Origin of the sequence: Emticicia aquatica (assembly GCF_923079645.1) — a bacterium.
GTDB classification, from domain to species: Bacteria; Bacteroidota; Bacteroidia; order Cytophagales; family Spirosomataceae; genus Emticicia; species Emticicia aquatica.
The window spans coordinates 346,030-1,268,775 of sequence record NZ_CAKLPY010000002.1 but is presented as its reverse complement, the minus strand read 5'-3'; the positions used below and the strand labels follow the sequence as shown (position 1 = coordinate 1,268,775).

762 protein-coding genes, 3 tRNA genes and 1 riboswitch (2 of these 766 cut by a window edge) are annotated in these 922,746 nt (G+C 35.2%); of the genes, 447 read left to right on the top strand and 318 right to left on the bottom strand.

Features of this window, described 5'->3' with window-relative positions:
* From MJQ71_RS15010 to MJQ71_RS15000, 3 genes are all read right to left on the bottom strand, one after another.
* On the bottom strand, nt 1–137 hold the 5' portion of the coding sequence (locus MJQ71_RS15010; RefSeq protein WP_238807446.1) for an SUMF1/EgtB/PvdO family nonheme iron enzyme. It extends 1,156 nt beyond the left edge of the window; the window shows 137 of its 1,293 coding nt (coding positions 1–137); its start codon is at nt 135–137; its stop codon lies off the left edge, out of view.
* A 104-nt stretch (nt 138–241) separates the two neighbouring features.
* Nucleotides 242–3,580, bottom strand: coding sequence for a transcription-repair coupling factor (mfd, locus tag MJQ71_RS15005; RefSeq protein ID WP_238807445.1), 3,339 nt, complete (start codon nt 3,578–3,580; stop codon nt 242–244).
* Nucleotides 3,581–3,816: 236 nt separating this feature from the next.
* Complete coding sequence (locus MJQ71_RS15000) at nt 3,817–4,707, bottom strand: PPK2 family polyphosphate kinase (protein WP_238807444.1); 891 nt, start codon at nt 4,705–4,707, stop codon at nt 3,817–3,819.
* Between the two features lie 76 nt (nt 4,708–4,783).
* Between MJQ71_RS15000 and msrA the strand changes: the two genes are divergently transcribed.
* Nucleotides 4,784–5,449, top strand: a complete 666-nt coding sequence (msrA, locus tag MJQ71_RS14995; RefSeq protein WP_238807443.1) for a peptide-methionine (S)-S-oxide reductase MsrA — start codon at nt 4,784–4,786, stop codon at nt 5,447–5,449.
* Here the strand turns inward: msrA and MJQ71_RS14990 are convergent, their stop codons facing one another.
* The gene (locus MJQ71_RS14990) at nt 5,450–6,124 is read right to left on the bottom strand and encodes a nitroreductase family protein (protein ID WP_238807442.1); all 675 of its coding nucleotides are present in this window, start codon (nt 6,122–6,124) and stop codon (nt 5,450–5,452) included.
* Between the two features lie 235 nt (nt 6,125–6,359).
* On the opposite strand from MJQ71_RS14990, the gene MJQ71_RS14985 reads away from it, so the two are divergent.
* The 5 genes from MJQ71_RS14985 to MJQ71_RS14965 all read left to right on the top strand — a co-directional run bounded on the left by MJQ71_RS14985 (nt 6,360) and on the right by MJQ71_RS14965 (nt 9,795).
* Entirely contained in the window at nt 6,360–6,989 is a 630-nt protein-coding gene (locus tag MJQ71_RS14985) for a lipoprotein (RefSeq protein ID WP_238807441.1), read from the top strand.
* A 76-nt stretch (nt 6,990–7,065) separates the two neighbouring features.
* Nucleotides 7,066–7,791, top strand: coding sequence for a hypothetical protein (locus MJQ71_RS14980; RefSeq protein WP_238807440.1), 726 nt, complete (start codon nt 7,066–7,068; stop codon nt 7,789–7,791).
* Nucleotides 7,715–8,110: a membrane protein insertion efficiency factor YidD gene (gene yidD, locus MJQ71_RS14975; protein ID WP_238807439.1), complete on the top strand. Its 396-nt coding sequence runs from the start codon at nt 7,715–7,717 to the stop codon at nt 8,108–8,110. Before MJQ71_RS14980 ends, yidD (MJQ71_RS14975) begins: the two co-directional genes overlap by 77 nt.
* A gap of 2 nt (nt 8,111–8,112) precedes the next feature.
* Nucleotides 8,113–8,940, top strand: a complete 828-nt coding sequence (locus MJQ71_RS14970) for a tetratricopeptide repeat protein (RefSeq protein WP_238807438.1) — start codon at nt 8,113–8,115, stop codon at nt 8,938–8,940.
* Between the two features lie 15 nt (nt 8,941–8,955).
* The gene (locus tag MJQ71_RS14965; protein WP_238807437.1) at nt 8,956–9,795 is read left to right on the top strand and encodes a tetratricopeptide repeat protein; all 840 of its coding nucleotides are present in this window, start codon (nt 8,956–8,958) and stop codon (nt 9,793–9,795) included.
* 35 nt (nt 9,796–9,830) lie between these two features.
* Here MJQ71_RS14965 and MJQ71_RS14960 read toward each other — a convergent pair whose 3' ends face one another.
* The 5 genes from MJQ71_RS14960 to MJQ71_RS14940 all read right to left on the bottom strand — a co-directional run bounded on the left by MJQ71_RS14960 (nt 9,831) and on the right by MJQ71_RS14940 (nt 14,183).
* The gene (locus tag MJQ71_RS14960; RefSeq protein ID WP_238807436.1) at nt 9,831–10,493 is read right to left on the bottom strand and encodes a 3-keto-disaccharide hydrolase; all 663 of its coding nucleotides are present in this window, start codon (nt 10,491–10,493) and stop codon (nt 9,831–9,833) included.
* Between the two features lie 180 nt (nt 10,494–10,673).
* The gene (locus tag MJQ71_RS14955) at nt 10,674–11,684 is read right to left on the bottom strand and encodes a WD40/YVTN/BNR-like repeat-containing protein (protein WP_238807435.1); all 1,011 of its coding nucleotides are present in this window, start codon (nt 11,682–11,684) and stop codon (nt 10,674–10,676) included.
* 131 nt (nt 11,685–11,815) lie between these two features.
* Entirely contained in the window at nt 11,816–12,562 is a 747-nt protein-coding gene (gene rnc / locus MJQ71_RS14950) for a ribonuclease III (protein ID WP_238807434.1), read from the bottom strand.
* Between the two features lie 9 nt (nt 12,563–12,571).
* Nucleotides 12,572–13,819, bottom strand: a complete 1,248-nt coding sequence (gene fabF, locus MJQ71_RS14945) for a beta-ketoacyl-ACP synthase II (protein WP_238807433.1) — start codon at nt 13,817–13,819, stop codon at nt 12,572–12,574.
* Nucleotides 13,820–13,946: 127 nt separating this feature from the next.
* Entirely contained in the window at nt 13,947–14,183 is a 237-nt protein-coding gene (locus MJQ71_RS14940; protein WP_238807432.1) for an acyl carrier protein, read from the bottom strand.
* A gap of 240 nt (nt 14,184–14,423) precedes the next feature.
* On the opposite strand from MJQ71_RS14940, the gene kdsA reads away from it, so the two are divergent.
* Nucleotides 14,424–15,233, top strand: coding sequence for a 3-deoxy-8-phosphooctulonate synthase (kdsA, locus tag MJQ71_RS14935; protein WP_374759620.1), 810 nt, complete (start codon nt 14,424–14,426; stop codon nt 15,231–15,233).
* A 128-nt stretch (nt 15,234–15,361) separates the two neighbouring features.
* On the top strand, nt 15,362–15,691 hold the full coding sequence (locus MJQ71_RS14930) for a DUF3467 domain-containing protein (protein WP_238807430.1): 330 nt from the start codon (nt 15,362–15,364) through the stop codon (nt 15,689–15,691).
* Between the two features lie 65 nt (nt 15,692–15,756).
* Here the strand turns inward: MJQ71_RS14930 and MJQ71_RS14925 are convergent, their stop codons facing one another.
* From MJQ71_RS14925 to MJQ71_RS14900, 6 genes are all read right to left on the bottom strand, one after another.
* Complete coding sequence (locus MJQ71_RS14925) at nt 15,757–16,893, bottom strand: DmpA family aminopeptidase (protein ID WP_238807429.1); 1,137 nt, start codon at nt 16,891–16,893, stop codon at nt 15,757–15,759.
* A gap of 73 nt (nt 16,894–16,966) precedes the next feature.
* Nucleotides 16,967–17,608 (bottom strand): hypothetical protein, encoded by a 642-nt coding sequence (locus MJQ71_RS14920; protein ID WP_238807428.1) that lies wholly within the window; start codon nt 17,606–17,608, stop codon nt 16,967–16,969.
* Between the two features lie 13 nt (nt 17,609–17,621).
* On the bottom strand, nt 17,622–18,902 hold the full coding sequence (locus MJQ71_RS14915; RefSeq protein WP_238807427.1) for an LVIVD repeat-containing protein: 1,281 nt from the start codon (nt 18,900–18,902) through the stop codon (nt 17,622–17,624).
* 64 nt (nt 18,903–18,966) lie between these two features.
* Nucleotides 18,967–20,178: a serpin family protein gene (locus tag MJQ71_RS14910; protein WP_238807426.1), complete on the bottom strand. Its 1,212-nt coding sequence runs from the start codon at nt 20,176–20,178 to the stop codon at nt 18,967–18,969.
* A 45-nt stretch (nt 20,179–20,223) separates the two neighbouring features.
* Nucleotides 20,224–20,676, bottom strand: coding sequence for an META domain-containing protein (locus MJQ71_RS14905; protein ID WP_238807425.1), 453 nt, complete (start codon nt 20,674–20,676; stop codon nt 20,224–20,226).
* A gap of 5 nt (nt 20,677–20,681) precedes the next feature.
* On the bottom strand, nt 20,682–21,086 hold the full coding sequence (locus MJQ71_RS14900; protein ID WP_238807424.1) for a hypothetical protein: 405 nt from the start codon (nt 21,084–21,086) through the stop codon (nt 20,682–20,684).
* Between the two features lie 225 nt (nt 21,087–21,311).
* Between MJQ71_RS14900 and ggt the strand changes: the two genes are divergently transcribed.
* The 8 genes from ggt to MJQ71_RS14860 all read left to right on the top strand — a co-directional run bounded on the left by ggt (nt 21,312) and on the right by MJQ71_RS14860 (nt 31,045).
* Nucleotides 21,312–23,006 carry a gamma-glutamyltransferase gene (ggt, locus tag MJQ71_RS14895; RefSeq protein WP_238807423.1) on the top strand — a complete coding sequence of 565 codons (1,695 nt, stop codon included), beginning with the start codon at nt 21,312–21,314 and terminating at the stop codon, nt 23,004–23,006.
* Nucleotides 23,007–23,084: 78 nt separating this feature from the next.
* Nucleotides 23,085–26,126 (top strand): WD40/YVTN/BNR-like repeat-containing protein, encoded by a 3,042-nt coding sequence (locus MJQ71_RS14890; RefSeq protein WP_238807422.1) that lies wholly within the window; start codon nt 23,085–23,087, stop codon nt 26,124–26,126.
* A gap of 72 nt (nt 26,127–26,198) precedes the next feature.
* Nucleotides 26,199–27,131: a 3-keto-disaccharide hydrolase gene (locus MJQ71_RS14885; protein WP_238807421.1), complete on the top strand. Its 933-nt coding sequence runs from the start codon at nt 26,199–26,201 to the stop codon at nt 27,129–27,131.
* A gap of 93 nt (nt 27,132–27,224) precedes the next feature.
* The gene (locus tag MJQ71_RS14880; RefSeq protein WP_238807420.1) at nt 27,225–28,208 is read left to right on the top strand and encodes a CobW family GTP-binding protein; all 984 of its coding nucleotides are present in this window, start codon (nt 27,225–27,227) and stop codon (nt 28,206–28,208) included.
* Nucleotides 28,209–28,399: 191 nt separating this feature from the next.
* Nucleotides 28,400–28,750, top strand: coding sequence for a hypothetical protein (locus MJQ71_RS14875; protein ID WP_238807419.1), 351 nt, complete (start codon nt 28,400–28,402; stop codon nt 28,748–28,750).
* 16 nt (nt 28,751–28,766) lie between these two features.
* Entirely contained in the window at nt 28,767–29,126 is a 360-nt protein-coding gene (locus tag MJQ71_RS14870; RefSeq protein ID WP_238807418.1) for a hypothetical protein, read from the top strand.
* A 62-nt stretch (nt 29,127–29,188) separates the two neighbouring features.
* The gene (locus tag MJQ71_RS14865) at nt 29,189–29,866 is read left to right on the top strand and encodes a GIN domain-containing protein (RefSeq protein WP_238807417.1); all 678 of its coding nucleotides are present in this window, start codon (nt 29,189–29,191) and stop codon (nt 29,864–29,866) included.
* Between the two features lie 54 nt (nt 29,867–29,920).
* Nucleotides 29,921–31,045, top strand: a complete 1,125-nt coding sequence (locus MJQ71_RS14860; protein ID WP_238807416.1) for a helix-turn-helix domain-containing protein — start codon at nt 29,921–29,923, stop codon at nt 31,043–31,045.
* Nucleotides 31,046–31,098: 53 nt separating this feature from the next.
* Here MJQ71_RS14860 and MJQ71_RS14855 read toward each other — a convergent pair whose 3' ends face one another.
* The gene (locus MJQ71_RS14855) at nt 31,099–31,866 is read right to left on the bottom strand and encodes a DUF547 domain-containing protein (RefSeq protein ID WP_238807415.1); all 768 of its coding nucleotides are present in this window, start codon (nt 31,864–31,866) and stop codon (nt 31,099–31,101) included.
* Nucleotides 31,867–31,968: 102 nt separating this feature from the next.
* On the bottom strand, nt 31,969–33,081 hold the full coding sequence (locus tag MJQ71_RS14850) for an acyltransferase family protein (protein ID WP_238807414.1): 1,113 nt from the start codon (nt 33,079–33,081) through the stop codon (nt 31,969–31,971).
* Nucleotides 33,082–33,248: 167 nt separating this feature from the next.
* Between MJQ71_RS14850 and MJQ71_RS14845 the strand changes: the two genes are divergently transcribed.
* A complete protein-coding gene (locus MJQ71_RS14845; RefSeq protein ID WP_238807413.1) occupies nt 33,249–33,767 on the top strand; it encodes a GNAT family N-acetyltransferase in 519 nt (172 codons plus the stop codon).
* Entirely contained in the window at nt 33,764–34,282 is a 519-nt protein-coding gene (locus MJQ71_RS14840) for a GNAT family N-acetyltransferase (protein WP_238807412.1), read from the top strand. Before MJQ71_RS14845 ends, MJQ71_RS14840 begins: the two co-directional genes overlap by 4 nt.
* 39 nt (nt 34,283–34,321) lie before the next feature.
* Here MJQ71_RS14840 and MJQ71_RS14835 read toward each other — a convergent pair whose 3' ends face one another.
* Complete coding sequence (locus MJQ71_RS14835) at nt 34,322–34,771, bottom strand: GatB/YqeY domain-containing protein (RefSeq protein WP_238807411.1); 450 nt, start codon at nt 34,769–34,771, stop codon at nt 34,322–34,324.
* 125 nt (nt 34,772–34,896) lie between these two features.
* Between MJQ71_RS14835 and MJQ71_RS14830 the strand changes: the two genes are divergently transcribed.
* From MJQ71_RS14830 to MJQ71_RS14815, 4 genes are all read left to right on the top strand, one after another.
* Nucleotides 34,897–35,502, top strand: coding sequence for a hypothetical protein (locus MJQ71_RS14830; protein WP_238807410.1), 606 nt, complete (start codon nt 34,897–34,899; stop codon nt 35,500–35,502).
* Nucleotides 35,411–36,127, top strand: a complete 717-nt coding sequence (locus MJQ71_RS14825) for a pyridoxine 5'-phosphate synthase (protein ID WP_238807409.1) — start codon at nt 35,411–35,413, stop codon at nt 36,125–36,127. Before MJQ71_RS14830 ends, MJQ71_RS14825 begins: the two co-directional genes overlap by 92 nt.
* 6 nt (nt 36,128–36,133) lie before the next feature.
* The gene (mnmH, locus tag MJQ71_RS14820; protein ID WP_238807408.1) at nt 36,134–37,150 is read left to right on the top strand and encodes a tRNA 2-selenouridine(34) synthase MnmH; all 1,017 of its coding nucleotides are present in this window, start codon (nt 36,134–36,136) and stop codon (nt 37,148–37,150) included.
* Between the two features lie 115 nt (nt 37,151–37,265).
* Nucleotides 37,266–38,090, top strand: coding sequence for a T9SS type A sorting domain-containing protein (locus MJQ71_RS14815; protein WP_238807407.1), 825 nt, complete (start codon nt 37,266–37,268; stop codon nt 38,088–38,090).
* Nucleotides 38,091–38,166: 76 nt separating this feature from the next.
* On the opposite strand, the gene MJQ71_RS14810 is transcribed toward MJQ71_RS14815, so the two are convergent.
* The 5 genes from MJQ71_RS14810 to MJQ71_RS14790 all read right to left on the bottom strand — a co-directional run bounded on the left by MJQ71_RS14810 (nt 38,167) and on the right by MJQ71_RS14790 (nt 44,500).
* Nucleotides 38,167–39,351 (bottom strand): redoxin domain-containing protein, encoded by a 1,185-nt coding sequence (locus tag MJQ71_RS14810; RefSeq protein WP_238807406.1) that lies wholly within the window; start codon nt 39,349–39,351, stop codon nt 38,167–38,169.
* Between the two features lie 32 nt (nt 39,352–39,383).
* Nucleotides 39,384–40,829 carry an Asp-tRNA(Asn)/Glu-tRNA(Gln) amidotransferase subunit GatB gene (gene gatB / locus MJQ71_RS14805; RefSeq protein WP_238807405.1) on the bottom strand — a complete coding sequence of 482 codons (1,446 nt, stop codon included), beginning with the start codon at nt 40,827–40,829 and terminating at the stop codon, nt 39,384–39,386.
* 141 nt (nt 40,830–40,970) lie between these two features.
* Nucleotides 40,971–41,318 carry a phage holin family protein gene (locus MJQ71_RS14800; protein WP_238807404.1) on the bottom strand — a complete coding sequence of 116 codons (348 nt, stop codon included), beginning with the start codon at nt 41,316–41,318 and terminating at the stop codon, nt 40,971–40,973.
* An 80-nt stretch (nt 41,319–41,398) separates the two neighbouring features.
* Nucleotides 41,399–43,945 carry a M14 family zinc carboxypeptidase gene (locus MJQ71_RS14795; RefSeq protein WP_238807403.1) on the bottom strand — a complete coding sequence of 849 codons (2,547 nt, stop codon included), beginning with the start codon at nt 43,943–43,945 and terminating at the stop codon, nt 41,399–41,401.
* A 165-nt stretch (nt 43,946–44,110) separates the two neighbouring features.
* Complete coding sequence (locus MJQ71_RS14790; RefSeq protein ID WP_238807402.1) at nt 44,111–44,500, bottom strand: TraR/DksA family transcriptional regulator; 390 nt, start codon at nt 44,498–44,500, stop codon at nt 44,111–44,113.
* A 309-nt stretch (nt 44,501–44,809) separates the two neighbouring features.
* Here MJQ71_RS14790 and MJQ71_RS14785 point away from each other — a divergent pair, with 309 nt between their 5' ends.
* Both MJQ71_RS14785 and MJQ71_RS14780 read left to right on the top strand, forming a co-directional pair.
* Nucleotides 44,810–46,087 (top strand): Glu/Leu/Phe/Val family dehydrogenase, encoded by a 1,278-nt coding sequence (locus tag MJQ71_RS14785; RefSeq protein WP_238807401.1) that lies wholly within the window; start codon nt 44,810–44,812, stop codon nt 46,085–46,087.
* A 146-nt stretch (nt 46,088–46,233) separates the two neighbouring features.
* A complete protein-coding gene (locus MJQ71_RS14780; RefSeq protein ID WP_238807400.1) occupies nt 46,234–46,824 on the top strand; it encodes a hypothetical protein in 591 nt (196 codons plus the stop codon).
* 67 nt (nt 46,825–46,891) lie between these two features.
* Here the strand turns inward: MJQ71_RS14780 and nadA are convergent, their stop codons facing one another.
* Nucleotides 46,892–47,851 (bottom strand): quinolinate synthase NadA, encoded by a 960-nt coding sequence (nadA, locus tag MJQ71_RS14775; RefSeq protein ID WP_238807399.1) that lies wholly within the window; start codon nt 47,849–47,851, stop codon nt 46,892–46,894.
* 43 nt (nt 47,852–47,894) lie between these two features.
* Nucleotides 47,895–48,824 carry a hypothetical protein gene (locus MJQ71_RS14770; protein ID WP_238807398.1) on the bottom strand — a complete coding sequence of 310 codons (930 nt, stop codon included), beginning with the start codon at nt 48,822–48,824 and terminating at the stop codon, nt 47,895–47,897.
* A 223-nt stretch (nt 48,825–49,047) separates the two neighbouring features.
* Between MJQ71_RS14770 and treF the strand changes: the two genes are divergently transcribed.
* Entirely contained in the window at nt 49,048–50,658 is a 1,611-nt protein-coding gene (gene treF, locus MJQ71_RS14765; protein WP_238807397.1) for an alpha,alpha-trehalase TreF, read from the top strand.
* A 7-nt stretch (nt 50,659–50,665) separates the two neighbouring features.
* Here treF and MJQ71_RS14760 read toward each other — a convergent pair whose 3' ends face one another.
* The 3 genes from MJQ71_RS14760 to MJQ71_RS14750 form a co-directional block, all read right to left on the bottom strand.
* Nucleotides 50,666–51,040, bottom strand: a complete 375-nt coding sequence (locus tag MJQ71_RS14760; protein ID WP_238807396.1) for a rhodanese-like domain-containing protein — start codon at nt 51,038–51,040, stop codon at nt 50,666–50,668.
* A gap of 120 nt (nt 51,041–51,160) precedes the next feature.
* Entirely contained in the window at nt 51,161–52,918 is a 1,758-nt protein-coding gene (locus MJQ71_RS14755; protein WP_238807395.1) for a DUF6089 family protein, read from the bottom strand.
* Between the two features lie 170 nt (nt 52,919–53,088).
* Entirely contained in the window at nt 53,089–55,176 is a 2,088-nt protein-coding gene (locus MJQ71_RS14750) for a S9 family peptidase (protein ID WP_238807394.1), read from the bottom strand.
* 238 nt (nt 55,177–55,414) lie between these two features.
* Between MJQ71_RS14750 and MJQ71_RS14745 the strand changes: the two genes are divergently transcribed.
* The 4 genes from MJQ71_RS14745 (at nt 55,415) to MJQ71_RS14730 (ending at nt 60,104) form a co-directional block, all read left to right on the top strand.
* Entirely contained in the window at nt 55,415–56,896 is a 1,482-nt protein-coding gene (locus tag MJQ71_RS14745; protein WP_238807393.1) for a M20/M25/M40 family metallo-hydrolase, read from the top strand.
* A gap of 94 nt (nt 56,897–56,990) precedes the next feature.
* Nucleotides 56,991–58,532, top strand: coding sequence for a YifB family Mg chelatase-like AAA ATPase (locus tag MJQ71_RS14740; protein WP_238807392.1), 1,542 nt, complete (start codon nt 56,991–56,993; stop codon nt 58,530–58,532).
* Nucleotides 58,533–58,686: 154 nt separating this feature from the next.
* Nucleotides 58,687–59,127: a thioredoxin family protein gene (locus MJQ71_RS14735; RefSeq protein WP_238807391.1), complete on the top strand. Its 441-nt coding sequence runs from the start codon at nt 58,687–58,689 to the stop codon at nt 59,125–59,127.
* Between the two features lie 131 nt (nt 59,128–59,258).
* Nucleotides 59,259–60,104: a dienelactone hydrolase family protein gene (locus MJQ71_RS14730; RefSeq protein ID WP_238807390.1), complete on the top strand. Its 846-nt coding sequence runs from the start codon at nt 59,259–59,261 to the stop codon at nt 60,102–60,104.
* A gap of 81 nt (nt 60,105–60,185) precedes the next feature.
* Here the strand turns inward: MJQ71_RS14730 and serS are convergent, their stop codons facing one another.
* From serS to lpdA, 5 genes are all read right to left on the bottom strand, one after another.
* Nucleotides 60,186–61,457: a serine--tRNA ligase gene (gene serS, locus MJQ71_RS14725; protein ID WP_238807389.1), complete on the bottom strand. Its 1,272-nt coding sequence runs from the start codon at nt 61,455–61,457 to the stop codon at nt 60,186–60,188.
* A gap of 18 nt (nt 61,458–61,475) precedes the next feature.
* On the bottom strand, nt 61,476–62,804 hold the full coding sequence (locus MJQ71_RS14720) for an aspartate kinase (protein WP_238807388.1): 1,329 nt from the start codon (nt 62,802–62,804) through the stop codon (nt 61,476–61,478).
* Nucleotides 62,805–62,869: 65 nt separating this feature from the next.
* On the bottom strand, nt 62,870–63,349 hold the full coding sequence (ribH, locus tag MJQ71_RS14715) for a 6,7-dimethyl-8-ribityllumazine synthase (protein WP_238807387.1): 480 nt from the start codon (nt 63,347–63,349) through the stop codon (nt 62,870–62,872).
* An 85-nt stretch (nt 63,350–63,434) separates the two neighbouring features.
* Complete coding sequence (locus MJQ71_RS14710; protein WP_238807386.1) at nt 63,435–64,130, bottom strand: tetratricopeptide repeat protein; 696 nt, start codon at nt 64,128–64,130, stop codon at nt 63,435–63,437.
* Nucleotides 64,131–64,487: 357 nt separating this feature from the next.
* Nucleotides 64,488–65,879: a dihydrolipoyl dehydrogenase gene (lpdA, locus tag MJQ71_RS14705; RefSeq protein WP_238807385.1), complete on the bottom strand. Its 1,392-nt coding sequence runs from the start codon at nt 65,877–65,879 to the stop codon at nt 64,488–64,490.
* Nucleotides 65,880–66,103: 224 nt separating this feature from the next.
* Here lpdA and MJQ71_RS14700 point away from each other — a divergent pair, with 224 nt between their 5' ends.
* From MJQ71_RS14700 to MJQ71_RS14685, 4 genes are all read left to right on the top strand, one after another.
* Nucleotides 66,104–66,463, top strand: coding sequence for a hypothetical protein (locus MJQ71_RS14700; protein WP_238807384.1), 360 nt, complete (start codon nt 66,104–66,106; stop codon nt 66,461–66,463).
* 119 nt (nt 66,464–66,582) lie between these two features.
* Nucleotides 66,583–69,594, top strand: coding sequence for a protein translocase subunit SecDF (secDF, locus tag MJQ71_RS14695; protein ID WP_238807383.1), 3,012 nt, complete (start codon nt 66,583–66,585; stop codon nt 69,592–69,594).
* A gap of 108 nt (nt 69,595–69,702) precedes the next feature.
* Nucleotides 69,703–69,978: a hypothetical protein gene (locus MJQ71_RS14690; protein ID WP_374759619.1), complete on the top strand. Its 276-nt coding sequence runs from the start codon at nt 69,703–69,705 to the stop codon at nt 69,976–69,978.
* Between the two features lie 107 nt (nt 69,979–70,085).
* Complete coding sequence (locus tag MJQ71_RS14685; RefSeq protein WP_310587536.1) at nt 70,086–71,078, top strand: IS3 family transposase; 993 nt, start codon at nt 70,086–70,088, stop codon at nt 71,076–71,078.
* Here MJQ71_RS14685 and MJQ71_RS14680 read toward each other — a convergent pair.
* Both MJQ71_RS14680 and dinB read right to left on the bottom strand, forming a co-directional pair.
* On the bottom strand, nt 71,040–74,069 hold the full coding sequence (locus tag MJQ71_RS14680; RefSeq protein ID WP_238807381.1) for an aminotransferase class III-fold pyridoxal phosphate-dependent enzyme: 3,030 nt from the start codon (nt 74,067–74,069) through the stop codon (nt 71,040–71,042). The genes MJQ71_RS14685 and MJQ71_RS14680 overlap by 39 nt on opposite strands.
* An 82-nt stretch (nt 74,070–74,151) precedes the next feature.
* The gene (gene dinB, locus MJQ71_RS14675) at nt 74,152–75,219 is read right to left on the bottom strand and encodes a DNA polymerase IV (protein WP_238807380.1); all 1,068 of its coding nucleotides are present in this window, start codon (nt 75,217–75,219) and stop codon (nt 74,152–74,154) included.
* Nucleotides 75,220–75,531: 312 nt separating this feature from the next.
* Here dinB and MJQ71_RS14670 point away from each other — a divergent pair, with 312 nt between their 5' ends.
* Nucleotides 75,532–75,861 carry a PadR family transcriptional regulator gene (locus MJQ71_RS14670; RefSeq protein ID WP_238807379.1) on the top strand — a complete coding sequence of 110 codons (330 nt, stop codon included), beginning with the start codon at nt 75,532–75,534 and terminating at the stop codon, nt 75,859–75,861.
* Between the two features lie 59 nt (nt 75,862–75,920).
* Entirely contained in the window at nt 75,921–78,428 is a 2,508-nt protein-coding gene (locus tag MJQ71_RS14665) for a PspC domain-containing protein (protein ID WP_238807378.1), read from the top strand.
* Nucleotides 78,429–78,499: 71 nt separating this feature from the next.
* Here the strand turns inward: MJQ71_RS14665 and MJQ71_RS14660 are convergent, their stop codons facing one another.
* Nucleotides 78,500–78,832 (bottom strand): L-rhamnose mutarotase, encoded by a 333-nt coding sequence (locus MJQ71_RS14660; protein WP_238807377.1) that lies wholly within the window; start codon nt 78,830–78,832, stop codon nt 78,500–78,502.
* Between the two features lie 209 nt (nt 78,833–79,041).
* Here MJQ71_RS14660 and MJQ71_RS14655 point away from each other — a divergent pair, with 209 nt between their 5' ends.
* The 5 genes from MJQ71_RS14655 (at nt 79,042) to MJQ71_RS14635 (ending at nt 87,994) form a co-directional block, all read left to right on the top strand.
* The gene (locus tag MJQ71_RS14655) at nt 79,042–79,263 is read left to right on the top strand and encodes a DUF2795 domain-containing protein (protein ID WP_015028821.1); all 222 of its coding nucleotides are present in this window, start codon (nt 79,042–79,044) and stop codon (nt 79,261–79,263) included.
* Between the two features lie 100 nt (nt 79,264–79,363).
* Complete coding sequence (locus MJQ71_RS14650; protein WP_238807376.1) at nt 79,364–80,188, top strand: SdiA-regulated domain-containing protein; 825 nt, start codon at nt 79,364–79,366, stop codon at nt 80,186–80,188.
* Between the two features lie 157 nt (nt 80,189–80,345).
* On the top strand, nt 80,346–81,170 hold the full coding sequence (gene prmA, locus MJQ71_RS14645; RefSeq protein WP_238807375.1) for a 50S ribosomal protein L11 methyltransferase: 825 nt from the start codon (nt 80,346–80,348) through the stop codon (nt 81,168–81,170).
* A gap of 3 nt (nt 81,171–81,173) precedes the next feature.
* Entirely contained in the window at nt 81,174–85,973 is a 4,800-nt protein-coding gene (locus MJQ71_RS14640; protein WP_238807374.1) for a hypothetical protein, read from the top strand.
* 125 nt (nt 85,974–86,098) lie between these two features.
* Entirely contained in the window at nt 86,099–87,994 is a 1,896-nt protein-coding gene (locus tag MJQ71_RS14635) for a tetratricopeptide repeat protein (RefSeq protein WP_238807373.1), read from the top strand.
* Nucleotides 87,995–88,044: 50 nt separating this feature from the next.
* On the opposite strand, the gene MJQ71_RS14630 is transcribed toward MJQ71_RS14635, so the two are convergent.
* Entirely contained in the window at nt 88,045–89,520 is a 1,476-nt protein-coding gene (locus tag MJQ71_RS14630) for an APC family permease (RefSeq protein WP_238807372.1), read from the bottom strand.
* Nucleotides 89,521–89,632: 112 nt separating this feature from the next.
* Nucleotides 89,633–90,700 carry a PorP/SprF family type IX secretion system membrane protein gene (locus MJQ71_RS14625; protein ID WP_238807371.1) on the bottom strand — a complete coding sequence of 356 codons (1,068 nt, stop codon included), beginning with the start codon at nt 90,698–90,700 and terminating at the stop codon, nt 89,633–89,635.
* A 286-nt stretch (nt 90,701–90,986) separates the two neighbouring features.
* Here MJQ71_RS14625 and MJQ71_RS20910 point away from each other — a divergent pair, with 286 nt between their 5' ends.
* On the top strand, nt 90,987–93,653 hold the full coding sequence (locus tag MJQ71_RS20910; protein ID WP_290370184.1) for a PKD domain-containing protein: 2,667 nt from the start codon (nt 90,987–90,989) through the stop codon (nt 93,651–93,653).
* A 58-nt stretch (nt 93,654–93,711) separates the two neighbouring features.
* Nucleotides 93,712–94,737, top strand: coding sequence for a Holliday junction branch migration DNA helicase RuvB (gene ruvB, locus MJQ71_RS14605; RefSeq protein ID WP_238807370.1), 1,026 nt, complete (start codon nt 93,712–93,714; stop codon nt 94,735–94,737).
* A gap of 45 nt (nt 94,738–94,782) precedes the next feature.
* On the opposite strand, the gene MJQ71_RS14600 is transcribed toward ruvB, so the two are convergent.
* Nucleotides 94,783–95,133 (bottom strand): YraN family protein, encoded by a 351-nt coding sequence (locus tag MJQ71_RS14600; RefSeq protein ID WP_238807369.1) that lies wholly within the window; start codon nt 95,131–95,133, stop codon nt 94,783–94,785.
* 60 nt (nt 95,134–95,193) lie between these two features.
* Nucleotides 95,194–95,853, bottom strand: coding sequence for a phosphatidylserine decarboxylase family protein (locus MJQ71_RS14595; RefSeq protein ID WP_238807368.1), 660 nt, complete (start codon nt 95,851–95,853; stop codon nt 95,194–95,196).
* Nucleotides 95,854–95,995: 142 nt separating this feature from the next.
* Here MJQ71_RS14595 and MJQ71_RS14590 point away from each other — a divergent pair, with 142 nt between their 5' ends.
* From MJQ71_RS14590 to MJQ71_RS14580, 3 genes are all read left to right on the top strand, one after another.
* Entirely contained in the window at nt 95,996–98,575 is a 2,580-nt protein-coding gene (locus tag MJQ71_RS14590; protein ID WP_238807367.1) for a hypothetical protein, read from the top strand.
* A 93-nt stretch (nt 98,576–98,668) separates the two neighbouring features.
* Nucleotides 98,669–99,406 (top strand): ABC transporter ATP-binding protein, encoded by a 738-nt coding sequence (locus MJQ71_RS14585; protein ID WP_238807366.1) that lies wholly within the window; start codon nt 98,669–98,671, stop codon nt 99,404–99,406.
* A 95-nt stretch (nt 99,407–99,501) separates the two neighbouring features.
* Nucleotides 99,502–99,987 carry a DUF2911 domain-containing protein gene (locus MJQ71_RS14580; protein WP_238807365.1) on the top strand — a complete coding sequence of 162 codons (486 nt, stop codon included), beginning with the start codon at nt 99,502–99,504 and terminating at the stop codon, nt 99,985–99,987.
* 87 nt (nt 99,988–100,074) lie between these two features.
* On the opposite strand, the gene MJQ71_RS14575 is transcribed toward MJQ71_RS14580, so the two are convergent.
* Nucleotides 100,075–102,207, bottom strand: coding sequence for a S9 family peptidase (locus MJQ71_RS14575; RefSeq protein WP_238807364.1), 2,133 nt, complete (start codon nt 102,205–102,207; stop codon nt 100,075–100,077).
* Nucleotides 102,208–102,615: 408 nt separating this feature from the next.
* Here MJQ71_RS14575 and MJQ71_RS14570 point away from each other — a divergent pair, with 408 nt between their 5' ends.
* Both MJQ71_RS14570 and MJQ71_RS14565 read left to right on the top strand, forming a co-directional pair.
* Nucleotides 102,616–104,727 carry a histidine kinase gene (locus MJQ71_RS14570; protein ID WP_238807363.1) on the top strand — a complete coding sequence of 704 codons (2,112 nt, stop codon included), beginning with the start codon at nt 102,616–102,618 and terminating at the stop codon, nt 104,725–104,727.
* Entirely contained in the window at nt 104,724–105,476 is a 753-nt protein-coding gene (locus tag MJQ71_RS14565; protein ID WP_238807362.1) for a LytR/AlgR family response regulator transcription factor, read from the top strand. The genes MJQ71_RS14570 and MJQ71_RS14565 overlap by 4 nt, the downstream gene beginning before the upstream one ends.
* A gap of 74 nt (nt 105,477–105,550) precedes the next feature.
* On the opposite strand, the gene MJQ71_RS14560 is transcribed toward MJQ71_RS14565, so the two are convergent.
* From MJQ71_RS14560 to MJQ71_RS14550, 3 genes are all read right to left on the bottom strand, one after another.
* The gene (locus MJQ71_RS14560) at nt 105,551–106,246 is read right to left on the bottom strand and encodes a DsbA family oxidoreductase (RefSeq protein ID WP_238807361.1); all 696 of its coding nucleotides are present in this window, start codon (nt 106,244–106,246) and stop codon (nt 105,551–105,553) included.
* Between the two features lie 111 nt (nt 106,247–106,357).
* Nucleotides 106,358–107,425: a mannose-1-phosphate guanylyltransferase gene (locus tag MJQ71_RS14555; RefSeq protein ID WP_238807360.1), complete on the bottom strand. Its 1,068-nt coding sequence runs from the start codon at nt 107,423–107,425 to the stop codon at nt 106,358–106,360.
* 56 nt (nt 107,426–107,481) lie between these two features.
* Complete coding sequence (locus MJQ71_RS14550; protein ID WP_238807359.1) at nt 107,482–108,522, bottom strand: DUF3089 domain-containing protein; 1,041 nt, start codon at nt 108,520–108,522, stop codon at nt 107,482–107,484.
* A 131-nt stretch (nt 108,523–108,653) separates the two neighbouring features.
* Between MJQ71_RS14550 and MJQ71_RS14545 the strand changes: the two genes are divergently transcribed.
* From MJQ71_RS14545 to MJQ71_RS14530, 4 genes are all read left to right on the top strand, one after another.
* Nucleotides 108,654–111,956 (top strand): carboxypeptidase-like regulatory domain-containing protein, encoded by a 3,303-nt coding sequence (locus MJQ71_RS14545; RefSeq protein ID WP_238807358.1) that lies wholly within the window; start codon nt 108,654–108,656, stop codon nt 111,954–111,956.
* 301 nt (nt 111,957–112,257) lie between these two features.
* The gene (locus tag MJQ71_RS14540; RefSeq protein WP_238807357.1) at nt 112,258–113,490 is read left to right on the top strand and encodes an isocitrate dehydrogenase (NADP(+)); all 1,233 of its coding nucleotides are present in this window, start codon (nt 112,258–112,260) and stop codon (nt 113,488–113,490) included.
* Nucleotides 113,491–113,627: 137 nt separating this feature from the next.
* The gene (locus MJQ71_RS14535) at nt 113,628–115,490 is read left to right on the top strand and encodes a T9SS type A sorting domain-containing protein (RefSeq protein ID WP_238807356.1); all 1,863 of its coding nucleotides are present in this window, start codon (nt 113,628–113,630) and stop codon (nt 115,488–115,490) included.
* A gap of 45 nt (nt 115,491–115,535) precedes the next feature.
* The gene (locus tag MJQ71_RS14530) at nt 115,536–116,525 is read left to right on the top strand and encodes a Gfo/Idh/MocA family protein (protein ID WP_238807355.1); all 990 of its coding nucleotides are present in this window, start codon (nt 115,536–115,538) and stop codon (nt 116,523–116,525) included.
* Between the two features lie 72 nt (nt 116,526–116,597).
* Here the strand turns inward: MJQ71_RS14530 and MJQ71_RS14525 are convergent, their stop codons facing one another.
* Both MJQ71_RS14525 and MJQ71_RS14520 read right to left on the bottom strand, forming a co-directional pair.
* Nucleotides 116,598–117,017: a nucleoside-diphosphate kinase gene (locus tag MJQ71_RS14525; protein WP_238807354.1), complete on the bottom strand. Its 420-nt coding sequence runs from the start codon at nt 117,015–117,017 to the stop codon at nt 116,598–116,600.
* 107 nt (nt 117,018–117,124) lie between these two features.
* Complete coding sequence (locus MJQ71_RS14520) at nt 117,125–118,396, bottom strand: acyltransferase family protein (RefSeq protein ID WP_238807353.1); 1,272 nt, start codon at nt 118,394–118,396, stop codon at nt 117,125–117,127.
* 227 nt (nt 118,397–118,623) lie between these two features.
* On the opposite strand from MJQ71_RS14520, the gene gnd reads away from it, so the two are divergent.
* The 5 genes from gnd (at nt 118,624) to MJQ71_RS14495 (ending at nt 125,499) form a co-directional block, all read left to right on the top strand.
* Nucleotides 118,624–119,523: a phosphogluconate dehydrogenase (NAD(+)-dependent, decarboxylating) gene (gnd, locus tag MJQ71_RS14515; protein ID WP_238807352.1), complete on the top strand. Its 900-nt coding sequence runs from the start codon at nt 118,624–118,626 to the stop codon at nt 119,521–119,523.
* A 3-nt stretch (nt 119,524–119,526) separates the two neighbouring features.
* Nucleotides 119,527–120,939: a gluconokinase gene (locus tag MJQ71_RS14510; RefSeq protein WP_238807351.1), complete on the top strand. Its 1,413-nt coding sequence runs from the start codon at nt 119,527–119,529 to the stop codon at nt 120,937–120,939.
* Nucleotides 120,940–121,066: 127 nt separating this feature from the next.
* Nucleotides 121,067–121,876, top strand: coding sequence for a metallophosphoesterase family protein (locus MJQ71_RS14505; RefSeq protein ID WP_238807350.1), 810 nt, complete (start codon nt 121,067–121,069; stop codon nt 121,874–121,876).
* Nucleotides 121,877–121,918: 42 nt separating this feature from the next.
* Nucleotides 121,919–122,968 (top strand): NHL repeat-containing protein, encoded by a 1,050-nt coding sequence (locus tag MJQ71_RS14500; protein WP_238807349.1) that lies wholly within the window; start codon nt 121,919–121,921, stop codon nt 122,966–122,968.
* 80 nt (nt 122,969–123,048) lie between these two features.
* Nucleotides 123,049–125,499 carry an endonuclease MutS2 gene (locus MJQ71_RS14495; protein WP_238807348.1) on the top strand — a complete coding sequence of 817 codons (2,451 nt, stop codon included), beginning with the start codon at nt 123,049–123,051 and terminating at the stop codon, nt 125,497–125,499.
* Between the two features lie 44 nt (nt 125,500–125,543).
* Here the strand turns inward: MJQ71_RS14495 and recF are convergent, their stop codons facing one another.
* Nucleotides 125,544–126,626: a DNA replication/repair protein RecF gene (gene recF / locus MJQ71_RS14490; protein ID WP_238807347.1), complete on the bottom strand. Its 1,083-nt coding sequence runs from the start codon at nt 126,624–126,626 to the stop codon at nt 125,544–125,546.
* A gap of 150 nt (nt 126,627–126,776) precedes the next feature.
* Here recF and MJQ71_RS14485 point away from each other — a divergent pair, with 150 nt between their 5' ends.
* From MJQ71_RS14485 to MJQ71_RS14475, 3 genes are all read left to right on the top strand, one after another.
* A complete protein-coding gene (locus MJQ71_RS14485; RefSeq protein WP_238807346.1) occupies nt 126,777–128,126 on the top strand; it encodes a sugar porter family MFS transporter in 1,350 nt (449 codons plus the stop codon).
* 171 nt (nt 128,127–128,297) lie between these two features.
* Nucleotides 128,298–128,750: a RidA family protein gene (locus tag MJQ71_RS14480; protein WP_238807345.1), complete on the top strand. Its 453-nt coding sequence runs from the start codon at nt 128,298–128,300 to the stop codon at nt 128,748–128,750.
* 101 nt (nt 128,751–128,851) lie between these two features.
* The gene (locus MJQ71_RS14475; RefSeq protein ID WP_238807344.1) at nt 128,852–131,275 is read left to right on the top strand and encodes a M1 family metallopeptidase; all 2,424 of its coding nucleotides are present in this window, start codon (nt 128,852–128,854) and stop codon (nt 131,273–131,275) included.
* Between the two features lie 142 nt (nt 131,276–131,417).
* On the opposite strand, the gene MJQ71_RS14470 is transcribed toward MJQ71_RS14475, so the two are convergent.
* The 5 genes from MJQ71_RS14470 to MJQ71_RS14450 form a co-directional block, all read right to left on the bottom strand.
* A complete protein-coding gene (locus MJQ71_RS14470; RefSeq protein ID WP_238807343.1) occupies nt 131,418–132,200 on the bottom strand; it encodes an L-fucose dehydrogenase in 783 nt (260 codons plus the stop codon).
* A gap of 47 nt (nt 132,201–132,247) precedes the next feature.
* Nucleotides 132,248–133,819 carry a serine hydrolase gene (locus MJQ71_RS14465; protein WP_238807342.1) on the bottom strand — a complete coding sequence of 524 codons (1,572 nt, stop codon included), beginning with the start codon at nt 133,817–133,819 and terminating at the stop codon, nt 132,248–132,250.
* Nucleotides 133,820–133,906: 87 nt separating this feature from the next.
* Nucleotides 133,907–135,298: a prenyltransferase/squalene oxidase repeat-containing protein gene (locus MJQ71_RS14460; RefSeq protein WP_238807341.1), complete on the bottom strand. Its 1,392-nt coding sequence runs from the start codon at nt 135,296–135,298 to the stop codon at nt 133,907–133,909.
* Nucleotides 135,299–135,358: 60 nt separating this feature from the next.
* The gene (locus MJQ71_RS14455; RefSeq protein WP_238807340.1) at nt 135,359–136,078 is read right to left on the bottom strand and encodes a YebC/PmpR family DNA-binding transcriptional regulator; all 720 of its coding nucleotides are present in this window, start codon (nt 136,076–136,078) and stop codon (nt 135,359–135,361) included.
* Nucleotides 136,079–136,199: 121 nt separating this feature from the next.
* The gene (locus MJQ71_RS14450) at nt 136,200–136,862 is read right to left on the bottom strand and encodes a hypothetical protein (protein ID WP_238807339.1); all 663 of its coding nucleotides are present in this window, start codon (nt 136,860–136,862) and stop codon (nt 136,200–136,202) included.
* Nucleotides 136,863–136,999: 137 nt separating this feature from the next.
* Here MJQ71_RS14450 and MJQ71_RS14445 point away from each other — a divergent pair, with 137 nt between their 5' ends.
* From MJQ71_RS14445 to MJQ71_RS14425, 5 genes are all read left to right on the top strand, one after another.
* A complete protein-coding gene (locus MJQ71_RS14445) occupies nt 137,000–138,325 on the top strand; it encodes a sensor histidine kinase (protein WP_238807338.1) in 1,326 nt (441 codons plus the stop codon).
* A 137-nt stretch (nt 138,326–138,462) separates the two neighbouring features.
* Nucleotides 138,463–139,788 (top strand): vanadium-dependent haloperoxidase, encoded by a 1,326-nt coding sequence (locus MJQ71_RS14440; protein WP_238807337.1) that lies wholly within the window; start codon nt 138,463–138,465, stop codon nt 139,786–139,788.
* A 255-nt stretch (nt 139,789–140,043) separates the two neighbouring features.
* Nucleotides 140,044–140,469, top strand: coding sequence for an Hsp20/alpha crystallin family protein (locus MJQ71_RS14435; RefSeq protein WP_238807336.1), 426 nt, complete (start codon nt 140,044–140,046; stop codon nt 140,467–140,469).
* Between the two features lie 271 nt (nt 140,470–140,740).
* On the top strand, nt 140,741–142,270 hold the full coding sequence (locus MJQ71_RS14430) for a trypsin-like peptidase domain-containing protein (RefSeq protein ID WP_238807335.1): 1,530 nt from the start codon (nt 140,741–140,743) through the stop codon (nt 142,268–142,270).
* 143 nt (nt 142,271–142,413) lie between these two features.
* Nucleotides 142,414–143,694 (top strand): M16 family metallopeptidase, encoded by a 1,281-nt coding sequence (locus MJQ71_RS14425; protein WP_238807334.1) that lies wholly within the window; start codon nt 142,414–142,416, stop codon nt 143,692–143,694.
* A gap of 89 nt (nt 143,695–143,783) precedes the next feature.
* Here the strand turns inward: MJQ71_RS14425 and MJQ71_RS14420 are convergent, their stop codons facing one another.
* Complete coding sequence (locus MJQ71_RS14420) at nt 143,784–144,785, bottom strand: SMP-30/gluconolactonase/LRE family protein (protein WP_238807333.1); 1,002 nt, start codon at nt 144,783–144,785, stop codon at nt 143,784–143,786.
* A 178-nt stretch (nt 144,786–144,963) separates the two neighbouring features.
* Between MJQ71_RS14420 and MJQ71_RS14415 the strand changes: the two genes are divergently transcribed.
* Together MJQ71_RS14415 and MJQ71_RS14410 are read left to right on the top strand one after the other, a co-directional pair.
* Entirely contained in the window at nt 144,964–145,641 is a 678-nt protein-coding gene (locus tag MJQ71_RS14415; RefSeq protein ID WP_238807332.1) for an AlbA family DNA-binding domain-containing protein, read from the top strand.
* A gap of 134 nt (nt 145,642–145,775) precedes the next feature.
* On the top strand, nt 145,776–146,723 hold the full coding sequence (locus tag MJQ71_RS14410; RefSeq protein ID WP_238807331.1) for an NAD(P)-dependent alcohol dehydrogenase: 948 nt from the start codon (nt 145,776–145,778) through the stop codon (nt 146,721–146,723).
* Nucleotides 146,724–146,743: 20 nt separating this feature from the next.
* On the opposite strand, the gene MJQ71_RS14405 is transcribed toward MJQ71_RS14410, so the two are convergent.
* The gene (locus MJQ71_RS14405) at nt 146,744–147,541 is read right to left on the bottom strand and encodes an amidohydrolase (RefSeq protein ID WP_238807330.1); all 798 of its coding nucleotides are present in this window, start codon (nt 147,539–147,541) and stop codon (nt 146,744–146,746) included.
* Between the two features lie 51 nt (nt 147,542–147,592).
* Nucleotides 147,593–148,168, bottom strand: coding sequence for a peptide deformylase (def, locus tag MJQ71_RS14400; RefSeq protein ID WP_238807329.1), 576 nt, complete (start codon nt 148,166–148,168; stop codon nt 147,593–147,595).
* A 170-nt stretch (nt 148,169–148,338) separates the two neighbouring features.
* On the opposite strand from def, the gene lipB reads away from it, so the two are divergent.
* A complete protein-coding gene (gene lipB / locus MJQ71_RS14395; RefSeq protein ID WP_238807328.1) occupies nt 148,339–149,058 on the top strand; it encodes a lipoyl(octanoyl) transferase LipB in 720 nt (239 codons plus the stop codon).
* A gap of 80 nt (nt 149,059–149,138) precedes the next feature.
* On the opposite strand, the gene rpsG is transcribed toward lipB, so the two are convergent.
* Complete coding sequence (rpsG, locus tag MJQ71_RS14390) at nt 149,139–149,606, bottom strand: 30S ribosomal protein S7 (protein WP_238807327.1); 468 nt, start codon at nt 149,604–149,606, stop codon at nt 149,139–149,141.
* Nucleotides 149,607–149,749: 143 nt separating this feature from the next.
* A complete protein-coding gene (gene rpsL / locus MJQ71_RS14385; RefSeq protein WP_015028867.1) occupies nt 149,750–150,160 on the bottom strand; it encodes a 30S ribosomal protein S12 in 411 nt (136 codons plus the stop codon).
* A gap of 413 nt (nt 150,161–150,573) precedes the next feature.
* Between rpsL and prfB the strand changes: the two genes are divergently transcribed.
* Nucleotides 150,574–151,648, top strand: a protein-coding gene (gene prfB, locus MJQ71_RS14380; protein ID WP_238807326.1) for a peptide chain release factor 2 whose coding sequence is annotated in 2 segments (ribosomal slippage) — nt 150,574–150,633 and nt 150,635–151,648 — 1,074 coding nt in all. Because the reading frame shifts where the segments join, the coding sequence is not laid out codon by codon here.
* A 68-nt stretch (nt 151,649–151,716) separates the two neighbouring features.
* Here prfB and MJQ71_RS14375 read toward each other — a convergent pair.
* Together MJQ71_RS14375 and MJQ71_RS14370 are read right to left on the bottom strand one after the other, a co-directional pair.
* A complete protein-coding gene (locus tag MJQ71_RS14375) occupies nt 151,717–153,516 on the bottom strand; it encodes an acyl-CoA dehydrogenase (RefSeq protein ID WP_238807325.1) in 1,800 nt (599 codons plus the stop codon).
* A gap of 72 nt (nt 153,517–153,588) precedes the next feature.
* Complete coding sequence (locus tag MJQ71_RS14370) at nt 153,589–153,900, bottom strand: SCP2 sterol-binding domain-containing protein (protein WP_238807324.1); 312 nt, start codon at nt 153,898–153,900, stop codon at nt 153,589–153,591.
* Nucleotides 153,901–154,231: 331 nt separating this feature from the next.
* Between MJQ71_RS14370 and MJQ71_RS14365 the strand changes: the two genes are divergently transcribed.
* The 11 genes from MJQ71_RS14365 (at nt 154,232) to ftsZ (ending at nt 164,575) form a co-directional block, all read left to right on the top strand.
* Nucleotides 154,232–154,834, top strand: coding sequence for an RNA polymerase sigma factor (locus MJQ71_RS14365; protein ID WP_238807323.1), 603 nt, complete (start codon nt 154,232–154,234; stop codon nt 154,832–154,834).
* A gap of 41 nt (nt 154,835–154,875) precedes the next feature.
* Nucleotides 154,876–155,055 carry a hypothetical protein gene (locus MJQ71_RS14360; protein WP_238807322.1) on the top strand — a complete coding sequence of 60 codons (180 nt, stop codon included), beginning with the start codon at nt 154,876–154,878 and terminating at the stop codon, nt 155,053–155,055.
* Nucleotides 155,056–155,089: 34 nt separating this feature from the next.
* Nucleotides 155,090–155,917 (top strand): mechanosensitive ion channel family protein, encoded by an 828-nt coding sequence (locus MJQ71_RS14355; protein ID WP_238807321.1) that lies wholly within the window; start codon nt 155,090–155,092, stop codon nt 155,915–155,917.
* Between the two features lie 175 nt (nt 155,918–156,092).
* Entirely contained in the window at nt 156,093–157,016 is a 924-nt protein-coding gene (locus MJQ71_RS14350) for a DUF3078 domain-containing protein (RefSeq protein ID WP_238807320.1), read from the top strand.
* Between the two features lie 44 nt (nt 157,017–157,060).
* A complete protein-coding gene (gene mscL, locus MJQ71_RS14345; protein WP_238807319.1) occupies nt 157,061–157,387 on the top strand; it encodes a large conductance mechanosensitive channel protein MscL in 327 nt (108 codons plus the stop codon).
* A gap of 326 nt (nt 157,388–157,713) precedes the next feature.
* A complete protein-coding gene (locus MJQ71_RS14340) occupies nt 157,714–158,889 on the top strand; it encodes an FtsW/RodA/SpoVE family cell cycle protein (RefSeq protein WP_238807318.1) in 1,176 nt (391 codons plus the stop codon).
* A 25-nt stretch (nt 158,890–158,914) separates the two neighbouring features.
* Complete coding sequence (murG, locus tag MJQ71_RS14335) at nt 158,915–160,030, top strand: undecaprenyldiphospho-muramoylpentapeptide beta-N-acetylglucosaminyltransferase (RefSeq protein ID WP_238807317.1); 1,116 nt, start codon at nt 158,915–158,917, stop codon at nt 160,028–160,030.
* Nucleotides 160,027–160,809 carry a GNAT family N-acetyltransferase gene (locus tag MJQ71_RS14330; RefSeq protein WP_238807316.1) on the top strand — a complete coding sequence of 261 codons (783 nt, stop codon included), beginning with the start codon at nt 160,027–160,029 and terminating at the stop codon, nt 160,807–160,809. Before murG ends, MJQ71_RS14330 begins: the two co-directional genes overlap by 4 nt.
* A 62-nt stretch (nt 160,810–160,871) precedes the next feature.
* Nucleotides 160,872–161,639 carry a cell division protein FtsQ/DivIB gene (locus MJQ71_RS14325; RefSeq protein WP_238807315.1) on the top strand — a complete coding sequence of 256 codons (768 nt, stop codon included), beginning with the start codon at nt 160,872–160,874 and terminating at the stop codon, nt 161,637–161,639.
* Between the two features lie 55 nt (nt 161,640–161,694).
* Nucleotides 161,695–163,104 (top strand): cell division protein FtsA, encoded by a 1,410-nt coding sequence (ftsA, locus tag MJQ71_RS14320; RefSeq protein ID WP_238807314.1) that lies wholly within the window; start codon nt 161,695–161,697, stop codon nt 163,102–163,104.
* 142 nt (nt 163,105–163,246) lie between these two features.
* Entirely contained in the window at nt 163,247–164,575 is a 1,329-nt protein-coding gene (gene ftsZ, locus MJQ71_RS14315; protein ID WP_238807313.1) for a cell division protein FtsZ, read from the top strand.
* Between the two features lie 63 nt (nt 164,576–164,638).
* Here the strand turns inward: ftsZ and MJQ71_RS14310 are convergent, their stop codons facing one another.
* On the bottom strand, nt 164,639–165,280 hold the full coding sequence (locus MJQ71_RS14310; RefSeq protein ID WP_238807312.1) for a MarR family winged helix-turn-helix transcriptional regulator: 642 nt from the start codon (nt 165,278–165,280) through the stop codon (nt 164,639–164,641).
* A gap of 184 nt (nt 165,281–165,464) precedes the next feature.
* Between MJQ71_RS14310 and MJQ71_RS14305 the strand changes: the two genes are divergently transcribed.
* Together MJQ71_RS14305 and MJQ71_RS14300 are read left to right on the top strand one after the other, a co-directional pair.
* Entirely contained in the window at nt 165,465–167,903 is a 2,439-nt protein-coding gene (locus MJQ71_RS14305; protein WP_238807311.1) for a TonB-dependent receptor, read from the top strand.
* A gap of 128 nt (nt 167,904–168,031) precedes the next feature.
* A complete protein-coding gene (locus tag MJQ71_RS14300) occupies nt 168,032–169,318 on the top strand; it encodes an aminotransferase class V-fold PLP-dependent enzyme (protein WP_238807310.1) in 1,287 nt (428 codons plus the stop codon).
* Between the two features lie 71 nt (nt 169,319–169,389).
* On the opposite strand, the gene MJQ71_RS14295 is transcribed toward MJQ71_RS14300, so the two are convergent.
* The 3 genes from MJQ71_RS14295 to ileS form a co-directional block, all read right to left on the bottom strand.
* Nucleotides 169,390–170,205 carry a group I truncated hemoglobin gene (locus tag MJQ71_RS14295; RefSeq protein WP_238807309.1) on the bottom strand — a complete coding sequence of 272 codons (816 nt, stop codon included), beginning with the start codon at nt 170,203–170,205 and terminating at the stop codon, nt 169,390–169,392.
* 187 nt (nt 170,206–170,392) lie between these two features.
* Nucleotides 170,393–170,821 (bottom strand): hypothetical protein, encoded by a 429-nt coding sequence (locus tag MJQ71_RS14290; RefSeq protein ID WP_238807308.1) that lies wholly within the window; start codon nt 170,819–170,821, stop codon nt 170,393–170,395.
* A gap of 149 nt (nt 170,822–170,970) precedes the next feature.
* On the bottom strand, nt 170,971–174,408 hold the full coding sequence (gene ileS / locus MJQ71_RS14285) for an isoleucine--tRNA ligase (RefSeq protein ID WP_238807307.1): 3,438 nt from the start codon (nt 174,406–174,408) through the stop codon (nt 170,971–170,973).
* A 433-nt stretch (nt 174,409–174,841) separates the two neighbouring features.
* On the opposite strand from ileS, the gene MJQ71_RS14280 reads away from it, so the two are divergent.
* The 5 genes from MJQ71_RS14280 (at nt 174,842) to MJQ71_RS14260 (ending at nt 182,918) form a co-directional block, all read left to right on the top strand.
* Complete coding sequence (locus MJQ71_RS14280; protein WP_238807306.1) at nt 174,842–176,845, top strand: T9SS type B sorting domain-containing protein; 2,004 nt, start codon at nt 174,842–174,844, stop codon at nt 176,843–176,845.
* Between the two features lie 133 nt (nt 176,846–176,978).
* Nucleotides 176,979–178,430, top strand: a complete 1,452-nt coding sequence (locus MJQ71_RS14275; RefSeq protein ID WP_238807305.1) for a capsule assembly Wzi family protein — start codon at nt 176,979–176,981, stop codon at nt 178,428–178,430.
* Nucleotides 178,427–179,953, top strand: coding sequence for a capsule assembly Wzi family protein (locus tag MJQ71_RS14270; protein ID WP_238807304.1), 1,527 nt, complete (start codon nt 178,427–178,429; stop codon nt 179,951–179,953). The genes MJQ71_RS14275 and MJQ71_RS14270 overlap by 4 nt, the downstream gene beginning before the upstream one ends.
* Before the next feature lie 82 nt (nt 179,954–180,035).
* Nucleotides 180,036–181,442 (top strand): exopolysaccharide biosynthesis polyprenyl glycosylphosphotransferase, encoded by a 1,407-nt coding sequence (locus tag MJQ71_RS14265; RefSeq protein ID WP_238807303.1) that lies wholly within the window; start codon nt 180,036–180,038, stop codon nt 181,440–181,442.
* Between the two features lie 105 nt (nt 181,443–181,547).
* Entirely contained in the window at nt 181,548–182,918 is a 1,371-nt protein-coding gene (locus MJQ71_RS14260) for a phage tail-like protein (protein ID WP_238807302.1), read from the top strand.
* A gap of 204 nt (nt 182,919–183,122) precedes the next feature.
* Here MJQ71_RS14260 and MJQ71_RS14255 read toward each other — a convergent pair whose 3' ends face one another.
* The 20 genes from MJQ71_RS14255 to MJQ71_RS14160 all read right to left on the bottom strand — a co-directional run bounded on the left by MJQ71_RS14255 (nt 183,123) and on the right by MJQ71_RS14160 (nt 204,469).
* Nucleotides 183,123–184,097, bottom strand: coding sequence for an NAD-dependent epimerase/dehydratase family protein (locus tag MJQ71_RS14255; protein ID WP_238807301.1), 975 nt, complete (start codon nt 184,095–184,097; stop codon nt 183,123–183,125).
* Entirely contained in the window at nt 184,094–184,849 is a 756-nt protein-coding gene (locus tag MJQ71_RS14250; RefSeq protein WP_238807300.1) for a WecB/TagA/CpsF family glycosyltransferase, read from the bottom strand. The genes MJQ71_RS14255 and MJQ71_RS14250 overlap by 4 nt, the downstream gene beginning before the upstream one ends.
* A complete protein-coding gene (locus MJQ71_RS14245) occupies nt 184,839–185,717 on the bottom strand; it encodes a glycosyltransferase family 2 protein (RefSeq protein WP_238807299.1) in 879 nt (292 codons plus the stop codon). The genes MJQ71_RS14250 and MJQ71_RS14245 overlap by 11 nt, the downstream gene beginning before the upstream one ends.
* A 5-nt stretch (nt 185,718–185,722) precedes the next feature.
* The gene (locus tag MJQ71_RS14240; protein ID WP_238807298.1) at nt 185,723–186,625 is read right to left on the bottom strand and encodes a glycosyltransferase; all 903 of its coding nucleotides are present in this window, start codon (nt 186,623–186,625) and stop codon (nt 185,723–185,725) included.
* A complete protein-coding gene (locus tag MJQ71_RS14235) occupies nt 186,622–187,497 on the bottom strand; it encodes a 6-hydroxymethylpterin diphosphokinase MptE-like protein (protein ID WP_238807297.1) in 876 nt (291 codons plus the stop codon). The genes MJQ71_RS14240 and MJQ71_RS14235 overlap by 4 nt, the downstream gene beginning before the upstream one ends.
* Entirely contained in the window at nt 187,490–188,884 is a 1,395-nt protein-coding gene (locus MJQ71_RS14230; RefSeq protein ID WP_238807296.1) for a hypothetical protein, read from the bottom strand. The genes MJQ71_RS14235 and MJQ71_RS14230 overlap by 8 nt, the downstream gene beginning before the upstream one ends.
* A 43-nt stretch (nt 188,885–188,927) precedes the next feature.
* A complete protein-coding gene (locus tag MJQ71_RS14225) occupies nt 188,928–189,692 on the bottom strand; it encodes a hypothetical protein (protein ID WP_238807295.1) in 765 nt (254 codons plus the stop codon).
* Entirely contained in the window at nt 189,689–190,966 is a 1,278-nt protein-coding gene (locus MJQ71_RS14220) for an O-antigen ligase family protein (protein WP_238807294.1), read from the bottom strand. The genes MJQ71_RS14225 and MJQ71_RS14220 overlap by 4 nt, the downstream gene beginning before the upstream one ends.
* A 544-nt stretch (nt 190,967–191,510) precedes the next feature.
* Nucleotides 191,511–192,275: an FkbM family methyltransferase gene (locus MJQ71_RS14215; RefSeq protein WP_238807293.1), complete on the bottom strand. Its 765-nt coding sequence runs from the start codon at nt 192,273–192,275 to the stop codon at nt 191,511–191,513.
* 120 nt (nt 192,276–192,395) lie between these two features.
* Nucleotides 192,396–193,130, bottom strand: coding sequence for an SDR family NAD(P)-dependent oxidoreductase (locus MJQ71_RS14210; RefSeq protein WP_238807292.1), 735 nt, complete (start codon nt 193,128–193,130; stop codon nt 192,396–192,398).
* Nucleotides 193,127–194,059: a phosphoglycerate dehydrogenase gene (locus MJQ71_RS14205; RefSeq protein WP_238807291.1), complete on the bottom strand. Its 933-nt coding sequence runs from the start codon at nt 194,057–194,059 to the stop codon at nt 193,127–193,129. Before MJQ71_RS14205 ends, MJQ71_RS14210 begins: the two co-directional genes overlap by 4 nt.
* Entirely contained in the window at nt 194,056–194,739 is a 684-nt protein-coding gene (locus MJQ71_RS14200; protein ID WP_238807290.1) for an acylneuraminate cytidylyltransferase family protein, read from the bottom strand. The genes MJQ71_RS14205 and MJQ71_RS14200 overlap by 4 nt, the downstream gene beginning before the upstream one ends.
* 41 nt (nt 194,740–194,780) lie before the next feature.
* On the bottom strand, nt 194,781–195,719 hold the full coding sequence (locus MJQ71_RS14195) for a glycosyltransferase (protein ID WP_238807289.1): 939 nt from the start codon (nt 195,717–195,719) through the stop codon (nt 194,781–194,783).
* 52 nt (nt 195,720–195,771) lie between these two features.
* A complete protein-coding gene (locus MJQ71_RS14190) occupies nt 195,772–196,866 on the bottom strand; it encodes a GumC domain-containing protein (protein ID WP_238807288.1) in 1,095 nt (364 codons plus the stop codon).
* Between the two features lie 60 nt (nt 196,867–196,926).
* The gene (gene gmd / locus MJQ71_RS14185) at nt 196,927–197,988 is read right to left on the bottom strand and encodes a GDP-mannose 4,6-dehydratase (protein WP_238807287.1); all 1,062 of its coding nucleotides are present in this window, start codon (nt 197,986–197,988) and stop codon (nt 196,927–196,929) included.
* A 93-nt stretch (nt 197,989–198,081) separates the two neighbouring features.
* On the bottom strand, nt 198,082–200,397 hold the full coding sequence (locus MJQ71_RS14180) for an SLBB domain-containing protein (protein ID WP_238807286.1): 2,316 nt from the start codon (nt 200,395–200,397) through the stop codon (nt 198,082–198,084).
* A 321-nt stretch (nt 200,398–200,718) separates the two neighbouring features.
* Nucleotides 200,719–201,576, bottom strand: coding sequence for a glucose-1-phosphate thymidylyltransferase RfbA (gene rfbA, locus MJQ71_RS14175; RefSeq protein WP_238807285.1), 858 nt, complete (start codon nt 201,574–201,576; stop codon nt 200,719–200,721).
* A gap of 607 nt (nt 201,577–202,183) precedes the next feature.
* A complete protein-coding gene (fcl, locus tag MJQ71_RS14170) occupies nt 202,184–203,125 on the bottom strand; it encodes a GDP-L-fucose synthase (RefSeq protein WP_238807284.1) in 942 nt (313 codons plus the stop codon).
* Nucleotides 203,126–203,296: 171 nt separating this feature from the next.
* Entirely contained in the window at nt 203,297–203,923 is a 627-nt protein-coding gene (locus tag MJQ71_RS14165; RefSeq protein WP_238807283.1) for a superoxide dismutase, read from the bottom strand.
* Between the two features lie 87 nt (nt 203,924–204,010).
* Entirely contained in the window at nt 204,011–204,469 is a 459-nt protein-coding gene (locus MJQ71_RS14160; protein WP_238807282.1) for a nucleoside deaminase, read from the bottom strand.
* Nucleotides 204,470–204,739: 270 nt separating this feature from the next.
* Between MJQ71_RS14160 and rpsA the strand changes: the two genes are divergently transcribed.
* Nucleotides 204,740–206,581, top strand: coding sequence for a 30S ribosomal protein S1 (rpsA, locus tag MJQ71_RS14155; protein ID WP_238807281.1), 1,842 nt, complete (start codon nt 204,740–204,742; stop codon nt 206,579–206,581).
* Between the two features lie 57 nt (nt 206,582–206,638).
* Here the strand turns inward: rpsA and pbpC are convergent, their stop codons facing one another.
* Nucleotides 206,639–208,975 (bottom strand): penicillin-binding protein 1C, encoded by a 2,337-nt coding sequence (gene pbpC / locus MJQ71_RS14150; protein ID WP_238807280.1) that lies wholly within the window; start codon nt 208,973–208,975, stop codon nt 206,639–206,641.
* 85 nt (nt 208,976–209,060) lie between these two features.
* Between pbpC and MJQ71_RS14145 the strand changes: the two genes are divergently transcribed.
* The 10 genes from MJQ71_RS14145 to MJQ71_RS14100 all read left to right on the top strand — a co-directional run bounded on the left by MJQ71_RS14145 (nt 209,061) and on the right by MJQ71_RS14100 (nt 218,851).
* Nucleotides 209,061–209,582: a KdsC family phosphatase gene (locus tag MJQ71_RS14145; RefSeq protein ID WP_238807279.1), complete on the top strand. Its 522-nt coding sequence runs from the start codon at nt 209,061–209,063 to the stop codon at nt 209,580–209,582.
* 315 nt (nt 209,583–209,897) lie between these two features.
* Nucleotides 209,898–211,403: a F0F1 ATP synthase subunit beta gene (gene atpD, locus MJQ71_RS14140; RefSeq protein ID WP_238807278.1), complete on the top strand. Its 1,506-nt coding sequence runs from the start codon at nt 209,898–209,900 to the stop codon at nt 211,401–211,403.
* 79 nt (nt 211,404–211,482) lie between these two features.
* Entirely contained in the window at nt 211,483–211,725 is a 243-nt protein-coding gene (gene atpC, locus MJQ71_RS14135) for an ATP synthase F1 subunit epsilon (protein ID WP_238807277.1), read from the top strand.
* Between the two features lie 75 nt (nt 211,726–211,800).
* Nucleotides 211,801–212,304, top strand: coding sequence for a DUF6932 family protein (locus MJQ71_RS14130; RefSeq protein WP_238807276.1), 504 nt, complete (start codon nt 211,801–211,803; stop codon nt 212,302–212,304).
* 3 nt (nt 212,305–212,307) lie between these two features.
* Nucleotides 212,308–212,523 carry a hypothetical protein gene (locus MJQ71_RS14125; RefSeq protein ID WP_238807275.1) on the top strand — a complete coding sequence of 72 codons (216 nt, stop codon included), beginning with the start codon at nt 212,308–212,310 and terminating at the stop codon, nt 212,521–212,523.
* Nucleotides 212,524–212,546: 23 nt separating this feature from the next.
* Nucleotides 212,547–213,533: a GTP 3',8-cyclase MoaA gene (gene moaA, locus MJQ71_RS14120; protein ID WP_238807274.1), complete on the top strand. Its 987-nt coding sequence runs from the start codon at nt 212,547–212,549 to the stop codon at nt 213,531–213,533.
* Between the two features lie 62 nt (nt 213,534–213,595).
* A complete protein-coding gene (locus MJQ71_RS14115) occupies nt 213,596–214,039 on the top strand; it encodes a peptidylprolyl isomerase (RefSeq protein WP_238807273.1) in 444 nt (147 codons plus the stop codon).
* 130 nt (nt 214,040–214,169) lie between these two features.
* A complete protein-coding gene (locus tag MJQ71_RS14110; protein WP_238807272.1) occupies nt 214,170–216,554 on the top strand; it encodes a M1 family metallopeptidase in 2,385 nt (794 codons plus the stop codon).
* A gap of 87 nt (nt 216,555–216,641) precedes the next feature.
* Complete coding sequence (locus MJQ71_RS14105; RefSeq protein ID WP_238807271.1) at nt 216,642–217,448, top strand: crotonase/enoyl-CoA hydratase family protein; 807 nt, start codon at nt 216,642–216,644, stop codon at nt 217,446–217,448.
* Between the two features lie 200 nt (nt 217,449–217,648).
* Nucleotides 217,649–218,851, top strand: a complete 1,203-nt coding sequence (locus MJQ71_RS14100; RefSeq protein ID WP_238807270.1) for a pyridoxal phosphate-dependent aminotransferase — start codon at nt 217,649–217,651, stop codon at nt 218,849–218,851.
* 48 nt (nt 218,852–218,899) lie between these two features.
* On the opposite strand, the gene MJQ71_RS14095 is transcribed toward MJQ71_RS14100, so the two are convergent.
* Complete coding sequence (locus tag MJQ71_RS14095; RefSeq protein ID WP_238807269.1) at nt 218,900–219,478, bottom strand: GNAT family N-acetyltransferase; 579 nt, start codon at nt 219,476–219,478, stop codon at nt 218,900–218,902.
* Nucleotides 219,479–219,559: 81 nt separating this feature from the next.
* Here MJQ71_RS14095 and MJQ71_RS14090 point away from each other — a divergent pair, with 81 nt between their 5' ends.
* Nucleotides 219,560–220,753 (top strand): lactonase family protein, encoded by a 1,194-nt coding sequence (locus tag MJQ71_RS14090; RefSeq protein WP_238807268.1) that lies wholly within the window; start codon nt 219,560–219,562, stop codon nt 220,751–220,753.
* A gap of 125 nt (nt 220,754–220,878) precedes the next feature.
* The gene (locus MJQ71_RS14085) at nt 220,879–221,307 is read left to right on the top strand and encodes a DUF1761 domain-containing protein (protein WP_238807267.1); all 429 of its coding nucleotides are present in this window, start codon (nt 220,879–220,881) and stop codon (nt 221,305–221,307) included.
* Between the two features lie 58 nt (nt 221,308–221,365).
* On the opposite strand, the gene MJQ71_RS14080 is transcribed toward MJQ71_RS14085, so the two are convergent.
* From MJQ71_RS14080 to MJQ71_RS14070, 3 genes are read right to left on the bottom strand one after another with little or no spacing between them, the layout of a single operon-like run.
* Nucleotides 221,366–223,459, bottom strand: coding sequence for a TonB-dependent receptor (locus MJQ71_RS14080; protein ID WP_238807266.1), 2,094 nt, complete (start codon nt 223,457–223,459; stop codon nt 221,366–221,368).
* 21 nt (nt 223,460–223,480) lie between these two features.
* Nucleotides 223,481–225,565, bottom strand: a complete 2,085-nt coding sequence (locus MJQ71_RS14075) for a ComEC/Rec2 family competence protein (protein WP_238807265.1) — start codon at nt 225,563–225,565, stop codon at nt 223,481–223,483.
* A 7-nt stretch (nt 225,566–225,572) separates the two neighbouring features.
* A complete protein-coding gene (locus MJQ71_RS14070; RefSeq protein ID WP_238807264.1) occupies nt 225,573–226,292 on the bottom strand; it encodes a GDSL-type esterase/lipase family protein in 720 nt (239 codons plus the stop codon).
* A 172-nt stretch (nt 226,293–226,464) separates the two neighbouring features.
* Between MJQ71_RS14070 and MJQ71_RS14065 the strand changes: the two genes are divergently transcribed.
* The gene (locus MJQ71_RS14065; protein WP_238807263.1) at nt 226,465–227,658 is read left to right on the top strand and encodes an anhydro-N-acetylmuramic acid kinase; all 1,194 of its coding nucleotides are present in this window, start codon (nt 226,465–226,467) and stop codon (nt 227,656–227,658) included.
* A gap of 85 nt (nt 227,659–227,743) precedes the next feature.
* Nucleotides 227,744–229,642 carry a 3-coathanger stack domain-containing protein gene (locus MJQ71_RS14060; protein WP_238807262.1) on the top strand — a complete coding sequence of 633 codons (1,899 nt, stop codon included), beginning with the start codon at nt 227,744–227,746 and terminating at the stop codon, nt 229,640–229,642.
* 74 nt (nt 229,643–229,716) lie between these two features.
* Here MJQ71_RS14060 and MJQ71_RS14055 read toward each other — a convergent pair whose 3' ends face one another.
* Nucleotides 229,717–232,272, bottom strand: a complete 2,556-nt coding sequence (locus tag MJQ71_RS14055) for a phosphoenolpyruvate carboxylase (RefSeq protein WP_238807261.1) — start codon at nt 232,270–232,272, stop codon at nt 229,717–229,719.
* A gap of 255 nt (nt 232,273–232,527) precedes the next feature.
* Between MJQ71_RS14055 and MJQ71_RS14050 the strand changes: the two genes are divergently transcribed.
* From MJQ71_RS14050 to MJQ71_RS14040, 3 genes are all read left to right on the top strand, one after another.
* Nucleotides 232,528–233,664, top strand: coding sequence for an IscS subfamily cysteine desulfurase (locus tag MJQ71_RS14050; RefSeq protein WP_238807260.1), 1,137 nt, complete (start codon nt 232,528–232,530; stop codon nt 233,662–233,664).
* An 18-nt stretch (nt 233,665–233,682) separates the two neighbouring features.
* Nucleotides 233,683–234,816 carry an XdhC family protein gene (locus tag MJQ71_RS14045; protein WP_238807259.1) on the top strand — a complete coding sequence of 378 codons (1,134 nt, stop codon included), beginning with the start codon at nt 233,683–233,685 and terminating at the stop codon, nt 234,814–234,816.
* A 66-nt stretch (nt 234,817–234,882) separates the two neighbouring features.
* Nucleotides 234,883–235,644, top strand: a complete 762-nt coding sequence (locus MJQ71_RS14040; RefSeq protein WP_238807258.1) for a hypothetical protein — start codon at nt 234,883–234,885, stop codon at nt 235,642–235,644.
* Between the two features lie 13 nt (nt 235,645–235,657).
* Here MJQ71_RS14040 and MJQ71_RS14035 read toward each other — a convergent pair whose 3' ends face one another.
* Entirely contained in the window at nt 235,658–238,390 is a 2,733-nt protein-coding gene (locus MJQ71_RS14035) for a formylglycine-generating enzyme family protein (RefSeq protein ID WP_238807257.1), read from the bottom strand.
* A gap of 98 nt (nt 238,391–238,488) precedes the next feature.
* On the opposite strand from MJQ71_RS14035, the gene MJQ71_RS14030 reads away from it, so the two are divergent.
* Nucleotides 238,489–239,688, top strand: a complete 1,200-nt coding sequence (locus MJQ71_RS14030; RefSeq protein WP_238807256.1) for a molybdopterin molybdotransferase MoeA — start codon at nt 238,489–238,491, stop codon at nt 239,686–239,688.
* Nucleotides 239,689–239,745: 57 nt separating this feature from the next.
* Here the strand turns inward: MJQ71_RS14030 and MJQ71_RS14025 are convergent, their stop codons facing one another.
* The gene (locus tag MJQ71_RS14025; RefSeq protein ID WP_238807255.1) at nt 239,746–240,987 is read right to left on the bottom strand and encodes an exo-beta-N-acetylmuramidase NamZ family protein; all 1,242 of its coding nucleotides are present in this window, start codon (nt 240,985–240,987) and stop codon (nt 239,746–239,748) included.
* A gap of 23 nt (nt 240,988–241,010) precedes the next feature.
* Nucleotides 241,011–241,817: a penicillin-binding transpeptidase domain-containing protein gene (locus tag MJQ71_RS14020; protein WP_238807254.1), complete on the bottom strand. Its 807-nt coding sequence runs from the start codon at nt 241,815–241,817 to the stop codon at nt 241,011–241,013.
* Between the two features lie 156 nt (nt 241,818–241,973).
* Between MJQ71_RS14020 and MJQ71_RS14015 the strand changes: the two genes are divergently transcribed.
* The 5 genes from MJQ71_RS14015 (at nt 241,974) to aat (ending at nt 245,491) form a co-directional block, all read left to right on the top strand.
* On the top strand, nt 241,974–242,369 hold the full coding sequence (locus MJQ71_RS14015) for a hypothetical protein (RefSeq protein ID WP_238807253.1): 396 nt from the start codon (nt 241,974–241,976) through the stop codon (nt 242,367–242,369).
* Nucleotides 242,350–243,108, top strand: coding sequence for a phosphoglycerol geranylgeranyltransferase (locus tag MJQ71_RS14010; protein WP_238807252.1), 759 nt, complete (start codon nt 242,350–242,352; stop codon nt 243,106–243,108). Before MJQ71_RS14015 ends, MJQ71_RS14010 begins: the two co-directional genes overlap by 20 nt.
* A complete protein-coding gene (gene folK, locus MJQ71_RS14005; RefSeq protein ID WP_238807251.1) occupies nt 243,105–243,596 on the top strand; it encodes a 2-amino-4-hydroxy-6-hydroxymethyldihydropteridine diphosphokinase in 492 nt (163 codons plus the stop codon). Before MJQ71_RS14010 ends, folK begins: the two co-directional genes overlap by 4 nt.
* Nucleotides 243,597–243,788: 192 nt before the next feature.
* Nucleotides 243,789–244,763, top strand: coding sequence for a toxin-antitoxin system YwqK family antitoxin (locus MJQ71_RS14000; protein ID WP_238807250.1), 975 nt, complete (start codon nt 243,789–243,791; stop codon nt 244,761–244,763).
* 104 nt (nt 244,764–244,867) lie between these two features.
* Entirely contained in the window at nt 244,868–245,491 is a 624-nt protein-coding gene (gene aat / locus MJQ71_RS13995) for a leucyl/phenylalanyl-tRNA--protein transferase (protein WP_238807249.1), read from the top strand.
* A 50-nt stretch (nt 245,492–245,541) separates the two neighbouring features.
* On the opposite strand, the gene MJQ71_RS13990 is transcribed toward aat, so the two are convergent.
* Both MJQ71_RS13990 and MJQ71_RS13985 read right to left on the bottom strand, forming a co-directional pair.
* Nucleotides 245,542–246,921, bottom strand: coding sequence for a protein-disulfide reductase DsbD family protein (locus MJQ71_RS13990; RefSeq protein WP_238807248.1), 1,380 nt, complete (start codon nt 246,919–246,921; stop codon nt 245,542–245,544).
* Between the two features lie 134 nt (nt 246,922–247,055).
* Nucleotides 247,056–247,649 (bottom strand): HupE/UreJ family protein, encoded by a 594-nt coding sequence (locus MJQ71_RS13985; protein WP_238807247.1) that lies wholly within the window; start codon nt 247,647–247,649, stop codon nt 247,056–247,058.
* Nucleotides 247,650–247,773: 124 nt separating this feature from the next.
* Here MJQ71_RS13985 and MJQ71_RS13980 point away from each other — a divergent pair, with 124 nt between their 5' ends.
* The gene (locus MJQ71_RS13980; RefSeq protein WP_238807246.1) at nt 247,774–248,889 is read left to right on the top strand and encodes an alkane 1-monooxygenase; all 1,116 of its coding nucleotides are present in this window, start codon (nt 247,774–247,776) and stop codon (nt 248,887–248,889) included.
* A 50-nt stretch (nt 248,890–248,939) separates the two neighbouring features.
* On the opposite strand, the gene MJQ71_RS13975 is transcribed toward MJQ71_RS13980, so the two are convergent.
* From MJQ71_RS13975 to MJQ71_RS13960, 4 genes are all read right to left on the bottom strand, one after another.
* Nucleotides 248,940–249,575, bottom strand: coding sequence for a gluconate 2-dehydrogenase subunit 3 family protein (locus tag MJQ71_RS13975; protein WP_238807245.1), 636 nt, complete (start codon nt 249,573–249,575; stop codon nt 248,940–248,942).
* A gap of 83 nt (nt 249,576–249,658) precedes the next feature.
* Complete coding sequence (locus tag MJQ71_RS13970) at nt 249,659–251,407, bottom strand: GMC oxidoreductase (protein ID WP_238807244.1); 1,749 nt, start codon at nt 251,405–251,407, stop codon at nt 249,659–249,661.
* A 182-nt stretch (nt 251,408–251,589) separates the two neighbouring features.
* Complete coding sequence (locus MJQ71_RS13965; protein ID WP_238807243.1) at nt 251,590–251,955, bottom strand: hypothetical protein; 366 nt, start codon at nt 251,953–251,955, stop codon at nt 251,590–251,592.
* Nucleotides 251,956–251,991: 36 nt separating this feature from the next.
* A complete protein-coding gene (locus MJQ71_RS13960) occupies nt 251,992–253,131 on the bottom strand; it encodes an acyl-CoA dehydrogenase (RefSeq protein ID WP_238807857.1) in 1,140 nt (379 codons plus the stop codon).
* A gap of 251 nt (nt 253,132–253,382) precedes the next feature.
* Here MJQ71_RS13960 and MJQ71_RS13955 point away from each other — a divergent pair, with 251 nt between their 5' ends.
* The 7 genes from MJQ71_RS13955 to MJQ71_RS13925 all read left to right on the top strand — a co-directional run bounded on the left by MJQ71_RS13955 (nt 253,383) and on the right by MJQ71_RS13925 (nt 261,625).
* Nucleotides 253,383–254,006 carry a TetR/AcrR family transcriptional regulator gene (locus tag MJQ71_RS13955; RefSeq protein WP_238807242.1) on the top strand — a complete coding sequence of 208 codons (624 nt, stop codon included), beginning with the start codon at nt 253,383–253,385 and terminating at the stop codon, nt 254,004–254,006.
* A gap of 4 nt (nt 254,007–254,010) precedes the next feature.
* Nucleotides 254,011–254,448 (top strand): PaaI family thioesterase, encoded by a 438-nt coding sequence (locus tag MJQ71_RS13950; protein ID WP_238807241.1) that lies wholly within the window; start codon nt 254,011–254,013, stop codon nt 254,446–254,448.
* Nucleotides 254,449–254,533: 85 nt separating this feature from the next.
* Nucleotides 254,534–255,454, top strand: a complete 921-nt coding sequence (locus MJQ71_RS13945) for an NAD-dependent epimerase/dehydratase family protein (protein WP_238807240.1) — start codon at nt 254,534–254,536, stop codon at nt 255,452–255,454.
* A 17-nt stretch (nt 255,455–255,471) separates the two neighbouring features.
* The gene (locus MJQ71_RS13940; protein WP_238807239.1) at nt 255,472–256,821 is read left to right on the top strand and encodes a TolC family protein; all 1,350 of its coding nucleotides are present in this window, start codon (nt 255,472–255,474) and stop codon (nt 256,819–256,821) included.
* Nucleotides 256,822–256,863: 42 nt separating this feature from the next.
* Nucleotides 256,864–257,442 (top strand): NAD(P)H-dependent oxidoreductase, encoded by a 579-nt coding sequence (locus MJQ71_RS13935; protein ID WP_238807238.1) that lies wholly within the window; start codon nt 256,864–256,866, stop codon nt 257,440–257,442.
* Between the two features lie 10 nt (nt 257,443–257,452).
* A complete protein-coding gene (locus MJQ71_RS13930; protein WP_238807237.1) occupies nt 257,453–258,502 on the top strand; it encodes an efflux RND transporter periplasmic adaptor subunit in 1,050 nt (349 codons plus the stop codon).
* Nucleotides 258,503–258,586: 84 nt separating this feature from the next.
* Complete coding sequence (locus tag MJQ71_RS13925; RefSeq protein ID WP_238807236.1) at nt 258,587–261,625, top strand: efflux RND transporter permease subunit; 3,039 nt, start codon at nt 258,587–258,589, stop codon at nt 261,623–261,625.
* Nucleotides 261,626–261,683: 58 nt separating this feature from the next.
* On the opposite strand, the gene MJQ71_RS13920 is transcribed toward MJQ71_RS13925, so the two are convergent.
* Both MJQ71_RS13920 and MJQ71_RS13915 read right to left on the bottom strand, forming a co-directional pair.
* The gene (locus tag MJQ71_RS13920; RefSeq protein WP_238807235.1) at nt 261,684–262,853 is read right to left on the bottom strand and encodes a glutathionylspermidine synthase family protein; all 1,170 of its coding nucleotides are present in this window, start codon (nt 262,851–262,853) and stop codon (nt 261,684–261,686) included.
* A gap of 20 nt (nt 262,854–262,873) precedes the next feature.
* On the bottom strand, nt 262,874–263,557 hold the full coding sequence (locus tag MJQ71_RS13915) for a Cj0371 family chemotaxis-regulating polar lipoprotein (RefSeq protein ID WP_238807234.1): 684 nt from the start codon (nt 263,555–263,557) through the stop codon (nt 262,874–262,876).
* A gap of 213 nt (nt 263,558–263,770) precedes the next feature.
* Between MJQ71_RS13915 and MJQ71_RS13910 the strand changes: the two genes are divergently transcribed.
* On the top strand, nt 263,771–264,328 hold the full coding sequence (locus tag MJQ71_RS13910; RefSeq protein ID WP_238807233.1) for a hypothetical protein: 558 nt from the start codon (nt 263,771–263,773) through the stop codon (nt 264,326–264,328).
* A 198-nt stretch (nt 264,329–264,526) separates the two neighbouring features.
* On the opposite strand, the gene MJQ71_RS13905 is transcribed toward MJQ71_RS13910, so the two are convergent.
* Nucleotides 264,527–264,597, bottom strand: a tRNA-Gln gene (locus MJQ71_RS13905).
* An 84-nt stretch (nt 264,598–264,681) separates the two neighbouring features.
* Nucleotides 264,682–265,947 carry a DUF349 domain-containing protein gene (locus MJQ71_RS13900; RefSeq protein WP_238807232.1) on the bottom strand — a complete coding sequence of 422 codons (1,266 nt, stop codon included), beginning with the start codon at nt 265,945–265,947 and terminating at the stop codon, nt 264,682–264,684.
* 212 nt (nt 265,948–266,159) lie between these two features.
* On the opposite strand from MJQ71_RS13900, the gene ettA reads away from it, so the two are divergent.
* Nucleotides 266,160–267,824, top strand: coding sequence for an energy-dependent translational throttle protein EttA (gene ettA, locus MJQ71_RS13895; protein ID WP_238807231.1), 1,665 nt, complete (start codon nt 266,160–266,162; stop codon nt 267,822–267,824).
* A 61-nt stretch (nt 267,825–267,885) separates the two neighbouring features.
* Here ettA and MJQ71_RS13890 read toward each other — a convergent pair whose 3' ends face one another.
* Complete coding sequence (locus MJQ71_RS13890) at nt 267,886–268,392, bottom strand: hypothetical protein (protein WP_238807230.1); 507 nt, start codon at nt 268,390–268,392, stop codon at nt 267,886–267,888.
* A 104-nt stretch (nt 268,393–268,496) separates the two neighbouring features.
* Here MJQ71_RS13890 and MJQ71_RS13885 point away from each other — a divergent pair, with 104 nt between their 5' ends.
* Nucleotides 268,497–270,143 carry a M20/M25/M40 family metallo-hydrolase gene (locus tag MJQ71_RS13885; RefSeq protein ID WP_238807229.1) on the top strand — a complete coding sequence of 549 codons (1,647 nt, stop codon included), beginning with the start codon at nt 268,497–268,499 and terminating at the stop codon, nt 270,141–270,143.
* A gap of 44 nt (nt 270,144–270,187) precedes the next feature.
* Nucleotides 270,188–271,012: an aminotransferase class IV gene (locus tag MJQ71_RS13880; RefSeq protein WP_238807228.1), complete on the top strand. Its 825-nt coding sequence runs from the start codon at nt 270,188–270,190 to the stop codon at nt 271,010–271,012.
* A gap of 72 nt (nt 271,013–271,084) precedes the next feature.
* Here MJQ71_RS13880 and MJQ71_RS13875 read toward each other — a convergent pair whose 3' ends face one another.
* The 7 genes from MJQ71_RS13875 to MJQ71_RS13845 all read right to left on the bottom strand — a co-directional run bounded on the left by MJQ71_RS13875 (nt 271,085) and on the right by MJQ71_RS13845 (nt 278,245).
* Entirely contained in the window at nt 271,085–271,264 is a 180-nt protein-coding gene (locus MJQ71_RS13875) for a hypothetical protein (RefSeq protein WP_238807227.1), read from the bottom strand.
* 145 nt (nt 271,265–271,409) lie between these two features.
* Nucleotides 271,410–271,946: a GtrA family protein gene (locus tag MJQ71_RS13870; protein ID WP_238807226.1), complete on the bottom strand. Its 537-nt coding sequence runs from the start codon at nt 271,944–271,946 to the stop codon at nt 271,410–271,412.
* A gap of 30 nt (nt 271,947–271,976) precedes the next feature.
* Nucleotides 271,977–273,371, bottom strand: a complete 1,395-nt coding sequence (locus MJQ71_RS13865; RefSeq protein ID WP_238807225.1) for an NADH-quinone oxidoreductase subunit N — start codon at nt 273,369–273,371, stop codon at nt 271,977–271,979.
* A 65-nt stretch (nt 273,372–273,436) separates the two neighbouring features.
* Nucleotides 273,437–274,882, bottom strand: coding sequence for a complex I subunit 4 family protein (locus tag MJQ71_RS13860; protein WP_238807224.1), 1,446 nt, complete (start codon nt 274,880–274,882; stop codon nt 273,437–273,439).
* Nucleotides 274,883–274,946: 64 nt separating this feature from the next.
* Nucleotides 274,947–276,890 carry an NADH-quinone oxidoreductase subunit L gene (gene nuoL, locus MJQ71_RS13855; RefSeq protein WP_238807223.1) on the bottom strand — a complete coding sequence of 648 codons (1,944 nt, stop codon included), beginning with the start codon at nt 276,888–276,890 and terminating at the stop codon, nt 274,947–274,949.
* 89 nt (nt 276,891–276,979) lie between these two features.
* Nucleotides 276,980–277,309 carry an NADH-quinone oxidoreductase subunit NuoK gene (gene nuoK / locus MJQ71_RS13850; RefSeq protein ID WP_238807222.1) on the bottom strand — a complete coding sequence of 110 codons (330 nt, stop codon included), beginning with the start codon at nt 277,307–277,309 and terminating at the stop codon, nt 276,980–276,982.
* A 120-nt stretch (nt 277,310–277,429) separates the two neighbouring features.
* Nucleotides 277,430–278,245: a 3'-5' exonuclease gene (locus tag MJQ71_RS13845; RefSeq protein WP_238807221.1), complete on the bottom strand. Its 816-nt coding sequence runs from the start codon at nt 278,243–278,245 to the stop codon at nt 277,430–277,432.
* Between the two features lie 171 nt (nt 278,246–278,416).
* Here MJQ71_RS13845 and MJQ71_RS13840 point away from each other — a divergent pair, with 171 nt between their 5' ends.
* On the top strand, nt 278,417–279,211 hold the full coding sequence (locus MJQ71_RS13840; RefSeq protein WP_238807220.1) for a hypothetical protein: 795 nt from the start codon (nt 278,417–278,419) through the stop codon (nt 279,209–279,211).
* A gap of 19 nt (nt 279,212–279,230) precedes the next feature.
* Here MJQ71_RS13840 and MJQ71_RS13835 read toward each other — a convergent pair whose 3' ends face one another.
* The 3 genes from MJQ71_RS13835 to MJQ71_RS13825 form a co-directional block, all read right to left on the bottom strand.
* The gene (locus MJQ71_RS13835) at nt 279,231–280,175 is read right to left on the bottom strand and encodes an N-acetylornithine carbamoyltransferase (RefSeq protein WP_238807219.1); all 945 of its coding nucleotides are present in this window, start codon (nt 280,173–280,175) and stop codon (nt 279,231–279,233) included.
* Between the two features lie 90 nt (nt 280,176–280,265).
* The gene (locus MJQ71_RS13830; RefSeq protein ID WP_238807218.1) at nt 280,266–281,195 is read right to left on the bottom strand and encodes a carbohydrate kinase family protein; all 930 of its coding nucleotides are present in this window, start codon (nt 281,193–281,195) and stop codon (nt 280,266–280,268) included.
* Nucleotides 281,196–281,305: 110 nt separating this feature from the next.
* The gene (locus MJQ71_RS13825; protein WP_238807217.1) at nt 281,306–282,646 is read right to left on the bottom strand and encodes an APC family permease; all 1,341 of its coding nucleotides are present in this window, start codon (nt 282,644–282,646) and stop codon (nt 281,306–281,308) included.
* Nucleotides 282,647–283,121: 475 nt separating this feature from the next.
* Here MJQ71_RS13825 and MJQ71_RS13820 point away from each other — a divergent pair, with 475 nt between their 5' ends.
* Nucleotides 283,122–283,874, top strand: coding sequence for a DeoR/GlpR family DNA-binding transcription regulator (locus MJQ71_RS13820; RefSeq protein ID WP_238807216.1), 753 nt, complete (start codon nt 283,122–283,124; stop codon nt 283,872–283,874).
* A 55-nt stretch (nt 283,875–283,929) separates the two neighbouring features.
* Here MJQ71_RS13820 and MJQ71_RS13815 read toward each other — a convergent pair whose 3' ends face one another.
* Nucleotides 283,930–286,146 (bottom strand): TonB-dependent receptor, encoded by a 2,217-nt coding sequence (locus MJQ71_RS13815; RefSeq protein ID WP_238807215.1) that lies wholly within the window; start codon nt 286,144–286,146, stop codon nt 283,930–283,932.
* Between the two features lie 136 nt (nt 286,147–286,282).
* Nucleotides 286,283–286,380, bottom strand: a riboswitch (TPP riboswitch).
* A gap of 151 nt (nt 286,381–286,531) precedes the next feature.
* On the opposite strand from MJQ71_RS13815, the gene MJQ71_RS13810 reads away from it, so the two are divergent.
* The 4 genes from MJQ71_RS13810 to MJQ71_RS13795 are packed head-to-tail and all read left to right on the top strand — an operon-like array spanning nt 286,532 to nt 288,253.
* The gene (locus MJQ71_RS13810; protein ID WP_238807214.1) at nt 286,532–286,828 is read left to right on the top strand and encodes a hypothetical protein; all 297 of its coding nucleotides are present in this window, start codon (nt 286,532–286,534) and stop codon (nt 286,826–286,828) included.
* A gap of 27 nt (nt 286,829–286,855) precedes the next feature.
* The gene (locus MJQ71_RS13805) at nt 286,856–287,302 is read left to right on the top strand and encodes a guanyl-specific ribonuclease (protein WP_238807213.1); all 447 of its coding nucleotides are present in this window, start codon (nt 286,856–286,858) and stop codon (nt 287,300–287,302) included.
* Between the two features lie 13 nt (nt 287,303–287,315).
* Nucleotides 287,316–287,738: a barstar family protein gene (locus tag MJQ71_RS13800; protein ID WP_238807212.1), complete on the top strand. Its 423-nt coding sequence runs from the start codon at nt 287,316–287,318 to the stop codon at nt 287,736–287,738.
* Between the two features lie 14 nt (nt 287,739–287,752).
* The gene (locus tag MJQ71_RS13795; protein WP_238807211.1) at nt 287,753–288,253 is read left to right on the top strand and encodes a GNAT family N-acetyltransferase; all 501 of its coding nucleotides are present in this window, start codon (nt 287,753–287,755) and stop codon (nt 288,251–288,253) included.
* 45 nt (nt 288,254–288,298) lie between these two features.
* Here MJQ71_RS13795 and MJQ71_RS13790 read toward each other — a convergent pair whose 3' ends face one another.
* Nucleotides 288,299–288,823, bottom strand: coding sequence for a DUF2911 domain-containing protein (locus MJQ71_RS13790; protein WP_238807210.1), 525 nt, complete (start codon nt 288,821–288,823; stop codon nt 288,299–288,301).
* A 303-nt stretch (nt 288,824–289,126) separates the two neighbouring features.
* Between MJQ71_RS13790 and mutL the strand changes: the two genes are divergently transcribed.
* The 6 genes from mutL (at nt 289,127) to MJQ71_RS13760 (ending at nt 298,970) form a co-directional block, all read left to right on the top strand.
* Nucleotides 289,127–291,019, top strand: a complete 1,893-nt coding sequence (gene mutL, locus MJQ71_RS13785; protein WP_238807209.1) for a DNA mismatch repair endonuclease MutL — start codon at nt 289,127–289,129, stop codon at nt 291,017–291,019.
* A 58-nt stretch (nt 291,020–291,077) separates the two neighbouring features.
* Nucleotides 291,078–291,716, top strand: a complete 639-nt coding sequence (locus MJQ71_RS13780) for a rhomboid family intramembrane serine protease (RefSeq protein WP_238807208.1) — start codon at nt 291,078–291,080, stop codon at nt 291,714–291,716.
* A 2-nt stretch (nt 291,717–291,718) separates the two neighbouring features.
* A complete protein-coding gene (locus MJQ71_RS13775; RefSeq protein ID WP_238807207.1) occupies nt 291,719–292,627 on the top strand; it encodes a rhomboid family protein in 909 nt (302 codons plus the stop codon).
* A 243-nt stretch (nt 292,628–292,870) separates the two neighbouring features.
* On the top strand, nt 292,871–294,802 hold the full coding sequence (dxs, locus tag MJQ71_RS13770; RefSeq protein ID WP_238807206.1) for a 1-deoxy-D-xylulose-5-phosphate synthase: 1,932 nt from the start codon (nt 292,871–292,873) through the stop codon (nt 294,800–294,802).
* Between the two features lie 130 nt (nt 294,803–294,932).
* Nucleotides 294,933–297,776 carry an excinuclease ABC subunit UvrA gene (gene uvrA, locus MJQ71_RS13765; protein ID WP_238807205.1) on the top strand — a complete coding sequence of 948 codons (2,844 nt, stop codon included), beginning with the start codon at nt 294,933–294,935 and terminating at the stop codon, nt 297,774–297,776.
* Between the two features lie 204 nt (nt 297,777–297,980).
* Entirely contained in the window at nt 297,981–298,970 is a 990-nt protein-coding gene (locus MJQ71_RS13760; protein ID WP_238807204.1) for a sterol desaturase family protein, read from the top strand.
* Nucleotides 298,971–298,987: 17 nt separating this feature from the next.
* On the opposite strand, the gene MJQ71_RS13755 is transcribed toward MJQ71_RS13760, so the two are convergent.
* On the bottom strand, nt 298,988–300,292 hold the full coding sequence (locus MJQ71_RS13755) for a D-alanyl-D-alanine carboxypeptidase/D-alanyl-D-alanine-endopeptidase (protein WP_238807203.1): 1,305 nt from the start codon (nt 300,290–300,292) through the stop codon (nt 298,988–298,990).
* 115 nt (nt 300,293–300,407) lie between these two features.
* The gene (locus MJQ71_RS13750; protein WP_238807202.1) at nt 300,408–303,089 is read right to left on the bottom strand and encodes a T9SS type A sorting domain-containing protein; all 2,682 of its coding nucleotides are present in this window, start codon (nt 303,087–303,089) and stop codon (nt 300,408–300,410) included.
* A gap of 257 nt (nt 303,090–303,346) precedes the next feature.
* Here MJQ71_RS13750 and MJQ71_RS13745 point away from each other — a divergent pair, with 257 nt between their 5' ends.
* The 4 genes from MJQ71_RS13745 to MJQ71_RS13730 are packed head-to-tail and all read left to right on the top strand — an operon-like array spanning nt 303,347 to nt 307,727.
* Nucleotides 303,347–305,251, top strand: a complete 1,905-nt coding sequence (locus MJQ71_RS13745) for a RecQ family ATP-dependent DNA helicase (RefSeq protein ID WP_238807201.1) — start codon at nt 303,347–303,349, stop codon at nt 305,249–305,251.
* 57 nt (nt 305,252–305,308) lie between these two features.
* On the top strand, nt 305,309–305,791 hold the full coding sequence (gene moaC, locus MJQ71_RS13740) for a cyclic pyranopterin monophosphate synthase MoaC (RefSeq protein WP_238807200.1): 483 nt from the start codon (nt 305,309–305,311) through the stop codon (nt 305,789–305,791).
* Nucleotides 305,788–306,348: an NTP transferase domain-containing protein gene (locus MJQ71_RS13735; protein ID WP_238807199.1), complete on the top strand. Its 561-nt coding sequence runs from the start codon at nt 305,788–305,790 to the stop codon at nt 306,346–306,348. Before moaC ends, MJQ71_RS13735 begins: the two co-directional genes overlap by 4 nt.
* Before the next feature lie 20 nt (nt 306,349–306,368).
* The gene (locus MJQ71_RS13730) at nt 306,369–307,727 is read left to right on the top strand and encodes a T9SS type B sorting domain-containing protein (RefSeq protein WP_238807198.1); all 1,359 of its coding nucleotides are present in this window, start codon (nt 306,369–306,371) and stop codon (nt 307,725–307,727) included.
* 7 nt (nt 307,728–307,734) lie between these two features.
* On the opposite strand, the gene MJQ71_RS13725 is transcribed toward MJQ71_RS13730, so the two are convergent.
* The 3 genes from MJQ71_RS13725 to MJQ71_RS13715 form a co-directional block, all read right to left on the bottom strand.
* Complete coding sequence (locus MJQ71_RS13725) at nt 307,735–308,157, bottom strand: molybdenum cofactor biosynthesis protein MoaE (RefSeq protein ID WP_238807197.1); 423 nt, start codon at nt 308,155–308,157, stop codon at nt 307,735–307,737.
* 12 nt (nt 308,158–308,169) lie between these two features.
* The gene (locus tag MJQ71_RS13720; RefSeq protein WP_238807196.1) at nt 308,170–308,967 is read right to left on the bottom strand and encodes a hypothetical protein; all 798 of its coding nucleotides are present in this window, start codon (nt 308,965–308,967) and stop codon (nt 308,170–308,172) included.
* Between the two features lie 109 nt (nt 308,968–309,076).
* Nucleotides 309,077–309,940 (bottom strand): DUF58 domain-containing protein, encoded by an 864-nt coding sequence (locus MJQ71_RS13715; RefSeq protein ID WP_238807195.1) that lies wholly within the window; start codon nt 309,938–309,940, stop codon nt 309,077–309,079.
* A 191-nt stretch (nt 309,941–310,131) separates the two neighbouring features.
* On the opposite strand from MJQ71_RS13715, the gene MJQ71_RS13710 reads away from it, so the two are divergent.
* On the top strand, nt 310,132–310,488 hold the full coding sequence (locus tag MJQ71_RS13710; protein ID WP_238807194.1) for a DUF4296 domain-containing protein: 357 nt from the start codon (nt 310,132–310,134) through the stop codon (nt 310,486–310,488).
* Nucleotides 310,489–310,540: 52 nt separating this feature from the next.
* Nucleotides 310,541–311,272: a polyprenol monophosphomannose synthase gene (locus tag MJQ71_RS13705; RefSeq protein WP_238807193.1), complete on the top strand. Its 732-nt coding sequence runs from the start codon at nt 310,541–310,543 to the stop codon at nt 311,270–311,272.
* A 69-nt stretch (nt 311,273–311,341) separates the two neighbouring features.
* Here MJQ71_RS13705 and MJQ71_RS13700 read toward each other — a convergent pair whose 3' ends face one another.
* Together MJQ71_RS13700 and MJQ71_RS13695 are read right to left on the bottom strand one after the other, a co-directional pair.
* Nucleotides 311,342–313,459: a carboxy terminal-processing peptidase gene (locus MJQ71_RS13700; protein ID WP_238807192.1), complete on the bottom strand. Its 2,118-nt coding sequence runs from the start codon at nt 313,457–313,459 to the stop codon at nt 311,342–311,344.
* A 270-nt stretch (nt 313,460–313,729) separates the two neighbouring features.
* A complete protein-coding gene (locus MJQ71_RS13695; RefSeq protein ID WP_238807191.1) occupies nt 313,730–315,013 on the bottom strand; it encodes a UDP-N-acetylmuramoyl-tripeptide--D-alanyl-D-alanine ligase in 1,284 nt (427 codons plus the stop codon).
* A gap of 120 nt (nt 315,014–315,133) precedes the next feature.
* Between MJQ71_RS13695 and MJQ71_RS13690 the strand changes: the two genes are divergently transcribed.
* On the top strand, nt 315,134–315,475 hold the full coding sequence (locus MJQ71_RS13690; RefSeq protein WP_238807190.1) for a DUF3471 domain-containing protein: 342 nt from the start codon (nt 315,134–315,136) through the stop codon (nt 315,473–315,475).
* 65 nt (nt 315,476–315,540) lie between these two features.
* Here MJQ71_RS13690 and MJQ71_RS13685 read toward each other — a convergent pair whose 3' ends face one another.
* Entirely contained in the window at nt 315,541–317,013 is a 1,473-nt protein-coding gene (locus tag MJQ71_RS13685) for an ATP-binding cassette domain-containing protein (protein WP_238807189.1), read from the bottom strand.
* 314 nt (nt 317,014–317,327) lie between these two features.
* Between MJQ71_RS13685 and moaD the strand changes: the two genes are divergently transcribed.
* On the top strand, nt 317,328–317,570 hold the full coding sequence (gene moaD, locus MJQ71_RS13680) for a molybdopterin converting factor subunit 1 (protein ID WP_238807188.1): 243 nt from the start codon (nt 317,328–317,330) through the stop codon (nt 317,568–317,570).
* Nucleotides 317,571–317,624: 54 nt separating this feature from the next.
* Entirely contained in the window at nt 317,625–318,257 is a 633-nt protein-coding gene (locus tag MJQ71_RS13675) for an acetyltransferase (protein WP_238807187.1), read from the top strand.
* A 67-nt stretch (nt 318,258–318,324) separates the two neighbouring features.
* Here MJQ71_RS13675 and MJQ71_RS13670 read toward each other — a convergent pair whose 3' ends face one another.
* The 7 genes from MJQ71_RS13670 to MJQ71_RS13640 all read right to left on the bottom strand — a co-directional run bounded on the left by MJQ71_RS13670 (nt 318,325) and on the right by MJQ71_RS13640 (nt 325,746).
* Nucleotides 318,325–318,939, bottom strand: coding sequence for a DUF1684 domain-containing protein (locus MJQ71_RS13670; protein WP_238807186.1), 615 nt, complete (start codon nt 318,937–318,939; stop codon nt 318,325–318,327).
* On the bottom strand, nt 318,936–320,129 hold the full coding sequence (locus MJQ71_RS13665) for an MFS transporter (protein WP_238807185.1): 1,194 nt from the start codon (nt 320,127–320,129) through the stop codon (nt 318,936–318,938). The genes MJQ71_RS13670 and MJQ71_RS13665 overlap by 4 nt, the downstream gene beginning before the upstream one ends.
* Before the next feature lie 143 nt (nt 320,130–320,272).
* On the bottom strand, nt 320,273–321,040 hold the full coding sequence (locus tag MJQ71_RS13660; RefSeq protein ID WP_238807184.1) for a ThuA domain-containing protein: 768 nt from the start codon (nt 321,038–321,040) through the stop codon (nt 320,273–320,275).
* Between the two features lie 196 nt (nt 321,041–321,236).
* The gene (locus MJQ71_RS13655; protein WP_238807183.1) at nt 321,237–322,415 is read right to left on the bottom strand and encodes an acetyl-CoA C-acyltransferase; all 1,179 of its coding nucleotides are present in this window, start codon (nt 322,413–322,415) and stop codon (nt 321,237–321,239) included.
* A gap of 27 nt (nt 322,416–322,442) precedes the next feature.
* Nucleotides 322,443–324,851 (bottom strand): 3-hydroxyacyl-CoA dehydrogenase/enoyl-CoA hydratase family protein, encoded by a 2,409-nt coding sequence (locus MJQ71_RS13650; RefSeq protein ID WP_238807182.1) that lies wholly within the window; start codon nt 324,849–324,851, stop codon nt 322,443–322,445.
* Nucleotides 324,852–324,933: 82 nt separating this feature from the next.
* Nucleotides 324,934–325,251, bottom strand: a complete 318-nt coding sequence (locus MJQ71_RS13645; protein ID WP_238807181.1) for a glyoxalase — start codon at nt 325,249–325,251, stop codon at nt 324,934–324,936.
* 3 nt (nt 325,252–325,254) lie between these two features.
* The gene (locus MJQ71_RS13640; protein WP_238807180.1) at nt 325,255–325,746 is read right to left on the bottom strand and encodes a DUF4442 domain-containing protein; all 492 of its coding nucleotides are present in this window, start codon (nt 325,744–325,746) and stop codon (nt 325,255–325,257) included.
* A 259-nt stretch (nt 325,747–326,005) separates the two neighbouring features.
* On the opposite strand from MJQ71_RS13640, the gene MJQ71_RS13635 reads away from it, so the two are divergent.
* The 5 genes from MJQ71_RS13635 (at nt 326,006) to MJQ71_RS13615 (ending at nt 331,374) form a co-directional block, all read left to right on the top strand.
* Nucleotides 326,006–326,857: a cupin-like domain-containing protein gene (locus MJQ71_RS13635; protein WP_238807179.1), complete on the top strand. Its 852-nt coding sequence runs from the start codon at nt 326,006–326,008 to the stop codon at nt 326,855–326,857.
* A 5-nt stretch (nt 326,858–326,862) separates the two neighbouring features.
* Entirely contained in the window at nt 326,863–327,438 is a 576-nt protein-coding gene (locus MJQ71_RS13630) for a 5-formyltetrahydrofolate cyclo-ligase (protein WP_238807178.1), read from the top strand.
* A gap of 140 nt (nt 327,439–327,578) precedes the next feature.
* Nucleotides 327,579–328,571, top strand: coding sequence for an aspartate-semialdehyde dehydrogenase (locus tag MJQ71_RS13625; protein WP_238807177.1), 993 nt, complete (start codon nt 327,579–327,581; stop codon nt 328,569–328,571).
* A 114-nt stretch (nt 328,572–328,685) separates the two neighbouring features.
* Complete coding sequence (locus tag MJQ71_RS13620; RefSeq protein WP_238807176.1) at nt 328,686–330,749, top strand: acylase; 2,064 nt, start codon at nt 328,686–328,688, stop codon at nt 330,747–330,749.
* Nucleotides 330,750–330,846: 97 nt separating this feature from the next.
* Nucleotides 330,847–331,374: an energy transducer TonB gene (locus MJQ71_RS13615; protein ID WP_238807175.1), complete on the top strand. Its 528-nt coding sequence runs from the start codon at nt 330,847–330,849 to the stop codon at nt 331,372–331,374.
* A gap of 50 nt (nt 331,375–331,424) precedes the next feature.
* On the opposite strand, the gene purB is transcribed toward MJQ71_RS13615, so the two are convergent.
* Nucleotides 331,425–332,768 (bottom strand): adenylosuccinate lyase, encoded by a 1,344-nt coding sequence (gene purB, locus MJQ71_RS13610; RefSeq protein WP_238807174.1) that lies wholly within the window; start codon nt 332,766–332,768, stop codon nt 331,425–331,427.
* A gap of 96 nt (nt 332,769–332,864) precedes the next feature.
* Here purB and MJQ71_RS13605 point away from each other — a divergent pair, with 96 nt between their 5' ends.
* Nucleotides 332,865–333,578, top strand: a complete 714-nt coding sequence (locus MJQ71_RS13605) for an MIP/aquaporin family protein (protein ID WP_238807173.1) — start codon at nt 332,865–332,867, stop codon at nt 333,576–333,578.
* 67 nt (nt 333,579–333,645) lie between these two features.
* A complete protein-coding gene (locus MJQ71_RS13600) occupies nt 333,646–335,538 on the top strand; it encodes a beta-N-acetylhexosaminidase (RefSeq protein WP_238807172.1) in 1,893 nt (630 codons plus the stop codon).
* A 25-nt stretch (nt 335,539–335,563) separates the two neighbouring features.
* On the opposite strand, the gene MJQ71_RS13595 is transcribed toward MJQ71_RS13600, so the two are convergent.
* On the bottom strand, nt 335,564–336,700 hold the full coding sequence (locus MJQ71_RS13595; protein ID WP_238807171.1) for a carbon-nitrogen hydrolase family protein: 1,137 nt from the start codon (nt 336,698–336,700) through the stop codon (nt 335,564–335,566).
* 132 nt (nt 336,701–336,832) lie between these two features.
* Between MJQ71_RS13595 and udk the strand changes: the two genes are divergently transcribed.
* The 6 genes from udk (at nt 336,833) to MJQ71_RS13565 (ending at nt 342,003) form a co-directional block, all read left to right on the top strand.
* Entirely contained in the window at nt 336,833–337,447 is a 615-nt protein-coding gene (udk, locus tag MJQ71_RS13590; protein ID WP_238807170.1) for a uridine kinase, read from the top strand.
* 141 nt (nt 337,448–337,588) lie between these two features.
* Nucleotides 337,589–338,401: a hypothetical protein gene (locus MJQ71_RS13585; protein WP_238807169.1), complete on the top strand. Its 813-nt coding sequence runs from the start codon at nt 337,589–337,591 to the stop codon at nt 338,399–338,401.
* Between the two features lie 89 nt (nt 338,402–338,490).
* On the top strand, nt 338,491–339,786 hold the full coding sequence (locus tag MJQ71_RS13580) for a DASH family cryptochrome (protein ID WP_238807168.1): 1,296 nt from the start codon (nt 338,491–338,493) through the stop codon (nt 339,784–339,786).
* 253 nt (nt 339,787–340,039) lie between these two features.
* A complete protein-coding gene (locus tag MJQ71_RS13575; protein WP_238807167.1) occupies nt 340,040–340,621 on the top strand; it encodes a LemA family protein in 582 nt (193 codons plus the stop codon).
* An 80-nt stretch (nt 340,622–340,701) separates the two neighbouring features.
* Nucleotides 340,702–341,136: a TPM domain-containing protein gene (locus tag MJQ71_RS13570; protein WP_238807166.1), complete on the top strand. Its 435-nt coding sequence runs from the start codon at nt 340,702–340,704 to the stop codon at nt 341,134–341,136.
* 114 nt (nt 341,137–341,250) lie between these two features.
* On the top strand, nt 341,251–342,003 hold the full coding sequence (locus MJQ71_RS13565) for a TPM domain-containing protein (RefSeq protein ID WP_238807165.1): 753 nt from the start codon (nt 341,251–341,253) through the stop codon (nt 342,001–342,003).
* 49 nt (nt 342,004–342,052) lie between these two features.
* Here the strand turns inward: MJQ71_RS13565 and MJQ71_RS13560 are convergent, their stop codons facing one another.
* The 3 genes from MJQ71_RS13560 to pth all read right to left on the bottom strand — a co-directional run bounded on the left by MJQ71_RS13560 (nt 342,053) and on the right by pth (nt 344,068).
* On the bottom strand, nt 342,053–342,595 hold the full coding sequence (locus MJQ71_RS13560; RefSeq protein ID WP_238807164.1) for a hypothetical protein: 543 nt from the start codon (nt 342,593–342,595) through the stop codon (nt 342,053–342,055).
* Nucleotides 342,596–342,806: 211 nt separating this feature from the next.
* The gene (locus MJQ71_RS13555) at nt 342,807–343,268 is read right to left on the bottom strand and encodes a hypothetical protein (protein ID WP_238807163.1); all 462 of its coding nucleotides are present in this window, start codon (nt 343,266–343,268) and stop codon (nt 342,807–342,809) included.
* 239 nt (nt 343,269–343,507) lie between these two features.
* Nucleotides 343,508–344,068: an aminoacyl-tRNA hydrolase gene (pth, locus tag MJQ71_RS13550; protein WP_238807162.1), complete on the bottom strand. Its 561-nt coding sequence runs from the start codon at nt 344,066–344,068 to the stop codon at nt 343,508–343,510.
* Nucleotides 344,069–344,280: 212 nt separating this feature from the next.
* Here pth and pyrR point away from each other — a divergent pair, with 212 nt between their 5' ends.
* The 3 genes from pyrR (at nt 344,281) to MJQ71_RS13535 (ending at nt 347,890) form a co-directional block, all read left to right on the top strand.
* Nucleotides 344,281–344,814, top strand: a complete 534-nt coding sequence (pyrR, locus tag MJQ71_RS13545; protein ID WP_238807161.1) for a bifunctional pyr operon transcriptional regulator/uracil phosphoribosyltransferase PyrR — start codon at nt 344,281–344,283, stop codon at nt 344,812–344,814.
* 52 nt (nt 344,815–344,866) lie between these two features.
* Nucleotides 344,867–346,744 carry a glycosyltransferase family 39 protein gene (locus MJQ71_RS13540; RefSeq protein WP_238807160.1) on the top strand — a complete coding sequence of 626 codons (1,878 nt, stop codon included), beginning with the start codon at nt 344,867–344,869 and terminating at the stop codon, nt 346,742–346,744.
* A 279-nt stretch (nt 346,745–347,023) separates the two neighbouring features.
* Nucleotides 347,024–347,890 carry a TraB/GumN family protein gene (locus tag MJQ71_RS13535; protein WP_238807159.1) on the top strand — a complete coding sequence of 289 codons (867 nt, stop codon included), beginning with the start codon at nt 347,024–347,026 and terminating at the stop codon, nt 347,888–347,890.
* Here MJQ71_RS13535 and MJQ71_RS13530 read toward each other — a convergent pair.
* From MJQ71_RS13530 to MJQ71_RS13520, 3 genes are read right to left on the bottom strand one after another with little or no spacing between them, the layout of a single operon-like run.
* Nucleotides 347,860–348,957, bottom strand: a complete 1,098-nt coding sequence (locus MJQ71_RS13530) for an aminotransferase class I/II-fold pyridoxal phosphate-dependent enzyme (RefSeq protein ID WP_238807158.1) — start codon at nt 348,955–348,957, stop codon at nt 347,860–347,862. The genes MJQ71_RS13535 and MJQ71_RS13530 overlap by 31 nt on opposite strands.
* A 27-nt stretch (nt 348,958–348,984) precedes the next feature.
* Nucleotides 348,985–350,271, bottom strand: coding sequence for a flavin-containing monooxygenase (locus tag MJQ71_RS13525; protein ID WP_238807157.1), 1,287 nt, complete (start codon nt 350,269–350,271; stop codon nt 348,985–348,987).
* A gap of 26 nt (nt 350,272–350,297) precedes the next feature.
* Nucleotides 350,298–351,140 carry an SGNH/GDSL hydrolase family protein gene (locus MJQ71_RS13520; RefSeq protein WP_238807156.1) on the bottom strand — a complete coding sequence of 281 codons (843 nt, stop codon included), beginning with the start codon at nt 351,138–351,140 and terminating at the stop codon, nt 350,298–350,300.
* A 141-nt stretch (nt 351,141–351,281) separates the two neighbouring features.
* Here MJQ71_RS13520 and MJQ71_RS13515 point away from each other — a divergent pair, with 141 nt between their 5' ends.
* On the top strand, nt 351,282–353,225 hold the full coding sequence (locus MJQ71_RS13515; protein ID WP_238807155.1) for a sensor histidine kinase: 1,944 nt from the start codon (nt 351,282–351,284) through the stop codon (nt 353,223–353,225).
* Between the two features lie 98 nt (nt 353,226–353,323).
* Nucleotides 353,324–354,007, top strand: a complete 684-nt coding sequence (locus MJQ71_RS13510; protein ID WP_238807154.1) for a response regulator transcription factor — start codon at nt 353,324–353,326, stop codon at nt 354,005–354,007.
* A 1-nt stretch (nt 354,008) separates the two neighbouring features.
* Here MJQ71_RS13510 and MJQ71_RS13505 read toward each other — a convergent pair whose 3' ends face one another.
* Complete coding sequence (locus tag MJQ71_RS13505; protein ID WP_238807153.1) at nt 354,009–354,479, bottom strand: DUF4293 domain-containing protein; 471 nt, start codon at nt 354,477–354,479, stop codon at nt 354,009–354,011.
* Between the two features lie 78 nt (nt 354,480–354,557).
* Nucleotides 354,558–355,061, bottom strand: a complete 504-nt coding sequence (locus MJQ71_RS13500; RefSeq protein ID WP_238807152.1) for a cupin domain-containing protein — start codon at nt 355,059–355,061, stop codon at nt 354,558–354,560.
* Nucleotides 355,062–355,243: 182 nt separating this feature from the next.
* Here MJQ71_RS13500 and gldG point away from each other — a divergent pair, with 182 nt between their 5' ends.
* The 7 genes from gldG (at nt 355,244) to MJQ71_RS13465 (ending at nt 364,429) form a co-directional block, all read left to right on the top strand.
* Nucleotides 355,244–356,920, top strand: a complete 1,677-nt coding sequence (gldG, locus tag MJQ71_RS13495; protein WP_238807151.1) for a gliding motility-associated ABC transporter substrate-binding protein GldG — start codon at nt 355,244–355,246, stop codon at nt 356,918–356,920.
* A gap of 75 nt (nt 356,921–356,995) precedes the next feature.
* On the top strand, nt 356,996–357,370 hold the full coding sequence (locus tag MJQ71_RS13490; RefSeq protein WP_238807150.1) for a hypothetical protein: 375 nt from the start codon (nt 356,996–356,998) through the stop codon (nt 357,368–357,370).
* Between the two features lie 287 nt (nt 357,371–357,657).
* Complete coding sequence (locus tag MJQ71_RS13485; protein ID WP_238807149.1) at nt 357,658–358,581, top strand: helix-turn-helix domain-containing protein; 924 nt, start codon at nt 357,658–357,660, stop codon at nt 358,579–358,581.
* Between the two features lie 248 nt (nt 358,582–358,829).
* Nucleotides 358,830–359,807: a S66 peptidase family protein gene (locus tag MJQ71_RS13480; protein WP_238807148.1), complete on the top strand. Its 978-nt coding sequence runs from the start codon at nt 358,830–358,832 to the stop codon at nt 359,805–359,807.
* 41 nt (nt 359,808–359,848) lie between these two features.
* Nucleotides 359,849–361,615 (top strand): AMP-dependent synthetase/ligase, encoded by a 1,767-nt coding sequence (locus MJQ71_RS13475; RefSeq protein WP_238807147.1) that lies wholly within the window; start codon nt 359,849–359,851, stop codon nt 361,613–361,615.
* Between the two features lie 174 nt (nt 361,616–361,789).
* Nucleotides 361,790–363,334: a bacillithiol biosynthesis cysteine-adding enzyme BshC gene (bshC, locus tag MJQ71_RS13470; RefSeq protein WP_238807146.1), complete on the top strand. Its 1,545-nt coding sequence runs from the start codon at nt 361,790–361,792 to the stop codon at nt 363,332–363,334.
* Between the two features lie 63 nt (nt 363,335–363,397).
* Complete coding sequence (locus tag MJQ71_RS13465) at nt 363,398–364,429, top strand: patatin-like phospholipase family protein (RefSeq protein ID WP_238807145.1); 1,032 nt, start codon at nt 363,398–363,400, stop codon at nt 364,427–364,429.
* Here the strand turns inward: MJQ71_RS13465 and MJQ71_RS13460 are convergent, their stop codons facing one another.
* Nucleotides 364,430–364,612 (bottom strand): hypothetical protein, encoded by a 183-nt coding sequence (locus MJQ71_RS13460; RefSeq protein WP_238807144.1) that lies wholly within the window; start codon nt 364,610–364,612, stop codon nt 364,430–364,432.
* Between the two features lie 81 nt (nt 364,613–364,693).
* On the opposite strand from MJQ71_RS13460, the gene MJQ71_RS13455 reads away from it, so the two are divergent.
* Nucleotides 364,694–365,362: a hypothetical protein gene (locus MJQ71_RS13455; RefSeq protein ID WP_238807143.1), complete on the top strand. Its 669-nt coding sequence runs from the start codon at nt 364,694–364,696 to the stop codon at nt 365,360–365,362.
* 9 nt (nt 365,363–365,371) lie between these two features.
* On the opposite strand, the gene gltX is transcribed toward MJQ71_RS13455, so the two are convergent.
* The 4 genes from gltX to MJQ71_RS13435 all read right to left on the bottom strand — a co-directional run bounded on the left by gltX (nt 365,372) and on the right by MJQ71_RS13435 (nt 368,824).
* Entirely contained in the window at nt 365,372–366,877 is a 1,506-nt protein-coding gene (gltX, locus tag MJQ71_RS13450; protein WP_238807142.1) for a glutamate--tRNA ligase, read from the bottom strand.
* Nucleotides 366,878–366,996: 119 nt separating this feature from the next.
* Complete coding sequence (locus MJQ71_RS13445; protein WP_238807141.1) at nt 366,997–367,506, bottom strand: DUF2480 family protein; 510 nt, start codon at nt 367,504–367,506, stop codon at nt 366,997–366,999.
* Nucleotides 367,507–367,535: 29 nt separating this feature from the next.
* Nucleotides 367,536–368,489 carry a hypothetical protein gene (locus MJQ71_RS13440; protein ID WP_238807140.1) on the bottom strand — a complete coding sequence of 318 codons (954 nt, stop codon included), beginning with the start codon at nt 368,487–368,489 and terminating at the stop codon, nt 367,536–367,538.
* A complete protein-coding gene (locus MJQ71_RS13435) occupies nt 368,489–368,824 on the bottom strand; it encodes a nucleotide pyrophosphohydrolase (RefSeq protein WP_238807139.1) in 336 nt (111 codons plus the stop codon). The genes MJQ71_RS13440 and MJQ71_RS13435 overlap by 1 nt, the downstream gene beginning before the upstream one ends.
* Before the next feature lie 222 nt (nt 368,825–369,046).
* Between MJQ71_RS13435 and MJQ71_RS13430 the strand changes: the two genes are divergently transcribed.
* From MJQ71_RS13430 to tpiA, 12 genes are all read left to right on the top strand, one after another.
* The gene (locus MJQ71_RS13430; protein ID WP_238807138.1) at nt 369,047–370,072 is read left to right on the top strand and encodes a M28 family peptidase; all 1,026 of its coding nucleotides are present in this window, start codon (nt 369,047–369,049) and stop codon (nt 370,070–370,072) included.
* Nucleotides 370,073–370,257: 185 nt separating this feature from the next.
* Nucleotides 370,258–371,328 (top strand): branched-chain amino acid aminotransferase, encoded by a 1,071-nt coding sequence (locus MJQ71_RS13425; protein ID WP_238807137.1) that lies wholly within the window; start codon nt 370,258–370,260, stop codon nt 371,326–371,328.
* Nucleotides 371,329–371,489: 161 nt separating this feature from the next.
* Nucleotides 371,490–372,464, top strand: coding sequence for a polyprenyl synthetase family protein (locus tag MJQ71_RS13420; RefSeq protein WP_238807136.1), 975 nt, complete (start codon nt 371,490–371,492; stop codon nt 372,462–372,464).
* Between the two features lie 46 nt (nt 372,465–372,510).
* Entirely contained in the window at nt 372,511–373,149 is a 639-nt protein-coding gene (locus MJQ71_RS13415; protein WP_310587530.1) for a rhomboid family intramembrane serine protease, read from the top strand.
* A gap of 4 nt (nt 373,150–373,153) precedes the next feature.
* Complete coding sequence (locus MJQ71_RS13410; RefSeq protein WP_238807135.1) at nt 373,154–374,005, top strand: LytR/AlgR family response regulator transcription factor; 852 nt, start codon at nt 373,154–373,156, stop codon at nt 374,003–374,005.
* 172 nt (nt 374,006–374,177) lie between these two features.
* Nucleotides 374,178–374,933 (top strand): hypothetical protein, encoded by a 756-nt coding sequence (locus MJQ71_RS13405; RefSeq protein WP_238807134.1) that lies wholly within the window; start codon nt 374,178–374,180, stop codon nt 374,931–374,933.
* A gap of 128 nt (nt 374,934–375,061) precedes the next feature.
* Nucleotides 375,062–375,910, top strand: a complete 849-nt coding sequence (locus MJQ71_RS13400) for a bifunctional helix-turn-helix domain-containing protein/methylated-DNA--[protein]-cysteine S-methyltransferase (RefSeq protein WP_238807133.1) — start codon at nt 375,062–375,064, stop codon at nt 375,908–375,910.
* A 272-nt stretch (nt 375,911–376,182) separates the two neighbouring features.
* Nucleotides 376,183–376,674, top strand: a complete 492-nt coding sequence (locus tag MJQ71_RS13395; protein ID WP_238807132.1) for a MarR family winged helix-turn-helix transcriptional regulator — start codon at nt 376,183–376,185, stop codon at nt 376,672–376,674.
* A 42-nt stretch (nt 376,675–376,716) separates the two neighbouring features.
* A complete protein-coding gene (locus MJQ71_RS13390) occupies nt 376,717–377,208 on the top strand; it encodes a GNAT family N-acetyltransferase (RefSeq protein WP_238807131.1) in 492 nt (163 codons plus the stop codon).
* A 7-nt stretch (nt 377,209–377,215) separates the two neighbouring features.
* Entirely contained in the window at nt 377,216–378,661 is a 1,446-nt protein-coding gene (locus tag MJQ71_RS13385) for a pyridoxal phosphate-dependent decarboxylase family protein (RefSeq protein WP_238807130.1), read from the top strand.
* Nucleotides 378,662–378,681: 20 nt separating this feature from the next.
* A complete protein-coding gene (locus MJQ71_RS13380; RefSeq protein WP_238807129.1) occupies nt 378,682–379,152 on the top strand; it encodes a GNAT family N-acetyltransferase in 471 nt (156 codons plus the stop codon).
* A gap of 153 nt (nt 379,153–379,305) precedes the next feature.
* A complete protein-coding gene (gene tpiA / locus MJQ71_RS13375; protein WP_238807128.1) occupies nt 379,306–380,067 on the top strand; it encodes a triose-phosphate isomerase in 762 nt (253 codons plus the stop codon).
* Between the two features lie 53 nt (nt 380,068–380,120).
* Here the strand turns inward: tpiA and MJQ71_RS13370 are convergent, their stop codons facing one another.
* The 8 genes from MJQ71_RS13370 to MJQ71_RS13335 form a co-directional block, all read right to left on the bottom strand.
* Nucleotides 380,121–380,792, bottom strand: a complete 672-nt coding sequence (locus tag MJQ71_RS13370; protein WP_238807127.1) for a TVP38/TMEM64 family protein — start codon at nt 380,790–380,792, stop codon at nt 380,121–380,123.
* Nucleotides 380,793–380,875: 83 nt separating this feature from the next.
* A complete protein-coding gene (locus MJQ71_RS13365; protein WP_238807126.1) occupies nt 380,876–381,499 on the bottom strand; it encodes a hypothetical protein in 624 nt (207 codons plus the stop codon).
* A complete protein-coding gene (locus MJQ71_RS13360) occupies nt 381,492–381,962 on the bottom strand; it encodes a hypothetical protein (RefSeq protein WP_238807125.1) in 471 nt (156 codons plus the stop codon). The genes MJQ71_RS13365 and MJQ71_RS13360 overlap by 8 nt, the downstream gene beginning before the upstream one ends.
* Before the next feature lie 336 nt (nt 381,963–382,298).
* A complete protein-coding gene (locus tag MJQ71_RS13355) occupies nt 382,299–382,745 on the bottom strand; it encodes an isoamylase early set domain-containing protein (protein ID WP_238807124.1) in 447 nt (148 codons plus the stop codon).
* 183 nt (nt 382,746–382,928) lie between these two features.
* Nucleotides 382,929–384,326, bottom strand: coding sequence for a hypothetical protein (locus MJQ71_RS13350; protein ID WP_238807123.1), 1,398 nt, complete (start codon nt 384,324–384,326; stop codon nt 382,929–382,931).
* Nucleotides 384,327–384,330: 4 nt separating this feature from the next.
* Nucleotides 384,331–384,903, bottom strand: coding sequence for a pentapeptide repeat-containing protein (locus MJQ71_RS13345; RefSeq protein WP_238807122.1), 573 nt, complete (start codon nt 384,901–384,903; stop codon nt 384,331–384,333).
* A complete protein-coding gene (locus MJQ71_RS13340) occupies nt 384,900–385,970 on the bottom strand; it encodes a hypothetical protein (RefSeq protein WP_238807121.1) in 1,071 nt (356 codons plus the stop codon). The genes MJQ71_RS13345 and MJQ71_RS13340 overlap by 4 nt, the downstream gene beginning before the upstream one ends.
* Before the next feature lie 16 nt (nt 385,971–385,986).
* Nucleotides 385,987–386,175 (bottom strand): hypothetical protein, encoded by a 189-nt coding sequence (locus MJQ71_RS13335; RefSeq protein ID WP_238807120.1) that lies wholly within the window; start codon nt 386,173–386,175, stop codon nt 385,987–385,989.
* 327 nt (nt 386,176–386,502) lie between these two features.
* Between MJQ71_RS13335 and MJQ71_RS13330 the strand changes: the two genes are divergently transcribed.
* The 4 genes from MJQ71_RS13330 (at nt 386,503) to MJQ71_RS13315 (ending at nt 393,613) form a co-directional block, all read left to right on the top strand.
* Nucleotides 386,503–387,000, top strand: a complete 498-nt coding sequence (locus MJQ71_RS13330) for a dihydrofolate reductase (RefSeq protein ID WP_238807119.1) — start codon at nt 386,503–386,505, stop codon at nt 386,998–387,000.
* 284 nt (nt 387,001–387,284) lie between these two features.
* Nucleotides 387,285–390,233 (top strand): DEAD/DEAH box helicase, encoded by a 2,949-nt coding sequence (locus tag MJQ71_RS13325; protein WP_238807855.1) that lies wholly within the window; start codon nt 387,285–387,287, stop codon nt 390,231–390,233.
* A gap of 37 nt (nt 390,234–390,270) precedes the next feature.
* On the top strand, nt 390,271–391,224 hold the full coding sequence (locus MJQ71_RS13320; RefSeq protein WP_238807118.1) for a D-2-hydroxyacid dehydrogenase: 954 nt from the start codon (nt 390,271–390,273) through the stop codon (nt 391,222–391,224).
* 76 nt (nt 391,225–391,300) lie between these two features.
* Nucleotides 391,301–393,613: a DUF5916 domain-containing protein gene (locus MJQ71_RS13315; RefSeq protein WP_238807117.1), complete on the top strand. Its 2,313-nt coding sequence runs from the start codon at nt 391,301–391,303 to the stop codon at nt 393,611–393,613.
* 45 nt (nt 393,614–393,658) lie between these two features.
* Here MJQ71_RS13315 and MJQ71_RS13310 read toward each other — a convergent pair whose 3' ends face one another.
* The 4 genes from MJQ71_RS13310 to MJQ71_RS13295 all read right to left on the bottom strand — a co-directional run bounded on the left by MJQ71_RS13310 (nt 393,659) and on the right by MJQ71_RS13295 (nt 398,316).
* Nucleotides 393,659–394,990: a GntP family permease gene (locus MJQ71_RS13310; protein ID WP_238807116.1), complete on the bottom strand. Its 1,332-nt coding sequence runs from the start codon at nt 394,988–394,990 to the stop codon at nt 393,659–393,661.
* 44 nt (nt 394,991–395,034) lie between these two features.
* Nucleotides 395,035–396,384 carry a glutamine synthetase family protein gene (locus tag MJQ71_RS13305; RefSeq protein ID WP_238807115.1) on the bottom strand — a complete coding sequence of 450 codons (1,350 nt, stop codon included), beginning with the start codon at nt 396,382–396,384 and terminating at the stop codon, nt 395,035–395,037.
* A gap of 53 nt (nt 396,385–396,437) precedes the next feature.
* Nucleotides 396,438–397,643 (bottom strand): ATP-grasp domain-containing protein, encoded by a 1,206-nt coding sequence (locus tag MJQ71_RS13300; RefSeq protein ID WP_238807114.1) that lies wholly within the window; start codon nt 397,641–397,643, stop codon nt 396,438–396,440.
* Nucleotides 397,644–397,890: 247 nt separating this feature from the next.
* Nucleotides 397,891–398,316 (bottom strand): DUF1573 domain-containing protein, encoded by a 426-nt coding sequence (locus MJQ71_RS13295; protein ID WP_238807113.1) that lies wholly within the window; start codon nt 398,314–398,316, stop codon nt 397,891–397,893.
* A 274-nt stretch (nt 398,317–398,590) separates the two neighbouring features.
* On the opposite strand from MJQ71_RS13295, the gene MJQ71_RS13290 reads away from it, so the two are divergent.
* Both MJQ71_RS13290 and MJQ71_RS13285 read left to right on the top strand, forming a co-directional pair.
* Complete coding sequence (locus MJQ71_RS13290; protein ID WP_238807112.1) at nt 398,591–401,005, top strand: alpha-ketoacid dehydrogenase subunit alpha/beta; 2,415 nt, start codon at nt 398,591–398,593, stop codon at nt 401,003–401,005.
* A 109-nt stretch (nt 401,006–401,114) separates the two neighbouring features.
* On the top strand, nt 401,115–401,702 hold the full coding sequence (locus MJQ71_RS13285) for a Crp/Fnr family transcriptional regulator (RefSeq protein ID WP_238807111.1): 588 nt from the start codon (nt 401,115–401,117) through the stop codon (nt 401,700–401,702).
* A 551-nt stretch (nt 401,703–402,253) separates the two neighbouring features.
* On the opposite strand, the gene MJQ71_RS13280 is transcribed toward MJQ71_RS13285, so the two are convergent.
* Complete coding sequence (locus tag MJQ71_RS13280; RefSeq protein ID WP_238807110.1) at nt 402,254–403,039, bottom strand: response regulator transcription factor; 786 nt, start codon at nt 403,037–403,039, stop codon at nt 402,254–402,256.
* Between the two features lie 353 nt (nt 403,040–403,392).
* Between MJQ71_RS13280 and MJQ71_RS13275 the strand changes: the two genes are divergently transcribed.
* The 3 genes from MJQ71_RS13275 to nadC are packed head-to-tail and all read left to right on the top strand — an operon-like array spanning nt 403,393 to nt 406,773.
* On the top strand, nt 403,393–405,081 hold the full coding sequence (locus MJQ71_RS13275; protein ID WP_238807109.1) for an ArnT family glycosyltransferase: 1,689 nt from the start codon (nt 403,393–403,395) through the stop codon (nt 405,079–405,081).
* A 57-nt stretch (nt 405,082–405,138) separates the two neighbouring features.
* On the top strand, nt 405,139–405,909 hold the full coding sequence (locus MJQ71_RS13270; RefSeq protein WP_238807108.1) for a type III pantothenate kinase: 771 nt from the start codon (nt 405,139–405,141) through the stop codon (nt 405,907–405,909).
* Nucleotides 405,910–405,921: 12 nt separating this feature from the next.
* A complete protein-coding gene (nadC, locus tag MJQ71_RS13265) occupies nt 405,922–406,773 on the top strand; it encodes a carboxylating nicotinate-nucleotide diphosphorylase (RefSeq protein ID WP_238807107.1) in 852 nt (283 codons plus the stop codon).
* A 116-nt stretch (nt 406,774–406,889) separates the two neighbouring features.
* Here nadC and MJQ71_RS13260 read toward each other — a convergent pair whose 3' ends face one another.
* Together MJQ71_RS13260 and MJQ71_RS13255 are read right to left on the bottom strand one after the other, a co-directional pair.
* Nucleotides 406,890–408,473: a S8 family peptidase gene (locus MJQ71_RS13260; RefSeq protein WP_238807106.1), complete on the bottom strand. Its 1,584-nt coding sequence runs from the start codon at nt 408,471–408,473 to the stop codon at nt 406,890–406,892.
* Nucleotides 408,474–408,564: 91 nt separating this feature from the next.
* Nucleotides 408,565–409,710, bottom strand: a complete 1,146-nt coding sequence (locus MJQ71_RS13255; RefSeq protein WP_238807105.1) for a trans-sulfuration enzyme family protein — start codon at nt 409,708–409,710, stop codon at nt 408,565–408,567.
* 106 nt (nt 409,711–409,816) lie between these two features.
* Between MJQ71_RS13255 and argB the strand changes: the two genes are divergently transcribed.
* The 3 genes from argB to MJQ71_RS13240 all read left to right on the top strand — a co-directional run bounded on the left by argB (nt 409,817) and on the right by MJQ71_RS13240 (nt 412,284).
* Nucleotides 409,817–410,608: an acetylglutamate kinase gene (gene argB, locus MJQ71_RS13250; protein ID WP_238807104.1), complete on the top strand. Its 792-nt coding sequence runs from the start codon at nt 409,817–409,819 to the stop codon at nt 410,606–410,608.
* Nucleotides 410,609–410,710: 102 nt separating this feature from the next.
* Nucleotides 410,711–411,790, top strand: a complete 1,080-nt coding sequence (locus tag MJQ71_RS13245) for a M20 family metallo-hydrolase (protein WP_238807103.1) — start codon at nt 410,711–410,713, stop codon at nt 411,788–411,790.
* A 50-nt stretch (nt 411,791–411,840) separates the two neighbouring features.
* Nucleotides 411,841–412,284, top strand: a complete 444-nt coding sequence (locus tag MJQ71_RS13240; protein ID WP_238807102.1) for a DMT family transporter — start codon at nt 411,841–411,843, stop codon at nt 412,282–412,284.
* On the opposite strand, the gene MJQ71_RS13235 is transcribed toward MJQ71_RS13240, so the two are convergent.
* The gene (locus MJQ71_RS13235) at nt 412,267–413,532 is read right to left on the bottom strand and encodes a 3-deoxy-D-manno-octulosonic acid transferase (protein ID WP_238807101.1); all 1,266 of its coding nucleotides are present in this window, start codon (nt 413,530–413,532) and stop codon (nt 412,267–412,269) included. The genes MJQ71_RS13240 and MJQ71_RS13235 overlap by 18 nt on opposite strands.
* A gap of 155 nt (nt 413,533–413,687) precedes the next feature.
* On the opposite strand from MJQ71_RS13235, the gene eat reads away from it, so the two are divergent.
* Together eat and MJQ71_RS13225 are read left to right on the top strand one after the other, a co-directional pair.
* Entirely contained in the window at nt 413,688–415,013 is a 1,326-nt protein-coding gene (eat, locus tag MJQ71_RS13230) for an ethanolamine permease (protein WP_238807100.1), read from the top strand.
* A 67-nt stretch (nt 415,014–415,080) separates the two neighbouring features.
* Entirely contained in the window at nt 415,081–415,785 is a 705-nt protein-coding gene (locus MJQ71_RS13225; protein ID WP_238807099.1) for a membrane or secreted protein, read from the top strand.
* Between the two features lie 32 nt (nt 415,786–415,817).
* Here MJQ71_RS13225 and MJQ71_RS13220 read toward each other — a convergent pair whose 3' ends face one another.
* From MJQ71_RS13220 to proB, 5 genes are all read right to left on the bottom strand, one after another.
* Nucleotides 415,818–416,267, bottom strand: coding sequence for a hypothetical protein (locus MJQ71_RS13220; RefSeq protein WP_238807098.1), 450 nt, complete (start codon nt 416,265–416,267; stop codon nt 415,818–415,820).
* 56 nt (nt 416,268–416,323) lie between these two features.
* Nucleotides 416,324–416,704: a hypothetical protein gene (locus tag MJQ71_RS13215; protein ID WP_238807097.1), complete on the bottom strand. Its 381-nt coding sequence runs from the start codon at nt 416,702–416,704 to the stop codon at nt 416,324–416,326.
* 45 nt (nt 416,705–416,749) lie between these two features.
* Nucleotides 416,750–417,607 (bottom strand): HNH endonuclease, encoded by an 858-nt coding sequence (locus MJQ71_RS13210; RefSeq protein WP_238807096.1) that lies wholly within the window; start codon nt 417,605–417,607, stop codon nt 416,750–416,752.
* 13 nt (nt 417,608–417,620) lie between these two features.
* Nucleotides 417,621–419,231: an AAA family ATPase gene (locus MJQ71_RS13205; protein ID WP_238807095.1), complete on the bottom strand. Its 1,611-nt coding sequence runs from the start codon at nt 419,229–419,231 to the stop codon at nt 417,621–417,623.
* Between the two features lie 64 nt (nt 419,232–419,295).
* Nucleotides 419,296–420,330 (bottom strand): glutamate 5-kinase, encoded by a 1,035-nt coding sequence (proB, locus tag MJQ71_RS13200; protein ID WP_238807854.1) that lies wholly within the window; start codon nt 420,328–420,330, stop codon nt 419,296–419,298.
* Between the two features lie 244 nt (nt 420,331–420,574).
* On the opposite strand from proB, the gene MJQ71_RS13195 reads away from it, so the two are divergent.
* A complete protein-coding gene (locus tag MJQ71_RS13195; RefSeq protein WP_238807094.1) occupies nt 420,575–420,952 on the top strand; it encodes an HPr family phosphocarrier protein in 378 nt (125 codons plus the stop codon).
* Between the two features lie 148 nt (nt 420,953–421,100).
* On the opposite strand, the gene MJQ71_RS13190 is transcribed toward MJQ71_RS13195, so the two are convergent.
* Both MJQ71_RS13190 and MJQ71_RS13185 read right to left on the bottom strand, forming a co-directional pair.
* Nucleotides 421,101–421,292, bottom strand: a complete 192-nt coding sequence (locus MJQ71_RS13190) for a cold-shock protein (protein ID WP_238807093.1) — start codon at nt 421,290–421,292, stop codon at nt 421,101–421,103.
* A 39-nt stretch (nt 421,293–421,331) separates the two neighbouring features.
* Nucleotides 421,332–421,523, bottom strand: coding sequence for a cold-shock protein (locus MJQ71_RS13185; RefSeq protein ID WP_238807092.1), 192 nt, complete (start codon nt 421,521–421,523; stop codon nt 421,332–421,334).
* A gap of 326 nt (nt 421,524–421,849) precedes the next feature.
* On the opposite strand from MJQ71_RS13185, the gene MJQ71_RS13180 reads away from it, so the two are divergent.
* Complete coding sequence (locus MJQ71_RS13180; RefSeq protein ID WP_238807091.1) at nt 421,850–422,338, top strand: hypothetical protein; 489 nt, start codon at nt 421,850–421,852, stop codon at nt 422,336–422,338.
* 182 nt (nt 422,339–422,520) lie between these two features.
* Here MJQ71_RS13180 and typA read toward each other — a convergent pair whose 3' ends face one another.
* The gene (typA, locus tag MJQ71_RS13175; RefSeq protein WP_238807090.1) at nt 422,521–424,341 is read right to left on the bottom strand and encodes a translational GTPase TypA; all 1,821 of its coding nucleotides are present in this window, start codon (nt 424,339–424,341) and stop codon (nt 422,521–422,523) included.
* 345 nt (nt 424,342–424,686) lie between these two features.
* Here typA and MJQ71_RS13170 point away from each other — a divergent pair, with 345 nt between their 5' ends.
* Nucleotides 424,687–425,421 carry a DUF2490 domain-containing protein gene (locus tag MJQ71_RS13170; RefSeq protein ID WP_238807089.1) on the top strand — a complete coding sequence of 245 codons (735 nt, stop codon included), beginning with the start codon at nt 424,687–424,689 and terminating at the stop codon, nt 425,419–425,421.
* 103 nt (nt 425,422–425,524) lie between these two features.
* Nucleotides 425,525–426,556, top strand: a complete 1,032-nt coding sequence (locus MJQ71_RS13165; RefSeq protein ID WP_238807088.1) for a DUF6807 domain-containing protein — start codon at nt 425,525–425,527, stop codon at nt 426,554–426,556.
* Between the two features lie 73 nt (nt 426,557–426,629).
* Here the strand turns inward: MJQ71_RS13165 and MJQ71_RS13160 are convergent, their stop codons facing one another.
* The 6 genes from MJQ71_RS13160 to rplM form a co-directional block, all read right to left on the bottom strand.
* Nucleotides 426,630–427,787: an iron-containing alcohol dehydrogenase gene (locus MJQ71_RS13160; RefSeq protein WP_238807087.1), complete on the bottom strand. Its 1,158-nt coding sequence runs from the start codon at nt 427,785–427,787 to the stop codon at nt 426,630–426,632.
* 139 nt (nt 427,788–427,926) lie between these two features.
* Complete coding sequence (locus MJQ71_RS13155; protein WP_290370182.1) at nt 427,927–429,279, bottom strand: methyltransferase RsmF C-terminal domain-like protein; 1,353 nt, start codon at nt 429,277–429,279, stop codon at nt 427,927–427,929.
* Between the two features lie 159 nt (nt 429,280–429,438).
* Nucleotides 429,439–430,269 carry a translation elongation factor Ts gene (tsf, locus tag MJQ71_RS13150; protein WP_238807085.1) on the bottom strand — a complete coding sequence of 277 codons (831 nt, stop codon included), beginning with the start codon at nt 430,267–430,269 and terminating at the stop codon, nt 429,439–429,441.
* A gap of 103 nt (nt 430,270–430,372) precedes the next feature.
* Nucleotides 430,373–431,215, bottom strand: coding sequence for a 30S ribosomal protein S2 (gene rpsB, locus MJQ71_RS13145; protein ID WP_238807084.1), 843 nt, complete (start codon nt 431,213–431,215; stop codon nt 430,373–430,375).
* Nucleotides 431,216–431,373: 158 nt separating this feature from the next.
* The gene (rpsI, locus tag MJQ71_RS13140; protein WP_238807083.1) at nt 431,374–431,760 is read right to left on the bottom strand and encodes a 30S ribosomal protein S9; all 387 of its coding nucleotides are present in this window, start codon (nt 431,758–431,760) and stop codon (nt 431,374–431,376) included.
* Between the two features lie 123 nt (nt 431,761–431,883).
* A complete protein-coding gene (gene rplM, locus MJQ71_RS13135; RefSeq protein WP_238807082.1) occupies nt 431,884–432,327 on the bottom strand; it encodes a 50S ribosomal protein L13 in 444 nt (147 codons plus the stop codon).
* 394 nt (nt 432,328–432,721) lie between these two features.
* Between rplM and MJQ71_RS13130 the strand changes: the two genes are divergently transcribed.
* The 3 genes from MJQ71_RS13130 to MJQ71_RS13120 all read left to right on the top strand — a co-directional run bounded on the left by MJQ71_RS13130 (nt 432,722) and on the right by MJQ71_RS13120 (nt 439,412).
* The gene (locus MJQ71_RS13130) at nt 432,722–435,181 is read left to right on the top strand and encodes a T9SS type A sorting domain-containing protein (RefSeq protein ID WP_238807081.1); all 2,460 of its coding nucleotides are present in this window, start codon (nt 432,722–432,724) and stop codon (nt 435,179–435,181) included.
* 121 nt (nt 435,182–435,302) lie between these two features.
* Nucleotides 435,303–436,364: a ferredoxin--NADP reductase gene (locus MJQ71_RS13125; protein WP_238807080.1), complete on the top strand. Its 1,062-nt coding sequence runs from the start codon at nt 435,303–435,305 to the stop codon at nt 436,362–436,364.
* A 102-nt stretch (nt 436,365–436,466) separates the two neighbouring features.
* A complete protein-coding gene (locus tag MJQ71_RS13120) occupies nt 436,467–439,412 on the top strand; it encodes a serine hydrolase domain-containing protein (RefSeq protein WP_238807079.1) in 2,946 nt (981 codons plus the stop codon).
* 9 nt (nt 439,413–439,421) lie between these two features.
* On the opposite strand, the gene MJQ71_RS13115 is transcribed toward MJQ71_RS13120, so the two are convergent.
* The 6 genes from MJQ71_RS13115 to MJQ71_RS13090 form a co-directional block, all read right to left on the bottom strand.
* Nucleotides 439,422–440,036 (bottom strand): M23 family metallopeptidase, encoded by a 615-nt coding sequence (locus tag MJQ71_RS13115; RefSeq protein WP_238807078.1) that lies wholly within the window; start codon nt 440,034–440,036, stop codon nt 439,422–439,424.
* A gap of 172 nt (nt 440,037–440,208) precedes the next feature.
* Nucleotides 440,209–442,707 (bottom strand): cation-translocating P-type ATPase, encoded by a 2,499-nt coding sequence (locus tag MJQ71_RS13110; RefSeq protein ID WP_238807077.1) that lies wholly within the window; start codon nt 442,705–442,707, stop codon nt 440,209–440,211.
* Nucleotides 442,708–442,846: 139 nt separating this feature from the next.
* Nucleotides 442,847–443,356: an HNH endonuclease gene (locus tag MJQ71_RS13105; protein ID WP_238807076.1), complete on the bottom strand. Its 510-nt coding sequence runs from the start codon at nt 443,354–443,356 to the stop codon at nt 442,847–442,849.
* Between the two features lie 138 nt (nt 443,357–443,494).
* Nucleotides 443,495–445,135 carry a hypothetical protein gene (locus MJQ71_RS13100; RefSeq protein WP_238807075.1) on the bottom strand — a complete coding sequence of 547 codons (1,641 nt, stop codon included), beginning with the start codon at nt 445,133–445,135 and terminating at the stop codon, nt 443,495–443,497.
* Between the two features lie 119 nt (nt 445,136–445,254).
* A complete protein-coding gene (gene lysS / locus MJQ71_RS13095) occupies nt 445,255–446,967 on the bottom strand; it encodes a lysine--tRNA ligase (RefSeq protein WP_238807074.1) in 1,713 nt (570 codons plus the stop codon).
* 110 nt (nt 446,968–447,077) lie between these two features.
* On the bottom strand, nt 447,078–453,569 hold the full coding sequence (locus MJQ71_RS13090) for a PAS domain S-box protein (RefSeq protein ID WP_238807073.1): 6,492 nt from the start codon (nt 453,567–453,569) through the stop codon (nt 447,078–447,080).
* A gap of 595 nt (nt 453,570–454,164) precedes the next feature.
* Between MJQ71_RS13090 and rpoB the strand changes: the two genes are divergently transcribed.
* The 5 genes from rpoB to MJQ71_RS13065 all read left to right on the top strand — a co-directional run bounded on the left by rpoB (nt 454,165) and on the right by MJQ71_RS13065 (nt 465,301).
* Nucleotides 454,165–458,022 (top strand): DNA-directed RNA polymerase subunit beta, encoded by a 3,858-nt coding sequence (rpoB, locus tag MJQ71_RS13085; RefSeq protein ID WP_238807072.1) that lies wholly within the window; start codon nt 454,165–454,167, stop codon nt 458,020–458,022.
* 82 nt (nt 458,023–458,104) lie between these two features.
* Entirely contained in the window at nt 458,105–462,421 is a 4,317-nt protein-coding gene (rpoC, locus tag MJQ71_RS13080; protein ID WP_238807071.1) for a DNA-directed RNA polymerase subunit beta', read from the top strand.
* Nucleotides 462,422–462,530: 109 nt separating this feature from the next.
* Nucleotides 462,531–463,154: a carotenoid biosynthesis protein gene (locus MJQ71_RS13075; RefSeq protein ID WP_238807070.1), complete on the top strand. Its 624-nt coding sequence runs from the start codon at nt 462,531–462,533 to the stop codon at nt 463,152–463,154.
* Nucleotides 463,155–463,308: 154 nt separating this feature from the next.
* Nucleotides 463,309–464,511 carry an SGNH/GDSL hydrolase family protein gene (locus tag MJQ71_RS13070; RefSeq protein WP_238807069.1) on the top strand — a complete coding sequence of 401 codons (1,203 nt, stop codon included), beginning with the start codon at nt 463,309–463,311 and terminating at the stop codon, nt 464,509–464,511.
* A 46-nt stretch (nt 464,512–464,557) separates the two neighbouring features.
* Nucleotides 464,558–465,301 carry a glycosyltransferase family 2 protein gene (locus MJQ71_RS13065; protein ID WP_238807068.1) on the top strand — a complete coding sequence of 248 codons (744 nt, stop codon included), beginning with the start codon at nt 464,558–464,560 and terminating at the stop codon, nt 465,299–465,301.
* A 2-nt stretch (nt 465,302–465,303) separates the two neighbouring features.
* Here the strand turns inward: MJQ71_RS13065 and MJQ71_RS13060 are convergent, their stop codons facing one another.
* Nucleotides 465,304–465,747, bottom strand: a complete 444-nt coding sequence (locus tag MJQ71_RS13060) for a GreA/GreB family elongation factor (RefSeq protein WP_238807067.1) — start codon at nt 465,745–465,747, stop codon at nt 465,304–465,306.
* Nucleotides 465,748–465,807: 60 nt separating this feature from the next.
* Nucleotides 465,808–466,869, bottom strand: a complete 1,062-nt coding sequence (gene moeB / locus MJQ71_RS13055) for a molybdopterin-synthase adenylyltransferase MoeB (protein ID WP_238807066.1) — start codon at nt 466,867–466,869, stop codon at nt 465,808–465,810.
* Between the two features lie 238 nt (nt 466,870–467,107).
* On the opposite strand from moeB, the gene bamJ reads away from it, so the two are divergent.
* From bamJ to MJQ71_RS13030, 5 genes are all read left to right on the top strand, one after another.
* On the top strand, nt 467,108–467,863 hold the full coding sequence (gene bamJ / locus MJQ71_RS13050; protein ID WP_290370181.1) for a BamJ family beta-barrel-assembly machinery protein: 756 nt from the start codon (nt 467,108–467,110) through the stop codon (nt 467,861–467,863).
* A 65-nt stretch (nt 467,864–467,928) separates the two neighbouring features.
* Complete coding sequence (locus MJQ71_RS13045; RefSeq protein ID WP_238807065.1) at nt 467,929–469,998, top strand: carboxy terminal-processing peptidase; 2,070 nt, start codon at nt 467,929–467,931, stop codon at nt 469,996–469,998.
* Between the two features lie 136 nt (nt 469,999–470,134).
* The gene (locus tag MJQ71_RS13040) at nt 470,135–472,144 is read left to right on the top strand and encodes a hypothetical protein (protein WP_238807064.1); all 2,010 of its coding nucleotides are present in this window, start codon (nt 470,135–470,137) and stop codon (nt 472,142–472,144) included.
* Between the two features lie 73 nt (nt 472,145–472,217).
* Nucleotides 472,218–473,126, top strand: a complete 909-nt coding sequence (locus MJQ71_RS13035; protein ID WP_238807063.1) for a DUF72 domain-containing protein — start codon at nt 472,218–472,220, stop codon at nt 473,124–473,126.
* Between the two features lie 194 nt (nt 473,127–473,320).
* Nucleotides 473,321–473,902, top strand: coding sequence for an LOG family protein (locus MJQ71_RS13030; RefSeq protein ID WP_238807062.1), 582 nt, complete (start codon nt 473,321–473,323; stop codon nt 473,900–473,902).
* A gap of 38 nt (nt 473,903–473,940) precedes the next feature.
* Here MJQ71_RS13030 and MJQ71_RS13025 read toward each other — a convergent pair whose 3' ends face one another.
* From MJQ71_RS13025 to MJQ71_RS13010, 4 genes are read right to left on the bottom strand one after another with little or no spacing between them, the layout of a single operon-like run.
* Nucleotides 473,941–474,345 (bottom strand): hypothetical protein, encoded by a 405-nt coding sequence (locus tag MJQ71_RS13025; protein ID WP_238807061.1) that lies wholly within the window; start codon nt 474,343–474,345, stop codon nt 473,941–473,943.
* Nucleotides 474,346–474,354: 9 nt separating this feature from the next.
* Nucleotides 474,355–475,581, bottom strand: coding sequence for a sulfite oxidase (locus tag MJQ71_RS13020; RefSeq protein WP_238807060.1), 1,227 nt, complete (start codon nt 475,579–475,581; stop codon nt 474,355–474,357).
* A gap of 7 nt (nt 475,582–475,588) precedes the next feature.
* Nucleotides 475,589–476,512 carry a YeiH family protein gene (locus MJQ71_RS13015; protein WP_238807059.1) on the bottom strand — a complete coding sequence of 308 codons (924 nt, stop codon included), beginning with the start codon at nt 476,510–476,512 and terminating at the stop codon, nt 475,589–475,591.
* A 57-nt stretch (nt 476,513–476,569) separates the two neighbouring features.
* The gene (locus MJQ71_RS13010; protein WP_238807058.1) at nt 476,570–477,466 is read right to left on the bottom strand and encodes a LysR substrate-binding domain-containing protein; all 897 of its coding nucleotides are present in this window, start codon (nt 477,464–477,466) and stop codon (nt 476,570–476,572) included.
* Between the two features lie 378 nt (nt 477,467–477,844).
* Between MJQ71_RS13010 and MJQ71_RS13005 the strand changes: the two genes are divergently transcribed.
* The 3 genes from MJQ71_RS13005 (at nt 477,845) to MJQ71_RS12995 (ending at nt 482,056) form a co-directional block, all read left to right on the top strand.
* Nucleotides 477,845–481,432 (top strand): PAS domain S-box protein, encoded by a 3,588-nt coding sequence (locus MJQ71_RS13005; RefSeq protein WP_238807057.1) that lies wholly within the window; start codon nt 477,845–477,847, stop codon nt 481,430–481,432.
* Nucleotides 481,433–481,437: 5 nt separating this feature from the next.
* Nucleotides 481,438–481,731 carry a putative quinol monooxygenase gene (locus MJQ71_RS13000; protein ID WP_238807056.1) on the top strand — a complete coding sequence of 98 codons (294 nt, stop codon included), beginning with the start codon at nt 481,438–481,440 and terminating at the stop codon, nt 481,729–481,731.
* Between the two features lie 112 nt (nt 481,732–481,843).
* Nucleotides 481,844–482,056, top strand: a complete 213-nt coding sequence (locus MJQ71_RS12995) for a hypothetical protein (RefSeq protein WP_238807055.1) — start codon at nt 481,844–481,846, stop codon at nt 482,054–482,056.
* Nucleotides 482,057–482,129: 73 nt separating this feature from the next.
* On the opposite strand, the gene MJQ71_RS12990 is transcribed toward MJQ71_RS12995, so the two are convergent.
* The gene (locus tag MJQ71_RS12990; RefSeq protein ID WP_238807054.1) at nt 482,130–482,993 is read right to left on the bottom strand and encodes an AraC family transcriptional regulator; all 864 of its coding nucleotides are present in this window, start codon (nt 482,991–482,993) and stop codon (nt 482,130–482,132) included.
* Nucleotides 482,994–483,306: 313 nt separating this feature from the next.
* Between MJQ71_RS12990 and MJQ71_RS12985 the strand changes: the two genes are divergently transcribed.
* From MJQ71_RS12985 to MJQ71_RS12960, 6 genes are all read left to right on the top strand, one after another.
* The gene (locus tag MJQ71_RS12985) at nt 483,307–486,366 is read left to right on the top strand and encodes a SusC/RagA family TonB-linked outer membrane protein (protein ID WP_374759618.1); all 3,060 of its coding nucleotides are present in this window, start codon (nt 483,307–483,309) and stop codon (nt 486,364–486,366) included.
* A 40-nt stretch (nt 486,367–486,406) separates the two neighbouring features.
* Complete coding sequence (locus MJQ71_RS12980) at nt 486,407–488,086, top strand: RagB/SusD family nutrient uptake outer membrane protein (protein WP_238807053.1); 1,680 nt, start codon at nt 486,407–486,409, stop codon at nt 488,084–488,086.
* Nucleotides 488,087–488,264: 178 nt separating this feature from the next.
* A complete protein-coding gene (locus MJQ71_RS12975) occupies nt 488,265–489,149 on the top strand; it encodes a sugar phosphate isomerase/epimerase family protein (RefSeq protein WP_238807052.1) in 885 nt (294 codons plus the stop codon).
* Between the two features lie 240 nt (nt 489,150–489,389).
* A complete protein-coding gene (locus MJQ71_RS12970; RefSeq protein ID WP_238807051.1) occupies nt 489,390–490,793 on the top strand; it encodes a 3-keto-disaccharide hydrolase in 1,404 nt (467 codons plus the stop codon).
* Nucleotides 490,794–490,813: 20 nt separating this feature from the next.
* Nucleotides 490,814–492,829, top strand: coding sequence for a glycoside hydrolase family 3 protein (locus MJQ71_RS12965; protein WP_238807050.1), 2,016 nt, complete (start codon nt 490,814–490,816; stop codon nt 492,827–492,829).
* Between the two features lie 89 nt (nt 492,830–492,918).
* Entirely contained in the window at nt 492,919–494,253 is a 1,335-nt protein-coding gene (locus MJQ71_RS12960; RefSeq protein ID WP_238807049.1) for a Gfo/Idh/MocA family protein, read from the top strand.
* A gap of 56 nt (nt 494,254–494,309) precedes the next feature.
* Here MJQ71_RS12960 and MJQ71_RS12955 read toward each other — a convergent pair whose 3' ends face one another.
* Nucleotides 494,310–495,857: a long-chain-fatty-acid--CoA ligase gene (locus MJQ71_RS12955; RefSeq protein WP_238807048.1), complete on the bottom strand. Its 1,548-nt coding sequence runs from the start codon at nt 495,855–495,857 to the stop codon at nt 494,310–494,312.
* 224 nt (nt 495,858–496,081) lie between these two features.
* Here MJQ71_RS12955 and MJQ71_RS12950 point away from each other — a divergent pair, with 224 nt between their 5' ends.
* The 12 genes from MJQ71_RS12950 to MJQ71_RS12895 all read left to right on the top strand — a co-directional run bounded on the left by MJQ71_RS12950 (nt 496,082) and on the right by MJQ71_RS12895 (nt 510,828).
* Nucleotides 496,082–496,936: a DUF2911 domain-containing protein gene (locus MJQ71_RS12950; RefSeq protein WP_238807047.1), complete on the top strand. Its 855-nt coding sequence runs from the start codon at nt 496,082–496,084 to the stop codon at nt 496,934–496,936.
* A gap of 116 nt (nt 496,937–497,052) precedes the next feature.
* Nucleotides 497,053–498,129, top strand: coding sequence for a peptide chain release factor 1 (gene prfA / locus MJQ71_RS12945; protein WP_238807046.1), 1,077 nt, complete (start codon nt 497,053–497,055; stop codon nt 498,127–498,129).
* Nucleotides 498,130–498,234: 105 nt separating this feature from the next.
* Nucleotides 498,235–498,564, top strand: a complete 330-nt coding sequence (locus MJQ71_RS12940) for a hypothetical protein (RefSeq protein ID WP_238807045.1) — start codon at nt 498,235–498,237, stop codon at nt 498,562–498,564.
* An 86-nt stretch (nt 498,565–498,650) separates the two neighbouring features.
* Nucleotides 498,651–499,226: a non-canonical purine NTP diphosphatase gene (locus MJQ71_RS12935; protein ID WP_238807044.1), complete on the top strand. Its 576-nt coding sequence runs from the start codon at nt 498,651–498,653 to the stop codon at nt 499,224–499,226.
* Nucleotides 499,227–499,424: 198 nt separating this feature from the next.
* The gene (locus tag MJQ71_RS12930; RefSeq protein ID WP_238807043.1) at nt 499,425–500,270 is read left to right on the top strand and encodes an AraC family transcriptional regulator; all 846 of its coding nucleotides are present in this window, start codon (nt 499,425–499,427) and stop codon (nt 500,268–500,270) included.
* A 94-nt stretch (nt 500,271–500,364) separates the two neighbouring features.
* Nucleotides 500,365–501,996, top strand: coding sequence for an L-glutamate gamma-semialdehyde dehydrogenase (gene pruA, locus MJQ71_RS12925; protein ID WP_238807042.1), 1,632 nt, complete (start codon nt 500,365–500,367; stop codon nt 501,994–501,996).
* 96 nt (nt 501,997–502,092) lie between these two features.
* The gene (locus MJQ71_RS12920; RefSeq protein ID WP_238807041.1) at nt 502,093–502,785 is read left to right on the top strand and encodes a sulfite oxidase-like oxidoreductase; all 693 of its coding nucleotides are present in this window, start codon (nt 502,093–502,095) and stop codon (nt 502,783–502,785) included.
* A 140-nt stretch (nt 502,786–502,925) separates the two neighbouring features.
* Entirely contained in the window at nt 502,926–504,257 is a 1,332-nt protein-coding gene (locus tag MJQ71_RS12915) for a S41 family peptidase (protein ID WP_238807040.1), read from the top strand.
* A gap of 165 nt (nt 504,258–504,422) precedes the next feature.
* On the top strand, nt 504,423–506,555 hold the full coding sequence (locus MJQ71_RS12910; RefSeq protein WP_238807039.1) for a peptidase domain-containing ABC transporter: 2,133 nt from the start codon (nt 504,423–504,425) through the stop codon (nt 506,553–506,555).
* A 53-nt stretch (nt 506,556–506,608) separates the two neighbouring features.
* Entirely contained in the window at nt 506,609–507,961 is a 1,353-nt protein-coding gene (locus MJQ71_RS12905; protein ID WP_238807038.1) for an HlyD family secretion protein, read from the top strand.
* Between the two features lie 67 nt (nt 507,962–508,028).
* The gene (locus MJQ71_RS12900) at nt 508,029–509,450 is read left to right on the top strand and encodes a TolC family protein (protein ID WP_238807037.1); all 1,422 of its coding nucleotides are present in this window, start codon (nt 508,029–508,031) and stop codon (nt 509,448–509,450) included.
* A gap of 97 nt (nt 509,451–509,547) precedes the next feature.
* Entirely contained in the window at nt 509,548–510,828 is a 1,281-nt protein-coding gene (locus tag MJQ71_RS12895) for a DUF5690 family protein (RefSeq protein WP_238807036.1), read from the top strand.
* 157 nt (nt 510,829–510,985) lie between these two features.
* Here MJQ71_RS12895 and MJQ71_RS12890 read toward each other — a convergent pair whose 3' ends face one another.
* Nucleotides 510,986–512,128 (bottom strand): TIGR03364 family FAD-dependent oxidoreductase, encoded by a 1,143-nt coding sequence (locus MJQ71_RS12890; protein WP_238807035.1) that lies wholly within the window; start codon nt 512,126–512,128, stop codon nt 510,986–510,988.
* A gap of 13 nt (nt 512,129–512,141) precedes the next feature.
* Nucleotides 512,142–512,867 carry an HAD hydrolase-like protein gene (locus MJQ71_RS12885; protein WP_238807034.1) on the bottom strand — a complete coding sequence of 242 codons (726 nt, stop codon included), beginning with the start codon at nt 512,865–512,867 and terminating at the stop codon, nt 512,142–512,144.
* Nucleotides 512,868–513,045: 178 nt separating this feature from the next.
* Here MJQ71_RS12885 and MJQ71_RS12880 point away from each other — a divergent pair, with 178 nt between their 5' ends.
* The 12 genes from MJQ71_RS12880 (at nt 513,046) to MJQ71_RS12825 (ending at nt 525,852) form a co-directional block, all read left to right on the top strand.
* On the top strand, nt 513,046–513,840 hold the full coding sequence (locus MJQ71_RS12880) for a protein-glutamine glutaminase family protein (RefSeq protein WP_238807033.1): 795 nt from the start codon (nt 513,046–513,048) through the stop codon (nt 513,838–513,840).
* 183 nt (nt 513,841–514,023) lie between these two features.
* A complete protein-coding gene (locus MJQ71_RS12875; RefSeq protein WP_374759617.1) occupies nt 514,024–517,311 on the top strand; it encodes a SusC/RagA family TonB-linked outer membrane protein in 3,288 nt (1,095 codons plus the stop codon).
* Nucleotides 517,312–517,393: 82 nt separating this feature from the next.
* Nucleotides 517,394–518,893 (top strand): SusD/RagB family nutrient-binding outer membrane lipoprotein, encoded by a 1,500-nt coding sequence (locus tag MJQ71_RS12870; RefSeq protein WP_238807032.1) that lies wholly within the window; start codon nt 517,394–517,396, stop codon nt 518,891–518,893.
* 106 nt (nt 518,894–518,999) lie between these two features.
* A complete protein-coding gene (locus MJQ71_RS12865; protein WP_238807031.1) occupies nt 519,000–519,581 on the top strand; it encodes a phosphonate degradation HD-domain oxygenase in 582 nt (193 codons plus the stop codon).
* Nucleotides 519,565–520,662, top strand: coding sequence for an alkaline phosphatase family protein (locus MJQ71_RS12860; RefSeq protein WP_238807030.1), 1,098 nt, complete (start codon nt 519,565–519,567; stop codon nt 520,660–520,662). The genes MJQ71_RS12865 and MJQ71_RS12860 overlap by 17 nt, the downstream gene beginning before the upstream one ends.
* A gap of 151 nt (nt 520,663–520,813) precedes the next feature.
* Nucleotides 520,814–521,404, top strand: a complete 591-nt coding sequence (locus MJQ71_RS12855; protein WP_238807029.1) for a TetR/AcrR family transcriptional regulator — start codon at nt 520,814–520,816, stop codon at nt 521,402–521,404.
* A gap of 105 nt (nt 521,405–521,509) precedes the next feature.
* Complete coding sequence (locus MJQ71_RS12850) at nt 521,510–522,868, top strand: alpha-amylase family glycosyl hydrolase (RefSeq protein ID WP_238807028.1); 1,359 nt, start codon at nt 521,510–521,512, stop codon at nt 522,866–522,868.
* A gap of 102 nt (nt 522,869–522,970) precedes the next feature.
* A complete protein-coding gene (locus MJQ71_RS12845; protein ID WP_238807027.1) occupies nt 522,971–523,498 on the top strand; it encodes a YciI family protein in 528 nt (175 codons plus the stop codon).
* Nucleotides 523,499–523,500: 2 nt separating this feature from the next.
* Nucleotides 523,501–524,166 (top strand): peptidoglycan recognition protein family protein, encoded by a 666-nt coding sequence (locus tag MJQ71_RS12840; protein WP_238807026.1) that lies wholly within the window; start codon nt 523,501–523,503, stop codon nt 524,164–524,166.
* Between the two features lie 62 nt (nt 524,167–524,228).
* Nucleotides 524,229–525,134, top strand: coding sequence for a TIGR01777 family oxidoreductase (locus MJQ71_RS12835; RefSeq protein WP_238807025.1), 906 nt, complete (start codon nt 524,229–524,231; stop codon nt 525,132–525,134).
* Nucleotides 525,135–525,174: 40 nt separating this feature from the next.
* On the top strand, nt 525,175–525,567 hold the full coding sequence (locus tag MJQ71_RS12830; RefSeq protein WP_238807024.1) for an HIT family protein: 393 nt from the start codon (nt 525,175–525,177) through the stop codon (nt 525,565–525,567).
* 102 nt (nt 525,568–525,669) lie between these two features.
* A complete protein-coding gene (locus tag MJQ71_RS12825; RefSeq protein WP_238807023.1) occupies nt 525,670–525,852 on the top strand; it encodes a hypothetical protein in 183 nt (60 codons plus the stop codon).
* 16 nt (nt 525,853–525,868) lie between these two features.
* Here the strand turns inward: MJQ71_RS12825 and MJQ71_RS12820 are convergent, their stop codons facing one another.
* From MJQ71_RS12820 to ribD, 5 genes are all read right to left on the bottom strand, one after another.
* Nucleotides 525,869–526,855, bottom strand: a complete 987-nt coding sequence (locus tag MJQ71_RS12820) for an NAD(P)H-dependent glycerol-3-phosphate dehydrogenase (protein WP_238807022.1) — start codon at nt 526,853–526,855, stop codon at nt 525,869–525,871.
* Between the two features lie 117 nt (nt 526,856–526,972).
* Nucleotides 526,973–528,370 carry an efflux RND transporter periplasmic adaptor subunit gene (locus tag MJQ71_RS12815; RefSeq protein WP_238807021.1) on the bottom strand — a complete coding sequence of 466 codons (1,398 nt, stop codon included), beginning with the start codon at nt 528,368–528,370 and terminating at the stop codon, nt 526,973–526,975.
* A gap of 64 nt (nt 528,371–528,434) precedes the next feature.
* A complete protein-coding gene (locus MJQ71_RS12810; protein WP_238807020.1) occupies nt 528,435–529,910 on the bottom strand; it encodes a TolC family protein in 1,476 nt (491 codons plus the stop codon).
* A 225-nt stretch (nt 529,911–530,135) separates the two neighbouring features.
* A complete protein-coding gene (gene proC, locus MJQ71_RS12805; RefSeq protein WP_238807019.1) occupies nt 530,136–530,936 on the bottom strand; it encodes a pyrroline-5-carboxylate reductase in 801 nt (266 codons plus the stop codon).
* 117 nt (nt 530,937–531,053) lie between these two features.
* Nucleotides 531,054–532,028: a bifunctional diaminohydroxyphosphoribosylaminopyrimidine deaminase/5-amino-6-(5-phosphoribosylamino)uracil reductase RibD gene (ribD, locus tag MJQ71_RS12800; RefSeq protein ID WP_238807018.1), complete on the bottom strand. Its 975-nt coding sequence runs from the start codon at nt 532,026–532,028 to the stop codon at nt 531,054–531,056.
* A 58-nt stretch (nt 532,029–532,086) separates the two neighbouring features.
* Here ribD and prmC point away from each other — a divergent pair, with 58 nt between their 5' ends.
* Complete coding sequence (gene prmC, locus MJQ71_RS12795; RefSeq protein WP_238807017.1) at nt 532,087–532,962, top strand: peptide chain release factor N(5)-glutamine methyltransferase; 876 nt, start codon at nt 532,087–532,089, stop codon at nt 532,960–532,962.
* Between the two features lie 91 nt (nt 532,963–533,053).
* The gene (locus tag MJQ71_RS12790; RefSeq protein ID WP_238807016.1) at nt 533,054–534,025 is read left to right on the top strand and encodes an AAA family ATPase; all 972 of its coding nucleotides are present in this window, start codon (nt 533,054–533,056) and stop codon (nt 534,023–534,025) included.
* A gap of 44 nt (nt 534,026–534,069) precedes the next feature.
* Here MJQ71_RS12790 and MJQ71_RS20905 read toward each other — a convergent pair whose 3' ends face one another.
* Complete coding sequence (locus MJQ71_RS20905) at nt 534,070–535,590, bottom strand: zinc-binding dehydrogenase (RefSeq protein WP_290370180.1); 1,521 nt, start codon at nt 535,588–535,590, stop codon at nt 534,070–534,072.
* A 134-nt stretch (nt 535,591–535,724) separates the two neighbouring features.
* Here MJQ71_RS20905 and mraY point away from each other — a divergent pair, with 134 nt between their 5' ends.
* From mraY to rplL, 5 genes are all read left to right on the top strand, one after another.
* Entirely contained in the window at nt 535,725–536,945 is a 1,221-nt protein-coding gene (gene mraY / locus MJQ71_RS12775; RefSeq protein WP_238807015.1) for a phospho-N-acetylmuramoyl-pentapeptide-transferase, read from the top strand.
* A 408-nt stretch (nt 536,946–537,353) separates the two neighbouring features.
* Nucleotides 537,354–537,791, top strand: coding sequence for a 50S ribosomal protein L11 (gene rplK / locus MJQ71_RS12770; RefSeq protein ID WP_238807014.1), 438 nt, complete (start codon nt 537,354–537,356; stop codon nt 537,789–537,791).
* A gap of 111 nt (nt 537,792–537,902) precedes the next feature.
* The gene (gene rplA / locus MJQ71_RS12765; protein ID WP_238807013.1) at nt 537,903–538,601 is read left to right on the top strand and encodes a 50S ribosomal protein L1; all 699 of its coding nucleotides are present in this window, start codon (nt 537,903–537,905) and stop codon (nt 538,599–538,601) included.
* Nucleotides 538,602–538,603: 2 nt separating this feature from the next.
* Nucleotides 538,604–539,137 carry a 50S ribosomal protein L10 gene (gene rplJ, locus MJQ71_RS12760; protein WP_238807012.1) on the top strand — a complete coding sequence of 178 codons (534 nt, stop codon included), beginning with the start codon at nt 538,604–538,606 and terminating at the stop codon, nt 539,135–539,137.
* Between the two features lie 95 nt (nt 539,138–539,232).
* The gene (gene rplL / locus MJQ71_RS12755; RefSeq protein ID WP_238807011.1) at nt 539,233–539,613 is read left to right on the top strand and encodes a 50S ribosomal protein L7/L12; all 381 of its coding nucleotides are present in this window, start codon (nt 539,233–539,235) and stop codon (nt 539,611–539,613) included.
* Between the two features lie 105 nt (nt 539,614–539,718).
* Here rplL and rnr read toward each other — a convergent pair whose 3' ends face one another.
* Together rnr and hflX are read right to left on the bottom strand one after the other, a co-directional pair.
* Nucleotides 539,719–542,049, bottom strand: a complete 2,331-nt coding sequence (gene rnr / locus MJQ71_RS12750) for a ribonuclease R (RefSeq protein WP_238807010.1) — start codon at nt 542,047–542,049, stop codon at nt 539,719–539,721.
* Nucleotides 542,050–542,060: 11 nt separating this feature from the next.
* Nucleotides 542,061–543,311, bottom strand: coding sequence for a GTPase HflX (gene hflX / locus MJQ71_RS12745; RefSeq protein WP_238807009.1), 1,251 nt, complete (start codon nt 543,309–543,311; stop codon nt 542,061–542,063).
* A 698-nt stretch (nt 543,312–544,009) separates the two neighbouring features.
* Between hflX and smpB the strand changes: the two genes are divergently transcribed.
* Nucleotides 544,010–544,465, top strand: a complete 456-nt coding sequence (gene smpB / locus MJQ71_RS12740; RefSeq protein WP_238807008.1) for an SsrA-binding protein SmpB — start codon at nt 544,010–544,012, stop codon at nt 544,463–544,465.
* Nucleotides 544,466–544,528: 63 nt separating this feature from the next.
* Here smpB and MJQ71_RS12735 read toward each other — a convergent pair whose 3' ends face one another.
* From MJQ71_RS12735 to MJQ71_RS12725, 3 genes are all read right to left on the bottom strand, one after another.
* Nucleotides 544,529–545,329, bottom strand: a complete 801-nt coding sequence (locus MJQ71_RS12735) for an alpha/beta hydrolase (RefSeq protein WP_238807007.1) — start codon at nt 545,327–545,329, stop codon at nt 544,529–544,531.
* Nucleotides 545,330–545,394: 65 nt separating this feature from the next.
* A complete protein-coding gene (locus tag MJQ71_RS12730; RefSeq protein ID WP_238807006.1) occupies nt 545,395–546,237 on the bottom strand; it encodes an alpha/beta hydrolase in 843 nt (280 codons plus the stop codon).
* A 189-nt stretch (nt 546,238–546,426) separates the two neighbouring features.
* On the bottom strand, nt 546,427–546,963 hold the full coding sequence (locus MJQ71_RS12725) for a MarR family winged helix-turn-helix transcriptional regulator (RefSeq protein WP_238807005.1): 537 nt from the start codon (nt 546,961–546,963) through the stop codon (nt 546,427–546,429).
* A gap of 223 nt (nt 546,964–547,186) precedes the next feature.
* Here MJQ71_RS12725 and MJQ71_RS12720 point away from each other — a divergent pair, with 223 nt between their 5' ends.
* The 3 genes from MJQ71_RS12720 to MJQ71_RS12710 all read left to right on the top strand — a co-directional run bounded on the left by MJQ71_RS12720 (nt 547,187) and on the right by MJQ71_RS12710 (nt 551,264).
* Nucleotides 547,187–548,230: an HlyD family secretion protein gene (locus MJQ71_RS12720; RefSeq protein WP_238807004.1), complete on the top strand. Its 1,044-nt coding sequence runs from the start codon at nt 547,187–547,189 to the stop codon at nt 548,228–548,230.
* A gap of 51 nt (nt 548,231–548,281) precedes the next feature.
* A complete protein-coding gene (locus tag MJQ71_RS12715) occupies nt 548,282–549,883 on the top strand; it encodes a DHA2 family efflux MFS transporter permease subunit (protein WP_238807003.1) in 1,602 nt (533 codons plus the stop codon).
* A 76-nt stretch (nt 549,884–549,959) separates the two neighbouring features.
* Entirely contained in the window at nt 549,960–551,264 is a 1,305-nt protein-coding gene (locus MJQ71_RS12710; protein WP_238807002.1) for a TolC family protein, read from the top strand.
* A gap of 91 nt (nt 551,265–551,355) precedes the next feature.
* Here MJQ71_RS12710 and serA read toward each other — a convergent pair whose 3' ends face one another.
* The 5 genes from serA to ubiE all read right to left on the bottom strand — a co-directional run bounded on the left by serA (nt 551,356) and on the right by ubiE (nt 555,808).
* Nucleotides 551,356–553,245 (bottom strand): phosphoglycerate dehydrogenase, encoded by a 1,890-nt coding sequence (gene serA, locus MJQ71_RS12705; RefSeq protein ID WP_238807001.1) that lies wholly within the window; start codon nt 553,243–553,245, stop codon nt 551,356–551,358.
* 56 nt (nt 553,246–553,301) lie between these two features.
* Complete coding sequence (locus tag MJQ71_RS12700; protein WP_238807000.1) at nt 553,302–553,826, bottom strand: YfiT family bacillithiol transferase; 525 nt, start codon at nt 553,824–553,826, stop codon at nt 553,302–553,304.
* A 247-nt stretch (nt 553,827–554,073) separates the two neighbouring features.
* The gene (gene yidD, locus MJQ71_RS12695; RefSeq protein WP_238806999.1) at nt 554,074–554,286 is read right to left on the bottom strand and encodes a membrane protein insertion efficiency factor YidD; all 213 of its coding nucleotides are present in this window, start codon (nt 554,284–554,286) and stop codon (nt 554,074–554,076) included.
* A 35-nt stretch (nt 554,287–554,321) separates the two neighbouring features.
* Nucleotides 554,322–555,056 carry a type IX secretion/gliding motility protein PorT/SprT gene (porT, locus tag MJQ71_RS12690; protein ID WP_238806998.1) on the bottom strand — a complete coding sequence of 245 codons (735 nt, stop codon included), beginning with the start codon at nt 555,054–555,056 and terminating at the stop codon, nt 554,322–554,324.
* A 26-nt stretch (nt 555,057–555,082) separates the two neighbouring features.
* Entirely contained in the window at nt 555,083–555,808 is a 726-nt protein-coding gene (gene ubiE / locus MJQ71_RS12685) for a bifunctional demethylmenaquinone methyltransferase/2-methoxy-6-polyprenyl-1,4-benzoquinol methylase UbiE (RefSeq protein ID WP_238806997.1), read from the bottom strand.
* A 169-nt stretch (nt 555,809–555,977) separates the two neighbouring features.
* Between ubiE and MJQ71_RS12680 the strand changes: the two genes are divergently transcribed.
* From MJQ71_RS12680 to MJQ71_RS12645, 8 genes are all read left to right on the top strand, one after another.
* Nucleotides 555,978–556,481 (top strand): methylated-DNA--[protein]-cysteine S-methyltransferase, encoded by a 504-nt coding sequence (locus MJQ71_RS12680; protein ID WP_238806996.1) that lies wholly within the window; start codon nt 555,978–555,980, stop codon nt 556,479–556,481.
* A gap of 68 nt (nt 556,482–556,549) precedes the next feature.
* Nucleotides 556,550–557,773, top strand: coding sequence for a hypothetical protein (locus MJQ71_RS12675; protein WP_238806995.1), 1,224 nt, complete (start codon nt 556,550–556,552; stop codon nt 557,771–557,773).
* 34 nt (nt 557,774–557,807) lie between these two features.
* Entirely contained in the window at nt 557,808–559,424 is a 1,617-nt protein-coding gene (locus MJQ71_RS12670; protein ID WP_238806994.1) for a DUF8832 domain-containing protein, read from the top strand.
* 863 nt (nt 559,425–560,287) lie between these two features.
* On the top strand, nt 560,288–563,452 hold the full coding sequence (locus MJQ71_RS12665; RefSeq protein WP_238806993.1) for a SusC/RagA family TonB-linked outer membrane protein: 3,165 nt from the start codon (nt 560,288–560,290) through the stop codon (nt 563,450–563,452).
* Between the two features lie 96 nt (nt 563,453–563,548).
* Nucleotides 563,549–565,015 carry a SusD/RagB family nutrient-binding outer membrane lipoprotein gene (locus MJQ71_RS12660; RefSeq protein ID WP_238806992.1) on the top strand — a complete coding sequence of 489 codons (1,467 nt, stop codon included), beginning with the start codon at nt 563,549–563,551 and terminating at the stop codon, nt 565,013–565,015.
* A gap of 116 nt (nt 565,016–565,131) precedes the next feature.
* Nucleotides 565,132–565,605, top strand: coding sequence for a hypothetical protein (locus MJQ71_RS12655; RefSeq protein ID WP_238806991.1), 474 nt, complete (start codon nt 565,132–565,134; stop codon nt 565,603–565,605).
* Between the two features lie 36 nt (nt 565,606–565,641).
* Nucleotides 565,642–566,829, top strand: coding sequence for a pyridoxal phosphate-dependent aminotransferase (locus tag MJQ71_RS12650; protein ID WP_238806990.1), 1,188 nt, complete (start codon nt 565,642–565,644; stop codon nt 566,827–566,829).
* A gap of 96 nt (nt 566,830–566,925) precedes the next feature.
* Nucleotides 566,926–568,032, top strand: coding sequence for an AEC family transporter (locus tag MJQ71_RS12645; RefSeq protein ID WP_238806989.1), 1,107 nt, complete (start codon nt 566,926–566,928; stop codon nt 568,030–568,032).
* Between the two features lie 287 nt (nt 568,033–568,319).
* On the opposite strand, the gene MJQ71_RS12640 is transcribed toward MJQ71_RS12645, so the two are convergent.
* The 3 genes from MJQ71_RS12640 to MJQ71_RS12630 form a co-directional block, all read right to left on the bottom strand.
* A complete protein-coding gene (locus MJQ71_RS12640) occupies nt 568,320–569,684 on the bottom strand; it encodes a thioredoxin domain-containing protein (protein WP_238806988.1) in 1,365 nt (454 codons plus the stop codon).
* A 288-nt stretch (nt 569,685–569,972) separates the two neighbouring features.
* Nucleotides 569,973–572,510, bottom strand: a complete 2,538-nt coding sequence (gene ccsA / locus MJQ71_RS12635) for a cytochrome c biogenesis protein CcsA (RefSeq protein WP_238806987.1) — start codon at nt 572,508–572,510, stop codon at nt 569,973–569,975.
* Nucleotides 572,511–572,628: 118 nt separating this feature from the next.
* The gene (locus MJQ71_RS12630) at nt 572,629–573,066 is read right to left on the bottom strand and encodes a hypothetical protein (protein WP_238806986.1); all 438 of its coding nucleotides are present in this window, start codon (nt 573,064–573,066) and stop codon (nt 572,629–572,631) included.
* 145 nt (nt 573,067–573,211) lie between these two features.
* Between MJQ71_RS12630 and MJQ71_RS12625 the strand changes: the two genes are divergently transcribed.
* From MJQ71_RS12625 to MJQ71_RS12600, 6 genes are all read left to right on the top strand, one after another.
* Nucleotides 573,212–573,946 carry a hypothetical protein gene (locus tag MJQ71_RS12625; RefSeq protein ID WP_238806985.1) on the top strand — a complete coding sequence of 245 codons (735 nt, stop codon included), beginning with the start codon at nt 573,212–573,214 and terminating at the stop codon, nt 573,944–573,946.
* Between the two features lie 143 nt (nt 573,947–574,089).
* A complete protein-coding gene (gene purD, locus MJQ71_RS12620; RefSeq protein ID WP_238806984.1) occupies nt 574,090–575,382 on the top strand; it encodes a phosphoribosylamine--glycine ligase in 1,293 nt (430 codons plus the stop codon).
* Between the two features lie 247 nt (nt 575,383–575,629).
* On the top strand, nt 575,630–577,342 hold the full coding sequence (locus tag MJQ71_RS12615) for a PSP1 domain-containing protein (RefSeq protein WP_238806983.1): 1,713 nt from the start codon (nt 575,630–575,632) through the stop codon (nt 577,340–577,342).
* Nucleotides 577,343–577,495: 153 nt separating this feature from the next.
* Nucleotides 577,496–577,960: a gliding motility lipoprotein GldH gene (locus MJQ71_RS12610; RefSeq protein ID WP_510185982.1), complete on the top strand. Its 465-nt coding sequence runs from the start codon at nt 577,496–577,498 to the stop codon at nt 577,958–577,960.
* A gap of 102 nt (nt 577,961–578,062) precedes the next feature.
* The gene (locus MJQ71_RS12605; protein ID WP_238806981.1) at nt 578,063–578,692 is read left to right on the top strand and encodes an LON peptidase substrate-binding domain-containing protein; all 630 of its coding nucleotides are present in this window, start codon (nt 578,063–578,065) and stop codon (nt 578,690–578,692) included.
* Nucleotides 578,693–578,770: 78 nt separating this feature from the next.
* Entirely contained in the window at nt 578,771–581,128 is a 2,358-nt protein-coding gene (locus MJQ71_RS12600; RefSeq protein WP_238806980.1) for a prolyl oligopeptidase family serine peptidase, read from the top strand.
* A gap of 86 nt (nt 581,129–581,214) precedes the next feature.
* On the opposite strand, the gene MJQ71_RS12595 is transcribed toward MJQ71_RS12600, so the two are convergent.
* Nucleotides 581,215–582,225 (bottom strand): GntR family transcriptional regulator, encoded by a 1,011-nt coding sequence (locus MJQ71_RS12595; protein WP_238806979.1) that lies wholly within the window; start codon nt 582,223–582,225, stop codon nt 581,215–581,217.
* Between the two features lie 68 nt (nt 582,226–582,293).
* Complete coding sequence (locus MJQ71_RS12590; RefSeq protein ID WP_238806978.1) at nt 582,294–584,375, bottom strand: bifunctional aldolase/short-chain dehydrogenase; 2,082 nt, start codon at nt 584,373–584,375, stop codon at nt 582,294–582,296.
* Between the two features lie 303 nt (nt 584,376–584,678).
* On the opposite strand from MJQ71_RS12590, the gene MJQ71_RS12585 reads away from it, so the two are divergent.
* The 6 genes from MJQ71_RS12585 to MJQ71_RS12560 all read left to right on the top strand — a co-directional run bounded on the left by MJQ71_RS12585 (nt 584,679) and on the right by MJQ71_RS12560 (nt 591,971).
* On the top strand, nt 584,679–585,608 hold the full coding sequence (locus tag MJQ71_RS12585; RefSeq protein ID WP_238806977.1) for a sugar phosphate isomerase/epimerase family protein: 930 nt from the start codon (nt 584,679–584,681) through the stop codon (nt 585,606–585,608).
* Between the two features lie 50 nt (nt 585,609–585,658).
* Entirely contained in the window at nt 585,659–587,038 is a 1,380-nt protein-coding gene (locus tag MJQ71_RS12580) for a glycosyl hydrolase (RefSeq protein ID WP_238806976.1), read from the top strand.
* A 51-nt stretch (nt 587,039–587,089) separates the two neighbouring features.
* Complete coding sequence (locus MJQ71_RS12575) at nt 587,090–588,541, top strand: oxidoreductase (RefSeq protein ID WP_238806975.1); 1,452 nt, start codon at nt 587,090–587,092, stop codon at nt 588,539–588,541.
* On the top strand, nt 588,538–589,308 hold the full coding sequence (locus MJQ71_RS12570; RefSeq protein ID WP_238806974.1) for a 3-ketoacyl-ACP reductase: 771 nt from the start codon (nt 588,538–588,540) through the stop codon (nt 589,306–589,308). The genes MJQ71_RS12575 and MJQ71_RS12570 overlap by 4 nt, the downstream gene beginning before the upstream one ends.
* Nucleotides 589,309–589,389: 81 nt before the next feature.
* Nucleotides 589,390–590,688, top strand: coding sequence for a Gfo/Idh/MocA family protein (locus tag MJQ71_RS12565; protein ID WP_238806973.1), 1,299 nt, complete (start codon nt 589,390–589,392; stop codon nt 590,686–590,688).
* Between the two features lie 53 nt (nt 590,689–590,741).
* Nucleotides 590,742–591,971, top strand: coding sequence for an MFS transporter (locus MJQ71_RS12560; RefSeq protein ID WP_238806972.1), 1,230 nt, complete (start codon nt 590,742–590,744; stop codon nt 591,969–591,971).
* A 79-nt stretch (nt 591,972–592,050) separates the two neighbouring features.
* Here MJQ71_RS12560 and MJQ71_RS12555 read toward each other — a convergent pair whose 3' ends face one another.
* A complete protein-coding gene (locus MJQ71_RS12555) occupies nt 592,051–592,968 on the bottom strand; it encodes an OmpA family protein (protein ID WP_238806971.1) in 918 nt (305 codons plus the stop codon).
* 338 nt (nt 592,969–593,306) lie between these two features.
* On the opposite strand from MJQ71_RS12555, the gene MJQ71_RS12550 reads away from it, so the two are divergent.
* The 5 genes from MJQ71_RS12550 to MJQ71_RS12530 all read left to right on the top strand — a co-directional run bounded on the left by MJQ71_RS12550 (nt 593,307) and on the right by MJQ71_RS12530 (nt 598,415).
* The gene (locus MJQ71_RS12550; RefSeq protein ID WP_238806970.1) at nt 593,307–595,070 is read left to right on the top strand and encodes a phospho-sugar mutase; all 1,764 of its coding nucleotides are present in this window, start codon (nt 593,307–593,309) and stop codon (nt 595,068–595,070) included.
* Nucleotides 595,071–595,143: 73 nt separating this feature from the next.
* Complete coding sequence (locus MJQ71_RS12545) at nt 595,144–595,596, top strand: DUF3291 domain-containing protein (protein ID WP_238806969.1); 453 nt, start codon at nt 595,144–595,146, stop codon at nt 595,594–595,596.
* A 21-nt stretch (nt 595,597–595,617) separates the two neighbouring features.
* A complete protein-coding gene (locus MJQ71_RS12540) occupies nt 595,618–596,802 on the top strand; it encodes a sensor histidine kinase (RefSeq protein WP_238806968.1) in 1,185 nt (394 codons plus the stop codon).
* A 146-nt stretch (nt 596,803–596,948) separates the two neighbouring features.
* Nucleotides 596,949–597,701: a LytR/AlgR family response regulator transcription factor gene (locus MJQ71_RS12535; RefSeq protein ID WP_238806967.1), complete on the top strand. Its 753-nt coding sequence runs from the start codon at nt 596,949–596,951 to the stop codon at nt 597,699–597,701.
* A gap of 243 nt (nt 597,702–597,944) precedes the next feature.
* Complete coding sequence (locus MJQ71_RS12530) at nt 597,945–598,415, top strand: LytR/AlgR family response regulator transcription factor (protein WP_238806966.1); 471 nt, start codon at nt 597,945–597,947, stop codon at nt 598,413–598,415.
* Nucleotides 598,416–598,502: 87 nt separating this feature from the next.
* Here MJQ71_RS12530 and MJQ71_RS12525 read toward each other — a convergent pair whose 3' ends face one another.
* The 4 genes from MJQ71_RS12525 to fmt form a co-directional block, all read right to left on the bottom strand.
* Complete coding sequence (locus MJQ71_RS12525) at nt 598,503–598,880, bottom strand: DUF1801 domain-containing protein (protein ID WP_238806965.1); 378 nt, start codon at nt 598,878–598,880, stop codon at nt 598,503–598,505.
* A 78-nt stretch (nt 598,881–598,958) separates the two neighbouring features.
* On the bottom strand, nt 598,959–600,302 hold the full coding sequence (locus MJQ71_RS12520; RefSeq protein ID WP_238806964.1) for a dihydroorotase: 1,344 nt from the start codon (nt 600,300–600,302) through the stop codon (nt 598,959–598,961).
* 3 nt (nt 600,303–600,305) lie between these two features.
* Nucleotides 600,306–601,277, bottom strand: coding sequence for a porphobilinogen synthase (gene hemB / locus MJQ71_RS12515; RefSeq protein ID WP_238806963.1), 972 nt, complete (start codon nt 601,275–601,277; stop codon nt 600,306–600,308).
* Nucleotides 601,278–601,461: 184 nt separating this feature from the next.
* Entirely contained in the window at nt 601,462–602,376 is a 915-nt protein-coding gene (gene fmt, locus MJQ71_RS12510) for a methionyl-tRNA formyltransferase (RefSeq protein WP_238806962.1), read from the bottom strand.
* A 234-nt stretch (nt 602,377–602,610) separates the two neighbouring features.
* On the opposite strand from fmt, the gene greA reads away from it, so the two are divergent.
* Nucleotides 602,611–603,084, top strand: a complete 474-nt coding sequence (gene greA, locus MJQ71_RS12505; protein WP_238806961.1) for a transcription elongation factor GreA — start codon at nt 602,611–602,613, stop codon at nt 603,082–603,084.
* A 92-nt stretch (nt 603,085–603,176) separates the two neighbouring features.
* On the opposite strand, the gene MJQ71_RS12500 is transcribed toward greA, so the two are convergent.
* The 3 genes from MJQ71_RS12500 to MJQ71_RS12490 form a co-directional block, all read right to left on the bottom strand.
* Nucleotides 603,177–603,965, bottom strand: a complete 789-nt coding sequence (locus MJQ71_RS12500) for an RluA family pseudouridine synthase (protein WP_238806960.1) — start codon at nt 603,963–603,965, stop codon at nt 603,177–603,179.
* 98 nt (nt 603,966–604,063) lie between these two features.
* Nucleotides 604,064–605,131 (bottom strand): sensor histidine kinase, encoded by a 1,068-nt coding sequence (locus tag MJQ71_RS12495; RefSeq protein WP_238806959.1) that lies wholly within the window; start codon nt 605,129–605,131, stop codon nt 604,064–604,066.
* 67 nt (nt 605,132–605,198) lie between these two features.
* Complete coding sequence (locus MJQ71_RS12490; RefSeq protein ID WP_238806958.1) at nt 605,199–605,888, bottom strand: response regulator transcription factor; 690 nt, start codon at nt 605,886–605,888, stop codon at nt 605,199–605,201.
* A gap of 204 nt (nt 605,889–606,092) precedes the next feature.
* On the opposite strand from MJQ71_RS12490, the gene MJQ71_RS12485 reads away from it, so the two are divergent.
* The 5 genes from MJQ71_RS12485 to MJQ71_RS12465 all read left to right on the top strand — a co-directional run bounded on the left by MJQ71_RS12485 (nt 606,093) and on the right by MJQ71_RS12465 (nt 612,821).
* Nucleotides 606,093–606,560 (top strand): CYTH domain-containing protein, encoded by a 468-nt coding sequence (locus tag MJQ71_RS12485; protein ID WP_238806957.1) that lies wholly within the window; start codon nt 606,093–606,095, stop codon nt 606,558–606,560.
* A gap of 48 nt (nt 606,561–606,608) precedes the next feature.
* Nucleotides 606,609–607,937 carry a M14 family zinc carboxypeptidase gene (locus MJQ71_RS12480; RefSeq protein WP_238806956.1) on the top strand — a complete coding sequence of 443 codons (1,329 nt, stop codon included), beginning with the start codon at nt 606,609–606,611 and terminating at the stop codon, nt 607,935–607,937.
* Complete coding sequence (locus MJQ71_RS12475) at nt 607,921–608,730, top strand: carboxypeptidase-like regulatory domain-containing protein (RefSeq protein ID WP_238806955.1); 810 nt, start codon at nt 607,921–607,923, stop codon at nt 608,728–608,730. Before MJQ71_RS12480 ends, MJQ71_RS12475 begins: the two co-directional genes overlap by 17 nt.
* 58 nt (nt 608,731–608,788) lie before the next feature.
* Entirely contained in the window at nt 608,789–610,510 is a 1,722-nt protein-coding gene (locus MJQ71_RS12470; protein WP_238806954.1) for a M3 family oligoendopeptidase, read from the top strand.
* Nucleotides 610,511–610,643: 133 nt separating this feature from the next.
* Nucleotides 610,644–612,821 carry an O-antigen ligase family protein gene (locus MJQ71_RS12465; RefSeq protein WP_238806953.1) on the top strand — a complete coding sequence of 726 codons (2,178 nt, stop codon included), beginning with the start codon at nt 610,644–610,646 and terminating at the stop codon, nt 612,819–612,821.
* Nucleotides 612,822–612,880: 59 nt separating this feature from the next.
* Here the strand turns inward: MJQ71_RS12465 and MJQ71_RS12460 are convergent, their stop codons facing one another.
* The 4 genes from MJQ71_RS12460 to MJQ71_RS12445 all read right to left on the bottom strand — a co-directional run bounded on the left by MJQ71_RS12460 (nt 612,881) and on the right by MJQ71_RS12445 (nt 617,801).
* Nucleotides 612,881–613,561, bottom strand: coding sequence for a head GIN domain-containing protein (locus tag MJQ71_RS12460; protein ID WP_238806952.1), 681 nt, complete (start codon nt 613,559–613,561; stop codon nt 612,881–612,883).
* A 103-nt stretch (nt 613,562–613,664) separates the two neighbouring features.
* Nucleotides 613,665–614,246, bottom strand: coding sequence for a methyltransferase family protein (locus MJQ71_RS12455; RefSeq protein ID WP_238806951.1), 582 nt, complete (start codon nt 614,244–614,246; stop codon nt 613,665–613,667).
* Between the two features lie 242 nt (nt 614,247–614,488).
* Nucleotides 614,489–615,136, bottom strand: a complete 648-nt coding sequence (gene lolA1, locus MJQ71_RS12450; RefSeq protein ID WP_238806950.1) for an outer membrane lipoprotein periplasmic chaperone LolA1 — start codon at nt 615,134–615,136, stop codon at nt 614,489–614,491.
* A 124-nt stretch (nt 615,137–615,260) separates the two neighbouring features.
* Nucleotides 615,261–617,801, bottom strand: coding sequence for an FtsK/SpoIIIE family DNA translocase (locus MJQ71_RS12445; RefSeq protein ID WP_238806949.1), 2,541 nt, complete (start codon nt 617,799–617,801; stop codon nt 615,261–615,263).
* 154 nt (nt 617,802–617,955) lie between these two features.
* On the opposite strand from MJQ71_RS12445, the gene MJQ71_RS12440 reads away from it, so the two are divergent.
* The 3 genes from MJQ71_RS12440 (at nt 617,956) to MJQ71_RS12430 (ending at nt 621,858) form a co-directional block, all read left to right on the top strand.
* Nucleotides 617,956–618,165, top strand: a complete 210-nt coding sequence (locus MJQ71_RS12440) for a hypothetical protein (protein WP_238806948.1) — start codon at nt 617,956–617,958, stop codon at nt 618,163–618,165.
* Nucleotides 618,166–618,205: 40 nt separating this feature from the next.
* A complete protein-coding gene (locus MJQ71_RS12435; RefSeq protein WP_238806947.1) occupies nt 618,206–618,877 on the top strand; it encodes a thiamine diphosphokinase in 672 nt (223 codons plus the stop codon).
* 509 nt (nt 618,878–619,386) lie between these two features.
* A complete protein-coding gene (locus tag MJQ71_RS12430; RefSeq protein WP_238806946.1) occupies nt 619,387–621,858 on the top strand; it encodes a ribonucleoside-diphosphate reductase subunit alpha in 2,472 nt (823 codons plus the stop codon).
* A gap of 96 nt (nt 621,859–621,954) precedes the next feature.
* Here the strand turns inward: MJQ71_RS12430 and MJQ71_RS12425 are convergent, their stop codons facing one another.
* Nucleotides 621,955–624,711: a carboxypeptidase-like regulatory domain-containing protein gene (locus MJQ71_RS12425; RefSeq protein WP_238806945.1), complete on the bottom strand. Its 2,757-nt coding sequence runs from the start codon at nt 624,709–624,711 to the stop codon at nt 621,955–621,957.
* Nucleotides 624,712–624,923: 212 nt separating this feature from the next.
* Between MJQ71_RS12425 and MJQ71_RS12420 the strand changes: the two genes are divergently transcribed.
* Nucleotides 624,924–625,295 carry a hypothetical protein gene (locus MJQ71_RS12420; protein ID WP_238806944.1) on the top strand — a complete coding sequence of 124 codons (372 nt, stop codon included), beginning with the start codon at nt 624,924–624,926 and terminating at the stop codon, nt 625,293–625,295.
* Here MJQ71_RS12420 and MJQ71_RS12415 read toward each other — a convergent pair whose 3' ends face one another.
* The 3 genes from MJQ71_RS12415 to MJQ71_RS12405 all read right to left on the bottom strand — a co-directional run bounded on the left by MJQ71_RS12415 (nt 625,296) and on the right by MJQ71_RS12405 (nt 631,271).
* On the bottom strand, nt 625,296–625,922 hold the full coding sequence (locus MJQ71_RS12415) for a hypothetical protein (protein WP_238806943.1): 627 nt from the start codon (nt 625,920–625,922) through the stop codon (nt 625,296–625,298).
* Nucleotides 625,923–625,948: 26 nt separating this feature from the next.
* Nucleotides 625,949–628,837 (bottom strand): excinuclease ABC subunit UvrA, encoded by a 2,889-nt coding sequence (uvrA, locus tag MJQ71_RS12410; RefSeq protein WP_238806942.1) that lies wholly within the window; start codon nt 628,835–628,837, stop codon nt 625,949–625,951.
* A gap of 64 nt (nt 628,838–628,901) precedes the next feature.
* Nucleotides 628,902–631,271: a T9SS type A sorting domain-containing protein gene (locus tag MJQ71_RS12405; protein ID WP_238806941.1), complete on the bottom strand. Its 2,370-nt coding sequence runs from the start codon at nt 631,269–631,271 to the stop codon at nt 628,902–628,904.
* Nucleotides 631,272–631,443: 172 nt separating this feature from the next.
* Between MJQ71_RS12405 and MJQ71_RS12400 the strand changes: the two genes are divergently transcribed.
* From MJQ71_RS12400 to MJQ71_RS12380, 5 genes are all read left to right on the top strand, one after another.
* Nucleotides 631,444–632,103 carry an HAD family hydrolase gene (locus MJQ71_RS12400; protein WP_238806940.1) on the top strand — a complete coding sequence of 220 codons (660 nt, stop codon included), beginning with the start codon at nt 631,444–631,446 and terminating at the stop codon, nt 632,101–632,103.
* Nucleotides 632,103–632,492, top strand: coding sequence for a VOC family protein (locus MJQ71_RS12395; RefSeq protein WP_238806939.1), 390 nt, complete (start codon nt 632,103–632,105; stop codon nt 632,490–632,492). Before MJQ71_RS12400 ends, MJQ71_RS12395 begins: the two co-directional genes overlap by 1 nt.
* Nucleotides 632,492–633,652 (top strand): MFS transporter, encoded by a 1,161-nt coding sequence (locus MJQ71_RS12390; RefSeq protein ID WP_238806938.1) that lies wholly within the window; start codon nt 632,492–632,494, stop codon nt 633,650–633,652. The genes MJQ71_RS12395 and MJQ71_RS12390 overlap by 1 nt, the downstream gene beginning before the upstream one ends.
* A 292-nt stretch (nt 633,653–633,944) precedes the next feature.
* Nucleotides 633,945–635,003, top strand: a complete 1,059-nt coding sequence (locus tag MJQ71_RS12385) for a T9SS type A sorting domain-containing protein (protein WP_238806937.1) — start codon at nt 633,945–633,947, stop codon at nt 635,001–635,003.
* A gap of 142 nt (nt 635,004–635,145) precedes the next feature.
* Complete coding sequence (locus MJQ71_RS12380; protein WP_238806936.1) at nt 635,146–635,691, top strand: YqgE/AlgH family protein; 546 nt, start codon at nt 635,146–635,148, stop codon at nt 635,689–635,691.
* Nucleotides 635,692–635,778: 87 nt separating this feature from the next.
* On the opposite strand, the gene MJQ71_RS12375 is transcribed toward MJQ71_RS12380, so the two are convergent.
* The gene (locus tag MJQ71_RS12375; protein WP_238806935.1) at nt 635,779–637,383 is read right to left on the bottom strand and encodes an N-acyl-D-amino-acid deacylase family protein; all 1,605 of its coding nucleotides are present in this window, start codon (nt 637,381–637,383) and stop codon (nt 635,779–635,781) included.
* Between the two features lie 137 nt (nt 637,384–637,520).
* Here MJQ71_RS12375 and MJQ71_RS12370 point away from each other — a divergent pair, with 137 nt between their 5' ends.
* The 3 genes from MJQ71_RS12370 to MJQ71_RS12360 all read left to right on the top strand — a co-directional run bounded on the left by MJQ71_RS12370 (nt 637,521) and on the right by MJQ71_RS12360 (nt 641,850).
* The gene (locus MJQ71_RS12370) at nt 637,521–639,488 is read left to right on the top strand and encodes a hypothetical protein (RefSeq protein WP_238806934.1); all 1,968 of its coding nucleotides are present in this window, start codon (nt 637,521–637,523) and stop codon (nt 639,486–639,488) included.
* Nucleotides 639,489–639,491: 3 nt separating this feature from the next.
* A complete protein-coding gene (locus MJQ71_RS12365) occupies nt 639,492–640,892 on the top strand; it encodes a DEAD/DEAH box helicase (protein WP_238806933.1) in 1,401 nt (466 codons plus the stop codon).
* Nucleotides 640,893–641,019: 127 nt separating this feature from the next.
* On the top strand, nt 641,020–641,850 hold the full coding sequence (locus tag MJQ71_RS12360) for a tetratricopeptide repeat protein (protein WP_238806932.1): 831 nt from the start codon (nt 641,020–641,022) through the stop codon (nt 641,848–641,850).
* Here MJQ71_RS12360 and MJQ71_RS12355 read toward each other — a convergent pair.
* Entirely contained in the window at nt 641,847–642,689 is an 843-nt protein-coding gene (locus MJQ71_RS12355) for a helix-turn-helix domain-containing protein (RefSeq protein ID WP_238806931.1), read from the bottom strand. The two genes, MJQ71_RS12360 and MJQ71_RS12355, sit on opposite strands and share 4 nt — an antisense overlap.
* 148 nt (nt 642,690–642,837) lie before the next feature.
* Between MJQ71_RS12355 and MJQ71_RS12350 the strand changes: the two genes are divergently transcribed.
* Nucleotides 642,838–643,659 (top strand): phytanoyl-CoA dioxygenase family protein, encoded by an 822-nt coding sequence (locus tag MJQ71_RS12350; protein ID WP_238806930.1) that lies wholly within the window; start codon nt 642,838–642,840, stop codon nt 643,657–643,659.
* A 20-nt stretch (nt 643,660–643,679) separates the two neighbouring features.
* On the opposite strand, the gene MJQ71_RS12345 is transcribed toward MJQ71_RS12350, so the two are convergent.
* From MJQ71_RS12345 to MJQ71_RS12335, 3 genes are all read right to left on the bottom strand, one after another.
* The gene (locus tag MJQ71_RS12345; RefSeq protein WP_238806929.1) at nt 643,680–645,614 is read right to left on the bottom strand and encodes a DsbA family protein; all 1,935 of its coding nucleotides are present in this window, start codon (nt 645,612–645,614) and stop codon (nt 643,680–643,682) included.
* Nucleotides 645,611–646,780 carry a pyridoxal phosphate-dependent aminotransferase gene (locus MJQ71_RS12340; protein ID WP_238806928.1) on the bottom strand — a complete coding sequence of 390 codons (1,170 nt, stop codon included), beginning with the start codon at nt 646,778–646,780 and terminating at the stop codon, nt 645,611–645,613. Before MJQ71_RS12340 ends, MJQ71_RS12345 begins: the two co-directional genes overlap by 4 nt.
* A 289-nt stretch (nt 646,781–647,069) precedes the next feature.
* A complete protein-coding gene (locus tag MJQ71_RS12335; protein WP_238806927.1) occupies nt 647,070–648,254 on the bottom strand; it encodes an MDR family MFS transporter in 1,185 nt (394 codons plus the stop codon).
* A 199-nt stretch (nt 648,255–648,453) separates the two neighbouring features.
* Between MJQ71_RS12335 and MJQ71_RS12330 the strand changes: the two genes are divergently transcribed.
* The 3 genes from MJQ71_RS12330 (at nt 648,454) to MJQ71_RS12320 (ending at nt 652,454) form a co-directional block, all read left to right on the top strand.
* Nucleotides 648,454–649,653: an acetyl-CoA C-acetyltransferase gene (locus tag MJQ71_RS12330; RefSeq protein WP_238806926.1), complete on the top strand. Its 1,200-nt coding sequence runs from the start codon at nt 648,454–648,456 to the stop codon at nt 649,651–649,653.
* 180 nt (nt 649,654–649,833) lie between these two features.
* Complete coding sequence (gene asnS / locus MJQ71_RS12325; RefSeq protein WP_238806925.1) at nt 649,834–651,261, top strand: asparagine--tRNA ligase; 1,428 nt, start codon at nt 649,834–649,836, stop codon at nt 651,259–651,261.
* A 107-nt stretch (nt 651,262–651,368) separates the two neighbouring features.
* Complete coding sequence (locus MJQ71_RS12320; protein ID WP_238806924.1) at nt 651,369–652,454, top strand: complex I subunit 1/NuoH family protein; 1,086 nt, start codon at nt 651,369–651,371, stop codon at nt 652,452–652,454.
* 29 nt (nt 652,455–652,483) lie between these two features.
* Here MJQ71_RS12320 and MJQ71_RS12315 read toward each other — a convergent pair whose 3' ends face one another.
* From MJQ71_RS12315 to MJQ71_RS12295, 5 genes are read right to left on the bottom strand one after another with little or no spacing between them, the layout of a single operon-like run.
* Entirely contained in the window at nt 652,484–653,254 is a 771-nt protein-coding gene (locus MJQ71_RS12315) for a LytR/AlgR family response regulator transcription factor (protein ID WP_238806923.1), read from the bottom strand.
* Nucleotides 653,255–653,264: 10 nt separating this feature from the next.
* Nucleotides 653,265–654,278, bottom strand: coding sequence for a sensor histidine kinase (locus tag MJQ71_RS12310; protein ID WP_238806922.1), 1,014 nt, complete (start codon nt 654,276–654,278; stop codon nt 653,265–653,267).
* The gene (locus tag MJQ71_RS12305) at nt 654,275–654,949 is read right to left on the bottom strand and encodes an ABC transporter ATP-binding protein (RefSeq protein WP_238806921.1); all 675 of its coding nucleotides are present in this window, start codon (nt 654,947–654,949) and stop codon (nt 654,275–654,277) included. The genes MJQ71_RS12310 and MJQ71_RS12305 overlap by 4 nt, the downstream gene beginning before the upstream one ends.
* Before the next feature lie 12 nt (nt 654,950–654,961).
* Complete coding sequence (locus MJQ71_RS12300) at nt 654,962–656,212, bottom strand: ABC transporter permease (RefSeq protein ID WP_238806920.1); 1,251 nt, start codon at nt 656,210–656,212, stop codon at nt 654,962–654,964.
* Nucleotides 656,213–656,223: 11 nt separating this feature from the next.
* On the bottom strand, nt 656,224–657,327 hold the full coding sequence (locus MJQ71_RS12295; protein WP_238806919.1) for an efflux RND transporter periplasmic adaptor subunit: 1,104 nt from the start codon (nt 657,325–657,327) through the stop codon (nt 656,224–656,226).
* Between the two features lie 232 nt (nt 657,328–657,559).
* Here MJQ71_RS12295 and MJQ71_RS12290 point away from each other — a divergent pair, with 232 nt between their 5' ends.
* On the top strand, nt 657,560–658,033 hold the full coding sequence (locus MJQ71_RS12290; RefSeq protein ID WP_238806918.1) for a lipocalin-like domain-containing protein: 474 nt from the start codon (nt 657,560–657,562) through the stop codon (nt 658,031–658,033).
* A 46-nt stretch (nt 658,034–658,079) separates the two neighbouring features.
* Here MJQ71_RS12290 and MJQ71_RS12285 read toward each other — a convergent pair whose 3' ends face one another.
* Nucleotides 658,080–658,547, bottom strand: a complete 468-nt coding sequence (locus MJQ71_RS12285; protein WP_238806917.1) for a regulatory protein RecX — start codon at nt 658,545–658,547, stop codon at nt 658,080–658,082.
* A complete protein-coding gene (locus MJQ71_RS12280) occupies nt 658,544–660,367 on the bottom strand; it encodes an ABC transporter ATP-binding protein (RefSeq protein WP_238806916.1) in 1,824 nt (607 codons plus the stop codon). Before MJQ71_RS12280 ends, MJQ71_RS12285 begins: the two co-directional genes overlap by 4 nt.
* 160 nt (nt 660,368–660,527) lie before the next feature.
* Here MJQ71_RS12280 and MJQ71_RS12275 point away from each other — a divergent pair, with 160 nt between their 5' ends.
* Nucleotides 660,528–660,959, top strand: coding sequence for a CHRD domain-containing protein (locus tag MJQ71_RS12275; RefSeq protein ID WP_238806915.1), 432 nt, complete (start codon nt 660,528–660,530; stop codon nt 660,957–660,959).
* A 53-nt stretch (nt 660,960–661,012) separates the two neighbouring features.
* On the opposite strand, the gene MJQ71_RS12270 is transcribed toward MJQ71_RS12275, so the two are convergent.
* The 4 genes from MJQ71_RS12270 to MJQ71_RS12255 all read right to left on the bottom strand — a co-directional run bounded on the left by MJQ71_RS12270 (nt 661,013) and on the right by MJQ71_RS12255 (nt 666,418).
* Nucleotides 661,013–662,389, bottom strand: a complete 1,377-nt coding sequence (locus MJQ71_RS12270) for an MATE family efflux transporter (protein WP_238806914.1) — start codon at nt 662,387–662,389, stop codon at nt 661,013–661,015.
* A gap of 235 nt (nt 662,390–662,624) precedes the next feature.
* Nucleotides 662,625–663,215: a 3'-5' exonuclease gene (locus MJQ71_RS12265; protein WP_238806913.1), complete on the bottom strand. Its 591-nt coding sequence runs from the start codon at nt 663,213–663,215 to the stop codon at nt 662,625–662,627.
* 55 nt (nt 663,216–663,270) lie between these two features.
* Entirely contained in the window at nt 663,271–664,716 is a 1,446-nt protein-coding gene (locus MJQ71_RS12260; protein WP_238806912.1) for an APC family permease, read from the bottom strand.
* A gap of 46 nt (nt 664,717–664,762) precedes the next feature.
* A complete protein-coding gene (locus MJQ71_RS12255) occupies nt 664,763–666,418 on the bottom strand; it encodes an amino acid permease (RefSeq protein WP_238806911.1) in 1,656 nt (551 codons plus the stop codon).
* A 245-nt stretch (nt 666,419–666,663) separates the two neighbouring features.
* Between MJQ71_RS12255 and deoC the strand changes: the two genes are divergently transcribed.
* From deoC to MJQ71_RS12235, 4 genes are all read left to right on the top strand, one after another.
* On the top strand, nt 666,664–667,416 hold the full coding sequence (gene deoC, locus MJQ71_RS12250; RefSeq protein WP_238806910.1) for a deoxyribose-phosphate aldolase: 753 nt from the start codon (nt 666,664–666,666) through the stop codon (nt 667,414–667,416).
* A 486-nt stretch (nt 667,417–667,902) separates the two neighbouring features.
* A complete protein-coding gene (locus MJQ71_RS12245) occupies nt 667,903–668,613 on the top strand; it encodes a GntR family transcriptional regulator (RefSeq protein WP_238806909.1) in 711 nt (236 codons plus the stop codon).
* Between the two features lie 65 nt (nt 668,614–668,678).
* Nucleotides 668,679–669,824, top strand: coding sequence for a Gfo/Idh/MocA family protein (locus MJQ71_RS12240; protein WP_238806908.1), 1,146 nt, complete (start codon nt 668,679–668,681; stop codon nt 669,822–669,824).
* A 120-nt stretch (nt 669,825–669,944) separates the two neighbouring features.
* Nucleotides 669,945–670,307 (top strand): hypothetical protein, encoded by a 363-nt coding sequence (locus tag MJQ71_RS12235; protein WP_238806907.1) that lies wholly within the window; start codon nt 669,945–669,947, stop codon nt 670,305–670,307.
* Between the two features lie 68 nt (nt 670,308–670,375).
* Here the strand turns inward: MJQ71_RS12235 and purH are convergent, their stop codons facing one another.
* The gene (purH, locus tag MJQ71_RS12230) at nt 670,376–671,896 is read right to left on the bottom strand and encodes a bifunctional phosphoribosylaminoimidazolecarboxamide formyltransferase/IMP cyclohydrolase (protein WP_238806906.1); all 1,521 of its coding nucleotides are present in this window, start codon (nt 671,894–671,896) and stop codon (nt 670,376–670,378) included.
* Between the two features lie 152 nt (nt 671,897–672,048).
* Here purH and MJQ71_RS12225 point away from each other — a divergent pair, with 152 nt between their 5' ends.
* Complete coding sequence (locus tag MJQ71_RS12225) at nt 672,049–672,564, top strand: hypothetical protein (RefSeq protein ID WP_238806905.1); 516 nt, start codon at nt 672,049–672,051, stop codon at nt 672,562–672,564.
* Between the two features lie 90 nt (nt 672,565–672,654).
* Here the strand turns inward: MJQ71_RS12225 and MJQ71_RS12220 are convergent, their stop codons facing one another.
* Genes MJQ71_RS12220 through MJQ71_RS12210 form a run of 3 tightly spaced genes read right to left on the bottom strand, consistent with a single transcriptional unit; the run spans nt 672,655 to nt 676,653 of the window.
* Nucleotides 672,655–673,215, bottom strand: a complete 561-nt coding sequence (locus tag MJQ71_RS12220; protein ID WP_238806904.1) for a cob(I)yrinic acid a,c-diamide adenosyltransferase — start codon at nt 673,213–673,215, stop codon at nt 672,655–672,657.
* Nucleotides 673,212–675,683 (bottom strand): hypothetical protein, encoded by a 2,472-nt coding sequence (locus MJQ71_RS12215; protein ID WP_238806903.1) that lies wholly within the window; start codon nt 675,681–675,683, stop codon nt 673,212–673,214. The genes MJQ71_RS12220 and MJQ71_RS12215 overlap by 4 nt, the downstream gene beginning before the upstream one ends.
* A complete protein-coding gene (locus tag MJQ71_RS12210) occupies nt 675,640–676,653 on the bottom strand; it encodes a hypothetical protein (RefSeq protein WP_238806902.1) in 1,014 nt (337 codons plus the stop codon). The genes MJQ71_RS12215 and MJQ71_RS12210 overlap by 44 nt, the downstream gene beginning before the upstream one ends.
* A gap of 205 nt (nt 676,654–676,858) precedes the next feature.
* On the opposite strand from MJQ71_RS12210, the gene MJQ71_RS12205 reads away from it, so the two are divergent.
* The 8 genes from MJQ71_RS12205 (at nt 676,859) to MJQ71_RS12170 (ending at nt 682,812) form a co-directional block, all read left to right on the top strand.
* Nucleotides 676,859–677,371 carry a hypothetical protein gene (locus MJQ71_RS12205; RefSeq protein ID WP_238806901.1) on the top strand — a complete coding sequence of 171 codons (513 nt, stop codon included), beginning with the start codon at nt 676,859–676,861 and terminating at the stop codon, nt 677,369–677,371.
* 23 nt (nt 677,372–677,394) lie between these two features.
* The gene (locus MJQ71_RS12200; RefSeq protein ID WP_238806900.1) at nt 677,395–678,603 is read left to right on the top strand and encodes an S-adenosylmethionine:tRNA ribosyltransferase-isomerase; all 1,209 of its coding nucleotides are present in this window, start codon (nt 677,395–677,397) and stop codon (nt 678,601–678,603) included.
* A 59-nt stretch (nt 678,604–678,662) separates the two neighbouring features.
* Complete coding sequence (locus tag MJQ71_RS12195; protein ID WP_238806899.1) at nt 678,663–679,322, top strand: porin family protein; 660 nt, start codon at nt 678,663–678,665, stop codon at nt 679,320–679,322.
* A 159-nt stretch (nt 679,323–679,481) separates the two neighbouring features.
* Entirely contained in the window at nt 679,482–680,801 is a 1,320-nt protein-coding gene (tyrS, locus tag MJQ71_RS12190) for a tyrosine--tRNA ligase (RefSeq protein ID WP_238806898.1), read from the top strand.
* Nucleotides 680,802–680,945: 144 nt separating this feature from the next.
* Nucleotides 680,946–681,016: transfer RNA gene (locus tag MJQ71_RS12185), tRNA-Trp, on the top strand.
* A 22-nt stretch (nt 681,017–681,038) separates the two neighbouring features.
* On the top strand, nt 681,039–681,221 hold the full coding sequence (secE, locus tag MJQ71_RS12180; protein ID WP_015028164.1) for a preprotein translocase subunit SecE: 183 nt from the start codon (nt 681,039–681,041) through the stop codon (nt 681,219–681,221).
* Nucleotides 681,222–681,240: 19 nt separating this feature from the next.
* Nucleotides 681,241–681,798, top strand: a complete 558-nt coding sequence (nusG, locus tag MJQ71_RS12175) for a transcription termination/antitermination protein NusG (protein ID WP_238806897.1) — start codon at nt 681,241–681,243, stop codon at nt 681,796–681,798.
* A gap of 225 nt (nt 681,799–682,023) precedes the next feature.
* A complete protein-coding gene (locus MJQ71_RS12170) occupies nt 682,024–682,812 on the top strand; it encodes an SDR family oxidoreductase (protein WP_238806896.1) in 789 nt (262 codons plus the stop codon).
* Nucleotides 682,813–682,878: 66 nt separating this feature from the next.
* Here MJQ71_RS12170 and MJQ71_RS12165 read toward each other — a convergent pair whose 3' ends face one another.
* On the bottom strand, nt 682,879–683,409 hold the full coding sequence (locus MJQ71_RS12165; protein WP_238806895.1) for a YceI family protein: 531 nt from the start codon (nt 683,407–683,409) through the stop codon (nt 682,879–682,881).
* Nucleotides 683,410–683,576: 167 nt separating this feature from the next.
* Complete coding sequence (locus MJQ71_RS12160) at nt 683,577–684,626, bottom strand: quinone-dependent dihydroorotate dehydrogenase (RefSeq protein ID WP_238806894.1); 1,050 nt, start codon at nt 684,624–684,626, stop codon at nt 683,577–683,579.
* Between the two features lie 441 nt (nt 684,627–685,067).
* On the opposite strand from MJQ71_RS12160, the gene MJQ71_RS12155 reads away from it, so the two are divergent.
* The 4 genes from MJQ71_RS12155 (at nt 685,068) to MJQ71_RS12140 (ending at nt 691,771) form a co-directional block, all read left to right on the top strand.
* Nucleotides 685,068–685,679, top strand: a complete 612-nt coding sequence (locus MJQ71_RS12155; RefSeq protein ID WP_238806893.1) for a TetR/AcrR family transcriptional regulator — start codon at nt 685,068–685,070, stop codon at nt 685,677–685,679.
* A 54-nt stretch (nt 685,680–685,733) separates the two neighbouring features.
* Nucleotides 685,734–687,083 carry a TolC family protein gene (locus MJQ71_RS12150; protein WP_238806892.1) on the top strand — a complete coding sequence of 450 codons (1,350 nt, stop codon included), beginning with the start codon at nt 685,734–685,736 and terminating at the stop codon, nt 687,081–687,083.
* 59 nt (nt 687,084–687,142) lie between these two features.
* Entirely contained in the window at nt 687,143–688,270 is a 1,128-nt protein-coding gene (locus tag MJQ71_RS12145) for an efflux RND transporter periplasmic adaptor subunit (protein ID WP_238806891.1), read from the top strand.
* 69 nt (nt 688,271–688,339) lie between these two features.
* Nucleotides 688,340–691,771, top strand: a complete 3,432-nt coding sequence (locus tag MJQ71_RS12140) for an efflux RND transporter permease subunit (RefSeq protein WP_238806890.1) — start codon at nt 688,340–688,342, stop codon at nt 691,769–691,771.
* A gap of 70 nt (nt 691,772–691,841) precedes the next feature.
* Here MJQ71_RS12140 and MJQ71_RS12135 read toward each other — a convergent pair whose 3' ends face one another.
* Nucleotides 691,842–693,884, bottom strand: a complete 2,043-nt coding sequence (locus tag MJQ71_RS12135; RefSeq protein WP_238806889.1) for an LruC domain-containing protein — start codon at nt 693,882–693,884, stop codon at nt 691,842–691,844.
* 208 nt (nt 693,885–694,092) lie between these two features.
* Nucleotides 694,093–696,126 (bottom strand): LruC domain-containing protein, encoded by a 2,034-nt coding sequence (locus tag MJQ71_RS12130; protein ID WP_238806888.1) that lies wholly within the window; start codon nt 696,124–696,126, stop codon nt 694,093–694,095.
* 737 nt (nt 696,127–696,863) lie between these two features.
* Here MJQ71_RS12130 and sucD point away from each other — a divergent pair.
* The 9 genes from sucD to MJQ71_RS12085 all read left to right on the top strand — a co-directional run bounded on the left by sucD (nt 696,864) and on the right by MJQ71_RS12085 (nt 706,834).
* Nucleotides 696,864–697,739: a succinate--CoA ligase subunit alpha gene (sucD, locus tag MJQ71_RS12125; RefSeq protein ID WP_238806887.1), complete on the top strand. Its 876-nt coding sequence runs from the start codon at nt 696,864–696,866 to the stop codon at nt 697,737–697,739.
* Nucleotides 697,740–697,826: 87 nt separating this feature from the next.
* Complete coding sequence (locus MJQ71_RS12120; protein WP_238806886.1) at nt 697,827–698,981, top strand: DUF4271 domain-containing protein; 1,155 nt, start codon at nt 697,827–697,829, stop codon at nt 698,979–698,981.
* An 88-nt stretch (nt 698,982–699,069) separates the two neighbouring features.
* Complete coding sequence (locus MJQ71_RS12115) at nt 699,070–699,855, top strand: uroporphyrinogen-III synthase (RefSeq protein WP_238806885.1); 786 nt, start codon at nt 699,070–699,072, stop codon at nt 699,853–699,855.
* A gap of 190 nt (nt 699,856–700,045) precedes the next feature.
* Nucleotides 700,046–700,987 (top strand): PorP/SprF family type IX secretion system membrane protein, encoded by a 942-nt coding sequence (locus MJQ71_RS12110; RefSeq protein WP_238806884.1) that lies wholly within the window; start codon nt 700,046–700,048, stop codon nt 700,985–700,987.
* A gap of 403 nt (nt 700,988–701,390) precedes the next feature.
* Complete coding sequence (porK, locus tag MJQ71_RS12105; protein WP_238806883.1) at nt 701,391–702,488, top strand: T9SS ring complex lipoprotein PorK/GldK; 1,098 nt, start codon at nt 701,391–701,393, stop codon at nt 702,486–702,488.
* A gap of 176 nt (nt 702,489–702,664) precedes the next feature.
* Nucleotides 702,665–703,477: a type IX secretion system motor protein PorL/GldL gene (porL, locus tag MJQ71_RS12100; RefSeq protein ID WP_238806882.1), complete on the top strand. Its 813-nt coding sequence runs from the start codon at nt 702,665–702,667 to the stop codon at nt 703,475–703,477.
* Nucleotides 703,478–703,596: 119 nt separating this feature from the next.
* Nucleotides 703,597–705,192, top strand: coding sequence for a type IX secretion system motor protein PorM/GldM (gene porM / locus MJQ71_RS12095; RefSeq protein WP_238806881.1), 1,596 nt, complete (start codon nt 703,597–703,599; stop codon nt 705,190–705,192).
* 19 nt (nt 705,193–705,211) lie between these two features.
* Nucleotides 705,212–706,090, top strand: coding sequence for a type IX secretion system ring subunit PorN/GldN (porN, locus tag MJQ71_RS12090; RefSeq protein WP_238806880.1), 879 nt, complete (start codon nt 705,212–705,214; stop codon nt 706,088–706,090).
* 387 nt (nt 706,091–706,477) lie between these two features.
* Complete coding sequence (locus tag MJQ71_RS12085) at nt 706,478–706,834, top strand: hypothetical protein (protein ID WP_238806879.1); 357 nt, start codon at nt 706,478–706,480, stop codon at nt 706,832–706,834.
* 113 nt (nt 706,835–706,947) lie between these two features.
* Here MJQ71_RS12085 and glyA read toward each other — a convergent pair whose 3' ends face one another.
* The 6 genes from glyA to MJQ71_RS12055 form a co-directional block, all read right to left on the bottom strand.
* Nucleotides 706,948–708,240 (bottom strand): serine hydroxymethyltransferase, encoded by a 1,293-nt coding sequence (gene glyA, locus MJQ71_RS12080; protein WP_238806878.1) that lies wholly within the window; start codon nt 708,238–708,240, stop codon nt 706,948–706,950.
* A gap of 173 nt (nt 708,241–708,413) precedes the next feature.
* Entirely contained in the window at nt 708,414–709,694 is a 1,281-nt protein-coding gene (locus tag MJQ71_RS12075; RefSeq protein WP_238806877.1) for a hypothetical protein, read from the bottom strand.
* A gap of 106 nt (nt 709,695–709,800) precedes the next feature.
* The gene (locus tag MJQ71_RS12070; protein ID WP_238806876.1) at nt 709,801–710,301 is read right to left on the bottom strand and encodes a hypothetical protein; all 501 of its coding nucleotides are present in this window, start codon (nt 710,299–710,301) and stop codon (nt 709,801–709,803) included.
* A 37-nt stretch (nt 710,302–710,338) separates the two neighbouring features.
* Nucleotides 710,339–711,085 (bottom strand): CDP-diacylglycerol--serine O-phosphatidyltransferase, encoded by a 747-nt coding sequence (gene pssA, locus MJQ71_RS12065; protein ID WP_238806875.1) that lies wholly within the window; start codon nt 711,083–711,085, stop codon nt 710,339–710,341.
* A 72-nt stretch (nt 711,086–711,157) separates the two neighbouring features.
* Nucleotides 711,158–711,796, bottom strand: a complete 639-nt coding sequence (locus MJQ71_RS12060; RefSeq protein WP_238806874.1) for an MBL fold metallo-hydrolase — start codon at nt 711,794–711,796, stop codon at nt 711,158–711,160.
* Between the two features lie 29 nt (nt 711,797–711,825).
* Nucleotides 711,826–712,515: an SAM-dependent methyltransferase gene (locus MJQ71_RS12055; protein WP_238806873.1), complete on the bottom strand. Its 690-nt coding sequence runs from the start codon at nt 712,513–712,515 to the stop codon at nt 711,826–711,828.
* A gap of 141 nt (nt 712,516–712,656) precedes the next feature.
* Here MJQ71_RS12055 and selD point away from each other — a divergent pair, with 141 nt between their 5' ends.
* Nucleotides 712,657–713,691 (top strand): selenide, water dikinase SelD, encoded by a 1,035-nt coding sequence (gene selD, locus MJQ71_RS12050; RefSeq protein WP_238806872.1) that lies wholly within the window; start codon nt 712,657–712,659, stop codon nt 713,689–713,691.
* Nucleotides 713,692–713,756: 65 nt separating this feature from the next.
* Here the strand turns inward: selD and MJQ71_RS12045 are convergent, their stop codons facing one another.
* Nucleotides 713,757–714,119, bottom strand: a complete 363-nt coding sequence (locus MJQ71_RS12045) for a DUF779 domain-containing protein (RefSeq protein ID WP_238806871.1) — start codon at nt 714,117–714,119, stop codon at nt 713,757–713,759.
* A gap of 92 nt (nt 714,120–714,211) precedes the next feature.
* A complete protein-coding gene (exaC, locus tag MJQ71_RS12040) occupies nt 714,212–715,735 on the bottom strand; it encodes an acetaldehyde dehydrogenase ExaC (protein WP_238806870.1) in 1,524 nt (507 codons plus the stop codon).
* Nucleotides 715,736–715,962: 227 nt separating this feature from the next.
* Here exaC and MJQ71_RS12035 point away from each other — a divergent pair, with 227 nt between their 5' ends.
* Nucleotides 715,963–716,898, top strand: coding sequence for an AraC family transcriptional regulator (locus tag MJQ71_RS12035; RefSeq protein WP_238806869.1), 936 nt, complete (start codon nt 715,963–715,965; stop codon nt 716,896–716,898).
* A gap of 21 nt (nt 716,899–716,919) precedes the next feature.
* On the opposite strand, the gene MJQ71_RS12030 is transcribed toward MJQ71_RS12035, so the two are convergent.
* The 3 genes from MJQ71_RS12030 to MJQ71_RS12020 all read right to left on the bottom strand — a co-directional run bounded on the left by MJQ71_RS12030 (nt 716,920) and on the right by MJQ71_RS12020 (nt 718,911).
* Nucleotides 716,920–717,339, bottom strand: coding sequence for a DUF1801 domain-containing protein (locus MJQ71_RS12030; RefSeq protein ID WP_238806868.1), 420 nt, complete (start codon nt 717,337–717,339; stop codon nt 716,920–716,922).
* Nucleotides 717,340–717,513: 174 nt separating this feature from the next.
* The gene (locus MJQ71_RS12025) at nt 717,514–718,380 is read right to left on the bottom strand and encodes an alpha/beta hydrolase (protein WP_238806867.1); all 867 of its coding nucleotides are present in this window, start codon (nt 718,378–718,380) and stop codon (nt 717,514–717,516) included.
* A gap of 48 nt (nt 718,381–718,428) precedes the next feature.
* Nucleotides 718,429–718,911: a hypothetical protein gene (locus tag MJQ71_RS12020; RefSeq protein WP_238806866.1), complete on the bottom strand. Its 483-nt coding sequence runs from the start codon at nt 718,909–718,911 to the stop codon at nt 718,429–718,431.
* Nucleotides 718,912–719,102: 191 nt separating this feature from the next.
* Here MJQ71_RS12020 and MJQ71_RS12015 point away from each other — a divergent pair, with 191 nt between their 5' ends.
* Nucleotides 719,103–720,083, top strand: a complete 981-nt coding sequence (locus tag MJQ71_RS12015; protein ID WP_238806865.1) for a DUF4382 domain-containing protein — start codon at nt 719,103–719,105, stop codon at nt 720,081–720,083.
* A 94-nt stretch (nt 720,084–720,177) separates the two neighbouring features.
* Here the strand turns inward: MJQ71_RS12015 and MJQ71_RS12010 are convergent, their stop codons facing one another.
* Nucleotides 720,178–720,615 carry a VOC family protein gene (locus MJQ71_RS12010; RefSeq protein WP_238806864.1) on the bottom strand — a complete coding sequence of 146 codons (438 nt, stop codon included), beginning with the start codon at nt 720,613–720,615 and terminating at the stop codon, nt 720,178–720,180.
* 149 nt (nt 720,616–720,764) lie between these two features.
* Nucleotides 720,765–721,178, bottom strand: coding sequence for a DUF6157 family protein (locus MJQ71_RS12005; protein WP_238806863.1), 414 nt, complete (start codon nt 721,176–721,178; stop codon nt 720,765–720,767).
* Between the two features lie 195 nt (nt 721,179–721,373).
* On the opposite strand from MJQ71_RS12005, the gene MJQ71_RS12000 reads away from it, so the two are divergent.
* The gene (locus tag MJQ71_RS12000; protein ID WP_238806862.1) at nt 721,374–723,014 is read left to right on the top strand and encodes a M12 family metallo-peptidase; all 1,641 of its coding nucleotides are present in this window, start codon (nt 721,374–721,376) and stop codon (nt 723,012–723,014) included.
* Between the two features lie 4 nt (nt 723,015–723,018).
* On the opposite strand, the gene MJQ71_RS11995 is transcribed toward MJQ71_RS12000, so the two are convergent.
* From MJQ71_RS11995 to MJQ71_RS11985, 3 genes are all read right to left on the bottom strand, one after another.
* Nucleotides 723,019–723,399, bottom strand: a complete 381-nt coding sequence (locus tag MJQ71_RS11995; protein WP_238806861.1) for a VOC family protein — start codon at nt 723,397–723,399, stop codon at nt 723,019–723,021.
* A 236-nt stretch (nt 723,400–723,635) separates the two neighbouring features.
* Nucleotides 723,636–725,528 carry a phage tail-like protein gene (locus tag MJQ71_RS11990; RefSeq protein ID WP_238806860.1) on the bottom strand — a complete coding sequence of 631 codons (1,893 nt, stop codon included), beginning with the start codon at nt 725,526–725,528 and terminating at the stop codon, nt 723,636–723,638.
* Between the two features lie 14 nt (nt 725,529–725,542).
* Nucleotides 725,543–727,741, bottom strand: coding sequence for a right-handed parallel beta-helix repeat-containing protein (locus MJQ71_RS11985; protein ID WP_238806859.1), 2,199 nt, complete (start codon nt 727,739–727,741; stop codon nt 725,543–725,545).
* Nucleotides 727,742–728,066: 325 nt separating this feature from the next.
* On the opposite strand from MJQ71_RS11985, the gene MJQ71_RS11980 reads away from it, so the two are divergent.
* On the top strand, nt 728,067–728,789 hold the full coding sequence (locus MJQ71_RS11980; RefSeq protein WP_238806858.1) for a hypothetical protein: 723 nt from the start codon (nt 728,067–728,069) through the stop codon (nt 728,787–728,789).
* Here MJQ71_RS11980 and MJQ71_RS11975 read toward each other — a convergent pair whose 3' ends face one another.
* On the bottom strand, nt 728,790–730,073 hold the full coding sequence (locus MJQ71_RS11975; protein WP_238806857.1) for a DoxX family protein: 1,284 nt from the start codon (nt 730,071–730,073) through the stop codon (nt 728,790–728,792).
* Nucleotides 730,074–730,212: 139 nt separating this feature from the next.
* Nucleotides 730,213–731,490, bottom strand: coding sequence for a DUF5690 family protein (locus MJQ71_RS11970; protein ID WP_238806856.1), 1,278 nt, complete (start codon nt 731,488–731,490; stop codon nt 730,213–730,215).
* A gap of 221 nt (nt 731,491–731,711) precedes the next feature.
* Here MJQ71_RS11970 and MJQ71_RS11965 point away from each other — a divergent pair, with 221 nt between their 5' ends.
* The gene (locus MJQ71_RS11965; protein ID WP_238806855.1) at nt 731,712–732,104 is read left to right on the top strand and encodes a BlaI/MecI/CopY family transcriptional regulator; all 393 of its coding nucleotides are present in this window, start codon (nt 731,712–731,714) and stop codon (nt 732,102–732,104) included.
* Nucleotides 732,105–732,171: 67 nt separating this feature from the next.
* The gene (locus MJQ71_RS11960) at nt 732,172–734,478 is read left to right on the top strand and encodes a M56 family metallopeptidase (protein ID WP_238806854.1); all 2,307 of its coding nucleotides are present in this window, start codon (nt 732,172–732,174) and stop codon (nt 734,476–734,478) included.
* Nucleotides 734,479–734,555: 77 nt separating this feature from the next.
* Here the strand turns inward: MJQ71_RS11960 and MJQ71_RS11955 are convergent, their stop codons facing one another.
* Nucleotides 734,556–735,338 carry a 3-keto-disaccharide hydrolase gene (locus MJQ71_RS11955; protein ID WP_238806853.1) on the bottom strand — a complete coding sequence of 261 codons (783 nt, stop codon included), beginning with the start codon at nt 735,336–735,338 and terminating at the stop codon, nt 734,556–734,558.
* Between the two features lie 625 nt (nt 735,339–735,963).
* On the opposite strand from MJQ71_RS11955, the gene MJQ71_RS11950 reads away from it, so the two are divergent.
* The 5 genes from MJQ71_RS11950 (at nt 735,964) to fbaA (ending at nt 739,947) form a co-directional block, all read left to right on the top strand.
* Entirely contained in the window at nt 735,964–736,386 is a 423-nt protein-coding gene (locus MJQ71_RS11950) for a T9SS type A sorting domain-containing protein (protein WP_238806852.1), read from the top strand.
* Nucleotides 736,387–736,514: 128 nt separating this feature from the next.
* Nucleotides 736,515–736,919: a hypothetical protein gene (locus tag MJQ71_RS11945; RefSeq protein WP_238806851.1), complete on the top strand. Its 405-nt coding sequence runs from the start codon at nt 736,515–736,517 to the stop codon at nt 736,917–736,919.
* A 128-nt stretch (nt 736,920–737,047) separates the two neighbouring features.
* Nucleotides 737,048–737,722 (top strand): SGNH/GDSL hydrolase family protein, encoded by a 675-nt coding sequence (locus MJQ71_RS11940; protein WP_238806850.1) that lies wholly within the window; start codon nt 737,048–737,050, stop codon nt 737,720–737,722.
* Between the two features lie 91 nt (nt 737,723–737,813).
* On the top strand, nt 737,814–738,728 hold the full coding sequence (locus MJQ71_RS11935; RefSeq protein ID WP_238806849.1) for a polysaccharide deacetylase family protein: 915 nt from the start codon (nt 737,814–737,816) through the stop codon (nt 738,726–738,728).
* A gap of 136 nt (nt 738,729–738,864) precedes the next feature.
* Nucleotides 738,865–739,947, top strand: a complete 1,083-nt coding sequence (gene fbaA, locus MJQ71_RS11930) for a class II fructose-bisphosphate aldolase (RefSeq protein WP_238806848.1) — start codon at nt 738,865–738,867, stop codon at nt 739,945–739,947.
* Between the two features lie 62 nt (nt 739,948–740,009).
* Here the strand turns inward: fbaA and MJQ71_RS11925 are convergent, their stop codons facing one another.
* The gene (locus tag MJQ71_RS11925) at nt 740,010–740,798 is read right to left on the bottom strand and encodes a Rossmann-like and DUF2520 domain-containing protein (RefSeq protein WP_238806847.1); all 789 of its coding nucleotides are present in this window, start codon (nt 740,796–740,798) and stop codon (nt 740,010–740,012) included.
* A gap of 439 nt (nt 740,799–741,237) precedes the next feature.
* Between MJQ71_RS11925 and MJQ71_RS11920 the strand changes: the two genes are divergently transcribed.
* The 3 genes from MJQ71_RS11920 to hemE all read left to right on the top strand — a co-directional run bounded on the left by MJQ71_RS11920 (nt 741,238) and on the right by hemE (nt 745,290).
* On the top strand, nt 741,238–743,430 hold the full coding sequence (locus MJQ71_RS11920; protein WP_238806846.1) for a peptidoglycan-binding domain-containing protein: 2,193 nt from the start codon (nt 741,238–741,240) through the stop codon (nt 743,428–743,430).
* Nucleotides 743,431–743,614: 184 nt separating this feature from the next.
* Nucleotides 743,615–744,091: a thioredoxin family protein gene (locus tag MJQ71_RS11915; protein WP_238806845.1), complete on the top strand. Its 477-nt coding sequence runs from the start codon at nt 743,615–743,617 to the stop codon at nt 744,089–744,091.
* Between the two features lie 173 nt (nt 744,092–744,264).
* On the top strand, nt 744,265–745,290 hold the full coding sequence (gene hemE / locus MJQ71_RS11910; protein ID WP_238806844.1) for a uroporphyrinogen decarboxylase: 1,026 nt from the start codon (nt 744,265–744,267) through the stop codon (nt 745,288–745,290).
* 118 nt (nt 745,291–745,408) lie between these two features.
* Here the strand turns inward: hemE and MJQ71_RS11905 are convergent, their stop codons facing one another.
* Together MJQ71_RS11905 and MJQ71_RS11900 are read right to left on the bottom strand one after the other, a co-directional pair.
* Nucleotides 745,409–746,476 (bottom strand): NAD-dependent epimerase/dehydratase family protein, encoded by a 1,068-nt coding sequence (locus MJQ71_RS11905; protein WP_238806843.1) that lies wholly within the window; start codon nt 746,474–746,476, stop codon nt 745,409–745,411.
* Nucleotides 746,477–746,547: 71 nt separating this feature from the next.
* Nucleotides 746,548–748,662, bottom strand: coding sequence for a KUP/HAK/KT family potassium transporter (locus tag MJQ71_RS11900; RefSeq protein WP_238806842.1), 2,115 nt, complete (start codon nt 748,660–748,662; stop codon nt 746,548–746,550).
* A 185-nt stretch (nt 748,663–748,847) separates the two neighbouring features.
* Between MJQ71_RS11900 and MJQ71_RS11895 the strand changes: the two genes are divergently transcribed.
* Nucleotides 748,848–749,630 (top strand): enoyl-CoA hydratase/isomerase family protein, encoded by a 783-nt coding sequence (locus tag MJQ71_RS11895; protein ID WP_238806841.1) that lies wholly within the window; start codon nt 748,848–748,850, stop codon nt 749,628–749,630.
* 104 nt (nt 749,631–749,734) lie between these two features.
* Nucleotides 749,735–750,583, top strand: a complete 849-nt coding sequence (locus MJQ71_RS11890) for an RHS repeat domain-containing protein (protein WP_238806840.1) — start codon at nt 749,735–749,737, stop codon at nt 750,581–750,583.
* 62 nt (nt 750,584–750,645) lie between these two features.
* Here the strand turns inward: MJQ71_RS11890 and MJQ71_RS11885 are convergent, their stop codons facing one another.
* A complete protein-coding gene (locus tag MJQ71_RS11885) occupies nt 750,646–751,119 on the bottom strand; it encodes a flavin reductase family protein (RefSeq protein WP_238806839.1) in 474 nt (157 codons plus the stop codon).
* A gap of 162 nt (nt 751,120–751,281) precedes the next feature.
* Here MJQ71_RS11885 and MJQ71_RS11880 point away from each other — a divergent pair, with 162 nt between their 5' ends.
* Nucleotides 751,282–751,641 (top strand): DoxX-related protein, encoded by a 360-nt coding sequence (locus MJQ71_RS11880; RefSeq protein ID WP_238806838.1) that lies wholly within the window; start codon nt 751,282–751,284, stop codon nt 751,639–751,641.
* A 180-nt stretch (nt 751,642–751,821) separates the two neighbouring features.
* Nucleotides 751,822–752,196: a DoxX-related protein gene (locus tag MJQ71_RS11875; protein ID WP_238806837.1), complete on the top strand. Its 375-nt coding sequence runs from the start codon at nt 751,822–751,824 to the stop codon at nt 752,194–752,196.
* Between the two features lie 74 nt (nt 752,197–752,270).
* Here the strand turns inward: MJQ71_RS11875 and MJQ71_RS11870 are convergent, their stop codons facing one another.
* The 4 genes from MJQ71_RS11870 to MJQ71_RS11855 all read right to left on the bottom strand — a co-directional run bounded on the left by MJQ71_RS11870 (nt 752,271) and on the right by MJQ71_RS11855 (nt 755,354).
* The gene (locus MJQ71_RS11870; protein ID WP_238806836.1) at nt 752,271–753,098 is read right to left on the bottom strand and encodes a DUF4097 family beta strand repeat-containing protein; all 828 of its coding nucleotides are present in this window, start codon (nt 753,096–753,098) and stop codon (nt 752,271–752,273) included.
* A gap of 78 nt (nt 753,099–753,176) precedes the next feature.
* Nucleotides 753,177–754,037, bottom strand: coding sequence for a DUF4097 family beta strand repeat-containing protein (locus MJQ71_RS11865; RefSeq protein WP_238806835.1), 861 nt, complete (start codon nt 754,035–754,037; stop codon nt 753,177–753,179).
* Between the two features lie 38 nt (nt 754,038–754,075).
* Nucleotides 754,076–754,834, bottom strand: a complete 759-nt coding sequence (locus MJQ71_RS11860) for a HEAT repeat domain-containing protein (RefSeq protein WP_238806834.1) — start codon at nt 754,832–754,834, stop codon at nt 754,076–754,078.
* Nucleotides 754,818–755,354 (bottom strand): RNA polymerase sigma factor, encoded by a 537-nt coding sequence (locus tag MJQ71_RS11855; RefSeq protein ID WP_238807844.1) that lies wholly within the window; start codon nt 755,352–755,354, stop codon nt 754,818–754,820. Before MJQ71_RS11855 ends, MJQ71_RS11860 begins: the two co-directional genes overlap by 17 nt.
* Nucleotides 755,355–755,566: 212 nt before the next feature.
* Between MJQ71_RS11855 and MJQ71_RS11850 the strand changes: the two genes are divergently transcribed.
* Complete coding sequence (locus tag MJQ71_RS11850) at nt 755,567–756,505, top strand: hydrogen peroxide-inducible genes activator (protein ID WP_238806833.1); 939 nt, start codon at nt 755,567–755,569, stop codon at nt 756,503–756,505.
* Nucleotides 756,506–756,584: 79 nt separating this feature from the next.
* On the opposite strand, the gene MJQ71_RS11845 is transcribed toward MJQ71_RS11850, so the two are convergent.
* Nucleotides 756,585–757,571: a ribonucleotide-diphosphate reductase subunit beta gene (locus MJQ71_RS11845; protein ID WP_238806832.1), complete on the bottom strand. Its 987-nt coding sequence runs from the start codon at nt 757,569–757,571 to the stop codon at nt 756,585–756,587.
* 279 nt (nt 757,572–757,850) lie between these two features.
* Here MJQ71_RS11845 and MJQ71_RS11840 point away from each other — a divergent pair, with 279 nt between their 5' ends.
* From MJQ71_RS11840 to MJQ71_RS11820, 5 genes are all read left to right on the top strand, one after another.
* A complete protein-coding gene (locus MJQ71_RS11840) occupies nt 757,851–758,999 on the top strand; it encodes a serine hydrolase domain-containing protein (protein WP_238806831.1) in 1,149 nt (382 codons plus the stop codon).
* Nucleotides 759,000–759,018: 19 nt separating this feature from the next.
* Nucleotides 759,019–759,819 carry a M48 family metalloprotease gene (locus tag MJQ71_RS11835; RefSeq protein ID WP_238806830.1) on the top strand — a complete coding sequence of 267 codons (801 nt, stop codon included), beginning with the start codon at nt 759,019–759,021 and terminating at the stop codon, nt 759,817–759,819.
* 137 nt (nt 759,820–759,956) lie between these two features.
* Nucleotides 759,957–761,018 carry an arsenosugar biosynthesis radical SAM (seleno)protein ArsS gene (arsS, locus tag MJQ71_RS11830; protein WP_238806829.1) on the top strand — a complete coding sequence of 354 codons (1,062 nt, stop codon included), beginning with the start codon at nt 759,957–759,959 and terminating at the stop codon, nt 761,016–761,018.
* A gap of 56 nt (nt 761,019–761,074) precedes the next feature.
* Nucleotides 761,075–762,046, top strand: coding sequence for an arsenosugar biosynthesis arsenite methyltransferase ArsM (gene arsM, locus MJQ71_RS11825; protein WP_238806828.1), 972 nt, complete (start codon nt 761,075–761,077; stop codon nt 762,044–762,046).
* A gap of 99 nt (nt 762,047–762,145) precedes the next feature.
* The gene (locus MJQ71_RS11820; RefSeq protein ID WP_238806827.1) at nt 762,146–762,670 is read left to right on the top strand and encodes a CvpA family protein; all 525 of its coding nucleotides are present in this window, start codon (nt 762,146–762,148) and stop codon (nt 762,668–762,670) included.
* 69 nt (nt 762,671–762,739) lie between these two features.
* On the opposite strand, the gene MJQ71_RS11815 is transcribed toward MJQ71_RS11820, so the two are convergent.
* Nucleotides 762,740–765,352 carry a TonB-dependent receptor gene (locus MJQ71_RS11815; RefSeq protein WP_238806826.1) on the bottom strand — a complete coding sequence of 871 codons (2,613 nt, stop codon included), beginning with the start codon at nt 765,350–765,352 and terminating at the stop codon, nt 762,740–762,742.
* Nucleotides 765,353–765,784: 432 nt separating this feature from the next.
* Here MJQ71_RS11815 and MJQ71_RS11810 point away from each other — a divergent pair, with 432 nt between their 5' ends.
* From MJQ71_RS11810 to MJQ71_RS11790, 5 genes are all read left to right on the top strand, one after another.
* Nucleotides 765,785–766,108, top strand: a complete 324-nt coding sequence (locus tag MJQ71_RS11810) for a metalloregulator ArsR/SmtB family transcription factor (RefSeq protein ID WP_238806825.1) — start codon at nt 765,785–765,787, stop codon at nt 766,106–766,108.
* Nucleotides 766,109–766,113: 5 nt separating this feature from the next.
* Nucleotides 766,114–766,578, top strand: a complete 465-nt coding sequence (locus MJQ71_RS11805) for an SRPBCC family protein (protein ID WP_238806824.1) — start codon at nt 766,114–766,116, stop codon at nt 766,576–766,578.
* Nucleotides 766,579–767,157, top strand: coding sequence for a YdeI/OmpD-associated family protein (locus tag MJQ71_RS11800; RefSeq protein WP_238806823.1), 579 nt, complete (start codon nt 766,579–766,581; stop codon nt 767,155–767,157).
* 87 nt (nt 767,158–767,244) lie between these two features.
* Nucleotides 767,245–767,796 carry a DUF4256 domain-containing protein gene (locus MJQ71_RS11795; protein ID WP_238806822.1) on the top strand — a complete coding sequence of 184 codons (552 nt, stop codon included), beginning with the start codon at nt 767,245–767,247 and terminating at the stop codon, nt 767,794–767,796.
* 43 nt (nt 767,797–767,839) lie between these two features.
* Nucleotides 767,840–768,469, top strand: a complete 630-nt coding sequence (locus tag MJQ71_RS11790; protein WP_238806821.1) for an ankyrin repeat domain-containing protein — start codon at nt 767,840–767,842, stop codon at nt 768,467–768,469.
* 19 nt (nt 768,470–768,488) lie between these two features.
* Here the strand turns inward: MJQ71_RS11790 and MJQ71_RS11785 are convergent, their stop codons facing one another.
* Nucleotides 768,489–769,337 carry a winged helix-turn-helix domain-containing protein gene (locus MJQ71_RS11785; RefSeq protein WP_238806820.1) on the bottom strand — a complete coding sequence of 283 codons (849 nt, stop codon included), beginning with the start codon at nt 769,335–769,337 and terminating at the stop codon, nt 768,489–768,491.
* 131 nt (nt 769,338–769,468) lie between these two features.
* Here MJQ71_RS11785 and MJQ71_RS11780 point away from each other — a divergent pair, with 131 nt between their 5' ends.
* The 7 genes from MJQ71_RS11780 to mscL (MJQ71_RS11750) all read left to right on the top strand — a co-directional run bounded on the left by MJQ71_RS11780 (nt 769,469) and on the right by mscL (MJQ71_RS11750) (nt 776,198).
* Nucleotides 769,469–770,071 carry a YceI family protein gene (locus MJQ71_RS11780; RefSeq protein ID WP_238806819.1) on the top strand — a complete coding sequence of 201 codons (603 nt, stop codon included), beginning with the start codon at nt 769,469–769,471 and terminating at the stop codon, nt 770,069–770,071.
* The gene (locus tag MJQ71_RS11775; RefSeq protein ID WP_238806818.1) at nt 770,068–771,180 is read left to right on the top strand and encodes a ligand-binding sensor domain-containing protein; all 1,113 of its coding nucleotides are present in this window, start codon (nt 770,068–770,070) and stop codon (nt 771,178–771,180) included. The genes MJQ71_RS11780 and MJQ71_RS11775 overlap by 4 nt, the downstream gene beginning before the upstream one ends.
* Before the next feature lie 121 nt (nt 771,181–771,301).
* A complete protein-coding gene (locus tag MJQ71_RS11770) occupies nt 771,302–771,844 on the top strand; it encodes a hypothetical protein (RefSeq protein ID WP_238806817.1) in 543 nt (180 codons plus the stop codon).
* A gap of 79 nt (nt 771,845–771,923) precedes the next feature.
* Nucleotides 771,924–772,997: a ligand-binding sensor domain-containing protein gene (locus MJQ71_RS11765; RefSeq protein ID WP_238806816.1), complete on the top strand. Its 1,074-nt coding sequence runs from the start codon at nt 771,924–771,926 to the stop codon at nt 772,995–772,997.
* A 192-nt stretch (nt 772,998–773,189) separates the two neighbouring features.
* Complete coding sequence (locus tag MJQ71_RS11760) at nt 773,190–774,254, top strand: ligand-binding sensor domain-containing protein (RefSeq protein ID WP_238806815.1); 1,065 nt, start codon at nt 773,190–773,192, stop codon at nt 774,252–774,254.
* 125 nt (nt 774,255–774,379) lie between these two features.
* Nucleotides 774,380–775,378: a ligand-binding sensor domain-containing protein gene (locus MJQ71_RS11755; protein ID WP_238806814.1), complete on the top strand. Its 999-nt coding sequence runs from the start codon at nt 774,380–774,382 to the stop codon at nt 775,376–775,378.
* 457 nt (nt 775,379–775,835) lie between these two features.
* Nucleotides 775,836–776,198, top strand: a complete 363-nt coding sequence (gene mscL / locus MJQ71_RS11750; RefSeq protein WP_238806813.1) for a large conductance mechanosensitive channel protein MscL — start codon at nt 775,836–775,838, stop codon at nt 776,196–776,198.
* A gap of 4 nt (nt 776,199–776,202) precedes the next feature.
* Here mscL (MJQ71_RS11750) and MJQ71_RS11745 read toward each other — a convergent pair whose 3' ends face one another.
* Both MJQ71_RS11745 and MJQ71_RS11740 read right to left on the bottom strand, forming a co-directional pair.
* Nucleotides 776,203–776,529, bottom strand: a complete 327-nt coding sequence (locus MJQ71_RS11745) for a hypothetical protein (protein WP_238806812.1) — start codon at nt 776,527–776,529, stop codon at nt 776,203–776,205.
* A 125-nt stretch (nt 776,530–776,654) separates the two neighbouring features.
* Nucleotides 776,655–779,531, bottom strand: coding sequence for a M16 family metallopeptidase (locus MJQ71_RS11740; RefSeq protein ID WP_238806811.1), 2,877 nt, complete (start codon nt 779,529–779,531; stop codon nt 776,655–776,657).
* Nucleotides 779,532–779,730: 199 nt separating this feature from the next.
* Here MJQ71_RS11740 and MJQ71_RS11735 point away from each other — a divergent pair, with 199 nt between their 5' ends.
* Complete coding sequence (locus tag MJQ71_RS11735; RefSeq protein ID WP_238806810.1) at nt 779,731–783,606, top strand: AAA domain-containing protein; 3,876 nt, start codon at nt 779,731–779,733, stop codon at nt 783,604–783,606.
* Nucleotides 783,607–783,649: 43 nt separating this feature from the next.
* On the opposite strand, the gene MJQ71_RS11730 is transcribed toward MJQ71_RS11735, so the two are convergent.
* The gene (locus MJQ71_RS11730; protein WP_238806809.1) at nt 783,650–784,714 is read right to left on the bottom strand and encodes a TerC/Alx family metal homeostasis membrane protein; all 1,065 of its coding nucleotides are present in this window, start codon (nt 784,712–784,714) and stop codon (nt 783,650–783,652) included.
* 178 nt (nt 784,715–784,892) lie between these two features.
* Here MJQ71_RS11730 and MJQ71_RS11725 point away from each other — a divergent pair, with 178 nt between their 5' ends.
* The 6 genes from MJQ71_RS11725 (at nt 784,893) to MJQ71_RS11700 (ending at nt 789,140) form a co-directional block, all read left to right on the top strand.
* Nucleotides 784,893–785,633 carry a glycosyltransferase family 2 protein gene (locus MJQ71_RS11725; protein WP_238806808.1) on the top strand — a complete coding sequence of 247 codons (741 nt, stop codon included), beginning with the start codon at nt 784,893–784,895 and terminating at the stop codon, nt 785,631–785,633.
* Between the two features lie 166 nt (nt 785,634–785,799).
* The gene (aroB, locus tag MJQ71_RS11720; protein WP_238806807.1) at nt 785,800–786,825 is read left to right on the top strand and encodes a 3-dehydroquinate synthase; all 1,026 of its coding nucleotides are present in this window, start codon (nt 785,800–785,802) and stop codon (nt 786,823–786,825) included.
* Nucleotides 786,826–787,052: 227 nt separating this feature from the next.
* On the top strand, nt 787,053–787,616 hold the full coding sequence (locus tag MJQ71_RS11715) for a DUF4136 domain-containing protein (RefSeq protein ID WP_238806806.1): 564 nt from the start codon (nt 787,053–787,055) through the stop codon (nt 787,614–787,616).
* Between the two features lie 109 nt (nt 787,617–787,725).
* Entirely contained in the window at nt 787,726–788,277 is a 552-nt protein-coding gene (locus tag MJQ71_RS11710) for a DUF4136 domain-containing protein (protein ID WP_238806805.1), read from the top strand.
* A gap of 37 nt (nt 788,278–788,314) precedes the next feature.
* On the top strand, nt 788,315–788,800 hold the full coding sequence (locus tag MJQ71_RS11705; protein ID WP_238806804.1) for a DinB family protein: 486 nt from the start codon (nt 788,315–788,317) through the stop codon (nt 788,798–788,800).
* Nucleotides 788,793–789,140, top strand: coding sequence for an arsenate reductase (locus tag MJQ71_RS11700; protein WP_238806803.1), 348 nt, complete (start codon nt 788,793–788,795; stop codon nt 789,138–789,140). Before MJQ71_RS11705 ends, MJQ71_RS11700 begins: the two co-directional genes overlap by 8 nt.
* A gap of 28 nt (nt 789,141–789,168) precedes the next feature.
* Here the strand turns inward: MJQ71_RS11700 and MJQ71_RS11695 are convergent, their stop codons facing one another.
* On the bottom strand, nt 789,169–789,951 hold the full coding sequence (locus MJQ71_RS11695) for a response regulator transcription factor (RefSeq protein WP_238806802.1): 783 nt from the start codon (nt 789,949–789,951) through the stop codon (nt 789,169–789,171).
* A gap of 209 nt (nt 789,952–790,160) precedes the next feature.
* Here MJQ71_RS11695 and MJQ71_RS11690 point away from each other — a divergent pair, with 209 nt between their 5' ends.
* The 3 genes from MJQ71_RS11690 to MJQ71_RS11680 are packed head-to-tail and all read left to right on the top strand — an operon-like array spanning nt 790,161 to nt 793,073.
* Complete coding sequence (locus tag MJQ71_RS11690; protein WP_238806801.1) at nt 790,161–790,454, top strand: LytTR family DNA-binding domain-containing protein; 294 nt, start codon at nt 790,161–790,163, stop codon at nt 790,452–790,454.
* 22 nt (nt 790,455–790,476) lie between these two features.
* On the top strand, nt 790,477–791,550 hold the full coding sequence (locus tag MJQ71_RS11685; RefSeq protein WP_238806800.1) for a hypothetical protein: 1,074 nt from the start codon (nt 790,477–790,479) through the stop codon (nt 791,548–791,550).
* Nucleotides 791,551–791,570: 20 nt separating this feature from the next.
* The gene (locus MJQ71_RS11680) at nt 791,571–793,073 is read left to right on the top strand and encodes a 3-coathanger stack domain-containing protein (protein WP_238806799.1); all 1,503 of its coding nucleotides are present in this window, start codon (nt 791,571–791,573) and stop codon (nt 793,071–793,073) included.
* A 7-nt stretch (nt 793,074–793,080) separates the two neighbouring features.
* Here MJQ71_RS11680 and MJQ71_RS11675 read toward each other — a convergent pair whose 3' ends face one another.
* A complete protein-coding gene (locus tag MJQ71_RS11675; protein ID WP_238806798.1) occupies nt 793,081–794,424 on the bottom strand; it encodes a sigma-54-dependent transcriptional regulator in 1,344 nt (447 codons plus the stop codon).
* Nucleotides 794,425–794,721: 297 nt separating this feature from the next.
* Between MJQ71_RS11675 and MJQ71_RS11670 the strand changes: the two genes are divergently transcribed.
* The 11 genes from MJQ71_RS11670 to MJQ71_RS11620 all read left to right on the top strand — a co-directional run bounded on the left by MJQ71_RS11670 (nt 794,722) and on the right by MJQ71_RS11620 (nt 814,329).
* Nucleotides 794,722–795,966, top strand: coding sequence for an efflux RND transporter periplasmic adaptor subunit (locus tag MJQ71_RS11670; RefSeq protein ID WP_238806797.1), 1,245 nt, complete (start codon nt 794,722–794,724; stop codon nt 795,964–795,966).
* A gap of 144 nt (nt 795,967–796,110) precedes the next feature.
* Nucleotides 796,111–796,788 (top strand): ABC transporter ATP-binding protein, encoded by a 678-nt coding sequence (locus MJQ71_RS11665; protein WP_238806796.1) that lies wholly within the window; start codon nt 796,111–796,113, stop codon nt 796,786–796,788.
* 99 nt (nt 796,789–796,887) lie between these two features.
* Nucleotides 796,888–799,317 (top strand): ABC transporter permease, encoded by a 2,430-nt coding sequence (locus MJQ71_RS11660; RefSeq protein WP_238806795.1) that lies wholly within the window; start codon nt 796,888–796,890, stop codon nt 799,315–799,317.
* A 70-nt stretch (nt 799,318–799,387) separates the two neighbouring features.
* On the top strand, nt 799,388–801,781 hold the full coding sequence (locus tag MJQ71_RS11655) for an ABC transporter permease (protein WP_238806794.1): 2,394 nt from the start codon (nt 799,388–799,390) through the stop codon (nt 801,779–801,781).
* A 14-nt stretch (nt 801,782–801,795) separates the two neighbouring features.
* On the top strand, nt 801,796–802,647 hold the full coding sequence (locus MJQ71_RS11650; protein WP_238806793.1) for an alpha/beta hydrolase: 852 nt from the start codon (nt 801,796–801,798) through the stop codon (nt 802,645–802,647).
* A 38-nt stretch (nt 802,648–802,685) separates the two neighbouring features.
* Complete coding sequence (locus MJQ71_RS11645) at nt 802,686–805,079, top strand: ABC transporter permease (RefSeq protein ID WP_238806792.1); 2,394 nt, start codon at nt 802,686–802,688, stop codon at nt 805,077–805,079.
* Nucleotides 805,080–805,082: 3 nt separating this feature from the next.
* Nucleotides 805,083–807,479: an ABC transporter permease gene (locus MJQ71_RS11640; RefSeq protein WP_238806791.1), complete on the top strand. Its 2,397-nt coding sequence runs from the start codon at nt 805,083–805,085 to the stop codon at nt 807,477–807,479.
* A gap of 33 nt (nt 807,480–807,512) precedes the next feature.
* A complete protein-coding gene (locus MJQ71_RS11635) occupies nt 807,513–807,806 on the top strand; it encodes a hypothetical protein (protein ID WP_238806790.1) in 294 nt (97 codons plus the stop codon).
* 55 nt (nt 807,807–807,861) lie between these two features.
* Complete coding sequence (locus tag MJQ71_RS11630; protein WP_238806789.1) at nt 807,862–810,309, top strand: ABC transporter permease; 2,448 nt, start codon at nt 807,862–807,864, stop codon at nt 810,307–810,309.
* Between the two features lie 87 nt (nt 810,310–810,396).
* Nucleotides 810,397–812,784 carry an ABC transporter permease gene (locus MJQ71_RS11625; protein WP_238806788.1) on the top strand — a complete coding sequence of 796 codons (2,388 nt, stop codon included), beginning with the start codon at nt 810,397–810,399 and terminating at the stop codon, nt 812,782–812,784.
* 267 nt (nt 812,785–813,051) lie between these two features.
* Nucleotides 813,052–814,329 carry a DUF937 domain-containing protein gene (locus MJQ71_RS11620; protein ID WP_238806787.1) on the top strand — a complete coding sequence of 426 codons (1,278 nt, stop codon included), beginning with the start codon at nt 813,052–813,054 and terminating at the stop codon, nt 814,327–814,329.
* 75 nt (nt 814,330–814,404) lie between these two features.
* Here the strand turns inward: MJQ71_RS11620 and MJQ71_RS11615 are convergent, their stop codons facing one another.
* Nucleotides 814,405–815,667: an aminotransferase class V-fold PLP-dependent enzyme gene (locus tag MJQ71_RS11615; protein WP_238806786.1), complete on the bottom strand. Its 1,263-nt coding sequence runs from the start codon at nt 815,665–815,667 to the stop codon at nt 814,405–814,407.
* A 40-nt stretch (nt 815,668–815,707) separates the two neighbouring features.
* A complete protein-coding gene (locus MJQ71_RS11610; RefSeq protein WP_238806785.1) occupies nt 815,708–816,406 on the bottom strand; it encodes a DNA alkylation repair protein in 699 nt (232 codons plus the stop codon).
* A gap of 366 nt (nt 816,407–816,772) precedes the next feature.
* On the opposite strand from MJQ71_RS11610, the gene MJQ71_RS11605 reads away from it, so the two are divergent.
* A complete protein-coding gene (locus MJQ71_RS11605) occupies nt 816,773–817,606 on the top strand; it encodes an amidohydrolase family protein (protein ID WP_238806784.1) in 834 nt (277 codons plus the stop codon).
* 11 nt (nt 817,607–817,617) lie between these two features.
* Here MJQ71_RS11605 and MJQ71_RS11600 read toward each other — a convergent pair whose 3' ends face one another.
* Nucleotides 817,618–818,070, bottom strand: a complete 453-nt coding sequence (locus MJQ71_RS11600; protein WP_238806783.1) for a nuclear transport factor 2 family protein — start codon at nt 818,068–818,070, stop codon at nt 817,618–817,620.
* Between the two features lie 21 nt (nt 818,071–818,091).
* Nucleotides 818,092–818,814, bottom strand: coding sequence for a hypothetical protein (locus MJQ71_RS11595; protein ID WP_238806782.1), 723 nt, complete (start codon nt 818,812–818,814; stop codon nt 818,092–818,094).
* A gap of 98 nt (nt 818,815–818,912) precedes the next feature.
* Here MJQ71_RS11595 and MJQ71_RS11590 point away from each other — a divergent pair, with 98 nt between their 5' ends.
* Nucleotides 818,913–819,521 (top strand): 3-keto-disaccharide hydrolase, encoded by a 609-nt coding sequence (locus MJQ71_RS11590; protein WP_238806781.1) that lies wholly within the window; start codon nt 818,913–818,915, stop codon nt 819,519–819,521.
* A gap of 86 nt (nt 819,522–819,607) precedes the next feature.
* Nucleotides 819,608–820,867 (top strand): MFS transporter, encoded by a 1,260-nt coding sequence (locus tag MJQ71_RS11585; RefSeq protein WP_238806780.1) that lies wholly within the window; start codon nt 819,608–819,610, stop codon nt 820,865–820,867.
* A 46-nt stretch (nt 820,868–820,913) separates the two neighbouring features.
* Here the strand turns inward: MJQ71_RS11585 and MJQ71_RS11580 are convergent, their stop codons facing one another.
* The 4 genes from MJQ71_RS11580 to MJQ71_RS11565 all read right to left on the bottom strand — a co-directional run bounded on the left by MJQ71_RS11580 (nt 820,914) and on the right by MJQ71_RS11565 (nt 828,612).
* A complete protein-coding gene (locus MJQ71_RS11580) occupies nt 820,914–821,288 on the bottom strand; it encodes a co-chaperone GroES (protein WP_238806779.1) in 375 nt (124 codons plus the stop codon).
* A gap of 28 nt (nt 821,289–821,316) precedes the next feature.
* Nucleotides 821,317–826,068 (bottom strand): T9SS type A sorting domain-containing protein, encoded by a 4,752-nt coding sequence (locus tag MJQ71_RS11575; protein WP_238806778.1) that lies wholly within the window; start codon nt 826,066–826,068, stop codon nt 821,317–821,319.
* 85 nt (nt 826,069–826,153) lie between these two features.
* A complete protein-coding gene (feoB, locus tag MJQ71_RS11570; protein WP_238806777.1) occupies nt 826,154–828,262 on the bottom strand; it encodes a ferrous iron transport protein B in 2,109 nt (702 codons plus the stop codon).
* A gap of 47 nt (nt 828,263–828,309) precedes the next feature.
* The gene (locus MJQ71_RS11565) at nt 828,310–828,612 is read right to left on the bottom strand and encodes a FeoA family protein (protein ID WP_310587528.1); all 303 of its coding nucleotides are present in this window, start codon (nt 828,610–828,612) and stop codon (nt 828,310–828,312) included.
* A gap of 135 nt (nt 828,613–828,747) precedes the next feature.
* Between MJQ71_RS11565 and MJQ71_RS11560 the strand changes: the two genes are divergently transcribed.
* From MJQ71_RS11560 to MJQ71_RS11540, 5 genes are read left to right on the top strand one after another with little or no spacing between them, the layout of a single operon-like run.
* Nucleotides 828,748–829,410, top strand: coding sequence for a heme exporter protein CcmB (locus MJQ71_RS11560; RefSeq protein WP_238806776.1), 663 nt, complete (start codon nt 828,748–828,750; stop codon nt 829,408–829,410).
* Nucleotides 829,411–829,463: 53 nt separating this feature from the next.
* On the top strand, nt 829,464–830,126 hold the full coding sequence (gene ccsA, locus MJQ71_RS11555; protein WP_238806775.1) for a cytochrome c biogenesis protein CcsA: 663 nt from the start codon (nt 829,464–829,466) through the stop codon (nt 830,124–830,126).
* A 48-nt stretch (nt 830,127–830,174) separates the two neighbouring features.
* Nucleotides 830,175–830,375 carry a CcmD family protein gene (locus MJQ71_RS11550; protein ID WP_238806774.1) on the top strand — a complete coding sequence of 67 codons (201 nt, stop codon included), beginning with the start codon at nt 830,175–830,177 and terminating at the stop codon, nt 830,373–830,375.
* Between the two features lie 22 nt (nt 830,376–830,397).
* Nucleotides 830,398–830,844, top strand: coding sequence for a cytochrome c maturation protein CcmE domain-containing protein (locus MJQ71_RS11545; protein WP_238806773.1), 447 nt, complete (start codon nt 830,398–830,400; stop codon nt 830,842–830,844).
* 1 nt (nt 830,845) lies between these two features.
* Nucleotides 830,846–831,232 (top strand): thiol-disulfide oxidoreductase DCC family protein, encoded by a 387-nt coding sequence (locus tag MJQ71_RS11540; RefSeq protein WP_238806772.1) that lies wholly within the window; start codon nt 830,846–830,848, stop codon nt 831,230–831,232.
* Between the two features lie 54 nt (nt 831,233–831,286).
* On the opposite strand, the gene MJQ71_RS11535 is transcribed toward MJQ71_RS11540, so the two are convergent.
* Entirely contained in the window at nt 831,287–833,587 is a 2,301-nt protein-coding gene (locus tag MJQ71_RS11535) for an ATP-dependent helicase (protein ID WP_238806771.1), read from the bottom strand.
* A gap of 291 nt (nt 833,588–833,878) precedes the next feature.
* On the opposite strand from MJQ71_RS11535, the gene MJQ71_RS11530 reads away from it, so the two are divergent.
* From MJQ71_RS11530 to MJQ71_RS11490, 9 genes are all read left to right on the top strand, one after another.
* Nucleotides 833,879–836,209: a glycoside hydrolase family 20 protein gene (locus MJQ71_RS11530; RefSeq protein WP_238806770.1), complete on the top strand. Its 2,331-nt coding sequence runs from the start codon at nt 833,879–833,881 to the stop codon at nt 836,207–836,209.
* Nucleotides 836,210–836,277: 68 nt separating this feature from the next.
* Nucleotides 836,278–836,349, top strand: a tRNA-Arg gene (locus MJQ71_RS11525).
* A gap of 173 nt (nt 836,350–836,522) precedes the next feature.
* Nucleotides 836,523–837,740 (top strand): site-specific integrase, encoded by a 1,218-nt coding sequence (locus MJQ71_RS11520; RefSeq protein WP_238806769.1) that lies wholly within the window; start codon nt 836,523–836,525, stop codon nt 837,738–837,740.
* A gap of 4 nt (nt 837,741–837,744) precedes the next feature.
* Nucleotides 837,745–838,686 carry a hypothetical protein gene (locus MJQ71_RS11515; RefSeq protein ID WP_238806768.1) on the top strand — a complete coding sequence of 314 codons (942 nt, stop codon included), beginning with the start codon at nt 837,745–837,747 and terminating at the stop codon, nt 838,684–838,686.
* 64 nt (nt 838,687–838,750) lie between these two features.
* Nucleotides 838,751–839,005, top strand: coding sequence for a MerR family transcriptional regulator (locus MJQ71_RS11510; protein WP_238806767.1), 255 nt, complete (start codon nt 838,751–838,753; stop codon nt 839,003–839,005).
* 57 nt (nt 839,006–839,062) lie between these two features.
* Nucleotides 839,063–839,407 (top strand): hypothetical protein, encoded by a 345-nt coding sequence (locus MJQ71_RS11505; protein ID WP_238806766.1) that lies wholly within the window; start codon nt 839,063–839,065, stop codon nt 839,405–839,407.
* A gap of 2 nt (nt 839,408–839,409) precedes the next feature.
* The gene (locus MJQ71_RS11500) at nt 839,410–840,006 is read left to right on the top strand and encodes a hypothetical protein (protein ID WP_238806765.1); all 597 of its coding nucleotides are present in this window, start codon (nt 839,410–839,412) and stop codon (nt 840,004–840,006) included.
* A gap of 120 nt (nt 840,007–840,126) precedes the next feature.
* Nucleotides 840,127–842,367, top strand: coding sequence for a DUF5906 domain-containing protein (locus MJQ71_RS11495; RefSeq protein ID WP_238806764.1), 2,241 nt, complete (start codon nt 840,127–840,129; stop codon nt 842,365–842,367).
* A 301-nt stretch (nt 842,368–842,668) separates the two neighbouring features.
* Nucleotides 842,669–843,280 (top strand): hypothetical protein, encoded by a 612-nt coding sequence (locus tag MJQ71_RS11490; protein WP_238806763.1) that lies wholly within the window; start codon nt 842,669–842,671, stop codon nt 843,278–843,280.
* A gap of 61 nt (nt 843,281–843,341) precedes the next feature.
* Here MJQ71_RS11490 and MJQ71_RS11485 read toward each other — a convergent pair whose 3' ends face one another.
* Nucleotides 843,342–843,653 (bottom strand): plasmid mobilization protein, encoded by a 312-nt coding sequence (locus tag MJQ71_RS11485; protein ID WP_238806762.1) that lies wholly within the window; start codon nt 843,651–843,653, stop codon nt 843,342–843,344.
* A gap of 339 nt (nt 843,654–843,992) precedes the next feature.
* Between MJQ71_RS11485 and MJQ71_RS11480 the strand changes: the two genes are divergently transcribed.
* The 12 genes from MJQ71_RS11480 to MJQ71_RS11440 all read left to right on the top strand — a co-directional run bounded on the left by MJQ71_RS11480 (nt 843,993) and on the right by MJQ71_RS11440 (nt 849,322).
* Nucleotides 843,993–844,556 (top strand): fatty acid desaturase CarF family protein, encoded by a 564-nt coding sequence (locus MJQ71_RS11480; RefSeq protein WP_238806761.1) that lies wholly within the window; start codon nt 843,993–843,995, stop codon nt 844,554–844,556.
* Nucleotides 844,557–844,580: 24 nt separating this feature from the next.
* Entirely contained in the window at nt 844,581–845,093 is a 513-nt protein-coding gene (locus MJQ71_RS11475; protein WP_238806760.1) for a hypothetical protein, read from the top strand.
* Nucleotides 845,090–845,506, top strand: a complete 417-nt coding sequence (locus MJQ71_RS11470; RefSeq protein WP_238806759.1) for a fibronectin type III domain-containing protein — start codon at nt 845,090–845,092, stop codon at nt 845,504–845,506. The genes MJQ71_RS11475 and MJQ71_RS11470 overlap by 4 nt, the downstream gene beginning before the upstream one ends.
* Nucleotides 845,507–846,306: 800 nt before the next feature.
* Nucleotides 846,307–846,450 (top strand): hypothetical protein, encoded by a 144-nt coding sequence (locus tag MJQ71_RS11465; RefSeq protein WP_238806758.1) that lies wholly within the window; start codon nt 846,307–846,309, stop codon nt 846,448–846,450.
* Nucleotides 846,447–846,671, top strand: a complete 225-nt coding sequence (locus MJQ71_RS20900) for an RteC domain-containing protein (RefSeq protein WP_310587535.1) — start codon at nt 846,447–846,449, stop codon at nt 846,669–846,671. Before MJQ71_RS11465 ends, MJQ71_RS20900 begins: the two co-directional genes overlap by 4 nt.
* A gap of 24 nt (nt 846,672–846,695) precedes the next feature.
* Entirely contained in the window at nt 846,696–846,797 is a 102-nt protein-coding gene (locus MJQ71_RS20970; protein WP_374759616.1) for a DNA cytosine methyltransferase, read from the top strand.
* Nucleotides 846,798–846,856: 59 nt separating this feature from the next.
* Complete coding sequence (locus tag MJQ71_RS20965) at nt 846,857–846,973, top strand: DNA cytosine methyltransferase (RefSeq protein WP_374759622.1); 117 nt, start codon at nt 846,857–846,859, stop codon at nt 846,971–846,973.
* Nucleotides 846,933–847,091 carry a helix-turn-helix domain-containing protein gene (locus MJQ71_RS11460; RefSeq protein WP_238806757.1) on the top strand — a complete coding sequence of 53 codons (159 nt, stop codon included), beginning with the start codon at nt 846,933–846,935 and terminating at the stop codon, nt 847,089–847,091. Before MJQ71_RS20965 ends, MJQ71_RS11460 begins: the two co-directional genes overlap by 41 nt.
* Nucleotides 847,092–847,313: 222 nt before the next feature.
* Complete coding sequence (locus tag MJQ71_RS11455; protein ID WP_238806756.1) at nt 847,314–848,339, top strand: PDDEXK nuclease domain-containing protein; 1,026 nt, start codon at nt 847,314–847,316, stop codon at nt 848,337–848,339.
* A 4-nt stretch (nt 848,340–848,343) separates the two neighbouring features.
* On the top strand, nt 848,344–848,574 hold the full coding sequence (locus MJQ71_RS11450) for a restriction endonuclease subunit S domain-containing protein (protein WP_238806755.1): 231 nt from the start codon (nt 848,344–848,346) through the stop codon (nt 848,572–848,574).
* Nucleotides 848,575–848,605: 31 nt separating this feature from the next.
* Entirely contained in the window at nt 848,606–848,926 is a 321-nt protein-coding gene (locus MJQ71_RS11445) for a restriction endonuclease subunit S (protein WP_238806754.1), read from the top strand.
* Nucleotides 848,927–849,049: 123 nt separating this feature from the next.
* The gene (locus tag MJQ71_RS11440; protein WP_238806753.1) at nt 849,050–849,322 is read left to right on the top strand and encodes a hypothetical protein; all 273 of its coding nucleotides are present in this window, start codon (nt 849,050–849,052) and stop codon (nt 849,320–849,322) included.
* Between the two features lie 290 nt (nt 849,323–849,612).
* Here the strand turns inward: MJQ71_RS11440 and MJQ71_RS11435 are convergent, their stop codons facing one another.
* The 5 genes from MJQ71_RS11435 to MJQ71_RS11415 form a co-directional block, all read right to left on the bottom strand.
* Nucleotides 849,613–852,015: a TonB-dependent receptor gene (locus tag MJQ71_RS11435; protein WP_238806752.1), complete on the bottom strand. Its 2,403-nt coding sequence runs from the start codon at nt 852,013–852,015 to the stop codon at nt 849,613–849,615.
* Between the two features lie 226 nt (nt 852,016–852,241).
* Nucleotides 852,242–854,689 (bottom strand): glutaminase family protein, encoded by a 2,448-nt coding sequence (locus MJQ71_RS11430; RefSeq protein WP_238806751.1) that lies wholly within the window; start codon nt 854,687–854,689, stop codon nt 852,242–852,244.
* A gap of 331 nt (nt 854,690–855,020) precedes the next feature.
* Nucleotides 855,021–855,440, bottom strand: a complete 420-nt coding sequence (locus MJQ71_RS11425) for an EthD family reductase (RefSeq protein ID WP_238806750.1) — start codon at nt 855,438–855,440, stop codon at nt 855,021–855,023.
* A gap of 68 nt (nt 855,441–855,508) precedes the next feature.
* Nucleotides 855,509–857,092 carry a phage tail-like protein gene (locus MJQ71_RS11420; protein WP_238806749.1) on the bottom strand — a complete coding sequence of 528 codons (1,584 nt, stop codon included), beginning with the start codon at nt 857,090–857,092 and terminating at the stop codon, nt 855,509–855,511.
* A gap of 167 nt (nt 857,093–857,259) precedes the next feature.
* Entirely contained in the window at nt 857,260–859,002 is a 1,743-nt protein-coding gene (locus tag MJQ71_RS11415) for a family 43 glycosylhydrolase (RefSeq protein ID WP_238806748.1), read from the bottom strand.
* 244 nt (nt 859,003–859,246) lie between these two features.
* Here MJQ71_RS11415 and MJQ71_RS11410 point away from each other — a divergent pair, with 244 nt between their 5' ends.
* From MJQ71_RS11410 to MJQ71_RS11380, 7 genes are all read left to right on the top strand, one after another.
* Nucleotides 859,247–860,311 carry a helix-turn-helix domain-containing protein gene (locus tag MJQ71_RS11410; protein ID WP_238806747.1) on the top strand — a complete coding sequence of 355 codons (1,065 nt, stop codon included), beginning with the start codon at nt 859,247–859,249 and terminating at the stop codon, nt 860,309–860,311.
* On the top strand, nt 860,308–860,853 hold the full coding sequence (locus MJQ71_RS11405; protein WP_238806746.1) for a PIN domain-containing protein: 546 nt from the start codon (nt 860,308–860,310) through the stop codon (nt 860,851–860,853). Before MJQ71_RS11410 ends, MJQ71_RS11405 begins: the two co-directional genes overlap by 4 nt.
* A gap of 433 nt (nt 860,854–861,286) precedes the next feature.
* Nucleotides 861,287–861,844, top strand: a complete 558-nt coding sequence (locus tag MJQ71_RS11400) for a TIR domain-containing protein (protein ID WP_238806745.1) — start codon at nt 861,287–861,289, stop codon at nt 861,842–861,844.
* A 4-nt stretch (nt 861,845–861,848) separates the two neighbouring features.
* Complete coding sequence (locus MJQ71_RS11395) at nt 861,849–862,358, top strand: TIR domain-containing protein (RefSeq protein ID WP_238806744.1); 510 nt, start codon at nt 861,849–861,851, stop codon at nt 862,356–862,358.
* Nucleotides 862,355–863,572, top strand: coding sequence for a tetratricopeptide repeat-containing protein (locus MJQ71_RS11390; RefSeq protein WP_238806743.1), 1,218 nt, complete (start codon nt 862,355–862,357; stop codon nt 863,570–863,572). The genes MJQ71_RS11395 and MJQ71_RS11390 overlap by 4 nt, the downstream gene beginning before the upstream one ends.
* A 3-nt stretch (nt 863,573–863,575) precedes the next feature.
* A complete protein-coding gene (locus MJQ71_RS11385) occupies nt 863,576–863,980 on the top strand; it encodes a TIR domain-containing protein (RefSeq protein ID WP_238806742.1) in 405 nt (134 codons plus the stop codon).
* Between the two features lie 225 nt (nt 863,981–864,205).
* The gene (locus MJQ71_RS11380) at nt 864,206–865,684 is read left to right on the top strand and encodes a serine hydrolase domain-containing protein (protein WP_238806741.1); all 1,479 of its coding nucleotides are present in this window, start codon (nt 864,206–864,208) and stop codon (nt 865,682–865,684) included.
* 61 nt (nt 865,685–865,745) lie between these two features.
* Here the strand turns inward: MJQ71_RS11380 and MJQ71_RS11375 are convergent, their stop codons facing one another.
* On the bottom strand, nt 865,746–866,480 hold the full coding sequence (locus tag MJQ71_RS11375) for a 3-keto-disaccharide hydrolase (protein WP_238806740.1): 735 nt from the start codon (nt 866,478–866,480) through the stop codon (nt 865,746–865,748).
* Nucleotides 866,481–866,697: 217 nt separating this feature from the next.
* Here MJQ71_RS11375 and MJQ71_RS11370 point away from each other — a divergent pair, with 217 nt between their 5' ends.
* A complete protein-coding gene (locus tag MJQ71_RS11370; protein WP_238806739.1) occupies nt 866,698–867,486 on the top strand; it encodes a glycerophosphodiester phosphodiesterase family protein in 789 nt (262 codons plus the stop codon).
* Between the two features lie 2 nt (nt 867,487–867,488).
* Here MJQ71_RS11370 and MJQ71_RS11365 read toward each other — a convergent pair whose 3' ends face one another.
* The gene (locus MJQ71_RS11365) at nt 867,489–868,127 is read right to left on the bottom strand and encodes a DUF4230 domain-containing protein (protein WP_238806738.1); all 639 of its coding nucleotides are present in this window, start codon (nt 868,125–868,127) and stop codon (nt 867,489–867,491) included.
* Between the two features lie 100 nt (nt 868,128–868,227).
* Here MJQ71_RS11365 and miaA point away from each other — a divergent pair, with 100 nt between their 5' ends.
* Nucleotides 868,228–869,166, top strand: a complete 939-nt coding sequence (gene miaA, locus MJQ71_RS11360) for a tRNA (adenosine(37)-N6)-dimethylallyltransferase MiaA (RefSeq protein ID WP_238806737.1) — start codon at nt 868,228–868,230, stop codon at nt 869,164–869,166.
* Nucleotides 869,163–869,942, top strand: a complete 780-nt coding sequence (locus MJQ71_RS11355) for a hypothetical protein (RefSeq protein ID WP_238806736.1) — start codon at nt 869,163–869,165, stop codon at nt 869,940–869,942. The genes miaA and MJQ71_RS11355 overlap by 4 nt, the downstream gene beginning before the upstream one ends.
* Before the next feature lie 7 nt (nt 869,943–869,949).
* Here the strand turns inward: MJQ71_RS11355 and MJQ71_RS11350 are convergent, their stop codons facing one another.
* Complete coding sequence (locus MJQ71_RS11350; protein ID WP_238806735.1) at nt 869,950–870,558, bottom strand: DJ-1/PfpI family protein; 609 nt, start codon at nt 870,556–870,558, stop codon at nt 869,950–869,952.
* A 107-nt stretch (nt 870,559–870,665) separates the two neighbouring features.
* On the opposite strand from MJQ71_RS11350, the gene cmk reads away from it, so the two are divergent.
* The 6 genes from cmk (at nt 870,666) to MJQ71_RS11320 (ending at nt 890,538) form a co-directional block, all read left to right on the top strand.
* A complete protein-coding gene (cmk, locus tag MJQ71_RS11345; protein WP_238806734.1) occupies nt 870,666–871,358 on the top strand; it encodes a (d)CMP kinase in 693 nt (230 codons plus the stop codon).
* 54 nt (nt 871,359–871,412) lie between these two features.
* The gene (locus MJQ71_RS11340; protein ID WP_238806733.1) at nt 871,413–872,477 is read left to right on the top strand and encodes an NAD(P)/FAD-dependent oxidoreductase; all 1,065 of its coding nucleotides are present in this window, start codon (nt 871,413–871,415) and stop codon (nt 872,475–872,477) included.
* Nucleotides 872,478–872,555: 78 nt separating this feature from the next.
* Nucleotides 872,556–874,868, top strand: coding sequence for a BamA/TamA family outer membrane protein (locus tag MJQ71_RS11335; protein ID WP_238806732.1), 2,313 nt, complete (start codon nt 872,556–872,558; stop codon nt 874,866–874,868).
* Nucleotides 874,869–875,248: 380 nt separating this feature from the next.
* Nucleotides 875,249–886,495 (top strand): SdrD B-like domain-containing protein, encoded by an 11,247-nt coding sequence (locus MJQ71_RS11330; protein WP_238806731.1) that lies wholly within the window; start codon nt 875,249–875,251, stop codon nt 886,493–886,495.
* 279 nt (nt 886,496–886,774) lie between these two features.
* Nucleotides 886,775–887,797 carry a PorP/SprF family type IX secretion system membrane protein gene (locus tag MJQ71_RS11325; protein ID WP_238806730.1) on the top strand — a complete coding sequence of 341 codons (1,023 nt, stop codon included), beginning with the start codon at nt 886,775–886,777 and terminating at the stop codon, nt 887,795–887,797.
* Nucleotides 887,798–887,982: 185 nt separating this feature from the next.
* Nucleotides 887,983–890,538, top strand: a complete 2,556-nt coding sequence (locus MJQ71_RS11320; protein ID WP_238806729.1) for an OmpA family protein — start codon at nt 887,983–887,985, stop codon at nt 890,536–890,538.
* A 114-nt stretch (nt 890,539–890,652) separates the two neighbouring features.
* Here the strand turns inward: MJQ71_RS11320 and MJQ71_RS11315 are convergent, their stop codons facing one another.
* Nucleotides 890,653–890,973 carry a single-stranded DNA-binding protein gene (locus tag MJQ71_RS11315; protein ID WP_238806728.1) on the bottom strand — a complete coding sequence of 107 codons (321 nt, stop codon included), beginning with the start codon at nt 890,971–890,973 and terminating at the stop codon, nt 890,653–890,655.
* A gap of 342 nt (nt 890,974–891,315) precedes the next feature.
* Here MJQ71_RS11315 and MJQ71_RS11310 point away from each other — a divergent pair, with 342 nt between their 5' ends.
* From MJQ71_RS11310 to MJQ71_RS11290, 5 genes are all read left to right on the top strand, one after another.
* Nucleotides 891,316–891,678: a hypothetical protein gene (locus MJQ71_RS11310; protein WP_238806727.1), complete on the top strand. Its 363-nt coding sequence runs from the start codon at nt 891,316–891,318 to the stop codon at nt 891,676–891,678.
* Nucleotides 891,679–891,783: 105 nt separating this feature from the next.
* Complete coding sequence (locus tag MJQ71_RS11305; RefSeq protein ID WP_238806726.1) at nt 891,784–892,143, top strand: hypothetical protein; 360 nt, start codon at nt 891,784–891,786, stop codon at nt 892,141–892,143.
* Between the two features lie 122 nt (nt 892,144–892,265).
* Nucleotides 892,266–896,603: a CusA/CzcA family heavy metal efflux RND transporter gene (locus tag MJQ71_RS11300; RefSeq protein ID WP_238806725.1), complete on the top strand. Its 4,338-nt coding sequence runs from the start codon at nt 892,266–892,268 to the stop codon at nt 896,601–896,603.
* Between the two features lie 39 nt (nt 896,604–896,642).
* Complete coding sequence (locus MJQ71_RS11295) at nt 896,643–897,650, top strand: cation diffusion facilitator family transporter (RefSeq protein WP_238806724.1); 1,008 nt, start codon at nt 896,643–896,645, stop codon at nt 897,648–897,650.
* Nucleotides 897,634–898,803 carry an efflux RND transporter periplasmic adaptor subunit gene (locus tag MJQ71_RS11290; protein WP_238806723.1) on the top strand — a complete coding sequence of 390 codons (1,170 nt, stop codon included), beginning with the start codon at nt 897,634–897,636 and terminating at the stop codon, nt 898,801–898,803. The genes MJQ71_RS11295 and MJQ71_RS11290 overlap by 17 nt, the downstream gene beginning before the upstream one ends.
* 63 nt (nt 898,804–898,866) lie before the next feature.
* Here the strand turns inward: MJQ71_RS11290 and fucP are convergent, their stop codons facing one another.
* Nucleotides 898,867–900,105 (bottom strand): L-fucose:H+ symporter permease, encoded by a 1,239-nt coding sequence (gene fucP / locus MJQ71_RS11285; protein WP_238806722.1) that lies wholly within the window; start codon nt 900,103–900,105, stop codon nt 898,867–898,869.
* Between the two features lie 202 nt (nt 900,106–900,307).
* On the opposite strand from fucP, the gene MJQ71_RS11280 reads away from it, so the two are divergent.
* The gene (locus MJQ71_RS11280) at nt 900,308–902,023 is read left to right on the top strand and encodes a GMC oxidoreductase (protein WP_238806721.1); all 1,716 of its coding nucleotides are present in this window, start codon (nt 900,308–900,310) and stop codon (nt 902,021–902,023) included.
* Nucleotides 902,024–902,042: 19 nt separating this feature from the next.
* On the opposite strand, the gene MJQ71_RS11275 is transcribed toward MJQ71_RS11280, so the two are convergent.
* Both MJQ71_RS11275 and MJQ71_RS11270 read right to left on the bottom strand, forming a co-directional pair.
* The gene (locus MJQ71_RS11275; RefSeq protein ID WP_238806720.1) at nt 902,043–902,693 is read right to left on the bottom strand and encodes an acetoacetate decarboxylase family protein; all 651 of its coding nucleotides are present in this window, start codon (nt 902,691–902,693) and stop codon (nt 902,043–902,045) included.
* Nucleotides 902,694–902,708: 15 nt separating this feature from the next.
* On the bottom strand, nt 902,709–903,233 hold the full coding sequence (locus tag MJQ71_RS11270) for an NADPH-dependent FMN reductase (protein WP_238806719.1): 525 nt from the start codon (nt 903,231–903,233) through the stop codon (nt 902,709–902,711).
* A 117-nt stretch (nt 903,234–903,350) separates the two neighbouring features.
* Between MJQ71_RS11270 and MJQ71_RS11265 the strand changes: the two genes are divergently transcribed.
* The 4 genes from MJQ71_RS11265 (at nt 903,351) to MJQ71_RS11250 (ending at nt 905,926) form a co-directional block, all read left to right on the top strand.
* Entirely contained in the window at nt 903,351–903,635 is a 285-nt protein-coding gene (locus tag MJQ71_RS11265; protein ID WP_238806718.1) for a DUF3817 domain-containing protein, read from the top strand.
* Between the two features lie 295 nt (nt 903,636–903,930).
* Nucleotides 903,931–904,620 (top strand): pirin family protein, encoded by a 690-nt coding sequence (locus tag MJQ71_RS11260; RefSeq protein WP_238806717.1) that lies wholly within the window; start codon nt 903,931–903,933, stop codon nt 904,618–904,620.
* Between the two features lie 178 nt (nt 904,621–904,798).
* The gene (locus tag MJQ71_RS11255; RefSeq protein ID WP_238806716.1) at nt 904,799–905,152 is read left to right on the top strand and encodes a hypothetical protein; all 354 of its coding nucleotides are present in this window, start codon (nt 904,799–904,801) and stop codon (nt 905,150–905,152) included.
* Between the two features lie 39 nt (nt 905,153–905,191).
* Complete coding sequence (locus MJQ71_RS11250) at nt 905,192–905,926, top strand: dioxygenase family protein (RefSeq protein ID WP_238806715.1); 735 nt, start codon at nt 905,192–905,194, stop codon at nt 905,924–905,926.
* A gap of 60 nt (nt 905,927–905,986) precedes the next feature.
* Here the strand turns inward: MJQ71_RS11250 and MJQ71_RS11245 are convergent, their stop codons facing one another.
* Complete coding sequence (locus MJQ71_RS11245; RefSeq protein ID WP_238806714.1) at nt 905,987–910,693, bottom strand: translocation/assembly module TamB domain-containing protein; 4,707 nt, start codon at nt 910,691–910,693, stop codon at nt 905,987–905,989.
* Nucleotides 910,694–910,795: 102 nt separating this feature from the next.
* Between MJQ71_RS11245 and tsaD the strand changes: the two genes are divergently transcribed.
* On the top strand, nt 910,796–911,794 hold the full coding sequence (tsaD, locus tag MJQ71_RS11240) for a tRNA (adenosine(37)-N6)-threonylcarbamoyltransferase complex transferase subunit TsaD (protein WP_238806713.1): 999 nt from the start codon (nt 910,796–910,798) through the stop codon (nt 911,792–911,794).
* A 54-nt stretch (nt 911,795–911,848) separates the two neighbouring features.
* Here the strand turns inward: tsaD and mtgA are convergent, their stop codons facing one another.
* From mtgA to MJQ71_RS11225, 3 genes are all read right to left on the bottom strand, one after another.
* Complete coding sequence (gene mtgA, locus MJQ71_RS11235; RefSeq protein WP_238806712.1) at nt 911,849–912,637, bottom strand: monofunctional biosynthetic peptidoglycan transglycosylase; 789 nt, start codon at nt 912,635–912,637, stop codon at nt 911,849–911,851.
* Nucleotides 912,638–912,731: 94 nt separating this feature from the next.
* Nucleotides 912,732–913,616, bottom strand: a complete 885-nt coding sequence (locus tag MJQ71_RS11230; protein WP_238806711.1) for a sterol desaturase family protein — start codon at nt 913,614–913,616, stop codon at nt 912,732–912,734.
* Between the two features lie 155 nt (nt 913,617–913,771).
* Nucleotides 913,772–914,347, bottom strand: coding sequence for a DUF2911 domain-containing protein (locus tag MJQ71_RS11225; protein ID WP_238806710.1), 576 nt, complete (start codon nt 914,345–914,347; stop codon nt 913,772–913,774).
* 150 nt (nt 914,348–914,497) lie between these two features.
* Here MJQ71_RS11225 and MJQ71_RS11220 point away from each other — a divergent pair, with 150 nt between their 5' ends.
* Nucleotides 914,498–914,653 (top strand): hypothetical protein, encoded by a 156-nt coding sequence (locus tag MJQ71_RS11220; RefSeq protein ID WP_238806709.1) that lies wholly within the window; start codon nt 914,498–914,500, stop codon nt 914,651–914,653.
* A gap of 155 nt (nt 914,654–914,808) precedes the next feature.
* Here the strand turns inward: MJQ71_RS11220 and MJQ71_RS11215 are convergent, their stop codons facing one another.
* The 3 genes from MJQ71_RS11215 to MJQ71_RS11205 are packed head-to-tail and all read right to left on the bottom strand — an operon-like array spanning nt 914,809 to nt 919,293.
* Nucleotides 914,809–916,083: an ADP-ribosylglycohydrolase family protein gene (locus MJQ71_RS11215; protein WP_238806708.1), complete on the bottom strand. Its 1,275-nt coding sequence runs from the start codon at nt 916,081–916,083 to the stop codon at nt 914,809–914,811.
* Nucleotides 916,080–917,054: a phosphotransferase gene (locus MJQ71_RS11210; RefSeq protein WP_238806707.1), complete on the bottom strand. Its 975-nt coding sequence runs from the start codon at nt 917,052–917,054 to the stop codon at nt 916,080–916,082. Before MJQ71_RS11210 ends, MJQ71_RS11215 begins: the two co-directional genes overlap by 4 nt.
* 37 nt (nt 917,055–917,091) lie before the next feature.
* A complete protein-coding gene (locus tag MJQ71_RS11205; protein ID WP_238806706.1) occupies nt 917,092–919,293 on the bottom strand; it encodes an alpha-galactosidase in 2,202 nt (733 codons plus the stop codon).
* 13 nt (nt 919,294–919,306) lie between these two features.
* Between MJQ71_RS11205 and MJQ71_RS11200 the strand changes: the two genes are divergently transcribed.
* Nucleotides 919,307–920,539: a DEAD/DEAH box helicase gene (locus MJQ71_RS11200; RefSeq protein ID WP_238806705.1), complete on the top strand. Its 1,233-nt coding sequence runs from the start codon at nt 919,307–919,309 to the stop codon at nt 920,537–920,539.
* 57 nt (nt 920,540–920,596) lie between these two features.
* On the opposite strand, the gene MJQ71_RS11195 is transcribed toward MJQ71_RS11200, so the two are convergent.
* On the bottom strand, nt 920,597–921,487 hold the full coding sequence (locus tag MJQ71_RS11195; protein WP_238806704.1) for a hydroxypyruvate isomerase family protein: 891 nt from the start codon (nt 921,485–921,487) through the stop codon (nt 920,597–920,599).
* A gap of 150 nt (nt 921,488–921,637) precedes the next feature.
* Nucleotides 921,638–922,746, bottom strand: partial view of a c-type cytochrome gene (locus MJQ71_RS11190; protein WP_238806703.1) — the end only. It continues 1,546 nt past the right edge of the window; 1,109 of the gene's 2,655 nt are visible here — the last part of the coding sequence; its start codon lies beyond the right edge, outside the window — the gene reads right to left on this strand; it ends in the stop codon at nt 921,638–921,640.

Here is a 922,746-nt window from a genome sequence, read left to right as displayed (position 1 = left end):
TTGCCATAAGTAATTCCTGTTGCAGTACTTTTACGACCAGGATTAATACTTGAAGCTTTCTTTTTGCTCGAACAACCACTTAGAATTAGCGTTAAAGCTAATGCAACCGCAGTCGAACTAAAAAGTAGTTTTTTCATTTTCGGAATGATTTTTGTTAATTAAATTCGTTTTGCAAAAATAGGTAATTCAGTATATATTTCAGTAAAAATCTGAAAATCAATTAATTAAGAATGTTGATGTTTTAGACAATACCACTCAATAATTTATCTAAATCATCAATAGATTGTACTTTTTCAACCGTTAGAAGCAGTTTAGACTTGATTTCTTTAAGTGAACAATGCTTTGGATTAGTTTTAATATAATCAAGAATTTTGCCAAACTTTTCGGTCTGAAAATATTCTGTACGCTCTTGTGAAACGAAGTATCCTTTGAGTATATTGTTTTTTAATGTTAATTTTTCAAATCCTATTTGCTCGGCTTTCCATCTAATTCTGGCTATTTTAAACAAATTTTTCACTTCTGATGGCATCGGTCCAAATCTATCAATGATAGACTTTTGGAATTCTTGAAGTTCTTCTTCTTTTTCAATGTTATCTAGTTGATTATAAAGAGAAAGTCTTTCAGAAATATTGCTAACGTACTTTTCAGGAATAATGATTTGCAAGTCAGTTTCAATCTGGCAATCTGGTAAATGTAAATCTTCAATCGAAGATAAATCTTTCATGAATAAGTCTTTAAATTCATTTTCTTTCAATTCTTGAACAGCCTCATCAAGAATTTTATGATAAGTTTCATAACCTAAATCATTGATAAAACCGCTTTGCTCAGCACCTAATAAATTTCCTGCACCTCGAATATCTAAATCTCTCATTGAAACTTTAAAACCATCGCCCAAATCCGAAAACTCTTCGAGGGTTTGTAAGCGTTTACGTGCATCTTTAGAAAGAAGAGAAATGGGCGGAGTTAACAAATAACAAAAAGCTTTTCTATTTGAACGCCCTACCCTACCTCGCATTTGATGTAGGTCTGACATACCAATGTTTTGAGCTTGATTAATAATGATTGTATTTGCATTTGAAATATCAAGTCCTGACTCTATAATATTAGTTGAAACCAAAATATCGTATTCGCCTTCGATGAATTTCATCATCACTTTTTCTAATTTATCACCATCCATTTGACCATGAGCAATACCAATTTTGGCGTCTGGAACAAGGCGTAAAATAATATTAGCAATTGACTCAATATCATTCACACGGTTATGTACAAAGAAAACTTGTCCACCTCTTTTAAGTTCATAACTTATTGCGTCACGAATCAATTCTTCTTTAAAAACATGAACCTCCGTAGTAACAGGTTGACGATTTGGTGGTGGAGTTGAAATAATAGAAAGGTCTCTAGCACCCAATAATGAAAAATGGAGTGTTCTAGGAATCGGTGTTGCAGTTAATGTTAAAACATCAACATTATGTTTTATCTCTTTTAAGCGGTCTTTTGCTTTGACACCAAATTTTTGTTCCTCATCAATAATTAACAAACCCAAATCTTTAAAATCAATATCCTTATTTAGTATTCGATGCGTACCAATTAATATATCTGTTTTCCCTTCCTTTATGTTTTTTAAGGTTTGGGCAATTTCTTTAGAAGAACGAAAACGACTTATTTCTTCAACATTTACAGGTAGTTTTGATAATCTTTCTGCAAATGTTTTATGGTGTTGCATGGCCAAAATTGTAGTGGGAACTAAAACAGCAACTTGTTTACTATCAGCAACTGCCTTGAATGCGGCACGAATGGCAACTTCAGTTTTTCCAAAACCAACATCTCCACAAACTAATCTATCCATTGGATACGGTTTTTCCATGTCGTCTTTTACATCATTAGTTGCTTTAGCTTGGTCAGGCGTATCTTCATAAAGAAAAGAAGATTCAAGTTCTGCTTGCATGAAACCGTCTCTTGAAAATTGAAAACCAGGTGCTAATCGACGTTTGGCATAGAGTGAAATAAGCTCTTTTGCAATATCTTTTACTTGGCGTTTAACCTTTGATTTCTTGGTTTCCCACTCACCCGAACCCAATTTGCTCATCGTCGGAGGAGTTCCTTCTTTTCCAGAATATTTTGCTATTTTATGGAGTGAATGAATATTGACAAGTAAAATATCATTATCACGATAAATTAACCGTACAGCTTCTTGTTCTTTGTCTCCGACCGTAATTTTTTCTAATCCTGCAAATCGACCGATACCATAATCAATATGTGTAACAAAATCACCAGTTTGAAGTGACTTTAATTCTTTCAAAGTAAGGGCTTTTGACTTGCTGAATTTATCACGCACTTTAAAACGATGATAGCGGTCAAAAATTTGATGGTCAGTGTAGCAAGCGAATTTTGTAAGTTCATCAATAAAACCAGCACGAAGTGAAATTTCTAGTGATTGAAATTTGGTTAGTGGGTCAATTTCATTAAAAATAGAATCCAATCGATTAAGTTGTTTGACCGAATCAGATGTAATTAAAGTAGTAATGCCATTTGATTGATTTTCCTTGACGTTATCAATAAGTCTTTTAAAATCCTTATTAAAAGAAGGTTGTGCTTTTGACGGGAAAATCATTTTTTCAGCATCCTTGAAATATAATTTTGTGCCAAATTCTACTACATTAAACTTTTTGATTTCATTCAAATATGTTCTTCGAGTCTCGAAAAGTTCTTCGGGTTTTAGTATTAATTTAATTCCGCCGCTTTGATCGAGTATTTTTTGAAATTGTTGTTCAACATTATTAAAACAATCTTCAATACATTCCAAAGAGTATTCTACGTCTTTTATCCATATTGAACTTTTATTGCGAAAAAAATTAAAAAACGATTCTCTATTTTCTTGAATTAATTTACTCTGTACATCTGGAATAATGTTAATTTGATTCACTTCTTGCAATGAAAGTTGACTTTCGGGGTTGAAAAGCCTAATACTATCGATGTCATCTCCAAAGAGTTCAAGGCGACATGGAAATTCGGAAGCATAAGAAAAAACGTCTACAATTCCACCTCTAATTGAAAATTGTCCAGGTTCATAAACAAAATCAGTTTTTTCAAAATCATAGGAAACCAATAGTTCTGAAATAAAACTAACATCAAGTTTTTCACCAACCTTAACTTGAAGTGTATTGGCAATCAAAGATTTTTTATTAATTACTTTTTCCGATAAAGCTTCTGGATATGTAACAATAAGCAAATTTGACTTGTCATTATTAAGTTGATTTAATACTTCCGAACGTTGAAGCACATTAGCATTATCAATTTCCTCATACAAATAAGGTTTTTTATAAGACATTGGAAAAAGAAAAACATTTTCTTCTCCAATCAGATTTTGTAAATCGTTATAAAAATAGGCGGCATCTTCTTTGTCATTTAAAACAAAAATATGGTGCTGAGGATTGAGTCGGTAATTGATGCAAGCAATGATTGCATCCAAACTACCAGAAAGCCCTTTTAGTTGAACATTCTTTTTGGACTTTATTTCTTCGATAAGTGTTTTAATAAAACTATCTTCTTCGTAGATTTTTAATAATTCGTAAGCTTTCACAATTTTGTAAATTTATAAATACAAAAGGGACGCAGATTGTTTTCTGCGTCCTGAAAATATTGAGCAAAGGTAAAAAAGACAAAATAACAATGTATAAAAGTGTCTAAATATTTTATGTTTTAATGGCTAATGCCAATTTTAACAAAATTTCATAAAGTACTTAATACTAGGGTTTTATGAATTATTCTTAAAATACAAATTTCGCTATAAAATTTTAATTTGGTTTAATTACGAAACTAAGCTTTTTCTTGACTTCTAATTTTTTCAATGAGACTTTGAAGCATTTTTTGACGATTTAAATCAGATTTAGGAAAATCAATATCAAGGCTTTTTAAATGCTTTGCTATAATGGTAGCAACAATTAACCGCATATTTTTTTTATCATCAGCAGGAATTACATACCAAGGACAATTTTCAGTTGATGTTTCATTGATTGCATCTTCGTATGCATTTTGATACTGATTCCAAAAATCTCGTTCCTTCACATCTTGTTCTTCAAATTTCCAGTTTTTTGAAGGGTCTTCAATTCGTTCAATTAATCTTTTAGTTTGTTCTTTTTTAGAAACATTTAAGAAGAACTTAATTATCTGAATCCCATTACGGAATAAATATTTTTCTAAATTAGCAATATCTTCATAACGATATTTCCAAACTTTGTCTATGTTTTTGAATTCTTCGACAGGAAGTTTTTGTGTATTTTGCAAAATTTCGGGATGTACTTTCACAACCAAAACTTCCTCATAATAGGAACGGTTAAAAACAGTAATTGTTCCACGTTCGGGCAATTGTACATTTGAACGCCAAAGAAAATCATGATCAAGTTCGGTTTCGGTTGGACGTTTGAAAGAATAAAATCTTAAGCCCTGAGGATTAACTCCTGAAAAAACCGCTTTCAAAGTGCCATCTTTTCCTGCGGCATCCATTGCTTGGAATATCACTAAAAAACCATATTTATTATGGGCAAACATTTTTTGTTGAAGCTCATCTAACTCTTTTTGGAGTATTTGTAAGGAGGTTTCATAATCTTCATTATCATCATAAAAATCATTAACTTTGGTCTCTGTTTTCTTAATTGAAAACTTTCCTTTTCCGTTAAATTTAAAATCATCGACATTAATTTTTTTCATGAGCAGAAGAATATTGTAATTGAGAAAGAATTATGGTTAAAAATAAAGAAACATAAAACTAAAGATATTTGTTAAAATGAAAACATGTATTCAAATAATAGTATTTGTGCTTTTTGGGTTTTTATCGAAAGCACAAATTGTAAAAAACAAAGTTAAGCAAATGAATCAAGAAAATGTAAGTCAAGAGAATACTACATTATCACCAACGGCTGTTGCAACATTTGGGGCTGGCTGTTTTTGGTGCGTTGAAGCTGTTTTTCAAAAGTTGAAAGGCGTAGAAAAAGTAGAATCGGGTTATATGGGCGGTTCTGTAAAAAATCCAAGTTATAAAGATGTTTGTACAGGAGAAACAGGACATGCAGAAGTTTGTCAAATAACATACAATCCACAAAAAATTAGTTTTGAAGAATTACTTGAAGTTTTCTGGAAAACACACGACCCAACAACTCTAAATCGTCAAGGAAATGATATTGGCACGCAGTATCGTTCAGCAGTTTTTTATCATGACAGTAAACAAAAGCAAATTACCGAAAACATAAAAAATGATTTAAGCCTTTCGGGTTCATACAACGCACCAATTGTTACTACGTTAGAGCCGGCTAGTGTTTTTTATAAAGCCGAAAATTATCACCAAGATTATTTCAACTTGAATGGCTCAAATCCTTATTGTCAAATGGTCGTTAAGCCAAAGGTTGAAAAATTTCAAAAGGTTTTTAAAGATAAAATTAAAAGTCAAGAATAATCATTTATACCAAACCAAAACCTCATTTTTTGACTTTCTTTTGATATCTGGTACTGTTGCATTTTCGGCAGGATAACCAACAGGAATAAGTAAATATGGACGTTCGTTGGAAGGACGATTTAAGATTTTGGTAAGAAAATCCATTGGGCTTGGTGTGTGAGTAAGTGCAACCAAGCCCAATTGGTGTACAGCCGTTAATAAGAAACCGCAAGCTAACCCAACCGACTCGTTTACATAATAGTTTTGATGTTTCTTCCCTCCTACTTCAATCTCATAAGGTCTTTTAAAAACAATTATCAAATACGGAGCAACTTCTAAAAATGGTTTTTGCCAATCGGTTGCCAACGGTCTTAAATCTTCTTTCCATTCATCAGACATTCTGCTATCATAACTAATGTGTTCTTCTTCTTCAGCGGCAATTCTGATTTGTCGTTTCAATTCAGGAGATGAAACTACACAAAAAGTCCAAGGTTGTTTATTTGCACCTGAAGGAGCTGTTGAAGCAGCCAAAATAATATTTTCCAAAACTTCGATAGGAAATGATTTTTCAGAAAAGAATCTTAAAGAACGCCGTTGATTCAAATGTTCAAAATAATGTTGTGATTTTTGAATGAGCGTTTCTTCAGTAAAAGTATTAGCAGAATGAAAAGGAATATGTTTGTAGGTTTCGTACATTTTGAGTTTGACCGTTTAGTAAATTTTTTTGCAAATTTAATTTTATTAAAAAGGCATTCAGATTTTTTTTATGTTCATTTGTAAATATTCACTTTTAGTATTTGAATGAATGAAATCCTAGGCTAAATTTTTATGATTTTTTTAATAATATGTTTGCCGTCAGTTTGCAATTCAAATTAAAACGATATTTTTGTAAATAATAACCAATCTCTTAACGTCTAAACATTTTGTACTTATGAAAAAATTAGTCCTATTCCTTTCTGCAATAGTTGTATTAGCTTCTTGCCAAAAGAAAGAATATGCAACTTTTCAAAAAAGCAGCACAACTACTTATGCTTCTGTAAAGAAAACAACTCAAGCCCCAGTAGCAGTAACTGCAATTGAAGAAACCGCAACCATTGCTGCTCCAACTGAAGCAACTTTAGTAGCTGATAATTCTATGGAAGTTGCATCATTGACTAACGAAACTGTTCAAACTCCAGCTGTTTCTGAAAGCCAAGTAATGACTTTTAACGAACAAAATATCAACGCTGAGTTTGAAAAATTAAACAAGTTAGAGCAATATGTAACATCTCACGAAGGAACAACAATCGAAGATGTTAAAGGCACTGAGCTTACTGAAGATTTAAAATTAGATACAAACGTAACAAACGCTGTTGCGGTTGATGAATTGCCATTAAATATTCCAGCATTCTGGTGGGGTTGTGTACTTGGCCCAATCGGTGTATTAGCGGTTTATTTGATTACAGACAAAGACAAAGACCAAACTAAAAAAGCATTGTTTGGTTGTTTAGTTACTGCTGCTGTTTATATCGTTTACTACATTGTTGTAGTTGCTGTTATTGGAAGAAGCTTCTGGTTCTAATTTAAGTGTATCAACATAAAAAAATAGCCCAAATCAAAAGATTGGGCTATTTCTGTTTATTCAATATTCCATATACATGAAAAAGATTTTCTTGCTATTATTTTTTGTGGTTTTTACTTCACAGGCACAACAATTTTATCGGATAAAAGCAGATGTTTCAATCAAAGATAAATTGTCGAATGGGTCATTTCGTTTGACTGTCGGGAAAGTTTATTACGATAAAACAAATTTGAAAGTGGTTTATAAACTGACTTTTCCTCAGCAGGAAACCATCATTATAAAAGACACTACGCTATTTAAGATTTCAAAAGATAGCGTTATTTCTCAAACGGTAATGGCTGCTAATGAATTTTCAATTTTTCATTTGTCTCTTTCTGGAAAACTTGCAGACTACGGAATTAATGCGGGGAATGCAGCAAAAATTTATAAAATATCTAAAGTAGAAAAAGACAAAGATGGACGAGTAATTACAACTTGGAGTGTTGTAGAAAAACAATTAATGGAAACATTAGGTAAAATAAAAATGGCTAATGTAAACAAACGACTTGATGCGATTGCGTTTTATGATGTGAATGAAAAGTTATTAAGTCAACAATTTTTTAAAGAATACGCTAACATCAATGGCGTAGAATTTCCCAAGCAAGTGACCCAAATTTCATATAATACAGACGGGACTCAAAATATTCAGCAAACAACTTATAAAAATATTATCATTGACCAAGAAGATGAAAACTCAATTTATAATTATCCTATTCCTACTATTAAGCCTCTCATCAAGCAAGCAAATAAAAGCCCAAAGTAATGCCGAAATAAAGTTGCTCCGAAGCGTTGTTCAACCGCCACAAAAGCGGGTTTATAAAGAAGCAAAAGGAAACAAGAACGAAGTTCAATATTTGTTTTCTGGTTTGTTTTTATTTTACAAAACGTTCTTCTCCTCACAAGATTTAACAGTTTGTACATTTACTCCATCGTGTTCAGAATTCGGAATTTTGGCTGTTAAGAAAAATGGAATCGTTATGGGCGGAATAAAAACAATGGATAGATTAACACGATGTAATGGACTAAGTCCAGAAAAATACGAGATAGATATTAAAGCTAAACTTTTGATTGACAAACCATAACAATGAAAAAAAAACTTTTAATACTTTTAATACTTTTTAAATTTATAAATGCAGGAGCCCAGGATTTATATAATTTTGAAAACACCAAAAAATTTGCCGAATATTTAGCCAAATCAGGTCAATTCGATTTAGCCACAAGAGAGTTTGAGAGGTTGATTTTTATGGTTCCCCAAAATGACACACTCAAAACATCACTCCTATCGTTGTACCGCCGTTCGGGAAAATACGATGAGGCGATTATTAGAGGAAAACAACTTTATCCTGAAATTTATAATATGACCTCTTCTTCTGCAATTGAGTATGGAAGGATATTACTGCTTAAATCGGATTTTCAATTAGCTAAGAACTTTTGGGAAAGTAATACCAGAATTGAAAATGCAGATAAAATTATTCTTTCAGCAACATCAGATATTCTTCAAGACAACTATAAAAGTGCCAATGAGATTCTAAATACACTCAAGCCAGAAGAGCATAAATTAGCTGCTGAATACAAAGAAATAGGCAAACAGGCTGTTGAAATAAAACGAAAAAGTCCAGTGTTGGCTGGTATTATGTCGGCTATTGTTCCTGGAACTGGTCGCTTCTATTCTAAAGATTGGAAAGATGGATTAGTGTCGTTTTTCTTCGTTAGTACCATGACATTTCAATCAATTAGAGGATTTAATAAGAGTGGCGTAAATAGTACCAGAGGATGGGTTTATGGAGGCGTAGCACTAGGATTTTATCTTGGAAACATTTACGGTTCAGTTGTCTCAGCGAAAAGCTATAATAAAAAGAGTCATCAAAGTATTCGAAATAAAATCGACAATCTTTTTAATAGCTATTATTAAAACAGACAAAAACAAATGAAAAATATACTTTTAATACTTTTAATATTTTCTGCAAAAATTGTTCATTCGCAAACCATAAAACAAAGTTTTGATTTTGCTAATCAACTGTTTGAAAAGAAGGACTACTCAGGTGCGAGTATTACTTACCGAAGAGTTATTTATTTCGATAAAACAGATGAATTTAGAAAAGAATGTTATAAAAACATTGCCGATTGTCTTTTCGAAACACAACAATTTGATGAAGCAGCTGATTATTATGAACTAGCATTTTTTCAACAAAAAAGTGATAGCACAAAAGCAGAGGTTTTATTTAGAAAACTCGCTTGTTTTTTGGTTCTTAATAACTTTGAATATGCCGAAGTTGAATTGCTAAATTTACCCAATAATCTAACAATTGAGCAAGGTCGCCGAAAGGTATTTTATGGAGCTATTCTAAATTTTTCAACAGAAAAATATGATTTGGCCAAAGAACAATTCTTATCATTGCTTGATAAAAATGATATTGAAACGCAAAAAAAAGTAGAAGAGCTTTTTATCAAAAATGAGAAGATAAATAAACTAAGTCCCAAAAAAGCAAAAATAATGAGTATGATTCTTCCTGGATTAGGACAGTTTTATGGAGGAGATATAAAAAATGGTACAAACTCAATTTTATTAACAGCAGGAATTGCTACTTGGGGCGTTTTGGCGGCAATCAAAAGTGCGAGTCCATTTGATGCGTTAATTACGATGGTTCCGTGGTTTCAGAGGTATTATACAGGTGGTTATAAAAAAGCAGAGCAAATAGCAATAAATCAAAAGAAAGCTCGTCGAGCGAAAGTTTATAATGAAATTTTAGATGAAGTTGCCAAATAAAAAAAGGGCTTTTGAAATTTTCAAAAGCCCTTTTTTTATTGTAATTCTTTAATCTTAATATTTTTGAAAGAGACCATATCGCCGTGGTCTTGTAAAGCAATTTTTCCTTTTGCGTGGGCTTTAGCAAACTCCCAACTTGCGAATTTGCTTTTCGCAACCATCACTTGCCAATCGGTGCTACCGTATTCATATTCAACAACTTTTTTTCCATTTAACCAATGTTCAACATGGTTATCTTTCACCAAGATTTTACCAGTATTCCATTCGCCTGCGGGTTTTACAGCAGTTAAATCATTCGGTACTTGCATATCGTAGTTGGCAGCAGTTTTCTGTACATCTTTTATTGGCTGAGGATAGTTTTTATCATCAATAATTTGATACTCTGGCCCTGACATATATGAGGAAGTTGCTTCAGGAGTTTCAAGTACTTTATAGATAACACCACTGTTTCCCTTTGGGGCAGCCTTAAAGTCAAAAGTTAATTCGAAGTCTTCAAATTCATTGTCAGAAATTAAATCTCCACTGCCACCATGAGTCATCAAAACCCCATCCATTACATGCCAACCATTTACCTTTGTATCATGCCAAGAATGCCAACCTTTGGTGGTTTTTCCGTCAAACAATTTTACTGTTTTGCCTTTTTGAGCATAAGCAAATGTGCTGCAAGCAACAAGTGCTAAAACCATTACTTTTTTCATTTTTTTAGAGAGTTGAATTTTAAAACTGTCGGTAGAAAATCGTCTCCGTCGAGAGATTTTAAAATTAACAATACCGTTTTGAATTAGCAAGAGAAATTGAAATGTAAAAATCTTATGGACAGATTATATACATTTGAAACCGAAAGAATAATTTAGTAAGAAGAACAGCAAGAAAACAGATTATTGATTCAATGAACCAACATTGTTGTCTTCAATAATGTTAAGAAGAAGAACCGTTCTTGCACTGCCAATGGCAATAGCAGTAGTTGGTGAAGTAAAAACTGTTTCGTAAATATTAAAAGCTTTATTGAGTTTTTCACCAAAAACCCGATAATTTCCAAATTTATCGCTAAGTACAACTTGGCCATCGCAGGCCGAATAAATTTCGTATTTCTGGTTTGTAACCCTTCCCCAAAGAAGCCCAGATTTATTAATTTCTAGTTGTTGATTATTCGTATGAATTCTACCTTTTTTCCCCATCCAGCCACCCATAGCGATAAAGTCTTTTTCATTTTCAAACTGAATTTCATGGAAAATGCTATTCCCAATTTTTTGTTTACGAATCCAATTGTTTTTAACAAAACTATAAAGATGCGTTTTATTTGGTGTGTACATCAGAGCATAAACACGTTTATCAAATACATTATATTTGACACACCAAACCATTTTAAAGGGATTTTTATAAACTCGTTTCCAAGTGTTTCCTTTGTCGGTTGTTTTTAAAATAAAACCAAAAGGAATTGTTTTTTCGGAATGTGCAATAGAAGATTTGCCTCCACAAATAAAAGCCGTCGAATCATTGACGACAGTTAAATTATAAAAACAAGACTTTTCATAGCCTTTGATTTTTATGGTCTCCCAAGAATTCTTGACTAAATTATGCTTGTAAATAATACCTTTGTCGCCACTAATGATAAGGTTATCTTTGTCAAAATGGTCTAATTTGTAAATATCAACTTGTTCACTTGGATAACTAATATTTGCAAGATTACCTTCGGCATCAATAGATTTTAATGTGCCGTATTTTCCACCAATCCAAAATTTATCTCCAACAGGTATGATGTCATAGTAGGACGAATCCGAATAGGATGTTCCTTGTTGCAGAACTTGGATATTTATCTTTTGGGAGTATGAAACACCACAAGTTGAAAATAGTAACAGTCCAAACGTTATTTTAGGTAGAATTTTCAACAAATCGCAGCTTTTAAGGTGAGGGTCTGCAATTTTGGTTGATTCAAAATATACAGATTCACAAAAATAGATACTTGGAATTATTATACAAATAATTTTGCATCATTTTACTGAATGTTAAAGTTGAAAAACTAAGATTTTATTTCTAAAACCTCACAAGCCCTACGAGCAGCTTCTTGTTCTGCTTTTTTCTTATTCCAGCCACCACCTTTACTTACAGCTTCGCCATTGACCGAAACTTGAGCGACAAATTCTTTGTGGTGATGTTTTCCGTTTTCTTGTATAATTTCAAAAGTAACACGCTTGCCTTCTTGCTGTGACCAGCTAAGAAGAATACTTTTATAATTAGTATTGGTTTGAATGACCGAGTCAAGGTCGAAGTAGTTGGCTAGAAGTTTTTTAAGTATAAACTTCTTTGTGAAACGAAAGCCCTTATCTAAATATATAGCACCGATAAGGGCTTCCATTGCATCTCCGTACATGGATGTACGATTATGAGCGACTCTTTGACCGTCAAATTCGATTAGGCGTTCTAAACCAATTTTTCGGGCCAAAATATTTAAAGATTCACGATTAACAATTCGAGAGCGAATTTCGGTTAGAAAACCTTCATCTTTAAAAGGATATTTCTTGAAGAGATATTCTGCAACAATCATTCCTAAGACCGAATCACCGAGGTATTCAAGTCGTTCGTTTGATTCTCTGAATCCTCCAATATTTGTTTCTTTTGATGCCGACGTGTGTCTAAAAGCAAGCTGATAGAGCAAAGGATTTCCCGGTTTTGCACCGATTATCTGCTCCACTGATTTTCTAAAACTACGTTCCTTAGAATCAGTTTTGAAAATCCCCCAAAATGAATTGCTAACTACCGACAACACGATTCGAAATTAAATTTTCTTAAATATCAACGTAGCATTATGCCCACCGAACCCAAAACAATTACTCAAAACTACATCTATTTTTCGAGCTTTCGCAACATTTGGTGTCAAATCTATTCTTGGGTCGATTGATTCGTCGATATTGAAAAGATTGATTGTTGGTGGAACAACTTGATGCTTTATTGCTAATACGGCTGCAACAGACTCAACAGCACCCGCGGCCCCAAGTAAGTGACCAGTCATAGATTTAGTTGAGCTTATACTCATTTTGTAAGTATGTTCGCCAAACAGCTTTTCGATTGCCTTAATTTCTTGAGGGTCGCCAAGGGGAGTAGATGTACCATGTGTATTGATGTAGTCTACTTCTTCTGGTTTAATATTAGCATCATCAAGAGCGTCAACCATTGATAAGTAAGCACCCTCACCTTCTGGATGAGGAGCAGTAATATGGTAGGCATCCGAAGACATTCCACCACCGATAATTTCACAGTAAATTTTAGCACCACGAGCAACGGCGTGTTCATATTCTTCCAAAATCAATGCAGCACCACCGTCGCCAAGCACAAAACCATCACGGTCTTTATCGTAAGGGCGTGAGCCTGTTGCTGGGTCGTCGTTTCTTTCAGACATGGCACGAAGACCATTAAACCCGCCAATACCAGCTTGAGTAACTGCAGCCTCTGAACCACCAGAAATACAAAGATTGATTCTGCCTAAACGAATATAGTTAAAGGCATCAATAATTGCATTGTTGGTTGAAGCACAGGCAGAAACTGTTATGTAGTTAGGCCCACGGAAACCATATTTAATGGAAATTTGCCCAGAAGCACTATCTGCAATCATTTTTGGAATAAAAAATGGATTGAACTTTGGCGTGCCATCACCTTTTGAAAAGTTAATAACTTCTTCTTCAAAAGTTTTTAGACCACCAATTCCTGAACCCCAAATTACTCCTGCTTTATTTCTATTGATACTTTCTAAATCAAGTCCAGAATCTTTGATTGCCTCTTCAGCAACAACCATTGCAAACTGGGTGAATAAGTCCATTTTACGAGCATCCTGACGAGGAATAAACTGCGTAACATCAAAGTTTTTTACTTCACAGGCAAATTGCGTACGAAACTTACTTGCATCGAATCTTGTGATGATGGCTGCTCCACTTTTTCCTGTTGAAAGCCCGTGCCAAAATTCTTCAACCGTATTACCGATTGGTGTTAATGCTCCTAATCCTGTTACAACTACTCGTTTGAATGCCATAAAGTGTAAATGTTTGGTCAAAGTAAAAAAATACAGAGCTCGTAGTATCGAGTTGTATATGGATAAAATATGTAAACATAATTTAAGCACATCGAACTCGATACTCGGCACTCAGTACTAAGAATACTTATTTAGAATGTTCTTCCAAGTAAGTTACAGCCTGACCTACAGTCTGGATGTTTTCTGCTTGGTCGTCTGGAATAGAGACATTAAATTCTTTTTCAAATTCCATTATCAATTCTACGGTGTCTAATGAATCGGCTCCTAAATCATTTGTGAATGATGCCTCTGGAGTTACTTCTGACTCATCTACGCCGAGTTTCTCAACGATAATTTTCGTTACTTTAGATGCAATTGCTGACATTTTGAACTGTAGTTTGGTGAAAAACGACTGCAAAGAAAACGCTTTTAAACGAAAACAACAAAATACAGGAAATTTTTTTAGTACGATATTTGTTTCGACATTTGCAGTGTGGTTCTTTAAATGCCAGTTTTAAGATAAAAAACTAGTAAAAAGTACTTAAAAAAGCCAATATTATATTGAAAATATTATTTTACGTTACTTAAAGATAATTAATAATAAATTTAAAATAAAGATAAGGTGTTGAAAATCAATAATTTAAAAAACCAAAATTCAGGAAATTTCGTCCTAATTGCTGGTCCTTGTGTGGTTGAGGGAAGAGATATGGCTTTGGAAATAGCTGAAAAAGTCAAAAATATTACTGACCGTTTAAATATTCCGTACGTATTCAAAGCATCGTATAGAAAAGCAAACAGAACAAAACTAGATTCATTTACTGGCATTGGTGATGAACTTGCTTTGGGGATTTTAAAAGAAGTTGGACAAACTTTTGCTTTACCAACTGTAACAGATATTCATGAGTCTGATGAAGCTGCTTTAGCAGCAAAGTATGTGGATGTTTTACAAATTCCTGCATTTCTTTGTCGTCAAACAGAGCTATTGGTTGCCGCAGCCCAAACAGGAAAAGCAGTAAATGTAAAAAAAGGGCAATTTATGCACGGCTCGGGAATGGGCTTTGCCGTTGAAAAAATAAAAGCAGTCAATCCAGATGTAGAAGTAATGCTGACCGATAGAGGCAATTCATTTGGATATTCCGATATAGTGGTTGATTATCGAAATATCGTCGAAATGAAAGCCTTTAATGTGCCAATTATAATGGATTGTACGCACTCACTTCAACAACCGAATCAGTCTTCAGGTGTGACAGGCGGAAAACCAGCACTGATAGAAACAATTGCTAAAGCAGCCATTGCTGTTGGGGCAGATGGAATTTTTATCGAAACGCACCCAAATCCATCAGTTGCCAAATCGGACGGAGCAAATATGCTTGCTTTAGATAAACTCGAAGGCTTACTTGAAAAACTATTAAGAATTAGAGAAGCAATAAAGTAAAAAAAAACAAGGTTTTTAACCGTAGAATAACAAAATTAATGGGTATTTCTTTTTTTGAAAAAAGCTACTTATATTTGGTTAACTAACCAAAAACTATGACCCCAAACTATTTAACAATACGTGTAATAATGGCAAAAAGAAAAGACATTCAGGAAGACCCTGAACAACAAATAAATATTGAATTATCAGAAGAAATGGCAGAAGGTGTTTATGCTAATCTTGCAATGATTGCTCACTCAAACACTGAATTTGTTATTGATTTTATACGTTTAATGCCAGGTGTGCCTAAAGCAAAGGTGAAATCAAGAGTTATTTTGACGCCAGAGCATGCACAACGTTTATTGGTAGCGTTACAAGATAATATCGCAAAGTATGAAGATAATTTTGGAACAATTCGTCAAACGAGTGAACCAATGCCATTTCCGATGAACTTTGGCGGGCCAATGGGTGAAGCTTAGTTTCTTGATTTTTCAGAGCCAAAATCGACTTTCGATGAAGATTTTGGCTCTGAAAATTATGCTAACTATTTTAGGCGATTATATTTTTTCATGATTTCTAAAGTTTTTTCTAGTGGAAGGGCTTCAATTTTGGTGTTTTCAAAACCACTCAAACTTTCAGCAGCAAATAGAGAATTAATAATTGCTTCTTCGGTTGCCTCAATTACGGCTTCAAAAAGTAAATCTAAATCGTTATTACGCAAAACATTGAATGTCTCATACATAGAATCTGAATTATGAGCAATGCGTAAATCTTTGGCAGTTGATGCTGCAATTACGTAATCTCCACTACCATTTGCTGCAATTCCACCTGTTCTGGCCAAACCCAACATGGCTCTTGCCGCAAGTCTTTTAAGATTTTTTTGGTTGAGAGGTGCATCTGTTAAAACAACAATCATACAAGAACCATCGTCTTTGTATTCTTGGTCAATTTTTGAAAACTTGTGTTTTTCAAGTTCAATACCAATTGGGACACCATTGATTTGTAGCACACCACCAAAATTTGATTGTACTAAAACACCAACAGTAAAACCGCCTTTTGATTTTGGTAAAATTCTTGACGAAGTTCCAATTCCTCCTTTAAAACCAAAGCATACAGTGCCAGCTCCAGCACCAACATTTCCTTCTTCAATATTTCCTGTTTGAGCGTTTTTTAGTGCTTCCAAAACATGCTCTTTGCTGATGTATCGCCTTCTAATATCGTTCAAACCACCATCATTGGTTTCGCCAACGACCGAGTTTACACTACGTACATTGCTATTTTCTGGAAATTGAAAAGTATAGTCTATCAATGCTGCTGAAGCTGTTGGCACAGAAAGAGTATTGGTGAGTACGATGGGTGTTTCGATGTTTCCTAATTCTTCAATTTGAGAATAGCCAGCAAGTTTGCCAAATCCATTGCCGATATGAATAGCCGCAGGAATTTTATTCTGAAAAATATTTTCATCATGGGGTAAAATGGCCGTTACGCCCGTATGAATACCATCAGATTGATGAATTGTAACTTGCCCTACTTTTACGCCTGATACGTCAGTAATTGCGTTGAGTTTACCTGTGTGTAGCACGCCAATTTGAATCCCATAGTCTCTAGCTCGCTTTTTTTGAGCCAAAAGAGATAACGAACAAAAAAAAAGAAAAATAAATAGAAGTAGATTTTTAGACATTTGGTTTTCTTTGGTTGATTTTCAGTAAATATAAAAAAACCGATTCATCAAAGCCAAAGAAAACCACAAACAATCAAAATTCGATTCCAAATCGTATAACCATACGACGATAGTTTCTAACTTCATTGGATTCGTACCAATAAGGGTCGCTGGTGCGTTCTTGTTTATACGATGCCCGTTGATAACGATACCCAAAATTGATGAGCCATGCAGAGCCATTTCGCATTGGAAGTTTGTAACCAATTGTAGGACAGATAACTATTCCGCCCGAAGTTTTATAACCAGTATTATCTTCGTTTACCCAAGTTGTAGCGTAACCAACGTCTAAACTGCCTAATAAAATACTACTAGATTTTTTTTTCTGAATTAAATTTCTCCGTATTCCAGCCGAAATCGGTGTTAAAACAGTCGGCCCATAAGAGTCGATTCCAAGTGTTAAGCCAACGGCGGTTTTTTTATTAAGATAAATACCATTGAATGTTTGTAGTGCAAAATTTACTCTATTTTGAATTTGATATTGAGGCTCGATGGGTTGAGGATAATAACCCCGATAATAGTAATTATAGGTTTCGTATTTGCTTCGTCCAAGCAAAGTTCCAAATTCGGTGATATTGACGAATGGGTGTTTTTGAAAAAAATCTTGTTTTACTTCTTGAGCAAAAGATGGGAAAACATTTAAAATTCCCCAAACTAATAATATTTGTGTCTTTTTCATGATTTTCTTGGAATTAGTTGTCTCTTTTTACAGGAATAACACTTAACTGTTTCAAATTTTTTGGATTTGAAGTGTCATATTGATACAAACCGTCTTTTCCAACCATCAATAAATGTTTTCCTTCTAACGGAATAACATCATACGCATCTAGTTTTTCGATGTGTTGTTGAAGCGAAATATTTGAAGCTGAGGTTGCATCAAATGATTTTAGTCCATATTGACTTTCACAGATAAAAAGGTTTGGAAAATCAATACCTAAACCAGCAGGGTTTTGCATATCATAACTTTTGATGAGTGTCGGCGAAGAAAGATTAGAAACATTCACTACATCAAGGCGATTCGGAGTAACGCCACACCAGCCCGAACGTAGTGTAACATACGCAATATCATTATGAACAATAACAGGGTCACATGCTCGGGCGTGTTGAAAGGTGGATAGACGCTCTGGTTTTTCAGGATTTTTATTATCGAAAATATACATCCCTGTATTTGAGCCAATAAATAATTTGTCTTTATAGGGGAAAATCGTTTCGATTCCCCAACCTAAGTTTATCTTAGATTGTTGAAGTGGATTACTGAGCGTTTTGATATTGAAAAGTAACAGGTCGGACTGTGAAACAGTGTAAAGATAATCATCATAAATAGTAAATCTTGCCATTGAGCCGCCAGTGCCAGTTGTTGTACCATTTCCGCCACTGCTTTGGTTAGCTGTTGGAGTATTTGCTTTTAATGCAACATCATTGGCATAATAAATTGGAGTTATACTGCTTTGTCCACAATTTGAACGAACTGTTTCGGTCACAACTTTTATTTCGTAATCAGTCACCGTTTTGGCTTGAGCATCATACCACCAAGAAACTCCATCAACCAAACCAGTGGTAAAAACATCTTTTACACGACCAGTTTCTTTAATAGCCTTTGGATTTGAAATATCAAAAGCAACAATATCAATATAATTATCGGCATATAAAGTGTTTTCTTTAACAGCCATGTCAATCACTCCTGGAATTTTTAAGAATGAAATGTTGAGCGGTTTTTCGGGATTACTATTATCAAAAATATGAATCCCTTTTTTAATTTCATTGATAAAAAGGTAATTGTCTTTTACATAAATTTTGCCAGGATTTACTAAATCTTGGGGAGCTTCTGTTGAAATTCCAGAACGAATTTGTTCGATGTTGAAAGTTATCGGCACTGTCGTCCGATAAGTTCGAGTTGTTTCGCAATCATCGTTGCAAGAAACATGGATACAAGCCAAAAAAGCCAATACCAAAGGGTGTAATAGTTTTTTCATAGTTTTGTTTCGATATGAAAAGAGCTTTGAGAAAATATATTTCTCAAAGCTCTTTTCATATAATTTATAGATTCACGATTTTCCCAGCAAAAAGAATAGTGTTTGATTGTTTTTCACTGATAAAGAATAAAAATGGTCGATTACAAATAAATTCTGGCATAATCGGAACAGAAGTTACTTCAACGCCTATCGTAGTTACTGCAGCTGCTTCAGTACCTGTTTCATCAATGGCAACGAATGTGTTTTGTTTCACGAAACCGACTTTCAGTTTTCCCGCAGGAGGAGCAATTTTTGACAAATCTGCGGCATCACTAAACATTGTTTTCATGCCCATATTTTCCAGAACTTTATTAAGATTTGTTTCATACTCTAAAGTAAATTTTGGTAATCCAACAATTACTTTTTGTTCTTGTAAAGCGGAATTTAAATTTTTCCACTCGGTGACAGATAATGAATTTAACACACCTGAAATAGAGGTATTTGTATTGGGCAACAAAATAGTCATTGAATAATTTCCACTTCCGTAAGCTAAGTCGATTGCTTGATAACTCTCACGATTGGCATATTTCACTTTTTCCATCATGTTCATCATTTTCACGTTTTTTGAGCCAACTGTTCCATCAAAAGTAGCATCTTGCGTATTTTCTGTTTTAAATGGTATTTTCCAATCACCTTTGAAATAAAGGGCATTCATCAAAAACATTACGTGAGCGGGTTCGATTTGGTCTAACACTTTTTTGATTTTTCCATTGGTATTATCGCTTGCCCAATTGTTGATTTTACTTACAGTTGCGGTGTTATTAAAGTCTTCTGCGTAAGCATTGGCATTGAAAGACGTTTTCAGAATATCTAAAAATGACTTTTCAACCGAAAACGTATTTCGATACCAAACCGAGTTGGCAATTGTATTAGTGACTTTTGGGTCAGAAATTGGCAAATTTTCAATTAAATCTTTATAAATACCATTTGTAGTAGTTAAATCTGACGAAACCCGTAAACCTGTTTGAATTTCTTCCTTCGTTTTTCCTTCTGCACCGTTGAGCAACATTCCCATTGCAATATGTAAACTCAAGGGCGATACAAAATAGTTTTTGTTAGCATTTTCTACGGCATTATGCTTTTTCAAAAAATCAAAAGCAAACTCACTTGTTTGTTCTGAAAAATTGGCAGGAATAGCGTTCAATTGTTTGTTTGGCGTAACTGTGTTGGAATCGTTGCAACTGGCAATCAAGAAAAATAAAGTTGCTGCTAAGGTTAAATTTTTAACTTTTTTCATTTGTTTGGGTTTTCGATTATGAGATAATTGCGGAAATTATCTTAATTATTTTCTTTCAAAATACATTATTTCTTTTGCAGGATTAGACAAATAAAATAGTAGTGTGTTTTTGTCTTTGAATTCGTATCGTTCTATTTTATGCAATCTTTCGTAATAAATTGCTTCAAACTGATTGGCTTCGATAGAACCCGCAATTTTTGTACTTCCAATGGCTGAAAGTTTGATTGTTTTTTTACTTTCATCGGTTTCAAAAGAAGCGAAATAAAAGTTTACAGACGAACGCCCATTGAGTATATATTTCCCTTCTTCATCTTTGATTTCGAGTGTTACATCAAAAGCGGGCGTTTTTCCATCCGAATATCCTTTGAACGTCCATTGTCCGATTAAATCAATTGTACTTAATGAACTGAAACTCGCATTGTGCGTTTCAATGACTTGTTTTGAACACGAAGCCAATAATAATGAACTTACGAGAATTGTTTTAACTAACATTTTCATTGGATTTACTTTTTGATTCGTTGGTAAGTTTCAACAAAACCGTCGGATAAATTATCTGCCAAAATTAGTTCATCGGCTTTTTGACTCAAGATGACAGAAGATGTATTGTCATTAAATTTGATAAAGTCAGCGAGGTCGGTTTTATAGATTGATTTCGCCTGCGTGATTTCAAACGTACCCGATTTTTCCAAAATATTGTCTTTGTAACGAGAAAACTTCAAATCGGAAGTAAAAACCAGCTTTCGTTCAAAACCAGCAGAACTTGGAGTAATAGTAGTACCAGCTATTCCACCTGTTGATGTAACCCAACGCCACTCGCCTGTAATAGAATTATCCGCTACAACATCTTCTTTCGTACAAGAAAACATAATAGAAGAACTGACAATCAATAAAAAAATGAGATTTTTCATATAGTTGTATTTTTATTTATAAAATAATGTGTGTTGTTAAGCTAAAAAACTCAGTTTGTCGGGAAGGAGAGATAAATAAAAAGGTTTCATTTCTCCTTCCACGACGAAACAAAATGTTTCTGTCTGAGTAAATAACCCTTTTCAACAATAAAGATTCGTGTTTTAGCAAATTGGTTGGAATGAGGTGTAAAAAAGCTTATATTTAAGCCCAAATTAACAAACTATATGAAGAAAAAACTCTATATAATTGCTTTATTATCAGTGTCTTACTTGTCAAATGCACAGGATAGGATTTCAGGAAGAACATGGGCCGGCCGTTCAGAAGTCATCGCTCAAAATGGTATGGTTTGTACGTCGCATCCACTTTCTACACAAGCAGCAATTGAAATTTTGCGAGCGGGCGGAAGTGCTGTTGATGCCGCCATAGCTGCCAATGCAATGGAAGGAATGGTTGAACCACACGTAAATGGTATCGGTGGAGATATTTTTGCTATCGTTTGGGATGCCAAAACTCAGAAACTGTATGGTTTAAATGGTTCGGGACGCTCGCCGTATTCGCTTACACTTGAAGAATTTAAAAAACGAGGATTAACACATATTCCTGCACTTGGTCCATTGCCGATTAGTGTGCCAGGTTGCGTTGATGGTTGGTTTGAGTTGCACAAAAAGTTCGGAAAGCTTCCAATGGAAAAAATACTTTCACATGCGATTAATTATGGTCGAAATGGTTTTGCGGTACACGATGAATTGGCGGTGAGTTTGAAAAATGTTCCACGATTGTACGGAAGTTTTCCAAACATTAAAGAACATTATTATCCAAATGGTGAAGTACCGAAAAAGGGAGATATTTTCAAGAACCCAAATTTGGCTAATACTTTAGAAAAGATTGCCAAAGGTGGTCGTGATGCTTTTTATAAAGGAGAAATTGCTCAAACGATTGATGCTTTTATGAAGAAAAACGGCGGATTTTTGAGTGCAAAAGACCTTGCCGACCATACTTCAACTTGGATAGAGCCAGTTTCTACCAATTATCGTGGCTATGATGTTTGGGAATTACCACCAAACGGACAAGGAATTGCTGCTTTGCAAATGCTAAATATTCTGGAGGGATACGATTTCTCAAAAATTCCTTACGGAAGCACCGAACACGTACATCTTTTCACCGAGGCCAAGAAATTGGTTTTTGAAGACCGTGCAAAATTCTATGCCGACCCTGAATTTGCCAAGATTCCAGTAAAATCATTAATCTCGAAAGAATATGCGGCCGAAAGACGAAAGTTAATAGACCCAAATAAAGCGGCCGCTCATTTTGACGCAGGAAATCCAGCCTTGCGAGAAGGCGATACTATTTATTTGACCGTAGCCGACAAAGATGGAAATATGGTTTCGTTGATTCAGAGTAATTATCGAGGTTTTGGTTCGGGAATGATGCCCGATGGCTTAGGTTTTATTTTCCAAGACCGTGGCGAATTGTATAATTTGAAAGAAGGTGAAAATAATTCGTATGCTCCGCACAAACGTCCGTTCCAGACAATTATTCCTGCATTTGTAACCAAAGAAGGCAAACCATTTATGAGTTTTGGCGTGATGGGCGGTGCATTCCAGCCAATGGGACACGTACAGATAATTATGGATGTGGTTGACTTTGGCATGAATCTCCAAGAAGCAGGTGATGCTCCGAGACTCAACCACGATGGTTCGTCAGAACCAACGGGCGAGCCGATGGAAGGCGTAGGCATGATAACGATGGAGTCGGGGATACCATACGAAACCATCAGAGGTTTGATGCAAAAAGGACATAAAGTCGGATATACGCTCGGCCAATATGGTGGTTATCAAGCGATTCGCTACGACCCTGTGCGTAAGGTCTATTTCGGAGCATCAGAATCTCGAAAAGATGGCCATGCGGCTGGGTTTTGAGTTTTAACTTTTCAGACTGTATTGTTCTAAAAAAATTAAACAAAATTTAAGAAAAGCACTTCTATTTAAACATAAAAAATGAAAAAACAACTAACCCTAATCACTTTACTTTCAATCACTTGCTTTGCTGGGCTTTCCCAGAAAAAGAAGAAAGTTGCCATCGAAACAGCTCCAGTAATCGCCGCCGATGCAGTTTCTCCAACATCAGCAACTGAGCGAATGGCGGGCTATGAGCAACGCAAAAAATTGCAAGAAGCATCACTCGTAAAAAATCTGAAATTCAGAAATGTTGGCCCAACTGTTATGAGTGGCCGTATTGTAGATATTGATGCAAATCCCGAAAACCCAACCGAGTTTTATGCCGCCTACGCTTCGGGTGGACTTTGGTACACGGTCAATAACGGTCAATCTTTCTCGCCAATATTTGATAATGAGGCAGTTATGACCATCGGCGATATTGCGGTTGACTGGAAAACTCGCACAATTTGGATTGGTACGGGAGAAAATAATTCAAGTCGCTCATCGTATTCGGGTGTGGGTATGTACAAATCTATCAATAATGGCAAAACATGGGAATATCTTGGCTTGCCAGAATCTCACCACGTTGGAAGAATCGCTTTGCACCCGACTGACCCAAATATTGCGTGGGTTGCGGTTTTGGGACATTTGTATTCGCCAAACAAAGAGCGTGGCATGTACAAAACCACCGATGGCGGGAAAACTTGGAAACAAACGCTTTATATCAACGAAAACACAGGTGCGATTGACGTAAGACTCGACCCAAACAATGCCAATACGCTTTACGCTACCATGTGGTACAAAGAACGCACGGCATGGAATTTTGTAGAAGGAGGAAAAGAATCGGGCATTTATAAAAGTACCGATGCTGGCGAAACTTGGAAATTGATTTCGGGAGAAGGCAGTGGCTTCCCGACTGGTGCGGGCAATGGCCGTATTGGTTTGGCAGTTTACCCAAAAAATCCGAATATCGTTTACGCAATCATTGATAATCAAGCAAATAGACCAAAGAAAGAAGAAAAAGAAGATACTAGCCGTCTGACCACAAAAAGAATGAAAACCATCACCAAAGATGAGTTTTTAGCTTTGAGCGATGTGACAATCAATGAATATTTAGATGGACAAGGTTTTCCTGAAAAATTCACGGCAAAGGCTTTCAAAGAAGACCTAAAGGCGGATAAAATCAAGGTACAAGATATTTACGAATACACTTACAACGGCAATAATGATTTATTCGATACGCAAGTAATGGGAGCGGAGGTTTACCGAAGTGAAGATGCAGGAGCAACATGGAAACGTACTCACGCCGACTATTTGGATAATATTTACTTCACTTATGGCTATTATTTCGGACAAATTTGGGTTGACCCAACCGATGATAAGAAAATCGTGATTGTGGGTGTGCCAATCGTGCGTTCGGAAGATGGCGGTAAAAGTTTCAAAAGTATTGAGCGAGAAAACGTACACTCTGACCACCACGCTTTGTGGTTCGACCCGAAAAATCCGAAACATTATATTAACGGAAACGATGGCGGAATCAACATTACATACGATGATGGTAAAACTTGGTTCAAGGCAAATTCAATTCCTGTGGGGCAGCTTTACCACGTTTCGGTCGATATGGCCAAGCCTTATAATGTCTATGGTGGTTTGCAAGATAATGGCGTTTGGTTTGGTTCGTCAACCAATTCATTCGATTATAATTATGGTATCTTCGATAATGGCGATGGTTATAAATTCTTGCTCGGTGGTGATGGAATGCAAGTACAAGTCGACTGGAGAGATAATAACACTGTTTATGCAGGTTTTCAGTTTGGAAATTATTTTAGAATAAATAAAAACTCTGGTGAAAGAAAAAGATTGGAAGTTCCACGTGAATTAGGCGAAGCTCCTTTCCGTTTCAACTGGGAATCTCCGCTTACGATTTCTCGCCACAATCAAGATATTATTTATTTTGGTTCAAATAAATTCCACCGAAGTTTCGATAAAGGCGATACTTTCAAAACCCTTTCGGGAGATTTAACTCGTGGCCGCAAAGACGGCGATGTGCCTTTCGGAACACTCACAACCATCGAAGAATCGCCAAGTAGATTTGGTTTGATTTACACAGGCTCTGATGATGGTTTGATTTATGTCACGAAAGATGGCGGTTATACTTTCACTAAAATCATGGATAAACCAAATCTTTGGGTAAGTGGAATTTCAGTTTCGGCTCATACAGAAGGAACGGTTTATGCAAGTTTAAACGCTTATCGTGGCGACAATTTCAAACCATATTTGTTTGTTTCGACTGATTACGGTCAAAATTGGCAAGCAATCGGTGCAGATTTACCAGCCGAGCCAATCAACGTAGTAAAAGAAGACCCGAAAAATGCCAATATCATTTATGTCGGAACTGACAACGGCTTATACATTTCGATGGATAAAGGCAAAACTTTTATGCGTGGCAACGGCGATGGAATGCCAAGTGTGTCAATTCATGATTTAGTGATTCACCCACGAGAAAACGAATTGGTTGTTGGTACACACGGACGCTCGATTTATATTGCTGATGTGAAGCCTCTACAAGCATTGAGCAGCGAGGTTTTAGCTAAAAATATTCATGTAAATGATTTGCCAGCAATCAATTATAATGCGTCTTGGGGCAGAATGTTTGATAAATATTCCGAGCCAGAAGAACGTAAGTATAACATCGCTTACTATGCAAAAGCAGCAGGGAAAGCAACTATAAAAATTCAAAATGAAAAAGGTTTAGTAGTAAAAAACATCAACGATGATGCCGAAGCGGGTTTAAATAACGTAAACTTCGACCAAGCAATTGATGTAGCTGCCAAAGGCGAGTACGAAAAATATATAAATGATGTAAAGAAAAAAGAAGACAAGGAAATCAAGTTGGAGCTTGCCGATGATAAAAAGATTTATTTCCGTCCAGGAAAATATAGGCTTATCATCGAGCTAAACGGCGATAAAGTAGAAAAAGATCTTGAAATCAAAGCATCAGAGCGTCGTTCACGCCGAGCAATGAGTCCGAAACCAACCGCTTCGCCAGAAGAATTTGAAGAATGGTACGAAGAAATGGGTTTTGAAGAAACGAAGAAGTAAATTTGTAGCATGATTAGTAGAATTGTGCTACAATCCAATTTTTAATATATTTTCTATTCAACCAAAACAATCATGAAGAAACATTTTGTAAAAATTTTAGGAGCTATCCTTGTCAGCAATTCTCTCATAGCTCAACTAGCTCCAATCAAAAGCATAGAAGGGCGTTGGGATATTACTATTACCAAAGGAGATAAAACCATGCCTTCGTGGTTGGAGGTAAATCACTCAGGTGTAAAATACTTAAATGGTCATTTTGTGGGTGACGGCGGAAGTGCCAGACCAATTTCACGTATCAACTTTGCTGATGATAAAATGTCTTTCTCAATTCCGCCACAATGGGATAGAGCCGAAAAAGACTTAGCAGTTGAGGCTGTTTTGAAAGATGACAAATTAACAGGGACGATGAACACGCCAAGTGGCGAAACATTGAGTTGGGTTGGTGTAAGAGCACCGAAATTAAACAATACAATAACACCAGTTTGGGGTACGCCAATTAAACTTTTCAATGGTAAAAATCTTGATGGATGGCAAGCTGTGAGCGGAGAAAACCAATGGGTCGTAGAAAATGGGGTTTTGAAAAGCCCAAAATCTGGAGCAAATCTTCGTACGGTAAAAACATTCAAAGATTTTAAGTTTCATGTAGAGTTTAAATATCCAGAAGGCAGTAATAGTGGTGTTTATTTGAGAGGCCGCTACGAAGTTCAAGTAACAGATAGCAAAGGTCGTGAACCATTAAAAGACCAACTAGGTGCAGTTTATGGCTTTATTGCTCCGCTCGAAATGCCAGCAAAAGCTGCTGGTGAATGGCAAAGTTTTGATATTACATTAGTAGGAAGAGTTGTAACGGTTGTTTTGAACGGTAAAACAATTATCTATAAAAACGAAATTCCAGGAATTACAGGTGGAGCGTTAGATAGTAATGAAGGCGAAGCAGGTCCAATCTTCTTCCAAGGCGACCATGGCCCTATTGAATACAGAAACATTGTTATTACGCCAGCTAAGTAAACTTTTTTACATAAAAGGTGTTATTTCTAAGGAAGGCTTCGCTTTAAGCGAGGCCTTCCTTTTGATTTTATATCGACAAAGAACCTTCTCTTTATGAAAATACCAGTAAATATCATCACAGGCTTTTTAGGTGTTGGAAAAACCACCGCTATCAAGCATATTCTAGCAAATAAGCCCATCAATGAGCGTTGGGCAATTATTATCAATGAATTTGGGGCTGTTTCGATTGACCACACAGCGATTGACGAACAAGATGGATTGATAATCAAAGAAGTGGCAGGAGGTTGTATTTGCTGCACGGCAAATGTACCTATGCAAGTAACACTTACCACAATTTTACGCAACCAAAAGCCCGATCGAATCTTGATTGAGCCAACAGGCATGGGGCATCCTGCCAGTATTTTGGATTTATTGCAGAGCAAATATTTGAAAGATATTCTCGAAATCAGAGCAACAATTTGTTTGGTTGACCCTCGTCGTTGGGCGGATGCAAATGTGCGTTCGCACGAAACTTTCCAAGACCAAATCAATTTGGCGGATGTTTTAATTGCTAATAAATCAGATTTGGTAGGAGAGGAATTAGCTGAAAAGTTTAAACTTTGGGCGAAATCATTATTTCCTCCAAAGCTGTTGATTGAGGCGGTTTCTGATGGAAAAATAAATGTAGATTGGCTTAATATTGAACCCCATAAGGGACGAGAAGCAGAATTCCCACAAGCACATTCCCACGAGCATCACAATCACCACACAGAAGATACTCTCGAAATTCCTGAAATTGGGAAACCAATCAAGAAACTAAGTAAAGGACTGGGAATGTATAGTTGCGGTTGGATTTTCTCGCCCGAAGAAGTTTTTAGCTTACCCAAATTACGTCAATTTTTTAGTTCACTCCAAGGCGTTGATAGAGCTAAAGGGGTTTTCCGAACGGGCAAAGATTGGGTGCTTATAAATGCCGTTGACCAAGAGTTTTCTGTACAATACATTGCCTATCGCCGAGATAGTCGAATCGAACTCATTGCCAATTATGATTTAGATTGGTTAGTTTTTGAAGTAAAATTGAAGGAGTGTCTTTTGTAGAAAGTAAAAACATTTTAATGCAACCTGTTGATAATAAGTAGGTTGCATTTTTTGTACCTCTTGCATTTCACACAAGTCCCAAATCATAATCTGATACGTCTCAAATCATCTTCTGCAACGACCAGCGTTTCATTTAACTCCAATTTTGTAGCAACAAATCGCACCGAAGCAATTTGCAAAAACATCACAAAATGAAAAAGCTATTATTAACATCTCTTGCATTTACCTTATTTTTCACCTCATGTAAAAGCCTAAGCTCCACTACTTATATCAAAGCAAAGGAAAGTTTTGTTTTGGGAAACAACAAACATGGAAAATTTTCGGTAAGACTTAAAAATACCTCTACCAGTAATCTGGAAATTTGGAAAATTCCGATAGATGGCGGAAAACATTCACCAGTGACAGTAAAACCTAATGAAATTGTAAAAGTAAATGTAGAAAAAAATACCGCTTTGAGAATTGAAAACAAAGCCAATGAACAAGCAGTGGTTGAACTTCTTGTGAAAGGCGATACAGGACTTTCGATGGGATATAAAAACTAATTTTAAACTCAAAATTATGAAAAAGCAAACAATATTTGTCGCAATTTTAATCATTTTCTTGACTTCATTTTTAGCAATATTTGCTCAAAATAAACCTAAAAAGCAAGTTACCATCACCTTTAAGAATAATAGCGTTTTGCCACGAAAATATACATTCGTAACCTATTGGACAAAAGACCGCAATAATAATGCAACGGAAGGAGTGGTATTGGCTCCTTATGCCACAAAAACTATTACAGATGTAGTAGGAACAGAGTTGTTTTTGGCCAATTCAGCTCAAATAAACACCGTAATGAGCGGTAAAAAAATAGAAGATAAAGCATTTTGGGTTTTTAAGAATGAGGATAATGGTAAAACCATCAATTTAAGGAAATAACACTTTTTTGATGTTATTTCTCAACACAGTTATACTATTGTATACAAATAAAAAATAAAAATATGAAAAAGCTAATTTTATTAATTTCAATATTAAGTATATTTTTTAAAATAACGTACGCTCAAAAAGGTCCATTAAGAGGCACAGGAAAAATAATATCGAGAAGTTTCGATATGAAAGGTTTTGATAAAATTTCGTTTGAAGATTTTGATGGAAAAATTGAGGTAGAAATCGGGAAACCATTTTCTATCAAGGTCGATATTGACGAAAATTTAGAACCAAGATTGGATGTAAAAAAGTATGATAACGAAAGTCAGTTAACCATTCGTTTGGCAGGTAATTATAATGGGAAATTATATTTAGAAAACACCCATATTAAAATCAGAGTAACAATGCCAGAAGCATCAGTAATTCGGCACCGAGGCAATACTAATATAAACATTACGGGCATTTTGGGTCGATATTTTAGATTAGAAAACGATGGTAATGGAGATGTTGTGTTACAAGGCTTGGTTGACGAACTTGATATAAAAAAAACTGGAAATGGCGAAGTCAGGGCTAAAAATCTTGTATCAAAAATAGCAAAAGTAAAAAGTTATGGCAATGGTAATGTAGCTGTCAATGCACAAATTTCCCTTTCAGCCAGTGGAGCTGGAAATTGTAGCGTTATGCAATTTGGCACAGGAAAAATTGAGGCAATGTCTGGTATTATCGGCAACGGAGAGGTTAGAAAAATGTAATTAGCGAAACAAAAGAGAAGACAAGCAGTTTTAAAAAAGAACAAGATCTAAAATATGTCTTTATATACCACTCCGCTACAATTTGGTTATTTTTTAGCATTACTTTTTGCAGTTTTGCTTTGGTTTAGAGGTTGGCAGGAAGAGCGACTGTCTGATAAGTTTTTAGGTTTTGTGATGTTCTTTTTGGCAATGGAAATCCAAGATTACACGTTTGGCTTTTCGGGAATAAATATACTTTGGGAAAAATTTGAAGGCTTTCCTCGTTACTTTACATTGGCATTTGCACCAACTATTTACTTTTATTTAAAAGCTCAAATCAATCGGGATTTTCGTTTCAGAGGAATTTATTTTTTACATTTTTTGCCATATTTCACCTATTTTCTAATCAATTTTTGTGTTTTCGTTCAAGGAAAAGGAGCAGTAAATAATTTCAGAAGTTCAGAATTATCTGATTGGTTGGGCAGGTTGGAAACTATAACGATTTGGACATCTTATATTTATTATTTCTACCAATCACTTCGTATTTACAAAGAATATCGTCATTGGACTGAAACACAATTCTCTGATACTGAGACAATTAGCTTTGTTTGGCTACGAAATTTCATCTATCTGATTATTGCGGGAGAAGTTTTCAAATGGTGCTGGTTTGTTGCAGATTATATCATTGATTTACCCTTTGAAAAAGATTGGTGGTGGCACCTATTTACGGTTATAATTATTTGTTATGTAGGCATAAAAGGCTATGCACAGCAACAACCTTTACGTTTAACGTATAGTTCAATAAGCATTTTGCAAGAAGAAATAAAAATGCAAAATACGATTGAAATACCAGTTGACTTGAAAGAAGAACAGTTAGCAATGAAACTCAAAATCGAAAAGATTATGTTTCAAGATAAACTTTATCTTGAGCCGGAACTTTCGTTGAGCGATTTAGCATTAAAACTAAAAACTAACACGTCGGTTTTATCGTCAGCAATTAATTCAAATTTTGGTAAGAATTTCAATGATTTTGTTAATGAATATCGTGTAGAAGAATTCAAAAAACAAATCAAACTGTCTGAAAATCAACATTATACACTTTTGGCAATTGCTTTTGATTGTGGATTTAATTCTAAAGCAACATTCAATCGAGCATTTAAAAAATTTACTGGACAAGCACCAAGCAGATTTGAAAAATAACAAAAAAGCAGTCTCTCAATTAAGAAACTGCTTTTTTGTTATTTTTAGAATGGTCAATATTTGCCGTTCAATTCCCAATTATAGTCTAAGTATGAAACATCCGCGTCTTTATTTGCTTTTACTTTAGCATATTTATTAAGCCAATCAATAACAGGCATCTTTTCTTTAAAATCGCTACCGTACCAATTGAAAATATTGGATATTTTAACTGTTTTTGTCGAAACTTGATTTTTGTAGGAATCGTTGATGAAATCAATGCCTTGGTCATCTAGTTGTTGATTGAGTTTTTCGGCAACAAAAGCCTCATTTCGTAGAGGCGGACACGATTTCGCCGCACAAACTAAAGCAAAGTGAATGCGTGGCTCATTGAATGTTTTACGAATAATGCCATGTTCGATATTATTCAAGTCCATTTTTTTTCCACTGATATTGATAAATTTCACATCCCACGGCGTATTTACAAATGGAATCTTTATTTTGTCTCCAATATCTTTAATGCTTTTGATTTTATGAGTTAGGTTATCTAAAATTAACTGAATCGTAAAGGCATTATATGCATTTATCCAATAAGCCAATTTTTCTTCTTTACTCCATTTATCTCCTGGAGCGTTGCTTTCTAGCAAAACAAGATACTTTTTCAACTCCACTTGGTCTTTCTTAAAACCAGCATAATTAACAAATCCTTTTGTATCGACATGCTTTTTCAAAAGCCCATTCCAAATTTCGTGGCTGATTGGCTCGGCAGTTGATGTTGGCGTATTTACAGCAAAACAACTGCTCACTGTAATTAATATAATACTTAAAAAAGCGGTAGTTTTCATGTTATTAATGTTGCTTAATAGTACAAAATGATGTTTGTCTCGTATAGAGATAACTACGTTTTATATCATTAAAAAGTTTTTGATTAACAAAAAAACATTTGCCTAAACTCTCAAAAATAGTTTATGACGATACATAAATCTTAAAAACAACCATTTAACAAGAATGATGCACGCCGCCATGACCAATTCGTAGTAATTTTCTCCAAATATTTGACCAAACCAACGGAAAAGCCCTTCGGTTGTGTAATGCCAATTAATAAATTTTACTGACATATAAATCAAAATTGAGTTCATGCCTATAACTGTAAAGAAAAAAGCCCAACGTTTAAACTCCATTACATCAACAATAAAATAAAAAATAGCGAGCATCAAAAGGCTACAACCGCCAGCATAGAGCATAAATGAGCTTGTCCAAAGGTTTTTGTTTATTGGGAAAAACGTATCCCAAGCCGCACCAATAATTAGACAAACTAGTCCAGCAAGTGCCAATGACGCAGCTTTTTGTGTAGGTGTCTTATCTGATTTACTTTTCAAGAAATTTCCTGCAAAAACTCCCAAAAGCCCAGTACAAATGGCAGGAATAGTCGAAACCAAACCTTCTGGGTCATGAATACCTAAATGTAACCGACCAGGAAGAATTGTACGATCAATCCATGAAGCAAAATTGCCAGCCATTGTTAAGTCTCCAGCCGCAAAACCAGGTGCAGCGTTGAATTTCAGTAATAACCAATAGCTAATCAGAATACCTACAAACCAAACATATTGCCAACGTTGGCTTGCAAAAATATAGATTATACAAGCAAACATATAGGCTAAACCAATTCGACCCAAAACACTCGGAAAGCGAATCTGTGAAAGCTCTTTAAATTGTAAACCATTGTTGTAAATAACCCCCAAAAGCACCAAAATCAACCCTCTTTTGATAATTCGGAGCAATATTGATTGTTTTCCTGTTCCATTTTCTATTTCACGGCCAACCGAATAAGGCGTTGAAACGCCAGAAATAAACAAGAACAATGGAAAAATTAAGTCATAAAATCTAAAGCCATTCCAAGCAACATGTGAAAGTTGAGTGGCAAGCCAAATTGCCGCAGGATGATTGGTGGCTTTCATGAGTTCATGAAAAAAATCTTCGCCACCCATAATCCAAAACATATCAAAACCACGAAGGGCATCGAGCGAATAAAGTCTTTGTGAAGTATTAGAATTACTCATTTTTTTAAGTTCTTAGTTTGATTAGGGTAATATTTCAAAGATAGATAAAATTATAGCACGATTAAAAAGATTTACAAGTTAATAATTTTGGTTTGGATGAAATTATCTAAGTTTTTTTATGATATTTTTTTTGTTGCTTTGTAGTTTGTATCAAAAATAAAAAAACAATGAATTATCAATTTAGGTTAGCTAACATAGAAGATTTGGCTGATTTACGCCAGCTATCAGAGAAAACATTTCGTGACACTTACACTGTGTTCAATACGCCAGAAAATATGGAGCTCCACGTTGCAAAAAACTTTTCTTTGGAATCAATTAAAAATGATTTGCAAAAAAATGAAAATCAATACTTTGTTATCGAATTAGAAAACGAAATTATTGCTTTTGCAAAGCTCGTGAAAGGGCATTCGACCGATGGTTTAACAGAAAAAGAAGTGGTAGAAATTGAACGTTTTTATGTCGATAAAGCATTTCATGGCCAACAATTAGGCAAAAAACTAATGGATTATTGTGTGCAATGGTCTATCGAAAATCAATTTAAAACAATTTGGCTTGGCGTTTGGGAAAACAATACCAATGCAATGAGTTTTTACCAGAAAATGGGCTTTGAGTTTTTGGACAAACATACATTTGTGTTAGGAACAGAAGTACAAACAGATTTTACAATGAAAAAAAGTTTAAAATGAATATAGAAATACAAGCAATCAATGTTGTTGAGGTTGAAGTTCTTTCGAATGTGGCTACAAAAGCATATTTTGACCATTATAAACATTTGTGGCACGACCAAGGTGTTTGGTACGCAAACAAATGCTTCAATATCAAGCAATTAGAAGAGGAATTATTGGATGCAAAGAACTTTTTTTTCTTAGCAAATTTGAATAATAGGCCAGTTGGATTTTTAAAGCTTCGTCCAGAAAATCAATTAGCCGAACAAATTGGAGATGGATTTGAAATTGAACGAATTTATCTAACCAATGAAGCGACTGGCATGGGTGTTGGACGAAAATTAATGGAATTTGCGATTGAAAAAGCCCGTCAACAAAATAAAGATTATGTTTGGCTCAAAGCGATGGACAGTAGTAATAATGCAATTCGGTTTTACGAAAGTCTTGGTTTTGAAATTTGCGGAAGGTCTCGGTTAGATTTTGAACAAATGAAAACTGAGTTTTTAGGAATGGTAGCAATGAAAAAGTCTTTATGAGGCACGATTAATTAACAAATCGTACCTCATAAATTAAAATTAAGACAATAGAGCTTTGACCATGGCAGAAATGACCTTTCCATCAGCAAGACCAGCAAGTTCTTTAGAAGCCACACCCATAACTTTTCCCATATCTGATGGAGCAGAAGCACCAACTCGACCCATGATTTCTTGCAATTTTGCTTTTAAATCATCTTCAGAAAGTTGTTTTGGTAAAAACTCCTCAATAACGGCCAATTCGGCTAATTCTTTCTCCAAAAGGTCAGAACGATTTTGTTGGCGATAAATATCAGCCGAATCTTTTCTTTGCTTAGCGGCTTTAGTTAGCAATTTCATTTCTTCATCACTGGTCAATTCGCCACTTTTTCCTTCTTTGGTTTCTTCAAGTAATATAAACTTTTTAATATCACGAAGAGCCATCAATCTTACTGATTCACGAGCAAGCATAGCTGCTTTTATTTGTGCGTCAATGGTTGTTTTTAAAGACATATTTTTAGAATTAATTGTATTATTTTAATAAAAATCGTTGTTTTATGTGCAATGTATCCATTCAATAATTTTTTGGAACACCTTTTGATAACTAGCAATTATAACTTAACCAACCCATCAATATTATGCGTATTTTAAACTTTGCTGCCATTGGTGTCATGTTGATATCATCAACGGTTTGGGCAACTCCCCAAAAAAGTCATTCACCTACAACCGATATTCAAAAGCGTTGTGCAGAAATTCAGGCAAATCTAAAAAATCATCGGTACAGTATTCAACAAATTTCTGATAAACGATTTGAAGACGAAGTGGTTGCCTATTTCCAAAACAATCGAATTGAGCTAATCGTTTCTGAAACTTATGGAGAAGTCGGAAAAATTAGACACGAGTATTATTTTAGTAAAAATGGGGAACTGATTTTGGCATCAAATCAGTTATTTCATTATGAAACTAAACAAAGTACCGACAAAAATTTGGTAAAAGTAAGCGAAAATTGTTACTATTACCAAAAAATGAAACTTGTTAAGTTTATCAATGGGAAAAGTATCAATGCAAACGATGCCCATTATGATGCTCAAACTCGTAGTCGTTACTTATTAGGGAAAAGTTTGATTTTAACAAAACAGATAAAAGAGCAACATGACGAAATTATCGGTCAATATCAACAAAATAGCGACCTTGCGAAATTCACGAGGAGGAAGTCAGCCGAATGTAGTTCAGGTTGCGATTGATTGTGAAAAATTTGGGGCAGAGGGAATTACGGTTCATCCTCGCCCCGACGAAAGACATATCCGTTATCAGGATGTGTATGATTTGAAAAAAATCGTTACTACCGAGTTTAATATAGAAGGAAATCCAACAGAAAAAAAATTTGTTGAATTAGTACTTGCCAACAAACCCACTCAAGTGACGCTCGTTCCAGACGCACTCAATGCCGTTACTTCAAACGCAGGTTGGGATACAATCAAACACAAAGAACAATTAAAAGATTTAGTGGCGACCTTCAAAAGCGTTGGTTGCAGGGTTTCGATTTTTGTTGACCCAATTGAAAAAATGGTGGAAGGTGCCGCCGAAACAGGCACTGACCGAATCGAACTTTATACAGAAAGTTATGCACATCATTATTTTTCAAACCGAGCAGATGCAATAAAAGATTATGTTGCTGCGGCAAAAATTGCCGAAATAGTTGGGCTTGGAGTAAATGCTGGACATGATTTAAGTCTTGATAATCTGCAATATTTCAAAGAAAATATTCCAAATTTACTTGAGGTATCAATCGGCCATGCTTTGATTTGTGACGCACTTTATTTGGGTTTAGAAAATACAATTCAGTTATATTTGCGACAACTGAACTAAATCAAAATGATAAAGCCACTTCCAGTTGAGCAATTTCTTGAAAAATCGAAAACAATTCCAATTATTGATGTACGTTCGCCAGGTGAGTTTGAGCGTGGGCATATTGTTGGTGCAATAAATATTCCTTTATTTGAAAATCATGAGCGAGCAGAAGTTGGAACTCGCTATAAAAAAGTGGGAAAAGAATCAGCTTTTTTACTTGGTTTGGATATTGTTGGACCAAAACTATCGGGTTTTGTAAAGAAATCAAGAAAAATTGCACCCGATGGTGAAGTTTTAGTGCATTGTTGGCGTGGTGGAATGCGTAGTGGAAGTTTTGCAACTTTACTGGCATCTGCTGGAATGAAAGTCTCCATTTTAGTTGGTGGATATAAAAAGTACCGTAACTACATTTTAGATGAATTTAATAAACCACTAGATTTGATTGTTTTAGGCGGAAAAACAGGAAGTGGAAAAACAGAAATTCTCTACGAATTAGCCAAACAAGGCGAGCAAATTTTGGATTTAGAAGGTTTGGCCAATCACAAAGGTTCATCGTTCGGAATGCTTGGACAACCTCCGCAACCAATGACAGAGCATTTTGAAAATATGCTTTACCAAAAATGGGCAGAGTTAGACAAAAGTCGCCGTATTTGGATTGAAGATGAAAGCAGAAATGTAGGCTGCTGTAATATTCCTGATGGACTTTGGCAACAAATGCGAACCGCAAAAACAGCTTTTATAGATGTCGATAAACAAATAAGAGTTAGCCGTTTAGTCAAAGAATATGCACACTTTTCATTTGATGAATTAAAATCTGCAACCGATAGAATCCTAAAAAGATTGGGAGGCCAGCATCATAAAGCTGCAATCGAAGCTTTAGAAAAAGGAGATTTTTCGGTCGGCACAGAAATCGCCCTTAATTACTACGACAAAACCTATCTTCATGGTCTTTCAAAACGAGATGCATCTCAAATAACGACATTTATAGTTAAACATAATGACACCGCAACAACTGCTTTGGAGCTTATAGCAGGGATTTAACATATTTTAAGACTTTTTAACGACAATTATACACTTACTTATTTTAAGTTTGTGCAACGTTTTGTTTATCGAAATGTCAATTAACCATTATTTTTAATTATTAAATAACAGAATTATGAAAGCTTTTTTAAGTAAAATTTTCAGAAGTGGAGCTGTTTTAGTGTTGCTAACTGCTCCAATTTTTTCTTTTTCACAAGAAAAAAAAGAAAAAATTCGCATCAGAATTGAGCAAGATATTGACGGGAAAGTCAAAGTTGATGAAAAAGTAATTAATTCAGCAGGGCTTTCGGAAGCACAAAAAGAAGGAATGATTGAAAAATTTAAAGATTCGGTCATGTCTCAAAATAAAGGCAAAGCACAAGGAATAAAAGTTGAAATCGACAATGAGACTGATGTAAAACGAGGTGACCGCAAAATAGAAAAAAGCTATAATTACAACAATGATAATGGCAACGAAGAAATCATAATTAGAGAAAAACCGCAAGTAAGAATTTACAAGAAGAAAGGCAAAGATGGAGGAGAATGGCTAGAAAATGAAGATTTTACGCACGAATTTAACGGAAATATGGAAAGTTTGCGTGATAATATGAAACAAATGGGAAAAGATTTGAAATTTGAATTTCGTTCGATTCCAGATAATTTCATGTTTGATGGTGGTAATTCTGGTAGTAAAACGATAAAAAGTATAGATGTTTTCCCGAATAATCCAAAAACGGAAATCTTAAATGTAAGATTCAATGCTCCACAAAAAGGAGATGTAAGTATCAAGGTTTTAGATGTAAAAGGAAGTGTGGTTGCAAAAGAAGAAATCAAAGATTTTTCGGGTGAATATGTTGGGCAAATCAATATTGGAAAACAAAACGGCACTGTTTTCGTGATGATTACGCAAGGTGAAGACGGAACAGTGAAAAGAGTGGTTTTACCGTCAAAAGAAAAGTAAGACAATACAAATTAGCGATTAAAAAAAGGCTTGCTTGAAAATTTTCAAGCAAGCCTTTTTAGTTAAATAAAACCAATTATTTACTGGCTTCTTCAACCCAATTGCTCATTTCTTTCACGATGGCATCGTTTGAACCTAAATAACCAGTGCTTTTAAACTTGATTTTACCTTCTTTATCTATACAAAATTTGGCAGGAATACCATTTACTCCATAACTACCAGCCACTTCGCCGCCCATATCCAGAATAACAGGGAAAGCGGTAAATCCCCTTTGCTTAACGAACGAGCTAACCGTTGATTTCCATTGGTCTATGCTTACTCGCTCATAAGTATTTACGAATAAAAATTTTACATTAGGATTATCTTTATATTTATCCATTGAGATTTTCATGCCAGGAAATGACATGATGCAAGGCCCGCACCAGGTTGCCCAAAAATCAAGAATCACTACTTTTCCACGTAAATCTGATAATTTTACCGTTTTTCCATCTAAATCAACCAATGAAAAATCAGGAGCATCAGCACCAACCGAACCAGCACTTCTACGTTTTACATCTTGGATGAAAATCTTCGCAAAAAAGTGATTTTTACCTTCTTTTTCAAGCTGTTTTGATGTATTTGCAAAAAACTCAAAATCTCTTTCTGGATTTAAAAAATTATTAATTGCGATTAAACCAGCCAAAGAAGTACCCATTTCACCAATAATTGGCTTGATTGTATTATAATATTTTTCTTCGGATGCTTGATAAGTAATTTGAATTTCTTTTTTCTTTTTCTCGTCTTTTTTCTGTGTTGCGGTATCAAATTGATTTTGTAAATCCATTTGTATTTGACGAAACTTTTGTGACTCTGCCACAACTTGATTAAACTTCATCATCATTGGAGAGCCGTCAACTGCAAAAGAACCTGGTTTTTCAGGAGTGTTAAAACCATCTGCTGAAATGGTAAGCGTTTCTCCTCCATCGAGAATCAATCCAATAATTTGTTGATTAGCAATATTTATTTGATAAATACCTGGTTCGGGCATTTTGCCCTTGAACGAAAAACTATTATCGGGCGAAACTGCAACCGAATCAATCCGAAGTGGGATATTTCGGTCGTTCATTCGCTCTAAATATATCTTTCCGCTTACTGATGATTTTATTTTTCCTGTAATATTATAAGTACTTTCGGTACTAGTAGGAGGCGTTGTTGCTTGAGGTTGTGATTGGCAAGCCAAACCGCTAACGACAAAGTATATTGCAATAATGATGTGTCTCATATAATGTATTTTTATTAATTAATTTACCAAAATTACTGTAAAGCCTTCATTAATAACTCGTTGGTGCGTTTTGGGTCAGCCGAGCCTTTAGATTTTTTCATAACTTCACCCACAAACATTCCAAGTAAACCCTTTTTACCACTTTTGTACTCTTTTACTTTAGCTTCATTGGCAGCAAGAACTTCGTTGATTAACGCTTGCAATGTATCAGTATTGCTTTCTTGAATCAAATTGTTACTTTCTGCTAATTTTAATGCTGAAATGGTTGGATTTTCGAGCATCAATGGAAATAGCTTTTGAGAAGCGGCTGAACTACTAATTTTGTTTTCATCAACTAACGAGATAATTTCAGCCAATTGACTTGGTTTTAAACTAAATTCGTTGATTTCAATATTTTTTTCGTTCAAATATCCTCTTATTGTTGATGTCAACCAATTAGAAACAGCTTTATAATTTTGTGTTAATTTACATGTTTCCACAAAATAGTCGGCCATTTCTTTTGCATCTGTGATAACAACAGCGTGTTCTTCTAAGATTCCTAGTTCTTTCGTGAATTTCTCGAATAATTCACTCGGTAAAGCAGGCATTGTTGACTTTATTGCGTTTAACCATTCGTCAGAAATGCGTATAGGAGCTAAGTCTGGTTCAGGAAAATAACGGTAATCGTTCATCGTTTCCTTCAAACGCATGCTGTACGTTTGTCCATTGTCAGCATCAAACATTCGGGTTTCTTGAATCACTTTTCCGCCTGATTCTAGCAACGCAACTTGGCGTTTGTATTCAAATTCGGCAGCGTGTTGTAGGTTTCTAATCGAATTCATGTTTTTGATTTCGACCTTTGTGCCGTATTCTGCTGCTCCAAATTCGCGAATCGAAACATTCAAATCTGCTCGCATCGAACCTTCTTCCATATTGCCATCACAAATACCTAAATATCGAACAATCTTACGGATTTCAGTCAAATACGCACTCGCTTCTTCAGGGCTTCGCATACAAGGTTCAGAAACAATTTCTACCAAAGGTGTTCCTGCACGATTATAATCTAAAAGCGTAAAAGCGTCACTTCCATCGTGAACCGATTTTCCTGCATCCTCTTCGAGGTGAATATGATGGAGTTCTAATGTTCTTTCTTTGAAGCCTTTGCCATCTTTTAGTCGAATTTTTACTTCGCCACCTTTACAAATCGGAAATTTATCTTGTGAAACCTGATAACCTTTTGGAAGGTCAGGATAAAAATAGTTTTTACGGTCGAAATAATTGTTTCGGTTGATTTCGCAACCACAAGCCAAACCCATGCGAATGGCAAATTCGACAGCTTTTTTGTTGAGTTTTGGTAAAACACCAGGGTGTCCAAGCGTGATTACGCTAATATTTGTATTTGGTTCGCTGCCAAATTTGTTGGTGTCCGAAGCAAATATTTTACTTTCTGTTGCGAGTTGACAGTGAACTTCTAGGCCAATAACAATTTCGTATTTCATGAAGGATTTTTATGAATGCAGCGGCAAAATTTTGCCATTAAGAAAACGATGTTCTTGTTTAATGTACAAATTTATGGTTTTTCGTTGAAAGTATAATGAAGGTTTAACGAAAAGAGGGTTTCAAAATTAGGCTTAAGAAAATTATATATTAAAATTCTCATCAACAACTTCCTCAACTTTTTTCTTAATTGCTTTAAAAACAGCCTCTTTTGCAAAAATAAAAATAGCAAGAATAATAGCGTAAATAGCAAAAATTAACAAAAAGCCTAGCCAAGTGCTTTCTAGTAGGTGATTAAGGCCTAAAGCTAACAGAATGCTTAGAAAAATAACAACAACTATACCCAAAATAAACGTAATGAGGGCATAAGCTGCTTTCACAGCTATGCCCTCAATTTTATCTTGAACATTGAGTTTTGTTAATTCAAATTTTGCTTCGATAAGTTTAACGAGATTCTCTTTTAACTCACCAATTTTCAAAAAATCAGACATTTTTTCTTAAAAAATAATATTAACTGCAAGGTAGAAAAAACGTAGTCATTGACAAAATACGAAGCCAAAATCCTTGTGTTTTACTCTTCTTCGCCACCAAAACGTCCTCCACCAATAATATTTCCGAAGAAAAGCGTATTTAAGAAAAGTTTATTTGTTCCGTACCAAAATGCTCTAAAATTTGGATTTTCAGACAAAGCAATAACTCTCCCAGCTCCTACATTTAGTGTAATTGCTGCGGGCGAGTTTTTAATTAGTTTTTCATTTTTTGGATGCACGTAACCCGCCAACAAAGGATTTGAAGTAAATATCAGAGGTGTATTGTAAGGGTTTTTGGTGTCTTCCATAAAAATATTATTGTCCTTGAAAAGAGCAAGTTTATCTTGTTTATAACCAAAACATAGCGGATGTGTCGGGTCAATTTTTGTTTCAAAAATAGTTCCTGCGGTCTCTAAAGCCCCATTATATTGCTCTTGTTGGTTATATGGGCGTTTTTCTCCGCTTCCGTTATTATCAGGCTTTTCTTTGATACTTATATTGGCAATTTTTTTGGCAGAAACCCATTCAACAGCGTCTGTCATTGCTACTAATACGCCACCACTTTGAACAAAACGCTTGATTTTTTCGTCAGAAAGGTTATTATAGTTTCCTCCAGCAAGTACAATATGTGTATATTTTTCTAGCGATGTTCGATTAGCCGTTTCAATATCAGCAATGGTTAGTGGAATATTGATTCTTTGGTCGAGTAAGTGCCAAATTTCTCCTGCATCGGTTGATTGTACGCCTGTTCCGCCTAACATTAATATTTTTGGTAAACGAATTTTTCGAAATTTTTCACTACCTAAGTCGATTCCTTGTGGCGTTAGACCTGTTTGGGTAGCATAAAAGTCGATGCCATCACGCTCGGCTAGTGTTTGTAACAAAGCCGAAGGGTCAGTGCCATTGCCGAAAATTTGGATTGTTCCGTAGCCAAAAGTACGTTCTTGACCTTCTACAATGGCAGAAAGAGGCTCAACGGCAACTTTTAAATTATAACCTTTTTTCAATAATTCGTAGGCGGCTCTTGGGGCGTAATAACTATTCCACTCAAATAAATAGGCATATTGACTTTTTCCGTAAACTTTTCCTTTTGGAAAATCATTTTTATCAACTTTTTCACCCAAAGAAACCCCTGTTTTAGTTTCTGCCGTTGGAACGTTCATACAATATTGCAACGACCAAGCCGAAATGTCATAAAACAAACTGTCTTCAAATTTTGTGCGTTTTTCAAACATTGATTTGATAAGTCGATGTTGCGGTTGGTTCATAGGCACAACAAAAGCTTTTTCTTTGTTAAAAGCAATGCCATCAAGGCTTTCATCTTTTGCTAAATGATACACCTCAATTTGGTTTCTTTTCAACATATTTACCATTTCCCATGTTTTTATGGCATCATTTCCTCCTCCAAAAACATATCCTTTTACCGCATCTGTTGAGCTTTCTTTATAAAAATTTCTCATGTGTTCGAGCAATTCGACACGCATTTCACGGGCTGCACGAAGTGTTGAAAATGTAGCCGTTACTTGGTTACGAACAGTAAACGGAAAACTTAGCAAACCATTAGCGGTTTCTTGCAAATGTCCACGAGAGGAAGCTTGTTCAAATAAAATTCCGATTGAACCATTTACATCAGGTAAAGTTGAGCCTTTTCCGTAGTAAAAATCATCGTAATTTTCTTGCGTATAGTATGCCGACCCAATTTTATCAAGGCCAATTGCTTGATATTTGCCAAATTTTACGGTCAATTCAATGTTCTTTTTTGGGGTAAGCGGATGTGTTCTTGCGGGAATTCCTGGTTGAAAAAAGAAACTTGAAGCAGAACCCATTTCGTGATGGTCAGTCAAGATATTTGGTCGCCAATCATAAAACTTTGCCAAACGACCTTTACTTTCGGGCATTTGTTGATAAAGCCAGTCACGGTTCATATCAAACCAATAGTGATTTGAACGACCGCCAGGCCACGTTTCACTAAATTCACGGCTATTAATATCACTTACAAGATTTGTGCTACGATTAATATTGACCCAAGTTGCAAATCTATTGCCACCGTCTGCGTTAATAACTGGGTCAATTAATATAACAGCTTCATTCAACAGCGAATCAACGCTTGCTCCTTGTGCGGCCGCCAAATAGTAAGCCGACATCAAGTTTGAGTTAGTTCCACTGGCTTCGTTTCCATGAACCGAATAGCCCATCCAAACAACTATTGGCATCTTCTGTACATCCAATGAGCTTGATTGTGCAGGATTTATGAGTTTCTGGTGTTCGGTCTTGATTTGGTCGAGTTGAGCGTGATTTTCAGGAGAAGTAACTGTAACGAGCAATAATTCTCGATTTTCGAAGGTTTTGGCGTAAGTTTCAACTTTGAAACGGTTTGATAGACGAGCCAATTCTTTCATGTAAGTAACTGTTTCGTAGGGCGTTACATGTTGCTCCCCTACTTGATATCCAAGAAACTTTTGTGGTGTTGGAATCTTAGAATCATAAGTTACATTTTGAGGTAAATAATAACTATCAGCCACTTGGCTAAACGCTTGGCTAATAAGTAATTGAAAGAAAAATAGGTAAAGTAGATTGATTTTTTTCATGTCGAGAAGTTTAGATATTTGAAACAAATAAATACAGAAAAACCAATAAAACAAAAAAGCCTCTGATGAAGAGGCTTTTTTTATAGACAAAGATTCCTGTAACCTTGTGAAAAATGTTTTGATGCACTTAAACAAGGAAGATTCTTAAACGTTTTTTTCTTAAAATCAGTTAGAAGCTTTCAATTTTGCTTCGATTGTTTGCTGTGTATGTGGCACAGCCCTCAAACGTTCTTTTGGAATTAATTTACCAGTATCACGACAAACCCCGTAAGTACCATTCTTAATTCTAATCAAAGCCGCCTCTAATTGTTGGGCAAACTTTTGTAAACGCCCAGCCGACTGGCTCAATTGTTCTTTTTCACTAACATCGGCACCATCTTCCATAAGTTTGGTGCTATTGGCAGTGTAATCAGTTCCATTGTCGTTTTTACGACTTAAAGTTTCTCTGATGAAATTCAACTCGTTGCGGGTTGCTTCCAGCTTTTGGGTAATAATTACCTCAAACTCCCGAAGTTCATCTTCTGAATATCGGGTCTTCTCTTCAACTGCGGCCATAAGTAAAAAGCAGTAAATGGTTATATTTTTGGAGTTTTTCAAAAATCCCACAAATATAGTATTTTGATAGGGCTAAACAATAACCATATTCAAAATCTTGTTGTATGGTAAAAAAAATTTATTAAAAGGTTATTCTTAAAAATCAATAAATTATTTGGTTTTGTTGAAAATATCAAATACCGAATTGGGTATATCAACCAAATATATTGTAAAAAAAATAGCCACAAATTTAACGATTTTAAGAAATACTTTCTTTTTTCTAAGTTTGTGCCGTGAAAATACATTCACAAACAAAATATTATTCTGTTTATGACATATATAGAACCAGCTCCAATCAAGGACAAAGAGAATCCTTTGGAGTCAATGATGCAAAGATTCGACGCTGCTGTGAAGATTTTGGGCATTAGCGAAGAAATGTATTATATTTTGAAAGTACCTGCTCGACAGGTAACTGTGGGCTTACCCGTTACGATGGATAACGGTGCAATTAAGGTTTTTGAAGGCTATCGGGTCATTCACTCAACAATTCTGGGGCCGAGCAAAGGTGGAATTCGCTTCGACCCAGCCGTAAATATTGATGAAGTGCGTGCTTTGGCAGCATGGATGACATGGAAATGTGCTGTTGTTGATATTCCATATGGTGGAGCAAAAGGTGGAATTGCTTGTAATCCACGAGAAATGTCGGCGGGTGAAATGGAACGTTTAATGCGAGCTTACACCATTTCGATGCTAGATATTTTTGGTCCAGATAAAGATATTCCAGCTCCAGATATGGGTACTGGCCCTCGTGAAATGGCTTGGTTGATGGACGAATATTCTAAAGCAAAAGGTATGACTGTAAATGCTGTTGTGACTGGTAAACCATTGGTTTTAGGTGGTTCGTTAGGAAGAACAGAAGCAACAGGGCGTGGCGTGATGGTATCAGCTTTGGCAGGTATGGAAAAATTGCGTTTAAATCCGTATCGTGCAACAGCCGCTGTGCAAGGTTTTGGCAATGTTGGTTCATGGGGAGCAAAACTTTTGCAGGAAAAAGGGGTAACAATTTGCGGTTTAAGCGATATTTCAGGGGCATATTACAATGCCAAAGGAATTGATATTGAAAAAGCAATGGCTTACAGAAATGCCAATAATGGAACGCTCGAAGGTTTTAAGGATGCCGAATTAATAACAAATGAAGAATTACTCGCTTTGAATGTTGATGTTTTAGTGCCTGCCGCTAAAGAAGATGTAATTACGCACGAAAATGCCTCAAAAATTCAAGCAAAACTCATTGTTGAAGGGGCAAATGGACCCACTTCGGCAAGTGCTGATGATATTATCAATGAAAAAGGTATCATGGTTGTACCAGATATTTTGGCAAATGCAGGTGGTGTAACAGTTTCGTATTTTGAATGGGTGCAAAACCGTATTGGTTACAAATGGACGCTCGACCGCATCAATCGCCGTTCTGACCGAATGATGAAAGATGCGTTCGATAAAGTATTTGAAACATCACAAAAACATGGCGTTTCTTTACGTTTGGCCGCTTATATTGTAGCCATCGACAAAGTAGCTAGTACCTACAAATTCAGAGGTGGATACGGATGATATTTGTTGAGTTTTTACTTTAAAAAGCTGCAAGGAGTCGAAATCCTTGCAGCTTTTTTATTTCTTGATAAATTTTTATGCTTTTTAATTATTAAAGCGTTGGCTGTTTGTAGCTTTGTAAAACATTTTATTTTCAGAAATACACAATGAAAAAGAACGCATTAATACTTTTAATACTTTTAGTAAATATAGCTTGTAATTTTGAACGATTAGAAAATTCGAGCGATATAAAAGACCACATGGATGATTACAAAGTCAAACGAGTAACACCAACTCAAATTGCTTATCAAGTGGAAGCAATGGGTGGTGAAATTTCGAAAGCTTTGACTATTGATTTTGCCAAACAAATGGCTAATGTTTCATCAGCTCGTGGCGAAGAACTTTGTCAATTAAAAAATATGACTTTAATTGACTCATTATCAGAGACTTATGGATTGAAAATTAGGCTTTTAGGACAACCAGATATTGGCAGCAATAAAAGTTTATATGCCAAAGAAAAAGAAGTTTTAGAAGCGTATGCCGAAAATGCCTCTAAAAAACTTGAAATGGGAGATAATATCCAGAAAATAGGTGATTCCTTGTTTGTTTATACTTCGCCGATTCCTTATGATAAAGGTGTTGGAAAATTATGTTTTGGCGATGATTCTGGTTTTGCCATTTGGAGTATTATACTTAGAAAAGCTGAAGTTGTTAAGTCAATCAATGTGAAAAAATTGAAAGCAAAGAAAATAAATTAGAAAACAGATGACAAAAAAAATCCCAGTTGAGAAATGCTCAACTGGGACTTTTTTGTTCAAAACATTTTTACAAACCAAATTTTGCCGAAAGTTCTAACATTCGCTCAATTGGTTTGCGTGCATCTACCAACATTTGTGCTGGTAGATTTATTTCGGGTGTTTCATCTCTCAAACACAAATATAATTTCTCCATTGTATTGAGTTTCATGTGCGGACAGTCTGAACACGCCTTGCAAGCATGACCATTTTTAGATGTTGGTGCAACATAAAACTTTTTATCAGGAGCAGATTTTCTCATTTGATGTAAAATTCCTGACTCTGTGGCTACAATAAATTCTTTTTGTGGACTATTAATAACGTATTTCAATAAGCCAGTTGTAGAACCAATGTAATCGGCTAATTTCAAAACAGATTCTTCACTTTCTGGATGAGCAACCACTTCAGCCGTTGGATGTTTGGCTTTCAAATCAGTAATCATTTTTCCAGAAAAAGTTTCGTGAACCATGCACGCTCCATCCCAAAGCAACATATTACGACCAGTAACACGATTGATGTAACCGCCTAAGTTTTTGTCGGGAGCAAAAATAATTTTTTGGTCTTTTGGAAAACTTTCAACGATTTTTACAGCATTACTACTTGTACAAACTACGTCTGTTAATGTTTTCAATTCAGCCGAACAATTAACATAAGAAATAACAATATGGTCAGGATGTTGGGCTTTGAAGGCTTTGAATTCTTCGTAAGGAGCAGATTCTTCGAGCGAACAACCAGCATTGAAATCTGGTAAAACAACTTTTTTATTAGGAGAAAGAATTTTTGCAGTTTCGGCCATGAAACGAACACCCGCAAAAACAATCATGTCAGCATCAGTTTTGGCAGCTTGTTGAGAAAGTCCCAAACTATCACCAATATAGTCAGCAATATCTTGAATCTCAGCGATTTGATAATAATGAACCAAGATAACTGCATTTTTTTCTTTTTTCAACCGAGCGATTTCGGCAACATAATCAATTTTTTCTGCGACCATTTTTTAGACTAAGATTATAAATCTTTATTATAATTACTGATATTTACTTGCAACCAAACGCCCAAACTTTATACATACTAACATTTCCCGCTTTATCAAAATATGATTCTTTGGTTTTGTTGCCTTTAGAATCATACTCAAATGTACGAATACTAATTACGACATTATTATAGAAATAATTTTCTTTTATTAAATTTCCCAAAGTATCATATTCGTAAGTAAAATAGTAATCAACCGAGCCTTTACTATTCAATCGTGTCTTTTTTAACAATTTCCCGTTGACATCGTACTCATTTTTTGTTTCAGCAAATACAACATTATTGCGGAGTGTTTTATCGCTCAACAAATTTCCTTTTCCATCGTAAATAAAATCTGTTTGTGTGGTAACATTATCGGTTGCATCAAAGTGAACTTCTTGCGAAACTTTTCCTTGAAAATTATACGTTTTTGTATCCGAAAACAAAATATTGCCAGATGGGTTTTTTACTTCCTTTTTTAAGAGTTGACCACGAGTATTAAAACTAGTCATTTCTCTAATCGTTTCGGTTTGGCCATCTTGGTCATAAAAGATTTGAATATTTTCGGAACCATTATTGGTTGGCGTATTTACTGAAATTAAGTTTGTTTTTGAACTAATTGATTCTTTTGAAAGCTTTCCTGTGGCATCAAAAACTCTTTTGGTTACTTTATTAACTTCTCCATTTCTTTTGTAAGTAACAGTATTGTTGTTTCCAGATGCATCATAGTCGTAGGTATATTCTTCTGTGTAATTTCCAGTATTTCGACTTGAAAAAGCATTGTTTTGCGTCAAAATACGACCTTGTTCATCATAGGTTTTGGTGAATTGTTGTTCAACTTGCCCTTGTCTATAAAACGTATATTGCAATTCTGGGCAATTGGTAACTGTTTGTAAATTAGCTTGTGCGGAAGCTAAAAGAGGAAAAAAACTTAAAACTAGTTTAACAAATTTCATGTCTTTTGTTTATTCGATGCGAATTTTTCGCTGATTTCAAGATGATATACCATAAAATTGACAATCAAATCATAAAAGTAGGCTTGATTTGTTTTGGTAAGACGAATTTACTACTTTTCAAACAAACTTTGCAATGGATTGTTATTCAACGGCAAAGAATACATTAAAAAACATATTATTTAGACTAATTTTACGGCTTCGTACATAAATTTTAACGATTATAATGGTCACAAATTCTTTCAGAAAAGCTTTTTTTTATTTCATCATTACTTCCACATTGTGGGGCTGTGGTGAAACTGTCACAAAAAAAACATACAAATCTCCCGATGAAGAATACGGTGAACTTTTTAGAGAAGTTCAATTGAAAGCTGTTTTTGTCGATTCAAAGACTTTTCCTGATTGTGTACCAAAAATTAAATCAGAAGAAATTTTGAAGAAATACGAAGAACAAAAGAATAAAAAGAACTTTGATTTAAGGAAATTTGTATTGGAAAATTTTACTTTGCCGCCAACATTAGTTAGTGGTTATGTAAGTAATCCTGACAATTCGCCCGAGCAGCATATCAATGAATTATGGGCTGTTTTGACTCGAAAACCTAAAGATATTGGCGGAACACTCGTGCCGTTGCTCAAACCTTATGTTGTTCCAGGTGGACGATTTGGCGAAGTTTATTATTGGGATAGTTATTTCACAATGTTGGGTTTGCAAGTTTCAGGAAAAGACTCGTTGATGTCGAATACGGTACTAAATTTAGCTCAATTGATTCAAGATTTTGGACACATTCCTAACGGAAATCGTAGTTATTATTTTAGTCGTTCGCAACCACCTTTTTTTGCTTCGATGGTAAAACTATTGTCAGAAATGAAAGGACATGAACAAAAATTGATTCAATATTTGCCACAAATCCAAAGGGAATATCAATATTGGATGGCTGTTGAAAATGGAGGAGAAGATGCTCAAAAGCAAAATGAAGCCCGAAAAAAAGGTGATAATGCGTATCGAAAAACGGTATTTTTGGGAAAAGATGATATACTGAATCGTTATTTTGATGATAAAGATTCGCCTCGCCCTGAAGCATATAAAGAAGATGTTGCTACTGCAAATAAAACAAAAAGAAATAAAGCAGAAGTGTACCGAGATTTGCGTTCGGGAGCAGAATCAGGCTGGGATTTTTCGAGTCGTTGGTTGCGAGATGGGCAAAATTTAGCAACAATTCATACAACTGATATTTTACCAGTCGATTTAAATGCTTTACTCTACGATTTGGAATTGACACTTGCCAAAATTTATCAACTCAAAAATGAACCAGAATACGCCAAAAGTTTACAATTATTAGCCAATAAACGGAAAGCCATTTTTGATAAATACTTTTGGAATGAAAATGCTGGATTTTATTTTGACTATGATTTTGTAGCAGAAAAACAAACTGAAGTTTATTCTTTAGCGGCTGTTTATCCATTATATTTCAAAATGGCCACACCAACTCAAGCTCAACAAGTAGCAAAAGTGTTAGAAAAGCAATTTTTGCAAGCAGGAGGTTTAACAACAACGCTCAATAATACAGGCGAGCAATGGGATGGCCCAAATGGTTGGGCTCCATTGCAGTATTTGGCTATTGTAGGTTTGAGAAACTATGGTTTCAATGATTTAGCTAATAAAATAAAACAAAACTGGGTAGCTAATAATCTGAGAGTTTATAAAAATACGGGTAAATTGGTTGAAAAATATAACGTTTATGACCTTTCATTAAAAGCTGGTGGAGGAGAATACCCCGTGCAAGATGGTTTTGGTTGGACAAATGGTATTTTGCTAAAACTACTTTCAGAAAAATAAAAAACAACTATTGTAGTCCTGCATTAGCGAGGTCTTTATAACCACCACCTGAAAGATTATAGACAAATTTAAAACCAGCTTCTTTTAAAATAGGGGCTGCTTTGCCGCTACGGCCGCCAGCAGCACAATAAACGAAAACAGGTTTGTTTTTATCTAATTTTTCGATTTGTTGTTTAAAATTAGCCTCATTAAAATTAATACAATTTGAAGAAGCAATTTTGCCCGCTTGCCATTCTTGAGGTGTTCTTACATCTAGTAATTGTGCTTCTTTTGTTGTTTTGATTTTAGCGATAAAGTCGGGTACAGAAAGATTTGTTTGTGCTGTTGTACTAATAGAAACCAAAAGGATGAGGAAAAAAACAAGAGATAAAGACGTTTTCATAAGAATAAGATAAGAATAGTTTTAATAAATTCTTTTCAAAAGTATAGGAATAATGATTAATTAACAAAAAAAGAGCAGAAACCATTGGTTTCTGCTCTTTTTATAGAATCGTAACTTATATTATTTCAATTGGAACTGAACACGAGTATTTGATTTTTTACCATCGGGTGTTGTGTAATCAGTTGTTGGGTCTTCATCTCCTTGACCGTCATAAGTCATACGAGCCTTGCTAATACATTTTTTCTTCAAGAAATAAGCGTAAATCGCACAAGCACGGAGTTTAGCCGAACGAAGATTTGTAGAAGTACTTGCACCATCATTGAATGCTGATATATGCAAAATACTATCTGGGCATCTTTGCAATAATGCACAAACTTGGTCAAGTTTCTTATAAGAAGCTGGCTTCAATTTATTCGTTCCACTATAAAACTCAACGCCTTGAGCAGCTAAACTTAAGTCATCTAATTCGGCTTGAGAAATTTCACAACCACTTGCAGTTCTATAACCTTTCGGTACAAGTTTACCATTAACGTATCCTTCTGGACAACCATCATTTGATACTAATCCAGCCAAATCAGGGCATTTGTCTTGTGCATCTGCTACACCATCACCATCACGGTCTGGGCAACCTTTTGCAGAAGCAACACCTTTGATTGTTGGACAAGCATCGTCTTTGTCTGCAATACCATCACCATCAGTATCAGGGCAACCATTTAAAGACGCTGGGCCAGCTTCATTCGGGCAAGCATCATCTTTATCAGCAATACCATCACCGTCAGTATCAGGGCAGCCTTTCAATGCTTTTACACCAGCAACATCTGGGCAAGCGTCATCTTTGTCAGCAACACCGTCTTTGTCACGGTCAGGGCAGCCTTTTAAAGCAACTGTGCCAACTTGTGTAGGGCAATCATCATCTTTGTCTGCGATGCCGTCACCGTCAGTGTCAGGGCAGCCTTTTAATGCCATTGGGCCAGCTTGCGTAGGGCAAGCATCGTCTTTATCAGGAATACCATCACCATCAGTATCAGGGCAACCTTGGAATTTACGTAAACCTTTTTCACTTGGACATGCATCACATCTGTCAACAACACCATCTTTATCGCTGTCTTTATCACCAAAGCGATATGAACCAAGTAAATTTGCTACCAAATAGCCATCATTATATGATTTACCATTAGGTTCTAATGCTGTACCAGTTCCTAATGCAGTTGTTGATAATTTTGTTCCGTCTAAATAATCTGAAAAAGCGTAACGGTAGCCAACTTCTGCTCCTATTGTCCATCTCTCAGCAGCGTTATATTTCAAACCAACACCAAAAGGAAGTACTAAAGCAGCTTTTTTCAAATTTGCTTGGTCTTGGTCAAATAATCTTGCGACAACATATTTACGAGGGTCATCATCTTGCAAAGAAGCATTTTGAGCTACAACCGTAGGGTTTGTAATTGCAAGACCCAAACCTCCAAAGAGGTAAGGAGAAAGCGTTTTACGGAAGGTGCCATCACAAGTATATCTTCTTTCTTTCAAAGGGTAGAATTCGCCTAATAAAGATAATTCAGTTAAAGGTGTTGTAAATTTCAAACGGCGATAATCCCATCTTCCATCAGGTTGGTCTAGGTCATTTCCTGCTAACTTACCGAATAGTAATTGTCCTCGTAGAGCGAAATAGTCATTAATGTGTCTGCGAACAAAAGCACCAATCATTATGCTATTTGCAGAGGCATACGGTTTACTGCAGTGCATATCTCCGAAATACTGATTGATACCAAGGGGAATACCAACTTCCCACTTATAAGGTTTGCAAACCTTACAAGAATCTTGTGCCTGAGTTGTAAGCGATAAGGTTAATAACGCTACAAAAAGGAATGTTACCTTCTTCATGTTGGGGGAATTTATTGTTTTCTTCTAAGAAATAATATAAAAATTGGACTAATCAAGAATTTTTAAGTCACAATCTATCCATAATCTTTAGCAAAGAAAAAAAAAATTGTTAGAAATTTCTACAAAAAGCCACATTATTTTTGGTAAAAATGATTAATCGGTTATTAATCTTAATTAAAAATTCCAGCTAAATCAATAATAAAGGCATATTGTAGGGCAACATCTTTAAGTGAGGCAAAACGCCCCGAAGCACCACCATGACCTGCTTCCATATTGGTGTGCATCAACAATAAATTGCTATCCGTTTTCATTGTACGGAGTTTGGCAACCCATTTTGCTGGCTCAAAATATTGTACCTGAGAGTCATGCAAGCCTGTTGTAACAAGCAGGTTAGGGTACGCTTTTTTTTCGACATTATCATAGGGTGAATACTTCAACATATATTCGTATGAATCGACATTTTTGGGGTTCCCCCATTCTTCAAATTCACCAGTTGTGAGCGGTATAGTTTCGTCAAGCATTGTTGTTACAACATCAACAAATGGAACTGCCGCAACTACACCTCGGTACAAATCTGGGCGAAGATTAATAATAGCTCCCATCAACAAGCCACCAGCACTTCCACCGAGTGCAAAAAGTTTGTTTGAATCACAGTATTTGTTTTTTATCAAAAAATCAGAACAATCAATAAAATCATAAAAAGTGTTCATTTTCTTGAACATTTTGCCATTATCATACCATTCTCGACCCATTTCTTGCCCTCCACGGATGTGGGCAATGGCATAAACAAAGCCTCTATCAAGTAAACTTAAACGGTTAGAGCTAAACGTCGCATCGGTCGAATAACCGTATGAGCCATAAGAATATTGTAGCAAAGGAGCTGTTCCATCAAGCTTTGTGCCTTTTTTATAGACGATAGAAACAGGGACTTTTGCCCCGTCACGAACGCTAACAAAGACTCGTTCAGACACATAATTTTCTTTATTAAAATCGCCCAAAACTATTTGTTGTTTTTTTAACTCTTTCGTTTGTGTGTTCATATCATAATCAAAAGTAGAGTTTGGCGTTGTCAAAGAAGTATAACTATAACGCAATATTTCAGTATCAAAATTTGGGTTTGAACCAATGTTAGCATCGTATGCAGGTTCTCCAAAATTCAAATAATGCTCGTCTTTAGTTGATTGATTAATGATACGAAGTTGGCTGAGTCCTTGATTTTTTTCTTGAATAACCAAGTGATTTCTGAATACTTCAATGCCTTCTAAATACACATCAGCTCGATGTTCAATGACTGTTTTCCACTGTGATTTTTCAGACATATTCATTTCAGAAACCTGCATTAATTTGAAGTTGAAGGCATCGTTAGAGTTTGTTCGGATGTAAAATTTATCTTCAAAATGTTCAATATTGTATTCATGTCCATGCTCACGAGGCAAAAATGTTCTAAATTCGTCCATTGGATTAGACGCATCCAAAAGTTGATACTCAGTTGAGATGCCATTATGGTCGCAACCAATAGCAATATATTTTTTAGATTTCATGCGGTAAAGACCCATGTAAAATTGATTGTCTTTTTCTTCATAAATCAGCACATCAGTTTTCACATCTGTGCCTAACGTATGTCGCCAAACTTGATACCCCAATAGTGTCTGTTGGTCTCGCACAATGTAAAAAAATGTCTTGTTATCTGCTGCCCAAGCATAGCTTCCGCCTTCTGTGTTTTTGATTTTGTCTTTATAAAGTTTACCCGTTTTGAGGTCTTTGAAGCAAACGGTATAATTTCTTCGACTTACAGTATCAATTCCGTAAGCAATGATTGAATCATCATCGGTGATTTCATAGCCACCAATACTAAAATATTTTTTTCCTTTTCCTAATTTATTGCCATCAAGCAAAATTTCTTCGGTAGCATCGAGATGGCTTTTTTTTCGGCAATAAACTGGATATTCTCCACCCTCAACAAATTTGGCATAGTAAAAATAATTTCCATCTTTGACAGGAACAGACTCGTCGTTTTCTTTAATCCTACTTTTCATTTCTTGAAAAAGTTTTTCTTGTAACGGCTTTACAGGCGACATTACCGCATCTAAATAGCTATTTTCAGCATTTAGGTAGGAAATTACATCAGCGTTTTCTCGTTCGTTGAGCCAATAATAATTGTCAATCCGAATGTGGTCGTGTGTTATTATTTCTTTTGGCTTTATTTCTACGGTTGGTGCAGTTAAACCTGTATTATTCATTGTTTGTAGAATACTCATATTTATTTGGAAATGATTAATAAAATAAGTTAATTTTTCAAGAAAAAGTTTTAGTTTGCATGATGAAATCGGGCAAAAGTAAAACATATTCAAGAAGAATGATTCAAAAGATGTATGATTCTTGACTTAATATGAAGACATTTTGTGGAAAAAATAAAAAATAACGATTTTTACAATTAATATTACAGTTCTTTAAAAACATTTCATCTATTTATACAAATAATCAGTAATAAATCTAATGAAAAAACAAAGTTTTGCCATCATAATAGTAGTAATCATTATAGCTCTTTCGGCGTTTAAGGTTAAAAAAGATACTCTTGAAGATGTTTTTATTAAAATCAACCAAGATGTTCTTTATCGTGGACGCTCATATGAAACGTTAGGCGAGGCAACTTCAACAATTGGTCACCGTCTTACGGGAAGCACCAACGGAAAAAAAGCGGAAGAATTTGCCTATAAACTACTGAAAGAATATGGTTTTGTGGATGTAAAATACTTGCCTTTTGAAGTAGAATCTTGGGCAAGAGATACTGTTAGTTTGGCAATTGTACCAAAAGGTAGCGATAACTTCAGAGATATAGAAGTGGTGGCTTTGGCTCATTCGCCTGTATCATCGCATTTACAAGGAGCAATTGTTGATTGTGGCGATGGCGTTGAATCTGATTTTGAAAAAGTAAAAGCAGAAGTAAAAGGCAAAATAGCCTTGTTCAATATCAATATTCAATCGCCAGAAAATAAGGGCAAAAAAAATCTTCATCGTTCAGAAAAAACAGCGTTGGCGATAAAATACGGTGCAGCGGGTGTTATCATTGCAAATGCAGTTGATGGAGGGGTTCTTTTAACAGGAACTGCCTCGGTTACAGGCGAACTAATTCCTATTCCTGCGGTTTGTATTTCGGTCGAAAGTGGAAAAGCGATTCGCAAATGGATGAATGAGGAAAAAAACTTGCTGGCCGTTATTGATATGAGAAATTTCAGTCGCCCAATCAGAGCAAGAAATGTAATTGCCACGCTTCCAGGGAATTCAAAAAAGTATAAAAAAGAAAAAATCATCATCGGTGGTCATTTAGATTCGTGGGATTTGGCAACAGGTGCAATGGATAACGGAATTGGTTCTTTTACAGTGATGGATGTTGCGAGAGTTTTTCAAGCACTCAATCTTCGACCAAAACGTACCATCGAATTTGTTTTATTTATGGGTGAAGAACAAGGGTTGCTTGGGTCGAAAGCAATGGTTAAAAAATACAAAGAAGAAGGTAAATTAGACCAAGTTCAATTGATGCTAAACCTTGATATGGTGAATAACGCCAAAGGCTTTAATTCGATGGGTCGCCCAGAATTACGTAAGTTTTTTGACGAAATTGGCAAAAAAATCAAAGAAGTAGATTCAACGTTCTCGAATGTAAATCCAAATTCAGCAGGCTTACACTCTGACCATCAGCCATTTATGATTGAAGGTGTGCCAGTTTGCTCACCATCTGGAAGTTTTCCTGTAAAAGCTTATAACTGTTATCACGCCAATTGTGACCGTTTTGATTTGATTGATAAAAAACAAATCGGAAATAACGTTCGTTTCACCGCAATGATGCTTTTCGCTTTGGCTGAAGCCGAACAGCTGCCTGTTAAAAAAATGAATGACCAAGAAACCAAAGAGTTCTTGATTAAACAAAATCTTAAAAATGAACTGATTATTGGTAAAGATTGGCGTTGGGAACAATAAAACAGTCAGTTTTAGGGATTGGCTTTGGTAAATTTCTTAAAGCCAATCCCTAAAAACTTTTTACTAAATTATATTACAAAAAACACAACAACTTATGCTATCAAAGACCTTCGGGGCTGCCGTTTATGGCGTCGATGCTGCATTAATTACCGTTGAAGTAAGTGTAGTTCAAGGCACAGGAATGGCAATTGTCGGTTTACCCGATGGAGCGGTAAAAGAAAGCCAACAACGAGTAGATGCTGCCTTAAAAAATTGCAATTTTCAAATTTCCCGTCAAAAAACAGTCATCAATCTCGCTCCTGCTGATATTCGTAAAGAAGGCTCTGCTTATGATTTGCCAATGGCTATTGGACTTCTGGCCGTTTCGGGACAAATAAAAACCACAAAAAATTTAGATGAATATGTCATTTTAGGAGAGTTGGCTTTAGATGGAACGCTTCGACCAATCAAAGGCGTTTTACCCATTGCGATAGAAGCTCGTCGAAATAAATTAAAAGGCTTTATTCTTCCTGCCGAAAATGCGATGGAAGCCTCAATTGTCAACTCTTTAGACGTAATTCCTGTCAATAGTTTGACAGAAGCCATTGATTATTTGACAGGAAAAAAAGAAATAGAACCTTTGATTACTGATACAAGAGATATTTTTTTCAATTCAGTTAGTGAATACGAAGCCGATTTTTCGCATGTTCAAGGGCAAGAAAATATTAAAAGAGCAATGGAAATAGCTGCGGCAGGCGGGCATAATGTCATTATGATTGGCCCACCAGGTGCAGGTAAAACCATGCTTGCCAAGCGATTACCGTCAATTTTACCACCATTGACCTTGCATGAAGCACTCGAAACGACCAAAATTCATTCTGTTGCAGGAAAATTAGGGGTAAAAGCCTCGTTAATTGCTGGTCGTCCGTTTCGCTCGCCACATCATACTATTTCAGATGCAGCTTTGGTTGGTGGAGGAAGCTTTCCGCAACCTGGTGAAATCTCATTAGCTCACAATGGTGTTTTGTTTTTGGATGAATTGCCCGAATTCAAACGAACAGTTTTAGAAGTGATGCGTCAACCACTCGAAGAGCGAAAAGTAGTTATTTCTCGAACAAAACAAGCAGTCGAATTTCCATCTAATTTTATGTTAGTGGCAAGCATGAATCCTTGTCCTTGCGGTTATTATAATCATCCCGAAAAACCATGTTCTTGTCCGCCAGGTACAGTTGGAAAGTATTTGAATAAAATTTCAGGCCCACTTTTAGATAGAATCGACTTGCACGTAGAAGTTACTCCTGTAAGTTTCGACCAAATTGCATCAACTCGCAAAAATGAAACTTCAGCCGAAATACGAGAACGAGTTATAAAAGCCCGCGAACAACAAACAAAACGTTTTGAAAATTATCCAGAAATTCACTCAAATGCAATGATGCCTCCAGAAATGGTCAAAGAAATTTGTGATATTGGAGATGCAGGAAAAGCGTTGTTAAAAAAAGCAATGGAACGCCTCGGACTTTCGGCAAGGGCTTACGACCGAATTTTAAAAGTAAGTCGCACGATTGCAGATTTATCAGGTTCAGAAGAAATCAGAATTGAGCATTTAGCCGAAGCTATTCAGTACCGAAGTTTGGACAGAGAAAATTGGGCTGGATGAGATAATTATGAACTTACAAAAAGTAGTTTGGCCTAAATCTTGCTTTTTTTACAATGGAGAAACTAAAACCGTATTTTGATACGTTATTAACATCAATTATTAACCTTTTACACGAACGCAAATCGTATGCAATCGTGAATTAAAAAACACTAAAATGAAGAAAACCATTTTTCTTGCCATCGTTGGATTATTTTTTAGCGTAACTACATTCGCTCAACACGGTGCTGCAACAGGCATAAAATTTACAGAATCGTCATCTTGGAAAGAAATTCTAAAAAAAGCCAAAGCCGAAAAAAAACTAATTTTTATGGATGCTTACACCACGTGGTGTGGGCCGTGTAAAATGCTTCAAGCGAGGGTTTTCCCAAACAAGCAGTTAGGCGATTTTTTTAACCAAAACTTCGTAAATGCAGCCATTGACATGGAAAGCGAAGAAGGCATGAGACTTTCGAGTATCTATGAAGTACAAGGTTATCCATCATTGTTTTTCATCGACCCAAATACTGGTAAAGTAATAAAAATGCTTTTGGGCTATCAAGAAATAGAGCAATTGCTTGATACTGGCAAAAAAGTAGTAGCTAAAAGAAAAGCATAAAGTACAATTTTAAGGTTTTGAAGGGAGGAAGCAATGGTTTTTCTCCCTTTTTATTTTTAAAAAATTTCTCAAAACCTTTTTTACTTATAAATCGTTTACCTATGTACATACATTTAATTTCATAAAAACTAATGAAAAAACTCTTCTTAACCCTAACTTTAGCAAGTATTTCTGCTCTTAGTTTTTCTCAAACCTGTTGCGATGTTGCTTTTGCAAGTAATGACGGTAACATGGGCATTTTCGCTTCCGACAAAGCATTTATTGCTTCTCATTTAGCCCCACTTGTCTATAAACATACAAGTGAAGTTGGTGGAAAAATGATAGAATTTTCTGCCCCAGATGGCAAAAAAGCCAATGCTTACGTAGTAAAAGCAAAAAAGAAATCGGACAAATGGCTTTTTGTTTATCAAGAGTGGTGGGGCTTAAACGACCATATCAAACGTCAAGCCGATATATTTTATAATGATTTAGGGGGTAATGTAAATGTTATGGCCCTAGATATGTACGATGGAAATGTAGCAACTGATGCAAGTGAAGCTGGAAAGTTAATGCAAGGAGTTGTTGAAGCTCGCTTAGAAAATATTGTAAAAGGTGGATTGACTTACGCGGGTAAAAAAGCTAAAGTTGCCAATGTTGGTTGGTGTTTTGGTGGAGGTTGGTCGTTGAAATCTGCAATTATTGGAGGTAAACAAACAGTTGGCTCAGTAATGTACTACGGAATGCCTGTAAAAGATATTGAAAAATTAAAAACATTGAACACCGATGTTCTTGGACTTTTTGCAACAGAGCAATGGATTTCAAAAGAAGTAATAGAAGAATTTGCCGCAAACATGAAAACCGCAGGAAAATCGCTTAATTATAAAATTTTTGATGCGGCCCATGCTTTCGCTAATCCGAGCAATCCAAAATTTGATGAAGCAAAAGCAAAAGAAGCTTATGGAATGGCGATTGAATATTTAAAGAAAAAATTATTATAAAATTTTTTGACGAAATATCTAACCTAAAAAAAATCCCATTGACAGTTTTTGTCAGTGGGATTCCTTTTTTTAAACAGAATTTTATCCAATCATATCAAAACCACAATACGGAATTAATACTTTTGGTATTTTGATTCCTTCAGGTGTTTGGAAATTTTCTAAAATTGAAGCCAAAATACGAGGCAATGCCAATGCCGAACCATTAAGTGTATGCAATAGCTGCGTTTTACCATCAACTTTATAGCGAAGTTTCAAACGATTGGCTTGATAAGACTCAAAATTTGAAACCGAACTTACTTCCAACCAACGTTTTTGAGCCGCTGAATAAACTTCAAAATCATAAGTGAGAGCCGAAGTAAAGCCCATATCTCCACCACAAAGGCGGAGAATTCGGTAAGGCAATTCTAATTTTTCTAGCAAAGATTTTACATGTTCAACCATTTCGTCTAATGCTTGATAAGAGTCTTCTGGCTTACGAATTTGTACAATTTCGATTTTATCAAATTGGTGTAAGCGATTCAATCCACGTACGTGAGCACCCCAACTTCCTGCTTCTCGACGGAAACAAGGCGTATAAGCTACGTTTTTGATTGGTAAATCATTTTCAGACAAAATCACATCACGATAAATATTCGTTACTGGCACTTCGGCAGTTGGAATCAAATATAAATCATCAACCGTTGAATGATACATTTGACCTTCTTTGTCGGGCAATTGACCTGTTCCAAAACCAGATTCTTTATTAATCAAAATCGGAGGTTGAATTTCCATGAAACCAGCAGCCAATGCTTCATCTAAAAAGAAATTAATCATTGCACGCTGAATTCTTGCTCCTTTTCCTTTATAAACAGGAAAACCCGCACCTGTAATTTTGTTTCCTAAATCAAAATCAATAATGTCGTATTGCTTGATTAACTCCCAGTGAGGTAAAGCGGCTTCATGCAATTCTGGAATTTCTCCTGCTTGAAAAACATTCAAGTTTTCTTCTGGTGTACGTCCTTCTGGAACACTTGCATGTGGAAGATTCGGAATCGTAACCATTACATCGTAAAGTTCTGATTCTGATACTTTTAACTCTTCTTCTAATGCTTTTGACTTTACTTTAAGTTCGGCAGTTTCTGCTTTTGCAGCTTCGGCTTCTTCTTTTTTGCCTGCTTTCATTAAGCCGCCAATTTCTTTTGCTAGAGCATTCGCTCGGGCCAAAGTAGCATCTAGTTCTACTTGCGTTTCACGGCGTTTTTGGTCAATACCTAAAACGGTTTCAATTGTTTCTTCGGCATTTTTGAAATATTTACGCTTCAAGCTATCAATAGTAGCCTGTTTGTTTTCTTTTATATAATTGAGTTGTAGCATTTCCTATAAATTTATAGCTTAATCAAACTTAAACAAACCTTCATTCAACGCATTTAAGGCATTGTTTTTATCTTTTGTATCAACCAAAAGCGAAATATTATGCTCCGATGCACCATAAGCAATCATTCTGATTGGAATATCACGCATGGCTTCCATTACTTTAAGAGCAATTCCTGCTTTATCGGCCATGAAATTTCCAACAATACAAATAATTGATTGATTGCGGTCGTGTTCTTCGAGTTCAGCAAATTGACCCAAAACAGCAGTTATTTTGTCTAAATTTTCCGCATTATCAATTGTAACGGCAATAGAGACTTCAGATGTTGTTATCATGTCAACTGGCGTTTTAAAGTTTTCAAAAACCTCAAAAACTTTTCTCATAAATCCGTAAGCGTTCAGCATACGCGTTGAATGAATATAGATTGCCGTGATGCCATCTTTTGCTGCAATTGCTTTGATTTCCGAATCGGTTGATTTATCGGCAATTAGCGTTCCATAGGCGTTTGGCTCCATGGTGTTTTTCAAACGAACAGGAACTCCACGCATTTTTGCTGGCGTAATGGTACTTGGATGTAATATCTTCGCACCGAAATACGCCAGTTCTGCTGCTTCTTCAAAAGTTAATTCACGTACTGGAAAAGTACGTTTCACGATTCGTGGGTCATTGTTGTGCATACCGTCGATGTCAGTCCAAATCTGGATTTCTTCCGCCCGAATTGCTCCACCAACCAATGATGCAGTATAATCAGACCCGCCACGTTTTAAGTTATCAACTTCACCACGAGGATTACGACAAATAAAACCTTGCGTGATAAATATCTGTTTATCAGATAATTGTGAAAGCATGGCCGTTAATTTTTCTTCGGTAAAAGTTAAAACAGGCTCATTATCAGCATCAATCAACATGAAATCTAAAGCTGGCAAAAGGGCCGAACTTACACCTTCTTCCTGCAAGTATGCTTCAAACATTTGCGTTGAAAGTAATTCTCCTTCAGCAACGATTTCTTTTTCTTGTTTGAGTGTAAAAGGCTTGATATTGACCAACGAACGAATAAAATTAAATTCATTGTCGATGATACTTTTACCTTTATTGTGACCTACTTCTGTTTTGTATAATTCTGTTATAAATGCTTGATAATGAGCATAAAGAGTATCAATTTTTTCGATTGCTTCGGCATCATTATTAGCTTTGAGAGACTCGCCAATAGAAATAAGAGCATTGGTCGTGCCAGAAAGTGCCGACAAAACTACAATTTTACGACCGCCATCTTCAGTAATAAGATTACGGATTGAGTGCATACGCTCGGGCTTACCTACTGAAGTCCCGCCAAATTTCCAAACTTGCATTTTCTTCTTTGGTTGAGTTTTTGTTTATATGTTTATCTTAGTTTTAAATTAAAAAGTGTTGTTTATCAACCGATAGCCAACATCTTAATTGCTGTTATTGCTGCTTCATCGCCTTTGTTGCCGTGTATTCCACCTGCTCGGTCGAGGGCTTGTTGTTGATTATTGGGCGTAAGCACTCCAAAAATCACGGGTTTATTATACTTTAATGAAACATTTGTCAAGCCTTGTGCAACAGCGTGATTGATATAATCATTATGCTTGGTTTCACCCTGAATAACACATCCAATAGCAATCACAGCGTCAATATCGGCTTTTTGAGCAAAAATTTGCGAACCAAAGCTTAGTTCATAACTGCCAGGAACATTTGCTCGGATGATATTTTCAACTTTTACGCCATTATCGATTAGCGTTTTGTAAGCTCCATCAAAAAGGGCTTCAGTCACTTCGGTATTCCATTCTGCTACGATGATTGCGAAACGTTTTTGGCTCACATCAGGTAAACCTTGCGTGCTAAAATCACTTAAATTTTTATTAGCTGATGACATAATGATTTTCGATGAATGAATTAAAAAAAAGGGATAAACCTATTTCGGCTTATCCCTTTGATTATATGATTAAAATAACCAAATCTTACTCGCCGACAGTGCCTTCGAGTTTGGATTTATATTTCTTGGCGTTGCCAATTTCTATTGAATCAGGATATTTTTCAACGATTTCGTTATAAACTTCTAACGCACCTTTGTTATTTTTAGCTGCTTCGTAAGCAGTAGCTAATTTCATCAAATATACTGGTGTAAAAGTTTTGTTAGGCTTGTATTCAGCCGCTTTTTTGTAGTAAGAAATCGCATCATCAATACTTTTCTTTTCCATATAAGCATCACCGATAAGAGCATAAGCTCTTCCTTGAACCAAAAGGTCGTCTGAACTAAAGTTTTTGAGACGCTCAATAGCTTCATCAAATTTGCCTTGCTTTACTAAAGCAACACCTGCATAAAAATTAGCTAAGTTTCCAGCATTCGATGCCCCATAATTATCAGCAATAGCCAATAAGCCTTCGTTACCACCTGTTCCGTTTAAAGCTTGTTTTAATGAATCCGCTTCGAATGCATAAACAGCATTAAACATAGCAGCTTGTGCATCTTCATCTTGAGATTTTGCGTAGTAATTATATCCAACTACACCTAAAACAACCGCTAAAATCCCACCACCGATGATGGTAATTAATTTTTGATTATTTTTTAAAAAACCTTCTGCTTTGTTAAATTCTTGTTGTAATGCTTCTGGACTTTCGATGATGTCAAGACCTGATTTTTCTTTTTTTGCCATTTTTAGATAGTGCGACTACCGCTTTAATTTATCTGATTAACTTGATTAAAACTTATATAATCAAGCTTTATTTTCAAAAAACATTGGTTATGATGAGTGTCATAACTTTTTCGGAGTGCAAAGTTATGAAATTGATTTTGAACTTCTATAAATACTTTGATAAAAATTATGTCGATTTATATAATATTATGATAGTTTTTGGAAAAAGCCTTCATATTTGTCTTGAAAATCAAAGATTTATAACTCAAAATGTTCTATAATTGCTTTGTTTGAACAACATTAAGTTAAGAAACATAAAAGGCTGTCTTGAAGAAAATCAAAACAGCCTTTTATTATTTTGTCTGAAATATAAACGAATTATAAGTGAATCACCTCACCGTAGGCCGCCGCCGCCGCTTCCATAATCGCTTCTGACATGGTTGGGTGTGGGTGAACCGACTTGATGATTTCCATACCTGTTGTTTCGAGTTTACGAGCAACAACCGCCTCTGCAATCATTTCAGTTACGTTATTACCAATCATGTGGCAACCTAACCACTCGCCGTATTTTGCATCAAAGATTACTTTTACGAAACCTTCAGGTACGCCACCCGCCTTCGCTTTACCCGAAGCTGAGAATGGGAATTTTCCAACCTTGATTTCATAACCAGCTTCTTTAGCAGCTTTTTCGGTGTAACCAACGGAAGCAATTTCGGGAGAACAATAGGTACAACCAGGAATATTTTTATAGTCTAATGGTTGTGGATGATGACCCGCAATTTTTTCTACACAAATAATACCTTCTGCTGATGCTACGTGAGCTAAGGCTTGGCCTGGAGTTACATCACCGATGGCATAATATCCTGGAATATTTGTTTCTGCGAAGCCATTTACCAAAATTTTGCCTCTGTCAGTTGCGATACCAACATCTTCTAAACCGATATTTTCGATATTTGCTACAATTCCAGCCGCTGACAGTACAACGTCAGTTTCGATTTTGATTTCGCCTGTTGGTGTTTTAACCGTTGAAACGCAGCCATTGCCTGAAGTATCTACTTTTTCAACACTTGAACTTGTGTAGATTTCGATGCCTAATTTTTTGTAAATTTTTGCCAATTCCTTAGAAATGTCTTCATCTTCTACTGGAACAATATTTGGCATAAATTCTACAATTGTTACTTTTGTACCCATGCTTGCATACACATAAGCAAACTCAACACCGATTGCACCCGAACCCATCACCAACATTGACGCTGGTTGTTTTTCGAGACTCATGGCTTTGCGGTATTCAATTACTTTTGTGCCATCAAGTGGTACGTTTGGCAATTGTCTTGCTCTTGCTCCTGTCGCAATGATGATGTGCTTTCCTTCTACGTCAGTTTTTTTGCCTTCAGCGTCAGTAACCTCTACTTTCTTGCCAGCTTTTACTTTACCGTAACCAAAAATTACATCAATTTTATTTTTCTTCATCAAGAAAGTTACACCTTTGCTCATTCCTTCGGCTACGCCACGAGAACGTTTGATTACTGCACCAAAGTCAGCGTGAGATTCGCCCACTTCGATACCATAATCTTTTGCATGTTTGATGTACTCAAAAACTTGAGCTGATTTCAGTAAAGCTTTGGTAGGAATACAACCCCAGTTAAGGCAGATTCCACCTAAATTTTCTTTTTCGATGATGGCTGTTTTCAAGCCTAATTGTGATGCACGAATGGCAGCTACATAACCGCCAGGACCACTTCCAAGTATAACAACGTCGTATTGAGCCATAAAATGTTTCTTGTTAATTGAAAACTTCGGTGCAAAATTAGACAAAATAGCTTATAGTCAAAAGTTAGGGCAGAATATGTTAGAAATGAAGCAAAAAAGTATAAGGATTCTTGTTTTTAGACTATTTATGAAACAGCCGTATAGCGAATGTGGTGGAGGTTTTTGATTTTTTGGCATAAGATTTGACTTATTTAAAGAAATTCTTGTAGCTTTGCGTTCCTAAAATGAAAAATTACTCTTACATATCACGTGCTTTTGGACTTTTGATGTTCACAATGGTGATGCTGACGAGCGTTTTCGGCAAGCAGCTACCACAAAAACATGATAAGCCCAATAAACCCAAGCAAGAGAAGTCTGACAAAAAGCAGCAACCAGAAAACCAATCAGTTGTTAGCGAGTTGTCGTTGGAGGTGGTTGTACCCAGCCATGCGTTCGACTTCGGGCACGACGCCTTCGTTTTACCTGCTCCGCAAGTTATTTATTTAATCGTCGAATCTTCGGTAAAAGTTTATTCAAAACCACTTTTCCGACTTTCATATTTCGAGAATCTCTACGAGCATTTTATTGCTCCGAATGCTCCATAAGTCACTTTCACTTCGAAAGAACATTTTTTCTTTCCTTTTTTAATGAAGAATCATAAGTCTTTTGTGATTCCGTGTATTATTTTCTATCAAACTTATTTATTACAAACATTTCCCTAAAAATGAGAAACAAAGGTGGTATAGTCGCTCTATTAGTGGCTTTTTTAGCAATTAGTATTTATTTCTTGGCTCGTACTTGGAAAGCCAATGATATTAGAAAAGACGCAGAAGCGTACGCAACTGATAAATCTGGTAAAATAGATTATAGCAAAAAACAACGTTATTTGGACTCTCTTTGGAAACAACCAGTTTTCTTAGGAATGACAACAACAGAAGACCTAATGAAACAAGAATTAGGTTTAGGCCTTGACCTTCAAGGTGGTATGAGTGTTATTTTGGAAGTTTCTCCTACCGAAATCGTTCGTGCTTTGGCTGGTTCGCGTGACCCGAAAGTTGCAACAGCTATCGCAAATGCACAAAAAAGAGCAGAAACGAGCAGTACAAATTTCGTTGATTTGTTTGCAGATGAGTTTAAAAAAGTTGCTCCTGATACAAAATTAGCGAGTATTTTCTCAAATAGCTCTAATCGTGGAACATTAAGTTTGGAATCTTCAGATGGCCAAGTTGTTAGTTACATCAAAAAAGAAGTTGATGGTGCTTTTGACCGTGCATTCCGTATTATTCAAACACGTGTTGATAAATTTGGGGTATCAAATCCAAACTTACAACGTTTATCAGGTACAAACCGTATTCAAGTTGAATTACCAGGTGTTGATAATCCACAACGTGTGCGTAAACTACTTTCGGGTGCAGCAAAATTAGAGTTTTGCGAAGTTTATACAATGCAAGAAATTGCCCCTTCATTTGATGGTTTAGCTGCTATTTTATTACAAATGGATGCTGAAAGCAAAGCTTCTTCAAAAACAGATTTAAACAAAATTGCAGGAAAAAGTGATAATTCAGCAACGGCTGCAACAAGCGATACTTCTAAAAATAGTTTGGCTGCTCAATTGTCAAATGGTAACAAATCTGATACATCTAAGAAAGATTCTGCTGGTTTAGCTCAACGTCAAACAAATGCGTTTAGTAACTTATTTATCGGAACAGGGTACGGAGTAGCTGTGCGTGTAAAAGATACTTCACGCGTAAATCAAATTATGCACCGTTCTGATGTTCAAGCTCTTTTCCCAGCAAATGCCAATTATTTATATGATGTAAAAGCTCGTGCAAACGGTACAAATACAAGCGAAGAGATTGTTGATATGTATTTCGTGAAAGATTTGGGCAAAGCTCCTTTGGAAGGTGATGTGGTAACGAATGCGTCACAAGATTTTGACGATAGCGGAAAACCAGCCGTTGAAATGCAAATGAATGCAGAAGGTGCAAGAAAATGGAAAGCCTTAACAGGAGCAAACATTGGTCGCCCGATTGCAATTATTCTTGATAATTTTGTTTATTCAGCACCAAACGTAAATGGTGAAATCGGTGGTGGCCGCTCGAGTATTAGTGGTAACTTTACGGTTGAAGAAGCCCTTGACTTAGCAAACGTATTGAAAGCTGGTAAACTTCCTGCTCCAACAAACATTATTTCGGAAGACATCGTAGGTGCAACTGTTGGTTCTGAAGCTGCTCGTGCGGGTATTCTTTCATCAATTATTGGTGTTTTGTTTGTATTGGCTTTCGTATTGATTTATTATAACAAAGCTGGTTTGATTGCAAACGTTGCCCTTATCGTTAACTTGTTCTTACTATTGGGTGTAATGGCATCTTTTGGTGCAACACTTACATTGCCAGGTATTGCAGGTTTAGTATTATCAGTTGGTATGTCGGTTGATGCGAACGTTTTGATTTATGAGCGTATTAAAGAAGAATTGTTATTGGGCAAAACATTCCCGGTGGCAGTGCGTGATGGTTTTACAAATGCAATGTCGTCAATCATTGACTCTAACGTAACAACCTTAATTACTGGTGCTGTATTATTTATTTTTGGTTCTGGTTTAATTCTTGGTTTTGCAACAACGCTTTTGATTGGTATTTTCACTTCGCTATTCTCGGCAATTTTCGTTTCAAGATTGTTTTTTGAATATTATATCGGCAAAGGAAAAACGGTTTCTTTCTTTACAAAATGGACAGAGAAATTATTCAAAGATTCAAATTTTGATTTCGTATCAAAACGTAAATTATACTATACAATTTCGAGTGCAATTATTATTGCAGGAATTGTTTCGATTTTCTTTAAAGGCTTTGGTTTAGGCGTTGATTTCTTGGGTGGTCGTACTTACGTTGCAAAATTTGAACAAACAGTAAATACCGAAGATGTAAGCAAAGCATTGAAAGTAACATTTGAAGATAAAGCAATTGAGGTAAAAACATTTGGTGGTTTTGACCAAGTAAAAATTACGACACCATACAAAATTGAAAATACCAACCCAGAGGTTGAAAAACAGTTAGAAACGAGTGTAAATGCGGCTTTAGCAAACGTAAATGGTAACAAAGGAATCGTAACGAGTTCGTCGAAAGTTGGGCCAACGATTGCAAACGATGCCATTGGTGGTGCTGTAAAAGCAGTTTTACTTTCAATCATTTTGGTGTTTATTTATATTTTCGTTCGTTTCCGTCGTTTGGCGTTTGGCTATGGTGCGTTAGTTGCGTTATTCCATGACGTGGCTATTATTTTGGGTATCTTCTCTATTTTTAGAGGTTGGTTGCCATTCTCACTTGATGTTGACCAAGCATTCGTTGGAGCAGTATTGACAATTATGGGTTATTCGATGAACGATACAGTTGTTGTATTTGACCGTGTACGTGAATACTTAACCGAAAAACGTGGTGTGAAAGAAGACATTCCAACAGTTATTAATAACGCCTTGAATGCAACTCTTAGCCGTACGGCTGTAACAGGTTTCTCTACGCTTGTTGTATTATTAGTATTATTGATTTTTGGTGGTGAAACTATTCGTGGTTTCGTATTTGCTATGTTTGTAGGGGTAATTGTGGGTACTTACTCATCATTATTTGTGGCAACGCCAATCGTTGTTGATTCAATGCAACGTGACATGAAAAACGAAGATGCTAAATTGGCAGCAACGCCAGTTGTAGCTACCGAAGAAGTGAAAAAAGGAAAAAAATCTTGATTTTAGCCTTTTTCTAAATATGAAAAAAGCCTCTTACTTAATTGTAAGAGGCTTTTTTCATATTTATGTCCCGTCCTGAAATAAGTTGACACACAACCGACTTATCAAATGGAAAACATTGAGAACAAAAGGAAAAAACGTAGTCAACGAGATTATAGTTTAACTTTTAAATTACAAGTAATTTCGGAAGTAGAAAAAGGCGAGTTGAGTTACAAACAGGCTCAACGGAAGTATGTTATTCAAGGTCGAAGTACGGTTTTGATTTGGTTACGAAAACATAGTATCTTAGATTGGACAATTCACCAATGGAAGCAACTACCAACGATGTCAACTATAAAAACACCTGAACAAAAAATCAAAGAATCGCACGGGCGACCCCGTTGAAACTTTATTAGCAAAAGAGAAGGAAAAGTTCATGTTTTGAATGTAGCGATTGACGTAGCCGATGAACTTTTGAAGATAGATATTAGAAAAAAGTTTTTACCCAAACAATTAAAAAAGCGAAAGTACCCCTGATTGGTATTAAAGGGATAAGCCATTTGTTTGGGTTTAGCAGGCAATCATATTACAAGACTAAAAGTAGTAGATTGAAACGAAATACTGAGCTTATACAAGTCCGAGATATTGTCATGCGAATACGATGTTCAATGCCCAGAATAGGCACTCGTAAACTTCATTTTTTACTAAAAGAAGAGCTTAAAACATTGAATATTAGCATAGGTAGAGATGTGTTATTCAGCCTTTTGAAGGCAGTGCATTTGCTCATTAAACCTAAAAAAAGTTATACAAAAACAACAGATTCAAGACATTGGATGAGAAAATACCCTAATATTGCTAAGAATCTTACTGTCACAGCACCTGAGCAGCTATGGGTCAGCGATATTACTTATATCAAAACAGCCACTGGACATCAGTATCTAAGTTTGATTACAGATGTTTATTCAAAGAAGATTATGGGGTATCACCTATTGGACAACCTAACAACCCAAGGGCCTTTGAATGCCCTTGAATACGCTTTAAAAAACAGAAAATATACACACCAATTAATGCACCATTCAGACAGAGGATTGCAGTATTGTTCGGCAGATTATATCAAAAAATTGACCGAAAATAATGTTCAAATTAGTATGACAGAAAATGGAGACCCTTACGAAAATGCAGTTGCTGAAAGAATTAATGGAATCTTAAGATATGAATTTTTAATCATTGATGGATTTAAAAATCATCAAGAGGCAATGGCAGTTATAAAAGACTCCATTGAAATTTATAATGAATATAGGCCGCACATGAGTTGTCAAATGCTGACCCCAAATGCCACTCATATGCAGAAAGAAATCACTATAAAAAAATGGAAGAAAAAAACTCGAAAGATTTTTCTTCCGAGGCTAATATCAAGAGAGTTTTATAATTCTATCCGTGTCAACTTTTTTCAGGACTATACAGTTTTAAAACTCCATAAAGCTCTCCCTCAAAACTTTACTTAAAACCTCCAGCATATAATCGACATTTTCTTTTGAAAAACACATCGGTGGCTTAATTTTGAGTACATTATGCTGCGGACCATCTACACTCATCAGAATCTTAAAATCTTTCATGCGATTAGCCAAATAGTTCGTTTGTTCGGGCAAAGGTTTTTTATTTTCGTCAACCAATTCGATTCCCAAAAATAAACCTTCTCCTCTCACATCGGCTATAATTGGATGGACTATTTGTAGTTCTTTTAGTTGATTTTTTAGATATTCGCCCACATCTAAAGCATTTTCTTGTAATTTATCTTCTTTGATGACCTGCAAAACTTGTCGCCCAATAGCACACGAAACAGGGTTTCCTCCAAAAGTATTGAAATATTCCATACCGTTTGCAAAAGCATCGGCTACCGCTCGTGTGCAGACAACGGCAGCTAATGGATGACCATTGCCAATCGGTTTACCCATCGTAACAATATCTGGCACTACGCCGTGCAACTGAAAACCCCAGAAAGCTTTGCCAACACGACCAAAGCCAACTTGCACTTCGTCGGCAATGCAAACGCCTCCTGCTTTTCTTACAAATTGGTAAGCGTCTTTTAAATAACCTTCGGGTAAATCTATTTGTCCGCCACAACTGACAATACTTTCAGCAATAAATGCCGCTACATTTCTATTTTTCGATTGTATTTTTTGAATGGCTTCATCCACATGTTTGGCGTATTTAACTCCTGTGTTTTCGCCTTGATAAATCCCTCGGAAAGCATCGGGCAATGGAACAATATGCGTATTTTCGGGGCAACCTTTACCACCTTTTCCATCAAATTTATAAGAACTTATATCGATACACCCTTGTGTATTTCCGTGATAGCCAATTTCTAAGGCAATAATATCTTTTTCGCCAGTAACAGCTTTTGCCATTCTCATCGCTAGTTCATTGGCTTCGCTGCCCGAATTTACAAAATGGAGTACTGATAATTCGGCGGGAAATGTGTTTAATAATTCCTCAGCAAATTGTAATATTTCATCGTTTAAATAGCGAGTATTTGTATTTAAAATAGACATTTGTTGTTGACCCGCTTCAACAACTTTTGGGTGTTCATGCCCCACATGAGCAACATTATTGACGGTGTCTAAATATTTTTGACCAAATTCATCAATCAAATATTGCATTTCCCCTCTCACAATTTTTAATGGCTGGTCATAAGATAAACTCAGACTTTTACCCAAATGCTGTTTTCGGTAATTGATTTGTTCGAGATGGTCGGTTCGTTTTTTTGCAGCTAAAAGTGGCGTTTTGAAAAGTAAATTAGGGTCAGGACAAATACTCGAAAAAATAGGCCAATTATTGGGCGTTGAAACACCAATAAAATCATTTTCATGCCCTAGCATATCTAAGATTATCTGAAAATGTAAATGTGGAGACCAACCACCATTTTCGCTGTCTATGCCAATATTAGCTATTTTTTCGCCTTTTTTAATGGGTTTTCCTGCAAATTTATCGACCAAACTTTCCTTCGTCAAATGCCCATAAAGCGTATAAAATACTAAATCATTTATATGATGTTTCAGAATAAGTGTTGGGCCATAATCTTTCGGATGGTCGTTATTATGGCAGCTAAAAACTTCGCCATTTTCTAAAGCATGAATAGGAGTATTGGCAGAAATCCAAAAATCAACCCCAATATGAATCGTGCGATGCTCGTAGCCTTCATTGGTTTTTATTTTGAAAGCATCGGTTGTATAAATCGGTCGTGCTTCGCCATAGCCACCTACGAAAAGCACATTTTCGTCCTTTACTTTTCGACTGATTTTATCATCTAATGCCGCCGAATTGATATAATTACTAAAATTGCCAATAAAAGTTGAAGCAATCGACAAATCAAGTGGAACGATGGTTTTATTTATACTTTCGGGAATCAAATCTTCAATCGACCAAATCGTATTTTGTGTATAATTAATAAATTCATCATACGTTTTGCAAGGCGTCATACCACAAGCCTTTCTGAACGAATAGTAAGCGTAATTTTCAGAAATATTCATCCATTGCTCAAGTAGCAACCACGCCGATTTTTCACTGATTAATAAATACTTATTTTCGGGTTCTTTCTTTTTATTGATGGCAGATTTTGTCACACTAATCACCAAACGCATGGCGGTTGTGGTATAAAGCACTTGTAATTCTTGATCTAAAAGAGGAAAACTTTCATGATAGCCAGTAATAATTGCTTTGGATGCTTCTAATGGGTCTTCAAAATCCATGATTCCATAAGCCAAAACAACAGATAAATCATTGATAATCTGCGAATAAACACTGTCGCCATAGTCGATAATTGCTTCTACAACAGGGTTTTGTAAATGATTTGAAACAATGATATTATTGTCATTCGCATCATTGTGAATTGTACTTTTTCTAAGATTTTGATATTGCGGTTGAATATTTTTAAATTTCTCAATGAAAAAACTTACAATTTTGAGTTCTTTTTCCGAAAAAAGCCCTAAATATTGTTCAACCCAAAGTGCATTTGCCAAATCCCAATCGAAGGTACGATGAGCCAAAGTATGATTAAAACCTAGCAAGCAATGCGTAATTTGTCCACATTGTAACCCGAGCGAATACCGCAGATTATTACTTTTAGGATTGATTGCTGAATAAAGATTTCCATCAATCCATTCTAAAAGCCGAATTTTTCTTGTATTTCCAAAAGCATCAATATAGTTGAAAATGCCATTTCCGTTAATATTTCTAAAAGATTTTGGATATTTGAAAATAGGTGAGTTTTGTTCAAGATGTTTTAACAATTCGTCTTGAAAAGTCAGGTATTCGAGAGCAGCTTCAGGGCGACTTATTTTTAAAATATAAGATTTATTGGTACTCGTAATTTTGAAGTTGAAGTCAATTTCGCCAGGTAAAGCCTTTGCTTTTCCTTTTATTTCGAAAAAATCTATTGCAATTTGTTCTGCGAGTGGCTCAGAAATTTGTAGTTGTTGATAAGTTGGCTCGGTCATAAAATGAGATTAGAGGTTTAACCGCACAAATTAAATGTATTAGGTTCAAAAAAGAATAATGTCAAAGCGGTTTTATGAAAGTTCAGAAGCCGATGGTGAGTTGTCTCCCAATCATTTCATCAGCAAATTCGAGATTTGTAAACGAAACACCCATCAAGCGAACGTCTTTGGGCATCGGAATTAAATGATTGAGCATTTCGTAGGCAACTTTTGCTAAAAAACCTTTGTCGATAACCGATAGTTGCGACGTGCGACTTCGAGTAATGCTCTCAAAATCAGCAAATTTTACTTTCAGCGTAATACTTTTGCCATAAGCATTGGCTCGTTCCATGCGTCGCCAAAGTTGCTCGACAATATCGTCGAGTTCACGATAAAGTTCATCGGGTTCAAAAATATCATGATTAAAAGTGTTTTCTACGCCAACCGATTTTCTGATGCTATCAGGATTTACTGGCCGATTATCAACACCACGTGAAATATCAGCATAATATCGGCCTACTTTTCCGAAATGTTTTGTCAAGAAATCAACACTTTTTTCTCGTAAATCTTTTCCAGTAAAAACTCCCATTTTGTGCATTTTTTCGGCTGTAACTCTTCCAATGCCATGAAATTTACTGATTTCAAGCGTTTCTACAAAAGCTTCAGCTTGAGCGGGTTTTATTACAAAAAGTCCATCGGGTTTTCGATAATCAGAAGCAATTTTCGCTAAAAACTTATTCACCGAAACACCCGCAGAGGCGGTCAATGTCGTTTTTTCTTTGATTCGGATTTTTATTTCTTGTGCTATTTCTGTTGCGGTAGCAATGCCTTTTAAGTTTTCGGTCACATCCAAATAGGCCTCATCAAGCGAAAGAGGCTCAACCAATGGCGTATATTCCAAAAAAATCTCACGAATTTCTCTTGAAACTTGCTTATAAACTTCAAAACGAGGTTTGACAAAAATAAGATTTGGACATTTTTGTTTAGCAATCCGAGACGACATAGCCGAGCGAACACCAAATTTTCGAGCTTCATAGCTGGCTGCCGCCACAACACCACGCTCGCTGCTTCCACCAACAGCCACAGGTTTTCCTCGTAATTCGGCAAAATCACGTTGTTCAACAGACGCAAAGAAAGCATCCATGTCAATATGTATGATTTTTCGGTGCAAGGTTTTAGAGCAACTTTTATTTAGATTTTAGGTTAGAAAACATCTTTTTGCATAACTAAGTATAAAGAATTGCGTAGAGTTGAATACTAAGAGGCAAAAATTCTTTAAAATTCTCAAATTTTCATCATCAAAAATACAAGATTTAAACATTTTTTTTGCCTTTCATCAGAAATGTAAAAAGTTTTTAACCAAGTATCTTGCATTGCATAGTACCTTATTATATCTTTGTGCCATCAATTTATCAATAGAAGTTGAGAAATAAAGAAAACTTAAACTTTTTAAATTCCTCCTTGAAAAAAAGGAGTTAAAAATATGGATTTAGAAAACGCCCAAGTGCAGATGCGGAAAGGAATTTTGGAGTACTGTATTCTGCACATAATTTCGAGGGGTGAAATTTACGCCTCCGAAATTCTTTACGAATTAATCAACGCCAAAATTATGGTTGTTGAAGGTACGCTTTACCCATTATTAACTAGGCTAAAAAATGCTGGTCTATTAGATTATAAATGGGTAGAATCAACATCAGGGCCGCCCAGAAAATACTATGTATTGACAGAAACAGGGTTATTATTTTTGGAAAACTTGAATAATACTTGGAACGAACTTTCGGAGTCGGTTGGGACGATTATAAGCAAAAAGTAAATAAAATATAGCAAACTTGATTGATTTGATTAATTCAAAACTCATTCATCATTAAAACAATGAAAAAGACTATACAGATTAATATAGCCGGCATGGTTTTCAATATTGAAGAAGATGCCTACGAAAAGCTCAACAACTATTTGGCTTCAATAAAACAATATTTTTCGTCTTATGAAGGAAGCCAAGAAATAGTATCCGATATCGAAGCTCGTATTGCCGAAAAATTTTGGACAAATCAAAAATCAGATAGCCAACCTGTAATTACCATTGAGGGCGTAAATGACTTAATAAAGTCAATGGGAAGCGTAGCTGATTTTGAGGCGATTGAAGAAGAAGAAGACTTAAAAAATAGCCAGCAAGCTAGCACTCAAGAGCCAAAATCTGCAAATACTGAAAACACGTACGCTACAAATAACAATCCTCAACCGTCGATTGGAGCTACGAATCCTAAACGTCTCTATCGTGATGTGAAACGTAAAGCTTTGGGTGGCGTTTTGTCTGGATTGGCACATTATTTTAATATTGACGTGGTTTGGATGAGAATTATATTTTTGTTTCTTTTCCTCGGATTACCGCCAATTAATGATGATTTAGGTCCATTTTCAGGATTTGTTTTTTTAGCTTATTTTGTATGTTGGGTTGTGTTTCCACCAAATGCCAATTTGGACGAAGACAAAAAAGTCAAGAAATTTTATCGAGATAACGATAATAAAGTTTTAGGCGGCGTTTGTAGTGGTTTGGCCGCTTATTTTGGGGTTGATATTACGGTTATTCGTTTACTTTTCGTATTAGGCGTATTTTTGTTTGGAACAGGTTTTTTAGCTTATATCATTCTTTGGATTGTAGCTCCTAAAGCTCAAACACTTACCCAAAAAATGGAAATGAAAGGTGAACCAGTAACACTTTCAAACATCGAAACTAACATTAAAGAAAGCATAAATGTTGATAAAAATGCCCCTGAAAATGGTTTGACTAAGGTACTTTTGTTTCCTTTCCGCTTAGTTGGAATGGTTATTAAAGCTCTAGGTGAAGTTTTGAAACATCTTGGGCCAGTAGCAAGAGTTGTGGCAGGAATCGTGTTGATGATTTTTTCTTTGGTAATGATTGTTGGTGTTGTAGCGGCTGTTGCTGCATTTTTTGGAGTAGCATCAGGAATTGAAGGAACAGAGTTTTTTGATAACAGCCCATTCAAGATTTTTACACAAGATATTCATCCAATGGCTGGCTTCTTTGCATTCTTGGCTATGTTTACACCATTCTTAGCTTTATTATTGACAGGATTAACCTTATTGTCGAATAGAAGAATTGGTAATCGTAACTTTTGGATTTCATTGTTAGGGCTTTGGTTGGCTGGTTTGATGGGAACGGGTATTTTGGCCACAAAATATGCTTTAAATTTCAAGAAAAAAGGCCACTTTGAACAAACCAAAAACTTTCCATTTACACTTGCTGGAAAAACTTTAGTGCTAGATGCCAATAATAACCAAGAAGATAATTTTGACGGAATGCAGATTAAAGATGATGCAGATGTAAATTTAGAAGGTTATGAAGGAACAGATTTGAAACTTGAACAACGTTTTGAGGCGTCGGGCCGTACAAGGGCTGAGGCCGAGGCAAATGCCAAAAATATTTTGTATAATATTGTTCAAAAAGATTCTTCTTTGTCTTTCGACCAAAAAATAATATTACCAGAAAATGCTCGTTTCCGTGGACAAGACCTTGAAATGACACTTTTTATTCCTTTTGACAAACCTTTCAAAATCACTAAATCATTTTATCATAGTGTTTATCGCCATGATTGGGACAATAAAAACTTTGATATTGACGGCGACGATGTTGATAAATATGTTTTTGTGATGAAACGTGACTCTGGAATGATTTGTAGAGATTGTCCGAAACTAAGCGAAGAGGAACGAGAAGCTCTCAACGAAAATAATTATGGCGATGATGATTCGGCTTTTGATTATGGCATTTTTGAAGGAAAAGGACAGCACGAAAAGAAATTTGATTTAAAAAGTTTTGATAGAATCGAGGCTGGTGGAGCGTTTGTCGTAACAGTTCGCAGAGGTGACACATTCAGTATTATTACTGATTCGGATAATGAAGATGAACTAGATGACCTCGATTTAGAAGTGCATGGTAATACCCTCGAAATTGGACATAAAGATAAATTTACCTTTAATCGTCATAACCAAACGGTCAGAATAAATATTACAATGCCAGCTTTGCAAGGGCTTGATATTTCGGGAGCATCATCGGTAAAAGTAATCGGCTTTAAAGATAAAAATAAAGACCTAGAGATTCAATTGACGGGAGCATCAAAAGCTGCCATTGATGTAGAAGTAAGAAAACTTGAGTTTGATGCTACGGGTGCTTCAAAAGCAGATTTGAGAGGTTCGGCTGAAAAAGTTGATTTGGAGATTGCCGGTGCGTGCACGATTGATGCTCAAAGAATGGAAATTAATCAGGTGAAAGCAGAAGCTAGTGGTGCAAGCCACGCGAGTTTTGGCAAAGTGAAAGATTTTAATTCAAGCACAAGCGGAGCAAGTAAAATTAGTCGAGAATAAGTGTAGATAATAAAATTTGTAAAATGAGTGAATGTGTTTCTAAAACATCATTCACTCATTTTATTTATGAATTAGGTTAGTTTGAAAATTCGGTTCATTAATAGCCATTTTTCACCAGGTTGAGCCATCGGAAGAGCTTGTTGATATTTCCACATAAGATTTTCCCATTCTTGAACTTTTTGATTGCTGCCATCCATTTCTGATTTTTTGTCGAATGAAAAGTCATCTTCGGTTTCCATAATCATAAATAAACGGTTTCCGATTCTATAAATTTCCATGTCAATAATACCCGAATCAAGAATACTTTTGGTGATTTCGTCCCAAATTTTTTCGTGATATTTTTCGTATTCGGCAATTAATGTTGGGTTATCAACCAAGTCAAGGGCAAGTGTAAAGCGTTTCATATAATATTTTTTGAGAAAAAACAGTTCTTAATTCATTGATTATCAGTCAATTTTAGTTTTTAAGTAAATGTTTTTTATGATTTTTACAATATTTTTCATTAAAAACGTTTGAAATTAAGTAGATTTTTTCGTTATTTCATTTGAGAAGTTAATTTTTGTTATACTTTTGCAGCCTAAATTTTTTGTTACACTAAAAAGGATTAAGAACTATGTATTGGACACTCGAACTTGCGTCGTATTTAGAGGACGCTCCGTGGCCCGCTACAAAAGATGAGTTGATAGATTTTTCGATTCGTTCGGGAGCACCCATTGAAGTTATTGAAAACCTGCAAGAACTTGAAGACGACGGGCAACCGTATGAGAGCATTGAGGAGATTTGGCCCGATTATCCGACCAAAGATGACTTTTTCTTTAATGAAGATGAATATTAAGCATGAACGTCTAGTTCACTAATTTCTTCTTTATCATGTATTATAAAGCAACAGTTAGAGTTCTCTGGCTGTTGCTTTATTGTTTTAAATATTCCCAAAGATGAACATTCTACAAATTATTATCGTATTTATTGTCATTGCATTGATTGCAATTGCCTGTTTCCCGAAGAAAAAAGCCGATTATGTACTGCTTTATAATATCGAAAAACCGAGTGTAAAAATGGAACTACCGCAGAAACTTAAAGAGATTTCGGGTTTATCGTATTACAAAGAAAATCGTTTGGCATGTGTAAATGATGAAAAAGGAACAGTTTTTATTTATGATTTGACTACGCAAGAAATTGTAGAAACGATTGATATTGGTAAAAATGGCGACTATGAAGGTATTGAAGTGGTTGATGATGAAATCTTTATTATGAAAAGCAATGGAAAAATAAAAGGATTTAAAATAAATGATTCGAGCGAAAGAAAGATTGATTGTACCAATGAAGATGTGAAAGAATACGAAGGTTTGGGATATAATCCAACTACAAATGCTTTGCTTTTGGTTACGAAAGAAAAGGAAAAGGATAAAAATGACAAGAAAACGATTTACTCTTACTCTCTAGAAACAGAGAAGTTTGGCAAATATATGACAATCACTGAGGAAATGATAAGAGGGGATGATGGTAAAAAAACATTTGCTCCGTCAGGTATTGCTGTACATCCGCAAACAGGCGAATTATACGTTATTTCTTCACAAGGGAAAAAGTTGTTGATTTTGTCGCCAAAAGGCGAGAAAAACGACTTGATTGAGCTTAATCCACAAATGTTTTTACAACCCGAAGGCATTTGTTTTACTCCAAATGGTGATTTATACATTTCATCAGAAGGAGATGGGGGAAATGGATATATTCTGAAATTTGAGTATTTAATGAAAAAATAATAGACTTTTCTGGCGGTTTTTAGAAAGAAACCAATGTTTTAAAAAGCCAAAATTTGACAAAATATTAGAAATAAGGTGTTTTCAATAATTTTATTGTTCGTAGCCAAGAAATTCCGAACTTTACAGCTTAACTTTTATCACATAAAAATCAACTAAAGTGTCATACATCGAACTTTCCTTACAAATTGACCTTGACTTTGCCGAAATTATGATGGCAGAATTGGCCGAACTCGGCTTTGAATCTTTCGTAGAAACTGAAGATGGCTTAGAAGCTTATATTCAAGAAGATGTTTTTGACGATTTGACTGTAAAAAATATGCTCGAAAGTTATGCCGAACGGACGGCAATTTCTTATTCTTTCAAGAAAATTGCCAAACAAAATTGGAACGAAGAATGGGAAAAAAACTTTCAACCCATTTCGATTGGAAATAATATTTATGTTCGAGCCGATTTTCACGAAGCTAAACCCGATTTTCTTTATGAAATCATAATTACTCCAAAAATGTCTTTCGGAACAGGTCACCACGAAACCACTTCAATGGTTATGGAACACCAATTAACGATTCCGCATCAAGACAAAAAAGTACTTGACGTTGGAACAGGAACAGGGATTTTGGCGGTCTTGGCGTCAAAACTAGAGGCTAAATATATCAGTGCATTTGATATTGATGAATGGTCTGTTGAAAACACTATTGAAAATGTTGCCTTAAATAATGCCAAAAATATCACGGTTAGGTTAGGAACTATTGAAAACGAACCCGAAGAGAAGTATGAAATAGTGCTGGCAAATATCAATCGTAATATTTTATTACAACAAATTCCAGCATATAAAAACTTTATGACAGAAGGTGCTTCACTCGTCATCAGCGGTTTTTATGAAACAGATATTACTGATATTCAGGCTGTTGCCGAGTCTGTTGGTTTAAAAAAAGTAGCTCAATTAAGCAAGAATCAATGGGCTTCGGTCGTTTTTAAAAGTTAAGTAATGCTATATTTTATTTTTAGTTCGCAATTTTCTGATACCATGCGGCACCTCAAAGCCATTTCATTTCTAGCCATTTTTTTTCTGTCTTTTTCATCAAAAGCACAGTTGATACGTTTATCGGAGCAACCAGAAACTTTTATAACAGATATTCAGACCGTTATGGCAACTGATAATAATGCTGTTGCGATTGCTACTGGAAAAAAGTTTGAATCTTATTGGACAAGCCGTTTTAGTGCTGAACAGAAAACTTCGCTTATCCAAACTTGCAGGAAAATGGGAACTCGTGGCCATAAAATGGCTCAATTCTATTATTTCTTTACGATTTTGGAGAAAGCTATTGAGCAAGAAAAGTTTTCTGATGAGAAAATAAGTAATTTGATTAATATTACTCAAAAATTTGTGGATGGCTATGATTTGAAAACCTCGACGAAAATGCTAGAAACCTTGAGGGATTTTCTAGAAAAACGACGTCTTTATTCATCAAATTATAATCGTTTGTATGCTCTTGGTGGAAGTTATGATTTAATGTTTTTAGAAAAAGCTTCTGATACAAATGCCCCAGCAGCAACGCCAAATACTTCTACATCTCAAACAGAACTCGAACAGAAAAAATACTTTGATGATTGGGATACGCCAACTGCTCCAGAAACGGTTATTACTTCTTCAAAATCAATTTTTGAACCAGATAAAAAAGCGATGCCAATTATTGGTGGGCTTTCGATACAATTAAACAATGTTGACATCATCATGGCAACTGCAAGCGATTCGGTTTGGATAAAAAAAACGAGCGGAATTGTTTCTTTAAAAGATGGTGTTTATGTAGGGAAAGGCGGTTTTTTTACTTTTGAAAGTGCAAAACTGCCTCAAATATCGGTAATTTTAATAGATTTTGCTTTTGAAATTAGAAATCCAAAGTTTTCTGCAGAAGATGTGACACTTACTTATACCGACCGCCTCACAGCTCCGATTAAAGGTGTTTTTGAATACAAAAGCGAAAAACGCATAAAAAATGCTCCGCCTAGTTATCCAAGGTTTATGTCTTATCAAAGTGATGCATTTATAAAAAATATTGACCGAAACATAGAATATCGAGGTGGGTTTTCGATGTCAGGAAATAAAATATTCTCTTCGTCTGTTCAGAATCGGTATTCAAATATTTTAGTCAAAAAAGATGGTAAAGTTTATTTCAAAGCCAGTAGTACCCGTTTTGAGCTGAGTGATTCGCTTATTACTTCGCAATTGGCAAATTTTGTGTCATTTATCGACAAAGATTCTATCTATCATCCAGCCGTAAAACTTAATTACAACCAAAAAAATTATACTTTACGACTCAATAAAATTGAGTCGGGCGGTTTTAAAGAAACGACATTTTCGGATACGTATCATCAAATGAACATTAAATCGGATGCGATGCGATGGAATTTGAATGATGGGAAAATGGATTTTTATATTGTTTCGGCTAAAACCCAAGTTCCTGCCGTATTTGAATCTTTTGATTTTTATGATGCTCAGCGAGTAACGGGTCTCAATAGTAGTGCAGGATTTAATCCTTTATTGATGGTGGGGAACTTCACGCAAAAGAATAATAAACTGACTTTCACGCTCAACGAAATTGCAGATTATAATAAAGTTTTGACGCAAAATATTCGTGGCGGTCTAATGGTTGCGGTTCAGCAAGGATTTGTTGATTATAATCCTTCAGATGATATTTTCAAAATAACAAGTAAAGGTCAAAATTACCTTTCGGCTTTTGCAGGAAAAAGAGATTATGATGATTTCTTGATTCCTTCAATTTATGGCAACAGTAAAGATTCAACTTCAAATGCTACGTTGAATTTGAATGATAAAATATTGACTATCAGAGGAATAAGGCGTTTTAATTTGAGCGACTCACTCAGAATATATGTATTGCCTTATGACCGAACAATAAAAGTCACTAAAAATAGAACGTTTACCTTTAGTGGTCAATTTAAAGCTCGTAACTACCGTTTTTCTGGTAAAGACTTATTATTTGACTACGAAAAATTTGCCCTTTCACTTAATAAAATTGACTCAGTAACTTTTACGCCCCAAGAAGTTTACCGCAAAGGCGGACGACAAGAAATTGGAGGTCATATTAAATTTTTAAAACCTGGAACGCTCTTTCTAAATAGACCAGATAATAAGTCAGGGAAAGTTTATTTACCACAATATCCAAGATTAAAAATCGACGAAGGTGTTATTGTTTATTTTGATGAACCAGCCCGTGGTATAAGAAAATACAGCCGTGATGTGAAATTCGATGTTCCAAGAATTGACTTTGATAGTTTGGCAGTTAAGGATATTGAGTTTGATGGAACATTCTATGCTGGCAATATATTTAAACCTTTCAAGGAAGTATTGAGAATTATGCCTGATACAACTTTGGGTTTTTTGCACAAAGTTCCGAATGGGAAATATAATGTATTTGGCAACGAAACTTCAGTTACATTTTCGTCGGCATTAGCTATGGACGGAAAAGGGCTACATTCAGAAGGAGATATCAATCACTTAGCGGCAACAATGACTGCGAAAGAAATACTTTTCATGGCAGATTCATTGACAGCTACAGGACAATTGGGTAGAATCAATGAAAGTGTATTGAAAGGGTCGTATTTTCCACAGGTAGCCATTAATGATTATACGCTGAAATGGAGACCTAAAGTTGATAGCATGATTATCTCATCAAAGGCGGGATTTAACTTTTACACAGGAACGTCATCGTTGAAAGGAAAGTTAGTGGTTCGTACAGGTGGTTTATTTGGTATCGGTAAATTGATTCGTACTGACTCCGAAACAGCTTCCGAACAATTCAAATTTAACAAAGAAGGCTTTATTGCAGACAGGTCGCAGTTTAATGTAAAATCAACTCAGGCAACAGCAAAATCTGTGCTTTTGGGTAAAAACGTAAACGTAAACTTTAACGTTAATAATAGTATCGTAAATATTGCAACCAATCAAGGAAACTTTAATGATAGTACAGGTTCGACTTTAGAGTTTCCTTATGCGGCCTACAAAACCAATATTGACCGAGCGGAGTGGAATATCAAAAACAAAAAAATCAGTATGAAAGGGGATGTTGAAAAATCGATATTCACTTCAACTAATGCTTCGCAAGAAGGTTTGGCATTCAACGGAAATTCGGCCATTTATGATATTGACCAAATGACATTCAACATCGGTGGTGTGCCATTTATAAAATCAGCGGATGCAAAAATCTTGCCTGATAAAGGACAAGTTTCAATCCGACGAGATGCTGATATGCTTCCATTCAAAAATGCTCGTTTAACGATTGATACACTTAATGGCTACCATAATTTGATTAATGGAAATATTCAGATTATATCAAAAAATAAATTTACGGGAGATGCTACCTACCAATTTGTGAATGTCAAGAAAGATACTTTCAATATCAAAATGGGTAACTTTGAACTTCGAGATATAACTGTTGATGGTGAGTCAAGACGAAGTAAAAACAAAAATCTTTCAACAGTGGCAAGTGCAACGGTTATTGAGCGTGATAGTATGTTTTTATCGCCAAAAATGCTTTATAAAGGTTCAATCACGATGCTTGCTCCCGAAAAAAACTTGTCTTTGGACGGATATATTATTCCTGAATTAAAAAAATATCCTAAACTAGGAGGTTATTGGATAACCTACAAAGGCAATAAATCAGAGGAAATTAGAATTACAGTAGATAAAAACTTGAAAAGTGGTAATTCACCAATTTTTGCAGGACTTCATTTCCGAACAACCACTTCTTCCAATGGGCTTTATCCGACTTTCTTATCGACAAAAGAAGTACCCGAAGACCAAAATGTTTTCCTTGTAAGCGGTATTTGTCGCAGAGATGAACCAAATAAACTTTTTAGCATTATTCCAGAAGAAGGTCGAACTTTAGCAAGTAATAAGTACGAGATTTTGGATGAAAAAGGAATCATTAATTTGGAAGGACGTTTTGATTTAATGAATGAAAAAATTTCGTCTTTTGTACAAACATCTGGTTTTGCAAAAATCAGGTTGGATACAGCAAATCATGAATTCAATACAATGATGCTCGTGAACTTCCCTATTGCACAGCCATTATTGACAAACATGGCCGATAAAATTGTTAAAACTAATCTTGATTTGGGAATAAATGATGCAGCAATCGAACTTAATTCTCCTGAATTAGTTACGAAAATTGCAAAATTTGTGGGCGATAAAGATATTGAAGAATATAAAAATAAATCTGCTCGTGAATATGTTCCTTTATTCAAGTTTTCTCCAAAATTTGCAAATACCATTGTTTTCAGTGATTTAAAACTTCTTTGGTCGCCAAAATATAATACTTATCGAAGTGTTGGCAAACTCGCAATCTCCAACATTGGTGAAACCGATATTAACGCGAAAGTAAACGGTTATGTAGAGATTCGTAAAAACCCTGTTACGGGCGATGAAATGTATATTTTCTTAGAGCTTTCAGGTGAAAACTGGTATTATATGGGTTATAAAGATGGTCAAATGGGACTAATTTCTTCGGATGATAACTTTAATACTGCTATTACAGCGAAAGCTGATAAGAAAAAAATCAAAGATTATCAGGTAATTCCAGTTGATTTCGCAGAAGCAATGCTATATAGAAAAACATTCTTGGAAACGTATCGTGGTATCAAAGAAAAGCCAAAAATTGCTGGACAAAAACCAACCGATGCAAAAAAGTTAGCCGAAGTTCCGAAAGATGAAACGCAGAAAAAAGATGAAAAGAAGAAAAAAGTAGAGGACGAAAAAGACGGTTTCTAAATTTTTTAAAATATTAATCAAAGCGAGCATACATTTTGGCCAGCCAGATGTATTCTCGCTTTCCTTTTGTTCGATTGGCAAAGAAATTGCTATATTCGCAAAGGAGAACCCAAACTCATTTAATTATGGCAAAAAATAAGCAAAAAACCAAGCAAAACACAATATCTCAAGCACCAAGTTTGTCCCAAACGGGAGGATTTTCTGCACCAAAAGTAAGTGATAATAATTTCACGATGAGTCCAATAACGGTTTATATTACATTGGCTGCTTGTGTTATTATTGCATTTGCGGCAGGTTTTTCAAATGGTTTTGTCAATTGGGACGACCAAATGTATGCGACTGAAAACATTATGATTCAGAATCCTTCGTTTGCCAACCTTATTAGACTTTTAACGGTTGAATGTGCCTTAAATTATCACCCACTTACGGTGGCGTCGTTGTGGTTAAATTCTGCTTTATTTGGAAAGGCGGCTTCGTCGTTTATTGTTGTCAATACGCTTATTCATCTTTTTAATACTTTTCTTATTTTTCGATTTTCGCAGCAACTTACCAGTAATAATACTTTGGTGAGTTTTTTGGTTGCTCTTTTTTGGGGAATTCATCCAATGCACGTCGAATCAGTCATTTGGGTTTCAGAGAGAAAAGATGTGCTTTATACAATGTTTTTCTTCTTGGCTTGTATCCAATACGTTAAGTATTTGAAAACAAGTGAGCAAAAATTACTTATCTATTGCTTCATTTTATTTGTATTATCGTGTTTATCAAAAGCAATGGCCGTTGTTTTACCAATGGTTTTATTATTGATTGATTATTGGTTTGATAAAGGTTTTTTAACTGTAAAAAACATTACATCAAAAATTCCTTTTTTCATTGTTGCAGTATTATTTGGTGCTTTAGCAGTGCATGTTCAAGGTGGAGGAAATCTAGGCGGGCTACTAGAAAAAATGACCTTAGATGTTGCCCTTAGCGATGCCCTTTCGTTTGGAGATAGAATAAAATTTGGCTTTTATGGCTTCTTAGTTTATATTTTCAAACTATTTATTCCAATTAATCAACACAATTTTTATGCATATCCCAATGCTGACCAATACGGTGCGATTCAATACATTACTGCTCCGATTTGGTCAATTGTTATTTTAGGAGGAGCAGCATTTTTTTATCGCCGACAAAAAGAAGTGTTTTTCGGAATAATGTTCTTTTTCTTTACAATCGTTTTGGTACTTCAATTTTTATCTGTTGGGGGAGCTATTTTGGCCGAACGCTATGCCTATATTCCTTATTTTGGTGTATTTTTCATGGTTTTTTATTGGCTTAATCAAAAAGTTGCATCAAAAAATACTTTGATTGTAGGAAGTAGCATCGTTGCCATAATTTTTATGTATTTGACCTATAAGCAAACGCTTACTTATAAAGATACAGGCACATTGTTTGCCAATTCATATAAATATGAACCCACATCACCCGTTGTCAATGAAAACTTAGCTAACCACTTTGGGCGTTCGGGCGAAATTGACCAAGTGATTCGTTATGGAGAATATGCTGCTTCGAAAGGTGTGCAATCGTATGCTTTAATGGGAGCATTAGCTAATGCATATTATTTGAAAGGAAATATGCCAAAGGCTTTAGAACTATATCAAAAAAGCATTGATAATTCGCCAAATCATCGAAAATTTGTGGCCTATTATAATCGAGGAATTGCAAATCGAGATGCAGGCAATTTTGCCCAATCGGCCGAAGATTTTACAAAGGCAATGGAACTTGGACAAGACAAAGTTGCTTATTTGCCATTAAGAGCTTTTGCTAATCTTAAAGCAAACAAGTTTAAAGAAGCGTATGATGATTATACAAAAATGATAACCATTGGCATAGCGGTTGATACTGCTTACAATGACCGTGCAGTAGCACGATATAGTTTAGGGGATACAGAAGGGGCTATAAAAGATCTGAGAGAAGTAATGAAACGAAATCCAAATTATAAAGATGCTCGTGAGAATTTGATAAAATTGGGCATTCAACCATAAAACAAAAAAAGCTTCTGAACATCAGAAGCTTTTTTTGTGAATAACATAAATTAATCATTCAATTTACTTTTATTTCTACTGTAAAGAAAATAGATAACAAAGCCTAATAACATCCAAATCATTGCAAATTTTTGAGCTTTTCCGTCTAACAACATCATTAAAGCAAAGTTTGTAATAATACCCAATGGAGCTACGATATTAAGTAAAGGTGTTTTGAATGGACGGTCACGATTCGGTTCTCTGAATCGAAGAATTAATACCGCTAAACAAACCATTGCAAAGGCAAACAAAGTACCAAAACTAGTCATATCACTTAAAATACCGATTGGTGTAAATGATGCTACGATTGATACCAATAAACCAACCAATACAGTGCTTTTCCAAGGAGTTTGGAACGTTGGGTGTATTTCTTTGAAGAAATTTGGTAATAAACCATCTTTTGCCATTCCTAAAAATACACGTGTTTGACCCAACATCATTACTAACATTACAGAGACCAAACCAGCAGTAGCTGCTGCGGTAATAATAAATACCGCCCAAGGTTGACCAACTTTATCAAACGCAAATGCAACTGGAGCTTTCAGTGCATCACCAGTAATGTCTTTGTAGTTTAACATTCCTGTTAAAACCAATGAAACCATAATATACAATACTGTACATATTAAAAGGGATGCAATGATTGCGAAAGGAACATCTTTTTTTGGATTAATTGCTTCTCCTGCTGATGTTGAAACCACATCAAAACCAATATAAGCAAAGAAAATAGCAGCAGCACCGCTAAAAATACCTTTTATACCATAGGCCTCTTTTGCAATGCCATCATCATGCATAATCATTTCCGTTTGAGGAATGAAAGGGTGCCAGTTATCTAAATTCACGAAAAACACACCAACAATAATTACGAAAATAATTGCAGCTAATTTTAGAATTACAATTAAGTTATTGGTATTTGCTGCTTCTTTGATTCCTTTTACTAATATCCAAGTAACAACCCAAGTAATAATAAAAGCAGGAAGGTTAAAGGCAAAAGACGATGGTTCGAGGTTATTAGCCTGTGCGAATGTAGCAGCTGACCATGGGTCGTTTCGCAAGTAATATGGAATCTCAATGCCAAATAAATGTAAAAGTTTGTTGAAATAACCAGACCAACTCACGGCAACTGTCATAGCTCCCATAGCGTATTCCAAAATAAGTCCCCAGCCAATTATCCAAGCAAAAAGCTCACCAATTGTACCATAAGCGTAAGCATAAGCCGAGCCTTCAACAGGTAGCATTGAGGCAAACTCCGAGTAGCACAGTGCTGCAAAAACACAGCCAATACCCGCTATAATAAATGAAAGTGCTAAAGCTGGTCCTGCATGATAATGGGCTGCTGTTCCTGTTAATACAAATATTCCACCGCCAATAATACCACCAATACCGATTGCTGTAAGGCTCCATTTGCCCATTACTCGTTTAAGTTGGTTGTTCTTAATGTCTGCTTCATAAGCCGACATAGGCTTTTTACGCCAAATACTTTTTTCCATAAAATTTTAGAGTTGGTTTTTATATTGATTACAAATTATATTGCAATATAAAACAAAAAAGGCTTGGTAAACCAAACCTTTCATGCAAAATGCGAAATATTCTTTTCTAAAATTAATATCTTGGACAAGAAAGTTCCTTTTTATTTCTTCTTTTTCGAGGACTATCTCGTTCTAATGGGTCTAATTGATAAGCGATCGAAATCTCGTGAGAACCACCAGTCGAAAGCCCTAAACTAGAAATTGTAACATCATAACTATAACCAATCGAAAAATTATCTTGGCGATAACCTAACAAAAATACGATGGCATCGTGATTCGTTCGAGAAATAGTTGGTTTTTTTATCGGAATACCTCTGTACCAAAGTCCTGCCGTTAATGATGAATAGGTTGTATAAAAACCTAAGTCAAATTGGTCAAACTTACCTTGTCTTTTGTATAAAAACGCAGGTGATACCGAAAATTCTTTATCAGCATTTGCTGCTCCAGAAAAAGGATTGGCAAGAGGAAATTTCAAACCGCCGCTCACACTCAATTTTCGAGGTAAACAATCTCCTGTCGGACAACCAGCAATTGGGCTTGTAGGCGTTGTTGATAAAAAGGTATAAGAAGGACGATTGATATGATGTAATGAAACGCCTAACCAAGAAAGGCTATTATAAAATAAGGCACCACCACTGAAATCAACAAATTTAATAGGTTGAATATTGTTTGAATTCGCAAATGGGTCGCTAGATGGATTTCCAGAAAATCCTCTGTTGGTATATTGGTCGCCAAAAGTAAGACCGAAATAATCTAAACTTTTGTTAGAATAGGTTGCTTGAGCTCCAAGACGTAAGAAGTTTTCTTCACCTAATTGAATTTGATAAGAATAAATACCGCTTAATTCAGTACTTTTTAATCGACCAGGCCCTTGTGAATCGTTGACAACCATTATCCCTATGCCACTATTAAGCTTTTCAATATAATGGTCTACCGAAAAGGCGGCCGTTACAAAGTTAGCATTAATTGAAGGCCATTGGTTTCGATAATTAGCAATCAGACGTGGGGCATACGCTCCTCCAGCAAATGCTGGATTCTGATACATCGGAGCCGCATAAAACTGCGAAAATTGAGCATCTTGAGCCACGCTATTCAAGCCGACTAAAGACAAAAGGACAATCCTTAAATAAAGTTTTTTCATTGCCTAAGTTAAAAGCATACAACGTGTTAATTCTAAGCAAATTTCATTCCAAAGACATGCTAAATAATTATTAAACGGATAAAATGGTTTTTTCTATATTTATTTGGTAACGATTGTTTGTAAAATTACGTCTTTATAGTATTATTGATATTATTTATACTCAATTATTGGCTTAATTCTTATTTTAATTTGAGCCATTCAAATAAAAGAATTTGAAAAATCGTTTATTTGTATAACCAGACATTGTTTTTGAATGTTTATCTAATAGCCTAACAATTAACGAATTATGAAAGGTCGTATTGGCGATAAACTTAAGATTTTTTTACTGATTGCCACATTTACATATATATCTTTCGATTCTGTCGCTCAGTTTTATGTAGGAGGTAAGCTCTGTATCGGTTCTGCACCACCGAGTACACCCACTATGCCTTCTACTCAATCAACGGATTGTGTTGAACCAACAGTTTTTTTTGATACTGAAAAAGATGCCACAGCCTGGTTATGGGATTTTGGTGACCCAACCTCTACCGCAAATACCGCAACAATACGTAATCCTCAACATTTTTACGCAACTCCAGGAAAATATATTGTTTCATTAACCCGAACTGTTAGCGGTATTTTGCAAAGTGCTGTTACTAAAGAAGTGACAATTGGTTTGCCACCACAGCAACCATTGTTTTTCAAAAAAAAGAAACTTGATACAACCATTTGCGATGGAAAAACCCTCAAACTTGATCCTTACTTTTTGCAGGCAACACCAACTGGAGCTAAGTTTTTATGGTTTCCCCAAGGACAAACTACACAAACGATAGATGTTACAAAATCAGGGTGTTATTCGGTTGAAGTATTTGATGCTGCTGGTGGTTGTTCACGAACAGCACAAATCAATGTTAAATTTTGTGTACAACCGCCAGCATCTTCTGGGTCTGAAAAATGGTATTTTGGGAAAGGAGCAACCTTAGATTTTCAAGCTCAAGGTTCTCCACAACCACCCAAAGACCCATTAGCAGAAACTGGTGATCTCTTTGATACACCCAAAGATGAAAATCCAGTGTATGTACCCATTACACCAACAAAAAGTAATCCAATTGATTCACCAGAAGGAGCGGCCATGGCATTCGACCCTTCAGGAACACTTGTTTTATATACTGACGGTGTAGATATTTTTGGGAAGGATGATAAACCTTTGGCAGCAATGCCACCGCTAACTGATAGTAAACTCGGCGGAACCAACGCAGCCACACAATCTGCGGTTATTGTTCCCAAAGGTTCTTGCAATGAATGTCCTCATCATTTGTATTATGTTTATACAATAAATAAACAAACAGGTTTATTGTCTTATAGTATTGTTGATTTACGGAGAAATGATGGAGTGGGTGCTGTTGTAGAAAAAGATATTCCAGTCAGTTTTCAGACTTCTCAACGCCTAACGGCAATGATAAATCAAAATGAAACAGGCTTTTTTATTTATTCACATGATGCAGGAACTAACACTTTTAGGATTTTAGAAATAGATTCAACAGGTACTAAAGAAACCATACAAAATATTGGGTTGGCTCATAGTGATGCAGTTAGTGAACAAGGTTATATGAGACTTTCGCCAACGGGTGCAAAAATGGCGGTTGCAGTTGTGAAAGGAGGTAAAAATTATATCGAAATATTTGATGTTGATAAAGCAACAGGACGTTTAGGTACACTCCCATTAACGATTGACATAGGTATTGCTGCTCCCCCTATTATTTATGGCGTGGAGTTTTCGGATGATGAACAAAAACTATATGTTACTCTTCGTGGAGATCCATCAAAAGGAGAAACATCTTACTTGTATCAACTGAATCTTAATTTAAAAAATCCTCTCCAAATCGCCACCGACAAAAAACTAATAGATAAATCAACTACCCTCGCATTTGGAGCATTACAAAGTGGCCCCATTAGCGGAGCGGGAAGCAAATTTATCTATATGGCTATTGATGGAAGCCAATATCTACCATACATAATGGACCCCAGTGCTGTTGGTGGAGCAAGTGTTGTTGGTTATCAACCAATTTCGGGAGGCTTTGGTGCTGATGTCTTAGGAGCTAGTGGCTTTGGCTTTCCAAATGTTATTCATGCAAAACCAAAACAAGACGGTGAAGGATTGAGTGCTACTTATGAAGGGAATTGTCAAGGAAAACCAACAATTTTTAAAACAGAAGGCATTTGTAGTCCGATGAAAGCGGAAGTAGAATGGGATTTTGGCGATGGAACTACGGGAACAGGAACAAATCCATCTCATACTTATGCTCAAGCGGGTACTTACACAGTTAAATTAACGGTGCATATTTTCTCCGAAACCGAAGCAAGTAAAATTATAAAAAGTCAAATTTTAGGAAATACTTTAAGAGAAAAGTGTAATGATTTCACCGTAACTGATATTATCACGATAAAACCCTCACCAATCGTAAACCTAGCAGATGAAGCTTATGTATGTATTAGTGAGAATGAAACATTAAAACTTGACCCAAAGGCTCAACAGACTGTTAACCCAGGATATCTTTGGAATACTACTGAAAAAACACCAACAGTAATTGCTAATGCAGCGGGCGTTTATATGGTTACTGTTTCAAATATATTTTCAAATAGCACAAGGTGTTTTAATTCAGATAAAATCGAAATAAAAGAAGGGTGTGAACCTCGTCTCTTTGTTCCCGAAATATTTACAGCGAATAACGATGGTATCAATGATATTTTGCAAATACCGAGTGCTCATATAACAGACTTTGAATTACGTATTTTTAATCGTTGGGGCGAAATAATATTTGAATCAAAAGACCCAGAACGAATTTGGGATGGTAGTTATAAAGGACAAGTAATTGCACCAATGATGTATGCTTTTGTGGTAAGTTATAAAAGTAGTGACTTTCCTGAACGTGAAAAAATCACCCGCCGAGGAGCAATTATGTTAGTCAATTAATTCTACTAAAAATTCGTATATTTGGGCTTCTTAAAGAAGACAATTTTTCCCAGATTTCATGCGACAAGATTATATCACAGGTGATGGCGAAGCCCTTTCTCCCATCGAAAAAGAAATTGAAAGAGCTTTAAGACCGCTCTCATTCGATGATTTTACGGGCCAAGATAAGATTTTGGAAAACCTCAAAATATTTGTTCTTGCGGCCAAACAACGTAAAGAAGCTCTCGACCATGTATTGCTACATGGCCCTCCAGGTCTTGGAAAAACAACCCTTTCAAATATTATTTCAAACGAATTAGGAGCGAATATCAAAATAACTTCTGGTCCAGTTTTAGATAAACCGAGCGATTTGGCTGGACTTTTGACTAATTTAGAACCCTTTGATGTTCTTTTTATTGACGAAATTCACCGACTAAATCCTGTTGTTGAAGAATACCTTTACTCAGCAATGGAAGATTACAAAATCGACATCATGCTCGATTCTGGCCCAAATGCTCGTAGTGTGCAGATTGGTCTCAATCCTTTTACGCTCATTGGTGCAACAACACGCTCAGGTTTGCTTACATCGCCGCTAAGAGCTAGGTTTGGTATAAATTCTCGTTTAGAATATTACGACGCCGTATTGCTTACTAAAATCGTAAAACGTTCGGCACACATCCTAAATATGCCAATCGAAGATGAAGGTGCATACGAAATTGCTCGACGTAGTAGAGGTACACCACGAATTGCCAATAATCTATTGCGTCGAACAAGAGATTTTGCTCAAGTAAAAGGTGATGGGCGAATAACAATTGCTATTGCTGAAATGGCTCTGACGGCTCTCGATGTTGACCAAGATGGTCTTGATGATATGGATAATAGAATTTTATTGACAATCATCGAAAAGTTTAAAGGTGGGCCAGTCGGTTTGTCAACTATTGCAACAGCTGTTGGCGAAGAAGCCGAAACGATAGAAGAAGTTTACGAGCCATTTTTGATTCAAGAAGGCTACTTAAAACGTACCGCTCGTGGAAGAGAAGCGACTGAAAAGGCATATCGACATCTAAATATTTTGCCAAAATATCGTTCTGGTGAACTGTTTTAAATCAAAATGAGTGGTGCATTTTAAAATGTACCACTCTTTTGAAAATCAGAAAAAAGCATCTTCAAATTGCCTAATTTCAAAAGCTTGCCCAACGATAATTGCAATAATATCAAATCTGATTTTTCCGTGCCAATCGTGTTGGTAAACATAATTTTCAGCGGTTTTTATGATTAGACTTGCTTTGTTTTTTGAAATAGTTTGTTCAGGAAACCCGTGTGAAATTTCCGACCTAGCCCTCACTTCTACAAAAACCAGCCATTCTTCTTTTAATGCAATAATGTCAATTTCTCCCTTACCGTGTGTGTAATTTTGTTCGAGAATTTCATATCCATTTTTTCTTAAAAAATCGGCGGCCAATGCTTCGGCTTTATTGCCTGTATCGTTGTGTTCGGCCATAAAATTTAAACGACAGGTGGAAAGCCTGTCGTTATGTAAAAATCTAATACTATTATGTTTTTATACCAATTCGGCAATTACCGTTTCGCCACCAACAGGTTTGTCATCTATATTAACTAAAATTTTGGCGTCTAATGGCAAGAAAATATCAATTCTCGAACCAAATTTTATAAATCCAAATTCAGAACCTTGCTCAACGCTTTGCCCTTCCTTCACATACCAACAGATTCGACGAGCCAAGGCACCCGCAATCTGACGAAATAAAACTTCTGTGCCATTAGGGTGTTTTACAACGATTGTTGTTCGCTCATTTTCAGTACTTGATTTTGGATGCCAAGCTACTAGGTATTTGCCAGCATGATACTTCGCATAAGTAACAATACCAGAAATTGGATTAAAATTGATATGTACATTAAGTGGTGACATAAAAATAGAAACTTGGCGGCGTGGGCCTTTGAAATATTCAGTTTCGATTACTTCTTCAATTACAACCACTTTCCCATCAGCAGGTGCAATAACGTGTTTTGGGTTTATGACCGTTGTTCTGATTGGTTTACGAAAAAATTGAACTACAACCACAAACAAGAAAAGACTAACAATAAGCAATAGCGTATGTAAGAGTTCTTGTTCGGGCAAAAAATATCTTAAAGTAGCATTCGCTATTAATAATCCAATAATTGTCAACGAAATCGTTCCTGTGCCTTCTTTATGAAGTGTCATTTTCTGAGCTGTTTAGTTTTTTAGAACCGCAAATATAATGAAACAATGTTTTTACGTTATCTTCACAGCTCAAATATTTATAATACGTGTGCAAAAGCTGTGGATAAGTTGGTGTTTCACGTGGAAAAACTCTTGATATAATATGCAAAAACTCTTTTTTTGGCAAAATTGGCCCAAAACAGAACGATTTAGCTTTCTTTCTATTTTAGTAATTCTTGTAATTTCTCTTCTATTTTTGGCATTCTACTGTTTCAAAGGTTTAGAAAATGTAATTCATTGGGATATTTTGAGTGAACTGGATGAAATTCCGTCAACCTTAGATTCATTTTCTGATGGAAACCTAAAATTTACCATTAACGGGAACGCCTACATTGTAAAAGAACATTTCTTGGCTTCAACAATGGCTATTAATTTGTTGGCAAATCATGTTTTTGGAATTTGTTTTGCTATCGGACTATGTTTGTTGTTGAGTGCGTTTTCGAGTATGAGTCGCTATTGGTTTTTAGGCGGAATGGTTTTGTTAGCAGGAATTTTGATAACTTTTCATCTTGAAATTGTTTTTAATACAATTAATCAAATGCCATTTCTAGTGGCTTTTGGAATGTTTGCTGGGCTTGCGTTTTATTTCAATACTTTTGAAATTCAGGCTAGTTTCTTCAAAAGATTTCTTTTTTTTGTAGCAATCACAATTATTGCAGGAAGCTTGATTGGATTTATGTCAAAAACACAAATGCCAAGTTTTGCTATTTTGTCTTATGGATTATTGTCTGCAATTATTATTTCGGCGATTTTTATCTTGTTTGTATCTCACGAAATATTATCTGGATTGGTTTGGGTTGTATCTAATTCTGGCGTAAAAAATCGCAATCACCTTTCTTCGTTTCTAGCCATTTCAAGCATTTATTTGCTCAATGTACTATTAATTTACCTTGAAAAATCGCAGTACATAGATTGGAATATTCTCTCGATTAGTCCTCTAGTTCTGTATGTCTCTTCAATGATTTTAGGAATTTGGGGTTTTAGAGATTATTGCGAACAGGCGAATTTCTTCAACTTTCGCACCATTGGAGCGTGGCTTTATTTAGGATTAGCTATTATTTCTACTGCCACGATTGGTTACGCTTACGCAACCGCCAACGATTCTCTAATCGAAGCTTTCGAAGATTTTATCTCGTATTCTCATTTTGCAGTTGGACTTTGTTTTTTCTTTTATGTACTAATTAATTTTACGCAGCTGCTCCTTAAAGGCTTAGATGTGCATAAGGTTATCTATAAACCCAAGTTTTACGAATTTTTATTGTTTAGACTTGCGGCGATTATCATCGTGTTTGTGCTGATTTCATTCAAAAATTATAATAATTATTTCCAAACAAAAGCGGGTTATTTTAATGCAATTGCAGACTTCTACAATGTGAATGAGGATTTGCAAGCTGCCGAAACTTTCTACAAAGAAGCATTGCATTATGATGTGCGAAATCATAAATCAAACTACGCTTTGGCATCTTTAGCAATTAATGCCGACGATAAAGAAAATACTGGAATTTTCCTGAAAAATGCTTTGGAAAAAAATGCGAGTCCATTTGCTTATGCTGGATTGAGCAAAGTTTTACAGGAAAAAGATATGTTTTTTGATGCCTTGTTTACACTCCGAGAGGGCGTAAGTAAGTTTCCCAAAAACCAACAATTACTCACCAACATTGCTCTTCTTTATGAAAAAACAAAAGTTACTGATTCAACTTTGCATTATTTGAATTTGGCAAAAGAAAATTGTACGGATTGTGATTTAGCAGAGTCAAATTTATTAGCTTATCAATTAAAGTATGGAGAAAATGACTCGCTTTATAAAGCAATGATTTCTTCTAACCCGAAACTTGGTGGCGATAATCGAGCTTCTAAAAATATGAGCCTTCGAGCAAACAGGGCAGCAGCTGATAAGATAATGAAGGTTCAAGCTAACACTAATCTTGTATTACCAAAAGATTCTGCTCTAAATGTAAGTCAGTTTGCGTTGCTTTATAATTTGTCATCTTTCAATAATCGACTGTTTCCGTATTCGAGCAAAGATTTGCAAAATATTCAGCGAAAGGAAATCAATAATTCTTTTTTTGAAGATTTAGAATTTGCTATTTCTTGCAGAAATTATTTTACTGAAAACAAATTATCAGGATTAAAACAATTGGCAATTTTGGCCAATGATTCGACTAAACACAAACCTTTATATAATCAAGTTGTAGGAATGTGGTTTTTGCAGCAGGGGGTTTATGATAAAGCAATTATGTTTTTGAGCAGAGCAGGAGATATTTCGTCCGTAGAAATTTTACAAAAGCAAGATTACAAAAAAACAATTGATGAGTTTCAACAAGCCCAAGCTTCCGAAATAATCAAGAAGCTAAAAACGAAAGCAGATTTTGATAAAGCACTAGCTGAAAACCCACTAAACCCAATCATTTTGAGCAAAGTTTTGGATTTTTATAATACCAAACTCAAAAAGCCTAACGAGGCTTATAATTTTATTTTTAGGGCAGTAGAATTGAATGATAATGCAATCGAATTGTGGAAACTTTATACGCTACAATCGCTCAAAATTGGTACAAAAGATTACGCAGAAGATGGTTTATTGAAGTTACAACAATTGAGTACTCCTGCCGATTATCAAGCGTTTCTTTCCATCTATCAAGCCCAAAAAGCATTGATGGAAAAAACAAAGGATGGTTTTGAATGATTCTATAAATTTGATTTGTAAAATCTAACACCGTGCAATGCTTTCAAGCAAAATTTGCACACAAACCAAACTATCCTTTTTGAGGGTCTGGATATGAAAATTATCGAAACAACCAATATTTCAAAACGCTACATCATGGGTAGCGAAATTATTGATGCTTTGAAATCTGTCACGATTTCGGTCAATAAAGGCGAATACGTAGCATTTATGGGCCCTTCGGGTTCAGGAAAATCTACATTGATGAATATTATTGGTTGTTTGGATTCGCCAACAGGTGGGCGATATGTTTTGAATAACCACGATGTAAGTAGTATGAGCGAAAACGAATTGGCTGAAATCAGAAACAAAGAAATTGGTTTCGTTTTTCAAACATTTAATTTGCTTCCTCGTCAATCTGCACTTGAAAATGTTGCTTTGCCTTTGATTTATGCAGGTTATACAAAATCTCAGCGTACCGAAAAAGCAATGATGACGCTCAAAAATGTTGGTCTTGACAATAGAGCTCATCACAAACCAAATGAACTTTCAGGAGGGCAAAGACAAAGGGTTGCAATTGCTCGTGCATTGGTTAATGACCCAAGTATTTTGCTGGCGGATGAACCAACAGGTAATTTGGACACAAAAACTTCGTATGAAATTATGGAGTTGTTCGACCAACTTTATTCTAAAGGAAATACAATCGTAATGGTTACGCACGAAGAAGATATTGCTAAATATTCGCACCGAATTATTCGCTTGCGTGATGGTTTGGTTGAATCTGATGAAGTCAATCCAACACCGACGAATCCGAGAGAAATGGCAAAAATGTTTGCTGAACGAGTAAAAGAATAATAGTAACACGATTAAAAATTTTAGAAATATTAATGTATTTCAAACTAAAATACAATCATTATCGTTTATAGTCATATATCACAAAAATAACTTCTATGAAAAAAGTATTATCATTTCTTTCTTTAATGCTGGTAATCAGCACATTATCATTCGGACAAAGTCCACGAGTATCGGCAGAAAGTGCCAATGTTAAAGTGTCTTACGGACAACCATCTAAAAAAGGTCGTGTTGTTTTTGGTGGATTAGAGAAATTTGGAACAATTTGGCGTACAGGTGCTAATGAAGCAACCGAAATCACTTTCAAAAAAGATGTAAAATTTGGTGGTAAAACTGTGAAAGCAGGAACATATTCTCTTTTCTCAAAATTAGGAGAAAAAGAGTGGACAATCATTTTGAATAGCGAATTGAAGCAATGGGGAGCTTATGGATACGAAAAAATTAAAGACAAAAATGTAGCCGAAGTAACAGTTCCAGTAAAAACATTAAAAGACGTAGTAGAGAAATTAACATTAACTACTGACGATAAGACTTTAACCATTTCCTGGGATACGACGAGTGTGAGCGTACCTATGGAGTTTTAGGGTTTAGGTAAGTGTAGTAATAAAAAGCCGAGGTTTTGCCTCGGCTTTTTTTGTCCCTCGTTTCCAAGTAGTCGAAGAGAATAAGTTTTATTTCTTTCCAATAAATCTCTCAAAAAATTCATAAATACGTAGCATGCGGTCGATTCTTTGACGAACATTTCCTGTACGTGAAAGCTCATGTGTTGCTCCTGGCATTCTTACGTATTCAACCTCTTTACCCATTATCTTCATTGATTTATACATCATTTCACTTTGAATTGGACCTGTACGCAAGTCGTTTTCACCATGTTTGATGAGCAAAGGCGTACGAATTTTGTCAACGAAAGTGTAAGGAGAGTTCGATTCTAAAACGCCTTCAGTTTTGTCATTCCATGGAAAATTAAAATAACTCGGAATCAAACGCCAAGCGTTGCCTTCTCCCAAAAATGTAGTTAAATCATACACACCACGTTGAGCAAAAGCTGCTTTGAAACGATGGTCGTGACCAACAATCCATGCTGTTAAATAACCCGCATACGAGCCTCCCGTAATTACTCGGCGAGAAGTATCCACCCAAGATTGTTTGGCTGCATCGGTTTCTGCTGCCAAAACATCTTCGGCAGGCCCTGTTCCCCAGTCTTTTATATTTGCACGCAAAAAATCAAGCCCATAACCGCCCGAACCACGAGGATTAGCATAAACGACCCCATAACCTTGTGAACAAAAATACTGAAACTCATGCCACATCGAAAATTCGCCTGGCCCCCACATAGCGGTTGGCCCGCCATGCATATTGAGTAATAATGGATATTTTTTACTTGCATCAAAATTGCTTGGTTTCATTATCCAATAATCAATTTTTTGGCCTTTTGTGTTGGTATATGTTCTTTTTTCAGGAAAACTCAAGGCTTTATTTTTTACCCAATCATTTACAGAGGTAAGTTTTATTGGGTTTTTCATCAGTAAATCAGCTACATAAAGTTCGTTTGGATTGGCAACTTCAGTTTTGGAATAAAGAATTTTATCATTTGATAAATCAAAACCTAAAATTCCAGATTCAAAATCTGACAATTGTTCAATTTTTTTCGACAAAACGTCAACTCGATAAATTGGTTGTCCTCCGTTCGATTGAGCAGTAAAATAAATGTATTTTAAATCTTTTGACCATGTAAGCCCGCTAATCGAACGGTCAAATTTAATTAGTTGAGCATCTGTTCCGTCGGCTTTAGCTAAGAATAATTCACCAATATTTACACCTTGTGAAGTAGATTTCAAATATGCTACATTTTTTCCGTCAGGAGAAAAAGAGACACCGCCAAATGATTTACCTTTTTCGGATAAAATTACTTTTCGATTTGAGCCGTCGGTATTCATCGAAACGATTTTATTATCTTGTTCACGGTCAGGGTGTTGCATCGAATCAAGAGCAGTCGATACTACGATTTGTCCATTTAGTAACCATGCACCACCACCAAAACTTGTAAAACCAGACGTGATTGGTGTAGGTTTTGCTCCTTCTTTAACATCAATTACATAAATATGATTAAATGATAATTCGGGTTGTGTTGTTGCTTCTCCTTGAAAACTAAGACGATTGATAACTTTTGCCTTTTTGTCTTCAACATCTTTGTCCAAATACGCACGAATTTCTTCAATTGTTCCGTCAGGATTTGGTTTGACACCTTTTGGTGTTTTTAAAAATTCATTATTCTTGAAACCGGGTTTTTCCAAAGACCAAGCAGGAAAACCTTTTTGAGGGTTGAGCACCGAGTCTTTTAAAAGTTCTGTCAACGAGAGTCCAACGCTAAACGAAATTTTAGCACCATCTTTCGACCAATTAGGGTTTGATGCACCGTACTTTACATCTGTCAGTTGGAAAGCTTCGCCACCATCCAAAGGCATCACAAAAATCTGAGATTTTCCTTTGACATTTCTTGCAAAAGCAATCTGCTTACTGTCAGGCGACCAAGCTGCACTGCCAACGCTTTCAGGTCCACGAGTTATTTGTCTAACCGACTGAAAATCAGTTAAATACAAATGTGAACGGTAATCATACTCAAGTTTGTTTTCTTCGTTGGGTTCGGTTGTTTTTACTGAATAAATAGCTTTTTTACCATCGGGAGCAACACTAATGCTACCGATTTGCTTGATTCGAGTAAGGTCAGTAGCAACAACTTTATCTTTACCGACTTGGGCAAAAACAAGGTTGGAAAAGAAAATAAGGGTTAGGATAATTCTCATAATTGATTGTTTTTGAAGTTTACTTGGTAAAAGTACAAAAAGCAAATCAATAAAAAATCAATTGGTTGATGCATCCAATTTTTTATATATGAAAATTGATGTTTTGGCTACAAATGAGCAAATTGGCTAAAAACGATTTGGTATAATGATTTTTACTAGCAAAATAAGCAAGTTTATTCTTTCAGAATAAGTGTTTGTCCGAAAAAACTATTGTTATCTGCTTAATTGAAATAAGTTTGTCACACCTTTAGAAACACAAGCAACGCAATGAACATGATGGCGAATTATTTTGCAAGATGTCATTAATAAATTTGCCAAATTCAAGCTTTCGTCGAGTACTTTTCCGAATTGGGCCTAAAATGTATCTAACATGGTATTTTTACAAATCTAAATACGAAGTAGAAAAATATGGAACGAACACCTACAATTATAAAAACAATAGACGCAGAAGGAATTAAAAGCCTTCAGCTTATCACTTTCGCAGGTGATATTGAGATTCTTGGAACGGATGAAAATACGATTAAAATTGAAATTTTTGCCTCAGTTCGTAGTTGGACGTCATTGTTTTTTGTTGCAGAAAGGGTAAATTTTATCGATGACGAGATTAATTATTTAGATATTAATAAAACAGATGAAACTCTCAGAATCTTCTCGAAACCCAATTATTTTCATCCTTTCAATTGGTTTAATTTTCAAAAAACATCTTTCCGAATTTTGCTTCCTAAAACGATACATTCAAATTTAAAAACATACGGAGGAAATATTTATTTGAAAAATATCGATGGTAACCACGCTTTTACAACTTGGGGAGGAAATTTGTATATTGAAAACACCCAAGGTATTTTGAAAGGTAAAACAATGGGTGGAAAAATAGAAATTGTCAATTCAGATGCTAAAATAGATGCCAATACTTGGGGTGGGAAGGTTTTTCTGCTCGAAAATCGAGGTGATATAATCGTAAAAACGCTAGGAGGAAACATTGAAATCAGAAATCAAAAAGGGAAAGTTCATGCGAGTACTTCTGGTGGAAATATTTTATGTGAAGGTCTTTGGGGAGAATTGCAATGCTCAACTTGGGGTGGAAATATTAAGCTTTGGAATATCAATGGAAATGTCGGGGCAAGTACCAAAGGAGGAAATGTAGAAGCTGAAATAAAATTAGTAAAAGAATATATTTGGCTCGATACGGCAGGAGGAAATATTAAAACGGTTTTACCGCTTCAGCAACCAATGAATCTGGATATTTCGAGTTCGAGAATTATACTACCAAATTTACCCAACTTTGATGGTTTCAGAACTCAAAATCAATTAATGGGTAAAATCAATGGCGGCGGTCCATCTGTGAAAATAAAAGGAACTGGCGGGAATATAAAAATATACGATAATAACTATGGAGATTTTGGCGAAACTATCAAACCACAAAGTAGTTTTGAGAAGAGACAAGAAAAAATCATAGAAAAGAAGCCTCCTTTACCGAATGCAAGTTTTTTTTTTCTTACCCTTATTTTTTGCATACTACTTACCTATGGGCTAAGTAGTATTGTTTATTTTACGTTGCAAATGATTAATCCACAAGAAAGCCAAACGGGGGTTGATAAAATTTTGTTTTTTTCAAATATTGCTAATGGTTTGGGGTCACATTTGGCGGTTAATATTTTTATTTTAACATTAGATAATCTGATTTATGATAAGCTGCTAAAATACCTTTCTATTGTTACATTAACTGTTATTCTAGTTGTTATTTTTCAATCGATATTGTATGTTATTTTTATTGGTTATTCACAAAATTTATTCAAATATTCTATCGAAAACAAGGATGCTTTAATTTATACCATCATTCCTCTACTTGTGGCTTGTATTTGTTTCTATTATTGGCAACGTACTCACCAAATTTCTCGAAAAATATCGGAGCAAGAATACCAACTACTGAATCTTGAAAAACTTAAAACGACAGCCGAATTAGGTGCATTACAAGCTCGAATAAATCCACATTTTTTGTATAATTCGCTCAATAGTATTGCAAGTTTAGTACATTCGGACCCTGATAAAGCCGAAGAAATGACTATCCTTTTGTCAAAACTTTTTCGATATACGACCGACCGAAATGATGAACTTTTTAGCAGCGTTGCCGATGAATTAGAAATCGTAAAAACGTATCTTTCAATCGAACAAGTGCGTTTTGGAGATAGGTTAAAGTTTACTACGAAATTAGAAAGTAGGCTAGAAAAGTTTCAAATTCCACGACTTTTGTTACAACCAATTGTTGAAAATGCTATTAAACATGGTATTTCAAAAATTTCTGGAGACGGAAAAATAGAAGTCAATATTTACGAAAAATCAGATAATATTATTCTTTCTGTGCATGATTCGGGCGTACTTTTTCCTGAAGAAATGGCGTCAGGCTACGGACTTAGAAGCATTCAAGATAAATTAAGATTAATTTATGGAATCGATGCCGCACTAGAAATACATAATGAACCACAGTATAAATCAGTTGTAATCACAATAAAGAAAAAATGAAAACAATACTCATCGATGACGAGCCTTTGGCTATTGGAAGGCTGAAAAGGCTGCTCGCAAAATACGAAGATTTTGAGGTAATTGACGAAGCAAAAAATGGGCAAGATGGATTTGAAAAAGTCACATTTCATCAACCAGATGTTATTTTTCTTGATATAGAAATGCCTGTTTTGAGTGGTTTTGAAATGCTTTCTCGCCTAGAATTTATGCCTTACGTAGTCTTTGCAACAGCTTATGACCAATACGCTATTCGGGCTTTTGAAGAAAATTCGATTGATTATTTATTAAAGCCAATCGAAGCCGAAAGGTTAGAAAAAACGATAGAAAAACTCCGAAAATTGAAGTCAACAGCCAACAATAGTTCGATGAATTTAAGTCTTTTGAAATTGATAGAACAATTTAAGCCTAAAAAGGAAATTCATTCAATTTCGGTAAAATATGGTGAGAAAATCTTGTTTATTCCACTCAATGAAATTAGTTTTTTTGAGGCTGAAGACAAATATGTTTTTTTAAATACAAACGATGGGAAGCAATATTTGACCAACTATACAATTGCGTCCTTGGAAGAAAAACTCCCCGAAAATTTTGTTCGAGTAAGTCGCTCTTCAATCATTAACTCGTTATTAATCAAAGAATTACAAAAACATTTTAATGGAAAATATTTGGTAATCATGCAAGATACAAGAGCGTCAAAAATTGAAACAGGCTCAACATATTCAGATAATTTAAAGAAATTGATGGAGATTTAGATTGGACAGATGAGATACAAGAAAAAGAGTCTTTCTCGAATCCCATCACCTTTATCTAAAAAACATATTTATAATCAACAATTCTTAGCGTTTACATCGCAAGCTTCACCAACAGTTTCGGTTGGTTGCATTTCTTGGGCTACTTTTTCTAAAGTTTCCAAAAATACGCTCGTTGGTTGAGCTCCGCTAATGCCGTATTTATTATTTAGAATAAAAAAAGGCACACCCGAAACGCCCAAATTTTGAAAATGTTTGATTTCCTGCGTCACTTGATAACCAATTTCATCGTTTCCTAAAATACTTTCAGTTTTCTCACGATTCCAACCAAAATCTTCCATGAAATCAAGTATTTGTTCTTTGTCCGAAAAATCAATTCCATCAGTAAAATAGCCTTTGAAAAGTTTTTCTTCCAACGCTATTTGAGTTCCTTCTTCACGGGCAATATGCAGTAATTTATGTAGTGGAATTGTATTAACTGCTTTTGGCATTTTATCAAAATTGAAATCAATACCAGCCTTTTCTCCAACACCAACGACTCTTTCAAAAATTTGTTCAATTCGATCGATGCTACCAAATTTATTGGCAAAATATTCATCACGAGAAACACCTTCAACAGGAATTGTTGGGTCGAGCTGAAAAGGGTGCCAAGTAATCTCAACTGGTTGACTATCAAAACTTTCGAGTGCTTTTTCTAAGTGTTTTTTTCCGATATAACACCACGGGCAAGCCACGTCAGATACTATATCTATTTGCAGAGGTTTATTAATCATTTAGTATAATTGTTTAATCGAGTAAACCCAAGTTTTGATGATTTGGTTCAAAAAAAAGGGATTTCAAAATCTTGAAATCCCTTTTTTTTATTTTACTTTCAGACTAAAAAATTAAACAAATTCTTTTCCTCTGCTGGTTGCAGTGGCGACAAATTCTTTTACTTTTTGTTCGTCTTCTTTTTTGCAAATCATTAAAACATTATCGTATTCGGCCACAATATAACCATCTAAACCATTGACCACAACGAGACGGTCTTTTGGTGTTTTCACGATACAGTTTTTGGTGTCATAAAGCATCACATGAGCATCAATAGCATTTTGATTTTCGTCTTTTTCAGAAATTTCGTACAAAGATTTCCAAGTTCCTAAATCCGACCAACCAATATCCGAAAGAACCACATAAACGTTTTCAGCACGTTCCATAACACCATTATCAATCGAGATATTTTTGCACTGCGGATACGCTCTATTTAAGGCTTCTTCTTCACGGTCAGTGTAAAAATCTCCTTTGATTTCTTCAAAAGCTTCTGCCATTTCAGGTAAAAACGCTTCAAAGCTTTTCTTGATAGCATTAACATTCCAGATAAAAATACCTGCATTCCAAACAAATTCTCCACTTTCGACAAATTTTACAGCCCATTCGGCATTTGGTTTTTCGGTAAAAGTACGCACGCGTTTTATATCGCCTTCTGATTCGGCAAATTGAATATAACCATAGCCAGTATCAGGGCGAGTTGGTTTGATGCCAAGTGTTACTAAAACATCATTTTTAGCTGAAAAATGCAAAGCAATATTGATTCGCTTGCGAAATTCTTCTTCTTTCAGAATAATATGGTCAGCAGGAGCAACTACAATATTTGCATTTGGGTTTTGAGCAGCAATTTTGTAGCAAGCATAACCGATGCAAGGAGCAGTATTTCGGCGATTTGGTTCAAGTAAAATTTGGTCATCGTTGAGATAAGGCATTTGAGCCTTAGTGATGTCATAATACTCTTTACTTGTAACAATATATATATTTTCTCTTGGGCAAATACCTTCAAAACGTTCAACAGTTTGTTGAATCATTGTTTTCCCAATACCCAAAACATCATGGAATTGTTTCGGATTTGTACTGCGACTAAAAGGCCAGAACCTTGTTCCAACCCCACCAGCCATAATTATGACGTAATTATTGTTCATTAGCTTATACTTGCTTATTTGGTATTCAAATATTTATAGATGACTAAAAGTTGATTTTATTGTTTGAAGTAAGTTTCTAATCGTAAAGCTACATTTTCTCTGATATTCATCCAAAAAAGATTTATATCAGCTACATGCCAAACTTTTGTTTTCAGAAAAACCCGCCCCCTTACATAAGGTTTATTAATCCAAAGCAACCCTTGATAACTTTGGGCATCGGCTGCTTGCTGTACAAAAGTATATTTGAGTCCAACCCCACCTTTATTTAACTGTTTTGGAGCAAACTCCTCGTCTAATTTCCAAGTCAAAGGATTGGTACAGACAGCGGTGCTTAGTCCATTTTTATAATATTCGGGTGTAAAATTTCTAGCAAAAGTATTCCAAGACACAAAACCACCGATTTCATCTGCCGATTTACTTGGTTTAATATTCTCAAATGTATCAGGTTGTGTAGCGATTCCGATTAAATAAGCCTCGACTAATTGTTTTTGAAGAGGTTTTCCATCAAAATAATCTTTTAAAAGACGTTTTGCGTGAACAGTCCCTTGGCTATGCGAAGCAATAATAATTGGCCGACCCTGATTCCAATTTTTGAGATAATATTCAAAAGCAGCTTTTATGTCAGCATAAGCCAAATCTAATGCTTGTTTTTTGTCATCAGCGTTTGGAGTCAAAAAACAATAATAATGAGCTTGTCTATAACGAGGAGCATAAATCTTGCCAGAACCGTTAAAAACTGAAGCTTGATTTAAAATTGTTGAATTATCTGTTTTTTGATTCAATTCAGTGTCGTTTACGTCAGCATTCCATTCGTATTGATTTTTGGGTTCGTACGTAAAAGTTGTAGGGTGAAGAAAGAATACATCAGCTTTTGCTTCGCTTTGTTTGTCTGTCAAATTTGACTTTAAAGGCACCTTATCAGCAGCGTCATCTTTGGTTGGTAATGCCGCCCAAGCATCATTCAGTGCATAATTCGGAGCTTGAGGAGCATTATTTAAGTCAAAATGTGTTTTCAGAATTACCGAGTTTTGGGCGGTGGTTTTTCCCGAAAAAATAATCAAAAAAGAAAAAATTGATAGAAAAACTGTTTTTTGCATTGTATATAATTATTTTTTGGTAAAATTGTAACATTTTAATACAAACTAGTAATAGTATGCTTGCATATTATTATTTTCTTTTCTATGTTTGACACAAAATTACGTTTTGTTAACCACTAACCAATATTCTCATGTACAAACTTTCCGTAAAAAAATGTTTGCTCGGAATATGCTGCTTGCTTATTACACAGCTTTCCTTTGCTCAAACAAAAGTGTCTGGTATAATTACGGACGCAACAACCAAAGAACCGCTAATCGGTGTTAGTGTTCAGGTAAAAGGTAAGGTAGTAGGAACTATCACCAACGCTAAAGGCGAATTTGCATTTAATGTATCTGCCGCACCGCCATTTTCACTTGTAATATCATCGGTAGGCTACGAAAGCCAAGAAATGCCCGTTACAGGCAATAACACATCTATTAATGTTGCTTTGAAAGAACAAGCTGTTTTAGGACAAGAAGTTGTTGTTTCGGCATCAAGGGTTGAGGAGTCGGTGTTAAAGTCACCAGTAGCAGTTGAGAAAATGGATATTCGTACCATTCGTGAAACAGCCTCGCCATCATTTTATGATGCACTAGCCAACATGAAAGGAATTGATATGACAACACAAGGTTTATTGTTTAAGTCAATTAATATGCGTGGTTTCGGGGCAACAGGTAATCCTCGAACAGTACAGATGATTGATGGGATGGACAATCAAGCTCCAGGCTTGAATTTTCCTGTTGATAATATCGTTGGTATGCCTGAGTTAGATGTTGAAAGTGTGGAAGTTTTACCAGGAGCAGCATCAGCTCTTTATGGTCCGAATGCCATCAATGGCTTAGTTTTGATGAACAGTAAAAGCCCTTTTTTGTATCAAGGCTTGAGTGCAACACTAAAAAGTGGAGTAATGAGTGCGAGCAATAGAGATGTTGCTACTACGCCAATGGCAGATTTCTCTATGCGTTATGCAAAAGCATCGAAAAATAACAAGTTTGCATTCAAAGTGAATTTAGCTTATATCACAGCAAAAGACTGGCAAGCAACAGATTATACAAACTTGAATGTTGGTGGTGTACAAAATGGTTCGAGAGGAGCAGGTACAAAAACTGATTATGATGGAATGAATATTTATGGAGATGAAGTGCAAGCAAACATGACAACGGTTGCTAATGGATTAATAGCAGCTAAGTTATTGCCTTCAGCAGCTTTGGGTTTAGTTCCAAGCACCAATGTTAGTAGAACAGGTTTTGCTGAAAAAGACATGGTTGATTATAATACAAAAAGTTTCAAAACTAATTTGGCAGCTCATTATCGTATTAGCGATAAAGTTGAATTAGTTGGCCAAGTAAACTATGGTTATGGTACAACGGTTTATACAGGAACAGGAAGATATTCTTTGAGAAACTTTAATTTAACTCAAGCTAAAGTAGAATTGAGAGGAGACAACTTTACTTTGAGAGCTTATACAACGCAAGAAAGATCAGGACAATCATATACGGCTGGTTTAGCTGCCGTAGCAATGTTGAACAGCATAAAACCTCATGCAACATGGTTTGGTGAATATGTAGGGGCTTTTGTAGCTGCTCGTAGTGCGGGTGCTGCCGAAGAACAAGCTCATCTTACAGCTAGAAGTGTAGCTGACAAAGGTATGCCAACACCAGGTACAGCCGAATATACTACATTACTCAACAAATTCCGTGATGCGGCAATTATTGATGGAGGAGGTGCTTTCTTGGATAAAACAAATATGTACCATGCTGAAGGTGTTTATAACTTCAAAAACCAAATCAAGTTTATTGATTTGTTAGGTGGTGCAAGTGTTCGTCAATACCAATTAATGTCGAATGGAACATTATTTGCTGATAACAAAGAAGGACGTTCAGGAAGTATTCCAATCAATGAATATGGTGCGTTTTTACAAGGAGCAAAAAGCTTATTTAGCGACCATTTGAAATTATCTGCTTCGATTCGTTATGATAAGAGCCAAAACTTTAAAGGGTTTTTCACTCCAAGATTATCAGCAGTAGCAACATTTGGACAACAAAACTTCCGTGTTTCATATCAAACAGGTTATCGTATTCCGACTACTCAAAACCAATATATCGACTTAAAAACTCCAGCAGGGACTTTAATTGGTGGACAACCAGAGTTTGATACAAGATATGGCCTAACTAATGGTGTTTCTTTAGCAGTTTTGACAGATTTTTCTAAAAATCCATCTAAATACATTACAGCTGATGTCTTAGCAAAAGCTCAAGCGTATGCTACAGCTGCTGTTACTGCACAAGCAACCCCAGCGATTACAGCAGGTGTAACAGCAGCAATTACAGCAGGTGTAACAGCGGCTGTTACAGCAGGGGCTACCGCACAAATTACAGCGGGAGTGAATGCAGCAGTCACGCAACAAGTAACAGCAGGTGTTACGGCTCAAGTAAATGCTGCAGTAGCAGCTGGCTTAATTGCTGCCGAGGCTGCATCTGCGGCTATACAAGCAGGAGTAGCACAACAATTGGCTTTACCAACAACACAAGCGGCTATTCAAGCAGGAATTGCACAGCAATTAGCTTTGCCAACAACACAAGCGGGTATTCAAGCAGGTGTAGCAGCAAACTTACCAGGAGCATTAGCTGCTAACTTCCAACCAGCGTTTAACGCAGAATTGGCAAAAGCACTTGCAGCGAATGTACCAAGCGTTACTGCACAAGTAGCACCAGCTTACGGATTAGCAGCCCTTCCAAAATACAAAGCAGCTCCGCTAGTTCCTGAAAAAATAGAATCGTATGAAATTGGTTATAAAGGTTTAATTGCTAAGAAATTGTTTATTGATTCATATTTCTACACAAGCAAATACACTAATTTCATTGGTGGAACAGCGATACTTGTACCAACTGCTGCTGCAGCACCAGGTTTACCAATTGAATCAGGTTTGGGTGGTGCTTCAACCCGTTTGGCATATTCTCGTCCTTCAAATACAAAAGAGAAAATTACTGCAAATGGATTTGCAATCAGTGCAAATTATCCATTAGCGAAAGGATATAATGTTGGTGTGAATTTTGCTCAAAATAACCTTAAAGGATTTACAGCAAGCCCAGAGCAACAATATGCTGGTTATAATACACCAAAAAATCGTTATAACTTGAGTTTTGGTAAACGCTTAAATAGTGGAGATAAATTCGGATTTAATATCAATTTAAGACACCAAGATTCGTATGTATGGCAGGCTAGCTTTAACCAACCAACAACAACTGGTGTGCCTTCGTTTGGTAATACAACAGTTCCGAAAATCACTACTTTTGATGCCCAAGTAAGCTACAAATTATCATCAATGAAATCTATCATCAAAATTGGTGGAACAAACATTGGAGGTAAACCATATATTCAAGCATTTGGTAGTGCAGCCGTTGGCTCGATGTACTATGTTGCCATTACATTTGACGAATTATTGAATAAATAATTATGGGCAAAAGATTTTATTAATTTTCATAATTTTCTTTGGTTTAAGTCAGAAAAGAGCTTCCGATTGGAGGCTCTTTTTTTGTTTGGCAGAATCTTAGAATATTTCTATAAAACACTTACCTTTGTACTCGTAAAAAATTATTCATGTCATTTAAGGAGTAATGTGAAATTTTAAAAGTCAATCAATATCATTACTGATTACTTTTTAGTGTTTTTTCAATTATTCGTTATTAAAACCCCAAGACATCAATATCAATATAAACATAGCCTCCTCATTGGGGCGGGGAGCTTTTGGAAAAATGGGAAAAATCAAAGTTGCAAATCCAGTAGTAGAATTAGATGGCGATGAAATGACTCGCATCATTTGGCGTTTTATCAAAGAAAAATTAATTCTTCCATATCTTGATGTTGATATCAAGTACTATGATCTTGGAATTGAATATCGTGATGAAACTAATGACCAAGTTACAATTGATTCAGCTAATGCTATCAAAGAATACGGCGTAGGTATCAAGTGTGCAACAATTACACCTGATGAAGCTCGTGTGAAAGAATTTAATCTAAAGCAAATGTGGAAATCTCCAAATGGAACTATCCGTAATATTTTGGATGGAACTGTTTTCCGTGAGCCAATCGTTTGCCAAAACGTTCCTCGTTTAGTTTCAAACTGGACTTCTCCAATTATCGTTGGCCGTCATGCTTTCGGTGACCAATACAAAGCAACTGATTTCGTAGTAAAAGGTGCTGGAAAATTAACAATGAAGTTTGAGGGTGCTGATGGAACTGTACAAGAATACGAAATATTTAATTACAAAGGTGGCGGTGTTGCAATGGGTATGTACAATACTGATGAGTCGATTCGTGGCTTTGCACATTCTTGTTTCAATGTTGCCTTAAATAAAAAATGGCCTCTTTACCTTTCTACAAAAAATACAATTTTGAAGAAATATGACGGTCGTTTCAAAGATATTTTTGAAGAAATTTACCAAGCTGATTACAAATCTAAATTTGAAGCATCAGGAATCGTTTATGAACATCGTTTGATTGACGACATGGTTGCTTCTGCTTTGAAATGGAGCGGTTCATTCGTTTGGGCTTGTAAAAATTATGATGGAGACGTTCAGTCTGATTCAGTAGCTCAAGGTTTTGGTTCATTAGGTTTAATGACTTCAGTTTTGGTTACGCCAGATGGCGAAACAATGGAAGCAGAAGCTGCTCACGGAACAGTTACTCGTCACTACCGTGACCACCAAGCAGGAAAACCAACTTCAACCAACCCAATTGCTTCTATTTTTGCTTGGACTCGTGGCTTAGAGTTCCGTGGAAAATTAGATGGCAACCAAGAGTTAATTGATTTCTGCCAAGCTTTAGAACAAGTTTGCGTTGAAACAGTAGAATCTGGCAAAATGACTAAAGATTTAGCTGTTTGTATCCACGGAAACAAAGTGAGCCATGGAGAACATTATCTTTATACAGAAGAATTCTTAGATGCAATTGACCAAAACTTACAGGTTAAATTAGCTGCAAAGTAATAAATAAACCCTCTATAAAACCCTGGTGCCTCAACTGTAATGGTTGGGGCATTTTTTGTTGGTAGCTTTTGGTACGAAGTTTGTATATCTGTATATCGATGAAATGCTTGAAAACTATCTTACCTATATAATTTATAATGAAATACATTTATCTTCTCACTGTATTTATAATTTATCATTCGTCATTGTTGGCTCAAAATCTGACGATTAATTGGCAGAAAAATTTAGGGGGAAAAAATAATGAATATGCTTATGCTGCAACACCTACTTCTGATGGTGGATATGTCATTGTAGGTTCAACCAATACTAATAAAGATGGTGATATACCCGCTTCTAAAGGAGGAAGTGATATTTTGGTCGCTAAACTTAATAATTGGGGAGAATTAGTTTGGTTAAAAACTTTTGGTGGAACCAGAGACGACGTAGCTACTGATGTAATTGAAACAAAAGATAAAGGGATATTAGTCTTATCTACAACGTTATCTACTGATGGAGAAGGCACTGGAAACGGTTCTAGAGGCGGACTTATTTTATTAAAATTAAAGACTGATGGCTCAATTGAATGGCGAAAAGTTTTTGCTAGTGGCTATAACACAGGAGAAATTGCATTTGCAAAAGCAGACGCAAACTCTAAACCTACAATTAAACTGACACCAGATGGGGGTTTTATCATTGGAGCAAGTATCATTCCTGTTAATACAGCAGACTTTTGGCTATCAAAACTTAAACCAACTGGTGAAATACAATGGTCAAAAACTTTTGGCAGTGCCAAAAACGATTGGATGAATGAAGTAATCGTTTGCTCTGATGGCGGTTTTTTAATGGTCGGTGGAACAGATGGGTCTAATCTCGAAATTTCGGGTGCTGGTAAAGGTTTTATTGATGTTTTTGTAGTTAAAACTGATTTTTCAGGAAAAGTTTTATGGCAAAAGGGATTAGGGGGTACAGATTTAGATATTGGTTTTTCTGCTGTTGAAACATCCGATAATGCCTATATTATTGTCGGAGAAACAAATTCAAGTAATGGAGATATGAAAGATAATGTTGGTCAAAAAGATGGGTTTTTGGTAAAATATACCTACGAAGGAGAATTGTCATGGAAAGTACTAACTGGCGGAACAGATATTGATGGGCTTTATACTGTAAAAACAACAACAACTGGCAAAATTTATGCAATGGGTATCAGTAGTTCGGAAATCGGAAAGGTTAAACCCAAAGGCCCAGTAGGTGATTTGTGGCTCGTAAATATTGAAAATTCGGGACTTATCACCAATCATACCATGTTTGGTGGAGCTGATACCGACATTGCCCGTGGAGCTTTTCCAACATCTGATGGTGGTTTTATTATTGCAGGAAATTCATTTTCTGTTGATGGTGACTTGACAGACAATAAAGGTGGAACTGATTTTTGGGCGGTTAAAGTTGGTAATCAATTACCTGTTCAGGTGAAAGACTTTTCTGCAAGTGTCACAGCCGATGAGTACGTGAAATTAACATGGGAAAGTTCCGTAGAAGTCCGTTCAAAAAGTTTTATAATTGAACATAGCATCGACCAAAACCAGTATAGTGTTATATTTCTGGGTTCTGCTTCGGGAAATTCCAACGTAAAAAAAAACTATACTTATACACACCAAAAACCATTTTATGGGAAAAACTACTACCGTCTAAAGTTCTATGACGATGTGGGAAAAGAATATATTTATAAAACCATCAATATAACACTTTCTATCCTAGAAGCTGAAAAGGTTTTGGAAGAAAACAATTTTTCTGTTTTCCCTAACCCAGTCGAAAATCCTTACTTTTTCATTAAAACTAATGCTGTTTTGCCGAAGAATATTCAACTTTTGGATATAATTGGTTTGCCAATTTCGTTAGAAACGCAAAGTTTAGATGAAAATCAAGTACAAGTTTCATTGAATAATACAATCAATGCGGGCATTTATTTTCTTCTTTTAGAAATTAATAATCATAAAATTGTAGAGAAAATAGTAATTCGGTAATCCTTTTTAACTTAATTTAGCTTTCATAAAAGAAAACAAATTAGGATGAAAAAAAATATTAAATGGGGAATTATTGGCGTTGGAAAAATTGCCGAAAAATTTGCCACAGATTTATCGGCTGTTAAAAATGCTCAACTGCACGCCGTAGCTTCTTCAACTTCGCTCGAAAGAGCAAAAGAGTTTGCGATTCGATACAACGCTCCGTATTCTTACGACTCTTACGAAAGTATTTTTGAAACTCCAGATTTGGATGCAATTTATATTGCTACACCTCATATTTTGCATGCAGAAAATACACTTTTGTGTTTAAAACATAAAATCCCTGTTTTATGCGAAAAACCCTTCGCAATGAATTTGAAACAGGTTCAAAAAATGATAGAATCGGCTCGTGAAAATGACACATTTTTAATGGAAGCCATGTGGACTCGCTTTATTCCTGCCATTCAAAAAACATTAGATTTAATAGCTGAAGATAAAATTGGAAAAGTAAAAACGATTCATGCCGATTTTGGTTTCGTGGCTCCATTTGCTCCCGAAAAACGACTGTTAAATCCTAATCTTGGTGGCGGAGCTTTACTTGATATTGGCATTTATCCTGCCTATTTGAGTTTACTTTTCTTGGGCTATCCTACTCATATTCAGGCGATTAGTAATTTTGGAGAAACAGGAATTGATGAGGCGACTAGTTTTGTTTTAGGCTATAAAAATAATGCAACGGCGGTTTTGAATTGCACATTGAAATCTCGTACCAGAACCGAGGCTTTTATTTATGGAGAAAAAGGATATATTCATATTGAAGGTCGATTTATGGAGGCAAAGCGAATAACGCTCTATGAAGGCGAGAATAAACCTGTGAAATTTAGTTTTCCACGCAAAACATTTGGGTATAATTTTGAAATTGAAGAAGTAAACGAGTGCTTGCGAGAAGGAAGAAAAGAAAGCGAGAAAATGCCACTTTCGATGAGTGTGAAATTGATAAGTTTATTGGATGAAATCAGACAAAAAGCAGGAATTATTTACGAAGGAATAGATTAAACTTCGATATGAACAGATTTGACAACTTTGAGAGTCGTAGCACCACTGAAAGTTGTCAAATCTAAAAATAAATTAATATTGCTCAATCACACCGAAGAAAAAAGCACCTTCAATGGCAGCATTTTCGTCAGAATCCGAACCATGAATGGCATTTTCGCCCATTGATTTTGCATATTTTTTACGAATAGTTCCTTCCTCTGCATTTGCAGGATTGGTTGCACCAATCAAAGTACGAAAATCTGCAACGGCATTTTCTTTCTCCAAAATCATTGGAATAATCGGCCCTGAAGACATCATTTCGCATAATTCGCCGTAAAATCCTCTTTCTTTGTGTACTTCATAAAATTTACCAGCTTGAGCCGCCGATAATTGTGTTTTTTTCATAGCTACGATTCTGAAACCTGCCGCCTCAATCATCGCCGTAATTCCTCCGATATTGTTATCAGCCACAGCATGTGGCTTAATCATCGTGAATGTTCTGTTTGTTGCCATTGCGTAATATATGTTTAATAATTTTCCGTAAAAATACTTATTTTTCTTTGAATGAAAGCATTTGAGTTAGTTTTGTACAGATTTGATGAGAAGTTAGTATTATGAAATTATACCTTAAATATCATTTTCTTTTTATCGAACCATACCAAAATCACAAACCAAATCAATAGGTAAGTCAACGCTCCTGCTAAAGAAGCGTTTTTGGGTTCGCTAAAAAAAGGTACAATCCAATGGCTGTACAACCATGCAACCAAACCTTCCGTTGGGTTTTCGAGGTTTTCAGGTTGTGCAACTTTTATCATGTTTAATGCTCGTGGTATGATTCCTGAAAAGAAAAAAACAAGCATCGGATTTACTCCAAAAATCACGAAAGGTTTTACCCAAACATCAAAGCCAAGTACATCAATAACAAAATAAAGTATGCCAAGCACAAAAAGAGCTAAACCAGCGGCATAACATACGTAAGAACTTGTCCAAAGAGCTTTATTTATCGGAAAAACATCGTTCCAAAGTAAACCAATCATCATACCCACAACTCCTGCCGAGAGTAAATAAACTGCTTTTTTGTTTTTCGGGAAATTATTAGTGAGCAATTTTCCTGTAAAAACCCCTGCCAAACCAGTTCCAATAGCGGGCAATGTACTTAAAATTCCTTCTGGGTCCCAGGTTTTTGATGTCACCCAAAGATGTCCAGGCAATAAATAATTATCAAGCCAAGCAGCAAGGTTTGTTCCTTTCTCAAAATTTGCTGGCCCCACATTCGGAACAGGAATGAGTGTCATTAAAGCCCAATAACCCAACAAACAAACTAGTCCAATGATAATTTGTACAGTAGCATTTGTTGTGGCATAAATAATTGATACTATTAAATAAACAACTGCAATTCGCTGTAAAACCCCAGGAATGCGAACGGAGCTAAATTCTTCAAAGCCACCAAAACACAAAATCATCATTAAAATAAATAAACTAATGGCTACATATAGTTGCTTTTTTCGGTCATATTCGCCTAATAATAAAACAGTGATGATTGCCGTAAAAATCAAACGGACAAACATTAAAGGAATGCCTTCGAGCGAACCAAGATGTATTTTTGAAAAAAAGTTGAGTGATAAACCCAACAAAAAAATTCTCAATGCACGCGTTAAGATTTTCTGTAAAACCGATTGGTCGAACTTCTGTACGGGCATGGAAAGCACCGTTGAAATACCGACAATAAATAAAAAGAAAGGAAAAACCAAATCGGTTGGTGTGCATCCGTGCCATTCGGCGTGTTCGAGCGGGGCATAAATATTCCCCCAGTCTCCAGGATTATTTACGATAGTCATCAGCATGATGGTCATGCCTCTAAAAACGTCAAGTGAAGTAAGGCGTTCTTTCATTGATAAGGGTTTGTCGGTTACTACTGCAAGATAAGAAATCTCAATGGTTTTGTTGATTCAAACACTAAATATTGCATAAAAGCTTATGAAGTTTATTAAGTTTTGATAGAAAAGGCTTAAAAATAGTTACAAAAATAAGTGCAGCTTGAAAATCATTTTAATCGTGCAAAATTATTGTGAGGGTTTTGTATTTTTACGATTCAAACAATACCTTAATAAACAAAACTATGCAAATCGGAATCGTAGGACTTGGTAAAATGGGCTATAATTTAGCTCTAAACTTAAAAAATAATGGCTACGAAGTGATAGCCCAAGATGTAAATGTCGAATCGGTTGATAAAATTGGAGAAGAAGGTGGAATTTTAGGGGCTTATTCATTAGAAAGCCTATGTGATAAACTTAAAGGCAGAAAAGTAATTTGGTTAATGGTTCCATCAGGCGAAATTGTTGATGAAGTAATAGAAGAATTGACCGAATATTTAAAACCCAATGATATCATTATTGATGGTGGAAATTCAAATTTCAAAGACTCTGTCAGAAGATATCATGCACTCAAAGCCAAACAAATAGCATTTTTGGATTGTGGCACAAGTGGAGGTACGAGCGGTGCTTTGAATGGAGCTTGTACAATGATTGGCGGTGATAAAGCTACTTTTGACTATGTAGAAAAGGTTTTTAAGGCAATTTCTCTCGAAAATGGTTATTTATATACAGGCGAAGCAGGAAGTGGACATTTCGTGAAAATGGTTCATAATGGTATCGAATACGGCATGATGCAAGCTATTGCGGAAGGTTTTGAGCTTTTTGAAAAATCAGATTATGACCTTGATTTTGAAGCAGTTGCCAAAATGTTTAATCATGGCTCGGTAGTGCGTGGCTGGTTGATGGAATTGACTGAAAATGCTTTCAGAAAAGATGCAAAACTTGATGCAATCAAAGGAATTATGCACTCATCTGGCGAAGGAAAATGGACACTCGAAACTGCACTTGATATGGGCGTTGCAACACCTGTAATTGCTCTTTCGTTGATGATGCGTTATCGCTCACAACAAACGGATACATTTTCAGGAAAAGTTGTAGCTGCTTTACGAAACGAGTTTGGTGGTCACGCTGTGGAAAAAGCCTAAATAATGGAGCAAAACTATTTTACAGGTATTGACATTGGCACGACAAGTACAAAAGCCGTTGTTTTCGATGTTTCAGGTAATGTTTTAGCTCAAAAAAGCATCGCCTATGAAATGTTTCATCCAAAACCGAATTGGAGCGAACAAAACCCTGATGAGATTTACGAAGCCGTAAACCAATGTTTGACGTTTTTAGATAAACGCTCATTACTCGAAACGCTTAGTTTTTCATCAGCCATGCACAGCATTATGGTAGTTGATATTGCTGGCAAACCGTTAACAAACCTAATCGTTTGGGCAGATAATCGAGCTATTGATATTGGTAATACGCTTAAAAAAAGTGAGTTAGGACAAAAAATTTATCAGAGAACTGGTACGCCTATTCACCCATTTTCGTTTTTGTGTAAAATACTTTGGCTGAAAGAAAACGAACCCGAAACTTTTCGAAAAGCTCATAAATTTATTGGTATTAAAGAATACGTTTGGCACAAAATCTTTGGCCAATACGAAATAGACGAGTCGCTGGCATCTGCAACGGGCATAATGAACATTAAGGATTTATGTTGGGATAAGAAAGTTTTATCATTGGTAGGCATTGGAGAGGAAAAATTGCCAAAAATTGTTCCAACAACTTTTTCAAGAACCCATCAAGCACTTAATTATATTATTGGTGCTGCTGATGGCCCATTAGCCAATTTGGGTACAAACGCCACAGGGAAAAGTAAATTGGCTTTTACGATGGGAACGAGCGGTGCGGTCAGAATTTGCGTGAATGAATATTATTCTGACCCACAGATGCGAACTTTCAATTATTTACTTTCAGAAAACCAACATGTGATTGGCGGTGCAACCAATAATGGAGCCGTAGTAATACAATGGTTGAAAGAACAAATATTGCAAACTACTGCATCGACTGAGGAACTAATAGAAAAAGCTGAAAAAATACCAGCAGGAGCTGAAAACTTGTTGTTTTTACCTTATATTTTAGGTGAAAGAGCTCCAGTTTGGAATGCTGATGCCAAAGGAGTTTTTTTCGGACTGAGTATCAATCACTCGCAAGCACATTTAATTCGTGCTGTGATGGAAGGTTTGATTCTAAACCTGTATTCAGTTGGAAAAGTGCTGATGGAAAAGTTTCCTGTTGAAGAAATTTGTGCTAGTGGGGGTTTTGCAAAAAGTGATTTTTGGTTGCAACTCGTGGCCGATATATTCCAGAAAAAAGTAGTTGTTTCGGCAAATGTTGAGGGCTCGGCGTGGGGAGCAGTGCTTATTGCGATGAAATCTATGAAACTCAAGCCGAAAAATATTCTCAAAAATGTTGGAAAAGAGTTTTTTCCTAATCCAGAAAACAAACAAACTTATGCCATTTTGCACACAAAATTTGAACGTTTGTACGAAAAACTGAAAGATGAGTTCTGAAAATATATTGAAATTATGTGTGGGATTGATATTTCAAAAAGTAAGATTAAATAAACACTTAAATTTTTGTATGAACCAAATAAAAGGTACAAATTTAGTTCTTAAAATTTAAAGAAAATCTTCATTTATGAAACGTAAAGATTTTATCAAACAAGTTTCATTTGCTACGTTTTTGTTGGCTGATGGCAGTATTTTACCAGCTTTTGCAGAAGAGTTATTGGCAAAAAAAGCCAGTTTACGTTTTATTGTTGCTTCTGATGGCCATTTCGGGCAACCCAATACCGATTATAAAGCGTATTTTGAAAACTTGGTCAAACACATCAATTTACAGCATCGTCAACAATATGTTGATTTTTGTGTAATCAATGGTGATATTATTCATGATGATGTAAATTTTCTCTCAACAGCCAAAAGTTATTTTGATGACCTCATCATACCTTATTTTGTAACACAAGGAAATCATGACCGTGCAACGCCCGAGGAATGGGAACGAGTTTGGGGTGTTCCGACCAACTATGATTATGTTTATGGAAATAATGCTTTTCTTTTTGGCACAACCTCAAACACCGAAGGGAAATATTTGCCACCTGATATAGAATGGTTTAAGAAAAAACTTGAAGAACACAAAAAGAAGAAAAACGTTTTTATTTTTATTCATATTACTCCCGTAAAATGGACTGATAATGCTGTCGATAGTCCTGAATTTCAGTCCTTATTGAAGCAATATAAAAACGTTCGTGCTATTTTTAACGGGCATGACCATGACCAAGAAGGTATAAAAACGCAAGATGGCATTCCGTATATGTTTGATGCACATTTTGGTGGCAATTGGGGAACTGCATATCGTGGTTTCAGAATTGTAGAACTTCAAAAAAACAATACCATCTTGACTTATATTATGAATCCAGATACTAAAATAAATGAAGCAGTTTTATAATATTTGTTAACAAAAACCTTTATTCAACCTTATAACAAACTAATGAACGAATATTTAACTCGTCGAAATTTCTTGAAAATTACAGGAATAACGACGGCTATCGCTAGTTTTCCAGAAGTAAGTTTTGGAAAAAATGATGAAATTATCATCGGACATAATTCGCATAAATACCGAGTAAAAACTGGCTGGGGTGTTTTGGATTCTGGAAAAAACCCTGTCAATGATTGCCATGAAATGGTTGAAGACGCCAAAGGCCGCCTAATTATGCTTGGCAACGAAACAAAAAACAATGTTTTGATTTATGATAAATCAGGCAAATTGCTAGAAACTTGGGGAAATTCTTATCCAGGCGGACACGGACTTACGCTTTTGAATGAAGGTGGTGAACAATTTTTGCTCATTTGTGATACAGACCGTAATCAAGTTATCAAAACGGATTTAAAAGGAAAAGAAATTTTCAAAATTGAATATCCAAAGGAAACTGGAAAATATGATTATCCTGGTCAATTTAAACCAACCGAAAGTGCAGTAAATCCAGCCAACGGCGATATTTATATAACTGATGGTTATGGTTTAAATTACGTAATCCAATATGATTCAAAAGGAAAATATATTCGTCATTGGGGCGGTGGCGGAGATGGCGTTGATAAATTTAAGTGTAATCATGGCGTAGTGGTAGATACCCGCAACAAGCAAAATCCAATGCTAATAGTTACTTCAAGAATTGAAAACTGTTGGAAACGATTTACGCTCGATGGTAAATATCTTTCAACAATTGCTTTGCCAGGAACGTATATTTGTCGCCCAGTTATTAAAGGAGAAAATCTCTACGGAGCTGCTTTTCGCTCAACTTCTGATTCGTATCCAAATTCTGGATATATTACTATTTTGGATAAAAATGACCGAGTTGTTTCAACACCAGGCGGTAGCGAACCGATTTATCAAAATAATCAACTTCAAGAACAACGCAAACAAGACCCTTTTAACGTGTTCTTGCATCCGCACGATGTTTGTATCGATAGCGATGATAATATTTATGTACCTCAATGGGCTTCTCGAAAAACGTATCCGATTAAGTTGGAGCGAGTTTAAAAATCGCTGAATATCCTGCTTCAAAATAGCCCAAACACCAGAAAATTATGATAAATTTGTATTTATTTATCATAATTTTCATGGTTTACCCTCAAAATATAGAACAAAAATTAGGCTTTGACAAAATTCGTGAACACATCGCAGAGCAATGCGTGAGTTCGCTTGGACGAGCTTTTGTCGAAAAAATCCGTTTTTCTGATGATTTTAAAATAATTGACCGTTTGCATCGCCAAGCGGCCGAATTTAAGTTGATTTTACAAACTGAATCAGATTTCCCGCAGCAAAATTATATTGACGTCAGCGATGCTCTTTCACGAGCTGCCATTGAAGGTGCATTTGTGAGTGAAGAGCAGTTTTTTGAAATAAAACTTTCACTTCGTACAATTCAACAGATTATTCACTTTTTCAAAGTGAAAGAAGACAATATTTATCCCGAATTAAAAACATTAGTGATTAATTCATTGCCAGTTTTTGGTGAAGGTGTTGCTGCAAAAATAGGGTCGGATGGTTGGGCAGCGGTCATTTCTCAGATTGATAAAATTATTGACGAACGAGGCAAAGTGCGAGACAACGCTTCACCTGAATTGATGGATATTCGTCGTCGTTTGATTTCTGAGCAAATTGATTTGCGTAAAACTTTAGAGAGAATTCTCCGAACTGTCCGAAATAGCGGTTGGATTGGCGATGAAATGTCGCTCACGATTCGAGATGGTCGAATGGTAATTCCAATTTTATCAGAACATAAACGTAAACTCAAAGGATTTGTGCATGACGAGTCGGCAACGGGGCAAATGGCTTTCGTAGAACCTGCCGAAGTATTGGAAGCCAATAACGAAATACGAGAATTGGAAGCCCGTGAACGCCGTGAAATTGTGAAGATTTTGGAACGTTTGACAGACTTTATTCGTCCGCACGTGCCTGCTTTGCGTAAGGCTTATCTTTTCCTTGGAATCATAGATTTTATACGGGCAAAAGCCAAATTTGCTTTAGAAATTGACGCAACTGCACCTCTTTTAGTTGAAACTCAAGCCCTTGAATGGTACAGAGCCAAGCATCCACTTTTGCATTTGTCATTTAAAAAACAAGGTAAAAGTGTTGTTCCATTGACTATAAAACTTGATAAAAACAACCGAATTGTGCTGGTTTCTGGGCCAAATGCGGGAGGAAAATCGGTCATGCTCAAAACCATTGGTTTAGTGCAGTACATGGCACAATGTGGCTTACTTGTACCTGTTTCGCCAGATTCAAAAGTAGGTGTTTTCAAGAATATTTTTATTGATATTGGCGATGAACAAAGCATCGAAAACGACCTTAGTACGTACAGTTCGCACCTGACAAACATGAAACATTTTGTCAATTTTGCGAATAAATTTACTTTGTTTCTTATTGACGAATTTGGGACTGGTACAGAACCAAGTTTGGGCGGAGCGATTGCTGAGTCGATTTTGGAGCAATTACTCAAATCAAATGCTCATGGCGTAATCAACACGCACTACACAAATCTGAAAGTTTTTGCTGATAAACACGATGGTACAGTAAATGGTGCAATGAAATTTGATGCCGAACATTTAGAGCCATTGTATGAACTCGAAATTGGTAAACCAGGTAGTTCGTTTGCTTTGGAAGTTGCTCAAAAGATTGGTTTATCGAAGCAAATTGTTGAGAATGCGAAACGAAAGTTGGGTACACAACAGATTGATTTTGAAAAATTAATCAAAGAATTAGAGATTGAAAAGAAGGTTTTCTCCGAAAAAAACAAAGAATTTATAGAAAAAAATCAAAAATTGACCAATACGCTTGAGCAATATACTGGTTTGAAGAATTTTTTGGATGTGGAAAAAAAGAAAATTTTGAATGAAGCCAAAGCTCAAGCCAAAGAATTACTTAAAGAAGCAAATCGGAAAATAGAAAACACGATTCGAGAAATAAAAGAAGGAAAAGCCGAACGAGATGCCACAAAACAACTTCGGCAGGAATTACAAGTTTTTGAAGAAAAAGAGTTAAAACTTCAAAAAGTTGAGGAAATAAAAGCTGCAGCGGGCGAAGAATGGGAAACTAGCAATGGTGAAATTGGTGTGAAAGATTATGTCCGAATCAAAGGACAAGCGACCATTGGAGAAGTTTTGGCGATTAGAGGAAAAGATGTTGAGGTAGCAATTGGTGAACTCAAAACCAATATCAAACTCAGTCGTTTGGAGAAAATGAGTAAAAAAGAGTATAAAGAAGCTACTAAAGAAAGCATTCGTGCAAAAATTTCGGGAATTGACATGAACGAAAAAATGGTAAATTTTAGTTTCAATGTTGATTTACGTGGCAAAAGAAGCGAAGAAGCTCTCGGAGAAGTTGATACATTGATGAACGATGCGATAATGTTGGGCTATCCCGAACTACGAATTGTTCATGGAAAAGGTGATGGCATTTTGCGTACACTTATTCGCCAACATTTACGAGGATACAAACAAGTTTCAAGTACTACCGACGAACACGCCGACCGTGGCGGTCAAGGCGTAACGATTGTGAAGATGAAGTGATTTATTGTAGCGACAAGGCAACAAATCTTTGGTATGCCTTGTCGCTATTTTGTCCGAATATAATTAACTTCTGCCCTCACATTTTCTAAAATCTTCTCTGTGCGTTCGGGGCGAGCATCGGTTATAAAAACCTGTCCAAATGTTTGATTATCAATGCTTTCAATAAGTTTTTGGATTCTTCTGTCGTCAAGTTTATCAAAAATATCATCTAAAAGCAAAATTGGTTTTACTTCTCTAAATGCTTCTAACATTTCAAATTGTGCCAATCGCAAAGCCATCACAAAAGATTTTTGTTGACCTTGCGAACCAAATTTCTTGACTGGATAACGGTCGATTTCAAATACATAATCGTCTTTATGAATGCCTTTGGTTGTACGTTGAGCTTTCACATCAACTTGTCTATTTAGTCGAAATTCTTGTACAAATTCGTCACTTGCCACTTCTGATTCATAGATAATTTCTACTTCCTCACGCCCTTCGCCTAAAATTTGATAATGTTTTTTGAAAATTGGCAGAAATTTCTCGATAAAGTTTTTTCGTTGGTCAAAAATCCGTAGAGCGAGTTTTACCAATGGGTCAGAATAAGTATCGAGCAAATCTAGGTCGAGAAAGTTTCTCTCAAAAAATATTTTTAATAAACTATTTCGTTGCTCTAAAAGTTTATTATAATGTTGATAATCAGCCAAATACTCATTATCCATTTGCGAAAGAACACCATCAAAAAAACGCCTTCTACCTTCGCTTCCTTCTTTGATTAGTTCGGTGTCATCGGGGGCAATCAATACAACAGGAAACTGCCCAATATGGTCGGCAAGGCGTTCGTAAGGTTTTTTGTCGTGCATCAAAACCTTTCTTTGTCCACGTTGTATCGAACAAGTAATTTGGTGTTTTTTGTCTCCTTTTCTAAAAATTCCGTCAATCATCATCACGTCAGCATCGTGATTGATATTGAGAGCATCTTGGCTATGAATAGCACTTTTACTTAAAGCCAAAAAGTAAACAGCATCGAGCAAATTTGTTTTGCCGCTACCGTTTTCTCCCACAATACAATTTACTTGGCTAGAAAATGTGAAGTTTGCTTCTTCGTAATTTTTGAAATTTGAAAGATAAATTTTGTCTAAAAACATCGTTTTGTTTTTCGTCCTGCCGCAGTAAATTCACTCGTTTGTAAAAAACTGACTTAACATAACATATTCTGTGCTACGAAATTAGGCATTTTTCACTAAAGTTTAGTTTATTTGTAATCCTAATACTTACTTAACCTATTAATTGTTCTGATGAATAAAAACTCGCTTCTTTATTTTATTGCTGCTGTTGCTGCAACAGGCGGCTTACTTTTTGGCTTTGATACAGGTGTTATCAATGTTGCTTTGCCTCAACTTCGTGCAAAATTTCAACCAAGCCCCGAAACAGAAGGCTTTATTGTGAGTGCCGTTTTGTTTGGTGGTATGGCTGGCCCTTTTATTAGTGGTCCTTTGACTGATTTACTCGGTCGAAAAAAAATTAATATTATAGCCTCTTTGGTGTTTGTTGTCGGTTCGATTCTTACAGCTATTGCTCCAACGGTTACTTTTTTGATTATTGGACGTTTATTTTTGGGTTTGGCTATTGGTATTGTTGCATCAACAGTGCCGCTTTATTTGGCAGAAATTGCCCCAACTGATAAAAGAGGAAAATTGGTGACTTTCTTTCAATTGGCAATTACGCTCGGAATTTTGCTTTCCTATGTAGTTGGATATTTCTTTGCCGACAAAGAAGATGGTTGGAGAAGTATGTTTTGGACAGGTTTTATTCCTGCGGCAGTTTTGATGGTCGGAATGTTTTTTGTGCCAGAAAGCCCTCGTTGGTTGATTGGTAAAGGTCGTGATGCTGAAGCTCTTGAAGTCTTGAATCGTTTGCGAACACCTGAGCAAGCAATATTAGAAGTTGCCCAAACTCGACAAATTATCGAAGACGAAAAACACAACAAAGGCGACTGGAGAATGCTGTTTAGTAAGCGTTTACGTATTCCGTTGTTTATCGGAATCGGTATTTTTTTCATTCAACAGTTTTCAGGAATTAATGCGATTATTTACTTCTCCACAGATATTTTTAAAAATGTTTTTCCTGATGGCAGTACAGCTGCTTTAGCAACGGTTGGGGTTGGGGTTATCAACGCTTTGACAACTTTTGGAGCAATTTTGATTTTGGATAAATTTGGTAGAAAACAAATTCTCTATACAGGGCTTATCGGAACGGCTATTTGTTTAGCAACCGTTGGTTTGGCATTTTATATGAAAGATTCGCTTAGTCCAGAATTGCAAAAAATAATGCTCGTGGGCGGTGTTTATGTATATATTATTTTCTTTGCAATTAGCCTTGGGCCATTGGGTTGGTTATTGATTTCGGAGATTTATCCACTCAAAATCAGGGGCTTTGCTTCGAGTATGGGAAGTTTCAATCACTGGCTTTTTGATGCGGGTGTGGCTTACTCATTTCCGATTTTGGCGGCAACATCGCTCGGCACAAATGGCGGTATTTTTGGTATTTATATGACGGTTGTGTTACTCGGTTTGCTTTTCGCCAAATACATTGTTTTTGAAACAAAAGGCATGAGTTTGGAAGAAATTGAGAAGAGATATAATTGAGATTTAACATATTTTAGTTTAAAACGAGGCATGATTCATTTTTGTGGGTTATGCCTCGTTTGTTTTTTAAATGTCAAAATTGTATAAGTAAGAGGCTTCTAAAATTTCAAATTTTCCTATTATATTGCATAAGAGTAGGACGTTTATTTCTTCATCCAAAACAAAGAAAATATGAAAAAAGTGTGTTTATGTTTGCTTTTTGTATCAAATCTTGTGTTTGCTCAACACAAAGAAATTGTTAAAACCGATAAAGCTCCCGTACCAATTGCACCTTATAGCCAAGGCGTGAAATCGAATGGATTGCTTTTTGTTGCAGGACAAATTGGACTTGACCCAGCCACCAAAAAATTGGTTGAAGGAGGAATTGAGCCAGAAACTATTCGCATCATGGAAAACATCCAAGCTGTTGTTGAGGCCGCAGGAGCAAAGCTGAGTGATATTGTAAATACAACGATTTATATCAAAGACATCGGTAACTTTGCCAAAGTTAATGAGATTTACGGAAGGTATTTTACTGGTGATTTTCCTGCACGAACCACAGTTGGGGTAGCAAATCTGCCAGGTGGGGCAAATATCCAAATTGCTGTGGTTGCTGCTGTGCCTTTTAAGCCTCGTCGAAAATAAAGGCTCAATCGTCTCAAAAAATTCATAAATGCCTCATTTTGAGTAAATAATACTTCTTAATTATTTATATTTGTTTTTTTACTAACCCTTCATCATGTTTTATGAAAAAACTATCAGTATTAGGTAGAGCGTTTCGAGTAACAGAACTCCTTTTCGCTACACTTTTGATTCTTCAAGCATTATTTTCGTTTGCCCAACAAGGTGGTAATCAATATAATGCAAATACCCGTTTTGAACAAATGGGAACAGAGCTTCCAACGCCAAATACTTATCGTACAGCATCGGGTGCTCCAGGAAAAGATTATTGGCAACAAAAAGCTGATTATGACATCAAAGCAGAATTAGATGATGCTAATCAAAAAATCATTGGAACGGAAGTGATTACATATACCAATAAATCACCTGATGAGTTACGTTATTTGTGGTTACAATTGGACCAAAATTTATTTGAAAAATCGTCAATTAATGCCATGACAAAAACTGGCGGCGTTGATGCACAAGGAATGTCGTTTAATGCACTTCAAAATGTAAATGCTCCTTCATCGGTTTTTGGTGGAATCTCGGGCGATAAAGAATACGGCTATAAAATTACGGTCGTGAAAGATGCTAAAACAGGTGCAGATTTGAAATATACCATCAATAACACAATGATGCGTATTGAGATTCCTACACCATTGAAACCAGGTTTGTCTTACGCATTCCGTATTGATTGGAATTATAATATCACCAATTATTATGGCCGTTCGGGAATGGAGTTTTTTCCAAAAGATGGTAACTATAACTATTTCATCGCTCACTGGTTTCCTCGTATGGCAGTTTATGATGATGTAAACGGTTGGCAACACAAACAATTCTTGGGACAAGGAGAATTTACACTTCCTTTCGGTGATTATAAAGTAGAAATTACGGTGCCAAATGACCACATTGTTGGAGCAACAGGCGAATGCCAAAATTATGACAAAGTACTTTCCGCTACACAAGCGAAAAGATTACAACAAGCAGCTAACTCTAAAACGCCTGTTGTAATTGTAACGCAAGAAGAGGCAGTTGCAGCAGAAAAAGCCAAGCCAACTGGTAAGAAAACATGGATTTATAAAGCAACCAATGTACGTGATTTCGCGTTTACGTCGTCTCGTAAATTTATTTGGGATGCCATGCAAACAGATATTTATAATAATGGACGTAAGATTTGGAGTATGTCATTCTATTCAAAAGAAGGAAATCCACTTTGGGGACAATACTCAACTCGTACTGTTGAACATACCTTGAGAAGCTACGGAAATCGTACGGTTCAATATCCTTATCCTGTGGCAATATCTTGTCATGCAACTGCTGGCGGAGGAATGGAATATCCAATGATTTCGTTTAATGGAGGGCGTCCAGAAGCAGATGGCACTTATTCTGAAGGAACAAAAGCAGGTATGATTGGCGTAATTATCCACGAAGTTGGACACAATTTCTTCCCAATGATTGTTAATACAGATGAGCGTCAATGGTCTTGGATGGATGAAGGTTTGAATACTTTCTGTCAATATTTGGCTGAGCAAGAGTGGGATAGAAACTTCCCTTCTCGCCGTGGTGAGCCACAAAATATTGTACCTTATATGAAAACCGATAAAACTCAACAAGTGCCAATTATGTCGAGTTCGGACAATATTATGGCGTTTGGACCAAATGCTTATGCAAAACCAGCAACAGGTTTAAATATCTTGCGTGAAACCGTTATGGGACGAGAGTTATTTGATTATGCTTTCAAAGAATATGCTCGCCGTTGGGCTTTCAAATCGCCGACTCCTGCCGATTTCTTCCGTACAATGGAAGATGCTTCAGGTGTTGATTTAGATTGGTTCTGGAAAGGTTGGTTTTATGGCGTTGAGCCTGCCGACCAAGATTTAGCCGAAGTAGAATGGTATGCTGCCGATAATCAAGACCCAATTGCAAAAAAAGCAGCCGAAAAAGCAGATGCAGAAGCGAAAAAACAAACATTGAGTAATATTCGTAACCAAACTGATATTAAACAAACAGTTGTGGAAGCTGATTCTACCATGCGTGATTTTTACAACTCTTATGATAGATACGCTGTAACGGCATCGGATAAGCAAAAATCAGAGCAATATAAATCAAGCTTGAGCGAAGACGAACGTAAATTATTGGAGTCGGGCAAGAACTATTATGTAGTAAAAGTGAAAAATAAAGGAGGATTACCAATGCCTGTAATCATCAAAATGGATTATGAAGATGGAACAAGCGAAATCGTAAGAATTCCTGCAGAAATATGGCGTTTGAATGATAAAGAAGTGAAAAAAACAATCCCAACTACGAAGAAAGTAACCAAGTTTACACTTGACCCTTTCTACGAAATTGCTGATATTGACACTGATAATAATGCGTTCCCTCGTGAACCAGAAAAACCAACTAAATTCCAAGCTTTCAAACAAGGTTCGTTCCGTCCGCAAGGTCAAAACCCAATGCAACAAGCGAAACAAAGCCAACCAGCTGGAACACAAACAAGTGGTAAAAATTAATATTATTTAATTTGAAGTTGCGTTAATAACAAAAAGCGGTTAGAAAATATTTTCTAACCGCTTTTTGTTGTCTTCATTTCAAAGAAATATGAGTCACGACTTTTAAGAGAAAACAACTATAATTTAATGGTCAAATGTTTTTTTAAAGCAAAGCTCTATCCAAATGCACATAACCACCATCAACATGAATTAATTGCCCAGTTGTATGACTTGATTTATCAGAAAGAAGAAAAACAACCATATTCGCAATTTCTTCAGCTGTTGTCATACGATTGCCTAAAGGAATTTTTGAGTTAATTTTTTCCAAAGTTTCTGCTGGATTTGGCAATGTTTGAATCCATTTTTCGTAAAGTGGTGTAAAACATTCGGCAACAATTAATGAATTTACCCGAATTCCGTAAGGCAATAATTCGACGGCCCATTCACGGGTTAATGCACTTCGCCCTCCATTTGCGGCGGCATAGGCTGAAGTTCCTCCTTGACCAGTTTCTGCAGTTTTTGAACCAATATTTACAATCGAGCCTTTTGATGTTTTTAAGAAGGGCAAAGCATGGTGAACCAACAAATAGTAATGAACTAAGTTTTTGTGCAACGATTCCATAAATCGCTCATAATTACCATTTTCCAAGCCAACTCCATCGTTTACACCTGCATTGTTGACTAATCCATCAATTCTGCCAAATTTTTCAACTACTTCCTTGATTGCTTTTTCGCATTCGGCAGGTTGTGAAAGTTCGGCAACTACTTGGTAACATTTTTGTCCTAATTGCTCAATTTCGTTAACTAATTTCAAATTGTCATGTTCATTTCTGCCAATAATTACCGCAATCGCACCTTCGTTGGCAAGTACTTTCACGATACCTTCGCCAATTCCTTTTGCACCGCCAGATACAATAATTATTTTTTCTGATAAATTAAGATTCATTTGATTGATGGTCAATTTTTAATAAAGGTTGAATAAATGTGTCTAAATTATTTCACAACATGAAACTCTAAATCTTGAAAATCGAAGCTAAAATCGGTTAATGGCGAAATAGCTTCCATTGTAATTCCTGATGCCTTACCTTCAGTATCTAAATTGAATTTTACAAAAGCGTCTGCATCAAGGCTTCTGTCTTTCCACTTGGCTACAAAAGTATTGCCTTTATAATAGAGCATTTCACCAGAAAGTCGTGGCGAACGTTTTGAATCAAACATCAATTTGCCATTTTTCAACGAAATAGTTACATCGCCAAACCAAGCATCACGGAAAACGCCAACGAATTGATTAAGGTCAATTTTTGTTGAATTCTTTTGTTGAGCATCAATAGCAGCCCAAATTTGGTCTGTAATTTTCTTGGCATTTTCATTTCCTGCTACAACACGGGCATGATATTCGGCTACACGGTCAACTTTTGGCATTCCCAAATAGCTATCTTTAATTGTATTTGTAATTGCCGTAAACGCCGCTCCAACTTGTTGATTAGTAAATACGATAATACCTAATTTCAATTCGGGCAAAATCGTAACTTGTGTCACAATTCCTGCCAGTCCGCCTGTATGAGTGACTTGTTTATAGCCTTTTACATCGCTCAAAAACCAACCTAAACCGTAGCTTGAAAAGTGTGTATTATAAGGCGTTGAACCTCGCACAGGAATAATTGTTTGAGGCGACCACATTTCTTCGTGTACTTCGTTACTAAAAAGTCTTTTTGAACCGTCACCATATTTTCCTCCGTTGATTTGTGCAATAACCCATTTACTCATATCCGAAACGCTGCTATAAATTCCACCAGCAGCATTAGCAGTTTCGCTCCAATCAATCCCAATGGCTTGCACTTTTCCATTGACAGGTGCGTGCGGGTCAATTACATTCGATTTATCTTTTAATCTGCTCAACGATGCAGCACTTTTATTCATGCCAAGTACTTGCATGATGCGTGTTTCGATAAATTCTTCCCAAGAAATGCCCGCAACTCTTGCCACAACTTCGCCAGCAATGATATAAAGGTTATTGTCGTAGTCGTATTTGGTACGGAAACTCGAAACGGGTTTTAAGAAACGTAAGTTATGAATTATATCTGCTTTGGTGAAATTACTCGAATCTGGCCACATCATCAAATCGCCTGCACCTAAACCCAAACCGCTACGGTGCGTCAACAAGTCTTTTATCGTAAATTCTTCAGTCACAAAAGGATTATACATTTTAAACTCTGGAATATAGTCGGTCACTTTATCGTCCCATTTGAGTTTTTTTTCATCAACCAACATTCCCAAAGCTGCCGCTGTATAAGCTTTACTATTTGAGGCTACGCCAAAAAGTGTATTTTCATCTACTTTTTGCATGGTTTTTAACGAACGAACGCCATAACCTTTGGCATGAATCACTTTGTCGTCTTTGATAACCGCTACGGCTATTCCTGGTACATCGAACGTTTTGAGCGTTCGTTCAACCAAAGCATCAATTTCGGTCGAAGTAATTGTTTGGGCTTGGCTCGAAAAAACGCTTAACGTCAGAATAAAAAGAGAAAGTGTTGTTTTGAAGAATGTGTTGAGTTGTTTCATATTGATAGAATGAAGATGAATTATTGCTGTTTTGTGTAAATTTATTGTATTTACAGGAAAACACAAAACATTGTTTGAGCGGAGGAATTACCGAACATTCAGATATTTTTGGAAAGTCATTGCGACCAAAGCCGTTGTGTAAGCATCAGAAGTAAAATAAAGGATATTTCTAACCACCGTTCCACCAGAAAAAAACACGCCACCTTTCCAAAATACTTGACTTTTCTCAATTTTCTTTTGATTTTGTAAAAAAAAGACCGATTTATCAATCAAAGTTTGTGGTACTTCAACGCCCGATTCTTTCAAATAAAGCATTGATAAAACAGCGTAAGTAGTAGATTGCAGAATGTCTCGTTTATTTACTCGTTTCCAACTATCATAACTGCCGTCGGGATTTTGGGTTTCAGATAAATGTTTCACAAGTAATTGGGCTGTTGTTAATAAAGCTTTATCGCCAGCGGCGACGGCACGACTGACCGCAAAATGAAAATGATAACGATTAGGATAATAAATTCCCATCATGCTCCAATGTCCACGTTTGGTGTGTTTTTCAATGAGTTTGTGGGCGGCATCGCTGCCTTTGCTTTTGGCGAGCGAACCGTTTTTTGTTAAATAGGTCAAAATATTGGCATTGACCACAACATCAACATCGTTTGTTCCCCACGGAATATACGGCACATAAGGATGTGGGTAACAAATACTAAATGGCAAGAAAAAAACGAGATTATGAGCTACATTTTTATGAAAACGCCAATTTTCAAACGTTGACTCTTGTGCAAGCCAAGTCATGTAAGCACCAGATTTTTTGAAACCATGAAAAAGATAATTATACCAATGGCGGTTTTGGCGGTCTTTGTCAAGATATTGGTCAAAAATTGAATATTTAATTGGTTTGATGGAATCGTTTTTACCAAAAATCTTTTGGTGATACCAAATTGCCAAATTTCCCAAAGCGGTGTCATCGGCATCATTCGCAACATTGGCGGCATTATTGATAAATCGCTCATCCATCGCAAAATTTGTCGGTCGTCTTCCCAAAGGTACAGGATTGGGTTCTTTGCCCCAGCGAAGGTCTCGAATAGGCGGAAGATTTTTCCAAAAATTAAATTGATTCCCAATTGGTGTTGGTGTAGCGTAAGTCAAAATTTCAGGATAAACCTTTTGAAGCATTGGCAAAATCTCTTTTTTTGACGTATCAGCTAAGTACATTTCGGCTAGAATATTATGAATTCCAGCCATCGTAAAGCAGTTTGAATCTCGGTATTTATTTTTACTTCCGAGCAAAAAAAAGAACCCTTTCATCTGCATAAAGGCCTCCCATTCGCCCGCATATTGTTTGCCTTCAATGGTTTGTGTACATTGTTTTTCTACCAAATAATTCAGACTTCGCTCAATATCAAGCCGTAATGAATCTGCCGAAATTTGTTGAGCAAAAATCTTGATATTTACAAAAAAGAGCAAAAAAAAGGTTCTTTTCATAGCAAATTAAAAAAAATAGCCTCAATTAAGAGGCTATTGTATATCTTGATTTTGACACAATTAGTTAACCATATTATGATAAACGTTTTGTACGTCGTCATCGTCTTCAAGCTTTTCGATGAGTTTCTCAACGTCAGCCGCTTGCTCGTCAGTAATCGTTTTGGTGTCAGTTGGTACTCGCTCAAAATCAGAGTGAAGTAACTCAAAACCTTTTTCTTCCAAGTGTTTTTGTAAAGCACCAAAAGCGGTGAACTCACCGTAAATATTGATTTGATTGGTTTCTTCGTCTAAGAAAACTTCTTCAGCACCAAAATCTATTAATTCAAACTCTAATTCTTCAATGTCGGTTTTGCCATCATTAGCAATTTTGAAAACTGATTTACGGTCGAAAATAAAGTCCAACATTCCTGAAGTACCCAAACTGCCGCCACATTTTGAAAAATAACTACGAATATTTGCTACCGAACGGTTTGTATTATCGGTTGTACACTCCACTAAAATCGCAATTCCATGCTGAGCATATCCTTCATAAACCATCTCTTTGTAATCTTCTTGGTCTTTCGACGAAGCACGCTTGATGGCATTATCAACGGTTGCCTTGGGCATATTTGCAGCCTTCGCATTTTGGATTAAAGCTCGCAAACGTGAGTTACTGCCAGGGTCAGTGCCGCCAGCTTTTACGGCCATTGCAATATCTTTACCAATTCTCGTGAAAGTTTTTGCCATTTGCCCCCAACGCTTCATCTTGCGGGCTTTTCTAAATTCAAACGCTCTTCCCATTATAGTTGAATATGATATTTTGTGTTTCTTAAAATTATGGTGCGAAATTATGAAATTTTATGCAAACACACACAAAAATTAAGAAATTCGTTGCAAAAAAGCCTTTTTCTAGGCCTTTAAATTATCGGTTTCGATATGGTAAATTTTTTGCAACTTGATTCATCAAACCAGTCGAAAGGCGGTGCGGTGTATCCATCTGCGAATTTGGTCGATTAAAAAGCAAAGTTGACCAGACCATTTCGCCAGTTGCAGCATCGAAGAGTTTTACATCGGTTTCGACGCCATCATCGTTGCGAAAATTAGGCATCATTGGCATCGCTCTATTATTCATTGGTGTAATCTTGATGGTTAGTTCTCCAAAAATTACGGCATCGACTTCTAAAAGTTTAGCCAAATCAGCCTTATTTTGAAGACGAACATCGTCCAAACGAATGCCATTTTTAGCTAAAATTTTGTTGGTTTGATTGAAATCCTGAAAAGCTATTTCGTAACGCCCTTTCTGCACTTGTCGAGCAACATTAATAAATAACTCTTTTTGAGCATCAAGACTTGCCTCTTGTTCTTGTTTCGTAAAGAATTTTTGGCTGCGATTATCTTTTTGATTTGAAAAATCAACAGGGTTTTGAAACTGTACGCCAAACGGCAAAATCGCAATTTTTTTATGGTTTCTTCGTACATTGACAAAGTTATCTGAGAGAAAATCTTTCGAACTTGAGCAAGCCGAAAGCATTAAAAGAGCAAAACCGATGGCAATTAAGCCTTTATTTATTTGAATCGCTTTCATTTTATGTTTGGTTTTATGGATAATTAACGAACTTTGGTGTGACATTTAGTATGAGAATGAAAATTTTAATCTAAACGTTGTATAACTGCATAAATATTTGATTTTTCATTAGCCAAAACGTCTTTTTTCAAAAACGCATGAAACACTTTTCGATTGGAATTCTTTGGAGACTTTGTATTTTATCGTTGATTTTGGCAGGAGAAATCTATTTTTTTCTTCAAAAACAGTGGTTTCCTGCATTTATTTCAATGATTTTTGTAGGGATTATTTTTTTCTCAATTTTTACTTACGTTACGTCAATTAATCGAAAATTAGCCCGATTTTTTGAATCAGTCAGATATAGCGATTTCACTGTAAAATTTCGAGCAGATAATAAATTAGGGAAAAGTTTTGAGGAAGTTAATCAACAACTAAATGGTGTTTTGGATGCGTTTCGACAAGCTCGTGCCGAAAAAGAAGCCAATTTACATTACATAAATACGATTGTTCAGCACGTGAATGTTGGACTTTTATCTTTTGATTCTTTAGGAAATATCGAATTGATAAATAATGCCGCTTTTCGTACATTGAATCTTTACCGATTACGAAATATTTCTGAACTAAATAATAGTATTCATGTTGGACTTTTTGAAATTCTAAAAAATCTGCCTTCAGGAAGCAAAACGCTTTATGAAACCTCAAATGAGCAGCAAATTACTATCAATTCAACTACCGTAAGTCTACGTGGGCGAGTAATTAAATTGGTCTCTTTGCAAAATATTCAGTCCGAATTACAAGAAAAAGAATTAGACGCATGGCAAAATCTGACAAAGGTGTTGCGTCACGAAATCATGAATTCGGTTACGCCAATTGTGTCATTGGCCAGCACAATGCGAGAAATTATAGAGATAGATTTGTCTGATAAAATCGAGATAAAAGAAACAATTGATGATTTGAAAGAAGCTTTACAAACCATCGAAAACAGAAGTAAAGGCATCATGAATTTTGTAAATGCTTACCGTGAGTTTACGACAATTCCTAAACCGATTTTTCAAGAAACTACTTCAAAAGCATTGATTAGCCATTTATTGAACCTCGTTCAGCCACAAATCAAAGAGAAACGAATTTCTTTGGTAACCGATTTTAAACATGATTTTACATTATTGGCAGATACCGACCACATTGAAATGGTTTTGATAAATTTAGTGAAAAATGCCATCGAAGCTGTTGAAAGCAAATTAAATCCAGTAATTAAAATACGAACGTATCAGTCTGATAATCAAAGATTTATTGAGATTTCGGATAATGGAAGCGGCATTGAACCCGAAGCTCTAGAAAAGATTTTTATTCCATTTTATACCACTAAAAAAACTGGTTCAGGCATCGGATTGAGCCTTTCTCGCCAAATTATGCAAATGCACGGCGGAAACTTAAAAGTATTTTCAAAAGTAGGCGAAGGAAGTAAGTTTTTAGTAATATTTTAAAAAACGTATTCAGATACAATTTTTAATTTAGACAAATTGGAATTTTAGTAAATAATTCTAAAAAACAAACTATTTTTGTTCGATTTTTACCCGAATCGCCATGTCAAAACCACAATAAATATTTATCCTTTTTTAACATGAAATTTTTTAAAACACTGTTTGTAATTACAATAATAGTCTCATTGTCAATTAGTTGTAAACAAAAGAAAGCCGAAGAGTACGCTCAACAGGTAAATAATCCTGATTTTTATCATGCTTGTGTCAATCAATTGACTGACGTAATTGTACATGATATTTTTACGCCGCCAGTAGCAAGTCGTATTTATTCATACGCAAATTTGGCTGGTTACGAAGCATTGGTTTCTGGCGATAAAAACTATCCTTCAATGGTTGGTCGAGTGAAAGATTTCAATGAAATTCCGCAAATTGAAGCGGGAAAAGAATACTGTCACTCATTGGCAAGTATCAAAGCCTTTATGACAGTTGCTCGTGGTCTTACTTTTTCAGTAGAAAAATATGAGGCTTTCGAGAAAGATTTAGACAAGAAATTTGTTGATGCAGGCGTGCCAAGCGAAGTTATTGAGCGTTCGGTTGCTTACGGAACGGCTATCGGAAAAGCAGTTTTAGATTATGCAAAGAAAGATAAATATCCGCAAACACGTGGTTTACGTTATACTTTACAAAACAGACCAGGTACTTGGACACCAACACCTCCATCTTATGCCGATGCAATCGAACCGAATTGGGGTAAAATCAGGCCAATGATTATTGATTCTTCAAGTCAATTTTTGCCACCTCCACCATTTGGTTTTGATTTAGCAAAAACAAGTCCGTTTATGAAGGAAGTAACAGAAGTTTATGAAATGGGAAATAAACTTTCTGAAGAAGAAAAACGTATCGCTTGGTTTTGGGATGATAATGCTTTTGTGATGAACGTGCAAGGCCACGTAATGTTTGCTGATAAAAAAATGACGCCAGGCGGACACTGGTTAGCAATCGTAAAAACTGTTTGTAAAGATAAGAAGGTAGATTTGGCAAAATCGGTGCAAGCCTATTTGTTGGTTTCGATGGCCTTGCGTGATGCGTTTATTGGCTGTTGGGAAGCGAAATATCGTTTTCATAAAGTTCGTCCCGAAACCATTATTAATGCTAGTGTAGATACGAAATGGATTCCTTTCTTACAAACGCCACCATTCCCAGAATATACAAGTGGGCATAGTACAATTTCAGGTGCATCGGCTGTGGTGCTTACTGAGCTTTTCGGCGACAATGTTGCTTTTACTGATTCGACCGAGGCAAAATTTGGTCATGGAGTAGGACAATTTAAGTCTTTCAATGAAGCCGCAGAGCAAGCATCAATTAGCCGTGTTTATGGTGGAATTCACTTCCGTTCGGCATGTGACGAAGGCTTAAAATCTGGTAGAGAAATTGGCAAATTAGTGATACAAAAAACTAAAAAATAAATTTAAGATACTTTCATAAAAAAGGATTTGGCATTTGTCAAATCCTTTTTTTATGTTTTGACTTTCTCATAATCTGTCTTTCAGTCATAATGTTTTTGCAAAAACAGACAATTTGTCACTTTAAAAAAAGAAGAAAAGTGTTAAAAACAGACAAAATGGCCTATTTTTTGGATTGGTACACAAATTGATGAAAATGTTTTCGTCGCCACAACGAAGTGGCATAAAAAGAAAACAATCATCAAAACAATAAAAAACATGGCAACATTAGTAAGAAGTTTCGCACCAGCATTTCCTGCTTTATTGGAAAACATTTTTAACGATTTTGAGCGTGTAGCTCCTGCTCATCAACATTCTTTTCCTGCGGTTAATGTATTAGAAAGCGAAAATGCTTTTAAAATCGAATTAGCGGCTCCAGGCTTAAAGAAAGAAGATTTTAAAGTAAATATCCACGAAAATAACTTGACGATTTCAACTGAGAAAAAAGAAGAGACTCAAGAAACAGTTGGAAAATATACTCGTAAAGAGTTTAATTTTAGTGCTTTCAAACGCACATTTAATTTACCAAAATCAGTTGATAGCGAAAAAATTGTGGCAACCTATATTGACGGAGTTTTAGGTTTAGAATTACCTAAAAAAGAAGAAGCGAAGCCAAAAGAACCTCGTTTGATTGAAATTGCGTAAGCTAAGTATTAAAAATTAGAAAGGCAAGGTATAGAATAAAATCTGTACCTTGCTTTTATGTATAGCAGTTGAGAAATCAATTCCGTTAAAATTTGTTAAAATTCACACATTACACGAATTTTCGTGCCTACTTTTGCGTTAAATTTGCATCAAACAAAAACAAACTTTGTTTCGTTATTAATGCAAAATAATTTGATAAAACTTTACTAATAATTGAGTAATAAATCGGTTAGGTAAATAAAAATAAACTGTAAAACAACGGTCTAAAAAAATGAATAACACAGTAAAAACCATCGGTATTGCTGTATTGAGCAGTATCGCCACAATTGGAGGCTACAAAATGCTCGGTTTTGAGGGAAGAGACGTGATTTTTAGTGAAGCATCAAAACCTTCACTCAACCGTTTAGCCAACTACGATGGCCCAATTGGCGTGCCAGGAGATTTCACTTATGCCGCCGAATTATCAACACCTTCGGTTGTCCATATTAAAGCAAAGTCGTCTCGTTCGGTTTCACAGCAAAGAACAATTTTTGATGATTTTTTTGGTGAAAATAGTCCATTTAGTCAGCCACGTAATCAACAACAAGAATCATCAGGTTCGGGTGTAATTATTACAAATGATGGCTATATTGCAACTAATAATCACGTAATCGAAGGAGCAACCGAATTAGAGGTAGTAACTTCCGATCATAAATCTTATACAGCAAAGATTATCGGAACAGACCCTTCAACAGATATTGCAGTTATCAAAATTGAAGGAGGCAAGCATCCTGCGATGTCATTTGCCAATTCTGATAATGTGAAAGTAGGTGAGTGGGTTTTAGCTGTTGGTAATCCATTTAATTTAGAATCAACCGTTACAGCAGGGATTGTTAGTGCAAAAGGACGTAGCATTGGTATTTTGGCCGAAAAACAACAAATGTTCCGTCGATATGGAGACGATGGTCGCCAAGCGAAAACAAGTGACGCTATCGAATCATTCATTCAAACAGATGCTGCCGTAAATCCAGGTAATAGTGGAGGAGCTTTGGTTAATTTGAAAGGTGAATTGATTGGAATTAATACAGCTATTGCAAGTCCAAATGGTGCTTATGCTGGATATGCTTTTGCCGTTCCGTCGGAGATTGTGAAAAAAGTAACTGCCGACATAGTGAAATACGGAAATGTACAACGTGGATATTTAGGTATCAATTTGGTTGAATTGGACGGTAAAAGAGCCGACGAGTTTAACACAAAAACTGATGAAGGCATTTATGTTGCTGATGTTCTTGAAAATGGGGCGGCAAGAGCTGCGGGTATCCAAAAAGGAGATGTTATTGTAAAAGTTGATGGAATGGATACAAAAAGTGGACCAAAATTACAAGAAATGATTGGTCGTAAACGTCCAGGTGAATCAACAAAAGTAACGGTGAATCGTAATGGCTCATTGAAAGAATTCGAGGTAACTCTTCGTAACCGTGATGGTGGCAAAGATATTGTTAAAAATAACATTGTTTCAGAAAATAAGATTTTTGACCAACTCGGTATCGAATTGAGCGAGCTTTCATCGGCTGATAAGCAAAGAATGGGTATCCAAAATGGGGTTATAGTAAAGAGAATCGGTGAAGGTGATGTGGCAGATTATACGCAAATGCGTGAAGGTTTTGTTGTAATGAAGGTAGGTGACAAACGCATAAACTCTGCAAACGATTTCAAAGCAGCCATTAAGGAAGTGAAAGAAAATGGTGAAGAAGGTGTGATGATTTGTGGAACATACCAAAGTTCAGCTCGCACAACTTGCTACGGGTTAAGTTTAGAATAAGCCTTTCTGAATAAAAATATAGACGCAATACGCAGATAAACTCTATCTTCGTATTGCGTTTTTTCATAAAAAAGCACGAAAATAAAGTTTTTACCCTAATTTTACGTCAAAGTTTCTTAGACCAATATCTTATATCTTTTTTAATGATTTTAGACCGAACCATTGCTCCACCTTCGAGGAAAGTAGAACACGTAAATATACCGAAAGCAGAAAAAGTCCTTCTTGATAACCAAATTCCACTTTATTCAATCAAAGCAGGCGAACAAGCAGTGATGCGTTTAGAACTTATTTTTGATGCGGGTAGCCGATTTGATACGCTTTCTGGCGAATCTCTTTTTGTTTCAAAAATGCTTACAGAAGGCACAAAAAATCATAAAGCAGCAGAAATAAGCGAATACTTTGACCAATTTGGAGCTTTTATCGAAATTAATCAATCTTTTGAAAGATTGGCCTTGACGGTTCACGGAATGACCAAGCATTTACCAAAGCTACTTCCGATGCTTCAAGAGGTAATTTCGGAATCTATTTTTCCTGAAGAAGAACTTTTAGTTCAAAAAAATATTGCTTCTCAAACGCTCAAAGTCAACCTAGAAAAAACGGCTTTTGTGGCAAGCCAAGCTTTCAGAGAACAAATTTTCGGTGCAAATCATCCTTACGGAAAGTCAATTAATCAATCCGCTATCGAAAATATCACACAAGCGGCAGTGATTGATTTTTACGAAAAACAAATCAAAAATAAACGTTTTACTATTTTCTTGTCTGGAAATTTTGGAGAAAATGAAATCAAAGCATTGAATGAAAGCTTTGGACAAATGTTAGTTTTCGACCATGAAAAGCAATTAGAAGCGTTTACAATAAGTTCCGAAATTGGAGAAAATTTACTTGTCGAACGTCCCGAAAATTTGCAATCTTCGATTCGTCTAGGTCGAAAATTATTCAATCGGTCTCATCCCGACTTTTTTAAATTTATTGTTGCCAATACCATTTTTGGCGGTTATTTTGGTAGCCGTTTGATGAAAAATATTCGTGAAGATAAAGGGTTTACTTATGGAATTTCTTCATCGCTAATTCCACAAAAAGAAAGTGGTTATTTAGTAATGGGAACTGATGTAAAAAAAGAATTTACTCAACAAACCCTCGACGAGATTTTCAAAGAAATAAAGATTTTACAAACAGAAGCTGTTCCTGAAAATGAACTAGAAACGGCCAAAAACTATATGATTGGCTCATTTGTTGGGTCGTTAAATACCCCTTTTGAAGTAGCTGACCGTCAAAAAATCGTTATTTTAGAGAATTTACCTAGCGATTTTTATCAAAACTATATACAGAAAGTAAGTGCTGTTTCGGCTGCCGATGTAATGGAAATAGCAAATAAATATTTCAATCCTACCGAACTTTGCGAAGTTGTTGTGGGAGGCAAATAAGCTTTTAAATAGAGAAATTACAAAGAAGACACAGAAAAATTTTTTAGCAATTGCTTGGTTATTTTTCTGTGTCTTCTTGTTTTTAATATCTAAAAACCAACGCCAATAGTTTTGGTTTTTACTCTTAACAAGTACATATCAGCCGTGATATAAAGTACTGAACCGTCGTTACCAAAAGCACAATTTGCTGTAGCTTCGCCTGTTTCAATGCGTCCTAATAGTTTGCCATCAGGCGAAAGAATCAAAACGCCGCCAGGGCCTGTCGTGAAAATATTGCCTTTTTTATCAATTTTCAAACCATCTGGCAATCCTTTTAAGCCTTCTTTGACCATTGGAGTTGCATCAAAAAGTATTTTTCCTTTACCAACTTTTCCGTCAGCCAAAACAGGATATGACATGATATAAGCTTGAGCAGGGTCTGATTGAGCTACGTATAAAACGGTTTCATCAGGCGAAAAAGCCAAACCATTTGGGCGAGTAAGGTTGTCAATTATCAATGAAACAATTCCTGTTTTATCAACTCTATAAACACCAAATAGTGGTGTTTCTCTACTTGGGTCGTTTTCTTTCATTGGTAAACCGTATGGCGGGTCAGTAAAATAATAGTCGCCATTCGATTTCTGCACAATGTCATTTGGACTATTAAATCTTTTTCCAGAAAAATTATCAGCAATTGTACGTTTTCCTCCAATATTGAGAGGCATTGACGAAATACGGCGGTCGCCATGTTCGCAAGAAACAAGTTCACCTTTTTGATTAATAATTAAGCCATTACTTCCAGGTTCATCACCATACGGCATGATTCCAGTATAGCCAGAAGGCTTTAAAAACTCAGTAATTTTTTCGCTTTCTTTCCAACGGTAAACAATATTTGCAGGAACATCCGAAAACAATAGATACTGCTCTTTTTTATTCCAAACGGGGCCTTCTGACCAAATAAAGCCTTCGCCAAGAACCTCAATTTTGGCATCTTTATCCAATAAATTATCGAGTAAGGGGTCAAAACGAGCAATTTGACCAATATTTTTTGATTGAGCTGAAACAATTTGGTTCATTCCGATGATTAATAATAATAAGTAAATATTTTTCATGAGAGTTAAGAGTTGAATATGAGCGAATTTAAACGAAGTTGAGGAAAGTTATGTAAAGAAATTGAAAATTTTGTTTAGATTCTTTGCAAATTGCCTTAAATACTTTATTTTTAAAAATGATTTTTATGTTCTTTCCAACGAAAACTGCTGTAAAGAACCAAACCCAATCATTCGGGAAATGATGGTGGATTACCAACCAACCCAACAATCAAGAGTTGATTTACGGGAATTGAAAGAACTTGTTCGGCACGGCGAAAACAAGTATGTTGAATTTAAACTTAAAACTAATCACCCCGAAAAAATAGTTCGGGAAATGGTTGCTTTCGCTAATACTGATGGCGGAAAGCTAATTGTGGGTATCGGGGATGATAAAAGTATCAAAGGGTTGAAGTTTCCTGATGAAGATGAATTTATCTTGCAGCGAGCCATTGAAAAATATATTTATCCCGCTATTGATTATGACGTTGAAAGATTAGTTGTGGAAGGCGAGCGTGAAGTCTTGATTTATACGATTCATAAAAGTCCATTTAAGCCTCATTATGTTGATTTGGACGGAATCGCAGAGAATCGACGAGCTTACGTTCGAGTAGCTGACCGCTCGGTGCAAGCCAGTAAAGAAATGCGAGAAATCCTGAAAGGCGAACGTAAAGCTCTCAATATTCGCTTTCATTATGGTGAAAAAGAACAGATTTTGATGAAATATCTGGCTGAAAATAAAAACATTACGGTCGAAACCTATGCAACAATTGCAAGTATTCCTCGAAAAGTAGCCTCTCGTACCTTAGTAGTTTTGGTGCTTGCCAATGTCATTAAAGTACAACCCCACGAGGTGCAAGACTTTTTTTTAGCGGCTTGAGTGAATAATTTATACAGTTAGGATTCGCCCTATTTTACTCGAAAATTTCCTCATAAAGCCTTTTTATTTCCATTTATCAATATTTTGTAGATTCTTCTGTCTTTTGGCTTTTGTTTTGAATCAAAAACAAAATTATGAAAGCTATCATCAACACTGAATATGGTTCTGCTGATGTATTAAAACTTCAAGAAATTGAAAAACCTAAGCCGAAGGCAAACGAAGTTTTGGTGAAAATTTATGCCACAACAGTTAATCGAACTGATACAGGCCTACGTTCGGCTGAATATTTTATTTCGAGGTTATTTACAGGTCTTTTTAAACCTAAATTTCATACTTTGGGGAGTGAGTTTGCAGGAATTATAGAACAAATCGGTGAAAATGTAAAGTCTTTCAAGGTAGGAGATGAAATATTTGGGCTTAGTACCTCAAAATTTGGAACTCATGCTGAATACGTAACACTACCCGAAAGTACCTCGATTGCTCTCAAGCCTAGAAACTTTACTTTTTATGAAGCCGCTTGTATTTGTGAAGGGCCTTACTTGGCTCTTAATTATTTAGCTAAATTCAAAATCGATAAAGAAACTAAAATACTTATCAATGGTACTTCTGGCTCGATTGGCAGCTCAGGCTTACAACTAGCCAAATATTTTGGAGCTGAAGTAACAGCCGTAACAGATACTAAAAACCTTGCTTTAGCAAAAACACTTGGTGCTGATTTTGTGGTAGATTATACAAAAGAGGATTTTACTGCTACTGAAAAAAAGTTTGATTTGGTTTTTGATGCCGTTGGCAAAAGTTCGTTTTTCAAATGCAAAAAGCTATTGAACGAAAATGGCACTTACTTCTCGACCGAACTTGGGTATTTATCCCAGAATGTTTATTTACCACTTTTCACCAAGAAAATAATATTTCCGATTCCAAAAGATACGAAAGAACAGATTGAATTTTTCAAAGAATTGGCAGAAAAAGGGTCTCTTCATGCCATAATTGATAGAACTTATGCTTTAGAGGAAGTTGCCGAAGCACATCGTTATGTCGAAAAAGGCATGAAAGTGGGTAGTGTTTCTATAAAAGTTGTCTGACGGCGTAAGCTTTTTTTTAATTACACAATCATAAAACTATCTGCATCCAAATAAGCAGGGAAACGCTGACGAAATTCGTTGAGAGAAGAGCGGTCGAGTGTGTGGTGATGAATAACTTCGTTGTCAATTTCACGGAAAAGCACTTTTCCTGCAAAATCAATCACAGCTGAATTGCCAGAATGCGGAAATCCGTTGCCATCTTCACCTACACGATTTACGCCCACAACATAACTTTGATTTTCGATGGCACGAGCCACCAAAAGCGAATCCCAAGGATACATACGCACTTGTGGCCAATTAGCAACATAAATCAATAAATCATAGTCGAGATTGACATTTCTGCTCCAGACAGGAAAACGTAAATCATAACAAATAAGCGGGCAAATTTTCCAGCCTTTTATTGTTTTGATGAGTCGCTTTGTCCCTTCCGAATAAACATCATTTTCTTTTGCCATTCTAAACAAATGGCGTTTGTCGTAAGAATCAACCTCGCCTTCGGGTGTTACCCAAAGTAGGCGATTGTAGTAGTTTTGCCCATCTTTAATAATCACACTGCCTGTAATTACTGCTTTAGTTTGAGCCGCCAATTGTTTCATCCAACGAGTTGTAGTAAGGTTCATTGGTTCGGCAAATTGTTCGGCTTTCATTGAAAAGCCCGTAGTAAACATCTCGGGCAAAATAATCAAATCGGTAGGTTCATTAATGTCAAAAATCTTTTCTTCAAGCATAGCCAAATTAGCCGTCGGATTTTCCCAATGAAGATTGGTCTGAATCAACGAAATTTTAAGATTCTGCTCAGAAATCGTATTTTTGGTCATTATTATTGCTAAAAATGTAAAAACGTCAAGAAATTACTTTATCCATAAATATTACTTCGGAAATTTCATGCGATATTCAATATCGACGTCTCCTTTCGTAATATTAGTCAGTTTTTTCTTCAACATTTGCTTTTTTAAAGACGTAAGATGGTCAGTAAATAGAATACCATCAATGTGGTCATATTCGTGTTGAATAATTCGAGCGGCTAAACCTTCGTATTCTTCGGTATGTTCAACCCAGTCGGTGTCAAAATAACGAATTGTGATAAATTCTGGGCGATAAACATCGGCTCTAATTCCAGGAATACTCAAACAACCTTCTTCATACGCCCATTCATCACCGTCTTCTTCTAAAATTTCGGCATTGATGAATACTTTTTTGAAATCAATTAATGATGGGTCAATGTCTTCTTCCGTTTCTGCACCTTCGTTAATAGGCGTTCCATCTACTACAAAAAAACGAATATCCATGCCAATCTGCGGGGCGGCCAAGCCAACTCCTGAGGCAGCATACATGGTTTCAAACATATCAGCTGCTAATTTTTTTACATCAATTTCTCCTTGTACAATATCACGGGCTTCTTTTCTCAAAACAGGGTCTCCGTAGGCAACTATTGGGTATATCATTTTGTTTCTCTTTTATCAAATACTTATGCTAGAACAAAGTTAGTTGTACAATAAAACTAATAACTTGCTGATAATCAGCGTTGTATGTTCTTAATTATACATTCTTAATTGTGCTTTGGCACTTAATAATTACATTTGTATTGCGTTTATGCTACAAAGTTACGAAACTGATGAATAATAATCTTAATAAAACAGTACAGTTTATTGATTTAGGTCTGATTGACTATCAAGAAGGCTGGGATACACAAGAAAAAATCTTTGCCGAAATTATAGATATAAAAGTAGCAAACCGTGGAATAAGCCCAGAAGTACAAAAAATAACCCCTAATTACTTGCTTTTTTGTCAACATCCGCACGTTTATACACTCGGGAAAAGTGGAAAAATTGATAATTTGTTGCTTAATGAAGACGGTTTACAGGAAAAAGAGGCTAAATTCTACAAGATTAATCGAGGTGGTGATATAACCTATCACGGACCTGGACAATTGGTTGGGTATCCGATTTTGGATTTAGAAAATTTTTTCACGGATATTCATCGTTATATGCGGTTTTTGGAAGAAGCCGTGATATTGACATTAACTGGTTATGGAATCGAAGCTGGTCGAATTGATGGATTGACTGGCGTTTGGCTTGACCACCTAGAGCAAAAAAATCCGAGAAAAATCTGTGCAATGGGCGTAAAGTCGAGTCGTTGGGTAACAATGCACGGTTTTGCACTAAATGTAAATACAGATTTGAATTATTTTCAGAATATTGTTCCTTGCGGAATTGACGACAAAGCAGTTACATCAATGGCAACCGAACTTGGTCGTTTGGTAGATGTGCAAGAAGTTGGAGCGAAACTTAAAAACCATTTGGGCAAATTGTTTGAAATGGCGTTTGCTAATTAATCGCCAATTGTTTGTTAACAAAAAACCGCAAATACTTTTCAGCATTTGCGGTTTTTTTATTGATAGAATCTTTAGATAAATTAGAATCTAAAGTGCGAGAATGCTTTGTTAGCTTCTGCCATTCTGTGTGTATCATCTTTTTTCTTCACGGCAGCACCTTCACCTTTGGCAGCAGCGATAATTTCACCTGCCAAACGCTCAGTCATGGTTTTTTCACCACGCTTACGTGAATAACTGATTAACCATTTCATACCTACTGATTGCTTACGGTCAGCACGTACCTCTTGTGGAACTTGGAAAGTAGCACCACCAACACGGCGGCTTTTTACTTCAACAGTAGGCATAACGTTTGCCAATGCTTTTTTCCACAATTCAAGGCCATTATCTTTTGTACGAGCTTCAACTAATTCTAAAGCACCGTAGAAAATTGTGTATGCAGTACTTTTTTTACCGTCATACATTAAGTTATTTACAAACTTTGTTACAGTTACGTCTCTGAACTTCGGGTCAGGAAGCACGTAACGCTTTTTTGGTTTTGACTTTCTCATTTTGTTTAAATAAGGTTTCGTTCTTGAAAACTAATTCACCTCTGATTGCTCCGAGATTACTACCCTGTTGTTAAGTTATATTATTGAAAAACTAATGTTAATCATCTAATCGAAAACTTTCAACTGGAAATTAATTTAGGAAATTATTTTTTCTTTCCTTTTACTGGAGCTGCAACTTGACCTGGTTTAGGACGTTTCGCACCATACTTAGAACGGCTCTGCTTACGGTTATTAACACCAGCGGTATCCAATGCACCACGAACGATGTGATAACGTACCCCTGGAAGGTCTTTTACACGACCACCACGAATCAATACGATTGAGTGTTCTTGCAAGTTGTGTCCTTCTCCTGGGATGTAGGCATTAACTTCTTTTTGATTTGTTAAGCGAACACGAGCAACTTTACGAAGTGCTGAGTTAGGCTTTTTTGGGGTCGTAGTGTAAACACGAGTACAAACGCCACGACGCTGCGGACATGAATCCAAAGCGGGCGACTTAGACTTCCAAGTCATTTGTTCTCTGCCGTTTCTTACTAACTGCTGTATAGTAGGCATTTTGTTAAAAAATTGTTTTCGTTAGATACTAATTTCCAATTAGGGCTGCAAAGGTACGATTTTTATTCTGAAAAGAAAAACTTTTATTAAAGATATTGTTGATTTATTGCGTTTTTGTTTGTAAAAGGTGGTGAATTCGATTGTTTTCAATTATTTGAAGAAACCAATTTAGTTTAAACTGATATTTTTATAGTCAATAAATATGCATTTTACAGGAAATAAAGAAGATAAATGAACGGTAATGACAGAATATTGAATTGATACTTTTGAAATACAACATTTCTTTACAGCTACTTTTTCATTCTCTTTATTTTTATAACCCGCTGTTTTATAAGCAATTATCTGTAATTTTGCATCTTAATAATGAGAAAAGCATTTTCTCATACACTCAATCATTCATTTCACAAATAATTATGACTACCGAACAATTGAAGGAGTTAAAGGCCAGATTAGCGGCCTTGAGGGGGTATCTTTGACTACGATAGCAAAAAAGAACAACTCGAAGATTTAGAACAACAAACTGCTCAACCCGAATTTTGGACTGATGCCACCAAAGCTGAAAACGTAATGAAGCAAGTGCGTTCATTGAAAGGCTGGACTGGCGGATATGATAATGCGGATGCAGCCATCGGAGACCTCGAAACGCTTTATGAATTCTACGAAGCAGGCGAAGTAACTGAAGAAGAAGTTGACGAAGAAGGAAAAAAAGTAGAAGTTATTTTGGAGGATCTGGAGTTGAAGCGAATGCTTTCAAACGAAGAAGACCAAATGAGTGCCATTCTCGAAATAAATGCTGGTGCAGGCGGTACTGAAAGTCAAGACTGGACAAGTATGCTGATGAGAATGTATTTGATGTGGGCCAATAAAAAAGGGTATAAAGTATCGGAACTTGATTTTCAGGATGGTGATACGGCTGGCGTGAAATCTGTTTCGTTGCAAGTAGATGGACCAATGGCTTATGGTTTCTTAAAATCTGAAAACGGTGTGCATCGTTTGGTCCGTGTATCGCCGTTCGATTCTAATGCTCGTCGCCATACTTCGTTTGCCTCAGTTTTTGTAACTCCTTTGGTGGACGAAACAATTACAATTGAAATAAATCCTGCTGATATTGAAATCCAAACTTCTCGCTCAGGCGGAGCAGGTGGACAAAATGTCAATAAGGTGGAAACAAAAGTACAACTGACGCACAAACCTACGGGAATCGTAATTGTTTGTCAAGTTGACCGCAGTCAGCTCGGAAACCGTGAGCGTGCAATGCAAATGTTGAGGTCGAAACTCTATCAGCTCGAAGTTGATAAACGAAATGCTGCAAGAGCTGAAACCGAAGCAGGGAAAATGAAAAATGAGTGGGGGTCACAAATCAGAAGTTATGTTTTAGATGACCGACGTGTGAAAGACCACCGAACAAATATTCAAACGTCAAATACCGAAGCCGTGCTAAATGGCGATATTGATGATTTTATCAAAGGTTTTTTGATGGCAAATTAATTTTTAGAAACAAAAAGTCCGTAAAAGTTAGTTCTTTTACGGACTTTTGTGTGAATATTCATCGAAAATTACATAACTACTTCTTTTTCAAACATAACCGTCAAAACCTCTTCATCCATCAATCGAGTTGATAAACCCTGTGTTTTTGGAATTTCATAATGGAAGAAATATTTCATCGTATGAATTTTACTTTCATAAAACGTTACATCATCGTTGTTATCTGACGAAACCAAGAGTTTTTGTTTGGCCACAACGGCTTGTTTGAGCCATTGCCATGCAACTACATTCAAACTAAACATTTCCATGTAAAGTGTGGCGTCCGACAAGAATCTTTCCACATCGCCTGTTCCTGCAATACTCAATAAATGTAGCGTAACTTTTTGAAGGCGTTCGCCTTCTTCTTTCAGAGAAAGGGCGTATCTTTTCAAATCGTCGTATTGTAAGGCCGACATAATTGTTTTACCAATTTCTTGAGCCAATAGCATTGTTGCTTTTCCGCCTGCCATTGGTACTTTACGGCCCAATAAATCTTGCGATTGTATGCCCGTTGTTCCTTCATAAATTGGCGTGATACGAATATCTCTGTAATATTGTTCGACTGGAAAATCTTCCGTAAAACCGTAACCACCAAAACATTGCACCGAATCGCTGATTGATTTCATGCCGTATTCGCACGGAAAAGTCTTGGCAATTGGCGTGAGTAATTCGAGCAGTAAATGTGCATTTTCTTTTTCTTCGGGGTCGTCAGAAGCTTCCGAAAGGTCGAAGTATTTTGAAGTTTCGAGCAATAATGATAACGAACCTTCAACAACCGCTTTCTGAAACAATAACATTCTTTTTACATCAGGATGCTGGATAATGGCAATTTGCGGAGCATCTAGTGCATGTTTTTGATTTAAACGACGACTTTGCGGGCGTTCTTTGGCGTATTCAAGAGCGGCATAATAAGCTGCTGAAGTAATTGACGCTCCTGTAATTCCGACACCAATACGAGCTTCATTCATCATCTGAAACATGTAGTTTAAGCCTTTGTTTGGCTCGCCCACTAAATATCCGATACAATCATCTTTTTTATCACCAAAACCTAAGTGCATTGCAGGAACACCTTTTTGTCCAAGTTTGTGATAAATGCCCATAGAAGTAACATCATTATCAGTACCATCCATTCGGTATTTTGGAATCACAAACAGCGAAATTCCCTTTGTTCCAAGTGGAGCTCCTTTGATTCGGCCAATAAATAAATGAATGATATTGTCGGTTGCGTCATGGTCTCCAGCCGAAATAAACACTTTTTGTCCACGCATTTTGTATGTTCCGTCAGCCAAAGGTTCAGCCGTAGAAGTGATATCCGATAACGAACTACCCGCTTGTGGCTCAGTTAAGCACATTGTACCTTGCCATTTTCCCGAAATCATGTTTGGAATATAAGTATCCTTCAACTCTTGTGAGCCAAAACTAGCAATTAGTCGAGCTGCACCAGAAGTAAGTCCAGTAAACATCATTCCGTTGTTGGCTGACATCAGAATATAGCCTAAAATGCTCGTAATTGTAACAGGCATTTGAGCTCCTCCATTGTCATAGTCAAAATCAGCTCCGATAATGCCCGACTCTCCGATTGCTTTCAAATAATCTTTGATTGCTGGATGAACCGTTACTTTTCCATCTTTTAACTCAGGTTGGTTTTTATCGACATCCTTTAAAAATGGAAACATCAAATTATCAGCAATTTGTGTTGCTGCGTCAATTGTCATGTCAAAAGTTTCCTTGTTGTGGTCGGCGTAGCGAGCGTGTTTCGTCAATGATTCTGCCTCGTGAACTTCATAAAGTAAGAAGTCAACATTTCGTTTATTGAAATAATTTTTTGCCATAGTTTTAAGCCTCAGAAAGGCTTCATTTTTTCGATTAAGAGATTGATGAACTTTGGTTTTTGAGCAAGCATTTTACATCAATCCTAGCATTTTTGCGTATTTCATCATTGCCCCAGGATTCGATAATTTAAGTTTACCCATCATCATGGCCATCATTGGGTTCATATCACCTGTTGCAATTTTGACGAAATCATCAGCATCAGCTTTTACCACACATTCGGGTGTTCCGACAAATCCTTCAACAAACTCAGCTTTACCATCGGCAACAACCATTGAGTAGTCGGCTCCACCGCCAAAATCAAAATGTAAAGTTGTTGAAACACCTTCAACGTCGCTTGCGGTTAGTCTTGAAGCGGTATTTTGTAAATATTCTTTAGCAGACATAATAGATAGTATGTTTTGTTTTTGGCTCAAAAAATGAGCCTTCGGTTGAAGATTTAAAATATTCCGAAAGTTAGTAAAAAAAGGAATTAATATTATGCAAGCATACTATTAATTTTTATTTGAAATTTGGCTTTCTCTCAAAAAAAGCTAATATTTGAATAAATAAAAGCGAATATTCGTAATACCGTAACAGGCGGTTCGGAAAACGAAGTTGTTATTTGTTACATTAAGGAGTTTCTATAGTATTTGGCAATTAACACAATATATTGATACCTAATCCCAAAAGAAAAGTACATAAAGATGTTACTTTTTCCTAACCAATTGGTCTAAATTGAAAAACAAAGCATTTAAAAATATTTCGGACGAGGAATTGGTTCGATTATACATCGATACACAGAGAAACCTTTATTTTGAAGAACTTTACGACAGATATGTTGATAAAGTTTATAGAAAATGCCTCTCTTTCGTGAAAAACGATGCCCAAGCAGAAGATTTTACGCATGATATTTTTCTTCGTTTAGTTTTGAAAATTGGGAGTTTTAAAGAACAAGCCAAGTTTTCTACATGGCTTTATTCGATTACCTATAATTATTGCATGGACCAAATCAGAATTGTTAAAAAACAAGCTGAGGTTGCGTTAGACGAAAATTTCGACCTTGAAGCCGAAGACGATGATTCTGAATTAGCCGAAATTCAAGGGCAAAGTCTAAAAAAGGCTTTGCAAAAAATTGATCCAGACGAGCGAGCTATTTTACTGATGAAGTACCAAGATGATTTTAGCATCAAGGAAATTGCTGATACTTTTAAAATCAGTGAAAGTGCCGTGAAAATGCGACTGATGCGAACGAAAGAAAAGTTAAGAAAGATTTATACCGAAAACATTGTCTTCTTCCTGATTATAATTGCTAAGGCAATTTGGTTTTGGAAAAAATAGTTGTAATTTTTGTAAATATTTATTTTCTAAAATAAAAATAGATGCCTGAAATTATAACAGATTTTGATGACAATGAAACCGCTCCAGAGCATCTGAAAGGTATGCTCACTGCCGAAATCGATGCGATTCGTGATGCGATGCAAATCGTCCAAATGTTTTTAGGAGAGCCAATGGTTGCCGCAGTAAAATTATTACAAGAATTAGAACCGAAAGACGAATAAATACACCCTACAACCTATTTTTTATAATTATTTCATGAAACAAACGCCAAATTTTACCGATACTTTGCTTGAAACCTTTAATGATATGATTAAAAGTTTCATGGGTTTTTTCTATAATTTAATTGGGGCAATTATTATTTTATTAATTGGCTGGATAGTTGCCAAAATGGTAGCCGCTGTTACTCAAAAAATGTTAGAAAGAGTCGGGGCGGATAAAATTGGAGAAAAACTGAATGAAATTGATGCCATTAAAAGTCTGAAATTAGAGATAAAATTGAGTTCGATTATCTCAAAAGTTTTATACTATTTTATTCTGATTTTTATGCTCAGACCAGCGGCCGATACATTGGGTGTTCCTGCAATTTCGGACATGGTAAAGTTATTGGTTGAGTTTATACCAAAGTTAATTTCGTCAGCTTTAATGCTTTCTGCTGGAATTTTTCTTGCAGATGCTCTCAAAAATTTTGTGGTTACACTTTGTAAATCTTTCAATATTGCCGCAGGAAAATTAATCGGAACGGCAATTTTCTTCTTCTTGTTAATCATCTTTGTGATTCAATCGGTTGCTCAAGTTGGTATCAATACGAGTTTACTAGAATCGAGTTTTAATTTATTGGTGGGCGGAATTATCTTTGCTTTTGCTATTGGTTATGGCTTTGCTTCAAAAGAAATATTACTCAATATTATTTCGTCTTTTTATAGTAGGAATAGATATAAAGAAGGTCAAGTGATTGAAATTGATGGCATTAAAGGCGAAATTATAGCCATTGATAATACCACGATTACACTTAAAACGATTGATTCTAAAACTATTTTTCCGCTACAAGTTTTACAATCTAAAAAAGTAATTGTATTTGAATAAATGGTATTAAACAAAAACTATGCGATTTTAACTTAATTTCGCTTAGATTTCTTTTTGTTTCTGTGAGCTTTATAGGGTTTTGTTACTATTTGTTCTTCCTAAAGTCTCAAAATACGTGAGAATGTTTTGCCATTTTTACTACCCATATATTATCAACTAAAATTCTCATTTTTAAATGAAAAAGGTTTTCTTAACAATTTGCTATTTTTCTTTTACCATCAATTTATTTGCTCAAGAATTACCTAAAAACCGTGAAGATTCATTGCGTATAGGGTGGTGGGACCCACGGAGTACGCAATTTGGTATTAATTTTTCTCAATCAGGTTTCAATGATGCTTGGTCAGGGGCTCAAGGTAGTGTTGGAAGCATTGGAATAGGTTTTATTTTTAATAATAAAGCAATTTATCATAAGAATAAAGGCGTTTTTTCGTCGGATATTCAATTTCAGTACGGAACTCAAAAAAATAATGGCCAAGATGCTCGTAAGAGTATTGACCGTATTTTTATGGATGTCAAATACGGAAGTAAATTAAGTCCAACAATTAATTGGTTTGCGGGTGCAAACTTTCTTTCGCAATTTGCTCCTGGATTTGCGTATGATGCAAGTGGGGTAAAAGGAAATAAAATTTCTAGTTTATTTGCCCCTGGGTTTCTTTCAGAAGGTGTTGGTTTGGAGTGGAAACCATTGAAATTCTTTGTTCTTCAGTTAGGTGGAGCTACGCTTCGTCAAACATTTATGACTAATGATATTGTTTTTGCCAATACACAACAAGAAGGTACTGAAGATGGCCAAAAGATATTTCGTTCTTATGGTGTTGAGAAAGGTAAGAAAGTGTTGAACGAAATGGGTTTTCAAGTAATAGCGGCTTTTGATAAAGATATTGCTAAAAACCTAAATCTAAAGTGGCGTTATCAAGGGTTTGTTGCTTATGCACCAAAAACAAAGCCAGTTGACCATAATATTAGTCTTGTAACGACCGCAAAAGTTAATAAATATCTCAATGTAAACTTTACAGTATTAGGTGTTTATGATGCTGATATTGTTAAGAAATTTCAGTTAAGTGAAGGATTAGCCGTTGGCTTTTTATTTACGCTGTAAGCCTATTTTTTTGATAAAATCCTAAACTATAAATTTATAAAACGATGTTAAAAGAATTTAAAACATTTATTGCACAGGGAAATGTCCTTGATTTAGCCGTTGGTGTGATTATCGGTGGGGCATTTGGTAAAATCGTAACTTCATTGGTTGATGATTTGATTATGCCAATTATCAATTTGGTTACTAATGGAGGCGTTACAGGAGGGATTGTTCTTCGTGAAAAAATGCTTGATGCAGCAGGAAAAGAAGTGCCAGCGATTATTATCAATTATGGTGGTTTTCTAAGCACTATCCTTAATTTTCTTATTATTGCTTGGGTTATTTTTTTGGTTGTAAAAGTAGCAAATAAGGCAAAAGTAACAGATAAATAATAGTTATTATGATTTTCAAAAAGCCCTTTTTGATTGCAAATAAGGGCTTTTTGCTATTAATAAATAACTAAAAGTATTTACCAAATTAAACAGATAAATTGGGCGATATTGTCACTTTTCTTGTTAAAAAACCTGTTTTTTTTATTAAATTTCCAAACTTGCCCCTTATAATAAATTTCTCATTTTTTTCTTTTCTTTCATTTTGAAATAATTTACATTTGTTACAGCTTTTAAATTTAGACAAGAATTTTGTAGAAATTTAAAGTCAACATCCGTGCTTATTTCCTATAATCTTAATCGGTGGTTTTTACTGCCAAAACAAAATCATGGAAACGTGGTTGAAAGACAAATTGCGTGGTGACTGGCAAATCTGGTTCATCATCGTACTCCTATCGTTGTTTAGTATGCTGGTTGTTTATAGTGCCAGCTCTGCTTTGGCCTACAAGAAAGCAGGTGGAAATACTGAAAGTTATCTGCTAACACATACGGCTCATTTGATTCTTGGCTTAATAGTAGTTTGGGTTATTCATCGCATTAATTACACCAATTATGCAGGTATTTCCAAAGTGTTACTTTGGATAACACCATTTTTACTGCTATATACATACTTTTTTGGAACAACCGTAGGTGGAACAAAACGTTGGATAAATCTCTTTGGGGTTTCGTTTCAATCTTCTGACTTAGTGCGTTTAGTGCTTATTACCAATTTGGCCGCTATGCTTGCTCGAAGACAGAATGTGGAATATACACGTAAAACACTCATTGAATTAATATTTTGGTGTGTTTTGCTTTGTGGAATGTTGGCAGTAACAAACTTTTCAACAGCAGTTATTTTAGGGGTAACTTGTTTTCTCATTATGTTCGTAGGCCGCGTGCCAAGTCGCTATTTATTCCGAATGTCAGGATTGGTAATATCAATATTGATTTTGATGATAAGTATTAGCGTTTATTTATATTCGACTGGTGTAGAGTTTGGTCGTGGACAAGTAGTGCTTGAGCGTATTGAAGCGTTTTCAAATATTGATATTAATAGAGATAAAATAATAGGAAACCCTGAAAGAGACGATAGTTTTCAGAAAGAACAAGCCATGATTGCTATTGCACGAGGCGGTACAATAGGTATTGGACCAGGCAATAGTTTTCAAAGAAATTATTTGCCAGAAGCTTTTTCTGACTATATCTATGCAATCATTGTAGAAGAATATGGATTAGTTGGAGCAGTAATGGTGATGGGGCTATATCTATGGCTACTGTATCGGGGACTAAAAAATGTGGAAAACACTAACCGAGCTTTTGGTGGTTTGCTTTGTGTGGGTCTTACGTTTAGTATTGTTTTTCAAGCATTTGTTCACATGTTTATCAACGTAGGTTTAGGGCCAGTTACAGGGCAAACACTTCCGCTGATGAGTATGGGAGGAACATCAATCTTGTTTACGTCTGTTGCTATTGGTATTGTTTTGAGTGTTACAAAGGGCGAATACGATGAAAAATCGATTCAATAAAACCTGATAAATTGATTATACGTAAATGAATCACGGAAGTTCAAAAATTATCATTAGCGGTGGTGGTACTGGCGGGCATATTTATCCAGCAGTAGCAATTGCTAATGAATTAAAGGCAATTAATTCGGCAAATGAAATCCTTTTTGTAGGGGCGGAAGGGAAGATGGAAATGGAGAAAGTGCCAAAAGCAGGCTATAAAATTATTGGTTTACCAATTGCGGGTATCAATCGCTCGAATATGTTAGCTAATTTAGGACTTCCATTCAAACTTATAAAAAGTCTTTGGAAAACGTATAAAGTTATTAAAGATTTTAAACCAGATGTTGCCATTGGTGTGGGCGGTTATGCAAGTGGTCCAACGCTAATTATGGCCAATTTTTTGGGCGTACCAACACTTATTCAAGAGCAAAATTCCTTTGCAGGTGTGACCAATAAGTTTGTATCAAAGCGTGCAAAAAAAATATGTGTTGCTTACCCTAATATGGAGCAGTTTTTTCCAAAAGAAAAAATTGTAATGACTGGAAATCCTGTAAGAAAAGATATTCTTGAAACAGCGTCTAAACGTGAACAAGCATTGAATCATTTTGGACTTGACCCCGAACGAAAAACCCTTTTGGTTATTGGCGGAAGTCAGGGAGCAAGAACAATCAATGAGGCAATATTTTCGGGACTTAATGAGTTAATCTCAAACGACCTGCAAATTGTTTGGCAAACAGGGAAATTGTTTATTGATAAAGCAAAATTTGGAGTTGAATCGTTGCAAACCAGCAGAGTGTATGTATCCGATTTTATTTATGAAATGGATTTGGCCTACGCTGTTGCTGATTTGGTTGTTTCACGTGCAGGAGCATTATCTGTTTCAGAATTATGTTTGGCAGAAAAACCGTCTATTTTAGTGCCGCTTCCAACGGCTGCCGAAGACCATCAAACCCAAAATGCCTTGAGTTTGGTCAATGTAAAAGCAGCATGGCTGGTAAAAGATGCGGAAGCGAAAGATATTTTGATTGAGAAAATAATAGAATTGGCTGAAAATAAGCAAGAGATGAGCCAACTCAGCCAGCAAATAAAAACATTGGCTAAACCCAATGCTGGCAAGGAAATCGCATCAGAAGTTTTGAAAATTATTAATGATAAAGCATGAAAATCTTTTTTTCCGAAAATAGAGTAGATTATTCAACTTACACATTCGATTATGCGATTTATTGTTTGAAAGAATCGCAAAGCGAGTTGTCTGAAATTTATGAAAAGGGTTTTCTACCTTACACAGGAAATTTGAGTATTGAAGGAGATATTTTTTATTTGGCTCGTAGCCTGAGAGTTGAATTGGATAGATTTGAAGATACTTCCGAAAATAGAAGAGTTAATCGTTTGGTTGAACCCTTAAATATTCAACTAGAAGTTATAAAAAAAGAAGATTTTGACTTAAATTCGACGGAGTTTGTGAGCCTTTGTCAAGAATATATTTCTCAACGCATCGGTGATGACAACATGAGCATGGAGCGGTGGCAATATATTTTGTCAAGACAAACAGGAACACATCTATTTAGGTTTAGTATTGAAGGCAAGTTAGTGGGGTTTGTTTTTGCGGTAATGGAAAACAATATGTTGCATTATTGGTTTGCTTTTTTTGATACTGAATATATGAGAAGCCATTCATTAGGAAAATGGATAATGTGGCGAGTGATTAGATGGGCAAAAGAAAATAATTTAAAATACGTTTATTTAGGAACGGCTTACAAAACATCAGCGTTGTACAAAATCAGAGACCATAAAGGTTTGGCTTATTTTGATGGTTTTCGCTGGAATAGAGACATCGAACGCTTAAAACTGTTGTGTAAAGCAGATTTAGAACCTAAAGTTGCCGATGAATTTAAAACATTGTCCGACCAAAATGAGTTTTTGAATCAACTAAATTACTGATTCAACATAAGTGTGTTATTAATTGAGTGTTACAATACTTTTTTTCCTAATATTTATAAGAGATGTTCCGTAATTTCAACTTCGGGAAAATTGGCAAAGTGCTGTTGGGAGTAGTGGCAATTTGTATTATTACGTTATTGATTGGATTTTCTAGCGATAGTTTTTCTTCAAATCGCTGTAAAAAAATCGAAATAAATATTAAAAACGCTGACCAGCAGTTTTTTGTCAATAATCAAGACATCGAAAGCCTAGTAACAAAATATGGCAGCGACCAATTAGTGGGTAAATTATACGATAAAATTGACCTTCGAGAAATCGAACAAAGAGTATTACGAAACAAACAAATAAAAAGCTGTCAGGCTTTTCGAGGAGTTGAAGGAAATCTTAATATTGACATCGAACAACACATCCCTATTGCTAGAATTTTAATGCCAGATGGTCGTGAAGATGTCTATGTAGATGCTGATGGAAGCTTTTTTCCACTATCAGACCGATATTCAGCAAGAATTTTATTGCTTTCGGGTGAATATTTCCGAAATTTGTCCAACTTTAAGTCAAAACGTCAAGAAAAAAACCTTCAGTTTATAAATTTAATCAATGAAGATGCCTTTTTAAAGGCACAGTTTACTCAGTTAGATATCGAGAAGAATGGAGATATTAGTATTGTTCCATTAGTAGGAAATCATGTGATTGAGTTTGGCGAACCGACAAATATTGAAAATAGATTAAATAGATTAAAAGTATTTTATAATCAAATCTTACCTGTAAAAGGGTGGGATGAGTTTTCGCATGTAAGTGTGAAATATGACGGACAGATTGTTTGTAAGTAAAAGCTGTGACTTTTAGCCTTACTTTTAGTGCTAAAAGCCTTAAAACAAAAGGATAATGAATAAGGGCGTAATTGTAGGCATTGACATTGGCAGCACGAAAATTTGTGCAGTGGCTGGCATCATGGACCAAGTCGGGAAAGTTAAAATTCTTGACATGGTAGAAGAGCCTACTCAACGAGGAAGGGTTTCAAACGGTACAGTAGTAAATTTAGAGTTTACCGCCCGAGACATTGACCGCATTCTTACAAAATTGTCTGATAAAGCTGATATTAATATTCAAAATGTTATTGTTAATATTTCGGGCGAGTATGTTGAAGGAAGAAGCCATCAAAACTTTTTAACCCGAAACGATAGTCGCACCACCATCCGTAAAGAAGAAATAGAAAAATTAGCGGTTGATATTCGCAAATCATTCCGCCCCACTGCTGGTAATGTTATTATTCATACATTTCCACAAGAGTTTATTATTGATAGAGCGTTAGTTCCAGAAAACCCAATCGGAAGATTTGGAGTTACACTTGGAGGTAATTTCTTTTTGATTTCTACCCCAAATGACCCACATATTGCTCTTCAACAAACCATTGAAAGTGTTGGTGTTAAAATTCAAGATAATAAAAGATTTGTTCCACTAAAAATAGTACATACTTTGTTTTCGCCCTTGGCTGATGCAATGTCTGTTCTAAGTGAAATAGATAAAAAACTTGGCGTTGCCGTAGTAAATATTGGTGGTGATACTACCGAAGTTGCTATTTTTCATGAAAGTGGGTTACGTCATATTTCGGTTATTCCTTTTGCAGGAAGAAGTATCACAAATGACCTCGTAAAGGCATTTCAAATACTTCCTGACCACGCCGAAAAACTAAAACTTATCATGGGAGATGTTCCTCCAAATGAAGTTGGAAAAAATGATATTATTAAGATTCCTGGCGTTGAAGGACTTCCTGATAAAGAAATTGTTGCCAAAAACGTAAGCATTATCATTGAAGAACGCTTAAAAGAAATTGCTGCAATGGCAATGGCTGAAATTATGCACTCTGGTTATGAAGGACAACTTATTAGTGGCGTAGTACTGACGGGTGGAACGGCGAATATTCGGATGATTAAAGATGTATTTGATCAAGTAACCAACGGAATGAATATCAGAGTTGGTAACACGATTAGAAATATAGGCGAAAGTGCTATTAGTAACATCGTTGACCCAAAATATGCTACTGTGATGGGCTTAGTTTTATCAGGGTTTTTGCCTTTAGATGAGCGAGTTCCGCAAGAAGTTATTTGGGGCAATATTCCAGAAAGCCAAATGTCAAATGGTAGTAATGGTTTTGAAACAAGAAATGTAGGCCGAACCAAAGAAGTAGAACCAACTCAGTACGAAGAACCAGCTAGTGGTGGCCTTTTTGGTTGGTTGAAAAGACAAGTTCAAGCCACCAAAAATGATTTTGGTGATGATAAAGGTTATACTTGATGAGATAAGATGCGTAATATATAATGTATCAGGCAATTATTTGATAGCCAAATAGTTACTAAGTAAGGTCGTTTTACGTCATAACTTATACTCAAAAAATATAAGAACAAAAACTTTCCTAATACATATAAAATCTATCGCAATGACACAAGAACCAGACTACGAACTAGTTGTTAAAAACAAGTTTAGAAACATCATCAAAGTAATTGGTGTAGGTGGAGCCGGCTGTAATGCCGTAAAACACATGCACAAAATGGGCGTAAGCGATATTGGACTGGTTATTTGTAATACCGACCAACAAGCCTTAGAGTCGGCTGCTCCCGAAATCAAACGCCTTCAAATTGGTATCGAACTTACCAAAGGACTAGGTGCGGGAACAGAGCCTTTAATGGGGAAAAAAGCCGCCGAAGAAAGCGAAAAAGCCATTCGTGAAATGCTCAAAGAACCAACCGAAATGGTTTTCATTACGGCAGGAATGGGCGGCGGAACAGGTACTGGTGCTGCTCCAGTAATTGCCCGAATTGCCCGTGAAATGAAACTTTTAACTGTTGCAGTGGTTACTGATCCTTTTACTTTTGAAGGCGAAGAAAAGATTTTGCAAGCAAAAGCAGGTATTGAAGAATTGAAAAAGTGTAGCGATACCGTTCTAATTATTAAAAACGAACGTTTAGAAAAACAATTCGGCGATATGGACATTGAAGAAGCTTATGCAAAAGCAGATGATGTCTTGGCTAATGGTGTTAAAAGTATTGCAGAATTAATCACTCGTCCAGGTATTATCAATCTTGACTTTGCTGATGTTAAAAAAGTTTTAGGCGGTGCAGGTCAAGCGGTGATGGGTACGGCTGAGGCCGAAGGAGATAAAAGAGCGGAAGATGCTATCAAATTAGCTTTATCGTCGCCTTTATTGGAGAGTAATGATATTAATGGTGCTCAACGAGTTTTAGTAAGTATTGCTTACAGCCCAGAGCATAAAATAAAATTGTCTGACCAAACTTTGGTGACAAAATTTGTAGAAAGTCAAATTCAGACTAAAGCACGTTTATTTAAACACGGTTTTGCGATTGATAAAAACTTGGGTAAAAAAGTACGTGTTACAATCGTAGCAGCAGGTTTTGATATGGTTTCCGAAATTGAAGAAGTGGTAATACCATCTATGCCAGTTCACGAGTCAATTATGAGCAATGGAAGTGCCAAAGAAATTTCAAAACCCAAACCGATAATTGTTGATGAAGTTCCAATTAAAATTGAGCTGGAGTCAAAGCCAGAAATCAAAGATACAACAGAACAAATCAAAATTATGATTCAGAAGTTTATGCGTGAAGGATATCGAAATCCAGCTTTGAATACAACGCCAACTTATATTCGTAATGGTGTTGAATTGCAAGATTTGAAAAAATTGAAGCAGAATGGTAGAGTATTGGAATATGAATTAGACCAATTACTTGCCATGATGGAAACCGCCAGATAGTTAGTTATTTGATTTCATAAAAAAACGGCCTTGAAGAATGCTTTAAGGCCGTTTTTTTATGAATTAATTAAAATATTTTTCTAAGATATTGTCAATACTTGATTCTTTTTCGTTGAGAAAAATCGGATTATGAAAATCATGCAATTTGCTCAATAAATAAAAAAGCTGAATTTTTTCTGAAGAATTGAGTTTTCCCGAAATAATTTGACTCACTTTTAACATTCCATCAAAAGATTTGAATAATTCGGTTTGTCCTAAAGCTGTAATTTTCAAACGTTTGCTTCTTTTATCGGTCAAATCATTGTACTGTTCGAGTAGATTATTAGCAATGAGACGTTTGATAATTTCCATCCCCGTATTTTTTTCGTGAATATTTTTCTCAATTACTTGTGTTTTTGTTAAATCTCCTTGTTGCCAAACGGCCGCCAAATAACCAAAATCATCAAGTGTCAACAAAGTTGATTCTTCTAAAGCTTTTTTAATGTAACCCTTTGCATAACGATACAAAAAGGCAACTAATTGACCAATATTATTGGTGTCATTTTTTGCATTTACATCAATTGTTGGCTTAGAAGAAGCAAGATTTTTTAAATATTTCTGATTCAGAAATAAAACAAAATCTTCCATTTTGATTGCTTTTGAAGCAGTTTCACCTTCAAAATCTTCCAAATTGGCTATTAATTCCTGTAAAATTGTATAATTCATTTGAGTGAAAATATCTGAAATTCAAACATTTATGTTTTAATTGAAATCTTAAAAAAGTGTTTTTTAAAGCTAAAAATAAAAAAATGGTATAAAAACAAAACAAATTAAAACATAGATTGTTAATATACTAATTAAAACAAAAACACACTAAAATTGTTATTGAATAGATTAAAATTTAAGGTTTATGCAAAAGTTATTTATCATATTAAGTTTTACATTTTTTCATTTTGGTATTGCACACGCACAACGAACTGGTGAAATTCAGGGAACAATCAAAGACCGAAAAACCCAAGAGCCGTTAATTGGTGTAACGATTCAAGTAGAAAATACCCAAAAAGGCACACAAAGCGATGTCGATGGAAACTTCAAAATCTCAGGTATTCCGACGGGAAGTTATAATTTAAAAGCCACTTACGTTGGTTACAAGGAAGCCATAAAATTTAATATTGTTGTTTCTTCGGGAAATGCCAATATCATCAACTTTGTCATGGAAGAAGATTCAAAACAACTCAACGAAGTTCAAGTAGTTGTGAATCGTTCGGTTTCGGTGGCTTCTACGGAAACACCTAACTCGATTCAAAAACTTTCGACCGAAGAAATTAAGAATAACCCAGGAGGAAATTTTGATATTTCACAAGTAATTCAAGTGTTGCCAGGTGTTGGCGGAACGAGTGGTGGAGGAGCATTTCGCAATGATATAATTATTCGTGGAGGAGCTCCAAATGAAAACGTTTATTACCTTGATGGTATCGAAGTGCCAGTTATCAACCATTTTTCTACGCAAGGAAGTGCGGGTGGACCGACTGGAATTTTGAATGTTTCTTTTATTGAAGATGCAACTTTGGCTTCGAGCAGTTTCAATGCAAAATATGATAATGCGTTGTCGTCGGTGCTACAATTTAAACAAAGAGATGGAAATAAAGACCATTTTCAAGGAAATTTTAGGGTAAGTTCGAGCGAAGCTGCAGCAACTTTTGAAGGACCGTTATCTAAAAAAACAACGTATTTAGTTTCGGCTCGTCGGTCATATTTGCAATATTTGTTTCAACTCATTGATTTGCCGATTCGTCCTAATTATTGGGATTTTCAATATAAAGTTACCCATAAAATTAATGCCAAAACAACACTTACTGCTATTGGTTTAGGAGCGATTGATAAGTTTTATTTTGGTGTTCCACGAGAAACTAGTCCAAGTAAAGAATATATTTTACGTGCTTTTCCTTACATTAATCAATGGAATTACACCGTTGGTTTTACACTAAAACGTTTACTCGAAAACGGTTATATGAATGTTTCTTTAAGTAGAAATATGTATGATAACTCACTCGAAAAATACGAAGATGGCAAACAAGAATCGAAAGGTTTGGTTACGCTTGATACAAAATCACAAGAAATTGAGAACAAGCTGAGAATTGATGTCAACAAATTTATTGATAAATGGGAGTATTCTTACGGTGTAAGTAGCCAATTTGCGAAGTATAATGCCAATTCATACAATCGCTTAAGAAAAGAATTACGTAATACCGACGGAAATATTATACAGCCCGAAGTCGCTTTTAGATTTAATACAGCGGTAGATTTTTTTAAATTTGGTGCTTTTGGACAAGTTTCACGTAAATTTTTTGATGAACGTCTAAACTTTTCAGCAGGAATCAGAACTGATATGAATAGTTTTACGAACGAAGGTATGAATCCGCTTAAAACGTTGAGTCCGAGGGCGGCAGCGAGCTATAGTTTTGCTAATAAATGGCGAGTAAATGCTTCGCTTGGGAGGTATTATAAATTGCCAATTTATACTGTTTTAGGTTTTCGAGATAATACTGGAACATTGGTTAATAAAGACAATAAATACCTCCAAAGTGACCATTTTGTGAGTGGGTTAGAGTTTATTCCTCGCCCATCGACACGTTTTACATTGGAAGGTTTCTATAAAATTTATAATAACTACGCAGTTTCTGCACATGATGGAATCTCGTTGGCAAATCAAGGAGGAGAATATGGAGCGATTGGTAACGAAAAAATAGAAAGCATTGGTAAAGGAAAATCGTATGGAGTTGAGTTTTTTGCTCAACAGAAACTCCAAAAAAATCTTTTTGCTGTATTTTCTTACACACTATTTTGGAGTCAATTTTCTGGGAAAGATGGTAAATTTATTTCATCTGCTTGGGATAGTCGACATTTAGTGGCTTTGCAAGTTGGTCGTAAATTTAAGAAAGGATGGGAATTAGGCGGAAAACTTCGTTTTTATGGCGGAGCTCCTTACACACCTTTCGATTTGGAAGCATCACAAAAAAACTACGCCACGTTGGGGGTTGGTTTGCTTGATTATTCTAAATTGAACACTTTGCGTTTGAAAAACTTCAGTCAATTTGATTTCAGAATTGACAAGAAAATAAATTTTCGTAAACAAAGCTTTGATTTCTATTTTGATATTCAAAATGCACTTTTGGCGAAAAACCCATCTTTTCCAAATTATACTTTTGAGCGAACAGCAGATAATTCAGGTTTTGCTACAACCGATGGAAAAACACTTAATCCAAACGGTTCAAATGCTATTCCTTTGATTATAGCTGATGCAACTGCCAACGTAACACCAGGTTTAGGTTTGATTTGGGAGTTTTGAGAGGCTGAATTAAATAGTGGATTAAATATTTACAAAAACGCATGAAATTACTTCATGCGTTTTTGTTTTTCAGCATATTTCGATAAATTCACTACTCAAACTCATCGAAACTAAAATACCCTAAAACTATGCCTTCACGCCGTAATTTTTTAAACAAAGCCGCCTTGGTTGCAGGCTCTTCATTGCTGCCAACATTGAAAGCTTTTTCAATGGATGATTTATTAAAAATTGGAAATTTAGGTCAAAATAAATCTGCTACTGCTCTTGCAAGCGATGAAGATTATTGGTGGCAAATTCAACAAGCCTATACAGTTTCACCGCAAATTATTAATTTGAATAATGGTGGAGTGAGTCCGTCACCGATGGTTGTACAGAATGCCGTTGAACGATATAATAAGCTGGCAAATGAAGCTCCTAGTTATTATATGTGGCGAATTTTAGACCAAGGTCGAGAGCCATTGCGTGAAAATTTAGCAAAATATGGAGGAGTTTCTCCCGAAGAAATTGCGATTAATCAAAATGCAACAGAAGCACTCGATACTGTAATTATGGGTTTGCCTCTACAAAAAGGTGACGAAATAATTATGAACAGATATGATTATCCAAATATGTTGCACGCTTGGCGGCAAAGAGAATTGCGTGAAGGTCTGAAGATAAATTATGTTGAACTAGATTTACCCGCAGAAGACAATGATTTGGTCGTAAAAAAATATGTTGATTTGATGACACCTCGCACCAAAGTTGTACATATTACGCATATTATTAACTGGAATGGGCAAATTTTACCTGCCAAAAGAATTGCAGAAGAAGCACATAAAAGAGGAATTGAAGTTTTGGTTGATGGAGCTCATTCGTTTGCCCATCTCGACTATAAAATTACTGACTTGGATTGCGATTATTTCGGAACAAGTTTACATAAATGGCTTTCTGCTCCAATTGGTTCAGGAATGTTTTGGGTGAAAAAAGAGAAAATCAGTAAGATTTTTCCACTTATTCCGAATGATAAACCTAATTCGGACAATATTCGTAAGTTTGAAAACTTAGGTACTCGCCCATTCATGATTGAGCAGGCCATCGGCCAAGCTCTTAATTTTCAGCTTGCCATCGGAAACGCTCGAAAAGAAGCTCGTTTACGCTTTTTGAAAGATTATTGGGCAAAGGAAGCAAAGAAATTACCAAAAGTTAAAATGAATACATCTTTAAAAGCTGAGTTTTCAGGAGCTTTAGCTCATTTTGGTATAGAAGGATTAGAAGCAGGAAAAATTGAGAGCGAACTTTTCGGGAAGTTCAAAATTCATACATCGCCAATTAAATGGGAAAAACTAGACGGAGTAAGAGTTACTCCGCATGTTTATACTACGTTGGGTGATTTAGATAGACTTTTAGAAGGTGTGCAGTATTTAACGAAGTTGTGAAAATATATTTAAGGGCTAAAAAAGCGAAAAATTCTTCGCCTTTTTAGCCCTTAAATGTTACAGTTGGTCAATTATTGTCCAACAATATCAGTTTTCATTGCAGCCAACGCACCCAATAATTGACTTTTTGGTTTTGGCAAGACTTTGAATTTATCTAAAGATTTTACTAAATCTTCCACTAAAGCGTTAAAATCAGCTTCCGAAATGCCCATTCCTTTATGAGCAGTTTTCATATCAAGTCCAGTATATTTTTCAGGTCCTCCCGTTGCCATTCCTACTTGATTAATCAAGTTATTACGTAGTTTCATCAAGCGAGTTGGGTTCGCTGCTGCATCCGCAAAAAAAGCGTTGATTCTTGTATCACCTGCAACATTTGTAATAAATTGGTCAATTACAGCCGAAATAGCAGCATTTCCTCCTAATTGTACATAAAGTGAGGCATTTGGTTCAACGATGTCAGCTTTCATTGTTGCCAAAGCACCTAATAATTCATTTTTCTCGGTCATTGGTACACTAAATTTATCTAATGCTTTTGATAAATCATCTACCAAAGCATTGAAATCTGCCTCTTGAATATTCATTCCTTTGTGAGCCGTTTTCATGTCAAGTCCAGTATATTTTTCAGGTCCACCTGTTGCCATTCCTACTTGATTAACCAAGTTATCACGTAATTTTTTCAAACGAGCAGGGTCAGCGGCGGCATCGGCAAAGAAAATATTGATGCGAGTATCGCCCGCAACGTTAGTAATGAATTGGTCAATTACAGCCTGAATGGCGGCATTTCCCCCTAAACGAACATACAATGACTTAGGAGCTTCTTCCATAGTCTCTTTGCAAGCAGTGAAAAATAAAGCTCCCGCAAGCAATAAATAGACGGTTTTTTTCATAATGATAAATTGTTTATAGTTTAAAAATTAAAAATGAACTCAGTCTCCTCTTTCAAATGCTATCAATAGTAAAAAAATGAGCAAAAAAATACTGTATCGCAAAAAATGCTTTTGCGAAAAATATAGAGATACTAAAATCGGGGAATGCTGTTTAACTAATTTTAAAATAAGCCACAAGAAAAGCGATCTATCGTAAACAAAGCGTCTGCTTCATGTTTGTGAAGAAATCAATATATTGCATCGGAATAGGGCATTTTGGGCCATCCATTTTGGCAAAGTTTACTTTTGACGCAACGAAGTCTTTTTGTTGAACTAATGTTTGTAAAGTTGTTTCAGAAACGTCATTATCATAAAAAGTAATGCTTACCGTTTTGAAAGTTGGATTTACGGTGCAAGCTGTTACGCCTTTTGTTGCAGAAAGTTTTTGTGAAATAAGTGAGCTGTCGGCTGAATCTAGGTTTTTGTTGAGGTCAAAAACTGCCAAATGAATTGGTTTTAAATCAAGTTTTTGTGAAAGTGTTGGTTCTTCCCAATTTGCCCAAACCAACATTGATACAAATAATGTTAAAACCAAGAATCCAGTAATTTTTGTGAATTTAAGAAAGAAATTTTTCATAACTATCAAGTTTTAATTTGCTGTCTGATTGCATTTACGAGTAAATCGAAAACTTGGATTTATTTTCCAGAAAAGTTTTAAAAAAACAAAATCGCAAGTCTGAAAGGCTTGCGATTTTAGTATTTGTACTTTTATTTCAAAAACAATAGTTAGATGCAAACATTCACGATAAGCATAAACTCATCCATTTCGATTTCGGCGGCATTTGTTGGTGTTTCTGACAAAATTTCTAAAGAAACTGCCTGAACTTCCTGACTAATGTATTCACGGTTGGCATTAACGGCATCAGCGAGCGTTTGGTCATTATTTAAAAGCTGAATTTTGATTTTATCTGTTACTTCAAAACCGTTATCTTTTCTGAAGTTTTGAATACGATTAACAAAATCACGAGCGATTCCTTCCTGACGAAGCTCATCAGAAATATTGATGTCCAATGCAACAGTAATACCAGCATCAGAAGCAACCAACCATCCTGGCACGTCTTCGGTTTGAATTTCTACATCTGTTAAAGTGATTGAAAATGCATCATTTAAAATGAGTAATTCACCTGTTTTTTCTAATTTTTTTAAATCATCGCTGCTCATCGCTGAAATTTCATCAGCAACGGCTTTCATTGACTTGCCAAATTTTGGCCCTAAAGTCTTGAAATTTGGTTTCACTTTTTTCTTCAAGATTCCGCCAATGGCTGTTGCAGAATCATCATCAATGTATTCGAGGGCTTTGATATTTACCTCAGACTTAATGATGTCTTCTACATGACGAATTTGTTCACGGACATTTTCTGACAAAACAGGAATTAAGATTCGTTGTAAAGGCTGGCGAACTTTGATTTTGTGCGTTTTTCTTAAAGAATGAACCAAAGAAGAAATGGTTTGAGCCAAATCCATTGAAGCTTCTAAGTTTTTATCAACCCAGTTTTCTTGGTATGGCGTCCAATCAGTAAAATGTACTGATTCATGGCGAAGTGGCGTGTTGTTGGCTTTTGCTTCTTCACGCACGCAATCGGTCATACCTTTATATAGCCAATCACCATAAAACGGAGCGATTGGAGACATTAACTGTGCGACAGTTACCAAACAATTTTGGAGAGTTTCGTAGGCAGCTTTTTTGTTTTCGGTCATTTCTCCTTGCCAAAAACGACGACGGCACAAACGCACATACCAGTTAGATAATTGGTCACAAACAAAATCTTGAATCAAACGACCAGCTTTGGTTGGATTATAATCGTCAAATTGCTCGCCAACTTCTTTTACCAAAGTATATAATTTTGACTGAATCCAGCGGTCCATTTCGGGCAAACGCTCATAAGGAACTCGGTCAGTCTCGGTCATTTTATAATTATCCAAATTGGCATAAAGTGCGTAGAAATTATAAGTATTTGAGAGCGTTCCGAAGAATTTTCTTTGTACTTCGCCAATACCATCAATATTGAATTTCAAATTGTCCCACGGTTCGGCGTTTGTAATCATGTACCAACGAGTTGGGTCAGCACCATATTTGCCCAAAGTATCAAATGGGTCAACAGCATTACCAAGGCGTTTTGACATTTTATTGCCATTTTTATCAAGAACAAGACCAGTTGAAACGACATTTTTGAAAGCTACCGAATCATACAACATTCCTGAAATAGCATGTAATGTAAAGAACCACCCACGAGTTTGGTCAACTCCTTCCGAAATAAAATCGGCTGGATAATTTGCTTCAAAAATCTCTTTATTTTCAAAAGGATAATGCCATTGGGCAAAAGGCATAGCCCCCGAATCAAACCAAACATCAATTAAGTCGGTTTCACGTTGCATTACTTTTCCGCTTGCCGAAACCAAGAAAACCTCATCAACATAAGGGCGGTGCAAATCAAATGTGTTGGCATCAAATGATTGAATAAACTTTTCATTTTTTGCTTTTTGGTCTTGGTTCAAAACCTCATCTTTCAATGCGTGTTTGATTCCATTGACCAATTCTTCAACCGAACCAATACAAACTTCTTCTCCATCTTCCGAACGCCAAATTGGCAAGGGAGTTCCCCAATAACGACTACGGCTCAAGTTCCAATCAACTAAATTTTCAAGCCAATTGCCAAAACGACCAGTTCCTGTGCTTTCTGGTTTCCAATTGATAGTTTTATTCAATTCTACCAATTTATCTTTCATGGCAGTTGTACGAATAAACCAACTATCAAGCGGATAATACAAAACAGGTTTATCTGTTCGCCAACAATGCGGATAAGTATGTTCGTATCGCTGAACGTTGAATGCTTTATTTTCAGTTTTGAGTTTAATGGCAATGCGTTCGTCAACCGAAAGGTATTTATCACGTTGCTGTTTGATTCTTTCCGCTTCTTTTTCTTCATCAGTCAAATAAGCTTCTTTTACATATTCAAAAGCAAAATCAGTAATTTCTTTCACGAAACGTCCTCTACGGTCAACAACTGGCACTTCTTTCCCTGTTTCATCTTTTACCATGATTGACGGAATGCCATGTTGTTGAGCCACTCTAAAGTCGTCAGCACCAAAAGTTGGTGAGGTATGAACGACGCCAGTGCCATCTTCGGTCGTTACAAAATCACCGATAATTACTCTAAAAGCAGGAGCTTCAGGCTGTACATAAGGCAGTAATTGTTCGTATTCAATACCATCCAAATCTGAGCCTTTACACTCAGCAATAATTGTCCAAGGAATGATTTTTTTATCAGAAGCCTCAAAACCATCAAAATCACCATCTTTACCTTTTTCGGAGAAATACTTCCCTACTAAATCTTTTGCCAACACTACATTTACAGGCAAATATGTGTAAGGATTAAAGGTTTTCACCAAAACATAGGTAATATTTTTACCAACCGTCAAAGCCGAGTTTGCAGGAAGTGTCCACGGTGTTGTTGTCCAAGCCAAGATAAAGACATCTCCTTCACTGGCATTGAAAAGAAACGCCGACTTATGGTTTTTTATCACTTTAAATTGAGCAGTCAAAGAAGTATCTTTTACATCTTTGTAAGTGCCAGGCATATTCAATTCGTGTGAACTCAATCCTGTTCCTGCTGCGGGCGAATATGGTTGAATCGTATAACCTTTATAAAGTAATCCTTTTTTGTAGAATTCTTTCAATAAATGCCAAATACTCTCAATATATTCATTTTTATAAGTAATATATGGATTTTCGAGGTCAACCCAATAACCCATTTTTTCAGTTAAATCATCCCATTGGTCAGTAAAACGCATGACGGTTTCACGACATTTTTGGTTATACTCCTCAACACTAATTTTTTTACCAATGTCTTCCTTTGTAATACCTAACTCTTTTTCTACTTGAAGCTCAACAGGTAAACCGTGCGTATCCCAGCCACCTTTACGTTTTACTTGAAACCCACGCAAAGTTTTATAACGACAAAAAATATCTTTAATCGAACGAGCCATTACGTGGTGAATGCCAGGTGTACCATTGGCAGATGGTGGGCCTTCAAAAAATGTAAAAGTTGGCGAACCTTCACGTACTTCAATTGATTGCTCAAAGATTTTATTTTCTTTCCAGAATGCTAAAACTTCGTCGGCAATAGCGGCATAATTGATTGATTTATATTCTTTGTAGTGCATGATGAATGATAAACTGGTAAATCAAAAATTGTTTAAACATTGGTTTTTGTTGTGAATGATTGTTTTCAGAATAGCTTATTTGTAAAAAACAAAAACCATTCTAGAACAACGCATATCATTTTCAACAAAACTTTCAACAACCCAATAAACCGCAAAGATAAGGATTTTTTACCCTTCAAAGAACATTATTCAAGCACTGATTATACAATTCTATCCTTCGTTTTTATAAGAATGCTAGAAATTTGACAATAATTCAAATTTTCAACCATGATAATATCAATAGCCGATTAAACAAACCGATAAATTTATTGATTTTCATCTTTCAAACCTTTGTTGCCATTAAATAAAAAACCATGCAAATAGAGAGATAATAATTGAGAGAATACGTTATTTATATGCAATTTTGTAGGTATAATTGGCGTATTAACCATATATGAATACTTTTTCAAAGATATTTTTTCTTCTGTTTGTTTCAGCAAGGGTTTTGGCACAAGGTGTGTGTAACATTACGACTGGAGTTGAAAGAGGTGGTTTTACTTTCGATGGGCCATCGTCGGTTTGCATTGGTCAAGAAATAAAATTGAAAGATATTTCTGGAGGAACGGATGTAAAATATGTATATGGCTATAATGGAGAAAATGCTGCCAAACTTGTCAATGTCAGTTCGATAACTGTTCCCAAATGGACTTTCTTGGCCGCAGGACAATATGTAATCTTACAATACGGCAAAAAAAATGGCAAAGACATGTATTATTGCGATGTTGTTTATGTCAGAGAAAATAACAAGCCAGACATAAGTTACGAAGCATGCAATAATTCTGTTATTCAACTCACTATCAGAAATTCGCCAGCCAATAATTTTGATTCATACCGAGTAAAATGGGGCGATGGCAGTATTGATAATATTCCTGTTGGTACAATACTTCCTTATTCCATAAAAAAAACATTTCCGCCATCAAACACACAAAATCTTTTGGTCGAAGGAATTTATACAATTCCAAATAATTGTCCTGCTGCTCAGCCAATTACCGTAAAAATGGACAGAGGAGAAATGTTCCCTCGAATCGAAAAGTTAGAATTGAACGAAGACGGAACTGAAGCAACAATCACCCTTAAAGGAAATCCCGACGCCGAATACAATATTTCTAGTCGTTCAATTGATGAATCGGGTAATCCGATTAGTTTTTTACCCGATAAAGTGAAATCAGGTGTTTTCAAAATGCCAATTACAGATAAAACAAAAAGTCAATGCTTCTTCGTTGGTAGGTCTGGAGCATTATGTACCGAATATTCAAATGAGGTTTGTACATCTCCTTTTATATTAAAGCCAATTGACGATAAAAATGAGATTTCTTGGCAACCCATTCCAACTGGACAAATTCAGAATACTGGTGTATTTACGTTCATCAATCAAGTAAATAATCAAATTATTAGAGAAGAAGGAAATAATAAAACTATTTTTAGTAATGTCAATAGCCCTTACATTGATAATACGGCCGATTGTAGTAAAAAATATTGTTATACACTTTCATCAAAAGTAACGCTCGCTTATGCTGGATACACTACTGCGAATTATGTTGAAACAGCAACAGTAAGTCAAAAACAATGTATTAACCGTGATAGCGTTCGACCGCCTGCTTTAACAGATGGCTTTGCTTCGGTGACACCAACTAATGCAGTTTCGATTAATTTTACTGATAATAGTTCGTGGACACTAGATAGAAATATATACCGCCTTTATAGAGTTGAGTCAAATGATTTTAAAAAAATAGATAGTGTTTTAACTGTTCAAGTTTTAACAGATGCGGTTGATGCATCGCAAAAATCATATTGTTATCAAGTATCTTTTGTTGATAAATGTGACAGCGAGTCGGAACTTTCACCTGCTTTTTGTTCAGTTTTTCTCAATCAAGCCAGCAATGGACTTTTACAATGGTCAAGTACATCTCCTTTTGGTAATACATTAGTCAATAGTTATGTAGTGCAGAGTTTTGACGAACTTACTAACTTACCATCAATTGAGCAAACAAATAATCCTAATGAGCATACCTATAAACCTATTTTGGATAATTTTGAAGTGGAGGCAAAATATAGGATAAAAATATTTTCAGCTGATGGAAAAGAAAGTTTTTCAAATATTTTTTCAATACCAATTGAAATAAAGTTATTTTTACCAGATGCTTTTTCTCCAAATAGTGATAATATAAATGATAATTTGGAAGTGAAAGGGTTGATTAACCGAATTATTGATTTTGAAATAGTAGTGTATAATCGTTGGGGAAATGCTGTTTTTAGCTCAAACAGTCCATTAGAAACATGGAATGGTCAGGTACAAAACACCTTAGCCCCCACAGATACTTATACGTATAAAATTTATGCGAAGCTCAATGATGGTAAAGAGTTGAAAAAAAATGGTAAATTTGTACTTTTAAGATAATTACCCCCCTTTTCACCGATTACTATAAGTAGAGATTTACGTCTGAAATTTAGTTGCTAATGTAAAGCAACTAAGAGACAATATTGAACGTATGTATCTATAAGTCTTGTAGTGATGACTTAAAAACGTTTCTATGAAAATATATTTACGAATAATTTTTTGTATCTGCTTATGTGTTAACAATGGGTTTGCACAAAATGTTTTCACAAATATAAAATACCAATTAGAAACAGGCACTTATCAATCTACTTCAAGTCAAACGCCTTTTTGGCTACGTTCCAATCAATATGGAACAGTTTCTTTAAATTCGCAATCGGTGACAATTAGAGGAGCCTTACACAAAGATTACGATTCAACTAAAAATACAAACAACAAAATACGTAAATTCGATATTGGTTATGGAGCGTGGGCTGTTACCAATGTGGGTGACAAAAGTGCATTTTTACTACCCGAAGCTTATTTAAAAGTTAGATATGGAATATTTGAATTTTATGGTGGCCGTAGAAAAGAAGTTTTTGGTTTAGTTGACACGTTACTGACTTCTGGTTCATATATTTGGTCTGGTAATGCTTTACCAATGCCTAAAATTCAGATTGCTATTCCAAATTATATCCCAATAATTGGAAAAGGTCTTGTATCAATAAAAGGGACTTATGCTCATGGGTGGTTTGGTGATTATGGTCAAGTCAAATCCTTTTATCTGCATCAAAAATCTTTATATGGGCGTATTGGAAGAGAAAACTCAAAATTAAAATTATTTGGAGGAATCAATCATCAAGTTCAATGGGGTGGATACAATCCTTCATTACCAACACAGCCATTTGCAAATAATATTTATGCATATATTTATTCTGTATTTCCGCTCAAATATGTGTCTAAAAAAGCAAGTCAAAACCTTACAGTAGGAGATTTGCAGAATCGAGTAGGAAATCAGCTAGGTACAATAGATTTGGGCTTTCAATACGAACTACCAAAGTACCGTGTATTTGTATATAGACAAAATCTTTACGAGCAAGGTGCTGCTTTATTAAGACTTGCCAATATTAGAGATGGATTAAACGGTGTTAGCATCCAAAATTTGCATCCACAAAAACCCTTTTTTTTTAAAAAATTCTTATTTGAATATTTCTATTCTAAAAATCAAGGCACAAAACCCTTGTTATTTACGAAAGAAGTAGGTTGGGAATTAGAAAACTATTTTACACATTATCAATATCTTGACGGATGGAGTTATCATGGGAATATTATTGGAACGCCACTGATAACGACTAAAAATGAAACATTAGATGTATTTCCTGTTTCAAATGACCTTGTTAACAACAATAGAGTTAAGGGCTATTATTTAGCACTAAATTTTCAGTTAACGAATGAACTCACTTTCGTATCGCAGAATTTATACACAACCAACAGTGGCAGACGATTTACTAATTTCTCACATACTTATGAGCAATTTTCTAGTAGTTTATCCACTGTTCTAAAATACAATAAAACAACCGAATTAAGAATTCAAGCAGCACTTGATGTTGGAAAGATTTATCCTAAAAATGCTGGATTCATTTTTACAGTAAAAAAACTTTGGGAATGATAAAATATATATACGCTTGCTGTTTATTACTTTTATATACCATTGATTCAATTGGACAAAACACTAATTATCAATTAGAGTCTGGTTTGCTTATTTCTAATTCAAAAACTAGTCCATTTTGGTTACGTTCAAACCAATATGGAATAGTACCAGTTGAATCACAGTTTTTGACTATACGTGGTGGACTTTGGAAAGATTATAAAAACAATTATGCTATTCCATCTGATACGAGTAAGATAACAATTGCTAGAAAATCTAAATTTTCTTATGGTTATGGCCTTCAAATGGTGGTCAATGCTGGTAAAATAAATCAAATATTATTTCCTGAAGCGTACTTTAAAGTTCGTTTCAAAGCTTTTGAATTGTACGCAGGTAGGAGACGTGAGATTTTTGGAATAGTTGATTCTACACTCAGTTCAGGTTCGTTTATTTGGTCGGGCAATGCTCTACCAATGCCAAAACTACAACTGTCAACCATTGGATATGCCCCAATCGGGAAACATAAAGTTTTAGCCGTGAACATGGGTTATGCACATGGTTGGTTTGATAATAGTACAGCCTTAAAAAACTCGTATCTACATCAAAAGTGGTTTTATGCAAAAATAGGAAAACCAAGTTGGAAAATAAATGTTTTAGGTGGGTTTAATCATCAAGTTCAATGGGGCGGAAGTTTGGATTTGCCATTTAGGTTATCGTCTGTAGTTGATAATAGACTTCCATCAACCTTTTCAGACTATTTATATTTAGTTTCAGGAATTAGTTTAAATTATACTGAAAGGCAGAAACGAATAAATTTATCAAATTATACATCTTACGATTTAACGAATAGGGTAGGAAACCATATAGGAACAATAGATATTGGGGCTGAAATAAAAATCAAAAAATATAGATTGATGCTCTATAAGCAAAGTGTTTATGATGATGGTACTCTTGTTTCGTTAAGTAATGTTTCAGATGGGCTATATGGTTTTTCTATTGCTAATAATGAGTATTTTAATCAAAATAAATTGATATTCAAAAAACTAGTTTTAGAAGTGTTTAACTCACAAAACCAAGGTGGTTCACTAGGACCAGAACAAGGAATAGATGAACTTAGAGGAAGAGATGATTACTTCAATCATGGTCAATTTATTAATGGCTGGGCTTATGGTAAAAATGGAGTTGGCTCGCCATTTATCCTGCCACAAATAACTATAAAAAACGATTTACCGCAAAATTATATTTATGATAATCCGATTTTGTTTTTTACTAATAATAATCGTGTAGCAAGTATTTATGGTGCGTTGTCGTTGGGATATTTAGATAATATCGTGAATCAGACACGTTTTTCCTTAAGCAGAAATTGGGGAACTTATAGAACGCCATTTGAATCAACCATTAAACAATTTTCATTTGCCAATACAACAACGGTATTTCATCAAGCTACTAATTTATATTATAATTGCTCATTTGGTTTTGATAGTGGTTTGCTGTTACCAAATAGTTTTGGCGTGTATTTTGGCGTTAAAAAGAAATTAAATTGAAATTACCGAATAATAAATTTTTACCGTTCAATTATTTATTTTGGAAATATTGAAGTAAAATTGCACTATAAAAGACTTGACTATGCCTAAAACTAATACTAACTCAATTCCATACTTTACTTTTTTAGGGCTATTTAATGATTTCTTTTCACTAAATATTGCCTTAGGAATATCTTATTATCTTCGCTATTTTCATTTTAATGACCATATCTCTATACATTTCAAAACATTTATTGTAGTTGTTAATTTGTTGTGGTTATTATTTGTCTTGATTAGTAAGCCTTATGCTGAAAATCGTATCAATCTCAATTTGACAAGGATTTTATATAATTTTATACTCATTATAGGATTACATTTGCTCATTACATCATTTATTTTTTCATTCTTAAATGAGCAGTATTATACGCCATTACATTTATTAATTACCTATAGTATCTTTTTTATTATGGGGTTAGTTTGGCGTATTTTAGGAATTAACTTTATCAAATGGTATCGAGCAAGTGGGCAAAATAGTAAAAAGTTTGTTGTGGTTGGATTTGGTGAGCTTTCCTCAAGCATTGTAGATTTTTATAAGAATCATCTTGCTCTTGGGCATCAGTTTCGTGGTTATTTTGATGAAGTAGAAGTAGATACAGGAAACGGAAAAGTTTATTCCCTCGAAACACTTGAAAACCAAATTCAAGAGGGATTGGTTGACTTTATCTATTGTTGTCAACCCTATTTAACAACGAGCAAATTGCAGAAATTGGTAAATATGTCTCATAAATATGGTGTTGAAGTAAAGCTTTTAGTTGATTTCAGAGGATTTTTAATGAAAGGTATTAGTGTTGAGTTCCATGATATAATTCCGATACTCAAAATTTCGCAAACACCACCGAATGAAAGCTATCACCATTTAAAACGAGTATTTGATATCGGATTTTCAATATTTGCTATCATATTTGGTCTACCTATATTTATTGTTTTAGCCATTGTTACAAAACTTACCTCTAAAGGACCAATCATTTTTTCACAAAAACGAACAGGACAGTGGGGAAAACCATTTAAAATTTATAAGTTTAGGAGTATGTATGTTGATGCAGATGAAATTGCTCAAAGACTACTCAATGGTGACAAACATTCTATTGGACGTGAAGACCCTCGTATATCGGCATGGGGAAGCTTCATGCGTGAAACTAGGCTTGATGAACTTCCGCAGTTTTTTAATGTACTACTTGGAGATATGTCAATTGTGGGCCCAAGACCATTACCTGATTATGATGTTGAAATGCTAACGAAGGAAGCCCCCAATTCGTTTCAGAAATTATTAGCTGTAAAACCTGGTTTAACTTCATTAGGTCAGATACATTTTGGATACGCCTCAACAGCTCAACAAAATGTACAACGAATGAGATATGATTTAATTTATTTAGATAAGCTTTCATTAAGCCTAGATTTGGTATTAATTGTTAAAACGATGCGTTTAATGGTACAGGGAAGAGGCCAATAGATTAACCATTAAATAAAATACTCCATTTTATTTTTACTATATCAAAAAAGTATTATATTTTTGATTCATAAAAAAAAAGATTTTTAAATTTTAATTCAATTATCGATGAAAATCCTTTACAAATTACTCACTTATGGCGTGCTATTCGGCTCAAGCATTGCTGCCTTCGCACAAAAAGACAATGTAGGTATTGGTACTACTAGACCGGATAATTCAGCAGCTTTAGAAGTAAGCTCAACGAATAAAGGTTTATTGATTCCAAGACTAAGTTTGCAACAACGAAATACAATTCAAAATCCAGCTACTGGTTTGATGGTTTATCAGACAGATATGCTTTCAGGGTTTTATTTTTATGATGGTAAAGAATGGAAACCTCTTACAACCGCAACTAATGCTAATTCTGTTGCAGGTGTTGATGGTGACTGGACTTTGATAGGAAATGCAGGTACAACTTCTGCAAACTTTATCGGTACAACTGATGCTCAGCCATTGAGATTTAGAGTTGAAAATACCCGAGCTGGTTTTATAGATAATAATTCTGCAACTCGTCAGGTTTTCTTAGGAAGAAATTCAGGTCTTAATAATACAGGAGCCTTCAATGTTGGTTATGGATATAATACCCTAACAACAGGTAGTGGTTCTAGTAATGTTGCTGTTGGGGATTTGGCTCTTAGATTTAATACTACGGGTACAGGGAATGTTGCTGCTGGTGCTTTTGCTCTTCAAAATAACACAACAGGTAGTTATAATTTAGGGTTAGGAGTTTCATCTTTAACTGTAAATACTACTGGAGGAAATAATTTGGCTATTGGAAACTCTGCGTTAATAGCTAATACTACAGGTTCTTGGAATGTTGCTATCGGATCAAACGCACTTGCTACCACCAGTACAGGGATTAATAATGTTGCAATTGGAGGTGAAGCTGGTCGTACTGGAACAGGGTCAAACAATTTGTTTTTGGGTTATCAAGCGGGTAGAAATGAAACAGGAAGTAACAAGTTATATTTAGCAAACACAAGTACTGCTAACCCCCTTATTAAGGGCGAGTTTGATAATAAAAACCTTAAAATCAACACAGGTTCCACTGTTTCACAAACTGTTGGGTACCTTGCTGTGGGCAATTTTGATGCAGCTTTTGCTATGCCGTCTCCTACTAATAGCTATCGACTAATTGTTCAAGATGGTATTATCACCGAAAAAGTTAAAGTTGCTTTGAAAGGAACAGCAGATTGGGCTGATTATGTGTTTGATCCGTCATACAAATTAATGTCATTAGATAAAGTTGAAGAATTTGTCAAAGAAAATAAGCATTTGCCAAATGTGCCTTCAGCAGAGGAAATGTCAAAAAATGGCTTAGATGTAACACAGACTTCAGCAAAACTTATGGAGAAAATCGAGGAATTAACGTTATATATGATTGAAATGAATAAGGAAATTAAGGCTTTAAAAATGGAGAATGAACGTTTGAGAAAATAACGAAATCTTAATAAGAAATAAAAAAACCTCGAAAAGACTTCCTTTCGAGGTTTTTTTATTTAGAGATATTTGAAATGACTAACTTTGAGTTGGAGATTACTCAATAAACATTATTGTATTTTCCTTTTCTATTTGTTTCCATTTGATAAGTGATAACCTAAACCTATCAAATGGAGGAAACGACATTAAATTAATTAAATTTTTTTATTTGTTTTGATTAACTTGTGCTGAAATCCATGAATATGTTTTTTCCATGCCTTCTTTTAAGCTCTTAGATGGTCGCCACGATAATTTTGTAGCAATTAATTCATTATCTGAGTTTCTCCCTCTAACTCCTTGTGGACCAGGTATATTTTTGATACTTAAATTTTTTCCAGAAATTTCAATCGCCAATTTGGCAAAATCATTGATTGAAATCATTTCTTCCGAACCAATATTAACTGGGCCCGAAAAGTCAGACTCCATTAATCTACGAACTCCTTCTAAACATTCATCAATATATAGAAATGATCTTGTTTGCTGCCCATCACCCCAAACTTCGATAGTACCACCATCTTCTGCTTCTGCTACTTTTCTACACATGGCTGCTGGAGCTTTTTCTTTTCCTCCACGCCATGTACCTTTTGGCCCAAAAATATTATGAAAACGTGCAACTTTTACCTCTATGCCAAGATTTCGCTGGTAAGCTAAATATAGTCGTTCACTAAATAGCTTTTCCCAACCATATTCACTATCAGGTGCTGCTGGATATGCAGAGTCCTCAGCACATTTTGGGTTATTTGGATCCAATTGATTATATTCTGGATACATACAGGCAGACGATGAATAAAATATTTTTTTTACTCCCGACAACTGTGCTGCATGCAGTACATTCAAATTGCATAGAGCAGAATTGTGCATTACCGCAGCATCGTTTTCACCAGTAAATATGTACCCTGCTCCACCCATATCTGCAGCTAATTGATATACTTCATCAAACCCTCCTTCAACAGCGTTTTTAGCAGCATCTGGATAAGTCAAGTCAGCTATTAAAAACTCATCTGCTTTATCATTACCATATTCGTTTTGTTTTACATCGACACCTCTTACCCAATAGCCTTCAGTTTGTAATCTATTAACTAAATGTCCGCCTATAAAGCCGCCTGCTCCACAGACTAATGCTCTTTTTTTTGTCATCATCTATTTGGTTTAAAAAATCCTAAAAAATCTAATACATTATAATAAATAAATTTTGGTACTATCTCTAAATATCTTTGGTATAGCCGTTTTGGCTCTACTATTAAACGAAAAAACCACTCCAGCCCTCTTTTTTGCATCCATTTTGGAGCTTGTTTGACTCGACCAGTATGAAAATCAAATGCAGCACCCACGCAAATGATAGTTCCAACATTAGTATACTTAGATAAATTATATGCAAATTGTTCTTGTTTTGGTGTACTTAGTCCAATCCAAACAATATCAGCCTTGGAATCGTTTATATAATTAGCAATTTCTGGATAGTTATATTTATCAATTGCTAAAAAAGGAGGACAATATGTGCCACAAATATTTTGGTTTAGAAATTTTATTCCACATGAATGTTTTAGCATGTCTGCGACACCATCATTCCCTCCGCAAAAAAAATGCTTAATTGGTTTATCATGCGTTGCTAACATCATTTCGGCAAAAAAGTCTGGACCATAGCACCTTTGCATTTCTGTTGCACCTTTCATTCTCCCTACCCATACCGAGGGCATTCCATCAGGGAGATTCATATAAAATGATTTAAGGATATGTCTAAAATCGTTATTTTTTGTAGTCTCTATAAGACCATGAGCTCCAGTGGCACTTACTAATCTATTCTTGCTATTGTTAATATCGCATAAGATTTCTCTAATAGCCTTTTCAATAGTAAGACTATATATCTGAATATCTAAAATTTTAACGTTCATAGATTTTTCTTTTGATGAATCCCAAAATAATTTTTAACACATTAAAAAATAGGTATGTTCTCCAATATGGTTGATAAATTAACTGTGCTCTATTTTTAAGAGTTTTAAAATGGTTTGCTGATTTTATTGTAAAAAAACTATGGAAAAATTCTTTAATTTTCGGTTCTGTGTTTCGTTGACCTATACCTGACAATTCTTGGTGTGAAAAAACTTTTGCTTTATAATTAATAAATATTCCATATTTACCTGTTATTTTGGCTCTCCTAGTGAACTCTGTATCAGCATGATAGTGTGGAAGTTTTTCGAAATTATACAAACCTATTTTTTTAAATACCTTTATTGGAATTAGGACTCCTTTCCCACTTAGGGAATCAACCTCTGCAAATTCATTTTTTATTTTATGTAGATTATCTCCCCATCTATTAAGAAAATCGTGATAGAGACTAAAAGGGAAGGTGTTTTTTTTGACAAATGCGGAAGGTTCAATTTTATCTCGGTCATTAAAAAAAACATTTACACATCCAACAATACATCCTTTTTTTTGCTCTGAGAAATTTAATATTATTTCTAGTGCATTTGGCTCCATTTCCGTATCATTATTAATTGTAAATATATAATCAGTATCATTTGCTACTGATAGTGCATACTCTACACACACATTGGTCCCACCTGTCCACCACAAATTGCCATTACCTTTTAGCACAATAATTTCTGGGTAATTACTTTGAATATAATTAAAAGTTTGGTCTGTTGAAGCATCATCACAAATAACTATCTTGTAGTTTGAATAAGTTTGACTTTTAATGCTTTCTATGCACTTAATGGTATAATTAAGACGATTAAAAACAGGAATACAAATATAAATCATGCAAATTATTTATTTAATAAACTTAGTAATTTTAAAAAATATTTATGTTTTATTTGATTTGATTTAGTACGAACCAGTGAATAATAAACTAACCTAATAAATACTTCTAATTTTGATTTGTCAAAATCTTTAAAGATATTCTTGCCTATAACGGGTTTCCATTTTGAATTTATTAAATAATTACTTTGTAATAATGCAGGGGCTAATTTTAATAAATATTCTATCTGAACTCTAAATAATGGGATTATGTGTGTTAATTTTAATAAACTGCTAATACCAATATAGTAACCTTTACTAATAGCAAAAAAACAAATATCAGTATCCTCTCCAGAAGTCAATTCATTCGCTATTCTACCCTCTATCAGCAATTTTCCATTTGAAATTTCTTGAAAATAACTTTCCATTATATTTTTTCTTATAACCATTCCGGCTCCTATAGGAAATGTATAATTATAAGTGAAATCATTTGTTAACCTTAACTCTGAGATATTTTTTTTCCTAATGGCTAACATTTCTTCAAAATTTATAACCCAGCTTGGAGGTGGACTTTGATACTCTGGCGTTATCAAACCACTGATAACTGCAATTTGATTATTGTTTGACATTATTTCCTTAGCATTTTCAACATAATTAGATGAAATAACATTGTCATCATCAATAAATATTATTAAATCATTACTCGATTCAATAGTAGCCCTTTTTCGAGCTGCAGTTAGACCAGGGATACCTTCTCTAAGTACTTTCGCATGGGAGTTTTTAACGAAGTCTAAATCTGAAATAGAAAATGAACTATTATTATCAATAATGATAAATTCGAAGTTTTTATCACTTTGATTCCCGATAGCATCGATAACCCGTTTAAATATCTTTAAATCTGGATTGTATGTGCAAATAACAATTGAAATCATTGTTGAAAAATTTTATTGTAAGTAACACGAGGGAAAACCTCAAGTTTTCCGCCATTAGTTGCATTAATTATTTTTCTGCCATCCTTTTCAAATTTATTTTTGGCTTCTAAAAACCCCATTGCCATTCTATCAACTTTAGGGTCATGCCATCTATAACCTTTACCAAAGTAGCTTTTAGAAAAATGATTTATATCATCGCTTTCTGATAAGATAACGGTTGTCTCGTCTAATTTAGCTTCTTTAGGAATATGATAATTATGATCGAAGCCAATCATATATACAGTTTCAAAACCCATGTAATAAGCAAGTTGCAAACATAAGAATGTTACACTACCACCAACGCCTAATTTTCGAACACAGTTTGTAGAAAAAAAAGGTGAGAAAGGCTCTGTATATTTCATTTGCACATTAAGATGTATACTCTTACTATCTTTTTTTAGAACATAGTCTAAATAAGTTCCAAAAAATTTAAGGTCTGATTTATTATAACTATTTATCTCTTCGGCACGATCTTCTGCAACTAAATAATCTTCAATTACGTAAAAGTTCGGATAAAAACCCATATTCTCATAATTTAAGTATATTGCATTTACTCCAAATGTAAATTCATTTTTTAATTTTGAAAGATCTAAAGTGTTAAGAGAAGGTCCATTGCCAATTATAAAACATCTTTTGCCTTTGTACTTATTCCTTAGAGAAGCGATTTTTTTTTCGTTTTTTGTTAAGAGAATTCCCCAATCAACTAATCTAAATCTTAGACTATACCACATTAATTTTAGAATTGAATTTTTGTTTAAATGAACAAATGAATATTGTTCTACAAACAAATAAAATACTTTTGACAACAATTTTTTTGTGAATTTTTTAAACATATTTTAATAAAGTTTTTATTAATATTAAAAATATAAGTATTGAAAAAGGTAAAAGAGCACTTTTCTTAAAAAACGTGATAAAAGAAGTTTCTAATGATGAAATAGATAATTTTACATTCCACCAATTATTAATAAGTAAATTTGATAAACCATGAGCTATTGGGAATGCTAGTACCCCTAAATGTGGTAATAAATAGTAGGCAATTACAATATAAAAAATAGCTGTGATTATAGCACTTTTATAAAATGGAACATCATTTGTTGTAACATAAATTTGAGCATGCATTGCATGATGCCTTTCTAAGAACCAAACAAAAAGCATAAGCATTATTATTTCTGTTTTTATAAGTTGTGCATTACTACCAATAATGTATAAACAATAGTCTCCAAAAAATAGAAGTAGAAATGCTCCTAAAACAAAAACAAGAAGTGAAAGCCTTATAGAGTTGGCAGAAAGTTTAATCAAACTTTCTAATTGGTGCTTTACTCTCAATCCAGAAAAAATTGGTAGTTTTGAATAAAATGGTGCTTGCGAAAATTGTGCAAGGGTAGATACTAGTTTTAGTGTTAATAAATATGCAGCTAGCTCTGAAGTATTTCCAATTTTTGCATAAATTATTCCAGAGGCTTGAGTTATGCCTGTTGAGCAAAGAATTAGGATTGCAGACTTCCATATCGGTGTCCAACCCCATATAAATATTTCTTTATCAAAATCAAAAAAAGTCATCTTGCTAAATTTTCTTTCACAAATAATAGCTTCTAAATATTTACTTCTTAAACAAAGGATTATTGAGAAGAGAAGATGATTAGTAGATAATGCTAAAACGTCACCACCTAAGTAAACTATTAAAATGGAGATTAGTGCATTGAATGTATTTATTATTATGTTCCATCTATTAATTAAAGCAACATGATTAGTCCCAATCAGAATTGCATCATATTTTTTAGTAAAAAAATTAAAAAATTCGCCTGAAACAAAAACAAAGTACGCTATCCACAACATTTTTGTACCGGTTCTTGATTGACTGATTACATGATTTATTGGATCATATGTAAATATAATTAATATTATGAAAATAAAAACTCCTAATATAGAATATATTGCACCGGTTGTTCCATAAATTCTACTCATTAAATGCCAGTTAGTTGATGATGTATGATTAGGTTTATTTACACTTACATCACTAATGCTTGTTAGACCATTGAAAGCATAACTTACTAGTCGTGAGAATGTTGGATAAAAACCAAAATCTAATACAGTCGCAAATGAATTTATTGTCATAAGCATATACCAAAAAGCAATATCATTTGCACTGTATCTCACTAAGATTAGTGGAGTGAATACAACGAGCCTTACACTAGCACTAATTAAATTCCCCCAAGTCATTATGGTTGGTGAATTTAATGTTTTTGTATATAGATTGACTATTTTACTTTTCAATTCTTGCAATTTGTTCTTCAATTAGGTGAAATATTTTTTTAAATCCCGATTTTGTAAAATGAATATTATCTATAGTGAATGATTTAATTTCTGACTCACTCCATCTTTTTAAATCAACTATATTATAAAGATGTCTATCCATGACTTTTTCAAATTGACATACAACAGTTTGAATATTTTTTGGTCTTCCTTTTAAATAGTTCCCATCCCAATTATCCAAAAAATTATTTGAATTTATCCAAATTAAGTTTTGCAACTTAATAGATGGAATTACATGTTCTTTTAAATAATCTGGTGAATATATATTAATTGTTGGTTCATTTTGATACTCAATTTCAAAAGTATTTTTATAATAATCTTTATTATAATCAAAGACTTTCCTAAAATAATATTGTTTTTTTTTACTTTCAATGAAGTTTTTTAAATTGCTAATGGGTCGTGGCGAAAAATCTACAACGCCACAATGTAAAATTATAATATCATATTTGGTTATGTCTTTTTTAGAAATATAATCTATAAAATCTACTATTGTGGTGTATTTATGTTCACATATTTTATATCTGACAAAATATTTTTTTCTAATCATTGATACATAAGAGTATATTGGTAGCTTACCAAAACAACTTAAAACATCATAACCTCTAGAATCAGTATAAATAAAAATTTTTTTTTTATTTATATTTATACAATTATAAAATATATCAAGACAATAGTTTATAGAATAGACTAAGTAGTGTATAAGCTTATTCTTCATCTTAATTTATCATTTATTATTAATGTACATGCACAAATGTAAACAAAAGGGTAAATACAATTTAAGTAATAGAAACCGAAGAAAGATTCTGTGGTTCCTATTAAAAAAAAATATATAAAAAATCCGATAGATATTAGATTTATTGTTTGGTAAACACGATAAGCTTTCATATTTATCCTAATGATTCGATAAACTAATATTAGCAATGTGATCAATCCAATAATACCATAATCAAATACTGTCATCAAAATTGTATTATGTGGGTGCGTTAGTTCTGGTCGTTCATATGAAGAAAATAAAGGAGCCCAACTTGATGAGGCTCCAGATCCATAATGTCCAAATTCTCCAAAACCAAATAAGAGTTGATTCCAATCAAATTCTATAATTGAGGTAACTGCATATCCCCAAACCAACAATCTGCCATTTCCAGTATTAATTTCTTGGGCATTTCTTTGAAGAAAATCGGCTTTATTAGATATAAATTCAGAGTTAAGTATGTATACAAATATAAATGGAAGTAATATTGAAAAAAAAGGAATTAATATTGAAAATTTTATTTTATTTATAATCTTTAAAAATATTGAAACGAAGATACTAATTGTAGAAAACAGAATTGCCCCTCTTGAATCATGGATTAGTATCATAAAAAAAAAGAATATGCTGTAAATTAAGAATAGTCCTTTTTTGCTATGAACTAACAAAAAAGCAAGAAAACTTACTGTAAACAAAGCTCCAAGTAGAGAAGCAAAACTATTAATTCCACCAGTAAGAGGAAAAGATGTCCTATCCATATCAAAGCCAAAGTATGAAAGTAAGACAACCCGACCAACACTTTGCTCAATGAATCCTTTAGGAGAAAGATTTAGTAATTTTAGAATGATGCTTAATAAAGTCAAAAAGAAAAATGGAGATAAAATGCCAAGAATTAATTTTGATGTAAATTCCTTTTTTTCGTTATTTATTATGAATTTTAATGTTTGTAAAAGATTGAAGATAAAAAGAATAAATAAAAGGGAATCATGTAGTTTAAAACTTAGATTATATTCATCATTATTCGACCTTAATTTTCCAAATACTAAAATAATAATAAGAATATAAAAGAAAAAATATTCTTTAGTTGTCGGTAACTTACCAAAATTAAACAATGTTAATAAAATAAAATATACTATTGGAAATACTCGAAATATTTGTATATCTGTATTGTATTGCAAAGAAAGTAATATTGAAAAAAAACCTATTGTAAATAATGGTACTTTAAGGGATGATATAGACATATGAATTACATGAGATAAAATATTCAAGTATGATTAATATAAAACCCAACAATTTTAATACACAGATAAAATCAACTAATATCAAGTTACTTATTTTTAGAAAAGTATATTATTAGGTTGAGAGTTTGCTAATTCAAAATTTTAACTGTGAGTTGAGTAAATATAAATACCATTCGAGAATAAATGTTCGAGGCATATTTTCCTCTGCTTTTCAATGCCTTTGATATTTTTTATCAAAAGTAAAACATAATCACATAACAGTTTTAATCTTTACCTAAATCATAATATCTTTCTAAGATAGTTATCAAAATTATTTTAGAAATGTTAATAAATAATTATTTAAAAATGAGGATTAGCCTTATTTATTGTAAAGTTTTTCTTTCTATTCTACCATTATTTAAATTTTTTGTCGAATATCATTCGTTAAATATGTTTGCTGTATAGACTTTACCATATTTAAAGATATAAAAATCTAATTACTCACAAACCATATTAGTATGAATATATGGGATAGCTTAATATTCTTAAATATTAATTACACTTTTCATTCATAACTGTTATTTTTAAATATTTTATCAGTATCAGGAATAAAGAATGTATCCATTTGCCATAATGCTTTGTCCTTTGGTCGGAGTAAAAGATCTACAATTTCAATAACTCTAAACCCTTTTTTCTGCATATAACTACACATTTCATAAAAAGTTAACGCTTTATCAGAAATATTAAAGTTATATGTTTCAATAATTAAAAGGTTAGTTTGTGTCATAGTTTCTGTAGCTCCTTCAAGAATCGGTACTTCAAATCCATGAGTATCTAGTTTTATCAAAAATGGTGGTTTTAAATTGTACTCACGAACCCAATAATCAATAGTGTTCATTGGCACACTTGTCCCTTTTTCGTATGGGTTTTCAGAGGCTTGCCCACCAAACTCTCTATCATTATTAAAATAGATATTTCCTTGTTTATCACCAGCTGCAGAAATTACATATTCTATGTTATTATTTTTGCTCTTAAAATTTTTAAGATGTTGTTCATGGATATCTTGAGCTTCAACTAAAAAATATTTGGCGTTAGGGTAAAATAACATGCACATTTTAGACCACATACCATTTGAGGCACCAATATCGATAATAGTATTTATCTGGGTTCCACGTTTGCCAAACCTTTTCAATGCCATATCAGTTGTGTAATATTCCCCCTTCCAAAAAATTAATTTGAATTTTGAAAAAAAACGCTTAATTAAGTACCCTATTCTATTTTTCATTTTTTTAATTAAAAATATTGTTTTTAAAATAATTTTTTTAGGCAAAATTTATCAGTTTAAGTTTTGAAGCTTGGTTAATTATGTAGTTTTATTGTTTTGAGTTAGAAAATTTAGTATTGTTATTGATTAAAAGTTTTCATAGTTTGAAAATATAATCGCATACATTTACAAATCCTTTAAAACCGAGCTAATACCTCCATCTAAGGTCAAGTTTGCTCCATGGATGAATCCTGACTTATCGGAGGCTAGAAATAGTGCCATTTTAGCTACATCGCTCGGATATCCAATCCGTTGAACAGGATGAATTTTTCTTAGTTCATCTAGTGCGTTTTCATCATTGTCAAAACCTGCTCTCAGCATTGCAGTCTCAATAGCAGCTGGACTTATGGCATTAACTCTTATTCTCCCTTGCAAATCAACAGCTAAAGCCTTTGTCAAGCCAATTAATGCACTTTTAGAAGTTGCATAACTGATAAAATTGGGCTTCGTCAACTGATGATGAATACTTCCGATATTGATGATGCAACCCTGCGATTTTTCTAATTGATTCAGCAATAATTGTGATAATAGTAATGGCCCCGTAACATTTACTCTTAATGTTTCTTCCCAATCACCAAGTTTGATATTCTGAATTCCACCAAGCAATTGAACTGCTGCGTTGTTGATTAAAACATCAACACGGTGTAATTTTTCAGTAAAGAGTTTTGACCATTCTTGAAAGTAATGTTCGCCTTTAGAAAATTGGTTAAGGTCAAATACTATTAACTCGTTTGCTTCGTGGGTAGCACTATTTCTGACATCTAGGCCATAAACAAAATAACCTTCTTCTCTAAACTTTTTTGCTAATTCATTGCCAATACCGCCTAATACGCCAGTAATAACGGCTACTTTGGCACTCATAACTTTAGAAAGTTAAACAGATGTTCAATTGCTTGGTGGCTCGCTCTTCGAACCCCTTCAATTGTATTGGAACCATTATGAGTACCAAAAACGCATCGTTCAAATTGTCTTAATGCGTTTCCTTGAGGTAATGGCTCCGTTTCAAAAACATCTAATGCTGCCGAATATACAATTCCTTTATTCATGGCATCAACCAAATCTTTTTCATTGATTATACCACCTCTTGATACATTGACAATTCTGACACCTATTTTCATACGTTCAAAAATTGACATATTAACCATATTTTTGGTAGATGGCGTTAATGCACAGGTGGCAACCAAAAAATCAAGTTCTTCAATGTTTTCAGGAAAATCTAAAAAACTAAATAATTTTTCTTCCTCTTCGGTCTTTTTTGCAAATGGGTCATACACAATCACATCCATTTCTAGACCTTTAAGGTATTTAGCAGTATGTTTTCCAATATCACCAAAACCAATAACCCCCACTTTTTTATCTTTCAAAGACATTCCAGAAGGTTTAATCCAGTTCCCTTTTTTTACTTCTTGGTCAATCAAGAAAAGTTCACGTGCAAGTCCTATTACATACCCAACCGCAATATTGGCAACTTCAGCACCAAACATTTGAGGGGTATTAATGATTGGAATACCAAGCTTTTCACAAGCTTTAAAATCGACATTATCCACACCTACACCCCATTTTACTGCTGCTTTCAATAGACCTTTTTTCCCAGCCTCAAAAACTCGTTCTGTTGCAGGGTCATCACCGATTATCCAACCATCAAATTCAGGAAGTAGAGTTATTAGTTCTTCTTCAGAAAGTGTTTGAACCATGTTTGGGATATGAATTTCTACTCCTTTCGCTTCAAATATATGTCTAAATTCATCAATGCGTTTAAGCATTGGTGGACAAGTAATTAATATCTTCATAGTACTTTTTCAGGATAAACTTCTTTAAATAAAACCTCAGCCACTTTAAAATTTATTTCAACATCGATATCTTGAGCCTCAATTTCAGGAATTTCCAACATAAAAGGTCTATCACCTACACGATTGTGTTTTCGCTCAAGGATACTTTTTGAAAAAAGGTAAATACAAGAATTTTCGGCATAAATAGGTGGCAAATCTTGTGTTCTTAATAAAATAGCAGGATTATGATTAACGGCACGAGCAAGTTGGTCCCACAGTCTGACTTGTAGTCTTGTTACACCAAAAAGAGAATCATAAACAGGGTATTGTTGCAAAAACATTTTAATGCCATTTTCTATTGAGTTAACAGAAAGGAGCGGATTCGTACTATGTGTTTGTAAATAGAAATCAGAATCAATCGTATTACAAGTATTTAATAATACGTCATTCATTGGCGTTGCACCATCTCTCAAGTGTGCTGGCCTTTCAAGTAAAATAACCGAAGGATAAAGTTTGTCAACTTGTTCTTTTATAGTGGGGCTATCAGTATCAATTACGACTTGGCTGACTGAAGGGCAATCAAGTAAGGTATCAACAACTCGGTGATAGAGCGGCTTGCCAGCAAAGTCTCGGTAGTTTTTGCCTGGTACACGTTCACTTGAGTGTCTCATTGGTACAATTGCCGTAATTTTTTTGTTCATTGCTATTCAATATTTACTTTAAATAGTTATTTTGAAATGAATTATTGATGATATTCTATTAATTGTTGTTCTTCTTCTTGGTCTGTGAATTTGTATAAAAAATTCTTGGGGTAATAAAACCGCTTTTTGAGTGTAAAAGAAATACCGTTTTTAACTCGGTAGCCTTTGTATGTACCCCAAAATTGTAATATTCTAAAAGTTGGAATTTGAATAAGGTTTTTTAAAAAAACCTTGTCTTTTATTGAAAAAATATAATCAATAATAATGTGTGAACAAGAGAGCCAAACAAAATCAAAAAACGAAAATTTCTGATTTGGAAAAATATTTTTGATGGCAATGGCTTCTCTATAATATCTATTTAGTATTTTTTTTGGTGTTTCTTCATGAATATGTACAATTGTCGCTTTTGCTTCGTAAGCAAGTTTATATCCAAGTTTTAATATTTTATTTGCCCAATCTAAATCCTCAAGTCCTGTAAGATTTTCATCGTAAGGTTGTTCTGTCCATAAACTTTTGCGAATGGCTGCATTTGCATTGTTACAAAATGGATGTTCTTGGTTATAGTTTGAATTTACAGGAAACCACTTCTTAAAAAGTTGTATTTCTGAGTATTTACTTTCTCCATTACCAGTTTGGCGACCGTAAACTAACGCTACTTTTGGGTCTTTAAATGGTTGCAATAACCTACTTATCCAATCTGTATATACGGGATAAACATGAGCACTAGCAAATATTAAAAACTCTCCTTTCGCAACACTACAACCCATATTTAAAGCTCTACCAAATGAAAAGTCCTCTGGCTTGATATGTACAATATTTACATGGTAGGCATTAGCAATACTTACAGTTCTATCGGTTGAACCAGAATCAACTAAAATTATCTCTACTTCAGTAGAAAGGGATTGTTTCTGAATTCCGTCAAGTAACCGCTTCAAATGTTTTTCTTCATTGAAAGCTCTTATGATAATGCTGCAAGTCAATTTTTATCAAAGCTATTTGTAATTGATAATAGATACACAGTTTAGTTTATATTTAAGCAATAATTGATTTGTAATTATTGTTTTTCAGTAAAAGTAGTCCTAATCCGAAGCTAAAGCCTACAATTGCTGCAAAAATTAGCAAGATAAGTCTTCTAGGGCCACTTTTTTCATAAGGTACAATTGGCTGCTGCAATGTTTTGAAAACGGGTGTTTGTTCTTGTACTTTCATTTTTGCTGTTTCGTATTGTTGCAAAAGTTCAGTATAAAATGATGAAGACACTCTGTAATCTGATTCAATTCTTTCACGAGCAACATCAGCCGATTGAAAACGGATGGTGGAAGCCTGAAATTGGTCAGAGTAACTAGCTTTTTTTGATTGAACATTATAAAATTTCCCCTTTGCTTCAGATAATCGTTGAGCGATAAAATCTCGGTCTTGGCGAGCCTTTTCGGTACGATAGTTGGTCACAAAAACAGTAAGATAATTAATACTGAGTTGTGCAACATGAGCAGCCGTTAACGGGTCAGGCAGTTTTACAGAAATACTTATGATTCCTGTTTTTTTATCCATAGAAGCTGAAATTTTATCTAGTAATTCCTCTATGATTTCTCCATCAGATTCTGACAAAAAGATAATTTGTTCATTATTCTTTTTGGGTGCGGTTACTGGTTTTATAGCTACACCAAGCCATTCCCTAAATGTTTTAATAATATCAAGTTTATTTTTTGCTAGGCTATCACTCTCAATATCATAGGCTTGATTATAAAAATCTCTAAATTTCAATAATTTACCGTCAGAAGTTTTTACTTGCTGCTCTAGTAAATACAAATAGAAAGAGGAATTATTAATTACGCTAGGATATAAGTCTGGGCGAACAGCATCACTGGTTGATATGTTAGATAAATCTATACCAGCCAAACTTGCTAAACCAGCGAATTTACTTAAAGAGCCACCCGATGAGTTAGATTCTAACTCTGGCATTAAGCTGGCAACTGAAGTGTATTCGTTGGGTTTTTGAAATACGATAATTGCCGTTATGGTAGCAAATACAAATGCAGGTGCAATTAGCTTCCATTTACTTTGTTTGATGAGTTTCCACAAAGCAACAAAATTGATACTTAATTCTTTCTCTTCGCTATTTTCCATTATACTTTTACTAAAACTGAAATTATTTGTAAATTTAAAAGTAGATTGGTGACTGATAAATTATTTGAATATTTTCAAATCAGATTCGACCATTTCTTTACATAAACTTTTCAAGTCATATTTGGGTTTCCATCCTAGTTTTTCGTTTGCTTTGGTAGGGTCTCCAATCAAGAGTTCTACTTCGGTCGGTCTAAAATAATTCGGGTCAACGGCTAATACTTTTTGCCCAATAGGAATTTGATAGTCAGCATTACTACATGACTCAATGAATCCTACCTCATCAACCCCCGTACCTTCAAAACGAAGACTTATGCCCACTTCTGCAAATGCCATTTTGACAAATTCTCTGATAGGTGTGGTTATGCCAGTTGCAATAACAAAATCCTCAGGTTTTTCTTGTTGCAGGATAAGCCACATGGCTTCCACATAGTCTTTTGCATGTCCCCAGTCTCTTTGTGCATCAAGGTTGCCTAGATATAAACAATCTTGTTGTTTTAAGGCAATTTGAGCAACTGCACGCGTAATTTTACGTGTCACAAATGTTTCGCCTCTAAGAGGAGATTCATGATTAAATAGAATTCCGTTACAGGCATACATATTATATGCTTCACGATAATTTACGGTAATCCAATATCCGTATAGTTTAGCAACGGCATAAGGAGAACGAGGATAGAAAGGTGTTGTTTCTTTTTGTGGAACTTCCTGAACTAATCCGTATAATTCGGAAGTAGAAGCTTGGTAAATTCTTGTTTTTTCAGTTAAACCTAATATTCTAACAGCCTCAAGAATTCTTAAAGTGCCAATACCATCGACTTGTGCAGTATATTCTGGCTCATCAAAACTTACTTTTACATGAGACATGGCTCCCAAGTTGTAAATTTCGTCGGGTTGTACTTCTTGCACAATTCTAATAATATTAGTAGAGTCACTCAAATCCCCATAATGAAGAACAAATTTGACATTTCTTTTATGTAAATCCTCATAAAGATGATCTATTCTTGCAGTATTAAATAACGATGCACGACGTTTTATTCCGTGTACTTCATATCCTTTATCTAATAAAAACTCCGCTAGATATGCTCCATCTTGTCCTGTTATTCCTGTTATGAGTGCTTTTTTCATCTACTAATGCAAATTTTAATTAATAATTATGTCACTATTGAAAATTAAGTGGTTTGTAAATTCTAAGTTATTAGCGTTATTAAAACAATGATTTTATAATAATCGAACAAGGGTTAATAATACTGCTGATAATGATACAAAGCCTGTACCCATTGCAATACGTTCGGCTGATGTCATTCGAACTCGAGTTCGTAGTGGTACATTAATGGTCATCCCTTTTTGTACTTTTGGAAAAGACTTAACACCTAAAAAACTACGGGTTCTGTCTGTACTACCGTTTGGATACTGTACATAAAGCTTTCTTACGAATGCATCTTCAGTAAAACCGCCGGCTTCAGCAATATAATCTTTAAAAGTGAGTTTTGGTTGATAAGCAACTGATGTAGGGTTTAAAACTTGTCCATTAATTGTAATGATTTGTCTTTCTTTAGGTATTTCAATGCGGTCTCCATTTTCTAGTAAAAGGTCAGTTGCAAGATCTTCACCTTTTAAGATTTTTGAAAAATTAACGGATACCAAAGTATTGTTTCGATAAAACCTTGCGGCATTGATATCAGCTTCTTCTCGGAGGCCTCCAGAACGAGCGATAAGGTCAACAATTCTCTCGACTTTGTTTTCAATGGTATAAGTACCTGGATAATTAACTTCTCCAACAATTTGAACAGATTGTTGAGCTTCGTAGTTAGGTAGATTTCTGATAAAAACTTTATCAAAAGGCTGTAGCTTTACTCCTTTGTCGGTCGGGCTTAAGTTTTTACTGATATCAACTTTAATGATTTCAACAGATTTATCATTGGATTCGTCATTATATAAACGACGGGCAACTTCTATTCTTTTACCAGTTGCACCATCAGTAAACCCACCAGACATCAAGATTAAGTCTCGAATAGTCATGTTATCAGCAAATTGAAATACCCCAGGATTATTAACAGCTCCAATAATTTCAACCTTTTTTTCTTGCCTAAGTTCTACTATTGATTTTATAATTAATTGGTCTTCACGCTTTAATTGTATATCAGGTGTCTCACCACGCATAATTTTTCCTAAATCAAGAGGGATATAAATAGGGTCAAGGTTTTCTTGCTCTCTCATTAAAATAGCTCTATCTAAATAGGCATCTTCACGAAGACCTTCAGCATTTTGAATTAATTGCTTAACTGTTTTTATTTTATCACTAAGGGCAAATTCTCCTGGACGGAAAACCGCTCCATGAATCTGAACTTTATTTTCAAATCGGTCTAATATTGTTCCAACAAAGAAGTGGTCTCCATTTTGAGTCTGGAATTTTAAAGAAGTTTGAGGGTCAAAAGTTAAAATCTGTCTTTCTTTGGAGGTATTTCTTTTAACATTTATCGTAGCAGTATAGGCTTGTTCTGTAAATCCACCTGCGTAAGAAAGTAGATTTTCAAATGTATCGGTTTCTTTAAGTTCAAAAACACCTTTTCTTCTAACTTCTCCATCAATTTCAATTTTTTTCTCGAAAAGAGGAATTAAAATTACATCTTGGTCGTTCAAATTGAGATTATCTGTTAAAACACCTTTTAAAAGAAAATCATAAAGGTCAATTTTCTTTATGACAACATTATCACGTAGAATTTGGATATTTCTAAAAGAACCATTAACACTTGGTCCTCCAGATAAATAAAGAGCGTTGAATGCTGTGGCAAGTGAAGATACTGTGTAAGTGCCAGGGTTTTTTACTGCTCCTACGATAGTAACTTTGATACTTCTAACATTACCGAGTGTTACATCAACATTTAAAGTGCCATTTTTTAACCCAGCAAAAATAGTTTTTAGTCGTTCAATTATTTTACTTTTTGCTTGTTCAACAGTATTACCATTGATATAAATAGGAGATAAATTTTCAAACTTCACTGTGCCTTCTGGCGTAATTTTAACATCGTAATGTTGATAAGCATAGCCAGTAATATCAATTTTGAGTTCATCATCTGGGCCTAATATATAGTTTCTAGGGGTAGGAAGCCTAAGGTTAGGTTCAAATGTGAGGTCTTTATTGTTAAAAAGTTGGCTACCAAAAATTTCAGACTTTTTACCAACCTCTTGTTTGTCTGAAACAGCTACTGGAGCTCTTTCCGCCACTTCTCCAACTTGTTCACGCGTAGCATTATCAACTTTTGAATTACCAGGTTTAATTTCATTTGTATTCGTTTTCAAGCGATTAATTCGCTCTCTGATAGTTGCAATATCTTGAGCCGTATAACCATTGGCTAGAGCAGCAGCTTCAACTTGAGCTTCAGACATTCCTTTTGATTCAGCTTGCTTTAAAAACTGTTCAAGTTGTTTATCTGTTAAGTTATTAACATTGGCAGGAACTTGAGCGTAAGCTATTTGAAAAACGCTGCAAAATAATACAATTATAAGTTTAGAAATAATTTTTGAAGAACGCATAAGTTTTTTTTTAATGCTCAATAATTATATAATATTTTAAAACCAGATAATTTGCCGTATTGTATAAACAATTGTTTAGTGAACAAAGATAATGTCCGAATTATTTATGATTGATTAACTACATCAGAAGAAATGTACAATTGGTTTCACTTAATAAAATGAAACCCAATAATTGATAAGTCTTTAATAGTAATCAGTGGCTTTTAAATTTGAAAAATCTTTCAAACTTTATTAATTAACAATTTTCTTGAGAAAGAATGTGTAATCCCATCTTTTCTCAATTATAAAAATAATAAAAGAATCTTAGTTATAGTTTTACATTTATACCAAACCTAACAGATATTGACCATAACCACTTTTAACTAATGGTGTGGCAACTTTTTTCAATTGTTGCTCATCAATATAGCCCATTCTAAAGGCTACTTCTTCAATACAACCTATTTTAAGCCCTTGACGCTCCTCTATAACTTGAACAAACTGACCCGCTTGCATCAAAGATTGAAAGGTTCCAGTATCAAGCCATGCGGTTCCTCTATTCATTATTCCAACGCTCAATTTGCCTTGCTCTAAATAATAACGATTAATGTCGGTTATTTCTAATTCCCCTCTTGGAGACGGCTTAATATTTCGAGCAATTTCAACAACCTTGTTATCATAAAAATATAATCCAGGAACAGCAAAGTTTGATTTTGGTGTTTGTGGTTTTTCTTCTATTGAAATAGCCTTTAAATTTTCGTCAAATTCAACCACACCATAACGTTCCGGGTCGTTTACTTGATAAGCAAATACAACACCACCATCAGGATTGGTACTATTTTGGAGTAATTTGCTCAAACCGCCACCATAAAAAATATTGTCTCCTAAAACCAATGCAACACTGTCATCGCCAATAAAATCAGCTCCAATAATAAATGCTTGAGCTAAACCATCTGGACTAGGCTGCTCGGCATAACTGAAGCTACAACCAATTCTACTACCATCACCCAAAAGTTTTTGGAAATGAGGTAAATCATGCGGAGTTGAAATAATAAGAATTTCCTTAATACCCGCCAACATCAATATTGATAGTGGGTAATAAATCATTGGCTTGTCATAAACAGGCATTAATTGCTTGCTAACTGCCAATGTAAGTGGGTGTAGTCGAGTACCTGAGCCTCCAGCTAATATAATCCCTTTCATAAAGTTTTTTTTAGAAAATGTTATTGTAATAATATTACTTTCCCACTTTAATTAAAAATATTAATTTTAATAGAGAAACATTATTTTCAACTTCACTCAATAGATATAATGAAACTTTTTAATAGCAATTTTATTGTACTTTACCCTTTTCCAAAATAGATTTGGATACCATATTTTATGACAAAAACATAAATTTATAGCGTTAAAAACGAAATAAATTTAGGATTAAATATAATCAAATTCTAAATTAATAATCAAACGAAATTGAATTCTAAATTCAGGATTTTACTAATTGATTTTAGATTAAAATCATTAACTTGGTCACAAAAGTACTAATTTCCATCTAAATATAAACTTTAATCAATCATTTATTTATTAATCGGTAAAAATGAGACGTGTTGGTTAATAATTGTTAAGTGGTAATATTTAGCCAAATGGTTTCAATAATTAATATCTAATAAGTTTTTGTTTAAATATAGATTAAAATAGAAACATTTTTGCACTTTTACAAGAAAATTAGATTTTGCTTGAATTTTTGAAGAACTGTTAATTATCTCAAAAATAAATTATTAAAATAACAAAAAACTTGACATAAGAATCTAATTAGTTACAATCTTAATGTATCATGATTTTTTAAAAAGTCTTGATAAGCTAATCCAATTCCTTTTTCAAGGTTTATTGTATGTGTCCAACCGAGGCTATGGAGTTTGCTTACGTCCATCAATTTGCGTGGAGTGCCATCTGGTTTGGTGCTATCCCAAACAATTTCACCTTCAAATCCTACTGTTGTTTTAACTATTTCGGCCAATTCTTTGATACTTACATCAACTCCTGAACCAATATTTACAAATCCTTCTTCGCTATAATTTTGCATTAAAAATACACAAGCGTCTGCTAAATCGTCAGCATACAAAAACTCTCTCATCGGAGAGCCAGAACCCCAAAGATTCACGGTGGCATGCTGATTTACTTTCGCTTCATGAAATTTTCTAATCATGGCTGGCAAAACGTGTGAATTTTGTAAGTCATAATTATCATTAGTACCGTAAAGGTTTGTAGGCATGACCGAAATAAAATCGCAACCATATTGGTTTCGATAGGATTCACACATTTTTATTCCTGCAATTTTGGCAATGGCATAAGGCTCGTTGGTAGGCTCAAGTAAACCTGTCAATAAATATTCTTCTTTAAGTGGCTGAGGAGCCATTTTTGGGTAAATACATGAAGAACCTAAAAACATCAATTTTTTTACACCATTCAAATAAGAAGCATGAATGATGTTGTTTTGTAGCGTTAGGTTTTCATAAATAAAATCAGCTCGAAAAATATTATTGGCTGCAATGCCACCAACTTTAGCAGCTGCTAAAAATACATATTCAGGTTTTTCGAGTTCAAAAAAAGAAAATACTTTTTCCTGATTTCTTAGGTCTAGTTCTTGAGAAGTTCGATATATAATGTTGGTGAATCCGTCTTGTTGAAGTTTACGAAAGATTGCAGAACCAACCATGCCTCTATGGCCTGCGATATAGATTTTGGCGTTTTTATTCATTTGCTATATACTTTTCTTCTAAATTATATGCTTTTAGTCTTAACGAAGAACAAAAGTAAGCTAATTAGTGAAAGATTAAAAAAAGGTGAAGTAAAAAAGAACTTCATTGATACAAAAAGAGGTCATCTTAAAGCTTTAAGATGACCTCTTTTTATGTATTTTATTAATATCTTATGCGTTTGGAATTACTCTTTTGGCATTAGAATAACGTTTTTGAACAGCATCCCAATCAACAATATTCCAGAATGAATCAATGTAATCAGGGCGTTTGTTTTGGAATTTTAAATAATAAGCGTGTTCCCAAACATCTAAGCCTAATACTGGAATACCTTTTTTTTCAGCAATATCCATCAAAGGATTGTCTTGATTAGGTGTTGAGGTAATAAATAATTTTTCTTGGTCATCAACACAGAGCCAAGCCCAGCCCGAACCAAAACGACCTATTGCCGCTTTTTTGAATTCATCCTTAAAGTTTGCTAACGAACCCCAAGTTTCGTCAATAGCTGCACCCAAAGTACTTGAAGGCTCGCCACCACCGTTTGGAGAAAGAATATTCCAGAATAAATCATGGTTGAAATGCCCACCACCATTATTACGAACGGGTGCTGGATATTTGCTGATATTGGCCAATAGTTCTTTCAATGATAAGCCTTCCATTTCAGTGCCAGCAATGGCATTGTTAAGGTTAGTTACATAAGCTTGATGATGACGGTCATGGTGGATTTCCATGGTTGCTTTGTCGAAGTGTGGCTCTAAAGCATCACTTAAATAAGGAAGAGGTTCGAGTGTATATGCCATTTTTGAAACAAGTTTTAAAGATTAGATTATAATTTTTTAAGTGACAATTCTACGTCAACGTTAAAGCCTAAACGCTAACAAACAAATTTATGTTCGCAAACCCTTGAAAAAATTCTTCAAAACAATTTCGCAGTCCATTTCTAAAATGCCTTTGACAACGTTGGTTTTGGGGTGAAGTATAGGTGGGCTCACCCGACTAAAGCCACGTTTGGTGTCAGATGCTCCAAAAACAATTCTATCAATTTGTGACCAATGTAGTGCTCCTGCACACATCACACATGGCTCAAGCGTAACATAAAGTGTACATTCTTTTAAATATTTTGCTCCTAAAAATTGTGTTGCAGCCGTAATCGCAATGATTTCTGCATGGGCTGTTACGTCATTTAATTGTTCGGTTTGATTACTTCCTTTTCCAATAATCTTGCTTCCGCCAGCCACAACAATAGCACCAACAGGTATTTCTCCCGCTTCTCCTGCCTGAACTGCAAGGTCGAGTGCTTTTGCCATGAAATATTCATGGGAGTATAAAGGATAATGTTGTGCCATACATATTTAGTTTTTTTGCAAAGATACTTTTAGATACAAGATTTGATATGCTTGACAGGAGAAAAAACCTTAAAAACAATTACTTTAACAGCTATTAGCTATTCTCTTAATGATTCCCTCGGAATCATTTTTTCCATGTAAAAGCCTTGTTTATTCACAATAATTTTGTACTTTTGCACTCCTTTTTGCAAAGGTATAATTCATTTTTAACCATTTTCAACTCAGGCGGCTCGATGGGTTGATGTATAAAGAGCTAAAAATCAACATATTATGGCAGCACAAATTGCAGATTTTGACTGGGACAAGGTCACCAAAAGAGGTATTGGCGGAGGCTATTCAGCAACCGAAAAAGCAACATTAGAAGCACTTTATAGCGAAACTCTCGCTAAAGTTGCTGAGAAAGATGTAGTAATGGCAACGGTTGTAGGTATCACTGACCGTGAAGTATTATTAAACATTGGTTTTAAATCAGACGGTTTAGTTTCGATTTCTGAATTCCGTGACCTTCCAAACCTAGCAGTAGGTGACCAAGTGGAAGTTTTCATCGAGAAGCAAGAAGATGCAATGGGCCAGTTAGTAATTTCTCGCAAAAAAGCTAGAGTATTGACTGCTTGGAGTAACATCGAAAAATCATTTACTGAAGATGCAATTATTGATGCTTTGGTAAAACGCCGCACAAAAGGTGGTTTGATTGTAGATATTTATGGAATTGAGGCGTTCTTGCCAGGTTCACAAATTGATGTAAAACCAATTCGTGACTTTGATATTTTCGTTGGTAAGAAAATGGAAGTGAAAGTTGTGAAAATCAACCATACTAACGACAACGTAGTAGTTTCGCACAAAATTCTTATCGAGAAAGACCTTGAAACACAACGTCAAGTTATCCTTACTAACCTTGAAAAAGGACAAGTATTGGAAGGTGTTGTTAAAAACATCACTAACTTCGGTGTATTCATTGACCTTGGTGGCGTAGATGGTCTATTGCACATCACAGATATTTCATGGGGCCGTATTAACCATCCAAACGAATTATTGAAACTTGACCAACGTATTAAAGTTGTAGTTTTAGACTTTGATGAAGACAAGAAACGTATTTCGTTAGGTATGAAGCAATTAGAATCACACCCTTGGGATTCTTTGGCTGCTGAATTATCAATCGGTTCTAAAGTAAGAGGTAAAATCGTAAACATTGCCGATTACGGTGCTTTCTTAGAATTGAAACCAGGTGTTGAAGGTTTAATCCACGTTTCAGAAATGTCATGGTCGCAACATTTGCGTAACCCATCAGATTTCTTGAAAATCGGTGATGAAATCGACGCAGTTGTATTGACGCTTGACCGTGATGACCGTAAAATGTCATTGGGTATCAAACAATTAACTGAAGACCCTTGGACAAAACAAGATCTTATCAATAAGTATGGTGTGAATACAAAACACACTGGTACTGTACGTAACATGACTAACTTCGGTATTTTCTTAGAATTAGAAGAAGGTATTGATGGTTTAGTTCACGTTTCTGATTTGTCTTGGACTAAGAAAATCAAACACCCATCTGACTTCGTAAAAGTTGGAGATGCTCTTGAAGTAATGGTATTAGAATTAGATGGCGAAAATCGTCGTTTAGCTCTTAGCCACAAACACTTAGAAGAAAATCCTTGGGATACGTTTGAACATATCTTCACAGTAGGTTCTGACCAAGAATGTACAATTATCTCTAAAAATGACAAACAAGCAACACTTGAACTTCCTTACGGAATTGAAGGTTATGCTTTGTTGAAACATTTGACTAAAGCTGATGGCACTGTTGCTGAAGCTGGAGAAAAATTAACATTCCAAGTGTTAGAATTCCACAAAGAAGAGAAAAAAATCATGCTTTCACACTCTAAAACTTGGGAAGCTCCTAAAGAAGAAGAGAAGAAAGAAGTGAAGAAAAAAGGTGGAAAAGAAGCAACTACAACTGCTACTTCTAACAATAATAACGACGAGAAATCAACTCTTGGCGATTTATCAGCTCTTTCAGCATTGAAAGACGCAATGGTAGAAGGCGAGAAAAAGAAACTTTCTAAAAAGAAAGATGCAGCTGCTCCAGCGGCTGAAGAAACTGAAGGATAATTCGTTTCTCGTTTAAAAATAATAAAAAAGACTTCTCGTAAGGGAAGTCTTTTTTATTTATTCTTCCTTCACGATGACCCAAATATTGCTACTTCTTCCTTTGTCGTCGGTACACGATATTTTAAGTTTCCCAACTGTTGGAGCAAAAAAAAGAGGCTTATTTGACAATGTTTTTTGTAAAAGTCGGTCGTTTAAGTACCAATAAACTTCTTTTACGTCATTGGAAGTTTGACAAGACAATTGTATTTGTTGCGAATCATTTTTGCTAATATAATACTCACTACCGTTATTAGGATTCGTAATAATTGGTGCATTATTGGCTATCTTGAAAAACCTTGTGCAATTTGGATTATGAGTTGGGATTTTCTCGTAAAGAATATGTTTTTGTTCATAAAAGCTAACTAACTCAGGAGCTAGATTAGTATAAAGCTTTTCTTTGTAGCCACTAACAGGTAAACATTGGGTACAATAACTTATTGATTCTGAAAGATTTACATAAAATTTCTTGAGATGTGTACACTTACGTGTATGAGAAATGCCTTTGATGGAATAATCTAAGATTTTATTACTACAATAATCGCTCGGGAGGTCGCCTGACTCAGCACAAACTTGTCGAGAAACCACGGCATTTGGCTGATGAAACCATTCTCCCGAAGTATTATAATCAATTGTGTTGAAAATTTGAAAAAGTAAAGGCGTAGCAATTTCAGCTCCACTTAATTCAGGAACACCTTCTCCTGAAAAATTACCAACCCAAACCCCAATCGTATATTTTTTATTGAATCCAATACTCCATGCATCTCGACGACCAAACGACGTACCTGTTTTCCAAGCTATTTTTGGTAAACGATACGTGTAATCAAAATTATTAGGCAAATCAGGACGTTTGATTTGAGCTAAAATGTCGGTGATGAGATAACTCGCCGCTGCCGAAATAATTGGCGTATGACTTGGTTTTTTTTTAACATCTTTATCATAAAGCATTGTTACTTTCTGCCAATTTCCTTCATTGGCAAAAGCTGCATAAAGTTGTGTCATTTCTTCGAGCGTAACTCCACAGCCACCGAGTACAATCGAAAGGCCTAAATCTTTTTCTTGTTTTTTTACTGTTTGAAAATCAGCTTTTTTGAGTTGTTCAATGAGTGTCGATTTTCCCAAATCTCGAACAACTTTTACAGCAGGAATATTTAAAGAATTTGCCAAAGCAAACTCAATGCTTACTTTACCGTTAAACTTTCGGTCAAAATTTTCGGGCTCAAATCCATTGAAATTTGTCGGCACATCATTGATGATATTTTTAGGTGTAATTATACCTTTATCAAAAGCTGTTGCGTATAAAATTGGTTTTAAAGCACTTCCTGGTGAACGAACAGCTTGCACGCCATCTACTTGTCCACCATCAAAATTGTCATTAAAACCCGCTGAACCAATGTAAGCTTCTACCTGCATCGTTTGGTTGTTAATGACCAAAACTGCGGCATTATTGATATTCATTACTCGTGTGCGATTGACATAATTGGCAACCATTTGCTCGACTTTTGCTTGCGTTGCTTTTTTGACGCTCGATACAATAATTGCTTCATCAGGAAATTGTTTCTTCAATCTGAGTGATAAATGTGGAGCATTTTTGGGAGCTTCATGTCGAAAAACAAGTAAAGGTTCTCGTAAAGCATCATTAATTGATTGATTATCAAACAGTTGCTCTGCTTGAAACGTCTTCAAACGTTTGTTTCTTTCTTCAACAATTAAAGGGTTTTTTGTGCCTAACTTTAGGCTCGTCGGTCTATTTGGAATGATAACAAGGGTCGTAACTTCTGCTAAACTTAATCGGTCAGGCGATTTTTGAAAGTATAAGTAAGAGGCAGATTTAATGCCTTCAATATTCGACCCGTAAGGCACAAGATTGAGATACATTTGCAATATTTCATCCTTTGAATAAAAGATTTCTAACTGAATCGCCCGCAAAATTTCAGAGAGTTTATTCCAATAAGTCCTTTCTTCTGGATTCAGCATTCGCACAACTTGCATCGTAATCGTACTCGCTCCCGAAGTACGTCGTTTTTTTGTAATATTGTTGAAAACGGCTCGACAAATAGCAACAGGATTTACACCAAAATGATATTGAAAATATTTGTCTTCTTTGGCCAAAATAGCTTTTCGGAGCGTGGGTGTAATTTCTTTTAATTCGACAAACATTCGCCATTTTTCGTCAGAACTCAGAAAAGCGTGTAATATCTCACCGTTTGAATCAGTGACAATGGTTGAATAATGCACGTTTATTTTTGGTGGAAAAAGGAAATTTAATAGAAAAAAAACACCAAGAAAAACCAAGATTGTTTTTGCCCAGCGAGTTTTCAGAAATGAGAAGAGTTTTGACTTTATTCGTTCAATCATAAAAATAATACAACACATATCGCACGAATTAAACGAATTTATGCGAATTTTATGCAAAATATTTTAATGAACAAAACCAAATTTTATGAATATCAAACTCAAATCTCAGCTCCGAAAAATCACAACTTTTATCTTTGATGTTGATGGCGTATTGACCGATGCAACAGTAATAGCCTTACGTGGTGGCGAATTAGCAAGGGTTTTCAATGTAAAAGATGGCTATGCAATGGGAAAAGCCGTAAGGTCAGGGTTTAGAATTGCTATTATCTCGGGCGGGAAAGAAGAAAGTATTCGAGAACGACTTTCGTTATTGGGTGTAAAAGATATTTTTTTAGGTGTAAAAACCGATCAAAAGTTATCAGTTTTTGATAAATATATTGCCGATAATAATCTTTCGGCCGATGAAATTGTATTTATGGGCGACGATTTGCCAGATTGGGAAATTATGAAGCATCGAGCCGTTTTATCTGCTTGTCCAGCCGATGCAGTAGAAGAAATTATTGAAATAGCAGATTTCAATTCGACACGTAAAGGTGGCGATTGTGCCGTGCGAGAAGTCATCGAATTAGTGATGAAAGAACAAGGGAAATGGATGAAAATATTTTGATTTGAAATCAATATTTTTTTTTAACTAAACATCGATGATATGTTTTGGCTTGAAGCCTGATGTTATGACAATAATCTTTAAATAGCATTGAAAAAAGCGTCAATAATTTTCGGCAAAGTCTGTAATAAATAATTCAAAATTCTTTTTTCCTCTTTTACTCCAACAAAAAGGGCAGAAAAAGAACATTTCTCTAAAAAAAATACAAAAACTATGTCACAAGTTTTGCTTTTAAGAACTTGATTATCTAATTTTGCACGCTGAAATGCGAGTACACAAAATCACTGTTTCAGATTTTAATTTAAAAATTCTCAATAAATGGCAAATATCGGTAAAGTCTCACAGATTATCGGACCCGTAGTGGACGTGAGTTTTGAAGGCGAAGGTTCTCAAATCCCTCCAATTCTTGATGCGTTGTCAGTAACAAAGGCAAACGGTCAGAAAGTAATTCTTGAAGTTCAACAACACCTTGGTGAAGACCGAGTTCGTGCCATTGCGATGGACGGAACAGAAGGTTTACAACGTGGAATGGAAGTTCTTCACTTGGGTTCACCAATTACAATGCCTACGGGCGAAGAAATCAAAGGACGTTTGTTTAACGTTGTTGGAGAAGCGATTGATGGTTTGGGCGAAGTGACAACCAAAGGTATGTCGATTCACCGTGCTGCTCCTAAGTTTGAAGACTTAGCAACTGCAACCGAAGTACTTTTCACTGGTATCAAAGTAATTGACCTTTTGGCTCCTTATGTAAAAGGTGGTAAAATCGGTTTATTTGGTGGTGCGGGTGTAGGTAAAACCGTATTGATTCAAGAGTTGATTAATAATATTGCAAAAGCTTATGCTGGTCTTTCAGTATTTGCTGGTGTAGGTGAGCGTACACGTGAAGGTAATGACTTACTTCGTGAGATGATTGAATCTGGTATCGTGAAATACGGTGACAAATTTAAACATTCGATGGAAGAAGGTGGTTGGGATTTGAGCGTAGTAGATAGAGAAGCTTTGAAAGATTCACAAGCAACGTTTATCTTCGGTCAAATGAACGAGCCTCCTGGAGCGAGAGCAAGAGTTGCCCTTTCAGGTTTGACAGTTGCTGAGCATTTCCGTGATGGAGATGGCGAAGGCAAAGGTCGTGATATCCTTTTCTTTATTGATAATATCTTCCGTTTTACTCAAGCGGGTTCTGAGGTTTCTGCCCTTTTAGGTCGTATGCCATCAGCGGTAGGTTATCAGCCAACATTGGCAACTGAAATGGGTACGATGCAAGAGCGTATCGCTTCAACTAAGCGTGGTTCGATTACATCAGTACAAGCCGTTTATGTACCTGCCGATGACTTAACTGACCCTGCTCCTGCAACAACATTTACTCACCTTGATGCAACTACCGTATTGAGTCGTAAAATTGCTGAGTTAGGTATCTATCCTGCGGTTGACCCTCTTGATTCATCATCACGTATTTTATCGGCTAATGTATTGGGTGCAGCTCACTACAACACAGCTCAACGTGTGAAGTTGATTTTACAACGTTACAAAGAATTACAAGATATTATTGCGATTCTTGGTTTAGAAGAACTTTCAGAAGAAGATAGATTGACTGTATCACGTGCAAGACGTGTACAACGTTTCTTGTCTCAACCGTTCTTCGTTGCCGAGCAATTTACAGGTTTGAAAGGAGTTTTGGTTGATATTAATGATACAATCAAAGGCTTTAATCAAATTATGGATGGCGATTATGACCACCTTCCAGAAGCAGCATTCAACTTGGTAGGAACTATCGAAGATGCAGTAGTGAAAGGAGAGAAATTAATTGCAGAAGCAAACAAATAACTGAGATATGAGATATGAGATATGAGAATGAATAATTAACTCTTATCCCACATCTCGAGTCTCGCATCTCAATGAAAAAATGAATTTAGAAATAATTACTCCTGATAAAAAAGTTTACGCTGGTGTGGTTGATTCGGTAACTTTACCGGGAAGCAACGGTGGGTTTCAAATCTTGAAAGACCACGCACCCATCGTTAGCACACTCGCTAAGGGAAACTTAGTTATCGAAGCAAACGGCAAAAAGGAAACTTTCGTTGTGGATGGTGGCGTAGTTGAAGCAGCCAAAAATAAAGTTTTGGTTCTAGCTGAGTCAGTAGCTTAAAAACTTTTCTTGAAAAGAATACCCAAAAGAGGCATAGAGAATTCTGTGCCTCTTTTGGTTTTTTGATGGAAACGAATGTATATTTACTTGATGGAATTAGAGTTTGATATTCGGGATAATCTTATACCTAATGAAATAATTGATGTTTCTTGGGACGATTTTAAGCAAGTTTTTGTTGAAAGTTTTGAGGAGACATCTAATCGCTATAAACTTTTTGAGAAATTTGAGGCATATATTGTCGAATTTCAAACCGAAATTTGTAAATCATTTACTTTGTGGATAAATGGTAGTTTTATTTCTCGAAAAATAAATCCAAATGATATTGACGTTGTTATTTTGCTTGAATATCAAATTCAAGAACATTTTGAAGATTTAATTAGAAATAAATTTACTGCCGTTAAAACATGGAAAGCCACCCAGGTTGACGCATATATTTTGAAATTATTTCCTGAAGAACATCAAATGTTTTATGCAACAACGCTTGATAAATATTATTGGGTGGATAAATTTACTAATTCAAAAATAAATAAGGAAGGCAAGTCTTTCCCAAAAGGTTTTATTCAAATAAAATTCAACTGAAACATGGAAAAAGAAATCATATCCGATTATGACTTGAAGGTTTTAGAAGTATTAAAACAAATAGAAAAACTCAATCAAATGATAGATTTTCACACCACCTCCACAGGAGACGATTTATCTCGTGAACAATATGAGTTTTTAAAAGAAAGAGCTGTTGCTGAACTTCAAGAAGCACTAAGTATATATAAAATCGAAGTTCACGCAATGATTGCGGCATAATTTATAAAGAAATACTCATTTCAATGCTCATAGATAATCACGGAAGACCCATTAATTATTTACGGTTGGCTGTTACCGACCGCTGTAATTTGCGTTGCTTTTATTGTATGCCCGAAGAAGGCATTCAGTATCTGCCGAAACCGCATTTATTGAGCTATGAAGAAATGATTCGACTTTGCACGATTTTGGCAGAAATGGGCATTAATAAAGTCCGAATCACAGGTGGTGAACCTTTTGTGAGACGTGATATTATTCCATTTCTATGGAAATTATCAGAAATTGAAGGCATTCAAAAAATCAATATTACTACAAATGGCGTGTTGACAGCCCCATTAGTACCAGAATTGAAAAAAATTGGTATTAGTTCAGTCAATCTTAGCCTTGATTCGCTTGACCGTCAACGTTTTTTTGAAATCACTCGTCGAGATGAATTTCCAAAAGTTTGGGCTACGCTTGAAGCTCTTCTTGAACATGACATTCCTGTAAAAATCAACACTGTTGTGATGGCAGGTAAAAACGATGAAGATATTTTGTCGATGGTCGAATTAGCTCGAAATCAAAATGTTTCCCTACGATTTATAGAAGAAATGCCTTTTAATGGTGAAGGGTTACGTCCAGAACAAATGGAGTTTTGGAGCTATAAGCGTATCATTGATTTGATTCGCTCGGTACATCCTGAGCTTTATAAAGTGCAAGACGAACCCAATTCGACTTCGTATAATTATCATATTCCTAATTTTAAAGGAACAGTTGGTGTAATTGCAGCATTCAGTCGAACATTTTGTGGAACTTGTAATCGTATTCGAGTAACACCAACGGGCAGTTTCCGAACTTGTTTGTACGACGATGGTGTTTTCAATGTAAGAGATTTTATGCGTCAGAAATTATCAGATGAAGAAATCAAGAATCTTATTTATGAGGCTTTACAAAATCGAGCAAAAGATGGTTTTGAGGCAGAAAATCGACGAACAAGCGTAGTTTCAGAATCAATGACGACCATTGGAGGGTAAAAAATTAATTAGAATTTTATTTATATCAAGAAAAAATCAAAATTACCAAATTCAAAAAAAGTATGTTAAAAGCAGAAATGATTACCGATAAAGGTACGATGACAATCGAATTTTATGAGCAAGATGCTCCGATTGCAGTAAATAACTTTGTTACATTAGCTAAAAAAGGATTTTACGATGGTTTGATTTTCCACCGTGTGATTCCAAACTTTATGATTCAAGGTGGCGACCCAACTGGTACAGGTGCGGGTGGTCCAGGATATACAATACAATGTGAATTGACAGGAAATAACCAATACCACGATAAAGGCGTTCTTTCGATGGCTCACCGAGGAAGAAACACAGGCGGTTCACAGTTTTTCATTTGCCATAATCGTGCAAATACACAACATTTAGACCGTAATCATACTTGTTTCGGTAAAGTTGTAGAAGGTTTAGACATCGTTGATGAAATTCGTCAAGGAGATAAAATTCAAAAAATTAATATTATTGAAACAGTAGCTTAATTTTAGCTGGGTTTCAAACCTATAAAAAGCTGTTCGAAAAATGTTTTTCGAGCAGCTTTTTATTTATAGCTTTATCAGAAATAATTATTTATTCCTATCTTCGCATAAAATCAAACTTCATCTATTTTATATGAAAAAACTATCCATTATTACATTATTTGCTTTTAACTGTGCTTTTTTTGCCAATGCACAGCGACCCGCAGCAACAACGGAGTACAATGCCAATACACGTTTTGAACAAATGGGTACGGCGTTGCCCACTCCAAACACCTTTCGTACGGCTGCAGGTAGCCCTGGGCGTGATTACTGGCAACAAAAGGCAGACTATGATATTAAAGCCGAATTAGATGATACAAAACAATCTATTACGGCAACCGAAAAAATCACTTATACCAATAATGCTCCCGAAGAATTAAGGTATTTGTGGTTACAACTTGACCAAAATCTTTTTGCCAAAAACTCGACAAGTAATATAGCAAAACAATCAGCTATTAACCCAGCCAATGGAGCAAGTTTTAATACACTTGGAAATCTATCAGGTGCAGATGATAAAGATTATGGGTACAAAATTTCTGCGGTAAAAGATGCTCTTGGAAAAGACCTAAAATATACCATCAACGGAACAATGATGCGAGTAGATATGCCCGCACCATTGGCTAAAGGAATGGCTTTTACACTACAAGTTGACTGGAAATTTAACATAATTGACTTAAAATCAGTTGGAGGCAGAAGCGGCTACGAGCTTTTCCCAAAAGATGGAAATGTATTGTATGAAATTGCTCAATGGTTTCCTCGCATGGCGGTTTATGATGATGTAAATGGCTGGCAACATAAACAATTTTTAGGTCAAGGTGAATTTACTTTACCATTTGGAGATTATAAAGTTGCTCTAACTGTTCCGAATGATATGGTTGTTGGTGCAACGGGTGAACTTCAAAATACAAAAGATGTATTGACTGCTACACAAATTAAGCGTTGGGAACAAGCGAAAAATACTAAAAATCCAATAGCAATCGTAACGCAAGAAGAAGCAGAAGCAGCAGAAAAAGGCAAGCCAACTGGTAAAAAAACTTGGATTTATGCAGCAAAAAATGTACGTGACTTTGCTTTTGCAGCTTCTCGTAAATTTATTTGGGACGCAATGCAAGTAGATGTAGAAGGTAAAAAAGTTTGGGCGATGTCGCTTTACCCAAAAGAAGCAAATCCACTTTGGGGACAATATTCTACGAGAGTTGTGGCTCATACTTTGGTAAACTACTCAAAACGTAGTGTTGCGTACCCTTATCCAGTTGCTTATTCTGTGCATGGTTCGGTTGGAGGCATGGAATATCCGATGATGAGTTTTAATGGTGCAAGACCAGAAGCAGATGGTACATATTCAGAAGGTACGAAAAATTTCTTGATTTTGGTTGTTATTCATGAAGTTGGACATAATTTCTTCCCAATGATTGTTAACTCTGATGAACGTCAGTGGTCGTGGATGGATGAAGGATTAAACTCATTTTTGGAAGGTTTAACTTGCTTAGAATGGGACAGAAACTTTCCTGCAACGGGTATCGAGCCACAATATATTACAGGTTATATGAAAACCGACCCGAATAAACAAAATTCAATTATGAGTAGTTCGGATAATATTTTGCCAGGAACATTTGGACCAAATGCTTATTCAAAACCAGCAACAGGCTTGAATATCTTGCGTGAAAGCGTAATGGGACGAGAACTATTTGATTATGCTTTCAAAGAATATTCACGTCGTTGGGCATTTAAACACCCAACACCAGCCGATTTCTTCCGCACAATGGAAGATGCTTCAGGCGTTGATTTGGATTGGTTCTGGAAAGGTTGGTTTTACGGTGTTGAACCTGCCGACCAAGCAATTGTAAATGTAGAATGGTACAGCGTTGACAGCCAAGACCCAGCAAAACAAAAAGCAGCAGCCAAAGCTGATGCCGCAGCGAAATCTCAAACTTTGAGCAATATTAGAAATAAAACCGACATCAAAGAAACAGTCGTTGAAGCAGATTCTTCAATGAGAGATTTTTATAATTCTTATGATAGATACGCAGTTACAGATGCCGATAAGAAAAAATACGAGCAGTATTTATCAACTTTGAGCGAAGACGACAGAAAGCTAGTTGAAGCAGGTAAAAACTTTTATGTGGTAAACTTAAAGAACAAAGGTGGATTAATAATGCCAGTAATCATCAGAATGGAATTTGAAGACGGAACAACAGAAGATGTACGAATTCCTGCTGAAATTTGGCGTTTGAATGATAAAGATGTGAAAAAAACTTTGGTTACAACCAAAAAAGTAGCCAAATTTAAACTTGACCCTTATCACGAAATTCCTGATATTGATACTTCGGATAATGCTTTCCCGAAAGAGCCTGAGCAACCAACTCGTTTCCAAGCCTTTAAACAATCTGGTCGTGGCGGCGGCGGTGGTTCAAATCCGATGCAAGAGGCATTGAAAAATAGACCAGCAGGAACACAAACAAGTGGAGATAAGAAATAAGAATAATTAAAAAAATAATTAATTTTAACGGTGAAGTCGATGAAAATGACTTCACCGTTTTTTTTTCAATAAATCAACAAAACCATCATGCAAACGCTAAAGCTATCTATCCAAGACCATATTGCTCATGTAATTATTAATCGCCCAGAAAAAGCTAATGCTTTGAATCAAACCGCTTGGGATGAAATCACGGAGGTTTTTGAGTATCTTGATGAAAATCCCGAAGTGCGGGTAGTGGTGCTTGAAGGGGGTGAAAGTAAACATTTTTGTGCAGGAATTGATTTAAGTTTGTTGATGTCGGTTTCACAGTCAAATATTGTTTGTGAGGCACGCCGCCGTGAGCGAGTACGAAAAGATGTTTTTCGTTTACAAGCTCCCATTAATGCGATTGAAAATTGTTCAAAACCCGTTTTAGCAGCCATTCATGGTGGTTGTATCGGTGGCGGAATCGACTTGGTTTGTGGCTGCGATATGCGTTATTGTACAGATGATGCTTATTTTACTATCAAAGAAATTGATATGGGAATGGTGGCCGATTTAGGCACTTTGCAGCGTTTACCGAAATTGATTGGAGATGGATTAGTACGAGAAATGGCATATACTGGACGAAACGTAGAAGGTAAAGAAGCCGAAAAAATCGGAATTGTCAACCGTTCGTTTTCAAATAAAGTAATGATGATGGAAGAAGTGATGAAAATTGCAGCTACGATTGCTTCAAAATCGCCATTGTCGATTCGTGGAACAAAACATATTTTGCTCCATACCCGTGACCATTCTGTTGCTGATGGACTCAATTATATGGCGACATGGAATGCGGCCATGCTGCTATCAAACGACCTTCAAGAAGCCTTTGCCGCCAAAACGCAAAAACGTGAGGCTAACTTTGAACCATAGATAAGTGTAGATACGAGAAGCGAGGTTTACGATATTAGAAAAATAAATATTTCTCCGTAATAGACTTCTCTTGTCTCGATTCTTAAATCTTTATTTCAAAAAATGTGGTTTTTCAATTGGAAAGGGCGTAATTTTGCACCCGAATTTGAGCAGTTTTACTCAATTCTTCAATTTAATTATCAATTTTACAAAAAAGTATCATGTCTGCATTAAATTTAGTCGCTGACAGAATCAATGCGTTGGAAGAATCTGCCACGCTTGGTATGTCGAAAAAGTCACGTGAATTAGCGGCACAGGGACACAAAGTAATCAATCTCTCAGTTGGAGAACCAGATTTCAAAACCCCAAAACACATTTGCGATGCTGCAAAAGCAGCAATTGACGCTGGTTTTCACCACTACACGCCAGTAGCGGGTATTCCTGAACTACGAAAGGCTATTGCAGACAAACTTAAACGTGAGAATAATATAGATTGGAAACCAGAAAACATTGTGGTTTCGACGGGAGCAAAACATTCTTTGGCAAATGTTATTTCGTGTTTGATTAATCCAGGCGATGAAGTTGCTATTTTGTCTCCTTATTGGGTGAGTTATTCAGAAATGGTAAAATTGGCCGAAGGAAAATCAGTAATTGTTGAAGGAAAATTTGAAAATGATTTCAAAGTAAAACCTGAGCAATTAGAAGCCGCAATTACTGAACGCACAAAAATCGTGATGTATGCTTCGCCAAATAATCCAACTGGTTCGATTTACAGCGAAGCAGAATTGAGAGCATTGGCAGCTGTTATCGAAAAACACGAAAATGTGTTTGTTTTAGCCGATGAAATCTATGAATATATCAACTTTACTGACGAAGGACATTTCAGCATGGGTTCAATTCCGAGCATGAAAGACCGAGTAATTACAGTAAATGGTTTTGCGAAAGGTTTTGCCATGACTGGCTGGCGTTTGGGTTACATAGCCGCTGCAAAATGGATTGCTGATGCCGTAGAAAAATTACAAGGACAAGTAACTTCGGGTACAAACTCAATCGCTCAACGTGCTGCGGTTGTAGCTTGGGAAGATACTTCGGCTGCTGAAATGATGAAAATGGCGTATTTACGTCGTCGTAATTTGGTAGTTGGTTTATTAAGAGAAATTCCAGGTTTCAAAGTAAATATGCCTGATGGTGCGTTTTATGCGTTCCCAGATGTGAGTTATTACTTCGGAAAATCTGATGGAAACATAACTATCAAAGATGCCGACCAATTGTGTATGTGGTTGTTAGAAACAGCTCATGTAGCACTTGTGGGTGGTGGCTCATTCGGAGCTCCAAACTGTTTACGTCTTTCAACTGCCGCTTCTGATGAGGCTCTTACAGAAGCAGTTGCAAGAGTAAAAGCAGCTTTGGCTAATTTGAAGTAATATTTTTGCAAAAAAAGACGGCATCGCTTCAAGTGATGCCGTCTTTTTTTACGCTCTCCAATCCCAAACAACCACACGCCAAACTTCGTTGAGTGTTGCATCATGAAAATCTTTCACAGGAATGAATCCTACTCGTGCGTGTGCTTTCAGCGAGCGTGTATTATTGGTTGAAATATCGGTTACGCACAATTCAAATTTTGCTGATAATTCTTCACGAAGTTTCAGATACATTCCATCAAAAAAGCCCATGCTTCGATAGCCTTCACCTACGCAAACTTGCCCCATAACTACGTAATTAAAGTCTTTTAGTGTTTGTTCGTCGTAGTCGATTTCGTCAATTGAGTCGAATAATGTTTTTAATTCTGGTACATCGTTGCGGAATTGTGGCAACATCGCCAAGCAATAGGCCACTACTGTATCGCCATCTTTTACGATAACACTTGGTTGAGCATCGTTCATGGCTTTGAGTACCGAAAATTGATGCTCGACTGTCACAAACCCTTGACTTTGGATTTGTTCGGGCGTAAGATTTTTCTTGAGATTCTTTTGTTGTAAAGCCAAAATTCCTCTCACATCATCGTCATTTTTGACAGTCGTAATAATAGGTTTAATTGTTGATTTTTGCATAATAAAGTTTGAAAGCCGCAATTACGTAAATTTAATTATCTTTGAAAAAAATATTTAAACTACGCATTTATTCTTCTATTCATGAACTTCAAAAAACTTTTTTCTGCATTATTTGGTAGCCTGTTATTTTTACCCCAAATCGGCAAATCTCAATCAAAAAATGAGCAATATTTAATCATTGGTACTTATACACGTCCTGACACAAAGAATCCGAGTGAAGGGATTTATGTCTATAAATTTAATACCAATACTGGCGAATTTAGTGCTGTTAGTAAGGCGACTGGCATCAAAAATCCATCGTTTTTGACAGTTTCTCCCGACCAAAAATTTGTTTATGCTGTTACCGAAACAAGCGAAGGCTCGGTTACGGCTTATAGTTTTGATAAAAAATCAGGAAATTTGACCAAACTCAATACCCAATCATCAGGCGGAGCAGATCCTTGCCACATCAGCATCGACAAAACTGGAAAATGGGTTTTGGTAGGAAATTATTCGGGAGGAAATTTGTCGATTTTACCAGTTGAAACCGATGGCTCACTTGGAAAAGCTATGCAAACCATTAATCACGAAGGTAAAGGCCCGAATGCTGGTCGTCAAGAAAAACCACATGTTCATTCGGTAAATATTGCCCCTAATAACACCGATGTCTTTGTGCCAGACTTGGGCATTGATAAAATCATTACTTATAGTTTAGATGCAAAAAGTGGCAAACTTGTAGAAGGAAATCCTGTTTTTACGAAAGTAGCCGATGGTTCGGGACCACGCCATTTTACGGTTCATCCAAACGGTAAATTTGCTTATGTGATTCAAGAATTGAGTAGCACCGTTACAGCTTTCAATTATACTTCAGGAAAATTAACGCCTTTTCAAACAATTACCACGCTTGCCAAAGATTTTAAAGATAAAAACAAGAGTTTTTGTGCCGATATTCATATCTCATCCGATGGAAAGTTTCTGTATGGCTCAAACCGTTTTGTAGATGCAGGTAATAAAAATGGCGTTTTTGCTCCTACAAACACGATTGACACAATAGTTATGTATAGCATTGACCAAAAAACTGGAAAACTGACCTACATCGGCAACGAACCAGTTTTAGGAAAAATACCTCGTAATTTTATAATTACGCCCAACGGAAAATTTGTTTTGGTAGCCAACCAAGAAACAGATAATATCACGATTTTTAAAAGAGATACCAAAACAGGAAAATTATCGCCAACAGGCAAGCAAATAGAAGTTCCTGTGCCTGTTTGTTTGAAAATGATAGAGGTGGAATAGCTGTAGCATATCCAAATCTAAATTTCATAAAAAATTTATACATTTGAAAAAAAAATGGAGCAGATACCATCAAAACGGGAGCAATCGAAAATCCTTAAGAGTAGAAACCCCTAAACCTTATAAACATGGAAATACACATCAATTGGCTCGCAATTCTTGTAGCTGTAGTTGCAAATTTTTTTCTAGGCTTTCTTTGGTACACACCCCTTTTTGGGAAAACTTGGGGAAAGGAAATGAAAATGGACATGACTCAAAAACCAGACCCCTCCGTAATGTTAAAAGGAATGGCTTTTATGGTGATTGGAAATTTTTTCTTAGCATGGGTATTGGCTCATAACATTGCCGCATGGCAATATGTGCCCGAAATGACCCAAATGGGTAAAGTTTCAAATATATTAAGTACTGCTTTCTTCACATGGTTGGGTTTTTATGTGCCTTATCATCTTGGTGCAATTGTTTGGGAAAACCGTTCTTGGAAATTATTTTTTATCAATGTAGGTTATGCCTTAGTTTCATTGTTACTGGTCTCTGCAATCTTGATTTATATGAACTAAGTTTTCTTCGTTCCCTCAGAGTCTCCAGCATATAGGAGACTCTGAGAGTAAGACAATCTTACAAAAACAAACTCAAACTCGCTCCAAACTGCCAATTTCTTGGTGCAGCGGTGTTGAAATAGCGATTTCCTACGGCGTTGATGTCATTTCCGAGGCTATAAACTTCGTTGAGCAGATTATCGCCTGCGGTATAAATATTCAAGCCAATTCGCTCGAAATTTTTACGATAACCTATTCTGGCATTCAATAATTTATAAGAATTGGCATAAGCCGTGTTGGCATCATTCAACGGAATTCGGTCAGTGAAATTGAGCGTTGAGTTGAGATAAAAACCCATTTTTGTTTGTAAATCTACGCCCGAAACCCAGACTTGGCGTGGCACGCCCGTGAGTGCATTGCCAGATAAATCGGTTTTGAGTTGAAGATAATTTTTAAAGCTATAATCATTGAAAGTATAACTTGTAAAAACTCGTAGTTCTTGAATAAACTCTTTATCTACATTCTTGATAATCAAGCCATTTAGCAATAATTCAAGTCCGTTTTGAAGCGTGCTTCCTGCATTCGTAAAAATTTCTCTTCCTGCATTGTCGGTACGGCGAACGATGGTATTTTTTAGGCGAAATGTATAGGCTGTAATATCAAAATTGATTCGTTTTTTCAGCAGATTTCCACGAGTACCAATTTCGTAGTTGATACCTTTTTCGGGAGAGAGCGATGGTACAAACGTGCTATTTTGATAACCGCTGATGTATTCCGTAACAGTTGGTGGAGAAAATCCACTGCTTACACTCGCAAAAACAGAGATTTTATCTTGTATTTTCTTCAAAAGAGCAATTCTTGGCAAAAATGCCGCAGGCAATAATTCGGAAATTGGCTTAATTTTCGGAGCGTCAGACAAGCGAGTAAAATCATATTTGAAACGATTATAACTGCCGCCAATTGTCAGGATAAAGTTTTGCGGTAAGTCGGTTTCGAGCTGACCAAACAAGAAATAATTCCACGCCGCTACGTTATCGTTGGTTTGTAAAGTATCAATTACGCCCGCTTTATTGCCAAAATTACGAATCACCCAAGCCGATTTTTGTAGTTCACCGCCCATAGTTAAGCGATTTTTCAAATTCCCGACATCAAACGAATAATTCATTCGACTTCTTCCGCCAAAAGTTTGTTCGTTGCGGATTTCATAATTCGTAATAAATGGATTTCGAAGTTCAGAAACTGTTCCATAAATACTCGTTACGTTTGTCCAGTGAGCATTCAAACGGTATTCTTGCGAAACGCCAATATTGAATAATTTTTGATAAATTCCTGCTTTTTGTTGAATCGAGCTTGGCAAAGTTGCCGTTGCTTGACGAGCTAAACTTGGATCTTTTTCAAACTGAGCTTGATTTAATCCACCAGGCGTTTGGTAATGAATATCTGAATATAAAGTGCTGATATTTAACGTTTTACTTGGCGAAACAAAATAACTCGAACGCCAACTTAGCACATCACGCACAGCAGCACTATTTTGTCGATAACCATCGGTTTGGGCGTGAGCATAACTCAATACCGAATTGATTTTTTCGGAAGCCACATTCCATGAAACGTTTCTGTTTTGTAAGCCATAACTTCCATAAGCCACTGAAGTATTGACATAATTTGTGCGACTTTTACGGGTATTATTTCCATCAGCTTTTGCTGCTCCGAGTAGCACAACGCCGCCAGTTCCTGCTCCATAAACACTTCCTGCGGGGCCTTTGATTACTTCGATATTGCCGATTGTATTCATATCAAGCGAGTTCAGAAAAGTATTTCCGTTACCATCTGTCAGCGGAATATCATTCCAATAAACTTTTACATTACGAACTCCAAAAGGCGAACGCAGCGAACTGCCACGAATGGCCAAACGGTAACTCCCAGGAGAGCGTTCTTCCATGCGTACACCTGGCAAAGTATTGAAAACTGGCACGAGTGAAGTGTTTTCAAAACGTTGTATGTCTTTGATAGTAAGCATATTAACCGATGCAGCGGTTTCGCTCAACTTGCGTTCAGTTTCAAAACCTCGTACAACTACTTCGTTGAGTTGTTTGGTAGAATCTGCTTCTTGTGAGAAACAATTTAGAGCGATAAAAGTAAGAATAATGATATTTGAAAGATAGATTTTAAGCATTGGATTTTAAGAAAATTGTAATTATTCATTAATTGAAAAAGCACCAGTATCGTATAAAGAAATAAGATTGAGGTGCAAACTATCGGCTTGGTGTTTGAGGTTTTCTACAACATAACGCTTGTTCGAATCATCGACAATGATTAAACCCGTTTGAAATTTGCTGAAAGCAGGACTTAGCTTCCGAATGGCGTTATTGGAAAGCAATACATAATCGGCGTTTCCTTGTAAATTTCCATTGAATTTTTGCTGTAACCACAAAATCCGTTTTCCTTCAAAATCTAGAAACGTAACACCTTGTTTATTGGCGTATTGATTTAAACCCAAGAAGTTTTTATGAGCGATACCGAGTTTATCGTAATAGTTTTTGAGGTGAAAATTATAAATTTTCGAACTATTGAGCAGAGCGGTATCGGCCATGAAAGTAGCTGATTTCCCATCAATTATGCTAATACCCGATTTTTTAGGAATAAAATGAAATGTTAAGTTTTTTTGCTGACTTTGGAAATAATCTTTCGTGATATTAAAGCAAGCTAAAATGCTGATAATCAGAATATTTAATCGTAAATGTTTTATTTCTGAATGAAGAAAAAATAAAATAAATAGCCAAATAACAGCATAAATAAGCAACATTTCTGGAAGAGAAATAGAGAAGCCTTTTAAAGTAGCAAAAGGCAGTTTTTCGATAATAAAAATGCTTTTATTAAGCCAAACAAGCGAATATTTCAAGATAAAAGTAACAATATCGGATAAAATTGGAATCGGAGCGACCATCAATAAAAGCAAACCAGCAGGTAAAACGGCAAACGAGAAAAAAGCTACAAACGGATTGGCAATTAGAAAAAAAGTTGGAAACTGATGAAAATAATAAACACTCAATGGAAAAGTAATTAATTGTGCCGAAAAACAAACGGAAGAACCTTCCCAAAGATTTCTGATAATCGGATTATTGGGCGTAACCAATTGATTTAGGTAAGGATGCAAGAAAACAATGCCAATAATAGCTAAATACGACAACTGAAAACCCACATCGACCAACCAATATGGATTCCAACAAAGTAATAAAAGTGCCGAAATGGCGAGTGTGTTATAAATATTCTGTCGGCGGTCGATGGCCGTTCCGATTTGAATAAATGAAAACATTACTGTGGCTCGAAGTACCGTTGAAGAAAGTCCAGTGAAAATGGCATATCCCCACAAAATACTGATAATCAGTGTTGTAAAGATTTGTTTTCCGTATTTTCCTCGTTTTTTTATCCAACCAAAAATCCAACCGAGAAACAAAAACAAAATACCGACGTGCATTCCCGACACCGAAAGTACGTGAATCGCTCCAGAAGCTGAGTAGGCATCAAGTAAATCATTGTCGATGTCATCACGCAAGCCAATGACCATTGCACTCGCTACGCCATATTCATTGGGAGTTTGAATGCGAGCTTTAAAAACACTATCAGCATATTGATTTGCTTTGTACGAAAATTCCAAAATTTTAGATGGAGCATCGTGACCAATTTTGAAAAACTCTTTTCCCCACAAAAAATGATGAGCGTAAATTGCTTTATATTGAAGGAAACGACGATAATCGAATTCTTCGGGATTTTTGGGAGCTTCTACTTCACGAGGCATATTTTTTACTAAAAAAATATCTCCATAATTTGGTCTTTCAGAAGCTTCTCGATTGAAATAAAGTAAGGTCTTACCAGTAGCCTTTTGCCATTTTCCATCAATTTTGATGGCATTTATTTCAGCTTCTACTTTGTAAGTTTTTGGTTTTATCTCAGCATTTGAAACAATAGTTGCTTGATAATGAGTGAATTGTGGAAGATTTGTAAAATGATTAGGCTGATTGATAACTGTTTTTTGAAAAGTAAGCGTCCAACCAGCCAAGAAAATAACCAACATTAAAACTGTTCCACGCAAAAGTGGTTTTCTAAAAAAAATAGAAATACCGAAAATAATTAATAAAACGCCAATCAAGTAATAGATATTTGTCAAGGAAAACTGAAAACTGCCCGACGGAACGCCGCCCGACTGTGTTTGTAAATACGCAGTTATGCCCAAAATAAAAAAAAGCAAATATCGAATTACTGGAAAAGCGTTGAATTTCATGGTAGAATTAGTTGTTTTTCAATAAAATGGGTCGAATAATTTTTGTCCATTCTGCATAACCTTTGGCATTCATGTGCAGGCTGTCACCCACAAAATAATCACCATTGATGCTTCCATTTGAGCGATACATTACAGGACGAATATCGACATAAGTAAAGTTTTTGTGTTGCTTAATATAATCATTTATCATGGCATCGGCCTTTGCAACTTTTGCCCAATCGGCTTTTCTAGAAATAGATGGTTTCATCGAAATATAATAAACCTTGGTTTTGGGTAAACGGTTTTGAATCAAGGTTGCCAGTTCTCCAAAATTATCAAAAACTTGCTCAGGCGTTCTTTGTGGTTTTCCAATGAAAAGGTCGTTTTCGCAATAAAGAACTAACGTTTTTGGTTTATACGGCACAATCATTCGTTCGGCATAATAAGTCATTTCGGGAAATGTGGCCGCACCAAAACCATGATTAATAACTGAAATTGGAGCGAAATCTTCTTTCAAAGTTTTCCAAAGTCTAATACTCGAACTACCATAGAAAAGCGTTTGACCTTGTAATTTATCCAAACCGATTGCAGCATCGTTTTTTTCGTAATTAACAATTTCGTTTTCAAGACGATTGACTTTATAATCGGCTTCGTATTTGTCAGCAATTGGCTTGTAAGTCAACGTTCGTTGGCAAGCAAAAACAATAAATAAAAGAGCGATAGATAGGAATAAATGTTTTTTTGTCATGGTTAGATAGGTTGAATGTTAATTTATCAAAAATAATAAAAACTCCTTAGAGTTTGGCTAGATTAGATGAGACAACTTTTTAAATTGACTAATTGTTGAATTTTCCATAAATCTCGTAAATCTTTTTAATCAAGCCTAAAAAGCTTAGATTTGTGTTTAAAATTGAGACATAATGAACGAAAATATCGACAAACTTTATAAAATTGCTCAGAAAGAAGAACGGCTGATTATCGGTTTGATGTCGGGAACATCAATGGACGGACTTGATGTGGCGTTGTGTAAATTTGTTGGCAGCGGAGGCGAAACTGAAGTAAGTATTTTAGCGTTTGAAACGGTTGGATTTGCAGAAGAAATAAAAGATGAAATAAGAAAAGTTTTTGCTAAATCAACGATTGATTTTCAGCAATTATGCTTGCTAAATCCATGGATTGGTAATCTTCATGCTGAAATTATTAATGATTGTTTAAAGAAATGGGATATTTCACCCGAAAAAATTGACCTCATCGCTAGTCATGGCCAAACGGTTTTTCATGCACCGAAAATCCTTCATGGACTAGAAAAATTTCCAAATGCAACGCTTCAAATTGGCGATGGCGACCATATTGCTGTAAAAACCAAAATTATTACGTTATCAGATTTTCGTCAAAAACATTGTGCCGCAGGAGGCGAAGGAGCTCCGTTGGCAGTTTATGGCGATTATTTGATTTTCTCAAAACGTGGAGAAAATCGAATTTTACTCAACATGGGAGGAATTGCCAATTTTACCTATTTAGCAGGAAATCTTGATGCAAATGAAGTTTTTGCAACCGACACTGGCACAGGAAATACGCTAATTGACGCTTACGTAAAGAAACACTTTGGCTTGGCTTACGATGAAGATGCTAAAATTGCGAGTCAAGGAAATGTTAATAAAGATTTATTAAAAGCTTTGAAAGATAATGAGTTTTTTAGTAAAAAATTGCCAAAAACAACTGGTCCAGAATTGTTTAATCTTGAATATTTAAAATCTGCTCAAGAAAAAAGCCATACCGAAGAGCTTTCGCACGAAGATGTTTTGGCGACTTTATGCAGATTTTCAGCCGAAACCATTGCGGATACAATCAAGGTTTTCAAATCAGATGTAGCATATACCATTTATGGGAGTGGCGGAGGCGTTCATAATCCGTTGATTATGCGTAGCTTGCGAGCGTTATTGCCTAATTGCTCTTTCATGAAAACGGATGATTTAGGAATATCGGGTGATGCCAAAGAAGCGGTTTTGTTTGCTACTTTAGCCAACGAAGCTGTGGCAGGTGGGCGAACAAATTTTGGTACAAGAAAAGGCGTGCCGAATGTTAGTATGGGCAAAGTTTCGTTTCCTGCGTGATTTTAACACATTTGTTTATAATTTTTTAAGAAAAATATCAGTTTATATCAATACGATTATACTGAACAATTTTATTCATAATAAAATGAAGACTAAACACCACATTACCTTTTTAATCTTATTTATAAGTGTTATTTCGATGAATGCTATTGCCCAAATTGCAATCACGCATCCGCTTGAACGAATGATTTTCCAAAGGAATAATTCAAATCAGGCAAATATCAATATTGCAGGAAATTACTATTCAGCTATTGATAGGGTTGAAGCAAGAGTTGTGGCATTGCAAGGCGGTACATCAACGGGTTGGACGGTTATTCAAACGAATCCAAGTAATGGCTATTTTTCGGGAACACTTTTAGTAGCAGGTGGATGGTATCGCTTGGAAGTAAATGCCTACAACGAGAATATACTAATTGATACAAAAACTGTTCAAAAAGTAGGTGTTGGAGAAGTTTTTGCCATTGCTGGGCAGTCGAACGCACAAGGTGGAGCAGGAGTAAGTACGCCTGCAACCGATGACCGAGTAAATTCAATAAATTATAGTGATAACTTAACTGATTATAATAGACTACCGATTGGATTTTCAAAAATGGTTGGAGATTCGGGTAAAATAGGACCATTTCATTACGTTCCATGGGCTTGGGGAAAATTGGGTGATTTACTAGCTGCCAGATTGGATGTTCCGATTCTGTTTTACGGTGCAGGTCATGGTGGTACTTCGAGCAATGATTGGAGTAAATCGTCACAAGGTTTGCCGTATGATGGAGAAAGTTGGAAACGCCAAGATTTGGGAGCTCCATATCGTGCTTTAGAAAATAGTGTCGCATATTATGGTAGTTTAACGGGGCTTCGAGGTGTAATTTGGCATCAAGGAGAAAGCGATGCGAGTACGTTTTTTCTGCCATATTACGAAAACATTAAAAACGTTATTAGTAAAACCCGTGAAAATGCCGAACATAGTACCCTAGCGTGGATAGTTGCGAGAGCGTCAAGAAATCCTGACCCTCATGATGGCCCAATTTTTGGTCAAAATACCTTGATTTCGGGCTTTAATAACGACCCAAATTATCCTGCTGTGCCTAATGTTTTTGCAGGGCCAAATACTGATAATATCAATGGTTCTACGTATCGCACTGATGGCATTCATTTTGACACTTATGCAGGACAAATAGAGTTTGCTAATGCTTGGGATGCTAGCCTAGACAATACGTTTTTTACCAATTCAACACCAATGATGGCTTCGCCGCTGTTAGCAATTTCATTGACTTGCAACCCCGCAAATCCAGCAAGTCCAATTTCTCTGAATGCCCCAGCGGGTTATCAAAAATATGCTTGGTCGAACCGACAAAATACAGTGTCAGAATCAATAGGATTTAACTATAATGGTTGTTGTCAATTTACAAATATTCCTCCAGTAGGTTATGAAAATCTCAATTGGCGAACCTTAGATAGTGTGGCTACACTATCTGCATCTTCGGCAAGATTTGCTGCTAATGTGCGGAAAACATCTAAGAAAGTTCTTTTTAGTCCAATCATTGATTTGACAACTTTTACCTTGCCAACCACACCTACTTTTGTGGCTTCGGCAGCACAAGTTCGCCCAAATGAGAGCGTTACTTTGTCTGGTTCAAACTGCAATGGTAGCTATTTATGGTCAACGAGTGCGAGTAGTAATCCACTAACTTTTGTTCCAGTTTCAACGGCTTCTTATACTGTACAATGCAAAACGTTACACTGTATAAGTTCAGTGTCTTCGGCTCAAACGATTACTGTTTCATCTTGTTTTCCAAGTGCGTTATCGTTGAGTGGCTCAGTTAATAGTGCCGAATCGCCTTATGAAAGTAAGCAGTCAATTCAAAGTAATCAGAAAGTACAATTAAGTGGAAAAATTGACTATAATGCCAAAACTAAAGTTGAGCTTTTACCAGGCTTTGAAGCCAATGCAGGAGCAGTTTTTAAAGCTTTTATATTGGGTTGTGATTGAGTTTTAAAGGAGAAGAAATACACAAAAAAAGGCTTATCTTTTGCGAGATAAGCCTTTTTTTGTAAGAGATTCATTTATGCCGAATTTCGACTGGCATTAATATTTCCAAACAACGAACGAGTTACCATTTTTTCGTAAACTAATCGAAGTTTTTCATCTGTTGTTTCTTCAATTTTTTGTAAAGCATATTGCTGAATCGTCAGCAAAGGCAATACAATATGTTCGCGATAATCAATAGAAAGTTTTCCAAGTTCTTCGGATTCCATCAAAACTTTTTGTCCTGAAACGATGAGCATATTTTTTACAGTCAAAAGATATTCATCATACAAAATTTTCCAGAAATCACCGTATTCTGGGTCGTTTTTCATGTAATTTGTTAAAGGAAAGTAAGTTTTGGTCAAAGCCATCATGCTATTTTCCATCAAAGTTTTGAAATACAATGAGCTTTCGTAAAGTGATTTCAAATCTTCTAATCTTCCTTCTTCTATTACCTTTTCTAAAGCTGAACCAAAACCAAAATATCCAGGAACATTTTGCTTTAATTGACTCCAAGAGCCTACAAAAGGAATGGCTCTTAAATCAGATAACATTAATTTTTTGCCCGAACTTCTTTTACTCGGACGGCTACCAATGTTAGTCAAACCATAATATTTAAGCGGACTTTTATTTTCGAGGTAAGAAACAAATAAAGGATGTTCTTTCAGTTCAAAATATTTTTTTACTCCTTCTTCTGCCAACTCATCAATCAGGTTTCGCTCTTTTTTATCAATAATTGATTTATCATCATGAAAAACATCATTGATAATTCCCGCTGATAATAATTGTTCAAAATTATACATCGCTTGTGAGCGAGAGCCGTACATTGACGTAATCGTTTGCCCTTGAATAGTAATCTGAATTTCGTTATTGGCAATTGTTGGCCCTTGAGATGCATAGAATTGATGCGTTTTTCCGCCACCACGAGCTGGAGGACCACCACGACCATCAAAAAACATTACTTCTACTTGGTTTTTCTTCGATACACGTGATAATTTTTCTTTCGCTTGATAAATCTCCCAGTTTGCTTTTACATAACCACCATCTTTTGTACCATCCGAGAAACCGAGCATAATTGTTTGCTGATTTTTGCGGTGAGCCAAATGTTTTTTGTAGTAGGGCAATTGATAAAGACTCGACATCGTTGCTTGAGCAGAATCAAGTCCTTCGATTGTCTCGAACAAAGGCATTACATCAACATTGATTTCGCTGGCATCATAGCCACAGAATCTGAACAATGCCAAAACTTCCAAGACTGAAAAAATAGAAGTTGAATTACTAATAATGTAGCGATGACAAGCTTTTTGCCCATTCATTGCTTGTATTTCTTGAATCACTCGAACTGTTTTGAAAGTATCTTTAGTTAAAGCATCTTCAAAATCATCTTCGTTGATTGTCAAATCTTTTTCAGTCAAGAAATGCAGCTTTTCGGCGTTACTCCATTCGCTATAAGGTTTGCTCGAAATGCTGTATTTTTGATTGATTTGCTCCATCACATTTTCATGGATGCTGCTATCTTGACGAATATCCAAACTTGCAAAGTGCAAGCCAAATAATTTTACTTGTTGAATAAATTTATCTAAAACGTCTAAAAATACGCCTTTATGTTTCGTAATAAGTAATTGGCGAACTTCATCCAAAGAAGTCAATAACTCATCTAGTGTTAAATCGTTTTTCAGACCGTTCATATTGGTATAAATACGATTACTGATTTGTGTCAATAATGGCATAATACCTTTAAAAGTTAAACGGCGACAAATAACTTTGAAATCGTTGTAATAACATTTCAAAATACTTGTACGGAGTTCAATCGAAACTTTTTTAGAAATTTCGGCTGTCACAAAAGGATTTCCATCACGGTCGCCACCTGGCCAAAAACCTAATTCTAATACAGGATTAAAACCTTGTTGATTATCTTGGAAATAGTTATTCAGTTTTTCATGAATTTCGCCAATCACTTGATAATACACGTGTCGAAGATAAAAGATGATACTTTGAGCTTCTTCGAGCGGGGTTGGTTTTTGGTCGTTAATGAAAGGAGTTTTGCCTAATTGTTGAAGCAATGAATCAATGCCATTGATGTCATTTTTGGGAATAAGCTGCTCTAAATCCTGAATAATACGAAGTACGCTGTTAGGATAAAATTGCGTTGGATGTGCCGTAAAAACGATACGAACCTTAAAATTTTTGAGTTTTTCTTGAACTTCGGCGAGTTTATTTTGTTGTTGAGCCAAATCAAGCGTACTTTGCAGCGTACCTTTTCCGTTGAGTGGTGTTAGTTTTTCAAAAGCCGAATCTTCGATACTATCAAACAAAACTACTTGACGCTCAATGTATGTAATGAAGCGAAACAACAAGTCAATTTTCTCTTTTTCTTCTTTGATACTGGTATATTGATTAAAAAAAGAATCAATGATTGTTTTTGGGTCTTTTCCTTGCTCAAAACCACTTTCCGATAAGTCATGTAAAAAAGGCATCAACTGACCAATTTTAGTCATTTTATCATAAGGAAGCCTTGAAAAAAGCGTATTAAATACAAGGTATTTATTATGAACCTCTTGTGTAAAAACCGATTCGATAGAATTTTTTGGCATTATTTTGCAAGTATTAAGGTTTTGTTGAGCAAAATACGCAAAAACATACTGCATTTTGATGCTTTAGCCGAATAAAGTTTGGATTTTCTTGGAAAAGTTAAAATTATTCAAAACAAAAAACAAAAAAACAGTTCATCCAAAATTATGAAAACCATTATGCTTATCAAGATGTTTGATTTGTGTAATTTTTAGCAAAGTTTTAATGCTATTTTTGTAGATTAGTTTTCAAGAAAATAGCCTTTTTCAAAAGCCTCAATGAAATATCCAATTTATATGGATTACAACGCTACAACGCCTCTCGATAAAAAGGTGTTGGAAAACATGTTGCCATATTTGACCGAACATTTTGGTAATGCTGCTAGTCGTTCGCACGTATATGGCTGGAAAGCCGCCGAAGCTGTTGATATTGGGCGTCAGCAAATAGCTGATTTATTAGGAACATCGCCAAAAGAGATTGTATTTACGAGTGGAGCAACCGAATCTGTAAATTTGGCAATTAAAGGCGTTTTTGAAGCTTTTGGTCACAAAGGCAAACACATAATTACAGTTAAAACCGAACATAAAGCTGTTTTAGATACTTGCCAACATATTGAAAAATTAGGTGCAGAAATTACTTATTTAGGGGTTGATTCAAAAGGAAATATTTCGTTAGAACAATTGGAAAATGCTATTCGGAAAGACACAATTCTGATTTCGGTTATGGTTGCAAATAACGAAATCGGCGTAATTTATCCTTTCAAAGAAATAACTAAAATAGCCTATCGTCACAATGTTTTATTTCATACTGACGCCACGCAAGCCGTTGGAAAAATACCAATTAATGTTGTTGAAGATGAAATTGATTTATTGAGTTTTTCGGGACATAAAATTTACGGCCCTAAGGGAGTTGGTGCATTATATGTGCGAAAAAAACTTAATATTACTGCCCAACAAGATGGCGGAAAACACGAACGAGGTATGCGGTCTGGTACCTTAAACGTGGCTGGAATTGTTGGTTTAGGCGAAGCTGCCGAAATCTGTCGAAATACAATGCTTCAAGAAGCAATTCGTTTAGCTGTTTTAAGAAATAATTTAGAACGAGGCATTTTAGAAAAAGTACCAAATACGCAAATAAATGGAAGTTTGGATAATCGTTTACCAAACACAACGAATATAAGTTTTGGTAAAATTGACGGAGAACAATTGCTGATGAATTTGAATGAAATAGCTGTTTCCAATGGTTCGGCGTGTAATTCGGCTTCTACCGAACCAAGTTATGTTTTGAAAGCAATGGGTTTGGATGATGAATCGGCTTATAGTTCGGTCAGATTTAGTATCGGGAGAATGACAAAAGAAGAAGATATAGAAATCGCTGTTAATCATGTAGCGACGGTGATTGATAGAATGAGATAATTGTTAATGAACAAAAAAATGCCTTTTTTTAGAATATACATGAAAGAAATTAAGCAAATAACTGAAGCCTATCAAAACATAGATTTTAGCCAAACTCGTGCTGCATTGGCAACGGTTGTACGCGTGGAAGGCTCTTCGTATCGACGTACAGGTGCGAGAATGTTAGTCTTAGAATCAGGCGAATGGATTGGTGGTATTAGTGGCGGTTGTTTGGAAGGAGATGCCTTAAAAAAAGCCAGATTGGCAATGTCACAAAATAAAGCAACGCTTATTACTTACGATACAACAGATGATGACCCTTATCAAATTGGCGTTGGACTAGGTTGCAATGGCATCATTGATGTTCTGATTACTCCACTTGACCCTAAAAATGCCAATAATGCGGTTAGACAACTTCAAAATTGTATTGACCAACGAACACCAAATTTGGTGGTAACGGTGACAAATTTAACCAAAGAACAATCAAATATAAGTTTAGGCGATGTTTTTAGGTACGATAACGAAAAACATTTTGATGAAATTTTTCCACTTAATTCATTAAAATCAAATATTCTTTCTGAAATCATAACAGCTCTAGCTTCCACTAAATCTGTAGCCAAAGAATATGTTTTGGAGGATGGAACGAAAATAAACTTATTCTTGGAAGTGATTCCACCAGCAATTCAATTGTATGTTTTTGGAAGTAATTATGACGTTTATCCGATGGTAAAAGTTGCGAAGGAATTAGGCTGGCGAGTAGTTTGTATTTGTAATCCCACAAAAATGCACGCGTCACTTTTTGAACTAGCCGATGCGGTTGTTCCGAAAGATTATGAGCCAACGATTGATGCTTTTACGGCTGCAATTTCGATGTGCCATGATTACGAATCAGATTACCGAAACCTACAACTATTGCTAAAAACTAATATTTCATATATTGGACTTTTAGGCCCTAAAAAGCGAACAATCAAAATGTACGACCGAATGGCAGAGGAAAACATTGTTTTAACAAACGAGCAAGAAAACCGCATTTATAGTCCTGTTGGCTTAGATATTGGTGCCGCAACGCCTGAAGAAATTGCATTGTCCGTTTGTGCTGAAATCAGAGCGGCATTTTCGGGTAGGGAAGGAAGCCGTTTGCGACTAAGGGAGAAACCGATTTATGAGAATTAGTTTTTTTCTTAGTGAAAATTAGTATTTTTGCGATGAAAATACTTTTGCCTAACCCTACTTAAAAAAATGACCTCTAATTTTGTAACATTTTACCTAATTATTGTATTAATTACGAGTCCTTTTTTTCAGTTTCTTCCAATAAATCACGATTCATTGAAGTGGGATGATTTGCTATTAGCAAAAATGCTCAATCAAGCACCGATTGTTTTTTTGCTTGGATATTTGATTTCTCAAGTTAAAAAAAGCAAGAAAAAAGACATTTACTCACTATTAATAGCATTTTTGCTGACTTGTATCGCCACGGAAGCGTATCATTTCTTTATTCATCCTGACAACCTTTTTATTGTGATTGTCTTAAATAACATTGCATCGTATATAATACTTAGTGCAGTTTTTTTTAAGAAAATTAATGCAATAAAAAAAGTTGAAAGAAAGATTGTTTTCTATGCAATCGGAGTTTCGATAATAGTACTAATAGGATTTAGTTTTTCTTTTTTTGAAATTTATAAAACCTATTTTTCGGACAGACTTCAAGTGTTTGTGGTACTTGCAAGTTTTATTTTTGTGGCCATAATAATAGCTTTTCTCTGTGTTTTGGTTGATAATCCATTTAAACGGACTTGGTATGAAACCATTATTGGTGTGTTATGTCTGCTAATTGTTGATATTTATACTTATTCGTGTTTTTTTGTCTTTAATATCCAACCTAAATTGCTTTATACTTATGGGAAAGTGATTTTTTCAGTTGGAATTCTTTTAATTGTTGATGGCGTTTTGAGAAAAAATCTCAAAAATAAAAGTGTAGAAAACACTGTTTTTGAAGGTTGATGGGTAGAATTTTCTAGTCTTTTACACATCGAAAACCTACCGTAGCATTTCGTTCAAAACCTTCCGAAACCCTTAATAAATGTTGTCGATGCGTCAATTTTTGTGGTCCGCCTTGTACATACCACCAACTAGAAGTTGGTTTGAAGTATGACCCACCTTTGAGCATAATATATTTATATGAACCGTTTTGATAAACATCATTAGTCATTTGCCAAACACTGCCTACCAAATCATTTATTTTTAGTTCATTTGCTCCATTCGGATATTTTCCCACAACCTTTATTTTGCCATCACCAGCATTGGTTTTTGTCGAATCAAAAGCCATTCCCCACGGATAATCACGGGCATCAGGATATTGAGCAGCGTATTGCCATTCTTGTTCTGTTGGTAGTCGTTTTCCTTGCCACGAACAATAACGTTGAGCATCTTCATAACTCACATAAATTACAGGAAAATTAGTCAAACTATCAGGCATTTTTTTGCCTTGCCAATGTTTCAAGAAATTCGTTTCATCCTCAGGTTTATATTTTGATTTTACCAAAAATGCTTGAAAATTGGCGTTAGTAACTAAGTTTTGATCGATTGAAAAACTTTTCATGCTTTTTTCAATGCTACTTTTTTCATCAGGATAAAATACAAAATCATCGCCACGTGTAAAATTGAACTTAAATTTTCCAGAAGGAACTTTTATCATGCTTTTATTATCAAAAACAGCCGTAGTATTTATTTTTATTTTGCTTACTAATCGTGGTGTTCCAGCTTTTATTTCAAAAATTCTTTCATCAATAAGTTGTTGATTATCAAATAATTGCACAATAAATTTTCCTTCATATTGCTCAAAATAATCCATCAGTTTTATTGAAAAGCGTTGCTTGTTTTTGAAAGATTTATACGCTTTTTCATAACTTGGCAACCCCGCCCAAATTCTAATTTCAGTGCCTTGTTTTGCCTCAATTTTCAAAGAATCTTCATAGATATTTAAGTTAATATCAAGCAATTTTGGAAATTTTCCGATGCAATCAACTTCGCCTTCGTTGTTTGTGCCAAGCCAAGATTGATTAAAAGCATCCGTTTCTGCTTCAATATAAAACCTGCCGTCATTTTGCTTGCTTGGAATCAAATCTTTATGATGCCAGAGGTCAACGTAATGATAGTTTTTCGTGGAATCAACTTCAAATAAAAGTCCTTTGAAACCTTCAGGAATAACACTAAAAATGGTGTAAATAGCACTTTTTCCTGCCTCTATTTTCCATTCGTTTACATATATTTTATCTTTTAAAGTCGAGATTAATGGAACGTAGTTTTTTGAATGAAAAAATGCCGAATTTTCTCTCAAAATCCTCGAAGTTTTCCCTAAATATCGGTATTGTTCATCAAGCCATTCGAGAGGTTTGCCATTTCTGAAAATATTTAATTCAGTGCCATAACCATTAAAAAAAGCTGTTGCAAATTCTCTTTTTATTGGCTCGAGATATAATTCAGCGACTCTAAAAATAGCAAAATCAGGACGAATAAATTTATTCAAATTCAACATCGGCGGATAGTATAAAGCATTATGAACCCGTCCCGAAATAATACCTGACATATTTTTCGGCACGGCCATTCCTTCCGAATACATTATTACTCCTTTTCGTACGCCATCGGCAGCCATCTGCAAGTCTCGGCTCGACTCTCCTTTTGTGTCAAGTACGACACCATCTGCTGAAATCTCTTTTACCAATTCTGCCATTCCATCTAGGTGCCCTTTTTCGCCCTCTTTGGCTGAGTTTTTATAACTTGTGCTTTCGTCCCAAGGATTATAACAAATAAAAAACTTGGTATCTTGTTTGCGTGAATATTCTGCCATTTCTCGCAATTTTGGCAAACCACCAGGTAAATCACGAAACAAATCCCATTGATTACGTTGGTCAAGACCTAAAGTTGGCCAAGTTGGCCAAATACCCACGACATCGTTTCCGCCGTATAGTTTTTCTCCATTTTTCAAGAAATTTTTGTACGCATTGTAGCCATCTTGGGGCGTATAAAACCATTTATCCCAAGCCATAATCAAGTGCATAACATAAGTATCTTGAATCCATTTTAAATCTTGTCGTTGGTAAAGCGACTCATCGAATTTTTCTACATCGTACAAATATTTTTCTTGAAAAATCTTTCGTAAACCATCTTGCCAAGTACCTTCGTAAAAATCGGCATAAAACTCATATACAACCGTTCCTTGCGGAGCAACAATGGTTTCAAAACGCTTGCGAGTGGCTTTCTCCCAACTTTTCCGACGAGTGATGGCACAGACCTTTTTGCCATTTTCGAGTTCAATTCCAGCATAACCCAATTCCCACGCATTATCAGGTACAATTACGTTTACAGGAGCTTTGTTAGGCTGAAAAATATGGGTACGTGAAAGCCAATGGTCACCCAAGCCAGTCATATAAACATGTTTGTCGGAAGTGCCAAATGGCACCACATTCCTGAGATTTAGCGTATCCTTTGAAGTATTTTTGAAGACGATTTGAACTTTAAAAGCATTGTTGAAATAACCGTTTTCGGTATAAGTAATGTCCAATTTTGATGTCCAATCTTTGGATAAAGTTGTGGTTATTTGCTTATCAATTTCAAATGAAAGTAATGGTAGCGAATAAGTAGGCTTGCTGCTAGAAATGCTTTTTATCTCAAAATTATTAATTTCTAACTTGAGTTGTTGAGCTTGTAAAGCCAACGCAAAGAAACACAGAAATAAAGTTTTTTTCATAGTTTGTTGATTAGTACACGAATGAAGTGAATTTTGAGAATTTTTGCCAAATAATTCGTGAAAAATCTGGTAATTTGTTGTTCAGAATAAAATATTTTATGATAACTGTCGAAGAAGCCGAACGAATAATTTTAGAAAACACCATTAATATTCCTACCGAAAAAGTATCAATTGACATAGCTTTGGGAAGAGTATTAGCAGAAGATTTATGTGCAGACCGAGATTTTCCGCCTTTTAATCGGGTAACAATGGATGGTATAGCGATTCAATTTGCTCAACTCAAAGCAGGGAAAACTATTTTTGAGATTGAAACGACTGCCGCTGCTGGAAATCCACAAAAGACCTTAAATAGCCCTCAAAATTGTGTAGAAGTAATGACAGGAGCGATGATTCCACTTAATACCGATATGGTGATTCGCTATGAAGATTTACTTATTTCGGGCAAAAAAGCACAAATCATAGCTGATTTCTCAGAGTTTAAAGAAGGTCAAAATATTCATCTACAAGGGTCAGACAGAAGAACTGGCGAGGTAATTGTTTCAAAAGGTCGAAAAATTTCTTCGGCTGAAATAGGTGTTGCAGCCACAATTGGCAAACATGAAATATTGGTTCAGAAAAAACTCCGTGCCGTAGTTATTTCGACTGGCGAAGAAATTGTGCCGATTAAAGAAAAACCGTTGCCTCATCAAATCCGAACGTCGAATAGCTATGCTTTGCAGGCATCACTTAAAAATTGGGGGCTTGAAACCGAAAATATTTTGTTGCCTGATAATCAGGATATTATTGAACAAAAAATTACGGAATTCACAGAAACTTTCGATGTGTTAATTTTGAGTGGTGGAGTTTCGGCAGGAAAGTTTGATTTTGTGCCACAAGCACTTGAAAATCAAGGTGTAAAAAAACTCTTTCACAAGGTTTCGCAGCGTCCAGGAAAACCATTTTGGTTTGGTAAAACTCGTAACGGAACGCTCGTTTTTGCTTTGCCAGGTAATCCCGTTTCGACGTTTATGTGCTTGAATCGCTTTTTTAAAAAGTGGATAGATGCTTCACAAGGCATTGATAATCAGCAATTAATGGCCGAATTAGCCCAAGACTTTTCATTTAAACCTGAACTAACATTTTTTTTGCAAGTAAAGCTTTCTTATACACAAACGGGCAAAATTTTGGCTACACCAGTAGAAGGGCATGGCTCGGGAGATTTAGCTAATTTGGTAGAAGCCGACGCATTCTTGGAATTACCTTTAGGAAACGATTTGTTTAAAAAAGGTGAAGTTTTTAAAGCTTTTGTTTATCGGTAGCAAATGAAATTTTGAGAATGTAGCCACTTGTTCTACATTCTCAAAATCGAATGATAATTATGGATATAGCAAATAATTTTTTCTCAATGTTTTGTAATTGCTTAGCCCTGGCTCCCAACTTTTACGGATTTCAGCTTCTGAAGCACCGTCAATAATTTGTTGTTTGAATTGCTCAGTTCCTGCCAATTTATTTATGTCGCCCATTTGCTTGCTTTGAGTTTTATCAAAAAACTTATCTTTGAATGGATAAGCTTTGTATAATTCCATCATCCATGAAAGATTGATTTGTTTCTTTTTCCTAAGAATATTGGCATCGTATTTTCTCAAATCAAGCCCAAAACAATCTTCATTTTGGTGTAAAGGTGTTTCGCTCATGCCTTGAATGCTCACAGGTTTGAAGCTAAAGTCATATTTCCCTTTTAAAGCGGGAGCTCCTAAAACCGTAAATGGAATATAAGTACCTCGACCTTGACTCAAAATTGTTCCTTCAAACAAACAAACACTCGGATAAAGCAAAATGGATTGTTGCGTGTTTAGGTTTGGAGAAGGAAAAACTGGTAAATCATAAGCCATTTCGTGGCTATAATTGGCAATTTTAATGACACGAATCTTACATTGGAGTTTGTTTGGAATCCATCCTTCGCCATTAATCATTTGTGCAAATTCACCGATTGTAAGTCCATGAGCAATAGGAATCGGGAACATCCCAATACCTGAATATAATTCTTTTTGTAAAATTGGACCATCAACCAAATATCCATTTGGGTTTGGTCTATCCAAAATAATTAATTCTTTATTAAATTCGGCACAAGACTCCATCACATGAGCGAGCGTATTTATGTAGGTATAAAATCTCGCTCCCACATCTTGAATATCAAAAATCATTACATCAACATCTGCCAAATGTTCTTTGGTTGGGCGTTTGATTTTGCCATAAAGCGAAATTATCGGAATACCAGTTTTTGCATCAATTTCGTTATTTACTTTTGCTCCATTACTGGCATTTCCACGAAAACCGTGTTCTGGCCCAAAGACCTTCACAATGTTTACGCCTAAACTCAATAAACTATCAACACTGGCTTTTTTACCGATAATTGAAGTTTGATTGACCAACATTGCTACTCTTTTTCCTTTCAACAAGGGTAAATACTCCGAAATTTGGTCTGCACCTGTAATTATTTGAGTTTTTGAATTCGTAGAAATGTTATATTTATTGGCTACTTGTTTTTTAGTACAGGCAAATAAAACTACCATTCCTAGTTGTAGGGCAATTAAGAGATTTAAAAAAGGGCTTTTCATAAAGTTTATCAATGTGTTGATGTTTATTGGACTGCTTTAATTTGTTTCAAAATCGTTTTTGTAATTGTTTTTCGGCATTGACCGAAATTTGGGTTAGATTCTGTACGTTTTTTTGTGATTCGAGTGGCAAAGAAATAGGTATTTTTTTTATTTTCTACATATCCAACCCACCAACCAGAATCAATACCTCCGTCACGTGTCCAACCAGTTTTAGCTCTGATTATGTAATCGTTGGTTTTCTCAGTAATCATTATTTTTTTCAATATTTTGTAATTTTGCTTAGAAAAAGGGAGTTTTTCTTCATAAATATCTTTTAATAAGTTAACTTGATTTTGTGGCGAAATTCCAAAACGCCCAAAATTCCAAAAGTCAGTACCTTTTTCAGATAAGTCAACGTTACCGTAATGGCAAGCTTTTAAATATTTTGTATAATTTTTTCTACCTATTTTTTTTGCCAATTCAATAAATACCCATCCAGCCGATACTTCAAATGCCTCTTTTACGGTCATATCTCGGTATATTTCGGGGCGAAATCCATAAAGTGTTGTGTCCGTTTTTCCGACCCATTTTACAACTTCGTTTTCATCTTTGATAACTTTCGTTTCTAAGGCAATCAATAAATTGATGATTTTAAATGTGGAAGCGGGTAAACTAAGCTTTTGGGCATCTAATGAGTCAGAATATATCCATTTTTGATGCTTATAATCATAAATGGTTGTACTACCTTTGACGCCACATTCCTGAAAAAACTGCTTTAAATTACCCTGCCCGCAAACCTTTGTCGAAACACAAAATAAGCCAATTATCAACACTAAAGAGTGGCGTTTCATTTCAGATAAATGTTCTTTATTATTTTAAATCTCAACCAAAACTAACATTTTATCAGTAAATATTATTGCTTTTGCTGGTACAAAGTCACAAATCAACGTTTCGCTTTTCTTTTTTGGGCAATTTTGAATACTTTTGAGTAAAAATCAGTTAGAAAGGTGAAAAAATCAAAAGAAGAAATCATAAAAATTCCGATTGTACCACCTAAAGGAAGTCGTGAAGAACGTAAGGAACTTTTGCAGGAATCGGCCAATAAGTATTTGGAAGCTATCGAAATGCAAATCGGTGATTTGAAAAAAGTTGGCAAAAATACGCTTGTTATCGGTGGCGTAATTGTTGCGGCTTATGCTTTAACAGAGCTTTTGCTACCTTCACCAAAACAAAAAACTTCTAGCGAACCATTACTTTTGGTTGAAGAAGAAAACGAAAGTGAATCAATTGTTTGGGCAGCTTTGAAAGGAGCCGCAACATCGCTACTATTAGCTTTGGCGAAAGATAAACTTTTAGAATTTATGGATAATTACACCACCAACAATGTCGAGTCAAATTCTTGATAAAATACTGATTAACAGGCAATTACAAAGAAAGTCTTTGGCGGTGCTACTCGACCCAGATAAGGTTGATATGTCCACTTTTGATGATTTTTTATATACTTGTTTTGAAAATAGAGTTGATTTGTTTTTGGTTGGAGGAAGCTTGATTTCCAATAATATTATGAGTAAAATGATTGTAAATATTCATTCAAAAACGAATATTCCAGTAGTCATTTTTCCAGGAAATAGCCTTCATATTGAACCCACCGCTGATGCAATTTTATTGCTTTCTTTGATTTCAGGACGTAATGCTGATTTTCTTATCGGTCAACACGTGATTGCCGCCCCTATGCTCAGACAAAGTGGCTTGGAAATCTTATCAACTGGTTATATGGTGGTTGATAGTGGCCGCCAAACGACAGTTTCGTACATCAGTAACACAACGCCAATTCCGCATGATAAACCTGATATTGCTGCTTGTACGGCAATGGCTGCCGAAATGTTAGGCCAGAAACTAATATATTTGGATGGAGGAAGCGGAGCAGTTTATCCAGTTTCGCCAAAAATGATTCGAAAAGTAAGAGAAAGCATAGCATTACCGCTCATTGTTGGTGGCGGTATTAATTCTACCGAAAAAGCCGCCGCCGCCCTCGAAGCTGGTGCAGATATTATTGTAATTGGTAATGCTTTCGAGAAAAACCCCTCTTTATTACCTGAAATTGCGGAAGTTGTTCAAACTTTTAACTTATCAATCGCTTGAAACTTCATAAAATTTTTCTTGGTTTAGGTTCAAATTTAGGCAACCGAGAAGGCAACTTGCTGATGGCCCAAAGATTAATCAAAGAAAAAGTTGGCCAAATAGTTTTGAAATCGAGTATTTACGAAACCGCTGCTTGGGGAATTGTCGAGCAAAATTCTTTTCTAAATCAAGTCATAGAAGTTGAAACAAGTTTCTCGCCAAATGCAGTACTTCATTTAATACTGAATATCGAAAAAGACATGGGGCGTGTTCGTCAGGTAAAATGGGGTGAACGAATCATTGATATTGATATTTTATACTACGAAAATGAGGTTATATCAATGGAAAACTTGTCGATTCCTCATCCTTTTATTCAAGAACGCCAATTTGTTTTAGTGCCACTCTGCGAAATTGCTGCTAATTTTATTCATCCAAAATTGGAAGTTAGTAATTTAGAATTATTAAAAAACTGTCAAGATGTAGGGGAAATCAGTTTGTTTATAGGCTGATTTTTCAATATTATCAATAAAATATGCAACTTGAATAGGATTTCGACTTGTATAATGCAGAGTTTTTAATTCATTTTTTTCTTTTATCATGTCAATAGTATTTCTTTGGAACGAGTTTTAAACAAAAGTCCAATTTTTTTAGAAATTTGTCGTTTTAATGAAAGCACATAATTACCACCATCATTGTTGAAAATGAAACTTTATTCAAAAATATACTCTTTTTCATTTATTTTAGTTTTGCTCTTTGCGGAGGCTAAAGCACAAGTGCCGCAAGCCAAGAAAAAAGGAGACAAAGACTATAAAAAGGAAACAATTCAAGAAAAATTAGATAGACTACCAGTAGGAGTGACAACGCCAAAGGCTTCGGCGTCGTTGCCTGGTGGAAATAATATTTCGAGTATTGATGATGCCAAAAAATTTGCTACCGAAACTCTCCCAGATTTAGGTTTGAAAATTTCAAAGACTTTTAAGGATGTAAAAAAAGAAATAAAAGGACTTAAAAAAGAATTCAACGGACGAGATTATGAAGGAATAAAAGTTGAAAAGCAACTGATTAGACAAGGGACAGGTAATAATTTGACTTTTTTGGAATTTTATACTTTGAAAGATTTTACTCAACCTAATGCTTACGCTCGCCATCTTTATTGGTATGATAGAAAAGCTAATCGTATTGTTGAAGGTCTTGGTCGTGACCGAGAAACCAACAATTTGATGCATGGCCCGTACAAAAAATATCTTGGAGATTTGGTTGTTGAAGAAGGTTGGTATTATCTCGGCACAAAAGATGGTCGTTGGGAATCTTACGATAAAAACTACAATTTACTCAATAAAGAATACTACGAAAGAGGTTTTTATAGGGATTCCGAAATTTCGTATTTTGATGATAGCCAAACAAAAATAAAGGAAGTTAAACCCAAAAACTACGGAAAAGTAACAGGCGAATATTTTTTATTTAATGAAAGCGGCACATTGGCAGAGCAAGGAATGATGGACGACAGTGTAAAAATTGGTAAATGGGTTGAATATTACCCAACAGGAAATCGTCGAAAAAGAGAAACCCAATTTGGTAAAGATTGCTACGATACTTCGATCGAACCATATATATTATACGAATATGACGAAAAGGGGAAAATTACTTTTGAATCTCCAAAAATCAAGAAAAACTAAGTACTTTTTGCGATTAACACTATAATTTTTATTCTAAAATCTATTTTTTTAGTTTTTCTCATTTTTTTACTTAATTTTGTTAGTATTCAGCTACGACAATTTTAATGACAAAACTTACGCCAGACGACCTAATTTACGGTTATATTAACGGTATTTTTCCAATGGCTGACTCGGACGGAACTTTGTACTGGTATTCGCCCGACCCTCGTGCTATTATTCCTATAGAAACCTACAAACCACATAAATCGTTACGCCCTTTAATCAATAAACAATATTTTGATATCCGATTTAACACAAATTTTGAGGGCGTAATGAGAGGTTGTGCGATGGCTCGAAGTGATTCGGATGATACTTGGATTTCTGAAGAAATTATTGAAGCTTATTCGGGACTAAACGCTATGGGTCTAGCTCATAGTGTAGAAGCTTATGTTAATAATACCTTGGTAGGTGGACTTTATGGCGTGGCAATTGGTTCGGCTTTTTTTGGCGAATCAATGTTTTATACTGAGCCAAATGCTTCAAAGGTAGCTTTTCATTACCTCATTCAAACGTTAAGAAATCAAAGTTTTGAATTGCTAGATACGCAGTTTATCAATGATAATGTTAGGCGTTTTGGTGCAATTGAGATTCCTAAATTTCAATATCTCAACCTTTTGAAAAAAGCAACTGCCAAGAAAGCACGCTTTATTGAGACAGAAATACAACATTTTTTTAGTAAAATAGCATAAAAAAATCCTCAATATTTTGATATTGAGGATTTCAACTTTATATCAGAAAGTCAAGGCTTTTTGTAATTGACAAGCCCTTCATCCAAAAACTTGATAAAATCTTCTTTTGAGCAATAACCAATAGGTTGTTTGACGATTGATTTGCCGCTAGCATCTTCAATGATATAATATGGTTGAGCATTATTGTTGTATTTTGTAATCTCAATATCCATATTTTTATCGCCAACAGTTACCTTTAGTTCGTCATCGTATTTGGAAGTGTACTGTTTTTCTTTCGGAAGTTCTTTTTTATCATCGACATACAAAGATGCAATCACAAAATCATTTTTTAGTTTTTCTAAAACATCAGGTTTTGACCAGACATTTTCCTCCATTTTACGACAGTTAGCACAAGCATAGCCAGTAAAATCAATAAATAGGGGTTTTCCAACTTCTTTTGAATAAGCTAAAGCATCGTCATAATCATAAAAACCTTGTAATTCGTGCGGCAATGCTCTTAATTTTGAGCCATCTACAACGACTGCACTTAGGGTTTTTGGTGGTAAAATTCCAGATAAAAGGCTTAATTCTTTACCTTGAACAACGCCTGGAATCATATAAGCGGAAAGAGCAAAAAATACTGCCGCAAAACCAATTCGTTGAAAATTGTATTTTTTTACTTTTGTGTCTTTTGGTAAACGAATGATTCCTAAAATATACAACCCGATTGCTGCAAAAATAATTATCCAAATGATAAGAAAAAGGTCACGAGAAATATAATTGAAATGGTAAGTAAGGTCGATATTACTTAAAAATTTGAGAGCTAAAGCAAATTCAAGAATACCAAAAACGGCTTTCATTTCATTCATCCAACCACCTGATTTTGGCAAACTTTTTAACCATTGTGGAAACATTGCAAGCGAAGTAAACACAATTCCAAACGGAAGACCGAAAGCCAACATTCCCCAAAGTGGTCGCCAAACTTCACCTTTTGCAGCCATAATTAATAATGAACCAACAAAAGGAGCAGTACAAGAAAACGACACAACAACGAGCGTAAGAGCCATAAAAAAAATACCGATTAGCCCACCACGCTCTGACATTCTGTCGATATTATTGACAACTTCATGCGGTAAAACGATTTCAAAAGCTCCTAAAAGTGAAATGCCAAAAATAATAAAAATCACAAAAAATATAAGATTTGGAATCCAGTGCGTGCTGATAAAATTTAGAAATGGAGCTCCAAAAACAGTTGCAACCAAGCCAATTAACCCAAAAACAAACATGATTGAAAGTCCATAAAAAGATGCTTTACTCGTGCCTTGCGATTGTTTCGTGAAAAAACTAACAGTCATGGGCATAATTGGGTAGATACAAGGCATGAAAATAGAGGCAAAACCAGCCAAAAATGCCGTCAATAAAAAACCGAGAAGAGATGTACTTTCTTGCATGAGCAAATTATAAATTTGTTTGATTGTATCTTATAGTAACACAAAATTGAGACAAAAGTGCACTTAATAGCAGTAAAAAAGTTTGAAAAAGGGGCATTTGGACAGAAAAAAAGTGTTTTATGCCATTCTTTTCATCAAAAGTACCATTTTTCGGTCATCAATTTGAAGGCAACTCCAGCCACAAAAGCAGATAAAATAAGATTCCAAGAGTGTTTTTTTACTTTAAAACCATCTAAAATCAAAAACGAAAGCATAATACAAAGACTTACAATGACTAATTGTCCAAATTCTAGTCCAATATTAAAAGCGAGTAGTTGAGGAATGATATTTTGGTCTTTTCCCAATAAACTTCTGAGATAATTTGAAAACCCCATTCCATGAATTAGACCAAACATGAGAGCTAAAAAATACCTAATGGGAGAAAATCTTTCTGGGTCAAGAACACTTTCGGTGCTTCGATGGGAAAAATTTGCGAAACAGGTTACGATAATTGTTAACGGAATTAGAAATTCGATGAATTCGGTGCTATATTCAATCAATTGAAGAGCTGCCAAAGCGAGCGTAATTGAATGCCCAATAGTAAAAGCTGTAACCAAATATAATATTCTTTGCCAGTCGGTAACTCGATAAATGGCACACAAAGCAATCACAAAAAGAATGTGATCATAGCCATTTAGGTCAGTGATATGTTGATAACCAAGCTGAAGATAAATCAAAAATTCGCTCATATTTTTGGGTACATTACTGTATTTCCTTTACTTAATATAAATGGGATAATTTTTTAGGATATTTTCAGCAAAAGTATAAGATTTGTATTAACAGACTAAAATTACAACGAAAAATCAGTAAACCATGAGCATCGGTAAAAAAATAGGATTTGCATGGGGATATTCCTTTATTGCTTTTTTTCTTTTAGGATATTATTTCATTAGCCCAAACTGGACATTCTTCGTTTTTGTGTACGCCTATATACTCATTCCAATACTTGATGAAATCGTAAGTCGAGATTCACAAAATGCTAGTGCCGAACAATATGAGCAATTAATAAAAGACCGTTATTTCGATTTTTTGGTTTATTCTCACGTTTATATTCAGTATTTTATGCTTTTTTGGTGTTGTTATATACTCACGCATGACTCGCTTACTTGGTACCAGATTTTTGGACTAATGCTTAGTCAAGGTGTTTATGCTTCGACTATCATTAATGTTGCCCACGAATTAGGTCATCGTGCGAGTCCTGTGGCTCAGTTTCATGCCCGAGCAGCCTTGATTTCGGTTTGTTATATGCACTTTTTTGTGGAACATAACCGTGGGCATCACGTTCATGTGGCTACTCCACTCGACCCAGCAACTGCACGCAAAAATCAAACCGTTTTTGCTTTTTGGAAACAAAGTTTGGTTGGTGGTTTTAGCAGTGCATGGGATATTGAACAAAAACGCCTTCAAAAAAATAGTAAAAGTAAATGGGATACCCAAAATGAAATGATTTGGGCGGTAGTTTTGCCAATAGCTTTGTGTGTAATACTTACTTTAATTTTCAGAAAATCACCCAACGAGATTGTATGGATTGTTCCTTTCTTTTTTACAATTCAAAGTTTGATAGCGATTCTATCCTTAGAATGTGTAAATTATATTGAGCATTATGGAATTCTTCGTCAAGAAATTGGAAATGGTCGTTATGAACGAGTAAATCCTCTACATTCATGGAATGCCAATCATTTTTATAGTAATCTGATGCTTTTTCAGCTTCAACGTCATTCTGACCACCACGCTTATGCGGCTCGACCATATCAGGTTTTACGTCATTTTGATGAAAGTCCTCAATTACCTTTTGGTTATACAATGATGATTTTGATTTCGCTCGTACCTCCAATTTGGTTCAAAGTAATGAACAAACGCCTAGAAGATTGGCAAAAAAATAGCTATGATTCAGAACATATTATGAAAGTAGTAAGGCAATTTTCATAAAAATAGCTCAATAGAAATTCTACTGAGCTATTTTCTGAAAAATTAACAAATCAATCTTTTTTGTCGTAAAGTGGGTCATATTTTAAACCATATTTGTCTAAAACATCTTGCGGAACGCCATCCCATTGATTTGGTCTATTGCCCACGTAACCTAAAGTTTCGAAGCCCATTGGAGTTGTAAAAAAGCCCGATAATGTTAGATTTCGCATTTGAGTGAAGAACGCTGCTCCTTGAGCATATTCGGGTTTTACGTCTTCTGGATAAGCAATAGCATCTACTATTTCAATTCTTTGTTTGGCTGTGCAAAGCGAAAACGCTTTTCCAAAACGCTTAACACATGTATTATCCAGCCATTTCAAACCACCTCTTAATGGCGTTTGGTAAGCAGGCTGGTCTTTTGCCATAAACTCAATATATGCAGGAACACCTGCTTGTGTAGCACTACCCGATTTTGCATCGGCAGGGATAATAATATCACATAAAATACCAATGGTAGCTAATTCCGTCGCATTGAAGAATTGTTCAGCCATTAATTTTTTATCACGCTCAATTTCTTCGGCAACTCTAGCGGGAGTTGTTTTGAAGGGCTTTGGGTCTGGAGCAGCAGCTACCAAATCGGTTGTCGGTAAAGCCGCCATTCCGAATGTACCTAAAGATAGTGCTTTTAATGTATCTCTACGTTTCATTTTTTTCTGGAAATTAAATTTTAATAGATAAAAATTCGAAATTCTTGAAAACCTTATTGGGATTTATTTCTTCTCGAATCTCATCATAAATTCTTCGCTTTTACTTGGTCGATGATATAATCAGATGTACGCCAAGAACTTGCCAAGATTGTCCAAGTTACATTTTTATCACCTTGTGAAACAAACGGAGCCGCATCTACTACAAATAAGTTTTTGACATCATGTGCTTGTTGCCAACCATTCAGAGCTGATTTTTTAGGGTCATTTCCCATACGAACCGTTCCAACTTCATGGATAATTTCGCCTGGTTGAGCCAACCCATAATTATTGCTTGCATCTGGTTTTTTGCCAAGAGCAATACCTCCCAATTCATGGATAATCTGCTCAAACGTATCTTGCATGTGCTTGGCTTGCTTGATTTCGTTTTCACTCCATTTATAATTATAGCGAAGTGTCGGGATACCGTATTTATCAACATTATTAGGGTCGATTTCGCAATAATTTGACTCTAAAGGAATCGGTTCTCCACGACCAGCCATACCAATATAAGCTCCATAAGTACGAATCACGTCTTCTTTCAAAGCCGAACCGTAGCCACCTGCTTTCTTTTTATTTCCGTTTTTGTCGGTATAAAGTCCGTTTACTCGCTCAATTCCACCACCAAAACCACCTCCAGGCATTCCCATTCCGCCACCATATTCAATGTGGTATCCTCTTGGAAAATCTAGTTTTTTGTTGTCTAACCACCACGGAGTAAATACGTGCATTCCGCCAACACCATCTTCGTTGTAGCGTTTTCTATCCATTAATGAAGGAATAAATGCTTGGCGACTTGCTCCCGTTGAATCATTCAAATATTTTCCAACAACACCACTATCATTGGCTAATCCGTTTTGGTATCTTGATGATTTTGAATTCAATAAAATACGTGCAGTTTCGCAAGTACTAGCAGCTAAAACGACAATTTTCCCTTGGATAGAATATTCTTTCAAATCCATTTTATTGACATACGAAACCCCAGTACTTAACCCTGTATTTGGGTCTGTAAGTACCTCACGTACCATGGCATTATTGATGAGTTTGAGGTTACCAGTTTTTGCTGCTGGAATGCAAAGCACCGAAGAAGCCGAGAAATCAGCATAAGCTTGACATGCTCTTCCACATTGACCGCAATAAAAACATGAACCACGAGAATCGTTAATTGGCTTAGTAAGCATTGCCATTCGAGATGGAATGACAGGAATACCAATGCCAGTTGCTGCTTTTTTAAGCATTAATTCATGCAAACGAGGTTTTGGCGGAGGTAAGAAATGTCCATCTGGTTCATTTCTGATTCCTTCTTTTGTACCAAAAAGTCCAATAAATTTATCTACTTTGTCATAATAAGGAGCAAGGTCTTCATAGTCAATTGGCCAATCATCGCCAATGCCCGTCATTGAGCCTCTTTTAAAATCATCTGGGCCGAAACGCATCGAAATACGTCCCCAGTGATTGGTTCTTCCACCCAACATTCTTGAGCGAAACCAGCGAAATTGTGTGCCTGGAACGGCGTTGTAAGGTTCACCATCAATATCCCAACCTCCCCAAGCGGCGTCAAAATCTCCAAATGGACGATGGCGTGTACTAGCTCCACGGCGAGGGGATTCCCAAGGGTTTTTTAATTGAGTGATGTACTTTGGGTCAGCTGGGTCAAAATACCCACCTGCTTCCAATAAACACACTTTTGCCCCTGCTTTGGCGAGTTGGTAAGCTGCCATTCCGCCGCCTGCCCCTGAGCCAACGATGATTACATCATAAACTTTGGGCTGTTCTTTAATATCGAATAAATTCATTTTTATTAGGGATGAATGAAATAGAAATTAGTTACTTGTAATATCAAAATACTAAAATAGATACTTTTATCTTTAGTTAATGCTAGATTGAAGATTTATTTTTTAAAATATTTTAATTTGGAAATTTTAGGTATAAAAAAGCCCATTTTCAAGATGGGCTTTTCGGTGTATAAAACTAAAATCTACTTTTCAATGGTTAAATTGACTGCATTTTCGAGCTTTATTTGCGGTTTATCTTTAAAGATGCTCACAATACCTTTCACTTTTATTACTTTCCCCTGTAAATCGGCTTCTGTAAATTTGCCTTTTGAATTTGAAAGCGTTTCACCTTCAATAACGACCGTAATATCATTTTCGGGATGAGGTTTGTCAATATTCAGTAGCAATAAGTCGCCAGTTTGTCTTTGGAAAAGTCTTGAACCCGCAACTTTCCCAACCAAAAAGACTTCTTTTCCTACAAAATCCTTTGCTTGTGAACCTGTAATGGTTTCTTGTGAAAAAGCATTAAAACTCAAAAAAATGAATAACGATACAAATAATTTGTTCATGGCGTTTGTTATTGGCTTATTTTAAAGACAAAGGTATTACTTCAAAATTTCACGTGCAATGACCAATTTCTGAATCTCAGAAGTTCCTTCGTAAATTTGCGTGATTTTAGCGTCACGCATAAGGCGTTCAACGTGAAATTCTTTTACATATCCATATCCTCCATGAATTTGTACGGCTTCGGTAGTCGCCCACATGGCTACCTCTGAAGCAAATAATTTTGCCATTGCCGCTGATTCAACATAATCTTTTCCCTCGTCTTTTTGGCGAGCCGCTTTGTAAACTAATAAGCGAGCCGCTTCAATTTTTGTTGCCATTTCAGCCAATTTAAACTGAATCGCTTGATGTTCACTGATTGATTTGCCAAATGCTTTTCTTTCTTTTGAATATTTTAAGGCAAATTCATAAGCTCCAGCTGCAATTCCTAATGCTTGTGCAGCAATCCCGATTCTTCCACCGTTGAGCGTACTCATGGCAAACTTAAAACCAAAACCATCAGCTCCGATTCGATTTTCTTTTGGCACTTTTACATCAGTAAACATCAAAGAATGTGTATCTGACGAGCGAATACCCATTTTATCTTCTTTTTTACCAACCACAAAACCTTCCATTCCCTTTTCAACAATCAAACAATTAATACCTTTATGTTTCAATTCGGGATGTGTTTGAGCTATTACCAAGCAAACCGACGAAGTGCCGCCGTTGGTAATCCAATTTTTTGTACCGTTGAGTAAATAATAGTCGCCTTTGTCTTCGGCGGTAGTTTTTTGCGAAGTTGCATCAGAGCCTGCTTCTGGTTCTGATAGACAAAATGCTCCAATAATTTGTCCAGAAGCGAGTGGTTTTAAATATTTTTGTTTTTGTTCTTCCGTTCCAAATGCTTCCAAACCCCAGCAAACCAAAGAGTTATTGACCGACATTGCCACAGAAGCCGACGCATCAAGTTTAGAAATTTCTTCCATCGCCAATACATACGAAATCGTATCCATTCCGCCTCCACCGTATTCGGGCGAAACCATCATGCCCATAAAACCTAATTCACCCATTTTTTTTATTTGCTCATAAGGAAATACCGAATGAGTATCACGTTCAATGGCGGTTGGTAGTAGTTCGGTTTGGGCAAAATCTCGTGCGGCTGCTTGTACAGCAAGATGTTCTTCGGTTAGATTAAAATTGATTCCTTCAATTATAGTTGCTGCCATGTCGTTTTGTAGTTTGTTAGATAGATATAAACAAAGTTAAATACAAAAATATTAGTATGCAAGCATACTAATATTTTTTTAATATTTCATTTTTTAACTGGCTAATGATTTATTTGTATGATAGCAATGTTCGGATTTAAGGATTTTTTTTAATAAAGTTTAAAATTATTTGTTTTTATGAACAGTGTTCATTTTATTTGTGGTGTTAACTTAATTATTAATATTCAATGGGTGTTGTTGATAGAAAAGAAAGAGAAAAAGTAGAGATGAAGCGGCAAATTTTGGATGCTGCTCGGAGACTTTTTTTGGAGCAAGGGTTTGAAAAAACGAGTATTCGTAATATTGCTGAGGTGATTGAATATAGTGCTGGCACGATTTATCTTTATTTTAAGGATAAAAATGAAATTTTATTTGCACTACACGTTGAAGCTTTTGGAGCATTAACGCAAGCAATGCAAGCAGGAATTATTAGTAAAACTGACCCTTTTGAAAGATTAGTTGCCTTAGGAAAACATTATCTAAAATATGCTTTTGAAAATCCAGAATTGTATGATTTGATGTTTGTAATGACTGCCCCGATAGAAACACTCGAATGCCGTGAGGAAATTTGGTGTGACGGCGAAAGGGCTTTTGATACACTCAAATTTGTGGTTGAAGATTGTATGAAAGCAGGTTACTTTGCAGGAGAAGACAGTGAATCTATTTCAGTAATGATGTGGAGTTTAGTGCATGGATTAGCAACTTTACACTTGCGACGAAGAACAATGATTTTTCCAGAAGAACGTCGAATAAAGATTTTGGAAAATGCCTATGCTAAGTTTACAGAAATGATACACAATTATAAAAAGTAATTATATGACTAACCAAGTTCTTGAATATTTTCAATCAAATATTGGCAAACATGCTGCCGAAATGAGTCCTTCTCCGTTGGGTCGTTGGCTCAATGGCAAGCTCATTGCTGTTGAAGAAGGTTCTTTAACGGTTGAGTTTATTGTGCGGGAAGAAATGACCAATCCAGGAAAAATATTGCACGGTGGTATTACAGCTTCGATGCTTGATGACGTAATGGGAATGACCGTTTTTTCGTTAGGACGTGAAAGCTTTTATTCAACAATAAATCTGACTATTGATTATTTACTGCCAGCGAAAGTTGGCGATATTATTTACGTAAAATCAAAAGTGATTAGACCAGGGAAAACGGTCATTAATATGGAATGCGAAGCACGAAATTCCGAACATAAAATCATTGCTAAATGCACCTCCAATTTGGTTGTTACAGGAATAAAAATGTAAGATTCATTAGGTCTGACTCAAAGTTAGACCTAATTTTTAAAACAATTACTTAACAGTGTTCAGAAACTAATAAACGGTTATTGAAATGCAGACAATATTAGGAGCTGGTGGAGTTATCGGGAATGCTCTCGCCAAAGAATTAATCAATTACACAACCAATATTAGGTTGGTTAGTCGCAATCCAAAAAAAATAAATGACACTGACACAACGATGTCGGCAGATTTAACAGACGCCACACAAGTTGATAAAGCAATTGAAGGCTCAGAAATTGTTTATTTAATGGCTGGATTGGAGTATAAAACTAAAGTTTGGCAACAAAAATGGCCAATTATCATGCAAAATACCATCAACGCTTGTAAAAAACATGGTGCTAAATTAGTGTTTTTCGATAACGTTTATATGCTTGGTAAAGTTGATGGTTGGATGACCGAAGAGTCGCCATTGAATCCATGCAGTAAAAAAGGTGAAGTGAGAGCAAAGTTAAATCAGATGATTTTGGACGAAATAAAAGCAGGAACACTACAAGCAATTATTGCTCGGTCAGCTGATTTTTATGGCTCTGATGCTAAAAATAGTATGACTGAATCATTAATTTTTTCAAAACTTGCCAAAGGACAAAAACCATCTTGGTTGCTAAACGACAACGTAAAACACTCTTTTACGTATACAATTGACGCCGCCAAAGGAACAGTTATTTTAGGAAATACAGTAGAAGCTTACAACCAAATTTGGCATTTGCCAACACACCATGACGCTCTTACGGGCAAAGAATTTATGAGCATTTGCCAAGAAAGTTTTCATCAGGGAACTGGACACCAAATCATGGGAAACTTGATGCTTTGGATAGGTGGATTGTTTATGCCAATCGTGAAAGAACTCAAAGAAATGTCTTACCAAAACGAGTTTGAATATTTATTTGATAGTACAAAATTTGAAAAAGCATTCAATTTTAGTCCAACACCTTATAAAGAAGGAATCATTGAAACCGTTAAAAGCTACCAATAGATACTTTATCCATTTTTATGAAAAAGATTATTACTTTATTTACAATTCTTGCTCCTTTTTGGGCTTTTTCTCAAACATCTCCAATTCTTGAATCGTATATTCAGGAAGGTTTGAAACAAAATTTAGGTTTAAAACAAGAACGACTTGAAATTACAAAGTCAGCAGAAAGTATTGCTCAAGCAAAGGCGAACTTTATGCCTAAAGTTACTTTTAATCCTAATTATACATTGGCTGCGGGTGGGCGTCGTTTAGAATTTCCGATTGGCGATTTGTTAAATCCTGTTTATTCAACATTGAATCAACTCACAAAGACCAATAATTTCCCGCAAGTCGAAAATGTCAATCAGCTTTTAGCTCCGAATAATTTTCATGACACAAAATTAAGTTTTCAGTACCCAATTTTCAATACTGACATTAGGTATAATTTACTGATACAGAGGGATTTACTTTCGGCTCAAGAAGCTAAAAAGCGTGTATTAGAAAACGAAATTCGTTATAGCATCACAACTGCATATTTACAATATTTGCAGACTTTGGAAGCCCAAAAAATATTCGACACTTCGAGAAACTTGCTGACGGATTTTGTGAAACTTAACGAAAAATTGGTCAGTAATAATGTAGCTACCAAAGATGTAGTTTATTCGGCCGAATACGAAGTTAGCAAACTCGACCAACAAATAGCGATTTTGGATAAAAACCGTCAAACGGTGAAAGTTTTTCTTAATTTTTTGATGAATCGTGAGTTTTCAGAAGAAATTGCGGCGGATACAAATTTGGTGAATACAAAACTTTTAACCGAAAATTTAACGCAGTTAAAAGAAGACGCTTTAGCAAATCGACAAGAAATAAATCAACTACGAACAAATATCAAAGTTTCGGAATCAGCCATCAAATTGCAAGAAATGAATACTTTTCGTCCGCAAGTTTTTTTGGGTGGAAATGTGGGTTTTCAAGGCTATGGATATACTTTCAAAAACCAAGCGTATATGCTGGGTCAAATTGGCTTGAGCTGGGATTTGTATCACGGTTACGAGAAAAAATCGAAAATTCAACAAGCAAAAATCCAAAAAAATATCCTTGACACTAAACTTGAAGAAATAAAACAACAGATTCAATTGCAAGTTTCGCAAGCATATTTTGACTTGGAAGCCGCAAAAAAATCATTAATTACGGCTCAAGATGGGACAAAAAAAGCTGAAAAATATTTCAAAATAGTAGAGAGCAGATACCGAAATGGACAAGCAATCATGATTGAATACCTGCGAGCGTCTAACGAAATTATTACAGCACGTTTGCAAGAATCGGTTGCAAAGTATGATATTTTGGTCAAACAAGCCACTTTAGATAAAGTTGGTGCTGTCAAATAGTTGTTTTATTAGTGTTAATGCCTTTAAATCAGCTTTTTATTTATGAAAAAAATATTACTTATTCAAGGACATCCAGATGCCGAAAGTTTCAATTTTGCTCTTTATGAAGCCTACAAAAAAGGAGCGATTGCTTCGGGTGCAGAGATAAAAGAAATCATCGTCCGAGATTTAGAGTTTAATCCAAATTTACAATTTGGTTATAGAAAACGCACTGAATTAGAAATAGATTTGCTTGATTCTATCGAAAAAATCAAATGGGCAGAACATTTGGTGCTTTTTTATCCAGTTTGGTGGGGTTCTATTCCAGCACTTTTAAAAGGCTTTTTCGACAGAATTTTCTTACCTGGAATAGCCTACGAGAAAATAGAAAACTCATTGTGGTGGAAGAAACTTTTGAAAGGACAGTCAGGGCATATTGTTAGCACACTCGACCAACCAGCTTGGTATTATTGGTTATATTATGGTCGCCCAAGTTATCATGCAATGAAACAATTAACCTTTCATTTTGTAGGAATAAAACCAGTCCGCACAACAACAATCGGGCCGATTAGATTATCAAAAGATAGCTATCGAGCAGATTGGCTCAAAAAATTAGAAAAATTAGGTTTTGAACAAAAATAAAAAGCTATATATGAAAAATCACATTTTCACAGCAGTTGTAATCGCTACATTATCAGTCAGTTGTGGCAAAAAACAAGAAAAAAAACAAGAAGCAGAAGAGATTTTGACAGTTGAAGTTCAGCCAGTGATGCGTAGAAATTTGAGCGAGCCAATTGTTGCTAGTGGCGTACTTTCGTCAAAATCAGAAATGAAATTGGCCTTCAAAACGGGTGGAATGATTCGTAGAATATACGTTTCGGAAGGACAAGCTGTTAAAGAAGGTCAACTGTTAGCCGAACTTGATTTATCAGAGATTGACGCTCAAGTTCGCCAAGCAAAATTAGGATTAGAAAAATCAGAAAGAGACCTTGAGCGAGTAAAAAAACTCTACGCTGACGAAGCCACAACGCTCACCAATGTGCAAGATGCAACTACAGGTTTTGACGTAGCCAAACAAAGTGTACAAGTGGCCGAGTTTAATCAAAAACTATCAAGAATTTACGCTCCAACCAGCGGTCGAATTCTTCGTAAAATTTCAGAACAAGGTGAATTAATTACGCCATTTGTTCCTGCATTTATTTTAGGAACAGGCGAAAGTGCATACATCGTCAATGTTGGTTTGGCCGACCGTGATGTCGTAAAAGTAAAAATGGGAGATAACGCAACAATCTACTTGGATGCGTACCCGAACGAGCCATTTCAGGCCAAAATTACTCAAATTGCTCAAACTGTAAACCCCGCTACGGGTACTTTTGAAGCTGAATTACAGATTCAGCCTAATGGGAAAAAGCTCATTTCAGGTTTCGTAGCAAAAGCCGAAATTTCAACAGGTAAAGGTGCTTCTACGCTCGCTGTTCCTATTGAATCATTGGTTGAAGCAGATAAAAACAAGGCTTTTGTGTACATTTTGAGAAATAATCAGTCAGTCACAAAAACTCCTGTAACACTCGGACATATTTTTGGAAACAACGTGGCGATTGTTTCGGGTATCAGTGAAGGGATGCAAATTGTTACAAAAGGAGCTAATTTTTTAGGTGATGGAGCGAAGGTAAAATCGCTAACTGCAAATAGTAATAACTGACCGTTTTACTAATTCTCTTTATTAAGAATATGTGATTTTATCTTCTAAAAAATTTAAAACAAAGCCCATTTAGGGTTTGAGATTATGAAATTAGTCGAATTTTCCGTCAAAAATTACCAATTTACAATCATCATTTTTGTGATGATTATGGCAATTGGCGTCAACTCATTACTCAATATGCCAAAAGCCGAAGACCCGACTTTAAAGGCAACATTCAATAGCATTATTGTTGTGTATCCAGGCACATCACCTGCGGATATGGAAAAACTCATCGTTGACCCAATTGAAGACCGAATGTCTGAAATTAGTGATATTAAACGTGTTGTTTCTACCGCCGATGAAGGTGTAGCTAATATTCGGATTGAGTTTCAACATTCAATCAATCCTGACGAAAAATATAATGAAGTAGTACGAGAAATTAATGCCATTCGTAGTAAACTTCCTGCCGATATTTATAGTGTTGATATTCTTCGATTTACGCCAGAAGGAGTAAATATTATTCAATGTGCTTTATTGTCAGAAACGACTCCATACAAAGATTTGCAGGAAGAAGCCGACCGTCTGAAAGATGATTTGTTGCGGGTAAAATCAATCAAAACGGCCGAAGTTTGGGCTTTTCCAAAGCAGCAAGTACGCGTGTCAATTAATTTAGATAAAATGGCACAATTTCGTATTCCATTGAACCGTGTTTTGGGAGCAATTCAATCAGAAAATGCTAACATTCCAGCAGGAAATATCGAAATCGGTAGCCGAAAATTCAGCGTAAAAACTTCTGGAAGCTACGAAAATATTGAAGAAATCAAAAATACTGTCGTTAGTACTTCGGGTGCTACAATTACTTATTTGCGAGACATCGCCGATATAAAATTTGATTACGAAGAAGAAACTTATCTAGCAAGGCTCAACGGAAAACGTGGCATTTTCGTAACTGCAACGATGAAAGCGGGCGGAAATATTTTTAAAACTGGCGAGCAAATTCGTCCAATTATTGATGGTTTTTCGCAGTCATTACCACCAAATATAAAATTTGAACAAAGTTTTGACCAAGTAGAAAGCGTATCGACTCGTTTGTTGGGTTTAGCCCGAGATTTTGGAATTGCCATTTTGTTGGTCTTAATTACGCTTATCCCTTTAGGAATCCGTCCTGCAATTATCGTTATGATTTCCATTCCACTATCGTTGGCTATTGGTCTAACAATGCTTGATTTGGCTGGCTTTGGTATCAATCAATTGAGTGTTGTTGGATTGGTAATTGCCCTTGGACTTTTGGTTGATGATTCTATTGTGGTTGTTGAAAATATTGCTAGATTTTTGCGTACAGGAATGCCACGACGGGAAGCTGCTATCGAAGCTACTAAACAAATAAGTTTAGCCGTTTTGGGCTGTACCGCAACGTTGATATTTGCGTTTTTGCCACTGTGTTTTTTACCAGAATCGGCAGGTGATTTCATCAGAAGTTTACCAATGGCAGTTATTATGACCATTATTGCGTCACTTTTTGTGTCTTTAACAATTGTGCCTTTTCTAGCAAGTCAATTAATGCCACGTGAAGAACATGGCGAAAATATTGTTCTTCGTTTGATGAAAAAAGGTATTGAAGGCTCATATCGTAAAGTGCTTCATAAAGCTTTAGTCTTTCCGAAAACAGCTCTTTTGATTGCAGTTTTGATTTTTGCAGGAAGTTTGGCATTAATTCCTGTTGTGGGAACAAGTGTTTTTCCACGCTCTGAAAAACCGCAATTTTTGATAAATATTGAAACGCCACTCGGCACAAGTTTGACTGAAACAGATAAAGCCGCACGATTTGTAGAAAGTGAATTGTCGAAAAATAAAATCGTAAAAAATTATGCAACGAATGTAGGCAAATCAAACCCACGAATTTATTATAATGTGTTGCCCGTTGGTGGTTCACAAGCCAATTATTCACAGCTTTTTGTTCAATTACAAGATGAGGTTGAAGTTCCAGAAAGAGAAAAATTTATTGATGAATTGCGTGAAAAATTTGATTCTTATGCAGGAGCAAAAATTCGTGTGATTCAGTTTGAGCAGGGGCCACCTGTTGAAGCTCCTTTAGCTGTCAGAATTTTTGGAGAAAACTTAGATTCGCTGAGAGTAATTTCGTACCGTGTTGAGCAAGCTTTCAAAGAAACAAAAGGTACAATTTATGTAAATAATGCTCTTTCTGCTCAAAATGTAGATTTGCGAGTAAATATCAATAAAGATAAAGCTGGAATGTTGGGCATTCCAACGGTTGATGTTGACCGTACTATCAGAATGGGTATTGCGGGGGTAAATCTTGGCACATTCAAACAAAATGATGGCGAAGAAATGGATATTAATGTGAGTTTACCTCGTGAAAATCGACCAAATATGGATGTTTTTTCTAAAATGTTTGTGGCCAATCAAATGGGTAATTTAGTGCCTTTGAGCCAATTAGCCACGGTTGGTTTTGAAACTTCACCTAATAGAATCAACCATTATGATAAAGACCGATATTCAACAGTTTCAGCATTCATAAAAAGTGGATTTTTGATTCCAAACGTAACCAAAGAAGCAACCGCCAAGTTAGCAGCAATCAAATTACCAAAAGGTTATTCGTTCAAAATGGCTGGCGAAGTGGAACGTTCGGCAGAAACTTTCGGTGGACTAGGTACAATTATTATCATAACTATCTTTGGAATCGTTGCTATTTTGATTCTCGAATTCAAGACTTTTAAAAGTATGTTTATAGTACTTTCTGTAATTCCGTTGGGAATGATTGGTGCTATCTTGATTTTACTTTTTACAGGAAATTCACTTTCGTTCACTGCTATCGTTGGAATTATCGCTTTGGCGGGAATTGAAGTCAAAAACTCAATTTTGTTAGTAGATTATACTAATTTCCTACGAAAAGAAAATGGTTTGAGCATTGACGAAGCCATTGAAGAAGCAGGCGAAACTAGATTTATTCCAATTGTACTGACCACCATGACGGCCATTGGTGGCATGATTCCATTAATTATGGAACATTCTCCGCTATATTCTCCTTTAGCGTTGGTTATTGTTGGTGGTTTGATTTCATCATTGATTCTGACCAGAATTGTTACACCAGTAATGTATAAATTATTGCCACCGAGTGTGTGATTCGATAAAAATCGAGAGCCATAAAGTCACTTTGACTCTATAGCTCTCGATTTTTTTCTTACTCAATCAAATGTCCACAAAATTGAGCTTTATTATCCAATATTTTACCTCCTCTACGATAACCTAGTCCGCAAGCTTCCCTTACAAAAAATACGCCAGCTTGATAATAATTTTCTTCCGAATCTTGTAAAAACTCCGTAAAAACCTGAAAAACAGTATTTTGTTCATCATATTCTCCTTCAGTCGAATCAATCTTTAATCCTGATTCTGAAACAATCGTTAGGTTTGCCCCCTCTCGCCCGAAAAGCACTTTTTCTACACAAGTTTTACCCAAAATTGGTTTATCAGATGTTTCGAGCAGAAGAGGATGATTTGGGTAAAGTTCCCACAAAACCTTTAAAATTGCTTTTGATTGAAAAAGCAATGTATAGGCAGGATTCAGAATAATCGCTTTGTTGTTAACGACAATTTGTGTCAAAATTTCACTTAATTCTGGCTCATCCCAACCGATATATTCCCACGGAATAAGTTTGAACCAATAATCGTATTTTGTAAAACTTCCATCGCTTGGATTTTGCTTATAAATTCCTTCAATTGCCGAAAACTCAACATTTTCAATGTATTCAAAAGCCACTTCAAAACCTGCTTCTTTTGCCGCTTCTCCCAAAACCTGCATATTTGTATCGTCTTCAGGAAAATCTTTCATGGTAGAAATCAACAAAGTTTTTTGAAAATTTGGATTTTGAAGATGTAATTCCTTGAATTTTGATACTAAAGTTTCGTAAAGTGTGTTGAATTGTTGACTTTCATCCAAAGAATTTGCTTTCAACGAAGCCCATTGAACAACAGCGGTTTCGGGAATACAAGTGGCAGTATCCGCATTGAATTCTATCAATTTAATGGGTTTACCGTCCAAACCTCCACTTAAATCAAATCGCCCGTAAATGTGCCAATTTGAGTCGTTTTCCCACGAATATTTAACTAATTCAATCAAGTTTTCTGGAATGCCTAACTCCGTAAAACGCTCATTATCAACCACATTTTGAGCAGCTTCAATATACATTTCGTATAAATTATTGGTAGCTTCGTAGTATTTTTCGGCATCATTTTCCGAAATCACTACCATTTCATTGGTAATATACGGTAGTGTATTTTCTCCCAACATCCAATCCCAACCAATATTATTCAGCGATTGTTCAGGTGAAATGGGTAAATCTTTAAATTTCATTTTTAGTAAATTGGTTGTGTTTATGAATGGTGACTTCCGTGACTTGAGCTATGAAAAAATCCGCTTCTACCACCCACTGGGCGTGACAAAGTTGTGCGAGAATTGCCGATGTTTTGGTGAATTGTATTGGAACGGTTAAAAGCATTGGCCGTTGCATAATACGCCATCATTCGGCCTCCACCATAATAATGCCCACGATGATGGCGTGATGTGTCTGTTTTTGAAACGGTATTTCCTTGTTGAGAAATACCTTGAATGTCTGGTCGGTAATTAGCATAATTTGGACTCACTGTTTTGGCCAATAAATAGCCCATGCCACCAAACAAAAGAGCATTGGATAAATTGTTACTTTCACCGATACTTTTTGGATTACTTTTTACTTCATTATCAATCAAAACTTGTACTACTTTGGGCGAAAGTGTATCTTTTTTCCCATCAAGATAAGTCACTATCGCCACTGAACTATCAGCGGGAACTTCGGTTTCGTCAGTAATTTTAAATTCGCCTTTTGAGGTTTCTGTAATAAAAGTTTTTACACCTTTGGTATATACTTCTACTTCCTCGTATTCGTAATCGTTTTCATCTGAACTATTTCCGCAACTTTGAAGGGCAAAACTATTTCCCATGATAGTCAACGCAATGGTGCTGCCGATGGTTATATCTTTAACTTTTTTGATAAAAGATTTTTGGCTAATAGGTGTCATCTTTAAATTTTATAGGAGTTTAGTTAGAATAATGCTGTAAAGGTTTCGGAAATACTGATATTTTGAAAGGTTCTTGGTAAGAATGGTCAAATTCAAGATGAATATGGATAGAAATATTGATGGAACTTGAAATAATATTGAAATATAGCTTAATTTTAGAATTAAGTTGTTTTTTATTATCCAATCTTCCTTGACCTTTTTACATATTTAAACATGAAAAAATTATCTACTTTTTTCTATGTCCGAAGCAATGGTTACCTTGTTTTGGGCTTTTTGGCTCTACAATTTATTTTTTCGGGAGTTATTTTGCCCTATTTTCAAAAACAATTTGACCCAGACCTTTCTCGTGGACTTATGGATTTGAGTTTTGGTTTTACACCCGAACGAGGCTATAGTATAATAGAAAGTTATGGAGAAGAAGGTCGTAAAGTGTATTTTTTCGTTGAATCTTTAATAGATGTGCTTTATCCAATTATTTACACGACGGCTTTTCTTTTATTAACGAGTTTCCTATTTAAGAAGAATGGCTGGAGTAATGGGAAATATGCGTTGCTAAATCTTTTACCAGTTGGGTCACTAATTTTTGATTTATTAGAAAATTTGGGAATTGTACAAATGTTAAAGGCATTTCCAGAAAAAGCTGATAATTGGGCAATGATTGCCTCAAATGCTAGTTTAATAAAGTGGTTTTTTGCAGGAACAACTTTACTGCTTGTCATTGTAAGTTTAATAGCTTGGCTGGTTATTTCGGTAAAGAAAAAAAACGATTAGTATCATAAAAGTTTTTTCTTTGGAAAATATCAATTACCTCAAAATTACACCGATAATGAAGTTTAAATAAATTTTGATAAAGAGTTGAGCAAAGGTTGAAGAAATTTAGAGATAAAATACATTTGTTGTCAAGTTGGCTAGGTGTGATAAAAGAAAAGAGGTAAAAGTTTGATAATCAAACTTTTACCTCTTTATTTGTTGACCCACCAGGATTCGAACCTAGACACACAGTACCAAAAACTGTTGTACTACCCTTATACTATGGGTCATCCTGAACTTCTGAGTGCAAAATTAAGGTTTTTCAAATAACGATGCAAGCCTGTCGCAAAAAAAATTTTATTTTTTTAATTTTCTTATTGAGCCGCACGGCGTAATTCTTCCAAAATAACCTCTTTCATCAACAACTTACGCTTCTGCGTTTGGATGTTTGATTGCGTGATTTTATCTAAATCTGGCCCTTGTGAAACACCTTCGTTACTTTCTATTAATATTTTCAACTCGCCTCTTGCACGAATCACGATGTTTTCCATTTCACGGAATTTCGTCAAGGTTTGTTGTTTTTCGCTCAAATAATTGTAGTTAGGAAGCTTTCTTGTAACAACTTTCATCAAGTAACTTAACTCGAAAATTTTGTCACAAGCAGCCCTAAAGCGTTCTGCCACGTTTCTAACAGCTAAGTGAGATGGAACTTTGATATTTTTCCAGTCATTAAGCATTACTTTCGCTCGCTCGGTTGATGCAAAAATGTCTTTAGCTTCGGCCAATTGCTCGGCTTCTTCCATCATTTTTTGTTGAGCCTCAACACGAGGGTCAACTCTCACTTTTATTTGAATGCCTTTAGCGGCACAGTATTTTTCGTAATAAAGCGTAGTCAATTTTTTGAAACGGCGGAATTCGTATTTCAAACGCTTAGGTGGCACATCGCCCACATTTCTCCACTCAGATTGGAGACGTTTGAGTTCGGCAAAAGATAATTCCCAGTTACCCATTCTGAATAGCATCTCTGCACCTCTCACTAGCTCAACGTATTTTTCCATACGGTCACCAATAATACGGTTTTGTTCTTCATAGAAAGCTTTACGGCGTTGGTAGAAATCATCTAAAACTTCCTTGAAAGTTTGTTCAATTTCGTCCTGATACGGCTTGTCAACTGGTCCTGTTCTAATCCAACGAGTTTTGATGTCTTGTAGTTTTTCGGCCACAATATTCCAGTCCACGTCTTCTTTTGCTTCTTTTGCTTCTTCAATAAGTGCTTCTTTGATAGCAAGGTTGTTGGCTTGGTTTCCTACAATCAGGCTTCGTAAAAACTCTTCTTGCTCATCTAAAATTTTGAGCAATGGAATAAAATCACCTATTCCATCAAAGTTTAGCAAGCGTTTGCGTAGCTGCGTGAGTTTGGTCAAGAAAGAACCCTTATTTTGGGCCTCGGTAATCTCAGATTCCAATTGAGTAACCTTATTTACCGCAATTTGGTAACGGTTAATGAAATACTGGAAAGCCTCTTCTTCTGTGCGTTTTACTTCTCCGATTTGTCGGTCGGGCATATCTAAATAGCCCTTCAAGAATACCTTACCGTCTTTTATGTAAGCATATTCGTTTTCTAATGTTACGCCGTTCATAATAATAAATCACATGGCTTGTGAGTCAGGGATGGTGGTTTATTTGGTAAAATTCGCAGTTTTTTTGTATAATACAAACAGCTTTACCGATATTTGCGTAAAAATTTATTAAATGTAGTAAAAAATACACAACTCGACACCTTTTGTCTATAATTTATCAAAAATTTAATTTATATTTTTTGTTTTAGACCTATTTACGAAAACATTCAACTATGAGCGAACAGATTATCTTTTCGATGGAACGAGTGAGTAAAATCATTCCACCTAGTCGGCAAATTTTAAAAAATATCTATCTTTCCTTCTTTTATGGAGCAAAAATAGGCGTTCTCGGCCTTAATGGTTCGGGAAAATCTACGCTCTTGCGTGTCATTGCTGGGCTTGATAAAAATATCAACGGAGACGTTGTTTTTTCGCCAGGTTATACCGTTGGAATGCTCGAACAAGAACCCAAACTTGACCCAACTAAAACAGTTCGTGAAATTGTTGAAGAAGGCGTGCAAGAAATTGTTGATTTATTAAAGGAATTTGATGAAATTAATGAGGCTTTTGGTGACCCAGATGCCGATTTTGATAAATTACTTGCTCGTCAGGGTGAAGTACAAGAAAAACTTGATGCTTTTGATGCTTGGGAATTAGACACTCGTTTGGAGCGTGCAATGGATGCTTTGCGTTGTCCACCAGAAGATGCTTTAGTCGAAAACCTTTCGGGTGGAGAAAAACGTCGTGTGGCACTTTGTCGTTTGCTTTTGAAGCAACCCGATGTACTGTTGCTCGATGAACCAACCAACCACCTTGATGCAGAGTCGGTGCTTTGGTTAGAAGAGCATTTACGCCAATATAAAGGAACAGTCATTGCAGTTACTCACGACCGTTATTTCTTGGATAATGTGGCAGGATGGATTTTAGAATTAGATAGGGGTGAAGGTATTCCGTGGAAAGGAAATTATTCGTCATGGTTGGAACAAAAACAAAATCGTTTAGAAAAAGAAGAAAAAACCGAATCTAAACGTCAGAAATCTTTACAACGTGAGTTGGAATGGGTCCGAATGGCTCCAAAAGCTCGTCAAGCAAAATCTAAAGCTCGTTTGGCGGCCTATGACAAAATGGTTGGCGAAGATATGAAAGAAAGAGAAGATAAGCTCGAACTTTTTATTCCACCAGGGCCACGTTTGGGCAATAAAGTTATAGAGGCGAAAGGCGTAAAAATGGGCTTTGGCGACCGCTTGCTTTATGAAGATTTGAACTTTAGCTTGCCACAAAATGGCATTGTCGGTATTATCGGACCTAACGGTGCAGGTAAAACTACACTATTTAAGCTTATCACAGGTCAATTACAGCCGCTCGAAGGGTCATTTGAAGTAGGTGAAACAGTGAAACTTTCATATGTTGACCAAGAGCATAACCAACTTGACCCTAACAAATCGGTCTACGAGCTAATTTCTGGTGGAAATGAATGGGTAATGCTAGGAAATCGACAAGTAAATGCTCGTGGTTATGTAAGTCGATTTAATTTCCAAGGTGGCGACCAAGAGAAAAAGGTAGGAATCCTTTCTGGTGGAGAGCGAAACCGTGTGCATTTGGCAATGATGCTCAAAGAAGGAGGTAACCTTTTGCTTTTAGATGAACCTACCAATGATTTGGATGTAAATACACTCCGTGCATTGGAAGAAGGGCTTGAAAATTTTGCTGGGTGTGCCGTAGTTATTTCCCATGACCGTTGGTTCTTGGACAGAATTGCAACACATATATTAGCTTTTGAAGGCGATTCGCAGATTTATTGGTTTGAAGGCAACTTCTCTGAATATGAAGAGAATCGTAAAAAACGTTTAGGAAATGATTTGACGCCAAAACGTATTAAATATAGAAAATTGCAGTAAAATTATTTACAAAAGAGGAATAGGCTTTAAATAAAGTCTATTCCTCTTTTGTTTCAGAAAATCACTTTTTTGCTTCTCTAATAGCACTTTCAAATCGTTGAACTACTTCTTTTACCAATGTTTCATCTTTGGTGTCTAGCGTAAAAGAAGTATTGTTATCATCTTTGTATTCATCTTTTACATTGAAAGAGCCGCTAACCGAATTATCTTTTCCGAAGCCCAAATCCATTTTGATTCTATCAGCTGGAACATCAAGTTTTAGTTTATAAAAACCGTCTTTTTGTTTTTGATAAGAAACCTTTCTCACATCTTTGAGTAACCAACTAATGTTGAAACCCATCGAAAAATTTTCTTCTTTGGTACTGATATTCATTAACATTTTATTTCCTGCAAAGGAAAAAACAGGTTTTGACTTATGCCCATTAACATTCATTTTTCGGTCGTCATCCTCGACAACAAGTTTGTTAAGATAGGAAGATAACCAATCTGTTTGTTGTTTAAGTGCAGTTTGAGCAAATATTTGGGTGAAACCAAGTATTATACCTAATGTTAAAATAAGCTTTTTCATAGTTTTATAATTTTGTTTGTATAGAAGATGCAAAAAAAACTAAAGGGGTTGCGTAGCTTTAATCAAGAACCTTTACTTTTGATAAAAAATCTCAAACTAACTTTATGAAGCATATTTTTCTTTCACTTTTTTCGCTTTTAACTATTTCAAGTTTTGCACAAGAAATTGTCTCAGAACAAGTTTTGAAACACCTTAATAACATTGATACCAATCGAATAAAAGCCCATGTTGCATATTTATCGGATGATAAACTTAAAGGTAGATTACCCGGTAAAGAAGGTTACCAAATGGCAGTTGATTATGTAGTGAAACAATATAAAGAGATGGGTTTAAAGCCTGCAGGAGAAAATGGGGCTTATACTCAGAAAGTTATTTTACGTAAAACTAAGCTAGTCAAAGAAACGGCAAAGTTTACATTGACTTTACCGAACGGAGAAAAAAGAGACTTAACACTCGGAAATGATTTGTCAATTTACCCACATCCAGAGCGGAAATCGGTTGATTTCAATGCTCCACTTGTATTTGTTGGTTCGGGCTTTGATGCTCCACAAATCAATATTCAAGACTATAAAAACCTTAATGTTAAAGGTAAAATTGTAGTGATTTTACGTAGAGTTCCCGAAAACCTTCCTGCTAATGTAAAACTGAACTTACAATATCCTGCTACACTCCAAGAATTTGCCGCAAAAAATGGAGCAATTGGGGTTTTGGTTTGTAATTATACCAATAGCATGGTTCAATTTAAATCTGGAGCAAATAATATGGTTTCCAATGGTGTTTCTGCATCGGTCACTGCAAAAGGAAAACGTACAAGTTCGGCGGCTGTTTTAGGTGGGAAAATATTGGTTGCAGGTGGAATTTCAGTGCCAACACTTCAAGATTTAATGAGAGCCGAAAACAATATGCTTGATAGCACTTGGCAGCAACTCGAAAAAGGAAAATATGTAAGCAAAGTACTGAAAAGCTCAATAAGTGGACACTACGAAAGTACATTTCAAGATGTAATAAGTTATAATGTAATTGCCAAAGCTGAAGGCTCAGATGCTAAACTCAAAAAAGAATTTGTGATTCATTCTGGGCATCTTGACCATCTTGGCATTGGAAAACCAATCAACGGTGACTCTATCTATAATGGAGCTCATGACAACGCTTCGGGAGTAGCCTGTGCCTTAGAAATTGCAAGAATGTATGCAACATTGCCACAAAAACCTAAACGATCGATATTGTTTGTCCTCGTAACGGCGGAGGAAATGGGTCTTTTAGGATCGGGATATTTTACAGCTTTCCCAACCGTGAAGAAGAGTCAAATTGTAGCCGATATCAATACCGATATGCCAACCTTACTCGCACCGCTAGAATCTGTCGCTCCTTTGGGTGCTGAACACAGCAGTTTACAAAAAGTTGTTGAAACAGCCGCAAGTATTGCCAAACTTGAAGTCGAGCCAGACCCAGACCCAAGTGAAGGTCGTTTTGTACGTAGCGACCAGTATAATTTTGTAAAAGCAGGAATTCCAGCTTTACACATTAAATATGGTTATAGATTTAGTAATCCGAGTTTAAATTTAGCTGAAAAGGTAAAAAAATGGAGAGAAGCTAATTATCATAAGCCATCTGATGAAATAACCAATGGTTTTGTTTGGGCAGCAGGAAAAACTTATGCTCGAGTCAACTTTTTGGTGAGCTATTTAGTTGCCCAAAATCCTGTTAGACCAACTTGGAACAAAGGCGATTTTTTTGAGGTAAAAAAGTAAACACGTTTTTATCTTAATTTTTAACTTATCAATCTTAATTTGTCATGGCTCATCATTGTTATTTTAACGGTATAACTACTTCAGTAGAAGCAACAAATATTCATATTACTGACTTAGGTTTATTGCGTGGTTATGGACTGTTTGATTATTTTCGTACTTATAATGGCCGTCCTTTTAAGTGGGATTGGTATTGGGAGCGTTATGAACGTTCAGCAAAATTGATGCGTTTACCGAATCCTATCAGCAAAGAAGATGCTTATCGTGTAGTATTAGATTTAATTAAAAAAAGTGGTTTGGATGATTGCGGTATTAGATTCGTTCTAACTGGCGGATACGCTGAAGATAGTATGACAATGTCGAAGCCCAATTTATTAATCATTAGCGAAGATATTCATCCAGTTAAACCAAAAGAGTATGAAACAGGGATAAAAGTTATTTCACATGAATATGTGCGTGATTACCCTGACTTAAAAAGTACTGATTACAAACATTTGATGATTTTACAACCTGAAATAAAAGAAGCAGGTGCATCTGATGTGCTTTTTTATAAGAGAGGATATATCAGTGAACTAAGCAGAAGTAATATTTTCTTGGTAAAAAATGATATATTAATTACGCCTAATAGAAAGATTTTAAGAGGAATCACTCGTCGATTTGTTTTGGAATTAGCTAAAGAACATTTTAAGGTTGAAGAACGAAATGTAGAATTAAGCGAGTTATTTGACGCAGATGAAGTATTTACAACCAGCAGTACGAAAAAAGTATTACCGATTACTCAAATAGATAAAAAAATAATTGCAGGTGGAGTAGTTGGCTCAAAAACGAAGTTTTTACTTGATTTGATGAATGAAAAAGTAAAAAACTGGTAAACAAATTTATGCCTAAAAATAAAGAAACCTTGTTCGGTTAGAACAAGGTTTCTTTATATAGCTTCAAGAAAATTATTTCTTAGTTGTATCAGCAGCAGCAGTTGTATCAGCAGCAGCAGTTGTATCTACAGCAGTTGCAGTTGAATCTACAGCAGCAACAGCAGTTGAATCTGTTGTTTCAGCAGTTTTAGAAGTACAAGCAGCTAAAGAAGCTACAGAAGCTACGAATAAGATTGCGATGATTTTTTTCATTGTCTTTGTTTGCGGTGTTTTAAGGTTTGAAACGCAATGCAAATTTAAGATAATTTTAAGATACCAAGCAAGTTTTTCTTAAAAAATATTTAAAATTTCCTTAAATACTTTTTAAGAAAACATAATTTCTTGTTTTTGTACAATTTTAACGAACCGAACGAGTCTTAATTTTATCATAAACGCCTGTACTTCTGAAAGTCAGAAATTTGTGGCCATAGTAATTGGCAAAAAAACTGAAGCCCATACCTACAACGTGTGACCCTTTTTCTCGCAAGAAAAGCGATGAATTATGGAAAAAAGGGTTAGCAATATAATCAAATGTGAGTGAGGTAATGGCAACTTGGATTCCCATTGCGACAACAGCAATCAGCAAAAACTTGATTGATTCTCGTTTTGAATTACCAGATTCTTTTGCTGAAAAAGCAAAGATTTTCGTAGGTATAAAACTTACAATAGTTGCGGTCAAATATCCAGCAAAAACACTAAGATTTAGAGCAGGTTTATCTTGATATCCCAAACTTAAAAACAATGATTTATAAGGAATTTGCGACAAGAAGTTAGTTCCTGCTCCTAAAACGGCTGTTAGAAAGAAAGAGATGAAGCTCTTTAGTTCACGATTTTTTATTTTGTTAATTAATTTCACAAATAAATTTAGTCCAGAAAATTTTAAGATTTGTTCCATATAAACCAAAAATTACTACTATTTATTGTTTTATAGTAATTCACGTACCAAATCAGGGAACAAACCGAGTATAATAGAGCCAAGAGTTGTTAGCCCAAGAATTATTTTATATAGAGAAGAAAGTTGAATATTTTCTCCTTCTCCTTCTTTCATATAAGCGGCAATAATAGGCTTGAAATAATAGTAAATCCCAACGGCTGACATAAGAATTGCGACAACCAATAACCAGATATGGCCACGTGAGGCAGCATCAGCAAATACATAAAATTTCCCCCAAAAACCAGCCGTTAATGGAATACCTGCTAAAGAAAGCATCGATACTGTGAGAACTGCTGCTAAAAAAGGATTCTTTTTTGCTAAACCATTTAACACTGAAATGTTTTCATCAGGTCGGCCATCAACTAATTTTTCTTGGGATGCAATAATTAAAACGCCAAAAGCACTAATTGTAGCTAAAGAATAAGCTAATGAATAGAATACGATGGAAGACCCAGTTTTATTGCCCAAACCAACAATTGCTAAAAGCATATAACCCGCGTGTGAGATACTTGAGAAAGCAAGCATTCGTTTGAAACTACTTTGTGCAACGGCTGTGATGTTACTGATGAGTAAGCTCAAAATAGCCATTACAATAATCATTACCCACCAAAAATTATACATCGGCGAGAATGAAACTTCAAGAATTCGATAAATTGCAGCAAAACCAGCGGTTTTAACAATTGTTGACATGAATGTCGTAAAAATTGTAGGAGCTCCTTCGTAAACATCGGGTGTCCAGAAGTGAAATGGTGCTGCTGAAACTTTAAAAAGTAATCCAATAAGTAAAAATGTAACACCAACATATAAAAATACTGGACGAACATCTGTTATCGGCTGTAATAATAAAGTACGAGCGTCTGAAATATTGAATGTATAGTTTGCTCCGTAAAGCATTGCAATTCCAAAAAGCATGATACCAGTTGCAAACGCACCCATTAAGAAATATTTAAGGGCGGCTTCGTTTCCACGGATATTACGCTTATCGCTTCCTGTAAGAATATACATTGAAACCGAAAGGATTTCAACGCCAATAAAGAGCATAATTAAGTTTTGGAAATTGGTCATCATTATTGCACCAACGAGTGAAAATTGCAAAATTGCAAAATACTCGGCAGGTTGTGCATGCTCATCATCAATAAAGCCTTTCGAAAGAGCGATAATCAAAAATGCAGAAAGCAAAATGATTGATGTGAATAAAATCGAAAGATTACTTGCTTCAAGCATATCATAGAAGTATAAGCCAGGTTTATTCCAATCAATCAGATTAGATAAAAATGCAACAGCTACAAAAAGCAAAGAAGCGGGTAAAAGTATTTTCTTTGTTTTTAAAAATCCTAAAAACAAGGTAACAAGTCCAGTAACAGAGAGTACGAGTATTGGATACATAATAATTTTGATAACCCCCAGTCCCAAAAGGGAAGTGAAAAATAGAATTGTATAATATTTATCAATTACTTAATCATTTGTAAAATACTATTTACAGCAGGTTCGGTAATTTTTAAGAATATATTTGGAAAAAATCCCATGAGCAACACCATAGCTGCAATTGGGAACAAAACTGCAATTTCGCTACCGCTTACATCTTTAAATTTGGCGGTAACTTCGTTGCTCTCACCAAACATTGAGCGTTGCATTAAGCGAAGCATATAAACTGCACCTAAAATGATTGTTAATCCTGCAATTGCACCTATCCAAGCATTTTTATCGTAAACACTTTTCAAAAGTAAAAATTCGCCAACAAAACCATTGGTTAGTGGAAGTGCAACGCTACCGAGCATAATAATCATAAAATAAATACTCAAGGCTGGTGTCTTCTGTGTAATACCACCTAAAGCACTTAAATCTCTAGTATTAGTACGGTCGTAAATGATTTTCACGATAAAAAATAACCCAACTGCGTTAATACCGTGAGCAACCATTTGCAATAATGCTCCTTGAATACCGTTTAACGTACCCGAAAGTACACCCGCTGCCATCAAACCCATGTGAGCAAATGATGAATAGGCAATGAGACGTTTGATATTATTTTGTTGAATGGCGATTATTGAACCATAAATTAAACCAGCTACTGATAAAATCATTCCAATTAAACCCCAATTAGCAACGCCAATAGGTGCAAGTGGCAACATAATGCGAATTAAGCCATAAACGCCCATCTTTGAAAGTAAGCCTGAAAGCAACATTGTTGCAGGAGTCGGCGATTCAGAATAAGCGTCAGGTTGCCAAGTATGAAATGGCAAAACAGGCATTTTGATGGCAAATGCAATGAAAAACGCCCAAAATAAAAGACCTTGATTGGTAGGTGAAATCATTTTGGCGGTTGTGTATAATTGTTGGATGTCGGCTGTTGCACCTTTAATGTATAAATACACAAGAGCAACGAGCATGAATAAACTTCCAAAAATAGTATAAACAAACATTTTAAATGTAATACGTGGAGCATCTTTTCCTCCCCAAATTGCTGCGATGAAATATACAGGGATCAACGCTGCTTCAAAGAAGAAATAGAATAGAAAAATATCTCTCGCCATAAACACACCCATCAAAGCTGTTTCAGCAAAAAGGATAAGTGCATAAAATGAAGCGTGGTTTTTGTAAGAATGCTTATAAGTTGAAAGAATAATCAACGGAACTAAAAAAGCGGTAAGAGTAACCATTAAAAGACTGATACCATCAATAGAAAGGTGAAAGTTAATGTTTAAATCTTTCATCCAACTATATTTTACTTCAATAGGACTTTGAGCATTAAAAGTTGCAAAGGCATAAATTGCTATTACAAATGTTGCTAAAGAGGTTACAATAGCTACATTTTTAGATGTGCCGATGTTACTTCCTTTCAATAATAGTAGCAAAAGGCTACCAATTAAGGGAATAAGTATGAGTGTTAGTGCCAACATTCGATATTAATTTTATTTTTATTACCTAATCGTAATGACTTTAAAAATTATGATACAAAAAGCATTATTTAATACCAATAAATACTTTGATTGTTTCTAAAACTTGATAACCAAGATTTATACCCAAAATTACGGCGATACCGATTACCATTGCAAATAAATAGTATCCTGTATTTCCTGCTTGTAATTTTCTAGTAATACCACTAAATGTATTGATAAATCGACCTACGCCATTAACAACGCCATCAAAACCTTTTGGCTCAACAACATTTGCGAAGATATTGGATAAACGCTTAACAGGATTTACAAAAGTTGCCCAGTAAGCTTCATCGACATAATATTTATTATAAATAGTTTTTTGCAAGCCCGTAATTTCAGCATCTTCAGCAGGGATGTTTTTACTGTTACCATATTTTACATACGCATACACAATAGAAACCACAGCGGCTGCTACCGAAATACCCATGAGCATCCATTCTGTAGAATGGTCAATTGGAGTTGCTCCAAATTCAGGATTTACTGCTTTTGAGCCAACATATATTGGATTCAAGAAATCGGCAAGTAAGTGAGGAAAGTGGAAAATTTCAGGCATTCCGATGAAACCACCTACGATTGACAAAACTGCCAATACCATTAACGGAAGTGTCATGCTAAAAGGAGATTCGTGTAAATGGTGTTCTTGTTCGTATGTTCCTCTAAATTTACCTGTGAAAGTTAAAAAATACAAACGGAACATATAAAAAGCAGTCATCATCGAACCTAACACTGCCAATGCCCACATTAATTTATTATGCTCATAAACATGTGCTAAAAGTTCATCTTTCGAGAAAAAACCAGCAAAAGGAGGAATACCAGAAATGGCAATCGTTCCAATCAAAAACGTAATAGCCGTAATCTTGATTTTACTACCTAGACCACCCATGCGTCGGATGTCTTGTTCTCCGCCCATTGCATGAATAACGCTACCAGCCCCTAAAAATAATAAAGCCTTAAAAAATGCGTGAGTAACCACGTGGAAAAACCCTGAGGTATATGCCATTACGCCCATAGCCATGAACATATAACCTAGCTGGCTTACTGTTGAATAAGCCAACACTTTTTTAATGTCATTTTGGAAAATGCCGATTGTAGCTGCAAATAAGGCAGTTGCTAAACCAATCCAACCAACAAATTCAAGTGTTTGAGGTGCGAGTGTATAAAGAATATTTGAGCGAACAATCATGTAAAGACCCGAAGTCACCATTGTAGCTGCGTGAATCAAAGCTGAAACAGGTGTTGGGCCAGCCATCGCATCTGGTAACCAAGTGTATAGTGGAATTTGTGCCGATTTACCCATTGCACCAATAAACAAAAAGGCCGTAATTGCTATAATGATTGCATCACCAACTGAAAGGCTTTTTGCTTTTTCAAAAACCTCAGCATATTCAACAGAACCAAATTGATTGATTATCAAGAAGATTCCAATCAAAAAGCCTAAATCACCAACACGGTTCATGATGAAAGCCTTACGTGCAGCATTGCCGTATTCAAAGTTTTTATTCCAAAAACCAATCAATAAATATGAACAAAGACCAACGCCTTCCCAACCAATAAACATCACAACGTAGTTTGAACCCATTACGAGTAACAACATTGAGAATAAGAAAAGATTAAGGAACGCGAAAAATTTACCAAAGCTCTCATCTTCATGCATATATCCCATCGAATATACATGAATGAGAGTACCAACGCCAGTCACCACAAAAAGCATTAATATTGATAACTGGTCAATTTGAAAAGAAAAATTGATATTTAAGCTTCCAACGGTAATCCAATCAAATATATTAACAATGATTGGCTGGCTTGTTTCCGAAAATTGTTGATAAGCCATAAATGCTCCAACAAATGAAAGTAGAGCAGCTCCTGTGCTAATCCAACCGGCCAAGCCTTTGGAAATTTTACGAAAACCAAGCCCATTGATTAAAAAACCGATGAGTGGAAATAATGGTATAAGTTTTATTAATAACATATCGAACAAATTATATTTTTCTAATGAATAACTATTTGATGGCATTAAAAGAGATAATACTTGATCTCTTTTAAATTATCCATTAAAAATTACCATTTCAATTTATCTAAAAGACCAACGTCAATTGAGCGAATATTTCGGTAAATCATTACTATAATAGCCAAACCGACGGCAACTTCCGCAGCGGCCACTGCCATAATGAAGAACACAAAAACTTGTCCAGCAGGGTCTGAGCGGTAAGCCGAGAATGCAACGAGAAGAAGGTTTACTGCATTGAGCATAAGCTCGACGGACATAAAAATAATAATGGCATTTCGGCGGATAAGTACGCCAACGATGCCAATAATGAACAAAATACTCGCTAATAGAACGTAATTTATCAGAGGTATTTGAAAAATGTCAGGTATTTGGCTTTGCATTTCAGTAATCAATTAACAGTTAACTTTAATTTTAGTTAAGCTAATGAAAGATGGTGTTCAAAAAATATTTTCGCAAAAATAAACAATATTCGTTTTCGATTGTGCTTTTTCTGAAAATTGTTATTTGTCGAGCATCATTTTTAACTTTATTTCGGTCAGTTTACGTTTGGTGTCCAACGGAAAGTCTCCATTTATCATCCAATCATAATATTGAGGTTCGTTCTTTAAGATTTGTTTAACGGGTTTTCCGTTATGTTTACCAAAGTTAAACACAACTTCGCCTTTATTGTTTAAAGTCATTCGTTGAGCAAAATCAACAATATTCGCAGAAGTTAATAAATGCAACACATCCATGTCATTTTTAACAGGTTCGTATTCTTCGCCTTTATCATTTTTTAGTTTTACGCCTTCATATTTTTCAACTTGTGAACAAAGTACTTCTAAAGTTGCCAATGTATCAACTTCGGCACTGTGAGCATTTTCAAGGGTTTTATTACAGAAAAATTTATAGGCAGCCGAAAGCGTGCGAGGTTCCATCAAATGGAAAATTCTTTGGGCGTCAATTAATTTGCGGTTTTTTGTGTCAAAATCAATGTCAACTCTCAAAAATTCTTCTACCAACATCGGCACGTCAAAGCGATTACTATTGAAACCTGCTAAATCACAACCTTCAATAAACTGTGCAAGAGCTTTACCTATTTGTCTAAAAGTAGGAGCATCTTTTACATCTTCATCGTAAATTCCATGAATAAGACTTGTTTCAAGTGGAATAGGAATACCAGGATTTATAAGTTTGGTTTTTACTTCAACAGTACCATCAAGTTTTGCTTTCGCAATACATAATTCTACTATCTTATCTTTAGCTACATTTACACCCGTCGTTTCGAGGTCGATTACTGCTAAGGGTTTACGTAGTTTGAGCGAATGAGTGAGCATTGGGTTTGTTTTTAATTCAATGTGCAAAGTTATAAATTAAAACAGAATATTATCCGAATTCAAAGGATTTGATTAATGCTTTAATGGTATATTTTGAGCTTTATGTTTGGCCAATCTAAAGTTTTCTTATATTTGATTGTTCATTCTTTAACGCTAAAACTAAGAACAATAATGAAAAATATTTCGATTTGGGCTAGTAAAAACTCAAAAAAAGCAATTGGACTGATAATTTTAATCGAATTATTGAAAGCAATATTTGGAATAATCATTGGTAATGAATTATTGCCAGTTTTATCAATTCCGATGATAGAATTAGTGGTTTTATTGATTGTTTTTTTCGTAAGTTATTGGCAGATTAATGATGAATATCAAGTACTCGAACTCAACAAAAACAACCGTTATTCTTTTCGTGTTTTCAAGACAGCAACCGTTTTTTTATGTACTTTTTTGTTGTCAATATTAGTCGGGAATTATTTCAAAAGAGTAGATTATAGGATTGATAGTCAATGGAATAGCTACGCTGGAGTTACTACAAAAAAAGATAGTGTCAATGTTGCTGAATCATTAAGTTTCTTTGAAAAAGTTATTCAACAAAAACATAATTTTGAGACAAACACACAAAAACTTTCAAACAAAATTTCGAAAACTCAAACTAACGATACAGGTAAACGAGTTGGTTATGTATTGCTTTTTATGTTGAGCCTGATATTGACTTATTTTGGAGCAGTTTTGTCGTGTTCTTTGGCTTGCAGTAGTTACGGATTTTTTGCGATTTTGGCATTTTTGCTTACGCTTGGCATTTTATCAGGAGGTTTTTATTTCTTGATAAAGTCTTTTAGAAAAACCATCAAAACCTCAAAGGAAATGACTCACGAAGAAAAGAAAAAAGAGCGAAAGAAATTCTTTACTATTTGGGGAGTTGTTACCGCAATTATTGCATTGCTAATAGTTATTGCAAATGCTTAGAAAGAAACAAATATTGGCATCATAACGATGCCAATATTTGCTTTAAAACTGCTTGAGCTGACCACTCACGATTAGCTGCTTGTTGTATTACAACCGACTGATTATCAAGTACTTCATCAGTTACTTTTAGGTTTCTTCGCACAGGTAAACAGTGCATGAAAAGACCGTTGTTTGTCAAATCCATTTTTTCTTTAGTAATCATCCATGATGGGTCTTGTGAAAGAACTTGACCATATTGGGTATATGACGACCAGTTTTTTCCATAAACGAAATCAGCTCCTTTGAGGGCTTCGTTTTGGTCATAAATAACTTTGGCGTTTCCGACTACGTTTGGTGCAAGGTCATACTCTTCAGGATGTGTAATGACAAATTCGTAATCAGTCATGTTTATCCATTCGGCAAAAGAATTAGCAACTGCTTGCGGTAAAGGTTTGAAATGTGGCAACCAAGTAAGTACGATTTTTGGGCGGGCTGTTTTCTTAAATTCTTCGATAGTTATCAAATCGGCCAAAGATTGACAAGGATGCCGAGTGGCAGATTCTAAATTGACAATTGGCACGCCAGCATATTGACGAAATTTTTCCATTACTATCTCTTTATAATCAGCTTCACGGTCTTTCAAACCAGCAAATGCACGCACAGCAATAATATCACAGTAACTTCCAATAACGGCAGCGGCTTCTTTTACATGTTCGGCTTTATCGCCGTTCATAATGACACCATCTTCCATTTCCAACTGCCAACTATCTTGTCCAACGTTCATCATTAAGACATTCATACCTAAATTTTCAGCCGCTTTTTGGGTGCTCAAACGAGTGCGAAGGCTTTGATTGAAAAAAAGTAAACCAATAGTTTTATTCTTTCCAAGTGCTTGGTCAGCGAAACGATTTGCTTTTTGTTTGATACCTTCTTGTACTAATTCTTGCACATTATTGACATCGTGCAAAGAGATAAAATTTTTCATTTTTCTTTGGATTTTCTAAAAACGCACAGCTTTTGAGTATATCATTGATTTTCTAACTCGCTGGTCATCAACTAACTATATTTACTAAAATCATTCATACAAAATTGCTCGACTAACTTTTGATGGTAAAGGCCCCAATGTTGTAAGTTTTAAAACCGCAATATTTACACCTGCTTTTGCACAAGTTTCGATGTCTTTTCCTTCTAAAAAAGCTGTCAAGAAACCCGACCAATAGGAATCTCCCGCTCCAGTGGCATCAACAACATCTATTTTACGAGCTGCCATTTCAAATTTCTTATTGCCGTTTTCGTACGAGATAATACTTCCTCGACCACCCAATGTAAAACACACCACCGAAGCTCCCATTCGATGCAAATCCGCAATGGCTTCTTCTGGTTCAACAACTCTACCGTATAATCGTTCGGCATCATCTTCGCTCATTTTTGTCAAAGCTCCATTTTTTATGTACGCTTCTATTACTTGCATGGCTTCTTCTCTATTTGACCAAATGGTAGGGGCATAATTCAAGTCGATGCTCAATTGACAACCTAATTGAGTAGCTCTTTCGGCTGCTTCAACAATTGTTTTTTGGGCAGGATTTTGACTTAAAGCAAAGCAAGTGGTATGAAAAATAGCACTTTGACTCAATAACTCATCCGAAATATGCTTTGGACGAATCATGCGGTCGGCAGTTCGATAAGCTATAAAATCGGGTGTTCCTTTTGAACGAGCCACCACCACAATGCTTGATGGTTCTTGTTTATCAACCGCAATGTGGCTAATATCAACGCCAGTTTCACGGACTTTCTCTACTAAATATTTTCCTAAATTATCATCTCCTACACATGAAACAATGGCTGTATGATTACCTAAACGAGCCATATTTGCTGCTAAATTTGAGGGGCTTCCCCCTTGAAAACGTTGAAATCTTTCTGAAGTCGAAAGGTCTTCAGTAATTTCCATTCCAATAAAATCAGCTAGTAATTCACCAACTGCCAAAAGTGCATATTTTTGTGTCATAGGTTAAAGTTTTTGCAAATATTAAAGTATTTAGTAAGGAATTAAAAAAATACTTCACCAATTTTATGATATGCTCAAAAAATTGGGTTTCAAAGTTAAAAAAACTTGTTTTATAGATTGATTTTCTTCGTCATCAAAAATAGCGGATAACTCAAAGCCAAGAAAATAAGAGCATACATACTACTATTAATATCTTGGTAAACTGCTCCAATGAGAAATAAAAACGAAATGATAATTAGTATAAATGGAATGTAAGGATAACCTATTACTTTGTAGGGACGAGGTAAATTTGGCTCTTTTTTACGAAGCATAATGACCGAGGCAAAACCTGCGGCATAGGTCATAACAAAAAAGAAAACAGCGATATCGGAAAGGCGTTCGCAGGTATCTTTTCCACTAATAATTAATAGTATTGAGCAAATTCCTGTCAAAGGCATGGCAACGGCGGGAGTTCCTCCTGTATTTACTTTTTGTGCTAATTTGAAGAACAGACCATCTTTGCTCATCGAATAAATTACTCTTGGAGCAAACATGATTTGTGCGTTGAGCATACCAAGAATCGAAATCATAAGGAAGAAAGTGACAATTTTGCCCGATTTTTCACCAAAAATCAAACGAATCGCATCGGCAGCAGCTAATTTTGAATTTGCCAAAACCTCAATCGGCATGATATAAAGAATGGCCAAATTAACTAAAAGATAAATCGCAATTACAACCAAAACTCCGCTAATCATTGATTTTGGTAGATTTTTGGCTGGGTCGGTATTTTCTTCAGTAAAATAAGCAGCCGTATGCCACCCATCGAATGTATAAAAAACTTGCTGTAAAGCAATAATTAGCCCTGTAAGTAAAGCTGGCTGAGCAACTCGCTGCGTTGTGGCTACCAATGCTTGAGTTTTGACATCGCCCCCATAAATGAAACACATAAAAACAAAAGCAAAAAGACCAATTGCTTTCAGAAATGACATGATTTCTTGAGATTTTCCCGCTGATTTTGTTCCAAGCCAGTGAAAAGCCATTAAAAGCATCAATATACCAATGGCCATCCAACGAATGATTGGTTCGGTATTCGGCCAGACTAAAGCAATATATTCACTCATTGTATATGCCCCAAAACCCAACGCTGCCACAGTTCCGAGCCAGCTTGTAAGACCCGTAACGAAACCAACGTAATCGCCAAAAGCTCGCCGGGCATACACATACCATGCTCCCGCTCGCGGTACAGAAACACCAAGTTCGATTGTACAAAGCACTCCTAAAAACGCATATAAACTCACCAAAATCCATACTAACATAATGAGAGAAGCATCGCCAAGATTGGCTGCGATTGGGCCAGGTTTCCGTAAAATGCCCGTTCCAATTGTTCCGCCAACAGTTACGGCTATTCCAAAGCCAACACCAAGTAGTTTAAGAAGCTTGTTTGACTCTTCCTTCTGGATATTTTGATTCATTTACAAAAAGTTTTTCGTTAGTTTTGAGACGAAGATATGAATTTTAAGTAGAATCTAAAACGAAGAATTGTAATTTTGGTAGAAGATAGCTCTCAGAATTTAAAAGAAAATGTTTTAAATGAATGAAAACAGTAGTATTCTTGGAAAGACAAAAAAAATGGTCAGTTTGATAACTGACCACCCTATCCATTTTCAACTCTATTAAGCTTCAAACAAAATGTTTTAACTTAGATTATGAAACAAAACTACGACAATATATTTTTAGGTAAGTGATTCAAAAAAATAGGTTAGTAACAAAAGTCAATTTAGATTTCTTTGTTGGTTGCTAGAGCTACTAACAACCACCCAAAGATACTTATATTTCATCATAGGTTATCAATTCTAAAAGAACACTGCAAATATATGCAAAGTTTTTTGATATTGTCAAGAAATACTTGCATTATTTTGCAATATTTGTACAAAATTTTGCAACAATATGCTGAAAGAAGAAAGACAACGCTTAATACTTGACAAACTCAATACCGACAAGAAGATAAATTTTGTGGAATTGGGTAAATTTCTGGATGTTTCTTACGATAGTATTCGCCGTGATATTATTGAGCTAGAAGACAAAGGGTTTCTCAAAAAAGTACATGGAGGAGCCGTTGCCAATTCTTATTTGTCGGTTTTGGGTACTAAAAAAAATGGGTCGAGTAGTAGTGAAGAATTGGCTATTTTATCAAAAAAAGCCCAAAAACTCTTTGAAAATCGTCAAACTATCATCATGGATGGCGGAACGACCAATTTTTTTATGGCCGAACAATTGCCTAAAACCTTAGAAGCAACCATCGTTACGAATAGCTCTCCTTTGGCAATGGCTTTGAACGAACATCCGAAAATTGACGTAATTTTACTCGGAGGAACATACTTCAAACGTTATCAGATTACGCTTGGAAGTGAGGTGTCCAGACAACTAGAACACATCAATGCTGATTACTATTTCATGGGAGTAAATGGTGTTCATCTCCAAAAAGGAATGAGCATTAGGCATTATGAAGAGTCTTTAATCAAACAAAAAATGATGCAAGCAGCAAAAAAAACGGTTTGTTGTGTGATTGAAGAAAAAATAAACGTGCAAGAAGCTCACAGAGTTTGCAATTTTCAGCAAATTGATTTGATGATTACGAATCTCAAACCAACGGATAATGCTTTGAAAGATTTTCAGAAACAAGGGGTAGAAATTATCTAAATTTTTTTAATAGAGAGGCGTTATGACTAAAAGCCATAACGCCTCTCTATTTTATTTAAAGTCTAACTTTTACCGCTAACAAAAAATTTGTTCCTGCTTGAGGGTAATAAAAATTTTCGGTTGTTACCTGTTTGTCATAAATGTAACTGTAAGTATAACCGTTCGACTCGTACAAATGATTGAATAGATTATTGACTAAAAGACTAAAAGTTAACTCTTTCACAATCTTTGGTTTTATTGAAAAACTCGCTCGTAAATCATTCACAAAAAAAGCATTCAAACTACGATTATCGTCAGAAGTATTATCCATAAATTGCTTACTTACATATTTTGAAAGCCAAGCAAATTCAAGATTTTTGGTTGGCGAAAATGAAATTTGTCCACCCGAAATCAAATTTGGTGAAAATGAAATATCGGTTTTTGAAAACTTATTGATTTTATCAGCATCGCCATCATAATTTACGACTGTTTCAGTAAAGTTTTTGATTTTATTTTGACTAAAAGTCGTGTTTGCTGATAATTGCCATTTTGGGGCAAATTTCCAACTCGCCGATAACTCCAAACCTGCACGATAACTTTTAGGAACATTTACCCTAATTGCCTCTCCGACGCCGTTTACTTGTCCAGTCAAAATCAATTGATTTTTATAGTTCATGTAGTAAAAATTGGCGTCAAAGCTAAAGGTTTGTCCTGCTAAACGATAACCGAACTCCAAATCTTGTAAATTTTCTGCAAGTGGAGATTTAGGTGCATTGTCAATAAAATCTTGGCGACTTGGTTCTTTGTTACCAACCGCATAAGAAGCATAAATTGAAGACGATTTGTCAAGTTGATAGTTTACGCCAAATTTCGGATTAAAGAATTGATAATCAGTTTTTTGTGTAATATCTTGACGTTTATCTGCTGTACCTTTTATATCATAAGAAACCGTTCTGTATTGCAAATCTGCAAAGAAATTTAAGGCATCATTTACTTGATAATAAGCTTTGCTGAAAATATTAAAATCAGTTTTCAACGCATTGCTTTCGTACCAACGATAACGAATATTAGCAGTTGATGTATTTTTTGCCCAAATGATTTCTCCAAAATGATTTCCGTCGTATTTATTCCAAGCACCGCCAATATTTGCTGTAAATTTCTTTCCAGAATGATAATCAAACGAGTAAGTAATCCCATAAAAATCGTTATCCAACCATTTTCTACGAACTAAATCAGTTTTTTTGATAGTTTCAGTTCCAATCACAACATTGGGTAAGCCATAGTTGGCAAACTTATCTTGTTCTTTAAACTGCTCATAAAATCCACGACCTTTTGTGTAGTGAAGCGTTGGATTGAACGTCCATTTTTGATTGATTTTAAACGAAGAAATTAACTGATAATGGTCTTGCTGATAATCATCCACCTGATTGTCGTAAGTGTAAGGATTAAAAGTTCGATTGGTTGTTAATAAACTTTCAGGAACACCTTCCCAAGCTTGGTAGGTTTTTTCTTTGCCTGAAAAAGCATTGAATCGCACAAAATTATCTTTTCCATAATATCCCGCTGAAACATAAAAAGATTTTAAATCAGACGAAGCTCGGTCAATATAGCCATCTGAACTCAATTTTGATAAACGGGCATCAACCACAAAATGATTATTCAATAAACCTGTACTAGCTAATACATTGGTTTTCAGTGTGTTGAATGAGCCAACCGTAAAATTAGTTTCACCATAAGCATCTTGCTGATAGCTCAAAGTGTTGATGTTAATACTCGCTCCGAAAGCTCCCGCTCCATTTGTTGATGTCCCTACGCCTCTCTGTACTTGAATACTTTGGGCTGAAGAAGCAAAATCAGGCATATTTACCCAATAAGTCCCCTGCGATTCTGAATCATTGTAAGGCACACCATTGAGCGTAACATTGATACGTGTCGGGTCTGTACCTCGAATACGGATTCCTGTATAACCCACGCCCGCTCCTGCATCAGAACTAACGACTACCGAAGGTAACTGATTCAATAAAAAAGGCATGTCTTGACCTAAATTTAGCTTTTTTAAGTCTTTTTGATAAACATTCGTAAAAGCCATTCCCATTTTTTGATTCGCCCTTGTTGAGCTAACAACAACCTCATTTAACTCCCTAATTTTTGTGGAATCTTGTGCTTGAACAGAAAATAAGAAGCTGTTTACTGTAATCAATAAACAGTAAGAAATTCGTAACAAAACCTTTTTAGAAAAGTTAAGTAAGAAAGAAAAAATGGATAACTGAATAATTGTTGTTAATTTTTTCATTGTTTTGAAAAGTTTTAACAACAGGAAAAAGGAGTAAAATCCTGTCGGACGGAGTTCCGTCGAACGGCGAACCGCTTTTGGTTAGACAAAATTTTAATTGCATATTTTGAATAGTTAATCGGAAGAAAATACATTCCAGAAAAACTATTCTCTCTCCCTTCGACAGCATTACCTGTATCAGGTTCGATGGGTATAATCTCAGCCCGTTATATTAAGGCACCCCTTTTGAGATAAGTTTTGCAAAGTAAACGTTTTTTTTAGAAAACTTGTTTATATTAGTGAATAAATTTAGTAAGAAGCTCAGTAGTGTTATGTTTAAGTAGCTGATTGTTAGCTGATTATAGTTTAATTAATTGTGTTTTACTGATAAAATCAATAGAAAGATATGAGCCAATTTATGGTAGAGTTTGAATTGCCAAATCCATTTCCAGAAAAATTAATTATAAAAATACCGAGCCAAAGAATGATTGTAAATCAACTTTTGGAAGATGGGAAAATTCAGTCTTATGCTCTTTCAATGGAGCGTGATAGACTTTGGTGTGTAGTAAATGCCGATGATGAATTGGAGGTTTTGCGTATTATTGGAGAGTTTCCACTGATTGATTTTATGCAACCCAAAATCACCGAATTGATGTTTAATAATGCTATCGTGATGAAAGTTCCAGCTTTTTCTTTGAATTGATTTTAGAAAAATTTATCCAAATACCTTGTGAAGCCATTTTTAAAAAACAGTTTTTTCCTATTTTTATTCATAAGCCAAGCGTTTTTGACTTGCCGACAAGCACCTAAAAACGAAACATATAAATCTCCAGAAACGATACAAAATGCTGTAAAATCTGATGTTTCTGAGGAAAAAACTAAAAAGAAAGACTACAAAAACGAAAGTAAAGTACCACAAAAAGTACTTGAAACACTAAAATATGTGCGTGAAAATGGAGTTGCACCGAACGGTTACGTTGGCGGGAGAAAATTTGGTAATTACGAAGGCCTATTGCCTAAAAAAGAAGCCAATGGTCGCAAAATAAATTACCAAGAATGGGATGTTAATCCTAAAATAGCAGGTAAAAACAGAGGAGCAGAACGCCTAATTACTAGCTCAGATGGCAAAGCATATTTTACTAAAAATCACTACAAAAGCTTTATAGAAATACCTTAATAATTTTTTCTTTATGCCAAACTTCTTCATTACCAATAATTTAGAATTGATTAAAAGCTATCACGTAGCAGAAGTTGATGGACAAAAAGCCCATACTTTACGTGGTTTCTACGAAGAAATTGCTAAAGTCTTAAACTTTCCAGAATATTTTGGCTTTAACCTTGATTCACTCGACGAAATGCTCAATGATTTGTCTTGGTTGAAACAAGAAAAAATAGCTGTTTATATAACTCACTCTGAAAATTTTGTTGAAAAAGAACGAAATCCTGATAAATTACCTACACTTCTTGATTTATTGGATGCTACTTGCGAAGATTGGAAATGGATTGATGAGGACGATGATTTCCCTAAAAAAGAATTAATAATTGCTTTTTCGCCGAGCGAAAGAATAATTAAATTGCTTGATAGTCAGGAGATTAGCTATGAAATAAAGTAGATAATAATTAAACGATGAGTAAAAATTACACTTTACGTCACTGGAAAATAGGTGACGAAAAAACACTTGCTGAAAATGCCAATAATTACAAAATTTGGAAGAATTTAAAAGATATTTTTCCGCATCCTTACACTCTTACGGATGCTTATGAATGGATAAAAATAGCGGCAACATTTCCTGCAACTTTTGCCATTGAAGTAAAAGGAAAAGCCATTGGCGGAATCGGAATTTTATTGAAAGATGATATTTATCGAAAAAATGCCGAAATCGGGTATTGGATTGGAGAAGATTATTGGGGACAAGGAATCGTTTCGTCGGCAATTAATGAAGTTGTCGATTTTACGTTTAGTTATTACGATGTTTTTCGGATTTATGCTGGAGTTTTTGAGTATAATCTTGCTTCAATGCGAGTTTTGGAAAAAGCAGAATTTCAACGAGAAGCAATCTTGAAAAAGTCTCTTTTCAAAGAAAATGAACTTTTTGATGAACATATTTTTGTGAAATTTAGGGAATAAAAAAAGGTCTCCAAGTTACTTGGAGACCTTTTACGTAAGTATTTTTCACAAACTAATTGGAACTTTTACTTCGGTATTTTCCCAACGTAAAATCATGTCTGTTCCTGTGGTTGTAGCAGCAAATTCAAGTTTGAATTGCTCAACTGTTTCAGCTATTTTTCCAGCTTGAACATCAACTCGTAAAACGTCTTTTTTTTCATCGTAGTTTGTTCCCCACTGACCAGTTTCACTATTTAAAATAATTGTCCATTTATCAACATTTGGAATTGTCCAAAGGGTATATTTTCCTGCTTTTAAGGTTTTATCCGCAATTTTAATGTCTTGTTTTGCATCAAAAATAGTTGCTTCATTTGCACCTGTACGCCAAACGGCACCATAAGGAACAAGTTTTCCGAAAATCTCACGGTCTTTTTTGAAAGGTCGGCAATAATCGACTTGAACAGAAAGACCATTTTGGTCAAATTTAGCGGTTTCGGCTGGACTCTTGCTTTTGGTAAAAGTTTTAAATCCAAAGAAAGCGATTACTAAAACTGCAACTGTAATAAGTGAAATTTTTACGTATTTGTTCATATCTCAAAGGGTTAGAATGTTTGAAGGGAAACACATTAGCTAAACAGAAAAGTTCAAAAGTTGAAGTAAGGTTTTTTTAGAAAGTTACTTAATCATATGTCAAAAATGTATGATGTCTGGGATGAAAAGCTTGGGAAATTAAGTTTTTATAAAAAAAAGAAAGATTATTCAATGATTTCCCCTTGAAAAACAACAAATTTGCACCAAACGAACAGTTTTCGATTTTAAGATGTTTACAGTAATAAGATAAATTGACTTTTTTGGTTAATTTTCACCATTACTTCGCTTTTTATATTTATACCAATGCTTGATATAATTCATTTACTACCCGACTCAATAGCTAATCAGATTGCGGCAGGAGAGGTTGTGCAGCGACCAGCTTCGGTGGTGAAAGAACTTTTGGAAAATTCAATAGATGCTCGTGCAAATAATATACAATTAATTGTCAAAGATGCGGGTCGTACCCTTATTCAAGTAATTGATGATGGTATGGGAATGTCGGCAACTGATGCTCGAATGAGTTTTGAACGACATGCTACTTCTAAAATCCGAACAGCCGATGACCTTTTCTCTATCCTTACGATGGGTTTTCGAGGTGAAGCATTGGCTTCAATTGCGGCCATTGCTCAAGTTGAAGTGCGTAGTCGACGCATGATTGATGAAATTGGTACGTTGATTCGGGTTGAAGGCTCGGAAGTGAAAACACAAGAATCAGTTTCTTGTCCGAAAGGAACGAATTTCCAAGTAAAAAACCTCTTTTTCAATGTTCCTGCTCGCAGAAATTTCTTGAAGTCAAATCCAGTAGAAATGAAACACGTATTGGATGAATTTCAGCGTGTGGCACTGGCTCATCCTGATATCGCTTTTACGTTATATCACAATGATGTGGAAGTGTATAACCTTCCTACTGGAAAATTGAGCAAACGAATTGTTGATATTTTTGGAAAAACTTACCGTGAACAATTAGCCAATTGTGAAGAAGAAACACCTTTTGTCAATATCTCGGGTTATGTTGGAAAGCCAGAATCAGCAAAAAAAGGTCGAGGAGAGCAGTTTTTCTTCGTCAATAAGCGATTTATCAAACATAATTATCTGCATCATGCGGTACTAAGTGCTTTTGAAGCAACAATTCCCGAAGGTAGTAGCCCATTTTATGTGCTATTTATTGAAATCGACCCTTCGCATGTTGATGTTAATATTCATCCGACCAAAACGGAAATAAAATTTGATGATGAGCGTGCTGTTTATGCCATTATTAGGTCGGCAGTGCGAAGAGCGATTGGTGTTTATAACCTCACGCCAACGATTGATTTTGATTCAGATATTAATTTTGGAAATTTGACATCGACAAGTCGTTTCAGTGATTCTCCAAACCCGATGAGTTCTTCATTTTCTGGTTTAAACGATTTTGAAAATGCCAATTCTCAGCAAAACTCTTATCATCCACCTAAAGAAGATTCTTATCGAGAAAAAGTAAATTCTGAAAACTGGCGAAAACTATTTGATGGTTTAGAAAGTTTCAAACCCAATAATCAAGCAAACCTGAATTTTGAATCCGAGCCAATGACCATGGGCAGTAAAGCCAATGATATTTCGGATGAAGGAAGGAGGATTGCAGAAATTCAGGAAATCAGTGCGATTCAGGTGCAAAATCGTTTTATTGTAGCTCAGGCTAAAAGCGGATTAATGCTTATTGACCAACGAGCAGCTTATGAGCGAATTTTGTATGAAAAATATTTTAATAATTTACAGAATAAAAAATCGTTTACACAGCAATTACTTTTTCCAAAAGTAGTTGATTTACTGCCTGCTGATTTTCAGCTGGTCATGGAGATACAAGATGAAATCAAGGCTTTAGGGTTTTCATTTGAGGAGTTTGGGCAGCATACAATTAAAATAAATGGCGTGCCGCCCGAAGTACAAGAAGAAAATGAAAGAGAGATTTTTGAAGGATTGGTTCAGCAATTCAAAACAAATCAAGCTGATTTGAAATTGGACAGACTTGAAAATGTGGCTCGTTCATTCTCGAAACGTTCTTCTTCTAAATACATGGGAGAATTATCAAAAATTGAGATAAACTTGTTGATTCATCAGCTATTTGAAACAGCCGTGCCAAGTTATACACCCAATGGCGAACCAATAATGACAATTTTATCGTTAGAACAATTAGCTGAATTGTTGAGCAAAAAGTATTAACGAATCTTTTTTTTATACAGATTTCAGTTATTAACCCGCATTATCGACTTTAAAAATTATGTTTCAAGTTACACCGATTGTTCGTAACTTATTGATGGCAAACATTGCCGTTTATTTGGTAGGAAGTTTTTTGAGAATTGACCTCGCCGCCACATTTGGCTATCACACATTTTCGATGCATGAAATGGGTTTATTTAACCCAATACAGATTTTTACGTATATGTTTCTGCACGCAAACTCAGGACATATTTTTAGTAATATGTTTGGTTTATTTATGTTTGGGCCAATGCTGGAGAGATTTTTGGGAGGCAAACGCTTTTTGATTTTATACATTGTATCTGGAGTTGGAGCTTGTTTGTTGCATGGAAGTATAAATTTGTACGAAATTTCAAAATTTTCCATTGATTCACCCGAATACACCATGATGATGAGCGGCTCAATGGTTGGTGCATCAGGAGCGATATTTGGTATTTTAGGAGCTTTTGCAAGATTATTTCCTAATACTGAAATGATAATTTTTCCTCTGCCAATACCAGTAAAAGCAAAATATTTAGTATCTTTATATACTCTTTTTGAAATTTTCTCTGGAGTATATAATGTTATGCCAGGTGTTGCTCATTTTGCACACATCGGTGGCCTAATTTTTGGTATATTATTAATTAATTATTGGAACAAGAAAAAGGATAGATTTTATTAATAGTGGCAAGTTTAATTGACGACATAAAGAATCCTTTTAGAAAAGGCAACACGTTAGTGCAGTTGATGCTTATTAACGTTGGGGTATTCCTGTCTTTAATTTTATTAGGTTTTATATTTTCTTTTACTCCAAAAGGAGAAATTATCAACAAAGCAATTACTGATAATTTTGAGCTGATAGCTCCTGTAAGGCAATTTATTTGGAAACCTTGGACATTAATAACTTATGCCTTTACGCACTATGGTTTCTTGCATTTGCTTTTCAATATGCTAACTTTATTTTGGTTTGGTACTTTGGTGCAGGAGTTCATTGGAAGCAGAAAACTATTAAATATTTATATTATTGGAGGCTTAGTTAGTGGCCTTGTTTATGTGGCTATTTATAACCTTCTTGCTCTTTCACCTCAACTGAACAATATTAGTCCAACTATTTTGGGAGCATCAGCGGCAGTTTATGCGGTAATGTTTGCGGCGGTTGCTTTACTTCCCGAATACGAATTTTATTTGTTTGGTATCATTCTAATCAAGATACGTTACATTGCTTGGTTTTTCTTGATATTATCATTTATTGTACCAAGTAGCGGTATTTCTCATTTAGGAGGAGCTTTGGCGGGCTATTCTTACATTTATTTACTACGAAAAGGGGTTGATTTAGGAAGTCCAATTGAATCAATGGCTGATTGGTGGGGAAGCCTTTGGCGACCAAAACCTCAAATGAAAATTCCACAGAGAAAATACAGTGAATCTACGGTTGCGAGTAAAGGTAGTAATAATGCAAGTCTTGACCCGAATTATTTTCCTGACCAAGATGAAGTCGATGCAATACTTGATAAAATTGGAAAATCAGGTTACGAAAGTCTCACAAAAGAAGAAAAACAAAAACTCTATCGAGCAAGCCAAAAGAAAGATTGATAAAAAAGCTCATACATTTAAAGCTTTATTTTAGACGTCATTGTCAAAAAAATTGAGGTTTATTTTGCGAAAATGTTTTTGAAATATCTATATATTTGACATTCAAACCGAATGGGTTTGTGTATTTAATCGACTGTTGATTATTGCTTACGAGTTATATACGTAATTTTTTTCTTCAGAATCGAACAATTTTAACTTTGTTCAGTTTTAAAAAGACAATCTACCTCTAATTGGTAAAAAGATATGCTTATAATACCCGGTGAAATTCTGAAAGACATTAACTTTCCTGCGGATTTAAAAAAAGTTGAGCGAACAAAGCTTCCGCAAATTGCTGATGAACTTCGTCAATACATTATCGATACAGTTTCAGTTTATGGTGGGCATTTTAGTTCGAGTTTAGGTGTAGTCGAACTGACAGTAGCCTTACATTATGTGTTTAATACACCTGACGACCAGTTGGTTTGGGATGTAGGACACCAAGCTTATGGGCATAAAATATTGACAGGTAGGAGAGATAAATTTCATACAAATAGGTTTTACGGAGGGATTTCGGGTTTTCCCAAAAGAAAAGAAAGTGAATTTGATACTTTTGGTGTTGGTCATTCATCGACTTCAATTTCGGCAGCCTTAGGAATGGCTGTTGGGTCGAATATTAATGGCGAACCCAAACGCCAACATATTGCTATTATTGGTGATGGTTCAATGACCGCAGGTATGGCTTTTGAAGGAATGAACCACGCAGGAGCAATGAAAGATGCGAATGTGCTGATTATTCTGAATGATAATTGCATGGCAATTGACCCAAATGTAGGTGCTTTGAAAGAATATCTAACTGATATTACTACCTCAAAAACTTACAATAACGTTAAGGAAGATATTTGGCAATTACTCGGCAAAATGAGTACATTCGGCACAAGTGCTAGAAAAATTGTTGCTAAAGTAGAAAATGCTATGAAAGGAGCTTTGCTGAGCCAAAGTAATTTCTTTGAAGCGTTGAATCTTCGTTATTTTGGCCCGATTGACGGACATGATATAGACCATTTGGTAAGTGTTTTAGAAGATTTAAAGCATATTCCTGGCCCAAAAATCCTGCATTGTTTGACTGTTAAAGGAAAAGGTTACGCACCTGCTGAAAAAGACCAAACTAAATGGCACGCACCAGGGCTTTTTGATAAAGTGACAGGTATTATTCAAAAAAAGGTTTATGACAAACCAATGCCACCCAAATACCAAGATGTTTTTGGTAATACAATCGTAGAATTAGCAGAGAAAAATGATAAAATAGTAGGTGTAACGCCTGCCATGCCGTCGGGTTCGTCGTTGAATATTATGATGAAAGCCATGCCCGACCGTGCTTTTGATGTTGGTATTGCCGAACAGCACGCTGTTACGTTTTCGGCTGGAATGGCCACCCAAAATCTGGTAGTTTATTGTAATATTTACTCAACTTTTATGCAACGTGCTTATGACCAAGTAATTCATGACGTTTGTTTACAACAACTACCTGTTATTTTTTGCCTTGACCGTGCTGGTTTTGCGGGAGCAGATGGCCCTACGCATCATGGTGCGTATGATATTGCTTACATGAGGTGTATTCCGAATATGGTTGTTGCGTCTCCAATGAATGAAGAAGAGTTACGAAACATGATGTTTACATTTCAGTTAGACGAAATTCAAAAACTTAAAACAGCATTCACGATTCGCTATCCTAGAGGAGAGGGTGTGATGCCAGATTGGAAAAGGCCTTTCCAAAAAATTGAAATCGGGAAGGGTAAAAAGATAAAAGATGGTGAAGAAGTAGCCATTTTGACGATTGGTCATATTGGAAATTATGCAGTCAAAGCTTGTGAAATATTAGAAAAAGAAGGCTTAAATCCAGCTCATTATGACTTGCGATTTGTAAAACCTTTGGATGAAATGATGTTGCATGAAGTTTTTCAAAAATTCGACCGCGTAATCACCGTTGAGGATGGTTGTTTACAAGGTGGAATGGGAAGTGCGGTTATTGAATTCATGATTGATAATGGTTATTCAGCGAAAGTAAAGCGTTTGGGTATTCCTGACCGAATTGTTGAACACGGAGAGCAATTGGAATTACACCATGAGTGTGGTTTTGACCCAGAAGGGATTGCTAACGCTGTTAGAGAATTTTCGGAAGCATCAGTTTTGTTATAGATTTTTATAGTATCGTATCTAATAAGTTTAAAAGCCGTAGCATTGTGTTTTCACAGGCTACGGCTTTTAATTTTTCTGAACCACCAACACGCTTTTTTCGTTATCTTTGTATAAAAAAACGGCGTAAATAGTGAGCAATAAAAAATTGAATGATGTTGACCTAACGGGTTACGAACAAATTGAAGTATTAGGGGCAAGAGAACACAACCTCAAGAATATTGATGTAATTATTCCAAGAAATAAATTGGTTGTAATTACTGGAATTTCAGGTAGTGGGAAATCTTCTTTAGCATTCGATACAATTTATGCCGAAGGCCAACGTCGCTACATGGAAAGCTTTTCAGCCTATGCCCGTAGTTTTATTGGTAATATGGAGCGTCCGGATGTTGATAAAATCAATGGACTTTCGCCCGTAATATCAATAGAACAGAAAACTACGTCTAAAAATCCTCGCTCAACCGTTGGAACTACCACCGAAATCTACGATTTTTTGCGTCTATTTTTTGCTCGTGCTGGCGAAGCCTTTAGTTATATTACTGGCAATAAAATGGTTAAGCAAACACAAGACCAAATTATTGACCAAATTCTACAACAATTTGAAAATCAGAAAGTTACCTTACTTGCTCCAGTCGTCAAAGGACGTAAAGGACATTATCGTGAACTTTTCGTGCAGATTGCAAAACTTGGTTATAATAAAGTGCGAGTTGATGGCGAGGTTTTGGAAATTAATCCAAAAATGCAACTCGACCGTTACAAAATTCACGATATTGAAATTGTTATCGACAGAGTTATTCCGAAAATTGCAGACCGTTATCGCCTGAGTCAATCGGTTGGAACGGCTCTAAAGCAAGGAAAAGGCTCAATGATGCTTTTAGATACGACAAATAATACGCAATATTTTTCGCAAAACCTGACTGACCCCGAATCGGGGATTTCCTACGAAGACCCTTCACCCAATAGTTTTTCGTTCAATTCTCCTTATGGAGCTTGCCCTACTTGTAATGGACTTGGAACAGTAGAGGAAATTACTGAAGAATCAATCATTCCTGATAAAACATTGAGCATCAGTCGTGGAGGAATTGCACCATTAGGCGAATTTCGTGATTTATGGATTTTCAAGCAAATTGATGTAATCTTGAAGGCTTATAAGTCAAATATTTCAACGCCAATTGATAAAATCCCTGAAGAAGCCTTAAAAACGATTCTTTATGGAAGTGACACACCGCTACCTGTTCCATCAAAAAAATATCCTGGAACAGAATGGAATACAACTTTTGAAGGTGTTATTACTTTTTTGAAACGTCAACAAGATTCCGATAATGACAAAATTCAGGATTGGGTACGAGATTATTTAGTTATTAAAACTTGTCCAGATTGCGAAGGTTTTAGGCTAAAAAAAGAGTCGTTAAATTTTAAAATAGCTGAACGGAATATTGCCGAATTAGCGGAAATGGATATTCGGGAAATTGCAGAATGGTTTAGTGATTTAGAAAATTGTTTGACCGACCGCCAGAATCTGATTGCTAAAGAGATATTGAAAGAAATACGTAAACGAATTGGCTTTTTGATGGGAATTGGCTTGGATTATCTAACATTGAATCGTCCGTTGCGAACGCTTTCTGGGGGAGAATCTCAACGTATTCGCTTAGCTACTCAAATCGGTACGCAATTGGTCGGTGTTTTATACATCATGGATGAACCAAGTATTGGTTTACATCAAAGAGATAATGTAAAGTTGATTCAAGCATTAAAAGATTTGCGAGATTTAGGTAATACGGTTTTGGTTGTTGAGCATGACAAAGATATGATGCTTGAATCGGATTATATTTTAGATATTGGCCCTGGAGCAGGCCGACATGGTGGAAGTATTGTGGGACACGGCACTCCAACAGAATTTCTGAAAAATAACAGTATTACATCTGATTATTTGAGTGGAAGAGCAAATATTGAAATTCCAAAAGAGCGAAGAAAAGGCAATGGAAATTACTTGATAATCAAGGGAGCAACGGGGCATAACTTAAAAAATGTTACGTTGAAATTGCCTTTGGGAAAAATGATTTGTATCACAGGAGTGAGTGGAAGTGGGAAGTCATCGTTGATTCACGAAACGCTATTTCCAGTATTAAATAAATATTTTTATCATTCAAAAAGAGAACCGTTAGCCCATAAATCAATAGAAGGGCTAGAGTTTTTGGATAAAGTTATTGAAGTTGACCAAAGCCCAATTGGAAGAACGCCAAGAAGTAATCCTGCAACTTATACAGGAATGTTTTCAGAAATAAGGACACTTTTTGCCGAACTTCCTGAAGCAAAAATTAGAGGTTACAAACCAGGCCGTTTTTCGTTTAACGTAAAAGGCGGGCGTTGTGAAGATTGTGAAGGTGCTGGAATGAAGAAAATAGAAATGGAATTCCTTCCAGATGTACACGTTGCTTGCGAAACGTGCAAAGGCAAACGCTTTAATCGTGAAACGTTGGAGGTTCGGTACAAAGGAAAATCTATTGCAGATATTCTTGATATGACTGTTGAGCAGGCAGTAGAGTTTTTTGAAAGTATTCCAAAAATCAATCGGAAAGTACAGATTTTAAACGAGGTTGGTTTAGGTTATATTACGCTTGGCCAACATGCAACTACGCTTTCGGGTGGAGAAGCACAAAGAGTTAAATTAGCCGAAGAACTATCTAAAAAAGATACAGGAAAAACAATATATATTCTTGATGAGCCTACAACTGGCTTGCATTTTAAGGATATTCAAAAACTTCTTGAAGTATTACAAAAGTTAGCCAATAAGGGTAATACTGTTTTAATTATTGAGCATAATCTTGATGTTATTAAAGTTTCTGACCACGTCATTGATATTGGTCCAGAGGGAGGAAATAAAGGAGGAAGCATTGTTGCCGAAGGTACACCTGAGCAAGTTGCCAAGGTAAAAGGCAGTTATACTGGTTTCTTTTTGAACCACGAATTGAAATAAATTGCTACTTTTTTAATATTAAAGAAATTTAATGTCGAGTATTGCAACCTTTTGATATTAAAAAAAGTCTTAAATATGATAGCATATTTATGTCAAGTTCTAACCAGAACACTATTAAAAAGATAAATTGATTAATGATATAATCAATAATTTACTACTTCAAAGGAGTATTGAAGTAACAAAACCACTTAAAAAATTACCTACATGCCTTTTTTTAGAGATATTTTTAATGAATTAGTTATTTTTTTTAGAGTTGGCGGATTATTAGACGTACTACAATCAGGCAATTACAGAGCATTTTTAACAATTGATGGATTATTAGCTATTCTTTCACCTTTAGCACCAATTATTATCATTTTTGAAGTTTTATGGTTATTGGCTGTCAATCGTTTTAGAAAAGAAAGTTATAAAGTTCCATTTTTAATAATTGTAGTAAATCGTATTTTAAGTCGACTTATTGGCGTTTCTGTCTTACTAATTTGTATTGGTATTTTTCAAAAATATGCAATTATTCAGACAACGCTAACTTGGTATTGGTTCATTTATGGGTATCTTGTTTATGAACTAAATAACTATATTCGTCATTATTTGACTCATAAAATTCGGTTTTTGTGGTGTTTTCACTCGGTTCATCATTCTTCCGAAGACTTAAATTCTTCAATTACGCTCACTACTTTTTTTATAGAAAATATCTATACTGAAATTTTTGCAGCAACTTTTTGTATGCTACTTGGTCTTCAACCAATCATGTTTTTTGCAATCATGATTATTGATAGTATTTGGGGGGCATTTGTACATATAAGCGAAAGTTCGATGAAAAATGGAAGACTTGGGTTTTTAGAAAAATTTATTCTGACGCCTTCACACCATCGAGTACATCATGGCCGTAATCACTTGTATATGGATACGAATTTCTGTTCTATTATAAATATTTGGGATATTATATTTAGAACATATCAAAAAGAAGACGTGGAAGAACCGATTGATTTTGGCATTACAAGAGAAATGGATTCAAATAGTTTTACAGATGTCTATTTTGGTGAACTAATTGATTTGTGGAAAGATGTTGTTGCAGCTCCAGGTATTAAAAACAAACTAGCGTACATATTTATGCCTCCAGGTTGGAGTCATACGGGAGAATACCATACGGCTAGTTCATTAAGAAACGAAGCTCTTAATTCAAAGAAAAAATAACAAAAGGGAGTAATTATTTACTCCCTTTCTCGTACCTGTAAAAGTATTTTTTCGACTTCTCTACGTATTTGCGAGGTGGGTTTTGTGAAGTTATTATTCATCAGACTAAATAATAACGTTTTGCCTTTTTTTGTAATGATGTATCCACTAAGGTTATAAACTCCACCTAAAGAGCCAGATTTAGCAAAAATAAATGGCTTTTCTTCTGTTTTGTACAAATTCTTTATCGTTCCAGATTTTCCGCCTGTTGCTAAAATCGAAAAAAGTTTTTCTTCGGGTATTGAAGCGTGTATTTTTTCGAGTAGCTTAATGATTGAGCGAGGCGTAAACAAATTATATCGTGATAGCCCCGAACCATCAACCCATTTGGGAGCATCTGGTAAATCTTGCAGGTGGTTTTGGATAATAGATTTAATGGCAAAAGATGAATTAATAGAATCTTTTAAGGTTGCTCCACAAAGTAGCAATAACTGTTCTGCAAGCATATTATCACTTTCCTGCATCATTACACGATAAACATCTTCGGAAGCCATACTATAAATCGTTTTTGCATTGGCTGAAACGGGTATATTTAGTAAACTTACATTTTTGCGAAGTGTATCAATAAGCAATTGTTGCGTTAATGCGGTTGATGTTTTATATGGAATATCTTGTTGATAATCAGGTTTTTGTAAAAGTGATTGTGGGAATAAAAATTGGTTGTCGGCCACAGTTCGTTTGATATAACTACCTTTTTCTTTTTTATAAAAACTGTTTGTGAAAATACTAGGTTGTGGTTTTAGTTGGCCATTGTCGACTTTTATTCTTACTATATTTCCGTACATTGGCAATGGAGATAATTCGGGCGAATAATAATCATTGTAATCATCCCAAGACCAGCCTTCACCGAAGTATTCATTGGTAAAGTTTCCATCAGAAAAATAAAAATATTTGCTGTTTTTGTATGTTTTCAAAAACTCAAAAGTTTTTGTGTTCTTTAAATCTGGGTGAAAAAGAGTAGGGTCGCCAGTTCCCCAAAAAATCAAAGAGTCACTTTTTATTTCGTATCTTAAAGCAGGAATTGAGTCACCGAGTGTTTTAATACTAGCATAAAAAGTAAATAATTTAGTATTAGAAGCTGGAGTAAAATATCGATTAGCATTTCGTTCAAAAATCATTTTTTGTTCACCCAAATCATATAAAGCCATGCCAGTTATGCTTTGAGAAAAAACACTTGAAGAATCAATCATTTTGGCATAAGGTGAGCGGCTAGCTATGTTTTGAGTTGTTTTACAAGAAATACCCAAAAAAGCAAACAGAACTACTACTAAGAATTTACGCATATTTTATCTTTGATTTATAGGACACGAATCTACATAAATTTATACAAATTAAAAAGCGTCCTTTTTCGGTTAGAAAAAAGACGCTTTCCAAATAAAAGTTTTGAGTTAAAAACTACTATTTATTGACTACAAACCGCTTTACGATGATACCTGTATCTGTATATAATCTTACGATATAAGAACCTGTTGTGAAATCACTTAGGTCTATTTTTTGGTTAAAAGTATTGATATCGGTGAGATATTCTCTATCCATCATTTTTACACCTTTAGAGCTAATTACTTCCATTTTAACACGGCCAGGTTTTGCCAAACTCGTGGTTATTTGTATCTCATCAGGACTAGGATTCGGCGAAAGCGTCATTGCTTTTTCGGCTACTTGTTCGGTTGCCAAAATTGGTGGTGGTGGCGGTACCTGAACTTGAAGATTATCAATAACCCAACCCCAACCGTAAGTTAATTCATCAGCAAATAATCTAAAACGAATTAGAATAATGTCTCCACCAACAAAATCGCCACTAGCTAGCATTTTTATGGTTCTTCTCTTGAAAAGTGCAGATGTTGCTGTTCCCTTTGAATCAGAAGATTGATAGCTTTTTCCATCGGCACCGATGAAACTTCCTTCTACGCCACTACTATTAAATGCTTTTGTCCAACTAGCATCAGCACTTGCATCATAACCATCTTCAAAAGAAACCCAACTTGCACCACCATCATAAGAGCCTTCAACAACCACATAATCATAAAAGTCGACATCTCCGTACACAGAACCATCAGCACCTGGTTCAACTAATGCAACTTCATCGAATGTAATTGTAGCAGAATCTAATTCTTGTTTTAATTCGACAGGGTATCTAAGCAATGCAATTGTATTAGATTGCAAATCTTCATTTCCACCATTTTTGTAAGGATGTGCAGAATGCAATGCCCCATTTGTGAAACCTGTTGGTTGTGCTACTCCCCAGCCACCAATTGTAGCAAAATCATCGGTAGTTGCATCAAACATATTAGAATAAACCTTGATTGGGTTTTGTGTTTTCAAATCACTCACTACAAATTCAAAATAATCTGGAGTTGCAGTAACATTTGTTCCTGGCGTATTGAAATATGCCGGGAGAACGGTTTTGTTTTTATTTTTCGATTTATCAATAGCTACGATTCGATAAAGTACTCTATCGTTGAGTTTCAAACTACCAAATGGACTTTTAGCTAAAAATGCAAATATGTCATTTCGTCCTTGTGAATAAGCTTTGTCGTCAGTTGCTACATTGTATCTTTTTAAACCAAATGGTTTTTGTTCAATGCCATTTATTTTGTATTCAACATAAGCGGTATCGATGCCATGTTCAAAGTTATCTTCAATATTGGCAAATACATCGGGAGTTGAACTGGATGAAATAACCGTAGGTGGATTAGTTGTTACAAATGGAGAAGATACATCTTCATTGCCAACACTAAATCCGTAATAACCCTTTGTTGGGGCTTCAGCAGGTACTGTATTTTTTCGTTTATAATTGTCTTCAACTACTAAATAATAACGGATAACAGAAGGCGATTTTGTGATTGGAACATCAACCGAATATTCGTCGGTTGTACCAATTCTTTTGAGTTCAATCGCTTTTGCATTAGTTATTGTATCATTTTCTGTATAATACAATTTTGCACTTCCTGTAACGAGTGTGGTATCGCTTGTAATAGTTGCTTTAATGGTTACTTTACTGACTTGATTTTCAATATTTTTAACTCTCGAATGTACCATTGAAGTCCCTTTCCAACCCATATCAGCAAACATTCCTTTTACAAGCGGTCCTGGGTCTCTGATTACTTCACGAAGACTCGCTCCTGCAGTCATTAATGAATTAATATTTCCTGATGGATAAGAAGCATCATTAACGTGTGAAATACTAGAGCCTTGCTCATACGTTATTGGAGCATAAATTCGTGGTTTTTCTCCACTTTTAATAGCTGTTGGACTATTGAAAAACAAATTATCACTTAACAATTCTTGGCGAAGAGCATTTGAAGAATTAGGAAAACTTGTCGTATTAAGGAGCTGTTGCGTAGAACCATTTTCTAAAAAATGGTCATATATAAAAGGAGAGCCTGTACCATATCCCCAAACCCCATTATTTCCACTAACCCGCATCGAAGAGGTAAATCCTAGACCGTGGCAGAGTTCGTGTAGAACAACCGATGTAAAGTCAAATTGATTAGAAGGAGGAGCCGCAACGCCCAAATACCAAGGAGCTGAACTGTTAAATTCGGCAGTAATATCTGGTTCATTGATAGAGTTAAGTTCTTGTCCCGCAATTTTTTCAGCTAAAGCAATTGGGTACCAAGTAGATGCCCTTTGTTGTCCAGGAAAATTTCTTGTGAAATCAGCAGGAGAAGCTTGTCCCAAAATTGTCCCACCATTTGAGCCACCTTCAATTGTCCGCCAAGTGGCTGTAATACGAATCGGAACTGGCGAGCTGATGAGATTTGCCCATATATCAACGGCTGCTTGAAATGATTTTTGGGCAGCAGGAGAAAATCCATTATAGGTAACAATAAAAGTCGTTTTAGCGGCAGTTCCACGAGCTTTTTGCCCTTTCAATGCTTCTTCAACCTCTTTTGCCATTGGTACATAAGTATTGGCATCTTCAAAAACCCCTGGACAAACAATCATTTTGCCCTTCATAAACTCAATTTTATCGGGGTTCGATTGAGCGAGTTGTTCGTGGCGTGGTTTAGCCAATTTTTGAGCAAAAACTGACATCACCATCAAAAATAGTAAGCCAGAAAGGTAAATTTTTCTCATAATTTTTAGAGTTAATCGCCTGTTTGTCAGGGTCTTAAAAATATACGTAAATTGTTGTAATAGGGTTGCTTTCCAAATATTTCACAAGGTATCAAAACTAACGAAAAAACTTATACTTTTGTTGAACGAATCTTAATAAATAAAGATTAAAAGAACAATTTTGTCTATCAATGAACTAAACAAAATTGCAATATTTGTCTGTTTCAAAAATTTGCCCATCTATCTTTGTATGAAAGACGAAGATTCTACGATTAAAGATGCAAGCCCCTTTAGAAATATTACAAGAATTTTGGCAATATGACTCATTTCGGCCATTACAAGAAGAGATCATCGCTTCGGTATTGGCAGGAAAAGATACGCTCGCATTGATGCCCACAGGTGGAGGAAAATCAATTTGTTTTCAAGTACCAGCCATGGCAATGGAAGGGGTTTGTATCGTAATAACACCTTTGGTTGCTTTGATGAAAGACCAAGTGGAGCAGCTAAAACGTCGAGGAATTAAGGCCGCAGCTATTTACTCAGGAATGCACCGCAACGAAATAGATTATACATTAGATAATTTCATTTATGGCGATTTTAAGTTCCTTTACGTTTCGCCTGAAAGGTTGCTTACCGAAATCATGCAGGTTCGTACCAAATTAATGAAGGTTTGTTTACTCGTGGTTGACGAAGCTCATTGTATTTCACAATGGGGATATGATTTTCGTCCACCATATTTGAAAATTCCTGAGTTCAGAAAATTTATACCAAATGCTCCGATTATTGCCCTTACGGCAACTGCCACTAATGAAGCTCAACAGGATATTATTAGCAAACTTGAACTAAAAAAAACACAGGTTTTTCAACAAAGTTTTGCTCGACCTAATATTTCATATTCGGTTTTTTGTGAAGAAAGTAAAGAACGAAAACTTTTTGAAATCCTGCAAAAAGTACAAGGTTCTGCGATTGTTTATGTGCGAAGCCGACGCCGAACGAAAGAAATTTCTGATTGGCTCAATCGAAGTAAAGTTAGTGCTGATTTTTATCATGCTGGTCTTAGCAATCAAGAACGATTTAAGAAACAAGATGCTTGGCTGAAAAATCAGGTTAGAACAATAGTGGCCACGAATGCCTTTGGAATGGGAATCGACAAGCCTGACGTTCGAGTAGTGATACACCTTGACCTGCCCGAAAATCTCGAAGCCTATTACCAAGAATCAGGTCGTGCAGGTCGTGATGGGAAAAAAGCTTATGCTGTATTACTTTATTTTAAAGGCGATTTGGTAGACGTTTTTAAACAAACCGAACAAAAATATCCGCCAATCGAAAATCTCAAACGAGTTTATCAAGCTTTGGCAAATTACTACAAATTAGCGGTTGGTGGAGAAAACTTTGAAAGCTATGATTTTGATTTTCAGGACTTTATCGGCACTTTCGGACTTTCGGCTCACGAGACGCACAATGAACTAAAAAAACTTGAAGATGAAGGCTTGATACAACTCAGTGATGCTTATTACAGTCCCTCAAAATTGATTTTCAAGGTTGATAACCACGAATTGTATAATTTTCAGATAAAAACACCAAGCTATGATAAGTTCATAAAAACTTTACTGCGTATTTATGGCGGAGATTTATTTACAAGTTATGTAGCGATTTCGGAAAGTAACATTGGCAAATACTTTTTCGGAAGTGCTTCTGAAATTGAAAAAATGCTCGATTTTCTTCAACAAGTGGGCATTGTTACGTATCAAAAACAAAAAAATATTCCACAATTAACCTTTCTAACGGCTCGACAAGATGTTAATTATTTGACTATCAATGTTGAAGAAATGAAACGTAGAAAAAAACGAGACTTAGAAAAAGTGGCTTCAGTCGTACAGTTTGTGGAGGAAAATCGCCGATGCCGACAACAATTTCTTCAAGAATATTTTAATGAATATACAAATATTAACTGTGGAATTTGTGATAATTGTTTGAAACAAAAAAAACGAGAAGAACCAGTTCCATTAGAAATTTATGCAAAATATCGTCAAAAAATCTTAGAAATCATTCCTGCTTCAATTAATCAAGTAGTTGATTATCAGTTTTTTAACAATAAAGAGTTTGTTAAAGAAGTTATCCGTAAAATGATAGAAAACGAGGAAGTTGTATTTAGCGAATTAGGAATTTTACAAAAAAAATAGTTTGAAAACAGGAACGAGGCAACGTTTGAGCTTTGTTCGTCGTAACATAATAACAATATGACAAATTTTACGCACATAGATTCGGCTGGAAATCCATCAATGGTGGATGTTAGTGAAAAAGCAATTACACGCCGCACCGCCAAAGCAAGAAGCATCGTTATTTTGGATGATATTATTTTAGAAAGATTGGCGAATGATGAAATTCACACCAAAAAAGGTCCAGTTTTTCAGACTGCAATCATTGCGGGTGTAATGGCAGCCAAAAAAACAGGTGACTTGATTCCCCTTTGTCATCCTTTAGGATTAGAAAATTGTCAGATTGCTATTTTTTTAAATGAAAAACGAGAAATTATCATTGAATGTACTGCGTCGCTCACTGGTAAAACAGGCATCGAAATGGAAGCATTAACGGGTGCAAGCGTAGCTGCTTTAACGATTTATGATATGTGTAAGGCTTTTTCGCACAATATTATTATCAAAGAAACCCGATTGATTGAAAAAACTGGCGGGAAAAAAGACTTTAAATTAGAAGAGATTTGAACTGCTTGATTTTGATTGGCGGGAAAAGCTCTCGTATGGGAACTGACAAAAGTTTGCTCAATTATCATGGGAAATCGCAGCGAGCGTTTTTGTTTGACTTGGCTAAAAAATATTGTTCTGAAGTTTACTTTTCGGCAAGAGAAGAACAAATAATTGACGAAAAGACAATCATTGATAGTTATTCTTTTGGCCCAATTGGTGGAATTCTGTCGGCTTTTGAGAATAATAAAAATGTAGCTTGGCTCGTGATTGCGTGCGATATGCCTTTGGTAAATGAAGCAAGTTTTGAAATTTTGATTCAAAACAGAAATCCAGCAAAAATAGCGACTGCTTTTTTCAATCCAGAAAACAATGCTCCTGAACCGCTGTTTACCATTTATGAACCCAAAGCCTTAAATTTGCTTCTTGAATTTATAAAATTAGGTAATAGAAGTCCGAAAAAATTTTTGCAAAACACTGATATTCAGTTGGTTATGGTAAATAAAAGTCGTTTTTTGATAAACGTGAATACAAAGGAGGAATTTGAAAAAATGAAAAACAATTTGACAACCGAATAGGTTTTTATTTGATGAAGCTAATGCGATTACATATTGTTTTTTGGATATTTTTTTCATCAATCGCCTCATTCGGGCAAGCGTTGAACGACCAATGTTATGGCCCAAATATCGGTTCGGGGAGTTTATATGCCGAAAAAATGATTGGTTGTGTGCCGTTTACGCTTCATATCATTAAAACAGATTCGCAATCAATAGGACATAAATTTATTTATGATTATAAAGGTGGTTTTCCTGCAAATCAGACAGAAGAAAAAAGTTTTACTTACACAACTCCTGGTGCGTATAAAGTGATGCAAACTTCGTTCCGTAAGGATAATGGACAAGAATTAAGGGTTTGTGGAATTGTGACTGTTTTGGATACAAATAAGCTAATTGTGAAGCCTCAAATTTGTGGAAATAAAGTAAGTTTAGAGATAATTGATGGAAAAAAAGCGGGTTTATTACCTTATGATTTTTGTATAATTGACTGGGGAGATTCGTCACAACCCGAAAAAGTAAAACTTCCTTCAGCATTGGTTTCGCATAATTATGCTTCTAAAACTGACAAAACAATAACGATTACTGGGCGATATGAAGTCGATTTTTGTGCCACAACTACTTCAATTAATATCGTATTTCCGAAAGTAAACCAACCGCAAATTTCTATTCTCGAAAAATCAAATCAAGATAATTTTAGCCTAACTTTTAATAATTATTCGGGAGAAAAAGTAAATATTCTAGCCAATAACTCGATAATTGCTACAAAAAATGGTGAGGTAGGTCTGCAAAAAATATCTTTTACAAACGCAGCAAAAAATGTTTGTTATGCGATTCAAATGGCAAGTGCTTGTTTTCAAAATAATATTTCTAAAGAAATTTGTGACATTGATTTTGAAGTCATAGCAACCGAAACCGCCAACGAATTACATTGGAAACTACCACAATCTGTAACAATAAAAGGTTTTACGGTAGAAAAAAACACAGAAACCAAACTATCCACTCAAGGAGTTGTATATACTGATACTTTAATAAAATGTAATCAGCAAAATTGTTATCAAGTTCATTTTACTTCTAATGAGACATTATTTATTTCAGATAAAATTTGTGTCAAAAACACCTTGATTAGTTGTTTAATAAATTTGCCGCTTTACATTCCGCTGGCTTTTAGCCCAAATAATGATGGAATCAATGATACTTTTTTTGTGATTGGAGAAGGGGACAGATTTATCAGTTTGACGATTTACGACCAAAAAGGCAAATTAATAAAGGTTCTCACAAATCTGAATGAATCGTGGAATGGTGAAAATTATTTACCTGGAATTTATCCTTTTCTATTGAAAGCTACAAATATTGGCAACAATGAAGTAGAATTAATGGGAAAAGTTATGTTATTAAGATAAATTAAAATCAAGGCGTTGCCGAAACCCAAACTTCACCATCTTCAAAAATCTCTTTTTTCCAAATCGGAACAGTTTCTTTTAAAGTATCAATCGCAAATTCACAAGCATCGAAAGCCGCTCCTCGATGAGCCGCCGATACCGCAATGATAACAGGCACTTCTCCAATAGTTAATTGTCCAATTCGATGATAAATAGCAATTTTTTTTAAAGAAAAAGCCTCAATTGCTCGCTCAGCAATTTTTCTCATTTCAGAAACCGCCATTGGTTCGTAGGCTTCAAAATCAAGTCTAACAACTTTTTTGCCTTTGGTTTGATTGCGAACAGTACCTACAAAAGTTACGATTCCGCCCGAATCGTCTGTTTTTACAAAATCAAGACAAGCTTGTTCGTTGAGCGTCTTATCCGATAAAATGATGTCAATATTTTGCATTTTTATTTTTTTCTACAAATTTGAGGCTAATTCCGCTCTTCTTTTTTTGTATAATTCTGTGGCATTGTCAAGCAAAATATTCATTGCAAGTGGCATTTGTGTAGAAAGAATTCCGCCATAAATAGCACTATCAACTTCTCGCAAAGCCTCTTCTAACCGTTCATTGGGTAGCCTTGAAACGATTTCTTTAGTAGTATAAGAAGTATATGGGCGTTTTTCGAGCCATTCTAAATGTTTTTTCCATAGAACTAACGCTTTTCCGATTGTTTCATCGTTGAGCGTTGCACGGGCTATTTTTTTATAGTTTGCTTGAAAGTCCTTGTGTTTTCTACTGAACAGAAATAACTGATATTGCTTCCGAATTAATCGTCCGAACAAAGCGTAAATAACGAGTACGATACCTAAAATTCCTAATAGATATGTGATGATCTGCGGATAATTTACTTGTTGGCGGAGAGGAAGCAGCTTTGTGTCGGATTGCAATGTGAGCGAATCAACGGGAGATCTAATCAACTCTCGTAAAAATATAGAATCGGTCGATGAGTAAATGGCCGTACAATCTCGTTTGGAAAGTAAATAAATTGGTAAACTCAACTTCTGATTTTTTTCAATATTGAAAGTCACCAATGTATAAATTACACTATCGAGGCTACTATTATTGCGGGTGATTGTTGGAAAAATATTTCTACGAATAATTTCAAAAGGATAAAAATTGTAAGTTGTATCAGGAAAAAAAATCTCAGCCGAAGGATTATGATGATAGCTCAACACAAAATCAATTGGCCGCCCAAGTTCAATGCTATCAGTCACAAAACGGCCGATAGGTTTTTGGGCGGAACAGACATTAATTATCAGACAAAAACCAATAATTAAACAAAGAAATGGTTTTAAATTAGGCACTTTTGCTATTAAAAATAATTTATTTTCTGATTCTGAATAACTGCACGAGTTTCGGAACATAATCTTCTCTCGAATCAATGGCTATATAATTGGCATTGTGTTGTTTACATAATGTTTCCAACCGTTTTTGATTATCCTCAAAGACTTCTTTCATTTCTTTTTTAAATGAAGATGAAGAAGTGTTTAGCCAAACAGTACGTTTGCTTTCTTTATCCAAAACTGGAATAATACCGAGGCTCGGAAGTTTTACTTCTCTTTGGTCATAAATATGTACAACTACCAAATCATGTTTTCGTGCCAAAGCTTTAAGATTATGTTCATAATTGTCATCCAAAAAATCTGAAATAAGAATAACAACGCTTTTACGTTTGAGCATATTTAAAGCAAACCCGATTGCGGTTGGAATATCAGTTTTGAGAGAAACAGGCTTCATTTTGAACAAACTCAAAATCAACTCGTAACCGTGTTTCATGCCATTTGCAGGCTTAAAATAGAGTTCTTTTTGGTCAGAAAAACAATAAACGCCAACGTGACCAGCCTCTTTTATAGCTGAAAGTGCCAAAACCCCGCAAATTTCTTTGGCCGTATCAAGTTTCAAACGACCGCTATTTCCTACTTCCTGCGAGCCACTCACATCAAGCATGAAAAACACCGTTTGTTCCTTTTCTTCTTTAAAAATCTTTACATAGGCTACATTGCCTTTTGCTGTTGTAATCCAGTCAATCGTGCGAACATCATCACCATATTGATAGGTACGCAAATCACTAAATTCCAAACCAGAGCCTTTAAAAACCGAGCGAAAATTGCCTTGCATTTGACCATTTACCGCTTTTCGGATTTTAATCTCGTACTTATTGAGTTTTGATATAATGTCTTCTACCACTGTTTTTTAGCAATTAGGCTAATGACTATTAGCTATTTTAAAACGTAATAATTCGTAAAACTCAAGCATTTGAAGGTTGATAGTTAACCGCTAAAAGCTAGCACTAAAACGATTAACAAACTTTAACGCACGAAATTTGTTATATTTTTACTTAATTTGTCAGTTATTTCAGAAACGAAGATAAAGTGAAAATGCTGACAAAAAAAATATTCTTACTTTTAGGCATCATTTTGCTATCATTGGCTTGTAGCAAATACCCTAGTCCTCCGAAAGATGCGATTGATAAAGCAACGATGTCAAAAATACTCGCAGATATTCACTTGGTTGAAGCAAATGTTAGTCGTTTGTCATTGCGAGATTATGATTCAACCAAAATGGTGTACAAAGAATTAGAACGTCAAATTTTGGTGAAATATAAAACTGATACTACGCGTTATAGAGCAAGTTATAATTATTATGTGACAAATCCTGAATTAATGACTGCTATTTATGATGATGTTATAAAAAATTTGGAAGAAATTAAAAAAAAGAAAAAGGTGGAATATTAATTGCTATTCAACTATAAACTTGTTTTTTGTGTAAATCCCAAACCCAAATAAATTGAAAGAGAATCTCGTAATAATACCGACTTACAACGAAATTGAAAATATTGAAGCCATTATCAGAAAGGTTATGAGCCTTAGTGAAGCATTCGATATTTTAGTAATTGATGATGGTTCGCCTGATGGAACTGGACTAAAAATCAAGGAATTGCAGACCGAATTTGCTGAAAAACTTCACATTGTAGAACGCAGCGGTAAGTTGGGTTTAGGAACTGCTTATATTCATGGTTTTAAATGGGCATTGGAGCGTGGTTATGCCTTTATTTACGAAATGGATGCTGATTTTTCGCATAATCCAGAAGATTTGGTGCGTCTTTTTAAAGCCTGTAAAGAGGGTGGTTTTGATGTTGCCATTGGTTCTCGATATATCAAAGGGGTAAATGTTGTCAATTGGCCAATTGGACGAGTTTTGATGTCGTACTTTGCGGGAGTTTATGTGAGATTTATCACCCGAATGGAAATAATGGACCCAACAGGCGGCTTCATTTGCTATCGAAGAGAAGTGCTGCAAACGATTCCACTTGATAAGATTACTTTTATAGGTTATGCCTTTCAGATAGAAATGAAATTTAATGCCTATTTGTATAAATTTAGTATTACAGAAGTGCCAATTATTTTTACTGATCGTACGAAAGGCGTTTCAAAAATGTCCACCAAAATTTTCCGAGAAGCTGTTTTTGGCGTTATTATGATGAAAGTTTGGAGTTGGTTTAAGAGTTTTAAAAGATAAAAAGAGTAAAGCAAAAAAAAGTCTCCCAAATATTTTGAGAGACTTTTTTGTTAATCTATTCGACAAAAATCAATTTTTAACAGCCATACCTTTTTGCTGAATTACATCATTAATTATGTTAAGCGTTTCGCCTAAATAAATATCTTTCTTTAAATATTTTACCCAAAAATCGTTTCTATCTTTTTTCAAAGAATCAGAATTGATAACTTCCAAATCGCTTGGTAAATTAGCTACTGATAATTCATCTTTTAGCTGGGTTAAACCACGAACTTTAGTCGAAATATCTCTTACTTCTTTTTGTTGGGTTTTATATTTGTTCAATTCTAATGAACGAGCCGTTTTACGGTTATCTGCTAAAATATTTGTATTGTCTTGAATCTGTTTGAATACATTAGTGGTGGTCAATCGTTCATTGCTTTTTTGTTGTAAAGCAGTCAAATCAGGTGCATTTGACCATGTTTGGTAAACAGCTTTAGGCATTTCATCCCAAACAAGGGCGTTTGGACTATCTTGTTCTTTTACTTTGTAAGCTTCATAAAGGCCATTTAAAACAATGTCAGATTCTACTCCTTTAAGCTGTGTTGCACCACCATTTATACGGTAATACTTTTGTAAAGTTAAATGAACAGAACCTAAATCGCCTGCACCACTGCCTGTGCCATTTCCACCAAGAGGAATGGCTCGTTGAACTGTTCCTTTACCAAAGGTTGATGTAGAGCCAACTACAATGCCGCGTTTATAATCTTGAATTGCTGAAGCAAAAATCTCTGACGCCGAAGCACTACGTTCGTTTACCATCACAACCAAAGGACCGTCGTAAAGTACAGAAGGGTCATTATCACCCATTTGAGAAGAGCGACCAACTCGGTCACGAATTTGTACAACTGGACCAGTTTTGATAAATAAGCCAACCATGTTTACCACTTCTTGCAAGCTTCCACCGCCATTGTCTCTAATATCCAAAATAATTCCTTCCACACCTTCTGCTTTTAAACGAGTCACTTCTTTTGCTACATCTTGTGAGCATCGAGCAGCCTGTGGTCGTTGAAAATCGGCATAAAAAGCAGGTAAGTCAATCAATCCAATTTTATGTTTACCGCTATTAATGATTACGCTACGAGCAAAAGTTTCGTCTAATTTTAATTCTGCTCTAATCAGTGAAACTGTTTTTAAAGTGCCGTCTGGTTTTTGAACCGTAATTTTCACTTCAGTTCCTTCCGCTCCTCTGATGAGCTTTACCGCATCATCGGTTGTATAACCCGTAATGTCTTCTGCATCGCCAGTTGCTTGGCCAACTTTTACAATAAAATCATTGGCTTGGATTTCGCCCGATTTCCATGCAGGCCCGCCCGTTGTTACACTTTTGATTTTAATTTTATCATCTTCTTGTTGTAACAATGCACCAATTCCGAAAAAACGACCGCTCAAACGCTCATCAAACGAACGCTTTTCAATAGGCGGAAAAAAGTCTGTGTGAGGATCCATTTCGTTAGTGATTGTATTGGCTAATAATGCAAAACGCTGATTTTCGTCAAATTTATTACGCAAACGGTCAAAATATTTGTCCATTGCCTTTTTTACTTTTGCACGGGCTTCCTTTTCTAATTCTTGGTCAGATTTTGCCACAAAGTCTTTTTTGTCTTTGTTTTTTTCTTGTTGTTCTTGGGAGTCAATGAATCGGTCTAGGGTTTGCCATTTCAGATATTTTCTCCAACGTTCTTTTCTTTCTGAATCATTTGAAGGAAAATCAATTTTATCGGCATCAAGTTCTAAAACGTCATCTTTAGTAAATTCAAAAGGTTTTTCGATAAATTGCTTGTAGATTTCTTCCGCTTCCAAAATTCGGTTTTTGTAGATTTCGTCTGAAGCCGTAAAAAAAGTCAAAGATGAACCATGAATTTCGTCATCAATTGATGTTTCGTATTTTCGCAATTTGGAAATATCTTTTTCTAACAAAATACGTTTACTTGGGTCAAGGCGTTTGAGATATTCTACAAAAATTTCTTTTGAAAAATTATCATCAATTTTTTTTGGACTATAATGTCCTTGTTCGAGCATTGCTCCAATCGAACGAAGAATCGTTTCATTTTTACTCGGTGGGTCTTCGTTTAAAGGAGTTGCCGAAATAAAAATCACCGACAAACTAATACTCAAAAATGCCGAAGATAACAAATGTGGCTTTTTCATATTTTAAAATAAGGTGTTAATTTAATGGAATATTGGCTAATTTTTAACCATCATTTGCTTGGTTTTAGCTAAAATTTTCAATTTAATAGTACTAATTTAGCAAAAATCAATCCAGTCTATAACGATTGTAGGATAAATAAATTTCCGAAAGCAGATAAAATATGATAAGCGGAAAAATTTTGGGATAAAATTGAGTATTTAATCAGAGGAAGCAAGAATAACATACGGCAATTCTGTGAAAAACCGTATGTTATTGAGCTATTTTTGAATTTATAAAAACGGCAAAACTGTTTCTAAACTTACGCCTCTCGACCCTTTAATAAGAATATAAGAATCTTGTAATTGTTTATCAATGAGCCAGTTATGTAAAGAAAACTTGTCGGAAAAATAAAACGCATTTGGAAGTGATACAAGTGCTGACGACATCAGTTGACCAAAAAGAACGACCAAATCAAAATTTCCTTTCGCTATCAATTCACCAATGATGCGGTGTTCTTCAGGGGCTTCATCGCCCAATTCAAACATATCGCCCAAAATAACAACTTTTTTCTTGTCGGTTTTTAAGTTGATAAAGTTTTGAATCGAAGCCGACATCGACGACGGATTGGCATTATAAGCATCAAGCAAAATGCTGTTTGTGCCTTTTTCAACAATTTGAGAGCGATTATTGTCTGGATTATACTCCGAAACGGCCTCATTTGCTAGTTCGACAGGTACGCCAAAATGCTGTCCAATTGCCAAAGCTGCGGCAATATTTTCAAAATTATACGAGCCAGGAAGGTGAGTAGTGTATTCTTTTGAATTGGCAGTAAAAACGACTACGGGAGAATCTTGCAACATTCTCGGTTCTTTGTCAGCCGCTAAATAATCGAATTGAAATTTGAATTTGCGTTGAGCGGCCATTTCCACCAAAGCTAAACTTTTAGCATTAACGAAAACCGTTCCACCTGATTTTTCCAAGAAATCATATAACTCGCCTTTCCCTTTTTTTACTCCCTCAACACCGCCAAAACCTTCTAAATGAGCTTTGCCAACATTGGTGATAAAACCATGAGTTGGCTCACAAATAGTACATAAATCTCGAATTTCTCCTTGATGATTTGCTCCCATTTCAATGACCGCTATTTCATAGCTTTCGTCGATTCCGAGCAAAGTAAGAGGCACGCCAATATGATTATTGAGATTTCCTTTTGTATAATAAGTCTTAAATTTTTTTGATAAAACGGCCGCAACTAACTCTTTAGACGTAGTTTTTCCGTTTGAACCTGTCATCCCAACAAACGGAATATTGAGCTGTTGGCGGTGATAATTGGCGAGTTTTTGAAGCGTATAAAGTACGTCTCCCACCAATATACAGCGGTCGTCCGTGGCGTATTTAGACTCATCTATTACTACATATTTTGCTCCTTTGCTGAGTGCTTCGTGGGCGAACGAATTTGCATTGAATTTGTCACCTTTTAAGGCAAAGAACATAACACCGTTGTCTATTTTTCGAGTGTCTGTTGAAATTCCGTTTGATGCTTTGAATTTTTGGTATAGTTCGGCAATTGACATATTTTCAATGAAATATTTTAGTATTTATTTTGGCAAATTTACGGCTAATAAATTGTTTTGTATTTATCTGTAAATAACTTTTATTTGTTAATACTTTACTATTCAAAATTCCTTAAAAACATGAAAAAACTCATTTTCTCATTTATTATTATGTGCGTTGCAAGTAATTTTTTGTTTGCACAAACTTCTTCAAGCGATTCTTTGCAACAATACGTTGGTACGTATAAAATGAAAGATGGAAGTCCATTTGAGGCTTACAAAATAACCATGAGTGAAGGCTCAATTTTAGGTGAAGCAGATGCTTACGGAGCCAATAAATTGATAAAACAAGCGAGTGTTGATAAGTTTCAATCAACAAGTTCGTATGGAGCAATTATTACTTTTATTCGCAATGCTGAAAAAAAAATAATTGGTCTTAAAATGGATATTCAAGGTACAGTATTGCTTGCTGATAAATTATAGTTTTTCGGAAGAAGAATATCTCTATTTGAATCAATTCTTCTTCCGAAAATTAAAGTATTCAACCATTAAAATATAACTTTTCCTTTGTTAAGTTTTAAACGTTTATCAACGCAGGCAGGAATTTCATCTTCGTAATGAGTTACATAAATGAGTGTTTTGTCTAGTTCTACTACTAATTCATTTACTAAGTCACGGAAATACAGCACGTGTTCATAATCTAAGCCTTGACAAGGTTCGTCGAGCAAAAGTAACGGCGGATTTTTAACCAAAGCTCTTGCCAAAAATACTTGTCGCTGTTCTCCAGTAGAAAGTTGATAAATTTTTCTTTCTGATAAATGGCTGATATTCAGCAATTTAAGATAACTATCGGTCGTTGTTCTTTCATCTTCGCTAAGCTTCTTGAAAAGTCCCGCAGAATCAAACAAACCTGATGCAACGGCTTTCCAAACTTCCGTAGTTCTAGTAAAATATAGATGTAGTTCGGGTGAAACGTAGCCAATTCGGTACTTGACGTCCCAAATACTTTCGCCAGTTCCACGTTTTCGGTCGAATAAGTCATAATCGTTTTGGTATCCTTGTGGGTTATCAGCTGTAATGAGACTCAAAATTGTACTTTTCCCCGAACCATTTGGACCCATTAAAGCCCATTTTTCTCCACGTTTTACTTGCCAATTTACATTATCAACCACATTTATATCTTTGTAAATGACACTAACATTCCGAAAATTGAGAGCAAATTCAAAATCATTTTTTGCAGGAATTTGCTTGATAATAGATAAAATTTCTGGTGCTATTTTCAACGAAGAATTGTGGATAACTTGTTGAAAATCAGTTATTTGCGTAGCTGTTTTTTTTATTTTTCCGTCTTTGAGTAAAATGATATTTGTGATGCAAGAAGGCACTTCTTTTGGTGTCGTTACCATGATTATCTGAATACCAGAAATAGCAATTTTGTTCAAAACCTGGTGCAGAATTTCTCGACTTTCAACATCTAAACCTACAAAAGGATTATCCAATAAAAGTATTTTTGGTTGTTGAAGTAAAGATAGCGTAATCAGTGTTCGACGAGTTTCACCATTGGAAAGTGTAACAATCTTTCTATCAAGTAAATGTGTTATTTTTAGTAAATCCGCCTTTGATAAAAGTTCTTCTTCTGTGAAAGGTAAAGGTGGTAAATCAACTGATTTTTCGTCGAAAGTTCCAATTGGTTTGATTTGATTTTGCAGAATTTCACGTACCGTTGGAGCAATTTCGGCATCCATCGAATTGAAACGCTGTTGGTAATATTGTGTGGCTGCTTGCACAATTCGGTTAAAACTATAATCTTTCGCAACAAATGCAATTTCAGCATAATTAGGTTTCGTGATTTTACCTTTTACAGGAAATATTTTACTCGCAATTGCTTCTAAAAATGTACTTTTCCCCGAACCATTCCCTCCAATTATTGCCCAATTTTCACTTTTTTGAGCATGCCAATTGATACCAGATAAAACTGTGCGGTCGCCTTTTTGAATACTTACTTCGTCGAATGTTATCATTAAATTTTAGGAATTTGCTACAAAATTGACCATTTTTTATAAATTATTAAGTAATTTTATGAGCTATTTTCTAAAAATTATTCTGAGAATAAATATACTAAAGTCGAACAAGTTTATAGAAGATAAAGAACTTTCAACTCAATTCTGAAGAGTTTTTTTTGCTATTTTTTACTTTCCTCTCTAACCTTTTTGCTCATATTTTGCCAACAGGAAATTTAATATTCCAACTTTGTGTTATACTTTGGTGAGTGATTTGGTCATTACTTATTTATAGTTGATTTTTATATAAAATCTATTGTTTCTTTAACTAATTTATGAATATTCGCATTCTATGTTTCGGCATTACTCGTGATATTATCGGACAATTTGAATACGCAACAACACTCGAAAATAGTGCGACTGTTGCTGATTTAAAAGAACATCTGTCGGTAAATTTTCCTACTTTTGCAACCTTAAAATCGCTCCGAGTAGCCATCAATTCTGATTATGCTGAAGATTCGGCTATCTTAAAAGAAAACGATGAAATTGTGCTAATTCCTCCTGTTAGTGGTGGTTGAGGAGTTAGTTTTACAGTAAAAATATTTATCATAATAAAATAGTATTTTAGTAAAATGGAAAACCCAATTTTGATTTTTGGTGCCGGGAATCTCGGAAAAATAGCCTTAGATATTTTCAATCGGAATAATGTTGTCGTTTATGGCTTTTTAGATGATAACAAAGAATTACATAACCAAGAAATTGGCGATATTATTGTTTTGGGTGATACCGATGATGATGGTTTTTTGAAACTTATTGGTCAGAAAACAGAAGCTTTTGTTGCTCTTGAAAACAATAAAGAACGCAAAAAACTAATTGAAATGCTCAATAATCGCCGAAAAGTGATGCCCGTCAATGCAGTGCATAATACAGCGGTGGTTTCGGCTGAAGCGTTTATCGGACACGGAAATCTTGTGGCAGCTCGTGCGGTTGTCAATCCTTATGCAACCGTTGGTAACCATTGTATTCTTCATGCTTCGGCGGTAGTTGATATCAATGCAGTTGTTGGTGATTATGTTCAAATCGGAGCGGGAGCAATCATAAACAGCGAAGCAACCGTTGAAGAAGGTGCATTTATTGGCTCAGGAGCAGTAATTATTTCAGGTATAACAATCGGTAAAAATGCTCGAGTTGGAGCGGGTTCGGTAGTTATTGAAAATGTTGCCGAAGGCACAACAGTATTTGGGAATCCTGCGAAAAAAATATAAATATTTCTTTGGTATTTATACAAAAGGTGGCTGCTTGAAGTCGCCTTTTGTAGTTTTAAAACAACCATTAATGTGATTTTGTGAAATTTTTCTCGCCTGCTTCAATTGCTACTTTTAAATGGTTTCCTTTCGGTGGAATCGGACAGCTATAACCATCGCTATAAGCACAATATGGATTATACGCTTTGTTAAAATCTAAAAAAACTGTGTCGCCTTCCATTTGGTTCATCCTTAAATCAAGGTAACGTCCACCGCCGTAACTTTCTTTTCCATTGGTCAAATCTTTGAATGGAATGAATAAATAATCACGGTATTGGGGCATCGCCTTTAGACCAATCGACTGATAAACAGTGAGTTTGTGCTTTTGTCCGTCAATTTTAAACCTTAATTCGCCAAATTTTACATACGTTTTAGTTTTTCCTGCAGAGGTTGGTATTTCAATTGGTTTATTTTGGGCAGCTTTCCGTGTTTTGGTTGCAAAAAATTCACATGCAACATTAAATTTTTCATTAGGTTCATAAAATTGTAAATACCCAAAATCCTCTTGTTTCAAAGGCGAATTAGCCGATTTCAGAAATTCAGCTTTATATGCTTCTCGATGTTTTTCAATCGTTGTCTTAAAATCTTGGGCAAAAATTACTAAAGGAAAAAGCGTAATTAAACCTAAAATAACATTTTTCATTGAGTAATTGGTTTAATAGTTTTAGCAATAAAAATACTGAAAAATATCATTATTATAGCAAAATAACCTACAAAAGGGTAGTTTTCAATATATCCAGAAGGTGTTTTATGAATAATGAATCCACCAACATTGGTGGCAATTGCTTGTGCAAAAAGTTGTACGGAAGAATTTATTGCCATAAAACTTCCTCTTTGTTGTGGAGTAACAACACTCGAAATAATAGCTTGCGTCGGAATCAGACGACCATTTGAAAAGACAAAGAAAATACCAGAAATTACCAAAACTCCCCACAAAACTCCTGAAAACATATTCGTTATCAAGAAAATAGGAATCATTGAAAGTACTGCAAAAGTTACAAAAACAGGATATTTTCCTTTACGGTCAGCCAGTTTTCCAACCATTGGAGCAGTAAATATTGTCAATAAACCGCCAACAAAATAAATCAGGAAAATATTATCCTGACTATAACCAACGTTTGCTACCAAAGTTGGTGAGATGTACGGAATAATACTAAAATGACCAAGCATAATGATGGTCGAAAGAAACAACGCTCGCAATTGATTGGGGTTTTTGGTTATATCCGTAATTACAGTGAATGGACTTTGTTTAGGCTGACGATTTTTAAGGTGTTTGTCTAAGGTCGGAACGAATTTGTAAATCAAAAAAATAACGATGATTCCTAATCCTCCAAGTACTAAAAATGGTGAATGCCAACCAAATTTGGCAGCTAAAAATAATCCTGATGGAATTCCTACTACGGCCGCCAATGAAAAAGCGGTTGTAATAAAACCCATTGCGGTTGCTCGTCTTTCGTATTCGAACGTATCTGCTACGATTGACATTACTTGGGCTCCAATCAGACCGCCAAATGTACCAGCAATTGTTCGTGTTAAAATTAAGATTTCATAAGTAGGAGCGAAGGCACAAGCAATCGTACCAGCAACAAAGCCAGTGTATGCAAAAAATACAACTTTTTTACGGTCGTAATTATCCACGAAAAAGGCAGCTAAGAAACCAGAAATACCAGCACTTAATCCATAAGCAGATACCACAAAACCAAATTGTCGAGGAGAAATATTAAAAATATGCATTAATTGAGGCCCTAAAGGCATCATTATCATAAAGTCAATGATGTGTGTAAAATTGATGCAAGCAAGGATAAAAAGGAGCAGTTTTTCTTTCTGATTCATTCGAAAAAAATGGAATTGTACTATTTTTCAACGAAAGAGTAAGAAAAATAATTCCGTGAAACTAAATGTTGCCATTACTTATGGTAAATAAAAAGGTCTCTTTTCAATTTGAAAAGAGACCTTTTATTAAGAAAAAATAATTTTTACAAACCTTTACCAGTTGCAGCCCAATAAATGCCACCGTAAAGGTGGTCAAGGAAAGTTTGGTCGCTATAAACCAACGGAATATGTCCTAAAGCTGTATAAAAAGCACGGCCACCGTCATAATTATGGTACCAAGAAATCGGATGAAAACCCATGCCTTTACCTTCGTTATCGCCCCATTTTGTGTTAGGATTATAAGATTTTTCATCAATCGAAACTAAAACTTTCAAATCATTTGCTGGAGAAGGAGTTTTAAATTCGTACCATTCGTCTGTCCAAAGTAATTTTTTCGGGAATCGTTCCATACCTGGAAAATTGCTATCTTCAACTTTCAAATAAGCCGTTTGTTGCTGTGGATGAATTTTGAAATAGTTTCCAACCAATTTTCCGTACCACGGCCAATCATACTCTGTGTCGGTGGCACTATGAATACCTACGAAGCCTTTTCCAGCCTTAATAAATTTCTCGAAAGCTGCCTGTTGTTCATCGTTCAGGATATTGCCAGTTGTGTTTAAGAAAATAACAGCTTGGTATCTTTCTAAGGCTTTATCATTAAAAACCGAAGCATTTTCTTGCCAATCAACACTAAATGTATGTCTTTCTGCCAATTTTTTAATGGCAGTTACACCTTCGTTGATAGATTCATGATGAAAACCATCTGTTTTAGAAAAAAGTAATACTCTGAATTGTCCTTGTGCAAAGGATGAAATGGAGAAAGCAAATGTCATCAAAAATAACATCATGTTTCGTGCGAAAACCTGTTTCATAGTTCTGATTATAAAAGATTGAATAAAGAAGAAAAATAGTAGTGTCAAAAAAACACTTATTGTTAAAACAAATGTAGGATTTTGAATTTAAAAAACAAACCACTAAGTCCTAAAGGGGATTTTTCCTCGACGAAATAAAAAATAAGCCTGTCTCAATAAAGACAGGCTTAGAGCTTTAAATATTAGAAATGTTATTTTAACTCAACAATTCATAAATTCCAGCTACACCTTGACCACCGCCAACACAGGCCGTAACCATACCATATTTTTTGTTTTGGCGGCGGAGTTCGTTCAAAACTTGAACTGTCAGACGCCCACCAGTCGAGCCAAGAGCGTGACCGAGAGCAATTGCACCACCATTTGGATTGATTTTGCTTGTATCTAAGCCTAATTCTTTGATAACGGCTAAAGATTGAGCGGCAAAAGCTTCGTTCAATTCAATAATATCAATATCATCTTGTTTCAAACCCGCTTGTTTCAAAGCAATCGGAATGGCTGCAACGGGGCCAATTCCCATAATTCGTGGTTCAACTCCTGCCGAAGCGTAAGCCATCATGCGAGCAATTGGTTTCAAGCCTAACTCGTTTACCATTCTTTCAGACATCACTATTACAAACGCTGCACCATCAGAAGTTTGAGAAGAATTACCCGCTGTTACGCTACCGCCCATTGAGAAAACAGGGCGAAGTTTTGCCAAAGCTTCAACACTTGTATCAGCACGTGGACCTTCGTCTTTCGACACAATATATTCTTTGTTTTTCTTCTTGCCAGAAGCTTCGTCGAAATAGGTCTCTTTTACCGTAATTGGTACAATTTCGGCATCGAATTTGCCCGCCGCTTGAGCAGCCAATGCTTTTTGGTGCGAATTATACGAGAAAATATCTTGCTCTTCACGACCAATATTGAATTGTTGAGCCACTTGTTCAGCCGTAAGTCCCATTCCGATATAATAATCTGGGTGGTGAGAAGCCAATCCATAATTCAATGCCATTTTCCAACCAGTTGTTGGTACCATCGACATTGACTCTGTTCCGCCTGCTACGATACAATCGGCCATTCCTGCACTAATTTTTGCAGCAGCCATTGCGATTGTTTCGACGCCTGAGCCACAATATCTGTTTACAGTTACGCCTGCAACACTTTTGCCTAACGACAAAAGCGAAATATAACGAGCCATTTGCATTCCTTGTTCGGCTTCTGGAACGGCATTTCCTACAATTAAATCATCAACTCGAGCAGGGTCGAGGTTTGGCACTTGTGCCATGAGGTGCTTGATTACATCAGCCGCCAAATCGTCGGGGCGAGTAAAGCGGAAAACTCCTTTGGGTGCTTTGCCGACTGCACTGCGGTAGCCAGCTACTATATATGCGTTCATGTTTGTTTTTTCTTTTTTGATAAAATCTTAATTTCTCGGTGGTTTACCGCCACTTAAAAGTCCCTGCATACGCTCCATTGTTTTCTTTTCACCACAAAGGGATAAGAAAGCCTCACGCTCTAAATCTAAGAGATATTGTTCAGTAACCAATTGCGGATAACTTAAATCTCCACCCGAAATAACATAAGCCAATTTATCTGCAATTTTTGCATCGTGTTCTGTTATATATTTTCCCATCAGCATACCCGTAATTCCTGCTTTAAAAAGAGCAATTCCTGCTTTTCCTTGAACCTTAATATCGGTGCGTTGCTTTGGTTGTGTATAACCTTCTTCTGCCAATTTGATAGCTTCTTCTTTAGCTTCGGCAATCAATCTACTGCGGTTTAAAACAATTCTATCTTTATCTGTTTTCAAATAACCCATATCAAATGCTTCTTGTGCCGAAGTCGACACTTTAGCTTGAGCAATATTCATAAAGGCATTTTGAAGAATATTTAATTCTGGGTCGCCAGTTTTGTAAGCATCTGAGCAACGTAAAGCCATTTCTTTTGTTCCGCCACCTGCTGGAATCAAACCAACACCTAATTCAACTAAACCCATGTAGGTTTCAGCATGAGCAACGACTCTATCAGCGTGAAGATTTAGTTCACAACCGCCACCCAAAGCCAAGCTATGAGCTGCCGTTACGACAGGCACTGACGAATATCTTGCTCGCATCATTAGTTGTTGAAATTGAGCAATCATCATATTGATTTCGTCGTATTCTTGCTCGATGGCAAACATAAATAACAATGCCAAGTTTGCACCCGCGGAAAATGCCTCATTTGAGTCATTTCCAACCACTAAACCTCTAAAATCTTTTTCAGCGATACCATAAGCTTTGTTCAATCCTTCAACCACTTCCGCACCGAAAGTATTCATTTTTGAATGAAATTCTATACCTGCAATGCCATCGCCCAAATCGAAGATTGTTGAACCTGCATTTTTCCAAATCACATTGGTTTGGCGGAGATTATCCAAGATAATGAAAGATTCTGTTCCTGGAATAACTTTATATGATTTGCTCGGAATATCATAATATTTACGTTTTCCTGACTCAACTTTGTAGAAAGTTTCATTGCCCGATTCCAACATTTCATAAACCCAAGCTGCTGGTTTGAGGTTTAGGTCTTCCATTATTTTTATCATCGGACGAACGCCAATTGCATCCCAAGTTTCAAACATACCCATTTGCCAGCCAAAACCTGCACAAATAGCTGCATCAATTCTATATAATTCGTCCGAAATTTCTGGAATACGATTAGTTGCATAACGGAAACCATCGGCAAAAGTCTTGCGGTAAAACTCACCTGCTTTGTCTTTACCAGCCAAAAGAACCGAGAAACGCTTTTTCAAATCGTCGATGCTTTTGGTACTTTCGAGCGTAGCAAATTTTACTTTTTCTGAAGGTTTGTATTCAAAACTCTTTAAATCTAAGGCAAGAATGAGTGTTTTACCTGCTGCATCTTTCGATTTTTTGTAGAAACCTTGTCCAGTTTTATCACCGAGCCATTTGTTTTCCATTAATTTTGCCATTGTTGGAGGCAAAATAAAGGCATCTTTCGATTCGTCGGTTTCTAAAACATTAATCAGGTTATTGCAAACATTGACAGTTGTATCCAAACCAACTACATCCGATAAACGGAATGTGCCCGATTTTGGACGACCAACAACTGTACTTGTCAGCTTATCAACTTCTTCCACAGTCAAGCCCATTTCTTCAGCCACTCTGATGGTTTGTACCATGGCATAAATTCCTAAACGATTGGCAATAAATGCTGGCGAATCTTTACATAAAACTGTTGTTTTTCCGAGATATAAATCACCGTAGTGCATCAAGAAATCAAGCACTGATTTGTCGGTTTTGTCAGTTGGAATAATTTCCAACAAACGTAAATAACGTGGCGGATTGAAAAAGTGCGTTCCACAGAAATACTTTTGGAAATCTTCTGAACGACCTTCTGCCATCAAATGAATCGGAATACCAGAAGTATTTGACGTTACCAAAGTGCCTGCTTTACGGAATTTTTCTACTTTTTCGTAAATCATTTTCTTGATGTCGAGACGCTCCACAACCACTTCAATAATCCAATCATAAGTGGCAATTTTAGGCATATCATCATCGAAATTACCTAATTTTACTCTACTTAATGATTTTTGACTATAAATTGGCGAAGGACTTGCTTTTACAGCTGCTTGGAAAAGTTCGCCAACAATTCTGTTACGAACGGCTGGGTGAGTGGTGTCTAGTCCTTTGGCTTTTTCGGCGTCGTTTGGCTCTTTCGGAACCATGTCGAGGAGTAGCACCTCAACTCCGATATTAGCAAAGTGCAATGCAATACGGCTTCCCATAATGCCCGCACCTAAAACAACTACTTTTTTGATACTACGATTCATGGTTTTGTGTTTGATTTTTCTTTGTAAAGTCAGATTTGACAACTGTGCGATGATTCGTAAAATTGTCAAATCTTGAGATGTTTTAAATCATCTGACTCTGTAATCTTTTTACAAGCATCGTGATTATTCTTCGATTCAGTTCAGTTTCCATTGTTACAAAAACGTGATATTGTTCGGTTGAAAGTTTTCCGATGATAGTTCCAACAAAATAATTGCGTAATTGTGCATCTTTTTTGATGGTGTTTTCGATATAATTGGCTTGGTCTTCGGGCGAATATCTTTCAAACAAAACTTTGTGTTTGGTTAAATAATTTTTGAAAACTGCAATCAATAACTCATTTTGTTCTTTCAAAATTGGCCTTAAAAACTCATTCTGAAAATGCTCTTCCGCTGAAATCATAATTTATTTTTTCTTCAAAATCCACGCCCAAATCATTTCTGCTATAACTACTTCTTCTTCGGTTTCGTCTGTGATTTTTACCGATACATTTACTTCGCCTTTATCAGTTTCTCTAATTTGCTTTATTTGCTGCTCAGTTAGCGTTGCAATGGCTCTTTGTTGTCCTTGACTACGTTTGATGAATTTTACAGAAAGGTTTTTCATCAAAGGTAATTTGTCATCAGGTATATTCATGCCAACTGCCATTCCAGAAGCTGTTTCGGCCAAAAGAGTCGTTGCAGCGGCATGAATTTGCCCAATGTGGTTTTGTACTTTGTTTTTATTTGGAAGTGTTACTGCGACTTCATCACAAGTCATTTTTTCAAAATGTATGCTTGCCGTTCCAACAAATTTCACAAATCGACCGATGGCGTAATCTCGCATGAAACCACGCACAAATGCAGGCAAATTGTCTAACTTGGCTAAAGTTCGATTGAGATTGTTGTTGTACTCCATAGAACAATTTTGTTAGCTTATAATTTTGTGAATTATTATGCAAGCATAATTTTTCGACAAATATACATGAAAGATATTAGTATGCAAGCATACTAATATAAAATTTGTTTTTACAAGATTTAATATAAAAAAAAGTATAAATCATTGGTAAAGATTGTGATATGAAACCAAATTTTAGTATGTGTCGTTTTAGGGGAAAAAGCTACTTGTATTGTCATTGCTTTGAGCATTTTATACACAAAATCTACCAATATAAATCATGAAACTATTACAGATAGAACGACGCAGTAATTTGAGTCGCGAAGAATTCATTGAGAGCTACTTAAAGCCTAAACGCCCAGTGATTTTTACTGACTTGGTGAAAGACTGGCCCGCACTAGACAAATGGACTTTTGATTGGCTGCGAAACAATTATGGCAATTTAGAAGTACCGTTATTCGACAATCACATTCATGACACCAAAAAATATTTTCAAGCAGCCAAAACGATGCCTTTTGGTGAATATTTAACACTAATTGAGCAAGGTCCTACTGATTTACGCATTTTTTTGTTTGATATTTTCAAGAAAGTTCCAGCTTTGGCGGATGATATTCGTTTTCCAACAATCATGGATGGTTTCTTGAAAAGCTATAAATTTATGTTTTTTGGTGGGCAAAATTCAGTTGTAAACCTTCATTATGACATGGATTGTTCCAATGTTTTTTTGACACAATTTCAAACCAGAAAGCAAGCAATACTCTTTTCTCCAGATAAAAGTGCCAATCTTTATCAACACCCATTTACCGTTCAAAGCCACGTAAATCCGCTTAATCCTGATTATGAACGTTATCCAGCAATGAAAAATTTGGTCGGCTATGAGGCAACATTTGGGCATGGAGAAACTCTTTTCATTCCGTCGTTGTGGTGGCATTATATTAAATATGTTGACGGTGGATTTAGTTTGGCTTTGCGAGCGAATGATTCTATCTTTACGACGGCTCGTGGAGGTTGGAATGTAGTAAGGCATACGTTTATAGATAAGGGTATGACCAAACTTGTGGGCGAGCCTTGGAAAGAATGGAAAGAGAAAAAAGCTATCGAAAAAGCTAATGAAATATTAGAAATAGCGTAACGCCAATGCTAAAACAAGATTTAAGAAAAGAATTTTCACAAAAACGAAAAGCCCTCATCGAGCAAGAAGTTGAGGGTTTTTCTAGGAAAATACATGACTGGTTTTTCAGAAGTTTCCCTGTCCATTCTTATGCTACGATTCATACTTTTTTGCCAATCAAACATCACAAAGAAATTGATACATGGCTGATAATTAATACCTTAAAGAAAGATTTTGCGACAAATATTGTTATTCCTAAAAGCCATGCAGATGGGACAATGACGCATTATTTTTTAACGGAAGAGACAATTTTTGAAGAAAATCAATGGAAAATTCCAGAACCATTTCCTTCAAAACATCTCGAATCATCAGTTTCTGAAATTGACCTTGTGCTTATTCCGCTTCTTTGTTTCGATAAAAAAGGTTATCGAGTTGGTTATGGAAAAGGCTATTACGACCGCTTTTTAGCCGATTGTCGTGCAGATGTTTTGAAAATTGGGCTTTCAATTTTCGAACCAGTTGAGCAAATAAAAGATGTTGACACTTACGATATTTGCCTTGATTACTGCATCACACCAAATAAAATTTGGAGTTTTTTGTAAATTTTGTACTATTCCAAGATTATTGAACCAATTTTTAGATTATCTTTGCACTTTAAAGTTTTCTGCCCCAGAATACTTTAAAATTCTATTATTTAACTTAAAAATCACTCTCCTTTAGGGGCTGGGAGTGGGCAAAAAAAATGAAAATTGCAGTAGTTGGTGCAACTGGCTTAGTTGGCACTGAAATCTTGAAAGTATTGGCGGAAAGAAATTTCCCCGTTAGCGAAATTATTCCCGTTGCTTCCGAAAAATCAATTGGTAAACAGGTTGAATTTAAAGGTAAACAGTTTACGGTAGTAGGCTATGAAGATGCCATCAAGATGAAACCTGCGGTTGCGATTTTCTCAGCAGGTGGAAGTTCTTCATTGGCCTTAGCTCCATTGTTTGCAGCGGCGGGTATTCCTGTGATTGACAATTCTTCGGCTTGGAGAATGGATCCAACTAAAAAGTTGATAGTGCCTGAAGTAAATGCAAATACGATTACGGCTGAAGATAAAATCATTGCGAATCCGAACTGTTCGACAATTCAGATGGTGGTGGTGATGAAGCCGTTGCACGATAAATATAAAATCAAACGTGTGGTTGTTTCGACTTACCAATCGGTAACTGGAACTGGTAAAGCAGCCGTTGACCAACTTTTTGCGGAGCGTGCAGGCGACGATAGCGTTGCAAAAGTGTATCCGCATAAAATTGACCTTAACGTATTGCCTCACATTGATGTTTTCTTGGACAATGGATATACCAAAGAAGAAATGAAAATGGTGAATGAAACCAAGAAAATTATGGGCGATGATAGCATTGCAGTAACTGCAACAACGGTGCGTATCCCAACTGTTGGCGGTCACTCAGAGGCTGTAAATATCGAGTTTGAAAATGATTTTGATTTGGATGAAGTTCGCCGACTTTTGAGCGAAACCGAAGGTGTTATTGTACAAGATGACCCTAAAAACTTTGTTTATCCAATGCCAATCAACTCACACGGAAAAGACGAGGTTTTTGTTGGACGTATCCGTCGTGACGAATCACAGAAAAACACTTTGAACCTTTGGGTTGTAGCTGATAACCTTCGCAAAGGTGCTGCTACAAACGCAGTTCAAATTGCTGAATATATGTTGAAAGCAAATTTATTGTAAAACAACTCTCTCAATTGTTAGTTGTGAAAGGGAAGGCATTTTTTTATGCTTTCCCTTTTTTGTTTTTAAATTTATACTTTTGTAGTATTCTAGAAATAACGACTCAACCTTACAATGAAAAAACTATGCTTCTTCCTATTTTTAGGAATTTCTTTTCAAACATTATTTGCCCAAATTAATCCTGAAAATATTAAAATTGTGCGAGATAAATGGGGCGTTCCACATATTTATGCCAAAACTGATGCTGAAGTGTCCTATGGATTGGCTTGGGCAAATGCCGAAGATGATTTCAAAACGATGCAATTGACATTATTGGCTGGAAAAGGGATGGTCGGTCAATTAAGAGGCAAAGACGGAGCAACGATTGATTATGTTGTTGCACTTTTGCGTTGCCGTGAGGTAGTTGATGAACAATACGATAAAGTTTTATCTCCCGAATATAAAGCACTTATTGAAGGTTATGTGGCTGGGATAAACGCCTACGCTGCCAAACATCCTGAAGAAGTATTGGTAAAAGGTTCATTCCCAACAAATACCAAAGAATACACAACCAGCACGGTTTTATCGCTTTCGATGATTTCGGGGGTTGACGGGGTTTTGCAAAAAATATTTAACGGAAATATAAAAACATTAGACGAGTTTAAGGCTGCTGGCTCGAATGCAATTGCTATCAGTAGTTCAAAAACCGTTGACGGAAGTGCTTATTTGGCAATTAATCCACATCAGCCACTTGAAGGTCCTGTTGCTTGGTATGAAGCTCATCTTTGTAGCGAAGAAGGCTTGAATGTTTTAGGAGCGTTATTTCCAGGAGGTCCAGTTATTTTTGTGGGTGTAAACGAAAATTTAGGTTGGACTCATACCGTCAATTATCAAGATAAAGTTGATGTGTTTCAACTCGAAATGAATCCAAATAATAAAAAACAATATAAGTTTGATGGAAAATGGGAAACATTAGAAGAAAAAACGGTAAAGTTAAAAGTGAAAATGAAAGGTTTTACAATTCCTGTAAAAAAAGTAGTTTTATGGAGTAAATATGGAGCAACAATTCAGACTAAACAAGGTACTTTTTCAATAAGATTTAGTGCAAATCAAGATATTCGAGGAATTGAACAGTGGTATAAAATGGATAAAGCTCGTAATTTTTCGGAGTTTTATAAAGCAATGCAAATGACCGCAATTCCAGGTTTTAATACAATTTATGCCGATAAACGAGATACTATTTTTTATGTGAGTAACGGAAAAATTCCGTTTCGTACAGAAGGCTACGATTGGAAAAATACAATTCCAGGCAATACCTCAAAAACACTTTGGACAAGCTTTCATCCTCTGAAAGATTTACCACAATACGTTAATCCAACGAGTGGCTATTTGTTCAATGCTAACCACACGCCCTACAATGCTACGGGTGTTAAAGATAATTTGAAAGCTCAAGATTTTGACCAAACAATGGGCTATGAAACAAAAGATAATAACCGAAGTATTCGCTTTCAAGAAATGTTTTCGCAATATGATAAAATTTCTTTTGATGATTTCAAACGAATAAAATATGATGGACAATTACCACAAGGAAAGCTTTATTTTCCAGCAAATACGGATGAACTTTTCAAGTTAAACCCATCAGAATATCCTGATATACAGACACTTATTGAAAATTTGAATCAATGGAATCGCAAAACAAATGTTGATAGTAAAGGTGCTGCGATATTTTTAGTGATGCTTAATTATTTTACAAATGAATTGAGTAAAAAAGGAGAAATTGCTAATTATGAGATTTCAAAAGAAGAAACAATTGCAGCCTTTCGATATGTAAATACCTACATGAATCAACATTTTGGTAGAACGGATATTTCGTTAGGAGATTTACAAAAATTGGTGCGAGGCAATATTGAAAAACCAAGTTGGGGCTTGCCAGATGTGATTACGGCCATGCACACTCGCCCATATAAAGAGGGCAAATTGAATGTCGTGCAAGGCGAGTCATATATTGGATTAATTAAATTTCCCAAAGAAGGTTTACCCGAAATTGAAACAGTTTTAAACTTCGGGCAATCGACGCACGTGGATAGTCCACATTTTGCAGACCAAATGGATTTGTATTTGAGCCAAAAAACAAAAAAAATGACACTTGATAAAACAGAAGTGATGAAAACGGCTGTAAAGACTTATTCACCGAAATAACAAAAAATAAGTATAAAAAAAAGAAGCATTTTATTTGAAAAAAAAAGTGTTCTTTATACATTTATTGTGCAAAACATTAAAGTAAACTTTTGTAGCTATGAAAAAAACAATTATATTTTTGTGGGTATTAATCGGGGTAACTTGCATCGAAACGTATGCTCAAGTTTCGAAAGATGTAATAGGTTCGGCTTTTTATGCTTCGGCTTTACGAAAAATTGGCTACCCAATTGGTGCGATTCGAAGTAGTATTTATGGACGAATTTATGCAGCTTTTGAAGTAGATGCAACGGGAAAAGTCAACAATATCAATGTGATTTATCCTTTAATTAATAAGAAAGTAAGCCATTTATTAGGCTTTGAAGCAGAAATCGTGAGCGGATTATCAAAAACGCCTCAATTGGGCAATGTCAGCGAAGGGAAGTATATTTTACCTATTGCCTTTGTTTATAAAAATATTTATTATGGAGAAGAAAATTATCCGACTAATCGAATTACGGAAGATTATTTTTCAAAAGAATACCAATTTTTGAAAGAAATTCAGATTACTGCTCGAAGTGACCAATATCGTATGCTTCGTCCATATTCAAGTATTCCACCAATGAGTAGGCAAATTGTTGAATATTAAAAAAGCGGCACTAAAATTTGATTTTAGTGCCGCTTTTTTTAATTCTAAAGTCAAATCCCCGTATAATTAAAAGGAGAAATGCGGCGAAGTTCATATTTCACTTTTTCGCTGACATCGAGTGTATCAATAAAATCTTTGATACGTTTCTCGGTGATTTTTTCGTTTTTACGAGTTAATTCTTTCAACGCCTCATAAGGTTTTGGGAAACCTTCACGACGTAAAACTGTCTGAATACCTTCGGCCACAACTGCCCAGTTTTCTTCTAAATGATGGTCAATTGCTTCTTGGTTAAGCTCAAGCTTTTCTATACCTTTTAATAAAGATTTCAAAGCAATAACCGTATGCCCAATTGGCACGCCTAAATTTCTCAAAACTGTTGAATCAGTCAAATCTCTTTGAAGACGAGAAATAGGTAATTTTGCCGAAAAATGTTCAAAAAGAGCATTCGCAACACCTAAATTTCCTTCTGCATTTTCAAAATCAATCGGGTTTACTTTGTGCGGCATGGCCGATGAACCAATCTCGCCAGCTTTTATTTTTTGCTTAAAATATCCCATTGAGACGTAGGTCCAAACATCACGAGAGAAATCTATTAAAATAGTATTGAGTCGTTTGATGTTATCAAACAAAGCTGCCAACATATCATAATGCTCAATTTGAGTTGTTTTTTGGCTACGAGATAAACCCAGAGAATGATTAACAAAACTGTTTCCGAAACTTACCCAATCAGTTTGTGGATAAGCCACATGATGAGCGTTGAAATTTCCTGTTGCACCGCCAAATTTGGCAGCGTAAGGAATAGTTTTCAACATTTCGAGTTGTTTTTCAATTCTTTCGCAAAAAACTAAAATTTCTTTGCCTAATCGTGTAGGCGAAGCGGGTTGTCCGTGTGTATGTGCGAGTAACGAAATTTCTTTCCATTGTTCTGCTAAATCGTGCAGTTTCACCAAAACCTCATTAAATATAGGTAAAACTGCTACTTCCATTGCTTCTTTTAATGACAACGGAATGGCTGTATTATTAATATCTTGCGAAGTAAGTCCGAAATGGATAAATTCTGAATATTGGGCAATTCCTAAAACATCAAAAGCTTCTTTGATAAAATACTCAACCGCTTTTACGTCGTGATTGGTCGTTTTCTCAATTTCTTTAATTTTTAAGGCATTTTCTTCCGAAAAATCCTCATAAATCGCTCGAAGATTTTTATACAAACCTTTGTTAAAATCTTCTAATTGTGGCAAAGGTAGTTCGCAAAGAGCAATAAAATATTCTATTTCGACTCTTACACGATAGTGTATCAGTCCGAATTCAGAAAAATATTGAGCAAGATTTTCGATTTGTCGGCGGTATCGACCATCAACAGGAGAAATAGCAGAAAGAGAATTCAATATCATAATAGTTTATTAAAGCACAAAGTTAAACCTATTGTGTGTTCTGACAAAATAAATTAACTTGCCAAACAATTTCAACCCTAAAAAAAATAAACCTCAATGCAAACTTCAAACTTTATTGGTGAATTAGTGGGTACACTCGTACTCATTTTACTTGGTGATGGCGTAGTCGCCAATGTTTTATTAAAAGGCTCAAAAGGCGAAAATGGAGGTTGGATAGTAGTAACAACCGCTTGGGCATTAGCAGTGATGTGCGGCATTTTTGTTGCTCAAAAATTGGGTAGCCCTGATGCTCATCTGAATCCAGCCGTAACAATTGCAATGGCAGTAAAATCGGGTGATTGGTCGAATGTACCTTCTTTTATTGCTGCCCAGTTAATTGGTGCATTTTTAGGAGCAACACTAGTTTGGCTTATGTATTTGCCTCATTGGTCGATTACAGAAGATAAGGGAGCTAAATTAGGCGTTTTTGCTACTTCTCCAGCCATTAGAAATCCAGCAGCCAATGTGATTTCTGAAGCAATCGGTGCGATGGTTTTAGTGGTCGTTTCTAGCTCATTTTCGTCAGATTTACCTAATGGTTTTGCTCCCTATTTGGTTGGTATGTTGGTATGGTCAATTGGTTTATCTTTGGGCGGTCCAACAGGTTATGCTATCAATCCAGCACGTGATTTAGGCCCACGTATTGCTCATGCAGTTTTACCTATTTCTGGTAAAGGAAATAGCGATTGGGCTTACGCTTGGATACCTGTTGTAGGGCCGATTGTTGGAGGAGTACTGGCTGCATTATTTTTAGGAGCATTCAATATTTAGTCAATTAGCTTACTTTTTGCTATTGTAATGTTTTATTTTTAGTGCCAAATTTTCAATTATTAAATTTATGAAAAAACTCATTATTGCATTCATTTGTGTTGTTACGACTGCTTGGGGGCAAAATACCTATAATATTATTCCTCAACCAGATACGATTGTAGTTAAGAGCGGTTCATTTACAATAAATGCAGAAACAAGGGTAATTTTGCAGACTAACGATGCTCAAACGGCTGCCGTTGCAAAACTTTTTACGAGTCAAGTGGCATATACAACGGGGATGAAACTTTTTACTGAGGTTTCTTTACCGAAAATTGCTAAAATTGACCCTAAAACGAAAAAAGCAATTCCATCTCCTCCTTTAACCAATGCAATATTATTTGTACGACCAACCCGACCAATGCCTGAAGATAATTATGAGCTTTTGGTAGAACCCAATTTAGTATCGATTACAGCAAGTGCTTCGCAAGGGTATTTTTATGGTCTTCAAACGATTTTTCAATTACTTCCTCCTGAAATATATTCAGTTAATAAAGTTACAGGATTGCAACTAACAATGCCTTGTGTAAGAATATCTGATAAACCTCGCTTTGAACACCGTGGTTTTATGCTTGATGTTGGCAGACATTTTTTGCCAATTGATTTCGTAAAAAAAACCATTGATTTATTAGCCATGCACAAAATGAATGTGCTACATTGGCATTTGACTGATGACCAAGGTTGGAGAATTGAAATTCAGAAATATCCTCGTTTGACACAAGTTGGCTCAGTGCGTTCTGAAACAGTAGAAGGAAAAATGTCGTATAATCAACCATTAAAATTTGATGGAAAACCTCATAGTGGTTTTTATACGCAAGACGAAATCAGAGATGTAGTAAAATATGCTCAAGAAAAATACGTCACTATTATTCCTGAAATCGAAATGCCAGGTCATGCTCTTGCTGCTTTGGCGGCGTATCCAGAGTTGGGTTGTACAAATGGCCCTTATGGGGTGGCAAAAATTTGGGGCGTTATTGAAGATGTCTATTGTCCGACTGAAAAAACTTTTAAATTTATCGAAGATGTATTGACAGAAGTAATTGATATTTTTCCAAGTCAATACATTCATATTGGGGGCGACGAATGCCCAAAAACAGCATGGAAACAAAGTAAGTTTTGTCAAGATTTAATGAAAACACAGGGTTTAAAGGATGAACACGAGCTGCAAAGTTTTTTTATTAAGCGAATCGATAAGTTTTTGACATCAAAAGGAAAAAAGTTAATGGGTTGGGATGAAATTTTGGAAGGTGGACTTTCTCCTAACGCAACAGTGATGTCTTGGCGTGGCATTCAAGGCGGAATTGAAGCTGCAAGACAAAAACACGATGTCGTGATGACACCAACATCACATGTCTATATTGACTATTATCAATCTCATCCTGCCTTTGAACCATTGGGCATTGGCGGTTTCTTGACTCTAGAAAAAGTATATTCGTATGAGCCAATTCCAGTAGAACTTAAACCTGAAGAAACAAAGTATATTTTGGGGGCTCAAGTAAACCTTTGGACAGAATATGTAGCAACACCCGAACATGCGGAATACATGACTTTTCCAAGAGCATGTGCGTTATCAGAAGTCACTTGGTCGCCGCTAGGAAGCAAAAACTTTGCAGATTTTGGTCGCCGATTAGAAACGCATTTTAAGCGATTAGATGTTTTGAAAGTAAATTATGCGAAAAGTATTTATGATGTAAAAGAAACATATACAGCGAATAAAAATCAAACAGTTGAAGTGAAACTTGAGCCTTATGTGGCAAATGCACAAGTGAGATATTCGCTGGATTTTTCAAAACCAACGATAAATTCGCCAATATATGTACCCCAAACGTTTAATAAATTAACTACGATTCGGGCAGCGGTTTTCCGTAATGGACAGCAAATTGGTAAAGAATTCAATAAAACTTACCGAATGCCAGACAAATAAACCTAAAATCTAATGAATATTAGATTTAAAGCCACAAATTCACCAAAGCCGCTTTTCCAAAATGAGAAGTGGCTTTGGCAGAATCGTTCAAGATGATTGTCGAACCATCTGCTCCCAAATCCCAAATATTTCCTTGTAAGAAAACGTTTATCCCTTTTTTTACTCCTGCTTCATTTTTTGCTCTTCCTGCCATGGCGTGTTTGACCCAAGCTTCTCCGAGCGTCAATTTTCCAATATCAGCTTTTGCATCTTTAGGCGTTACTGCCCCCGAATAGCCAGTCCATTTTTTGTTCCAATTATCATAACCATTTGAATAAGAAGGCGTTACAATAAATTCTACCCCTTTCTCTTTCAAAATTTTATACGATTCCGAAAACCAAGCATCGGCACAAACCAAAACGCCCATTTTACCGATTGGTGTTTCAAAAGTTGGAATTTCTTCGGGTTTAGCTGGACAAACGAAAGACAATTCATCGGCAGTTGGAAATGCTTTTTTTATCAAATTTTGATTTATTTTTCCATCAACATTAAAAACGACGGACGTATTATAAAGCAACCCTTTATTGATTGTCAAAATGCCATTTTCGACACTTGGATTTGGCAATAAAATCGAACCCGCTACAATCGTGACCTTGTATTTTTTTGATAATTCTGCAAAAGTATTTTGATAAATTATGGCCATTTGGGCTGCTTTCATGGCAAATGCAGCATATTTGATTTTATCTTTTACTTCGTCAGGTGCAGTTATAAAGGTTTTTAAGAATTTTCCTAAATTGCTCAAAACCATTGTTTGAAGGCCAGATTCAAGTGTTTTCGTGTTATAAAGGCTGCTTTTTTCGTTGGCAGCTACCAAAAATGTGCCGATATATTCGGGAAAAACTACAACTGTTTTGTTTGGAATTAGAAAGTTATTTTTTTGGGCAGCATTCAAATAAAATTGTATTTTTCTTTTAAAGTTTTCTTCCGAAGCATAATCAACAGGCTCCATAAAAGCTTGAATGCCCAAAATATTATTTTTGCTTGTTGAATCTCCGTAAGATTCGGAAATATCTATTTTTAAAGATTGATTTTCTTTAGTTCCTTTTCCAGAATTCGACCAAATTTGGTAAACTGCGAAAGAAAAAAAAGCGATAATTAGTGCGTTTTTGAGGTGTTTTTTCACGGATTGATATTTTTCATGGCAATTTCCAAAATATTTTACAAACAATCCTAAGCCTTTTCGTAATTTTGTCCTCGAAATTGCACTAATTTAATCTTTGGGCAATCATCAACAAGAAATTTAAAAATAGTGTTAATGACAAAACCTTATATAGTTGGTATTACTGGCGGAAGTGCGTCTGGAAAAACGTACTTTTTGAATCAGTTATTGGGAGCTTTTTCAAAAGATGAAATTTGTCTGATTTCGCAAGACAATTACTATCGTACACAAGAATTTGTACCGAAAGACCAAAATAATGTTGAAAACTACGACCTTCCTGAAGCAATAGATTTTGAGTTATATGCCCAGCATATCAATGATTTGAAAAATTGGCGAACTGTTGAGCATAAAGAATATGTTTTCAATAATCCGAATGTTGTACCAAAAACGCTTGTTTTCAAGCCAGCTCCAATTATCGTTGTTGAAGGAATTTTTGTTTTTCATTCGCAAGATGTGGCAAAATTGCTTGATTTAAGGGTTTTTATTGATGCCCGTGAACATGTTAAAATCAAGCGTCGCATCATCAGAGATAACAACGAACGAGGATACGATTTAAACGATGTTCTTTACCGTTGGGAAAACCATGTTGCTCCAACGTATGAAAAATACATCGAACCAACCAAATATGATGCAGATATAATAATCAACAATAATTCGCATTTTGAAAAAGGTTTGGCTATTTTGACGGCTTTTTTGAAAGATAAGCTATAAAAAACGAGCTGTTTAAGACAATTGTAAAACATTTATTTAAGAGACTTTTTGATAATGAAAGTCTCTTTTTTGTTTAAAAACAGGCACGTTTTTTGCAGTAAGATTGATTATTTAGCTATTGAAAGTATCAATTATATATTTATGAAACGTATCGTATCCTTCGTTCTAGTGGCCCTTATTTCGGGTGTCATTTCTTGTAAAAAAATCAATGAAGATGAAATAACACCCGAACAAACACAACAGTTGAGCAAATGTCCGCTCAAAAATATCAATTCTTCGACAGGAAAGGAACTCGCTTCTTTTGAATATACACTCAATCGAATTAAGCGTATTGTAAATAAAGAAAGTACCGAAATTGGTTCAACGTTCACCTATAATACCAAAGGTCAGATTGAAAAAATGGTTATCACAAATGGAAATTTGGAAGAAGCTTATACCGTAACTTATCTATATGATGCTACCACTGGCAAAATTTCAAAAACCAGAACATCAATAAAAGGATATGAGTTTCAGGTAAACGATTTTGTGTATGTGGCCGATAAACTTACTACAATTAATACCAATCTTGACATTTTTGGTTATAAAGTAAAAGGAGTTTCAAGAGTAGAATATGTAGATGAAAATGTGTCGAAAGTTTTCACAAAAATGGAAGGAGACCCCGAATTGTTGGCTTATGAAGGCATTAGCTACGATACTAAATCCCAATTTTATCCAGATGGCTACCGCACAATGGCATACGGTTTTATCGGAATTGCGAATAGCTATTTTGCGTTTTTTGGTAAAAATAATCCCACTTCCATAAAAATATACGATGACAATGGCAAAGTAGATGAAGCGACAGATATTACTTATGAATATAATAAAATTGGAATTCCTACAAAAGCGGTGAAGACCGTAACGAAAGGCGAAAAAAAGACCGTGCTAAATGTGGCTTATCAATATATGTGTAATTAAAAACTTTACAATTGATTTTAATGAACAAAGTCCTTAGAAAATAAGTTAATTTTGCAGTAACAAACATTTTCTACAAGTACATTTTACTCATGCAAAATATCATTTTCTGGTTCAGAAACGACTTACGACTTCACGATAACGAGGCTTTAATAGAAGCAACTAAAGCAGGAAATGTGATTCCTGTATATATTTTTGACGAAAGACAATTTCTGAATACGCCACTCGGATTTAAACGTACGGGTGCATTTCGGACAAAGTTTTTGATTGAATCAGTCGAAAACCTACGTACAAATCTACAAAGTATTGGTTCTGATTTAATTATTAAAATTGGTAAACCCGAAGAAATTTTAACAAAAATGGCAGCCGATATAAATGCGGCGGCAGTTTATGCAAGCAAAGAAGTTACGCAAGAGGAAACCACAATAGAAGCAAATTTGGCAAAAAGAATAAAACCACTCAATATTGAAATTGAATTGGTTTGGATTGCTACGTTATATCATGCCCGTGATTTGCCTTTTCAGATAAATTTTTTGCCCGATGTTTTTACTGATTTTAGGAAAAAAGTAGAGCGTTCTGCTACAATTCGCCCAACTTTTGATGCTCCACAAAAACTTGCTCACATTGATTCTTCATTTGATTTAGGGAAAATTCCAACCTTAAAAGATTTAGGTTTTGAAGAGACACTAATCCTAGATAAACGTTCGGTTTTGAACTTTAAAGGTGGTGAAAATGAAGCATTAAATCGATTAAAAGAATATATTTGGGACAAAGATTTATTAAAAACATATAAAGAAACACGTAACGAACTCATCGGTGGAGACTATTCGTCGAAGTTTTCGGCTTGGTTGAGTTTGGGCTGTATTTCTCCTAGAAAAATATACGAGGAAATAAAAAAATATGAAAAAGAAGTACTCGCAAATGATTCCACTTATTGGCTGACTTTTGAATTAATTTGGCGAGATTATTTTCATTTTGTAGGACTGAAATTCGGAACAAGGATTTTCAAAAAAAGCGGCATTAAAAATGATTTAATGAAAGAATGGAAGCAAGATAAACTCAATTTTGACAAATGGATAAATGGCCAAACAGGTGTGCCTTTTATTGATGCCAATATGAAAGAATTGCAGTTAACTGGGTTTATGTCGAATCGTGGCCGCCAAAATGTGGCCAGTTATTTAACCAAAGATTTAGGTATTGATTGGACTTGGGGGGCAGCTTATTTTGAAAGTCAATTACTCGATTATGATGTTTGTAGCAATTGGGGAAACTGGAATTATATAGCAGGCGTTGGAAATGATCCACGTGAAGACAGGTATTTTAATATCAGTCGTCAAGCCGATATGTACGATAAAAATGGAACATACGTGAATCTTTGGCTATCTTAAGTTTAGAAATAAAGATCATTTGTATCATTTAGGCAAGACATAAAGAAATATAATATTGACTGAAGGTGTTGATTTTCTGAATTTTGGTACGAAAATACCCGAAATTAAGGCAAAAAGTAATATTTCGACATGGATTTAATCCGTTTGCTGATTTTTTTTATCCACTTATAACATTTACCCCCTTGCATATTATTTTCAAATCATTACATTTGAGCAAAATTTTAACCAATTACAAAAAAACGAATTAAAGACAATGAACAAAAGCACTCTCATCATCGTTGGTATTTTACTAATTTTTGGAATGTACGGATGTAGCTCATACAACGGATTAGTTAGTAATGACCAAGATGTCAAAGGAAAATGGGCAAACGTGCAAACGCAATACCAACGTCGCTCAGATTTGATTCCAAACTTAGTAAGTACTGTACAAGGTGCAGCAAATTTTGAAAAAAGTACGTTGACTGAAGTAATTCAGGCTCGTGCAAATGCAACAGCAGTAAACCTTAAAGCTGATGATTTGACACCTGAAAATATCAAGAAATTCCAAGCAGCACAAGACCAATTGAGTGGTTCGCTGAGCCGTTTATTAGTTTCAGTTGAAAAATATCCAGATTTAAAAGCTAATCAAAACTTTTTGGAACTTCAATCTCAATTAGAAGGTACTGAAAACCGTATTGGCGTGGCTCGTAATGACTTCAATGCTTCAGTTCAGACTTATAACTCGTCAGCTTTGGCATTCCCAACAGTTATTTTCGCAAAAATTTTTGGTTTTGCTGAAAAAGGATTTTTCCAAGCTTCTGATTCTGCTCAGGCAGCTCCAACTGTTAAGTTTTAATTATTAGAAATCAAGTTTTTTGTAGAGACGTTGCTCAATAAAATGGCAACGTCTCTGCATTATAATAAAAATCACCAAAAATGTTTTTTTCAGAAGTCGAAAAAGAAAAGATTATAGCTGCTATCAAGCAAGCCGAATTGAATACTTCGGGCGAAGTAAAACTTCACATTGAAGAATCTTGCCCCGAAACTGACCCTTTTGAACGTGCCAAACAAGTTTTTCTTTATTTGAGTCTTCAAAAGACCGCCCAAAGAAATGGCGTTTTGTTTTATTTGGCTTACGGCGACAGAAAATTTGCAGTTTTAGGTGATATTGGTATTGATAAGGTTGTTCCTGAAAATTTCTGGGAAAGTACACGAGATACACTTCGATTGTATTTTGCTCAAGGAAATTATAGTGAAGGATTACAAATGGGTATTAAAGAAGCTGGTTTTCAATTGAAGAAATATTTTCCGTATCAGAAAGATGATATCAATGAAATTTCAGATGATATTTCAACGGAAATAATACCTTAATAATTGAAATACTTGGCGTTGTTTAAAACCTAAGTAACTTCCAAAATAAGACATTGATTATTGTCTGAGCCTAGTTTTGCACAGATTTTTAACTATCGACTCTCAAACCTGCAAATGTTTAAAAGACTTTTCATATTTCTCTTTCTTTTTCAAAGTTTCGCCTTTGCTCAAGAAATACCCCAAAAGCCAAATCCTCCTAGATTCGTCAATGATTTAGTCGGTGGATTATTGAATCAAGGCGAAATAAATCAACTAGAGCAGAAATTAAAAGCGTATAACGATTCGACTTCAACGCAAGTTGTTATTGTTATTGTAAAAAGTGTTCAACCTTACGACATAAGTGAATACGCCATAAAGCTCGGTAGAGATTGGGGTGTTGGACAAAAAGGGAAAAACAACGGCATTGTACTTTTGTGGGCTCCAGGCGACAGAAAGATTTTTATTGCCACTGGTTATGGAACAGAAGGAGGCTTAACAGACGCTTATAGCAAACGTATCATTGAACAAATAATTAAGCCTAATTTTAAGCAACTAAAGTACTACCAAGGCCTTGACGAAGCGACTAATAGTATCATTAAATATTTATCGGGTGAATTTGATGCCGACCCAGCTTCAGAAGGGGATGCTGGAGATGTAATTTTTGCCATTATTTTCTTCTTAATCATCATTGCTATTATTATCTATATGTTCAGAAAAGGCGGTAGCAGTGGCGGCAGTCGTGGCGGTGGATTTGTGCCTTATACTACCTACACTGGTTGGGGAAGCTCTTCTGGCGGTTGGTCTGGAGGTGGTAGCAGCGGCGGTGGAGGCGGCTTCGATTTCGGTGGAGGAAGTTTCGGTGGCGGCGGTGCTGGTGGAGATTACTAGAATAGTGATTGAATATCGATATAGAAAAATGAGCCTTTAATTCGGAGGCTCATTTTTTATGTACTAATAAGCCATTTATTTTAAAACGCTTTTTCTTCCCAACAAAAAGTTCTTGCCAACCTTCTATTTGGTAGCTTTTCAATTGTTTTTTATCAAAATCCATTGACAGATTCTTCTCTGATTCATACAAATAGTTTTTTACTTGCATAAATGCTTCGATATGCTTCGGTGTATTATCCTTATCAAATATTATTTTTAACGTTCTAACGGGCAAACTTTCATGCTCTTTAAGCGTATAAATGGCCATTAAAGGTGTTTCTTGTTTGTTGTAACTTAATTGGTATGATTGTTTATTCAAATCGGCTTGTAGGAAAAGGTCAAGCTCTTTTTGCCAATTAATTTTTGTAGTATTGATTGCTTCTTCATTATCTTCAATCAAAAGGTTTTTATGAGTAAGTGGTTGGTTTTTGTTGAGTTCAGTAATTTGTTGACTAACAAGCCCAGCTAAATCAAAGTAAATCTTGGTGGAGTTCTGGTTGTCGGATTGAGCACATCCAATTAATAATAAGCTGATTAATAGTATTTTACCCATGTGAAAAAGTTGATAATATAAAATGATTGATGTAAGAAACAAAAGCTCGGTATGAGTTTTTGTTTTAACATAACATTATTTAATGGGTTTGACGTTCCTAAACCCCTTAAAAAAACTTAACCCCACCGCCAGAGGCAGTGGGGTAAGCGTCCATCTATTCAACCCTAACCTATTAAACTATGAAAACTTAATATTCTCTTTAAAATGAGTCTTAGCGACCTAACATTTCGATAACGGCTGGCGTTTCTGCTTGTTCTGTTTCTGTTGACTCAACATTTGATTGGTATTTCCATAAAACATTGATAACTGCAGCGGTTGTTGTTACTTTTTTCTTCCAAACCTTTGCCTCTTCACCACGAACTTTACCAAGTTTTACTTCGATATTTTCAACTGACTTATTAAACGCTTCTTTCTTATCTGCACTTACAGTCAAAAATTTTGACGGAGATGCGTTATATAGAGTAACTATTTCTGTGAAAATATTCCAATCGTTAGTTTTTACTAATTTTTTCGCTTTTTTAGACATAAAGTCTGCGAAATTTGCTTCAGCACCTTTAACTAATATTACTTCGTTTTTAGCTGAATCACGGTCATTTGCTTTTACAATATTTGCAGTAGTCATGAATGACCCGAATACCAATGCAAATATAATTGTTTTTAATGAATTTTTCATTGTTTTGTTCTATTTTTACTGTGGATGACGATGCAAATGTAGAACAAGAAATAATACAATCCAAATATTGTCTATGGTAGTAAACCAAATATTGTTCTTAAAAAATTTCGTTTTTTTGATATAATTTGGAATAAATGGGTATTTTTAATTATAAAAACAAAATAAAATTCGTATTAAAAAAATACAACTTGTATAAAATTCTAAATATGGCAAATGTGAAAATTCTTTAAAAAGTACAATCATTCGTTGTAAAAATTCATTGTTCTCTCTACACCAATTGTGCAAAAATTCAAAATTATTTCGTCAACACGGTCTAATCTATCGACTAATTGAATCATTTCGTCTTCATCGAATGCTTTTAAGACATAATCGACTTGTCTTCCACGAGCAAAATCACTTCCAATCCCAAAACGTAAACGGTTGTAGTTTTGAGTGCCAAGTTTCTCCTCAATATTTCTTAAACCATTCTGTCCACCATGCGAACCTTTGGTTTTCATGCGTAACTTTCCAAAAGGCAAAGCCAAGTCATCGCAAATCACTAACAGGTTTTCAACAGGAATTTTTAAGGCTTGTAGCCAATAATTAATGGCATTCCCGCTGAGGTTCATATAAGTGGTAGGTTTGATGCAATAGATTTGTTTTCCTTTGTGTTTGAAATCTCCAACATAAGCAAGTCGTTCCATCTTAAATGTAAAACCTTGCTGAACAGCAAGTCTATCGAGAGCCATAAAACCAACATTATGTCGAGTAAGTGCATACTCAGGGCCAATATTTCCAAGTCCAGCAATTAAATATTTCATATATTTTAGGATTAAGGCAATAATATTTAGACAATTGGTCGATAGTGAGTTATAAAAATTGCTGTCAAGTCAACTGTCAAGAGTCATAAGCCTGTTATTTTAAATAAATTTTCTGCAAAGTTCATAAATTTTAGCAGAATTAGTCTATCAATTTATTAGATTTACACCCAGATTTATTTCATTTATAAACATTTCCGATTTGCGGCAGGAGTATGAAACGACTCATTCTTAGTAACCCATTGCTTGATATTACACTCAATCGTTTGTGCCAACAATTGATTGAAAACCACGGTGACTTTTCAAATTCGGTAATTTTGGGTTTGCAGCCAAGAGGTATTTTTTTAGCCGAACGTATTACTAAAAAACTAACCGAAGAAACAGGTATTGATATAAAATTAGGCTATTTAGATGCAACTTTCTTTAGAGATGATTTTCGTAGAAGAGATACGCCACTTAAACCCAATGAAACCAAAGTACCTTTTGTGATTGAAAACAAAAAGGTTATTTTGATTGATGATGTTTTGGCAACAGGGCGGATGGTTCGTGCTGCCATTGATGCAATGCAAGCCTTCGGAAGACCAGAAAAAGTAGAATTATTATGCCTTATTAATCGGCGATATGAGCGAGATTTGCCTATCCAGCCAGATTATACGGGAATGCCAGTTAATACGCTCGATACACAGCGTGTATTGGTTGAATGGAAAGAGCAAGGACACGATGAAGACATGATTTGGCTGATTGGCTGATTTTTTGGAATGAGATTTGTGTGGTGACTTAATAAAATAGTAAAAATATAAAATGTCAAAACAACAGAAATTGGCTAAAAAAGTAGCTCAAAAACCAGCACTTCAACCTCAAAATACAATTACAAAAACTTCGGGTCTCAATCCAACTTTTTTGGTCGTTATTTTGGCAATAACGACATTTATTGCTTACGTTGGGGCGTTTAAAAATGGTTTTGTTGAATGGGACGACCAACATTACGTAACTCTCAATGAGTTGGTTTTAAACCCCACAACAGCTAATCTTAAGGTTTTACTTACTCGCATTGTTGCTCTTAACTATCATCCTATAACGATGTTTTCGTTAGCAATGAATGTCATTTTTTTCGGAAAAGGAGCAGCTTCATTTATCATAACCAATGTCATTATTCACGTAATCAATACTTTATTGGTTTTTAAATTCATTCAAAAACTGACAGAAGGAAAAAATATTGTTGCTTTTTTGACCGCATTAATTTTTGGTTTGCATCCAATGCATGTTGAGTCTGTTGCTTGGATTGCAGAGCGTAAAGATGTTTTATATGTTTTCTTCTTTCTACTTTCTTGTTTATCGTATTTGCGTTTTCGAGAGAAATCTGATTCTAAATGGTTGATTATTAGCTTTTTACTTTTCGTTTGTTCTTGTCTGTCAAAGGCAATGGCTGTGCCATTACCAATAGTTTTACTGCTGATTGATTATTGGCAAGGTAGAGATTGGCTATCTGTAAAAAGCATTTTAGAGAAAAGTATTTTCTTTGCGGTTGCTTTACTATTTGGACTTATTTCGGTAAATGTTCAAGCAGGAGGTGATTTTTACGGTTTATTGACCATGCAAGCGAAAAACCAAGCATTGTCGAGTCCTCCATTTTCAACATTGGAAAGAATAGCGTATCCAATGTTTGGTTATTTAAAGTACCATATTATGGCAATTTTGCCGTTTGGATTATCGAATTTACATCCATATCCTGCTACTGGAACAGGTGCAGCGAATCCAAAATACTTTTTGGCAATTGCCTTTTTTATTGCCTCAATTGCGGTGATGTTTTGGGCTTACAGTCGAAAAAAATATATTTTCTTTGGTTGGGGATTTTTCTTGGTAACTATCATTTTGGTATTACAATTTTTGTCGGTTGGAAAAGCATTTATGGCTGAAAGATATTCTTATTTGCCTTATGTAGGTTTGTTTTTTATGATATTTTATGGTTTAGACGAATACCTTCAAAAACCAGCTTTATTGTTGAGTATTGGAGGTTTTTTGGGATTAATTTGTTTATTTCTGACTACACAACAAGTAAAAAATTGGAAAGACAATTTTACTCTTTGGAGCAATGCTTACAATAATTATCCGTTTGATAGTGGAATTTTAGAGTCTATGGCCGATGAATATGGAAGAAAAGCTCAGTACGATAAAGTGCAAGAATTTGCCGAAAAAGCATTAGCCGCAAATCTTCAAAGTTATCATACTTACGAAGTTTTAGCGAACGTATATGGTATGAAGAAAGATATTGCTCGCTCTTTGCAAATGTATGATAAAGCAATTTCTCTCGACTCGACCATTGGAAATGTCTATTTTAATCGAGGAATTACATTGGCTGAAAGTAATCCTGCAAAAGCAATTGAAGATTATAACAAATCGCTTTCTTTGCCTTCGCATGACAAAGAATTTAAAATTAGAGGAGCGAGGGCAAGTGCCTATTTAAAATTGAGTAAATTTAAAGAAGCTATTGAAGATTATACCTATACGATTGAAAATATGGATACCAATCCTGCAACATTCTATACCGATAGAGCCGTTGCCAAGTATAATTTAGGAGATAAATCAGGTGCAATTGCGGATTTACAAAAATCACTTTCGCTTGACCCATCTAATCAAGTTGCCCAAAAAAATTTAAAATTGATTTTGGCTGAAAAATAAAAATTAGTACCGCCAAAGGCCATACTAATTTTGTTTCAACCGTTAAATCCTACTGCATAACTACAAGTAGTAGGATTTTTTGTTGATATTGGAAGCTATTATAATTCAAACACTAATTTCACAGTAAAAAATAAGTTGCTTTACTTAGATACGAATTATTTAGAAAAGCAGATTTTCTAAAATACTTTTTTGAAGAATAATATCAGTAATCCAAGTTAAGCTTGTGTTGGTTTGTGGCATGGTTGTTGAAGTTTTTTGTTATGCTTCCTACTAATGCTTATGAAAAACTATGTTCGCTTCCTAAGTCAATTAATTCTTATATTATTTCCAATTGCTGTATTTGGGCAAATGATAACTGAAAATGCCTTATTATGGCAAATATCGGGGAGAAATTTGCAAAAATCTTCGTATTTATATGGCACTATTCATGCGATTTGTCCTGATGATTTAAAATTTTCTGATGCTACTCAAAAAGCATTTAAAGCTACCGAACAATTATTGCTAGAATTAGATTTAGACGACCCCGAATTGGCAAATAAAATGCAACGTTCGATGGCGAGTCATACACATTTAAAAAAATTATTGAATGCCAAAGATTATGAACAATTGGTGAGTTTTTTTAAGGAAAAGACTGGCTTTTCTATTGATGCTTTAGGAATGATAAAGCCATTTTACTTGCTTTCTTACACTTATTCGCCGATGATTGGATGTAATCAGCCTATTTCGGTAGAAAAAAGTTTAGTAGAAATGGCTTATAAACAGAATAAAAGTGTTTTTGGGCTTGAAACTTTAGAAGAACAATTATCAGTTTTCGAGAAAATTTCACAGAAAAAACAAGCAAATATGCTATTAGATTTTGTGAAAGATTTTGACAAAATGCAGGAATCTTTTCAAATAATGTTGAAAGAATATAAAGAAGAGAATTTGAATGCTTTGGTACAAACTTCTTTAGGAACTTACGCTGCTCAAAACGAACATTTATTGCTAGATAAAAGAAATAAACGTTGGATTAAGAAAATTGCTAAAATGACTACCGATAAATCAACATTTTTTGCCGTTGGAGCTGCTCATTTACTTGGTGAAAACGGTATTATTCATTTACTTCGCAAGAAAGGTTACACCGTTACAGCCGTTGAAAAAGAATGACTTTGATAAAAATCCTTTATTTTTACAGCTAATAAATCAATTTGTTCTTCTTCATGCCAAGCACTCAAAACGATGCGAGTATTGGGTTTTCCTGTTTTTATGGGATAAGCAAAACTATATATAAAAATATTTTTTCTATATAGATAATCGTACAAATCGTCCTGAAAAGTAAAATAAACGGGATAATTTGGAATGCTATTAAAGAGAGAAACTTCATTTGTGATTTGCGATGCAAACCTTTCAATATTTGATTGGAGTTTTAAACGATTTTTATCATAGATAGCGTTGGCGTGTAAATAGGCATACAAATACGCTGGTGCAATAGGTGAACACGAAGCAAAAAAAGCAGTTTGTCGCAATGTTTCGATGAAATTAGTTTCACCAAAAATAACTCCGCCCGCAATTCCCATCGCCTTATGTAACGAACTAACAACCACAAGTTTTACATTTGATTTTGCCACAATTTGACTAAAAATACCTGAACCATTTTTGCCTGTTATGCCTAAACCATGAGAATCATCGATAATAAGAGTAATGCGTTGATTATCAGGAAGTTGACTTGTCCATTTGAAATGGTATGGAGCAAGTTTAAGTGCATCACAAGAGTTACAAATAATGACCGAATGTGAAGCATTTTTTTCTAACACGTCTTGTCTAATATTATTTGCCCAATCTTCAAAGCTGATCTTTGGCAAACTCATATTTGGCTCGTGAAAATTGGCGGCGTGCGTATGAGGAGCGTAAAAAAAAGTAACCGATTGTGTTTTTAGATATTGAGCAACAACTTGACCTGCCAACATCCCTGATGAAACAGTAAGTGCTTTTTCTGCACCAACCCAATGAGCCAATTTTTCTTCGGCTTGGTCGTAAATATCTAATTGTAAATTTCCATTGCGAGAGCTGCCAAACGACATTCCATACCTATTTAAGCCTTCAATTAAAAGTGTTTTGAAGTCCTCATCTTGGTTCATACCTAAGTAGGAAGTTCCACTAAAAAAATGAAATTCTTTGCCGTCAAGTAAAATTTTATTTGAAGGTAATTGACTGATTATAAATTCGTTGGACATCTATTTTTGCAAAAAAAGTGCTTATTTTTACTTCATTTCTTTCTCAATACTTTCTTTATAAGTGAAAAAATCTACTTGTAAAGTGTGCCGTGGAGTTTGTTTATAGCGTTTCATCATCTTTTGTTTGTCTTCTTCAATTGACTTTAACATCATATCTTTTGAAGGAATTTTACTTTCGCCTTTAATGATTTTGGCAATCCATTTTGCTTGAATTTCCGCTAAAGGCATGATTGCCCCTAAAGGCTGAATTAAGGCTAAAAAGAATAAGTTTTTATAGTCGGGATGAATCACTTTTTTATACAAACGAATATCATTTGATTCTTCGACGTCAAATGCAGGATAATGTTTTAAGAAAGGAAAAGTAACTTTATAACCTGTTGCATAGATAATGGTGTCAAAATCTTGTTCGGTGTCATCTTCAAAAACGACTGTTTTACCACGAATTTCTTTAATATTAGGTTTGAATTTTATCAAACCTCGGCCAGTTAGATTAAGTAAATCCTGCGAAAGTGTAGGATGCTCGCTCAAAACTGGTCGATTTGGCTTTGGTACGCCATAATCTTCTTGTCTTCCACGAGCTAACCAAAGTGTAACGTTGAGCAAAGTCCGTTGCAACCAAAGTGGAAGTTTAGCAGTCAATGGATTTGCCAAATTATCGAATGGCATACTCCAAATCCAATTGGGTGTAATATAAGCACTACTTCGGGTCGAAATAACTACTTTTCCTGTGTGTAAACGAGCGGCTTCACAAGCAATGTCAACGGCCGAATTGCCAATTCCAACAACCAAAACATCTTTGTTTTGTACTTGTTCGGCTTCTTTATAATAATGTGAATGAAGAATTTCGCCAGTAAATTGACCTTTAAAAGCTGGGTTCGGAAAACGAGGATTCCAATGATGCCCATTGGCAACAATAACATACTGATAATCAAATGATTGTCTATTATCTAATGTAACTTTGTAGGTATTGTCAGGGTTTTGTACGACATCAACTACAGTAGTGTTGAATGTGATATTATCTCGTAATTTGAAATGGTCAACGTAGTTTTCAAAATAGGTAATAATGTGCGAATGGTGCGGAAACATTGGATATTCATCAGGCATCGGAAAATCAGAATAAGCCATCACAACCCGATTGGTATTGATGTGCAAACTACGATATGCCGACGATAAACCATTATCGTTGTTGAATCGCCAAACACCGCCTATATCGGAGCCTTTTTCAAAGCAATCGAATGAAATCCCTTGCTCTTTCATGGCTTTTGCAGCTGTAATTCCTGACGAACCAGCACCAATTATACAAACTTGTTTCATAAAATATTTTGAGTTTTAAACTTGTCTTAATTAAGCATATTTATGGCATCTTTCACCAAATCTCGAATCATAATTCCAGCGATTGAATTTTGATGTAAATTATCAGGCGTTAGCTGAAAACCGTGTTTACGGCTTATTTCGTCCCAACTATTGCCTAAAATGTAGTAACGAATAACCGAAAGATTGAGCAATTTGTATGTTTCTTCAAATGTATGTTTGGGCGGTTTTGGATTTTTGAGCAGAAATTCTTTTTGTTTTTCTCGCACTGGTACATAAATTAGCTGCTCTTTTTCGGCAAGTTCTTTGATAAAGTTGCTGTATTTATCCGCTCTAATATTGGCTTCGTGAGCCAAATCTTCCCCCATGACAGGAAGCGACATTACAGCTATTTTTGCTTTAGTTTTTTGCTTTAATTGGTGAATAATTTCAGCATAATTTTTTTTAAATTCCTCAAAATTAGGCGAAGTTTCTTTGCTAATTCTACCGAGTTGTTGATAACGCTTTTCCATTTTGATGTGCATCGTCGAATTTACATCATTTGTGCCAATCAAAAGTGTAATAAAGTCTGGGTTACAAGCAATAATATCATTAATTCTACGAAGTAAAGTATAAGTTAAATCAGAGTTGATTCCTGCATTAAAAACCTGATAATCAGCTAATTCTGAACTTAGATCGTTTACCCAATTGTAGCTCACATTTCCGTGTGTATTGCTATCTCCGAAGCAAACAAGTGTTTTTTTGGAAGCGTCGATTTGCTGTCGATTTTGAATATTTGGGTAGTTTTCAGGAATATGCTTTGAAACTTTTTGATAAAGCCAAGCGTAGGCTGCTGCCAAAAAAAGCAGAAAAAATAAGAATGTCAGAAGCATATTGGGTCGTTAGGGTTTTGTTGAGAACTGTAAAGTTAATAAATTGTTTGGTGTTAAAAAGTGTTAAATAAGTCATAATTTAGATTTTATGGCGTTAAATTCGTGGAATATTAGATCCTGTTCAAATAAAACATAAAATATTTGAAACAATTAATAGGAAGTTCTAAAGGAGTTAATCTTGAAAATCGGTATAAATCTGACATGAATTTTCGTAATATCATCATACTCATGCTTTTGGCATTATTTGGTCTGATTGCCTTTCAGTGGTATTGGATTGAAAATGCTATTTCGGTCAAAAAAGAACAATTTGACCGTGATGTAAATGATGCCATGCAGGCAACAGTCAGGAAAATTGAAAAACAAGAAGTGATTTTCTTGGCAAATCAACAAATGAAAGTGCAAGAACAAAGGCGGCTTCTAGCCATTACGCAACATAAAACTTTCAGAAAAAAAATACGAAAACCAATAAATGAAGAATCTCCAACGCAGGAGGTTTTGGTGCGAGTAGAAACGCCCGAAAAAGAAAACTCTAAAATTGTTCATTTACCACAAGGGATTGGTAATCAAGTTGTTACGATGGTTCCATCTGATTTTTTTCTTGCCGAACCTACTTTTGAAATTCCAGATAGACAAATGGATTTAATCAAAGAAATGTTGGAAGAACAAAATTTGGCTTGGGAAGAATTGACACAACCAACCCGCACATTATTGATGCGTCAACGGAGTATTGAAGACTTAATTGGCGTAATTAATCGGCAAGTGATTCAATTGAGCCGAAATAATCGTGCAAAAGAATCAAAAAACGTACGAGTTAATATCGAAAATCAACATGGTGTTGTTACTTATAATTATTATTACGACAATTCTATGGCGGCGGATTCGTTGAAACCTTCACGAAAAATGACGAACAAAGTTGATAGAAACATTGAAATTCGACGGAAAAGCCAAGAAAAAGACTTCAACACAAGTTTTGAAAGAACACAAAATAAAGCCGAATTAGTAAAAAATGTATTGACAGATGTGATTCATGGAAATCGAGATATTTATGAACGTCTCGACCGACAAACGCTTGATACACTTTTGAAAAAAGAGCTAAAAAGTAGAGGAATTTCGATACCATATCAATACGGTGTAAAGAATAGTTCTAACATGATTTTTTCGTCTTTTGCAGTTAATTATTCGCCAGAATTACTAAAAAAGGCCTATAAAGTACTGCTTTTTCCGAATGATATTCAGCCACAAAATCATTTTTTGTATGTATATTTTCCTAATACACAGAGTTTTATTTTGCGTAATATGTGGTCGGTTTTTGTGAGTTCAATGCTTTTGCTTTTGGCAGTTGGCGGCGTGTTTTATAGTTCAGTAAATACGATGTTGAAACAGAAGAAATTGGCTGATATTAAGAATGATTTCATAAATAATATGACGCATGAATTCAAAACGCCAATTTCGACGATTTCGTTGGCTGTTGAAGTAATGAAAGATACTGAGGTGAAGAAAGACGCAACTAAAATGAATCGTTATTTAAACATTATCCAAGACGAAAATCGAAGACTCGGTACGCAGGTTGAGAAGGTTTTGCAAATGGCATTGCTTGATAAAGGAGAAGTAAAATTGCGATTAGATAACGTTGATATTCACGAAACGATCGAACAAGTTTTGACAAATTTGAGCGTACAAATCGAGCAAAAAAACGGTATTGTAAACCTCGAATTGGAAGCGAAGAACTCTGAAATAGAAGCTGATGAAGTTCATTTAACCAATATTATTTACAACTTACTCGACAATGCCAATAAATATTCGCCCGAAAATCCTGAAATAACGATTCGCACAGAAAATATGGGTAATTTGCTGAAAATAAGCATTTTAGACAAAGGAATCGGTATGACAAAAGAGCAAATTGCTCGGATTTTTGAAAGATTCTATCGTGTTCCAACAGGAAATTTACACGATGTAAAAGGTTTTGGTTTAGGCCTGAGTTATGTCAAGAAAATGGTTGAATCGCACAATGGGCAAATTATTGTTGAAAGTAAATTAGGTGAAGGCAGTAAATTTGAAATTATTTTTCCTCGAAGAGATGGATAAACTTGGTTTTATGCGAATAAAAACTGATTGAAAATTGCTTGTTTAATAGACAATTAGAAAAAATAAATTACGTCTTTAAAATTACATAAAGAATCAAAATGACAAAAATCCTTTTAACAGAAGACGACCCGAACTTAGGGATGTTGCTACAAGAATACCTTCAAGCCAAAGGTTTTACGACTGATTTGGCAAAAAATGGCGAAGAGGGAATAAAGTTTTTCTTGGAAAAAGGCGGATACGATATGTGTATTTTGGATGTGATGATGCCCAAAAAAGACGGTTTTTCATTGGCGAAAGAAATCCGAATGAAAGATAAAGAGATTCCAGTAATTTTTTTAACAGCTAAATCAATGAAAGAAGATACGATTCAGGGTTTCAAACTTGGAGCTGATGACTATATCACTAAACCATTTAGCATGGAAGAATTGTTGATGCGGATGAAAGCAATTTTACGAAGAATAAACAAACAAGAGCCTGATAATCAAGTACATAACTTCAAGATTGGAGCTTATGAATTTGATGCTCAAACAAACAGTTTGAGCATCAATAGTTCTCAAAATAAACTTACAACGAAGGAATCCGAATTGCTTAAATTACTTTGTCAAAACAAAAACCAATCGGTTAGCAGAAGTTTTGCTCTAAAACTTATTTGGGGCGATGATAGCTATTTCAATGCTCGCAGCATGGATGTTTACATCACAAAGCTTCGGAAACACCTTAAAGAAGACCCTTCGTTGCAAATTATGAATATGCACGGCGAAGGTTTTAAGCTAATTTGTTAAATTATCGCATTCTATCGGCCTCTTTTACTTTTTTTTCATCGTTTCTAATAAGACGATTTGCAATCCAATTAAGTACTAATGCCAAAAATACGCCCCAGAAACTATAACTAAATACGCCCTGGTTTTCGGGTGCAAAAATTTTATTGGCATCCATTTGAATATGATAAACAGTTGCTCCTAATAAACCAGCTCCAACAAGCGAATTGAGCGAAACCAGCAACATTTGACGAACACGATTTTTGTATTGAAAAATGGTAAAAATCGATAATCCAGCAGATAAAACAGCCAATAATGCAAGATAATATACAGGCGTATTTTTTACGGCAGAACCAGTTTTTACATAAGTAAGGTTGTAAGCATTGAGTGAAATTTCTTCTGTACCTACGGTTTTATGCCAAGTTTGGGTAGCCAAAAAGAAAACCATGCAAATGGCAACTAGAAATAATAATAATGATTGAGGACGTTGTAACATCTTAATAATTTTTTATTTTTTTGTGAAATATTGTGCAAAAATACTAATTCTATCCCTTTCTTAGTCATTGTAGCAAGATTATTCGTGCGTAAGCATTTCAATAATTGCTCGATGTTGTGGAAATTCTTGTAAAAGCGTTTGTCGATTACCCATTTCAAAATCAACAAAATCAAAACCTGGTGCAACCGTACAACCAACCAATGAATAACTGTTTTCGTAGGCAGGTTTACTGCCAAACCAAGCCGTAGCTGGCACAACCGCTTGAAAAACTTCTCCCTTTTCTGGATTATTACCTAATCGAATAATTTGCATAATGCCTTCATTATCAATATAATAGATATTTAATGCCTCACCAGCATAAAAGTGCCACATTTCATCGGATTGGATGCGATGAAATGCTGAAAAATGAGAGCTTTCCAACAAAAAATAAATGCCTGTACTGAAATTTCTATCACCCGAAAATCGTTTAGGAAGTGAGTTTTGAGCGAATAACTCGGTCGAACGATAGGTTTCTGCAAAAAAACCACCTTCAGGATGACTTTGCATTTTTAGTTTTTCGACCCAATATTTGGCAGGAAACATAGAAAAAGCAGGAATTAAGGAATGAATGTTTTATTTTTGAGCAAAATTACTTTAAATAATTAGCTTTCGACGTTTAGCGATGAGCTTTTAGCAAAAAATGACTTTGTTATTATACGTATGAAGTCTTTTTAATGCAGAAGCCAATGACTAAAAGTCGATTAGCCCAATGCCCAATAAAATTAATGAAAAATAAATTTGTCATAACTCTGCTTATCATCAGCGGAATCGTGTTGTTGAATATTGCTGCTTCTTTTATTTTTTTTCGCCTTGACCTCACCGAAGAAAAACGATATTCGCTTTCTGATGCAACTCAAAGTTTACTCGAAAATCTTTCCACAAAAGATTCTACAGATGTTTTCGTGAAAGTTTACTTAGATGGTGATGAGCTTCCAGGTGGTTTTGAACGCCTAAAACGTGCTGTAACCGAAACACTTGAAGAATTTAAAGTGTATGGCGGAACGAACGTTAATTACAAATTTATCAATCCAAATGCCGAAGGAGATACAAAAAAGCGAGAAGAATTTTATGTGGAATTAGCCAAGAAAGGCATGAATCCAACAAGAGTGGTGGATACCAAAAATGGTCGCCAAATCGAAAATATTATTTTCCCTTATGCTTTGGTTAGTGCGGGTGGGCGTGAAGTACCAGTTTTGTTGCTGAAAGGTACACAAGGAAAAACTGCTGAAGAAAAACTCAATCAATCGTATGAAAACGTAGAGTACGAATTGGCAACGGCTATTCGTAAATTGACATTGAAAGAACGCAAAAAAATCGGTTTATTGGCCGAGTTTACTAAGTTAAAACCACTTAACTTTTCGGACGTAATTGCTTCATTACAAGAGCGTTACGATTTGTTTATTATTGATGCAAAAAACTCCCCGACTTTTCAAGGACTTGATGCCCTGATTTTGCCAAAACCAGATTTTCCAGTCGATGACAGTACAAAGTATAAAATCGACCAGTTTGTGATGAGTGGTGGACGAGCTTTATTTTTCATCGATGGACTAAAAGTTGATTCGGTTGGTTTAGAAGGAAATTTTGCTCAGCCACTTGAATTGAATATGACCGATTTGTTGTTTAAATATGGTATTAGAATCAACTCAAACATCATAAAAGATGGAGCAAGTTGTGCCATGATTCCGTTGGTTATAGGTGATTTGGGCGATAAACCAAATATTCAGCCAGTACCGTATAGATATTTTCCGCTAATAAATAATTTTGGTAAAAGCCTGATAACCAACAATTTGGATTTGATTTTTGGGCGTTACGTCGCTTCGATTGATACTGTGAGAGCCGATGGCATTAATAAAATACCGTTATTGATGACTTCTCCCTATACAAAAGTATTGAATGCTCCTGCTTTTGTGACATTCAATGATGCCCGTGCCGAAACCGACCAAGCTGAATATCAAGGAGGAATAAAAACGATTGCTTATTTATTGGAAGGCAAATTTCAGTCGTTATATAAGAATCGTTTATTGCCAAATGACCCCAAATTTGCGGATTTTAAATCTGAAAGTTTACCAACAAAAATCATTGTTTGTTCCGACGGAGATTTGATTGTGAACGAAGTAAGTCAAAAAACTGGAAATCCTTTGCCTTTGGGTTATGATAAAACCACGCAACATACATTTGGTAACAAAGATTTTGTGATGAATGCTATTGATTATTTAATTGATGAGAATGGCGTAATTCGAGCTCGTGGAAAAGAAATAAAACTCCGCCCTTTGGATAAACTTCGCTCACGTGACGAACGAACGTATTGGCAAATCCTCAATTTAGGTTTACCTGTTGTGGTAGTTTTTATTTTTGGTTTTATTTTACAATTGTGGAGAAAAAGAACATATATTGCAGACTAAATTTTTACATTTCTTGAAATGAAGCAAAAATTAATTTTATCACTAACAGTGTTTTTGATTTGGGGATGCACAAATATGAAAAAAAATAAACTACCTGAAAATAATCAAATCAAAACTGAGCCTACAATTGTTGGCAACGATTCTGACGAGCATGGCTGTAAAGCAAGTGCAGGCTATACTTGGTCGGTTATAAAAAATGATTGTATCAGAACTTGGGAAACAGGCATACAACTTGAACCAATTGAAAATCAATCGTTTAAAGCAACGGTGGTTTTGAGCGATGACTTAAAAAAAGCTGAACTTTTTATTGTCAATGTTGTAGGAAGTGTGATGCTTGATCAAGTAAATCCTGAAAAAGAAGTTTATTCGTCTGAAGCTGGATACGAATTTAGCAAACAGGAAAATGGATGGTTGCTCAAAAAAGACAATAAATCTATCTATAAAAATTAGAACAAAACTTATAAAACGTTGCACAAAAAAAGGCTCAATATGAGCCTTTTTTTGTGCAAAATAGCGGAATTTTACCACCTAGTACAATAACAGGCTGATTAAATAAGTTAATATAAAATTAGATTATTTTTAGAAAAATGGTCTAATTTTTGTAAAACTGTATGACGAAAGGAACATTTTAGTATTTCTCGTTGTTAAAAAAAAATATTGAAATTATTAGATTTGTCCAAATTTGTTAATACATTGCACTCAATATTCTAAGCAAAAACGAAAAACATTCTTTCACGATGGAAGACTATAATAAAATAATCGAATCTCTTGGCGTTAAATTCGCCAAAGCACGCCATATCAGAATCTTGCAAACGATTAAGATTAAAAATGTATATGACGTTGAAAACACCATTTTGGTACTCTATAATGGTGATGTAAAATTAGCTGGTAATGAAGAAAAAGTAGAACCAGGTGATTTGCTTTTTATTCCTGGAGGAAAAGCCGCAACCTTAACCTACGGAACTGGTGAGCCTAAAAATATCTCTTATGAGGAGTTTATGACTCGCCGTGAAAGCTATTTCGAGTCAATGACTGACCCTTCAACAATCGGACAAGTACCTAATTCATTTGGCTTGATTGCATTTGAAGCAAAAGTATTTGATTCCGTAAACTTCTTTACTTCATTGGATATTCCTCCATTTTTCATCAAAGCACACAGTAAACTGGCTTCGTTGATTCATGATATTTTGAAGGAAGACTTTTCTGATGAAGCAGGTCGTGGCCGTGTTATCAGAAATAAAACTGAAGAAATTGTTATTGAAATTGTGCGTCATATCCTGAAAAATAGAATGTTTGTGGAGCAATTGGCCACCAACAGTACTTATTTCAAAGACCCACGTTTGATTGATATTTTTACGTATATTAAAAATAGCCTTCCAGGTGACTTATCAAACAAACAATTGGCCAATGTTGCCAATGTTTCAGAAGATTATGTTGGTCAATATTTCAAAATGTTGACAGGTATTAATCCACAAGATTACATAGAATACCAACGTATGGAAGCTGCCGTAACTTTATTACGTACATCAAAGAAAAGTATTCGTGCTATCGGGCATGAAGTTGGATACAAAGATACGGCCTATTTCTGCCGTCGTTTCAAAATGATGTTTGGAATTCCAGCAGGAAAAATGAGACGAAGAGAATCATTAATGATTGGTTAAAAATTATCAGCTTGTCGCAATTAATACTTCATAATCAGAAGCCACTCGTCAAAGCGAGTGGCTTTTTTGTTTGCCAATGATTATTCAACGCATTTCTTGTATCTGTTTGCAATATCTCGTAAATTCGTTTTTATGATTTTATCGAAACCATGTAAGATATGTTCCAAAATTTTCGTGATAATTCTTCTAAAATTTCTAGACGAAACTTTTTAAGGGCCTCATTAATAGCATCTTATGGATTAACAAATATGAATTTTACTGTTTTTGATGATACATTGAAAACAATAAAACCAATGGCTTTAAAGAAAGGCGATACAATTGGCTTAGTTTGTCCTGCATATTCGGCATTTATCAAAGAAGAAGTGAAAATTGCTGTGGAAAGCCTACAAGAAATGGGCTTTAAAGTTGTGTTGGGAAAGCATGTTTTTGACCGTTATGGTAACTTGGCAGGCAAAGATGAAGACCGAGCGGCTGATATTAACGAAATGTTTGCCAATAAAAATATTAACGCTATTATGGCCATGCACGGCGGTTGGGGAAGTGCCAGAATCCTCCAACTTTTAGACTACCAAAATATCAAGAAAAATCCTAAAATATTTATTGGCTATAGCGATATAACAGCTTTATTAGTAGGTATTTATAGTCAAACTGGTTTGGTTACTTTTCATGGTCCAGTGGGTTCTTCAACATGGAATAGTTTTTCGGTTGATTATTTTAAAAATATTTTAGTTGATGCGAATGCCACAAAAATGAGCAACCCTGTAAGAAAAAATGATGCATTAGTGCCTATGGATGACCGTATTTATACAATAAATGCAGGTAAAGCGAGTGGTAAATTAATCGGTGGAAATCTAACGGTGCTTTCGCACATACTTGGGTCAAAATACGTACCAGATTTTACAGGTGCAATCCTTTTTCTTGAAGATGTACAAGAAGATACTTATCGAGTTGACCGCATGATTACTCAGCTAAAACTTGCAGGAATTTTGAATCAAATAGCAGGTTTTGTTTTCGGAAAATGTACAGATTGTCCACCGTCAAAAAATTATGGGTCGCTTACGCTTGAAGATATTTTTGAAGACCACATCAAACCACTTAACATTCCCGCATTTTCTGGAGCAATGATTGGACATATTAAAGATAAATTCACAGTTCCAATTGGTATTGAAGCCTCAATTGATGCCGATGAAGGAACAATCACACTGAAAGAATCGGCAGTTTTGTAATAAAAGTACAACAATAAAATACTATTCAACGCACTATAAAAATGTATCAACCTATTACGAGAGTTTTTGATTTATTAGATGAATCTATTACGAAATACAATAAATCGGATGTTTTTGCTTCTAAAATTAAAGGCGAATGGCAACGAATTTCGGCAAAAAGTTTTATCGAATCTGTTAATCAATTGAGTTTGGGTTTACTCAAAATTGGTATTGAAAAAGGAGATAAAATAGCGATTATTTCCGAAAGTCGCCCAGAATGGAATATCGTTGACTTTGCGGTTCAACAAGTTGGAGCGGTTGGCGTGCCACTTTATCCAAATATAACGGTTGAAGATTATCGTTATATTTTTAATGATGCAGGAATAAAACTTATTTTTGTCGGCGACGAATCATTGTTACGAAAAGCTCAAGAAGCAGCAAAAGATGCTCCAACAGTTCAAGAGATTTATTGCTTTGATAAAGTTTTGGGTGGAAAAAACTGGCAAGAAATTGTAGTAAATATTGATAATAAAGATATTTTGGTATTGGAAAACATCAAAAAAACTGTCAAAACCAATGATTTATTGACATTGATTTATACTTCTGGAACCACTGGAAACCCAAAAGGTGTCATGCTTTCTCACCAAAATATAATCAGCAATTTTGAAGCATGTAAAAACTGTTTTCCGATTGATGAAACTTGTCGAGCGTTGAGTTTTCTGCCCCTTAATCATGTGTACGAACGCATGGTTTTGTACCTTTATATGAGCCTTGGGACTTCGATTTACTACGCTCAAAATATGGCAACTATCGCCGAAGATTTGCGAGATGTTCAGCCACATATTTTTACAACCGTTCCTCGTTTATTGGAGAAAGTTTATGACAAAATCGTGGCCAAAGGATACGAATTGAGTGGAATAAAACGCCGAATTTTCTTGTGGGCTTTAAATTTAGGTTTAAATTATGACCCGAATAAAACATTTGGTTGGTGGTATAATACACAACTGAAATGGGCTAAAAAATTGGTTTTCAACAAATGGCAGGAAGCTCTAGGTGGCAATATTCGTATGATTTGCTCAGGAGCGGCGGCTCTGCAACCTCGTTTGGCAAGAGTTTTTTGGGCGGCTGGAATCCCTGTTTCAGAAGGTTATGGAATGACGGAAGCATCACCCGTAATTGCAACAAATAGAATTAAACCATTGGATTTGCGAATCGGTACAGTTGGGCCAATAATTGATGGCACAACTGTTCAAATTGCCGAAGATGGCGAGATTTTGGTAAAAGGCCCTAACATAATGTTAGGCTATTATAATTTACCCGAATTGACCAAAGAAGCCATTGACCAAGACGGTTGGCTACATACGGGAGATATTGGTAAGCTCGAAGAAGGAAAATATTTGAAAATTACTGACCGTAAAAAAGAAATTTTCAAGACTTCTGGCGGAAAATATGTAGCTCCACAAGTGCTTGAAAATAAAATGAAAGAGTCACTTTATATTGAACAAATGATGGTTGTCGGTGAAAGTCAAAAGTTTCCCGCAGCATTGATAGTGCCAGAGTTTACGACCATTCGTGATTGGTGCAAATCGCAAGGAATTAACTATACTTCTGATGTTGAGATGATTAAAAATCAGCAAGTATTAAAGCTAATTTTCGGTGAAATTGCCCGATTTAATAAAGAGTTTGCTCCTTACGAGCAAGTGAAGAAATTTACACTTCTGTCTACACCTTGGACAGTTGAAGGTGGTGAAGTGACTCCAACTTTAAAACCAAAACGTAAAATGATAAACCTAAAATACAAGGAAACAATTGAGCGGATGTACGAATAAATGAATTATTAATGAGAATTCATAGATACTTAAAGATGATTAAGTAATTGATTATCAGTGATTTAAGGTCAGCAGTTGTTTCTGTTAATGATTGATTAATGATGATTGATTGAGAACTTGAAACCTGTGGGCTTTTTTTCGTGTTCTTTTAAGAATAAAGAAAAAAATCACAATATGCCCTCTCAACAATTAGCGTTAAATTCGGTCGGTGCATTTCCGAAATTGTTTTTAGATTATATCTCAAAAAACGAAAATCTTGAAAAGTTCTACAATCAATATCCTGATATTCAAGGTTTTAGAAAAGCTATTGAAGCAAGAAAATTTACTGACGATAAACGAAAAACATTGGTTTCAGTACTCGAAAATCAATACCAAAAATTAGAAAATAAGCCTAATTTTAGTGTTCTTTTAAAGCAAAATACTTTTACTGTTACAACTGGACATCAATTAAATATCTTCACGGGGCCGCTGTATGTGATTTATAAAATTGTGACGATTATCAATTTGGCTAAAAAACTTAAAGCCGAATTTCCTTCATACAATTTTGTGCCAATCTATTGGATGGCGAGTGAAGACCACGATTTTGCAGAAATTGCCTCTTTCAATCTTTTTGGGAAAACGTATCAATGGCAAACTGAACAAAAAGGAGCAGTTGGACGAATGAACCCTGTTGAATTACAAGCAATTTTTGACGAAATGCCCGAAAAAACTGCTTTATTTGAAGAAGCATATTTGAAAAATAACACATTGGCCGATGCTGTTCGCCAATATATGAATCAACTTTTTGGTAGCGAAGGTTTAATTTGTTTAGATGCTGATGAGGCAGCATTAAAAAGCATTTTTTCCGAAATTATCAAAGACGATTTGCTGAATAATCAAGCCAATAAAATCGTTCATCAAACTTCCGAAGAGCTCAATGAGATGGGTTATCATACCCAAATTTCGCCCCGTGAAATCAACTTCTTTTATTTACAAAATCAACTTCGTGAACGCATCACGAAAGAAGGTGCTGACTACAAGATTTTGAATACAGACATTCATTTTCTAGAATCAGAAATTTTACAAATTCTTGATAGCCAACCCGAAAACTTTAGTCCAAATGTTGTATTAAGACCACTTTATCAGGAAACAATTTTACCAAATTTAGCCTATATTGGAGGTCCTTCTGAAGTACCTTATTGGTTACAATTGAAAGGTATTTTTGACTATTATGGCGAACAATTTCCTCTATTAATGCCTCGAAATTTTGCATTGGTTGTTAATCAAGCAAGCCAAAAAAGAATGGATAAATTGGGCATTTCAGCAGAAGAACTTTTTGTAGATGAAGTTACGCTTAGAAGAAGTTTTGTAGAGCGTAATTCGGAAAATTCGTTAAGTTTGGCATTTGAAATTGATGATGTAAATGAGATTTTTGAACGAATCTTGAAAAAATCACTGGCCATTGACCAAACAATGAAAGGGCCTGTGGAAGCCGAAAAAGTAAAAATTATTAGTTCGCTCGAAAACCTTGAAAAACGCATTAAAAAAGCAGAAGAACGTAATCAAGAAATGTCGGTTACGCAGCTTTTAGCTTTGAAACAAAAACTTTTTCCAGAGGGAGGTTTACAAGAACGTAAAGAAAATTTCTTGAATTATTATCTTAATGATAATGCCTTTATAACTAAGATTTTAGCTGAATTTGACCCATTGGATTACAGTTTTAATATCATTGATATTTAAGCCAAACTGTTGTAATAGAATTACGTATTTTTCGTTGTTGATAAAAAATAAGATTGATTTGATATGCGAAAAATTAGTCAATTATTTATTTGCTTATTGTTTTCTTCCGTAGTTTTTGCTCAAGAAAAGAGCTATAAAAATTTGGTAATGGAAGGTGGTGGAGCAAAAGGAATAGCTTATGGCGGTGCTTTAGTAGAATTAGAAAATAGAGGTATTCTCCCACAAATCCAACGAGTGGGAGGAACTTCGGCAGGAGCAATTCAAGCTTGTTTATTAGCTGTTGGGTATTCGGCTGAAGAAATCGCCCAAATTATTGCAGATACGCCCATTGAAACATTTAATGATGACGGAACTGTTTTTCGTGCAGGAAAGAGGTTTTTGAAAAATTTTGGCTGGTATGAAGGAAAAAACTTTTTAGAAACGATTCAAAAACTAATAATTGACCGTACAAACAACGCTGATTTGACTTTTGCCGAACTGCATGAATTAGCCAAAACAGTTCCTTTTCGTGACCTTTATGTGACAGGCGTTAATCTAACCAAACAGAAACTGGAAATTTTTTCTTACGAAACTTACCCCAATATGCGTATATGCGACGCTATACGTATATCAATGTCAGTGCCTTTATATTATAAAGCGGTTTATGTAAATCCAAAAGGTAGAATTATTGAAAAACCTTTGCCAATTGACAATTGTAGTGTTTTTGTTGATGGTGGATTATTACTCAATTATCCGATTGAGATTTTTGACGAATCAAAGTATTTGAGTGCTGCAACCGATACAACTATAACTAAGCCTATTTTTAACACCGAAACTTTGGGGTTACGATTAGAAAGATGTGAACAAATTGACCACGAAATTCGATTCAGAGAAGGTTTTGCTCCTTTTGCTATTCAAGATTTTAAAACCTACGTTTCTGCCTTATATAATATAATGACAGAAAGCGTGAGCCGCCCAAAGCCTGAAGACATCACTCGAACGATTTATATCAATGATTATGATATGAGTCCACGAGTACGAAAGCTTTCTGAGGAAGAAAAACAAAAAATGATGACAAGTGGTCGGCAAGGTGTTATTGAATTCTTCCAACGTTAGTTACTTTCGGTTGCGTAACTTTTTGTCGTCAACGGTTTTATTCAAAAATTGATTAATTTTTTCTATATCATAGCTCATTTGAATTTCGCCAAATGAGTTTATTTTTATATCAAAACCATTCAAATCTTTATGTACACGAGGTTTTTCAGGAGTAGTCGTGTCTTCAATTTTCTTTTTTGCCATGATTTTATTATGTTTATACCGTAATTTGCTGTAAAATATTTTTATGAAACCTATTATATCAATGAAAATGTCTGAATCTGTATGTTAAAAGTTGGATTGATTACTGTCCTACTTGCTATTGAACTGACTATTTATTATATATTTGGTGGTTTAGCATCCTATCCTTTTAGGGTATTAGGGTATGGATTTCTTATATTTTGGTATTATTCTATAAGAAAGAATTCAATAAATTTAACGGATAAATTATTTCTTATAACTTCTTCATTTGCGATAATTTCGCCAATTCCAGCATATATTTTAGCACCAATCATAGGTAATTTAACAGAATTTTTTCTAATAATGATTGGTCATGTATTTATTATTTTAATTTTTAGAATTGAAGGCTCAAAAATCAAGTTTTTTGATAAACAAAACACATTTGTTACCATACTTATTCCATATATTTTGATGCCTTTTGCCTTTTTTGTTGCAGTGATTCTACCTATAAAAAGTTTATTGGTAGTCTTTGTAACAGGTATTTACTTGCTCGAAATGGTTTATTTGCTCGTTTTATCGGCTTTTGTGCCATTTTCTGAAAAAGGCAAACTTTATATCTCACTTTCAATGCTTTTTTTAGTTTTGGCGAGCGGTGCTAACGCTTACCGAACTTATATCACAGACTTTGGTTTTAATTATGGTGTTGTTAGAGTAAGTACGAGTTTATTCCGATTATTCCTGTTGTTAGGAATGTTATACCGAAACGAAAAGTGAAATTCTTGTTTAATTTAAAACAAGAATCGCATTTTCAATACGTTTGGTGACGTCTTCTTTTCCTAAAATTTCTAAAGTGAGCATCAAATCAGGCCCTTTTCCCACGCCAGTAATGACCAAACGAAATGCTTGCATTACTTTTCCTGCCTTAATTCCCGCTGATTCGAGTGCTGGGAAAATCGTATCATGAATATTTTGAGAAGTAAAGGATTCATTTTCAATTGCTTGAATCGAATCCTTGATTACACCCATGGCCTTACGAGCATCATCATTCCATTTAGATTTTACAATTTCTTCGTCGTAAGTTGTTGGTGCTTCAAAGATGAAAGGCACTTCTGATACAATTTCTTGTGGGAAAGTGACACGGTCCTTCATTAAACGAACCAATTTTATAGTTAAATGATGGCTCAAATCTGTATTTGTTGTGGTAATCAATGAAGCCAATTCTTCATCAGATTTAACTTTCAAATAATGCTGATTAAACCATTTTGCTTTATCGACCATGAACCTTGCACCCGCTTTATGAATTTTGTCAAGGGTGAACGAATCAATCAATTCATCCATTGAGAAAATTTCTTGTTCAGTGCCAGGATTCCAACCTAAAAATGCTAGAAAATTAACTACCGCTTCGGGGAAATATCCATCTTGTTTAAATCCACGAGCAATTTCGTCTGTAAATGGGTCTTTCCATTCCAAAGGGAAAATCGGAAAATTCCCTAGAAGTCCATCACGTTTACTCAGTTTACCGTTGCCTTCTGGTTTTAGGAGTAAAGGTAAATGAGCAAATTCTGGAGCTTTCCAACCAAAAGCTTTGTATAATAAAATATGAAGCGGAGCAGAAGGCAACCATTCTTCGCCACGAATCACGTGCGTAACTTCCATCAAGTGGTCATCAACAATATTGGCTAAATGATAAGTTGGCATTCCGTCAGATTTCAATAGAACCTTATCGTCAATTGTTGAAGAATGAACCACAACCCAGTCACGAATAATGTCTTTGAAACGAATCTCTTCTTTCAACGGCACTTTTAAACGAATCACGTACGCATCGCCATTGGCAATGCGAGCATCTACGTCTTCTTTTGAAAGTGTGATTGAGTTTTTCATTTGCATTCTCGTAACGGCATTATACGAAGTATTATCAACTTTTGCTTCTTCCAATTGCTTACGGAGTGCGTCGAGTTCTTCGGCAGTATCAAAGGCGTAATAGGCTTTTCCTTCCGAAACCAATTGTTCGGCATACTGACGGTACATATCTTTTCGCTCTGATTGGCGGTAAGGTGCATGTGGGCCACCAACACCTTGTCCTTCATCTATTTCAATACCAACCCATTTCAATGCTTCCAAAATATAATCTTCTGCACCAGGTACGTAGCGGGTTTGGTCAGTATCTTCGATACGAAGGAGCATTTTTCCGCCCATTTTTCGAGCAAATAAATAATTATACAAAGCAGTACGAACGCCACCAATGTGAAGTGGACCAGTTGGACTAGGAGCAAATCTTACACGAACCATATTTTTGTAAACAACCTTCTAAGTTGCTAGAAATCGTAGAAATTAATAAAAAATAACACAACCCAGAAAGTTGTGCTACAACCGAAACGCAAAATTACGGAAAAATATGCAGGGGAAAACTATTCTTTCGGCTTTTTGTAGAGTGGAACTGTGCTGCAAGGTTCACCAAACATAATACTTTGGGCGTAAGGTCTTAGGCGACGAGTGACTTCAACATAGGCGGTTGTTGGCACTGCAACTTTGCTACAACCTTTAACTACTACTTTTGCTCCACTAAATGACTCAAAGTTGATTTTTGAGAGGGCTTCGTCGTAGAGTTTTTGTTCTAAATCTTGCAGATTGCCAAATACAATGAGATTAGCATAAGGTTCGAGCTGAATTGCTAACAACATATATGCCCAAGTTGGAATAACGGCATCTTCGGTACAAGTGATAGCAACGTTTTTGCCTTTGTAGTTTGTCCAATCGTGGGATTTTAAAAATTCTCGAAAATCTTTTTCCTTCAGAATCAAACCCATGAAAAGATTATCTTTCAAATCGTATAGAACTCGCTCGCCAGTATGATAAAAATCTTCTAAATCTAAGGAAATTAAGCCACTTTTGGCTACTCTGTTAATGATGTCTTCCATTGTGTCAGTTTTCAAACATAACATTTTACTTATTCAGAAAGTTTATTTTCTGTATTATCTTCTTCCTGAATACTTGTTGATTCGCTTTTTTTCTCAAAAATTGGTTCAACAATTATTGGGTGTATTGTAATCGGAATAGGTCTTAATGAAACATAATCGTAGGCATTGCTCAAATTCCAAGTTCGAACAAAAACTCGACAGAAAATAAAAACTTGTTGAATCAAAAACATCAATCCAATTGTCAATCCTGAAACCATTCCTATGACTGATTCGAGCCATAAATAAAACAACATCAAAATTGCGGCAGCCAACAATACAGCCCAATAAATGTACATTGTTTTGAAATTTTGAATAACATAATGTGATGCTTTCCAAAATGCTTGCCAAGGATTGATTAGGGAGTCACGATGCAGTAAAACCTTGGCATAGTCGCCAACATTTAATATATATGAGAGATAAATTCCAACAAAGATAAATGCAGGAATCATTGTTAAAACAAATTTTGGTTCAGTATTTCCACTAGCTAATTTTCCAAAAACAAGCAAAATCAAGATAGAAATGATTGAAAATATGATTAACGCCAGTACTTGTAGTAAAAAAAGAAAGAAAAACTTTACAAAATAATGAGCCGAATTTTTCAAAAAATCAGTAATTCTGAAAGTATCTCTTATTGTAAATTGGCTTAGAATTCCACCTGAAAAAAAGACATTTAAAACAACATAAGCGATACTTAAAACCAAACTTATAGGAAAAATAGGTTTAAGAGATTGACTACTTTTATTCAAAAAATCGTTGAAAACAGTAAAGTCAAAATCAGCCACTAAGTTATTGAATGCCAAAGAGCCATGAGATTCTGCCTGTAAAATATTAAATACAGGCAATGCCAGACAAAGCCCTAAACAGAAATTTACTAAGAAAATAAGCAAAACAATTTTCCAATTTTGAGTAGTTCTGCGAAAGGCTTGGGTCAGGATGGTGAGCATTATATTGGCGAGGTCAGTTTTTCGTTATTTTTATGACGCAATATATCTCTTTTTGTCTTCTTTTCAAGATTTTTGCGTAGAGCTTCGGTCAAATCTATACCAGTTTGATTGGCTAGGCAAATCAATACAAACAAAACGTCTGCCATTTCATCTCCTAAATCTTTATCTTTATCCGATTCTTTTTCCGATTGTTCACCGTAGCGGCGTGCCATGATTCGGGCAACTTCACCGACTTCTTCCATTAGCATTGCCGTATTGGTCAATTCGTTAAAATACCGAACACCAATCGTTTTTATCCAATCGTCAACTATTTTTTGAGCTTCTTCTATGGTCATTTTTAGATACAAGATTTTAGATTTTAAATGCGGGATAGAAATTTTGAGAAAAGAAATTATCTAGAAAATAGATGTTTCATATCAACAATCTCAAATCCAATATCTCATTCACAAAGCTAATCAAAAAAACGTTTGCTAAAATACTTATATTTGATTCATCGTTAGTAGAAAAGAAACAAATTCATAACTTTGCCAAACTTCCACTATCATTTATTATTTAACATGAATTTAAAGAAATATACTTGTTATTTATCCATTTTAGCCATTTCAACTACTTTTGTTGCTTGTAAACAAAACGCAAGTTCAGAAAATAGCAATACAACTGCTGAAGCAACAAAGTTAGTTACTACCCCAACTTTCAATGCAGATTCGGCTTATTATTTTGTTGAGAAACAAGTCAAATTTGGCCCACGTATTCCGAATACAGTTGCCCACGTAAAGTGCGGAGATTGGATGGTAAAAAAACTAAAAGAATATGGTTGCGAAGTAATTGAGCAAAATTTTAAGCCTGTAACTTACGATGGAAAAGTATTAAATGCCCGTAATATTATTGGTAGTATTAATCCACAGGCAACTAAGCGAATTTTGTTAGCTTCACACTGGGACACTCGCCCATTTTCGGATGATGATTCTACCGCAAAAACTAAACCTTTCGATTCTGCCAACGATGGTCCAAGTGGCGTAGCGGTTATCTTTGAAATTTTGCGTGTAATTCAAGCTTCAGGACAAAAACCAAATATAGGCATTGATGTGGTGCTTTTTGATGTAGAAGATTGGGGCCCACCGAGTGATTATACCAAGCAAGTGACCGATGCAAATGGCGGTTGGTTGATGGGTTCGGAATATTGGTCAAGAAATCTACATAAACCTAATTACTCGGCATATTTTGGCATATTATTAGATATGGTTGGAGCAAAAGGAGCAACGTTTACGAAAGATACAATTTCACGCCAATATGCCCCTGCTGTGATGAATAGTGTTTGGAGTATTGCGAGCCAATTAGGTTATAGTCAATATTTTTTGAATCAAGATTTTGGAAATATTTCCGATGACCATGTACCTGTCAATGTGAATGCAAAAATTACGATGATTGATATTTGTGATTTAAGACCCAATTCAGGAAATACTTTTGGCGACTATCATCATACCCAAAAAGATAATATAAACATCATTGATAAAGGCACTTTAAAAGCAGTTGGGCAAACTGTGTTGCAGGTTTTGTACCAAGAATCAACCGCTCAACAATAAAAAGGTTGTCTTAACAACTATTTTTGCATTTTTCCTTGACAGTATAGTATATTATTTGTTATTTCGCATAGATAATTATGTAAGTGATTGTTTTTGAAACATAAGCATAACGAAAAAGATGCTTAAATGCCGAAAGCAATCGCCAAAAGCAAAAAAACGCCATTAATTCAAAATTTTAGTTTGTTATGACAGAAACACTTAACTTAGACGTTACGCTAGTTGCTGAGAGTCGAATCCATCAACTTGACCCTAATAATATTGCTTTTGGGACAATATTTACTGACCACATGTTAGTGGCTGATTGTATCAACGGAGAATGGCAAACACCAAAAATCTTGCCTTACGGAGATATTAGCTACAATCCTGCATTGGCAACTCTTCATTACGGACAATCTATTTTTGAAGGAATGAAAGCTTTCAAAAATGATAAAGATGAAGTATTGATGTTTCGTCCATTAGAAAATTTCAAGCGATTTAATATTTCAGCCGAACGTATGTGTATGGCACAAGTTCCTGAAGAAATTTTTATCGGTGGTTTAGAAGAATTGCTTAGAATTGATGCTGCTTGGGTTCCGAAAGGCGAAGATAATTCACTTTATTTGCGTCCATTCATGTTTGCGAGTGATGTGTATTTGGGTGTTCGTCCATCTCAAAATTACCGCTTTATGATTATCATGAGTCCAGCAGGTAAATATTATTCAACTCCACCAAAAGTGAAAGTTGAAACCGAATTTATTCGTGCTGCTCCTGGTGGCGTTGGCTATGCAAAATGTGCAGGAAATTACGCTGCTTCATTATATCCTGCAAAATTAGCTCAAGAGCAAGGTTATACACAATTATTGTGGACAGATGCTTTAGAACATAAATATTTTGAAGAATCAGGCACAATGAATGTAATGTTTGTAAAAGATGGCAAACTTGTAACGCCAAATACAAGCACAACTATCTTGAAAGGAATTACTCGTGATACTTTGATTCAATTGGCTAAATCAATGGGCATTGAAGTAGAAGAAAGAAGAGTTTCGGTTGAAGAAATTATTGCAGGAATCCAAAGTGGCAGCGTAACAGAGGTTTTTGGTGCAGGAACAGCCGTTGTGGTTTCTCCATTCGCAGCAATCGGCTTTGAAGGTTCTGATTATGTTTTGCCAACAATCACTGATGAATCTTATTCAACTCGATTGAAAAATGCCTTAAACGATATTCGTACTGGAAAAGTAGCAGATACATTTGGTTGGGTTTGGAACATTCATGCCTAATTGCTTGTTTTAATATTTTAGAAGAAAAGCGACTAAGGAAACTTGGTCGCTTTTTTAATAAAAATGTTTTCGGAGTATAGAAAATAACTTGTTAGTATTCGTAAGTTTGGCTTTATTTGAGCTTAAAGCACAATTATTTAGCCGATTTTATTAAAAAAATTATGTCATTAGAAGTTTTCCTGAATGCAATTCAAACCGAAATTGCCAATACAAAATACGGCGAAAGCCCCGTTGAACTCTACGAGCCAATTGAATATTTAATGTCGCTTGGTGGGAAAAAAATGCGTCCTTTATTGGCTGTGATGGCAACAAATATTTTTTCGGACAATTGGCAAAAAGCTGTGAAGCCTGCTCTTGGCGTTGAGGTTTTTCATAACTTCACGCTCATGCACGATGATATTATGGATGCGGCTCCATTAAGAAGAGGCAAACCAACCGTACACGAAAAATGGAATGAAAATATTGCCATTCTTTCGGGCGATGTTATGTTGGTTTGTGCCTACGAATTGATGACAGCCGTTGATGATAAAATTTTCAAACACGTAATCAGAAGGTTTAATCGAACAGCTGCGGAGGTGTGTGAAGGACAACAATGGGACATGAATTTTGCAACCCGCAATGATGTTACCGAAGACGAATACATCAATATGATTCGTTTAAAAACCTCAGTTTTATTAGGATTTTCCCTAGAATTGGGTGGTTTGATTGCAGAAGCAGGAGATGAAGCAACGCAATTATTGTATGATTTCGGAACAAATATTGGCATTGGTTTTCAATTAAAAGATGATATTTTGGATGTTTATGGTGACCCCGAAAAATTTGGCAAACAAGTTGGTGGCGACATCATTGAAAATAAAAAAACTTGGCTTTTGTTGAAAGCTTTGGAGCTTAGTGCAGGAAAAAAAGAAGAAGCCGAATTACAATTTTGGATTAATGCAAAGGAGTTTGATAAAGAGGAAAAAGTAAAAGCCGTAAGAGCAATTTATGATTCATTGAATATCAAGCACTTAGCCGAAAATAAAATGAATACTTACTTCAATCAAGGCCTTGAAGATTTAGTGAAACTCAATGCTCCGTCAGACAAAAAGCAGCCTTTGATTGAGTTGACAAAACAATTAATCGAAAGAGAATCTTAATAAAAACGATTGTCGATTTTTCTCTTTCTAAATTTAACAAACACAAATGGAACAAATTACTGCCAATTTATTAATAATCATCGTTACAGTCGGAATGAGCCTTTATGCTTTAAGCAATTTAAGCGTTTTTGAAAGTTGGTTGATGAATCCCGTTGCTATTAATCGTAATCGAGAATATCACCGTTTTATTACTTCTGGTTTCATTCACGCCGATTTTATGCACTTATTTTTTAATATGTACACACTTTATAGTTTTGGCGATTTTATTGAACAAGTTTTCATTCAGAAGTTCGACAATGACCCAAAACTTGGCTCGGTTGCTTATGTGATTTTTTATATTGTTGCTATTATTGTTTCGGATTTACCAACATTTTTCAAACACCGTAATGACCGAAATTATAATTCTTTAGGTGCTTCTGGTGCTGTTTCAGCTGTCATTTTTGGAGCAATTTTATTTGTACCAACAGCACAATTGGGCGTGTTTTTTATTCCGATGCCCGCTTTTATTTTTGCTGGTTTGTATTTGGCATTTACGTATTATGAAATGCAGCGAGGAAATGGTTTTATTAATCATTCGGCTCACTGGTACGGAGCAATTTTTGGTGTTGTCGTAATGATTGTGATGTACCCACAAGTTGTGCCTAGTTTTATAGAGCAAATTATCAATTGGAGGCCATTTAATTAAAATAATGCTTAAAATTTTATTGCAACCTTATCCTTTTGGAGAAAAATCCAATACACAATTAATCATACAAAGTATTGGAGAAGGAACTTTTATTGCGTTGTTTCTCATTTTATTTCAGCCTTTTGGGGCTTTAGCGTGGCACGACCCTAACAAAAATTGGTATTTGGCTTGTTATGGATTAATTACTGGTTTATGCGGTTTTATACTACGATTTGGCATTTTCAAAACATTTCGGCAATACCACAACGAAAAAACTTGGAATGTAGGCAAAGAAATTTTATCAATAATGTTGCTCATTTTCATGATTGCTGTGGGTAATATGTGGTTTAGCAATATTGTATTTCATTTTGAAAATGGTTGGAAAAACTTTTTCGGAATGCTTCTAGTTGTGATTATCATTGGTATTTTTCCTGCTACTTTTGGCGTAATGATGAATTATATTTACCAGTTAAAAAAATATAATCAACCAATCGCTATTCATCATTCGCACGATGCTGAAAGACAGAATTTGACTGCAACTAAATCATTGAAGTTAATTGCCGAAAATGGAAAAGATATGCTTGAATTAAGTGAAGATTCATTGCTTTTTATCGAATCGGCTGATAATTATTCTACTATTTTTTACGAAAAAGACGGAAATCTTCAAAAAGAGTTACTTCGCAGTAGTTTAACTAGAATAGAAGCCCAAATTGCTTCCGAAAACATTGTTCGTTGTCATCGGTCTTTTATTGTGAATCTTGATAAAGTAGAAAAAATTACTGGTAATGCTCAAGGTTATAAACTTCACCTCGAAACGCCAGAATTGTTTGTGCCTGTGGCTCGAAAGTATTCCGAAATAGTAGAACGCTTAAAATAAAAAAAAGTATTCGATATTATTATTTGTTATTCACCCCAAATACTTTGACAAACATCCCTGCTGCTTGTCAATCTTCCCAAATGCTTGATAGTTAGCCCTTTAATTTGATTTGTTTTTTCTGTAATTCTACATTTGTGTCATTCAAAAACGCAAAAAATTAAAACAGAAAATAATGGAAACGCTTATCTACAAAAGTTCAATAGCCATTCATGTATTATGTGGTATTCTTTCGCTCGCAGCTGGTTTGGTTGCCATGATAGCCAACAAAGGTAGCAAAATTCATAATCGTGCAGGCATCATTTTTTACTGGTCAATGTTTATGATTTTCGTTACAACAACAATTTTCTTCATCCTTTATCCAACCAACTTGAAATATCAGTTTTTTTTAGGAATCGGCATAGTTAGTTTCTATCCAAACTGGTCTGGAAAACGAATGTTAACAATGAAAAAAGGAGTTTTGCCAAAAATAATTGATAAAATAGGGGCTTATTTAATTGGACTTTCGGGTATAACTATGCTCGCTTATGGAGCATATTTAACTCAAAATCCAGCTAAAGGATTTGATGCACTTAATATTCTTTTCTTTGTATTTGGAACGGTAAGTTTGGCTAATGCTTACGGAGATTTAAAGATTTATTTGGGTTTTGTAAAGGCCGAAAAAATGCACTGGTTTTTTGCTCATGCTGGCAAAATGATGGGTGCTTATTCGGCGGCAATTACAGCTTTTTGTGTAAACATCGTTCCGAGATTTTTACCCGAAAACACCCCTTTTTATGTATTTATTGTCACTTGGACAGCTCCAGGAATAATCATTGGAATTTTATCAGCAAGAATTTTAAAAAAGTATAAAATCAAATTCAAAATTGAAGAAAAATCAAGCGTTTTTTCTAGAATTAAACCGAAATTAGTAAATAAAGAACCCGTTTAACTTAAAGATATTCGATTCCGCAAAAATCAGATTGTTCATCAATGTTATCTCTTGTATTTTTGATAAAGATTCAGGATAAAAGATTTAATTACATCCAGAATTTCTTTTCATAAATCTTAAAAAAATAGATGGAACTCATTGATAATCAAGATAATATAGACTATCGTCGTGTTGAGAAAGCAATTCAATTTATTGAGGAAAACTTTCAGCAACAGCCCAATCTTAAAGAAATCGCTAATCATGTGGCACTTTCAGAGTTTCATTTTAATCGACTTTTTACGAAATGGGCAGGAACTAGTCCACAACGTTTTATGCGGTTTTTAACTAAAGAATTTGCCAAAGAAAAACTCGCAGGAAGTAGCAATTTGTTAGAAGCAACTTTTGAATCTGGATTATCTAGTTCGAGCCGATTACACGATTTATTTGTGACTTACGAAGCCATGACTCCCGCCGAATTCAAGTCAAAAGGAGAAGGACTTGCCATTCATTACGGCATTCATGAAACGCCATTTGGCGAATGTTTAATAGCAATTACAGAGCGAGGAATAACTGACTTTAGGTTTCTTGATATAGCATCTAAAGAATTGATAATAAATGAATTACAACAAGATTTTGAAAAAGCTGTACTTGTTTTTGATAATGACATTACGAAACCTTTTATCGAGCAAATTTTTTATGCAACAACAAACAAATCTGAGCCAATTGCACTTTTGATGCGTGGTACAAATTTTCAGATTAAAGTTTGGGAAGCTTTGCTGAAAATTCCTTTTGGACAAATGGTTAGCTATGAAACTATCGCCAATACTATCGGAAAACCTACTGCTCAAAGAGCTGTTGGTACGGCAATCGGCAGTAATCGTTTAGGTTATTTAATCCCGTGCCATCGTGTGCTACAAAAAGTTGGCGGAATTGGCGGTTATCGTTGGGGTGTTACCAGAAAAAAAGCAATTCTTGGCTGGGAAATGGCCAAAGCTTAACTGTTTTTACACGCTTAAATCAAAAAATGCTGCTTCAAAAAGCTCAACAGAGGCATTTAATTTAGGTAAATGTCTCTGTTTTTATTTCAAAAAACACCTGATTTTCGGGTTCTTATTTTTTCCTGCATAACAATTGACTTTGCTAGAAAATTTTAATTTTCGATTACCAGCAAGTAAAACGCCTCTTACATTAAAAGAAAAAATCGACTCAATCTTGCAAATATTTTTAATCTTCATATATTTGCGTAATTAATTACGTAACTGATTACATAATGCAAGATGTTTTTTCAAAATTAGGCCCACTAATTATTGCCAGTCGCCTCAAACGCATGAGCGATTATATCATGCGGGCGGGAGCGGAATTTTATCATAGCAATGGCATTGAGTTTGAGCCAAAGTGGTTTCCACTTTACTATTTACTTTCGCAGGAAAAAGAATTAGGAATCATGGAAATTGCTCAAAAACTGAACATTTCTCACCCTGCAGTTATTCAATTGGCTAAAGAATTAGAAAAAAAAGGTTGGATAATTTCTACAAAATCAAAAGAAGATGCCCGTAAAAGATTATTAAAGTTAAGCAAAAAGGGACTAAATCTTTTGCCGCAACTACAATTAATTTGGGATGATATTAGAGAAGTAAATCGACAAGTTGTTGATGCCCAAGCAACCAATATTTTGACAGCCCTGGAGGAAATGGAAACTTTTTTTGATTCAAAATCTTATACAGAACGAATGAAGCTATTTCAAGAATCGAAGAAAAAATAGTCGATTATCCAACATGATAAAATATTTTAAAGAATAAACTAAATGAAAATTTCAATACAAATCTATGCTGACATTTATCAAAAACAAGTCGAAAACTTGGTTTTGGGAATTCAAAATGGCGAATTTAACTTAGGTCTAACCGCACAAGACCAACCCGATTTGCCGAATATTGGTGAGTTTTATAAGGAAGGCTGCTTTTGGATTGCTTTAAATGAACAAAATCAAGTAATGGGAACAATTGGTTTAGAACCGCTTAACGAAAAACAGGCTGTTTTGAGAAAAATGTTTCTTGATAAATCAATGCGAGGAAACAAAGATTTAAACTTGGCACAAAACCTTTTTGAAACATTGGTTAATTACACACAGCAAAAAGGCTATCAAGAATTATGGTTGGATACACCGCTGATGGCTCAAGCTGCTCATCGTTTTTATGAAAGAAATGGCTTTGTGCTAATGCCACGAGCAAATGTGCCAAAAACTTACAAATTACCCGCTATCAAAGAATTGAAAATTTACCGCTTGCATGTAAAATAATTAGCAGATGAATAATAATACTTTAGATTTTACCCAAGAAGAATTTCAGGATATTCTTGAAAAAACATCTTCAATGATTTTGAATCAGTACCAAAACCTAGCTTCCCAAAAAGGGTTTAACGTAAATTCCCAAGAAGAAGTTGAGCGTTGGTTTAATGAACCGCTTCCACTTGAAGGCAAAAACAGTTTGGAATTGTTGCAAGAAGCCCAAACGAAGGTTTTAGATAGTGCAACAGGTAATTTGGGTTTGAATATGTACGCTTACGTAATGTCGGGCGGCAATCAAATGTCAACTATTGCCGAACTTTTAGCTTCGACTGTTAACCAAAACAATACAAAGTGGCACTTAGCTCCTGCCATGACCGAAATTGAAAAACGAGTGGTAAAATGGACTACCGAAATGATTGATTACACGCCCAATGCAGGTGGAGCAATGGTTAGCGGTGGGTCAGAAGCTAATTTGGCGGGCTTGACAGTTGCTCGAAATATATTTTTCAAGAAATTAGATATTAAGCGAAATGGCCTTTTCGGAGTAAAACCATTCACAATTTATTGTTCAACAGAAACCCATAATTGTGTAGATAAAAGTGTCACTTTGCTAGGAATTGGCACTAATCAACTCCGTAGAATTGCAACGAAAGCTGATTTAACAATTGACACAAATATTTTAGAAGCACAAATTCAAACTGATTTAGCGAATGGTTTTATGCCATTTTGTATTGTTGGCAACGCTGGAACTGTAAACACGGGGGCGATTGATGATTTGACGGTACTTTCGGAAATAGCAAAAAAATACCAAATGTGGTTTCATGTTGACGGAGCTTATGGCGGTTTGGCTTCTTCGCTGCCTTCTTTGAAACAAAAATATGCTGGTTTAGAAAAAGCCGATTCTATTGCGTTGGATTTTCATAAGTGGCTTTACCAACCTTTTGAAATTGGTTGTGTATTGGTGCAAGATTGGGGAAAAATGCGAGAAACGTATTTTAAAGAAGCCGATTATTTGGCTACCGAACTCCAAACGAATCCGAATGCTCGTTTGGAGTTTAATGAACATTATTTTCAATTATCTCGTAACGCAAAGGCATTCAAAGTTTGGTTGTCGGTAAAAGCCTATGGTTTTGACCGAATTCGAGCAATGATTCAAAAAGACATTGATTTGACACATTATTTATCAAAATTAATTATCGAATCAACTGATTTTGAATTGAAGTCAAGCTCAGATTTAGCCGTTGCTTGTTTCAGATATACTGGAGAAAAGACAACCGAAGACGAGATTATAGATTTGAATCAGAAGTTGATTCCTGCCCTCGAAGCCGATGGACGAGTTTTTATTACAGGTACAAAACTAAACAATGAATTTGTGTTGCGAGCGTGCATCATCAATCACCGAAAAACAGAAGCTTCGATTGCCTATTTACTAGATACAATTCGAGATGTAGGTTCGAGATTATAAACATTTTGCCTTTTAAAATTATGTCAACAATAGAAATTATCAACCTCGACCCACAAAATGAAGCTCAAAAAATAGCTTTCAAACAGATTAACTATGAGTGGATAAATAAATATTTCAAGGTAGAAAAAGGTGATTTAGATTCACTTGAAAATCCTGAAAAATACTTTCTGGAAACTGGTGGAGTAGTTTTATTAGCGTGTCGAGGAGATGAATATTTAGGTACTTCGGCATTGAAAGCTATGGGAAATGACTCGTATGAACTTTGTAAAATGGGTGTGAGTGAAGCGGCCCGTGGACTTGGAATTGGTGGATTGATTGGTGAAGCGGCAATCGAAATGGCCAAAAAATTAGGAGCAAAACGGGTTTATTTAGAAACAAATTCGAGCTTAACGCCTGCTCTTACACTTTATGCAAAATTAGGTTTTACTCGTATTGAAAATTTCACCTCACCGTATGCCCGTGCCGATGTCGCAATGGAAATCTGGTTATAAAATTTAAAGAAAAACTGTTATCTTTGGGCTTTATTATAACAGTTGGATATTGTTTTAAGCGTTTCAATTTGCTACATTTTGTTAAATAAAATCGCAGTAAATAGGTGTTAAAACAATATTTCTAACTTTTTAACAATCAAAGATTCTAAGAAAATGAGAAAAAAAATCGCCGCAGGTAACTGGAAAATGAACAAAACTTTTGAGGAAGGTCAAATCCTACTTTCAGAAGTGGTAAATATGGTAAAAGACGAAGTTACAAATCCTAATGTAGAGGTTGTACTTTGTGTGCCTTTTCCTTATTTAAGTACTTTTGGGAAATTAATAGATACATCAAAAGTATCATTAGGAGCTCAAAATTGCTATCCAAAAGCTTCGGGTGCATATACGGGAGAGGTGTCGATTCCGATGTTGAAGTCTGTTGGTGTTGGTCATGTGATTATTGGTCATAGCGAGCGTCGTCAATATTTCAACGAATCTGATGCATTTTTAGCAGAAAAAGTAGATGCAACTTTAGAAGGTGGTTTAACTCCGATTTTCTGTTGTGGCGAAACCCTAGAGCAACGCAACGAAGGCATTCACTTCGATTTTGTTCGTGGACAAATCACTAATAGTCTTTTTCACCTTTCTGCGGAAGATTTACAAAAAACAGTAATAGCTTATGAGCCAATTTGGGCAATCGGAACGGGTGTAACGGCGTCTAACGACCAAGCACAAGAAATGCACAAAGTATTAAGAGACCATTTAGCTTCTAAATACGGCCAAGTGGTAGCAGATGAAATTTCAATCCTTTATGGAGGAAGTGTAAATGGTGCGAATGCTCAAGAGCTTTTTGCTTGCCCAGACGTTGATGGCGGATTAGTTGGTGGAGCTTCGTTAAAATCAAGAGAGTTTACAAATATTGCGAAGTCATTCTAATTTGAGTAGATTTTGTAAAAAGCCTTGTAGAATTTTGATTCTGCAAGGCTTTTTTATGGTGTTTTCTTTGGTAAAATATAATATATTACTCCACCAACGGAGATAATGATCAATAAAATTATTAAAATCTTTTGCAAATTTCCTTCATTTGGATTTTCTAACAATCGTCTAATTTCTTTCGCTTGTGAACCCGTCCAAACTGCTAATAATGTACGTGGAATCATTCCCAAAAAACCACCTAAAAGGATATTCTTAAGTTTTGCTCCTGATAATGCAAATACAAAATTTGTGAGTGCAAAAGGTAATATTGGAGATAATTTAGTGAAGAAAATAAACTTTAATTCTTGTTTGCGAATATTTTCAAGAATTGAGTTAACTTTTATATTATCAGATAAATAAGTCCTTAAATTGTCTTGATTAAAGCGTTTTGTAATAATATTTACTAAAAATATAGCTACCATATTCATCATAAAAACGGGCAAAACTGCATGCCAACCAATGAAATAACCAAATATTAGGGCTAATAGTGTTGGTGGAGTAAATGCAAAAGTTGATGTAATACAGCAAATTAATGTAATCCAAGTCCAATCTTGCCAAGGTAATTTTGCCACTTCATTTTCATGAGTAATGACTGCAACCGTGAGTGCCGAACTAAAAAGTAGAGGAACAACCGTTAGAAAAATTGAAGAAATAAGTGGAAACGAATATTTATTAAAGATTTTCAAACCAGTATGATGATAAAAATTCTCCCTCTTTAACAAAGAGGGAGATAGAGAAGCACAAAGTTACAATATTTTAATAGAATTTTTCAAAACAAAAATCCATAGCGAAGTGTCAGCGGAAAACCATTGCCGAGTAAACTTTGTGGACTAATAAACCCACGATTTGGGTAACCCAAATTATACATTAATGAAATAAAGCTACCACGTCGGCCATCGCTTCCTTGATAAAATCCTGCCCCGATGAGTGGTGAACTTCCCCATTGTTTTTTATTAGGGTCGCCAGTTTGTTCGTTAAATGAATAAAATTGGTCAGCGTACGCATTGATGAATTCGTATTCGGCGTGAACAAAAAATCGTTTAAAAACTTGTTGACGAACGAAAAGTTTTGGCCCAAAAATTACATTATTGGTATTTGTCGAACTATTTCTATTGAATGTTCCTTGAAAAATGAACGTTCCTCCCACACCCGCAATCGTTCCTTTGTCGTTGAGTTCGTAGCCAACCATTGGCGAAGCATCAATATAAAATGCTCCAAAAAAGCCCAGCCAAAAATTTCCGCCATATCTTAATTTTTCTTTCCATGCTGGCTTAGGTTTTTCAAAAAATACTTGTGTTTGGCTATCTTTATCACCTGAAGTTGGAATACTTTCTTGAGCAAAAACACTTAATGTGATGATTGTCAAGATACTCATTAAAATTATTTTACGCATACTGTAAAGTTTTTTCCTGTAAAAAATCAGGCAGTTCGATGCTTCCTAAGAGTTGTTCTTCGAGCATATTTGCCCACTCTGTTAAATAAACGATTACATCTGCTCTAACATTGTGGCGAAGATAACGATTTTCGGCAGGGAGTCGTATTAAAATTTGTTTATCTGATAATTTTTCTAAATTTTGGAGGTCTTCCAACGAAAACCCTGAAGTAAGCATTTCATGAATCACTAAATCGATGGGCATTTCGCTGATTCCACAGTAATCATTGAGTTGTTCATTCCAGTCGCCGTGACCTTGCATGGCGTAAGCATGAATTTCAGCTTTTGAACGTTTGGTTATTTCTTGAGCAAGATTGCCACAATTACAGCTTCCCATGTGTCCCCACATATATTGACTACCAGCTTCTAATTTTTTTGCTGTACGACGCAAAGCGTCAATGATTTCCAATTTTGCTTGTGCCATAGCTTCAATTTAGATTTAAGAGTGATGAATATAGAATAAATCGTAACGATGAATTTTAAAGATGATATTTTATTAAAGTTACTAAGATTTTAAACCTAATAATATAGCTAAACAGTCTGTAAAATACTTTTGTTTCGATTTATTGATTTTCATAAATATTAGATGAATTTAAACAACGTGTTCTGATTTTGATAAAAAATATTCAAAGTCTTTATCACTCTTATAGAAAACTTTAAAGTTTAATTTCAACTAATGTTTAAATACAAAAAGGTCTCCTGATAACGATTCAAGAGACCTTTTTGTAATATTTTAAGCTAAATTCAGGAAAGCTACTAATTATGCTTTCTTAGTTTTAGCAGTTTTTGCTGCTTTTGCTTCTACTTTTGGTTCGGCAACAGTTTTTGTTTTTGCCGCTTTCGCTGGTGCTGCTTTGGTAGCAGGTTCTGCAACTGGAGCTTTTGCTTTTACTGCTTTTGCTGGAGTTGCTTCTTTAGCTACTTCCGCAATTACATCAATTACACAGTTTTCAATGGCGAATTCAGAATTATAATTATATTTTGAAGCTTGTGTGTCGTTTACCCAACGGCCATCATTTAATAAATAACGGTATTCGTACGAACCCGATTGTAAGCTAAGTGATGCTTTTAATGAACCGTCTTTTTGTTGTTTTAAAGCAACTCCATTGTTAGAGTCCCAATTGTTAAAATCACCCAATAAAATACCCGAAGTTGCACCAGCGGCTACCTCAGCAGGAAGAAGAAAATCAATTTTTTTGCTTGACATAATGTATTTTCGTTTGTTTACGGTACAAATTTCTAAATAAAAGTATGTCTTTTCCTAAAAATATCATTGAAAAGTGCAAAAGTTCTTTATAAAGTACAATTTAATTAAAGAATGATTAAAAAAATAAGCAATTCAAATCGAAATATCGACTTAAATTGCTTATTATCAATTACTTATCAAGGCTTAATTTTGATTAAATTGCTCGGTAATAACTTTGCGAAGTGCTTGGTGCGGACGCAGACCATTATTTCGATAAACTTTCGGGCCTGAATCAGTTTTTGTATCTTGGGCATTACGCATTTGACGAACCGAAGTGCTTCTAAATTCTTCGTATTCATCTTCTGTCATTTCTTCACGATTGGCTTTGCCTTTTTCCAAACCATCATCAAATGTATTAATTCTGCGGTCTTGGTCGGCTACTTTTGAGCGACTGAGCATTTCTTCAATATGAGCAACGATTTCTCGTTTTTCAGCTTTTAATTCATTGAGATTTGGCAATAAAGCTAAGTCATTCTCTAAAATACTTTTCTGAATAACTTGTTGTGCTAACTCATCTTCAGCAATTTTCAACTCTTCAATTAATTTCAGATTTTTCTTTTTAATTCGCTGAATACTAGGCCCAGCTTGCAGCCATCTGTACCAATAAGCTTGCATAATTGGGAAAGAAATTCCTAGACAAATAGCTCCTGCAATTGCAAATAAAACGCCACTTAATACAAACGACATCAACGCCCATGGACTATTTACGAGGTCGAGATTTAGTTTGTCATAAGCTTTCAGTTGTTCGTCCATTTTCTGAATAATCGCTTGATTATCAGTTGCTGAGGTGGCGGTTGGGTCCATCGATTGGCTGCCCAATTGCATCGATTTTATTTGTTTATTAATACTCTCTTTTAGTTTGTCAGTTTTGTAAGCTTCATAGCGGAACCAACCTAAAATAAGCATGGTAGCCACCGAAAATGCAATCAAAAAACCTTGAAAAATAGCATAAGTTCGCTTTGTTTGGGGCGAATAATCGTTGATATAAGGTTGTTCAACGAGTCTGTCGTAGGCAGGTTTCAATAGAACTGAAAGCATAGCCAAGCCAATAGCAAAAGCCCAAGCTTCATAATTATCTCGAATATTTAGGGCGTAAGCAACAATTTCGTGCGAGATAATCAAGTCGCCAGTAACAAAAGCAATTCCTGCAAAAAAGTATAAAATGCCTGCAAACAAAGAATATGGAGATTCGCTACGATTGCGTTTATCTTCCAAATAAGTCAGTCTTTGCGAATTGTTGTTAATTTGTTCTTGTATAAATCCAACTTTTCGAGAATGAGTACCAATACCCATCACGTGTTCTTGCAGCTTATCGAACGAAGTTTTTTGCTTTTCTTTGGTTTCTGCAATCTCAGCGTCGAGTTTAGTTACTTCAACTTGTTTTTCGGCGATACGTTCTTGTAGCCATTCGTACGTAATATGGCTTGAAAGATAACCTTCATAAGGGTCTTCTTCCTTATCTTTATCTTTTCTGATGTTTTCTACACCAATTACATATCCATGTTGAAAATCGGAATTGTAATAATTTTCTGGATTTTCCATATTTTTATTGAATGTCAATATTGTACTTATTTAATAATCCCAAAGCACCTGTCATTGAAAACTTTGCTTTTTTGATTCGATTCAATTCAGGGTCGATTGAAAAATTGGTGGCTGTTCTCAAATCAGCTTTTTCTAAAATGGTGTTTTCAAATATTGCTCCACTCAAATCACAAGCATCAAAAACCGCATTTGTTAGGTCGGTTTCGGTGAAATCAGCTTCTTTGAGGTTACAATTACTGAATTTAGCAGCTTTCATTTTTAATTTATAAAAAGTTGCTAGATTCAAGAAACAGTCGTTAAAACTAACTGAAAACAAAAAAGTATTACATTCCCCAAAATTTACCCCTAAAAGTTTAGAGCTTTTAAATTTTATATTTTTCAAAGAAGTATTGTTCAATTTTGCATTGCTCAAATTACAATCTTCAAATAGACAATCAACAAAATCAAAATTTGATAAATGTAAACCCGAAAAATCGCAATTGCTAAAACTACAATTTTCGTATTCGCCTTTTCGCAAGGTTGCTTGTGTAAAAACAATACCGTTAAACTCTTCTTCTTCGATGATTGGCTTTATCATTTCAAAATATCTTGTATTTGTTTGCCAGTTAATTTTTCACGGTAACTACGAGCCAAATTAAACTCACTTTCAAATAGTTTTACAAGCATTTCACGTCTTTCATTGAGGCGTTTTAATTCAGATTCTGGCGATTTTAAAACATCAACGATTTTCCATTTTTCGATTCTCAATTCATCAATTTCAAGTTTGAGTTTTGAAACTTCAGCTTCCCATTCTTGGCTTTTGCTGATTTTGTCTTTTTGTAAACGAAGATTATCTGTCCAAATACCTGAATCGTTTTTTAGTACAGTCAAATTGCTCAACAATAATTTTCCAGCAAAAAGGAACAAGAAAAATACGAAGAGAAATAGAGCGAATGAACGAATAAGAGACTGGTTATCAAGTGATTGTACAAATACAAAAGCCGAAGCTGCCAAAGGCATTCCAACTTCTTCGAGTAATTGTCGCCACGTAAAAACAGCTTCTTTTTCGTGAAAAAAAGATTTAGGATTAAACAAATTAAACATTCCTGCTAAGAAAATTCCAAGTGCAATAACCGTATGATTTGCAGGAAAATTGGTCAGAATAGACTCATCAATTAGGTAATAATTGCCAACACACATGACCAATGACAAAATAATACCGATGAGTGTTCGGGGAAGTTGGTGGTCTGTTCGCTCACGATTTTCGAGAATGCGAGATTTCTCGACGAGTTCGTTGATACGCGTTTCTTTTTGCTCAATAAAAAGGTTAAGTTCTCCAATTTTTTCGGAGTGATATTCAACGGTTTTTTCTAATTCGGCGGTTTGATGAGCGAAATAATTACGAATTGCTCCGACTTTTTCTTCAGCTCTTGTCTCCGAAAGCCCAAAAATAACTCCTTCATCACGCAAAGCATCTTCATTTTCAAGCCAAAATGGAACGATGTCCATTTCAGGAGAAAATTGCGTAACTTCGGTGACAGGGACAACGGTCGAATCGTTTGTAATAGCTACATTTTCATTTGTCAAAATCGGTGCATTTTCATCGGTTGATGAAGGTACAGAAGTTGAACTAAATAATTTTTTTACTCGGTCAAAAAAAGACATGGGTTAATTGCTCGTTTTAAGCACTCATGCCTACGGGCGTATTGGGAAATATCTGATGCGTAGCAATTTTTTCGTATTCAATAATTGCATTAATTATTTCACGAAAATATCTTTCTCGTTCAAAATTTCCACCAAAACCAGCATCTATCATAGTAGCTGCCCTTTCGTAGGCAATTGTGTATTCTCGGTGATTGCGAATTTTCATCTGTGGTTGAGGTTGTTAGTGTTTGCTTTTACTATGCAACCACAATGCCATATTAACTCTAAATTGAGAAAAATATTTTGATTTTGAAAAAATAAAAATGAAGAAGGGTCTTTGAGACGGTTGAAGGGTTAAGATTGGGCATCAAAATGAAAGAATTGGGTTTTATATTTTGAAACTTTGATTTTTAAATAATTATAAAAACTTAAGATAACTTGAAGCTCCTTAATAGGTTTTCAATCAAGAAAATATTTTTGTAATTTTACGTTAATTATTAATAGTCAAAAACAAAATCTAAGCTCTAAATCCGAATCAATAAAACCTAAAAAGATGATTTCAATAATAGTTGCAACGACCAATAATGGCGTAATTGGAAAAGATAATCAGTTACTTTGGAAGCTTTCGGCCGACCTTAAACAATTTAAGGCTTTGACCACGGGGCATTCGGTGATTATGGGGCGTAAAACTTTTGATTCTATCGGAAGAGCGTTGCCGAATCGGACAAATATTGTTATTTCTAGACAAAAAGATTTAATATTTCCAGAAGGAGTTTTACAAACTAATTCGCTAGAAAAAGCCATAGAGATTGCTGAAAACTACGTAGGAAACGAAGAAATATTTATTATCGGTGGAGGTAATGTGTATGAGCAAGCTCTTAAAATAACTGATAAAGTTTATTTGACAGAAGTAAAAACTTCTATGGAAGGAGATGCTTTTTTTCCAAATCTTGATAGGAGTGAATGGTCAGAAATTTCTCGAATTTCACATATCAAAGATGACAAAAACGAATATGATTTTGATTTTGTAGAGTTAATTAAACGAAAATAAACTTACCAATTAACATTTACTTAGGGCACAAAGTTTATTGCTGTTAATAAAAACCCTTCCTCTTTATTGTTTCCTCGCCTTCATTGATATATATTCGTTGTTTGGGCTTTGCTTTAAACAGTATTTTTATTTTGAAACACTGCTTTTTTGAAGTCTTAATATTTGATTTACCGACTAATCTTGTTCATTTTTGCAGTTTGGATTAATTTAAGAATGGAGAAATGTCACAGATAAGATTGGTTTCACCAAAATTCCCGAGTGGGAGGGCTTCCTATTTCGTTAATATGAAAGTATCTACTTTGCAACCTTTTCAGATTGTTTATTCATTATTTGAGCATGAATATCTGGGATTTTTATTTGAGGCTTACGTTGTGCAACTCAATAGCAAAGGCGAACTAACGCTACAAAATCAGAGTGTCTCATCAAAAAATATTTTTGAATTTGCCGAAAGAATTGATGCAGATGATTATACTTTAGTGAAACTTACCGAAGCGATTCAACAAGATGCAGTTGTTAAAAAGTTTAGTACAAAAAAACTCGCTCCATTAGATTTTTTCTTGAAAATATTTGACCCCGAAAAAGGGGATAAATTATTGCAAGAAACGATTCACGGTTATATGGAAAAGCATCGAGCCGAGATTTTGGAAAAACTACTTCTGAAACAAATCTACATTATGAGTAATGATGGCGACCCAACTTGGAAGGCCATCAAGAATATTCAGGAAGGAGCGAAGGCATATTTTAATTTTATCCGAAATGAAGAAAATACGCATTATTTCCCGAGTATAAAATGTGGTGGAGAACGGGTACAATTTCAATTTAAAAATGCTCGAATTTTGTGCGAAGAACCCGCTTGGCTACTCATTGATGATAAATTGTATCATTTTGAGAAACAAGTTGATGGGAAGAAACTTAAGCCTTTTCTGAATAAAAATCATATCATTATTCCTCGAAATATTGAGGAAACATATTACCAAAAATTTATCGCTCCGTTGGTAGCACAATTTGATGTTTTCGCTCAAGGTTTTGAAATCAGGTTTGAAAAACACGAACCTAAACCATTGCTGGCAATTTCAGAAATAATTGCTGCAAAGAAAGCTTCTGTGACACTTTTTGAGCAAAATGAAGACGATGAAGAAGAAAATGATGGCGAAAGTAAAATAGTTTTTGATTTGTCGTTTCAGTATGGCAATTATACTTTTCGATTTGATAGTTTTTCGGCAGAAGCCTATGTAAGTGTGGAAAGACAAGGAGATAGTTGGCTTTTTCATAAAGTAAAACGAGATTTGAAGTATGAAAAAACCCAAGTAAATCTGCTCAAAGATTTGGGCTTAGATGTGCGTCAAGGTCGAAGTTTAGTGCCGAAAAGACCTGCTTTTTCGTGGTTACAACTCAATGCGAAGACTTTATCAGAAAATAATTTTGAAGTAAAACAAGTAGAAAACAGTCAAACCCAAAAACAATATTTTTTGGGATATTCTTCGATTGAAGTTCATATTGAAGAAAAAAACGATTGGTTTGATATTAAAGCAAAAGTTCGTTTTGGCGATTTTGAGATTCCTTTTTTGAGACTTAGAAGCTTGATAATGGCCAACAAAAGAGAATTTACGTTGCCGAATGGTCAAATTGCGGTTATTCCTGAAGAATGGTTTACGAGGTATTCGGAGTTGTTTAGCTACGTGGATAAACTTGATGAAGATGTAACAATTTTGAAGAAACATCACCTCGTTTTAGTACAAGATTTAACTGATGAAGGCTTAGCGTTTTCGGTCATTACAAGAAAGCTAGAAAGGTTACGTAATTTTGAAAAAATTGACCAATACGACATTCCAAAAGCATTAAATGCAAACCTTCGCCCTTACCAAAAAGCTGGTTATGATTGGTTACGATTCTTGGCAGAATACAAATTGGGTGGTTGCCTCGCTGATGATATGGGTCTTGGAAAAACGATTCAAACGCTTGCGTTTTTACAGTCACAAAAAGAGTTAGGTTTGGCCGAACATCCTACGCTTTTGGTCATGCCAACGTCACTGATTTATAACTGGTTGAAAGAAATTGAGAAATTTACGCCATCGCTCAAAGCGTTTATTTATACAGGAACAAATCGAGAAAAAAACACTGAACAGTTTGGGAATTACGATTTGATTTTGACATCGTACGGTATCCTGCGAATCGACATTGATTTTATCAAAGATTATCGTTTCAATTACGTGATTTTGGATGAATCACAGTCAATCAAAAATCCTAGTTCGCATATTTCTAAGGCAGTTATGCAGCTTAATTCTGCCAGTCGCTTGATTTTGACTGGTACGCCACTTGAAAATAGTACGATGGATTTATGGACGCAAATGACTTTTATCAATCCTGGACTTTTAGGAACACAAAGTTATTTCAAAAATGAATATCAAATTCCGATTGAAAAACACCAAGACGAGAAGCAGAATAAACGTTTATATAGTTTGATAAAGCCTTTTATGTTGCGACGACACAAGTCGCAAGTCGCTACCGAATTACCTCCAAAAGTAGAAAGTATTCATTATTGCGATATGACCGAAGAGCAAGAAAAATGCTATGAAGAAGCAAAATCGTATTACAGAAATATCATTTTAGAACAAATTGAAGAAAAAGGTTTTGGGAAATCACAAATGGCTGTTTTACAAGGTTTGACAAAATTACGTCAATTAGCTAATCATCCATTAATGATTGACCACGAATACGAAGGCGATTCGGGAAAAAATGAAGAAGTATTACAAAAACTCGAAACGGTTGTGGAAGAAGGTCACAAAGTTTTGGTTTTTAGTCAATTTGTGAAGCATTTAGATATTTTTAGGCATTATCTCGATAAAAATAATATGCCATATTGTTATTTAGATGGTTCGACGAGTAATCGACAAGAACAAGTTGATATTTTCCAAAATGATGCTTCGATAAAAATATTTTTGATTTCCTTGAAAGCAGGCGGTTTAGGGCTAAATCTTACCGCTGCCGAATACGTTTTCTTACTCGACCCGTGGTGGAATCCTGCAATTGAAGCTCAAGCCATTGACAGAGCCCATCGAATTGGTCAACAAAATACAGTTTTCACCTATAAATTTATTACCCGAAATTCGGTAGAAGAGAAAATACTGACTTTACAACGCAACAAACGTAAACTATTCGATAACTTAATTACTACTGAAGAAAACTTCGTAAAATCACTTTCAAAAGAAGATATATTGAGTTTGTTAGAGTAATCATTAATCTAATTTACCCTTATTCAACCTTACAAAAATGAAGATTGTTTATCTTGATACTTATGCCCTAAATCCGCTCAATGATTTAGGTTTATCAATTTTATTAACGCTCGGTGATGTGACTTTGTACGACCGAACTAGCCAAAACGAAATCGTTGAGCGAGCCAAAGATGCAGATATTATTTTGACCAATAAATGTACCATCAATGCTCAAACGATAGCTCAATTACCAAATTTGAAATATATTGGAGTAACCGCAACTGGCTATAATACTATTGATATTGATGCCGCAAAATCGCAGGGAATCATGGTGACCAATGTGCGTGGTTATAGCTCGGCTTCAGTTGCTCAATTGGTTTTTTCATTGATTTTGAGTTTTACAAATCGAGTAACAGAACATGCCCAAAATATCGACCAAACTTGGCCTTCAGCGGCTGATTGGTGTTTTTATCATTATCCTTTAGTCGAATTAGAAGGTAAAACTTTGGGTATTATTGGTTTGGGCGATATTGGGAAAAAAGTGGCAAATATTGGTTTAGGTTTTGGCATGAAAGTTTTAGCAACCAAACGAAACTCGACCGTTGGTGGAATGGCTAATGTAGAAATTTGTACGCAGGAAAAGCTTTTACAAGAAAGTGATTTTATTACACTGCATTGTCCATTAACGGCTGATAATCAACAATTTATAAATAAACAAACATTGGCATTGATGAAGTCTTCAGCCATTTTAATTAATACTTCTCGTGGAGGATTGATTAATGAATCTGATTTGGCGGAAGCTCTTAATAACAACACAATTGCTGGTGCAGGTTTGGACGTACTTTCGAGCGAACCACCATTGAAATCTAATCCATTACTTACCGCCAAAAATAGTATTATAACGCCTCATATCGCTTGGGCTGGAGTCAATTCTCGAAAGGAATTACTCAAAGGCGTTATTGAAAATATCGTGGCATTTCAACAAGGTAATATCCCAAAAGGAATGATTTAGTCGTTTTTTGCAACTTTTTGGAATATTTCTTTGTCTATTATTTTGGACAAACGACAATTTACATCAACATCCTTTTATGAAAAAACTATACGCTACCGTAGGAGCAATCCTGCTGGGAATTAACTTGCTTTCGGCACAAAATAACGCAACTCAAGAAGACGACAAGTACAGCATTCACATCAAAAAAACTAAAACGCCCATTAAATTAGACGGTTTATTAGACGAAGATTCTTGGAAATCGGCCGATTTGGCCAAAAACTTTTTCTTAAATCGCCCTTACGATTCTTCTTTTGCAAAACTCCAAACGGAGGTAAAAATTACTTTCGATGATAATTTTATTTATGTCGGAGCTGTTTGTTATGAACCACGTAATTTATATACAGTTGCGTCATTGAAACGTGATTTTGAAGGTGGAACAAGCGATGTTTTTACAGTAAATATTGACACGTTTAAAGATAGGCTCAATGGCTTTCAATTTGCAATAAATCCTTATGGAGTTCAACGGGAAGGCTTGATTTTTAATGGCGAAGAATCTTCTAATTATTGGGATAATAAGTGGTTTTCGCAAGTAAAAACGTATGATGATTATTGGGTCGTTGAAATGGCGATTCCCTTTAAAACATTGCGTTATAAAGTGACAGATGGAGAAAATTCATGGCGAGCAAATTTTGGTCGAAATGTATTACAAAAGAACGAAATTTCGACTTGGCGACCAGTTCCACGTAACTTTCGTCCAGCTAATTTAGCTTTTGCAGGAAACCTTATTTGGGATGAAAATCCACCAAAGCCAGGGGCAAATGTTTCTTTGATACCATTTATGTCGGTTTCTTCTGAAAAAGATTTTCCAAGAAATAGCAACGATTTGACTGCTTTACCAACCACGTCGGCTTTTCCAAAAGGTATCGGAATGGATGCGAAAATTGCGGTTACGCCATCTCTAAATTTAGATTTAACGGTAAATCCTGATTTTTCGCAAGTTGAAGTTGATAAACAAGTAACAAATTTGAGCCGTTTTGAATTGTTTTTTCCTGAAAGAAGACAGTTTTTTCTTGAAAACAATGACCTTTTTGGAAACTTTGGTTTTCCTGACACTCGTCCGTTTTTCTCACGTCGTATAGGTATCACACGAAATCCTAATACTGGAACGACGCAACGAGTACCGATTTTAGCAGGAGCAAGATTAAGTGGAAAACTTACCGATGATTGGCGAATAGGCGTGATGAATATGCAAACCCGCAAAGTAAACTTTGGCGAAGATAAATATTTGCCTGCGGCCAATTATTCGGTAGCAGTTGTACAACGAAAACTGTTAAATCGCTCAACTTTAGGAGGAATATTTGTCAATAAAGAAAACGATTTTTCAAACCTTTCATCTGACCAAACGGCGGGTTATAGAAAATATAATCGCGTGGGTGGATTGGAATTTAATTTTTACTCAAAAGATAGTCGTTTTGAGTCTGAAAGTTACTATCATCAATCTTTTTCGCCTGAAAATAAAAAAGATGCAAGCAGTGCGGCTCATTTTATGGGTTATCATCATCCACACGTTGATGTTAATTTGGGAGTAGAACGTATCGGTGAAAATTTTCGTGCCGAAGTGGGTTATGTGCCACGAACAGGGATTTGGCAAATTTATCGTCCAGCCAAAATTATCTTGAATCCGAAATCGAAAAAAGTAGGTAAATTTATTAATACTTATGGTATCGGAACAGAAGGAAATGATGTTTTTAGCCTGAAAGGAGAAAAACTGGATAGCGAAACGACACTTTTCTTGTTTGCCAACAATTCGTCAGGAGCGGAGGCATTTTTTGCCTATACCAATAGTTTTACGCACCTATTTTTTACTTATGACCCAACGAATGCCAGCGATAATCCTAATCCTGACACATATAAAAATGTTGCCGAATTACCCATTGGAGATTATCGTTCAAAGTTTTGGAGCATAGGCTACACCAGCAGTCGTCGGAATAATTTAAACGGCTCTTTTGAAGTCAATAAAGGAAAATATTTTAATGGAAATGCTATTTTTGTTGAAGGAAGCATAGGCTATCGTTATCAGCCTTATGGTGTGTTTTCGTTGGATTGTAATTACACAAAAATTGATTTGCCAAAACCGTATAATAGCGTAGAATATTGGCTACTTGGGCCACGTGCTGAGTTATCTTTCTCGAAAAGTGTGTTTTTTAGTACATTTTTTCAATACAATACGCAAACAAATAATACCAATATTAATTCTCGTTTGCAATGGCGTTTTCGACCAGTTTCCGACATATTTTTGGTTTATACTGATAATTATTTTGCTGAAAATATTCCTAATTATTACATCAAGTCTTGGACACCGAAAAATAGGACTTTGATTTTGAAAATGACTTATTGGCTGAATGTGTAGAAAAAATTCGTGGCATGATTGTTTATTGTGCCACGAATAAAATACTTAAAAAAGCAAATAAATCAAGCAAACAACTACTAAACTTACTATTCCTTGTAAGCCCGAAAGTAAGGTATGTGTTCGATAAGCATCATGCTGATTGAGTCCAGTAAACTGTGAAACTACCCAAAACCAAGCATCGTTGGCATGTGAAACAGTCATTGCTCCACTTCCAACAGCCATTACCAAAAGTGTTAAGTCTAATGGTTCGATAAAACCAACTGCACTAGCTAAAGGAGCTAAAATTCCAGATGTAAGTACCATTGAAGTGGTAGTTGACCCTTGTGCTGTTTTGAAAAAAGCGGCTACCAAAAATGCGATAATCAAAAATAAAACACCAGAAGTTTGATTTGCTAAAAGCCAATGACTAATCATATCTTTTAAAGCGGTTTCTTTCAAAATTGCACCAAAAGCTCCGCCCGCTCCGACCAAAACGAGTGTCGTTCCACAATGCTCAATGCCACTTTTGAAGCAAGATAAAAGTTTGTCGGCAGGGTTTTCTGGAAAAAGTGTATAAGAAAAACCAATCGCTAATAAAAATGAAACCAAAGGACTTCCAAAAAAACTGAGCCAATGAACAACGTTATCGCTGAGTAAAAGTGAGATTTTAGCAAAAGAAGCAATTGTAATTAATAAAATTGGCAATAAAATCGGCATGAACGCTTTCCAAGCGGGAAGTATGTTGTGTTCTGGTATTTCTTTGATAATCAATTCTGTATCTTCAATTATTGTTACATTTTTAGCAAATTTTTGAGCAAACCAAGTAGAAACAAACAAACTTGGGATTGATACAACTAAACCAACCAAAATCACTAAGCCAATAGAATCTGTAAGATTCAAGTTTCCTGCAGCCGAAAGTGGGCCAGGTGTTGGCGGAACGAGCGTATGAGTTGCAAAAAGTCCACCCGAAAGAGCAATGGCAATTGTACCGAGTGGACGATTGGTTTTCTTGGCAACAATTTTATTAAGTTTGGAAAGAATAATAAATCCAGAATCACAAAAAACTGGAATTCCGACAATCGCTCCAATAACTGACATTGCAAAGGCGGGGTATTTTTCACCGAAAAGCTTCAGAATAATATCAGCAACTTTGATTGCCGCTCCAGATTTATCTAAAATTGACCCAATAACACAACCTAAAATAACCATTAAACCAATTTTTGACATCAATTCGCCAAAGCCTTTACCAATAGTTTCAGCTAGTTTATCGATTGGTAAACCCGCAAAAATTCCAACAGCCAATGCAGCCAATAATAAACCAGCCAATGGATGCAATTTGAACCAAGTGGAAGAGATAACAATAAAGGCGATTGCCAAAAAGACAACGATAATTATCATAAAAGTTTAGTTTTATAGGTAGAGTTGTATTGAAAGAACTCAAATTAAACAATTTCAAAATAGCGTTTCAGTTCCCAGTCGGTTACCACTTTGGCGTGTTGTCGCCATTCCCAATCACGGGTTTGTGTGAAATGCTGAACAAAAGTTTCACCAAATAATTCTTTGGGAATATCAGAGTTTTTCATGGCTTGCGTTGCTTCGTACAAATTACTAGGCAAAACCCCATTACTATTATCACGATAACCATTTCCGATGGTTGCAGGTTGGTTGAGTTTAAGGTTTTTACGAATGCCGTACAAACCCGCAGCCAAACAAGCTGCCAATGCCAAATAAGGATTTGTATCAGAGCCAACAACCCTAGTTTCTAAGCGACAAGATTTTTTGCCCAAAGGCAAAGCTCGCAAAGCGACTGTTCGATTATCAACAGCCCAAGTGAGTGTTGTTGGAGCCCAAGCACCTTCTACTAAGCGTTTGTAACTATTGATTGTTGGAGCTACCATCGGTAAAATATATGGCAAACAATGCAATTGCCCCGCCATGTAGTTTTCCATGAGTGGACTGATATAATTACTTGCTTTTTCGTCGTAAAAAAGATTTTGTTTTTCTTCAATATCCCACAAACTTTGGTGTACGTGACCGCTACAACCTGGCAGGTTTTCATTGATTTTTGCCATGAAAGTTGCCATAATACCCAATTTATTTGCAATTTCTTTGACCGAAGTTTTAAATAAAATGGCTCTATCAGCGGCAGATAAAATATCTGAATAAGTGATGGCTGCTTCATAAACACCTGGCCCAGTTTCGGTATGAAGCCCTTCGATTGGAATATCAAATTGACTTAGTTGTTCAAAAATATCGGTCATAAAATCGTTTCGCAAACTACTGCGTAACAACGAGTAACCAAACATTCCAGGAGTTAATGGCGTAAGATTTTGAAAGCCCTTTTGATGAATCGAAGCGGGAGTTTCTTCAAAATTAAACCATTCAAATTCTTGTGAAAAGAAAGGTTTGAAACCTGCATTTTCGGCTTCTTGAACCACTCGTTTTAGTACATTTCGTGGGCATATTTCGGCAGCAGATTCGGTAAAATCAGCCAAGAAAAACGGCACATCATTTTCCCAAGGAATTTTACGAAAGGTACTTAAATCAAGTTTTGCTTTTGCATCAGGATAGCCCGAATGCCAACCTGTAAAAGTGCTATTATCATAACAAACATCAGCTATATCCCAGCCAAAAACTACATCGCAAAAACCCAAATCACCATCAAGTAGCGACATAAACTTTTGTTTACTTATATATTTACCTCGTAAAACGCCATCAATATCAGCGATGGCGAGTTTTACTTTTCCCGAAGGATGATTGTTTACGTAATCTATGATTGATTGCTGATTCATAAGGTTAGGTAAGAGATGCTTGGTGTTTTGTAATAGACGTTATTTTATTTTTATCAATGCACAGGTTTATCAGGAGCAGGAGCCGAAGCATGATAGCCCAAATCTCTAATCATCATGGCATATTTTTCCATCAATTCAAGTACTTTTTCACGACTTTTTGAGCGAACGATGAGTCCGATATGGTATTCTTCGTTCATTTTCCAGACAATTTCTGCGTCATTAAAAGGAGAATAATCTGGATATTCGTGCGATGAAAGCGAAATGACAATTCCTGAATAATAATCTTCTACTTTAGGCAATTCATAAGTGCCACCCGTAGCTACTAAAGTTTCGATTTTTGCCCATTCTCGCCATAAATTAACCCCTGATGAATATTCAACCATTTCGGCCAAGTTTGCACCTCCAACTCGTGAAGCGGTTTCGAGGAAATAAAATTTACCATCTTCATGGCATTTAATCATTTCGGTATGTGATGCACTCGATTTCATACCAAAAGCACGCATCACATCTTCATTCATTTTCTTGAGGGCGGCATCATCTTCTGAATCATGCTCAACTGTTACCGAGCGGAAAATTCCACCACCATGGGCAACCTCAAAAGGCGTATTGAGGTATTGGCTACATCTCGTAAAAATAACTTTTCCGTTTAATGTCAGCGAATCTACATGATAGACATTACCAGGTTTAAATTGCTCTATCAAAAAATTATGTCGTTCATCGCCCAAGCTATGAACTGTATCCCAAGCTTCTTGAAAACTATTTACTTTTTTGATACCCGCAGCCGAAGCTTCCGAACGAGGTTTTATGACCCACGGCGGAGAAGTACGTTCGAGGTATTGCGTAATGTCAATATCATGAAATAGCGAACTGAATGGCGGAACAGCAATGCCAGCATCTTGTGCCTGTACTCGCATGGCGAGTTTATCTCTAAAATAGCGAGCAGTTGTTTGTCCCATACCTGGAATACGAAAATGTTCTCGTACTAAAGCGGCTTTTTCAACATCGAAATCATCGAGAGCAACAACTCGGTCGATTTTTTTGCTTCGCATTAAACCTGCTAAACCGACTAGAATTTTTTGATAAGTATCAAATGAATTTTCAATGTTATCTAAGTAAAATATTTCGTCGATTGACTCACGAGGCCAAGCTTTATCTTGTAATTTTTGATTGGTGAGTAGATATACAGTATTTCCCTCCGCCTTGCATGACTTTAGGAATTCAACGCCTTTAAAATAAGTACAAATACAAAGGAAATTCATAAATATAAGAGTGAATGTTGATGTTTGATTTGATTCTAATAGTCAAATATAAAAATTTGGTATTTATATCCAATAAAATTTGGGGTCAATTCTTAGAAAATATAAAGCTCAAAGCATGGTAAGTCACGCTTTGAGCTTTATAAATATGTTTATGTAAAAGAAAAATGATGTGTTTTATGGTAGTAAATATCAAAAAAAGCCCCTCGTAATTTACGAGAGGCTCTGTTTATCAATAAATCTTTTCAGATTAAGATTTTTTCTTAGCATTTGGTGTTGCTGCGGCTGGAGCTGCAGGTGCTGGAGCAGATGTTACTTCTCCTTTAATTGTCAAGATAACAGTTGCATTTTCTGCATTACTTGTTACTGTAATAGTTTTTGTGAACGCACCTGGGCGACCAGAAGTGTTATACCCAACTTTGATTACACTTTTGCCACCTGGCATGATTGCATCTTTAGACCATTCTGGAGTTGTGCAACCGCAAGAAGCCATTGCGTTTGAAATAACTACTGGAGCAGTACCAGTGTTTGTTACTTCAAAATTATAAGTAGCCAATGGCCCTTCTGTTATTTTACCGAATTCATGCACTTCTTTATTGAATTTCAATACTCCTTGTGCTTGAATTGAAGCTACAAAAGCAAAAACTACTGCAATCGTTGAAAGTAATTTTTTCATTAGATTTAATTGATTTTAAGTTTGAAAATAATTTTGTTATTAGTAAAGCAAATTAACAATACAAATAAACATTTTTTAATATATATCTACCAAATTTTTAACAAGTCATTAACAAAATCGTGCCATTTCTTAATATTTTGAAAATTGGAATATTTTTTTCTAACTTTACGTTAAAATTAGTTAGTATAACAACTAATTTCTAGCCTAAAAATTAACGAGTTATGTGTGGTGTATTTTACCTTAGCGGCGGTTTGCTCGCTCTACATTTCATCTTATGAATGACCTACTTGACCCAATCACCTCGACTGATGTTCTTTTGACCAAAGAAGAAGTACTAAACGATTACCGAATTGCTTGCGAAAGTAGAGAAGTAAGTTACATCGGACGACAGGATGTTTTTAGGGGACGAGCCAAATTTGGCGTTTTTGGTGATGGTAAAGAATTGGCTCAAATTGCTATGTCGAAGGTTTTTCGTAAAGGAGATTTTCGCTCAGGATATTACCGTGACCAAACTTTTTTAGCTGCAGTTGGTGGACTCACGTGGCAACAATTTTTTGCCCAATTATATGCTCATACAGATGTTGCTCACGACCCATTTACGGGTGGCCGTTCGATGAATGCCCATTACGGTAATTGTTGGGTGGATGCCAAGGGTGAGTGGCTCGACCAAACGGAAATGTACAATACCGTTTGTGATGTTTCGTCAACGGCTGGACAAATGCCCCGTGCCATTGGATTGGCTTATGCTTCAAAATTATTTAGACAAAATGCTGGTTTACAAGGACTTACAAAGTTTTCTCATAATGGAAACGAAGTTTGTTTTGCTACAATCGGTGATGCCTCTACTTCACAAGGAATGTTTTTTGAAGCTATCAATGCGGCTGGAGTTTTGCAAATTCCTATCATATTTTCGGTCTGGGATGATGGCTACGGAATATCTGTTCCAATAGAATACCAAACTACCAAATCGAGTATTTCGGAAGCTTTGGCTGGTTTTCAGCGAAAAGATGGCTCAAATGGCTTAGAAATAATTGTTGCTCGTGCATGGAATTATGTAGAGTTAGTGGAGGCTTATCAAAGAGCGGCTCTCTATGCTCGTGACCAACATGTTCCTGTTTTGGTTCATGTGATTGAAGTAACACAACCGCAAGGACACTCAACTTCAGGTTCCCATGAGAGATACAAATCAAAAGAAAGACTTAGTTTTGAACATGAATACGATTGTAATGTTCATTTCCGTAAATGGATTTTATCCAATGGTCATGCTACCGAGACTGAAATCAGTGAAGTTGAAGCGAATGCAAAAGATGTTGCCAAAAAATCAAGAAATGCTGCTTGGACAGCTTATCGAGATTCGCTTAAACCAGAATACGATTCGGCAATTACTTTATTGAAAAAAGCCTCAGCCGAAAGTAAAAATGCCAAAGCAATAACTGAATTAAGAGAAAATCTTGAAAAAACAGAGAATGCTGTCAGACGAGATGTTATTTCAACTATTAAAAAGGCCGTAAGATTGTTACGTTTTGAAGATAATTCAGCTAAGAAAAGTATTTTGGGCTGGTTGAAAGAAGTTGCACCTGAAAACTATAAAAGATTTAATTCACATTTATTGAGTGAATACCCAACTTCACCCATGAATGTTAAAGAAGTTAGTCCAATTTTTAATCAAGATAGTCCGATGGTTGACGGACGTGAAATTATCAATACTTTTTTTGATAATTTACTTGAGAATGACCCAAGGATTTTTGCTTTAGGTGAAGATGTCGGAAAAATCGGCGATGTAAATCAAGGGTTTGCTGGTCTACAAGAAAAACATGGTGAACTTCGAGTAACAGATACTGGTATTCGAGAAACAACTATTATTGGTCAAGGTGTTGGAGCAGCAATGCGAGGATTAAGACCAATCGTAGAGATTCAATACTTTGATTACATTTATTATGCTTTACCAACGCTAACTGATGATTTAGCTTCTTTGCGTTACCGAACAGTTGGACAACAACTTGCTCCGCTCATCGTTCGTACTCGTGGCCATCGTTTGGAGGGAATTTGGCATTCAGGTTCACCAATGTCGGCCATGTTGGGAGCTTTGCGTGGTGTTCACGTTTTAGTTCCACGTAATTTTGTGCAAGCAGCGGGTTTTTATAATACCATTCTTAAAGGGGATGATCCCGCTTTAATCATTGAATGTTTGAATGGTTATCGAATTAAAGAAAGATTGCCGAAAAACCTTTCCGAGATTTGTGTTCCATTAGGTGTGCCAGAAACGTTGAAAGAAGGTACTGACCTTACAATTGTGACTTATGGTTCGATGTGCCGAATTGTAATGGAAGCAGCGGCTGATTTGGAAGCCATTGGCATCAGTGCCGAAATTATAGATGTACAATCATTGTTACCTTTTGATATTAACCATCAAATAGTTGAATCAATCAAGAAAACGAACCGAGTCATTTTTGCAGATGAAGATGTGCCAGGTGGCGGAGCAGCTTATATGATGCAGGAAGTCCTTGATAATCAAAATGCGTACCGTTGGCTTGATTCTGCTCCTAAAGCCGTTTCCGCACAGCCACACCGCCCTGCGTACGCTTCTGATGGAGATTATTTCTCTAAACCTAATGCTGAAACTATCTTCGATGCGGCTTATGAAATGATGCACGAAGCAAAACCTCAAGTTTTCCCTAAATTATATTAGTGGTTCTTGATTAAATAGTCTAATAAGTTCAAAATACATTATTTTGAACTTATTAGACTATTTTGTTAATTTGCACCAACTAACTTCCACAAAAAAATAAAAGACGACTATGCTGAGTTTTGACCATCCTTTGCTGCAAGGGATACAACAATTTGCCTCATTTACAGAAGAAGAACTTAAAAAAATTGGAAATTACTTTGAACCGATTTCATTTGAAAAAGATACAATTATTCTACAAATTGGCGAAATAAACGACAAACTTTTTTTTGTAGAAGAAGGCGTTTTACAAGAATATTCCTACTCAAATCCTGACCAAGTAAATACCCACTGGCTAATGCCCGAAGGTAGTTTTGTTTATTCTTCAATTAGTTTTATAGATGAAGTGCCAACCGAAATGGGCATAAAAGCAATTGAAAAAGTGAAAGGTTTATTTATTTCCAAAGAAAACTTACAACAGCTTTATTTTGAAGTACCGCTAATGGAGCGAGTTGGACGCTTGGTAACTGAACAAAATCTAGTAACCTACGAAAAATTTTTACTCCTAATGAGGTATAAATCTTCTGAAGAAAAACTCGCTTGGTTTGAAGAAACATTTCCTACACTTATCAATCGAATTCCTCAAAAATATATCGCTTCTTACCTCAATATTCGGCCAGAAACTCTCAGTCGTGTTCGTTCAAAAAGAGCAGAACGTTGAAAAAAATAGGATTAATTACATATTAAAAAATAACATATTCATGTCGTTTTAAGTATTTATTGATTTAGGTCAATTTTTATTCTCAAAAACTCTTACCAATTTTGTGAACAATCTATTAAATCCACACTGATAATTACAGGCCATCAGATTAATTAATCTGGTGGCTTTTTTATATATTTGGGTATAAAATAGTGATAAATAAAAAGGCACATTTGTTCATGAACAAATGTGCCTTTTTACAAAATATATATTTGATAGTGGTTAAGTAAAGGCAAAGGGGGCATAAGATGTCCCCCGATGAACCCAAAACAACTTTTGCTGTGACTAAAAAAGTGAATTTCTTAGTTTAGTGTGCGATTTCTCGAAAATTTGTCGTTATGGCAATAGTCATTTTGACTACATAAACTGTTTTTTTGCATAAAATGCTTATAGTCAATTATTTGTGTTTGTGTTTTTGAACAAAAATGTTGGAAAATAATATTTTTATAGCAACTTTTTTTTGATTTTATTAAAAATAATCTTTAAATTAAGTAATTATTTTAGCTTTAAAACTATAAAATTGCAGCCATTCGACAAATCTGAATGAGAGCAGTAGTATCACGAGTTCCAGTTCGAGCAAGCATATTACGTCGATGATTATCAACAGTATTTGGGCTTATTTTCATGATGCTCGCAATTTTTTTTGTATCTAATCCTTGCGATATATATTGCAAAACTTCTCGCTCTCGTTCGGAAATAATGTCATTCTCAATAGTTTTGTCTTCATTGGAATAATAAACAAAAACTTTCTTCTCTTTTTCACCAATTGCAGCTCGAATGATGTAATCTTCTCCTTTGATGAGGTGCGTAACTTCTTGAATCGAAACCAAAATAAGCGTTGGATTTTGGCTTTCATTAAATTCAAGAGGAATAATATTGAAATACCATCTTATACTTCTTTGGTTTTTATGTTGTAGTTTTATTCCCCAAACACTATAAAATTGTCTTGATTTGCAATCTAAGGAGAGAGATTTCAAAATATTTAATGTCAATGGAACATAAATACTGAAAAAACTAGTATGTTTTGGAGCAAGCAAAGTGATAAACTTTTCCAACACATTGTCACCAAATTCATCTATTTGATAGCCAGTATAATCGAAAATACTTCCACTCATGTGAATGACCTTTAATTGCTTTATGTCAATCAAAAAATTGAGGTTTCCTTGTTGATTATTGAGCAGATTAATAAGCCCTGATTTTTCAAGATACTTTTTATAGTCTATCTTTACGTCTTCAGGATAAAACTCTTCTATTGTTTTGTTGAGTTTCCGTATAATATTTTCAATTTGTCTTGGCACTTTGAAAATGGTTATGCTTCTTGTAAAGCTATTAATTAATACAAATTACGATATTTATTTTCAATTATTATCATTTTAATGATTTTTTTATAATGGATTTTTAGTTGATTATCAATGATTTATTATTCTTAAAAAAGTAGAGTTTATCAAATATCATACTAAATAATATACAGTTGAATTTTATTTATGTTTATACTAAAGGTGTAATGTTTTCAAACCCACTTGTCTGTATTTTTGCGAATAAATTAACACAGAAGATATTACCTAAAGCTTTTTTTTCGATAAACAGATTGTTTTGCTGATTTTTCAACTCTTTTTAACCATAGTTTGGCTAATCTTTCGATACATAAATAATGTACACTAACACTAAAGTTTCTACTAAAATACTGATAATCACCGTTTTGGGGCTTTGTTTTTATTTTCCATTTTTGGGCGATGTTCACTTGTTTGATTGGGATGAAATAAATTTTGCCGAATCGGCACGAGAAATGTTACTGACTGGAAATTATAGTCGAGTACAAATTGATTTTAAACCATTTTGGGAAAAACCACCACTCTTTTTCTGGATGCAGACGGGTGCAATGTCTCTTTTTGGTATTAACGAATTCGCTGCTCGTTTTCCTAATGCTTGTGTTGGGCTGATTACGCTTTTAACATTATTTTTTGTAGGCAAGAAACTCAAAAATCAGACTTTTGGGTTTATTTGGTCTTTGGTTTATTTGGGAGCATTTACACCACATTTGTATTTCAAATCGGGCATTATAGACCCAACATTTAATCTTTGTATTTTCTTGGGTATTTACTTTATTTATAGAGCTAAAATCGAGCCTAATAGACAATTTATTAATGCGTTAGTGTCAGGTATTTTTATTGGACTTTCGATTTTGACAAAAGGGCCTGTTGGTGGCTTAATTTGGGGGCTAACTGTGTTCTTTTATTGGGCAATTTTTGAAAAATTCAGACCAATATTTACTTGGAAACAGATTTTTACTTTTGCGATAACGTGTGTGTTAGTTACATCAATTTGGTTTGCTAATGAGTTGATAAACAATGGGTTATGGTTTTTTGAGGAGTTTATTACTTACCAAATTCGATTGTTTAGTACACCCGATGCTGGTCATGGGCAGCCTTTTTATTATCATTTTGTTGTTGTGCTGATTGGCTGTTTCCCGATTTCGATTTTTGCCATCAGAGCATTTACTTATTCTGATACAAAAGAAGATAAAACCTCGACCGAATTAAGTGTTTTCTTGGCGTGGATGAAAACTGTATTTTGGGTTGTGATGATTCTTTTTAGCATCGTTACTACCAAAATTGTTCATTATTCATCAATGGCCTATTTTCCTGTTTCGTTTTTGGCAACGAAGTTTCTATATGATTGGCTTACCGATAAAGTTACTTGGAATAAATGGATGAGTTTTGGATTGATTTCGGTAGGATTTATTTTGTCATTGGTGCTTGCGGCTGTTCCATACGTGGGTATGAATGCCGATAGTTTTATTCCATTAATCAAAGACAAATTTGCAGCTAAAAACCTCGAAGCACCAGTAGAATGGCATATTTACGAAATGCTAATTGGGATTGTTTACTTTGCAGTAATCGTTTTTGTTGTTGTGAAATATGCAGTTTCAAAATCGACTATTAAAAATCGCAAGAAGTTATTTATTACTACATTATCATTGGCAACGGCACTTTGTTTGTTTTTGTTTGGGGCAATTGTTGTTCCCAAAATTGAGCGATATACACAAGGAGCTGCAATTGATTTTTATGAATCGAAACGTGGACAAAATGTGTATATTCATGTGTTAGGATTTAAAAGTTATGCTCATTTATTTTATTTTCAAAAGCCAATTAATAGTGGAAATGCAGCCATACTAAAAGACGCAGCCTATGAAAATTGGCTACTCAATGGTAAAGTAGATAAGCCTGTTTTTTTCGTTACAAGAGTGGATAGACTTGAGCAATATCGTAATAATTCTAATTTGGAGATTATTAAGGAAGAAAACGGCTTTGTATTTTTGCGAAGAAAAGCTGTTCTTTGAGGTATATTTTGAAAGATTGTCGTTTTTTGTAAACTTTGAACTTAACTCAATACGCGATTGAATTATTTATTGGTCATAGACGTTGGCAATACTGATGCCGTTTTTGGGCTTTTCGAGGGCGAAAAGCTGCTCCATAATTTCAGGATTAAGTCATTGAAAGACGAAAATTATGTTTATTTTGAATATCGTTTTCGCCAATATTTTTTAGAAAACAACCTGCGTTTTTCAGACATCAATAAAGTGGTTTTGAGTAGCGTTGTGCCGTCTTTGACACCAATTTTTAAATCATTGATTAGCAATTTGTTTGGTTTAGAAGCGATTGTTGTGAACGCTCATATTTTCCAGAAGATTCAAGTTTCCATTGATAATCCTGACGAAATCGGCAGCGATTTGGTAGCCAATGCTGTGGCTGCTTTTACAAAATACAAAAGAAACTGTGTTGTAGTTGATTTCGGAACAGCCTTGACCTTTACAGTGGTTTCGGAAGACGGAAAAGTTTTGGGTGTTTCTATTGCACCAGGTTTACGCACCGCCGTGAAAGCATTGTTTTCAAATACGGCCCAATTGCCCGATGTACCTTTGGTTTTACCTACGTCTGTGCTTGGTAAGAATTCTGTTCATGCCATTCAGTCGGGTATTTTGTGGGGCTACGAAGGCTTGGTGAAAAACATGATTCATAAAATTAGAGCCGAGCTTGGAGGTGATTGTATTGCTATCGCTACGGGTGGACTTTCGTCGATTATTTCGACTTTAAACGGCGAGTTTGTGGAAGTAAATAGAGAGTTGACTTTAGAAGGTTTGCGAATAATTGGAGAAAATATAAAATAGAATTTATCAAAAATGAAATTAGATAAAAGAGCAATAACGAAGTTTATAAAAAATGCACTTGCCGAAGATGTAGGCGACGGAGACCATACATCACTTTCAACTGTTCCTGCGGATGCAATGGGTAAAGCCAAACTTTTGGTGAAAGATGAAGGAATTCTGGCTGGAGTTGAATTAGCAAAAATGATTTTCAAAATTGTTGATAAAAACTTAAAAGTGCAAGTCTTGATTAAAGACGGAAAACCAGTAAAGTTTGGAGATATTGCTTTTTATGTTGAAGGTTGTGACCGCTCAATTTTGACTGCCGAGCGTTTGGTGCTAAATTGCATGCAACGCATGAGTGGCATTGCAACCACCACAAAACAAGTTGTAAAACTTCTTGAAGGTACAAAAACAAAGGTTTTAGATACTAGAAAAACAACGCCATGTTTCAGAATGATTGAAAAATGGGGCGTTCAAATTGGAGGAGGAGTAAACCATCGTTTTGGTTTGTTTGATATGATTTTGATAAAAGACAATCACGTTGATTATGCTGGAGGTATCAAAAATGCTTTAAATGCAGCCCACGAATATTTGAAAGTTAATAACAAAAATTTACCGATTGAAATCGAAGTTCGTAATTTGAGTGAATTGCAAGAAGCCCTAGAAATTGGCGGTGTAGTTAGAATTATGCTTGATAATTTTAGCTTTGAAAATATCAAAGAAGCCATAAAGATTGTTAATGGCCGTTTTCCTTTGGAAGCTTCGGGTAATATTTCACCTAAAAATGTACGTGAATACGCTGATTGTGGTGTTGATTATGTTTCAATGGGCTATTTAACACATTCTGCCAAAAGTCTTGATTTGAGTTTGAAAGCAGTAAAATAGTTTTTATTAATTACAGTGCTAGATTTTCTTTTTCAAAAGAATAAAAAGCCCGAGGATTGGATATAAAAAAGCACTTCTAAATCAATTTAGAAGTGCTTTTTTATTGATTGGGAATATTATTTCATTTCCATCGCCATTTTTACGGCATTGTAAGCATTGACAATACCACCAGTAGCTGACAACTCTTCAAATTTTACAATTTCTTCACTTCCTGGTTTCTTTACTCTAAAATCAGGTACTTTCACGGAAGAATCTAAAATAATTTTTTTGATTTGTGCAGCAGTTAGATTCGGGAAATAGGATTTCAATAAAGCCGCAACGCCTGTTGTTGCTGGAGCTGCCATGCTTGTGCCACTTTTTTCTTCGTATTTTGAACCTGGAACAGTTGAATAAATATCAACACCAGGAGCAAAGACATCAACATTTTTCTTTCCAAAATTGCTAAATGTGGCCACAGCATCTACATCGGGTTTCCAAGATAAAGCACCAACCGAAATCCAGTTTTCTGCAATACCGCCGCCTTCATAAGTATCCGTTGGGTAATGCACATCCACATCAACGTCTAGGTTGTCATTTCCTGCGGCAGCAATCAACAAAATACCTTTCGATTGGGCATATTTTACGGCATCATCTACCCATTTTTTTTCAGGCGAATATTTTTTTCCAAAACTCATATTAATGATTGAAGCTCCGTTGTCAGCTGCATAATGAATGGCATTGGCCACGTCTTTATCTCGTTCATCTCCATCAGGCACGGTACGAACAACCATGAGCCTCACATCATTACAAACACCCATAATGCCTAAATTATTCATGCGATTTGCACCGATTATTCCAGCTACGTGTGTGCCGTGCATCGCTTCTGGGCCAGTTACCTCGTTGTTGCCATATTCGCCATATTCGAGTTTATTGGGTTTGTCGCCAACAACTTTACGGGCATCAAAATCAAGGTTATAATTGTATTGCAATTCACTTTCATAGTGTTCGGCTGCTTCTTTTATGTCGGCACCTGTTGCTCCTAACTCATCAAATTTTTCGATTGTTTTCTTGGCAGCTCTTACTTTACGGTCGGCCTGACTTTCATCGACTCCTGCAATTGCAGATTTTGTAAGTTTATCTGTTTTTAAGTATTCCTTCAATATTTTTTCAGACTCAACATAATTGGCGTAAACTTGTTTATAAAAAGGAGCATATTGCTCGCTTTCAGCTCTTTTTTCATTAAATTCTTTTTGTAAAGTTTGTAAAAACTCATAATCTGCTTTGTTTTTACGAATTACTTTTTTTGAAGGTTTGTCGCCAAATTTATCTTTCAATTGTTTCAAAATTCGAGTCATTTCCAACTGCTCGTGGTTTACGTCAGTACCATCTTTTCCACCAATAAAATCCCAACCGTTGATGTCATCAATGAAACCATTTTTATCATCATCTTTGCCATTACCAGCTATTTCTTTTGTATTTGTCCATAGGCGGTCTTTCAAGTCTTCATGGTTTACGTCAGTTCCACCATCAATAACAGCTACTACCACAGGCGTAGCTTTTTTGTCTTTCAACAACTCATTATAAGCACGCTCAACGCTCATTCCGCGAACACCGTCTTTTTCATAATCAAGGTTAAACCAATTGATTTTGGTTTTTAATTCTTGTGCGTTTGTTTGAAGAAGAAAAGGAAATAATAAAACAGAAAACAGGAGTTTTTTCATTATAAAAAAATGGTTTTTAAGAATAAAGCATTTTCATGCGATGCTTTTGAGATGACGAATAAACTGCGAAATAAACGAATTAGTTTGATATTTATTTAAAGGCATTTTCAAAATCAGCAATTAAATCACTGATGTTTTCGATACCAACCGAAATGCGAAGTAAATTTTCTGGACTTTTTGAATGAACACCTTCTACCGAATAACGATGCTCAATTAGACTTTCGACGCCACCCAAACTTGTGGCATGTTTGAAAATCTGAAGCTTTGAAGCCAATGCTAATGCCTCTTTTTGTCCACCTTTGACCAAGATAGACATCATTCCACCAAAACTCGGAACTCCGTCTGCTCCAATCATTTGTTTTTTCGCTATTCGATGATATTCGTTAGATTTTAGTCCTGGATAATTTACTTTTTCTATTTGTGGATGATTTTCTAAGAAAGTTGCCAATTTCATGGCATTTTGAGCATGAACGGGCATTCTGACTGCATAAGTTGATAAACTTCGGTTTAATAACCAACAATCAAATGGAGAAGGAACAGCTCCTCCAACGCTTTGAAAAGTACGAATTTTCGTATTCATTTCATGCTGAATATTGGGAGGAAAAATTACACAACCACCCAAAATATCTGAATGTCCACCAAAATATTTAGTCGTAGAGTGCATAACAACATCCACGCCAAAATTAAACGGTTTAGTAAAAAAAGGAGTTGCCCAAGTATTATCGCAAGCCACGAGGAGGTTTTTCGCTTTTGCAATTTTTACAACCGCTTGAATATCAGTTACTTTTAAACTTGGGTTTGACGGACTTTCAATCCAAATTAGCTTGGTGTTTTTCTTGATTGCTCGTTTGATTTGATTCAAATCCGTCATGTCAACTTCTGTGCAAGTAAGTCCAAAGTTTGCGTAAAGCGTATCAATAATTACTTTTGTGTTATAGTAAATATCATCTGGAAGTATGACGTGGCTTCCAGCACCTAAAGTATGGAAAATACTCATCGTGGCAGCTTGTCCAGAAGCAAAAGCGATGGCTTCGCTACCACCTTCGAGAGCGGCAAGTTTTTCTTCCAAAGCTCTTCGATTTGGATTTGAAGCACGCGTATAAATATCACGGCCTTCAACTAAACTTCCGTCGTTGGCACGCTCAAAAGTAGTCGAAAGTATAAGTGGCGGTACAACCGCTCCAGTAGTGGGGTCTCCATGATTTCCTGCGTGAATCGCAAGAGTTTCAATTTTCATGTGTAATTTTGTATTTTATAAGTCGATAGCTTTTGTTTTTTCTTTAAAAACATACCTACAAACATCTAAATATCGTAGAGTTTTAGCTTTACAAATATAGTTAAAAATGAATCAAAAACTCAATATCATCAAAATCGGCGGAAACGTCATTGATAATCCTCGCTCATGTAAACAATTTTTGGAAGATTTTTCAGCTTTGAATTCCGCGAAAATTTTAATTCATGGAGGAGGGAAAATTGCTACAAAAATTGCAGTAAAACTCGATGTAGAAACTAAAATGGTTGACGGAAGACGAATCACGGATTTGCCGATGTTGGAAGTTGTGACGATGGTTTATGGTGGCTTGGTTAACAAACAAATTGTTGCTCAATTACAAGCATTGGGTTGTAATGCAATCGGCCTCACAGGAGCTGATGGTGGAGTGATTTTAGCCAAAAAACGTGCCGTTAAAGATATTGATTATGGTTTTGTAGGCGATGTTGAAAAAGTTGATAATAAATTGATTGATACCTTTTTACAAAATAATTTAACGCCTATTTTCGCTCCATTGACATTTGATAAAGAAGGAAATATGCTTAATACAAACGCCGATACGCAAGCATCTTCGGTGGCAGTAGCAATGGCGGGTGATTATGAAGTAAATTTAATATATTGCTTTGAAAAAAAAGGCGTACTTTCAAATCCTGATGACAACGATTCAGTTATTCCGCAACTTACGCCAGCTTTATATGCCGAATATAAAGCGTCTGGAGTAATCAATGCAGGAATGATTCCGAAACTAGATAATGCTTTTTCGGCTCTACAAAAAGGTGTTTCAAAGGTGATAATTTGTCATGCCGATGAATTGAAACAGGCTGTGGCGGAAGGAACAAGAGGGACACAAATAATTAGTCAATAGAATTTCGACCGAGGTATTCTATCCAGTTATATTTATTCTGAGCAATTTAATTATTTATTCGATTCTATTGCGGTACTCATTAAATCATTCAACATTGTATTTATGATTCAAAATTCAGATTTAGTCGCAACACTAACTAAAGATGCCATTGAGCTTCTCAAAGATTTAATTCAAACCGAATCTTTCAGTAAACAAGAGGATGAAACGGCAGCTATTCTCGAAGAATTTTTCCGTGAAAGAAATATTCCATATCGTCGTAAAAAGAACAATATCTGGGCAAAAAACAAACATTTCGATGCCTCGAAACCAACGGTTTTATTAAACTCTCACCACGATACTGTAAAACCTAATCCTTCTTGGACACTCAATCCGTTGAATCCATTAGTAAAAGATGGAAAACTTTTTGGCCTCGGTAGTAATGATGCGGGTGGTTGTTTGGTTTCCTTAATTGCGACTTTCTGCTATTTTTATTATCGAAATGATTTGAAATATAATGTCGTGATGGCAGCAAGTGCCGAAGAAGAGATTTCGGGACGTGATGGTTTGGAAATTCTAGTACCTGATATGCCTGAAATTGAATTTGCAATTGTGGGCGAACCTACGCAAATGCATTTAGCCGTAGCTGAAAAGGGACTTTTAGTGTTGGATTGTATTGCACACGGAAAATCAGGACACGCAGCTCGTGATGAAGGTGAAAATGCTCTTTATAAAGCAGTAAAAGACATTGCGTGGTTTCAAACGTACAAATTTGCAAAGGTTTCAGAAAATCTTGGCCCAATCAAGATGAGCGTAACAATGATAAATGCAGGTTCACAGCATAACGTAGTGCCAGATACTTGCAAATTTACAGTTGATATCCGAGTGACTGAGCAATATACTTTAGAAGAAATAACAGATGTTGTAAAGAAAAATATTGAGAGTGAAGTTGTCCCTCGTTCCATTCGTTTACGCCCTTCGAGCATTCCGAAAGACCATCCAATTGTGAAAGCAGGAATTTCAATGGGAAGAAATACTTATGGCTCACCAACCACTTCTGACCAAGCTTTACTTGATTGTCCATCATTGAAAATGGGGCCAGGAGATTCTGCACGCTCACATACTGCTGATGAATATATCTATCTCAACGAAATCGAAGAAGGAATTCAGTTATATATCACGATGCTTGAAAAAGTAATCATTTAAAAAGATTTGACAACGTTCAATCGTTGTCAAATCTAAATTTTATTTTAACGATGAACATCATTTACTATATACTCGCTTTTCTGTGCGGTGTAACCAATAGTACTCAGTCGGGAGTAAATGCCGAATTACGAAGGTCAATTAATAATCCGATTTTTGCGGCAATTATTTCTTTTGCAACTGGTCTGATAGGTTTGATTTTGATAATGCCTTTTTTTAAAGAATCAATCCCGACAGTAACAACATTGAAATCGCTCGAATGGTGGAAATTAACTGGCGGAATTTTAGGGGCTTTTTTTGTAATAACCGTTATTTTGAGCGTACAAAAAATCGGTTCGGCCAACATGATTTGTTTAATCGTGGCTGGGCAATTATTAACCGCCATGCTACTTGATCATTTTGGACTTTTGGGTTTCAAACTACATCCAATCAGTAGCTTACGAATTGCTGGCGGCGTACTGATTGTAGCAGGTGTTTATCTAATTGTTAAGAATTGATGCAACAACCGTCATCACTTTTTCGGTAGCTCCGATATTTTCTAAAACGTAATTTTTACACGTATTGGCAGCTTTAAGTTTCTTGTCAGGATTTTCTTCTAATTCAAGAAAAACTTCCATCATATCTTCCGAAGAACCAACAGTAAAAGCTCCTTCTAGTCGCACCAAATCGGTTGCTTCTTGGAATTTTTGATAAGCTTTATTTCCAAAAACAATAGGCATTCCGAAAGTGGCAGCTTCTAAAATATTGTGTAGCCCTTTTCCAAAAGAACCACCAATGTAAGCATATTCAGCATATTGATAAAGCGACGAAAGCATTCCAATATTATCAATGATAAGTATTTGATAATCAGTTAATTGGGTTGATGGTTTGACTTCTGAAAAACAAATGCTTTTGGGATGAATTTGCTTTTGCCAAGTATTGATTTCTATTCGATGAATTTCGTGCGGAGCAATAACAAAAGCAATATTTGGCAAATCCAAAAGAGAATTAATAAACGAAATCAACACTTCCATATCTGCTTGCCACGCCGAACCAATCATCAGAATTTGCCGATTTGCTTTGAAATCTTTGGCAATCTGAATTTCTTTTTTTGCATCAACAATTTGCTTTACTCGGTCGAAACGAGTATCTCCCGCCAAGGTAATATTCTGAATACCAATATTTTCTAATAAATGATAAGAAACTTCATTTTGTACTAAAATATGGTCAAATTGCTGCAAAACTTTACGATAAAAACCGCCATAAGGTTTAAAAAATAACTGATTTGGACGAAAAATGGCCGAAAATGAAATGACTGGAATTTGATGTTTTTTTAGTTCAGTTAAATAGTTTCGCCAAAATTCATACTTTATAAAAAAAACGATTTTTGGCTGAACAATTTGTATAAATTGACTTACATTGTTGGGCGTATCGGCAGGTAAATAAAAAATAAAATCAGCCCCAGAATAATTTTTTCTAACTTCATAACCTGATGGAGAAAAAAATGTTACTAGTATTTTATATGCAGGATATTTTGCTCGAAATGCTTCAATAACAGGTCTTCCCTGTTCAAACTCACCCAAAGATGCACAATGAAACCACGCAATTTTTTGGGATTTATTGGGTTCTCCGATAGTCAATTTTAGTTTGCTAAAAATATCTTTTCTTCCTTCTACCCAAAATTCTGCTTTTGAGCTAAACGGTGCTAAAAGCTTGATAATAAGTGAGTAACTGTGTATCGAAAAATTATAAAGTAGATTAAGCATTATTTAACAGGGCAAGTTTTAACTTGTTTCAAATTGAAAAAAATAAATAAACAACAAACAGATTCATCAGGAATTCAACGAAAACAAAGCTACAAAAACTCACTCAAAAACTAACATTTTTATTAACTTCACAGCTCCAAAAATATAAATCGGCGATGACAAAACCTCCTGATAGTAATAAAATTGGCTTAAAACGAGTGCTAGGAACATCACAATTATGGGCGATTGCTGTTGGAATGGTTATCTCTGGTGAATATTTTGGCTGGAATTATGGTTGGGCTGTTGCTGGTACAGTGGGTTTTCTTGTTTCAGTATTATTTGTTACGGTTTTATACATCACATTTATTTTTTCATATACCGAACTTACGGCTTCAATACCCGATGCAGGTGGTCCGTTTGCTTATGCTTTTCGAGCAATGGGGCCGATTGGTGGTTTTATTGCAGGATTTGCTACTTTGGTAGATTTCGTTTTAGCTCCGCCCGCCATCGCAATGGCTTTAGGAAGTTATACTAATTTTCTAAATCCTGATATTCCAGTTTTAACAACGGCAATCGTTTCTTATTTCGTTTTTATTGCTATTAATTTATTTGGAATTAAAGACTCAGCTAATTTTTCACTGCTTGTTACTACACTTTCTGTAATTGAAATTTTAGTTTTTATGGCTTTGATTTTTCCATCGTTTAAGCTAGAAAATTTCTTGGCAAACTCTTCTGTTAATGCCAATGGCGTTTTTGCAGGAATACCTTTTGCGATTTGGTTCTTTGTAGCCATCGAAGGCGTTGCGATGGTAGCCGAAGAAGTCAAAAATCCATATAAAACAATTCCAAAAGGCTATATTTCAGCCATTCTGACACTTGTAACTCTTTCGATTGGAATAATGGTTCTGAGTGGTGGAGTAGGAGATTGGCGATTACTGAGCGAAATAGACCATCCACTTCCCGAAACGCTCGCAATGGCGTTAGGGAATGGAAATACATGGTCAAAAGTTTTCACGAGTTTAGGGCTTTTTGGCTTGATTGCTTCTTTTCATGGTAACACAATCGGTTATTCTCGTCAGATTTATGCTTTAGCTCGAAGTGGTTTTTTACCTATGTTTTTGTCAAAAGTTAATCGACATTATCAAACGCCACATTGGGCTTTGTTTGTTGGAGGGTTCGTTGGTTTTTTAGCCATTTTTTCAGGAAAAACTGACCAGATAATCATTATGTCAGTCCTTGGAGCAATTGTGATGTACGTAATTAGTATGATAAGTCTTTTCATTCTTCGTAAAAATGAACCGAATCTTTTGCGACCCTACCAAGTGCCATTTTATCCAATATTCCCATTCGTGGCATTAACTCTTTCGGTATTTTGTATGGTTGCTATCATTTATTACAACCTTTTTTTGAGTTTAATATTCTTTGTGAGCTTGTTTATTTGTGTTACTCTTTTTATCCTTTTTGGAATGAAGTTTATTAAAGTTAAGCCCAAGAATGTTTAATTTATATGCTTTTTATCGTACGTTTTATAGTTTTATTGAATATTTGTAATACTTCAACTCACAAAAAATGAAAAAGACGATTTATTATTCATTGGTTATTTTATGCGTTTCCTTGCAAAGTATTGCTGGTACACTTAAAGGAGCTTGGGAAATGATACCCGAAAATAGTTCATCCAACCAAAGAGTTGTGATGATTGCAACCCAAAACTACTTATCTATTTCAGTTTTCGAGAAAAATCTTTATATCAGAAGCTATGGCGGTACGTATGAAATCAACGATAGTGGTTTGACTCTTACACTCGAATTTAACGATAAACACCCAGAAAATGTTGGAACGAAAGTTATCTATAAATATTCAAGAACTGGCGATTCTTTTACGATAGAAAACCAAGCAAAAACAACGTGGAAACGCATTGATAAGGGCTCAGATGCTTTGTCAGGAAATTGGCGAATTACAGCCAGAGAAGGACAAGATGGAAACATGAATGAAATGAAACGAGGAGCAAGAAAAACGCTAAAAATATGTTCAGAAACAAGGTTTCAATGGATTGCAATTAATCCTGAAACCAAAGAGTTTTCGGGAACAGGTGGCGGAACTTATCTATTGAAAGATGGAAAGTACGTTGAAACCCTTGATTTTTTTTCAAGAGATAACAACCGAGTAGGGGCTTCACTTAGCTTTGATGCAAAACTTGAAGGCAATAAATGGCAACATTCAGGAAAAAGCTCAAAAGGCGATAAAGTAAATGAAATTTGGGAAAAGGAAAATTAAACCTAATTAACCTTTGCCCTAAAATGTCATTATTATTGATTCATTGCTTCCTCAGCAGCATTTTTTACAATTCCTAAATCATTTATACCTTTAAAACCACTGAATCCACAAGAAATTTTGGTTTCAGCATCTAATTGAATGGGCTGGCCACCTTCCCAGCCCATTAGGTCGGGTAAGTCTATGCCAAATTCTCTATAATTCACTTTATCAGTAAATACTAAACGTTCAAATTCGCCTGTTTTATAACCAGTTATCCATACTTGAGAGGCTTTTCTGTAAGCTACGTCATAAAAACGACGACCTCGTATTTTGTTATCTCCCCAAATTTTACCATAAATGTTTCCTGTTTCATCTATGATACAAACAGCCACATTTCCGTCAGAAATATTCCAATCTGCGGGACTATCTTTATACGTTAGAATTTGAGCAGAGATGCTTTCAAACATTCGATTGATTACTTGTTGGAGTTGCTGATTTGTCATTTTTAGCGTAGTATATTATTAGTAAAAACTTGGTTTCTTACAAAATGTGGTTGTTTTTAGAAGATTTTAACAAAAATCCAATGTATAAAATAGGTAGCAATTGTAGCCAACCCAATCGAATAAATATATGACCTCGTGATAAAACCATCTGATTTAAACATACTAAATAAGTCTTTCGTGAAAGCAAAAAACAAAATTTCTAATAAAAAAGGTAATAAAATATATAAACTTTGATTGTTGAGTGCGAAACTAGTATTTTTTGTAAAATAAAAAATTAGTGAACAAATAATAAAAATTGGAATAATAAAAACCATTTGCACAACAGGAACGATACCCATTTGTCCATCGGTTTGTGTTTTGTTATTGGTAACTATAAAAATATTGAAAATAAAAGCTAATACGGCGATTGCCAAATATAGAAAATACATTTTTTTCATAGTTTTAGTTGATTGATAAATTTATTTATTACCGCTGAAATTTGCTTATAATTCTCCTTGCTTAAAAAGCTCAAAGAACTTTAAAACTGCTTCTTTTTGTTTTTTTTCTAACTGATTAGCAAAGAAAATTTCAAACTTACTGAACATAAAAAAGCCAAATCTTGAATATTGTTTTTCGGGGTTTTGCTGCAATGTAATCTTTTCAAATTCTAGTTTGATGGCGTATCTGCACTGGTCAATGTCTCTTTGTTTAGTCAAAAAATCTTCGAGAATATTTTTTATAGATTTCAGATAATCATCCAAAAGCTTTTTTCGCCAAAAGACTAACCTTTTTCTGTTGAGTTTTAGTTTTTCAATCGTTGTTTTTCCTCGGTCGTCAACTCCTACTATTTTTCCATCGGGTGTGAAATAAAAATGATTTTCTACCACATCAACTTCGGGATTAAGTAAAACGGCCTGTTCACCTTTAAGTTCGTCAGAATCTATACTTAAATAAGTCACTAAAGGAAAGCCCGTTGCATCTAATATAGGCTCGCTAATTCTATTTCCTTTAATCGGAAAATGATTTTTCTTGGCATTATTGCAGGCACTACACCCAAGTGTCAAATTACTCCACTCATAGGCTAACCAATAATATCCCTTATGTGTGGCATCACCTTCTGTTTTTGCTTTTGGACGAAAATGTTCTACTTGAAAAGGTGCTCCTGCCGAAGTATCACTTTCACAATAAGCACATTTGAAATTGTAGAGTGTTTCTAAGGCGTCAATGGTAGTTTTTCGGTAAATCGAACTTTTAAATTTATGCTCGTTTTTGGTAACCAAAGCGTCTTTTATATGTTCGTTTCTCTTGGACTGTACTAATTTTTCGGGTGGAGTATCAAAATCTTTTTTTATGCTAATCATCGCTTTTTTGTGGTTATTTAAGAGATTTTGGCATAAATAATTCATCTGGAAACTGACTGGCACTTTTTTCAAAGTCTTGCAGGTGTTTTTCGACCATATCGTTTTTCTGCATCTCTTCGAATGAATCTTCGGTGCGGACTTCGCTAATCTCTTCGTTTTGTACCGAAACAAAATCTTCCATATCAAATATTCCAGAAGTTAAAACTAAGTTTGGCGTAAGGTTTTTGAGTTCTAATTTGATATTTTCGATTTGTACACCTTCTGCCTCCGTGCGACTAACTTTCAAAATAACGGTATTAGATTCAGCCCCTAAAAGCGGAATCGGACTATGGGTCGAAACAATAAATTGTATTTTCGGGAAAACTTTCGAAAACTGTCCGACGAGTTGTTTTTGTAGTTTTGGGTGTAAATGCAAGTCGATTTCGTCAATAATCACAATACCTTTTAGCTCTGAAGGGTCTTTTACAGTAGGTTGATTTTTAGAAAGCCGAACAATCATATCACCAGCTAATGCAATGACACTTTTGAAGCCAGATGCTAATTTCTGAAAAGGTAAAGGCTGGTATTTGATGGTATTTTTGCCATCTTCACAAATTTCTTGCTCGATATACTCTATTTGGTCAGTTTCTGAGTTAAGACTCACATCTGCCAAATTCGGAATAAGCGTACAAATAGCTTTTTTTACTAAACCAAAACGTTTGTCTTTTTTCAAGCCCCAACGTACTAATTCAGAGTTGATATTAAACAAAAAGCCGTCAGAATTGAATAAATTATAAGAAACAGAATTGTTTCTATCTTCGGCATTTTCGCTCTTCACCCCTTGCAGATTCAAACGACCAGGTCCATAAGCTGCCAAATGCACCAAAGGGTTTTTATTATCTTTTATACTATTCACAAAGCTATCGTCAAGGCTTTTATATTCTACCTGAATACTGCTATGTTTATTTTCCAAAAGGGGAGTATTGCCATCTAAAGCTCCATTTAGCCCCATGAAAATGGCTTGTAGTACCGTACTTTTACCAAAACCATTTTCGCCTACCAAAAATATCCATTGCGTATCTACTGGAATACTTTCTACGGTAAGTTCTTTAATGCCTTGAAAATCTTTTACGGCTAATTGTTTAAGGCTATATGGTAAAATTTTATCGGCTAATTCAAAATGATTAGGTTCTGTAGGGATGATTTCTTCTTCATCTTCTGTCTCAAAATATTTAGATATATCTAAAGTGGTCTTTTCATAATTATTTAATTCTTTATATAAATGGTTAATTGTTGTCAGGTACTTTGCTAAGACGAAAAATAGATAATTCCTATCAATAACAAACATAGCATGATTAATACCTATTTCTTTTAAAGAGCTTTTGATAGATATATAACTATCATAATTTAATAATATATTATAGTTTACAATAACTATTTTGGACTGTTCATTACTATTATTGAATTGATAATCAGTTATTTGTAAAAACAAAGATTCATATCCTTTAGGATAAATCTTTAAAAGAAAATCATCTGAAGATTTTGCTACCAGTTTAAAATCAGCATTTAGATTAAATGTCTTAATCGTATCTGAAATTTCTTTCAAAACATCCGCAACAACCTTTGGTATTTCCTGTTTTTTCATTGAGTAATGAATCTTTATTGTTTACAAATCTTGTAAAATTGTAGGTGAAATCCAAGTAAAAACATTAAATCAACACAATATCATTGGCATTGGCAACTTCAAAGTTTATCGTTTTTAGATTTTCGGTCAACTCAACTGACGAAACTTTTGTCCGAGCGACAGCCAACATAATTCCTTGATTATCAACAATCTCAACCACTTCTCCGACTTCAAAGTCGCCTTTTACTTTTTTGATTCCCACAGCTAAAAGACTACTACGTTTTTGTAGAGCCTTTGCGGCACCCGCATCAATTTGTAAAGTTCCTACCGTCAAACTACCGCTTGCCAACCATTTATTTCTTGAAGAAAGATTTACTTCTTGTGCCGAAAACTCGCTTCCTGCGTCGCCTTGAATTGCTTTTAAGATGCCATCGGTTTCTTTCATTCCAAAAATAATTACTTTGATTCCCATGCGAGTGGCCAATTTCGTAAAAGTCAGTTTCGATGCCATTCCGCCTGAACCTAGAGCCGATTTGCTATTGTCAACCAAGCTAAGTATTTGATTGTCAATGTTTTGTATTTTTCTAATGATGTTTTTTTCTTTATCCAAAAGTCCACCAACCGAAGTACAAATCATTAGTATTTCTGCTCCAAAACCTGTGGCAATGAGTGTGGCCAATTCATCATTATCCGAAAATTTTAATTCACGATTACTCACAACATCATTTTCGTTGGCAATCGGAATAATATCGTTTTTCCAAAGCTCTTGATAGGTTTCTTTGAGCTGTAAAAATTGTTCACGATTCCCAAAATGTTGACGTTCGCACAAACTTTGGGCAATTTGGATATTGTATTTTGAAAAATATTTAGCGTATATATTCAGCAAAAGTGGATTTCCGATTGCAGCTGCGGCTTTACGCTCCGAAATTTCTCCCGAGTAATTTTTGATGAAATGCTTTCCAGCTCCAACAGCTCCTGAAGAAACCATAACTATCTGATAGTCAGCGTGAAGAATAGCTACTTGACGAGCAATATCGGCAATGATTGTTTCGTCGGGTTCTCCGTTTTTTTGAGTAATCGAAGCCGTACCGAATTTTAATATGAGGATAGGTTTTTGAATCATAATGGCAAAGATACGATTTTCAAACTACACAAAAAAAGCCTTGATAATCTTCCGACTATCAAGGCTTTGGTATTTTTTAGATTGGGATTGTTTTTGGAATTTGATAAAGAAAATTTTTACAATTGAATAATTTTAAATATATTCAAAAAAAAACTTATTTTCGCCTTTATTTGGTCTTTTCGACTAATAAAACGCATAAGGAGTATAAATCAAAAACTGTTATTTATTAAAACTAACTATTATGAAACCAATTTTTTTAGCATTTTTTATGATGCTTGCTTTAACAAGCTTCAACTTCACAAAAGACACTCGGAAGCACATGTTTCGTCAGGAGGAAATGGAAGTTAGGAATGAACGCGGACTTAATGACCGTGCGGCCGCAAAACTATCACAATTGGTTGCTAAATATAGAAGTGGGGGTAGGGAGAGGGTAAGAGTGTACCTAACGTATAAAAATAGACGTGTCGAAGTGATTGAAATTATGGATGTATTGATTCTTCAAGCTAAAAAAGGAGCTCTTATCATCGTGGAATGTGAGGGAGGAGCTGACGAAAAAGAGGAAGAGTGTTTTAATGCCATAAAAGCATTATTTGAAAATAAGTTTGGTGATAAAGAGTAGTGACTCGTTTTAAAATAAGTTTACACAAAAAAGCCTTGATAATCTTCTGACTATCAAGGCTTTTATATTTTTTATCTTGGTGCTTGCCATTTGTTTACATATTTTTGTGTAAACCTTTTTCATAAAAGATAAGGTGTCTTTTATAAAACTAAATAATCATTACATGAATGGCACTAGGGCCTTTTGGGCCATCTTGCATCTCAAAAGATACTCTGTCACCTTCTTGTATTGGGGAAGTTAAACCACTTGAATGAACAAAAATATCTGCTCCTCCGTTGGCGGGTGTAATGAAACCAAATCCTTTAGTATCATTAAAAAACTTAACTGTTCCTTCTTGCATTTTAATTAAATATTTATTGAAATAATTGATTTTATCAAATTAGAAAGGTTTCACATTGACGGCATTAGGGCCTTTTTTGCCATCTTGTACTTCAAAAGTTACTTTATCACCTTCTACTATTTCATATTGTAAACCGCTTACATGAACAAAAACATCTGCTCCTCCATTGGCGGGAGTTAGGAAACCAAATCCTTTGGTCACATTAAAAAACTTAACTGTTCCTTCTTGCATTGTATTTTATTATTTTAATCATTCAAAAACTTAATTATTTCCCACAAAAATAGCAGGTAAATTGTTTTTATCTATCATGTTGATAGAATGTCTTGTATTTTATTGAAAAAATAGAATAAAATAGAGGCGAAAGAGAAGTATTTATATAAAAGTTGAATTGCGGTTTTTCGTTCCCTCAGAGTCTCACGAAGGTACATAGCAAACTTTGTGAGAACGAGTAAAAACGGAAAGAAAGAGCAGACCCGATAAAGGTTGAGCTAATAATTAACCACTTTGGACTGGAATAATTATTTAGTATGTTTGTATAAATCTAAAACATACATACTATGAACAACGGCTTTCCAATTGGCAAATTCTTTATTATACTATCATTAATGTTTATTGGGATTATTTTGATAAATAAAGCTTGTACCGATAATGATGAAAAACAAGTCGCACATACTACAATGAAAGAGATAGAAGCGAAAGAACCAATCTACAAGCTATCAGAAGAAGAAGAAATAACCAAAAACCCTGCTAGTTATTTAAAATTAACTCCTAAATCGTGGTATTTAGGCGGTTTTGGTGTTATTAGTATGCAAAATTTTGATATTGAAAATATGACAAATATTGATATGAAAGATGTGTCAATAAAGTTTACATACTTTTCAGAATCAAAAACAATCCTTAGTACATCAACTGAAACCGTTTATAAAACAATTAGAGCAAAGTCTAAAACTAAAGTAAGAGAATTTAATGCTGGTTTTGTAAATCAACAAACCGCAAGTTGTCAACTTGAAATAGTTAATGCGGTTCCAATTGTTATTTATAAATAAGGAATGATTCCTCCCTCCGTTTTACTAAATGTTCTACATTTAGTCAGTTTGTCGCCGTTCTCAGAACGACATACTTTATGAACTAAATAAATACATAATTAATTAAAGTAACAATTAATTTCAATACAAAAAAAGCCTTGATAATCTTTCGACTATCAAGGCTTTTATATATTTCTCAGAAATTAAGCCCCTGCAAAAGCATTTTTGCTTTCTGCACGTTTACGCTCGTTTTCATCAAGGTAAATCTTACGCATACGAATTGATTTTGGAGTAATTTCCAAGTATTCGTCTTTTTGGATATATTCCATGGCATCTTCTAATGAGAAGTTGATTTTTGGAGCAATCTTCACGTTATTGTCAGTACCCGATGCACGCATATTCGTTAATTGTTTTGCCGTTTGTACGTTTACAACAATATCGTTTTGGCGATTATGCTCACCAATTACCATACCCATGTAAATATCTTCGTTCGGGTCAATAAAGAATACACCTCTATCTTGCAATTTATCAATCGAATATGGTGTTGCTGGGCCATTTCCACTAGCAATTAAAGAACCGTTTACACGTCCAGGAATTGCTCCTTTAAAAGGCTCATAAGCTTTGAAACGGTGATTCATAATTGCTTCTCCGTAAGTTGCAGTCAATACGCTTGAGCGTAAGCCAATCAACCCACGTGAAGGAATATTAAATTCAAGGTGTTGTAAATCACCTTTTGGCTCCATAATCAACAATTCACCTTTACGTTGTGTTGCCAATTCGATAACTTTTCCAGCAGTTTCTTCTGGAACATCCACAACTAATGTTTCGATTGGTTCTAAACGGCGACCGTTTTCGTCTTCTTTGTATAAAACTTGTGGTTGTCCAACTTGAAGTTCATACCCTTCACGACGCATCGTTTCGATAAGAACTGACAAGTGAAGAATACCACGACCAAATACTAAGAATTTATCTTCTGTGTCGCCTGTTTCTACTCTTAATGCAAGATTTTTTTCAATTTCTTTCATTAAACGGTCACGTAAGTGGCGTGATGTCACGAATTTGCCTTCTTTTCCGAAGAAAGGAGAGTTGTTAATCGTAAACAACATATTCATTGTAGGCTCATCAATCGAAATACGTGGTAACGCTTCTGGATTTTCTAAATCGGCAATTGTATCACCAATTTCAAAATCTTCGATACCTGTTACCGCACAAATTTCTCCTGAACCAACTTCAGCAACTTTTACTTTGCCTAAGCCTTCAAATACTTGTAATTCTTTGATTTTATTTCTTTTAATTGAGCCATCAGCTTTACAAAGAGCAATTTGCATTCCTTCTTTCAAAACGCCTCTTGCTACACGACCAATGGCAATACGACCAACAAAAGATGAATAATCTAATGAAGTTATTTGCATTTGTGGCGTTCCATCAACTACTGGAGAAGCAGGAATATGCTCAATGATTGCATCTAATAATGGAACGATATCAGTTGTTGGTTTTTGCCAATCTGTACTCATCCAACCTTGTTTTGATGAACCATAAAGGCAAGGGAAGTCTAATTGATCTTCAGTTGCATCTAGGTTAAACATCAAGTCGAAAACTTGCTCGTGAACCTCGTCAGGGCGACAGTTTTCTTTATCAACTTTATTTACAACAACAATTGGTTTCAAGCCTAAGTTGAGAGCTTTTCCTAGCACGAAACGTGTTTGTGGCATTGGCCCTTCAAAAGCATCTACTAATAAAATTACGCCATCGGCTAATTTCAATACACGCTCTACTTCACCACCAAAGTCAGAGTGACCAGGTGTATCAATGATATTAATTTTTACACCATTGTATCTTACTGATACGTTTTTTGAAACGATAGTAATACCACGTTCACGCTCAAGGTCATTATTATCAAGAATCAAGTCACCGAATTCTTGGTTTTCTCTGAAAAGTTTTGACGCATGAATGATTTTATCAACCAATGTAGTTTTACCGTGGTCAACGTGGGCAATGATGGCAATGTTTCTGATATTATTCATTAAATGTAATTGTTAAATCGTTGTGCATCAACATTTACCATTCACAACTGATAAACAAAGACGAACAACACCTTTCTTAAATAAACCGCAAAATTATGAAATATAAATGAGAAAACCTTGATTAAAACAGATAATCCCTTGATTATCAAATTGTTAATAAGAATAGTACAATTATTTTACCGAAAATGAATAATTCTAGTAATTATTAAGCTCTTTAGGGTTGAAGTTTGAGATTAATAAACATTAATTTGGTAGATTAAATAGTATTTTAATTTTACCTCTATGTTTTTATTATAATTTTGTATTTAAGTTTTTTAGAACCCTAGCTATCTGACAATTTACTAAGTGAAAATCGACCAGCAATTCAGCAAAATAGACAAGCATATCAAGCATACTTTTGTATTAGGCATTGTGTTATTTTTATCTATTCTTTCGGGCCATGCTCAATCATATAATCATACATCTGTTTGGTCGAGACTTCTTTTGAGCAAGCAGATAGATAAATTTTCGTTTTCAGGTGATATTGCTTATCGCCGACAAAATGACTTCCATTTTTCAAAAATTAATTTTTTAAATAAACCTTTACTCGATGCTCAACGATTGACGGTGGGTTATCGAAATAAAAATTGGTTATTTAGTTTCGCAGCTTCGAGGTGGCATGCTTACCAAATTTTAGGAAAAGAAGCTGATTTTCAAAGAAAACCGACTATCGAGTGGCGGTTTACTCCAGGAGTAGAATATTTTAAAAAAATCAGAAAAGGAACGCTCCAATGGCGAACTCAGTACGAATATCGTAGCTTTGTTGACCGTTCAGCAGGGCGATTCAGACAACGTTTTCAGTATAGAATGCCGATTTCTGATAGTAATAACCTAGTTTTTTTACAAGAATTTTTATTTGGAGCTCCACCAAATTCTACCAAAAAATATGAACAAAATCAGCTTGGTTTAACTTTCAATCATTTCTTTACAAAACAATTAGAGTCCGAAATTGGCTATCGATATATTTACCGTAAAAGACGTACTTCGGATGAAATAGATAATGAAAATACATTAGTAATTGGCTTAATGTTGCGTTTATAAAATAAAGTCAAAAAAATATAAGAAAAAGCTAATATAACGGTAGAAAGCCTTGAAAAAGAGTAGTTACTTTGTTATATTATTTACTCTATTCAAAAAACTACTTATGAAAAAAATATTTTTGCTTTTTTTACTTGTTCCTGCAATTGTTTTTGCCCAAACTAAGCCAGTAAAAATTGTTCGTGACGATGCCAATAAAAAAATAGAAGTACTTGTTGATGGGAAACCTTTTACTTCTTATATTTATCCAGGCCCAGATGTGTTAAAGAAAGCAGTTTTGTACCCTGTTCGGACATCAACAGGTACACTTATCACGCGTGGTTGGCCGCTTGACCCTCGTTCTGGTGAAAGAATTGACCACCCGCATCATGTGGGCGTTTGGTTTAATTATGAGGATGTGAATGGACATGATTTTTGGAATAACTCAAATACTCCGCCAAATCCGAAAGCTATTTACGGAACAATCGTACACACAGGAATCAAATCAATAAAATCAGGAAAAAATAAAGGCTCGCTTGTTGTTACTGCTGATTGGCTTGATAAAGATGGAAAAATAATGTTGAAAGAAACGACAACTTATATTTTTCAAGGAACTGGTAATCAACGAATTACGGATAGAATTACAACTTTAACTGCGGCTGATGAAGAGGTGGTTTTTAAAGATGTAAAAGATGGAGCTTTCGCAATTCGTTTGGCTCGTCAATTGGAACATCCTTCTACTAAGGCTGAAATTTTCACTGATGCAAGTGGTGTTGCCACCAAAGTACCATCATTAGATAATACAGGAATTACTGGAAGCTACCGAAATAAAGAAGGAATTGAAGGCGAAGACACTTGGGCAAAACGCTCAGATTGGGTCAATCTTCGTGGAAAAATGGGTGATGAGAAAATCTCAGTTGCTATCATTGACCATCCAAAAAATGTGGGCTACCCAACTTATTGGCATTCACGTGGTTATGGATTGTTTGCAGCGAATCCTTATGGACAAAAAGTATTTTCTAACGGCAAAGAAGAATTAAATTTCAAACTTGCTCCGAATCAATCAACAACAATGCGTTTCCGTTTGGTTGTTACTTCAGGAGAAGTTTCGGATGCAGAAATGAATAAATTAACAGCCGATTTTGCGAAAGTTTTGTGACAAAAAAATAGAACGAGCTTTAGTTTTGACTAAGGCTCGTTCTATTTTGAGTTTTATTAATTGAATGATAATATTAAGCAATACTCATCTCTAATATTTCAGCTACAACCGCTGGCGTAATATCACCATTTTCACCAAAATTTACCCCTCGTTCTTCAAAACGCTTTACAATTTTTTCGATTGTTTCTTGGTTTACACCATATTCTGATGCTTTGATTGACAAACCTAATGATTCGTAAAATTCACCTGTTTTTTGAATCGCTTCTGCCACTAATTCATCATCAGTTCCGCTTAAATTCCAAACTCTTTTGGCGTATTGAATAAGTTTATCACGCTTAGTTTCTTGCTTAACTTTCAATAAATAGGGCAAAACAACCGCCAAACTTCGTGCGTGGTCAACACCATGAAAAGCCGTTAACTCATGTCCTATTTGGTGTGTTGCCCAATCTTGCGGAACTCCCAAGCTAATAAATCCATTTAAAGCCACGGTTGCTGCCCACATAAAGTTGGCACGGGCTTCGTAATCAGATGGGTTTTCGATGGTTTTAGGGGCAACTTCAATCAAAGTTTGAATGATTGACTCTGCAAATCTGTCTTGAATTTGAGCATTAACAGGATAGGTCATGTACTGCTCCATTACGTGTGTAAAAGCATCTGCAATGCCATTTGCAATTTGGCGTGGTGGCAATGAAAAAGTAGTTTCGGGGTCAAGAATAGAAAATACAGGATAAACCAACGGATGCCCCATTCCTTTCTTTTCATGGGTAGATTTCTTGCTTATTACCGCAAAATAGTTCATTTCTGAGCCAGTTGCTGGCAAAGTGAGAACAGAACCGATTGGAATAGCTTTCTTAAACTTTTCTTTTCCTGTAACAATTTGCCACGCATCTTCTCCTTCAAATGGAATGGCTGCGGCTATAAATTTTGTGCCGTCAAGCACCGAACCACCACCGACTGCTAACAAAAAATCAATATTTTCTTTTCGCCCTAATTCAACAGCTTTCATCAATGTTTCATAGGTTGGATTGGCCTCAATTCCACCAAACTCTATTACATTTCGCCCTTCGAGAGCTTTTTTGACTTGTTCATAAACACCATTTTGGAAAATACTTCCACCTCCATAGGTAAGTAAAATCTTACTATTTGGCGATATTTGTTTGCTCAATTGAGCAATTTGTCCTTTTCCGAAAAGTATCTTTACTGGATTTTGATAGACGAAATTACTAAACATGGTCTTTTTATTTGATGATTATTTACTTTTAAACAAACCGTTTTTGGATAAAGTTTTCGTTTGAACTAAAAACCATAAGAACACTCTTTTATTGAGAAAAATCAGTGTTGTTTTATGCTTCCGTGGTAAAAATATATTTTTATTCAATATCCATTCTAATTCGCCATTCTTTCGGTAAATAATTATTTATCCGATTCCCAATTACTTTCATAAAACCAAGATTTAACCCCTCATACCGAGCTAAAAGCCAGCCATTTTGGGTGTTTTCGGTTGATATTTGTTCTTTCTTCAAAAATCTCAATGCTTCTTCTTTAGTTAATTCTATAAAAGGCAAATTAGGGGAAATAGCAGTGCTTAACGCCAAATCATGGCTTGGAATAAAATCATCACCTTTGAATTGTCCAATTTCTAAACCTGACGAACGTTTCTGTAAAACCCTAAAAATAGTAGCATATTCATTGATTAAATTTGCAGGAATTGCTACTATAGCACCTTCTGGTTTTTCATAAAACTCAAAATTATCGGGTTTATCAATCCATTTTTTCAGTAAATCCATCTTTTTCTGAGAAACTCGATTCAATTTTATTTTTCCCTTCGCTTCCTGTTTGTCTCCACGAGTTTTCTTGAAAATAGCCAAATAAAATCCTTCCCCTTTAAGTCGATGTGGGAAAAATTGATACCCCATTGATTTTTCAGTAATACTCCAATCGGCTGGAATATTTAGTTTAACTTCTTCAAAATCAGCGGCTTGAGTAAGCCATTTAGCATTTTGTTCGTTTTCTTTTTCGTTATAAGTACAAGTCGAATAACATAAATATCCATTAGGTGCAACCAGCATTGCAGCGGCCTGAAGTATGCGTTTTTGGCGAGCTGAACAGAGCTGGACGTTATTTTCTGACCATTCGTTTCGTGCCTTTGGGTCTTTTCTGAAAAGGCCTTCACCCGAACAAGGGGCATCGGTTAAGACTAGGTCAAAAAAACCTTCCAAGTCAATCATATCTTCAGGGTCATGATTGCTTACGATATAATTCGGGAAGCCCCATTTTTCTAAATTTTCTTTAAGGGGAGCAACCCTACTTTTAATGACCTCATTGGCAACTAATAAGCTTTTTTGGTTGAGAAGTGACGCCAAAAGTGTTGTTTTTCCACCAGGGGCAGCACATAAATCCATTACTCGTAAGGGTTTTTCTAAATCAACGACCTGTCGAATGGCTTCCGCAACAAACATCGACGATGCTTCCTGAACGTAGTATGCACCTGCATGAAAAGCTGGGTCGAGAGTAAAAATGGGTCTTTGTGGTAAATAATATCCCATCGAATTCCACTTTACAGGTACTAAGTTTTCGCCAAATAAGGTAGAGGAAGCAAGTTTTTTCAACCTATTGACCCTAATGGTTGTAGGTGTTTCTTGCTCAAGACTTTCGATAAAAGCAGGGTATTCAGCACCTAATATGTGCTGCATTTGAGAGGTAAAGTTTTCGGGTAAATTCATTAAAATTAAAATGAAAAACAATAAGCTTGAAGAAGAATGATTGGTGCAAATTTAGTTAAAATGGCGTATTAATTTGGGCGATAGTAGCTAAATAAAACAAAAGTCCCTTTTCTCAAAATCGAAAAAAGGGACTTTTTATGTTTCACAATCATCAAATGATTAGATTTGAACTCTTTTGAAAGCAGTTACTTTCAAGCCTTTTTGAGTTTTTTCTAACAATTGAGCAATTGTCAAAGAGTTGTCTTTTACGAATTCTTGGTTCAATAAAGTAGATTCTTTGTAGAATTTACCTAATTTACCCATAGCAATTTTCTCTAACATCGCATCTGGTTTGCCTTCTTGGCGAGCAACTTCCATACCGATTTCGATTTCTTTTTGAACGATAGCTGGGTCAACATCGTCTTTGTCAAGACCAACTGGTTTCATCGCTGCAATTTGCATAGCAATGTCTTTACCAACTTCAGTTACATCATTTCCTTGAGTATTGTCAAATGCAACCAATACACCTAATTTACCAGTTGAGTGGTTGTAAGCAACTACTTGTTCTGCTTCTACGTGTTGGAAATCTGTAATAACAATTTTTTCACCAATTTTACCAACTAATTCAAGAATTGCTTCTTCAACTGTACGGCCATCAGCCATTGATTGAGTCATCAATGTTGCTGCATCTTTTGTGTGGTGTTTTACACCAACTTGTAAAATTTCTTCTGCTAAAGTGCGGAAAACTTCTACTTTAGAAACTGGCTCAGTTTCACAAGCAAGAGCTATGATTTTAGCACTTTTACCGCTATCGCTTACATCAATTAATACTAATCCTTCATTTGTTTCGTTGTCGGCACGTTTAGCTGCTACTTTTTGACCAGCTTTACGAAGCACTTCAACTGCTTTTTCAAAATCGCCTTCCGCTTCTGTCAAAGCTTTTTTACAGTCCATCATACCAGCTCCAGTCATTTGACGGAGTTTGTTTACATCTGCTGCTGTGATATTCATTTTATGTTTTTATTAAGTTTGTATTAATACTTTTTCTTTTGAAACAGAACAGCCCAAAACTTTCGCTTCGGGCTATTCTGTTGATTATCATTTTAGCCTTAAATTAAGCTGCTGTTTCGTCTTTAGTCGGAGCAACTTCTGCTTCAACTGCTACTGGAGCTGCCGCTGCTGCTTTAGCCTCTTTTGCTTCACGAGCTTCATCTACGGCACGTTTTGCATCTTCTTCTTCTTGTAATGCAGCGTTGTCTTTATCAACTTTACGCTCCATGATACCTTCTTCTATTGCTCTACCTAAAGCCAAAGTGATTAATGCTACTGATTTGTACGCATCATCATTTCCTGGGATTGGGTACTCAACATTCTCAGGGTTTGAGTTTGTATCACAGATAGCAATAACTGGAATCCCTAAACGGTGAGCTTCAGAAACTGCAAGGTGTTCACGTTTTACGTCAACTACGAAAAGAGCTGCTGGAAGTCTTGACAAATCTGCTACACCACCCAACAATCTTTCTAATTTGATACGCTCACGGTCTAATGTCAAACGCTCACGTTTTGCAATGTTTTTTGCAGTCGTTTCGTCTTTCAACATACGCTCTACGTTTTGCAATTTTTTCAAAGATTTTTTGATTGTTGCAAAGTTTGTAAGCATACCACCTAACCAACGCTCTGTTACGTAAGGCATTTTCAAGCGACGAGCTTCTTCAGCAACAATTTCTTGAGCTTGTTTCTTAGTAGCAACGAACATGATTTTGCGTCCTGAACGAACGATTCCTTTAACTACTTCTTGAGCGTCTTCTAAACAAGCAAGAGTTTTGTTAAGGTCAATGATGTGGATACCGTTTTTCTCCATGAAGATGTACGGTGCCATTTTTGGGTCCCATTTACGGGTAAGGTGACCAAAGTGTACACCTGCATCCAATAATTCTTTGTATTCTAATTGTGCCATTTGACTAAATTAGTAAGATGTAAATAAAAATTAAACTACGCAGCACAGCACACCGGACACGATTAAGTGCTGTCTGGACTATAAATAGATTTACGAATTGCGAGATACGATTGACAAATAAAAGCTTGTCAATTGCATCTCGTAATCCGTAAATAATATTAACGTTTCGAGAATTGGAATTTCTTACGTGCTTTCTTACGACCTGGTTTTTTACGTTCAACCATACGTGCATCACGAGTTAAGAAACCTTCTTTTTTCAACGCTGGACGATTTTCTGCATTTGCTTCACACAAAGCACGAGAAATTGCCATACGAACAGCTTCCGCTTGTCCTGCAATTCCACCACCGTTTACATTGATTTTTAAATCGTATTGACCAGCCGTACTTGTTGTAGTAAACGGTTGGTTTAAAATGATTTGGAGAATTTCTGAAGGAAAATATTCCGTCAAACCTTTTCCATTTATAGAAACTTCACCATTGCCTTGTTTCATGTAGATACGGGCTACGGCTGTTTTTCTTCTACCTACTGCGTTGATAACTTGCATTTGTATATAGAATTTGAAAATATTCTGAGATTAATAAAGGATTGTTTTCAGTTAATAAGAAGAGAGTTTGAGTTGAAAAGATTTTAGAAATCTTACAGCTCGTATCTACCTTATTGCTGAGAATTATAACTCAATCGTTTTTGGCGTTTGAGCAGCGTGAGGATGATTTGGCCCTACGTAAACATACAAATTTGTATATAAACGACGTCCCAAAATACCTTTAGGTAGCATACCTTTTACGGCCATTTCTACCACACGACGACCGTCTTTCGCCATTAACTCACGTGGAGTAGCAAAACGTTGTCCGCCTGGGTGTCCTGTATGGCGAGTATAAACCTTATCGGTCATTTTTTTACCTGTCAAACGTATTTTTTCAGCATTGATAACAATTACGTTATCGCCACAATCAACGTGAGGAGTAAAGTTTGTTTTGTTTTTGCCACGAATAATATTCGCAATCTGGCTACACAAACGACCTAATACTTTGTCGGTAGCATCAATAACTACCCATTCTTTATTAACGGTTTCGCTATTAGCTGAAATCGTTTTGTAACTTAAATGCTTCACTGTTTTATTATTTTAAAAGTTTGTACGCCGAAGCGTCAGTACGCCACAACGTTTGAAAAAAGCATTTGTCATCTATTTTTCAGCCTTTACCCCCAAAAGCTAGGACTGATTTTCGATGACTTTTTTCGATAAGTTATGGGGTGTTGAAACAACACTTGGCTACACTCCGGAAACAGTTTGCCTCCCTAACTTGATGTTCCCTCGAACAAACGGGCTACGCTACGAGGGTGGTATTTTGGGGCTGCAAAATTATAAATATCTTTTGATAAAAGCAAAAACTTGTGAATTATTTTATATCTAATTAGTTGATATGAAGATAAGACCGTATTTTTGTACATAAATTTAGCCTATATCCCTCATGAAATGTACTAACCCAAAAAATAAAAGTAAAGGTATGAAATTTGTTTGGAGCATTTTTCTTGCCATTTTATCACTTCAAATAAGTGTAGCTCAGTGGAAATTTAATGACCCGACTCCTTCAATGGTAAGTGCTGCTCCGAACTTTCAATATGCCATTCTTTATTCGATTGATACAGAAGGAAACAGTTTTTATGTTTGGGCTGATTATCGAGATGATAAGATAGAATTGTATGCTCAGAAGCTCGATAGTAGAGGCGTGGTTCAATGGACAAAAGATGGTCTCAGAATTGGAAAAATTTTAGACAGAAGTACATTTATTTATACCCCAAAATTAATCAAACCCGATGGAAAAGGTGGAGCCTTTATTGCTTGGCATCGCTGCTTTGATTTGGTTAAGACTGAGCGTAGAAATTTATATGCACAATATATTTCGAGCGATGGCAAAGAGCAATGGGCAACTGATGGCATAAAAGTAACTGAACAAGAGCTAACAAGCTACGATGCAAATGATGGAGTAATGGAGTTGAATGACCTAAAAAATGGTCAGTTGCAATTTACTTTTAATAATTATAATAGCTCTTCTAACGAAAATATCGTTTATACAAAAAAACTAGATTATGCAGGAAAAGTAGTTGAAAATGAAACAAAATTACTAGAAGCTAAAGGTTTGGAAACTAAGGTTTTGTATGATGAAAAATACAATAAGTTTATCGCTCTGATAAAAGATGTGTCGGCTGATTATTTATACCAAACTTTTGATGCAACAAATAAGCCAATCATTTCGGCGGCGGCTTTTTATAAAAATCCGTTTTCTGGTAATTCTAGAATTGATTTATTTAAAGTTGATACAGAAGGAAATGCCATTGTGGGACGAACACTTTCGGGTGAAGATAAAAAAATAGTGGTTGCTCATAAAGTAAGCAAAGAAGGCAAAAGTATTTGGGGAACTGATGGCGTGAATCTTGGCTCAAATACGGCTTTTGATGTACAAGTTGTCCCAACAAGCGATGGTGGCGGTATAGCGACATGGATTGACACTGGCGATAGAGCAAGACCTTTTCAAAAAGCTAAAATAAAAGCTAATGGAGATATTGTTTGGAAAAATGATGTCTTTACTCCACGCTCAGATAAACCGTATTTTTTGCCTAATAAGCTTGTTCCCGATGGCAAAGACGGAGCATATACATTGTGGCTTAAACCCAAAACGATTGGTTATGATTTGACAATTCAGCGAATTGATGCCAATGGAGATGTAAGATTTGGTGAAGATGGGGTAGCAATAAAAGATTTTACTTTTTTTAGTGATTATCGACTTATACCGCACCCGAAAGGTGGTGTAATTCTTTTGTACGGTTGTAACAAAGAACTTGAAGACGGACGTGGTGGTTCGGTTGATTTATATACAAATTATTTTACCGAAACAGGAAAATACGGCTTTGAACAACCGCCTGTTATCAGTGTTGCTCCAATTGTGGCCAATAGTTTTTGTGCGGGACAAAATTTTACGGTATCCTTTGCTACCTCGGGTGGTAATTTTAATCTTGACAACTCGTTCAGAATATTACTTTCTGATAAAACGGGTAGTTTTGATAAAGCCATTGAAATAGGAAAAGACAACAGAAAAAACGTGAATGTAAAAACTATTCAAGGATTAGAGGTGGGTACTTATAAAATCAAAGTTATTTCTACCTCACCAATTATTGAAAGTACAAATACGATTGATATAAACATTGGTGAAGTCGAAATTCCAGTCATTACAACCGATAAATTAGCTATTTGTGCAGGTACAAGTGAAAAAGTAACTTTGTCGTCGAGCAGTTGTTTGGGAGGATTATTAAAATGGTCGAATAATTCGTCAGGAACATCAATTACCATTTCTCCTGCCGAAAACATAACTTATACCGCTGTTTGTAGTGTTACGGGCTGCAAAGAGAGTGCTTCGTCAAATGGAATACTGATTCAGTTAATAAAAATATTAGCAACAGCGAGCAATACAGGACCATATTTTGAAGGAGAATTACTGAAATTAAGTAGTTCCACAAGTAACGGTTTAGCTCCCTTGAAATATGAATGGGCTGGACCCAATGCTTTTGCTGCAACAACACAAAATCCAAGCATATTGAATATTGGTGTAAATGCGTCAGGAACATATTCCGTAAAAATCACAGATACTAATAATTGTTCGGGAATAGCTCAGACTGAAGTAAAAGTTAATCCGATTTTGGCCAATGAAATATCAAAGGAAAGTAGTGTAAATATTTATCCAAATCCGGTAAGAGAAGAATTGAAAATATCGTTTGAAGCAGAGCCTAATAAGCAAGTAACCATTACCTTCTTGGACCAGAATGGAAGGATAATTGAGCAAAAGAATATTAACTCAACAGGCGGCTTTCAACAAGAAAAACTCAATACAAGTCATCTGACGAATGGACAATATTTTCTGAAAATAAACACTTCATCACAAGAAGTTGTTAAGAAGGTAGTAATTTTTTAGTTGGTAAGTCCACGGTCGATGGACAATGGTTTTTGGCGAGCGTATTATTTTATGGTTTTAAAATAAAAAAACATAATTTCACGGCTTGAAGTCCATAAACTGTAAATAATAATCATTCAAAATGTCATTAAAAACGTATTTTCTCCAAGTAAAAGAAGTAGTACAAGAAACTTCTGACAGCGTAACAATTTATTTTTGGCATCCATTAAGTGAGCAAATCAAATATAAAGCTGGTCAATTTATTACAGTAATCGTTCCAGCAGGTGAAGCAGGTAAAAAAGTTCGTCGTAGTTATTCGATGTCAACTTCACCTCACAGCGATACGTCAATTGGTATTACCGTAAAGCGTGTAACTGGGGGTTTGGTTTCAAACTATCTAAATGATAACGTAAAAGTTGGTGATTTTTTAGAAGTTTTGGAGCCAATGGGCAACTTTCATGTTGAACCCAACGCTGATAAAACTCGCCACGTAGTGCTTTTTGCCGCAGGAAGTGGAGTTACACCAATGATGTCGATTGCAAAATCTATCCTTAAAATGGAGCAAAATTCGCGTGTAACGCTTATCTATGGAAACCGTCGTGAAGATTCTATTATTTTCAAACATAAACTTGAAGAACTCGAAACTCAATATGGCAGGCGTTTGAGCGTTCATCATTTATTGAGCAATCCTTCTGATTTGTGGGTTGGCCATAAAGGACGAATCAGCCAAGGAATTGCTATTCGATTAATGAAAGAATCTGATACTGATTTTGCCAAAGATGAGTTTTACTTATGCGGTCCAATTGGTATGATGGAAGACGTAATGAACGGCTTGGGCATTTACAATGTCTCGAAAGACCGAATTCATAAAGAAAACTTCCATACTGCGATGGTTGAGGGCGAACCCGAAGAAATAGATGAGTCGCTTCAAACGCAAACCGTGAAAGTAAAATATAACGGTAACGAATACGATTTTGAAGTAAAACCTCACCAAACAATCTTGGAGGCAGCTTTAGACTTAGATATTGATTTGCCGTATTCGTGCCAAGCTGGAATGTGTACGGCTTGTATGGGCACTTGCACCGAAGGAAAAATTAAAATGGATGAAGAAGATGGTTTGACAGAAAAAGAAATCAAACGTGGATTAATGCTCACGTGTGTTGCTCACCCACTTTCAAAAGGGGTTGTTATTGAGATTGATTAAAATAATTCATTCATCATAAAGGTGAAACCGAACACGAAGCTGCACTGACCCAATATGAAGTGTGGCTTTGTGTTCTTTTTATCTAGGTGGTAAAAAATGCTTATGACTATTAGTAAAAAAATATTTTGGTTCACTTTTGCTGGAAGCCTATTAACGATTTTTAGTTCGTTTATCTTACCAAAAAAAATAAATCCACCTGATTATCTCGCTCGTCAAGAACGTTGGGCAGATAGTTTGTTAGCAACTATGACGCTCGAAGAGAAAGTTGGACAATTGTTTATGATTGCGACTTTTTCTAATCGTACTGAAACGTACTATCAACAAGTTGAAAATAACATTGCAACCTACCACATTGGAGGTTTGATTTTCTTTCAAGGTGGGCCATATCGTCAGGCTCGATTGACCAATCGCTACCAACAGATTTCTCGTATTCCGATGATGATTGGTATTGATGCCGAATGGGGTATAGGAATGCGTCTCGATAGTGTAATTGAATTTCCAAAACAAATCACACTCGGAGCTATTCAAGATAATAATTATATCGAAAGATTTGGCGAAGAAGTGGGCTATCAGTGCAAGCGTTTAGGTATTCACATTAATTTTGCCCCGTCGGTAGATGTCAACACAAACCCAAGAAATCCAGTTATTAATTATCGTTCATTTGGAGAATCTCAATATAATGTTGCCGAAAAAGGAGCAATGTATATCAAAGGAATGAAAAAATATAATGTCATGGGAAGTGCGAAACATTTTCCAGGGCATGGTGATACTGACCAAGATTCGCACCGAACACTTCCGTGGGTAAGTCAGACAATTGATAGATTGAACGAAGTAGAATTATTCCCTTTTCGCCGTCTCATCGCCGATAGTGTGGCAAGTGTAATGACAGGACATTTGTTTGTGCCAGCTTTAGAGCCACGAACGAATACACCGACCTCAATTTCTCGCAAAATTGTTACCGAAACAATCAAAGAAAAAATGGGTTTTCAAGGCTTAACCGTAACAGATGCCTTGAATATGCGTGGAATTACGGCTGGACTCCAAGCTGGAGAACCAGAATTTCTAGCTTTTTTAGCAGGAAATGATATTTTGCTTCAATCGGGAAACCTGCCTGCGGCTTTTAATCGAATCAAACAAGCGGTTGAAAGTGGACAAATTGAAGCTGCCGAATTGGATGTCCGTGTGAAAAAGATTTTGAAAGCCAAATTTTGGGCTGGGCTGAATAATTATAAACCTATCGAATTGGCAAATTTGGGTAGTGATTTGAACAGCTCCAAAGCAACTGATTTAAAGACTGAACTGTTTGAACAAGCAGTCACTATTATTAAAAATCAAGACAATTTATTGCCTTTTGTTAACCTCGACACAACTACTTTTGCATCGGTAGCCATTAGTGCAGAATATAACAACGAATTTCAAAAAATGCTCAGTCAATATGCTAATTTTAAGCATTTTGCTGTGCCTTATAAGCCTGCATCCGACAAAGACGTAGCTTGGGTGCTTGAAGAAGCTGCAAAATACAAGGTTGTAGTGATAAGCGTTCATGATATGAACAGTCGAGGCGACCGAAATTATGGTGTTTCGCCTGCTACAATTGCATTTATTAACCAATTAAGATTAAAAACAAAGGTTGTGGTTGTTGGTTTTGGAAATCCTTATGGTATGAAATTGTATGATGGTGTACCAAATTTGGTTTGTGGCTATGAAGATGAAATTGCTTCGCAACGGGTTGTTCCACAAATATTATTTGGGGCAATTTCAGCCAATGGGAAACTGCCAGTTTCGGTGTCTTATGAACAAAAAATGGGTGGCGGAATTCAGACCGAACGCCTCGGTAGAGTTTCGTTTGGGTCGGCCGAAAGAGTGGGAATGAATGCCAAAAAATTAGAAGAAATAGGTCAAATAGTTCAGCAAGGAATCAGCAATCATGCTTTTCCAGGATGTCAAGTTTTGGTCGCTAGAAACGGGAAAATAGTTTATAACAGAAACTTCGGAACACTTCAGTACGATTTGGATGCACGAGTCAACGACCAAACACTTTACGACATTGCATCAATGACCAAAGTTTCGGCAACCTTGCAAGCCGTAATGATGTTAAACGAACGAGGTGCAATTGATTTGAATGAAAAGGCGTCCACATATTTACCCGAAATACGCGGCTCTAATAAAGAGAATATGTTGGTTTCGGATATTCTGATGCACCAAGCGGGTTTGGTTGCTTTTATTCCTTTTTGGGAAAAAACTAAGTCCGTTGGGGCTTTTAAATCAGAATATTATCGTTTTTCCAAAGATAGTCTAAGCCTACAAGTTGCTGATAATCTGTATATTACACCAGCAATTAGGGATTCTGTTTGGAAATGGGTAACGCAATCAAAATTAATCAATGTATATGATAAATTAGGCGGTTATCGTTTTACTTACAGTGATTTAGGCTTGATAATGCTGCAAAAAATGGTTGAACGAATTACGAATCAACCATTGGATGAGTTTGTTGAGCAAAATATTTATGAGCCTTTAGGAATGGCTTCAACGCTTTATAATCCAACTTCGAGGTTTTCAAAAACAAACATCGCTCCAACCGAAAATGATGTTATATTTCGAGGTTCACAAATTCAAGGAACGGTGCATGACCCAAACGCCGCTCTACTCGGTGGGGTTGCTGGACATGCTGGTATTTTTAGTAATGTGAGTGATTTGGTAAAACTTTTTCAGATGAATTTGCAGAAAGGATATTATGGTGGAAGACAAATTTTGTTTTCTGGAACTGTGCCTCATTTTGCTAAAAATTATACACAAAGAAGTCATCGTGGATTAGGGTGGGACAAACCTGAAGAAGGAGATGATAAACCCGTTGTTGCAATTGATGCATCGCTCAAAACGTTTGGACATTCGGGTTTTACAGGAACAGTAGTTTGGGTTGACCCCGAACGAGAATTGATTTTTATTTTTCTCTCCAATCGAGTTTATCCAAGCTCGGCCAATAATAAAATCAATACATTAAAAATCAGAAAACGCATTCATGAACTAATTAATGCGTCAATAATGTGATTATTTTTGTTATTTGAGTGAAACCGAAGAACGCTCAAAGTCCATGAACAGAAAATCAAAAGGGTCGATGTATTGATTATTTTTCTTTAAAGTATAATGTAAATGTGGTCCTGTAACCGTACCAGTTGCACCTACTTCACCAATAATCTGAGAACGCTTCACGTGCTGCCCTTTCTTGATTGAAATTTTGCTTAAATGCCCATAAATTGACTCAAAACCGTAGCAATGTTTAATTTTGATATAGTTTCCTAAATCTGTCTTAAAGCCCGTTTCGATCACATCACCATCGCCAGTTGCGATAGCCTTTTCTCCAGTTGCTCCTTTTAAGTCGATTCCTCGATGAAAAATCGTTACTTGATGTACGGGATGATTACGAAATCCATAAAAAGAATTGATATTTACAGCTTTTCTGAGTGGATAACCCGCTGGAATGGCATTAATAAAGTTTTCCTTGAAAGGGTCGCTGTAAATGTGCCTCAACATATCATTTACTTCAACCAATGGCGTGAGCAGAACTTCCCAATTATCTTGCCCTTCTTGATAGTTATTGAGTGCTATATTTTGTGAAAAGACCGAAAACTTAATTATCAGCAAAAAAACCGTAAACATTACTTTCTTCATCATCCGACCTGTTACTCATATAATATATGCAAAAATAAGTCATTATAATGAGAAAAAACGTTCTTTTGTATAATTGTACAATAAGTTCAAAGAATAGTTATAGAGTCCGTGCTTGTTTTGCCAAATTTTGTTAAAGTGCTTTGTTGAAAATAATGAAGCATGATATTAATGCAATTTATTTTACTTGCCTCTTCCACCATTTTACTACTTCAAACCAAATTACTGATACAAAACCAATGCCCACACAAATTGCTATCTGCGTGAAATTAATTGGTGAAAAACCAAAGAAATGTGCCAAAGGTTGGATATAAATCAATGCAGCAGCAATAGCAATCGTGATACCAATAATGAATAAAACTAAGTTGTTTTTATATAGTAAAGTTGTAAAAATTGAGTAGTAAAATGAACGATTAACTAATGTCAAAAAGATATTGGCAACGATAAGAACGGTGAAAACCATTGTTCGAGCAAGCGATTCATCGTACGATTCTGCTACCGAAAATTGATAAGCCGCCAAAGTGCCAAATGTTATCATTAAACCTTGTAATACGCTGGTAGCAAGCTCTTTCCAGCTAAAAAAAGTAGTTGTGAAAGGTCGTGGTTTTTGCGTCATTGTATTTTTTTCCATAGGTTCATTTTCATAAATAATTGAGCAAGTTGGCCCCATTATTAACTCCAAAAAGATAATATGAACAGGTGAAAAAATATTTGGATATAACCAACCCAAAGCCAATGGAATGAAAACCGTCAGCACAATTGGGATATGAATCGAAATAATGTATTGAATAGCTTTTTTGAGGTTTGTATAAATCTTTCGACCCATCGCAACGGCATCCACCATTTTCGATAAATCATCTTCAACTAAAATCAAAGAAGCCGCTTGCTTGGCAATTTCAGTACCTTTTTTACCCATCGCAATGCCAATATGAGCTGCTTTCAGTGCAGGGCCATCATTAACACCATCGCCTGTCATGGCTACAATTTCATTTTGGACTTTTAACGCATTGATAATTTTAAGTTTTGCTTCTGGAAACATTCGAGTGAAAAGATTTGTATCAAGTACTGTTTTTTGTAACTCAGTTTCCGATAATCTCATCAGTTCATCACCCGTGATGCTACGCTCATGCCCTTTAAAACCAATTTGTTTAGCAATAGCAGTTGTTGTAGCTGAATTATCACCTGTGATGATTTTTACGGAAATACCCGCTTTATAAAAACTATTTAAAACTGCGTGAATATTCTTTTTTGGAGGGTCGTAAAAAGCAACAATTCCTTTGAATGTAAACTTAAATTGTTGTTGAGTTTCAGGAAAATCATTGCCTTCAAAATGAGCTTCTCCTACGCCCAAGATTCGATAACCATCAAGTGCTAAAGTGTTGATTATTTCTTCTATTTTTTCCTTTTCTAGCTCAGTTAAATTACTCACAGCCATCAATGCCTCGGCAGCACCTTTGGCTGCAATGAAGCGTTTACCAACTTTATTTTCAAAAATATGCGTCATCATTGGCGGTTTTCCTTCCAACGGATATTCATGGATTAATTGAAAATTGGGGCGTTCGTCTTGCGAAATAATTTGGGCATAAGTTCCGTGTAGAGCAATTTCCATCGGGTCGAAAGGAATAGGTTCACTCGACCACATAGCAATTTCTATCAAGTTTTTTTCGGCATCAGTTAGCGTGTTATTTGGCTCTGATATTTTATCCGACCCTAATACAAAAATCTTTGCCAATGACATTTTGTTTTCGGTGATAGTTCCAGTTTTATCAGTACAAATGACGGTGGCACTTCCGAGCGTTTCAACGGTTTTCATTTGTTTCACTACGATACCCATTTTCATCAATCGCCAAGCCCCTAAAGCCATAAAAGTTGTGAAAGCCACAGGGATTTCTTCGGGTAGAATACTCATGGCGAGTGTAAGTGCTTTGAGCAAACTATCTAAAATGTTGTACGATTTAAAATAATTAATAGCCCAAACAATGATGAAAACGATTGCTCCAACAATGACCATTTTTTTTACGAAATTACTGATTTGTAATTCCAAAGGAGTTTCTTCTTCAGCGATACTTTCAATACTTTTTCCTATTTTTCCTAATTTGGTTTCACTTCCAATAGCTGTAATTTTAGCAATGGCCAATCCACTTGCAACAGTTGTTCCACGAAAAACAAAATTATCTTCTTTGCTTTGGTCTTTATAAACCGAAAGAGATTCGCCCGTAAGAATTGATTCATTTACCGAAAAATCATTAGCACGTAAAATAACGCCATCGGCGGCGATAGATGTGCCTTCTTCAATCATTAGACAGTCACCAATCACTAAATCATCGCTATTTATTTCTTCCACTTTACCTTCTCGAATAACCTTGCAAGTTGGTTGAGTAAAATTTTTGAGTTTTTCTAGAGCATCTCGGCTTCTTGAATCTTGATAAAGAGAAATGGTAGCTACCAATACAATGGCTGAAGCTAGAAAAATACCATCGCCAAAATTGCCGCTGATGAAATATATTACCGATGCCACCAATAGCAAAAGTACCATAGGTTCTTTCGCTAAACTTTTTAGGGCTTCGAAAAAACCATTTTCTTTTTTGAAATTCAGACTATTTTGTCCGAATGCTTCTCTGGCTTTCAGTACTTCTTGTTGGGATAATCCTGTTATATCAAAATTAGTAGAAGGCATTATTGAGTATTTTTGATTAAAAGTTGGAGTAAAATAGAATCTTTGCAAGATAAACCATAATTATTGCAAAAATACAAGCCACTCAATATTAAAGTTATCGAGTGGCTTTCTATCGAAAATTTATATATATTTTTAAGACTTACGCTCGTTCTTTTGTTCCTAAAAAAGGAATCCAGTTTTCTTCAATCGAGCCAGCAAAATCTCGGAGAAACATAATGAAAGAAGGTTTGTAAGGTTTTTTGGGGAGAGAGAAGCCCATTTCTTCGGGGGTGAGGTCGCCTTTGCGGGAGTTGCAGCGGCGGCAGGCGGTTACGAGGTTGTCCCAGTTTGTTTTTCCGCCCCTTGATTTAGGTAAAACGTGGTCGAGTGTGAGGTCGTCGTGGCTTCCGCAATAAATGCACTTATTTCCGTCTCGCCTAAATACGTTTTGCCTACTGAGCATGACACCTTTGAATGGCAAACTGACGTAATGATGAAGCCTTATGACAGAGGGGAGCGGAAAACTTTTATCGACTGTCCGAAGTGTACCTTTTGGAGAGTCGGATACTAATTCGGCTTTGTCGAGATAAACCAATAAAAAAGCCTTTGGCACGGTACAAATACTTAAAGCACTATAATCGGCATTTAAAACTAAAACTTTCCTGCTCATAAAACATTTAAAGATTAGCGGTTATATTATTTGTAAGGCAATTTAATGAAAGTTTTGAGATTCTTCATAAATATCCACATAAAATATTTGTGAAGAATCAGAGAGTTAAACGTATATCTATCAACTACTTAGAGGAAATTATTGTTTTTTACAACTTTCTACCAATGCTCTAAAAGTAGCAAGACTTTTTTGGGCATCTTCAACATCATTTACGATGAAATTTATTTCGCTTGAAAAACCAGGTTTATTATCTTTTGTGAGTTTGATAAATTTTTCTTTGTTGAGAGTGTAAGCGGTTATTCCAACAGTTTTACCAGAAACTTCGATGTCAATTTTTTTAGCATCAATATCGTAAAGATTCCATTCTGAAATAGATTCAACCGATTTTTTTGATTCAGCCAACGTAGAGGTGAGTTTCCATTTACATTTGTCTGTGTCATCTTGCAATATTAAGTCTTGCCTTGGGTTTTCGATTGATTTTAATTTACTCGTTAAATAGTTAAAGTCACTTGCTGCAACATTACTCTTACAACCTTTTGAAACGACTGGCATTGCTTCGGCTAAGTAACGAGCATCTTCGAGGTCGCCGACAATAAATTCAACACTATTATCATAGTTTTGCAATGCACCATCTTTTGTGTATTGAATAAACTTTTTATTATCAAGAACTTTTGCTGTAATTTTTATGACCTCCTTAGAAACCGAAAGTTTATAGTCAAATAAATCACCAAAGTTAAATTTAAATGTCTGGTCAAGTATTTTGCTTTTTATTTCTGACTTTAAATTGTAGGTTGTAAGGCATGAAGGAGAAATTTTTTGTATGTAATTTGACTCATTTACTTTAAAATCTTTAGTTCGGTCTTTCAAAATTTTGAAACCATCTTCTTTCGTAGCCACTTTTGGTAAACGTGCTTGTAATTCTTTTTTGGCAGCGGGAATGATTTTCTGAATTGCTATCAACAAAACACTACCCTCGCTTGGAGTTTGAGCATAAATTTTTATTTCGTCGTCATAGCCTTTCATCACGCTACCTTGTTGACTTCGTATAAAATCATTTTTTGATTTGGCACTTACATAAATTTCTTTTCCACTTATTTTTAGTTCGGCACTTCCTTCGTTTAGGTCGCCCCAACTAAAATCTGACTTCATTTCGACTGTTTTTTTACCATCATTTTCTTCAAAACTAATCGAAGCATGGTCTTTATAAATACTTGATTTTTTGAAGATTTGTTTGAAAGATACTTTTTCGGCTGTCACATCTTTTATATTTTGTTCGAACCAAGATTGTAATGCATTTAAATCTTCTTTCGGTAACTTGATTGAACTTTCCCAAGCAGTTTTTGCTGCTATGATGGCATCCTTTAGATTTTTTTCTAACTCACGAGCGTCATCAATATTATCAGAAAGAAGCTCGATTTTGTTTTCGTAATTCTGCATTTCATCACCTTTAGTATAACGAATAACTTTTAAGTTTTTTTGCGATGAAAGTTCAACTTTCATCTCTTTACTTGATGCACTACGTTTTATGTCGCCCATCAAACCAAGATTGAATTCGTACATTTCTTCGTTATTTTTGCCTTTAGAATCCGTGTTGGTGATAGTTATTTTTATATCGTAAGGTGCTTTATCATCGTAGCTAAATTGCTGATTAACAGAAGTTTTCTCTAGTTTTATTTCTTTTACATAATTTTTAACTTTATCGAGTGATGCTTTTAGGTTTCCTTGTGCTTGAGAAAGAAAAGATAATAAAACCAGTATGAATTTTAATATATTTTTCATAAACATCGAAGTATTAGTTTTTGACAAATTTAACGATATTAAATCAAAATTATCCTTACCGTTTAATAAAAAAAGCGGAATTTTAATATTCCGCTTTTACAAATATATTGTCTATTTTTTTACTTCACCCAAGCCTCCACCTCTTCTTTACTCGGCATTTTTTCATCGATTTTGAGTTTTTTTCTCATTCCACCTAAATCATTAAAGATTTTATTGGCGTTTGCTCCTTTGAGTTGGTCAACCATTACGAAGCCCATTTTTTGTAAGGCTGGAACCCAAACTTTCGGAATACCAATCGCTTCATAATCTGCTTCTTGTGAAAGTTCTTGTTTCTTTTCTGGTCGCATTTGCGGAAAGAAAAGTACTTCTTGGATGCTCACGTTATCTGTCAACATCATTGTGAGGCGGTCGATACCGATACCGATTCCAGCGGTTGGTGGCATTCCGTATTCGAGTGAGCGAATGAAATCTTCGTCCATCGCCATCGCTTCGTCGTCGCCACGCTCTGCGAGTCTTGCTTGTTCTTCAAAACGTTCACGTTGGTCGATTGGGTCATTTAGCTCTGAGTACGCATTAGCCACCTCTTTTCCATTCACAAATAACTCAAAACGCTCAACCAAACCTGGTTTTGTACGGTGTTTCTTTGTCAATGGCGACATTTCGACTGGGTAATCAATGATGAATGTTGGTTGAATAAGGTTTGCTTCTACTTTTTCACCAAAAATCTCATCAATCAATTTGGCTTTGCCCATTGTATCGTCAATTTCCATTCCCCATTGGCGGCAATAGGCTCGAGTTTCTTCTTCACTCAATTCGCCCAAGTTTACGCCTGTATATTTTTCGATGGCTTCCAAAATACTCAAACGAGCAAATGGGCCTGCAAAATTCAATTCATTTTCACCTAATTTGAATATCGTTGAGCCATGAACCGCCATTGCTACTTTCTCAAATATTTCTTCCGTAATTCCCATCATCCATTCGTAGTCTTTGTAAGCCACGTAGAATTCGAGCGAAGTAAATTCTGGATTGTGCGTGCGGTCCATTCCTTCGTTGCGGAACATTTTTCCGAACTCATAAACACCTTCAAAACCACCAACAATGAGGCGTTTGAGGTAAAGTTCGTTGGCGATACGCATATACAAAGGCATATCGAGCGTATTATGGTGCGTGGCAAACGGGCGTGCGGCTGCCCCACCATGAATAGGCTGCAAAATTGGCGTTTCTACTTCCAACCAACCTTTATCATCAAACATCCTACGCATGGTGCTGATGATTCTTGCACGCTTAATGAAAACCTCTTTTACGTGCGGATTCACAATTAAATCTACGTAGCGTTGGCGGTAGCGTTGCTCAGGGTCAGAAAACGCATCGTAGATTTTACCATCAACTTCTTTTACAACTGGTAATGGGCGAAGTGATTTATTTAAAATTTTAAATTCAGTTACGTGAATCGAAGTTTCGCCAGTTTGAGTAGTGAAAACATAGCCTTTTACACCAATAATATCACCAATATCAAGCAATTTCTTGAAAACTGTATTGTATAAAGTTTTGTCTTCATCTGGACATAAATCGTCACGGCGGAAGTATAATTGAATACGACCCGTAGAATCTTGTAATTCAGCAAAAGACGCACTTCCCATGATTCGGAAAGACATCAAACGGCCAGCAATAGATACGTTTTTATAATCTAACTTATTATTTTCGTAATTTTTTTCAATATCGGCAGCCGTTACATTTATTTCAAATAAATCGGCAGGATAGGGGTCAATTCCCATTGCCATTAAGTCTTGTCTTTTCTGACGGCGTAGTATTTCTTGTTCGCTAAGTGCCATTTGTATAGTGTAATTATTTCAAAAAAATGTTTTTTTGTGCAAAATTAAGCAAAAAAGGTCAAGCAATGAAGCTCAACCTTTTTAATTACTTTCTGAAAAGTGATTTTGTTTTAATTTTCTGGAAATCTTATTTCAATTACAGTTCCCACTTCTGCATTTGGGTCTTCAGCATTTCGTATTTTATCATTGACCGAGAAAACAATATTCGCATCATTAATTTTATTGTAAGCCAAAAGGCGTTCGGCCGTAATTTTTAAACCTTGCGATTGATAGCCTTTACTTGATTTGGTCTGAATCCGTTCGGCATTTTTCCTGCCAACACCATTATCTTCGATTTTACAGATAAGATACCCTAATTCGCTATAAAAACGGATACTTAAAAATCCTTTCGTTAGTTTATATCGAAGTCCATGATTGATGGCATTTTCGACAAATGGTTGCAAAATCATCGTTGGGATTTCGATATACTTACTAACGTTTGGTTCGATGGTAATTTCAAAATCAAACTTATTATCAAATCTGATATTTTCTAATTCGATATAAAGTGTAAGCAGATTTATTTCTTCGGCCAGTGTAATAAATTTACTTCTTGATGAATCAAGAAACAGGCGAATCAAACGAGCAAATTTTGATAAATAACTATTAGCCGTAAAAGTATCCTGATTCATCACGTAGCTCTGAATCGAGTTGAGTGCATTAAACACAAAATGAGGATTCATTTGCATTTGCAAGGCTCTTAACTCAAGTTCGGCTTTTGACTTATTGGCAGCTTCTGTCAACTTATTTGCTTTAATGAGAGCTTGTTCGGCTATTTTTTTATCAGTAATATCAGTCGTGATACCAATAATCATAAATGCCTTGTCTTTTTCATTTTTGACCATTTTAGTGGCATTTTCGAGCCATTTCAAGTTGCCATGAGCGTCAATTATTCGATATATTCCATGAGCTGTTCCATAATTGATGACGTCATGTTCAATTTTTTCGGCAATTACTCTGTCTTCTGGATGAATCGCTTCTTTCCAGATATTAAAATTTCTTCGCCATTCACGAGCCGTTTTACCATATACTTTTTCAAAAGATTTACTCACAAATAAAAGTTTATAGTCAGGCACACTGATTGCCCAAACAACCTCATCAAGCGAGTTGAGAATACCAGTTAGTTTTTGCTGGCTTTCTTGTAAAAGCTGCTGTGATTTTTTTCGTTCTGTAATATCAATGCTGATACCAACCATGCTGGTTACTTCATCAAGTTCATTTTTGAGAGGAATTTTGGAAATTAAGAGCCAAGAAATATCTCCATTTTTACGCTTATGCAACGACTCAAAAGCGATTTTTGCTTGTTTTGAAGACATTACTTCCATATCTAGGTCAAAAGATTCTTGAGCTGATTTGGCATCATAAAGGTCGAAATCCATTTTTCCGATGACGTCACTTTCTTCTTTATAGCCAGCATAGTTTACATCGGTTTTATTAGAAAGGATTTTTTTCGCAGACCGATCTTTTACATAAATATTAATCGGAATATTATCAATAATTGCCCTTAAAAGCTTACGTTCTTCTACTAATTTTTTTTCAACTTTTTTTCTTTCGGTAATATCCGTTACAACTTCAACTTGTTGAATAATTACGCCTTCATCATCTTTGATAACGGTATTGTTTACTTCTATCCATTTTTTGTTTTTCTTATACGTTTCAACTTCTAACTCAAGGGTAAAATTATACCCATTCATAATATCAATTTGGTCATTTAATTCTCTGTTTTGAGGATTAAATAAATTTCTAGGTCGTTTATTGATAAGCTCTTCAAGCGGGATTTCGAGCATTTCCAAAAATCCTTGGTTTGCCCAAATAACACGCCCTTCGATATCGGCAATCAATACACCTGTGGTAATTTTTTCGGCTACAATTGAGAGCTGTTTGATTTGATTTTGAATCAATTTTCGCTCGGTAATGTCTGTGAAAACTGATGAAATCCTGACTAATTCACCAGATTTATTTCTGATTCCAAATGCTTTTTGTTGAATCCATTTTTCTTGGTTATCTTTTGTTTTAATAATAAATTCGCCTTCTGCAATATTATCTTGGCGAAGTTTTCCCAAAATAGTAAAACCAAATGTTTGGTATTCTTCACTCAAAAAATCTTGAATATAATTGTTTTGAGTATAAAAGTATTCTTGGTCGGCTTCCAAAACTTTTTTACAAGAAGGACTTACATAAAGACATTTATCGTTGACAACATCATAAAGTAAAAATACATCCTGAATGGTTTCGGTGAGTTGTCGGAAATTCCCTTCGCTTTCTTCAATAATCGCTTCATTTTTGATTCTTTCAAATGCATTCGCAATATTAGTGGCCAATGATTGCAAGATATTGATTTTTTCTTCAGACCATATTTGTTCGTTTGTGCAATCATCAAAACCGATAAAGCCATGAAACTGATTTTTGATAAAAATGGGCAGTAATAAAGCGGATAAAATGCTTTGGGATTCCCATCGTTTAGTGATTTTCGGATTGTTAAGTCCGCTAAAAGTTTTTTGAAATATTTTGTTTTGTAAAAGTGGCTCGGTGTAAAAAGAAATATCCTCAAACGAAAGATTATGCGTCAATGGATTGTTCATCTGTGAGCTGATTGAATCTTTTACCCATTCTACACTTTGACTAATCAGATTTGTTTTTAAGTCGTTTTCAAAGAAATAAACACGGTCAACATTGACTGCTTCGCCAATTAATCTAAATGTTTCTTTGAGGGTTTCTTTGATGTTTTTACTAATGAGTAGTTTTTCGGTTGTTTTGGCAATTGCCGCAAGGATTTCGCTTTTATAAAGTAACAAATGCTGATTTTCAATTAGTTTTTCTTCTGCTTTTTTGCGTTCAGTAATATCAATTTGTATTGTTGCAACGGTAAAAGCTTTCTCAGTTAATGGGTCTTTTATCAAAAATACGGTGGCATCAGTATAACGGATTTCTTTTGTTTTTGAATGGACAATATCTAGTTCACCTTTCCACATTCCATCTTTGAAAATATATGGAATAACAACGTTTCTTAATAGATTTGCACTCTTGTCGGTATGGTATTGAAAAGCAGTTGTTTGTTGATATGAATCACCAAATCCTGACATATTTTTTGCTTTTTCGTTCAAGAAAATTACATTGCCTTTCATGTCAGAAAGAGCAATGAATGCGTCTGAATATTTAATTAAATTGACAAATTTTTCTTGTTCTAATTGTATTTCCAGCAATTTCCCTTGGGCATTTTTTAAGTCTTCATAGCTTTTTTTGATAGCAATTTCGGTCGTTTTTCTTTCAGTAATATTTGTGATTATTCCATCTAGTAAGAAGCGGTTTTCATTTTCATCAAAATACCTTGTTCCTTTTTCATTGACCCAAATAATGTTATTATTGATATCAAGTATGCGATATTCAATGGAATATTCTTCTAATAAATTTCCTACAAATGGTAAAGCAGCAAACGATTTATCATCAGGATGAACGATGCTTATATAGCTTCTTACCTGATTATTGATAAAATCACTAGCGTCATAACCAGTCAGATGCTTAATGGCATCGCTAATAAAAATCATCGTCCAATGTTCATCATTTAAGCAACGGAAGGTTACAGTCGAAATATTAGCAATCAAAGTTCTATATTGTTGCTCCTTATCTCTTACTATTTGATTGAGTTGAACCTGTTCATCAATATCTTGGAAAGTACCATATAATCTCTTGCATTGTCCTTGCGAAAACTCTGCCTGCCCAATGGCTCGTACCCATTTTTCGGTGCCATTGAGTGTTATGATTTGCACTTCAATATCGAATGAAGTACCATCTTTGATACATTTATAAATGGCCGAGGCTATTTTATCTCGGCTTTCTCCTTCTTTATAATAATTGAGAGCATCATCTAATTCGAGTTTAAATGAAAGGGGAGCTTCTAAGATTACTTTATTAATGTCAGAAAGATAAAAGTCTTTATTAATCAAATCAATTTCCCAGCTACCAATGCGAGCAATGATACTGGTTTGTTCGAGAATCTCCTTGGTTTGATTTAATTCTGCCTCTGCTTTTCTACGTTTATCAGCTTCGATACCAAGCGAAATAATATCTGCAATCGACCGAGCAAACGAAATGTCTTCTTCAGTCCATATTTTTGCTTCGTTGGTTTGCTCCCAACAAATAACACCTTCTAATTTACCATTTACTCGAACAGGAACATCGAGAATTGACTTAATAGACAATGGTTTTAGATAGGACTCAGCTAGTTCACGGGTATATTTATGCGTAAGAGCATCACTTGCAACGATTGCTAACCCCTTTTTTAGCCCTTCAAAATAAGTTGGAAATTGAGAAGCAATAATAACTTCGCCCGAAGAATGCTGGCTTGATTCTCGGTTAAATAAATCAACTGATTCAATTTGGTCTTTAGTGTAAGTCCAAATCGATACCCTACTTACTCCGATGCCATTGGCAGCAGCTTCAGTGATTGTTTGAATACCTTTTTCCCAAAAACCACTTTCGTCATAAGGAGTTGTTGAAATACCTAGAAGAATAGTATTTTGTAATAATCTTCGTTCTTGTCTTTGTTGTTTTGCTATTTCGGCTGCTTTACGTTCGCTGATATCCCTTGCCGAAACTATTCGCATTAAAGGGCTGCCATCCTTATCATAAATCAGATTTACAGAATCTTCACGCCATACGTAATGACCATTTTTATGTAAAAAACGTGAAATATAGGTCAAACTAGGCATTTGTTTTTGAATAGCCTGTCCATATACATCATCAAGTAATTGATGGTCATCTGGATGGAAGAAATCAAAGATATTATTTTCTGCAATGCTTATTGCTTCTTCTGCCGAATACCCGAATTGTTTTTCATGAGCGGGCGAAAGATAAACGACTTTATCTTTTTCAAAAACTATCACAACATCCGAAATATTATTACTGATAAAGCGAAGTTTTTCTTCACTTTGAATGAGTGCATTTTTTGCATTGACTTGTTCTTCAATATCTTGCACCGTACCATAAATACGACTGCACTGATTGTTCACAAATTCGGCTGCACCTTTGGCTCTTACCCATCTACTATTGCCTTTTGCCGTAATAATTTCAAGTTCGAGGTCATAAGGAATGCCCAATTTGATACAATCATCTAAAGCTTTTTTGATAGCATCCCTATTTTCTCCTTCTTTAAAATATTGAATAGCCCCCTGAAAATCGCTTGTTGTGTCTGCTGATACTTCATAAATACTTTTTGTAATATCCGAAGTTCTTAATTTCTGTTCTTTAATATCAAACTCCCAACCACCAACAAGTGCCACTCGATTGGTTTGTTCGAGGGTTTCTTTTGTGCGTTTAAGTTCGATTTCAGATAATTTACTTTCAGTAATATTTCGGGCAATACATATTACTTCAATAGGCGTTCCTTCCTCGTCGGAGAGCGTCGAAACTACAACATTGAACCACTGCTTGCCGTGCGGAAGCGTAAGAGCATATTCGGCACTCGATTTTTTGTTAGTTTTTATGGTTGTATCAACTGCAACTTTAATCGCATTTAAAGCGTCTTCGGGAAAGCCAATATCAAAAATGGTTTTGCCTATGAAAGCAGATGCAGGCAACAAAAGGTCGTTTTCGTTTTCACTTTGGTAGTATTCTTTAAAAAAATAATTAGTATCAATCACAAAAACCAAGTCACCGATATTCGATAAAAGACTATTGAGCCGACTATTTGTACGCCTTAGTTGGGTTTCACTTTGTTTTATTTCACTAATATCTCGCCCCACTTTTAGCGATAAACTATCGTTAAAAACTTCTTCATGCCAATCCAGAAATTTATAGTCGCCATTTTTAACTTTCATTTTCTGGGTTTCTACGCCATCAATTATTGTGGTTTCGATGTCTTTTGCAATATCGGCGTTCCAGTTTTTACCAATCCATTCTTCTTTATCATAGCCTAATGTTTCCTTTACGTTATCGCTTACAAAAGTTATTGTGCCTTCATTATCGATTCCGATTACCAATAAATTGCCTTTATTGACAAAATTGTAGGCAAAAAATAAGTTTTCTTTGGTGCTTAAATCAATAAAATGAATAACATAATTGATAGTAAAAGAGATAAAAGAGCTATTGAAATAGATGATGTAATCTTTAGCAGAAATCAATTTTGAAAATACAAAAGTCAATAATATGGCATTAATCGAAGAGAAGTAAATGTAAAAATTTTTGGCATTGTAAAACACATAATAAGAAGTCATATTGATGATAGAAAATTCTGCTAAATTCAGAAAATCCATCGGGGCATAGGCAATCTTATAGATAATCAATAAGTTGTATGTGATAAAGAAACCTAGGAAGAAATGATGTAGGTTTCTTTTCAAAAAATCAGAATAACGACTGCCAAAACCAATTCCCAAACAAATAGCTCCGATAACTAAATTAGCTATTAAATCACTTTTTTCTCTAACCTTAAATATTTCAATACATAACTCACTTGCTGGCACAAAAATACCTACTGCCCAAAAATAAAGAATATAGCGAAAGTGATGTTTGGATAAGTCTTCAATGTTATTAACATGCAAATGACTGTATTTTGAGTAGGAATTTTTCATTAAATAAAAAATCACTACCAAAGAGACAGAAACAATAACCGAGAATGAAAAATTTTGAACAATACTGCTCATGCTATCAAAACTAAAAGTATATGGCAAATAAAATAGATGATAATTATTGAAATTTCAAGAACTTACTTAAAAAGCCTTTATTCGTTGATGATAAATGAATAGTGAATAATTGATGTTTTCGAGGCATTAGGTAACACACCGAAATTTAATATTAAAAAATCAAAAACAAACAGATTGAAGCTTATTATTTAAAAATGGCTATTTTTTCTTAAAAAAAAACTGATTTATGCAATAAAAAAACACAAAAAGCAATAAATACTTGTTTTTTTCATTATTAATATATACTTTCGCACCCTATTTAATAATACCCCCTAAAAAAAAGCTTTTCATTAGTAGAATTTTTGTCCGATACACTGCTGTTTTCGTAGGACAGTCGAACAGGGATAATTATTCGCTTCACTACGATATAAAACAGTTTTCAGCGAATAGTGTTTAGCAATTGATTGCTATCAAAAGTGGTCAGTTTTGCTCAATATTTTAAGCTATTTTTTAAAATTTTATATCACTTAAAACTTTTCAAACCTTGAATCTGACAGAAACCGGTAGAAAAAGTTTCGCAACGGTAAAGCCCGTTATTGATTATCCAGACTTTTTGGATATTCAGGTAAAATCATTCCAGGATTTTTTCCAGATTGAGACACCAGCCGAAAGCCGAAAAATGGAAGGGCTTTACAACGTATTTGCCGAAAACTTCCCCATCGCCGATTCACGTGAAAACTACGTGTTAGAATTCGTCGATTACACAATTGACCCACCAAAATACTCAGTTGATGAGTGTATTGACCGTGGTCTTACTTACGCTGTGCCTTTAAAAGCAAAATTGCGTTTGATTTGTAATGATACTGACAACGAAGACTTCGAGACAATCGAGCAAGAAGTATTCCTCGGTAACATTCCATACATGAATGGTCGTGGCTCATTCGTTATCAACGGAGCTGAGCGTGTTATCGTATCACAATTACACCGTTCGCCAGGTGTGTTCTTCTCAATGAGTAAGCACACAAACGGAACAAAACTTTACTCAGCTCGTGTAATCCCGATGAAAGGTTCGTGGATTGAATTCTCGACTGACGTAAACAACGTCATGTATGCCTACATTGACCGTAAGAAAAAATTCCCAGTTACAACATTGCTTCGTGCAATCGGTTTTGGGTCTGATAAAGACATCCTTAACCTTTTTGGTCTTTCGGAAGAAATTCCAGGAACTCGTGAAGCTTTGAAAAAAGCAATCGGTCGTCGTTTAGCAGCTCGTGTACTTCGTACATGGACTGAAGACTTCGTTGATGAAGATACTGGCGAGGTTGTATCAATCGACCGTAACGAGGTTATCTTGGAGCGTGATTCTGTTATCACTGATAATGATATTGACACAATTCTTAACACTGAGCAAAAATCTATCATTTTGCACCGTGAAGATGCCAACGTTTCAGAATTTAACATTATCTATAATACGTTGCAACGTGATAGTTCAAACTCTGAAAAAGAGGCCGTTGAGCAAATCTACCGTCAGTTACGTAACACCGAAGCACCTGATGAAGCAACAGCCCGTGAGATTATTCAAGGTTTGTTCTTCTCTGACAAACGTTATGATTTAGGAGAAGTTGGTCGCTACCGTGTAAATACAAAATTGAGCTTGACTACACCACTTGAAACTGGTGTTTTGACAACCCAAGATATTGTCGAAATCGTTAAGTTTCTTATCAGTTTGATTAACTCGAAAGCAGTTGTCGATGATATTGACCACTTATCGAATCGTCGTGTACGTACCGTAGGAGAACAACTTTACTCTCAATTTGGTGTAGGTTTGGCTCGTATGGCTCGTACTATCAAAGAACGTATGAACGTGCGTGACAATGAAGATTTCAAGCCAGTAGATTTGATTAATGCCCGTACGCTTTCGTCGGTTATTAACTCATTCTTTGGTACGAACCAATTGTCACAATTCATGGACCAAACTAATCCATTGGCCGAAATTACCCACAAGCGTCGTATGTCGGCACTTGGGCCTGGTGGTTTGAGCCGTGAGCGTGCTGGTTTTGAGGTTCGTGACGTTCACTATACGCACTACGGTCGTTTGTGTACTATCGAAACACCTGAGGGACCAAACATCGGTTTGATTTCGTCGCTTTGTACGTATGCCAAAATCAATGGTATGGGCTTTATTGAGACGCCTTACGTTAAGATTGAAAATGGTAAATTAACAAAAGAACTAGTTTATTTGACTGCTGAGGAAGAAGATGGTAAAAACATCGCCATGGCAACAGCCGATGTTGATGCTGATGGTAATTTCTTGGTAGATACTTTGAAATGTCGTTATGAAGGTGATTTCCCGATGAAAGCACCCGAATCAATTGACTTCATGGATATTGCCTCAAATCAAATTGTATCAGTGGCGGCATCAATGATTCCGTTTATTGAGCATGATGATGCGAACCGTGCCTTGATGGGCTCAAACATGCAACGTCAGGCTGTGCCTTTGTTGCGTCCTGAAGCTCCGATTGTAGGTACTGGTTTGGAAGGTCGTTTGGCTCGTGACTCACGTACTTTGGTTGTTGCAGAAGAAGATGGTATTATTGAATACGTTGATGCTAATGTTATCAAAGTTCGCTATGAGTGGACAAAAGAGCAAACATTAGTTAGCTTTGACAGTAATATTACTTCTTACGAACTAATCAAACACCGTCGTACGAACCAAGATACTTGTATCAATATTCGCCCAATTGTATTAAAAGGGCAAGCCGTTAAAAAAGGTCAAATCCTTGTAGAAGGGTATGCAACTCAAGGTGGAGAATTAGCTCTTGGACGTAACCTTTTGGTTGCCTTCATGCCTTGGCAAGGATATAACTTTGAGGATGCGATTGTAATTTCGGAAAGAGTTGTTCGTGAAGATATCTTTACTTCTATTCACATCGAAGAATACGAACTCGAAGTACGTGATACAAAACGCGGAGAAGAAGAGTTGACGGCTGAGATTCCAAACGTTTCGGAAGAAACCGTGAAAAATCTCGACGAAAACGGTATCGTTCGCACAGGAACACGTGTAAAAGAAGGTGATATTTTGATTGGTAAGATTACTCCAAAAGGAGAATCAGACCCAACTCCAGAAGAAAAACTTCTTCGTGCTATCTTTGGTGATAAAGCCGGTGACGTAAAAGATGCATCGAAAAAAGCACCACCTTCAATGGACGGTGTAATTATCGACACAAAACTATTCTCACGCCCAAGCAAAGAAGAACGCTCTAAGCACAAAGAAGAGTTGAAAGTGTTAATGAAAAAACACGGAAGAATGTTACTCGAACTCCGTGCTTTGATGATTGATAAATTGGTTGAATTGCTAGATGGCAAAACAACGGTGGGAGTAAAACATAAATTTGGTGATGAACTAATCTCTAAAGGCGTTAAGTTCAATCGTTCAAATATTGCTAATAACTTATTCCCAGATAAAAACAATTATGTTGATGAAAGTCAATACAATGTTCCCGAAGAAGTAAACCTTTTAGGAGATGTTATTTTGGATGGATGGACAGAAGATACTGCTTTCAATAAATTGATTGTATCTCTTTGTAAAAATTATTTAGCTCGTCGTAGCGAAGTAATTGGTCGATTCAAACGTGAGCGTTTCGTATTAGAAGTTGGTGATGAACTACCAGCAGGTATCGTGAAATTGGCTAAAGTTTATATCGCTAAGAAACGTAAGTTGAAAGTAGGTGATAAAATGGCTGGTCGTCACGGAAATAAAGGGGTTGTTGCTCGTATCGTTCGTGATGAAGATATGCCATTTACGGCAGAAGGTCAGCCAATGGACATCGTGTTGAACCCACTTGGTGTACCTTCTCGTATGAATATTGGTCAGCTTTATGAAGTTGTATTAGGTCTTGCGGGTAGAAAATTAGGCCGTAAATATGCTACGCCAATCTTTGATGGTGCTACTGAAGAAGAAGTATCAGCCGAATTAGCAGAAGCAGGCTTACCACCTTATGGACGTTCGCAACTTTACAATGGTTTGACTGGTGAACCTTTCGACCAAAAAGTAACCGTAGGTATCATGTATATGATGAAACTTGGTCACTTAGTTGATGATAAAATGCACGCTCGTTCAATCGGACCATACTCATTGATTACACAACAACCATTGGGTGGTAAAGCTCAATTTGGTGGTCAACGTTTCGGAGAAATGGAGGTTTGGGCATTGGAAGCTTTTGGTGCGTCACATATTTTGCAAGAGATATTAACCGTAAAATCTGATGATGTATTGGGTCGTGCCAAAGCTTACGAAGCAATCGTGAAAGGGGAGAATTTGCCAAAACCAAATATCCCAGAATCATTCAACGTATTGGTTCACGAATTACGTGGATTGGCCTTGGAGATTACGTTACAGTAGTCAAAAAAATAAAGGTGTGTTGTTCTAAGGAATTACACACCTTAAAATGAGCATATCATTTTCACATCAATCATACTTGAAAATGTCTTTAAAGAAAAATAAAAAATTAAATAGTGACTTCCAGAGCATTACCATCAGTTTGGCTTCACCAGAGTCAATATTGGAAAGCTCATACGGAGAAGTTACACAACCCGAAACTATCAACTACCGTACTTACAAACCCGAAATGGGCGGTTTGTTTTGCGAGCGTATTTTCGGCCCTGTTAAAGACTGGGAATGCCACTGTGGTAAATACAAACGTATTCGTTACAAAGGCATTATCTGCGACCGTTGTGGCGTAGAAGTTACTGAGAAAAAAGTTCGTCGTGAACGCATGGGACACATCGAATTAGTTGTGCCTGTTGCTCACATTTGGTACTTCCGTAGTTTACCAAATAAGATTGGTTACTTAGTCGGAATGTCATCGAAGAAACTTGACCAAATTATTTATTACGAACGATACGTGGTTATTCAACCAGGTGTTAAAGGTGAAGATGGCGTTTCACAAAACGACTTCTTGACTGAAGAAGAATATTTGGATATCATGGACAAGTTGCCACGTGAAAACCAAATGCTCGACGATAAAGACCCTAATAAATTTATCGCTAAAATGGGTGCAGAAGCTTTAGAAATGATGCTTTCTCGCTTAGATTTAGACCAGTTGTCGTACGATTTACGTCACGCTGCTGCTACCGATACTTCACAACAACGTAAGGCTGATGCCTTAAAACGTTTGAAAATCGTAGAGGCTTTACGTGATGCAAACACACGTATCGAAAACAAACCTGAATGGATGGTTATTCGTATGGTGCCAGTTATTCCACCAGAATTGCGTCCGCTTGTACCTTTGGATGGTGGTCGTTTTGCTACTTCTGACTTAAATGACCTTTACCGTCGTGTGATTATCCGTAACAACCGTTTGAAGCGTTTGTTGGAAATCAAAGCTCCAGAAGTAATCTTACGTAACGAAAAACGTATGTTGCAAGAAGCTGTTGATTCACTTTTTGATAACTCACGTAAAGTAAATGCTGTTCGTTCGGAAGGTAACCGTGCCTTGAAATCTCTTTCAGATATGTTGAAAGGAAAGCAAGGTCGTTTCCGTCAAAACTTATTAGGTAAACGTGTTGATTATTCAGGTCGTTCGGTAATTGTTGTAGGACCAGAATTGAAATTACACGAGTGTGGTTTGCCAAAAGATATGGCAGCCGAACTTTTCAAACCGTTTATTATTAGAAAACTAATTGAGCGTGGAATTGTTAAGACGGTAAAATCTGCTAAGAAAATCGTTGATAGAAAAGATGCCGTAGTTTGGGATATTTTGGAAAATGTTTTGAAAGGACACCCAGTTCTTCTAAACCGTGCTCCTACGCTTCACAGACTTGGTATTCAGGCTTTCCAACCAAAATTAGTGGAAGGTAAAGCAATCCAATTGCACCCGTTAGTTTGTACAGCCTTCAACGCTGACTTTGACGGTGACCAGATGGCCGTTCACGTGCCGCTTGGTCAGGAAGCAATTATGGAAGCTTCAATTTTGATGTTGGCTGCTCATAATATCTTGAATCCTGCCAATGGAGCTCCAATCACTGTACCATCTCAGGACATGGTGTTAGGTCTTTACTTCGTAACAAAAGGACGTAAATCAACACCAACTCACAAAGAGCCAGGTGAAGGAATTACATTCTATTCGGCTGAAGAAGTAATCATCGCCCTTAATGAAGGAGCTGTTTCTAAACACGCTCACATTAAATGTCGTGTGAAAGTAAAAGATGAAAACGGACAATTAGTTTATAAAGTTGTTGATACTGTTGCTGGTCGTATTTTGTTTAATCAATGTGTACCAGAAGAAGTAGGTTATTTGGACGAATTATTGACCAAGAAAAAACTACAACAGCTCATCGGCCGTGTCTTCAAAGAATCAGGCTATGCTCGTACAGCTAAATTCTTGGATGATATCAAAGAATTAGGTTATCAAACAGCCTTCAGAGGTGGTTTATCAATTGGTTTGGACAATATCATTGTTCCTCCAGAAAAAGTTAAACTCGTTGAAGATGCGAAAAAAGAAGTAGAAGAAGTACAAAACAACTATATGTTCGGTATCATTACTGAACGTGAGCGTTATAACCAAATTATTGATATTTGGGGACGTGTAAATAGTAGTATGCGTCTAATTCTATTGAAACAATTAGAAGAAGACCAAGCAGGTTTTAACCCAATCTACATGATGATGCACTCTGGAGCTCGTGGTTCGCAAGAACAAGTGCGTCAGTTGGGCGGTATGAGAGGTTTGATGGCGAAACCACAAAAGAATATTCAAGGTTCGGTTGGAGAAATTATCGAAAACCCAATTTTGTCTAACTTTAAAGAAGGTCTTGACGTACTCGAATACTTTATCTCTACTCATGGTGCTCGTAAAGGTTTGGCCGATACAGCCTTGAAAACTGCCGATGCAGGTTACTTGACTCGTCGTTTGCACGATGTTGCTCAAGACGTAGTAGTAAATGAAATTGATTGTGGAACTTTACGAGGTATTCAAGTTTCTGCCTTGAAAGACAACGAAGATATCGTTGAGCCACTTTCAGAGCGTATTTTGGGACGTACATCAGTTTATGATTTGATCGACCCATTAACTAAGAGACTTATCGTAAAAGCAGGCGAAGAAATCACGGAAGAAATTGCCGCTGAAATCGACGAAACTGCCATTGAAACTGTTGAAATTCGCTCGGCATTGACTTGCGAAACGCAAACAGGTGTTTGTGCGAAATGTTATGGACGTAACCTTGCAACTGGCCGTATGGCGGAAGGTGGGGAAGCCGTTGGTGTAATTGCCTCTCAATCAATTGGTGAGCCAGGTACACAGTTAACACTTCGTACATTCCACACAGGGGGTACTGCCCAAAACGTTGCCTCAGAAGCAAATATCAAAGCTAAATTCGCTGGAACAATACAATTAGAAGAAATGCGTACCGTACAGTCAACCGACCGTGAAGGTAATGCAATTACAACTGTATTGGGTCGTCGTGGTGAGATTCGTATCATCGAAACAGGTACAAATAACGTACTTATCGTGAATAACGTACCTTACGGAGCTACTTTGGAAGTAAAAGACGGACAAAAAATTAACAAAGGTGACGTAATGTGCCATTGGGACCAATTTAATGCCGTTATCCTTTCAGACATTGATGGTGTAATTGAATACGATGCTATCGAAGAAAATATAACTTTCAAGGAAGAAGCCGATGAACAAACTGGTTTCCGTGATAAAGTTATCATCGAATCGAAAGACCGTACTAAAAACCCTTCAATCATTGTGCGTTCTAGCAATGGTGAGGAAGAAAAAGCGTATAACTTGCCAGTATTAGCTCGTTTGACAGTTGAGGATGGAAAAATCATCAAAGCTGGTCAGATTTTAGCTAAGATTCCACGTGCTATCAACATGAACCGAGATATTACAGGTGGTTTACCTCGTATCACCGAATTGTTTGAAGCTCGTAATCCTTCAAATCCAGCGGTTGTATCTGAAATTGATGGTATCGTACAATATGGTGCTATCAAACGTGGTAATCGTGAGATTTTTGTTGAAGCAAAAGACGGAATCAAAATGAAATACATGGTGCCATTATCGAAATTATTCTTAGTACAAGATGGAGATTTCGTATTGGCAGGTGACCCTCTTTCTGACGGTGCAATTACGCCAGCCGATATTCTTCGTATTAAAGGGCCAACCGCTGTACAAGAATATTTGGTAAACGAAGTACAAGCCGTTTATCGCCAACAAGGGGTAAAAATCTCAGATAAGCACATTGAAACGATTGTTCGTCAAATGATGCAAAAAGTTGAGGTTATTGACTCAGGCGATACACTCTTCTTGGATAATCAGATGATTGACAAATGGTTAGTACGTGCAGGAAATGATAAAATTTTGGATAAAAAAGTAGTAATGGACGCTGGTGCTTCGGATAAATTCAAGCCTGGTCAAATTATTACAGGCCGTGAAATGCGTGACGAAAATAGCCGATTGAAGCGTGCTGACTTAGCACAAATCGTTGTGCGTGACGCCATGCCAGCCGTAGCTCGTCCAACATTACAAGGTATCACTGCTGCGTCGTTAGGTACAGAATCATTTATGTCAGCGGCATCGTTCCAAGAAACTACGAAAGTGTTGTCAGAAGCTGCCGTAAGAGGTAAGCGTGATACACTCGAAGGTTTGAAAGAAAACGTTATTGTTGGTCACTTGATTCCTGCTGGAACAGGTAATCGTAAATACCAAAATATTATCGTTGGAAGCAAAGCAGAACTTGAAGCCGCCGCTGAAAAGAAGAAAGCTCAAGATGCAGCAAAACAACGCAGAGAATACGTTTAATCAAAATGAACGTCTCTCTTTAATAAATTAACAAAAGGTCAAGCATTTTGCTTGACCTTTTGTTTTATGTGAATTGAGTAGTTAAATTTGAAGAAAATATCAAACCTAAGTGAAACATAAACCGTATCTCTATCTCCTAACCTCGATGTATGTGGCAGGAATCATTGGCCTAAATGTAAATGCCGCTGCCGAACTTTTTAGATTTCTCACACCATTCAACCTATTAGCATCGTGTGCTATTTTGTTGTATTTTCATCAAGAATGGAATCGTAACTTTCTGATATTCATTGTGTTAACTTTTTTGACAGGTTATTTTATAGAAGTAATCGGTGTGAAAACAGGCTTGATTTTCGGAGAATATCAATATGAAACAACGCTCGGTTTTAAGTTTCTAAGTGTTCCGCCTGTAATTGGTGTCAATTGGCTTTTATTAGTTTATTGTGTTGGAAGTTCGTTTTGTCGGGTTACAAAGCCACTTTATTTTAAAGTGCTTTACGGAGCATTATTGATGACAATGTTTGATTTTTTGGCTGAACCCATTGCCATTCAACTAGATATGTGGTCGTGGACTGGTGGCCTTCCACCTTTGCAAAATTATATCGGTTGGTTTTTCGTTTCTGCATTTCTACTGACTTTGTTTCATCTGTTACCATTTCGAAAAGACAATAAAATATCATTATGGTTACTGATTTTGCAAATTTGCTTTTTTGGAATCCAGCGTTTAGTGTTTTAATTTTTGGGAAATTACAACCTTTTTTACTAAAATTGAATCATTTATTTGGTAGTGCAACAAAAACGTTTTATGCTAAATACGCCTATTTATGAGACCTTCAATAAAAATATTGTTCGGCATATTTTCCGTATTTGTATTCATCACCAGTTGTGATGTGCAAACAGAAAACATCATATTGGCTGATGCTCAACAGCCCGAAATTTTTGCCAAATATGTGTCTATTGGTGGCTCTTTGGTGGCGGGATATACGAATGGAGGTTTATATCGTGACGGTCAAGAAGCATCTTATCCAAACTTAATTGCTAAACAAGCGGGAGTTTCATTCGAGCAAGCACTCTTTCCGATTGGACAAGAAAATGGCACTGGTTTTTTGATAACTTCGGCGGGAAATAGCTCAACTCAATTTGACAAAGTTGTTGATAAAACAGGAATAATTAGTACTACTCCTTTACTTTTTTCAAAATATTCGGGCAATTTAGGAAATTATGGGATTGTAAATTTACGGATGTCGGATGTCAATAAAACAGGATTAGGGAATGTCAAAATACAAGGATTTAATCCATATTTTGAACGGATTTTACCAACTGGGAAAGAAGATTTATCTTACATTGAATTAGTAAAAGCGAGTAATTTTACGTTTTTTACTGCTAGTATTGGTGATTATGATATGCTAACTTTTGCAGCTTCGGGTGGTCGAAATTCTATGACAGAAACGTCCGTTTTTGCTTTAAATTGTCAAAAACTTTTCGATGCTTTGGTAGTTAATAAAGCCCAAGGAATTGTAACGAATTTGCCAAATATACTCGATTTACCTTATTTTAATTATTATTCATTTGATGAAATAGCCAAGAAAATAGGTGTTTTAGGCATTTACATCACAACTGGAAATGGTATTATTCGATTGGCAACATCAGAAGATAAGATTCTCTTAGATGCTATTTCGAATGTTGGAAAAAGTAATGGTTTAGGTCAAAAAAAAGGTCATTTGGCATCATACCCGCTTTCAAATGAAGAAGTACTCGATAAAGATGAAATAAATGCTGTGGCTGCTCGACTAAACGATTTTAACGGTGTTTTGAATTTTGAAGCAAATAAAAGATCAATTCCTGTTTTCGATTTGAATAATTTGTACAAACAAGTAAAAAACAAATCTTTTATAGTTAATGGAATTAAGTTCGACAATTCATTAATGACTGGTAGCTTTTTTAGTTTAGATGGAATACATCCAACGCCAAGAGGGTCGGCGGTAATTGCCAATGAAATAATTAAGGTAATCAATGATAATTATAAAAATTCGATAAAAGTGGCCATTCCTACGCTTGATGTTAGTAGATTTGAGGGTTTAAAAATTAAATAGTCTTGGATAATCTAATTTATTATTAGACTCCGAAGCGTATAAAGTAATGAAAATATCAATTGTAACGGCTGCGTATAATGCTGCGGCAACCATCAAAGAAACAATCGAAAGTGTTCTTTCTCAAGATTATCCAGATATTGAATATGTGATTGCTGATGGTGGTTCAAAAGATGGAACAGTCGAGATTTTGAAATCTTATGGGGATAAAATTAAGTGGATTTCTGAAAAAGATGGTGGAATTTATGAAGCCATGAGTAAAGGAGTAAAAATGGCAACTGGAGAAGCAATTGGCGTGATGGGAGCAGATGATTTTTATCCTGATAATCAAGTGATTAGTAAGGTTGTAAAAGCATTTGAAGAGTCAGAAGCTGATTCAGTTTATGGTGATTTATACTATGTTGATGCGGAAGATACTAATAAAATTGTAAGAAATTGGAAGTCTGGTGAATACAAACGTGAACGTTTTTTGAACGGCTGGATGCCGCCACACACAACGTTTTTCCTGAAAAAATCAGCTTATGACACTTATGGCTTGTATGATACGTCGTACCGCAGTGCAGGCGATTATGAATTGATGCTCAGAATGTTGTATAAATACAAAGTTTCTTCGCATTATATACCAGCCGTTTTAATGAAAATGCGAACAGGAGGAACAGGCAATGCTTCACTCAAAAATCGAATCAGAGCGAATAAAGAAGACCGTCGAGCTTGGGAAATGAATGGGCTGAAACCACGCTGGTACACGCTGTACGCAAAGCCACTATCAAAGGTTTTGCAGTGGTTTGTTTGAAGCTAACTTATGGATATTATTCTCTGAGTTTTTCCTCGAAAATCAAAAGAATCTCCATTGACTTTCCCCATTATAACCTGTCCAATAGGTGATTGTGGGGAAATTGCCATGATTTTTTTTGAATCAAAATCAATTACTCCAGCTCCGATAGAAACAAAGAATATACCCATTGAAGTTTCGACTAAAGCTCCAAAAGCAACCTTTGAAAAAATAGCTTCAGGGTCAATTTTATCAAGTGATAATCTTTCTTGGCGAGCTTGTTCATACATTCGGCCGTTCATTTCGCGGTCAAGTTGCCCCATTGCTCTTGCGGTTTCGTATTTATCTCCAGCCGAACTTTTTCCTTCTTCATTTGCCGAATTTTTGGCTGCTTCCATTGCATCCCAAGAAGTTTTCATTCGGTTTTCAATAAACTCTTTTATGGTTTCTAAAAGCTGTGATTTCATGTGTTTTAATAAGGGGAAATTAAATATTTGAATAAAAAAATTGGATATAAAAGTTCTAATTTATTTATCCAAAATTGCGTTTATACCTCCTGTTAAGTTTAATAAATTGTCAAAACCATATTTTTCCTGTAAAATTTTAATCGCTTTTAAGCTCCGAATTCCGCTTTGGCAATGGACAACTACTGTTTTATCTCGACTAATTTTTGGTAAATGTTTTTCAATTTCAGAAAGTGGCATTAATTCACCTCCCAAATTTTTTACAGCATATTCTTGCGGTTCTCGAACATCAATCAGTTGATAATTAGCGTGTGTTTTTAGCAATTCAAAACTAATTTCTATGTTGCTTTTTAATCCACAAAATGCCTCATAATCAATTAGATGTGTGATTTTTGGCGTGTCAGGCATTTTGGGGATTTTTATGATTCTACTTTGCATCGAAAGCGTATCTAGAACCAATAATTTCCCTGCTAATGGTTCACCAATATCAGTGATTATTTTTATTGCTTCGAGGGCTTGCATTGAGCCAATGATACCTGGAAGAACACCTAAAACACCCGCTTCTGCACAATTTGGAGCTTGCTCTGGTGGCGGTGGACTCGGAAATAAATCTCTGTAAGTAGTTGAATTTTTATAGTTAAAAACAGCAACTTGCCCTTCAAAACGATGAATCGCACCATAAACAAAGGGTTTATTGAGCAAAACACAAGCATCATTAACCAAATATCGAGTTGGGAAATTATCCGTTCCGTCAATCACAATATCATAATCTTTAATGATTTCTAAAGCATTTTCTGCACAGAAATGAGAAGGATATTGATTAATTTTAACTAAGGGATTGAGTTCATTGAGGCGTTTAGCTGTTTCCGAAATTTTTCCATAACCAACTGATAGTGAGCTAAATAAGATTTGACGTTGGAGATTACTAATATCAACTTTGTCGTTTTCAACAATACCTAGTGTACCAATACCTGCGGCAGTAAGATATAATAAAATAGGGCTGCCAAGACCACCGCAACCAATTACTAAAACCTTAGCGTTTTTGAGTTTTTCTTGCCCTTGCAAACCAAACTCAGGCATCAACATTTGGCGGTTATATCTTCGGTATTCGTCGGTCGTAAGCATATTTTATTTTCAATTTTAAAACTAACTATTATATTTCATCATAACGATGACACCTTCACAGCAAGTTTTTTCTTCCTCACATAACAAAAATGGGCATTTTAAAGCTTCATGAGTATTTTAAGCTTAATAATTTTCTAAATATTACGCAGTTTTTTTTCAGAAATACTAATTTTTAGACTAAAAGTACGTTTATTTGTTATTTATAAAAAGTTTATCCAAAATAAGTATATCTGACGAAATGAAAAAAACAATTATTGCTTTCGCTGCTAGCATTTTCCTTACACAATTTTCTTATGCACAAGGCACAAAAACACCAGTTGCAAAGCCAAAAGCCCCAGCTTCAAAACCGGTTGTAGCAAATAAAGTTGCAGTATCAACTCCATCTGTTTCGGTTGATGGCATGAAAAATGGAGTAGATTCTATTAGTTATGCTATTGGTATGAATATAGCTGGAAATTTAAAACAACAAAACCTGAAAGTTAATTCAGAAATGATGGCAAAAGCTATTGACCAAGTTTTAAATGGACAACCAACTTGGATGGAAGCAAATGCTGCAAATGTTTATATTCAAAGCTATTTTCAGAATGAATCAATGAAAAAAGGAGCGGCTAATCTAAAAGTTGGAGAGAAGTTTTTAGCCGAAAATAAAACTAAAGCAGGCGTTGTTACGTTGCCAAGTGGGTTGCAGTATCAAATAATGAAAGAAGCAAGTGGTGCAAAACCAGCCTCTTCTGATAAAGTGAGAGTACATTATCATGGAACGCTAATCGACGGTTCTGTTTTTGATAGTTCAGTTGAACGTGGACAGCCAGCCGAATTTGGTGTAACACAAGTTATTCAAGGTTGGGTTGAAGCACTTCAATTAATGCCAGTTGGTTCAAAATGGAAATTATTTATTCCTGCAAATTTAGCTTATGGTCCACAAGGCCCGCCAAGTATTGGACCAAATCAAGTTTTGATTTTTGAAGTAGAATTACTTGATATTGTAAAATAAATTATGAATAATATTCCCCATTAAGGGTTTAAGCGACCGACGCTCGGGTGGTTATGATACAAATTATGAAAAAAATCATCGTTCTCTTTACTTTAACTGGACTTTTTGGCTGCTTTGAAAATAAAGCCCAAAACCAAAGTTCGTCGTCGCCAACGTATGGCTATAACGACTTGAAACCGACTCGTACACAAGAACAAGTAGAGCAGTTTGCTACGCAGTTTTTGAGTTATCATCATTACCAAAAGTTTAAATTGGACGATGATTTTTCTTCAAAAGTTTGGGATAATTTTTTGAAAGATGTTGATGGTGGACACTCTTATTTTATAGAAAGCGACATTAAATCATTTGAAAAATATCGTGATGGAATCGACGAAGATCTGCTTGAAGGAGACTTAACAGCTCCGTTTGAAGTATATAATCTTTATCGCAAACGCTACAAAGAACGCCATGATTATATCATGTCATTGTTAGATAAACCTTTTGATTTTAGTATTGATGAAACCTATGAAACAGACCGTGAAAAGACTGATTGGGCAAAATCAACCGATGAATTGGATGATGTTTGGCGTAAAATAGTTAAAAGCCAAGTATTGGATTTGAAATTGAGTGGTAGCAAAGACAGTGCAACGGTAGCGACTTTAAAAGACCGATACAAGCGTTGGGAAGGACGAATTGCGAAATGGAGAGCAGATGATGTTTTTCAGTCATTTATGAATGCTTTCTCGGAAACAATCGACCCACATACGAACTACATGATTCCAAGTACTGCGGCTCAATTTAACATTGAAATGAGCCAATCAGTTGAAGGAATTGGTGCTTCATTGAGAAATGAAGGAGACTATGTGATGATTGCTGAAATTATTCCAGGCGGACCTTTATTTAAAGATGGGAAAACCACTAAAAATGATAGGATTGTGGCGGTTGCTCAAGGAGATAATGGAGCTTGGCAAGACATTGTTGGTTGGTTAACTGATGATGCCGTAAAATTAATTAGGGGTACAAAAGGCACAGTTGTACGAATTAGATTATTACCAGGTGATGCACCTGCAGGTTCGCCAACCAAAGAATTACGTTTGGTTCGAGAAAAAGTAAAACTTGAAGAAGCAGTTGCCAAAGGAGAAGTCGTGCCGATGAAAAAAGATGGCAAAGATTACAAACTTGGCGTAATTGATATTCCGATGTTTTACCGTGATTTTGAAGATGCCCGTAAAGGAGGAGATTTTCAAAGTACAACAAAAGATGTAAAACGCTTCTTAACCGAATTTAAGTCTAAAGGTGTTGATGGTGTAGTGATTGACTTACGCAACAATGGTGGCGGTTCGTTGACTGAAGCAATCAACTTGACAGGTTTGTTTATTACAAAAGGCCCAGTTGTACAACGCCGTGACAACAATGGCGGCATTGATGTTGAAAGCGATACAGATGCTGAATTAGTTTATAATGGCCCATTAGTAATATTACAAAATCGTTTCAGTGCATCGGCATCGGAGATTTTTGCGGGAGCTATTCAAGATTATAAAAGAGGAGTTATTGTTGGAGAACAATCTTTCGGGAAAGGAACAGTTCAGCAATTAGTTGATTTAGACCAATTTTTGCTAGCTCCACGTACCGCATCAACCGATAAAAAGACATCTGTTGGCTTCGACCAAAAAGAAAGATACGGACAACTGAAATTAACAACTGAAAAGTTTTATCGCATCACAGGTAATAGTACGCAACGCAAAGGTGTAGCAGCTGATGTTCAATTACCAACGCCATTTGACCCAGAAGAAATGGGCGAAAGTTCGCAACCAAGTGCTTTGCCTTATGACCAAATAAAAACGTCTGATTACGAAAAAACTACGGCAATTTCTGATAAAGTTTTATTGAAAATTCAGGAAAAATATCAAGCTCGATTGAAGTCAGATGCTGATTTGAAACAATTGACCGATGATTTGGCTGAATACCGAAAAATCAAAGATATTACCATCATTTCACTCAATGAAGCCAAACGTAAACAAGAGCGTGACGAAAACGAAAAACGTAGAAAGGCCGTCAATAAATTGAGTTCTGGCGAGAAAGATGCGAAGGAAAAAGACTTAATATTAACAGAATCAGAACGTATTTTATGTGATTTAATTTCAGCACAAAAATAGTAGATATTACACAAAATACATCTCTATCAAAACCCTATTTGAACATATCAAGTAGGGTTTTCTTTTTTTTTGTAACTAAACTGTTTTGTTTTTATCGGTATTTTATAACTTTGTATATAACCTGTGATGAAAATCGATGACAACTGATACTTATACACAACCTTCGATGTTCGATTTGTGGCGTCAGAATCATTATTTATATAAAGATAAATATACTACGCACCAAACGTCGTACATCGAAAATTTGTTGCCCGAAATTGCCGTTCAATTGAATGTCTATGAAGTTTTAGACATTCTTCAACGCCGATTCGGGAATGACATCTTGCAACGAGCCATTGACCCAAATCGTGGTATCGAAAGCCCCGTTGGGCATTTTAATAACAGTGAATGGTTAAAAAAATCAAATATGGTTGGCATAAATGTGCGAACCATCGGTAATTTTTTTAATGTAATAAAATACGCTCTAACCATTCCAAAATCACAAGATTCTATTCACTTACTTCCAATTTGGGAGCCAGGTGTAGTGGGAAGCCTCTACGGAATGACTAGTTTTAATATCAATCCAGAGTTTTTTAGCCATGAATTAGTTGCGGCTATTCCCACTTTGAACACAATTGAAAAACAACTAAAATTCGTCGTTAATATCCTGCATGTAATGGGTAAAAGTGTGGGAATGGACGTAATTCCGCATACAGACCGATTTTCTGAGATGGTCATTGCGTATCCACGCTTTTTTGAATGGGTAAGAAGAGTTGGTGGACGAATAACGAGCAATTCGGAGTCAATTTACCGTGAAGTTGAAGAAATTATTTGGCACTATTTAGGACGCAATGGCACAGCCAATGGCACACCTATTTCATATTCAAAAAATACGCTTTTTTCGCCCGATATACCCATTTTGAGTGATGCTCAAAGATTAGAAATTATATTTGGGCATAAAGATGATTTTCAAGGAAGGCTTCGTCGTCGAGTGGAATTGATGCACGAAATGATTTATCAAGGCTATGAAACGTTGCCAATGACTATGGCTCCACCATATCGAGGCTTGCATATCAATGCCGATGAATTTGTGATTGATGAAAATGGAAATCGTTGGTACACTTACGAATTTGACGAACCTCAAGCCATGTCGCGTGTTTTTGGTCCATTGGCTCGCTACAAATTTTTTCATTCAAAAGATGATAATTCAAATTGGGAATTAGATTTTGAAAACCCTAATAAGTATGCTTGGGCGTATTTTTGTGAGAAAGTGTATGATTGCCAAAAAACATATAATTTAGATTTCATGAGGGGCGATATGGCTCATGTTCAGCCACGTCCAACGGGCGTGCCGAAACAGCCAGATGAATTCTATGACCCTTTGATGGCTGTAAAAAGATATGTTCAGAAACATGGAGTTAAGCATTTTGGTTTTTTTGCGGAAACATTTTTAGTTGAACCTGACTTTATGGGTTATGGTGATGAATTCGACCATTTAGAGGCGATTGATGCTGATTCAACGCTTGGAGATTTACAATCGTCGGTGGTTGGGTCAACTGATTTTATGGAGAGATTTACAAAGTATTTGAAACTCTTACAAAGTCGAAATTTTGCTCCAAATTTCACCGTAATGACTGCCGATAAAGATGACCCACGATTTGATGAGTTTTATCGAACGGCTAATCATTTTCGTTTTTTTGTATCTTTATTTTTGACAGATATGCCAAGTTATGTAGGTTTGGGCTTTGAAACCCGTAACTTACATCTAGAAAGAGGCAAAAATGAAGAATATACTAAATTATATGTTTTTTCGATTAGAGATGACAACGAACGTGATAAAGTAACGCATGGTCCATTTATTTGGGGAAAAAATCATCATCAATTTTATGTTTTTCAACATTTACATACCTTGGCTGAAAACATTTGGGATGAAATAAAAGGACGAAAAGTAAGATGGTTATTAGAACCCAATGAACATCAAAAATTAATGATTTGGACATTGCAAGATAATCCAAAATACATTTTTGTGGCTAATATTGATGCAAGAAATGGAATTGATGAAAATCTTTTGCGTGAAAAAACCTTCAATCATCCGCTACACTTAATGTATAGCACAGGCCCGTACAGCCAACAGCACGAATGTAGGGTTTATTGCTTGGCTGAATAATTAACTTATCAATTTTAAATCAAATAATCTGCACAGATTTGTTAGAATTTGTGCAGATTCAATAATCAAAAAAATGGATTTCGGAAAACTGCAAGATATTTCAAATGTAGATTTTACATTACCTCCCGATAATCCGCTGACTACAAAAACCTTAGATTTTTCTCCAAAAGTTTCAAAACCAGCCTTATATTTTGGTCCGCCTATTTGGGCGAATAAAGATTGGATAGGTAAAATTTATCCAACTAACATTAAAGAAAAAGATTTTCTGCCCTATTTTACGCAGCAATTCAATACAATTGAACTGAATGTAACGCATTATCAAATTCCAACACCTGAAACGATTCAACGTTGGAAAGATGCGGCTGTTGATGGTTTTAAATTTTGCCCGAAATTTCCGCAGGTCATTAGCCATGACCGCCAATTGCTCGGTTGTGAGTTTCTTACCAATCAATTTTGCCAAGCAGTTTTAGGCTTAGAAGACCATCTTGGTATGACTTTCCTGCAACTTTCTCCAATGTTTGAGCCAAAAAAACTAAAAATATTGGAAAATTATTTAAAATCATTACCACCAAATTTTCCAGTTTCAGTCGAATTTCGTCACCCAGATTGGTTCAAAGATGAAAAAGTTTGGACAAAAACTTGCGAGATGTTGGTTGAAATGAAGGTTGGAACTGTCATTTCGGATGTTTCGGGCAGGCGTGATGTTGTTCATTCAACACTAACAACACCTAATCTTACGCTACGATTTGTCGGAAATGAATTGCATACAACAGATTATTTCCGCATTAACGATTGGTGTAATCGCTTGGTTAAATGGCTGGATGAGGGCTTAGAAAGTGCATATATTTTTGTTCATTGTGGCGAAAATATGTTCGCACCAGAACTAACAAAATATTGGATAAATCGATTGAATTCAATGACAAATTTGGCTATAAAAGAACCAAAAATAATCCAACAAGTAGTGCAAGGAAGTCTCTTCTGAAAAAAATGTTGCATTATATTGTGCAAGTCTATAAATTGCACGAAATTCGTATAATCTATCCACTAAACAACAAAGATTTTTTTTCCTGACAAATTTAGCGAACAAAATAAGCCCGACGCTTTGTCGGGTTTTATTTTTTTAACAAAAAGTCATTTTATCGAAAATAATCATCAAGCAATAAATACAAAAAAAAAATGCAAGCAATTTTAGTTTATTGTGGAGCAAATCCAGGAACAAAACCAATCTATAAAGAAACTGCTGAAAAACTTGGAAAAACCCTAGCAGATAATAATATTCGCCTCATTTATGGTGGTGGAAGCCTAGGTTTAATGGGCATAATTGCAGATGCAGTTTTGGCAAATAACGGTGAGGTTACAGGCATTATTCCGCATTTTTTAGACCGAATGGAGGTTGGACATAAAAACCTTACAGAAATTTATAAAGTTGAAACCATGCACGAGCGAAAAGCTCTCATGGAAAAACTTTGTGACGGAATTATCACGCTTCCAGGCGGTTACGGAAGTATGGATGAACTTTTTGAGATTTTATCTTGGTCTCAATTGGGATTGCACCAAAAACCGGTCGGGTTACTCAATGTAAATGGATTTTATGACCACTTATTGAAACAACTGGACGTGATGGTTGAGGATGGTTTTTTGAAATCTCAAAACCGAGAATTAGTGATTGTATCGGATAATATTGAAGATTTGATGGAAAAAATGTCAAATTTCAAGGCAACATATCACGAAAAATGGTTAAATCGAGAACAAATTTAATAGATAAACACTTCTCCCCATCGAGTGGTATAGGATTTTTATTTCAACCTATACCATTCGATTCCTTTCAAAGCGGCTCTTCTATGCACGATTGCTGAAGCTGGATAGTTTTTGGCCAAATAATCCAAAATTACTGGTTCGGCTTCGCCCAAATTCCATAATTTTTGTTTTTGTTGCATCCATCTTATTTTTTCGAGCCAACCCGCTCGGTCGGTATGAAATTGCGTGATGAGTTTGCTCGAATGACAACCTGTACAATGAGCCGTTACAACATCAAGCCCTTTATCAACAACTAAACCGGTTGCTTTGTCGATATGAATAGTAGAATCGGTAACTGCTATTTTTTCATTGCTTTTTAGACTAGAATGCTCTTCTTTCAGGCTTGCACTAATCATTAACAAACTACTGATTATGAGCAACGATATTTTGTGTAAATGTTTCATAGTTAGGTATTATCCGATTTTTATTGCAATTCGATGACAAGAATTATTAAGGTAACCACCTGGATTCCAAGCTGGTATCACCATTGGTTGAGTAGTGCCATTTGCATCGGTTGCTCTTGCCCAAACTTCATAATAACCTTTTTTCGGAAAACTTATTTTTGTACTCCAATGTTGCCAAGCCAAACGATTTTTGGGTTTTCTTAAATCACATTTTTGCCAAGTTGCTCCAAAATCAATTGAAACCATCATTTCTTTTACTTCAAAATCGCCTGCCCAAGCGTGTCCACGTAAATCGAGCGTATGATTTTCTTCAATTATTGCTCCTGATTTTGGGAATGTAATTACTGATTTTACAGGCATTGATTCAATAATTTTCAAATCACTGTCATCAACTTTTCCACCAGCTTCAATGGGAAATTCTGGGACACGGTAACTATGTCCGCTCATTTTTTCACCGTCATGTATTTTATTTCTGATAGAAATTTTACTTAACCATTTCCCAGAAACTGATGCTGGCCAACCACCCACAACTAATCTTAGTGGAAATCCGTGCATTATTGGAATATCTTTTCCATTCATTGCCCAAGCCAATAGTGTTTCATCTTCGAGTGCTTTTTTCATCGGAACGCCTCTCGAAATCGGTGATTTTGTGGCATCTCCGCTTAAATGAATGTCTTTTCCATAATAGCCAATGTATACAGCATCGTCTTTAATACCGACACTTTCAAGTACATCTCGAAGTCTTACACCTGTCCATTCGGCACAACTTACGGCTCCGTCTTGCCATTGATTCCCTGAAGTTTGTGGACTGAAACCATAGCGGCCATTTCCAGCACATTCGAGCGTAAGTTGATATGTATATGTTTTAAATTTTGTTTTTAAATCTTCTAATGAAAACGTTTTAATCGTCTTTGCTGATTCGCCATCAATTACTAATTTCCATTTTGAAACATCAATGGTTTCGGGTAAATTACCATTGTTACGAACAAACATTTTATCGGCAGGTGTAATTTCGTCGTCCAATAAATGTGGAGGTGTTTCAACATTCCAAGGACGGTCGTTGAGCAACATCAAATCTTTGTGTTTTCCTTCGGGCAAGTCAATAAATGCACTTTCGCCTAAAAGTTGCGTGTTTTTAGGTAGATTTTTGGCGAAAACCACCTCACTTCCAAGAATCGAAGTAATTCCTAATAACGTTTTTTGAATAAAAGAACGACGATTATTAATAGATTTCATTAAAGTATTAGTGTTGAAAATGTGTCACAAAATACAAAGATACAATACAAACAATCAACCATAACCCAACTGCTTGAAAAAGAACTTTTCTACCAACTTTCCTGATATTTTCTATTGAAATTCCAGTGCCGATTAAATACAAACTTACGACCATCATTTGCTTAGAAATATGATAAAATAGCTGATAAAAGCTTTTATAAATTGGCAAAAAACTAAAAAAACAAGAAGCCAAAACAAAACCGATGATAAAAGATGGAATCTTGAAAGATTCTCGACTTTCTGAAATACCAAACACTAAAATTAACGAAAGAGGAATAATCCAAATAATTCGAAGCATTTTGGTGATAGATGCAATGCTGAGAGCAATATCTCCATATTTTGCTGCTGCACCTACAACCGAGCTTGTATCGTGAATGGCTATGGCGACCCAAGTACCAAATTGCTCTTGTGAAAGTCCTAACCAATGGCCAATACTAGGGAAAACAAATAAGGCAACGGCATTGAGCAGAAATACAACTCCCGTTGAAACAGATAATTGATTAGCGTCGGCTTTAATAACTGAGCCAACAGCCGCAATAGCACTACCGCCACAAATGGCCGTTCCTGCCGAAATGAGCAAAGTAATGGTTTTGTCGAGTTTCAAGAGTTTCCCGAGTAAAAAACCTAAAGTTAAAACGCCAAGTACAAAAAAGGCAGTTGTTCCGATATTTTCTTGGCCAGCTTTTGCTAAAACCTGAATATTTATGCCAAAACCTAGTCCAATTACAGAGGTTTTGAGTAAATATCCGCCCCAAAGATTCGTTTTTTCTTGGTTCTGGTTTCCAACGATTAATGCAAAAGTTAGACCGATCATTAAAGCCCAAGTTGCGTTAATAAACGAAAAACAGCAGACAATTGCCAAGGCTAATAAAATGATTGTTTGTTTTTTCATGTACCAAATGTACTAGCACAATGGCGTTGTAAACAAATCGTGTTTTTTTATTGTCAATTACTTATTGTTATAATGTCGATTTGTAAATTGTATAAATGCTGATGCAATATTTTCTTGCTGACCATGTAGTGTTACGAACGAAAATGTACGTAACATCTTGAGGTTTTCAATATTAATAATTTTGAGTTCGCCGTATTTTAATTCCTTTTTTATTGCTCTAATTGACACGAATGATAAGGCATTTGAATATTCTAAAAATGATTTAATACTTTCTGTGCTACCCAAGTGCATAACGATAGAAAGATTGGATAGTTTTATGCCGTTTTCTTTCAACGAACTTTGGATAACTTCGAGCGTTCCCGAACCTCGCTCACGTAGCACGAGTGGAATAGTAGTTAAGTCGCTTAGTTGGATGGTGTTTTTGTTGGAAAATCTACTTTTAGCATGGACAACAGCTACGAGTTCATCTTGAACAAAATCTGTGTATTTTAAGCTAGAATTGTGTTTTTTTCCTTCAACAATACCTAAATCAATACTTTTTGAAAGTACCGCATTTTCAATAATTTCGCTGTTTCCGTTGAGAAGTGTCAGCTTAATTTGAGGGAATTTTTCGTAAAAAGAAGCTAGAATTGGCGAAATTAAGTATTGACTAACGGTTGTGCTTGCCCCTAATCGAAACTGTCCTTGAAACTGATTTTTCATCGCACCTAATTCAAAAAGAGCTTCTTGGTAGAGTTGAAAAATCTCGGTAGCATATTTGAAAAGGACTTCACCAGATGCCGTCAAATTGATGCAATTTCCTTTCCGCTCAAAGAGCCTGCAACCCAATGATTCTTCCAAAAGTTTGATATGTTTTGTGATGGCAGGTTGCGAAATATACAATTCTGCAGCTGCTTTTGTAAAGCTTTGATTCTTGCTTACGGAATAAAAAACCTTTAATCTAAAATCGTCCATTGGTATATTTTCCCTAAATATATTATAACTTTTTGGAATAGTTGAAATGCGAAATAATTATTCTTGAATGAGATTTTGTATTGGTCATAATTGAGAATAAATCAAAGTAAATGCGTTACATCAATTAATTTAGATTTGGCATGATTTTGGTCTATATTGTAAAGAAAGGAAGATTTTTTTAAGTCCTTTACGCATAACCAAGTATAAATAGCCCAAAAAAATACGTCATGCTCAACTTAGACGTATGTAGAATAGAAAACTTATACCGATTTAAGAGCAAATTGCCTTAGCAATACTAACGAATGCTCAGATTTAATCACTTTTAAGAATTTACCAAGCTGTTCTATCAATGTAGCAATTTTTAATGCTTTTCCTATTATGACACAAAAGAAAGTCCCTTTCCCTTTTAACGAAAAAGAAAGACTTAACGCATTATTGAATTATAATGTATTGGATACTTTTTCGGAAGATGAATTTGATGATATTACCAAATTAGCTTCATACATCTGTCAAGTTCCTATTGCTCTTATATCTTTAATTGATGAAAAACGGCAATGGTTCAAATCTCGCATCGGGCTTGATATAACCGAAACTCCCCGTAACATTTCGTTTTGTCAACATGCCATCATGGATAATGGAATATTTGAAGTTGTCGACGCACTTGAAAATGAAACGTTTCAAAATACGCCACTCGTAACAGAGAAACCCAATGTGCGGTTTTATGCGGGAGTTCCGCTCACAACGCCAGAAGGTTATAACATTGGTACTTTGTGTGTGATGGATAATGTTCCAAAGGGACTCAATGATGAGCAAAAACAGGCTCTTTCGACACTTGCAAAGCACGTTATAATGCAATTGGAGTTAAGGAAGAAAAATTTTGAACTAAAAAACGAAGTCGAAAGCTTATCACAAAAAGCATTAGAAACAATTACGCTTGAGCTGAATAGTTATAAATTAGCCTTAGATGAAACCTCAAGTGTTGTTATTACTGATAAAGAAGGGGTAATAAATTTTGTGAATGATACGACTTGTTCAATTACCAAATATTCGAGAGAAGAGCTGATTGGACAAAACAACCGAATATTTAATTCGGGGCTTCATCCGAAAGAATTTTTTACTGATTTATGGAAAACTGTATTATCTGGCGAAGTGTGGAAGAATGAAGTAAGAAATAAAGCAAAGGATGGCACATTTTATTGGGCAGATACAACCATTGTTCCGTTTTTGGATGAAAAAAGAAATCCCCTCAAGTATGTTGTCATTAAGAGAGATATTACCAAGCAAAAACAAGAAGAAACAAAAATAAATCAGTTTTTCAATCTATCCTTAGATTATTTGTGTGTTGCTAATACTTCAGGTTATTTTGAAACCATAAGTCCAACTTTCGCTCGTGAATTAGGCTTTACAAATGAAGAGTTGAAAGGAAATCCTTTTTTTGAGTTTATCCATGAAGAAGATGTTGCAAAAACGAAAAATGAGATTGCTAAATTAGCTCAAGGTTTCACTAGCATTAACTTTGAAACGAGATTCAAATGTAAAAATGGAGATTTTAAACTACTAAACTGGAACGCATCTCCTGACCAAGAAACCAAACTTTTGTATGCCATTGCCCGTGATATTACCATTAGCAAGAAAATTAATGAAGAAAATAAGCGACTTTCGTTAGTGGCTAAAGGAACCGATAACATCGTTGTAATAACAGATAAAGATCGAAAAATCGAATGGGTTAATCAGCCTTTTGAGACTTTAACTGGCTATACTTTGGAAGAAGTTATTGGTAAAAGACCAAGCAGGCTACTACAATATGAAGAAACTGACAGAAATACCATTGCACAAATCAGAGAGGCCTTAAATAATAATGTGTCATTTAAGGGAGAAATTAAAAATCGAAGCAAATACGGCAAAACGTATTGGCTTGAAATTAATATTAGCCCTATTTTTAATGATACAGATGAATTAATCAATTTTATTGCGATAGAATCTGATATTACTGAGAAAAAGAAAAAGGATTTGAATATTGCTAACTTAATTGCAACCCAAACGGCTATTTTTAATGGTGTAGGCCATGCGGTTATTTTTACGGATTTGAATGGCATTATTAAAAGAATAAATAAAGCTGGGTTGAATATGATTGAATATTCAGCAGAAGAGGTTGTCGGAAAGATGACTCCAGCAGCCTTCCATGATATAGATGAAGTTGTAAGACGCTCAAAAGTATTGAGTTTAGAATTAGGCTATGAAATTGAACCAGGTTTTGAATCATTTGTAGCTAAAACTAGAGGGGCAAATAATGTTGATTCTAATGAATGGACATATATTACCAAATCAGGCAGACGGATTCCAGTTTGGTTAAGCGTAACCTGTATTAAAAATCCAGAAGGAACAATTTTGGGCTTTTTAGGTGTGGCCGAAGATTATACAATCAAAAAACAAGCAGAATTAGAACTCATCAATGCTAAAAATTTGGCTGAACAAGCGGTTTTTGCCAAAGATAGTTTCTTGGCAAATATGAGCCACGAAATACGTACACCATTAAATGCGATTATTGGCTTTACCGAAATTTTAGCCCAAAGCAATCTTGATAAACTTCAATCCGAATTTTTAAGTAATATTCAGGTAGCTGGAGATAATTTGTTGCTGATTGTCAATGATATTTTGGATTTATCAAAAATCGAATGTGGGCAATTAGAAATCGAATCTCATCCGTTTAATCTCAGAAGTACTTTAAAGCACGTATATGATTTGTTACGAGTTAAAGCAGAGAAAAATAACCTCGAATTTAACTTGTTTTTGGACGCCAATATGCCCGAATATGTAAATGGCGACAAAGGTCGAATCAATCAAATAATAATGAATCTTGCAGGAAATGCTATCAAATTTACTGAAGATGGTGAGGTTACTATTTCAGTGAAAAAGACCGCAGAAACAGCAGATTATTACACACTTAAATTTTCTGTAAAAGATACAGGAATTGGGATTCCTGAAGATAAATTAGAGACTATTTTTGACCGTTTCACACAGGCAGAAATTAGTACTACACGTAAGTTTGGTGGAACAGGCCTCGGATTAAGCATTGTAAAACAATTAGTTGAATTACAGAATGGACAAATTCAAGTCAAAAGTAAAATAGGTCGAGGGTCAGAGTTTTATTTCTCATTAGATTTCAAAAAAGTTGATTCGGCCATAGTAGAGATGATTAGAGAAAATCATACCAACCGAAAATCAATGGGAAAACTGTCGATTTTGCTATGTGAGGATAATATTCTGAATCAGAAATTGGCAAGAAATGTGATTGAAAAATTTGGTTTCGACTTGGATATAGCAAATAATGGTCAAGAAGGAATTGATTTACTTTTGAAAAATGAATATGACCTCATTTTGATGGATTTACAAATGCCAGTAAAAGATGGTTATCAGACTACAATAAGTATTCGAAAAGAGCTGAAATTAGATATTCCAATCATTGCGATGACGGCTCATTCATTGGTCGGCGAACAACAAAAATGCTTTGATATTGGGATGAATGGTTACGTGGCAAAACCATTTAAGCAGCAAGAATTATTAGATAGAATTCAAACCGTAATGGATAGCCGCCCAAAAGATTATTTATTTAATGACAATTTATCAACTAGAAATGTTGATTTTTCATACTTAGATGAACTTTCGGGAGGAAATGTCGATTTTAGAGATGAAATGATTGATTTATTTGTTCATAAAATACCAAATGATTTAGATTTGTTAGAACAATTGGTTGATGATGAAAATTATGCTAATATCAAGCGATTAACACATGATATGAAGCCATCTTTATCAATGTTTCAATTAACGAAAGAAGTAAATTATTTGGAACAACTCGAAAATAGTGCAAAAAACCAGTCGATTAGTGCAGAGGTAAAAAAAAAATTTGGGGCGTTTAAGCAAGAATTATTAGATATAATTGATCTTTTTGAGGATAAAAACTACTAAACAAGATGTTGATAAGGTATGTAAGAATGACATTTCTGGAACAAAAAACAGACGAATTTCAGGAGATATTTAATGCCTCAAAAGATAAAATTAGAGCAATGAAAGGGTGTCAATATCTCGAATTGATGCGTGATATTAATCAACCTAATGTTTTTATGACGCATAGTCATTGGGATACCGAAACTGATTTGAATAATTATCGAGACTCTGAATTATTTAAAACTACTTGGGCCAAAACAAAAGTTCTATTTGCCGAAAAACCACTTGCGTTTTCAGTCGAAAGCCTGACCGTTGCGTAATTTTTAATGATTTTTTGCGTTGATTAAGTAATAATCTCGAAATGAGGTTTTAAGATTTACATTTTATATTCAATTGATTGATTAGAACCTAATCAATTTAGCTTTTCAGAAAATGAAAAAAACAGTAATATTACTCTTGTTAGGAATGCTTTTTTTGATGCCAGAGTTTTCGCAAGCATCTGAAAATAAGATAGTTAGTAAGACCGAAATTCAGAAAACTAATGGTGGTGGTCGTAGAAAAAAGAGTGGAGCGTATCGTAAAAAGAAAGGATTTATGTGGGGTATTTTTAGAGGAAAAAGTCAATGCGATTGTCCTAAACATTAATTATTTCTTTGCAGTCGAAAGTCAAAAAATAACCTCGTTGATGAATGACTTTCGACCACAAAGAGCATAAAATTTATTCTAAAAACTTAGTTCTATAAGCCAAAGGCGTAATTTTCTTGATAGCCTTAAATTGACGATTGAAATTTGAAAGATTGTTGAAACCGCTTTCAAAAGAAATCTCGGCAACACTCATTTTATCAACCATCAATAATTTGCAAGCGTGTTCGATACGAATTTCAGCCAAAAACTGGGTGAAAGTGCGGCGAGTACGTTTTTTAAAATATCTACTAAATGCCGATTCGCTCATATTTGCCAAATCGGCTACATCTTTGAGTTGAATTTCTTCTTGGTATTTTAGCATCACAAACTCAAAAACTTTATTCATTCGAGCTGAGTCAACCTCGTTTCGCAACGAAATAGGATTGGTTGTCAAATCTTGTTTATCTTCACTTTCGCACAAAATTGTTAGAATTGAAATCATTTCGAGCAAGCGTTCCATGCCTGTTAAATTGGGTAGGTTTTTAAATTTTGGTGTAACTTTCGCTACTGTTTTTTCACCAAAACTTAACCCTCTTTTTGAACGTTCCAACAATGCTTTAATGGCTTGACTTTCAGGTAATTGGAGAAATTTATCGCCCATGAAATCCTCTAAAAAGTGAATCACTAAAGACCTAGCTTTGAGCTTAGATTCTTTCACATAAAAATCATCGTCATTGCGGTAATAATGTGGCAAATAAGCACCAATCATGCACAAATCACCAGCCTTAAAATCGGTGATACAACTACCGACAAATCGTTTTCCTGTGCTTTCCAAAACTAATACTATTTCGTACTCTGGATGATAATGCCAAGGTGTTGAAAAGTAAGGTGTTTCTTGAACAAATAGATTAAATGATGCGTCAGCAGGGTTTGATATTTTTAGTAATTGAGGTTTCATTTTTTCAAAAAATCATTTTAAATGCGTTCCAGAACATTATTTTAGACTATCATTTTTTATGAATAAATATCAGAAACAATCAAGGTATGTGAAATGATTATTGAACTGCGACAGCTAAATTACTACATAAATAGTACTAAATGTTTATTTATTGGTATTATTCGTCAAAAAAATATTAGAAATTGATTAAATTTTAGTGGTGAAAAAATATTTAAAGAAGTAGTTTTGTAATTATTCTAATTAAAAATTTACTTTTTTTTAGTTCATTCTATTTTACCTTTTATTTATTAACTTAATCCTCTATTAATTGAGTATGAAACAATTACTACAAAAGATGGTGCTAGGCTTAGCTATTTTGTTTAGCTGGCAAATAGCCGATGCCCAAAACCGAGCAGTATCGGGTAAGGTCTCAGATGCTGGTGGCAATCCGCTACCAGGTGTTAGCGTAACAGTAAAAGGAACGTCACAAGGTGCTATTTCGGATGCAGCAGGTAAGTATTCGGTGCAAGCTGCCAACAATGTAACTTTGGTATTTAGCTACATTGGCTACAAAGCACAAGAAGTGAAAGTTGGAGGGCAAAGCACTGTAAACATTACTATGGAAGAAGATGCTGCGGCTTTGAGCGAGGTTATTGTAGTTGGTTATGGTTCTCAAAAGAAGAGCCAAACAACAGGTGCGATTTCGCAAGTAAGTGCAAAGCAAATTCAAGAAATGCCTATCACTAGCTTAGGTCAAGCAATGCAAGGACGTGTTGCGGGTGTTGACGTTTCACAATCGGGTTCTAAGCCAGGTTCTGTGCCAAAGATTTTGATTCGTGGTCGTCGTTCATTCAATGCAGGTAACGACCCTTTGTATGTAGTTGATGGTATTCCATTGTCAGCAGGATACGAAGATTTAAATCCGAGTGACATTCAATCAATGGAGGTGTTGAAAGATGCAACTGCAACGGCTATTTATGGTGCAAGAGGTGCCAATGGTGTAGTTTTAGTAACAACTAAAAGAGGTGCTGTGAAAGGAAAAACAACAGTAAGTTTTGATACTTATGGTGGTGTTTCAAAACCATTAGATAAAATCAACTTATTTAGTGGTCCTGAATTTGCTGAATATGTAAGAGAAGCTTACCGTGCGACTGGTTTATATAAAGATGCTAATGGAGTTGCTGTTCCTACGGGCGTAGCTGATGCTGCGGCTGATGCAAAAGTAGCAGTTTTGGGTGGTGACCCTAACGTGGCGAAAGGACTAGCAGCTGGAACTAATACAAATTGGCAAGATTTAATTTTACACAATGGGTTGATGCAAAATCACTCGTTAGGTATTCAAGGTGGTAACGATAAAACACAGTTTTATATTTCTGGTGGATTCTTCCAAGATAAAGGTATTTCTGATGGCTTAGATTATACCCGTATGTCTTTGAGAGCAAATATTGACCATAACGTAAATAGCTGGTTGAAAGTCGGGCTTTCGTCTTATACAATGTATAGTGTTAGAAATGGCGAAAACCTTAATCCTTATAGCTTTACTATTCAACAAAATCCCTTAGCAGCTCCTTATGATGCAAATGGTAATATTATTTTTGCACCAACAAATGATGCTTTGCTTACAAATCCATTAGCAGAGATAGTCCCTGGTGCTCAAATTGATGAGACTAAGAAATATAGAATCTTCAATAGCATTTACTCGGAATTTAAAATCATGGAAGGTTTGAAATATAGAGTGAACTTTGGTCCTGATTTTACGATTTCAAGATGGGGTAGATTTATTGGTGCAGCAACAAATGCCCGTAAAGGTGGAGATTCACAAGCATCTACTCAAAATAACCTTGGATTTAATTGGACACTTGAAAATATCGTGACTTACAACAAGACTTTTGCGGCAAAGCATAATTTTGGAGCTACTTTATTGCAATCAATTCAAAGAGATAATTTTGAGCGTTATAGTGCTGATGTACAAGGTGTTCCTGCTGAAAGCCAAACATTTTATAGTTTAGGTTCTGCAAGTTTACCACTGGGAACAGCCAGTCAATTAACACAGTGGACTATCAACTCATACATGGCACGTATTAATTATGACTTTAATGACAAATATTTACTTACTGCAACAATGCGTCGTGATGGTTCGAGTCGATTTGGTGAAAACACAAAGTATGGTAATTTTCCAGGTGTGGCTTTAGGTTGGAATATCAGCAATGAGGCATTTTTAAAACAAATTTCATGGATTGATTTATTGAAATTAAGAGCAGGCTGGGGTAAAGTAGGTAACCAAGGGGTTGCACCATATCAAACTCAAGGTTTATTAAGCAGAACAGCTTATGCTTGGGGCAACAATGCAGCTTATGGTTATAGACCAAATACTATCGGAAATCCTGATTTGAAATGGGAGACTTCAGCAACAGCTAATATTGGTTTAGATTTCAGTTTCTTGAGAGGCCGTATCCAAGGTTCATTAGAGTTATATGAAACTAATACTACCGACTTGTTATTATCTGACCAACTTCCAGGTTCAATAGGTTTTAGTGCAGTAACCAGAAACGTTGGACAAACAAGAAATAAAGGTATTGAATTAGGCTTTACAACTGTGAACATGAGTAATGCGAGTGGCTTTAAGTGGACATCTGATTTTACATTTACTAAAAATAAAGAAGAAATCATATCTCTTTACAATGGAAAAGTTGATGATTTAGGTAACCGTTGGTTTATCGGACAGCCTTTGAACTCTTTTTATGATTACAAAAAAGTTGGTATTTGGCAAACAAACGAAGCTGATTTAGCAAAATCGTTTGGTAGTGAAGTAGGCCAAATCAAAGTTCAAGACACAAATGGTGATGGTAAAATTACAGCCGCAGATAGAGTTTTATTGGGCTCTGATATTCCTAACTTTAGTGCAGGTATTACTAATAGATTTAACTATAAAGGTTTTGACTTATCATTTTTCTTATTTGGTCGTTTTGGGAACATGATTGTGAGTGGTTTCCACCAAAATAATAATGCTTTAGCTGGTAGATACCAACAAATCAAGGTTGATTATTGGACACCAAATAATCCAACTAATGAATTCCCTCGCCCTAAGAGTACTCAAGAATTTCCAGTATATAATACCACTTTGATTTATTTTGATGGTACATTTATCAAATTAAGAAATATCAACTTTGGTTATACATTCCCTCAAAGCATTGCCAAGAAAATGGGAATGGAATCATTGCGTTTGTTTACAAGTATTCAACAACCTAAAATTTGGTCAGAATACCGTAGCAAATATAATGGAATTGACCCAGAAGCAACAATCACATCATCAGGTACTGGAACAACGAATGTTGGCTCAGGTGTTACACCAGCAACATCAGTTACTACCTTTGGTTTGAATATTAGATTCTAATTGGCAATTTTTAAATGAAGAATTTTAAACATTAAATAAAATGAAAGTAAAAAATATATTGAAACCAATCAAAATCTTTGGTGTAGTAGCGTTGTTATTTACAACTCAATCATGTAAAGATATATTGGACGAAACAGTAATATCAGGTATTGGTAATGATTATATCAATACACCAAAAGGCTTTGAAGATGCTGTAAAATCAGCGTATTCATCGCTCAGATATTATTATGGCACTCAACAAGGATTGACACTCACAGAATATGGCACTGATATTTATGCAACAGGTGCTGACGGTGGTTATAAAGGATTTCATTTCTATGATACCCAATTGCAGCCAACTGTTGATTATTTAGGTAATACATGGGACGAATTGTACCGTGGTATTAATACTTGTAATGCAGTAATTGAAAGAGCTCCTGCAGCCACAGTCACAGAATCAATCAAAAAAATAAGAGTAGCTGAAGCTAAATTCTTGAGAGCTCACTATTATTATATATTACACCAACAATTTGGAGGTGTTGATTTAAGACTAAGCGAAACATTGCTTCCGACTAAAGATACAAAAAGAGCATCAGATGCTGAAATGTATAAAGCAATCATCGACGATTTGACTGCTGCGATTCCCGCATTGGAAGCAAAAGCGAAGTCGTCTGATTATGGTCGTGCAACTAAACCTGCTGCAGAAACACTTTTAGCGAAAGTTTATCTAGCAAAAGCTTATTCAACTGCTAAAGCGGCTGATGATTTTTCAAAAGCAGCCGAATTATGTAAAACCGTAACAACTGCTTATGGATTTAAATTACAAGATGATTTTGCCAGTGTTTTCGATGAAAATAATCAAGAAAATAGCGAAATAGTATTTGCAGTTCAATACACAGCCGACCCTTTGACTAACCTAACTAATAATACTGGTGCAGTTAATGGAGGAAATAACCTACATCTTTTCTTTGGAATGCAGTATGACGTACAAGCAGGTATGCAACGTGATGTTTTCTATGGTCGTCCGTTTAAGCGTTTGCGTCCTACTAAGTATTTATTAGAAACTTGTTTCAGCGACCGTACAAATGATTCTCGTTATAAGAAAACATTTAGAGATACTTGGAAAAGTAATTTGCCAGGTACTTATAACACAGCGTTTGATGATTCAAAAGCAAAAGTCACTTTTGCAGCAGGAGATACAACTATCTTTATTCCAGGATATGAAATGACTAAAGAAGAACGTGCAAAGAAACCATACCAAGTATTGGTACCAAGCAAATACAGCGAGGCTTTATTTCCTACCTTGATGAAATTCTTTGATACAAAACGCCCTGATAAAACTTATGAGTCGGGAAGTCGTGATTATTTTGTTTTCCGTTTAGCAGATGTTTATTTAATGTTAGCAGAAGCTCAATTGAAAGCTGGAAATATTTCGGATGCAACAGCTGCTATCAATGTAGTACGTGCAAGAGCAGGGTGGCCAGGCAAAAAAGATGCAATGTTGATTACAGAAGCAGACATGACTTTTGATTTCTTAGTTGAAGAAAGAGCAAGAGAGTTAGCTGGTGAGCAAACACGTTGGATGGATTTGAAACGTTGGGGTAATTTAGTTGAAAGAGTAAAAAAATACAACCCTCAAGCGGCGGTTAATGTTGCAGATAAACATAATGTTCGCCCTATTCCTCAGACACAAATTGACCGTTCAAACGCAGGTGTTTTTGCTCAAAACCCAGGATATTAATTTGTAGTTTTGTTTCATCATAGTTTAATGGAGAGACTCCTCCGTTTCGAGGAGTTCTCTCTTTTTACGAGAAATATTATTGTGCCACAACTTGTTAAATAAATAATTAGTTGTGGCACTTTTTTTTAGATAACTTTCTGAATATTCATCAATCATCAAACCTCAATTCTTTCAAACCATGAACAGAAGAGATTTTCTCACACAAGCATCAATATTTACTGCTTCTTCGTTGTTTTCATTGGAGGCTTTAGCCGCAAAATCTAAATTCAAAATTGCATACTCTGCCATTACTTGGAACGGAAACGATTTGGTAGCCATTGGCGATATTGCTGCTTTGGGTTTTAAGGGTATTCAGCTCAGAGCTAATACTTACGCTCCGTTTAAAGACAAACCCCAAGATTTGAAAGATACTTTAGATAAAAACAAACTCACTCTGGCGATGTTTTCGAGTGGAAATGTGGGTATTCAAGATGATATTTCAAAAGATATTGAAACGCACCTCAATCATGCCAAATTTATCAAAGCTTTAGGTGGAAACTCCCTGCAAATTACTAATAATGCTCGTCCAAAAGACAGACTTCCAACAATTGAAGAACTCAAGAAGTATGCTAAAAATATGAGTGAAGTAGCAAAAGTTGTGAAATCTGAAACAGGAATACAACCATCGTATCATAATCACATGCACCAACTTGGCGAAACTCCTGAAGAGGTTGATATTATTTTTAGCGAAATGAACCATGACTATATCTTGGCTTTGCTTGACGTTGCACATTACACACAAGGTGGAGGAAATCCAGCCGAAGCGGTATTGAAGTACAAAGATATTTTATACGCTACTCACATAAAAGATACGAAAGTAGCGGATAGCAAATCTGGTTATCAATTTGTCGAATTGGGACAAGGAAGAGTTGATTTTCCAGCGGTTTTTGAGGCTCTTGAAAAAGTGAAATTTAAAGGATGGAATATTATTGAACTAGACTCTGTGCCTGTAAAAGGTCGGACAGCTCTCGAATGTGGACAAACTAGTAAAAAATATTTGGAGTCGATAAAAGTTAAATTTTAATTAGTTTTCTTCTAAATGAGTTAAAGCAGTCAAATTTTTTTGACTGCTTTTTTGATATAAAAATTTCTCTTTCAAGAAAAAGTGATTTTCATAATAATAAATTTTGATACTAAAACTATGTCCATAAAAATTATTTTAGGTCAATAAAATATCAAAATCTTAATACTTTTAGTTAAATGGGTATTAGATTGGTATTCCTTTAATCACTAATTTTGATTCATTATTTAACCCGACACAAGCATGAAAAAAACACTCATTATTGTCTATTCAATATCTATTGCGGCACTCATTTTATCATTCTCCCAATTAAGTTCTGCTCAAAATCGAACCGAGGCTCGGTGGACAAACTTATTTAATGGGAAAGATTTAAAAGGCTGGACTCAACGTGGTGGCAATGCTACTTATATCGTTGAAAATGGTGAAATCGTAGGTACTACCGTAAAAGATACACCAAATTCATTTTTGTGTACCGAAAAAGACTACGGTGATTTTATCCTCGAACTCGACCTAAAACTTGATAACGAAATGAACGGCGGTGTACAGTTTCGTAGTCTTTCAAAACCTGATTACCAAAATGGTCGTGTACATGGCTATCAAATGGAAGTTGACCCATCGGCACGTGCTTGGTCTGGTGCAATTTATGACGAAGGTCGCCGTGATTGGCTTTATATTCCAAATATTAATCCAGAAGGTAAAAAGGCTTTCAAACCTGTAGGACAATGGAATAAGTACCGCATCGAGGCTATTGGAAATACCCTTCGTACATTTATTAATGGTGTGCCAACCGCACATTTAATTGATGACATGACGGCCAAAGGATTCATTGCTTTACAAGTGCATTCAATTTATGGGCCAATGAAAGAAGGCATGAAAATTCGTTGGAAAAATATCAAAATTCAAACTGAAAACCTCAAACCTAGTCCAACGGATAATTGTCCAGTGGTAAATTTGATGCTGAATAATCTTTCTGAACAAGAAGAAGCACAGGGTTTCAAAATGCTCTTTAATGGCAAAGATTTTACTGGCTGGAGAGCAGTTCATGGAACAGAAATGCCACAAAAACATTGGAGCGTAATTGATGGAACAATCAACGTTAGTCCGTCGGATGGTTCAGAAACTGGCAATGATATTGTAACAAATGAGCAGTATGGAGCTTTTGAATTAGTTTTTGAATTTAAACTAACCGAAGGAGCAAACTCAGGCGTAAAATACTTTGTAAACGAAGCTTTTGATTCGGGTGGAAAATCAGGAGTTGGACTTGAATTTCAAGTATTGGATGATGTAAAACATCCAGATGCAAAAATGGGAGTAGTTGGAAATCGTACGTTGGCGAGTTTGTATGATTTGATTCCGTCGTATAAAATCGACAAAGATTTAAAAATGGATGGACGTTTCATTAAAAAAATTGGTGATTGGAATCAAGGGCGAGTAATCGTTTATCCAAATAACATTGTTCAACATTGGTTAAATGGCTTTAAAGTACTTGAATACGAACGTAAAAGCAATATTTTTAATGCTTTGGTCGCTCGTAGTAAATACAAAGATTACAACGGTTTTGGAGCTGGAGATAAAGGAAATATATTGCTACAAGACCACGGTAATAATGTTTCTTTCAAGAATATAAAAATTCGTGAATTGAAATAATTTTCAAAATAACATTTCAAATGAAAAGAAAATATAGTTTTGCAATCACTTTGTTTTTGAGTGTAAGCATTAGTTTTGCCCAAAAGCCAGTTCAGCCGAGTCTTGGTTTTCGTTCAGTTAAAACCCTGAAAATTAACGGTTTAGAATTTAAAGACCTTAATAAAAACGGCAAACTTGACAAGTACGAAGACTGGCGTTTACCGCAAGAAGTTAGAGTCAAAGATTTGATTTCGCAAATGACTTTGGAGGAAAAAATCGGTTTCATGATTATCAGTACAACCCGAATGGGTGGCGACTTGATATTTCAACAAAATGCCCCAAGAACTGAAATTACGAGCAGTTTCAACGAGGAAGATTTGATTCAACCAAATAACATGTTTACTCGCAAACCTTTGCCCGTGCCGATGATGTCGTCAGCAGGAACAACCAAGGGCGTAATGACTTATAATCTTCGTCATTTTATTTTGCGAGCAAATACAAATGCCAAAATCATGGCTGATTGGTCGAATAATCTACAAGCCTTGTGCGAAACCTCACGTTTGGGAATTCCTGCAATAGTTGCCTCAAATCCACGAAATCACGTAACGGTTGATGCTTCGGTTGGTTTGAGCGTAGGAACAACGGTTTTCTCAAAATGGCCAGGCGAATTGGGCATGGCAGCTATGCGAGATTTGAAATTGACTCGTGAATTTGCCGAAATCGCCGCTAAAGAATGGGCGTCAGTTGGACTCCGAAAAGGCTATATGTACATGGCCGATTTATCGACTGAGCCACGTTGGCAACGAATTGAAGGAACTTTCGGCGAAGATGCCGACTTAGCTTCAAGCATGATTCGTGAAATAGTGTTGGGTTTTCAAGGCACTAAACTCAATAAAAATTCGGTAGCGATGACTACCAAACATTTCCCAGGCGGTGGCCCCCAAGTTGGCGGTCAAGATTCGCATTTCGATTGGGGAAAAAATGCTCATTACCCAGGCGGAATGTTCGATTATCACGTAAAACCATTTATTGCAGCCATCAATGCGGGTACATCTTCAATCATGCCTTATTATTCTGCTCCGAAAGACAAGAACATGGAAGAAGTTGGATTCTCGTACAACAAAGCAATTATTCAAGATTTATTGAGAAAAAAGCTTGGTTTCAAAGGTATTATTAACTCTGATACTGGCCCGATTGATATGATGCCTTGGGGTGTTGAAAATCTGACGATAGTGCAACGCTACCAAAAAGCCCTTGATGCAGGAGTTGATATTTTTTCGGGCGGTGCTGACCCAGCTTTATTACTCGAAACTGTGAAAACAGGCTTAGTTTCAGAAACCAGAATCAACGAATCAATTGCTCGGCTTTTGAAAGAGAAATTCGATTTAGGTTTGTTTGAAAATCCTTATGTTGATGCCGATGCTGCCACGAAAATTGTTGGTAATGCTGAATTTCAGAAAAAGGCTGATTTGGCTCTTAGAAAATCAATTGTTTTGCTTAGAAATGATGAAAAACTACTGCCTATCTCAAAAAAAACGAAGGTATATTTTGAAACCTACAAAGAAAGTGGCGGTAGAGGACAAGCACAAGGTTCGGCTATTAATGTAAATAAGCCTATTATTCAAAATTCAAATATCGAATTTGTTTCGACTAAAGAAGAAGCCGATTTAGTATTATTATGGTTGATTCCAAGCGGCGGCGGTTTGTTTAGTTCAGGTGGGCAAGCCATTGAATTAAGTCTTTCAAAAAACAAAATTGATGTGGCTCATGTCAATGAAATCTTGAACTCAAAACCAACAATTTTGGCAATAAACTTTACAAATCCGTGGGTAATTGATGAAATTGATAAAGGGAAAGCCCAAACTGTTTTGGCTACTTTTGGTACAACTCAAGATGCACTTTTGGATATTGTAAGTGGAGCTTTTAAACCTACTGGAAAAATGCCTTTTACAACCCCAAAATCAATGAAAGCTGTTGAAGAAAACAAATCTGATGTACCAGGTTTTATGGAACCAAATTATGCTCTATTCAAATTCGGAGATGGACTTAGTTATTAGTAATTTGGTAGAAAAAGGCTCGTAAACGATTAAAAAAATTATTAAATTTACAACATTACAATAAGCAATATTCAATCAATATAAAAACTATGACAACCCGTAGAGATTTTATTATCAAATCAGTTATGGCTGGAGTAGCCACTGGTTTTTCAGCAAAGAGTTATGGCAAAATCATTGGTGCAAACGACCGTGTGCGTGTCGGAACAATCGGTTTTTCTGACCGTCACCGTGCTTCTCACGTTGGGCCTTTCAAGGAACTTGCCAAAAGTATGAACTTTGAAATGGTTGCGGTTTCTGATTTATGGAGTCGTCGTCGTGAAGAAGGGAAAGCATTTTACCAAAAACAATTGGGTACTGACGTAAAAGCGTTCAGAAACAACGAAGAATTGTACGATTCTAAAATGGTTGATGCTGTATTTATGAGTACAGCCGATTTTCAACATGCTTTACACACAATTGAGGCTGTAAAAGCAGGTTGTGACGTATATGCCGAAAAGCCTTTGGCAGAAACAATGTCTGATGCTCGTGCAGTTTTGAAAGCCGTGAAACAATCGGGTAAAATTGTCCAAATTGGTTCACAACGCCGCAGTGGAGCAAACTATTTTGCCGCTGAAGATTTTATTAAATCTGGTAAATTTGGTCCAATCGTAATGGTTGAATTGATGTGGAATGTGAATCAGCCAGAACGTTGGAGACGCCCAGAATTAGTAAAAGATTTGAAAGAATCGGACATTGATTGGAAACGTTATTTAATGAACCGCCCTTTTGAAGCGTTCGACCCACGTAAATACTTAGAATATCGTTTATTTTGGCCATATTCTTCGGGTATTCCAGGCCAATGGATGAGTCATCAAATTGATACAGTTCACTGGTTTAGCGGTCTTGCTCACCCAAGAAGTGCAGTTGCTAACGGAGGAATTTATCAATGGAAAGATGGTCGCACAAATGCTGATACAATGACAGTTGTATTTGATTACGGCCCAGCTAATGACCCTACATCTGGTTTCCAAGTGCAGTTTACTTCTCGTTTCTCAAACTCAGCTGGCGAAACCAAAGAATTGTATTACTCAAATGGTGGAATGATTAATTTGGATACGAACGAAATTTCTCCAACAGGTGGTTTGACAGAAAGTCATGCAAAAACAATGGGAATGAAAGCGAATTTATTGCCAAAATTAACTTTACAAGGTGATAAAGTAGCAACTGATGCCAATACTGGTGGAGATCCATTGACATTCAACCACATCAAAAACTGGATGGAATGCGTACGTAGCCGTAAAACACCAAATGCTCCGATTGAAGCAGGTTATTCGCACTCGATTGCAAATATCATGGCAACAGCAGCTTATCGTACTGGTTTGAAAGTAACTTTCGATGAAAAAACGCAAGAAGTAATGGCTGGCGGAAAACCGTTTAAGTATTGATATTTTACCGACCGAAATATATGTGTAGGGGTTCAAGATTTTGAACCCCTATTTTTTTATTTTCTTAATTCTCTTTTCAAAATCTTACCCGAAGCCCCCATTGGAAGGGCATTCATAAATTCGATAATACGAGGATATTTATATGAAGCGATTCGCTCTTTCGTCCAAGCAATTAATTCAGTTTCAGTAATAGTAGTTTCAGGTTTTAGAACTACACAAGCCTTTATTTCTTCTCCATACTCGTCACTTGGAATACCAATTACTGCTACCATCGAAATGGCAGGATTTTGAATCATCACTTCCTCAACTTCTCGTGGATATACATTATAACCCCCACGAATAATCATATCTTTGGTGCGGTCAACAATAAAGTAATAACCATCTTCATCACGAATACCAATATCACCCGAATGTAACCAACCATTTCTGATACTTTCGGCGGTGGCATCTGAGCGGTTGTAATATCCTTTCATTACGTTATGTCCACGATAACAAATTTCTCCTTTTTCGTTCGCTCCTAATTCATTGCCGTTTTCGTCTTTGATACAAACTTCCACGCCCCAAACGGGTGTACCAACCGAACCTGGTTTTCTCACTCTGTCAGGATGATTGAAAGTAACAACCGGCGAGCCTTCTGACATTCCGTAACCTTCCAAAATGGCAACTTCAAATTTTGCTTCAAAATCTTTCAAAACTTGTACGGGCAAAGCAGCTCCACCCGATAAACACACTCGAAGTGTACTTTTGATGGCTTGTAAATCAAATTTTTCGATGTTAGGATAACTCAATAGTCCCCAATACATGGTTGGAACGCCTGCAAAATGCGTAATTTTTTCATTTTGAAGTAAAGACAAAACCATTTCTGCGTCAAATCTTGGTACAAGAACGGCCGTTGCTCCACGATAAATGCTGGCAATCATACAAACAACTTGTCCAAAAATATGGAAAAGCGGTAATACGAGCATCGTTTTATCATTGTAGTTTAAATCTTGCAAATCTTTACTCAAATTGGCATTCAAGAAAAGGTTTGAGTGTGTTAATTCAGCTCCTTTCGGACGCCCCGTTGTTCCTGAAGTATAAATGATTACGGCTGTATCGTCAGGCGATGTAAAAAAACTTTGAAATGTTGGTGATTGTCCTGCCATTAGCATCCCCATTGTTTTTGTCCCTACAATCGGAGATGCATCAGTTGGCGAAGGTGTAATTATAAAAAAGTTTTCACAAGAATCTGCCATTTCAAACCCAGCGTGTCCTTCTTGTCCCATTGGCATTTCAGGTGTTCCAACAAAGCAAAAATAGGCTTTTGCATCCGAATCTTGTAAATGATAAGCAATTTCGTGGCGTTTAAGTAAAACACTTAAAGGCACAACGGTTGCCCCAGTTTTCAAAATTCCGAAATATATCATCGGAAAATAAGGCAAATTTGGACAAGTCAGAGCTACTTTATCACCATGCCCAATACCTAGGTTTTTTAATCCGTTGGCAACTTGATTAGCAGCAGCATCTAGTTGACTAAAAGTAATTCGTTTATCAGCAAATATAAGTGCTTCTTTACTTGGAGAGTTACGGGCGTGGTGTTCTAGAACAGTCGATAGGTTAAACATAGTCAATGAAGGGTTAAATTAATCATCGCAATTTATGATTAAAATAGTATTTTGAAAAGATTTATTTGTTTTTTGGGAATATATATTTGTGGTAATTATTCAAAAATTGATTATAAAACGACGTTTTTTTAGAGTGAAAAACAAAAATCTATTCAAAAACTACTCGTCAACGAAAGATAAGTCTTAACTTTACACTTCAATACAAACCTAAAATCATCTTGAAAATGAAGCGTTTTACTAAATTTTTGCTGTATATAATTTTAATCATTGTATCGACTCAGACTTTTGCCCAAATCAATACGCCAGCGGCGAGTCCGTCAACTACTTTAACACAGTCTTTAGGTTTAACAAAAATTACGATTGATTATAGCCGACCTTCGGTAAAAGGACGAAAAATATTTGGTGATTTAGTGCCTTATGGGAAAATTTGGCGTACTGGAGCAAACAAGATTACGTCAATCAAATTTGATGATGATGTTTTAGTTAATGGTGCTGCAATGAAAGCAGGAAGCTACGGACTTTATACCATTCCAGGAAAAAATGAATGGACGATTATTTTCAACCGTGATGATAAACAATGGGGGTCTTACGGCTACGACATCAATAAAGATGTGATTCGATTCAATGTTCAACCGATGCAACCGCAAGAATTTGCCGAAAAAATGACCATTGATTTTGTAGAATTTACGCCTACAACGGCATTTTTGTCAATTAAATGGGAAAGTACCGAAGTAAGATTCAAAATTGAACAGAAAGTTGAGGAGAAAATTTTAGCAGAAATTACTGAAAAAACATCAAAAGCAGATGTTACGACCGATACCTATTTTTCGGCAGCGGATTACTATTACCAAAAAGGAATCAAACTTGACCAAGCTTTAGAATGGGCAAATAAAGTGTTGGAAAAAGACAAAGAATATTGGACGTATCAATTGGTTGCACGCATTGCGGCGAAACAAAATAATTGTGCTGTGGCTATTCCGAATGCAGAAAAATCAATGGAATTAGCCAAGAAAGCAGGTGACGATGCGTATATAAAATTAAATCAAGCGGTACTTTCACAGTGTAAAAAAGGATATTGATTAGCAAAATTTGTAAGAAAAATTGCGAATTTTAACCAAAATTTGCCAAAGAAATGAACGAAAAATCGTTGTAAAACATTAAATTATAGAACGATTTGTTATATTGAAATACAATTATGTTAGAACAATTAGAAGCCATAAAAGAACGATTTGAGGAAGTTTCGCAGCAAATGACGATGCCTGAAATAGTATCGGACATGACGAAATTTACCCGTTTGAGCAAAGAATACAAAGATTTGGAGAAAATTGTAAATCAGTTGAAAGTTTACAAAAATGTACTCTCTAATATTGATGATGCAAAAGATATCATTGCCAACGAAAAAGACGAGGATATGCGTGAAATGGCAAAAGAAGAATTAGACTCGCTTGTGCCACAAAGAGATGAAATGGAAGCAATTTTGAAAGAAATGCTAATTCCGAAAGACCCAAATGATAGTAAAAATGTAATTCTTGAAATCAGAGCAGGAACTGGCGGAGATGAAGCGTCAATTTTTGCTGGAGATTTGTTTAGAATGTACCAACGTTTTATCGAAAAACAACCAGGTTGGTCAATGACTTTACTCGACCACAATGAAGGAACGGCTGGTGGATACAAAGAAATTGTGATTCAAGTAGAAGGCGATGATGTTTATGGAAAACTCAAATATGAGTCTGGCGTGCATCGTGTGCAGCGTGTACCAGCCACCGAATCTCAAGGCCGTGTACACACATCGGCGGCATCGGTCGCGGCTTTACCTGAGGCAGATGAGGTTGATTTAACAATCAATATGAACGATGTAAGAATTGATACATTCTGTTCGTCAGGTGCTGGTGGACAGTCAGTAAATACAACATATTCTGCTGTTAGAATGGTGCATCTACCTTCAGGAATTACGGTTTCTTGCCAAGATGAGCGTTCTCAAATCAAAAATCGTGAAAAAGCATTGTCGGTTTTGCGTTCGAGATTATACGAAATGGAAATGACAAAACACAATGATGCTATTTCGGCCGAACGAAAAGGTTTGATTGGCAAAGGCGACCGTTCGGACAAAATAAGAACTTATAATTATGCTCAAAGCCGTGTAACCGACCACCGAATTGGTTACACTGTTTATAATTTACCAACAGTAATGGAAGGAGAAATTGGTGGTTTTATCGAGCAACTCCGTATTGCGGATAATGCTGATAAAATGAAAGAGGGAATGATGGTATAAGTGTAAAGTTTTGAATTTGAGGAGATTGAGCGATTTGTGCGTGCGTTCACGAACAACAGTTTTGTTAGCATTTTTACACTTAACCAATTTATATACCTAATCACAATGGAAACAACTCCAACTGACATCACCGAAGAACACTATTTTAATTCAATGTATGCCGTTACAAGCGACGGTAACACATGGATGCTTTATTCATTGTATTATACCGACGATTTAGATTCTATCGTTTGGCTCGGATATGACGAAAATGAGTGGGATAATACATTAGAATTAGGCGGTGATGAATGTCAAGAAACAACAATCGACGTTACTGATGCCGATGGTAACCAAGAAACAAAAGACGCAATAATGTGTCCAATGAGTTTACGTCCAGTTCAATTAGATTTGGATGCCCTAAGAAACGGACAAGTTATTTGGTTCTCAACCATGTAATTTTTTATGAGGTTGTTTGCGAGAAATTTTGGTAATTCGTTCAAAAAACTCCAAACAACCTTATTTCTTCTCTATTTATTTTTAATATGAAACTCTGCCTCGCAACCAACAACGCCCATAAAATTGAAGAATTACAATCACTTCTTGGCGAAAAATTTCAATTACAGACATTAAATGAAATAGGTTGTTTTGATGATATACCAGAAACGGCTGATACTTTCGATGGCAATTCGTTACAAAAAGCCATGTATGTTTGGGAGCGTTTTCAGATTGATTGTATTGCCGATGATTCGGGCTTAGAAGTTGACGCTTTGGGTGGAGAACCAGGTGTTTTTTCGGCTCGTTATGCTGGCGAACATGGAAATCATGAAAATAATATGCAAAAACTACTCAAAAATCTGGAAGGAGTCGAAAACCGTGCTGCTCAATTTAGAAGTGTTATTACGTTGATTATCAATGGGATTGCTCATCATTTTGAAGGAATTATTCGTGGAAAAATCATTCACGAAAAACGTGGCTCGCAAGGATTTGGTTATGACCCGCTGTTTATTCCTGAAGGGTACGACCGCACTTTTGCTGAGATGAGTATTATAGAAAAAAATCCAATCAGCCATCGTGGTTTGGCTGTGGCAAAGATGATAGCATTTCTAAAAGAAGCATAAAAAAAGCGAAACCATTGGTTTCGCTCAAAAACTCTTCATAGGTAAAAGTATTTCTGATTGTCTCAGAAAGGTAATCAACTCTTTTTTCTGATGCAAAGTTGAAGTAATTCTGACAAAAAAACTATTCCATTATTATCAAATACTTGTGCCTTATTAACATTTGATATACATTTGCTACAAGTATAATGGTAATAAAGCATGAAAGTTGAGTACGAAAAAATATCTCCTGATACTGGCAGTTCATTCCGATTAATCAATTGGAAGTCAGAAAATGACCGTTATTTTTGGCATTATCATCCTGAATACGAAATTGTATTCGTAAAAAAAGGTTCGGGAAAACTACACATTGGCGAGCATCTCAAAAATTACGAAGAAGGTGAATTGGTTTTTATTGGCCCTGATTTGCCACACACAGGTTTTGGTTATGGAGTAATCGGTGAACACGAAGAAATTGTGGTACAACTTCGCAAAGATTTTTTGGGAGAAGATTTTATGCAAAAACCTGAGATGGAACATATCCGAATACTTTTTGAACGAGCCAAACAAGGACTTTCGTTTCACGGAAAAGCCCGTAAAATAGTGGCATCTAAACTTCAAAGGATGTTGGCACTTTCTCATTTTGAAAGGTTAGTCGAACTGCTTAATATTTTCCATACGCTCGCTACAACGGCCGAATTTTTGGTGTTAAATGCCGCCGACAAACGCTTCGATTTTAGCCACAAAGATGAAGACCGCATCAATAAAGTTTATGAATATGTTGAACACAATTATCAACAAAGTGTTGATATTCAAGTAGTGGCTGATTTGACCAACCTAACGATTCCTTCATTTTGTAGATATTTCAAAAAAATTACCCACCTTACTTATACAAACTTTGTGAATGAATATCGAATTAATCAGGCTTGTCGTTTGTTATTCGAGAATAAACCCATTGCTGATATATGTTTTGAAGTAGGATTTAATAATATATCACATTTCAATAAAACCTTTAAGCAGCTCAAAGGAAAAAGTCCAAGAGAATATAAAACAGCAATGGAAAATTAATATATGTAGAGAAGATACGCAACCACGCCTCTACGAGTAATTTCAAATCTTTTCAGTAATTTCGCCCAACAAATCATCAAAACTTACATCAACAATGAATAATGCCTTTTTTAAAGTACCAACGCCTATTAATGAGCCTGTTTTAAATTATGCAGCGGGTTCTTCCGAAAAAATCGCCCTCAAAAAAGCAATTGCTGAAGCTCGCTCTAAGGTCATCGAAGTGCCGATGTATATAGGCAGTGAGCTTATTTATACAGATAATAAAATCAAACTTTCTCCTCCTCACGACCACCAACATATTTTAGGTTATGCCAGCGAAGGAGATGCAACCCACGTTAAAAAAGCCATTGATGCTGCTTTGGATGCTCGAACTGCTTGGGCAAATCTTTCTTGGGAACAACGAGCAAGCATTTTCTTGAAAGCGGCTGACCTTTTGGCTGGCCCATATCGAGCAAAAATTAATGCGGCTACAATGTTAGGGCAGTCGAAAAATGCGTATCAAGCCGAAATTGACGCTGCTTGTGAATTTATTGACTTTTTGCGTTTCAATGTAGCATTTATGCAGCAAATTTATACAAACCAACCTGAGTCGGTGCGTGGTTTGTGGAATCGTGTAGAATATCGTCCACTTGAAGGATTTGTTTTTGCTTTAACACCTTTCAATTTTACAGCCATCGCAGGAAATCTGCCAGCGTGTGTTGCCATGATGGGCAACGTAACTGTCTGGAAACCAGCATATCCACAAATCTATTCGGCTAATGTTATCATGGAGGTTTTGCGTGAAGCGGGCTTGCCCGATGGAGTTATTAACTTAATTTATGTAGATGGCCCAGTGGCTGGTGATATTATCTTTAAACATCCAGATTTTGCAGGAATTCATTTTACAGGTAGTACGAAAGTTTTCCAAACTATTTGGCAAACAATCGGTGAAAATATCACCAAATACAAAACTTATCCACGAATTGTAGGCGAAACTGGTGGAAAAGACTTTGTAATGGCTCACGAGTCGGCCGATGTGAAGGCTTTGGCTACTGGTTTAGTACGTGGTGCATTTGAGTATCAAGGGCAGAAATGTTCGGCAGCTTCACGTGCATATATTCCGTCAAATCTTTGGCCAGCAGTAAAAGAACAAGTAATTGCCGATTTGAAAGAAATCAAAATGGGTGGCACAGAAGATTTTTCAAATTTCGTGAATTCAGTTATTGACGAAAAATCTTTTGATAAAATAATGGGCTATATTAATAATGCAAAGAAAAGCGACAAAATCACAGTGATTGCGGGTGGAAATGGAGATAAATCGAAAGGATATTTTGTTGAACCAACAGTATTGCAAACTTCTGACCCAAATTATACAACCATGTGTGAAGAGATTTTTGGCCCAGTATTAACAATCTATGTTTACGAACCAAAAGACTTTGAAAAAACGCTAGAATTGGTTGATGCAACATCGCCGTATGCACTCACAGGAGCAATTTTCTCACAAGATAGATACGCCGTTGACTTAGCAATGAAGAAATTAGTTAATTCAGCAGGTAATTTTTATATCAATGATAAACCAACAGGTGCTGTGGTGGGCCAACAACCTTTTGGAGGAGCAAGAGCATCTGGAACAAATGACAAAGCTGGCTCAATTTTGAACCTTTTCCGTTGGGTTCAACCTCGCACAATCAAAGAAACCTTCGTTTCTCCAACTGACTATAAATATCCATTTTTAGGGGAAGAATAAAATTAATCAAGAATATATCAGGAAAATGATGTGAGAACAAAAGAGCAATAAAATTGTTGAGTAATTATATCATTTGTTTCTTATTTCTATACAACCATGGAAGAACAAAGTAAATTAGACCGAATAATCGAGGCGAGAATGAAGTTGAAAACTCGATTTGAGGATAAAATGAAAAATACGCCTTCGATGGCCGATCATAAGCCAATGGGAACTGGAGCTGTCAATCGTCATGGAATGCCACAATTACCTACTGGGCAGACAAAAACCATCAAATGGCCTGTGCTTGATTTGGGTTATCATCCTGATATTACACTTGAGCGTTGGCGATTGACCATTAATGGCGAAGTTGAAAATCCAGTAATTTTAACGTGGGAGGATTTCATGGCTTTGCCGCAAGTAGAAGACACGAGCGATTTTCATTGCGTAACCACTTGGTCGAAAATGGACATGGTTTGGAAAGGTGTACGTTTGGTTGATTTGGCTGCTTTGGTACAACCCAAAGAAACTGCTACTCATATCATGTGTTATGGTTATGATACTTACACAACCAATGTTTCGCTTGAAGAAGCCTTGAAACCAGATGTTTTGATTGCTCATACAGTTTATAACGAACCTTTAACGAAAGAACATGGTGGGCCTGCTCGCATGATTACACCGCAACTTTACGCATGGAAAGGCTCAAAATGGATAAAAAGAATTGAATTTTTACCAAAAAACAAACTAGGTTTTTGGGAAGAAAGAGGTTACTCAAATACTGCTTATCCTTGGCGAAATGATAGGTATAGTTGAGAAGAATTGATAGTTTTTGAGAAGAGTCGGATAATTTTATACGACTCTTTTTTTTTTAAATGAATCGAAATAATTCGGTAATAAAACTAATATTTTAGCCATTTTAACGTTAATTTGATTACTTGAAACCCTAATAATAAATGCCCAAAAATTTCTTTATTTGCTTCTTACTTATCTGTATGAATGGCTTTGGGCAAACGTTTACCCCAACCGAAATTCATGCAGATTTGGCTTTTTTAAAGGAGAGAATTGAGGAAATTCACCCTAATCCCTACAAATTTATTGAACAAAACCATTTTCAACAAATCTACGATTCGTTGTATCGGGTTGAGAAATCACTCACAGTCAAGCAAACATTTACACATTTTTTGAATCTCACGCGTGCCATTCAATGTGGTCATTCTTCAATTTTGGTTGATGAACGTTTGATTCGACCAAATAATGTAAATCCAAAATTTTTACCGATGGATGTAGCTATTTTTGATAATAAAGTTTACGTTTCGAGAAATCTGTCTGAAAATAATCTGTTAATAAAAGGAACTGAAATTATTGAAATTGAAGAAATTCCGATTGGAAAATTGATTAAAAATTTGTCAAAATATACCTTTCAAAATGGCGATGGGAAAAACTCAGATGTAGAATTATATTATCTGCAACGAAATTTTAGACGGCTGCTTTATCTGTTTTTTGATGAACAAGATGAATTGAATCTTAAAGTAAAAATCAACAAAGAAGTGAAAAATGTACGTGTGAAAACACAACCATTGGCCTATTTACGAGAAATGGAAGCCGAGCGAAATCCAATCCGAAATGCGGAGTTTTATAAGAATATTTACTTGAGTGAACTAAACGCAAAAACAGATATTTTACGAATCAGAAGTTTCGATGGAAATGAGTTTGAAAATGGTAATTTTAGAACTGAAATTCTGAATATTTTCAAAAAAATCGCCCAAAAACAAACAAAAAACTTGATTATTGATGTACGCAACAATGCAGGTGGTGGATTAGATTATGCCGATGAAGTATTAAAATATCTGCTAAATAAACCATATCAAAAATACCAAATTAGTAGTAGCTCAACTATCAGAGAAAAGAAAAAAAGCTTTACAGCGAGCCGTTTTTATGAGCCTTCAAACAGTTATCTATTTGCAGGAAATGTCTATGTTTTAGTAAATGAAGGTACTTTTTCGACAGCAGTTTATTTGGCGGCTCATCTCAAAAACCAACAAATTGGAACGCTCATCGGAACTACGTGCGGCGGAGCTGCCGATGGCTCATCAGCGGGCGAATTTACTTCTTTTACCTTACCAAACACTAAATTTACGGTCAATTTGCCTTTGCTCAAAATCAACTATAATACCACAACCGAACTACAATTAATACCGAAATATGAAGTTCACCAAAGTTATTCGGATTTTATGCGAGGAGAAGATACTGTACTTGATTTTACTAAAAGTTTGATAGAAAAGTGAGAAAACAGTTAAATAATCTAATAATTTCATCGTTAGGAATAAAACTAAAACTCATTTGAGTGAATAAAAATTAATGTCCATTAAAACATTTTAATCTATAATTTTGTTTAGAAATGCAAAAGGTATTTAATGCTTTTTGCTTAAAATAATGAAAATAGAAGTAGTATGAATGAAAGATTGTTATCCAAGGTTTTAGAAAAATTAGCTTTATATTTTGATTTTAGCCATTATACAAATCAAGTAAGCACAACGTTTGATACACCCGAACAATTTATTGGCGAATTGCGTACCAATATTGAAAAAAAAGGGGTATTATTGATTGAAAATGAAGTTTCAAAAGCTCAAGTAATTGAGTTTGAGAAAAAAACTACAACACCTTTTTTCTTCTTTGATAGTGGTGGTGGAGATATTTGCTTGTTTATTCCAGCAAAGAAAACTAAACAGAAGAAAACATTCGTTGTCAATGGGAATGAATTAGTGGAAGTAAAAGATATTTTTGAAAAGCTGGGCGAATCCTCTGGAAATGTCCAGCTTTTTACTTTTTTTCCAGTTGAGTCAATAGCCGAAGATTCTCCGATAAATTCGGCTAAGCTTACGCCATTTAAAAGGCTGATTAATATGCTCCGAATTGAGCGACGTGACATCATTTCGATTTATGTTTATGCTATTTTAATTGGTACAATTAGCCTTTCGTTGCCTTTAGGTATTCAGGCAATTATTGGGCTTGTACAAGGTGGCGTCTTTTTTAGTTCGATTTATATCCTGATAGGATTGGTTATTTTGGCACTTACACTTTCGGGCGTTATGCAAGTGATGCAATTGACAATTGTTGAATATTTGCAAGAACGATTATTTGCCAAATCAGCTTTTGAATACACTTACAGAATAACAAATATCAAAACTGAAAGCCTCCGAAATTATTATCCACCCGAATTGATGAATCGTTTTTTTGATATAATTACAGTTCAAAAAACATTACCCAAAGTTTTGATTGATGTTACGGCAGCCGTTATTCAAATCATTTTCGGCTTGTTATTACTGTCGGCGTATCATCCTTTATTTATTGGTTTTGCTCTTTTGACGTTGCTTATAATCATCATTATAATCAGAATTTATGGTAGAAGATTGCTCGATGCCAATATTGTGAAGTCTAAATATAAATTCAAAATAGCCTATTGGTTGCAAGATATGGCTCGTATGGTTTCGGTATTTAAAGTATCGGGAAGTAATAATTTTCCGTTGCAAAAAATGGAATATTTGGTTGGCAATTATTTAAAATATCGTAAAAAATACTTCAATTATTTGCTTATATTATTTTATAATGCTGTATTCTTCAAGGTTTTAGTAGTTGGTGGATTATTAGTTTTAGGCACATATTTAGTCGTAAATCTTCAAATTACAATTGGTCAGTTTGTGGCTTCCGAAATCGTAATTGTTTTGGTGGTTGGCTCAGTTGAAAAAATCTTGCTTTCGTTTGATTCGATATTCGATTTATTGACAGCAGTTGATAAATTAGGTCATATTTCGGATTTGCCACTCGAAAACCACAAAGGTGTTTTGAAGCATTTAGGAAACCGTCAACAGGGTATCGAAATAGACTTGAAAGGTCTTAAATATAAATTTCAAGATAGTGAAGAACCAGTTTTGAACAATATTAATCTAAAGGTAAAAGCATCAGAAAAAATAGCTATTTCTGGAATGAATGGTTCGGGAAAAGAAACATTTTTGAAAGTTTTAGCAGGAATTTTAGGTGATTATCAAGGATTAATAGTTTACGACGGTATTTCGATTCGAGATATTCAGCAAGAGCATTTTTTTACGTATGTGAAAAAAAATCAAACAGTTGATGCTATTTTCGATGGTACAATCTTAGAAAATATTACCTTAAACCGACCAGGAATTGACGACCAAGTTATTAGAAAAACATTGGAAGGTTTACAGTTGACCGAAAGCATTGGCAAATTAAAAGAAGGACTTCAAACCCAAATTCTCTCAGGAGGAAGACGATTCTCGGATAGTTTTAAAACCAAACTTATCTTGGCTCGTTGCCTACTTTTTCAGCCAAGGTTATTGATACTTTCCAACTGTTTTGATTCATTTAGTCAACAAGAATTGGCGGCTATTTCTTCGTTTATTCTTTCTTCCGATAATGCTTGTACAATTTTGATTGAAACCAAAAAAGAAAGTATCATGGAAAAATGTGATAGAGTTATTTTATTTGGCAAAGGAGAGATTGTTCAAGAAGGAAAACTAAGTGAATTAAAATCAAACCCAACTTTTCAAAATTATTTGTATTAAACCAAAAACACTCTCAAGCAGAATAGTTTTTGGCGTTAAATAGATAAAGATTTATGCTTAATTTATCAAAAAATAATATTCCTAATTCGGTGAAAGATTCAAGCGATACTTTTCTCCAAGAATTAGTTAGTACGCCCAAAGGAACTCACATATTAAAGCGTTGGCTTTTGGGTTTTTTTATCATTTTTATTATTACATTATTTCTTCCGTGGCAACAAAACATTAACGGAAAAGGTATGCTTACGGCGTTAAATCCAGCCGAACGCCCACAAAATATTCAAAATGTGATAGCAGGAAGAATTGAAAAATGGAATGTGACAGAAGGACAATTAGTAAAAAAAGGTGATACGCTTGTTGTACTTTCGGAGTTAAAAGATGATTATTTTGACCCGCAACTTCCTGCCAGATTGAGCGAACAAATGCAGGCCAAAAAAACTGCTTTAGAAAATTATCAAGCAAAAGCAGATGCTTTACAAAAACAACAAGAGGCTTTGATGAAAAACTGGGAGTTGAGCCTAGAAAAAGCAAGAAATAAAGTGAAGCAGAATCGGTCAAAAGTAAATGCTGATAGCGTTGATGTGCAAGCAGAACAATGGCAAGTAAAAGTTGCTCAAGATAGATTACAAAGGGGCGTTTCGCAGGAAAGACAAGGGATTGTATCTTTGAATGAAATGGAAACGAGGAGACTTAAAGTGCAAGAAACACAAAATAAGTTGAATTCAGTACAAAATAAATTGGCAATTTCAAGGCAAGAATTGATTAATAGCCAAATTGAGTTGAATGCAGTAAATGCCGATTATGCCGAAAAAATAGCCAAAGCTCGCTCCGATAGAAGTACTGCTTTGGCAGCTTTTTCAGACGGGCAGTCGGAGTTATCAAAGCTGCTCAATAAACAAGCAAGTGTTGATATTCGTCGAGGATTTTATATTGTTAGAGCTCCGCAAGATGGCTATGTTGTAAAAGCCCTAAAAGCGGGAATTGGCGAAACACTCAAAGAAACAGAGTCGATTTGCACGTTGCAACCAATAAATCCAAATTTAGCAGTTGAACTTTACGTCAAAGCAATGGATGTTCCATTGATTCAGGAAGGTCGAATTGCCCGCTTGGAATTTGAAGGTTGGCCAGCAATCCAGTTTTCGGGTTGGCCGTCAGTTTCGGTTGGAACTTTTGCTGGCAAAGTGAAAGTGATAGACATGATTGATAGTAAAAATGGTGAATATCGACTCTTAATTACTCCAGAAAATGGAAATTGGCCAAAGCAACTTCGGATGGGTTCGGGTGTTTATGGCTGGATAATGCTCGATAATGTGCCAGTTTGGTATGAATTATGGCGGCAGTTAAATGCTTTTCCTCCAAGTCTAAAAGCGGCTCCCGAAGAAGGTGAAAAAAGCAAAAAAGAGAAATGAGAAATGTAAAGCACGTTTTTATACGTACTAATTTTGGGGAATGAAAGATTATTATTTTAGCATAAAAATGACAAATGTAGTAAAGTTTTATAGATACAAAATAACAAAGGTTTGGATGTTTTTTGCCTTAATATTGGTCTCACAAATGACTTTTTCGCAAAAAACAGAGGTTTTTTCTTTTCAAGATTTTCAAGAAATTATTCTTAAAAACCATCCAGTTGTCAAGCAAGCGAATCTGTATATAAAGGATGCTGCTGCCGAATTGATGCAAGCAAAAGGACTTTTCGATCCAAAAATATCTGTTGTTTTTGACCGAAAAGCTTTTGAAGGAAAAGACTACTATAATCGTTTCGAGTCGATTTTGAAAGTGCCAATTTATAGTGGAATCGAGTTGAAAGGTGGTTACGAACGCAATGCAGGAGTAAAACTACTTAACGAAGAATCTCCGAGTTTGCTGTTTAGCGGCGTGACTGTGCCGATTGGACAAGGATTATTGATTGATGCTCGAAGAAATACGTTACTTCAAGCAAAAATTTTGAATGATATTGCCATTTCTGAAAAACAAAAAATCATCAATAAATTTATCTTTTCGGCAGCCAAAGATTATTGGGAATGGTATTTGACTTATCAAAAACTTAAATTAAATCAGGAAGCCTATCGAATTGCAGAAGATAGATTCAAATGGTTAAGTGAAAGAGCAAAAGTCGGCGAAATTGCAGCCATTGATAGCGTAGAGGCGAGTATTACGGTACAAGACAGATTGGTTATAAAAGAACAATCTACGTTGGAATTTCAGAATGCAACGCTTGCACTTTCAAATTATTTGTGGAATGCTAGCGAACAACCTTTGGAATTGAACACTGATTTTATTCCACAATTGATTCAACCAATGGTTTTGGAACGGCAAAAAGTAGATGAGATTTTAAAAAATTTGGAAGTCAATCATCCCGAAATTGCTAAAATAATTTTTAAACAAAAACAACTGACGATTGAAGAAAAGTTTAGGGTTGAAATGTTGAAACCGCAGCTGAATTTCAATTTTAATGTGCTAAATGCTCCTTTAAACTACCAAAAAGATGCGTTTGCAAATGCCTTTTTGCTGAATAATCATAAGTTTGGATTTGATTTCGCAATGCCGATTTTCCTGAGAAAAGAACGTGGAAAACTTCAATCTGTAAGAATAAAGCAACTGCAAACGTCTTTAGAAAAAACGATTATTACACGTGAAATCAAAACAGAAATAGAAAGTGCTTACAATGAAGTAACAAACCTGACTCGCCAAATCGAACAACAAACCTCTGCAAATTCGAGCCAATTAAGGTTGTTAGAAGCCGAAAAACAGAAATTTGACATCGGCGAGAGTACACTTTTTTTGATAAATTCGAGAGAAAGTAAATGGCTAGAAATGCAAACAAAACTAGAAACATTGAAAGCAAAGTATGAAAAAGCAATTGCAACTTTGCAGTTTGCTGGAGCGGTACAATTTTAAGGTTTTTGGGAAGTAAACAATTCATAATTATTTGTTAATCAGTACTTTATAGCTAGTTAATATTAGAGTAGTTTCTTTGGTTTTACGAAAAAAATCAATGAAATACACTCTAAAAACACTTCTTCAAAAACAATCTTTTCTTATAATTTGGTGTATTATTGCTGCCTTCGGAACGTATTTTTGTATGTACGCTTTCCGAAAACCATTTAATACAGGCTTGTATGAAGGTTACGAATTATTTGGATTAAGTTATAAAACAGTTTTGATAATTACTCAAGTTTTGGGTTATATGCTTTCTAAAGTTTTGGGCATAAAAATAATTTCGGAACTTCGAGCAAATCAACGTATTGCCCTGATTATCAGCTTAATATTAATTTCGGAAATCGCTTTGATATTATTTGGGCTGATTCCTTATTCGTATAATTGGATTTGTATGTTGTTCAATGGTTTGCCTTTAGGAATGGTTTGGGGTGTTATTTTTTGCTTTCTTGAAGGTCGTCGAATTACAGAGTTTATCGCTATCGGATTGAGTATAAATTTGGTGATGGGTTCGGGGATTTTGAAAACTATTTATTTGACTATCAGTAGTTTAATGCAGATTTCAGAGTTTTGGATGCCTGCTTTCATTGGATTAATATTTTTGCCAATTTTTCTTTTTTTTGTTTGGATGTTAGCAAAAATCCCACCTCCCAATGCAGAAGATTTACAAGTTCGAAATAAGAGAAATCCGATGAATAAATCGGGAAAAAATAAACTTTTACAAGAGTTTTCTTGGGGTTTTTGGGCAATCGCTTTAGTTTATGTTATGCTCACCATGATTCGGGATTTTAGAGATAATTTCTCAGTCGAAATTTGGCGAAGTTTGCATGTGAATTTTGATAAAAACACTTTCGCACAATCTGAAATGTTGATTGGTTTTTTTGTGCTGATTTTACTCGCAAGTGTTGGTTTTATTAAAGAAAACGACAAAGCGTTTGCGTATATTCAATTACTGATTTTGCTCGGAATTATGGCGTGTGGATTGAGCACTTGGTTCTTTCAACAAGGAGCATTGTCTGCTTATAATTGGATGATTCTGCTCGGAATTTCTTTCTTTTTACCTTATTTACTTATTCAAACTTTATATTTTGAAAGGTTTATTGCAGTTTTTAAACTCAACGCCAACGCAGGTTTTTTTGTCTATATCTGCGATTCGATGGGTTATCTCGGAAGCGTTTTATTGATGATGTACCGTGAGTTTTTTATGAAAGAATTGAGCTGGGTAAATGTCTTGGTAAATCTTGGTTACGGGATTTTTACTTTGAGTTTTGTTCTTTGGGGAATTTCAGTTTGGTTTTTTATTCGGAAACTAAATACCAAAATAGAAGTTGCAGTTTGAGATAATTTAGCAGCAAAAATAGAATTCGTAAGTGTATGAGTTAACATTATTTTCATTGTAAGAATTCAATGAAAATAATGTATTGTATTTTAACTTTTCGATGCTTTTAACTAGAGGTTTTGATTGTTAAATATCTTCAAAAATATGTTTTTGATATTTAGTTGAATAGTTTTTCTAAGCTATATTCAGCAAAGCCTAGACTTGAAGTCATGCCTTTTCCACCAATTCCAGTGCAGATATGGATATTTGGAGTGATGTCATACTCAAATATTTCGTCAGGATGTTGGGCGTAAAATCCAGCCCATTTTCTAGCTATTTTTCTAACTGGGAAATGCACAATTCTTTCAGCTTCCTTCAAAATTAACTCGTCAATTAACTCTTTTGTATCAAAACCGAGTTCGTCAGTTTTACCAACGGGAGCATATTCATGCGAATCTCCGATGATAATTGAGCCATCAATAGCTTGCTTGAAAAGTATATGAATACCCCATTTCTTGAGTGTTAAATAATGTTCTGGAGTTGTAATTTTTTTATATGAAGGCATTGCTTCAAAAGACTCATATCTACGAATTGACAAGCCTGTTAGGATATTTCCTGACAATAATACATTGGTCATCGGTACAGTTTGAAGCATTTGTAATTTGCTTACAATTAATCCACTATTCTTGAAAATAGTTGGAAAGAGAATATTGAAAGTGTATCCGCAACAAACTAACACTTTTGTAGCTGAAATCTTTTCGTTTTCAGCAGTTTTAATAATTACTTCGTCCGCATTTTCTTCGCAAGAAATAACAGTTGTATTATTTCTAAAAGCAACGTTTTTTTGTTCTTGAATGAAGTTTAATAACTTGTAAATCAATAGATTAGGTTCTACACTTGCATCTTCAGGAAAATAAATTGCACCTCTCACATAATCTGGTTTTAGCTCAGGGTACATTTCTAAACACTGTCTTTTTGATAAAAGATTACACGGATATCCTGTCGTTTGATGATGTTGATAAAGTTCATTGGCTAAAAGCCATTCATCCTCGTCGGAAGCGATATAAATACTGCCATTTTTACGGACTGAAATATCGAATTTTTGTTGAATTTCTTGGTAAATTCTAAGTGATTTTACACCAAAATCAAACCAACGTCCTGCCATTCCAGAAGCAACGGCTTGACCGAAGTTACGAACAGTTGAGCCAACAGGAAAATTATCTTTTTCTAAGATTAAAACTTTTTTTCCTTGATTGGCTGCGTGGTAAGCGTGAGCAGTTCCGAGTATGCCAGAGCCAACAATAATTAAGTCGTATTTCATACAAATTTACAAATTAAATTAATGGTTGAATCACTGCTTTTAACTCGTTCAAAGATGATAAAAGGCCATCGTTACGATAGATTTTTAGTTGCTCTTGCGTATGAGTTCCGTTGGTCAAACCTAAAGATAATCGACAACCTGCTCGTACTCCTGATTGTAAATCGGAGGGAGTATCGCCGATATTGATGACTTCTTTAGGGTCTGTAATATTGAAAATTTTCATCGCTTTCTGAATCATTAATGGCTCTGGGCGACCTTTTTCAACTTCATCACTCGTAATAGATAAATCAATGATACTTGTGCCAGAAGTATTAAAATGATTTTTGTCAAGACCATCTAACCAACCGAGTTTTCCTAATATAATATTGGTTACTTTTCGGTAAAAACCAGTTGTTAAAGCTATTTTTATATTATTTTCTCTTAGAAAAGATAAAGTTTCTAAACATCCATCAGTCGGTAAAATTGGACTTTGGTGATAGTGGTTTTCGAGAATTTCGGTAAAAACATCGTATGAAAAATTAGCTTTTTCTTTCAATTCTGGATGAGAATCGCCAAGGCGTTCGCCCCAAAGTAATTTGAAAACATGAATTTTAGAGTAGCCTTGTAGTGCTAAAATTCTTTCATCCGTAACCTCCAGATTTGTCTTTTTGCAAGCTTGGGCAAAACAAGTTTCGACCTCTTTTTTATCTTGGATGGTTGTTCCCGCCATATCGAAGACAACTAATTTTATTGCAGACATTGTTGATGTTGTTTGTTCTTATTTTTTAGCAAAGTAAACCCTTTAAAATTAGTTTGGTTTTACCTAAATATGAAGAAATTGTTAAGCTAATATTAGGCTTTAATAATTAACAAATACTTAATAATAAAAATAGAAATCGTCGAATTTCGACCTTATACTTTTGCCAAAAAACGCTATAATGGTTTTAGAGACAATTCAATCTTTGGGGTTACGAAACGGTACTAATTACTTTGAAAACTATTTTGAAGAGTTACGCTATTATTTGAATCCATTATTTCGATATAAACAAGGAAACTGTCATAATGTATCGCATTATGCGTCGTTGATTTTGCGGAATTATGGAGTTTCGCACAAGAAGATATGGATTTATGCCCCAACTCGTTTCGACGAAGTATCAAAATTGACGATTCAATTGCATGACCCTAATGAGATTTCACCCAAAGGTTATCTTACGTGGGGTTTTCATGTGGCTTTGCTGATTCAGCATGAAGCCAACGAATACGTTTTTGATTATTTTGTGGATGAACAAAAACCACTTACTGTTGGGCAATGGATTGAATCTATGAAAATCAAGCACTTTTATATTGATATTGAAAATTCAGACTATTATCTTTTTTACACAAAACCATCAGAAAAAAAGAAAAATGGCGTCTTTTATGGTAAATATTTTAGATACGAAGGTTTATCTAAAGATGAAAACTGGCTTGCTAAAGGCTTGGCAATTAATGAAACTGCGATTCAGTTTTGTGAAAATGAGTCATATCATTTTCAGCATAAAACTCCTTTGAGTGATTATTACAGACTATTTGTAGGAAGAGTCAATAATTTTGAATGTGTGCTTCGAGATAAGTCAGTTAGTAAAAAAATGACTTTTACATTTCAGAAAAAACATCAATCAATCATTGCAGAATACCGAAAAATTTATGAGCAAAACCTTGAAAAATGGATTGAAAAAGTAGCTTTGGTTTTGTGAGTTACCATAAATTACTTAACACAAACCTAACAAAACTCTCTATTCCTTCATAATAGCTTAAAACTGGCTTCATATTCAGGTTATACAAGTTCCGCACCTTTGCACCATCAAAATTTAAAGCTTTCAAAACCTACTTTTTGCTGAAAGCAGTAAAATAAACCAAATAATTCTAATCATCTTTTTATGAACAAATCTTTACTTAAAACCAAGTTTTCTGGTTTTCTCAGAATTTTGTTTTGTATGTTGTTGGCCGTAATGTATGCCAATGCTCAAAATCAAAATGTTAGCGGCAAAGTTTCTTCTCCAAATGGAGACCCGATTCCAGGGGTAAGTGTACTCGTTAAAGGTTCAAATCAAGGAACAAACACAGATGCCAATGGAAACTATAAACTAAATGGAGTTTCGTCTCGTACGGTTTTAGTTTTCTCTTCTATTGGTTTTGTTACGCAAGAGCAAGTGCTTGGTAGTCAGTCAATTATCAATGTAAGTTTACAGGAAGACAACAAAACATTAAATGAAGTTGTGGTTACTGCATTGGGTATCAGAAAAGACATTCGTACTACTGGTGTTTCGATTCAGAGTGTTGATGCTGCTTCGTTATTAAAGGCTCGTGAGCCAAATCCAATCAATGGCTTAGTTGGTAAAGTTGCTGGTCTTACTATTGGTGCATCTTCGGAGTTGCTTGGTCGTCCGCAAATAGTATTACGTGGAAATAGTGATGTGCTTTTTGTAGTTGATGGTGTGCCTGTTAACTCTGATACTTGGAATATTAGTCCTGATGATATAGAAACTTATTCTGTTTTGAAAGGTGCTTCAGCATCTGCATTGTATGGTTTCCGTGGAAAAAATGGAGCAATCTTGATTACAACGAAGCGTGGCTCGAAAGATAAACGTGGTTTCTCGGTTGAGGTAAATAGTAGCCAAATGCTTGACAAAGGCTTTTTAGCGATTCCAAACACACAAGATTTATATGGCCCAGGTGACCACGGTGTTTATGCTTTTGCTGATGGTCGTGGTGGTGGATTGAACGATGGTGATTATGATATTTGGGGACCAAAATTTAGTGGCCAGTTAATTCCACAATACGATAGTCCAGTAGTTGATGGAGGTAGTTTTACAACTAAATTTCCAAACGGTAGTACTTTTACAAGTAATCGTCAACCAACGCCATATATTGCAAGAGGAGCAAACAATTTGAGAAGATTTATTCAAACGGGTATTCTTTCAACCAATAACATTGCGATTTCTTCTTCGGGAGAAAAATATGATTTGCGTTTTTCGGTTTCGCATAATTACCAACAAGGAATCGTGCCAAATACAAAATTGAACAGCACAAACTTTAAAGTAACTACGGGTTATAATTTTACTGATAGATTGCGTTTTGAGGGTGATGTACAAGTAAATCGTCAGTACACGCCAAATTTCCCTGACGTAAATTATGGGCCAAATTCGATGATTTATAACATCACGATTTGGGGTGGTGCTGACTGGGATATTGACGAACTTAAAAATTATTGGCAGCCAGGTAAAGAGGGTACACAACAAGTTTATGCGGAGTACCAACGTTATAACAACCCTTGGTTTATGGCAAAAGAATGGTTGCGGGGACACTACAAAACTGACATTATTGGTCAAACTTCATTGCGTTATCACATCGCAGATGGTTTGGATGCTACGCTTCGTACACAACTTTCGACTTGGAATTTATTGCGTACCGAAAAGTTCCCTTATTCAATGACAGTTTATGGTCGTGAAGAAGCTCGTGGAGATTATCGTGAAGACCGCAGAAACTTGTTTGATAGCAATACCGATTTATTGTTAAAATATAGCAAAAAAGTAATCCCAGCATTAACAATCAATGCTATTGCAGGAGCAAATACGCGTATTTTTAATTATAATTCGGACTATGCTTCTACTAATTATTTGAATGTTCCAGGAGTATATAATTTTGCAAACTCAGCCAATCCTGTAATTGCTTCAAATTTCAACTCTGATATGAGAGTAAATTCAGCATATTATTCGGCTGATTTCTCGGTAAAAGATTTCGTGACACTTTCAACGACTGGTCGTGTTGATAAACTTTCTACACTACCAAAAGGAAACAATACATTCTTCTACCCATCGGTAGCGATGAGTTCGGTTGTCTCGGATTACGTAAAATTACCAGCAGCCATTTCATTCTTGAAACTTCGTGCTTCATACGCAAACGTAAAAGATGGTTTGACGCAATCTACGATTGGTTCTACTCCAGGATTGTCGTTTCCATTAGGTTATGGCGATAATTATTCATCATCTTATGGTGGACCAACTTACCAAAACTCAGCAGTTTATTCTACCCCTTTGATTTATAACAATCAAACGGCGGCATATTACACAAACACGCTTAATAACCCTAACATCAAACCAAATACTACGGCTCAGTCAGAAATTGGCTTAGATATTCGTTTCTTGAAAAATCGTTTGGTATTTGATGCGGCTTATTTCGTAAGTGACGAAGGCCCACGTATTTTTAACTTACCAATCTCGCAAACATCAGGTTATTCGGCTGCTTTGGTAAATGGTATTAAAACTCAGAAAAAAGGTATTGAATTATCACTTTCTGGCCAAGTTCTTAAAAATACAAGTGGTTTGAATTGGACGATTTTAGCAAACTGGTCAACATACAAAGAAACGCTAAAAGAAATTTATCCAGGAATCACTCAATTATCATCTGATTATTTTGTGGGAAGTAGCAGCAGTGCAAGATTCGTAAATATTGGTGATAGAGTTGATGGATATTTTGACCGAACTTACGCTCGTACGCCAGATGGTCAAATTATCAATGATGCAGGTGGACGCCCAGTTATCAACCCTGTACCACAATTTTTAGGTTACACAAACCCTGATTGGGTTTGGGGTATCAACAACAGATTTAACTACAAAAATATCAATTTTAGTTTCCAATTTGATGGCCGTGTAGGTGGCGTTATTTCTGACTATGTTGAACAAAAAACGTGGGCAGGTGGACGTATCATTAATACTGTTGAAGGCGAAATGGGTATTGCTCGTGACCAAGATGTATTGGGCATAAAATCTTACGTAGGTGATGGCGTGGCGATTTCTAATGGTGTAGCAATCAAATACGATGCTCTTGGAAACATCACAAATTATGCTGAACTACAATTTGCTCCAAATACAACCAAAACATTCTTACAAGATTATGTTGCTCGTCGTTATGGCTTCAATGGTGGAAATATGATGAGTCGTAGCTTTGCAAAACTCCGTGAAGTTGTTTTAGGTTATAACTTACCTTCAAGCTTCGCTAAGAAAATAGGCATGAACCAAGCATCAATCTCGTTTGTGGCTCGTAACTTATTGTATTTTGCTGCACGTAAAGACATTGACTTAGACCAATATACATCGGGCGGACGCTCTGGCTTACAAACGCCAACTACCCGTCGCTTCGGTATGAACTTGAATTTGGTATTTTAATTATTAGTGACTTTGGTAATTGGCAATTAGTTTAAAATTAATTGCCAATTACCCAAAATATTTCACAAAAACACTCAAGAAAATGAAAATCAAAAATATATTATTAGGTTTGACAATCGCAGTTTTCTCTTTAACAAGTTGCGAAAAATCATTCGATGAACTAGAAAAAGACCCAAATCGCCCAGTTAATGCTCCAGCATCATTGGTTTTGAATGGAATCTTGAATGATATGTATAGTGTAACTGGAAGCCCGTGGGGAAGTCAACAACGCTACAATCAATTTTACTGCTCAAACTACGATTATTATGCAACCAACGAGTATAGTTGGACAACAACTGGGCTTAGCTTCTCAACGTTAAAAAACGTTATCAAAATGGAAGAAGAAGCTAAAGCTGCTGGTGGAGCAGAGGTAAATCCTTATACAGCTTTGGGTAAATTTTTCCGTGCTTATTTCTACGAAGATATGACAAAGCGTGTAGGAGATTTGCCTTTAACTGATGCTTTGAAAGGTTTGGATAACGCAACGCCTAAATACAATACACAAAAAGAAGTGTACGTACAAGTTTTAAAATGGCTCGACGAATCGAATGCTGATTTAACTACTTTAATTGCCAATGGTAATAAAACCCTTGCAGGAGATTTTTACTTAGGAAATAACCTTCGTCAATGGCAAAAAGTAGTAAACTCTTTCAAATTGAGAGTATTAGTGACTTTGAGTAAAAAAGAAACGGATGCTGACTTGAACATCAAAGCTCGTTTTGCTGAAATTGTTGGCAATCCAACCAAATTTCCGATAATGACAAGCATGGCTGATAATTTACAGTATATTCATAATACAGTAAATAAATATCCTCGTAATCCTGATAATTTTGGATTCAATGCTACGCGTGAAAATATGTCAAAAACGTACATAGATTTATTAGTTGACCGCAAAGACCCACGTTTGTTTATTGTTGCCGAACCAGCCGATGCAAAATTGAAAGCAGGTTTAAAAGCAACTGATTTTGCTGCTTATGTTGGTGCAAGTTCGGGCGAAGATTTAGCTGATATGTCAACAAAAGCCTTGAAAGGAGAATATTCTTTCTTAGGCAAAAAGAGATATTATAGCAATTATGTTGGTGAAGCAGTTGCAATTATTTCTTATACAGAAACTTGTTTTAACATTGCTGAAGGAATCAATCGTGGTTGGGCAACTGGCTCGGCAGAAGATTTTTATCTGAAAGGTATCTCTGCATCAATGAATTTTTACGGTGTTGATGCAACAGCGTTAAATACTTATTTAACAGGAGATTTAGTGAAATATACTGGCAATACTTCAAGTGGTTTGACCCAAATATTAACTCAAAAATACTTAGCTTTTGCACAAAATTCAGGTATGGAAGCTTGGTATAACCAACGTCGTACTGGAGTTCCAACTTTCTTAGTGGGTGTTGGTACCGGCAATAGTGGTAGAATTCCGAAACGTTGGCAATATCCATCTTCGGAGTTATCGACAAATAAAGATAATCTTAAATCAGCTTTGACAAGTCAATTTTCAGGCGGAAATGATGACATCAATGAATCAATTTGGTTATTAAAGTAGTTATAGTTCCATCATAGATTTAGTTTGTAAAGTAGCGAAACAACTGTTTCGCTACTTTTTTATGAATCAACATAAATTATGTCAAAATAAAATTCAAATGATTGTTATGACAAAAGTAATTAATGAAATTCGGCAACTTTTTGAAAGTCAAGGCAACGAAGAATATTATGGCGAAAACGTCAGTCAGTTTGAACACGCTGCTCAAGCTTCACTTTTAGCACAAAAGCAAGCATTTGATGAAGAGGTACAAATTGCCGCTTTTTTGCATGATATTGGGCATTTATTGCCAGTAAGTTCGCAAGAAGAGACAATGGAAGTTTATGGCCGAAAAGACCACGAATCAGTTGCTGCCGATTGGCTTCGTGAACGAGGTTTTTCGGAGAAAATAGCTGTTTTAATCGAAAATCATGTCAATGCCAAACGCTATTTATGTTTTGTCAATGAAGCATATTACAATAACTTATCTGATGCGAGCAAAAAAACTTTGGCGTTTCAAGGTGGGAAAATGACAGCCGAAGAAGCTAAAATTTTTGAACTAAACCCTTATTTTGAAACAATCATAAAAATGCGAAGATGGGATGAAGCCGCCAAAGTTGAAAACATAGAACTCCCAGATTTAGAATATTTTATCAATATTTGTAAAAAACATCTTTCCCCCTTCAAAAATACCAATGAAATATTTTTCTAAAATTATTTTTCTTTGCTTCTTTTTGGCGAGTCCAACGATTTTTGCCCAAACAAAAACCGAAAATGTGTTCATCATAATGACTGATGGTTTTCGTTGGCAAGAGGTTTTTGGTGGAGCTGATTCTATCTTGATTTTTAGCAAAGAATTTACGCCAGATTCGGCTCGAACTGTACAAAAGTTTTGGGCGAAAACCGCTACCGAACGCCGCGAAAAACTATTACCTTTTTTCTGGAATACATTAGCTAAACAAGGACAACTTTATGGCAATCGTTGGTTAGGAAATAAAGTCAATGTTTTGAATCCTTATTGGTTTTCGTATCCAGGTTATAACGAAGTTTTGACGGGTTATCCCGATGATAAAATAAATTCAAACAACAAAAATCAAAATGAAAATACAACCGTTTTGGAGTTTCTTAACAACCAACCAAAACTCAAGGGAAAAGTTGCCGCTTTTGGTACTTGGGATGTTTTTCCTTTTATCATCAACGAAAATAGGAGCGGAGTTCCTGTCAATGCAGGGGTTGAGACTGTAAAAGGGAAATTAAGTGAAAAAGAAGAGTTGTTGAATCAAATTCAGACTGATATTACGAGTTTTGCAAGCGATCGATTTGATTTCGTGACGTATCATTTGGCCAAAGAATATGTGAAGAAAAATACGCCAAAAGTGATGTTTTTATCGTTTGACGAAACTGATGAATTTGCCCATGAAGCCAAATATCGTGAATACCTTTTTGCTGCAAATAATTTTGATAAAAATGTTGCAGATTTATGGAATTTCTGCCAAAATCATCCGCAATATAAAGACAAAACAACTTTTATTTTCTTGACTGACCACGGTCGAGGTGACAAAATAAAAAAGCAATGGACGAGCCACGGACAGCGAGTTTCGGATTGTTATCAAATTTGGATTGCAGCCATCGGGCCTGATACAAAACCTTTAGGCGAAGTAAAAACTGAAGGTCAATTGTTTCAAAATCAAGTAGCTCGAACGGCCGCAAAATTATTAGGTTTTGATTTTATGAATGCCTCCGACACAGAAAAAAAACCAACTGGCGAAGCTATTTTGAGTATTTTGAAGTAGAAAGTTTAGCTAAATTCATGGCGTAACGTTAGCAAAATACGCCATGAATTAATTTTTTGCCCCATTCAAATGAATGATATTTAAAGTTTAGTTTATAACTTGCCTTCAATTTATAAATAATCAAAAACCTAAATTTTCACCGTCCTTCATTTTGGAACAAGAAAATACTTCATCGAATAACCGAGATTTTATTATTTCTTGTGCATTGACATTATTCGCACAACGAGGCTACGATGCCGTATCTGTGCGTGAAATAACCGAAATGGCCAAAATATCAAAACCAACGTTGTATCATTATTTTGGAAGCAAAGAAGGTTTACTAAAAATTGTGATTTCCGAAAAATTCACGCCATTTCTTTCTCTTTTAGAAATTGCTTCCAATTATAGTGGAGATTTGCCCAATTCTTTAGAAAAAGTGGTTGATGTTTATATCAATTTTGCGGAAATAAATCCAATCTGTTATCGCTTATTGTTGACTTTAGAAAACCCGCCTACGCAAAGTGATGTCCACGAAGTTGCTTTGCCTTTTTTAACTCGTCAGTACCAATTATTTGAAAACTTATTTGAGCGTGCTGCCGAAAATCATGGAAATATGGTGGGTAGAAAACAACTTTATGCGATGGGATTTTTGAGTTTAATTCATTCGGTCATTTCACGGTATTATCTTAGTAAAGAAGAACACATTCCTGATCAAATAAAATACGATATTATTAGACAGTTTTCTTACGGAATTTATTCATAATCGCTTTTTCTCAGCTATTTTTTTCTGCAATAACATTATTTTATCAAATTTTTTATACATTTGCATTTATATACCGAACGGTAGGTATATAAATGCAAATAAAATATGAACATAAAACCAACTTGGATTTCAAAAGCAATATTTTATCATATCTATCCTTTGGGATTGTGCGATGCTCCGCTTCAAGCAGCTTCATCAAGTCCACCAATTGAGCGATTAAATAAATTAATAGATTGGATTCCGAATATGACAAGTTTGGGTTGTAATACTTTGTATTTAGGGCCAGTTTTTGAGTCGAGTTCGCACGGATATGACACTGCTGATTATTACAATGTTGACAAAAGACTGGGTACAAATCAAACATTGAGAAATCTGAGTTTTCATTTAAGAAAAAATGGTATAAAACTGGTACTTGATGGCGTTTTTAACCATGTTGGAAGAGATTTTTGGGCTTTTAAAGACGTGCTTTCCAATGGCGAATCTTCTCGATTTAAAGATTGGTTTGCTGGAATAAACTTCAATAAAAGAAGTTCGTATGGCGATAATTTTAGTTATGATTGCTGGAGTGGACATTATGATTTAGTAAAACTAAATTTAAAAAATGAAGAGGTGAAAAGTCATATTTTCGGAGCAGTAGCGATGTGGATGGATGAGTTTGGCATTGATGGGCTACGTTTGGATGTTGCAGAAGTAATGGATAAATCTTTTTTAGCTGAATTAGCTGATTTTTGCCGAAAAAAGAAAGCAGGTTTTTGGTTAATGGGAGAAATGATTCACGGCGATTATAACCAATTGGCCAATAATAAAATGCTAGACTCAACAACCAATTATGAAGCTTACAAAGGATTATTTTCGAGCCATAACGAAGCAAATTATTTTGAAATCGCCTATACTTTCAATCGACAATTCGGTGAATATGGGATTTATAAAAACTTGCAATTATACAATTTTGCCGATAATCATGATGTAACTCGTGTTGCAAGTATTCTTCATAATGAGGCTCATTTATTCCCTTTATATGCCCTTTTATTTGCAATGCCTGGTATCCCGTCTGTCTATTATGGCAGCGAAAGGGGGCAAAAAGGCATTAAAAACAAGGATGATTCTACTTTACGCCCATCGCTTGAAATAATTCCTAATCATCTGAATCCGCCTATTTATAATTATATTCAGCAATTGGCAGTAATCAGGCATTCAAATATTGCTCTTCAAGAAGGGAAATACAAACAATTGTATTTGACACACCAGCAATTTGCTTTTTTGAGATATACCAATGAAGCGTTGGCTGTTGTGGCTGTAAATGCTGCTGAAAAGGCAGTTTCCGTAAAAGTATCAGTAAATTTGCCTAACGGAACATCAATGAAAGATTTGTTAGAACCAGAAAATCGAACAACAGTTTTTCAATCGGAAATAACCTTCAATATTCCGCCTTTTGGAGCGTGTTTTTTTGTCATTCAAGAATAAAATAATTAATACAATATTGGTACACGAAGTAGAATTTTCCATTTACTCAATTTATCCTTATATTTGAAGAAGTCATTTTATTCATTCATAACAAATCAAATTATGCTATTTTTTGTTCAGAAATCACGCAAAAAAATACTTTTCGTAGTTTTATCATTTGTAAGCGTCGCCTCAATTTCATATAGTTGCTTAGTTCCTGAAAAAGCAAAAGTAACAAAAACTGACACTACCGAAGCGGGTTCTGGCATTGACAGCGTTTTGATTGCTCAACTTGGAGCAGACGATTATGGTATGAAAAATTATGTAATGGCTTTTTTGAAAAAAGGGCCAAAACGTTGGATGCTTGATTCGGCAACTGCTGCGAATCTTCAGAAAGCCCACATGGAAAATATTGTTCGTTTGGCAGACGAAGGAAAATTGGTCGTTGCTGGCCCATTTTTGGATAATACTGAATTGAGAGGAATCTATGTTTTTAATGTAAAAAGCATTGAAGAAGCTCAGAAATTGTGTGAAACTGACCCCGCAATCAAAGCTGGTTCGTTAGAAATGGAATTGCATCCGTGGTACGGTTCGGCGGCTTTGCTGAAAGTAACAGAAATTCATGCCAAACTTGCTAAAAAACAGCCTTGAAAATGTTTATTAAAATTACTCATTTTTGTTTCTTTTGCTTGTTTATTCTGACTGGTCAAGTATGTGGGCAAAAGCTAAAAATCGTTGAAAAACCCATTATTTGGGATTCTACTCGAAGAGCATTGTCGTTAGAATACCTAAAAGAACGGCATGGAATATTACAAACAGAGCCAATAATTCAACCTAAAATGGTGGTTTGCCATTGGACAGCCATTTCAACGTTTGAAAAATCTTTTTTGGCTTTTAATTCGCCTTTATTACCTATTGCTCGTCCAGAACTGAAAAATGCTAGTCAATTAAATGTTTCTGCTCATTATTTGGTTGACCGTGACGGAACAATTTATCATCTGCTTCCTGATACGCTTTTAGCTCGCCATGTAATTGGCTTAAATTACTGTGCAATTGGCATCGAAAATGTGGGTGATGGCACAAAAAATCCGTTAACCGAAGCCCAGTTTTTGGCTAATTATTTGTTAATTAAGAGGTTACAAAAAAAGTATAAAATCGATTATCTCATTGGTCACCACGAATATACCAGATTTAAAGGTTCTTCGATTTGGAAAGAAACCGACCCAAATTATCAAACCATTAAATCAGACCCAGGTGATGAATTTATGAATCGTCTTCGTGCGAAATTCAAGAAACTCAAAAAAGACCCCATGCTGTAATTTTTTCATTTGAACAATCTCTTCCATAAAGCGTTATAAGTTTGTTATCTAAAGCTAAAAAAATGAATATTCTTATCACGGGTGGTACAGGAATGATTGGGCATCGCCTAACTGAGTTGCTGTTAGAAAAAGGTCATCGAGTTTCATATTTGAGTCGAAAAAAAGAAAAATTACCCAATGTAGAGGTTTTTCAATGGAATATTAAGAAAGGATTTATTGAAACTGGAGCTTTAGAAAATGCAGACTATGTGATTCATTTGGCCGGTGCAGGCATTGCAGATAAACGTTGGACAGAAAAACGAAAGCAAGAAATAATTGATTCAAGAATAGAACCTATTGAATTGATAAATAAGTATTTACAAGAAAAAAGTATTCGTTTAAAAGGTTTTATTTCGGCTTCGGCTATTGGATTTTATGGCGGTGATACAGGCGATAAAAAACTTGACGAAAGTAGTCAAGCTGGAAATGATTTTTTAGCAAAATGCACCAAACTTTGGGAAATTTCTGCACAACAAATTAGTGCTGCCGAAAGAGTTGTAAGCATCAGAATTGGCATTGTTTTGAGTGAAAAAGGAGTGGCATTGCCAAAGCTCGTTCTTCCAATTCGCTTTGGTTTTGGGGCCGCTTTAGGTAGTGGACAACAATTTATGTCGTGGATTCATATTGATGACCTTTGCCGAATATTTATTCAAGCCATTGAAAACCACACAATGCACGGAGCATTTAACGCGGTTTCTCCTAATCCAGTTACCAATCAAGTTATGACAAATGAAGCTGCAAAAGTGTTGAAAAGACCGCTTTGGTTGCCTAATGTACCAAGTTTTATTCTAAAATTAGTTTTCGGAGAAATGGGAATTGTCGTAACTGGTGGTAACTTTGTATTGAACAAACGGATTTCTCAAGAAACCAATTTTCAATATCAATTTACAAATATCAAAGAGGCTTTGACAGATTTGTTAGAAAAATAGTTTTTTCTCCATAGCAAAGTCGAATTATTATATCTAAAAAATGGCTTCTATATTTTCTAAAATCATCGCAGGTGAAATTCCTTGCCATAAAATTGCTGAAACCGACCAATATTTTGCATTTCTAGATGTTTTTCCTTGTGCAACTGGACATACGCTCGTTGTGCCAAAGCAAGAAATCGACTATTTGTTTGACCTAAATGATGAACTTTATGCTGGATTGATGGCTTTTGCGAAGCAAATCGAACCAGCCATTCGTCAAGCTGTACCTTGCAAGCGAGTTGGAGTTGCTGTTATTGGTTTAGAAGTACCTCACGCACATATTCATTTGATTCCGATGAATAGCATGAGTGACATGAATTTCAACAATAAATTAAAACTTTCGCAGGAAGAATTGGCCGAAACTGCGGCTAAAATCAGAAGCTTTCTACAATAAAATATGGAAATAATTTATGCTGTTGTTGTGGCGATAATACCATTGTTTTTATCGCTCAGATGTATTTTGTTACTTAGAAAAAACCCGAAAGTATCGGATTTTATGAAAAGTATAATCATTGCAATTTTGGGTGGAATTATCTTGGTTTCGATAAGTGTAAGTGTTCATCATTTTATGAGCCTCGAAACCGCCAAATCGAATATGAGCGTAGGTGTACTAACGAGTGTTCAATTGATTATGTCTGGTGTTGTATTTCTAGTTTCGAGGGTTTTGGATAAAATTTAAGTATTAATGTTTAAAATTACTTTAGTTTTCCCTTCAAAACCTCAAATTCTTTCCTTAAAGACGCATTTTTATACAAAATTTGGTAAGCAAAATCTGTAATAGGCATTTCTACTGCGTGTTTTTGCATCATTTCATATATACACTTTACAGCATAATAACCTTCTGCAATCATGTTCATTTCGAGTTGAGCTGCTTGTACACTGTATCCTCGTCCAATCATATTACCAAATGTCCGATTTCTACTAAACTGCGAGTAAGCTGTCACAAGTAAATCTCCTAAATATGCAGAGGCACTCAAATCACGTTCCATGGGAGCAATAACATCAACTACTCGTTTGATTTCCTGCATGGCATTTGATACCATAACTGCCTGAAAATTGTCTCCACCACCTAACCCATGCGTAATCCCGCAGGCAAGAGCTACGATATTTTTCATAACGGCAGCATATTCTACACCATAAATATCAGACAAAACAGATGTTTTTACGAAGCGACAACGCATCAAATCGGCAAATTCGGTTGCCAACTTAATATTCGGGGAAGCAATGGTGAGATACGATTGTTTTTCAAGAGCAACTTCTTCAGCATGACAAGGTCCAGCAATGATCCCCATATTTTGGTGAGAAACGGCATATTTATCAGCCAAAAAATCGGTTATTAATTGGTTATTTTCAGGAATCATACCTTTGATAGCCGAAATGATTTTTTTATCTTCTAAATTGCTTTCAGTCAATGATTTAACAGCATCTGTAACAAAAGCTGCAGGTACAGCCAAAATCACCCATTCGGTGCCACGTAAAGCTTCTTTGAGATTAGTATAGGGTTTCACATTTGAAGGATGAATCTCAACGCTGCTCAAATAATTTGGATTATGATGGTGTTTTTTGATATGTTCAACATCTTCTATACTTCGCATCCACCATTTTATATGTACATTTCCTTCGCTTAGAATTTTGACTATTGCTGTTGCCCAGCTTCCTCCACCAATTACAGTAATTTTCATAAAATCCACGTTTCTTTATTCTTCCGCATTTATGATGCTAAGTAAATTAAAAGACCTGAATAAAAAAAGAGATTGTCACTCGACAATCTCTTTTTTAGTATTAGTTAAGATCCAAGATTAGTCTTTTTTCTTTTCTTTATCATCTTTTTTCTCTACCTTTTTGGTAACAATGTCTCCGTCTTTCAATTTTTTAGAAACGGCAATGAATGGTCCTGAAACGATTTCTTCACCAACTTTTAAGCCTTCAATTACTTCAATTGTTCCAGCAGATGTGTCAGTAATACCAGTTTTCACTTCACGCATTTTTACTTTGTCTTTATCGTGAATAAAGACAACTTCTTTAGGTTTATCTTTTTTCGTTGTTTTAGGTTCTTCGGTTGGTGTTTGATTGTTTGGCCCTTGGTTTTCTTCTTTTACTACGTTATCATTAGCTCCACGCGTAGTTACGGCAGCAATAGGCACACTCAAAACACCTAATTTTTTCTCTGTCACGATGTCAACTGTTGCCGTCATTCCTGGCTTGAAAGGATATACTTTCTTAGCTTTACGGTCAATTAGTTCACGGTAAGATTGAGGTAAAATTCTGATTCGTACTTCAAATTCTGTTACTGCATCAGTCGATGCTGCGGCTAATGAACTTGTTCCAGAACCGTTGGCAGTATTGGCTATTTCAGTCACGATTCCTTTGAATTTCTTGCCAGTCATAGCGTAAGAATCAACGTCAATAATTGCAGTATCGCCCAAACTCACACGTACAATGTCATTCTCGTTGACATTTATTCTAACTTCCATGTTATTCAAATTCGCAATACGAAGAATTTCAGTTCCTGCCATTTGTGACGTTCCAACAACTCTTTCGCCTAATTCAACGGCTAATTTTGAAACTATTCCGCTCATTGGAGCATAAATACTCGTTTTACGTAAATTTTCTGAGGCATCTTTTAAGCCAGCTTCTGCACTTTTTACGTTAAATTTAGATGCTTCAACACTTGATTTGGCCGCCTCCAAATCTTGTTTGGCTACTTTTAAATTGGTTTCTGCAATTTCTAAATCAGAAGCCGATACAACTTTGTCGTCAAATAATCTCTTTTGACGGTTATATTCGGCTTGTGTTCTTACTAAACGAGCCTCAGCTTGAGCAATCGAAGATTTAGCTTGTTCGGCATTTGCTTTGGTTTGATTAACTACAGCTTCAGCACGTTGGGTAATTGAAATGTAGTTTTCTGGTTGAATTTTCAATAAAAGTTGGCCTTTTTTTACAGAATCTCCTTCTTTTACATACAACGCAATGATTTCACCAGGAACGTCAGGTGTTATTTTTACTTCAACTTCAGGCTGAATTTTTCCTGATGCTGAAACCGTTTCTGTAATGTCGGATTTGCCAACTTTCACAAATTCTACTTCGGTTGGTTTTTCTTTGCCAATCCAACCTTGCGATTTTGCAACCAATAAAAATATAATAAGTAGGGCAACTACGCCACCCAAAATCAACCAGAGTCTATTTGATTTTTTCATTGAGAAAAATAATTTATAAAAAGTAATTTTTTAACTATAAAAGCCAACGATTAAAACCGATTTCTTAGAAACTAAGTGGCTTATTTTGATAATAATCTAAAATCTTGATTCGGAAAATATAATCGTATTTCGCTTGAATTTGGTTTGTTCTAGCACGGTCAAGGTTTGTTTTTGAAATACTGTAATCTAAAGCATTCAATGAACCAACATTAAATTTCGATTCAGCCGCTCTAAACGACTCTTCTAATGCTCTTACTTGATTGCCAAGTGCTGAATATCTTTTGGCCGAATTTGTAAGGTTTACATAAGCTTGGTCAATATCTTGACGGAGACGTAAACGTACATTTTGTGCTTGTAATTCGCTTTGTTTTTGATTAATCTGTGCCGTTGTCAAGCGGAATTTTGTGCTGTATCCATTAAAAATAGGAATCCTCACACTCAAACCTAATGAGGCATTGCTATTTCCACCTAATTGACGGAAATAATTAATTTTCTCGCTCGTAGAACTCGAAGTAGGCAAATATGCAATAACTGGATAACGAGTTCCTGCCACATTTACATAACCAGCTTCGGTTTCAATAATTTTTTGAGTAACACTCACATTTTCGGCTGCTGTCGAATAAGATGAATTTAAGTTTGCACTTGCCGAAATAACAGGCATTTTCAAACCTTTGGCAATATCAACAGATTTGCTAGAAGCTTTTACTCGCATATCTGCCGCTTGGACATCAGCTAGAAAACTCTGAGCAATTTCATAAACTTGTGCAGGTGAGCTAGGATAAGGCTGTATATTTGGATTAGGAACTTCTACTCTAACTACCTCAATGTCACGGTCAGCACCAGCATTCATTAACTGTTTCAATGTTAATTTTGCGGAAATAATCGCATTTTCTGCATTGACAACACTCACTTCGTCGTTGGCTAATTGTGCTTTAATATCATATAAATTAGTTTCAGGTAATGAACCCGCATTGACTAATTTTTGAGTTCTTTCGAGTTGTGTTTGTGTTACTTCCATTTGACGTTGGGCAACGGCCAATATGTCTTGCTGCGAAAGAACATTCAAATAACCAACCACAATATTGAGTGTAATTTGATTTTTCATCGCTTGCAAATCAAGTCGTGATGCTTCCAAATTCAATTGATTTAAAGCAATTCCATTACGAGTTTGATAGCCATCAAAAAGCGTAACAGCACTATTTAAACCAAAACCATTCGACCCAACGGTGTTAGTAATGATACCATTGGTATATGGGTTAATATTTCGACCAGAAAATAGGTTGAAGTTTGTACCGCCGTTTATGGTAGGATATTTTGCCCACTTCGATTGCTCGAGTGTATTGAGACCCTGCTCAACTTGGAGGCTGTTTTGCTTGATAGAAAGATTGTTCTTCAATGCAAAATCAATGGCATCTTGCAAAGTTACTTTTTCTCCGCTTGAGCTTGTGCTATTTCCACCAGCTGAAACAGCAGATGTTTGTGCAAAAGTAAGCGTGTTGGCAAGAAGAAAAGTTGAAAGTAAAATTTTAGCTATTTTCATACTGAAATTAAGATTCTAAAGTCAAAATACTTCATGCCAAAAATAACTATTGGCCGCTTTGACACAACAATCTTACGAAAGATTCGTATATGCCTGCTACAAGAAATGGATAAACGGTTTTATTGAAGTTTGGAGGTACGTTAGGCTATTTTAAGGAAAGATGATATTTATTAAAAAAGGGAAATGACCTAATGTCACTTCCCTTTTTTAGTCGGTCAAATATACTTATTTTGATAATTCTTTGGCTCTACTTTCAGCGGCTAAAATACCTTTTGTGATACCTTCAGGAATATTATTTTCTTCAAAAGTTCGCAATGCTGCTTCGGTTGTTCCTCCTTTTGAAGCCACAGCTTTTATCAAATCATCAAGGCTTTGTTCGGCATTGTTTATCAAATGATAAGAACCAAGCATTGTTTGTTTTACCAATAAACTTGCCATCCCTTCGTCGAAACCCATTTTTTTTCCAGCTTCAATCATGTGTTTTACTATATAATAAAAATACGCTGGGCCACTTCCACTCAATGCTGTTACGGCATCAATCATACCTTCGTCTTCCAAATATACTGAGCGGCCCGTTGCATTAATTAGGTTCTCAACTTTACGCAGTTTTGGTGCATCTACTTCTGGCGAAGCCGTAAAACCAGTAATACCCATGCCGAGCATTGCTGGCGTATTTGGCATTGCACGAACCACCAATTTATGGTCAAGAACCGATTGGATTTTTGTCATCGGAACGCCAGCCATGATTGATAAAATCACTTGTTGTGGTTGAAGCACTGCACGAAGTTCGTCTTGAACTGAAGCAAAATCTTGGGGTTTTACTGAAAGTATAATTAATTCATAATCAGCAATTTGCGAGTTTATTACACTCACAACCATGCCTTCTTTAGCAGTTTTTAAAGCTTCGCTACGTTCTTGGCTTTTTTCGATTAATAATAAATCTTCTTTTTTTACTAAATCATATTGCAAAAAAGAGCGGGCAAAAGCCATACCCATATTTCCACAACCAATAATGGCAATTTTCATGTTAAAAAGTCTCTTAACCCTAAAAAGAGGAAGGTTTTATTGAAAATAGAGTCTTTTAGGGAAAAAGACCCTTTTTAAAACACAAAAATAGAAAGTTCATCGCTCACAATCAATGACTTATTTATCTAAATGATAAAAACTCAACACATCACCCATTAAATTTTGTTTTTTAGAAATTGAAATATTTTTTGGCAAAATAGGAGCTAAAACACCTTTTCGTAATTGATTTTGACTACGAAAAACCCTGATTTCATCAAAAAGTTGAGCATCAATAAAACTTTGTAAAAGCTTTGTGCCACCTTCCACGATAATTGATTGAATTTTTTCTTGATTTAATTCTTCAAACTGAGTTGGATTTGACATAATTATTGTCTTTATCGAACCATCAAATAAATGCAAATTTTTGGGCAAACGGGCATTTTTATCAATCACTATTCGCACAGGATTTTTTCCAGTCCATTCTCTTACATTCAATTTAGGATTATCGAATAAAGCAGTATTTGTGCCAACCATAATCGCATCTTCTTCGCTCCGCCATTTGTGCGAAAGTTTGTGCGAAAGGCTATTGCTGATTTTTATTTGTTCAAAATTTTCGCCTGCAATAAAGCCATCTTCAGACTCGGCCCATTTTAGAATAATATACGGCCGATGTTTTTCAACAACCGTAAAAAAGCGTGCATTTAATGCCTGACCTTTTTCTTCTAAAACACCTGTAACAACCTCAATACCAGCTTCTTGTAGTTTTTTAATTCCTTTTCCCGCTACTAAAGGAAACGGGTCGAAGTTACAAATAACCACTCTTTTAAGCTGATGTTTTACCAATAAATCGGCACAAGGCGGTGTTTTGCCAAAGTGCGAACAAGGCTCTAGCGTAACGTAGGCGGTTGCCTCAGAAAGCATTGATTTATCTGTAACTGCGTTTACTGCGTTTACTTCGGCGTGCCAATCGCCATATTTTTTGTGCCATCCTTCGCCAATAATTAGGTCATTATGCACAATTACGCAGCCCACCATCGGATTTGGACTAACGTTGCCTCGACCAATTTCGGCCAATTGTAAGGCACGCAACATATATTTTTCGTCGTTACTCAATGTTTGAATTAGTGAATGATATTTTTAGTGAATAATTTTACGGCAAAAAAACTTTTAAATGGCAAAAATTTCCAGCAAAATACTTTTCGATGATTTATTACACCAAATTACGGCTTATGAAAGGCAAGAAGCAAAAGAAATTGTTTTTTGGTTGCTAGAATTTTATTTAGGCATAAAAAAAATAGATATTCTTGGTGAGAAACCAGTCGAAAATATGATAGATTGGCCTAAAATTATCGAAAGATTAAATACGAACGAACCGATTCAATATATTTTGGGTGAAACTGAATTTTATGGAAGAAAATTTATTGTCAACCAATCGGTGTTGATTCCTAGACCCGAAACGGAAGAATTGGTGAATTTCGTGATAAATAAAAAAAGCAATACAGAATTTCAAACTTCAGATTTAGCACCGACAATTCTCGACATCGGTACAGGAAGTGGTTGTATTGCCATTTCACTGGCAAAAGAGCTGCAAAATTTTAAGATTTTTGCGTACGATATTTCAGAAAATGCCCTTGAAACAGCTCAACAAAATGCAACATTAAACGCCACTAAAGTGCATTTTGAGAAGGTTGATATTTTAGCAACAAGAAATGAAAAGTTAGCAACAAAATTTGATGTTATCGTTAGCAATCCACCGTACGTTATGAAACAAGAAATAGATAAAATGCAGAAAAATGTTTTGGATTTTGAACCACATTTAGCACTTTTTGTGGAAGACCATGACCCATTGATTTTTTACGAAGCTATTGCCGATTTTGCTTGGATTAACTTAAATAATAATGGATTAGTTGCCGTAGAAATAAATGAAGCATTGGGAAAAAAAACTGCCGAAGTTTTCATGAAAAAAGGCTTTTCGCAGGTAGAAATAGTTAAAGATATTCATCAGAAAGAGAGGTTTGTTAGTGCGGTTTTATGCAAAAAAGATTAAAATGATAGTATGGTTTTAATGCTTTTTCTTAACTTCACGTTTTAAAAACTAAATACTTTTTTGACAAATTGTCAAATCACGCCACAAACAAATGGAAACTTCAAGGATTTTACATAAAAAAATAAGAGACGTTTTTTCGGAAACGGGCAAAGTTGTAATTGGTCAAGAACGGTTAATTAATCGCTTGTTGATTGGGCTTTTTACGGGCGGGCATATCTTACTCGAGGGTGTTCCTGGGTTAGCTAAAACCAAGACTATCAATACTTTAGCAAAAGTATTGGATTTGGGCTTTAACCGTATTCAATTTACTCCAGACTTACTTCCTGCCGACCTTGTGGGAACGATGATATATAACCAAAAATCAGGTGATTTTGAGGTGAAAAAAGGGCCAATTTTTGCCAATTTGATTTTGGCTGATGAAGTGAATAGAGCTCCCGCCAAAGTGCAGTCGGCATTGTTGGAAGCGATGGCCGAAAAACAAGTAACAATCGGCGATGAATCGCATCAACTTGATCGCCCATTTATGGTAATGGCCACACAAAACCCTGTTGAACAAGAAGGAACGTATCCATTGCCAGAAGCTCAAGTTGACCGTTTTATGATGAAAGTTTTTGTTGATTATCTCAATAAAAACGATGAGTTAGAAATGGTACGAAAAATAGCCAATCTCAACGAAAACTATGTTCCGAAGCCTATTCTTGATAAAGAAGAAATTGCAGCAATTGGACAAGAAATTAACCGAATAACGATTTCGGAAATGCTCGAACGTTATATCATTGAGCTAGTTTTTGCTACCCGTCGCCCAGCCGAATATGGCTTGAAAGACGAAGCTCGTTACATACAATTTGGAGTTTCGCCACGAGCAGGAATTTCTCTTTATAATGCTGCAAAAGCCCTCGCATATTTTGATGAACGTGATTACGTTTTGCCAGAAGATATTAAAGCCCTTGTACATGATGTTTTCAACCACCGAATTATCTTAAATTACGAAGCCGAAGCCGACGGACTCACCACTCGTGAAGTGATTGATAACGTATTGAAACGTGTGGCGATTGGGAGGTGATTTTTTTCCGCAGATTTAGTTTTCAAACCTGCGGAAACCCATTTCTACTCATAAATCACGCTCAACAACTCAGCCACACAAGCAGGTTTTTCGGAACCTTCTAATTCAAAAATAGCATCAACGATGAGTTTTGCACCGCTTGGCTGCATATCTTCTACATCTTTCAAAGTTGCTTTCATACGCACTCGACTACCAACTGGCACGGGTGAGATAAAGCGTACTTTATTTGTTCCATAATTAAGTCCCATTTTGGCGGATTCTACCTTAAACATTTCGTACATGAATTTTGGCGAAAACGAAAGCGACAAAAATCCATGAGCAATTGTACTGCCAAATGGCGAAAGTTTGGCTTTCTCAATATCTACATGAATCCATTGGTCATCTAAAGTTGCTTTGGCAAAATCATTGATTTTTTCTTGCGTAAGTGTTTGCCAACCTGATGTACCGAGTGCTTTTCCTATATGGGTTTTGAGAGCTGCTAAATCTTTGAAAACCAACATACCAGGAGGCTCAACTTTAGGTGTTTCAATTTCCAAAACGGTACTTTCTTTGGGTGAAGGAGTAATAAAATTGGGCATTTTTATGTCATCCGACATTACTACAACGGCTTTTCCAATAACTTTTCGATTCATCAAATCACGTAACGAATCTGCCGCATTTTCGAGCGAATACAATTGATGAATGTGTGGCCGTAAAGCTCCTTTCATAAAATACCCTGCCAATTCTTGAATATTTTTGAAGTTTTGAGTAGCCTCTTTTTCTGCAAATTGTCCCCAAAAAACACCAACAATAGAACAACCCTTCAGCAAAGCTAGATTTAAAGCTATTTTTGGAATTTCGCCCGCAGCAAAACCAACCACCAAATAGCGTCCTTTCCATGCAATCGAACGCAAAGCTGGTTCTGCATATTTATCGCCAACAGCATCGTAAATTACATCAACGCCTTTGCCTTCGGTGAAAGTTTTTATTTTTTCTCGCAAATCTTCAGTCGTATAATTTATTGTAAAATCAGCCCCTTTTTCAAGGCAAACTGCTAATTTTTCGTCACTAGATGCCGCCGCAATAACTTTTGCTCCCATCAATTTGCCTAGTTCGACGGCAGCCAAACCAACGCCACCTGCCGCTCCTAAAACTAGCAAAGTTTCACCTGCTTTCAATTCGGCTCGGTCTTTTAAAGCATGATACGAAGTGCCATAATTATACATCACCGAAGCAGCCGTGACGAAATCCATTTTTGGTAACATCGGAAAAACCCGTCGGGCATCAACCAAAACTTCTTCGGCCATGCCACCCCAACCAGTCATCGCAAAAACTTTATCGCCGACTTTGAGATGTTTTACACCGTCGCCAACTTCTTTGACAATTCCAGAAACTTCTCCTCCAGGCGAAAAAGGTAAAGCAGGTTTAAATTGATAAAGATTCTGAATAATTAAAGTATCAGGAAAATTGACGCTACAAGCCATTACGCTAATAACAACTTTGCCAGTTTCGGCGTGTAATGGTTCGAGATTTTCAAGAATAAGCGTATCGGGCGTGCCAAATTGTTTACAAAGAAGGGCTTTCATTGGTTAATAATTTTAGGTTGATTTTACAAAAAACGTAATTAATAGATTCATTTTTTACTTTTTTTATTCATTTATTTCTTAACTTTTCAAAAAAAACTATCTTTGCCCCACTTTCCTATAAATTCTAATGTCCTATGCTTTACTACTTATTTACTTACCTTGACAAAGTTCTCAATTTTCCTGGAGCAGGAGTGTTTCAATACATCACTTTTCGTGCCATGGGAGCCATTGTTTTCTCTTTGATGATTGCATCAATTTATGGAAAACGAATTATTTTATTACTTCAAAATTTGCAGATTGGAGAGTCAATTCGTGACCTTGGTTTACAAGGACAAATGCAAAAAAAAGGAACACCTACTATGGGTGGCTTTATTATCTTAGCTTCTTTGATGATTCCTGTGTTACTTTTTGCCAAACTTGATAATGTCTATATTGTGTTGCTTATCATTGCAACTTTATGGACTTGCGGCATTGGTTTTGCTGATGATTATATCAAGGTTTTCAAGAAAGACAAAGAAGGTTTGAAAGGTCGTTTCAAGATTATTGGACAAGTTGGACTTGGATTAATTGTTGGTTTGACGCTCTATTTTAATGAAAATGTAAAAATCAGGGTTTATGAAAAAGGCAAAATAAGCACAGCAGTTGGCGAAATTCAGAAATATACTGATACACATTCGTTGACCACAACAATACCTTTTTTCAAAAATAATGAAATTGATTACCATATTTTTGGTAGTTTTCTGCCAGAAAGTTTAGCATGGTTGCCGTATGTGCTGGTTGTTATTTTTATTATTACGGCGGTTTCAAACGGAGCTAATATTACTGATGGAATTGACGGTTTAGCAGCTGGAACTTCAGCAATTATTGGTATTACTTTGGCTGTTTTTGCTTATTTATCAGGAAACAAAGTTTTTGCTCAATACCTCAATTTAATGATGATTCCGAATTCTGGTGAAGTCGTGATATTTTGTGCCGCCTTTGTTGGTGCTTGTATAGGATTTTTGTGGTATAATGCTTATCCAGCACAAGTTTTTATGGGTGATACTGGTAGTTTAATGCTCGGAAGTATCATTGCGGTGTTGGCTTTAGCGTTAAGAAAAGAATTATTAATTCCAGTAATGTGCGGCATATTTTTGATTGAAAACCTTTCGGTAATACTACAAGTGGCTTACTTCAAATATCAGCGTCGTCAACATGGACTGGAGTTTGCTCAGAAAAACCGACTATTTTTGATGTCTCCTTTGCATCATCATTATCAAAAGAAAGGTTATCATGAAGCAAAAATTGTTACTCGTTTCTGGATTGTGGGAATCGTTTTGGCGGTTGCTTGTTTGGTAACTTTAAAATTGAGATAATTCGTTCGATTTCTAAAATCAAATACTAGGTAGCATCAAAAACTTCTTTTGTGGTTTTATAAACTCAAAAGAAGTTTTTTTATGTCCTATAATATTTTACACAATGGATATTCCTTGTACAACAACAAGATAATCAAAACAATTTGTAAAAATCTTTGCTTTTTTGAAACATAAACTCTACTTTTGCACTCCGATTTTCGATAGTTGTGCAAACTTCGGTCGATGCGGGTAAAATTCAGCTATTAGTCTTGACGTCATTCGTGCCGTCGCTTCCCCTGACTAATAGCGAATTTTTAAAAGTACAATCGGTTTAAAACGAAGAGAGATTGTTACCTTTTTTCGTCTCAGCCAAATTCTTATTAAACAACATCGGGCGGCGTTCCGCTCCTTTATTAAATCTGAAAGACAATGGCGAAAGACATCGCAGGTTATGTGAAACTTCAGGTAAAAGGCGGTCAAGCAAACCCTTCGCCACCAATTGGTCCAGCGTTAGGTTCAAAAGGCTTGAACATTATGGAGTTTTGTAAGCAATTCAACGCTCGTACTCAAGACAAAATGGGTATGGTTGTGCCAGTGGTAATCACTTACTTTACTGACAAATCGTTTGAATTTCAGCTTAAAACTCCTCCCGCTGCTATCATGTTGTTGGAAGCAGCTAAAGTAAAGACAGGCTCTGCCGAACCTAATCGTAAGAAGGTTGGTACAGTTTCATGGGACCAAGTGAAAACTATCGCTGAAACTAAAATGCCTGACTTAAATTGCTTTACTGTTGACTCAGCAATGAAGATGATTGCCGGTACTGCTCAAAACATGGGTATTACTATCACAGGCAACGCACCGTTTTAATTGTGAATGAGTGAAAACTCAAACACACATTTATTCACTGGGAGTTAGAAATAAATCGTACGGGCATTGTTCCGAATGGTTAGATTCTAACGCTAAAACCAAATCAAACCAATGGCAAAATTAACAAAAAAAAGAAAAGAGGCGAATGCTAAGTTTGACGCTGACAAAGCCTACTCGCTTACAGAAGCGGCTGGTGTTTTGAAAGAAGTTTCTTACACAAAATTCGACTCATCGGTGGACTTACACGTTCGCCTTGGGGTTGACCCTCGTAAAGCTGACCAAATGGTTCGTGGTGTTGTAGCATTACCACACGGAACAGGTAAAACTGTTCGTGTATTGGTACTTTGTACGCCAGATAAAGAAGCAGATGCGAAAGCAGCGGGTGCTGACCACGTAGGTTTGGACGAATATATCCAAAAAATCGAGCAAGGTTGGACTGATATTGATGTAATCATCACTATGCCAACTGTAATGGCAAAATTAGGTAAATTAGGTAAAATCCTCGGCCCTCGTGGATTGATGCCAAACCCTAAGTCAGGTACAGTTACTCTTGATGTTGCAACTGCGGTAAAAGAAGTGAAAGCTGGTAAAATTGACTTTAAAGTTGATAAAACTGGTATTATTCATGCTTCTATCGGTAAAGTTTCATTCTCGCCTGAGAAATTGGCCGAAAATGCCATCGAATTGATTCAAACTTTGTTGAAATTGAAACCTTCGTCTGCAAAAGGTACGTACGTGAGAACTATCTCACTTGCAAGCACAATGGGCCCTGGTATTCAAATTGACAAAACCACCATTAATGGATTGTAATCATGACAAAAGAAGACAAAGGAGTAATAATTGAGGAACTTGCTGCTAAGTTTGCCGTTACACCTTACTTCTATATCACTGATGCAAGTGGCTTAAACGTTGCGAAAACCAACGAATTGCGTCGCTTATGCTTCGAGCGTGGTATCGAGTATCGTGTAATAAAAAACACTTTGATTCAGAAAGCACTTGAAAAACAAGAAACTGATTATTCATCTTTTGATGATACAGTTTTGAGAGGTTTCTCAGGCGTGATGTTTCATAAAGAAGATGGCAAAGTAGCTGCGAAACTTATTAAGGAGTTTCTTAAAGCAAACAAAAATAGCATCAAATTGAAAGGTGCATCAATTGATTTAAGCACTTTCATCGGACACGATCAATTAGATACGTTGTTGACGTTGAAATCTAAGCAAGAATTGGTTGGCGAAATCATCGGTTTGTTGCAGTCACCTGCCAAAAATGTTATTTCTGGCTTACAAAGCGGTGGCAACAAATTGGCTGGAATTCTCAAAACTCTTTCAGAGAAAGAAGCAGCTTAATTTCAGTTATCAATTTTTAGTTTAAAACTACTGATTGAAACAATTAAATTTTTTATCATTTATTTTTTGTAAAAAACACTTTAAAATCTATAAAAATGGCAGATTTAAAAGCATTCGCAGAACAGTTAGTAAATTTAACTGTAAAAGAAGTAAACGAATTAGCAACAATTTTGAAAGATGAGTATGGTATCGAGCCTGCTGCTGCTGCTCCAGTAATGGTGGCTGGTGGTCCTGCTGCCGATGCTGCTGAAGCTCCAGTTGAGAAAACTGCTTTCGACGTAATCTTGAAGGCTGCTGGCCCGAACAAATTACAAGTTGTTAAATTGGTGAAAGACTTAACTGGTCTTGGCTTGAAAGAAGCTAAAGATTTAGTTGACGGAGCTCCAAAAGCAGTGAAAGAAGGTGTAGCTAAAGACGAAGCTGAAGGTTTACGTAAATCTTTAGAAGAAGCTGGTGCTGAAGTTGAAGTAAAATAATTTTGCTTTAATCGGAATGCCGTTTATTCGGTAAACCAATTCTTATAAAAAAGCCTCATTTGAGTAATCAGATGAGGCTTTTTGTTTGAAAACTATTTTGGAACTTTATTTTCTTCTGCGTTTCCCTTTATTTTTATCAGTCGGAGTTCCTCTTCGTTTTGAACTATTTTTTGCCTGTCCACCACGTTTAGATTCATTACCACCTTTTTTACTAGCATTCGATAATATTGCTTTATCACCGACACTAAAGAGTTCTAAATCCATGCTTCTACGCTCCAAATCAGTTCCTTTTACTGTTACTTTTACTGTATCTCCGAAGTTAATTACACGTCCAGTTCGTTTTCCCACAATGCGATAATTAGCTTTATCCCATTCGTAAAAATCGTCTTTTAAATCAGCCAAACGCACCATTCCTTCGCAACTTGTAGATGTAATTTCAACAAAAATACCAAAATCAGTTACACCTGTCACAACGCCGCTATAAATTGTTCTGCGTTCTTGCAAGCTCATAAATTCAACTTGCTTATATTTTATTGAAGCTCTTTCAGCTTCGGCTGCTAATTTTTCTCGGTCAGATGAATGTTTTGATTTTTTTTCAAAATCGTCTTGAGAAATAGTTCCTTTAGTTTTTTGAGATGCTGTTAAATAATGCTGTAACAGTCGATGAGCCATCATATCAGGATAGCGGCGAATAGGGGAAGTAAAGTGGCTATAATGCTCAAACGCAAGGCCAAAATGCCCCAAAGGTTCGGTCGTATAACGTGCTTTTGACATTGTACGAACGGCCAATTGTTCCAAAACATTCTGAACAGGTGTTCCTTCTACTTCCGCCATCATTTTATTCATCGAATTTGATAACGTTTTATCCGAATCGGTTTTAATAGCATATCCAAAACGTGCCGCAAAATTGGCAAAATTTTGTAGTTTTTCGGGGTTTGGTGGCTCATGTACTCGATAAACCATTGTATTCCCATCGGTATTTGTATCATGCTTTAATTTAAACACAAATTCAGCTACTTTTTTATTAGCCAACAACATAAACTCTTCGATGAGTTTATGTGCATCTTTTCTGATTTTTAAAACTACGCCAAGAGGTTTGCCTGTTTCGTCTAATTTGAATTTAACTTCATTGGTTTCAAAATTGATTGCTCCATTTCTGAAGCGTTCCTTTTTTAAAATTTTGGCTAAATGATTGAGCGTATGTAGAGGAAACTGGTATTTGTCTACTATTTCGTTTGGTTCAGGGTTTGGATTAAGCACATCATTTTCGAGATTTTCCAAAACATCTTGGGCTTCTTCGTAGCTAAATCTTTTATCTGAATGAATAATTGTTCTTCCAAACCATTCATTGACAACTCGTCCATCATGCGTCATTTCAAAAACAGCCGAAAAAGTCAATTTATCTTCATTGGGACGAAGAGAACAAAGGTTATTAGAGAGTTTTTCGGGTAACATCGGAATCGTACGGTCAACCAAATAAACCGAAGTTGCTCGATTGAGTGCTTCTTCCTCCAATTTTGTGCCTTCTTTTACATAATGTGTTACGTCGGCAATGTGTACACCGATTTCGTAATTTTTATTATCAAGAATTTTAAAGCTCAAAGCATCGTCGAAGTCTTTGGCATCGTGCGGGTCGATGGTGAAGGTTAGGATATTTCGAAAATCACGTCTTTTCTTGATTTCTTCTTCAGCAATTACTTCTGAAATGGCAGCAGCTTCGTCCTCAATAGTTTTATCAAATCGAATAGGTAAGCCAAATTCAGCCAAAATTGCATGCATTTCTGCATTATTATCGCCAGATTTTCCTAAAATCTCAATTACTTCGCCAATACCCTGTTGAATATTCGTTGGGTATTCGATGATTTTAGCTATAACTAAATCATCTTTTGTAGCTCCATTAATTTTATCTTTTGGAATAAAAATATCGTCATAAAGATTTTTGTGGTCGGGTTTTACCAAAGCATAATTACCGAAATTCTGTATTTTTCCAACGATTTCTTTGCGACCTCGCTCAATAATTTCAATGATACATCCTTCGGGATTATCGCCTTTGCGGTAAAATTCTCCGTAGGTAGTTGCTTTAACTAAATCGCCATCAATAGCTCCTTTCAAGTCATCAGAGCTAACCCAAATATCTGGTTTTGTGTCGTCGTATCGAATAAAACCAAAGCGTGGATTTACGTGGTCGAGGCGGCCAATTATGGCGTTTGCGTTTACATCAACTGTGTATTTCCCTTTGTCGATTTGATGGACTTTGCCTTCTTGCAATAAATCTTCAATCAACATTCCGTATAAAGCTTTTTCTTGCTTATTTTTTACATCGTAATGCGTAAATAAGTCTTGTAGCGTGTATGGTTTTTCGAGATTAACCGAAAGAAAAGCCAAAATTTCGGCTTTTAATTGGTCATAATATGATTTTTGTTTGTTTTTTGCCATTTGTTTGTTGATCAATTCTGCTCAACTCCTTGCCAATCGTACATCGGATTTTGGGTTGGGTCCCAGTTTGGATAAATCAAGAAGTGTTTTTCTTGAATTTTATTCATTAAAACTGTGCGTAATTCACCCAAATTCTCTTTGTGTTCGGCCGAAATAAATACTACGTTTTCGGTGTTTTTCTTTAAATAACTATTTTTTAACTTTTCGAGATTTCGTTGCAAATCATCTTCAGTAATGGTTTCGAGGTGTTCATCGAGATTCTCTTCTGATTCGGGTTTGAAGAGGTCTAATTTATTAAAAACCAGTACCATTGATTTGTCAGATGCTCCAATTTCGGCCAAAGTTACGTTCACAACTTCGATTTGTTCTTCAAATGAAGGATGCGAAATATCGACAACGTGAACCAAAATATCAGCTTCTCGGATTTCATCCAAAGTTGATTTGAACGACTCTATGAGAGATGTTGGTAGTTTTCGGATAAAGCCAACGGTATCAGTCAGCAAAAACGGAATATTTCCTAAAACTACTTTTCTTACCGTTGAGTCGATGGTTGCAAAAAGTTTATTTTCAGCAAAAACATCAGTTTTTGCCAAGCGACGCATCAACGTTGATTTGCCAACGTTAGTGTAACCAACCAATGCCACACGTACAAGCTGACTACGTTCTTTTCTGCGTGTAAAACTTTGTTTATCAATCTTATCAAGCTTATCTTTCAAGAATGCGATTCTATCTTTTACGATACGCTTATCTGTTTCCAATTCTTTTTCGCCAGGGCCACGCATACCGATTCCACCTTTTTGACGACTAAGGTGAGACCACATACGAGTTAGGCGAGGCAGTAAATATTGGTACTGAGCCAATTCTACTTGACGTTTCGATTGGTCGGTTCTGGCACGTTGCGAAAATATATTGAGAATCAATAAGCTACGGTCAAGGATTTTTATGTCTTGAAACATTGCCTCGAGATTTCTTACTTGTGGAGCGGTGAGGTCATCATCAAAAATAATACTATCAACGGGGTTTTCAATCAACCAAACTTTTATTTCCTCTAATTTACCTTTGCCTACAAATGTTTTGGCATCGGCACGTTCGAGGCGTTGAGTAAAAACTCTTTTGGTTATTACACCAGCTGTGGTTGCCAAAAAGTCTAATTCGTCGAGATATTCCTTGGTTCGTTCAGCGTTTTGTTTTTGCGTGATAAGACCAACCAAAATAGCAGTTTCTTGCTGCTTTGCGGTAGAAAAAATGGGTGAGTTGAGCAATTTACTAAAAATTTATTACCTTAAAATAACTGTTTGTGATGTCTAAAAGTTTCTTTTATAGAAAAACAGCTTCATATAAATTTAAGAAAAAAAAATATTAAAAACAAGTATATTGATTTTTTGATGAAATTAATTTATCATTGTCCGTGAAAAATATCTTTAAACGGTATTGTTTGTAAAACTTTTTTATTGATTAAATTGCTGACTATAAGTAGTTTAAAGACCAATAAGCCCACTTAATCAGTTTTTGATGAAAGTTTGGCACGTTTTTGGTGAATAAACCAAGTATTACTCAATAGTCAATTGCATAAAATTTACTGTTAAGTTTTAGAAAATAAAAAAATATTTGCTGCGGAATTATTAGAGTCAACAAGTAGTTTTTATAGAAAAAAGTTAAAAAGAAGCCTTAATAAAGCATCATTTGGATAAGAAAATTAAAACATTATTTTTTTTATTCCAAAATTATTTAACTTTGCTTCGGGAAGTTACCCAAAATGGGAATTCTCGTCTGGAAATTTCGTCTAGAAATCTCCAAATTTAAAGTCGAATCCAATTATAGAGCTTATACATGGATTATTAGGAAAGCACGTAAGTCGGAATCCCTGCCACTATTTTTGAGGTAGGGATTTTTTTTATTCGTAACTTTGTAGGAAAGAGGATTCAGGGTGTAGCAATTAGTTTTTTTGAAGATAAAAAAAATGGCAGAGAAAGCAGCAAAACATATAGATGTTACCAACAAGAAAGCGAGTTTTGAGTATTTCTTTTTGGAGAAATTTTCGGCAGGAATGGTGCTGACAGGTACAGAAGTCAAATCTATTAGATTGAACAAATTTAGTATGGTTGATGCTTACTGTTTTTTTGACGGGAGTGAATTGTTTGTAAAAAATCTCAATATCTCGAAATACGAACAAGGCACGCATTATAACCATAATCCATTGCGAGATAGAAAGCTACTTTTGAAAAAAAAGGAACTCAAACGCCTTGCTAATAAACTTACAGACAAAGGGCTGACGATTATTCCGACTCGGTTATTTATCAATGATGGCGGTTTAGCAAAATTGGATATCGCTTTGGCAAAAGGTAAGAAACTGTATGACAAACGCGACAGTATCAAAGAAAGAGATGTAACTCGTGAACGAATGCGAGAAGATTAGAAGTCCGACAATTAACAGTTTTCAATACCATTTGAGAATAAAAGCTGTTAATTGTCGAAGGTATTATTTTAAGATTTCATCTAGTTTAGCTTGATATTCTTTGAACTTTTCTAAGCCTTTATGATGCCCATCTTTCAGGGTAGTAATGATGCTATCAGGATTTTTCTTTGCTGATTCCAATAATTTTTTACTTTGGCTGTAAGGCACTACTTCATCGTCAGTTCCATGAAATACGTACATATCACAGTGTACTTTTGGTAGCCATTCGTACGCAGGAATTTTAAATTCTAATACATATTGAAACGGAAATATTGGTAAATGACTGAAAACAACATCAGTAAGGCTATAATAAGGCGTTTCAAGAATTAGTTTCTTCACTGGGTTTTCAGAGGCAACTTTGATGGCAGCTCCACAACCTAACGAACGTCCATAAAGTATAATTTTATCAGGATTATAGCGGCGACTTAAATCATCAAATACATATTGGGCATCGCTCAGAAAATTCCTTTCATCTAATCGGCCATTACTTTTACCAAAGCCCCTATAATCATACATGACTACATCATAGCCCCGCTCGGTAAATTCGGCGGCGTGTTCGCCCCAACGAGCTAAATTGTCGGCATTGCCATGGTAATATAAAACTACGCCTTTAGAAACACTATCTTTGGAAGAAAAACGAAGAGCATTAAGTTTGATTTCGGGAGCAACAACGACATAGAATTCTTGGGCTTTTGAAAATTCATAAAGATAATCTTTCGCGAGTTTTTTTGGATGTAATAATATAAATCGTTGAAACAGTACTAAGCCTGCAATCAGAACAACGTAGCATATAATGACAATCTGAAGGTATTTTAATTTAAACACGGGTTGAATTTAATGGATAATGAAAAATGAATATTGTTTTAAGGTTATATTGCTGTGCAAAATTGTCAATGTTTTATGATATGTTTATCAAAAATTAAATCGAAATGGTCGAGTAAAATTTCTTCGAGGTGTTTATGATATTCAGGAAATGAAGGTAAATTGTTATGTCCACCGCCATAAATAGGTACTAATCGGGTTTTTTGTGGGGCGAGTTTCGCTAACTTCACACTTGACCGAAAAGGTATCAATAAATCTTTTGTTCCATGAATAATATAAATAGGGCATTTGACAAATTTGATGTATTTATCTGTTCGGATAGAAAACCTCAAAATCATGGTAACGGGTAAAAATGGCAAAAAACGATTGGTAAGTTGAGAAAAGCTGTAATAAGGAGCATCAAGAATGAGCATCTTGGGATGATTTTTTGAAGCTAATTTGCAAGCAAATCCCGAACCTAACGAACGCCCATAAATGACGATGTTTTTTTCATCATAACCTTTTGCAAGCATTTTATGATAAACCGCTTGTGAATCTTCGTACATTCTATCTTCGTGGCGTTTGCCTGTGCTTTTACCAAAACCACGATAATCAATCATTAAAACGTCATAATCGTGAGAAATGAAATCTTTAGCATATTTTGCCCAACCCTTGATACTTCGGGTATTTCCGTGAAAATAGATAACTAATCCTCTTGTTTCTTCGCCAACATCATAAAAGAGCAAACCGTTGATTCTCGCACCATCGGGCATATCGAAGAATAATTCTTCAAAATGTTCATCATAACGAAACTCAAAATCTTGAGAGAGTTTTTCAGGTTTAAAGATAAAATATTCCTGTACTTTATACGCAACCACGCAAATAACGAGGTACAAAACAATTACTAAAATAATAATTTCGGTAACAGACATATTTGGGAAATCGTTAAAACTTTTGCGAATTTATTGAATTTTAAGTGCAAGAACAAATTTATACTCAAATTCAGATGCAAACGAAAATACGAATTTAAATCACCAAAATAGTAGAAGTATTATAAAAAATAAAGCTTAGTTGCTTGATAATCAGAAAGTTATATTTTGTTATTACTATTTTTAAGAAAATTATTTTACACTCATCCAACTATTTCGTAGCATTGGGTGATTTATTGCATGTTTTGAGGAGCATAAATATTTGTGGTCGTATTCGTGAACCAACTCATGCAGCAAATCTTTCAAAATTTCTAATTTGCTATCGCCTAAAACTTCAGTAAATCTTTGATTGATAAATTGCGTACATGATTTCCAATCAAGCAATGCTTGTAAGCCTTTTTCGGTGTGTTTTACAATCAATGCACGAGCATCAGCTTGGTCTTTTTCAACCAAAACAAATCCTTCAGCCTGTAATTCTTTAATCAATTTGCTCATCCCTTGCTTGGTCATGCCAGCATTTGATGCTAATTTATTGATGCTTGTACCTTCCAATTCAATCTGTACTAAAGCTACAATATGACCAACTCGAAAGTTTTCGTAACCGATTCCTTTCAAATAATCGCTTGCTAAATCGCTCATGTAGCGATAAGTTCTATTTAAAAGCCTTCCTAAAAGCCTTTCTTTATTGGCTTTAAATGCTGCAATTTCAGCTAATATTGACTCATTCATTATCCAAAAATTTATTTTACACCCTAATTCACTCGCTAGCAATGTAAAAGCGAATTTAACACAAAGGTAGTATAAAAAAAATAATTGTCAACTTACTTGACTAATTTAGTAAACTTGGTTTACTTTGTGCCGTCAAATAAATAGAGACTTATCTTATTATTAATATTTACAAACCAAAAATTTCAGTTAAGGCAAAACTTATTTACTGAAAAGAATTTAAAAAATGGGAACTCCACAAAAAAAATCATTCAAAAATTACATCCCTCGTATCATTTTATTACTGATTGTAATTGGGGCAGCGAGTTATGCTTACAATAAATACAAGTATAACCAAATGTATGAAACGACCGAAAATGCTCAAATCGAGACTTATACCGTGCCAGTTGTGCCAAGAGTTGGTGGCTATGTAAATGCGGTAAATATGAAAGATTTTGAAGAGGTAAAAAAAGGTCAATTGTTGGTTGATATTGATGACCGTGAACAACAATTAGCTCTTGCCGAAATGGAAGCAATGTATGTGCAAATGTTGACTGATGTAGAAAATGCCAAAGCGAGCATCAAAAATACAAATATGACTATCGGAGCGGCAGAATCAAACTTGAAGGCAACGATTTTGCGTAAAGAAAAAGCTCAAAAAGATGCAGAACGTGACGCAAAATTATATGCAGATAATGCCATTACGAAGCGTCAAACGGATGATAGTAAAGCTAATTTAGAAATTTTGGCAGCACAATATGAAGGACAAGGACAAGATGTTGCAGCTTCAAAGTCTCGTTTAGATATTTTGGTGGCAAATCTTCATAAGGCTGAAGCGGCTTTGGCGGTACAAAGAGCCAAAATTGACCAACAAAAATTGCGTCTGACATACTCGAAAATTTATGCAACCGAAAATGGCAAGATTGGTCGAAAAAGTGTTGAACCAGGGCAGTTTGTTCAACCAGGGCAAACATTAGCTACTATCGTTCAGGATTCACTTTATTGGGTTGTTGCCAATTTTAAAGAAACACAGATCAGACGTTTGGCGATTGGACAAGAAGTTAAAATTACGTTGGATGCTTACCCTGAATTAGACTTAAAAGGCAAAATTGCTGATTTTTCGGATGCAACTGGGGCTAAGTATGCTTTACTTCCACCAGATAATGCAAGCGGAAACTTTGTGAAAGTTACTCAAAAAATTCCAGTAAAAATTTCGATTGAAGGCGTTGAAAAACTACGTGATAAACTACGTTCTGGAATGAGTTTAGAAGCTGAAGTGAAAGTTAAATAAGGGGTTTGCATAAACCCTCGATTGCTGGGGAATAATGCAATTATGATTTTCATGGAAAATAAAGGAAATACAAAAACACCAATTGGGGCAGCACGGTTCATCATTGTTTTGACAACCGTAACCGCTGCTGTAATGGAGTTGCTTGATACGACAATTGTCAATGTGGCTTTGAATCAGATTTCGGGTTCGCTTGGTGCAACAATTGAAGATATTGCTTGGGTAATTACGTCTTATGCAATTGCCAACGTAATTGTGATTCCGATGACAGGATTTTTGGGTGAATATTTTGGTCGGAAAAACTATTATTTGGCGTCAATGATTTTGTTTGGTATTGCGTCGTATTTATGCGGAAATTCGGATACGCTTTGGGAGTTAGTTTTTTGGCGATTCGTACAAGGTATTGGAGGTGGGGCCTTGCTTTCTACTTCACAAGCTATTTTATTCGATGCTTTTCCAGGAAAAGAACGAGGTATGGCTTCGGGGCTTTTTGGTATGGGAATCGTACTTGGCCCGACGCTTGGGCCGAGTGTGGGTGGCTATATTGTTGATAATTTTTCTTGGGGAGATATATTCTTTATCAATGTGCCAATTTGTATTATCGCAACTGTACTGACGATTTTATATGTACCGAGAAAAGAGGGTGAAGGGAAAAATAAGGCAAATATAACGATTGATTATTTCGGAATAATCTTGCTTATTGTAGGTATTGGCTCTTTGCAATATATTCTCGAAAAAGGCGAATCTAAAGATTGGTTTCAATCAAAAGAAATTTCAGTGATGGCACTTTTGGCTGCTCTCGGAATCGTTGGTTTTATTAGTCGAGAATTAAATACGGAGCACCCAGTTGTAAATTTAAAGGTATTTGCCAATCGGAACTTTGCTTTTTCGTCGATTTTTGTGCTTGTTTCAGGCGTAGGATTGTTTACATCTGTTTTTGTTTATCCCGTAATGGTTCAACGGATTAACGGATTTACGCCTTATGAAACGGGCCTTTCTTTGCTTTTTCCTACTTTAACCATTTTGCCATTATTTCCTATTTTGGGAAAAAGAATGTCATCAGGTGCATCGCCAATTCCGTTTGTGATTGCTGGAATTTTAATTTTTGCATTCTTTGGCTTTTACAGTGGAACTGCCACAGCAGATATGGGGCGTTGGGATTTCTATCCTATACAATTGATGCGAGGTTTGGGAACAGTAATGTTGCAATTGCCATTGATTAATGCGTCAGTTGCAGGTTTAAAACCAAGTGAATTTGGTGCCGGAATTTCGCTCACAAATATGATTCGTCAGCTTGGAGGTGCATTTGGCATTGCATTAGCCAATAACTATGTTACGCAGCAATACGCCCAGCATCGCTCTGATTTAGTGTCAAATTACACGCCTAATAATCCTTTATTTGTTGAAAAATTCAATGCAATAAAAATGGGCTTCATGGCTCGTTCGGGGGATATTACACAAGCTACTACGCAAGCGTATCGCCAATTAGAGCTTTTACTCGACCGCCAATCTTATTTCTTGGCTTATTTGGATACATTCAGGATTGTTTCAGTATTTTTTCTTTGCGTATTGCCTTTGGTAGTGTTATTAAAAGGTAAAAAGAAAAGTCCCGAAGAAATTGCCGCAGCAGCAAAAGCAGCGGCGGAGGCTCACTAATTCTATATTTTTCATGTAACAGTTTTTAGAAAATAGATTAAAAAAATCTATTCGTATCAAAATCTCATATATATTTATGAAAAGCAATAAAATATTAATAATTATCTGCTTGTTTTCGAGTCAATTAGTACTCGCACAAAACAACGAACAGGTACTTACGCAACTCATCAAGCAAGCGTTAGAATACTCGCCACGTGTGAAAGAACAACAACAACTTTTGGCTGTTGGCGATTATAGAATTAAGGTTCAAGAGTCAGGTTTGAAACCTCAAGTAAGCGGCGATTTGAGTTATTCACGTGTTGACCCGATTGCTAAGGCTACTTTGCCAGTTAATGGAGAACCCCGCACAATTCAATTTCAGCCACATAATAACTATAATGCAAGCGTTGGGGCTTCGTATGTTATTTATGATTGGGGTAGGTTTAAGGCAGGAATTCAGAAAACACTCCTCGAAATTCAGCAACAAAGTGGAGGAATTGAGGCTTTGAAACACACTTTGGCCTATCAAGTAGCACAGTTGTATTATGGAATAATTTATTTACAAAAAGCGATTATTGTTCAACAAGACCAATTGAAGTTGGTACAAGAAAACGGAAAAATTATTGCCGATAGAATTAAAAGTGGCGACGCTTTAGATTACGATGCTGTTCAAGTACAAGTGCGTTATAAAAATGCAGAGATTCGTCTAATTGACCTTCAAGGGCAACTTGAAAAACAGTATATTTTCATGAGTTCATTAATTGGTTCGGATGCTCGCAAAATGATTCCTGCCAATGCTGAACTTCAGTTTATATATGCTAAAACTGATATGCAAAGTGCTTATAATGAAGCGATTCAGAATAATGTTGATTTGAAGTTTTTAACATCTAAAGAAGGTATTTTAGCTCAAGAAGTCAAAATATCAAGTTTAAGTAGCTTGCCTCAATTAGCTGCAAATGCAGCAATTGGTGTGCGAAATGGCTATTTGCCCGATATTGCAATTTTACGACCTAATTCATTATTAGGTGTAAAATTAACGATTCCGATTTATACAGGAAAACGTGGTTTTTATAATACTCAAATTGCCAAAATAAACTTTGATGCAGCTAAACAAAGTACAGAATCGCAAAAAGTGCAAATCAGCCGTGACCTTGAGAATGCTTATAACGATATAAAAGTTGCGAGTCAGAAGAAGGAATTAGCAGCGAGTAATATTTATCAAGCAGAATATAGTTTAAAACTGGCAAAAGTTCGCTTAACGAGTGGTGTTAGTACACCTGTTGAAATTCAAGCAGCCGAAACAGGTTTAGAAGAAGCAAAATTTAGTTTGTTACAATATGATTATCAAGCACTTTTAGCAAAACTCGAAATCGGTCGATTGTCTGGTGTAAAGTTTTGGTAAGAATGAAAAAGTGATTTAAGGTTTGGTGAAAAAGCAAAATACCTCTCTTTCGATTGAAGGAGAGGTATTTTTTTATGATTTGAAAGAATTATCAATACAACATTCTGAAACGAATGGTTTCGTCAATATCTCTGATTTCTTGTACAAATTCGTCGGTATAACCTTTGCTAATATCCATAATTACATAGCCAATTGTTTCGTTGGTTTTGAGGTATTGACCAATAATATTGATGTGATGTTTTGCAAAAATATTGTTGATTTTAGCCAAAATTCCAGGTACATTTTTATGAATATGCAATAAACGATGCGACTCACGCAACAGTGGCAATTGTACTTCAGGGAAATTAACACTGCCTGTGGTGCTACCATTATTCATGTATTCTAACAATCGCTCTGGTACATAAAGTCCGATGCCTTCTTGAGCTTCTTCAGTACTTCCGCCAATGTGTGGTGTTAAAATTACATTTGGCAAACCACGTAATTCGTTTTCAAATGGTTCGCTGTTTGTTTTTGGTTCGTAAGGGAAAACATCTACGCCTGCACCAGCTACTTTTCCCGATTTAATGGCTTCTACCAAAGCAGGAACATCCACAACGTGGCCACGAGCAAGATTCATGAAAATAACCCCTTCTTTCATCATATCAAACTCACGTTTCCCAAATACATTGGTGTTTTCTTTACGACCATCAATGTGCATACTTACAACATCCGAAACTCGCAAAACTTCTTCCAATGAACGGCATTTTTTTGCGTTACCGATTGGCATTTTATCAACTATATCGTAGAAATAAATTTCCATACCAAGTGCTTCTCCAATAACTGAAAGCTGTGTGCCGATATGTCCGTAGCCAATTAGGCCTAATTTTTTTCCACGAACTTCAAAACTATTATTGGCTGATTTATCCCATTTGCCAGCGTGCATTTGATTGCTTTTCGTAACTACATTACGAATCAATAAAATCATTTCGCCGATAGCTAATTCAACAACTGAGCGAGTGTTGCTGTATGGTGCATTGAAAACGGCAATTCCTTTTTCGGTACAAGTTTTAAGGTCGATTTGATTTGTACCGATACAAAAAGCACCAACTGTGATGAGTTTGTCGGCATTTTCTAGAACTTTTTTCGTCAAATTTGTTTTTGAACGAAGCCCTAAAATAGAAACGCCTTTGATTTTTTCTGATAACTCGTCTTCGTCCATTGCCCCTTTATGGGTTTCGACATCAAAACCTTCACGTTTGAATGCTTCAATTGCAACTGAATGTACATTTTCAAGCAATAAAACCTTGATTCTGCTTTTCGGATATGATTGACTGCGAGGAAGTTTATTCAAATACAAAAACTCATCCAATGATGGTACAATATGGTCGGCCTTTGAGGTAACTTTTTCACGCTCAACATTTTCTGTAAAAGCATAAAAACGATTAGCCAAGCCTGATACACGTAGTTCATAATCAGTGTAACCATCGCCAATGGCATAAATATCTCCATCAAGATTGAGCGAAGCTAAAAGCTTTACTTTTCCTTTTTCGTGGGCAAGTACATTATTTTGGTCAACACCAATGATATTGTCTTCTGCATCAAATACAAAAGTATTAGCATATACGTTGCTTTCTTTGATACCCAATGACGTAACAATCGGCACAATAAATTCTTTAAATCCACCAGAAACTATCAGAATGTGGTCGGCATATTCTCGCAAGAATTTTTCGTTTCTTTGAAAAGATTCTGATACTTGGGTATGAAGAAAATCTACTAATTTATCAATGTGCGAACGATTGGCTTTCAACAATTCAATTCTACGGCTGAGAGCTTCCGAAAAAGTAATTTCACCATTCATTCCTTGGTCGGTCAAACTTCTTATTTGACCCACTACTTTTTCTTGATTGGCACTGCCCGCTAAGGCAATATTGGCTAATTCGTCGAGGCCTTCTACTTTCGTAAAAGTGCTATCGAAATCTATGATATAATAGGTGTTATTCATGAAACTACCCCCTAAAGCTTAAAAGAGGAATTTATTTTAAATGAAAATTTATAAATTTATTCTTGCAATGCAATTTTGATATGTTCAAAATGATGTTTGGTGTGCCAAGCAGCCATACTGAGGGCTTGTGCCAGTGTCAGGTTGATTTGACGAAGTGAATGATAAAAAGTTTTGTCAAAATCATTTGCTGACATATTTCTCATCAAAAAAGCCCAACGTTTATGTGTAGCTTCGAGGAGCAATATTGTATCGGCTGGAGGTATACTGGATATTTCGGAAGTACTATTCCACGCATTAATGTTAGCTACAAAACCAACGGGATTTTCATCGCTAAGTGCTTGCTTGAAACGAGCATAATGCAAGATGTGCATATCTGAGATGTGCGTCAATAGTTGACGAACATTCCATGCTCCTTCACGGTATTGTTTTTCCAAATCTTCGTTAGGAAGTTTTTTGGTAAGCCGTTTATACTTAGCAGGATACTTTTCAATGATACCGATATTTCTTTCGATTTCTTTGTCAGTATAGCTCTTTTTTACTTTCCATTTTCCGATGGGATATTGGCGTTGTTCGAGTGTCATTGCCGAGAAAAGTTTTGTTGTAAAACCAAATTTACGGACTATTTCACAAGAACAAATCAGAATGACATTTGATTTTAGATAAATAGATAAATAGTGAAGAAAGTTCTTTAAAAAATCCTAAAATTGAAAGATTATTTGGCTTATTAATGAAAAAGCAATTTGAAAATCTGAAGTGAATGGTTACATAATAAAAAATACAATTGGTTTTTTTTATCGTTAATCTTTAAAACTTAATTCATTATTTCTATCAAGGTACAGGGTCATGTCCATGAGTGGAACTCCATGGATGGCAGCGAGCAAAGCGTTTGGCTGCAAGCACAAATCCTTTAATAAAACCATGCTTTTGAAGAGCTTCAACGGCATATTGTGAACAAGTTGGTGTATAACGACACGAAGGCGGAAACCACGGGGAAATACCTGCTTGGTAAAGTCTTACAAGAAAAATAGCGACGTATTTCATGGAGCTGATTGCTAATTGCCTAATTCGGTCAATTTTTATTCAAAAAGTACGTATAAAGTAATGGTATGCGTAGTTAATTTATCCACCCCAGCAAGCGGCGTTCCTATATTATTGACAGGGTCAACGAGGTTGTGTAATCCATGAGAAAAATGAATTTCGGGAGCAAACTTGAAATATTCTCTAAAAAACTCAATTCCTGTACCGTATTCTATGCTAAAATCATTGCCTTTTGTAGCAAATTGCTGTCTTCTGCGGCGGTTTACTGCATTGGTTTCTACACCGTAACGAAGGCCTCCAAAAACATACATTCTGACATTGCCACGCCTTTCGGATTTATACTTAAACATTAAAGGAATTTCAAACCATGCTGTTTCACGAAGCTCAGTTTTTTCTCCAAACTTATTTGGGTCATCGGCTGCTAAATCAACATTTATGTAGTGATATTCAAGTCTTCGGCCATAAATAGCTACTGTTGGTAATACCCTAAAATCGAAATAATCATTCAGCCTAATATTAGCTAAACCACCCATTTTTATCCCAAAAGTGGGTGGAGAAGTAATGCCATAATAATTGTCTTTATTGACAAAATAATTATTAAATTTTACATTAAAATAAGTATTCGTTAAACCCAAGAAATAACCAAATTTTACTGCTTTTGCATCGTAATCTGCTTGAAAATGACGGCGAGTTTGTTGAGCAAATACGCTTTGTGAAAGCATTATCAATATAAACAATCTAAGGCTTAATTGAGCTAAAGGAGCGTTTTTCATGAGCTTTTTAGTAAAACAATCAAATTTTATGGCTTTTTACCGATATAAATTGAGCAAACACCAAAAGTAAGAGGAATACATTTTGTTTGACGGAATCCTGCTTTTTCAAAAACCGCTAAGAAATCATTCCCTTCTGGAAAAGCTTTCACAGATTCGGGTAAATAGCTGTAAGCTGAACTATCATTTGAGACTAATCGACCGATAAAAGGCAATATGGTGGCATTGTAAAACCAATATAATTGCTTGATAACAGGCGTTTTTGGATTTGAAAATTCCATTACCATGCAAGTTCCGCCTGATTTGGTAACTCGACACATATCCGTTAAACCTTTTTCGAGATTTTCAAAGTTACGTACTCCAAAAGAAACGATAACGGCATCGAAAGTATTGTTTTCAAATTGCAATTTCTCAGAATCGCCCATTTGTAATTCGATTTTATTTTCTAAACCGAGTTTTTTCATTTTTTCACGACCAAATGACAACATTCCTTCCGAAATATCAACACCAATTACTTTTTCGGGTTTCAATTGTTTAACTGCTTCAACAGCCAAGTCGCCCGTTCCAGTAGCAATATCCAAAATCAACTGTGGCTTTTCGGCACGCAACAATGAAATGGCTTTTTTTCGCCACCAAAAATCAATTCCACCACTTAAAAGGTGATTCAAAAAATCATATTTTGGTGAAACATTGTCGAACATTTCGGCAATTTGTTCACGTTTGCTGCTGTCTTTTTCTTTGTAAGGTACAACCATATATTTGCGGAACGATTTTTAACATCGTTCATATTTTAAAAGGTATTTCAATAAGTCTGCAAAATTACAATTACTATTTTATAACTGATTGATTATCAGAAAAGTTTTTCAAGCATAGTTTTTTGTATATTTGAAAAATCAAGCCTTTTAAAAAAGAACGGATTAATTTATGCAATACACCAAATATTATTCATCACCGATTGGCATTTTAGAAATTTCGGCAAGTGATTTGTATTTAACACACGTTTTATTTCGAGAAGCTCAGAAAAAACCAAGCCGACAATTAGAAGAAACACCCGAAAATTCGCCCATAATTGATGAATGTATAAAGCAATTTGATGCTTATTTTGCAGGAAAATTGAAAGATTTTGATATTCCAATGCTTGCACAAGGAACCGATTTTCAACGAACAGTTTGGGAAAGTCTCAAAACAATTCCATATGGAAAAACTGTTTCTTACCTTGAACTTTCCCGTCGAATTGGCAATGAAAAAGCTATCAGAGCAGTTGGAACTGCCAATGGATGTAATCCTTTGACGATAATTTTGCCTTGTCACCGCGTGATAGGTTCAGATGGAAGTTTGGTTGGTTATGGTGGTGACCTTTGGCGAAAAGAATGGCTTTTACGGCACGAAGGTTCTTTACCAAAACAAGAGCAACTTGAGTTATTTTAAAATATATTTCCAAATGTTAGGGGTAAAAATGTGTTTATCTGTCTTATCAATAAATCAAATAAATATCTATGGAAACAGCTATTAACCAGCCGATTACAACTGAAAAATCTTTTTCTTCAACATCAAAATTCTTACTGGAAATTCCACTTTATGTATATATAAGTGTGATTGCTTCGATGTGCGTTATTTTGGGTATTTTGTGGGATATTGCTTGGCACATGAGCATTGGGCGTGACGGACTGTTTTCGGCACCACATGTGGTGGTTTATGTAGGAGCAGCTACTGCTGGGATTTTTTCGGGCTATCAAGTTCTCAAAACTTCTTTTTGGGGAACATTGGTCGAGAAAGGTAAAATGGTCAATTTTTGGGGTATTTTTTATAGTTCTTTGGGTGGTCTTTTTTGTATTTGGGGCGGAATTGCTTCGCTTACATCAGCACCGTTTGATGATTGGTGGCACAATACTTATGGACTTGATGTAGAAATCCTTTCTCCACCACACACGGTTTTATTATTGGGATTAATGAGTGTTCAAATGGGAGCAATGGTTGCTGTTTTGGCATTTATGAATCGTAAAGAAGCAATTGTAACGCTTTCGGCTTCAGAAAATGCCAATCGTTTCAATCGCCTTCAATGGCTGTTCATTACGACGGCCGCTTTTTTTATAACATCTATTTTTACTTTTCTATCCGAACCTTTAGGGCGTTGGGCAATGCACCGACCTGATTTTTATCAAGTAGCAAGTATTGCTTTTCCGTTTATATTATTAGCAACAGGCCGAGCTTCTGGAAAGAAATGGGGGGCAACCTATATTTGTCTGATTTTTTTGTTTTTTCATTGGGTAGTTAATGCTGTTTTAAGGTTACTGCCTGCTGAACCGTTGTTAGGGCCAATTCATAATAAAATTACTACTTATCAAACCTTAGGTTTTCCGTTGTTATTGTTTATTCCAGCCTTTGCGGTTGATTGGTTGCGAGAAAAGTTTTCGGCAATGAATGACTGGATTTTGGCTTTGATTTTAGGTTTTACTTATCTGTTTGTGTTGTTTGTATCACATTATCCTTTTGGAACATTTCTTCATGAATCTCCTTTGGCTCGTAATTGGTTTTGGGGAAGTAATTCTTGGTCGTTTCAGAATGATGCCGATTGGGAATATCGTTTCAAATTCAGTCCTCGTAATGATATTAGTTTGAGTGCTTGGGCAGAAGGAATGGGTTTTGCCATACTTTTTAGTGTTGTTTCATCAAGAATTGGACTTGCTTGGGGAAATTGGATGAAACAACTGCAACGCTAACAATTGAAAAACATATTTAAAGAATCAAAATAGAATGAATATAAAATCAAGTTTAGGCAAAATTATACTTGTTCTACTGACGCCAATCTTTGCATTAGCTCATATTGGAAGTGCAGGTGTAGTGCATGAAGGAAAAGCGGGCAATTATCAAGTACAAGTATATGTTGAGCCACCCGACGTAATTCCAGGAACAGCCAAAGTGTCGGTAATGGTTGATGGAAATGATATTACTAGCGTGAAAATGAGTCCTATTTTTTATTGGACTGGAGATGAAGGTTCGCCTCGTTCGGATGAAGGAATTTTGACCGAAATAGGAAAATATGAAGGTAAAATTTGGCTCATGGAAAGTGGTGCAGCTAGTGTGAAAGTAACAATCGAAGGGGCGAGGGGAAAAGGTGATGTATTGATTCCAATTGCTGCCTTATCAACAGCTCAACGACAATTGCCAAGTTCACTCGGTTGGATTTTGGCAGGATTAGCTCTGCTTTTGATTGGAATTATGACCACAATTATTGGAGCAAGCACAGGCGATAGTTTGCTAAAAGTTGGACAAGCAGCAAATGAAAGCACCAAAAAAAGACGTTTGATTGGTTCAACTATTGGAGCCTCTTTCTGTGGGCTAATTTTATTTGGTGGAAATATGTGGTGGAATTCTGAATCGGCTAATTATCAGCGTTTTATGTATCAGCCTTATACAGCTACTTCAAAAATTAGTTTTGCGAACGGACAACGAATATTGAGTTTTAAGATTGATACGGCTTCCGTGAAAGGACGATTGACCAGTTTTATTATTCCCGACCATGGAAAATTAATGCACTTGTTTTTAGTAAAAGAAGGTTCGATGGATGTTTTCGCCCATCTTCACCCTTCTCGGAAAGATAGTATTACATTTGAAGCTCCTTTGCCAAATATGCCTGGTGGAAAATACTTGATTTATGCCGATGTTTTGCGTTTTCATAGCTTACAAAATACAATTACTGATACAGTTGAGATTCCATCACCGCCAAAAGTAAATTTAATGCCAACATTTTCGGGCGATTCGGATGATACATTTGTTGTTACGAATGCCATCAATAAACAGTTATCTGACCAAGAAAATACTACGATTACTATTTGTGGTACGCCAGGTGTTAAAACAAAACTGCAAGATGGCTCAAGTATTGTTTGGAACGAAAAACCTAATGAGCAGTTACAAATGGGTAAAGTCTATGATTTGAAGTTTTCGGTGGTCGCACCCGATGGAAAACCAGCTGAATTGCAAACTTATTTGGGAATGATGGGACACGCAGCTGTTATCAAAGATGATGGCTCTGTTTATATTCATTTACACCCGAATGGCACTTTTTCGACGACAGCCGTACAAGTGATGCAAAATAGAATTGATGCTACAATCAATGTTCGACCAAATTTGAATAACCCAAAGCGTTTTAAAGATAGCGTCGATAATGTTTTATCAAAATTACAAGCAATGACTGAAACGGAACGAGATAAGTTTTTGATGGGAAATATGAAACACGAATCTAACGGGCATCATAGTGGTGAAGTGGCTTTTCCTTATGTTTTTCCGAAAGCGGGCAACTATCGAATTTGGGTACAAGTTAAACGTGAAGGAAAGATTCTGACGGGAGTTTTTGATGCGAAAGTGATTTAAGCATTGAAAGTTCTTATGCTATTTTCTAGCTAAATTATTGTTTGTATATAGAATAAGTTGACTTTTTAATATTGAGGCATGATTTAAGATTTAGGTCTTTAATCATGCCTTTTTTTATTGAATATTAGTATTTTTTCTCTTTAAAAACAATAATTAATACGTATAAGTAAAAATACTTAATATTGGAATATTACAATAAAAATGTCTGTATAAGTTTAAAGTTTTTTATACTTATATTTTAATATTATCAATAAAATAAAATCAAAACACTCAAATTATTAACCAATATTTTTAGTAATTAAATATTTTAAGGGTATTTTGTTAAAAAATGAAACATAGTGCTTGTTGAGTCTGGATTAAGTGTAAATATGATATTTTATTGTAAAAAGCCTATTAATTGTATTTTTCAAATGAATTGTTTTAATAAATTAATTATTTTTAATATATATTAATTTTTTTTTGAGAAAAATTTTTTTATTCAATTTGAACGCACTACTTTTAATCATCTAATCTTAGATAAGTACAACAAGTCTTCAACAAGTGTTTCTTTTCCGACCGCAATAATGGGAACACTTGAACCTTATAAATACTACGCTTAAAATGCGGGTTTGAAGTGAACAAAATTGTTCATTCAATCTTAAAATGATGGAAAGGAAACCATCGAATCTTGAAACTGAATTTTTAATGTAATGATGCCAAATTTTCTATTCGTGTTTAGAATTTTGGCTTGAAGAGACACTTTATCCAAACTGGACCCTATAATTTCCCTTTAGACCGATTATTACAAAACCGAGCGGTCGGAGTCTTGTAATAACTCGGTTGAAAAGGGAAGCCCCAACAAACTAACTATAAACCGAGATTGTATGATGAAGAACTTCTACTTATTGATTTGTCTGCTTTTATCCTCAGCGATAATGGCCCAAGAAAAAGTCATTACTGGTGTAGTGAACTCCGAAAGCGAAGGCGTATTGCCTGGAACTACCGTTACCGTTAAAGGAACTGTCTTTGGAACTGTGACTGATGCAAATGGAAAGTTTTCATTAAAAACTCCTGCGAATGCTACTTTTCTTACAATTAGTGCAATTGGATATGCAACGACTGATATTAAAATAGATAATAAAAGCGTGTTCGAGATTACTTTATTGCCTGATAATAAAGTATTAAATGAAGTGGTTGTTACGGCTCTTGGTATTTCGAGAGAGAAAAAATCATTGGGATACTCACAACAAGAACTTAAAGGTGAAGGTTTAGTTGAAGCCCGCTCAAACAATGTGGCCAATGCTCTTTCAGGAAAAGTTGCTGGTGTAAGAATTAGTAGCAACGGAGGGCCTGGAAGTGGTTCAACTATTCAGATTCGTGGTGCTTCTTCTGTTTCGGGAAATAATCAACCACTCATTGTAGTCGATGGAGTGCCGATTCAGCAACAATTTGACAAACAATTTGGTGGCGGTATTTCAGAAGTCAGTCCTGATAATATCAAAGAAATTTCTGTTCTAAAAGGGCCAAATGCAGCAGCATTGTACGGTTCACGGGCTGCCAATGGCGTAATTTTGATTACGACTAAAGATGGTGGTGGAACAAAAGGTTTGGGTATAGAATATAATTCAAATTTTACGGCGGAGCGTCCGTTGGTAAAACCTAATTTCCAAAATACTTATGGTGGCGGCTCAGGCTATACAACTTGGTATTCTGACGGTTGGAGTGGTACCATTACGCCCGATGCCTATGACCAATACAAAGCAGCGTATGGCTTTGTTAATCCAGGTAAAACCACTGGAACTGAAGGAACGGATGAAAGCTGGGGAGCTCCAATGGATGGTCGTTTGGTAAGACAATGGTTTACAGGTAAGGATGTGGCTCCTTTAACTCCACAACCCAACAACTGGGATGAGTATTGGCAAACAGGTACAACATTGACCAATAATATTGCATTATCTGGCGGAAACGATAAAGGTAGTTTCAGATTGAGCTTAGGTCGTCTTGACCAAAAAGGTCTAATGGCTTTCAATGATTTCTACAGAAATAACTTTAAAATTAATTCTAATTACAAAGTTTCTAAGTTTTTGACAGCAGTAGTTTCGGCTGAATATGTAAAATCTGGAGGTAATCGAACTTACCAAAGTGGCGACCAATTTATCTGGTCTCATCGCCATGTTTCTTGGGACCAATTGGCAAACTGGCGTGATTATTCGGGTGTTCATATCCAAAGAGCAGTTGCTGGTAAATTGCCAGACAATGACCCAGCCAATTGGCAGCATACTTTTTTCACTAATCCAATTTTCTTGAGTGAAAAACTCCCTTATACGAATGAAAAAGACCGTTTGGTTGGCAATGTAGCTTTAAACTTTACTATTTCTCCCGAATTAAAGTTAATGCTCAGGAGTGGTACTGATATTTGGTCGGATACACGTATAAATATAGTAAATTTTGAAAGAGTTCGTAATGGCAATCAAACTCCAGGACGATATTCGGAAGAAGTTTTACGCCGCCAAGAAACTAACCATGATGCACTTTTAACTTACGACAAAGCGATTACAAAAGATTTGAACCTAGTCGTTACGGCTGGAGCAGCTCAAAGAATCAATTATTATAAACGAAATTTTGCAAACGTTGGCGAATTAGTTGTAGATGGTGTATATAACTTGGCTAATTCAAATCCAAGTCAAAACTCAATCGAGAGCCGTATCGAGAAATCAGCAGTACAAAGTGTTTATGGCTCAATGCAATTGGGTTATTTGAATGCTTTATTTTTGGAAGCAACCGCTCGTAATGATTGGTCGAGTACATTACCTTCTAATGCACGTTCTTATTTTTATCCTTCAGTTTCTGCGAGTGCAGTCATTTCAGATTTAATCAATTATCCTAAAACGGTTCTTTCTTACGGAAAAGTAAGAGCAAGTTGGGCTCAAGTAGGAAACGACGCTGACCCATATCAATTAAGTCAAACGTTCCGTTCGGGCGGTTCATGGAATAGTTCATTGCCTGAATATTACGAAAACTTAACGATTTCAAACTCTACTTTAAAACCTGAGATAACTACTGGTGTTGAGCTTGGTGTTGATTTGAGATTCTTTAAAAACCGATTCGGTTTAGACTTTACTTATTACAACCAATCGACAAAAAACCAAATTTTAGGTGTAGAAATCTCAAAAGGAAGTGGTTACGACAAACGTATTCTGAATGCAGGTCAAATTACCAATCAAGGTATTGAGATTATGTTTACTGGAAAAGTAATCGAAGCAGATGGTTTTAAATGGGATATTGGTTTAAACTATTCTCGTAACCGCAATAAAGTTATCGAATTAGCCGAAGGCTTAACCACTTATACGTTGCAAGAGCGTCGTGGTTTGACTTCAATTGCTCAAGTTGGAATGCCATACGGTTCTTTATTTGGAATTGGTTTCAAACACGCACCTGATGGACAAATTATTTATGCCAAGGGTCTCCCAGTTGTAGAAACAACACCTAAAATTCTTGGAAACATTCAACCAAAATGGATGGGTGGTATCACAAATACTTTCACTTACAAGAAATTCTCTTTGATGACTTTGATTGATGTTAAAATGGGTGGCGATTTCTTCGATGAAGGAACAGGCACTGCTCGTTGGACTGGTCAATATGCAGAAACAGCGGTTGGTCGTGAAGAAGGAATTATCGGTAAAGGGGTAATGAATATCGGAACAACTGAAAATCCACAATATGTGCCAAACGATGTAATCGTTGCAACCAACCAATTGATTGGCTATAACAACCCACGTCGTTACCACGAAGCAGCTATTTTTGATGGTTCTTATGTTAAGCTACGTGAGGTTTCATTTGGGTATAGTATTCCAAAATCAGTTTTAGCGAAACTTCATTTGCAAAATGCGAAACTGTCGATTGTTGGTAGAAACTTAGCTATTTTGTTCAAAAATACACCACATATTGACCCCGAAGTTGACCGTTTTGGAGCAAATCAACAAGGTTTTGCTTACGGCGAATTACCAAATTCAAGAAGCGTTGGTGCAAACCTTTCAATTAGCTTTTAGTACTTAGTTTTTAACAATTAGCTTTTTGCAAATAATAATTTCATGCAATAAGTGCTAATCGTCAAAAGCAAAAATTAACCTAAAAATCTGACAGATATGAAACTCAATAAAATTATATATTCATTCGTATTTATAGGTTTATTTTCATCAATAAGTTCATGTACAAATGACTTTGATGAAATGAACACTGACCCTAACAATCCTACTGCTATTGGAGCTCAGTATCTTTTTCCGTATGCTGTCGAGAAAGCTGTTGATAGATATTGGGGTGGAAATACTCGTTTTGAACGCCTCAATTTAGATGGAGCAATGCTCTGGATTCAATATTTAGCCCGTAATATTTATTCAAATGAAGGAGATAATTACGGCATTACGCCTACTTTTTATAACAATACTTGGAAATCGCTCTATAATGAAGGTCTATTAAATTTCCAAAGAATTATTACTGAAACTGGCGAAAAAGGCAAGAACCCGAATAAAAATTATGAAGGAATTGCATTAGTAATGCGTTCGTGGACTTTTTCACTTTTGACGGATTTATACGGAGCAATTCCATATTCTGAATCATTAAAAGGAACGGATGCAACACCAATTTATACGCCTTCATACGATTCGATGGATAAAGTTTATGCTGGAATCCTGAACGATTTGAAACTTGCGAACGAAAAACTTACTGTTGGTGGGCCAGCAATTGCAGGTGATATTGTTTATAACGGTGATATTTTGAAATGGAAAAAATTTGCTAATTCACTTAGACTACGTTTAGCAAATCGTCAGGCAGCAAAAAAATCGGCTGAATCTAAAGCAATTATGAAAGAAATTCTTTCAGATGCTACAAAATACCCAATTTTTACGAGCAATGCTGATAATGCCCTTTTAGCCAATACAAATACTCGTCCGAGCAATAACGAATGGCACGAAGTAATGATTATCGGTAGCCGTACTGACTGGAGCATGAGCAAAACTATCGTGGATAAATTGACGGCTTTGGGTGATACTCGTTTGGGTGTTTTTGCTACCAAAAATAAAGCTGGTTCTTACGAAGGAATTCCCAATGGTCTTCCTGATGCTATTGCAACTACTTACTTGAGTTCGGCTTCGGTCTTGACCGATTACTTTACAAAAGCAAATGCTCCGAGTGTGATTATGACTTATAGTGAATTGCAATTCATTTTAGCCGAAGCGGCTTTTGATGGAGATATTGATGCTACCTCGACTGATTATTTCAAAAAAGGAATTGATGCTTCGTTTGCACAATTTGGACTTACAACACCAACTGAATATTTGACGACTGTCGGTACAATTTCAAAAGAAAAAATTATCGAACAAAAATGGATTGCTCTTTTTGGACAAGGAGTTGAAGCTTGGACGGAATATCGCCGTACGGGATTTCCTAAATTTTCTCCAAGGGACCCAAGAGCGGTTTTTGAAAATGATGGAATAATTCCAACTCGTTTACCTTATCCAACTACCGAATATTCTTTGAATAAAGCAAAACTTGATGAAGGAATCAAAATTAATGGAACAGATAATATGAAAACCAAACTCTGGTGGACAGAATAAGTCGATTTGACCATTAATTAATTTTATCAGTTGAAAATGTTATGAAATATGTCAAAAAATATCCCTGACATACTAACTAAACTAAGTTCCTCTTTTTGGGTTGGGGGCAGCGAAATATGAAGAAAACACTTATTCTTAGCACTATATTTTTAGCATTTATCGGAGCTTCTTGCAAAGTCGATGACCCTTTTGTTGATAGAGTTGTTGCTCCAGTTTTAGTGATTTTTGAAGATTCCAATGGGACAAAAACTTCAGGCCTAACAACAGAACCATCAGTAACATCTTCAGCGTCGGCTGATGCGTCAATCACGGTGCGATTATTAGAATTAAATAAAGATGGTCTTCTTGATTTTGCTGTAGGTATTGATAGTATTCCTGCAAAATCGGTTCCTGTATCGTTTAAATTCAGAACAGGAACAAAAATTACTGATGTTGTTACCGACACACAAGGGCGTTCGACATTAAAAGTTTCATGGAAAACACTTGGTATAGAAACTCCTGTAGCTGGCTCTTCGGTTTTGCTGAGCTGCTCGGCAACATACAAAGATGTACCATTTACAAAATATTTCAGATTAACAGCAACCAAATAATCAGTCTATTCAATTAACAAAAAAACTAAGAAAAAAATGAGCAACATGATTAACAGAAGAAGTCTATTAAAGACAGGTTTAATGACAATCGGAGGTATGGCATTAGCTCCGCATATTTCAATGGGTGCATTTTCGGGTGCAAATTATACATTGGATGAAAAAAGCAGACTTTATTATAGTCCGCTTTTAAGAGAACATTTCTTGGAAGAAAGACCAAACGTAACGGCTATGACGGCTCGTTTGAATGCCAATGAAAACCCTTATGGGCCGCCAGAAAGTACAAGAAAAGCAGTGGCAGAAGCTGTTTCGGGTGGAAATCGCTACTCTTGGAAAGAATTAGCTACATTGGTTGATAAATTAGCTAAGAAAGAAGGTGTTACTGAAAAGCACATCATGATGGGGCCAGGCTCTTCTGATTTACTAGAAAAAGTAGCTATTGTGCTTTTTATGAATGGCGGAAATATAGTTTCAGCCGACCCAACTTATATGTCATTGATTCGTGTGGCTGAAGCAGTTGGAGCAACGTGGAAAGCAATTCCTTGTAAAGCTGATTGGTCACATGACCTTGCTGCAATGGAAGCTGCAATTGATAAAGACACAAAAATGGTTTATATCTGTAATCCAAATAACCCAGTGGGAAGTATTACTGCTGGGAAAGATTTACTAGATTTCTGCTCAAGAGTATCTGAAAAAGTGCCAATTTTTGTTGATGAAGCGTATCTCGAATTAGCCGAAGGAACAGGTACTGAAAGTATGGTTTCATTGCTTTCTAAAAAGAAAAATGTGATTATTGCTCGTACGTTCTCAAAAATTATGGGTATGGCAGGCCTTCGTGTTGGTTATGCAGTAGCACAGCCTGAGTTTCTTGATAAAATTCAAAAAATTACTAGAGGAGGCATGGGAATTTCGCATACTTCAGTTTTAGGTGCAATTGCGAGCTTTGAAGATACTGATTTTCAAGCAATGACTAAAAAACTAAACACAGAATGTAAAGAATATTTGTACGAAAACCTTACAAAGATGAACTACAAGTATATCCCGTCTTATACAAATTTTGTGATTTTCCCAATCAATATTGGTGGTAAAGAATTCTTAGCAAAAATGGCCTCAAAAGGTATTATGGTGCGTGCTTTTGATATCCAAAACAAACCTTGGTGTCGTGTAAGTATGGGAACTATGGACGAAATGAAGCTATTTGTTAAGGCATTAGGCGAATTATCTTAGTTTTTTTGTCATAGGTTAGAGGGATTTGGGGGAGTTAGTAACTCCTCCAAATTTGTATTTTAAAAATTCTTCATTCACTTCATTATTTATAACATTATGGTTGAGGCTGTACAAAAAACGCTTATCCTCCTCCTTTTGATTGGACTAGGATTGGCTCTTAGGAGTAAGATAAAAAACAAAACCGAAATAAATGGTGTCAAAGAAATTATTCTATCAATTGCATTACCTTCTACGGTTTTTATAGCATTGATGGGAATCAAAATAAGTTTATCATTGCTTATTTACCCAATTTTAGTACTTGGGTTTAATTTTTTCATTTTTCTATCTACACCTTATTTTTTACCCGTTTTTGGTATAGAAAAAGATAGTACAGCAGGACGAACACTTACCATGCTTTTGCCATCATTAGCACCTGGTTTGTCGAGTTTTCCATTTATTAATGAGTTTTTAGGCGATGAATCGTTGGCTCTTGCAGCTATGGGAGATGTAGGAAATAAATTTTTTGCACTCAATTTTCTGTATTTTGTAGCCATGAAAATGTACTTGAAAAATAATCACACAGAAGTTGTAGAAGACAAAGGAAAAGTTAAAAGTTTGCTTCTGAGTTTGGTAAAAGAACCAATAAATATAATTATGCTATTAGCAATTATTTTTCTTTCTCTCGGTATCAATATGAGTGCATTACCAAGTGCCATTGCTGAACTTTTCAATCGTGCGAGTAGCTTAATGACACCATTAGTATTGATTTATATTGGTTTAGCCGTACAATTTAAGGAAGGAAAAATAAAATTAGTAAGCTCAATTTTATTATTCAGAGCGGGTATTACAATCTTATTTAGCGTTCTGATTATCAATATCTTTAACATCACCACCCCTAATCTAATTTTACTAGCAGTTGTCATACCGTTGAGTTCATGTAGTTTTTGGCCTTTTGCTCATATTTCAGCGATTAACCTGAAAGAAGAAGAAAAAGGCTTTACCAAAGAAAGAAAGACTTTCGACATGAATTTAGCGGTACTGATTTTGGCTTTTTCATTGCCACTTTCAACTATTTTAGTGATGGGTATTTTAGCATCGGGTGAGTTCTTTGCTCATACAAGTACTTTATTAATTACAGGCTTTATTTTTATTGGTTTAGGACTAGCTCCTCATGTTTTCAAGAAAACAAAAACCTACTTAAAGTTTTCCAAAGTTTCGAGTTAATATAAGGTTGAATAGATAAGCTAAGTCCACCAACTTTTATTTTCATTTATTCAACCTAAAAAATATTTTTATCAAGTAAAATTATCGTAAAAACTCTAAGGTAATTTTACTTGATTTACTAATTACTAAACCTAAACCTTCAAATTTACCTCAGTTTTTTAGCCAGAAAATTGCATATTACATCAAAGAAAAACTAAAAACCAAAAAAGCCATTCCAGTTTTGGAATGGTCTTTTATTTAAGCCCAGATTTTACTCTCGACTTTCTTTCTTTTGGGGTAATAAAGTCTTACTTGTTTTTTGAATTTTCTTCTCTAAAATCTTTGGCAATTACTTGACCTTTGGCAACTTTAACCGCATCATCAGCATATTTTTTTGCCTCCTCTTGACGCCCAATTTTGTAAAGTAACTGTGAGTAAGTTTTCATTGCAATCGGGTTTTCGGCAATTCTTAGTGATTTACTTAGCCATTTTAAAGGTAATTTTAATTGCTCTTTATTGGTAATATTTTGGGCAAAACGCCAGCCATACAAGCGTAATTGATAAGCAATTTCTTCATTGTAACCATTCAAAATATCATCATTTAGTAAAGTCCATTCTTCCGCGGTGAACTTTAACTTACTTTCGTATTTTCTGTATTCAGCCATTGATTGTGCTGTGAGTGCTTCGGCATCAATTGCATCAATTTGATTCAAATAAGTAGTTATTTCTTTGGCATAATTGTTCCAATCTTTAGTGATTTCATAAAAATCAATTTTATAACTCGCCATAACCATTTCTTTATTGTAAAATGGCGTACTTTTTTCGTGCCAAAACGGAACAATTGATGCAACTGCGGTATTCATTAAATCATCGTTTTTATTTAAAACAGCTTGATTAAACGAACGGTCAATGATTCTTCCAACCCGCTGACGAATTCCTGTTGCATTTTCATCTGAGAAGTTTTTGAGATTTTCTGCCTGATTCACCAAAAGTGTGAAAAGTTCATCGTTGCACATTTTATTGGTTTCGTACAAATATTCACAGAGCAACAACACATTCTGCTCAGCGGCTAGACCATTTTTATCTAAACCTAAAATATAACCTCTAACAGCTTTATCTAAATCTTTTATACTTTTTTCTTTGACATTTCCGTAGTTTACCGCCTGTAAACGTCGTAAGGAATACAAATAAAACATTTCTGGACTTTGTTCTCCTTTATGGAATAACTTATCCATTTGTTCGAGTGAAAGGAAGTTTTTGCTAACTTTTATCGCCCGATTGGCATCAGAAAGCAATTCTTTCGGCTCAGCAGCAAAATGAGATTTATAAATAAGTTCGCCTTCGGCAGTAAAGAAAAAATAAGCCGATGATGCACCATAATATTTGAAATCAATATTGGCTGCTTTATCTCTCAGTGACTCAGAATTTATTTTTAAACTAACAAAATTTTCGTTGAAATATTCTCCAACGTCTTCAGATGTAAATACATTTTGATTCATCCAACGACTATTACCTCCATAATTTTCGTAGGAAATAAACACTAATTTTCCTTGTTGTTTGGCAAGTTTTTGGGCATTTTCAAATGTTCCTCGAATAAAATCAATTCCCTGCTCATTTTGGGCAGATAATTGTTTGGAAAAACATAGAAAAACCAATAAAATCAACTTCTTCATGGTACTAAATGGAATTAGGATACTATAATTTTAGGTTATTGCAGTTTCGATGATACCGCTTAATCACTTTATTTAATCCTAGTCCCAAAAAGTATGCCACAAAATATCTTACCAAAATCAAAATCTAATTAATAAATTTATTTCTGCGGATTTAAAATAATAATCTAACTGATTCATTAAAAAGTACAATATGCTTTTTCGTACTTGCAGAGACCTTAATCATAAAAAAATCCCTTTCTCAACCAATGTTTGCATTGCTAAGAAAGGGATTTTGATGATTATAAATATTTATTCAGCTCCTACAATTCTGAAACGCCTTATTGTAGCCAGCGTAATACCGATAATGATTAACAAGAATCCAAACCAAAGTAGATTTATATGTGGTTTTTCTGTGGCTTTTAGTACGATAAACTCTCGCTGACCACGACTTACTGTAAAGGAGAATTTTCCAGAAACAGGGTCAATTTTTGCTAATTGAAGTCGCAACCCCATTTCGTTATTTACTTCTGGTTTGCTCCAAACTTCACGGTTACGAATGGCAAAAACTGGACGCATCCGAATAGAAACATTTCTATCCAAAACCTTCACACTTGCACGGGCAGCGGCATCTCCTTCACCAAGTTGAATGCCATCAACCTCACGAACGCCTTCAACATTTTCTAAAATCGCAACATAATCATTGATAAAAAAAGTATCGCCAACGGCAACTGTAAATTCCTCTGGACGACTCCAGTCACGCTCATCTTCAGCAACAGGCGGCCCCGAAACGAAAGCATAAATATCTTTGTTCCAAAATTTCTTAATGTCTGGTGAAAGCACTGTTCCCATTTTTTCATTATCCTGAACTCGTGGATAAAGATTAAAATGTTTGCCGTTTTTGTCGGTATATTCTACTTGAAAATAAGTGTTTTCACCTTCAAATTCGAGTGTATCACCACGTTTGTAGAAAGTTTTGTCGCCATCAACTACATCAGCACCCGCAATTCCTTTATAATTACTACCAGGAACTGGCAAAATATATTTCTTTTCGATATAACCTGGCACGTTTCTGACATCAACAAATTGCCCTTTATATGTAAATGAAAACTCGCTTAATTCGGTTGGTCGATTAAGCCATAGCAAGGCATTTTCTTTATTATCGCTTTCATTTGTAAATATTTTTGCTCCAGAAAAATTCAAAGATACAACTTTTGAATATCCTGATGAAAACATGATTCCAATGAGCATTAATGCAAGTCCGATATGCGTAATAGCTCCGCCTGCAACTTTAAATTTACCTTTCAGAATATCTAATAAAATACTGCCATTTGCTGCAATACTAAAGAGAGCCGCCGTAAGCAAAATGATATATTTCCAATCATTTACTTTGGCAAAAGTTATGGCTAATGCCGAAGCTAAAAGGCTGTATATAAGAGGATTAAGTAATTTTGAAAGGCTGTCTTTCTGAATACGTTTCCACCAAAAGAATTGAGCGACGCCTGAAAGTGAGGTGATAGCCACAAAAAACCACATCTGAAACTGCGTAAAGTGCTCAACTTGATTAGTCGGTAAAGCCATATTAAGTTTTCCACCGAAAACTTCTGCAATTTTATTATAAACAGGAATTGAAGTTGTAACAATTACTTGAAAACCTGCTAAACAAAGCATCAAAACACCTGTAAATACCCAAAATTCTCGTGAATAAGTTGAAACTTCGGTGGCATCTTGCGGTAAATATTTCCAACGAAAAGCAGCTAAGACAACCGAAAATACGATAAAAGTTAGTAAATAAATGAGCAATTGCCCCGAAAGTCCTAAATCGGTAAATGAGTGAACCGATGCATTTCCAAGAATTCCACTACGAGCCAAAAAAGTAGAATAAATAATTAGAACAAACTGAGCGATGACTAAAATAATAGTGTATTTCAAGGCTGTACTACTTTTTTTAGCCATAAGCATGGTATGAAAACTACCAACCAGAATCAACCAAGGCACATAAACGGCATTTTCAACAGGGTCCCAGTTCCAATATCCACCAAAATTGAGTGTTTCATAAGCCCAAATTCCACCCATCATAATACCTGTTCCGAGTACAACTGCCGCCATTAATGTCCATGGTAAAGCAGGTTTTATCCACTCTGTATATTGTTTTTTCCACAATCCTGCTATGCAAAAGGCAAACGGAACAAGCGTCATGGCAAACCCTAAAAATAGTGTTGGCGGATGAATAACCATCCAATAATTTTGTAATAATGGATTTAGGCCATTTCCGTCTTTTGGAATAAAATTTGGATTCGTTTTCCAAATCGGAATATTAGGCATTGATTCTTTTAAAGTCAAAAACGGAGAACTTCCTATTTTAAACTCTCCCCAAAGTACAACGCCCAAAATCATTGATGCTAAAAATACTTGCACCAAAGCAAAAATGGTCATAGTTGGTGCTTCAATCCCTACATTCTTGGCCTTTTTAAGTGTTGTATTGATTAAAAGTACACCTAAAACGACATTCCAAAACATCCACAGCAAGAAACTGCCTTCTTGGTCTTGCCAAAAGCAAGAAATGGCATAACCCAAAGGTAAACTCCAAGAAGAATTGTCCCAAGCATAATGATACTCGAAATAATGATTAAAAATAATACTCAAAAGCGAAGCACAAATGGCAAAAACAGCAATTGTATGAACATAAAATGCCCCACGAGCAAACTTTATCCATTGATTTCCGTCTTTTTGATTAGCTAAAACTTGAGGGCGAGAAGCTTGCCAATAGGCGTAAGTCGAGACTAATGCTGCCACAAAGGCTATGATTACGGACACATGCCCGATATTTCCAAGATATGGTCTTAACATGAGAGAAGAAATGATTGCTGAATGTGAAAATTCAAGGTTTCAAACTGTAAATAGTAACATTCAGCAATAATATGTTTTATTTGTTCTGATGATTTTTGGCTAAATTTATCCTCCAATATCAACCTAACCAAGTTGACCAAGGAATTCTACTTAAAATCAAAACCAACGCTAATCCAAAGAAAATAGCCGTTTGTTTAAATTTACGACCGTTTCCAACGGCACGTTTCACACGGGCATTTCCAATTGTTACTAATACAACTGCAATCAAGTTAATTGTTGGATGTTCAACATAGGCTTTTCTCAAAATACTATCTTTCATTGTTAATTTCATATCAGCAAAAGCTACTTGAGCTCCAGGAGATACAAATAATAAAACCAAGCCTAAAAGAAACATTGTATGCGTAGCGATGAGAGCAAATTTGTTGACTTTTGCGTGTTTTTCCTCGAAACTTCTCTCACTTGTTGAGCCAGTTATACCGTTGATTGCTGCAAAACCTAATAAAAACAACGCTGCAAATGCAAGGTATGAGTGAATTGTTAGAATGATTGAGTACATATATTTTTTTGTAAAGTAATTTTGGGTGATTAAAATTTTGTCAAAGTTACGTTATAAACGCTAAATAACATAACTTCGCCCAGACAGGTTTTGTTAATCTGTGGAGCGATAAGCGTATTCGCCAAAATCAACACATACAAGTAACATGAAGTATTTGAAGTACACAATCATTACAATAATCATTTTTACATTTATATTTACTTGGCTATTTCCCCAATTTATTCGTTGCTTTTTTGTTGAATTGGACGATTTTCAAGAAATAAAAACAAACATTTTTGTTGAAAAAAGCATTTCAAAACAACAACAAGATTCACTCATACATTACGTAATAAATGCTGATAGTCGTATCAAGGATTTTTGGGGAAAAAGAGAAGGAAAAGCGAAGATTATTTTCTGTAAAAATGCCGAAACGTACAAAAAATATGCAAAAACCACCGAAGGAGCAGGGTTTAGCATCGGAACACCGTTGGGCTCGTGGATAATTTTAAATAAAGATGGACTCAATATTGATGTGATAGCCCACGAAATGTGCCATGACGAATTAATGACAAGGCTCGGTTGGTGGAGAACAAAAAAAGAAATTCCGACATGGTTTGATGAAGGACTTGCCTTGATGCTCGATTATCGTTTTGTGAGTTCACAAGATAGTATTCAGCGTTATATTGATTATCGCTCAGAATTAAGTTATTTGACTTCAAAACCCATTCCGTTAGAAGAAATAGTAACCCAAAAAGGCTTTTTTGGAAAAAGCGAATTATTTACTAAAATCGCATATTTTACTTCGGCCGTTGAAGTTTCCAGAAAAATTTCTTTGAAAGGAAAGCAAGAAATCTTCCGAACCATTGAAAAAACCAAAAAAGAAGGAAAGTTTGAGTTTTAAGGAAGAATATGATTGTGGTTAATATTGCGTTTTTTGCCTAATCGATTAAATCCTATAAAATCATTTTAAAACGGTCAAGCTCTATTATTTTCCAAAAAACTTGACGAACTTTACAGGTTCAAAACACAAAGATTTTATTTTCAATGAATATTTTAATACTTGGTTCGGGCGGACGTGAACATACTTTTGCTTGGAAAATTGCACAATCAAAATACTGTACTAATCTTTTTGTTGCCCCAGGAAATGCGGGAACTGCACAATTGGCAACAAATTTACCTATTGGAGTAAATGATTTTGAAGCAATCGGAAATGCCGTAAAAGACCATCAAATCGAAATGGTTATTGTTGGCCCCGAAGAACCGTTGGTGCGTGGAATTGTTGATTTCTTCAAGAAAGATAAAGCTCTAAAAAAGATAAAAATCGTAGGGCCTGATGCTTCAGGAGCAAGACTCGAAGGTAGCAAAGACTTCTCGAAAGCTTTCATGCAAAAATACAATATTCCTGCGGGAGCGTCACAAACATTTACTAAAGAAACCTTGCAAGAAGGCTTGCAATATCTTGATAGTCAGTCTCTTCCGATAGTTTTGAAGGCTGATGGTTTGGCCGCAGGAAAAGGCGTAATTATTGCTGAAACAAAAGCTGATGCTCGTAAAGCCCTGCACGAAATGCTTGCCGAAGCAAAATTTGGCGATGCTAGCAGTAAAGTTCTAATTGAGCAATTTTTGACAGGAATCGAGCTTTCTGTGTTTGTCTTAACTGATGGGAAAAACTACAAAATTTTGCCAGAAGCAAAAGATTACAAACGTATCGGTGTGAACGACAAAGGCTTAAATACAGGAGGAATGGGGGCTGTTTCGCCAGTGCCATTTGCCGATGCTGAATTTTTAAGCAAAGTTGAAGAACGAGTGGTAAAGCCAACTTTGGCTGGATTGCAGGCTGAAGGCATCAAATATGTCGGTTTTATTTTCGTTGGTTTAATGAATGTTAATGGCGAACCTTATGTAATTGAATATAATGCTCGCATGGGCGACCCAGAAACAGAAGTGGTTTTGCCAAGAATTAAGACTGATATGGTCAAGTTGATGAAAGCGACTGCTGAAGGGAAATTAGATAAAATAAAGCTTTCAGTAAATCCTAAAATGGCGATTGCAACGGTCTCTGTGGCGAAAGGTTATCCTGAAGATTATCGTAAAGGTGATGTGATGCAGATTCCAGAAGCTGAAAAAGATACGATTGTTTTCCACGCTGGCACAAAAATCGCTACTGATGGATCAATAGTAACCAATGGTGGTCGTGTAATTGTAACAACTGGTTTGGCAAGAACGCTAAATTCTGCCCGTAAAAAATCGCAGTTAATGGCAAAAAAGATTATATTTGATGGAAAATATTTCCGAAACGACATCGGAAAGGATTTATTGAAGTTTCTTGAAAAATAGTACCATTGATTTTTTATAGACCCAAACAGGATTAAATATTAGTAGTAAAGCCATAAAATAGCTGAAGTTTTATGCAATCTTCATATTGATTTTTATCTAAGTTGTATCTTAGCTAAGATTGAATTACTGAGGGATAATTGACCAAATGTTGCAGATACATATCTGTATAAGCAACTAATAATTAGGCATTTAAGCCTATTTTTTTCATAAAAATCCCTCTGTGGGTTAAAATTTATATATACTTAAAATGAGCTGTGGACAATGTTCATCGGGAGGTTGTGGAGCAGTAAAAGCGATAGGCCAAACCGAAAAATCGAATCATAAAACGGTAGCAGGTTGCTCATCGGGCGGCTGTTCATCGGGCGGATGTAATAAAATGAATGCTTACGACTGGTTATCTGATATGGATGTGCCACGTTCGATGCGTTATGATGTTGTTGAAGTAAAATTTAAAGGAGGAAGAAAAGAATATTTTCGTAATGCCAATAATCTCGACCTTTATACGGGCGATTTCGTTGTTTGCGAAATGGCATCAGGTTATCATATTGGCAGTGTTTCTTTGCAAGGAGAGTTAGTTCGGTTGCAAATGATAAAGAAAGGTCTCAAAGATAATGATGAAATAAGAAAAATCCTTCGAGTAAGTACCGAAAGAGACTTAGAAAAGCACCAACAAGCCATTGCACGAGATATGCCAACGATGTATCGCGTGCGAGGAATTGCCAAAGAATTGAAGTTACAAATGAAAATGTCGGACGTTGAGTTTCAGTCTGACAATACGAAAGCAACTTTCTATTATTCGGCAGATGACCGTGTGGATTTTCGTGAAATGATTAAACTTTTGGCGTCTGAATTTAAAATCAGGGTCGAAATGAAGCAAATTAGTTTGCGTCAAGAAGCAGCTAGAGTTGGTGGAATTGGCTCGTGTGGAAGAGAATTATGCTGCTCAACTTGGCTTACTGATTTTCGTGCGATTCCAACTTCGGCGGCTCGTTATCAGAATCTTTCACTAAATCCTGCCAAACTTTCGGGTCAGTGTGGCCGCTTGAAATGCTGCCTAAACTACGAATTAGAAACGTATTTGGATGCTTTGAGTGATATTCCAACGGTTGAAAAGCCATTAAAAACAGAGAAAGGAATTGCTGTTTTACAAAAAACCGATATTTTCCGACGAATCATGTGGTTTAGTTATAATAATGACATCAACTGGCATTCGTTACCGATTCATCAAGTAGTTGAGATTATGAAAATGAATGAAAAAGGTATTTTGCCAAATTCGTTAGAAGACCTCAATTTAATTGATTCTATTGTAGTAGATAAAAACGCTCCAAGAAATTCGGATTTAGACCGTTTGGATAAAAAATATACTGATAAAGGTAAAAAACCTCAGCAAAATAATAAGAATCAACAAAATAAACCGAATTCTCCGCAACAAAATACCAATCAAGCGAATCGTGGAGGAAATCAGCAAATAGAAGGAGCGAAAGCTGAAAATTCATCAACTAAAAACCCGAATCCACAAGGAAATCAGGGTAATAAGCAAGGTGGTTCATCGCAAAAGAATAACCAGCAGCCAATACAAAACAACCAAAACAGAAATAATCCTGCTCAAATAGCTAATAAACCGCAGGGTGGAAATGTGCCAAATCAAGGGAATAATCCGCAAAAAAATAATCCAAATAATAAGCAAGGACAAGGCGGAAATCCAAATAGACCAGTACCTCAACAAGGGAATAATCAGCAGAAAAATAACCCCAGTAATAAGCAGGGTGGCTCTCCACAGGGTGGAAATCAGCAAGGAGGAAATCCTCAGCAAAATGCTAATAGGCCTAACAATCCTAATAATCAAGGTCGAAACCCCAATCAGAATAATCAAAACAAGAAAGGTGGTGGGCCAAATATTAACCCTCAAAATAAGCAAAATAACCCGCCAGCATCACCAAAACCTGACGGAGAAAAATAAAATTAATTAAGCAAATGACAAACGTGACATATCCAAAAAATGTGGCACGTTTGTTTTTAAGACCTTTAAGAAATCGAAATGAAAAATGTTTTTGGATATATGATTAGTAAGCAATTATGGGCAAAAAAAACTCAGAGAAAAGCGGTTTTTGCCATGTCATTATTGCTCTCTTTGTATTGTTTATCGTGCGATAGCAACGCAATTTTCAAATCTTACGAAGATTTTAAGGACACAAACTGGTTCGTAAAAACAATACCAACGTTTACGTTTAAGGTTGAAGACGAAAAAATACCTTATAATATTTTTCTTTTGATTAGAAATGCTTCACAATATCCATATAATAACTTGTATATTACACGTTACATTTATGACCAAGATGGGAAGCAAATTAGTAATCGCTTAGAAGAAATTCTGCTTTTTAATCCTAAAACTGGTAAACCCTTAGGCGAAGGATTAGGCGATATTTATGACCACAAAGTGATTTCTAGCCGTAATTTTAAGTTTCCAAAAAAAGGGCAATACACAATCAAATTGAAGCAATATATGCGTCAAGACCCTCTTCCTTACGTAATGTCTGTTGGCATTAGTATAGAAAAACCGCTTCCTGCAAAACAATAGTTGAAAAATTGAAGTTAGATATTCATACATTTCTTTATTCAAAAATACATTTGAATAAAGAAGTATAGATTCAATATTGCAACGCCGAACCTTCTTGATTTTATGAATTTCTTACCTCTTTTTCCGCTAAATTTAGTTGTTTTTCCGCATGAAGACCTTAATCTTCATATTTTTGAACCCCGTTATAGACAGTTAATTAATGAATGTTTAGACGAAAAAAAAACGTTTGGGATTCCATCTTTTGTAAACGGGAAACTTTTAGGCTACGGAACTGAAGTAGAAGTAAAGCAACTATCGAAACGCTATGGCGATGGGCGAATGGACATTAAAACGAAGGGTTTGCGGATATTTAGAATCGTTGATTTTCAGAATCCATCTAAAGGGAAATTATATGCTGGAGGCGAAGTGATTTTTTTGGAAAATGAAGATTTAACAGAAGAAATTAACGCTTATTTATTGAGTTTAATCGAAAAACTTTACCGCCTTCTGAAAGTAAAAGTTGATTATGAAAAACCAGAATATATGCCTTTTAGCTATCGAATTGTGCATAAAATTGGGATTTCAGTTGCAGAAGAATATGAACTGCTAACAATTTCGTCAGAAAAAGAAAGACAAGATAGGTTAATAGAACACCTTGAACGAATCATTCCAGTAGTTACGGAAGTTGAACGAACCAAAGAACGAATTGCTATGAATGGGCATTTCAAAGAACTTGACCCTTTGAATTTTTAAGAAAAAAGTGCAATCTTTGACTAACAGAGATTGCACTTTTTTATTTACAACCAACCAACCCTTATTTGCTTCATCAAGATGAAAAAAGTTTTATTACTACTGCTTGCCGTTTTTCTATTTCAAGAAACGTATAGCCAAGCCCTTACAGTCGAAAAAATCATGCAAGACCAATCTAAATGGATTGGAACTTCACCAACGAATGTCTTTTGGTCAGAAGATTCAAAAACGATTTATTTTTCGTGGAATCCTGATAAAAATAAAGGTGACTCCTTGTATAAATTTGTTTTGCCCGATAAGACGCCACAGAAAGTTTCTCCAAAAGAAAGGCGAGCTTTGCCCGCACAATCAGGGTCTTATAATCTGAGTCGCTCAATGAAAGTTTACGAAAAGCAAGGAGAAATTTTTGTTTTGCACCTTAAAACGTCCAAAGTCAAACAATTAACCAATACAATTGAGCGAGAAGCAAATCCATATTTTAGTGGAGATGAAACCAAAGTGATTTTTACCAAAAATGGCAATTTATTTAGTTTGAGTTTGGAAGATGGCAGCGTTTCACAGTTATCAAATTTTATTAGTGGAAGTAAAAAAGCTGAAGCCAAACCCGCCAATGATGAAGAAAGATGGTTGAAAGTGGACCAATTGGCAATGTTTGATATTTTGAAGGAACGCAAAGAAAAGAAAGACGAAGCTGAAAAAATAGCAAAATCAGACTTACCGAAGCGTCCAAAAGAAATTTATACCGAAGATAAAAGTTTGGAACAACCACAAATAAGTCCAGACCTACGTTTTATTACATATCGCCTTTCAGTTCAACCAAAAAATGCTAAAAATACCATTGTTCCAAGTTATGTAACCGAATCTGGTTTTACCGAAGACTTAGCCTCTCGAACGAAAGTTGGCTCACCTTTGGCAACTTATGAGAATTTCATTTATGATAGTAAAAAAGATACCGTTTATCAAATTATCACAAAAGATATTCCAGGAATAATGGAGCAACCTGAATTCTTGAAAGATTACGCTAAAAATGATACAACTAAAAAGAAACCAACAGCCCGTAAAGTAATCGTTTTAGGACCAATTTGGTCAGAAGGAGGAACTTATGCAGTTGTAAATGTTCGTTCGATTGACAATAAAGACCGTTGGATTATGTTGCTAGACCCTGCAACAGGAAAACTCAAATTACTCGACCGTCAGCATGATGAAGCTTGGGTTGGAGGCCCTGGAATCGGGTTTAGTTTTGGTGGAGGAAGTTTAGGTTGGATAGATGCCCAAACGCTTTATTTTCAATCAGAAGCTGATGGATATTCGCATCTATACACAGTAAATGTTGTTACTGGTGAGAAAAAACAGTTGACCAAAGGCAAATTTGAAATACAACAAGCCCAGTTATCGAAAGATAAAAAATCGTTTTATTTGATTACAAATGAAGTGCATCCAGGCGAGCAGCATTTTTATAAAATGAATGTTGAAGGTGGTGAAAGAACGAAGTTGACGAGTATGGTTGGGGCGAATGAAGTAACGATTTCTCCAGATGAATCGACTTTAGCGATTCGTTATTCATACATTAATAAGCCTTGGGAATTGTTTTTGCAAGCAAATCAAGCAAATGCAAAAAGTGAGCAGTTGACATTCTCACTAACCGATGAATTTAAAACTTACGCATGGAAAGATGCCAAAGTTATTTCGTTTCCTGCCCGTGATGGAGTGGAGATTTTTGCTAGAATTTATGAACCCAATGCAAAGATTAAGAATAAGAAAGCTGTTGTATTTGTACATGGTGCGGGCTATTTGCAAAATGCTCACAAATGGTGGAGTAGTTATTCGAGAGAATATATGTTTCATAACTTATTAGTCGATAAAGGATATACAGTTCTGGATATAGATTACCGTGCAAGTGCAGGTTATGGAAGAGATAGTAGAACAGGTATTTATCGCTTTATGGGTGGAAAAGATTTAGAAGACAACGTTGATGGAGCGAAATTATTAGTTGAAAAATACGGCATTGACCCAAAGAAAATAGGCGTTTATGGCGGTTCTTATGGCGGATTTATTACATTGATGGCTATGTTTACTACGCCTGATGTTTTTGCTGCTGGTGCTGCACTTCGCCCTGTAACTGATTGGGCAGCATATAATCATGGTTATACGGCCAACATTTTGAACGAACCTCAAACCGATAGTTTAGCTTACCGAAAAAGCTCGCCAATTTATCATGCGGCTGGTCTGAAAGGGCATTTGTTGATTTGTCATGGAATGATTGATGTAAATGTACATATTCAAGATTCATATCGTTTGGTTCAACGTTTAATTGAACTCAAAAAAGAAAATTGGGAAATGGCAAGTTACCCGATGGAAGACCACGGTTTTGTTGAGCCAACTTCTTGGATGGATGAATACAAACGTATTTTGAAGTTATTTGAAGAGCGACTAAAATAAAAAAATAATCGTCGATAGTAACGAATGTTGCTATCGACGATTGTACTAAAAAATTATAATAGGTTGGTACTTAAAACGCTAACTATTTATAAACTACTTCTTCGAATAGTATAAAACGGATTTTTAATTTTGATTTGTTTTTTATCAAGCAATAAAGCTGCGGCAGTGCGGCCCATTGTTTCAAAATCGGTTGTAATGACGGTTATCTCTAATAATTCTTTTAAAGTTGTTTCATTGAATGAAATAATGCCAATATCTTCACCTAATTTAAAATCTACTTGGCGAGTTTTCTTGACTAATTCGGCTAAATCAGTTTCTTCAACAACCAAATAGACTGTTCCTATATGAAGAATTTCATCCAAAGCATTTTCTTTGATGACAAAATCTTTACCAAAGTTGACACAAAACTGTCTAAATCCTTTTACAATTTCACTTGGATAATTACCATCACTCGGGAAAACCAAAACCATTCGGTTGTATTTTTCCAATAAATCACGGAGTTCATCTAAAGCATCAAAAATGTCTTTTTCAAAATCTTGATAAACGCTCAAACATGGTTTTGTGTATTCTGGTAAATCTTTATCGAGTAAGATTAATTCATCCGACGGAATCTTTTCTAGTGTTTTTAATGCTGCACCTTTTTCATTTTCAGGAAAAAAATGAGGCATTATGACGTAATAATTATATTTCCCGAGACTATTATCAATAATTTCTGCAAAAATTCGAGCATCGTAATGATGAATCTGTAAATCTACATTGGCTTTGTTGCCCAAAACTTTCAAAAATGCGTAATAAATCAATTTTTTGTAAGAACTTAATTTGTTGAAAACCAACAAAATACGCATCTTATTATTGTCAGTTCCGTTTACATAAAAGCCTTTTCCTTGTACCGAAGAGATAAAACCACGCTCTTTTAGCTCACGATAGGCCTTTTCTACGGTGTCGCGAGCCAAATAATATTCTTCACTCAACTCGCTAATCGAAGGTAATTGCTCATTTTTTTTTAAAACTGCTCGCTCAATATCCGCAATGATAGACTGCACAATTTGCTTGTACTTTGGTGTCTTTTCATTGGGGTTGAATTGTAGTTTATACATTAAATTAGGCAATTGAATGAGTGTTTTTCAATTCACTCATTTCGTTCTTGACAATATATTTTCTAAGTTTATCTCACAAAAGCAACTGCTACACCACCATCAACGTTCAGAATATTTCCTGTTGATTTAGCTAAACTACCATTAACAAAAACTCTGACTGCTTTGGCAATATCTTCGGTCAGAATTTCTTCGTTGAGAAGTGTGCGGGCTGCGTACATTTTTGGTAAATCTTCTACTTTTATGCCGTAAGCTTTGGCTCGCCCTTCTGCCCATTCGCCTTCCCAAATTTTACTTCCACGCAAAACAGCATCTGGATTTACCGTATTCACTCTGATTTTATCTTTGCCTAATTCGGCCGCCAATAATCTAGTCATGTGTGCTTGGGCTGCTTTTGCTGTGCCATAACCAACATTGTTTGGTCCTGCAAAAAGGGCATTTTTACTAGCAATATTCACAATATCACCACCTGTTGCTTGTTGACGCATAATTCTCACGGCCTCTTGTGAAACCAAGAATTGTCCTTTTACTAAAACGTTTTGCAATAAATCCCAATCAGCAATTGTGTGGTCTTCTAACGGTTTTGAAATTGAAAGACCTGCACAGTTTACCACAATATCAACTCCACCAAACTGTAAAATTGTATTACGGAAAGATTCGGCAATTACGTCAGGATTTACCACATCAATATTAGTAGTAATTGCAGCATCTTTTCCATATTTTTGGCGTAATTCGTCTTGAGTTTCAGCCAATAAATTACGGTCAGCGGCTACAACACAAGCTCCTTCTTTTAATAATTCTTCACAAATAGCTTTGCCAATACCGCCCGTTCCGCCCGTTACAAAAGCAACTTTTCCAGATAAGGCTTTTGGTTTTGGCATTCTTTGTAATTTAGCTTCTTCCAGCAACCAATATTCAATATTGAAGGCTTCTTGTTCATCTAAACCAACATATTCCGAAACGGCTTCCGCTCCTTTCATTACGTTGATAGCATTGGTATAAAACTCGGCAGCAACTCTAGCGGTTTGTTTGTCTTTTGCAAACGTAAACATTCCTACTTGCGGATATAAAATTACAACAGGATTTGAATCTCGTATTGCTGGACTATTATCGTGTTTACAACGCTCATAATAAGCGGCATAATCAGCACGATAAGCTTCAAACTGTGCTTCAATTGACTCTTTCGATGTGCCAGTGAGCACCATTGGTCGAATTTTAGTACGCAAGAAATGGTCTGGACAACTCGTTCCTTTTTGTGCCAAACGCTCTAAATCATTAGAGTTTACGTATTCTAATACTCGTGCATCATCCGTAAAATGCCCAACCATTAAGCGATAACTTGATGCTAAGCCACGCAATGTTGGCATGATTTCGGCGGCAGCCAGTTTACGTTCTTCGGCTGGTTTTGATGTTAATTTTGCTCCACCAAAAACAGGTTTTTTCTTGCCATAATTGGCCTCCAAATATTCAGAAGCCATTTCGATAACCTCCAAAGTATTGATATATGAATCGAAAGAAGTTTCGCCCCAAGTAAATAAACCATGACCACCCAAAATTACACCTCTAAGATTTGGATTTTCTTCAACGGTTTTTGAAAGTTGTAAACCTAAATCAAAACCTGGTTTTTGCCACGGCAACCAAGCCATTGTATCGCCCCAAATTTCTTTCATAATTGCAGGGCCATCTTTACTTGCAGCAATTGCAATGAGTGCGTCAGGATGCAGGTGGTCAATGTGTTTGAAAGGTAAAAGCCCGTGCAAAGGTGTATCAATAGATGGTGCGGCACATTTTGGGTCGAATAAACAGTGGTCAAATAAAGCCACCATTTCGTCTTCAAAAGCCAAACCTCGGTATCTTTTTCTTAATGCTTGTAAACGGTCGATGTATAAATTCGCACAGCCTTTTTTAGTCAAAGTTCCAATATCTCCACCCGAACCTTTTACCCACATTACTTCTGCAGGTTCGCCAGTTACAGGGTCTGTTTCCGTGATTTTGCAAGAAGTATTTCCGCCAGCATAGTTAGTGAGGCGTAAATCTGCACCTAATAGATTTGAGCGATAAATAAATAAATCTACTTCATTTTGAGCTAATTCAGCGGCTTTGTTGTCGTCCCATAAATAGCTAACATGGTTGAATGTTAGTGTTTTTTTCATAGTTGCATTTATAACGTTTACTTTTTATTTCTGATTTTAGTGCTACAAAATTCTATTTTCTTGTGAAAAGAATCTTCATGTACTCACCTGTACTTTTTTTATTCTCTTTTTATTACAAGATATGCGTTTTTAAATTTATTAGAAAAAATTGTACATTAGAAAATCGGTTTTATTGAAAAATCAAATGCCAATCTCAAGCTTTTCTTCAAAAAATAGATTTCTTTTTCATGGAATAGTTTTAAAAAAAATAAAATTAGTAATATATATATCGAGCCAATCTGAAATATTTTACTAATTTTAGGCATGAAGAGACGAGATTTTATCGGAACAGCTTTGACTGGTACTATTTTAGCAAAAAATGATTTTCTTTTTGCAAAACCTGCTACGGGCATGACAATCAGTGTGTTTTCTAAAACACTACATTGGATTGAAGATTATACGATTTTGGCTAAGACGGTTGCCGAAATGGGATTCGATGGAATCGATTTAACGGTGCGGCCTGATGGCCATGTGCTGCCCGAAAAAGTCGAAACCGATTTGCCCAAAGCAGTAGATGCAGCTAAAAAAGCCAATATTGAGATTGCGATGATGACAACGAGTATTTTACAGGCGGATACTTCATCAGAGCGTATTGTGAAAACCGCTAATACACTCGGAATTAAGCATTATCGCTTGGGTTGGTATCATTTTGAAATGCAAAAAGATATTATGCAGCAAGTGGATGCTTTTGCCAAGCAAATGAAAGAGTTAGAGATACTCAACAATAAATACAAGGTTTCGGGCGAATACCAAAATCATGGTGGGCAATATTTAGGAGCGGCTGTTTGGGATTTACAGCCGATTTTCAAAAACATTCATTCACCATTCATGGGTTGCCAATATGACGTCAATCATGCTACTGCCGAAAGTGGTGCCAATTGGGAAACAGGTTTTAGAATTATTGCTCCGTACATAAAATCGTTGGCAATTAAAGATTTTAAATGGACAGTAAAAGATGGCAAACTTCAAAAAGAAGGTTGTCCGCTGGGCGAAGGTATTGTTGATTGGAAGAAGTTTCTACAATTATTAAAGCAATATAATATCAATGTGCCAATCACAATGCACTTCGAGTATGATTTAGGAGGAGCAGAGAATGGTTTAAGAAATCCTAAAATCGACAAAAAAGAAATTATTTTAGCCATGAAAAAAGATTTGGCTTTATTGAAAACTTGGCTGAAAGAAGCTGGTTTGTAGAAATATTTTATTTTCATTCATTTATCCAATCAATCGCTCATTAATGTCAAATGATTAATATTGATTATAAACTTCAACCCTCCGACTTAACGGCAAAACTCAAATCTTTTTGGGAGCTTTCTGGAAAAAAAATCCATTCAATCGAACAAAATTATGATGTTTCAAAAGGTTCTCCAGTATTTACCCGACAAGGGAAATACACTACTCGTGGTTGGACAGAATGGACGCAAGGGTTTCAGTTTGGTTCAGCAATTTTGCAATTTGATGCCACAAGTGAGCAAGATTTTCTTGAAATTGGTCGTAAAAATACGCTAAAAGTGATGGCTGCACACATCAGCCACATAGGTGTACACGACCACGGATTCAATAATGTAAGTACTTACGGAAATCTTTTACGCCTCATGCGAGAAGGGAAAATCGCTTTCAATGAATGGGAAAAAAACTTTTACGAATTGGCTCTTAAAATTTCGGGAGCGGTACAAGCGAGCCGTTGGACACCAATTAAAAATGGTGGTTATATTCACTCTTTCAATGGTAGTCATTCACTTTTTGTTGATACAATTCGTTCGTGTCGGGCATTGGTTGTGAGCCATCAATTAGGGCATATTTTTCAAGGTGAAGGCGATGTGAAAATTAATATGCTCGATAGAGCTTTGCAACACATAAAAGCTACGGCAGATTATTCGGTTTTTTACGGAGAAGGACGAGATTCGTACGATATTTGGGGAAGAACAGCCCATGAAAGCGTTTTTAATGTAAAAGATGGTAATTTTCGTTGCCCAAATTCGCAGCAAGGTTACACTGGTTTTACAACTTGGACTCGTGGCTTGGCTTGGGCAATGTGCGGTTTTTCGGAAGAATTAGAGTTTTTAGAAACACTCGAAGACTCCGAACTTGAAGCGTTTGGAGGCCGAACATTGATAGAAAACTATATGCTGAAAGCTGCCCGTGCTACTTGCGATTTTTATATCGAACAGACTCCGATTGACGGTATTCCATATTGGGACACTGGAGCTCCAAATCTGCATAAATTAGGCGATTATCTAGGCAAAAAAGCAAATCCTTACAATGATTTTGAACCAGTTGATAGTTCGGCAGCAGCCATTGGTTCGCAAGGATTATTGAGATTGGGAAATTACTTAATTAAAAAAGGAGAAAAAGAAGCAGGACAAAAGTATTGGCAAATAGGTTTAACAGTGCTGAATTCACTTTTAGAAGAGCCTTATTTGAGTATAAATGAGTCGCATCAAGGTTTACTTTTGCATTCTATTTATCATCAACCGAATGGCTGGGATTATGTGCCAGAAGGCAGTAAAATTGCCAATGGTGAGTCAAGTATGTGGGGCGATTATCATATTCGTGAAGTGGCACTTTATGTCCAAAAAATCATCAATAACGAGCCATATTATACTTTTTATAATTGCTTATAAAAAAACAGGAAGTCAAATGCTTTATAAATGAAGTCTTAAATTTAGTAAAAGATGACAGGGAAATTTAAACCAAAATATACAAGAGTAGCTCAATTAAAAACCGCCCAAGATTTACGAAGCTATCTTTCGGCCAATCATGTGAAATTGGATTTTGATGAGGAATTGCTTGCTAAAGAAGATTCGCCATTTGGACAAAAAGTGCAGCTCAATTCGGGCAGAAAGATTGGAAATCGACTTTGTGTTTTGCCAATGGAAGGTTGGGATGCTACAGCCGATGGTCGCCCAAGTGAATTTACCAAACGACGTTGGGAAAATTTTGCCATTAGTGGAGCAAAATTATTGTGGGGTTGCGAAGCTGTTGCGGTTTCGCATGAAGGAAGAGCGAATCCTCGTCAATTAGTAATAAATGAAGCTAATTTTTCAGAATTTGTCGATCTTTATCAACTCATTATCAATAAACATAGCGAAAAATTTGGTTCAGTTGATGATTTAGTGATTGGTTTACAACTGACTCATTCTGGCAGATTTTGCAAACCCAACGATAACACAAAATTTGAGTCAAAAATATTATATAATCATCCAAAATTGGATAAAAAGTTTCATTTAAAGGAAGATTATCCGTTAATGACCGATGATGAAATTGATTCTTTGATTGAAGAATTCATCAAAGCCGCAGTTTTGGCACAAAAAGCAGGGTTTCATTTTGTGGATATTAAACATTGTCACGGGTATTTGGGGCATGAGTTTTTGAGTGCTTATGACCGAGAAGGCAAATACGGTGGAAGTTTTGAAAACCGTACAAGGTTTTTGCGAAATATCGTTGAAGGCATCAAAAAAGCTGCCCCAGGTTTAGAAATCGGAGTCCGATTAAGTGCCATTGATTTTGTTCCATTCAAGAAAAGCATATCGGGTGAAGGCGAACCAGATTTAGCTGAAAATGAAGCATATAAATACGCTTTTGGTTGTGATGAATCAGGTATAAATATTGATTTAGATGAGCCGAAAGCATTTTTAGCTTTGGCTCAATCGCTTGGTATTCAGTTGATTTGTGTAACGGTCGGTAGCCCTTATTACAACCCACATCTGATGCGTCCTGCATTATTTCCTCCATCTGATGGTTACCAGCCACCCGAAGAGCCGATGGTAGGTGTTACTCGCATGATTGATGTGGCTGATGGCCTAAAACAAGCTTTTCCTGAGTTAATAATTGTAGGTTCGGGTTATTCATATTTGCAAGAATGGCTGCCAAATGTAGCTCAAAATGTGTTGCGAAATGGTAAAGTCGATTTTGTTGGATTTGGTCGAATGGTGCTTTCATACCCAACAATGCCCGACGATATGTTAAATGCTCGCCCAATTCAACGCAAACTTTTGTGTCGCACTTTCTCTGATTGCACAACCGCTCCACGCAATGGATTGTATTCGGGTTGTTTTCCTTTAGATTCGGTTTATAAAAACCATCCTCACGCCGAAATGCTTAAAACAATCAAAGATGCACTATGAAAAATGTAGCGTTGGTTACGGGCGGAAGTAGAGGAATTGGGCTAGGAATTGCCGAACATTTGGCTAAAAATGGTTTTGATTTAGCAATAAATGGTATTCGGGATGAAAGTTTCGTGCAAGAAACTTTAGAAAATCTAAGAAAAACAGGAGCAGATGTTATTTATTGTCAAGGTGATATTGCCTCCAATGAAGATAGAAAAACGATAATCGAAAAAACCAAATCACACTTTGGAAAATTGAATGTTTTAGTCAATAATGCAGGTGTCGCTCCCAAAGAACGCAATGATATTTTGGCTGCTACCGAAGAAAGTTTCGACTACGTAATTTCGACAAATTTGAAAGGTACATACTTTCTAACACAAGTCGTAGCCAATTGGATGATAGCACAACAGTCTGATAATAAGGGTTTTAAAGCATCAATTATAACTATTTCATCAATTTCGGCAACAGTTGCATCAGTCAACCGAGGGGAATATTGTGTTTCAAAAGCTGGTTTGGGGATGATGACTCAGCTTTTTGCCACCCGATTGGGCGAATTTAATATTCCTGTTTATGAAGTCAGACCTGGCGTAATAAAAACGGATATGACCGAAGGAGTTACTGCAAAATACGATAAACTAATAGCTGAAGGATTGACTGTTCAAAATCGTTGGGGCTATCCTGATGATATTGGTAAAGCGGTTGCAGCAATTGCTAAAGGAGATTTTCCTTATTCAACAGGTCAAGTTTTTATGATAGATGGCGGATTAACAATTGCACGATTGTAAAAGCCTTCCATTGTGAAGTTATGGTCGTTTTTAACTTTGAAAAATAATTACTATTCAACCTTTTAAACTGTTCAGCAAACGATGAAAAAATTTACACGCCGAGATATACTCAAGGCTACAGTTCCGAGTTCGCTTGCCATGATGGCCATTCCAACTATTATTCCTTCTACTGCATTTGGAGCAAATGACCGAATGCGAGTAGCTGTTATTGGAATCAATGGGAGAGGGAAAGACCATATTTCTGGCTTTATGAAGCAAGATAATGTGGAAGTTGCTACACTCTGCGATGTAGATAACGTAGTGCTGCAATCAGGAGCAAAAGCATTTGAAGAAAAATACAGCAAAAAAGTTCAAACCGAACAAGATTTACGCAAAGTCTATGAAGATAAATCAATCGACGCCGTAAGTATTGCTACGCCGAATCATTGGCATGCCTTGGCGGCAATTTGGGCTTGCCAAGCGGGGAAAGACGTTTACGTAGAAAAACCCGCTTGCCATAATTTATTTGAGGGACGAAAATTAGTAGAAGCAGCAGCAAAATATAACCGAATCGTTCAACATGGTGTGCAGTTGCGGAGTTCGGTTGCGATACAAGAAGCCATCAAACATTTAAGAGATGGACTAATTGGCAAAGTTTACATGGCTCGTGGAACGGTTTATAAATGGCGACCAGATATAGGCGATTTAGGAAAATCACCTGTTCCTGAAGGTCTAAATTGGGATTTATGGCAAGGTCCTGCTCAAGTGCGTGATTTTAGCAAAAATTATGTGCATTATAACTGGCATTGGTTTTGGGATTATGGTAATGGCGATGTTGGGAATCAAGGTATTCACGAAACTGATTTATGTATGTGGGGCTTAAACGTAGGTTTGCCCGAAACAATTACAGCTGCAGGCGGGAAATACCTTTGGAATGACTGTAAAGAAACACCCGAAGTTTTGAGTACAACTTACAACTATCCGAAAGAAGGAAAAGTAATTCAAATGGAGGTGCGTCCGTGGATGACCAACAAAGAAGATGGCGTGGAAGTTGGCAATATTTTTTATGGTGATAAGGGTTACATGGTTATCAATGGTTATTCAGATTACAAAACATATTTAGGAAAAAATCGTGAGCCTGGCCCAGCCCGAAATGCAGGGGGCGACCACTACAAAAATTTCATTGATGCCGTTCGTGCTAAAGAAAAATCTATGTTAAATGGTCCTGTAGAAACCGCTCATTTAGCAGCAAGTATCGCACATTTAGGAAATATTTCTTATCGTTTGGGCAGAACTTTACATTTCGACCCAACCAAAGAAACTTTTGTGGGCGATAAAGAAGCGAATGCCATGCTTACACGCAAATATCGAGCTCCGTATGTTGTTCCTGATAAAGTTTAATATTTGCATTTTATCGAAACCATCATTAACTCAACGATTTCACCTAAACCCTTATGAAAGAAAAAAATCAATCGCTCACAAAGCAACTTTTAAAATTGCCTGTAATTGTGGCTGCTTTAGGCTATTTAGTAGATATGTACGACCTGTTTTTATTTAGTGTCGTGCGAGTTCCGAGTCTAAAAACTTTAGGCGTTTCCGACGAATTATTACTGCCCGAAGGTGTTTTTTTACTAAATATGCAATTGGCAGGTTTGCTCATTGGAGGTGTTCTTTGGGGAATTATGGGCGATAAAAAAGGCCGTCTATCGGTGTTATTTGGTTCAATTATTCTTTATTCATTATCAAATATGGCTAATGGATTGGTTCAAACTTTGCCTCAATATGCTGTTTTACGGTTTATTGCGGGAATCGGACTAGCAGGAGAATTAGGAGCTGGTATCACGCTTGTGGCGGAGTTATTGCCACAAAAATTGAGAGGCTATGGAGCAGTAATTGTTTCAACAATGGGCGTTTTTGGTGGAGTTTTGGCTTATTTCGTCGCTGATTTATTTGAATGGAGAGTTTCTTATTTTGTTGGTGGAGGTTTGGGTTTGTTGCTTTTATTATTGAGAATCAATGTTTTTGAATCTGGTTTATTCTTGAAATTAAAGCAAGAAAAAGCACAAAGAGGTAATATTTTGATGATTTTCGGGAATTTCCAAAGGCTTAAAAAATATCTTTTAGCTATCATTGTAGGGGTGCCGTTGTGGTTTGTTGTAGGTGTTTTGATAACCTTCTCGCCCGAATTCGGTAAAGCACACGGTTTAACCGAAACCATTGTTGCAGGTAAATCAGTGATGTTGATATTTTTAGGACAATCTTTTGGTAATGTGATTTGTGGCGTACTTAGTCAACAACTAAAAAGCAGAAAAAAAGCTATCGGAATTTTCATGATTTTATCATTTATGATGATGCTTATTTATTTGCTTTCGCCCATTTCCTCGACATTCGTTTTTTATATAATGATATTTTTCTTAGGCATTTTTAATGGCTATTGGACATTATTTATCATTATGGCTGCTGAGCTTTTTGGTACAAATATCAGAGCTACGGTGGCAACTTCAATTCCAAATTTTGTACGTGGAGCGGCTATTCCATTAACTGCTTCTTTTGCAGCCTTAAAACCTGATTTTGGTGTTAATAATGCAGCATTAATTATCGGTGCAATAACGGTTGGCATTTCTTTATTGGCATTATTTTTCTTGGAAGAAACATTCTCAAAAGATATGAACTACGTAGAGTAATTTACTCATCAAAAAAAGTTACAAAAAAGCCACTTGAAAATTTTCAAGTGGCTTTTTTGTAGGTATTTCAATGAAATATTTATTTTTTATCAGGATTCAATAAATCATAGAATTGGTCAAGTTTCGGCATCAAAATGATACGAGTACGACGGTTTGTTGCACGTCCTTCAGCAGTATCATTAGTTGTTAAGGTATTATATTCGCCTCTACCTGCTGCAATCAATTTATTTGGGTCAATACTAAAGTTTTGTTGTAATGTACGCACAACCGAAGTGGCACGTTTCACGCTCAAATCCCAGTTGTCATTGATACAATCAGTATTGATTGCTACATTGTCCGTATAACCTTCAACCATTACATCCAAATCTGGTCTTGATTTGATGATTTGGGCAATTTTTCCTAAAACATTATTGGCATTTGAAGAAATTTTCGAGCTACCGCTGCTAAACAACATTTTGTCAGAAATATTTATCATTACAACCGTTTTATCAACTTTTATTTCAACATCTTGGTCGTCGATTCCGTTGTTTAACACACTTTTAAGATTTACTGCCAATGCCAAATTGATAGAATCAGCTTTTGTGCGTGCAGCTTGCAACAAATTGATGTATTTATCTTTACTTGCTAATTGCGATAAAGTTTTATCAATGTTATCATTGGCAGCTTTGGACAATACTGTCAAGTTTCCTACTTGCTCCATTTGTTTGTCACGCAATTTCTTCAAATCTGCAACTTGGTCTTTCAAATCACTGATTTGAAGGTCACGTTGTTGAATCGTACTAAGTGAAGCATTTTTTTGATTTTCGGTTTCTTGCTGTGTTTTTGTTAAACGGTCAAGTTTATCTTTATAATCTTGAATGTTATCACCACATTTCACTAAATCAGCTTGGGCTTTATCGTACTGAGATTGTAAGGCAGTGAGTTTCTTTTTGGCAACGCACGAAGCCATCGAAAGGCCTACTAATAAAACTAATAATGGTTTAAAGGAAATTTTCATTTTGTCCTAGTTTTGGTTGAGTTATTGTAATTAAATTATAATGCAAATTTGCTAAATTAAAATATTTTAAAAAAGATTTTTCTCAATTTATCAATGAGTTTTGAGATTAAAATTTTATCTTTTTTAGAAATGAATATCAAAAACACTTTTTTTACATGATATTGCTTATTTGACGCTATTTTCTTTCAAAAAAAACGTGCAAAGTCATTTTTTCTACAGAAAAGGAAATAATTTTAACAAAGAGTGAGTAAAATATTGGACATTCTTGAAAAACTTCAAAAACTTGCTTTAATTTGTTCAAATCTTTCATATAATAATTCAACCATAAGCAATAAGTCATGCTAAAAACACTCAAATTAGATACAACAGCAGAAAAAAACATCAAAACTTGGCTTAAAGGCAAGTATGATGAGGCAACTAAAGCTAGTATTCAAAAGCTCATCGACGAAGGAAATACAACCCAACTTACTGACTCATTCTACAAAAATCTAGAATTTGGTACAGGTGGCATGAGGGGCGAAATTGGTGTTGGTTCTAATCGAATGAACAATTATACAGTTGGTGCAGCTACGCAAGGTTTGGCAAATTATCTGAATAAAACATTTCCTGACCAAGAAATAAAAGTGGCAATTGCCCACGATAGCCGCAATTTTTCTCCAGAATTTGCTAAAGTGGCTGCTGATATTCTTTCGGCCAACGGCATTACGGTTTATCTTTATAAAGAGCTTCGTCCGACGCCACAATTATCTTTCACGGTGCGTCAATTGGGTTGCCAAAGTGGCATTGTTATTACAGCTTCTCATAATCCACGTGAATACAATGGCTATAAAGTTTACTGGGTCGATGGCTCGCAAGTGGTTGCTCCCCACGACAAAAATATCGTGGCCGAAGTAAATGCAATTACTAACGTAAAAGATATTAAGTTTAGAGGCGTAAAAAAACGCATCAAAATGATTGGCGAAGTGCTTGATAAAGCTTATTTGAAAGCCGTAAAAAGTATTTGTGTAAATCCAAGAATGATTAAAAAACAATCAGACCTTAATATCGTTTTCTCTTCGATTCATGGAACAGGAATCACGATGGTTCCGAAAGCGTTGGCTCAATTGGGTTTTACTAATGTCAATATCGTAGCCGAACAAGCTACTCCTGATGGTAACTTCCCGACGGTAGTTTATCCAAACCCTGAAGAACAAGAAGCAATGAGTTTGGCTCTTAAAAAAGCAAAGGAAATCAATGCAGATTTAGTAATCGCAACTGACCCCGACGCTGACCGAGTAGGAATGGCCGTTAAAGACCCGAAAGGCGAATGGCAATTGTTGAATGGAAATCAAGCAGCTAGTTTGATAATCTACTATTTATTGAAGGCTTGGAAAAAAGCTAAAAAATTGACTGGAAATGAATTCGTAGCAAAAACGATTGTAACAACTGATTTGATTGACGAAATGGCAGCGAAAGCGGGTGTGAATTGTTATAATACACTTACTGGATTCAAATACATCGCTCAAGTTATCAGAGAGATGGAAGGTAAGCAAACGTTTATAGGTGGGGGTGAAGAAAGTTATGGCTATTTGATTGGCGATAAAGTGCGTGACAAAGATGCAATCGCAAGCTGTGCAATGATTGCTGAATTGACCGCTTTTGCCAAAAATGAAGGTTTATCTTTATTCGATTTCTTAGCCGAAATGTACCAAAAAAATGGTTTTTACTACGAAGGATTAATTTCATTAACTAAAAAAGGTAAAACTGGTGCTGAAGAAATTCAACAAATGATGCTTGACTTCAGAGCAAAACCTCCGAAGTCGTTGGCTGGCTCGAAAGTTATCCGAATGGATGATTACAAATCACTCATTACAAAAGATTTGAAAACAGGTGAAGAAAAATCAATTCCTTCGGGAGAATTGGGAATAGAATCATCAAATGTATTGCAATTCTTTACGGCTGATGGAACGAAATTTACTTGTCGCCCTTCTGGAACTGAACCAAAAATTAAGTTTTATGTAGGTGTAAGAGCTAAATTAAAGAAAAAAGACGAATTTGATGCTACTTTAGTAGCTTTGAAAGAAAAAGTAAAAGCAATTCAAGCAGAATTAAATTTAAACTAAAATATTCCTCTTAAAACCTGCAAGGAATAAACGATTCAGTTGTTTTCCTTGCAGGTTTTGATTTAGTAATTTCATGGCAAAATTTCACTTAGCCCAAGTTAATATTTCTAAATTATTAGAACCAATTGATAGCCCTCTTTTAGCCGATTTTGTAGCACAATTAGACGAAATTAATGCTCTTGCCGAACAAAGTAAAGGTTTTGTTTGGCGACTCAAAGGTGATAATGAAAATGCTACTGCTTTACGAGTTTTTGACGATGAAATGATAATCATCAATATGTCGGTTTGGGAAACAATGGAAGATTTAAAAGAATTTGCCTTCAAAACCGCTCATGCGATGGTTATGAAAGACCGAAACCGATGGTTTGAAAAACCTCAAGATGCCTCATTGGCTCTTTGGTGGATTCCCGAAAACCATATTCCAACTGCATCAGAGGCAAAGGAAAGATTAATGAGTATTAATAAAAATGGCTCAACTTCTTTTGCATTCACATTTAAACACGTATTTTTACCAACCATTGACTGAAATTTTAGACCCTCCCCTTAAATGCAAAGATTTTGCTTCATAATTGTAATATTATGCTTTTCAGCGAATCATGTAATTTATGGTCAAAAACTCGTTGCTACTCCAAAGCCATATCCATTTAAAACGGTTATTAATCAAATTGATATAGCGGGGCGAAGTGTTACGTTGAAAGATGCTTATAGCATTGGATACGAAGATAATGCATTAGCGTTTTACCTCGGAACCAAACCTCAATTACCGAATGTAAAGTATAAATACCGAATCGTTGAGAATAGTTTTGAAGGAGACAAAACATATCCATGGGTTTATATTTCAAATAACTCGTTTAAAATAGACACCCTAAGTCCAGCTATTTATCGTTTTGAAATTTCAGCAATTGATGACGAAAAAAGAAATGGTCAAGCAACTTTTGTTGAATTCAAGATAGAATATCCTTGGTGGCGTTCGTGGTGGTTTTGGGGAGCTTGCTTTGTGACTTTATTTGGGCTTTTTTATGGAAGAGAACGCTTTCTTAAATTTTGGGCTGATGAAGAACAACGTCATTATAGGCAAGTTACCGAACTAGAATTACGAACGCTTCAGTTACAGATGAATCCTCATTTTGTGTTTAATGCACTTAATGCCGTTCAAAGTTTTATTCTTACTCGTGACAGTATTTCGGCGAATAATTATTTGTCTAAATTCGCTAATTTGATTCGATTATTTTTAGACTCTTCTCGAAGTAAATATATTACACTCTCAGATGAAATAAAATTATTGAGTCTTTATGTAGAAATGGAAATGCTTAGATTTGAAAATAAATTTGATTTTCACTTAGAGATATCGCCAGACGTAAATCGATTTGTTGATATTCCAACCATGATTTTGCAGCCTTTTATTGAAAATGCTATCAATCATGGTCTTCGCTACAAAGAAACTAAAGGAAATTTATACATTCAGTTTTATAATCAAGGCAAATATTTGGTTTGTAGAATAAAAGACGATGGCGTTGGGAGAGAGCGAGCAAGACAAATTCAGGCTAAATCCAGAAAAGGATATCAGTCGCAAGGACTCAAAATAACAGAAGAGAGATTACGTACTTTCAATATGATTGCCGATTCTGATATTCGTTTTTCGATTAGTGATTGTATTGAACTAGAAGATGAAGATGATAATACCACAGATGTGGGAACTTTAATAGAAATTAAGTTTCCAAAGTTTGGTTAATATATAATCCTTGTATTCTTTTGTGAAAGAATATTCCTTACACACTTTTGCTATTTATAATTTTACTGAAATCAAGAAATCTTTCTCAAATCATAAATCAAAGTATTTATAATATTGAGATTTCTAAATAACTAAAATTTTGCACAATGTATAAGGCAATCATAGTTGATGACGAAAATCGTAGTGTTGAAACACTGAAGAGTATTATTCAACAATTTTGTTCAAATGAAGTTGAAATTGTTGGTACTGCAAATTCTGTGCAAGAGGCGTATGCTCTCATTCAATTAGTCTCGCCAGATATAGTTTTTCTTGATGTAGAAATGCCTCATGGAAGTGGTTTTGATTTATTAGAAAGGATTCCAAAACCAAACTTTGAAGTAATTTTTACCACAGGATTCGATAGATATGCTGTTACTGCCATAAAATTTAGTGCGTTAGATTACCTATTGAAGCCTATCAATATTGAAGAAGTAAAGGACGCTGTTTCAAAAGCAAAAAAACGAATTGAAGGTAAACATACACAACAAAATCTTGAACATCTCATCAATAATCTGCGACATCCCAGAGATAAAAATAACAAAATCCCGATTACAGTTGTCAATGGATTTCAATTTGTACCAGTAAATACGATTATTTATTGTGAAGCCGACGACGATTATACGTATATTCATCTGACAGAAAATCAAAAACTGACTGTTTCTAAAAACATCAAAGAATTTGAAGATATTCTGGCTAATTATGATTTTTTTCGCATCCATCACTCTTTTTTAATCAATCGAGATTACATCAAACGTTACATAAAAGGGGAGGGTGGAACCATTCTCACTGAGCAAGGAAACGAGCTTCCAGTTTCTCGTCGCCGTAAACAAGAATTTTTAGAATGGCTGAGTAGTTATTGACGAAAAGCCTAAATGCCAAATTTAATTAAATAATATATTTTGATTTTTTCAAAAAAACGAAATATTCTACTGCATTATCTCAAAAATTGGATTTGAATATTAAAAAAGCTACCGCTTAAAAATAAATCCGCCACTTACCGATTTTTGACCGCCACTTACCGATTTGTTGTTGTGCCGTCCAATTAAGAGACATATCTTGCTCTCATTAAATAAAAAGGCACATGAACGCTTTCCTTTATAATCATGAATAAACTACTTTATACAACACCTGTGAGCTTGGAAGGCTTTACAGTAGTTCAAAGCGTGATTAACGAATCCGCAACATCGAATTTGGCTATGAGAGTGGCTGGCAAGCGTAATATGATTCAGCTTGGGGACATTCTGTACCTTAAAAGTGCAAAAAATTATACCATCTTTAAGTTGAAAGATGGGCGTGAAATTATCAGTTCTAAAACACTGAGAATTTTTGAAGAAGAACTCCTTGAAATTTCAAATTTCGTGAGACCTCACCGTTCTTATATTATTAATCTCGCATTTGTTGATGATTTATATTTCAATTGCCGAGGTGGAGAAGTGTTGATTCACGACCAAAAGATATTGATTTCACGTAGAAAAGCAGCTGATTTTCGTCGTAATTACCGTAGGTATTTACGCACAACGGGGCAGCATGTTTCTTCTACAATTAAATTGAAGACTACGATCCGAGTTTCTTAATAGTTACTCGTGGTTAATTTTTACTTTTTGGGTTACGAGGAATAAAGTGCTGGTTTAATCTGGCACTTTATTTTATTTATAGGCATCTCATCTTTTTTTATCTCGCAATTTTATCTGACCAGATTTATACAAATTTATTGCTTGTTGTATAATCATTTCAATGGTTTCTATTGGCAAGTCTTCATTTGGCTCGAACAGCATTATTTTTATTCTCGAACGTTTCTCTGCTAATAAAGCGGGATGGTCAAAATATTTGCCTTCAACAATACCTAAATAAGGCTGATTGGTTTTTGGTCGAATCCACAGATAACAAAACATTTTTCCTTTATAACAGAAGAAAGGCAAGTTGTATTTCCACTCAGCCGAAATTTCTTGGTCTTGAGAAAGAATAATATCCCTTAAAGCAAGCAAACAACTTTTGTTCGGCTCGTCTAATTGCAAATAAAAGTTATCAATTTCTTTCATCTGATTGAGTAACAATACAAATATTGAGTTTGTTAAACCTTCCAAGTTTATATGAATAAGCTTGGAAGGTTGTTATTTTTATCTTTCAAATATCAAACGTTGACCTTTTTCGCTTTCGTCAAATTTATCATTCGCAAAAACAATATTTCCAGAAACAATGGTATGTGTAATTTTCGATTGAAACTCAGTTCCTTCAAAAGGTGACCAAGCACATTTTGAGTAAAGATTTTGTTTGATAACCAAAGTATTTTGATTCAAATCTACTAAAGTTAAATCTGCCCAATAACCTTCACGAATATAGCCTCGACGTTCAATTTGGAAACAATCTGCTACCGAATGAGCCATTTTCTGTACAATTTTTTCTAGCGAAATTTTACCTTGTTTATAAAATTCAAGCATCACATTAAGCGAATGCTGAACCAAAGGTAAGCCCGAAGGAGCTTGCCAATATGATTGTTGTTTTTCGTCCCAAGTGTGCGGAGCGTGGTCAGTTGCGACTACATCAAAATGGTCATCAAGTAGAGCTTGGAGCAATTTCTCTCGGTGACCATGTTTGATGGCAGGGTTACATTTGATTTGATTTCCTAATGTTTTATAATCATTTGCATCAAACCACAAGTGATGCACACAAACTTCCGAAGTAATGTGTTTAGGTTTTTCTTTAGTAAATAAAGAATTATCAAAAAGCGATATTTCATCAGCCGATGAAATATGTAAAATATGAAGCCTTGTTCCGTGTTTTTTTGCGAGTTCAACAGCCATTGATGACGATTTATAGCAAGCTTCTTCGTTGCGAATCAAGGCATGGATATCGTAAGGTATATTTTCGCCAAATTGCTCTTTATATTTGCTTAAATTGGCTTTTACTGTTGCCTCGTCTTCACAGTGTGTAGCAATTAATGAAGAAAAATTGGTGAATATTTTCTCCAAAACGTTTTTATCATCAACAAGCATATTGCCAGTTGAGCTGCCCATGAAAATCTTCAAACCGCACACATTTTTGATGTCAGTTTTCATTGCTTCATCATAATTGTCATTCGATGCACCCATAAAAAATGAGTAATTGGCCAACGAAGATTGAGCAGCAATTTGGTATTTATCTTCCAAAAGTGCTTGTGTAAGAGCATTTGGTACAGTATTCGGCATTTCCATAAAACTGGTTGTGCCGCCAGCAACCGCAGCTTTTGCCTCTGTTGCAATTGTAGCTTTGTGGGTAAGGCCAGGTTCACGAAAATGCACTTGGTCATCAATCACACCTGGTAGCAGATATTTGCCCGTCGCATCAATTATTTTCTTGGTTTTGAGATGCGATAAATCATTTCCAATTTGCTCAATTATTCCATCTTTGATGAATACATCTGATGGTGTAATTTTTCCTTCGTTTACAACGAGGGCATTTAAAATTAATATTGTTTGTGACATCTTTTAGGCTTTTAATTGGGCGTATTCTTTGGCAAAATAACTTAAAATGATTTTTGCTCCCGCTCGTTTGATACTTAAAAGCATTTCGAGCATGGCTTTGTCGCCATCAAGCCAACCGTTTTGAGCAGCAGCTTTTATCATGGCATATTCGCCCGAAACGTTATAAGCAGCAATTGGCAAATCAAAATTATCAGCCATCGTTTTAATTACGTCAAGGTATGAAAATGCGGGTTTTACCATCAAGAAATCGGCACCTTCAGCTGCATCAAGTTGCCCTTCGATAAGTGCTTCTCTTACATTGGCTGGGTTCATTTGATAGGTTTTTTTATCACCAAATTTTGGAGCAGAATCTAAGGCATCACGAAATGGGCCGTAAAATGCACTCGCATATTTTACTGAATACGACATGATACTAACATTCGTAAATCCTTCATCGTCAAGCAACTCTCGTATATATCCGATTCTTCCATCCATCATATCTGAAGGCCCTAGTATATCAGCACCAGCACGGGCTTGTGCTAAAGCCATTTTCCCCAAAATGTCGAGCGTTTCATCGTTTAAAATTTGTCCATTTTCTACTAAACCATCGTGGCCATCGCTACTGTATGGATCCATGGCGATGTCGGTCATTAAAGCTAAATCAGGAAATTTGTTTTTTATTTCGCTCAAAGCTTTGATATACAGCGTATTAGGATTATGGCTTTCGGTAGCGTACTTGTCTTTTTTAGATTCAGGATAATTGGGAAAAAGACAAATAGATTTGATGCCCAAATCGGTAACTTCTTTGATTTCTTCTATCAAAGTATCTAGCGAAAAGCGATAAATATTAGGCATTGATTTGATTTCACTTTTGATTCCTGAGCCTTCCATGACAAACATCGGGAAGATAAAATCATTGACCGAAAGGTTTGTTTCTTGCACCAAATCCCTGATTGCTGCACTTTTTCTATTTCTACGTGGGCGATTGATTAGCATATCGTAAGTTATTTAACGAATTTATATGATACTAAAATGACAGGTTGAAAACCTGTGTTTTTTAAGTGAATTTCTGCCACAAAGTTCGGCAAGAAAACGGTAGCGTTTGATATTTATGTGTAAAAATTAATAGGTGGATACAAAACTATGGGATAGTAGCCAGAAACCAATTTTTAACCACTTTTTAAGCCCTAAAACCTCTTAAAAATTCTTCAATTCCCATGCGTTTTTTTCCTTCTAGCTGGAGGTCTTTGATTTTTACCCACTTATCGGCACTACGAAAATCGAGATAAGTTTTACCATCGGTTTTAAAACTCCCGATTTCGGTTGAGTTTTCATCAACACTTTCACCGATGGAAGTCTGATAAATTTTACATGATTTGCCATTCAAGAGTGTCCAAGCTGCTGGGTAGGGCGAAAGACCACGAACAAAATTATGAATTTTTTCGGCGGGCTGATTCCAGTCAATTTGGCAAGTTTCTTTGAAAATTTTCGGAGCAGGTTTTAATTCAACAGTCATCACCTGTGGTATTTGCGGATAGTTCCCTGCTTCAATGGCTCGCACAGTTTTTACGACTAAATTTGCCCCACGTTCCATTAATTTATCATGAATCGTTCCAGCGTTATCGTCAGGTAAAATTGGCTCTTTTTCAGCAAAAATAATATTACCCGTATCAATTTCTTGTTGAATAAAAAACGTTGTTACACCAGTTTCGGTATCGCCATTGATCACAGCCCAATTAATAGGAGCAGCTCCACGATATTGTGGTAAAAGCGAACCATGAAGATTAAAAGTGCCAATTGATGGCATATTCCAAACTACCTCAGGCAACATTCTGAATGCCACAACCACTTGTAAATCAGCTTGATAGCTGCGTAATTGCTCCAAAAATTCAGGGTTTTTTAGTTTTTCTGGTTGTAAAACTGGAATTTCTTGTGAAACGGCATATTTTTTTACGGGAGTTTCGTGCATCACCAGCCCTCGCCCCGAAGGTTTGTCAGGAGCAGTAATAACTGCAACTACCTCAAACCCATTTTCTACCAATGCTTTTAAACTCGCTACCGCAAAATCGGGCGTACCCATAAAAACTATTTTCATGATAATTTCGTTGTAAATATGTGGCTTTAAAAATCAATGATTTTTAAAAAAACTTTGTACCTTTGTTATTCAAAATAAGCGAATGAAAAGAAAACGAACAAATAAAGTATTATTTCGACTGAAAATAAGGTAGTTTCTGTATTAAAATCTAATGTTTTATCAGGGACGGTCGAATTTTCGCCGTTTTTTTTTGTCCACCCCTAATCGTTAGGGGTTTTTAAATTTATAAATGTTATGTCAAAGATTCAGTATTACACAGAAGAAGGTTTTAACAACCTAAAAAATAAACTTCACGAATTAAAATTTAAAGGGCGTTCGTCAATTGCTGCTCAAATTGCAGAGGCTCGTGACAAAGGAGATTTGTCGGAAAATGCCGAATATGATGCCGCTAAAGATGCACAAGGCTTAATGGAGATGGAAATCTCGAAATTGGAAGAGATTGTAGCCAATGCAAGAATTTTGGATGAATCAACGATTGATACATCGAAGGTTTCTTTGTTATCAAAAGTAAAAATCAAGAATAAGAAAAATGGAGCGACAATGGCATATACATTGGTTGCAGAAGAAGAAGCTGACTTGAAATTAGGTAAAATCTCAATCAATTCTCCATTTGGAAAAGGACTTTTTGGTAAAAAACTAGGTGAAACTGCCGAAATCCAAGCTCCAGCAGGTGTTGTTGAAGTAGAGATTTTAGAAATTACTCGATAAACTGCTTGAAGATTTATAGTAAAAAGGTGGACATTTGTTTGAAAGCAAATGTCCACCTTTTTAAGTATATCTTTGAAAATTATGCTACATTATTATCCAAACTTATCTAACTGTTTTACAACTACGCTAAAATCTTTTGGATAAGGGGCTTCAATTTTAATTACTTCTTCATTAAGCAAACGAAATGTCAGCGAATGGGCATGTAAAGCTACTCGACGAATCAACGGAATCTCTTCAGTACCATTTTTAAGATTGAAGTTTTTACTTTTGATTTGAGAAAGAAAAATATCATTACCACCGTACATTGGGTCGCTTACAATAGGAGCTTTGAGGCATTGTAGATGTACCCTAATTTGGTGCATTCTGCCTGTAATTGGCAAACATTCAACCAACGAATAGTGTCGATAAGCTTTTAAAGTATAGAAAATTGTTTCGGCAATTTTGCCCTTTTCACGGTCGATTCTAACGCCCGTACCGTCTCTGAGTTGAGCAATCGGTAAATAAACCGACACGCCATCAAAACTATGTACACCATTGACAACAGCATGATAACGTTTTGTTACTTCACGGGCTTCAAATTGCATTGCCAAGTTACGATACGCTGCTGGGTTTTTGGCAATGGCCAAAACTCCTGAAGTTTCTTTGTCAAGACGGTGGCAAAGTTGTGCATCATGCGAATATTCCTTTGCCAAACGTAAAATACTTTGGTGTTTATCTTGTGTTCGCTCGTCGAGACTTGATAAATAGGGCGGTTTGTTTATCAATATATAATCTTCATTTTCAAAGATGATGATGTCTTTAAAAACGATTTTTTTTACTACATTTTTTATTTTTGGCGTTTCTTTGTCATCAAAAATGTCAAAATCGAAATCGTATTCCATTTATTTGCTGCTTTTTTGTGCAAAGTTACGCTTATTGTAGCAGATAAGAAAACCTGTGAGGAGGGAAAGAGGTTTTGCAGGTTTAAATTTAAAGCAGATTATTCACCATCAACGAGTTTTTCGTCGGAAGATTCAATAATTTTGGCTAGTTTAAACTTGAAAGTTGTTCCTTTGTCAATTTTACTCGTAACAGTAATTTTGGAATTATGAGCGTTTAGGATGTGTTTGACGATTGCCAAACCAAGACCCGTTCCGCCAGTATCACGTGAACGGCTTTTATCAACTCTATAAAAACGTTCAAAAATGCGAGATAAATGTTCAGGTGGAATACCTGGGCCATCATCCTCCACCGAAATATGAAAGTGTTTTTTGTCTTCTTCTATTTCAACAATTATTTTACCTTGGTCTTTTCCGTATTTGATAGCGTTTTCAACGAGGTTCGTTAAAACCTGCGTAATTCTTTGTTTGTCAGCTTTTACAAATGCTTTTTCTAAGGTTTTTGGCTTGATTTTGAGATTTACGCCACGTTTTTCGGCTTTTGTTTCAAGCTGCTCGAAAATTTCTTCGGTGATATGTTTTAGGTCGATTTGCTCAAAGTGCATTTTTAAATCACCTTTTTCTACTTGCGAAAGTGTGACTAAATCTCGCACCAAAGCATCCAAGCCATCAATACTTTTGGCAGCACGATTGAGAAATCGGTCGAGCGTTTTTGGGTCTTCTTTAGCTCCATCAATAAGCGTATGAATGAAACCTTGGGCAGCAAAAATAGGAGTTTTGAGTTCGTGCGAAACATCAGCCAAAAATTCTCGTCGAAACTGCTCCATTTTTTTCAATTCTTCAATTTCATTTTGTTTTTTGGTTACATAAACCGAAATCTCCGAATTGAGTTTTTTAATTGGATTTACGCTTCTCAATAGATTTTTTCTGGAAATATCAAAGTCACGAATTTTGAGTTTTTGAATCGTTTTATAGATTTGTTCAACTTCCCGAAAAACCAAAATATCAATTGTATAAAAGACAAAAAAGAAGGTAGCAAAAAAACATGCCACGCCCACTACAAAAAGCATGGCAGCCGTAACATCAGGCACAAAACTTAGAAATGCCACCGAAACGAGCGTGATAAGTACGGCCAGAAAAAAAGCAATAATTCGGGGACTGAAAGACATTTTTGAGTCGAAGTTTTATTGTATCAACAACAAATGTAATTGATAATTTACAATTAATTATTGATAATTATGCTTCGTCAGTAAACATATATCCAACACCTTTGAGTGTTTTAATGTAATTTTCACCCACCTTTTCACGTACTTTACGAATATGTACATCAATGGTGCGTTCGACTACGTAAACATCAATCCCCCAAATTTTCTGCAAAATTTCGTCACGACTAAACACTTTATTTGGATGCTGAGCCAAGAAGGACAATAACTCAAACTCTTTCTTTGGCAAAACAATTAAGCTTCCATCGGGTTTTGTGACCGTATAATTTAGGCGATTAATACTTAAACCTGCAATTTCTAGTGTGTCACTTGAGTCGGTTTTTTGTGCTTCACGTCTAAAAAACGCATTGATTCTACTCATCAAAGCACGAGGTTTGATGGGTTTATTGAGGTAATCATCTGCACCTACTTCAAAGGCGGCAACTTCAGAATATTCTTCCGAACGAGCTGTAAGATAAAGAATATATGTATTTTTTAGTTCGGGCATTGCTCGTATCATTCGCCCTACTTCAATGCCATCAAAATGGGGCATCATAATGTCAAGAATAACCAAATCGGGGAGAAACTCTTTTGCTACTTCCATTGCCTTTTTGCCATCAGAGGCAGAGGCTACTTGATAGCCCTCTTTTTCGAGGTTATAGCTCAATAACTCCACAATATCGGCTTCGTCATCGACTACTAAAACACGGTGAGCAAGACTCATAAGTAGTAATTTAATTTGTTGGTGTAAATAACTGATTGTTTTTACAGTGCAAAGGTAAGGTTAAAAAAACGTTAGGTATATTAAGCCAATGTTAAATCTTATTGAAAGAGGGAATTTTTAAAAGAAATAAAGGCAATATAATTAGTCGTCAGAAGTTACCATGTAATTTATATATTTGTAGATGAATAAACAAATAATTTAAGAATGGCTCTCGAAATAGAAAGAAAATACTTAGTAAACCATGAAAAATGGGAGAAATCAGAAAGAACTGACGGCCAATTTTATCGACAAGGCTATTTACTGACCGACCCCAATAAAACAATCAGGGTGAGAGTTACCGACACCAAAAGTTTTTTGACGATAAAAGGGCTCTCGGTTGGAGCAACTCGACCCGAATTTGAATATGAAATACCGAAAGATGATGCCAAACAATTATTAGATATGTTTGCCATAGCTGATTTGACGAAAATTAGATATAAGGTTTTGTTTGAAAATAAAGTTTGGGAAGTTGATGAGTTTTTGGGTGAAAACGAAGGTTTAATCGTTGCAGAAATCGAACTTTTAAACGAAAACGAAGTGTTCGCATTACCCAATTGGGTTGATAAAGAAGTTACGGGAGAACAAAAATATTATAATTCAAATCTGTCAAGCAACCCATTTAAAAATTGGTAAAATGGGCGAATATCGTTAGTATTTTATTTTCTAAAAAGACTCAAATTTATGGTACTTCTTACCAAACGCCTTACCTTTGTGTTTTCAGTAATTACCTTTTTTTTGCTTACTATGTCATCAGTTGCACAGAAAACACTTCCAGATTTTTCAAAACAATTATTCGAGAAACACGAAGAATTTAAGGAGCAAAGCCTCATTATTCGCCGTTTCAAACACAAAGACATTGTGCCTTTGATAGAAAAACTGCCATTTGATGTACAGCCAGTTGGTCATTCGTTTGAAGAAAGAACGATTTATCAAATTAAATTGGGAAATGGTCAAACGAAGATTTTGCTGTGGTCGCAAATGCACGGTGATGAAGCAACCGCTACAATGGCTTTGATGGATATTTTTAAATTTTTTCAAGCAAAAAATGATGAATTTGATGCTTTAAGAACTAAAATTCTAGCAAACTGCACGCTTTATTTTGTTCCAATGCTTAATCCAGATGGAGCCGAACGTTTCCAAAGACGTACCGCAACGGGCATTGATATGAACCGAGATGCGTTGCGTTTTGAAACTCCTGAAGGGAAATTGTTGAAGAAATTACAAGATGAGCTTCGTCCCGAATTTTCGTTTAATCTACACGACCAAGGAACAAAATATAGTGCAGGAATGAGCGAAAAACAGGCAACTATATCATTTTTAGCAACACCTTATAATTTTCCACAAGAGTGGAATTTGAATCGTACGAGAGCCATGCAAGTCATTTGTGGCATGAATGAAACGCTGCAAAAGTTTATTCCAGGACATATTGGTAAGTGGAATGACGCCCACGAACCACGAGCTTTTGGTGATAATATTTCAAAATGGGGAAGTAGCTTGATTTTGATTGAATCGGGCGGCTATAAAGATGATATTGAGAAACAAGTAATTAGAAAACTCAATTTTGTAGCAATTCTGACTGGTTTACAGTCGGTTGCTGAGCAGTCTTACGGAAAATACCAACTCAATAACTACGAAAGTATTCCTAATAACGAAAGATTTTTGTTCGATTTGCTGATACGTAACGCTGAGTTTGTTCAAAACGGTAAAACTATAATAAAAGATATTGGAATTAATTTGAGCGAAAAAAATATCAATAATGCTACTGATTTTGTGTTTTCGAGCGTTATTGAAGACTTAGGCGACCTTTCTACTTTTTGGGGAATCAAAGAAATAGATGCTAAAGGCTTGAAAGTGAGTTTATTAAGTGAGTTTCCTGAAATTATTAAGCAATACAAAGTTTCGGTGAAAGAAGTTGAAAACGAAGAATTAAATCTCGACGAAACAGCTAGTTTTTTATTGACAAAAAATAAAGAAGTGAAATATATTATTTTGAATGGACAAATCAAATAACCAGCCTACCGAAGCATCGGTCAACCCAATAATGCGGGATTTAAAATTAACTACTTTTTGTACTTTCATTCCTACGTGTTTGGGTTTGTTTGGCTTGTTATTTTTTTTCATGTCTGTTTCTGCTTTTGCCCAAAAATCGTATGTTCTTGGAAAAGCGATTGATAAAACTACTGGAAAACCGATTCAATCGGCTACGGTTGTGAATAAAAATACGAAACAAATAACAAAAACTAGTGATAATGGTAATTTTTTGGTGCGTGCTTCCAAAGGAGATTCCATCAAAATCTCGTCGATTGGTTATAAATCCGCAGGAATTGCTTGGGATGGAATTAATTTAGAACCAACCATTGAAATGCGTCAGGATGCAATTGCGTTGAAGGAAGTAGTTGTACGAGATAAACGTTTGGAGCAAGTAAAAAAACAAATCGACGAGTTGTTATCGACGCCCGAGGCTTCAACAAAACTGAAATGGAAAGATATTTCAAACCTCATCAATACTAACACGTCAACGCCTGGCACAATTGGTATTTCGATTGATGGCCTTTACGAACTTTTCAGTAAAGAAGGGAAAAGTCGTCGTAAATTGGCTGCAATGAAGCAAGAAGATTTACGAAAACTTTTGGTTGAATATCGTTACAATTCCGAATATATTTCATTCGTAACCAAGCTTAAAGGACAAGAGCTAAAGAATTTTATGAAGTTTTGTAATTTACCTGATAATTTTGTTTTAACCGCCAACGATTATGATCTCACTTTTGAAGTTTATCGTTGTTTGGAAGAGTTTAAGCGGTAAATGTGATAGAAAACTACTGTTTTTTATCTCGTATCTGAAATTTAAAATCTAAAAAAGTATGCAAGAAATAGAAATACCTCAAAGAAAACCACGCACATTTATTGGTGAAGAATTTGCCCTAAATTCATGGCAAGATGTAAAACCCTTGTACGAAAATTTATTAAATCGGTCGCTTGAGAATGCCCAAGATTTGCGTCAATGGTTCATTGACCGCAGTGAATTGGAATCGTTTTTGTCAGAAAATATGGCTTGGCGTTATATCAAAATGACTTGCGATACGGTGAGTGAAGAAAACCAAAAAAACTATCAATTCTTTGTAGAACAAATTCAGCCAGAATTGTCTGTTTATAGTGACCAACTCAATAAAAAAGCCCTAGAAAGTGCATTTTTAGATGAATTGACAGATGCGGGTTTCCATATTACGATTCGTGGAATGAAAAAATCGGTCGAGATTTTTCGAGAAGAAAATATTCCAATTGAGACACAAATTCAGACAAAACAAACGGAGTATCAGGCAACTACGGCATCAATGACTGTCAATATTAATGGTGAAGAATTGACTTTGCCAAAGGCAGGAGATTTATTGCAATCGCCCAATCGTGAGATACGTGAAGAAGCTTGGACGAAAATCTCCGAACGACGTTATCAAGACCACGAAAAACTTGATGTTTTGTTCAATGAATTACGAGATTTACGGCATCAATTGGCTGTCAATGCTGGATTTGTTAATTTCAGAGATTATATGTTTGCCGCAATGGGGCGGTTCGATTATACACCACAAGATTGTTTTAATTTTCATGAAGCAGTAGCCGAAACTGTTGTTCCTTTGGTTGATGAAATGTCAAAAGAACGTCTTGAGAAATTAAATATTGACAATTTACGTCCGTGGGACTTGAAAGTTGACCCCGATGGAAAACCAGCTCTTAAACCATTCAAAAATGGCGAAGATTTGTTGGATAAGACGGTGGAATGTTTCGAGCGAATTGACCCAAAACTAGCTGATTATATTCGCATCATGAGAAGAATGGGGCATTTTGATGTCGAATCTCGTAAGGGAAAAGCTCCAGGAGGTTATAATTATCCATTGGAGGAAATTGGTGTGCCATTTATATTCATGAACGCCACTTCGAGTTTGCGTGATGTGGTTACGATGGTTCACGAAGGCGGACACGCTATTCATTCGTTTGAAGTACGAAACTTACCTATCAATTCTTTCCGAAATCCAACTTCCGAAGTAGCAGAATTAGCTTCAATGTCAATGGAATTGATTTCGATGGAACATTGGGGCGTATTTTTTGACGACGAAGAGGACTTAAAACGAGCAAAAATCGAGCATTTAGAAGATATTTTGGAAGTTTTACCATGGATTGCAACCGTCGATAAATTTCAACATTGGATTTACGAAAATCCGACGCACAGCATCGAAGAGCGTCAAACGGAATGGATAAAAATAGTCGAACAATTTTCGGATTCAATAACTAATTGGAAAGGTTTTGAACGATTCAAACGCTCTACTTGGCAACGTCAGTTACATATTTATGAAGTGCCATTTTATTATATTGAGTACGGAATGGCACAACTTGGGGCAATCAGCGTTTGGAGAAATTATAAAAAGGATGCTAAAAAAGGCTTAGATGGTTACATAAACGCCTTGAGATTGGGTTATACAACTACTATTGGCAAAATCTATGAAGCCGCCAATGTGAAATTTGATTTCTCAAAAGAATACATTGCTGAACTGATGGATTTTGTGAAAGACGAATTGGAAAAATTGAAATAAAAAAACGATTAATTGAGAAACGCTTCTGGCACTATTGCTAGAGGCGTTTTGTTTTTTCAAACTATCTTAAATAAAAAATTGGATTTGTGTAAATCAACTGTTAAAATTAGCATTTGAAATTTAATCTTTGCTAATGAAGCCAACAACAAAAATCATTTTTATTTCACTGCTCCTATGCGTGATTTCGCCACTTATCCATTCAAAAACCGCTCTTTATGGAATGAGTGTGCCAAAAGTTGTTTTCTTTTGGTTTTTGGTTGAAGTGATGATGGTAGTTTATTTGATACATATTCAACATTCGTCCGAAGAAAATCCTCCAAAATCATGGTTAAGCATCAGTTTATTAGTTTATACTTTAGGGTTGATTGTTTCTTCGGTTTTTTCTGTCAGTCAAACAGGAAGCTTTTTATCAAGTTTTGAAAGAATGGATGGTACTATCAACGCCCTACATTTTATTGCGTTTTTTTGGGTGGTAGGAAGTGTCAAATTGTCTGATAATCAATGGAAAATCATTCTGATTATGTCTTGCTTTGTGGCTCTAGGTGTAACAATTTTTGGCATGGTTGAAAGTGAGCATTCTGATGATGGAAGAATTCAATCAACATTATCTAATCCACTTTATGTGGCGATTTATCTTATTTTTCATATTTTTTTGTTAATTAATGTTTTCATCAATATCATAAAAACCAATAATCTTCGCAGTAAATTTCTGACATTTTTATATTCGTTTATCTGCATTATTGTTTTTGCTTTACTATTATATGTTATCGTTTATACAAAGAGTCGTTCGGCCGTTATTTCTCTCGTATTCGGGCTAATAGTTGCGACCTTATTGATTGGTTTTTTGAAGCAAAATCTACGAAAATATGCTTTGACAGGAATAGTTTTCATTGCCAGTATTATTGCAATACTTTACTTCAATCGTAATAGTGAATGGGTTCAATCAGATTCTGCTCTGGCAAGAATTACCAATTTATCGGTTTTAGATAATAGTATTTCTGCCCGAAAAGAACTTTGGGAAATGACGCTTTCAGGGCTGCCCGACCGACCAATAATTGGTTGGGGAAAAGAATCGTATATCTATTATTTTGCAAAATATTATTCACCAACAATGTACGATAATGGATTTTGGTACGACAGAGTTCATAATTTTGTTTTTGATAAATATATTGAAGGCGGTTTTTTAGGCCTTTTGACGTATTTATTTGTCATTGCAAGTATGCTTTACTTGTTGTGGGAAAAAGATACCAACATCGGAATTACTCAGAAAAGCCTAATTACTGGCTATTTAGTATCATATTTAGTCTTTAACCTAACGGTTTTTGACTCTTATGTGAGTTTGTTGATTTTGTTTTTTTTGATGGCCTATATTCAACAAAAATCAACTAATAATCGAATAAATATTAAGAAAATCAAGTCAATTTGGCTAGTTTTTTTCGCTTTGATAATGTCATTTGTGTGTTATAACGTTGTTTATCGAACTTTTAAAACCAATAAACAATGGACGGCAGCTTCAAAAAGCACGGAAGTTTTACAATTAATGACAGCATATAAACAAGCTTATCAGGATGCTTGGATTGGGAAATATGATGTTGGATTAGATTTTGCTTTGCAAAAAGACCGAGTAAAATCAGGCGATTTTGATGATTTAACCAAACTGGATTATTACGATTCATCCGAAAAAGCTTTAAAGGAATTATTAGAAAAATACCCGAACCATCCAATTTTGTTGTCTCAATTAGGTTTTATTCAACAATATGCAGGTAAAAGTCAAGAAGCAATAAAAACCTATCTTTTACTGCAAACAATTGCTCCAAAAAGACAAGTAAATCTGATGGATTTAGCAATTTTGTACTTAGAAGCTAAAGATTTCGATAAAGCAATTAAGTTATTTGACGAAATTTATCAACTAGATAAAAGCTATAATTTAGCCTTACTTTACAAAGCTTATGGACTTTCATTAAAGGGAGATAAAGCAAATGCTAATGCAATCATCTATCACTTACCTGTGGAGTTTATTGTTGAGAATCTACAGTTTATTTGGAATGTTTTTAAGAATAATAGTGATGAAGAATCGTTGATGTTTTTTCTCTCGAACACAACAGATAAATCGAAGTTTAAACGGGAGACATTTTTGGTTTGGCTAAAAATTGCCGCTGAAAAAAATAATACAACGGAAGTTCATAGTTCAATATTTAGCTTTTATAAGCACTTTTTGCCAGAATCTGAATTGCCTAAAATCAATCAATTAATTGAAGATGTAAATGCTAAAAAATCGCCACCCGATGCATTGGTAAATTATTTTGAATAACTCACAAAAGAGGCGTCATATTATCAAAATATGACGCCTCTTTTTAATGAATATATAATTTAATTAATTGATTTTACAGAACCCGCTCCCGATGTATTTGATTTCACGGAAGCTCCACCTTTGTAACGAACGCTACTTGCACCGCTTGCTTCGGCAATAATTTTACTGGTTACATACATTTTTGCATCACTCGCTCCCGAAGCATCAATATTTGCATTGGCTACTTTAAACTCAAAAGCATTGATGTTTGACGAACCCGAAACTTCGGCATTGATGATTTGACCGTTACCAACAATTTTTAGACTCGATGCTCCTGAACAATCTAAAGATAAGTTTTTGGCATCTACATTGAAAGTTGCACTTGACGCTCCCGAAATATCAATAGCGAGTTTATCGCTATTAAAACCAGAAACAGTGGCTTTTGAAGCTCCAGAAAACTCCGCTCCAGCAAGTTTAGGCATTGTGATGCTGATATATACTTCTTTATGGTTTTTCCAGCCACTCCAATTTGATGGATAGTGAAGGTCTAAGGTGTTGTTTGAAACCTTTGCGATAATTTCTTTTACATCTTTTTCTCGTCCACGAACGTCAATTTTATAAATATTTCCTTGTGTGACCGTAATAATAAAAGAGCTGCCTAAATCTAATTTATCAAAATCGCTTAGATTATAGCTTCTTTTAAACTCTTGTGCAAAGCTTGCTGTTGTGATAAAAGCCAATAAAATGAATAGTTTTTTCATAATTTTAAAGTTTACGTTTGTTCATTAGATGCAATCAAGATGAAGAACGTTGCATAAATTGTGGGAAATTGTTCTTAGTGGAGTTTTTGGAAAGAACTCCCGTCTAAAATCTCAAAAAAGGAATAAGCATCGGCACATTTTTCTGATATGCTTTGTATTTCTCCCCAAATACTAAAACCAATTTTTTTTCTTCAAAATAAACCCCAATCAACAAATAAATCGTGACCGCAATTGCTCCTAAAAGACTTTTGGTGGAGGCATCAGCTACAAATAGTCCCCAGAATAATAACAAAATTCCGAAGTAAATAGGGTGTCGCACATACTGCAATAATCCATCAGTTTTGAATGCGGGAATTTCATCCTGTTTCTTGAAATGTATGCCGCTAAATTCGCCTAAATCGTAACCTTGTAGAGCAATTGCTATAAAAATTGTACCTAAAACTGAAATAAATTTTCCGCTAATAGCTTCATAATCAGATACTTGCCAAAGAGTATTTTTTTCTGTAGAAAACTGTAATGCTAAAACTGGAATTAGTAAAACAAAAGCGATTACATTATAAAATAATCGGTAAAATCGTACATATTTACCCATTTTTTCTGCCACAAAATTTTTAAAATAATTGCTCGCCATCAAGCTATGAATAGCTCCATAAAATAGCCATGAAAAAAAAAGTAGTATGAGCATAAATCAAGTGTGAAAACGATTAATTAATATTTAAAAAAATAAACAACATTGAAACCTAATAATACAAATTTCCGTACTTATAAAAAAAGTAGCCGAGATTTATCTAGTGAATGATATTTATATTCGTAACCTAATTTAGAAAACAAATAGTCCTCAAATTTGGGGACTATTTTATTATTAAAGTAAAAAAGGTCTTGAACTTAATTTTCAAGACCTTTTTTATAAATATAAACTAAGCGTATTTATCTTAAATCAACAACCTCAACACCTGGATATTTTTTCTTATCGAAAGTAAATATTTTGTCATCAGCAGGGGCATTTGGCATAAATTTGTCAACACGAAAAACAGTACGTTTGCCATTTTTATCCCAAACTTTCCAAGATTTTACTGATTTATCTTTTTTGTCAACTTTGATTTGAACTTTGGCAACTTTACTTGATTTATCTTCTGGAGAAAGCTCAACAACTTCGTATAATTGACTTCCTTCTTTTATTTCTTCCAAGAAAACATATTTGTACCCTTTTTTGTAAATGGTATAAATTTTAGTTGGCGAAAGGGCATCCATTTCTGATGGATTGAAGTCGGTTACTTGACATTCGTTTGTTTCTTTTGTATAGCTATAAAGTTCTTTACCGTTCGTAAAAACTTCTTGCCCTAACATTTTTAAGCGGAATTTTGCACCTTTTACAGTTACATCACCTTTGTAAGATTCAGTAAGTTTTGCGTTAGAACCTTCAACTCCGTAGGTAAAAGCAGCACTAAACGACTTCATTGTTTGGTATTTTTTGCTCATTTCATCCAAAATCGCAGTTGCTTTTTTGTCTTTTTGAGCCATGACCAAATTACTAAATAGTAATAATTGGGCAGATAAAACCAGTATTTTTTTCATTTCTTTAAAAGGTAAATTTTATATTTTACTATTAGACGAGATTTTTACTAAAAGGATTAAAATATACTATAAATGCTAGTACTATTAAACAATTTAGACGCAAAAATAATTCAAAAGGTTGTTTTTAACGCAACTTTCTCAAAATTTCCTCTAAATGTTCCATATCTTTTACTAAAACCTCTCGTGCTTTGCTGCCTTCAAAAGGGCCAACAATGCCCGCTCCTTCAAGTTGGTCAATTATACGTCCCGCACGGTTGTATCCTAATTTCATTTTTCGTTGAATGAGCGAAGTACTACCTTGCTGATGAGAAACCAACAGTCGAGCGGCATCATCAAACATTGCATCCAATTCTGAAGCATCAAAATCAGGCGTTTCGCCTTCTTCATCGCCATAAAACTCTGGTAATAAATAGGCAGATTCGTATGCTTTTTGGCTGCCAATAAAATCACAGATTTCTTCAACTTCTGGTGTATCAACGAATGGACATTGCAAACGAACCATGTCCGAACCCATAGAAAGCAACATATCACCGTTTCCAACCAACTGCTCTGAGCCTCCCGTATCCAAAATTGTTCGAGAATCAATTTTAGATGTAACTTTAAACGACAAACGAGCAGGGAAGTTTGCTTTAATCAAACCCGTAATGACATTGACGGATGGCCGTTGTGTTGCAACAATCAAGTGAATTCCGATAGCACGGGCCAATTGAGCCAAACGAGCAATTGGTTGTTCGACTTCTTTTCCAGCTGTCATCATCAAATCAGCAAGTTCATCAATGACCAACACAATGTACGGTAAATAACGGTGTCCTTTTTCTGGATTTAACCTTCTTTGAACAAACTTAACATTGTATTCTTTGATATTTCGTACACCTGCGTCTTTCAGCAAATTGTAGCGATTATCCATTTCGATACAAAGCGAATTGAGTGTATAAACAACTTTTTTGGTATCGGTGATAATTGCTTCTTCTGCATTTGGTAGCATTGCCAAGAAATGCCGTTCGATTTTATTATAAAGCGTAAGCTCAACTTTTTTAGGGTCAACCAATACAAATTTTATTTGAGCAGGATGTTTTTTGTAAAGCAACGATGCCAAAATCACATTCAAACCAACAGATTTCCCTTGTCCAGTTGCTCCAGCCATGAGTAAATGCGGCATTTTGGCTAAGTCAGTTACAAATATTTCGTTTGAAATAGTTTTTCCGAGAATTATCGGTAAATCAAAGTTTGATTTTTGAAATTTATCACTCGCAATCACCGATTTCATGGTTACCATTTCACGGTTTTTATTCGGAACTTCAATACCAATTGTGCCTTTACCTGGCATTGGAGCAATAATACGAATGCCTAATGCCGCCAAATTAAGGGCAATATCATCTTCCAAGTTTTTGATTTTTGAAATACGAATACCAGCTTCTGGAACAATTTCGTAAAGCGTAACCGTTGGCCCAATCGTAGCTTTGATACTAGCAATTCCAATCTGAAAATTACGCATCGTTTCTACGATATTATTTTTGTTGGCTTCTAATTCTTCTTCAGTTACTTTCGTTCCCGTATTTCCGTATTCGCTCAAAAGTGTTAGCGGAGGATACTGATAATTACCTAAATCTAGTGTTGGGTCGAATAACCCAAAATCTTTAAGAACTTTTTCATTTACGCCATCATCATCCAAATCATTTTCAAAAATCTCTTCGTCAGCGTGATTATCTTCGATAGTAAAAGTTGGTCCACCTTTAAATGGCTCATTCGGCAATGTATTTTTTTCAGGAATTTCTACTTCCAGTTTTATGGGTTTTTCTTCAAAAGGTTTTGGTACTACAATATCTTCTATGCTAATTTTTAAGGAATCTATTTTTTCCTCTTTGTTGATAATTGGCGGAGTTACAGGGTTTCTAAAGTTGTTATTTTCGTATTGCTCATCATCAATGGTTTCGACTTGTACTGCTCTACGAATACGTTCAGTCGAAATATCTTCGTCTTCATTTTCTTCTTCACGAGGGTCACGTTTGAAATATTTGGCAAAAAACCAATCGTCGATTTCGGTGTAGCCGTGGAAGAATATTAACCAACCAGCCAAAAACAATGCAATAATCAAAATTCCACCCCAACCAACCGCCTGTTGAAAAAATTGATTGACGGCATAACCAAGTCCCCCACAAATAATTCCTGCTGATAAATCAAAAATCGAAGTAAAGTAACCAAAGAAAATGCTAGACCAAATGATATAAAAAATACTTGCAATCGTAAAACGATTAAAACTATACGGTAAAAGGTCTTTTTTGAAAACTAGGCTGTAACCAGCCCAAACAATTACAGGAAGCCAACCAAATGCAGCTAAACCAAACCATTGAAAAATAAAGAAGTGAGATAAATAAGCTCCCATTATTCCCATGATATTGCTGGCTTTTCGGTCGGTTTGAGCAAGCGAATTTTTGAATGCTTTCTGGACAATATCTTGGTCAGCATCGCCCGTAAAAAGATATGAGGCAAAAGAAAGAAGCAAAATTACTGACAAAATCAGTAAAAAAATGCCAAAAGCAAGCTTATAACTGTCTTTGCTGACGTTTAACTCAAGTGTTGTTTGAGTTCCGCCGCCGCCGCCTCCTGAAGAATTGCGTGGCGTATTCTTCGGCGGTTGTTTTTTGCGAAAAGTATTATTAGGCATCGTTATGGGCTAGGAAAAGCAATACATTTTAAAGACAAATATATGAATTTTAGTATAAAATCATTCCTAAAAGACAACAATTTTGCTTTTTAAAGCCTTTTTTTAGCCATACTTTCTCACTATCTTTGTTGCAATACCTGTTTATTTAGATAAAATGTCGAAAAAAAAAATAGTAAAAGTCCGAACAGAAAGCACGCTTTCCTCATCCGATATTAATTTCATAAAACACAATGCAACGACCTTCACGCTTGGACAATTAGTTGGTCGCTTGGGGCGTTCTGAAATCACAATCAAAAATTACCTCAAACTACTTGGATTAGAAACGCTTGAAAAATCTATCATTTCATCTGCGGCGGTATTCTGATTTTTTTGTTTAATCTACCTAATTAATTGACAAAGTTAAAATGTCTTCACATCATATTGTAAGAGAAAAACAAGAGCCTGCTCTTATCATTGCGAACGGCGAAAGTTGTAGTTTTGAGCTACTCGGTCAGCTACTCGAATGGAGCCCTTTTGTAGTAGTTCTTGACAGTGCCATCCACCGAGTAATGTCTCTCGGAATTAAGGTAGATGTGCTTTTAGGAGACTTTGATAGTCAATTTGATTTAGAAGAGATAGAACAAAGTCAGTATCCAATTGAGATTATTCACACACCAAATCAAGACAAAACTGACCTTGAAAAAGCCTTTGATTTTTTGATTGAAAGGGGCTTTCCTGCGGCCAATGTTGTGTGGGCAACTGGCCGCCGAGCTGACCATTCAATAACAAATATGACCAACATCGTTCGTTACAAAAGTAAACTTCATATCGTAATGATAGATGATTATTCGATTATCTATCCACTTCTTCCTGCACCCGCTGTGTTTGAGAAATGGTACGTAAAAGGCGTTCAAATTTCACTTATTCCGATAGGAAATGCCAAAAAAATTAGTACACAAAACTTGATGTATCCGCTTGATAATGATAGTCTTACACTAGGTTATCGTTCAGGAAATAGCAATGAAGTGGCCGAAGATGGAATAGTTAGGGTATCTTATGAGTCGGGAGATTTGTTATTGATGGAGTGTCACGATTAATCATAATTATTTTTTTATGTGGATAACTTTTTTAGGTTTTATTTTTTTTTCTGAAAATAAAACATTTACATTTGTCAACCAAAGTACAACCCATAACCACTTCACTAAAAGCCCAAAAAGGAAAAGAAAAAACTATTTACTTTGTGTGGATAACTTTTTTATTTCACTTTTCCAATCCACAATTTAAGTAACTAACTGATTATTAGGGCTTAATAATTCCTTAACATTACACTATTTAATTATTGCTAATTACATATAGATTTTTAATTTTTATATGCCTTGACAATTTACTAATTTTACACTTGTTGTTTCGCTCAGGAAATTATAAGTATAAAGTTTCAAACTGCAATTCTATAAAGAAAAGTCTATTCTAGTCGAACCCAAAAAGTGACTGGCGGTCACAAAATATAAATAATAATAGTTAAGTAAATTTATCATTATCTAAGCCCATTTCATGGACTAAGAGTAAACCTTGTTGTGAATCCCTAAAACCCTTTTTAAGGCTGCCTATGTATGTAATTAAGAGAGACGGACGCCGCGAGTCGGTAAAGTTCGACAAAATCACTGCTCGTATTGAGCGACTTTGCTACGGCTTAGAACCAGCATTTGTCCAACCCGTTGAAGTTGCCATGAAAGTAGTGGCTGGTATCTATGATGGAGTTAGTACCTCCGAATTAGATAGTCTAGCTGCTGAAACCGCCGCTTCGATGACAACCAAGCATCCAGATTATGCTATTTTGGCAGCTCGGATTGCTATTTCAAACTTACACAAAAACACACTCAAGTCTTTTTCGGGTACAATGAAAATGTTGTATCATTACACAGACCCGAAAACTGACCAAAATGCGTCACTAATTGCAAAAGAAACTTGGAAGGTAATTCAGAAACACGCAGCTATGCTTGATTCTGCTATTATTTATGACCGAGATTTTGGATATGATTATTTTGGTTACAAAACGCTTGAAAAATCATATTTACTAAAGTTAAACGGTAAAATCGTAGAACGCCCACAACACATGCTTATGCGTGTTGCTGTTGGTATTCATGGAGATGATATTGACAGTGTCATCGAAACATACGAGCTACTCTCGGAGCGTTGGTTTACACACGCTACGCCTACATTATTTAACGCTGGAACTCCAAAACCACAGTTGTCTTCTTGTTTCTTGCTTACAATGAAAGAAGATAGCATCACTGGAATTTATGAAACTTTAGGGCAAACAGCTCAGATTTCGCAATCTGCGGGTGGAATTGGCTTGGCTATTCATAATGTTCGTGCAACTGGGTCTTATATTAAAGGTACAAACGGAACTTCTAATGGTATCGTGCCGATGCTTCGTGTTTTCAATGACACCGCTCGCTACGTTGACCAAGGTGGTGGAAAAAGAAAAGGGTCGTTTGCTATTTATATTGAACCATGGCACGCAGATATTTTTGAATTCTTGGATTTAAAGAAAAATCATGGAAAAGAAGAGCTCCGTGCGAGAGATTTATTCTATGCTCTCTGGATTTCTGACTTATTCATGAAACGTGTAGAGGCAAATGAGACTTGGTCATTATTCTGCCCTCACGAAGCTCCTGGCTTATCAGATTGCTACGGTGATGAATTCGAGAAATTGTATGAAAAATACGAATTAGAAGGCAAAGCTCGCAAAACAATTAAAGCACAAGACCTTTGGTTTGCAGTAATGGAGTCTCAGATTGAGACAGGAACGCCTTATATGTTGTATAAAGATGCTGCTAATAGAAAATCGAATCAGAAGAACTTAGGAACGATAAAATCGTCGAACCTCTGTACAGAGATTATTGAATATACAGCTCCTGATGAAGTAGCGGTTTGTAATTTGGCTTCTATCGCATTGCCAAAATATATCGTTAAAGATGAAAAAACAGGATTTTCAAGATTCGACCATCAAAAATTGTACGAAGTAACAAAGGTTATTACTAAAAACCTTAACAAGGTGATTGATGTAAATTACTATCCTGTTCCAGAAGCAGAGCGTAGTAATCTTCGCCATCGACCAATTGGTTTAGGGATTCAAGGTTTGGCCGATGCTTTTATTTTGTTGAGAATGCCTTTTGAATCTGACGAAGCTCGTCGATTGAACAAAGACATTTTTGAAACCATCTACTATGCGGCGATGGAAGCTTCAATGGAATTGGCAATAAAAGAAGGAACATATCCTACTTGGGAAGGTTCTCCGATTTCAAAAGGAGTTTTCCAGTTTGATATGTGGAATGTAACGCCAGATTCTGGTCGTTGGAACTGGGAAGAATTACGTGAAAAAGTGATGAAAAATGGTGTAAGAAACTCATTATTAGTTGCTCCAATGCCAACGGCTTCTACAAGTCAAATCTTGGGCAACAATGAATGTTTTGAGCCTTATACATCAAATATTTATACACGTCGTGTACTTTCAGGCGAATTTGTGGTTGTAAATAAACATTTACTGAAAGATTTAGTGAAAATCGGTTTGTGGAATGATACCATGAAAAACAAATTGATTGCTGCTAATGGTTCGGTACAAGCTATTCCAGAAATCCCTCAAAACCTGAAAGATTTGTACCGCACGGCTTGGGAAATTAAGCAAAAAACAATTGTTGATATGGCAGCGGAAAGAGGGGCATATATTTGCCAAAGTCAATCGCTCAATATTTTCATGGAAAATGCTAATTTCGGAAAACTTACTTCGATGCACTTTTATGCTTGGAAAGCAGGTTTGAAAACGGGAATGTATTACTTACGTACAAAAGCCGCTTCGGATGCCGTGAAGTTTACTGTTGATAGACAAGCGATTGCAGAAGTAATGCCAGCTACATCAGTTGTTGAAGAAAAACCATTGGATTACGCAAAATATGCAGAAGAACAAACAGCTAAAGCTGCTGCTGCTGCCACTTTTGCTAGTGAAGAAGAATATCAGTACGCAGCAATGCAATGTTCGCTTGACGACCCAGAAGGTTGTGAAATGTGTGGTTCATAAGGGATTCCGACTTAACTCTTTCTTAATATAAAATTATAACAAAACCACCTCTTAAGGGTGGTTTTGTTGGTTTTATAGGTAAAAAACGAATTAAAGTTAATTTTTTATTTCTACGAATGCCTCCGAACTGAAATATCCGTCGGTCAACAATATTCTATAAACAGTCGCATTGTCGGCAGCGTAGAAAGAGAATGAATTTGACTGAAGCTTTGGTTGCCAAAAAATAGTTGTTCTGAAATCAGGTTTTCCTGAATCTTTGGCTTGTGCGGTTGCATAATTGGGGCTAAAAAACGGTTTTGTTTCTTGAAAACCAATCATTGTCAATTGTCTAGCATTTGATTTCAAACCTGTATTATTTCTTTCTGATGGTTTAGAAACAGAAGATTTCGTGTAAATCGCAATAACGCCATTTGCTCCTCTTGAACCAAACATGGCACGAGCTGTTTTCAAAACTTCGATTCTATCAATATTATCCGAACTGATATTCATCAAAGAATTTACATCTTCAACAGGAAAACCATCAATCAAAAATAACGGTGCAGCATCGCCTTCGATAGAGTTTTGGCCACCTCGCATTCTGACTTTGATAATGCCATCAACTGCCAAAGTTACTTGTAAACCTGGTACTCGACCTTGTAAGGCAAGAACTGGATTCATACCAACATTGGCTGCTCCAATATCTTTAGCATAGACCGTAAAATCAGGATTTCCGTAAATGGGTTTGCTTATAATTTGTTGTTCGGTACGTTTGGTTTTTACGCTAACTTCATCTAAATGAATCGCATCTTTGGGTAAATCAATGTCTTTTTCAACTAGAATTGCTGAATTTAACGTTTTTATCTCATAAGTAGTTTTGATTGTAATGGGTTTGATTGATGGAAAATCTTCGGTATCAAATAAAACCTTTTCGAGCAAACGACCTTTTAAATCCGTTGCTTGATAGCTTATTTCGGTGGTATCGGTTAATTGAATTCCCGAAACCGAAAACCGCCCTTCGGAATCAGTTACGGCGGTAACAGTTGAATTTGTTTTCCCAAAAAATAAAATTAAATTGGCTAAAACAGGATTATCTTTTTTATCCAAAACTTTTCCAGAAAGCGTTAATCCTGTTTCTGCTAAAAATTTAAAGTCGGGTAAAACCTTGAAACTTGATGCCGATAAGAAAGGTTTTGCTTTGGATTCTAAAGATTTTATTCGACGAATAGCGATTGTATCGGTTACAGAAACAGTCAAATTTTTACTTTTAATGCCCTCAACCTGAAAACTGATTTTTTCACGAGGATGGTATGTGTTTTTGTCTGTAATAAGTTTTGCCGAACTCGATTTAGCGGCTGCCAAATGCTGTTCAACAATAAACTGTTTGGGAGAAATTACAGGAACAATTTGTTCAAAAAGACATGAATCTCCAAAATTTCGCATCCATTTTGAGTAGGCTCGTAAGCGATAACTGCCTAAAGCGATTTTGGCAGGAATAGTAAACATTCCATGAAAACTGAGCGAATCTATGTGGTATTTCTGACGAGAAATCAGTTCATTTTGTGGATTTATCCATTCAACATAAACCAATTTACTAATCGAATCTTTCATACTGGCATCCGCATAAAGCATTTTTCCTGAAAACCACAGATTTTCACCTGGATGATAATACGATTTGTTGCTAGTCAATTGTATTTGTTCTTGTAAACGCCAAATATTATTTTGTGTCGTTGAATCAAGTTCAACAGTTGTTTTTGTCTTTGGAAGCTCTCGTTGAATCGTTTCATTGGGTAAATAATCGAGTGGGAGCATTTCGGCCAAGCGTTTGCTACTTATAAAACCTGCGGTTATCAAATCTTTTGGATTTTGAATAATGCCCTTATCGTTAAAATCTAAGTCTTTGACATTTTCAATCCATGAAATTAAGCGATTATCATCACGATAAAATTGGCCATTAAAATAAGGACTAGAAAAGTGCAATTCGATACGTTTTGGAAATTTTATCCGAAATTCATTAGTAATTCGACCTTGTTTTATGAGTGAATCAATGGGGAATGCTAAAATACTTTTCCCAAGTTGACCATAAAAATTGGCCGTTCTATTGGCAGGATTGAAGCCAGCGGCATCAATAAAAGCCTCATAACCTTCTGACTTTAATTTATGTTGAGCCAACGACCAAAACAAATGTCTGTCAGAGCCTTCAAATGCCATTCTTCGGTTCAAAGACCATTTTTTTTCTTCTTTTTCGCCGACAGGTTTCAACTCCTCAAAACGGGCGTAGCCTTGGTATTGAATTTCATCGTTTGATAATAAAAAACTTGTTAATGTAAAAAAAACTCGATAGCCTAAAGCCAAGTTTTCTAGTTCGATTGGACGAGAGGCAATTGCTCTTAATCCTCCTTTAACTTCTTGAAAATCAATAAGATAGCTATTTTTAAAAGTGCAAGCTTTGGCTAAAGGAGTATCGCCTAAAATTGCTTTTGAAAACCGCTGAAATTGCTTTTCCCAAGTTTTATCACGGCTGCTTGAAACTTTAACTTCGCTGAGTTCTTGCTCGTTTGGACTCAAAGTAAAATCAATTTCTTTGTTCATAGAAGTTTCAACTCGCAATGTTTGGCGTGCAGGAGCGTAACCAAGCATTGAAACTGAAACAATGACTGTTCCGAAAGGAATTTTTGTAAGAGAATACTCACCTTTTTCGTTGGTGGTTGTGCCTTTGGTTGTGTTGGCAATGAAAACATTGGCAAACGGCACAACATCGGCTGTTTTGGCATCGCGAACGACACCCGATACCGAAAAAGTTTGAGCTGAAATTTGTGTGATTATAAAGAAAAAAAGGATTGTTTTGTAAATGTTTTGGCGATAAAATAGCGTCATGTTTAGAAGTAGTGATAGTTGTTTTAGATTTACTTTTCAAAACTAACGAAATTATTAGTTGATCGAATACATTTCAGTCAAATTCTTTGTTGAATTAAAGCATGAATTTACTTGATAACTGGAAAATAGACATTAGTTGAATGGGCAAAAATATTAAGAAAAGTCATAATTTTGTTTTAGCAATCAACTTCCAAAAAGATTAAATAAATAAAATGAGCAACAAAAAAAACTATGGTGATTCATTGGCAGAAAACGTAGCTGTCTATTTACAAAATGGAAAATGTCTTACCTACGAGCACAAAGAATATTGTGGAACTGGATTAATTTTTGAGGACAATGTTTACTATTATTGTGAAGTATATGATGGGTCAACATTTCGGGAAATATTAGCTTTTGATACAAAAAAAAAGTTTGTAACCTGGTTGGCAAAACAAAGCGACTATTCAATGTCTCGAATTGATGAAGAAGGAATAAGTGAGTTTTCGGTTAATAATCAATGTATAACCAAAGAAAGACTTACAAATTTGGCCGAATGGGTAGAAAGAAATGAATGGATTGGGGTTGCCAAAAAATGGATAATGTGATTATGGCGTATTTTTTAAAGAAAAGTCTATGATTTTTTGCAGGAAAATATTTCTATCAAAATGTTTATCAAATTGTGTGACTGATTCAAAGACTTGACTTCCATCAGGGTGGAGGTCAAGTTGAAAAGAATCAACACTTGCGGAAGAAATTGTATCTAAATCAAAACCAGTTGTTTCGAGGATAACTTGTTGATAATGAGTATAAAAGGTTTTTATTTGAATCGTTTTTAGAATTTGTCCGAAAGCGATAATCCATTCGCTTTTGTACCATAGAAAATTAAAAATGCTGCCTTTCTGAAAACTTTTATTTGATAGATAAGAAACATAAATCATTCTTTCTTCTAAGCTCAAAGTAGCAAAAAAATCGTCATAAGGAAAGTTGTTTTGCTTCCAAATTTCTTCTTTTGGACGAATGTTTTTTCTGAAAATTTCCTTTAATTGTAATTCAGAAGTATCATTTTCAAACGTAAAATGTATTTTCTCAGAAAAGACATTTTCTTGAAATAAATTGAAAAGCCCACGTTGAGGGTCATGCTCAAATTTTGCTATTTTTCGATTAGATTTCAATAAACGAAGAGCAAAAACGATAAGTAACAGTAATTTGAATATGACCCAAAAGTGTTTCATGGCTGAAAACTTAAAATTGAATCTACCTAAAGTTTTTCTTTCAAAAAATCAGCGGTATAATTTCCTTCTATTTTTATCATTTCTTCGGGAGTTCCTTCAAAAGATAAATAACCTCCTTTTTCTCCACCATCAGGGCCTAAATCAATTATCCAATCAGCCGATTTGATGATTTCCATGTTATGTTCGATAATAATTACGGTGTCACCTTGGTCAACCAATGCATTGATTGCTTTCAAGAGTTTTTTAATATCATGGAAATGTAAGCCTGTTGTTGGCTCATCAAAAACAAAAAGCGTTTTACCTTTATCAGCATTGCCTTTACTCAGAAAAAAAGCCAATTTTACGCGTTGAGCTTCGCCTCCCGACAGTGTACTTGATGATTGTCCTAAACGAATATAACCAAGTCCAACGTCTTGTAAAGGGCGAAGTTTATCGGCCAGTTTCGGCTCATTATTGATGAAAAATTCAATAGCTTCATCAACGGTCATGGCGAGAATATCGGAAATATCTTTTTCGTTGTATTTTACTTCCAAAATTTCATGTTTGAACCTTTTTCCGCCACAACTTTCACATTTTAGACGAACATCAGCCATAAATTGCATCTCAATTGTTTGTTCACCTTCACCTTGGCAAGCCTCACAACGGCCACCATCAACGTTGAATGAGAAGAAAGCAGGCTTGTAATCTCGTGCTTTTGATAGTGGAAGTTCGGCCATCATTTGGCGAATATAATCATACGCTTTAATGTATGTTACAGGATTAGAGCGAGATGATTTGCCGATTGGGTTTTGGTCAATCATTTCTACTTGCGTAATGCGGTCGAGAGAACCGATTAGACCAGAATACTTTCCTGCTTCTTCGCTGTATTCTCCCTTTAATCGAGCAATGGCAGGAAACAATATTTTACGAACCAATGTTGATTTTCCTGAACCACTCACACCCGTAACAACTGTAAGTACGCCTAATGGAAATTTTACATTCAGCTCTTTGAGATTGTTTTCTCTAGCTCCAGTTAACTCAATAAAATCAGTTGGTTTTCGCCGCGGGCTAGGTACTGAAATTTGGTCTTTTCCTGTAAGAAAATTGATTGTATGCGAAACTGTATTTGTAAATGTTATTTGATGAATATCTTCCCAGTTTCCTTGGAATACCAATTCTCCGCCGAGCGTTCCCGCATCGGGGCCAATGTCAATGATTTGGTCAGCCGCACGCATCACTTCTTCCTCATGCTCAACCACAACCACCGTATTGCCCATGTCTCGTAAAGATTCCAAAACACTGACTAATCGTTGTGTATCTCTTGGATGAAGACCAATACTTGGCTCATCAAGAATATACATCGAACCAACCAATGAACTTCCAAGTGATGTTGCCAATTTAATGCGTTGAAATTCTCCGCCTGAAAGACTCGAAGTGAGGCGATTGAGCGTAAGATAGCCTAACCCGACTCGTTCCATAAATTCAAGTCGGCTATTGATTTCAATCAAAATTCTTTTTGATACAGCCTGTTGATAATCAGGTAGTTGTAAGTTTTTAAAGAATGCTGAAACACCCGAAATTGGCATCAAAACTAAGTCAGTTATTGACGCTCCACCGATTTTAACATAACTGGCGTCTTTACGCAGACGAGAGCCTCGACAATCAGGACAATCAGTTCGCCCACGGTAACGAGAAAGCATTACTCGATACTGAACTTTGTGTACTTGACTTTCGATGTCAGCAAAGAAAGCGTCTAATCCTTGAAAATATTTATTGCCAGTCCATAGTAATTGTTGTTGTTCGAGTGTAAGGTCCTTATATGCTCGATGAATCGGGAAATCGAAATGGATACCATTGCGTAATAATGGCGTGAGCCATTCGCCCATTCGTTCGGTTCGCCACGGAGCAATTGCTCCTTCAAAAACGGATAAATTTTTGTCTGGAATAACTAATTCTGGGTCGATTCCGAGTACTTTTCCGTATCCTTCGCAGCGTTTACAAGCTCCATAAGGATTATTGAAAGTGAATAAATTGACACTTGGTTCTTCAAAAGCAATGCCGTCTAATTCAAATTTGTCTGAGAATATTTTTCGACTAATTTCTCGTTCACCCGCTTCATTGGTTGAAAGAATATCAATAAAACACTCGCCTTCACCTTCAAAAAAAGCAGTTTGAACCGAATCAGAAAAACGAAATTGGGTATCTTCATCGTTGTGTTTAACAACGTTTCGGTCAATTAAAATTTCTAATGGATGCTCCGATTTTTCTAAATCAGAAATATTACTTTTTTGCTCTTGAATGTCTTCTATCTGCTTTACTTCACCATTAATTACAATACGAGTATATCCTTTTTGCAGTAAAAGCTCTAATTCTTTTTCAATTTTTCGGTCTTCTTTTGTCTTTAAAGGGGTTAAAATCATCACTCGTGTTCCTTCGTCGTGCGATAAAATAAAATTTACGACATCAGTAACAGTGTCTTTTCTAACTTCTTTTTCAGAAATTGGCGAATACGTTATTCCCGCTCGAGCGAAAAGTAATTTAAAATAATCATAAATTTCGGTAGTTGTACCAACGGTTGAGCGAGGGTTTTTTGTAGCAACTTTTTGCTCAATGGCAATTGCTGGCGAAACACCTTTAATATAATCAACGTCTGGTTTTTCCATTCGTCCCAAAAACTGACGAGCATACGAACTCAGGCTTTCAACGTACATTCGCTGTCCTTCAGCAAAAAGCGTATCAAAAGCCAAAGATGATTTTCCGCTACCAGAAAGCCCCGTCACTACCACCAATTTATTGCGTGGAATCGCAACATCAATATTTTTAAGATTGTTTACTTTTGCACCTTTAATGATAATAAATTGCTTGGGGTCAAGGTCTTCGACATTAGAATATTTGATGTGCGAAGTATCGCTTGATGGATTTTGGGTATTATTCATTCAATTTTTTGGAATAAGCTCGAACTAATTTAACCAATTTTTCTGGTATATAGTTTCGTTATTTTTACTCAATTATTAGGCGTGCCGATTCTTCAAAGTCAACTCCTTTGATTTTTACAATATAATGACCTTTCTCTAAAATCCTTACGTCAATTATTCGCCGCTCTGAGGTATCATCCAAACGGAATTTATATACTTGTTTTCCCGCAGATGTATAAAACTTTACTTCAAGATTCTTGATAATTTCTTTTGTTTCTAAATAAATAAGCTCTGTTGTTGGATTTGGATAAAGGGTCAATCTATTACTTGATGTTTGTAAAACTATTTTTTCTGATGGTTTTGAAGTGCAAGTAAGAAGCTGATTATTAGCAATTTTGTATTGCCTTAATGTTGAAACTTCGTAAGTGCCTATTTGCGAAACTTTTATTGTTGGAGTGCTTGTTTTGGAGAATAAAATGTCATCTTTTTTCCATTCAAATTCATCATTTGTCATAAAACTACCATTGACGGCTTGTAAAGAAAAAATACCAATTTGTTGAATACTTGGTTGATTCGGTAAGGCATTTATGCTTAATTGTTGAATACTTGAATTAGGTGAAACGCAGCCAAATTCATTGATTGATTTAGCCGAAAATTCGTAATGACCAACATTATTGATTGAGATTGACTTTGTGGTATCTCTATTACTCCAAATTATTTTATTGACGGCATCAGTGGAAAGCGTAATCGATTGTCCTTCACAAACATTATTTGCTGGAAAAACCACAATTTTTGGTTGAAAAGGAATCGGATTTGCTTGCACAACTACTTTTTCGGATTCGGCCGAAATGCACCCGAATTCATTTATTCCTTTCACGCTAAATTCACCTGATTGGCTAACATTAATTTTTTGAGTCTGTTGCCCTGAAAGCCACTTAAACGACTGAAATTCTTCTCCAAATGCGGTTAATTCTACCTTATAACTTGGATCATCAGCACAAAAAGACAAATTACGATTGCTCGTAATTATTGGTTTTTGCTTAGTATAAATATACTCTGTATTGATGCTTGGTACTAATAAATAGTTGCCTTTAAAGTCTTTTAGAGCGACCGAAAATTGCCCTTTATCCACAGAAATTTGATTGTTTTTTGACCCATTCGACCATACAAAATCTTTATAAATAGCAGGAATCTTTAGTGAGATTTGCTGATTTGAATCACAACTTATTTCGGGTTCGATGATTGGTTTTGCCAAAATAGGCGTTGATTTTTGAAAGAAATTATCATCAAGAAATTTATCCCAACTTTCGGCTAACAACGAAATCCCCATATTACCAGGAATATTTTTGAAGTGTACATCATCAAGCCTAGGCACTTGTAAAGTATCAGTAAAAGGGCCAGCAAAAACATTATTGTCAGCTTTATTGATGACATCATTTTGCCCGCCAACGATTTCAGGATTCGATGGCCCCAAATATGTTAAAGAAGTTCGGGCAACCATCCAAGTTAGTTTTTCGTCAAAATCATTGCGTGAAATATCAATAAGTTTTTGGAGATTTGCCGAGTAAACAGCCGAAGAAAGTCGATTAGGTAAATTATCAGTTTCGCCTTGAAGCCATAAAAGCGACCGAACGCCCATTAATGAGCCATAATAATTGAGTGTATTTCGGAGATTAATGTAAGGCAATCCTTTCGGTAACTGAAATTGCCCACCTACATCCAAAACAAAGTTGAAAGTAGGTAAACCTTCAGCACTTTCACGCCAATTAATAACAGAAACAAGTAATAAACCAGCATTAAAAAAAGTGACTGGAACGTTCAATCTTTTGGCAAGTAGGTCGCCCAATTCGCCATAACACCAAGGCCCATCTCCTTGTGGAGCAATATTTACATTATCACTTAAATGTACAAAATTGAGATTTTCTGGTAAAGGGTCTAAAACATCAACATTCTGAAAATTTATGGTATTTACTCGGTCATCGGTTGCTCCTTTTGCACCATAGTTAGGTATTCCTTGAGCATTTGATTGACCTAAGGCAATAAATACTTCACCGATGCCAACTTTCTCAACTGTCATTGTTTTCAAAACAGTAGTATTTTTTATCGCCCTAACTTCCAGCTTATACCAGCCACCTTGACCTTGTATTTTTCCTGCAAAATAGCCCGCTTTTATATTCCCTTGTATTGGCGTCCAATCGGTTTCAGTTCCTTGTCCAACTACAATGGGAGTAAGTTTTGCCTCAATTTTATCAATAGTTTCTGTATAATTTCCGATGATATTTACGAAACCAATATTTTCGTTGTTTCGCTGAAATACAACCCTGTTGGTTGGAAAAGATAGGCTAAATTGGGAGAAACCCGAAAGACAGCAACAGTTAATAATGAAACTAAAAAAAACAAAGACCTTTACTTTGTGCAAGTAGGCTTTTATTGTAGATTTTTTTTTTAGAAACATGTCTATTTATAGATTTTTGGAATTATTTTTCGTGGCAACTTCTTTTAAGAAGCTAGTAGCAACAAAAATAAGTTTTTTAAAACATAATCTATCAATCGAGTATCAATTTTAGTAAATTAAATGATAGAATCTCGCCTCGAAAAACTGTACTTTTGCAAAAAAACTTAAACCATTGGAAACATCATTCGCTGTTATTTTTGATATGGATGGTGTCATTTGCGACACCAATCCCTATCACTCACTCGCTTGGAAAGCATTTTTAGAAAAATTTGGAATCACTTCAAGCGAAGAAGAATTTATTGCTCACATGTATGGGAAAAGCAATAGTTATATTCTGAAATATTTTTTCAAAAGAGAAATTATCGGGGAAGAATTTGCTCAAATGGAGTTTGAAAAAGAAGCTTTATTCAGAGAAATATACGCTGCTCACGTAACACCAATTGCTGGTTTAATTGAATTTATAGAAGATTTGAAAGCCAATGGCGTAAAAATGGGTATTGCCACTTCAGCTCCTTACCTGAATATGGAATTGATTTTGAGCATTTTGCCTCTTCGTGATAAAATGCAGTCTTTGTTAGCCAGTGAAGATGTAAGCTCGCACAAGCCAAACCCAGAAGTTTATTTAAAATCAGCATCAAACTTAGATATTTCACCAGAAAGATGTGTTGTTTTTGAAGATTCGTTTTCGGGCGTAACCGCAGGAAAAGCAGCAGGAGCAAAGGTCGTTGGTGTTTTATCTACTTATAAAAAAGAAGAATTGCCAGTTTGTGACGCTTATGTGCCTAATTATAATGAACTCAGTTTTCAGAAAATCAAAGATTTATTTAATTGATGAAAATCGAACATATTGCCATTTGGGTAAAAGACCTAGAAAAAATGAAGGCTTTCTATGAAAATTACTTCAATGGAAAAGCAAACGAAAAATATCGTAATGAAACCAAAGGTTTTGAATCCTATTTCATTTCTTTTGATTCGGGAGCAAGACTAGAATTAATGCAAATGCCTCAAATTCCAGACTCTAAAAATGATGTTTATGAGCAGTTTATAGGCATTGTTCATTTGGCCATTTCAGTCGGAACGCAAGAAAAAGTTGATTTATTAACAGAAAAAATTGCCAATGATGGATTTGAAATAATTGGCAAACCAAGGTGGACAGGTGATGGCTATTATGAAAGCGTCATTTTTGACCCCGAAAAAAACAGAATAGAAATAACAATATAATGCTGAAACACTTACGTACTTTTTTTACCCATCGACAAAGCTTAGCTATCGGAATGGTTTTTATTTCGGTTGGATTTTTGTTCGGAAACTGGGCAACTTTGATTCCATACATCAAGCAAAAATTTGATTTGAATGACGCACAACTGGGTTTATTACTTTTGAGTATGCCTTTTGGTGCAACCGCAATGAACCCTTTTTCTACTTATTTTATTAATCGTTTTGGTATGCTCAATACCACGATTTTGGGCTTAATATTACTTGCCCTCACATACACAATTCCTGTAAGTACTGGTTTTTTGCCTTTGGTATCTTTCGGTTTGATATTGGTTGGAGTGAGTTTATCTGTCACAAATGTGGCAATGAATACTTGCGTGACTAGCCTTGAGCATCAATTTGAGATAAACATAATGTCCACGTGCCATGGAATGTTTAGTGCAGGCTTGATGTTTGGTTCGATTGCCGCCAGTATTTTACGAGGAATGAAAATCGAACCTTCGTCTCAAATGATTGTAATTGCCATTATTATTACATTATTAGTTTTAATACTTCGACCAATTATTTTGGGTATTCATGAAGAAAAGATAACAGAAACCGAAGGTGGGGCAAAATTTATTCTTCCGAAAGGAGCTTTACTTTTGATGATTTTGATTAGTCTTTGTACAAACGTAACGGAAGGCACAATGGCCGATTGGACGGCAGTTTATATGCGAGATATTGTTCAAACCGATGATTACTTTATTGGTTGGGGTTTAGCTGGTTATTCTATGTTTATGTCGCTCGGGCGATTCGTCGGAGATGCCCTCATTCCACGATTTGGTGGTAATGCAGTTTTACGAACAGGTGGAATTATAGCTGCATTAGGAATTGCATTGGCGGTCATTTTCCCTTATACAATTACAGCAATATTAGGCTTTACAATGGTAGGAGCAGGGGTTTCTTGCGGAGCTCCAATTTTGTATGGAAGTGCTGCTCGTGTACCAGGAATGGCAAAAGGAGCAGGTTTAGCAACTATGAATACTTTTAGTATGGCAGGTTTTTTGGCTGGGCCTGTTTTTATTGGATTTGTATCTAAAAGTGTCAGTTTACCATTTGCTATCTCATTAGTAGCAATTTTGGCACTTGTTTGGTCTTTTTTGGTAAATCGAGTAAAACTTTATTAATAATGAGTGATTTGTGGGTCGAAAATAGTTAGAAATTAATGATTTTTGGAGATATTACGCTCGTTTTGTAGTAAATCAGGTTATACAAAAAGTTTATTTTTTTAAGTCAGCTTGTGGAATGATAATTGCTTTATTTTTCTTATGGAAGGCATCGTAAAAAACTTATAAAAAATCCAACAAGTCTCTGATAATAAACGGTTGACCATTAAATAAAATTTAGAAATAAAGTTTTTTCTTCTAAAAACTAGTGTTTACCTTTATAATCGGAAATCAAGAAAAACGTATTTATTATATGAAAAAAATCATCTACTCACTTGGCGTCTGCTTATTGGCGGGTCATGTTAATGCTCAGTTTGTTAATAGTACAGACTTTTATGTAAGCGAAGGAGCGGTTGTAAGCTTCAACACCGACGTAGTAAATGAAGGAAAAATTACCAATAATGGCAAGGTACATTTCCAAAAAAACTTTGATAATCTTAGTACAATAAATTCAACTGGTGTGGCTGTTTTTGATGGTAATGGTACACAAGTTGTAAAAAGTAGAAACGAACTTTCATTCAGCCAATTGGTTTTAGATAACGATATTAGACTAGAAACACCTGTAAGAATCAATGAATTGGTTTCTTTTCGTCGTGGCGTAATTGAAACATCAACACTTAATCCATTAGTATTTTCTGCTGATGCAAAACATAGCGGTGCTTCCGATTTTTCACATATAAAAGGTGTTGTAAAAAAAGAAGGCAACGAAGCATTTGAATTTCCACTAGGCGATGGCACAAATTTCCGTGCATTTAGCGTAGGAAGAAATAATGAAAATCAAGTTTTGACAGCCTCATATTTGTATAAAAGTCCATTAAATATTTCTGGACAAGTGTCAGAAAGTGTTGAAGCAATCAACGAAAATGAATTCTGGTCATTGAAATCAGAATCTTTGAAAGGAACTGCTCAGCTTTCAGTCAATTCTGAGTCGGGTCTTGAAGAATTAGTTTACTTGAAAAGAGGCATTTGGGATGTACTAGAAGATGCAAAGCTTTCTGCAACAACTGATTTGAAAAATGGAACATTATTTACTTCTGCAAGAAGCCGTAATATTAAAGCTGAAATAGGCGTTTATCCTAATCCAACTGAAGGCGAATTTTTCTTGAAATTAGCAGGGATGAATGAAAATGAATCAATCACAGTTGATATTACTAACCAAGATGGTTCAACAATTCTACACAAAGAAGGTTTGGTAAAAGACTTACGTAATTTATATCAATTACCAGGAAATTTACCTGCTACCGAACTTACTGTTCGTGTATTGAGACAAGACAACAAATCATTGGTACAAAAAATGATTTTGAAGAAATAAGACTTTTACAGTCAACCAATAATTAAAACAAAGGTTGTTCGTTTTTTGCGAGCAACCTTTGTTTTTTTTTTATTTTATGTATATTGTCCTAAATTTATATTAAAAGTTAAACTGCTCTTAAAAAATACGATTATTAAACTTTATGCCATCACTAAAAGGTAAAATATTGATTGCAGAACCATTTTTAGGAGATAAAAACTTCGAGAGAAGCGTGGTTTTGCTATGTGAGGATAATGAAGAAGGCTCTTTTGGTTTGGTGCTTAATCAACTCACAAATCTTCGATTGGATGACGTAATGGACAATATTTATGGCGATTTGTCATTGTTTTTGGGTGGGCCAGTTGAACAAAATACACTGCATTTTATTCATAGACTAGGAAATCAAATTGATAATACGATTGAAATTGGGAATGGTATATACTGGTCAGGAGATTTTGAACAAATTAAAAATTTAATCAATATCGGAAAAATATCAGAGAATGATATTCGCTTATTTATTGGTTATTCTGGTTGGGCAAGTAAACAATTGGAAGGTGAATTGAAGAAAGATTCTTGGATAGTTTCGGATGCCGATGCAAATCTAATTTTTGATACCCCTTCTAAACAATTTTGGCGAGAAGTTTTAAAACGCATGGGTGGGCAATATAAAGTTTTGTCAAATTATCCAATTGACCCAAGATTAAACTAAACAAGCGAAAGAGAGATGTTTTATCTTTCTTTCGCTTGTTGTAAATATTTTTTTTATTTGTAAGTTGTTGATAGTAAGTGTTTTAGTTTATTCAATCTTGCCTTTTCCATAAATAATCTCACCTGATTTTCTGCCAGTGTGTTTGCCATTTTCAAGGACAGGAATTCCATTTACTAGCACATAATTAATACCTTCTGAATATGCGTGTGGTTGTTCAAAAGTGGCTTTATCAATGACTTTATTCTCATCAAAAATCACTATATCGGCGGCATAACCAACCCTAATAAGTCCACGATTATCAATTTTGAATCGTTGAGCAGGCAAAGAAGTCATCCGACGAACAGCATCTTCAAGGCGTAAAACATTTTTTTGTCGAACATAAACGCCCAAAACACGTGCATTGGAACCATAACCACGTGGATGGGGAACATTTTTATTAAATTGAATCACGCCAGCATCAGAAGCAATCATCGTAAATGGATATTGCAAGATTTTAACTACATCATCTTCGTTCATTTTATGAAAAATCATTTGAGCTCCACCTTTATCAACCATGTCCATAATCAGTTCTGCTTCGGTTTCCTTATTAGTTTTTCTTCCCAAAAATTTATTTATTTCGCTGATATTTTTACCATTTAGGGTAGAATCTTCTTTGTATCGAGCAACAAACGCATAATCAAAATTTTTACGATTATCTGCTTTCAATCCTATAAGCATTTGTTCTCGAATTTGCTTCCGAGTTTCAGGGTTAGTCAAGCGTACATGAACCATCGAATCTCCATCAGCCAAAGCCCATGAAGGCAGCATTGTGCCCATGTTTGTACTACTTGCGGTATAAGGATATTGATCAATATTTACATCAATTCCTTCTAAACGAGCTTTTTCTACTAAATTGAGTGTAAAATTACTTTGTCCCCAAAGAGGTTTACTTGAAATTTTAAAATGAGATATTTCAACTGGAATATTTGCTTCACGACCGATATTGATAGCTTCGTTAATCGCTTCTTTTACCTTAGAAGCTTCATCACGAATATGTGAAGCGTAAATGCCACCGTACATAGAAGCAACTTTAGCCAAACCAACTACTTCGGGTGTTTTTGAATAGGTTCCAGGAATATAAATTAAGCCAGTAGCCAAACCAACTGCTCCGTCCTTCATGGCTTTTTCAACGAGGTTTTCCATTTGCGTTTGTTCTTTGGGAGTTGGGTCACGGAAAACATTTCGCATAACATATCTTCTTACTGAATTATGACCTATTAGCGAACCAACATTAATACTCAATTGAATTTGCTTGAGTTCATTAAAAAAATTAGCTAAATTGACTTCCGAACTGCCGCAATTTCCTGTAATAATGCTTGTAACGCCATCGTAGATAAAATTATCTGCCGTTGGAAGTTTCTGAATAGCATCTTCAACATGGGTATGCACATCAATGAAGCCTGGAGAAATAATCTGTTTTTGGGCATCAATGATTTGAAGAGCATCGTTTATTTGATAAAATCCAATTCCTGCAATTTTTCCATTCTTTATTGCAATATCGGCAGCAAACCAAGGGTTTCCTGAGCCATCAATTACGTGTCCATTTTTAATGACTAGGTCGTACTTTTGAGCAAATATTGAAAAGGAGGTACAATTACTGATCAGTAAGAGAAATAATAATTTATTTTTGAAGATTTTGTGAAAATGTATCATTGGTTTCGTCGGTTTTGATGAATACTAAGGTAAGAAATATAGCTGTGCAATGAAATAATTATCAATAAAAACGAATTTTAGCCACTAATTCAGCTATTTTTGTACATATATCAGCCATAAAGTTTTTATATTTAAAAATGAAAACCTTCTTCAATAGACAAAAAATATTTCTACTTTTCTTTAGCTTAATTTATTTTTCACTTTCGCTACCTGCTGGTTATGCTGGCTTCAATATTGATGCATCATGGCATGAAGGATTAGTGATGGCGATTGATAAAGGATTTATATTTGGTCAAGATTTTATTTTCAATTATGGGTCATTAGGCTACCTTAATACGGGGCTTTTGCCAAAATCTGTTTCTATTTGGGTTTTGGTGGCAGCCGAAATGCTAACGCTACTTAACTATTTGATAATCATTTCTTTATGTTTTCAGAAGGCCGAAAGAAATTGGTGGATTGTGGCAATTTCAGCCTTATTGATTTTTATGCCATGGGGCTTTATTTCTGATACGTCATTTACCTTTTTTTACTTTTTTTTGTTTTGGTTGTTATACGCCAAACAAACCAAAAATTCTGCAGCATTATTATTAGCCATTATTTTTTCAGTGCTAATTTTTTACATAAAAGTCAACCTTAGTATTGTTGTTTATATCCTTTTTTACGCCTCATTGATTTACTTTTGGTTAGCGAAGTTTTTTACTTTACGAACCGTCGTCATCTGCTTTATCTTGCAATTTTTACTAACGTATTCATTATCATCGTTATTAAATGTTGATATAATTGCATATTTGGAAGCAAGTATGAAAATTATTGATGCGTACCAAGATGCGATGGCCGCAATGATTTTAAGCACAAACGAGTTGTTAACATTATTGATTTTTGAAGTTTTGATTTTATTGGTAGTTGTGTTATTTATTTTCAAAACAATCTCATCAATCATCAAAAACAATTTTCAAGGAGTTTATCTATACTTATTGGTTGCACTTGCTTGGTTTTTGTGTTTTAAACAAGCCCATACGGCAGTTGCACCATTCAATATTTTTGGTTTTTTTCTGTTTATGCCACCTTTAGCGGCATTAATTTACTTATTTACAGAAGATACCTACAAACTTTGGGCGGGACAAATGTTTATTACAATTCTACTTTTACACCTTGCAGCTACTCAGTTGATACGTTTTTATATTGGACAAAATACTTTCAAAGGTTATTTATTGACATTTCCACCAACCAATATTTCACAAAGACTAGAAAGCGAACCGTTCACAATTAGCCATGTAAAGGACGTTTTGGAGGAAAAAAATCCGTACAATTATTTTAGGAGGCTAGCAACTTATAATTATGAAGATAATTTTAAGCCTAATCCTGTAAATTTATCAGCCAATTTGCTCAAAAGAATAGGAAAAGCTTCGGTTGATATTGTACCGCATCAAATCTCACATATTTATTTTAATCAATTAAATTATAATCCACGTCCTGTAATACAGTCATATCAAGCAAATAGCGATTGGTTGATGAAAAAAAATGGCGATAAATATTTGTCCAAAACTGCTCCAAAATTTGTTCTTTTTCGCTTAGAAGCCTTCCGCGAACAAAATCCTTTTTGGGTAGAAACGCATTTGTCAGAAGCCCTCTTGAGGAATTATACATTGGTTGATTCAACAGTTATTGAGAAAGATACTTTTTCTGTTTTTCAGAGAAATAATACTGTTAAAGGTCTGATTATCAGTAATATAAAAAACGTAAAATTCAAATTAAATCAAGATATAGAAATTCCAAATTCGGATAATCCAATTCGATTTTCAGCAAAAATTGCTTATAGTTTGAAAGGGAAATTGGCACGATTATATTTTCAACCACCATATTTGTACTGCTCAGTCACGTATCAAAATGGTAAACAAGAGAGTTTTCGAGTAATTGATAAAATATTGCGAGGAGGAGTGTTTATTAACCAAAAAGTATCGAACCATGCTGACGTAAGTAACTTTTTTCAGAATAAAGGTGTTGATAATCAAAGAGTTATTAAAATTCGATTTTGGGCAAAGTATAATTGGGGTTTTGAAGAAAATTTTGAAGGCCAATTTAATGAAATAAAAATTAAGGAGTAAAATATGATTATTGATACTGAAAATACATTTGAAAAATTTGAACTCAATCGACAGTTGCTCAACGCTATTGCCGATGCAGGTTACACCGAACCCACACCGATTCAAAATAAAACAATACCACTGACTTTATTAGGGCATGATGTTTTAGGAATTGCCCAAACAGGAACTGGAAAAACCGCAGCATATTTATTACCTGTTTTAATGAAAATTAAATATGCACAAGGAAAATTGCCTCGTTGCTTGATTTTTGCTCCAACCCGTGAATTGGTGATTCAAATTGATAAAGCTGTGGGAGAATTGGCGAAATATACGGACATTCGTCATGTTGCGTTGTATGGTGGACTTGGGCCGAAAACCCAAATTGAAACCATTCAAGCAGGAGTTGATATTATTGTTTCGACGCCAGGCAGATTTATGGATTTATATTTGCGTGGAGAAATTGGTGTGAAAGACCTAAAAGTAATGATTCTTGATGAAGCCGATAAAATGATGGATATGGGGTTTATGCCGCAAATCCGTAGTATTTTAGAAGTAATACCTCGAAAAAGACAAAATCTTTTATTTTCGGCAACATTTCCCGAAAAAGTAGAGCGTCTTTCTTACGAGTTTTTGGAGTTTCCGACAAGAGTTGAAGTTTCTCCACAAGCTACAACTGCCGAAACAATCAAACAACGAATGTTTCCAGTGCCGAATATGCAAACCAAAATTAATGTTTTGGAATACCTATTTTCGACGGCTGAAGTACAAAAAACTATTATTTTTACTCGTTCAAAAGATATTGCAGATGCGGTTTATAATTCATTGAATGGTCGTATAATTCCAAAAAATCAGATTCGAGTTATTCACGCCAACAAAGGTCAAAATACTCGAATTAATTCAATGGATGCCTTTCGGGAAGATGTGGTAAAAGTGCTGGTTGCCACTGATGTTGCTGCACGAGGTATTGATATTGAGCATGTTACGCACGTGATAAACTTTGATGTACCGTTGATTTATGAAGATTACGTTCATCGAATTGGGCGAACTGGGCGAGCCAATAATGTGGGTGAAGCTATTACATTTTTGACACCAGCCGAAGAATATCACATTAAGAAAATTGAGAAAATTATCAGAATGGAAATTCCTCGTGAACACATTCCAATCGAAGTAGAAATTGCTACCACACCTTTCGATGAAAATCAAGCAATGCTAATCGAAATTGATAATCAACGAAAAAAAGAAGACCCTACTTTCAAAGGTGCTTTTCACGAAAAGAAAAATCCTAGACCACCAGTGAAGAAAAAGTCAAGTTCAGCTAAGAAAAGTAGTGGATTACCCGCCAATGTTACGGCCAAGAGTTTTTCTTCGCCACGACCAAAAAATTATGGATTTGCAAAAAATAATAAGTCATCCAAAAGAAAATAATATTTTAAATTTTGGTGATGGTTTATGAAATTAAAATCTTTATAAACTATCACTAAAATTTTTGAGAAAAAGCTAATAAATTTGAAATAGATGTCGTTATTTGTGTGAGTATCTGCTAAAATTGCTAATGAGATTTATATTATTATCGAGTTTGTGTGTTCTTTTTTCTGCCGATTTAATGGCTCAACAAGCCGTTTTTCGTTCGCAGAGTGCCAATCTTAATAGCTTTTCTTCGCCATCAAAAAATTTGTTGAATAACTCAAATACGAAGGCTTTCGCTCCAGCACAAGACACTCAAACCCAAGTTGCCAAAAAACGATTTGCTCCTAAAGGAGTAAATATTCATTTATTGCCTCTTTTTGGTGAATTCGACAAAACAGATAGCCAAAAAGCAACTGACGAAGAGTTCTTGAAAGTTTGCGACTTAAATTTTAAAAATCGTAGTGAAGCAAGTGAGTTTTTTACTGCCCGTGCTTGGGAATATTTGAGTGAAGGACAAAAAGATACAGCTACTTATCGTTTCAATTTGGCTTACTTGCTCGATGATGAAAACGCTGAGGCATTTTGGGGTTTGGGCGTAATTGCATATCAAAATGAAAAATATGCCCAAGCAATCGACTTAATGAAACGTGGCCTTGAAATTGACGATGATGATAATGTTACGCTAATTGTTGACCTTTCTACGGTTTATATAAAGTGTTTCACGGTTGATGCCGAAAAAGACGATTTAAAAAAAGCTTTTGAATTACTGACCAAAGCCCTCATCAAACAACCCGAATCGGCCAATGCACTTATGCAATTATCGTTGGCAAAACTACTTAATGACGAAATAGACGAGGCTTGGGAAAGATTTCATCAAGGGTATGAACTTGACCCAGATAATGCTAGTGTTGAAATTTTAGAAGGGCTTTTAGCAAAAAAAGAAGACCCAAGAGGTATTTTTAAAAAGAAAAATTAGAAGTGCTTTCGATAGGCTAAAGGTGTAATTCCTACTTGGTTTTTGAAAATCCGATGGAAATTGGAAAGATTCTGAAAACCACATTCTAATCCAATCTGACTAATTCCTAATTCGCTGTTAATCAGTAATTTACGTGCATGACTTACCCTAATTTCATTGAGATAATCTATGAATGTTTTGCGGGTTCGAGATTTAAAATACCTACAAAAAGACGGAACAGTCAAATTTGCTAAATCGGCCATTTCACGAATTGTAATCTCATTTTGGAAATTATCAAGCGTAAATTCTAAGATTTTTCTCATCCGCTCATTTTCTGAATCATCAGGTTTTATATTGAAGTTTTTACTCGCAAGTGTTTGATAATTAGTTGATTGAGAAAGTTTTTCTAGTATTTCAATCAATAATAAAAGTCGTTTTGTCCCATTCTCGGTAATCAATTTTTCAAAAAGTATAGTAAGCGAATCAGAAAATTTAATACCCGATTTTGCCAAATTGAGCATTGAAATTATCAATTTACATTCAGGTAGTTTCTCTAAGATGTTGTTTACAAAATCTGTTGAAAATTGCACTACAATTGCTTCAGAGATGGTATTTTTTTCCTGTAAAGCTTTGTCGGTTCGCCAAAAATGTGGCAAATTTGAACCAAGTAAAACCAAATCGCCATAGTCAAAATTTTCTACGCTATCGCCTACAAATCGTTTGCCATTTCCACATAAAATCAAGGTTAGTTCGTATTCTGGATGAAAATGTAATGGAGCATCAAAATTTTGAACGCTTATTTTTCTTGCCAAAAATGAAACATCGTCTTTGTTTGGGATTTTTTCATAAAACGCTTTCATTTATCCTTATTATTATCTTAAATTCTAATATATTACAATATTTATGTTAAAATAATACATAAATTGGAAAATACGAAGTATTTTCTTGATAATAAATTTATTGACCTTTGTCATGTAATTAAAAGCAAAATTAAAAACATATTTAACCATGACAGTAACAATTGACAAAGCTTCACTTTTAGCAGAATTGAACAAACCGTATCTGCTTTCAAATGAAAATATCGCTTTTTACCAAGAATATGGCTATATAAAGCTGAAAAATGTGCTTTCAGCCGAGGTTATTGAGTATTATGGAGAACTGATTACGGATTTGGTTTTTAAATTAAATAAATTAACCAAACCGATGGAGGAACGCACTACTTACGAAAAAGCCTTTTTGCAAATAATGAATCTTTGGGAAGAAAATGAAGAAGTTAAAGAGTTTGTTTTTTCAAAACGTTTGGCACAAATCGCCACAGAACTTATGGGTGTTTCTGGAGTAAGATTGTACCATGACCAAGCTCTTTATAAAGAACCATCTGGTGGGATTACACCTTTTCATGCTGACCAATTTTATTGGCCATTGTCAAATGGTAATACGATAACGGCTTGGATTCCTTTGCAAGCAACTCCAATGGAAATGGGACCGTTGGCGTTTGCTGAAAAAAGCCAAGATGTAGAAATTGGTCGTGATAAAGAAATTTCAGATGAATCTGAAGCGATTTTGAGCGAAACTTTAAAGCAGTTTACGATGAATGAAGCCCCATTCGATTTGGGTGAAGTAAGTTTTCATTCAGGTTGGACTTACCACCGAGCGGGGGCGAATGTGTCAAACAAAGCCCGAAGAGTGATGACCATGATTTATATGGATAAAGATATAAAAGTGATAGAACCAACGAATAAATACCGCACAGCCGACTGGGAAAGATGGCTGTCTAGTAAAGAAATTGGTACTGTTGCTGATGGAAAACTGAATCCTGTGTTGTTTTAATAAAAAAGCAAGTCAATGGCTTAATAGGCCATTGACTTGCTTTTCCAAAGTACACCATTTTTACTTTCATACTTATCAATAAATCCTTCTTCAAACAAATAATTTAGTGTATTTGTGCTATTTTCTATGGAAGTATCCGTAATGATAGCATACTCTTTGTTAGTCATAGTTGAAAATCGATTGAACAAATATTCGGGTGTTGTATTAATTTTTTGCTTTTTTGCATTAGGAATTAATTTTAATACAATATCCTCTAATTTATTATATGTTTGATGCCCTTTTGTAACGATTTGTTCTTGATTTGCATTGGAAAAAATGAGCGTTGGTAACGTATTTACCTTTAATTCGTTGGCCAATCTGAGGTCTTCTAAAAAAGAATCTTTTGCTTTATGCTCATAATCTTTAAGGAAACGAGCCGAATCTAAGCCAATCTCGAAGGCTACTTTTGCTAGAAAGTGAACATCAACAATATTGATTTTTTCAATAAAAAGCATTTCTTTGATTCTTCTCAAAAATAAGGATGCTAAATCTGCGTCTTGTAACTGTGCGGCTTTGAACGCAATTGACGGCGGATAAGAAGAATTAAGCGGATTTTCGAGCCAAATGTCACCGTCTAAAGGCATTCCATAGAGAACACATTCTTCTTCCCAATGAGGTGCTACATCTGAGGGTTTGCTTATGTTGCCACGATTAAAGTTCTCCCATGAAGGCAAAAGTCCGCCCATGCGATGTTCGACATTGATATAATGTCCATATTCTAACACTAATTTTCTTAAAAGAGGCTGAACAACCCAACAAGTTGAACAAATTGGGTCTGAAAAATACTGTAAATTAATTTCTTTATTAAACGAATTTTCTACTTGTACTTTCTTTGAAATAAGCGGCACTTTGACGTCGTCCTCATGTATATCAGATGGATGAAGGAAGAACTCTTTTAGCTCTCTTCCTAATAAAATATGTTGTTCTACGTGTTTTAAGCGTAAGTTATAAAATGCTTGAAAATCTTCAACATAAGTATCATGTTTAAACAAAACTTCTGAAAGGATTTGGGCATCCATGATGGCATTGGTTGTACCTGCACTCGTAAATGGCAGGGCTAAATGAGCAGCGTCACCAATGAGTACAATATTATTTTTATGAAAAGTAGGTAACACGCCAAAATCGCAGGTATTCCAAATATAACTTTTACTAAAATCATTGGAATCTAAAAGCTCCGATACTTCGGGTGGAAAATCGGCCAATAAATTCATGCAAAATGTTTTTAACTCCTCGGCACTACATCCACATTGGCAATCAGCTAATGAAGTATCAAACTGCATAAACCAAACAAATTCATCAACAGAAACAGGTATCATTCCAAAACTTAATCCTTGTTTGTTGCTTTGAAATTTCTTGAAAATATGTCTTTGTTGTGTTCCCAAAGATTCATTTTTACAAATACCAACGACTTCTTTGACTTGAATTTCGGTAAAATTGACTGCACCTAAAATAGATTCCCGAACGGCAGATTTTCCTCCATCAGCTCCAATAAAAATATCACCATATTCAATCTCGCCATTGGTAAATTGAACCGCAATTGCTTTTTCGCCTTGATAAATGAAGTGAGAAAATTCTCGTCCAGCTTTGATTTTTTCGGCTGGGAGTAACTCATAGAGATATTTTATCAAATCTTTGCGTTTAAAACATTTCCAATTACTTAGCTTTAGTCTTTTGATTTCTTCCCCATTCGGTCTATTAAAGCTAAATGTACTAATTGGCTCACCTTTGAGACTAATAGATGTGTTTTCTCCAAGTTTATTGAGAATAGACCATCCGTCGGCGTGCATCAAAAAAGCATGACCACGGTCAGAACGTGAGGTGGTTCGCTCATTGATTGAAATGTCAACATTTTTTTTGTGCAGTAGGAGTCCGAGCGTTAAGCCTGCAACTCCTCCTCCGATAATAACGATTTTCATAGAAACTTTAAAGTGGATTTGATTTGAGTTAAAGCTTGTGTAAGAATTTCATCAGAAGTTGCGAAACTAAGTCTAATATAGCCATCTGCTCCATCGCCAAACCATTCTTTGAGACCAGGAACGACAGCAACTTTGGCTTCGTTAAACAATAACTCATGAATTTCTTTACTTGATTTATGTGTATTTTTAATATTTGCAAAAGCTACATAGCAACCTTCTGGAGCAATACAACTGACCCCTTTCATATCATTTAACTCATTTACACAAAGTTGACGCATTTTGTGTAAATGAACAACGAAATCCTTGAGCCAATATTCACATTGGCTAAGGGCGGTGGATGCCGCAATTTGTCCAAGAATATTTACTCCATGAACCGTTGATTGATGCAAAGACGCCTTGAAAAGTTGGTCAAAATGTGCTTGATTTGATGCGACAATTGCCCCAATTCTTAATCCAGCGAGTCCATAAGATTTACTAAAACCAGTAACTATTACAGTTTGTTGTCGAATTGATTCATCCAATGAAGCAATACTTGTATATGAATTAGGTTGATAAACAATATCGCTCCAAATTTCATCAGACAGAATAATCAAATTGTATTTACAAGCAATTGCTCCAAGTTGTTGAAGTTCAGAGCGAGTAAAAACTTTTCCTGTCGGATTGAGTGGATTACACAAGCAAATCAAGCGAGTTTTTGCTGTAATGAGTGTTTCTAATTGTCCAAAGTCAACTATATCAGTTCCTGCGGGAATAGCGAATGGAATCGCTTTTGCTCCTACGTTTTCAACTGAATAGCGGAAAAGGAAATCAACAGGGTCAAAAATAATAGCTTCATCAAGCGGATTTAAAAAAGTTTGGCATACCAGAGAAATGCCAAATGCCGCACTATCAACTGGAAAGGTAAAAGCAGGCAAAGCTGAAATGTTTCTTTTTTGTTGAAAATAATGAGCTACATTTTCTTTAAAATCAGGAAGTCCTTCTGGTGGACCATAACAAAGGTATCGGTCTTGAATAAATTTTGTCAGAGCTTCAGCTATTTCGGGTGCACTCGGAAAATCAGGGTCAGCGGCAGTAAGTGGAATTACACTTTCTGGTACTGTTGCCCATCTTAAATTATAAGCACGTTGTTTTAAAATATCAAGTTTAACAAACGAATTATCGAACATAAAATACTGCTTAAAAGAGTTGGATTTATTAACGAATCATGTTTTAAAAATCCACTTCAAGCCTCACCATTTTCTTAGCAAGAATATCAATGTAAGTTAGGGTTGAAGTGTAAAGTTTAATAAAAAGTGATTAAGTGGTAGCGTTAGAGTATCTGCCACATTATGAACTAAAAGTAGAAAATAATTTTTCAATTTCATCAAAAATTTGAGAAAAGAATCAAATTTTTGATGAAATTGATTGAGGTGTGGAAAATACCAAAAATGGGTTTTCAAGGTACTTTAGAAGGACTTAAATTCTTTTCAGCCAAATAAAACCAAATGCTGAAATAAGTCCAAAAGAACCGAGAATGTACCAAAGTGCATCAAAGCCAAAATAGGCAATGGTTTGTGTGCCAACCAATGGGGCAGAAATTTGTGCTACCGACCAAGTCATGGCGTGTAGTCCAGAATATTGTCCTCGATTATGTGGTTTTGAGCGTTCGATGCTGAAAGCATTCATAAATGGCATTGCAAAAATTTCGGAGAATGTGGCAAAAATAATTCCAACAATCAGCCAAGCGTAATTGTGTGTAAATAAGAAAATGATATAATTGATTACCACCAAAGCAACACCAAAACTTATCAAGTAAAGCTTTTCAAATTTTCCCTCAATTTTATAAACTAATACCATTTCAATCAATGCAACTCCCAAGCCGTTCAGTCCTAAAATATACCCAATCTGAATTTCGGATAATTGACAAACTTGCTTGTAAAACAATGGGCCAATCGTGAAAAGTTGAAAAAAAGCAATGGCATACATGGTTGTAAGCAATAAAAAAAACAAATATTTTCGGTCACGAAAAGCAGAGTCTTTTGGATTTATGATGGGTTTAATTGCTTGGCTATCAGTTTTTGGTCGGCGAGTTGTTCGTAAAAAAGAAAAGACCAAAATAGCCGCTCCGATATTTGTTAGGCCATCTGCCCAAAAAAGCAACGTATAATCTCGTGATGCTAAAAATCCACCAATAGCTGGGCCAATAGACCAACCAATATTTATTGCCAAACGAATAAGAGAAACCGAGCGGGTGAAAGTTTCAGGTGTACTAAAATCAGCAATTGATGCAGTATTTGCTGGACGATATGCTTCTCCCAAAGCACTCAAAAAGAAAACTAATGCACAAAAAAGGTAATAATTTTGTACATGAACGAGCATTAAAAAAACAATTCCTCCCAAAAATAAACTCCATAGTTGTACAGGATAATAGCCAATTTTATCGGTTAATTTTCCGCCCGAAAAAGTCCCACAAATTGAACCTATTCCATAAATAACCATCACAAAACCAGCATCAATAATGCTAAAATGTAGTTTTTGAGTCAGGTATAGTGTTAGAAAAGCAATCACCATTGTACCGCTTCGATTGATAAGCATCACTAAAGCCAACAACCAAACTTGTCGAGAAAGTCCACCAAAAGCGTTACGATAGAGAGAAAGCATATAAAAGATATTAAGAATACGAACGAGCGTGCAAAACTGTATTTCCGATTAAAAGATATTTCTTTGAAGAAATTTGTTTTGAAAGCTTGCAGCAAAATTAGCTTTTTTAGCATTTGCAACAAACCAAACTATTGATTAGTTTTGTTGAATAAAGTATGCTTGCATACTAATTTCTATTCATCTTTTTACTAATCACAAAATGGAAGCATATATTTATGATGCCGTTCGCACGCCTCGTGGACGTGGCAAATCTGATGGTGCATTACACGAAATACAACCAGTTGATTTGCTTTCAACGGTTTTAAAAGCCATAAAAAATAGAAATAATCTTGATACAAGTTACATTGACGATGTAATTATGGGTTGCGTTTCTCCGATTGGAGAGCAAGGAGCCGACATTGCTCGAACGGCTGTTTTGGCGGCTGGTTATGCCCAAAGTGTAGCTGGAGTACAAGTAAATCGTTTTTGTTCATCTGGTTTAGAAGCCATCAATATGGCTGCTGCTTATGTAATGTCAGGGCAAGTTGATATGTTGGTAGCGGGTGGAGTTGAGTCGATGTCACGAGTGCCGATGGGGTCGGATGGAGGAGCATTGATGATGAATCCTCAAATAATTTCGCAACATAACATTGTTCCGCAAGGTATTTCGGCCGATTTAATTGCCACAAAATATGGTTACTCTCGCAATGATGTTGATACTTTTGCCGTAGAATCGGTTAAGCGTGCAATGGCGGCTCAGGCGGCAAATCGCTATAAATCTATTGTTGCCGTAAAAGATGAAATTGGTATCACAGTTCTCGACCGAGACGAAGGTATTCGCCCAGAAACAACTATCGAATCGTTGGGTAAATTAAAACCTGCTTTTGAGATGATGGGCGGAATGGGACTTGACGCTTTGGCTTTAATGAAATACAATGACTTGGTAAATATCAATCATGTTCATCATGCAGGAAATTCGTCACAATTAACTGATGGAGCAGGAGCATTATTGATTGGAAACAAGTCGATGGGCGAAAAACTTGGGTTGAAAGCTCGTGCTAAAATCAAAGCATTTGCAATTATTGGTTCTGAACCGACAATTATGCTAACTGGGCCAGTTCCTGCTACCGAAAAGATTTTGAAAAAAACAGGAATGTCAATCAATGACATTGATTTATTTGAGGTAAATGAAGCATTTGCGGCTGTTCCGATGTTGTTTATGGAACATTTTGGGGTTGACCATTCAAAAGTAAATGTCAACGGAGGGGCAATCGCTTTGGGGCATCCGCTGGGAGCAACTGGAGCGATTTTGTCAAGTACATTGATTGACGAACTTGAACGCTCAAACAAATCGACAGGACTTGTAACGCTTTGTATCGGTGGTGGAATGGGAATCGCAACGATTTTTGAAAGAGTTTAAAGAATAGCATTTTACCAATAAAAAGGTCTTGAAAAATATTTTTCAAGACCTTTTTATTGGTATTGAAGAATAAAAAATAATAAAAATCATCTAAAGCCAAACAGATAAATTGACTCAATGAAAGTTTAAGAGAAGTTTTATTCCTATTTTTGCACTTCAATTCAAGAATAACAGAGAATTATGCAAATTAAGGAATTACTCAAGCAATCGCCAAGCGAACAAGAAGTGACCGTAAAAGGTTGGGTACGAACCAAACGTGGGCAAGCAGCCGTAACTTTTATTGCCATTAATGATGGTTCAACGATACATAATATTCAGGCAGTTGCCGAAGGCGGAGCAATTGATGAAGAAACATTAAAATTAGTTTCGACAGGAGCTTGTGTGGCTATTACAGGAAAACTCATTGCGTCGATGGGTAGTGGGCAAGCAGTTGAGGTGAAAGCCGAAAAAATTGTTGTTTATGGCACAGCCGACGAAACATTCCCGATGCAACCAAAAAAGCATTCGATGGAGTTTTTGCGTGAAAAAGCCCATTTGCGTTTCCGTACGAATACTTTTGGAGCAATTTTCCGTATTCGTCATGCTTTGGCTTATGCGGTACATAAATATTATAACGACAACGGTTTCTTTTATTTACACACACCAATTATTACGGCTTCTGATGCCGAAGGTGCGGGTGAAATGTTTCATGTGACAAATTTCGACATGGAAAAACCACCAAAAACCGAAGATGGAAGCATTGATTATAGCCAAGATTTTTTCGGTCGCCAAACAAGTTTGACAGTTTCGGGACAATTGGAAGGTGAACTAGGAGCGTTGGCATTATCGAAAATTTATACTTTTGGGCCAACTTTTCGTGCTGAAAACTCAAATACGACTCGTCACTTGGCGGAGTTTTGGATGATTGAGCCAGAAGTTGCTTTCTACGAATTGGAAGACAACATGGCTTTGGCAGAAGATTTTGTGCAGTATGTGATTAAGTATGCTCTCGAAAATTGTGCTGATGATTTAGCTTTCTTGGAAAAACGTTTATTAGAAGAAGAAAAAAATAAGCCACAAAATGAACGTAGTGAATTGAGTTTATTAGAAAAACTCAAGTTTGTGGTTGAAAACAAATTTGAGCGTTTGACTTATACCGAAGCCATTGAGATTTTGGTGCGTTCAAAACCACATAAAGAGAAGAAATTCCAATATCCAGTCGAATGGGGAATTGATTTACAATCAGAGCATGAGCGATATTTGGTAGAAAAACACTTCAAAAAACCAGTTATTTTGACCAATTATCCGAAAGATATTAAGGCTTTTTACATGAAGCAAGATGAGGATGGAAAAACAGTTCGTGCAATGGACGTACTTTTTCCAGGAATCGGAGAAATCATCGGAGGTTCACAACGTGAAGACGATTACGAAAAACTCTTGGCTCGTACAAAAGAAGTTGGTATCGACCCAGAAAACATTTGGTGGTATCTTGAAACCCGTAAATTTGGTTCGGCTCCACACGCAGGTTTCGGACTTGGTTTCGAGCGTTTGGTATTGTTCGTAACAGGTATGACTAACATCCGTGACGTGATTCCGTTCCCTCGTACGCCTAAAAGTGCAGAGTTTTGATTAGGCATGAAATTTGAATAAAATATAGCAAACGTGCCACATTTTAAAGCCGTAAAGGAATAGTGTGGCACGTTGAGTTTTTCAGAAAATGACCCCAAATTGCTAAAATGCTCATAACCATACTCATATTTCTTGCTGCTATTTTTGCCAATGTTGTCGTTGGGGTTTATGTCGAGCGTAAAGTTTCGGCGTTTATTCAAGACCGCACTGGGCCTATGGAAGTTGGTCAATGGGGACTTCTGCAACTCATCGCTGATTTGTTAAAATTGGTTCAGAAAGAAGATATTGTGCCTGCCGCTGCCGACCGACGGATGTTTAAATTTGCTCCGTTGATGATTTTTATGGCTATTTTTGCAGGTTTTGCATTGTTTCCGCTTTCTCCAAATTTGCGAGGCTCAGCAACTCAAACAGGTGTATTTCTGCTACTATCGGTGGTTTCTTTAGATATTTTAGGGATTTTGATGGCAGGTTGGTCATCAAATAATAAATATTCTTTGTTGGGAGCGATGCGTTCGGTGGCTCAAATCATCTCTTACGAAGTACCTTTGGGATTATCGGTTTTGTGTGTAATCTTGATTACGCAAACCCTTGATTTGCAGGAAATTAGTTTTCAACAAGGTGTTTTTTCAACCGAAACAAACTACCTTTTTGGAATAAAAGCAACAGGAATTGAAGTTGGACAATACGGTGGAATTTTGACTTGGAATATTCTCCGCAACCCATTTCTGATAATCGTTTTTGTGATTTATTTTATTGCATCATTGGCAGAAGCAAATCGAGCTCCATTTGATTTACCCGAAGCAGAATCCGAACTGATTGGAGGTTTTCATACGGAATATTCAGGTTTTCGTTGGGCAATTATGATGCTTTCAGAATATGGAATGATGCTTTTAGTCTCAATTTTGGGAGCAATTTTGTTTCTTGGAAGTTGGAATACTCCATTCCCAAATATAGGTTCGTTTAAGCTCGGAACTTGGACTAGTGGCGAAATGGGTCATTGGTCGAGTGACCTTTGGGGGGCGTTCTGGTTAGTTTCAAAAGCCTATTTTTTGATTTTGATTCAAATGTGGGTGCGTTGGACTTTACCTCGTTTAAGAGTTGACCAACTAATGTATCTTTCTTGGAAAATCCTTACTCCTTTTTGTTTAGTACTTTTGCTTATTTCGGGTGTTTGGCGTCTATTAATGATTTAGCGTAAATGTGGAATGTTCATTCACCCTTTTCATAATTCAAACCAACCTCTAAATTGATGAGCTTTTTCCTTGCTCACAACGATTTCTTCTTTGGTCGAAATGACTAATTTTAGCTCAATTTTTCCTGTAAAATGTGTTCGATAACTTTCAATGGCTTGCTTGTTGGTAATAAATTGGCGATTGGCTCGAAAAAAAACTTCTGGATTTAATAACTCTTCAATTTCATCTAAAGAATTATAGTCAGTAATAAGCCGCTGATTATCAGTTGTTTGAATCCAAATTACTTCGTCTCTGTAAAAGCAAGCAATTCGTTCAGCCGTTACGGCTACAATGTTTCGTTGATGATGTGCTGTGAAACGAGTTTTAAATTTAGGTAATGTTGCACGATTTTCTAAATCATATAATAAATGGTTGAGTTGTTCTTTAAATCCATTTGATTCCGTATTGGTAAGTTTATTAAACTTCTCAAAAGCATTTCGTAACTCGTCTTTGTCAATCGGTTTCAGTAAATAATCGATGCTGTTGAGTTTGAAAGCTCGAATGGCGTATTCATCGTAAGCAGTAGTAAAAATAATAGGACATTTCGGCTGAATTTGCTGAAAAATATCAAAACTAACTCCATCAGAAAGCTGAATATCTGACAAAATTAAATCTGGTTCAGCATTTTCCTTAAACCATTCAAATGCTTCTTTCACACTGCCAATGGTGGCTACCAAAATTGCAGTTGGCTCTAATTGTTTAACTAAATTTTCAAGATTTTTGGCTACTAATGCTTCATCTTCGATGAGTAAAATTTTCATGGATTTACAATTATATTAGAGGAATTTTTACCCGAAACATTTCATTTATTTCAATTAAAACTTCTTTTTCGCTCAAAAAACTATAGAGCGATTTAAGGTTGTGTAAGCCTTGTCCGTTGGATGTTTCTACTTGTTTTTTTAGCTGAACAGGATTTTCGATAATCAAATAGTCTTCATGTGTTAATATGTTGATTGTGAGCGGATTAGCTTGATTTATTGTGTTATGTTTTAGGGCATTTTCAATCAAAATTTGTAGAGTTACTGGTGCTATATGTAAGTCTAAAAATTCTTCAGAAATATTAAAAGAGATACTTAATGATTCGCCAAAACGAGTTTGAAGCAAAGCAACATAATTTTTAATGAAATTTAACTCTGTTTCGAGACTGACCAACCCTTTTTCTTTATTCTGCAAGACGTATCTAAAAACCTTAGCTAATTGACGCAAAAATTCGCTTGCTAGCGTTGGGTTTTCATGAATAAGTGAGTCAAGAGAAGTTAAACTATTGAATAAGAAATGAGGATTAAGCTGATTTTTTAAATTATCGAACTGAACCTGCGATTTTTCCTTTTCAAGATGTGTTGCTCTAAGAGCATTTTCACGCCATTTTTCTAATGAATAATATGAAAAATGAGCTACATTGAGTAAAATTACAAGTAATATTTCTGAAGCGATTCCTGCTATTTGGGCAAGGTTGGTAAATTGTTGATTAATTAAATCTTGGAAAGTAATGAAGTTTGTTCCGATTAGATAAACAATTCTGGAAATGATATTTGAAAATATCAATGTAATGATGATTTGCAGAGACAAACGCTTGAAAATGCCTTTATCATAAGGCATCGTTCTATCTAAATAAGCATAAAGTTTTTTGAAAAAAATCCAAGTAAAAACCAAAACATTTGCCGAAACTACCGCTAATAAAAGGTTAATTTTAAGTTCAATATGAAATATATACCACCTAAAAAAAGTGGAGATACAAACCATAAATGCAATAATAAGGCTCACTATTTTATTTTTCTGATTCATTTTGAAATGATTTGTCCGTCCGACATCTCAATGATTCGGTCGCTTCCTTTGGCAAAATCGGGGTCGTGTGTAACTGCAATGATAGTTTGATTGTTTTCGTGGGCAATTTGTTTGAAAATTTCAAAGACGATTTCCGAATTTTTTTTGTCTAAATTTCCTGTTGGCTCGTCACCCATAATAATACTTGGGTCGTTTATTAAAGCCCTTGCAATAGCAACTCTTTGTTGTTGACCACCCGAAAGTTTTGATGATTGTTTGAGAGCTTGTTCGTGAATATCAACCAATTTTAGTTTTTGATATGCACGTTCTTCGATTTCTTTTGCCGAATATTTACCCAATTTCAATGCTGGAAGCATGACATTTTGTAAGACCGTAAATTCGGGCAGTAAAAAATGAAATTGAAATACAAATCCCAAATGTTCATTGCGAAAAGCGGCTAATTGGTCTTGTGTTTTACCTGTTAGCTGTTGGCCATTCATTATAAGTGAGCCGTCGTAGTCGGTATCCATTGTAGATAAAATATACAAAAGAGTTGACTTTCCACAGCCTGATTTTCCGACAAGTGAAAGGAATTCGCCTTTATTGGCTTCAAATGAAATATCTTTTATTACCTGAAATTTTTCGGGTTCATAGAAGTATTTATTGATATGGGAGGCAGATAATACGTTCATAATTTTTCTTTTTTATCCTCTCAAAATTGCTACAGGGTCGATTTTTGATGCTTTGCGGGCTGGCATATAGCCTGCAATGATGGTAGTGATGATGCCAAAAGCCATGCCCATTACGTAATATTTGCCTTGAAAAAGTATAGGAAAAGTCTTAATATCCAAAAAATCTCCCGCATCAAAAGGCATGGTGGAAAGGGCATAACTTAGTCCAAAACCAAACAAAATTCCCAGTAATGCTCCAAAAAAACCAATGATTATTGACTGAATTAAGAAAATAGAGACAATATCTTTGCCCCCAAAACCTGTGGCTTTAAGGATGGCAATATCTTTCATTTTGCTGACTACGTTCATGGTCATAATGTTGTAAATACCAAAACCCGCCACAACCAAAAGCGTAATCGAAACAATAATCACCATGCCATTTCTGATTTTATCACCCGCCAAAAACGCCGAATTTGCTTCTGCCCAATCTTGTGTTTTATAGCCATATTGGTTTTTCAATACCTTCGCATAATTCAGAGCTGCTTGCGAATCTTTCATTTTTATATGAATATCCGTTACATAACTTTTGTCTTTTTGCAAAATTTCCTGTACCATCGAAATATTAGCATAGCATTTTACACCATCAACGGTTTGAATGCCAAAACCATAAATTCCTACGATTTTGACTAATTTCAGACTACCTGTTGGAGTCGTAACTGTGATTTTATCGCCAACTTTTACGTTAAGGTTTCTTGCCAGAATTTTCCCCATCAAAATACCATTTGGATTTGAAAGTAAGGCTTCCATGCTACCCGATTTCATTCGTTTTTTGAGGTTATAGAGTTTGTCTTCTTTCAAAACCTCTACGCCTGCAATTTGTCCAGCAACTGGAATCGGGCCTTTATTGAAGAAAACCTGCGAACTAATTTGCGGTGAAACGCCCAAAACGGAAGGCTCTTTTTCTATACTTGCTGCGATTTGGAGTCCATTTTTGATATTAGAAAGCTCATTTTTAGGCAATTGATGATAAATTACATTAAAATTTGTTGGATTTGCCTCTTCAATTAAACTTGGGTGATTGCTCGTGATTTCCTTGTAAATTCTGACATGAGGCGTAGCATCTAGAGCAGAATCTTCCAGAAATTTATTGACTCCACTAATGACAGAAATCATAATGAGAAACATGGCGATTCCGAAAGTAACGCCCAACATCGCAATCAAAGTCTGACTTTTTTTGGTCAGCAAGTGCGTTTTGGCTATTTGAAAGGAGATACCGAGATTCATAATTAACGTTTTTAATTACCAATGAATAAAACAGATTTTTCGGTAAGTCCTGACTTCACTTCAACCATATCAAGATTTTCTACACCTTTTGTGATTTTTATCTTTTTCTTATCGCCATTTTCTTCAATCCAAACCGAATCGCTGCCAACTAAATAGTTTTTCGGAATCGTAAGCACCCTTGGATTTTGAGAAACTACAATATTAGCTTCAATCGTCATACCGTAGAAAGTATTGGGTTTTTCATCAATAAATTCGGCATCGACTCTGAAAGTCTGGTCTGCTTTATTGAGTTTTGGATAGAGTTTGGTTACTTTCGCTTTAAAAACCTTGTCTTTATAAACATCAATTTTTATTAGAACTTCCTGTCCAATTTTCACTTTTGCAAAATCTAACTCATCAATTGCCAATTGAGCATAAACATCATTGGCATCGCCAACTAAAGCAACGGCTTCTCCTTTTCTGACTAACTCTCCTTGTTTTTTATAAATTTCGTAGATTTTACCTGCCTCAAAACTTCTGATTCTGAAGTTATCACCTTCACGAGCATTAACTTTGAAGTTCGATTTTGAGTTTTGTAAATCGACATATAATTGATTTTTGGTACGTAACCAAGCTTTTCTTCGGGCAGAAACATCATTTTTTGATGTTTGAAAGGCCAATTCTGCTCTTTCATATTCAATTCGAGTAGTGGCATTTCTATCGAAAAGTTCTTTATTACGAGCATAGTTTATCGAATCATTACTCAATTTTGTACGTGCATTTTTTAGTTGCGACTCAAGCTCATCTAAAATCGGAGAATTATCACCAAAATTTGCTTCTGATTGCCTTAAAATATTACTTGCAGCTTCCAAGCGAGCATCTTGAGAAATACTTTCTAGTTGAAAAATCAATTGATTTTTATTAATCAAATCACCTTCAAAAGCAGTTTGTTTTATCAAAAAACCATCCGCATTGGCCGTAAGTTTATACTCATTTCGAGGATAAATATTTCCAGAGGCGTACACAGCTTCGGTCAATTGTTTATATTGAGGTGATGTTTTATTTTCTTGCGATTTTCGGCAGGAAGTAAAATTTATACCAATAATGGCTAAAATTATGAGATACTTTTTTTTCATATTTCTAAAATTTCGGATGACTGAAAACCATCGTGATAGATATTGGTTCAAAATTGGATTGAATTTATAGAAGCATCAATAAATTATGAATGAAACGGAAGAAAATTTGCTTGAGACAGGTATAATTTTTACCGTTAAGTAAATATCTATAAATTTTGTTAGTTAAAATACGTTGTTGTAATATTCTAGTCGGTAAATTGCCAAATCAAATTACTAAAAACCAAAGTTTTAAATGAAAAACCTACTGAGTCTAAGAAAATTTATTGTACTACTCGTATTGTCATCTTTGTCAATGACGGTGATGAATTGTTCAAAATCTGATGCTGATACGCCTACAGCTCAAATTGTAGGAACTTGGAAGATTACGAATATCTTTGTAAAAGAAGGAAATGCTGCTGAAGAAGACCAAATGCCATTATTGTTGTTTTTCCTGCCTTGTATCAAAGATATTACATTTACTTTTAAAAGTAATGGCGAGTTGGCAGGCTCTGTTCCGAAAGAGTGTCAGTCAACAGCGGATGATTTTATCGGTGCAAATGGAACTGCAAAATATGAGGTAAAAGATAATAAGTTGACCATTACGGATACTGATGGAACAGCTACTACGGAAGATATTTCGTTTAGCGGCAGCCAAATGACTTGGACTTCTTCTGAAACGAGTGGAGGAGTAGTTACTACGACAAAAGTTGTTTTTACAAAGCAATAAACATTAAATAAATATTGTTTAAATAGTTCATTGCAAACGTAATGGACTATTTTTTTTGCATGATTTGAGCGATTATTTCCCAAACCAATTCTCCTTCAAAACCTTTGCCGATAGCGTAGCGAGCTAGTTTTTGCTTGACAATTAAAGGCTGTTTTTCGGTGCGAAGTTCATGCTTTTTCTTTTCCAAAATTGTCTTTAATGTTTCGATATAGTCATCATCGTCAATTTCAGCCATGCCAACTTTTATACAATATTCTGAGAGTTTTCGAGCCTTTAGTTCATATTTTATTTTCTGACGCCCCCATTGTTTTACACGAAATTTACTTCCTGCAAAAATCTTAGCAAAACGCTCTTCGTTTAAAAAATTATCTTCAATCAAATATGTAATCATTTCCTCGGCTTCATCGCCCCAAACTTCCCATTTTTGCAAACGTTCACGAACTTCAGCGTGTGTACGCTCTTGATATGCACAAAAATTGGCCGCTTTTACTAATATATCTCGCCTCAAAATCATAGCGTTTGCATCGTACTTAGTTTTTTGTAGAAACCATCGTCTATTTTCAAGAGTTCTTCATGCGTGCCACGCTCAATGATTTGCCCTTGGTGAACAACCAAAATTTGGTCGGCATTTTGAATCGTGCTAAGGCGGTGAGCAATAACCAACGTTGTGCGATTTTTCATCAGATTCGTCAATGCTTCTTGCACTAGTTTCTCCGATTCAGTATCCAAAGCTGAGGTGGCTTCATCCAAAATCAAAATAGGCGGATTTTGTAAAATTGCCCTTGCAATCGAAAGCCTTTGGCGTTGTCCACCCGAAAGTTTTGTGCCTCTGTCACCGATAACTGTTTGATAATCAGATGGTTGTTGTAAGATGAATTCGTGGGCATTGGCAATTTTAGCTGCTGCAATTACATCTTCCAAACTAACATTTTTACCAAAAGCAATGTTATTGAAAATCGTGTCATTGAACAAAACGGCTTCTTGCGTAACAATGCCCATTAAATGACGCAACGAGTGTTGCGAAACATCTTTAATATCAATTCCATCAATCGAAATTTGTCCTCCAGTTGGGTCATAAAACCTCGGAATTAAATCAGCAATTGTCGATTTTCCTCCACCCGATGAACCCACTAAAGCAATGGTTTTGCCTTTTTGTAAAGTAAAATTAATGTTTTTAAGAACTTCAACATCATTATCATAAGTGAAATTAACATTTTTAACTTCAATGTTATTGGTAAACTTTTCTAATTGAACTGGATTTGCTTGGTCTTTGATAAGTGCTTCGTTATCAACGAGTTGTAGGATTCTTTCGCCCGAAGCCAAACCCCTTTGTGCTGAACTAAAAGCATTGGAAATGTCTTTTGCAGGACGCATCACTTGTGAGAAAATAGCGATGTAGGCAATAAATTGAGAGGCAGTGAGGGCAGATTCTTTGTTAAGAATCAGAGACCCGCCATAAAGTAAAATTCCTACAACAACCATAACGCCCATGATTTCGGAAAATGGCGAAGACATTTCTCGACGAGCCGCTAAACGAAAAATTGCTTTTCGATAACCTTGATTTTCATTTTGAAATTTTTCTGTAATAAACTTTTCAGCCACGAAACCTTTTACAACTCTCATTCCGCCAAAGGCTTCATCCATTAAACTAATCAAATTGCTCAACCGTTGTTGTCCTTCGCCTGCATCCTGACGCATACGTTTGACGAGCGTAGAGATGAAAATTCCTGAAACAGGAATCACCAATAAGGCAAAAAGTGTCAAATTCCAAGAAATGGCAAAAAGAGAATAGATATATGCAATGAATAAAAATACTTCTTTGGTTGCTGCTGAAAATGTATTTGCAATCGAGTTTTCGACCTCCTGCACATCAGTTATGATGCGAGAAATAAGGTTCCCCTTACGCTCGTTGCTAAAAAAACCAAGGTGCAAATTAATCGAATTATTAAAAACTTCTTGTCTCAAATTTGCGACCATATTAGACTTAAATTTTTCTAATAATCTGATACTGATGTATTTAAAAATATTAGCTAGAAAAACTGAGCTAGCAATAATTCCACAAACAAACTGTAATGCCCCTAATTTGCCATATTGAGAAAGAAATTTGGCAAAATAAAAATTGAATTGACCTGTTAGACTAAAATCTGATGAAGTATTGAGCATTTTGGAAACTTCCTGCGAATCAACTTGGTCGAATAATACGTTTAGCAGTGGAATTAAAAGTGTAAAGTTGAGGACACCAAAAATGCTAGCCAATAAAGAAGTCAGTACAAATGGTACGATGAAACTGCCAAGAGGCTTGGCGAAAGAAAGTAATCGAAAGTAATTTTTCAATTGATTAAATTAGAAAATGTTTGAAAGGCAAAGTTCGGAAAGATGTTAGAATACTGCTATTAAATTACGTTTTTTTTGGCAGACAAATACTACTATTGCAACCGCAGGCCGAGAATACTCGTATATCTCAATGAATCAAAACAATAAATGTTACTAAAAAATGAAAAAAATCTTAACTATCGCCATTATTTTGGCTGGAATGACGCTTGCTTCGTGTAAAAAAGAAGAAGTTGTATCGTCTGATGTTGCTTTTATGGCAATGTTGACTGGCTCTGAAGAAGTACCAGCAGTAACAACTAATGCTTCAGGAATGTTTGATGCGGTTTATAATAAGGACACCAAAATTTTAACTTACACCATTACTTATTCAGGAATTACGCCTACAGCGTGGCATATTCACAAAGCTGCAAAAGGTATTACTGGAGGGGTGGTTTTTAATTTTGGTACAACTTTTTCTTCACCATTTAAAAGTGCAACCGTAGCTCTTACTGCCGACCAAGAAACAGAGCTAATGGCAGGAAATTATTACGTAAATATGCACTCTGCGAAATCTCCAACTGGTGAAATTCGTGGACAGTTATTGAAACAATAGTATATAATAAAACCTGTAAGCCTTTAAAAACTTACAGGTTTTTATATTGAAAGTTAAACTTGCATTCTTTTCCAACGACCTCTTCTGAATACAAAAATTGCTACAACGGCTAAAATTGATTCACTAATAGCGATTGATGAAAATACACCAAGTGGCCCCCAAGCGAGGTTTTTGGCAAGAAAATATGCTAATGGAATTTCGATTAACCAAAAACATACGAAGTTCATTATTGTTGGTGAAAGCGTATCTCCAGCACCATTTAATGATTGCCCGATAACCATTCCATAACCAAAGAAAATATAGCCTAAACATACGATTTGTAAGCACAAAACACCAGCTTCAACAACTTTTGGCTCATTTGTGAAAATTTCAACAAAGTCTTTGGCACAGAAAGCAAAAATGATTCCGACCAAAAGCAAGAATAACATATTGAAGAAAGCAGTTCGCCAAACGGAGGTTTCTGCCCGTTCGGGTTTTCCTGCTCCGAGATTTTGGCCAACCAAAGTTGCGGCAGCATTTGACATTCCCCAAGAAGGTAAAATTGTAAAAATGATAATACGAATAGCAATCGTATATCCAGCCACTACTTCACTACCAAAAGTAGATAAAATTCGGGTCAAGAAAATCCAACTCGCTGATTGAATCAAAAATTGTCCAGTACCACCCGCAGCTACACTGAGCATATTTTTAATAACCTCTTTGTTAGGAACAAATTGTTTGATAAGGATCTGAACATTACCATTTCCACCGTAAAGTGCGTATAATTGGTATAAAACGCCAATCGTTCGTCCAACGGTTGTGGCAATTGCTGCCCCTTCAACCCCAAATCCTAAGATAGGAATTAGGATAAAATCCATGGCAATATTGATAAAATTAGCAATCAGAATCGACCGCATAGCCGTTGAAGCATCGCCAGCTCCACGCAAAGCTCCACTAAGTGTATAAAGTAAAACGATTGACGGACTACTGGCAAAAATAATTCGTGTAAAACTTGAGCCTTTTTCAATCAAATGCTCGCTTCCACCCATTAAACGCAAAATATCTTCTGCAAAAACAAAGCCGATAATACCAACCGAAATGCCCAAAACCAATGAAATCATAATAACTTGTGCAACTGCCAAACCGCCACCGATTTTATTGCCTTCACCTACTCGTCGAGCAACGATAGCCGTTGCGGCAGCACTCAAACCAATAGCTACTGAGTAAATTAATGTTAAAACAGATTCGGTTAGACCGACAGTTGCTACGCCTTCTGTACCAACATAACGTGCCACAAAAAAGGCATCCACAACTGCAAAGAGCGACTCTCCAATCATTTCCAAAATCATGGGTACAGAAAGCAGAAATATCGCTCGATTGATACTTAATTCGGTGTAATTTTGTTCTTCGCCACGAATAGCTTGTATAAATAAATGTAATATTTTTCGCATGAAAGTATGGTTAAACGTCCGATAAAATCGGATTACGGAATAAAAAATAGGTAATAAAATGACTGGATTTATGAAAATAAATCCGAGTGATATAAAAGAAAGAGTAGAAAAAACTTGCTATTAGCAAGCAATATCGAGCAGAATCATGGGCTTTTCAAATTTTGTATTACAAATTTAGGGGAATGTTTCTTTTTTACAAAATTTTGTAGTGCGATTTTTGAAAATTAATCAACGTTTACGCCCGAACCACACCCCGAATTAATAACTCCCAAAAACACTTGGCTGTAGCTTCAATATCAACGCTAGCATCATGGGCGTCGTTGATTGGTTCGTTGAAAAGTTTAAGGTATAATTCTTCTAATTTTGGCCATTTATAGCTATTTTTTCCTTGTATTCTGCAAAAATTTACTACGTTTTTGTCTTTCATTGTGCAAAAACTTCTTTTGGTCAAAATGATTTTTGGGTCAAAAGATTTTCTGACAAACTCTGCTCCAACGATACATTTGTCAAAATCAAAATTATGAGCCACAAGCAATACGGCTTCATTTACAGCTTTTTCAAAAACTGCTAACACTTGTCGTAAATCCTGTCCTTCGGTTTGAGCTTGATGGTTTGAAATTCTATGAATAAGTGTAGCGTCTCTTGGTATTGAAAAACCTTCGGGTTTGATGATATAATTGTGTTTTGAAGCCAGACTTCCATCTTCAAAATATTCAATGAAAGCCAATTGTACCAAGCGTGGCCAATTACTGACTTGTGTAATCGGAGCATTGTAATATTGTGGCAATCCAGTAGTTTCGGTATCGAAAAAGAGGATTTTTCGCATGATTATATTTCGCAATTAGCTTTTAGCTAATCGCTAAAAGCTAATTGCTGAGGGTTTATTCTTTTTTACTATTAAACCAATAATAAACTGGAATTCCTAGGGCTACAATTCCGAGTCCAGGATAAGTAAATTGAGGTTTTTCTTTCACTAAAATCAAAACAATAATTGAAGCAATGATTACGTAAATCATCGGAATGATAGGATACCCAGGAGCTTTGATTGGACGTTCGGCATCAGGCATTTTTTTACGTAAAATAAAAATTCCGTAGATAGTGAAGGCGTAGAATAAAATCACAACACCCATTAAATAGTCGAGTAAATCGCCATATTTGCCAGTTAAACAAAGAAAAGAAGCCCAAAAACATTGCCACCAAAGGGCATTTTGTGGAACACCCGCTTCGCTCAGTTTTCCAAAGTTTTTGAAAAATAAACCATCTTTCGCCATTGTGTAATATACCCTAGCTCCTGATAAAATTAAACCATTGTTGCAGCCAAATGTCGAAATCATAATCAAAATGGCTACTATTACCGAAAATCCTTGTCCACCAATCACTTGTGCAGCAGCGGCAGCAACTCTGTCTTCTGAAGCAAACTGAATGCCTCGACTCATTACATCCGCTCCATTGGGGTCTCCTTTTAGTGGCAAAATACAGAGGTAAGCAATGTTCATCAAAATATACAAAGCAGTTACCAAAATTGTACCGATTGCCAAACCTCTTGGAATCGTTTTTTCGGCATTTACTACTTCATCTCCCGCAAATGTCAAGCCGTTCCAGGCATCACTTGAAAACAGCGTTCCGACTTGCGTTACACCAATTGCCAAGATAATTCCAAAGCCCGTAATACCTGTTACAATCCATTGTCCATCAACTTTGGCAGTACTTGACGCATCAAAAAGGTTAGTAAAATTTTGAGAAATGATGTTAGCGTTTGCTCCTAAAATAAAGCCCAAAATAATGAGCATTGCGATTGCTCCAAGCTTTGTTGTACTAAAAATATTTTGAATAATTTTTCCTTCTTTCACACCTCTTGTATTGGCATAAGTAAGCAAAATAATACTTATGATGGCTAATAAGCGTTGAGAAGTGAGTTTAAAACTTGTGTCGCCAATACTAAAAAACTCATGTTTATCGCTAATAAAATTTGGAAAAAGTACGCCCGCATATTTTGCGAAAGCCACCGCAACAGCAGCGATTGTTCCAGTTTGAATAACAGCAAAAAATGACCAGCCATATAGAAATCCAGTGAGTTTTCCATAAGCCTTTTGGAGAAATACATATTGACCGCCCGCTTGTGGAAACATGGCGGTGAGTTCGCCGTAGCACAATGCTCCAACCATCGTTAAGACACCAGCCAAAAGCCAAGAGGCTAATAACCAACCAGTTGAGCCAACTTGTCGAGCCACATCGGCACTCACAATAAAAATTCCAGAACCAATCATCGAACCCGAAACGAGCATGACTGCATCGTATAAACGGATTTCTTTTTTAAAATTTGCCAAAGTAGTAAAGAGGTTAGGGTTTATAAATCAGTGTGTTTGTGATATTTTACTTTTTCGCTAATTTGCTATGACTATATCCATAAGAAAAATAGATAACTAAGCCAATTGTCATCCAGATAATAAACATTCGCCAGTTGGTCCAACCTAGTTCGGTCATTAAATATAAGTTAGTTAATATGCCAAAAATAGGGAGTAGCGAAAAGTTAAACATAAAACTCATGACTGATAAAACGCCCCAAGCTGCCCAGAAGATAAAAAGTAAAGGTTTTTCTTGTAGATGTTGCACCACATCACCTTGTGAATAAGTAAAATACAATGCACCAATCATCAGGATTCCGCATAAATATTTAGCATTGATGTAAGGGATTTTAAATTTAGCATCTTTGCTCATCCCTTTTGTATCGAGGTATAAAACTCCTGCACAAACCAGAATAAAAGCAAAAAATGTTCCGACGCTCGTTAAGTCAACGAAGAAACTCATCTTGAAAAATAATGAAGGAACAGCCACTAAAATACCAGTAATAATAGTTGCAAAACCAGGTGTTTTGAATTTTGGGTGAATTTCACCGAATTTTTTTCCCAATAAACCATCACGGCTCATGGTCATCCAAATACGTGGTTGACCGATTTGATAAGCCAGCAAAGCACTTGTAATTGCCACAACGGCACTCACTGAAATGATACCAGCCACTGCATCGAAGCCGACATTTGAAAATACATAAGCCAATGGGTCTGCAACATTTAACTCTTTATAATTGACCATTCCAGTCAATACCAATGAAATAAGTACGTATAAAACTGTACAAATAATCAAACACAGAATCATGGCTCTGGGTAAATCTCTTTGGGGATTTTTGGCTTCCTCGGCAGTGGTTGAAATCGAATCAAAACCAATAAAAGCAAAGAATACAGCCGCAACTCCGCTCAAAACACCTTGAACACCATTTGGAGCAAAAGGTGACCAATTAGCAGGTTTTACGTAAAAAACACCTGCTACTATTACTAAAAGAATGACTAAGAGTTTTAAACCAACCAAAAAATTACTTGCGTTACGAGATTCTTTGATACCGATATAACAGAGAGAAGTTATCAATACTGTAATCATTCCTGCAGGAAGATTGAAGATTATTTTTAGAAAACCAAAACTCGGAGCATCCTGAAAAGCTTGGGCTAGGCGTTTGGTGCCATCATTTATTTCAGTACTATTTGCTTGCACACTTTCAAAAGCTTCTTTGGCAGTTGTATAATCAATGGCTAGCCAGACAGGAAAATGCACACCAAATCCCTCAAGCATAGATGTAAAATAACTTGACCAAGAAATAGCTACAACCATATTTGAAACAGCATATTCGAGAATCAAAGCCCAACCGATAATCCAAGCAAGCATTTCACCAAACGATACGTAAGCGTATGTATAAGCACTGCCGCTGACAGGAACCATTGATGCAAATTGTGCGTAGCTCAAAGCTGTAAATACGCAAGCGATAGCAACAAAAACAAAAAGTAAAGAAACCGCTGGCCCGCCATTAAAACTCGCCAAACCGATTGTACTAAAGATACCCGCTCCGATAATAGCCGCAATACCAAGCAGTGTTAAATCTCTGACTCCAAGCACTTTTGCCAATGAATGCTCGCTATCTCTGTCTTCTGTTTCTTTAATGGCTTGCTTAACATCCTTTCTACGAAAAAGTGAATTACTCATATAAGTTTTAATAAGTTTAGGTTTAGTCTTGCTGATTACTTTCCAAAACTATTAAAAAAACGGCAGGAATGGTGTGCAATTAGATAATTATTTCTTGAAGAATACTTGTTTTTAGCAAAAAACAGCTTTTTAGAAAGCCAACCAAAAAAGATGACTATCTTTTCTTTCATTAACTTGTCTATACAAGTTGGGTGTTTTATATTTGTGTTTTTAAGAAGTTTCAAAAACAAAATAAACCAAATAAAATGAAATATTCTCTCCATCAAATTGCAAAAATGATTGACCATTCTTTGCTGCATCCCACGATGACCGATTCCGAACTGACTAATGGTTGCGAACTAGCCAAATATTATGACGTAGCAACGGTTTGTATCAAACCTTACTTTGTGAAACAAGCTGTTGAGCTACTCAAAGATTCGGATGTGGCTGTTTGCACAGTTGTAGGTTTTCCGCACGGAAGCAGCATGATTCAACAAAAAGTTGCTGAAACCCGTCAAGCGTGTAAAGATGGAGCAACCGAAATCGACATGGTGGTAAATGTTGGTAAAGTTTTATCGGAAGATTGGCGATACGTGAAAAAAGAAATCAATGCAATCTTAAAAGAAAGCCATAAACACGGAGCAATTTTAAAAGTTATTTTTGAAAATGACTTTTTACCTAAAGACAAACATAAAATTAAACTTTGCAAAATTTGTAGCATCGTTGGCGTAGAGTTTATCAAAACCTCAACTGGATATGGCTATGTAAAACAAGCTAACGGCGATTATAATTACAAAGGAGCAACCGACCATGATTTATTATTAATGAGGAAACATGCTTCCGAAAATGTTCAGATTAAAGCCGCAGGTGGCATACGAACACTTGATGGTCTATTAAAAGTAATGGATATGGGTGTAACACGTTTAGGAGCGTCGGCTACCGCAACAATTATGGAAGATGCAAAACAACGTTTGGGTTTAGTATCAAAAGAAGTAGCAAATTCGACTGTTGGCTATTAAGAATGATGATACACTGAAAAATGTGCGTGGCTATTATTCTTAAAATTACCTTATTTTCAATCTTACATGAATTGCATTTTTTGAAAAAAAATAATACTTTTTTGACTATTTATTGTCCAAAATGTATTAATTGTAAAAAAAACAATTAAAATATTTGTCTGTATAACGATTTTTAATTTCTTTTGTACATAAGTTTTTTGTTGTCTATACAAGTTGTATAAAATATATTTGACTTTTACAAAAGTCTAAAAGAGTTTGAGTACCCCGTTTATCGGGTTTATTCATCATAGGTTAAAGTATTTTCGTCTTGGAAAGGCATTTGGGATTCCTAAATGCCTTTTTTCATAGCCGTTTTTGAATAATCGATGAGATAATTTTAAAATTTACTCATTTGTAAATTGCTATAATATTGACTTTATTCAACTACATTTGCTTTCTGAAAATTAAGTAAATTAGTAACATTGAGGTGCTACAGTTGACCGACTTATGAAAATACCGCTTTATCGTCAAATACAAGCTAGTTTAAAAGAAAAAATTACGTCGGGCATCTATGAAGAAGGAGGGTTACTTCCATCTGAAAATGACCTTTGTACTGAATTTAATGCTACCCGAATGACCGTTCGACAAGCATTGAATGAACTCGTGCGAGAAGGTTACATAACTCGACAACATGGAAAAGGAAGTACGGTTTCGGCAAGTAGAAAATCGTTGGGCTTATTGTCATTGAAAGGCTGGACGGAAGTTGTCGTAGCAAGCGATAGACACGGTAAAACATTAGTTTTGGAAGGACCTATGTTGAAAAAAATGCAAAACCCAATTTTTCGACCTTTGATTGACACAGAAAGTGACGAAGATTTTATTTTCTTTAAACGGTTACGTTTAGTTGAAGATTTGCCAGTGATGTATGAACATACTTATATTCCGAACGATAATTTGCCCAATTTTATTGAAGAACCATTGTTGGAAGGCTCGCTATTTCGCACTTTGTTGATTCGATATCAAATTGATGTACAAAGTATGACACAAGAAGTAAGAGCCATTGCGGCTGATAAAGAAACGGCTAATTTGTTAAAAATTAAGACAAAATCACCTGTTTTGCATCTATTAAGAAAATATAAAACTTCTGTTGAAGGCTTTTTTCTTTATAGCTCAATTTATTGTAATACCGAAAAATTTGCCATAAGTAGTTTTAACTAAAAATCTCTTACTATTTTTGGGACGAAATTCTTTTTTAATATTAACCAACCCCTTTGCCTCAAACCATGAAAAAAATCAAAGTTGCCGTCGTTGGCACGGGTTTTATCGGGCCTGCACACATTGAAGCCCTCCGTCGTTTACCTAATATCGAAGTTTTAGGGCTTTGCGAAGCAAATATTGATTTAGCTAAAGAAAAGGCCGCTGCTCTAGGTATCGAACGTGCGTATATTTTTGAAGATTTGTTGAAAGACGCAGATATTGAGTGTGTACACGTTTGTACGCCAAATTTCTTGCATTATTCACAATCGAAAGCCGTTTTATTAGCAGGTAAGCATGTTGTTTGTGAAAAACCATTGGCAACTAAAATTGAAGAAGCCGAAGAATTAGTGAAATTGGCGGCCGAAACAGGTTTAGTCAATGCTGTTCACTTCAATTTGAGATATTATCCGCTGGTTCGTCAGATGAAAACTATGCGTGAAAAAGGCGATTTAGGCGAAATTTACTCAATCATGGGTAGTTATTTGCAAGATTGGCTTTTCTATCAAACAGATTACAACTGGCGTTTAGAACCTGATAAATCGGGAGATTCAAGAGCCATTGCAGATATTGGTTCACACCTTTTAGATGTAACAGAATACATTACTGGTTTGAAAATCGTTGAAGTAATGGCCGATTTCAGTACTGTTCATAAATCTCGTTTGAAACCATTGAAAGCCATCGAAACATATTCAGGAAAAATGTTGGAAGCGTCTGATTATCAAGAAGTTCCGATTAATACTGAAGACCATGCAAGTGTACTTTTGAGATTTGACAACGGAAATAAAGGAAGCGTAACAGTGAGCCAAGTTTCAGCTGGACGAAAAAATAGATTGAATTTGGAAATTTCTGGCTCAAAAGCAAACTTTGAGTGGTGTTCTGAAAAACCAAACGAAATGTGGGTAGGAAAACGTGACGGAGCAAACCAACAATTGATGAAAGACCCATCGTTGTTTTATCGTGAAGCACAAAGCTTAATCAGTTTCCCTGGTGGACATAATGAAGGTTTTCCTGATACTTCAAAACAATTATTTAAGGAAGTTTATGCAGCCGTTGCAGCAGGAAAACAACCAGAAAATCCTACATTCCCAACCTTCGCCGATGGTTTGCGTGAATTGTTAATTTGTGAAAGAATCATCGAAAGTCACCGTAAGCAAGCTTGGGTTTCTATCTGATAGTTTCGGAGATATTAATTTATCATTAAGAAAAGGGTTTTCATGTATTTGAAGACCCTTTTTAATTGTAAAATGACCTACATTTACTACCATTTATAATATTTTACAAAATGTAAATGTATGAAATCTATAAAGTGGTGTTGGATTTTATTTGTTTTGGGGTTTTGGGGGTGCTTAAATACGAAAGGAGTTAACCCAAATATGTGTCGAGCGGATGAAAATATACTAGTAAGTTTCAAAAGCGATATTTTACCAATTATCAAAAAAGAGTGTTTACAATGTCATGATTCTAAAAATCATTTTGATGGTTTAATAATTGAGACTTATCAACAAGTATATTCAAGTGCAAATAGTGGCGAACTTTACAACTCTATTGTTTCTGTCAATGGCTATTCACCAAAAATGCCTAAAGGTGGTAAATTGTCAGATTGTGATGTGGCAATAATTAAAAAATGGATTGACCAAAAGATGGAGAATAATTGATTGGCTCTGATAATAAAAAAGCGAACCATTCTCCGAACAGTTCGCTTTTTACTAACAAATATATAATCTTAGTGCAAGAAGTGTCTAACGCCAGTCATAACCATCGAAAGACCGTTTGCATTACAATAATCAATCGAATCTTTATCACGGATTGAGCCACCTGGTTGAACAACTGTTGTGATGCCAGCTTGGTGAGCAATTTCAACACAATCAGCAAATGGGAAAAATGCTTCTGAAGCCATTGCAGCTCCGTTGAGGTCGAAACCAAATGTTTTTGCTTTTTCGATTGCTTGTTTCAAGGCATCAACACGTGAAGTTTGCCCAACACCACAAGCCAGCATTTGACCATCTTTTGCCAAAACTACATTATTCGATTTCAAATGTTTACAAATCTTTAAGGCAAATTCTAAAGCTTTGACATCGCTTTCACTTGGAGCTTTTTCGGTTGCTACCGTAAAGTTTTTTGCTGTTTCTATCGAATTGTCTTTGTCTTGTTCCAAAACGCCATTCAAAAGCGTTTTAAATTGTTTTTTACTTACTTCAACAGGTTTTCTGATTAACAAACGACGGTCTTTTTTCTTTTTCAAGATTTCTAAAGCATCAGCATCAAAACTCGGAGCAATGAGTATTTCAAAGAAAAGTTTGTGCAGTTCCTCGGCAGTGGCCAAATCTACGTTAGCATTTGTAATAATTACACCACCAAACGCCGAAACAGGGTCGCAAGCCAAAGCGTTTACATAAGCTTCTTTGGCCGTTGGGGCGGTTGCTACGCCACAAGCGTTATTATGTTTCACGATTACAAATGAAGTTTCAGTAAATTCATCCATCAAACGCACGCATGATTCTACATCCATAAGGTTATTGTACGATAATTCTTTCCCATGAATTTGCTCAAACATTGCATCCAAATCACCATAAAATGTAGCAGCTTGGTGTGGATTTTCGCCATAGCGTAAGACTTTTTTAGGTAATAAATCAAAACTTTGCGTAGAAGTATAAACATCATCAGCAAAGTAATTATGAATAGCTGTATCATAACTAGAACTCATCTGGAAGCCTTCTTTTGCATAACGGCGACGGTCAGATAGGTCTGTTGAACAGTCTTTTTCTTTTAAAATTTCATAGACATCGTCGTATTGGTCACGTGACGAAACGATCAATACATCGTTAAAGTTTTTGGCCGCTCCACGAATCAAAGAAATGCCACCAATATCAATTTTTTCAATAATATCTTCTTCATCTGCTCCCGAAGCAACAGTTTCTGTAAAAGGATATAAATCAACAATCACCAAGTCAATTGATGGAATCTCAAATTGAGCAGCAGTTTGTACATCTCCTTCGTTATCTCGGCGGTAAAGAATTCCTCCAAAAACTTTCGGGTGAAGGGTTTTTACTCGTCCGCCAAAAATTGAAGGATAACTTGTGAGGTCTTCAACGGCTGTTACAGGAATTCCTAAATCTTCAACAAATTTTTGCGTACCACCTGTCGAAAAAATTTGAACATTATGCTCGTGAAGTAAAGTTACGATTTTGTCTAAACCGTCTTTGTAATAAACCGAAATAAGTGCCGATTGTATTTTCTTGGTCATTTTGGAATGATTTTTGCAGTATTATTTAACAGAAATGTTAGCTAGTCGTGCCAGTTTTTTGGTTTTGACTCCTAAATATTGAAAGTGCAAATTTAATGCTTTTTCTTGATAAGATAGTAATTGACCTTAAAACATTAAAAAAATAGCAAGAAATGATTAAAAATAGTCTATTATTGACCATTTCAACGCTTGTTTTAGGGGTAAATATTTTCGCACATTCTCAGAATAGTACAAATTTTGAAAAACAATATTTAGGCGTTCGATACAAAGATTATCGTGAGTTGAGAGGTATCGTAAAGGTAAATAGTAATATGATTAATTTACACTACGGTATTGCACTTATGAAAAGGGAAGATAAACATTTTCTTTTTTTATCAAAAATAGAAAATTCTGAACATAGTAAAGGTGATTTTCAGCTTAGAGTAATCGACATTGTTGAGATTCCGAAATTCAACGAATATTACCAATGTGTGTCCGTAAAAGGGTGTTCGCAAAATGGTAAAAGTGACCCAACTTTGTTTGCTTTATCAACAGTTGAGCCTCAAAAATACCTCACCAAAATTGTAAAGGTTTGGAAATTAGATAAGCCAAGTGGTAAAATTTCGGAATTTTCAAAAGCTGGAATTAAGTGCATTAATCAGGCTCAAGAAACAGTTTTAAATGAATAATTTGAGTGAAGTAGTGAAGGAGTTAACTCCTCGCTACTGAGCGTTTCTATACGGGGTGCAAGTTGGCCGAAAGGTGGCTTGCATCTTTTTTTATGACTTGTTTATCCGTGGTTTCCAAGCTACTTCTTCACTGCCTATTTCTTGTGTCATTTTTCGTGAAAGTACAAAAAGATAATCAGAAAGACGATTTAAGTATTTGATAATCAATGAATTAACCTCTTCTTCGGTCGAAAGTCGTATACTCAAACGTTCGGCTCTACGACAAACCGTTCGAGCAATGTGTGTGTAAGAAACCGATTGATGCCCGCCTGGTAATACAAACGCCCGAAGTGGAGGAATTTCCATGTCCATTTTATCCATTTCTTTTTCCAAAAGGTCAATGTCTTCATCCAAAAGGTCAGGAATTTTTTTTCGACGAACTTGCTCAGGTTCGGAAGCTAAATCTGAGCCAATAGTAAATAATCGGTCTTGAATTTCCTTTAAAATATCTTTTCTTGATTCGTTAATAACTTGGTCACGAACCAAGCCAATCCACGAATTTAGTTCATCAATTGTGCCGTAAGTTTCGATTTTCAAATCAGCTTTACTGATTCGAGTGCCGCCCACAAGCGAAGTTGTGCCTTGATCTCCAGTTTTTGTATATATTTTCATTTTCCTGCCAAATAATCTTGATAAGTGCTACATTCGTCAATCAATTGCTCTTCATAGGTTGTACTACCATATTTTGTTTTCAAAAGATTGAAATAAATCGAATAATTTTCTTTTCTCAAATTTGCTAACGTTTGTTTAATTTCGGCCTCTTTTTTTGTTATTTCATCTTCAGGAAGCAAGTAAAGACCATCGTACATTTTAGCCGAAATCATGTTGTACTTTATCTGTTGGCAAGTAGCCGCCAAATAACAAGCTTTTGCCGCAAGTTCAGGTTTAGGCGATGTTTTCATGGCTTTATCAAAATAAAATAAGGCTTTATCGTAAGTATAATAATCGTCTTTTGTATTTGCTTTTTCATAGCTACTCCAAGCACGGCGAAGCAAAATCCAGCTATTTCCATAATAACTCATATTATAAGTGCCACAACCGAGCAATAACCAACTTTCCGAATCATTCGGATTTTGTTTTACCTTCGTTTCTAAACTTGCCATGCGAGTGGCAAACGAAAGTGGCGTAACTTTTTGTTCAGCATCGGCATCGCCTTGTCCATTCAAACTAAACGGATTTACGTCTAAATATGTTTGGAAAGGTTCATTTTGCCATGTTTTTTGGTCAATGTGTTGCCAAGCGTTGGCGGCCTCTGTGTAACGATGTTCGGCCAATGCCCTTCGACCTAAAACCATGTATAAATAATCGTTGTTGAAACCTGCTAGTTTTTGTAATCTTTTATCGAAATCATTTGTTGATTTTTTAGAGAAATAATCAATTACGTAGCTGATATTTTGTGATGAAGTTGAGTCTTCAATGGCGTATTGGTCAGTATTGCTCAAAAATGAGGCATTTCCACCATATTCATCTTTTTTACTTTGTTGATAGGATGCTAAAACTTTCATAATAAATGCTTTAGCTACATTTTCTGGCGTAGATTGACTATTTGATACTTCTTTTTTACCAAAACAACTCGAAAACCAACCTAATGTTTTCGTACTTGTTTTCTGAGAAGTATTACTATTTGAGCCTTGATTTTCGGAAAATTCGTCATTTATTGTTAATCCTTCATATTTTGCTGCCAAAATTTTACAAGTAGCATTAAAATTATTGGCGGTTCGGAATTTATCAGAACGAGCGAAACGCTCTAAAAGTGGAATTACGGCAGCTTCCATTTTTGGGGTTACATCTGGGGTTTCATTGACCAAAAAAATCATTTCTTGTATCGCAATTTGGTCTTTGATTCCTTGATTATTTGTCGGAATTGCCTTTGCTTTTTGGAGCAATTCGTTAGCTTTCTCGAGGTCTTTTCCAATGAAAGCTAAATAAGAAGCAGCCGTGTACCAAAATGGAGAATCTTTTAAATTTTCTTTTTCAGCAGATTCGAGATTAAAAGCCAAGAGTTTTTCAAAATATGTGTGAGCGTTAGCTTTCCAATCAACCTTTTTTAAAGAATCAACACCCCAAAAAGTATAAACCATTTCTTCAGATGTAGAGAAAAAGAATTTCTCATTTTTATTGATTTCACGAGCCATAACAAACTCAATCAAAGGATTTTTGGCGTCTAAATCACGCATTTTTTCGAGCATTGGCAAGCCATCTTGAAATGGTAAAACGGCGGTTGCTGCGTAAACATTCGCTTTTTCAGTGTCGTTTTGACAAAGTTTCAATGCTTCTTCATGAAATCTTGGCGAATATTTTAAACTCAAATAAGCCGCTGATTGTCGAGTTGGGGCATTAATAAACAATTGTGAAAAAAGATAATAAGCCTTCGTGGTGTCGCCAGCGTGCATACAAGCACCAGCCATTCGAGAAGTAGCCCAATCACTAATAAAGGTTTTTTTAGCGATTGGCTTTACCAGTTTTTCATATAATTCAATACTTTTCTTAGGATTTTCTGCTAAATCGGCTACTTTTACTGCTTGATAAGCAAGGCGTTCTTTCAAGAAAATATCTTTGGTTTGTGAATGTTTTGCTTGAATATCCATCAATAAAGCATCAAAATCAGGCTTTACTACTTGTTGATTGGTATCAATAGCAGCATCGTCGAAGTTGCCATTATCAATGGCTTCAATTTGTTTGGCCAAATCCAAATATGCTAAGGCTTCAGTTTTTCCTTTATTTTTTAAAGCATCACTCAAACCAGTTTTATGGGTATCATCATCATAACTTACGTACAATTCCTTTGAAACAACTGCCTCCGAAATTCCTGCATATTTTGCCCAAGCTTTTACATTTTCTATTTGAGCAGCGTCAATATTTGGGTTTTCAGTCCAAACATCACTGTCATAAGTAAATTGAGTTGTGAAATTGTAAGGCCGAAATTTAGCTTCATTTGCTGCACTTTCAGGCGAGAAAAAACTTTTAAATTCATCATAATCAAAAGGCATTGGCCCACAAGCAATGAGCAATAAAATAATAATAGATTTGGTTCGATTACTCAAATGAAGCATAGATTTGAGAGAGTTTTTCGTTGCCATAAAAAGAAATATTCGATTGGTCTAAATGATATAAAGCAAAGGTAAGTTTTTGGGTTGAGATTTTTTCACGCAATGTGGCTGAGCCTTTAATTATTTCGTCGAAACCCACTTCTTCTGCTCGAATAAAATCACCTTTTCTCAGTGAAATTCCGAAGGCAAAAGTGTCTTGTAAAACGTTGTATGTATTGTGGTTTTTTTCTAAAAATTTTTGTTTGCTAAGTAATTGATTATCAAGGTTATTAATAACTGTAAAAAAGGTTTTGTTGCGGTAAATAATTGCCCAACGAAAAATCGGAAAAACAATGTCCAATGGCATTGGATATTTATCTAAAGTGCCTAAATATTGCGAAGCAGCCTCAAGGTCATAAATTGAATTTTTAATTTGCGGCTTTTTCCAATTCGACATATTATAAAACATTAACATTCCACGCTCAACGGGTGGAATTCCAGTTTTGTGGGCAAACTTGATTTGGTGCAAACGAATGGTGGCGGAAAAGGTTTTTTGTGGAAAATTTTTCTTGAGTTGACGAAGTAAATAAAAGTATTTTTGGCGGGTTGAAATCGTCCAATCACAGTCAAATTGTATTTCATCGAAAGTATTTTTTTTCCAAACTAAAACCAAATGTGTTTGAATAAAATCGGCCAAATCATTTAATTTTTCTTCCGAAATTTGACTTAAAACCTGATTTGTAATAAAAATCGTTGGAATAAGCACGAGGCTTTTAGGTAGGTTTTCCTCAAAATGGATGTTTGCTTTCGTAATAAATTGTTTTTTTGAATAATCCCAATCCAAATCGAAAGCTTTTACATAAAGTTTTTGAATGTGGCACGAATCCAACGTTGTTTTTTCGTTTGGACTTAATTTAAAAACAGATTTCCAATAGTAAATTCCTCTTGTTACTTCTTTGGGCGAAGTTTCTTTTTGACAAGACTGGAAAATTATAAACAGAAAAATGAAGCAAAAACGCATGAGTTGAGGTTTCAAAATGAAGTTTCAAAGATACAAATCTGTCATTTGAAATTAGTTTTTTCAATAAAAATCTAATTCTCTCAAATCTCTGACCTAACTTTGTACCCGAAAACATATTTATTGAACAATACGTTTTTCAACAAATACAAATAGTCGTCAAAATAGGTGAATTTCAAGAATAGAAATTCATAATTCATAATTATCTATGTCAATATCAAACGTTTTTTTTAATTTTTGGCGTAAAGCTTCGATGCCATTATTAGTGGTTGCTTTAATGCTTTGTTACTTTACAATGCCAGATAATGCGGCCGTTCATCACGACGAAAAAGGCAATCCAGATGGTTTTATCGACAAACAAACCTTCTTTTATATTACTTTCGGAATCATCATTGCGTTTAATTTTCTTTTAAACACGCTCAAAACGCAAGTATTAAAAATCGATTTTGCGAAATTAAATCCAGTAAGTGTTTGGGCTAAAAAACCAAAAGAATTAAGCGGCGTAATTGAAGGTTGGTTCAACGCTTTTGTAGCAATTATCAATACGTTTATCGTTTTTGTTCTGATTGGTTTACGTCGAATCAATAGCACCGAAGGTCAAAAGCTTGATTTTGATTACAATTGGCTATTAATAGCAGGTTTGGTTTTGCTAATTATACTGATTTTCTTTTTGCCTTTCAGAATATTGTTCACCAATCCTAGCGAGGAAGAAATCAAATAAAAAGCGAGCTATCGAATCAAGAAATGATTGATTTAAACTTAGAAAAATACAATTATCAGCTTCCTGACGAACGAATCGCTCGCTTTCCAGTCGAGCCAAGAGATTCATCTAAGTTGTTGGTTTATAAAGACTTACAACTCTCGGAAGATGTTTTTTATAATATTAAGAATCATCTTCCAAGAAATAGTTTCTTGGTTTTTAACAATACAAAAGTTATTCCTGCTCGTTTGTTTTTTCAGAAAATCAATGGCGTTGTTATTGAAGTTTTTTTATTGAATCCAGTTGAACCCACTAATGTTGTTTCGCAAGTGATGGAAACCACCGAAACTTGCACTTGGGCTTGCATGATTGGCAATAAAAAACGTTTCAAAGAAAAGATTGTAGGAAAATATAGCATTCGTCCCGAAACTGAAAAATTTGATGCTGAACTAGAATTAATCGCAGAATTGGTTGACCACGAAAAAAATTATGTAAAATTTTCGTGGAATAATTCAGATTTAAGTTTTGCTGAAATAGTTAGGTTTTTTGGACAAATTCCTTTGCCTCCATATTTGAAGCGAGAAACCGAACTAAAAGATTATGACACTTACCAAACTGTTTATTCAAAGAATGATGGAGCGGTAGCTGCACCAACGGCTGGCCTTCATTTTACTGAACAAGTTTTTGATGATTTGACTAAAAAAGGCATCAAACACGATTTTGTTACGCTACATGTTGGAGCAGGAACTTTTCAGCCAATAAAAGTGCAAAATGTGGTCGAACACAAAATGCATTGCGAACAAATTGTTTTTGATAAGTCGTTTATAGTCAATTTGTTAGAAAACATTGATTTTGTAATTCCAGTCGGAACAACGTCGATGCGTTCGCTCGAAAGTTTGTATTGGTTTGGTGTAAAATTATTGTCGGGACAGAAAGAATTTTTTATCGAAAAACTTTTTCCTTACAATCAAACTGAAGTTTTTACAGCTCAAGAATCTCTACAAGCGATACTTGATTTTATGACTGCCAACAAACTTTTTCAACTAGTAGGAGAGACCGAAATTTTCATTTTTCCTAGTTATCAATTCCGAATTTGTAAGGGAATCATTACAAATTTTCATCAGCCTGATTCTACATTAATTTTACTTGTGGCGGCATTGGTGGGCGAAAATTGGCAAAAAATTTATGATTATGCCCTAGAAAATAATTTTCGTTTCCTAAGTTATGGTGATTCTTCGCTATTGATTCCGTAATTTTACGGCTCGAATTTCGTTCTAACTAAAAATACATATCATCATTATATAGATTTTCAATGAAAAAAATACTAACCACAATCTTAGTTTTAGTCAATATTATCAGTTTTGCACAAGTTAGACCTGCTACGCAATATGGCTTCAAATTAGGTATCAGTGACTCCTATACTGCTATTATTAATAACCGTTCAAATATTATTCCGAAGTATAAAAACAATATAAATGCTGGAGTATTTTATCGTTGGAATCTCAAAAAAATAAGCGTACAACCTGAGTTGTATTTTCAGGCGAAAGGAGGAACTTTAAAATCGGCAACCAACTTTACAGAAACTGGCAACACGATTTTACGTAACAATTACCAATATTTAACTGGTTCATTGGTTTTGGGATACGAAGTGGCAAAAAACGTTCATTTAGTGGTTGGTCCTGAATACGGTTATTCGCTCAATGCAGGTACAAAACGTGGCCCTTACACAAATTACGATTTGAGTATTGCAGGAGGTGTAAGAATTGATATGCTTGATGCGGCTCATTTGTTTAGTTTAAATATTCGTTATATTCATGGTCTGACTAATACAACCAATAAAACTTATACGCTTGCAGATAAATCAGTGATTCCGCTTAATTTCCAAAATCGTACGTTACAAGTTTCGGCAAGTATTAATTTTAGTGACTATTATCGTTGGTATAAAAAACACGCAATAAAAAAGAAAAAATAAAATTGTAGACTGATTTTCTAAATCGTCAATCAGTAATTATTATTTTTGCAAAAAAAATATTTCGTGCCACGCCCCAAAAGCGTGGCATAATTGTAAATGACAAACAGCGTTGGTTTAATAAACGCTCTTAAATTTTGACAAAGTCAAATTGGTAAGAATATGAATTTTATCGAAGAATTACGCTGGAGAGGAATGTTGCAAGATGCGATGCCTGGCACTGAAGAGCAACTTAATAAAGAAATGACTGCTGGGTATATTGGATTTGACCCAACGGCAAAATCGCTACATATCGGTAATTTAGCAACAATTATGTTACTAAAACACTTCCAATTGGCTGGTCATAAGCCTTTTGCATTGGTTGGGGGTGCAACTGGAATGGTTGGTGACCCTTCGGGAAAAGCCGCCGAACGTCAGTTTTTATCAGAAGAAACATTAAAAGAAAACCAAGAAGGTATTCGTAATCAATTAGCCAAATTTTTGGATTTTGATTGTGGCGAAAATTCGGCCGAAATAGTGAATAACTATGATTGGTTTAAGGAGATTGGTTTTTTAGAGTTTTTGCGAGAAGTAGGAAAATACCTGACCGTTAACTACATGATGTCGAAAGATTCTGTAAAAAATCGCCTTACAACGGGGATTTCTTTTACTGAATTTTCATATCAATTGCTACAAGGCTACGATTTTTATTGGTTATACAAAAACAAAAATGTACGTCTTCAAATGGGTGGTTCTGACCAATGGGGAAATATCACAACTGGTACAGAATTAATTCGTAGAAAAGAAGCCGCAATGGTTGGTGAAAGTGACGAGGAAAATGTTACTTATCAAGCGTATGCACTTACAACGCCATTAGTAACGAAAGCTGATGGAACAAAATTTGGCAAATCGGAAGCAGGGAATGTTTGGCTTGACCCTAGTTTTACATCGCCTTACCAATTTTATCAATTTTGGTTGAGCCAAACTGATATTGATACACCACGTTTGTTGCGTGTGTTTACACTTTATTCAAAAACAGAAATCGAAGCAATCGAAAGCCAACACGCCGACGCCCCACATTTAAGGATTGCACAAAAAGCGTTAGCAAAAGATGTAACCACTCGTGTTCATGGTGAAGAACAATACGAATTAGCAGTAAAAGCGTCAGAAGTTTTGTTTGGCAAAGCAACGCTCGAAACGTTACAAAGTTTAGATGAAGCTACTTTTACAAGCATTTTTGATGGTGTCCCTCAAACTGAAATAGCAAAAGAAGACTGGTTAGCTTGTTCAAGTGTTTTAGACTTGATTTCGGTTGTGACTAACAACGAAGTTTATGCTTCAAAAGGCGAAGCTCGCCGTGCCATGCAAGGAAATGCGGTAAGTGTTAATAAAGTGAAAATTACAGATGAAAAATTAGCCGTTGCCGATTTACAATTATTACAAGGGAAGTATTTGTTAATCGGGAAAGGTAAAAAAAATCATATTATAAAAGTCTTGAATTGATGACCAAAAACTCGTTAAATTCTTTCACAAAAATATTTAACGAGTTACTGACTAAAATTTTTTGGTAGAAATTTGGTCGTACTAATTTGCAAAGAAAAAAAATACACTTATCTTTGCAGTCCCAAACAAAATAAGGGATAAAAAACGGGCATGGTGCAATGGTAGCATACGGGTCTCCAAAACCTTTGATCTGAGTTCGAATCTTAGTGCCCGTGCAATTTTATTAAAAAAGAAATTATGCAAGAATTTTTTAAGAACTCTTGGGAAGAAGTAACCAAAGAGGTAACATGGCCCAAATGGAGTGAACTACAAGCAAGTGCAACACTTGTACTTGTGGCGTCGTTAATTTTTGCCTTAGTGGTAGGTGTTATCGATTTTTTAATCGAAAATGGTCTTCGTTTATTCTACCAGTCAATCTAATAATCCTAAATTACCTACAATGAGCGAAATCAATTGGTACGTTGTGCGGGCAGTTTCGGGACAGGAGAAAAAAATTAAAACCTACATCGAAAACGAAGCAATTCGACGCAAGTTAGATGAATTAATACCAACAATCTTAATTCCTACTGAAAAAATCACTGAAGTTCGCAACGGTAAAAAACGTGTTCGTGAAAAAAGTTTCTTTCCGGGCTATATCATTATCAATGCCGACCTAAATAATGGTGAAGTGCTTCACTTAATTAAAAGTATGCCAGGTGTAATTGGCTTTTTAGGTCGTAATAATGGTACATCCATGACACCTGAGCCGCTACGTCAATCAGAAATTAATCGTATTTTAGGTGTTCAAGAAGAAGTGATTATTGGCGACAATATTTCTTCATCATTGACCTTCACTAAAGGCGAAAATGTAAAAGTAATTGACGGACCTTTCAGCGGATTTGATGGTGCTGTTGAAGAAGTGAATGAAGATAAGAAAAAATTAAGTGTTAGTGTAAAAATCTTCGGTCGTAGTACTCCAGTTGAATTGGGGTATATGCAAGTAGAAAAATTACAATAATAGAAACCAAATATTTGAAAAGCCTTTTTGTTTATAGCAGAAAGGCTTTTTTATTGGGTTTAACTTTAAGTTTTTCTGAATAAAATCTTAAAGTTATCTTTTGGAATGATAACAAGCATTCGATAGTCTATAATTTTAATTTCATTTTTTATGTATAAAACATTGAGCGATGAATTTTTAAATCGGCCAATAAAATTGTATTTTTGAAAAAAATAATACAAAGTTATGAATCTAAACTTGACAGGAAAGACCGCATTTGTTTGTGGTAGTACACAGGGAATTGGTAAAGCTACCGCCATCGAATTAGCTCTTTTAGGGGCAAACATAACGCTTTTAGCTAGAAATGAAGAAAAACTAGAAGCAGTTTTAGATGAATTACCCCGAAAAAAAGGACAAAAACACAGATATTTACTCATTGATTTTTCAAAAACAAACCAAGTAAAATCAAAAATTGAGAGACATTTGAGTAAATATCCCGAAGTACATATTTTAGTCAATAATACTGGAGGGCCAGCGGGTGGGGCAGTGATTGACGCAAATACTGAACAATTTATTCAAGCATTTAACGAACACGTAATTTCAGCTCAAATATTGACGCAGGCCGTTGCTCCATATATGATAAAAGCTGGTTTTGGACGAATTGTAAACGTTACGTCAATCGGAATGAAACAACCAATTGTTGGACTAGGCGTTTCAAATACGATTCGTGGAGCTATGGGTAATTGGGCTAAGTCAATGGCCAATGAATTGGGCAAATTTGGCATAACAACCAATAACGTTTTACCAGGATATACAACTACATCTCGCCTTCAAAAAGTAAACGAAATGAAATCGAATGCAACAAATAAAACGATTGCGGAAGTAGAAGAAGAATTAATCAAAGATATTCCGATTGGACGCTTTACAACGCCACAAGAAACGGCTGCTGTAATTGCATTTTTGTGTTCGCCAGCCGCAGCTTCGGTCAATGGTGTGAGTATTCCTGTTGATGGCGGAAAAACAACTAGTTTGTAGTTTATGCTCTTAAAAAAAAGCTCTCTAATGAAAATTAGAGAGCTTTTTGCGTTTCTGACCTTAAAATTATTTTTGTTTTGCCACTTGGATATTAAACGCTAATTTTACTTCATCGCTTACTACAATACCACCTGCTTCGGTTACTGCACTCCAAGAAAGACCGAAATCTTGACGATTGATTTTTCCAGAAATGTCAAAACCAGCTTTAGTGTTTCCGTAGAAATCACCCATGATTCCGCCAAACTCAGCTTTTAATGTAACAGGCTTGGTTACTCCTTTAATTGTTAAATCTCCATTTACGATATAATTTTCATCGTCAACTTTTTCAAAAGAAGTTGAAACGAAAGTTAACTTAGGAAAAGTTTCTGCGTCAAAGAAATCTGCTGATTTCAAGTGACCATCTCTTTGCTCTTGACCTGTTGAAATGCTATCAATATCAGCAGAGAAACTTACTTTTGCTCCTGCAAAATCACTTTCGTTAGCTGTTTCTACACTGCCTTCATATGTTCCGAAAGTTCCTGTAACTGTCGAAATCATTAAGTGTTTTACTTTGAAATTTACTTCTGAGTGCGTTGGGTCAATTGTCCAGTTTGCCATTTTTTTAATGTTTAATTTTTGAAATATCTTTAATAATGTGTTTACATTGTATGTATATACATATAATACAAATTTGTTTATTTATTAGTTTCATTAATCGCAAAAAAAATATCATTCATAAACTGAATGATATTTTTTATATGATTAATGTGTTTATAATCAATGGTTTATGGTTTTTTTGATTGTTTTAAAATTCCTTCACAAATTTCTTTCACAATGGAAGGACCTTCATAAATGAAACCTGAATAGACTTGTACTAACGATGCTCCTGCCTCTAATTTTTCAATGGCATCTTGAGCGGAATATATGCCACCGACACCAATAATTGGGAATGCTTTATTTGATTTTTCAGATAAATATCTAATTACTTCTGTTGAGCGATTCGTCAGAGGTTTACCACTCAGTCCGCCTGCTCCGATTTCGGCAATAGTTTGGTTATCACTAACCAAATTTTCTCGACTGATAGTTGTATTGGTTGCAATTACACCTGCCGTTCGTGTTTCTTTAACGATTTCGATGACATCATCTAATTGTTCATTCGTTAAATCTGGGGCGATTTTAAGCAGAATCGGTTTCGGTTTTGATTTTCGACCGTTGTCTCTCTCCAAAACTTTCAAAATGTATTTTAAAGGTTCTTTTTCCTGTAAATCTCGTAAACCTGGTGTGTTTGGTGAACTTACATTGACTACAAAATAATCAACATAAGGATAAAGGTCGTTGAATGCTTTGAGATAATCATAAACGGCATCGTCGTTTTCAGTGGTTTTATTTTTACCAATATTACCTCCAATAATAATTTTCGATTTTCTTTTACGCAATTGATTTGCTGCTTCCAACGAGCCTTCATTGTTGAAACCCATGCGATTGATGAGTGCTTCATCAGGTTTAAGTCTGAAAAGTCGGGGTTTGTCATTACCAAGCTGTGGGCGAGGAGTGACCGTTCCGATTTCTATAAAACCAAAGCCAAGATTAGCAAGTTGGTCAGTCCAAATGCCATTTTTATCGAATCCTGCGGCTAATCCAACTGGATTTTTAAAGCGTAATCCAAATACTTTTCGTTCAAGGCGAGCGTCTTTTTTCTCATAGATTAGCCTTAAAATTGAAGGCATAAATGGAAATAGACAAACTAATTTTAGTGTTTTCATTACAATGTAATGAATTTTCTCAGCATCGTAGCGAGTCAGGTTTGGAAAGACAAATTTTTTATAAAAACTCATTTAAAAAGGTTGCCTCAACGACAAGTTTTGTTTGTTGTAAAACTGATGATAATTGATTTTTGGTGTACAGCTAAGTAGAACTATAGATAGGATTACAAAATTACAATTTAAGAACAACTTTTCCTCGAAAATTTCCTGATAACATTTGTTGTATTATATCAATATTGAAAAAGTACAATTATTTGTTTTGTAGATACAATATAAGTACTTGTTGTTTTTTATTAAAATTCGCTTTATCCTGTTAAAAAGAAGCTTTATACCTTAAATAATGCACTTTATCATGTTTGTTTTTTAAAATATTAATTAATGAAGTTTTTTTGTAGTGTAAAGGTGTATTCTATAAAAAATTATAAAAACTTTGAACCTTTTGAAAGTTTCCATAGTTTCTGTTATTGTAAACCAATATAAAAATGATGTAACCGAATCATTTCAAAAACAAAAATGGAAGTTAGGGAACGTATATTAAAGGCTGCTGAAGAACTTTTTATGAAGTTTGGTATTCGGAGTGTTACGATGGATGAAATTGCTTCAGAACTCGGAATTTCAAAAAAAACAATCTACCTGCATTTTGAAGATAAAGATGCAATTGTGCATGAAGTGGCTACGATAATCATGGCTTGTGACCAAATCGAAAGTAACCGAATTTATGAAATTGCTGAAAATCCAATTGATGAAGTATTTAGAGAGATTGAAATGTTTAAAAACCATGCCGCAGCTCTCAATCCTGTTGTGGTTTATGATTTAAAAAAATATTATCCCAAAACGTGGCAATTATTTCAACAGCACAAGCAAACAATTTTCTTAGAGCTTGCAAAGCGAAATTTAAAGGAAGGAATTGAACAAGGGCTTTATAGAAGTGAAATAAATATTGAAATCTTGTCAAGATTACGAATTGAAGAGATTGATTTTACCTTTGACCAAAGTATTTTTCCTCACGAAAAATTCAATCAATTTGATGTTCAGAAGGCTTTTATTGACCATTTTTTAAGAGGAATTGTAACCGAAAGGGGATTAGAAATTTACCATAAATATACCAAAACTGCTCAAAATTAAACAAGATATAATCACACATTTCAAACCAGAGTAATAATTAAACAACACAGAAATATGAAAATAAAATACCTAAAAGCGGCGTTTCGCTTACTTTTGTTGATTTTAAGTAGCACCGCTTACAGTCAACAATCGTTTTCATTAAAAGAGGCGGTACAATATGGCCTGAAAAATCATCTCACGGTAAAAAATGCTGAATTAGAGATTTATGCTGCGGAAAATACAATTAAACAAGTAAAAGTAGCGGGTTTACCTCAAATCTCTGGGCAATTTCAGTACACTGCCAACGTGATAGTGCCAACTCAGTTGATAGCTGCAAAAAACTTTAATCCGCAAGCAGCAGAAGGCGAAGTTACAAAATTTAAGTTTGGTGTGCCATGGGGTGGCCAAGCTGGAGTTGGTGTCAATCAGTTGATTTTTGATGCTACTTGGTTGGTTGGTTTAAAGGCGGCTCCCGTATATCGTGAATTAGCTCAACGCAGCGTTACAAATTCTAAAACTGCTGTTGCAGAAAATGTTATGAAAGCCTATTATTCGGTGTTGGTGGCCGAAGAAAGAAGTAAAATTTTGGGCTTGAATATCAACCGTTTGGATACACTTCTTCGTGAAATTAAGATTATGAACGAAAAAGGTTTTGTGGAAAAACTAGATGTTGACCGTTTACAAGTGCAACGCAATAACCTCGTTACGGAAACGATTAAAGTTCAGAATTTAATTCAATTGTCTTATGGTTTACTTAAATTCCAGATGGGAATAAAGCAGCAAGAATCAATTACATTGAAAGATAAACTTTCAGAAACGGATGTAAACTTGTTGCAATTGCCTGAATATCAAGGGGTTGATTATGGCGGTCGAATTGAATATTCAACTTTGATGACGCAACGTAAATTGACAACGTTGGATATTGAGCGTATTCAAAAAACGGCTTTACCAAAATTGTTTTTCAGCGGTTCGCTTGGTGCAGGACATAGCAATCCACGTTTTAATCCGTTTGAGCGATGGTTTCCATCATCATCATTAAGTTTGGGAGTTCAGATTCCGATTTATGATAGTGGTTTGAGAAAAACTCAAATTCAGCAACAAAATATTGCTCTCACACGCATTGACCAAAGTGCCTTATTGCTTCGTGAATCATTTGAACTACAAGCAACACAAGGCATTATAAGTTTGAAAAATGGACTTGAAACACTCAAATCTCAAAAAGCTAATATGGAATTGGCTCAAGAAATTGTGCGAGTTTCAAAAATTAAATATCAAGCGGGAGCAGGTACAAACATCGAAGTCGTGAATGCTGAATCATCATTGAAAGAAGCTCAAACGAATTATTTTGCTGCGTTGTACGATTTACTCATTGCAAAAGTTGACTTAGATAAAGCCATGGGCAAATTGTTAGTTGATGGCCAATAATTCAAGCACATTTTATTTATTACAAAAACGTTTTTAAAGAATTTTTAAAAAGTATTTATATGAAAAACACATTATTTATTTTATCAGCGGTAGTGATTTTGGTATCTTGCTCGAAAGGAGGAGATAAAGTTTCTGAAAAAAGAGCTGAATTAGCCAAACTTGTAGCAGAAGAAAAAACGATTTCTGCAAGTATCAAAAAACTTCAATCTGAGTTAGATATTATTGACCCAAAGAAAGAGATTGAAAAAGTAATTGCGGTAACAGTCTCGCCGATTACTTCGCAAACATTTAAGCATTTTGTTGAAATTCAAGGAAGAGTTGATGCTAAAAACAACCTTTTCGTATCACCTCAAATGGGCGGTGCTATCACGAATCTTTATGTAAAAGAAGGAGATTTTGTAAAACAAGGACAATTAATAGCAACAGTTGATAATTCAATTTTGAAACAATCAATTCAAGAAATTGATGTTCAGTTAGGAACAGCTAAAGTTTTCTACGAAAAACAAAAATCACTTTGGGACCAAAAAATTGGTACTGAAATTCAGTTTATTCAAGCAAAAGCAAATGTTGAAGCTCTCGAAAAACGTTTGGCTACATTGCAAACACAAACAAGCATGACGAAAGTTATTGCTCCTATCAGCGGTTTTGTTGACGAAGTAAGAATGAAAGCTGGCGAAATGGCTGCTCCTGGTTTAGGCATTGTAAGAATTGTAAACTCTGATAACCTAAAAGTGGTAGCACAAGTAGCTGATACTTATGCGAGTACAATCAAACAAGGTGATGTAGTTAATGTGAAATTTCCAGATTTAGGAAAAGAAGTAACAGCAAAACTAACATTTGTTGGACAAACAGTAAATCCTGCTTCAAGAACATTTACGGTTGAGGCGTCTATTTCTAAAATTGACCCGCAATTAAAGCCTAATATGACTGCTGTTTTGAATATCAATGATCAAGCAAAAGGTAATGCAATTATTATTAACCAAAATTATATTCAGCATACAGAATTAGGCGATATTGTTTATGTTGCTGTTACTGAAGGTGCAAAGAAAGTTTCTCGTAGCCGAAAAGTAACGACTGGTGTGACTTACAACGGAGATATTGAGATTACTTCTGGTTTACAAGCGGGTGATATGCTCATTACGCAAGGATACCAAGACTTAGTTGACGGACAGACGGTTAATTATTAATTAACATCGAAGGGGAGCAATTCAAATAACATTAAACAATCATAAAAGCCCGTTGAAGGGTTTTGGATTATGGAAAAAGATAATTTACATGAACAAGATTTACCACACGGAAGTGGGTCAATCTACAACCTAGTTCGTTGGTTAGGTAATAACCAAACTACGGTTTATATTTTTACGATAATGATTTTTATGGCAGGTTTAGGGATTTATTTCAACTTGCCAAAAGAACAATTTCCTGATATTAAAGTACCGCAGATTTATGTTCAAACGATTTATTTTGGAACAACACCTGCTGATATTGAAAACGTAATTAACAAGCCAATTGAGAAACAATTAAAGACAATTTCTGGTGTAAAACGTATCAAATCTAATGCTTTGCAAGATGTTTCGGTGATTTTAGTTGAGTTTAATCCAGATGTAAAAGTGGAGGCAGCTCTGCAAAAAGTACGTGACGCAGTTGATAAAGCTAAACGTGATTTGCCACAAAAATTAGATAGTGGGCCGACATCTCAAGATGTAAATTTTTCGGAGTTTCCGATTATGAACATCAATTTGGTTGGAAATTTTCCGCTTGAAAAATTGAAAGGTTATGCCGAGCAATTACAAGATGAGATTGAATCTTATCCAGAAATTACGAAGGTTGATATTGTTGGAACTTTGAAACGTGAAATTCAAATAAATCTTGATTTATACAAAATGCAAGCCGCTGGGTTGACATTTTATGACATTCAAAGTGCAGTTCAAGGTGAAAATGTGAATATTTCAGGTGGAGAATTGAACGTTGACAATGTTCGTCGAACGATTCGTGTAAAAGGTGAGTTTAGTGGAGTAAATCAAATTCAAGATTTACAAATTCGTAGCTCGACAGGAGCAACGGTGCGTTTAGGTGATGTGGCCGATGTACGAGATAGCAATGAAGAACAACAAGATTTTGCTCGTTTAGACGGAAAATCTGCTGTAACTCTCAATGTAGTAAAGCGTGCTGGAGCGAACGTAATAGCAGTTTCTGAAAGAATCGAAAAGTTACTCGAAAAATATAGAGAAGACCGTTTTCCACAAGGTTTAGAAGTAAAAGTTACCGCTGATACTTCAGAAAGAGTTAAAAGCGATATTGCTGACTTGGTAAATACCGTTGTTTTAGGGTTTATTTTCGTAGTAATCGTTTTAATGTTTTTTATGGGTGTGCGAGATGCCATTTTTGTTGGGCTATCTGTGCCACTTTCTGCTTTGATTGCTTTTATACCACTTTGGTTTTCGGGCTTTTCACTCAATACAATTGTGTTATTTGCCTTTTTATTAGGACTCGGAATCGTGGTTGATGATGCGATTGTTGTTATTGAAAACGCTCACCGTTTATTTAATAGATTTAAAAATCTGAATATTAAAGAAGCAGTTGCACTCGCAGCATCAGAGGTTTTTTTACCAGTATTATCAGGAACATTAACTACAATTGCTCCGTTTTTTCCGCTACTCTTTTGGCCTGGAATTGTTGGTGAATTTATGAAATTTTTACCAATAACTTTAATTTACACACTTTTAGCGTCATTGGTTGTTGCTTATGTAATCAATCCAGTATTTGCAATTTCGTTTATGAAACGTCATAGTGAAGGGGACCACGAAGATACAAGTTTCAAAGTAATTCAACGACCAATGATTATAATGGCGGTTATTGCATTACCAGCTTATCTTATCAATGTTGGTATTGGTAATTTCGTTGTTTTGCTTGCTTTATTGTATGCTTTCAACCACTTTATTCTTACTCCGAAAGTTATTTTACCTTTTCAGGATGGAGCATTACCACGTTTCAAACAAGCATATCGTAACTTAATTTCTTGGGTTATTACAGGTTATCGTCCAGTATTTGCCGTTTTGAGCATGTTTGTACTATTAATCGTAACGTTTGTATTATTAGGGATTGTTAAGCCGAAAGTAATTTTCTTCCCAAGTGGAGAGCCAGATTATATTTATGTATATAATGTGATGCCCGTTGGAACGGATGCTCGTGTGACAGATTCGGTGACAAAAGTGATTGAAAGCAAAGTTTTTGGTGTGATAAAGAGAAATAAAGCAGAAGCTGCTATTAACTCCGTCATTTCAAACGTTGGTAAAAATGCAGGAGACCCATTCAATCCTGACCGTTCGGCTACACCGCAGAAATCAAAAGTAACGGTTGCATTCGTGAAAAAAGAATTCCGTGGCGAAATTTCTTCAGCAAAACTTTTGGAAGAAATGAGAAAAGAAATTCAAGGGATTCCAGGAAGTGAAATTTCGGTTCAACGAGAAAACAACGGCCCGCCAACTGGTAAACCAATTTCGGTTGAGATAGCTGGAGACGAATTTGATAAACTTATCGTAATTGAAAAAGAGGTTCGTAAAAGAATTTTATCGGCAGGAATTGAAGGAATCGAAGAACTAAAATCAGACTTGATTACTAATAAACCAGAAATCATTGTTGATGTCGATAAAGTTAAAGCCCAACGTGAAGGAATTAGTACTTCACAAATAGCTTTGGCGATTCGTACAGCCTTATTTGGTGCAGAAATCTCTAAATTTAGAGATGATAAAGACGAATATCCAATTCAACTTCGATTGAAAGCAAACGACCGTAATCAAATTGAAAAACTACTGAGCTTGAACATCACTTACCGTGATATGAATATGGGAGGAGTTTTGCGTCAAGTGCCATTAAATTCGGTAGCAAAAATCAGTTATTCGACAACATTTAGCCAAATCAACCGTAAAAACCAACAACGTATTATTACGCTTGGTTCGGAAGTTTTGAATGGTTACAATGCCAACGAAATTGTTGCAGAAATTCAAAGCAAAGTAATCGACCAAATGGAAGTTCCGAGTGGATATATTGTAAAAATGGGTGGCGAGCAAGAAGAGCAACAAGAATCTATGATATTTTTGTTAGGAGCTTTAGGTGCTGCTGTTTTATTGATTTACTTGATTTTGGCCACACAATTTAATTCGGTTGTTAAGCCATTAATTATTTTTGTTACGATTTTGCTTTCATTTATTGGGGTTTTCTTAGGATTTATGGTTTTTGGAATGACTTTCTCCGTAATTATGTCGGGAGTAGGTATAATTGCATTGGCAGGGATTGTGGTGAAAAACGGTATCTTGTTGATTGAATTTACCGATGAATTACGTAGTCGAGGTTATGCTCTTAAAGAAGCGATTGTCGAAGCTGGCGGTGTTCGGTTAACGCCAGTATTATTAACTGCATCAGCGGCAATTTTAGGCCTTGTGCCTTTGGCTTTTGGTGTAAGTTTAGACTTCGTAACAATGTTTACAGAGTTTAATCCTCACTTATTTTTCGGAGGTGATAGTGCTGTTTTTTGGGGAATTTTGGCTTGGACAATTATTTTTGGTCTAAGTTTCTCTACCATTTTGACATTGGTTATTGTACCTTGTTTGTACTACATCAATGAACGAGTGAGAGACAAATGGTTTCGCAAGAAAAATGTAGAGGAGTTAGTTGAAGAAACAGCGTAACTTTCTTGTATAAAACAAAAATCCCCAAGCTCATTGAGTTTGGGGATTTTTGTTTTAAGGCAAACTATTGTCATTTTAGTTTCGATAGCTTTGTGGCATTTCTATATCCAGGTTTGTTTATATACCAATCCGAGTTTGAGGAGCCTCCGCTTTGTACCCAATTTTTAAAGAAAAGATAGCCTTCGAGTATTTCTTTGCCTTCTAATGGATAAGTGAAGTTTTCGGGGATGTTTAATCCCCAAGGCAATTTGGCATCACTTTTATAAAAAGTATTTGCACCCGAATTAGAACGGTCATTCAATGAACCCAAAAGAGTCTTATTTATTTTCTGTGTTGGTGACATGTTCATCAGGTGAACTTCATTCCCTCTAGCATTTTTTTGAAAAATAAATGGATTGTAAGGAGGCGTTCCTAAAACTGACTTTTTAATCGGAGAGTTAAAAGTGATTTTTATATTTAATGTATCAGATTTTTCACTTTTAATTTGGTCAATAGCATTATCAAATGCGATGATTGTGGCATAATCCTGACCCGACTCTGTTCCATTACTCGAATTAGTGATTACTTTATAAAGCAGCGATTGCCCTGAAACACTTTTAACCAAAGAGGGAGCGATTGGCATTTGAAAACCCCAGCCATTTAATATCTTTGCTAAAATTACTTTTACATATACTTTTGCGTTTAATTCAACGATTTCATTATTGGCATTAAATACTTCTTGAAATTGATAATTGACTACTAAATCATTCATATCATAGTCACCTTTTGATGGCCACAAGTCTTCAAATGCTAATGAGCTATAAGCGTTTTTTGCTGGAATATAGTTACTGACAACCTTATTTGCATCGTTAGGATATTCATCGTCAGTATCAGCAACTCCATCGTTATCATTATCAATTTTTGTTATAATATTTGGAATGTCATCTTTACTGATTGATTTTACAGGATTTGATGTTGCAAAGAAAATAGCATCATTAAAATCATTGTCTGTTTCATCTTCTTGTCTATTTCTATCTTCAAAACATAGTAAGAGCCGATTGGTAGCTGATTCGTTTAAAGCAATCAGATGACGGCGTAAACTGCCAGTCGATTCAATATTTAAAATATCATGGCTATAATGGATATATTCGCCCTTTTCTACTTCACCTTTAGAGGTGTTAAACCCACCCGCAAATAAAACAAATCCAATACCAGTCCCAGCTTTAAATCTACCTATTTTTACTTTATCACCTGAGGTTAATCCACCACCGCTTCCATTATATGAAACGTTTGGGAAAATAATTTTAACAGTCGAAATTTCTGATTTTTTGGTTGGATGTTTGTTTAAATCAAAAGTATAAAAACCCAGTGAATTCGTCCAGTTGGTGCCTTCATGAACAAAAGTAATCCAAACATCAGCTTCTTCAGTGATAGCTAAAGTGTTCTTATTGGAAGAGTTCATGAAGTTTGGGTTTAAAATTTTAACATTTTTATGCTCTGGCAAATTGGCATTAATGTTTATCAATGACGCAGAAGAAATATCATCTCTTGTATTTTCAAGATAAGTTGGAACACCCGTTTTTGACCATTTTCCTAAAGTAGTTATTGAAAAATCATCTTCATCAGTTTCATTCGGGCTTCTAAAACTTCGTTTGTTTAGTTTTTTTTCTTGGTTATTCTCTCGCAACTCACTTGGTATTGTTTGATTCTTTCCTCCAAATGTAGCTTTTATGATATTATTATTAACGTTAACAATAAATTCACTAGGTAAGCCAATAAAGTCTGGCCGAATCGCAACTTTTTTTACATAGGTTGGAATATTCTGATTTAGTTGTATTAATCCATTTGTTGAGGTTATTCCTTTAAGCAATAATTTATCTTCGGGATAACTATAAACAGCAACGACAACACCTTTAATCGGTTTATTGGTATTATCAAAAGTGCCAATGTCAAATTTAATTTCTCCAGTTGTACTGAAATTAAAATTGGCAGGCACATTCATTTCTTCCATTTTTGTCTTTGTTGCTGTTGTGCCGTTTATAATGATATTATCATCAATTTTATTGAAACAGCTTGTCATCACAAATACAAGCGTAGCCATATAACAGATTTTATAATAGAATCTTGTTTTCATCGGAATTATTAGTTTTAATGCATGTAAGATTTATGAAATTTTACACAGCAAAAATCAAACCATTTTCCGTTTAAATTAGCTAAGGATAAAACGTAGGGTTCTTTGTTTGTATAATATTTAAAAGTTTAAAAAGGATGTAGTGCTAAAAGTAAAAAGCTCTCGTGAAGTTTTCACAGAGAGCTTTTAAAAATATGTTTAAGAATTTATTTTATTTAATATTTGACAATTTTGTTGCATCTCTATAACCTGGTTTATTAACATACCAGTCAGCATTATTAGAACCACCACTCTCAACCCAAGTTTTGAAGAAAAGATAGCCATCAAGTACTTCTTTTCCTTCTAAAGGATAGTTGAAATTTTCAGGGATATTTAATGCCCAGGGTAATTTTGCATCACTTTTATAATAAATACTTGTCCCAGAGCTAGAACGGTCATTTAATGTACCTAAAAGTGATTTATTTACTTTTTGTGTTGGTGCCATATTCATTAAATGCACTTCGCTTCCTCTGGCATCTTTTTGGAAAATAAACGGATTGAAAGGAGCTGTTCCTAGAGCTGACTTTTTAACTGGAGCACTAAACGTAATTTTCAAACTCACAGTATCTGCCTTTCCTGCTTTAATTTGGTCATTGGCATTATCGAAAGCAATAATTGTTGCTAATTCTTGGCCAGATTCTGTACCATTTGCCGAATTACTAATTACTTTGTAAAGAAGCGAATGCCCTGAAACACTCTTCACTGAAGCTGAAGTAATTGGCATTTGAAAACCCCAACCACTTAAGATTTTTGCTAAAATTGCTTTAACATAAACTTTTACATTCAACTCAGTTACTTCATTATTGGCATTATAAACCTCTTGGAACTGATAGTTTACAACCATATCATTCATATCATAGTCTCCTTTTGATGGCCATAAATCTTCAAAAGCGAGTGAGCTGTAAGCTCCTTTTGCAGGTGTGTAATTATTGATTGCTTTGTTAGGGTCGTTAGGATATTCGTCACGAGTATCACCTACGCCATCACCATCAGTATCTTTTTTACTATCAATAGTAGGAATATTGTCTAAGCTAATGGCTTTAACTGGATTTGAGGTAGCAAAGAATATCGCATCGTTAAAGTCTTGGTCACAACTTGAATCATCTCTTCTAACGTCTTCAAAAGCTAAAAGTAAACGTTTAGTCGTTGGGTCATTTAAAACAATTAAGTGACGACGTTGGTCAGACTTCGATTCTGCATTTAAAATATCATGGCTAAAATGAGCATAATTTCCATCGCCAATCTCTCCTTTTGAAGTATTAAATCCATTAGCAAATAATACAAAGCCAATACCAGTATTAGCTGGGAATCTTCCAATTTTAACTTTATCACCAGAAGATAATCCGCCACCGCTTCCACTGTATGAAACATTCGGAAAAATCATTGTAACAAAAGAAATATCAGCCATTTTGGTTGGAGGTTTACTCAAATCAAAAGTATAAAAAGCAAGTGAATTTGTCCAACCTGCACCTTCGTGAACAAACGTAATCCAAACATCTGCTAGCTCAGTAATCTTTAATGTATTTGCGTTAGAACTATTCAAATAATCAGGATTTGCTACTATGACAGACTGCCGTTCTGGTACACTTGCATCAATATTTGATAAGAAATCTGCACTAATGGGGTCTCTTGTAGTCTCAAGATAAGTTGGAACCCCAGTTTTTGACCATGTTCCAAGAGTTTTAACAGTTGGATATTTTCCACTTACACCATCAATTTCTCTCAAATTACTTGCGTTACCTTCAATTTCTCTTACTTTACTTGGAGTCGTTTGATTTTTTCCACCAAATGTAGCCTTAATTGTATTATTAGTGACATCAACGATGAATTCGCTAGGTAAACCAATAAAATCTGGTCGAATAGCTACTTTTTTTACATAAGTTGGAATACTTTGGCTAATTTGAATTAAACCAGCTTGTGAAGTTATACCTTTCAACAATAATTGGTCTTCAGGATAACTGTAAACAGAAACAGTTACACCTTTAATAGGTTTATCCGTGTTATCAAATGTTCCAATGTCAAATTTTACGTCTCCAGTTGTACTGAAATTAAAATTAGCTGGAATATTCATTTGTTCCATCTTTGTCTTTGCCGCAGTTGTGCCCCCGCCAATGAGGTTATCCTCTTCTATTTTGTTAAAGCAACTTGTTAGTCCTAAGACTAATACAAGTGTGTAAATTAATGGACTATAGTTCCTTGTTTTCATCCGAATTATTAGTTTTTTATGTTATCGTGTATTGAGTTTGATTTATTAATATCTAGCAATTATTAAACCACATATTCATGTTATATTCTTGGAAAGTATAGATTTCGATATTTGGGTATTTATCAGGTTTTTTTGGTAATAATTTTGCGTTAACGAACACATTTTTAATGGGTAAATGTGCTCGAAGAAAAAAATATTTAAAAAAATAAAGTTTGGCACGCTATTAATCAGCAAAAAATAGCCATAAATACAGTTTTTTTATTTTATTTAATATGTTTTTTTATAAACCATATTTTTTGGCACGTTATTAAACGGATACAAAAACGAGAATTTGAGAAGGCTTTTTATTATATATATTAGAATGATGATTTTAGTACAGAGAACTTAAATGTTGACTAAGAAAAAGAGGCAACTTTTTTATTAAGAGCAGAACAATTGAGCAATTATGTTTGTATGTAATAATTGTAAATTGATGAAAAAAGGTTTTTTAGACATAAATTTTTTATAAATAAAGAAGTTATTGTTGTTTAATGAGACCTTTTTAACATTCGTCAAAAAAAACATTTAAAGTTTTCAAAGAACTATAAAATTTTAGCAAAAATATTTTTTATTGCAAAGTGTTGATTATTAAGTATTTATACGGAAAATCGTTGGCTAATTGCTTACAAATAATAACTTTTTTTTGTACTTTTCTCATTTCAGACTACTTTTACATAAAATTCAAAATACACGAAATAATGAGCGTTCTTGTAAATAAAAACTCCAAAGTAATCGTACAAGGTTTCACTGGCTCGGAAGGTACATTCCATGCAGGTCAAATGATTGAATATGGCACAAATGTCGTTGGCGGAGTAACGCCAGGCAAAGGTGGTCAATTACACCTCGACCGTCCTGTTTTCAATACTGTTGAGCAAGCAGTAGTAACTACAGGAGCAGATGTCTCAATTATTTTCGTACCGCCAGCATTTGCAGCTGATGCAATTATGGAAGCAGCCGACGCTGGAATTAAAGTAATCGTTTGTATTACTGAAGGAATTCCAACCAAGGATATGGTAATGGCGAAGTCTTATATTCAAGGTAAGAAAGTTACTTTGATTGGGCCTAATTGCCCAGGAATTATTACTGCTGAAGAATGTAAAGTGGGAATCATGCCAGGATTTATCTTCAAAAAAGGCACAATCGGTGTGGTTTCAAAATCAGGTACGTTAACTTATGAAGCAGTTGATCAATTGACAAAAGTAGGTCTTGGACAAACAACGGCTATCGGAATTGGTGGCGACCCAATTATTGGTACTACAACAAAAGAGGCTGTCGAGCTTTTAATGAATGACCCAGAAACAGAAGGTATCGTAATGATTGGTGAGATTGGTGGTGGAATGGAAGCAGAAGCAGCTAATTGGATTAAAGAATTTGGTACTAAACCAGTTGTTGGTTTTATTGCAGGACAAACTGCACCGAAAGGTCGTCGTATGGGTCATGCAGGAGCAATCATTGGTGGTGCTGATGATACTGCTGCAGCTAAAATGAAAATTATGGCCGAATGTGGAATTCACGTGGTAGCTTCACCTGCTGATATTGGTGCAACAATGTTGAAAGCTCTAGGAAAGGCATAAGAAATCAGATTATTGATAAAAACAGAAGGTCAGACTTAACAATCTGACCTTTTTTGTTTAATTTTGCAAAAAAATCAAAGAAAGCGTTTGAAGAAGATTCTTTACATAGTTTTGTTACTCATTTCGTCAAAATTGTTTGCGACCAACGTTGGACCAAACAATCAATACTTTTTGGTACACGACTATCACGATGATTGGCAGGTATATAATGATAAGATGAAAACCTATATTCCTTATATTACTGAGCAACATTTGGGCTACCCTTCACACACCGTTTTTTGCGATATTCAAAGTAATAGAGGATATAATTTATTAGTATTTGCCAAGAAAGCAGATAACTTCCTGTTTATTAACGGGTCGCTCCGCCAAAAAATACCAGTTGGCAAATGGATTGTATTAAGTGTTGATAGCCTTTATCGAGCCTACGAACAACCAATTATTTATATAACACTTTATGGTTCTAATAATATTGATGATAAGAACCTTCTTCTTGGATATAAACGTTCGTTGAATCAAAAACCAATTGTCTTATCCGAATCAGGAATTTCTGCGAAGCCACGTACGCCTGCTCCATACCGAAATTATATCGTATTGGTGTCGATGTTTATTTTAGTCATGTTTTCATATTTATCGAATTCATACGTAAGGGCTTTTCAGCGGTATTACAACTTTAAAGATTTGTTTAATACATTGGTCAGAGAGCAGTCTTTCCTAATAAACAAACCACTCAACCGAATGAATATGATGTTCATTATTATGTTAAGTTTGATTATTGGCTTGTTTTATATGCTCTTACAAAGCAAAGGAATGTATGTATTTGGTGGAAGAACTATATTGCAAGAAGGAGATACACTAGGCGTTTTACTCTCTAATTATTTGAGAATATGCTTGGCTATATTTGTGTTATTGATGATAAAATATTTTCTAATTAGCCTTTTAGGACAATTGTTTAACTTAGAAAAAGTTGTTGATTTACACTATTTCAAGATTATACAATCATCAATCTTGTTTTATACAACCTTAGTTTTGATACTGCTAGTGTTATTTATGTCGTATTTTCCACATGATTTTAACTGGCAAGTTTATTTATTTACACCCATTGTTGTTTTTTATGTAATAAGATTTTTCATTTTATATTTTACGATAATTCGAAGTATCCCCATACAAAGTCTTTATTTAATTTCGTACCTTTGTATTGTCGAATTATTGCCCGTTATTCTTGGTATAAGGTTTGCCATATAATGACATATTTTCACAGAAAGACTCTGTTGATTCTATTGTTGAAACTAATACAGAACAGTAATTTTGTACTTGAAAACCCGCAATTTGGATGAGTGAAGTAACAGAAAAAATAAATCAAGAACGCCTCCGTAAAGTTGAGAGCATTTTAGTAACACAGGCGAGACCTACTGACGAAAAGTCTCCATATTTTGAGATGGCCAGAAAGTTTAATCTCAAAATAGATTTTCGTTCTTTTATTGAAATAAAAGGCTTAGACCACAGAGATTTTCGCCGCCAAAAAATTGATATTTTGGCCCATACGGCCATTATCCTAACTAGCCGTAATGCAGTAGATAATTTCTTCCGCATTGCGAAAGAAATGAGAATTGAGATTCCGATTGACATGAAATACTTCTGTATTTCGGAACAAACAGCTAATTATTTGCAAAAATACATAGTTATTAGAAAACGTAAGATTTTTGTTGGTCAGAAAACAGCAGCAGATTTGGAAGCTTTGATTTTGAAACACAAAAATGAAAAGTTTCTGTTTCCTTGTTCAAATATTCGTAGCAACGATATTCCTAATCTAATGAATCGCAATGATTTACATCTGAGCGAAGCAGTTATGTATGAAACTGTTCCGTCTGATTTATCAGATTTGACGGAAGTGTTTTATGATATTATTTGTTTTTATAGCCCATCAGGAATTACATCTTTAGACCATAATTTCCCTGACTGGAAACAAAACAATACCCGTTTAGCCGCTTTTGGGCCAACTACTGCAAAAGCCATTAGAGATGCGGGATATATATTAGATATTGAAGCCCCACTGCCAAATGCTCCATCAATGACAGGAGCTTTAGAGTTGTACATCAAAAAAGCAAACAATATTTAAAAAAAATAAGTTAATAGGCTAAATCATAAGTTTAGCCTATTTTTTTTCGTTATGGTATTTAGAATACAAATATTTACTTAAATTGCCAATAGAAAATAAGTAGAATACTTATCCGAAATAAAATATTGTTTTGCGTGCAGTATTTACACTATATTATACCTTTTTGGTTATTGATTATTCTTAGCCCATTATGAAAAAAATTTACTATATAATTTTGTTTGTAGCATCATTCGCAGCAAATGCCCAGCAAGATGCTCAATTTAGTCATTATATTTATAATCAGCTATTTGTTAATCCAGCTACGGCAGGTTCTGAAAACGTAACACGTTTTCAAGCCATTTATCGTACACAATATTTAGGCTATCAGAGTACATTTGATGATGGAGGAGCTCCAGTTTCACAAGTGATTTCAGCTAATATTCCATTAAAAATGATAAAAAGTGGGGTAGGAATTACGTTCGTCAACGATAAAATTGGAGCAAGTACCCAACGTGATTTTAAGCTATCTTATGCTTATCAATTGCCATTAGGAAATAGCCAACTAGGAATTGGAGTAAGTGGAGGTTATTTTGCAAAAGGCATTGATTATGGCCGTTTACGTCCGAGAGATGAAAGTGACCCTCTTTTAGCAACAGGTAGAGTAACCCAATCGGTTATTGATGTAGGAGCTGGTATCTATTTGAATAACCCTTCTTACACCATTGGTTTATCGATGAACCATATCAATCAACCTACTTTTGGACTAGGAACAAAAGATGCAACTAATAGACTTAAAAGAAGTGCATATTTAACAGGAAGTTTACTGATTGGGGTTTCATATACAATTGATGTGAGTCCAATGTTTATTCTTAAATCAGATTTGAGTACAATTTCGGCAGAAGCTGGAGCAACCGCAACTTATGATAGCAAGTATTGGTTAGGAGCAAGCTATCGTAGTGGAGATGCGGTAACTGGACTTTTAGGAGCTAATTTAATGAATGGAAACATGAAAATAGGTTATGCAATAGATGTAATAACTGGGGGCAAAAACGCAAAAAGTGCTACTTCACATGAGGTATTATTAAGTTACACTTTAGCGGCACTAAGAGCTGGAAAAAAATCAATTGTACGTACACCAAGGTATCGCTACTAATAAGTTTTATTAAAATATATAAAAGTGCAATGAAAATTGTTTAATTTCGAATTTGAAGAAAATCTACTTTTGGATATTAATTAGTAATCAAATCATGATTTTGGCATAATTTATGCCGTTTAATCATAAAACTACTCCATACCCGATACTCATCTAATAGGTGAGTGAAGTAAATGTCACATTAATCAATAAAATAGTAATAAACCATCTAAATAGGTTAATAATTGACCGATAGATATTTATTTTGGCTTAATAATTGCTTAATCATTTTATAGTTATCGGAAAAACTTATTTTTTTTCATAACTTTGTGAGCTAATGCAATATTGTTTTCCGTAGTCACGTTTCTATATTGTTGAAAGTATATAGTACCAAAAAAAATAGATAATCAACTTGTTTTCAGCTATGAGCAAGAATATGTTAAAGACCTTTTTGAAAATCCTCTTAGTGATTGCCCCAATCGTAATGATGCAGAGTTGTGGTTCTTCAAGCAAGAATCCTTTGGGCAAGGTTTTCGGTGGAAAAAAAAGCAGCAAAGGCGGTAGCAAGGATATCGGCATGGATGGAATTCGTGACGGAGAAATCATGGCAACTTCCCGAAAAGGCTACAAGCAAACTGCTCCTCACGGAATGGTTTTGATTCCATCTGGTTCATTAATGATGGGCCAAGCAGACGAAGACGTAATGTCTGCTCGTATCTCAATGAACAAGCGAGTAACAATCGTGCCATTTTATATGGATGATACAGAAGTAACCAACCATGAATACCGTCAATTTGTTAATTCAATGGTTACTGATTCAGTGTCTGTATTAGGCGAAGAATTTATTATGTCAACACTATACCCAGATACAGCGGTTTGGAGTAAAGATTTTACGTATCACAATGGTGACCAAATGACAGAGTATTATTATTCTTCACCAGCATTTGATACTTATCCAGTTGTTGGTATAAGCTGGGACGCCGCCGTATATTTTTGCAAATGGCGTACAAAATTACTTAATGATAACAGAGCTCAAAAAAATCTATTCAAATCACCACGTTATCGTTTGCCTTCAGAAGCAGAGTGGGAGTGGGCAGCACGTGGAGGAAAAGAAGGAGCTAAATACCCTTGGGGAAATCCTTATGTAGCAAATGGTAAAGGTTGTTTCCTTGCGAATTTCAAACCGTATCGTGGCAATTATCGTGCTGATGGCTATCCTTACACCGCACCATCAAATGCGTTTAATCCAAATGATTATGGCTTATATAACATGGCAGGAAATGTTGCAGAATGGTGTCAAGATGCTTATGCCGAATCATATATGCCAGTTACTTGGGATTTGAATCCTGTGTATAATGATGAAAATGAACCTCGAAAAATAATTAAAGGTGGCTCATGGAAAGACGTAGCATATTTCCTTGAAACTGGTACTAGAACTTACGAATTCCGTGAAAATCGTCGTTCATACATTGGCTTTCGATGTGTAATGGATCGTTTAGGAAGCGTTCCTGGTAGAGAATAATAATAGGATGATTTGCGAAGTATAGATTTGTAGTATTCAATAGAATGCTTCACTTGTACTTCGCATTTCTTATGTTTGAAATATAGATAAATGGTGCGTGGATATTTTCCTCGATAAAAATTAAACTAAAATAAATTCCCTTTTAATTAAAGCAAAATTCTTAACTTTTTAAACACATGGCAGCAAACAACAACGGTACAAGCTTATTTTGGGACAAAATTATTCCGTTTTTTTATGGTGCAGGAGCATCAGTTGTAATCTTGGGAGCATTGGGTAAAATTATGCACTACGATTGGGCAAATTTTATGTTACCAATTGGTTTAGGTACTGAGGCAGCAATCTTTTTAATTTATGCTTTCCAATCAATCCTTCGTCCAGGTGTTGAGTATCAGTGGGAAAAAGTTTATCCAGAGTTAGCTGATGATTTTCAAGGCGAATTACCTAAAAGAAACGTTTCTACTCAAGGTGCTGGTTTAACTGCCAAAATGGATGATATGTTGGCTAATGCTAAAATTACACCAGATATTTTTGATGGCTTGAAAACAGGTATTCAAAGCCTTACAGGTCAAGTATCGAAAATGTCTGATTTAACAGATGCAACAGTAGCAACAAGTGATTATGCTAAAAATATTAAAGCTGCATCTGGGCAAGTCACAGCTCTCAATTCAGCTTACGGAACTGCTGTATCTGCAATGAATAGTATGGCTGATGCAACTAAAGATGCCCAAGAGTATCGTTCACAATTCAGCAAAATTACTCAAAATATGGGTGCATTGAATGCGGTTTATGAACTAGAATTACAAGATACTAATAAGCACTTGAAAGCGATGAACGCCTTTTATGGCAATTTGACAACGGCTATGCAAGATATGTCGGATGCCTCGAAAGAAGCCCAACAATTTAAGTCAGAAATGTCTAAATTAACGAATAACTTAACTTCACTAAACAATGTTTATGGAAGTATGCTATCAGCGATGAAAGGCAACTAATATTTTGTTTTCAAAGTTAATTGATGAAGTACATTAAGCACTTCCCAAGAATATTTTTTTAACATTATAATTATTATTTATAAAAAAATTAATTACTAACCGTATAATATATAGAATATATGGCAGGTGGAAAGGAATCGCCACGTCAGAAGATGATCAATATGATGTATCTCGTTCTGACGGCAATGTTAGCACTCCAAGTAAGTAACGCTCTCTTACAAAAATTTCAATTATTGAATAATAGTTTGGAAAGAGCCAATTCGGCTGCTAATGGCAATAACGAAAAATCAGTTAATGCAATTAGAAAAGAAATTCAAGAAAAACCAGGAGGAGCTCAATACGCAGATGTCCTTCAAAAGGCTGTAGAAGTAAGAAAAATTACTAGCGAAATGGATAATTATATCAGTGGCTTAAAGCAAGAAATTGTGAATGCTGGTGGTGGATTAGATGCTGAAACTGGTGGTGTTAAAAACCCTTCAGAAGAAGAAAAAGTAGCCGTTTTAATGGTTGGTGATGCTAAAAATGGTAAAGGGTACGAACTCAAGAAAAAGCTAAATGATTTTGCTATTCAATTGCAAAAATTTGCTGCACCCAATACAAAATTTCCAGAATTAGCAGTTGACGCCTCGCAAGACCCAGCATTGGCTAAAACGGATGAAATTACAAAAAGTAAAGATTTTTCTGAATTGTATTTTGCTCAAACACCCGTTCCTGCGGCATTGGCTGTATTAAGTCAAAAACAATCTGAAGTTCGCCGTATCGAAGGTGAAGTTTTGGAATATTTAGCTAGTCTAGTTGGTTTAAAAGAAATTAAGTTTGACGAAATTTTTGCAGTTGTTATTCCTGACTCACGTTCGGTTGTAGCTGGACAAAAATATCATGCTGAGGTTGCTATTGGAGCTTATTCAAAATCAATCACACCAAGAATTAGTATTAATGGTTCGGCATTACCTGTTAAAGACGGTAAAGGAACCTACGAAGTAACTGCTTCAGGAGGAGAATTTGATAAAAATGGGCAATTAACTCGTTCGTATAAGGCTATCGTATCTTACCCTTCTCCAGATGGAACAATGAAGTCTGTTGAAAAGGAAGAAACCTATACTGTATTGAAGCCTTCAGTTCAAATAGAAACAGCTTCAATGCCTGCTTTGTACTTTAAATGTGCTAACCGCTTAGTAACATATTCACCAGGTTTAGGAGCGTTATATAGCCCTTCATTTAATGGTTCTGGGGCTGAATTTATTCCAGGTGGAAGTGGTAAGGTTACTATTGTACCTAATTCTGCTAAAGTTACAATGGATGTTGTGAATGGTGGAATTACATTACAATCATTCCCATTCCCAGTTCGTCGTGTGCCTAAACCAACAATCAAAATGTTTGGAAACGGTTCCGCTGTCGACGAACGTAGAGGAGCATCTGCATCAGGCTTACGTACTTTAGGGGCTCGTGCAATTGCCGATGAATCGTTTAAAGCGACAAACCCTGAAGATGCTAGTTTTAGAGTAGCAGAGTTTGAAGTAAACCTTGCACGTGGTACTAGAAAAATTGGTGGTGGTACATTCAATGGTGAAGCAAATATTTCAGGACTTGCACAACAAGCACAAGCGGGAGACCGTTATGTAATAGTTATTAAAAAAGTAGAACGCAAGAATTTTAAGGGAGAAATAGAATCAGTTGACGTTGGTGAAGTATTCTTTACTATTCCGCTAAATTAACAAATTAATTGTCAGCATTATGAAGAAATTACAAAGCATGGCGTTTGGTATCTCTTTGATTATCAGCCAGTTTGCAGTAGCTCAGGAGAAGTCAAATAATTATTTGAACCCGTTATCGCTTCGTCCAATACATGAAGAAAACGTCATGTATAAAACAACTCTTTGGCGAAGAATTGACTTGAAAGAAAAGCAAAATCAGCCGCTTTTTTCTAAAGGAAGTGAAATTACAAGACATTTGCTTGATGCGGTAAAAGCTGGTTTACTCGAAGCTTATGCTGATGATTCTCTAAATACAAAGCTGACATTAGACCAATTTAATGAACGCCTTATGTTGAAATCAGAAGGTGGTGGCTTATCTCAAGAAGAAAAAGAAGCTGGCTTTTCAAGTGGTGGAGATGATGGTTGGGGTGGTGATAGTGGTGGAGCAAAAAAAACTACTACAACTGGAACTGATGCAGCTGCTACTGCTGATGCCGGTGGCGGAGTAGAGATTTTCCCGACGCAATTGACTACTTTAGAGTTGAAAGAAGACTGGATTTTCGATAAACAACGCTCACGTCAGTATTTCGATATTTTAACGTTGAAACTTATTATTCCTGCTGACCAAACTACTTTAGGTTTTGACCGTACAATTTGTGTTTTTAAGTATAAAGAGTTGGAGCGTTATTTCCGTAGCAATGCGAAGTGTATTTGGTATAATGCAGCCAATGTAGCTCAACACAAAAATTTAGCTGATGCCTTTGAATTGCGTTTGTTTCACGGAAAAATTATTAAGAAATCAAATGCCCTTGATAACTTCTTAGATGATATTTATAAATCACCTCGTGAAGGTATGTTGAAATCAGAACAATTAGAACATGAACTGATGGAATTTGAACATAACTTGTGGGAATACTAAGATATTTAAGCTATAAAAAAAGGAGAAATCGAAAGGTTTCTCCTTTTTTTATAGCTCTTATTTATGATTTTTAATCAATAACTTTTCATTGGAGAAATATTATTACCAACAACTTTTCATTTCATCATTAAAAAAAGGTACTTCATTCTTGATTTGACTTACTTTAACTTTTTTTAACTAAAAATATATTTTTAAAAGTGCAACTTTGTGTAAAGGTTTTGCATCTTATAGATGAAATCCATTAATAGAGCCATTTATCTCAAAAATTGACCATTTATACAGAAATGTTAAAAATAAATAGTACTATGTATTGCATAATACTAATTAAAACACATATCTTTGTATTGTCGATCAGAAAGATGGTTTACACATTAAAAAAATGATATTATGAAAAAGCTATTATTCCTTCTCACATTAACTATTGTAAGCTTAAATTCGATGGCAATTGGGTTTCCGCAAAATACCTACGAACAACAGCGTAAATTGAGTATGAATACAAAAAAATACAGTTTAGCAAAACAATTACAATCCTTAGAAGTAAGACTTGAGGAAACCGTTGTGAATACTGCAAAAGGAGATACTAACACGCAAGAATCGTTGGTTGAAATGATAGCAAATTATGTTATTCGTTTTTTTACAGAAAAGATTTTTGATAAGAAAACACTATCATTAAATAAAGCGACAGAAGTTAGAATGGAATATTCAGCGATTAAAAAAGATTTTGAATATTGTATTATAGGATAAAAACAGCTTTTATTCGCTGTAATTTATTGTATTTTATACGGTTTAGTTAGGGTTTAGAAAAAGGCTTGGTTCATTGAACCAAGCCTTTCTTATGTTACGTATATGTTTATTTATTAGTATTGAAATAATGGATATTGTTTCATCCAATCATTAATTTCTCTCTTAACGTTGGCAATGGTTGTGGCGTTGTCATGATTCATCAATACATCGTCAATTAAATCTACAATTCTAACCATATCGGTTTCAACCAAACCACGAGTAGTCATTGCAGCGGCACCAACACGCATTCCTGAAGTAGTCATAGCTGATTTATCATCAAAAGGAACCATGTTTTTATTTACAGTTATATCTGCTAAAATCAATGAGTTTTCTGCGATTTTTCCAGTTAAATTTTTCGGACGTAAATCAATCAACATCAAGTGATTATCAGTACCGCCAGAAATAACCTTATAACCACGATTCATAAATTCTTGTGCCATAACTTTAGCGTTTTTCTGCACCTGTACTTGGTAATTGTAGAAATTCTCGCTCAAAGCCTCACCAAACGCAATTGCTTTAGCAGCAATAATATGCTCTAGTGGGCCACCTTGTGTTCCTGGGAAAACACCAGAATCTAATAATGATGACATCATTCTAATTTCGCCTTTTGGCGTTGTTATACCAAAAGGATTTGGGAAATCGTTTCGCATCATAATTACACCACCACGCGTTCCACGAAGGGTTTTGTGAGTGGTTGTTGTAACAATGTGACAATGGTCAAATGGGTCGTTTAAAAGACCTTTAGCAACCATACCTGCTGGATGAGAAATATCAGCCAAAAGTAATGCTCCAACAGAATCAGCAATTTGACGAAGGCGAACATAATCCCAATCACGAGAATAGGCTGATGCTCCACAAATAATCAACTTTGGACGCTCTTTGTGAGCTGTTTCCTCAACTTTATTCCAGTCGATTAAGCCTGTTTCTTGCTCAACACCATAGAAAAAAGGTTGAAAATATTTTCCTGAAATATTTACTGGCGAACCATGTGAGAGGTGACCGCCATGAGCAAGATTGAATCCTAAAATTTTATCTCCTGGTTGAAGACAAGCTAAAAACACTGCCATATTAGCTTGAGCACCTGAGTGTGGCTGAACGTTTGCCCAACAAAGATTAAACAAAGTTTTTAGACGGTCGATGGCTATTTGTTCAACTTGGTCAACAACTTCGCAACCGCCATAATAGCGTTTTCCAGGAAGTCCTTCTGCATATTTATTAGTCAACACGCTACCTGCCGCTTCCATCACCTGCGGCGACACGAAGTTTTCAGAGGCAATCAATTCGATGCCGTGCAATTGGCGATTGTTTTCTTTCGTGATTAAATCAAAGATTTGAGTGTCACGAATGATGGAAGTTTCTACAGACATTTTCAGTTATCAGTTATTAGCAAACAGTTTTTGATTTTTTATCCGAAAACTATTCCCTTTATTAAGTGAAATAAAACGCAAAATTAACTGATAATTTATAGAAGATGAATTTTTAACAAAATAATATTTGGCTGACTTTAAAATATTGATATTATTCTTGATAAAATCATGTTTTATCTTAAAACTACACTATCTTTTAATACTTTGTCGAGAACTTCGCAGCTTGAAATGTATGAAAGTTCACTTTGAAAATTGCCTCCATTAATGATAAAATGACTTGGATTTGCTTTAAAAAAGGCTTTTTTGTAAGCATCTGCTAATTTTTCTAAGCCAATATCTTGTCGTTTTTCATTAATTTCTTGTTCGTTATAATCTGCTAATTTTTCTTTTTTCCAGAATTTCTTATTTTCTATTCCTTTAGCACTTTCACAAACAAGATTTGATTCTAATTGGAGTTGTAAAATTTGAACTTTGCCCATTGTATAAGCTTTAGGGATTGTTTCAACTGATTTAGAGTTGTAATTGAATCTTGAAAATGTAATATTTATTATTTGTTGCGGAGCAAGCTTTCCATCTCTGATTGCTTGGATAATACTGGATAAAAAATCTTTGTTGTTACTTAAAAAAGAAGTTTCTAAAAGACTTATAGTAAGGCTTTTATTGAATATTAAATCATTGAAATTTTGTGAGGCAATACCGAATCGATTAAATTTTGGTGATAAGATTTTATAATCGAATCCAGACAAACCAATCATGTTTTCGTCAGGCAAATTATAATTATCAATTAATTTGCTTAAACTTTGTGAAACTAAAATTATTGCATCAGAGTATTTTTTGTCATTAATCTTTCTTAGGCTATCTTGTTGTATTTTTAGATTTTGGGGTAAATTACCAAAGAAATATAAACTATCTCCAATATTAGTTTCTCGGATAATTGTATCTTTTTTATTGATAATGATTTCTTTAGCTTTTATATTTTTGCGAAAATAGTCTCGTAAATCTTCCGTGAGCGGTGTATGGAATCTTTTCGTTGAAAGAGCATATAATTTATTCAAACTATCTCGCAATTCTTTGTTGATATTGGGTTTAACCAATCTCATTTGTTTTTCAAAATCATTCCAACGTTTGCAAGTATCTGCCATATAGTGAAAAAAAGCATCTTTTCGTAAACTATCAGCAGGAAAGCCTTTTTCAACGATTCTTTCTAGATAATCAAAAACTAAGGAGGTTTTACCTACCATTGCGGCACAAATAGCTGCATTATAATAATCTTTTGCAAAAGGCTTTTTAACATTGACAAATGCTTCTTTGTAAAAATCGAGGGCGTCATAATAGTTCGTATCAACAATAGCCAACTCAGCTTCGTTTATAATTGGGTGATAAATACGTGTAAAATCGCCTTGTGCTTGTGACAAAGAAGCGTATAATAATAGCAAAAGGAGTATTTTTTTCATAATATGTTAAACCTACTTTAATTAATACATTTTTAATTAAAAATAGAAAAACCTGCCCAATAATGAGCAGGTTTAGCGAATTATTAACAAAGTTTTAACAATATTTCTACGAAAGATATTTTAGATTCAGTGTGTAAAGTCCAACAAAAATAGCCGATGCGATGAACGACATAATGCCGATTGACCAACCAATTTGGCCACCAAAAATAATGATTGGAGCTAAAACTCCTACGGCATTACCAGCGAGATAAACCCAAAAACCTTTTTTACGAAGCCCCCACATCCAAATTGCACCTAAAATTAATAAAAGGCTAGAAATAAGACTGATACCACCCGATAAAACGAGATTGTCTTTTTCAAACATTTTTGCGGTTTCAGCCTGCGATTCTTCTACTTTTTCAAGGTCTTCTTCTTTCATATATTTTGATAACATTTCGGTTATCATTTCGTTGGCTTGTTCCTTACTTTCCATTACTTTTTCGGGAGTGAAAGTATTTGGAATTGCTCCATAAAATTTATAAGCATTCCAAGTTAAAGTCAGAATACATAAAACTGTAAGAAACGTTGGGCGAATAGGTGTTTGATTTTCTTCAAATGGATTTTGCATAGTATTATTGCGTTTTTAGTCTGACTAAAATGAGATTTTATGAGTTTATCGATAGAAAATTACTAATAATAGACATAATTATGTACAAAAATATGATTAACGGAATAGCTACGAACTGAATAGTAACTAATAAAATAACTGAAAGAATCAGGAATATGTATTTAACTTTGTTGTTTGCCCAAGAAAAATTCTTGAATTTTAGAGCAAATAATGGTATTTCTGAAATCATTAAATAACTCATAATGAGCGTATATGCAATCAAAATTGTTGAATTAAGAACCAGAAAAGTATATTCTGGATTGAACTTTATTATTAATGGAAATGCAGCTACTACAAAAGCATTTGCAGGTGTTGGCACACCGATAAAAGAATCTGATTGGCGAGTATCAATATTAAATTTAGCCAATCGCAAACACGAAAATAATGCTAAAATAAAAGCAATGTAAGCTATAAGAGGTAAATGTATTTGGGATAAAAGGGTTGAAGGCACTAAATCAGTTAATATTGAATCTTGATTGAGCGATTGTTGTATCAATTTGGCAGTTATAAATGCAGGTAAAACTCCAAAAGTAACCATGTCGGCAAGTGAGTCAAGTTGTTTCCCAATTTCGGAATGCTGATTAAGTAAACGAGCGACAAAACCATCCAAAAAATCTAAAATTCCTGCTAAAAAAATTAAATGAGCAGCGTAAAGTAAGTTTCCCTCAAAGACAAAAACGATACCCAAGCAACCACAGAGTAAATTGCCGAGTGTCATAATATTAGGAATTGTGAAAAGTTTCATACGTTAGTTTTTTTAACTTCGCCTATAATTAGGGTTATTTTTGATAGATTATAAATGCTAAAAACTTATATTTTATTGAAGAAATGGGTTCGTTTTACGCTCATAACCAATGGTTGTTGGGTCGCCGTGTCCTGAATAAACTTTGTAATCATCGGAAAGCGTTAGAAATTGTGTTTCGATACTTTTGAGCAATGCTTCGTGGCTACAAAATGGAAAATCAGTTCGACCGACACTTCCTCGAAAAAGCACATCACCACCAATAACAAATTTTTGAGCATGGTTGACAAATGCTAAATGTCCAGGTGCATGGCCAGGTACAAAGCGGATTTCTAGTTCCGAATTTCCAAAAAATATTTTGTCGTTTTCGTCAATAAATTCGTCTGCTTCAACAGGTTCATAACCTTTGATTCCCCAAAGCATACATCGTTTTTCAACATCTGCTAAAATCGGAATCTCATTTTTGTGCATCAACATTTTTACACCGAACTTTCGCTTAACATAAGCACAACCAAAAACATGATCGAGATGAGCGTGTGTTTGAAGTAAATGCTTTACTACCAGTCGATTATCAGTGATAAAATCGGATAATTCTTCTTTTTCATATTGAGCTAAACAACCTGGGTCAATGATAACGGCTTCATGCGTTTCATCCCACAAAATATAGGTATTTTCGGCAATTGGAGAAAAAGTGAATGAATGTATATTAATCATTTCAAAAAGAGTCAGAATTAAGATTTGAGCTACAAAAGTAAGAAAATAGTGGGTTTTTTGTGTAAATCTGGCTTAGATTTTCGCCATTCTTTAATAGGCAAGGTTTTAATGAATTCATCTTCAGCAGTAACGTTACAGGCAATACAAAGCAAAGTTTCTGAATTAAGATTTTGTAAAACATCATCCAATAATTGATTATTGCGGAAAGGAGTTTCCATGAAAATCTGTGTTTGGTGCTTTTTCTTGGCGGTTTGTTCTAAGCCTTGTAATGATTTTATTTTTGCCGATTTATCAATAGGAAGATACCCATGAAAAGTAAAACTTTGACCGTTAAAACCTGAAGCCATCAAAGCCATTAAAATTGAACTAGGCCCAACCAGCGGTACAACTTTATGACCTAATTGATGAGCGTACCCAACAACAACTGCTCCTGGGTCAGCAATGCCAGGGCAACCAGCTTCACTAATAATTCCTGCATCTGTTTTGAGTTTTTTTAGCTGAGATAAGGTTTGGTCATGTGGTGTATCTTTATTGAGTTCATAGAAAGTAATGTCATCAATAACTTTATTTAATTTTAGACTGCTGATAAATCGTCGAGCGGTGCGGAGTTCTTCCACAAAAAACACATTCAATTCGCTGACAACTGCTTTTATTTGTGGAGGTAAAACAGTTTCTTGCGTATCAGGTGCGAGTATTGTTGGTATTAGAAAAATGGTCATGTTTTGGTAAAACGATTCAAAATCGTATGAAATATAGCAAATCGCTATGGTAGCTTAAAATCTTTATTATATGAACGATTTACAAAATCGTTTTACAATATTATGTAATTTTGGGTTGATTAACTAAATCGTTATTGATATATGTCTGAAATAAAGCTTACGCAGTTTAGTCACGGGTCAGGATGTGGATGCAAGATTTCACCAAAAGTTTTAGACCAAATTCTTCATACAAATGTGTTACAAGGGTCATTTCCTAGTCTTTTAGTTGGAAATAAAGATAAAGATGATGCCGCAGTTTTTGACTTAGGCAATGGTGAGGCAATTATTAGTACAACTGATTTTTTCATGCCAATTGTTGATGATGCTTTTGATTTTGGACGAATTGCTTCCACAAATGCACTCAGCGATATTTATGCAATGGGAGGTGAGCCAATGATGGCAATTGCCATTTTGGGTTGGCCAATTGATACAATTCCAGCCGAAATTGCACAACAAGTGCTAGATGGAAGCCGTGCAACTTGTGCTTCAGCTAATATTCCGTTGGCAGGCGGTCATAGCATTGATAGCCCAGAACCGTTTTTTGGTTTGGCAGTTACTGGTAAAGTAAAAATTGAACATTTAAAACAAAACTCTACTGCAACAGAAGGCTGTTTATTATACCTCACGAAACCACTTGGCGTTGGCTTATTGGCAACCGCTCAAAAAATGGGTATTTCGAATCCAGAATATTTACAAGTGGCAGTCAAACAAATGGCAACTTTGAATAAAGTTGGTGCTGATTTGGGTAAAATGTCGGAAGTAAAAGCAATGACTGATGTGACTGGCTTTGGTCTTTTAGGACATTTGGTTGAGATGTGCGAAGGAAGTGGACTCAGTGCAGAAATTGATTACGAAAGAGTACCCAAAATGCCTGAAGCAAATGATTATTTGTATCCATTTTGTGCTCCAAAAGGTTGCAATACAAACTGGGAAAGTTACAGTCACAAAGTTTCGACAATAACTGATACACAAAGAATTTTACTAGCCGACCCACAAACAAGTGGTGGTTTATTAATAGCAGTCGAACCAGAAGGAAAAGATATTTTGGAAACAATTTTGTCTGAAAATGGTATTTCAGCCGAGCCTTTTGGCAGGATGATTTTGAAAGAAGAAAAAACAATAAAAGTATTAAATTGAGCAAATTAAAGAAACTTCTCGAAAGCTGTATTCCTAGAAGAGCTGTTTCGGGAAGTTTTTAATGCTTAAATCTGACCTAAATGTTTTAATTCTTGATCCGAGAAAAGTCTTGATTTAATTACAAAACGCACACCAAGTGGTATTTCAAGAGAAAAACTTGCTCCTCGACCTTTGACTACATCAAGAGTAAGATGAGTGTGTTTCCAATATTCAAATTGGTCTCTCGACATAAAAAAATCACAACCGTGAACTGTTCCGAGTTTTACGTCAGTTTCATTTAACATCAATTCACCCTCTTGAAAACACATTGGTGATGAGCCATCGCAGCAACCACCGCTTTGATGAAAAAATAAAGTGCCATTTTTCTCCCGTAATTCATCAATGATTTTGGCAGCTTCGGGCGTAAAATCTACTCGTTCGATTGTCATTTGAATAAAAATTTTAAATGGGTAGAAAAAGTATGAGAGAGTCGTTTCTGACTCTCTCTACTATCGTACTTAAACCATAGACATTAGTTTTTTCAGAAGAAACCTAATTTATTTTTATCGTAAGAAATCAACATATTTTTTGATTGACGGTAATGGCCCAACATCATTTTGTGGTTTTCACGGCCGATACCAGACTTTTTATAGCCACCAAATGGTGCGTGTGCTGGATAATCGTGGTAACAGTTTACCCAAACTCTACCTGCTTGAACGGCTCTTGCTACTGTGTATGCTTGGTGCATATCACGTGTCCAAACACCTGCTCCTAAACCGTAAAGAGTGTCATTTGCAATAGCGATAGCTTCAGCTTCGTCTTTGAAAGTAGTTACACAAACAACTGGCCCAAAGATTTCTTCTTGGAAAATTCGCATTTTGTTATTTCCCTTAAAAATAGTTGGTTTGATGTAATATCCACCTTCTAAACCTTCGTTATAAGCTGTTCCGCCACCAGTCAATACTTCTGCACCTTCTTCTTTACCGATTTCAATATAATTCAAAATTTTCTCATATTGGTCATTTGATGCTTGAGCTCCCATCATTGTTTCTGGATCAAGCGGATGCCCTAATTTGATTGCCTCAACACGAGCAACAACACGTTCAATGAAAGCATCATAAATTGATTCATCCACCAAAATTCTTGAAGGGCAAGTACAAACTTCTCCTTGATTAAGAGCAAACATTGATGCACCTTCGAGAGCTTTATCAAAAAACTCATCATCAGCATCCATAATGCTTTTGAAGAAAATATTCGGCGATTTTCCACCAAGTTCAAGTGTTACAGGAATAATGTTTTTTGAAGCATATTGCATGATTAATTGTCCAGTGGTAGTTTCACCAGTGAAAGCAATTTTGTTAATGCGTGGACTTGAAGCCAATGGTTTTCCTGCTTCAATACCAAAACCATTTACGATATTTAATACGCCTGCTGGTAATAAATCTTGAATCAATTCGGCTAAAACCATAATACCAACGGGTGTTTGTTCGGCTGGTTTTAAAACGATACAGTTTCCTGCTGCTAATGCGGGAGCGATTTTCCATGCAGCCATCAAAATTGGGAAATTCCAAGGAATAATCTGTCCAACAACTCCTAGCGGCTCATGTATAATCAATGAAAGTGTATTGGCATTTAACTCAGAAGCAGAACCTTCTTCGGCACGAATCACGCCTGCAAAATAACGGAAATGGTCGATGGCTAAAGGTAAATCTGCCGCCATAGTTTCACGGATTGCTTTACCATTATCCCAAGTTTCAACACGAGCCAATAAGCTTAGATTTTGCTCCAAACGGTCAGCAACTTTTAATAAAATATTGCTTCGAGTTGTAGCTGATGAATTGTTCCAACTTGGAGCTGCTGCCCAAGCGGCATCAAGTGCTAAATTTATATCTTCTTCGGTTGAGCGAGCTACTTGCGTAAATACTTTTCCATCAACTGGAGAAACGGTTTCAAAATATTGCCCTTTTGTTGGTGCAACCCATTTACCGCCGATGAAATTATCGTAATGTGTTTTAAAACTTGGTTTTTCTACCAGATTACTTTTTTGAGTGATGACAGATGACATAATGTATAGTATTAAAGGTTAAATTTATAATGCAAATAAATCTTACAATAATCATATATGATGTCATTTTTCTGCTGTCCTATTTCACTTTTCTGCTAACTAATTGTACAATTCTACTTTTAGTTGTACAATTCTATCATTTATTCGACTGTTCCAGATTTATATTGTTCTATTTTTTGATGAAATAATAATATTTGTTAGGTTTGTTATATAAAAAAAACGTATTTATGATTGACCTGAATGCCGCTCATTACGAAAAAAGAAAGCTAATTAGCTTGGTTGAGAATAGAACTATTCACTCGCTAAATAATGCTGAACTGAATATTTTTGAAACGCATCAGCAAGCATCGCAAGTATTGCTCAAGTTTAGCGAACCCGTTTTGGCAAGTATGATTAAAGGCAAAAAGGTAATGCATCTAGAAAATACGCATTCGTTTGGTTTTTTGCCAGGTGAGTCTGTCATTTTGCCTTCAAATGAGTTAATGTGCATTGATTTTCCTGAGGCAACGGAGCAGAACCCAACGCAGTGTTTGGCATTGGCATTTTCAGAAACAAAATTGAAAGAGGCGGTTGAAATACTTAATAATAGAGGAACAAAGCAAAACGGTAAAGAATGGAGCATGACAGATTACAATTATCATTTTACGAATGATATTGCTATCAATCAAATTTTACAAAGACTGATTTTTATTTTCACTGAAAAGCACCCATCAAAAGATATTTTTGCCGATTTGTTGATTCAAGAATTAATCATTAGAATTTTACAAACTGAATCGAAAAGTATTTATCTCAAAAAAGCTTTGACTGATTCAAATAATGACCGAATTTCGTTTGTCATTAAGTATATTCAAGATAATATCACGGAAGATTTATCAATTGAATTTTTGAGTGAAAAGGCGTATATGAGTGAATCAAATTTTTATCGAACTTTCAAGCACGAATTGGGTTCGTCGCCCAATGATTTTATTATTGAAGAACGCCTAAAAGTTGCAGAAAGCTTGCTCAGAAATCCTAAAATAAGTGTAAAAGAAGCATATATGGCTAGCGGATTTAATAGTTTTTCATATTTCTGCCGTATTTTTAAGAAAAAAAAGAATCTTTCTCCAACCGAATTTAAAGAAAAATCAAGGTTTTTAAATGTAGAAAAAAGAGGAATTAAGTAAAAAAACTACTTTTTAAGTAACTTACTTAGGATACATTTTTTGCATATATTCCAAATGATTGACTATCATTTGAAGTAAAACTTCCATGTTGATGTCGGCAAGTTTCTTTATATGAATGCAACCTTTATCTGTTTTATGCTTGCCTAATTTTTCAAGTAATTCTTCTCTTTTTTCAAAACTTCCAGAAAGATACAAGCTAATGGTTGTTGCTCTTGGTGAAAATCCCACGATGAGACTGTCTCCTTCACGGCCACTTTCATATTTATAATGATAACTACCAAAGCCAACAATGCTTGGCCCCCACATTTTTGGGTCGAAACCTGTTTGTTTTTTTAATAACTCAATAAGACTAAAACAATCGTTGCGTTTTGTTTCGTCTTTTACTGAGTTTATAAAATCAATAACGCTCAGCGAAGTTTCGGTGGTTTTATTTGTTGCCATTTTAGTGTATAAATTAGATTCTTTATATTGAAATACTTCTAAAGTACTGACCAATAGTTGTTTACAGATTTTTGTTTTTGACAAAATCAAAACAATATCAAAATAAATTTTCTTAAAACAAAAAAAGGGAAGAAAAATCTCCCCTTCATTTTATCACTGTATGTGTCATTTTATTTATAAATATTTATCTGCAAAAACTATCATTTTATCGAGCGTTTCTGAAAGTTTAGACCAATCGTGTGATTGTTCTGGATAAAAATAATATTCTTGATTTATATCTAATTCTGTTAATTTACCATGAATTAAAGTTCCTTGATTGGCAGGAACTAAATTATCGCTACCGCCATAAAAAAGAATCGTTGGAGGTGAAGCACGTTTTATTTGAAAATACGGACTTGCATTGCGATATTCTTCGATATTTCCTTCAAATGGTTTGCCAATAAGTTTAATTATATCGGTGTTCATTCGGTCTTTACGTAAACTTGTCGATGTCAAATCAATGGGAGCGGCAATGCCACCAACTACTTCAACGAGTTTATTTGAGTCGGATGAATAAGCATAAAGTAGTGCTAAATGAGCTCCCGAACTAATTCCCATCAGAAAAAATTTGGGTGTGATATTCAACGATTTGGCTTCATTTTGTAGCTTTTTAAGTAATAAACCAATGTCTGCTAATTGTTCACGATAAGTAATACCTTTCTGAAAAGTAAGGCGATAATTTGCATTAACGATAGCACATTTTACATTTTTTTGTCTAAAGTAATCAACCATTGGATTTATAAAACCTTTGTCGCCCTCACTCCAACCACCACCATGAAACATCACAATTACGGGTACTTTATCGGTTTGGTTTTTGGGTAAATAAAGGTCATATTTTTGGAGTTCATTGTCGCCGTACGAAACGTTTTTCTTTTCTTCGTAGTCAACTTTAGTCGATTCGGCATCAGTTATCGAATAATCTTTGTTGATAAGTGGTACAATATCTATGGTATTGCACGATGCAAACAAAAATAGTGAACAAAGTATAAGGAAAGTTTTCATGGCTTTTTATTGTTGTTGAATAGAATGATTGAATATCAAATTGTATGATTACTTGATTGCAAAACGGGCTGTTACAGCCACATCATCAAGCCAAACACCTTGGTAACCGATTAGATTGATAGCTGGTTTCCAGTCTAAACTAAGATTTAATGGAATTTCCTTGAAAGTGTATTCCAAGCCTAAAATTCCGTCTGCTCCAAGAACGGTATGGTTATCATTATTATCAAACCACGGATTCCCATATCGCCCGCCGTCTCTCCAAAAGCCAATGTGTCCACCAACGCCATAATACCAACGCCAATTTGGTGTTTCAAAAGCAGGTTTATGAATTTCGTATAATCCAGTAATATTTACGCCTTGCCATCTTGAATACAAAATTCCCTCGAAAGCCTTTGTTTTGGTCATGTTATATTTCACACTCAGTCCATAACCATAGTTTAATCGTGCACCAATACCAAGTTTGTATTGAGCTTGGCTCGAAATGACCGAAATGATAAGTAAAAAGGCAACTACAAATGCTGTTTTTTTCATTATTTAAAGTTTTTAGTTGGTTATGTTCCATAGCGGAAAAACATTATACCACCTTCATTTTTTAGAATTTGATGTAGCGATTTATACAATTTTTGTAGAAAAAAGACCTCAAAATGTAGAGTAAAATGCTTTATGAGATATTGGAATAGCTTTTTTAAGATTTGTTAATGAAAACTAAAATTATTATATCCATGAAAAACTTAAAATTTGCAATCATCATTATGAGTTTGTTTTTGGCAGAAATTAGCTGTGATAAACAAAATAACTCAATTACGCCAGCGTCACAACAAGACCCAAATGCACCGAAAGGAACTGTAAAAATTGGTATAACGGATGCCCCAATTGATGCAAGTAATGTAAGTGGAGCATTTGTAACAATTACTGAAGTGAGGTTTGATGGAAAAGTTTATGATACTTTTAAAGGTCCTCAAACAATTAATTTACTTCAACTTCAAAATGGAAATTCATTAATGCTTGGTGATGGAAAATTTCAAACGGGGTCGTATAATAAACTGACTTTAGTTTTAGATTATTCCAAAGATGCAAGTGGAAATGCTCCTGGTTGTTACGTTCAAAAAACTGACGGAACAAAAGAAGCGTTAGCAATATCAGGAAATGCCAAGCAAGAAATTGAAGTCACAGTTAAGAAATTTGATGTAAACGAAAGTGGCGTGACTGACCTCATGGTCGATTTTGATTTGAGAAAAGCAGTCAAAGAGAAAAATGAAAATAGTAAAAAAAGCTTTTCCTTTGTTACCTATGGTGAACTACAATCTTCTATTCGTTTGATAAATAAAAATATTACTGGTGAAATCGTAGGGAAAATGAGCAATTATAATGCAACAATCAATGGACAAGTGTTGGTGTATGTTTATAAAAAAGGAAGTTTTAATCAAAATAGCGAAACCAATGGACAAGGAGAAAGTGGAGTAACATTTAAAAATGCTGTAACGAGTGCCAAAGTGGATGGTTCTGGTAATTTTAAAATAGCATTTCTAGAAGAAGGTGACTATGAATTACATTTTGCATCAAATAAAAATAATAACGGAACAATCATTGATTTCAATAGTTTTCTGAATCTTGATAGTAATCTCGACTTGAAAAGCATTGCTGTTAAATCAAATACACGAGTAAATCTTTCGCTTTCAATCAAAGGATTAATAGGGTTATAAATAGTGTTTAGGTTAGAATTAGCAAAAAGCTGCCTTTTTTAGACAGCTTTTTCTTGTTTTATCAGGAATGAATCAAAAATAGTATTCTTTGTATTTAGTTTTGAGTGAAATTTACCATCCAATTAGTGCCATATTTATCGGTACAACTGCCATAAAATGCTCCCCAAAACATATCTTGTAAGGGCATCGTAATATTTCCTCCTTCTGATAAAGCCTCGAATAGTCTCGTAGTTTCTTCTCTCGAATCGGGTTCGAGATTGATATGTACATTATTTCCTGCAATAACCGTGAAACCCATACTTTCTGGAGCGTCGGTTGCCATTAAAATATGCCCGCCAAGAATTGGTAACCCAACATGAAGAATTAATTTTTTGTCAGCGTCCGACATTGGAGGTTGCCCTTCAGTGGCTGGCATATCGCCAAACTTTTGAAAACCATCACCAGTAAATTCTGTCCCAAATACCGATTTGTAAAAGTTAAAAACTTCTTCAGTATTACCAGGAAAACTGAGATAAGTGCTTGTTTTTGCCATTTTAGTACGTTTTAATTGTTTACGAAGGTTGAATTTTAAGTTGATATAATACTTTTATTAATTATTTCTTGAGTTTTTTCAAGAAAATACATTGAATTCACTAAGCTCAGCTACAAAAAATGGTCATATATATTGCTGATTGAAAACAATTATCGGCTTGACTTCATAGCTTTGACGATTTTTGTGTTTTTGTCATGAAGTCGTTTTTCATATTCTTCAGTTTCACAGCCAAAAATGGCTATTTTTCCATTTTTATCATGATGTACACCCCAACCGTATCGTTTAGTTAAGGGTGAAGCTCTGAAACAAGCTTGACCTTTGGAGAAAAACTTCTCACGGGCTTTTTCAAGTTCATCAGCAGTTAAGTCTTTACGTTCTGCAAAAACTTGAAACAGCACATCGTCGGATGTGAACTTGTAAGGATTTTTTCTTAAAATCTCAAATTGAATGTTTGCAACAGATTTGCTTTTTTCGTTAATCGGCGGAATTTCGCCCGTCGTTGCTCGACAATCGTCGGCAATTACAATGAATGTATCTACGTAATTGGTGCTGTGAACTTTCATGTGTTTTTTTTACAAAAGAAAAAAATCTTGATGACAACCCTATGTCAGTGATGTTTTTTTTTCTGAAGATTTTATTAAAATTGTATAATAGTCGGTGTTTTTGGGTTTGCCGATTAATAAAAAAATAATTCAAATGATAAATGCTCTAAGAGTATTATTTATTTTTACGAATAACTCTAATAAAATTGCAGACTTATGAAGAGATTACTTCTATTATTTCAACTCATTGCGTATGTGAGTTTTGCCCAAGAATCTTTCATTTCTTTAAAAAATACTAATCTAACTGTTTCATCGCAAATCAATGCTTTTACGAAGCGGCCAACAGTTGGAACTGCATCATTGGTTGATGTGAATTTTGCTCAACTCACAAAAAACCAGTTAAGTATCAATTTATTTGGCGATACTTTTGGGATAGAAGGAGCGATTGCTGAGGTTCGAGGAATCAATAATTATACATGGTCAGGAAAAGATTTTAGAGGGCAAATGAGCGTATTTACAGTTCTTGACGAGGATATTTCTGGTTTTTTTTATAATAATAATAAAATATACCGACTCGTTACGATTGATAAACAATACTTGATGTATGAAGTAAAACAAAGTGCATTTCCGTCCGAAAGCTGTCATCTTGAACAACTTATTGATAAAAAAATTAAAAAAGCGAGAGAGAATAATGTTGATTTGACTACTTATGATTGTAAAGTACGTGTGTTGTTTTTTTATACAAATGCAGCTCTAAATGTGCTGAATGGTGCATCAATGTTAAATTTTGCTCAAAGTTGTATTGATGTAGCTAATTTATGCTACCAAAATAGTAATATCGCTGCAAGAGTTGAAATGGCTTATGTTAAAAGTACGGCGTATGTTGAAAATCCAGCGAATATGTTTACTTCTTTGGATGATTTTACGACTAACTCCGATGGTAAAATGGACGAAGTACATGATTTACGCACTAAATATTCAGCTGATGTTTGTGTTCTGCTGGGTAGTTATACAAGTTCCTGTGGAATAGCGTATCTGAGTTCGGATTATAATTTTGCATTTTCTGTGGATGATTTGTCTTGTGCGGTCGATAATTTAACATTTCCACACGAAATTGGGCATAATTTTGGTTCATACCATGATCCTTACGTAACAAGTGGAAACCCGCTTGCTTATGGATATGGCTATATTAATTTGGCCAATCGCTGGCGTACAGTGATGGCGTATAATAATCAGTGTGCAGATAATGGTTATTTTTGTGATCGAATTCCGTACTTTTCGAACCCAAATGTTAATTATTTAGGAAATCCAACGGGAACAATCGCCAATAACGATAATGCACGTGTTCATAACGAGCGTACTAATGAAATGAAGGCTTTACAACAACCCAATGCAATCATAAGTCTGACTTCAAGTGATGCTGCTGGTTTGTATGGTTATGCGATTGCAACTGATAAAGTAGAGAATACTTCAACCTTTAGTATTTCGGCAGGAAATAAATATACTTTTAATGCGGCTAAAAATGTTCAATTAAATCCTGGCTTTGTTGCTGCAAATGGGAGTGTTTTTATGGCTGATATTGCTCCAATTGTGCCTTGTGGGGTATTGGCAAGTTTAAATGGATTAGTATTTGAAAGCCAAGATTTGAATGCACCGAAAATTTTAATCAAAAATAATGTATTTCACCTCGATAAACCTAACAAAACATATAATGCCGAATGGCTTGATGTGAGAGGGGAAAAGATAGAAATGAGTACTATTAGTGACAAAAAATTAGTAAATCAAATCAAAGAACAATTGTATTTTGTGCGTTTGTTAGCTGATAGTCAATCGTTTATATATCGAATCAAAAAATAAAGTACTAAGATTTCTTTTGTTTCAACTGGAATACATTTCCTTCTGGGTCTTCACCATCGCATATTAAAAATGGATAATTGTCAAATGATTTTACGTCTTTCATAGATATATTTGAGGCGAGTAACTGCTCTCTAATATCATATATGTCTTCATCAATTTCAAAAACAATTTTGGTATTCTTATCAAATTTGAATGAATCTTGATTGCTGTCTATAAACTGTTCGCCAACTTTATGCAGGCCAATATTACAAAACCCCGCTCTAATAAGTAACCATTCGGATTGCAATTCTTCAATAACTTCTAGCTTTAAAATACCAACATAAAATGCTTTTAATTTATCAATATTTTGCCCAAAAATAATGATTGTATCTAAGTTTAGTTTCATAGAAATCGATTTTAAAAGTATTGCGATATTTTAGCCAAATTGAAATAAACACTACAAATACAAATCCAGCCAAAATAGCTACTGTACTTTTATAATTATCATGCACATAACCTTAATGTTTATAAGACTAAATTTATCTAATTCTTCATTAATTTCAAAATGATTTAAACAAAAGTAAGAAATGGATAATCTGTAGTTTTGATTATTTTGGTTTCCTAAATAATATCAATTAAATATTATTTTCCTAGCCAAAAGAAATTTGTATTATCCCAAAATATCGACTCTTTGACAGTCTCAGTTGGTAATAATTGACTCAAAATGATTTCACTGATATTTCCTACGAAATTATTCCCAGTTCCATCGGTATTATCAGCACCGATATAATCAAGCTGAATATTATACGAATAACTTGTGGCGGCTTGATAAATCAGACCATCTCTATAGTAACTTATTGATTGACTACCAGTCGTAAGATTACTATTTTTATAATAATAATTTCCATAATTAGTATTGGCCAACGTGCCCGTTGTAGAATAGGTACTTACATTGTTTTTATACAATCCCTTTAAAGTAGTAACATCTGCTCCATAACCACCATTGTATGATGTTTTACGGCCAATAAAATACCCAGATGATGTAAATTTTGCAGTTGTTTGAAGCATATAACTTAGATTCCATCCATTTGAGCCGTTATTACGTAAAGCTGCAAATCCTAATCTTTGTGAATTAAAACTAATAGCGGGCTTACTACTTTCTTTAACAATAACGCCAGCATTAACAATAATTGGTTGTAAACTAGTAGTTAATTGTGACGCATTTGTACCAAACCCACTTTGGTCATACCATATTTCAACATATCCAGTACCAGTTCCTACAAAACTTAACAAAGCAGTTTCATCTAAATTTCCATTCACATCGGCATTAATATCTTGTGAGGTATTATCAGAAGAACGACGAACTTTTATAAGAGGACCTATATATGCTGAACGAACTTTTCTGAGAGAATACACAAGAATAGTAGTAAGCGGAGCCTTATCAGCAATATTTGTTATACCAGATTTCCAAACAATTATGGGTGTACCTGCTGAACCAGCAACTGACCTTGCTGGCGTTACTTCAAAACCTATCCATTTATTTAAGTCATTTGTAGTTAGTGTGTATGTTGAAGCAGTGCCAACAGGTGTGCCAGGAATGGACTTATCAGTGGCTGCATACCATTTAAAAGTGCTTGCGTTTGTACCAGAGCCATTTGGCGTAAATGTATATGTGCCTGTCAGAATTGTACCTGCTGCTAATCCATTGTTAGCTGTAAAATTTACATCTGAGACTAAGGCAGGAGTAATACCTGAGGTAGAACTACTACTAATCCAACCTTCTCCATTATAAAATTGAAGCCCTTTTGGAAAACAGTCTGAGCAATACACAACTAATCCTTCGGATGGATTTTCGATGGCTTGCATTTGAGCTTTAAGCATTCGAGGAGGTAAAAATCCCTGAGTAGTACTTGATAATTCAAATAATGCACTTGCTGTTGGCGAAATAGTACTACTACCAACACCTGCACCACCAGGTCGATAAATTCTGCCTGTTTTATTTCCTCCTGCATCATTTGTACCACCAGCCAACATCCAGGGGGTAGTGGCGTTTACCATCACTGAACTATATTGAGTTCCATTAAAAATCCAATTTGACCCGTCAATTGTATTTACATAAAGTCTGTCTAAATTATTAGGTTCATTGGGTGAAAAACTTGCTCCAGAAAAACTATTTGGACTAGCGAGACTTGAAGCCAAACCATCAACATTAACAACATTACTCGGTGTTTTTGTAGTAACTAAGTCCCATTTTGCTCCATTATTTAAGTAAATACCTGGAATAACATTATTTGGTGAAACGCCAGCGGTGGCAGTATTATAAATCAGCATTCCTGCAACATGCGATTGTAGTGGAAAAGATGCCGCAGTACTCATTAAGGCGATTCTTGGAATTAATAAACCTCTATTCGTACTTTCCATTTCAAGGATTGCACTTGGGTTGAGATTTCCTAAATTATTACCAAACTTTATTTGAGCTTTTGATACGTTTGCAATACAAACAATAATCAACAAGCACATTATTCGTAATTTCATAAATGTTAGTTTTATTATTCTCCACCGATATAAATTCCAGCGGCATTTTTTGTTTCTTGAAAATTTAGGTATTGTGTTCCGTTGTTGGTAGTCAGCGAAATTGGGCAATTCGTACAATTATTTGGTAAAATCACTTGTGGATTAGCACTATTGGCAGTAGTACCATTCAAGAAAATAGTACCTGTGGGAAAGTTCCACTGAAAATTTGTAATAGGATTTGGACAAGGCAATTGTGGATTTTCATAACTAAAAATCACACCACCACTGACTATATTTTGAATAGAAATACCTGTTTTCTGATTTGGTACTTTCATCAAAACTATGCCTGAAAAAGGTTGTAAGGTTACCAGCCCGCAGACCGTATCACCTTTATGATTGATAAATACCTCATTTTTACTTGGGTAAAAAGTCAGGGGTATTTTAGTATCATTAATGTATAACTTTAAAAAGTCTGAACTTGTACCAGAAGGGTAAAGTAAAGGTGATTCTTTAGAATTAATATCTATATTAAAGGCTTTCCAAATATTTAAGTTATATTGCTTATTGATTGCTCCTTTGAGGTCAATTAGTATTTTATTGATTTTGAATGGATCAATATAAAAATTGCTATCTAATAATGACCCTAAGTCAGTTGGGCTATATGGCGTAGCTAACCAATATCCCGCTGAAAGCCCATTATTAGAAACCATAATATTGTTTTTAATCGTATTAGTTATGCTACCTGTAGTTGTTCTGTACATTTGCAAAAGCATTTGGCGAAATTTACTATAAGCGAATATGTTATTTACTATAATATTGTTGGTTGCATCATGCAAGTGAATTCCTGCATCATTGCTATCAGTACAAATATTTCCGTCAACTGTATAACCTTTAGAATAATCATCAAGGTAAATACCAAAATTTTGACCTCCAATTCGTCCATATTGACAAATATTACCAATAATTTGATTACCTGTTGAAGTTCCTGCTGTATAAATTCCACCGCCATCATTAAGGAAAATACAGTAATTTCTAATAATATTATTTTGAATGAGATTATTATTTCCCTTAAACCAAAGGCCTATCATCCCAAGACCATCAATGGTGTTTTCTTTAACAACAGCGTTATTACAAGTAACTAAAAATATACCTGATGGCGAATCTACCACTTCAACATTATCAAGATTGCCCACATTTGTGATACTATTGTTGATTATTGAACAAAAATGGGATGTTGTGAATTTTATTGCACCAACACCAATTTTGTCAAAATTTGAATTTGTTATTTTTAAAGAGGACGAGTTTGAAGCTAATATTCCGTAGCTTGCTGCTTTGGTAATACTGAATTTATCAATCTCAATATTTGAAGAGGTATTTATTTCCAAACCTGTATTATTAGAATTAGTAATTGATAAGTTTTCGAGTTTAATATAATTGCAACTACTTATGGTGATATTTTTATCTAACGAGGAAAATTGTAATTTAAGAAGACTGGGGTCGAATAAAGAATAAATGTATAGTTTTCCTGTCACAGGATTATAATACCATTCTCCTTGTTCATCAAGTGTATCAAAATCTTTTCTAAGCCAATATCTTTTCCCTTTTTGGTCAAACCCAGCACCGTAATAAACGTTTTTACTTAATTGAAATGCTGATGCAGATTGTGAAGCTATTTCCACTGCCGTGCGTTGCCAGCCCGCTACCTCAATTAAAACTTCGCCACCAGAACAATCAGGAGCGGTTGATAATTCTGCATCAAGATAAGTAGTTCGATTAACAGTAGAATCTATAATTAAGCTCCCTGTATTGGGAAAACGACCTACATGTTGAAATGAATCATTGATGTACATTTGATTGATAGTAGGTGGAAATGGTGTCTGAAGACTTAGAACCCAAGTATTAGCCACAGTATTTGGAACCCAATTGCCAGTAAGTTGTTGCAGTAAAATAGCTGGCAAAACCCCATTATAAGTACCAAAAGTAATTTTCTGTGTAATTGTGCCGCTACAAGTAATACTCAAAGTACCCGAAAAAATCTCGTTTGATTTAAACAGAACAGAATCGCCTGGCAGTATTAAACTCATGCTTGCATTTACTTTTGTTATCGTTTTCCATGCAAGAATTGGACTTAGGCCATTATTACTATCGTTACCATTTGAACTAGAAACGTAGAAGTTTTTGGCAAATAGAAAGGGAGAAATTAGTAGTAAAAAAAACAGTAAAAGTTTGCTCATGCCTTTTTTACACAAATGTAATATGGATTTGAATTTATTTTTTTTGAAACAAAGGTATTAAAGAGCTTTTTAGGTTTTTGTATTACATATATATGTTAGGATAACAGTAAAAAACTTACAATTAGGTGTAATAAATATGTTACTCTTAAGAGTGATTTCAATAATTAACTACTTTATGTATATGGATTATGATAAAAAAGAGAAGAAAATACTTTAAATCAAAGTGATATTTACTAAAATATACCGTTTAATAGCTTTTTAGTAAATATCATTGAAATTGGTGCTACTTTATTATATTGCAGTGGAATACAACAGAAAAACTATTATGAGTGAGCGATTCACCAGTTTTTTCTTTTCTTTGGTACTTTTGGTGAATATTTATTTTTCAATCAAAGTCGAACCAAACGAACTTAAAAGCTTGTCAGACAGGGCTTTAAGTTTGTTTTTGTTTCAATTTGACTACTTCTTTTTATTTGTTTATATCGTCTCAAAATTCCTCAAAAACCAAATAAAACCACTATTATTACTTTCCATTACTTATGGAAGCCTTTTTTTGATTGGTATGTCATCATTAATAATCATAAATGATAAACAATTCGACATTGTTTATTCTTATGTTCAGCCTTGCATCAGAATTTTATTAATCATCATTTTTAGTGATTTGACGCTAGAAAAACGTTTTCTTCAAGATAAAATAAACTATTTTTTATATTCACTTTGGTTTATCGGTGGTGTTGGTTTTTTATATATGCTCAATTATTATCCGAGAATTTCTATGTTTTCGTTCAATTTCTATTGGGTTGTTATCATGGTTTTCGTCCTTGCAGGTATCCAAGTCGAACGCCAAAAAAAGCCTAATAGAACGCTATTCTTAATAGGTATATTTTTTACAGGAATCGCAGATTTATACTACATTTTACCACCTGAAGTACGGATTTTTGAATTTACTTATATTTTTATTCGGGTCATCAATACCATCGGAGAGTTTTTGATAGTGAATCATATTCTTCGATTTTATACTATTTTTCAACGAGGTAAATATTTGTAGTTATTTATTAAAAGGATACTCGTTTATCCAATTGAATCCTCTTGAGTTGAGCAAAAAGTTTTTACGAGTCATTTTTTTCATTGATACTTTTACTGAATCATTCTTAAATTTTCCTTTCAAATACAACGAAGACGAATCAGCTTGCACATAACTGAAAGCATATTTTGTAGTATCAGTTGCGGTTGAAGTATAATCTGACAATAATAATTGATGGTTTTTGTTATTTATCTTAAAATCAATTCTTTTACGTAAACCGTCTTGATTGGTCACAAAAGCAATGTCATACGTACCTCTACGGTCAATGAAAACTTCTTGCCAACGTAATGTGTCACTTGCCGAAACTACACTATTTCGTTCAAAACTTTCTACTTTATATGGTCCATAAATAGCCGTTTTAGGTGCATCTTTGTATTCAGACTCCGACCAACCATCATAAAACATTGCACCTCCAAAACCAACTATAAGGAGTACTTTAAAAACAATTCTACTTATAATAAACCATTTTTTATCTAAAAAAGGAGTAATTACCCTCGATTTTGTAGGCAAATTCAATACAAAAAAACTCCATAATCTTCTAAAATCTTCATATAATAAGTAGAAACTCATCAGCAATAACAAAAATGAATAAATCTTGACGGGTACATCATAAAAGACATTTAATGCAAAAATATTTGCTAAAACTCCTGCACAAATCAATGCTCCGAGAGTGGTCGTTCTCCTAAAAAATAATAATAACCCACCAATAACTTCGGCTAGTCCACCAAAAAATTGATAGCCTTGCGAATATGCCATGAAAGTCCACAATAGTCCCATTGGACTCATTTCGCCTAATCTTTCATAAAGTCGATAAGTAGTAATATTGCCAAATTGTAAAGGAAAAACTTTGACAAATCCGTAAGTTAGCATTGTAAATGCTAAATAATAACGAATAGCAACATTGAACCAATAACTAAGTTTATCGTGATTGCTTTTATTTTTGCCCAGAATTGTCCAAATAATCGTTCCAATCAATGCCATACATAGCATCGAAAATTCCTGCAACCAATTCCAAGTTGTATCGCCACTTCCATTCGGACGAACGGTCACTTCTTTAATATCAAAAAATATTCTCCCAGTCAATTGTACAATTGGATTCCAAAAAGATTCATCAATAATATCGTAGAAAAAACCATTAATAAATGGTAGAACATTGATGGGAAAGGGGAAAATATTAAGTCCTAAAAATAGGAAACTAAAATAAAAAACAATTTTATGAGAAAGTGACCATTTGGAATTGTTTTGCATAGCATTATAGGTTTAGGCGTGATGAAAAGTGGTTATATTTTAAAAGTAGGTTAGTATATAAAATACCCGAAAATATATGAATTTTCGGGTATTTTTAAAAATGTTCAATTGTAATATTCGATTTAATGAAATGAAAAAATTATTGTTCAATACTTTTTGCCCTTTTCAAACTCAAATTCCACATCGAAAGAGCAACTAATATGACATAAATAATAGAGATACAATAAGATAGAAGAATGAAAAATTCGAGGTAATTAATACTTTTTTGGAAGAAGTTTTTATAGAAAAGCACCAAAATACTGCCCAAATATGCATAATAATCGGCAAAAGTAATAAGAAAACCAACCGTTCCTGATTTCTTGAAAGCAGCAATCATTCTCTCAAAATAAAGGCTATTGCACATCGAATATGCCATATAAACACCCAGACCTAAAGTAGTCAACCAAGCTACTGGCGAAAGAATTTTTTGCTGATAAAGTAATGTACTTACGCCAATCAAAACCCCACCTGCCAACATCAATAATTGTATTATCACGAACGCTTTATAATTATTTTGTACCCAACGCATGGCAGCCATCAACAACAAAACAGTAATTGCAATGGGGGTTTCGGTTTGAGTAAAAATAGCCGAATTATTGCCGTAACCGAGCAGTTTCCAAATCTCAGGTGTGAAATTATCCCGAAATTCTCGGAAAGTAGTGAGCAATACATAAGAGATAACAAAAATAAACATACTCAATGAAAATTCTTTGATAAAAGCCTTTCTATCAGCTTTTTGCATGGGCTTTCGTTCGGTACGATTTGCTTTATCAACCTCCGTTGGTGCAGGAATTTGTCCCATCAACCACGCACAAAACCCAAACGGCACAATCATTATCGCACAAGCCACAAAAGGCATCCAAAATTGGCTTACTTCTAGACTAGTCATTACCCATTTTCCGATGCTTTTGGCAAAACCTGAACCCATAATAAACGATGCCGTTAGCACAGCCACTAATAAATCGGTCGTTTTTCTACCTTCCAAAAAAGCTAAAATTGTGCCGTAAACCATGCCCAAAGGCAGACTTGCTAAAAAGATAAAAAACAAATTAAAAGGAGCAGGCGTGAGTGCAAAAAACAAATAACAAATCCACGATAAAGTAATCATTATCAGTAAGTTACGTGAGCGATGAGCAGGAAGCATTTCAGAGACATATTTTATGCCTAAGCCTTTTGAAACTGCAAAACCCAATACTTGAGCGGTAATGATTAAGATTTTAAAATTAACACCAAAAAAGGCTAATTCTTCGTAAGTCGCTGCTGTGTATGCTCGCCTAAATGGATAAAAACACATATAGGTAAAAAATGCCGTGACTGCAGCAAACAATGTATGATTAAAGGAGTTTCGACCAATGATTTCGGTGAGTTTTTTAGGCATGATGAAGGTTTGAATAGAATGAATTATCAAAGATAGTTTTTTGACTGAAACTTGATGCTGACTGCCAAGTAAATTTTGCGTTTTTTGGGATTATGGATTGTTATGAATTGATGTTTTTGTTAGGTGTTTATTTTTTTTCTACGAAAATATTCGTAATAAAATTTGGAACTACGAAAAACTTCGTATTATATTTGCTACGAAATGATTCGTAAACAAAAATTATGGAAAATATACAAGCAATCAAACCAACAGAATCAGAACTAGAAATTTTGCAGATTTTGTGGCAATTGGGCAAAGCAACAGTAAGGCAAGTGAATGACGAATTATCAAAAATGAAGGAAGTCGGCTACACCACAACGCTCAAACTATTGCAAATAATGCACGAAAAAAATATTGTGAGCCGCACAGAAGAAGGTCGTTATCATCTTTATCAAGCGTTGATTGGCGAAGAACAAACCCAACAACTTTTACTTGGCAAATTTGTAGATGCGACTTTTAGAGGTTCTGCAATGAAACTCGTTATGCAAACGCTTGGTAATCAGGATGTTAGTCTTGATGAATTAGAAGAAATCAAGAAGTTAATTGCCGAAAAAGAGAAAAATTTAGGAGTTTAAAACTATTAATTTAATCAATTTATATCTTATACCCTCATAAGATATGATGTAAAAAAACGAGGACAATATGAAAAAGCTATTTGAAATTATTAACTACAACATGAGTGCTGCATTGGGTTGGACGCTCATTCATTCGATTTGGCAAGGTGTAGCCATTCTACTTATTTTTAGTATTATATTCTATTTTTTTAAGCCATCAAGTACACGATATTGGATTGGACTTGGGGCTTTGGGTTTGCAATTTTTGAGTGCAATTGTTACATTTTCAATTATTTATCAGCCTGTTTCTAAGACTGCCAATTTTGGTAGTAATGCTAGTTTTACTCATTTTTTGAACCAAACATCACAGCTATCTTTCAAACCAAACGAGTTGAGTTTTTTGCAAAAAACAGAACTATTTCTACAAGCAAATCTTGACTTATTTGTTACTTTTTGGTTCATCGGTACAAGTCTTTTATTGTTTCGTTTGATGATTGGTTTTGTATATGTTCAGCAGTTGAAAACCCAAAAAAATGTAGCTGTGACGGTTGATATTCAGAAACTTATGGATAATCTTCTTAAAAAAGTACAAATGCCCGTTTCAATAAAATTGCTTGAATCTGCAATGGCAACCGTACCAATGACGATTGGCTGGATAAAACCAGTGATTTTATTGCCAGTTGGTATAGCTTCTGGACTCACAGTTAAGCAATTAGAAGCAATCCTTGCACATGAATTGGCACACATCAAGCGATATGATTATCTGGTTAATATTTTTCAAAATGTTGTTGAAATTCTGTTTTTCTTTCACCCTGCTACTTGGTTTATTTCGGGTAAAGTACGTGACGAACGGGAAAATTGTTGTGATGATTTTGCAGTAGAAATCTGTGGTGATAGCATGATTTTGGCTAAAGCATTGACACAAGTAGCGAGTTACCAACAACAACCACGTTTGGCTATGGCTTTTGGAGCAAAACGCCAAACTTTCATGGATAGAATTAAAAGAATTATTGGTATAAATGATTCAAAACCGCTCAGTTATGGTAATTGGATTGCTGTTTTAGGAATGGTTTTAGTGGTGGCTTTAGGTGTGGTCTATGCCCAAAAAGAGGTATTTAAGAATGAAAAATCATTGGTCAATCCAAAAATAAAAGAAGAAAAGAAATTACTTGCGAATACTGCCGAAGCACTTCTTGAGGAAAAGCAAAATATTGTGATAAGTGATACTTCTTCGCTTGATGAAGTTTCTAATGAAATGGAACGTTTGAGTAAGGAAATGGAAAAATATAGCAAAGAAATGGAGATGTATGGTAAGCAGATGGAAGAGAAGTACGGTCGAGAAATGCAAAAACATGGGGAAGAAATGCAACAAGTACAACGCAAAATGCAAGCTCCTCAACGTAAAATTCAAGACCTTTCAATTCAGATGCAAGAAGTGAGTTTGGCGATGCAAAAAATCCATAATAAATATATGGATTCAAATAAAATACCTCTTGAAGCCGAACAAAAGCTTAAAAATTTAGAGAAACAAGAACGTGTTTTAGAAAAGCAAATGCACGAAGTTGAACAACAAATGAATAGTTTTGAGGCTGAAATGCTACCTTTTGAGCAAAAAATGAACCAATTGCAAGCTCCAATGGATAGTCTGGGCAGATTGATGGAACGCTACTCAAAACCGATGGATAGTCTAGGTAGAATCATGGAAGAAAAAGGAAAACTTCTTGAAAAACTAGCTAAAGAAGAAGAGATTCGCTTCAAAAAACAATTACAAGATTTTTCGGAAATGCTTTTCAAGGCGGGTTTAATTAAAGATAAAAATGATTTTGAAGTACGTTTGAAGGGCGAAAAGCTATTGATTGACCTTGAACCACAGTCGCCAGCTATTTATGAAAAAGTTTGGAATTGGATGAATCAAACTTGGGGGGCTAATCATAGAGATATTCGTGGAAAAGATTTGAGAATCAGAGTAAAAGGCGATAACATTAATTTTAGTACGAGTAATGATAACAATAATTATAACTATAATCGTACAGGAAATATTTCTGCTCCAATGGCACCTTTACCGCCTTCAAGAGTTTCTCCAACCCCACGAATAGCACCACCTGCTCGTGAGCGAAATATTTCCACACCCAAACCTCCTAAACCTGTTAGGGTAGGGGTAGTCGATAAAAATTTTCAAATTTCTGATGGACTCATTCGTGACAATAAAGGTACTTGTTCAGTTTACGTAGTTTCGGAGAAAAGCGGCGAATTTATTGCAAAAGCGGTGAATGTTACCTTAGTTAATGATAAATGGACAACTAAAGGCTTAAAAGTTGGTGATAAAGTGATTTTGAAGAGTGATATAAAAGTGAAGAATGGCGATGCCGTAGAAATTTTAGCAATTAGTAAATAATTCCCCAAAAACCAAAACAGCTTCTTTCAATAATTAGAAAGAAGCTGTTTTTAATTGATATTCGTTAATTAAACAAATTACAGTCTTCTAATCCAAATATTTCTGAATTGTGTCTTGTTACCATGGTCTTGTAAATGAATCACGTCTTCACCATGAGCTTCTGGATATAAGTGTAAACCAATGTAATTGGTAAGACCCAAAATCGTAGTATTATTTTGAACCAAAACACCATTGTGTAAAACGGTAATACGAGCTGGATAATCTAAACGACCATCAGGTTTAAAACGAGGAGCAGTATAAATTACATCATAAGTATTCCATTCTAATGGGCCACGCATGGCATTTACGAGCGGAGCGGTGTCTTTATAGATACTTCCTGCTTGTCCATTGCGATAAGTACGATTTTGGTATGAATCCAAAATTTGTAACTCATAACGGTCTTGGAAGAAAACACCACTATTTCCACGTCCTTGACTCACACTGGCTACTTCATCAGGTGCAGAAAACTCAATATGAAGTTGGCAATCGCCAAATTTTAGTTTTGTTTTAATATCGCCAGTTCCTGGAGCAACTTCTATGCGACCATCAATTACTGTCCATTTTGCTGGTGAACCATCTTTAGAACTTACCCATTGTGATAAATCTTTTCCATCAAATAATATAATTGCGTCGGAAGGAGCATCAGCACTGGTTTTTCCTGGGGTTACAACGCTCACTTCAGGGTCCCAAATTTCTGTCATCTCTGGTTTCATTGGCATCGGAGAAACAGCAGGAGGTGTAGAAGAGTATTGTGCATGAGTTTCTGCACTAAACAATGCAACGAATGCAAAAGCAGAAGCAATGATTTGGACTTTTTTCATCTCAGTTAAAAGGTTGATTATTTTGAGTTTCAAATGTAATAAAGTTTTACGAATCTTAAATAGATAGTGTACGAAAATGGATTTTAATTGTACGAAATCGGACAATCTTTCGACCGAATATTTTTGTTTAAATGTTTTAAATATTGTTTAAGTAATTGATAATAAGCGATTTATGGTTTTGTTAACAAAAATTATTTTTTTTTGGCACGGCTTTGTCATATATATCTATGTGAATATGATAGCAGAAAAGGTTCAAACAGAATATTATTCTGAAAATGGATTGTTTATCTTCATCAATAATTTATATATAAAATTATATTTTGTGAAAGTGCATAAATCATCATCAAATCTAATTACCGTTTGTCCTTTTAAAATAACCATTTGAGTAGTTTGTATTACATAGTACCAAGTTTTACCCATACCTTTGAATCGTCAAACAAGACAAATAAAAATTAGTAGTCAAAATTAAGAGAATCACATAGAAAAGAAGTTTCATCACATTGTTTGTTTACTTCATCACTTATGTTGTCAGAGCTTGCTGAGACTTACTAATTTTGAAACATCAAAAACAAAAATTAAGAAAAAGTTATAAACATTTAAAATGCGGTTCGCCGCTCACAAAATTATGAAAACGTTAAAAACAACTGGAAAACAATCTGTAATCGCAATTGCTCTATTGGCAACAACAGTATTCTTCAATGCTAATGCTGAAGACAAAAAAAACGAAAACGCAAGTACACATTCAGCCTCAATGCTCAACTACAAAGCAAGCAATTTGAATGTAGGAATGTATGAGTTTGGTTATGTAAACTCTTTGAAGTTGAATATCAACTTAACCAAAGATGCTGGTAAAACCGCATCTGTAAGATTAATGGACGAAGCAGGAGTAGTATTGAACCAAGAAATAATCGGTAAAAAAGCAACGGGTTACAACTTGCGTTTTGATTTCTCAAACGTAAAAACAGGTAAATATTTTCTTGAAATTACAAGCGGAGACCGTGTTATAACCAAAGAAATTGTTAAAGATAAAAGTACATTAAGTTACTAAAACCACTTATCAAGCAATACGACCGATTAAGGCAAAACTTGAAACGTATAGTCCACACAAAACATCTTATAATCGAAAAAGCTATAAAAATTACAATTAAAAAACTGCGGTTCGCCGCTCACAAAATTATGAAAAAGCAATTAAAAAATCTCGCAATGGCTCTTGTAGCTGGTATTTTCACTTTCTCAACTGTGTTGGCTGCCGAGCCGATTGACAACAAATTAGAGGCCGAAAAAACATTTAAAGTTGGTATGTATCGCATCGTTAATTCGATGAAAGTAAACGTAATTATTGAAAAAAAAGAGGGGAAAGCCCTTGAAATTAGTTTGAAAAACGAGAGGAACGAAACAATCTACACAGAGTTTGTGAGTAAAAAAACTAACAAATTATCCAAGAAATTTGATTTGACAGGATTGGCAGATGGCAAGTATCATTTTGATATTACGAATGGCAAAGAAACAATCACTAAAGAAATCAATCTTGAAACGCATCAACCAATTCCAGCCGATTATCGTACGGTTGAGGTTAAATAATATCTTATCATTAGTATTTTAGTTTAGGGGATTTGGACAGCGTAGTGGTATTTTCCGCAACGCTGTTTTTTTGTTTTATGACAATATCTTTTTACTTTCGTTCATTCAAATTCAACCCTTATAAATTAATGAAAATCTCTATCAAAACTATTCTCTTAGTTTTACTTTCTCTCACTATGTTTTCTTTGAAACAAGATAAACCAACCAAAGTTATTTTCTTTGGAGATTCTATTACGCAAGCAGGCATAAATCCTGGCGGATATATTACTAAAATGAAAGAAATGCTTGAAAAACAAGGCATTAAAGATAAATATCAATTAATCGGAGCGGGCATTGGTGGCAATAAAGTTTATGATTTATTCCTTCGTATGGAAGACGATGTTCTCTCACAAAAGCCCGACGTTGTTGTTATTTATATTGGCGTAAACGATGTTTGGCACAAAGCAAGTTGGGGTACTGGAACAGATGCTGACAAATTTGGTAATTTTTACACCGCAATTATCAAAAAACTTCAATCACAAGGTATTAAAGTTATTTGTTGTACGCCTGCTGCTATTGGCGAGCGTATCGACAACAGTAACCAACAAGATGGAGATTTAAACCATTATTCAAATATAATTCGTAGTCTTTCATCAAAATTTGATTGTCCATTGATTGATTTAAGAAAAGAATTTCTTGCATATAATCTTAAAAATAATCCAACCAATAAAGAAGCTGGTATTTTGACAACCGACCGCGTGCATTTGAATGACACAGGCAATCAATTTGTTGCCGATTTAATGTTTAAAGCAGTTGTAAAATAAATTTTCAAGTCACAAATCATGTTGATTTTAAAAAGATAATTAAAAGAAAATCAATATGATTTGTGCTTGTATGGTTAAACTTAAAGCAAAAATGAGAATCCTTTTTACCTTATTCTTCTTTTTTTCAATTCATTTAAAAGCCCAAAAGCAAATCGCCATTACAGTGGATGATTTACCTTTCGTGCAAGAACTTTCTCTGAAACATGCCCAAGAATCTACTGCAAAATTACTCAGCAAAATGAAGCAAGAAAACCTTGAAACTGTTGGGTTTGTGAATGAAGGATTTGTCTATAAATTTGGCGAAATTGATGCTCGAATTGCCCTTTTGGATGCTTGGTTGGCGAATGGACAAGAACTCGGTAATCATACGTTTTCACACCAATCGTTTAGTAAATTATCGCTTGAAGATTTTAAAATCGAAACCCTAAAAGGAGAAGTTATTACCCAAAAACTCAAACAAAAATACGGACAAAAAGAAAGCTATTTTCGGTTTCCATTTTTGCATACAGGTTCGGATAGTTTGAAAAAATATGGTTTTGAAGCGTTTTTAAAAGAAAAAAGCTATAATAATGCCCCAGTAACCATTGATGCTGACGATTGGCTTTTCAATAAAGTTTATATGGATGCGATGAAATCAAACAATACAACTTTGATGAAAAGCGTAGCAGAAAAGTATTTAAAACACACTGAAAGTTATTTTGATTATTACGAACAATTAACGCAAGAAGTAGCTGGTAGGCCAATCAAACATATTTTTCTGTGCCATGCAAATGCCCTAAATACTGATTATTTCAATGAATTAATTGCTATTATGAAAAGGCGAGGCTATGAATTTATCCCTTTAAAAGTGGCTTTGCAAGACGAAATTTATACACGTACGGAGCGAGTAATTACAACAAATGGATTTTCGTGGTTGCATCGTTGGCGAATGACCGACAAGAAAAAAACAACACTGAAAGACCCACAAATTCCGTCTGATATTCAAGCATTGTATGAAGGCAAATAAAAGCTTATATAGATTTTTAATATAAATACATCAATATTTTATCGAAAAATCATTAATTTGCACCATAATTCAAGAATTAGGCTTCATCTACAATTATAATAACATTATTTCTTTTTAAAATTCAAAAACGGTACTCATGAGTCAATCTTTGATTAAGCCAGGCGTCGTTACAGGTGAAGCATTGAATGCTTTGTTACGTCACGCCAACGAAAATGATTACGCCCTTCCTGCGGTAAATGTTGTTGGAACTAACTCTGTAAATGGCGTAATGGAAGCAGCTAAGGCTGTAAATTCGCCAGTGATTATTCAATTTTCAAATGGTGGAGCTTCTTTCTACGCTGGTAAAAGCCTACCAAATAAAAACCAAGAAGCTGCAATTGCAGGAGCTGTTTCAGGAGCAATGCACGTGCATCAAATTGCTGAAATGTATGGCATTCCAGTAGTACTTCATACTGACCACTGTGCGAAAAAATTATTACCTTGGATAGATGGTTTGTTGGATGCAGGTGAAAAATTCTTTGCACAACACGGAAAACCATTGTTTAGCTCTCACATGATTGATTTATCAGAAGAGCCATTAGAAGAAAATATCGAAATCTGTGCAAAATATTTGGAGAGAATGGCTAAAATGGGCATGACTCTCGAAATTGAATTAGGGGTAACAGGTGGAGAAGAAGACGGCGTAGATAATTCAGACGTTGATAGTTCGAAACTTTATACACAACCTTCTGAAGTAGCTTATGCGTATGAAGAATTGGGTAAAATTTCTCCAAACTTCACTATTGCTGCTGCTTTTGGAAACGTTCACGGTGTTTATAAGCCAGGTAACGTGAAATTGTCTCCAATTATCTTGAAAAATTCACAAGATTTTATCCAAGAAAAATTCGGAACAGGCGAATTGCCAGTAAACTTTGTATTCCACGGTGGTTCTGGTAGTTCACGTGAAGAAATCAGAGAAGCCATTAAATATGGTGCTGTAAAAATGAACATTGATACTGACGTTCAATGGTCAACTTGGGAAGGTATTTTAAAATACTACAAAGAAAAAGAAGGATATCTTCAAACACAATTAGGAAATCCAGAAGGCGAAGATTCTCCGAACAAAAAATATTACGACCCACGTGTATGGTTACGCAAAGGCGAAGAAAATATGATTGCTCGTTTGAAAGTAGCTTTTGAAGACTTAGATTGTATCAACCGTAATGAAGGTTTGATTTAATTCTGAAATCATATTTTTTGAGAAAATCCTGTAAGATTGATATTCTTGCAGGATTTTTTTATTTAAAAATGCTGAATACTTTCTGTTAAAACTTCATAAATTTCTACTAAGTTTTCATCAGTTTTCAAATAATCCAAATGCCGATTAATGATTGACTTATCTTTTCTGATGGCAGGCCCAGTTTGTACATCGGCTGGGTCTTCGGCAGCTAAGGCCTTTTTGAAAGTTTCTGAAATAATAGGTTTTAATAAGTCAAATTCTAACTCTTCGCTATCAGTAATTCCTTTTGCTAAAGCCAGCAAATGATTTGTGAAATTACAAGCAAAAACTGCCGCAACATGTAGTACTTTTCGCTCTTCTGAACTAATGAGGTAAACTATGTTACTTAATTCTTGGGCAATTTCAACGAGTTTTTGCTCTGTTTCTTCATCACTTGCTTCAATACAAAAAGGAACAGTTTTGAGGTCAAGTTTTTTACCTGCCGAAAATGTCATTAATGGATAAAAAACACCACACTTTACAGGCAAGTCGTGGTGAATAAGCATCAATTTTTGTAAATCTTCTAATGATTTACTGCCCGAAGTATGAGCTAAAATAGCATTTTCTGGAAGAATAATTTTTGAGCAAACATCTTCCATCGCATCATCTGCAACCGATAAAATGAATAAATCAGCTTCACTTTCCGAAAAGTCAAGGTCAGTTTTAACTTCTGCTTGATAGAGCATCGAGCTTAGTTTTGTTGCTTTCGCTGATTGTCTGCTAAAAACCTCACAAATGGGATGATGATGATTTTCAAAAGCAATACCCAAATGCCAGCCAACATTTCCCGAACCTATAATTGAAACCTTCATTGAAAAAAATAGTTTGTCAAGTATAAGTATTTTATATTAATATTTTAAGGTTTATAAAAAATAGTGCTAATTTTCCTTTAATTTTTAGAATATTATCTTTATTATTGCCGCTTAATCAGGAAAAAAACGTCTTTCTTTTAATTATAAAAAGTCCATGAAAAGCTACCTTTCATTAGGGACTTGTTTTGCATTAAATTTTTCACAAAAGTATTTTGAATTATTTTAGTGTTTGTATGATTTGTTGAAAACCTTATAGAACCCTCATCTTGTAGTGTTACTTGTAATATTGAATAGCGTCTGAATCATAGATGATGGCTTTGTTGTGAGTAAATATTAGGTATTAGCAGCAACTGTGGTGCAGGAGAGTTGTAAAATCTCCTTGAAGTATGTAAAAAAAGAATTTTATATAAGAGTGAATTTATTTAAACCTCAAAAACAAATGGTAAAGAACTCCTTTTTGACGCTGTCGGCAGTGGTGTTTTCGTATGGGTTATCAATAGCTCAGAGCGATTTGCCACCTAATGCAGTACCTGGTAAGTGCTACGCAAAATGCTTAAAACCCGCCCAGTTCACAACCCGAACCGAGCAGTATGTTTCTAAAGAAGGTGGTAAGATTTTGACCGTTTCTACTCCTCAATTGGGTACTACAACTGAGCAAGTTTTAGTAAAAGAAGGCAGTAAAGTTGTACAATCGTCGGCTTCTGCATATAAGACTGTAACAGAACAAGTATTGATAAAAGAACCAGCTAAAAGGACTGAAATAATTGCAGGTTCGGGTTCATACAAGACTGTTAGTGAGCAAGTTGAAACCCGTCCAGCTTACAAACGCTACGAGGTTGTTGGTTGTAATCAAACTGCTACAAATGGAGCAAAAGGTGCTAAAATTGACTTAAATGACCCTTGTTTTAAAGCTTCTATCGAAAAGGTTTTGGTTCGAGAAGGCTACAAAAAACTAGAAGTTATTCCTGCTCAATTCAAAACCGAAACTGAGCAAGTAATGATTAAAGAAGCCTCAAAACGTTATGAAGTTATTCCTGCGGTTTATAAAACTATTACGGAGCAATTTATCGTGAAACCAGCATACAATAATTTGGTGGTTGATAATAACGTAGAATTTAAGACTGTTCAAGAAAAAGTAGAAGTTCGTCCTGCATATAAACGTTACGAAATAGTACCAGCTCAGTTCAAAACAGTATCCGAGCAAGTGTTGATTCGTGAAGCCGCTCCAGCAGTTGTAGCAGGACAACGCCCAAAATATAAAACAGTTACAGAACAATTCTTGACAAAAGAAGGTGGAAAACAATTTGAGATTGTACCAGCAACCTATAAAACCGTAACCGAAACTGTCATTATAAAAGAGCCAGTAAAAACATTACTCGTAACACCAGCAATTTATGAAACTGTTACGGAGAAAGTTAAGATTCGTGAATCTTATACCAAATATGAAAAACGCAAACTAGACCCTTCATGTTTGAGTGCGAATCCAGATGATTGTTTGCAATTATGCTTGGTTGAAATTCCAGCCGAATATAAATTAGTATCGAAACAAATTTTAAAAACACCAGCAACTGTTAAAGAAACAATTACTCCTGCTCAAACAGCAGTGATTACCAAACAAATTGTTGCTCAACCAGCTACTGTTAGAGAAACACAGGTATCGGCTCAATATACAACAATCACCAAACAAGTACTAGATGGTTATGAGCCTGCAGGAGCAAGCCTAACAGCTGCACAGGCATTTAAAGGAGGTTCGGCTACTGCTCAATATGCTACAGTTACCAAAACAGTAATTGCTGCTCCTGCTCAGTACAAAGAAATTGAAGTACCAGCTCAATTTGAAACAATCACCAAGCAAGTTGTAGCTCGTGGTCCACAAACCAAAGAAGTACCTGTACCAGCTCAATTTGAAACAATTTCAAAACAGATTGTAGCCCAAGCGGCTCAGGTCAAAGAGTTTGAAGTTCCAGCAGTATTTGCTACTCGCTCAAAACAAGTTTTAGTTGCACCTGCTACAACTCGTGAAATCGTAGTTCCAGCTGTGTTTGCTAATCGTACAAAATATGCTTGTGCTGATGGCTCAAACTCTACAACTGGCAATGGTATTGTTGCAGGAAATGGTGGCTGCGGCCCACAAGTAAGAGAAATAGACGTACCAGCAGAATACCGTACTATTACAAAACATTTGGTTGATGGTCAGCCACAAACGCGTGAAGTTGTTATTCCAGGTGAATTCAAAACTGTTTCAAAACAAATTGTTGCTTCAGCGGCAGGAACTACCGAGAAAGAAATTCCAGCAGAATATCGTACCATTACTAAAACCGTCGTGAAAACTCCAGCGACAGTTACTGAGAAAGAAATTCCAGCAGAATTTGCTACATATACTACAACTTCAATGTCAAGTAGTGGAACTTATGCTGACTGGGTTGAAATTCTTTGTGGAAATAAAATCACATCAGCCACTGTTCGTGCCATTCAAAAAGCGTTAAGAGCGAAAGGATATGACCCAGGCCCTGACGATAATGTTTTAGGCCCACGTACGAATGCCGCAATTATTAAATTCCAAAAAGACAGTAATTTGCCACAGGGGAATTTGAATCTTGAGACTTTGAAAGCCCTAAATGTAGAGTATTAATCAAAATTGTTTTCTAAAAAAGAGGCAGTTATCGAAAGATAATCTGCCTCTTTTTGCATTTTTTTCAGCAGGTAAAATAAAACAAAAAAAATGGCTTAATATTTGTTTATACAGTGGTTGTTGCCTTTTACTACATTTTAGTATCATGGCTCTATACTATTCAATAACTTTAAAATATAAAGCCATGAAAATTAAAATAATGTTATTATTGGGAATTACATTTTTAGCATTTGCATCATATACGAGTGTAAATGAATCTTCCCAAAACCAAGTGAAATTTTATAAGGGTAGTTATGATGATTTTTTAAGGGAAGCCAAAAAATTAAAAAAACCAATTATGCTCGATTTTTGGGCAAGTTGGTGTGGCCCTTGTAAAAAATTGGAGAGTGAAACCTTTACAAATCCTAATTTAGCAACATATTTGAATTCAAACTTTATGGTATATAAAGTTGATATTGATACATTTGATGGAATGGCAATTGCTGACCGTTTTGCGGTTGATGCTTATCCAACATTAGTTTTACTGGATTCTAAAAATAAATTTGTGAACCGATATAAAGGTTTTTTTCCAGCAGATTATTTAAAGAATGAGTTAGAGAGAAATCAAAATCAGAAAGGAAAACGTTTTGTTACTCCCAAAAGTACAACCGCAATGCTTTAATATTATCCGCAAAAGGTTTTTGAGTTAATTCTCGATATTAAAAGTCACCTATTATTTACTAGGTGACTTTTTTGTGGTAAATGCTTTAACAAAAGCGTATTTTTAAAACCATTTTTAATAAAATTCCGTAACTAAATTTAGTAATGGAATACGTTGAGCTATATCTTTGTAACATGAAATTGAAAAATGATTTGATAATACGTGCCGCCAAGGGCGAGCGTGTTGAGAGAGTTCCCGTTTGGATGATGCGTCAGGCAGGGCGTATTTTACCAGAATACAGGGCTGTAAGAGAAAAAGCTGGAAGTTTTATAAAATTAGCCACAACGCCCGAATTGGCAGCTGAGGTAACAATTCAACCTGTTGATATTTTAGGAACTGATGCAGCAATTATTTTCTCTGATATTTTGGTAGTTCCAGAAGCAATGGGTTTGCCTTATGAAATGTTAGAGGCAAAAGGACCGATTTTCCCGAAAGTTATTCAAACCAAAAAAGATATTGATGTTTTGAGAATAGCGAATCCTGAAAAAGAATTATCGTATGTTTTGAAAGCCATTGATATTGTAAAGAAAGAATTAGACGGAAAAGTACCATTGATTGGTTTTGCAGGAGCTCCGTTTACAATTTTTTGTTATATGGTTGAGGGAAAAGGCTCGAAAACCTTTTCTGTTGCAAAAAAAATGCTCTATTCAGACCCTGAATTAGCTCATTTGTTGCTTCAAAAAATTACCGATACAACGATTGCTTACCTTAAAGCTCAAGTTAAACACGGAGCTGATTTAGTTCAAATTTTTGATTCTTGGGCTGGAATTCTTTCTCCAGACCAATATCGTAAATTTTCGTTGCCTTATATTGCTCAAATCTGTGATGCGATAAACGAAGTTCCCGTAACAATTTTTGCGAAAGGTGCATTTTTTGCTCGTAAAGAAATGTCAAACCTGAAATGTGAAGTGATTGGCTTGGATTGGAATATGGATATTAGCGAGTCTCGCCGAATGATTCCGCACAAAACATTACAAGGAAATCTCGACCCTTGTGTATTGTATGGTTCTTTCAAAGAGATAGAAAAACAAACTAAAAAAATGATTAAGAATTTTGGCGGACAAAAATATATCGCAAATCTTGGTCATGGTGTATATCCAGATACTGACCCTGAGAAAGTGAAATGTTTCATTGAGGCAGTAAAAAATTATACGATTTAAGCAGTTTTCTAGTCGTTATTTCTAAAATATTAGAAATAAAAAAGTGCCACGTTATACTATGTTAGTTAGTGAAACGTGGCACTTTTTAAATAAATCAAGCAGAAACGCCGAAGTTATTTTATTTCAAAATCGGTTCTAAATCAGCTCGGTTTTCAGTAATCCAATCTGTAATGTCTTTCACGATTTGTTCAACACCAATTTCTGGTTTCCAGCCCGTTAGAGCTGTTACTTTTGAATTATCTGTGATATACAAACGAATATCAGCAGGGCGATTTTCTTTGACTTTATTAATTGGTATTGTTTTTCCTGTCACTTTTTGGCAAATATCAGTTAATTCTTGCAATGAAACGCTTACATCTACACCTCCGCCAGCATTCAATATTTCACCATTTACTTTATCAAAATTGTGTAATTGCCAATCAATCAAACGATAAAGGTCATTGATATGCAAAATATCACGCGTCTGTTTGCCTTCACCACCGTAACCAATGTAGGCCAATTTTTGCTCAAAAAAGTGTTTTGCAATCCAAAGAACCATTACACCTTGGTCAACTTTGCCCATTTGCCAAGGGCCTGTCAATACACCACAACGATTGATAACAGTCTTTAATTTATAGAACTCATTGTATTCTTGAATGATTAATTCAGAAGCCAATTTGGTTGTTCCATAAAGCGAACGAACACCATCCAAAGGAAAATCTTCCGCAATACCCTTTGAAGAAACACCTCTTGTTTTTTGGTTGTCTGTCAAAACAAACCGAGTATCTTGTTCCTCAAAATCTAGTGTTTCGATTGTTTTGATTGGATAGACACGGCTAGTTGAAAGAAAAATAAACTGAGCGTTGCATTTTACTGCATAGTTGAGACAGTTGACAGTTCCGAATAAATTAGTATTGATAAGATAATCGGGTGTTCCGCCATTAATACCTGCCAAAACCGATGGTTCGGCTGATGCTTCAATGACGGTGTCAACTATTGGTAGTGCATCAAAATCTTCTTTACTACGAATATCTCCATGAATGAAATTTATGCCTGCTTTGCCCAAACGAGCAACATTTAGTTCAGAACCTTTTCGGCGTAAGTTATCAAGGCAATAAATTTCGTAAGACGGATAATTCGTTTTTAGAGAAATAGCAAGTGCTGAGCCAACAAATCCTGCTCCTCCTGTAATTAATATTTTTTTCATGAATGATTATTTAAAAAATAGCACACAAATGGCAAACGAACCACCTGTGTGCTGATTAGATTTTCTTTTGATTAATGACCGCCATTTGAACTGCCATTTGCTGTCCATGGAATGCGTTTGAGATTAATATTTTCGATGGCTTTGATGACAAAAGGTACTTTTTCAACCTTAACTGCACTGCTATCAAGGCCAAACCACTTATCTTCCGATGGGGTGTATTGTTTGATAAAGAAATAAGCTCTCATTACTAAACCTTCCCAGAATGGAAGTTCGTTCTCATAAGATAAGAATCTTTCGAGAACAACAAAACGGAAATCACCAATAACATTATGTTTATTTAAAGACTCATAACGGCTACGAATATCAACTTCGCCGCATTTTACCATGTCTTCTAAAACCCTTCTAAAATAAAGATTTATTTTGTTTGGAACACGGAAACCCAATCGGAAGTTTACTTTGTAAACATCATCATCAGCAACTGTCATTACTTTATATTCCATTGTATATGGGTCGTCAACGGTATCAACGTGAACAAACCAATAAACATCGGCACGTTTAGGGCGTTTTTGAAAAATTGAATAAATAATCTTGTTTTCAATTTCAGAAGCACGACCCGCATTGCTCAAAAATACCAAGTGAGTAGCATATTTCGGAACAGTAATATCGGCACTTAGTTCTTTCAGAGATTCGGTGTATTTATCTAATTTTTCATACTCGGTCATTCGTGTTTTAATTTTGAATGCACGAATCCAGATATACATTACTAAAGCAATGATACCCGCTATTATCAATGAAACATAACCACCATGCGGGAATTTTTGAAGATTTGCAATCAAGAAAGCACCTTCGATACCAAAATAAATAGTTATGAATAAGATTATTCCCCACAGGTTAAATTTCTTAGCATAAAGATAATAAGCCATGAGCGTGGTAGTCATAATCATGGTCATCGTTATTGCCAAGCCATAAGCTGCTTCCATGGCTGATGAAAGTAAAACTTCGGATGATTTTGTTAAAACAGCTAAATCTAGATTTTTATTCAAAGCGAGAGCATCAGCAATATTTTTTTCGGTCATTTCTCCCGCAATTTTACTAAAATAAAGTACGACACTCACACAACCAATCCAAAGTAAAATATTGATACTTGGCACATAAATTTGCCCTTTTTGGTCTGATGGATAATTAACTTTTATTTTAGGCCAAAAGTTAAGGCGAATCGCTTCAGAAATCAAAGTGAAAGACCCGCTTATCAAGGCTTGGCTGGCAATAATTGCTGCCGAAGTTGCAATGAAAATACCAAACGGAAGAAACCATTCAGGCATTAAATTATAAAATGGATTTCTGTCACCAAGCATTTGACCGTTAAGCCCCATTACATAAACACCTTGCCCGAAATAATTTAGCAATAAACAGATTTTTACAAAAATCCAGCTAATTCGGATATTTCCTCTGCCGCAATGCCCCAAGTCTGAATACAAAGCTTCTGCCCCTGTAGTACATAAAAATACTGAACCCAAAATCCAGAACCCGCCAGGATGATGCACCAATAATTCGTATGCATAATAAGGATTTAATGCTTTTAAAACTGTTAAATCTTTGGCTATCCAAACAACACCTAAAATAGCTAGCATTGAGAACCATGCGAGCATAAATGGCCCAAATAAGTAGCCAACTTTTTTAGTTCCGAATATTTGTACAATAAATAAAAGCGAAATAATTAAAATGACGATTTTAACAATAGTGGTTTGCTCAATATCAGGGAATTTAATTCTTAGTCCTTCAATGGCAGAGGCAACAGAAATAGGAGGGGTTATAATTCCGTCAGCAAGCAAGGCACTTGCACCAATAATGGCGGGGATTGTGAGCCATTTGGCATGACGGCGTACAAGAGCAAAAAGTGCTAAAATACCACCCTCGCCTCGGTTATCAGCTCGAAGCGTCAGAATGACATACTTGATGGTTGTTTGCATGGTGAGCGTCCAAAAAACACATGATAACGCTCCCAAGATAATCTCTTCATTGATTGGTTCAGAGCCTGCAATAGCTTTCAAAACATAGAGTGGCGATGTTCCAATGTCACCATATATAATCCCCATTGCAATTAATAATCCAGCAGCAGAAATTTTATCAATGTTGTGGTGATGATGGCTACTGCCGCTCTCATTTACTGTTTGATTCTCTTCCATTTACATCTATATTTTAAAAAAAGTTTGCAAATATAGGTTTTCAGAATCAATTCAAATATATTTTGTGTAAAAATGTTTTATTAACTCATTTTCCTTCTCAACTTTGTGGGAGTTTTCTAAATATTTTTTTATAAATACTTTGAAAAATGCAATTTTAAATAATCATAAAATATTGATAATCAATTATGTACGAAAATATTATCTTAAATATCTCCGAAGGCACAGCAACTATTACGCTTAATCGCCCACAGGTTTATAATGCTTTGAGTACTGCATTAATTAATGAAATTACATCAGCAGTTGAGGCTGCCTCAATTGATAGCTCAGTACGAGTAATTATACTGACTGGTGTAGGCGATAAAGCATTTTGTTCGGGGGCGGATTTGAAATCTGGTATGAATGGAGATATGACGTCATTGGGCGATTCATTAAGAAAAAATTATAACCCAATGATAGCCGCAATCAGAAATGCAGAAAAACCTGTTATCTGCAGAATGAATGGTGTTGCTGCTGGAGCTGGAATGTCACTCGCTTTGGCTTGTGATTTAATTATTGCAAACAAAGATGCTTATATGAGCGAACTTTTCGTAGGTATTGGTTTAATGCCCGATGCTGGGTCTATGTTTTTTTTGCCAAGAATTGTAGGTATGCAAAAGGCATTTGAACTTTGTAGTACAGGACGAAAAATATTCATGGAGGAAGCATTGGCTTTAGGCTTGGTGAATAAAACCGTTGCTTATGAAACCTTGGATGATGCCGTTGGTGAATTAGTGAATTATTACAAAACAGCTCCAACTAAGGCAATCGGAATGATGAAAAAGGTTTTAAATCAATCTTTTAATAGTTCTATTGAAGATATTTTGGAACAAGAAGCTCAACACCAAGATTTACTCGGAAAAACGCATGATTTTGCAGAAGGCGTGATGTCTTTTTTACAAAAACGTAAACCTGCATTTAAAGGCATTTAACGACTAAAAAATGGCGATTTAGTTACAAAAATCTAGAAATTTACAAAATCAATGTTTTTTATGTAATTTTGCTGCACATAACTAATCCTAAAACTCATTTACAAATGAAAAAAACACTGCTGCTGACAATTATAACTTTTTCTCTAATCACGCTTTGGTCTTGTGAAGAGGATAATCTCATTAATGGAGCAACTGGAAATACCAATACGACTACCCCAATAATACCAGCCGTTACTACTAAATGTTACTTAAAAGAACAGGCGTTAACTGAAGATGGCGAAAATTATAGTAGTAAATATAGCTATAACACTAAAAATCAATTAATAAATATTAATAATGACGGGGCTATTTCGACGTATGATTATGATGGAAATAATCGCGTAACTAAGCTTACAGTTGTTGATGGTGAAGGAATAGAGACTTTGATTTATGACTACGATTCAAAAGGATATTTAGCCAATATCAAGTATTCGTCTAAAAACACGCCATTAACCATGTTTATTGATGAATATAAGATTTCAACCAATTCGAGCGGACAAATTACACAAGTTAAGGCCATTACAGAAGATATGAACATAGATTTTCTTTTGGAATATGACTCAAAAAGTAACCTGAAAAAATTGATTGCCAGTGCAGACGGGCAAAATTTGACATTGATAGAAAACCGTACATTTGACGATAAAACCAATGCATTTGCAAACGCTGGTTTAGGCAAGATTCACCTTCCTTTTGTATTAGTTGGAGCTTTTTTTGGCGAAAACCTTTCGTATTTCTTGAATACAAATAATATATTAACTGATACTGGCATTTCATTTTTTAGTGAAGACCCTACTTCTAGAACTTATAAATATGAGTATTCAAAAGATGGTTTACCTTCAAAAATGAGTTTTATAAGAACCGAAAGAACTGATAAGTATGAAGGAAGTAGTACTTTCACTTATGATTGTAAATGATTTTAAACTCTTGCTGAGTTAGTTTTAAAAAAAGACCTTCAAGTTTATTTGAATGTCTTTTTTTATCCTCTTACCAATCCCTTTTCACGCAAAAAATGATTTGTCATTACCTCTTTATTTGGGTTTAAAACTACTTGTTTTAATACTTCACAAACAAAAACCTCGTGGTCGCCTCCATCTGTAGCGTGCAAAACTTTACATTGAATGTATCCAATCGACTCAGTCAAAAATGGGCAATTCCTTTCGTCTAATTCATATTTCAAATTTTTAAATTTATTGGTTTCTTTGCCACTTTTTCTACCTAATTTATTGATTAGGCTTGTTTGGTCTTGAGCTAATAAATTCACATTCAATATCATTGATTTTTTTATGAGTTCAATCGTGTAATCAACTTTATAAAGTGCTACGCAAAGCATTTTACCGCCCATAGCTATTTGCATAACCCATGTTGCAATGTTTGCATTCATGTTTTCGCCATAAATAGTTGTAATAGAATGAACGTCGTAATTTTTATATTTTAATACTGACTTCGGCATATTTTCTTCTTTCTTTTTCTAACCAAACATCCATTCTATCTATTTGTTTAATCAACCAATTATTTATTGAAAAATAAGTTGCATTTTATTTGTATTTATCCAATATAAAAATTAACTTTTCAAAGAAATTGATACCTTTTTTAACCTAAACATTTTAATAATATGAATACTATCGTAAAATATGGACATTTTTTAATTGCCATACCGATTGCGGTTTTCGGTATGTTTCATTTTTTGATTGCTAAAAATATGGTTGGGATGGTTCCAAGTTGGTTGCCTGGAGGTGTTTTTTGGGTATATTTTACTGGAATTGCTCACCTTTCGGCTGCAGTGGCCATTATTATTGGTAAATACACACGCTTAGCAGCTACCTTATTAGGCTTAATGCTCATTATTTTTGCATTGACTGTTTATTTACCCAAAGTAACCGAAGGCGACCAAATGGCCATGTTTCAAGTCTTAAAAGACCTTGTTATGGCAGGCGGTTGTTGGGTTTATGCCAATACCCAACCAAAAGAATAAATTTTCAAAAGAAGTCCAAATGTTGCTTTCTAATCGTTTAGGAGGATATTTGGGCTTCTTTTTTTACGAATGTATGTATCTACATAAAATATTTTCACACTTAAACTTGCATTTATCCAATATTAAATTTAATATTACAATGAAATTATTAAACCCTAAACCTAAAACCTAATCAAACTCATGGAAGCAGTAATCACTCCGCTTACTAAAATCGGTCGTTTTCTTTTGGCTGTGCCGGTAGCCATTTTTGGAATTTTTCATTTTATGAATGCAGACGGAATGGCAGCTATGGTGCCAGTTCCTGGTGGTGTTATTTGGGTATATGTTACTGGAATTGCACTTTTGGCTGCTGCTGGTGCAATTATCGTACAAAAAAAGGCCCGTTTAGCTGCCGCTTTATTAGCTATTTTATTATTGGTGTTTGTACTAACAGTTCATTTACCAGGAGTGATGGCTGGTGGTGATGGTGCTCAAATGTCAATGATGGGATTATTAAAAGACCTTGCAATTGCAGGAGGTGCGTTAGTTTATGCTGGAACGCAACCCAAAGAATAATTTTTGCACCTACCCTAAACTACAACCCTATACACCCAGTCGAATGACTGGGTGTTTTTTGTTTGAACAATTAATTATTTGTTTTTACGAATAAAAATATCGCCTTGCATGGTTTTCATCATTATTTCGGCACCACCGCCATTGATTTTACCATTCGTCCATTCGTCTTTCTTGATTTTATAAAGGCCCTTTTCCTTATCGATCGAATGATTAACTTTTATAGGAGTTTTATCAATCTCAATGTCAAAATCGCTGTAAACTTCGCCCATGTCCGACTTTAGTTTTATATTCGATTTAATTGTTGCAGGAAATGTAATATCAACATTGCCGTTGAGGGTTGTAAAAGCCATTGGCGTATTAGGAGTAACTTCTGTAAAATTGACAATGATTGACTCATTAATTGTATTTGCAACTACCGATCCCGCAACATTTTTCATCCGAATATCTCCATTAATGTTTGATACTTCAAGATTTCCACTCACGTTTTCTACCCAAATATCACCATCATTGATAGTACTGAGTTTTATTGACGTTTTACGAGGAACTTTTATTGTCAGATTGATTTTCATGTTTACTTTATCCGTACTTACATTGATGGTATTGTTTTTTTCTCGTGCAATGATTTCATAACCATCGTTTGTCGAGATTTTTTTCATGCCATCAGCACGGTCTTTACTATTTTTTTTGTCATTTCTTTCATCAGAAATGGCATCAATTATCATATCTTTACCATCATAACCTATAACTTTTATTGAACCTGTGATGATACTCACATTTAATTTCCCTTCTTTGCTTGGGTCGGTTAATGGAACCGTTAACTGCTCTCTTTCTTGACATTTTGCATGGAAAGGTATTATCAACAGGAGCATAAAGGCCGCGAAAATTGCTTGATTTGATTTCATTTTATTAGTTGTTTATATTGCCGTTTTAGCAATTTGTATTTAATATATTCTCTTTATTTTTAATAGTAAAATCAACGATTATGATTGTTTTTTGATATAAATATTGCCGTTAAAGGTTTCAAATTTTAGGTTTTTTCCTCCATTTCCAATCCGAATGGTACTTCCTTTGCTGAGTTTGTATGTGGTACCTTTACTATCTTCTTTCGTTGTTTTAAAAACTTTTGCTGGTAATTTTTCTACATTTTCAAAATCAGTAAAAAAATCTCCTTGAAAACTTTCAAATTCACAATCTGCCGAAAAATTAGCTGGATATGAAATTTTCAAATCACCATTTAATGTATAATATTTTGCATTATTAGGTGGTAAAGTCGTATAATTTATTGTTACATCGCCATTAATTGTATGAATTTCATTGGCATTTTGAGCATTTTTTACCGTAATTTTCCCATTGATGTTATCCACTTTCATTAAGCCACTTACATCAGACACTTCAATATCTCCATCATTGATGGTTGAAACTTCCAAATTCATAGATTTAGGGACTTTTATGGTATAATTAAGGGTATAATTGTATTGAATCTTTCGATGGTCATTATTCCATTTGCCACGATTTCTATTTGGGCGAGAATCTAACGGCTCTGCGATGTAAGCAATCAAACTATCGGGTTTTTGCTCAAAAACGAGTTTAAATTCTTTTTTCCCTTCTTCTACAATCTCATTTGTTTTTCCCGAAATTGTTTTAACCACTTCAATCAAAACCTTATTTCCATCATAACCTTCGACTTTTATAAAGCCATCAATATTATAAACGGCCAAAACGCTTTTGGGTGAAACTATAAATTCTTTTTGTACTTTTTCGATAAAAATGGGTTCTTGAGCAGCAACTTTTGTGCATGACAATACCATTCCCGATAAAATCGGAATCATTAGCTTTTTCATAATTTTGTGTTGTTTTTGTTTAAAATTTTGATTTTTGACTACGAAAGTACCTTAATCGTTTTTTCGATTTTTCCCTTGACAGCCTCGTTGAGATTCTCTTTTTGGAGCAATTTCTTAAATTGTTTCACTGAGCGTTTTTCTTGTAACTTTACCATCGCATCAGCTAAAGCTACTTGCATCAAAGGCGATTCTTGCTTTAAAAGTGACTGAACCAGACCTTCTCTTACTTTCGGATTATTGGCTAACTGAATGAGTGCTTCAAGTGTAACGAGCCTGACATTTTCGTTTTGGTCAAAGTTTAAAGTAGTAAGTAAGGCATCAATAACTTGGTCGTCAACGTTGTTCAATTCTTGTGTATAACTAACCGCTTTTAGACGTTCAGTTGCCATCGGATTTTCGAGCATAGAAAGCATCATAATTTGCTTCATTTCCTGTACTTCTGAGGCTAATTTCTTGACATCTGCTTGACTATTAATGGCTTGGTTGTTAGAAAATTTGCCAATCATATTTCCCGAAAAATAGCCAATTAAACTACCAATACTTATTAAAACCATCGCATAAGCCCAATTATAGGCAGGTTTATAAGTGAAAATGCTTTTCAAATAATGCAAGCTTTGTTCAAATACCGTTGTTTTTTGAGATTCAACCTCATTGATATAGGTGTCGAGCATAGCATAAAAACGGGTTTTTACTTCAGTACTCGGAGGCGGTGTTACAATTTTACCAAGTGCTTCCCAAAGTTGTTTTTCGTCATCATCAAAATGAGCATTGATGTTATCTTTATTGTCTTGTTCCATCTTCGAGTTTCAAATAAATATGTTTTAATTCTTTCATTGCTCTATGCACTTTCACTTTGATATTTCCTTCTGAGGTTTGTAAAATTTCGGCAATTTCTTGGTACGATAATTCTTGAAAACGACTCAAAACTAATACTTCTCGGTGGTCGGAACTTAACTTTGCTAAAGCTGTATGAAGCATTTCAATTGCTTGGCTTTTTTCGAGCTGAATATCTGCTGCAGGCGTCGAAACTGTTTTTTCGCTCATCAAAGTTACATCTGCTTGATATACCATTCGATGATTTTTCCTGATTGAATCATTCAGAACATTGCGAGCCAAATGATACATCCAAGTTCTGAACTCACCATTGCCTAAAAACGTATGCCGATATTTGAGCATTCTATAAAAAACGGTTTGAACCAAATCTTCACTTTGAGCTGCTTGCCCCGTCGAATGGTAAAGAAATGCAAACAAAACCCGATGGTAACGCTCAAAGAGTAAGCCCATTTTGTCTAATTGTCCCGCTTTTACGCCGAGCATCAAGGTATTGTCGGTGAGTGCTTCCAAACTAAAAATTAAGTGTTTTTGGTTATTTGAAAGTGAAAACTTAACAAAAATAGAAAGGTTACAGAAATATTGAAGATTTTTATTTGGCCAGCCCAAACTAAATATTATTAGTTAAATTAAAGTGATATTGATTGAGTTTACATAGATAATTTCTATATTGTTACAGATTAAAGTTAATTAATTAAATGAACCTTCAACAATTAGAATATATCGTGGCGGTTGATAAATACCGACATTTTCTGAAAGCTGCCAATAATTGTTGCGTAACGCAAGCAACGTTGAGCATGATGATAAAAAAACTCGAAGAAGAGTTAGGTATCGTTATTTTCGACCGAAGTAAACAACCTGTTATTCCAACTGAAACAGGAAAGGAAATTATTGCACAAGCTCAAGTTATTTTGAGAGAAACGTCGTATTTGAGGCAACTAGCCAACGATACTAAATTGGAAGTAAAAGGTCAAATCAGAATTGGTATAATTCCGACGCTTGCTCCATATTTATTGCCTTTATTTTTGTACAATTTACTGAAAAATAATCCGCAACTAAAAGTAAGAATTAGCGAGTTGAACACGAATCAAATTACTGAGCAACTAGCAAAAGATTTATTGGATGTTGGGATATTGGCAACGCCAATCAATGTAGATGGTATCAAAGAATATCCGTTGTTTTATGAAAAATTGGTTGTTTTTGTTTCTGATAAAGAAACGACACTGAAGAAAAAGTTTATTTTGCCAGAAGATATTGATGTTAACCGACTTTGGTTGCTGGAAGAAGGACATTGTTTGCGTTCTCAAATGGTGAATTTATGCGAGTTACGCAAGAAAAATACTGATTTTGGCAATTTAGAATATGAAGCTGGAAGCATAGAATCTTTGCTCAAAATTGTAGAAATGAATGAAGGAATAACGGTTATACCTGAGTTGGCGGTGATTAATTTCGACGCAAAACAAAAAAAACAGATACGAGAGTTTAAAGCTCCCGTACCTGTACGTGAAATAAGTTTGGTTACCTACCGCCATTTCGTAAAAACTAAACTGCTCGAAGTCCTTGCCCAAGAAATAAAAACAGGAATTGAGACTTTTATTTCACCGCAAAATGAAAAACAATTTGTAGTGGAAATATGAGGAAGATAGATAGAGATTTGAATTAACAAAAACGGCTAGCAAATCACTGATTTACTAGCCGTTTTTGTAACCAAATAAATTAAAACTCTTCATCCAAAGAGAATGCCATATCGCTTTTTTGTGACATAACACCTGATTTTTGGTATTCTCCAACTCTTTTTTCAAAGAAATTAGTTTTGCCTTGCAGCGAAATCATATCCATGAAATCGAATGGATTGGTAGCATTATACGTTTTGTCCAAACCAAGTGACTCTAATAAGTGGTCAGCTACAAATTCAATGTATTGACACATTAGTTCGGCGTTCATACCAATCAATGAAACTGGCAAAGCGTCAGTTACGAACTCTTTTTCGATCTCAACAGCATCACGAACTAAATTATAGACCTTTTCAGCAGGATATTTATTTTGGATATATTGTGTATAAAGTAAACAGGCAAAATCTCGGTGTAAACCTTCATCACGAGAAATAAGCTCATTTGAAAATGTTAAACCTGGCATTAAACCACGTTTTTTCATCCAAAAAATTGAACAAAAAGAACCCGAAAAGAAGATGCCTTCTACAACGGCAAAAGCTAACAAACGGTCGATAAAATTTCCGTTATCAATCCATTTTAATGCCCAATCGGCTTTTTTCTTTACACACGGAATGTGGTCGATGGCATTTAGCATTCTATCACGCTCAACTGGGTCTTTTATATAAGTATCAATCAGCAATGAATAGGTTTCTGAATGAATATTTTCCATCATAATCTGGAAACCGTAGAAACATTTTGCTTCAGCAAATTGAATGCGAGAAATGAAATTTACTGCTAAGTTTTCATTAACAATACCGTCAGAAGCTGCAAAGAAAGCCAATACGTGCGAAATGAAATGACGTTCACCATCATTCAAATTTTTCCAATCTTGCAAATCAGGCGAGAGGTCGATTTCTTCAGCAGTCCAAAAGGATGCTTCATGTTTTTTATAAAATTCCCAAATGTCATCATGTTTAATGGGAAAAAGTACAAAGCGAGTTTTGTCTTCAATAAGAAGCGGCTCAACTTGTAATAGGTCAGCGTCGGTCATTGGAGTTTTTGTTTGGGGATTAGTAAATCCGTCTTTTAATAAATTCTATGGTACTTATTGGAGTTCAAAATCGTAAATCAAATATATAAAATTAAACAAAAATTAACAATGATTGGTTTTAAAAATTAAGTAAATAAATCTTAAAAGGTTGATAATCAAGTAAATGTTTTTTTTATAATTTAGAAGAAATATTTTGTCAAAATACCTATAATTTATAGTAACTTTATCAAGTTTTTATACTAAAAAACACCCACTATTTTAACCCTAAAAAAAGCTATTATGTTTAAAAAATCAGTTATCGGAACTTCAGTAGTTTTGGTTGCATTTGTCGGCATTTTATTCATACCGCCATTCGACCATATTCGTAATTTTATTGCATGGGGGAAACACTCCATTTTTGATTTTAGAACGCATCCAACTCGTTTGATTGAGAATGGTAATGCCCCACAAATGTGGCCACAAGATTCGCTTTACAACAAAATAGCTATTCCAGATTCGCTTTTGGCACAAATTGATTCCAATAATACGCATGCTTTTTTAGTGATTCAGAATGGTAAATTACTCTATGAAAAATATTACGATGGTTATACAAAAGACAGTATTAGTGGGTCATTTTCTGCTGCAAAAAGTATTATTTCAATGCTTGTGGGTATTGGCTTGGGCGAAGGAAAAATAAAGTCGTTGGATGAGCCAGTTGGCAATTATGTAGCACATTTTAAAGAAGGAAATTTAGCCAAAATACGAATTAAAGATTTACTCACAATGAGTTCGGGAACAAATTATTTGGAAGGTGACAAAAGTTATACAGGACTCGCCGCCAAGCTTTATTATGCTGATGATGAAGAATATGTAGTAAACTTAATGGAAGCCAAAGAGCCAGCGGGCGTAAATTGGGAATATCGAAGCGGAGATACGCAAGTATTAGGTTTAGTAGTAGAAAAAGCTTTCGGAAAGAGTATTTCAGCATTGACTTCTACTTATTTTATGCAACCAATGGGTGCCGAAAATGATGCAAAATGGTTACTTGATGGAGATAAAAAACACGAGAAAGCATTTTGTTGCTTCAATGGCGTTGCCCGTGATTATGCCCGTTTTGGTGAATTAATGCTCAGTAATGGCAAATGGAAAGGCAAACAACTTGTTCCAGAAGATTACATGAAAGCGGCAACATCGCCAGCTAGTTACCTAAAAGACCCAACCGAAGGGGGGAAATCGGTAGATTTTTATGGTTATCAATTTTGGTTAGTTAATCACAGAGGCATGGCTGTTCCGTCAATGAATGGTCTTTTTGGACAGTACGTATATGCTATTCGAGAAAAAAATGCTATAATTGTGCGTTTGGGAGAAACTAAAGTTGTGAAATATGTTCACCATTATCAACCCGAAAACTTTACATATATTGATGCTGCCATGTCAATCTTGAAATAACCGATTTAACTTTATATTTATGCAATCATCTGGCTTTAAATTTAGAATACTCATTGGGCTTGTAATGGGTATAGTGGCTCTTATTAGTTATTATAGTAAAAATCAGGTAAACCCAATTACGGGCGAAAAACAACACATCGACCTTACGCCACAGCAAGAAGTTACCATGGGTTTGCAAAGTGCTCCTCAAATGGCACAAGAATATGGCGGAGTTTATAACGATAATGAAGTACAACAGCAAGCAAAGGCTGTTGGTTATAAACTTGTCAAACAAGTAGATGATGAGGCTAAAGCCAAAGGTGTGTCGATTCCTTATCAATTTGATTTCCATGTTTTGGCAGATGACCAAACTGTAAATGCATTTGCTCTTCCTGGTGGACAAATTTTTATTACAGTTGGACTTTTGAAAAGATTAAAATCAGAAGACCAATTGGCTGGCGTTCTTGGGCATGAAGTAGGACATGTAATCCATCGCCATTCGGCTCAACAAATGGCAAAATCCGACTTTTATCAAGGATTGGTTGGTGCGGTAGCAACTGCTACTTCCGACGGAACAAATATGGGTGGTGGACAAATTGCTCAATATGTGGCTCAAATTCAAGAAATGAAATTTGGCCGCCTTGATGAATTACAATCCGATGAGTTTGGAGTAAAATATATGATTCAAGCAGGTTATGACCCTAATGCAATGATTGAAGTAATGCAAATTTTGGAACAAGCAAGCGGAGGGCAGCAACAAGATGAATTTATGAGTACTCACCCAAGTCCACAAAATCGAATTGCTAAAATAAAAGAACATATAGCCAAATATAGTAAATAAGCGTATTTTAATAAAAAAAGAGAAAAACATATAGGTTACGATGCACGTTAACTTATAAAATGTTTTTCTCTTTTTGTTTTACTAAACTTAAATGCCCATATTTTCGTATATAATAGTACGAATAAATGTAAAACCGCATGAATCCAGTGAAAAGTTTGAAGGCTCAAAAAAGCCAATTAGGAGAATCGGCTTTCCAATTAAAAGTACTTAACGACCAAGAACTTTTAGGCCAAGAACTTCCATTATTCAAAGAAAAACTAGCAGAAATAAACTTATTTCCATTTAAACCTACAAAACTTGATGTTTTTCAGATAAATGTGGGCAAAATGTGTAACCAAGTTTGTAAACATTGCCATGTGGATGCAGGCCCCGACCGTAAGGAAATTATGACGCGTGAGACCATGCAACACTGCATTGATGTCCTGAAAAAATATAAATTTTCAACACTTGATTTGACAGGCGGAGCTCCCGAAATGAACAATGATTTTCGATGGTTTATTGAGGAAATACGTAAAGTTGACGAAAAAATAAAGATTATTGTTCGGTGTAATTTGACGATTATTTTAGCAAATCCCAAATACAACGATTTACCTGATTTTTTCAAGAAATATTCAATTGAAGTAGTGTCTTCATTGCCAGCAACGAGTGCTTCTCGTACCGATTCACAAAGAGGTGATGGTGTTTTTGAAGATTCCATCAAAGCTCTTCAAATGCTCAATTCGGTAGGTTATGGAATAGAAGGAACGGGCCTTATGCTTAATTTGGTTTATAATCCTGCGGGTGCTTTTTTGCCAGCGGGTCAGGCAGGTTTAGAAAAGGAATTTAAGCGAGTTTTAACAACTAAATTCGGTATTTCATTCAATTCATTATTTGCAATTACCAATATTCCAATCAGTCGTTATCTTGATTATTTGCTTGTAAGTGGCAATTATGCCGCTTATATGGATAAATTAGTGATGGCATATAATCCTGTGGCGGCAGCAAATGTTATGTGCCGTAATACACTCTCAATTGGTTGGGATGGCTATCTTTATGATTGTGATTTTAATCAAATGTTAGATTTAAAAGTATCTTCAAAAGCAAACCACATCAGCCAATTTGATTATGATGAATTGAGTAATCGCTCAATCATAGTCAACCAACATTGTTATGGTTGTACGGCAGGAGCGGGGAGTTCTTGCGGAGGCGAAGTAGCGTAATTTTATTGATTATCAACAAGTTATTAGTTTTGTTTTAATTCACTGAAAAATATTAGATGGAAAGTTACTTAGAAACAACGATTGACGTTTATAAACAAGCTGCCGAAAAACCCGATATTGGTTTGTGTTGCACAACTACTCCCGTGTGGGCATTGCCAGGCCTAAATATGCCTAAAATCATGCTTGAAATGAACTATGGTTGTGGAAGCACCGTTAATCCTCGTGATTTGGTGAATGACCCAACGGTACTTTATGTTGGTATTGGTGGTGGGATGGAATTACTTCAATTTTCTTATTTTAGTCGAAAAAAAGGTGGAGTTATTGGGGTTGATATTGTTGATGAAATGTTGGCGGCTTGCAAAGAAAACATGGAAGAAGCCCAAGTTATCAATGGTTGGTTTGAAAAAGATTTCATTGATATTCGGAAAGGAAATGCTCTTGCGTTGCCTGTGGAAGATGAAAGTGTTGATATTGCAGCTCAAAACTGTCTTTTTAATATTTTCAAAGCAGAAGATTTGAAAAAAGCCTTAGAGGAAATGTATCGTGTGTTGAAGCCACGTGGTAAACTCGTGATGTCAGACCCAACTTGCGAGCAACCAATGTCAGAGGAACTTCGCAATGATGAACGTCTCCGTGCATTATGTTTAACGGGTTCAATACCATTGAAAGATTATATTAAAATGATAACGGATGTTGGTTTTGGAACTGTTGAGGTACGTGCCAAACGAGCCTACCGCATTCTTTCACCGAATCATTATCCAACGAAAGAATTAATTTTCATCGAATCAGTAGAAGTTTGTGCAATCAAAGACCCAATCCCTTCCGACGGCCCATGTGTATTTACTGGTAAAACTGCTATTTACTATGGTAATGAAAATTATTTTGATGATAACAAAGGGCATATTCTCTTGCCCAATCAACCATTAGCGGTTTGTGATAAAACAGCGGGAGTTTTGGCAAAACTAGGTCGTGACGATATTTATATCTCCGATTCGACTTGGTTTTATGACGGTGGTGGTTGCTGCTAATGTTTTTTGATTTTCCTGATGGGCAGTTTTTATAAATTGCCCATTTTTTATGCCTTTTCTGAGTAGAATTGTACCTTTGTCAAAAGAAATATCATTTTTATGAACGTGCTTGACTTAGTTTTTATTCTTCCGCTGCTTTATGGAGCTTTTAATGGTTACCGAAAAGGACTATTTATTGAAATTATTGGTGTAATTGCCTTTGTAATTGCGATTGTGATTGGTTTTAAATTTTTAGGTTATGGCATGAATCTGATTGCACCAGCCATTGGCGAAAATCTAGCTAATCGCTTTTTGCCTTATTTGAGTTTTACGGTTATTTTTTTCCCTACAATATTCTTAATAAATAAGTTGGGATGGATGCTCCGTCGGGCATTACGTTTCACCATTTTAGGAACAATTGATGGTTTTGCAGGAGCTTTAGTTGGAATTTTTACTTGGCTTTTCGGAATCAGCACTTTTCTGTGGTTAATGTCGAGTATTGATATTAATATTCCTAAAAAATTAACGGATGAATCGCTTACTTATCCAGTTGTTAAAAAAGTAGCTCCGACCGTTATTTCAAAAGTTTCGGACTGGATTCCTACGGGAGGAAATATGATAAAAAAATTGACGGAGGATAAATAAAAAACAAGAGACGCAAAATTTGCGTCTCTTGAAAAACAATTACAAAACACTGTTTCGTAAAAAATATTCTTACTGCATTTGCATACCGTTTTGCATTCCTTCTTGTTGGCTTTTTGTGTTTTGACGTTTAAATAACGACATATCCATTTTACCAAAACGATAAGAGAAATTTACTCGAATCATTTGTGGGTTGGTCAATCTCGAATAGTTTTGAGTAAAGCCAATTCCTTCTGAATACTGCACCGCATATCGGCTTCTGAAAATATCATTTACACTCAATGTCAAGGAAGCGGCATCTTTCAAGAATGTCTTTTTTATGGCAAAATCAACGCTGTAAAATGGTTTGATATAACCTTGCGAAGCACTTTGTACTTGGTTCATCGGAGGACCAAAGTTTTGTCCACCACTATTAATTGGCAAATTGGTTTTACTTTGGTAATCGGCTGAAAGTTGAATAGTAAATTTTTTAGGTAATTTAAAGTTATTATTCAGCTTTCCGAACATACTCCAAAGAGCTGGCGTTGAGGCAATTTCAATATTTGAAACATTGATTCTTGAATTATAAAAATTTACATTGGCCGTTAAATCCCACCATTTTTTAGGCTTCGTGATTCCTGTCAATTCAAAACCATAATTGTTGCTCGAATTGGCATTGATATACGTATTTATCAAGTCTGTTTTACCACTAATTTGATTGATTTCCTGACCCAAATATCTAGTTATCAAGTTATCGGTATATTTATAATAAACCGAGCCAATGAAAGTATTTACACCTTTGGCTTTTGTATAAGAAATTTCAGACGAATACGTAAATTCAGGTACCAAATTAGCGTTTCCTTTCGTGATATTAAGGCTATCTGTATAATCAACAAATGGAATCAATTGGAAAAAATTCGGACGATTAATTCTACGAGTTAAACTCATCTGAATTTGTTGATTTTTCTTTAAATCTTTACTTAAAAATACCGAAGGGAAAAGGCTAATTGGGAATTTATTGTTAAAATCTTCATTAGTATTTAGCAATTTGCCATTGTATTTTGAACTTTCTGCTCGCAAACCAACCTTATAGGAAAACACTTTTTTATAGGCTCCAGCCACCGAAATGTAAGCGGCATACACATCATTTTTTGATTGATAATTTGTCGTTGCTGAATTAATGACTTTAAAATCATTTGCTCCTAAAGCCTTAATTGAGTTTTCATTAATATTTTTGATATTATTGATTTGAGCTCTCAAACCCATTTCAAGCGAACCTTTATTGCCGAAAGGTCTTACATAATCAGTTTGAATCGTCAAGAAATTATTATTACCATTCGATAAGTTTTTCTGAATTTGTGAGCCGTAAATTGTGTTGGCATCGCCATAATAATTGGTTGTAAATAAGCCTGAACCATCATTTTTACCTCCGAAATAATTCAAATCGGCTGTTAATTCTTCGCCAGACTTAGTAAAGTTATGTTTTAAACCCAATTGCATTCCTTTCATTCTGAACTCTCTATCACTGGCAGAAATACGGTTGCTATAACTGCTCACCGAACCACGCAAAGTATTGATGTCAATGTTTTCGCTTGGATTAAATTTACCTTGTCCAATAATTCCTGCCGCTGAAAGTGTCGTGCGGTTGGTAACAAAATAATCTAAACCTAATCTTGTAAAAAAAAATCCACCTTTCATTCTGCTATCAACATCTTGGTTAATCGTTGATTTTAAGCCATCTACATCGCTAAAACGGTCACTTTCGCCAAGAGTTTTGCTTCTCATTTGGTTTGTCATTGCCATTGCCGAAAGATTGATTTTATTTTGGCGTACATTGAAATTGGCCATTACGTTGCCGCCGCCCAATTTATCTGCACCAGCGTTTACCATACCGTTATAGCCAGTTTTTTTGTTTTTCTTTAAAACTAAGTTTAAAATTCCAGCATTTCCACCCGAAGCATCATATTTGGCCGATGGATTGGTAATTACTTCTACTTTTTCGATGGCATCTGCAGGAATTTGGTCAAGCGAGAGTGTAGTTGGACGACCGTCAATAAATATTTGTGGCGAAGCATTACGGAGTTTTACATTGCCATCAATATCAACTTGTAGCGAAGGTACATTTTTCATAATGTCAACAGCCGTACCGCCTGCCGTAACGATGTTTTTTTCAACATTGAAAACTTTTTTGTCAATATCCGATTCAAAAAGAGCTTTTGTTGCTGTTACGGTTACAGCTTGCAAAATTTGATTGTCTTCATAAAACTTGATATTTCCTAAGTCTTTATCAACACCACCAAGTAAATTTTTAAGCATTTTCATTTGCTCGGCAGGGTCATTTTCTGCTTTTGGATTAGGTTTTCCATTCATCATCAATTGAAAAGCAACAGGCATTTCGATTGTTTTATAACCAACTGATGAAATTTTGAGTTTATGTTTACCAAAAATCGGTAGTTCATCAAAACTAAATTCGCCATTCGCTTTCGTAACTGTACCTTTTAGTAAAACATCTTTGTTTTGTTTGGTTGCGGGGTCTGGTTTGTTGGTCAATAAAACCACCGAAACAAACTCTAAAGGTTTACCCAAACTATCTACAATCTTTCCGTAAACATGACCGATGTTGGCTTGTTGAGCACTCATACCGGGCATTTGGCTAAACGAGCTAAACGATACGGTAAGGAACATTAAAAGTAGTAACTTTTTCATCATTATTGGATTTGAAAATTATTATTGTCTTATTTTTAGACAATATTCGGAATTATAATTTTTCCAAGAATATGAAATATGATAAATGGACATATCTTTCGGGCGAGTGGTAAAATTGAGAGGAGGAGATTAGAGGTATTGCCGAAAAATAAATACAAGGGTTTGATTAATTATTGGGTTGATAGTTTTAGAAATTGTATACTAAGGTTATATTTTAAATCTTTAAGAAAACCAATTACGGATTTTGAGAATGTCTGAACTTTAGACAATACTTTAGAGAAATACAATAATTAGCAAAAAAATGAATAGTATTACTAAAGTTAATGTAATAAGTAAAGTGATATTTGAATCGAAAAGCCTTTTTCAAAAAAATAAAAAATAAATTGCGTAGCTAAATAACTACACATATATTTGTAGTCAAATAACTACATAATGAATTTAAGACGAGACGTATTTCAAGCCATTGCTGACCCTACTCGTAGAGCAATACTACTCATGGTTGCATCGCAATCAATGACTGCGGGTGCAATAGCTGCCAATTTCGATACCGCACGACCAACGGTTTCAAAACATTTACAGATTCTGACTGAGTGCGAATTACTTAAACAAGAGCAAAACGGTCGAGAAATTTACTACCATGTCAATGCAAATAAAATGGAAGAAGTAGCAGACTTTGTTGAGCAATTCGGTAAAATGTGGGATGAAAGATTCAATAAATTGGAGGCTATCATGCAGGCACACAAAACCAAAGAATAGCTTTTATGGAACAGAAAACAAAAATCAAAGCAGAGGATGGCAAACAAGATTTGGTGATTAAGAGAGAATTTAGTTTGCCCGTTGAGTTGCTTTTTAGGGCATACGTAGAACCCGAAATTATTGAACAATGGATGGGAACGAAGGTGTTAAAACTTGAAAATAAAAGGCATGGTTGTTGGCAATTTGAAACAACAGACCCAAAAGGAAACAAACACTGTTTTAACGGTGTTATTCACGAATTTTATCCAAATCAGAAAATTACACGTACTTTTGAGATGGAAAACAGCCCTTTTCCTGTCCAACTCGAATTTTTGGAGTTTGAAAGACTCACTGATAACACCAGTAAACTAACCATGCAAATAGTTTATAAATCAGCTGAATTTCGGGACCAAATGCTCAAATTACCTTTTTCACAAGGTATTAATATGGCACATAATCGTATTCAAGAAATTGTAAACAAATTATTGTAAATGAACCCGAAAGTTGATTTCTTTTTTGAAAAAGCCAATAGATGGCAAGAAGCATACGAACAGTTGAGAATAATTGTGCTTGACTGTGGTCTGAACGAAGAATTAAAATGGGGTGTTCCGTGCTACACTTTTCAGAACAATAACGTAGTTTTGATTCATGGATTTAAAGAATATTGTGCGTTGCTGTTCCATAAAGGTGCTTTATTAAGCGATACCGAAGGAGTTTTAATTCAACAAACTGAAAATGTGCAGGCAGCACGACAGATTCGTTTTACGGATGTAAATCAAATTATAGAAATGAAGACGGCTTTGAGGAATTATATTTTTGAGGCCATTGAGGTTGAAAAAACTGGTTTAAAAGTTACTTTGAAAAACTCAACGGAGTTTAAAATCGCTGAAGAGTTTCAGTCGGTTTTAGACGAAATGCCTGAACTAAAAACCGCATTTTATGCCCTGACACCTGGCCGTCAACGAGCATATTTATTGCATTTTTCTGCACCAAAGCAGGCCAAAACACGAGCAGCAAGAGTGGAAAAATATATTCCACAAATTCTCAATGGAAAAGGTATAGATGATTAGAGCATTTACATAATTATTCAAAAAATATGGTATGGCTTTTCATTAAGACTTGCTATATTTTGCTAAAACAAACAAAAACTACATCAAATGAAATTATCAACAGAAGGCCAAGAGGAATTACTGAAGATATTAAAGACTCGTTTCGAGAAAAATATGAATCGCCATAAAGGCCTCGAATGGGCTAAAATACAGGCTAAACTTGAAACAAACGTAGCAAAACTATTATCGCTCGATGAAATGGAAAGTACTGGTGGTGAACCAGATGTGGTGGCTTATGATAACGAAACAGGTGAATATGTTTTTTTTGATTGCTCGGCTGAAAGTCCAAAAGGCCGCCGAAGTCTTTGTTATGACCTTGAAGCTTGGGAAGCAAGAAAAGAACATAAACCTGCCAATAATGTGCTGGATGTTGCTACTGAAATGGGGGTAGAATTGCTAACAGAAGAGCAGTATCGGCAATTACAGTCATTTGGAGAATTCGATACGAAAACGTCAAGTTGGATAAAAACGCCAGCCGATATAAGAAAGCTAGGTGGTGCTATCTTTGCCGATTTTCGTTATGGTAAAGTTTTCGTTTACCACAACGGTGCTGAATCTTATTATGCAGCAAGAGGTTTTCGTGGTTCTTTACGTGTGTAAATAAAGCCTTTGAATTGAAATAATAAACAAATAAATTTAAACCATGCAAATGTTACTCAAAAACAAAGATTACGAAGGTATTAGAAAAGCTCTTTCTGCAAATCCAAATCTTGCCAATGAGGGCGTACCGTATGACGAACTAAATACGACTAAAGCTCATCCGTTACACCGAATTGCTGATGGCGTATTTAACAAAAAATACACAGATGAAGAAGCCGTAGAAATGGCAAAGATTTTTTTGGAATTTGGTGCAAAAATTGATGGCAATGAGTTGATTGAAAAACAAGATTCTCCACTCGTTGCTGCCGCCAGCCTACACGCCGACCAACTTGCTATTTTTTATGTAGAGCATGGTGCAAACATCAATCATGCAGGATGCCACGGAGGCACGGCTTTGCATTGGGCGGCTTGGTGTGGAAGAGATAAACTTGTTAAGAAATTGGTGCAATCGGGAGCATTAATCGATAAATTATGTATAAATTTTAAATCAACGCCTCTTTTTTGGGCAATACATGGGTTAAAAAATGGTGGTAAAAATCCACAAAATTATCTGGAATGTGTCAAGATATTGTTACAGGCAGGAGCAGATAAAAGTATCCCCAATGTTGAAGGGAAAATACCTTTTGAGCTACTTAGCGAGGAAGATTTGGCTTTAAAAAGTTTATTAAGTTAAGATTTTATTTGTTCAAAAATTACTCAGTCACAAGTTTATAGCCTTTACTATGGCTATTAATTATTTGAAGTAATGGATCTTCATTTAACTTTTTACGTAACTTGGAAACAAGCACATCCAAACTTCTACTGGTGACAATTACGCCATCTTTTTCCCAAATTTCTTGTATCAAATAATCACGGTCAACTACTTCATTGAGCTGGGTATTTAGCAAAACCAGCAATTTGTTTTCATGTTTTGAAAGCTCAATTACTTCATTCTTGATTTTCAATTGGTTTTTTGTTGGAATAAATAAAAACTTGCCAATTTTAATAGTGTCAGGTTCGACACTCGCCGAAGTTGTTTTTTCGGAAGCATTATTTTTGATGAAATAAAACAAAAACAAGAAAAAAGGAAAAGTCAGAAACCAATAATAGGTGGTTTCAGCAGAATTTAAAAAATCAATCTGAATAATATAGCAGTCTTTTTGTTGTCTTCTGCCCAAACAGGGTTGCACGCTGTTGGTTTTTGAACTTACTTCATAACCAAAAATAACAGATTTCGACTCACAGTTTAATACATTTACCATGTAGTCTTTTTGTAAATTATACTTCTTTAAATGCTTGTCAATAATGGCAACCATTGTATCGGTTACAAACGTAAAAGAGCTTTGAAATTCTATCCGATAGCTATTTTCTTCTATTCTTTTGACAGGCAAAACCCTTGACGTCGAATCGTTTGCGTGCAACAGCAGCTGATGTCCAATATCTCGGAGAACAATCTCGGTGTGTTTTTCGGTATAGCTATCGTTCTTTCCAGAAAAAGTCCATGCCGAAAACCCGCACATAACGGTTGCTAAAATTAATAATATGTATTGTCTTCTTTTCATTTTCGACTGCAATTTATCTCAAAAAGACCAATATTAAATATGTTTTGCAAAGGATTTACACTTTTTTACATTTGTTTTACTTCTACTTACCCAATTTGCCTTACGTTTGTAACATCAAAACCAACGACCCAATGACTCGATACTTGTTTCTTTTTTTACTCAATTCAATAACTGTTTTTTCGCAAACTAAATATACTATTTCACCCGCCAAAAATCAAATAAAATGGTTAGGAAATTCTTCGCTTGGCACTAATGGACATGATGGTTTCGTGAAAGTAAATTCTGGTTTGATTTGGGTTTCAGCTACAAACCAGATAACCAAAGGAAGTTTTGAAATAGACATGAATACCATTAAAAGTATTGATGAAAAAAGTAAAGATAAGGATAAAGATAACGGTTTAGATGAACACTTGAAGTCAAATGATTTCTTTTCCGTCAGTAAGTTTCCAAAGGCATTTTTTACAATTGAGCAAGCAAAAGTAAGTATCGTACAGCCAAATCAATACATGGTAAATGGTACATTGATAATCAAAGGAATTGCCAATAAAATACAGTTTCCCGCTGAGATTATTTTTGAAGGAAACAACATAAAAGTAAAGGCAATTTTTTTTATAAACCGACAGTTATGGGGAATTACTTATGACTCGCCAAGTTTATTTGGTTTCGCCAAAGAAGCTGCCATTGCCAACGAAATTAAATTATCGCTTGATTTAATCTTTGAAAAACAACAATGAAAAATGCAATAACACTCTTCCAAATGCTAAAGATGCCAATTTTAGCAATTTGCATATTTTTCACTTCCTGTAACGGACAAGTAAAAAAAGACTTACCAAAAGATACGGTAAACGAATCAAAAATAATAGCTGATGGACAACCAAAACTTGTAAAAAATCTGGGCTCACTAAAAGATAAAGGCCACAATGTAAATAGTAGTCTGCAGGACAAATCTGGAAACCTTTGGTTCGGAACCACTGGAGATGGTCTTTATAAATATGATGGCAAATTGTTCACACAATTCACAACGTCAAAGGGAATGAACAGCAATACTGTGCTTTGCATTTTAGAAGATAAAAGTGGTAAGATTTGGATAGGCACAGACAATGGTGTTTGTCTTTACGATGATAATAAATTTTCTAAAATTCAAATCGCTTTATCAAATGATACGCTAAGTAGTAAATATCTTGTATGGAGTATTATGCAGGACAAGAGCGGAAAACTATGGTTTGCAACGAGTATTGGTATTTATGTATATGATGGAAAATTATTTAACTTTTTCAAAGTACCTAATGACATAGAATTTTGTATTATGAAAATAGAAAAAATTTTAGAAGATAATGCAGGTAACTTTTGGTTAGGAGGACGATGTCACGATGGCGTGTATCGTTATGATGGAAAGTCAATAACTAAATTTGACCTAAAGAAATTATATCAAGATGAGCCAACGCCAAGATTACGCAATTGGGTCTTGCCTCAATTACAAGACAAAAATGGAAATATTTGGTTCAGCAATTGGGATGGAGTCTATCGTTATGATGGCACATCATTTACAACTTTTACAAAAAAAGATGGATTATATGGCAATGTAGTTGCCCGAATTGTAGAAGACAAAAAAGGAAACATTTGGTTTGGTGGTGATGGACTTAGCCGTTTCGATGGTAAATCGTTTACACATTTTACAACAAAAGACGGGCTAATCAATAATTCTATTTGGTCAATTTTAGAAGATAGAACTGGACATATTTGGATAGGTTCACGTAATACTGGTTTGTGCCGTTACAATGGAAAAACTTTTACCCATTTTTCAACACAAGATGAAAAAACATTTATTGATTTTTTGAAATAAACACGTGCAGACAAGAAACTAATAAATAAAAGCGATGAACAACTAACAAGCAAAGTTTCATCGTAAACATAAAATTTAAAAAGAAGATAAAACTATATTATTAATTAAACATACAAAAATTATGAAAAAAATCATTTATGCTCTAACCTTACCACTAGTTGTGGCAATCGGACTGGTATTTACAAATCATGAATTTAAAAATGAAACCTCTAAAAAGTCAATTTTAAAGCCGCTTACTGCTGCCGAAAGGAAAGCTGCATTAAAAATATGGGAGGCTAGCCCTGATGGTATAATGTTCAATAAATGGAAAGCATCTACCGAAGGTAAAAAAGTACTTGCTAGTGCTGCTAAAATAAGTAAGTCCGTTAAGGATTCTACCAAAATGGAGGCTGTTGTAACCTCTCTTTCTCTTCCGTCAGGCTCAAGAGTAGGTTTCGGCGTGATGGTAAGTATTAATTGTGATGATTATATTCTCAGTTTTGGGCTGGAAAATGACAATGAATTTGAGCAATTGCATAGCCTGAAAGTTAACGACAAAATAATTATTAAAAGCCAAAGTGTATCGTACGCACCCAAGTATTCATATCCAATAGTAGCTGGCAACTATGTAGAACGAGATAGTAAAATAATTTATAAAAGTGCACCTCGCAAAGGCGGTTGCTAAGTAAATAAATGAAATACAATACATTCATATTTTATGCTTTGTTGACCATTGGGTCTGAAATAAATTATTTAAAAGAAAAATGATGAAATACGTACAGTTTTATATGTTGCTCTTGGTGGCTATTTTTTGTACTTCTTGCAATGGTCAAGTAAAATCAAATGCCTCGAAACCAATTCCCAAAGTAATCAGAAACTTTAAGCCAGCAGCTTTAGCCCCTGATTTTGACACTACCTTGGTTAGTCAATATATCCGAAGTATTTTTCAGGACTCAAAAGATAACTTATGGTTTGGTACAATAGGCGATGGAGTTGTGAAATATGACGTAAAAACATTGACTTACTTTTCTAACCCCGATGGCTTTTATAATCAAACTGTTTACGCTATCAATGAGGATAATGATGGAAACATGTGGTTCGGAACAGACCAAGGAATTTATAAATATGACGGAAAAATCTTTAAAAATTATAATCAAAAAGATGGTTTAAACCATGTGGATATAACTCGAAAAGGCATTCTTGTTGATAAATCGGGTAATATTTGGGTTGGAACACATGGAGGAGTGTACAGATATGATCCTGTGGCTGATAGTGAAGGTCAAAAAAGTTTTTCACTATTTAAAGAGCTTCCACCTATTAATATTGCGGGAATTATTGAAGACAAAAATGGGAATATTTGGTTTGCTTCGTCAGATACAGGTGTATTTCGATATAATCCTTCAGAAGGGGAAAAAAGTCTTGTGAATTTCAATGAAAAAGTAAATTTAGGTGCGAACTATGCCGGTGGCATTGCACAAGATAAAATGGGCAATATATGGTTTACTATGCAAAATGGCATTTGTAAATATGATGGAAAAAAACTGACCGAATACACCGCCAAAGATGGTTTAGGAGGCACCGAATTTTGGGGAATCTACATTGAAGAGTCAGGAATTATTTGGATTACAGCACGAGGCAGCACTACAAGATTCGACCCGTCGATTCCTTTGCCAAATCTAAAAGCGTTTACAGTGTTTACACCTACCGATGGTCTAAATTGCTGTGTACAAAGTATGTTTCAAGACAAATCTGGCAATATGTGGTGGGGTGCAGGACAAGGACTTTATCGGTTCGACGGCACTCGCTTTTATCAAGTTAAGAAAAATGGACCTTGGTAAAATTTTCAATAAAATCATTAAACTTAAAAGCATCATAAATACGACAATCTATTTGGTCAATTATTGGAATGTAAAACTAAAAATCTTTGGGTAGTTACGAGTGGAACAGGTTTATGCCGCTTCGATGGGAAAAACTTTACCTATTTTTCGGAATAGAACGCAAACACACAAATTAAACTTTGAAAAACAAGCATGAAAAAAGTGATTTTTATCGTTCAGTTCATTTGTTGTTTTTACTGCCAGGGGCAAAACAAAGAAGATTACAATAATAGTATTTTCAATTTGAATACAATTTCCAAAATTGACAAGAATATACGTAGTATTTTTCAAGATAAAAAAGGCAACTTTTGGTTTGGTACAAATAACGTAGGAGTTTATCGTTATGACCCATCGGCCGCTCGGCGGTCCGATTCGCTCCGTGCAGGTAGAAAAACTTTGATTCAGTTTACTGAGAAAGACGGTTTATCCAATAATCAAGTGCAAAGCATTCAAGAAGATAAATCTGGAAATATTTGGTTCGGAACAGGTCTGTTTGGTGTCAGCAGATTCGATGGAAAGTCTTTCACAACTTTGACAAATAAAGAAACGAATCTTGAAAGCGAATGGAAAATTGAACCAAACGATTTATGGTTTTATGCAGGCAGTGGAGTTTGTCGCTACAATGGCATTTCGCTTGTCTATTTGCCTTTAGATAATTCTAAAAACTCCCCCTATAATCTTAGTCGTTATGCAGTTTATAGCATTTTAAAAGATAAAAAAGGGAATCTTTGGTTTGGCACACAAGCACAAGGCGTATGTCGATACGATGGAAAAACCTTTACTTGGTTTACTGAAAAAGGGCTAATTGGCCCAGCTGTACTTGCTTTATTTGAAGACAGCAAGGGTAATATTTGGTTTGGAAATAATGGTGCTGGCTTGTTTCGATACGATGGAAAAACTCTAATCAATTTTACAGACGAAAAAGAACTAAGCAATAAAGAATTTAGGGTTTCTGGCAAATCAGTTTTAGGTACTTTGGCTCGCATTTATTCAATAAACGAAGATAATAATGGTAATCTTTGGATAGGAACAGTGGATACAGGTGTTTGGAAATATGACGGAAGCAACTTAACTAATTATACCACAAAAGACGGCCTAACGAGTAATGCGATAAACACTGTTTATAAAGATAATAATGGTGAGCTGTGGTTTGGAACAGACGGAGATGGTATTTGTAAATTCAACGGGAAAACCTTTACGAAGTTTGTAGAAAAGTAAAATACTAAGTCAAAAACATTATAAAATACACAAAAACATATATGAAAAAGCATTACTTAAAATCTCAAATTTACTTATTCCTACTCTTATTGGTTTATTTATCTTCTTGCAAGGGACAAGACAAAATGGAAAAAGTAGCAACAACAGCTTCCGAATCCACTAAAATCTTAAAACCTCAAGGCATATATAAAGAGGCTGCCATTGGTAGTGTCGTGCAGGATAAATCGGGTAATATTTGGTTCGGTAGCAATGGAGAAGGTATTTATCGCTATGATGGAAAAACTTTTACACATTTTACAACCAAAGACGGACTAGATAATAACATTGTATATTCGATTTTAGAAGACAAAGCTGGTAACATTTGGGTTGGCACAAAAACTGGACTCAATCGATACACTCCTTCAGCATCGTTCAAAGCAGGAGAAAAAGCCTTTATTCAGATACCAATAATTGTAAATCGTAATAACAACGCGTCATTCATAAATGGCGTTTGGTGTATGATGCAAGACAAAAAGGGAACAATTTGGTTTGGAACAGATGAGGGCGTTTATTGCTATAGTGGCATTTATTTTACTCGTTTTTTAGATAATAGTGAGGTCTTTAATAAAGATACATTGCAGTTAAAAGCTATATTTTCAATCTTTGAAGATAAAACAGGCAAAATTTGGTTTGGGGCTTGCATGGACGAAGGCATTTCTCGTTTTGATGGAAAAACATTAACCAATATTATTCCTTACAACGATGTTAGGCGAGTGAATAATATCATGGAAGATAAATCAGGAAATCTTTTGTTTGCCACTTCCTTCAATGGTATTTGCCGTTACGAACCTTCGTCTTTGCTCGAAGTAGGCGGAAAAGCCTTTACCAAAAATATTTTTATGAGAAAACAAGGTTATCAAGGCAATGTTTTAAAGGATAAATCAGGAAATATCTGGTTCGATGACGAAAATGGGCTGGGTTATTATGAGGGCAAAACATTCAAAACTCTTACTAAGGCAGATGGTCTTCCCAATAATAATTTATTTCCTATTTTAGAAGATAAATCAGGAAATATCTGGTTCAGTAGCGTAGGCATGGGTTTGTACCGATATGATGGGAAAGCCTATACCAATTTTTCGGAATAAAAATACAATCAGACCGATTCTCACAAATAAACCAACTTTTCTAATGAAAAACGCCCCATAATTTGAGCAGAAATTAACACACAAAAATGAAAAAGCATAAATAATTCACACAGCTTTAATTAACTTCTTGCATCACTCATCTGATTCTTCATGAATCTATTATCCTCAAAAGCTTGCTACATTAAATATTCTCCATTTACTTTTAGTAGAAATTTTCTAGAATATAATAGGCATTGAAAATACAGAAGTTCAAGCGAATTATTATTCATTAAAAGCTATATTTGCCGATGCTGAAAAATAAGTTTTTTTCTAGCGAAATTCACTCGGTAGTGTTATTAAATTAATGGATTTTGTGCAAACAATTTATAGAAAAATAGCAAGTTTTAAATGATTTGTAATGAAAACAAGTAATTTTGTTTAATAAAATGTCTTAAATCAAAGAATATAAATATAAGTGATGGTGAAGAAAATTAAAGGTTTTTTAATGCGAGGTAATATCATTGACCTTGCAACTGGTGTAGTTATTGGTACAGCTTTTCAAAAAATTATATCAGCGATGGTCGATAAAATTTTTATGCCAATTATTGGGGTTATGATTGGCGGAGTAAATCTAAAAGATAGATATTTTGAAGTTTTGACTGTTAAAATTGGTTGGGGAGAAGCTTTCCAGGCAACTTTTGATTTTGTAATTGTGGGTACAATTTTGTACTTTTTTTTAAGAGCATTAGGCCAAAGCACAGAAGCCAAACCACAAGTGGATGATTTATTGATTGATATTCGTGAAGAATTGAGGAAATTGAATGCGAACAAACGTTCTTAATATATCATTTTTCAAATAATCTTGCTAAACGGCCTGCCACAAAGCTAAAAACTAACGAAATACCACATCCTGCAAATGTGCCAAACAATGCCATATCGGCACTTACGGGTTTGATGAGTTTTAAAAAATGTACGCTCAATAAAATGACTACTTGCATAAGAGCTAAAATCCAACCACGTCGAGGTTCTAAATAACCAATTAAAAAACTTGATAATGCCAAAGCCGACATCATAATATATGCTCCAGTGCCAATACTATGGTAAACAATATATACTACAAGTGATGAAACAGTGAGTGAAATAAGAATATGTCGCAAAAATTTTGAATCCATTATCTGAAAATTTGGTCAGCAAAGGTACTAAACTATCAATAAAACACCTCTAACATCTGAGATATTAGAGGTGTTTTATTGATTAATTATCCTCATTTGAGAAAACGGTTGACCGTTTGGAGGTTCTAATTCTTTCCACTACCCGAAACACCACCAACCGAAGGGGTTCCGTTTCCTGAAACTTTCTTATCGAAATCCCCCGCTTTAATGATTGAAATTTTCTTTGGGTCAATAAATTTCTTCATCGCTGCATTTACTTGTTCAACCGTAATTGCTTCAACTTGTTTCTCAAAATCTGCGTCAAATTGAAGTGTTCTATCAAGATATAAATAATTGTTCAGTTTGTTAGAAAGCTCGTTATCTTGTGAGCGAGACACGCTACGACTTTGTAACCAACCCGATTTTGCTGCTTTTAATTCATCAGCAGTGAATCCCTCGGTCACAACTTTTGTGATTTCTTCATAAAATGCTTTTTCGAGTTTTTCTGCATTTTCTGGAGCGTAAATGGCATAAGTCATAAAACTTCCTGATTTATCCATTGGGCTACCACTAATATTTGAGCCAACTCCGTAGCTAATTCCTTCTTTTTGGCGAATTCTAACGGCCAAACGTGAACTCAAAAATCCACCGCCTAACATATAATTTCCCAAAACTAAGCCTGCATAATCAGCATCTGTGTCTTGAATTTGAAGATTTTGTCCAGCCAAGAAAAGAGCATTGGCTTTGTCAGGTGTTTTGATGGCATTGGCGGTTGGAGTAATATCTTGAAAAACTGCCTGAATACGTTTGAAAGGAATAGGAGATTTCCAAGAACCAAAATTAGTACTAATAATTTTACGAATACTTGCTTCATCGAAATCGCCAACAACGGAAACAGTTGCTGCCGAAGCACCATAAAAGTCAGTATAGAATTTTTTCAATTCTTCAACTTTTAAGTTTTTAACGTTTTCGATTTGTTCGTCAATCGTAGGAATATATCGTACATCCGACTTTGGAAAAGGATTCATTGTTCGTTGGAATGCCGTAAATGCCAAAGCCTGTGGGTCGCTTTTTTGAGATTCGATTTGTGCCAAGTTTTCTTGTTTTAATTTATCAAATTCATTGGCGTCGAACACAGGGTTTTTCAAAATATCAGTTACGATAGCCAATACTTTTGGTAAATTTTCTTTCGTTGATTCGATGCTCGCACTCACCGAATTGCCACCACCACCAACGTTTACTTGAGCCTTTAATTTATCTAAAGTATCTTTCAATTGTTGGCGACTCATATTTTTTGTGCCTTTATTAAGCATTGCGGCTGTAAATTGACTGATTGTCAATTTATTTTGCAAACTTTGTTCATCGCCGATGCGAAGCGTAATATTTGCTCTTACCGTATTTCCACGAGTTAATTTTGGTAATAGAGCATACTCTATGCCACTGTTTTCTTGGCCACGTTTGGTGCGACTTTCGATATTTGCTGGCGATGGGTCGAATGCTTCACCTTGTGCAACAACCGCACGACCTTTATAGTTTTTAACTAATGCATCTACATTTGGCGATTCAGGAACTTTCACACGGTCAGGGTTTTCTTCAGGAATGAATAGTCCAATCGTACGATTTGAAGGTTTAAAGTAGTATTTAGCTACTCGTTTGATATCATCGACCGTAATTTTTTCAATTGCATCTCGATAAATAAATGCCAAACGCCAATCTCCCGCTCCGATGTATTCACTCATTTGTAAACCAGTTCTTTCAGAATTACGGATTGATAATTCAAAACCTTTAATTATCTGATTTTTTGCCCGTTCTACATCTTCTTTTGTGAAGTCCATCGTACCTACGCCATCAAGTGTTGAAAGCAAGGTTTTCTTGGCATCTTCTAGGTCTTTTTCTTTCAAAACCGATAAGCCAAAATAGAAAAATGTAGGGTCTTTATTTGTGAATGAATAGGCATATTGACTTGAGGCTTTTTTTGTTTCAACCAATGCTTTATAGATAGTTCCTGATGGTTCATTGCTGAGAATTCCTTGTAAAACATCTAAAGCAGGGTAATCAGGATGGCTATTTGAACAAATATGATAAGCCACTCCAATAGCTTGTACATCGCCAACACGACGTAATGTTACCGAACGCTCACCATCTTGTACTGGTTCAACGGTATAAGTTGGCTGTAATTGACGCGTTGGACGAGGAATTACACCAAAATATTCGTTAATCATTTTTAAGGTTTTTTCTTCGTCAATTTTGCCTGCAACCAACAAAACAGCATTATCTGGTTGATAATATTTTTTGTAAAAGGCCTGCAAATTTTCAATCGGAACTCGCTCGATGTCTTCTCTTGAGCCAATCGTAGAATTACCGTAATTGTGCCATAAATAAGCTGTTGCAATTACTCTTTCACTCAATACACTTTCAGGGTCATTTTCACCAGATTCAAACTCATTTCTTACGACTGAAAACTCTTTTTCCAAATCTTCTTTTTTGATGAACGAATTGACCATTCTGTCAGATTCAAGGTCTAAAGCCCATTTAAGATTTTCTTCAGTAGCCGAAAATGTCTCGAAATAATTGGTACGGTCGAGCCAAGTTGTGCCGTTAGGTCTTGCACCGTGGTCAGTCAATTCTTGTGGAATATTAGTATGTTTGGTAGAACCTTTAAAAACCATGTGTTCGAGCAAATGAGCCATACCAGTTTCGCCGTAACCTTCATGGCGAGAGCCAACCAAATAAGTAATATTAACGGTTGCGGTTTGTTTCGATTGGTCAGGAAACATCAAAACTCTGAGGCCATTTCCTAACAGATATTCAGTAATTCCTTCTACGGAAGTAACTTTTATTGGGTCAGGAATCGGAGCTTTTTCTTCAGCTAGAGTTTTTTTATTCTTCTTTTTTTTCTTTTGTTTACCGCTTTGGTTATCAGATTTATTCTGGGCAAAAGCATCGCCTCCAACTAAGAAAATGCCCACAAGCATCACCAAGATGAGTTGCTTGAAGTTCAAGGTTCGGAAATAGTTTAACATAATTTTTTAATGGATTAATGTGTAATATAGAAGGTTTGACAAAAAAACAATCTTTGCCATTCAATAACGAATAAAGTCTTTAAAAAAATTTATTCCAAATATAAAATGTTGAATTGCGTTAAGAATGGATGTATGGTAAACAGATTTGATAAAATTTTTAAAACTTGTAAATCATTGTAATCGTGCTAATATTTGTAATATGCAAAAACTCCTCAAAACATATCTTCGTCGATTAACCAATCTTACTTCAAGAAATCGCTCTTTGTTGTTGCTTAATTTGCCGCAAGAACAATTTCTTGATTTACACCAACTTGATTTTCTAGACAAAAAAGCTTCCTTTGATTACATCAACCAACTTATTGCTCAGAAGAACCAAGTTCCGCTCTGCGATGTGATGGATAATCGTTTGGAAAAAGTCAATGAGGCAAGTAAAATATTGCGAAAAATTGCCCGAACAGAAGCCTTTATTGAAGAAGAGCGTGGTGCAAAAGACCTTTATGTTGGATACCCATTTGTAAAAGGAAAACTTTCGGATGGAACAATTGTACGTTGTCCGCTTTTGTTTTTTCCTGTAACCTTAAAAAACAATGGGAAGAAGTGGATTTTAGAAAAGCGTGACGAAGCAATATGTTTTAATCAAAGCTTTTTGTTGGCTTATTCGCATTTCAATCAAATAAAAATTTCGGATGAGTTTTTAGAAACTTCTTTTGAAGAATTTAGTAAAGAAAGTATTGTATTTCGGACAGAATTATACGAATTGTTGAAACAAAGTTCGCTAGAAATAAATTTTAATCAGGATAATTTTTCAGAAAAACTCATTGATTTCCAACGAATGTTAAAAACTGATTTGGCGGATTCAGAGCGAAATGGTGAACTTAAACTTTTTCCACAAGCAATACTCGGAATTTTCCCGCAGGCAGGCTCGTATTTAGTGCCAGATTATGAAGCATTGCTTAAAAATATAGAGGAAAATGGACCAAAATTAGAAACAATATTCCCTGTTTCGATGGAAGAAAAAACCGCCGTAAAAGAGGAAAATACATTTCTTCCTTTCGCTGTGGATGCTTCGCAAGAGGCAGCAATAATACAAGTTAAATCAGGGAAATCTTTGGTTGTACAAGGCCCGCCTGGAACTGGAAAATCACAACTAATTGCCAATTTGATTGCAGATTTTACTTCTCGAGGTAAAAAAGTGCTAGTTGTTTGCCAAAAAAGAGTGGCTTTGGATACTGTTTTCCAGCGATTAGAGAAAGCAAATATGACCAATTTTGTTGCTTTAGTACATGATTTCAAAAATGATAGAAAAGTACTTTTTGAGAAAATAGCTAATCAAATTGAGCGAATTGACGATTTTCAGAAGAAAAATAAGAGTTTGGATGCGATTTTTTTAGAACGAAATTTTACGCAACTCAGCCGACGAATTGATAAGATTTCGGAAACTTTACAAGATTTTAAAAAAGCTCTTTTCGATGAATCAGTTTGTGGACTTTCGGTGAAAGAAATGTATTTGACAAGTAGTTATAAAAAACCGTATCTTGAACTAGACGATAAATATAAGTCTTTTGTATTCAATGAGTTAGCTGATTTTGAAGGACGATTGAAACGCTATTTTCAGTATGAAGAAAAACTACGCAAAAGTGAGGACTATGACTTTTGGAAAGACCGAGTTTCGTTTACAAAATTTACTTTTAGCGATGTTCCTAAAATCATAAAAAAAATTGACGAAGTAGCCAATTTTCAAGCAAAAAATGTTACCCAATTTTCAATTCTTCAATTAAATACTTTTGACGAAAAACAAGTAAAGCTTTTTACTCAATGCTTTGAAAATGAGGAAGTTATCGAAATTTTTAAAGCAATTGTCAATGAAAAAAAATACCTTAATAATCGGCAGTTTGATTTAAGAAAAATAAGTGCAGAAATAAGTCAACTTTATGGTGAAATTGGGCTTGAAAAAAGTTTATTAAAAGAGAATTTGTTTCTTAGAAAAAGTCAACTGGAAAAAGCTTTTATCGCTAGCAAATCTGGCTTGAGTTGGTTTATTTGGAAATTGTTTTCTAAAGATAAAAAAGATGTTGAGAACTTAATTTTAATGAATAAGTTTTCTTTACAAATGACTGATTTAGAAGTACTTATCAAGAAAATTGATAATCGATTAACTTTTGAAGCATTGAAAGAAAAATTGGCTAAAAAGGATATATATATCAACTTGCGAGATGAATTCGATGAAACTGAGCAAACTTTAAAAAATTATATTTTGGCTAATGAAGCTTATGGTTTTTACCAAGCCAATGAATTTCTCCGAAATGCTGCTTTTTCGCTAAATTATTACCAACAATTAGAACAAATAATTATTGAAGCCAAACAAAAGGCGTTGGAATGGGGGTTTTATTTGACTGATAATCAAATTGATTCAGTAAAAAAGACTTCAATCGTAGAGTATTTGCAGGAAAACTTTGATTTGCTGCATGATGCAGATGAAATCAACAATACATTTAGCCGAGCAGAAATGGAAATAGTAGAAATGCTTTTTGCCACGCCCAAAAATGCCATTGAAATTTTCCAGAATTCGTTACGTTTGGCGTGGATTCGACATATTGAGAATCTTTATCCGATTTTGCGGAGTGTGAGTTCGCTAAAAATGGCACAAATGGAAGAAGAATTACAAGAATCTGTGAATCAAAAACAAGTCTTGAGTCAGGAAATTGTATTATTGAAACTACGAGAACAAACCTATAAAGATTTAATAATCAATCGTTTACAAAATGTTGTAACTTATCGAGAATTGCAACATCAAACAACTAAAAAGCGTAAAATTTGGTCGGTAAGAAAAGTTTTAGAAAATTATTTTGATGAAATTTTTAAGCTAATTCCATGTTGGATGGCTTCACCTGAATCGGTTTCTGCAATGTTTTTGATGGATGCACAAGCAGAAGAAAAACTGTTTGATTTAGTGATTTTCGACGAGGCTTCACAATGCTTTGCTGAATACGGAATCCCAGCTATTTTTAGGGGCAAACAAGTTGTAATTGCAGGTGATTCAAAGCAATTACAGCCCAATGATTTGTACCAAGTTCGGTACGAAGAAGAGATGACCACTGAGGATATTTCGTATGAACCGATGCTTGAAATTGATTCATTGCTTGATTTGGCCGCTCAGTTTTTGCCACAAACTTCTCTTCAAGGGCATTATCGCAGTCAATCGCTTGATTTGATTGGTTTTTCAAACCAACATTTTTATAAAAACTCTTTGCATTTATTGCCTCACTATGAGGAAATTAGTAAAAATGAACCTGCTATCAACTATATAAAAGTTGATGGAATTTGGGAGAAAAATAGCAATGATATTGAAGCCAAAAAAGTAGTTGAAATGGTGGCTGAATTACAAAAAACTTCACCCGAAAAAACGATTGGAGTGGTTACATTTAATCATAAGCAAGCCGAATTAATAGAGCGATTGATGAACGAGTTTCGGATTGTTTCAGATTTACAATTGACGAATGAAAATAGGCGTATTTCTGTAAAAAATATTGAGAATATTCAAGGGGATGAGTTTGATATTGTTATTTTCTCGGTGGCTTATGCACCCGACGAAAAAGGTAAAATGCTGATGAATTTTGGAAGTTTGAATCAAAGTGGTGGTGAAAATCGGTTAAACGTTGCTGCAAGTCGAGCGAGAGAAAAAATATATGTAATTAGTAGTATTTTGCCACAGCAGTTGAATGTTGAAAATGCTCAAAATGAAGGCCCAAAGTTATTAAAAAAATACTTGGAATATGCTCTTGCGGTTTCCAACAAAAATTATATTTCAATGCAATCTTTACCTGAAAGATTTCGCACGGATTGGTTTCTGAAAGAACAATTAAAAAATGGTAATCCATTGTTTATCAATGAATTACCATTTGCTGATTTAACAGTGAAAACATCAACTGGAAAATATGAATCGCTAATTTTGACCGATGATGATTTGTATTTTGAAAATATTTCTCCGAAAGAAACCCACGCATATTTGCCAATAAATTTCCGAGCAAAAGGATGGAAGTTTGAACGAGTTTGGAGCAGAAATAACAGTAAATAATAAAATAAACTCCACTTTCTAAAAAAGTGGAGTTTATAAAGCTTTATGAGGCTTTTTCTTTTTCAGGAATTAAAATAGATGCCAAAATACTGACCGCCAAAATGCCAACAATTACAATTAATGAGTGCGTATTTGTGAAACCTAAATTTTCTATTGGGTGATGAAGTAACATTTTTGCTCCAATAAATGTCAATAAAACGCCTAAACCTAGCGGTAAATAACGGAAAAGTCCCATGACACTCGATAAGAAAAAGAACATTGAACGAAGCCCCATAATGGCAAAAACATTTGAGAAAAACACAATATAAGGGTCTTTTGTAATCGAAAAAATAGCAGGAATTGAATCAACCGCAAAAACCACATCTGTTCCAGCAATTACTAACATTACCAAAAATAAGGGAGTTATGTACCATTTATTGATTTTTCGATTGTGAATCAAGAAATTATCAGTCACATTACGCTTATAAACGTTAAAAACTTTCGATGCTAATTTAACGATTGGATGTTTGGCTGGTTCGATATTCTCTTCTTCTTCTTCTTTACTGAAAAATATTTTTAAGCCAGTATAAACCAAAAATGCTCCAAAAATATAAAGAATCCACTCAAATTCTTGAATCAAAGCTGCTCCGATAAAAATGAAAATAAAACGCAAAACAATAGAACCCAAAATTCCCCAAACTAATACTTTTTTATAGAATTTTTCTCGAACCCCAAACGAGTTGAAAATCAAGATGAAAACAAAAATATTATCTACAGAAAGAGAATATTCGGTCAAATATCCCGTCAGATAATCAATTGCCATACTATTTTGGAATATTTGGAGAGCTTCGTTAAAATCCGCAGGCAATTTCATTTTATCATAATATTGGTCTTTTACCAAGGCCAAATGCGAAGCGTCGCTTATATCGTGTATTAAATAACCATATTGGCGTAAAAAAAAGAAAAATCCAAGAGCCAAAGCTACCCAAATTGCACTCCAAATACCAGCTTCCTTAAAACTTACTTTGTGGCTGGATGATTTACTAAATGCTCCCAAATCGAAGGCCATTACTAATCCCACAAAAATCGAAAAACAGATAAAAAATATTGTTTCGCTTGAAAATGTCATAAAATTGAATTTAAAATAAATACACGGTTAAATTTTGGCATTTAGTTTGCCATCAAATCATTAATAATAATTACTAATTACAGGCTTGTTCTTGCAATTCAAATGAAACATTGCCTATTTTGTAACAAAGTTTTAAACCAATCGGTTTGCAAAAATGCACCGAAAACTCGAATAATTCATGTATAATGGCAAAAAAGTAGTCATCGTCATGCCCGCCTATCGTGCATCATTGACGGTTGAACGTACCTACAAAGAAATCCCTTTTGATATTGTTGACGAAGTAATATTAGTTGATGATTATAGCCCTGACAATACCACCGAAGTAGCTCAAAGTATTGGTATTCAGCATGTTATACGCCACGATAAAAATAAAGGTTATGGTGGAAATCAGAAAACATGCTATACAAAAGCACTCGAAATCGGGGCAGATATTGTGGTAATGGTGCATCCAGATTATCAATATACTCCAAAACTAATCAGGGCGATGGTGAGTATCATTGGTGAAGATTTGTACCCAGTAGTTTTTGGTTCGAGAATCTTAGGAAAAGGAGCTTTGAAAGGTGGAATGCCACTTTACAAGTATGTCGCTAATCGTTTTTTGACGTTAACGCAAAACATTTTGATGAGCCAAAAACTTTCTGAATACCACACAGGTTATCGTGCATTTTCAAAAGAAGTATTGCAATCGGTTGCGTTCCAAAAATGTGATGATGACTTTATTTTTGATAATGAAATGATTGCCCAAATCTTTGCCAAAGGTTTTGAAATTGCCGAAGTAACTTGTCCAACCAAATACTTTGAAGAAGCATCATCTATCAATTTTGTTAGAAGTTCTAAATATGGTTTAGGTGTTTTACGGGTTTCGATTCGTTATTGTTTGTCTAAATTAGGTATCTTTAAATGGGATTTGCTAAGTTGATTTTATAAGATTTACCAGAGCAGCAGAGAGAATAATGAAAAACTGCACGTTTTTTCTTCGTGTAACTTCAAATTCTCTGTGTTGCTTTGCTAAATCAACCGTACAATTTCCTGTATTTATCCTCTCCAATTACTAACTTTGGCTCTTTAATCAAAAAAAGAGACCAATGTCAGTTATCATTTCTCCAATATCCGAAAGTTTAAGAACTTTTCTTGCACAAAAAAGTTATTCTAAAATCATAGTTTTGACCGATACAAATACTAAGCGGTTTTGTTATCCAATCATTAAAGATTTTTTGCCAAAACATACTTCGATAACCGTAAAACATGGTGAAGAAAATAAAAATCTTCAAACGTGTGAAACGATTTGGTCGGCAATGACCGATGCACAACTCGACCGCCACGCTTTGATGATAAATTTAGGTGGTGGAGTAATCGGCGATATGGGTGGTTTTTGTGCAGCTACTTACAAACGAGGCATAGATTTTATTCAGATTCCGACAACGTTGCTTTCACAAGTTGATGCCAGCGTAGGCGGAAAACTTGGAATTGATTTTCACGGATTCAAGAATCACTTAGGCGTTTTTACTTTACCCAAATCGGTCTTGATTGACCCAGTTTTTTTAGAAACACTTTCTGAAAGAGAAAAACGCTCAGGTTTTGCCGAGATTTTAAAACATTGTTTGATTCAAGATGTTAATAAGTGGAATGAAATCAGAAGAAAAGATTTAGCAGACCAAGACTTAGCCGATTTGATTGCTCATTCGGTCGAAATCAAGAAAAAAATAGTTGAACAAGACCCAACTGAGAAAGGAATTAGAAAGATTTTAAACTTTGGACATACGCTTGGACACGCAATTGAGACGTTTTTTTTAGATAAAGGAAAAAAAAGATTGTTTCATGGCGAAGCAATTGCAACCGGAATGGTCTGCGAGTCGTATATAGCATATACACGAGGACTGATTGATGAAAAAACATTGGAACAAGTGGAAGAGTTTATCTTTTCGATTTACGGAAAAGTGCCATTAGAGGCAACAGATTTTGAAGCAATAGTCAGCCTCACGCAACAAGATAAAAAGAATAAAGGCAAGGAAATTAGGTTTTCACTCATTAATGCAGCAGGAAGTTGTTTGTACGATGTAGTTGTGTCGAAGGTTGAAATGAAAAAAGCATTAGAATATTATCAAGGATAATTAAAAACAGCTTGATGATGTGAAGTTGGTGAAATTTATGTTAGAAAAGCAGCAAAATCTGACATAAACTTAAAGAGGAAGTAATTTGATTTTTAGAATTGATTGATTAACTTTGATTGTTCTGTAATGTTTAACCACTCATTCAGAAAATCTATAAATAGTTGATAGTAAGTCTTTTCGCAGTAGCGAGTCATTTGTTTTTTAACCCAATTCAATTTGTAAGTCTTATGAGAAAAATCTATTTATTTTCTGCACTCTCTGCACTCATTGCTTTTGCATTATCAAGCTGTAACACAATCAAACTGATGGTCGATAATGACTACAGTTATGAAACTGATTTTACTAAGTATAAGACCTACAATTTTCTTAATTGTGAGATTGACACCTCTTTTGTGTGCTCCGAAATTCAAGATGCCATTCGTCGGCAGATGAAAGCTCGTGGCTATAAAGTTGTGGCTGATGACCCAGGTTTATTGGTGAGTTATAGCATCATTCGTGACCGAGTTGATTATAAAGGCTATTTTCAACCATCTCTCGATCGTTGGGTTAATCACTTCGATGGCGAGGATACCTACAAAACACAAAACTTCCATTTTGGAGGAGGGATGATTTTGGTATCTTTATTAGATGCTGAAAGTAGTCGTTTGATTTGGCGAGGTTATGCTTCGGGCGTGTTTAATAAACAAGTCAATAAGCCTATCAATTACTACCGCAGCGTGGTTAGAAATATTTTTGACCAATATCCGCTTTTTGCTGCAGGAGAAAAACCCCGTAAGATTGAAGAATTATAATAGTCGATAGACAATGATTGATGGTCTATTGATTTACTGAAAATCTAATAACATAATTATTAGTTTGGGTGAATATTGTAGATAATTGATTATAAAAATATAGTTTAAGATGAAAAAAGTGCTACTATTCTTGAGTTTTGTGTTTTTTTTAAGCAGTTGTACAAGGGTTTTTGTTGATAACGATTATCGTTATTCTACGCATTTTAAAAAATATATTACGTACGCCTTTGTAGATTGTGAACGTGATACTAATATTTTGTGCGAAGATGTACAACAGGCAATTCAATACCAAATGCGTGCAAGAGGATATGAGTTTAACGCTCAAAAACCGAATGTTTTTGTGAATTTTTCTATTTATTATGACCGATTAAAATATAAAGGTTACGACCAACCTTCCTTAGTTAATTGGGTTACGACCGAAGATGATAATTTTATTTATCGGCCAGTAAAATATGAATTAGGAAAAGGAACTTTGATGATTTCGATGATCGAAGCCGAAACAAGTGAAGTTGTTTGGCGTGGATATGCCACAGGGATTTTTAATAAAGCTTCTTCTAAAAAGAATTATTTTAAAAGTATTGTTAGAAATATTTTTGACCAATATCCTCTTTTTGCAACTGCTGAAAAACCTCAAAAACCAAAGGGGAACGTTCTTTTTTGAAAGAGTGTTATTTCAAAATAACCTAAACTATTTTGAAATGCCAGTAGCTGAATTACAGAAAGGCCTTGCCTTAAATACTAGAAAAATAATAAAATTTGCCGAAGGACTTTCTCAAGAGGAAGTCCTTTTTAGGCCTTATGATACCGTCAATAATTTTGTTTGGAATCTTGGGCATATTACAAGTGTCAGAAATACCATTATTAAAATATTGAATCCAAGTGAAAAATTGGATGTTTATGAAAATGAAAAAGAGTTATTTGGCAATGGTTCTACTTTACAAGCCAATGACGCTTATCCTGAGTTGAGTTTTATACTCAAGCATTTTATTTCTCGTGGAGAGCGAATAAATGAACTTTTAGGAACGGTTTCTGACGAATATTTACAGCAAGAGACAGCCATTAAAATTGGCCCAGACCCAAGAACCAATGAAGGTATTTTGTATTTTTTCTATAACCATGAAACAGAGCATTTGGGCGAAATGAAAGTAATTAAAAATATTGTAACGCGTCTTAGAAATGCTTAAAGTGTATGGAATTCCAAACTGTGATACTGTTAAGAAAGCAACAGTTTGGTTAAAAAATAAAGGAATTGCCTACGAATTTCATGATTATAAAAAACTTGGCATTAGTCAACCGAAGTTAGAAGAATGGCTAACTCAGGTTTCTTCTGATGTATTAATCAATCGTAAAGGCACAACTTTCAAAAGCCTAAGCGACGAAGAAAAAAGCAAAATCGTTGATAATGCTTCGGCAATTGCATTGATGCTTGAGAAAACATCAGTCATCAAACGCCCAATTATTGAATCTGACAAAATTTTGGCGATAGGTTTTAAAGAAGAAGAGTATTTGACTGTGTTTAAATAATCGGAAAATAGGCTTTTATAAATAGTATTTATAAAAGCCTATATATTTTAATGAAATTGAGCAATTCGGTTGTATCTACTAATTCTAATTTTCTTAGCATATTCTGGCGGTGTGTATGAATAGTATTTAAGCTTACATGTAACTTATCTGCTATTTGTTCACTAAGTAGGCCATTTCCTAATAATTTTGCAATTTCCGATTCACGCTTACTCAGCAACGGTAATTGATTGCATGTATTGGTCTCATTTATGATTTCAAATAAAAGATTTTTATCGCCGCCAGAAAGGTGAATATGTTGTTTTCCTTCTCTTTTAAAATGAGAAATATCTGAAACATAAGCTAAAAAATAGCTAATATTACCATTGGCATCAGTCTTTAATGCAATACTTTCTTGGCAGACTCTTCTAGTTAGACCATCCTCTCCAACCATTTGATAATCATAAATTGCCCTAAATTTTTTTATTTGTTCTTGCTTTAAGGTTGGTACATAAGCATTAATTTGTTTTGAAACCTCATTTAAACCTAATTGGTCATTATGTAAAAAGTGACTAATGTATCCTTCCACGCCTACTTTATAAAAATACTCACTAGACCAGCCACATACTTTTTCTACATCTCCTAAAATCAAGGGATACTGCATAGTTTTGATATCTAATACAGCTAAAGCATGACCTTGCATGATAAGTGTTTCGTGTAGCAAAGGATTATTTTCTACAAGATTCGCTACAACATCCATATCTTCATTAAGACCACCAGAATTCCATATTTTTTTGAACTCATTAAAATTAAAAGGGCAAGAGACTATATTCATGGCAATTGTTTAGTGGTAAAAAATACTGAATATTCAGTATTGTAAAGCTAAGTATAAAACTAAATCTTTGCAAGCCAGTACATTAAATGTTTTCACAGATAACGTTTGAACTTAAATTGTAGTTTTTAGCTCAAAACATCCACAAAAACACTAAAAAGATTTTAAGTGGTATTTGAAATTTACACACTTTAAGTAATAATTAATAGCCTATGAACCGTACCAACTACCCACAAAGTCAAGAAATTGTTTATCTCAAAGCAGATATCAACTACACTATTTTTTATTTACAAAATGGACGAAAGCTAGTCTCTTCAACCACCCTCAAACAACACCAAGCAAAACCGCAACTAATAAGTTTTTTGAGAGTAAATAAATCTCATTTACTAAATCCTGATTTCATAAAAAGTGTCTCAAAGAATGGGAAAAAGGCTACCGTAAAGCTTATTGATGGAAGTGAAGTAAAAGTTTCGAGAAGAAAGATGAGTTTGTTACATAATTTTTAAAATCACAATTAAACCCAAAAAAATGAAAAAAATAATTTCTACTTCAATTTTAAGTATAATTGCTTTATTATTTACTTGTATTTCGATTTATGCTCAAACTATAAGACGATGCAATAATAATGTTGGCGTATCTGGTTTAAATGTTTACACAACAATACAAGCTGCCCATGATGCTGCGGCTGATGGAGATATTATTTATGTAGAACCAAGTGCATCAAGCTATGGAACTCTTGACTGCACCAAACGATTAAGTATTATTGGAAATGGCTATTTCTTAGCTCAGAATTCAAATGTGTCTTTTGATTTAAGAATGTCAATGATTAATGGAATAACTTTTAATGCAGGAAGTGCAAATACATCTGTCACAGGAATTTATACGAATAATTTAGGCTTTAATAATGTTAGCAATATAACTATTGAAAGGTGTTATATTCAAAATACAAATTATATTGCCTTTAGTTCAGCTTCTCAAAGCTTTATTACATTTTCAAAATGCTTTATAACAGGTAATATATGGGGCTATAGTGAAGCTCATAGTCCTGAAAATTGTACTTTTAAAAATAATATTATTGGAGGAGGAATTAAATATTTTTCTAATAGTGTCTTTACTAATAATACTTTTTCTACCCAAAATAACAGTACTTTAACCAATTTAGTTAATAGTACAATCGCTAATAATATTTTTAGAAGTAATGCTTGTAATAGTTGTGTTCAACAATTATTATTTGACCCAATTATTCACACTGGAACAACTATTTCTAACAATATTATTGCTTGTTTACCAACAGGTAATACTTGTTCATTTATACTACCAACAGGAAATGGGAATATAAATAATGGAGATTACTCAACACTTTTTTTATTATCTGACCCATACGATGTTGGGTTAATTGATAAAAACTTTCAACTTGTTTTAACTTCTCCAGCTAAAGGCGTGGGCACTGGAGGCACTGATGCAGGTGCTTTTGGTGGAGCAAACCCTTATGTGCTTTCAGGTTTACCTACTGTGCCAATCACTACAAACTTTACCACTTCAGGAGCTGGAAATACAAGTGTACCCCTACAAGTGAGTGTAACTGTTAGAGCAAATAATTAAAATAAACTACAATAAAAGACATGAGAAAATTAATTGTATGTTTATTATTATTCAGTATTAATCAAGGTTTTGCTCAAAATATTACCCAAATGGAATATTTTATTGATGCTGACCCTGGTTATGGAAGTGGTATAAGCGTCAGTTTTACAGAAGGAAACCCCGTAACTGTTGATTTTTCAGTGAATCTCTCATCAAATAGTGATGGCTTTCATTTTTTGAGTTTACGAGCCAAAGATGCCAATAATCATTGGGGTGTTGTAGGAGTTCGACCTTTCTATAAAGAAACGTTACCAACCGCAAGTTTACCAAACATTACAGCAATGGAGTATTTCATTGATAATGACTTAGGATATGGAAATGGTACTCCAATTACATTTACTGCAAGTTCAAGTGTTTCGCAAAGTTTTCAAATTCCATTGCCTAATGGTATTTTAGATGGTTTTCATTTTTTGAGTTTACGAGCTAAAGATGCCAATAATCATTGGGGTGTTGTAGGAGTTCGACCTTTTTATAAAGAAACGTTACCAACCCCAAGTTTACCAAATATTACAGCAATGGAGTATTTCATTGATAATGACTTAGGATATGGAAATGGTACACCAGTTACATTTACTGCAAGTTCAAGTGTTTCGCAAAGTTTTCAAATTCCATTGCCTAATGGTATGTCAGATGGTTTTCATTTTTTGAGTTTACGAGCTAAAGATGCTAATAACAAATGGAGTATTGTAGGAGTTCGACCATTCTATAAAGAAACGTTACCAACCGCAAGTTTACCAAACATTACAGCAATGGAATATTTCATTGATAATGACTTAGGGTATGGAAATGGAACTCCTGTAACTTTTGCAGCTGGAACAAACGTTAGTAAAGATTTTACAGTTAATCTTGGTAGTCTTTCGAACGGCACACACACACTATTTTTTAGAGCCAAGGATATAAATAATAAGTGGACTGTTGTAGGTAATAATAGTTTTATTGTGCAAGATAATGTTGTAGTGATTGGTTCTATTCCTACGCAATGGTGTTTATTAAATAATTTCAATATTCCAATTACATTGACTGGAACTTATGCAGTTGATAATGTTTTTACTGCCCAATTATCAGATGCTTTAGGGAGTTTTGCATCACCAACCACAATTGGAACGCTTAATAGTACTACTGCTGGTACGTTGGTTGCGAATGTTCCTAATACAGTAGCTTTAGGAAGTGGTTATCAGCTTCGAGTTATATCATCCTCACCAGTAGTAACAAATAGTCCAACAAAAGCTTTTACTCTAATATCAATTTGTCCACCACCATGTTCTGAAACATTAACTTTGATTAATCCAACAGATAATTATTCATCAGGGATTATTACCAAAGAAGTTAATGCAACAACAGGTAGAATTACAGCTACTAATCAAGTAACTGGGAGCGGCACAAAAGTAACTTATCGAGCAGGGAAAAGTATAACGCTAAACGCTGGTTTTAAAGCTGATGGTGGAACAGTTTTTAAAACAGAATTTGGCGGATGTGCAAATTAATTACCAACTAAATTCCATACTTCTCTACTCGTCGATAAAGTGCTTGGCGAGTGAGGCCCATTTCACGTGCAGCATCGGTGATGTTGCCATTAAATTTCTTTAGTGTCTTAATAATCAGCATCTTCTCAACTTCTTCCAATTGATAAGTTTGGTCGAATGAAGGTGCTGATTCTTGCCGAGTTTCAAAGAAAAAATCTTCGGGTTGAAGTGTATTTCCTTTAGCAAGAATGACAGCTCGCTCAACGGCATGTTGCAGCTCTCGCACATTTCCTGCCCAGTGATAGCGTTGTAATTGTTTTGCCAAAGTAGCACTAATAGTATTGACTGGGCGATTATATTTTTTGCGATAAATCTTTAAAAAATGTTCTGCCAAAGGTAAAATATCTTCTGGACGTTCACGCAATGAAGGCAATTTTATTTCAATAGTATTGATTCTATAAAGTAAATCTTGCCGAAAAGTTCGTTGAGCAACTCGCTCATAAATTGGTTCATTGGTAGCACAAATCAAACGAATATCAATGGTTTTTGATTTATTTGAGCCAACTTTTGTAATGCTTCGGTTTTGTAAGACATTGAGTAGTTTTGCTTGCAAAGGCAAAGGGATATTGCCAATTTCATCCAAAAAGATAGTACCATTGTTTGCTTCTTCAAATCTTCCTGCTCTATCTTCACGAGCATCAGTAAATGCACCTTTTACATGACCAAAAAGCTCGCTTTCAAATAAAGTTTCTGAAATTGCCCCTAAATCAGCATGTATAAATGGCATTTCTGCTCTGTTTGATTTTTCGTGTAATGCTCTAGCTATTAGGTCTTTGCCTGTGCCGTTTTCTCCTAAAATTAAAATATTAGCATCCGTTGCAGCCACTTGCTCAATGGTTTCAAATATTTTGAGCATTGCAGGGCTACTGCCAATAATATCAACTTTGCTAGCAGATTTTTTCTTTTCTTCACTTTTGCCTGTTTTCTGCAATCTGATTTCATACGCCGATTGCATGGTGTCAAGTAGTTTTGTATTTTCCCAAGGTTTTAGGACAAAATCAACCGCACCAACTTTAATAGCACGTACGGCCATTTCTACATCTCCATAAGCAGTAAAAAGCACAACCGAAATGAGCGGGTCTATGTCTAAAATTCGGTCAAGCCACTCAAATCCTTCTTTTCCTGTGTTTACATCTCTAGTGAAATTCATGTCGAGCAGTACCACATCATAATTGCCATTAGTAATCAAAAATGGAATTCTTTCTGGATTTTTTTCAATATCCACTTGTCCGAAATGTCGCTTTAAAAATAATTTAGCGGCACTTAGTACATCAACATCATCATCAATTATTAGAAGTTTTGACATAATCATTATAGCTTTTTCGATAGATTTGCTAATCTAAGACAAAAATTAGACCTCAACAAATCATAGATTGAGACTTTTTTTGTAATCAACTGATTATCAGATAATTGAACTACTGTAATTATTTTTTGTAGTAAAAACAAGTATTCAAAATACGTCCGACACCGTACAATGATTGTCCGAAAACGGACAATTTTAAAATTCATAAAATATGTAAATATCTAATAATCAGTGTATTATGATTTTGGCACAAGTTTGGAAATAATTCAATTAAAAATAACCTTAAAGATTTTATAGCATACCACAATGGACAGACAAATTCAAAAAAAATTTTGGAATACACAACGAATAGCAATGATTGGTGGAGGTACACTTTTGGTGGCCTTATTGATTTGGCAATTTGCTTTTGCTGATAAAAGAACAAAGCTGAATGTTGAGAAAGAAAAAATAACAATTTCGACGGTAACTCAAGGTGACTTTGACGAATTTATTGTGGTAACTGGTGTTGTTTTACCTTTAAAAACCATCAGATTGGATGCAATTGTTGGGGGGTATGTAAAAGAAAAAGTGGTTGATGGTGGAAATATGGTAAAACAAGGACAAGTGATTTTAAAACTTGAAAATCAAAACTTAAAACTCAATTTTTTACAGTCAGAAACTGAAGCAAGCCGTTTGGTAAATGACCTTCAAAATACACGTCAACGATTGAAAGTAGAGAAATTTACGATTCGACAAACGCTAAATGATTTGGATTTTCAGATTGACCAAACCAAAGATATTTATGACCGAAATAAGAAATTAAATGCTGATAAAGTGATAGCCGAATCAGACTATTTAAAATCAAAACGTGATTATGAAAAACTTATTAAACAACGTGAAATCACGCTTGAGTCGCAAAGATACCAAGAAGAAAATGCTGAAATGCAAATAAAACAATTGGAAGGCACACTCGAACGCACACAACGAAATGTACAACTTTGGCGTGAAACACTCGAAAATTTAGTAGTAAAAGCTCCTGTAGCTGGCTTGTTATCTTCAATTGATGTGGAAGTTGGTTCAAATATTAGCCAAGGACAAAATATTGGACAAATAGATGATTTGAATGGTTTCAAGATGCGTGTTGATATTGATGAACATTATATTTCAAGAATTTTTGCAGGTTTAGGCGGTTCTTTTGAGTTCAATGGAAAGGATTTTGGCTTAGAAATAACCAAAATTTATCCAGAAGTACGCAGTGGTCGTTTTCAAGTGGATATGGTTTTTGCTAAAATTCCTGAAGGAATCAAACGTGGTCAGTCGTCACCGATTCGTTTAGAATTGGGTAAAGCAACGAAAGCAGTTTTGATTCCAGTAGGCGGGTTTTTCTCGGATACAGGCGGAAATTGGGTATATGTTGTAGATAAATCAGGTAAAAAAGCGTCAAAAAGAAAAATTACTTTAGGTCGTAAAAATCCAGAATATTTTGAAGTTTTGGAAGGATTACAAGTAGGTGAACAAGTAATTACAAGTTCTTATGAAAATTTTGGCGATAATGAAGTACTGGAATTTTGAAAAACTATTTCTGTTTCAATAAAAATGAACGATTCTTTTTACTGAAACAATTAAGAAAAAAAAGAAAATATTTATAAATAGATAATCTCTAGAAAAAGTTTGAAGACAAAGAAATAATTTTTGTTTTCTAAAACCTGAAAAAAAATGATAAAAACAACCAACCTTCAAAAAATCTTCACTACTGAAGAAGTTGAAACAACTGCTTTAAATGGCATAACAATGGAAATCAAAGATGGCGAATTTGTAGCTATCATGGGGCCATCAGGCTGTGGAAAATCTACTTTACTCAATATTTTGGGTCTCTTAGATAATCCTTCAGGTGGAAGTTATGATTTTTACGGAAATGAAGTTGCTACAATGTCGGAGCGTCAGCGGGCATCATTACGCAAAGGCTCAATTGGATTTGTGTTTCAGAGTTTTAATCTGATTGATGAATTGACGGTTTATGAAAATGTTGAGCTTCCTTTATTATATCTAAAAACTCCAGCTGATGAACGTAAAGTTAAGGTTGAAATAGCTCTCGAACGCATGAACATGATGCATCGCCGTAATCATTTTCCACAACAATTGTCGGGTGGACAACAACAACGTGTGGCTATTGCTCGTGCAGTGGTTGCTAAACCAAAAATGATTTTAGCCGATGAGCCAACTGGTAATTTAGATTCAACCAATGGTGAAGAAGTAATGAAACTTTTGCAGGAACTCAATAATGAAGGCACAACCATTGTGATGGTTACGCACTCGCCTTATGATGCAGGTTTTTCGCACCGAATTATAAATTTATTTGATGGAAAAGTAGTTACCGAAAACTTTCATGTATAAATAAGTTTTGGACTACTAACTGGCAGTTTTTAGTTTTTTATTAATTGTTTGAAAATAAAAAAATCATTTTTTCACTAACAGCTAATTACAAATACCTTCATGCTACGAAACTACATCAAAATTGCTTTTCGAAATCTTGTACGTAACAAGGTTTATAGCTTCATCAATATCGTTGGTTTAGCTATGGGTATTTCTGCTTTTTTATTCATTCTTGAATATATTAGTCTTGAAAAAAGTGTTAATGGTTTTCATGCAAATTTGCCAAATATTTATCGACTTTTAAACCAAAATCCGAAAGGAGAAACTTGGCCAGAAATTGAACCAGGTTGGGCTTTAAAAGCCAAAGAAAATTTTCCAGAAATCAAAGATTTTTGTCGTTTTGAAGAAGGTGTTTCGAAAGGAGTAGTAAAAAAAATAACAGAAGGCAGCGAGCCTTTTCGTGAAAATAGTATTGGTTTTGTAGAGGGAAATTTCTTTGAGTTTTTTAGTTTTCCAATAAAATCAGGTAATGCAAAATCATTACAAAAGCCAAATGTTGTTTTTATGTCAGAATCTTCGGCAAAAAAATATTTTGGTACTGAAAATCCAATTGGCCAAGTGCTAACACTCAATAACCAATTTGGAAATGCAGCTTATACAGTTGAAGGTATTTATGCTGATATGCTCGAAAATTCGGATATCCGTTATGATATGGTATTTTCACTTGAAACACTTAAAAATCCAGCAAACTTAAATGACAACGGTTGGGCGAGATTGGATAACCTTGACTCGCAATACATCAATACTTTTTTTCTACTTAATAAAGGGGTAAATCATAAAGCTTTTGAAACAAAATTAACCAAACTTCGCCAGCAATTAGGTAAAGAAAATGATGGTACTAGATTCCGTTTACAAGCATTTGCTAATGTTCATTTAAGTGAATCGTTTAGTGATGACTTGCAAACAACAGGCAATCTAAAATACATTTATATGTTAGGCGGAATAGCCTTTTTAATCTTGATTATTGCTTGGTTTAATTATATCAATCTTTCAACAGCCAATTCCTTAAAACGTGCCAATGAGGTTGGTGTCAGAAAAGTTGTTGGAGCTACACAAGCCAATCTAATTGCTCAGTTTTTGGGTGAATCTTTACTTGTTAATGCACTTGGTTTTGGTTTATCAATTGTTTTTGTGAGTTTATTACAACCTATATTTAATGAATTAATTGGTAAAAATTTATCTATTGATACGCTTCAAATATCGCCAGTTTGGGTATTTAGTTTAGGCTTATTATTGCTTGGTTCAGTTTTTTCTGGAGCATTAACGGCGTATGTTTTATCAAATTTTAATCCGATTGAAACCCTAAAAGGTAAGTTTAATAAACGGTCAAAGGGAGCTTTTTTGCGTAAATCGTTGGTTGTTTCTCAGTTTACAATATCAATCATGCTAATACTTGGTACGGTGCTGATTTATAGACAATTAAAGTTTATGCAAAACAAAGATTTAGGCATGAATACCAACCAATTATTAGTTATTCAAGGAGCAGAAGTTGGTAAAGATAGCAGCTATAAGGCTCGCAAAGCAGCTTTTATTGACGAACTTTCTCAACAAAGTTTTGTGAAAGATTACTGTGCTTCGGGAGCAGTGCCAAGCCGCTGGTATAATTTTATGACGGGTGGTTTTACTCAGCCAAAATCAAAACTAGGCGATGAACTCAAAACGTATTCGTTTGCAATAATTGGAGATAGATTTTTAAAAACCTATGGTATCGAATTGAAAGCTGGTCGAAATTTTACGGAAGCCGAATGCAATGTAGAATGGGATAAAAATAGCAAAGTTTTATTGAACGAAACAGCAATTGCAGCACTAGGTTTTGCTACGCCAGAAGAAGCCATTCGGACTCGGATTCAGTGGGATGAAAGACAATTAGAAATTGTTGGTGTGGTAAAAAATTATCACCATGTGGGCGTTCAGAGAGCCATTGACCCAATCATTTTTTATCCACAAAACAATACAACATATTTTACGGTGAGACTAACGCCCGATAATGTGCAAGAAAAAATAGCTAGTTTAGAAAAACTCTATAAAACCTATTTTGCGGGTAATCCTTACGAATATTTCTTTGTTGATGATAATTTTAATAGACAATATTTTTCGGAACAACAATACAGCAAAATATTTACAACTGCTTCTATTTGGGCAATTATTATTGCCTGTTTAGGCTTATTTGGTTTGGCAACTTTCACGGCCGAAAGCCGTATAAAAGAAATTGGTATCCGAAAAGTATTAGGAGCAAGTATATTTAGTATCACAACTTTATTGAGTAAAGATTTTATAAAATTAGTCTTTATTTCTATCATTATTGCCAGCCCGATTGCTTATTATTTGATGAATAAATGGTTGCAAAATTTTGAATACAAAGTCGAAATTTCGTGGTGGATTTTTGCTTTAGCAGGTGTTTCGGCAATCGTAGTTGCATTATTAACAGTGAGTTTTCAAGCAATAAGAGCAGCGATAATGAATCCAGTAAAAAGTCTGAAATCAGATTAATTAAAATTGTAACAAGATTTCTTCTACACAAACTTTTACCCAACGCTATTACAAAAATTATGAAAAAGCTATGATAAAAAATTATTTCAAAATCGCCCTCCGAAACCTTGTTAAAAACAAGGTTTATTCATTCATCAATATCTTTGGTTTAGCCACAGGTATGGCTGTTGCTATACTTATTGGACTCTGGATGTATGATGAATTGACTTTCGACCAAAACCATGAAAATTATGAGCGAATAGCTCAAGTTAAGCAGCATCAATCATTTAATGGAAAGAAAGAAACGTATAATTCAATGCCCGCCGTAATGGCCGAAGAAATTCGTATAAACTATGGCAGTGATTTTAAGTATGTGTTGCAATCTTCGTGGAATTCAAGCCATATTTTGAAAGTTGGTGAAAAGAAATTTACAAAAAATGGTAGTTTTTTTGAACCGCAAGTCACCGAAATGCTTTCACTAAAAATGCTGAAAGGTACTCGTGCAGGCTTGAAAGAACCATACTCAATTTTATTATCTGAGTCGGTTGCAAAAACCTATTTTGGCGATACCGACCCAATGGATAAAATTATTAAGGTTGATAATAAATATGATGTAAAAGTTACTGGTGTTTACGAGGATTTACCACATAATTCAACGTTAAAAAATGTGTCGTATTTGATGCCTTGGGAATTGTATTTGATTACTAACGAATGGATTAAAAAGATGGAAAATCCTTGGGGAAGCAATTTTACGCAAACATTCGCACAAATTGCCGACAATGCTGATATGGACAAGGTTTCTGCCAAGATAAAAAATGTAAAATTAAATAAACTCAACAAAGACGAAGCAAAATACAAACCCGAAGTTATTCTACATCCAATGTCAAAATGGCATTTATATGGAGAATTTAAAGAAGGAATAAACGTAGGTGGACGTATCGAATTTGTGTGGCTTTTTGGAATTATCGGCGTTTTTGTGTTGCTTTTGGCATGTATAAACTTTATGAATTTAAGTACAGCTCGTAGTGAAAAACGTGCAAAAGAAGTTGGAATAAGAAAAGCAATCGGTTCGGTGCGTGGACAGCTTATAAGTCAGTTTTTTAGCGAATCATTGCTTGTTGTTGCCTTTGCTTTTGTTTTATCGATTTTATTAGTACAGCTAATATTGCCATTTTTTAATGATTTATCAGATAAAAAAATGTCTATTTTATGGTCAAATCCAGTTTTTTGGTTGCTCGGAATCGTTTTTAGCATCCTTACAGGCTTGATCGCTGGAAGTTATCCTGCATTATATTTATCTTCATTTCAACCAGTAAAAGTATTAAAAGGCACATTTAGAGTGGGGCGTTTTGCTTCAATTCCACGAAAAATCTTGGTGGTTGTTCAATTTACTGTTTCGGTAACTTTGATTATCGGTACAATTGTCGTTTTCAGACAAATTCAATTTGCTAAAAATCGTCCAGTAGGATATAGTCGAGATGGGTTGATAAATATTTTCCAACAAACAAATGATATACACAAGCATTTTGATGTAGTTCGAGATGAATTAAAAAAAGCAGGAGCAATTGTAGATATGGCCGAATCGGGTAGCCCATTAACCGAACATTGGAACACCAACGGCGGCTTCGATTGGAAAGGAAAAGACCCAAATCAAGCGGTTGATTTTCCGAATAATAATGTAACGCACGAATATGGTAAAACGATTGGTTGGCAATTTGTAGCTGGAAGAGATTTTTCGAGAGATTATGTTTCTGATTCTTTGGCTTTTGTTTTGAATGAAGCTTCTGTGAAATTTATTGGCTACAAAAATGCATCGGCAGCCATTGATGAAATTATCAAGTGGGAAGGAAAACCCTATAAAGTAATTGGCGTAGTTAAAAATATGGTTATCGAGTCGCCTTATGAGCCGTCTCGTGCTTCGATTTTTCACTTAACCAGAGATGAAGGAAATGTGCTTATTTTAAAGCTTAATCCCGAAAAAAGTGCGAGTGAATCATTGAGTAAAATAGAAGAAGTCTTTCAAAAATACAATCCTGCTCAACCTTTTGAATACAAATTTGTGGACGAAGATTATGCCAGAAAATTTGGTGATGAAGAAAGAGTTGGCAAATTAGCTACATTTTTTGCTATTCTCGCCATTTTTATTAGCTGTTTAGGGCTTTTTGGTTTGGCATCGTTTGTGGCCGAACAACGTACCAAAGAAATTGGCGTAAGAAAAGTATTGGGAGCGTCAGTTACAAATTTATGGGCGTTATTGTCGAAAGATTTTGTGATTTTAGTTATCATTTCACTATTCATCGCTTCGCCTATTGCTTATTATTTTATGAATCAATGGACACAAAAATATACTTTCCGAACTGATATTTCGTGGTGGATTTTTGTCCTGACGGGTCTTGGTGCATTGAGCATTACGTTATTGACAGTAAGTTTCCAAGCTATCAAAGCGGCGGTGATGAATCCTGTGAAAAGTTTGCGGTCAGAATAAATCAAAACAAACCTATGGAATTAACAATCAAAAAAAAACTTGAAATAATTTTTAAGTTTAGCGTATTAACATTCCTGTCTGTAAATACTACGCTTGCACAATTTGCTTATACAAAAAGTGGCATGACAGATTTTACGATTGAATCTCAGGTGTTGAAAGAAAAATGCAAAGTATTTGTGTATCTACCTGATGATTACGAGAAAAATACTGAAAGATACCCAGTGATTTATGTTTTAGATGGAGAATATTATTTTTCATTTACAACTGAGGCTTCAAGTTTATTGGCTCAAAGTGGAATCGCTCCTAATTGTATTGTAGTAGGTATCACAACGAATAATAGAGGAAGAGATTTTTCGCCAAAAGTAGATGAAGATTCAGGACAAACGCAAGACTTAAATAATGGCGGAGGTGCAGATAATTTTCTCGAATATTTGGAGAAAGAATTGATTCAAACGATTGATAAAAAATATAGAACACAAGCGTATAACGTGCTAATTGGGCATTCTACTGGCGGTTTGTTAGCATATTATTCATTATATAAAAAGCCAAATCTTTTTCAAGCAATTATTTCAATTGATGGAAGTACCTGGTGGAATAAAGGCAAAATTGGACAAGAACTTATGACGTTTTTGAGTAATAATTCAACTTTTAAAGGTAAAATATTTGAATGTCGAAAAGATATAAAAATACCTGTTCGTTTTCCAGCAAATGTTGAATTACTAGATTATTTAGCAAATAAACGCCCTAAAAATTTAGTGTATAGTTACTTAGAGTTACCCAATGAAACGCATGGAACAATAGTGTTTCCTGGAACTTATTACGGAATCAAGGATATTTTTAAAGATTTTCAGATTAAAAAAAATTAAGTATGATTTTTGAAATTATACTACAATGAAAAAATATTATGATACGCAATTACTTAAAAATCGCCTTCCGAAACCTTATTAAGAATAAGGTTTATTCATTCATTAACATTGGTGGACTAGCAGTAGGCATGGCCGTGGCGATGCTCGTTGGGCTTTGGATTTACGATGAATTTTCGGCTAATAAGCACCACAAAAACTATGAATCAGTTTATCAAGTAATGATGCACCAAACTTTTGATGGGCATCGTGGTTCGCAACTAGCTTTGCCCTTTGGAATGGGCGATGAACTAAAAAATAATTACCCCGATTTTCAAGCAGTAGCTATGTGCGACTGGGGGAGTAATAACTCTTTCGTAGTTGGCAATAAAAAATTCTTAAAAGATGGATTTTTTATTGGCGATGAGGCCATTGAGATATTTTCTTTCAAAATTTTAAATGGTGATAAAAACCCATTAAAAGAACCATATTCGATTGTTTTGACCGACGAAACTGCCGAAATAATTTTTGGGAAACAAGACCCTATCGGCAAAACTCTTAAAATGAATAATCAAACTGACTTGAAAGTAACTGCCGTAGTAGCCAAACAACCCAAAAACGCAACCCTACAATTTGATTATTTAGTGCCTTGGTTATTGATAGAAAGATTACAACCTGATTACGCAAAAATTGCAAAAACAGAATGGCAGAACAATTCTTTTCAAACTTTTGTGCAATTAAAAGATGGTGTAAGTTTTGAAAAAACAAACACCAAAATTAAAGATTTTGTTTTGAGTCGTGTAACAGAAAATCCATTGATGAAAACATCAATAAAACCAGAGGTTTTCCTTCATCCAATGGCGAAATGGAGACTTTATTCTGAGTTTGAAGAAGGAAAAAATGTAGGTGGATTTATCAAATATATAAAGTTATTTGGCATTTTTGGACTATTTGTCTTGGTCATTGCTTGTATTAATTTTATGAATTTGAGCACGGCTCGTTCAGAAAAACGAGCCAAAGAAGTGGGTGTGAGAAAAGCAGTTGGCTCAGCACGTGAGCAACTCATCGGACAGTTTTTAAGTGAATCTTTGTTGATTGCTTTCATAGCTTTAGTTTTTGCCTTGATTTTGGTGTTTTTTACTTTACCATTTTTTAATAATCTTACCGAAAAAGCGATGACGATTCAATTCGGGAATCTTATTTTTTGGGTAATTACGCTTGTTTTTACATTATTTACAGGTCTTTTGGCAGGAAGTTATCCTGCACTTTATTTGTCTTCTTTCAACCCCGTCAAGATTCTCAAAGGCGGTGTTCATGTAGGAAAAAACGCTGCTTTGCCACGCAAAATGTTGGTTGTTTTACAGTTTACTTTTTCAATCGTGCTGATGATTGGTACAATTATCATTTACCAACAAATTCAACATGGCAAAAATCGCCCAATAGGATTTAATCTGAGCGGTTTAGTTTCGGTAAATTCTTCTGATGATTTAAAGAAAAACTTTGAGCCACTTCGAAATGAACTTTTGTCTTCTGGGATGGTCACATCGGTTTGCAAATCAAGCTCACCACCTACCCAAATTTGGAGTAATCAGAATGGCTGGGAGTGGAAAAACTCAAAACCCGAAGACAAAGGAGCGTTATTCAATATGATTGCCACAAATTATGATTATGCCAAAACCATTGGTATCAAACTCAAAGAAGGACGAGATTTTTCAAGAGAATTTACAACAGATTCGTTAGGCGTAATTTTGAACGAAGCTGCTGCCAAACGAATGAGTTTGACAAATCCAATTGGTGAAATATTGAAAAAAGATGGCAAAAATTTTACTGTTGTAGGGCTCATTCCTGATGTAAATATGCAATCGCCTTTTGAGGCAATCAGACCATTAGCCATCATTTTTGATAAAGATTGGGTCAATTTTATTTCTGTCAGAATAAACCCCAACGTGTCAGTTTCGGAAGCAATCAAAAAAATCCAACCCATTTTTGATAAATATAATCCTGCCTATCCTTTTGACTACAAATTTGCTGATAAAGAATATGCCAAAAAGTTTAATTATGAAGAATTGATAGGAAATTTGGCTCTGATTGTTTCGATTCTTGCCATTTTTATTTCTTGTTTAGGCTTATTTGGATTGGCCTCTTTCATGGCTGAGCAACGCACGAAGGAGATTGGTATTCGTAAAGTTTTGGGGGCATCAGTTACCAATCTTTGGGGTTTACTTTCAAAAGACTTTATTATTTTAGTCATTATTTCTTGCGTAATCGCTTCACCAATAGCCTTTTATGGGATGAGTCAATGGCTCGAAAACTACAAAGATTATAAGATAGATATTGGCTTTGGGATATTCGTTGTCGTGCTTGTTTTAGTTTTACTAATGACCTTATTAACAGTCAGTTATCGAGCCATTAAAGCGGCTCTGATGAATCCTGTAAAATCTTTAAAAACGGAATAAATTATGATAAGCAATTATTTCAAAATCGCTATCCGAAATCTTTTTCGGAATAAAGTATATAGTTTTATCAACATTGCTGGCTTGGCTATTGGCTTGGCCGCCACGATGCTCATCATTTTGTACAGCAAAGATGAAGTGAGTTATGACCGTTTTCATGCCAATAATCCGAATATTTATCGCATTGTCAACCAATGGATAAATCCTGATGGAAGTGTAAAAAGCAGTGATGGAAATACTGGTCATTTACAAGGACCAAAATTCAAGGAAAGTATTCCTGAAATAAAGGCTTTTGTGCGGATAAAATCTGATACAAGAAATATTCGTAAAGCTACCGAAATCACGAGCCAAGAAATGTTGGCCGTAGATTCAAATTTCTTTTCGATTTTCACTTTTCCACTTATCACTGGCAATCCACAAACAGCACTTTTACAGCCAAAGACAATTGTTATTTCAGAAAAAATGGCTGAGAAATATTTCAATTCAACAAATGTTTTAGGAAAAACCATCGAAGTGATGGAAAATGACAAATTTGAACCTTTTGTAGTTACAGGTGTTACGCAGGCGTGTCCGCAAAATTCATCTATCAAATTTGACTGCTTGATTCCGAATGTTGTAGCAAAAGAAGAGTTTCAAAATACTGATAATTGGTTTAATTTCTTTCAAAACACTTTTGTGCTGCTCGACCCAAAATCTGATGACAAAAATGTAGTTGCCAAGATGAAACGAGTTTATGAAACTGACGCCAAAGAAGCAATGAAACGCATGGCCAAAGACTATGGTATAAAAGAATCAACTCGGTATTTGTTACAACCGCTGTCGGACTTGCATTTAAGCACGCAGTTTATAGCAAGCAATGGTCTGCAAGATGCGAGTAATCCGACCTTTTCTTACATTTTAGCAGGAATCGCTATTTTTATTTTAATCATTGCTTGTATCAATTTTGTTAATTTAACGGTGGCTCGTTCGCTCAAACGTGCCAAAGAAATTGGCGTCAGAAAAGTAGTAGGTGGCGACCGCCAACAGCTCATTTTTCAGTTTTTGGGCGAATCATTTACACTATGTTTGATTGCCTTTTTATTGGCTATTTTATTAGTCGAATTGACACTGCCAACTTTTAATCATTTGTCTAACAAAGCCTTAGCTCTTTCATATTTGTTTGATATAAAATTGGTTTTGAGTTATATCGGTATCTTTTTCTTGACAAGTTTATTGGCAGGATTTTACCCAGCGTTGGTATTATCAGGTTATAATCCAGTGCAAACACTTTACGGAAGATTTAATTTATCAGGAAAAAACTATCTTCAAAAGAGTTTAGTTGTGCTTCAATTTGGCTTGGCTTCATTTTTAATTATTGCCACAATTACAATTTATTTGCAGTTCAATTACTTGACTACCAAAGAGTTAGGCTATGACGATAAAAACCTGATTATGGTTGAGAAATGGAATATGAAGCACCAAGAAGCTCAGTTGTTTAAGGATGAATTGCTAAAAAATCCAAATATTATTGATGTAGCTCCAAAAAATGGTGGTTTTTGGGGAACAGTTGCCAAAGTTAATGGCGAAAAACAACTGAGTTTTGCGTACGAAACGGTTAACCCTAGTTATTTGCCGATGCTAAAAATTCCGATTGTTGAAGGAAGAAACTTCTCGCCAGAATTCCCTTCAGATTCGACTAATTCGGTTTTGGTCAATGAAACATTTGTAAAAGAAGCAGGTTGGAAAAAGCCTATTGGACAAATTGTTAATTTTTGGTACGATAATAATACAAAATATTCGGTTGTAGGTGTTGTGAAAGACTATCATTTTGCGTCATTAAATGAAAAAATTGGTTCACAATTATTTACCATGAAACCGAAGAATGATTATGGTAAAGTTTTTATCAAAATAAAACCCAATACCGAAACGATAACCTTAGCACACATCGCAAAAATCTTTAAACAAGTATTTCCGATTAGTTCGTACGAATATAAATTTAAGGAAGCAGAAAACCTTAAAAGCTACGAATCTGAAGCGAAATGGAAGCAAATTATGCTTTTTGGAGCGGTTTTAACGATATTTATTTCTTGTATTGGATTGTTTGGATTGGCTACTCTTTCTGCCGAAAAACGCACCAAAGAAATCGGAATTCGTAAGGTTTTAGGAGCGTCAATTGCAAGTATTGTAACGCTACTTTCGACCGATTTTATCAAGCTTGTTTGTTTGTCATTTATCTTTTCATTTCCACTGGCATATTTTTCTACTCAAAAATGGCTTGAAAAATATCCGTATAGAGCAGATTTTAATTGGTGGATTTTTGCCTTTACGGCACTTATTACCATTTGTATTGCCTTATTTACTGTTGGTTGGCAGTCTATTCGAGCAGCTTTAATGAATCCTGTAAAAAGTTTAAAAACAGAATAATTTAATAGAGAAACACTTAAAATCTTATAAATTATGGCACATATCGCAATTCCACTTCCTTTGGGAAATGGCAAACAAGAAGTTGAAATAGAAGTAACCATCAATGGTGAACGCCAACAATTGCACTACCGTGTAGAACTTTTTTATTGGGCCGACTGCGACGTACCAACCATTGACCGAGCCGAATGTATCCGTCAGATGCTTTCGGGCTATGACCAAGACTGGACACTTTATTATATTGGTTCGCCAACCGACACATTTGTCCCTATAACTTTTGTAAAAAAAGGTGAGTGGGCAAAACAACGTGAACTAATGCAAGTAGCATAAAAATAAGAAATAAAAACTTCATTAAATAAAGTCTCCATCGGAGATTTAGTGGCTTATGATACGCAATTACATAAAAATCGCCTTCCGCAATTTGTGGAAAAATAAAACCTATACTTTCATTAATATATTGGGTTTATCGGTGGCTTTTGGAAGTAGTATTTTACTTTACTTGACATCGGCGTTTGAACTTTCATTTGATAATTTCCATAAAGATTCAGACCAAATCTTTCGTTTGTATTTTTCTTCCAAACAAAAAGATGGCACTTCAAATATAAGTGGCACGATGGCATATCCGCTTACACCTGCTTTGAAGGCTGATTTTCCAGAATTGGTAGGTGTAACTCGTATCAATTGGGGGGCGAATAGCGTAACATATAAAGACAAGAAGTTTGATAAAATGATACGCAGTGCCGATGCTGATTTTCTGAAAATGTTTTCATTTCCTTTGCTAAAAGGCAATGTCAATACTTCATTGTCAGCACTAAATAATATCGTGATTAGTAAAAATATGGCCGATGATATTTTTGGTAGCGAAGAGCCAATGGGCAAACAATTGATGCTCGATATTGCAGGAAAACATTCGCCATTTATTGTTACAGGTGTAATGGATGATTTTCCAGAAAACTCTTCGATAGAGTACGACGCCTTTATCCGAACAGAAACATATCCCGAATATGACCGCATGAAAAATGAGTGGAATTCTCAAAATCATGAGGTTTTTTTGAAACTACCACCCAATGTAAGTCAGTCGGCTTTTGAAAAGCGACTTGAGCCTTTCCTGCAAAAATACATGAAGGCTAATTTTGACGGTGCAAAAAAAGAAGGTCAACCTAAAAATGAACGAGGACAATACTTAAGTTTGCTACTTACGCCATTAAGCGATATTCATTTTGATACAGCTATTGTCAGCGGGCAGGGTACAAGTAAAGCATACGTTTATACTTTGCTTACTATTGCAGGCCTGATTTTACTTATTGCCTCTATTAATTTTATTAATCTTACAGTAGCAAGCTCACTCACTCGAGCGAAAGAAGTAGGCGTTAGAAAGTCTTTGGGGGCAAGTAAAAGCCAACTTTTTTTACAGAATTGGGGAGAAGCATTTTTGGTTTGTTCGGTTGCATTAATCCTAGGTTTGGGTTTGGCTTATATAAGTTTGCCACAATTCAATAAGATGTTTCGTTCACATCTTTCTATCAATAACTTCTTGGTTTGGAGCAACCTCATCATTTTAATTATTGGGTTTTTGCTGGTTACTATTATTGCAGGAGGATACCCCGCAATGGTAGCTTCAAGATTTAATATAGTGGAGGTTTTGAAAGGAAAATTGAGCATGAAAAAGCCAGGTTTCTTGCGTAACTCCCTAATAACCACACAGTTTACGGTTGCTTGTTTGCTTATTAGTTGTACGATAGTCGTTTTTCAACAACTCAAATATTTGCGTACCAAACCTCTCGGCTACAACAAGGAGCAAGTTATAAGTGTGCCAATCAATGGTGCGATGCAAGGCTCAATTGCTGTTGAAAAAATGCGTAATGAACTCCTAAAGTATCCATCAATTGTAAGTATTTCTGGTTCAAGAATAAACATCGGTCGAGGACTTGACGGCAGCTCGTCAAAAAGTATGTCAGGATTTGACTATTATCCAAATGCCAATAATTTAAACGTTTCTAAACAAATTTTGACTCATTGGGTATTTGTTGAGTATGACTTTTTGAAAACAATGGACATCAAGCCTTTGCAAGGACGTGATTTCTCGAAGCAATTTGGCACAGATTCGAGTGCAATTGTAGTTACCGAAAGTTTTGCCAAACAAATGGGTGAAAAAAACGCCGTTGATAAATTTATCTTGCCTGATTCATCGGTTGGGAGAATAAAAATCATTGGTGTTGTTCCTGATTTTAATTTGTATTCATTGCATGAAAAAAGAGAGGCAATTACACTACAACTAACAAGAAAAATGAGAGGAGTTAGCTATATTTTGGTGCGAGTTAGCCCTCAAAATATGACTGCTTCAATGGATTTGGTCAAGAAAACTTGGAAAGAAATTGCTCCAGAAACAGAGTTTCAAGGTTCGTTTATAGATGAAAATGTAAATCGTTGGTACAAAAAAGAAGAGCGGCTTTCACAGATATTTACAACTGCCGCAGGAATCGCCATTTTGCTTTCTTGTATGGGACTTTTTGCCATTGCCTTAATTGTCATTGAGCAACGCACCAAAGAAATAGGAGTAAGAAAAGTACTAGGAGCGAGCATCCCGAATATTGTTACGCTTATTTCAAAAGACTTCTTGAAATTGGTTTTGGTGGCATTTGTTATTGCTACGCCAATTGCCTATTATTTGATGAGTAAATGGCTCGAAGATTTTGCTTACAAAACAGATTTGAGTTGGTGGATTTTTGCTTTGGCAGGAATTGTTTCACTGGTAATTGCCTTCTTAACAGTAAGTTATCAAGCTATTCGAGCGGCTTTGATGAACCCTGTGAAGAGTTTGAAGACAGAGTAAATAATGAGGTTTTGGGTATTAGGATTTAGGGATTAGTTTCCTCGTTAATTCTAAAACCTAAATCCTAATACCGAAAAACCTAAAAATATGCTACGTAATTACCTAAAAATCGCCTTTCGTAACCTTGTAAAAAACAAGGTTTTCAGTTTTATCAATATCACAGGCTTGGCAATTGGCATGTCGGTTTGTATGTTGATTTTGCTCTACGTTTCGCACGAACTAAGTTTTGACAAGTTTCATCAAAATGGAAAAAGGGTTTTTCATACTTTGGTAAAAATGAAATTTGGGACAAATGATGTGCAATTTGACTTGGTTTCAAAGAATTTTGGCCAGACCGTTAAAAGTGCCAACCAAGAAGTAGAAGAATTTGCTCGCATTGGTTCACTCTATCAAGATGATGCAGTAGTAAAGTCAGATGAAAATCACAAGTTTTTTGAGCGAAAAATAATTTTTTCAGAGCCTTCTTTTTTCAAAATATTCACTGTGAATTTTACTAAAGGCGGTGCTGCACTTTCAGAACCCAATACAGTTGTAATCAACGAAAATATTGCAAAAAAGTATTTTGGAGATGAAAACCCAATTGGTAAAATATTGACCTACAATAAAAATGATATTCTGAAAATAACAGGCGTTTTTAAGCCATTGCCTACTAACTCCAGTTTTAGTTTTGAATTTATAGCTTCACTTCCAACTTTTGTAGAAATCAGGAAAAGAATAAAAGGTAACAACTATGACTCAGAAGAATTTGTTGGTATGGGAAGTTATGAAACCTATTTTTTGTTGAATAAGCCAGAATCTGAAATAAAGGTTGAGAAATCTATTCCTAAATTATTGACCAAACAAGAAGGAAATGGACTTGAAGGACATTCGGAGTATGTTTTAGAACCATTTTGGAATATGCACCTGGGTAATAATTGGGGCGATTTTTCAAACACAAAATATGTGTCAATTTTTATGATAATTGCTGGAATTATCTTGCTTTTGGCACTTATAAACTATATGAGCCTCACAACGGCTCGCTCTACAATCAGACTAAAAGAGGTCGGTGTTCGTAAAGTTTTAGGAGCCAATCGGAAAAATTTGGCGGCACAATTCTATGGAGAATCAATCCTTATGAGCCTTATCTCATTCGTTTTGGCACTCATGATTTTTCAAATACTTCGCCAACCTTTTTATAATTTATTAGATTTAAAAATTGATGATTCTTTTGTTACAAGTCCTTTGTTTTTGGGCATTTTGCTTGTTTTATTCATCATAACGGCACTTATTGCTGGCTCTTACCCTGCTTTGTTATTATCAAAATATTCTCCCATTCAAGTCTTAAAAGGTTATTTTTCAAAGGCGAATCATGGGGTAAATCTCCGTCGTGGATTTATCGTATTTCAGTTTATGGCTTCGGTTGTGATGATAATTTGCAGTTTAGTTGTGCAAAAACAATTGCAATTTATGCAAACCCAAAAAATTGGACTAAACAAAGAGCAAGTTTTGGTAATTCCGCTTTCAAATGAAGCCAAAAAGCATTACACGGCTTTGCGAAATGACTTAAAACAAGACGTAGGAATTCAACAAATTGGGGCTTCTTCTTTGTCAATGTTTAAAGGCGGTTGGAGTATGTATTTTACCAAAACACCTACTACCAATGAAGATGTAAGCCTAAATTTCATGAATGTAGATGGCAATTTCTTGAAAATATTGCAAATGGATTGGAAAATAAAGCCTTTAAATATGGAAGAGTTGGCTTTTGGAAATAACAAAATGATTATTAATGAAACCGCTATTGAAAAACTAAAAATCACAGAAAAACCGCTCGAAAAAACAGTAGATTTGAACGGTTCAAAACGTGAAATATCGGGTGTTTTGAAGGACTTTAATTTTACTTCATTACAACAAAAAATTGATGCGATGATATTGGTCGTGGTTCATGATACAACAGCGTTGAGGACGCTTTACTTGAGAATTGATCCAAAAACAGATTTACAACAAAAATTAGCAGCGATAGAAAAAACGTATAAAAAACACGAAGCAGATGTGCCTTTTGATTACTATTTTTTAGATGATGCTTTTAATGAGCAGTTTCGCTCTGAACAGCGAATGGGAAGCCTGTTTGCAGGTTTTACAGGCATTGCGATATTGATTGCGTGCATGGGACTATTTGGTTTAATCACTTTTACTGCCGAACAACGCCGCAAAGAAATAGGAATTCGTAAGGTTTTAGGTGCAAGTATTGCCAATCTTGTTGGTTTACTTTCAAAAGATTTTATCAGATTGGTACTCATCGCCAACGGTTTAGCTTTCCCGATTGCTTATTATTTTATTAATAATTGGCTGCAAGGATTTGCTTTCAAAACCGATATTGGAGTTAGTATTTTTATTATTTCAGGCATTTCGGCTTTACTAATCGCTTTACTAACAGTGAGTTATCAAGCAATTAAAGCTGCTTTGATGAACCCTGTGAAGAGTTTGAAGGTGGAGTAAATTGATTTTAGTTATATCTGAAACTTTAGTGCAGAATTGGTTTGCAATAATTTTATTGCGAATTAATTCTGCATTTTTTTTATAGCGAGAATCATATCTTTTTGCCCTTATGCATTCTCGAATAAGTGTGTTATTTGATTCGTTTTATTATCAAGTAACCTTATAATATTTTAGACAGAACATACTTTGGGCATAGTTTTTGATTACTATTATAGTATTCATAAAACCACTCCCAAAAGCGATTTATAATTACGAATTTACAACTTTATGGACATTCTTGGACTGATAAAAGACAAACTAACCGATTCCGTTATTGAAAAAGTTAGTAACTTTCTAGGCGAACACCCTGAAAAAATTGATTCTGCATTGAATAGTGCAGTACCAATTGTGTTGGGCGGTATTATCCGAAATGCTTCAAATGAAGAAGACGCTGGGAAAGTGCTTGATATTTTGAAAGATGGTGGACACACAGGTGAGATTTTAGATGATTTGCCTAGTTTGTTGAGCAATTTCGATAAAACACAGTTGTTAATTACAATTGGTTCAAATATTTTTAATCATTTTGCAGGAAGTAAAGGTAATGGGATCGTTGAAAAATTATCTTCACTCAATGGAGTAAGAAAAACTTCGGCTTCCTCTTTGGTAGGTTTAGCCGCTCCTTTGGTGCTTGGTGCATTAGGAAAAATTGTAACGAAAGAAGGACTAGGTATATCTGGTTTAATCCGCTTACTGGCCGACCAAAATGAATCAGTTTTTGGAGCATTGCCTCCTGCGATTGCCAACCAACTGAATTTTAGAAGTTCAACATCAAGTAAAAATTCGGTTAAAGATGAAAAACCTAGAGAAGAGAAAAAAAATCATTCTTCAGAAAAAACAAGTTCTTTTGGCTGGATTCCTTGGGTTTTAGTTGGCATTATATTTATGGGTGGCGTACTTTTCTTTTGGAAGTATCGTAAGCAGAATGTTCAGGTTGCTGAACAAACAGAAAACCCTGTAACTGCTTTACCTAAGCAAGATTCAACAACGGCTACCGCAGATACTACTTTTGCAGAGTTTCCAAGTGATACAACTACCAGTTTTGAAACAAAAGCACCGCCTGTTTCAGAAGTAAAACCTATTGAAACAACTAAGAAGATTGAAGAACCGAAAAAAGAGGTAAAAACTGTTGAGCGAAAAGCTGAAGAGTCAAAAGTAAAGGAAGAACCAAAAAGCACTTTTGAAAATATTGCTGAAGGTAAATCGGTTTCAGAACAATTGAAAAATAGAAATTCTTGGATTGCAATCAATACTAATTTTAAGAAAAATAGTGCAGAAGTAAGTTCAAAAGGTCAGTTGCAAGAAGTAGCAAAGTTTTTGAAAAATAACAAAAAAGCTGACGCTATTATTGCAGGTGGTTCACAAAGTTCGGGACGTACGCTTGCTGAAGACCGAGCCTATGCTGTCCGTGATATATTGATTGAAATGGGTGTAAACGAAAATCAATTATCTGTACAAAGCTCGGCTGTGAAAGATGTCGATGCCAAAGTTGTAGTGAAAATTAAATAAAAAATATTTCTTAGGTATAAAAAGAGCCATTAGTTGAATAACTAATGGCTCTTTTATTGAATTATATTGAAGCATCTATACAGAAAGCTCTTTTAGTGCGGCCACAAAAGTATCTAACTCTACGGTTGAGGTATAAACGTTCGGTGTGATGCGACAACCTTGCACATTGGCATAATCAATTGCTACTGTCCAGATTTTATATTTTTCCAAGAGCGTTTTTGCCAAAATCGCAGGTTTAATGGTTTGGATACCTACATTGGCAATTCCACAAGCTCTTTGATTATCATCGGGCGTATTAACTACAACATTAGGTAAATTTCGAACTTTTTTTGTCCAATATTCTTGTAAAAAACGGAGTCTAGCTTCTTTGCGTTGAATACCAATTTTTTGGTGAAAATCAATGGCATTTGATATTGTCAAATCCGTATGAACAGGGTGAGTGCCTGTATGATTTAATTTTCTGATGTCATCATCTTTATAGCCCATATCTCCAAACATTTGCCATAAACCAGCAATTTTCTCTTTTTTTACATACAAAAGTCCTGCTCCGAGTGGTACACTTAACCATTTATGAAGGCTACTGCCGTAATAATCGCAACCTAAATCGCTGATTTTATAGTCGACATGTGCAAACGCATGAGCTCCATCAACCATTACATCAACTCCTTTTGCATGAGCCATATCACTGATTTTTTTGATTGGCAAAATTTGTCCAGTAATATTAATCATATGACAAACCATTAAAAGACGGGTTTTTGGCGTAATGGCTTTTTCGTAGAGTTCAACAATTTCTTCATCCGATTTTGGGTGATTTGGAATCGAAATTATTTTATTGACAATGCCATAACGGCGAGCTTGTAATTTGAACATATCGAGCATTGCACCATAATCTTGTAAAGCCATCACAGCTTCATCGCCTGCTTTCCAGTCGAAACCTGCAATAACTGTATCGAGCGACTCGGTAGTATTTCGAGTAATAATTAACTCTTCAGGAGAGCAACCTGCCAAATTAGCTAATTTTTTACGAGCCTCTGCTTTATCGTCAAACTGACGTGTTCGCATATAATAGGAAGCCTGAAAATTCACTTCACGCACATTACCGATAAATTTTTCTAGGGTTTCTTGAGGAGTAAAAGAATAATAGCCATTTTCAAGATTTATGTAATCTGATTTTATACGATAAGATTTTCTGATTTCTGCCCAAAAACCTTCGTTTTGTGCAATTATGTCAGGTGTTTGTTGGTCAAACTTAGTAAGTTTTTTTTCAAGGTTTTTGCCAAAAACAGGCATTGATAAACTTGAAGTGGCGAGTGTTTTGATAAATTCACGCTTATTCATTATTTTTTTTGGTTGATGAGTTAGGTAAAAAAGGGCAAAACTACTTAAGTGTCATAAAATACTTTTTTCTTTCATCTGTCATTTTTTCGATAGCGTATCGAAGAGCTGTACGAGGAATTTGACCAATATTTTGTTCTAAAAAATCTTCAACCAAATGTTCTGCACCTTTTTTCCAAGCTTCACGCAGTGTCCAACCGATGGCTTTATGAATCAAATCGTGCCTATGTGAAAGTAATATTGCTGAAAGTTGAAGGGTATCATTAAACTGTTTATTGTTGATAAAATAAAAGGTAGCAATGATAGCAATTCGTTGTGTCCAAAGATGGTCAGTACATGCCATATCGTACAAAATACTACGGTCTTTGTCGAACAAATACGCCCCAACAATATCACGAGCCGATGAATCTACCAAATCCCAATTATTGATTCGATGGGTATTGTCTAAATAAAAATCATAAATAATTTGACGAGTTTCTCCTTTAGCTTTTTTCATTTGGTCAACCAAAATAATCAAAGCTCCCAAACGGTATTCATGGATTGGACTATCCAATAATTCCTGCAATTCGCTTAAAGTTAATGTATTGTATTTTTTGCAAATGGCACGAAGGTCAGGGTTCGTGATACCAATAAAAACATCTCCTTCGCCGTATTGACCTTTGCCAGTTTTGAAAAACCATGCAGAAGCTTCGGCACGTTCAGGGGTGGCAATTGCTTGTAGCTCGTCAGTAATATTACTCATGGATGATTGCCAAAATAAAGTAGAGAGATTACTATAAATTAATTTTTTGCTAATTTATAGCAATGGAAGCTTTTTACCTAATTTTTGCAATTAAAGGTAAAAAACTATTAAAAAGGCATAAAGAAAGGCTATGGGTAAAGTTCCCATAGCCTTTTCTACTACTAAATCCACACAACTTTAAATCAAAACTAGAGAGAATATTTCAATTGTGCAAGAGTTTTTGTTAAAAAAATATCAAATACGATTAAGATAATGCAATTAAATATTTGAATTATGATAAAAATGGCCTTTTATTATTTTATTGCATGTTGAAAATTGATTTATTAAATAGTAGTTTTGTTGCATAATGAAATGATTTTTTATAAAATGAAAATAGATTCGCATCAACATTTTTGGAAATATAATCCCGAAAGAGATACATGGATTACTGATGAAATGTCGGTTATTCAAAAAAATTTTTATCCTGAAAATTTGATTACTGTTTTGCAAAAAAATGGAATTGATGGTTGTGTTTCTGTGCAGGCTGACCAAAGTTTGGAAGAAACTCAATTTCTGATTGATTTTGCCGAAAAAAATGATTTTATAAAGGCTGTTGTTGGTTGGATTGACTTGCAAGCTGAAGATATTGAAGAACAGCTAGCTGTTTGGAAATCAAAGAAAAAACTCGCTGGGTTTCGACATGTTTTGCAAGCCGAACCTGATATTGATTATATGTTGCGACCCCAATTTTTGCGTGGAATAAAGGCTTTATTGAAAAATGATTTTACGTACGACATTCTCATTTTTCCGAAACATTTATCGGTTGCACAAAAGTTTGTTAGCCCTTTTCCAGACCAAGCTTTTGTACTTGACCATATAGCAAAACCTTACATCAAAGCGGGTTTGATTGATGATTGGAAAAAAGATATTGAAGATTTAGCGAAATTTGAAAATGTGCAATGCAAAATTTCAGGAATTATCACAGAAGCCGATTGGGGGAAATGGACTTATCAGCACATAAAACCTTATCTCGACGTGGTTTTTGAGTCTTTTGGTACTGACCGAGTGATGTTTGGTTCGGATTGGCCTGTGTGCTTGGTTGCTGGAGAATATGCTCAGGTAAAAGCAATTGTAGAGACTTATACCAAAGACTTTTCGACGTCGGAAAAATCAAAAGTCTTTGGTATAAATGCAGCTAAGTTTTATAATTTTAGCCTTTAAAAACAATCAGCTTATTTGCAATTTTCTTTTCTGCGAGTGTCAACAATACCGACAATCTTCCAACCTTTGTCTGTATTCATTAATGTAAAAACATCCACACCGCAATGATTAAATTTATCGTTCACATAAAACTCATAAGGAGTCCAAGCAATGGCCATTTCACCGTCAATTTTGATGTCATAACTCGTCAATCTTTCGTCCAAAATGATTCCATCACGTTTTGTTCCGATTTGTTTTAACCAATCAATAATTGCGTCTTCTTGTAGCCGAACTTCGCCTGATTTATTTTTACCAATTGATTTCAAAAAACACGAAGGATGCAACACTTGACGAACCAACGTTGTATCATTTTTACGCATTCCATCAAAAACTTGATTGATGCTGGCCTTGATTTTTTCTTCGTCAGTTTGGGCGAAGCTTACAACAGAACAAAAAATAAAGAGGATTGATAGTACTTTTTTCATAATTATATATTCATTTTAGCATTAATTATTCTCAAATTTTGGGGCTTTACTGTCAAATTTCATATAATTTCCGATGACCGAAGCTGCATTTCCAAAACCACAATCGTAGCCCTCATCAATATAAATAATGTTTGCTCCACCATCAAAAAAGCTTATTTTTAGTAAACATTTGCCAAATTCTTTGTTTTCATAAATAGCTTGATTTCGACTAAATTTTAAACTGGTTTTTTCGATAGTTGCTTCATTATAACTTGGAGGCCCTTTTACTGCTTGTATTTCAACGATAATTTTATCTTTACCAATTTGTTGAACGTACATATTTCCTGTGCCGCCATCTTTCCCAAAACTATAAGCATAAGAGCCAGTTACTGGTTTTGGTTCGGGTTTATCAATTTGCGTTGCGGCTGTTTTTTTGATACTAAAAGACATTTCTTTTCCATTCGGACTAGACCACGAACCACTAATTTCACCATCTTTTATTGTGCCATAATAAATGCCTGTAACTTCGGCTTTTGCTGCAAATTCGTGTAGTAAAAAATTGTCACTTTCAATTGTACCAATTACTTTAATAGGTTGACCAACTTTTTTGTAAGTCAATGTTCCATAAACCAAATTGGCATCAAATGTAAGAGATAAATTAATCGGGATTCTTTTATTTATAAAACCTTCAAAAGTTTGTTGTGAAAGTTTGGTTTGAGCGAAAGCTAGATTACCAATGAGAACCAATAAGAGAATCTTTTTCATAGTATTTTTTTTGATTAAACGATGCAAGATAAAGATTTTCGCTTTTCTTTGTAAAAAATATTTTTCCCCTTAACCAAACTTATCAACTCTCATCAAACATGAAAATTAAACTATTTCTTCCTGTAGTGTTCCTACTGTCATTTTCTACAATAATATTTGCCCAGAAAGGCAAAAAACAGAGTCTTTTTAACGGCAAAGACTTAACTGGCTGGAAAGTTTATGGTACAGAAAAATGGTATGTCGAAGACGGGCTTTTAGTCTGTGAAAGTGGCCCTGATAAAGAATATGGTTACCTTGGAACTGAAAAGACATTCAAAGATTTTGAACTTAGCGTTGAGTTTAAACAAGAAGCAAACGGAAATAGTGGCGTATTTTTTCATTCATCCATTGAAGGTACAAAAATTTCGGGTTGGCAAGCAGAAGTAGCCCCTCCTGGAAGTTCAACAGGTGGTATTTATGAGTCTTATGGACGTGGCTGGTTGATCAAACCAGAACCTGAAAAAGACAAAGCCCTTAAAATGGGCGAATGGAATAAAATGACCGTAAAAGTGGTTGGAAATGTAGTAACAACTTATTTGAACGGTACTCAAATGATTACATTAGACGACGAGAAAATTGGCTCAAAAAGTGGTTCGGTTGCGTTACAAATTCACAGCGGTGGCGGGATAAAAGTAAGATGGCGTAAATTGAAAATCAAAGAATTATAACAAAAGTAACCTGTAGTCCACGAACAATGATTTTTTTGTTCGTGGACTATGAATTAATGGAAACTCCTAAACCTTAAACTATTATTATGAATCAGGAAAAGACTACTTTTCAACACCTATTTAGCTTGCCTGTTATTGTGGCAGCCTTGGGTTATTTTGTTGATATTTATGACCTTCAACTTTTCGGAATTGTGCGTGTACAAAGTCTTGAAAGTTTAGGTTTGAATACCAAAGAAGCAATTTCTTCAGTCGGAACGACAATTATTAATTTTCAAATGATTGGTTTGCTGCTAGGAGGGATTCTTTGGGGAATTTTAGGAGATAAAAAAGGTCGCCTTTCTGTACTTTTTGGCTCAATTATCACTTATTCATTGGCTAATATTTGTTGTGGTCTCATTCCGCAAATTGAGTTTATAGATAAAATTGAAGCCTACAAATGGTTACGCTTTATTGCTGGCGTTGGCCTTGCAGGCGAATTAGGTGCAGGAATTACGTTGGTTTCTGAAATTTTGCCAAAAAATCTTCGAGCAATTGGCACTTCTTTGGTCGCAGGAATTGGTCTTCTTGGTGCAGTTGTTGCAACTTTTACCGTAAAACTTTCAGGCAATTGGACAATCGCTTATTTTATTGGTGGAGGTTTAGGTGTTGCCTTATTATTGCTACGCGTGGGCGTTATTGAATCAGGAATTTTTAAAGACGTTGTTGGAAAAAAGCATGTCGAACGAGGAAATTTCTTTTCGTTTTTTACAAATTGGAAACGTTTTGTAATTTATATGAAATGTATCGGTATTGGTTTACCAACTTGGTTTTGTATCGGAATTTTGACTTATTTGAGCAATGAATTTGGTGAAGCCTTAGGAATTACCGAAAAAGTTGACCCAGGTTTAGCAATTATGTGGGCTTATATCGGTATTTCGATAGGAGATTTTGGAAGTGGATTTATCAGTCACGCACTTCATTCTCGCAAAAAAGCCATTGCAGCCATGATGGCATTTGCTCTCGTTGGCGTTGTCGTACTGTTATTTTCATCAAGCATTAATAGTGTTAATGGCTATTATGCCGTTTGCTGTTGGTTAGGTTTAGGAACAGGATATTGGGCAATGTTCGTAACCGTAGGAGCAGAGCAATTTGGTACGAATTTAAGAGCAACAGCCGCCACAACAGTGCCTAATATGGTGCGTGGAACGGTTGTTTTGATGACAATAACCTATAAATTTTTCAAACCCGACCAAGGTGTAATTATTGCAGGTGCGATTGTTGGATTGATTTGCTTTGCAATTGGTTTTTATGCAACGCTCACCATTCCAGAAACGCATGGTAAAGATTTAGATTTCTTGGAGGCCTAGAAAATAAAAGAGCGATGTTTACCAAAACATCGCTCTTTTATTTTTCTTACAAATCTTCAAATCGTTCGAGCATTAGTATCGAAGATTGGGGCAGAATGACGTATTTTTCTCCTTCATATTGTACTTCAATGGCATGACGTTGCAAATAAATGGCTAAATCGCCTTCTTGGGCTTGAAGAGGCATATACTTTACTTTTTCTTCGCTTTCTTTCCAAGGTTCATCTTCCGTCTGCGTTGGTAATGGATAACCAGGCCCAACTTTTATAATATAACCACTTTGAACTTCCTCTTTTTCTGTAACGGTTGGTGGCAAATAAAGCCCAGAATTGGTTTTATCCGAAGGATTTTTCGGTCTTACCAATACTTTATCGCCAACGACGATTAATCTTTTCAATTTGTTATCTGATGTAACTCCGAGCATAATTTTATTTTGATAAAAACATTTGAAACTATCTTAGTTTGACTATTTTTCGATTAATGATATTTCCGTTAATTTTCAACGAGAAATGATAAACGCCAACGGTGAGTTTTGTTAAATTAATTTTTTCGTGATAAACGGCCTCTTTTTCATTATGAGTAACATTTTCGACTATTCTGCCTTGAGAATCGAATAAAATATAGCTAAATTCGGAAGGAAACGTACATTTTACATCTAAAAAACAGAAGTTTTCGGTCGGATTTGGATATAAATTTACGCTTACATCGGCTATATTTTCTGTGCCTAGCACAATAACCTTAACATCAGCTTTGCCAGAAACTGTTCCTTCTCCGCATACATTTTTGACAGATAATAACTCATACGAAGTTGATAGAGTGGGTTTTACTGAGAAAATATAAGGATTCTTGTCTGTACTGGTTGCATTTCCATCATTGAGTTGATAAGTCCATGGAGGAGAGGACGTAAAATCAATTTTTATATTTGTTGAATCGCCGTAATTAAGGTTTGCTCCACCAGAAAGCGTTGCAGTAGGTAAAATAATCCTTTCGTTTACTTTCGTTGGTTTGCTTTCAGTCTTGCAAAGATTATCAGTAATGATTGCTTTATAAATGCCTTTTTGCGAAATAGTTAGGGTATTTGCATTATTTGCAAGTAAAACTCCATCTCGATACCACGCAAATTTTTCGTTGGATGATTTGTTTATTTTCAATGTGATGCTTTCATTTGGACAGATACCAACGCTATCTTTTGGAATGATTTCGTCAGAAATAGTAGATTTTTTTAAGTAAACAGCTTCAGAATTAGCAGAACAATTTTTGTATTTTAAATTAACCCTATATTTTCCTTCCTGTGCTGTCACAAACCTGAATGAAGTACTATTCGGTATCAAGGTGTCATTTCTGTACCATTGATAGGTATGATTATCTTTATAACCTAAGTTATTGATAAATGCGTCAAAGGTTTTAGTACTATTCGGGCAAAGTACATTATTTCCGACATTGATTACTGTTTTTATAGTTTTAAAAGTTATTTTAGTTGGTTTTGTAGTTGCAAGGCAATTGTCATCGATTTTATATTCAGCCTGATAAACCCCAGGTTGCGTAATTTTCAAAGTACTTTTATTGGCATTAGGTAGAATAATTCCATCTTTTTTCCATGCAAAATCAGTACTGTTATTGTAGTAATATTGTGTTTTTAGTTCAACAGTATCTTCACAGGTTACAGCGTCACCATCTAAGTTCATAAAAGCCAAATCTGCATTTTTGCCGCCAATTTTAACTGTGACAGTATCGGATTGAAATTCACAAATTTTATTATCAATTTCGTATTTATTGATGCTAAAATAACTACCTGATTCTTTGGCAATAGTACTAACAGGAGACGACGATGGGTCAAAATATCTTTTGTTATTTTTGAACCAATCATACTCTCGTAACCTATCATAAGGAATATTATAATAAGTTAGAAAGACTGTTTTTCCTTCACAAACGTTCAAAACGGGGTCAGTTCTAAGTTTTATTTTTATGGTTGATTTAACATCCACTTTCATTGGTTCAGAATAAGCCACACAACTGCCATTAATTACTTTAACACGATATTCTCCAGTTGATTTAACCAAATAAAAAGTATTAAAATAAGCTGTATTTTGCTCAATTACATCAGTATTTGTTATGTCTTGCCCATCTTTTTGCCAAATGACTTTGGTTGAACCATCCATAATGTTTGCATCTGTTTTTGAATAAGCAAATTTATAATATCCGTTGCCATCGGTTGGATAAGTAATCAAACGAGTATCATAAATCAACAAAACATCTGAGCCGTTGCATATCTCAATTTGATTTGGATTGACGAGCTGTCCGTAAGCGATATTAAAATTAAGGAAATCTTTATCAAGTGCTGTACCGAGTATTTTTCCGACGCTTACAAACACATTTTTTGATTCTGCTATACAATTATCCTGCTGAATTTGTAATGAATAATAACCAGTTTTTTGAGCGATATAATCAGATTTTGTAGCATTTTCGTCATTAATTGCCTTATTATCTAATTTCCATTGGAATTTAACATCAGATGCGTAACCTAACGAAGTTAGCGATACTTTACCGCCTTCACAAACATAAGGCGATGTTTTTGCCCAAATGACAGGCTCGTCAATTTTGCCAATTTGTACTTTTGCTGGAAGTGTAGAACTGACAATACATCCATTTTTTTGAGTAGCTTTGACACCATAAGAACCCGATTTATCGACATTTATTATTGGCTGATTTTGAAAAATAGGTTGTTCTCCATCTTTATACCATGTGTAACTTTCGTACTTGGATACCATATCATCGGGGAGTTTTAGTTCTACACTTTTTCCCGAACAAGCCCCTGCATATTGATAGTTGATATATGGAACAAATGATTCTTTGGCAACAATGTTTTGCGATATTTCACTTACAATTTTTTGTTTTAAAGCATAAACATAAAATATTGTCGAGCTATATTCTGATGGAAACAAGGCTTTTATTGGGCTTTTTGTGCCTTTTCCAATAACTGTTCCATAAATTGGGTCAGGATTATTAAGTAAAACCACGAATGTATCAACCTCCGAAATAGCATTAATGGTGAATGGCACATCAAAATAAGTATTGCGGCATTGTTCGGTGCTGATACTATCAATTTTGATAGACGGACATGCTGAGGTCGGTAAAACATCTAATTTGAACGTTTTTGTTGTTGCACAACCATTTTGATTTTTAATTTCTAATGAATACAAATCGGCATCGGTATTTTTTAGAAATTTCAGCTTTAAGTCTTTACTTGTAGCTAATATTTGTTCTTTTGAGTTTTTCCAAGTGTATAAATCTTGACCAGAAAACAAATAATTCGATGGCGATAAACTAATGTTTTTTCCTTCACATTCAATCGTTTTGCTATTGCTTGAAATAATATCAAAAGAAGGTTTTTTAGTGACAGAAACATAAACAGAATCATAATACGAACAATTTGTTCCAAAAATTGACCTTAGTCGATAAATTCCATCATCTGTACTTGTAAGTTTTTGAATTGAAATGCTTGAACCATTCCCCAAATAACCCTTTGGTCCATACCATTGATTGTCATTTGTATTAGTGGAAAGTTGTAAGTTTTCTCCTTCACAAAAAGTTGTTTTTCCTGCTATTCTTGAACCAATGCTGATTGGTTTTGATAATGCAGAACATTTCAAATCATTGATTGAAACATAATATTCTCCAGAAGAAGTTACTTTAAATTGATTTTGTGTAGCATCGAGAATTATCATATTATTTCGATACCATTGGTATTGATAAGAAGTGTTTTTTGGAACAGAAAGAATGCTTTGTCCATTGCTACAATCAGAATTATAATTGGCATTAATCGGTTGTCTAAGAATTAAATCTAATGTGTCTGAATAGACAGAACAACCTTCACTGAAACACAAAGCTATATATCTTCCTGCTTTATTGACATTGAAATAACCTAAATTTCCACTATAAACTTCTTTCCCATCTCTATACCAAATTATATTTTTGAAATTAATATTACCTTCCACACCTAAATCTAAAGAGTTGCCACTACAAATCTCGAATTGCCGTTTTTTCAGATAACCATTGTCACGAATGTATATTTTTGGTGTCGAAACTGGGTCAATAGTAAATTTTGGAGAAATCTTTGACCGACAAATATCATTAAGTGTTGTATAAACTTGATAGTTTCCTGGTTGATTAGCAAAAATGCCACCAATTGTAGTTAATACTTCTTGGCCGTCTCTTAGCCAATGATACTTATAAATGTTATAACCTGCACTATAATCACGACCAACCATTTCATCACCTAAACTAACTACACAATTGTTTGACCATTGCCTGATTATCTCACTTGGTGGTAGTACATTGCCAAATTCAATGTAGAGTGGTTTGGTTTTAACTTTGCATCCATCAAAATTTAACGATAATTGATAAGTACCAGATTCTTTTACGGTTAATTTATTCCGATTTGCAAAATCAGGCATTTCAACATTATTAATATACCACCTTTTTGTATCAGATATTTTATCAGTTGTCAATTCGGCCACCATTCCTCTACAAAAAGTCAACGTATCATATTTGATTGGAAAATCGTTTACAACCAATTTGGTATCAGTAAAGACGCTATCGGCTAGTAAATTCAATTGTTTTGTAACGGCAGTACAACCATATTGCGATACCCGCAAATTATAAACGCCAGGTTGGGTGGCCGTATATTTCCATTCAGTTGCGTAGGGAATGTCTTTGCCATCTTTTATCCATTGACAAGTAATGTCTTTTTCGATGGAGTTGGAAAAACCATATATATCAATTTTTCCTCCTTTTGAACACATGGTATAAGTATCATCCAAAATATCTTTTTGGAAAGTTCGTATTGTACCAAAAAATATATAGGGCAGTATATTTTCGAGATAACGTATTTGAATATTATTTGTATAATAAGTGCATTGTCCATTTTTAATAATCGCAGAATACTTGCCTTCTTTTTCGACTTTTTGAGAAGAAGAAGTGCCATTTTCTAATAATTGATTATTGAGATACCATTGATAAGTTGCAGAAGGAGCAAAAGTTTCAGTTAAACTGAGCGTTAATGGTGTGCTTTTACATATTTCAACATAATCAGATTTTGAACCGTATTTGTCATCAATCTTGATTGTGATTTGGCGGTCACAGTTCTGAGCAGCGAGGTAAGAAAATGTAAATGATAAGAGAAAAAGCGTGTAAATTCTTTTCACAAAGGTAAAATGGTTATATGCTGTCTGTAAATTAATAGACAAAAATAACTATTTTAGTGTATTTTATATTTTTAAAAAAGATATTTTAACTCAAAAATTGATAAACTAGAAATGCTGAAATATAAGCCAAAACAGACATATAAATAAGCTGAATAATAGGCCATTTCCAACCTTTGGTTTCACGATAAACAACCGCTAATGTACTCATGCACATCATAGCAAAAACATAAAATATTAACAAAGAAAACGATGTTGCTACCGAAAATGTTGGTTTTCCTGTTTCGGAATTTACTTCATTTCGGAGGCGTTCTTTAATTGTAGTTTCATTTTCGGCATCTGCTCCGATGCTATAAATTGTTGAAACCGTTCCAACAAAGACTTCTCGAGCGGCAAATGAAGTGATGAGTGCTATGCCAATTTTCCAATCATAGCCCAAAGGTTTGATAGCAGGCTCGATAAACTTTCCGAAATGCCCAGCGTAGGAGTTTTCTAACCTAACAGAAGCTAATTTTGAATCAAGTTTTGCGTGTTCAAGCGTAGGATTTTCACTTAAAACTTTACTTTCTGCTTTTTCAATTTTATCACTTGGTCCATAAGATGCCAAAACCCAAAGGATAATCGAAATGGCAATGATTACTTTTCCAGCTTCAAAAACAAAGGTTTTTACTTTTTCTAAAATAGTAAATCCGACTTGCTTCCAACGTGGTTTTTTGTAAGTTGGAAGTTCCATAATGAAGTAACTTCTTTCGCTTGATTTGAGCATAAACTTCATAATCCAACCAGCTAATAAAGCAGAAAAGAAACCTAATAAATATAGTCCCATCAAGGCAACTCCTTGCATATTGAAAAACCCTAAGACCTTATTATTTGGCACAACAAGGGCAATCAAAATTGTATAAATCGGTAATCTTGCCGAGCAGCTCATCAAAGGAGTAACCATGATTGTGATAAGTCGGTCTTTCCAACTACCAATTGTACGTGCCGACATGATTGCAGGAACTGCACAAGCCATACTCGAAATCAGTGGTACAACCGATTTTCCACTCATACCAAAGCGTCGAATGAGTTTATCCATCAAAACCACCACACGAGCCATGTAGCCAGATTCTTCCAAGATTGAAATGAACGCAAACAAAAATGCAATTTGTGGAATAAAAATAAGTACGCCGCCAATTCCTGCTACTAAACCATCAGTAAGTAAACTAACTATTTGGTTATCAGGTAAATGTGATTTTAGAAAGTCATTGACAAAAGCAATTCCTTGGTCAATCCAATCCATTGGAGTTTCGGCGATTGTAAAAACAGACTGAAAAATAAGGAATAATATGCTCAAAAAAATCACATAACCCCAAACTTTATGGAGCAGAATATGGTCGATTTTTTCGGTAATTGTTTCTTTTTTTACGCCTTCTTCAATAATGACTTCATTGAGCGTTGAGCTAATATCTCGGTAGCGTTCGATAGTTTCTGCCGATTGAAATTTATCAGCGTTGAAGTCATATTTTTTAACAATATCTTCTAAATCTTTTTGTTGAGTTTCGCCCAGAAACATTAATTTTTGAGCTTGAGCAGCATATTGAAGAGCTAAATATTTATTTCCAATACCAAATTTAGCATTTACTTCGTCGAAAATATTTTCAGATTTTTTGTCAAAAGCAGGAGGATTGATATGTGTTTTTTTGTGTTGAAGTTGATTAAAAATAGTATGTTTCAATCCTTCAATTCCGATTCCTTCACGGGCATTGAGTTCAACAACTGGAATTCCTAAAATCTTTGAAAGTTTGCCCGAATTTATCGAAATGCCCGACTCTTCTGCCACATCAAGCATATTTAAGGCTAAAATTGCAGGTACGCCCAAATCACTAATTTGCTCGAAAAGTAACATATTACGTTTCAAATTAGACGCATCAGCTACTACAACAGCTAAGTCAGGATAATCAGGGTTTTTTGGGTTGGCAAGAACTTCCAGAACGACTTGTTCGTCGAGTGAGTTAGGATAAATACTGTAAGTGCCTGGTAAGTCGAGAATTTCGACATCCATGCTACTACTTAGGCGGCAAAATCCTACTTTTTTATCTACCGTTACGCCAGGGAAATTACCAATTTTTTGACGCAACCCAGTGAGTTGATTAAAAAGTGATGATTTTCCTGAGTTCGGATTTCCTAGAAGAGCGACTACCTGTTTATTTTTCACAATTTATATTTTCTGTTTTTCTAAAATGCTGATAGTCAAATGATTGACTATTTCAACACAATTGTAGCTGCTTCTCTTTTTCTGAGCGAAAGATGATAGCCAGCCACCGTAATTCCAACGGGACAACCTAAAGGAGCGATGAAATCTAGCATTACTTCTGTATCAGGCAAGCAACCCATTTCGAGTAGCTTTAATGACATTGCCGCATCCTTGAAATTATTGATAATTCCTCTTTCTCCTATCTTTAAATCGGCAACAGTTTTTTCGGTTTGCACTATTATTTTATTTAGACTGATTTCAAATAAACGTAAAATTACTTTTTTTGGTTCTAAAATAAAAATGATTTTCATCAGATATAATTGTGAAATTCATAAAATTAGTTTCAAAATAAATACTTAAAAAGAATCAATATCATAAAAATAGTATTTGTTTGAGTAGTATCTTTGCGACAAAAGGGAGCTTTCTAAGTTGCCTAAATTAATGTTATGCAAGAACTCAAAGCACTCATCGGAAAAGAAATTAGACTCGAATGGCGACAACGCTACGCTCTCAACGGAATGTTGCTTTATATCATTAGTACCGTTTTTGTGTGCTATATGAGTTTTAAGCTTAAAGTAAATGACATCGAACCAATTACTTGGAATACTTTATTTTGGATAATTTTGCTATTTACTGCAGTTAATTCAATTACTAAAAGTTTTACTCAAGAACGTGCAGGCCGACAACTCTATTATTATACTTTGGCGAGTCCGCAAGGGGTAATTTTGTCAAAAATCATTTATAATATTGTATTATTATTGGCACTTTCGCTGGTTGGTTTTGTGATTTATGCCTTGTTTATGGGAAATCCAGTAAATAATATAGCCATGTATTTGACTGGAATAGTTTTAGGTGCAGTCGGGTTTTCGGCTACCCTTACAATGGTTGCAGGAATAGCGTCAAAAGCCGAAAATACTTCAACTTTAATGGCAGTTTTGAGCTTTCCAATCATTTTGCCAATGCTTTTAATGCTTATTAGGCTTTCAAAAAATGCGATGGATGGCTTAGAATGGAGTACAAGTTTTGACGAGATATTAACTTTACTCGGTATCGACGGAATCGTTATAGCATTAAGTTATTTGTTATTTCCTTTTTTGTGGAGAAGCTAACAAAATATTTACTATTATCGGACTTAAAATAGGATAAAATTACTGAATAAAATATGAAAAAAACTTGGTGGAAAGTTCTTTGTGTAGTGCTTTTACTTTACACAATTATTCGAGGATTAGCAGGTGCCGTGCCGCACCAACCAATATTAAATGAAACCATTCGTAATGTTTATTTTCATGTACCATTATGGTTTGGAATGATGACATTAATGACAGCTTCGATGTGGTTTGGAATTAAATATTTACGTAATGGCCGCATCGAAGACGATGAATATTCGGTTGAATTTGCCAATGTCGCTATCTTTTTTGGTATTTTAGGTTTTATGACTGGCTCACTTTGGGGGCAATTCACTTGGGGCGATTGGCTACCAAAAGACCCAAAAATTATTGCGGTTGAAGTTGGACTTTTAATATATTTATCTTACTTTATTTTGAGAAGTTCATTTGAGGATGAACAACGAAAAGCCAGATTATCAGCTATTTACAATATCTTTGCTTTTGCAACCTTTATTCCATTGGTTTGGATTTTACCAAGACTAACCGATTCTCTTCATCCAGGAAATGGTGGAAATCCAGCTTTCGGAAAATATGATATGGATAATGGCATGAGAATGGTTTTTTATCCCGCAGTAATTGGCTGGACTCTGCTCGGCGTTTGGATTTCAAGTTTAAGAATTCGCTTGAGAATCATTGAGCGATTACAATCAGAAATATAAATCATTACAAAATCATTCAGATCAAAATCTGTTTAATCGTTATCAAAAATGAAAAAAATCATCTCGTTTTTAGTATTACTTTTTTCTTCATTTAATTTGTTTGCTCAAGAAGTTGCAATGGCAGATAAAATGCGTGAAGATGGCAAAATTTGGGTAGTTATAGGTGTTATAACTATTGTTTTTGTAGGAATTATTACCTATTTAGTTTTGTTAGATAGAAAGATAAGTAAGATAGAAAAAGGACGTTAATTTTATCTAAAATAATCAAAATATGAAAAAATCACATATTATTGCTCTTGGAGTTATAGCAGTTGCGGTGGCAATTATTATTTCGACAGTTGGTGATGCGAGTACGTATGTTGGCTTCAACGAAGCCGAACAAGTGGCAAAAGAAGGAAGTAGTAAATCAATGCACGTGGTTGGTTCTTTGAAAAAAGATGCTTCGGGAAGTTTCGTTGGAATGGTTTATGAGCCATCTGTTGACCCTAATCACTTTGAATTTGTTATGATTGATTCATTGAATTATGAATCGAAAGTTGTTTATAATCAGCCAAAACCAGCCGATTTAGATAAATCTGAAAAAGTAGTGGTAGTTGGAAAAATGGATTTGAAAAACAAGTGCTTTCAAGCAGAGCAGATTTTGTTGAAATGTCCTTCAAAATATAACAATAATAAACTCGAAACCGAAGAGCCAAAGAAAGAGGTTTCGATGAAATAATATGACCATTTTATTCGACGGTGTTTGTAACTTTTGTAATGCATCTATTAATTTTATTATTGACAGAGACAAAAAAGGTGTGTTCAAATTTGCAGCATTACAATCAGAAATTGGGCAAGAAGTTTTGAATAAATATGGCTTAAACAAAACCGATTTTGATAGTATTATTTTGGTGAAAGACAATATTGTATATCAAAAGTCAGATGCTGCCCTCGAAATTGCTAGAAATATGGATGGTTTTTGGAAAATATTTTATGTTTTCAAAATTATTCCTTCATTTCTACGAAATCCTATTTATGATTTAGTGGCTAAAAATCGTTATCGAATTTTTGGTAGAACCGATTCCTGTCGAATGCCAACACCTGAATTGAAAGCGAGGTTTTTATAAATAAAAAGAGACACATTTTAATGAGTCTCTTTTTTAATGTCAATACAAAAAAGCTTATTCAACAATCCGTAATTTGGCAAAACTCAATAACAGCGTTTTTTCGCCTTGACCTTGAGCTTCAAATTTGATAGTAGCTTTTCGGTCATTGCCGTTAATGTCCATTTTTGTGACCGTTCCGTAACCAAATTTTGGATGCTCTACTTTATCTCCTTGTTTTAGATTTGTTGTATCGCTCGCCACAAAATCGCCTGTGGGTGTATGATTTACTGGTGTTGCTTTCTGTACAGGTCTTAAATTTGAAATTAGAGTTTCTTTCTTCGTAAAACCTGACGGAACTGGCGAACTCGTAGCTGCTCGGTCATTTCTAGCTTCATTATTTCCGAAAGAAATCATTCTACTTCTTGAAATTTGTAGGTATTTTGGGTCAATTTCTTCCAAAAAACGACTAGGTTCACAATAATTCAATCGGCCATAATTATAACGGCTTTCGGCATAGCTTAAAGTTAGTTTTTTTTCAGCACGAGTAATCGCTACATAAAATAAACGCCTTTCTTCTTCCAAATCACTTCTTTTTGAGAGCATCATTTGCGAAGGAAACAAGTTTTCTTCTAATCCAACAATATAAACATATTTGAATTCCAAACCTTTTGCTCCGTGAATCGTCATCAATGTTACTCGGTCATGGTCGCCATCTTCATCTTCTTGGTCGGCGGTTGTCATGAGCGTAACCGTCTGCAAAAACGCACTTAAGGTTATTTCCTCATTTTCAGGATTGTCAACAAATTGCTTGATAGAGTTGAGTAATTCTTGAATATTTTCGTAACGAGCCAAACCTTCTACGGTTTTATCATCGTACAATTCTTTCAAAAGTCCTGAAGTTTTGGCAATGTACGAAGCTACCGTGTGAGCATCTTTTCCTTCTTCAATCAGCAAACCATAACTTTTAATGAGCGTTGCAAAATCATCAATGGTTTGAGCTGCTCGTCCAGCCACGTATTGGTTAATATTGCTGACAACTTCCCAAATTGATTTATTATTTTCGGCTGCAGTTACCACTATTTTAGCAACAGTTGTATCGCCAATCCCTCTTTTTGGTAAATTAATGATTCGTTTAAAGGCTTCAGTATCACTTTGATTAATCGTAAAACGCAGATAAGCCAATAAATCTTTAATCTCTTTTCTTTGGTAAAAAGACAAACCACCAACAATTCGGTATTTGATATTGAGTTTTCTCAAAGCTTCCTCAAAAGCCCTCGATTGAGCATTTGTACGGTAAAGAATTGCAAAATCAGTGTTTTTAAGGCTATTGTTATTTTTTTCTTCAAAAATATTTGTTGCAATCAATCGCCCTTCTTCATTGTCCGAAGCTGCTTTTATGACCTCAATTTTGCTACCTTCTTCATTTTCTGAAAAAACATTTTTTTCTAATTGCTCTTTATTTCGAGCAATAACCGAATTGGCGGCATTGACAATATTTTGAGTTGAACGATAATTTTGTTCGAGTTTCACTACTTTCAAATCAGGATAATCCGCCTTGAAATTGAGAATGTTTTGAATATTTGCCCCACGGAAAGCATAAATACTTTGGGCATCATCGCCCACAATGCAGATATTCTGATGAACTGATGAAAGTTTGCGAGTAATAAGGTATTGAGAAACGTTGGTATCTTGAAACTCATCAACCATTACGTGCTTAAATTTGTGTTGATATTTATTCAAAACATCCAGATGGTCACGGAAAAGAACGTTAGTGTTGTACAACAAATCATCAAAATCCATGGCATTGGCTTGAAAACATCGCAGCACATACATTTTATAAAGACGACCGATTTCGGGCATTCGGGCAGCTTTATCATCTTCCATATAAATGGGATTATTGGCGTAAGACTCCCACGAAACCAAGGCATTTTTGGCACTAGAAATGCGATTGAGAATATAATTTACTTTGTAAGTTTTATCATCCAAAGCTAATTCTTTGATAATCGACCGCATCAACGATTTAGAATCATCGGTGTCATAAATCGTGAAGTCTGAGGTATATCCAAGTCTTTTTCCTTCAAAACGCAATATTTTTGCAAAAACAGAGTGAAACGTACCCATCCATAAATTCTTCGCATCGCTGCCAATTACGGCCTCGACACGCTGACGCATTTCGCCTGCTGCTTTATTTGTAAAAGTCAATGACAAAATATTAAAAGGGTCAACGCCTTGTTCAATCAACCATGCAATTCGATAAGTAAGTACACGGGTTTTACCCGAACCAGCTCCCGCAATAATCATCAATGGCCCTTCGGGATGAGTCACGGCATCACGTTGAGGAGCATTGAGTTTCTCTAAATAATTATCTTTTGCCATTCATTTCATTTTTTGGACTGCAAAGATAAAGAATAAGTAACTGTATTCATTGACACTAAATAATTATGTTGGAAGAAAATTATTATTATTTGATTATTTTTAGACCTATTTAAAACTTCTCTAAACTTTGATGTTTCATTTATTGACATGCTCGAAAACGAGATTTTCTAAATAAATAATTTTCAAAATAAAATTTCTTATAAAATCGTTAGTGAATAAAGAAATAAATTAAAATTTGTAATTCTTCTTTGAAAAAACGTACTTCGTTTTCTTAAAATTTAATAAACTATTATGAAGAAATTTATTAGTGTATTGTGTCTTACTGCTTTAACATTTTGTGGTTTTGCACAAAACAAATACGCGATTATTCCAAAACCTACGCAGCTTACTATGGCAAATGGTTTTTTTACGGTTAATCCACAAACAAAAATTTTAATTCCTAAAAATACTGAAGGAATTCGTCCATTAGCAGAAATGCTTGCCGAGCGATTTTTGATTGTTGCTGGAATGAGATTAAATATTGAAGAGTTTGAATCACCAACTTTGGCTGTTTCTCAGCAAAAAAACATCGTTTTTACGCCGTTAAATTCAAAGAATGCAGATAAACCGCTGGGTGAGGAAGATTATATTTTGAAAGTAGAAAGTAACAGCGTAATCATTTCAGCAGCTACCGCTAAAGGAGATTTTTATGCTTTACAAAGTCTTTTACAATTGCTACCAACGCAAATTTACAGTAGTTCGTCCATAAATGATGTAAAATGGACGATTCCCAATTGTACCATTTTTGACCAACCACAATTTGGTTATCGGGGTTTGATGCTTGATGTTAGTCGCCACTTTTTTCCTATTTCATTTGTGAAAAAATACATTGATTTATTGGCAATACACAAAATGAATACGTTTCATTGGCACTTAACCGACGACCAAGGATGGAGAATTGAGATAAAAAAATACCCAAAATTGACCGAAATTGGCTCAAAAAGAAAGGAATCTATGGAAGGGCATTATTCTGACCAAAGATTTGACGGAAAACCGTATGGAGGTTTTTATACTCAAGAAGAAATAGCTGAAGTGGTAAAATATGCTCAAAAAAAATATATCAACGTAATTCCCGAAATCGAAATGCCTGGCCATGCGATGGCAGCTTTAGCGGCGTATCCAGCATTAGGATGCTCGAAAGGGCCTTACGAAGTTGGTACAAAATGGGGTGTTTATGACGATGTTTTTTGTCCAACAGAACAAACTTTTTCTTTTTTGGAAGACGTTCTGACGGAAGTAATAGCATTATTTCCTAGTAATTACGTACATATTGGTGGAGATGAATGCCCTAAAATTTCTTGGAAAAATAGTCAGTTTTGTCAAGATTTAATGAAAAAAGAAGGTTTGAAAGATGAACATGAATTGCAGAGTTATTTTATCAAACGGATTGATAAGTTTTTGACCTCAAAAGGTAAAAAAATGATTGGTTGGGATGAGATTTTGGAAGGTGGGATTTCGCCAAATGCTACAATTATGTCATGGCGTGGTATTGAAGGTGGAGTGGAGGCCGTAAAACAAAATCATGATGCGATTATGACACCTGGAAGCCATTGTTATTTAGATGCTTATCAATCAGACCCTTCATCTGAGCCAGTGGCCATTGGCGGATTTTTGCCTCTCGAAAAAGTGTATGCCTATAATCCTGTTCCATCAGGCTTAACGGTCGAACAAGCCAAACATATTTTGGGTGTTCAAGGAAATCTTTGGTCAGAGTATATCGCTACTCCAAGTCATGCCGAATATATGCTTTTTCCGAGAGCTTCGGCATTGGCGGAAGTTGGTTGGAGTTCTGCAAAAGATTACCAAGATTTTACAACTCGTTTAAAAATACATTTTGAGCGATTGAAATATTTGGCCGTAAATTACTCAAATGCATATTATGATGTATCGGCTAAATCATCGGTAAATGCTAAAAGTCAGGTTGCCGTAAAGTTACAAACGGCTGATAAGCAGGCAATTATTCGTTATACAATTGATGGAACTGAGCCAACTGTGAGTTCATTGGTCTATCAACCGAATGGCGTAATTGTAACCAACGATGCCACGATTAGGGCGACAGCTTTTGCCACAAATGGTGAAAAATTGGGTAAAGATATGAGTAAATATTATTACATAAATAAATCAACAGGTCGAAAATATACGTTAGCAAGCCAGCCAACAAAATATTTGGGCGGTGAAACTTTTGGTTTAACAAATGGTGTAAAAGGTGAATCAGGGAATTTGGATACTTGGGTTGGTTTTGAAGGAAAAAACCTTGATGTAACCATTGATTTGGGACAAATTATGAATTTACAAAAGGTTTCTTTTGCATTTTTAAGGGCAAAATCTTCTTGGATTATGCTTCCTCGTGAAGTAGAAATATTGGTTTCTGATGATGGAAAGAAATTTACGAGTATCAAAAAAATGCCTTTAGGAAATTTGGAAGGCGAAGAAAAAGTGATTCAACAGCTAACGGTTGGTGCTGATGGTAAAAAAGGACGATACGTACGAGTAATTGCTCAAAATTATGGTAAACTACCAGAAAATCACCCAGGAAAGGGGAGTCCATCTTGGTTATTTGTTGATGAAATTGGTGTAGAATAATGCATTAGAAACAAATTCTTTATAAATTTGTTGAATAAATAAATGAAATTGTAAATTTCGTTTATTTTGGTTTCGTAGTTCAACGGATAGAATAAGCGTTTCCTAAACGTTTGATTCGGGTTCGATTCCCGACGAGACCACAAAAACACACAAAAAAACCATAAAATAGCGTAATAATGGCTGTTTTATGGTTTTTTTTAACACTTTGTTTTGTTTTTCATAACACTACATTGTTTTAAGTTTGTTACCTATTTTGATACCGTTGTACTCTTATTTTGTTTTGATACGTTTGTCAAAAACTTGTCAAAATCAAATGAAACAGATAGAATTTAGAGTGATTTTTAACAGAAAAAATCAACTCAACCAAAAAGGTCAAAGTCTAGTACAGATAGAAGCTTATCAAGCAGGTGGAAGAAGATATTTTGCAACTGGCGTGAAGACTACGCCTGAAAAATGGAAGCCTAAACCTGACAAAGATATTTGGGTAGCTGATAAACACCAAAATACATTGGTTATCAATACTAAGGATGCTCTACGAAAATATAGGGATACTTTTGTAGCTGTACATGGAAGTATGTCGCTCCGAGACTTTGATAATTTTTTAGAATCAAAATCCAAAAAGGAGAAAAGCATCGTTACAGATTTTCTTGTGTTTTATGAGCAGCAATTAGAAAAAGAGAAAAAAGGTAGAGATGGTGTAAAGATTGAATATTCGACTTGGCAACAATTAAAAACGAATTTGGATTGTTTGAAGCAATGTTTCCAAAATGGACTGAGCTTTGATGAACTTACCTACGCAACCATTGATAAATATAACTACTTCTTATTGTGCAGAAAAGGCATTGATGGTAATGGAATGAAACTAAATTCTATTGATAAACGCCACCGCCAAACAAGGAAGTACGTCAATTTAGCCGTAAAATATGGCTATCTATCCAGAGATAAGAGTCCTTATCTGAATTTTGAACGCAAAACAGAAGAGGTAAAAAAGGTATGGCTAACCAAAGCTGAGTGGGAACGAGTGGAAAATCTGAATTTTGGACCAGAACAAAAATTGTTGGAAATAACGAGAGATATGTTTTTGTTTTCGACTTATACGGGGTTACGTTATTCAGACGTACACAACCTGACTACAAAAAACTTCTCCTTAACCGACAAGGGGCTAATACTTACATTTACTGCAAAAAAAACTAACAAAACCCTCAGCTTACCCCTGTACTCACTTTGGAATGGGAAGCCTGAGCAAATAGCAAATAAGTATATAAATAACGGATATGATAGGCTGTTTTATGGCATTACGAACCCAAAAGCAAACAAACTCATTAAAGAAATTGCCAAATTAGCCAACATTGACAAACATATTACTTTTCACGATAGCCGAGATACTTTTGGTTCTCATGCCGTCAGAAGATTGTCAATAAAGGTGGTACAAAATATTTTACAACACAGGCAAATGAAAACCACTCAAGGGTACGTACACATGGACGATGAAGAGCGAGACGATTTATTAGAAAAAACTAACTGGAATTAACATCATGGAAGTATCTGAAACCATTGAAAAACCCGTAAAAAGGACTTATAAAAAGCATAAGACTCAAAAAGTTATAGGAGTTGTAGCTTATTTAAATAAGAAGCTAAAAGGTAAGAATATAAACAACGTTGTATTTTCACCTGTTTATTGGCAAATAACATTTAATGGCATGAATACTCAAATTAAATCAGAATCATTTGGACAGATGGGAGTATTTGAGCCTGATTTTTATAATGATATTGTCATAATCAAGAAAATTGAACGTGAAAAACAAAAAATAGAAAGCTGCATTTTAAAGATTATTGAGAATTTTGAAAATGAACATGGAATAAGCCCAAAAATTGGACAAATCATTGATTCCTACAATGAAATTTATAAAAATCCTATTGGAGAACTGGTAAACTTTTTTTTGTGCCTATACCTTTCCTTTGGTTTATCTCATAGTGATATTTATGATTTTTGCATTCGAGAAAAGATACAATACCCAAAACGACTTGAAGATTTGGATTCTGCTGATTTTGATTGGAATGAGTTCGGAACATTAGGCCACCTTAAAGGAAGTGCGGAAGTAAACCTAAACATTTTATCTAATAAATATCCCAAAGTGTACAAATTTCTCAAAGAGAAATTCCCATCTAACATATGGAGATTAAATGAGTTAATTCAATTACTTGAAGACCTTCCGAATAATGATAGTGGATTTAGTGAGTCAATTTATGAATATAACAATAAAGTCACATGGTATGACTACGAAACAGGTCGTTTAAAGAGGTTTTTATATAACTTGGGGGTTTTGCAGGGCTTTTTGAGTTCAGAGGAATTGGATAGAATAATGGACGATTTAGCTAAAATTAACTATTTTAATTTTGCACCTAAGTCAAAGGATTATGATTCTCAAAATGAAATGCACCGAGAATATATTAAGTATCTAAATAATTTCGGATAATTTTTTTTTATCCGAAAAATTTATCTTACGTTTGTGTACTATTAGATAACTAATTTTTACACAGATGGAAATTCTCGCTCAAATTCTCCAAAGGCTTAATGAAATTGAAGCCAAAATATCAGCTCCCAAAATTTCTAACCAGGAGCATCTTACACCTAAAGAAGCCTGTCAAGCAATAGGCATCAGCCGAACCAAATATGAGCAACTCAAAAGAGACGGCTATATTAAAGATTACAAACTAACTTCGGGAGGTCGGAAACGTTACGTTAAACGTTCGGAAATCTCACAATTATTCCCTAAAGATTTTGTTGCAGCCTAAATGCTTGTCATACAAGCGTTTAGGCTTTTTTTATTCAATTTTAAACAAATTAATGACATGGTAACGAACACAAAAAACACAATCGAATTTACTACTCGTAGCGGTAAAGATGCAATGATAGTAGAAAACCCTATCAATGGGCAAAAGGTAGATTTAATGCCACTATTCAACTACATGGAAAGTAAGAAAGACTGGTATGATGAAGAAGTCGCTCAACCAACCATTTTGGCTAATGTGGTTGAGTCAATAATGGAGCATCAGCACGATTTACTTACAGAAGTAAGCGAAGAAGCTAAAGAAGGTGTGATTTTGAGTAGTGAGATACTTCTTAATTATACTTTAGCCGTTCAAAACGCAAATAATTTGGTAAAAGTATTCAAAACAATGACAATCAACAAATAATCATGAAAGCAATAACAAATCCTATAATGGCGGTAAACCCATATACTAATCGCTTGATTAATCTTACGCCACTTTTCAATTATATGAAACAAATTGAAGAAGCTTATTCAATAAATGGGGCTTGTATCAGCCATATTTCCGAGGTGGTAGATAATATACTGGAAGGCCCTAGCGAATTAATGAATCAAGCCTTAGACTCAATGGATTACGATGATAGATTTACCATTAGAGCGATTCGAGGTTATAGTGAATCTGTCAATGATGCCCAAAAACTCGCAAAAGTATTTAGGGCAATGAAAGTAGATTTAGTGACGAATGTACCGCAAAAAGATGAAATACTGCCGCCAATGCCAACTAGGTATATTACTGCAACGGTATTTCTGAACCCCGAAACCTCTGAAATATTTAAAATTGAGCCGCTTTTCGAGTTTATCAAAAAATACAGTTCTGAACGTAATTCTAGTGTCGAAAATACGGCCAATGTCATTGAAAATACAGCCAAAGTAACCGACGAAGAAAATCCAAACCTAGACCTTACAAATTGTACAGATTTAGTCAGAGACGTAGCTAATCTACTGCGAGGTATGAAAGTATCATAAAACAAAAAAATCCCTCTCAAAAAACATTGAGGGGGATTCTGTTTTACGTATTAATTTAAAATCTTTGGCAGCCCAGCCAAAACCGAAAACAATAAAAACCGATAACCATAGGACAAATTTATGGAAAAAGTACCTGATAATCAAGGGAATACGGAGAAATCTTACTGCGAAATACGCCTTTCTGAACTTGGAATTTCTCCTGAACAAAACAAGATAATAACATCTTTTGAGTGCTTTGATGATTGTATTCAACGCCCCTATAATGTATTTAAGATAGGAGAGCATGATTCTATTGAAATTCTATTTGTAGGGCTTGATGGCATGAAAACCTACATGCGAAAAGGGAAAGAAATGCCATATATTAGGGTACGTAGTAACCCAGAATCAGAGAACACAAATAAATATAAAACTCCTTTTGGTGCAAAATCAGAGGTTTTCTTTCCTCCAATTATTTTAGAAAAGTACAAATCAGTAGAAGAAATCAATACCTTGGTGATAACAGAGGGCGAATTTAAGGCCATGAAAGGCTCAATTCATGGCATTGATTGTATTGGATTATCAGGGATACATAATTTCACTTCCGAAGATCGATATGGTAACAAGGTACTAAATTCTGAAATAGTAGAATTGATAAAGGTATGTAAGATAAAGAATGTTATTCTACTCCTTGACAATGACTGTTTAACTGTTAAATACGAGGAAAATAAAGACCTTTGGAAACGTCCAAATAGTTTCTTTTCGGCAGTTAATAATTTTAGAGAACGTACAAAAAAGCTTGATATTGATGTATATTTTGCTCATATCTGTACTGATTTAGCCACAAAAGGACTAGACGACCTTATGGTAGCTAATCCAGGGAATGAATCAGAAATTAGGGATTGCCTTTTGTCAAGGAAAAATACTGATTATTTCAGTTTTTTGAAGTTTGATTTTGGTTCAAGTGATAAATTACGAAGCTATTTTAAGATTAATGAATCAAAAGATAGCCCTTGCCGCAATTTCTACGAGTTTTATAAGGAAATTTTAGAAGGAAAAGAATTTTTATACAATGGCGTTTTTTATAAGGGTAATGAAAGCGAAGTAGAAGAAATAGCCAGTGGCGAAATATTGAACTATTGCAGAGTCGGTGACCATTACTATAAAACCGTAAAACGACCGACGAAAGACGGCAAATTTGAGGTTGATTTTATTCGGAGGGATAAAACAACCATTACTGATGATTTAGGGCGTAAAGCCTTGAAAAAGATAGCTAAATATGAGGATTTTACTTGTTTCCCTTCGCATATTGACTACAAGCAAAGTATTAACGGATTTTATAACAAGTATCAGAAAATTAATTTCACACCCGAAAAAGGTAATTGTGACAATATTCTAAAATTGATTAGGCATATTTTTGGCGATGCTCACTATGATTTTGCTCTCGATTACTGTAAATTACTTTATGAAAAGCCACACAAAAACCTCCCTATTTTACTCATGGAATCTGAAGAAAGAAATACAGGAAAATCAACTTTTGGGCAGCTTTTAATAACGATTTTTGGTGATAATGCCATTAAATTAGGTAACTCAGACCTGCAAAATGATTTTAATAGTTTCTGGATTCAAAAATTACTAATGGTAGTTGATGAAACATCTCTCGAAAAAGCAGGTATTGAACAGATGGTAAAGCGACTTTCAACAGAAAAAGGCAAAGTTGTCTTAAATGAAAAGGGCAAAGCTCAGCATTCGGTTAACTTCTTCGGAAAATTTATATTTATTACGAATGAAGTGGGTAAAGCGTTAAGAATTTCTAAAGGAGAAATAAGATACGCCGTTTTTAGAGTGTCTGAATTAAAGGAAATCGACCCCTATTTTGAGGAAAATATCAATGATGAGATACCAGCATTCCTTCAATATTTAATTGAACGAACACTTACTCATAAGGAGCGTAGCAGAATGTATTTTGATTTTTCTGCCTATGAAACGCCTTACTTACACCAATATTTTGAATTTTCAAAACCAAGTGTTGCAAAAGCAATTTCAAGTCATATACAAGAGTGTTTTTTATCCCTTCCTGATACGGATGAACTTTTATTTTCAGCCAAAGACTTATACGATTGTTTGAAAAAACAAGATTCTCGAATTGCAGAAAAAGATATAAGGGAAAAATTGAAAACATATTACAAAATTGAACCTTTGAGCAGCCAAAGATACGATATGTTTGACCTTGAGCTATTCCAATATGACAGTACCGATTATATTAAGAAAAGGAACGGCCGAGCTTACCTTTTTGAGCGTGCAAAATGGGTAAGTGCTACCACAGCCTTACTTACCACAAAAAAGGAAGAAATGCCCAAAAGTGGGGGCGTTTTACCTTTTTAGAAAAGTTTGCAACAGGTCTGCAACAGTCCTGCAACATGCAAAATTTGTTTAAAAATGGCTTTTACTGTTTTTTTATATTATTTCTGCAACATTGCAACATTTCAACATAAAATACTAATAATAAGTACTTTAACTATGTTGCAAATTTGTTGCAGATATGTTGCAGATCTGTTGCAAACTCAAATATTTTTCATGAAAACCTAAAAATCCGAACAAATATCAAAAATGTTGCAATGTTGCAGATTTTTTGACATTTCTACGTGAAAACAAAAAAACTTGTATTTTAAACCAATATACTCACATGGAATATCCACTTTTAAGAGAACCATACTTTGATAAAAAAACACTAACAAAGTATGAATTAAAGCCTTTTGAAACTTGGCCAGCTCTCTTTAGTTTTTGTCGTGATAGACACATAAATTTTCCACTTTCAAAAAAGTATTTGATTTGTATTGAAAAGAGTCTTCACACTCCAATAGGCTATCGTCCACCAAGTAGGGATATAGGTTTTAAAAATGATAGTGGTGGATATACATTTTGTATTAGAGACAAATATCGGGAATTACCAAAAGGTTTTATGCTGAGTATTATTTCACAATCAATCACAACCTTTATCAGAACCGAAGATAATACCTTAACCATCTTTTATGACTTTTGGGATTTCCTTTCGTTCCTGAGCTTATTTCCTGAGAAAGAAAATGGAAATTTTATTGTCTTAAACCGCTATACTAAACACGACCATAACCTTCCTGAAGCCAAATTGATCGCTGGGCGTTTTGCCACCGTAGAAAACTATATAAAATGGGAAGATGTAGCGAAGACCGAATATATTCAAAGCCAGTTAGAGGAAGTCTGTGACCACGTGATACCTCGATGGAAAGATTTTGACGAGCCTAATTTCAATGAATATTAAATTAAAAAAATAGCCTCTAAATAGTGGCTATTTTTTTAATTTAATTGACAAAGTAAAATCGTTAACCACGAGAAAAAACACGAAATAACATTACAATTCCAAATATCGTTGCCAAAACCATCAACATCTCTTGAATAGCTTTTTTATCCCATTCGTTGGGGCTTTGTATAGCTGTTACGGGATTAGTTGGCGTAACAGGCCTTTCGCTTGCCGTAACTTTTTTTGTAGCGAGTTTACGCACAAATTTATTTACGTTCATCCCTTCCTTTTCTGCGAGCTTCTGCAATTTCGCTTTTAGTTCTGAAGTACATCTAAACTGGATAAGTTCAGATTGATTTGGTTCTTCGTTATTGGTATTATCAACTTTAGCCATTTGTATACAATTTTAAATTATTATTTAGTTACGGATTCTGTTTTTCCTTTGTTACGCGAGCGTTACGCCAAATTAGCGGAACGTTTGGCGGAACGCTCCGCTAAGAATAAGCCGCCAAACTCCTAACAAAAAGGTAAAACAGCACTTTTTTCTACCCAAAAAAAGCCTTGTATACAAAATGTATTACAAATTGTAATACATTTTGTTTTTTTCAAATAAAGCACTAATTTATTAAAAAAATAGCAATAAAAGAAGCTTTTTATTGTGAAATTGTTATGAAAATAGGTTAAAAATTGTTATTTTTATATATAAATCAATAACATCAAATATTACTAATGTATGACAACTTTATTAGTTATAATTTTTAAAATTTCGCTCATCATTTTAGGTGCTGACTTCCTGACAGGAATATTTCATTTCTGGATGGATGTTTATGGTCGAGCGAGTATGCCGTTTATAGGAAAACACGTGGTGGAAGTAAACCTTATACATCATAGAAACCCGCGTAAAATGGTAAGTAATTCTTATTTCAGTCTGACTTGGACATCATGGCTGACAGGTGTCATTATTTTGACCCTGAGCGTAGTATTTTGGGGCTTTTATTGGGAGTTTGCAGCGAGTCTTGTTTATGGTTCAAATGCCAATCTAATACATAAATGGACACACCAAACCGACAAAGAAAACGGAAAAATTGTGTCTTTCCTTCAAAAAACAGGCATAATACAATCGAAAAAACATCATGGATGGCATCATAAAGCCCCATTCGATACAAACTATTGTATTCTTACCGACTGGTTAAACCCAATTTTACACAAACTCAAGTTTTGGGAGTTTATCGTTTGGATATTCAAAAGGGTAGGAATCAGGCCCGTTTCAGGTACCCAAATCAGAAACTTTCTGTAATCATTAACTAATCAATTTAAAACAATGAGCATTTTAGCTGAAGAATATAACACTTTACAAGACAGGCAGGAAGCAATAAAACAAGATATGCTTGGTGTAGCTGCTGCAATAGAAAAGTTAGACAATAGTTTAGGCAAAAAGATTGCTTCAGAAATTACATCTAAAGCATTCAATCAAGCTGGTGTACCTATCAAAATACCTACTCAATTAGGTTATTTTTCATTTGGTTTATTGGGCTTAATCCCAACAACTATTGAGGGGAATAAGATGAGAAAATATAAAGCTCGCTTACAAGAACTTGAGACCGAATACAATACCAATGCAATGAGGTTGCAAGAAATAAATGATTTAGTAAAATCCGAAGAATCAATGAGTAAAAACAAGAACATACTTGGGAGTAGTAATACTAATTCAAAAAGTAATACATCGCCAGTTCTTTGGGCGGTTTTGGCGATATTTTCGCTTGGCCTTTTCGCTTTCGTTAGAAAAAGAAGTGTATCATCAAATAAAAATCAACTAAAACAAAAATTAACATGACAGCCACGACAATCACAGAACTTACGAGTTCGTCATTTCGCATTACCTGGTCGCTTAATGAAGACCCAAACGTTACAGTCCGAACCTTATATCTTTATGAAGGGCAAACGACTAATCAAGTTTATAGAATACCTAATGTTTCGACAAGCGGCTCTCAGATGTTTACTGATTTAAAGCCAGATGTTGAATACATATCCCAAATAGTAACCGAATACGAAAATTCTCAAACGGCGAGTGTAGATACAAGTTTTACAAGAACATTGCCCTTACAAGAATCAGTAACAGAACCAAAAATAACATCAAGCCGCTCTCAAACCTCAGATAACAGAGTATTATGGATAATAAGTGGATTCGTTTTATTTATGGGTTTATTGATTGCTATTTTGAGCCGAGAAAAAGAGGAACTAGCGTAAAAAAAACGGCCAAAAAAGAATTAGAAAACAAATGTTTTTTATATCATTAACTTAACCAACAAAGATTTTTCTATGCAGGAACTTTGTTGGTTTTCTTTTTGCCAAAAACACACTAAAGATTTTTTTTTGCTACCAAACTTAGCTCCTTATTTGTCGAATTATGGCAGAAAGCGTAAAATATATTCTTCGCTAACGTTTTGGCGAGTTCGGCGAACTTCTTAGCGGAGAACTGTTAAACAAAACCTTTCTTTTTTTTACTTTTCCTTTTTAATGATTAAAGCAATTTGTTACCGTTTTTGATACCAAACTATAATTTTTCATTTAACTACTTGATAATCAATGCCTTTTATAGTCCCGACGAGACCACAAATAACTCAAGGTTCGATACCGTACAACAATCAGTTGATTATGCTTTAATAGTCCCGCCATTAGCTGCAAAAGCTGGACTAATCTTATTTGCTATATTCTAAGTCAATTTGTGTTTGATAATGGCTTAGATTTTCTTCATTTTTTAGCTATTCTGATAATTTCGATGGCCTTGGTATTTATGCTATTTTCAAATTGGGGTATTGTGCATCACTATAAATGAATAGATATTACATTTTCATTTCCACTTTATTATTGAGTAAACATATTACTGAATAAGTATTTTATAAACAGTAATAGTAAATTTATGTGATTAAGTAATAATTGAATTCGACAAAAGTTGATCATGATGCACTAATAATGGGAATTCAACAATTTAATGCCTATTATTGGTGTTAATCTACAACAATCTACAATAACAACTTCCAATAAAAATGAATATTCTTTTCCAAACATTAGAAACCAAACTAAACGCTATTGATGATATTAATGCCAATTCCAATGTGCTAACTGAAATCTGTCAAGCATATTTTGAAAACTTAAACAACTTAATGATGAAAATCCTTTCAAAACAATAGAAGAGGAAATTTATTTCTTCAAGTTTATCAAGCCCAAATTCCAATCTAAACTGATTTTTTATCTAAAATGGAATGATATACAGATTCGTAAAGTTGCTTATGAAAATAATAAAATCGTAAAATATTATCAGAAAGAATGTCGAAAATTAAAGCATTTTCTCAAAGAAAATATTAATTTCCAATATAAAAATAACAACGATTTAACTACTATTAACCATTAGATGTGAGATTTAAAATTTATTGATTTGTTTGCAGGGTTAGGTGGCTTCCATATTGCCTTAGAAAACTTAGGTCATACTTGTGTATTTGCAAGTGAAATTAATGAAGATTTACGATTTGCTTTATAAAACTAATCATGGAATTGATTGTGCAGGAGATAAAAATGCGATTGAAGTAGCCAAAATACCTGCACAACGATGTTATTTGTGCTAGATTTCCTTGTCAGCCATTCTCAAAAGCGGGAAAACAAAACGGATATAATGATGTCAATACTAGAAATTATTACCCAAAATCCAAGAATTAAAATACCAGAGATAGCAACAGTTTTAGAAGGAACGGTTGAACGTACAATTAATAAACTAAAGCGAATAGGGCCAGATAAAGGTGTATATTGGCAAATGATAACAAAACAGAAAGATTAATTCATAAGCAAATATGTCATTAGACCAAAAGAAACAATTAGAACAACAACTTTGGAATATCGTCAACACCCTAGGATATACCTCGCTATGTAGATACTTTTGAGGCAGAATACAGCATAAATTGCCCAAAAACTAAAATGTTTGGATACCAGTATGGCAGCCACCGACCAAACAATTGTCAATTTTTGTAAAGAATTGAGCATTGAAACACCGTTTTAAATTATGGAATTAACGCTATATAATTCTTTACTCAATGATATAAAAATTAGAGTAAAGAACGCCCAAATCAAGGCTACATTATCGGCTAATGCCGAAATGATTTTGATGTATTGGGACATAGGTAAAATGATTCAACTACGACAACAAGAAAAAGGTTGGTCAGCAGGGGTAATTCCTAAATTAGTGATTGACCTCAAAAATGAATTACCCGAAACAAAAGGCTTTTCACAAAGAAATTTGAGCTATATGTTACGTTTTGCCAAAGAGTATTCAATTTTGCAACAGCCTGTTGCAAAATTGAAAAATAGCCAATTATTATGCTCTATTCCGTGGGGTCATAATATTGTGTTAATGGAAAAAATTAAAGATATAGAAAAAAGACTTTGGTACATTGAGCATATCATTAGTGGTGGTTGGAGTAGAGATGTTTTGAGTAGTATGATAAAATCGAAATTACTGGAAAGACTACAACTAAACGTCAGTAGTATTGACTCATACTTACCGAATCCACAATCTGAATTAGCAAAAGAAACCCTAAAAGACCCTTATATCTTTGATTTTTTGACGCTTGCAGAGCCTTTTGCCGAACGTGAATTAGAAATAGAATTAATGAAACAAATTGAAAAATTCTTACTCGAATTCGGTACTGGATTTGCTTTTGTGGGTAGGCAATATCATTTGAATGTGGGCGAGCAAGATTTTTATATTGACCTTTTGTTCTATCACATAAAAACGAGGTGTTTTATAGTGATTGACCTAAAAAAAGGCAATTTCAAACCCGAATACGCTGGTAAATTGAATTTCTACTGCTCGGTTGTTGATGATATACTAAAACACCCAACAGACCAACCCACAATTGGACTGATGCTTTGCGAAAACAATAATAAGATAATTGCTGAATATGCCTTACGAGATACAAATAAACCCATTGGCGTTTCTGAATATGAATTAGCGAAGGCATTACCCGAAAATCTAAAATCATCATTGCCAAGCATTGAAGAGATTGAAAATGAATTATCAAAAGACTAAAACCATGACAACACAAACACCAAAATTACGCTTTTCAGCGTTTTCGGATAAATGGGAAGTGAAAAAGTTAGGGGAAGTCATAAAGATTAATCAAGGCTTACAAATTGCCATTTCAGAAAGATATACAGAACAAATTGAGGGAACGTATTTCTATATAACAAATGAGTTTTTAAAAGAAGGTTCTGCAAAAAAATACTTTATTAAAAACCCTACAAGTTCTATGTACGAAAGATGATATTTTAATGACCAGAACAGGGAATACTGGAATGGTTGTTACAAATGTAGAAGGTGCATTTCATAACAACTTTTTTAAAATAGCATACCCTAATTATATCATATTTTATTTTTTAAATTTAATACAAACCCAAACACAAATATTAAAATTAGCTGGTACTTCAACAATATCAGATTTGAATCATAGTGATTTTTACAGAATAAAAATACAATTACCCCAACTCCCCGAACAAACAAAAATAGCCAATTTCTTAACAGCCATTGATGAGAAAATACAAGCCTTAAAACAAAAGAAAACTCTTTTGGAGCAATACAAAAAGGACTCATGCAACAGATTTTTTCACAGGAGCTAAGATTTAAAAATGATGATGGTACTGATTTTGATGATTGGGACGAGAAAAGTTTAGGTTATAAAAACTGTAGGGCTGTATCCTCAGTCGGTTAGAATCTTGTTCGATGTGCAATCGCTTAGTCGAGTGCAGAATATAGAAGTGGAGCTTGGTGTTGGCAAAATCAAAGCGTTGGATAATTATGCTGGATATTTTTCAAATTCAAAAAAAAAGTGTGATACTATCTCACAAACATATTTTTATCCAGACGTTTACCGATTAAAATTATTGGTTAATAAAAAGGTAATCAAAACCATCAATCACATAGTTTATTGTAAACCAAATCAATGGACTTCGTGGGGTTTTGGTGTGGCCCACGAAAAGGATTGGATAACCCCAATTAACACAATTAAAAATTAAATATAAAGATGGAACACTACATTTCGACCCTAAAGATATTGAAGTATTTATCAATGATAAACTAGCGTTTAAGAATAATTTTCTGACAAACACCATTTGTGCTGAACTTGCAGATGTTCGCTTAACGTCCAAAGGTGCAGGGTCAGTAGATTGGGTGAAAGTCTCTAATTCGGCCACAGGAAAAGTTGTTTATCAAACTGATTTTGATGAATGAAAACAACATTTTCCTATAAATTAATATGGCTGTTTTTTTATTTAATTATAGTTTACTTTTTAATTCGATATAGTTTTTAAAATTCCTTTGAGAATTTATTTTCTAACAGTTTTTCCTTAAAAGCTGACCTAAAAGTATAAGCAAACGTAAGCATGACAGCTCTCGTATCAGCTTTTTGGGTACGATTACTTACAAAATCGGAAGTAAAGTTTTTAGCTCCACTTTTTAATGTATTGAAAATATCAACTACTACTAAACCTAATCGAGCATTGCCTTTTCCAAGTTTTTGTTGAAAGCCTAAATCTATATTGTATAAAGCTATTAATTTACCTTGTGGCGTGGTTGCTGCCGAATTATAATTGCCAATTATCTGTAATTTCCCACCTTTACTAATCACAAAATTGTTAATGATTTTTCCGTACCAGTTAAAAGCATTTTGCACTGCATCAGATGAAATATTGCTCCCATTTAGTTTTTGCTGAAACAGTGTGATACTCGCATTTAAGTCATAAAAATTATTTGGTTTAGCGGTAAAAATATTTTCTAAGCCAAAGCTATTTGCCGAGCCAATGTTTATTGGCAAATTAAGTACTGTGCCGTTGGTTTGCTGTTGAAAATAGTTTCGGATGGTATTTTTTGAATACCTATAAAAGACATTCGATGAAAGTGTAGTATTTTCCCATTCTTTGTTGTACCCAACTTCAAGAGCTTGAATAATTTCGGGTTTTAAATTTGGATTTCCACTGTGTGGATTTAGGGCATCGGTTATGTCCACAAAAGGGTTTAACTGTCCTAATCTTGGGCGATTGATTCTTTTTCCGTAACTAATTTTCCAAAATTCATCAGGGCTTGTAAAATAGCTAAAATTGGCAGTCGGAAAAAGTTTTAAATAGTCATTCGTAAAATGTGTACTGTTGTTTTGTGTTTCACCACTGTTATTTACTTTTTCTGCTCGGATGCCCAATTCATATTTCCATTTTGGGTTGTTTTTTTCTCCTAAATAAGCATGATAAAGAGCATAAAGTGCATGAACATTTTCATTAAAATTGAAAATATTGCTTGAAGCTGAATTTATTACGTAATCGTTTCCAACTTTATTTGAAGATTCATAATCGGTTTTGATTGAACGAAAAATACCTTTATATCCTGTTTCTAAAATTCCTTTTTTTGTTATTGGGAAAACGTAATCAAGCATAGCATTTGAAATGTTTCCATTCTCATAATTATGTGTTTTTTGGAAAAAAGTTTCGCCAACATTGCTTAAATTTTCATTCAAGTTTTGGGTTGAAATATCTGTATTTTCTCTGCCATTTTCGATGGAAGTATTGATATTTGCCGACAATGATTTTTGTGGATTAATAAATTTGCGTGTATAATTTAGTGCAAATTCTGCTACTTTTGCACGTCTATACTCTGCTGAATATCGGTCATTTCCAGAATTAAAACTATTATTTTGGGTATAAATTAAACTTTTTAGGTCTTCTAGGTTATCTTGTCCTTCAATATTTCCAATGGCTTCAATCGAGAAATTGTTTTTGCTGTTAGCCGCAAAATCTAAGTTAAATTTTAGGTTTTGTAGCCGTTCAACTCTCTCATCATTTCTATCCTGATTGATTTGATACGTATTTGGTAAATTGTAGTTAGTTCGATTACCAGTAATATGTTTGGTTCGTCCTGCAAAACGGTTATCGTAACCCAATCCAATATTCCATTTTCCAACTTTATGATTAAGCAAAACAGAACTATTAACTCTACTTCGAGAACCCAAACCAGCACCCAATGCAATAGCTCCATTAGTACCATTTTGCGTATTTTTTTTGAGCCGAATATTAATAATACCACTTTCGGCGTTAGCGTCATATTTTGCAGAAGCACTATTGATTATTTCGATACTTTCAATGCTACTTGCTGGAATTTGGTCAGCATTTGTAAGGTTTGAGTTTCGTCCATTGACTAAAATCAAAGGTGTTTTTCCACGTAATGTAATAGCTCCGTCAGCATCCACGGCTACGGTTGGTGTACTTTTAAGAAGGTCGGTTGCGGTTCCTCCAAGCTGCGTGATGTTGGCCGCAGCGTTTACAATAAAGCCTTCGCTGGTTTTTTCAATTAGTTTTTTTTGAGAAGTAACAACTACTTCACTAAGTAATTTGGCATCGCTTTTTAACTTCAAATTATTTAGAATTATGGTATTGTTTTCCTCATTTAATACAATTTTTTGTGTGAAATACTGGTACCCAATTAAGCTAATTTGGAGCGTATAACTGCCAAAATTAATTTTATCAAAAGAAAAATTGCCCAATGAATCAGTACTTGTAAAGTATAAAATTTTTGTGGAATCTGGCAGTTTTGCCAAAGTAACATTAGCAAATTCTATTGCTTGCTGATTATCTGTTACATTGCCAATTATTTTGCCTGTACTTTGTGCAAAAGAAATGATACTAAAAGTGATTAAATATAAAAGTATAATGGTTTTTTTCATTGTTTGTTAGTTAATTCAAAACGAAGGTATCGTTCAAATTTTAGATACTTTATTAAATTATCATTAATTTCTATTTAGTTTTCGATAAATAAGATTTTCTAGTCGCAAAGTTCTTACCTAAAGTAGAAGAAATCTTGAATATTATTTTCAACTTAAGGCTAGAAAATATAAAAGCCCATAACAACCAGTACATTTGGCATTATGGGCTTTGTTGGCAATACAAAAATTATTTTTCTTTAAATTTATCTTCCAAAACTTTCATAAAATAGCCTCCAACTACACTTCTTGCTTGAAAACCGACCATTTTTCCCGATTTTGTATCGTGCCAATCGCTGATAGGCACTCGGCTTGAAGTATTTTGTGAATAATAATAAATCGGCTTCAATAAAGCATCAAAATCTGCTTTGTTATCGGTCAAAACAGATGTCCAAACTATCCAATCAGATTTGGTGTAAGATGCACGGCTATCGAGCGGCAAGCCGAATTGGTTTTGTTTTGAGAGATAATATTTCACTTCCTTGTCAAATACACTTTTGGGGAAATAATTCAGTTTCAAAACCTTATCCCAAACCAAATTATATTTCTGACTCCACGTGTCTTTTTTATCAAACGTCAAGGCAAAGTGGTCGCCAGCCGAAGCCATTTCTTGCCACTTGGTTACGTATTCTCTGGTGAGTTTTTCGTATTTATTATAAAGTTCGGTTGCGTTTAGTTGCTTTGCCAATTGAGTGAAAGTTTCCAAAGCAACAATGGCTTTTATCGAAAGATTAGTGTTGCGAGCCAAATGACCTGCAAAATCATCGGTACAAAGTTGCGTAGCTGGGTCGAAACCTTCTTTGCTCAAATAATCTGCCCAAATCTTGATGGTTTCCCAGTGTTTTTTAGCGTAATCGGTTTTACCTTCAGCTTTACAAATCGCCGCTGCCAAAATTATCATATTGCCACATTCTTCTACGGGCATGTCTTCGCCATAGGTTTGTCCATTGGCCAACGGATATGTTCCCAAATCATGAGCGGCAAAAGGCTTTTTCCATTTGTCACTTTCGCTAAAATAAAAAATACCATTGAGCATTCCTTTAAGTAAATCGGGGTTATAAGCCAAAAACAACGGAGCAGATGGATAAGTCACATCAACAGTGTTGATTGAACCATTACTGAAATTTTCTTTCGATAAAAACAAAATCTCTCCTTCGGGACTTTTGACCAATTTATGAGCCGAAATTGCTTGACGATAAGCTAATTCACAAAGAGCTGCGTAATCTGCTCCGCCTGATTTTAGTGCGTCGTTGTATATCATTTCGTTGGTTTGTTGACACTTTTCAATGATACTCGGATATTCTTTTGAGGCTTTTGCCAAAAGCGTTTCAATAGTAGTCGCTTTGTCTTCTTTCCACCACGGCAACAAATTTTTACCGAAATATTGAATCGAATAAAGGTCATCATAGCCCAACATTATTACTTGTTCTTTTGCTTGACTACCAATACTCCCCATATTTGCGACCGTGTGTAATGATAATTTTTTACCAGTTTTTGCCGCATTTTTTCCTACTTGAAAAGGTTTTGTATTATCAGATACAAATTGGCTGATGTTTTTATCATTCGCAACAGCTATGTACATATAGCCCCAGTCGATGCGTAAATCATCACCTTTTTTCTTCAAAATTGCTTGTTCGGTTGTGCCAGCTTTCAAAATACTGAGGTTTTTAGAAACATATTTATTGGCAGAAACTTCCTGCGAATTGACATTACAAGCAATATCGGTCGAGGCAGCAAAACTCAATTCTACCGCATGATTTTTGCCATCATTGGCTTTTACTTTGGTAGAAATGTATGAAACTGGACGAGCTAAAATATCTAAATCTGTTATCAATAAAGGTGAAGTAAACGTTACGTTGATGTCGATTTTTCTGCCACAAGAAAACTCATAAATAGTCTGTGTAGCATTGATTTTTACGCTTTTTTGCTCAGCCAAAACGATGTTTTGAGTTTTGGCAGGAATAGACTTTTGTACAATTCCAACATCGACCAATGCACCACCACCTGTATTGATTACGTGAATTGCAAAGACATTTTTGCCTTTTTTTAACTTCGATTTCATCTCGGCCGACATCGGCAACATCAAGTATTTTCCTGCACAGCAGCGAGCGGTATAGATGAGTTCGCCATTGAGATATACCCAAACATCATCATCGTGTTGTAATTTCAATAGAGGTTCGTTGAAATCAACTTTGTCAAGCGTAAAAGTTCGACGAAACCAAATATCTCGTGAAGTCCAACGTGTTTTTGAGACACCATCAATATTACCGACGGGAGCAATGGCCGTTTTCCAATGGCTATCATCGAAAGTAGGTTTTATCCAATCATCAGTAGGAGCGGTTTCGGTGTATTTTGCTTGATAATTTACATCATCGCCTGCTGGCAGTATATCGTTGAAACTTGGACCTTCAGCACCTAAAAACTGATAAATAGTGCCATCAACTTTCAGAAAACCAGTTAATGCTTGTTCATTGCCCGTCCAATGTTTGGTTGGCGAAGCATTCAGTTGGTCGGTGTTCGACCAAATACTAAAATAAGGGTCATGCGTAACAAGTGGATAAGCAGGGGCTTTTGTGCTTTGCGAAAAAGCATTTAGGCAAAAAATGGTCAATAAAAAGATTGAAACGTAAGATTTCATGAATTGAAAATATTGTAGGTTGAATAAATAGACGGCTCTGATTTTTGTTCAAAATAGAACCCATCTATAAAATTAAGCGTGACGAGCGTCATATCAACTAAGAAAAACTTGTGGGTCGGGGAAATGATAGCTAAATGAGTTTATTTTTCACAACTCAAACAAATATAAAAATAAGCTAACCAACTAATTATAAGTATTTTATACCACTATAAGAAGCAAAAATACAAAAAACTGCAAACGTTTGCCTTAAAATAAGATTTCCGTTCCTTCAGAGTCTATTCCTATTCTTTGGAAAGCTCTGACGAAACGGAAACTATAAAGTTTTTTAAGCTTATTTAACAACCTCACTCACTAAAATAGTAGGAGTTATGTTGGTATAATTGGCAAAATCTTTTCTGATAGCATCTCGGTTGGGTGCGATGGCAGCCTGATAATCGCTTAGGCTTTTTACATAGAAAGTACCAATCGCCATAAACGGCAAAGGTGTATTAGGAATACCACTGGCAAGACCTTTTTCGATGGTATATTTTACTAAATTCTCGCCCAAATAACCAGCTACCATCGGCATGTGTTTTGTTTCATAATACGCCATATCAAATGTCTTACCCTCGGCATAAGGATACATGACAGATACCTTGATTAATCCTTTTTCTACAATGGTGGTTTTAGTATTTTGAGATGTTTTTTCTTGACTAAATGCTGTAAAAAATGTGCTTAATAACAAGAGTGAAAGAATAAGTTTAGATTTCATAATTCAGTGTTATAAGTGGTTTAAAAATCAAATTGATAAAAACATTCTGTTTGCAAATCTTATGGCATCTACTCTTTATAAGTAATGAAAATCTTAGCTGTTTTATTACAAATATGAGTGCCAGATGCACAACTTGATGCTTGGTTTTTAATTGTTATCGTACTGGCGTTGTAATAATAATTATATTTGAGTTGAAGGTTATCATCGTAAGCAGGCGGAATGTATAGACCATCGGTAAATACAGTAACATTTACAGCTATGATTTTAGTAGCATCTAAGTTGTGTGCCACACCTGCCGAATAGCCTGAATTACTGGGGCTTGTTGTTTCTGTCAATTCTACGGTTTTAATAGCAGGAGCATTTAAACCCAATTTAGTAAAGCCATTGACATGTAGTTTTGCTGTGGGTGCACCTGTACCAATGCCTACATTACCACTTTGAGTGATGAGGGCATTACCTGACGTTGAAGAAAATACACCACCCGCACCTGTTGTAGAAACACCATTTACGCCAGTACCCGATGAAGAAATCCCCCATACACCAGTACCACCTCTCGCTTCTGAAATAAGCATATCAGAAGTATTCAATGAATTTGTTGTATAAATCCAAAGTCCTCGGCCAGCACCTTCATTTACAAATTGTGCTACCTCCGAATTTGATGCCGTGGACGCCGTTAAAGGAATACTATTGGTTGCTTCGACAACAACTGCTCTGCCGCCTGTTGACCTAACATTCAATGCTCCATAACCATTACTATTACTTTCCACATAAAGAGCACTTGCCGAGTTTGAAGCATTATTGATTGAAAAATACCCAGCTCGCCCGTTTCCTGTATTGATAGCTGAAAATGTTGGAGAGCTATTGGCAACACTAAAACTTAAAGGAGCTGCAATAGACGGCGATGAAATGGTTTGCCACGTTGCTAAACCATTAGCGTCAGAAACCAAAACTTTGTTTGCTCCTTGTGAGCCATTTGCAATTTTTATCGACCCCTGAATATCTAATTTTGCTGTGGGAGCAGCTACTCCGATACCTACATTGCCATTTGCAGTAATTAGTGCATAACCTGATGTTGAGCTAAAATAGCCTCCAATACCAGCATTTGAGTTCCCATTTACACCATACCCCGAATCAGAATAACCCAGCACTCCTGTTCCAGTTGCAAAAAAAGTATTTGTTACACCTGCCACCCCAACATCAGAAACCGTCTCTCCATAAACTCCGTATGCTGCTCCTAAGCCTGATGTTTTGATTCCTCTACCATATACACCGATGCCTTTTCCTATAAGATTTGATACCGCCCCATTAAACTCTCCTCTGATGGAAGTAGCCATAGTTGATACAGTTGGAGAAGTGTTTGTGATACTAAATAAATCGCCAGAATTTAAAGTTTGTGATTGAGAATAAGGCAATGCAAAACTAACATTTGTCCAAGTTGAGCCATTATAATACCAATTAGAGGCAGTAGCAATATTATAAACCATCATCCCTTGTGTGGGTGTTGTGATAGCGGCTGTAATAGCCGAAAGGTCTGCATAACGAGGTAATTTAGTAAATTTAGGGTCAAGCTCAGAAGCTTGTTGGGCAAATATAATTTCTGAAGTCAGTAAAATAAAAGAAGATACTATCGAGGTTTGAATAAACTTTTTCATGATTACAAATGAATTTTAGATTTATACAAGTATCAGTAATGTAAATTTACATTTTATTGATTGATATTTATATTCCCTTCATTTTTTTTCATTCAATATGGATATTTACCTAATCTTAATTCCCTCACAATCCTCCAAAGTAAATATAAAGACCTATCTAAACCTTCTTACTTCACCTCCAACACTTTCGTTTTCTCCGAAACACCATTTTCGTTGATGGCCTCGATGGTGTAATAATACGTACTTAGTTTGTCCATGCCTCTAAACCAGTATTCGTTGGCATTATGCACCATGATGCAGTTATAGAGTTTGTCAGGGGCTGTTCCGTAATAAATATTATAGGCATACGCTTTATTTTCTGGTCGCCAGCGAATCCATGCACTGCGTTTATCTTTTTCGGTTCTTAGCACCATAAAATCTTTTACGGCATCGGGTTTTAAGCCATTGCCATTGCCAAAAACTCGCAGACCACTGATAGCAAATTTACCCGTTGGCATAGCCACATTTTCAAGTTTGATGTAGCGAGTCTGAATCGGCTGTGAAAGCTCTACATATTCGTGCGGCACATCAGTTTGATTATTTGATTTATCGACCAAAATTGTCCATTTCTTACCGTCAAGGCTCGACCAAAGTTTGTATTGATGCTTGATATTCACTTGTTTTCCCAAAAACGAAGAATCGGCGTCTTGGTCGGCATAATTTATCTGAATCGCATTGACGGTTGACAAATTTCCCAAATCAGTTTTAATCCACTCGCCCGCTTTGCCTGTTTCGGCCGACCAGTAGGTTTTCATGCTTTCGTCAACGGCATTATTGGGCAAATATCCTCCCAGCGTTGAAGAAACCTCAACAGGTTTATTGTAATTGAGCAACATCCAACCCGTAAAAGTCTTTTTGATGTCCAGTCCTGCTGATGGAATATAATGCGGATAATCGCCAAAAACCGTATTACACCACATTACATCGTCCTTGTCGAAACCCGCAGGCCAAATACCGATGCGTCGTTCAAAATTATTTTTGCTCGAAAGTTGAATCGTGGAAACGTGCCACCAGTTTTTTTGATTATCCTGAAAAGATGCTCCATGACCTGCTCCACGAGCAAAACCGCCAAGTTTCATACTTAGCGGGTCGGGCTGAGCTTCCCAAGGCCCCAATGGCGTTTTTCCTACCAAAACACCATCGGCGTAGCCACTCATTTCGGTGCCTGGAGCTCCGTATTGTAGGTAATATTTCCCGTTGTTTTTGTTGACGGTTGCACCTTCTATGAAACCATCGAGAAAAGAATCGTCCATGTACTCGCCAAAGCGTTGCCAGCCATATCGCCACGATTCCAGTAAGTACATTTCTTTGCGAGTACCTTTGGGTTTCATAGTTTTACGGTCTAACTCAATGCCATAAAGCGGATAACGGTTGCTGCTTCCGTTGTACATATAAAATTTGCCATCATCATCCGTAAAAAAAGCGGGATCCCAGCCACCAATCTCGAAATTATCTACCAAAGCAGTCCATTCGTTAGCTTTTGGGTTGGTACTCATCCAGATAGTAAATTCACTGGTATAAGTCGAGCCAAAAACTATCATCGTATCGCCGACAATGCCTACGGCTGGGGCACAAAGTTCGTCATAGACTTTGTTGTGTGGACGAAGAAACTTACGAGCATGGAAAGTCCAGTTGAGCATATCGGGACTATGCCAATACCCCCACTGATTGGTGCTAAACATATAATATTCACCCTTGTAATTGACCACAACAGGGTCGGCCGTAGCTCGGTGACGCCCCCATTCGCTAAAATTGGGAATGGGCGTATAGCCATAATCAACATTGATGGGGTTGCAATAGGTTTTTTGTTGAGCCTGCAAAGCCGAAACCAAAGCAAGCATTGCATAAGCTAAAAGAAAGTATTTTTTCATTGGTAGGTTAAATAGATTTTGAGGGCAATTTATCAAAATCTATTTGAAAACTTTTATTTCTTGATGCTATTTAAGCATAGTATTGGGGGAGGTTTGGCAAAATTCATATTAAATATATTATGGCAACACCTTCTAATTCCATTATTTCTTTCACTCTCTTGTCATTCACTAAATAATTAACCAATAATTCACTTGACAAAATAAAATATTTTTACTTAATTTGTCAAGTAAACAAAAATTATAAATGAACTCATCCGTAAACATAGATTTATCTGAAAGACTCTTTACTGCTCGGCGAATGTCGGGTTTATCATTACAGGAGCTTTCTGATAAAATACAAAATCGTGTAAGCAGACAAGCAATACATCAATTTGAACAAGGAAAATCAAAACCAGAAGCCGATACACTTTTAGATTTAGCTAATGCACTCAATGTGCGTTTAGATTTTTTTTATAGAAATTCAGCTATTACGTTCGAAAAGTTAGAATATCGTAAGAAAGTAAAACTATCGAAATCGGAAGAAATAGCAATTCAGGAAACTGCCAAAGATAGATTAGACAGATATTTTGAACTGGAAGAGTTAACCAACGCTCACTTATCATTTACGAATCCGATTGAAGGTTTTATCGTAAAGAACTTAGAAGATATTGAAATAGCCGCTGAACGAGTAAGAGCAACTTGGAATTTAGGTTTAAAACCGATTCCGAGCGTGATAGAAGTGTTAGAAGAAAAAGGAATCAAAGTTTTAGAAGTTGACGCAACTGATGGTTTTCAAGGTTTTAGTGCCGAAGCCAATGCAGCATTGGTAGTTGTGATAAATGCCAATGATGATGCGTTCAGAAAGCGTTTTACTGCCATACACGAATTGGCTCATATCCTACTTAAGTTTGAAGAAGGATTAGATGTAGAAAAATATTGTCATGCTTTTTCGGGGGCTTTTTTATTTCCGAAACCTAGTGTAATTGAGGTTTTTTCTTCCAAAAGGAAGAAAGTTTCATTTGCGGAGTTAATCCAACAAAAATGCTATTATGGTATTTCGATTCAGGCAATCTTGATGAGGTTACGCAACCTCGACATCATTGCTGATTCAACTTACAAAGGTTTCATTATTTGGATGAATAAAGCAGGCTACCGAACCAACGAGCCAGGCAAGTATGCAGGTGTTGAGAAAGCTATGCGTTTTTCACAATTAATCTATCGAGCCGCTGTTGAAGAGGTGATTTCGTTGAGTAAAGCGGCTTCTTTGAATAATCAAACATTAACCAATTTTCGAAGAACTTTAGCAGGACTCAACACCGATAAAATATGATTTCAGACACACAACACGTGTCTGAAACCAAGGCACTTTTGAAAATTGCTGTAAATGACGCCAATTTGTTTATTGACCTTTGTGAAGTAGAATTGATAGAAACTTTCTTTCAGTTACCCTTAGAATTTCACACTACTCAATTGATTTTGAACGAATTAGAGGCCGAACAAAAAAAGAAACTCACCAACTTTATAGAAGCTAATCATCTAAAAGTAAGATACTTAACGAGAGACGAAATTGATGGTTTAGATAAAATATCTGTCAATTCACGTAAACTATCAAGAGAAGATTTATCGGTTTATTTCTATGCAAAAGAGTTGAAGGATTGCATGATTTTGACAGGCGATAACCGACTTAGAAAAGAAGCACAAAGACAAGGATTTGAAGTACACGGAATCTTATGGGTATTTGAACAATTGCTTGAAAACCAACTAATAGAAGCCCAAAGTGCCATAGAACTACTAAGAAACTTAATGAATATCAACCTTTGGCTACCAATGGGCGAATGTGAGAAGTTGATTGAGAAGTGGACAACGAGTTAAAAATTGGCAGATAATACTGGTAACAAGTCATTCTTTTCTGCCAATATGGCACTAAAAACAAGTAAAATAATATTTGGTATTTTTATTGAACAACAAAATTCTTAATTCAGAATTGCTTAAAATTTAAAATAATATCCTATTTGAAATAGAAACTGAATATTTAACATATAAATTCAATAAGCCGAATAAAAAAAGAAAATGCTCTCGCCGTCGCCAAACTTTGCAGAGCATTTTCAAGAGTATTAAGCGGTTTTGTACTTGAAGCGGGAGTTATTCACCCGTTCGTGTAAGATTTTGTGTTTTAGAAACACTTTGCAAAAGTAGCTAACTATTTGTAAAACTGCAAATAAGCCTTTTCTGCTCTGTATCTGAATCAAATTTCCTGCCAGTACAAGCTAATCAAGTTTATTTTTAAATTTTAAATATAACAATTATGGAAATTATTTCAAGTGCTTTTTTAGACAGAATCAAAGTGACATTTTCAGACGTACAAAGTTTTTCGCAAAAAAGAAGTTTAATAACCGAAGCAAGACAACAAGGTATAGTTACAGCATTTTTATCACATAGTCATTTAGATAAAGATAGAATTAAACCAATTATTAAAATATTAAACACAGTTGGTATAGATATTTATGTTGATTGGCTTGATAATGAAATGCCTTCGAATACAAATGGAAAGACTGCCGAAGTCATAAAATCTAAAATTAAATCAAATAGAAAGTTTATCCTTCTTGCTTCAAATACTGCAATAAAATCAAGTTGGGTTAATTGGGAATTAGGCATAGGTGATGGGGCAAAGTATATTGACAACATGATGATTTTACCTTTTAAAGAAGATTATCAAACTTGGACAAATAATGAATATTTTGAAATTTATCCGCACCTCGAATCCGAAAACAAGTACGATTACGAATCAGGTCAAAATTTTACGTATTATGTCATATACCCAGACAAAAGAAAATATAAATTACAAGATTGGTTAAAAAAATAGAAATATGTGGTTTTTAATACCTTTAGCAATTGGCGGAGGCCTAATATTACAGAGTTTAGTAAAGAAGAGTGGTAAAGAAAAATTAAATGAAGATAGCATATTAGATAACGGTGAAATAAAAATAGAATACCGTAGAGTATATATATGTCATTCATATTATGATTCTACTTCTTACAATAAGCTTGCAAAGAAATTAAAAATGGCAGAAGATTTTCGAATCTTTAATCATTCAATTCCAGAGAAGAAGAAAAAACACAATAAGAATGATGAAGAACTTAGAGCTATTTTTAGAAAACAAATGGGAGGTTGTTCTCACGTTTTTGTTCTGGCTTCCTCTGATATTCCGAGAAAATCCTATGTTAAAATAGAATTAGAAATTGCTAAAGAATTAGGTAAAGAGATTATTGCTGTGGTTGGAAAAGACCAGTATAACATTCCTCCCTTTATCAAAAAACTGGCAGATATAGAAGTCACAAACGATACAAGAAACTTAAAAAAACAATTAAAAAAATGAATAAACCAGTATGCTTTGTAATTATGGGATTTGGAAAAAAAACAGATTATTCTATTCCTAAAACATATGATTTAGATAAAACTTATAAAAACATTATACAACCCGCAGTCATAGCTGCTGGTTTTCAATGTATCCGAGCAGATGAAATTCAAGAAGCAGGTACGATAGATAGAAGTATGTACGCTCTTTTAGTAAAAGCAGATTTAGTGATTGCCGATATAACAACTTATAACCCCAATGCTATATACGAGTTAGGGATACGTCATGGAGTTAGGCCATATTCCACAATAATTATAAAAGAAGAGGAAGGTAAAAGAGAGTTTGACTTTAGTCATGAAAGAATTTTCTCTTACAAACATTTAGGTGAGGATATCGGAGTTGATGAAGCAAAAGAATGTCTGAATAGACTTACAAAACTAATAACTACTGTCAAAAATAATCCTAAGAGTGATAGTCCACTTTATGAACTAATAAAGTCAGCACAACCTGCAAGTTACGATGATGAAGAGTATCGTGAAATTATCGGTGAATTAGTCAATAAGGAGAAAAGCTTATTTGCAATGGTTGAAAAAGCAAAGTCAGAAATGAAAAAAAATAATTTTCTTCAAGCAAGTATTCTTTGGGGGAAAGCAAATAAAATAGCAATTGATGAAAGTTATTATATTCAACAGCAAGCTTTATGTCGTTATAAATCTAAAGAACCAAGTGAGTCAATAGCATTAACAGAATCCTGGAGTATAATAAAAACTTTAAATCCTGATGAATCTGTTGACCCTGAAACCTTGGGTATTTCTGGAGCAATATTCAAAAGATTATTTCTTTTGAATAATGAGTTGGAATGTCTTGAAAAAGCTATTGAATACTATAGTCGAGGTTTTAGTATTTTTTCTAATTACTATACAGGTGAAAACTACGCTAATTGTTTGAATTTAAAAGCTAAAAGAGCTACCGAATTAGATGAAAAAACAGGACTTGAGTATATGGAGAAAGAAGTACGAAAAAAAATTATTAAAGATTTAGAAAAACTTCCCCAAGAAGAATTAGATGGAAAACTGGACAGAAAGTGGATTTATGCAACCCTATCCAACTGTCACTTATACCTAAAACATGACGAACAGGCGAGTCTTTATGAAAATTTATTTTTGTCAGAAACACCATTAGATTGGGAGATACAAACATTTAATGATACAAAACAACAATTTTTAAACAAATAGAATATGGCAAACAATTACAATGTGTTTATAAGTCACTCATGGAGTTATGTTGAAGACTTGAAAAAACTTAGAACAGCATTAAATGAAAGAGGTTATTTTAATGTTGAATTTATGGAACATTCCCCAAATGAGCCAATTAATTCCGAAAACTCAACTTATGTTAAACAAAGACTAAAAAGGGCTATTTTAAATTCAAATATCGTTTTAGGAATAGCCGGAATGTATGCTTCTCATAGCGAATGGATTGAATGGGAGTTAGAAACAGCAAAATTGAATGCAATACCAATCGTTGGGGTAATTCCAAAAGGACAAATAAGGGTATCGCAAGTTGTGTCTTCTCGTTCTATCGTAGATGTTGATTTTATCACAGAAAGAATAGTTGAGGCTATTAGGAAATATGCCAAATGAAATGAGAAAGAAGCGGCTTTGAAAAAGGCCGCTTTTATTTTTATTAATCGCTCTGCGAAGTCTCCGACTTCGTAGCAGTGTTTAGCTGTTCCTCTGAACAACACTATTTCTACAAGTCGTTCTCAGAACGACATTCACACCTACGAAGTCGGAGACTTCGCAGAACGTTTTACCGCAAAGCGTTTTTTTATATCTTTGTAAAAACCAACCCTTCATCAAACAAACATGAAAAAACTAATCCTTTTATTATTTCTTAGCCTAAATCTTTTTGCTCAAAGCACCGAAGATAAAATCAAGGCCTTGATTCCCGAACTTGATGCTAAGTTTCAAGATTTTAAGGTCAAAAGTCATTTGTCGAGTGTGGCGTATGCCTTGGTGCTTGATGGCAAAATTATTTATCAGAGCAATAGTGGCATTGTCAATTACAAAACCAACAAAACCGCTGATAATCAATCGGTTTATCGCATTGCTTCGATGTCGAAAAGCTTTGCTTCGGTGGCAATTTTGCAGCTACGTGATGCAGGAAAAATCAAACTCGACGACCCAGTTTGGAAATACATTCCCGAACTAAAAGGACAAAAATATTCACCCGATTCGCCCGAAATTACGGTGCGTCATTTGCTTTCGCACGCAGCGGGTTTCCCCGAAGATAATCCGTGGGGCGACCGCCAATTGGGTATTTCGGAAGAAACGATGCTAAAGATGTTTAAGAAAGGTATTTCGTTTTCCAACGAGCCAGGCGTTGCCTACGAATACAGCAATATGGGCTTTGCGATGTTGGGGCAAATCATCAAAACTGTGTCGGGACAAAGATACCAAAGCTATATCATCAACAAAATTTGGAAGCCACTCGGCATGAATAATACCTATTGGGACTATACGAAAGTGCCAGATAATCAACTTGTTAGGGGCTACCGGTGGTTGCGTGAACAATACATCGAGCAACCCATCGAACCCGACGGTGCGTACGGAATCATGGGCGGCGTGCTGACTTCCATCGAAGATTTTGCCAAATACATGGCTCTGCACCAAGCGGCTTATCAAGTTGGTTCGCCAAATTCGAGCATTTTGAAAAAGAGTTCGCTCAAAGAAATGCACTTTCCATGGAATTTCAATAGCCTAAATAACCGTGGCTACACAGGTACGGGCGAGCCTTGTACGAATGTTTCATTTTATGGCTATGGCTTACGAATTGATAGAAATTGTAATCAAATAACGAGTGTTGGACATTCAGGCGGACTTCCAGGTTTCGGCTCTGACTGGAAAATCTTGCCAAATTATGGAGTCGGAATCGTAACTTTTACGAACGGAACTTATGGCGGTGCTGCTTTGATGAATAATCAGATTTTGCCATTTATTATCGAAAAAGCAGGTCTTACACCTATTGCGTTTCCTGTTTCGCCAATTTTGAAACAACGCCAAAATGAATTGGTAAAACTTTTACCAACGTGGGAAAATGCCGAAAAAACAGGCATTTTTGCCGAAAACTTCTTCTTAGATTATTTTCCCGACCTTTTGAAAGCCGAGGCTGAAGGGATTTTTGAGAAAGTAGAAAAAATCATAAAAGTACACGAAATCGTAGCCGAAAATGCACTGAGAGGTAAGTTTTTGATGGAAGGAGAAAAAGGAAATATCGAAGTAAGTTTCACAATGTCGCCCGAAAATCCGCCTTTGATTCAGGCTTATAGTATTCGGTTGAAGTAAGAATAAAAAAAAGAAGCTTTCCAAGATTTTTTGTGGGAAGCCTCTTTTTGCGTTCAATTTTTTACAATTCTTTTATCTTAATATTCCGAAAAGCCACACCTTTCGACCATTCTTGAAGAGCGATGTGTCCAGCAGTATTTTTGCCGAATAACGGGAAATACTTAAAATTGCTATTGCTTACCATATTTTTCCAAGTATCAGCAGACAAATCTTGCTCAGCAGTTAAGATTCCATTCAAATAAAACTGAATTTTTCCATTTATTTGCTTAATGTTTGATTCGTTCCATTGACCGAAAGGTTTTGGACTTACGAGATTTTTTTGACGGGCAAAACCGTACAAACAAGCCGCCCATTTAGTGGAGTCTTTCAGGTAATCTGCCCCGATATTTTCATGTTCGAGTAGCTGATATTCAGGACCAGATGCCCATGCAGTTGGAATAGTATCTTGCTCAATTACGTTGATAAAAACGCCACTGTTGCCCGCTTTTGAGAGTTTCCAGTCAAATTTTAAATCGAAGTTTTTGTAAACTTTATCAGAAACCAAATCGCCATGTTCGATGCCAATTGTATCTGGATTACAAAGCAATTCTTCACTTTTCACTGTCCATGCCGAAGGTGTTTTTGCTTTATTGTACAAATGCCAACCATTGGTAGTTTTTCCATCAAAAAGTAATATCCAACCTTCTTTTTCTTCTTGTTCGCTTAGCTCATTATTGCCTATTTTCTTGTTTGAACACGACCAAAAAAGGATTGAAAATAGGCACAGTGTAAGTGCGTTGATATATGCTTTTTTCATAAAAATATCTTTTATTTGCTAAAAATTATTACTTGTTTATTCAGGTTATGGCAGGAGAAATTGCTTGATTTAGTATCAATGATTTACTTTATCAAAAATAGTAAAAATAGTCGGCTATGATAATATTTACATTCAAAATCATTTCGAGTACGATTAATTTGATTTATTTTATTTAGTTTTGACTGTTCGATTTTTCTTGAAAACTCTTCAAAATATAATGAAAAAAGCATTCATTCTCATTACAGTAATTGCTCTTGCTTCTTGTGCAGTTTCCAAGAGAAACGCCGTTAATTTTGCTCAAAATCCAGTCGTTGCCCATCGAGGAGCTTGGAAGGCTAATAATTTGCCCGAAAACTCAATTGCATCTTTGAAAGAAGCCATCCGAATTGGCTGTACGGGTTCCGAATTTGACGTAAGAATGACTTCGGATGATTCGTTGATTATTAACCATGACCCGCATTATAATAAACTCGAAATTGAGAAAACGACCTATGTCGAACTGACGCAAACGAAGCTTTCAAATGGCGAAAAACTACCAACTTTGAGAGAATATATTTTGGCAGGATTGACCGATAATCAAACCACTAGATTAGTTTGTGAAATTAAACCCTCGGCTACCAAAACAAGAGGGCAATTGATTGCAGATAAAGTTTTGAAACTTGTAAAAGACCTCAATGCTGAAGCAATAACTGTGTATATTAGCTTTGATTATGATATTTTGAAAAGAATTGAAGAAATTAAGCCTGATGCCAGCACACAACATCTGAATGGAGATAAATCGCCTGATGAAATCACGGCTGATAAAATTGATGGCATTGATTATCATTTTTCTGTATTCAAAAAACATCCTGAATGGATTGATTCTGCGAAGAAAAACAAGCTTATTTTGAATGCTTGGACGGTCAATGATGAGGCAGAAATGAAAGGTTTGCTAGGAAATAAATTTGATTTTATTACCACCAATGAACCAGAATTGTTATTCAAACTTTTAAAGGATTTGAAATAAAATTATTCGGTCAATTCTTGAAAATCTGTAAACTCCGAAAGCTCTTTTGCTTTTGGCGTTGGCAGATTTTTTAATTCTATTTCCCAATTCATTGAAGCCGCCAATTGGTTCATCATTAATCCCACTTGTCGATTAGCCACTTTCGGCAAATCGCTTGTGAGTGCTTTGTCTTGCATCACTTTTTTGGCTTCATTTAAAATATTTGTATAATCTTCGTGGTCAAACTTATTGAGCCAGCCATGGTCAATGTCATAAAATTTGTAGTCAGTATCAATTGATAAAATTTCTGCAGCTGGAAATGCCTCAATAATTAGTTTTCTGCTTGATTCTTCTCGACGAACTTTCATTTTGCCAAAATCAAAGCCAACCGACACCTTTGCTCTCGAAATTACCAAAGCTTTTTTATTGATTTTGAATAAACCCATCAACTCTTTTTTGCTGCTGTGGTCGTAGATTTCAGTAAAATAACCTTCTGCAACAACAACTTTGAATACTTTTTCGATTCGCTCCAACAAAAGTGTTGATTCTTGGCGAAGTTGGTCTTTATTATCACGCAGTTTTTTGCCGTACATCCAATTGAAAATCTGCCAAGCGGCAATTCCACCGAGGGCAACGGACACCAGAAAAAGCAAAATTTCCATGTTTTTTAACAATGAATTAGTGAATACGCAAATGTGTGAATAAATTTAGGACTAATTTACTAAAACTAGCTTAGTTTTAGTATTTCATTTAGCTATTAAAATGCCGATTTTAGAAAATTTGACTGCAAATACCTCAAAAAGTAACCTTATCATAATTGTTGGTCCAACAGCGGTTGGAAAAACTGAACTATGCGTAAAATTAGCCCAAACATTTAATACCGAAATTATTTCTTCAGATTCTCGGCAGTTTTATCGAGAATTAAGCATCGGAACGGCGAAGCCAACAATTGGTGAAATGGCTGGAATTGTGCATCATTTCGTTGATTCGCACAGCATAAATGAATATTATAGTGCAGGGGATTTTGAACGAGACGCCATCAAATTATTAGAAAACGATATTTTTAAAAGAAATAATATTGCAATTATGACAGGCGGCTCGGGCCTTTTCATCAAAGCAATTACTGATGGATTAGACGAAATGCCCGAAGCTCCATTAGCTCTGCGTGAAGAATTGATGCAACGACTAAATAATGGCGAACTTAACGCCATGGTTGACGAATTACAGGAACTTGACCCTGATTATTGTCAAACCGCCGACTTACAAAATTCGCAACGAGTAGTTCGAGCGTTGGAAGTTTGTTTGAGTTCGGGCAGACCATTTTCTTCATTTCATAAAAAAACAAATATTGAACGGAGCTTCAACATTATTAAAATTGGCATCGAACGCCCACGTGAGGAATTGTACGAACGAATCAATCATCGAATGGATTTGATGCTCAAAAATGGTTTGCTCGAAGAGGTCAAAAGTTTAATGAGTTTTAGGCATCATAATGCTTTACAGACGGTCGGTTATAAAGAAGTTTTTGAGTACCTTGATGGGAATTATGATTTTCAAACAATGGTTGAATTATTGAAACGAAATTCACGTCGTTATGCCAAACGTCAAATGACTTGGTTTAAAAATCAAGATGCGTTTGAATGGTTTTATGGGCCAGACTTTGAAGGGATAAAAACATATATTTTATCAAAAATTCGATGAAAATAAGCATTTATATACTTTTTTTCTTAACATTTCTGCAAAATGCCATCGGACAGACATTTGAAGAAATGCGATATTTGACGGATGATAACACGATTTTTACACAATATAGACAGTTTTTTTATAAATATTATTTCTTGAAAGAAAAGGATACTTTACTCGTAAAACTATATACCAAACCCGAAACTATTGCACCTTATGAACTAAGTTGGAAACTTGAACCCAAATCAAAGTTAACTTTTGAGCAAGATTATACCGCCATTCATCAACTGGCTTTGACGGTGAAAGTGGGCGATTATTTCGGGCAAGCGTCATTGCTACAATATGATTATTTGAATAAAGAACGAAGAAGTGTTCGGCATGAACAAACGGGTTTGGTAGAAGTTTGTGACGATATTTGGATAAATCCTCCCAAAGAAGCTCAGTTTTTGATAACCGAACTCAATCCTTTTCCCGAAATTCGTGAGCCATTAATAAAGGATAATTCGTGGCAACGTACAACCATCACAAGTAATATTGGTGGTAGCGAAAAATGGAAATTATGGCAAGGGAATGTAGAAGTAACGGCCACTTATCGCATCAGAAATATTCAAACAATTAAGACTAATGTTGGCTATTTAAAATGTTTTGTAATTGATGCCAATGCTCAAAGTTTGCTTGGCGAAACTCGTTTAGTGGCTTATTTTAATAAAGAATATGGCTTCGTAAAACTCAATTATACAAATATTGATGGAAGTTATTTAGTCATGGATATTTATTCAGTAAAACAATATTGAAATTGGCTCATTTCCAATAATCATACTGAATATAAGTAGCCGTTTCAATGGCTGCCTCTTCACCATGTAGTTTTGAAACAACGTAAAGCGACATATCTATTCCTGCCGAAACACCAGCCGAAAGGATAATTCTGCCGTTATCAACCCAACGTTTTTCTGGAAATAATTCAGTATTTGGAGCTACTTGACGCATTTGTTCAACGGCCTTGAAATGTGTAGTTGCAGAAAGATTTTCGAGCAATCCTGTTTTTGCTAAAATTAATGACCCCGTACAAACAGAAAGCAATAACTCCACTTTTTTATTCATTTCTCTTACCCAATTGAGTAGTTTTTCGTTATTCATTTCTCGACGTGTACCGAAAGGCGTTCCATCAGATTTAAAACCGCCACCGCCTGGAATCAATAAAATATCTGGAATGGGACAATTTTCAAAAGTATAAGTAGGTCTTATAATCAAATTATTGCGAGCAGCAATCGTAGATTTTTCGGCAACCGTAAATACCTCAAAATAGCCGTTTCCTGCATTTTGTTTTCCTGCAACGCCAAAAATTTCAAAAGGCCCAGTAAAGTCTAAAACTTCAACATCGTCAAAAATAAAAATCGCTACGGTACGCATAAAAGATGGCGGTTTGAGAATTCGGAAGTAAAAATATCTGCTTTTGAGGAACATCCTCATTGTTTCTTCGGCAAATTAGGATTTTCTTTGCAAAAAAATAAATTTTGATGCAAAAGATTACCATTGCCGTTGACGGCTATTCGAGTTGTGGAAAAAGTACAACAGCAAAGAAAGTTGCTGCAAGATTGGGCTACAGTTATATTGATACTGGAGCGATGTATCGTGCGGTGACATTGTATTTTTACCAACATTTGGTTACAATTACCAACGAAAAGGACGTTGCAAAAGCTCTTGATAATATCCAAATTGAATTTCGTCGTAATCCAAATGATGGTCGAAACGAAACCTATTTGAATGGACTCAATGTAGAAGATGAAATTAGGAAGTTATATATTGCCAACCAAGTAAGTGAGGTGAGTGCCATTGCCGAAGTGCGACATGCAATGGTGGCTCAACAGCGTAAAATGGGCAAGAAAAAAGGAGTTGTTATGGATGGGCGTGACATCGGAACGGTTGTTTTTCCTGATGCTGAACTCAAAATTTTTATGACAGCCGACCCAATTATTCGAGCCAATCGTCGGCAAATTGAACTTAATGAAAGAGGCGATTTAGTTGATATTGAAGAGATTATCGATAATATCAAAAAAAGAGATTTGCTTGATACAACCCGAAAAGAAAGTCCACTTCGCAAAGCTGAGGATGCCATTGATGTAGATACTTCATATATGACGCTCGATGAACAAGTAGAAATGGTTTGTATTTTGGCTGATGAAGCTTTGAGTCGAGCGATTAGAAAATAAGTTTTATACCGTAGCTGTAAGGTTTTTGAAACCTTGCAGAACTGACCGATTTTTATGAAACAACTTGATTACATTATTGTAGGACAAGGCATTGCTGGTTCTTTTTTGGCTTATCAATTAATGAGGGCAGACAAAAAAGTATTGGTCTTGAATGACGAAACACTTCCTACTTCATCGCAAGTTGCTGGGGGAATTTTTAACCCGATTACAGGTAAAAATCTGGATAAAACTTGGCTGGCTGACCAAATTTTTCCTTATTTAAAATCTTTTTATTCGTCACTCGAAAACGAGTTTCATACCAAGTTTTATCACGAAACAAACTTGTATCGCCCTTTTGCAAATGAACAACAACAAAAGCACTTTTTAAGACTTACCGACGAATATGATTTGGGTAATTATATTAAAATTGTTCAGTCCGATAATGTTGATTATCAGCAAGTTGTCAATGATTTAGGCGGACTTTATACTTCTTCGGCTGGTTGGGTAAATGTGCCAAAAATGTTAGAGATTTTGCGTGATTTTTTCAAGAATAAAGAAAGTTATCAGGCACAAAAAATAGATAATTGTCAATTACAAATTTCCGAAAACAGTATTGTTTACAAAGCTTTTCAAGCTAAAAGAATCATATTTTGCGAAGGATATTACTCTTTACAAAATCCACTTTTTAATTGGATTCCATTCAATCCAGCCAAAGGAGAAACACTTTTAGCTGATGTAGAATCGTATAATATTTCAGAAATAGTGAATCAAGGTTTTTGGATTATTCCGCTTGGAAATGATAAATGTCGCTTTGGTTCAACCTATATTTGGGACAGACTTGACTGGGAACCCAGCGAAAGTAGCAAAGAATTAATTTCATCGAAAATTAGCAAATTTCTTACCTTACCTTACAAAATTACGGGTCAAGAAGCAGGAATTCGACCAACTACAAAAGATAGACGACCATTCATAGGCAACCATCCGCTCCATAAAAACGTATATATTTTCAACGGACTAGGCACGAAGGGAGTTTCTCTCGCTCCTTACTTTGCTGAAAAAATGCTTGATTTTTTAGAATCCGATAAAGTTTTAATGTCCGAAGCTAACATTGAGCGTTTTTATTCGTTATATTCGTTGTAAGATTCTTATCAATATTTGATACTCAATTTGTTAAAAATTCCATCGACTGTCATTGACTATCGACTATTTATAAAAGGCATGAAAAATTTGTTTACTCTTCCTCGAATAGCCACAGGATTCGGCTTAATGCTTGCATTAGGCTTCAATGAGGTATCGGCACAAAGCTACTTTTCGTCCACTCAAGAAGAGTTTGGAAAAAACCGTATTCAATATAAAAGATTTGAATGGGTAACGATTCGGAGTAATAATTTTGAATTTAATTATTACAGAAGTGGCGATAAAATTGCTCAAAATGCTGCGAAAATAGCCGAAGGAGAATATGATCGAATCACTGAATTGTTGGGTTACACGCCGTTTACGACTATGAAAATATTTCTGTATAATTCTCCCAAAGAATTAGAGCAGAGTAATATTGGGCTAACTGCTCCGATTGATTTGGATGGAAGTATTTTGAACCTAGCAAAATCGAGGGTACAAATTGCTTATACAGGCAACGAAGAAGAATTTAAAGGGCAGTTGATTCAGCAAATTGCTCGTTTGTTTGTCTATGACATGCTTTATGGTGGAAGTTTGAAAGAGGTTTTGCAAAGTTCATTGTTGTTAACTGTTCCTCAATGGTATATGTCGGGTATTTCGGCATACATTTCGGGCGATAACGAAAATCCACTCATTCTTGATAGAATGCGAACGACAATCCTGAAAAATAAAGATAAAAAAATTGAGACTTTACAAGGCAAAGATGCTGAAATTATAGGACAATCAATCTGGAATTACATTGCGGTACGATATGGAAAAGACAATATTTCAAATATTTTAAATTTAACTCGTATTATTCGCACCGAAGAGTCAAGCATAACTAGTACTTTGGGGATTTCGTATAGTCGTTTTATTAGAGAATGGAAAGATTATTATATCAATAGCCTCTATGCGAATAATGAAGAAAAAACTGAAGATTTATCAAAAAAAGCGAATACTTCGCCTTCAGTTGAAATAGTTGAGACGAAGGAAAAAATGGTACTCGGTGTGGGTGAAGTTGATACCGACAACTACGAATTTGATGCTGAAAATATTATTAAATCACTTGCATCAGAAACAGCTAAAGCGAAAGGTGAGCCTATTGATAAAACGATTCCGAAGTCTGGTAGATTTAAAGAAACTTTGAAAATAAGAGGGCCAATAGCCTACGAAAACATCGTGATTGCTAATGATGTAAAATCGGAGTTTTTAATGGACCCTGTACGCAGAATGGGTATGAAAAATACCTTAGTAATGAATGATTTACTGGAAAACCATAGTATCAAACTTGGTTTATTTATTACACCCGTATTACGAAACCATGATGTTTTTTTAGGATATAATAATAATGTACGCAGAATCGATTGGGGAATTGATATTCAAAGACGTTCAATTTCGTTAAGCGAATTGGACAATAGAAGTTTGTATTTGTTTCGTCCACTAAATATCAATACACCACAAGCAACGGTTTTGAGTATTGATAGGCGACTATACTACAATAAATTTGCAGCCTTTGCGGCATATCCAATTAGCCCCAATTTACGAGTTACAGTATCACCGAATTTGACCTCAACATCTGATATTGATATTTCTGATTTAGGTAGAAAGAGTCTCCAATCAATTTATTTGGGTATGCGTGGCGAAATAGTTTATGATAATACAACGCCACTTTTTAGCAAAGTTTTGGTAGGTACACGAGTTAAAATACGTTTAGACCGAACTTATAGTTTAAAATCAAGCAGCGAAAATTTCAGCCGATTAGTGATTGATGCTCGTCATTATCAAAAGATATTAGGAAGTCTAATTTTTGCTTCTCGAATTTCATACAGTCGTTCATTAGGTAAATCTCCAAAAGTAACCATTTTGGGTGGAGTTGAAAATTCTGTTAATCGGAGTATTGAACCTACAAATGGACAAGGAGTGGGAGTACCAAGAGATTTACGAGATATTCTTTTCTATGATTTTGCAGGAAATTTAAGAGGTTTTAACTTCGCAAAATTATTCGGCACAAGTCATTTGTTAACTAATTTTGAGCTTCGTCTGCCTTTGGCCCAATATGTTTCTAAGGGGTCGCTTACGTCTAACTTTCTTCGTAATTTACAATTTGTTGGATTTACAGATATTGGTACAGCTTGGTATGGAAATAAAGGACCGTTTAATCGTCAAAATAGTTTGAATACTGAAATTATTGGCGGTGGGCAAAACCCATTTAGAGCAACAGTAACTAACTTCAAAAATCCTTTTTTGGTTGGCTACGGATTGGGTGTCAGAACCACTCTTTTAGGTTATTTTGTAAAAGCAGATTATGCTTGGGGGCTTGAGGATAAAACGGTTGGTCCAGCAAAATTATACTTATCATTAGGCTATGATTTTTAATAAAAACGTGAATATTTTAAACCATCGTTTTTTCAAGTGAATAGATAAATATAAATATTTTTTTTAAAAAATCATTTTTTTTGCAACAGAAAAACATTCATTTATTAGTGGATGTTTTTCTGTTTTTAGCCCTTTTGGCACAGTTTTAGCCACAAAACTATTAACCTTCGTTCATTTTTCCTCATCTCTGTTTTTTGACAGATAATTCCATTCAATCACTTCATTTTTTATTGAACGGTTATACTAATCACTTTTGGCACAGTTTTAGATGTAATTTTCAATGAATATAGTATTATACTCCATCATATAACTAATTGATGATTTAGAAAATCAATTTCTTGGAAGAGTATAATAATACGAATTATTAAAAATACTTGCAGATGAAATACAATTTTACAAAAGGTGAGGTCAAAGAACAAGGGCTATCACAGATACAAAAACCAAACAAAAGCACTAAAGTGTTGGGGTTTGTGCAGAAAATTGTTGTGGCGGTTAGTCGATTTTTAAAACAAAAAAACAATCAAAACTTATCTGTTATTGCTATTGAAAATAGTGATAAAAGGAAAGATGCTGCGTCGTTTGCATTAAAAAATAATCTACAAGAATATTATATTGAAGAAACATCTTCACAAATAAATACGAATAGAGAGAATTACGTGCCTGATTTAGTGTCAAATCAAGAATTAACCATGAATAGCCTATCCCTTAACGGTAACTCAACAGTCAAAGTATACCACTTAGGTAGTAGTTTTGACAAAAAATTGCAGCGATGGAATACGTCATTTTCTCCAATTCCGATAAATGACGGTAAAGAACAAATTGAGAAAAAAGATTTACCCAAAAAAACGTTCTTTTTTAAGGGATTTGCATCAGCATTTTTGCTGATGTTTTTTGGCGTTTTAGGTGCTTTTGCCCAAACAACTGCTATTGATTTATCACTCAAGAAGTTTATTAATAATTCAGCACCTAGCCTAAACGGAACAGTAAAATATAATTTATGGTTAAAAAATTCAGGACCAAATACAGCCAATACAATTGTTGTACAAGATGTATTTCCAATAGGAGGGGCGGTTCTTAATAGCCATAATGGCGGTTCAAACTTTGTTTATAATGCTTCAACAGGTATTGGGCTTTGGAATGTCCCATCGCTTGCGGTAGGCGATTCGGTTGGATTAGAAATAACAGCAACCGTCATTCAACAAGGAGTTTTCTTTAATATTGCTGAAGTAAAATCAGTAGGGGCGGGGCAAGAAGATGTTGATTCAACACCAAATAATACAGTACTTACAGAAGATGATATAGCTGCCAGTTGTTTTTCAGTTCCACTTTATTGGTATCCAGGAGAAGAATATACGGTTTCTGTTCCTGCACCTTATAAATATGGAACGACTATCAAATGGTTTAATGGATTAACCGAGATTATTAATGGCTCAAATATAGCAGTTGTAAATGCAGATACCTCGTTGACAATTAAAGCTCCTGGGTCTTTTTCTTTCTCAACAAATATTTCAAGTTGTCCAGCACAAGGCTGTTGTGCCGTTCAAGTGATCGAAGGCCCTTACGGAAGTATTGGCGATTTCGTTTGGAATGATTCAAATAATAATGGACTACAAGATGGTTCAGAATCTGGTATTGGAGGTGTAATTATTGAATTGTACGCATCTTCAGATATTGGTTTGCCTATCGGTAGTGCATTGAAGAAAGATACAACCGATTCGCAAGGAAAATATTTGTTTTCTAAATTACTTGCTGGCAATTACGTTGTAAAAGTTATAACAAGTAGCATTCCTGCAAATACACAATTATCATCGAAACAGGATGTTGGTTCTAACGATTTGATTGATAGTGATTTTAACGCAAGTACAGGTTTATCGGATAAAATAGTAATAGATCCACTTAATGATACGAAGAAAGATATTTTAACTGTTGATGGTGGTATTTATAATCCATTGGGTTCAATTGGCGATTTCGTTTGGAAAGACTTGAATAACAATGGTATTCAAGATTCAGGCGAAAATGGAGTTGAAGGAGTAAAAATGGAATTGTACGCTTCTGATGTATCAGGAAATCCAGTGGGTAGTGTTTTTAGTACTGCTACAACTAATGTTAGTGGTTTTTATTCATTCAATAATTTACCAAAAGGTGATTATGTAGTAAAAATTATTACATCAACTTTACCTGCAACTTATGCTTTATCGGCGAAAGAAAACATCGGTGATGATGCAAAAGATAACGATTTTAATGCCACAACGGGATATTCACCAAAAGTGAGTATTGACCCATTATCATCAACATTGAAAGATATTACGACCGTTGATGCAGCAATTTATTTACCATCAGTTTGTGCAGAATTGGTTGTAACTACTACCGATGGAGATATTTGTTCGGGTGATACCACCTATATTATTGGAACGATTTCGGGCGGAGGAAAAGCAAAATGGTATTTAACTCCAACTGGAGGAATTTCTTTCGCAACAACAAATACTGCTACTCCTTATGCGGTATTTCCAACAACAACAACTGTTTATTATGCTGAAATTGAAAATGCACAGCAAGGGTGTGCAAATACACGTCAGCCAGTTGTAGTAGTTGTCAATGCAAGGCCATCAACGCCAACGTGTGCTGGTGCTGTTGAGGATTGTGAAGGCAAAACGATAAATTTGAATAATTATACAATTAACGGTATCACAACACCAGGTGGTGTTTTTGAATGGCATACTGGAGCGAAATCTAGTTCAGCACTTGTGACGAATGCCTCTTCGGTAGGTACAGGAACGTACTATCTATTTGAAAAATCAGGTGCAGGTTGTTATAGCAATCCAAGTATATTAAAAGTTACATTGAAAAAATGTGATAAACTTGTTGATTTGAACTTGGCCAAAACAGTAGATAATTCTAGTCCAAATGTAGGCGATAACATATTATTCACGATAAAAGTTAGTAATAATGGACCAGATGCTGCCACCAATGTTGAAGTAACTGATTTGTTGCCAACGGGATTACAGTTTGTTTCTAGTTCATTTTTTACTAATAGTAATGGTGTATTGACCTCAACAATTTCAAATGTTGCGGCAAATCAAACACTTACTTTAACATATACAGTTAAGGTAGCAAGTGCTAATTCTTTGGTAAACTTTGCTCAAATAACTAAAGTAACCGAAAAAGATAGTGACTCAACACCAGGTAATGGTACAACAAGTGACGAAGATGATGACGATAAAATAACGATTACACCAAAACAAGTTGAGGTAATTGCTGATTTAAGTTTGAATAAAATTGTTAGTAATTCAACGCCTACAAAAGACGACCAAATAGTATATTACATAGAAGTTAAAAATAATAGTATTTCAAATGCAACAAATGTTGAAATAACAGATATTATTCCATCAGGTTTACAAATTGTTAGTTCAACAGGTGCTGATATGATTACTACAATAGGTAATAAAATTGTAGCAAAATACAATCAAATTGTTGCTGGTCAAACAGTTACTTTAGCAATTGTTACGAAGGTAACTGCTGCAAGTGGGACTATTAAAAACTGGGCTGAAATAACAAAATCCGACCAAAATGATTCCAATTCGACTCCTAATAATGGAGTTGATAAAAATGAAGACGATGATGATGATGCAGATATTACAATTAAACAGGCTGTTTGTAGTCCAATTACACCACTAATAGCCTGTTCAAATCCATATATATGTTTGGGTGAAAGTGTTTCAGTGGAAGCAATCGGGTGTAATGGAACAATTGTTTGGTCTGATGGTCAAACAGGAAATTCGATAACTGTAACTCCAACCGTAACTACTTCATATACAGCACAATGTAAAGTCAATGATAACTGTATTAGTCCAAAATCAAATTCGGTTCAAGTTGTAGTAAATGTGATTGCTGCTCCTTTAGTTACATCGAGTTCATCATCAAATGTAATCTGTAATGGAGGAAGTATTACTTTAACTGCCAACAATTGTACAGGAAATGTAACTTGGTCAACAGGTGCAACTACGGCATCAATCACTGTTTCGCCAACTGCTTTAACATCATATTCTGCATCTTGTAAAAAAGGTAACTGCCAAAGCGGGAAATCAAATGTAATTACAATTACAGTCGGAACGCCTAGTAATCCGCCTTCTATTGCTGTAAATAAGAGTTCAATTTGTGTTGGACAATCAGTTACATTAACGGCAAGTAATTGTAGCGGAACTGTTGTTTGGTCAAATGGTTCTTCTGGTGTAAGTATTACTTTATCTCCGATTGCAACAGGTACATATTCAGCAGTTTGTAAAGTAGGTGAATGCTCAAGTAATGCCTCTACAACAACAACTGTAACAGTATCATCAGTTGACACACCAACAATTACGGCAAGTAAAGGAAATATCTGTGGAGGTGAAATAGTTACATTATCTGCTAGTTTATGTAATGGAACATTATTGTGGTCAACTGGAGCAACTACTAATTCAATAACAGTTGGGCCTTCAGCGACAACAACATACGAAGCAAAATGTAGCAATGGTGAATGTGTAGCGATTTCGTCAAAAGTAATTACAGTTACACCAAAACCAGTAGCTCCGATAGTTACCTGCGGAAAAGAGAGAATTTGTTCGGGCGAATCACTTACATTCACTGCACATGGTTGTGAAGGCACAGTAACATGGAGTACAGGAGCGAGTGGCTCAACAATGGTTGTAACGCCAACAACGACAACAACATATACGGCAGTTTGTACAGTAAATGGCTGTTCGAGCGATGCGTCAAAATCAGCAACGATAACTGTACTAAATCAGACAACCCCAATAATTACAGCCTCAAGCGAGACTGTTTGTAGCGGAGGTTCAGTAACACTTACAGCAAGTAATTGTGCAGGAGATTTGTTATGGAATACAGGGGCAACGAGTACAAGTTTGAGTGTTACATTAACAACAGCAACAACATATACGGTTAAATGTATCGTAGAAACGTGTGAAAGTTCTGCCACGAAAACAATTAATATTGGTACAGGAACTTTCCCAAATGTACCTGTCATTACTGCAAATAGCATATCTCTTTGTGGAAATGAAAAAGCTACCTTGACGGCAAGTTGTTCATCAAGTTCAATCAAATGGAGTACTGGAGAAACAGTCTCAAGTATTTTGGTTGGTGCAGGTGTTTATACTGCCAAATGTGTGAATGCTTGTGGTGAAAGTGCAAATTCAAATGAAATTCAGATAAAAGTGGGTACAATTCCTGTAAGTCCAGTGGTTGTTACTTCACAAGATATTATTTGTGAAACGCAAACAGCCACGTTAACTGCATCGGGTTGCTTTGGTACGGTAAAATGGAACACAGGAGTAACAACTACTGCCATTACAGCATCGGTAGCGGGAACTTATTCTGCAATCTGTTTTAATGCTTGTGGAGAAAGTACCAAATCTAATAATATTATAATTAAGAAAATACAAGGAGCAGTACCAACGATAACTGCCCTTAACGAAACTATTTGCACAGGAAGTTCAACAACGCTTTCTGCTACTAATTGTTCTGGCTCATTATTATGGAGTACTGGTGCAACAACATCAGCCATAACTGTAACATTGACTTCAACAACAACTTATGAGTCAAAATGTGTCGAACAATGCGGTGGTTCTGCTACTAAAACAATTACTGTGATTAGTAATGAAGGACAAACGCCAACGATAAGTGCCAATAAAAATTCGGTATGTATTGGAGAATCAGTAACATTGACGGCTTCTAATTGTAGTGGTCAACTAAAATGGTCAACTGGAGATACAGGTTCATCAATTACTGTTATACCAACGGCTTCTACTAATTATGAAGTAGTATGTACAGCTAATGGATGTACAGGAAGTGGTTCAAAAGTGATTACTATTGCCCCAAAACCAGTAGCTCCGATAGTTACCTGCGGAAAAGAGAGAATTTGTTCGGGCGAATCACTAACATTTACGGCACATGGTTGTGAAGGCACAGTAACATGGAGTACAGGAGCGAGTGGCTCAACGATGGTTGTAACGCCAACAACAACAACAACATATACGGCTGTATGTACGGTAAATGGCTGTTCGAGCGATGCGTCAAAATCAGCAACGATAACGGTACTAAATCAGACAACCCCAATAATTACAGCCTCAAGCGAGACTGTTTGTAGCGGAGGCTCAGTAACACTTACAGTAAGTAATTGTACAGGAGATTTGTTATGGAATACAGGAGCAACGAGTACAAGTTTGAGTGTTACATTAACAACAGCAACAACATATACGGTTAAATGTATCGTGGAAACGTGTGAAAGTTCGGCCACGAAAACAATTAATATTGGAACAGGAAATACGCAAAATGCACCTACTATTAGTGCAAATAAAGTAAATATATGTGGAAACGAAACCGCAACATTGACAGCCACGGGTTGCGATGGTGCTTCAGTGAAATGGAGTAACGGTTCTACTGGACAATCAATTTCGGTTAGTTTGGGCACATATTCTGCTATTTGTAATGGAGTTTGTGGAGTAAGTACTAATTCAAATACTATAGTAATACAATCCGGTGGAGGAGCTGCTCCAACAATTACTGCATCGAAAACGGCAATTTGTGAACCAAGCCAAGTTACTTTAACAGCCGCAGGTTGTAGTGGAACTGTAATTTGGTTGAATACATTTACTGGAACAAATATTACAGTTAATGTTTCAGTGACGACCACATTTAGTGCATCTTGTAAAACAAGTGATTGTGAAAGTGCAAAATCTAACGAAATAACCGTAACGGTAGGTAAACCAAATAAGCCAACTATTACGGCTAACAAAGGAACAGTTTGTGCGGGTGATGCTGTCATTTTATCTTCAACAGGTTGTGAGGGTACAACTGTATGGTCAAATGGACTTACTGGCTCTTCAATCACAGTAAACCCAACAAACACAACTGAATATACAGCCGTTTGTAAATTACCTCAAGGTGGATGTACAAGCGACCAGTCGAGCGTGGTGACTGTTAATGTAATAACAAAGGCAGAATCACCTGTAATTTCGTGTTCAGCTTCAAGAATTTGTAAAGGAGATACACTTACGCTTAATGCTTTAGGATGCAGTGGCTCAATCCTTTGGTCGAATGGGCAAACAACGCCATCAATCAACGTAAATCCTGAAGTAACAACAATTTATACGGCTATTTGTAAAGTGGGTTCTTGTGAATCTGCTCCATCAGCCGCAGCAACTATCAATGTTGGAGCTCCAATTCCACCAGTAGTTACTTGTAAAAATACGCAAATTTGTAGCGGTACAAGTACACAAATCGAAGCGGCGGGCTGTACAGGTATAGTTAAATGGTCTGATGGACAAATCGGTGCAACCATTACAGTTTCACCTACGAGTATTACGAGTTACACAGCTATTTGTGATGGTGGAAGATGCCAAAGTGAAAAATCGAATACAATAACTGTTCAAGTAACTGGCTTAGGTTTAACCAAACCAACAACACGAGATTTAGTAAATATTTGTCCTTACACAAGTGTTGACTTAACGACTGGTGTAACCAGCCAAATTTCATCACAAGGTGGTTTGTTTGTATTCCGTACAGGAATTACATCAAGTTCACCTCAAGTAAATACCCCTTCTGCTGTCGGAACAGGCACATATTATGTGTTCGAGAAAGCAGGGAATGGTTGTTTCAGCGAAGGAAGTAAAATTAATGTCAACATTACTACTTGTGGACCCGTTGAACCATCTTGTACAACAAATCCTGCAATAGCAAAAGCTGGTAAAGATACAACAGTATGTTTGAGTGCAGATTTCTATACTTTACAAGGACAAATTGGTGGTTCGGCTACAAGTGCGAAATGGACAACAACGGGAAGTGGCACATTTGAAAATGCCCTAAGTTTAAATACGAAATATAATTATTCAAATGCAGATGTCGTAAATGGTAGTGTAACATTTACTCTCACAACCAATGACCCTGATGATAATGGCACTTGTATTGCAGCAGTTTCTAGCTTTAAAGTAACAATCAATGGCGTGAAAACATTACCATTGATTGAATCGAACAAATCTCCTAATATCTGTTTCGGCGACTCAGTAGTGTTAACCGTAAAAGACGCAGGAATTTACAAATGGAGTACTGGTGACACCACAAAAAGTATAATAGTAAAAACACCTGGTAGATATACAGTAAAATTAGTCAATGCAAGTGGTTGTTCTTCACTTAGTTCAAATGAAATAGTTGTTAAATTAGGAGAAGTAATTGCTGCTCCAACGGTTAACGCATTAGTCAAAAACAATTGCCCATCAACAACAGTAAATTTGAGCGGTGCAATCACTAGCCAGCCAAAATCAACTGGAGGGGTATTTGAGTTCCATACAGGAAATTCACCGAATTCGCCAATGCTCGCAAACGCTACTGCCGTTGGTGCTGGAACATATTACGCAATGGAAAAAAGTACAATTGGTTGTTACAGTCCAAGTGTGCCAATCATTGTTGCGATTGACCAATGTAACATAACAGTTGATTCATCGAAAATTGATGTTGAAGTCGTAATCGTTGGCTCACGTGTAGAGCTGAAAGTTGGAGACCCAATTACTTACACGATTACCGTTAAAAATAACAGTACAAAAACAGCCACAAATGTGAATGTTGTAAACGTATTACCTAAAGGTTTTACAATTACTTCATCAACACCTGGTTTTACAGCTTTCGGAACAGATTCATTAATAAGTGTGATTGGTAGTTTGCCAGGCGGTGGTACAAAAACATATACTTATGACGCTAAAATAACTAAAGCTGGAAAAGTAATCAATACTGCTAAAATTACAAAACTCGACCAAGTTGACCCAATCACAAGTAATAATATAAGTCAATGGACGGTTGAATGTAAGGTTTGTCAAGAAACCTGTGTTGGATTAGCATTGGCTGCCGATACCACTCGCCAAGCAAATGGTAGTTATAACATTACATTCAGAGCATTAATTGAATCTTGTGGGAATGTTAAACTCGAAGGAGTTAAGATTACTGAAAACCTATCGGCAATGTTCCCACTTCCAACAACATTCACCATCGTTCAAAAACCGACGGCTGGCGTTGGAAGCTTGTTACAAACAAATGATAGTTTCAATGGCTCAACCGACCTAAACTTAACAATTCCTGAAGGAAGTGTTGTTGAAGCAGCAAAAACAGATACCATCAAATTTGTCGTCAATATTGTTCCGAATGGTAAAGAAGGGCCATTCTCAACAAACGCATCGGTTCAGGCTGTTGGAAATACAATTTTTGGAATATTACAAGACGTTTCTGACGAATCTAACAATGGAAAAATAGTGGATAAGCCAAGTGCAGAGCCAACGGTTGTTCGTCTTTATAAATCGCCAAGTATTGGACTTGCAAAAATTGTGTTAGATACGACCAAAAAATCTAACGGTTCATTTGATGTTACTTACCAATTACTTGTAAAAAATAATGGCTCATTGACATTAAATGATGTAATCGTTAGAGATACGTTGTCGAAAGTATTCAAAGCACCAGCAACATTCACTGTAATTGGAGCTCCAAGTAAAAATGCTGGTAGTCAATTCTCTCTGAATAGTGCTTTCAATGGTACTTCTGATAGTCGATTAACTTTAGCTGGCAGTATGTTAGCCGTAGGAAAAACCGATACTTTGAAATTTGTAGTCAATGTGCAACCTGATACAGTCGTACTTTTTGCTAATACAGCAGTTGTTTCTGGTTCAGGAACGCTCACTAGCGGAACAACCGAAAATGTGACCGATTTATCAAATGCAGGTCTAAATCCTGATGTGCCAGGTAGCAATCCAACTAACCTTAATTTAGGCTCAGATGCTGGAAGCTCAATAGAAGTACCATGCGTAGGAATCGCACTTTATGTAAAAGATACTTTGAAACAAGCCGATGGTAGTTACAATGTCATTTACAACGCAATTATTAAAAATTGTGGTAATTTAGAATTATCAAATATTCAAATCTGTGATACTTTGGCGAGAACGTTTATTTCGCCAGCAGTTGCAACACTTGTCAATAAACCAACAGTAAGTGCGGGTAGCTTATTAAAAATAGATACAACTTATAATGGCGTTTCAAAAACTTGTATGTTGTTATCTACTAGTAAAATATCGCCTAATAAAGTTGATACATTGCAATGGGTTGTCAATGTAAAATTAAATGGAAACAAAGGCCCTTATAGAAATTCAGTAATAGTAACGGCAACCACGCCAAGTGGACAAGTTATTAGCGATGCTTCCAATGCAGGAATCGATCCAAGTGCTACTGGAAGTACGCCGACAGTGATAAACTTTAATAGTTTACCTGACGCTCTCATCGGTATTTCTAAGAGTGCAACTGAGCCAGTATTAGTTGAAGGAACAACCAATACTTATGACGTAACGTTTACATTTAAAGTGAAAAATTATGGCAAGATAGCTTTTACGGGTGTTCAAGTTCAAGATAACTTATCAGTTTCATTTGGAGATAGCGTAAAAATTGACTCTGTACATGTGAAAGCAGACGCTGGTTTTAAAGTTGATTCAACGTTTACAGGGCGAGGAAGTTTGATAAATCTATTGGTTGACTCCTTGAGTACATTACCTGTCAATACAACTAGAAATATCACTTTATTTACTCGTTTAACTAAGTCGGCTACAAGAAGTAATTTTGAAAATCAGGCCTTTGCTGTTGGTAAATATCCAAATAATAAATCTGTTGATGATATTTCGGCAACAGGAAATGACCCAGACCCAGACGCCAATGGTACACCAAATGATAATAGTCTTGTAACACCAGTTAAATTAGGTACAGATGGGCCAATCACACCAACATTCTATACTACACTCGGCATTGCGAAAGAAGCAATACTTGATTCGACTACGAATGCAGATGGAAGTTATAATGTAACCTATAATGTCGTAATCAAAAATTACAGTACACGTACTTTAACAAATATACAATTAACAGATAGTTTAGCTTTTGTTTTTGCTGATAGTGCCGAGTTCGTTCTTACAGAAAAACCAATTTTGAGTAAAAATAGCAAGTTGATGTTAGATAGTACATTCAATGGAAAACTCAACTCAACAATGCTTATCGCTGATAGTAGTTCTTTAGCTGTCGGAGCAAGTGATACATTGACATTCAAAATTAGATTATTGAGTGCTAAGGAAGGTGATGCCACGTATTCGAACACTATAACCGCTTCTGCAAAAGATAGCACTGCCTTCATAAAAGATATTTCTCAAACTGGTTTAGACCCAGACCCAGATGACGATAACAATCCAGGCAATAACAATTTGCCAACTGTCATCACAATCAAAGGGAAAACGGCAGTAGTTGATACAACAAATTATGGTAAAATTCCACAAGCATTCTCACCGAATGGCGATGGAAATAACGACAAATTTATTATCAAAGGTATCAACGGAAATGACAATGTTGTTGCAGAAATTTCAATCTATAATAGATGGGGACAACTGGTCTATCAAAATGCAGACTTTGGGAAAGTTGATGGATGGAATGGTGACGCAAACAATGGTTTATTAATTGGAAGTAAAGGAATTGGAGTACCAGATGGAACTTATTTCATCTATGTAAAAGCAGCAGGATTTTGGGGCGATAAACCTAAAATTGATTTCATAACTATTGCTAGATAATAAGCAAAAAAGAATCTTCCCGAAGTACTTTTCAGTCAACGGATGTTTTTCGGGAAGATGTTACAAACAGAGTTAAAAGTTGAGATTTATTTAAAGTATAACTAATTGATAATCAACTGTAATGAAGAGAAATGTCTTCTCGATAAATAAATATTGACATTTCAAAATCTTGATGTAACTTTGTTGCACTATTGAGTAAAAAATAATTAAACGGATACGTCAAACCATTGAATGTATTCCCTGAAAGCATTGTATCTTTACTATTTAATTTGGTAAAAAATGAAAAACTTTACAAACCTGAAAAGTAGGCTTGCCACACTTTTGCTCGTTGGAGCATTATCAGTAAGCTACCAAACGTTCGCTCAACAAGAAGCGATGTTTTCCCAGTACATGTTTAATACGCTTGCTATCAACCCAGCCTATGCAGGAAGCCGTGATGTATTGAGCATGACCGCCCTTGGTCGCTATCAGTGGGTAGGTGTTCCTGGTGCCCCAAAAACATTTACGTTTTCAATGGATATGCCCATCAGTAATGAAAAAATGGGCATTGGCCTCCAAGCTACTTACGACGAAATAGGACTTGCCAAAAATACTGGTATTCATCTCACTTATTCTTACCGTGTGAAGGTTGGCCCTCGTTCAACATTGTCATTTGGAGTGCAGGGTGGTGCAACAAACGTGCGTTGGATGCTTTCTCAAGTAAGTAATCTAACTGACCCTAACGATAATGTATTTTTAGGTGGAAGTGACCGAAATGCCATTCTTCCAAACTTTGGCGGTGGAATTTACTTGAGCAATGATAAAAGCTATTTGGGTATTTCTTGCCCACAAATCATGCAAAATTCGCTATTCAACTACAATGTTTCTGATTCAACAGGTAAAGTAAGCGTTGGTAGAACTAAACGACATTTCTTCGCAATGATGGGCTTCGTTATTGGAAAAGGTTCTTTCAAAATCAAACCTTCTACCATGCTACGCTACACACAAGGAGCTCCACTAGGTGTTGATGGAAATATTAACTTTTGGATTAAAGATAAAATCTCATTTGGTATTTCAGGTAGAATTTCGCAATTCCAAAGTTTTAGCCAATCAAACCCATTTGATGCCGCAATTGGTATGCTAGAGTTACAACTTACACCTCAAATGAAAATTGGCTACGCTTACGATTTCACAACCAATAAGTTGAATGATGACTCAAAAGCACTTTCAAATCGTATTTTTGGAATTCCAACGCATGAGCTAATGCTTCGTTACGAATTTGGTTACGGAAAAAACAAAATACTTACACCAAGATATTTCTAATTTTATTAGCTATCATTATCTTTTTGTGGAACGAAGTTTGTTCTGAATTACTCACAAGAAAAACGTATTGAAATTTATTTTTTGATAACGAAATTCTTGTGTCTCAATACCGGTGTTTCATACATCACAGTACTAAATAAGAATTAAGATTTATAAATTCTGAGTGAATTTTAAATTATACCAAAATGATTGTCAGGAAAAAAATTATTGGAGCTTTGGTTGTAGCAGCCTTGCTCGGCGGTAGCGTAAAGGCTCAAGAAGCCTTACTAAAAACTGGTGAGCATCACTATGAAAGTCTAAGCTATGTGAAGGCCATTGATGCATTTGAAGCTGCATTGAAGAAAAAAGGTCTTACTGAACAACAAAAGTTAGCAGCTAAAATAAAATTAGGCGATAGCTACGCAAAGATTAAAGACACTCAAAATGCCGAACGAGTTTACAGCGAAATCATCAACGCTAGTGGTGATGTAGCGGCTGAAAATATTAACTTATGTCTTAAATATGCTCAAGTATTGGCTAGTAATGGCAAATACCGTGAAGCACAAGAGATGTATGATAAATATACTCGAAAGGTAGAAGATGACCCTCGTGGAAAAGGTTTTTCAAAACTTTATAATGATGTAAGCGTTTTATCAAAAAATGCTAATTGTTATAAAGTTGACTATCTTTCCATCAATACTAATGCGGCCGATTTCGCTCCCGCCTACTACAAAAATGGTATGGTTTTCGTGTCCAATCGCCATAATACCGTTGGTGTTCGTCGTGTATTTAATTGGAACGAAACCCCTTTTCTTGACTTATTTTTCTTGGATGATATTTCTGCAATCGGTGGACAAGCCGCTGGTTTAGGAAGTGGTTCGGGTGATATAAAAGACCGTCGTAAAAGAAGTTCTAAAAGTGGTACGCTCGGCTCGGATGAATATACTGCTCCAACCGCCAATGATACCCGAACAATCGGAACTTATGGTGGTATAACTGCAATGGCAGGATTAGGCTATGGCGACCGACCAGTTACAGAATCTGAAAGATTTGGAGGCTCAATCAACTCAAAATACCACGAAGGTCCGGCAGCGTTTTTTAAAGATGGTTCAAAAGTTATTTTTACTCGTAATAACTTTAATAATGGAAAAGCCCGCCGCAGTTCTGATGGTATAAATAAATTGAAACTCTACATCGGAGAAGCTTCAAAAGATAGTTGGAAAAATATTAAAGAACTTCCTTTCAACAGCGATGAATATTCAACTGGGCATCCAGCTCTTTCGGCAGATGAAAAACTCCTTTTTTTTGCTTCTGATATGCCTGGAGGTTTCGGTGGAACTGATATTTATGTTTCTCGAAACGATGGTGGAAGTTGGTCTGCTCCAATAAACTTGGGTAAAACTGTTAATTCAAAAGGAAATGAAATGTTTCCATTTGTTGATGAAAAAGGAAACCTTTATTTCTCATCAGATGGCCATGCTGGTTTAGGTGATTTAGATATTTTCTTCGTGCAATTGGATGGAACAACCTCAAAAGGACGAGTGATTAACCTTGGAGCTCCAGTAAATTCAAGTAAAGATGATTTCGGAATTGTGACAGATGCTCTTCGAAAAGCAGGTTATTTTAGCTCAAACCGTAAGCGTGGAGGGGCAGATGATGATATTTATAAATTTGATAGGGAGTGCGAACTCAAAGAGGGTTGTGATTTAATTATCGCTATTTATGATGCTGAAACAAAAATGCCTTTAGATAATGCCAAAGTTGTTTATGAAGACAAAGATGGAAATATCAAAGAAAAAATGAGTGACGCTGATGGAAGCGTAAAACTAGAAGGCTTAGACCAAGATGTCGATTTTGCGTTTCGTGCAACACGTGATGGCTACGGAGCAAATACGGTTAGTTTTTCAACCAAAGATTGTGAAAATGAGGCTTCTCGACTAGAAATTCCAATGAGCCGACCAAAACCAGCAGTAGATTCGACTGGATTAGCTCAAAATGGTGCAAATGGCACGAATAGTACAAAAAATACACCAAATGCTCAGAATGGTTATGCTGGCGAAACAACAACGCAAGGTCAACAAGGTAGCACAACAAATGGCAAAAATGGTACTTCAGGAACAACACTTACTGGAAATACTTGTACAATACGTGGCCGTGTTATGTCGCAAGGTACAAAACAAGCAGTTGATGGCGTTCTTGTAACATTACGTAGCGAATGCGACGGCTCGACCCAAACTGCTTATACGGACGCAACTGGAAATTATGAATTTATCGTAATGGAAGGATGTGATTATACAGTTGAAGGCTCTAAAGATAATCTTGGCTCAAAAGGCAAACGTATTCGTAAACTGAATTGTAAAAAAGGTGGCGTAACAGCCGATGTATATATGTTCGGTACGGGTGACATCGTACAAGTTGACAACATTTATTTTGATTATGGAAAATGTAATCTCCGTTCGGACGCACGTGCTGAATTAGATAAATTAGTGTCGATGATGCGTAAATATCCAAAAATGAGAATCGAATTAAGAGCTCATACTGATAGTCGTTCGGAAGCCGATTTTAATCAAAAAATCTCTGAAGGACGTGCAAAAATTTCAGCAGGATATTTGTTCAAAAGAGGTATCAGCCGCAGTCGTGTGGAGTTTGCAGGTTATGGTGAAACAATGCCAGTTAACGGCTGTGTTGATGGCGTTGAATGTACCGAAGAGCAGCACGCTCAAAACCGACGCACTGAAATAAAAATATTACAAATGAATTAATGCTCAGTACTCCAAAAAACAAAAAGAGTCGTCTTGTTTAATCAGGACGACTTCTTTTTTGCACTTATTTGAAAGTTGCGGAGATTCAGAAATATTATCTTTTGAACTTAGGTTTTACTTTGCTTCAGCCTCTGTTACTTTATATGCGATAATTTCAGTAACATAAACTATTTTGCTTTCTTTGTTTACATAATTTCTATAATTGAGCTTCCCTTCGATAGTTACTAATTTGCCCTTGCTGACCAAATCAGCACATATTTCGGCAACTTTTCCCCAAGCCACCACATTATGCCAAGTTGTATTTTTTACTTCTTCATTTTTTTTGTTGGTATAAGTTTCATTAGTGGCAAGACTGAAAGAAGCTTTTTTGCCATTTTCGAAGCTTAATACATTTACTTCGCTACCTACGTTTCCGATTAATTTTACTGAGTTCATTGTGTTTGTACGTTTATATGATTGTTAATTTTGATTGAGCCAATCATACTTTGTTTCCGATTGACAATGCAAAGTTGCGGTTTTGGGAAAAAATTAGTCGGTTACTAGTCATTTACAGATGAATAAAAGTGTTTGTAACCGTTTGTAAATGGATAAAGGTTTTTGTAAATTTGAAGTATTAAACTAAATCCACATTAACAATGAAAGAATTTGAGAAATTTATAGATAAAAGAATTGCTGAAATTAATGACGAAGAAAGTTTAAAAACAAAGTTTGTATTACTATAAGCAGTCATACGTCCTTCAATTTCCTCAAATTGAATACAATAGAATCAAGATCAAGATGAACTCAAAAACCTGTTTAGAATGTAACGAACCTATTTTAGGGCGGTCAGATAAAAAATTCTGCTCGGACTTGTGTCGCAATGCCTTTAACAATAAAGCAAATTCGGATGCTAATAATTTCGTCCGAAATACTAATAATGCCCTTCGTCGAAATCGTAAAATTTTAGAAGAACTCTGCCGCGACGACAAAAGTAAAACAACACGTAATGCTCTCATCGAACGTGGTTTTGATTTTGGACTTATGACCAATATTCGTAAAACTCAAAAAGGCTCGACTTATTATTTTGTCTATGAATTTGGTTATCTTGAATTAGAAAATGATTTTTTCTTGATTGTAAAAGATAATAAAGCTAAAGATTGATGTTTTCTTAAAATCATTATAAATAAGCCTTAAAAATAGATTTTACGATGACTTTTATTAGAAAATGCGTACCTTTACTTTGTGAAAGCATCTATTTCAAAAATTTTGATAATTATCTACTTGTTTTCAGCAACTGAACTAAATCAATTGCTGAAGATGCCTTTGCTGTTTTCACACTTTGTTGAACATCAACAAAGTAATCCATTAATGACATTTGGAGAGTTTTTGTACCACCATTACGCTATTGACCATGGCGATGATGGCGATGCCGCAACGGATAACAAACTTCCTTTCAAATCACACGACCAATGTTGGTCATTTGTGTTTCCGATAAGTATTTTTCACACGATTCAACTTTCTCAAATTCAAACAGTTATTATAGAGAAGAAAAATATACTTTTCTCTGCGTCAGCCAATATTATCTCGGCTTATCTTTCTACAATTTGGCAACCGCCAAGATTCTAACTCACTAATTATAAAGATTATACATTTAGAAATATATGCTGTTTCTAAGTGCTTTACTATAAATTAATTGTAGTAGTCTGTGCCTCACAAACTATGAATATGAATCATTAATTAATAAAATCATGTTAAATTCAATTATTGAGTTTGCTATCAAAAACAAACTCATCATTGGGCTATTTACTGTTGCTCTTATTGGCTATGGTAGCTATGAAGTTACCAAATTACCGATTGATGCCGTACCTGACATTACAAATAATCAAGTACAGGTTATTACGATAGCTCCTTCTTTTGGAGCAACTGACATTGAGCGACTTGTAACTTTTCCTATCGAACAAGCAAATAATAATATTTATGGACTGCATGAAATTAGAAGTTTTTCTCGTTTTGGTCTTTCGTTAGTAACCATCGTTTTTGATGACGCAACCGATATTTACTGGGCAAGGCAGCAGGTTGCCGAACGCCTTCAACAAGTACAATCACAGATTCCTGCGGGCATTGGTGTACCCGAACTTGGCCCAGTTTCAACTGGTTTGGGCGAAATTTATCAATACGTTGTTCGCCCGAAAGAAGGTTATGAAGCAAAATATGATGAAACCGAACTCAGAACCATTCAAGATTGGATAGTTCGTCGGCAGCTTTTGGGCGTAAAAGGCGTGGCTGAAGTAAGTAGTTTTGGTGGAAAACTTAAACAATATTCCATCGAAATCGACCCTCACAAACTTCAGTCAAGCGGAATCACCATCAGCGATGTTTTCAAAGCTTTAGAAAGTAATAATCAAAATACTGGCGGAGCGTATATCGAAAAAGGCTCAACCGCCTTATTTATTAGAAGTGAAGGTTTAATCGGAAACACAGACGATATTAAAAATATTGCCATTAAAAGTCTAAATGGTGGCACACCTTTGTTTATTCGTGATGTGGCCGAAATAAAAATTGGTCATGCTACTCGTTATGGAGCGATGACGTACAACGATAAAGGCGAAGTATCAGGAGCGGTTGTGATGATGCTCAAAGGAGCAAATAGCAGCGAAGTGATAAAGAATGTGAAAGAACGTGTTGCCCAGATTCAGAAAACTTTACCTGAAGGTGTAGTAATTGAACCGTTTCTTGACCGAACTAAAATGGTAAATAATGCTATCGGAACGGTAGAGAAAAATCTCTTAGAAGGAGCTTTAATTGTGATTTTTGTGCTGGTGCTGTTTCTTGGAAATTTCCGTGCAGGAATCTTGGTTGCTTCAGTGATTCCTTTAGCGATGCTTTTTGCCATTATTATGATGAATTTATTCGGTGTAAGCGGAAATTTGATGAGTTTAGGAGCATTGGATTTTGGCTTAATTGTAGATGGAGCCGTAATTATCGTGGAGGCCGTTATGCATGTTTTGGCAGGAAAACACATCAACGGACATACAAGATATACACAAGTAGAAATGGACGAAATTACGAATAAGTCGGCAGGAAAAATGATGAATAGTGCGGTTTTTGGTCAAATCATTATCTTGGTTGTTTACTTGCCGATTTTCACTTTACAAGGCATTGAAGGCAAAATGTTCAAACCAATGGCTCAAACTGTTGCATTTGCCTTATTGGGAGCGTTCATTTTATCACTTACGTATATTCCGATGATGAGTGCAGTTTTTTTGAGTAAAAATACTAAACACGAACCCAATATCTCGGATAGATTAATGGCAAAAATAGAGAAAGGCTATCAATCTGCTTTGAATAAAGTTATAGGTTTTCCAAAAGTAGTTTTATCGACAACAATTATACTTTTTGTGATAGCAGTTTTCATTCTAACCACGCTTGGCGGCGAATTTATTCCTGCTTTAGAAGAAGGCGATTTTGCAGTTGATACAAGGGTTTTGACAGGAAGTAGCATAAAAACTACTGTTGAAAATACACAAAAAACAGCTCATATCTTGAAAACAAGATTTCCTGAAGTTGAAAAAATCGTTACGAAAATTGGTAGTGGAGAAGTTCCAACAGACCCAATGCCAATGGAAGCCAGCGATATGATGGTAATTTTGAAAGATAAAAGTGAATGGACTTCAGCAACGACATTTAACGAATTGGCCGAAAAAATGACTAAAGCACTTGAAGAGGTACCAGGTGTGACAGTGGGTTTTCAATACCCAGTTCAGATGCGATTCAATGAGTTAATGACAGGAGCAAGGCAAGATGTTGTTTGCAAAATATTTGGAGAAGATTTGGACACACTCACAAAATATGCTCATCATTTAGGCGAAATTATTAATACTGTTGAAGGTGCAAAAAACCTTTATGTTGAAACTGTTTCTGGAATGCCTCAAATAATTATTGCTTACAAAAGAGATGTCATTGCTCAATATAATTTAAGTATTTCGGACATTAATAGAGTAGTGAATACGGCTTTGGCAGGACAAAGTACAGGGATGGTTTTTGAAGGAGAAAAACGGTTTGACTTAGTTGTAAGATTAGCTGGTGAACAGAAAAAAGATATTCAAGATATTCAAAACTTGCTTATTCCAACGCCGAATGGCACGCAAATTCCACTATCGCAATTGGCCGATGTTGCAATAAAAGATGGACCAAACCAAATCCAAAGAGAAGATGCCAAACGAAGAATTGTTGTTGGTTTTAATGTAAGAGGTCGAGATGTACAAACTATTGTGAATGAACTTCAGTCGAAAGTTGACAAAAAAATAAAATTCCCAACAGGTTATTATGTAACTTATGGAGGAGCGTTTGAAAACTTAAATGCTGCCAAACAAAGACTGATGATTGCCGTACCAGTTTCGTTGATTTTGATATTTTTGTTGTTATTTTTTGCGTTTGGGTCAATCAAGCACGGATTACTCATTTATTCGGCCATTCCATTGTCAGCTATTGGCGGAATATTCTTTTTAGCCATGCGTGGTTTACCTTTCAGTATTAGTGCAGGCGTTGGTTTTATTGCTTTATTTGGTGTGGCAGTTTTGAATGGAATCGTATTAATTGCCGAGTTCAATCGACTGAAACTAGATGGAATAACTGACCTTAAAAACATAGTTTTACTCGGAACAAAAGTGCGTTTGCGTCCAGTTTTAATGACTGCTTTTGTGGCTTCATTAGGTTTTTTACCAATGGCACTCAGCAACGGTGCAGGAGCAGAAGTACAACGCCCATTGGCAACTGTCGTTATTGGTGGACTGCTCATTGCAACATTTTTGACTCTTTTCGTTTTACCAATCCTGTACATGGTTTTTGAAGGAAGTACGAAGAAAATTTCACAAAAAGCCCTTACTATTGTAGTCTTTCTAGCAATTGCCTCATCATCGAATGCTCAAACGCCAATCACATTGCAATCAGCGATTGATGTTGCCCTCAAAAATAATCTTTCAATTAAGCATGAAAAACTTCGAGCTGATTACCAAAAAAGCCTAATAAATACAGCTAAAATGCTTCCTTCTGCCAATGTATCGGCTGAAGTTGGTCAAATCAATAGTATTTATGCAGATACTCGGTTCGGTTTGGGGCAGTCATTTAGTTTTCCAAAAGTTTATGAAAGTCAAAAAAACTTGTACAATGAGTATTGGAAAAGTAGTGAACTGAATGTAGCAATGAATGAACAAATGCTCAAAAAACAAGTTACGCAGACTTTTTATCACTTATTGTATTTACAACAAAAAAGCCAACTTTTGCAATTTGCAGATAGTTTATACACTACATTTTATAACCGTGCAGAGTTGCGTTTGGCAAAAGGCGAAAGTAATATTTTAGAAAAAGTTACTGCCGAAAATCAACTTGGACAAATCAAAGTGCAGTTGAATCAACTCAAACAAGATTTTGAAGCCCAACAATTACATTTCCAATATTTACTAAATTCGTCAACTGCATTTGTGCCTTCAGAAAAGTCGTTGAAAATGACTTTAAATAGTAAAGCTGATATTGAAGCTTTAAAGGAGCATCCGACGATGAAGTTTTTGAGCCAACAACAACAGATTGCCGATGCTATGATTGAAGTAGAAAAAAAGAAATTATTGCCAACTTTATCTTTCAATTATAACAACGGAAGTATCAGAGGAACAGGAGCAGACAATAAAGATTATGGTGGTTTTTACCGATTTCAATCGGTGCAAGTTGGCCTTGGAATTCCAATTTTTACGGCAGCTCAGAAAGCAAAAATTAATAGCGAAAAAGTTGGTAAATTGGTTGCAGAAACTAATTATTCGCTTGGGTTACAAAACCTAAATACGAGTTATTCAACGGCAATAATTGAGTTCAATAAGTTTCAACAAACCGTTGAATATTTTGAAAAAATTGCTCTCAAAAACTCAACGCTTATCAATGAAACTGCCCAACAACAATTGGTTAATGGTAGCATTAATTATTTAGAATGGGTAACTTTAATCAATCAAGCAACAACCATTCGGAATGATTATATTGAAGCAATCAGAAATTTGAATGAAAGTGCAATTCAGATTAATTATATGGTGAATTTTTAATGTTTTCTCACAAAAATAGAGAAAAGAAAAATAAGTGATATGACAGAAAAAAAAGTGAATCCGATTCGGATGCAACAAATTTTGGTAGCAGTCTCCGTAGCCTTGTTTGTAATCAAATTGGTGGCTTGGTGGTTGACTTCTTCAGTAGCTATTTTGACTGATGCACTCGAAAGTAGCGTCAATGTAATTGCAGGCTTTATCGGGCTTTATAGCATCATTCTTTCATCAAAACCTCGTGATAAAGAACACCCTTATGGTCACGGAAAGGTAGAATTCCTTTCATCAGCCATTGAAGGCACTTTAATAACGATTGCAGGTTTTATTATTATTTATGAAGGAATCAATAATTTTATTCATCCGCATGAGTTAAAACAGCTTGATTTTGGCTTGGCTTTGGTTGCATTAACTGGAGCTGCCAATTATTTGGTTGGCTATTATTGTATCAAAAAAGGGCGTGAAGAAAATTCTCCAATTTTGATAGCAAGTGGCTCACATGTGCAATCTGATACATATTCGTCTATTGGACTTTTGCTTGGTGTAGGTCTAATTATTATAACGGGTTATGCTTGGATTGATAGCGTAGTGGCTATCATTTTTGCTTGTATAATTATTTTTACAGGCTATAAAATTATCCGAAAATCCGTTTCTGGAATTATGGATGAAGCGGATGGTGCTATTATTGAACAAATTGTTGGTATTTTGAACGAACACCGCCAAACTGATTGGATTGACGTACATAATATGCGTGTCATTGATTATGCAGGATTTTATCACATCGATTGTCATTTGACGGTGCCATATTACATCAATGTCAATGAAGCTCACGAAGTTTTGGATAGATTAACTGAATTATTTAAACAACATTTTGATAACAAAGTAGAGTTTTTTATTCATGTTGATGGCTGTATTCCAAAAAAACAATGTAGTATTTGTAAAGTCTCAGATTGTGCTGTGCGTCAATCGCCATTTATTAATCACGTTAGTTGGACGCACGATAATATTTTGTCCAACAATAAACATACTTTAAAGAATGAAAAATTTAGTTAATATAGATAAATCAACAAATGCGTTTAACGCAATTACAATACTTATTCTAACCGTTTTAATATCTGCTTGTGGTAGCAAAAAAAAGGCAGAAGAAACCACGGATTCAACTGTAATTGAAAGTACGATTACTAATCTAAGCGAAAAACAAGTGCAAAGTATCGGAATTACGACTGGTGCCTTGGAACAAAAAACATTTTCAACTATTTTGAAAGTGAGTGGAAAAGTTGATGTGCCACCCCAAAATTTGATTTCGGTAAGTGTGCCATTGGGTGGTTATTTGAAATCTACTCACTTAATGCCAGGTATGTTTGTTCGTAAAGGAGAAAGCATTGCCATCATTGAAGACCAGCAATATATTCAGTTGCAACAAGATTTTTTGACGATTCAATCAAAAATTGGTTTTCTTGAAAATGAATATCAACGCCAAAAAGAACTTAATCAAAGCAAAGCAAGTAGCGATAAAGTTTTTCAACAGGCTGAAATGGAGCTGAAAACGCAAAAGATTTTAGTGAAATCATTGGCTGAAAAACTTAAATTAGCAGGAATCAATCCTGAGAAACTCAATGAAAATACAATATCAAAGAGCATCAATATTTCGTCGCCAATCAATGGTTATGTGAGCAAAGTAAATGTAAACATTGGTAAATTTATTGCTCCAACCGACGTAATGTTTGAGCTTGTCAATACCAGCGATATTCATTTAGCTTTAAAGGTTTTCGAAAAAGATTTGGATAAACTTAGTATTGGCCAAAAAGTAGTTGCTTTTACCAATACATATCCAGATAAAAAATATCCGTGCGAAATTTTATTAATTGGAAAAAGTCTAAGCGAAGAGCGTAACACCGATGTTCACTGTCATTTTGAAGTGTATGACAAAGCATTGATTCCTGGAACTTATATGAACGCCGAAATTGCGATTACGAATGCAAAATCGTATGTTTTGCCTGAAGATGCAATCGTGAGATATGAAAACAAATATTATGTTTTCGTAAAAAAAGCAGCAACGCAATTTGAAATGGTTGAAGTTCAAATCGGGAATACTGAAAAAGGATTAACGGAAATCATTAAGACCGAAAATTTGAATAATCAAACTTTTGTTATCAAAGGAGCATATTCATTGTTGATGAGTTTGAAAAACAAATCAGAAGAGTAAAACAATATTGAACAAGGTTAGGATTGATGAAATATAAGACTTTCATCAATCCTATTTTTTTATTTATGCTTGTTTGACTTTATAGCCTTTCAAACCAAAATAAAGAACCACAAAAAAGCAAATTAAAGGAACTACATAAGCAGTTTGGATATTGCTAGCATCTGAAACTTTACCCAAAATTGGAGGAAAAATAGCACCGCCAACAATCGACATAATTACCAACGAAGAACCTAATTTAGTTTCTTCACCAAGCGACTGTACGCTTAAAGAAAATATGGTTGGAAACATGATTGACATAAAGAACTCAACACCAATCAAGCCATAAACTGACATCATTCCTCCATTTAAAACAACAATTATCAGTAAAATAATATTGAAAAAAGCGTATAATGCCAATAACTTATTTGGACTAATATATTTCATCAGAAATGTACCAACAAAACGCCCAATCATAAAACAAAAAAGAGCGATTGCTAAATAATTTGCAGCAGATTTTTCGTCAATTTTTGCTGTTTGGTATAAGTAACGAATAAAAAAACTTGATACGCAAACTTGAGCTCCAACATAAAAAAACTGCGTAATTACACCCCAAGTAAGGTGCTTATGTCGCCAAATACTTTTCGAACCGCCCGAAATATTTACTTCGTGACCATCGTCTGTTACTTCTGGCAAATCAGTTTTGTATAAAATTGCTGCAACAATAAGTACAATTATCCCAATGATGATATAAGGCATTTTTACTGCCGCCGCCTCATTATCTAAAAAAGCATTTAGCTTCTCGGCCGACATCCCTGCAATTTCTGTTTCAGAAAGCGTTACACCTGATAAAATGAACATCCCACCTAATTTTGGAGCAATGGAAGCTGCCAAACCATTGAATGACTGTGCAAAATTGAGCCGTTGTGTTGCTCCTTCGGGTTCGCCCAAAACTGTCATGTATGGATTTGCAGCAGTTTCAAGAAAAGTCAAACCAGAGGCTATAACGAAAAGTGCAGTCAAGAAAAATGCAAAAACCCTAGTATTTGCCGCAGGAATGAACAAAAATGCACCAATAGCAAAAGTGATTAGTCCCGCAATGATGCCGATTTTATAGCCATATTTTTTCATAACCATTCCTGCAGGAATTGCCATCACAAAATATGCTACAAAAAAAGCACTATCAATAAGAGAAGATTGAAAATCTGATAATTGACAAGCTTTTTTGAGGTGTGGAATCAAAATTGGATTGAGATTATGGGCAAAACCCCACAGAAAGAACAATGATGTAAGCAAGACGAAAGGAACAAAATACTTGTTTTTCATAAGATAATGATATGAATAAATAATGGTATAAGGTTTGAATATGGGCGAATATAACCGAAAAATAAGAATTGAAGAAACTTCTTATCGTTAAATTCAAGCAATTGATAAAAACGATATTGAAAAAATAGTATAATTTATTGAAATAGCACTAAGTTATTTGCCTTTTACTGATGTATATTTGTATAAATTCAACCCTATAAAAATGCCAAATCTAAACATTGACGATATAAAATCCCGCACTTTTGATGCCATTGTAGTTGGTACAGGTATCAGTGGCGGTTGGGCTGCTAAAGAATTGACGGAGAAAGGTTTACGAACTTTAGTGCTTGACCGTGGGCGTGATGTGAAGCACGTAACCGATTATCCAACAACGATGATGCAACCGTGGGAGTTTGAACATCGTGGGCAAGTGCCGCTTGAAATCAAAAAGGAATATCAAATTGCAAGTAAAAACTATATTTTTAGTGAAGCTACTGCTCATTTTCTAACCAAAGATGCCGAACAAGAATATATTCAGGACCGTCCGTATGATTGGATTCGAGCTTATCACGTAGGCGGTCGGTCACTTTTGTGGGGACGAATGACTCAGCGTTGGAGCGATTTCGATTTTGAAGGCCCTGCCCGTGACGGTTTTGCTGTTGATTGGCCTATTCGTTATGCCGATATTGCTCCGTGGTATGCTCATGTTGAGAAATTTGTAGGTATTTCTGGAAATCGAGATGGATTAATAACGCTTCCTGATGGCGAGTTTTTGCCTCCACATGAGATGTCTTGTATAGAAAAACATTTCAAAAAAAATATCGCTCAAAAATATCCCGACCGCCATGTAATTATTGGAAGAGTGGCCCATTTGACCGAGCTTAAAACGATTCACTTAAAACAAGGTCGTGGACAATGCCAAAACCGAACTATTTGTGAGCGTGGCTGTCCATATGGCGGATATTATAGTAGTAATTCTTCTACCATTCCATGGGCGGCAAAAACGGGCAAAATGACTTTGCGTCCACATTCGGTGGTGCATTCGGTGATTTTTGATGATAAAAAAAATAAGGCTACTGGCGTGCGAGTTATTGATACGAATACGCACCAAATGACCGAATATTTTGCCAAAATCATCTTTTTGAATGCTTCTCCACTCAATACAAATCTTATTTTACTAAATTCTACGTCAAACCGTTTTCCTAATGGATTAGGAAATGACAATGATTTACTTGGAAAATTTATGGCCTTTCATAGCTATCGTGGAAGAATTTCGGCTGAATATGAAGGTTTTATGGATTCAACAACCGACGGACGAAGACCAAATAGTAGCTATATTCCACGTTTTCGTAATGTTTTCAAGCAAGAAACTGACTTTTTGCGTGGTTATGCTTCAACGCTCAATGCTGCTCGAATGGATATAATGCAAAAAGATGATTTGGGCGAAAACCTGAAAAAAAACTTACTCAATACTTCACTAGGTTTATGGGGAATTAATTCAAGCATGATGGCCGAAACGATTCCCAAAGAAAGCAGCCATGTAAAGTTAGACACAAAATTGGTTGATAAATATGGTATTCCACAATTACGGGTTTCGATAGGTTATGATGAAAATGATGAAAAAATTTTGAAAGATTTTCATGAGCAGTTTTCGGAAATGTACCATGAAGCAGGATTTAAAAATATCCAAACGATTGATACAAAACGGCTTCCTGGTAATGAAAACCACGAAATGGGTGGTGTAAGAATGGGAAAAGACCCAAAAACTTCGTTGTTAAACAAATGGAATCAGTTGCACGCTTGTCAGAATGTTTTCGTTACAGACGGCTCTTGTATGACTTCAACTTCAACTCAAAACCCGTCTTTGACATATATGGCTCTCACTGCTCGAGCGGTTGATTTTGCTGTAAAACAGATGAAAACGAACAACAAATTTTAACGATTTAGCAAATGAAAAATCAAAAGTAATTTTTCATAATAATTGGCTCAGGGAAAGTCATTTCAAAATCTTGAACTGCCAAAATCATTAAAGGTTTTATTTGAGAAATATCAGGAAAAAAAGTATTATCTACTTCAATTGAAAGAATTTTGGCAAATGATGCTTTTCCTTTGGCTGGAGAACTCGTAATTAGCAAATCGTTGCGAAGCTTTTGAGCAAGTTTCAACGGGAAGAATTTTGTTGTAATCGGAAAACTAAAAGAACGATTGTGTAAATGTGCTTTAAAAAATGTTTTTCCTTCAATCTTGACTTCCACGATTGATTCTTTTTCGTTTGGTTTAGACAATTTAAAATCGGCCAATTCTTTCGGAATTCCCCAATTTTCACGGCCATTCAAAACGCTATCTTGGCTAGAAACGTAGATTTTTGAAATAGAAAAAAGTTTTTTATTATCGAAATTTAACCTTCCTGGAACAAACAATAATTCTTGGTAAGGTCCTACTTCCGATGTTTCATAATTTACGAGCATCACCGTTCCAACAAAATCCCCATTGAATCTACTTTGTTGATAATCAGCTAAAAAACCTTTTTTTTTAACGAATTCTTTCGGAAAATGGCAAATGAAAATGTAGCCATTTCCTTTTAGTGTCCACGGTGGCGGTGCTTGCATTTTTTATGTTTTATTTCAAAAAGCTACCAAAGCTTTTGCTTGTTTTTCGATAAAATTGCGGTAAACATCAAACGTAAATTCTTCGCCATTAAAATGAGCCTTCATGTTGCCTAATTTCATTCTCAAACCGAGTACGTCGGTTCCCATATAACTCAAAATATCGTTGAGATGCCCCAAACCGACTGCATTTCCTAAAACACCCGCCGAAATACCCACTAGAGCCGCTTTTTTATTATTGAAACTGTCTGGATAACGAAGTCCATCAAAAAAAGTTTTTAAAACTCCAGGAAACGAACCGTTATATTCAGGTACAATAAAGACAAATTTTTGCGTTTCATCAATAATTTTTTGAAAAGAATTGAAATCTTGATTTTTGCCCGAATTATGGTACAAAGCTGAGAAGGTAAAATCTTCTGGAAGGTCGGCCAAATCAATAATTTGACTCTCTTGACCTAGTATTTTTAATAAATTTTGATAGTAGATTCCGACTTTTCTCGAAACTGAATTGTGGCGATTCGTGCCTATAATTATGCCAATCATTACTGTTTTTTATATTGTTCCTTTTTTAGCTAACAAAAAATAAAATAAATTGTTCATTAATAAAAAAAAGCTTTCACCTCTTTTTTATCTTGTATCTTTGCTGAAAATCACTGTTTTATGCTCAAAACCACTTTAGGAAAATTTAGAGTAATTGCCTTTTTAGAAGGTTGTTCTTTTATACTTTTTGGCATAACTATGCCGCTTAAATATATGTTAGGTATGCCAAAACCTAATTATTTTGTAGGTATGGCTCACGGTTTACTTTTCATCAGTTACGTGGTGCTTTTGGGTTTAGTTGTAATTCAGTATAAGTGGTCATTTAAAAAAGCCATTTTAGCATTTTTAGCGTCTTTCGTGCCATTTGGTACATTTTATGCCGACAAAAAGTTGTTTCGTGAATAGTTTTTACTATTGCTTAAAGGAAATACGTCAAACTGTTATCATCTAAAACCTTTTATAAACGAACTTTTTATTACCGGAAATCGCAAGATACAGCAACTAAACGTAGTAGAAAGTTCGTCTTAGTTATACAATCGTGCTGATTTACTTTTGTATGAAATAGCTATGATCGATATTCCAAACATTGAAGATTTGGATGATAGAATCGTATTTTCATAATTGTAACACTCGAAATGCTACGTAATAATCTAGAAAGTTTATGGTAAAAAACTTTTTTAAAAATTTCAAGAAGGAAAATATGACACAAACTGAAGCAATAATTTATTTATCCGAACAACGAGGATGCACTGAGTTTGAAGAATTTCGTAGTTTTCATACTTTTAATTTTGACAGCTATTTCAATGAAAATAAAGCTAATTTTGGCAGATTATGGGTTTGTAATGATAATACACTAGCTGCTGGGAAAAGCATAAAAAGGAAAATTGAAAAAAATAGCGAAGTTTGGATTTTGCCACTAATTGGTGGTATTGAGTTGAAAAACAAGGATGGTTATGACGATTTTTTTGAAGCAGGGAAGGTGTTGTATTTTTCAGCCTTAAAAGGAGTGGAGTATGAAATAATAAATCCCTATGATTCTGAATTAATTAATTATTTGGAAATCTGGATTGAAAAGGGAAATATTGTTTCTTCAGAAATTGAACAAATCAATATTGATATTGAAAAGAAGAATGAGCTTTTGCCAATATTTTCTACTGAAAAACAAGGTGCTTTTATCTATTTTGGGAAATTTGATGGAAGAAAAGACTATACTTTTATACTTAAAAATCCAACAAATACCATTTTTGCTTTTGTTATTGAAGGTGCTTTTGAATTTCAAAATCGGCTTCTTCATCCACGAGATGGGTTGGCACTTTGGCACGTAAAAGAAGTTGATTTTGAAGCACTTTCAAATGAAGCAATGATTTTACTTCTTGAAATCCCTACTTAATAGTTCAAATTTACCACAAAAATATATCTTCTATTTTTATTCTACATTCACAAACAACTTTTTTGATTGTTGTTTCGTCTTTCAATATAATTAACCGAAAATGTGTTATTCACTTAAATAAAAATTATGCAGAACCTTTCCGATAATAATTTTTCAATAAACCAAATACCTCAATTATATGAAAAAAGTAATCGGAACGCTGATTTTCTATTTGTCAATAACAGTTATTGTAGCTTGCTCAGAAGGTACCGTTGCTCCTGGAACTACAGTTACGACTATCACTCCAAATGCAGATGGAAAAATTACATTTGAATCTGTAAATCCAATTTTTATAGCGAGTTGTTCGGGTTCGAGTTGTCATTCGAGTCGAGAAAAACCGCTATTTGTTAGTAACTATTCAACTGCTAAAGCAAATGGGTCGCTAATCGTGTCAGAGGTTGTAAGTAAAAAAATGCCTGAAAATGGAAGTTTAACAGCCACCGAAATCGCTGCAATAAAGCAATGGCAAACCGATGGTTTTCTAGAAGAATAATATATAAACCTAAGCAAAATTTAAAATTAATTTAGTCAAATGAAAAGAGAAGAATTTTTAAAACGAGGATTAGGCTCGCTAGGACTATTTGCCGTTATTCCTGCTTTAACTGCTTGTTTAAAAGATGAAGTTAATGCTAGTACAAACACAACAACGAGTACTGTAACTTCTGACCCTACAACTACGCCTTCAAGTTGTAGCGTTACAAATTCTGAAACAGAAGGGCCTTTCCCTACAAAATCTCCAGCCGATTATGTTATTCAAAATATCGTATCCGACCGCAAAGGAACACCTTTAACAGTCAAAATTTATATTCGAAATGTAAATGATAGTTGTGCAATTATTAAAGATGCTATTGTAGATATTTGGCATTGTGATGCCGCTGGTTTATATTCAGAATATGGTGGAACAGGTATGCAAAGTGTGAATTTGACTTCTGTACATTTTTTGAGAGGTCGTCAATCAACCGATGCAAATGGCATGGCAGCTTGGACGAGTATCTATCCTGGTTGGTATTCGGGTAGAGCACCGCACATTCATGTGCACGTTTATAATAGTGCTGGAAAATCATTGCTTGTTACTCAAATTGCATTTCCAGAAGATGTAAGTAAGACCGTATATGCACAAGGGGTTTATGCGAGTCATGGACAAGCAGATACATCAAATGCGAAGGACAATGTATTTGGAGATGGCGTTACTAATGAAATGTCAACAGTTACAGGAAATACAACTGACGGATATGTACTGACGCATACGATTTTTGTGAAAGGATAATTTTGGAAAAAAATGGGTGTGAGTGCAATACAGTTTTTATAAGTATTGTACTCACTTTTTTTATGGTTTTGCTTGACTAACTAATTTTGGTTCAGGCTTTTTTGCCGAAATCCCCATGGGCAATTCTTTGATTTCCTTACGCTTGAAAATTGTATTGAAGCTGCGTGTATGTTGTAAACTAACACCATTCACAGAAACGTTACTATTGAAGTTATAATAATAATTCGGAACATTACGGCTGTATGCTTTCAACCTCCACGAACCATCTTGATTGAGTAGCCACTCAACCTCACCGCCATAGAAATAGTTATTGGCTGTTTGTCCTTGATTCTGTAAAATGGTATTGTTTACGCTAATTTTGACATTATTACCAAATTTGTAAGAAAAATTGACTTGCATGTTATTAAGTAAATTCTGACGAACATTTCCTAAGTTTCCAAGTTGAACACCCACTTCTAAATTAGGGTCAATTTTTGATGCGATGTTTCCTAATTGATTTGTTAGAATTCCGCTGACATTATCAAGTAAAAGCTGAGAATCAAGAGCATCTTTAAAACTATTATCTGAGAAAAGTCGATTTAAAGCCGTAATTCCAACAAAATTATTGTTCAAAAGCTGTTCGTCATCGTGCAAGCGTTGTTCAAAAGCAATGACTTGTGGCTGAAGATTGAGTGGAATTCGACGTTGATTGAACTTAATGTTAAACTTTGTAGTAGGTTTCATTAGCTTTTCGGTGAGCATAATATAAGCAACCACAGGATACAAAGTGTTAAGTTCAGAAGCATTGGTTGCACTACTAACAATACCGTTCAATGATACATTTGCTGTATAACTAGCGTTAATATTAATATCCGCATCGTAAGGGTCTCCCGTCCATAAAATTCGACTTCCTTCGGCAATGTCAAATTTTCTTAATTTTGAAATATTTTGTAAGCTAAAATCATATTTTCCACTTTTTATCGTGTAAGGGCCTGACATAGTAAAACCACCCCTTGTGTCATAATCAATACTAATATTTCCGTTGCCAATAGCGTTGAGTTGGTCTTGGTTATTTCGGTCAAAAATTACGATACATTCGGCATCGGGTGTAATTGTAAAATTGAAAGCCATTTTTAATCCGCCTTCACTTCGCACAACGGTATCCTTTTTTATCGCTGAATCTTTGATTTTTTCAGTGTTTTTACTTACAAATTTGATTCCTTGTTCTTCCGTATTGACCGTTGTTTCTCCATCAAGAGGAATCGTAATTCTAGTGCCTTTTTTACTGGTCAAATCGGCCGAAATATTTACATTCTTGAAGTCACCCGTAATATGCAAATCGCCCGTAGTAATGCCTGTTCCATAAAAACTTTCATTGTCTTTAATGCCTGTATTCATGATTTTAAATCCATCACGACCTCTCATATACGCATGAATCCCCAACATAAAATTACCTCCACCACCATTAAAAATACCACCTTCTAACTCGGCTATATTTCCATTTTGTTGGGCATCACGTACTTTAAAACCTTTTGCAGCTACAAATCCTTCTTCGTTGAAATTGAGTTGGTCATCAAAATACAGATATGAATTTAAGGCATTGATGCGTAACATTCCTTTTTCAAAATCTACGCCTCCTCTGATAATTGGGTCGTTGACTGTTCCTCTCACAGTGAGTGTTCCGCTGGCGTAGCCTCCAATATTAGAGAAAATATCATCAACAAATGATTGGAAAATTTCCAAGTTTGTTTTCTTTAAAGTAGCTTTCAAATTAAGTGGATTATGGTCGTTTTTGGGGTCATAAGTTCCAGAAATTCGAAAAATCTCATTGTTTATCCGCACAATATTGCCGTTAATATTAAGCCTTTGTTTGAGATTATCCCAAAGTGCCTCGCTTGCAACTGTGCCAATTAAAATATTTTTATAAATCAGTTCATCAATACCTAAATTACTTGTTACAACAGCATCATTGTAAACGTCTCTGAGTGTTAGTTTTCCATTGACAATTCCTTTCAAATCAAGGTCTGAAAGTGGTTTCAATGTTTGTAAATCAAAATCACGAATATCAATAAATGATTCGGCGGTCGAATCTTCCGAGAATGAACCGTTCAAGGCAATACTTTGATTTTGGTTGGAAAGAGCCACATCTTGGAAGCAAACATCGCTTTGATTGACATTAATCAAATTGTTTTTTCCTAAAAGCCATTGGCTTCCTAAAAGGTCGAGTTTAGTGTTTTTTGGATTGAAAGTAATGTCAAGTCCTTCTGAGAGAAAAGCTAGTTTGCCGAAAATTTGAGCTTTATTTTTGCTATTTTGTTGTTTAATTCTACCATCAAATTCAATGACATTTCCTTGCCCCCACATACCCGCAACTTCTATTTTTTCGGTCGGCGTCATATCGCCTAATTTTTGTGTTGCCGAATTAAAAATCAACGATGTCAAAATTTTGGGAGAAGTTGATTCTTTGGAAGTATTGAAGTCTATATCATTGCCATAAAATGCTAAAGTTCCGTAGCGAAGCGTATCAATTTTGCCTGATAAAGATAATTCAGCGGTATTTCTGATGTTGAGATTTCCACTCAATTCTGTACCATGAGAAATGTATAAATCGGGGTAAAAATATGCAAAGAATGGCTCTGATTTTTTGAAGGTAACTTTATAATCTAAAGCGTATTTATTAACTAAATCTGCATAAGGACGTTGAGCATAATATGCTAAGCGAGTTTGCTCTTTGTCATAAAAATATTGAGTATATTCTTTAGACAAGCGAGTGATGTCAGAAATGACTCGACTTGGGGTGAATTTTCCTGACACATCAACATTGAAAAACTCAGATAATAGACTAATTTTTCGGGAATTGTTGACTAACGAAGATGTTAAGAAAAGAGAGTCAATACCTAATTGACGTTTGTCGTATTGTAAAACAGCATTTAAAAGTTTAGCTTCGCCAAGCCAATTATCCAACTCATTTCCTTGAAAATTAAGACTAATTTCAGACCGTAACTTAACGTCGTTTTTTGAATAACCTAGTGGTTTTAGATTCGCATTTTGTAGAATTCCGTGAATATCAAATTTGTTAAGAGCTTTGGCAAAATCAACTTTTCCACTCACGTTAAAGGCCAGATTTGTATCTTTAACACTTACTTTCCCAGCAAAAAGCGATTGATTCATACTACCATCAACAAAAATATTTTTGTAATTGTATCCATTAAAGTCGATGTGATTTACTTTTCCATCAAAATCTAAAGAAGCATCTTTGATGGTGAAACCTTTGCCAAGAATTTTACCTGAAAATGATAATTTTTGTAAGATTTCAGATTCATCTACTAATTTGCCTAAATCAAAGTTTTCAACAGTAATTGAGCCATCATAACTTGGTAATGAAGCATTGTTTGGAATCTTCATTTTGATGTTTCCTGCCAAATTTCCCATCGAAGATTTAAAACTAGCATCTGTTATAAAATCATTATAGACTCCCTTGAAATTTCCTGCAAAATTTACCACACCAAACTTATAAACTTGCGATAAATACAAAGAATCTCCCACATATTGACGAGCATCTTGGGCATCAATTTGCGACGAACGCCAGACCAAATCCATGTCGGCTTTTCTTAAATCGGGCAAATGTTTGAACGCAATATCGCCATCGAGAAGACTATTTTTTCCAAATTTTAATTTAAAATCTTTTACCTTAAAATTGTGAACAGTCCCCTTAAAATCTCCGTTAAGTAGGTATTTTTCTCGATAAGCATACATATCGGTTGCAAATCGACCGAGGTCTTGGGCATCAATTTCACAATCCTTCAAATTTCCGTCGATTACAACTTTTTCATTAAAATCCCCAAAATCTCTGGGTGTATCATAGTTGAAAATAACAGAATTTTTTAGCGTTGAATTATTGATTTTTGCATACAAATCATTCAGCCGCATTGATTTACGTGAATAAAAGAAATTCGTATTTAATTGGTTAATAGTCAGGTCGCTACGGCGTTCAACGCCTTGCATATTTTTCAACCCAAACGTAATTGTATCGCCTAAAATGAAGAAATTTTTGAGATTACCATGTAAATCATTGACAGTAAAATTATTATAGTCAAATTCGTCTTTCGGAAAACGTGCTTTTTGCGGGTCAGCTAGGGTAAAAGTTCCATCTTGAATATAGGCTTCATCAATCGTAAAAGGTGTGTTATGTTCGCCTTTAAGTCGATTTGTGGTATCAGTTGATGCCGTCAATTCTTCAATTTTTGCAATCCATTTATCAATATTCAGGTCGCCATCAGGTTCATAAATGAGCTTTACTCTCGGACTTCTAATCATCACATAGTCGAGATTATTATCGAAAGTTAAAATTTTTTCCCAATTGAACGCGAAATTTGTTTTGCAATTGACATAAAGTTCTTTTACAAAAATCATTTCTCTGCCTTTTTGGTCATAAATTGTAATGTTTTCGAGTGTTATCTCATCAAACCACGTCATTCGTGCCTTTTCAATTTTTACTTTTGAACCTAACTTTTTAGACAATAATTCGGTTGCTTTTTGTAACGAACTTGTTTGAAATTGTGGCAATTGCATGGCGTAAAAAACCAAGCCTAAACCAAGTAAAAGTATAATTAGTAGTGTAGAAATGGCTCTTTTTGAGTAGTAAGCAAGTACTAAACTGAATAGTAAAAGGGCAATTAGGATGAATAAAGTTTTGGGTACAGGGGAAAACACCAACAAGCCGCTCATCATCGTAACGACGATGAGAGAAATAAGCGTGATGATGAATATTTTTAAAACTTTACCCATTTTGCAGGACAAGTTTGTGGCTTGCCTCTTTCAATTTATTTGAATACAATTTCGGAAATAGTGTTAATTTTGTTCTTTAAAACAGATATTAACGAGTAAATTTTGAACATTTTAGCAATCGAATCTTCGTGCGACGATACGTCGGCTGCCGTTATTTCTAACGGTAAAATCGGCTCCAACATTGTGGCTGGACAACTAATTCATGAACTTTACGGTGGGGTTGTACCCGAACTTGCTTCCCGTGCTCATCAGCAAAACATTGTTAGAGTTGTTGAAAAAGCCCTAAAAGTTGCGAATATAACAAAAAATGAGCTAAATGCCATAGCTTTTACTCGTGGACCTGGACTTTTAGGTTCATTACTTGTCGGAACTTCTTTTGCTAAAGCAATGGCCTTGGCGTTGGAGATTCCGTTGATTGAAGTTAACCACATGCAAGCTCATGTTTTGGCTCATTTTATTGATGACCCAAAACCCACTTTTCCGTTCCTTTGTTTGACGGTAAGTGGCGGTCATACTCAAATTGTACTTATCAAAGATTATGCAACAATGGAGGTTTTAGGAGAAACCCAAGATGATGCTGTTGGCGAAGCATTTGATAAGACTGCAAAATTATTAGGTTTGCCATATCCAGGTGGGCCATTGGTTGATAAATATGCTCAATTAGGTAATCCATTAGCTTACGAATTTCCACTTTCTGAAATGCCGCAGTATCAGTTTTCATTCAGTGGGATAAAGACTTCAATATTGTATTTTTTAAAGAAACGAGTGACTGAGAATCCAAACTTTATTGCTGAAAATTTGAATGATATTTGTGCGAGTGTACAACATACTTTGGTGCGAATGGTGCTACAAAAACTACGCAAGGCGGCTCGTGAATTGAATATTAAAGAAGTTGCCATTGCAGGCGGAGTTTCGGCTAATTCGGGATTGAGAAAAACTTTACATGAAATGGGTGAAAAGGAAAATTGGCATGTATATATTCCAGATTTTCAGTATTGTACTGATAATGCAGGAATGATTGCAATCGCGGCACATTTTAAATCGTTAAAAGGCGATTTCTCAAACCAAGAAGTAAGTCCGCTACCAAGAATGGAATGGTAAAAACAAAAATAAAGCACAGCAGAATTTTTGTTCAAAATCCTGCTGTGCTTATCACTAAAAACTTCTTAAATCTTTGATATATGCTACGCCACCTAAAGCCCTCATTTGTCGAGCAATTTGGGAGGTTCGACGATTCACGTAAGGTCCTGGTTTGGCAGCTGACCATTTAATAGGGCTTGGTAAAACTGCAGCAATACGAGCCGCTTGTTGACGATTGATGTTTTGGGCAGATGTTCCAAAAAAACGTTTAGATGCTTCTTCAACTCCAAAAGTCATATAGCCCATTTCTGCAACGTTGAGATACACTTCTAAAATTCGTTCTTTTCCCCAAATAAGTTCTATCAAAACTGTGAAGTAAGCTTCGAGAGCTTTTCTTATATAACTTCTTGATTGCCAAAGAAATACATTTTTTGCCACTTGTTGCGAAAGTGTACTTGCTCCACGCAATTTTTTGCCTTTTCTATTTCTATCAAAAGCATTGCCCATTGCTTCAAAATCAAAGCCGAAATGGTCAGGATAAAGTTGGTCTTCTGCGGCAACAACTGCCAAAGGAGCTTCTTTTGACATGTTTTCGTAGGAAACCCAATCGTAATAAATTTCGCTATCTTTTCCTTCGGCAATCGCTTCCATTTTGCGGGAAATCATGGTGGAAGTAATCGGAACGGGTACAAATTTGTAAAGTACAACCAAGCCAATTGAAATGGCAAGGAAATATAAAGTAAGTTTGATTAGCCAAGATTTGATTTTACTTTTCAATTTGCTTGATTTTTTTTGAGTATTATCGGTTGATTTATTATTTTTTGCTCGAAAAGTGTTTTTCTTATCGCTACTGTCTTTCTTCATTTTCTGCTTAGTATTTCTCACAAAAGTCGGAAAGATTTTTGTTTCAAACAAACCATTTAAAACAGGAATTAAATAATAATTTGATATTTAGGAATCATTTTTTACTAAATATTTTCTGAAAAGGTCGAATGTTTTGTCCAATAAAATCTTGAGGAAAATGCTCTTCATCGGGTAATCCAACAGGCAAATTTTCATCATTCGATGGCCAATAATTCGTCTTGAAAATATAATCCCAAATACTCAAAGTAATGCCATAATTAAAACCATTTGGGTGTGAATCAGGCATATATTTAGCATGATGCCAAAGGTGCATTTGTGGACCATTGAGCAAATATTTTAATGGTCCAAGTTTGATATTTAGATTCGCATGACCAAGTTGACCAGTCACTAAAGTAAAAATATGTACGATGAAAAAATCAGTAATGCCGAAACCAACCATCGCTAATGGAATATATTCAAGACTGCGATAAATGATATTTTCCATCCAATGATAACGCAAAAGAGCAGCAAAACCCATTTGTTCGGTGCTATGATGCACTTTATGAAATTCCCACATCCAACCAACATTGTGTAGAAGTCGATGAATTGCCCATTGCATAAAATCACGCATCACGAAAATAATAAGGATTTTCGACCAAAAAGGTAAATAACCAATGTTGATAGCAACAATATTTGTAATGCCAAAAAGTCCAAGAAAATCATTGAAGGCTTGTACCGCTATCATCGAAAGAGCATTGTACGCAATGAGTGAAAATAGAAAATAATTCCAAAAAAGATAAAAAATGTCTAGCCAGAAATGTTCTCGAATCTGTGGTTGGTTTTTTCGCCAAGGAAATTTAATTTCTAGTAGCCAGATTGCGAGTGAAGCCCCAATCAACCAATAAAAATAATTGTGCCAACTTGGATTTAGCATTTCATTGATGAAATAGTTAAAATAGCCCGAATACGCTCCTTGAATTATCTTAAAATATTTTTCCATTTTAAATATTTATTAAAAAAAAGCCGAGTCTTCATTTTGGAAGTCTCGGCTTGAAATTGACCGACTATTTTTCTACATAAACTAAAAACTTGATTGATTAGTTTAGTAGTTTTTATGAGTAAATCGCTATTTGCTTCGCTCGAATATTAAATTTCTTAGAATGAAATTGGTAATTCAACTAAAGTAGAATCCCACGCCATTTTCATAATTGTTTCTTTATCGCCTCCTTTGACGCATTGAATAGAGAAATTTTCGACAATTTCCTCAGTCTTTTTTACAGGAATATTTACTCTCAACAAATCATTTGCTGCATTGTAACTATACGCTCCCCAAAAGTCTAAATCTTTGTTTAAAATAATTGTCCATTCCGTAGCGGTTGGAATGGCAAAAAGAGAATAAGTGCCAGCTTTTACTTTTTTGCCTTGAATTGTTACATCTTGATAAAATTTTATCTCGGTCGATTCATTTGCTCCAACACGCCAAACTTCTCCATAAGGTACAATCTTCGTTCCAAAGATTTCACGCTCTTTTTTAGCAGGACGGCTGTAAGTTACTCGCACAATTGCTGGCATATTGCCGATGAGTTGTGGAGCAAATTTGCGATCATGAGCAAAATTGTCTGGATAATAAGCCATATCCATTGGGCTTTTGTCAATTCCTCTCAATTTTTGTGCTTGAGATTGGATGACTAAAAAGCCAAATACGCAAATAAATAGCAATGTTTTTTTCATGGTTATTGATTGAATAAATTATGTTTTGGCAAATTTAATCAATCGTGCATAATAAGCGATTTATTATGCACGAATATTCTATTAATTTATAAAACTTGCTTAATTTTGAATTATTCTAATAGAAAATTTAATATTTTTAATTAATCTAATATGATTCAGGTGAAAAGATTTTTGTATTTAGTTTGTTGCGGTGCTATTTTAAGTTTGTTATATGCTTGTGCTGGAACGGAGCAAACACAGACTTTTAATCCAAAATTCAAGCTTTTAGAAGCCGACAAAATCAAAGCAGCCGCTCAATACAGTTGAAGATATAAAAGCCAAAAATACTTGTCTGAAATTAGGTAAAAGAGCTCGTTTTTTTGTCAAACGTATTAAACCTGGCGATGATGAATATGCTTCTGAGCATATTGTTGAGTTTGAGAAATAAAAAAATGGGTTCGCTTTTTGGGGTGAACCCATTTTTATTGTTGTTGAAGAATTTTTGTTGTTAATTTTTGAGCTAAAAGCTCAAAATCTACATCTAATTGCTCTTTACCTACTTTTATGACCTTGATTTTCATTTCTTTGGGTAATTTTTCATACCCATAAAATGCTCCTAAGATTCCACCAGCAACAGCAGATGTTGTATCATTATCTCTGCCTAAATTCACCAAAAAAGCCATTGTCTTTTCGAAATCAAAATCGCAGAATATCAGAGCAGTAAGTACTTGTAAATGTATTTCACCCGCATGAAAAGGCATATCTTGATTTTTTGCATCGAGTAGTTCAAAAGCTTTAAACATCTGAGAAATGTACAAACCATCGGCTTTTAGATGTTTGGGCTTTGGGTGTTTTGCATTAATTTCAGTGACTGCTTTTGCTTGTTTCACAATGCCTAAAGCATCACGCAGAATTCTATATGAGGTACGTCCAACCAAACGACTCTTAAAAAAACCTTCGGGGTCAGTACTTCTTAAAACACCCAAGACTGATTCTTTGGTAGCATTCTTATTCATTGACGCCGCTGTCATGGCAGCTACCAATCCACTAATATCACGAGCATAACCAATATCAAAAATACTTATTTTATAAGTTTCTTTGTATGCCTTCAGAGGATTTACAGGATAAAATACTCCGATTGCAGGAGCGTACAACATTCCGCCACAGACCATTTCACCACCATAAAAGCGACTGAGAGCGTTTTGGTAGGCAATATAATTTTTATCAACGAAAGGTTTTGCTACGATAGCCCATTCTTGTAACCAAGCCATTTTGCGACTATTTTCTTCATAAGGCTCGGGTGAAAAATCATCTATTTTCTTGAAATTATCAATATCACTTTTGTATTTTTGAACAATAAAACTCCCAAAATCATCAGCTTTCAAATCAGAATTTTGTGTAAGTAAAAACTCAGTAGTTAACTTTTTCCAGCGAGAGTCATCAGTGGTGCCACCAGCTGGTAAATTAATTTTCCAAGTTCCTTCGGGAGAAGGTTCACGTACCATCGAATCAAGCTTATCAACGAAGCCATATTCAAGTTGAATAGCATCTCTAGACCACATTTCTGTTGGAGCTCCCATTGAATCTCCAATGCCAGAACCAACGAGCATACCCAGCACTTTATCGTACAACTCTGCTTCGGTCATATTAAGTTTTGGTACGGATTTTTGCTCAAAATCTATTTTTTCCTCATTCGTATTTTTACAAGAAAATGCATTTATGACTATTAAAAAGACTAAAATTGCGTTTTTTTTCATGCTAAAATTAAGTTTTGTGCTTCGTAACACAGTGATTCTTTTTCATCTAAATTCAACTCTAAAGGCAATTGTGCTAAACCAATGATGCGGCGTAAAATTTCACAACCGATATAAGCATTTAATAGTTTTGAGTCTATCGAATGAGCGTACTTTTCTAATACTTTGTTGATTAATTCAGAAGGTTGTTGAGCCATTTTTAGATGAGCAATCATTACACCTAAGTCAAATTCACGGTCTCCACAAAATGCAAATTCAGGATCAATAATTTTGGGTTTGTCACCAACTTTTAACCAGCTACCAAAGTAAAAATCACCATGTAACAAATATTTTCCGTTGGATAAATATCTTTTATTGATAGCTGAAATAGCTTTTTTTAAGGTTTCATTGGTTTTGAAATGGTTCGCTAACACTTGTAAACCTTCTTGAATCAACTCCAAATTAAATCCATTTTCAACCAAAAAAGGATAATTATACAGATGTTCCGCATTTAGGTTTTTCATGCCCGAATTATCAATAAAATTTACAGGTTCAATATCATGAAGTGCATTTAGATAAGTAACAAATTGCAGTAAATCAGCCTCGTTAATTACCATATCTCGTTTGTAGAGAAAGGAATAGTCTGAACCTTTCCCGAGGTCTTCCATGAGCATCAAATGATTGGTTTTATCAACTATCAAAACTTTTGGACTAAACGAAGCCATTGTTTGATTGGATGCAATTTGTTGATAATAAGCATCTTCCACAAAAATACGTTCGATTGGAGCAGCTATTTGAGGATATTTTTGCACATAAGCACGAGATTGCTTTACAATTATACTTCTTGCGTTGGTTGTAAGTCGAAATACAAAATTCATGTTTCCTTCGCCTGCCTTTTCATAAGAAATAATTGTTTCATTAGGAGATAGCCAGCCCGCATTTCTAAAAAAACTTTCGGTATTCAAATCAAAATTTTCGTTGAGTTCAAGTGCCATTATGGTCAATTGTTATGTTTATTTTTAAATGTAATATTTATTCCAAAACCAACCATGAGAATCCTTCTGCTGGAATTTTTACCTCAATTTCCGCCTCATAAGTTCGGTTAAGTACATAACTTTTGCTTTTGCCTTCTTTTTCACGAATCAAAACCTTATCGGAAAGTCCTGTGTAATAAAGTGGTAAACTTATTTTTCGAGTAATGACTTCTTTTAATGGATTGTAGAGTATCACAAAGCCTTTTTCTTTTAGATTTGGATTTACGTGCATGATTCCATCCCAATCTCTCCCATCTGGTCGGCGAAGGTGAACAATATCAGAGTTTAGAATTTGTCGATATTTTTTATACCAATCAATCGTTTTTTTGACGATTTGTTTGGTTTCTTCGGTGTCATAGAGACGTGGACCTCGATAGCAAGCTTGTACACCAGCACCATAATATTGCACCATTAGTTGTTCATAATCTTTCAAATGTTCGCTCAAAGGCTCTAAAACAGCTTCTGCTCCACCACCTTGATATTTTGTCAATGGTACAAAACCCCAGCTCATCGAAGGTGTTTTTTCCCAAGTACCATCAAAAATATTTTGCCGATTTAATATTTTTTGCTGTTCACGAGAAAGTGAAAAGTTAACTTCACGATACCCTAAACCAATTTTGTGCGAACCATCCAAAAAATACCAATCTGGAGCATTAATATAAACTCCACGCTCATTGAGCCAACGATAAAAACCTTTTTGCATTTCCATTTGCTGCCACTGTGAGTCTTCCAAACCTTTATGACCAGGATGCGTAGTTGAAGCACACACATCTCCTGGATATGGACCATCGTGTTCAAGTAAGTCAAAACCTGTTTCTGAAATAAATTTTCGTAGGTTTTGCAAATATTCAATGCCCCAACGACTGGCTAAACAGGGAGCATTTCCGAAAAAAGCACCTTTATCGGGCAGGCCAGTTTTTGGGTCAATTACATCGTTTTCATCATCAATTCTACGGCTACTGAAAAGCGAATATCCGCCCAATTTGATGCCTTTACTATGGGCATAATCTGCCAATTCTTTATATTTTTGAATGTTTGATGAACTTGCATCTTCCATGTTTAAACCACTCCCAAAACTCAAAATTACCATTTCGTATCCTGTTTCGGCACATTGGTCAATAGTTGCTTTTACTTTCACAGGGTCAGTACTTACGAGGTGCATGAAAATCGGATTTTGAGTCGTATATGGAAAAAGTGTGGCATACATTCGTCGCCGAGCAAGTCCATTTCGTTCTCGGTCGTAAGAGTCCAACAACAACTCATAACTGCGAATCGACTTGTATGATTGCTTTGGTAATAGTTCAAAACCAATCCCAAAACTAGGGTAAACTTCCAGTACACAAGGGGTTTGATAATTATAATTGACCTGCGAAGTATAACTCGAATCGACCTTCCAATGAGTAGCTTGGTCGGACAATTCATAACGCATGGCATTGTTGAATGCGTAGTTGTTTTCGATATAAATACGTTGAGGTTTTTTCATTTGCTCTGGACTTCCCACAACAGCCGATTCTTCTTCAGGAGTTGCCAAAATTTCATTGACTAATTGGTTGATTTTCAATGATTTATCGCTATTGTTTTCAACACTGACCCATTTGCAAATCGTAGGGATATTGTCAAAAACTTCGTAATGAATCGCAACTAAAACTCCTTTTAATTCTGGTAAACTTGATTCAAAAATAAGCTCTAATTCTATGCCTTTTGGATTTTGCGTATTTGATGCCCAATTATTACTTTTGAAATTTACGTGAGGAGTTAAAGTATTGATTTTGAGGGATTTATATTGAAAATCAATGTCGTTTGCTTGAAGTTTGTCTATCCATTCCGTCAATAAATAAGCGTGTTCTTTTTGTCCATATAATCCGCCAATGTTATAAGTTTTTCCATTCAAAACGATACGAGCTTCTGGTCTAATCGACCTTACAAACTGTTCGTTGGTTCGTAGATTTTTAAAATCAACAGTTGCGGCGTTGGGAGATAAATGTATTTGACGTTTCAATAAACCATTTGACATAACGATGTCTTTTCCACCGTTGGTTTGATAAATATCAGCAAAAAAATTGTTTTTAGTAATGAGCCAATCTGGTGATGATTTATCTTCTTTTTGATTAATTTCTTGATAAATAGGTAGTTGAGAGATTTTTATGCTTTGAGCAAAAATGATATTTAAAGAAAAAAAATAAAGAAAAAAGGTTTTCATAGTACATTATTGGTTGATAGAAGTTGAAGGCTTGGTAAATTTAGCGTTTACAAGGCAAAAAGCCAACGTTTTGCGTAAAAACACATCATTGCATATTATTCCGTACCTTTGTGTTTCAAATAATACAAGAATAGTTTTGGAAACATTTAAACAACTCGGCGTTTCGGAAAATTTAGTGAAGGCTTTGACCGAAATGAAAATTACGAAACCAACCGAAATTCAAGAAAAAGCAATTCCGTTTTTGCTTAAAAATACGTCTGATTTTATCGGACAAGCACAAACAGGTACTGGAAAAACGATTGCTTTCGGCATACCTTTATTACAAAAAATCAAACCGAATGATAATCAAATTCAAGCTTTGATTTTATCGCCAACGAGAGAGCTTTGTCAACAAATTGCTAAACAATTATTTAAGCTAACAAAACACACTGAAAAGGTTTTTGTAGAAGCTGTTTTTGGTGGCGAACGCATTGATATTCAGATTAGAAATTTGCAACGCCCCACGCAAATTGTGGTAGCAACGCCAGGACGTTTGATTGATTTATTGCAAAAAGAAGCCATTGATTTGACGCACGTAAAAACCATTGTTTTAGACGAAGCTGATGAAATGTTGAGCATGGGTTTTAAAGATGATTTGGATACAATTTTGGGCAAAATCCATAAAAATAGTAATACTTGGCTTTTCTCGGCAACGCTCCCTGATGAGTTACAGAGGCTGATTCTAAAATATATGTCGCCTGATTTACAAACCATTCAAGTCAGCAAAACTGAGGTGGTGAATGGGTTGATTGAACACCAGTTTTTTATTTGTGAAATTACTCAAAAATTTGACTATTTAGTGCAATTTCTTCAATCGCAAGGTGCGGCAAGAGGAATTGTTTTTTGTCGAACAAAAGCTGATGCTCAAGTAGTTACAAGAAAACTCGAAGCAAAGAAATTTGCCGTTGATGCCATTCATGGAGATTTAGAACAGCGTGACCGTGACAAAGTTATGCGTGCTTTTAAAAATAAAAAATTACAGATTTTGGTGGCAACAGATATTGCAGCAAGAGGAATTGATGTGGAGGGTTTGGCTTATGTGGCACATTATCAATTGCCCGACCAAATGGAATATTATACCCATCGAAGTGGTCGTACGGCTCGTGCAGGAAAACGAGGAATTTCAATCAGTTTTGTGACAAAAGATGATTTGAAAATGATTAATCAAATCGAGAAAACTTTGAAAATAAAGTTTACCAAGATTTAGCGTTTTAGAAGAAAAAAGGTTAATCATTTGATTAACCTTTTTTTGTAGAAGATATTTTTAAGCAATATCACAAATCGTAACGCCTTGTTTTAGTGAAGCAATGGCATCAGGGCGTTTTGGTATAAATTCTTGACCAACAAAACCTTTATATCCAGTTTCAACGATTGCTCTCATAATGGCTGGATAATTGAGTTCTTGCGTATCGTCAATTTCGTTACGGCCAGGAACGCCACCAGTATGATAATGTGAGAAATACTTATTATACTTTTTAATTGTTGCAATTACGTCTCCTTCCATGATTTGCATGTGGTAAATATCATAAAGCAGTTTGAATTTATCAGAACCTACTTTATCGCATAAAGCAACGCCCCATTTCGTTAGGTCACACATATAATCAGGGTGATTTACCTTGCTATTGAGCAATTCCATTGTCATGGTTATACCATATTTTTCTGCTGAAGGCATCAATCTTTTTAAGCCAATGGCACAATTTTCAAGACCTTGCTCATCAGACATTCCTCTTCTATTTCCTGAAAAACAAATAACTTTGTCTAAACCAGCAGCTTTTAATTTTGGAAAAATATCTTCGTAACTTGCCACGAGTTCATCGTGCAATTTCAAATCATTAAAACCATCGTTGATTCCTTTGCCAGCTCCCCAAGGCATTGCACAAGTTAAACCGTATTTTTTCAAAATAGGCCATTCGTCTGGACCTTGAAGTTCAATTGATTTAATACCCATCTTTACAGCTTCTTGACAAAGCTCTTCTAAAGGAATTTTGTTGTAACACCAACGGCAAGCAGAATGATTGATTTTGCCGTTTAGTTCAGCTCCGAGTACTTTTTGGTTGGCAGCAAAGGCTTCGCTGAAAGTAATTGGGGCTGAAACGATAGCCGCACCGCCTAAAATATTTTTTAGTGCCGAACGACGAGATGAATTCGTATTCATGTTTTTGTTAGTTTTTGGTTGAATAACAAAGAGAAAAAACGTTTTCTCTAAATTAAGTCGGGAAATTTAATAAAATTGTTTGGTTATACCTTCCTGTAAAGTATTATAAATATTTTGGTTTGATGTCATTTTTTTAAGACCCATTTATTACTATTTTTTTGCCTCAAAAATTGGATGATTCTCTTTGCCACCAGCCATTAAATAAGCAACCAAATCTTTTAATTCTTCTTCATTTAACGAATTGATAAGCCCTGGAAGCATCGTTGAAACTGCTGAAAGTTTGCTCGAAGCTACATTTTTCTTAGGAATTTTTATCAAAACTTCTGGCGAATAGGGGTTTTGAGAAACAAAATAAGTGTCTTGGTCTTCATTGGTTAATCGACCGACAATACTTTGACCGTTTTTGAGCTGAAACTGCGTTGCTGCATATTGGTCAGAAATAGTTTTGCTTGGGTCAATGATTGCTTCAAGCATATCTTTTTTGCTAAAACGAGTAGCTAATTGAGTTAAATCTGGTCCAATATTTCCGCCTTCGCCTTGCATACTGTGGCAGCGACTGCATGTAACTGCGGCATACATAGATTTTCCTTGTTTGAAGTTTCTGTTACTTAATTCAGCTTCAAAAAGTTTAGTTGTTTCTGCAAGTTTCCAATCTTTGCCTGGGCCTTTCGGATAATCACTTTCAGCAATATCAATGCCCGATTTTGTCAATAATTCGCCTCCTGACAGTTTATCGTAATAGGCTACTTTATTGGCAGGAACATTTTTAAGAGCCATTTTACGGGCTTTGTCGATAAAGCCAATGTAACTCAATCCGCCACGATAATTAAACGCACTTCTAAACCATTTGAAATAACGCTCGTGTAAGGCTGGAGTCCAGTTTGTTTTGGCTTGGCTCAAAACAGTGGCATAATAAGTTTGTTGAGCTGGTGGCACTTTTTCGAGCATTTTGGCAATATCCAAACCATATTGTGGGTTTCGCATAATCAAATCAGCCGATGAAGTAGCTGTTTGTCCACCTGCAATTTCGCCTGGAATTTCTTTTGTTTCTAGTAAATTCAAGGTTTTAATTAAAGCATTAGGAGCTTCCAAATAAACTAAAATTTTACTCAATGCTCGGTTTAAATCGTTTGTATTTGCAGGATAATTTGGGTCAAGATGAGCCACAACTTTAGCTTTTGTAGCAGCATCGGGTTTTCCCATTCTTAAAAACACCAATTCGTAAGCTCGCAATAAATCTAATTGTTGAGATTCTGTAA

Bases quoted from the DNA above. Each gene is read 5' to 3' on its own strand.
- MJQ71_RS15000 (WP_238807444.1), bottom strand. From the start codon at position 4,707: ATGAAAAAAATTAATGTCGATGATTTTAAATTTAACGGAAAAGGAAAG.
- msrA (WP_238807443.1), top strand. From the start codon at position 4,784: ATGAAAACATGTATTCAAATAATAGTATTTGTGCTTTTTGGGTTTTTA.
- MJQ71_RS14990 (WP_238807442.1), bottom strand. From the start codon at position 6,124: ATGTACGAAACCTACAAACATATTCCTTTTCATTCTGCTAATACTTTT.
- MJQ71_RS14985 (WP_238807441.1), top strand. From the start codon at position 6,360: ATGAAAAAATTAGTCCTATTCCTTTCTGCAATAGTTGTATTAGCTTCT.
- MJQ71_RS14980 (WP_238807440.1), top strand. From the start codon at position 7,066: ATGAAAAAGATTTTCTTGCTATTATTTTTTGTGGTTTTTACTTCACAG.
- yidD (WP_238807439.1), top strand. From the start codon at position 7,715: ATGAAAACTCAATTTATAATTATCCTATTCCTACTATTAAGCCTCTCA.
- MJQ71_RS14970 (WP_238807438.1), top strand. From the start codon at position 8,113: ATGAAAAAAAAACTTTTAATACTTTTAATACTTTTTAAATTTATAAAT.
- MJQ71_RS14965 (WP_238807437.1), top strand. From the start codon at position 8,956: ATGAAAAATATACTTTTAATACTTTTAATATTTTCTGCAAAAATTGTT.
- MJQ71_RS14960 (WP_238807436.1), bottom strand. From the start codon at position 10,493: ATGAAAAAAGTAATGGTTTTAGCACTTGTTGCTTGCAGCACATTTGCT.
- fabF (WP_238807433.1), bottom strand. From the start codon at position 13,819: ATGGCATTCAAACGAGTAGTTGTAACAGGATTAGGAGCATTAACACCA.
- MJQ71_RS14940 (WP_238807432.1), bottom strand. From the start codon at position 14,183: ATGTCAGCAATTGCATCTAAAGTAACGAAAATTATCGTTGAGAAACTC.
- MJQ71_RS14930 (WP_238807430.1), top strand. From the start codon at position 15,362: ATGGCAAAAAGAAAAGACATTCAGGAAGACCCTGAACAACAAATAAAT.
- MJQ71_RS14925 (WP_238807429.1), bottom strand. From the start codon at position 16,893: ATGTCTAAAAATCTACTTCTATTTATTTTTCTTTTTTTTTGTTCGTTA.
- MJQ71_RS14920 (WP_238807428.1), bottom strand. From the start codon at position 17,608: ATGAAAAAGACACAAATATTATTAGTTTGGGGAATTTTAAATGTTTTC.
- MJQ71_RS14915 (WP_238807427.1), bottom strand. From the start codon at position 18,902: ATGAAAAAACTATTACACCCTTTGGTATTGGCTTTTTTGGCTTGTATC.
- MJQ71_RS14910 (WP_238807426.1), bottom strand. From the start codon at position 20,178: ATGAAAAAAGTTAAAAATTTAACCTTAGCAGCAACTTTATTTTTCTTG.
- MJQ71_RS14905 (WP_238807425.1), bottom strand. From the start codon at position 20,676: ATGAAAATGTTAGTTAAAACAATTCTCGTAAGTTCATTATTATTGGCT.
- MJQ71_RS14900 (WP_238807424.1), bottom strand. From the start codon at position 21,086: ATGAAAAATCTCATTTTTTTATTGATTGTCAGTTCTTCTATTATGTTT.
- ggt (WP_238807423.1), top strand. From the start codon at position 21,312: ATGAAGAAAAAACTCTATATAATTGCTTTATTATCAGTGTCTTACTTG.
- MJQ71_RS14890 (WP_238807422.1), top strand. From the start codon at position 23,085: ATGAAAAAACAACTAACCCTAATCACTTTACTTTCAATCACTTGCTTT.
- MJQ71_RS14885 (WP_238807421.1), top strand. From the start codon at position 26,199: ATGAAGAAACATTTTGTAAAAATTTTAGGAGCTATCCTTGTCAGCAAT.
- MJQ71_RS14880 (WP_238807420.1), top strand. From the start codon at position 27,225: ATGAAAATACCAGTAAATATCATCACAGGCTTTTTAGGTGTTGGAAAA.
- MJQ71_RS14875 (WP_238807419.1), top strand. From the start codon at position 28,400: ATGAAAAAGCTATTATTAACATCTCTTGCATTTACCTTATTTTTCACC.
- MJQ71_RS14870 (WP_238807418.1), top strand. From the start codon at position 28,767: ATGAAAAAGCAAACAATATTTGTCGCAATTTTAATCATTTTCTTGACT.
- MJQ71_RS14865 (WP_238807417.1), top strand. From the start codon at position 29,189: ATGAAAAAGCTAATTTTATTAATTTCAATATTAAGTATATTTTTTAAA.
- MJQ71_RS14860 (WP_238807416.1), top strand. From the start codon at position 29,921: ATGTCTTTATATACCACTCCGCTACAATTTGGTTATTTTTTAGCATTA.
- MJQ71_RS14855 (WP_238807415.1), bottom strand. From the start codon at position 31,866: ATGAAAACTACCGCTTTTTTAAGTATTATATTAATTACAGTGAGCAGT.
- MJQ71_RS14850 (WP_238807414.1), bottom strand. From the start codon at position 33,081: ATGAGTAATTCTAATACTTCACAAAGACTTTATTCGCTCGATGCCCTT.
- MJQ71_RS14845 (WP_238807413.1), top strand. From the start codon at position 33,249: ATGAATTATCAATTTAGGTTAGCTAACATAGAAGATTTGGCTGATTTA.
- MJQ71_RS14840 (WP_238807412.1), top strand. From the start codon at position 33,764: ATGAATATAGAAATACAAGCAATCAATGTTGTTGAGGTTGAAGTTCTT.
- MJQ71_RS14835 (WP_238807411.1), bottom strand. From the start codon at position 34,771: ATGTCTTTAAAAACAACCATTGACGCACAAATAAAAGCAGCTATGCTT.
- MJQ71_RS14830 (WP_238807410.1), top strand. From the start codon at position 34,897: ATGCGTATTTTAAACTTTGCTGCCATTGGTGTCATGTTGATATCATCA.
- MJQ71_RS14825 (WP_238807409.1), top strand. From the start codon at position 35,411: ATGACGAAATTATCGGTCAATATCAACAAAATAGCGACCTTGCGAAAT.
- mnmH (WP_238807408.1), top strand. From the start codon at position 36,134: ATGATAAAGCCACTTCCAGTTGAGCAATTTCTTGAAAAATCGAAAACA.
- MJQ71_RS14815 (WP_238807407.1), top strand. From the start codon at position 37,266: ATGAAAGCTTTTTTAAGTAAAATTTTCAGAAGTGGAGCTGTTTTAGTG.
- MJQ71_RS14810 (WP_238807406.1), bottom strand. From the start codon at position 39,351: ATGAGACACATCATTATTGCAATATACTTTGTCGTTAGCGGTTTGGCT.
- gatB (WP_238807405.1), bottom strand. From the start codon at position 40,829: ATGAAATACGAAATTGTTATTGGCCTAGAAGTTCACTGTCAACTCGCA.
- MJQ71_RS14800 (WP_238807404.1), bottom strand. From the start codon at position 41,318: ATGTCTGATTTTTTGAAAATTGGTGAGTTAAAAGAGAATCTCGTTAAA.
- MJQ71_RS14795 (WP_238807403.1), bottom strand. From the start codon at position 43,945: ATGAAAAAAATCAATCTACTTTACCTATTTTTCTTTCAATTACTTATT.
- MJQ71_RS14790 (WP_238807402.1), bottom strand. From the start codon at position 44,500: ATGGCCGCAGTTGAAGAGAAGACCCGATATTCAGAAGATGAACTTCGG.
- MJQ71_RS14785 (WP_238807401.1), top strand. From the start codon at position 44,810: ATGACATATATAGAACCAGCTCCAATCAAGGACAAAGAGAATCCTTTG.
- MJQ71_RS14780 (WP_238807400.1), top strand. From the start codon at position 46,234: ATGAAAAAGAACGCATTAATACTTTTAATACTTTTAGTAAATATAGCT.
- nadA (WP_238807399.1), bottom strand. From the start codon at position 47,851: ATGGTCGCAGAAAAAATTGATTATGTTGCCGAAATCGCTCGGTTGAAA.
- MJQ71_RS14770 (WP_238807398.1), bottom strand. From the start codon at position 48,824: ATGAAATTTGTTAAACTAGTTTTAAGTTTTTTTCCTCTTTTAGCTTCC.
- treF (WP_238807397.1), top strand. From the start codon at position 49,048: ATGGTCACAAATTCTTTCAGAAAAGCTTTTTTTTATTTCATCATTACT.
- MJQ71_RS14760 (WP_238807396.1), bottom strand. From the start codon at position 51,040: ATGAAAACGTCTTTATCTCTTGTTTTTTTCCTCATCCTTTTGGTTTCT.
- MJQ71_RS14755 (WP_238807395.1), bottom strand. From the start codon at position 52,918: ATGAAGAAGGTAACATTCCTTTTTGTAGCGTTATTAACCTTATCGCTT.
- MJQ71_RS14750 (WP_238807394.1), bottom strand. From the start codon at position 55,176: ATGAGTATTCTACAAACAATGAATAATACAGGTTTAACTGCACCAACC.
- MJQ71_RS14745 (WP_238807393.1), top strand. From the start codon at position 55,415: ATGAAAAAACAAAGTTTTGCCATCATAATAGTAGTAATCATTATAGCT.
- MJQ71_RS14740 (WP_238807392.1), top strand. From the start codon at position 56,991: ATGCTATCAAAGACCTTCGGGGCTGCCGTTTATGGCGTCGATGCTGCA.
- MJQ71_RS14735 (WP_238807391.1), top strand. From the start codon at position 58,687: ATGAAGAAAACCATTTTTCTTGCCATCGTTGGATTATTTTTTAGCGTA.
- MJQ71_RS14730 (WP_238807390.1), top strand. From the start codon at position 59,259: ATGAAAAAACTCTTCTTAACCCTAACTTTAGCAAGTATTTCTGCTCTT.
- serS (WP_238807389.1), bottom strand. From the start codon at position 61,457: ATGCTACAACTCAATTATATAAAAGAAAACAAACAGGCTACTATTGAT.
- MJQ71_RS14720 (WP_238807388.1), bottom strand. From the start codon at position 62,804: ATGCAAGTTTGGAAATTTGGCGGGACTTCAGTAGGTAAGCCCGAGCGT.
- ribH (WP_238807387.1), bottom strand. From the start codon at position 63,349: ATGTCATCAGCTAATAAAAATTTAAGTGATTTTAGCACGCAAGGTTTA.
- MJQ71_RS14710 (WP_238807386.1), bottom strand. From the start codon at position 64,130: ATGGCAAAAAAAGAAAAATCAGGTCTTGACATCATCGAAAGTCCAGAA.
- lpdA (WP_238807385.1), bottom strand. From the start codon at position 65,879: ATGGCTCAATACGACGTTGTTATACTTGGAAGTGGTCCTGGCGGTTAT.
- MJQ71_RS14700 (WP_238807384.1), top strand. From the start codon at position 66,104: ATGAAAAATTACTCTTACATATCACGTGCTTTTGGACTTTTGATGTTC.
- secDF (WP_238807383.1), top strand. From the start codon at position 66,583: ATGAGAAACAAAGGTGGTATAGTCGCTCTATTAGTGGCTTTTTTAGCA.
- MJQ71_RS14690 (WP_374759619.1), top strand. From the start codon at position 69,703: ATGGAAAACATTGAGAACAAAAGGAAAAAACGTAGTCAACGAGATTAT.
- MJQ71_RS14680 (WP_238807381.1), bottom strand. From the start codon at position 74,069: ATGACCGAGCCAACTTATCAACAACTACAAATTTCTGAGCCACTCGCA.
- MJQ71_RS14670 (WP_238807379.1), top strand. From the start codon at position 75,532: ATGGATTTAGAAAACGCCCAAGTGCAGATGCGGAAAGGAATTTTGGAG.
- MJQ71_RS14665 (WP_238807378.1), top strand. From the start codon at position 75,921: ATGAAAAAGACTATACAGATTAATATAGCCGGCATGGTTTTCAATATT.
- MJQ71_RS14660 (WP_238807377.1), bottom strand. From the start codon at position 78,832: ATGAAACGCTTTACACTTGCCCTTGACTTGGTTGATAACCCAACATTA.
- MJQ71_RS14655 (WP_015028821.1), top strand. From the start codon at position 79,042: ATGTATTGGACACTCGAACTTGCGTCGTATTTAGAGGACGCTCCGTGG.
- MJQ71_RS14650 (WP_238807376.1), top strand. From the start codon at position 79,364: ATGAACATTCTACAAATTATTATCGTATTTATTGTCATTGCATTGATT.
- MJQ71_RS14640 (WP_238807374.1), top strand. From the start codon at position 81,174: ATGCTATATTTTATTTTTAGTTCGCAATTTTCTGATACCATGCGGCAC.
- MJQ71_RS14635 (WP_238807373.1), top strand. From the start codon at position 86,099: ATGGCAAAAAATAAGCAAAAAACCAAGCAAAACACAATATCTCAAGCA.
- MJQ71_RS14630 (WP_238807372.1), bottom strand. From the start codon at position 89,520: ATGGAAAAAAGTATTTGGCGTAAAAAGCCTATGTCGGCTTATGAAGCA.
- MJQ71_RS14625 (WP_238807371.1), bottom strand. From the start codon at position 90,700: ATGAAAAAACTTTATTTAAGGATTGTCCTTTTGTCTTTAGTCGGCTTG.
- MJQ71_RS20910 (WP_290370184.1), top strand. From the start codon at position 90,987: ATGAAAGGTCGTATTGGCGATAAACTTAAGATTTTTTTACTGATTGCC.
- ruvB (WP_238807370.1), top strand. From the start codon at position 93,712: ATGCGACAAGATTATATCACAGGTGATGGCGAAGCCCTTTCTCCCATC.
- MJQ71_RS14600 (WP_238807369.1), bottom strand. From the start codon at position 95,133: ATGGCCGAACACAACGATACAGGCAATAAAGCCGAAGCATTGGCCGCC.
- MJQ71_RS14595 (WP_238807368.1), bottom strand. From the start codon at position 95,853: ATGACACTTCATAAAGAAGGCACAGGAACGATTTCGTTGACAATTATT.
- MJQ71_RS14590 (WP_238807367.1), top strand. From the start codon at position 95,996: ATGCAAAAACTCTTTTTTTGGCAAAATTGGCCCAAAACAGAACGATTT.
- MJQ71_RS14585 (WP_238807366.1), top strand. From the start codon at position 98,669: ATGAAAATTATCGAAACAACCAATATTTCAAAACGCTACATCATGGGT.
- MJQ71_RS14580 (WP_238807365.1), top strand. From the start codon at position 99,502: ATGAAAAAAGTATTATCATTTCTTTCTTTAATGCTGGTAATCAGCACA.
- MJQ71_RS14575 (WP_238807364.1), bottom strand. From the start codon at position 102,207: ATGAGAATTATCCTAACCCTTATTTTCTTTTCCAACCTTGTTTTTGCC.
- MJQ71_RS14570 (WP_238807363.1), top strand. From the start codon at position 102,616: ATGGAACGAACACCTACAATTATAAAAACAATAGACGCAGAAGGAATT.
- MJQ71_RS14565 (WP_238807362.1), top strand. From the start codon at position 104,724: ATGAAAACAATACTCATCGATGACGAGCCTTTGGCTATTGGAAGGCTG.
- MJQ71_RS14560 (WP_238807361.1), bottom strand. From the start codon at position 106,246: ATGATTAATAAACCTCTGCAAATAGATATAGTATCTGACGTGGCTTGC.
- MJQ71_RS14555 (WP_238807360.1), bottom strand. From the start codon at position 107,425: ATGAACAATAATTACGTCATAATTATGGCTGGTGGGGTTGGAACAAGG.
- MJQ71_RS14550 (WP_238807359.1), bottom strand. From the start codon at position 108,522: ATGCAAAAAACAGTTTTTCTATCAATTTTTTCTTTTTTGATTATTTTT.
- MJQ71_RS14545 (WP_238807358.1), top strand. From the start codon at position 108,654: ATGTACAAACTTTCCGTAAAAAAATGTTTGCTCGGAATATGCTGCTTG.
- MJQ71_RS14540 (WP_238807357.1), top strand. From the start codon at position 112,258: ATGGGAAAAATCAAAGTTGCAAATCCAGTAGTAGAATTAGATGGCGAT.
- MJQ71_RS14535 (WP_238807356.1), top strand. From the start codon at position 113,628: ATGAAATACATTTATCTTCTCACTGTATTTATAATTTATCATTCGTCA.
- MJQ71_RS14530 (WP_238807355.1), top strand. From the start codon at position 115,536: ATGAAAAAAAATATTAAATGGGGAATTATTGGCGTTGGAAAAATTGCC.
- MJQ71_RS14525 (WP_238807354.1), bottom strand. From the start codon at position 117,017: ATGGCAACAAACAGAACATTCACGATGATTAAGCCACATGCTGTGGCT.
- MJQ71_RS14520 (WP_238807353.1), bottom strand. From the start codon at position 118,396: ATGAAAGAACGCCTTACTTCACTTGACGTTTTTAGAGGCATGACCATC.
- gnd (WP_238807352.1), top strand. From the start codon at position 118,624: ATGCAAATCGGAATCGTAGGACTTGGTAAAATGGGCTATAATTTAGCT.
- MJQ71_RS14510 (WP_238807351.1), top strand. From the start codon at position 119,527: ATGGAGCAAAACTATTTTACAGGTATTGACATTGGCACGACAAGTACA.
- MJQ71_RS14505 (WP_238807350.1), top strand. From the start codon at position 121,067: ATGAAACGTAAAGATTTTATCAAACAAGTTTCATTTGCTACGTTTTTG.
- MJQ71_RS14500 (WP_238807349.1), top strand. From the start codon at position 121,919: ATGAACGAATATTTAACTCGTCGAAATTTCTTGAAAATTACAGGAATA.
- MJQ71_RS14495 (WP_238807348.1), top strand. From the start codon at position 123,049: ATGGTTTACCCTCAAAATATAGAACAAAAATTAGGCTTTGACAAAATT.
- recF (WP_238807347.1), bottom strand. From the start codon at position 126,626: ATGTTTTTAGACAAAATTTATCTTTCAAATTTCAAAAATTACGAAGAA.
- MJQ71_RS14485 (WP_238807346.1), top strand. From the start codon at position 126,777: ATGAATAAAAACTCGCTTCTTTATTTTATTGCTGCTGTTGCTGCAACA.
- MJQ71_RS14480 (WP_238807345.1), top strand. From the start codon at position 128,298: ATGAAAAAAGTGTGTTTATGTTTGCTTTTTGTATCAAATCTTGTGTTT.
- MJQ71_RS14475 (WP_238807344.1), top strand. From the start codon at position 128,852: ATGAAAAAACTATCAGTATTAGGTAGAGCGTTTCGAGTAACAGAACTC.
- MJQ71_RS14470 (WP_238807343.1), bottom strand. From the start codon at position 132,200: ATGAATCTTAATTTATCAGAAAAAATAATTATTGTATCTGGCGGTGCA.
- MJQ71_RS14465 (WP_238807342.1), bottom strand. From the start codon at position 133,819: ATGAAACAACTCAACACATTCTTCAAAACAACACTTTCTCTTTTTATT.
- MJQ71_RS14460 (WP_238807341.1), bottom strand. From the start codon at position 135,298: ATGAAAAGAACCTTTTTTTTGCTCTTTTTTGTAAATATCAAGATTTTT.
- MJQ71_RS14455 (WP_238807340.1), bottom strand. From the start codon at position 136,078: ATGGGAAGAGCGTTTGAATTTAGAAAAGCCCGCAAGATGAAGCGTTGG.
- MJQ71_RS14450 (WP_238807339.1), bottom strand. From the start codon at position 136,862: ATGAAAGCGATTCAAATAAATAAAGGCTTAATTGCCATCGGTTTTGCT.
- MJQ71_RS14445 (WP_238807338.1), top strand. From the start codon at position 137,000: ATGAAACACTTTTCGATTGGAATTCTTTGGAGACTTTGTATTTTATCG.
- MJQ71_RS14440 (WP_238807337.1), top strand. From the start codon at position 138,463: ATGAAATTTTTTAAAACACTGTTTGTAATTACAATAATAGTCTCATTG.
- MJQ71_RS14435 (WP_238807336.1), top strand. From the start codon at position 140,044: ATGGCAACATTAGTAAGAAGTTTCGCACCAGCATTTCCTGCTTTATTG.
- MJQ71_RS14430 (WP_238807335.1), top strand. From the start codon at position 140,741: ATGAATAACACAGTAAAAACCATCGGTATTGCTGTATTGAGCAGTATC.
- MJQ71_RS14425 (WP_238807334.1), top strand. From the start codon at position 142,414: ATGATTTTAGACCGAACCATTGCTCCACCTTCGAGGAAAGTAGAACAC.
- MJQ71_RS14420 (WP_238807333.1), bottom strand. From the start codon at position 144,785: ATGAAAAATATTTACTTATTATTATTAATCATCGGAATGAACCAAATT.
- MJQ71_RS14415 (WP_238807332.1), top strand. From the start codon at position 144,964: ATGATGGTGGATTACCAACCAACCCAACAATCAAGAGTTGATTTACGG.
- MJQ71_RS14410 (WP_238807331.1), top strand. From the start codon at position 145,776: ATGAAAGCTATCATCAACACTGAATATGGTTCTGCTGATGTATTAAAA.
- MJQ71_RS14405 (WP_238807330.1), bottom strand. From the start codon at position 147,541: ATGACCAAAAATACGATTTCTGAGCAGAATCTTAAAATTTCGTTGATT.
- def (WP_238807329.1), bottom strand. From the start codon at position 148,168: ATGATATACCCAATAGTTGCCTACGGAGACCCTGTTTTGAGAAAAGAA.
- lipB (WP_238807328.1), top strand. From the start codon at position 148,339: ATGAATAATAATCTTAATAAAACAGTACAGTTTATTGATTTAGGTCTG.
- rpsG (WP_238807327.1), bottom strand. From the start codon at position 149,606: ATGAGAAAGTCAAAACCAAAAAAGCGTTACGTGCTTCCTGACCCGAAG.
- rpsL (WP_015028867.1), bottom strand. From the start codon at position 150,160: ATGCCTACTATACAGCAGTTAGTAAGAAACGGCAGAGAACAAATGACT.
- MJQ71_RS14375 (WP_238807325.1), bottom strand. From the start codon at position 153,516: ATGGCAAAAAATTATTTCAATAAACGAAATGTTGACTTCTTACTTTAT.
- MJQ71_RS14370 (WP_238807324.1), bottom strand. From the start codon at position 153,900: ATGTCTGCTAAAGAATATTTACAAAATACCGCTTCAAGACTAACCGCA.
- MJQ71_RS14360 (WP_238807322.1), top strand. From the start codon at position 154,876: ATGCCTGAAATTATAACAGATTTTGATGACAATGAAACCGCTCCAGAG.
- MJQ71_RS14355 (WP_238807321.1), top strand. From the start codon at position 155,090: ATGAAACAAACGCCAAATTTTACCGATACTTTGCTTGAAACCTTTAAT.
- MJQ71_RS14350 (WP_238807320.1), top strand. From the start codon at position 156,093: ATGAAAAAGGTTTTCTTAACAATTTGCTATTTTTCTTTTACCATCAAT.
- mscL (WP_238807319.1), top strand. From the start codon at position 157,061: ATGTTAAAAGAATTTAAAACATTTATTGCACAGGGAAATGTCCTTGAT.
- MJQ71_RS14340 (WP_238807318.1), top strand. From the start codon at position 157,714: ATGGAAACGTGGTTGAAAGACAAATTGCGTGGTGACTGGCAAATCTGG.
- murG (WP_238807317.1), top strand. From the start codon at position 158,915: ATGAATCACGGAAGTTCAAAAATTATCATTAGCGGTGGTGGTACTGGC.
- MJQ71_RS14330 (WP_238807316.1), top strand. From the start codon at position 160,027: ATGAAAATCTTTTTTTCCGAAAATAGAGTAGATTATTCAACTTACACA.
- MJQ71_RS14325 (WP_238807315.1), top strand. From the start codon at position 160,872: ATGTTCCGTAATTTCAACTTCGGGAAAATTGGCAAAGTGCTGTTGGGA.
- ftsA (WP_238807314.1), top strand. From the start codon at position 161,695: ATGAATAAGGGCGTAATTGTAGGCATTGACATTGGCAGCACGAAAATT.
- ftsZ (WP_238807313.1), top strand. From the start codon at position 163,247: ATGACACAAGAACCAGACTACGAACTAGTTGTTAAAAACAAGTTTAGA.
- MJQ71_RS14310 (WP_238807312.1), bottom strand. From the start codon at position 165,280: ATGAATTATACAATTTTACAGGAATTAATAGCCAATTTGGAAGATTTT.
- MJQ71_RS14305 (WP_238807311.1), top strand. From the start codon at position 165,465: ATGCAAAAGTTATTTATCATATTAAGTTTTACATTTTTTCATTTTGGT.
- MJQ71_RS14300 (WP_238807310.1), top strand. From the start codon at position 168,032: ATGCCTTCACGCCGTAATTTTTTAAACAAAGCCGCCTTGGTTGCAGGC.
- MJQ71_RS14295 (WP_238807309.1), bottom strand. From the start codon at position 170,205: ATGAAAAAAACCGTCTATTTATTGCTTGCGGGAGCTTTATTTTTCACT.
- MJQ71_RS14290 (WP_238807308.1), bottom strand. From the start codon at position 170,821: ATGAAAAATTTCTTTCTTAAATTCACAAAAATTACTGGATTCTTGGTT.
- ileS (WP_238807307.1), bottom strand. From the start codon at position 174,408: ATGCACTACAAAGAATATAAATCAATCAATTATGCCGCTATTGCCGAC.
- MJQ71_RS14280 (WP_238807306.1), top strand. From the start codon at position 174,842: ATGAATACTTTTTCAAAGATATTTTTTCTTCTGTTTGTTTCAGCAAGG.
- MJQ71_RS14275 (WP_238807305.1), top strand. From the start codon at position 176,979: ATGAAAATATATTTACGAATAATTTTTTGTATCTGCTTATGTGTTAAC.
- MJQ71_RS14270 (WP_238807304.1), top strand. From the start codon at position 178,427: ATGATAAAATATATATACGCTTGCTGTTTATTACTTTTATATACCATT.
- MJQ71_RS14265 (WP_238807303.1), top strand. From the start codon at position 180,036: ATGCCTAAAACTAATACTAACTCAATTCCATACTTTACTTTTTTAGGG.
- MJQ71_RS14260 (WP_238807302.1), top strand. From the start codon at position 181,548: ATGAAAATCCTTTACAAATTACTCACTTATGGCGTGCTATTCGGCTCA.
- MJQ71_RS14255 (WP_238807301.1), bottom strand. From the start codon at position 184,097: ATGATGACAAAAAAAAGAGCATTAGTCTGTGGAGCAGGCGGCTTTATA.
- MJQ71_RS14250 (WP_238807300.1), bottom strand. From the start codon at position 184,849: ATGAACGTTAAAATTTTAGATATTCAGATATATAGTCTTACTATTGAA.
- MJQ71_RS14245 (WP_238807299.1), bottom strand. From the start codon at position 185,717: ATGATTTATATTTGTATTCCTGTTTTTAATCGTCTTAATTATACCATT.
- MJQ71_RS14240 (WP_238807298.1), bottom strand. From the start codon at position 186,625: ATGATTTCAATTGTTATTTGCACATACAATCCAGATTTAAAGATATTT.
- MJQ71_RS14235 (WP_238807297.1), bottom strand. From the start codon at position 187,497: ATGTTTAAAAAATTCACAAAAAAATTGTTGTCAAAAGTATTTTATTTG.
- MJQ71_RS14230 (WP_238807296.1), bottom strand. From the start codon at position 188,884: ATGACTTGGGGGAATTTAATTAGTGCTAGTGTAAGGCTCGTTGTATTC.
- MJQ71_RS14225 (WP_238807295.1), bottom strand. From the start codon at position 189,692: ATGAAGAATAAGCTTATACACTACTTAGTCTATTCTATAAACTATTGT.
- MJQ71_RS14220 (WP_238807294.1), bottom strand. From the start codon at position 190,966: ATGTCTATATCATCCCTTAAAGTACCATTATTTACAATAGGTTTTTTT.
- MJQ71_RS14210 (WP_238807292.1), bottom strand. From the start codon at position 193,130: ATGAGTGCCAAAGTAGCCGTTATTACTGGCGTATTAGGCGGTATTGGC.
- MJQ71_RS14205 (WP_238807291.1), bottom strand. From the start codon at position 194,059: ATGAAGATATTAATTACTTGTCCACCAATGCTTAAACGCATTGATGAA.
- MJQ71_RS14200 (WP_238807290.1), bottom strand. From the start codon at position 194,739: ATGAACAAAAAAATTACGGCAATTGTACCAATGAGACACTCAAGTGAA.
- MJQ71_RS14190 (WP_238807288.1), bottom strand. From the start codon at position 196,866: ATGGAAAATAGCGAAGAGAAAGAATTAAGTATCAATTTTGTTGCTTTG.
- gmd (WP_238807287.1), bottom strand. From the start codon at position 197,988: ATGAAAAAAGCACTCATAACAGGAATAACAGGACAAGATGGAGCATAT.
- MJQ71_RS14180 (WP_238807286.1), bottom strand. From the start codon at position 200,397: ATGCGTTCTTCAAAAATTATTTCTAAACTTATAATTGTATTATTTTGC.
- rfbA (WP_238807285.1), bottom strand. From the start codon at position 201,576: ATGAAAGGGATTATATTAGCTGGAGGCTCAGGTACTCGACTACACCCA.
- fcl (WP_238807284.1), bottom strand. From the start codon at position 203,125: ATGAATAAAAACGCCAAAATCTATATCGCAGGCCATAGAGGCATGGTT.
- MJQ71_RS14165 (WP_238807283.1), bottom strand. From the start codon at position 203,923: ATGGCATATACACTCGAACCTCTTCCTTATTTAAGTGATGCTTTAGAG.
- MJQ71_RS14160 (WP_238807282.1), bottom strand. From the start codon at position 204,469: ATGGCACAACATTATCCTTTATACTCCCATGAATATTTCATGGCAAAA.
- rpsA (WP_238807281.1), top strand. From the start codon at position 204,740: ATGGCAGCACAAATTGCAGATTTTGACTGGGACAAGGTCACCAAAAGA.
- pbpC (WP_238807280.1), bottom strand. From the start codon at position 208,975: ATGATTGAACGAATAAAGTCAAAACTCTTCTCATTTCTGAAAACTCGC.
- MJQ71_RS14145 (WP_238807279.1), top strand. From the start codon at position 209,061: ATGAATATCAAACTCAAATCTCAGCTCCGAAAAATCACAACTTTTATC.
- atpD (WP_238807278.1), top strand. From the start codon at position 209,898: ATGGCAAATATCGGTAAAGTCTCACAGATTATCGGACCCGTAGTGGAC.
- atpC (WP_238807277.1), top strand. From the start codon at position 211,483: ATGAATTTAGAAATAATTACTCCTGATAAAAAAGTTTACGCTGGTGTG.
- MJQ71_RS14130 (WP_238807276.1), top strand. From the start codon at position 211,801: ATGTATATTTACTTGATGGAATTAGAGTTTGATATTCGGGATAATCTT.
- MJQ71_RS14125 (WP_238807275.1), top strand. From the start codon at position 212,308: ATGGAAAAAGAAATCATATCCGATTATGACTTGAAGGTTTTAGAAGTA.
- moaA (WP_238807274.1), top strand. From the start codon at position 212,547: ATGCTCATAGATAATCACGGAAGACCCATTAATTATTTACGGTTGGCT.
- MJQ71_RS14115 (WP_238807273.1), top strand. From the start codon at position 213,596: ATGTTAAAAGCAGAAATGATTACCGATAAAGGTACGATGACAATCGAA.
- MJQ71_RS14110 (WP_238807272.1), top strand. From the start codon at position 214,170: ATGAAAAAACTATCCATTATTACATTATTTGCTTTTAACTGTGCTTTT.
- MJQ71_RS14105 (WP_238807271.1), top strand. From the start codon at position 216,642: ATGCAAACGCTAAAGCTATCTATCCAAGACCATATTGCTCATGTAATT.
- MJQ71_RS14100 (WP_238807270.1), top strand. From the start codon at position 217,649: ATGTCTGCATTAAATTTAGTCGCTGACAGAATCAATGCGTTGGAAGAA.
- MJQ71_RS14095 (WP_238807269.1), bottom strand. From the start codon at position 219,478: ATGCAAAAATCAACAATTAAACCTATTATTACGACTGTCAAAAATGAC.
- MJQ71_RS14090 (WP_238807268.1), top strand. From the start codon at position 219,560: ATGAACTTCAAAAAACTTTTTTCTGCATTATTTGGTAGCCTGTTATTT.
- MJQ71_RS14085 (WP_238807267.1), top strand. From the start codon at position 220,879: ATGGAAATACACATCAATTGGCTCGCAATTCTTGTAGCTGTAGTTGCA.
- MJQ71_RS14080 (WP_238807266.1), bottom strand. From the start codon at position 223,459: ATGCTTAAAATCTATCTTTCAAATATCATTATTCTTACTTTTATCGCT.
- MJQ71_RS14075 (WP_238807265.1), bottom strand. From the start codon at position 225,565: ATGAAATTCAACGCTTTTCCAGTAATTCGATATTTGCTTTTTTTTATT.
- MJQ71_RS14070 (WP_238807264.1), bottom strand. From the start codon at position 226,292: ATGACAAAAAAACATTTATTCCTATCTATCGCTCTTTTATTTATTGTT.
- MJQ71_RS14065 (WP_238807263.1), top strand. From the start codon at position 226,465: ATGAACGAAAATATCGACAAACTTTATAAAATTGCTCAGAAAGAAGAA.
- MJQ71_RS14060 (WP_238807262.1), top strand. From the start codon at position 227,744: ATGAAGACTAAACACCACATTACCTTTTTAATCTTATTTATAAGTGTT.
- MJQ71_RS14055 (WP_238807261.1), bottom strand. From the start codon at position 232,272: ATGCCAAAAAATTCTATCGAATCGGTTTTTACACAAGAGGTTCATAAT.
- MJQ71_RS14050 (WP_238807260.1), top strand. From the start codon at position 232,528: ATGAAATATCCAATTTATATGGATTACAACGCTACAACGCCTCTCGAT.
- MJQ71_RS14045 (WP_238807259.1), top strand. From the start codon at position 233,683: ATGCCTTTTTTTAGAATATACATGAAAGAAATTAAGCAAATAACTGAA.
- MJQ71_RS14040 (WP_238807258.1), top strand. From the start codon at position 234,883: ATGACCTCTAATTTTGTAACATTTTACCTAATTATTGTATTAATTACG.
- MJQ71_RS14035 (WP_238807257.1), bottom strand. From the start codon at position 238,390: ATGAAAAAAACTTTATTTCTGTGTTTCTTTGCGTTGGCTTTACAAGCT.
- MJQ71_RS14030 (WP_238807256.1), top strand. From the start codon at position 238,489: ATGATAACTGTCGAAGAAGCCGAACGAATAATTTTAGAAAACACCATT.
- MJQ71_RS14025 (WP_238807255.1), bottom strand. From the start codon at position 240,987: ATGAAAAGCCCTTTTTTAAATCTCTTAATTGCCCTACAACTAGGAATG.
- MJQ71_RS14020 (WP_238807254.1), bottom strand. From the start codon at position 241,817: ATGAAACGCCACTCTTTAGTGTTGATAATTGGCTTATTTTGTGTTTCG.
- MJQ71_RS14010 (WP_238807252.1), top strand. From the start codon at position 242,350: ATGTCGAGTCAAATTCTTGATAAAATACTGATTAACAGGCAATTACAA.
- MJQ71_RS14000 (WP_238807250.1), top strand. From the start codon at position 243,789: ATGAAACTTTATTCAAAAATATACTCTTTTTCATTTATTTTAGTTTTG.
- aat (WP_238807249.1), top strand. From the start codon at position 244,868: ATGACAAAACTTACGCCAGACGACCTAATTTACGGTTATATTAACGGT.
- MJQ71_RS13990 (WP_238807248.1), bottom strand. From the start codon at position 246,921: ATGCAAGAAAGTACATCTCTTCTCGGTTTTTTATTGACGGCATTTTTG.
- MJQ71_RS13985 (WP_238807247.1), bottom strand. From the start codon at position 247,649: ATGAGCGAATTTTTGATTTATCTTCAGCTTGGTTATCAACATATCACT.
- MJQ71_RS13980 (WP_238807246.1), top strand. From the start codon at position 247,774: ATGAGCATCGGTAAAAAAATAGGATTTGCATGGGGATATTCCTTTATT.
- MJQ71_RS13975 (WP_238807245.1), bottom strand. From the start codon at position 249,575: ATGAAACGTAGAGATACATTAAAAGCACTATCTTTAGGTACATTCGGA.
- MJQ71_RS13970 (WP_238807244.1), bottom strand. From the start codon at position 251,407: ATGAATTTATTCGATATTAAAGAACAGCCCAAAGTTTATGATGTAATC.
- MJQ71_RS13965 (WP_238807243.1), bottom strand. From the start codon at position 251,955: ATGAACAAATTATTTGTATCGTTATTCATTTTTTTGAGTTTTAATGCT.
- MJQ71_RS13955 (WP_238807242.1), top strand. From the start codon at position 253,383: ATGGGTGTTGTTGATAGAAAAGAAAGAGAAAAAGTAGAGATGAAGCGG.
- MJQ71_RS13950 (WP_238807241.1), top strand. From the start codon at position 254,011: ATGACTAACCAAGTTCTTGAATATTTTCAATCAAATATTGGCAAACAT.
- MJQ71_RS13945 (WP_238807240.1), top strand. From the start codon at position 254,534: ATGCAGACAATATTAGGAGCTGGTGGAGTTATCGGGAATGCTCTCGCC.
- MJQ71_RS13940 (WP_238807239.1), top strand. From the start codon at position 255,472: ATGAAAAAGATTATTACTTTATTTACAATTCTTGCTCCTTTTTGGGCT.
- MJQ71_RS13935 (WP_238807238.1), top strand. From the start codon at position 256,864: ATGAAAAAAATATTACTTATTCAAGGACATCCAGATGCCGAAAGTTTC.
- MJQ71_RS13930 (WP_238807237.1), top strand. From the start codon at position 257,453: ATGAAAAATCACATTTTCACAGCAGTTGTAATCGCTACATTATCAGTC.
- MJQ71_RS13925 (WP_238807236.1), top strand. From the start codon at position 258,587: ATGAAATTAGTCGAATTTTCCGTCAAAAATTACCAATTTACAATCATC.
- MJQ71_RS13920 (WP_238807235.1), bottom strand. From the start codon at position 262,853: ATGAAATTTAAAGATTTACCCATTTCACCTGAACAATCGCTGAATAAT.
- MJQ71_RS13915 (WP_238807234.1), bottom strand. From the start codon at position 263,557: ATGACACCTATTAGCCAAAAATCTTTTATCAAAAAAGTTAAAGATATA.
- MJQ71_RS13910 (WP_238807233.1), top strand. From the start codon at position 263,771: ATGAAAAAATTATCTACTTTTTTCTATGTCCGAAGCAATGGTTACCTT.
- MJQ71_RS13900 (WP_238807232.1), bottom strand. From the start codon at position 265,947: ATGAACGGCGTAACATTAGAAAACGAATATGCTTACATAAAAGACGGT.
- ettA (WP_238807231.1), top strand. From the start codon at position 266,160: ATGAGCGAACAGATTATCTTTTCGATGGAACGAGTGAGTAAAATCATT.
- MJQ71_RS13890 (WP_238807230.1), bottom strand. From the start codon at position 268,392: ATGAAAAAGCTTATTTTAACATTAGGTATAATACTTGGTTTCACCCAA.
- MJQ71_RS13885 (WP_238807229.1), top strand. From the start codon at position 268,497: ATGAAGCATATTTTTCTTTCACTTTTTTCGCTTTTAACTATTTCAAGT.
- MJQ71_RS13880 (WP_238807228.1), top strand. From the start codon at position 270,188: ATGGCTCATCATTGTTATTTTAACGGTATAACTACTTCAGTAGAAGCA.
- MJQ71_RS13875 (WP_238807227.1), bottom strand. From the start codon at position 271,264: ATGAAAAAAATCATCGCAATCTTATTCGTAGCTTCTGTAGCTTCTTTA.
- MJQ71_RS13870 (WP_238807226.1), bottom strand. From the start codon at position 271,946: ATGGAACAAATCTTAAAATTTTCTGGACTAAATTTATTTGTGAAATTA.
- MJQ71_RS13865 (WP_238807225.1), bottom strand. From the start codon at position 273,371: ATGTATCCAATACTCGTACTCTCTGTTACTGGACTTGTTACCTTGTTT.
- MJQ71_RS13860 (WP_238807224.1), bottom strand. From the start codon at position 274,882: ATGTTGGCACTAACACTCATACTTATTCCCTTAATTGGTAGCCTTTTG.
- nuoL (WP_238807223.1), bottom strand. From the start codon at position 276,890: ATGTTATTAATAAAACTTATACCATTATTTCCACTCATCGGTTTTTTA.
- nuoK (WP_238807222.1), bottom strand. From the start codon at position 277,309: ATGCAAAGCCAAATACCTGACATTTTTCAAATACCTCTGATAAATTAC.
- MJQ71_RS13845 (WP_238807221.1), bottom strand. From the start codon at position 278,245: ATGCTCACTCATTCGCTCAAACTACGTAAACCCTTAGCAGTAATCGAC.
- MJQ71_RS13840 (WP_238807220.1), top strand. From the start codon at position 278,417: ATGAAAAATATTTCGATTTGGGCTAGTAAAAACTCAAAAAAAGCAATT.
- MJQ71_RS13835 (WP_238807219.1), bottom strand. From the start codon at position 280,175: ATGAAAAATTTTATCTCTTTGCACGATGTCAATAATGTGCAAGAATTA.
- MJQ71_RS13830 (WP_238807218.1), bottom strand. From the start codon at position 281,195: ATGACACAAAAATATGCACTTTTGGCAGTTGGTGAATTACTAGCTGAT.
- MJQ71_RS13825 (WP_238807217.1), bottom strand. From the start codon at position 282,646: ATGAATCAAAATATCCAGAAGGAAGAGTCAAACAAGCTTCTTAAACTA.
- MJQ71_RS13820 (WP_238807216.1), top strand. From the start codon at position 283,122: ATGCTGAAAGAAGAAAGACAACGCTTAATACTTGACAAACTCAATACC.
- MJQ71_RS13815 (WP_238807215.1), bottom strand. From the start codon at position 286,146: ATGAAAAAATTAACAACAATTATTCAGTTATCCATTTTTTCTTTCTTA.
- MJQ71_RS13810 (WP_238807214.1), top strand. From the start codon at position 286,532: ATGAGCCAATTTATGGTAGAGTTTGAATTGCCAAATCCATTTCCAGAA.
- MJQ71_RS13800 (WP_238807212.1), top strand. From the start codon at position 287,316: ATGCCAAACTTCTTCATTACCAATAATTTAGAATTGATTAAAAGCTAT.
- MJQ71_RS13795 (WP_238807211.1), top strand. From the start codon at position 287,753: ATGAGTAAAAATTACACTTTACGTCACTGGAAAATAGGTGACGAAAAA.
- MJQ71_RS13790 (WP_238807210.1), bottom strand. From the start codon at position 288,823: ATGAACAAATACGTAAAAATTTCACTTATTACAGTTGCAGTTTTAGTA.
- mutL (WP_238807209.1), top strand. From the start codon at position 289,127: ATGCTTGATATAATTCATTTACTACCCGACTCAATAGCTAATCAGATT.
- MJQ71_RS13780 (WP_238807208.1), top strand. From the start codon at position 291,078: ATGTTTCAAGTTACACCGATTGTTCGTAACTTATTGATGGCAAACATT.
- dxs (WP_238807206.1), top strand. From the start codon at position 292,871: ATGCTTATAATACCCGGTGAAATTCTGAAAGACATTAACTTTCCTGCG.
- MJQ71_RS13760 (WP_238807204.1), top strand. From the start codon at position 297,981: ATGCCTTTTTTTAGAGATATTTTTAATGAATTAGTTATTTTTTTTAGA.
- MJQ71_RS13755 (WP_238807203.1), bottom strand. From the start codon at position 300,292: ATGCGTAAATTCTTAGTAGTAGTTCTGTTTGCTTTTTTGGGTATTTCT.
- MJQ71_RS13750 (WP_238807202.1), bottom strand. From the start codon at position 303,089: ATGAGAAAAATTTACCTTTCTGGCTTACTATTTTTGATGGTGATGTCA.
- MJQ71_RS13745 (WP_238807201.1), top strand. From the start codon at position 303,347: ATGCAAGCCCCTTTAGAAATATTACAAGAATTTTGGCAATATGACTCA.
- moaC (WP_238807200.1), top strand. From the start codon at position 305,309: ATGACAAATTTTACGCACATAGATTCGGCTGGAAATCCATCAATGGTG.
- MJQ71_RS13730 (WP_238807198.1), top strand. From the start codon at position 306,369: ATGCGATTACATATTGTTTTTTGGATATTTTTTTCATCAATCGCCTCA.
- MJQ71_RS13725 (WP_238807197.1), bottom strand. From the start codon at position 308,157: ATGCAAAATATTGACATCATTTTATCGGATAAGACGCTCAACGAACAA.
- MJQ71_RS13710 (WP_238807194.1), top strand. From the start codon at position 310,132: ATGCTGACAAAAAAAATATTCTTACTTTTAGGCATCATTTTGCTATCA.
- MJQ71_RS13700 (WP_238807192.1), bottom strand. From the start codon at position 313,459: ATGAAAAAGCCACATTTGTTATCTTCGGCATTTTTGAGTATTAGTTTG.
- MJQ71_RS13695 (WP_238807191.1), bottom strand. From the start codon at position 315,013: ATGTCAATTGCCGAACTATACCAAAAATTCAAAGCATCAAACGGAATT.
- MJQ71_RS13690 (WP_238807190.1), top strand. From the start codon at position 315,134: ATGAAAAAACTCATTTTCTCATTTATTATTATGTGCGTTGCAAGTAAT.
- MJQ71_RS13685 (WP_238807189.1), bottom strand. From the start codon at position 317,013: ATGATAACATTCGACGAAGTAAGTATTCAAAAAGGCGACCGCACAGTT.
- moaD (WP_238807188.1), top strand. From the start codon at position 317,328: ATGAATATTCGCATTCTATGTTTCGGCATTACTCGTGATATTATCGGA.
- MJQ71_RS13675 (WP_238807187.1), top strand. From the start codon at position 317,625: ATGGAAAACCCAATTTTGATTTTTGGTGCCGGGAATCTCGGAAAAATA.
- MJQ71_RS13670 (WP_238807186.1), bottom strand. From the start codon at position 318,939: ATGAAAAATGTTATTTTAGGTTTAATTACGCTTTTTCCTTTAGTAATT.
- MJQ71_RS13665 (WP_238807185.1), bottom strand. From the start codon at position 320,129: ATGAATCAGAAAGAAAAACTGCTCCTTTTTATCCTTGCTTGCATCAAT.
- MJQ71_RS13660 (WP_238807184.1), bottom strand. From the start codon at position 321,040: ATGAAACAGGTTTTCGCACGAAACATGATGTTATTTTTGATGACATTT.
- MJQ71_RS13655 (WP_238807183.1), bottom strand. From the start codon at position 322,415: ATGAACGCATATATAGTAGCTGGCTACCGCAGTGCAGTCGGCAAAGCA.
- MJQ71_RS13650 (WP_238807182.1), bottom strand. From the start codon at position 324,851: ATGAATCGTAGTATCAAAAAAGTAGTTGTTTTAGGTGCGGGCATTATG.
- MJQ71_RS13645 (WP_238807181.1), bottom strand. From the start codon at position 325,251: ATGATTTCAGCGGAAGAGCATTTTCAGAATGAGTTTTTAAGGCCAATT.
- MJQ71_RS13640 (WP_238807180.1), bottom strand. From the start codon at position 325,746: ATGGAGTACAACAACAATCTCAATCGAACTTTAGCCAAGTTAGACAAT.
- MJQ71_RS13635 (WP_238807179.1), top strand. From the start codon at position 326,006: ATGAAACTATTACAGATAGAACGACGCAGTAATTTGAGTCGCGAAGAA.
- MJQ71_RS13630 (WP_238807178.1), top strand. From the start codon at position 326,863: ATGCTAAAACAAGATTTAAGAAAAGAATTTTCACAAAAACGAAAAGCC.
- MJQ71_RS13625 (WP_238807177.1), top strand. From the start codon at position 327,579: ATGAAAATTGCAGTAGTTGGTGCAACTGGCTTAGTTGGCACTGAAATC.
- MJQ71_RS13620 (WP_238807176.1), top strand. From the start codon at position 328,686: ATGAAAAAACTATGCTTCTTCCTATTTTTAGGAATTTCTTTTCAAACA.
- MJQ71_RS13615 (WP_238807175.1), top strand. From the start codon at position 330,847: ATGAAAAAAACAATTATATTTTTGTGGGTATTAATCGGGGTAACTTGC.
- purB (WP_238807174.1), bottom strand. From the start codon at position 332,768: ATGATATTGAATTCTCTTTCTGCTATTTCTCCTGTTGATGGTCGATAC.
- MJQ71_RS13605 (WP_238807173.1), top strand. From the start codon at position 332,865: ATGCAAACTTCAAACTTTATTGGTGAATTAGTGGGTACACTCGTACTC.
- MJQ71_RS13600 (WP_238807172.1), top strand. From the start codon at position 333,646: ATGAAAAAACTCATTATTGCATTCATTTGTGTTGTTACGACTGCTTGG.
- udk (WP_238807170.1), top strand. From the start codon at position 336,833: ATGACAAAACCTTATATAGTTGGTATTACTGGCGGAAGTGCGTCTGGA.
- MJQ71_RS13585 (WP_238807169.1), top strand. From the start codon at position 337,589: ATGAAACGTATCGTATCCTTCGTTCTAGTGGCCCTTATTTCGGGTGTC.
- MJQ71_RS13580 (WP_238807168.1), top strand. From the start codon at position 338,491: ATGCAAAATATCATTTTCTGGTTCAGAAACGACTTACGACTTCACGAT.
- MJQ71_RS13575 (WP_238807167.1), top strand. From the start codon at position 340,040: ATGAACAAAAGCACTCTCATCATCGTTGGTATTTTACTAATTTTTGGA.
- MJQ71_RS13570 (WP_238807166.1), top strand. From the start codon at position 340,702: ATGTTTTTTTCAGAAGTCGAAAAAGAAAAGATTATAGCTGCTATCAAG.
- MJQ71_RS13565 (WP_238807165.1), top strand. From the start codon at position 341,251: ATGTTTAAAAGACTTTTCATATTTCTCTTTCTTTTTCAAAGTTTCGCC.
- MJQ71_RS13560 (WP_238807164.1), bottom strand. From the start codon at position 342,595: ATGGGTAAAATACTATTAATCAGCTTATTATTAATTGGATGTGCTCAA.
- MJQ71_RS13555 (WP_238807163.1), bottom strand. From the start codon at position 343,268: ATGAAAAATTCATTAAAAACAATTATATTTGCATTGGTATTCGGGTCA.
- pth (WP_238807162.1), bottom strand. From the start codon at position 344,068: ATGAAATATTTAATTGCTGGACTTGGAAATATTGGCCCTGAGTATGCA.
- pyrR (WP_238807161.1), top strand. From the start codon at position 344,281: ATGAAACGACTCATTCTTAGTAACCCATTGCTTGATATTACACTCAAT.
- MJQ71_RS13540 (WP_238807160.1), top strand. From the start codon at position 344,867: ATGTCAAAACAACAGAAATTGGCTAAAAAAGTAGCTCAAAAACCAGCA.
- MJQ71_RS13535 (WP_238807159.1), top strand. From the start codon at position 347,024: ATGAAAAACTATGTTCGCTTCCTAAGTCAATTAATTCTTATATTATTT.
- MJQ71_RS13530 (WP_238807158.1), bottom strand. From the start codon at position 348,957: ATGTCCAACGAATTTATAATCAGTCAATTACCTTCAAATAAAATTTTA.
- MJQ71_RS13525 (WP_238807157.1), bottom strand. From the start codon at position 350,271: ATGAAACAAGTTTGTATAATTGGTGCTGGTTCGTCAGGAATTACAGCT.
- MJQ71_RS13520 (WP_238807156.1), bottom strand. From the start codon at position 351,140: ATGCTTCTGACATTCTTATTTTTTCTGCTTTTTTTGGCAGCAGCCTAC.
- MJQ71_RS13510 (WP_238807154.1), top strand. From the start codon at position 353,324: ATGACAAAAATCCTTTTAACAGAAGACGACCCGAACTTAGGGATGTTG.
- MJQ71_RS13505 (WP_238807153.1), bottom strand. From the start codon at position 354,479: ATGTTACAACGTCCTCAATCATTATTATTATTTCTAGTTGCCATTTGC.
- MJQ71_RS13500 (WP_238807152.1), bottom strand. From the start codon at position 355,061: ATGTTTCCTGCCAAATATTGGGTCGAAAAACTAAAAATGCAAAGTCAT.
- gldG (WP_238807151.1), top strand. From the start codon at position 355,244: ATGAAAAATAAATTTGTCATAACTCTGCTTATCATCAGCGGAATCGTG.
- MJQ71_RS13490 (WP_238807150.1), top strand. From the start codon at position 356,996: ATGAAAAAAAATAAACTACCTGAAAATAATCAAATCAAAACTGAGCCT.
- MJQ71_RS13485 (WP_238807149.1), top strand. From the start codon at position 357,658: ATGGAAGACTATAATAAAATAATCGAATCTCTTGGCGTTAAATTCGCC.
- MJQ71_RS13480 (WP_238807148.1), top strand. From the start codon at position 358,830: ATGAATTTTACTGTTTTTGATGATACATTGAAAACAATAAAACCAATG.
- MJQ71_RS13475 (WP_238807147.1), top strand. From the start codon at position 359,849: ATGTATCAACCTATTACGAGAGTTTTTGATTTATTAGATGAATCTATT.
- bshC (WP_238807146.1), top strand. From the start codon at position 361,790: ATGCCCTCTCAACAATTAGCGTTAAATTCGGTCGGTGCATTTCCGAAA.
- MJQ71_RS13465 (WP_238807145.1), top strand. From the start codon at position 363,398: ATGCGAAAAATTAGTCAATTATTTATTTGCTTATTGTTTTCTTCCGTA.
- MJQ71_RS13460 (WP_238807144.1), bottom strand. From the start codon at position 364,612: ATGGCAAAAAAGAAAATTGAAGACACGACTACTCCTGAAAAACCTCGT.
- MJQ71_RS13455 (WP_238807143.1), top strand. From the start codon at position 364,694: ATGTTAAAAGTTGGATTGATTACTGTCCTACTTGCTATTGAACTGACT.
- gltX (WP_238807142.1), bottom strand. From the start codon at position 366,877: ATGGTTCGTGTAAGATTTGCTCCTAGTCCAACTGGTCCACTTCACATT.
- MJQ71_RS13445 (WP_238807141.1), bottom strand. From the start codon at position 367,506: ATGGAAGACATCATTAACAGAGTAGCCAAAAGTGGCTTAATTTCCTTA.
- MJQ71_RS13440 (WP_238807140.1), bottom strand. From the start codon at position 368,489: ATGCTCACCATCCTGACCCAAGCCTTTCGCAGAACTACTCAAAATTGG.
- MJQ71_RS13435 (WP_238807139.1), bottom strand. From the start codon at position 368,824: ATGACCATAGAAGAAGCTCAAAAAATAGTTGACGATTGGATAAAAACG.
- MJQ71_RS13430 (WP_238807138.1), top strand. From the start codon at position 369,047: ATGAATTTAAAGAAATATACTTGTTATTTATCCATTTTAGCCATTTCA.
- MJQ71_RS13425 (WP_238807137.1), top strand. From the start codon at position 370,258: ATGACAGAAACACTTAACTTAGACGTTACGCTAGTTGCTGAGAGTCGA.
- MJQ71_RS13420 (WP_238807136.1), top strand. From the start codon at position 371,490: ATGTCATTAGAAGTTTTCCTGAATGCAATTCAAACCGAAATTGCCAAT.
- MJQ71_RS13415 (WP_310587530.1), top strand. From the start codon at position 372,511: ATGGAACAAATTACTGCCAATTTATTAATAATCATCGTTACAGTCGGA.
- MJQ71_RS13410 (WP_238807135.1), top strand. From the start codon at position 373,154: ATGCTTAAAATTTTATTGCAACCTTATCCTTTTGGAGAAAAATCCAAT.
- MJQ71_RS13405 (WP_238807134.1), top strand. From the start codon at position 374,178: ATGGAAACGCTTATCTACAAAAGTTCAATAGCCATTCATGTATTATGT.
- MJQ71_RS13400 (WP_238807133.1), top strand. From the start codon at position 375,062: ATGGAACTCATTGATAATCAAGATAATATAGACTATCGTCGTGTTGAG.
- MJQ71_RS13395 (WP_238807132.1), top strand. From the start codon at position 376,183: ATGCAAGATGTTTTTTCAAAATTAGGCCCACTAATTATTGCCAGTCGC.
- MJQ71_RS13390 (WP_238807131.1), top strand. From the start codon at position 376,717: ATGAAAATTTCAATACAAATCTATGCTGACATTTATCAAAAACAAGTC.
- MJQ71_RS13385 (WP_238807130.1), top strand. From the start codon at position 377,216: ATGAATAATAATACTTTAGATTTTACCCAAGAAGAATTTCAGGATATT.
- MJQ71_RS13380 (WP_238807129.1), top strand. From the start codon at position 378,682: ATGTCAACAATAGAAATTATCAACCTCGACCCACAAAATGAAGCTCAA.
- tpiA (WP_238807128.1), top strand. From the start codon at position 379,306: ATGAGAAAAAAAATCGCCGCAGGTAACTGGAAAATGAACAAAACTTTT.
- MJQ71_RS13365 (WP_238807126.1), bottom strand. From the start codon at position 381,499: ATGCGTAAAATAATTTTAATGAGTATCTTGACAATCATCACATTAAGT.
- MJQ71_RS13360 (WP_238807125.1), bottom strand. From the start codon at position 381,962: ATGGCACAAGCAAAATTGGAAATCATTGACGCTTTGCGTCGTACAGCA.
- MJQ71_RS13355 (WP_238807124.1), bottom strand. From the start codon at position 382,745: ATGTCAAGCAAAAAAATTGATTTTCTTCTTCCTGCTGAGGTAGCCGCT.
- MJQ71_RS13350 (WP_238807123.1), bottom strand. From the start codon at position 384,326: ATGGAAAATCCAGAAAATTATTACAATTCCGATTTTCAACATGGATAT.
- MJQ71_RS13345 (WP_238807122.1), bottom strand. From the start codon at position 384,903: ATGATAAAGCCAATCATCGAAGAAGAAGAGTTTAACGGTATTGTTTTT.
- MJQ71_RS13340 (WP_238807121.1), bottom strand. From the start codon at position 385,970: ATGTCTTTTTTTGACCGAGTAAAAAAATTATTTAGTTCAACTTCTGTA.
- MJQ71_RS13335 (WP_238807120.1), bottom strand. From the start codon at position 386,175: ATGAAAATTCGCAATCACCGAGAATACACAATTGCCTACGAAAGGGCA.
- MJQ71_RS13330 (WP_238807119.1), top strand. From the start codon at position 386,503: ATGATTTCAATAATAGTTGCAACGACCAATAATGGCGTAATTGGAAAA.
- MJQ71_RS13325 (WP_238807855.1), top strand. From the start codon at position 387,285: ATGAAAGTATCTACTTTGCAACCTTTTCAGATTGTTTATTCATTATTT.
- MJQ71_RS13320 (WP_238807118.1), top strand. From the start codon at position 390,271: ATGAAGATTGTTTATCTTGATACTTATGCCCTAAATCCGCTCAATGAT.
- MJQ71_RS13315 (WP_238807117.1), top strand. From the start codon at position 391,301: ATGAAAAAACTATACGCTACCGTAGGAGCAATCCTGCTGGGAATTAAC.
- MJQ71_RS13310 (WP_238807116.1), bottom strand. From the start codon at position 394,990: ATGATAATTATCGTTGTCTTTTTGGCAATCGCCTTTATTGTTATCTCT.
- MJQ71_RS13305 (WP_238807115.1), bottom strand. From the start codon at position 396,384: ATGAATCAGCAATCAATCATAGATTACGTAAACAATCATCCTTCGGGA.
- MJQ71_RS13300 (WP_238807114.1), bottom strand. From the start codon at position 397,643: ATGAATTTCCTTTGTATTTGTACTTATTTTAAAGGCGTTGAATTCCTA.
- MJQ71_RS13295 (WP_238807113.1), bottom strand. From the start codon at position 398,316: ATGAAAAAATTACTTTCAACGATTGCAGTAGTTTTTGCTTTTGTAGCT.
- MJQ71_RS13290 (WP_238807112.1), top strand. From the start codon at position 398,591: ATGAATGACCTACTTGACCCAATCACCTCGACTGATGTTCTTTTGACC.
- MJQ71_RS13285 (WP_238807111.1), top strand. From the start codon at position 401,115: ATGCTGAGTTTTGACCATCCTTTGCTGCAAGGGATACAACAATTTGCC.
- MJQ71_RS13275 (WP_238807109.1), top strand. From the start codon at position 403,393: ATGTACACTAACACTAAAGTTTCTACTAAAATACTGATAATCACCGTT.
- nadC (WP_238807107.1), top strand. From the start codon at position 405,922: ATGAAATTAGATAAAAGAGCAATAACGAAGTTTATAAAAAATGCACTT.
- MJQ71_RS13260 (WP_238807106.1), bottom strand. From the start codon at position 408,473: ATGAAAAAACTCCTGTTTTCTGTTTTATTATTTCCTTTTCTTCTTCAA.
- MJQ71_RS13255 (WP_238807105.1), bottom strand. From the start codon at position 409,710: ATGAAAATTGAAACTCTTGCGATTCACGCAGGAAATCATGGAGACCCC.
- argB (WP_238807104.1), top strand. From the start codon at position 409,817: ATGAATCAAAAACTCAATATCATCAAAATCGGCGGAAACGTCATTGAT.
- MJQ71_RS13245 (WP_238807103.1), top strand. From the start codon at position 410,711: ATGATTCAAAATTCAGATTTAGTCGCAACACTAACTAAAGATGCCATT.
- MJQ71_RS13240 (WP_238807102.1), top strand. From the start codon at position 411,841: ATGAACATCATTTACTATATACTCGCTTTTCTGTGCGGTGTAACCAAT.
- MJQ71_RS13235 (WP_238807101.1), bottom strand. From the start codon at position 413,532: ATGCTTAATCTACTTTATAATTTTTCGATACACAGTTACTCACTTATT.
- eat (WP_238807100.1), top strand. From the start codon at position 413,688: ATGACAAAACCTCCTGATAGTAATAAAATTGGCTTAAAACGAGTGCTA.
- MJQ71_RS13225 (WP_238807099.1), top strand. From the start codon at position 415,081: ATGAAAAAGACGATTTATTATTCATTGGTTATTTTATGCGTTTCCTTG.
- MJQ71_RS13220 (WP_238807098.1), bottom strand. From the start codon at position 416,267: ATGACAAATCAGCAACTCCAACAAGTAATCAATCGAATGTTTGAAAGC.
- MJQ71_RS13215 (WP_238807097.1), bottom strand. From the start codon at position 416,704: ATGAAAAAAATGTATTTTCTATATTTGGCAATCGCCGTATTAGCTTTT.
- MJQ71_RS13210 (WP_238807096.1), bottom strand. From the start codon at position 417,607: ATGATTAGCATAAAAAAAGATTTTGATACTCCACCCGAAAAATTAGTA.
- MJQ71_RS13205 (WP_238807095.1), bottom strand. From the start codon at position 419,231: ATGAAAAAACAGGAAATACCAAAGGTTGTTGCGGATGTTTTGAAAGAA.
- MJQ71_RS13195 (WP_238807094.1), top strand. From the start codon at position 420,575: ATGAAACCAATTTTTTTAGCATTTTTTATGATGCTTGCTTTAACAAGC.
- MJQ71_RS13190 (WP_238807093.1), bottom strand. From the start codon at position 421,292: ATGCAAGAAGGAACAGTTAAGTTTTTTAATGATACTAAAGGATTTGGT.
- MJQ71_RS13185 (WP_238807092.1), bottom strand. From the start codon at position 421,523: ATGCAAGAAGGAACAGTTAAGTTTTTTAATGTGACCAAAGGATTTGGT.
- MJQ71_RS13180 (WP_238807091.1), top strand. From the start codon at position 421,850: ATGAACAACGGCTTTCCAATTGGCAAATTCTTTATTATACTATCATTA.
- typA (WP_238807090.1), bottom strand. From the start codon at position 424,341: ATGAATAATATCAGAAACATTGCCATCATTGCCCACGTTGACCACGGT.
- MJQ71_RS13165 (WP_238807088.1), top strand. From the start codon at position 425,525: ATGAAAAAAATATTTTTGCTTTTTTTACTTGTTCCTGCAATTGTTTTT.
- MJQ71_RS13160 (WP_238807087.1), bottom strand. From the start codon at position 427,787: ATGTTTAGTAATTTCGTCTATCAAAATCCAGTAAAGATACTTTTCGGA.
- MJQ71_RS13155 (WP_290370182.1), bottom strand. From the start codon at position 429,279: ATGAATTTACCCGAAAACTTTACCTCTCAAATGCAGCACATATTAGGT.
- tsf (WP_238807085.1), bottom strand. From the start codon at position 430,269: ATGAATATCACAGCAGCAGATGTAAACAAACTCCGTCAAATGACTGGA.
- rpsB (WP_238807084.1), bottom strand. From the start codon at position 431,215: ATGGCACAATTAGAATACAAAGAATTATTGGATGCAGGTGTACACTTT.
- rpsI (WP_238807083.1), bottom strand. From the start codon at position 431,760: ATGCAAGTTATCAACGCAGTAGGTAGAAGAAAAACAGCCGTAGCCCGT.
- MJQ71_RS13130 (WP_238807081.1), top strand. From the start codon at position 432,722: ATGAAATTTGTTTGGAGCATTTTTCTTGCCATTTTATCACTTCAAATA.
- MJQ71_RS13125 (WP_238807080.1), top strand. From the start codon at position 435,303: ATGTCATTAAAAACGTATTTTCTCCAAGTAAAAGAAGTAGTACAAGAA.
- MJQ71_RS13120 (WP_238807079.1), top strand. From the start codon at position 436,467: ATGACTATTAGTAAAAAAATATTTTGGTTCACTTTTGCTGGAAGCCTA.
- MJQ71_RS13115 (WP_238807078.1), bottom strand. From the start codon at position 440,036: ATGATGAAGAAAGTAATGTTTACGGTTTTTTTGCTGATAATTAAGTTT.
- MJQ71_RS13110 (WP_238807077.1), bottom strand. From the start codon at position 442,707: ATGCCTTCTACTAATTTTGATATAACAGGATTATCCCAACAAGAAGTA.
- MJQ71_RS13105 (WP_238807076.1), bottom strand. From the start codon at position 443,356: ATGAGCAGGAAAGTTTTAGTTTTAAATGCCGATTATAGTGCTTTAAGT.
- MJQ71_RS13100 (WP_238807075.1), bottom strand. From the start codon at position 445,135: ATGAAAAATATATTAAAATTCATACTGGTTTTATTATCTTTTCTTTCT.
- lysS (WP_238807074.1), bottom strand. From the start codon at position 446,967: ATGGCACTTAGCGAACAAGAAATACTACGCCGTCAGAAAAGACAAGAC.
- MJQ71_RS13090 (WP_238807073.1), bottom strand. From the start codon at position 453,569: ATGAAAAATTCCTACTCAAAATACAGTCATTTGCATGTTAATAACATT.
- rpoC (WP_238807071.1), top strand. From the start codon at position 458,105: ATGTCTTTAAAGAAAAATAAAAAATTAAATAGTGACTTCCAGAGCATT.
- MJQ71_RS13065 (WP_238807068.1), top strand. From the start codon at position 464,558: ATGAAAATATCAATTGTAACGGCTGCGTATAATGCTGCGGCAACCATC.
- MJQ71_RS13060 (WP_238807067.1), bottom strand. From the start codon at position 465,747: ATGAAATCACAGCTTTTAGAAACCATAAAAGAGTTTATTGAAAACCGA.
- moeB (WP_238807066.1), bottom strand. From the start codon at position 466,869: ATGCTTACGACCGACGAATACCGAAGATATAACCGCCAAATGTTGATG.
- bamJ (WP_290370181.1), top strand. From the start codon at position 467,108: ATGAAAAAAACAATTATTGCTTTCGCTGCTAGCATTTTCCTTACACAA.
- MJQ71_RS13045 (WP_238807065.1), top strand. From the start codon at position 467,929: ATGAAAAAAATCATCGTTCTCTTTACTTTAACTGGACTTTTTGGCTGC.
- MJQ71_RS13040 (WP_238807064.1), top strand. From the start codon at position 470,135: ATGACAACTGATACTTATACACAACCTTCGATGTTCGATTTGTGGCGT.
- MJQ71_RS13035 (WP_238807063.1), top strand. From the start codon at position 472,218: ATGGATTTCGGAAAACTGCAAGATATTTCAAATGTAGATTTTACATTA.
- MJQ71_RS13030 (WP_238807062.1), top strand. From the start codon at position 473,321: ATGCAAGCAATTTTAGTTTATTGTGGAGCAAATCCAGGAACAAAACCA.
- MJQ71_RS13025 (WP_238807061.1), bottom strand. From the start codon at position 474,345: ATGAAACATTTACACAAAATATCGTTGCTCATAATCAGTAGTTTGTTA.
- MJQ71_RS13020 (WP_238807060.1), bottom strand. From the start codon at position 475,581: ATGAAATCTATTAATAATCGTCGTTCTTTTATTCAAAAAACGTTATTA.
- MJQ71_RS13015 (WP_238807059.1), bottom strand. From the start codon at position 476,512: ATGAAAAAACAAACAATCATTTTATTAGCCTTGGCAATTGTCTGCTGT.
- MJQ71_RS13010 (WP_238807058.1), bottom strand. From the start codon at position 477,466: ATGGACGATTTTAGATTAAAGGTTTTTTATTCCGTAAGCAAGAATCAA.
- MJQ71_RS13005 (WP_238807057.1), top strand. From the start codon at position 477,845: ATGACACAAAAGAAAGTCCCTTTCCCTTTTAACGAAAAAGAAAGACTT.
- MJQ71_RS13000 (WP_238807056.1), top strand. From the start codon at position 481,438: ATGTTGATAAGGTATGTAAGAATGACATTTCTGGAACAAAAAACAGAC.
- MJQ71_RS12995 (WP_238807055.1), top strand. From the start codon at position 481,844: ATGAAAAAAACAGTAATATTACTCTTGTTAGGAATGCTTTTTTTGATG.
- MJQ71_RS12990 (WP_238807054.1), bottom strand. From the start codon at position 482,993: ATGAAACCTCAATTACTAAAAATATCAAACCCTGCTGACGCATCATTT.
- MJQ71_RS12985 (WP_374759618.1), top strand. From the start codon at position 483,307: ATGAAACAATTACTACAAAAGATGGTGCTAGGCTTAGCTATTTTGTTT.
- MJQ71_RS12980 (WP_238807053.1), top strand. From the start codon at position 486,407: ATGAAAGTAAAAAATATATTGAAACCAATCAAAATCTTTGGTGTAGTA.
- MJQ71_RS12975 (WP_238807052.1), top strand. From the start codon at position 488,265: ATGAACAGAAGAGATTTTCTCACACAAGCATCAATATTTACTGCTTCT.
- MJQ71_RS12970 (WP_238807051.1), top strand. From the start codon at position 489,390: ATGAAAAAAACACTCATTATTGTCTATTCAATATCTATTGCGGCACTC.
- MJQ71_RS12965 (WP_238807050.1), top strand. From the start codon at position 490,814: ATGAAAAGAAAATATAGTTTTGCAATCACTTTGTTTTTGAGTGTAAGC.
- MJQ71_RS12960 (WP_238807049.1), top strand. From the start codon at position 492,919: ATGACAACCCGTAGAGATTTTATTATCAAATCAGTTATGGCTGGAGTA.
- MJQ71_RS12955 (WP_238807048.1), bottom strand. From the start codon at position 495,857: ATGTTTAACCTATCGACTGTTCTAGAACACCACGCCCGTAACTCTCCA.
- MJQ71_RS12950 (WP_238807047.1), top strand. From the start codon at position 496,082: ATGAAGCGTTTTACTAAATTTTTGCTGTATATAATTTTAATCATTGTA.
- prfA (WP_238807046.1), top strand. From the start codon at position 497,053: ATGTTAGAACAATTAGAAGCCATAAAAGAACGATTTGAGGAAGTTTCG.
- MJQ71_RS12940 (WP_238807045.1), top strand. From the start codon at position 498,235: ATGGAAACAACTCCAACTGACATCACCGAAGAACACTATTTTAATTCA.
- MJQ71_RS12935 (WP_238807044.1), top strand. From the start codon at position 498,651: ATGAAACTCTGCCTCGCAACCAACAACGCCCATAAAATTGAAGAATTA.
- MJQ71_RS12930 (WP_238807043.1), top strand. From the start codon at position 499,425: ATGAAAGTTGAGTACGAAAAAATATCTCCTGATACTGGCAGTTCATTC.
- pruA (WP_238807042.1), top strand. From the start codon at position 500,365: ATGAATAATGCCTTTTTTAAAGTACCAACGCCTATTAATGAGCCTGTT.
- MJQ71_RS12920 (WP_238807041.1), top strand. From the start codon at position 502,093: ATGGAAGAACAAAGTAAATTAGACCGAATAATCGAGGCGAGAATGAAG.
- MJQ71_RS12915 (WP_238807040.1), top strand. From the start codon at position 502,926: ATGCCCAAAAATTTCTTTATTTGCTTCTTACTTATCTGTATGAATGGC.
- MJQ71_RS12910 (WP_238807039.1), top strand. From the start codon at position 504,423: ATGAATGAAAGATTGTTATCCAAGGTTTTAGAAAAATTAGCTTTATAT.
- MJQ71_RS12905 (WP_238807038.1), top strand. From the start codon at position 506,609: ATGCTTAATTTATCAAAAAATAATATTCCTAATTCGGTGAAAGATTCA.
- MJQ71_RS12900 (WP_238807037.1), top strand. From the start codon at position 508,029: ATGACAAATGTAGTAAAGTTTTATAGATACAAAATAACAAAGGTTTGG.
- MJQ71_RS12895 (WP_238807036.1), top strand. From the start codon at position 509,548: ATGAAATACACTCTAAAAACACTTCTTCAAAAACAATCTTTTCTTATA.
- MJQ71_RS12890 (WP_238807035.1), bottom strand. From the start codon at position 512,128: ATGAAATACGACTTAATTATTGTTGGCTCTGGCATACTCGGAACTGCT.
- MJQ71_RS12885 (WP_238807034.1), bottom strand. From the start codon at position 512,867: ATGTCTGCAATAAAATTAGTTGTCTTCGATATGGCGGGAACAACCATC.
- MJQ71_RS12880 (WP_238807033.1), top strand. From the start codon at position 513,046: ATGGTTTTAGAGACAATTCAATCTTTGGGGTTACGAAACGGTACTAAT.
- MJQ71_RS12875 (WP_374759617.1), top strand. From the start codon at position 514,024: ATGAACAAATCTTTACTTAAAACCAAGTTTTCTGGTTTTCTCAGAATT.
- MJQ71_RS12870 (WP_238807032.1), top strand. From the start codon at position 517,394: ATGAAAATCAAAAATATATTATTAGGTTTGACAATCGCAGTTTTCTCT.
- MJQ71_RS12865 (WP_238807031.1), top strand. From the start codon at position 519,000: ATGACAAAAGTAATTAATGAAATTCGGCAACTTTTTGAAAGTCAAGGC.
- MJQ71_RS12860 (WP_238807030.1), top strand. From the start codon at position 519,565: ATGAAATATTTTTCTAAAATTATTTTTCTTTGCTTCTTTTTGGCGAGT.
- MJQ71_RS12850 (WP_238807028.1), top strand. From the start codon at position 521,510: ATGAACATAAAACCAACTTGGATTTCAAAAGCAATATTTTATCATATC.
- MJQ71_RS12845 (WP_238807027.1), top strand. From the start codon at position 522,971: ATGCTATTTTTTGTTCAGAAATCACGCAAAAAAATACTTTTCGTAGTT.
- MJQ71_RS12840 (WP_238807026.1), top strand. From the start codon at position 523,501: ATGTTTATTAAAATTACTCATTTTTGTTTCTTTTGCTTGTTTATTCTG.
- MJQ71_RS12835 (WP_238807025.1), top strand. From the start codon at position 524,229: ATGAATATTCTTATCACGGGTGGTACAGGAATGATTGGGCATCGCCTA.
- MJQ71_RS12830 (WP_238807024.1), top strand. From the start codon at position 525,175: ATGGCTTCTATATTTTCTAAAATCATCGCAGGTGAAATTCCTTGCCAT.
- MJQ71_RS12825 (WP_238807023.1), top strand. From the start codon at position 525,670: ATGAAAAGTATAATCATTGCAATTTTGGGTGGAATTATCTTGGTTTCG.
- MJQ71_RS12820 (WP_238807022.1), bottom strand. From the start codon at position 526,855: ATGAAAATTACTGTAATTGGTGGAGGAAGCTGGGCAACAGCAATAGTC.
- MJQ71_RS12815 (WP_238807021.1), bottom strand. From the start codon at position 528,370: ATGAAAAAATCAAATAGACTCTGGTTGATTTTGGGTGGCGTAGTTGCC.
- MJQ71_RS12810 (WP_238807020.1), bottom strand. From the start codon at position 529,910: ATGAAAATAGCTAAAATTTTACTTTCAACTTTTCTTCTTGCCAACACG.
- proC (WP_238807019.1), bottom strand. From the start codon at position 530,936: ATGAAAATTGCCATTATTGGTTGTGGAAATATGGGTATGGCTTTTGCC.
- prmC (WP_238807017.1), top strand. From the start codon at position 532,087: ATGGCAAAAATTTCCAGCAAAATACTTTTCGATGATTTATTACACCAA.
- MJQ71_RS12790 (WP_238807016.1), top strand. From the start codon at position 533,054: ATGGAAACTTCAAGGATTTTACATAAAAAAATAAGAGACGTTTTTTCG.
- MJQ71_RS20905 (WP_290370180.1), bottom strand. From the start codon at position 535,590: ATGAAAGCCCTTCTTTGTAAACAATTTGGCACGCCCGATACGCTTATT.
- mraY (WP_238807015.1), top strand. From the start codon at position 535,725: ATGCTTTACTACTTATTTACTTACCTTGACAAAGTTCTCAATTTTCCT.
- rplK (WP_238807014.1), top strand. From the start codon at position 537,354: ATGGCGAAAGACATCGCAGGTTATGTGAAACTTCAGGTAAAAGGCGGT.
- rplA (WP_238807013.1), top strand. From the start codon at position 537,903: ATGGCAAAATTAACAAAAAAAAGAAAAGAGGCGAATGCTAAGTTTGAC.
- rplJ (WP_238807012.1), top strand. From the start codon at position 538,604: ATGACAAAAGAAGACAAAGGAGTAATAATTGAGGAACTTGCTGCTAAG.
- rplL (WP_238807011.1), top strand. From the start codon at position 539,233: ATGGCAGATTTAAAAGCATTCGCAGAACAGTTAGTAAATTTAACTGTA.
- rnr (WP_238807010.1), bottom strand. From the start codon at position 542,049: ATGGCAAAAAACAAACAAAAATCATATTATGACCAATTAAAAGCCGAA.
- smpB (WP_238807008.1), top strand. From the start codon at position 544,010: ATGGCAGAGAAAGCAGCAAAACATATAGATGTTACCAACAAGAAAGCG.
- MJQ71_RS12730 (WP_238807006.1), bottom strand. From the start codon at position 546,237: ATGTCTGTTACCGAAATTATTATTTTAGTAATTGTTTTGTACCTCGTT.
- MJQ71_RS12725 (WP_238807005.1), bottom strand. From the start codon at position 546,963: ATGAATGAGTCAATATTAGCTGAAATTGCAGCATTTAAAGCCAATAAA.
- MJQ71_RS12720 (WP_238807004.1), top strand. From the start codon at position 547,187: ATGGGAACTCCACAAAAAAAATCATTCAAAAATTACATCCCTCGTATC.
- MJQ71_RS12715 (WP_238807003.1), top strand. From the start codon at position 548,282: ATGGAAAATAAAGGAAATACAAAAACACCAATTGGGGCAGCACGGTTC.
- MJQ71_RS12710 (WP_238807002.1), top strand. From the start codon at position 549,960: ATGAAAAGCAATAAAATATTAATAATTATCTGCTTGTTTTCGAGTCAA.
- serA (WP_238807001.1), bottom strand. From the start codon at position 553,245: ATGAATAACACCTATTATATCATAGATTTCGATAGCACTTTTACGAAA.
- MJQ71_RS12700 (WP_238807000.1), bottom strand. From the start codon at position 553,826: ATGACACTCGAACAACGCCAATATCCCATCGGAAAATGGAAAGTAAAA.
- yidD (WP_238806999.1), bottom strand. From the start codon at position 554,286: ATGAAATACGTCGCTATTTTTCTTGTAAGACTTTACCAAGCAGGTATT.
- porT (WP_238806998.1), bottom strand. From the start codon at position 555,056: ATGAAAAACGCTCCTTTAGCTCAATTAAGCCTTAGATTGTTTATATTG.
- ubiE (WP_238806997.1), bottom strand. From the start codon at position 555,808: ATGGTTGTACCTTACAAAGAAAAAGACAGCAGCAAACGTGAACAAATT.
- MJQ71_RS12680 (WP_238806996.1), top strand. From the start codon at position 555,978: ATGCAATACACCAAATATTATTCATCACCGATTGGCATTTTAGAAATT.
- MJQ71_RS12675 (WP_238806995.1), top strand. From the start codon at position 556,550: ATGGAAACAGCTATTAACCAGCCGATTACAACTGAAAAATCTTTTTCT.
- MJQ71_RS12670 (WP_238806994.1), top strand. From the start codon at position 557,808: ATGAATATAAAATCAAGTTTAGGCAAAATTATACTTGTTCTACTGACG.
- MJQ71_RS12665 (WP_238806993.1), top strand. From the start codon at position 560,288: ATGATGAAGAACTTCTACTTATTGATTTGTCTGCTTTTATCCTCAGCG.
- MJQ71_RS12660 (WP_238806992.1), top strand. From the start codon at position 563,549: ATGAAACTCAATAAAATTATATATTCATTCGTATTTATAGGTTTATTT.
- MJQ71_RS12655 (WP_238806991.1), top strand. From the start codon at position 565,132: ATGAAGAAAACACTTATTCTTAGCACTATATTTTTAGCATTTATCGGA.
- MJQ71_RS12650 (WP_238806990.1), top strand. From the start codon at position 565,642: ATGAGCAACATGATTAACAGAAGAAGTCTATTAAAGACAGGTTTAATG.
- MJQ71_RS12645 (WP_238806989.1), top strand. From the start codon at position 566,926: ATGGTTGAGGCTGTACAAAAAACGCTTATCCTCCTCCTTTTGATTGGA.
- MJQ71_RS12640 (WP_238806988.1), bottom strand. From the start codon at position 569,684: ATGAAGAAGTTGATTTTATTGGTTTTTCTATGTTTTTCCAAACAATTA.
- ccsA (WP_238806987.1), bottom strand. From the start codon at position 572,510: ATGTTAAGACCATATCTTGGAAATATCGGGCATGTGTCCGTAATCATA.
- MJQ71_RS12630 (WP_238806986.1), bottom strand. From the start codon at position 573,066: ATGTACTCAATCATTCTAACAATTCACTCATACCTTGCATTTGCAGCG.
- MJQ71_RS12625 (WP_238806985.1), top strand. From the start codon at position 573,212: ATGAAGTATTTGAAGTACACAATCATTACAATAATCATTTTTACATTT.
- purD (WP_238806984.1), top strand. From the start codon at position 574,090: ATGAATATTTTAATACTTGGTTCGGGCGGACGTGAACATACTTTTGCT.
- MJQ71_RS12615 (WP_238806983.1), top strand. From the start codon at position 575,630: ATGAGCTGTGGACAATGTTCATCGGGAGGTTGTGGAGCAGTAAAAGCG.
- MJQ71_RS12610 (WP_510185982.1), top strand. From the start codon at position 577,496: ATGTCATTATTGCTCTCTTTGTATTGTTTATCGTGCGATAGCAACGCA.
- MJQ71_RS12605 (WP_238806981.1), top strand. From the start codon at position 578,063: ATGAATTTCTTACCTCTTTTTCCGCTAAATTTAGTTGTTTTTCCGCAT.
- MJQ71_RS12600 (WP_238806980.1), top strand. From the start codon at position 578,771: ATGAAAAAAGTTTTATTACTACTGCTTGCCGTTTTTCTATTTCAAGAA.
- MJQ71_RS12595 (WP_238806979.1), bottom strand. From the start codon at position 582,225: ATGTATAAACTACAATTCAACCCCAATGAAAAGACACCAAAGTACAAG.
- MJQ71_RS12590 (WP_238806978.1), bottom strand. From the start codon at position 584,375: ATGAAAAAAACACTAACATTCAACCATGTTAGCTATTTATGGGACGAC.
- MJQ71_RS12585 (WP_238806977.1), top strand. From the start codon at position 584,679: ATGAAGAGACGAGATTTTATCGGAACAGCTTTGACTGGTACTATTTTA.
- MJQ71_RS12580 (WP_238806976.1), top strand. From the start codon at position 585,659: ATGATTAATATTGATTATAAACTTCAACCCTCCGACTTAACGGCAAAA.
- MJQ71_RS12575 (WP_238806975.1), top strand. From the start codon at position 587,090: ATGACAGGGAAATTTAAACCAAAATATACAAGAGTAGCTCAATTAAAA.
- MJQ71_RS12570 (WP_238806974.1), top strand. From the start codon at position 588,538: ATGAAAAATGTAGCGTTGGTTACGGGCGGAAGTAGAGGAATTGGGCTA.
- MJQ71_RS12565 (WP_238806973.1), top strand. From the start codon at position 589,390: ATGAAAAAATTTACACGCCGAGATATACTCAAGGCTACAGTTCCGAGT.
- MJQ71_RS12560 (WP_238806972.1), top strand. From the start codon at position 590,742: ATGAAAGAAAAAAATCAATCGCTCACAAAGCAACTTTTAAAATTGCCT.
- MJQ71_RS12555 (WP_238806971.1), bottom strand. From the start codon at position 592,968: ATGAAAATTTCCTTTAAACCATTATTAGTTTTATTAGTAGGCCTTTCG.
- MJQ71_RS12550 (WP_238806970.1), top strand. From the start codon at position 593,307: ATGCTAAAAACACTCAAATTAGATACAACAGCAGAAAAAAACATCAAA.
- MJQ71_RS12545 (WP_238806969.1), top strand. From the start codon at position 595,144: ATGGCAAAATTTCACTTAGCCCAAGTTAATATTTCTAAATTATTAGAA.
- MJQ71_RS12540 (WP_238806968.1), top strand. From the start codon at position 595,618: ATGCAAAGATTTTGCTTCATAATTGTAATATTATGCTTTTCAGCGAAT.
- MJQ71_RS12535 (WP_238806967.1), top strand. From the start codon at position 596,949: ATGTATAAGGCAATCATAGTTGATGACGAAAATCGTAGTGTTGAAACA.
- MJQ71_RS12530 (WP_238806966.1), top strand. From the start codon at position 597,945: ATGAATAAACTACTTTATACAACACCTGTGAGCTTGGAAGGCTTTACA.
- MJQ71_RS12525 (WP_238806965.1), bottom strand. From the start codon at position 598,880: ATGAAAGAAATTGATAACTTTTATTTGCAATTAGACGAGCCGAACAAA.
- MJQ71_RS12520 (WP_238806964.1), bottom strand. From the start codon at position 600,302: ATGTCACAAACAATATTAATTTTAAATGCCCTCGTTGTAAACGAAGGA.
- hemB (WP_238806963.1), bottom strand. From the start codon at position 601,277: ATGCTAATCAATCGCCCACGTAGAAATAGAAAAAGTGCAGCAATCAGG.
- fmt (WP_238806962.1), bottom strand. From the start codon at position 602,376: ATGAAAATAGTTTTTATGGGTACGCCCGATTTTGCGGTAGCGAGTTTA.
- greA (WP_238806961.1), top strand. From the start codon at position 602,611: ATGTCAAAGATTCAGTATTACACAGAAGAAGGTTTTAACAACCTAAAA.
- MJQ71_RS12500 (WP_238806960.1), bottom strand. From the start codon at position 603,965: ATGGAATACGATTTCGATTTTGACATTTTTGATGACAAAGAAACGCCA.
- MJQ71_RS12495 (WP_238806959.1), bottom strand. From the start codon at position 605,131: ATGTCTTTCAGTCCCCGAATTATTGCTTTTTTTCTGGCCGTACTTATC.
- MJQ71_RS12490 (WP_238806958.1), bottom strand. From the start codon at position 605,888: ATGAGTCTTGCTCACCGTGTTTTAGTAGTCGATGACGAAGCCGATATT.
- MJQ71_RS12485 (WP_238806957.1), top strand. From the start codon at position 606,093: ATGGCTCTCGAAATAGAAAGAAAATACTTAGTAAACCATGAAAAATGG.
- MJQ71_RS12480 (WP_238806956.1), top strand. From the start codon at position 606,609: ATGGTACTTCTTACCAAACGCCTTACCTTTGTGTTTTCAGTAATTACC.
- MJQ71_RS12475 (WP_238806955.1), top strand. From the start codon at position 607,921: ATGGACAAATCAAATAACCAGCCTACCGAAGCATCGGTCAACCCAATA.
- MJQ71_RS12470 (WP_238806954.1), top strand. From the start codon at position 608,789: ATGCAAGAAATAGAAATACCTCAAAGAAAACCACGCACATTTATTGGT.
- MJQ71_RS12465 (WP_238806953.1), top strand. From the start codon at position 610,644: ATGAAGCCAACAACAAAAATCATTTTTATTTCACTGCTCCTATGCGTG.
- MJQ71_RS12460 (WP_238806952.1), bottom strand. From the start codon at position 613,561: ATGAAAAAACTATTCATTTTATTGGCTTTTATCACAACAGCAAGCTTT.
- MJQ71_RS12455 (WP_238806951.1), bottom strand. From the start codon at position 614,246: ATGCTCATACTACTTTTTTTTTCATGGCTATTTTATGGAGCTATTCAT.
- lolA1 (WP_238806950.1), bottom strand. From the start codon at position 615,136: ATGAAAAAAATACTGGTTTTATCTGCCCAATTATTACTATTTAGTAAT.
- MJQ71_RS12445 (WP_238806949.1), bottom strand. From the start codon at position 617,801: ATGCCTAATAATACTTTTCGCAAAAAACAACCGCCGAAGAATACGCCA.
- MJQ71_RS12440 (WP_238806948.1), top strand. From the start codon at position 617,956: ATGTCGAAAAAAAAAATAGTAAAAGTCCGAACAGAAAGCACGCTTTCC.
- MJQ71_RS12435 (WP_238806947.1), top strand. From the start codon at position 618,206: ATGTCTTCACATCATATTGTAAGAGAAAAACAAGAGCCTGCTCTTATC.
- MJQ71_RS12430 (WP_238806946.1), top strand. From the start codon at position 619,387: ATGTATGTAATTAAGAGAGACGGACGCCGCGAGTCGGTAAAGTTCGAC.
- MJQ71_RS12425 (WP_238806945.1), bottom strand. From the start codon at position 624,711: ATGACGCTATTTTATCGCCAAAACATTTACAAAACAATCCTTTTTTTC.
- MJQ71_RS12420 (WP_238806944.1), top strand. From the start codon at position 624,924: ATGAGCAACAAAAAAAACTATGGTGATTCATTGGCAGAAAACGTAGCT.
- MJQ71_RS12415 (WP_238806943.1), bottom strand. From the start codon at position 625,922: ATGAAACACTTTTGGGTCATATTCAAATTACTGTTACTTATCGTTTTT.
- uvrA (WP_238806942.1), bottom strand. From the start codon at position 628,837: ATGAATAATACCCAAAATCCATCAAGCGATACTTCGCACATCAAATAT.
- MJQ71_RS12405 (WP_238806941.1), bottom strand. From the start codon at position 631,271: ATGTTTCTAAAAAAAAAATCTACAATAAAAGCCTACTTGCACAAAGTA.
- MJQ71_RS12395 (WP_238806939.1), top strand. From the start codon at position 632,103: ATGAAAATCGAACATATTGCCATTTGGGTAAAAGACCTAGAAAAAATG.
- MJQ71_RS12390 (WP_238806938.1), top strand. From the start codon at position 632,492: ATGCTGAAACACTTACGTACTTTTTTTACCCATCGACAAAGCTTAGCT.
- MJQ71_RS12385 (WP_238806937.1), top strand. From the start codon at position 633,945: ATGAAAAAAATCATCTACTCACTTGGCGTCTGCTTATTGGCGGGTCAT.
- MJQ71_RS12380 (WP_238806936.1), top strand. From the start codon at position 635,146: ATGCCATCACTAAAAGGTAAAATATTGATTGCAGAACCATTTTTAGGA.
- MJQ71_RS12375 (WP_238806935.1), bottom strand. From the start codon at position 637,383: ATGATACATTTTCACAAAATCTTCAAAAATAAATTATTATTTCTCTTA.
- MJQ71_RS12370 (WP_238806934.1), top strand. From the start codon at position 637,521: ATGAAAACCTTCTTCAATAGACAAAAAATATTTCTACTTTTCTTTAGC.
- MJQ71_RS12365 (WP_238806933.1), top strand. From the start codon at position 639,492: ATGATTATTGATACTGAAAATACATTTGAAAAATTTGAACTCAATCGA.
- MJQ71_RS12360 (WP_238806932.1), top strand. From the start codon at position 641,020: ATGAGATTTATATTATTATCGAGTTTGTGTGTTCTTTTTTCTGCCGAT.
- MJQ71_RS12355 (WP_238806931.1), bottom strand. From the start codon at position 642,689: ATGAAAGCGTTTTATGAAAAAATCCCAAACAAAGACGATGTTTCATTT.
- MJQ71_RS12350 (WP_238806930.1), top strand. From the start codon at position 642,838: ATGACAGTAACAATTGACAAAGCTTCACTTTTAGCAGAATTGAACAAA.
- MJQ71_RS12345 (WP_238806929.1), bottom strand. From the start codon at position 645,614: ATGAAAATCGTTATTATCGGAGGAGGAGTTGCAGGCTTAACGCTCGGA.
- MJQ71_RS12340 (WP_238806928.1), bottom strand. From the start codon at position 646,780: ATGTTCGATAATTCGTTTGTTAAACTTGATATTTTAAAACAACGTGCT.
- MJQ71_RS12335 (WP_238806927.1), bottom strand. From the start codon at position 648,254: ATGCTTTCTCTCTATCGTAACGCTTTTGGTGGACTTTCTCGACAAGTT.
- MJQ71_RS12330 (WP_238806926.1), top strand. From the start codon at position 648,454: ATGGAAGCATATATTTATGATGCCGTTCGCACGCCTCGTGGACGTGGC.
- asnS (WP_238806925.1), top strand. From the start codon at position 649,834: ATGCAAATTAAGGAATTACTCAAGCAATCGCCAAGCGAACAAGAAGTG.
- MJQ71_RS12320 (WP_238806924.1), top strand. From the start codon at position 651,369: ATGCTCATAACCATACTCATATTTCTTGCTGCTATTTTTGCCAATGTT.
- MJQ71_RS12315 (WP_238806923.1), bottom strand. From the start codon at position 653,254: ATGAAAATTTTACTCATCGAAGATGAAGCATTAGTAGCCAAAAATCTT.
- MJQ71_RS12310 (WP_238806922.1), bottom strand. From the start codon at position 654,278: ATGAATCAGAAAAATAAAATAGTGAGCCTTATTATTGCATTTATGGTT.
- MJQ71_RS12305 (WP_238806921.1), bottom strand. From the start codon at position 654,949: ATGAACGTATTATCTGCCTCCCATATCAATAAATACTTCTATGAACCC.
- MJQ71_RS12300 (WP_238806920.1), bottom strand. From the start codon at position 656,212: ATGAATCTCGGTATCTCCTTTCAAATAGCCAAAACGCACTTGCTGACC.
- MJQ71_RS12295 (WP_238806919.1), bottom strand. From the start codon at position 657,327: ATGAAAAAAAAGTATCTCATAATTTTAGCCATTATTGGTATAAATTTT.
- MJQ71_RS12290 (WP_238806918.1), top strand. From the start codon at position 657,560: ATGAAAAACCTACTGAGTCTAAGAAAATTTATTGTACTACTCGTATTG.
- MJQ71_RS12285 (WP_238806917.1), bottom strand. From the start codon at position 658,547: ATGATTTTGAGGCGAGATATATTAGTAAAAGCGGCCAATTTTTGTGCA.
- MJQ71_RS12275 (WP_238806915.1), top strand. From the start codon at position 660,528: ATGAAAAAAATCTTAACTATCGCCATTATTTTGGCTGGAATGACGCTT.
- MJQ71_RS12270 (WP_238806914.1), bottom strand. From the start codon at position 662,389: ATGCGAAAAATATTACATTTATTTATACAAGCTATTCGTGGCGAAGAA.
- MJQ71_RS12265 (WP_238806913.1), bottom strand. From the start codon at position 663,215: ATGCGAAAAATCCTCTTTTTCGATACCGAAACTACTGGATTGCCACAA.
- MJQ71_RS12255 (WP_238806911.1), bottom strand. From the start codon at position 666,418: ATGAGTAATTCACTTTTTCGTAGAAAGGATGTTAAGCAAGCCATTAAA.
- deoC (WP_238806910.1), top strand. From the start codon at position 666,664: ATGAAATATTCTCTCCATCAAATTGCAAAAATGATTGACCATTCTTTG.
- MJQ71_RS12245 (WP_238806909.1), top strand. From the start codon at position 667,903: ATGAAAATACCGCTTTATCGTCAAATACAAGCTAGTTTAAAAGAAAAA.
- MJQ71_RS12240 (WP_238806908.1), top strand. From the start codon at position 668,679: ATGAAAAAAATCAAAGTTGCCGTCGTTGGCACGGGTTTTATCGGGCCT.
- MJQ71_RS12235 (WP_238806907.1), top strand. From the start codon at position 669,945: ATGAAATCTATAAAGTGGTGTTGGATTTTATTTGTTTTGGGGTTTTGG.
- purH (WP_238806906.1), bottom strand. From the start codon at position 671,896: ATGACCAAGAAAATACAATCGGCACTTATTTCGGTTTATTACAAAGAC.
- MJQ71_RS12225 (WP_238806905.1), top strand. From the start codon at position 672,049: ATGATTAAAAATAGTCTATTATTGACCATTTCAACGCTTGTTTTAGGG.
- MJQ71_RS12220 (WP_238806904.1), bottom strand. From the start codon at position 673,215: ATGAAAATATATACAAAAACTGGAGATCAAGGCACAACTTCGCTTGTG.
- MJQ71_RS12215 (WP_238806903.1), bottom strand. From the start codon at position 675,683: ATGGCAACGAAAAACTCTCTCAAATCTATGCTTCATTTGAGTAATCGA.
- MJQ71_RS12210 (WP_238806902.1), bottom strand. From the start codon at position 676,653: ATGCGTTTTTGCTTCATTTTTCTGTTTATAATTTTCCAGTCTTGTCAA.
- MJQ71_RS12205 (WP_238806901.1), top strand. From the start codon at position 676,859: ATGTCAATATCAAACGTTTTTTTTAATTTTTGGCGTAAAGCTTCGATG.
- MJQ71_RS12200 (WP_238806900.1), top strand. From the start codon at position 677,395: ATGATTGATTTAAACTTAGAAAAATACAATTATCAGCTTCCTGACGAA.
- MJQ71_RS12195 (WP_238806899.1), top strand. From the start codon at position 678,663: ATGAAAAAAATACTAACCACAATCTTAGTTTTAGTCAATATTATCAGT.
- tyrS (WP_238806898.1), top strand. From the start codon at position 679,482: ATGAATTTTATCGAAGAATTACGCTGGAGAGGAATGTTGCAAGATGCG.
- secE (WP_015028164.1), top strand. From the start codon at position 681,039: ATGCAAGAATTTTTTAAGAACTCTTGGGAAGAAGTAACCAAAGAGGTA.
- nusG (WP_238806897.1), top strand. From the start codon at position 681,241: ATGAGCGAAATCAATTGGTACGTTGTGCGGGCAGTTTCGGGACAGGAG.
- MJQ71_RS12170 (WP_238806896.1), top strand. From the start codon at position 682,024: ATGAATCTAAACTTGACAGGAAAGACCGCATTTGTTTGTGGTAGTACA.
- MJQ71_RS12165 (WP_238806895.1), bottom strand. From the start codon at position 683,409: ATGGCAAACTGGACAATTGACCCAACGCACTCAGAAGTAAATTTCAAA.
- MJQ71_RS12160 (WP_238806894.1), bottom strand. From the start codon at position 684,626: ATGAGTTTTTATAAAAAATTTGTCTTTCCAAACCTGACTCGCTACGAT.
- MJQ71_RS12155 (WP_238806893.1), top strand. From the start codon at position 685,068: ATGGAAGTTAGGGAACGTATATTAAAGGCTGCTGAAGAACTTTTTATG.
- MJQ71_RS12150 (WP_238806892.1), top strand. From the start codon at position 685,734: ATGAAAATAAAATACCTAAAAGCGGCGTTTCGCTTACTTTTGTTGATT.
- MJQ71_RS12145 (WP_238806891.1), top strand. From the start codon at position 687,143: ATGAAAAACACATTATTTATTTTATCAGCGGTAGTGATTTTGGTATCT.
- MJQ71_RS12140 (WP_238806890.1), top strand. From the start codon at position 688,340: ATGGAAAAAGATAATTTACATGAACAAGATTTACCACACGGAAGTGGG.
- MJQ71_RS12135 (WP_238806889.1), bottom strand. From the start codon at position 693,884: ATGAAAACAAGATTCTATTATAAAATCTGTTATATGGCTACGCTTGTA.
- MJQ71_RS12130 (WP_238806888.1), bottom strand. From the start codon at position 696,126: ATGAAAACAAGGAACTATAGTCCATTAATTTACACACTTGTATTAGTC.
- sucD (WP_238806887.1), top strand. From the start codon at position 696,864: ATGAGCGTTCTTGTAAATAAAAACTCCAAAGTAATCGTACAAGGTTTC.
- MJQ71_RS12115 (WP_238806885.1), top strand. From the start codon at position 699,070: ATGAGTGAAGTAACAGAAAAAATAAATCAAGAACGCCTCCGTAAAGTT.
- MJQ71_RS12110 (WP_238806884.1), top strand. From the start codon at position 700,046: ATGAAAAAAATTTACTATATAATTTTGTTTGTAGCATCATTCGCAGCA.
- porK (WP_238806883.1), top strand. From the start codon at position 701,391: ATGAGCAAGAATATGTTAAAGACCTTTTTGAAAATCCTCTTAGTGATT.
- porL (WP_238806882.1), top strand. From the start codon at position 702,665: ATGGCAGCAAACAACAACGGTACAAGCTTATTTTGGGACAAAATTATT.
- porM (WP_238806881.1), top strand. From the start codon at position 703,597: ATGGCAGGTGGAAAGGAATCGCCACGTCAGAAGATGATCAATATGATG.
- porN (WP_238806880.1), top strand. From the start codon at position 705,212: ATGAAGAAATTACAAAGCATGGCGTTTGGTATCTCTTTGATTATCAGC.
- MJQ71_RS12085 (WP_238806879.1), top strand. From the start codon at position 706,478: ATGAAAAAGCTATTATTCCTTCTCACATTAACTATTGTAAGCTTAAAT.
- glyA (WP_238806878.1), bottom strand. From the start codon at position 708,240: ATGTCTGTAGAAACTTCCATCATTCGTGACACTCAAATCTTTGATTTA.
- MJQ71_RS12075 (WP_238806877.1), bottom strand. From the start codon at position 709,694: ATGAAAAAAATACTCCTTTTGCTATTATTATACGCTTCTTTGTCACAA.
- MJQ71_RS12070 (WP_238806876.1), bottom strand. From the start codon at position 710,301: ATGCAAAATCCATTTGAAGAAAATCAAACACCTATTCGCCCAACGTTT.
- pssA (WP_238806875.1), bottom strand. From the start codon at position 711,085: ATGAAACTTTTCACAATTCCTAATATTATGACACTCGGCAATTTACTC.
- MJQ71_RS12060 (WP_238806874.1), bottom strand. From the start codon at position 711,796: ATGATTAATATACATTCATTCACTTTTTCTCCAATTGCCGAAAATACC.
- MJQ71_RS12055 (WP_238806873.1), bottom strand. From the start codon at position 712,515: ATGACCATTTTTCTAATACCAACAATACTCGCACCTGATACGCAAGAA.
- selD (WP_238806872.1), top strand. From the start codon at position 712,657: ATGTCTGAAATAAAGCTTACGCAGTTTAGTCACGGGTCAGGATGTGGA.
- MJQ71_RS12045 (WP_238806871.1), bottom strand. From the start codon at position 714,119: ATGACAATCGAACGAGTAGATTTTACGCCCGAAGCTGCCAAAATCATT.
- exaC (WP_238806870.1), bottom strand. From the start codon at position 715,735: ATGTCATCTGTCATCACTCAAAAAAGTAATCTGGTAGAAAAACCAAGT.
- MJQ71_RS12035 (WP_238806869.1), top strand. From the start codon at position 715,963: ATGATTGACCTGAATGCCGCTCATTACGAAAAAAGAAAGCTAATTAGC.
- MJQ71_RS12030 (WP_238806868.1), bottom strand. From the start codon at position 717,339: ATGGCAACAAATAAAACCACCGAAACTTCGCTGAGCGTTATTGATTTT.
- MJQ71_RS12025 (WP_238806867.1), bottom strand. From the start codon at position 718,380: ATGAAAACTTTCCTTATACTTTGTTCACTATTTTTGTTTGCATCGTGC.
- MJQ71_RS12020 (WP_238806866.1), bottom strand. From the start codon at position 718,911: ATGAAAAAAACAGCATTTGTAGTTGCCTTTTTACTTATCATTTCGGTC.
- MJQ71_RS12015 (WP_238806865.1), top strand. From the start codon at position 719,103: ATGAAAAACTTAAAATTTGCAATCATCATTATGAGTTTGTTTTTGGCA.
- MJQ71_RS12010 (WP_238806864.1), bottom strand. From the start codon at position 720,615: ATGGCAAAAACAAGCACTTATCTCAGTTTTCCTGGTAATACTGAAGAA.
- MJQ71_RS12005 (WP_238806863.1), bottom strand. From the start codon at position 721,178: ATGAAAGTTCACAGCACCAATTACGTAGATACATTCATTGTAATTGCC.
- MJQ71_RS12000 (WP_238806862.1), top strand. From the start codon at position 721,374: ATGAAGAGATTACTTCTATTATTTCAACTCATTGCGTATGTGAGTTTT.
- MJQ71_RS11995 (WP_238806861.1), bottom strand. From the start codon at position 723,399: ATGAAACTAAACTTAGATACAATCATTATTTTTGGGCAAAATATTGAT.
- MJQ71_RS11990 (WP_238806860.1), bottom strand. From the start codon at position 725,528: ATGAAATTACGAATAATGTGCTTGTTGATTATTGTTTGTATTGCAAAC.
- MJQ71_RS11985 (WP_238806859.1), bottom strand. From the start codon at position 727,741: ATGAGCAAACTTTTACTGTTTTTTTTACTACTAATTTCTCCCTTTCTA.
- MJQ71_RS11980 (WP_238806858.1), top strand. From the start codon at position 728,067: ATGAGTGAGCGATTCACCAGTTTTTTCTTTTCTTTGGTACTTTTGGTG.
- MJQ71_RS11975 (WP_238806857.1), bottom strand. From the start codon at position 730,073: ATGCAAAACAATTCCAAATGGTCACTTTCTCATAAAATTGTTTTTTAT.
- MJQ71_RS11970 (WP_238806856.1), bottom strand. From the start codon at position 731,490: ATGCCTAAAAAACTCACCGAAATCATTGGTCGAAACTCCTTTAATCAT.
- MJQ71_RS11965 (WP_238806855.1), top strand. From the start codon at position 731,712: ATGGAAAATATACAAGCAATCAAACCAACAGAATCAGAACTAGAAATT.
- MJQ71_RS11960 (WP_238806854.1), top strand. From the start codon at position 732,172: ATGAAAAAGCTATTTGAAATTATTAACTACAACATGAGTGCTGCATTG.
- MJQ71_RS11955 (WP_238806853.1), bottom strand. From the start codon at position 735,338: ATGAAAAAAGTCCAAATCATTGCTTCTGCTTTTGCATTCGTTGCATTG.
- MJQ71_RS11950 (WP_238806852.1), top strand. From the start codon at position 735,964: ATGAAAACGTTAAAAACAACTGGAAAACAATCTGTAATCGCAATTGCT.
- MJQ71_RS11945 (WP_238806851.1), top strand. From the start codon at position 736,515: ATGAAAAAGCAATTAAAAAATCTCGCAATGGCTCTTGTAGCTGGTATT.
- MJQ71_RS11940 (WP_238806850.1), top strand. From the start codon at position 737,048: ATGAAAATCTCTATCAAAACTATTCTCTTAGTTTTACTTTCTCTCACT.
- MJQ71_RS11935 (WP_238806849.1), top strand. From the start codon at position 737,814: ATGAGAATCCTTTTTACCTTATTCTTCTTTTTTTCAATTCATTTAAAA.
- fbaA (WP_238806848.1), top strand. From the start codon at position 738,865: ATGAGTCAATCTTTGATTAAGCCAGGCGTCGTTACAGGTGAAGCATTG.
- MJQ71_RS11925 (WP_238806847.1), bottom strand. From the start codon at position 740,798: ATGAAGGTTTCAATTATAGGTTCGGGAAATGTTGGCTGGCATTTGGGT.
- MJQ71_RS11920 (WP_238806846.1), top strand. From the start codon at position 741,238: ATGGTAAAGAACTCCTTTTTGACGCTGTCGGCAGTGGTGTTTTCGTAT.
- MJQ71_RS11915 (WP_238806845.1), top strand. From the start codon at position 743,615: ATGAAAATTAAAATAATGTTATTATTGGGAATTACATTTTTAGCATTT.
- hemE (WP_238806844.1), top strand. From the start codon at position 744,265: ATGAAATTGAAAAATGATTTGATAATACGTGCCGCCAAGGGCGAGCGT.
- MJQ71_RS11905 (WP_238806843.1), bottom strand. From the start codon at position 746,476: ATGAAAAAAATATTAATTACAGGAGGAGCAGGATTTGTTGGCTCAGCA.
- MJQ71_RS11900 (WP_238806842.1), bottom strand. From the start codon at position 748,662: ATGGAAGAGAATCAAACAGTAAATGAGAGCGGCAGTAGCCATCATCAC.
- MJQ71_RS11895 (WP_238806841.1), top strand. From the start codon at position 748,848: ATGTACGAAAATATTATCTTAAATATCTCCGAAGGCACAGCAACTATT.
- MJQ71_RS11890 (WP_238806840.1), top strand. From the start codon at position 749,735: ATGAAAAAAACACTGCTGCTGACAATTATAACTTTTTCTCTAATCACG.
- MJQ71_RS11885 (WP_238806839.1), bottom strand. From the start codon at position 751,119: ATGCCGAAGTCAGTATTAAAATATAAAAATTACGACGTTCATTCTATT.
- MJQ71_RS11880 (WP_238806838.1), top strand. From the start codon at position 751,282: ATGAATACTATCGTAAAATATGGACATTTTTTAATTGCCATACCGATT.
- MJQ71_RS11875 (WP_238806837.1), top strand. From the start codon at position 751,822: ATGGAAGCAGTAATCACTCCGCTTACTAAAATCGGTCGTTTTCTTTTG.
- MJQ71_RS11870 (WP_238806836.1), bottom strand. From the start codon at position 753,098: ATGAAATCAAATCAAGCAATTTTCGCGGCCTTTATGCTCCTGTTGATA.
- MJQ71_RS11865 (WP_238806835.1), bottom strand. From the start codon at position 754,037: ATGAAAAAGCTAATGATTCCGATTTTATCGGGAATGGTATTGTCATGC.
- MJQ71_RS11860 (WP_238806834.1), bottom strand. From the start codon at position 754,834: ATGGAACAAGACAATAAAGATAACATCAATGCTCATTTTGATGATGAC.
- MJQ71_RS11855 (WP_238807844.1), bottom strand. From the start codon at position 755,354: ATGCTCGGCGTAAAAGCGGGACAATTAGACAAAATGGGCTTACTCTTT.
- MJQ71_RS11850 (WP_238806833.1), top strand. From the start codon at position 755,567: ATGAACCTTCAACAATTAGAATATATCGTGGCGGTTGATAAATACCGA.
- MJQ71_RS11845 (WP_238806832.1), bottom strand. From the start codon at position 757,571: ATGACCGACGCTGACCTATTACAAGTTGAGCCGCTTCTTATTGAAGAC.
- MJQ71_RS11840 (WP_238806831.1), top strand. From the start codon at position 757,851: ATGTTTAAAAAATCAGTTATCGGAACTTCAGTAGTTTTGGTTGCATTT.
- MJQ71_RS11835 (WP_238806830.1), top strand. From the start codon at position 759,019: ATGCAATCATCTGGCTTTAAATTTAGAATACTCATTGGGCTTGTAATG.
- arsS (WP_238806829.1), top strand. From the start codon at position 759,957: ATGAATCCAGTGAAAAGTTTGAAGGCTCAAAAAAGCCAATTAGGAGAA.
- arsM (WP_238806828.1), top strand. From the start codon at position 761,075: ATGGAAAGTTACTTAGAAACAACGATTGACGTTTATAAACAAGCTGCC.
- MJQ71_RS11820 (WP_238806827.1), top strand. From the start codon at position 762,146: ATGAACGTGCTTGACTTAGTTTTTATTCTTCCGCTGCTTTATGGAGCT.
- MJQ71_RS11815 (WP_238806826.1), bottom strand. From the start codon at position 765,352: ATGAAAAAGTTACTACTTTTAATGTTCCTTACCGTATCGTTTAGCTCG.
- MJQ71_RS11810 (WP_238806825.1), top strand. From the start codon at position 765,785: ATGAATTTAAGACGAGACGTATTTCAAGCCATTGCTGACCCTACTCGT.
- MJQ71_RS11805 (WP_238806824.1), top strand. From the start codon at position 766,114: ATGGAACAGAAAACAAAAATCAAAGCAGAGGATGGCAAACAAGATTTG.
- MJQ71_RS11800 (WP_238806823.1), top strand. From the start codon at position 766,579: ATGAACCCGAAAGTTGATTTCTTTTTTGAAAAAGCCAATAGATGGCAA.
- MJQ71_RS11795 (WP_238806822.1), top strand. From the start codon at position 767,245: ATGAAATTATCAACAGAAGGCCAAGAGGAATTACTGAAGATATTAAAG.
- MJQ71_RS11790 (WP_238806821.1), top strand. From the start codon at position 767,840: ATGCAAATGTTACTCAAAAACAAAGATTACGAAGGTATTAGAAAAGCT.
- MJQ71_RS11785 (WP_238806820.1), bottom strand. From the start codon at position 769,337: ATGAAAAGAAGACAATACATATTATTAATTTTAGCAACCGTTATGTGC.
- MJQ71_RS11780 (WP_238806819.1), top strand. From the start codon at position 769,469: ATGACTCGATACTTGTTTCTTTTTTTACTCAATTCAATAACTGTTTTT.
- MJQ71_RS11775 (WP_238806818.1), top strand. From the start codon at position 770,068: ATGAAAAATGCAATAACACTCTTCCAAATGCTAAAGATGCCAATTTTA.
- MJQ71_RS11770 (WP_238806817.1), top strand. From the start codon at position 771,302: ATGAAAAAAATCATTTATGCTCTAACCTTACCACTAGTTGTGGCAATC.
- MJQ71_RS11765 (WP_238806816.1), top strand. From the start codon at position 771,924: ATGATGAAATACGTACAGTTTTATATGTTGCTCTTGGTGGCTATTTTT.
- MJQ71_RS11760 (WP_238806815.1), top strand. From the start codon at position 773,190: ATGAAAAAAGTGATTTTTATCGTTCAGTTCATTTGTTGTTTTTACTGC.
- MJQ71_RS11755 (WP_238806814.1), top strand. From the start codon at position 774,380: ATGGAAAAAGTAGCAACAACAGCTTCCGAATCCACTAAAATCTTAAAA.
- mscL (WP_238806813.1), top strand. From the start codon at position 775,836: ATGGTGAAGAAAATTAAAGGTTTTTTAATGCGAGGTAATATCATTGAC.
- MJQ71_RS11745 (WP_238806812.1), bottom strand. From the start codon at position 776,529: ATGGATTCAAAATTTTTGCGACATATTCTTATTTCACTCACTGTTTCA.
- MJQ71_RS11740 (WP_238806811.1), bottom strand. From the start codon at position 779,531: ATGTTAAACTATTTCCGAACCTTGAACTTCAAGCAACTCATCTTGGTG.
- MJQ71_RS11735 (WP_238806810.1), top strand. From the start codon at position 779,731: ATGCAAAAACTCCTCAAAACATATCTTCGTCGATTAACCAATCTTACT.
- MJQ71_RS11730 (WP_238806809.1), bottom strand. From the start codon at position 784,714: ATGACATTTTCAAGCGAAACAATATTTTTTATCTGTTTTTCGATTTTT.
- MJQ71_RS11725 (WP_238806808.1), top strand. From the start codon at position 784,893: ATGTATAATGGCAAAAAAGTAGTCATCGTCATGCCCGCCTATCGTGCA.
- aroB (WP_238806807.1), top strand. From the start codon at position 785,800: ATGTCAGTTATCATTTCTCCAATATCCGAAAGTTTAAGAACTTTTCTT.
- MJQ71_RS11715 (WP_238806806.1), top strand. From the start codon at position 787,053: ATGAGAAAAATCTATTTATTTTCTGCACTCTCTGCACTCATTGCTTTT.
- MJQ71_RS11710 (WP_238806805.1), top strand. From the start codon at position 787,726: ATGAAAAAAGTGCTACTATTCTTGAGTTTTGTGTTTTTTTTAAGCAGT.
- MJQ71_RS11705 (WP_238806804.1), top strand. From the start codon at position 788,315: ATGCCAGTAGCTGAATTACAGAAAGGCCTTGCCTTAAATACTAGAAAA.
- MJQ71_RS11700 (WP_238806803.1), top strand. From the start codon at position 788,793: ATGCTTAAAGTGTATGGAATTCCAAACTGTGATACTGTTAAGAAAGCA.
- MJQ71_RS11695 (WP_238806802.1), bottom strand. From the start codon at position 789,951: ATGAATATAGTCTCTTGCCCTTTTAATTTTAATGAGTTCAAAAAAATA.
- MJQ71_RS11690 (WP_238806801.1), top strand. From the start codon at position 790,161: ATGAACCGTACCAACTACCCACAAAGTCAAGAAATTGTTTATCTCAAA.
- MJQ71_RS11685 (WP_238806800.1), top strand. From the start codon at position 790,477: ATGAAAAAAATAATTTCTACTTCAATTTTAAGTATAATTGCTTTATTA.
- MJQ71_RS11680 (WP_238806799.1), top strand. From the start codon at position 791,571: ATGAGAAAATTAATTGTATGTTTATTATTATTCAGTATTAATCAAGGT.
- MJQ71_RS11675 (WP_238806798.1), bottom strand. From the start codon at position 794,424: ATGATTATGTCAAAACTTCTAATAATTGATGATGATGTTGATGTACTA.
- MJQ71_RS11670 (WP_238806797.1), top strand. From the start codon at position 794,722: ATGGACAGACAAATTCAAAAAAAATTTTGGAATACACAACGAATAGCA.
- MJQ71_RS11665 (WP_238806796.1), top strand. From the start codon at position 796,111: ATGATAAAAACAACCAACCTTCAAAAAATCTTCACTACTGAAGAAGTT.
- MJQ71_RS11660 (WP_238806795.1), top strand. From the start codon at position 796,888: ATGCTACGAAACTACATCAAAATTGCTTTTCGAAATCTTGTACGTAAC.
- MJQ71_RS11655 (WP_238806794.1), top strand. From the start codon at position 799,388: ATGATAAAAAATTATTTCAAAATCGCCCTCCGAAACCTTGTTAAAAAC.
- MJQ71_RS11650 (WP_238806793.1), top strand. From the start codon at position 801,796: ATGGAATTAACAATCAAAAAAAAACTTGAAATAATTTTTAAGTTTAGC.
- MJQ71_RS11645 (WP_238806792.1), top strand. From the start codon at position 802,686: ATGATACGCAATTACTTAAAAATCGCCTTCCGAAACCTTATTAAGAAT.
- MJQ71_RS11640 (WP_238806791.1), top strand. From the start codon at position 805,083: ATGATAAGCAATTATTTCAAAATCGCTATCCGAAATCTTTTTCGGAAT.
- MJQ71_RS11635 (WP_238806790.1), top strand. From the start codon at position 807,513: ATGGCACATATCGCAATTCCACTTCCTTTGGGAAATGGCAAACAAGAA.
- MJQ71_RS11630 (WP_238806789.1), top strand. From the start codon at position 807,862: ATGATACGCAATTACATAAAAATCGCCTTCCGCAATTTGTGGAAAAAT.
- MJQ71_RS11625 (WP_238806788.1), top strand. From the start codon at position 810,397: ATGCTACGTAATTACCTAAAAATCGCCTTTCGTAACCTTGTAAAAAAC.
- MJQ71_RS11620 (WP_238806787.1), top strand. From the start codon at position 813,052: ATGGACATTCTTGGACTGATAAAAGACAAACTAACCGATTCCGTTATT.
- MJQ71_RS11615 (WP_238806786.1), bottom strand. From the start codon at position 815,667: ATGAATAAGCGTGAATTTATCAAAACACTCGCCACTTCAAGTTTATCA.
- MJQ71_RS11610 (WP_238806785.1), bottom strand. From the start codon at position 816,406: ATGAGTAATATTACTGACGAGCTACAAGCAATTGCCACCCCTGAACGT.
- MJQ71_RS11605 (WP_238806784.1), top strand. From the start codon at position 816,773: ATGAAAATAGATTCGCATCAACATTTTTGGAAATATAATCCCGAAAGA.
- MJQ71_RS11600 (WP_238806783.1), bottom strand. From the start codon at position 818,070: ATGAAAAAAGTACTATCAATCCTCTTTATTTTTTGTTCTGTTGTAAGC.
- MJQ71_RS11595 (WP_238806782.1), bottom strand. From the start codon at position 818,814: ATGAAAAAGATTCTCTTATTGGTTCTCATTGGTAATCTAGCTTTCGCT.
- MJQ71_RS11590 (WP_238806781.1), top strand. From the start codon at position 818,913: ATGAAAATTAAACTATTTCTTCCTGTAGTGTTCCTACTGTCATTTTCT.
- MJQ71_RS11585 (WP_238806780.1), top strand. From the start codon at position 819,608: ATGAATCAGGAAAAGACTACTTTTCAACACCTATTTAGCTTGCCTGTT.
- MJQ71_RS11580 (WP_238806779.1), bottom strand. From the start codon at position 821,288: ATGCTCGGAGTTACATCAGATAACAAATTGAAAAGATTAATCGTCGTT.
- MJQ71_RS11565 (WP_310587528.1), bottom strand. From the start codon at position 828,612: ATGAAAATCATTTTTATTTTAGAACCAAAAAAAGTAATTTTACGTTTA.
- MJQ71_RS11560 (WP_238806776.1), top strand. From the start codon at position 828,748: ATGCAAGAACTCAAAGCACTCATCGGAAAAGAAATTAGACTCGAATGG.
- ccsA (WP_238806775.1), top strand. From the start codon at position 829,464: ATGAAAAAAACTTGGTGGAAAGTTCTTTGTGTAGTGCTTTTACTTTAC.
- MJQ71_RS11550 (WP_238806774.1), top strand. From the start codon at position 830,175: ATGAAAAAAATCATCTCGTTTTTAGTATTACTTTTTTCTTCATTTAAT.
- MJQ71_RS11545 (WP_238806773.1), top strand. From the start codon at position 830,398: ATGAAAAAATCACATATTATTGCTCTTGGAGTTATAGCAGTTGCGGTG.
- MJQ71_RS11540 (WP_238806772.1), top strand. From the start codon at position 830,846: ATGACCATTTTATTCGACGGTGTTTGTAACTTTTGTAATGCATCTATT.
- MJQ71_RS11535 (WP_238806771.1), bottom strand. From the start codon at position 833,587: ATGGCAAAAGATAATTATTTAGAGAAACTCAATGCTCCTCAACGTGAT.
- MJQ71_RS11530 (WP_238806770.1), top strand. From the start codon at position 833,879: ATGAAGAAATTTATTAGTGTATTGTGTCTTACTGCTTTAACATTTTGT.
- MJQ71_RS11520 (WP_238806769.1), top strand. From the start codon at position 836,523: ATGAAACAGATAGAATTTAGAGTGATTTTTAACAGAAAAAATCAACTC.
- MJQ71_RS11515 (WP_238806768.1), top strand. From the start codon at position 837,745: ATGGAAGTATCTGAAACCATTGAAAAACCCGTAAAAAGGACTTATAAA.
- MJQ71_RS11510 (WP_238806767.1), top strand. From the start codon at position 838,751: ATGGAAATTCTCGCTCAAATTCTCCAAAGGCTTAATGAAATTGAAGCC.
- MJQ71_RS11505 (WP_238806766.1), top strand. From the start codon at position 839,063: ATGGTAACGAACACAAAAAACACAATCGAATTTACTACTCGTAGCGGT.
- MJQ71_RS11500 (WP_238806765.1), top strand. From the start codon at position 839,410: ATGAAAGCAATAACAAATCCTATAATGGCGGTAAACCCATATACTAAT.
- MJQ71_RS11495 (WP_238806764.1), top strand. From the start codon at position 840,127: ATGGAAAAAGTACCTGATAATCAAGGGAATACGGAGAAATCTTACTGC.
- MJQ71_RS11490 (WP_238806763.1), top strand. From the start codon at position 842,669: ATGGAATATCCACTTTTAAGAGAACCATACTTTGATAAAAAAACACTA.
- MJQ71_RS11485 (WP_238806762.1), bottom strand. From the start codon at position 843,653: ATGGCTAAAGTTGATAATACCAATAACGAAGAACCAAATCAATCTGAA.
- MJQ71_RS11480 (WP_238806761.1), top strand. From the start codon at position 843,993: ATGACAACTTTATTAGTTATAATTTTTAAAATTTCGCTCATCATTTTA.
- MJQ71_RS11475 (WP_238806760.1), top strand. From the start codon at position 844,581: ATGAGCATTTTAGCTGAAGAATATAACACTTTACAAGACAGGCAGGAA.
- MJQ71_RS11470 (WP_238806759.1), top strand. From the start codon at position 845,090: ATGACAGCCACGACAATCACAGAACTTACGAGTTCGTCATTTCGCATT.
- MJQ71_RS11465 (WP_238806758.1), top strand. From the start codon at position 846,307: ATGAATATTCTTTTCCAAACATTAGAAACCAAACTAAACGCTATTGAT.
- MJQ71_RS11460 (WP_238806757.1), top strand. From the start codon at position 846,933: ATGTCAATACTAGAAATTATTACCCAAAATCCAAGAATTAAAATACCA.
- MJQ71_RS11455 (WP_238806756.1), top strand. From the start codon at position 847,314: ATGGAATTAACGCTATATAATTCTTTACTCAATGATATAAAAATTAGA.
- MJQ71_RS11450 (WP_238806755.1), top strand. From the start codon at position 848,344: ATGACAACACAAACACCAAAATTACGCTTTTCAGCGTTTTCGGATAAA.
- MJQ71_RS11445 (WP_238806754.1), top strand. From the start codon at position 848,606: ATGGTTGTTACAAATGTAGAAGGTGCATTTCATAACAACTTTTTTAAA.
- MJQ71_RS11435 (WP_238806752.1), bottom strand. From the start codon at position 852,015: ATGAAAAAAACCATTATACTTTTATATTTAATCACTTTTAGTATCATT.
- MJQ71_RS11430 (WP_238806751.1), bottom strand. From the start codon at position 854,689: ATGAAATCTTACGTTTCAATCTTTTTATTGACCATTTTTTGCCTAAAT.
- MJQ71_RS11425 (WP_238806750.1), bottom strand. From the start codon at position 855,440: ATGAAATCTAAACTTATTCTTTCACTCTTGTTATTAAGCACATTTTTT.
- MJQ71_RS11420 (WP_238806749.1), bottom strand. From the start codon at position 857,092: ATGAAAAAGTTTATTCAAACCTCGATAGTATCTTCTTTTATTTTACTG.
- MJQ71_RS11415 (WP_238806748.1), bottom strand. From the start codon at position 859,002: ATGAAAAAATACTTTCTTTTAGCTTATGCAATGCTTGCTTTGGTTTCG.
- MJQ71_RS11410 (WP_238806747.1), top strand. From the start codon at position 859,247: ATGAACTCATCCGTAAACATAGATTTATCTGAAAGACTCTTTACTGCT.
- MJQ71_RS11405 (WP_238806746.1), top strand. From the start codon at position 860,308: ATGATTTCAGACACACAACACGTGTCTGAAACCAAGGCACTTTTGAAA.
- MJQ71_RS11400 (WP_238806745.1), top strand. From the start codon at position 861,287: ATGGAAATTATTTCAAGTGCTTTTTTAGACAGAATCAAAGTGACATTT.
- MJQ71_RS11395 (WP_238806744.1), top strand. From the start codon at position 861,849: ATGTGGTTTTTAATACCTTTAGCAATTGGCGGAGGCCTAATATTACAG.
- MJQ71_RS11390 (WP_238806743.1), top strand. From the start codon at position 862,355: ATGAATAAACCAGTATGCTTTGTAATTATGGGATTTGGAAAAAAAACA.
- MJQ71_RS11385 (WP_238806742.1), top strand. From the start codon at position 863,576: ATGGCAAACAATTACAATGTGTTTATAAGTCACTCATGGAGTTATGTT.
- MJQ71_RS11380 (WP_238806741.1), top strand. From the start codon at position 864,206: ATGAAAAAACTAATCCTTTTATTATTTCTTAGCCTAAATCTTTTTGCT.
- MJQ71_RS11375 (WP_238806740.1), bottom strand. From the start codon at position 866,480: ATGAAAAAAGCATATATCAACGCACTTACACTGTGCCTATTTTCAATC.
- MJQ71_RS11370 (WP_238806739.1), top strand. From the start codon at position 866,698: ATGAAAAAAGCATTCATTCTCATTACAGTAATTGCTCTTGCTTCTTGT.
- MJQ71_RS11365 (WP_238806738.1), bottom strand. From the start codon at position 868,127: ATGGAAATTTTGCTTTTTCTGGTGTCCGTTGCCCTCGGTGGAATTGCC.
- miaA (WP_238806737.1), top strand. From the start codon at position 868,228: ATGCCGATTTTAGAAAATTTGACTGCAAATACCTCAAAAAGTAACCTT.
- MJQ71_RS11355 (WP_238806736.1), top strand. From the start codon at position 869,163: ATGAAAATAAGCATTTATATACTTTTTTTCTTAACATTTCTGCAAAAT.
- MJQ71_RS11350 (WP_238806735.1), bottom strand. From the start codon at position 870,558: ATGCGTACCGTAGCGATTTTTATTTTTGACGATGTTGAAGTTTTAGAC.
- cmk (WP_238806734.1), top strand. From the start codon at position 870,666: ATGCAAAAGATTACCATTGCCGTTGACGGCTATTCGAGTTGTGGAAAA.
- MJQ71_RS11340 (WP_238806733.1), top strand. From the start codon at position 871,413: ATGAAACAACTTGATTACATTATTGTAGGACAAGGCATTGCTGGTTCT.
- MJQ71_RS11335 (WP_238806732.1), top strand. From the start codon at position 872,556: ATGAAAAATTTGTTTACTCTTCCTCGAATAGCCACAGGATTCGGCTTA.
- MJQ71_RS11330 (WP_238806731.1), top strand. From the start codon at position 875,249: ATGAAATACAATTTTACAAAAGGTGAGGTCAAAGAACAAGGGCTATCA.
- MJQ71_RS11325 (WP_238806730.1), top strand. From the start codon at position 886,775: ATGAAAAACTTTACAAACCTGAAAAGTAGGCTTGCCACACTTTTGCTC.
- MJQ71_RS11320 (WP_238806729.1), top strand. From the start codon at position 887,983: ATGATTGTCAGGAAAAAAATTATTGGAGCTTTGGTTGTAGCAGCCTTG.
- MJQ71_RS11315 (WP_238806728.1), bottom strand. From the start codon at position 890,973: ATGAACTCAGTAAAATTAATCGGAAACGTAGGTAGCGAAGTAAATGTA.
- MJQ71_RS11310 (WP_238806727.1), top strand. From the start codon at position 891,316: ATGAACTCAAAAACCTGTTTAGAATGTAACGAACCTATTTTAGGGCGG.
- MJQ71_RS11300 (WP_238806725.1), top strand. From the start codon at position 892,266: ATGTTAAATTCAATTATTGAGTTTGCTATCAAAAACAAACTCATCATT.
- MJQ71_RS11295 (WP_238806724.1), top strand. From the start codon at position 896,643: ATGACAGAAAAAAAAGTGAATCCGATTCGGATGCAACAAATTTTGGTA.
- MJQ71_RS11290 (WP_238806723.1), top strand. From the start codon at position 897,634: ATGAAAAATTTAGTTAATATAGATAAATCAACAAATGCGTTTAACGCA.
- fucP (WP_238806722.1), bottom strand. From the start codon at position 900,105: ATGAAAAACAAGTATTTTGTTCCTTTCGTCTTGCTTACATCATTGTTC.
- MJQ71_RS11280 (WP_238806721.1), top strand. From the start codon at position 900,308: ATGCCAAATCTAAACATTGACGATATAAAATCCCGCACTTTTGATGCC.
- MJQ71_RS11275 (WP_238806720.1), bottom strand. From the start codon at position 902,693: ATGCAAGCACCGCCACCGTGGACACTAAAAGGAAATGGCTACATTTTC.
- MJQ71_RS11270 (WP_238806719.1), bottom strand. From the start codon at position 903,233: ATGATTGGCATAATTATAGGCACGAATCGCCACAATTCAGTTTCGAGA.
- MJQ71_RS11265 (WP_238806718.1), top strand. From the start codon at position 903,351: ATGCTCAAAACCACTTTAGGAAAATTTAGAGTAATTGCCTTTTTAGAA.
- MJQ71_RS11260 (WP_238806717.1), top strand. From the start codon at position 903,931: ATGACACAAACTGAAGCAATAATTTATTTATCCGAACAACGAGGATGC.
- MJQ71_RS11255 (WP_238806716.1), top strand. From the start codon at position 904,799: ATGAAAAAAGTAATCGGAACGCTGATTTTCTATTTGTCAATAACAGTT.
- MJQ71_RS11250 (WP_238806715.1), top strand. From the start codon at position 905,192: ATGAAAAGAGAAGAATTTTTAAAACGAGGATTAGGCTCGCTAGGACTA.
- MJQ71_RS11245 (WP_238806714.1), bottom strand. From the start codon at position 910,693: ATGGGTAAAGTTTTAAAAATATTCATCATCACGCTTATTTCTCTCATC.
- mtgA (WP_238806712.1), bottom strand. From the start codon at position 912,637: ATGAAGAAAGACAGTAGCGATAAGAAAAACACTTTTCGAGCAAAAAAT.
- MJQ71_RS11230 (WP_238806711.1), bottom strand. From the start codon at position 913,616: ATGGAAAAATATTTTAAGATAATTCAAGGAGCGTATTCGGGCTATTTT.
- MJQ71_RS11225 (WP_238806710.1), bottom strand. From the start codon at position 914,347: ATGAAAAAAACATTGCTATTTATTTGCGTATTTGGCTTTTTAGTCATC.
- MJQ71_RS11220 (WP_238806709.1), top strand. From the start codon at position 914,498: ATGATTCAGGTGAAAAGATTTTTGTATTTAGTTTGTTGCGGTGCTATT.
- MJQ71_RS11215 (WP_238806708.1), bottom strand. From the start codon at position 916,083: ATGAAAAAAAACGCAATTTTAGTCTTTTTAATAGTCATAAATGCATTT.
- MJQ71_RS11210 (WP_238806707.1), bottom strand. From the start codon at position 917,054: ATGGCACTTGAACTCAACGAAAATTTTGATTTGAATACCGAAAGTTTT.
- MJQ71_RS11205 (WP_238806706.1), bottom strand. From the start codon at position 919,293: ATGAAAACCTTTTTTCTTTATTTTTTTTCTTTAAATATCATTTTTGCT.
- MJQ71_RS11195 (WP_238806704.1), bottom strand. From the start codon at position 921,487: ATGAATACGAATTCATCTCGTCGTTCGGCACTAAAAAATATTTTAGGC.